Source organism: Bradyrhizobium sp. 1200_D9_N1_1, assembly GCF_052075915.1.
GTDB classification, from domain to species: domain Bacteria; phylum Pseudomonadota; class Alphaproteobacteria; order Rhizobiales; family Xanthobacteraceae; genus Bradyrhizobium; species Bradyrhizobium diazoefficiens.
Genome location: NZ_CP197226.1, coordinates 1473297 through 2377556, shown reverse-complemented (window position 1 = coordinate 2377556; position 904260 = coordinate 1473297). Strand labels below are relative to the sequence as shown.

The following is a 904260-nucleotide window of genomic DNA, read 5'->3' as shown; positions in this document are numbered from 1 at the left end:
CCGAGAAATAGCAGGGCGTTCCCGCCATCGGCTGGAGGCTATCGGTGCAGGATGCCGCCATGCGATCGAAGATCACATTGAGCATCGGCATGCGTTCGATCGATATGCCGGCCGCGTCCAGCAGGTAGTTCGGCAACTGCTTCCGCTGATCGACCTCGACGTCTTCCATCGTCATGCGCGCGCCGCCTTCGGTTCAGCGTCAGCCACGACAGCCTTCGGACCCGCGATCGTCTCGTTCTCGACGACATCGATCGACGGACGCTCGCTGCTCGAGATCATCTTGCGGCCGTGCTCGACCGCGATCTGCGGCATGGCGCCGTTCATGAATGCCAGCAGCGTCTGCTTGACGATGATGTAGGGCCGGCACTTCTTCTCGCGCGTCATCTTGATCTTGATCGCGAAGGGCGAAATGATGCCGTAGGACAGGAAGATGCCGGCGAAGGTGCCGACCAGGGCGGCGCCGATGAAGCCGCCCAGCAGCTTCGGCGACTGGTCGAGCGCGCCCATCGCCTTGATGACGCCGAGCACCGCGGCGACGATGCCGAGCGCCGGCAACGCCTCGGAGACCGTCACCAGCGAATGGTAGGGCGCCAGCTTGCCCTTCACGATTGTGTGGATCTCCTCGTCCATCAGCGCTTCGATCTCGTGCGTGCGCGCATTGCCCATGATGATGAGACGGACATAGTCGCAGATGAACTGGAGCAGCGACGGGTCACCGAGCACGCTCGGGAACGCCTTGAAGATCTCGGAGGACGCGGGATCGTCGATATGCGCCTCGACCTCGTTGCGGCCCTTGCCCCGCAGCTCGCGCATCAGGGCATGCAGCGCCCCGAGCAGGTCGAGATAGTAGCGCTGGCCCGGCACCGCGCCGGTGATGGCCTGCATGCAGGCAACCCCGGTATCCACGACCGTCTTCCAAGGGTTGGCCACGATGAAGGTGCCGACCGCGGTGCCCATGATGATCACGAACTCCCACGGCTGCATCAGCACGGCCAGATGCCCGCCCATGGCGGCAAATCCGCCGAGCAGCGCCGCCACCGTGATGAAAATCCCCACGAAACTGAGCAACGCGCCACTCCATCGCCGATCCCACCGGGAATGTCTAGTCGGCGACGCTTGCGCGAAGCTGGCTTCCCGCTCGCCAGCCCCGCGCAAGCAATTCACGGCAGCTTGGGACGATGTCGCAATGGCGACCAGAGGGGCGCGGGTCATGCTATCCACGATCGCGGACTACACCAGATTGACCAAGGACCTGGGCAAGTCGATGACGCAGGTCGCGACCCAGCCGGATGTCAGCCGCGAGACCGATTACTTCCTCAGCCATATCGGCAACGTGAAGACGATCGACGACTTCCTGAAGGACTACCGCCTCTACACCTATGCCATGAAGGCCTATGGCCTCAGCGACATGACCTACGCCAAGGCGTTCATGCGCAAGGTGCTGACCGAGGGGGTCTCGAACAAGGACGCCTTCGCCAACAAGCTCACCGACGCCCGTTACCGGGAATTCGCCACCGCCTTCAATTTCGCCGCCCTCGGCGACAAGGCGACCCAGACCACCGCAGCCACGACCGGCACGGCCACCCAGTACGTCACGCAGACGATGGAGCAGAAGGCCGGCGACCAGAACGAGGGCCTGCGGCTGGCGCTCTATTTCACCCGCAAGGCGTCCACGATCACGAATGCCTACCAGATCCTCGCCGACAAGGCGCTGACCCAGGTCGTCCAGACCGCCATGGGCTGGTCGTCGACGATCAGCTCGTCCGACATCGATGCCCAGGCCAAGATGATCACGGACAAGATCGACCTCACCGATTTTCAGGACCCGACCAAGGTCACCAAGTTCGTGCAGCGCTTCGCGGCGATGTGGGACGCGACCCAGGCCCAGAGCGACAACTCGACCAACCCCGCGCTGGTCCTGATCGGCGGCGCGGCGACGTCGGCCAGCCTGGATACCGACATGCTCACGAAGCTTCAATCCATCCGGTTCGGGAAGTAAGTCATGCAATCGGCTCTCTATGTGGGATTGTCGGCGCAGGTCGCCCTCGAAAAGCGCCTCCAGACGATCGCCAACAACGTCGCCAACGTCAACACGGCGGCGTTCCGCACCGACGTGGTGAAGTTCGAGACCGTGCTGTCCAAGGCCGGCGCGAACCCGGTCGCGTTCTCCTCGCCCGGCGACAACATCATTTCGCGCGAGACCGGCAACATCACCGAGAGCGGCAATCCGCTCGACGTCGCCGTGGTCGGTCAGGGCTGGCTCGCCTTCGCCGGCCCGAACGGCACGGTCTATACGCGTGACGGCCGGCTCCAGATCGCCGCCAACGGCGACCTTCAGACGGTGGCCGGCTTCCCCGTCATCGATGCCGGCGGCGCGCAGATCACGCTCGACCCGAACGGCGGGCCGGTCTCGATCGCACGCAGCGGCGCGATCACCCAGGACAACAACGAGATCGGCACCATCGGCCTGTTCAACATTCCCACTGATGCCAATCTCGAGCGCTACGGCAATTCGGGCGTGACGCCCGACCGGCCTGCGACCGCCATCGCCGATTTCTCCCGCGACGGCTTCAAGCAAGGCTATGTCGAGGGCTCCGGCGCCAATCCGATGATGGAATTGACGAAGCTGATGGCGGCCTCGCGCGCCTTCGACGGCACCAATTCGATGATCGAGGGCACCGAGAGCTCGCTCCAGAACGCAATCCGGACGCTGGGCGAGCCCGGCAAGTAGAGTGCGCCCCGTGCGCAATGAGGGTGGACGGTTTCTTTGAACGCTCTTCGGCAACTCGAGTGGGCGCTGCTGGAGCTTCAGCAGAGCACTCCCCTGGCAAGCGTCAGCGGCGCGATCTCCGAGATCGCGCCGACGCATTTCCGTGTCTCCGGCCTGTCGCGCTTCGTCAGGCTCGGTGAACTCATCGGCGTCAACTCCGGCGGCAAGCCCCAGATCGGCGAGGTGGTGCGGATCGACAGCGAGGGCATCATCGCCAAGCCGTTCGACCGGCAATTTGCCGGCGGTCTCGGTTCCGTCGCCTACCGCATGCCGCCATTGTCTTTCGCGCCCGATCCGAGCTGGAAGGGCCGGGTCATCAACGCGCTCGGCGCCCCGCTGGACGGACAAGGCCCGCTGACGCCGGGATCGCGCGCCGTCTCGGCGGAGGCCGAGGCGCCCTCGGCCATGAAGCGCGCGCGCGTCCACAAGCCGCTGCGCACCGGCGTGCGCGTCATCGACCTGTTCGCCCCGATCTGCGCCGGCCAGCGCGTCGGCATCTTTGCCGGCTCCGGCGTCGGCAAATCGACGTTGCTCGCGATGCTTGCCCGCAGCCAGGGCTTCGACACCGTCGTGCTGGCGCTCGTCGGCGAGCGCGGCCGCGAAGTGCGCGAATTCATCGAGGACGTGCTGGGCGCCAATCGCAATCGTGCGGTCACCATCGTATCGACGGGCGACGAGAGCCCGATGATGCGGCGGCTGGCGCCGAAGACGGCCATGGCGGTAGCCGAATATTTCCGCGATCGGGGCGAATCGGTTCTGCTTGTGGTCGATTCGATCACCCGTTTCGCCCACGCCGCCCGCGAGGTCGCGCTCGCCGCCGGCGAGCCCGCGGTCGCGCGCGGCTACGCGCCGACGGTCTTCACGGACCTGCCGCGCCTTCTGGAGCGCGCCGGCCCCGGCGAGGAGGGATCCGGAACGATCACCGGGATTTTCTCCGTGCTGGTCGACGGCGACGATCACAACGAGCCGATCGCCGACACCATTCGCAGCACGCTCGACGGGCACATCGTGCTCTCCAGGCACATCGCCGACCAGGCGCGCTATCCGGCCGTGGACGTTCTGGCCTCGGTCTCCCGCCTCGCCCATAACGTCTGGGACCCCGAAGAGCGCGAATTGGTGAGCAAGCTGCGCACCATGATCGCCAAATACGAGGACACGCGCGATCTTCGCCTGATGGGCGGATACCAGTCGGGACGTGATTCGGGCCTCGACCAGGCGATCGACCTGGTTCCGAGAATCTACAGCGCAATGCGGCAAGACGCATCGGCTCAGCCGAGCGCAGATCCGTTCCGCGAGCTGAGGGACATGCTCAAGGGCGAGTAGCAGGTGAGACGGCGCACGACGCGCCCGCGATCTCGCCCTTCTCATTGTTTCTACAGTCGGTCGCGCATCCAGTCACGCGGCCGGCGCATGCCTCCCGTCACCGCCACCGCGACCCGTCGTGAGCGCATCAACCGTTCGGATGACTCATCGGGCGGCCGCGACGGAAGCGGAGACGGCTCCGCGAGTGGAACAACCGCCGCGTGTAATCCCTACAAGTTCTCTCGGCGATTCTCCGGACGCATTGCACAAGTTGTGGATGACTCATCAACGCGCATCAGCTTTTGTCATGCACAAGCTTCCATCAACTTGCATCAACGGCGGACAACGACGTGCCCTGCAATTAAACCGTCGTATACTTGCGGGCATGCTGCCCGTAGGACAACGTATTGCGTTCACTACCATGTGTCCCTAAGAGCGAGATTGTCTTGAACGTTACATTCGCCTGCAACGACATCCAGTCTCCGAGAGCGTCTCTACTTGATTTTGTTGAGAAGCTCATTCATCGTTTCGGTGGAATATCAAGAAACGTCTGCTTGTGACTTGAACTCAGGGGCTTCGGTTGAACAATTCCCGTCCATCGTCCGTTCGTGACGGCAACTTGGGCTCCCGTGCGACGACGACGCGATTGGCATGTCATCGGCGACGCGGCCTCTCGCTCCGGACGACGCGACGCACGCTGGTTCGGCTCGGGCGCGTTGCGGTCCGTGCCTTCGAGCAGGAATCGGGCACGACGTACTCATCGGGCATCTCCGGAGGTCTGACCTCTTTCGAATTAATCGCGAACCAGGGCGCAAGGCGGCTTCGGGACGCCGCAGACGAAGTTCCGGGGACGAGGTAAATCCATGCCATTGGCACGAGAAGCCGTCGAGCTGCTGGTCCAGGCGGCGAGGGCTTGGTATTTCGAAGGCAATCAGCATGGATTGCGCGATCGGGAATGGATGGCGCTGCGCTTTCTCGGCCGCGCCAACAGGTTTTCGCGCACACCGTCCGCGCTCGCCGGCTTCATCGGCTCCACCAGGGCGACTGCATCGCAGATCGTGAAGACGCTCGAGAGCAGGTCCTTCCTGGTGCGAAAGCCCTCGCACGAGGACAAGCGTTCCGTGGTGCTCCACGTCACCGCGCAGGGCGAGAAGTGCCTGAGCCAGCACGACCCGATCAACCACGTGGTGAATGCGGTCACGGCGCTCGGAACCGAGGAGTGCATCAGGCTGCGCGACTCGCTGCGGGAGATCCTCAATCACCTCGACGCAGCTCACCAGCGGCTCGATGCCAGCATCTGCCGGGACTGCATGTTTCTCGCCGAACGCAGCCCTGGCATCGGCCCGGCCGCCGCGAAGGGACGCGCAACCGCCGAATTCATGTGCCGGCTGTATCGCGCCCCCGTCTCGCTCGAGGAAACCGAACTGCTCTGCACCAGCTTCGAGCGCACCCGCGACCGCCCGAAGATCAAGGCGCATCTCGACCGTGCGCGCGTGGCGAGCCAGGGATGAGGCGAAGGCCCGCAGCCTGAGCGCAACTTCCGCACCGATGGCGCGGCCAAAGCTTGTGTAAGATTTCGCGGCGCTCGCAATGACGGCAGTATCAGCTCCGTCATCCCCGCACAACGGCGAGAGATAAGCGCCCGTAGTTTCCACATCGTCATTGCGAGCGCAGCGAAGCAATCCAGAATCCCTCCGCGGAAAGACTCTGGATTGCTTCCGCCTTCGCTAAGGCTTCGGCGGACAAGTCGCTGCGCTCGCAAGGACGGAACAAGACGAATCGTCGTCATCTTCTGGCTCGCTTCTCGACTCGCAGACACGCCTTCACGTCCCCGCGGCGCATTTCGCCCGAGCTTTGCTTCATCGCTCCACCCTCTTTCAGCCAAGAGGGCGCAGGGAAGGCCGGGTGCCGGCTGGCACCCACGGTCCGCTGTGCGCGTGTAGCGCATGAAAAGATGCACAGCGGCATACAGGTGCAGCCAAAACACTCGGCCTTCCCTGCGCAGTGGTCTGACGGCTTATGCCGTGATCTCCCGGGAGCCGAGTTCCTTCTGGCCTCCCTCACCCCGCGAATTGACGATGCCGTCCGCCCGGTCGGGCTCGCGTGCACCTCCGCGAAAGGCTTGACCGTAGCAACGACGGCCAGGACCACACGGTTTTGCCGTACGCGCATTCGCCGACCGCCACAGGGTTCTCCCGCGCTGTCGACGTCGCGGGAAAGATGTTGGCGAGACGAGCTTTCAGCGCCGCTCATCCGCACGCGGTTTCGGGCTCACAGGGACTACCCGCCCTGCCCGCACCATGTCGTGCCGACGCTGCCGCGTCCACCGCAGCCCGGCTCGCGAAACGTGACGACACAAGATCGCCCCTCAAGGTCAAACCGGGATGGGCGACACATACGACAAATCCGAATTTCGGTAAAGTGGAATATTTTTGTCGAGGCGGATTGACAGCTTTGCGGGTGTTTTGCCCGTCGGGCAAACGAGGCTGTCTCCACCTCGTCATTGCGAGCGCAGCGACTTGTCCGCCGAAGCTTTAGCGAAGGCGGAAGCAATCCAGGCGCAAAAAAACACCCGGCGGTTTCCCGCCGGGTGTTCGTTCGCGTGGTTCGATAGATCTTACCAGTTGCGCTGAGCGCGGAGGATCATGGCGATCGAGTCCTGATCCTTCAGCTCGTAGGTCGCGGCCGGCTTGGCGGTCACGACGTTCGGGGTGACGCCAACCGTACCGGAGTACTTCTGGTCGAGATGGGTCCAGGAGAGGTCGGCCGAGAACGTCAGGTTCTTGACCGGGGTCCAGCGGGTGACGAGACCCAGCTGGCCGATCGCGAAGTCCGGGTTACAGCTGGTCACACCCGCCAGGCCACCGAACACGCCGCCAGCACCGCCGGCGCCGCAGAGGGTGGTCTTGGCCAGCGTACCGAACTGGGCCTGAGCGTAGGCACCGTAGATCGCGGTGTTCCAGGCCGCATCCCAGTTGTGGGTGTAAGCGCCACGGAAGCCCCAGGTCTTGACGGTTTCCTGCGAGCTGCCGGTCACGAACACCGTGTCGGGAGCGTTGGCGAAGCCGATGCTGCCGTAGGCGCCAGCAACGCCCGAATTACCGTACAGCGCGTAGGAGCTGCCCGACAGATTCTGGAAGTTGTAGCGGGTCGCACCGTCGGTGTAGACGGCCTGGATGTTGATCGTGTCACCCGCGCCGGTCGGGATGTTCTTGATCGAGAGAGCGAGCTGAACCGCCCAACCCCACTTGTCGTCGGGGTGGCCGGTGGTCTCGTTCGCACCGTAATAGCCAACGTGGTTGTCATGCGCAGCCACCGACGCCTGGAAGAGGCCCCAGGCCTGGTCGACACGCACCTGACCGACGAGGTTCGGCGAACGCGAGCCGCCGATGGCGTTGGTGCCGTACGAACCGCCGATCATGCCAGCCGCGGTCGCGCCGGTCATGTTGAGGTTGCCAGCCTGATAGTACTGGGTCGCATCTTCAGCCGAGAACGACGCAGTGATCCCCTGGCCGAAGTCGGCCGTGTACGTGAACTGGGTGACGCCGGTCACGGTGCCGCTGCCGCCGACGAGGTTGTCGGTGATGTTGCCGGGATAGTTGGTCCAGGGCGCGTCGAACTGCGACACGGCCTTACCCATCGTGAAGCCAGCGAACTGGATGAAGGCGTAGTACACGCCGAGCGCACCGGCCGAGGTGTTGCCGTCGGTGCCGTTCACCGAGCCGGAGCCGTTCGAGCCGACGAGGCCGGTGCCCGCAGCGTTGAGACCGAGCGTACCGCTGTACTGGGTTCCACCCGTTGCCGAACCGGTGGGCGTATAGTTGCCGGTCGTCCAGGTGAACACGCCGTCGAAGAAGGTGCGGACCACGCCGTACTCGGTCGCGGTGCGGGTGTCGATGTTCAGGTCTTCACGAGCGCGGAAGGTGTAGTAGTTCATCAGGCGGTTGCGAGCACCGGCAACGCCGCCCTGGTTCGGATTGAAGTCCGAGTTGGTATTGAGGTTCGCGTCGGCACGCAAATAGCCGCCCAGCTTGATGCAGGTGTCGGTGCCCGGGATGTAGTAGAATCCGGCGCCGTACAGCGAGCAGATCTTCACGTATTCGACCGCTTTGGCCTTTACGGGGAGATCGGCTGCGAACGCCCCGGAGGCGGCCATCAGGCCGGCAGCCGAGCCGAGAAAGAGCGTCTTCGTCAACTTCATTAGTAAACCTCCAGGTCGGTTCGGGGGCTCGGCTCCTCGCTGGAGGCCGCGTTACCCACATCAATTTCCGTTCAATTCAGATCCGCACTGAAGGTCCGGACTGAAACGACAGCGAGGTGCCCCCCCTCCGTCGTGCTTCACGTATAGTTTATAAAAACAATCGTCTCAATTCATTGATTTAGTGAATCGCAAGTTGGAAAGGGGATGTTGCCTGCGAGCAACAGGAGGCGAAAGACGCGGCACAAGTAGCTGAAATAAAAGAAAAAGCCCTCAGGGGGCATCCCGAGGGCTTTCTTGGAGGTCTCACATCGCTGGTCGTTGACAGCGGTCAAGAGCAGCAAATTCTGAGTGAACGTGACATAACTTAATCAATTGTTTTTTGCAAGCATTAAGTGCCGACACGATTTCCCCAATGAAGAGTTCCGCGCACGATATGCGAGACGGTTTCCCAATATCCCGCTAAAAGGCTGATCAAAGACAAAAAGAAAAATGACCAAGGGGGAAGCCATATGATCGAGAAGAAGCTCGACCGGGCGATTACAGACTTCATCTGGAACGTCGTTGAAATCCACTCTCAGCTCGAGGACATCCACAGCAGCTGGGCCGGACTGCTGGGCATCACCGAGCCGCAATGGCTGATCCTGATGGCCATCACCGAGCTGGACGAGGGACGAGGCGTCGCCGGAATCGACGTCGCGAACAAGCTGCGCGTCCACCCCGCCTTCGTGACCAACCAGACCAAGAGCCTCGAGAAGCACGGGTTCCTGTCGCGACGGCCAGCGGCCGACGACGCCCGCTTCGTTCTGATGTCGCTGACGGAAAAGGCGACGACGGAAATTGAAAAACTGTCCAAGCGGAAGCTCGCCCTGAATTCGACCATGTTCAACGAGCTCGACGAGAAGACCCTCGCCGATTTGAATGCCGCGCTCGCGACCATTGCCAAGAATGCCCGGCTCGCTGCACGGCTACTGGCTATCGACGTGTCGTGATACGCGGTTCTTCACGACGCAGCCAAGGCGCGACGGCATGGGAAAGAATCCTCGGCGCGCTTCGGGTCGTTGTCTCCGGATGACTGCGCCGCGTTCGTCGCGAGAAGACCGCGGCTCAGTCATGCGGATCACGGGCTAAAGATAGGTGACGGGATCGAGGCGACGGGCAGCTCCAAGCTTGGCGTCGAGCCATTCAAAAATGAAGTCGTCCACCGTGATGAAATTCTCGACCTCGCCCAGAGGATACGGGATGCGATTCGGCACGACGATCGAGCAGTCGGCTCCGGCCTGGCGATAGCCGGCTTGCAGCTCGAGTGCCTCCTGTTCGCGCACCATCGAGCGGCTCCCGACCACCATGAGAAGCGGACAGGCCATTCGGCGCGGCGACGACAACGGACGCATCGAGGCTCCGCCCTCGACGACCTGCTCGACGCCTGTCATCCAGTGAACCGATGCCCGGTGCGCGACCGACCGCAAAAGACCGCCGTCGCACACGGCGGCGGCTACCCTGCGATCCGAGAGGACAAGGCGGGAGGCATGACTGGCGCCCGTTCCTTCGCCGTAGATCGCTATCCGCTGCGCGTCGACATCCGGGCGGGCCTCCAGATAGTCCAGCCAGCATTGGAGGATATGCTCCTGTTTGAGCGGACGACGAACAGGCGAACTGCCGGGATCGATGAGCAGAAGTGACATGTTCCGGCGAAGCGAGGCGGGCAAGAGCCTGCTCATCATCGAGGCCAGGGTGACGTCCTCGTCGGCGATGCAGATGACCGCAGGCGCGGAAGGCCCGTGACAGAGCGCCGGCAGGAAGAAGCCGGTCAACGCTCCCTGCTCGAAGTCGTCGATCTCGACGTGCTCGATCGCGTGAGCCGCATCGTCCGCGAAGCTTCTCAGGCTGAGACCGACCCTATCGGCGAAGTCGGTACTCGCGAGATCGTCCGGAGAAGACAGGCTTCGCGCGACCTCGAACGCCATCAGCGCGCATATCCACGCTTCGCACGCGACGATCCGGCCGGCACCGTCCGCGCGCGCGGATTCGGCGGAGCTCCGGTAGTCTTCCGCAACCCTCAACCAGTCTGAAAACCAAAGATGCCTGTGCGCCTCGCGCGCAAGCTCCGCGACAGACAGACTTTCGAAAAATTCGGACGCGCGCTTTCGCAAGCGTACGAGGCTTCCACCGGCGCCGTCACAGCGGCCGTGAGGCCAATGATCACCTTCCATTTTTTTCTCCGAACGGCGCCGTCAGCGATTGGCCGGGCTTGCCGGCTGCGCATTCAGCGCAGAGCCGTGCACGCCTGCTCGATGCGATCCCAGGCGTACCTGGTCGCGTCCATCGCGCTTGCGTCTGCTGATGCCGTCCGCCTCGCCGATCTGTCTCGCTGCCGTCTCGACTCCACGCAGGGACAGCACATCGTGCCCCGCGCAGGATCGGAGCGTTGTTGCAGCGAGACCCCATCCGATGTTCGTTTCGTCTTCGCTTCGCGCGGGCGAGGGCACTTGGCCAAACCGTGTGTAGCCCCCATCAGCCGGTCTCAACACAAGTTGCACGCCGGCTCCAACTCAATCGTCACGTCTCAGCTCCGTTGCTGATGTACAGTCATGGCCCCGCGCCACTTTGCCATTTTTGCGGTCCTAGGTTTGTAGTTTTTTGTTGCGATCGACGACTAAATATTGGCTGCCATTTGATGACAGAGGAGGCAGGGCCTGTGTCGGCTTTCATCGTGAACCTGTTATGACCCGAACCGGCGCGCCGCCAATCAAGATAGCGAAGAAAGATGCGGCGGATTGCCGCTTTCATCGATGGCGGCCGTCTTCGCCGCGGTTTTTTTGACTGTCGATGTCGCAGGAAAACTCGCGAGACGAACCATCAACGCCGCTCATCCGCACACGGTGCGCGAAACGTGACGATATACGATCGCCTTCTAGGTGAGCCGGATGATCGAGATATCCGACATTCCGAAATTCGGATAAGCAGCTTGCTGTGAGCAGTGCGAGGATCTGCAGACCCATAGCCGGCCAGGAATCGTCACACTCCTGGCGTCAGCAACACGGCTGCGCCGCCTGCCGGCCCCCTTGTATGCATTATCCCAGTTGCCATTATCGGGCACTTCGCTTTACATGCCGGCAACCTGCCCTCGGATTGCAGCCGGGGCACAAAAATCACATGACATTTCCAAGGGACGAAACATGGCGCGCAACATATTGATTCTCGGGGCTTCCTACGGCTCCCTGCTGGGCACGAAGCTGCTGATGGCGGGACACAACGTCACCCTCGTCTGCCGCGCCAAGACCGCGGAGCTGATCAACCGTGACGGTACCGAGGTCCGCATCAAGTTGCGCGACGAGGCGGTGCACCGGGCGATCTTCTCGCGCGACCTGCCCGGCAAGCTCGATGCGGTGACGCCGGCCGATGTCGACGTCTCCCGTTACGACATGGTCGGCCTTGCGATGCAGGAGCCGCAATACACCAACCACACGGTGCGCGTGCTCATGGTTAAGATCGCCGCGGCGAAGCTGCCGTGCCTGTCGATCATGAACATGCCGCCGCTGCCCTATCTGAAGCGGATTCCGGCGCTCGCAGGCATGGATCTCGAGGAGGCCTATACCAACGCGCAGGTGTGGGAGCGGTTCGAGCCGGGCCTGGTGACGCTGTGCTCGCCCGACCCGCAGGCCTTCCGTCCGCCGGAGGAAGCCGCGAACGTGCTTCACGTCGGCCTGCCCACCAACTTCAAGGCATCGGTCTTCGCCGACGAGAAGCACAACAAGGTGCTGCGCGAGCTCGAAGCCGACATCGACGCGGTGACGCTCGACGGCCACGACGTGCCGGTGAAGCTGAAAGTGTTCGATTCCCTGTTCGTGCCGCTTGCGAAGTGGTCGATGCTGCTGACCGGCAACTACCGCTGCATCACGCCGCACGAGCCGCAGTCGATCCGCGACGCCGTGCACGGCGATCTCAAGCGCTCGCAGACGATCTACGATCATGTCGACGCGATCGCCCGCCGCCTCGGCGCCGATCCGCAAGACCAGGTGCCGTTCGCGAAATACGCCAAGGCGGCCGAAAGCCTGCTCAAGCCGTCGTCGGCCGCGCGCGCGGTGGCCAGCGGCGCGCCCTTCATCGAGCGCGTCGACCTGCTGGTGAAGCTGATCTCGCATCAGCTCGGCGTGCCCAACCCCGAGATCGACCGCACGGTCGAGACCGTGGACCAGAAGCTGAACGAGAAGATCGTGCAGGGCGGATCGGGCGCGCAGTAGCCGCGCGCCACGTCTGTCGCTATCGCGCTACGCAGGCGCTCACGCGCTCAGGAATGATTGAAGCCAGATCAGGCCGGTCACGGCGACGAGCGTGACCGCGCCGGTGCGCGTGATGATCTCAGGGTAGCCGAGACGACGGGCGCCGCCGCCAAGCGTTGCGCCCAACGCAATCCACGCGGCGCCCGCGGTGACGATCTGAAGCGCGATCATTCCGAGCCACGGCAGGAGCTCGAACAGTCCGGCCTGGAGCGGCAGGAGCAGGAAGGCGAACACCATCGCCTTCGGATTCAGCAGCGTGGTGATCAGCACCTGACGGAACGTCACCACAGCGCCGCCGCGCAGCTCGCGCGCGTTGACGCGCCAGAGCATGACGGCAAGGCCCAGGATGTAGACACTGACCGCCACGCGAAGCACGACGGCCGCGAGCGGAATGCCGCTCACGACGGGACCGAGCGCCAGCCGCAGCAGCGCAATCGCCGCGAGATAGCCGAACAGCTCCGCCACGAGCAGACGGAGCGACCGCGATATCCCGATCCCTGCCCCCGATGTCGCGAGCAAGGTGTTGGTCGGTCCCGGCAGGGCGAGGAGAAAACAGGTCGCCGTGAAGAAGGTCAGGAAGTTCATAGCCCAGGCTAACAGCATCGCGCCGGCAAATCTTGATCTGCGTCATGCGGCGGCACCGCCATGCTCGACTTTGGCCGCGTTCGCACGGAACGGTTCCCGGTGTTGCCCGAACTCGATGAGAGCGATCGCGCCGTCCTGATCACGCGATCGTGTCGCTGCCCACGTCTCGTCGTCTTGCCTCGCGCTTAGGCGTGAGCAAGATAGCTTTGTAAGTCATCTTGCCCGGCATTGATTTGCGATGCCTGCGTTTGGGATCCAGACAAGAACACGAGAAGAAGCAATGGATCAGGCGATGCTGAGCGTCGTCCGTGCGGTCGAGGCAGGCGCGACGACCATGAAGGGCGTCATCGACGCGACCGGACTATCCCGTCTCAAGATCGAACGTGCGTTGGCTGCGCTGGAGAAACAAAAGCTCCTGGTACGCGACGGCCAAGGCTTCAGGGCAACGGGTCTGCCGAGAACAGCGCCCAACCCGCGTCAATGCGGATCGTGCAACGCCTGCTGCGATATCCTCGAAGTCGCTGCGGTCGACAAGCCGGTGAACCAGCTCTGCAGGCATTGGCAGGCGGGCACCGGATGCACCATCTACGCGAGCCGCCCGCAGATGTGCCGGTCGTTCGCCTGCGCCTGGCTGCAAGGCCATCTCGACGATGCATGGTTTCCAGCGAAATCGGGCATCGTGGTGCATTTCAGCCAGGACGCCGTCAACGTCACGGTCGACGACGACTGCCCCGATCGCTGGCGCGAGGAGCCGTATTTCAGCAAGCTCGCCGAATGGTCGATGAACGGCATCAGGCGAATCGGAAACCGCGGCTACGCGACCCTCGTGGTCTCCAGCGAGAACCGATTCCTGCTGCTCGGACGCACCGTCGTTCCCGATCCGACGCCATCAGGCACCGCGTTCCTGCCGCTCACCCCCGACACGTTCCGGTTCTGGCGGGCAACATCACCGGAACATCTGCAGCGGCTGCACGAGCGCATCGCCGAGATCGAGCGGATCAGGCAGGAATTCGGCTCCTGCGCGATTCCCCCGAACGAGGACGACGATCCCGTCCCGCCCTATCGCCCCGCGCTTCTACGGTTGTCGAATCACGCCTGAACGCCGTCGTGGGCAACAGAGCATGATTCGCGCTGTGGTGCTCGACGCGCCCCGGCCGGGTTGATAAGCCCCTGTCCGCGAATGATGGGGACTTGAGTCGGGACATGACGGTTGCGATCGAGATGGGGCAGACCACGGCGGGCGCCGCGGCGGCCATGGACCTCGAGGAACTGCTGGCGACCCGCCTCCTGGTGCAGGGCAATTCGGGCTCCGGCAAGTCGCATCTGTTGCGGCGGCTGCTGGAGCAGAGCGCACCCTGGGTGCAGCAGGCCATCATCGACCCCGAGGGCGATTTCGTCACGCTGGCCGAGCGCTTCGGCCATCTCGTGATCGAGGCCGAGGATCACACCGAGCGCGGCCTTCAGGTCGCGGGCGAGCGCGCGCGGCTGCATCGCGTCTCAACCGTGCTCAATCTCGAGGGCCTCGATGCCGAGAACCAGATGCGCCGTGCCGCCGCGTTTCTCGGCGGCCTGTTCGACGTCGATCGCGACCATTGGTACCCGATGCTGGTGGTGGTGGACGAGGCGCAGCTGTTCGCGCCGGCAGTCGCCGGCGAGGTGTCGGACGAGGCGCGAAAACTGTCGCTCGGTGCCATGACCAATCTGATGTGCCGCGGCCGCAAGCGCGGGCTCGCCGGCATCATCGCGACGCAACGTTTGGCAAAGCTCGCCAAGAACGTCGCGGCGGAAGCCTCCAACTTCCTGATGGGCCGGACCTTCCTCGACATCGACATGGCGCGCGCCGCCGACCTGCTCGGCATGGAGCGGCGCCAGGCGGAAGCCTTTCGCGATCTCGAGCGCGGCCAGTTCATGGCCCTGGGACCTGCGCTGTCGCGGCGTCCGCTGCGCCTGAACATCGGCCCGACCGATACCCACGCGCGCAACTCCACGCCGCGGCTGATGCCGATGCCGGACTCCGCACGCGAGGATATGCGCGACGTGATCCTGGCCGCACCGCCGCCCGATGCCAGCCGGCCGCAGCGCCGGCCCGCGCCGGATCTGCTCGAACAGCTGCGCGCCGCGAAAGCGGCCGCCACGCCGGAGATCCGGCCTGAGGTGGTCGAGGTTCAGGTCAGCGCGGAGGAGCTCGCGGAGCGGCGCGAACGCGTCGACCGGACCCTGCGTGCCGTGCTCGCCGAGCCCGATGCCGGCTTCCGCGCCGTCGGCGTGCTCTATCAGGAGTTCGTGGTCCGCTGCCGCATCGAGGGCCTCGGCGCGGCCGTGCCTGACCTCAACGAATTCCGCCGCATGCTGACGCGCGCGCGCGCCGGGCTTGGCGCCGAGCATGCCGAGGACGACGACTGGCAGGACGTGTCGCTGCGCGCCTCGATCCTGCCCGACGACATGCAGGGCGTCTTCATGATGATCGCGCGCGCGGCGAAGGAAGGCTGGCCCTGCCCGGGCGATGCCGCGATCGCCCGCGCCTATGGCTCGCATTCGCTGCGCCGCGCGCAGCGCCTGCTCAGCTACATGGAGGAGCAGGGTCTCATCGTCTGCCAGCTCGACGGCGGCGGACGCAGGATCGTGACGCTGGTGGAGCTGGCCTGGGCGACCGCGCCCGGTGATCCCAATGGCGACGATCTGCCGGCGGAGCCGGCACAGAGCGCAGCTTCGGCCTGATCGTTACGCGGCCTCGGCCCCGCCGAGATAGGCGTCGCGGACGCGAGGATCGTCCTTCAGCGCCCGCGCGGGGCCGGAGAGCACGATCTTGCCGGTCTGGAGCACATAGGCCTCGTGCGCGATCTCGAGCGCGAGGCTGGCGTTCTGCTCGACCATGAACACGGACACGCCCTCCTGGTTGATGGTGCGGATCAGCTCCAGCACGCGGTCGACATAGAGCGGCGACAGGCCCATGGTCGGCTCGTCCATCACGATCATCCTGGGACGGCTCATCAGCGCGCGCGCCATCGCCACCATCTGCTGCTCGCCGCCGGACAGGGAGCCTGCGCGCTGCGACAGCCGCTGGCCGAGCTTCGGAAACAGCGTCAGCATCTTGTCGAGATCCTGCGCCACCGCATCGCGGTCGTTGCGCACGAAGGCGCCCATCAGGATGTTCTCGCGGACGGTCATGTCCGCGAACAACCGCCGCGCCTCCGGCACCGAGGCGATGCCGCGGCGGACGATCTGCGGCGTGGAGAGGCCAATCAGCGAGGCGCCGTCGAACGTCACGTCGCCGGACCGCGGCTTGACGAGGCCGAGGATGATCTTCATCGTCGTAGACTTGCCGCTGGCATTGCCGCCGAGCAGGCAGACGATGTGGCCGCGCGCGACCGTGATCGACAGGTCGAAATGCACCTGGGCCTGGCCGTAGAAGGTGTTGACATCAGACAGCGCGAGCAGCGGCCCGGAAGAGGAATTCGTCATGCCGCGCTCTCCTGCTCCGCCGCCCCCGACAGGCCGTGACCGAGATAGGCCTCGATCACCTTGGGATCGCCACGCACCTGTTCGCCCGGTCCCTCCGCGATCTTCTTGCCCTCGTCCATGACGATGACGCGGTCGGAGAGGCGCATCACCATCTCGAGCTTGTGCTCGATCAACAGGATGGTCAGCCCCTCCGCCTTCAACTCGGCGACGAGGCCCTGCATTTCGGCAGTCTCGGTCGGGTTCATGCCGGCGGTCGGCTCGTCGAGCAGCAGCAGGCGCGGCTTAAGAGCGAGCGCACGAGCGATCTCGACGCGGCGGCGGTTGGCGTAGGAGAGGCTGTAGGCCGGCTGGTCGATCCGCGGCAGCAGCCGCTCGCCAAAGCGGGCGAGGATGGCTTTCACCTCCTCGCGCAGCCGCTCTTCCTCGGCCTTGACACTGGCGGGACGCAGCAGCGCCAGCCCCAATTCCAGCAGCGGGCCGATCACCGGCACCGCCGGCTTGACCGCGCGCAGCCGCGTATGCGCGCCGATCAGGACGTTGTCCATGACGCTGAGATTGCCGAAGACGCGGCCGAGCTGGAAGGTGCGGGCAATGCCCTCGGCCGCGAGGCGTTCCGGCGAAAGGCCGGTGATGTCCTGGCCTTCGAAGCGGACTTGACCTGCGTCGGGCCGGTCGAGCCCGGTCACGAGATTGAACAGCGTCGTCTTGCCGGCGCCGTTCGGGCCGATGATGCTGACGAGCCCGCCCCTGGCAAGGTCGAGATCGATGGCGTCGACCGCGGTGAGGCCGCCGAAGCGCCGCGTCAGCCCGCGCAGCGACAGCATGGAAATGTGCTGCTCTGCCATCACATCGTCCCCAACAGGCCCTGCGGCCTGAACCGCACCAGCAGCAGCAGCACGATGCCGTAGATCAGGATGCGGTACTCCGCCGCGATCCGGAACAATTCGGGCAGGCCGACCAGCGCCACCGATCCGACGATGGCGCCGACGACATTGCCGAGTCCGCCGAGGATCACGACCGTCAGCGCCAGGATGGACTGCTGCGTGTTGAAGGTCTCGTGGTTGATGTAGGAATAGAGATGCGCGGCGATGCCGCCGCTGACACCCGCCGCAAACCCGCCGAAGATGAAGGCCAGCGATTTGTAGCGGTTCAGGCTGAGGCCGTAGGCGCGCGCGGCGATGTCGTCGTCGCGGATGGCGCGAAAGCTGCGGCCGAGATGCGAGCCGAGCAGGCGCGCCTGGAGCAGCGCCAGAACGACCATGACCGCAAGGCTGAACCAGTAGACCGACGACGGGCTGACGAGGTCGTAGCCGAACAGCGACAGCGGCGGAATGCCGGAGATGCCGATCGGCCCGCGCGTGACGCTCTCCCAGTTCAAGATCACCAGCGACACGATCTCGCCGATGGCGAGCGTCGCGATCGAGACGTAGTGCCCGCGCAGGCGGAACGACGGCGAGATCAGAGCGGTGCCGAGCGCAGCGCTCATCAGGCCGCCGCCGATGATGGCGAGGCCGACGGGAACGGCGAAGCTCAGCGACAGCAGCGCGGACGTGTAGGCGCCGATCGCGAGCAGCGCCGCATGTCCAAGCGAGACCTGCCCGATCGTGCCTGCAACGAGCGTGAGGCTGAGCGCGAGCATGCCGAGCAGCCAGGCGTTGATCAGGGTCTGGAGCACGTAGAAGGACACCGGGAACAGCGGCAGGATCGCAAAGGCAGCGGCCGCCACCAGCAGCGCCCAGCGCGGAATGCGCACCGGCCGGCTCGGCGCGATGAAAGTCCCGGTGAGCGGCTCGGGCGGCGCCTGCCGCGCGCTGGCGAACAGGCCGTTCGGCCGCAACACCAGCACGACGACCAGCAGCAGGAACGCGAACAGATTGCGGTAGCTGGTGCCGAACACGGCTACGCCGTAGCTTTCGACCAGTCCCAGCAACAGGCTCCCGATCACCGCGCCCGGCACGTTGCCGGCGCCGCCGACGACTTCGGCGACGACGCCCTTGAGTGTCGCCTGAAGGCTCATCGCGGTGTCGATCTGGTTGTAGTACATGCCGACCAGCATGCCGGAGACGCCGCCGAGCGCCGCGGCGATGCCGAACACCGCCTGATTGACGCGGTTGACATCGACGCCCATCTGCATCGCGGCATCGCGGTCCTGCGCCGTGGCGCGCACCGCCCAGCCGAGCTTGCTGTAGCGCAGGAACACGAACAGCAGCAGCGCGCTGGTGATGCCGACGCCGGCGATGAGCAGATCGAGCGGCCCGATCGTGCCGCCGCCGATCTGGAAGCGGACGTCCGGCAACTGGCTCGGCAGCGCACGCGGGTTCGGCGAGAACGTCAGCATCACCAGCTGGTCGAGCACGAAGCTGATGCCGATGGTCGCGAGCAGCGGCGCGATGCGCACCGAGTTCTGGAGCGGCCGCAGGCCGAACCGCTCGATGATCAGCCCGACCAGCGCTGCGGCCACCGCGACCACGATGATGGTGAGCGGCAGCGGCGTATGCAGCTGCACCACCGCGACCCAGCCGATATAGGCACCGACCAGATAGATCGAGCCTTGCGCAAAGTTGATCAGCCGGCTGACGCCGAAGATCAGCGCGAGCCCGACTGCAACAAGGGCGTAGACATTGCCGACGATCAGCCCGTTGATCGTGTAGTCGAGCCAGGAAGACAAACGTTGGTCCCCGCGTAGGAAGGAAGGCAGCCGGAGCGAATGCTCCAGCCAATAGGTCAGGTTGGCTTGCCGTCCCAGAGCGCGAACTGGCCCTTGCGCACGACCAGTTCTGCGTTCATGGCGCCCTTGACCCGGCGGCTCTCGACGTCGAACGTCGCGGAGCCGAAAATGACGCTCGACACATCCTTCACCTTGGCGAAGGCGTCGCGGATGGCGCGGCGATCGGTGCCGCCGATCCTCACGACCGCGGCCGCCATGTTCATCGCGTCGTAGGCATAGGCGTTGAAGGCGTCGGGCTCCTGCCCGTTGTACCTGGCCTTGAAGCCCGTGATGAATTTCTTCACCTCGGGCCTGGGATCCTCGGGGAAATAACGCGTGCCGAGATGGACGTCCTCGACCGCCTCGCCGCCGAGCTCCAGAAATTTCGGCGAGTATACCGAGCTTGCCGCGCAGATGGTCTGCTTCAGCCCGACCTGGCGGGCCTGGCGCGCGATCAGCGCACCGTCGGAATAGTAGGAGATCAGGATCAGCCCGTCCGGACTGGCGTCGCGCACGCGCACCAGGGTGGAGCGGAAGTCGCGCTCCTCCGCGATGTAGCCCTCGGTCACCGCGATCTCGGCGCCGTATTCCTTCGCCGCCTTGACGAAATAGTCGCGGCTGGTGCGGCCCCAATCGGTGTTGAGGTGGAGTATCGCGAGCTTCTTGAGACCGAGGCGCTTGACGGCATAGGCCGCCAGCAGCGGCTGCTCGTCGGCCTGGCTCACCGACGTGCTCCACATGAAGTCGCCACCCTTGGTGAAATCGGGGTGCGAATTGGTGAAACCGAACTGCACGAGGCCGCCGCGCTGATAGATCGGGGATGCCGCCATCGAGGCCGGGCTGGAGAAATCGCCGAGCTCCATGACGATCCGGGGATCGGACACGAACTTCTGGGCGATCGCCACCGACTGGCGCGGGTCGCTCTGGCTGTCCTCGAAGCTGTAGGCGAGCTTGTGGCCGTTGATGCCGCCGGCGGCCTGGATCTCGTCGAGTGCGAGATCGAAGCCCTGCTTCCACTGCGTGCCATATTGCGCGTTCGGCCCGGTCAGGGGGCCGCTGACGCCGAGCAGGATCGGCTCGGACGACTGCGCAAACGCGCTGCGCGAGAAGGCCGCTCCCGCCATCATGGCGGCGAGCGAGCCCTTGACCAGGGTACGGCGATCGATGTTGCTCATCTACGGCTCCATCCACTCAATGTTGAAACAAGCAGCAATTTCCATGCCGGTGAGATTGCCTATTTCGAGGGCTCACCGAGCGACAGCATCAGCCGGTTCGCCCAGTTGAAGAACGAGGCGCCGTTGATGACGTCGACGATCTCGGCATCGTCGAGACCGGCGCGGCGCAGCTCCTCGACATTGTCGGGCCCGAACGCGATCGGCGTCGCGGCCAGCGCCACCGAGGCCTTGACCACGGCATTCCAGCGCTCGCCGAGATCGGCCTCGACGCCTTCGTCGAGCAGCCGCTGCACGTCGTCGCGGCGCTTGGAATAGGTGCTGGCAAATCGCGCATGCACGGAGGCGCAATAGATGCAGCCGTTGTAGCGCGAGGTCGCGGCGGCTGCGAGCTCGCGCTCGGCGCGCGGCAGGCCATCGGCGACGTTGTAGAAGATGTCCTTGTCGGTCTTGGTGCGGGCTTCCAGCACCTCGGGATCGCGCACCAAGAGGCGGAAATATTCCGACTTGGCGCGGGCGCGATCGACCAGGCCGGCGAAGTGCCGCTCGGTCAGCTCGGCCTCGGGCAGCGGGTCGATCCACGACACCCAGCCGAGCTCGTCCTGGGTGAAGACGACGGGCGGATTGACTGTGTTTGCAGCGCTCATGATGCAGCCTCCTTACGCGCCAGCCGCGGCGTTTGCAGTGCGCCCAAGCGAGGCGCCGAGCACGCGCAGGCCCGTGACGACGCGCACCTGGAACGACAGGAACGCAACGAGCTGGGAGAAGGTGACGATGCCGGTATTCGACCAGCCGGCGGCCAGCAGCGCCTTCATGTCGGCGGACGCGGCATCGCGCGGCCGGAACACCAGCAGATGCGCATGCTCAAGCGCCGCAACGAGCCGAGGACCGAGGTCGGGTTTGCGCTCTGCGCTGACGCGATAGATCAAACCGGCCGTGTTCTCGACCGACAGCGGTCCAGCCGGGAAAGCGCCGTACGGGCCCGAGGTCGCGCCGCGCGCGATTTCGACCTCGATCGCTTCGACCAGGCGCGCTCCTTCGGCGGTCGCCGCGAGCTTTGCCCGGTAGAACGCGGCGACAACGGGCTCGCGGTGAAGACCGATCACGAAGAACGCGACCGCGGCGCGCTCGGAAAGCGAAAAATCGCCGGCGTCGATCGGCTCGAACAGCGACAGATAGCTCTTCTGCGCGTTCTCGCGCGCCTGCACGCGCTTCGCGCGGATGCCGTCCAGGGCGGACCCCGGTTCGATCCCGGCGAGCGTGTCGATGATATCCTTCGTCGCCATCATTCAGCCTCGTGCAACGCGATCATGTTCATTCCGACTATTGTTTGAGCGTGATTTTTCGGAAGACCGCTGCGGACTTTGCACTAACGCGGCCCTTCGGCTCCGGATCATGCTTTAGCCCGCCAGCGCCACGTCTTGCGCCGCCGTCCGGGTCCAGCCCAGCGCCGGCGCCACCTTGTCCGCGACCAGCTCGATCGAGCGCAGGATATAGGGGTGCGGTGCATCGACCGAATGCGCCTGGAAGACCAGGTCGGTCACCCGCTCCAGCGTCGCGTCGCCACGCAGCGAGGCGATGACCTCGTCGGCGGCGCCGACATGCGTGTCGAACGCGGTGATCATCTCCGCCAGCGTCTCGCCCGGCGGAAGGTGACCGCCCTTCATGAATTGCGGCAGCGCGCGCCGCAATCCAATGTCGGCAAGGCGCATCGCCTCACGATGGTCGTCGGCGACGAAGACGCTGCGCGAGGCCATGATGCGCGGCTCGCGTCCCGGCGGCAGCGCTTCGAGATAGGCGTCGATGATCGGGTTCTGGATCTCGGCCAGCGTTGCGCGCGGCGCATCCTTGGCCCGCGGCTGCGTGCGCGAGAGCAGGAGGCCATCGCCCGCCTTGCCGGCGCGGGCGCCGCCGGCGACCGAGAATGTCGCCTGCCAGATCCGGCCGTCCAGTTGCGGCCGCTGCGGATAGAGCGTGTCGCCGCCGGTGAGCGGCTTGCCGGCGAGCGCAGTGCGGACGACCTCGAGATTGCGCGCAAAGATCTCGTTGCGCTGGGCACCATCGAGACCGAAGGCGGCAAAAGCCGACGGATTGCCGCCGGTGCCGACGCCGAGTTCGAACCGGCCGTCGCAGAGAAGGTCGAGCACCGCGGCGTCCTCCGCCACCCTCACCGCATTCTCCAGCGGCAGCGTGACGATGCCGGTGCCGAGGCGGATGCGCGAGGTCTGCGCGGCGACATAACCCAGGAAGGTGAAGGGCGACGGCAGGCCGCCCTCACGCTCGTGAAAATGGTGCTGCGCGATCCACGCGGAATCGAGGCCGGCCTTCTCGGCGCGCACGATCTGCTCGGCCGCGAAGCGATAGCGGTCCGCCGGCGGCGCCTCGTCGAGAAGCCGCGTGAAGAAGCCCAGTCTTTTCAGATTTGCGAACCGTTTCATGCCAACCGCGCCCAACGTTGCAACAGCCCGCATGATGTCCGCTGCCGCAGCGCGAGGCAAGCAGCCGCCGCGCAGGGCTGCCACCCCGGAGCCGTCCATTCCTGCCGAAGATACGACGCCGGCTGCCTACCAGCTGGGCAGCACCGCCCCCTTGAACTTGGTCAGGACGAACTCCTTCACCTCAGGCGTATGGTAGCTGTCCACGAGCACCTTGACCCAGGGCTTGTCCTTGTCGGCGGTGCGAACCGCGATCAGGTTGACATAGGGTCCCTTCGGGTCCTCGCGCAGGATCGGATCCTTGACCGGATCGAGGCCCGCCTGGGTTGCATAGTTGGTGTTGATCGCGGCTGCGTCGACGTCGTCGAGCGCGCGCGGCGCCTGCGCGGCGTCGACCTCGATGAACTTCAGCTTCTTGGGATTCTCGGTGATGTCGAGCACCGTGGGCTTGAACCCCGTGCCATCCTTCAGCTTGATCACGCCCTTGTCGCGCAGCAGCAGCAGCACGCGGCCGCCATTGGTCGGATCGTTCGGGATCGAGACCTTGCCGCCCTCCGGGATGTCGGCGAAGGCCTTGTGCTTCTTCGAATAGACGCCGATCGGGAAGTTCACGGTCAGGCCGACGGCCTCGATCTTGTAGCCGCGATCGGCTTTCTGGTTGTCCAGATACGGCTGGTTCTGGAACGAATTGGCCTGGATCTCGCCGGCGTCGAGCGCGGCGTTCGGCACCACATAATCGGAGAACTCGAGCAACTGGATATCGAGCCCCTGCCTGGCGGCGATCGGCTTCACCGCCTCGAGGATCTGCGCATGCGGCCCCGGCGTCACGCCGATCTTGATGGTCTCGGCTGTTGCTGTGGCCAACCAGGCGGCGAGCACGGTCGAGAGGATCAGAGGGAGGCGAAACGACATCTTGGTCTCCGTAGGTCTGCGACAATGATTGGAACCGTATTCGCTTCTCCGCAGGATGAAATCAATAAAATGGAAATCCATATTGGCGGCCTGGGCGGGCCACACCTTCTCCATTCGACGCCAAACAGAAAACGAATTCACGGCGCCCGACGGCGCTACAGTTGCTGACCAACGCGCTACTGCTGCCGGTGCCGGCCGTTGGCGTTGCCAGCATCAGGTGAGCCGCGCCTATTCGGACCGCCAGGTCGACGGCGACAGCATGACCAGGGCGCAGATCGCGGCATAGGCTACGAGCGCCACCGCGACCATGGTGGCGAGCCCCGCCATGCCCGCGCCAAAGCTTGCCACCGCGATCCAGCCGCCGCCGGCGGCGATCAGGATCCGCGCGATCGAGGAGGCGAGCGGCCCCATGGCGCGCCCGGTGCCTTGGGCGGCGAAGGACGTGACGAAGCCGAAGCCGAGCGCGGCATAGGCCGGCGCCACGATGCGCAAATAGGTCATGCCTTCGCTCACCACTTCGGCATCGCGGCTGAAGAGATTGAGCCAGGCGGTCGGGAAGATCGCGACCAGTAGGCCAATCGTCCCGGTCATGACCATGCCGACGATGCCGCTGATCCAGCCGATCCGGCGCGCCCGCGCGGTCTGGCCCGCGCCCATGTTGACGCCGACCATGGTCAGGGTCGCCGTGCTAATGCCGAACAGCAGCGGGATCATGATGTAGTCGAGCCGCGAGGCGATGCCGTAGCCGGCGAGCGCGGAGGTGCCGAACAGGCCGACCGCGCCGGTGACGAGGATGACGGTGAGGTTGGTCAACACCGCGTTGAAGGCGGTTGGGATGCCGACCGTCAGCATGTCGCCGAAGATTTTTGGGCGCAGCGGCACGATGTGCAGCTTCAGGCCTGTCGCACCCGATGCCATGTAGCGCAGCAGGAACAGCATGGCCGCGCCATAATAGAGGCCGAAGGCGACGCCGGCGCCGCCGATGCCGAGCCGCGGGATCGGCCCGAGGCCGAAGATCAGCGCCGGCGAGACCGGGATGGTCACGATTGCGCCGACCAGCGTCACCAGCGCGGGCACCTTGACGTTGCCCGAGCCACGCAGCGCCGCCGCCTGGAGGTTGACGATCCACACCGGAATGGCGCCGGCGAACAGATAGTTGGAATAGGTGGTGGCCGCAGCGAGCGCATCGCCCTGGCCGCCGAGGGTCCGGTAGAGCCACGGGCCGCCGAGAGTCACGCCGAGCGTGAACACACCGCCGGCGAGGATGGCGAGCACGACGGCATGAAACAGCGCCGCCTCGGCGTCATCACGGCGCCCCGCCCCGACCGCGCGCGCGACCGAGGACGCAACGCCAGAGCCGAACCCGCCGTTCGACATCATGGTCATCAGCATGAAGATGGGGAACACCAGCGCGGCGCCCGCCAGCGCGTCGGTACCGAGGAACCCGACATAATAGGCCTCGGCAATATTCACCGCGGTCTGAGCCACCAGCACGGTCACGGTCGGCGCGGCCAGCTTGAGCAGCGTGGGCAGGATCGGCGCGGTCAGCAGTGCCGCTCGCCGCTGCTCCGCCGCGCTTAGGGTGCCGGCGGCGCCTGGGGTGACGGCGGCGCCTGGCGAAGCCGCCTGGCGAAGCGGAGCCGCGGCATGGGCCGCGACTTGTGCGGCGGGCAAGGCCGGGGCGGCGGCATCCTCGACTGACATGGCCACGGTCCTTGCGTGCCTGCCGGACCGCCGCCGATCGGCCGCCCATTGCATTATGCTCATAATGTAATATTATGATCGTAATGCAATAGCCCCCTCCTCACGATTTCGTTGGCCGGGGTGGGCATCCCAAGGAGGCGCGATTGGCGCGGTACGACAAGGGACACCGGGACGCGACGCGGCCGCACATCATCGACGTCGCCTCGGCGCAGTTCCGCGAGAGCGGCATCGCCGCCGTGGGTCTCGCCGGCATCATGTCCGCGGCCGGCCTGACCAACGGCGCCTTCTACACACATTTCGAATCCAAGGAGGATCTGGTGCGCGCGGTGCTGCTGGATGCGCTTGAGCGGCGCGAGCAGCGGCACAAGGACAATCTCGAAAACGGCATCGCCCTGGAGACTACGATCCGCGACTACCTCTCGCCGCGCCATCGCGACCACGCCGGGACCGGCTGCCCGACCGCGGCGCTGGCGTCCGAGATCGCGCGGCATCCGAAGACGACGCGCGATGCCTTCACCGCAAAGATGTCCGACATCATTGCGCTGATGGCGGCGCAGATGCCGGATGGCACGGCTGCGGAGCGCCGGCGGCGCGCGATGTCGGTCTATGCGACCATGGTCGGCGCGCTGCAATTGTCGCGGGCCGTGAGCGACAAGCAGTTGTCGGAGGAAATTCTGGAGAACGCGGTGAAGGCCGCGTTGGCGCTTGCGAATGGGCGGTGACGCGTTCGAAATCTTCGGCGACCCAACTGCGGCCGCTCTCCGACCCAGCTAGACGATGCCGCTTTGCCGGAGCGCGGCGATCGCGGCCGCGTCATAGCCGAGCTCCGCGAGGACACGATCGGTATGCTCGCCGAGCGTCGGCGGGCGGCTCGCGATGTCACCCGGCGTTTCCGACAGCCGCACGGCGGCCCGCGCCACCGGCGCGGGCTTCGGCAAGCCCGGATAATCGACGTCCTGCATGAAGCCGGCGGCACGAATGTGCGGATGATCCAGCGCCTGTTGCGGGCTGAGCACCGGCCCTGTCGGAATCATGGCCTTGCCCAGCGTGTCGACGGCCTCCTGCGTGGTGCGCTCGGCGCACCAGCGCGCCATCCGCTCGCTGATGACGGGGCCGTTGTTGCCGCGGCTGATGTCGTCGGCAAAGCGCGGATCGTTCAGCCACTGGTCCTCCTCGCCCATCAGCTTGGCCCAGCGCTTGAACAGCGGATGACCGGTGACCTGGCACAGCACCCAGCCGTCCCTGGTGCGGTAGATGTCGGCGGGCGCTGCGGTCTGGCCGAGATTGCCTGTCGGGACGCGGTTGACGTTGATGACGGCCTGCTCGATCAGCGTGGCATTGGTGAAGGACAACGCGGTGGCCAGCAGCGCGCCCTCGACGATCTGCCCACGGCCGGACTTGCCGCGCTCGATCAGCGCCGCGAGCGTGCCGAACGCGCAGTGCAGCGCGGTTCCGAAATCGACCCAATTGACCGCGGCGCGGTAGGGCGGATCGCCGGCGCCGGTCATGTACACCGAGCCTGACATGACCTGGCCGACACCGTCGAAGCCGACGCGGTCGGACCAGGGCCCCGGCCCGCCGAATGCGGTTGCCGTCGTCAGGATGATGTCGGGCTTGATCGCGCGAAGCGAGTCGTAATCGAGCTTCATCGCGCGCAGGGTCTGCGGCGGCAGGTTGGCGACGACCACGTCCGCGGTCGCAACCAGGCGGCGCATCACCTCCTGCCCCTCCGGCTTCATCGGATCGAGCGTGATGCACTTCTTGTTGCGGTTGACCTGGAGGAACAGCGCGCCCTCGCCGCCCGCGCCGACCGGCGCCACGAAGCGATCCTCGCTGCCGTCGCGCTTTTCAACGCGAATGACCTCGGCGCCGAATTCGGCCAGCAAGGTCGCGCAATAGGGACCCGCGATATAGCGCCCGAAATCGAGGACGCGCACGCCTTCCAGAACTCCCCCCATTGACCCTTTCCTTGATGTCTTCCGCCCAGATTACAGGGAATGGTTGCCGCGGCAAGGTGGCCGACGGCATGCCCCGATCAGCAGATGTGATCGGCCGACGGTTCGACTGGCCGACGTTCTGCTCTAATATGACCCGTCCGTCCCACACCCAGAGCCACAGCCATGCCGCAACAGTTCGATCGATCCGCTGAAGACCTCGGCAACGCGATCCATTTCGAGCACGTCAACATCCAGGTCCCGGATCAGCGCCTGGCGACGTTATTCTACGTCACGGGACTTGGGCTCACCCGCGATCCCTATCTGATGGTGTCGGACACCAACATGTGGATCAACGCCGGGCGGAGCCAGTTTCACCTGCCGAGCGGCAGGCCGCAGGTGCTGCGCGGCCATACCGGCCTCGTCATCGAGGGCCGCGAGGCGTTGCTGGCGCGATTGGCATCGGTCGCGAAGAAGCTCGAGGGGACGGCATTCACGTTCGCCGAGCACAATGACCATGTCGAGGCCGTCTGCCCATGGGGCAACCGGATGCGTGTCTATGAACCTGACGCGGCGCGGTTCGGCCGCATCTCGCTCGGCATTCCCTATGTCGAGTTCGACGTGCCGATCGGAACGGCATCGGCGATTTGCGCCTTCTATCCTGACATCATGGGCATGCCCTCAGGCATGCGGAATGGCGACGGCACGGTTGCGGCGGTGAAGACGGGCCGCGACCAGCACCTGCTGTTCCGCGAGAGCGATCGGCCGCAGGGCGAGTATGACGGGCACCATGTGCAGATGTACATCACCGACTTCTCCGGCCCCTATCGCAAGCTGCTGGCGCGCAACCTGATCTCGCGCGAGGACAATCAATATCAGTACCGGTTCTGCGACATCGTCGATCTCGACAGCGGCAAGAAGCTGTTCACGGTCGAGCACGAGGTGCGCAGCGCGACCCACCCGATGTTCATGCGGCCGATGGTCAATCGCAATCCTGTCGTCACCAACCGGAACTACGCGTTCGGCCATGATCAGACGTCATGGGCGATGGGCCCGGATCAGTACGACGGATAGCGCGTTCAGGCTTCGCGGTAATCCAGCAGGATCAGCCCGACCAGGATGAAGGCGACCGGCCAGATCCAGGCCGCCGCCCGCCTGACCCGGCCGTCGAGACGCAGTTCGAGCCAGCGGGCCCAGCCGGCGGCGACGCCGCAGAGCGCAAGCGGGGTGTGGCTCATCTCGATGAGCAGCTGGTCCTTGATGTTGGCGATCGCATGAGAATGCGTGAGCAGCAGGGCGCCGCCGAGCGCCGTGGTCAGGGGAAACACCAAGGCCGACGGACCGGCCTTGGTGCCGCGCAGCCGCACACGCCATTCGAACAGGCCGAACACGGCGATGAGCAACACGAAGATGCGATGCTGCGCCACCTCCGGATCACGCAGCGACTCGAAGAAGCCCGCCGGGCCGAGCGGCCAGGCCTGCTCGTCGGCGCGGAAGAACAGGAAGGCCGCCATCGCGAGGAAGAGCAGCGGCCAGTGCCGCGCCCAGCGCCCCCAGCGGAAATGCTCGACCAGCGCCAGGAGCCCGATCAGCACCACGAAGACGCCGGCCCAGTGATGGTTGTACTCCGACCAGGCGATATCTTCCGCATTTCGCGGCAGGATCGTGCCCTCACCGGGAACGTAGGCCGATTGCGCGCTCGCGCGCCCGGCGTCCGCCAGCGTGATCTTCGCCTGGAGCTGCGCGACGGTCAGTCTGTCGTAATCCGGGCTGGTCAGGCGCGGCGGCCATTGCAGCGCAGCGCGCTCGACGATCTCATGCCAGTCCAGGCGATCATGAGGGAGATCCGCGCCCGGCGGCAATGACGTCAGGGACGCCGCAGCAAGCAGCACGGTGATGCCGATGCCGATCTCGACCTCGGCGAAACGCTTCAGGCGAAAGATCGGCGTCGTGGGGTCGCGGCGCAGACGTTCGACGAGGAAGTAATTGCCCGCGCCAAGCATCAGCAGCATCAAGAGCAGCCCGACCTTCGCCAGGGTCATGACGCCATAGGCGGTGCCGTAGATCGCCGCGACGGAGCCGATATAGTTCGCCGCCATGACCAGACCACCGCAGACGATCGCCGCGACCGCCGCCATCGACATCAACGAATAGCGGCGCGCAATGAGGCGCCAGTCGCCGGCGTCCTTGCAGCCGTTCAGCGCGATCAGGAAATAGGGCAGACCGCCGATCCAGACGGCCGCCCCCGCCATGTGACCCGCATCGGACAGCAGCAGCGGCCAGCGCACATCCGGCCGGCTGGCCGCATGCGTGAGCCGGGTCTGCATCGCGAGCGCCAGCACCGACAGGGCGAGAAGCGCGGCCGACCGCACCCGGTGCGCGGGGCCTTTCGTCAGGACGGCGATGCCGACTGCGCAAGCCGCGATCACGAGGTCAGCACGGCCAAAATCAGCAGTGACCGCTTCGCTCCAGGGCACCTGGAGCGTCCCGACCAGCGCGGCCGCGTTGAGCGCCAGCGAGGCGACGGTGAGGAGCGCCCATGCGACGGCGCTGAACTGCAGGAACGTGCGGCATCGCTCCTCGATCGAGAGGCCAAAGACGGAGAGCTGCGGCTGCAGCGGCCCCCACAGCAACAGCTGAAACGCGAGACCGCCGAGGGTGAACGACTGGGCGATCAGGATCAGGCCCCGCAGGACCACCGACAGATAGCCGAAGATGTCGAGGAGCAGGTACACGGCCGTGGTTTCAGCGGACGGTGAACGGAATGTCGCCGCGGGTGATGTGCCCGTCGACGCTCAAAACCTGCCAGCGCAGGTGCCATGTCCCCGCCGGTAGTAGCGTCGCATCGGCATTGAGCTCGTCGGCGGGCGCATCGGAAGCCGGCCTCAGCGCGCGCGACGCACCATCCGGTGCCAGCAGCGTCAATTTCGAGCGCGCGTGATCGATCCGGCTGTTGAAGTGCAGGCGGATCGCGACGTTGTCGCCGGATATTGTCGCGCCGGTCGCCGGCGAGGACGAGACGATGATGGCGTGGGCCTGGGACGCGTTCGGATGAGCAGGAAACCACAGGGCGGATAGAACGAACGCGATTCGGAACAACGCGCGCATGATGCTCACTCGCTGTCGACAGCCGTCTCTTTCACCCGCCCACTGGCGTGTGAACTTTACCGGACGCTATGTTGGAGCGAGTTGGTCGTTCGCAAGAGCGCGAGGAATTTGGATCTGATCGCGGATCGCGGAAAATCGCCGATTGTTGCCGTTGCGACACACTCAGGTGCGATCACCCCGGCGCGGCGCCCCTGCTCAGCTCGTCAGGATCGACCATGCGCCGCCGGGCGCTCGGAGCCATACGGCGATAGAGCACGACCGAGACGAGCCAGGCGAGCGCGAACAGCGCGATCACGGCGAAGCCGAAATTGGCGAGCGAGTCGTTGACGGCCTCGACCAGCGACCACAGCCCGCCGGACAGGCCGAGCCGGTCGCCGATGAGCCCCAGCGCCTCGATGCCGCCGATGAACAGCGCGACCGCGACCGAGGCGCCGGTGATCGTGAGGTTGTACCAGAGCTTGCGATAGGGATCGACGAAGGCCCAGCGATAGGCGCTCACCATCAGCGCGGAATCGGCGGTGTCGACCAGCGCCATGCCGGCGGCGAACAGGGCGGGGAACACCAGCACATGCGCGAGCGAGGCGCCGCGCGCGGCTTCGGTGGCGGAGATGCCGAGCAGGCCGATTTCGGTCGCGGTGTCGAAGCCGAGCCCGAACAGCAGGCCGAGCGGATACATGTGCCAGGGTTTGGTAACGAGGCGGAACATCGGGCCGAGCAAGCGCGCCAGGAATCCGCGGGTCGCGAGCAGCGCCTCGAGCTGCGCGGCGTCATGAATGCCTTGCTCGCGCACCTCGCGCAGGATCCGCCACAGGCCGACGAAGATGGCGAGATTGATCGCCGCGATCACCAGCAGGAACAGCGCCGACACCGAGGTGCCGATCAGGGCGCCGATCTCCTTCAGCAGGCTGTCGCCGCCGAGACTCACGACGCCGAGCGCGAGCAGCGTGGTCGCGGCCAGGACGACCGTGGAATGGCCGAGCGCGAAATACAGGCCGACGCTTCGCGGCGTGTCGCCCGCCTGCATCAGCTTGCGCACGACATTGTCGATCGCGGCGATGTGGTCGGCATCGACGGCGTGACGCAGGCCGAACACCCAGGCGAGCAGCGCGGTCGCCATCACCGCGGGCCGGTCGCCGAACATCGCGAAGGCGAAGACCCATGCGGCGATGTTGGCGGCGATCAGCCCGCCGAACAGCACGCCGGGCTCGAACGCCTGCCTCGCGACACCACCTGACTGAATCACGTCACCCCTCCGAGTATGATGTTTATACCAATCCATCATACTCGCCGGCAAGAGCGGGGCCATGTTCGGGGGACACAGCCGGTCACCCGGGAACGCGCGTCTCCACGATCGGCGATCGCGACATAGCGACGGCAGTTCGCGTCGAGCGCCTGGGCGGCGTGCAGGCGACCATCGGACCATCCCCGACTCAATGCGCCGCCAAGATCTCTCCCAGAAACTTCCTGGTGCGATCGTGCTGCGGATTCCTGAAGAAGCTTTCGGGCTCGGCCTCCTCCACGATCCTGCCATCGGCCATGAAGATCACGCGATCGGCGACCTGCCGCGCAAACCCCATTTCATGGGTGACGCAGATCATGGTCATACCATCCGTCGCGAGCCCGATCATGGTGTCGAGGACCTCCTTGACCATTTCGGGGTCGAGCGCGGAGGTCGGCTCGTCGAACAGCATCACCTTCGGCTCCATGCAGAGCGCGCGCGCAATCGCAACGCGCTGTTGCTGGCCGCCCGACAACTGGGCCGGATATTTCTCGGCCTGGTTCCCTATTCTGACCCGATCGAGCAGACGGCGCGCGGTCTCTTCGGCTTTCACCCGCGGCACACCCCGGGAGCGCATTGGCGCCAGCATGCAGTTCTCCAGCACGGTCATGTGCGGAAACAGGTTGAATTGCTGGAACACCATCCCGACCTCACGACGCACGGCATCGACCGAGCCGGCAGCGTCGTTCAGCCGCGTGCCGGCGACGACGACTTCGCCGCGCTGGTACGCTTCCAGCGCATTGATGCAGCGGATGAGGGTGGACTTGCCCGAACCGGACGGCCCGCACAGAACGATTTTCTCGCCCGGGCGGACCGTCAGGCTGATCTCGGTCAGGACCTGGTAGGTGCCGTACCATTTGCAGACGTCGCGCATGGCGATCATCGGTTCTGGGGCAGTTTCGATCGCGGCTACACCCGGCATGGCGCTCTCTCCGTGCCTAGCTGACGTTGAAGGGAATACCGGGAATGGTGTCGGGGAAAGCCGGCAGCGGATTATTCATCCACTTCTGATAGATCTTCGCCAGCTCGCCATTGGCCCTGATCTTCTCAATGAAGTCGTTGGCGAAGGCGTTGATCTCCTTCTCTCCGAGCCGGGTGCAGGCGCCGTTGTAGAGTTTCGTGAATTCGAGCTTGTTCTCGTAATAGCCGGGCTTCGATTCATCGAGGCGCGGAACGTAGAAGATGTTGCCACCGACCGCCTGGACCTGACCGGACAGCAGGGCCTGCATGGTCGGCGCGTCGCCGTCGAAGCGGCGAATGGTGGTGCCCGACGGCGCGGCCTTGGTTACGTCGCTGTCCTGCACGCTGCCGCGCGCGACGCCGATGACGTATTTGCCCATGTCGGCCGGAGATTTGATCTCGAACTCCTTCGGCGCGATGAAGGTGATGATGTTCGCGCCGTAGGGTTTTGAGAACTGCACGGCCTTGGCCCGCTCCGGCAGCATGGCCATGGTCGCGAACAGGATATCGACACGACCGGAGGTCAGGGCCGGGATACGATTGGCGACCGCCAGTTGCGTGAACTCGGCGGGCACACCGAGCTCCCTGGCGAACAGCGCCGAAATCTCCGCATCGTACCCATCCTGCTTTCCCGTCGCATCGACAAATCCCCAGGGCGGATTATCGCCCTGGATGCCGATCAGAACCTTGCCCCTCGCCTTGATCTCCGACGGCGTCACCGCATAAGCGGCGCGCGTCAGCACGAATGGCGCGGCGATCGTCGCGGCTCCGAGCGCCAGCAGACGACGCCGATTGAGTCCTGTGGTCCTTGCGTTGGTCATCATTCCCTCCTCTGTCCTCGTCCTGTTGTCTGTCGTTGCCCTCGTCATCGCGCGGCGACGGCCATCCGGCGTTCGAGCTGCGCGCCAACGAGCGACAGCGGCCAGCAGATGGCGAAATAGAGGACGCACACCAAGCCGAGGACGAGCAGCGGCTTGAAGTTCTGGTTGGACACGATGGTCCCTGCCCGCATCAATTCGGTGAAGCCGATGATCGCTGCGAGCGACGTTCCCTTGATCAGCTGGACCAGAAATCCGATCGTCGCCGGCAGCGAAATGCGGATCGCCTGCGGCAGGACGACATCCTGCATCTGCGAGCCGTAGTTGAGGCTCAGCGCCTTGGCGGCCTCGACCTGGCCTTTCGGCACCGCCTCGATCGCGCCGCGCCAGATCTCGCCGAGGAACGCGCCGGAATGCAGTGTGAAGCCGATGGAGACCGAAACCCAGGCATCGAGCTTGAGGCCCGCCAGCGCCAGCCCGTAATAGACCACGAACAATTGCATCAGAAGCGGCGTGCCCTGGAACAAGGCGATGTAGCCGGCCGCGACGCGCTCCAGCGCGCGGTGGCCCGACGTGCGCGCGAGCGCCACGCCGAGGCCGGCGATCGAGCCGACCACGAAGCCGATCGCGGACAGCGCAAGTGTCCATTTGAGGCCACCGAGCAGAAACAGGAACTGATTCCGGTCCATCGCCCCTCACTTCACGGGATAGCTGAAGTAACGCGCGTTGATCAGCGCGAACATCTGCATCAGCATCCACGACATGGCGAAATAGAGCAGCGTGACGACGCCATAGACCTCGAAACTGCGGAAGGTATTGGTCTCGATCGTCTGCCCGACCGAGGTCAGTTCATAGGCCGAGATCGCAGACGCGATGCTGGTCGTCAGCGTCAGCATGATGAACTGGCTGGTCAGCGACGGATAGATCGCGCGCAGCGCCGGCTTCAGCACGATCAGGCGGAACACCTGCGCCCGGCTCAGGCTGAGCGCGAGACCGGCTTCCACCTGCCCCTTGTTGATCGACTGCACGCCACCGCGGATGATTTCGATCGCATAGGCCCCGCCGTTGACACCGAGCGCGATGATCGCGGTCAGAGTCGGATCGAGGCGAACGCCGACCAGCGGCAGCGCGAAGAAGATGAAATAGATCTGCCCGAGGAACGGCGTGTTGCGGATCGCCTCGACAAAGGCGATGACGAGCCAGCGCAGCGCCAAGACGCGGGATTCGCGCAGCACGACGCCGCCAATCCCGATCGCAAGCGCCAGCACCATGCCGGACAACGCGAGCTCCAGCGTTCCCGCACAGCCCCACAGCAGGTCCGGAAGTCCGTCCAGCACGGGGCTAAAGTCGAACGTGTAGTTCACCTCGTTCCCTCCCTCCGGGCCGGCCCTTTTGCCGGCGTCGTTGAGATCGCGCCGCGGCTCTGCCCATCCTGGTCCGCCGAGCGGCGGTGAATGTGTTTGCGCTCAGGAAGCCCTTTGCTGGTCTGACGTTGCCGGCACGACCGGACTTGCGAGCGTTTCGTAGCGATGGCGCAGGTCGACGCGTCGTCCACCGGCGGCGGCCTCGGCGACCGCCAGGGTCGCGATCAGGCTGCGCGCGCCGTCCTCGACCGGCTGCAATGACCGCGCGTTGCCGCGAATGATGTCGCGGAAATGGTCGAGCTGGGCGACGTAGGGGTCAACCGAGGAGGCATGGATGCGCTGGGCCTGGATCGGCTTGTTCCAGTCCTGCGCGCCGCCGGCCTGCGACCATTGCACGAGCGCCGGAAATTCGATCGACCCGGTTCGGCCGAGGAAGCGATAGCTGCTCTCGCCGCTGAACGGGAATTCGGGGGCCTCGCCGAGCCCCTGCTCGGAGGTCCAGGGCGAGACGGCGCTGTCGCTGATGAAAAACGTGCCGAGCGCGCCGCTGTCGAATTCGATCAGCGCCGCGGCGGTATCCTCGACCGCAAAGCTGCGCTGGCGGTTCGACGCAATCGCTTCCACGGCGACGATCTCGCCCACGGTGAAGCGCAGGAAGTCGATTTCGTGGATGAGGTTGATCAGGATTGGTCCGCCGCCAGCCTGCGAGCGCCATGGCGCGATCTCGAAATAGGCCGCCGGCTTGTGGGTGGCCCAGATCGCCGACACCCCGACGACATCGCCGATGCGCTTGTCTCCCAAAGTCGCCTTCAGCGTCCTGACCTGCTGATGGTGGCGGCGGTGATGCCCGACCAGCGACTGGATGCCGGCCTTGCGCACCTCGGCAATCAGGCTTGCCGCGGTCTCCACCGTGTCCGTGACCGGCTTCTCGATCAGGATGTGAATCCCGCGCCTGGCGCATGCGATGCCCTGCTCGGCATGAAGCTGGTTGGGTGAGGCGATGATCACGGCCTCCGGCCGCGCCTCGTCGAGCAGTTTCCGGTAGTCGGCGAAGACAGGGGTCCCGGGATAATCGGCTGCGATCCGATCGGAGTTCACGTCCGCGATGCCGACGAGGTCATAGTCCCCACGTCCGGCCAGCTTGGCGAGGTGCTTCCGCCCGATCAGCCCCGCGCCGATGACGCCTATGGTGATGTTCTTCATCTCACGTCGTCCGTATCTGGATTGGGCCGCCGGCTTCGCGGCGATGGTCTGGCCGCCACGCTCCCCGTGGCCGATGCTCGAGCAGGCGCCTCGTGGCGTCGAACGCGGTGGCGAGCCGGGGCCGCACCGCCAAGGCCGGCAACGGCATCTCGACGCTGAGGCTCGCGTCCACCGGAAGCGCTTCGAGGAGCTCGCCGAGCGGCAAGGCGCCTTCGCCCGGCGGCAACCGGCCTTCGCGCGCTTCAGCGATGATGGCGGCATCGCTCGCAGGCATATCCGCGACGACGTCGCAGATCTGCGCGGCGCGCAAATAGTGCGCGGGAATCGAGATCAAGTCGCCCGGCTTGCCGCCGCAACGATGGAGATGCAGCGCATCGACGAGAATGGTGCCGTTGGCCTTGCCCGCGCCACGCACGATCGCCGCGGCCTGCGGCAGCGAGCCAATCGCGCGCCAGCGCATGAACTCCAGGTCGACACGCAGGCCGAATTGCTGCGCGAGGTCGCAGAGATCAGCGAAATGCGCGGTGAGGCGGACCGGATCGTCGTCATCCCCCGATGCCGTGACCGCCACCGCGCCGAGATCGGCTGCGGCTTCGAACAGGCCCGCGAGCGCCGGAATGTCGATGCGAGGCGTGAGCTGAACGAACTCGATCTCGTTCAGTCGCACTCCCTCGCCGGCGAGAGACCGTTTGAGCTCGCGGTGCGCGTCCGTTCCCATCCGCGTCGGATAGGCAGGTCCGCCGGCAGTCGCAGGGATCGCGCGCAGGCCGATGAAGCTGAAGCCGGCACGCGCGGCCTCGGCCACAAGCGCGACAGGCGCAAGGTCCAGGGCCGTCAGATGAGCAAGGCCGAGATCCGTCATAGATAATTAATCCATAGGTTAATTAGAATTAACCTATGGGATAATTGATGTCAAGGACCGCCGATTGCGCTATGGAGGGTGGGGCAAGCAGGCCTGGCCGGATGCAAAGGACCGAACCGCCGGATGAGACCCAAGGAAAAGCCCGTCGCGGAGGACGCGAAGCAGCCGCCGGTGCGGCGGCGCGACCGGGAGCGCACCAAGCGCGAGATCCTGGAGATCGCGTTCGCGGAATTCGCCGAGAACGGCCTCGCCGGCGGCAATACCGATGCCATCGCCGCACGCGCCAACATCACCAAGCGGCTGATTTTCTACTACTTCAAATCCAAGGAAGAGCTGTTCACGGCCGTGCTCGAGATGGCCTACGCCAAGATGCGCGTCGCCGAGCAGGATCTTCACCTCGAAGCGCTCGCGCCGGAGGCCGCGATTCGCAGGCTGGCCGAGTTCACCTTCGATTTCGACCAGGCCAACCCGGAATATGTCCGGCTGGTCACGATCGAGAACATCCATCGCGGACGGCACATCCGGGGCAGCAAGAAGCTCAAGGAGATGACGCGGCCGATTGTCAGCCAGATCGCCGCGGTGCTGGACCGGGGCGTTCGCGCCGGCGCGATCAGACCCGGCATCGATCCGATCGAACTGCACATGTCGCTGAACGCGCTCTGCTTCTTCTCGGTCGCGAACCGGCATACGTTCGAGGCGCAATTCGCAACCGACATGTCCTCGCAGAAGGCCAAGGCACAGCGGCGGCTCGAAATCGCCGACCTGCTCTGGCGCTATGTGCGGAGCGACTAGCGAAGGCGAATTGACGATGCCCCGCCCGGCTGGGCGCGATGCATCGTCGCGACGGCACGACCGCGCCATACACACCTTCGCCATTTCGCCGCAGGGGTTCCCCGCCTTGTCGGCATTGCCGCCTTGCCCGCGATGCAACATGATGGGCCGCCGGTGACGACTTTTCTGCGCGAAGGTGGAGCTCATCCGATGAACGAGAACGAAATCCGCGAGGCCATCGCGGAGGTGAAGGACGGCACGCTGTCGCGGCGCTCATTCATCCGGACAATGGCCGCGGTCGGGATCGCGGCGCCCGTTGCAAGCCAGATTCTGCTCTGGAACGACGTGGCGATGGCGGATGCCACCTTGCCATACAAGCCGACCAAGGCCGGCGGCGGCGGCCCGCTGAAGATCCTGATCTGGCAGGCCCCCACCCTGCTCAATCCGCATTTCGCGCTCGGCACCAAGGACCAGGTCGCCTCGCGCATCTTCTTCGAGCCGCTCGCCGGCTGGGACAGGGAGGGCAACCTCATCCCCTGCCTCGCTGCGGAGGTTCCGACCAAGGCGAACGGCGGCCTCTCGCCGGATGGCACCAGCGTGACCTGGAAGCTGAAGCAGGGCGTCAGGTGGCATGACGGCAAGCCCTTCACCGCCGACGACGTCGTCTTCACCTGGCAATATGCCGCAGATCTGGCGACGGCGGCGTACACCACGGGCTCCTACCAGAACATCAAGGTCGAGAAGATCGACGACCACACCGTCAAGGTCATCTTCAAGGCCCCGACCCCGTTCTGGGCCGACCCCTTCGTCGGCGCGGTCGGCCAGATCCTGCCGAAACATCATTTCGGCGACTATGCCGGCGCGAAGTCGCGCGACGCACCGGGCAATCTGAAGCCGGTCGGCACCGGCCCGTACAAATTCGTCGAGTTCAAGCCGGGCGATTTGATCCTGGCCGAGCGCAACCCCGACTATCACGTCAAGAACCAGCCATACTTCGACACGCTCGAGGTCAAGGGCGGCGGCGATGCGGTCTCCGCCGCGCGCGCCGTGCTGCAGACCGGCGAATACGACTATGCCTGGAACCTGCTGGTGGAGGACGAAGTCCTCAAGCGCATGGAGGCCAGCGGCAAAGGCAAGGTGGAGTTCACGCTCTCCGGCGGCGTCGAGTTCATCGTCCTCAACACGACGGACCCGTGGACCGAGGTCGACGGCGAGCGTTCGAACGCCAAGACCAGGCACCCAACGCTGTCCGATCCGGCCGTTCGCCGGGCGTTCAACCTGCTGGTCGATCGCGAGGCAATCCAGAAATTCATCTACGGCCGCGCCGCCGTCGCGACGGCGAGCTTCGTCAACCAGCCCAGCCAGTTCAAGTCGAGCAGACTGAAATACGAGTTCAACGTCGACAAGGCGAACAAGATCCTCGACGAGGCCGGCTGGAAGATGGACGCTGACGGCATTCGCGAGAAGGACGGCAAGAAGCTCAAATACGTCTTCCAGACCTCGATCAACGCCCCGCGGCAGAAGACGCAGGCCATCATCAAGCAGGCCTGCCAGAAGGCCGGGATCGACATCGAGATCAAGTCGGTCACGGCATCGGTGTTCTTCTCGTCCGATGTCGGCAACCCCGACACCTATTCGAAGCTCTATTGCGACATGGAGATGTACAACACGACGCAGCCGCAGCCCGATCCCGAGCGCTTCCTGAACCAGTGCGTCTCCTGGGAGATTTCGTCCAAGGAGAACAAATGGCTCGGCCGCAACGTCTCGCGCTGGTCCGATCCCGAGGCCGACAAGGCCTACAAGGCCGCGCAAAGCGAGCTCGATCCGGTCAAGCGCGCCGCGCTGCTGATCAAGGTCAACGAGATCTTCTGCGAAGCCAACGTGCTCGTGCCGCTGCTGTCGCGCAACATCGTCGGCGGCGCCGTCAACAGCCTCATGACCGACATCTCGGGCTGGGACGTCACGACGTGGAATCTGGGGAGTTGGTATCGGAGTTGAGGGGGACATAGGAGCGCGACGAGCGCTGTCTCAACCGCATCATTGCCCTCCGGACGAGGGTGAATGCGACTTTCTTTCCGTTCAAGTACGGCGAAGGGGCGCTGCGTTCGCTCATACGCTCACCCTCTATCCACCACGCACTCGGCGGCATCGATAACGTACGCCGCGTGGCGAAAATCCCTGATGATGGCGAGCTTGTCGGCGGACCAGTTCAGCAGCATGAAATATTTCGGCCGCCCGTTCGGCTCATTGGGATCGAACACCAGGATCGCGGGACGTCCGTCGACCTGCCCCGTCACCAGGTGCCAGTCGCTGACCTTCGAATAATTGCCGAAATAGCGCGACACCTCGGCCTTGCCTTTCAACCTGGTGCGGTTCACGAGCTCGAGCCTGACGTCATCGGCGATCATTTCGCGGATGGCGTCGAAGTCGCGGGCATTGAAATGGCCGACATAGGCGTTGAGCCGCGTGCGGTCGGCTTCCGACAGCTCCGCTCGTGGCGCATCGTCGGGCTGCTCGGCGAACTCATGCAGCTGCGTGCGCCCGCGATGCAACGCGGCCTTCACCGCCGGCAGGCTGAAATCCATGATGTCGCAGACCTCGGCAAGCGAGCAGCCGAGCACGTCCATCAGGATCACGCTGGAGCGCTGCGCCACCGGCAGCCGCATGAAGGTGCGCCGGCTGGTCGCAGCGATCTGGCGGCTTTCCAAATCATCGAGCTGGTCGGCAATCATCTCCACCTCCTCAGCCGAATGCAGCGCCTCCTGCCGGTTGCGGCGGCGCAGGAAATCCAGCGCGGTGTTGTGCGCGATGCGAAACAGCCAGCCCTCCGGATTGACGGCGGGCGTGACCGTTTGCAGCGCCTCCATCGCCTTGATCAGCGCATCCTGCAGCACGTCCTCACCGTCGATGACCGAGCCGACCATGCGTGCGCAGTAGCGATGCAGCTTCGGCCGCATCCCCGCCAGCAGGGACTCGATATCGATGGTGGCCAGGGGGTCTGGCGCCATTGTTCCTCCGCCTCGCCTGCTCAGGACTCGTCCAGCATACGATAGTTGCCGACGATCCTCACGTCACGAACCAGCGGCGGCTCCGCGCAGCGGTCGCGGATGCCGTCCTGGAACGCCTGAAACGCCCTGAGCTTCGGGATCGGGCTCGAGCCGTCCTCGGCCGCGGCTTCGACAAAATGGATGAAGGTGTCGTCCTCCAGCCGCAGCGTCAGATAGCGCACGCCGTCTGGGCTCTCCGCCTTCAATTCCGCAAACACCGCCGCAACCAGCTCGGCGTTCCGGTCGGCCAGTTCCGGCTTGGTCTTGTACCTGATCAACGTCCTTCTCATCGCGCGCTCCTTTTTTCATGTCGCGACCTGGCTCGCGGCCGCCTCACCCCTAGGACGTTTGCCGGCAGCCGAAGGATGCGGCCCGGGAAAGATTATTTTTGGGCGCATCCTTTGCCCCTCCGGCCTCGTCTAGCCCGCAGAACGCGCCGCGACAGGGTGGCGCGAGACACGGAGAGAGGGCGATGCAGACCCCGACCAATCGCGCCGAGCAGAACTGGGTGCTTGGCGTCACCGCGCTGGCATCCTTCATGATGGCGCTGGACGCCATGATCATCACGACGGCATTCGCGGCCATCCGCGCCGAATTCGGCAGCCGGGTCGAGACGCTGCAATGGACCGTCAACGCCTTCAACCTGACCTTCGCCGTGCTGCTCCTGACGGGCGCCGCACTCGGCGACCGCTTCGGGCGCCGCCGCATGTTCGCGGCCGGGATCGCCCTGTTCGTCGTTGCATCGGCGGCCTGCGCGCTCGCCGGCAACGCCACTGCGCTGATCGCCGCCCGCGCGCTGCAAGGCGCCGGCGCCGCGCTGGTGATGCCGCTCGCAATGGCGATCCTGAGCGGCACGTTCGGCCGCGAGGAGCGCGCCCGCGCACTCGGCATTTTCAGCAGCATCACCGGCTGCGCGCTGATCATAGGCCCCGCCATCGGCGGCTTCATCACCGAACATCTCGGCTGGCGCTGGGTGTTCTGGATCAACCTGCCGATCGGCCTGATCGCGATCGCCCTGGTGCTGGCGCGGTTGCGCGAAAGCTTCGGACCGGCCGCCGCATTGGACATCCCCGGACTGTCGCTCGTGGCGCTTGCGGCGCTCGCACTGGTCTGGAGCCTGTTGCGCGGCAACGCCGTGGGGTGGGCGAGCGCCGAGGTCATGGGCACGCTGATGTCGGGCCTGGTGCTCGCGGCCGGCTTCGTGTTCTGGGAATTGCGCGCGGCCGCGCCTATGGTGCCGATGCGGCTGTTTGCATCGCGTGCCCTCGCCTCCGGCATGTCGGCAAGCGTCCTGTTCTACGCCGCGATGTATGGCGTGGTGTTCCTGCTGCCGCAGTTCCTGCAGACCACGCTGGGCTTCGATGCCTTCGGCGCCGGACTTCGCCTGCTGCCCTGGACAGCGACGCTGTTCGTCACCGCCCCTGTGGCCGGCGCGGTCGTCAACAGGTTCGGCGAGCGGCCGCTGGTGGTGACGGGATTGCTGATGCAGGCGATCGGCCTTGGCTGGATCGCCGAGATCGTGAATCCCGCGGTTCCCTACTCCGCCCTGGTCGCGCCGCTGGTGCTGGCCGGCGTTGGCGTCTCGATGGCGATGCCGGCGGCGCAGAACGCCATCCTGAGCTCGGTCACGGTGGCCGAAATGGGCAAGGCGTCCGGCGTCTTCAACATGGGGCGCTTCCTCGGCGGCATGTTCGGCATCGCCGCGCTGGTGGCGACCTTCTCGGCCAACGGCGGGGCCTACTCGGCCGCGCATTTCGAGAGCGGATTTGCCGCGGCGATGAGCCTCGCCGCAACGCTGTCGTTGGCCGGCGCGATCGCGGGGTTGTTCCTGCCGGCACGGCGACGCATCGCCGGCGCAGCCGCGCCGCAAGATGCGTGACCTGTCAAACAGCGGACACGCCTTCCCGTCCTCGCGGCGCATGTCGCCCGAGCTTTGCTTCGTCGCTCGACCCTCGTTAGCCAAGAGGGCGCAGGGAAGGCCGGGTGCCAGCCGGCACCCGCGGTCCGCTGCGCGAAGATGTAGCGCAAAAGAACCGCACAGCAGCATACAGGTGTAGCCAATCACTCGGCCTTCCCTGCGCAGTGGTTGGACGGCTTATGCCGTGCTCTCCCGGGAGCCGAACTTTCCCTCTGGCCTCCCTCACTTCGCGAATTGACGATGCTGTCCGCCCGGTTGGGCTCGCACACACCTCCGCGAAAGCTTGACCGTAGCAACGACGGCCAGGACCACACGGTTTTGCCGTACGCCCGGCCCGCCATTTCGCCGCAGTTTTCCCGACCCTGTCGACGGAGCCGGAAACTTACAGCCGAGACGAAGCCTAGCAGCGCCGTTCGTCCGCACGCGGTTTCGAGCTCACAGGGACTACCCGCCCTGCCCGCACCGTCTCGTGCCGACGCTGCCGCGTCCACCGCAAGCCCGGCTCGCGAAACGTGACGACACAAGATCGCCCCTCAAGGATGAGCCGGGATGGGCGAGACATACGCCGTTTCCGAATTTCGGTAAAGTGGAATATTTTTGTGGGGAGGGGTTGACGGGGTGGCGACACAGGGCGGATTTTGACCGACGCGTCCTGAAGCGGGCAATCCTTTATGCTTTTCCCGTCGAAGGCGCTCGCGCCAACGGACGCCACAAAGCAGGGCCGGCTCAGACCATTTGTCTATTTCCCTTCTCCGCGTCATCTCGATAAACGTGTCGCCTGGGTATGAGGGGCGTTCGTATGCCGCATGGCTTCGTCTATATTCTCGTTTCGCCGAACAGTGATCACATAAAAATCGGCCGTACTGAGCGGCCCATCAGCGAACGCTTGCGCGGAATAAATGGGGGTGAAGCGTACGCAGCTCACGGACCGTGGGAGCTATCAGACTTCGTTCATGTCACGGACAGCACGGTCGTCGAGAGCGCAACGCACCGCCATTTTATTGACCGAAAGGTCAATGTAGAGGGTACGAATGAGTTGTTCAGCGTCGCTCCTCACGAGGCGAGGAAGGAATTGCGCCGGATAAGCGCACCTCTCCGGGTTGATAGTGAAAGGACGGATCAACTCTTCCATAACCCCGATGTGATCTTGTTTCTTTTCAATTTATTTCAGCTCTCGGGGTTGTACGGAAACCTCGACATGCAGGGCTCCTGGACTTTGAGCGTGCTCCCACAGACGAATGGAGGCCGCTGGTTCACATTGAATATTGGATCGCATGAAGTTGCATTTAGCACCCGCACGTCAACCGACGGCAAGTTTTCGCATCACCTCGTGCTGGACCGCCTGATTTTGGAGTACCCAAACACGATCATGTGGCTCGGCCAACACGGCGGGGACGTTCGACGGGCCGAATACAAGGCGGCCGAAAGAGCGGTAAGCGTGAGCTTTGATGAAGATTTTGCAAGGGCCGAACGCTTCTTTGCGCGCGAAGGAGTTCGCCGCGCAATGGTTGCTTACTGGGCTGACGCTCTAGCCGATCTTCGCGAGCGGCATGCGAAGAGTGTCTACGCCAGATATCATTCCTACGACGCCGTTTCCCCGTTACTGGAATACAAAAGGGCGCGAGATAAAGTGATCCTAAGCCCTTAGCTCGTAGGATGGGTAGAGCGAAGCGAAACCCATCAAGCTCTGGCAACGAAGAAGCATGATGGGTTTCGCAAGTGCTCTACCCATCCTACGTACGGTCAGCGCAATTCTTGATTTCGACTCCGCCTATGCTTCCGAGCCATAGAGATCACAAGCGAACTCGCCTACATCCACGGTTGCGGCATCTCCTAAGCTTTTCAGGTAATCCAAAAACTCTTGCGGATCGCTCATCGAGAAGATGCGAGCTTTGTAACTGAGTTCGGAGCGGAGACGCCCTTGCTTCAATAAGGATGCGCACTGCCTATCCACGAACATCGCGTCGACGTATGGGGCATATGTCGATATCGCGGAGAAGTCGTTCAGGATGCTTGCGTTCATTACCGGGCGCTGGCCCGACGAGATTCTCCAACCCAGCGCAGCGAACAGATAAGCAAAAATCTTGTGTGCCGGCTGCTGCTGATTTCCCGGCCATTCCAGAAAATTCAGCACCTCCTTAAACGCGTCTTTCGCAGGCACACCATTACGCTCAAACAGTGCGGATAATCGTGCATAGCGGCCGATCAATCCGAAACGGATATCCAAAACACTGGTGGGGTCGTCGGACACAATCGCCGCCTGCGTTCTACTTATTTGCACGCTCAGAGCTTCCCGCATCGCTGAGCCGTAGCTCGATAACTCGTTTTGCAAAATGTCATTGAAAGTCGGCCTCTTCTTGACCCAAACATCAGCCAACTGCTTGTGGCTCGCTTCGGCAACCGCCTTGTCCTGTCGCAATCCAGGCGCGAAGACTGAATAATCTGAGTTCACACTGATATGGTAGATGGGCAGCCAAACATTGCGAGTTCCAAAAATGATCTCGTCAACACTTGTGCCGAGGGACGGCGGCGGCTCGCCCTTTAAATAGGCTTTCGCAAATTCCCATTCTTGCTGTGTGGCGATTGCATCCGTCCTCTCGAACGAGGTTTCCCCACTGAACATTTCATGTGCAAGGCGCAACTCGGCCGGAGAATGCCAAACAATCGTCTCATCCGAATGGAGATTCGAGGCCGGAAATATTACCTGCTGTCTCAGGTAGGCACGATTGGCGAGCGCGTAGCAATCCTGCCAAAATTGTTCGCGAGGCGCACCCGGTTTCCGCGTCTTCGTTTTGGTCTTGTAGAGTTCGCTTACCGCAAATTGATCAAGATAAACGACGCGCTTATCGACGTCAGGAAGTACCTCGTCATGTGAGTACGCGCATGCTTTACAGCGTTTGACAACGCGGGTGCCCCCGACAGACAGAGTGCCGAACGATTCGCCTTCGCAGCGGGGGCATATCCGAAAGGGAGCAACTTCGAACATTCTGCCATCTAAGAGCAATCCAGTCTCTAGACAACCTAAGGCCGATGGCACCGGCAGCCACAAGCGTTCTCGCCACGCAGCTTCGCATGTTGAAGAATGAGCGGATCGCAACGCTCGAGTGATTTGTACGGAACAATTGGTAGCGGGAGAGGGGCACGCTACCACATCCCCTGCGACAGTAATTCTATCGAAAAAACAATGCTTTGCCTGAGATTTTGAGTTCGAGCCAGGGGCGATTCATCTCGCCGGGATGCATCGTCCCTGGAAAGGCAATGACATGGCCCGCCCGGCCTATCTCCACCGCCGTCCGGACGGCCGGTACTGCATTCAGATTAGACTGGGGAAACGCGCCCAGGAAATCCATGGCCGCCCCTTGCTCCGTGTCAGCCTCAGGACAGCGAATTTCCAGGAGGCGCGGAGAAGGCTGGTGGTTAGCCTCGGATGGGCGGTGGACATCGTCAAGCTCCCGGCCTTGAATCGCCAGGGGCAATTGAGCCGCCGGCGGTCAAGCAGTGAGCCGCCGGTGGTCAAGCAGATGAGAGAAGTCTTGCTTGCTGCAAGGCGCCGCGCCGACACAGGCGAACTCACGTCCTGAGGACGTATCGATAGCCTTCGTCAAAGAGCTGCGCGCCAGTGTTTACGCAGCCGGCAAAGCAAAAGAGAACGTCGCGCCGCCGTCCGGCTCGTTCGCAGCCAGAAGCTCGCCGCCGTGCTCGCGCACAATGCCGTAACTGATCCAGAGGCCGAGTCCCGTGCCCTCGCCGACCCGCTTGGTCGTGAAGAACGGCTCGAAGATGTGGCTGATGTGATCCTTGTCGATTCCCGGACCGTTGTCCGAAATCCGGAACAGGATCTCGTTGCCCTTGCGCGCCGCCGAGACGACCAGCCGCGGCAATTCGGTGTCGCGCATTGCGTCGATCGCGTTCTCGACAAGATTGACGATGACCTGGTGCAACTGTCCCTCGTTGCCGGAGATCCAGAGTTCCGGCTCGAGCTCCATCTGCAGGTCGATGCGCACCTGCTTGGTGCGGACGGCCCACAGCACAGCGGTGTTGATCAAACGCTCGATATTGACGCGCTCGACCTCGCCGAGCTTGCTGAAGGAGAGCCGGCGCAGATTCTTCACGATCTCGCTGATCCGGACCGCCCCCTCCATGGTGCCCTCGATCAGCGGGCCGAAATCCTCCATGACCTCGTCGATGCGCAGGCTCTTCTTCAGTGCGGCGAGGTCGCTCGCCCGGCCCTTGCCGTGGATCGCGTCGAGATAGGCGACGATGGCCGCGCGGTAGCGGATCAAGGTGTGAATGTTGCCGTAAACGAAGCTGATCGGATTGTTCAATTCGTGCGCGACGCCAGCGACGAGACGGCCGAGGCTCGCCATCTTCTCCTGCTCGACCAGCTGCCGCTGGGCGCGCTGCAATTCCTGATGGGCCTTGTGCAGCGCCTCATAGGCGCGGCGCAGCTCGCCGATCGGCCGCCCTGTCAGCACCACGCCGATAAAGCGGCCGCGATGGTCATGCCGCGGCGAACTGTTGATCGCGAACAGATCGGTGCTGCCGCCGTCCGTCGCGAACCTCAATTCACCGTCGACGACGTCGGGCGTGCCGCGCGGCTTCAATAGCGGCACCAGCTTGGCGCCGTCGGCGGCATCGATGACGTCGGCGATGTTCCTGCCGACCACGTCCCCGACGCTGCGGCCGAGCGCATGCTGGAACGCGGAATTGACCTGCTGCACCATCCCCCTGGCGTCGCAGACGATCAGGATGTCCGAGACGGATTCGATGACGTTGGTGACGAAGGCCTGCGCCTCCTCGAGCTCCGCGTTCTTGTGCTCGAGGTCGACCTCGTAGCGCAACAGGTCCGAATAGACCTCGTCCATCTTGCGGATGACTTCGATCCAGGCGCCTTCGCGCTCGCGGTCGAACTCGATCGCGCCGCCGCTGGTGACCAGCTTGAGCAGCGAATCCGCCTCGCTCGCTTCAGGAGAATGCGTCGCCTTTGGCATTTTTTCTCAGATCATACCTGGACAGCTTGTTCCTGAGCCCTACCCGTGAGAGACCCAGCTCGCTGGCGACACGACTGATGTTTCCGTCGTTCCTCTCCAGGCAGTTCATGATAACCGACTTCTCGAGATCCTCCACCTTGTCTTTCAGCGAGGCCGATCCGTTCAGCCTGCCGTGGGCCGGCAGCGGCGCGGATCGCTTCCCGTTGCGGCGGCCGAGCAGCGGTGGCGCGGCCAGCTCGTCCCGGTCGGCGAGCACGGCCATGCGCTGGATCTCGTTCTGGAGCTCGCGTACGTTGCCCGGCCAGTGATATTTGCCGAATTCCTCCAGCGCCGAACGCGCGAAGCGCAGATTCGGCCGGTTGAAGGAACTCTTGACCGCCGACAGCACGCCCTCCGCAATCAGCGGGATGTCCATCGGGCGCTCGCGCAGCGCCGGCATGTGCACCGGGAATGCGGCGAGGCGGTAGTACAGGTCGCGCCGGAAGCGGCCGGCCTCGACCTCCGCCTCCAGGTCGCGATTGGTCGCCGCCACCACGCGAACGTCGACCTTGCGCACGCGCTGCGCGCCGAGCGGCCGGATCTCGCTCTCCTGCAGCACACGCAGCAGCTTGACCTGGAACGCCGGCGAGGTCTCGCCGATCTCGTCGAGGAAGATCGTGCCGCCATCGGCGACCTCGAACAGGCCGATGCGATCCTGGTAGGCGCCGGTGAAGGCGCCCTTCTTGCAACCGAACAGCTCGCTTTCCAGGAGCTCGTCCGGCAGCGCGCCGCAGTTCTCGACCACGAACGCCCTGTTGGCCCGCGCCGAGCCGTAATGGATCGCGCGAGCCAGAAGCTCCTTGCCGGTGCCGGATTCTCCGGTGATCAGAACCGAGATATCGTAGTCGGCTGCGCGCCTGCCGAGCTCGATCACGGCGTGCATCGGGCTTTCCGTCGAATGCACGATGCGGTCGAAATCGTAGAGCTGCTTGGCCACCCCGCGCTTGACCGAGACGACCTTCTTGATGTGCCCGGAGGTCGCCTTGACGTCGACGCCGGCGGTCTCGGTCTCCTTCTGCAGCCGATAGAGCTGAACCGCCTCCTTGACGGTTTCGACCAGCTGGTCCGGCTGCCAGGGTTTGGTGATGTATTGATAGATGCCGGCCTCGTTCAGTCCCGCGATGATGTCCTCGGACTCCGAATAGCCGGAAATGATCATCCGCACCGGGTCCGGCCAGAGCTCGCGGACGCGCTTCAGGAAGCTCACGCCGGATTCGTGCGGCATCCGCTGGTCGCAGAGGATCGCGTGGACGATCTCGCCCTCCAGCAGCTTCTCCGCATCGGTCGCGTTGCCGACGCAGAGCACCTCGAAATCCTCCCTGAGCACGCGCCGCAACGCTTCCTGCGAGCGGACCTCGTCGTCGACGACGAGAATGGTTCCCTGAATGCTCACGATGACACCGCCATGCCGACAGGCCGACCTGGCGCACGCCTGATACGGTGACCTGCGATGGTCAGCGGCGTGCGCGACTTCGGTACCTTATGGATGAAATTGTAGCGCGCGACATGATAGCTCGGATCGAAGCCGTAGAAATTCAGCTTCATCCGCCGCAGCTCCTCGTCGCGGTAGGATTGCAGGGGCTTTTCGGCCTCATCGGCGGCCCGCCGCTGCTGCTTGGCGGCAAGGCGCGCGGCAAAGCCGGCATCCGACGCCATGGCTGCGCCGCTCTGCACGAGGCTTGCGTCGGCGAGCGCCTCGCCCGACAGCACGCGGTCGACGATGGCGAGGCGCCGGGCTTCCGCCACGCCCATCGGGAGCCGGCATTGCGTGATCCGGGTTGCGTTCGCGGCCCCCGCACGGCGCGGCAGCAGATAGGTCCAGTATTCCGAGCCGTAGAGATTGCCCATGTCCTTGTAATGCGGATTGAGGATGATCTGGTCGCTCGCCCAAACCTCGTCGGCGGCAAGACTCAGGAACACGCCGCCGGCACCCGCATTGCCGCGAATGACCGAGACGACCAGGCGATCGGTGGTCTCGATGATCGCGCGGGCGAGATCGTCGATCGCATTGATGTTGCGCCAGGACTCGTCCGCGGCGCTTTCGGCTGCCTCGATCTCGGCAAGATGGATGCCGTTCGACCAATAGTCGGGGCCGCCGGTCAGCAGCAACACCCTGGTCGGGCGTTCCAGCGCAGCGCGATAGGCGCCGAGCAAGGCTTCGCAGTCACCGGTCGCCATGGCGCCGTTGTAGAAGGAGAACGCGAGCTCGCCGACCTCGCCATGCTCGCGATATCGGATCGGGGCGTAGCCGCAGCCAGGCCGGTGCGGCAAATACGCCGCCTCCGCGGCGAAGACTTTCGCCGCGGGCAGCTTCAGGCTCTTCGGCGCGAGTCGCTTGACATGGCCGATCCAGACCGCGCCATCGACCGTGGCACGCGCCAGCGCGCCTTCGCATTGCGCGATGACTGTGCCGGGCACGCCGGAGATATCGTGCGCTTCGTGCGCATCGAACAGCCTGACCTCCTGGAAGAACAGGCTATCGACGAGGCCCGGCATGCCATCGGCGCTGTTGATCTTGCGCAGCACGGTCATGGTGCTGTCGTGCTGCCAGTCGATCGTCCGGTCCGCCTGACGGCAAGGTCCGCGCACGCGAATGCGCGGGTCACCCGCCTGCATCGGCTGCGGGGCAGCCTGTCCGGCTTCGATCGCAGCGACCGCTTCGAGCACGGCTGCGACCGCGCAGGAGGTTAGCTCGTTGCGGTAGATGCTGGACTTGGCCGCGCACCGCATCGGGAAGCTGCGGAACGACCAGATTGGACCGGCATCGAACTCGCCATCCGCCTGTAGCACCGTGACGCCCCACTCGGCGACGCCTTCCAGAACCGCCCAGTCGAGCGCGGCCGGACCGCGGTCGCCGGGCGGCCCGGGATGGACGACCAGGCAGCGCACGCTCCGCCAGACGTCGTCGGGGATCGCGCGCTTCAGGAACGGCGCGATCACCAGGTCCGGCCGATGCAGCGCCACGCTCTCGCGCGTGACGTCGGCGTGGATGTCCAGCTCGACCGAAACCTCGTGGCCGCGCTCGCGCAACTCGACATGGAGCCGCTGCGTCAGGCTGTTGAAGGAGTGCGATAGCAGCAGGATGCGCATCTCGAAGCCTCAACAGATTCTCGGCAGTTGCTCGCCCGACAGCCAATCGACGATTCGACCGCCGCCGAAGCTCGTCGCCATCTGCACGAAATGATGATCGTCGGCAACGGCCTCGCCAATGTCGGCGGCGTCGCGGCCGAGCGGATGCGCCCGCATCGCGGCCAGCACCGCTCCGGCGGCCTCCGGCGCGACGATCGCGACCAGCTTGCCCTCATTGGCGACGTGAAGCGGATCAAGTCCAAGCAGCTCGCAAGCCGCCGCCACGCCCGGCTTCACCGGGATCGCCTCCTCGAGGAGATGGAAGCCGAGGTTGGACTGCTGGGCGATCTCGTTCAGCGTCGCGGCAAGCCCGCCGCGCGTGGGATCGCGCATCAGGCGGATGCCACGACCGCCGGCCTGCACCATCCTGGCAACGAGATCGTGCAGCGACGCCGAGTCCGAGACGATCTCGGTCTCAAAAGCGAGATTCTGCCGCTTGGACATGATGGCGACGCCGTGGTCGCCGAGCGTGCCGGAGATCAGGACGCGATCGCCGACGCGGGCCTTCTCGGCCGACAGATCGAGCCCGTCAGGCACGACGCCGACGCCCGCGGTCGAAATGAACAGGCCGTCGGCCTTGCCGCGCTCGACCACCTTGGTGTCACCGGTGATGATGTGGACGTCGGCCTCGCGCGCCGCCGCCCCCATGGACTCCGCGATCAGCTTGAGGTCGGCGAAGCGAAAGCCCTCCTCGATGATGAAGCTCGCCGAGAGATAGAGCGGCTTCGCGCCGGCCATGGCGATGTCGTTGACGGTGCCGTGCACCGCGAGCGAGCCGATATTGCCGCCAGGAAAGAACAGCGGCGAGACCACATAGCCGTCGGTCGTCATCACCATGCGCCCGGCGCGGACGTCGAACGCCGACTGGTCGTTGCCGCGCGCCAGCCATTCATTGCCGAAGGCTTCGTGGAACAGGCCGGAGATCAACTGCGCCATGGCGCGGCCGCCCGAGCCGTGGGACAGGTCGACGCAGCCGTTCCTGATGTCGAGCTTGCGCTGATAGGCCTTCATGACGCCCGCCTCTGCTGATGATCGCGGAAGCGGCCATAGGTCCAGTGCGCGGCGCAGGCGCCTTCGGAGGAGACCATGCAGGATCCCATCGGCGTCTCCGGCGTGCAGACGGTGCCGAACAGCTTGCAATCCACCGGCTTCTTCACACCGCGCAGGATCGCGCCGCATTCGCAGGCCGGATTGTCGTCGACGCGCAGCTCGTTCATGTCGAAGCGGACCTCCGCGTCGTATTTCGCGTAAGCGCGCTTCAGCTTCAACCCGCTATAAGGCACCTGCCCGAGCCCGCGCCACTCGAACTGATCGCGCAGCTCGAAGATGTCGGACACTTCTTCCTTGGCGCGCAGATTGCCGTCGCGGCTCACGGCGCGGCTGTACTGGTTCTCGACCTCATGCCTGTGCTCGTTGACCTGCCGCACCAGCATCAGGATCGCCTGCATCATGTCGAGCGGCTCGAAGCCCGCGATCACCACCGGCTTGCCGAACTCCTCGGCGAAGAACTCGTAAGGCGCAGTACCGATGATGGTCGAGACGTGGGCGGGTCCGACAAAACCGTCGATCTCGACGCGGCCGATGTTGCGGATGTCCGGGCTCTCCAGGATGTTCTGCATCGCCGGCGGCGTCAGCACGTGGTTGCAGAACACGCTGAAGTTTTCGAGTTGCTTCTTCCCGGCCAATCGGATCATGACCGCGGTCGGCGGCGTCGTGGTCTCGAAGCCGATGGCGAAGAACACCACCTCGCGCCCGGGATTGTCCTCGGCGATCCGGATCGCGTCGATCGTGGAATAGACCATGCGGATGTCGGCACCACGGGCCTTCGCCTTCAGGAGCGATGCGCCCTGCGAGCCCGGGACGCGCATCAGGTCGCCATAGACGCACAGGATGATGTCTGGCCGCTCGGCGAGCCGGATCGCCATGTCGATGCGCCCGGCCGGCAGCACACAGACCGGACAGCCGGGCCCGTGGATCATCCGCACGTTCTTCGGCAGCATGTCCTCGAGGCCGTAACGCGAGATCGCGTGGGTATGGCCGCCGCAGAATTCCATGAAGCGATAGGGCTTTCGCGGATCGGCTTCCGCGCGGATCGCTTTCGCGAGCCCGAGCGCGATCTCCTTGTCGCGAAACTCATCGGCATATTTCATGACGCGGCTCCCTGTCCCTCGGTGCTGAGCTCGCGCAACAATTCGAGCGTCCGCCTCGCCTCCTCCGGATCGATCTTGGTCAGGGCGTAACCGACATGGATGATCACGTAGTCGCCGACGGCGAGGTCCTCGATCAGGGCGACCGAAATTTCCTTGCTGACGCCGTCGATGGAGACGATCGCCATCTCGTCGGGCAGGAGTTTTGTGACCTCAGCGGGTATCGCGAGACACATCAGGCGGTTCCTTCCTGGCCTTGCGGTTCGAGGAGTTTGAGTGCGGCGATCCAGGCCTGCCCGAGGCTGAGACCGCCGTCATTGGGCGGCATTTGCCGCGGCAACAGCGGCGAGAGGCCGGCAGCGATACAGCCGCGCTCGATCTCGGAACTGAGGATCGCGTTGAGAAAGCAGCCGCCGCTCAAGGCGACGGTCGTGATGCCGGTCTCGCGCGCCGCGCGGCCGATCCAGTCGACGCAGGCGGCCGCAAGCGTGCCATGGAACAGCCCGGCCCCGTCGACCGGATCGATGCCCTCGGCCGCAAGCCGCGCAAGCAATGGAAACAGGGACAGCACGCCATCCTCGATCGTCCAGCCGCTCTTCGCGATGCGTGGCGTGCGAACATGCGCCTCCAGCTTCATCGCGGCTTCGCCCTCATAGCTCTGCACCGGGCAGAGACCGAGCAATCCCGCCGCTGCGTCGAACAGCCGGCCGGCGCTGGTCGTCACCGGCACGCCGGGCTGTTCGAGCATGGCGCAGAGACGTGCGGCCTGCGGCTGCGCCGCGAAACGGGTTGCGATCGCATCGCTGCGGCGAAGGCCATGCAGCACGCTTGCGGCCATGCGCCACGGCTCGCGCGCGGCACGATCGCCACCCGGCAACATCATCGGCGCCAGATGTCCGAGCCGCCGGAACTGCGCGCTCTGGCACAGCAGGAGCTCGCCGCCCCAATTGCCGCCGTCGCTACCCTGGCCGAAGCCGTCGAGCACCAGCGCCAACGCAGGTCCCGTGAGGCCATGCTCCGCCATGACGGAAGCGGCATGGGCATGATGGTGCTGGACCGCGATCAGCCGCTTTCCGCTCGCTTCGGCGAAGCGGGTCGAAGCCATGTTCGGGTGCAAATCATGGGCGATAACTACCGGCTCGACGTCCAGCGTCGACAGCAGATGGCCGACGGTTTCCTCGAAGAAGCGGACGCCTTCCGCGGTGTCGAGATCGCCGATATGCTGGGAGACGAAGGCCTCGTTGCCGCGCGTGACCGTCACGGTCGACTTCAGCGCGCCGCCGACGGCCAGGATCGGCGGCACGGTCTGCGCGAGACGAACCGGCTCGGGCACGTAACCACGGGCGCGGCGGATGAACCGCGTCCGCCCGGCGACGACCGCCGCCACGGAATCGTCGGCGCGCGTGACGATGTCGCGGTCATGGGTGACGATGAGATCGGCGATGCCGGCAAGGCGCAGCTCCGCCTCGCGATTGTCGAGCAGAAGCGGCTCGCCGCCGGGGTTGGCGCTGGTGGCGACGGTCGCCCAACTTTCGCCGGCCCGCTTATGCACCGAATTCAGCGCCTCGAAGATCAGGTGATGAAGCGGGGTGACCGGCAGCATGATGCCGATCCGCGACAGCCCCGGCGCAATCGCAGGCGCGAGCCTATGGCGGGACGTCATCAGCACGATCGGCCGCGGCGCCATTTCGAGCAACGCAAGCTCGGCAGCGTCGGCATCGGCGATGCCGGCGACCGCGTCCACCGAGCCGACCATCACGGCAAACGGCTTTTGATCGCGCTCCTTGCGCTGCCGCAGCCGCTGCACGGCCGCTTCGTCACGGGCATCGCAGATGAGCTGATAGCCGCCGAGCCCCTTGATCGCGACGATTTTGCCTGCGGCAATCGCGGCGGCGATGTCTTGGATCTCGTGGCTGAGCCTTGGGCCGCATTGCGGGCAGGCGATCGCCTCGGCGTGGAAGCGGCGGCTCCTGGCGTCGGCATAGTCGTCCGCACAGACCTTGCACATCGCGAAGCGCTTCATCGCGGTGGTGGGGCGATCGTAGGGCAGCCGCTCGGCGATGGTGTAGCGCGGACCGCAATGGGTGCAGTTGACGAAGGGGTAGCGATGAAACCGGCTGGCGGGATCGAACAGCTCGCTCAGGCATTCCGGACAGGTCGCGGCATCGGCGACGATGCGCGTCGATACCCTGCCCTGCTTGCTGGCGCGGATGCAAAACTCCTCGCTCGCCATGGCGCCGACCGGGTGCACCGAGATCTCGTCGATGCGGGCGAGCGGCGGCTTTTCGAGCGGCAGCGCCGCGACGAAGTCCGACGCGCGCTCTCCTTCCACCTCGATGATGACGCCGTGGGGATCGTTGGCGACGAAACCGCCGAGGCGATAGCGCGTGGCGAGGCCGTAGACATAGGGACGAAAGCCGACACCCTGCACCGCGCCGCGCACATGCAGGCGCAGCCGCCGTCCGTCCAGTGCTGTAGCCTCGCCGCCCATTGTCATTCCGCCGCCGTCATCGCGGCCGGCGTCGTCGCCGCCATCCGCTTGCGGATCCAGGCATAGAACGCCGCAAAGCCTTCGCCGGTGCGCGCCGACAGCGTCAGCACCTCGATCTTCGGGTTGACCCGCCGCGCATATTCGATGGTCCTGGCGAGATCGAAATCGAGCACCGAGGCGAGATCGATCTTGTTGATCAGCATCAGGGACGAGGCGGCGAACATGTCAGGATATTTCAACGGCTTGTCCTCGCCCTCGGTGGTCGAGAACACCACGATCTTGCAGGCTTCGCCAAGATCGAACGCTGCCGGGCAAACGAGGTTGCCGACATTCTCGATGAAAAGCAGCCCGCCGTTCAGCCAAGGCAGCCGGTCATAGGCCTCGCCGACCATGGCGGCATCGAGATGGCAGCCCTTGCCGGTGTTGACCTGGATCGCCGGCACGCCGGTCGCGCGAATGCGCTCGGCATCGTTGGAGGTCTGCTGGTCGCCTTCGATCACGCCGATCGCAAAACTGTCCTTCAGCTCGGAGACGGCACGGACCAAGAGCGAGGTCTTGCCGGCGCCGGGGCTCGAGACAAGGTTGAAGGCAAGCACCTCGTCGGCGCGGAAGCGGGCGCGATTGTCGGCGGCGAGCCTATCGTTCTTGCCGAGGATGTCGCGCTCGACCTGGATGATGCGGTCGCTGCTCATGCCGGCGATCTTCTGGCCGGCCGGATTAGCGCCGCAGTCGAGCAGCCCGGCATCGCCGTGGGCGTGATCGTGGTGATGATGGTGATCTTGGTCATGACCGTGGTGGTGGTGATGGTGCCCGTCGTGACCATGATCGTGGTCATGCCCGTGATCATGATGATGATCATGGGCATGTTCGATGGACGCCTTGCCGTCGCTGCAGCCGCAGACCGTACACATCAGTCGACCTCCAATTCCCTCACGCGCATCTCTTCGCCGCCCGTCACCTGCAATTGATAGCCGCCGCAGGACGGACACGGTTCGTATCGCTGCTTGATCTCGACGCTTTTGGAACAGGCCATGCACCACGCCGTGCCCGGCGTCTCGACGATCTCGAGTTTGGCGCCTTGCGCGATGGTCCGCGCGGCGACGGCCTCGAAGCAGAATTGCAGGGCCTCCGGCGCGACATGGCTGAGCGCACCGATCTCGAGGCAGACGACGTTCACCTTGGCGAAAGCGCGCTTGCGCGCTTCCTCCTCGACGATGCCAATGATGCCTTCGCACAGCGCCATCTCATGCATGGCCGGCCTCGCGAAAATCCAGGCTGAAGCCGACGCAGGGATCGAAGGAACCGACCAGCGCGCGAACCGCATCCTGGCCCGGTCGGCCGGCGGCGAGCGTCGCGCCCTTGAGGCTTTGGACCAGTGGACCGCGGGCGTGAAAGTTCCACTCGGTCGGCGCCAGGAATTCGAAGTTGACGATGCGATCCTCGTCGTCGAGTACGACGGCGTGATAGAGCCGGCCGCGCGCGCATTCGACCGCGGCCGCGCCCTTGCCGGCGCCGAGCCGATAGCTCGCCACGATACCGCGTTCGAGATCCGCGTCGCCGTGATCGAGCCAGGTGCAGAGCTGCGCGACCTCGGCAATGCGCGCCCTCAGGCGCGCGGCGGGGCCCGCCGCCGTCGATGAAATCTCTTCGCGGTGCGCCCTGCGTGCCCAGACGCCGGTTTCCGGAATCTGGCCGCAGAGGTCCGGCGCATCGGAATAGGCCGCCCCGTCCGCCAGCAGACGCGCGACGATATCGAGATCGTTAGCCGCGGTCAGGAACGACGGCTCGGCCAGCGGCCGCGACACCAGCCTGCCATCGCATCCCTCGACGGAAGCTGCGAGCGCGCTGCCCGACGCAAGCGCATGGTCTTCGGAGATCCCCAGCGTGCCGACCGCGGTCCTGATCTGCGCGACCGCATCGCGACGCAGGGCCTGCGGCACGGCCTCGCTCGGACCGCCGAGGAGCGCACTCGCCTGCATCACGGCGCGCATCGCCGCAGCGCTTGTGCCGTCGAGCGCGCGCCGTCCGACGAAGAGGCCGCGCAGCAATTCGGTCAGCCGTTCGGCGACGACCACGGTGAGGCGATGCCGCACCGTCGCGGGCGCCGCCTCCTGCCCTTGCGCAGCTTCCACTGCCGACAGGAATGCGACCTGATGGGCAACCGAGCAGAGCGAGAACAGCCGCGGCAGCACCGGGAGCAGCGAGGCCGCCGGCTTTCCCGCAAACAGGCGCGTCAGCGGCGGCCGGCTGCGCGGCTGGATCGCGACGTCGGCGATCGTGGCGCCGGAGAGCCACACCGTAATGTCGATCTCGTTGCGGAACGAGAGGCTCATCCCCGCCGCTCCGTCAGAGTACCCCGCAGGAAGTTACGCCGATCGATCGGGGTTGTCGCGGGCTCGCGGCGGCGAACCGCCTCCTCGCTGTCGGCCGGCAGCATCAGCTCGGCAAGCGCGGCTTCAGCCGTCGCCCGCGCGGCGTCCATGTCGGCGAACTGGAACATCGGCGAGAACAGCGAGCAGCTCGCGATCCGGCCGATTTGCCCGACCTCGCTGATGGTGAACTCGATATCGCCCGCGGGAAAACGAATACGCGCGGTCGCGCCCGAGGTGGCCTGTGCCACCGCGCTCGCCGGCAGCACCACGTTCATGAACCAGGGCGTGACCATGATGCCGACGATCGTGCCGTTGAAGGCGCGGAAGCCGACCGCTTCGACGCCGAGCGCATCGTTGTAGATCGGCAGATCGCGCATGGCGCGCTCGCCGATCTCCCGATAGCTTCCGGCCAGGAGATCGCCCCATGCCACGGCGTCGGCGTCCGGATTTGGCGCGCTCCCGGTCATGATTCGATCGCCATGAACTTGGACTTCGGGGCGTCGCAATTCGGGCAGTGCCACTCCTCCGGCAACGCCGCGAACGGCGTGCCGGGCGCGATCTGCGCCACATCGTCACCGTCAGCCGGATCATAGACGGTCCAGCAGATGCCGCATTCCAGCCGCGTGACGTCGGTGACGTCCTGGCGCACGCCAAAATTCTCGAAGGCGCTCATTTGAAATAGGCCTCGATGATTTCCTTGAGCCGCTCGGCGGAATCCTCGAAATCCTCGTCCGCGGCCAGCGCAACAGTCGGCACGCCGCCGACTTCGAGCGTATCGAGAATGATGGTGTCCATGGCGTTGAAGAACTGCACGGACCAGACATTGCGGATGCCGGTGGACAGCACGCGGCAGGTGCCGTAGCCGCGCGACACCAGTTGAATCGGTCCGTTCCGGATCGTGTCCTGCAAAAAGCTCATGTCGACCGGGCTCATCGGCAACAGCGTGAAATTGATGATCTGCGAGCGGATGCCGGGCCGCCACGCGAGCGCGCGCTCGCGGATCTCGGCGAGCACCGGCAGCACGTTCATGGCACCCTCAGGCACCTGTCCGATCTCGAAATCGGCGGATGTCAGGTCGGCGGCCGCGCGCTTGACGATCTCCGGTACGGCGCCGATCTCGAGGTATTCGTGGTTGGCGTCGGTCTCGAGCCGCACGCGCCAGATCCCTGCCAGTACCGATTCCTGGATCTGCGCCAGCGATCCATCCGGCAGCGCGACGACGCCGGCGACCTCGCCTTCGCCGAGCACATCGGCAATGAGCTTGCTCTCGAGATCGTTGAGATTGGCGAGCCGGAACAATTGCGACGGCGCGTCGGCTTTCTGGCCCGCGATCGCATCTGCGATCCGCGAGAGCAGCGCGACCGCGTTTGGGCAGCTCCTGGCAAGCTCCGCGCTGTCGAGCGTTGCAAGCTTGGCGAGCGCACCGGCCGCCGTGAGGCTTCCTTTCGATGCATTGAGACTCTCTTCGCCGATCGGAAACACGCTGACCGGTTGCTCGGCGCCTTCGGGCGCATCCCAGAATCCGACTTTCATAACTCGACACCTTGTGTGCGGTGCTGGGGCACGATGGTGACGGCCACCGCGGCGCTTTGCCCGCGCGGCCGGTCGATCAGCTTGGTGATGCGGTCGACATAGACTGACCAGTCCTGGATCTTGGCGATCAGCCCCAGTGTCTCGCCCTTGGCGACGAAGATCAGCGTCGGCTGCACGCGGACGCCAAAACGCTGGCCGAGCGCGCTCTCGTCGCCGCGCGCGATGACCGCACCGCGCAGCCGGCCGCCGAATGCGGCGATCAGCTCTGGCAGCACCACGGCGACGTCGGTCGCCTCCGGAAAGCGGTTGGGATCGCCCGCCGACAGCAGCACGGCGATCGCACCAGCCTCGTCTGCTGCGCCAAGAAAATGATCAACCGTCGCGGCATCGACCTCATTCAGGCCGTGCCGCGTCAGATCATGCTTCCCCACCTGGAATTCCATTGGACCTCCCCTGACAAGCTTATGAATTGCTCGGGATAGGGGTTAGCAAGGCATGTGCCACGATATGTTAGCGACTTTCCGGGTTTATCTCATTGACCTACATCAGATATTTTATTGCGCGCCGATGACGCAGCCCCCCGATGATAAGATACTTTCCATATTCAGTGAAAGCCATCTTTGCAGATAGAAAGACGCATTCCAGGTAGCTTGTGGCGCCCGCACGCCGATCCGGCCGCGGAGGCGGTGATCCCACTTGATTCCTGGACGTTGGCTTATTCGGACCGCAGGTGCGCTGGCAGTTGCGGCTCGCGGTCGATCAGGTCGGCGAAGAAGCGGTCGCAATCCTCACCGTCGAGCGCAGCACCAAGACCGTCGATCGCGGCGCCAATCAGGCGCGCCTCTTCCTCATCGAGAAGCCGGATCGCGGTGTCGATATAGACCAGCACGTGGGTGCCGACCGGCGGGTTGGAGAGCAGCAGCATGGAGACGCGGCGCTGTTCGCCGCGAAATGCGCACAGCGCCGAGACGCCATCCGTCTCGACAATCGTCATCGGCAAGCCGAGGCACATCGTGCTTTCTCCGGAGATCGCGCCTCTCAGGCCGGCCGCATCTCGTAATTGGCGTGATCGATGTCATTGGCGAGCAGCCGCTCGGACTCCGCCAATGGCGCGCTGCGGCGGCTGACCGTGACGCCCCACTCGGCCAAGACCTGGCAGGCGAGATCGATCGAGGGCGCGATCTGGTCGCGCACCGGCGGCGTCAGCGGCCCGCCCCAGTCTTCGAGATCGAGCGGCTGGCAGCCGATCAGCACGAGATGCTTCGGGCACCGGCCGAGCAGGTCGGCGGCGCTGATGACCTCCTGGAAGCCGGTCTGGTGCAGGCTCATCTTCTTGGCGCCGGTGAAGCGAGGCACCTCGTCGTCGCGCACGAGCTTCAACCGGCCGGGCTCGAGCCCATAGTCGATGGCGTCGAACACGATAAGGCGGTCGGCCTCCTCCAGATAGTTCACGAGGTACAGCCCCTGCGTGCCGCCGTCGAGGATGGTGACGTTGTCAGGCACGGCGTAGCGGCGGTGGAACTCCTCCACCGCGCGCACGCCAAAGCCTTCGTCGGCCCACAGGATGTTGCCGATGCCGAGCACCAGGATGCGATTGTCTTGCGAGGATGTCGGCATCGTCAGTCTTCCCGTTTCAGTCGCGGAATTGCCGCTCGCCCGAGATCATCGAGGAGATGATGCTCTGGCGCGACATGATGTCTTCACGGACCGCGGCGTAGATGTGCACCATCACGAACACGACCAGCGCCCACATGCCGAGATGGTGCCAGGTGTGGACGTCCTGGCTGTTCGGCCAGATCGCAAACACCCAGCCGAACAGCTTGTGCTGCCAGCTGTCGATGCCCTGACCTTCCGAATAGAGCGCAAAGCCGGTGACGATCATGAAGGCCACGAACAGGGTGAAGCCCGTGAACATCGCGGTTTGCGCCAGCGGGTTGTGCCCGACATACATCTTCGGCTCGCGTTCCAGGAACGCGTACCAGCGGATCTCGTGCAGCACTTCCTTCCAGAACTGCTTGCGGTGAACCGGGATGTAGAAGATCTGCCGGGAGTGATGGTTGCCGACGAAGGCCCACAGGATACGCGTGAGGAAGAACACCGCGAGCACCTGTCCCGCTGCGAAATGGGCGAAGCGAATGTAGCCCATCACGAAGTTGTCGGACGCCTCGCCCGCGACCGTCGGCAGCGGCGTTCCGATCAGATAGCCGGTCACCATCAGCACAATGATCGAGAACGCGTTCACCCAGTGGCAGATCCGCACCGGCGCTTCGTAGACATAGACGGTGGGACGCCCCACCGCACGTTCTCCGGAAGCGTCGGCGGCGATCGCCGCGAGGTCGGGCCCGGCGTCGGAGGCGGGAGCAACTGCATCCATCATGGCGACCTCCTACCTGACCTTGACCTTGGCGAGCTCCTGGCCATCCGGGCTCATGACGTGCGTCGAACAGGCCAGGCACGGATCGAAGGAATGGATCGTGCGCAGAATCTCGAGCGGCTGCTCGGGATTGACCATCGGCGTGTTCATCAGCGACGCCTCGAAGGCGCCGATGTTGCCCTTGGGATCGCGCGGCGAGCCGTTCCAGGTGGTCGGCACGACGCACTGGTAGTTGTCGATCTTGGTGTCCTTGATCTTGATCCAGTGCGCGAGCGCGCCGCGCGGCGCCTCGGTGAAGCCGACGCCCTTGGCCTCCTTCGGCCAGCTCTCCGGCTTCCACTTGTCGACATTGGCGGTCGAGCTGTCGCCGGCCTTGATGTTGGCGACGAGCTTGTCCTGGAAGTAGCGCATCTGCCGTCCGGCCCAGACGGATTCGAGCGCGCGCGCGGCGGTGCGACCGAGCGTCGAGAACAGCGCCGACGTCGGCAGGTTCAAATCCCTCAGGAACTTGTCGACGGGATCCTTGAACTCGGATTTGTTCTGCGCGTAGCCGACCACCCAGCGCGCCAGCGGGCCAACCTCCATGGCGTGGCCCTTCCAGCGAGGTGCCTTGATCCACGAATACTTGCCGCCCTCGTCGAGCTGCTCGATCGCGGTCTTGGTGCCCTTCGCATTGGGCCCCAGCACGTAGTTCGGCTCGGTGACGCCGTCCCAGGGATGCAGACCCTTGGTCTCGTCGGGGTATTTGTACCAGGAGTGGACCACGAACTCCTGGATCTCGTCGGGGTTGGCGTGATCGACCGGAAACACCTCGGACAGATTGCCGTTGATGATGGCGCCGCGCGGCAGCTTCAGGCTCTTGGCGGAATAGTCGTTGGCATGTTCGGGCACGTCGCCATAGGCGAGCACGCTCTGGCCCGAGAGGCCGCCGCCATAGAGCCAGTCCTTGTAGAACGACCCGATCGCCGCCACGTCGGGCAGATAGACCATTTCGTTGAACTCGATCAGCCGGTCGATGATCGAGGAGATCAGGTTCAACCGCTCCATGTTGATGGCGCCGACGGCACCCGTGCCGTCGACGTTGATCGGACAGGGCACGCCGCCGACCAGCCAGTTCGGATGCGGGTTCTTTCCGCCGAAGATGGTGTGGATCTTGACGATCTCCTTCTGGAAGTCGAGCGCCTCCAGATAATGCGCCACGGCCATCAGATTGGCCTCGGGCGGCAGCTTGTAGGCCTTGCTGCCCCAATAACCGTTCTTGAACGGACCGAGCTGCCCGGACTCGACGAACTTCTTCAGCCTTGTCTGCAGATCCTTGAAATAGCCGGGCGACGACAGCGGCCAGTTCGAGATCGACTGCGCCAACGTCGAGGTCGCCCGCGGATCGGCCGAGAGCGCGGAGACGACGTCGACCCAGTCCAGCGCGTGAAGGTGATAGAAATGCACGACGTGGTCGTGCACCTGCAATGCAAGCTGCATCAGGTTGCGGATCGAATTGGCGTTCTCCGGAATGGTGATCCCGAGCGCGTTCTCGACCGCGCGCACCGACGTCAGTGCGTGGGTGCCGGTGCAGACGCCGCAGATCCGCTCGGTGAACGCCCAGGCATCGCGGGGATCGCGGTTCTTCAGGATCACTTCGATCCCGCGCCACATCGTGCCGGTCGAGACCGCATTGCGGATGACATTGTCGGCGTCGACATTGACCTCGACCCGCATGTGACCTTCGATACGGGTCACCGGATCGACGACGATGCGCTTGCCGGAATTGTCGAGATTGAAGCCGTTGGGAGTCTGGATACCCATGGTGTTCCTACCCTAGTGTTTCTCTTCGCTCAGCTGTTGTGGTCGGCGTCTTCGCGCTTGGTCGCGAGCCGCTTCACTGCGGTCACGGCCGCATGCGCGGCCACCGCGGCGCCGACGGCGCCCGCCGCCACCATGCCGATCTGATCGGCGTTCTTCTCGATGCCGAACTGCTTGATGTTGGTGAGACGGTCGTAGAACGAGCCCTTGTCCCAGAAGCCGTCCTCGGAGCAGCCGATGCAGCCGTGGCCCGACTGGATTGGGAAGGACACGCCGCCGTTCCAGCGCACGGTCGAACAGGCGTTGTAAGTGGTCGGGCCCTTGCAGCCCATCTTGTAGAGGCAGTAGCCCTTGCGGGCGGCCTCGTCGTCCCACTCCTCGACGAACTGGCCGGCGTCGAAATGCGGACGGCGGTAGCATTTGTCGTGAATGCGCTGCGAGTAGAACATCTTCGGCCGGCCCTGGCGGTCGAGCTCGGGCAATTTGCCGAAGGTGGTGATGAAGGTGACGACGCCGGTCATCACTTCGGCGATCGGGGGGCATCCCGGCACCTTGATGATGGGCTTGTTGGTGATGACCTTGTCGATCGGCGTCGCCTGTGTCGGATTGGGCTTTGCCGCCTGCACGCAGCCCCAGGACGCGCAGGCGCCCCAGGCGATGATCGCCATCGCGTCCTCGGCCATCATCTTGAGCTTCTCGACGAACGGCTTGCCGCCGTCGATGCAGAACATGCCGCCTTCGTTCAGCGGCGGATTGCCTTCCACCGCGAGGATGTACTGGCCTTTGTGCTTGGCGCGGGTCTCCTCGAGGATGGCCTCCGCCTGGTGACCCGCGGCCGCCATGATGGTGTCGTCGTAGTCGAGCGAGATCATCGACAGCACGGCATCCTTGACCAGCGGGTGCGCGGACCGGATGAAGCTCTCGGAGCAGCAGGTGCATTCGAGGCCGTGCATCCAGATCACGGGCACGCGCGGCTTGGTCTCGAGCGCGTTCGCGATGCGGCTCGCCGCCAGCGGCCCGAGCCCGAGGCTCGTCGCCGTCAGGCTGCAAAATTTGTGAAAGCTCCGACGCGTGATGCCTTGCCGCCTGATCACGCTGTAAAACGTTTCCGTCGCCGCGCCCATGTATCCTCCCGCCTTCGCTTTGACTTTTCGATGACGCCAAGGACAGCAAGAAGCAGGCCAACAGCCTGGAGCGATTCAAAAGTGGAGAGATTCCAGAACGTTGGGTGTTTGAATTGCTCGCAGGAGCGGTACACGAGGACGCTGGAGATACGAGAAGCGGAAACAATTCGATTTGCAGCCGGCAACGAAGTTTCCGGTCAGTGCGCGGTGCACACCATGCAGGGATCGAACGAGCGCACGATGTGCTGGATCGCGACCGCACGTGGGCCGGCATCGCCGACATCGGTGCCGACCAGCGCCTGCTCCAGCGGGCCGCCGACGTCGAAGGAATCGCGCGGCGAGAAATTCCAGGTGGTCGGCGCGATGATCTGGTAGCGCTCGATCCTACCCTGGCTTACCGCCATCCAGTGCCCGAGACTGCCGCGGGCGGCTTCGACGAGCCCGACATAGCTTCCGTCGGGGATCTCGCGCGCATTGTTGCAGAATGGCTCCGACAATCGCAGCGCGCGCGTCCACTGCTCCATGGCCAGCGCGATGCGCGCGGTCTCGATCAGCCGGGCGATCACGCGGCTGCGCACGTTGGTGCCGTCGCGCGCGACCAGATCAGTGATCAGCGCCTGACCGGCCACCGTCTGGCGCGCGATCGCGCCGACTTCGATCGGCTGGCCCGACAGCCGCGGCGCCTTGCACCAGCTATAGGCCGCCGGCTTGTCGGGATCCGGAACCGTGCTGCTATGGGCGGGATCCGCGGAGGAATCCCGCATCCAGGCGTGCGAGACGTCCTCGGTGATCTGCGTCAGCGGCAGCGGTTCGATCGTGGCGCACGGACCGAACAGGCCGCGTGGAAACAACTCGCCGTCGACGCCATGATAGGCGCCGTAGCTCATCATCAAGCCAGTGCCCCTGCCGAGCCCGGTCAACGCAAGACTGTCCGCAAGCCGCAGGAAATGGGCGAAATCGCCGCCGCGGCCGTCGCGCCAGCTATCCAGCTCGTCCGCGGAGGCAATCGCCAGCACATTCTCGAGCGAGTCCGCGAAGACGACACGCTCGAGAAAGCTTCGAAAGGCCGTCGTGATCGACAGCAGCCGGACGCGCTCGCCAAGGTCGATGGCGCGCGTCGAGCCGCCTGGCTGGAACGCGAGGCTATGCGGCCATTTCCCGGCGATGATGCCCATGGTCTCGAGCAGCCGCGCCCGCGCCGGCAGGGCATCGCGCGCTGCGCTGCCGCGGGTTGCTGCAAAGCGCTCGCGCGTCTCCGAGTGCCAGCTGTGCGCCGCATAGGCCTCGCGGGCAAAGTCGGGCATGAAAAAGATATAGAAGTGGGTCAGATGGTCGGCCGCATTCTCCGCCGCATGGGCGATGTTGGTGGCGAGCAGCCCGTTGGGCGCAGCCTCGATCGACATGGCGTCGCGCAGGGCGGCAGCCGCCGCGACCGATTGCGAGACCGAGCAGATGCCGCAGATCCGCGGCGCCAGCGCCAGCGCATCGAGCGGTGGCCGTCCCTCCAGGATCTGCTCAAAACCACGGTAGAGCGGCGCCGTCACCTCGGCGCGCATGACGCGGCCGCTCTCGACGTCGAGGCGGACTTCGAGATCGCCCTCAACACGGTTGAACGGGCCGATCGTGATCCGCGTCATGGCTTGCCCTTGGCCGTCGAACGGCCCGGCGGCACGACGACGTGGTCGGCGGTCGCATTCAGCCGCACGCGCCGCGGCGTCGCCGACTTCGACAATGCCGCGAGCGCGACGAACCAGGCCTTTGGCATGTCAGTCGGCAAACCAACCGGAATGCCGGCGAGCTTGGCGGTCTCCAGGAAGTTCTGCGCCCCTTCGAATCCCGGCGAGGTGCAGGCGATACAGGCATAGCCGCCCTTGGTGCAGGAGCCGCCGCCGTTCCAGGAGCGCTGGTTGCAGTCGCCGACCGCCTGCGTCGCCTTGCAGCCGAGATGCTCCATCAGGCAGCCGCGCTCCGACATCGTCTCGGCGCTCGCCTTGAACTCGTAGAACTCGTTGCGCGAACAGCCGTGATGGGCAAGATGATTGGCGATGAATTTCGGCCGTCCGTAACCGTCGAGATCGGTCGCGGCAAGATCCTTGCTGGTCAGTGCTAGGATGGTTTCCATCATCCAGCCAGGATGCGGCGCGCAACCCGCGACATTGATGACGGGCAGACCGAGTCGCGAACGGAAGCCCGCGCCCAGCGCGCCGCCGCTGTCGGAACCTTCGAACTGCAACCCCACGGCATCGGTCGGGTTCGATCCCGCGGCCGGCACGCCGCCATAGGCAGCGCAGCTTCCGACCGCGATCACGTAGTCGGCGAGCGGCGCGAGATCGAGCATCCAGCGATAGACCGAGCGGTTGGTGCCCGCGAGCATGTTGAAGCGGCCGCTGTCGTTCGGGCCGCGGGCGACGGAGCCTTCCAGCAAGAGCAGATCCAGCTGCACCTTGCCGTCCAGAACGGACTGGAGCACCTCGACCGCTTCCTCGCCCGTCTCTTCGCTCACTGACGGATGCCACAGCAGGTTGATGCCGAACTGCCTCAATTCGTCGAACCAGCCGGAGGCGCCGCTTTCGAGGATCGACATGGTGCAGCCGCCGCAACTGGCTCCCTGCAGCCAAAGCACGTTGGTCGTCCCATCCGATCGGCTCATGGCTCCTCCTTAGCCCGCAAGCATCCGTCGCTCGTAGCACAAGAGCAAGGCTCTGGCTTGAGGGAACTCAATCATGCCCACCCGACGTCGCGCCGTCATGCTTCAAGTGCCGCTGGCGAATCCGGTGCGTGACAATCCAGGTGACGCCGATAGCGACCGGCACGAACAGCGCGGTCGCCAGCGACGGCTCGACATGTACGCCGCCGTCATGCGCGCCCTTGGCAAGATACCCGAACAGGCTGACGACGTAATAGCCGATCGCTGCCACCGACAGGCCCTCGACCGTACTTTGCAGGCGCAATTGCAGCTTGGTGCGCTCGTTCATCGAACGCAAGAGGTCACGATTTTGCTCCTCCAATTCGACGTCGACGCGGGTGCGCAGGAGGTCGGCGGCGCGCGCAAGCTTGATCGACAAATTGGCCTGACGCTCCTCCAGGGCGGCGCAGGTCCGCATCGCCGGCGCCATCCGGCGGGCGAGAAACGACGACCAGGTCGGATAGCCTGCGATCTCGCCGCCTTCGATCACCCCAAGTCGAGCCTGCACGATGTCGTAATAGGCCCGGCTGGCCCCGAACCTGAACAGGCTGCCGGCGGCGCCGCGCTCGAGCGAGGCGGCGAGCGCAGTCAGCTCGGTCAGAAGGTGATTGTTGAGCTTGAGGCCCTCCGCACCCTGCATCTCCTCGAGCACCTCGACCAGTCGGCGCCCGATGTGATCGACCGATGGTGCGAGTTCGAGCGCAGCCGGCAAGCCGAGCAGCGCCAGCGTGCGATAGGTCTCGATCTCCAGCACGCGCTGCACCAGAGCGCCCAAGCGGCCCGGCGACAGGCCGTCGTTGCAGATGAGGATGCGAACAAAACCATGGTCGTCCGCGCGAAAGTCGGAGGCGACCACGGCAGATCCGCTGCGGACCGCCGCCATCGCGAGGCTGCCTCGTTCGAAAACCTCCTGGGCACGCTCCAGCGCCGCCGAGGTTTGCTCGACCCCGAGCTTGACCGCGACCAGCAATTGGCCGGACTGCGACAGGGAGCGTATCAATGCGGCGGGCCCATCGCCGATCTCGCCGAAACTCCGAGCGGACGTATCCGCGTTGCCGAGGATCCAGGTAAAGGTGGTGAACTCCGAGTGCTGCTCCCAGCGCAGCTGGATCGCGCCGATAGCGACCTGATGATGTTTCGTTCCTTCATCCGGCGGCTCCTGCCCGTGCGACGTGCAGAACGCGACAAACTTCTGCCGATTGGCGGCGGCAACCTCGCCCTGGCTGAGAAAGGCAAAGCGCAGCACGGTGAGCGGCGCCGTCAGCCGGGTGAACGGGCGGGCATGCACCTCGCCCAGCACCGCACCACGCTGCGGGTGCAGCTCAAAACCGGCGAGATCGAGGTCACGGTTCATCGGTGGTCCCTTGGGTAGGCGCTCTCAGGCCGCGGTGTACCGCGAACCTCGCCATTCACTACCACAACACACCCATGCTCTTGCAATCACCTGTTGGCAGGATAGGCCGACCTCAGGCTGCGGCAACATTGGCCATGAAACCGTCGAGCTCGACGCGCAGGCGCTGGCTGGCCTCGGTCAGGCCGCGGGCCGATTGCAGCACGGCGGAGGCGGCCGCGCCGGTCTCGGTTGCCTCGCGATTGACCTGTTCGAGATTGGTCGAGACCTGACCGGTACCGGAGGCCGCATGCTGGGCGCTGCGCGCGATCTCCTGCGTCGTCGTCGTCTGCTGATCGACGGCGGTCGCGATCGAGCCTGATATCGACGAGATCTCCCCGATCGTGCCGGCGATCGTCTTGATCGCCGCGATCGATTCACCCGTCGCCTGCTGCATGCCCTGGATGTGCGCGCCGATCTCCTCCGTGGCGCGCGCCGTCTGACTGGCGAGCGATTTCACCTCAGAGGCCACCACCGCAAAACCGCGGCCGGCATCGCCTGCACGCGCCGCTTCGATCGTGGCGTTGAGCGCCAGCAGATTGGTCTGCTCCGCGACCGCCGTGATCAGTTTTACGACGTCGCCGATCCGGTGCGAGGCCTCGGACAATGCGGCAATGCGCACGTCCGTGTCCCGCGCCTGTTGCACCGCACTTTCCGAGATGTCGTTGGAGTTGCGCACCTGTGAGCGAATCTCGTTGATCGAAAGCGACAGTTCCTCGGCGGCGGCGGCGACCGAACGGATGCTGCCGACCGCTTCCCGGGAAGCGCCAGCCACCGCTGTCGTCAAGTCGCCGGTCGCTTCCGCATTGCGCGACAGCGTCGAGGCGGCGGCTTCCAGTTGCCGGGCCGAGCTCGATATGTCGTTGACGATGTCGCCGACCGCGGTCTCGAACGTGCCGGCAAATCGCGTCAGCTCCGAACGGCGAAGCTCCGCTGCCGACCTGTTGCGCTCCTCGATCTCGGCCGCCTCCCGCTCGGTGCGCTCGATCGCCTGGCGCTTGAACATCTCGACGGCGCCGGCCATTTTGCCCACCTCGTCGCGGCGGCCGAGGCCCGGCAGCACGATCTCGTGCCTGCCGCGGGCGAGTTCCGTCATGGCAGCGCACATGGCGATCACGGGACGCGCAATGCCGCGTCCGACAGCGAAGGACAGCACGAGGCCGATGGCGATCGATGCCAGCGCCAGCGCCACTACGACCGACTGGCCGCTGGCGATCTGCTCCGACGTCTTCTTTTCAGCCTCGGCCTGCTCGGCCAGTGCCACGCGCTTGAGCGAGCTCGCCGCCCCCGACAGGCTATGGCGCAGCTTCCACATGCTTTCCACGAGGCGGTCGATTTCCTGCGCGGACGCCACGACGCGTGCGACGCTTTCGCCATAGAAGGCGAGACGATCGGCAAGCGCCTTCTCGCCGATGGCGTCCATCGAGCGCAACGCGCCGCGATCGACCAGGCGCTTGATCGTCTCGAGGCGTTGCGCGGCGGCCTGCGCCAGCGCGTCATCATGGCGCTTCAGCTCGGCGGTTGCGAGCAGATCAACGACCTCAAAGCGGTTGAGCGCGCCTCCGATTTCATCAGCATCGCCGGGCGATACCTTCGCATCCGCAAGGATGGATTTGATCGCACGCGACTGATCTTCCATCACGGTACCCGACCGGCTGATCTCCGACTGCAAGGCCAGCACCTTGTTGAAGGCGTCGGTATAGGCGCGATAGGCCTCGAACAGCTCCTTGATGGACTGCTGCCAGCTCAAGGTGGAGGTCTCGGTCTTGGCCGCGGTAATGGCTCCTTCCAGCCTTCGCCTCGCCTCCTCGGCCGCAGATTCCGCCTCCTTGGTGCCAGCCATGGCGAAATAACGCGCGTTGCTCTGATAGGCGGACAGGGAACTGTCGATCTCGCGCGCGTAGTCGGACTCTGACATGCTAACCCGGTAGACACCGAAGCCGTCGAGGATCTTCTCATAGCCGAACCAGGCGCCGGCCATGGTGACGGCCGACAGCAGCAGCACGACCGCAAAGCCGATCATGATCTTTGCCCGGATCGACACGTTGGCGAAGACCGGCTCGCTCTTGGGAAGACTCATGGCGGCGGCGTTCATCCGCCCATGGCCGTGAAATAGGCCTGACATCGACTGCCCATCCCGGGCAAAAACGCGTGCAACGAAGCTCAGATTCATTTCGCAATACCCGTTCTCGGAAAGCTCGCAATGATGCGACGATGCGGCCACTCCCCTAATCATCGGTAAATCGAAAACTGCTGCTCCGCAGCGAACGAAGCCTCCAACGCGGCGACGCTCAGCGTTGCGCCGCGTGCAAATTGAACGACTGCGCCGCTTGCGATGAAGAAACCGCAAGCAGTTTCAAGCAAGGCCTGAAAGGCGAATTTCCAGCATGAGATAAAACATGTTTCCATTTCGACGCATCATGCGGCGCATAAGCGCTGTACGAATTTTTTTCGCGGCGGGGATTTTGCAAGAGAGCGCGCGCGATATTGTCGGAAAGAGTGAGCTGATTCGTTTGTTCCTGCGTCGGATCGCTTTTGGGCAGGAGCAATCGATGACTGAGATTTCCGAGATTCCCGGCACGCTCGATGCGATCGGCGCCGCGGGGACGAGCCGCCAATCGATCTATGTGTACGAAGCGCCGGTGCGGATCTGGCATTGGCTTAATGCCGCGCTCATCACCATGCTCGTGATCACCGGCTATCTGATCGCCTCGCCGCTGCCGTCGATGCCGGGAGAGGCTTCCAACTGGTACACAATGGGCTATATCCGCTTCATCCATTTCGCGTCGGGACAGGCGCTTGCCGTTGCCTTCCTCTATCGCATCTACTGGGCGATCGTCGGCAACGCTTATGCACGGCAACTCTTCGCGCTGCCGTTCTACAACCGGATCTGGCGCTGGGGTTTTCTATACGAGCTGCGCTGGTATCTCTTCCTGGTGCGCTACCCGAAGAAATATGTCGGCCATAACCCACTCGCCAATACCGCGATGTTCCTGTTCATCCTCGCGATGGTCGGGATGATCATGACCGGATTTGCCCTTTATGCCGAGGGCGCTGGCATCGACAGCCTGTGGTATCGTTTCTTCGGCTGGGTGTTCAAGATCTTTCCGAACAGCCAGGACGTCCACACCATCCATCATCTCGGCATGTGGTTCATCGTGGTGTTCGTCATCCTGCACATCTACGCCGCGCTGCGCGAAGAAATCATGTCGCGCCAGAGCATGCTGTCCGCCATCATCACCGGCGAGCGCACCTTTCGCGACTCCCGACCTGACTAGCTAGAACGTCCCCGCGACCGTCAAGCGGAACGACAGCGGCTCGACCGGATGCAGCACGTAATCCATCACTCCGTTCCGGCAGACCGCGGCGGGCGCAACGCCGCCGGTGCAGAGATTGTACAGCGCGTCGGTCTTGAGCAACGAACCGTAGGCATAGGTAATCTGGTTCGCTCTTGCGTCGAACAGATTGAGCACGTCGAGCTGGATGCGCCAGCCATTGTCAGCGCGGTAGCCGAGGCGGCCATTGAAGATGCCGGTCGCTGACGAGCGGAACGCATTGTCTTCCGTCAGCGGGCTCGCCGCCAGATAGCGCCAGCGCAATGATCCGAACCAGCCGGTCTTTTCGCCGAGCGTGATGCCGGCGGACGCCACCATCGGCGGCGCGTTCGGAATGTAATTGCCGGGCGCGTTGCCGATCTGCGCCTCCGGATAGCCGGCGAGCGCGGCGTAGACCTCCGCCTGGTCGCTGTCATAGCCGCGGAAGCGCGCACGGGTCATCGCCAGATCGGCGTCGATATCGATCCAGGATCGCGGCCGGCAATGGTTGGTCCACTCGAAGCCATAGCGGCGGCTGGCGCGGGTCGCCTCGGTGTTACCGGCATCGCCGGAGAACAGGATCTCGGAATCCTGGTCGAGGATGAAGACGCTGAACGAGGTGTCGAGGCCGGGAATGATCCTGCTGCGAACGCCGACCTCAGCGCCCCTGGTGCGCACCAGTAGCGGCGACGGCGAGAGCTTTGTGGCGGGATCGCTGGGGTCTTCCGTCGTGGTGGCGCCGCGGGCGTCGTTCGAGTGCATGCCGTAGCCTGCGCCGAGGAAGAATTCGGTCTGGTTGAAGGGACCGAGCACCATCCGGAATTTCGGGCTGCCGAGCGAGGCATCAGCGTGGCCGGAGTTGTTGGAATTGAACAGCGAGATGACGTTGGCGGCATAATAGTCACCGCGCCAGCCGACGGTGGTCCGAAGCCAATCGGTCCAGCGCAGGGTATTTTCGGCGTAGACGCCGACGCTGCCTTCGCCGACCTTGTCGCTGCGGACGCTGGAGAGGTAGCTGCGGTGGACCGTGTTGGTCAGCGCCAGATCAATCGCGTCATAGCGCGATTGCAGGCCGACCGTGGTCTGCATCGGCAGGCCCGCAAACGAGCCGTTCAGTGTACGGGAGATATTGGCGCCGGCCATCAGGCGGTCGTCGTGCTGGTGAAACTGGTCGCCGAGCACGGGATCGCTGAGGTAATAGGTGAAGTTGTTGAAAAGATCGAGCTGGCTCTTCACGACATAGGCATTGGCCTTCCATGAGCCGAGCTCGTCGCTCTGCGCGACGCGGCCCGAGAGCGCGAAGCGGTTGGTGTTTCCGCCGTCGGTCGAGTCTTCCGAGCCGAACCGGTCGAGAAAGCTGCTCGTTATCGCGCGCTGCGGCACCTGGTCGGTGGAATTCCATTTGTTAGCATAGGCCATGCCGGTGACGGTCAGGCCATCCGTCGCGGTGCCCTGGCTAAAACGCACGAGACCGTTGAGCTTGCGCGCATTGTCCGGATTGTCCCAGGGGCCGTTGTAGGTGCCGATCTCGCCGGCGACGAGCACCGCGCCCTCACCGAGCTTCGCGGAGTCCATGCCGAGCAGACGCCGATAGCCAAAGCTGCCGGCAGTCACCTGTGCGAGGCCCTTCTCGGTGCGGTCGATCAGGCCGATGCGCACGCTGCCGACGGAGGCGAAATCGCTCTCGTCGGCGAAGTACGGGCCCTTGCGCACGTCCATCGCGCTGATGGTCTCCGGGATCAGCCAGTTGAGATCGGCATAGCCCTGGCCGTGCGCGTGGGTGCGCATGTTGACGGGGACGTCGTCGACATAGATTGCGAGATCGGTGCCGTGGTCGAGATTATAGCCGCGCACAAAATACTGGTTGGCTTTGCCCTCGCCGGAATGCTGGGTCACGATCAGCCCCGGCACGGCTTCGAGCACCTCGCCCGGCCGCGTGAAGGGGCGCGCATTGAGCTCTTCGCCGGAGACGGTGAGCGCGCTGGCCATGCCCGGCGGCCCCTCTGGGCCGGAGGCGACACTGCGGGTGCCCGACGCTGGCGCTGCTGCCGGATACACAAAGATCCGATGACCGGCCCGTGTCGATGTGCCGGCGTGCCGCGACGCGGGCGGCCTCTTGTGACGCGGTGTCTGGCCGGCAAAAATCTGGACCGGCGGCAGTTCGCGCAGGCCGCCATCGCTCTGTGCGAAGGCGTTGCCGTCAACCACGAGGAGCCAGAGGGCTGAGAGTACCGTCGGCGGACCGCAGCGTCGGCAAGACTCAGACCGCCTCGGTCGCATCAGCGCATTCCAGGACTTCCGTGTCGGCAAGGCCCGAGCTGCCCGCAATTAGGCGGCGGTAGAGCACGATCGAGAGCAGCCAGGCGATCGCGAACAACGCGATCACGGCGAGGCCGACATTGGCGAGCGACTCGTTGAGGGCGTCGATCAGCGTCCACACACCGCCGGAGAGATCGAGCCGGTTGCCGATCAAGCCCAGTGCCTCAATGCCGCCGATGAACAGCGCGACCGCGACGGAAGCGCCCGTAATGGTGAGGTTGTACCAGAGCTTTCGCATGGGATCGACGAAGGCCCAGCGATAAGCGCTGACCATCAGCGTCGAGTCCGCGGTGTCGACCAGTGCCATGCCGGCGGCGAACAGCGCGGGAAAGACCATGACGTCGGCGAGCGAAGCGCCGCGCGCGGCCTCAGAGGCGGAGATGCTGAGCAGGCCGATCTCAGTTGCAGTGTCGAAACCGAGCCCGAACAGGAAGCCGAGCGGATACATGTGCCAGGGTTTTGTCACCAGGCGGAACATGGGGCCGAGCAAGCGCACCAGGATACCGCGATGAGCCAGCAATGCATCGAGCCCGGCGGCGTCACGAATGCCCTGCTCGCGCGCCTTGCGAAAGGTCCGCCACAGGCTGGCGAAGATGGCGAGGTTGATGGCCGCAATCACCAGCAGGAACAGCGCCGACACCGATGCGCCGATGAAGCTGCCGATCTCCTTGAGCAGGCCATCACCGCCAAGGCTCACCACGCCGAGCGCGAGGAGCATGGTCGCGACCACGACCACGCTGGAATGGCCGAGCGCGAAATAGAGGCCGGCCGATCGCGGCGTACCGCCCGTCTGCATCAGGCTGCGCACGACGTTGTCGATGGCCGCGATGTGATCGGCATCCACAGCGTGGCGCAGGCCGAACACCCAGGCGAGCAGCGCGGTCGCCATCACCACAGGCCGGTCGGCGAACAGCGCGAAAGCCCAGGCCCATGCGACGATGTTGGCGGTGATAAGCCCACCGAAGAGAACAGCGGGACCGGCACAGGAAGCAGTCCGAGACCGTTCGCTCCGTCGATGCGCATTGGCCAAGATCAGCACTCCCCTCGTATGATCTTTTTCTAAACCCGTCATACTGAAGGGCAACATTCGGGCCAGACAGCGGTCCTCCGCGGACGCGCTTCGCAATTGGACGCAAGCTAATGTCTTCAAAGAAGAAACGGTCTCAGCCGTATTCTTGAGGTTTTAAGACTGCAATGCGCGATCCGGAAACCAAGTAGCCAATAGCGCAAACATAGTTTGACACTCATAGCGAACGATTGGCAGCACCCGCCAAGGCGGTCCTTGCCCATGCAGCATCGCGCAACGAGAGTGCGTCAGAGGAAGGAGATCGAGGCCTTCCAGCCTGAAGAACCATTGAACGAGGAGAGTATGCTCACGCTCGCAGGCGGTTTGTGTCACCAGGCGTTGAATTTACCTGACAGTGCGCATGAAGAGAGGACACCTTGTCATCGGTAGTCGCGATCCGCACCAGCACATCCTTCGGTTTCGCAAGATAGGGCGATGAAGTCACCAGGATATCGGCCCCAGCCTCTGCGTAGGCCGCGGCATTAGCCGCATTGACTCCGCCGGCGGCGGCGATGATGGGACGTTCGCGCGTATACGCCATCACGGCTACGCGCTTGACTAACGCAGCGACCTCGGCCGGCGAAAACTTCTCGGCCTGGATCACGTCGAAGCCGGCGACCGCTGCGGCAAGTGCGGCATCAGCGGTATTCACCTCGATCACGAGCTTCTTCTCTGGCGCCGCCCGGCGCAACCGCTCAACCGTCTGAAACAGCGGCTGTTGGCCAAGAAAGGCCCGGTGCTCGGGAAAGACCAGCACCGTCTCCGAGAGGCCGAGCCGGTGCATCACGGCCCCGCCGGCCTTCACGGCCGCCACAGCAAAGCGCTTGGTACCCGGCACGTTCTTGCGCGTGCAGGCAACCGGAATATTTGGTGCGACCGCCCTTGCCGCGTCGACGATGGCGCGGGTCTCGCTGGCCACGCCTGACCAGATCTCGATCAAGGTCTGCGCCACCTTCCAGCTCTTGAGCAGCGCCGCGGCCGGACCGCACGCTTCAAGGATCGGCGCGCCCTGCTGCAGCGCCGAGCCGGATGCGGCACAAAGGTCGACGCTGCAGCCAGACAGCTCGATGATTTTGGCGGCATCCTCGGCGAGCGCGAGCACCATCGGCGCGCGCGCGGAAAGACGCATGACGCCGTCAACTGCGCCGATCCCCAGTGCCTCGGTGGTAAGATCACCGTATGGAACGTCGTCTTCCAGTAAACGTTCGAGCTCGGCGCGCGATGCAACGGTAGCCATATTGTGCTTCCCTTCGATCGTGTCAGCTTGCCGACCACATTGTCGGAAATCCGACACAGATAGTCAGTCCCGCCGCGGCACTGGGCGGAAACCCCGCTCTTTCAACGCCCGTTCCTGCAAGGCGCACACCAAGCTTCGTCCGCGCATCCGGCACGCCGATTGCTGAGCCTGCAATGGCCGGCGCCTCGCAGCAATCGGGCTTTGCGGAAGCGGTTGCCGTCCGTTGGAGTTCATCATGAGACTGTTTCGCTCGATCGCCTTCTTTGCGGGCCTGCTGCTCGCATCCGCGCCGGCGCAAGCCGCGCAGACTAACGTCGCCGTGGCTGCCAACTTCACCGAAGCCGCGAAGGAGATCGCAGCCGTCTTCAAGCAAAAGACGGGACACGAGGCGGTGCTGAGCTTCGGTGCGAGCGGACAGTTCTACACGCAGATCACACAGGGCGCGCCATTCCAGGTATTCCTGTCCGCCGACGATTCGCGCCCGAAGAAGCTTGTCGAGGACGGCCTTGCGGTCCCGGACAGTCGCTTCACCTACGCGATTGGCAAGCTCGTGCTGTGGAGCAAGTCACCCGGCATCGTGACGGGCGAAGAGACGTTGAAGGCTGCGGCCTTCGCAAAACTCTCGATCTGCAATCCGGCCGCGGCGCCCTACGGGCTCGCCGCCGTGGAAACCATGAAGTCGCTCAACCTGTACGAAAGCCTCAAGCCGAAGCTGGTGGAGGGCGCGACCATCACCCAGGCCTATCAGTTCGTCGAGACCGGCAACGCCGAGGTCGGCTTCGTCGCGCTGTCGCAATTGACCGGCCGCGATGCCGGGTCGCGCTGGGTGGTGCCGGAGGCGCTCTATGATCCGATCCGCCAGGACGCGGTACTGCTGAAGAGCGGCGCCGGGAACGAAGCCGCCAGCGCGTTCATCGCCTTCCTCAGGAGCCCCGAGGCACGCTCCATCATCGAGAGATACGGCTACGTGCTGGACGGGCAGAGCTGAAGCGCATGGAGATATGGTCGACCGAGATCCGCCAGTCGGTTTTGCTGACGGTCGAGCTCGCCGCGATCTCGACCGCGATCCTGCTGGTGCTGGCCACGCCACTGGCCTGGTGGCTGGCGCGCGCCAAGGGCTGGTGGACCGAGATCATCGCGAGCATCGTCGCACTGCCGCTGGTGCTGCCGCCGACCGTGCTCGGCTTCTATCTGCTGGTCCTGCTTGGCCCGGAAGGGCCAGGCGGATGGATCGCGCAATTGTGGGGCGGACGCACGCTCGCCTTCACCTTCGAGGGCCTCATCATCGGTTCGGTGGTCTATTCCATGCCGTTCGTGGTGCAGCCGATCCGCAACGCCTTCACCGCAATGGGCGAGCGGCCGCTGGAGGTCGCGGCGACCTTGCGTGCCTCGCCCTGGCACGCGTTCTGGACGATCGCGGTGCCGCTGGCGCGGCCGGGTTTTCTCACCGGCGCCGTGCTCGGCTTCGCGCATACCGTCGGCGAATTCGGTCTGGTGCTGATGATCGGCGGCAACATTCCCGGCCGCACCAAGGTGCTGTCGGTCGCGATCTTCGACTATGTCGAGGCCTCGCGCTGGCGGGAAGCGAGCCTGCTCGCCGGCGGCATGGTGATCTTTGCCTTTGCGGTGATCCTGACGATGACGCTGATCGACAGGCACAGCGCCAGGACCGCCTCGTGACGGCCGACGGGCGCGGTCGTATCGACGCCGCCTTTCGCGGTCGGCTGGGACGCTTCGTGCTCGATGCCAGCCTGAGCGTGCCCGCCACCGGCGTCACCGCGATCTTCGGCCCGTCCGGCTGCGGCAAGACCACGATCGCGCGCTGCATTGCCGGGCTGCAGCGCCTGTCCGACGGCTTTTGCGCGATCGACGGCGAGATCTGGCAGGACGGCATGGCGTTCCGGCCGGCACATCGGCGGCCGGTCGGCTACGTGTTTCAGGAGCCGAGCCTGTTTCCGCATCTCTCGGTGCGAGGCAACCTGCTCTACGGCGCGCCGAAGGCTGCCGCTACGTCGATCGGCTTCGACGAGGTGGTGGAGTTGCTCGGCCTCACCGCGCTGCTCGGCCGCTCGCCGCACCGCCTTTCCGGTGGCGAGCGTCAGCGGGTCGCGATCGGCCGCGCCCTGCTGTCGCAGCCGCGGCTGCTGCTGATGGACGAGCCGTTGGCCGCGCTCGACCGTACCACCAAGAACGAGATCCTGCCGTTTCTCGAGCGCCTGCATGAACGGCTTTCGCTGCCCGTTCTCTACATCAGTCACGACATGGCTGAAATCGAGCGGTTTGCCGACTACCTGGTTCTGATGGAGCGCGGGCGCGTCGTTGGCGCAGGGCCGCTCCATATCCTGCAAAGCGACCCTGCACTGCCACTGGCGTACAGCCGCGACGCGGCGGTCAGCATCGATGGCCTGGTGGAGGCTTATGACGAGCGTTACGGTCTGCTCACGCTCGCCGTCAACGGCGGCCTGCTGCATGTGCCGTCACATCGCATCGCCGTCGGCGCACGGCAACGGCTCCGCATCGCGGCAAGCGACGTCAGCATCGTCAGGGCGCGGCCCTCGGAGAGCTCGATCCTCAACATTCTGCCCGCGCGCATTGTCACACAATCGCCGCCTGGCGCAGGCGAGGTCACGATCGTGCTCGGGCTCGACTCTGATGGATCGGGCGCCCCGATCCTTTCGCGCATCAGCAGCCGGTCGCGGGATTTGCTTGGACTATCGGACGGCATGGCCGTCTTCGCCCAGGTCAAGGGCGTTTCACTGGTCCGGGCATCCGGTTGCGCGATCGGTAATATGGGGCCGACGGCGCCAGGGCAGCTCGACCATTGCTCAACTCAGGATACCGGCGTACGAAGCGAAGCAGGGACCACAGCCATGCCTATTGATTTCGCCGAGATAGACCCGAACCGCGTTGCCGCCATTCTCTACCGGCCGCAAGACGACCTCGACACGTTGCTCGCCGATTTCGCGCAAGACCTGGTGCGGGCGGGTGAACGCATTGGCGGTATCGTCCAACGCAACATCAAGGACGGAAGCGGCTGCCAGGTCGGCATGCAGGCTATCGACCTCATGACCGGCCGCGAGATCTCGATCTGCCAGCCGCTCGGCAGCGGCGCCATGGCGTGCAAACTGGATGCCGCCGGTCTTGCCGACGCATCCGTCGCGGTCGCAAGCGCGATCGCGCAGGATGTCGACCTCATCGTGATCAACAAATTCTCCAAGCAGGAAGCCGCCGGACGGGGCCTGCGCGATGAGCTAGCCGGCGCCATCGCCGCCGGTATTCCTGTGCCGACCGCCGTACCCGAAAAATGCTTCGAGGCCTGGATCAGCTTCACCGGCGGGATCGGCACGACGCTGCTCTGCGAACGTCAGGTCATCGAAGCATGGTGGCGCGACACCTCTTCGCGCATGAAACGCATGCGCGAAGATCATGACGCGGTCGTCGCCCAATGCATCGAGATATCTGGCGCTCTTCCGCTCGTACAGCGAGTAGTAGCCCGACAGCTCGTTGTCACCCATGACCTTCCGCTCGACCCGGAGCGTGCTGAAGCGGAAGTTGTCGTTCGAGGTGTCGTCGAAAGGACGAACGTCGAAGTATTGGACGGGGCGGCTGACGAAGCCGATGAAGCGCCAGACGCCGGTTTCCCAGTCGGCCCAGAGCGCATCGAACGACTGCCGGACATTGGGCCCGTCCCGCGACGACACGAAGCGCTGCAGGTCGAACGCGAAGTCCTGTCGCCCGACGCGTGCCTTCAGCGTTCCGCCGGAGAACGTGTTGACGTATTCAAGGAAGGCAAGACGAAGGTCGGCACGGTCCTGGTCGACAGGGGAGATGCTGAGCTTGTCGAAGGCCCGATCGTCCTCGAGCTGCACGAAGGCGCGCCAGTTCTCGTTGAAATGAATGTCGGCGTGGACCTGCAAACGCTGTATGAGATAGCTGTCCGAGGACGTGTTGCCGGTGCCGAACGCCGCTGCGCTATTGGTCTCGAAGCGTTCGCGCAGCGTCGCCCCCAGCGAGACGTAGCTTTTCGGATCGGTGGCCCAAAGCGGGATGTATTTGAGCCCGTCAAACGGTTCGGTACGCAACCTGGGATCGGCAAGGACCGACCAGTCCTCTGCCCAGCGGTTCGCCTGGATCGCCGGCCGCTTGGAGACCGCAGCGTCCTCGGCCCGCGCGAACCCGACGCCGGCGCCAAGGGTCGCAAGCGTCAGAACGATCCAGAAGTTGCGCATATCGCCCCGTGCCAGCATCGGCGGACGTCACCTCATTTGGCGTCCGCCCGCGATGCACTCTTCGGGCCAAGGGAGTGGATCTCGGCGACGTACCCGCCGGGGAACATGACGAACGCAGCAGACCGGCTGCTCGACGTGTAGGATTCGACCAGCACCGTGGCGCCGGCGTCCTTCGCCTTGCCGAGGGTGGCTGCGAGGTCAGCGACTTCATAACCCGTCGTCTCCCGACCGTAGGGATAGGGCAGATGACCGTCGGTGACCAACACGACCATCTTCCCGAATGGGGACTCGATCCGGATGCGCCGGTAGGTCAAATCGGGTCTTCCGATCTCGACGCCGGGCGCCTTCGCGTCGTCCGAGACGACCTTGCCGCGGGAGAAGGCAAGAAAACTCCGGGTGAAGGCGGCGGCCCTGTCGGGCGAGACGTATACGCGATTCTCCGGAATCCGCTCGAAGGGAGCGTAGTCGGGTTTCGTCGTATGCCAGTAGAGCTGGAGGTTGACGCCGCCGGGCCACTGGACCACGGCATCGCGCCCGATGGGATCCGGGAAGGTGGAGACGATCACGTCAGCCCCCGCAGCGCGGGCCGCCTTGATCGCCTCGTCCATGTCGCCGACGAGGTAGCCGTTACGTTCGGCCCCGAAAGGATAAGGGATGGGCGTCTTGAAGCCGAACAGCGAGACGGTGCCGACAGGCGTCTGCAACAGTTGCGACGTGGTGCTGCTCGGCGTGGGCGTTACGGTTGCCACCACCTGCTTGGTGCTCTTGCCGCCAAACGTGGCCAGAAAACTGGATACGAACTTGTCCACGTCCTCAGGCGCGACGTAGACGTGCGTTGTGTCGTATTGCGGGGCAACGGCAACAGCCTGCTCCTTCGACTTCGTTGCTTCCCTGGCGACGACCGGCGAGCTCACCGCGACAGCCGCCGCCAACGCCACGACAGCGAACATCCGTGTTGATTTCATCAGGAAACTCCTTGGACGGATTGAGATCGCGGCGCCCGGTCCGGGTGATGCGAAGTCTCATTGGACAGAATCGATACGATGACAAGGCCCGCAATCAAGCCGAGATGCTCGAAGAAGGCATTCGTGGCCATGAATCTCTCATGGCCGCCCATGGTCCAGAACGCGTTTGCGGTGAGCATCGCGACGAACGTCAGGATGCCGAGCCCGCCGGCCCCCAGCCACACGAAACGATTCACGACGACAAGCAGAGACCCGCCGAGTTCGACCACGATAGCGGCGGTCGCCCACAGCCAGCCCGGATACAGGCCGAAATGTTCCTGCTCGGCCACCGCGCCCGCGAAATCGAGCAGTTTGATGAAGCCGCCGAGCAGATAGGCCGATACCAGGGCCAGCCTGGCCGCATGCCACAGAAGCGGCCAGCGCAGGATCACGGAGATCCGGTTCGGTGTGGCTGCGGCAGGCATGTCAGACCGCCCAGCAGGCGCACCCCAGCGCGCCCCAGAAGCTTCGGAGGTCGGAGACCGGCAACCGGCTCGACCAGGCCGCCGCATGGTCGTGTCCGTGGACGCCGCAGGAATTGGCGCAGCCGCACATCTGCATGGCCTTCATCGCGAGGCTGGTATCCTTCGTCTTTGCCGTGTCGTCGGCCCAGGCCGCGTACCCGCCAAAGCGGCGGACCGGCGACCAGTCCGGCATGGCGGGCGGCGGTGTGACGCTCTCCAGCTTGGAGAAGTCTCCCGCGCCATAGACGATCCTGCCTCCGACCATGGTCAGCAGCGAAGTCGTATCGGCGATCTCGGCCTCGCTGCACGAGAAGTAGTCGCGGTCCGGGACGACGAGGTCGGCGAGCTGGCCGACCTGGATCCGACCCTTGTTACCCTCTTCGTTCGAGAACCACGTCACGTTTTCGGTCCACATCCGCAGCGCCGTCTCGCGATCCAGACAATTGCGCTGGGGCGTGATGCGCAACCCGCCGACGGTCCGGCCGGTGACGAGCCAGGACAGAGAGACCCACGGGTTGTAGGACGCAACGCGGGTCGCGTCCGTACCGGCCGACACCTTGACGCCCTTGTCGATGATCTTCTTGACCGGCGGCGTCGCCTCGGCGGCTCCCGCCCCGTAGCGTTCGACAAAGTATTCGCCCTGATAGGCCATCCGGTGCTGCACGGCGATGCCGCCGCCGAGCGCCGCGATGCGATCGATCGACTGGTCCGAGATCGTCTCGGCGTGATCGAAGAACCAGTGCAGCCCTTCCAGGGGAATGTCCTGATTGACCCGCTCGAAAACGTCCAGCGCCCGTGAGATCGTCTCGTCGTAGGTGGCATGGAGACGCCACGGCCATTTGTTCTGAACGAGGACCCGAACGACCTCCTCGAGCTCGCCTTCCATCTCCGCAGGCATGTCCGGACGCGCGACCCGAAAATCCTCGAAGTCGGCCGCCGAGAACACCAGCATCTCGCCGGCACCGTTGTGCCGGAAATAGTCGTCACCCTGCTTGTACTTCGAGGTTTTCGTCCAGTTCAGGAAGTCTGCCTTCTCGCCCTTGGGCTTCTGGGTGAAAAGGTTGTAGGCGAGTCGTATCGTCAGGAGGCCTTCGTCGCTCAGCTTCTGGATGACGGCGTAGTCGTCGGGATAGTTCTGGAATCCTCCGCCGGCGTCGATCGCACCGGTGACGCCAAGCCGGTTCAATTCGCGCATGAAATGACGCGTCGAATTGACCTGATAATCGAACGGAAGTTTCGGGCCCTTGGCAAGGGTCGCGTAGAGGATGTTGGCGTTGGGCTTGGCCAGCAGCAAACCCGTCGGATTGCCCTTGGTATCGCGCATGATCTCGCCGCCCGGCGGTTCGGGCGTGTCCTTCGCATAACCGACGGCCCGCAGCGCCGCGCCGTTCAGGATGGCCCGATCGTAGAGATGCAGCAGGAAGACCGGCGTGTCGGGCGCGACGGCGTTGAGCTCGTCGATCGTCGGAAGCCGCTTCTCCGCGAATTGGTGTTCGGTGAATCCGCCGACCACTCTGACCCACTGCGGCGGTGGCGTGACGGCGACCTGCCGCTTCAGCATATCCATCGCAGTGGCGAGCGAGCGTACCCCGTCCCAGCGCAGCTCCATGTTGAAGTTCAGACCGCCGCGGATGATGTGAAGGTGGTTGTCGATCAGGCCCGGCAACACGCGCCGTCCCCTGAGATCGACGATCTTCGTGGACGGCCCCGCCAGCTTCATCACGTCATGATCGTGCCCGACCGCGACGAAGCGGCCATCGGCGATCGCGACCGCCGAAGCCGCCGGGTTCGAGCGATCGAGCGTCGTGAACAGACCACGATGCAGGATGATATCGGGTGCGGAGCTCATGAATGTTTCTCCTGGCCGTCCACCGAGGCGGCATTTTTCGATTGGTCGTTTTGACGACCGGGCAGCATGCCGAACATGTGTGGGGCGCACTTGGCTTGCTGCCACGCCGACGCCAGCCCGTGCCCGGACAACAGCTGCCGGGCCACGGGAACGATCTGCTCACCGGCGAGGATGCCAAGAAGCCCGACCAGCGCGACCAGCGGCGGCGCGGGCGAGCGCACGTTGAGAAGGCTGTAGATGACGCCGACCAACAGGCCGGCGCCAAGGGACAACAGATAGATCTTCATCACGGCGATCCGCAATTGGAGGAGGTTCAGCCGGCTTTCGCGCCCCCTTCGGAGGCATGTTCGCCGAGTGCCCATTTCGAGAAGCGGATCTGGATTCCGTAGGGCGAATGCGCGCGCTGGATGTCCATCATTCCTTCGTAGGTCTCGCTGCGCGCCCAGTCCTGCTGAAGCTCGTAGGCGTATTGCGACGAGGTGATGGGAACCGCTCCTGCCTGGATGGCGCGCTCCATGGCGCGGTTGTGGGCTTCGAGCGAGAGATCGCCGCAAGCGTCGGCGGCAATGTAGATCTCGTAACCTTCCTTGAGCATGTCCAGGGTCGGAAAGATCACGCAGGCCTCGGTCCAGAGACCGGCCAGCACGAATTTCTTGCGACCGGTGGCAGCCACCGCCTTGCGGAAGTTCGCGTCGAGCCAGGAATTCATCGACGTGCGGTCGATGATGTCGTGCTCCGGAAACAGCGAGGCGACTTCCGGCATGAAGGGGCCGGAGAAGGAATCCCGCGCCACCGTGGTCAGCACGGTCGGAATTTTGAAGAGCTTCGCGGCCTTTGCCAGGATCTGGACGTTGTTAACCGTGACGAGGCGGTCATGCGATTGAACGCCCTGGAACATGGCCGGCTGGTAGTCGATCAGAGCGATCGCGCTGTTGTCGGGGGTGAGCATATCGAGTTTCGACATCGAGAAGTTCTCCTTGCGATCGGCATGAGCGATCGAGCGAAAGGGGATGGATGGGCGGCTGTATCGTGAACCCTGAACGCCGGCCAACGCTTGGACGATTTCGTCGCGGCTTGGATTTCGGCGCGATGATCATTCACGTGCGGCGAATTGCCGGGCGCATGTCCGCAGCGCCGGTCGGAGATCGCCAGCATGTCCAAACGACGCGCAGATCGTGCAAGCCAATCCGCGCCCTATCCGCAAACTTGCGGGCAGGAGGACCGAACCGCCTTGCAGAATGCCGTTCGGTTTTCATCAATTCGTCACAGGAGCGAACGATGGCCTTGCTTGAATTGCGGGACGGCACCGAGCTTTATTACAAGGACTGGGGAAGCGGAAAGCCGATCCTGTTCAGCCATGGCTGGCCGCTCAGCGCGGACATGTGGGACGCGCAGATGCTTTTCTTCGCCGAGCGCGGTTATCGAACGGTGGCGTTCGACCGCAGGGGCTTCGGCCGGTCGAGCCAGCCCTGGACGGGCTACGACTACGACACCTTCGCCGACGACATCGCTGACATCGTTAATCATCTCAACCTGAAGGATGTGACGCTGGTCGGATTCTCCATGGGCGGCGGAGACATCGCGCGCTACGTGGCGCGGCACGGCACGTCGCGGGTCGCCAAATTCGTCCTGCTCAGCGCCGTGACGCCCCTCTTCGTCAAGACCGCGGACCATGACGGTGTCGACAAGTCGGTGTTCGACGGCATCAAGGCCGGCCTGGTGAAGGACCGTGCGCAATTCCTCGACGACTTCAGCCCCCTCTTCTACGGCACCAACCACGGCACGAAGGTGTCGCAAGGCGTCTTCAAGCAGACCCTTCAGATCGCGCTTCAGGCGTCGGTCAAGGCGACCATCGATTGCGTGACCGCGTTCTCGGAAACCGACTTCCGGCCAGACATGGCCAAAATCGACGTGCCCACCCTGGTGATTCACGGCGAGGACGATCAGGTCGTGCCGTTCCCCTACACGGGCAAGCTGGCCGCCGAGATGATCAAGGGCGCCAAGCTGAAGATTTATCCGGGCGCTCCGCACGCAACGGCGACGACGCATGCCGACCAGGTCAACGCAGACCTCCTCGCGTTCCTGAAGGCCTAACCGGAGAAAGTCGATGGCCCCGAATCCGCTTCATCTGCTCGAGCCCAGGGACTGCGCCCTGCTCTTGATCGACCAACAGGCCGGCCTGGCTTTCGGAGTGGGGTCGATCGACCGGCAGGTTCTCATGAACAGCGTGGTCGCGCTCGCGAAGACCGCGACCGTGTTCGGCCTGCCGGTCGTCGCCTCCACCTCGGCGACGAAAGTGTACAGCGGGCCGCTGATGCCGGCGGTCAAGGCGGCGCTTCCAGGCGTCGAGCCGATCGACCGGCGCAGCATGAGCATGTGGGAAGACGACAAGGCGCGCGCGGCCGTTCTGGCCACCGGTCGAAGCCGCCTGATCGTTTCGGGTCTGCTGACCGAGGCATGCGTGACGTTCGCGGTGCTTTCTGCACTGTCAGCCGGCTTGGAAGTCTACGTCGTCGGCGACGCCTGCGGAGGATTGACGACTGCGAGTCACGAACTGGCTCTCGGCCGGATGCAGGCCGCAGGCGCCCGCCTCACATCCTGGATCCAGGTTCTGCTCGAGATGCAGCGCGATTGGACGAGGCACGAAACCTACGATGGCGCACGCGCCATCGTCGAATCTCATGCCGGAGGATACGGGATCGGCCTGGCCTACGCCCGCGACATGATCCGACCCGCTTGAGACAGGATCCTGCTTGCGTCAGCCCTCGGAGCGGGCCCTTCGCCATGCTCCGGGGCTGGCCCCCACGTTGCGGGAAAACACCCGGGTGAAGTAGCTCTGGTCGCCAAAGCCGCAGATCAGTGCAATGTCGGCGAGCGGAAGCTTGGTGCTCAGCATGAGGCGCTTCGCCTCGTCGATGCGAAGCTGGGACAGGAATTCGTGCGGGGCAACGCCCGTGCTGCGCCGGAACGATCTGGCGAAGTGGCTTGGCGTCAACTTGCATTCGGCGGCGACGTCGGCAATCGTCAGATTGCTGGCGAGACGCGCTCGCATGATTTCCTTGGCGCGACGCTCCTGCCAGGGGGCAAGGCCTCCACCCGCAGCTTTTCCTTGTGGGCGCATTCCGCCATAGGTTTGGGCGAAATGGGCCAGAACACTCAACCCGATCTGATCGACGAAGAGCTGATTGCTCGTCGGATCCTGCTCCACCGCACTGAGCAGAACGCTGGACAGGGTCGACAGGAAGGGGTCACGCTGATCCCTGCTCCATTTGAGCGTCGAGATCGGTTTGGCCCCGTGCTCACGGGCAAACTCGTCGAGGGCCGTCTGGGGCACGTAGTATTGAACGGCATCGAACGGGCCTTTGAACTCACATTGAGGGTTGTCCATCAGATTGATGACGCTCACGGTCCCCGCACCGAAAGCTCCCGAATATCTCGGTCGTCCAGCGAGCCAACAGGAATGCCGATCGAGGTCACCGAGCTGTTGCAGGATGCTGAAGGCCGGTTCGGAAGGAATGACCGCGGTCCGCTCCCGAACGAATTGAGAGCAGGTCAGCCGGGTCATCGCCAGTGCCAACTGCCCTTCGCGCTTGATGCGCAGCAGGCAGTCACCCTCCATTCCCAGGTGCTGGCTGAGGCGACGACCGTAGAAGCCGCCGGTCGTACTATCAGACTCTTCCATCATCGGGGTATTCAAAGCTATCCATCATTGGATATGCCGCCATCATGAGTCCGAAGGACCACCTGCAGATCACGTCAGCCGCACCGATTTTCCTCTTAGAGCGATAGTCGTCCTCGTTCAAGTCACCGATCCGACAGTGGCGTGTCAGCAGGAAAATCGATCGCAAAACGAAACGATGACCCAGCATAGGTGACATTTGGCGGACTTGATAATCCGCTCCAATTCCACTTTATCTGTGAAACGGTTTCATAGATGGATACACGATGGATAATCGCATCGGGGAAATGCAGGTCTTCCTCCGTGTGGTGGAAGCCCAGAGCTATTCCGAGGCAGCCCGTCGACTGTTGATGACACCGTCAACCGTCAGCAAGCTCATCGGAAGGATCGAGGCGCGGCTCGGCGTCAGACTGTTCGAGCGTTCGACGCGGCGGCTGTCGCTGACGTCAGAGGGTCGGATGTACCACGACAAGAGTGTTGCACTGCTGGCCGAACTCGATGGCATCGAACGCGGCATTTCTCGGGGTGCAGCGGCGGCCGGCGGGACGATCCGGGTCAACACCACGGTGTCCTTCGGCATTTTCGGCCTCGAGCCTCTGCTCCCCGCCTTTTGGCAAGCACACCCTGAGATCGTGGTCGACATCTCGCTCTCCGACGAAATCGTCGACATGTACCTCGACCGGACCGATGTCGCCTTCCGGGTCGGGCCGTTGCAAGCCTCCGCGATGGTTGCCCGACGCATCGGGGTCGTCAAAAGAAGGATCGTCGCATCTCCAGACTACATAAATCGGCTAGGTGAGCCAAAAAGGGTTCAGGACCTTTCACGTCACAACTGCCTGGGATTCAATTTCCGGCGCTCTGCCCCGGTCTGGCCTCTGAAGGAGAGCGGGCGAATTGCCGACCGGGCAATCAGCGGCTCGCTGCTCGCAAACAACGCTCAAAGCCTGCGGCGAATGGCAATCGCGGGCATCGGCCTTGCAAGGCTCGCCGACTATCACGTCCGCGACGACATATCGGCTGGCCGCCTGGTCGAGGTTCTCAAGGGCACGGCAGGTGACGAGGAACAAATTCATGCGCTTTATCACGGTGGACCGCGGCTGCCCTTTCGCGTGAGAGCATTCCTTGACTTCATGTGCCCGCGACTGACCGATTTCATGGAAGGTCGGGCTCGCGATGGTCGACAGGCAGTTCAAGCGAGCGGAGGCAGGATCGCCGCCAGTTCGGCGCGACGCTCTTCGAGAAAGGCGGGAAGCTGAAGTTGCTGGCCGAGCTGCTCCGGCGCCTCGTCGACCGCAAAACCCGGGCCGTCGGTCGCGATCTCGAAAAGCACGCCGCAGGGTGCGCGGAAGCCGACCGCGTTCAGGTAGGTCCGCTCGATGGGATCGCTCACCACGATGCCGTACACCGACTGGAGTTTCTCGACCATCTCCGATCGATCGTCGAGATTGCTCGCGCGGAAGGCGACGTGCCGGATGGTGCCGCCGCCGAGGCGCCCCCGCGATGACTTTCCGATCATGCGCAAGGTGATCGTCCCGCCCGGACCGTCATGAGCCACGAAGCGCATGGCGCCGTTTCTCTGAGAGACCAGCTGGAAATCGAAAACCTTCTGGAGGATGTCGATGGTCTCATCCTCCTCGCGGACATTCAGCGTGACGCCATGAAGGCCGCGCAGCGCGAGATCGGCCTTGGAGTTTGGGTCCGCCTGCCCCGATCGTCCCTCCCATGTCTCGATCAGCGAGAGGGCCGTACCATCGGGATCCGAGAAACAGAGCGTACGCTCGCCGAAGGGCGACACCTCCGATCGATAGGGCACACCCGCAGAAGCGAGCCGATCGGCCCACCCGTCGAGTGAATCCCCTGCGACGCGGAAGGCGGTCTGCACCACCTCGCCGGCGCCGGTCAGCCCCGGCGTCACGCAATTCCAGGCCAGCGTGCTCATTACGGTGCCCGGATTTCCGACGTCGTCGCCGTAGTAGACGTGGTAACTGCCGGGGTCGTCATAGCAGACGGTCTTCTTGACCCGATTGAGCGACAGCACACCCGCGTAGAAGCCGCCGGCGCGCCGCACGTCGCCGATGATTGCTGTGACGTGATGAAGTCCCCGTGCGTTCACGCAGTTGCTGCCTGATCCTCGATCCCGAAGCCGTCCGTTCGGGGTACCATGTCCACCTCGCGGATCCTCGTTCTCCCTTGCGTTGCTGGTCGTTACGAACATGCAATCCCGAACATCGCCGCGCGTCTTGGACTTTTTCCCGATCTTGGAACCGCCGCCAGGGTAAAATTCGGTGCCCCAACCGACCGTTTCCGCAACTACAGCGACGCAATCGTGCAAAACGCCGTGACAACCTGCAATCAGTCCCCTCCGACTTGACCAAGGATCGTGCCCGGAAACCTCTTACTCCGGGCATGACATCCGTGACCACCATTCGTCGCGCAACCTGCCGAGCAAACGGCATCCGCCAGTTCTATCTGGAGGCTGGGGCCGGTCCTCCGATCGTGCTGTTGCACGGCTTCCCGGAGACCAGCTTCGCCTGGCGTTTCCAGATACCGGCGCTTGCCCCCCACTACCGGGTAATCGCGCCGGACCTGCGCGGATACGGCGAGACCGACAAACCGCCGAACGGCTACGACAAGAGGACGATGGCCAACGACATCGTCGAGCTCTTGAAGACACTCGGCGTGGGGCGCGTGGCACTGATCGGACACGATCGCGGCGCGCGGGTCGCGACCCGCCTGGTCAAGGACCACCCGGATCTGGTCGATCGCCTCGTCGTCATGGATAACGTTCCAACCCGCATCGTCGCGCGCGAGATGACTGCGAAAGTCGCCCGCGAATACTGGTTCTTCATGTTCCACCAGATCCCCGACCTGCCGGAGGCACTGATCGCGGGACGCGAGGACATCTGGCTTCGTCACTTCTTTTCCGACTGGTGCCACGACCCGATGACGATCTCCGGCGAGGCGTTCGAGACCTACGTGAAGTCCTACAGCGCGCCTGGCGCCGTACGGGGCGCGATGTCCGACTATCGCGCCAGCGCAGAAGACATCGCGCAGGATCTCGAGGACGCGGAGCAGAAGATCCGGTGTCCCGTGCTGTCCCTTTGGGGTGAAGACTTCGGCGCCGTCGGCCGTCTCTTCGACATGAAGGCGGTCTGGAGCGAGATGGCGGAAACCCTCTCGGTCGCCCCGATCGAACGTTGCGGCCATCTTCCGCAGGAAGAACAACCGGAAGCGGTCAACAAGCTTCTTCTCGATTTTCTGAAGGGCTGGAACGGATGAAATCCTCAACCGCACCATGTCATGCCGTCGACTGAACCGGGACACCTGGCGATGAGGAGACAAGGATGAAGCCGATCCGCACCGTCGCGATGTTGACATTCGTATCCCTGCTGTCTCACGGCCAGGTGCATGCCGGCGCTCCCCAGGTACGCACCCAGGCGCCGGGCTTCTATCGCATCATGCTCGGGCGCATGGAGATAACGGCCTTGCTCGACGGGACCCATCCGTTTCCAGTCCACGACGTGATGACCAGGAACGAGACGATGCCGGGCGGAGACCGGAAAGCCGTGAAGCTCGCGGAAAGCCATCCCGGTAGAGGGGATGCCGTGCTCGCCGCCTCCGATCTCGCAGCTCCCGTGGAAGGTTCGATCAATGCCTTCTTGGTCAACACGGGAGACAGGCTCATTCTGATCGACAGCGGCGCCGGCAGCCTCTATGGCGCATGTTGCGGGCACCTTCTCGAAAATCTGCGCGCGTCCGGATACAGACCGGAGCAGATCGACGAGATCTATCTCACGCACTTGCATGCCGATCACGTCGGCGGCATCGCTCCAGAAGGAAAGCCTGCGTTTGCCAATGCAACCATAAGGGTCAACCAGAAGGACCTCGACTACTGGCTCGACGCCAAGAACGAGAGTGAAGCTCCCAAATTCCTCAAGCCGATGTTCGAAGGCGATCGCGCCTCGTTGAAGCCCTACAGGGAATCCGGCCGGCTGAAGCCCTTCTCGGAAGGTCAGGAGCTTTCGCCGGGGATTCGTGCAATTCCTACTCCCGGGCACACCCCAGGACACACCTCGTACGAGGTCTCGAGCGGAGGGCAAACATTGCTTGTCTGGGGCGATCTCGTCCATGTTGCGCCGATCCAGTTTCCCGATCCCGCCGTGACCGTGACTTACGACAGCAATCCGCTGTCGGCGGAACTGGAACGCACGGCAGCCTTCGCTCGGCCCGCGCGGACGTCGACGTGGATCGCGGCGGCTCACATCGCCTTTCCTGGAATCGGACATATCCGCTCGGTCGATGGCCGGTTCGAGTGGCTACCGGCGAACTACACCACCGTGTTGAAACCGACGAACGACTGACGCGACGCTCGGATTCTCGAGCATTTTGATCCGACACCGCCAGCCTTGCGCGGGTTCGATGGTTTGAGTGAATCAATGCCCCTATCCAACGAAAAGCCGGATCCATCGTCGACGGTGCCCGACACTTCCCCGTGGATCGCGTTTCGGCACACCACGTTCACGGTTGTCTGGATCGCAACCGTCGTCGCCAACGTCGGCACCTGGATGTACAACGCTGCGTCCGGATGGCTGATGACCAGCCTCGATGCCAATCCCCTCACCGTCTCCCTGGTTCAGGTCGCGAGCAGCCTTCCGATGTTCCTGTTCGCGCTGCCGGCTGGCGCGCTGGCGGATACTGTCGACAAACGCCGTTTTCTGATTGGTTGTGAAATCGTCCTTACAATCATCGCGGCAGCAAGTGCGGTGCTCGTCGGGCTTAACCTCGTCACTCCGCCCATCCTTCTGCTGTTCACGTTTCTGCTCGGCGCCGGCGCTGCGTTCACCGCGCCCGCATGGCAGTCGGTTGTCCCTCAGCTTGTCCCGAGGCAAGACCTGGCCGCGGCCGTGGCCGGCAACGGCGTAGGCGTCAACATCAGCAGAGCCATCGGGCCGGCGCTGGGTGGCGCCGTCATCGGCGGGTTCGGCATCGCGGCCCCCTTCTGGATCAATGCTCTGAGCAATTTCGCCGTGATCGGAGCGCTCCTGTGGTGGCGCCCGGCGTCTTCGCAAGGCAGCGCGCTTCCACCGGAACGTCTCGCTGGCGCCATGGTGATCGGCTTCCGCCATGCGCGATTCAATCCGAAGCTTCGTGCGACACTCGTCAGGGCGGCGGCGTTCTTCTTCTTCGCGAGCGCCTATTGGGCACTGCTCCCCCTCGTGGCGCGCAATCAGATCGCGGGCGGTCCAGCACTCTACGGCATCTTGCTCGGAGCGATCGGCGTGGGTGCCGTCATCGGTGCGTTCATACTGCCCTGGATGAGGACAACCTTCGGGCCCAACGGGCTCGTTGCGGCCGGCACCGCCGGCACGGCGCTTAGTCTGATCCTCCTGGGCATCGCGCGTCACGCGGAGATCGGACTTGCGGCGTGCCTGATCGCCGGTATCTCATGGATCGGCGTCCTTGCGACGGTCAATGTCTCAGTTCAGGTCTCACTGCCGGACTGGGTGCGCGGCCGGGGGTTGGCGATCTTCGTCACCGTGTTCTTCGGCGCGATGACCGCTGGCAGCGCGCTCTGGGGTCAAATTGCCTCTGGACTCGGCTTGCCTACGGCGCACTTCCTAGCCGCTGCGGGCGCAGTCGCAGGAATCGCGTTGACCTGGCGCTGGAAGCTTCAAACCGGTGCAGGCATCGATCTTGCGCCCTCGATGCACTGGCCCTCACCTATCTTGGCAATCGAGGCAGACGCGGACCGCGGGCCAGTCCTGATTACGGTCGAGTACCGCATCTCCGCGGAGCGCCGCGAAGCCTTCCTCGTCTCCATCAGAGACTTGGAGCAACAACGAAGGCGTGATGGCGCATATTCCTGGGACGTCTTCGAAGACGCCGCCGAGAGCGGACGCTTTCTGGAGACGTTTATGGTCGCGTCTTGGCTTGAGCACTTGCGGCAACACCAGCGCGTGACCAATACCGACAGGGCCGTTCAGGACGCCATCCGCAAATTCGGCGCCGCGGCCGAGCCCAAGGTCGCCCATCTCATCGCCGCCAATTTTCGGCAAACCGGCTTAGGCACGCCCAGCAAACAGTCGTTGCCGTAGATGCTGATCTGCCGACGTTGGGGCGCTACCACCTAGCGTTAGAAATCGTACAAAATCGTAGTTTGGAGCGCAAAATCTGAGCCTTGGTAGCGGGTGACCGCTATCGTCCGCCTATCCTTGCGTCCCAAGCTCGGGCAAGTCGCCAACTTGAAGAGCACGCCGTAACGGCCGAGCGCGACCATCCCAAAACTGACTCTGCGTTGATTTGTCTTGATCTCCCAGTGCACACGTCGTGCACACGACACCGACTACCCCCGACAGTTAGGACTTTTCCTAAGGTTAGATCGGTCCGCTCGTCTCAATTTGCCGCCCCACCTCGTGCATAGCTTGGTCGAGTACCCGGAACCCCGGTAGATTTCCTCGCGCGCATTCTTCTGCGCGTCATAGATCCTGATCTGGAGCATGGGAGAACACTTCTTTAGTTTTTCTCCACCTCCCTGGCGCAGTTACGAATTCCGCGCCAGCAAAGGCTGTAACCGCACCCGAACGGATGTAGCCGATGTTACGGGTGCCAGACGAAGCGCCATATCCGAACTGACGACTGGGCATTCGACCTTCCCAGGATGACATTCTGTCCGGAGTGCAGAACCCGTCTGATCGCGCGGAGCGATTGCGATGAGGGAGGCTACGATGGATTTTTCGCGGATGTCGGATGGAATCCGGCTGCATCACGCCTCTCTTCACCACGATGGGTACGATGGCGAGGACGAACAGAGCCCTGCGCCGAGTGCCCCGTTCGTGGCAGACGCGGTCGGCGGTGGCGCCCTAGTCCATCGTCCCGGCCCGTTTGCAGGTCCTGGAGCGCACCCCGCGAGCGCGAATACCCAGCATAATGACTCCGACCCGGTTCAATCCAAACATCCCACATCGGGGGTCGACACGGGCGGCCACGCCGGCGACCACGCTGCGGCGGGTCTGGATGCTCCGTCCACGAAGCCTGCTGCCGGCGCATCCTATCCCGGGATGAGCATTGCTTCGGTCGAGAGTGGGGCGAACACGGCCGGGAACGGCGGGGATGGCCACTTTTACGGAGGGATCATTCACGCGTCCCTGTTGGTCTACGAACCGATCAACATCTCCGTGAGCCTGGGATACGGCTCGGTCGCTCTAGCCAACCAATCCAACAATTTGAATGTCGATCAATCCGCTTTTCAGATGGCCGGCGTCGGCGGCCATGGCGGCAACGACAACATTGCAGCGGGTGGGAGCGTCAGTACGTCGTTGGGCGCCGGCGTGATCGCGAGCGGCGACAACGGCGCCGGAAATGGGGGCAGCGGTTATTTTTCGGGTGCGATAGTGGACGCTCCCGTGGTGATCTATCATCCGATCAATATTGCGATGGCGGGTTCGGGCGGCACTGCGCATGCAAGTCAATCGAACACGGTCGACATCGATCAATCGGCCACTCAGATCGCGGGCGTCGGCGGAAGTGGCGGAAATGCCAATGTGGCCGCCGGCGGCAGCGTTATCACGCTAGACCCCAGTTGGGGATCAAGCAACGGAGGGAGCATCTGGGACGTTCAAACGGGCGGAAGCCAGGCCGGCAATGGCGGCGACGGCGCGTTCTACGGCGGGCTCGTCCATACTTCCTTCGTACTGTACGACCCGATCAACATCGCAGTCGCGGGCTATGGCTCCAACGTTCATTCGGTCCAGACAAATGACGCCTACGTGGATCAATCCATAGTTCAGATCGCCGGCATTGGCGGACACGGCGGCAACGGCAACGCCGCGGCGGGCGGCCATGCAAGCCTTCTTTCCCATGGCTTGTGGGGCGGCTCCGACACGATCGCGACCGGTTCGAACGGCGCAGGCAATGGCGGCAACGGCTATTTTGTCGGCAGCCTGATCGATGTCAGCGTCGCGATCTATGCACCCATCAATATCGCAATCGCGGGTCCCCATTCGACAGCCCTAGCCGATCAGGTCAACAACGTGCACATCGACCAGAGTGCGGTCCAGATCGCCGGGCTTGGCGGGGACGGCGGCAACGGCAATCTCGCGCTGGGTGGCGATCTTTCCGCCCATCTTCTGTCGGATCTTCACCTGATGGGATAGCGAAACATCGCGCCGCTCGCACAAGCCCGATCGCGAGTTGCGTCGATACTCTGCGCATGCAAGCTCGCCCTGCGGACCCTCCCGGATGTTTCGAGCTCCGATGTTGTGCGACGAATGTCATACTTTCGTACGTAGGTCGACCAGACCGGATGGTGTCCGATTTGACATCTATCGCCATCGCGCTTGGGCGGATCAGACTTGCCGCGCGCGTCCGCCTGATCGGGATGGATGATGCACGAAAGCCAACAGAAAGCAGGAGGCTCAAATGTTGCCCAAAGCGATCAACATCTCGGACTCGATCGGATTCAAATCGATCAGCACCGGTGGTCAGAACGTCGGAAATGGCGGCGACGGCACCTTCAAGGGAGCCATCATCAGCAAGCCGACGCTCAACTTCGATCCAACCAACAAGGCGGAAGGTGCCGACGTGCACGTGAGCACCGGCGATCACGTCAATCAGACGGCAGACTGGGATGCCGGCGGCGCCAACGCGCAGGCCTCGTTGTTTTCGAAGGCCCATGGCGGAGACGCCCAGTCGAACGGAAGCCAGAAATCCTACAGCGGTTACGATACCTCCAAGGTATACGCCAATACGGATGCGACCCAGATCAACAAGCTCGCGGTGGACCAGCACCAAGAGGTCGTGGCCGGCATCGGCGGCAATGGCGGAGACGGTAACGCCGCGCTGGGCGGAGAAGTGAGCTTCCATCTCGATACTTCTTTCTGACCACCGGCTCGTCCGACTGGCAGGGACCGGTGGCCGCCGCCACCGGTCTGAAGTTCGAGCCAATACCCCGCCGATACGATACCGTTGGCAGACGACGTTGGCCATCGGTCAAGTGCACCGGACCTCGATTTCAGGCGGTGACGATCATGCTGATGCCGCCCATTCGGTTGCCCATCCTGCCGCAGGTCCGGACGCCACTGCACGCAGCCCTCCGGTCCTGTGTGGGACCACTGGGTCTCGTATTCGCATATAGTTGCAGCTACAACCTGCTTCTGTTTGCGCCCTCCATCTATCTTCTTCAGATCTACGACCGGGTGTTGTCGAGCCGGAGCGGCGAGACGTTGCTCCTGCTCACGCTCATTGTCGCGATCACGGTGGTCGTCGGCGGCGTCTTTGATGCATTGCGGCGCGCCGTCCTGGGACGCCTCGGCGCCTGGCTCGACGATCGCCTTCGTCCCTGCGTGATTTCGGCCGGCCTCGAATCGGCGCTTCGCAGCGATTGGACGCAAGCATCGGGCGCATATCGGGATCTCACCGTGCTGCGCCAGTTCGTCGAATCCGGCGCATCTCCGATGCTGTTCGACGCGCTCTGGGCGCCCTTGTTCCTCCTTGTCCTCGTTCTGATCCATCCCCTGCTCGGCGTGGTGGGCGCCTGCTGCGTCGCCTTCCTGTTCGCGCTCACGGTTGCCGGAGAGCTGGTCACGGAAGACGTTCTGCTCAGATCCGGCGCCGCGCTATCCAGAAGCTGCGGCCGCCTCCAGACTGCAGCGAGCAACATCCACATGATCCGCGCCATGGGAATGCTCGATAGCGCTGCGCGCATGATCCACCGTGACGCGCAGCACGCCCGCAGAGAGCACGATGTGGCACTCCGGCGAGGCGAGATCGTCTCACTGGCCGCCAAGCCGGTTCGCGCGCTGTCGCAGGTCCTGATCATGGGGGCTGCCGCATGGCTCGTCCTCGATCACGGGAAGAGTCCGGCAATCATCTTTGCTTCCACGCTGATGTTCAGCCGGGCGCTCGCGCCGGTCGAAAGTGCGGTCGCAGGCTGGAAATCGCTCGTGACGGCCGTGAGCGCTTGTCAGCGGCTCGGCGCACTTCTCGCCGCATTCCCCGTCGCCCGGCAGCAGAGCCCAGAGGTTTCTCCGCTGCAGGCGCGAAGCGGCCTCGTCGTCGACAATGTTGACGTGAGGCTTGCGGGGACCAACCATCTGCTCCTGAACGGCGTCTCGTTCAGCCTCATGCCCGGAGAATGCCTTGGCATCATCGGTCCGTCCGGGTCAGGCAAGTCCTTGCTCGGCCAGGTGATCGCCGGGCTGTCGATGCCAACGCATGGCCGTGTCGTCCTCGACAATACCGACGTCTCGCTGTTTCGCGAGGGCCTAAAAGGCGACCGCCTCGGATATCTCCCCCAGGACATCAACCTCCTCGGCGACACGATCAACGACATCATCGCACGCCTTGACGATGCCGATCGGCGGAAGGTCATCGAAGCGGCCAAGCTCGTCGGTATCCATGGGGCGATCATGCGCTTGCCGCTGGGTTACGACACGGTGGTTCAGAGTGAAGCAACCTTCTCGCGCGGGTATCGGCAGCGCCTCGGTCTTGCCCGCGCCTTTTTCGGCAGTCCACGCCTCATCGTTCTCGACGAACCCAACGCCAGCCTCGACTACGGGGGCGAGCGAATGCTCCTGGATGCCATCGAGCGCATGAAGCTCGCAGGCGTCATCCTTGTCGTCATCACTCACCGGATGGGTCTTCTCGCCGCCACGGACAAGATTGCCATCATGGAGGACGGTGCGGTCGCCGCGTTCGGCGACAGCGAGGACATCTTTGAACGGCACCTGAGCCGACCCCAGGTTACTTCACAGATAGCGCCATGATTTGGAACTCTCTCACCATCTGGAAACTTCCCGCCGTCTCGAGACTTCCCATGATCTGGGACCAGCTCGTGCGAGCGCCGGCGCCCCACCCACCCGCTCGGCGATTTGGCGTCGTGGTGACCGCAATCGACGATTTCGAGCCTCTGGAATTTCCATGGTGCTCGACGCCCACGCCGACCTCTCCGCGCGGAAGGCTCCGCGGCATCACCGTCGCGGGCAATCTGCTGGTGCTCTGCTTCATGCTGGGGCTTGGTACATGGGCGAGCCTCGCGCCTCTCGAAAGCGCCGCGATCGCGTCTGGCGTCCTGGAATCGGAATCGAGCCGCAAGACGATCCAGCATCTGGAAGGCGGTATCATCAGGAAGATCCTGGTTTCGGATGGCGATATCGTGCGCAGCGGCCAAACGCTGATCGCGCTGGACGACACCCGGGCCGGCTCGGAGATGCAAAGCCTCCAAGGTCAATTTTGGGATGCAGCTGCTCGTGCCGCACGGCTTCAAGCCGAGCAGCAGAGATTCGAGAGGATCGCAATCCCGGACGCGCTGGAACAGGACAGCAGGCAGAACGGAGTGGCCGCCGCTGCGGTGTCGGCGCAGCAGTTCATTTTTCAGGCACGCATGCAAGTTCACGAGTCGCAGCTTGCGGTCATTCGCGAACGAAGGCATCAAGTCGAGAAGGAGATCGAAGGTCTCAAGGCTCAGGAAACCGCCACCGGGCAGCGGGTCGACATCGTTCGGGAGGAACTGGATATGGTCGCGACCCTCGTCAACAAGGGGCTCGAACGGCGGCCGCGGCTTCTGAACCTGCAGCGGGAGCTGGCCGACGTCGAGGGCCGCCGCGGCGAGATCGCCGCGCAGATTGCCCGCGCCGGGCAGGTCATCAGCGAACAGCAGGCCACATTGTTCAAGCTCGAGAGCGAGAGGCAGAACGAGATCGCACAGTCGCTTCGTGAAGCACAGAACCAGATATTCCAGCTCCGCGAGCGGTTGCTTGCGGCCAGGGATCAGCTATCGCGAACGGAGGTCAAGGCGCCCGAGGACGGCGTGATAACCGATCTGCGGGTTCATACAGCCGGCGGTGTCATCGGAGCAGGTGCTCCGCTCATGGACCTAGTGCCCCGGCAAGACCGTCTCATCGTAACCGCGCGCCTGAGGCCCGAGGACATCGATGTGGTTCATCCCGGCCTCAGTGCCGAGGTTCACCTCGTACCGTACAATCAGCGTCGCGTGCCTCGCCTGAAGGGAACCGTCGTGCACATATCCGCAGACCGGCTCCTCGACAAGCGTACCGACCAGCCATACTACGCGACAAAGATCCGGATCGACGATGGGCAGATCGCGGCAAACGACATCCAGATCGTCCCCGGCATGCCGGTTCAAGTGTTCATCACGACCGGGCGAGGCACCGTGGCTCTCTACGCGCTCAGGCCCCTGCTCGACAGCTTCCGTGGTGCATTCAGAGAGGACTAAAGCGCGATGAGATTGGGATGAATCGTCATCGCGCTTTAGGTTGTTGTTGGAGCATGATCTCCACGCAAACGCGTTCCGCGTTTGTCGCGAGGGAGAACCGCTGCGCACCTTGCGTTAACGCGGCCCTCCGGGTCCGGATCATGCTTTAGGTCTCCGGCATTAGAGCCGCACCGGGGTCGTGATCGCGACTCTGCGCGGGCAACCGGCCGCGCCAGCGGAGGACGGCTTCCGTGCGATTGTGCGCAGCACATTTCCTCATGATATGCTGAATGTGCATTTTGACTGTGCTTTCCGAGAGGCCCAATTTGGCGGCGATCAGCTTGTTGGGCAGGCCGAGCTCCAGTTCCGCCAGAACCTGTTGCTCACGAGGCGTGAGATCGGTCACGCTCCTCCTGTCGATAGCCACTCTGGCTCCCTCGTTAATCAGATATGCGGGCACAAGCCCGCGCGCATCCGGTGGCTCGAAATCCGTTATCCTGTTCATCCTGGCCACGGGCAACGGCCTGTAGGCGCCGCCGACAAGAACAAGGCGCAGGCCTGCTATGGCGATCTCGATCGGTAGCGAGGTGGAAAGAAAGCCGCGCACGCCCCGCTGCATCGCGGCCTGCACGGTCGGTTCGTCGTCATGGTTTGAGAGGACAACAGTGGCGGCGTTGGGACAACACTCCGCAACGAAGGCGAGATCGTCCTCAACCGAGGGATCGCCGATGGGCTTGTCCGCGATACTCAGCATCACCAGACGAACATCGCGGGCTGACGTGCAGTCCAGGCCTTGGACCGTTGCCATGTCAAGGATCTCAAGTTCGTCCAACTCCCTCCTGAGGACGTGCAGAATGCATGTACGAGGCAACACGAGCGGCTCGATGATCACCAGAACCGGCAAGTGAAGCGATTCATTGAGCCGCTTTGACGTGTTGATTATGTCGTGCATGATGCCCTCGAGATGAAACGAATTTCCGCTATATTCCCATTCCGTATTGCGTCTCCCGTGCTGCTGCGTTCATCCTGAATGCATCATCACGAGAGCGGCGCAGTGCCGCCGTTAGTGCCGCATCCACTGCGGGATCACTTGACACCTGGGTGGAAATTCTTTCCGCTCAAATCATTTTGGCGTGTACCGCGCGGTGGCGCAGTCGACGCATCCCTAATTGCAGATATTTCGATACGCCGTTGAGGCCGCCGACCCTGACCTACCGTCGACGACGTATGCTTCATCCTCCTTCACGAGATACAGAAACGGCCGCTCTCCAGTCTCGCCGCCTGACGCGCTTCTTCCTTTCACGCGCCCGCAAATCGTATCCACGCGGCGTCCAAGCATGTTCTTTCGCATTGCGCGCTTCACGTCGCTGAGTTCGACCGTCTCCGGATCCCCCATCTGCGTCGCGATCGCAACCTTCGCCTTGTCCAGAGCACGATCCGACATTTCCGCGGTCCGTTCGGGTGCCGGGACGCTGATCCTCGTCCGCGGGGACGCCGCTTTGGCAAGATCGGTCGATCCGCGTTTCTTCGGAGTTGATGTCTTGCCGGGCCTTGCCTGCGTTGCGGAATTCGATCTGACAACCGCAGGCTCTGGCGCCAACGCAGTCGGCATTGGCTGCGCGGGTTGGGCGACAGCGCCCCTGTCGAAACAGGGTCGTGACGCGCACCCGAGGAAATACCCCCGGGACGGCGCGAACCAGCCAAAGCCGATCAGGACTCCTGCCAGCACTCCGACAAATAGCAGTCCCATCCGATTCCCCTCCTCGGGAGCTCGGCTCGCACTCGTAACTAGGACTAATTCCGCGCTGGTGATCTATCTGTTGCGCAAAAGCATTAAGCGCCCATTAAGCGCGCGCCGTTGTCCGGCCCATGCCTGGATGGACGGATTAGATCGGACTCCAGACCCGTGCCGCGATGATCGCAAAAGGCCAATCGTGAAAGCAATCATGGCCGATTTGGTCCGCTCTCGGACCATTCTGCAACTTGCGAGTTCGTCCGAAGGTTTGCACCACCAAACGCTGCCAATCGCCGACTTAGGGCCTTCAGGCAAGTTTCGGAGCACGCACCAGCTTCGTACCAGAACCGGCGTCAACGAAACGCAACGAAAGCACTTGGACCCGAACAAAACCGCAGGAGATCAACGGATCTGACCAATCTTCAGCCGCTCATAACGATCTGGTTGCAGGTTCGAGTCCTGCCGGGCCCACCACCGTGATCAATAGCTTACCTCGTTCTCGGTGCCTGCAGTGACACCGCCGTACCAGAAACCGCACCAGATACATCCACTTTTCGTTCGCGCGCAGCTCGTGAGCATGTCAGGCAAGCTCGATTGCTGATGAGTGATGCGACATGCATTCACGAACCCTGCCTTTACGGCCGACGGAAGCGGTCTCTACATTTGGTGATCGAAGCTCATCGGCGCAGGGCGCGGAGATAGACCCCTGCGCAGTCATCGAAATGAGGCACGAACCTCATCGACGGTTTGCTTCGGATCCTGGAGGTGAGGAAAGTGCCCAATACCGGGAAGAATCGCGAGTTCGGCGTGGACTCTTTCGGCGAATTCTGCGCCCATCTCCTTCTTGATGTAGAGGTCTTTCTCGCCCCAAACTACCTTCACCGGCGTTTTAAGCCGGGCGAGTTGCGATTCGAAACGGTCCTGGTCCCGCGTAAAGTACGAGTAATAGTGGGAGAAAGCGTCTACCGTCGTCATGGCGCCCTGGCTCCATCCGCGGGACATGTCGTCCCTGAATTCCTCCGTAACTTCGAATTGCGCTTCCTTGGGCAAGCCTCTTGTGAAGGTGTTTGCGAGGATCTCGTCGCGATTCCTGTTCATGTTGGCGCGGATCTGATCCATTGCAGGCCCCGCCTTCAGGCCTTGCAGGCTCTCATACATGAACTGGGGCCTGTCAAACGGGGCGAAGTCGCCAACGATAATTGTCCTTGCGATATCAGGTTTTTCCACCGCCAGCAGGAGTGCCGGTAGCGCTCCGATGTCGGTCGCGTAGATCGTGAGCCTCGAGGTGTCGATGCCTGTTTTCACGATGTACTGATCCAGAATATGCGCGTAGTCCTTCGGCGAATAGGAGAACCTGTCGACCGCTGGCCTCGATGAAAGACCGTAGCCCGGCCAGTCGAAAGCGTGGACGTCGTAGTCATCGGCGAGAGCCGCGGCAATATCCTTCCAGGCGTACAGGGTCTCCGGAAACCCGTGCAGGAAGAGAACAGTCCCCTTCCGCCCCGGGTTACGCAAAACCATCCTTCTGAGCGCGATATCTTCGTTGATCTGGAAAAAGTCGATCGCGCTGTCGTTGATCCGGTGTGACATGATGTGTGTCCTTTCGTCCTGTTACCTGATCAGCGTGCAGGCAGAAGTGATCTGGAGGCTGAACGAAGCTCGGCGGAGAAGAGTTCCGGCACCTCCAAGGCTTACTGTCCGAGTACGGCCTGCGGCGTGTTCCGAAAGCTGATTGCAATACGATTGTAGGCGTTCATCAAGCCAACTGCGATCGTCAGATCCACAAGTTCTCGCTCGCCGAACACAGCGCGGGCAGCCTGATAGGCTTCATCCGGTACATTGGTCTCTGCGACACGCGTCACCGTTTCGGCCCACGCAAGGGCGGCGCGCTCGCGCTCGTCGAAGAGGTTACCGGCTTCCCTCCACGCCTGTACCAGCGCCAGCTTTTCGATCTTCACTCCCTTCTTGAGCAGGTCGCGCGTGTGCGAGTCGAGACAATACGCGCAGTTGTTGATCTGTGAAATTCGCAGGTAGACCAGGTCGACCAGCGCGGGTGGAAGGTTGCTCTGCATTATGTAACCGTAGACGCCGCCGAGCGCTTTCACGCCTGTCGGTGCAATCTGATTGTAGTCGAGACGCTTGCTCATTTTTTGCTCCTTGATGACAAGTGTTATTTGATCGGTGTAGTCAGTTCCTTGTCGTCGGTATCAACGACGAACACGGCGAGCAGCCTTGCTGGCCTGGTCTTGCTGGCATTGCGGCTGATGGAATGGCGCGAGCCTGGCGTCTCGTAAAAACTTTCGCCGGCGCGGTAGACCCGCCTGGGTCCGTCATTCACCTGGGACTCGATTTCTCCCGACAGAACGTAGCCGAAGATGAAAGCCGACTTGGCGTGGATGTGCGGAGCTGACGCCCCGCCCGGCGTATAGTCGACGATCAGGGCCTTCAGTGACTTGCCGGGAATGTTGGGGATCATCTGTTGAAAGCGCGGCGTGACCGTTTCGCCGCCGCCATGGGCGACGGCAGGCGTTGCAGTGGTGATGGCAACGGCAGCGAAAGCCGCGCCAAAGATGAATCGTATTTTCATGGTGGCGTTCTCCTTTGTCCCGCATAGGTGCGGCTGCTCTGGTCCGGAAAAAAGCACCAAGAACGCACAAAAATCGTGTACCAAGGGGGCATGACCAAGCCGCTGCGGTTGGAGCTTGATCGATCTGCGAAGGCGCCCCTGGCCGAGCAGATCCGCAAAGGCATCAGGGCCGCCATCGAGAACGGCGTGCTCGCTCCGGGAGCGCGTCTGCCCTCCTGGCAGGACCTGGCAGCCCAACTCGGTGTCGCTCGAGGCACGGTGCGATCGGCGTACGAAAAGCTGTCCGCTGCTCAACTCATCGTCGCTTCCCGCGCGGCCGGAACGCATGTCGCGGATCGTCCTTCCATTGCTGCTCGACAGGAAGAAACAGCCGATCCCGGCTCGTTCATGGAGATGTATCGGGAGCTCACTGCGGGGCCGGCGATTTTCCAGATGGGCGTGCCCGCGCATGAAACTTTCCCCGCCAAGCTCGTCGCCCGGATTCGTTCGTCCGCTATTCGCGTGGAAATGAGTGGGCCGGCGATATATCCGGACGCTCGTGGTGAGCTGGAACTACGGCGGGAGATCGCGGCGTATCTTGCTATCGCGCGTGGTATCGAGTGTACAGCTTCCCAGATCATCATCACCGGCGGCTACTGCAGCGGCTTGGGACTGGCGCTCCGTGTGCTCGGCCTCGAACGGAGAAGAGTCTGGATGGAGGATCCAGGCTTCCCAATCACCCGGCATGGCCTGGAGCTCGCAGGATTGTCGCTCGCCCCAATCCCGGTTGATGCGGACGGCATTGATGTCAGTTATGGCCTGAACCATGAGCCCGATGCGGCGCTGGTTGTTGTAACCCCAGGGCAGCAGGCGCCGCTCGGGTGCACGTTGTCGCTGGAGAGGCGCTTGCGCCTTCTCGACTGGGCCGCTCAGAAAGGGGCGTGGGTGATCGAGGATGACTATCTGAGCGAGCTTCAACTGAAGGGTCGGGCCACACCGGCACTTGCCTCGCTCGATCGCGCCGGGCGCGTCATTCACATCGGATCTTTCAGCAAGACTCTGACCCCCACCCTGCGGCTGGGCTTTCTGGTCGCTCCTCCGTCGCTGACGTCTCAGTTCGCCGAGGTCGCGGCGTGTCTCGCGCCGGCGCCTGGGCCGTCTGTGCAACTCGCGACTGCGAAATTCATGCGTGACGGCCACTATATGCGGCATCTTCGACGTACGAAGCGTGTCTATGCAGCGCGAGGCGACGCGTTGCTAAAGACCCTTCGCCCACGCGCCAAGGACATAACGATCGCTGGATTGGCGGTGCTAATGCAATTGCCGGACGGGACACCAGACCTCTCCATCGCCAGGGAAATGCTGTCGTTCGGATTGGCGCCTGCTCCACTATCGCCCTGGTATGCAGAGGCAGCTTCCGCACGATCCGGTTTGCTGCTAGGCATCGCGACAGCTCCTAACAAGCGTCTCGCGGCGTCTTGCGACCGCCTCCTTGGGATCATCGATCGTCTTATGTGACGAACGCAGAGGCAGGGCGCTCGCGAGGACAACGCTCATAAGGTACGTCGTGGCCTTGCTGGAAGAGTCAAGCAGGGTTTGGCAGCAGGACTGGCGAAGGGAGAGAATCTAGAAAGAAAGTTCCTCTTCCGCTGCATCCCAGGTGCTCTGGGTAGGCGAGAGGGACAAGATTTGCCGGCCTCTCCGCGTACCGCCGCGGGTCTAGACTGCCGTTGGACGCGGCATCATTGTACCCGAACAGGCTAATCCAGACGCGCGCAACCCTGCCCGGCTAGCCATTTGGATGGCAAAGCCAAACAACAACCTGGGCAGACGGTACAAGCCCGCCTAAAGTTTCCTCAGCGGCTTCCTCCGACCAGCCCAGACTTGATTCCAGGGGCTCCTTTAGGTGGCTCTGAATGGGCCCTCCGCGGACCGGTGAGGACGACGGATTTTCGAAATCCTTCGCGGCTTTGTCTTGTTTGCCGACCAAGCCGGCTTATTTTCGGAGCGGTCAGCACTCGCTAGCTTCGACTGCTATTTCAAAAAGCGACTAGAAGATAGGAGGAGAGCATGAAATTCCGTCCGCTTCACGACCGGGTCGTGGTCAAGCGCATCGACGCGGAAGAGAAGACCGCTGGCGGCATCATCATTCCCGACACGGTCAAGGAGAAACCCTCCCAAGGTGAAGTCATCGCCGTTGGCCCCGGCGGTCGTGACGAAAGCGGCAAGCTGATCCCGATCGACGTCCGGGTCGGTGACCGCGTATTGTTCGGCAAGTGGTCCGGCACCGAAGTCAAGATCGACACCCAGGAGCTGTTGATCATGAAGGAGAGCGACATCATGGGCGTTCTCGCCGACGTGTCTTCCAAGAAGAAGGCCGCCTAGTCCACCGCTCAAGCGCCTGTCGAGCGCCTCATCAAGGGTGAAACCAAGTCAAAAACTCAGGGAAACCCACTATGTCAGCAAAAGAAGTCAAATTCGGAGTCGATGCCCGCGACCGCATGCTGCGCGGTGTCGACATCCTCCACAATGCGGTAAAAGTGACGCTCGGACCGAAGGGCCGCAACGTCGTCCTCGACAAGTCGTTCGGCGCTCCCCGTATTACCAAGGATGGCGTCACCGTCGCCAAGGAGATCGAGCTCGAGGACAAGTTCGAGAACATGGGCGCCCAGATGGTGCGCGAAGTCGCCTCCAAGTCCGCAGACGCGGCTGGCGACGGCACCACCACCGCGACCGTGCTCGCCGCTGCGATCGTCCGTGAAGGCGCCAAGTCGGTTGCCGCCGGCATGAACCCGATGGATCTGAAGCGCGGCATCGACATGGCTGTGGAAGCCGTGGTCGCCGACCTCGTCAAAAACTCCAAGAAGGTCACCTCGAACGAGGAAATCGCCCAGGTCGGCACGATTTCAGCCAATGGCGATGCGGAGATCGGCAAGTTCATCTCCGACGCCATGAAGAAGGTCGGCAACGAGGGTGTCATCACCGTTGAGGAAGCCAAGTCGCTCGAGACCGAACTCGAAGTTGTCGAGGGCATGCAGTTCGACCGCGGCTATATCTCGCCCTACTTCGTCACCAACGCCGATAAGATGCGCGTTGAAATGGATGATGCCTACGTCCTGATTAATGAGAAAAAGCTATCTCAGTTGAATGAACTACTTCCCTTGTTGGAAGCCGTGGTGCAGAGCGGCAAGCCGCTTGTGATTATCGCCGAAGACGTCGAAGGCGAAGCGCTCGCCACCCTCGTCGTCAACCGTCTCCGCGGCGGCCTGAAGGTCGCGGCCGTCAAGGCTCCGGGCTTCGGCGATCGCCGCAAGGCCATGCTCCAGGACATCGCGATCCTAACCGGCGGCCAGGCGATCTCGGAAGACCTCGGCATCAAGCTCGAGAACGTCACGCTCAATATGCTCGGTCGCGCCAAGAAGGTGATGATCGACAAGGAGAACACCACGATCGTCAGCGGCGCCGGCAAGAAGGCCGACATCGAAGCGCGCGTGGCGCAAATCAAGGCGCAGATCGAGGAGACCACCTCGGACTACGACCGTGAGAAGCTGCAGGAGCGTCTTGCCAAGCTCGCGGGCGGCGTCGCGGTGATCCGCGTCGGCGGCGCGACTGAGGTCGAGGTGAAGGAGCGCAAGGATCGCGTGGACGATGCGATGCATGCGACCCGCGCGGCGGTTGAAGAAGGCATCCTGCCAGGCGGCGGCGTTGCGCTACTGCGTGCCTCCGAGCACCTCAAGGGCATTCGCACCAAAAATGACGACCAGAAGACCGGGGTCGAGATCGTGCGCAAGGCGTTGTCCTACCCGGCCCGCCAGATCGCAATCAACGCGGGCGAGGACGGCTCGGTCATCGTCGGCAAGATCCTCGAAAAGGATCAGTACTCGTACGGCTACGACTCGCAGACCGGCGAATACGGCAACCTGGTCTCCAAGGGTATCATCGATCCGACTAAGGTGGTTCGAGTGGCGATCCAGAACGCGGCGTCCGTCGCAGCGCTCCTGATCACCACCGAAGCTATGGTGGCGGAAGTGCCGAAGAAGAACACCGGTGCGGGCGGCATGCCTCCGGGCGGCGGCGGCATGGGTGGCATGGGGGGTATGGACTTCTAAATCCGACATTCAGAGCTCAACAATAAGGCTCGGCAGCGACGCCGAGCCTTTGCTGATTTCCTAGCGGTCAGCCGCGGTCCAACACTTGCGCACCGTATTGCGCGAGCGCGTCGAAGCCTGCGCCGCCGACGAGTTCGAGGGGGAAACCGCCCGGAATCATCCTGAGGAGCCTCCATTCCCGAAAACAGCGACCGACGCTCGCCGCCCAAAATAAAGAGATTGCCAATCATACCAGGACGATGCGCCTCGCGAAGAGTCCAATCGCGGCGATCGTGCACGGGCAGCTTCTCAGCTCTGTGAACCGGTGCGACCGGCCCCGATCCGCCATCTTTTCCCAACCACGTCGCCGTAAGTTCGCTCTTGGACAGACTGCCTCAACGGGTCCGTCTCAAACTAACGATGTTTCATATCTGGCGATTGCCAAGCGGCGCGCCCCGGCAGCCCTTTAGGGTTGAAGGCCACGGGGTATTTTCGCATTTAGGTTACGATATTTTCCCGGTCCGATGCGACAGGATTCCTTGCGTTGTTGGGACACACAAAGCCAGCTAGTATTCTTCAATTGATTTGCTGAATGCCGTTTCCAGTCGGAGTATTTCCATGGCTAGGCGAGCAGTATCCCGTGATGATTTTAAAGGCTTGTTCGCGCTCTTTGCATTCGCGGCGCAACACAACGAAAACCACCACGGTGCGTCTCGGCTGCTCCACCTGTTCATGTCCAGCCGATATATTCCTGATGACCTTCTCGATCTATGGTCAGAGTGCGCCGAGGCAACTGGTCCTGAAACTATAGGCGAACAACTCTGCCTGCGCGCTCACGCGGTGGCTGACGGCAGTTCGAGCTACGACCATGCCAGCGCATTTCTGCACGCGTTGCTCAAAGCGCTCGATCAAACACAGCACTGAGCCTTCGTCGACCACTTGCTGACCCTGCGCCTTATCGCTCCGAACGACTACACCGTTCACGACGACGGCAGCCGCGTTCGGCCGCATCCGAGATGATCAGTCTGCTTAGCCCCTAGAAGCAGACCAGGTACAGACGGCCCAGTACGGACGCGAAGAGCCACTCCAGACGTCATTGGCATGGCGCAGACCTGATCATCGCCATGTATTGTGCGCGAGCCGAGAGTGGTGCGCCACGGACGTTTAGCTGCGTCGAGCGTTACCGCTTACACGGACCTTAGTAGCGCCGCCGGATCCAAACGCGCCGCCCGCTGAGCGGGTAGCAGACCGAAGATAATGCCGATGAGACTGGAGCAGGCGATCGCGATCAGCGCCATCCGTTCGTTGAATTCAGTTGGCCAACCTAGCGCGGCGGGAACAACGCGCGCGCATGCGTAGCCAACGGCCAGTCCCAACAGGCCGCCGATCGTGCATAGGAGCACCGCTTCGAACAGAAACTGTCGACGGATGTCCTGCGGTCGGGCGCCGAATGCCAGTCGAATGCCTATTTCATTAATCCGTTCGGTCACCGACACGAGCATGATGTTCATCACCCCAATGCCGCCGACTAGCAATGAGATTCCTGCAAGCGTGGACACCAGCAACGTGAACTGGCGATAGGCTCGGTCACGCATCTGGGCGACCTGAATGAGGTTCTGAATTCGAAAATCGTCGGCCTTGCGCCCGACGATCTTGTGACGTTGCCGCAGGACGCGCGCAATCGCGATTTCTGCCGCGGGCATTGACTGAGCGGATTCGGTTTTCACCAAAATCGAATGCACGGCATCGGGATTGGCCTGACTGCGTCCAATGGCGAAGATTCTCGCCGACGACAGCGGAATGAACATGACGTCATCCTGATCTCGCCCCGTGAAATCCTGCCCCTTCTCAGCAAGCGTTCCGATCACGAGATAGGACGAGCGTTCAATACGGACAAAACGGCCAAGTGGATCACTGTCCCGGAACAGCTCACGCGCCACGGTACGACCAATGACGGCTATTTTTGCGGCCGATGCGACTTGGTCATCGTTGAAAAGCTGACCTTCCGCAAGCCTCCACCCGCGCGCTTCAAAAAAAACGGGCGTCACACCGGCAACAAGTGTCGACCAGTTCAGGTCTCCTGATATCGTCGTCTTCTGCTCGCCGACGAACGGTGCCGCGATAACAACATCGGGCACTTCGCGGGCGACAGCGATTGCATCGCCCGTCGTGAGCGAAAGGATGGTGCCCGCCTGCTGTCGTACGCCCTGCGCGACTTGCGCGCCAGGTTGCACGAGCAGCAGATTCGATCCAAGCGAGGTGATCTGTCTCGAAACCTCGGCACGGGCTCCCTCCGCCACCGCGACCACGATCAGGACGGCCGCAATGCCGATGACAATGCCGGTCACTGCGAGAATGGAGCGCAGTATGTGCACACGCACAGACCGAAACGCGAGATAGATATAACTGAATGATCGCATTGAACTCTCACGCCGGTCAAACGCTCATGAGGTAGCATCACATCCCTGGTCGCCGACAATTGCGCCGTCCCGTAGCTTGATCCTTCGCCACGCATACGCCGCGACCTCAGGATCATGGGTTACAAGCACGACCGTGAGGCCGGCGCGCTGCAATTCGCCAAGAAGCGCTAGAATGGACGAGCGCGTGCTGGTGTCCAGTGCGCCAGTCGGTTCGTCGGCCAGGAGAAGGTCGGGACCGTTGACGATCGCCCGCGCGACGGCAACACGTTGCTGCTCACCTCCAGAAAGCTGGGCAGGCACATGGTGCATTCGCCCGCCCAGCCCCACCTGCTCGAGCGCAGCGCGTGCCCTCGCGATCGGATTCCGCAGCGGCTCGCGCCGATAGAATAGCGGCAAGCCGACATTCTCGAGCGCGGTCAGCCGGGGTAGCAAGTTGAAGTTTTGAAAGATGAACCCGATGCGCCGGTTTCGCAGTTCGCTCAAGCGTCCCTTCGACTGCACGAATATATCTTCGCCATCGAAAAAATAGCGGCCGCGTGAGGGATGATCAAGGCAGCCGAGGATCGAAAGCAACGTCGATTTTCCAGATCCCGATGGGCCCATGACCGCAACGAACTCTCCGCGATCAATTTTCAGGCTTACGTCGGACAATGCGCGAACCTTTTGGTCACCGAACCGGTGTTGCTTGTGGATATGGTCGAGGGTGACGAGCGATCGCATGCGCTAACCGGCCAAGCGGCTCCAATCTAACGTTTGCTCCGATAACCGACGGCAACCTGTTCGCCCATTTTGAGATCTGGCGACCGGATCTCAGTGAGCGAATCTCCGGTAGCGCCCAGTGACACGGTGGCGGCAGCCAAATGACCCGATTTCGTGCGGACCCAGATCACGCCCTGACCGGGTGCAGGGTTGTTTCCGCCGTCTCGGGTCGGACGAAAGCTCAGCGCGGCGTTGGGAACCACCATCGCGTCTTGATGCTCCTGAACCAGGATGCGGACGTCGGCCGTCATTCCCGGAAGCAGAAAGGCGTCTGGATTGGGCGCCGAAATCATCACGGTGTAGGTCACGACGTTTTGCACCATCCGCGCAGCCTTCCGAATCTCGCGCACGCGCCCCTCGAATACGCGGCCCGGATACGAATCCACGCCGAAGAAAACGCGCTGCCCGGTTCGCACCGCGCCGATATCAGCCTCGCTGACGAATGCATTTACGCGCATGTCCGAAAGATCACGCGCGATGGTGAAGATCGTCGGCGCCTGCAGGCTCGCAGCCAGCGTCTGGCCAAGCTCGACGCTGCGCCGAATCACGACCCCGTCGATCGGTGACTTGATGGTGCTTCTTTCGAGGTCAAGTCGAGCCCGTTCCAGAGAAGCGCGCGCAGCCATTACCCCGGCCGCGCGTATCTGCTCGCGCGCCTTGGCCGCGGACAATTCCGCGGCGAACGCCCGAGCCGTCATCTGTGCTCGCTCGGCGTCGCGCTGGGAAACACTGCCGTTCTTGCTGAGCGCAGCCTTGATCTGAAGCTCCCGCAAAGCGTCATCGTGGCGTGCCTGTGCGCCCTCGATGGCTGCCTTGGCCTCTTCCTGTTGTGCCAACGCGACCGCGAGCGCAGCCTCCGTTTCCTTGAGCAAGACTTCAAAGGTCGCGCTGTCAAGCGCCGCAAGCGGCTCGCCGGCGCGTACGCGGGAATTGTGGTCAGCCATGAGTTTGGCGACCTGACCCGACAGCTGTGAGCTGACCTCGACGGTGTCGACGGCTTCGAGCGTTCCGGCAGCAGTGACGTTCTGAACAACGTTATCGCGCGTGATGCTGACGTAGCGCAGATTGTCATGATTATCCCCAATTGCGGTGACCGGGCTATCCGGTGCCCACAACGGATACGCAACAGCAATCGCAACGCCTCCCAGTGTTGCGCGCATCAGAAGTTTTCGATGTAAACTCAGTTGATTATCCGTGCGAATGATAGCCTCGCCGCATTAGCTCTTGCGGTGCTCCATGCTGAACGTGGCCCCCCTTCTTGGCAACGCCGCAGGCGCGGCGCGTTCAGACCAGAAGACCTGATGGTGAACGCGCCGCTTTTGGCGCGATCCGAAACGATCGCAGTCGGCTGGATTAGGGCACCGAAGGGCTGCCGGTGGGCACAGTCTTCGTCCCGGTCAGTGCGGGCGGAGGTGTCTTAAGAATCTTCACCCCGGTCGTCGTATCCGTTGCCGGGACGGTATGGTCCTCGCCCTGAAATACGCTGCCTTGACCTGGGACTTCGTCACCCGGCCGACCTGGATTGTTGATTCCGTTCAGGAATGGTTGGCTCGTCGTAGTCGACAGTCCGCCCGCAGCCACGGCGGTGAACAGGTGGTCTGCTGCATAGCTTGGGCAGGCGCCTGCAAGCAGGGATACGCCTGCTGCTAGGATCGTGAGTTTCCTCATCATCAACTCCTCTTCTGAGGTGAGCTGCGCCAACGCGCGGCGAGCTCGTCACCTGCGCTGTTAGCCAAGTTTGAATGCAGTGGATCTCCTGCGGTTCCTATATCTCGCGGAATAGCGCTCAGTGTCCGATGACGAATGAGTTAGTTTCTGACAAGGACGTCAGAATCGTCGAGATGAGTGGACGATCCTTCGAAATTGCGGTGACAGTGCCGGACTGCACCCCCTTAAGTAAGACACGGCAATTGCAGTGACAGTGCGGTTGCTCGCCATGCCGGTCTTTGCAGTCTTGCCTTCAAGTCGCCTACCATAGAGCGCGGCATACCGTTCTCACCTGACGTTGAATCAGCGAGGCTCAGCCGGCACCGCACCAACGCGACTGATCCTTTTGAGAGTTGTCTGAGATGGGTCAGAATGCGAAGAACTCAACCTAAGAAAATCTAGTCCGCCGTGCCTCACTGAGCGGACCTTAACGAGGTGCGCCGCTACTTCGCTGATGGGCCACGAGCGTAACGTCGCCGCGCAGCTCGATTAAAATCTCATGTTGGCCTGATGTGCCGGGATGAAAGTGTCAAGAGTCAGCATCGTTGACATGCTCGGTAAAAAAGGTCTGCGCTTTCTATGCCAAACGGAAATGCGTAGCCGCGTGCAAGAATTCGCTCTAATCTTGCCAACGCTCGGTCGAAATCCCTGACCTCGAGCCAGATCATGACCGACACGCTCATCACTATTGCTGCTACGGCTACGGCGCGACTTTGGTCCGCGCAGGCGGTGTTGGGGCAATCAGACTGGAGCGCGACTTCCACACGTACAACAGTCGAGATTGTCCGCTGGGACCACCCGCAGCCTGTCGAGGAGAAACAGGATCAATTTGGCAAACTTCAACGGAGGAGCCGCGATGGGTAGCAACTTGAAAAGCGCATGTGACGGAGTTTTGCAAAGCGTCGTCACGGGCAAAGACCGTGTTCCCGGCGTGGTCGCGATGATCACTGATCGGTCGGCCAACATCTACGAGGGCGTCGCCGGCGAGCGTATGCTTGGCAGCGGTCAGCCAATGACGGCCGATACCGTCTTTGCCATCTTCTCGACCACGAAAGCCATCACAGGCACAGCCATCTTGCAATGCGTCGAGGAAGGCAAGCTCGACCTGGATGCCCCGGCGAAGAGCTATGTTCCCGAGATCGGTAAGCTCGAAGTGCTCGAAGGATTCGATGCCGGCGGAAAGCCGAAGCTGCGGACGCCGAAACGCGACATCACCACCCGAATGCTGATGCTGCATACGGCTGGCCTCGGCTACGACTTCTTTAACGCCAGCTATTTCCGCCTGGCCCAGGAGCAGGGCCAGCCGAGCGTCGTCACCTGCTCGAAGGCGTCGCTGATGACACCACTGCTGTTCGATCCCGGTGACAAATGGGAATACGGCAGCAACCTTGACTGGTGTGGCCAGATCGTCGAGAGCATCCGCGGCAAGCGCCTCGGCGAAGTCATGAAGGAGCGGATTTTTGCGCCGCTTGGGATGGAGGACATCGTCTTCTCGCTGACCCCTTCGATGCGGTCGCGCCTTGCCGTCATCCACCAGCGCGGAGCCGACGGGTCGCTGACCCCGCTTCCCGATATGCAGCTGCCGCCTGACCCGGAAGTCCACATGGGTGGCCACGGGCTCTACGCCTCGATCGGCGAGTACATGAAGTTCATCCGCATGTGGCTGAACGATGGGGCGGGGCCAAATGGCCGCGTGCTCAAGCAGGAGACGGTCGCCGCCGCCGTCCGCAACGGCCTCAGGGAGGGCCAGACCGTGGTCATGCTGCCTGGCGTGATTGCGACACTGTCGAACAATGCCGAGTTCTTCCCGGGTCTGAAGAAGTCCTGGTGCTACACCTTCATGCTCAACGACGAGGACGCGCCGACTGGAAGGCCGGCCGGGTCGCTCGGTTGGGCCGGCCTCGCTAACACCTTCTACTGGATCGACCGCAAGAACGGGTTCGGTGGCTATTGGGCGACGCAGATCCTTCCCTTCGGAGATCCGACTTCGTTTGTCGGCTACATGAACTTCGAGACGGCGGCCTATCAGAGCGGCGAGGTGCGCGTGGCCGCGTAAGGGCGGCCGACCTAGCCTTCGATCACGGACGATGCCAGTCTGACCTTTTGCCGGACCGGCGTCGCAACGACCCAACCGAAACGACGGCGCACAGAGAGGCTGCTCTGTGCCGACAACGAGCGCTCACAACGGGAGGAACATCATGACTGCGCAAGGTAGTTCGCCAGGAGCAAGCGCGAAGACCCACTTCGATGCCGTCATCATTGGTGCAGGCTTCTCCGGCATGTACATGCTGCATTCGCTGCGCGACAAGCTCGACCTCAACGTCACCGTGTTTGAGGCCGGCGACGGGGTTGGCGGCACCTGGTACTGGAATCGCTATCCCGGCGCGCGCTGCGATTCCGACAGCTACATCTATTGCTACACGTTCGACAAGAACCTGCTGCAGGAGTGGAACTGGTCCGAGCGCTATCCGGAGCAGGATGAGATTCTGCGCTATCTCGAGCATTGCGCCGAGCGCTTTGACTTGAAGCCTGACATCCAATTCGGCAAACGCGTTGTCGAGGTCATCTTTGACGACAACAGCGAGCTTTGGACAGTGCGCACCGACAAGGGCGACTCAGTCACAACCCGCTTTGTCATCACCGCAGTCGGCGCTTTGTCGACCGCCAATATGCCGCCGTTCAAAGGTTTGGGGTCGTTCAAGGGCAAATGCTACCACACCAGCCAATGGCCGCATGACGGCGTCGACTTCACCGCCAAGCGGGTCGGAGTCATTGGCACCGGCGCGACCGCGGTGCAGGCAATCCCGGAGATTGCGCAGCAGGCCAAGCACCTCACGGTGTTCCAACGTACGCCCGCCTTCTGCGTGCCAGCGCGCAACGGCCGCGTCGACCCCGAGGTCACCAGGGCGCGCAAGGCCGATTACGATGGGATCCGCCAGCGCATCAAAGGTTCGTTCTTTGGGTTCGAACTCAACTTCCTGCCAAAGGGGGTCCTCGATACCACTCCCGAGGAGCGTGAGCAGGAGTTCGACAGGATGTGGGACGCCGGCGGCTTCGCATTCTGGCTGGCCAACTACCAGGATATGTTCTTCTCCAAGGAAGCGAACGATATCATCGCCGACTACCTCAAGCGCAAGATCCGCTCGATCGTCAATGATCCGGTGGCTGCTGAAAAGCTGACGCCCAAGACCTATCCCTACGGCACCAAACGGCAGCCCCTGGACACCAATTACTTCGAAACCTTTAACAAGAAGAACGTGCTGCTGGTGGATGCGGCCACCGATGGCTCGATCGAGGAAATCACGCCGAATGGCGTTCGCGCGGGCGGCAAGGAGTATCCGCTCGATATCATCGTCATCGCCACCGGCTTCGACGCGTTGACCGGCCCGCTGAAGGCACTTGGCATCAAGGGCCGCGGCGGCAGGATGCTGGCGCAGGAATGGGAGGCTGGCCCGCAGACTTATCTTGGCGTGGCCATAGCGGGCTATCCGAACCTGTTCACGATCACCGGCCCGCAAAGCCCCTCGGTGCTGTCGAATATGCCGGTGTCAATTGAGCAGCACGTCGAGTGGATTACGGAATGCATCGCCCACATGCGTAGGAACAAGCTTACGACGATCGAAGCGACGCCGGAGGCGCAGGACGCGTGGGGTGCTCACGTCGCAGAGGTCGTGAACGCAACTCTGATGACTAGCGCCAATTCCTGGTACATGGGGGCCAACATTGACGGCAAGGCGCACCGCTTCTTGCCGTATCTCGGCCCGGAAGGCGTCGGCGGCTATCGCAGGAAGTGCGCCGAGGTCGCCGAAAAGGACTACGAGGGCTTCGCGTTCTCGAGCCACGGTCAGGGTTGGACCGCGCACCCGATCGCGGCCGAATAAGCCTGACAGCTCTTGATCGGGAGTGGCGTCCAGTGTCGTCACTCCCGGCATTGCGATCGTTGAAGCGCCCGATTTCTGGGACGCATCTCAGGTACCGTGCGAAGAAGCTTACGGCTTCGCGCGCCGTTACCGTCGACTATGCCGTTCGATCACTTCATCGGCGGCCGCAAAGGTATGGCACCGTAAGACCAAGCACCCTTGCTGTGTTCAGGTTGAATACGAGTTCGAACGCCGTATGTCGCAGCACCGGTATATCCGCCGGCCTCGCGCCATTCGGAGCGGCCAACATAGACTCCCGACTTTCGATATATGTCCGCGAGGTTGGAGCCGCAGCTCGCTAAGCCGCCTGAGGCAGGAAACTCGCGCGACTGATAGATCGGCGGGCAGGAAAATTTCGGCCATCCTGGTGACGTTCCGACGTTCCTGTCGAGACAGGAATTACGGATTATTGCCGATCAAATGCCTTTGAAGCCCGGAATGTCGCGTTTGGGTCATGAGCGCCGTTCGAAGGGGCGGCCGGTTGTTTCCGGTCTACCTCCATGAGCCGACCACCCGGGACGCTGCCTAAACTTCGCATTCGGGCCAGAAGCGGTCATCATCGCACATCAATCAAAGTGAGGGCTCGCAGTGTCAGGCAGCCAAAGATGAATGTGCTTTCTTCCCGAATTGGATAGCCTGAGCTATGCCTGGGAAATTGGCCAATTGCCATCTCTCGGGAGACCACGAATGAAGTGGATAGTCACTGCCACCATTGCGCTTACTGCTTCGGTAGTGTTCGCAGCCGCGCAGCCAGCAAAAGAGCCCTACCAACCGGGCCTTGGCGAATTCATGACAGCTACGCAGCTTCGCCACGCCAAGCTATGGTTTGCTGGCGAACAAAATAACTGGGACCTCGCTGCTTATGAGATCGACGAGATCAAGGAAGGCTTAGAGGACGCCGCAAGGCTTTTTCCAACATATGAAGGCATCCCTGTCGCTGAGATGATCAAGACCATCATCGATCCACGGATAGAGAAGCTTGAAAAGGCCGTTAGAGCAAAGAGCAGCACCAAATTTACGGCCGCCTTCGACGAGCTTACCAGCGGCTGCAATAGCTGCCACGCGGGAGCCAGCAAGCCGTTTATACGCATTCAGCGTCCAATCGCGTCTCCACTGACCAACCAGAATTTTGCGCCAGAAAAATAATGGGAGTTGCGCGCATCGACCACATTACTTCCGAAAAGGGTCACGAGCATCGTTTGGCAATTGGGCCGGCCGTTTCATGTTTGCCCCCTTAAGCAGACAACGTGGGGGATGCTAGGACAGCTAGCCGTAGAAGCTTCGCTCTTCGGTCACGGAGAACACGATGCGCATTAGCAACTGACCGGCGAAAATGATGATCGCGCTCACGATAATGAGCTGCGAAATATACGTGGAAGAGCCAATTGGAGCCACGGCAGGAACCAGTTAGGGAGCCAAGTACAGAGCAGCGAGGCTTGCACCGCGAAGGAAGAAATAGACCGGCTTCCTAAGCCTCTCTCGCGAACTCATCCAATCACAAAGGAAAAACAGACAGCCGTAGATAAAAATCGATGACAGGTATGCCGCCGAAGCTCAGTTCAGGCCCCACGACAATAGCGGGAACAACGACTGCCTGTTCACGAAAAAAAAGATCCCAGCACCCGCGAAGAAAAGAACGACGCGATGGACTTTATCAACGGCGGCCACACTCGGTCTCCTTGGGAGAACAAGCCACGACAGATAAGCTGGTAGCAGCAAGTAGAGCTAAGAAGGCTTTGCAGCGAGGGATCATGCTAAACTCGGTTTCTGACCGGCGACGTCAACATCACACGTTTTGGTAGTACCGCATTACTGCGTCAACCCATGCCGCAGCAAATACTCAATTTTCCATGAACAGAGGAAGTCCAATTCAGGTCAACAGGCGCCGTCCTGACCGCCACCGGTCACGTCCGGTCTGCCGCGACAACCGGACGATTTCAAAGCCAGCCCGGGCTTCGCGTTCGGGCCATTCGACGACATAGCGTCGCGTCTTCGAGAATGTTCGGATAAGCCGGAGCGGACATCGGTCAACGCGGCTGACGTGTCGACTAGATGGCGATGACCGATATCCACTTCTAGGTAGGCATCCCGCGTTTGGCACAGCCGTGTGATCCGTCGTACAAATGTGCCGGGTTGGATTGCGGGCCATGGTGCAAGAGCGACCAGTCCGGGTCGAGCGCAGGTTATCGGCGATTTTGGCCGCCGACGTGGCTGGCTATTCGCGGCTCATGCACAATGACGAAGAGGCTACCCACGCCAAGCTAAGCGCGCTGCTAACGGAAGCTGTCCAGCCGGCAATCGCTGAACACGGTGGCCACATCGTGAAGAACACCGGGGACGGGTTCTTGGCCGAGTTTCCGAGCGCGGTCGAGGCGGTTCGAGCCGCGATGCAGTTCCAGACCAGCATTCATGAACTTACAATCGGTGATGTGGAAGACAGGCGCATTGCTTTCCGTGTGGGCATCAATATCGGCGACGTAATTGTTGAACCTCATGACATTTTTGGGGACGGCGTCAATATTGCGGCGCGGCTTGAGGGCGTCGCAGAGCCCGGCGGCATCTGCATCTCGTCTTCTGCCTACGATCAAGTCCAAGGCAAGGTCGGGGTTGAGTTCGGCGATCTGGGCGAGCAGAACCTCAAAAACATTGCCCGTCCGGTCCGGGTCTATCGAATGCGGCCATGCAATGCAGCAACACGCCCACAGGCCTCGTTGCTGCACCGTGACACGCCGCAGATTGGTTGGTTTCCAAACATGTTTGGTGGCTTTCCGATCCGCCTGTGGCCGGCGCTTCGTGCGCGGCGCGCTCGGATGGCTCTAGTGATTGCCTTGCTGTTTGTTCTGAGCGGCGGCGTAGCTTATTGGTATATGCATCAAGGCGAGCCGCAGCCGTTGAACCATCGCCTGTCGATTGTCGTGCTGCCATTCACGAATCTAAGCAATGCATCCGAGCAGGAATACTTTGCTGAAGGTATTACTGACGACCTGAGTGCCGATCTTTCACGGATCGAGGATAGCTTTGTGATCGCGCCCAGCACAGCCCGCGCCTACAAGAATGTTGACCCGAAGCGCGTTGGCCGCGAACTCGGCGTACGCTACATCCTTGACGGCAGCCTGCGCAGAACGGACTCACTGGTCCGGATCAATGCCAGGCTGATTGATGCCCGGACTGGCGCCGAGATCTGGTCGGAGCGCGTCGACGGTGACTGGTCCAAATCGATGCAGCTTCAGGATATCATCACCGGTCGACTGGCGCGGCGGCTTGATCTTGAACTGACAAACCAGGAAAGCCGCGACGCGGAGGTTATGCGGCCAAACAACCCTGACGCGGTCGATCTCACGATGCGGGGGTGGGCTGTGCTCAACCAACCCTATTCGCGCGAGCAGTTGTCGCAGTCGCGAGCCCTTTTCGAACGTGCGCTCCAAATCGATCCAGGCTTCCCGAAGGCGTTGGTGGGCCTGGCTGAGACTCTGGCAATGGAGGTCAACTATCGTTGGACAGATGCGCCGGCAGATCAGCTACGGCGTGCTGAGAGCGCCGTAGGCCAGGTCTTGTCAAAGTTTCCCAGTGATGCGATGGCACATTTTGTGAGGGGAGAGATCCAGCGGGCCAGCGGTAGGAATGTTGAGGCCGCGGTCGGCGAGTACGAAGCGGCAATCGCGATCAACCCCAGCCTGGCCCCGGCCCATGGCGCGCTCGGCGCCGCCAAGATCCGCGTCGGCCGTTCCGCGGAGGCATTTGCGCCGCTCCAAATGGCCATCCAGCTCAGCCCCCGTGATCCGCTGCTAAGCACGTGGTACTTCTACATCGGCCATGCACACTCCCATCTCGGGCAGTATGAGGGGGCGATTGATTGGTGCGGCCGCTCCATCGCGGTGCAGCCTCTTTGGATTGCCTACGCAGATCTCGCCGCCGCCCACGCACTAACGGGACATGAGCGTGAAGCTTACGCTGCAGTTGCCGAGCTTCGTCGGCTCAGGCCGAGCTACACCGTCACCGAGTGGTTGCAGGATGGCAAGGGATGGTCCGACAACGCCGTCTTCCTTGCCGAGTTTCAGCGCATTGCCGATGGTTTGCGCAAAGCGGGTCTGCCGGAGTGAGAGGTTGGAGAGAGCCTAGCAAAGAGCCGCGTTGATTCTCGCGCTCGCCGTGTGTCGGATATCAGCTCCGTCCGCTCTCGTCACAGCACGAGTCCGAGATGGGTCAAAATGCGAAGAACTCAGAGTGAGCAAAGTCAGTCCGCTCTACCCCACCAAGCGGACCTCAATGAAACGTGTCGCCACTTCGCTCATGGGCCAGCAACGGCCTCGTGCGCGGCACCAACTCGTAGCGATCACCTCGTCGGGCTATAACAAGTCGTCCGTTAAGAAGCCGGATTGATCGAGGCTGGCCGGGCGAGCGTGCGCCATAGCTGGGCCAGGAACAGGCACAAGAGATATCTCAGCCAGGCGAGGATGCGGCGGAAGTTGTGTCCGACGGCTGAGAGGACGACGTTGGCGGCATCGCCGGCGCGGCCTTTGAGGTAGCAGCGCCCGAGGTGGCCTTCCGCCTTCAGGTGTCCGATGATGGGCTCGATGGCGGAGCGGCGGCGCAGCTCGCGCTTGATGACACCGAAAACGCCGCGCTTCTGGCCGGAGATGAAGACGCGACGGGGATTTTGTGCGTCGTGGCCGCGGTATCCCTTGTCGACATAGGCCCGCTCGATCGGACAGCCGGTGAGTGTCTCGGTGCGGTCAATGACGTCCCGCAAGGTGTGACCGTCGTAGGGGTTGTCGGGCAGTGCGCTGGCGTGCAGCACGAACAGGCCACCGGGAGCCCGGCGGTTGTTGGTGACGATGGAGGCCTTCACGCCGAACTCGTAAGGCGCGCTGGCCTTGCCCTTGCCGATGCACTCCACTTCCGGGGCATGGAAGGAATAGAGCTTCCAGCCGCGCTGGCGCTGCTGCTGCGAGCGGATCTGCGTGGCCCGGCCGAGCGGGAGGGCGAACGCCTGCTCCAGTGCTGGCTGGCCTTCGATCTTGCGGCGGATGTCGCGGATGATCCGGCCCAGCCGGCTACGCAGGATACGCAACTGCCGCTGATGCCGCCTGAACTGTTTGGCATGGGCGTAGCGGCCGGCCATCATCGCGGCGGCCTTGGCGATGCGAGCATAGGATTGCCGCAGCCTGACGCCGTGCCTGATCGCCAGGCGGTTGAGCCCCTTGATGGCCGCATGCAGCAGCTTGGCATCGGTCGGAAAGGTGATGGCCTTCGGCTGCACCGTGGTGTCGACCGTAACCCGCTTGAGGTCCTGGCTGCGTAATGCACCGGCCTCGTGCGCTACCCGCAAGCTCTCGGCCAGCAGCAACTCCAGCTTGTCGCCAAGCCGCTTGCGCCAATGGCTCAGGTCCGAGCGCTCGTGCGGGAACGTGTGCTGAAAGAACTCTTCCCCGGTGAAGAACTGGAAGTATGGGTCATGGACCCAGCGCTCGCACACCTCCTCATCGGACAGCCCGTAAATGTGCTTGAGCAACAGCAGACCGATCATGAAGCGCGTCTCGATCCCGGGCCTGCCGTTCTCGCTGTAGAGCGGCGCGATCTCGCCGTCGATCCAGTCCCAATCGACCTTGCCGGCGAGCAGAACCAGCTCGTGCTTCATATTGATGATCTGGTCGAGCCGAGCCCGGAACAGATCGTTCGATCCCGTCGTCTTGTGCTTCTTCGGCCGCATCGTTCCCTCCGATGCAGACAAGGAATCATGCTTCCCGCTTCGAGGGAATCCACGAAAACCAAATCGCAAGGTTCTGACGCCCAAAGCATCAAAACCTTGCAATCTGGAAATGCCCCTTAGCCCAAATCGAGATTCCCGATCAGTGGCTTAGTCCTTCTTCACGGACGACTAACAAATCTGCCAGCTTTAGGCTGGGCGCCGACAGCTATTTCTTGCGCGGATCGTCAGCCGGGTTGACGTAGTCAATACCTCCCGGGCCGGTGAACTGAACTTGGAGAACCGCCTCTTCGTTGCCGGTCCATGCGTAATGCGCGTGTTTTGCCGGATACACCCACAATGCGCCCGGTTTCAACAGTTCGCCTTTCTTCTCGAACTTTTCACCTTGGCTCGTTCCGATAGTACCACTGATTATCGTTACGACCTCGGAATAAGGATGAGTGTGCGGGGGCATTTGGAAGTTGGCGGGAAACTTGATGCGTAAGACGACGGTGTCTCCGGCCTTTGTCTGGTCGCCTACCAGAGCGGCGAGTTGAACGCCCTTCGGAAATGCTGGGTTATCCTTCCAGATCAGTGCGTCAGGCGTAACCTGGATGTGCTTGTCTTGCGCTATCCCAGAGCTTGCAAACGCGATCAAAGCGGCGGCGGCAAAGAGCTGCTTTTTCATGCTGCTACTCCCTGCAAATGGACAATGGGGGAATGAGAGCATATCAAATCAGGCTACTCTGCAGGAACAGATTTTCTGACCTGTTGTTGCGGACGGCCGGCCACTATCATCGGATGTCGCCTTCGGGTCATAAGCGCCCTTCGGAGGGGCGGCCTGTTGCTTCCGGTTTACCCCCATGAGCCGACGGCCGGGGACGCTGCTTAGACTTCGCATTCGGGCCAACAGGAGACTCACGCACGGCAGCAATGACTGGCGTTATTCGATCACCTCGTCGGCACGAGCGAGCAAGGTCGGCGGAATCGTTATGGCCCCCTTCAGATCACCTTCTTACGAAGAATAGGTAAGTTTACCAAAAACCGCGCTCCTTTCGTCGCGCCAGTAACAACGGCTATATGTCCCTGAAGCTGGCCAACCAGGCCTTTGACGACCTTAAACCCCAAACTGGTGCGCGGTTGATCGATGTCAAAGCCATCCGGCAGGCCGATGCCTTGGTCGGAAACTTCGAGGCGAAGTTGTCCCTCTATCTCGCGGGCAGAGATTTCGATCGCGCCTTTGCCTTCCGGGTAAGCATACTTCACCGCGTTGGTAACGAGCTCGTTGACCAACAATCCTAGCGGAATTGCGTGATCCGCAGAAAGCAACATTGAATCTGCATGGCAGTGCAAGGAAAGCCCCTCGGTTGCCCCCTTCAATTTTTTGCAAAGCTCGGTCATAAAATCTTCCAGGTCGACAAAGCCGATTTGCGAACCACGCCATAGGTGATCATGCACTTGGGCGATGGTTTCCACGCGCGCACTCGCATCGTCTAACGCATTCCTGACTTCTTCGGATTGTGCACTCCGTGCTTGCACGCGAAGGAGGCCGACAACCGAAGTCAGGCTGTTCTTGACACGATGGCTCATTTCCCGTGTCAGCAATTCCTGATGCTCGAGGGCCTTCTGAAGCTTGGCGTCGGCCTGCTGGCGTTCGATGGCGATGCCAAGCAGGCTGGCGAAGCCCGCAAGGAAGTGTGCGTCCGCCTCGTCGAACTCGCCAGGGTCGGTACTATCGACTTCCAGCACGCCGAAGGACTGATTGCCCTCTGCCCCCCGTTCTATCAGCACGTTGATTGCCCGCCTGATACCATGATCCGCTAGGAGCTGAGGCGTACGGAAACGCGTCTCCGCTTCTAGATGGTTTGATATGACGCTCTTTCCAGTCTGGTATGCATACCCTGCTGGCGACCCGGTATCCGTGCTAAGCGAAACGATATTGATGGTCCCGGGCGCCCAACCGACGCCGGCGCGAACCATAAGGCGTTTTTCATCTGGAAGAAATTCTAAGACCTTAGCGAAGCGAACTCTCAGACCCTGTGCGCATAATTCCGTTGCGCGTTGCAGTATTAGCGTGAAGTCGCGGGTCAGCATCGCTATGCGGCCGAAATCCCCAAGTAAGGATTGTTGCTCCAATCGATATGAAAGTTCGTCTCGACTTGGCGGTGTTGCGGAAAGCAATTGTTCCCGCCCGACGTCGGAAGTCATCGAAATCTACCCTTCGAGCCCGTTAACCCCGCCATGGGAAGGCTAGCACGTTACGGGCGTTTGAATGCGACCAATGTCCGCAGTGGGTCAAGAATGCGAAATACTCTACGCGAGCAGATGTTTTCCGCTTCGCCTCTAAACTCAGACGTTGCTCGATGCGCTCGGCACTTCGCATTCGGTGCCACTTTCGGACCAAACGACCGCCTCGTCGGCATGCGCGGGGGAATGCCGCGCATCGTCTGTCTCGGCGGGGCGTGCTGGCGGAATTCCAAGACGCCAGCTTCCAGTAGCTTGTGCGCATCATCGTGCAGAACGCGACGATCGCGGTCCGGGGCATAGTTCGCGCACACTCTTCCGACATCGCCGCGGCGTTTGCCGCGCCCCGGAAATTGGAACTCCCTATGATGTTACCCATACGCATTTTGCAATTGTGCCGCGTAGCGCTGGAATCTAAGTCCTCAATGATCCGGCGAGACAAAAATTCGCCTCGCGATCGCGTGTGTTTGGAGTTCAATTTTTGACATTGAGAGCTTCCGCAGCTGAATTGGATTTCGGGGGGCGAAGCGTAGGCGGATTCAAACAAAGTTCGAGGTTGCCGCCCTATGCCGCTCGAAATGCGATGCGGCGGATGGTTCGCGGCGGGCTACAGTGACGCTTTCCAGCGGGATCGGTAACCGACTTTTGGCAGGACTACCGGCGGCGGATCTCGATCTGCTGGCACCCGACCTAGAGATGGTCGCGCTCGATCGGGACTCGGTCGTCTCGCGGGCGGGTGACCAGACCGAGCACGTCCTCTTCCCCCATAGTGGCGCCATTTCTGTGATGATCGACATGGCGAACGGGCAGACGGTCGCCAGCGCCGCAATAGGGCGCGAGGGAGCAGTAGGCACTCTTTCCGTGCTCGGGCCGTCTCCTGCGGCCGTTACCGCCATCGTTCGTGCCGCGGGCACCGCCTCGCGGATCCCCGCATCGCGATTCCACGCCGCTTTCAGCCGGAGCCCCGCGATCCGTCACGCAGTCCAGATTCACTTCAAGGCGATGCTGATACAGCTACAAATCGGCGGGGCCTGCAATGCGCTGCATTCGGTCCAAGCCCGCATGGCGCGCTGGCTGCTCCATCTTCGCGACCGCGTCGACCACGACGTCCTCCCGCTCACCCAGGAGGCGCTTTCGCAAATACTAGGTGTGCGACGAACGACGGTGACGCTCCTGATGCGGAATCTGCGCGCTTCCGGAGCGATCATATCTGAACGGCGAGGCGAAATCGAGATCGACCCTTCGCGGCTCGCAGCGGTGGCGTGCGAATGCCGCGACACCATGCGTCTCGAAATCGAGGGGATCTTCTCTATGAATGCAACCCAATCTCGCGTTTTGGTTCTGCCGACGCAGTAATTGAAACGGGCGATGTAGCCGCTTCGGCGCGGCCGGTGAAGTCGGCGAAGACGGGGCTGGATAGCGGATTCTTCGGGCCCATCAGGCCGCCGCCCCATGCCTTGACCGGGACCTCCCACCTAATGTCCGTTGCGGGTCACGAGCCGTGCGGTGAGCAAATCAAGTCGGCTCTGCCTTCGATAGGGGACCTCAGCAAGACCTCCTACATTTGTCGAGACGGGCCAACAGGGGAAACAGCGCGGCTTGACCGTTCACTGAACAAGCACGTCCTCATGGCGTCCGGCGGCGGCCAAGCCTGGAATGCCTCAGCGACAAGACTAGCGGAAAAGCCGCCGCCGGGTTGAGAGCGGCGACGGCTTCTTCTTTACGCGCTCAGACGGCCGCGACTACCCGCCGCGTCGCATGAAGGAAACGGTTAGCGGGCGCTGCGACGCCATCAATTGGATGACGCTCCTGTTTGCGCAATTCATCGACTAGACGTTCAAGGTAGGGCGGCAGAGGCGAGGCTTCGCGAGATAAGTTCTGTTGCAATCTGTCACCCACCTCGTCACAGATCGAGCGGGCAGTCTTATGATCGATGTGGTCCGATATTCGATTGGTCGGTTCCATATCGCGACCTTTCGATTAGGCCCCACGATTAACTTAAGTTTCAGGGATGCGAAAATGTTTCGCGCACCTTCGAAGAATGCCGATGGTTCCATTTAATGGAACGAAGACACTGTGACCGATCGCCATCGTCAGCGCTGATGCCTGCAACCCGCCGAGTTAGTGAAACTCTTGGGGCGAACGCTTGGAGGAAGTCCGATGACGTTGAGAGGAGTGCCGGCCGTCACGATAATCGTGCTGCTCGGGCTTGGAGTTCAGGCCAAAGCGCAGGGGCCGTGCGCCGAAGTGTTGCGATTGCGTAACGCTGCTAGTGAGGCTTGGAAGCATGCGATGAGTGCACCGGCATCGCAGCGCTGCGGAGCCTTGGCCCAAGTTTCTGTGGCCACGGAGGCGACGCTCAACTACGCGGACAATAACCGCCAGTCATGCAACACCTCTGATCGATTGCTGAACGAGGTGGATGGGTATCATCGGCAAGCGGTGCAGGCTCGCGCCCGTCCCATCGATCGAAACGGCGCTAAGTTCGCCTCCAATTGTCCGGAAGCCGACGTGTAGGTTTAGGAGGTTTCCCGCCTGAGAATGACCATCCTCATCAACTGAGGAGGTCATCATGACCGATGTCCGTCCGCACGTATGATGATCGGGCTCGCTCCGGTGGCTCATTGATGGGACGCAACGGCCTGCTGCAGCTGTTGGACGATGCCAGGGAGAAATCCTTTGATATTGTCATCGTTGAAGCCCTTGATCGTCTCTCCCGCGACATGGAAGACCTTGCGGGCATCCATAAGCGGCTATCCTTTCTCGGGATCGAGATCCGGGCAGTCCATGAAGGCGTCGTCAACACTGTGCTGGTCGGCCTTCGCGGCTTGGTCGGACAACTCTATCGCGAAGATAACGCACATAAGGTGCGTCGCGGTCTGGCCGGGCGGATCAAACAAGGCTTGGCTGGAGGCGGCCTGACATACGGATATGCCGCGATCGCCGGAAGAACGGGTGAGCGCGTTATCGTCGAGGCCGAGGCACAAATTATTCAGCGCATCTTCCAGGAATACATCGAGGGTCGAACCCCTCGCGAAATCGCGCACGATCTCAACAAGGACGGAGTATCACCTCCGCGAGGTCGAGCATGGAATGCCTCAACGATCAACGGCAACCTTGAGAGGGGAGCCGGCATCCTGCAGAACGAGCTTTATGTAGGACGTCTCGTTTGGAACAAGGTCAGGATGGTGAAAGATCCTGACACGGGAAAACGACTGTCACGCCCCAACCCGCGGAGTGAGCGGCAGGTTGCTGACGTTCCGCATCTTGCAATTATCAAACCCGAATTGTTCGCGGCGGCTCAAAAGCGCAAAGAAGAGCGCGGTCATACCCACCCTAGCCATCAACGCCGGCCGCGACGGATGCTGTCTGGTCTGCTCCGTTGCGGTTGGTGCGGTGCGGGCATGTCAACCAATGGGCGAGACAAATCGGGGCGTGTTCGCATTCGCTGCTCAGCAGCGACGGAGAACGGCACGTGCCCGGACGCAAAGACCTTCTATCTTGACACGGTTGAGAGCGCTGTTCTCACAGGGCTGCAGGCCGAGTTGCGTGCGCCGAAAGTCATTGCGGAGTACGTGCGTACTTACCTCGAAGAGCGAAAACGCCTCGCGATCACATCGAATGCAAAGAGGCAGCGTCTCGAACAGCAGCTCGCGCAGCTGAATCGAGAAATCGAACGACTGGTGGATGCGATCGCAAAAGGGCACGGCGATCCATCCATTCTCGGTCCGCGATCGACCGCCCTCGGTGCCGAACGCGAGCGAATATCTGAAGAGTTGCGGAGTGAACCGCCGGCCGCAAAAGAGGTCGCCCTGCATCCAGCTATTCTCAAGCGATATGAAGAACAGCTAGGTCGGCTCGAGGAGGCGCTAACGAAGGGTATCCGTTCGGGCGACGGAGAGGCGGCCGAAGCCATCAGAGACCTGATCGAGAGGGTCACTGTCTTCCGAGATCCATCACGCCTCGGTGGCGTAACGGTGGAGATATCAGGCCGGTTAAACGCCCTGTTGGGGGAAAAAGCTTTCCCAAACCAAGTCAAAGGGGTTTGGGAAACATGGTAGCGGGAGAGGGACTCGAACCCCCGACCCCAGGATTATGATTCCCGTGCTCTAACCAGCTGAGCTACCCCGCCACAGGGTCGCGAGGGCCGAAACGGCCGATCTCGCGAACGCGCGGCATATAAGGAAGGGGGCGGCGGGCTGTCAATCCGGGTTTGCGAAAGCTTTGACGGATATGGCGCTTGAGAGGGGAAAACCGACCCCTTTTAGCGCTGGAGTCGCGATTTCGGGCACCAGACTCGCGGAGAGTCCCCTCACCCGGATCGCATCTTCGATGCGCTCCGGCCTCTCCCCGCAGGCGGGGAAAGGCGAAGGAAGAGCGAGCCTATTTCGGCCGGACCGTCGGGTCGCCGCCGGGGCTGCCGGGGGGCGGGATGACGGGGGTGTTGCCGCCGCTTTCGGGGGCCGGGGCATGCATGTCGGGGTCTACGCCCGAGGGCGGGCAGAGCACGCCGTCGGATTTGGCCAGCCTGTCGCCGAGCGGTTCCCGGGACTGGCCGGTGGTGGTGCCGTCGGGCGCGGTAGCGCGGTTCGGGCGGTCCTGGGGCAGGCAATTGGCGGCGTGCTGCGCCGATGGCGGCGCGGTCGCTTGCGGCGGCGTCGCAGGTAGCGGCGGGGCCTGCGCCATCGCGGCGCCTGAGGCGGCGATGACGAGGCCCGCAAAGATGAGTTTTGATGTCGTGCGCATGGGAGGGAAACGCCGGGGTAAGGCCCGGTGTTCCCCCAACGCGATCACGATTTGCGGTAGCGGATCAGCGAAAAGTGGCCCATCGGCGGCATCGGGCGGCGCTCGGCCAGCGTGATGCCGCCGTGCTTTGCGGCCCAGTCGACCAGGCGCTGCCACGGGAATTCCGGGCGCCAGCCGAGGCGGCGGGCGACGGGCGCGAAGGCGAGCTCGAACAGCTTGCGCGGACCGCTCTCGGCACCGATGTGGTTGACGAGGATCAGCTCGCCGCCGGGCTTCAGCACGCGCACGAACTCGTCGAGCGTGCCTTCGGGATCGGGCACGGCGGTGATGACATATTGCGCGACCACCGCGTCGAAGAAGTTTTCGGGGAAGGCGAGGTTTTTCGCGTCCATCACCGAGAGCACCTCGACATTGCTGAGCCGCAGCGCGCGCACGCGCGCCTGCGCCTTGCGCAGCATCGGCTCGGAGATGTCCACGCCGCAGATCTTTGTGGTGCGCGAATAGTCGGACAGCGAAAGCCCGGTGCCGACGCCGACGTCGAGGATGCGGCCGCCGATGCGGTCGGCCTCCGCGATGGTCGACTGCCGCCCGGCGTCGAACACCTTGCCGAACACGAGATCGTAGACCGGCGCCCAGCGGCCATAGGCCTTCTCGACCCCGGCCCGCGAGATGTCTGCTGCCATGCCCCCTGCCCCGGAAATTTTCTAGCCGCGCACCGCTTCCACCAGCGGCCTCGCAGGGTTGCTCGCAACCTTCGCCGCGGCGCTCTGGATGAAGCCGCCGCCGAGCACGCGCGCCTGCCCCGAGGGCGCATCGTAGAACACGCAGGCCTGGCCCGGCGAGACGCCCTCCTCGCCGGCGACGAGCTCGATCTCGTAATGGCCGCCAGCGCCGCGCAGCCACGCCGGCTGGGGGCTGCGCGTCGAGCGCACGCGCACGAACATCTCGAGGCCATTGCCGATGGCGCTATCGATATCACCGCCGCCGAGCCAGTTGACGTCGCGCAAGCTGATGCGGTGCATCTTCAGCGCCTCGCGCGGGCCGACGACGACGCGGCGATTGGCGGCCTCGAGCCGCACCACGAACAGCGGCGCGTGAGCGGCGATGCCGAGACCGCGGCGCTGGCCGACGGTGAAATTGGCGATGCCGTTGTGCCGGCCGAGCACGCGGCCGTCGAGATCGACGATGTCGCCGGGGTCCATCGCGTTCGGCCGCAGGCGGGTGATGATGTCGGTGTAGCGCCCCGTGGGCACGAAGCAGATGTCCTGGCTGTCGTGCTTGTCAGCGACCGCAAGACCGAAGCGGCGCGCGAGCTCGCGCGTCTCCGGCTTGGTCATGTCGCCGAGCGGAAAGCGCAGATAGTCGAGCTGTTCCTGCGTGGTCGCGAACAGGAAGTAGCTCTGGTCGCGATCGGCATCGGCGGCGCAGACCAGCACGCGCGAGCCGTCGTCGAGACGGCGCGAGGCGACGTAATGGCCGGTGGCGAGCGCCTGGGCCCCTAACTCGCGCGCGGTCTTGAGTAGGTCGCGAAACTTGATCGAGCGGTTGCACTCGATGCACGGCACCGGCGTTTCACCAAGAGCATAAGAGTCGGCGAAATTGTCGATGACGGACTCGCGAAAACGGTCCTCGTAGTCGAGCACGTAATGGGGAATGCCGAGCTTGGCGGCAACGTCGCGGGCGTCGTGGATGTCCTGGCCGGCGCAGCAGGCGCCCTTGCGATGGGTCGCCGCGCCATGGTCGTAGAGCTGGAGCGTGATGCCGACGACGTCGTAGCCCTCAGCCTTGAGCAGCGCAGCCGTCGTCGAGGAATCGACGCCGCCCGACATGGCGACGACGACCCTGGTGTCCTGCGGACGGCCTTCGAGATCCAGACTGTTGAGCATGGGTTCTTAAGGTGTGACGGCGGCGTTCGGCGATCCGCGATGTGCCTTTGGCCGGGACATCGGTGGTCCCGGGGAACTTCGGTTCCCGCAGGGCGCGACTGGCCCGGTCGAAAGCGGCTGAGAGCGATCTCTTTAATATAGGGGGCATTCCGGTGAAGCAATCACAGGGGAGGCCGGCTTAGGGCAATTCTTGCCGGGGCGGCAGAAATGGCGGGGTCGCGGAGGGCCCTGCGGCGGCAAGCTCGACGCATCAAGATATTGATTTTACTTCTAAATTTTCCACGCTCGGCGCTGGCCCGCTCCTTGCTACCCCTGTACCGAAGATGTTTTCAAGAGGTCGCCTGTGGTCGGTCGGACGTCAGATGTAGCTGCCAGCGTGCCGGTTCCTAGCGCGCAGCAAAAGACTGCACGCTCGCAAGGGCCGAAGGACACGTCGACGAACGACGCCTTCGGCTCGCTGGTCGACAGTAATACCCAGGCGATCAGCAACAACGCGGCCTCGCAGGCGCAGGACAGCGCGCCGCGGCGGACCGATTCGGCGTCGTCCGCCGCAGACAAGAGCCCGCGCGACACCTCCTCGACCGACCAGTCCTCGCAGAGCAAGGCGAGCGACGACACTGACAATTCCGCGCCCGCCGGGAGCGAGACGACGGACGATCCGGCCAAAGCCACGGACACGGCGTCGGCCAAGAGCAAGGACAAGACCAAGGACAAGCCGGAGGCGTCCGACGCCAAATCGGCGGACAAGTCCGACGAGACCAAGGGCGACAAGGCCGACGGCACCGACGGGCTCGCCGCCGCCGTCGCAACCGATGCCGCCGCAGCCGCGCAAGTGGACGCGACCCAGGCCGCCGTGCCCGATCCGAACGCGATCGTGGTGGCCGCGCCGGTCGTGCCTCTCGATCCGAACGCTGCGGCGAACCAGGCCGGCGATGCCGTCGCCTCGCCGCTGACGATCGCCGCCGCCGGCCTCGCCGCCAGCGCCTCCACCGCGGCGCAGATCGCCGGCGCCAAGACCGATACCGCGACGGCGGGCGACAAGAGCGCCAAGGCCGCGGGCGCCAAGGTCGATGCCGAGACCTCGGCGACGCTCGCGGACGCCGCGACCGGCACCACCGACGGCACCGCGACCGACGCCAAGACCAATGGCGGACTGATCGCCGCCGCCGTTGACCAGGGCACGCCGAAGACCTCGTTCAAGGCCGCCGCCACCGCGCCAGGCGCGAGCGACGTCTCCAATATCGGCCAGGACGCGGGCAAGGCGAATGCCGCGACCGCGCAAACGCCGGCGACCGCGACGGGCGCCGCCGCGCATCCGCAAGCGGCCAAGCCGCAAGACGATGCCGGCGCGACCGACGCGAAGGCTGCTCCCGCCGACCGAGCCGCCGATGCAGCGCCTGGCGCACCGGCCACGCACGCCCATGCGAATGCGCAAAGCCCCGTCGCCGCGACCGACACCAGCGCGCAGGCGGCCTCCGCCGTGCAGGCGCCCCTGACTACGACGACGTCGGCCGCGACGGCATCGACCGCAACGCTCACCGCGACCGCGGCAACTTCGACTGCCGTGCCGATCAACGCCGTGCCGATCGAGATCGCGGCCGCCGCGCGCGCCGGCAAGACGCGCTTCGACATCAGCCTCGATCCGATCGATCTCGGCCGCATCGACGTCCGCATCAATGTCGACCGCAACGGCCAGGTCACCTCGCATCTCACCGTCGAGAAGCCGGAGACGCTGCAGATGCTGCGGCAGGACGCGCCGCAATTGCAGCGCGCGCTCGACGATGCCGGCTTCAAGACCGGCAGCAACGGACTCTCCTTCAGCCTGCGCGACCAGAATTCGTCGGGCCAGAACTCCGGCCGGAACAACGACAATGGCGGCAATGCCCGCCGCCTGATCATCAGCGAGGACGACACCGTTCCCGCAGCGCCCGTGGGACGCGGCTACGGCCGCATGCTCGGATCGAGCAGCGGCGTCGACATCAGAGTGTGAGGAGTATTCGCAAATGACCACCACGAATGCCGCCACCGCCCCTTCCGTTGTCTCCGGCACGACCGACGTCCCGAAATCGTCCTCGTCGAACTCGCTGAGCTCGAGCACGGGATCGACGCTCGCCGGCAACTTCCAGACCTTCCTGACGCTGCTGACGACGCAGCTGCAGAACCAGAACCCGCTCGATCCGCTCGACACCAACCAGTTCACCCAGCAGCTGGTGCAGTTCGCCGGCGTCGAGCAGCAGCTCAAGACCAACGATGCGCTGTCCCAGCTCGTCACGCTGCAACAGACCACGCAGGCGACCCAGGCGCTGGGCTTCGTCGGCAAGACCGCGCTGGTCGACGGCTCGACCGCGACCATGAAGAACTCGTCGGCGACCTGGCATCTCAACGTGCCCAGCGACTCGACCGTGGATATCACCGTCGCCAATTCCAGCGGCCAGACCGTGTTCACTGGCAAATACACCGCCGCCGCCGGCACCGACATTCCCTTCACCTGGAACGGCCAGGGCAATGACGGCACGCAATGGCCCGACGGCAAGTACACGATCTCGGCCACGGGCAAGGATGTCGCGAACAACAATGTCGGCATCGCCGCGCAGGTGCAGGGCGTGGTGTCGTCGGTCGACCTGACCCAGTCGCCGCCGCTGCTCACCATCGACGGCGCCAGCTACACCCTGAGCCAGGTGAAGAGCATCATCGCGACCAGCAGCAATTAAAGGCCTGCGCGGCCGCCACACACGAGATGTCATCCCCGCGAAGGCGGGGATCCATAACCACAGAACGTCGTTTTCGCGTGAGACCGTAACCCCGAGTCGTCGTCAAACTGCTCCCTGGGGTTATGGGTCCCGGCCTCGCGCTCCGCGCGCCCCGGGACGACGGTTGAGAGCTTTGCAGCGTCGCGCTCGGCCCCGGTTTGTTAGTAAAGTATTTACTTTCTGCCCCGCCCGGCCGGCTGAAACGCGCTTTCAGCCCTCCGGGCCGGCCGTGTTCCCGCAAGTTTCAACGAGAATTGTATTGAAGCCTTAGGCTTAGCGGATTTTTAAGCCGCCGCGCGTAGGGTTACGGCGTGAGTTCAGTGGTTGAGAGTTTGTGAGTACGCCATGACAGAACCCCATCGCCCGAGGGTAAAATACGTCATCGGGCCGGACGGCAGTCCGCTGACGATCGCAGATCTGCCAGCACCCGGCACCAAACGCTGGGTCATCCGCCGCAAGGCTGAAGTCGTCGCCGCCGTCCGTGGCGGACTTCTCTCCCTTGAGGAGGCCTGCAGCCGTTATACGCTGACGGTCGACGAATTCCTCTCTTGGCAGTTTTCCATCGACCAGCACGGTCTGGCGGGTCTTCGCACCACCCGCATCCAGCAATATCGCCAGTAAGCGATCCGGAAATCTGCGGCTTTTGACGAAAATCGGCCTCGCCCTGCGAGGCCGATTTTTTTCATGACGCGACTTTTGTCCCAGCTCTTAATCTTCGTTAACCATATCGAAACCATCACCTAGGCAATAATTGCCCAGTCGACCGCTCTGGAATGCGGATCGAAGCTTCGGGGCGGTTGCTTGCAAGGTCTTGCGGACTTCTTAAAAGGTATCGGCGCCGCCCGCTTCGGGGCGATGATCGCGGTCACCGCCGCGCTCGTCGGCTTCTTCGCGTTCGTCATCATGCGGGTCACCACGCCGCAGATGACGACGCTGTTCACCGACCTCTCGGTGGAAGATTCTTCCAGCATTATCAAGGACCTGGAACGCCAGGCCATCCAGTTCGAGCTGCGCAATGAGGGCACCATCATCATGGTGCCCAAGGACAAGGTGACGCGGCTGCGGATGAAGCTCGCCGAGGGCGGCCTGCCCAAGGGCGGCGGCGTCGGCTACGAGGTGTTCGACAAGTCGGACGCGCTCGGCACCACCTCTTTCGTCCAGAACATCAATCATCTGCGCGCGCTGGAAGGCGAGCTCGCCCGCACCATCCGTGCCATCGACCGCATCCAGGCCGCCCGCGTCCATCTGGTGCTGCCCGAGCGCCCGCTGTTCTCGCGCGAGGCGCCGGAGCCGTCCGCCTCGATCGTGGTGCGGGTCCGCGGCGCGCTGGAGGCGCAGCAGATCAGGGCCATCCGCCATCTCGTCGCCTCCGCCGTCAACGGACTGAAGCCGCAGCGGGTCTCGATCGTCGACGAGGCCGGCCAGCTGCTCGCCGACGGCGCCGCGACCGATCCGGAGCAGGCGCTCGGCGACGAGCGCCGCACCACCTTCGAGAAGCGGATGCGCAAGCAGGTCGAGGACATCGTCTCCTCGGTGGTCGGGTCGGGCCGCGCCCGCGTCCAGCTCTCCGCCGATTTCGACTTCAACAAGATCACCCAGACCTCGGACAAGTTCGACCCCGAGGGCCGCGTGCTGCGCTCTACCCAGACCCGCGAAGAAAGCAGCATGACCGCCGACAACAACGGCCAGGTCACCGTCAACAACGAGCTGCCGGGCAACCAGCAGAACAACGGCGTCGCGGCCAAGGACCAGAGCAAGAAGACCGAGGAGACCAACAATTACGAGATCTCCCGCACCACCAAGACCGAGGTGACCGAAGCCGGCCGGGTCAACCGCATCTCCGTCGCGGTGCTGGTCGACGGCATCTACAGCAAGAACGACAAGGGCGAGCTGGCCTATCAGGACCGCACCAAGGAGCAGCTCGACCGCATCGCGACCCTGGTGCGCTCGGCCATCGGCTTCGACCAGAAGCGCGGCGACCAGGTCGAGGTCGTCAATCTGCGCTTTGCCGATGCCCCCTCCACCGCCCCGATCGCCGAGCCGTCGGGCTTCCTCGGCATGCTCCAGTTCACCAAGGACGACGTCATGTACTTCGTCGAGCTCGGCGTGATGATGCTGCTCGGCCTGGTCGTGCTGTTCATGGTGATCCGCCCGCTGGTCAAGCGCATCCTGGCTTCCGACGAGGTCGCCGCCGCCATCAGTGGCGTGCTCTCCGGCCCGGCCGCCTCGGACGAGGCCGCGCCGGCCGCCGGCCAGGCGCTGCTGCCCGGCGGCGCCGCCAGCGCGATCGACGTCGCAACCATCCAGGGCCAGGTCCATGCCCAGTCAGTTCATCGTGTCGGCGAGCTCGCCGAACGCAACCCCAACGAAACCGTCGCCATCATTCGCCAATGGCTGACCGAACCCGCGAAATGATCGAGAAGTGAACTGACATGGCCGCCAACCTGCAAAACGCCAACTCCAACGACATCACCAGCGTGATCTCGACGCTCGGCGCCCGCCAGGGCAGCCGTGCGGGCGCCAAGACCGAGGCGGTGGCGGGACCCAAGCGCGCCGCGATCCTGATGCTGGCGCTGGGCGAGCAATACGGCGGCAAGATCTGGTCGATGCTCGACGACGACGAGGTGCGCCAGCTTTCGCTGGAAATGTCGACGCTCGGCACCGTCGAGGTCGACACGGTCGAGGACATGCTGCTCGAGTTCGTCTCGCGCATGTCGGCCTCGGGCGCGCTGATGGGCAATTTCGACGCCACCGAACGGCTGCTCCAGCAATACCTGCCGCCGGAGCGCGTCAACGGCATCATGGACGAGATCCGCGGCCCCGCCGGGCGCAACATGTGGGAGAAGCTTTCCAACGTGCAGGAAGAGGTTCTCGCCAACTATCTCAAGAACGAATATCCGCAGACCATCGCGGTGGTGCTGTCGAAGCTGAAGCCGGAGCACGCCGCGCGCGTGCTCGGCATCTTCCCCGAGGACCTCGCGCTCGACGTCGTCAACCGCATGCTGAAGATGGAAGCGGTGCAGAAGGAGGTGATCGAGAGCGTGGAGAAGACGCTGCGCACCGAATTCATGTCCAACCTGTCGCAGACCCGCCGCCGCGACGCCCACGAGGTGATGGCCGAAATCTTCAACAATTTCGACCGCCAGACCGAAACCCGCTTCATCACCTCGCTGGAAGAGGACAACCGGGAATCGGCCGAGCGCATCAAGGCTCTGATGTTCACCTTCGACGACCTCGTGAAGCTGGATTCCGGCTCGGCCCAGACCCTGATGCGCAACGTCGACAAGGACAAGCTCGGCGTCGCGCTCAAGAGCGCCAACGAGGACGTCCGCAACTTCTTCTTCGGCAACATGTCCTCGCGCGCGGCCAAGATGCTCCAGGACGACATGGCGGCGATGGGCCCGGTCCGTCTGCGCGACGTCGACGAGGCGCAGGCGCTGCTGGTCAACCTCGCCAAGGATCTCGCCGCCAAGGGCGAGATCATGCTGACCAAGAACCGCGCCGACGACGAACTGGTGTATTGATGGCCGCTCCGGCAAAATTCCTGTTCGACACCGACTTCGCCGCGCCGGACCGGACGCGCGAGAAGGCCGCGACCGCGGCCGAGATCGCCCAGAAGGTCGCGGAAGCGGAGGCGCGCGCCTATCAGGACGGCTTTGCCGCCGGCCAGCGCGAGGCCAAGGCCGAGAGCGACCGCCGCGTCGCGCTCGCCATGGAAGAGATCAACATCGCAATCCGGGGCGTCGCCTCGGGCATGGGCAACATCGAGATCAAGATGGAGACCGAGGCGGTCGAGGTCGCGGTCGCGGTGGCGCGCAAGCTGTGCGCCGACCTGGTCGCCGCCGAGCCGCTCGGCGAGATCGTGGCGCTGGTCAAGGACTGCTTCTCGCATCTGGTCGCGACGCCGCATCTCGTCGTCCGCATCAACGACGCGCTCTACGACAGCGCCCGCGAGAAGATCGAGCGGCTCGCCAAGCAGAGCGGCTTCGAGGGCCGGCTGGTGATCCTGGCCGAGCCGGAGATTGCGACCGGCGACTGCCGGATCGAATGGGCCGATGGCGGCGTCGTGCTGGAGCGCGGCGCCATCGCGGCCAAGATCGACGAAATGGTCGGACGCTATATCGCGTCCCGCAGGGGGAGCTAAGCCATGAGCGACACCGACGGACAGGTCCCGCTGCCCGATCTCAACGGCCCGATGCCGCCAACCGGCACCGATGTCGGCTACAACGAGGACGAATATGCGGCGCGCGCCGCCGCCGACCTCGAGGCCGTGTTCGACGTGCCGGTGCAGGTCTCGGCCGTGCTCGGCCGCTCCAAGATGGACGTCGGCGAGCTCCTGAAGCTCGGGCCCGGCACCGTGCTCGAGCTCGACCGGCGCGTCGGCGAGGCCATCGACATCTACGTCAACAACAAGCTGGTCGCCCGCGGCGAGGTCGTCCTGGTCGAGGACAAGCTCGGCGTGACCATGACCGAAATCATCAAGACCGAACGCACGTAATTATTGCGCGAACGCAGGGAATGACGCGCGGCAGCGCGACCAGACGGACAGGAGACTGACATGCGGCTTCTCATCGTTGGCACATTGAAGGGCCAGCTCACCACCGCCACCAAGATCGCGATGGAGAACGGCGCCACCGTGACCCACGCCGAGGATCACGAGCAGGCGATGCGCGTGCTGCGCGGCGGCAAGGGCGCCGACCTCCTGCTGGTCGACGTCGCCCTCGACATCCGCGACCTCGTGATGCGGCTGGAGGCCGAGCACATCCACGCCCCGATCGTCGCCTGCGGCATCACCAACGACGCCCGCGCCGCGGTCGCCGCGATCCGCGCCGGCGCCAAGGAATACATTCCGCTGCCGCCGGATCCGGAGCTGATCGCGGCGGTGCTGGCCGCCGTCGCCAACGATTCCCGCGAGCTGGTCTATCGCGACGAGGCGATGGCCAAGGTGATCAAGCTCGCGCAGCAGATCGCAGGCTCGGATGCCTCGGTGATGATCACCGGCGAATCCGGCACCGGCAAGGAAGTGCTGGCCCGCTACGTCCACACCCGCTCGGCCCGCGCCAAGCGCCCGTTCATCTCGATCAACTGCGCCGCGATCCCCGAGCATCTCTTGGAGTCCGAGCTGTTCGGCCACGAGAAGGGCGCCTTCACCGGCGCGATCGCCCGCCGCATCGGCAAGTTCGAGGAAGCGACCGGCGGCACGCTGCTGCTCGACGAAATCTCGGAGATGGACGTCCGCCTGCAATCGAAGCTGCTGCGCGCCATCCAGGAGCGCGTGATCGACCGCGTCGGCGGCACCAAGCCGGTGCCGGTGGACATCCGCATCATCGCGACCTCGAACCGCAATTTGGCCGAGGCCGTGCGCGAAGGCACGTTCCGCGAGGACCTGCTGTTCCGCCTCAATGTGGTCAACCTGAAGATCCCACCGCTGCGCGAGCGTCCCCTCGACATCCTCGAGCTCGCCCAGCACTTCGTGAAGAAGTACGCCGAAGCCAACGGCGTGCCGATGCGCCCGATCTCGGCGGAAGCGCGCCGCGTGCTCTCGACCAACCGCTGGCAGGGCAACGTCCGCGAGCTCGAAAACACCATGCACCGCTCCGTGCTGATGGCGCAGGGCGACGAGATCGGACCCGACGCGATCCTCACCCCGGACGGCGACCGCCTCGACCTCGCCAAGACGGTACCGGCCGTGGCGCATGCCACGATGGCCGCCGAGCAGGTGACGCGCGCGCTCGTCGGCCGTACCGTGGCCGATGTTGAACGCGACCTGATCCTGGAGACGCTGAAGCACTGCCTCGGCAACCGCACCCACGCCGCCAACATCCTGGGGATTTCGATCCGGACGCTGCGCAACAAGCTCAACGAATACGCCGACGGCGGCATCCCGATTACGCCAGCCGGGACGCCGGGTGAGTACCCGCGGATGCCGATGGTGGGGGCGTAAGGCTTCTGCGAATATCGAGAGGATGCGAATGCCCGGGCTAGGCCCGGGCATTTTCTTTTTGAGGAGAACGCAACCAGTCGCCACACAATAAGTGTCGTCCCGGCCTAGTGCGAATTGCGCACTAGGCTGGGACGACGTTGGGAGATATAGCGCGCCCGCGCGAGTCTACTTGCCCGGCGGAACGTAGGTGCTCACGAGTTTGGAAGCCTTCTCCGCGATGCTCTTGAACTCGCTCATCTTCCAAGCGCGTACGGTTTCGATCTTGGAGACGGCGCCAGCCGCAGCGGCCACCATTCCAATCGCAATGGCATCGGAGCCGTCAGGAAACTCCGTGACGAGCACTGCATCGTGTTGACCAGTGGTCATGAAAGCTCCCTGAAGCTTCCCACCGGCCTTCTCGACCAGCGCGCCGATGGCCGACGTGCGATCGGCCGGCTTGTCGACCATTCCCTTGATACCGGCATTTGAGTATGAGACGTACGAGATGAACAACGGCATGTTTCTCTCCGTTGAGGTTACACCGTGACAATGTCGTCCTAGAAAAGACGCTCTGAAACGAGAGCAAGGCACGGCCTGCCGACGGCATGCGAGCTGCCTTAAAAATTGAGCTACGGACTTCGGCACGTCCAACTGGCAGCTTGCGCCGACTATAGCCGACTGCACAATGCGGCGCGAACGGTAAGCCAAGCCTACCCATTCGGGACGCAACTGTTCTGCCCGCCGAGAAAAATCTGCTCTCGGTTGAACCGCATGCGGCGCGTGAAGCAGTTCACAATCAAACCACATCAAGATCGCTAGAGTCCTCGGGCAGCGCGACGCGACGTCGGCCAGAGCCGCATCGGCCGCGCGATACGTCCTTCAAATCGAAAGGGCACGCCATGAAATGCTCCTCGTGGACCATCTCCCGCCTTTCGCTGATTGTAACGCTGATCGCGGCCTCGGCGTCGCTGGCACGCGCCGACGTGATCATGGACTGGAATGCAAAGGCCGACGCGATCGCTGCCGAGAAGCAAATTCTTCCAGCGCCCCACAGCCGCGTCTTGTCCATGATGCACGTCGCGATGTTCGAGGCGGTCAACGCGATCGACCGCCGGTACGCGCCCTACAAGCTCTCCTTGCCCGCGGATCGTTCGACGTCGCGGGAAGCTGCGGCGGCAGCTGCCGCTCACGAGGTGCTGCTTTCGGTCTATCCGGACCTCAAGCCGGACCTGGATGCGACGCTGTCGAATTCTCTGGCGCCGATTGCCGACGGCGAGTCCAAGATCGCCGGCATCAGCCTCGGGAAAGAGGCCGCGATGCAGATCATCGAGCTTCGTGCGAACGATGGCAGCGCCGCTCCGGAAACTTACCGCCCCCTGACGACACCGGGCGCGTACGTTCCGACCACCGTTCCGCTGTTCTCAACCACGGGCGCGACGACGCCCTGGGTCATGGTTTCCGGATCGCAGTTTCGCCCCGGCCCGCCGCCGGCGCTTGGTTCAGAGGTGTGGACCCGGGATGTCAACGAAATCCGCGAGGTCGGCAGCCGAAGCAGTACAACCCGGACGCCGGAGCAAACGACGATCGGCCGATTCTGGTTCTTTGTCGGTGCCCGCACCTACAATCCGATCGTGAGGCAAGCTGCAATGGCCAAGGGCATGGATCTCGTCGACTGCGCCCGGCTGTTCGCGCTGACGTCAATTGCCGGCAACGACGCCCTCGTTGCGGTGTTCGATGCAAAATACCATTACAATCTCTGGCGACCGATCACCGCCATACGCAACGCCGACCTGACGTCGAATCCGGCGACGCCACGCGACCCGTCCTGGCTGCCACTCGGCGAAACGCCGATGCATCCAGAATATCCCTGTGCTCACTGCATCACGTCGGCGGCGATTTCGACCGTGCTCCAGAGCGTCGTTGGAGATTTCGGCGAGTTTTCGCTGACCAGCTCCACGGCACCAGGTGTCACGCGCAAATGGTCGCGGCTCCAGGACTACAGCGACGAAGTCTCCAACGCCCGCATCTGGGCCGGCTTTCACTACCGGTTCTCGACCGAGGTCGGCAAGGACATGGGTCGGAAGATCGGCGCACTGACCGTCGCGACCCAGCTTCGCGGTGTGGAAGCGATGGCGGAGCCGAAGCGTTAAGGCTGGTGCCCACATCCGCAGTGTCGTCCTGGCGAAGGCCAGGACCCATTACCCCAGAGAGGAGTTTGACGAAGATTCGTCGTCCGGTACTCCTACCGCCCTCCATCGGTAGATTCCGCGGTATGGGTCCTGGCTTTCGCCAGGACGACGATGAGGAGACAGTGTGCGTCCAAACCCGCAGACGGCGGCATGGCCGCACCGCGTTCTCCGACTAGGTCGCGCCTGCGCAAGGCCGTATAACCCCGCGTGAGAACCACACGAGGGTAAACATGTCTGAAGCTCAAATCACGGACTGGCTGGCGTCGCAGCGGCAGGCGATGATCGATCTGTTGCGCGACGTCGTGAACATCGATTCCGGGTCCTATGACAAGGAGGGCGTCGATGCGGTCGGGGCGCGGTTCGAGCGGCACTTCGCCGAGCACGGCATCCCGTTCCGGCGCGAGAGCAACTCCACCTTCGGCGATGCGATTCATGCCGAGGTGACAAAGCCCGGCAGCAACGAGAAGCCGGTGCTGCTGATGGGCCATCGCGACACCGTGTTCGGCAAGGGCGAGGCCGGACGGCGTCCCTTCACGATCCGCGACAACCGCGCCTATGGCCCCGGCGTCGCCGACATGAAATCCGGCGTCGTGATGAACATCTTCGTGGCGACCGCCTTCCACAAGTTCGGCGGCAGCCCGCACCCGATCAAGGTGCTGATCACCTCCGACGAGGAGATCGGATCGCCCTCGTCGCGACCCGTGATCGAGCGCGAAGGTCGTGCCGCGCGTGCGGTGTTCAACTCCGAGCCGGGCCGCCCCACAGGCAACGTCGTCACCGGCCGCAAGGGTGGCATCTTCATGCATCTGGCCATCACCGGCAAAGCTGCGCATTCCGGCGCCAATTTCGCCGCCGGCGTCAGCGCGATCGGCGAGCTCGCGCACAAGATCGTCCAGGTCCACGCGTTGACCAATCTCGACAAGGGCATCACGCTCAATGTCGGCCTCGTCTCCGGCGGCCAGTCCGTCAATACGACGGCGCCCTATGCCGAGGGCCAGATCGATCTGCGCTATGTCGATCCCGCAGACCGCGCCACGGTGATGGCCGCGATCGAGACAATCGTCGCGACCTCCTATGTGCCGGGCACGAGCGCAACGCTGACGATCAAGGGCGAGTTCGTGCCGGTGGTGCAGAGCGAGGCCTCGAAGACGCTGTTCGAAGGTTATCAAGCTGCGGCAAGGCAGGTCGGCCTCACCACGCTCCAGGGCGAGTTCTCCGGCGGCTGCGCCGATTCCGGTTTCACCGCCGCGGTCGGCACGCCGACCATCTGCGGCCTCGGCCCGGTCGGCGGGCTCGCGCACACGCCGGAGGAATATCTCGAGATCGACAGCATCGTGCCGCGCGCGCAGGCGCTGGCGCTGGCGATTCTGAGAGGGTGAATTCGTAACTTCCGTAGGGTGGGCAAAACGAAGCGTGCCCACCATTTCGTTCGCAGCGAAGATGGTGGGCACGGCGCAAGTGCGCCTTTGCCCACCCTACGAGATCTCGGGCGTCACGAATAACTCGGCGCGTCGGGCTTGCGGAAGATGTGGATGGGGTCGCCGGGAATGATCGGCTGGCCGCTGAACATGGCATAGGCGTAGAGCGCGAGATAAGCGATCGCCAGCGCGCCGATGGCGTAGAAGGCCCAGGTCGCGACGCGTTTCATCGTTCCGCTCCGTTGCCGTCCCGGACGGGAGGCTCAGGGCGCTTCTAGAGCGATGACAGGGAAAAGGCCAGCCTGCGTGCTGCCTCTTTGCGGCGATCAAACGCCGCGCCGGGTGCGCGCGGGAAGGCTGACCTCGGCGAGCCTTGCCGCGTCTTCATCCTGGTCGACCGCGACGTACTGGCCGTGCCAATAGGCAAGCGCCGCGGTCCGCGTCGAACTCCTGACGTCCCTGACACGGCCGATGACGATGCCGTGCGAGTGCCGCTCGACGATCTCCTCGACCTCGCAATCGAAGGCCGACAATGCGCCGACCAGCAGCGGGACTCCCGAAACCGCCGTCACCCACCGGGCGCCGGCGAAGCGGTCTGCGCCCTTGAGCCCGCCCTTGCCGGCGAAGCGTTCGGCGACGTCGAGCTGGTCGGCGTTGAGGATGTTCACGCCGAAGGCGCCGTGACGCCGGATCAGCGGGAAGGACGAGGCATCGCGATTGATGCTGACCAGCAGCGTCGGCGGTTCGACCGACAGCGAGGTGACCGAGGTCACCGTCATGCCGCTGATGTCCTTGCCCCGCCCGGCGGTGATGACGCTGACGCCGCCGGTGAGGTGGCGCATGGCGCCGCGGAAATCGGCGGGCGAGACGGGGATTTCAGTCATGAGATCGCGAGGCACTACATTCATGGCGTGGTCCCCGAAGCGGGGTTCCCTCTATTTAGGTACGATCGTCCGCCGACAAAAGGTGGCTCAGGATCGAGCCTTCGAGGCCCGCAAGCTCGACCGAGCCGCGCTCCCGGGGCCGGGCTGCGTTAACCACGACGTCATGGGCGATCCGGCCCTCCTCGATCACCAGCACCCGGTCCGCCAGCGCGACCGCCTCGGACACGTCGTGGGTCACCAGGATCGCGGTAAAGCCCTGGTCGCGCCAGACCCGCTCCAGAAGCCGCTGCATCGAGATGCGGGTCAGCGCATCCAGCGCACCGAGCGGCTCGTCGAAGGCCAGCACGCGCGGACGGGAGACCAGCGCGCGGCCGAGCGCGACGCGCTGCTTCTGGCCGCCCGACAACACCGAGGGCCACTGGTCGCGCTTGTCGGCGAGGCCGACCTCGGTCAGCGCCTTCTCGGCGCGAGCATGCGCATCCTTCGATGCGCGATCGCGGCCGAGACCGACCTCGACATTGGCGAGCACGCGCGCCCAGGGTAATAGCCGCGGCTCCTGGAACATCACGCGGATATCCTCGGGCTGGACGTCACTGCCAAGGCTGATGGTGCCGGCATCGATCTTGTCCAGGCCGGCGATCAGGCGCAGCAGCGTGCTCTTGCCGCAGCCGCTCTTTCCGACGATGGCGACGAACTGGCCGGCCGGGATGTGCAGGTCGATGCCGCGCAGCACCTCATTGTCGCCGAAGGACTTTCGCAGCCCCCGGATGCTGAGCGGCAGGCCGCTGGCCTGCACCACCCGCTCCTCGCGCACCACGCGGGCGTGAGGCGCGAAACTGGCGCGGCTGGCGAGCTCGGTTTCGGGAAGCGAGGTCCGAAGGGCTGTCTGCATGTGATTCCCAGTATTTCTGCTCAACGTTTCTGGAAGGCGGGGTGCCAGGAGAGCGTCGCCCGCTCCAGCACGCGGGAGGCGCTGTCGGCGAGCTTGCCGAGCAGGGCGTAGATCAGGATCGAGAGCACGACGACGTCGATCAGCATGAACTCGCGCGCCTGCATCGCCATGTAGCCGAGGCCCGAGGATGCCGCGATGGTCTCGGCCACGATCAGGGTCAGCCACATGATGCCGAGCGCAAAGCGGATGCCGACGAAGATCGAGGGCAGCGCGCCCGGAAAGATCACGCGGCGGAACAATTCGCCGTCGCTCATGCCGTAGATACGGCCCATCTCGATCAGCTGGGGATCGACGGTGCGGATGCCGTGCAGCGTGTTGAGGTAGATCGGAAAGAACACCCCGAGCGCCACCAGGAACAGCTTTGCGCTCTCGTCGATGCCGAACCACAGGATGACCAGCGGGATCAGCGCCAGGTGCGGCACGTTGCGGACCATCTGGAGCGTGGTGTCGGTGAGCTTTGCCGAGAGCTGCGACAGGCCGTTGGCAAGCCCGAAGGCGAAGCCGATGCTGCCGCCGATCAGGAAGCCGATCGAGGCGCGCCAGAACGAGACCCAGATGTTGCGCGCGAGCTCGCCGGAGAGCAGCAGCTTCCAGCCGGCGAACGCGACGTCGCTCGGCGCCGGCAGCACGCGCGTCGGCACGAAGCCGGTGACGCAGGCGAGCTGCCAGATCGCGACGATGGCGAGCGGCACGATCCACCGCACCAGGCCGCCCGCGCGCGGCAGGCGGACCCGGCGCGGAAGAGAAATACTGTCGATGAGGCTCATGATTGCGATGCCAGCCTGGAGGGACGGTAGTCGTTGCCGACGGTCTCGCCGAACGGACCGCTGTTGTGGTGCAGCCGCGTCACGTTGCTGCCGTGATCGAGCGAGAGCAGCGGGAACACCAGCTCGGCAAAGCGATAGGCTTCCTCCAGATGCGGATAGCCCGACATGATGAACGTATCGATGCCGATATCCTGATACTCCTTGATGCGCGCCGCGACGGTCTGGGCGTCGCCGACCAGCGCCGTGCCGGCGCCGCCGCGCACCAGGCCGACGCCGGCCCACAGGTTCGGGCTAATCTCGAGCTTGTCGCGCTTGCCGCCATGGAGCTGCGCCATGCGCTGCTGGCCGACGGAGTCCATCCGGGCAAAGTTCCTCTGCGCCCGCGCGATGGTGTCGTCGCTGACATGCTTGATCAGCTCGTTGGCCGCACTCCAGGCCTCTTCATTGGTCTCACGAACGATCACGTGCAGGCGAATGCCGAAGGACAGCTTTCGGCCCCGCGCGTTCGCGACCTCCCTCACCCTCGCGATCTTCTCGGCAACCTGGGCCGGCGGCTCACCCCAGGTGAGGTATTTGTCGACGGTATCGACCGCGACATCGATGCCGGCGTCCGACGAACCGCCAAAATAGAGCGGCGGCCGCGGCGACTGCACCGGGGGGAACAGCAGCTTGCCGTCCTCGATGCGGATGTGCTTGCCCTCGACATTGACGGCCTTGCCGCCCAGCAGGTCGCTATAGACGTTGAGGAACTCGCGCGTGACCTCGTAGCGCTCGTCATGGCCAAGGAAGATGCCGTCGCCCTTGTTCTCGACGGGATCGCCGCCGGTGACGACGTTGATCAGGAGCCTGCCGTTGGTGATGCGATCGAGCGTCGCGGTCATGCGCGCGGCCACGCTCGGCGATTGCAGGCCGGGCCGGACAGCCACGAGATAGCGCAGCCGCTCGGTGAACGGCGCGACCGAGGAGGCGACGATCCAGGAATCCTCGCAAGACCGCCCGGTCGGCAGCAGCACGCCGAAATAGCCGAGCTGGTCGGCCGCCTGCGCGATCTGGCGCAGATAGTTGAAGTTGACCTCGCGGCCGCCGGTCGCGGTGCCCAAATAGCGGCCGTCACCATGGGTCGGCAGGAACCAGAGGATGTTGCTTTTGGATTGGCTCATGGATGGGCTCCGATGACTAGCCGTAGGTCGTGCCGACGGCGGCCGCGACGATGCCGACCGACATGACGATGGCTGCGATCACGCGTTGAACGATGCGCCTCATGTCTAGACCTTTTGAAACGGGGAGATTGGTCGGCACGATCAGGCTGCCGGGTTGCGCCAGACGATGTCGCGGATCACGATCGGCTTGGGGATCAGGCCGAGCTTATGGAAGCGGTCGGCGACGCCCTGCTGGGTCGCGACGATGTCGTCGGTGACGGGACCGACCACGAAGGCCGAGCGGTTCGCCGCGATGGTCTGGATCTCCAGGGGAATGCCTGTCACCGCCGCCAGCGATTTGGCGACCTCGTCGCGGTGCTGCTCGGCCCATTTGGCCGTCGCGGTCGTCACGTCGACGATCTGTTGCAGGATGGCGCCGTGGTTCTTCGCGAAGTCGCGGTTGGCGATGTAGAAGGAATTGGTCTTGGTGACCTCGCGCGCGTTGATCAGGATGCGGCCGTTCTGCCTCGTCTCGCCGATCGCAAAGTACGGATCCCAGATCGCCCAGGCCTCGATGCTGCCGTTGGCGAAGGCAGGGCCGGCGTCAGGCGGCGTCAGATAGACCGGGGTGATGTCGGCATAGGTGAGGCCCGCCTTCTCCAGCGTCTGCACCACGATGTTGTGGGCGCTGGAGCCCTTGGTGAAACCGACGCGCTTGCCCTTCAGCTCGGCGATGGAGCGGATCGGCGAATCCTTCGGCACCAGAATGCCCTGGCCGTTGGTGATGGGCTGGCCGGCGGCATAGACGATCGCGGCGCCCGCGGCCTGCGCGAACACCGGCGGGGAATCGCCGACCGCGCCGTAATCGACGCTGCCGACATTCATGGCCTCCATCATTGGCGGGCCGGAGGAGAACTCAACCCATTTCACCTCGATGCCTTGCGGCGTGAAATGTTTTTCCAGGGCGGCCTGCTGGCGCGTGATGACCAGCACACCGTTCTTCTGATAGCCGATACGAATTTCCTTCACCGCGCCTTGCGCGCGGACGCGCGAGGCGACCGCAGCCGCGGCTGCCGTTCCAACGGAAAGTCTCAGAAAGTCCCGACGCTGCATTCAACACTCCCGGCCGCATGCGGCCGTCATTCATTCACGTTGGGAATGATGGTGCGGCTTGCCGGAGGTGTCGAGACACGCGGAAAAATAGCGATGCGAGCACTGCGCGCGTGGCAGGGCGCATGATTAATCTTTCAAGCGGCCGCGATGATGCAGGGAGAATTTTTCCGCACGCGAATGTGAGAGCCGCGGGGATTTGGTGCGACGATGCAGGGCCGGAACATAAAACGTCGAAAACAACCCCATGCACAGTAGCCGACCATAGTCGGATCAATAGCTTACGCGGCAGGCCGAGTCGTTTGACCCGTCGGGCAAGACAGGAGCATGATGGCATGATCGGCGAATGGGAGCTGTTGTGGCGCGAAGCTCCCTTCCAGCCGGCCTAGTGTAGCCATCTCGCCGGCAAATTCTGCAAGCCGCGGAACGCCCAGCCGCCGATCCGCACCGGCTCGTCATCGGCAATCTCGATCCGGCCGGCACGCGCGAACAATGTCGGCAGCGCGACGTCGGCGATCATGGCGCGCGAGGCCCAGGCACCGGCGCAGAAGTGCGGGCCGGCGCCGAACGCCACGCTCTTGCTGGTGTCGCGCCGCACGTCGAACTGGTCGGCGCGCTCGAAATGCTTCTCGTCGCGGTTGGCGGAACCGAACATCAGGAACACGCGCTCATCGAGCTCGAACGCGACGTCGCGGATCGACCATGGCTTTGCGATGCGCCGCGGCGACATGCCGATCGGCGAGATCCAGCGGGCATATTCCTCGAAGGCCTGGAGCCAGGTGACTTCACCACGCCGGACGAGGTCGAGCTGCTCGGGATGGGTCATCAGCGCCCACACCGTGCCGGCGATCGCCTTGCGCGGCTCGTTCTGGCCGCCCGATATCGCGAGCTTTACATTTGCGCGCACGCTTTCCATCGGCATGCCCGACGCGAGGAGCACACCGAGGATGCTTTGATCGGGATTTTTGCGCATGACCGGCAGCATGTCGTCGATCGCCGCATCGATGCCCGACGTCGCGGCATGGCAGCGCGCCTCAACGGCGGGATCGCCGACATAGTTGGCGATGCCCTCGATCATGCCTTGCGACCAGGCGTCCATCTCGGCAAAGCCGATATTGGTGAGGCCGGTGATCGACTTCAGGCATTCGCCGGAGAACGGCAGCGCGAAATCGCGCATGAAGTCGATCCGCCCCGGCTCGATCGCATCAATGATGCGGTCGGCATGGGCCTGGAACAGCGCGGTCCAGTAGCCTTTCACCGTCTTCGGCGACACCGTCGGAAACATCGCCCGGCGTTCGACCTGGTGCGCCTCGCCGTCCTTGCGCATCATGTTGTGGCCCATCAGCCGGTTCATCAGGCCGGCGGGCTGGTGCGAGGAGAACACGTCGATCTGCTTCTCGGAGATCGAGATGTCGTCGCGGCTCGTCAGCAGCGTCGAGCCGAGCTGCGGCACGAAGGCGATCGGCGCCTCCTTGCGCATGTTCGCGAGCATCGGATAGGGGTCGGCCCAGAACGCGGCCGGGTCGATGTCGATGCGCGGCGCGGTGCTCAAGGCGGTCTCCCTGCTGTGTCCCGCCAGACTAGCGCGTTCAGGAGCTGCCGTCTGTCCCCAGCGATTGGGACAGGGGGTGCGCGCACGGTAGCGGGTCCGCATGACCCACAACAGCGGACATCGACAAACGCACAAACAACGTTCGTCAAGGGCCATGAAGCGACAGAGGCGACATTCCAACCGAGCGCCAGACAGCGTGCCTGCTCGCGGCGCCGGTGAAGCGTCCGAGACCGGTCGCGAGCAGCGGCTCGCACAACCGCGGGCCACCGATCATTTCAACCGCCATGGGGTCATCCGCGGTATCCAGCGCGGGACGGCGGCGCGGAACGCCTCGTACTCACTCCCAAACGTCCGCTCGAGCGTGGGTTCTTCGTACGCCACGACGAAGACGTGGAAGAAGAGCCAGAGCAGCGCGCCGTAGACGATGAGGCGCCAATCGCCCATCAGCACCGCTTGACCCAGGATGATGGCAACGACCGCGACGTATATTGGATTACGTACATAACGGTAGAGACCGGTCACCACGAGATTCCGGGTCGGCGCGATGGGCGCGGGGGTGCCGAGACCCTGCAGCGCGAAACGCGCAAATGCGTCAACGAGCCCAGGCACGCCTGCGAGAATCATTATCGCGCCGATGCCGCGCGTCAGCTCCAGACCAAGGAACGGCGGCCGGAATTGCCAACCCGTGATCGACCATGGAACGAGCCCCGCCAGCGTACATGGGGCGACCACGAAGAAAACCGCCGAGCCCAGGACGGCAATGGTTCGTTGCACGGCGGTTCCCGACACTCGCTGCGAGCTCATTCCAAGCTCCCCGTCATGGTTTCCCATCGTCATCCGGGTGCCGACACGCTCGCCATGTTATCCCAAAAGCGGAAACCGCGCACGACTAAAGCCAGAATGCCACGGCGGCAACGAGGCACAGGGCTGAGAAGTAGTTCCGAGCGAGTTTGTCGTAGCGCGTTGCGATGCGCCTGAAGTCCTTGAGCCTGCAGTAGCAGCGCTCGATGACGTTGCGATCCTTATAGGCTTGCTTGTCGTGACGTATGCGTTTCTTCCGATTTGACCGGCCTGGGATTACCGGTTTGATGCCGTCCTTGCGCAGAGACTCGCGGAACGAGTTGCTGTCATAAGCCTTGTCACCGAGCAACTCGGCGATGCCGTCGAGCAGACTGACACATGCCGCCCCGACTGTGCAGTCGGCGGTATTGCCAGGCGTGAGGATCAAGACCCACGGGCGGCACAGCTTATCGACAAGGCCGTGAATCTTGCTGTTGCGCCCGCCCCTGGTGATGCCAATCGCCTGTTCCGACGCCCCCCTTTTCCGCCGCCAGCGCAGCGATGCGCTTTGACATGCGTGCCGTCGAGAGCCATTCGTTCCGGCGGTTCAGCAGGTTCGGCCCGCCGCCTCGAAGATACTCTGCCAAATTCCCCGCGTACTGCCCGTCGCTAAACCAAACCAAGTTCGCCCGCATCTGTTGGCCCCCGATTCGGTTGACCAACCCGTTGAATCTCAACATGGATAATTGGGTCTTAACCCTAGGTCAGCCTGCGCATGCCAGTGGAAAGGGTCTCGTGTGAACCCACCGGGGTGCAGGTCGTAAATACGAGGGCAAACCGGCTGCACTGCCAGTCCGCGCCGAGCGCGGCGCTGGTGGGTGATGTCAGGTTGACCGACAGAAATGCCGCTACGCAGGCCAACGTCACGTACGCCGCGATCAACATCGCTCTCTTGTGGGTCCTTGGTTGAGAAATCATGGCCTTGGCTCCTGTACGATGGCCGGACGATCAAGGGGCAGGCTCCACAGTCCCTTGTCGGTCCTTGTGATCTAATCCACATCCTGACCCGCACTTTTCGCTGGTGGCCCGAAGGCGTGCGCGATTGCTGGCACTGGATCCGCGCCGCAGCCGGACTCGCGCACCGGAGCAAACAGCATCTTTAGTCGATCAACCTTGTCGGCACAGGCGAGTACCGCGGGCGGAATGTCAACGCCGAGTGCCCTGGCTGTCATGGGATTGATGACCAGCTCAGACCTGGTTGGCTGCTCGACGGCCTTCGCATGCAGCTGCTGCCTGGGTTTGATCATGACCAAATGCAGCAGCGCCGCCACCACGATCATCACCAGGACGCCGCCAACACTGAGCGCGATCTGCATCGTCAGCCCCTCCGAAATGTCGAGCAGCGCCATGTGGCTGGCCAGCGTCAGCAGAACGCCAAGGCAGTAGATTGGCAGCGAATTCCGGCCACAGAGAATGGCGCCACGCATCACCGGCGTCGTCAGCCCTCGCCAATCGCGAGGCATGAGCCATACGGTCAAAACTGCAAGGGCCAGAAAATGCAGCAGTCGCAATGGAGCGAGATTCGATTTGTCCATCGGGTAAAACAGCGTCAGGAGTGCCCGAGGGACCAACGCTTCCAACGGTTTGACGCTCCAGCTCAATGCGATGATGAGGCTGATCAGCAGATAAAGAACCGCAGGAACAAGCACGGTGCGTGAGGTCACCCACGGTCGAACTCTCTTGCCCTCGATGATCCACCACGCGCCAAGCACAAGCGGCAGCTGCCAGGCCAGCGGATTAAAGAACCAGTGGCCGTTCGGCCATGCCGGGATGGTCCAGCCGAAGACGTGCACCAGTGCGTAAAGCAGCAGCGACGCGCCCAGCGTTGCGTTCGGAGCTCGCAGCAGCAGCCACAGCAGCGGCGCAAACAAAAGGTGATAAAGCACAAAGAGCGGCAAGATGTCGGTATTCACCGGGCGGTATTGCAGGATCGCCGCGTGCGCGAGCGTCACGCCCGGCTGATCCAACAGAATGCGCGTATTGCTCTTATCGGCAAGAGGGCCGCCGCCTGCGAGGTGAACCACGATGGCGCAGGCGAGGGTAAGCAGTAGAAATGCGACATAAATATCCCAGCTTCGCCACAGCGTCCGGCCGATCACGCCGGTCCAGCCCCCGCTCTGCCGTGCCTTGCCGTAGGACAGCGCGCAGGTCAAACCCGAAAGAAACATGAATACTTCCGCCGCATCGCTGAAGCCGTAGTTGCGCAGCGTCAGCCAACTCCCGATGTTGTTCGGGACATGGTCAAGAAAGATCCACCAGAGCGCGATGCCGCGGCAGGCATCAATGCGCAGATCGCGGCCGTAGCCGTTCAGCTCCGGCACCGCGCCTGCGAATGGCTTCAGGGTGGCAGTTCGATCAAGCATCTGGTTCCCCGTCCGGCGTCCGAACACGTTTCAAGAGGGACCGAAACTGACGAAAAGCATCAGCCGCGCCGAACCCGGCCGCGAATTACGGCGACGCCTGGTAGAACCTCCTGGCGCGGGAGCTGTCGGGTGACGATTATCGTTCAACGGCACCGCGCGTAAATCAGCCGGAGGTCCTCACGGAGGGGTTCCTAGGTCCTATGATCAAGGTACTTACAGATATCCGCAGTCTGAATCCGCGACTCTGGTGATCCGCACTCGCTTTTTTGGGCGTCCCGTGAGCTGATTACAATTACAGCATACAACGGCATTAAACTTCTATCTTGAGTGTCTAACCGTGAGCCGCTGGCTGGACCAGCGATGAAGAGTGGACGGTCTCGAGGCCGGTCTCCCCGCCAGCCTCTTCCTCGCCAAAGACCCAAGGGCGGGTGTATGATTTCTCAAATTGGATCTCCGTGCCATGGGATGACGGAGAGCTTTTCATGAAAGTCCTTATTGTTGACGATCATGCATTGATACGCGAGGCGTTGTGCGCGGTCCTGAGACAGCTGAAGCGAGAAGCCGTCATATTTGAAGCTTCGAGCAGCCGTCAGGCAGTGGACATAGTCGAGGAACATCCCGACATCAGCCTCATCCTGCTTGATATCAATTTGCCTGACAGAGATGGATTCTCTGTCCTCCGCGAACTGCGAGACAGCTATCCGACCATTGCTATCATCATTCTTTCGTCCTCGAATGATCAAGACACAGTCAAGCGCGCTTTCAAACTTGGCGCGCTGGGTTTCATCCCTAAAACAACCGAACGAGAGGTCATGCTCAACGCAATTGAGTTGGTGTTCTCTGGCGGCATTTACATTCCCTCTGAAATTCTGGAGGACGCACCGTCTCGGCGGCTTGCAAATAAATCGACGACGCCCGACTTTCTCAGGGGTCTCGGATTGACCGATCGGCAGATCGAAGTGCTTGCGCTTCTGATGAAGGGAAAAAGCAACAAGATCATTGCCAAGACGCTCAACATGGCAGTGCCGACAGTGAAAAATCACATCACGGTCGTTCTCAAGGCGCTCAGCGTAACGAGCCGCACCGAGGCAGTCATCAAAGTGGGGAAAATGGGCTGGGAATCGCCGCCGAAATCCGAGTCATGAAGCCGCCCGGGTATCCCTCCCATCGCCGTGATCCATCAAGAGCTCGTGCATGACAGCGCGGAGCCGCATCGGGTCGACAGGCTTGTGCAGCAAAATGTATCCCCTATCCTTGACCTCACGTGCTGGTTCAGGTGCCGTATCGCCGCTGATGAGAATAGCTGGAATGGATGAACCGAACGCCGCATTGATTTTTTCAATGGCTCGGATCCCGGTCTTACCATTAGCAAGATGATAATCCGAGATGATGAGATCGGGGCGTTGCTGGCGCTCCGCAAGTCGGATAAGTGCCGCTTCGTCGGATCCGGTGGTAAGGACGGTGTATCCCCATCTGCCAAGCAATCCGCCCGTTCCCTGCTGGACAATTGGAGCATCGGCAATAACAAGAACGAGCTTGCCTTCGACTGCAAAGGCCGCGGGGTGGGGAGAGTCGACGGGCTCGGCGGATGTATCGCATTCATCGGCCATCGGAACCAGGATCGCGAATCGCGAACCTCGGCCCACGGTCGAAGCTAAGTCGATTGGATGGTTGAGAAGCAGGCGAAGCCTGTCGACAATAGCCAAGCCGAGCCCCATGCTGCCGTACCGGTTCCGGTCTCGGGCGGCCAGTTGAAAGAACTCGCCAAAGATATTCTGCTTCTGATCCTCGGGAATGCCGGGACCACTATCCCATACTTCGATGCGCAACATTTGACCGCGCCGGCGACAGCCGACAATGATCCCACCCCGCAACGTATAGCGCACAGCGTTGGATACCAAATTGAGCAGTATGCGTTCGAGGAGCATGGCGTCGCTCCGCACCCAGGCGTCACTTCGCCTGACGCGTAGACGCAAGCCTGTTTCTCGCGTTGCCTGATCAAACGTCGTCTCAATTTTTTGCAACAGGCGCGCGATCGGGAATTCAGTAATTGTGGGTATAAGGATTCCGGCATCCAGCTTGGACATATCCAGCAGCGAATTGAGCATTTCATCCATTTCCTTGCGCGTTGCATCGATCAGCTCGATCGTCCTTGTCCGTTCCCCCGATCTGAGCGGCATGCGCAGCTGGGCAATGAACAAGCCCAGTGCATGCAATGGCTGCCGCAAATCGTGGCTTGCCATGGCAAGGAAGCGCGATTTTGCTGCATTGGCGAGCTCAAGCTCCTGCGTACGCTCTGCGACCTTCCGTTCGAGTTCGACCTGCGCGCGGCGCAGACGTTTCTCCCCCCTCTTGCGGACCTCGACGTCGGCGCTCAGTAACAAGCTCGGAACCGTAATGCTGATCAGGAACATCAACACCAGCAGGAATGAAACGTTGAGGTCCGTGGTCGTGAAGGGGCCGCCGCCCGTGAGCGTCCCCCAAACCGTGATGCCGGCAAGCACCAGCGCAACCGTTGCGGTGTCACGTGGACCGCGGCGCAGTGCCGCCCACAACATTGGCAGAATCGCAAGAAAGCCCAGTGGATCTCTGCTCGGCGTTTGCTCGATCAGGGGACTGAAAGCAATAAGTCCAACAGCCGCCGCTGTTGCGAGGACGCCGACCGTCTCCAAACAATCATTGCGGTTGAAAGCATGGTCGTAGCTTGATGCCCAAAGCACGACAACGGGGGCAATGACCAGCGCGCCGGTCACATCTCCCAGCCACCATGTGACCCAGGCGTTCGCGAAATTGGTCCGATCGATGTACCCGGCGGTCGCCAGGCTGGTCAGTCCAATGCTGGCGCTGATCGGCGTCGCGATCACGATGCAGATCAGAGCAAACTTCGCGACGGAGTTTGGTCTCGAGAACGTATGACGTCCGCGCGACCATCGATTGACCAGATAAGCGCCAACGACGGCCTCAAGAGTGTTGCCGGAAGCAATCGCAATTGCGGTGGCAACAGAGCCGGCGGTGGTCGCATTGGCGATCACCGCTGCGATGAAAATTGCGGGCCAGGTCCGATATCCCCACAATAGCACCGCCGCCAGCGCGAGACCCGTCGGCGGCCAAATTGGCGTTGCACTGGGATGAACAGAGGCGAGAGCGAGGCCGCCCTTTGCCAGGACGAAATAGATCACTCCAATCGCGACCAGGACGCCGGCATATCTGGTGCCTTGGCGGAAATTCATCTCCGGCGTTAGCGATCGTGGATCGGACATCGTCGACGCCTGGACCAGGCAGTTGGATTGTCCATCATGGCTGACCTTTTGATCTCCCTGATAAAGATCGAAGATCGCTACTTTCCCGTTCACCAAGCGGTTGATCGACACCCCTACGTCCGATCGGTGCGACAATGCAGATGCGCTCAGATCGGATTGATCACTGCAGTGCCGACGGACGAAGAGATGGCGCGCGTTTGGTTCACGAGGGCAAACTCTCTGCCGATGCCGATCGGCATCGGCCTGGGGGCTGGAATGGGCGTGGCGGTGAATATAACGAAGACGGAGCCTTCCGGAGGAATGCTTTGGGCCTGGACATTGCCAGCCATGAGAACGGTAGCAACTAAGGACATTGACAGAACTGAATAGACATTTGCCATTGCGGCCTCCTAGAACTGCGAATTGGAGCTACAGCTCGAGGATCTAAAGTCGCACAAACCTATCGGAGCTAAGCGGCCCGTCGCTGACTCTGATAGAAACCAAGGCCGCCCCCCTACAACCGCGGCGGCCACCGCAATTGCCCTGCATCATCGCAAATCGGGTTCATTGAGGAAACTACCCATTTCGAGTTAGCGGACCTGAGAGTACCCCTTAGTTCAGGCCGCTCGGCCCCGCGAGCAGGCGCAGCACGATCGAAAACAATTCATTCTGCGAGGAGATACCCAGCCGCCCATAGGCGCGCTTGCGGTAGGTCAGCGTCGAATGCAGGCTGATGCCGAGCGCCTGCGAGATCGCCTCGGAGCTGAAGCCTTCGAGGATGCGCCGGCAAACCTCCCGCTCGCGCGGCGTGAGATCGGCGAGCGGCGCGTGCGTGGCGAACAGCGCGGCGAGAGACTGATCGGGCGTTGCGCTCCGCTGAAAATGGCGCGCGACGCTCGCCCCGATCGCAGGTGCGATCGCCTGGAGGCGTTCGCGCTGGGCGTCGCTGAAGCGGCCCTGCGCGGCGATGCGATAGAAATTGACGTAGAAGCAGGTGTCCTCGACCCAGATCGCGGTCGCGCATTTGTCGACGATGCCGGAATCGTTGAAGAAGATTTTCCGGTAGCGCGCGCCGTACATGCGCGGGGCGAAAGTCGGAAGCACGATCGACGCGCCGCCCTCGCCTTCGAACAGCGCATCGCGATTGGGATCGGACTCGTGGAACTGCCCGGCATAGGCCGCGCCGAGATCGCCGCCGATCGGGATGTTGCCGGCATCGAGCAAGCAGTGCGTCGCGCCGGCCCGGCTCAGCGCAAACACCATGCAATGGCCGACATCGGCCTGCCGGCGCAGCGTATCGATCAGCACGCTCGGAAAATCCGGCCGTCCGATGGCGAGCACCGCGGGCGTGACATCGCCAGCCGCTATATTCGAGGCCATCCCGTGGGGCCGCATCGTTATCCTCCGCCAAACGTCTTTTGGCGGAGAATATCAGCAAGGGCGGCATGCCGGAAGCTGGCCGTTACCATGCCGCCTCCGGGTCCCGGCCCGGCGCCGTAGCGCTACGCCCCGTCGGCGGAGCGCTGCTGCGTCACTCTTCGGGAAGTCCCGACGCACATCCCGATCCAGCTGCTTGTACGTGACCGCACCGCTCGACCAGGTCCATCAGCGAAAGGCATCTTGAAGCCTGATCACCGATCATTGTTGGGGACCCATTCCTCCGCGGCTGTGTCCCAATGATGGGTATCGTCGAAGTGTTTCCAGGGCGGCCGCCTCGGCTTGCTTTCGCCCTTCCGTCGATTTGCATTCAGTGCACGGAGTTGGACGGCAAGCGCCCCAACCATCATCCCCCATTCGCGCGCGTTGTATCGGGAGTTCCATTTGATTGCTGCGAGCATTGGATGCCTCCTTCAAAGCAAGAAGCTTCCGCCACGTTAGCCCGGGCCAAGAACACGGGATGTAAGCTACTTCACAGTCGGCCAACATCTTCGACATAGCCGCGGGCGATCTCTGTGTACGGCGACCGGAACCTACGTTCGCTCGATATTCGGGCGCCGGGCATAGGTCATGTTGCCGCGCGATCAAAGCGCGCGCGGCGAAACGTAGCATTGTCCCTGTGCGCGAAGGCACGTCCTCTCGACAGAGCGCATTTTATCGCTGGTGGACGCCCGCTCAGATAGAGGCCAGCGCATGCTTGAGCTTTGGAACAGCTGGTACGACACCCTAGCCTCGGTGGAGGCGCTTGCCACGGTCATCGTCATTGTCCTGGTGGCTAGCGGCGCCATTACGCTGGCGGAAACTCGGCGGCAAAAAACGCGTGCAACAAGGGATTGATCTAGGGGAGTACACGCCCTACCCCGCCGCCGCCTTCGCCGGGGCGGCGTTGATGGCGAGCTCGCCGTAGCGGTCGGTGTGCGGTCTATTCGCACACCATCACGCGCCGGTAACGTCTGTAAACGTAGTAGCAGTCACTGTCAGAGGAATAGCGCGAGCCGCCATAGGCGTAGCCGGCAGCGGCTCCGGCGTAAGCGCCGGCCGCATACGCGGCGCGATAGCCGTACCGGGCTCCACCGTAGCGACCGTAGCCTCCGAAGCGGTTGTAGGTGACGGATGTGGCGCGAGCGGCGTTCGCCACCGCCGGGCTGCCGCGCCCGCTTCCAGCGAGAGCCCCGCGCGGTGCAGCTCCAGCACCGAGGCGGGGCGCCGGGCCGCCGAGGCCGGCATGCGGCACACCGCCAGGTCCGATCGGCGGACGAGCCGCGAAGGCCGGAGGACCTCCGGCTGCTATCGGCGGAGGCCCCGCCATGGGCGGCGGCGGCGGGAATTGCGCGGACGCCGGATTTGACGTCAACGTCACCGTTACAAGTGCCGCACCGATGGACAGCATCAGACCTGTGTTACGAAGCATTGTACTTTCCCTTGTTAAATCTGTGGTTCGAGAACCGGCACCGGCGTGGCCGCGGAGACCGGCTCCGGCGAAATGTCGTGCGCAGGCGCTGCGGGCTCGTGCATGGATGAGTTATCGTTGTGATCGGGGTGAATGCGGAACCAGGCCACATACAGCGCCGGCAGGAACAGCAGCGTCAGCAGCGTGCCGACGATGATGCCGCCCATCATCGCGTAGGCCATCGGCCCCCAGAAAATCTCGCGCGCGATCGGAATCAGCGCGAGGCTTGCCGCGGCCGCCGTCAGCAGAATTGGCCGCATACGATGCTCGGTCGCTTCCACCACCGCGTCCCAGGCCGGCCGCCCCTCCTTCCTGAGATCCTCGATCTGCACGATCAGGATCACCGAATTTCGGACGAGGATGCCGATCAGGGCGAGCACGCCGAGGATGGCGACGAAGCCGAGCGGAGCACCGCTCGGCAGCAGCGCCATGACGACACCGATGACGGCCAGCGGCGCGACCGCGAACACCAGAAACAGGCGATGGAAGCTCTGCAGCTGGATCATCAGCACCGTGGCCATGACGAACAGCATGAGCGGAACGACGGCGACGATCGGCGCCTGGCTCTTGGCGCTCTCCTCGACGGACCCGCCGATGTGCACCGAATAGCCCGCCGGCAGCGTCTTGGTGAACTCCGCGACTTTCGGCGCGAGCTGATCCACGACGGTCTTTGGCTGCGCGTTGCCGACGATGCCGGCCTTCAACGTGATGGTCGGGATCCGCGCGCGCCGCCAGATCGTCGGCTGCTCGAGCTCGTAACGCAAATTGGCCACCGCACCGAGCGGCACGGCCTGGCCGCCGAGCGCGGTCAATTGCAGGTCGCGCAGGGTGTCGATGGAGGCACGTTCAGCCGCCGTCGCACGTCCCGTGACACTGACGAGATAGATGCTGTCGCGCACCTGGGTAATCGGCGTGCCCTCGAGCACGGAGTTCAAGGTGGAGGCAATGTCCTCCGAGGTGACGCCGAGCTGCCGCGCCTTGTCCTGGAGAACGTCCACCTTGACGACGCGGGCCGGCTCCATCCAGTCGAACACGACATTGCCGAGATCGGGGCTGCTCCGCACGATACCGGCGAGCTTCTGCGCGAGGTCTCGCACCTTCGCGATGTCGGGCCCGCTCAAGCGAAACTGCACGGGACGCCCCACCGGGGGGCCGACCTCGAGCAGCTTGACGTAGGTATCGGTGCCGGGGAACGTCTTCCTCAGGTAGTCCTCGAACTGCGCCTTGACCTGGTCGCGCGCCTTGATGCCGCCCCTGGTCACGACCACCATCTGGCCGAACCAGGTGTTGGCGGTCTGCACGTCGAAGGACAGGACGAAGCGCGGCGAGCCGGTGCCGACATAGGACGACCAGTGGTCGACCGAATTGCTGCCCTGGAGCTGTTCGCGCTCGAAGCGCGCCATCTGCGAGTTGGTATCGGCAATGGATGCGTTCTGCGGCAGATTCCAGTCGATCACGAGCTCGGCGCGATCCGAAGACGGGAAGAACTGCTGCTGCACGAAATTCATGCCGAACAGCGCCAGCAGAAAGGCGGCGACAGTAACGGCAATCGTCGTCCAGCGGCGATGCATGCAGACGAGCAGGAGACGCGTGAACAACTGCGCTACGCGCCCCTTCTGCTCGTGATGGCCCTTCATCCTGGCGGGCAGGATGGTGACGCCGAGCAACGGCGTGAACAGCACCGCCACGATCCACGAGACGATCAGGGAGACGGCGATGACCACGAACAGCGTGAAGGTGAACTCGCCCGCATTGCTGCTATTGAGCCCGATCGGAATGAAGCCGGCCACGGTCACCAGCGTTCCGGTCAGCATGGGAAAGGCGGTCGAGGTGTAGACGTGCGTCGCCGCCTTTTCCAAGGGATCGCCGACCTCGAGCCGCGCGACCATCATCTCGACGGCAATCATGGCGTCATCGACCAGCAGGCCGAGCGCGATGATCAGGGCGCCAAGCGAAATTCGCTGCAACGAGATGCCGGCATAGGCCATCACGACGAAGGTGATGGCGAGAACCAGCGGAATCGCGATCGCGACGACAAGGCCGGCGCGCATGCCCAGGCTGAGAAAGCTGATGCCGAGAACGATGATCACGGCCTCGAACAGCGCCTCGGTAAAGCCGGACACGGCATGCTCGACAACGACGGGCTGATCGGCGACGAGGTGAACGCCGACGCCGACCGGCAAGTCGGCGGTAATTCTCGACATCTCCTCCTTCAGCGCCTCGCCGAAATGCAGCAGATTCGCGCCGGACTTCATGCCGATGGCAAGCGCGATCGCCGACTCGCCGTTGTACCGGAACAAGGTCCTGGCCGGATCGGCATAACCGCGCGTGATGGTTGCGACGTCGGTCAGGGGAAAGAAGCGATCGTTGATGCGCAGATTGACTGCCTTCAGACTTGCCTCCGACGTGAACTGGCCGTTCACGCGTACGCTGATCCGCTCGGGCCCCTCCTGGAATACGCCGGATGGGGCAACCGCATTCTGCCCCTGCAAGGAGCTCATGATCGCGTGAACGTCGAGGCCAAGGGCCGCGATCTTGCGGGTGGAGAATTCGAGATAGATCACCTCGTCCTGTGCGCCCAGGATGTCCACCTTGCCGACGTCGGGCACGGTCAGGACCTTGGCACGGATGTCCTCCACATGATCGCGCAGCTGACGTTGGCTCAGGCCGTCGCTGGTGAAGGCATAGATGTTGCCGAACACGTCGCCGAAGCGATCGTTGAAGCCGGGCCCGATCACCCCTTGCGGGAAGTCGCCCTTGATATCCGCGATCATGTTGCGAACACGAATCCAGGTCGGCTTCACGTCGGCAGCCTTGGTGCTGTCGCGCAGATAGACGAAGACGGTGGTCTGACCCGCAACCGTCACACTCTTGGTGTAATCGAGCGATTCCAGCTCCTCGAGCTTCTTCTCGATCCGGTCGGTGATCTGGCGCGTCATCTCCTCGGGTGACGCACCCGGCCACTGCGCCTGGACGACCATGGTCTTGATGGTGAAGTCGGGGTCTTCCTGCCGTCCCAGCTGGAGATAGGCAAAAAATCCCGCCGCCATGAAGGCGATCATGAAATACCAGACGAGCGAGCGATGACCGAGCGCCCAGTCGGAGAGGTTGAACGACTTCATGGCTGCTGATCCTGTTCGATACGGACGCGCTGTCCTTGCTTGAGACTGTGGACCCCGGCGGTGACGACGCGTGCGCCAGGAGCAAGTCCACCGGTGACGCGCGCCCCGGTTTGGCCAGCCGCCACATCGATCTTTTGCAGCGATACTGTGCTGGCGGGCTGATTGACGATCCAGACGAAATTGGCGCCATCCTTGACGAGCAGCGCCGACGCAGGCAGCCGGAGAACCGGGCCTTGCTGCCTGCCGAGCTTTGCCGTGACGGTCGCGCCGAGCCGGAAGCTGTCAGGCGGATTGCTGAGTGCGATGCGGACCCGCCGCAGGCGCGTTGCCGGATCGGCCTGCGGCGCAATCTCGCGAACGGTGCCTTCCACTTGAACCGCCGGCAAGAGCTGCAGGCTGACCGTGAACGGCAGACCGACCTCCAGCGGCAGCGGATAGTCCGGTCCGATATCGACGACCGCTTCGCGAATATCGGGCCTTGCGATCGTCACCACGCTTTGGCCGGGGGACACCACCTGGCCGACGTCCGCACCGACTGCGGTGACCACACCGGCGAAGTCGGCCTTGATCTGCGAATAGCCGAGCTGCTCGACCGCCTTGGTCAGATTGGCCTGTTCGCGCGCAACCGTCGCTTCGGCGCCGGCACGCGCCTGCTCGGCGTTATCGAGCATCTGCTTCGTGGTTGCATCGGTGGTGATGAGCGTTCGCTGCCGTTCCTCCGTCGCGCGAGCGGTCGCGAACTGCGCCTCGGCCTTGGCAAGCTGGCCTTTGGCCGCGCGAACGGCGAGCTCAAGGGCGGTCGAGTCAATCGTGCCGACCGTCTGTCCTTCAGTCACGAGGTCACCGACGTAGACGGGACGCGTGATCAGACGTCCCAGCACACGGAAGCCGAGATTGGTCTTGTAGCGCGGCTCTATAACGCCCACCGCAACGGCATCGTCCGCGAGGTCCGCTGCGAGAAGCAGCGACTGGACGGGCCGCACGGCCTCGGGTGCCTTCGTCTCCTGCTGGCATCCGGCAAGCGCGAGCGCGCATGCAAGCGGGCCCGCCACGATCGTTGCGCGGCCCGTCATGAGCGGTCTCCTTCATAGGTCACGGGCTGGCCCACGCTCAAAAGCTTGCCGCCATCGACGACGACGCGCTCGCCCGGATCCAGACCTGCCTTGATCAACACTTCTCCGGCCTCGTAGCCACCGACCGTCACCGGCTTCAGCGAGGCGGTCCGTGTTGCCGGATCGACGGTCCAGACCGCAGGGCTGGTGCCCGCCGCCATCAATGCGCGCCAGGGCAATGCGATCTGCGGCTCGGTCTTCACTCTCACAGTTCCCGCGACGGCGCTTCCAAGCGTCATTGCGGCAGGCGGGTCCTTGATCGCCACCTTGACCCGAATGGTCGCGCTCCTCGCGTCGACCGCCGGCGAGACCTCCCGAACCTGACCGCCTGCGGTCACGGTCGCATCGGAGATCAGCACCAACGAAACGCTGCTTCGGTCGGCAGCACCGAGGAAAATGGACTCATAGACGTCAAAGACGACGTCCCGGTCCCCGTCCTGCGCCAGTGAAAATACCGGTTGGGCAGCCTGTACGACCTGACCGGTCTCCACACTGCGTGCGGTGACGACGCCGTCGGCTTCGGCTCGCAGCGCGGTATAGCCGAGCACGTCCTTCGCGGTTCCGAGCTGCGCTCTTGCCGCTTCAAGCGCACCTTCCGTGGTTCGCAACCCTTCCTGCGCCTGGTCGTAGGCCGTGCGCGTGGTGAAGCCGCTCGCGATCAGCGCCGTCTGCCGATCGAAAGTCGCCTTTGCCACACGCAGCTGGGATTCTGCGGCGAGAACGGCGGCGGTGGCGGCATCGACATCGGCCTCCTGCTCGGCCGGGTCGAGAATGGCCAGCACTTCGCCGGCCTTCACGTGGGTCCCGACATCGACATAGCGCGCGAGGACGCGCCCGCTGACGCGGAACGACAGATCCGCCCGAAAGCGGGCCTGCACCTCACCGGTCAGGGTAAGCGAGGATTGCCGATCTCTCGGCTGCACGATTTCCGTACGCACGACAGCGGCGCGCGCGGAAGGACTGGCAGCGCGATCGTCGCAGCCGCCGAGCGCGGCAGCAACAAGTGCGAGGGCCAGGCCGCCGAGAGGCCGCAGCAAGCGCTCAGTTCGACCGATTTTGGAGAGGTTCGAATAACGCGGGTTCATAGCGCGTCCGTACGGTGAGAGGGTGACAGGAGATTGCCCAGGACATCCGGGCCCGTGCTCAGCGTGGCCCGTTCGTTCGGGCGCGCTCGCAGTGAATCTGGATCCGCGCGCATCGCGGCCGGACGCTCGATCTGATCCGGGAGGCCGGCGCCCGAGCCGGGCGTCACGGGCGCGTTGGTCTTCAGCCGGCGCGGCCGCCTCATGCGGCGCGCCGCCATCGACCAGCTTGCCTGCCGCTCCCGCTCGCTCAGGTGAAACGAGACCACGACGGATGTGAACTCGGCAGCGAAGCCGTGCTCGATCCGTCCGCCGAGCCCTTTCGCAAGGTCATTGCTGATCTCGAACTCCCGGCCCAAGGCCCGCGCCGGCCGCGAGCCGTTGTCCAGCACCACGCAGTTCGCGACCGAGCCGATGCGCGACAGCTTGACCTTGATCTCGCCGGAGCGCGCGTCGAAATACGCATGCTTCGCTGCGTTGACGATGAGATCGTGGACGATCAGGCCAAGCCGTCCGCACCGCTCGGGCTGAAGCGGGAGAGACTCGGTGGTGAGCGTCAGCCGGATCCCCATTCGATCCAGAAAGGATTGGCGCATGGCGCAGCCCAGTCGGCGAATGTAAGTCGCGGCATCGTTGAGGACATCGCCCTCCGGCATGGCCAGCGCCCGATGCAGCTCCGCATGTCCGTGCAGCAGCTCCACGACGTCGCTCAGGGCGGCCTTTGCTTCCGCTCCGTCGGCGCGGATGACCGCCGCCGAGACCAGATCGATCGCCGAGGCGATCCCCTTATCGACCCTGTGATGTAACTCGCGCAGCAGGATGCCGTGTTGTGGGCGGTCCGGGTCGGGGCACGACATATTCGCTCTCTCCTGAGGTCGACCGGACGATCGCAAGGCCAATGCACACAGGTTTGCGGCCTCGACTGTCCGGGAGGTGCCGCCGCTGGTCCTGATGGACGTCGCGGCGATTAAATAAACTATACCGTATATTTTCTTTTTGTTGCCTTTTCCGGCCCGCCATGTCAAGTGCGATCTGCGCGCGCACAGACTCGTGACTGGAGGATCGACGGATGACCAAGAAGAGCACCCCGAAACGGGGCAGACCGACCAAAGACCTTGCCGGCGACGTCCAGGTCCGGATCCTTGACGCAGCCCAGCAGCTTTTTCTCGAGAAGGGCTATCGTAGCGCCAGCATCGACGACATCTCCGAGCTGGCGCCGGCGAGCAAGCCGACCATCTACGCGCACTTCCCCGGCAAGGAGGCACTATTCGCGGCGGTGGTGGCCCGCACCATCAGCAGGCTGACGGATTTCGAAGGCGTCGAGCCCGAGGGCCGCACCCTTCATGACAAGCTCTCGAACCTCGGCACCACCATCGTGGAAAAGCTCATCGAGGAATCGTTGGGCATGGTTCGCGCCACGATTGCTGAAGCGCAGCGTTTTCCCGAGTTGAGCCGCAACGTCCACGACGCCGCGCGCGATCGCTCCGTCAACGCCGTTTCCCAACTCTTGAATGAAGCGACGCAGAAGCTGGCGCGCGCTCCAAAGGGGCCCTTCAGCGGCAAGCGAAGCCTTGCCACCGCTCAGATCTTCCTGGATTTGATCCTGTTGCCGATGCTGTTTCGGTCGCTGGTCGGGGAAACACCGAAGGAGCTGAGACGGGAGCTGCCGTCCTTCATGCGCGAACGTGTCGGCTTCTTCCTCGCGGCCTGTGAGGCAGACTGGACGCCGTGAGCCAATCGAGCGTCGGGTTTAGCAGGCGGATCTGTAGCGCATACTGGCCTGAACGTTGATGAGTTGATGGGGCGCCGGGCCAGCGAACGCTGCGTTGCAAAGCGCCCCCGCGCAAAAGCGCATCATCTCGTCGAACGTTGGCCGAAGGGCGGTCGCCTTGACACGGGAGGGGCTGAGGTAAGCATCCATTGCGTCCAGCAGGCAGCAGGCGAGCGCCATCGGGCTCCCGCCGCGGAACTCCCCGCTCACCTGCCCCGCCGCGATGATCGACCGCACCACACCACGAAGCCGATCCGCATGAGACAGGCTGGCCAGCCAGTTCGCCTGTCCTGCGGCCACCACCAGTTCGTGCAAGCGGACATCGCTTGCCAGCCGGTCTTCATGCAGCCGGGAGATCGCGCCAAACGTTGCATTCAGGCGCTCCAGGCCCGAGCGGCCGCTTCGCGCTGCACTTGCGGCCGCCGCCAACACCTCGTCGAGCAGCTCCGTCACGACGGCCTCCTCGAGCGCCCGGCGGGAGGGATAGAACCGGTAGAGATTTGCGGGGGACATTGAAGCGTCGCGAGCGACGTCGGCAACCGTGGTTTTCCGGTACCCGATCTCCCGGTACAAGCGGATTGCAGCCTGCACGATTCGTTCACGCGTGCAGGACAATCCAGCCTGGCGGGTCGTCTGCGCCTTCAGCATGCTCGGCCTCAACGCAACGGAATCGCGTGCATCTCACGCCGGCAGGCTTCGCCGAATTCACGCAACGGATCCATCTCCTCCAGGAAGCCCGGCAGGTCGACGAACGGGGTGTTCGGTGCAAGGTAGGTCTCGATGATCAGCCGGCCAGCCCGCTCTGCGGCATGGACCACCTCATCCTCGGACAGAATCCGCATGCGCCCGATAAGCGCATACAAGTTCACCAATGCCGGGATCTCGGATTTGTCGCTGGTGAGCGCGTCCGCGTAAAGTCGGGACGCCTCCTCAATGAAGCTGCGATAGAGCTTCTCGCGCTTCGACACCGCGTGCGCCTGATGGCGCTCGCGGAGTCTGCGGCGCCGGGACATCCATCCCGTCACGATCGTGGAAATCGCTCCGAAGGCCGAGCCTCCGAACGCGGCGAAAGCAGGCGCATATATCGTATTCATACGATCGTTCCTCATTCCTTGCGCCGCGCTATCGGTGCGACCCGACGGTCCTGACCGAAGCCGCAGCGGCTGCATGGCCGAACACGGCTCTGCAGGCTTCGCTCAGGTCCGACTTTCTTTGCCTGAGACAGGCTTCCACATTGGTGGGATCGGGGATGTAGCCGGCGCACAGGCGAAACGCGTCAGACGTGCACGCCGCTCTCTGCTCAGCCGTGCCGCGGTCCTCCTGCGCGAACGCAGCGGCGCCCGACGCAACGAGCACCAGGAGTGCGAGCACCAACCGGTTCTTGAACATATCGAATCCTTTCTCAAGTTGAGGCATCCGCTTTCAAAGGGAACCTTGGCCTCACTCCGAAGTCCCCTCGCCCGACCAGGACGAACACGGGCTTGTGAGTCTCGGCTCTTGACACATCCCGCGATCCGCGCTGTATATGAAATATACGGTGTAGTTTATTTAGGAGACCGAAGATGTCAAGCCTGTTCCTGGCGCTCGTGCGGGAAAATCCCTGGCCCGGGATTGCCGTCGCCTCGCTCAATCTGATGGTGGCCGTGTCGCTCGTGGGCGTGAGCCTGCTGCTGGGTCTCACCATTTCGGTGCTCGCCTGGGTGCACGCGCTCGCCGTCGGCGAACCCGCGCCGGTGCGGCATGCGGCCCGCCGGAGGGGCCGCGCATGACGTCAGGGCTGTTGCTTGCTCGCGATTGCATCATCTGCTGGGTCACGGTGTGGCTCGCGCCGGTCGAGTCCATCTTCGACGCGATCGAATCCGAACTCGTCCGCAGAGGCGTCGCGCTTGAAGGCGTCGAGCCCCCTTCCCCGCCCGCCGCGTGAGCATCCTGGACGTTCGACATGCTCAACTTCATCGAAGTGTTCGACGTCATGGACGTGGAGCCGGCCACCGGCTCTTCGGTCTGGAGCGGACGCACCGGCACGCGAGCGGCCCTCAAGCGCGACGGGCACATGATCGACCCGAAGGCGATGGCCTATTGCCCGATCGAATGGCTCGACGAGCGCGGCTATCTCGACGCCGAACGCGCGTGCCGGCACCCGCGGCCCACGAGCTTCTGAAAACGAGACGGAATCATTTCATGTCTGGGAACAGGCCGTGAGCAGGAAGTCTGTCCTGTCGCGACGTGCGAGCGCCGCCGTCGAGCCCGAGATGCCCCTGCGGGCGTATTTTCTCTCCGCTGGAGGGGCGCTGCTCCTGCTGCTTCTGGCGGCCGACTGGGTGTTGCCCGCACCTTCGCCGAGCCGGCTCACGGAGCAGCATTCTGCGTTGCCGCCGATCCGGATCCACTCGGAGCGGAGGGGCCCCGAAGCGGCCGTCATCGACACCAGCGGGTTCGGACTGCGTCCCGCGCCCGCCGAGCACGATATCGCCCAGGCTCCACCGCAGTTGCCCGAAACTGAAGTCGGCGGCGCCGTTGTGCGCGACGATGACGGCAACCCGGCGGCGGCCGATCTACGCGTTCGCGAGAGCCTGGCCCAGCTACAGCCCGCCGTTCATGACCAAGCAGGGCGGGGGAGCCCGCATCGGATCGCGGCGCGACGGCACAAGCTCGCTCCGGCGCGGCCTCGAAAGTTGTGGCGATCTGCTCGGCATCCGGGCTTCCAGATCAGCCGGTACGCCTTCGTGCCGAACTAGACCACCGATCATGAAGAACACCACAGGATTATGCGCGATGCCAAAGAAGCAGCTGTTTGCCCTCATCGTTTGTTCCGCGGCCCTCGCCGGCACCGGTGCTCTGGCCGGCGTCACGCAGGTCCCTACCGACGCCGAACAGCAAAGCGCGACCGCGCAGGGCAACGTCGAGGAGGCGGCCATTCGCCGCGTGTTGGAGCAGTTCCACACCACGAAGGTCCCGATCGGACAGGCCATGGCGATTGCGGAGGGTCTGCACGATGGGTCGAGGACCGCAGACATCAGCTTCGAGATATCCGGTCCGCCGGTCTACCGCGTGCGCACGATCAAGAACGAGCGGGTCTTTGAGAATGTCATAGATGCGAACACCGGAAGGGTATCGCAAAGGGAGATCGCGTCATCGCTCAAGGAGCTCGATCGCGCGGATCTCGCCAACATCATAGCCCTGAAGTGGATCAAGCAGGAGTTGTCGGACGCGGTGCGGGTCGCGGAAAGCGCGGCGGACGGACAGGCGCTCGCTGGCGGGTTGATGAAACAGGATGGCAAGCTCAACTTCGTGGTCGTCATCGCGACCAGCGATCACCTGAAGGAAGTGATGCTCGAGCCGCCCAAGGTCGGACAGCGGTCAACTCAGCGCTAGCCACGAACGTGACAGCGCGCCACTGAAGCACGATCTCGTGAGTTGCGCAGCAATATATACACTATACCGTATAGTTTGTTTTAGCGAACGGTCATCGCGGCTTCCGCAACGCCGGCTCGATCATCCCACACCCGAGAGCAAGACCAGTCATGAATTTCCAGCCCCGATCACACCTGCCGGCCACCCAACGGCGGCTGCCATTCGATTGCATAGCCCTGCTGTTGCAAGGCGGCGGCGCTCTCGGCGCCTACCAGGCGGGGGTGTACGAGGCGCTGGCGGAAGCTGGCATCCACCCCGATTGGGTTGCCGGCATTTCCATCGGCGCGATCAATGCCGCGATCATCGCGGGCAACCCGGCCGAGTCACGTGTTGATCGGCTGCGCGATTTCTGGACGCGGGTAACTTCGACTGCACCTTGGGACTGGGCCGGAAACCCATTTCTCGATGCGCGCAGCGAGAATGCGCGCAATATCCTCAACCAGATGAGCGCGGGCCTTGCCGCGGCATGCGGCGCAAACGGGTTCTTCTCCGCGCGCCCCCTCCTGCCATGGCTCCACGCCGGCGGCACGACCGAAGCAACCAGCTTCTACGACACCGTCGCGTTGAAGAGCACGCTGGAGCGCCTGATTGACTTCGATCGCATCAACGCGGGGATGACGCGGTTCAGTGCAGGAGCAGTCAACGTGAGAACGGGCAATTTCGTCTATTTCGACAACAGCACCCACACGATTCGCCCAGAGCACATCATGGCAAGCGGCGCGCTGCCACCGGGCTTTCCCGCCGTGGAGATCGAGGGCGAGCATTACTGGGACGGCGGCCTTGTCTCCAATACGCCGCTGCAATGGGTGATCGATGGGGGTGTGCCGCAGGACATGTTGGCGTTTCAGGTCGATCTCTGGAGCGCGAAGGGGCAGCTTCCGGGCAATCTGCCCGAGGTCGTCACGCGTCAGAAGGAAATTCAATATTCCAGTCGCACGCGCGCGAGCACCGACCAGTTCAAGCACGTGCAGCGCCTGCGACGTGCGCTCACGACGCTCCTGGACCGGATTCCCGAAGAACTCAGGGAGCACGAGGATGTGAAGCTCCTGAACACCGCGGTGTCTCCCAACGTCTACAACATCGTTCACCTGATCTATCGGGCGCGCAACCACGAAGGCCACTCCAAGGACTACGAGTTCTCCCGCCTTTCGATGCAAGACCATTGGCGCGCCGGCTACCACGATGCGCTTCGCACCTTGCGTCATCCCGAGGTGCTCGCACGCCCGGTCACCCCGGACGGCGTTTTCACATTCGATCTAGAGCACGATGGCCGTGAATAGAGCGCTGATTTGATGCACGGAGAACCCCATGCGTGAGAACGATGTGCGCAAGCGCGCCTTTGCGATGCCGCTCACCAGCCCGGCCTATCCGCCGGGCCCTTACCGGTTTGTGGATCGCGAGTACCTGATCATCACCTATCGCACCGACCCGGCAAGGTTGCGCGCTGTGGTGCCCGAACCGCTGGAACTCGATGACCGCAACCCGCTCGTCAAGTATGAATTCATCCGCATGCCAGATTCGAATGGCTTCGGCGACTACACGGAAAGCGGCCAGGTCATTCCGGTCTCGTTCCGTGGCCACACGGGCGGCTACAACCACTGCATGTTCCTCAACGACGAAGGACCGATTGCCGGGGGACGCGAGCTCTGGGGCTTTCCGAAAAAGCTCGGCCAGCCGACATTGCGGACCGAGATCGACACGCTGATCGGTACGCTCGACTACGGGCCCTTGCGGGTGGCGACGGGCACGATGGGCTACAAGCACCGCGAAGCCGATCTTGGCCAGGTCAAGGCCGCGCTCGAGGAGCCGAATTTTCTGCTCAAGATCATCCCGCATGTCGATGGCAGCCCGCGCATCTGCGAGCTCGTTGAATATCGCCTCGAGCAGATCGCGTTGAAGGGCGCCTGGACCGGACCCGCGGCTCTCTCCCTGACACCGCACGCCTTGGCGCCGGTCGCTGATCTGCCCGTTCTGGAGATCGTCTCGGCGCTTCACATCCGTGCAGACCTCACGCTGGGACTGGGCAGAGTGGCCCATGACTATCTGCAAGAGCCAGCGCGGCGTCCGTTCCGGGCTTCAGAACGAAGTCTGGTCACCTGATCGGAAATCCACAAAACCAACTCGCGCCTGAACCGCGAGGCTTCGCCAGCTGGCGCAACACACGGAGCAAAGTGACTGAGATGGTTATTAAGGGCAAAACTGCGATCGTGACCGGCTCGACGAGCGGCATCGGCCTCGCATGTGCGCGTGCCTTCGCAGGTGCCGGCGCAAACATCGTGCTAAACGAAATGGGCGAGGCGGCCGATGTCGAGAAGGAGCGCTTGGCAATCGAAAGCGAGTTCGCCGTCAAGGCGATCTATTCGCCCGCGGACATGGCGAAGCCAAGCGAAATCGCCGGGCTGATCGCGCTGGGTGAAGCGACGTTCGGGGCCGTGGATATCCTCGTCAACAATGCCGGCGTCCAGCACGTCTCTCCAATCGAAGAGTTTCCGCTCGAGAAATGGGATGCGGTCATCGCCATCAATCTATCCGCCGCATTCCATGCAATCCGTGCGGCTGTGCCGGGCATGAAGAAGCGTGGCTGGGGCCGGATCATCACGACGGCTTCGGCGCATTCGCGTGTAGCTTCGCCGTTCAAGTCAGCCTACGTCGCAGCCAAGCACGGGATCGCCGGCCTGACCAAGACCGTCGCGCTGGAGCTTGCGCGTTCGAAGATCACCTGCAACTGCATCAGCCCCGGGTATGTTTGGACCCCGCTGGTGGAAAAGCAGATCCCGAACACGATGAATGCACGCAAGATGAGAAGAGATGAGGTCATCAGCGACGTGCTGCTCGCGGCCCAACCCACCAAGGAATTTGTCACTGTCGAACAGGTGGCTTCGCTCGCACTTTTTCTGTGCAGTAACGAGGCCGCGCAGATCACCGGCGCCAATCTCGCGATCGATGGCGGCTGGACGGCGGCGTAGGCCTGCGGCGGTCGACTCATGGCTGTCCGCGCAGTGAGGCGATCCGCGCGCGCAACACGGAAAGTGCACGACATGGCATCAGACGCAATCGACGATGACATCGACGAATCCAGCGGCCTGGCCGTCCAGCATATCGGCGTGCGCGGACGCACTCTGCAGCATGGTATGAGAAATGGCAGGCCGCTTGATCTTGGCGGAGACCGGAAAATGTCAGTCGCTCTGCGCAAGTGCGAGCACGCGTTCAGCGAGGACGTATTGCCGCCTCATACCAAGGTGGCAGAGCCACTCGAGTTCTATGCTGCGTCCAAGTTGGATAACCCGTCCCGTAGTCTCAGGGACGCGATAGGCAAGAAATCAGCTTCATCTGGAACGTCAATGCTCCTTCCTCATGTCGCTATGTCGCTGCTTGAGATGACGTCGCTTCGGACGCAGACGCAACGAGTCGCTTGACGCAGGTTCAAAGTCGAGAACGATGAAGCCATGTGATGATCGTCAGCGCATCGGCTAATGAATGGAGATAGGTCATGTCAGAGCACAGCAGCATGCATTTTTACCTCAATCGGCCAAGGAGCGAATCGACGAGATGGATGCCGCATTGGCTTCGTTTGAGGTGAAGGCGACGGAGGCCAAGGCGGAGTCCAAGGTGAAGGCAGAGCAGCTCATCGCCGATCTTAAAAAGAGGCGGGATGAATTTCAGGCGCACCTCAAGACGCAAGCGGAAGCCGGCGAAGCAGCCTGGGCGCGCACCAAACCCGATCTCGAAAAGCACTGGATCGGCTTCGAAGCGCAGATGAAGACCTATTTTGAGAGCGCCGGCAAGCAGATCGAGCAGCAGCAGGCCACGTTCAAAGACATCGCAGCGGCGCAGGGCAAGGCGTGGCACGAGGCCGCGAATCGATTCCGTGAGGCGGCCGGCAAAGTGGCCGGAGCGCGGATCACCGATCTCGATGCCGCGCTCAAGCAGCTGAAGTCTGACGCGTCCCAAGCGGAAGCACGTCTCCAGAAGCTGAAGCAGGCGGGCAGCGAGTCCTGGTCCGTGCTAAGCGCGGCGTTGGCAGAGTCCCGCAAGTCGTTCGATCAAGCAAGTCGGGCCGCGTGGGACGCCCTGAGGGGCTCTGGCGCGAAGGGCTGATTCCATCCGGTCACAAGGAACCGCAGAAAGGCGTAGATTGCGTGTAAATCGGCACGGGGTCTGGCCCAGTTGCAGCCCGCCGTTCATGATCGAGCAGGGCGGGGAGCCCGCAGGAGATCGCGGCGCGACGGCGCAAGCTCGCTCCGGCGCGGTAGACGCCGAACCATCCAGAGCGTGTCCTCATTGACGGGGCGCAGCGGACCTCATATGCGCCTTGACTGCCGCGGTTGTTTCCGGGAATGGCGCAAGGGCAGGCTGCGGCGCCGCCAATTCCTGGCAATACATCCGATCGATCTTGTCCTGCATCAGCGCATAACAATCGCATGCAACGCGCTCGAGCCGCGCCCGGTCGATCTCTACAAACCCGCGCCGGTCGGACGGGACGGCGCCGGCCGCGCGCAGCTTGCTCATCGTCAGCGTCGCCGTCGTCCGCCGCACCCCGAGCAACTGCGCGAGCGCCTCCTGCGTCACCGGGAGGAGGTCACTGGGAACGCGATCGTGGAGCTGCAGGAGCCACCGCGCCATGCGGCCATCCACCAGGTGCAGCGCATTGCAGGCCGCGACGTGCTGGAGCTGCAACAGCAACGCGCGGACGTGGACCTGCACGACATTCCTGATGGCCTCGCTTCGCGCATAGGCAGCCCGAAACCTGGCGGCGGAGATCTGCGATGCCGTGCCGGCCACACGAGCAACCGCGGTCACCGATGACAGCGACGGGCCGAGCGCAGAGAACGAGGCCAAGGCGCCTTCCCGTCCGATCAACGTGGTTGCAACCGTTTGCCCGTCCGGCATGTCGAGCATGAAGGCGATTGCACCGCTATGGGGAAAGAAAACCGGGTCGAGCTCATCGCCCGACCGCACCAGGACGGTATCGGGTTCGAACGAGACCTTCTGGAAGTGAGGCGTGAGCAAGCCGAGATCCGCCGGCGGCAACGCCGCCAGCAACCGATTGCCGACGCCAGCGCGGTGGACGGTCGCGATGCTTTCCGGTGAACGAGCCGTCATGAGCAACGGTATCCATTTCTCAGCTTCACTACGATGACCCGAAATTCGAATTGGCCAACGAAAATATCCAAACAGAGCCCTTGAGGGAGATCAAGCACGGACTATTGCGGTCCCAACCGGCAGATCCTCCCGCGCAAACAGGATCTTGAACCCATCATACGGTTAACGATCGTCTGCATCCTAAGGGTTTCGATGAGATGATCGACCAGCAAAGGTTGCGACAGCGCAGGAGTGGGCGATTGGCCCCATGCGGAGGCCCCGCCCCGCCAATAAGGGCATGGCCGACGTCAAACGTGCCCCCCTATCCGGCGGCCGCCGCTCTCGCCGGGGCGACGTTCACGGCGAGCTTGCCGTAACGGTCGGTGAAGGCCTGGGTGTCGATCTCTTCCAGCTTGATTTCGCCGCTCATGACGCTCCTCTTCCAGGCGGCCTGGGCGGGATCGTTCTGGAACTCCGGCATCACCTCCCGGCCGAACAATTCGAGCGATTCGCAGATGTGCTCGTGGCTGTTCTTGCCGGCCTGGTTGAGCAGGATGACCTGGTCGATATGCGAGCTCTGGAAGCGCCTGAGCTTCTTGCGGATCGTCTCCGGCGAGCCGATCAGGCCGCCGCGCAGCGCCGCCTCCTGGGCCTCTGGATTGTCGCGCTTCCACTTGTTGTACTCGTCCCACATATTGACGGTGTAGGGCGCGGGCCGCTGGCGGTTCTGCGCGGCGCCATAGAAGCGCAGCGCGAACTGGAAGAAGGTGGCGCCGTCGGCGCGGGCGCGCGCCTCCTCGTCGGTCTTCGCGCACATGAAGAACGACACCAGCGCCATGTTCGGGTTGATCTCGTAGTCCGCAAGCTTGTGCAGCCGCTTGGTCATGGCGTTGTAATAGGCGTGCACCCAGGCATGGGCGGCGTCGGCGCTGACGAACTGGAAGCCGAGCGCGCCAAAACCATGACGGCCGGCGCGCTCGATGGTCGGAAGCTGCGAGCAGGCCATCCACAGCGGCGGATGCGGCTTCTGCACCGGCTTCGGCACCACGTTGCGCAAGGGGATGTCGAAATACTTGCCGTGATGCTCGCTGCCCGCGTCCCTGAACATCGGGAAGATCGCGGCTACGGCCTCCTCGAACACCTCCTTCTTGGTCTCCATGTCGCGGCCGAATGGCTCCAGCTCGGTGATCGAGGCGCTCTCGCCCATGCCGAATTCGCAGCGGCCGTTGGAGAGCAGGTCGAGCACCGCGACACGCTCGGCGACGCGCGCCGGGTGATTGGTGGTGAGCTGGAGGATGCCGTGGCCGAGCCGGATCTTTTGCGTGCGCTGGCTCGCCGCCGCCAGGAACGATTCCGGTGACGGCGAGTGCGAATATTCCTCGAGGAAGTGATGCTCGACGACCCAGGCATGGTCGTAGCCGAGCTTGTCGGCGAGTTCCATCTGCGAGAGCGCGTTCTGGTAGAGCTTGAGCTCGTCCCCGGCGACCCATGGCCGCGGCAGTTGCAGCTCGTAGAAGATGCCGAACTTCATGGCGCCCCTCTCCCGCATTATTCTTTGTTGCGCTCATCTTAGTGAGCGGGGCGGCGCTGTCTACGGAGCAGCAATTCCGCCGTGCGGGAGAACGGTCCCCTCAACGCATCCGGCGTTATTGCGCGGCGGAGCCTTCCACCGCAACGACATGCGCCGCTTCGCGTGGTGCGCGGCGGCCGTTCAGGACCACACCGATGAAGGTGAAGCGCACCAGCAGATGATAGCTCGCCAGCATCGGAGGAAGCGCGACGGCGAGAATGATGGCGAACTTGATCGGCGCGGACCAGTCGAGCTGCGACACCGCAACTTGTAGCGCCATCACGATCGGCATGTGGATCAGATAGAGCCAGTAGGACGCATCGGCGAGGTAACGCCAGGTCGGGCTGAAGCCGGACATGAAGCGGAGCGCGAGACCGAGGACCGCGAAGGTCGAGATCCATATCGCCGGGGCATACAGGGTGGCGGAGACAAGCCTGAGCGTGGCGAAGCTGACCGGCAGTTTCGGCGCACCCGGCGCGGACAGCATCACACCTGAGAGCACGAAGCTGATCAGGATCAGGCCGACCGCGAGCAGGAGTTGCGGGAGCCAGCGCCGCTCGAGAAGCCGCAGCAGATCGACCTGCCGATGCAGCAGCCAGCCGACGCCGAATGCGGTGCCGAAGCCGATCCAGGCCTGCGCGTTGGTGATGAGTGATTGATCCGGCGTCCTCACCCCCATCACATTGATCCATCGTTGGTCGAGGCAGAACGCGATGCCGATCGGGATCGCCAGAACCAGCGGAGCCAGTGGATTTCGCATGATCCCTGTGAAGAGGCGGCCGATGACCCTTCGCAGCGTGCCGGAGGCATCAAGCCGGACAATTGCGCCACGCAGCAGCAGCATGGCGACATACAGCTCCAGCAGCACGTAGAGAAACCAGAGATGGGCCAGGGGGAAATTCGGCAGCACCGGCGGCCAGCCACGCGCGCCGGGAGTCGGACCGCCATTGGGAAAGCCGGAGGCCCAGATGACCACCAGAGCCATCGGCGTAAACACGATCGGCCAGCCGATCACGAGCGGCAGCCCGATCCGCTGCAACCTGTCCCTGACAAAGCCCCAACTCCCCCGGCGATGGAAACTCATGCGGGCAAAGAAACCGGCCATCGGGAAGAAGGCCGTCATCCGGAAGACGTGGATGGTGAAGGTCAGCAGGCCCAGGAGGAGGCTTGGATGGGTGTCCTGGATGAACCAGAACCGGGGTGTGGCGGGCACGAATGACATTGCCGCGTGCAGGACGATGCCGAGCAGCAAGGCGCCGCCCCTGAGCGCATCGAGAGCGTGGAGCCGTTCCGATGTGGGGGTGGCGGCGGTCGAAGGAGACATGGGTGGGCTCATTCCGGCTGGCGAGAAGCTTCTGCCGGACAGTCTGCCCAATCGGGGCGCGGCCCTCTTGCCCAATCCAAAAATCGGCTAGCCGATTTCTCGACGCAGTTCGCTGATGTCGGCCCTACCCGGCCGGCTCAGCGCCTCGCGCCGGAATTCGGTCGGGGTCACGCCGGTTTCGGCCTTGAAAGCGCGATTGAAAGGTCCGATCGACTGGAAGCCCGCGTCCATGGCGATGGTCAGCACCGGGACTTCCCGCTGCGTCACGTCGGACAGCGCCAGCTTGGCATCCTCGATCCGATAGCGATTCAGGAATGCATTGAAGTTGCGATAGCCCAGCCCTTCGTTGATCGCCTGGCGCAGCCGATGCTCGGGAACGTCGAGCCGCGCCGCGAGCGTCCCGATCGCAAGACCTTCCTGCCGGTAGGTTCGTTCCACGGTCATCAGATGGTCGAGGCGCCGGAGCAGGATGGGATCGACGGCGACCCGGGGGTCGACGATGACCCGCCCCGCGGCGGCGCGATCGGCGACCCGGGCCTGTCTCCCCGCCTCGCCGGATGCGATCGCAGCCGTGGCGTCGTCGACGGCCACCGCCGCCGGTGCGCTGAACAGGCCCAGGCCGGCAAGCATGGCCACCACGAACAGGCTGAGCGCGGTCGGAAGACTGCCGGACGCGCCGGGCGCGGCAACCGGAATATCGGCGAAGCCCGCGACGGCGACGAGCCCGATCATCGCGACATTGATGGCGAGCATCGCCAGCCGCAGCCGGCGCCGCCGCATCACCAGATCCACGCGCCAGGTCTTGACCGTCTGGACCGCGGCCGCGAGCGCCAGCACCAGGGCCACGATCGCAAGGACCTTGCCGCCGCCCTTGGCCAGAGTCGGCCATCGCGGCCAACCGAGCGACAGCGCAAATCCAAAGGCGACGATGGCCAGCCACAAGGCGCCATGCCACCGCCTGAGCACGAAATCGTCGTCAAACGCCGCGCGGGCCCACAACCAGAACACGGCAGGCATCGCGGACAGGATCGGCAACGTCCACCACCATGACGCCTTGGGAAAGAACGGCGCGGTGACGATCGCATAGAACACGCCCCCGGCGGACATGGCCATGCCCAGCAAAGCGTTCTGATTTGGAATGCGGCGCTGGAGCGCCACGAGGACGATCAACAGGAACACGCCGCTCGCCGCGCCGCGAAACCCGAGATCGATGGCCGTGAGCCCCATCTGGTTCACAATTCGCATTGCCCCGTTCGAGAGCTAAGTTTCGCATCGCGCCGGCCCGGGCACAACCCAAACTTGCGGTTGTGGTCACGGCCCAACCATCCTCGCAAATCGACGGATTGATCCAGATCAACGCGTTGACGCCGCGGTTGCAGCACAAGCAAGGCAAGGTAACGGCCCGGATGCCGTCCCAATTCCCAAAATTTCAGAGAGACCGAATATGTCGGCCCCTGACGACACGACCTCGCGCGTGCGCCGTAGGCGCATGGAGATTTTCGCCTTCCTGTTCCTGACCGCGGTCGTGATGCCCGTCCTCGCCGTCGGAACGGTCGGCTCCTACGGGCTTGGCGTCTGGATCTACCAGATGTTTGCCGGTCCTCCCGGCCCACCAGCCTCCCCGCATTGATCCCCAAGGATCCCCAAGAGCGAAAGACAGGCATCATGGCCCAACCCTCACTCAATCATAAAGTCACGCTCAACCGCCGCGCCTTGATCACCGGCCGGGTGCTCAGCGCCGACCGTATCGTGCCGCCGCCGGGCTACGAAATCGCCAGCATCATCGTGCAGGCGCGCCCCGAGCGCCTCGCCGAGGTCGAAGCCGAGATCATTGCGCTTGCCGGCTGCGAGATCCACGGCCGCGACCCGCGCGGCAAGCTCGTCGTCGTGACCGAAGCGCCGGATGCCGGCAGCCTCGGCACCATGCTCAACACCATCCAGTCGCTGCAACACGTCTATTCCGCGGCGCTGGTCTTCCACGCCATCGAAACCGCCTGAGTCAGGAAGAGCCATCATGACATCGCCGAAGCTCGACCGCCGCCAGATGCTGAAGCTCGAGGCCGCCGCGATCGCGGCCGCTGCCGCTGGCCTCCCGGTGCCGGCGCTCGCCGCCAACCTCGCCACCGAGCGCGAGGTGAGCGAACTGAAATGGGACAAGGCCGCCTGCCGCTTCTGCGGCACCGGCTGCTCCGTGATGGTCGCGACCAAGGAGAACCGCGTCGTCGCGACGCACGGCGACATCAAGGCCGAGGTCAATCGCGGCCTCAACTGCGTCAAGGGCTACTTCCTCTCCAAGATCATGTACGGCCACGACCGCCTGACGCAGCCGATGTTGCGCAAGGCGAACGGCAAATACGACAAGAACGGCGACTTCACGCCCGTGTCCTGGACCGAAGCCTTCGACATCATGGAGGTGAAGTGGAAGGAGGCGATGAAGAAGCGCGGCCCCAACGGCGTCGCCATGTTCGGCTCCGGCCAGTGGACGATCTGGGAAGGCTATGCCGCCTCGAAGTTGTTCAAGGCCGGCTTCCGCACCAACAACATCGACCCCAACGCGCGGCACTGCATGGCCTCGGCCGTCGCCGGCATGATGCGCACCTTCGGCATCGACGAGCCGCCCGGCTGCTATGACGACATCGAGGCCACCGACGCCTTCGTGCTGTGGGGCTCCAACATGGCGGAGATGCACCCCATCCTGTGGACGCGCCTGACCGACCGCCGGCTGTCCGCGCCGCATGTCCGCGTCGCCGTGCTCTCGACCTTCGAGCACCGCTCGTTCGACCTCGCCGACATCGGCATGGTGTTCAAGCCGCAGACCGATCTCTATTTGCTGAACGCCATCGCCAACCACATCATCAAGACCGGCCGCGTCAACAAGGACTTCGTCGCGGCCCACACCGTGTTCAGGCGCGGCCAGACCGATATCGGCTACGGCCTACGGCCCGAGCATCCGCTGCAGAAGAAGGCGACGGGCGCGGCGAAGGCCAACGACTCCACGGACATGAGCTATGACGAGTACGTCAAGTTCGTCTCGGAGTACACGCTGGAGAAGGCGGCCGAGATGTCCGGCGTGCCGCTCAACCGCCTGGAGGCGCTCGCCGAGCTCTACGCCGATCCCAAGACCAAGGTGGTCTCGTTCTGGACCATGGGCTTCAACCAGCACACCCGCGGCGTCTGGTGCAACAACCTCGTCTACAACATCCATCTTCTGACCGGAAAGATCTCCTCGCCCGGCAACAGCCCGTTCTCGCTGACCGGCCAGCCCTCGGCCTGCGGCACCGCGCGCGAGGTCGGCACCTTCTCGCACCGCCTGCCCGCGGACATGGTCGTCACCAACAAGGAACACCGCACCAAGGCCGAACACATCTGGCAGCTGCCCGAAGGCACCATTCCCGACAAGCCCGGCGCGCATGCCGTGCTGCAAAGCCGGATGCTGAAGGACGGCCTGATCAACGCCTACTGGGTGCAGGTCAACAACAACCTCCAGGCCGGCCCCAACGCCAACGAGGAGACCTATCCGGGCTTCCGCAATCCCGACAATTTCATCGTGGTCTCGGATGCCTATCCGTCGGTCACCGCACTCGCGGCCGACTTGATCCTGCCCACCGCGATGTGGGTCGAGAAGGAAGGCGCCTATGGCAATGCCGAGCGGCGGACGCAGTTCTGGCATCAGCTCGTCCCTGCCCCGGGCGAGTCGAAGTCCGATCTCTGGCAGCTCATGGAATTCTCCAAGCGCTTCAAGATCGAGGAGGTCTGGCCCGAGGAGTTGATCGCCAAGAAGCCGGAGGTGCGCGGCAAGACGCTGTTCGACGTGCTCTACAAGAACGGCCAGGTCGACAAGTTCCCGGTCTCCGACATCGAGCAGGGCTATCTCAACGACGAGTCCAAGGCGTTCGGCTTCTACGTGCACAAGGGCCTGTTCGAGGAATATGCCTCGTTCGGCCGCGGCCACGGCCATGACCTCGCGCCGTTCGACGCCTATCACAAAGAGCGCGGCCTACGCTGGCCTGTCGTCAACGGCCAGGAAACGAGATGGCGTTTCCGCGAGGGCAGCGATCCCTACGTCAAGCAGGGCACCGACGTGCAGTTCTACGGCTATCCGGACGGCAAGGCGCGCATCTTCGCGCTGCCTTACGAGCCGGCGGCGGAATCGCCCGACGGCGAATATCCGTTCTGGCTCTCGACCGGCCGCGTGCTGGAGCACTGGCATTCCGGCACCATGACGCGCCGCGTGCCCGAGCTCTACAAGGCCTTCCCCGAGGCCGTGTGCTTCATGCATCCGGACGATGCGCAAGAGGCGAAGATCCGGCGCGGCGACGAGGTGAAGGTGGTGTCCCGCCGCGGCTTCATCCGCGTCCGCGTCGAGACGCGCGGCCGCGACCGGCCGCCGCGTGGCCTCGTCTTCGTGCCGTGGTTCGACGAATCCAAGCTGATCAACAAGGTGACGCTTGACGCCACCGATCCGATCTCGCTGCAAACCGACTTCAAGAAATGCGCCGTGCGCATCGAGCGGGTGAACGTGTCATGATGAAACGATTTGGAATCGCATTGCTTGCGGTCGCGATCGCCGCGGGCGCGAGTTCGCTGACCGCGCAGACGGTGACGTCGGGCCTGCGCGGCCCGGCCCCGCTCAATGACGAGGGGCCGGCGCCGCCGATGCTGCCGAACCGCAACACCTCCGAGCGGGAGGTGCGCAATTATCCGGAGCAGCCGCCGGTGATCCCGCACACGATCGACGGCTACCAGGTCGACCTCAACGGCAACAAATGCCTGTCGTGCCACGCGCGGGCGCGCACCGCGGAATCGCAGGCGCCGATGGTCTCGATCACGCATTTCATGGACCGCGACGGCCAGTTCCTGGCCTCGATCTCGCCGCGACGCTTCTTCTGCACGGAATGCCACGTGCCGCAGAACACCGCGACCCCGCCCGTCAGCAACGACTTCACCGACATCGACACGCTGCTGTCGCGCGCAAGCCCCGGTGGCCGCCGATGACGACGACCGCTGACGAGGCAAAAGCCAAGCGCGGCTTCGTCGCGCGAAGCTGGGATTTCGCGCGCGAGCTCTGGCAGGTGCTGATCCGGCCGAGCTCGGTGTTCGGACTCGGCGTGCTGGTGCTGGCGGGCTTTGCGGCCGGCGTGATCTTCTGGGGCGGCTTCAACACCGCGCTGGAATTGACCAACACCGAGAAGTTCTGCACCGGCTGCCACGAGATGAAGGACAACGTCTTCGCCGAGCTGAAGTCGACCATCCACTTCAGCAACCGCTCCGGCGTGCGCGCGACCTGTCCGGACTGCCACGTGCCGCACAACTGGACCGACAAGATCGCGCGCAAGATGCAGGCCTCCAAGGAGGTCTGGGGCAAGCTCTTCGGCACGATCGACACCCGCGAGAAATTCCTGGATCACCGGCTCGAGCTGGCGGCGCATGAATGGGCGCGCTTCAAGGCCAACGATTCGCTCGAGTGCCGCAACTGCCACAGCGCCGATTCCATGGATATCACCAAGCAGTCGCCGCGGGCCTCGGTGGCGCACCAGCGCTTCCTGTTCACGGGGGAAAAGACCTGCATCGACTGCCACAAGGGCATCGCCCACCATCTGCCCGACATGCGCGGCGTTCCCGGCTGGCAATAGGGCGATCTGCGCCGCTTGAACCGGCGGGCCGAATGGTTAGTTTTGGGGGATGGCGAATCGCTTCGGCTCGCCCCTCCTCAAGACAGACATGGCCACTTTCACCCCGCATCAGGATGCCGCTCTCAAGGCCGTCGGCGACTGGCTCAAGGCCAAGCCCGGCCGGGGCGGCACGCCGCCGGTGTTCCGCCTGTTCGGCTTTGCCGGCACCGGCAAGACCACGCTGGCGCGGCACATCGCCGAGGGCGTCGACGGCGAGGTGAAGTTCGCCGCCTTCACCGGCAAGGCCGCGCTGGTGATGCGCAACAAGGGCTGCGACGAGGCCTCCACCATCCACTCGCTGATCTACCGCGCCCGCGAATCCGGCGAGGAGCAGCCGAGCTTCGAATTGTGGGACGACGCGCCCGCGTCCAAGGCCAAGCTGATCGTGATCGACGAATGCTCGATGGTCGATGCCGAACTGGGGCGCGACCTGATGTCGTTCGACTGTCCGCTGCTGGTGCTAGGGGATCCCGCGCAGCTGCCGCCGATCCAGGGCGGCGGCTTCTTCACCAACACCGAGCCCGACGCGATGCTGACCGAGGTGCACCGCCAGGCCCAGGACGATCCGATCGTGCGGATGTCGATGGACGTCCGCGAGGGCCGCGAGCTCGACATCGGCCGCTACGGCGAGAGCGAGGTGGTGTCGCGCAAGGAGCTCGATCCCGACCGCGTCATGGGCGCCGACCAGGTCCTGGTCGGCCGCAACAACACCCGCCGCGCCTACAACATGCGGGTGCGGCAGCGCCAGAACATCGAGGACGCCTTTCCGGTCGCCGGCGACAAGCTGGTGTGCCTGCGCAACAACCGCAAGAAGGGCCTGTTCAACGGCGGCCTGTGGCGCGTGAAGTCGCGCAACACCTCGCGCTCCAAATCGCGCATCCTGTCCATGCGGCTGTCGCCGGACGAGGATCTTGGCCACAAGGTGACGAAGGTCTCGGTGCGCGCCGACTGCTTCGAGGGCGGCGTCGAGCAGATCGCCTGGGAACAGCGCAAGCCCTATGACGAGTTCGACTACGGCTACGTGCTGACCGTGCACAAGTCGCAGGGCTCGCAATGGGACGACGTCGTGCTGTTCGACGAGAGTTTTGCGTTTCAGGACTCGAGGGCCAGGTGGCTGTACACGGGGATCACGCGCGCGGCGAAAAGGTTGAGCATCGTTGTTTAAAACTCCGATGCCGTAGGGTGGGCAAAGGCGCAAAGCGCCATGCCCACCGTCTCTCCACACACGAAATAAAAATGGTGGGCACGCTTCGCTTTGCCCACCCTACGACACCTGCCTACCCCGTCATTCCGGGGCGGCTCGAAGAGCCGAACCCGGAATCTCGAGATTCTCAGGTGCGCAATTGCGCACCATAGTTCGATGCTTCGCGTCGCTCCGGAATGACGAATTGAGTTGCTCTGCAACTCAATTCGTCACTTCCCCGCGGCGAAATAGAAATCCTCGCGCCCCGGGGGCGAGCCGTAGGTGAACGGCTGCTGCTCGTGCCTGGTGGCGGACCAGACGTCGTCGCGGACGATGTCGAACAGCTTTCTGATCTCGACGCGCGGCTCCTTGATCTCGCGGGCGAGCGCGGTGGCGAACGGGCTGTCGGTGCCGCCATCGCCGTCCATCGCGGTCTCACCGTGCTTGGCGGCGTAGACCACCATGAAGCCCGCGCCGGGCTCGATGTTGGAAAAGCCCTTGTCGACCAGCTTGAGCGACAGCGTCCGCTGCATGGTCGGCGCGAACGGATTGTCGCGGCACGCATCCAGCATCACCAGACGCACTTTTCGCGCGGCGCCGACGGCGGCGATCACCTGCTCGAGGGCGACGGCCTGGGCCTCGGCATCCCTGTCGGCGGCAAGCTTGGCGTCGACGGGAACGAGGTAGTTCACCCCGCCGATCTCGAATCCGTGGCCGGCGTAGTAGACCACCGCCCAATCGGCCTTCTCCGCTTCGGCGGCGAACGTCTGCAGCGCTTCGAAGAACTTGTCGCGGGTCAGGTCGCTGACCGATATCACGGTCTGGAAGCCGACGTCGCGCAGCGCGTTTGCGATCAACTTCGAGTCGCGCGGCGGGTTGGGCAGGGCGTGCACGTTCTTGTAGGCGCCGTTGCCGATCACCAGCGCGACGCGGCGCCCGGTCGCCCCGGCCGGCGCCTGCGGCGTCAGCGCGGCGAGCCGCTCCTGCGCGACGGCGCGGGCGCGCGCGACGTCGAGTTCGTCGAATTTCGTCAGCGAATAGGCGGCCGCGCGGTAGTCGGCGCGGGCCTGGGCGAGATCTTTCCTGCGCTCGTAGATCTGGCCGCGGCCTGAATGTGCCCGGACATTGTTCGGGTTGATCTGGATGGCCGAGTTGTAGTCCTTCAGCGCGGCGTCGAGGTCGCCCTTCATCATGCTGACATCGGCGCGGTTGTTGATTGCGTAGACGTTCTTCGGCTGCTTCTCGATCAGGCCGTTGCAATCGGCAAAGGCCTGGTCGTACTTGCCCATCATGCCCCAGGTGATGCAGCGGTTGCCTGCGATCTGCGGCGCGGCCGGATCGATCTTCTCGGCCTCCGCGAAATCGGCGATCGCGCCGTCGAAATCCTTCATCAACGTGCGCACGCGGGCGCGATTGGTCCAGCCGAGCAGGAATTTTGGCGTGTACTTGATCGACAGGTTGAAGTCGTCGAGCGCGCTTTGCAGCGCGCCCCTGCGCAGATGGATGACGCCGCGGTTGTTGTAGGGGACGCCGTAGGTCGGGCGCTTCTGGAGCGCGAGGTTGTAGTCCGCCATCGCGAGGTCGTCCTTGCCCGAGCGTTCATAGGCAAGGCCGCGCAGGTTGAGAACGATGACGTTGTCCGGATCGAGATCGACGGCCATGGACAGGGTCTCGATCGCGCGGGCGTAGTCGCGCTTGTTGATCAGGGTGTTGCCGCGCACGGACAGCGCGATCGCCTTGTCCTTGCCGGCGAGGCGGTCAGCGTTGAGCAGATTGTCGCAGGCCTGCGCCCTCGCCTGGAGCTCCGCCTGGCGGTCACGGCAGATGGCGAGATCGTCGCCGGCCTGCGGCTCGGCCGCGGCGGCGGCGACGGCGGAGATCAGGGTGACGAGGGTCAGGGAAACGACGCGCAGCATGTTGTCAGGCCAGCTCCAGCCACCACTTTTTTAAGTCGATCGTCGATCGCGCGGGTTCATCTAGCGCGGAGTTCCTCACCTCGCCAAGCCGGGCTGCCTCGGGCCGCGTTTTCTCACAGAGTCGTGTCCGCCGCGGCGTAACAATCGGCACCTGTCCCCGTATCTCAAGTGACTGAAATGCCGCCGGGCAGGCTGTTCGCCCGGCGCCAACCGACCTAGAATATCCACCTTCCGGAAAGAGGATCCGCCATGCGCCGTCCCGCCCTCCTGTCCCTGCTGGCTGCTACGACCGCCCTGACGCTGGCCTTTGCCGTGCCGTCCCGGGCCGCCGAGGATGCGGTCGTGATCCCCGCCCCGACCATGGACGCGGCGCCGGCGAGCGGCATCCAGACCGCCGTGATCGCCGGCGGCTGCTTCTGGGGCGTGCAGGGCGTGTTCCAGCACACTGCGGGCGTCGTCAACGCGGTCTCCGGCTATGCCGGCGGCACCAAGGCGACCGCCGACTACCAGACTGTCTCGAGCGGCCGGACCGGCCACGCGGAATCGGTCGAGATCAAGTACGACCCGAAGAAGATCAGTTACGGAAAGATCCTCCAGATCTACTTCTCGGTGGCGCACGACCCAACCCAGCTCAACCGCCAGGGGCCAGACACCGGCACGCAATATCGCTCGGCGATCTTCACCACCTCCGAGGAGCAGAAGAAGGTGGCCGAGGCCTATATCGCCCAGCTCAACGGCGCCAAGGTGTTCAGCAAGCCGATCGTGACCAAGGTCGGCGCGCTGGAGGCGTTCTATCCGGCGGAAGCCTATCATCAGGACTATCTGACGCTGCATCCGAACCAGCCCTACATCGCCTATAACGACCTGCCCAAGGTCGAGAACCTGAAAAAGCTGTTCGCGGATAACTACATTGAGAAGCCGACGCTGGTGAATGCCAGCAAGGCCACCAACTGATCGCGAGATCACCAAGAAACGGGAGACCCATGCCCGACGCCAAGACGAAGACCACGGACGACAAAGTCATCAAGAGCGAAGAGCAGTGGCGGCGCGAACTGTCGCCGATCCAGTACGCGGTGCTGCGCGAGAAGGCGACCGAGCGTCCCTTCTCCGGCGAATATGAGCACGACCACCGTGCCGGCACCTATGTCTGCGCCGGCTGCGGCAACGTGCTGTTCGAGTCCGACGCCAAGTTCGATTCCGGCTGCGGCTGGCCGAGCTTCACCCAGCCCGCCGTCGAGAGCCATGTCGACGAGGAAAGGGACGTGAGCCACGGCATGATCCGCACCGAAGTGCTCTGCGCCAAGTGCAGCGGCCATCTCGGCCATGTCTTCCCCGACGGCCCCGGGCCGACGGGCCTGCGCTACTGCATCAACTCGGCGGCGCTGAAGCTCGAGCCGAAATAAACGTTGCGCGCCGTTGGGTTCCGTCATGGAACCCGGCGGCGCGATGTGCTTTTCTTCTCTGGCGGTGCGGCCGATCATCGCGATTTGGCGGCCGCCAGGGAGGATGCCATGTCGCTCGGGACCATCCTGATCATCCTGGTGATCATCTACCTGCTCGGCGGCCTGTCCGGCCGCGTCGGCGGTTACGGCTACGGCATGGGCCATTCCGGCATGGGGATCGGTGGCGTCGTGCTCGTGGTGCTGGTCGTGCTGTTGCTTCTTGGCAAACTATAAACCATCCAACTAATTGAAATTACTTGATTTATAGCCCTTGCGGGGCTGCCATGCGCGGATTCATCATCTCCCATCGCAGGGGTCGCAATTTTGTCAAAACGGCCTATATTAGAGGGCGAAAATGACATGTGCGGCGGGCCCACGCGATTGGCCTCCGCCCTCCCAAACCCCACGCGCTTAAAGCCCCAGAGAAGATCACGAGGTCTTTGACCATGCGTCCACTGCGTCCGTTCAACTTCAACACTTCCGCCGAGCTCTTCCCCGCCGCGATCCGCAAGAAGAAGCGTGCCGGCTTCACCTATCGCCGGTTCGGCACCGCGGCCGAAGCCGTGCAGTTCGCGATGGAGCAGTTGCCGACGGATTCGCTGAACGGCGCCTATCTCCAGGTCGAGGAAGCGCGCTTCGACCAGAATGGCATCCGCTCGCTCTATGAGAGCGAAGCTTTCCCGCTGCCCCGTCGCCGCAAGCCCGAACCGGCTGCCGAGGCCGACGCCGACGCGGCGTAAGTTTTTTCGCCAAGCCCGATCTGCGCAGAAGGCGCGATGGCCGAAAGGCTATCGCGCTTTTGCGTTTTGGAAGCGCAGAGCGTGGATTCAGATCCGCGGCTGCTTGTCGAGCCAGCGGCGGAGCAGGCGCATATTGCGCATGTTGGCGCGGAACATGACGTCGAAGGCGTCGCCCGCAAGCGGCACCATGCCGACCACGCCGTCGACCGCGACATTGCCGAGCATGCGCGCCGTGAGGTACCAGGGCGCGCCCAGCGCGCGCGCCTCGCGCACCAGCCACAGCGAGATCGCGGTGGTGATGATGTCGCCGACGACGGGGATCAGTCCGATCAGGCCGTCGATGCCGTAGCGGATGTTGGTGCCGGGCAGGATGAAGGCGACGTCGAGCAGCTTGGCGATCGCCTCGAGCCGCGCGATGCGCTGCTCGCGCGTCAGGTTGCCGAACGGATTGCCTCCCAGCGGTTGGCCCTGACCGAACTCAAAACGAAACTCGCGAAATCCCCGCTCCAGCGTCTCGGGCCGGATCTCGCGGCCGTCCTGGTCGATGATCGGCCCGCGTGGTTCCGTGCCTGAGAAGGTGGCGCGCGAACGGCTCCCGGAACGGGATTTGCGCGGAGCAAGAATATCGTCGTCGGACATGGTCATAGCCCAGGGGAAACTCGCGAGCGCGGCGGAGGTTGCTGCACCGCGCGCGAACGTCGCGCGGGTCAGGTCGGCGCCGCCGCCGCTTGCGGCTCCTCGACATATCTATGCACGAGCCAGGAGGAAAGCACCGACGGCACGAAGCCGACCAAGCCGTACAGGATGAACTGAACCGCACCCGAATCCGGCCCGCGCGAGCTGTAGGTCAGCGAGGCCAGGACGAAAGCGAACAGGCCGACCAGCAGCATCCGCAGCACCGGGCCGACCCGGCGGATGTGGAGCAGGATGTCATCGACCGCGCCGATCATCAGCGACGGCAGGAAGCCGAACAGATAGCTGTATTGCAGGGTCTTGAAGAACACTGCGAACAGCTTGCCGACCTCGCCAAGATTGGTCTGGGTCCAGTAACCGGACTGGTAGGTCGTCGTCAGCAGCAGCAGGAACCCGCCGACAAACGGCCCGACCAGCGCAAACACCAGATAGCGTTTCATCAAAGACCCTCACACTTTGGCCCTGTTATAGCAGCGCCTCGGGAACCTTGAATAGCGGGCGCCGACTCCTCCCCCGGGGGAACAAGTGGCAAGGCGACGAGTTCAGACAGGACCTGAATGACCCCTCTCGGACCGGAGCCGCCGATGTCCCGCAAATTTCTTCTGGCGACGATCACGCTTGCAACCCTCGGTGGCCTGTCGAGCGCGCCGGCTCTCGCGCAAGGCCACATGGGCACACCGCAGGAGCAGAACGCCTGCTCGCGCGATGCCTCGCGGCTGTGCCGCAAGGACCTCGGCAATGACGGCGCGGTGCAGAGCTGCCTGCAGGCCAACCGGGCCAAGCTGTCGAAGTCGTGCAGCAAGGTGTTCGCCAGTCACGGCATGTGAAGATCGGAAACAGTCCCTGCGAACGGAGAGGTGAAGCCATGCTGCGCGACGAACAGCTCTCGATCCTCAGGGACATCAGTCAATCCATTGCCTTTGCCGACGACCGGCAAGGCAAGATGGGACAGTTGATCGCCGACGGCTACGTGATGAAGGACGGCGATCTGTTCGAGCTCACGGCGAAGGGCGTCACCGCCGTCGAGGAACACGCCGCCGCACTCGGCGAGAGCGACGCCACAAGCACGCCATCCTATCGCCTCATCTGACGCAACGCGTCGCTTTCTGCGTGACGTGCGCGCAACAATTGCGAATTCGTTCGCGCGGACCATTGCAGCCATACGACAATGGCGCATACTTGGCTCGGGCGGCGCAGCACTTTTCGATTCGAACATCACGAGAGATCGAGCAACCACATGCGGGATGAGGTTCCCGGCGTGATGGCTGAGACATGCGGCAGGTCAAGCCGCGTGAGGCGCCCCAAAACCAAGCGGCTCAAGCCCACGGAACTCGGGGACACATTCAGCATGACACGCAACCGGACCATCGCAACTCTCTTCGCCCTCGCCACCACCGCTGTCGCATTCCAGACATCGCCCGGCTTCGCCTTCTCGTCCGAAGCGCAGCAGATGTGCTCGGGCGATGCGATGCGGCTGTGCTCCAGTGAAATTCCCGACATCCCGCGGATCACCGCGTGCATGGTGCGGAACAAGGCGCAGGTCAGTCCCGGCTGCCGCGCCGTGATGGACCGCGAGCACGCCGCCGCCGCGGCATCGCGCAAGCGGGAAGCGGCCGCGCAGTAGTCATCCATCCAGGATGTCATTCCGGGGCGGTGCGCAGCACCGAACTATGATGCGCAATTGCGCATCTGAGAATCCATTTCTCTACGTCACGTGCTGTGCAATGGATTCCGGGTTCGCGCTTCGCGCGCCCCGGAATGACGGAGGTCGTCCAGGCTTCGCTTAGTCGCCCCACTGCGCGAACGCGTCGTTGAAGGCGCGCTCGCCGGGGGCGCCCTTCTCGATCGCGATGATGGCGCGGCGCTGGTTGGCGTAGACCAGGGGCACGTCGAACCAGGAACGCTCCTTCAGGAGCTGGACGTTGCGGGCGCGGTCGGCGTCGACGTTGGACAGGCCGACCAGGAAGAAGCCGTCGGTGACCTTGACCGCGAGCCCTGCGAGCGGCGTGCCGCGCGCCTGCTCGTTCGACTTCATCAGGATGCCCGGCACGTTGGAGACGCTGCCGCCCGGGAAATCCTGCGGCAGGATGAAGGTCAATTCCGCGGTGTGGCTCGCCGGCAGCGAGGAGTCGGTGTTGCGGCGGAACGACATCGTCATCTTGAACTTGCGGTCGGGAATCTCGATGTCGGCGCGCACGGCGACGTCGGCCTTCTGGTTGCCCGACGCCTTGATCGGCTCGAGCCGCCACACCACCGAGCCGACATATTGCTTGCCCTTCGGATCGGACGGATCCTCGTCATAGAGCACGACCTTCTGCGCCACCGGCGCGACCGGCTGGTCGCTGGCCGAGGGCTGGCCGACGCGATCGGGGATCTTCGGCTTGCTCTGCGGCTGGGACGCATCCTTCGGCGCCTCCACCACCTGGGTCGGCGAGGACTTGAACAGGCCGCTCACGGTCTGGAGCAGCGGCTTGCCCCAGAGAATGCCGGCGCCGACCAGGATCAACACGATGCCGACGGCGATCGCACTCTTGAACGGGAAGACGGAGCGCGCGCGCTTGGGCTTTTTGGCGTCGCGGTCGAGGACGGGGATGTGCGGGCGCCCCGACGGCTGCCGCGGCGCATAGCGCTCGGCCTCCTCGACCGACTCGTCATAGGAATAGGGCGCATCGCCCTCGCCGGCGCGGTTCTCCAGGCTCGGCTCCAGCCGGTCGAATTCCGGCGAGGGCGAGGGCACGTTGGCGTAGGTGCGGCGCGCGGCGCGATTGGCCTGCGCGGCGGCGCCGCCGAGATCGTTGACGTCGGCGGTGATGTCGCGGAAGCCGCGCACGCCAGGTGCGGGCGGCAGCGGCGGCGGAGGTCCGATGTCCGGCGGACGGCGCCCACCCGCGCGCTCGCGTCCGGCAGGCGGCGGGACCGGCGGCTCGGGCGGCGGCGGCGCCGGCGGACCGGGCTGGCGCGGCGCATCGAAACGGGGCGCGCGCGGCGGACGCTGGGCCTCGCCCTGGTCATCGACGTTGAAGGACGGGCGGTCGGCGCGCGGCGGCGGTGGTGCCGGACGGGCGCGCGGCGGAGCAGCCGGTGGGGCTGCGGCCGGGTTGCCTTCGGTGGCACGGGTGCTGGCGCGGCGGAAGGCATCGCCGCTGCCGCTGCTGCGGGTGCCGCCACCACCGGGGCGCGAGGCCTCGCGGGCACGCTGGGCGGCCTCCGATTCGACCTTGCGGACAGCCTCTTCCAGCGACAGCCGTTCGCGGGTGATCTCGGATTCGGAGAGCGGCGGCTGCACGCTGCGCAGCTGTGCGATCAGCGCCGTGCGCGCCCGCTCATAGAGCGCGCGACGGCTTTCGCCGGGAGCGTTGGGATCCAAGGCGGCAATAGCGCGGGCGATCAGCGGATAGTAATCAGCCATTTCTACTCAACTATACGCGCGTCCCGGTAAGAGATCGTTAAGCCTCAAACGGATTTTGCACCAGGATAGTATCTTCGCGTTCGGGGCTGGTGGAAAGCAGCGCGACCGGGCACCCCACCAATTCCTCGATCCGGCGGACATATTTGATGGCCTGGGCCGGCAGATCGGCCCAGGACCGTGCACTGGCGGTCGGCTCCTTCCAGCCCTCGATGGTCTCGTAGATCGGCTCGACCCGGGCCTGGGCGCCCTCGCCGGCCGGGAAGTGGTCGATCTCCTTGCCGTCAAGCTTGTAGCCGGTGCAGACCTCGATCGAGTCGAAGCCGTCGAGGATGTCGAGCTTGGTCAGCGCGAGGCCATTGATGCCGCAGGTGCGGACCGCCTGGCGGACCAGCACGGCGTCGAACCAGCCGCAGCGGCGGGGCCGCCCGGTATTGGTTCCGAACTCACGGCCGCGCTCGCCGATCTTGCGGCCGATCTCGTTGTCCTGCTCGGTCGGGAACGGGCCCTGGCCGACGCGGGTCGTATAGGCCTTGCACAGGCCGAGCACGTAGCCGACCGCGCCGGGGCCGAGGCCCGAGCCGGTCGCAGCCTGCGCCGCCACCGTGTTGGACGAGGTGACGTAGGGGTAGGTGCCGTGGTCGACGTCGAGCAGCGCGCCTTGCGCACCCTCGAACAGCATGCGCTTGCCTTCGCGGCGCTTGATGTCGAGCAGCCGCCACACCGTCTCGGCATATGGCAGCAGCTGCGGCGCCAGCGCGGTCAATTCCTTCAGGATATCCTTGCCGTCGAACTCCGGCAGATTGAGGCCGCGGCGCAAGGCGTTGTGGTGAGCCAGCAGCCGGTCGATCTTGTGCGGCAGCGTGTCGAGGTCGGCGAGGTCCATCAGGCGGATGGCGCGGCGGCCGACCTTGTCTTCATAGGCCGGTCCAATGCCGCGGCGCGTGGTGCCGATCGCGGTCGCCGCATTGGCGGATTCGCGGTGCGCGTCGAGCTCGCGGTGCAGCGGCAGGATCAGGGTGACGTTCTCGGCCACGCGCAGATTTTCCGGGGAGACAGCGACGCCCTGCGCGCGCAGCTTGGTGACCTCGTCGAGGAAGGCCGCGGGATCGAACACCACGCCGTTGCCGATCACCGACAGCTTGTGTTCGCGCAGCACGCCCGAGGGCAGCAGCGCGAGCTTGTAGGTCTTGCCGTTGATCACCAGCGTGTGGCCGGCGTTATGGCCGCCCTGGAAACGGACGACGATGTCCGCCTGCTCCGACAACCAGTCGACGATCTTGCCCTTCCCTTCGTCGCCCCACTGGGCGCCGACGACGACAACATTGGCCATTCGCGGGTAATCCCTATTCAATCTGTCTCTAGGAGGCATGATCCTCGCGGAAAACCGGTGCCCACTTTTCCGGGATCATGCCTGCGCCAAGCCCTCTCCGCGGCCCAAGGCCGCTCGCACGCAAGGCAGCCAACCGGATAAAGGAAGCGGCCTCTCTAGGCAAGCAAGAACGGGGCTTTTTCGAGGTCGGAAAGGCACTCCAAGCCTTTGATATAACCTTAAAATCCTGAAAGATTCGCGGCCCCGCGACAGCGGAATTGACACGCATCAACCGTTCCGGCCCGCGAATGCGCCAAGGGATGGCTGTCACCTCCGCCGCTTACCCTTCCCGGGCCCCCGAGACCGCCATGCCGGATATGCCGTGACCAAGCCACCGAACAACCAGGCGAGCCAATTCTGGCGCCTGCCGACGGATGCGCTCTGCACCCGGCTCGGCTGCTCCTTGCAGGGCCTGACTGCGACCGAGGCCGCCGAACGCCTCGGCCGTTTCGGGCCGAACAGCGACGCGCCGCCGCGCATCGAGGGGGCGGCGCGTGCAGTCCTGCGCCGGCTGCTGGAGCCGCTGTCGCTGATCCTGCTGGTCGCCGGCATCGTCTCGATGCTGACCGGCGACGACGTCGGCGGGCTCATCATCGTGCTGATTCTCGCGGGCTCGATCGGGCTCGACACCATCCAGGAGGGCCACGCGGTCCGCGCCGCCGAGATCCTCCGCCGTTCGGTGGCGCTCAAGGCCGAGGTCAGGCGCGACGGCGCCTTCTGCGAGATCGACGTCGACCACGTCGTTCCGGGCGACCTCCTGCGTGTCCGCGCCGGCGACATCATCCCGGCGGATGGGTTGATCCTGGAGAGTACCGCCTTCACGGCCGGGGAAGCCGCGCTCACCGGCGAGCCCTATCCGGTGCAGAAGCGCGCCGGCGCCGCCACCGACCCCGACGACACCTCGAACGCACTGTTCCGCGGCGCCGTGGCGCAGACGGGCGAGGCGATCGCGCTCGTCGTCAGGACCGGCCGCGACACCGTGTTCGGCGCGGCCGCCTCCGCGCTCGCCGAGACGCAGGCCCCCTCCCCGTTCGAGCGCGATTTGCGCGAGTTCGGCCTCGTGATCGCGCGGGCCACGCTCGCGCTGGTGCTGGTCGTGCTCACCGTCCGCGTCGTGTTCGGCCGGCCAGTGCTCGATTCGCTGCTGTTCGCGGTCGCGCTCGCGGTCGGGCTGACGCCGGAGCTGCTGCCGATGATCACTACGGTGACGCTGTCGCGCGGCGCACTTCGGATGGCCGGCCGCAAGGTGATCGTGAAGCGGCTGGCCGCGATCCACGACCTCGGGGCCATGACGGTCCTGTGCACCGACAAGACCGGCACGCTGACATCGGCCGAGATCACGCTCGCCCGGAGCCTCGACGCCGAGGGCAAGGACAACGCCCGCGCCGCGCAGCTCGGCGCCATCGCGGCATCGCTCGGCGGCGATCGCGGCTCGCTCGATGCCGCGCTCGTCGCCGGCCGGCCGGACGCCGCACAGGGCTGGACCTTGGCCGGACGGCAGGCCTTCGACTTCTCGCGCCGGCTGGGATCGGTGCTCGCGACCGGCCCCGAAGGCACGCTGCTCATCGTCAAGGGCGCGCCGGAAGCCGTGCTCGCATTGTGCACGATGGACGAGCGCGCGCGCACGGCTGCGCTGGCGCGCGTGCGTGAGCTCGCGAGCGAGGGCCTGCGCACCGTGGCGATCGCCTCGCGGGCGTGGAGCGGCGTGCTGCGCGAGGTCGAGACGGAGGACGAGACCGATCTCGCCTTCGAGGGCTTTTGCGCCTTCGCCGATCCGCCGAAGCCGACGGCCGCGGCCGCAATCGCGCAGCTCGCGGCGCGCGGCGTGGGCCTGAAGATCCTCTCGGGCGACGACCCCGTGGTGGTGAAGCGGCTCGCGAGCCTGGTCGGACTGAACCCCGAGCGCGTACTGTCGGGGACCGACGTTGCGGCGCTCAGCGACGCGGCGCTCGCCGTGCAGGTGCGCTCCACGGACGCGTTCGGCCGCCTCGCGCCGGACCAGAAGTCGCGCATCGTGAGGGCGCTTCAGGCGGGCGGCGAAGTGGTCGGCTTCCTCGGCGACGGCATCAACGACGCACCGGCCCTGAAGGTCGCCGACGTCGGATTGTCGGTCGACGGCGCGACCGGTGTGGCGCAGGCCGCCGCCGACATGATCCTGCTGGCTTCGGATCTCGAGGTCGTCGCCGACGGCGTCGCGGAAGGACGGCGCACCTTCGCCAACATCCTCAAATATGTCCGCATGGGCGCAAGCTCGAATTTCGGCAACATGCTGTCGATGGCGATCGCCTCGATGGTGCTGCCGTTCCTGCCGATGCTGCCGACGCAGATCCTGCTCAACAACCTGCTGTACGATCTCTCGGAGCTCGGCATTCCCTTCGACCGGGTCTCGGCGCAGGCAACGGCGCAGCCGCAGGTGTGGAGCATGTCGAACCTGGCGCGCTTCGCCGCGATCATGGGACCGCTGTCGTCGGTGTTCGACTTCCTGACCTTCGGCGCCCTCATCATGCTGTTTCACGCATCGCCCGGCGAGTTCCGCACCGCCTGGTTCATCGAATCTATGGCGACGCAGATCCTGGTGATCTTCGTCATCCGCACCAACGGCCGACCGTGGCGCAATTGGCCCGATCCAGTGCTGTCGGCCTCGTCGCTGATCGCCTTGCTGGTCGCGATGGTCGTGCCGTTCACCCCGGTCGGCACCTGGTTCGGCTTTGTCGCGCCGCCGCCGTTGATGATGGCCGGCATCGCGCTGCTCGTCGTCGTCTATCTCGCCTGCGCCGAGCTGCTGAAGCCCTTCGCGATCCGCAGCAAACGCAAGCGATAGAGATTTGTGACCGCGATATTTCAGATCATTTCGGACCCGCACAAATTTCCACCGACAGCGATTGACGCAGGTCAATCGCGCCCCCTGCTGCGCGCTCCTAGTATGGAACCGTGAGCCATGGAGGCGGACCAGGCGTCTGCCTCAATGTTGCAGCGAGGTCACCCGAGATGTCACGCAGCTTTGACGCCATCACCATCGGATCGGGGCTCGGCGGCCTGACCGCGGCGGCCCTGCTCGCCCGCGCAGGCCACGAGGTTCTGGTACTCGAGCGCAACCAGAATTTCGGGGGAGCGGCCACGGTCTATCGTCACGGCCAGCTCGCGATCGAGGCCTCGCTGCACGAGATCGACGGCCTGGACGCCTCCGATCCCAAGCTTCCGATCCTGCGCGCGCTCGGCATCGATCGCGATCTGCCCTTCGTGGATGTCGGCGCGCTGCACGAGGTGCGGAGCCCTCTGTTCGAGCGCCCCTTCGTGATGCCGCACGGCCTCGAAGCCGCCTCGGCCGCGGCGAAGGCGCAGTTTCCGGCGCACGCCAAGGGCATCGCCCAATATTTCGAGCGCATCGACGCCGTCCGGCAGGCGGTGGCGCTGATGAGCGAGCATCAGGACGACCGCGACTGGTGGCTCTGGAACGCGCCGACATTGCCGTGGTGCCTGTGGCCGCTGATCCGCGACCGGCACGCGACCTTGAGCGAAGTGCTCACCCGCCTGTTCGGTGACAGCGAGGCGATCAAGCTCGCGCTTGCCTCCAACCTCAGCTACTACACCGACGATCCCGACACGATGCCTTTCATCCAGTTTGCGATTCCGCAGGCCTCCTATCTCGTCGGCGGCGGACACTATGTCCGCGGCGGGTCGCAGGCGCTCAGCGATCGCCTGATCGCGATCATTCGCGACGCGGGCGGTGCGGTAGAGGCGGGACGCGAGGTCGAGACCATTCTGGTCGACGGCGCCCGCGCCCGCGGCGTGCGTCATCGCGCGACGAGGGCCGATGATGTGCGCGAGGAGCTGGCGCCGATTCTGCTCGGCAACGCGGCGCCCTCCGTGCTGGCCTCGATGCTGCCGCAGGACAAGCGCGCCGCGTTCCTGTCGCGCTACGAAGACCGGCAACCATCGATCTCACTTTGGAGCATAGCGATCGGTCTCAGCCGGCCGTCCGACGATTTCGGCGTCAGGCACTATTCGACCAGCGTGCTGCCGGGGTGGTTGACTAAACTCTCCGGTTTCCGCGAGGCCGGCGCACTGCTGGGCGAGGATCCACCGGCACGTCTCCCCCCCTACGGCTTCGTCGCCTACGATCAGATCGATACGGGCCTGAACGAGAGACCGCCTTATCTCGGCGCGCTCGTCGGCGTCGACCGGCTCGCGAACTGGACCGGTCTGTCCGCCGAAGCAAAGCGCTCCCGCAAGGAGCGTTGGATGGATCTCGTCATTGCCGATCTCGACCGGAATTATCCCGGAATCGCCGGCGCGATCACGCAGCGCGAGATGTCGACGTCCGAAACCTTCGCGCATTACCTCAACACGCCCGGCGGCGCGATCTACGGCTTCGCACCGCAAACGCGCGGATTCAAGCCAATGCCGGCGACCGCCATCAACGGCCTTTATCTCGCCTCGGCGTTCACGGGCGGCGGCGGCTTTACCGGCGCGATTCTCGGCGGAGGTTGGGCCGCACGGGCAGCGATGCACCCGAATGCGGGGCCAAGCGGCGCACAGGCGGCTTCCTGAAGTTTCGCCGTTCCGCGCGGCGCATGATGGCGATGCATCTGCGCCATTGATATCAGGCATATTTCCGTGTCTTTGGACGGTGCCGGGCCATGAGCCGGCCCGGACATCGCCGGGCCGGGGGCTTCGGCGCATGACGCGGGGCCATAACAATCACGATGTCCGCCACCGGCCAGACCACGAGCACCGAAACATCCGGTCACAACTGGGTCGCGAACCAGCCTTACCTGCTGCTCAGCATCACCGCGTTGTGCTGGGCCGGCAACGCCATCGTCGGGCGGCTTGCCGCCGGCCACATCCCGCCGGTGACGCTGTCGTTCCTGCGCTGGTCCTTCGCGTTCCTCCTGGTGCTGCCGTTCGCCTGGAAACATCTCGCACAGGACTGGCCGGCGATCCGCGGCAAGCTCGGCCTGATGGTGACGCTCTCGATCACCGGCATCGGCGCCTTCAACACCCTGCAATACTGGGCGCTGGAGCACACCCAGGCGCTCAACACGCTGCTGCTCCAGTCGGCCGCGCCGCTGCTCGTGGCGCTGTGGTCGCTGGCGATCCTCGGCATCAGGCTCACCGCGGCGCAGGCCTTCGGCGTACTGCTGTCGATGTGCGGCGTGCTGACCATCCTGCTGCATGGCGATTTCACCACGCTGTCGAACATCGAGTTCAACAAGGGCGACCTCATCTTCCTCCTCGCGCTGCTGATCTTCGCGCTCTATTCGGTGCTGAGCCTGAAGCGGCCGGCGATGCACGGCCTGTCGTTCCTCGCCTTCACCTTCGGCGCCGGCGCCGCCTGCCTCATTCCGCTGGAGATCTGGGAATTGTCCGCGCGGCCCGTGATGAAGTTCGACGCGCCGAACCTGCTGACCCTGTTCTATGTCGCGGTCTTCCCCTCCACCCTCGCCTATCTCTGCTTCAATCGCGGGGTGCGCCTGATCGGCGCCAACCGCGCCGCGCCGTTCTTCCACGTCGTGCCGGTGTTCGGTTCGATCATGGCGATGGTTTTCCTGGGCGAACGCCCGCAGGCGTTCCACTTCATCGGTTTCGCGCTGGTGCTGTCGGGCGTGTTCGCGGCGTCAAGGAAGCAGGCGAGCTAGCCCGCCTTGTCAGCTCGCCGCGCAGCGTTCTGCGGTCAGGTGCTCGCTGATGGGTTCATCCATACGATTTCCCAAACATAGCCGTCCGGATCTTCGATGTGGCGGTTATACATGAAGCCGAGATCCTGTGCCGGGTTGGGATCGGCGCGACCACCCGCCGCCACCGCGCGAGTCAGCGTTGCATCGACGGCGTCGCGGTCATCGACCGTGAGGGCGATCAAGACCTGACTGTCGCGGCGCGGGTCACCAATCGGGCGTTTGGTGAATTGGCGATAGTGGTCGTGGGTCAGCAGCATCACGCCAATCGCGTCCGTGACCATGAGCGAGGTCGAACTCTCGCCCGAGAACTGAGGGTTCACCGTACCGCCGAGCGCCACATAGAACGCCGTCGATGCGGCGAGATCGCGCACGGGCAGGTTCAGCAGAATCATCCTGGACATTGCTTTTCCTTCTTCAGCGGCGGGATGCCGCGCTATTGCAAAGTTCTGCTTGCGAGAGTGCCTGCCGGCCTCGGGGCCGTTGTGGCGCCTCGCCGTCGGCTGTTACCGTGGATGAACGAGCCCCTAGATGTAGCGCGCCGCGCCCATGCAGAGGGCGGTGATGGCGAGCAGAGCGGCGGCCACGCGCTGGGCGGTCGCGATGCGCGAACGCACATTGGTCGCCTCGCTCGTGCCACGACGCAAGCTCAGCAGCGCACGAGGACCGGTTGCGGCCTGAACGCCGGCTGCGATCAGCGCGCAAACCGCACCAAGCGCGAGCACTTGCTCGGCCGCGCCAAAACTGCCGGAATGAACGAGATGCCCGAGATAGCCGCCGGTGAGAATCGCAATCATCGCCGCGCCGAGTTGCGGACCGACGAGCTGCTCGCCCCCGGCTGCTCCGGTTCGCGCCAGCGCAAAGCTTGATCCGGCCCAGAACACGGACGACAACACATGAAGCGACAGTGCGATTACGAGGGCAGTCTGCATGGCAAGCTCCAAACCGGCTTCTAAATTGGATATACATTATGTATAATCAATACGTCAAGACAATGGCAGGGCGATGCCGAAGCGCAGCTATGTGAGCTCGGTCCGCGCCTCCGCGGCCGCGGAGACGCGCGAACGCATCATCGCGGCCGGCGCGCGCCTGCTGCGCAAGGATGCGAGCATCGCGAACTTCTCGCTCGACGTGGTGGCGAAGGCGGCCGGCGTCACGCGGCTGACCGTCTACAACCAGTTCGGATCCCGGCGCGGACTGCTGGAGGCCGTGTTCGACGACATCGCACGGCAGGGCGGGCTGTTCGAACTGGCCGACGTGATGGCGCTGCCGGATCCACGCGCCGCGCTCGATCGCGTCGTCGCGATCTTCTGCACCTTCTGGGCGCACGACCCCGCGATCGGCGGCCTCAACCAGGCGATCGCAACCGATCCCGAATTCGGCAATGCGCTGGTCGCGCGCAACGAACGGCGGCGTGAGCTTGTGACGGGACTGGTGACACGCATCACCGAGAGCCGTGCCGCAAAGCGGGCCATGCAGGATGCCGTCGACCTGATCTTCGTACTGACGAGCTATCCGACCTTCGCGGCGCTGAGCCCGCAACGGTCGACGGAGGAGGTCTGCCGCCTGTTGCAGACGGCGTGCCACGCCGCTGTGGATGCGTCGATGGCGGATGCGCGCGCGGAGCGGAAGAAATAGGCCGGCGGCTCTGCCTTCGCGAAAGGCTAACACGCAAGAGCGCGCGCTACTTCATCTTGAACTTGCTGTACGCCTCGCTCGTCGCGATGATGACGTGCTCGGCGCAGCCGTTGACGCGGTGGGGGTCGGCTTCACGCTCGTAGGCCTCCGACGTCATCATGTCGAGAAAGGCTGCGACGGTGGGGTAGTGGACCAGCGCGACGAAATCCCAGTCATTGCCCGGTTGCGGGCCGAGCGCGACCGCCTTGGCCTCGCCGGTCCAGAGCAGTGTGCCGCCGCGTGCTTTGATCATGGGAACGGTGATCGCGCTGTAGCGCAAATAGGCGTCCCAGCCCGAACCGTCACCGTCGCGCGAGCGCGCGTGGAAGCGCATCAGGTTCAGCATCACCACCGGCGCATGCCGGTCGAGCCCTTCCAGGCCCTTGATGTTCAACATATTGACCGCCAACGGCACCTCCTCAGGTCATGCGTGCATTGTAGCATTGCGGCGGCGTGACTTGTGTCGCGACGGCAATCCGGCGCAAGGTTGTATCTGACCCCAATGACGACCGCTTCGCCCGCGCCACCAGCCTCGAATCCGGCCAGTTGGCTCAACAACCAGCCCTATCTGCTGCTCAGCCTGAGCTCGTTGTTCTGGGCCGGCAACATCGTGCTCGCGCGCCATGTCGGCGCGCATGTGCCGCCGCTGACGGTGACCACGATCCGCTGGTTCGGCGTGTTCCTCATCCTGCTGCCGTTCGCCTGGCCGCATCTGAAGCGCGACTGGCCGGCTCTGCGCAAGAGCCTGCCCCTGATGCTGTTCCTGTCGCTGGTGGGTTTTGCCTTCAACAACGCGATCTCGTACTGGGCGCTGCAATACACGGAAGCGCTGAACGCGCTGCTGATCCAGTCGGCCGGACCGCTGTTCGTCGCGCTGTGGTCGCTGGCGCTGTTCGGCGTGCGGCTGACGGCTGCGCAGCTCGCCGGCATCGCGATCTCGCTTCTCGGCGTGCTGACCATCATCCTGCGCGGCGATCTCTCCGCCCTTGCCAGCATCAGCTTCAACAGGGGCGACATCATGTTCGCGTCCTCGCTGGTGGCATTCGGACTCTACTCCGCCTTCATCCCGCGCCGGCCGAAGGTCCATCAGCTCTCCTTCCTGTCCTTCACGACCTGCTGTGGCGCGATCATGCTGCTGCCCACCGCCGTCTGGGAGGCCTGGAGCGGCAACGTCATGCAATTCGATGGGGTGACGCTGGCAACGTTCGGCTACATCCTGATCTTCCCCTCGACGCTCGCCTATCTCTTCTTCAACCGCGGCGTGGCGCTGATCGGACCGAACCGGGCCGCGCCGTTCTTCCATCTGGTGCCGGTGTTCGGCTCGGCGATGGCGATCCTGCTGCTCGGCGAAAAGCTCCAGCCGTTTCACCTGATCGGCTACGCGCTGGTGCTCGCCGGCGTCGTCATCGCCTCGCGCCAGGGCGCGGCGGTGAAATAATTCCGCAACGCGGAGGCAAGGCAACAAACTCGAGCCTTCCGATTCCAACAAAGAGAAGCTAGGTTCCCCGCCAACGAAAAAGAGGGAACGACCAGACATGCTTTCAGCGTTGATTCGAAACCTGCGCACCATCGGCACGGCCGCGCTCTGCCTCGCCGCCTCGACCGCCGCAGAGGCCGACAATTACCCCAGCCGCAACATCACGCTGGTGCTGCCGTTCGCCGCCGGCAGCGGCACCGACACCACGACCCGGCTGATCTCGCAGCATCTGTCGCAGGCGCTGGGCGTCGGCATCGTGATCGAGAACAAGGCGGGCGCCAACGGCATGATCGCGGCAACTTTTGTCGCGCGCGCCGCCCCCGACGGCTACACGCTGCTGGTGACGACCAACACGACGCATTCGGCCAATCCCTACCTGCTCAAGAGCCTCACTTACGATCCGGTCAAGGATTTCACCCCGATCGCGCGCACCGGCGATTTGCCCTTCATGCTGGTCATTCACCCCGAGGTGCCGGCCAAGACCGTCGGCGAGCTGGTCGCCTACGGCAAGGCCAATCCGGGCAAGCTGAGCTACGCTTCGGGCTCGTCGTCGGCGATCGTGTCGGGGGCGACGTTCGCGCACAATGCCGGGCTCGACCTGCTGCACGTGCCCTACAAGAGCTCGCCGCCGGCGCTCAACGACGTCATGGGCGGCCGCGTCTCGATGATGTTCGTGGACATCCTGACCGGCCTGCCGCACGTCAACGGCAACGCGCTGCGCGCGCTCGCCGTCACCACCAAGGACCGCTCTCCGCTGGTGCCGAACCTGCCCTCGATGCAGGAGGCCGGCGTGCCGGACTTCGACATCTCCTCGTGGCAGGGCTATTTCGGTCCGGCCGGCATGCCGAAGGAGATCGTGACGCGGCTCAACGCCGAGATCAGGAAGATCGTCGAGAAGCCGGAGATCAAGGCGCAACTCGCCACCCTCGGCATGGATGCCTTCTCGGGCACGCCGGAACAGCTCGGCACCTTCGTGAACGAGCAGCTGGTGCTGTGGGAAAAGCTGATCCGGGAAGCGGGGATCGAGAAGCAGTAGGCGCTGTCATTCCGGGGCGCGCGAAGCGCGAACCCGGAATCTCGAGATTCTCGGGTGCGCAATTGCGCACCAGAGTTCGATGCTTCGCATCGCCCCGGAATGACTGTCCCAAGAACGTGGATGCCCGGGACAAGCCCGGGCATGACGTCGGAGTTGATGGTAGCGCTGGTGCGTTGAGCTTACGCCGCGCGCACCTTGGCGAGGAAGCCGTCCACCGCGCTGCGTAGCGCGCCGGACTGGCTGTCCAGCTCGCGGGCGTTGGTGAGCACGTCGGTGGCGGCGGTGCCGGTCGCTTCCGCGGCCGAGGTGACGCTGCCGATATTCGCGTTGATCTCGCTCGAGCCGGCGGCGACCGACTGGATGTTGCGGGCGATCTCGCGGGTCGCCTCGCCCTGCTGCTCGATCGAGGCGGAAATGCCCGCCGTGATCTCGCTCATCTCGGCAATCGTCTGGGTGATGCCGCCGATCGCCGCGACCGCATCGCTGGTCGAGGTCTGCATCGCCGCGACCTGGGCGGAGATTTCCTCGGTGGCCTTCGCGGTCTGGTTGGCGAGCGCCTTGACCTCGGAGGCGACGACGGCGAAGCCGCGGCCGGACTCGCCGGCGCGGGCCGCCTCGATGGTGGCGTTGAGCGCGAGCAGGTTGGTCTGCGCCGCGATCGAATGAATGAGCTTGACCACCTCGCCGATCTTCTCCGCGCCGGTGGAGAGCTCCTGCACCGTGGCGTTGGTGCGCTCGGCGTCGTTGACCGCCCGGCTCGCCACTTCGGTCGAACGCGTCACCTGGCGGGAGATTTCCGCAACCGAGCTCGACAGCTCTTCTGCGGCGGCGGCAACCGTGCCGACATTGCCCGAGGCCTTCTGCGAGGCCGCGCCGACGGTCGCCGCGCGCGACGAGGCATTGCTCGCGGTCGCCGTCATCGACTGCGCCGTGCTCTGCATGCCGGCCGCGGCCGAGGAGACCGAGCGGACGATACCGTTGACGCTGCGTTCGAAGTCGTTGGCGATCTCTTCCATCGCGCTGCGACGATCCGCCGCGGCGCGTTCCTTGGCGTCCGCCTCGGTCTTCTCGAGATCACGAATACGGACCGCATTGTCCTTGAAGATCTGAACGGTCGAGGCCATTGCGCCGACCTCGTCGCCGCGGCCGACGCCGGGAATGTCACCCTCGAGCTTGCCGTCGGCGAGATCCTCCATGCGCATGCCGAGCAGCGCCAGCGGACGGCTGATGCTGCGGCCGATCATCCAGGCGACGCTGCCGGCGACGATGACGATGCCAAGCATGGCGAGGCCGAGCACCCAATAGACCGGGCCCATCTTGGCGTCGATATCGTCGAGATAGGCCCCGGTGCCGAGATACATGTCGAAGCCGGGCACCGCGACGGCGTAGCCGAGCTTGCGGATGGGCTTCTCCTGGCCGGGCTTCACATATTCATAATACAGCAGGATCGAACCATTGGCCTTGACGCCATCCATCAGCTCGACGGACAGCCTGCGGCCGTTGGTCACCACATCCATGCGGTTGGCGCCGATCTGCTTCGGATCGGGGGCAAGCTGCGTGATGCCGTCATAGGACGTGCCGAACAGGTAGCCCGCACCGTTGTCGTAGGTCATCGCATTGCCGTAGCGGCGAAGCTCGGCCATGGCCGCGTCCTTCGTCATCTCGCCGGCATCGACGCGCTTCTTCAGCGCAGCGGCGTAGTTGCGCCCCAACTCGACGATCGCCTTGGCCTGGTCGATGCGCGCATTCACCATCTCCTGCTTCATCAGGTAGCCGGCGAGAACTCCGGAAATGCACAGGCCGAACAGGGTAACACCGACAAGGATGCCAAGCTTGGGGGCGATCTTCAGATTGCTCAACTTCACGATGGGCTCCTCGGGTGACGCGGGCTCGCGCAGACCTTTTTATTTGAATCAACTTTTAGTGTGTGACCCCTTAGCAAGTTACTTACGTGCCTCCGTAGAAGCCCTGACGATGCCGCGAAAACCGGCAAATAATGGTCAAGCCGGCAACCGGCGATTGTACGCACGCACCCCGATTTCGCGTAAAAGACGCAAAGGCCCGCCGAGAAGGCCGGGCCGCAACAAGAACCGACAAACCAAATCGGGAGCAGGAAATGCCGAAATACAGGGTGGTGACGCCGAAGGGCGCGAGCTTCACGGTCGCGGGCAGCGATTATTCCTACGAGCGCGAGGCGCTCGATCCGATCGACGCCGAGATCATCGAAGCCCCGGCCAACGAGGCCGAGTTCATTGCCGCCGCGAAAAACGCCGACGCCATCTATGCCAAGGGCATCCCGATCACCAAGTCGATCATCGACGCACTGGAGAGCTGCAAGGTCATCACGCTCGGCTCGGTCGGCGTGGACAGCGTCGACGTGAAGGCCGCCACCGCGCGCGGCATTCCCGTCACCAACATCCCCGACACCTTCATCGAGGAGGTCGCCGACCACGCCATGATGCTGCTGCTCGCCGGCTTCCGCCGCCTGGTCGAGCAGGACAGGATGGTGCGCAGCGGCCGCTGGGCCGAGGGCCGGCCGGCGTTGCTGAAGATCCCGCGGCTGATGGGCCAGACGCTCGGCTTCATCTCGTTCGGACGCGTCGCGCGAGCGGTTGCCAAGCGCGCCGCGCCTTTCGGCCTGCGCATGATGGCCTACGACCCCTTCATCCAGGAAACGCTGATGTACGACCACGGCGTCATCCCCGCGACGCTGAACGAGGTGCTGTCGCAATCCGACTTCGTATCGATGCACGCGCCCGCGCGGCCCGAAGTGCACCACATGCTGACCGAGAAGCACTTCCGGCAGATGAAGAAGGGCTCGATCTTCATCAACACCGGTCGCGGCGCCACGGTGGACGAGGAGAGCCTGATCAAGGCGCTGCAGGAGGGCTGGATCGCGCACGCCGCCCTCGACGTGCTGGAGAAGGAGCCGCCCTCGCACAACAATCCCATCCTCAGCATGGAGAACGTGACCCTGACCGCCCATGTCGCCTCGGCCTCGGCACGGTTCGACGAGGCACGCAAGCGCCGCGTGGGCTACGAATTGTCACTGGTGCTTCAGGGCATGTGGCCGGTAAGCTGCGTCAATCCGTCGGTACTGCAAAGCACCGCGCTCCGCCGCTGGCAGCCCGTCAGCATGGATCGCGGACCGAACAGCTAGGCGGCCGGCCGCACGACGCGCCGGAAACCGGAAGACCCTTCACCGGCGATCAACGCCGGGAAGGGAGACAACAGGGAGGAACTGATGAGGAACGACCTTACACGTCGTGACGCCTTGGCGCTGGGCCTGTCCGCTGCGACGTTCGCGGCAACCGGTGCTGCGGCGCAAACACCGCCATCACAGATCAAGGCCGCCGATGTGCCGGCCCCCAAGCTCGCGATCGAGAAGGGCGCGAGCCTGCGCATGCTGCGGCCGGTGCGGTTCGTCCAGGCCGACGAGGACGTGTTTCGCGCCAATGCGGCCAAGTTCACCAAGGAGACCGGGGTCGAGGTCAAGGTCGACTTCGTCGGCTGGGAGGACATCAACCAGCAGACCGCGGTGACGGCCAATTCCGGTGCCGGCCCCGACATCATCATCGGCTTCTCCGATGCTCCGCACATCTACATCGACAAGCTGATCGAGCTGACCGACGTCGCCGACTATGTCGGCAAGCGTTACGGCGGCTGGCTGCCGCTGGCGCAGCGCTACGGCAAGAGGAACAAGAGCGACGCCTGGATCGGACTGCCGTTCGGCGCCACCGCGGGTCCGCTGATCTACCGCAAGTCGATCCTGCAATCGGTCGGCTTCGACAAGGTGCCGGAGGACCACGCCGGCATCGTCGACCTCTGCCAGAAGCTGCAGAAGGCCGGCAAGCCGGCCGGCTTCGCGCTCGGCAACGCCAAGGGCGACGGCAACGGTTTTGCGAACTGGGCACTGTGGTCACACAACGCCGCCCTGCTCGACGAAGAGGGTAACGTCACCATCAACAGCAAGGAGACGATTGCCGCGCTGAACTGGGTCAAGCAGCTCTACCCGACCTTCATCGCCGGCACGACCTCGTGGAACGACGTCAGCAACAACCGCGCCTACTCCTCGCAGGAGATCGCGCTGACCGCCAACGGCGTCTCGCTGTACTTCTCGCTGAAGAACGATCCGGCGACCAAGGCGATCGCCGACGACAGCGAGCATCAGTTGCTGCCGAAGGGCGTCGCCAAGATCTCGCCGATGGCGGGCCTGACGTTGAACGCCATGGTGTTCAAGCACAGCCAGTATCCCAACGCCGCAAAGGCCTTCCTGCAATACATGCTGGAAAAGGACCAGTACGAGCCGTGGCTCAATGCCAACTCCGGCTACTGGGCCCAGCCGCTGGCCGCCTATGCCGATGCCGCCGTGTGGTCGCAGGACCCCAAGGTGAAGCTGTTCAAGGACACCATGAACAGCACCTATTATGACGGCTACAGGGGCCCGATCTCGACGGCGACCGGCGCCGTCAGCGCCGACTACGTGCTGATTCAGATGTGCGCGTCGGTCGCGACCGGCGCTGCCACGCCGGAAGCCGCAGCCGCGGAAGCCGAACAGCGCTGCAAGCGGTACTTCCGGCGGCAGAAGTAACGGCCGGCGGCGCGGCCGTCATTGCGAGCGAAGCGAAGCAATCCGGAGCGTGTCCGCGGAGGCAGTCTGGATTGCTTCGTCGCTACAGCGCAAAATTGCTACGCAATTTTGTCGCGAGCTCCTCGCAATGACGGCGGGGTGACCTTCAACGACAGGACAACGACACGATGTCCGTGACCACACTTCCCCCTCTCGCCCTGGCCCAGCGGCAGCCGTCCTGGCTGGTGCGCCTGTTCGACTACAAGCCGTTCCTGATCGTGATGTGCCTTGCGCCCGCGATCGGGCTGCTGGCGGTCTTCCTGACCTATCCGCTCGGCCTCGGCATCTGGCTCGCCTTCACCGACACCACGATCGGCCGCAAGGGCGACTATGTCGGCCTGGAAAACTTCCAGTATCTGCTCACCGACCCCCTGTGGTGGAACGCGGTATTCTACAGCGTGGTCTACACGGGCATAGCGACGTTCGGGAAGTTCGCGCTCGGCTTCTGGCTGGCGCTCCTGCTCAACAACCATTTTCCGTTCAAGAGCCTGCTGCGGGCGATCATTCTCCTGCCCTGGATCGTGCCGACGGTGCTCTCGGCGCTGGCGTTCTGGTGGATCTACGATCCGCAATTCTCGATCATCTCCTATCTCCTGGTCGACGTGCTGCACTGGCGGTCGAGCAACATCGACTTCCTCGGCTCGCCCTGGCCGGCGCGCTTCTCGCTGATCGTCGCCAATATCTGGCGCGGCATTCCCTTCGTCGCGATCTCGCTGCTGGCGGGCCTCCAGACCATCTCGCCCTCGCTCTACGAGGCTGCGATGCTCGACGGCGCCAGCGCCTGGCAGCGCTTCCGCTACATCACCTTCCCGATGATGATGCCGATCCTCGCCATCGTGATGACGTTCTCGATCATCTTCACCTTCACCGACTTCCAGCTCGTCTACGCCATCACCCGCGGCGGCCCCGGCAACTCCACCCATTTGCTGGCAACGCTGGCCTTCCAGCGCGGCATTGCCGGTGGCGAGCTCGGCGAAGGCGCCGCCATCGCGGTGTCGATGATCCCGTTCCTGGTGTTCGCGACGCTGTTCTCCTATTTCGGCCTGGCGCGCCGCAAATGGCAGCAGGGAGAGAGCAATGACTGATACGGTCGCGCAAGCCACACCCGACACCAAGGCGGCGCCCGACACCATGGCCTGGGATTCCGGGCTGCGGCGGCTGATGATGATCTACCTGCCGCTCGGCTGCTTCGTGCTGATCCTGCTGTTTCCGTTCTACTGGATGGCGATCACCTCGTTCAAGCCGAACGCCGAGCTGATGAACTACAAGGCGCACAATCCGTTCTGGATCTCCTCGCCGACGCTGGCGCACATCAAGCACCTGCTGTTCGACACCGCCTATCCGCGCTGGCTGTGGACGACGATGCTGGTTGCGATCGGCTCGACCACGCTGTCGCTGATCGCGAGCACGCTTGCCGCCTATGCGATCGAACGCCTGCGCTTCCGCGGCAGCCCCTATGTCGGCCTCGGCATCTATCTCGCCTACCTCGTGCCGCCGTCGATCCTGTTCATTCCGCTCGCCACCGTCGTGGTGCAGTTCGGCCTGTTCGACTCACCGATGGCGCTGATCCTGGTCTACCCGACCTTCCTGGTGCCGTTCTGCACTTGGCTCCTGATCGGTTATTTCAAGTCGATCCCCTACGAGCTCGAGGAATGCGCGCTGGTCGACGGCGCGACGCGGCTCCAGATCCTGCGCCGGATCACGCTGCCGCTCGCCGTGCCCGGCCTGATCTCGGCCGGCATCTTCTCCTTCACGCTGTCCTGGAACGAGTTCATCTATGCGCTCGCCTTCATCCAGAGCGGCGCCAACAAGACCGTGCCGGTCGCGATCCTGACCGAGCTCGTCACCGGCGACGTCTACCAATGGGGCGCGCTGATGGCGGGCTCGCTGCTCGGCTCGCTGCCGGTTGCGATCTTCTACTCGCTGTTCGTGGATTACTACGTGTCCTCGCTGACCGGCGCGGTAAAGGAGTAATCGGCGGTTGCACGCGACGATCGTGCAATCGCGATAGACTGCTCACTTCTTCCGTCCCATCATGTCACGGTGATGGCGGGTCGATCGCTGGCGCCGTCAATTTATCGCTCGAGAAAGCGAGAATTGCATGGGATCGCCAAATTCGTTATCGCGGCGCGGCTTTTGCCTGTGTTGCGTCGGCGGCGCCACGTTCGCCGCCTCCGCCGGATGGCTCACACCGCGCGAGGCCTACGCCGAGGCGCGCGGCCTCGTCAGCCTGATCAAGGACAGTGCGGCAATTTCTCCGATCACGGCCTCCAGGCTTCGCAACAATATCAGCGTGCTCGAAGGCTCCGGCGGCAACATCGCCGTCCTGACCGGGTCCGACGGCAAGCTCCTGGTCGATGCCGGCATCCGCGTGTCGCGCGCCCAGCTCACCAATGCGCTGGCCGGTCTCGGCACCGATCCCGTCACCCATCTCGTCAACACCCACTGGCATTTCGACCATGCCGACGGCAATGAGTGGCTGCATTCGGCCGGCGCGAAGATCATCGCACACGAGAACACCCGGAAGCACCTCCTCGGCGTTCAGCGCGTCGAAGACTGGGACTACAATTTCCTTCCGCTCGGACCCGGCGGGATTCCGAGCGAAGTGTTTGCCGGCAGCCACAAGCTCGGTCTCAACGGCGCCTCGATCAGCCTGAAATATTTCGGGCCCGCACACACCGACAGCGACGTCTCCGTCACCTTCGTGGAAGCCAACATCGTCCACGTCGGCGACACATTCTGGAACGGCATCTATCCGTTCATCGACTATTCGACCGGCGGCAGCATCGACGGGATGATCGCGGCATGCGACGCCAATCTCGCGGCGACCGACAAGGATACGATCATCATTCCCGGTCATGGCAAGCCGGTCAGCAACAAGGCCGAGCTTCAGGCGTTCCGCGACATGCTGGTCGCGATCCGCGACAACGTCGCCCGGCTGAAGGCGCAGGGACGCACCTGGGACGAAACCGTCGCGGCGAAGCCAACCGCGGCCTTCGACGCGCAATGGGGGCAGTTCGTGATCGACCCCGGCTTCTTCACCAGGCTGGTCTACCAAGGCGTTTGAGGAGCGGACGACTGACGTCCGACCACCGAGTTTAACGGGGAGACCGACATGAGCATCGCAGAATTCACACCGGCGCCAGCCCGGCTCGATCGGCGGCGCCTGATTCTCGGATTGTCCGGGATGGCTGTTGCCGCGGCTCCGCAGGCTGCATCGGCCAAGTCGCAAGCCGGCGCGCAAGGCGGCGGCTATCCGGTCGTCCATCATCGAACCACGACCGTCGACGGCATCAGGATCTTCTATCGCGAAGCGGGGCCCAAGGACGCACCTGCGGTGCTGTTGCTGCACGGCTTCCCGACCTCGTCGCACATGTTTCGCAACCTGATCCCGGCACTGGCCGACCGCTACCACGTGATCGCTCCCGACTACCCCGGCTACGGCCAGAGCGACATGCCGCCGCGCGCGTCGTTCAAGTACACGTTCGACCGTTTCGGTGAGCTCGTCGACGGCCTGCTCGATCAGCTCGGCGTCACCCGCTATGCGATGTATGTCATGGATTACGGCGCTCCCGTGGGCTGGCGGCTGGCGCTCAAGCATCCCGAGCGCGTCAGCGGCCTGATCGTGCAGAACGGCAACGCCTATGACGAAGGGCTGAAGAAGTTCTGGGATCCGATCAAGCAATACTGGGCCGACGGATCCGATGCGAGCCGGCAGGCGTTGATGAAGCTCGTCACGCTGGAGACCACGAAATTCCAGTACACCGACGGCATGTCCGACGTCAGCCGGATTTCACCGGACAACTGGGTGCACGATCAGGCGTTGCTCGACCGTCCCGGCAACAGCGAAATCCAGATGGACCTGTTCTACGACTACCGGACCAATCTGCCGCTGTATCCCGCGGTGCAGGCCTACTTCCGCAAGCACAAGCCGCCGACACTGATCGTCTGGGGCAAGAACGATTTCATCTTTCCCGCCGACGGCGCCCATCCCTACAAACGCGACCTGCCCCAGGTGGAATTTCACCTCATCAACACCGGCCATTTCGCGCTCGAGGACAAGTTCGACGAAATGGTCCCGCTGATCCGCGACTTCCTCGCCCGCAAGATCGCCTGATCCTTTCGGAAGGAACGGCCATGTACGCCCCCCTCGACTGCATGGCCGTTCTGGCGGCCTCCACATTGTTTGCAGCGACCGCCGTCGCCCAGACCGCCAGAGACGTGCGTGGCCCCTCCCCGCTGGTTGCGATCGAAAACGAGGCGCCCGCCCGGCTGATCGTCGATTCGCCGCTCGCCGAGCAGTTGGCGCGAGGCCTCGTCTTCATCCAGTATGCGACGGAAAACCTGCGCGTGGTGCCGGTGTTCGGTAAGGGCGCGCTCGACGTATCGCCACGCATCGGCCACGTCCACGTTACGGTCGACGACGCGCCGTGGCATTTTGTCGATGCCAGTGGCGAGACCGTGATCGTGGTCGGACTGAAGCCGGGCCCGCACAAGGTGCTGTTCGAGCTGGCCGATCCCACACACCGCGTGATCGACAGCAAGACGGTCAGCTTCGAGATTCCGCCACAGCCAAAGCCAGTGCCCTCGCCGGCGCGGTAAAGGAGTAGGACGAATTCAAGCCTGTGAGGCGCACGAAACGCGCCCGGATCGCGTTCTCGGGCGCCTTTACAGACGACGATCTGCTGCATAGGCTCCAGAACATTATTTTTTGATTTTTTGGAGCATTTGACATGAAGACGTTGGTGTTGACCGTCATCGCTGTTCTGTTTCTCGTCCCCGTTGCGTCGAGCGCGCAGGCCCAAACCGGAACGTCGACTGCAACCAAGAAGAGCAGCAAGCAACCACAGACCAAAAATCTGCCGCGGTGCAGCCGCGCAAATCAGATGGCCGGCAAACCGTGTTACGGTGGGTAGCGCCGAGCAAGGAGTGACAAAACCCCGGCAACGCGCCGGGGCTTTGGCTGCGGCCTTTGGCCCGCTTTCACAAAACTGAAACAAGGGATCCGCATAAGGCATGCGTCCGCCAACAGGAGACGCACATGCGCGCGACTTTTCTTGCCACCGTCGCAACGATCATTCTCACCGCGAGCACGGCGCTCGCGCAGAGCGAAGGTGAATTCCCGGCCAGGCTCGCCGGCCACGTGGTGATGCCGGCCGAATCGTTCATCGACGCGCCGGCGGATGCGCCCGCCGATCTCAAGACCTCCGGAAAGTACACCACCGGCAAGCGCGTCGACGCGCTCGGCACCGTGATGGGCAAGTCCTATGAGCGGGCGACCGGCGTGTCGCTGCCGTTCAAGGGCCAGCCGCTCCAGGGCCATTCCGGCATCAAGACCATGCCCGACGGCAGCTTCTGGGTCATCACCGACAACGGCATGGGCGCCCGCGCCAACTCGCCGGATTCGATGCTGTATCTCAACCGCTACAAGATGGATTGGGCGAGCGGCAAGATCGAGCGGCAGGAGACGATCTTCCTGCACGATCCCGACAGACGCGTGCCGTTCCGCATCGTCCATGAGGACACGCAGAAGCGCTACCTCACCGGCTCCGACTTCGACACCGAAGGTTTCCAGATCATCGGCGATACTTTCTGGATCGGCGACGAGTTCGGCCCCTACATCCTCAAGGCCGACAAGACCGGCAAGATCCTCGGTGTGTTCGAGACGGTTGCCGACGGCAAGCCGGTGCGCTCGCCCGATCACTGGGCGGTGACGACGCCGGGCGCGCCGGGCGCGACCTACACCAACGTCAACCTGCGCCGCTCCAAGGGGTTTGAGGGCTTTGCCTCGTCCAAGGACGGCAAATTCCTCTACGGCCTGCTCGAGGGCCCGCTGTGGGACGCCGACAAGAAAGACTGGGAGAAGGTCGACGGCAAGGAAGCCTCCCGCATCCTCGAATTCGACGTCGCCGCGGAAAAATTCACCGGCCGCTACTGGCAATATGTGTTCGAGCAGAACGGCAACGCCATCGGCGATTTCAACATGATCGATCCGATCAACGGCCTCATCATCGAGCGCGACAATGGCGAAGGCACGGCCGACAAGGCCTGCCCGCAGGGCACTCGCGGCGACAACTGCTTTCCTGATCTCGCCAAATTCAAGCGCGTCTACAAGATCGAGCTCACCGAGGCCAACGTCGGCAAGCCCGTGCGCAAGATCGGCTATATCGACCTGTTGAAGATCAAGGATCCCGACAAGAAGGCGAGAAAGCCGCTCAACGACGGCGTCTACACGTTCCCGTTCTTCACCATCGAGAACGTCGATCGCGTCGACGACGCCCACATCATCGTCGGCAACGACAACAACCTGCCGTTCTCGTCCAGCCGCGATCCCAACAAGGCCGACGACGACGAGTTCATGCTGCTCGAGGTCGCGGACTTTCTGAAGGCGAAGTAAGGCCCTTCTCTCTCAACACGGTCATCGCCCGGCTTGACCGGGCGATCCAGTACTCCGTGACAGGAGTACTTGAATCGAGAGGCCGCGGAGTACTGGATGCCCCCGCCTTCGCGGGGCATGACAACGGAGCTACCTCACCGTAAACTCCACCGGGATCGAAAAGCTCATCGCGCCGTTCTTGATCTCGTCGGGAAACGGCGGAAACGGCGAGGCCTGACGGATCATCGACATGGCCTGGGCGTCGAAGGCGGCAACGCCGGAGGAGCCGCCGAGACGGCTCGACGTGACCTGCCCGCTGCGGCTGAGGGTGAAGCTCAGCCTGGCCACGCCGCGCTGACCGCCGCCACCGGACGGATATTGGTGGAAACGCATCAGATGCGCGCGGACGCGTTGATTGTAGGACGCGATCGCCGAGGCCACCGCGCCCGCGCTCATCGCGGACGCCATGGGCGCCTCGCGCTCGGCGCGCGGCGGCGCGCTGGTGCGCGGCACGGGCATCGCCTCCGAGGGCTTTTTTGCCTCGCGGCGAACGATCTTCGGCTTCTCCGGCACAGGCTTTTCAACCGGCACGATCTTCGCGGGTTCGGGCCTGGCTGGTGTCGGCTCCAGCTTCCGCTCAGGCGGTGCCGCCACGTCCGGCTTGTCCTGCGGCGGTGTCGGCGCGACGGTCTCCTCGACCGCCTGTCGCTGCGCGGGCTCCGGCGGCGAAGCGTCGGCCTCCTGCATCACCGGCCCGGGCGCGACGTCGTCCGGCATTGACTGCGGCGCCGAGGTCACCGGCGCCATGTCGACCATGATCGCCGGGAGGCTGACGCCATGCTCCGGTTGCGACTTCAGCCAGCTCATCGCAAGCAGCGCGGCAGCGACATGAAACGCCACGATCACCGCGGCGGAGACGCCCCAGCGGGCGCCCTCGCACTCGCCGAGCGGCTCGTGCAGGGCAAAGGCGCTCGCGGCCATCAGCCGCGTCCGTCGAGGCCGACCAGGGCGACCTTCAAGTAGCCGGCATTGCGCAAGCTGTTCATCACCTCCATCAGATCGCCATAAGAGACGGCCTTGTCGGCGCGGAGATAAATGCGCTCGTCCTTGCGGCCCCTGGTGGCGGCGTCGAGCGAGGAACTGAGCGCCTCGCGGGCCACGACGTCTTCGCCGACGGCAATCGAGAGGTCCGGCTTCACGGTGACGAAGACCGGCTTGTCCGGCCGCGGCGCCGGCTCGGCGGCGGTTGCCGGCAACTCGACGCCGATGTCGACGGTGGCGAGCGGTGCGGCCACCATGAAGATGATCAGCAGCACCAGCATCACGTCGATGAACGGCGTGACGTTGATCTCATGGGTGACGTCGAGATCACCGGGGTCGCCGCGCTTGAGCGGCGATCCCGGACCTGCGCCGAGCTTTGCCGCCATGGCCTACTCCGCCGCCCGCGCCAGGCGGAAATCACTGATATCGCGCTGGCGGCTCACCAGCAGCATCAGCTGCGCCGAGGCATCGCCAAGCAGCGCGCGGTAATTGGCGATGCCGCGGACGAGATGATTGTAGATCACGACTGCCGGGATCGCGGCTACGAGGCCGAGCGCGGTGGCAAGCAGCGCCTCCGCGATGCCGGGCGCGACCACCGCAAGGCTCGTGGTGTGGCTCTCGGAGATGCCGATGAAGGCGTTCATGATGCCCCACACCGTGCCGAACAGGCCGACAAACGGCGCGGTGGCGCCGATGGTCGCGAGCACGCCGGTGCCGCGCGCGATCTGCCTGGACATCGCCGCCTCGACCCGCTCCAGCCGCAGCGCCACGCGCTCCTGAAGACCGTCGTCGACAATGCCGCCGGAGAGCTCCGCCTCCTTCGCGCAGGACTGGATGAGCTGGGCGACCGCATCATGGGCGTCCCCGGTCCGCTCCGCCGCCTCCGCCAGCTTCATCCGGCCCTCGAGCGCGCGCGTCCGCTGCACGGCGAGCGCACTCTTGCGGCGCAGCTCGACGGTCTTGGCGAGCCACACCGTCCACGTCACCACCGAGGCGACGGCCAGCCCGATCATCACCGTCTTCACGATGATGTCGGCGCCGAGGAACATGCCCCACGGCGACAGATTGCGCGGCAACAGCGCTTCGTCGATCGCGAAGGCCGGCGCCGGCGCGAGCGCCAGCGCGATGGTTAGGATCACGTGCCGAAGCCTGGACTTGCCTTGCATCCTGATCACCCGACAGACAGAAGGAAGCTATGCCGCGATCCGATCCGCGAGCTGGCGGAACCGCGCGAGCTGGTCCGCACGCAGCGCCCGGGTCTCGTCGCGGCCGACGAAGACCTTGAACATGATGCCACCGTCGGCATTGACGAAGGCGACGAAGGCCGAATTCTTGCCCATGAAGGGGCGCTCGACGAAGGCGATGCCTGCGCAACGCTCATGGCGCAGATGGCCATGCAATCCCTTCGGCTGCATCAGGTTGAAATAGCCGCGGCCGATCTCGCCCGCGGGAATTGATCCGGTGAACTCGAAGATCGCATCATCCGTGTGCACGATCAGCGTGACCTCGCCCCATTGTGCGACGTCCTGCATCGCGGCGGCAAAATGCTCGCCGCCTCCCATGCGCACCATCGACGAGGGCAGTGCCTCGATCACGGCACGTGGCGTGACATTGCGCCCCCGCGCGACGTCCTCGATCACCGCGCCGGGATTGTCGGCCATGTACGCCTTGAGATCGGCGAGATCGGTGCTCAACATGTCCAACTCCTCTCCTGCGTCGCGGCCTCAGGCGGCCGCGGCCTTGCGTTCACTCTGGATCACCTCGAAGCCCTCGAACTTGGGATGGCCCAGATAGAGGCTCTCGCCGGTCCGATTGTCGGCGCGGGCATGGGCGCGGCGGAATTCCTCGGAGCGCGTCCAGGCCTCGAACGCCGCCTTGTCGACCCAGGTGGTGTGCGACGAGTAGAGCGTGTGGTCCTCGGCCTCGGGGCCCTTCAGGAGATGAAACTCGACGAAGCCCGACATGCTGCCGAGATAGGATTCGCGCGTGGCCCAGACCGTTTCGAACGCGGTCTCCGCGCCCTTCTTCACCTGGAAACGATTCATGGCGATGAACATAAAAGTCTCTCCTTCTGATCAAGATGACAACGCGCCGAAACCGCGCTGGAACATCAGCGCGGCCCGGCGGAGATGGCTGGCGTTGCGACGCCTGTCGGCTCACGCACCTCCAAAGTGGATCTTCATGCCGGCCTTGTAGACCCGGCCCGGTCCCGGGCTCGACCACAGCACGTCGTTCTGCGTGGTGCCGTCGGTCGAGCTGCCGGGAATGGCGTAAGGCCGGTAGTACTGGTTCAAGAGGTTGTCGATCGAGGCCGACAACACGATGTCCCTGGTCGCGTTGTAAGTCAGGTACAGGTTGACCAGCTCGTAGCCGGTCGCGGGCAGATAGCCGGCGGGCACGTCGTTGTTGGGACCGTACGAGGCCCACTGCGCCGTCAGGATCAGCGTACGATCGAGCAGGCGGACGCCGCCGGTCGTGACGACCTTGCGCGGGGTGATGGTCGCAAGCCCGATATTGGTCGCGACGTTCTTGCCCTGGATGTAGTGACCGGCAACACCGATGAACCAGTCGCCGGCATCGTACATCGTCTCCGCCTCGAAGCCCCGGATGCGAGCATTGGCGATGTTCTGGTACTGATAGAACTGGCTGAACGAGCCGAATGGCGGCACCGCGACCGGCGCCGAAGCAACGAGGTCGATGTAATCGCTGACATCGTTGCGGAACAGATTGATCTTGCCGCGGAACGAATCGTTGGCGCTGAAGATGTTGTCGTATTTCAGGTTGATGCCGACTTCCTTGTTCTTGCCGACCTCGGGGCGAAGGTTCGGGTTTGGCAGGAAGCAGAACAGGCCGGCCGTGCCGTCCGGACAGACGAAGAAGGCCGGTCCGCCACCGGTCGCATGCGCGCCCGAGATCACGGTCTCGGTGATCGATGGGGCGCGATAGCCTTCGGCATAGCTGACATAAGGCTGGAAGCCCGGAACCGGCGTCACACCCAAGGTGATCTTCGGCGAGAAGCGATCACCGCCGGTGCTGGTCTTGCCGGAATCCAGGTCATAGCGGTCGTAGCGAATCGCGCTCACCGCCTCGAGCCAGGTGCTGTAATTCTGCTTCAACTGGAGGAAGCCACCCGACACGGTGCGGATGCCGCTTGGCGTGGTGATGTTGGAATTGCCGCGGCTATCGGTCGTGATCACGTCATCCTGGAACGCGTCGACGCCCCAGGTGAGCGCATTGCGCCAGTCGCCGACGTTGAAGCGCGTGGTGTTGTTGGCGTCGACGCCATACGTATTGAGGACGTAGCCGCGCTTGTCGCCGACGCAGCCCGAGACGTTGTTGCCGAAGCCGCCGTTGCAATAGGCCGATGGTGTCGTGCCGTAGTGATAAGTCTTGGTCTGGTCGTTGTCGGTGCGATTGCCGTAGACCGACATGTGCCAGTCGAACAGATTGTCGCTCGGAAGCGAGTAGTTCCAGGTGACGGTTCCGGAGTAGTTCTTGGCATCGGACGCGTAGACCGACGACCCGCGATTCAACGCAATCAGCGCCTGGGTGGTCGTCGGACCGCGATTGAACTGCCCGATATCGTATTGATAGTCCTGGAACACGGCGCCAAACTTGACCTCGTGACCGAGGGCCGGCCGCACGGTGAGCTTCATCAGGCCGGCCTCGACCTGGTTGCCGGTGTTGCCGATCTCGGTGCCGTTGCCGTCCTTGTAATTGCCCTGCGTGCGGTAGACCGCGCCGCCGAAGATATCGACATCGGGCGTGGCGCGCACGCCGCCGAATACCGAGCCGAGGCCGCGATTGTTGTTGGAGCCGTAGGATCCCGAGAGATCGACACCCCAGCGCTCGCCGGGACGCAGCACGTCGTTGATGTCCTTGGTGCGGAACGAGACCAGGCCGCCGATCGCGCCGGAGCCGTAGATGTTGGCGGTCGGTCCCCGCACGACGTCGACGCCGCCGATCAATTCAGGATCGAGGAAGAAGGAGCCGTTGGCATTGTGGCCGGTGCGTTGATAGTTCTGCCGCGCGCCGTCGACCACGACCGCGACGCGGCCGAAATCCTGCAAGCCGCGAATGTTGATAACGGTCGCGGGATCGTCGCCGCGCTCCTGGAACGAAACACCGGGAACCGAATGGAAGACGTCCGACAGCCGGTTCGGCTGAAGACCCTGGATCTGGTCGAGCGAGATCGAGCTGACGGGCGCGAGCGCGTCGATCGCTCGCTCCCTGGTCTTGGTTGCGGCGACCGTGATGGTGTCGAGCGTCTGCACCGGCGCGGCGCTGCCCGCCTGCGCACGGGCGTTCAAGGCGTCAGGCGTTGCCTGCTGTGCAGCCAGCGGCTTGGCCGGCTTGCGCTTGGCCTGCTTCGGCCGTTCCGGCGACCCATGTTCGGCCTGCGGCGATGCGGTCTGCGCGAGACCGCTCTCCGTCGCCAATGCCGCGATTGAAACCACCGACGCACCCAAAATCAAGGCGCGCGAATACTTAGCCCCGTCAGCCATATCAGCCCCAGCCTGCACTTCACTTCAGTTTTTGGAGTCGTTTGGCTGGCGTGCGTTCGCAAGGCGAACGACTGGCTGGCTGATCTTCTTAAGACGCGGGCATGTTGCCCGCTGTCATGATTGGTAACGTGGCAACACTCTGACGGTCAATGACGTCTGGTTGCAGTTTATATCGATTGTAAATTTCCGCCGTTGGAATGCGCCAGATGCCGCCTATACAAACAGGCGGCATCTGAAATTTCGAAGGCGCATCACACGGGCAATGTCAGCAACATCAGGAGACAGCGGCAGCGGGGCGGCAGAAAGTCCTTCCGCGACAACGAGAACCCTCACCATGCGCGGGAGCCGGATCGACAGCCGCGAGCTCTTTGCGCACGAGCGCGAGATCATTATCGCGCATGGCGAGGACGCCTATCGCCTGCGTTTGACCTCGCAGAACAAGCTGATCCTGACGAAGTAACCTGCAATGACATTTTGCCGCACCCTCACACAGATCCTGCTGACTGGTACGATCGCAGTCGCTTCCGCCGCGCACGCCGCTGGCATCACGGTGCATGACGCCCGCAATCGCGACGTCGCTGTTGCCGACGTCGCACGCACGGTCTCGATCGGCGGCGCCATCACCGAGATCCTCTATGCGCTCGGGCTCGAGAGCCGGCTGGTCGGCGTGGACACCACAAGCCTTTATCCGGCGGCGGCGCTGCACGACAAGCCCAATGTCGGCTACATGCGCCAGATCTCGGCCGAGGGCGTGCTCGGCCTCAATCCCACGCTGATCCTGGCGATCCAGGGATCGGGCCCGCGCGAGACCATGGACATCCTGGAGACGGCGAAGGTGCCGCTGGTGCTGGTGCCCGAAACCTTTTCCGAGGACGGCCTGATCGAGAAGATCAGGCTGGTCGGCCACGCCATGGGCGTGGATGCACGCGCCGAATGCCTCAGCGCCGCAGTCGGCGCCGATCTCGCCCAGCTCCGCGCGCTGCGCGCCAAGGTGAAAAAGCCGGTGCGCGTGATGTTCGTGATGTCGCTGCAGAACGGGCGTGCCATGGTCGCCGGCCACAAGACCGCAGCCGACGAGATCATCCAGCTCGCCGGCGCGGCGAACGCGGTCGACGATTACGACGGCTACAAGATCATCGGCGACGAGGCGATCGTGGCGGCCAGGCCCGAATTCGTGCTGTCGATCGAGCGCGGCAAGGAGTCGCTCCAGGCCGACGCGGTCTATGCCCATCCCGGCTTCGCGCTGACGCCGGTCGCGGCCAACAGGAGCTTCATCACCATGGACGGGCTTTATCTGCTCGGCTTCGGGCCGCGCACGGCGGCGGCCGCGCGCGATCTCTCCGTCAAGCTCTATCCGGCATTGGCCGACCCGGGCGGCGCGTTCACGTCGGCTCTGTCAGCGGCGAATTGCCGGCAATGAGCGTCGCGATCGGAACCGAGGCACGGAGCCTGCGACGAAGCGCGGGACGGCGGTCAGCATCGTTCGCGATTCCGCTTCTGCTCGCGGTGCTCACAGCCACCGCCATCGTCGCCCTGACGGTCGGCGCAGCCGGCATTCCCCTTTCCCGGCTGCCTGCTGCGCTCGGCGTCATGAGCAGCACGACCGCCGATGCCATGACGGCACGCGACCAGCTCGTGCTGTGGTCGATCCGCATCCCCCGGATTGTGGCGACCGCGATGGTCGGCGGACTTCTCGCCGCGGCCGGTGCGATCATGCAGGGCCTCTTCCGCAATCCTCTCGCCGATCCGGCCCTGGTCGGCGTCTCCAGCGGCGGCGCGCTGGCCGCTGCAAGCGCGATCGTCTTCACGGACTCGCGTTTCGGCGAGACGTTGCGCGTCCTCCAGACGGAGCTATTGCCGCTCGCCGCCTTCGCAGGCTCGCTGGCTACGACCGCGATCCTCTACGGGATCAGCAGCCGCGCGGGGCGGACCTCGATCGCGATCTTCCTGCTCGCCGGCGTCGCCATCACCGCCATCACCAATGCCGGCATTGGCTTGCTGGTGTTCATCGCCGACGACCGCCAGCTTCGCGACATCACGTTCTGGCTGCTGGGCTCGATGAGCGGCGCGACCTGGACCAAGGCCGCCGTGCTGGCGCCTATCCTCGTCATCGGGCTTGCCGCCTGCGCCTTCATCGGACGCGGCCTCGATCTGCTGGTGCTTGGCGAAGCCGACGCCTTTCACGGCGGCGTCGACGTCGAGCGCCTCAAGCGGATCTCGATCGTCATGGTTTCCGCCATGACCGGGGTTGCGGTGTCGATCAGCGGCGTCATCGGCTTCGTCGGCATCGTCGTGCCGCATCTCCTTCGCCTCGTCATTGGACCGGCGCATCGCCTGCTGCTGCCGGCTTCGGTGCTGCTCGGCGCCATCCTGATGGTCGGCGCCGACACGCTGGCGCGCACCATCGTGGCGCCGGCGGAGATGCCGATCGGCATTCTGACCGCGGCGGTCGGCGCCCCGGTCTTCTTGGGGATCCTGCTGCGGCAACGCGGGCTCGCCTCGCTATGAGCGCGGTGATCGAGGCGCGACACTTAAGCAAGCGCGCCGGCCGCGCGAAGCTGCTGGATGGCGTCGGCCTCACGGTTGCGGCCGGCGAGATGGTCGCCATCATCGGCCCGAACGGCGCCGGCAAGTCGACCCTGCTGCGGCTGCTCTCCGGCGACCTCCGTCCGAGCCAGGGCGAGGTATGGCTGAAGCAGCGCGACATCGGCAGCTACACGCCGCGCGAGCTTGCCGCGCGACGCGCGATGCTGTCCCAGCACATCAACGTCACCTTCCCCTTCACCGTCGAGGAGATCGTGCTGATGGGCGCAGGCGACCGCAGCGCGCGCGAGGCAGGCCGGCTCGTCGATGCCGCGCTGGACGAGGTGGGGCTGGCGCATTTCCGCGAACGGCAATTGCCGACGCTGTCGGGCGGCGAGCAGCAGCGCGCCCATTTCGCCCGCGTGCTGGTGCAGCTCGCCTGCGGCGAGGCCGAGCATGGACCGGGGCTTCTGCTGCTGGACGAGCCAACCTCGAGCCTTGATCTGCGCCACCAGATCGACCTCGTCGAGGCCGCGCGCCGCCGCGCTGGCACCGGCACCGCCGTGATCGCGATCCTGCACGATCTCAACCTGGCGATCCGCTTCGCCGACCGGCTGGTCGTGCTGAGCGGCGGCAAGCTCGCCGCCGACGGCCCGCGCACCGAGGTCGTCACGCGCGAGACCATCCGCGACATCTTCGAGATCGACGCCGTCGTCCACCAGGCCGACGGCGTTCCTTACGTGCTGCCGCAATCGATGCGGGCGGCTGCGTCTGCGGCGAGGATTTAACCCGCCGGCACGATCACCATGCCCTTGTCCTTCGGCCAGCGGATGCGCCAGGCGAAGTTGACGTCCCTGACCTCGCCGGGCTTGGCGTCGAACGACCATTCCAGCACGCCGCGCTTGTCGCGAATGTTGCTCGCGGTCGGCGGCGTGGTCGAGGGCAGCATCTCGACGACGATGTCCTCGTTCTCGCTGACCGGCAGCTGATCCTCGATCGCGACACGAATCGGGAAGTCGTGACCGTTGCGAACGGTGGTCTTGAACGAACGCTCGTCGGTCTTCGACGTCGTGACGAGCAAGCCGGCCGAGCCTTCGTTGCGCTTCAGCACAGCGCGCTCGATCTTGACCTTGTCGTCGGCGCCGAAGCCGAGCCGCACGATGTCGTCCTTGGCCGAGGCCGAGATCTTGCCGCGGCCGACGAAGACGCCGTCGCGGTAGATTGCGACCTTGCCCGGCAGCAATGTCGCCTCATCGGTCTGCTTGAAGCTGGCTTCGAGGAAGGCAGTCGAGTCCATTACGGGCGCTGCGCGCACCGCGAGGTCGGCGGGCACGCTCATCGAAGCGATGCGCAAGGCCTTGGCGCCTTCGGCAGCGCCGAGGCTGACGCGGCCGGGAATCTTGAAGGTGGCCTGGAAGTCACCGATCTCGGCAACCGCCTGCTGCTCGTCGGCACGCTCGCGCGGTTCAGGCGCTTCGGCGAGCTTGGACATGGGCTCGAACTGCGCCGAGCGCTGGCGGACAGTTGGCGCGGGCCGCGCCAGATCGGAGGCCGCACCGAGCGCCATTGGTTTCGGCGGTTGCGGATATTGCGCGACCAGCGAGCCCAGCTCCGGCGCACTGCCGCCGCGGCTGACGCGGACCGTGGAGACGCCAAGCGTGATGTTCGACCAGTCCTCGCCGGTCGACTGCGTGATTTCGGCACGGCGGACCAGCTCCAGCTGCGGCTTGCGGTCCTTGGCGCCGGTGTCGAGCCGGGCGTCATAGAGCGGCAGCCAGCGCGCGTTACGCACATTGTAAGTGACCCGCAACGTCGCCTTGGCCGCGGCCGGCGCGGCGATGTCCATACGGACTTCGAGCTTGCTCGGCGGTTTGGCCTTGCGCTCGACTTCGAGCTGGGCGATCTGCCGATCAATCTCGCGCATCTTGCGCGTGGCGTCGCGAACGGCGGTATCGGCGCTCGCAATTTCCTCGCCGACCGCGGCGAAGGCCGTGCGCCATTCGGCGATCGGCCGCGCCTCGCCCTTGTCGCCGATGCCCGCGGGGGACGCTTCCGCAAAGTGCTCCGCAAATTTGCGCCGGGCATTGGCTGAGTCGATCGCGCCTTGCAGGTCGGCGCGCTGGTCGTTCAGGGCCTCGATGCGCTTGTCCAGCTCGGGCAGGTTGACCGGCGCCGCACGCGGCGTTCGCGCATCGATCGTGCCGATGGTGAGCTTTGCACCACCCTCACCCTCCACCCGGATGGAGGAAGTATCGAGACCAAGCGGGAAGTCCTTGGCAACGAGCGTCGAGTCACCGGACGGCAGGTCGACCGTGATGATGCGAGTGACGGTGGCACCATCCGGGTAAACCGTGACGGTATCGATGGCCGATGTGGCGTCCACATCGGCGGCCCACGACGGCAACGCGAATGCCGTGGTCACCAGAACCAGGCTCGTCGTTGCCAGACATTTTGCGGTGATGCGCATGTAGTCCCTCCTGCCAGTATCGCTGCGCCGCCAGCCGGACGCGCGATCAAATGCCTCGCCATCGTGGTGAGACGCGGCAGGGAAGGAACTGGTTCGATTGGGGTTTCCGTGGGGCGCCGCTGCGGCGGCACCATGGCCGCGGAACGCGTCGCGCGCCGAGCTTCACATTTGGGTCGGCGAACCCTGGCCGAAGATGCGGCGGAGCAGATCGGTCACGTTGCGGGCGCCGGCCTTCTTCAGAATGCTGGCACGGTAGCCTTCCACCGTCCGAGCGCTCAGATGCATGCGCCGGGCGATCTCCTTGTTGGTGAGGCCGACCGCAAGGTGCTCGAGCACGTCGCCTTCGCGCGCCGTCAGGGGCTCGCAGCCGGGCAACCAACGCTGGCGGTTTGAGTTGGGCTGCCCGAACTCGTCGATGGCGGCATCGATCCGGTTGACGACGTCGCGGGTGCGGAACGGCTTTTCGATGAAGTCGGCCGCGCCGCTCTTGATCGCGTCGACTGCCATGGCGATGCTGCCGTTCGCCGAAGTCACCAGAACCGGCGCCATGCAATTCTCCTCGCGCAGCCGCCTGAGCACGTCGAGGGCGGAGCGATCCGGCGGCATCTCGAGCAGCACGCAGGCCGGCATCCGCGCCCTCGCTTCCGAGAGCAGGGACGCGCCGTCGGCGAAGCAGATCACGTCATAGGCGCTCTGTTGGAGCGCGGCGGAAAGTTGTTCGCGGGAGGCGGCGTCGGTGTCGATGACGAATACCTCGCCCTTGGAAAGCATGTTCCCCGGCATAATCCCGATCCAGCAATGTCTTGGTCAAATGATCCGAGACGGCCGGGGCCTCATCGCGCCCGGCGTCATGAGCACGGCATTCACGCCCGTGCTTCGGTTTCCCTTATGTATGTTCCGTCATGTTCCCGGATTTGACGGAACGGGACAGAAACTTTACATTTCGGGACATCTGCGGGAATGGCTGGCAGGAACGGTTTGCATGACCGACCTCATTCGCAGCGCAGGCTTGAGCTATTACCCGGAGGTCGCCCGGTCGGTCGGGCTCGACCCCAAACAGATGATGCGCAAGGTCAGGCTGCCGCTGACCTGCCTCGACAAGCCGGATACCCCCATTGCCGTGACCGGCCTGCGCCGCCTGCTCGAACTATCGGCACAGATGTCCGGCGCCGAAGACTTCGGCTTGCGCCTCGCCGAACGCGGCGGCCTGACCAACTTCGGCGCGGTCGGCCTGATCGTGCGCGAACAGGCGACCGTCGGCGAAGCGATCGAGGCGTTTTCGCGCTTCATCCATATCCATCATGACGGCATGCGGCTTGACGTTGCACGCAACAAGAAGACCGTGACCGTCGCACTGCATCTGCGCGGACGGCAGCCGAGCGCGCCGCGCCAGTCGATCGACATGGCGCTCGGCAGCGTCCACCGCATCATCCAGTCGCTGTTCGGTCATGACTGGCGGCCGCAGGAGGTGCATCTGCATTATCCGCCGCCGCACGACCGCAAGCGCTACCGCGACTTCTTCGGCTGCCGCGTGACGTTCAACGCCGAGGACGACGCGATCCTGCTGTCGGTGCACGACATGGAGCGCCGGATCCCGAGCGCGCATCCGCTGATCGCGAGCTATCTGCGCAAGCGGATCGAGGCGATCGAGACGCGTCCGGCAAGCTGGGAGGAGAAGGTCGACGAGGTCGTGCGCCTGCTGCTCGCCGGCGGCGACTGCACGGTCGAGCGCGTGGCCGAGCATCTCGCCTGCACCCGCCGCACTATCCACCGCCACCTCGCCGCGTCAGGCACCAGCTTCTCGGCCATCCTCGACGCGCAGCGCGCCGATCTCGTCGTCAAATTGATCGACGACCCCGGCCGGCCGCTGGCCGATATCGCCGCGCAGCTCGGCTTCTCCGCGCAAAGCGCGATGGCCCGCTGGTTCCGCGGCCGCTTCGGCTGCACCATCACCGCATGGCGCAAGGGCGTGCGCCCGTTGGCCAAGCCGGCCGACGTGCCTTCGGCATCCGCGGCTTAGCTCTATCGTGCCGGAGCGGGCAGGCCCATGATGGCCAGTGCGCGCCGGCTGCTGCCGGCGAGCAGCGGGCCGAACGCAATCGCAAAGCCGAGGAAGGCGACGACCCAGCCGCAGGCGGCAATGTGCAGCAGTGCATCGGCATGCGCAGGCCACACCACGGCAGCAACCCGCGCCAGCGCCGCGGCGATGATCGCGACGTAGATACCTTGTGTCGCCGGCGAGGCCGTCAGGGTCTGTCCGGTGTGGCCGAGGCTCGCACGCGTCATCACCGCGAGCGTCATCGTTCCGGCGGCGCCCGCCATCCAGGCGTGAATCCCCGCGCTCGGCGGCAACGCACCGAACACGGCCAACGCATGCAGGAGGAAACCGAGCGGCACGAAGACATAGCCGACATGCAGGATCAGGAGCAGCCGCTCGCGCGAGGTGCGGTCGCCAGCCCAGCGCGCAAGCCGCACCAGATGCAGCACGCCGACGAGCGCCATCGCGGCGCCGGTCACCACATTCAACGGCGCCACGATCCACGAGATCAGCGCCAACGCGCTCAATGCGATCACCGCGCCATCGAAGCGGCCGAACGGGACCGGCAGGCGGCCGGGATTGAACTTGACCAGCCAGTTGCGGGTGAAGCTCGGAATGATGCGGCCTCCGATCAGCGCGATCAGCAGCACGACCACGCCGATGCCGACGCGGATGCTGACATCGGCCGCGCCCGCGTAGTGCGCTTCGAGATGAAAGCCGACATTGCCGGTGAGCAGCACGAGCACCAGGATCACCACGGGAAGGTTGCGCCAATTGCCGCCCGCGATGATCTCGCGCGTCGCGGCGGCGACGACCAGCGCCAGGAACGCGGCATCGACGACAAGCGCGAACGCCCAGCCGACCTCGGCGGACAGCGTCACCGCGAGGCGGCCGGCCAGCCACACCGCCAGCAACGCGCCCAGCGACGTGCCCTGGATCGGCAGCCGCCCGGTCCAGTTCGGGATCGCCGTAAACAGGAACCCGGTGATGACCGCCGGCAGGAAGCCATAGAGCATCTCGTGGACGTGCCAGTCGCGCGGCGCGAAGGCTGACGTCACCGACAATTCGCCGTAGAACATCGGCAGCCAGGCCAGGATCGAGAGCCCTGCCTGGATGGCGGCGAGCAGGAAAAAGGGCCGAAAGCTGTTCGCGAACAGCGGCCAGCCCGCAAAGTTGCGGGATCGGGCGCCAGCCATGGGGCAACTCCTGTAAATTCAGACCGTTGCCTGGAAAAATACTGCCGCCCCGGCCGGCGGGTTTTGCGCTATCGCAAACTACCAGACGATTGCAGGTGCCATCACACTCCAGAGCGCCAAGGAGGCAGAATGGCCAAGGTCGACACATCGCTGGTTGCGCATTTGCCGCTGTTTGCCGGGGTCACGCCGGAAGCCCTGGACGAGATCCTGCGCGAGGCCCGCTCGGCGCGCTATCCCAAGAACAGCGCCATCTTCGAGCAGGGCGCAGACGCGCAGTCCTTCTTCCTGCTGCTGCACGGCCACGTCCGCGCGGCCAAGACCACGCCGACCGGCGAGCAGATCGTGGTGCGCTACGTCGCGCCCGGTGAGACGTTCGGGCTCGCGATGGCGATCGGAGCCGGGCGCTACCCCGCTACTGCGATGGCTGTCGACGACAGCGTGGTGCTGATCTGGCCGACCTCGGCCTGGCCGCGGCTGGTCGAGCGGTTTCCGGCGCTCGCCGCCAACACGCTCCAGACCGTCGGCACGCGGCTCCAGGAGAGCCACACCCGCATACTGGAAATGTCGACCCAGCAAGTCGAACAACGCATCGCGCATGCGCTGCTGCGCCTCGCCAAGCAATCCGGCAAGAAGCTCGACCACGGCATCGAGATCGACTTCCCGATCAGCCGCCAGGACATCGCGCAGATGACCGGCACCACGCTGCACACCGTGAGCCGCATCCTGAGCGGCTGGGAACAGCAGGGCCTCGTCGAGAGCGGCCGCCAGCGCATCATCCTGCGCGAACCGCACAGGATCGTCGTGCTGGCGGAGCGGAGCCCCGACAGCGGCGCGCCATGATGGCTGCGCCGGCAGGTTCACCCTGCTCCCGAAGATTGGGGTGAGAGCCGCTTTCGCTTACGGCGAAAGCGCTCCCTCACCCGGGAATCCGCACGCGGCCCGCGCGAATTCCAGACCGTCTCACGCCGGCACGCAGTCGCAGAGCGCGGCGAGGAATTTGTCGCGGTCGATGCCGTGCTCGCGGCAGGCGTCTTCCACCGTGTGGAAGGTTGCGATCGGGCAGCCGACGCAGGCCAGCCTGAAAGCAAGAAACACGCGGATCGTGTGCGGCGCCGTGCGCATGATGTCATCGACCAGATCGTCGGATCCAAAAGGCATGGACAACTCCGTTCCGAAACGACGATAGCGGAGCGAGCTGTGGTTTCTTTGTTGGAGCGCAAGCTGTTGCCAGTTCCTCGGCTCGTCATTCCGGGGCGCGCCACCGAACCCGGGTTTACCCGAGTTCGGAAGACTCTAAGATCCAAGTCGGCAACAGCCGACTTGGATGGCGCGAACCCGGAATCCATCGGGCAGCAAGCTGTGCGGTGAAATGGATTCCGGGGTCGCGCCAAGCGGCGCGCCCCGGAATGACGCAGCTACACCGCCCGGCTATGCAGCTGCTTGCCCGGATCCAGATGCGCGTCGAACGCGGCGGCGACGCTGCGGACCAGGAAGCGCGAGTCGTTCGCGACCGCGAGCCGGTCGCCGTCCAGCCTCACGACGCCGTCAGAAATCAGCGGTTTCAGACGCGACGCCGATTTGAGCATCGCCTCGGGCTCTGCGCCGTGGCGCGCGCAGATATCACCGAGATCGGCGCTGAACTCGCACATGATGCGCTCGATGATGTCGGCGCGCAGCCGGTCGTCGTCGGTGAGCCCATAGCCCTTCGCGGTGGCGAGGCGGCTGGCGCCGATGCTCTGCGCATAGGCGCCGATCTGCACCTCGTTCTGGACGTAACCCTGCGGCAGATGTCCGATGGCGCTCGCGCCGAAGCCGAGCAGGACCTCGCCTTGGTCGGTGGTATAGCCCTGGAAATTGCGCCGCAGCGTCCGCTCCTCGAAGGCCACGGCCATGGAATCGTCGGGTCGCGCGAAATGATCGAGCCCGATCTGCACGTAACCGGCCTCCTTCAGCGCATTCGCGATCGCACAGGCCTGGTCGTGACGCGCCGGGCCGTCGGGCAGCGCGCCCTGGTTGATCATGCGCTGGTGCTTCTTGAAATCAGGCACGTGAGCGTAGCCGAACACCGAGAAGCGATCGGGCGCGAGCAAGAGGCTGCGCCGCACCGTGTCCAGGCACGAGGCGACGGTCTGATGCGGCAGCCCGTAGATCAGGTCGAAATTGATTCCCGCGATGCCGGCATGCCGGAGCATGTCGACGACGGCAGCCGTCTGCTCGAAGCTCTGGATGCGGTTGATCGCACGCTGCACGATGGGGTCGAAACTCTGCACCCCCAGGCTGGCGCGATTGACGCCGGACAGCCGCATGGCCTCGACCATGTCGGCGGTCAGCGTGCGGGGATCGATCTCGACGGCAATCTCGGCCGATGGCAGTACGAAGAACGCCTGGCGCATCGCCGCCATCAACTCGGCAAAAGCCTCGGGCGCCATGATCGTCGGCGTGCCGCCGCCGAAATGGATATGCTCGACCTTGATGCGGCGGCCGATGGTCTCGGCGACCAGCGCGATCTCACTGCGCAGCGTCCGCTGGTAGGCCGCAATCAGATCGTCGCGCCGGACGATCTGGGTATGGCAGCCGCAATACCAGCACATCTCGCGGCAGAACGGCACGTGCAGATAGAGTGACGCGCTGGCACCGGCCGGGAGCTCGGACAGCCAGCGGGCGTAGGTACCGGCGTCGATGACCGGCGAGAAGTGCGGCGCGGTCGGATAGCTCGTGTAGCGAGGCAGTCTTTCTTCGCCGTAGCTCACTGCGAGATCAGCTCTCATATCTTACCCATTCGTAAATTTCGGCCGCTTGCGGAGCCGCGGCAAATCACGGAATGCATTCAGCTAACCCGGATTTGCGGAAGCGACCTTGCGCTCGCGCAAAGTCGGACCGGGGCACCGCAAACATTGCGCTCGCGCAAAGCGCAGCGGACGGTTCCGCGCAATGATCACGGGCAATTCGCACGGCATCCGGAGCGTTTGCCATGAGGCTTCTCGCACTCGAACTGATTTTCTCCCTGCTCGACGTCCGCGGCCATATCCCGCGTTTCGACGACTTCCGGCCGGTCCCGGCCTCGCCGGCCCCGGCCGGTATCGTGCACACTCTGGCCGCCGTAATCGTCGTCCTCGCCGTCCTGTCGCTGGCGATCTGGGCCGCGGTCTGGGTTGCCATTCATTTGCTATAGCCGCGTCTTCGCGAAGGCCTCGATCATGATCTCATCCAAACGCGCATTTGCCGGCGCGGTCGCCCTGACATGCCTTGTCTGGCCGCCCGCCTTCGCCGCCGACACGACCAGCGGCGATCTCGTCATCACCAAGGCCTGGAGCCGGGCGACGCCCGGGGGAGCCAAGGTCGCCGGCGGCTATCTGACGATCGAGAACAGGGGCCACGCGCCGGAGCGGTTGCAGACCGCATCGGCCGCCCATGCGCTTCGAACCGAAATCCACGAAATGGCCGTCAACAACGGCGTCATGACCATGCGCCCGCTCATCGACGGGCTCGTCATCGCCCCCGGACAAATCGTTAAACTTGCCCCCGGCGGCGGACACCTGATGTTCATCGGCCTCGATGCTCCACTTCGTGTCGGCGACCAGGTACCGGTGACGCTGTCGTTCGAGCATGCCGGCGAAGTGAAAGTGACGCTCGACGTACAGGCTATCGGCGCGCAGGCGCCGGAGAAAACAGAGCGCACGGAGATCGCGCAGCCCGCGCACCACCCCGAGCCGGCGGCGGCCGCTCCGCCCGCGATGGTTTCCGAAGCCGACGAAAGTTTCTTCACCCATCTTCATGCCGAGAAGGCCATGGCGAACGTCACGGTCTTGCCCGGTCGTGCCGGTCCGGTCGAGATCGCAATCCAGCTCGAAGATGCGAACGAGTTGCCGCTGAGCGCCGACGCCGTTGCAGTCACGCTCGGCAACCCCGAGCACGGCGTGGCGCCGATGACCGCAAACGCCGAACGCGTCGGCAACGATCAGTGGAGAGTCAGGATGTCGGCGCCGCTGTCTGGCCGATGGTCGCTGGGCCTCGACATCCGCATCACGCCGTCGGACGCGGTCAACGTGGTGTCGCCGATCCTGCTCCGTTGAAGGATCTAAGTACTGTTGCGGAGGCGAATCCGGCGAAAGCTTGTTGCAGCGCAAACACTCTTGCCGTAACAGGCGCACACTGCATCCCGTCATCAAAACCATTTCAGATGAAGGATGCTTCCGATGTTCACCCGCAGAGCCGCATTGATCAGCGCCGCCGCGACCGCCCTGATGCTGGCGACACCCGCCCTGGCCGCCGACGATCTCAAACTGCCGCGCCAGAAAGTGGAGCTGGTGGCCCCGCCGTTCGTGCATGCGCACGAGCAGGCGACCAAGCAGGGCCCCAAGATCGTGGAGTTCAAGCTCACGATCGAGGAGAAGAAGGTCGTCATCGACGAGAAGGGTACCACCTTCCAGGCGATGACCTTCAACGGCTCGATGCCGGGCCCGCTGATGGTGGTGCATGAAGGCGACTACGTCGAAACGACGCTGGTCAATCCCGCGACCAACACCATGCCGCACAACATCGACTTTCACTCCGCGACCGGCGCGCTCGGCGGCGGCGCGCTCACCCTGATCAATCCCGGCGAGCAGGTCGTGCTGCGCTGGAAGGCGACCAAGACCGGCGTGTTCGTCTATCACTGCGCGCCGGGCGGCCCGATGATCCCCTGGCACGTCGTCTCCGGCATGAACGGTGCCGTGATGGTGCTGCCGCGCGACGGACTGAACGACGGCAAGGGCCACGCGCTGAAATACGACAAGGTCTACTATGTCGGCGAGCAGGACATGTACGTGCCGCGCGACGAGAAGGGCAATTTCAAGTCCTATGACTCGCCGGGCGAAGCCTTCACCGACACCGAAGAGATGATGAAGAAGCTGATCCCATCCCATGTCGTGTTCAACGGCAAGGTCGGCGCGCTTACCGGCAAGAATGCGCTCACCGCCAATGTCGGCGAGAACGTGCTGATCGTGCACTCGCAGGCCAATCGCGACAGCCGCCCGCATCTGATCGGCGGCCATGGCGACTATGTCTGGGAGACCGGCAAATTCGGCAATGCACCCGAGGTCGGGCTGGAGACCTGGTTCATCCGCGGCGGCTCGGCAGGGGCTGCGATGTACAAGTTCATGCAGCCCGGCATCTACGCCTATGTCACGCATAACCTGATCGAGGCCGCCGACCTCGGCGCCACCGCGCACTTCAAGGTCGAAGGCAAGTGGAACGACGATCTGATGACCCAGGTGAAGGCGCCTGCGGAAATCCCGGCCAACACCAACTAGACGCGACAAGGGGCCGGTGGATCACCGGCCCCTTCTTCCTTTCGGGGGACGACATGCTGATCGCATTCAAGCTGAAACTGGTCCTGGCTTGCGCGGCCGGACTCGCAGGACCGATCGCGGTGGCGCCGCTGGTCTCGGACATGGCGGTCCGCGGCACGGCGACGGAGCCCGCGATCGTCGAGATCGCGCCGGGCAATCTGTCCTATCGCGAGGCGGGCGATTTCACGCGGGGCGGGCAGCAGGCGGAAGCGCCGCTGCGCGCGATGCGGTTCACGAGGCCGCTGCACGTCATGCGGCATCAGGTTTCGTCATCCGACTACCAGCTTTGCGTGCAGGACGGCGCTTGCCGCGCTCTCGATCGTGACGTGGCGATCGCCACAGATCGCCCCGCGGTGCAGGTGAGCTGGCACGACGCACAGGCCTATGCGGGCTGGCTCTCGCACCGGACCGGCAAGACGTGGCGCCTGCCGAGCGATGCGGAATGGGCGTTTGCGGCGGGCTCGCGCTTCAAGGACGATGGCGCGCCGGTGGACGCGGACAATCCTTCGAAGCGCTGGATCAGCCGCTATGAGCGGGAATCCGAACGGGACCTTTCCGACACGACGGCCTATGCGTTCGGCAAATTTGGCGCGAACGAGCACGGCATCGAAGATCTCGCCGGCAACGTCTGGGAGTGGACCTCGACCTGCTTCGTGCGCTCGCGGACCGACGCGGCCGGCAATGCCGGCCGGGCGACCGTGAATTGCGGCGTGCGCATCGCGGAAGGCGCCCACCGCGCCTATGTCACCGATTTCATCCGCGACGCCCGCGCTGGCGGCTGCGCGCAGGGCGTGCCGCCCGCCAATCTCGGCTTCCGCCTGGTGCGCGAGGAGCCGTCGTGGGTCGCGAGCGTGTCGGCGCGGTGGAGCAAGACGTGGGCGGCGAGGTCGTAGCCGCCCTCCTGGCGTCATTGCCCGCGAAGGCGGGCAATCCGGTATTCCAGGCCTACGCGGAGCATGACAGTGTCGAATGCGGAGACCAAGCGCGCTTAAATCGCGCGCGTAAACATGCGAAATCCCGGTGCACCGATGATCGCCTCGAAAGCGGGATCACGCTTCTCCTCCGCAAAGACAAAACCGGCCTTGGCGTAGGCGCGTTCAGCGGGCACGTTGCCGATCAGGAACGAGATCGTCGCCCGTCGAAACCCAGCCGCCCCCCCCTGATCCAGCGCATGCGCGATCAGTGCCTGCACGAGGCCGCGGCCGCCATATGCAGGATCGATTGCGACATGCTCGATCATCCAATCGCCCTCGCCGCCTTGAACCCAGCAGCCGCGCGCATAGCCACCGCGCTGGCGGATCGCTTCCAGCTCCGACGCGGCGAGCCCGATCGCGGCTGCGACTTCCTCGATCGCGCGCCAGGCCGCAGGACCGGTGCCGGCCGCTGGCACGGCGCATAGCGCCGCGCCCGGCGCACCATCAATCTCGGCAATCCAATACTGCGAGACATGCCACATCGACACCGCGCGCGTGGCCGCGACGCGCGCGATGAAATCGAGGCATTCCGCTTCCGGCCAGCCGAGCGCGACGTCGAACCAGCCGCGCGGCCGGTAGCCACGCATCGATCGCAGGATGGTTTGAGCGATGAAACCGGCGTCTTCGGGACGCGCAGACCGTATCGTCATGCGCGCCCCCTCTGCGACGACCTTACGTGTTCTTCAGCGCGACGCGGAATTCGGCCTCGGTCTTGGCCTTGACCTCGTCGAGCGAGACGCCGTCGGCGAGCTCGATCAGCGCCATGCCGCCGTCGCCGTGCTTGTCGATGGTGAAGACGGCGAGATCAGTGACGACCATGTCGACCACGCGCTCGCCGGTCAGCGGCAAATTGCACTTCTTCAGGAGCTTCGAGCCGTCCTTGGCGGAATGCTCCATCACCACGACGACGCGCTTGACGCCGGCGACGAGATCCATCGCGCCGCCCATGCCCTTGACCATCTTGCCGGGGATCATCCAGTTGGCAAGATCGCCGTTCTGGGCCACCTGCATGGCGCCGAGGATCGACAGATCCATGTGGCCGCCGCGGATCATGCCGAAGGAATCCGCGCTCGAGAAATACGAGGTCGAGGGCAGCTCGCTCACGGTCTGCTTGCCGGCATTGATGAGGTCGGCATCCACCTCGTCCTCATAGGGGAACGGGCCCATGCCGAGCATGCCGTTCTCGCTCTGGAGGCTGACGTCGACACCATCGGGGATGAAGTTCGAGACCAGCGTCGGGATGCCGATGCCGAGATTGACGTAGTAGCCGTCACGCAGTTCCTTGGCGGCGCGCGCAGCCATCTGTTCACGGGTCCAGGCCATGTGAGTCTCCTGACGCTTAAGCGGCGGTGCGCGGGCGGGTGTTGCGGAATTCGATGCGCTTCTTGGCCGTGCCGACCTCGACGATGCGCTTCACGAAAATGCCGGGCGTGTGGATGTGGTCGGGATTGAGTTCACCGGCCGGAACCAGATGCTCGACCTCGGCCACGGTGATCTTGGCGGCGGTCGCCATCATCGGGTTAAAGTTGCGCGCGGTCTTGCGGTAAATGAGGTTGCCGGCGGTATCGCCCTTCCAGGCGTGCACGATGGCGAGGTCGGCGAACAGGCCGCGCTCCATCAGGTACTTCTCGCCGTCGAACTCCTTCACTTCCTTGCCTTCGGCGATCAGCGTGCCGACGCCGGTCTTGGTGTAGAAGGCCGGGATTCCGGCGCCGCCGGCGCGGATGCGTTCGGCCAGCGTGCCCTGCGGGTTGAATTCGAGTTCCAGCTCACCGGCGAGGAACTGCTGGGCGAACAGCTTGTTCTCGCCGACATAGGACGAGATCATCTTCTTGATCTGCCGGGTTTCCAGCAGGCGGCTGAGCCCGATGCCGTCGACGCCGGCATTGTTGGAGACGACCGTCAGCCCCTTGACGCCGGACTCGCGGATCGCGTCCGACAGCTCCTCGGCGATGCCGCAGAGGCCGAAGCCGCCCGACATGATCATCATGTTGTCTTTCAAAATGCCGTCGAGAGCCGACTTGGCGTCGGGATAGACCTTGTTCATGCAAAAACCTCGACTGAACCTTCGGCTTGCGGGCGTCGCGCCTTATTGGCGGCGATTATTAGGCGAAATCGTCCGAAGCCGTCAATGATACGGGGTTCTCCGCTCCGCGGGGCGGTGGTAGAAGCTGCCCACGCCGTGGGCAGGATCGTCCCCGGCCTTGAAAGCGACAAGAAAACCCATCAAGTTGCGGCACTTAACATAACAGGACTTGTGACGTAACAAGGCTTGGGCGTGGGGCGCGCGGGTTTCCCGGCCCGCCCCTTTGGCTCCAACGACCAACCCGATCAGGACACGCCATTGACCATGGCCCAAGGAATGAAGCGCCTCGGGACGCCGATCGCGGCGCTGCTCGGCGTCGCGCTGATCGCCCTGATCGCGACCTCCTGGCTCATCAACCGCGACGCGCTGCGCAAGGCCGTGGAAGCGCAGATCCGCGACGTCACCGGGCTCGAGCTCAGTGTCGCAGGCCCCATCGACATCTCGGTGCTGCCGGCGAGCTACATCTCCTTCCATGACGTCGGCCTGAAGGGCGGCGGCACCAGCGACCCCGCGCTCCGTGTCGACGTACTCACCGCCAATCTGCGGCTACTGCCGCTGCTGCTGCAACGGTTCGAGATCGCCGACCTGACGCTGCTGCGGCCGCGCATCCATGTCAGCCTGAAGCCGGACGGCGAGAGCAACTGGACGCCCTTCATCCAGACCATTGCGCGCACCATGAAGCCCGGCGCCGAAAATCAGGTCTCGTTCTCCGAGATCCGGATCCAGGACGGCGTGCTCAATTACGAGGACGCCGCCACGCACGCCACCGAGCAGTTCGACGACATCGACCTGTCGCTGGCCTGGCCCTCGATCTCGCGCTCCTTCGCCGCGACCGGCCAGTTCGACTGGCGCGGCGAACGCGTCGACGGCTCGATCAGCTTCGCCGACTTCGTCGCCGCCCTCTCCGGCGACCGTTCCGGCCTGAAGGCGCGGATCGCCAGCGCCCCGCTCAAGCTCGCCTTCGACGGCAGCGTCGCCAACCGCACCAGCCCGATGATGGAAGGCACGCTCACGATCGACAGCCCGTCCTTGCGCAACGCGCTGCGCTGGACCGGCCAGCCGCAGCCCGGCAGCGGCGGCTTCGGCCGTTTCGCGCTGAAGGCGCGCGCCAATGTCGTCGGCGCCTCGATCGCGCTTACCAACGTCAATGTCGAGCTCGACGGCAACGCCGCCGAGGGCGTCATGACCTACGCCAACAACGGCCGGCAGACGCTCCAGGCGACGCTCGCCGCCGACGCGCTCGACTTCACGCCTTATATCTCGACCTTCCGCCTGCTCGCGAGTGGCGCGCGCGACTGGAACAGGCAGCTGTTCGATCTCAACGGGCTCTCGACCACCGACCTCGACATGCGCCTGTCGGCGGCGCGGCTGACGGTCGGGCCGTCGAAGCTCGGCCGCACCGCGATCGGCGCCAATTTGCGCAACGGCACGCTGGCGCTCTCGGTGGGCGAGGCCCAGGTCTATGGCGGTATCGCCAAGGGCTCGTTCGGCATCGCGCGCGCCGACACCGTCGCCGATATCAAGGCGCAATTCCAGTTCACCGACGTCGACCTCCAGGCCTGCGCCTCCGAACTGTTCGGCCTCAACAAGCTGTCCGGCCGCGGCAACATCAACGTCTCCCTCGTTGCCTCCGGCTCGAGCCCGTTCGGCCTCGTGCAGTCGCTCGATGGCAGCGCCACCGTCACCGGGCATGACGGCGCGATCTCGGGCTTCAATGCCGAACAGCTCCTGAAGCGGCTGGAGCGCCGGCCGCTGTCCGGTGGCGGCAATTTCCGCAACGGCTCGACGCCTTACGACAATCTCACCATCGCGGTGAAATTCTCCGACGGGGTCGCCACCGCCGAGGACATCCGCGTCGAAGGACCGGCGGCGAAGATCACGATGACCGGCACCGCCTCGGTGCCGACGCGCGAATACGACATGAAGGGCGTGGCGAGCCTCAACAGCGCCTCGGGCTTCGAATTGCCCTTCGTGGTGCAGGGCCCCTGGGATGATCCCCTGATCTTTCCCGATCCGGAAAGCCTGATCCGCCGCTCGCCCGCGTCCGCGCCCCTGCTCGACATGCTCAAGGACCGCAAGGCGGGCGACGCCGTGCGCTCCGCGATCGAGCGCATCACCGGCACCGCCAAGCGTCCCGCCCCGGCAGACTCGCCGACGGCGGAGAACGCCAAGGAAAACGCCAAGTCCAACTAGAGTGATCGGCGTCGCTCTCTTCGGGTTCAAGCGGCCGATTGCGTCGTCGAAATCCAGCTCTCGTTCTCCTGCACCACGGTTGCTCCGCCGATCGCCGTCCCCGCCCCGACCTCGCGCGTGACGCTCTGCCCCAGTTCACGGGCCAATACTTCGCGATCACAGGCATCCTCCCACAGCGAAATAGTGATGGCCGCGACACAGTTGCTGATCATGCTGGTCAGCGCCCGCGCTTCCGACATGAAGCGGTCGATGCCGACGAGCAGCGCCACGCCGGTCACGGGCAGATCCGGCATGACGGAGAGGGTCGCGACAAGCGCAACGAAGCCGCTGCCGGTGACACCTGCCGCCCCTTTGGACGTCAGCAGCATCAGGCCGAGCATCGCCGCGATCTGCCCCCACGACAGATGAATGTCGCAGGCTTGCGCGATGAAGATGGACGCCAGGGTGAGGTAAATGGCGCTGCCGTCCAGATTGAAGGAATAGCCCAACGGCAACACGAGCCCTGACACGCCTTTCCGGCATCCGAGCTGCTCCAGCTTGCGCAGCGCGCCCGGCAGCGCCGGCTCCGACGACGACGTGCCGAGCACGATCAGCAGCTCTTCTTTGAAGTAGCGGATCGTCTTCCACAGGCTGAAGCCGTTCAGCCGCGCCAGCGTCCCAAGCACGACGACCACGAAGACAGAGCAGGCGATATAGAAGGTCAGAATCAGCAGTCCGAGCGAGCCGATCGATCGGATGCCGTAGCGCCCCACGGTGAACGCCATGGCCCCAAAGGCACCGAGCGGAGCGAGCTTCATGATGAAGCCGAAGGACACAAACAGCACTTGTGAGAACGACTCGACCGCTTTCGTCACCACAACGCCGCCATCGCCGGCACGGCTCAGGCCAAAGGCGATCAGGATGGAGACGAGCAACACCGGCAGCACTTCGCCATCGGCGAACGCTCCAAAGAAGGAGTGCGGGATGATGTGCAGCATGAAGTCCGCAAATCCGGTCGCACCTGCCTGCTTGGTAAATTTCGCGGCCACCGACGGATCCAGCGTATTGACGGACACATGCATGCCAACGCCCGGCTGGATCTGTGACACGGCGATCAGCCCGGCCAGCAACGCGAGCACGGTCAGCAGGTAGAACAGCGCCATGGATTTCACCAGCGCGCGGCCGACCTCGCGGGAATCGCTGATGCTGTTGATGCCGCTCACGATGGTGCAGAATACGATCGGCGCGATCATCATCTTGACCAGCTTGACGAAGCCGTCGCCAAAGGGCTTCAGCGCGGCGCCGAATTCGGGCCAGAAATGGCCCGTGAAGACACCCAGCATGAGACCGATCAGCACCTGGACGTAGAGAATCCGGTAGAACGGCTTTCGCGGCTCGCTGCTCGCGGACCCAGCCGTCGCTCGCATCTGCATTCTCGTTTCTCCCTTGTGTTATTCTTGAGGTTTAAAAGCAGCCCGGCTTCAGGCCGCCAGCACCAAATGAGGCACGTGCGATCGACGGGCGAAGACGTGGCCCTCGAAGATTCGCCGGGCCGTCCGCAGCACCCGGGCAACCGGGCCGGGCTCCAGCCGAACCACGAGCTGGCCGGAGGGATGGGCGAGGGTGATCGGCACCGGCGGCGCCAATGGTCCGACCATCTCTGCCGCGATCGTCCCGGGCGTGACGCATGCCGTCGCGATCGCGACAGCGCCGGTCACCGCCAGCGCGTTATGGCAGTCATGCGGCATGAAATACCTGGTGCTCAACGTCGCCTCGCCTCCGCGCGCAATCAGAACCGGCTTCGGAATCACCATTGTCGCGGAATTTGGAAAGCCCATCCGGCATCCGGCCTCGATGCGCAAAGTTTCGAGGCGCGCGCGAAAGCCTCCGTCGGCGAAGTCCGAGGGAGCCTCACGGCCGGTCCACCCCAGATCCGCCGCGCGGACCAGCATAACGGGCATCGCCGCGTCGATGCAGGTCACATCGATCCCTTCGATGCGATCGACCGGTCGTCCGGTGGGCAGGAGACGACCAGTGCTTGCGCCGGCCGCGTCGGGGAACGACAGCTCGATCGGCGCGGCCGTTCCCGGTACGCCGTCGATCCGCGCCTCGCCGTCGTAAGTCACGCGCCCTGCGGGGGTCGGAACGGTCGCGTCAATCAGCTTGCCGGTGTTAACATTGTGGATCCGCACATGGGTGCGATCCGCGGCGGCGGCGACCAGGCCGGCTTCGATTGCGAATGGCCCCACCCCCGCGAGCATGTTTCCGCAGTTCGGGGAGGTATCGACGATGCCTTCACGAACACGCACCTGGGCGAACAGGTAGTCGACATCGGCGCCTGGCACCGATGCCGGTCCAACGATCGCGACCTTGTTGATAACGGCATTGCCGCCGCCGATCCCGTCGATTCCAAGATCGTGCCCCCCTCCCATCACAGATAGCAGGATCGCGTCGCGCAGTTTGGGGTCGGCCGGAAGATCGCGGGCCAGGAAGAACGGCCCGCGCGAGGTGCCCCCACGCATGACCACACAGGGAATGGCAATCTGATCGTTCATGGAGCTGTTCCGTTCGCGACAACTTCGCTCGATCCGGAGCATCCCTCGACAGAACTCTTTTGTGAAATGCAAATATCCGATGTATTATTCCGATTATCGATACAATGGAGCTTGCCATGAACGCAGAACTTCTCGACCTCAAGGCGTTCATCACCGTGGCGGAGACGGGAAGCTTCGTGCGCACCGCCAGGGCGCTGAACCTGTCGCAGCCGGCGCTGAGCCGACGCATTCAGAAGCTGGAAGAAAGCCTCGGTGCGCCGCTGCTCGAACGCTCGACGCGTCACGTCAATCTCACCATGACCGGCCGTGATTTCCTGCCGAAGGTGCGCCGCCTCATCGACGAGTTCGAGACCTCGGTGCTCGCCATCCACGATATCGGCGCGCGAAGTTCGGGCCTGGTCTCGGTGGCTGCGGTGCCGACAGCGGTGTTCTACTTCCTGCCGCGTGCGATCGGCCGGTTTGCCGAAACGTATCCACGCATTCGCATCCGGATTCTGGACATCGGTGCCAATGAAGGATTGGAAGCGGTCGCGCGCGGAGAAGCCGACTTCGGCATCAATTTCATCGGTGCTTCGCATGCCGAGATCGAATTCGAGAAACTGGTTGAGGACCCCTTCGTCCTGGCCTGCCGTCATGACCATCCGTTGGCATCGCGCAAACGGGTCAGCTGGTCAGAGATTGTGTCACACCGGGTCATCACCGTCGGTCGCAACAGCGGCAATCGCGCGCTGATCGACAATGCGCTCGCGCGACACGGCCTGCAGCTGAACTGGTCCTATGAGGTCGCTCACCTCTCCGGTTCGCTTGGCCTCGTCGAAGCGGGACTCGGCATCGCGGTGCTGCCGAAGCTTGCGACGCCCGCCGCCGGTCACCCCATCATTCACACCGTTCGGTTGATCGAGCCGGAGGTGTCGCGGACGATCGGAATCGTGCGCAGGCGCGGGACCACACTATCTCCTCACGCGAGCCAGTTTCTCAAGATGCTTCTCGAGGCGTGGCACACGCCTTCCGGGACGCGCGGGCAAGACAAGCCGAAGCCCCGATCCGCTCAGGCAAACTCGATTCGGCGGGCCTGAAGAGGAAACGCTAATAGGTCGGCAGCGCAGCGCTGCAAGACCGTTCCCCTGTCGAACCGGAAGTTCCTCGGATCAGCCCCGCCGTGTTTTCAGAGGCATTTTGCGTCCTCCGGCCGCAGCACCATAGTGTGGCCAGCCGACTGCGTTGCGTTCAGTCCTCATACCGCTTACAAGGCCGGGCTTCGCCAGTCGCGAGCAGGTACGGATGCACATGGTCAGGCGATCAGAACGCAGAACCCGAATTGATTGCCGCTAATTGATGCGGCGATTGGATCGATGCGCACGTTAATCATCTCCACAGGCGCCGTTCCCACGACCTAGGTCTGACAACATGCCGCTAGATCGGCTGACGGCCATGCGCTAGTGTTTTATACGACCGGTTAAAAACACCGGCCGTTTGAGGGAGAAAAACGTGAGATCCAAGGTTATTGGCGCAGTCACACTGGCGGTCGCTGCGGCCGGGCTGTTCGCAGCCGCTGCACCCGCATTTGCGCAGCAGAAGACGATTACGGTCTGGTGGGGCAAGGGCTTCTACCGCTCCGAAGACGACGCGCTGATCGAGACGATCAAGAAGTTCGAAGCCAAGACCGGCATCAAGGTCGAATTGTCGCAGTACGCGATTCAGGACATGATTCCGAAGACGGTCGCCGCGCTCGATGCCGGCACCGTGCCCGATGTTGCCTATTCCGACTCTTATGACGTGCAGGCGCAGGGCAAGTGGGCCTATGAGGGCAAGCTCGAGGACCTCACCGATGTCATGGAGCCGATCAAGGATCGGTTCGTGCAGAACACGCTGGATGCGTCGATCCTCTATAACGACGTTACCAAGAAGAAGGCCTATTACGGCTTCCCGCTGAAGCAGCAGAGCATGCACGTCCAGATCTGGAACGACATGCTGGAGAAGGCCGGCTTCAAGCTCGCCGACATCCCGACCGACTGGGAAGGCTACTGGTCGTTCTGGTGCGACAAGGTGCAGCCGGGGATCCGCAAGGCCACCGGCCAGCGCATCTACGCCGTCGGCCAGCCGATGGGCGTGGAATCCACCGACGCCTTCCAGTCGTTCTACACCTTCATGGACGCCTACCACGTCAAGCTGGTCGACGACGACGGCAAGCTGCTGGTCGACGATCCCAAGGTTCGCGAGAACCTGATCAAGGCGATGAAGGACTACACCGACACCTACATCAAGGGCTGCACCCCGCCCTCGTCCACGACCTGGAAGGACCCGGACAACAACGTCGCCTTCCACAACAAGACCATCGTGATGACCCACAACTTCACGATCTCGATCGCGGCGAAGTGGTACGAGGACTCCCAGAACCAGGCGCTTACGCCCGAGCAGCGCGAGGCCGGCAAGAAGGCCTATGAGCAGGACATCGTCACGGCGTCCTTCCCGAAGGCGCCTGACGGGTCGACCATCCGCTACCGCTCCGACGTCAAGACCGGGCTGGTCTTCACCGCGGCCAAGAACAAGGCCGAGGCCAAGCAGTTCATCAGCTTCCTGCTCCAGGAAGACAACGTCCGTCCCTATATCGAGGGCGCGCTCGGCCGCTGGTTCCCGGTGACCAAGGAAAGCCAGGCCAGCCCGTTCTGGCAGGCCGACAAGCACCGCAAGGCGGTCTACGCCCAGTTCACCGGCGGCACCGCCGCGTTCGACTTCACCAAGAACTGGAAGTTCACGATCCTCAACAACGAGAACGTGTGGGCCAAGGCGATGAACCGGGTCGTCAGCGAGAAGGTCCCGGTCGACAAGGCCGTCGACGAACTGATCGCCCGCATCAAGCAGGTCGCGGGTTAATTCATCCTTTCCCTCTCCCCGCTTTGCGGGGAGAGGTATAAGAACAACACCGGCCGCGTTTCGCGGCCGGCATCTCTTTGAAGAGTCCGAAAAGAATGGCGATCACGCTCTCTGGCGATCAGGCAATCCCCGCGCCGCCCTTGTCGTCGCGGCTGACCCCGGCGCAGGCCTGGGGCATCGCGCTGCTCGCGCCCTATCTGCTGGTTTTCCTCGCCTTCGTCGTCTATCCCGTCTGCTACGGGCTGTGGCTGGCGCGGGCGCCGGCGAACTATGTCGCGCTCTACAACGACCCGATCTTCGCGCGCGCCGCGGTCAACACGCTGATCTTCCTGGTCATCGGCATCAACATCAAGATGCTGATCGCGCTGTTCCTGTCCGGCTTCTTCGCCCAGCAGCGCACCTGGATCAAATGGCTCTCGGTGATCTTCATCCTGCCCTGGGCGGTGCCGTCGATCCCGACCATCCTGTCCGTGCGCTTCATGCTCAATCCCGAATGGGGCGTGATCAACCACCTCATCTTCTCGTTCACCGGTGACGACGGCCCGAACTGGCTGAACGACCCGACGGTGGCGCTGACCATGGCGATCGGCGTCCACATCTGGAAGTCGCTGCCGTTCTGGACGCTGATCCTGATCACCGGACGCCTTGCGATACCGCACGATCTGTTCGAGGCCGCCGAGGTGGACGGCGCGAGCTGGTGGCAGAAGTTCCGCTTCATCACCTGGCCGTCGATGCAGACGCTCTACATCACCTGCACGCTGCTTTCGATGATCTGGACGCTCGGCGATTTCAACAGCGTCTACCTCCTCACCGGCGGTGGCCCGGCCGACCTCACGCATGTGCTGGCGACGCTCGGCATCCGCTATCTCCGGCTCGACCAGCTCTCGCTGGCAATGGCATCGATCGTCTGTGCGATGCCGTTCGTCCTGCCGCTCGTGTACTTCATGATGAAACGGTTGTCGCGATGAAGCTTCCCTCCTTACGCGAAGTCGCGACCGAAGCGCGGTTGCTGCTGATCGGCATTCCCGTCTTCATCTGGACGATGGTGCCGATCTATCACATGTTCCTGTTCGCGATCTCCCCGAAGGAGGACGCGTTCTCGGGCAAGCTCTGGCCCGACCATCCGACGCTGCACAACTTCGAGATCGTGTTCAAGCAGCAGCACTACTTCCTGCGCGACTTCTATGTGCAGTTCTGGAACTCGCTGGTGATCGCGGCGTCGGTCGGCGTGCTGACGCTGTTCATCGCCACCGCCGCCGCGTTCTCGATCTCGCGGCTGCGGGTGCCCGGTGGGCGCATCGTGATGAACCTGGCGCTCTTCACCTATTTCATCCCCGCGGCGTTCCTCGCCGTTCCGATGTACCGCACCATGGGTAATTACGGCCTCCTGAACAATCACTGGTCGCTGATCCTGGCCATGGTGACGATCGCCAGCCCTTACGCGATCTGGGTGCTGAAGCAGGCCTCCGACAAGCTGCCGGTCGAGCTGGATGAAGCCGCCGTGATGGACGGCGCGACGACGCTCCAGATCTTCCGGCTGGTCTATCTGCCGCTGATGATGCCCTCACTGGTCGCGATCGGCACCTATGCGGTGCTGCTGGCCTGGAACGAATATCTCTACGCGTTCCTGCTGCTCTCCAACGACCGCGAGATCACGCTGCCCGTCGCGCTCGGCAACTTCCTCGCCGCCGACGATTCGCCGTGGGAGCTGTTGATGACCACCGGCTTCATCTACGCGCTGCCACCGGCCGCGATCTACTACGCCTTCCGCCGCTACATGGTCGGCGGGCTCACCGCGGGTGCAGTGAAGTCCTGACGCGACAGGACGCATCCGGTCGCCGCAAGCAGTACGTTCGAGCGACAACGTGGACAATTGAAGATTGTCCACGCCTGCTCTAACCTCGAAGCCCTGTCACGGGCTCGTCATCATGCGCGGCAACGACGCGATCCATCTCGGCCTGATGCTGCTCGCGCTCGCGGCAGCCTATCTGGTGCCGTTCGAGCTGTTGCTGCTGGCCTATGTCGTGCTCGGCCCGGCGCATTATTTCACCGAGATATCCTGGCTGCATGACCGCAGCTACTATCTGCCTCACCGCGGGATTGCCGTAGCCCTGGCAATCGTCGCCGTGGTCGCGGCGCTGATCGACAACGCCTCGTGGTTCGGCTTCGCGATGTGGGGCGCGCTGATCGTCTGCGCCATGCTGGCGGCGACCACATCCGCGGTCGAGAGCATGCTGCTGTTCATGGCGGCGATCGCCCTGTCCGCGATCATGTATTCGAGCGGATCGTCGCTCGCCGTGATCGGCATCCTGATCCCGACGCTCGTTCACGTCTCGCTGTTCACGCTGATCTTCATGGTGCTCGGCGCCTATCGGTCCGGCAGCCGCGTGCAGGCCACGCTGGTGGTCGTCTACCTCGCCGCAATTGCCACGATCCTGCTGCTGCCGCAGACCGCCGAAATCCGGATCGCGAGCTTTGCCCGGGTCGGCCAGGATTATTTCGGCAATGTCGGCCCGGCTCTCGGCCGGCTGTTCGGTGTGCCCGGCCTCGTCCTCGACACCAGGCTGACCAGCCTGCTCGCCTTCGTCTACACCTATCACTACCTCAACTGGTTCATCAAAGCCGACGTGATCCGCTGGACCGAGGTGCCGAAGGCCCGGCTGGCGGCGATGGCCGCCGCCAGCGCTGCATCCACCGCGCTTTATTTCTACGACTATGCGTTCGGCTTCACCTTCCTGCTGGCGCTGAGCCTGATCCACATCCTGCTCGAGTTTCCGCTCGACAGCCTCGCGCTGCGCCAGCTCGGCGCCGCAATACAAGGCTCGGCGCGTGGATGGCACGCTGCACGAACGGCTACAGCGGCGCCGCGCTCTCGCCCTGCGAGCTCGACAGCTTCGAAGCGAGCGAAGCAATCACGATGACCACCGCGATCAGGCCGATCACCAGCGTGCAGATCGCGTTGATCTCGGGCTTCACGCCAAGGCGCACCTCGGAATAGATCCGGATCGGCAAGGTTGCCGAGCCCGGACCGGTGGTGAAGCTCGCGATCACGAGATCATCGAGCGACAGCGTGAAGGCCAGCATCCAGCCGGCGACGATCGCGGGCGCGATCAACGGCAGCGTGACGGCCGCGAACGCGCACACCGGATTGCAGCCGAGGTCCATCGCCGCCTCTTCCAGCGAGCGGTCCAGCGAGCCGAGGCGGGACTGCACGACCACGGCGACGAAGCACATCGTCAGCGTGGTATGGGCGATCGTCACCGTCCAGAAGCCGCGCTCGGCGTTCAGCGCGACGAACAAGAGCAGCAGCGACAATCCGGTGATCACCTCCGGCATCACCAGCGGCGCATAGAGCATGCCGGAGAACAGTGTCCGGCCGCGGAACCTCTCGCCGCGCGACAGCGCCACTGCGGCGAGCGTGCCGAGCAGCGTGGCGATGCTCGCCGAGGAGACCGCGACCCGCAGGCTCATCCAGGCCGCCTCGATCATCGCGCGGTCATTGAAGAACTCGTGATACCAGCGCAGCGACCAGCCGCCCCACACCGTCACCAGCCGCGAGGCGTTGAAGGAATAGATGACGAGAATGAGGATCGGCAGATAGAGGAACGCCAGCCCCAGCGCGAGCGAGGCGATATTGAAGCGGGACAGGCGAGAGACCTTGCGCATCGGCTCACCGCCCCTGTTCCAGTTGTCGCTTCTGCAGCCGTTCGTACAGCAACAGCGGCACCAGCAGCACCACCAGCAGCACGATGGCCGCTGCGGAAGCGACCGGCCAGTCCTTGTTGGTGAAGAATTCGAGCCACAGGGTCTGGCCGATCATCAGCGAATTGGAGCCGGCCAGGAGGTCCGGAATCACGAACTCGCCGACGATGGGGATGAAGCACAAGAGCACGCCGGCGCCGACGCCGGGCAGCGACAGCGGGAAGGTGACGAGCCAGAACACCTGCCAGGGCGGCGCGCCGAGATCGGAGGCCGCCTCCTCCAGCGCCGGCTCCATCTTGGCGAGCGTGGCATAGAGCGGCAGGATCATGAATGGAAGATAAGAGTAGACGATGCCGATATACATCGCGGTATCGGTGGAGAGCCACACCACCGGCTGGCTGACCAGATGCAGCGCGAGCAGGATCTGGTTGAGCAGGCCGTCGTGCTGGAGGATGTTGATCCAGGCATAGATGCGGATCAGGAACGAGGTCCAGAACGGCACGATCACCAGCACCATCGCCACCGCCTGCCAGCGCTTCGGCAACCGCGCCATGCCATAGGCGATGGGATAGCCGATCAGGAGCAGCAGCGCCGTCGCCGTGACCGCGACGGTCAGGCTGCGCACATAGGCGTACACATAGATGTCGTCGGAACCGAGCAGCCTGAAATTGTCGAGCGACAGCGCGGCAAAGGCCGCCTTTAGCGATTCCCATCCCGCCGCCAGGTCGAACACCGGCTCGTAGGGCGGCTGCGCGATCGCGGTCTGCGACAGGCTGATCTTCAGCACGAAGGCGAACGGCACCAGGAAGAGCAGCACCATCCAGACATAGGGGGCGATCGCGGCGAAGCGCGCCGGTCGCGCGAAGATCCGGCGTCCGCTCATGACGGCAGCACCACGCAGTCGTCGGGCGTGAACCAGGCGACCACGTGCTGGTTCAGGCTGTAGGCGTCGACGTCGAGGCGCGCGCTGTTGGCGACGGACGCCTGCACCATCCCGCCGGTGTCGAGCTTCACCTTGTAGGTGGTGGTGCCGCCGAGATAGCAGATGTCGGCGATCACGCCGTCCAGCCGGTTGATCGCCGTTTCATAACCTGCCTCGCTCACCGGGCCGCGGCGCGACAGCTTGACCTTCTCGGGACGGATCGCGACCGACAATTTTCCCGCGCCGACCGGCTCGCGCGGCTCGGCCACCACCAGCGTCCCCGCATCACGCGTGCCGATGACCAGACGATGGCCGTCGCGCAATCTGGACTCGGCGTCGAACAGATTGATGTCGCCGACGAACTCCGCGATCCAGCGCGAACGCGGCGCCTCGTAGAGCTCGCGGGGGCTCGCGACCTGGGCGAGCTTGCCGGCCTTCATCACCCCGATCTGGCTCGCCATCGTCATCGCCTCTTCCTGATCGTGGGTGACGATGATGAAGGTCATGCCGAGCCGGCGCTGGAGCTCCATCAACTCGCCTTGCGTGCTCTCGCGCAGCTTCTTGTCCAGCGCGGCGAGCGGCTCGTCGAGCAGCAACAATTGCGGCCGGCGTGCCAAAGCGCGGGCCAGCGCCACGCGCTGGCGCTGGCCGCCGGAGAGCTGGTCGGGCTTGCGCTTCTCGAGGCCCTCGAGCTTCACCAATGCGAGCATCTCCGCAACGCGCGTGGCGATGTCGGCGCGCGCCAAGCCGGCGCGCTTCAGGCCGAAGGCGATGTTGTCGCGCACCGAGAGGTGCGGAAACAACGCGTAGTTCTGGAACATCATGTTGATCGGACGCTCATGCGGCAGCGCCTGCGCGATGTCCTTGCCGCCAAGCAGGATACGCCCCTCATCCGGCGCCTCGAAGCCGGCGAGCATGCGCAACAGCGTGGTCTTGCCGCAGCCGCTAGGCCCGAGCAGCGCGAAAAACTCGCCGGCCTTGATGTCGAGCGAGACACCGTCCACGGCCCGGAACGTCCCGAAAGTCTTGGTGACGCCCTCGATGCGCAGCAACGGCTGACCCGCTACGGGAAATGCAGCTCCAGCGGCCGTATCCGCCGCGACGTCCGTTCCGGGCAACTCTTCCGCCATGGTCCCTGCCAACCCCGATTCCGCCGCACGCTAGCGGCCGATCGGCCTTTGCTCAACCGGTTCGGGGCGATCGTTCACATCCGCCATGAACGCGGCAAGCCCATCACGATCGGCCTTGGGCATGGTCAGACCGAGCTTGGAGCGACGCCACAAGACGTCCTCTGGAAAACGCGCCCATTCGTGGCTCATCAGATAACGCACCTCGGCGCCGGTCAGCTCAGGGCCAAAGGTTGGGCCAAGCTCATCGCGCGTCCTGGCCTCGCCAAGCACGGCCGGCAGTCGCGAGCCGTAGGCCGCGACCAGGCGTTGGGCCTCCGGCTCCGAGAGAAAGCGCCAGCGATCGCGTGCGAGGTCGACTTCGGTGTCGAAACGGTCCCAGGCGAAATCGCCGCCGGGGAGTACCGCCCCGTCGGTCCAGGGCGGCGACATCGGATAGAACGGCGTCAGCCGCGTCACCGCCCGCTCCGCACGCAGGCGCGAAGTAGTGACATCGCCGCCAAACATCGTGATCAGCGGCGCCTTGCGCCGGCGCGCATGGAACAGCGCCGTGCCGTCGCGTCCTCGCGCGGACGCCAGCGTCAGGTTGACGCCCGAGACCGTCCGGACCACGTCGGTCGGGGCGACGCGCTCGCGGAAATAGCGGCTGGCCGCTTCGCAGAGATAGCTGACGTCGGCGCCCGGCATCGCGACGATCGCAGGATCGCCGGTGAAAGCGTGCGTGACCGTGCCGATCAGCGTGAAATCGCGCTCGAGGGGCCGGGCGAAGATCAGCCGTCCATCATTGTTCTGGAAGACGTAGACGTTCTCGGAATCGAACAGCCGCGGCACGATGATCTGGCTCATCTGCATCGCGGCCATGGCGGGCTGCGGCTCCCGCAGCACGGTATCCGCCACCATCGACGTCCAGCCACCGGTGGCGTTGGCCAGCGCCCGCGCCGTGATCGTGCGGCGGTGGCCGCGATCGACCACCGCGAGGCGCCATGTGTCGGTTCTGTCAGCGCGCACGCAGCGTGCCCCGGTATGGATCGCGGCGCCGCGTTCGGCGGCATCCAGCGCCGTGAGCACCACCAGGCGGGAATCGTCAACGACACAGTCCGAATATTCGAACGCCGTGCCGAACGGACGCTTCAGCGCGTTGCCGACCGGATGATGCGTAATGTCGAGGGTCGCTGATGGCGGCAGGCCACCCCGGTTCGTGAGGCCGTCATAAACATACAGGCCGGCCCGCAGCAGCCATGGCGGACGCTCCTCGGAATGGGCGGGAATCACGAAGCGCATCGGCCGGACCAGATGCGGCGCGATCCGGAGCCAGATCCGGCGCTCGGCGAGCGCCCGGCGCACCCGCCAGAACCCGCGGCGCTCCAGCACCGACAGATCGCCATGAATCAGCCGCGGCGTCGCCGACGAGGCGGCGCCGCCGAGATCGCCCTGTTCGAACAGAATGACCCGCAGGCCGCGGCCGGCCGCATCGCGCGCGAGGCTGACACCGTTCAGGCCGCCGCCGATGATCGCAAGGTCGTAATCCGCCATGAAGCCGTCGAGAGCGAGCGAAACGAAGCGCTCCCATCACTAGCCGGTCTTGAGCGCAAGCTCCATGGCTTCGGCGCGGCCGACGAGGCCGGCATACTTCCCGATCGGCAGTGGCTTGCCGAGCAGGTAGCCCTGCACGCCGTCGCAGCCCTCCTTGGCGAGGAAGGCGAGCTGGTCGAGCGTCTCGACGCCCTCGGCGATGATGGACATTTCGAGGCCGTGGCCGAGATCGATGACGGCGCGCACGATCGCCGCCGATTGCGGGTTGCGGCCGAGATTGATGATGAAGGCGCGGTCGATCTTGATCTTGTCGAACGGAAACGCCTGGAGATAGCTCAGCGAGGAATAGCCGCTGCCGAAATCGTCCATGGAGATGCGCACGCCGAGCGCCTTCAGCCGGCGCAGCAGCGCCAGGCCCCGGTCGAAATCCTCGATCAGCACGCCCTCGGTGATCTCGAGCTCGAGCCGGCCGGGCGCCAGGCCGGTTTCGATCAGGATCGAATGGACCAGCCCGACCACGTCGCCGTGCATGAACTGCGCCGGCGACAGATTGACCGCGACCTGGAGCGGCTTCGGCCAGGACGCCGCCTCGCGGCAGGCCTCGCGCAGGATCCACTCGCCCATCTCGACGATCAGGCCGCTCTCCTCGGCGATCGGGATGAATTCGGCCGGCGAGACCTGGCCACGCACCGGATGCTGCCAGCGCGCCAGCGCCTCGAAGCCGATGATCTCGCTCTCGGCGACGCTATGGCCGGCGGCCCCCTGCGGCTGGAAGGCGAGCGAGAGCTCGCCGTTCTTGATCGCCATCGACAGGTCCTGATGCAGCACGCGGCGATCGCGGATCTGCTGGTCCATCTCCGGCTGGTAGAGGCTGATCGTGCCGCGCGATTTCTGCTTGGCGCGGAACAGCGCCGCACCGGCATTGGCGAGCAACGAGGCGCCGTCGGCGCCATTGTGCGGGAAAATCGACATGCCGGTGGTGGCGCCGGCACGGACTGGCCGGCCGTCGATCTGGAATTCCCGCGCGACGGCTTCGCCGAGCTGCTGCGCCAGCGCAAGACCCGCCTCCGGCTGCTTGCCGTCGATGATCAGGCCGAACTCGTCGCCGGACAGGCGCGCCACCACGCCGCCGCGCGCGGAATCCTGGAGCCGCTGGGCCACCTCGATCAGGAGCTTGTCGCCGAGCGCATGGCCGAAGACGTCGTTGACCTCCTTGAGGCCGTCGAGATCAACGCAGAGGACGGCGAACTCCTCGCCGGTGCCTTCGCAGGCCTCGATCATCTGAGTCAGCGCCTGCAGGAAGGCGGCACGGTTCGGCAGATCGGTGAGGCCGTCGTGATAGGCCATGTGCGCCATGCGCGACTCGGTCTGCCGGCGGTCGGTGACGTCTTCGTGGGTCTTGATCAGGTATTGCGGCTCGCCGGCATCGCTGAGCACGGTGGCGCGCCGGGTCAGGAACAGCCGCAGGCCGTCCTTGGTGGAGATCGGGTGCTCCTCGGTGATCATCCCGCGCTTCTTGATCGCAGCCTCGTCGCGCGCGATGATCAGCTTGGCTTCCTTGGGATTGAAGATGTCGGACGCGGTCAGGCCCGTGGCTTCCTCGCGCCTGCGGTTGAGGATCGTCTCGGCGCTGCGGTTGGCGAGCAGGTAGCGGCCGTCCTTGACCTGCTCGACGATCAGCGCCACCGGGATGTTGTCGACGACGAGCTCGAGGAATTTCTTGGTGCTCTCCAGCTCCTGCGACAGTGAGCGGCGGTCGGTGATGTCCTCGAACACGAGCATCAGGAATTCGGGCTTGTTGTTCTCGTTGCGGACCACGATCCGGATCGAGGCAACCATGCGCCGTTCACCGCCGCGGTCGACCTCGAACTCATTACGGAACTGGCCGTCCGGCGAATTGAGCGCCGCCCGGTCGGTCGCCTCGATGCTGGCCGCTGAGACGGGGGCAAACAGCTCGCGCGCGTTCTTGCCGACGACCTGGTCCCGCGTAAACCCCCAGAACCGCTCATAGGCGGTGTTGGCGAAGATGTAGCAGCCGTCCTCGATGTTCTTCGCGGCAACGCAGGCCGGCACGTTGTCGAGCACCGTTTCCAGGAACTGCTTGGTCGAGGCGAGCTGCCGCGACAGCCTGCGCTCCTCGCTGACGTCGAGATGCGTCGCCACCGAGCCGCCGTTCGGCAGCACGAAGTATTTTACCAGGATGGCCCGGCCGTCAGGCAGTTCGGTGATCAGACCGTTGCCGCTTGCCGCCTTCTCGTAGAATTCCTTATCGGAGACGCCACCAAGGACCCCGCGCTTGCGCCGCAGCTCGAGGATGTCGTGGCCGTTCATGTCGGCCCACAGATCCGACCGTGACAGGCCATAGATCTCGAGATAGCGGTCATTGCAGAAGATGACGCGCCGCTGCGCATCGGTCATCACCACGCCCTGGTTGAGATTGTTCATGGCGGAGGAGACGAAGGCGTTGCGCCGCAGCTGCAACCGCCTGGTCCGGCGCAGCGCGGAGTGGATCCACAACGCGATTGCCACCAGGAACGCACAGACGACGATGCCCCCGATCAGGGCTTCCCAGATCAGGTTGGGATCGAGGTTGTCGAGCGAGCTCGGCGGGGCGAAGCTGTCCGACAGCGCAAAGGCACGCGCAGGCGCGACCGTGCCGGCCAGGCACACGACGGCCTGCACAGCAATCAGAATCGTGCTGTCCGCGTGCCAGTTCTTCTCAGCCATCAGCCACCCGCGATTTCAACGTCGGATTGTCTGGCCTCACGGGTTTGGATCGGGTAAACGCCTGTACGCGCAACAGAAAAATGTCACGTTAAATACGGCAATTGCCCTGACATGATAAATGCTTCCTTAACGGAAAATGACCCCGCGCCCTCGTTCCCGGGCTTGATGCCTCCGGCGCTTCCAGCGGACCTCCTGCACAACCATGGATAGGGTCGACTGCATCGTCATCGGAGCCGGCGTGGTCGGGCTCGCGGTGGCTCGAAAGCTGGCCCAGGCCGGGCGCGAGGTCATCGTGCTCGAGGAAGCCGAGGCCATCGGCACCATCACCTCCTCGCGCAACAGCGAGGTGATCCATGCCGGCATCTACTACCGCGCCGGAAGCTGGATGGCGCGCATGTGCGTCAACGGCAAGCACGCGCTCTACCGCTACTGCGGCGAGCGCGGCATCCCGCACAAGAATTGCGGCAAGCTGATCGTCGCGACCAATGCGAAGGAAACCGAGAAGCTGCAATCGATCAAGGCGCACGCCGAGGCCAATGGCGTGCTCGACATGCAGTTGCTCACGGGCGAGGCCGCACGCGCGCTGGAGCCGGCGCTCGCCTGCGACGCCGCGCTGCTCTCGCCCTCGACCGGCATCATCGACAGCCACGCCTACATGCTCTCGCTGCGCGGCGAGGCCGAGGAAGCCGGCGCGGCCTTCGCGTTTCACACCCCGCTGATCCGTGCCAAGGCGGCCGCCGGCATGATCGAGGTCGAGGCCGGCGGCGAGGCACCGATGGCGCTGCAATGCAGCCTCCTCGTCAACGCTGCGGGCCTCGCGGCGACAACGGTGGCGCGCAATATCGACGGCATGCCGCTGGACCGGATTCCGCCGGCCTATCTGGCCAAGGGAAATTACTTCAGCTGCAACGCCAAGGCGCCGTTCTCGCACTTGATCTATCCGGTGCCCGAGCCCGGCGGCCTCGGCGTGCATCTGACGCTGGACATGGCGGGGCAGGCGCGTTTCGGCCCTGACGTCGAGTGGATCGAGACGATCAACTACGAGGTCGATCCGTCACGCGCCGAGCGCTTCTATCCGGCGATCCGGAGATACTGGCCGACGCTGCCTGACGGCGCGTTGATGCCGAGCTATTCGGGCATCCGCCCGAAGATCGTGCCGCCGGCGGTCGCCACGCAGGATTTCCTGATGCAGGGTCCGCGCGATCACGGCGTGGCAGGCCTGATCAACCTGTTCGGCATCGAATCGCCGGGACTGACGTCCTCGCTCGCGATCGCCGATCACGTCGCCGAGCTCGCAAATATCTGAAGCGTCTTCAAGCGAAGCGGATACCACTTCGCGCAAAGAAGAAAACGCGTCCAAACAAGAAGCCGGAGCTATTTCCGTTCCGATTCCGTCGGAACGGAAATAGCTCTGGACGCCGCGCAAATGTCCTTGCGCGGCTTCGCATCTTCCAACAGGGATGAGCGCAACAGCACTCACCCCTGCCTGAAGGGGTACGATCAAACTCTACGCTGAATACGGGGTTTACTAGTGAAGCGTGTCGCCAGTGTGCTTCAGACGCTCGATCTGGTCCTTGACCATCAACTTCCGGCGCTTCAACTCAACAATTTGCAGGTCGTCTGTTGAAAGGTGCACGAGAGCTTCGTGCAATTCGTTTTCGAGAGTTTTATGCTTCCGTTCCAATTCAACCAGATGTGCCTGAATTGTCATTCGAAACCTCCTCGGTAGGGGTGACCTTGGATTCGATCCGGACGACGAAGTGTACATCACCGATTCGTTCTGTCGATGGATATCCGTCGTCGCCTTGTCATTTTTGAAAATTCATATGTAACGAAGCGTGAGTAAGGAACCGCGCTGGGAAAAATCCATGATATCAATGCGCTTGCGCAGCGCCGCAGCGAACCGTCGAAATATCTTGCGAGAGATGGGTGAGCGACGGCCCGAGATCGCTTGCGGTCACGGCGCGCAAGGACGATAATTTCCACAGGGCATCCACAGCCTTAATCTCACGACTATCGGTTTTTCGGCCACCGCAGACATGACCCATGAAGACGAGAGTGAACTCGAAGCCGAGCTCGCCCGGTTGCAGCAGGAACACCGAGATCTCGACGCGGCGATCGATGCACTGCATCAATCGCCTGCCCCCGACCTATTGCGGTTACAGCGGCTGAAGAAGCGCAAGCTGTTGTTGCGCGACCGCATCGCCTTCATCGAAGACCAGATCACGCCCGACATCATCGCCTGATCCCCAGCGGGCTTTTCGCGGCGGGGCGAGCCGGGTGAATCCTCTTGACTCCAAAAGAACAAAATAGGAACATTCAGGCACCAAACGCCCCCAGGAAACGCCCCAGAGAAACGCCCAAGGAACCTAGCAAGGACAACGCAGATGTCGGCAACCGCCCTTTTGGACAACAGCCATTATGAACAGGCCTGCGATCAGGCGATCGCGATGTGCGACGGCAATCTGCGCAGCACCATCAAGGCGCTGATCATGGCCAACGAATATCTGGAGGCGGAGTTCGAGGAATTGCAGGCGGCGATTTCAGCCGGCTGCATTCCGGAGACCTCTCGCAGCAAGGCGCGGAGCAGCGCCGCCTGATGTTGATGATCGGAGCAACGCCATGTCGGACGTCACCTACTACGTTGCAATGCCCTTCCTGATCGATGACGACGGATCGCCGGTCGCGGGCGCCGCGGAGGAATGTCAGTCCTCGACGGCCGCGCTGCGGCGCGCGGAGATTCTGGCGCGCGGTGCCGGCCACATCGGCGCGGTCGCATTTTGCCGCAGCGGCGATCCCATGACCGGCGAATTCGGCGACGCGACGCTGCTGCGCAAGTTCGGCAACGTGCCGGAAGATCTGGCCACGTTGTAGGGCATTTATTGTTTGAGCATGATCTCCGCGCAAACGCGTTTCGCATTTGTCGCGAGGAAAATCGCTGCACACTTTGCGCTAGCGCGGCCCTTCGGGTCCGGATCATGCTCAGTTGCTGACCAGCCTGATCCGCGGCTCGTGCCGCCGGCGCGCCTTGCGCACATACATTGCGGCATCCGCCTCCTCCAAGGCGCGGCCTGCGTCGGAATGCGCCCCCAGCAACGCGACGCCGGCGGAGGCGCCCGCGGTCACATTCTGGCTGCGGAAGACGAAGGATAATTCGTCGATCGTCTGCTCGAAGGCCGCGGCCTTCGCCTTGGCATCGGTCTCGTTGAGATTCCACAGCAGCAGCGCGAACTCGTCGCCGCCGAGCCGGCCGACCACGTCGGAGGCGCGGACCTGCCGCGTCAGCGCGCCGACGATCGCCTTGAGCACCTCGTCGCCGGCGGCGTGGCCGAAGGAATCGTTGATCGGCTTCAGCCGATCGACATCGAGCACGATCAGCGCGCCGGTGGCGCGATAGCGCTTCATGTAGGCGATGGCGCGTGTGAGCTCGCGCTCGAAGCCGCGCCGGTTCGGAATCTCGAGCAGGAAATCGGTGTCGGCGGCAGCTTCCAGTTCCGCGACCCGCCGCTCCGCCGCCTTGAGCTTGCTCCGCAGCCCGCGGATGATCTTTGCACTATCCTTGGTGCCATCAAGCGACGCTCCGCGCCGCGGCGGCTTGGCCGGACGCTTGGTGGCAGGTTTGGACCGGCTGGCGCTGATTTTCCGGCCCTTTTTGGCCTTCGCAGCACTCGCCCTTTTTGGTTTCTTCATGGGCATCCTGCTCAATGAAGGCTTGCGGGGATTCACCAAGACAGGATAGTGCATTCCCTTCTCCTTGCCACCGCCTTGCGAGCCGCCGGCCGGAACCGTTAATCTGGCCTATGTTTCTGTTTTCCCGAGCACAATTAACGTCATGACCGCGCCGATCGCCATCATCATGGGAAGCCAGTCGGACTGGGACACGATGCGGCATGCCGCCGACACGCTCGAGGCGCTCGGCGTTGCCGCCGAGACCCGCATCGTTTCGGCACACCGCACCCCCGACCGGCTGGTCGCTTTCGCCAAGGGCGCCAAGGCGGCGGGTTACAAGATCATCATCGCCGGCGCGGGCGGCGCTGCACATTTGCCGGGCATGGCGGCGGCACTGACGGAGCTCCCGGTCTTCGGTGTTCCCGTCGAATCGAAGACGCTCAAGGGCGTCGATTCGCTCTATTCGATCGTGCAGATGCCCGCGGGCATCCCGGTCGGCACCCTTGCCATCGGCAAGGCCGGCGCGATCAATGCGGCGCTGCTTGCTGCCGCCGTGCTGGCGCTGTCCGACCCAGCCTTGTCCGACCGCCTCGCCGCCTGGCGCAAGGCACAGACCGAGGCGGTCGCTGAGCGCCCGGAGGACAAGGCGTGACTGACGCAAAGCAGGTGAAGCTGAAGCCCGGCGACACCATCGGAATCCTCGGCGGCGGACAATTGGGGCGGATGCTGGCCATGGCCGCGGCACGGCTCGGACTGCGCTGCCAGGTGTTCTCGCCCGATCCGGACTCGCCGGCCTTCGACGTCGTGCTGAACGCGACCTGCGCCGAATATGCCGACGTCGAGGCGCTCGAGCTGTTCGCCAACGACGTCGACGTCATCACCTACGAATTCGAGAACGTCCCGGCGGCCGCCGCGATGGTGCTGGACGCGCGCCGCCCGGTGTTGCCCAACCGCAAGATCCTGGAGACCACCCAGGACCGGCTCGCCGAGAAGGATTTCGTGACGCGGCTCGGCATCGGCACCGCAGCCTATGCCGACGTCACCTCCGTCCCCTCGTTGCGCGAGGCGATTTTAAGGATCGGTCTTCCGGCCGTGCTGAAGACCCGCCGCTTCGGCTATGACGGCAAGGGCCAGGCCATCATCCGCGCGGGCGACGACATCGCCAAGGTCTGGACCAGCCTCGCCACCAAATCGGCGATCCTGGAGGCCTTCGTGCCGTACGAGCGCGAGATCTCCGTGATCGCCGCGCGCTCGGTCGCGGGCCAGGTGGAATGTTTCGACGTCACCGAGAACGAGCACCGCGACCACATCCTGAAGATATCGCGCGCGCCCGCGCCGATCCCGGACGCGCTCGCCGAAGAGGCGCGCAGCATCGCAAGCAAGATCGCAAGCGCACTCGACTATGTCGGCGTGCTGGCGGTGGAGATGTTCGTGCTCGCCAATGGCACCGGACCAAAGGTGTTGGTCAACGAGATCGCCCCGCGCGTGCACAATTCCGGACACTGGACACTCGACGGCGCCTCCGTCTCGCAATTCGAGCAGCACATCCGCGCCATTGCCGGCTGGCCGCTCGGCAAGCCGGTGCGCCACGGCGAGATCGTCACCATGACCAATCTGATCGGCGACGAGATCAACGATTACGAGAAGTGGCTGAGCGTTCCGGGCGCGACCATCCACATCTATGGCAAGGGCGCACCGCGCCCCGGCCGCAAGATGGGCCATGTCACCGAGGTCCGGCCGCCCCGGGACAAGTGACGGGACCGCGGCAACTGCCGCGATCCCTTGCCGATTGGATTTTGTTTTGACGCGTTGTCTTGACGCGAACCGGTATCCACTTCGCTCGAAAACGCTCTAGGCCGCCTTCGCGCCTGCGACGACGCCGGTGGGCTCCTCGCTGAGCCAGCGATAGATCACCCCGCCAAGCGCGCCGCCGATCAGTGGCGCGACCCAGAACAGCCAGAGCTGCGCCATCGCCCAGCCGCCGACGAACAGCGCGGGGCCCGTGCTGCGCGCCGGGTTCACCGACGTGTTGGTGACGGGAATGCTGACGAGATGGATCATCACCAGCGCAAGCCCGATCGCGAGCGGCGCGAAGCCCGCGGGCGCGCGGCCATGGGTGGCACCCATGATGATGAACAGGAACATCATGGTCATCACCACCTCGGTGAGGAAGCAGGCCATCATGCTGTACTGGCCGGGCGAATGCGCGTCGTACCCGTTCGACGCGAAGCCCTTGGTGACGTCGAAGCCTGGGGCGCCGCTGGCGATGATGTAGAGCAGTTCGGCGGCAACGATCGCACCGCAGACCTGCGCAATCACGTAAGGCAGGATCTGTCCGGCCGGAAAGCGCCCGCCGGCGGCAAGGCCGACCGTGACGGCCGGATTGAGATGACAGCCCGAGATGTGACCGATCGCGTAGGCCATGGTGACGACGCTTAAGCCGAAAGCCAGGGACACGCCGACCAGGCCGATTCCGACCTGCGGGAAACCGGCCGCGATCACCGCGCTGCCACAACCTGCGAATGTGAGCCAAAAGGTGCCGATGGCCTCGGCAGCATATTTCTTCATATCCATGTGTCGTCCCCTCATTTCAAAGTTTCCGGAACAAAGCTCCGGTCGCCGCCCCGCCAAAGGCACCAAATCTCCCAAATCGGGGCCGCACAGAGGTATTTTCGCCCCATTTAATGGCTGAACTTGGCCCGAAAACCCGCTTGGCAGGTGGACATCCAGGGTTTTGTCTGATACATCCGCGCGCTCAAGGCTAAGGGCTTGTGCGTTTTGCCATCCCCTTTGACTTACCAGAATTCAAATCCGATCCACTGAAGAGGATGCCGCGTGCAGGTTCTCGTTCGCGATAACAATGTCGATCAAGCCCTCAAGGCGCTGAAGAAGAAGATGCAGCGCGAGGGTATTTTCCGCGAGATGAAGCTCCGCGGTCACTACGAAAAGCCCTCTGAGAAGAAGGCCCGCGAAAAGGCCGAAGCCGTGCGCCGCGCGCGCAAGCTGGCCCGCAAGAAGCTCCAGCGTGAAGGCCTGCTGCCGATGAAGCCGAAGCCGGTGTTCGGCGCTGGCGCCGGTGGTGAGCGCGGCGGCCGTGGCGGCCCGGGTGCTGGTCCGCGCGGACCGCGCTGATTTGCCGAATTTGTAAGACCTCAGTTTTCGATAACGCGGGCCGCTGGCCCGCGTTATTGTTTGTGAGCGGTGCCTTTCTGGGACGGGGCACTACCGATGCGGCGCTAAAGCGCGACGAGGTTGGTCGTCGCGCTTTAGATTGTTGTTTGAGCATGATCTTTTCGGAAAACCGCGGCACATTTTGCGCTGACGCGGCCCTTCGGGTCCGGATCATGCTCTAGCGCGAGCGAACCGTAGATGGCCTCCCCTTTCCCCGAGCGTGGCTTGGCGCGACTGCGCCAGATCTGGCAGCAACCGTTCGCACTGGCCTTGATGGGGATCGCACTGTGCGGCTGCTCCTTCGATCTGGGATCGCTGATGCCGGAGAAGGAAAAGCCGCAGGAGGCCCCCAAGGCGGCGGCCGCCACCGAGAGCGCGGTCAGCCCCGGCAACGTCACTGAGGCCCAGGCCCACACCGCAAAGGCCCAGGCCCTGGCCAAGTCAGGCGAGACGGCTGCAGCGCTCGACGAATTCAATCGCGCGGTCGGACTCGATCCCTACAACGCGCAGGCGCTCTATGGCCGCGCGCTGATCTACCAGGGCAACAACCAGCACGATTTCGCCGTCGCCGATTTCACCGCCGCGAGCGGGCTCAACCCGCAAAAGGCCGAGCCCCTGCTCGGCCGCGCCATCAGCCATCTCGCCCTCGGCAAGATCAAGGAGGCGACGGCCGATCTCGACGAGGCTTCCGAGGCCGATCCGCACAATGCCCAGGTCTGGACCGCGCGCGGGCAGGCCTATGAGCGGCTGGGTGACAAGGCCAAGGCGGCAGCGTCCTACACCAAGGCGGTCGCACTTCGTCCACGCGACGATGCCGCCCGCAGCGGCCTCGCCCGCGTCGGCGGCTGACAGCGCGGCGCAAGGGCCGTCTTAGTCGGGGGTGGCGCTCTTCGGCAGAACGGCGTGGAACATCGACTTGACGCCGGACAGCATCTCGTCGGCGACATTGGTCTTCTTCGGCCGCGGCACGGACACACCGGCATCGGCACGCAGATCGAGCGGAGGCGCGATCACCGGCACGGGAATGTCAGCCGGCGGCGTGATCCGATTCGGGTCGTCATTGCCGACCGAGGCCGTGTAGGACGGCGACGAACCGCCATTGCCATACGGCTCGGGCGAGGGCGTGGACACCGTGATCGGCGGCGGCAGCGGACGGACCGCGGACGGCTCCGTCGTGACGACACGCGGGGCCTCGGGGACGCGGGTGGCCTCGCGCACCGCGGGCTCGGGGGTCCGCTCGACCGGCTTGGTCTCGGCGGCTTTGGCTTCGGCAGCCTTGCCCTCAGGCGACTTGCGAAGACGCTCGATGGCGGCACGCGCCAGATCGTTGGCGTCGGGGGCCGCAGCCGGGGACGCCGCCGCCGGCGCAGAATTGGCCTCCACCACCGGGGCGGTAGCTGCCGGGATCGACTTCGCGGCCGCTTTCTCGCGCGCCGGGGGGCGGCCATGCGAGGTGGTGTCGGCGGGAGCGACGTCCGCAGCCTTGGTCTCAGGCTTGTCGGCGGGCTTCTCGGCCGCAGCCTTGTCCGTCGCAGTCTTCTCGGAAACGCTCTTTTCGGAGACACCCTTGGCCTTGACGCCGGGCGCCGGCAGGTTGGCGACGTCGGCGGGCTTCCCGTTCTTGCCAGCCTCGGCGGGTGCCACCACGGCCGTAGGGGTATCGGCCGCCGGCTTGGCGTTGATGTAGTGATTAACGATGTACGCCCCGATGATCGTCGCGAGCACCGAGGGGAAAATATCCATCGAGATTTTAGCGAGGTATTTCAGCATTTCTCGGCCACTCCCCGCGCGATCTGATGCGGGAACTTTGGGGCATTGTAAGGGATCAACTGCGACGGATCGATGGCAAACGGTAACGCGGGACTTACAGCTTCAGCTCGATCTCAAGGAACACGATCTCAGTTGAGGTTTCGTTAAGTACGTCGTGCTGGACGCCGGCTTTGCGGAAGTAGGATTTTCCGGCCGCGAGCTGCGCCTTGGAACGCTCGCCGCCGGGGGCCACGATGGTCATTTCGCCGGCGACGACAGGAACAATCACATAGTCCATCCCGTGGGTGTGGTGCCCGGTCGCGCTGCCCGGGGCGAGCCGCCATTCGGTCACCCGGACCTCTTCGTTGTCGATCTGAACCTCGGACTTGGCGGCAAGCATAGGGAACTCCTTCAGGCATGATCCGGAAAAGTGTGGGGCGGCTTTCCGGAAAGACCGTGCTCAAACAATAACCAGAAGCGCGACCGCGCTTCAGGGCACGAAAACCATGAACACGTAGACGGCAAATACCACCATATGGACCAGCCCGAACAGGACATTGGTCCTGCCCGTGCCGAAGGTCAGCATGCTCAAAAAGAAGGTCAGGAGCAAAAGGACGCTGCCCTGGGCGCTGAGGCCGAGCTCGAGCTCCTTGTCGAAGGCATAGGTGGCGATGCCGACGGCCGGGATGGTGAGACCGATGGTCGCCAGCGAGGAGCCGAGGGCGAGGTTGATGCTCTTCTGGAGATCGTTCTTGCGGGCCGCCGCAATGGCCGAGACACCTTCGGGCATCAGGATCAGAAGCGCGACCAGAAGGCCGGCAAAGGCCGGCGGCGCGCCGATCCTTGCGGCCACGGCATCGACCACGAGCGAGAATTTCTTGGCCAGCAGCACGACTGCCAGGAGCGAGACCAGGAGCAGCCCCACGGTGAGCGCAAGCGCCCCGGCCGACGGGTGCGCCTCCCCGCCCTCGCCCTCCGCCCGTTCATGAACGAAGTAGTCCTTGTGCAGGACGGTCTGGGTGTAGAGAAACACCGCGTAGAGCGCGAGCGTCACCACGTCGACGAAGCCGAGCTGAACCGCCGAATAGACCGGGCCCGGCGTGGTGGTCGTGTAATTCGGCATGATCAGCGTGATGGTCGCGAGCGCGAACAGGACGCTGAGATAGACGTTGGCCCCGGAGAGCTGAAAACCCTGCTCGCGATAGCGCAGGCCGCCGATAAAGATGCAGAGCCCGACGAGACCGTTGCAGACGATCATGACCACGGCGAACACGGTGTCGCGCGCCAGTTCCGGCGCCGGCTTGTCGCCCAGCATGATGGTGGTGATCAGGGCCACCTCGATGATGGTCACCGAGAGCGTCAGCACCAGCGTGCCATAGGGCTCGCCGACCCGTTCGGCGATCACTTCGGCATGATGAACGGCGGCGAACACCGTGCCGAACAGGATGACCAGTAGGACGATCGCGAAGACGAGCCCGCCCAGCGAGAGCGTGAAGACGTAGCCCGTCGCACTGACGGCCGCAAACAACAGCACGGCCAGCGCCGGGAAGATCCAGGCCGACCGTGGCATCGGATTATGCGCGCTCATCCACCAGCTCCAGTTGTAGATCCGAGCAGTAGCAAATCGGCCGGCAGATTCAATGCCAGTGCAGGAACGGCGCGACCGGCAGGACGGTCAGCAGCAGGAACAGCGGGATCAGCACGGCGCCGGCGCGCAGGAGATAGCCGAAGAAGCTCGGCATCTCGACGCCGTTCTCGCGGGCGATGCTGGCGACCATGAAGTTCGGCGCATTGCCGATATAGGTGAGCGCCCCCATGTAGACCGCGCCCATGGAGATGGAGGCGAGCGTGCCCGAGAGCGCATGCATCAGCACCTGCGGGTCGCCGCCGGCGAGCTCGAAGAACAGCAGGTAGGTCGGCGCATTGTCGAGGAACGCCGACATCACACCCGTGAACCAGAAATAGGCGACCTCGCGCGGCGTTCCGTCCGGTGCCGTGACGGCGGACAAAAGCCAGGCGAAGGCGCCGTGGTGCCCGGCATCGAGCATGGCAATGACCGGGATGATGGCGACAAAGATGCCCGCGAACAGCTTTGCGACTTCGCGGATCGGCTCCCAGGTGAAGCCGTTGGCCTGCCTGTGCTCGTCCGGCGTCAGCCACACCGACAGCGCCGCAATGGCCAGCAGCGCCACGTTGCGGGCGATGTCTTCCAGCTCCAGCCTGGTTCCGAGAATGTCGAAGGCAATGCCGGGCTTCCACATCGCCGAGGCCAGCAGGCTCGCGACGATGGCTGCAATCAGCACGAGGTTGACGAGGCCGCGGATCCGCACCGGCTTCAAAGGACCCGTGTCGCCGGGCGGCGGCTCGCTCCTGAAACGCCAGACGTCGACGGCGACGAAGATGACGAGCAGCAGTCCGGCAACGATCGTCGTCTGCAGCCAGATGTTCCGCGTGGTCCAGAAGAAGTCGACGCCGTGCAGGAAGCCGACGAACAGCGGGGGATCGCCGAGCGGGCTCAGCGCGCCGCCGACATTGGCGACCAGGATGATGAAGAAGATGACGACATGAGCGTTGCGGCGCCGCGGCCGGTTGGCCCGGATCAGGGGGCGGATCAGGATCATCGCCGCCCCGGTGGTGCCGACGACGCTCGCCATCAGCGTGCCGAGCGCGAGGATGCCGGCATTCGCCGCCGGCGTGCCCCTGATGTCGCCCGTGATGAGAATGCCGCCGGCCACGACATAGAGCGAGAACAGCAGCACGATGAAGCCGAGATATTCGGCGAGCATGGCGTGGACGAGTGCGGCCAGCGTCGCCATGCCTCCTGCGAGCCAGACCAGCGAGCCGAGTGCCAGCAGTGACCAGGCCGCGGCGATCTTGCCGTAATGGTGGTGCCAGAACTTTGCAAACAGCAGCGGCCCGAGCGCGATCGACAGCAGGAGACCGGCAAAGGGCAGTGCATAGGGCCAGCGCATCGCCGCGCCGTCGAGTTCCATCGCGGCCCATGCCTGCTGCGGCAACAGCGCGAGGATCGCAGCGACGGACAGGTCGCCGCGCAGCATCACGAGCCGTCTAGGAAGCAATGAAGCGCTTTGCTGTTTCAATCGCACCGAAAGCATCAAGATTGTCGTGTCCGCCGCCCGCAAAGCGAACGAACTGCTTCGGTTCATGCGCGAGCGCGAACAGACGCTCTCCGAACATGATCGAAATGGCAAGGTCATTGGTGCCATGCATCACCAAGAGCGGCACCGTGACGCGCGCGATCCGCTCGTCGGAGCGAAACTGATCGCGCATCAGGAGGCGGACCGGAGCGAAGCGGAACGCCGCGGCAGCAACATCGACCGTCGAGGTGTACGGCGCCTCCAGGACCAGCTTGCGGACCGGATGTTCGGCGGCGATGGCGACCGCAACGCCCGTTCCGAGCGAGAAGCCCCAGGCGACGATTCGTTCCGCTGCATAGCGCGCCGTCGTGAAGGCGTAGGCGGCCGCGGCATCGCGCAGCAGGCCCTCCTCGCTCGGCGCGCCGGAGGAGCCGGCATAGCCGCGATAGGACAGCGCGACGAGGCCGGTGCCGTCGGCGGTCATCGCCTTGAAGCGGCTGACGCCGCCCGCGAGAAAATCGCCGTTGCCCGGAAAATACAGAATCACGGGGCGGCCGGGCCTGGCCGGCACGTGCCAGACGATGACCTTCTCGGCATCGGACGTGTTCAGGACGTGCTCTTCCGCCTCGGGCAGGCCGGCGGCATCCGGAGCGGTGCGACCGACGGGTGGGATCGGAAACAGCATCTCGCGCTGCCGGACATACAGCACGACGAGACCGGCGCAATAGACGGCCGCGAGCAGGATGGCGATCCACTTGACGATGGTCATGATGATGCGGCCGGTCTCCGGCTCAGGGCTTGCGCCGGCTCCGCAGCAATTTCATGACGTCGAGCCGGATGCTCGCGGGAACGTCGCGGCAGCCGCACGCCGCCGCATGCGCGGCGTGCCATTTGACGCGCTGCTCGCGCGTCGCTTTGGGTGGCATGCGATGGGACCGGTGCCATTCCTTGTTGATGGCCACGATCCGCTTCCCTCGCGGGCTACATCGCCTTGACGATGTTCTCGGTGACCTTCTTGGCGTCGCCGAGCAGCATCATGGTGTTGTCGCGGTAGAACAGCGGATTGTCGATGCCGGCATAGCCCGAGGCGAGCGAGCGCTTGATGAACATCACGGTGCCGGCCTTCCAGACCTGGAGCACGGGCATGCCGTAGATCGGGGAGGTCTTGTCCTCTTCGGCCGCCGGGTTGGTGACGTCGTTGGCGCCGATCACGAAGGCGATATCGGCCTGCGCGAACTCGGAGTTGATGTCCTCGAGCTCGAACACCTCGTCATAGGGCACGTTGGCTTCGGCCAGCAGCACGTTCATGTGGCCGGGCATGCGGCCGGCCACGGGGTGAATGGCGTATTTCACCTCGACGCCTTCCTTCTTCAGCATGTCGGCCATTTCGCGCAGCGCGTGCTGGGCCTGCGCCACCGCCATGCCGTAGCCGGGCACGATGATGACCTTGGAGGCGTTCTTCATGATGAAGGCCGCGTCATCCGCCGAGCCGAGCTTGGCGGGCTTCTGCTCGCCGGTGCCGCCGCCGGCGGCAGCCGTCTCGCCGCCGAAGCCGCCGAGAATGACCGAGATGAAGGACCGGTTCATCGCGTGGCACATGATGTAGGACAGGATCGCGCCCGAGGAGCCGACCAGCGCGCCGGTGATGATCAGCGCGGAGTTGCCGAGGGTGAAGCCGATACCAGCCGCGGCCCAACCGGAGTAGGAGTTCAGCATCGAGATCACGACCGGCATGTCGGCGCCGCCGATCGGGATGATCATGAGCACGCCGAGCGCCAACGCGAGGATAACGATCATCCAGAAGTCGAACGCGCTGCCGGTCAGCACGAGACCGACGATGAAGAACACCAGCGCCACGGCGAGCGCGATGTTGATGATGTGACGGAACGGCAGGATGATCGGCGCACCGCTCATCCGCGCGGACAGCTTCAGGAACGCGATCACCGAACCGGTGAAGGTCAGCGCGCCGATGGCGACGCCGAGCGACATTTCAACGAGGCTCTGGCCATGGATGTTGCCGGGCGTGCCAATGTCGAACGCTTCAGGCGCGTAGAACGCGCCGGCAGCGACCAGCACCGCGGCCATGCCGACCAGCGAGTGGAAGGCAGCGACCAGTTCCGGCATCGAGGTCATCGGCACGCGGCGCGCGATGACCGCGCCGATGGCGCCGCCGATGGCGATGCCGACGATGACCAGCACCCAGGCCAGGCCGTCAGCCGGCGGATGGTTGGCGAGCGTGGTGGCGACCGCGATCGCCATGCCGATCATGCCGAACAAATTGCCCTGGCGGGAAGAAGCCGGGCTCGACAATCCCCGCAGCGACAGGATGAACAGCACCCCCGCCACGAGATACAAGAATGCAGAGAGATTGGCGTTCATCTCAGGTCCCCATTGATCCCTTCAGCCCGAGGTGGCCGCTTACTTCGACTTCTTCTTGTACATCGCCAGCATGCGCTGGGTGACAAGGAAGCCGCCGAAGATGTTCACGCAGGCGAAGATCAGCGCCACGAAGCCGAAGGCGCGTGCCCAGCCCGAGCCGCTCGAGACGTTCGCGACGCCGCCGGCGAGCAGCGCACCGACCACGATCACCGAGGAGATCGCGTTGGTCACGCTCATCAGCGGCGTATGCAATGCCGGCGTCACCGACCACACCACGAAATAGCCGACGAAGACGGCGAGAACGAAGATCGACAGCCGGAAGACGAAGGGGTCGACGACCTGTGCTGCATGCTCCATGGCGGCTCTCCTTAGACCTTCGGCTGGAAGTTCGGGTGGATGACAGCGCCGTCCTTGGTCAGCGCGGTCGCCTTGACGAGTTCGTCGTCCCAATTCACGGCGAGCTTCTTCTCCTTCTTGTCGACCATGGTCTCGATGAAGGAGAACAGATTGCGCGCGTAGAGGCTGGAGGCCGAGGCCGCGACGCGGCCGGCGACGTTGGTGTAGCCGACGATCTTGATGCCATCGAGATCGACGACCTCGCCCGGCTTCGCGCCCTCGACATTGCCGCCGCGCTCGACCGCGAGATCGACCAGCACCGAACCCGGCTTCATCGACTTGACCATCTCGCCCGAGACGAGCTTGGGCGCCGGCCGGCCCGGAATCAGCGCCGTGGTGATCACGATGTCCTGCTTCTTGATGTGCTCGGCGGTGAGCGCGGCCTGCTTGGCCTGATACTCTTTCGACATTTCCTTGGCGTAGCCGCCCGCGGTCTGCGCGTTCTTGAACTCCTCGTCCTCGACGGCGAGGAACTTGGCGCCGAGCGATTCCACCTGCTCTTTCGTCGCGGGCCGTACGTCGGTCGCAGTGACGATGGCGCCGAGGCGGCGCGCGGTCGCGATCGCCTGGAGGCCGGCGACGCCGACGCCCATCACGAACACTTTCGCGGCGGGCACGGTGCCGGCGGCGGTCATCATCATCGGGAAGGCGCGGCCGAAGGCTTCGGCGCCCTCGATCACGGCGCGGTAGCCGGCAAGGTTGGCCTGCGAGGACAGCACGTCCATCACCTGCGCGCGCGTGATGCGCGGCATCAATTCCATCGCGAATGCGGAAACGCCGGCATCGGCCATCGCCTTCAGCGCGGCATCGTTACCGTAAGGGTCCATGATGGCGATGACGAGCGCCCCACGCTTGTATTGCGCAAGCTCCGATGCCTCGGGGCGCTTCACCTTGATGATGATGTCGGCGTCCTTCAGCGCGTCAGTGCTGACGGTGGCACCCACGGCGGTGAATTCGGAGTCCGGCAGCCCCGACTTGAGGCCGGCGCCCGGCTCGACGGCGATCTCGGCGCCGAGCGCTTTGAACTTCTTCACCGTATCAGGCGAAGCGGCAACGCGCGGCTCCGACGGATCGATTTCCTTGGCAACGGCGATCTTCATAGGCCCTCCGGCGGCGCGGGAAAAAGCGCGCACGCAAACTTAGCGTCACTCCCGCAACGTTGGATACCGGTTTTGGCACCGGTTTGAATGCAAATTTTATGGGCACCGACGGCGCTGTCGGTGCGGCAGACGATGGATCAGGTGAGGAAGATCGCCATCAGGATCACGATGAGCGCGACCGAGGCCGTGCCGTATTTCACCAGCTTGATGAAGCCCTCATAGGTCTGCTCGTGGGCAACGTAGTCGTTGCCGTCGGCAGTGGTGTACGCCACTTCGCTATGGTCAGCCATGGATTGTCCCCAGTCGAAAGTCGAATTCTGGGGCTGGGATACCTTAATCTTTCGGGCAGGGCAACGGCAGGCAAGCGCGGTTTTCCCGCAAATCAGGTCATTTGGAATTCCGATTGCCGGGAATTCGGGCTCTCGCGCCGCTCAGCCCTGATCGATCATCGTGGCGGTGACACTCACGGTCGGTCGCCGGGGCTCCGGAAGACCGAGCGCCGCGCGGACCGCGTCGATCGCCTTCTCGCCCGCCTCGGTAAATCGCGCCATGCGCGGATCCGTACCGGGACCGACCGCCACGGAATGGTCGCCGGCCAGGAAGCCATGGGTCATGTGGAACCCCAGCGCGCGATAGACCTCGAACTGCTCCTCCGAGAAGAACTGATCGCCGGTGGTCTCGTGGGGGAAGGTGTCGTTCCGCCGCGCATAGTCGCGGATGTAGTCGTTCTCGTCGCTGGAGAGCGAGGACTTGATATAGACGAGATAGCCCTTGTCATCGCCGCCATAGTCGATGCTGCCGATCGCCACATGAACGTGCGGAGCCTCGTCCGTGGCGCCGGAGGACGCTTGTGCGGACTTCCTGTCGGCGTTCTCCGCCATGATGGCGCGCGTGCGGTCGCGGATCGGCGTCCAGGGCAGATCGATCCGGACCCCGAGGTCGATGCGGGCATAGCGCTGCAGCTTCATCAGCGAGGCGAAATTCATCGGTGCGTCGGCTTCCGCGTCGACCGCGACGATCACCTTGCAGCGCCGGCGCAGCAGCTCGTAGACGCCGAGATTTTCGATGTGGCCGCCGTCGGTGAGATAAACGCCATCGCTGTTCTCGTAGAGACGGCCCGAGATTTCCGACCACAGGAACAGCGGCGTGGAGCGGCGCTGCGGCCGGGCTGTGGCCTCGACATAGCGCGGGTTGTTCAGCCAGTAGCCCAGCCGCACGTTCAACAGCGCGAGCGTCGGCGTCAGCGCCTTGATCGAGTTCGAGCCCATGTTCGACGACGCCGCCGCCCCGGAGATCGCCATAGCGGTGGCAAGGTCGAGGCTTTGCTCCAGACGCTCGACCGCCGGCGTCCTGGCGTACCGCGTCGCCTCGCTGCCGACATAGAGCGGCGAGAAGACGAAGAAGTCCGCATTGCGGCCGCGCCGGTTGGCGAAGTCCGACCCCTGGATGTTGAGCGCCGTGTTGATGAGATGATAGGGCGCCCGCAGCTTCGGCGCGGCCGGCCGATCGGTCGTCGTGGCACCGTCGTCCGCGACCACGAAAAGCTCGCTCAACTTCATGCGATCGAGCGGCTTGAAATCGCGCCCCTGGTCGAGGCTCGCCTCGGCGCGCGCGATATTGCCGTCTGCCGAGCGGCCGGGGTCGAACAGGAAAGCCTTGCTCAGCCGGTCGCGGTAGAGGCGGTGCAGCGAATTCGCATTCGGCGTCAGGGACCAGGAGATCGCAAACAGCAGCATGCCGACGAGCGCGTACAGGATCACCACGGGCAGGCTGTGCGCGTAGCCGGAGCCTCGATCCGTCCAATCGAATTGTCTTGCGACATTGCCCGCGGCAAATGCGAGCCACGCCGGAACGTGGGATACCGGCGTCAACCAGTCCGTCGTCGCCGTCGCTGCGGCAGCTTTTGGCGTGATCTCGGCCGAGAGGGTGCCGGCAGCCGCGTCGAACTCGATCTTGCCCGACAGGTTTGCCGACGCGGGCACAGTCGATTTATTGGCGGCGAGACAGCCCTTCTGCGCAATAACGGTCAGAGGCGCCTGGCATTTTTCGATCGGATCGTTGGCGATGCCCCAATAGGACAGATAGAGATAGGCGACCCAGATGATCAGCGGCAGCGCCAATCCCGCGATCCACAGCGCGACCTTGGCGATGATCGCGAGCACCAGCGAGCCCCATTGCGAGGATACGCTGTTGCCCTTCAGGAGTTCGGCGAACTGCTGCCTGAAGGCCGTGACGAATATGCCGATCGGCGCGGCAATCGCGGCGAGCGATTTGATCCAGGTGACGGCGACGCCGCCGACCGGCCCGCCGATCGTGTTGCTGTCGACGACATCGAACATCTGCAACAGCATGAAGGGCTGGAACTCGAAGAACGCGATCACGGCAAGCAGCACCAGGAAGGTCGCGCCGGCCGTCGGCCAATGCGAGCGAAACTCCTGGCGGTTCTCGGGACTTGCAAATGACTGCTTGAGCGCCCAGCCGAAGAACAGGCCGATGCCGATGATCGCCGTTGCCAGCGTCAGCGCGAAATTCCTGATCTGAAGGACGCGGGCGAAGTCGCACGCGATGCCAAGCAGGAACGCGATGCCCGCGGCATAGGTCAGGAAGACGGTTGGGCCGATGCCCCGTTCCGCGCGTGAGAGCAGATAGGCAATTCCACCGCAGGCAAGCAGCACCAGCGCAACGATCGCGCCGATGGCGGCGAAACCGAAACGGTCCGCGATCCAGCCGAAATGGTGCAGCTCACATTGCGGCGAAGCGCCGTCGGCAAGATCGACACCGAAGAAGTTCGCGACCGTCAGGCAGCTCCGCAGCGGGGTCGACCAGATGGTAACGGCGGCGAGCAGCAGCACCGCCGGCAGCGTCAGCCCGATATTGGCGATCAGGCCGCGCGCCACGATCGCAATCCCGGTCAGGAGATCGCGGAAGCCGGCCGGGACCAGGTAGTTGGAATAATTCCTGATGTGCCCGACCGACGGCGTGTCGCTGATCTCGCTGGCGGTTACGGTTTCCCCCGTCGGCCGCTCGCCGAACACAAAACGCCCTGTCACCGTCATGGTCGTGCTGAGCGAGGTGCCGATGTAGCCGCCACCCGATACGGTGGAGAGATAGTCGATCCGTCCGATCAGATCGTGGTGGTTCAGGGCCTGGAGCACGCCGAGACACATGGCCGAGGAGCGGATGCCGCCGCCCGACAAGGCGAGCCCGACGACGTCGAGCATCTGGCAGGCGACGATACCGTCGGGGTCGATTTGCCGCGCCTCCTCGCGGCGCGTGTTGATGGCCTCGATCTCGTCGCGCACGATCTGCTGATGCTTCTCGCACCAGGGCGTTTCCTCCTCGAAGGCTGCGGCGTTCCGTGCTGCGCCAGGTCGCGGGACCTGTCCCTGGTCGGGCATGCGAGCCTCTCCCGAGCAACAAAAAGCGATCGGCAATCAAGAGTTGAAAAAGTACATCAAGTATCTACAGGATTAGTCTCGCCTCCGGCGCGAACGTTCAACGCCGGCGCGGGAACCCGAGGCGGCCAGGCGCCCGCGCGCCCGACGCCTCAGCCCATCGCCTCCAGCTCGTCGATCATCCCGGCAATGACCGAAAGGCCGCCGTCCCAGAATTTGGGATCCTTGGCATCGAGCCCGAACGGCCGCAGCAGCTCGGAATAGTGCTTGGTGCCGCCGGCGGCGAGCATATCGAGATAGCGCTCGGCAAAGCCCTCGGCCGCGTTCTCGTAGACCGCGTAGAGCGAGTTCACCAGACAATCGCCGAAGGCATAGGCATAGACGTAGAACGGCGAATGGATGAAGTGCGGAATGTACATCCAGTAGTTCTCGTAGCCGGCCTTGATCTCGATCGCCGGCCCCAGGCTCTCGCCCTGCACCGACAGCCAGATCTCGCCGAGCCGCGTCGCGGTGAGCTCGCCGTTCTTGCGCTCGGTGTGGACCGCGCGCTCGAAGGAATAGAAGGCGATCTGCCGGACCACGGTGTTGATCATGTCCTCGACCTTGCCGGCGAGCAGCGCCTGGCGCTGCCTGGCGCTCTTGGTCTGCGCCAGGAGCCGCCTGAAGGTCAGCATCTCGCCGAACACGCTCGCGGTCTCCGCCAGCGTCAGCGGCGTCGGCGCCATCAGCGCGCCGTTCTTGGCCGCCAGCACCTGATGCACGCCATGGCCGAGCTCGTGGGCGAGCGTCATCACGTCGCGCGGCTTGCCCTGGTAGTTCATCAGCACGTAGGGGTGCGCCGACGGCGTGGTCGGATGCGAGAACGCGCCCGGCGCCTTGCCCGGACGCACCGGCGCGTCGATCCAGCGGTCGGTGAAGAAGCGCTCGGCGATGTCGGCCATTTTGGGCGAGAAGCCGCGATAGGCCGTCAGCACCATGTTGCGCGCATCAGGCCAGCCGATGACGTCCGTCGCCGCAAACGGCAGCGGCGCGTTGCGGTCCCAATAGGCCAGCCGCTTCTTGCCGAACCACTTTGCCTTCAGCGCGTAATAGCGATGCGACAGCTTTGGATAGGCCGCGCGCACCGAGGCCACCAGCGCATCCACCACCTCGCGCTCGACGCGGTTGTTCAGGTGGCGGGAATCCGCGACGTCCTTGAAGCCGCGCCAGCGGTCGGAGATGTCCTTGTCCTTGGCCAGCGTGTTGGTGATCAGCGCGAAAGTGCGCTCATTGGCCTTGAAGGTCTTCGCCAGCGCCTCCGCCGCGGTTTTGCGCTTGGCGCCGTCGCGGTCCTGCAACAAATTGAGCGTCGGCTCGATCGCGAGCTCCTTAGGCCCGACCTTGAAGCGCAGGCCGGAGATGGTCTGGTCGAACAGCCGGTTGAAGGCGGAATAGCCGGTCTGCGCCTTCTCCAGGAAAAGCTGCTCGAGCTTGTCGTCGAGCTGATAGGGCTTCTCCTTGCGCAGATCCTCGATCCAGGGACGGTAATGTGCGAGCTCCGGCGCCTGCATCGCACGGGTCAAAATATCGTCATCGACACGATTGAGCTCGAGCGCGAAGAACAGAAGATGGGTGGACGCCGCCGTCAGCCGCTCGGAGACATCGCCGTAAAACTTTGAAATCTTGGGATCAACGCTGTCGCCGGCATGGACGAGACCGGCATAGGAGCCGAGACGGCCGGCGAGATCGTCGATCGCCTCATAGCGTCGCACGGCCTCGGCGAGCCATTTTCCGCCATCTTCATTTGCTGTCCCTGTCGCGAGCTTGCCTTTGTAGTCGGTCTCGAACGCGACGCAATCGGCATCCATCCTTTCGAGATCGCGCGCCACTTCCGGCGCGTCGATCCCGGAATAGAGATCGGCGAGGTTCCATTCCGGAAGCCTGCCGGTCTTGCTCGCAGGCTTGGCTAGTGAAGACTTGGCGAGTGAAGACTTGGCGAGTGACGACTTGGAGGGCTTTGCCTTGACGATGGCTTTCTTGGCGGCGGATGTCCTGGTGTTCGGCTTGCGGAGAGCGGGTTTGCTGGGAGCGGGCTTCTTCAAGGCAGACTTTCCGAGAGCGGACTTGGAGCGCGAATTCATTTTGTGGGAAACCTGTGTTCAACAAGCGCGACGGCGGGCGGGGGCATCAAGGTTTAAGAGTGCGTTAATCGGCTTCGGCCAGAGTGCCCCGATTCGAGACAGATAGTAGTAGCGTGCGGGGAACACCATGGCTGCCAGTATTTTGATCGCCGACGACGACGCTGTAGCCCGCCGGCTGATCGAGAACATGGTGCAGAAATGCGGCTATGAGACGGTCGTCGTGGACTCCGGCGATGCCGCGATCGCCGCCCTCACCGCCCCCGATGCACCCGCTATCGACGGCGTCATCCTCGATCTCGTGATGCCCGGCCTCGACGGCATGGGCGTACTGGCGAAGATCCGCGAAGCCGGCCTCAGCGTGCCCGTCATCGTGCAGACCGCCCATGGCGGCATCGACAACGTGATCTCGGCGATGCGCGCCGGTGCTGCTGATTTCGTGGTCAAGCCGGTCGGCATGGAGCGGCTCCAGGTCTCGCTTCGCAACGCGCTCAACGCCTCCGCGCTGAAGGGCGAACTACAGCGCATCCGTCACAGCCGCGAGGGCCGGCTGACCTTCTCCGACATCATCACCCGCGCCGAGGCGATGGCCGGCGTGATGCGCACCGCGCAGAAGGCGGCGAACTCCTCGATCCCGGTGCTGATCGAGGGCGAGTCCGGCGTCGGCAAGGAGATGTTCGCGCGCGCCATCCATGGCAGCGGCGAGCGCAAGGCCAAGCCGTTCGTCGCGGTCAATTGCGGCGCGATCCCCGACAACCTCGTCGAGTCCATCCTGTTCGGCCACGAGAAGGGCGCCTTCACCGGCGCCACCGAACGCCACACCGGCAAGTTCGTCGAGGCTCATGGCGGCACGCTGTTTCTGGACGAGGTCAGCGAGCTGCCGCTGGCTGCGCAGGTCAAGCTGCTGCGCGCGCTCCAGGAAGGCGCGGTCGAGGCCGTCGGCGGCCGCAAGCCGGTGAAGGTCGATGTCCGCATCATCTCGGCAACCAATCGCAGGCTGCTGGAACGGGTGAAGCAGGGACATTTCCGCGAAGACCTGTTCTATCGCCTGCACGTGCTGCCGCTGACGATCCCCTCGCTGCGGACCCGGCGCGAGGACATCCCGCATCTGCTCCGGCATTTCCTGGCGCGCTTTGCCGCCGAGGAGAACCGCACCATCACCGGCATCAGCGGCGAGGCCGTGGCGCATCTCGCGCAACTCGACTGGCCCGGCAACATCCGCCAGCTCGAAAATGCGGTGTACCGCGCGGTGGTGATGAGCGAGGGCGACCAGCTTGGCCTTGGCGATTTCCCGCTGCTCGCCTCGCAGCCGTATCCCGCAACCGAGATTCCGACCGCGCCGCTGATGCTCGAGCCGATCGCGGCGCCTTCCGTTGTGTCGTCGGGTAGCGAAATACCGATTGCGCCGCTCCCCTCGGTGGGAACTCTTCCCATGCTGACCGCGACCGGCGACGTCCGCCCGCTGGAGGACATGGAGAACGAGATCATCCGCTTCGCGATCTCGCATTACCGCGGGCAGATGTCCGAGGTCGCCCGCCGCCTCAAAATCGGCCGGTCCACGCTCTATCGAAAACTCGACGAGGCCGGGGTTCCCGGACATGGCGGGAAAAGCGGCGAGGAGACGCACTGAGCCTCATGCGAACGGAGGTTCGCGCGACGGCGCGAGGCGACTGTAAGCCGTTCGCATGACGACAGAATTCGACTGCGATTTGAACCGTGACCTGGAAGTGACAGACAGAGGGAAAAGCGCGCGGCAAAGGCGCACAATCCGTTGCCAAGAGGCTCCCTTGAAGTCAGTTTGTCGTGAGTTGTCCCGGGTAGCGCTGGCTGCAAAATCGGGGCCTGTATATCGTCTGCGTATGAATCGTTGCGTGCAGGCGTGCAACTTTCGAGAGGCCGGCGCGGTTTAGCCGAAGCTCAATTAGGCGATAACAAAGCTGTTCCACGAGGGACAGTTCACCCGAGGGGTGCGACACAATGCGTGACTGTTTGAACCACCGTGCAGGCTTTGACCGTGTCTTGATGACGGTCGCAGCAACCTTCCTCACGGTGTCGGCCAGCTCGGCCCTGGCGCAGGATCAGGCGCGCAGCAGCGCCGCCGAGCTCGCGATCGAAGCCGCGATCCCGCGCCCCGAGCCCGCCAACGTCCCGCCCCCGACTGCCTCCGACATCAAGCTCGACGCCACCGCCACGGTCCAGGACTCCGCGAAGGAGCCGGCCAAGGAACCCGTGAAGGCCGAAGCCGCTCCCGCGCCGGACAAGGTTGAGACCAAGCCGTCCGACGTCGCCACCACGCCCGCCACCGAGGCGCCGAAGAGCGAGACGGCTAAAACGGAGCCCGCGACGACCGAGCCCGCCAAATCTGAACCAGCAAAGGCCGACACTGCGACGACCGCGCCGGCTGCGCCTGCGGCTCCCGCCACCGCAGCGGCTCCTGCCGCCGAGCCGGTCAAGGCTGCGAGCAGCGTGCCCGCCGCCGACCAGCCGGTCGCCGACAAGCTGAAGGATATCATCGGCGCCAAGACCTCGCGCCATTTCGACCGCAAGAACGAGCGCGCGGCGATCGAGAAGTTCTACGGCGCCCGCGACTTCGCGCCGGTGTGGACGCAAGCCGGCAGCCTGACCGCCGCGGCCAAGGGCGTGATCGCGCGGCTGAAGGATGCAGCCTCCGACGGCCTCAATCCGACCGATTATCCGGTGCCGGATTTCGCCGCCGCCACGACCCCCGATGCGCTCGCCGACGCCGAGCTCAAGCTCACCGCCAGCATGTTCGACTATGCGCGCCAGGCCCAGAGCGGCCGCATGCACTGGTCGCAGGTCAGCGCCGACATCCTCTATCCCGAGCATCCGGTCGACCCGAGCGAGGTGCTCGCCAAGGTCACGACCGCGGCTGACGCCTCCGCGGCGCTCGACAGCTACAACCCGCCGCAGAAGCTCTACAAGGAGCTGAAGGCGAAGCTCGCGGAGCTCCGCGGCCAGGGCAGCGGCCCGGTGATCGAGATCGCCGACGGCCCGGCGTTGAAATACACCCCCGCCGGCAAGAAGCAGGCTGAAATCGTCGTCGAGGATCCGCGCGTGCCGCAGCTTCGCGCCAAGCTCGGCATCACCGAGAATGCGAGCGACACCCGCTATGACGCCGCGGTCGCGGAAGCCGTGCGCAAATTCCAGAACGGCGCCGAGATCAAGGCGACCGGCATCCTCGACGACAAGACGGTCAAGGCGCTCAACACCCCGAAGCGCGACAAGCAGATCGACACGGTGCTGGTGAACATGGAGCGCTGGCGCTGGCTGCCGCGCGACCTCGGCGTGCCCTCGCTGGGCGATGCCTATGTCATCCTCAACATTCCCGACTACACGCTGAAGGTGATGCAGCGCGGCCAGCCGGTCTGGACCACCCGCGTCGTCACCGGCAAGCCGGGCCAGCACGCGACGCCCCTGCTCACCGAAACGATGAAGTACATCACGGTCAACCCGACCTGGAACGTGCCGCCGTCGATCGTCTACAACGAATACCTGCCGGCGCTTCAGCAGGACCCGACCGTGCTTCAGCGCATGGGACTCAAGCTCGAACAGAACCGCGACGGCTCCGTGCACATCTCGCAGCCGCCGGGTGAAGCCAACGCGCTCGGCCGCATCCGCTTCAACTTCCCGAACAAGTTCCTGGTCTATCAGCACGACACGCCGGACAAGAACCTGTTCGCCAAGGAAGACCGCGCCTTCAGCCACGGCTGCATGCGTGTGCAGAACCCGGATCAGTACGCCTCCGTTCTGCTCAACATCGCCATGCCGAACGAGAAGTACACGCCGGAGCGCGTGCGCAGCATGTACGGCAAGAGCGAGATCGACCTGAAATTCCCGACCCCGATTCCGGTCAACATCACCTATCAGACCGCGTTCGTGGACGATGCCGGCAAGCTGCAATTCCGCAAGGACGTCTACGGCCGCGACTCGACCATGATCAACATCCTGAAGAACAGTCGCGGCAAGGATCTCGAGAATATCGTCGCGCACTCCCAGCCGAGCTATTCGCGCCCGGCAACGACGCTGCCCTCGGGCGTGGCAGTGGCCAACAATGGCGGCGGCTTCGGCTCGTCCGGTCCGAACTTCTTCGAGCGGCTGTTCGGCGCCCCGACCCCGCCGCCGACTCCGGTCGGCCGCAGGCCGCAGCGGGTGTTTACCCGCTGAGCCGGGCCCGGCCGCTCGCTTCCTGAAATTCTGCAATAAAATCAACGCCCCCGTCCCCTGGATGGGGGCGTTTCGCGTTAACCATTCTCGACCCGGACCCCGGGCAGCGGGCGTTTTTTTGCCACACTCAACCGGTTAGGTTTGTATTCTGACTTGGTTTGGGGGCGGGAAGGTCAACCTCGAATTAACCTTCTCGCTTTAATAAAGCGTTCATCCTCTTTCTCGCGCTAACGGGGTTGGCGGGAGAGTCCATTTGAACGCTCGTCGACTGGGTGGGCTCATACGTGCTGACTGGTCTTGCACGCCAATTCGCTGTGCTGTCGTTGTCCCATGCGGGAGTGAAGGCCGGATCCCGGATCGGCCTCGCCTCCGTATTGCTGCTGGCTGCCGCCGGCTCGGTCCATAACGCCGCCGCGCTGAACGAGACCAAGACGCTCTCCTTCCACCACACCCATTCCGGCGAAGACCTCACCGTCACCTTCAAGCGCGACGGCCGCTACGACGACGCGTCGCTGAAGCAGCTCAACCACTTCCTCCGCGACTGGCGCACCCAGGACGAGACGGTCATGGACCGTCACCTGTTCGACATCCTCTGGGAAGTCTATCGCGACGTCGACGGCAAGCAGCCGATCCAGATCATCTCCTCCTACCGCTCCCCCGCCACCAACGCGATGCTCCGCCGCCGTTCCTCCGGTGTGGCGCGCTTCAGCCAGCACATGCTGGGGCATGCGATGGACTTCTACATTCCGGGCGTGCCGCTGGAGCAGATCCGTTTCGCCGGCCTGCGCCTCCAGCGCGGCGGTGTCGGCTTCTACCCGACCTCCGGCTCGCCCTTCGTGCATCTGGACACCGGCAGCATCCGGCACTGGCCGCGCATGACGCATGACCAGCTCGCCCGCGTCTTCCCGGACGGAAAAACGGTGCATCTGCCGACCGACGGCACGCCGCTGAAGGGCTATGAGCTCGCCAAGGCCGAGATCGAGCGCCGCGGCAACGGTGACGACGGTGCCAGCAAGCCGAACTTCTTTGCCGCCCTGTTCAAGAGCAAGTCGGCGCCGGCAGCCAGCAGCAGCGACGAGGATGACGAGGGCGCACCAGCCCCGGCCGCCAAGCCCGTGGCGCCCACCGTGGTCGCCGCTGCGGCCAAGCCGGCCGATCCGGTGCCGACGCCGCGCGCCAAGCCGCAGGTCGCCGCCACGCTGCAGCTCGCCTCGGCCGATGCGCAGATCGTTGCGCCGCCCAAGCCGAAGCCGGCGCCCGTGGCTGACAAGCCGGCGGCCGGCAAGCCTGAAACCCCGGCCGACATCATCAATGCCCGCGGCTTCTGGGACACTCCGGCGACGCCGCAGCAGGCGACACCAGCGCAGATCGCCGCGCTGAAGGCCCGCCAGGCGCTTGCCGCCGCGACCGATCCGCAGCCCACCGCCAGCGTCTCCAACGCAACTCTTCAGGCGCTGGCTTACGCACCGGCCGCCTCCCCGGTCGATCGCGCCAACGTCGTTGCCGCTTCCGCGCCGATCCCGCGCTCGGCCCGTCCCGCCGCCGCGTCCCGCAGCGGCGCCCAGGCAACCGAGATCAACACGGTGGTCGGCAAGAGCGTCGACGGCATGGTCGCAACCGCGACCCGGCTCTCCGCGGCCAAGGGCGAGAGCATCTGGCTCAAGATCGTGATGCTGTCGCCGAGCGCCAGCCGCGCGATGTCGGTGACGCTGATGGGCGAGCTCGATATGACCGCGCTGCGCGGCTATTTCGTCAAGCCGCAGGCCGTGATCGCCATGGGCTTCACCGACGATCCGATGCAGGGCCTGTCCTGCGACAGCTTCTCGGGCAGCGCCACCGCGAAGCTCGATACGACCTCCTTCGTCGTTCGCACCGCCGCGTTGCGCTGAGGCGGTATTTCCACGAACACAATGTCGTGGCCCGGATGGTGCGCGCGCACTGGGTTTACTTGTCCGTGACGACAGATGAACGGATTCTGCCCAAGCCTGGTGCGCATATGCACTAAGGAGGATTCCCCCACTTCCAACGGGTAATCACCCGGTATCGCTGCGCATTCCAAACGCGCATTATGGCAGTGCGCGAAAAACCCGGAAGGGAGCGTGCGATGTCAGTTCCATGCAAGTCTGAGCTCAGCCTTCTGAACCAGGACGAGCGCGAAGTCATATTGAATACGCACCATCCCGTGGTTGGAGAGATGGGGCGCGATGGACTTGAGGGCCTTCGCGACCGGCTACGGGACCTGCGCGACAGGGAGCGTACATTGTCGCGGCATCGACGCCGCGAAACAAAGGGGACGACCGACCCGCGCGGCAAGAGTTTCTCCGGAACGGCAGAGCACGCAAACCGGCTCCAATCGGTCTTCGCTGCCGCCATCAAGCGCGTCAAGAACGAGCTGAGGCGCATCCGAAAGTTTGAGGCACGACGAGAGCTCGGGGAAGCGGCGCGACGGGCGCTGGCACTTCGTCGGACACGTCAGTTTTCCCGACCGCAGACGACCCCAACTTCGCATGACGGCATGCGGCCCATCCCAAGCCGTCGCCGGATCAAGAAACTTCCGCCGGAAAAATCGGAAGGGTCTCGCAGGCCAACAAGCGGGCGCAGGCGGGACGAGACTCCAAACGCGGACGCGGCAATTGAGACGAGACCGACAATCCTGCCGATAGAGGCTGCGCGCCGGACCGGCGCAACGGCGTGCTCGCCATTTCCAAGACTATAGTGTCGAAACCCGCAGCTTCTATCTCGCTTTCCTGACCCGCCGATCCAGATGATACGTCAGCGCCAGCGAGAGACAGACGGTGAGCTGCTGCTTCGGAAGCGCGCCGGATACCGGCAACAGCAACGCCCTCGTCTGCCGATACTCGAACTGATCGGGAAAGCGCTCGCGGAACGTATCGACCAGCGTCGTCCTGCAGTTGACGAGAATGGCGGCGCGATCGGAGTCCTTCACGCGCCCGAGCCGGATCGTAGAGCCGCTGCCGGTCTCATCGGTCAGATAAGCGGGTTCGCCCCATTTCAGCGTTTCGGTGAGCGGGCCGACGTCGTCATGCGCCGCAGCGGTCGCAAAGATCAGCGCACGCACCTGAAGCAGCCGCTTGCCGATCGGCGCCGGAAGAGCGTCGAAGGCACGGCTCACCTCGCGCGGTAGCGGCGGCGCAGTCACGGCGTTTCCCTCGATGGACCCACGACACTGGTGTCGTCCTGGCGAAAGCCAGGACCCATACCGCGGAATCTATCGATGAAGCGCGGTACCAATCCCGCACGACGATAATGCAACTGCCGGCCTTCGCAATAACCACGGCCTGTGGCTATGGGTCCTGGCTCTCGCCAGGACGACAGTACAGACCTCAGATCATTCCCAGCGCCTGCATGTAGGTCTCGAGAATGGTCTCGGCCTCGGCGCGCTCGTTGGGATCCTGCTTGCGCATCCGCACGATGGTGCGCAGCGCCTTGACGTCGTAGCCGTTGCCCTTGCTCTCGGCATAGACGTCACGAATGTCGTCGGAGATCGCCTTCTTCTCTTCCTCCAGCCGCTCGATGCGCTCGATGATGGATTTGAGCTGGTCCTTGGCAAATTTCGTCGCGGGCTCGTCGTCGCGAACGGCGGCGGAGGTGGCCATCTTGGTACTCCCAATGAAACTGGCAAAACGAGGTGACGCCGGCATCCCTCACCGCGCGTGCTGCCTGAACCCTTAGGGTTCGTGCCCCCCGCGTTCAAGCAAGCATCGCGCTCGTCCACAGCGCGCCCACAGGAGATGAGAAGATACTGGAGATTGTCGTCATTCCGGGGCGCCCGAAGGGCGAACCCGGAATCTCAAGATTCCGGGTTCGATGCTGCGCATCGCCCCGGAATGACGGAGAAAGACTAGTGCCCGTGAGGGTGGACCTTCTTCATCGCCTCGATCTGCTCGGGCGTGGCCGTGCCCTGGTGCTTCGCCTTCCAGGTCTCATAGGGCATGCCGTAGACGGCCTCCCGGCTCTCGTCCTTGCTCAAGGCGACGCCCTGGGCGTCGGCTGCGTCCTTGAGCCAGTTGGACAGGCAGTTGCGGCAGAAGCCCGCCAGATTCATCAGGTCGATATTCTGGACGTCCGTCCGTTCCCGCAAATGGTCGACCAGGCGCCGGAAAGCGGCCGCTTCGAGTTCCGTTCTGGTTTTGTCGTCGATTGCCATCACTGAATCCCTTGGCTACCCCTGATGTCGTCACCCTTACGGGATCAGGTGGGGTCCTGTCACAGATTTTGCCATATCGCGGCGCAAACGGGCCCCGGGCCGCCTCTCGCGGCAGTTCCCCGGCCCTACGCCAAATCGTCAATCATCTGGTATACGTTCCGCGACAATGATCGCCGAATCTCCCCGTTCCCCGTTTCGCCTGCTCGCCCGGTTGGTCCCGGTGCTGGCGATTGCCGTGCTGTGCCTCTGGACGAGCCCCGCCTCCGCCGATTTCCGCCTCTGCAACAACACCTCGAGCCGGGTCGGCATTGCGCTCGGCTACAAGGACGCCGAGGGCTGGACCACCGAGGGCTGGTGGAACATCTCCTCCCGCTCCTGCGAGACCCTGCTGCGGGGAACGCTGGTCGCCCGCTACTATTACATCTACGCGATCGACTATGACCGCGGCGGCGAATGGTCGGGCCAGGCCTTCATGTGCTCGCGCGACAAGGAATTCACCATCCGCGGCACCGAGGATTGCCTGGCGCGCGGCTATGACCGCACCGGCTATTTCGAGGTCGATACCGGCGAGCAGCGCGCCTGGACGGTGCAGCTCACCGATGCCAACGAGCAGCCGGCACAGCCGCGCCTGCCTGGCATGCCCGGCCCGGTTGGCCCGGGTGGCGGCGTTCCGGGTTTGCCCAATGGCCCGCCCGGTGCTACGCCCCCGGGCTCGCCCGGCCTGCCACCGGCCGCAGCTCCCCCTCCGCCTGGGAATAAGCCATGAGGCGTCTTCGCCGTATCAAGATTCTCGCGACCCTTGGACCTGCCTCTTCGGACCTCGCGATGATCCGCCGCCTGTTCGAGGCCGGCGCCGACCTGTTCCGCATCAACATGAGCCACACCCCGCATGACAAGATGCGGGAGCTGGTGGCGACGATCCGCAATGTCGAGAGCAGCTACGGCCGGCCGATCGGCATCCTGGTCGACCTTCAGGGACCGAAGCTCAGGCTCGGCGCCTTCGCCGAAGGCTCGGTCCAGCTCCAGAACGGCCAGACCTTCACGCTCGATTCCGACAAGGCGCCGGGCGATGCCACGCGCGTCAATCTCCCGCATCCGGAGATCCTCGCCGCGCTGCGGCCCGGCCATGCGCTGCTGCTGGACGACGGCAAGGTCCGGCTGATCGCGGAGGAGACCTCGAAAGAGCACGCGGTGACGCGCGTCGTGGTCGGCGGACGGATGTCCGACCGCAAGGGCGTCAGCCTGCCCGACACCGACCTGCCGGTCTCGGCGATGACGCCGAAGGACCGCGCCGACCTCGAGGCGGCGCTGGTCACCGGCGTCGACTGGATCGCGCTGTCCTTCGTGCAGCGCGCCGACGACGTGATCGAGGCCAAGAAGATGATCCGCGGCCGCGCCGCTGTCATGGCCAAGATCGAGAAGCCGCAGGCGATCGACCGCCTCGCCGACATCATCGAGGCCTCCGACGCGCTGATGGTGGCGCGCGGCGATCTCGGTGTCGAGCTGCCGCTGGAGCGCGTGCCGAGCCTCCAGAAGCAGATGACGCGCATGGCGCGCCGCGCCGGCAAGCCGGTGGTGATCGCGACCCAGATGCTGGAATCGATGATCCAGTCGCCGGTGCCGACACGCGCCGAGGTCTCGGACGTCGCCACCGCCGTCTATGAAGGCGCCGACGCCATCATGCTGTCGGCGGAATCGGCGGCCGGAAAATTCCCGGTCGAGGCGGTCTCGACCATGAACCGCATCGGCGAAGAGGTCGAGCGCGACCCGATTTATCGGTCCGTGCTGACCGCGCAGCGCCCCGCGCCGGAATCCACCGCAGGCGACGCCATCGCGGACGCCGCCCGCCAGATCGCCGAGACGCTCGACCTGCCGGCCCTGATCTGCTGGACCAGCTCGGGCTCGACCGCGGTGCGCGTCGCGCGCGAGCGGCCGAAGCCGCCGATCGTGGCGATCACGCCGAACATCGCGGCCGGACGCCGGCTGGCGGTGGTCTGGGGCGTGCATTGCGTGGTGGCGGAAGATGCGCGCGACCAGGACGACATGGTGAGCCGCGCCGGCCAGATCGCGTTCCGCGACGGCTTCGTCCGCGCCGGCCAGCGCGTGATCATCGTCGCCGGCGTGCCGCTCGGCATTCCCGGCACCACCAACATGGTGCGCATCGCCTCCGTCGGCCCCGAGGGCGGCGCGGATATCTAGGTCCGCGGGCGCCCGGCAAGCAAAAACGTCGAAAACAACCCCATGCACAGTAGCCGGCCTGTCCGGCGTGCCTGCTCGGCTTTTTCGAAAAGGCGCGCTCTGACAACGGCCTGAGCGCGATCAGGCCCCCGGCCTTGGTCGCGCCCTCGATTCAGGCCCCGACCAGCGCTTTCGTGGTCGGGAGCAGCGTCTGCTGCACCACCAGGCCGCGGGCGCGGGCGTCCATGACGCCGACGGCGCGCAGCGCAAGCAGCGTCACGGTCTGCACCGCATCGCGCATCTTGACGGGATCTTCGAGATTGTCAGGCGCGAGCGGCCCGACCAGGGCCTCATGCAGCGCACCGAGCAGCGCGGTGGCGGCCAGCGCGGTGTCCTGCGCCGGCAGGTGACCGGCGCGCACGGCCGCATCGATCCGGCCTGCGATCTCGCCCGCGATCTCGCGCCGGCTGGCAAGCCGGGAGGCGCTGACATCGACATCGACCGGCTCGGCCAGGATGCCCCAGGCCAGCCTGCGCTGCGACAGGGTATGGACCGCCACCGTGGTGACGGCAGCAGCCAGCGCCGAGGACGGACCCGGCGCGGCATCGGCCGCCCGGCGGATCGCCGCGAGCTCGTCGCGGGAGACCTCGGCGATCAATTCGGAGATCAACTCGGCCTTGGAGGGGAAGTAGCGGTAGACCGTGCCGGCCGCGACATTGGCCCGGACCGCGACCGGCGCGATCTGCACCGCCGCCATCCCGCCTTCCGCCGCAGCCTCCCGCGCCGCCGCCAAGATCGCACTGCGCCGGGCCGCAAGGCGCTTAACCACTTGATGCGTCCGCCGATAAACCATGGCGCGCTTCCTGTCCCACACGCCTGCCGCACGCCCTGCGGCCGAACGCTTCGTCACTCAATCGCTGCAAATCGCCCCGCAAGGACTGAACAACTATTCAGGACGAATGACAAGGAGCAAATGAGGATACGGGCGCCACGCAACTCCGAGGCGCACGCGAGCAGGTAGTAAACGCATCCTTGCACCGCTTGGCGGCGGCGAACCGGCCCGGTTTACCCCAACTTAAAAGCGATCATGCTCAGGTGCGGATCTGCTGTTGTGCGTGGTCGTTCAACCCCGAGAGTCCAATGTCGGTTTCCGTTACAAGCAGCGTTCCCGTCCGCGGCGTTGCGCGCTGGCTCGTGCCGCTCTGCATCGGCGCCGGTGTGTACCTGTTCTTCCTCGGCGTCGGCGACATCATGCTGCGGGATTCCGATACGCTGTGGCAGATCAAGATCGGACAGTGGATTCTCGAACATCGTGCGCTGCCCACCACCGACATCTATTCGTTTACGCGCGCCGGTGAGCCCTGGATCTCCAGCTCCTGGCTGTCGCAAGTCCTGTTCGCGCTGGTTTACGAGCCGTCAAACTGGTCGGGCGTGGTTATCCTGACATCGCTTGCAATCGGAGCGACCGCGGCGATCTTCGTTCACCTGCTTGAGCCTTATCTGGAGCCGGCGCGCGCCTTTCTGCTCGTCACCCCGCTCCTCTTCATGTCGATGGGGCATTTCCTCGCCCGCCCGCACATGCTGGCCCTGCCGGTCATGGTGGCCTTTGTCGGCGGGCTGCTGGCGGCCGCCGACCGGCGCACCGCGCCCTCCTGGCTGTTGCTGCCCTTGATGGCGCTATGGGCCAATCTTCACGGCGGCTTCGTCATGGGGCTGGCGCTGATCGGGGCCATCGGCCTCGATGCGCTCGCATCCGCCGATCGCAAGGATCGATTTGCGCTGGCGGCGCGCTGGGCCGTGTTCGGGCTTGCTGCGCTGGCCGCAGCCTGCTGCACGCCCTATGGCTGGAACACGCTTCTCGCATCGACGAAGATCCTCAGCCTCGGCAAGCTGCTCTCGATGATCTGGGAATGGATGCCCGCCGACTTCAGCTCGCTCGATCTGTTTGGAGCCAGCCTGCTCGGATTGATCGCCATCGGCTACTACAGCGGGCTGGTGCTGTCCTGGACCCGTATTCTTCTGCTGCTCGGCCTGGTCTGGGCGGCCCTCAATCACGTCAGAAACATCGAGGCCTTTGCGCTGTTGACGCCGCTCGTGCTGGCGAAGCCGTTCGCCGAGCAATTGGGCGTGACGAGAGCGGTCGCGCTGAGGGCGGCAGACGCCCGGTCCTCCTTTGCAGTGAGCGCAATCGCTGCGCTCGCGATCGTCGCGGCCGGCTGGAGCATCACGCGGTCCTATGCCACGCCGTACCGGTATGCCTTCATCGGCAATCAGTCCCCCGCGGCCGCGGTCGACGTGCTCGAGCGGCGGCACGCGCAGCGGATCTTCAGCACCGCTCCGATCGGCGGCTATCTGATCACCCGCAACATCAAGACCTTCATCGATGGCCGCGCCGAGCTGTATGGCGAGCAGTTCGTGCTCGACTACTTCGACGCCGTCGAGGGCAAGAACGTCGAGACGCTCCTGCGCCTGCTCGATACCTACCGGATCGACGCGACGCTGCTGAACCCCACGGTGCCCGCCTCGAGGATCATGGACCATCTGCCGGGCTGGAAGCGCCTCTATGCGGATGATGTCGCCGTGGTCCACGTCCGCGACGACACACCGCTCCCCTCCCCGTCACGGTGAGCCACGAACCAAAGCGCGACGAGATTGGAGTGAATCGTCATCGCGTCTTGGCGTGTTGCTAGAGCATGAACTCTCGGGAATACCGCCGCACATTTTAGGCAAACGCGGCCCTGCGGGTCCGGATCACGCTCCAGGCCGCCAGCTCTCGCGGCCTTGCGCGGACGCTTCGCCGCGTTCTTGTGGTGGCTGGCCCCGCACCATGAGGGCCAGACACCCCGCAGCAAGACCAAAACGCGACCACGTCCGTTAACCCTCGGTCCCCGGCTGCAAAGCTCCCCGCACAAAAGAAAAGAGCCTCGTCTCGGACGAGGCTCTTTCAACTCTCAACTTGTCCGGCCTTACTTGAGGCTGGTCGAGATCGAGGTGAACTTGGTGTTCAGCGTGCTGCCGAGGTTGTTGACGACGGTGATGATCGCCAGCGCGATGCCGGCAGCGATCAGGCCGTATTCAATGGCGGTGGCGCCGGATTCATCCTTCACAAAGCGCGCAACGAGGTTCTTCATAGAGTGCTCCCAAAAAGTACACGAGGCTACAACTGGTCTGGTCTCTTCGGCTTCCCAGCGCCGCCCGACCATGGAACCGAACGTAGAGGCAAAGAATTGCGCCGCAGTTAATTCGACTGCGTAAACACTGAGCGGTTTGCGTGTATTCGTCGATGGTAAACCGAAATCTAAAACAACCCGTTAAATCATCCGGACGTGACGCCGACCCGGCCCCGATTTACCCGAAGTTATGACCGCCGTGGTCCACTGCCGCCGAACCGACAAGAACAACAGGACGACGAGGCGGAATGTCCCTTTCCTTTGCCAACAGCATCGCGATGCAGGGCCGCGCGCGAGCCCTGGTGCCGCTGTGCGTCGGTGCAGGCGCCTATCTGTTCTTCCTCTATGTCGGCGACACGCTGCTTCAGGACTCCGACTCGTTCTGGCAGATCAAGGTCGGGCAATGGATCCTCGATCACGGCGCCGTGCCCACCACGGATTTCTATTCCTTCACGCGGGCCGGCGCGCCGTGGATTTCGACGTCGTGGCTGTCGCAAGTGCTGCTCGCCTTCTCCCATGCGCAATGGGACTGGGCGGGTCCCGTCATCCTCACCGCGATGGCGACCGCGCTCACGGCCGCAATCTTCGTCTATCTGCTCGACGCGCAGATCGAGGCACCGCGGGCAGTGCTGTTTGCGATGCTGGCGCTGCTGCTGTCGTTGCACCACGTCCTGGCGCGCCCGCATATTCTGGCGCTGCCGGTCATGGTGGCGTGGGTCGGCCTGCTGATGGCGGCCGCCGACCGCAGGCGTGCGCCGTCCTGGTATTGGCTGCCGCTGATGGCGCTCTGGGCGAACCTGCATGGCGGCTTCGTGCTCGGCCTGGCGCTGATCGGTCCGATCTCGCTCGAGGCCGTCGAGCATGCCGAGAAGGGACAACGGCTCCGACTGTTCATGCGCTGGGTGCTGTTCGGCATCGGCGCAGTGATCGCCAGCTGCTGCACGCCGTACGGCTGGAAGACGCTGCTGGGCGCGACCAACATCCTCAGCCTCGGCGAGCTGCTGTCGCTGATCTTCGAATGGATGCCGGCGAACTTTGCCACGTTCACCTCGTTCGAAGGCGCGCTGCTCGGCCTGATCGCCTTCGGCTATTATCGCGGCCTGGTGCTCTCGGCGCCGAGGATCTTTTTGATCCTGTTCCTGACCTGGAGCGCGCTGACCCATGTCAGGAGCATCGAGGCCTTTGCCTTCCTGGTGCCGCTGGTGCTGGCGAAGCCGCTCGGCGAGTTGGTCCCGCGCCCGCAGCCGGACTCCACCGGCACCGACCGCTGGCCGGCCCACTATGTCACCGCGCTTGGCGCGCTGATGATCGTGGCCGCAGGCTGGACCTCGACCTCGCTCTACATGGGGCACCACCGCTTCACCTTCACGATGACGCAGACGCCGGTTGCCGCCGTCGACCTGCTCGAGCAGCGCAAGGTCCAGCGCATCTTCAATGCCTATCAGTTCGGCGGCTACCTGATCTCGCGCGACATCCCCGTCTACGTCGACGGCCGCGCCGAGCTCTATGGCGAGAAATTCGTGATGGACTTCTTCAAGGCGACCGAGGGCAAGAAGCCCGAGCTGCTTCCGCGCCTGCTGGATGAGTACAAGATCGACGCGACGCTATTGGTTGCCGATGCGCCCGGCCCCCAGATCCTTGATCAGCTCAAGGGCTGGAAGCGAATCTATGCCGACGACATCGCGGTGATCCATGTGCGGGACGACAGCGCGGCCGCGAAATCGTCGAAGTGAGGACGCGACTCCAGCTTCATCCCGGCAGCATCTTGCATGGAGTCCTCCGGCCATGCGGCCGGAGGTCCAATTGATCCGGTGATTTGCCGCTTTGCCTTACCTGCAGGGATGGCGGTTGCCGTCCAGACCGAGATAGGTGCCCGTCGCCGGATCGAAGGACCGGTAACGCCCGGAGCAAGAACGGGAAGCGGCGCCGTCCGCGCGAGCCATGGCGCTGTCGGCGCCTTGCGCGGGAGCCGCGCCGTCCGGCAACTCGAGGCCCAGCCGGCCCGCCGGCGTCAGCGTGCCATTCAGGTTGCGATTGGGGTTCTCCGCTTCGTACGTGTCCGGATGACTGCTCGCAAAACCGGATTGCGCGTAGGCGGTGGTTGCAGTCAGGGCCGACAACACAGCCACGGCAGCGAGGATCTTAAGTCCAGTCATAGTCGATCTCCATCATTGGCCGGTGCATCGTGCGGCCGGTGCGGCAGGAGGTGGGCCGACATGGTGTGCTGGACAAGCTCGCCGTGATGGCGGACTCGCCACTAGGCGCGATCTGGTCGTTCAAATACGGAAAGCGTCGTTTGTTTGTGGAACGCGAGGGAGGGACGAAAGCCCGCGCCCTGGTTTTTGTCTTGGAACGTGACGCCGCCACTTTGTCATGCGCTAATGTCCGGTGGACGAACAGGAAGACGTGTCATGATGTTTCGCAAACTCCTCACCGCCCTTCTCGTCATGGTCTCGATCAATGCTGCGCATGCGGCGCCGCAATGGCTGAGCCTGCCGCCGACGCCGACCTTGCCCAAGGCGGCGCAGAGCGGCTTCGCGCCCGTCAACGGCATCAAGGTCTGGTACGCCGTGTTCGGCCGCGGGGAGCCGGTGCTGTTGCTGCATGGCGGCCTCGCCAACGCCAACTACTGGGGTCACCAGGTCCGTGCGCTGCAACGGCGCAATCAGGTCATCGTCATGGAGAGCCGCGGGCACGGGCGCAGCAGCCGCAACCAGGAGCCCTATGGCTACGATCTGATGGCCTCGGACGTGGTCGGGCTGCTCGACCATCTCAAGATCAGGAAGGCCGCGATCGTCGGCTGGAGCGACGGCGCGATCATCGGCCTCGACATCGCGATGAAGCACCCGGAGCGGGTCACCAAGCTGTTCGCTTTCGCGGCCAACTCGGATCCGTCGGGCGTTGCCGATATTGCGTCAAGCGACGTCTTCAACGCCTACATCGCCAGAGCCGGCGAGGAGTACAAGCGTCTCTCGCCGACCCCGACGGAGTACAAGAGCTTCGTCGCGGAGATTACCAAGATGTGGGAGAGCCAGCCGAAATGGACGGCGTCGGATCTCGCGGCGATCAAGGTCCCGACCTGGATCGTGGATGGCGATCACGACGAGGCGATCAAGCGCGAGAACACCGAGTTCATGGCGGCGAACATCCCGGGCGCCGGCCTGCTGATCCAGCCGGAGGTCAGTCACTTCTCGTTTCTGCAGGATCCGGAGCAGTTCAACGACGATGTGCTGCGCTTTCTCGGGCGGCGCGGCGAGAGGGCGGGAGCCGCGGCGAAGTGAAATATCGTAGGGTGGGCAAAGCGAAGCGTGCCCACGACTTCTGTCTCGCTTGCCGATAGGTGGTGGGCACGGCGCAAAGGCGCCTTTGCCCACCCTACGGGACTTGAACAGCGGCGATCGCCCAGCCTTCACCGCCTCATACTCCGGAATCAGAATGGGCACGGCGCGTGCGCGCCTTTGCCCAGCCTACTTCTTCGCCGGGCGGTCCTTCACGGGGATCACGAGCTTGAGGCCGGACCAGACGTCGTCGACGGCGCAGACCTTGATGTCGACGAGGTCGTTCGCGAGCGCGGTCTCGCGCACCAGCGTTTCCGTCACGTCAGTCGCGACGCCCGAGGCCTTCTTCGGCCATGACGCCCAGATCATCCCATCAGGTGCGATCGCCTTGCGGTAGCTGCGCAGCTTGACCGCAAAGCCTTTGGCTTCGGTCGCGAAGACATGCACCATGTCGAGCGGCGCCTTGGCGGTCTTTGCGATCTTCACATCATCGGGCAATTCACCGACGACATCGCGATAGGCCGACGAAAGGCCGTCCACGAAAATACAAAAGCCCGGCTTGATGCCGAGCTTTTGCACTAACGGTTTGCCGGAATAGCCGGCCACGACGCGAGAGGCGTTACGCCTGCGGCTGCGGCTCCAGGCCCGGATCCGGATCGGGCCGCGGGCGCGACTTGCCGGCCGGGGGCACGGCGGAGGCGCGCGGCGTGGTCGGCTCGAGCACGGACTCGCGGTTCGGCTTCTTGCCCTTGAGCAGATCGACGATCTCGTCGCCGGAGAGCGTCTCGAACTCGAGCAGGCCCTTGGCCAGCGCCTCAAGATCACCGTGCTTCTCGGTGAGGATGCGGGTGGCTTCCTTGTAGCCTTCCTCGACCAGACGCCGGATCTCGGAGTCGATCTTCTGGACGGTCGCTTCGGACGCGTTCTGCGTCCGCGACACCGACATGCCCAGGAACACCTCGTCCTGGTTCTCGCCGTAAGAGACGGTGCCGAGCTCTTCCGACAGGCCCCAGCGCGTCACCATCATGCGGGCAAGGCGCGTGGCCTGCTCGATGTCGGAGGCAGCACCCGAGGTCACCTTCTCGCGGCCGAAGATCAGCTCTTCGGCGACGCGGCCGCCCATCATGATGGCGAGGCGCGAGGTCATCTGCTCCAGCGACATCGACAGCTTGTCGCGCTCGGGCAGCTGCATGACCATACCCAGCGCACGGCCGCGCGGGATGATCGTCGCCTTGTGGATCGGATCGGTCGCGGGCACGTTGAGGCCGACGATGGCGTGGCCGCCCTCGTGATAGGCCGTCAAGAGCTTCTCTTCCTCGGTCATGACGAGCGACTTGCGCTCGGCGCCCATCATCACCTTGTCCTTGGCCTCCTCGAACTCGGCCTGAGTCACCATCCGCTTGTTGCGGCGGGCGGCGGTGAGCGCAGCTTCGTTGACGAGGTTCATCAGGTCGGCGCCGGAGAAGCCCGGGGTGCCGCGCGCGATGGTCTTGAGGTTGATATCCGGCGCCAGCGGCACCTTGCGAACGTGAACCTTGAGGATCTGCTCGCGGCCGACAACGTCCGGATTCGGCACCACGACCTGACGGTCGAAGCGGCCGGGACGCAGCAGCGCGGGATCGAGCACATCAGGACGGTTGGTGGCGGCGATCAGGATCACGCCCTCGTTCGCCTCGAAGCCGTCCATCTCGACCAGCAGCTGGTTCAGCGTCTGCTCGCGCTCGTCATTGCCGCCGCCGAGACCGGCGCCACGATGACGACCGACAGCGTCGATTTCGTCGATGAAGATGATGCAGGGGGCGTTCTTCTTGGCCTGCTCGAACATGTCGCGGACGCGGCTCGCGCCGACGCCGACGAACATCTCGACGAAGTCAGAACCCGAAATGGTGAAGAACGGCACGTTGGCTTCGCCCGCGACCGCACGCGCGATCAGGGTCTTACCGGTGCCGGGAGGGCCAACCAGCAGCACGCCGCGCGGAATGCGGCCGCCGAGGCGCTGGAATTTGCCGGGGTCGCGCAGGAATTCGACGATCTCCTGCAGGTCCTGCTTGGCTTCGTCCACGCCGGCGACGTCCTCGAAGGTGACGCGGCCATGCGCTTCAGTGAGCATCTTCGCACGCGACTTGCCAAAGCCCATCGCCTTGCCGGCGCCGCCCTGCATCTGCCGCGACAGGAAGATCCACACGCCGATCAGCGCGATGAAGGGCAGCCAGGAGACCAGCAGCGAGACGAACCAGGGCACGTTGTCGCCCGGCGGCTTCGCGGTGATCTGGACCTTGCTGTCATAGAGGCGCTTGACCAGCGTCGGGTCGTTCGGCGCATAGGTCTGGAAGCTGGAGCCGTTGGTGAAGGTGCCGTGGATATCAGGCCCCTGGATCACGACGTCGCGCACATTGCCGCGGTCAACCTCGCTCAGGAGCTGGGAGAAGGCGATGTCCTGCGAGGAGGCGCGCTGACCCGGATTTTGGAAGAGCGTGAACAACGCCAACAGCAGCAAGACAATGATGACCCAGAGGGCGAAATTGCGCAGATTGGCGTTCATCGATCTTCCTTCGTGGTCGCGCGGATCGCGGCCTGAATCCTTGGGCAGTACGAGGAAATCCCCAAGGAATCCTCTCGGTTAGACGCATACAATTTAGGTGCCGCCCCGGTCGCTGCCAAGGGAACGAGATGGGACTATTTATCCCATCTTAGGGCGATTCCCGCTGAAATAATGGCGACCTACCCGGGGTTTTTCCTGCCTGGTTAAGGTGACCTGACGGCGCTGCCTCGAAACAGCCGGTGTCATGATCCGCCTCTATCGCCCTTGCGCCGCCGGGCCGGCGCCGGCGCGATCTGGATACGCCCGCCGGCAAGGCTGATCAAGGCTCCCGCAAGGGTCTGCTTCAGGACCGGCCGGCCATTTACGGCTGCGCGGGGAGCTGCGGCCATACCAGCAGCGATGGCCTGATCGAGCGCGGCCAGGAGGGTTTCGACCTTGCCGAGTTCCGCCGGCCCCTCGTGCCCGAGCGCGTTGATGGCCCGCAGCAGCATCCGCAGCCGGACCTCCTCCGGTAGGGTGGCGAACGCGCCGGCCTCAAAGCTTCGCATATCCGGCCCATGCGGCGCATCGTCGCGATCCCTCAAGCGAAGGAAGCGCTCGGCCCCGTCCGTCAGCACCTCCACCGCCGCATTGGCGCGCGCCAGCCTGGCTGCGAGCCGCGCCAGACTGCGGGCGTCGCCGCCCTCGGCCGCGAGCTGCGGCAACAGCGCGCGCAGCCGCGGCCGGGTGAAGGCGGTGTCGCGGTTGGTGGGATCATCGGCAAAGCCGATCTTCGCGCGCTTCAGGGTCGCGATCAGCTGCGCCTTCGGGACGTCGAGCAGCGGACGCGCCAGCACGATGCCGTCGCGCTCCGTGAGGCGCGCCATCGCCGACAGCCCGGCAAGTCCGCTGCCGCGGACGAGGCGCATCAACAGCGTCTCGGCCTGGTCGTCGCGGGTGTGGGCGGTCAGCACATGGCTCGCACCGGCGCTGCGCGCGGCCTGCATGAGCAGGCGGTAGCGGGCTTCGCGCGCGGCCGCGGGCAGTCCCGTCTTCGGCTTGGCGCCGCGCCAGCGCAGGGTCCGGTGTGGCAGGCCGAGCTCGGTAGCGAGCCGCTTCACCTCGCGCGCCTCGCGCGCCGCCTCGGCCCGCAGGCCATGATCGACGGTGACGACGGTGAGACGCGGGCCGCGCGCAAGGCTGCGCTGCCAGCGCGCGGCGAGCCACATCAGCGCGATCGAGTCGGGCCCGCCGGACACCGCGAGCACCAGTGCGGGCGCACTTTTCAACTCGGCGAAGAGCTGCTTCGCCTCGCGCGCGGAGATCGGAGAATTGTCGTCGTCTGACATGACGCTGCCCAGCAATCGCCAGCGGATGGACCGACTGTTTAGCGCAGCACCATCCGCGTTGTCAGCGATCAACGCTGCGCGGTCAGCACTTCACCCGCTTCTGCTCGCGGTCGACGGCGGCTTTGACGCCGGCGGAGGCGCGCGGGTATTTGCGGCCGACCTCGCCGAAGGCGGCGCAGGCGGCCTCCTTCTCCTTCAGCGCGGCCAGCGACTGGCCGAGCCGCAGCAGCGCATCCGGCGCCTTGGCCGACTTCTCGTATTTGGTGGTGACGGCGAGGAAGGCTTCCGCGGAGTCGCGATATTGCTGGCGCTGGAAGTAGCTCTCGCCGAGCCAGTATTGCGCGTCGCCGAGCAGCGGGTCGCTCGGATATTTCTGCGCGAAGTTCTTCATGGTCTGCTCGGCGAGCGCATAGTCCTTGCGCTGCATGTAGCCGATGCCGAGATCGAACTCGTCGCGCGGCGTCGCCGACGGCGGCAGGGTGGTCAGGCCGGTGCCGGCGGCTGGCGCAGGAGAGCCCTGTTGGACCGGCGGATAGCCGGGCTGGGCTGCCGGCGGCACGCCCTGCTGATAGCGCGGGCTGGTGTTGGCGAGATCGAGCGGCTCGCCGGCGTTGCGCCCTCCGGGCGCTCCGCCAGGGACTCCCGCCGACATCGGCTGCTGGCCGCCGCCGAGCGCGCGCGGCGCGCCGGGCGCGCTCGGATTCTGGCTGGGGTCAAAGGCATCGCCACGGCGGCGCGTGCCGGGGGCACCGGGCGCCGGCTGCTCCTGAACGATCGGCGGGGGAGACGCGATCTGCGGCTGCTCGTAATTCGGCTGGGCGGGTTGCGGCTGCTGCTGGCGATAGGCCGGCGCAGCCTGCGCGGGTGGCACGGCGGCGACACTGGGCTGCACCGGCGCCTGTCCGGGCGCAGCTTGCGCACCGCCTTCGAGCGCCCGCAGGCGCTCTTCGAGCTGGCGGTTGCGGTATTGCAATTCTTCGTTCTGGCCGGTGAGCTGGCGCAGCTGGTTCTCCAGCCGCTCGATCCGCATCTCGGGGTCATCGTCCGACTGCGCGAGGACAGGCGAACACAAGGAGAGCAGCGCGGCGGTCGCCACGGTGCCGGTAAAGACCTTAAATCTGGATGACATCTTGCCCTGACGACGAAAGCGAAATGGCCTGCGACGGAACATTCGACGCGCCACACATTGAAGGGGAGTACGCCAAAAATGTGACTGGCACCACGGGGTTTCTGTCACAGATCGCTGAAACGAAACCGGCGCCCGTGAGGGCGCCGGCATAATCGAATTCTGAAGATGAACGGCGCCTGACTTGAAGCGTCAGGAGCTCGCGTTCAGCACGGTGACGGCGCGGCGGTTCTGCGACCAGCAGGAGATGTCGTTACAGACGGCCACCGGCCGCTCCTTGCCGTAGGAGATCGTGCGCATGCGGTTCGCATCGATGCCGCGCGAGGCGAGGAACGAACGCACCGATTGGGCTCTGCGGGCACCGAGCGCGATGTTGTATTCGCGGGTGCCGCGCTCGTCGGCATGACCTTCGATGGTGAAGGAGTAGCGCGGATAGGTCTGCAGCCACTGCGCCTGCTTCTCCAGGGTCACGATCGCCTGCGGGGTCAGATCGGTCTGGTCGCTTTCGAAGAACACGCGGTCGCCCACGTTGACGACGAAGTCCTGCTGGCTGCCCGGCGTCGCCGCGTTGGCCATCGCATCCGCAGCAGAGTTCTTGTTGGCGCAGGCGCCCATCGACAGCGCGACGGCAAGCACCGCGGCCAGCTTCAATCCCTGGAGGATACGCATAGGATGTTTCATTCCGGAGCCTCCACGCTCGCGTTAGTCCACTGCTGTCCGGTCTACAGGGGGTTGGTTAAGCGAACGTTCCGTCAACCTTGATGGGATGTTGCCAGAGCCGGTCAAATGCCCCCCACCGGCGAAAAGCACCCGTCATGGTTAATGGGTTGTAAATGTGGCGCGAGGGTGAAAGCAAGCCGCGTTCACCGGCAAAATCGCTGGCTTTGCTTGAATTTTGGGCCTGAGCCCCGGGAAATCCCGGAGCACCTTCGTCAGGCGGCCCGCCGGGAATCAGGCGTGAGCGGCATCCGGCACCCGCAGCGGCTGCTGCGGCGCCTGGCGCTGCGCGCTGCGCCCGAACAGCATCCGCCGCTCGAAGGCGGTGGACCGCATGATCGGATAGCGTTCGAACACCTTCTTGCGGAAGGTCGGGAAATCCGCCGCCATCAGTCCGAACGGCTTGGTGAGACCGGGAACCAGCCTCGGCTCGGCAATGGTCTCGTGCAGAAACACCCGCCGGTAGAAGGCCTGATGCTCGGGACGCACGATCGCAAGGCCAAGATCGGCATTGAAATGCTCGCAGGCCATGTAGGCGAGCCGGGTCGTCAGGTAGGGCAATTCCGGAACCCGCTTCACCTGGTCGGGATCGGCGACAAACCGCGTGGGGTCGATCATGACCTCGCCGCGATCGAGTCGCGGCAGCAGGATCTCGGGAAAGACATCGGCCGAGGTCGACTGCCGCCACTCCGATGTCAGCACGCTGATGCGCACGGAGCTGCAAAGCTCGCCGTGCAGATAGACGCCGAAGGTCCACGCGTTCGGCAATTCGTCATACTGGTCGGTGACGCGCGCGTCCGCGGATTCCTTGACGGCGCCTTCGCGTAGATAGGCGCGGTAGCGGAGATTGTAGATCTTCTCCTTCTCCGCGACCGTGTCGGCGAGATGATAATCGACGTCAGTCAGGAGCTCGGCGCCCCGTCCTACAGCCGAAATGATCGCTCTGGCTGAGGACTGCATTCCAACTCCTTACCCACCACCGCTCACCGCATGCGCGCGGGAACAACCTCCACGCGCGTGATGATTTATTAACAGCTTCTTAACAACGAAGCAAAGCAATCGAAGTGTTAGGGTTAATCCCCCCGTAGCACTACGGTGCCCGGGCAACAGACTGAAACGACGGGAAATTCTCGGACGCGGACTTAAGCGAAGGAGCGCGAGCCGACGACCTGGAGCAGGGCTTCGTCGCGCCGTCCATGCGAGGCGTTGAGGAGCTGGCGCATCCGCACGGCGGGCACCGGGCGGCTGAACAGATAGCCCTGCGCCTCGGAGACGGTGCCGTCGGCGCTGATCAGCTCGAGCTGCTCGTTGGTCTCGATGCCCTCGACCACGACCGCCATGCCGAGGTCGGCGGACAGCCGCGCCACGCCGCGCAACAGCGTCAGCGGCCGGTCGGTGTCGATGCCTTCGAGGAAGGAGCGGTCGATCTTCACCTTCTGCATCGGGAAATTGTGCAGGTAGCTGAGGCTCGAATAGCCGGTGCCGAAATCGTCGAGCGAGATGCGCACGCCGAGCGCATGCAGCTGCGAGAGGATGTCGTGGGTGAGCTGGGTGTTGCGCAACAGCGAGGACTCGGTGATCTCGATCTCCAGCCGATGCGCCGGCAGGCCCGAGACCTCCAGCGCGTAGCGAATTTCGCTCAGCACGTCGCGCTGGTGGAATTGCTGCGGCGAGAAGTTGACGGCGACGCTGACGCCCTCGGGCCACTTCATGCATTCCATGCAGGCGCGGCGCAGGATCCAGCGGCCGAGATCGACGATCAGGCCCATGTCCTCGGCGACCGGGATGATGTCGACCGGCGAGACCGTGCCGCGCACCGGATGATTCCAGCGCAGCAGCGCCTCGCATGTGGTGATCTTGCCGGACTTGAGATTGACCAGCGGCTGGTAGAACAGCTCGAACTCCTCGTTGGCGAGCGCCTTGCGCAGGTCGAGCTCGAGGATGCGGCGGGCCTCGACGGTCGCCGCCATCTCGTCGCGGAAGAAGCAGAAGGTGCCGCGGCCGTCGGCCTTGGCGCGGTACAGCGCCATGTCGGCGTTCTTGAGCAGCGTATCGGCGCTGATGCCATCCGGCGAGGTCAGCGCGATGCCGACGCTGGCGCCGATCTCGACCAGGTGATTGTCGATGCGATAGCGCTCGCTCAGCCGCTCGACGATGCGGCGGGCGAGGCTTGCGGCATCCTCGGGCGAGCTGATGTCCTGCTGGAACACGACGAACTCGTCGCCGCCGAAGCGGGCGACGAAATCCTCCGGCCGCAGCATCTCGCGCAGGCGGTTGGCGACCGCACACAGCAGCTGGTCGCCGCAGGGATGACCCAGCGTGTCATTGACCTGCTTGAACTGGTCGAGGTCGACGAACAGCAGCGCGGAGAGCCGTTCGGCATGGTGCGAAATCGCCAGCAGCCGCTCGATCTCGTCGCGGAAGGAGACCCGGTTGGGCAGCGCCGTGAGGTCGTCATAGCGGGCGAGATGGCTGATCCGGGCTTCCGCGTTGGTGCGTTCGGTGATGTCTTCCAGCAGCAGCACGGTGCCGCCGCCGGTCATCGGCTGGAACGTCCAGGCGAGCGAGCGGCCCCGCGCGGGATTGGGATCCGCGGTGGCGATCTCGCGGATTCGCGCGTGCTCGATCTCGGCCAGGATCTGGTTGCCGCTCTCCGCCGAGATGGAGCCTGCGGCGACGCAGGCCGACACGATATCGACGGCGGTGGCGCCGCGCTTGACCAGATCCTCGGGCAAGCTCATCAGCTCGCCGAAACGATGGTTCATCACCGCAAGGCGCCCATCGGCGCGAAACATGCACAGCCCGTGCGGCATGTTGTTGAGCGCGGTATCGAACTGGCTCGCCAGCGCGGATTCGCGGAAGCTAGAGGTCAGCGCCTTGACGAAGATCGCGTGCAGGCTGAGGTTGATGTTCTTCAGGCCGATGAAGAAGAACACGAGCAGGATCGCAAGACCGATGTGGTAGAATCCGCCATGCAGCAGCAGGGCGAGCGACATCGGACCGCAGGCGAGCGCGACGTGCCACTGGATCACCCGGGGCTGGCCGTAATTGCGGGCGGCGCCGCCGGCGGTGTAGCCGATGCCGATGGCGACACAGAGCATGTCGGCGACCGGATCCTCGTTGTTGTAGATGACGACGAAGGCCCATATGCCGAGCACCGCCGCATAGCTGAGCGCGCCGATCCAGTAACGCGGCTCCAGATGCTTGGCCTCTTCGAATGACAGTCCCTGCGTCCGGTTTTCGTATCCGCGCATCTGGAATGCGCGCGCGGTGCCGATGGCGATCAGGAGAAACGCGATCGGCCACAGCCAGACGTCGCCGGTCTTCAGCGCAGTCATCACCGCGGCCACGGCCGCGGAGGCCGAGCCCAGGAAAATCGCCCAGAAATTCTGCACCATAGAGTTGATGAGAGCGGCGTAGAGTATCGGCTCCAGCTCGTCTCGATCGCTCTGCTTCTGGTCGGCCAGTTGCATCGGCTTGTTACGCGTCCTGTTTGGAGCGTACTTTTACTCAGCCCAGGTGAAGCTTTCCTGAGGGAACATCGTTAAAGTCGGGTTGTTTTTCGGCAATAGCGAACCGATTTCCGCTGAAATATCAAGCAACTAGGCAAGCGTTGCCGAGCGCAAGGTGAAGGAAAGCTTGCCGCGCGCGCAGAACCCGAAAAAATCGGCGTGATTTTTCGAAAAGATCGCGCGTCCAAACGCGCGATCTATTGACCAGCCGTCGACGACAACAGCGGCGACCATGCCGGGTCGGAGGCGAAGCCCGGCGTCGGCACCTTCAGCTCGTTGCGGCCGGAAATGTCGACGCTGTACAGCGACGGTCCGCCGCTGCCGCCGGGATCGCGGAAGAACATCAGCACGCGGCCGTTCGGCGAGAAGGTCGGGCCCTCGTTGTGGAAGCCGGAGGTGAGCAACCGCTCGCCGCTGCCGTCCGGCTTCATGACGCCGATCGAGAACTGTCCGCCGCCCTGCCTGGTGAAGGCGATGTAGTCGCCGCGCGGCGACCACACCGGCGTCGAATAGGTGGCGTTGGTGTCGTCCTTGGAGAAGGAGATGCGCTGCGCAGCTCCCCCGCCCGCGGCCATGACGTAGATCTGCGACCGGCCACCGCGATCGGACTCGAAGCAGATGCGGGTGCCGTCCGGCGAGTAAGACGGAGACGTGTCGATCGCCGGCGTGTCGGTGAGACGCGTGGTCGAGCGCGAACGCAGATCCATCACGAACAGGTTGGAGTTGCCGCCCTGTTGCAGGCTCATGATGACGCGCTGGCCGTCCGGCGAGAAGCGCGGCGCAAAGGTCATGCCGGGGAAGTTCCCGACGATCTCGCGCTGGCCGGTCTCGATGTTGAAGAGATAGACCTTCGGATCGCCCTGGCCGAACTCCATGTAGGTGATCTCTTGCGAGTTCGGCGAGAAGCGCGGCGTCAGCACGAGGTCGGAGCCGCGGGTCAGATAGCGCACATTGGCGCCGTCCTGGTCCATCATGGCGAGCCGCTTGACGCGGCGCTCCTTCGGCCCGGTCTCGTCCACGAAAACCACGCGGCTGTCGAAATAGCCCTTCTCGCCGGTCATCCGCTCGTAGATCTGGTCGGAGATGATATGGGCGATGCGGCGCCAGTATTCCGGCGAGGTGAAGTATTGCTGGCCGGCAAGCTGCTGGCCGGAGACCACGTCCCAGAGGCGGAATTCGGCCTTCAGCCTGCCGTCCGGCTGCCGCGTCATGCGGCCGGTGACCAGCGCCTGGGCGTTGATGGTCTTCCAGTTCTGGAATTGCGGCGCGACGTCGATGTTGCTGATGCGCTCGATGAACGCGGCCTGGTCGATCGGCGCGAACAGGCCAGAGCGCTTCAGATTGTTGGTGATGACCTGCGTGACACCGTTGCCGACGTCGCCGTCCGACGGTGAGCCCGGCAGGAAGTTGGTGATCGCGATCGGGACCGGCTGGAATTCGGTGGGATCGATGCGGAGCCGCGGCTGGCCCTGAGCGAACGCATGTCCGCCCCCAAGCATCGCAAGTCCCGACCCGGTCAGGGTCATGAAGCGGCGGCGGGTGATCGATCGAGCGTCATTCATTGCAAAATTCTTTTGTTCGGATGTCACAACATGTCTTTCAGGCCGAAAGTCATCGGGATGAGCTTCCAGCTCTCGTACTGCTGCTTCGGCATGAACGAATAGACCTGACATTGCACGATGGCGCGCTTGGCGCTCTCGGCCACCGCCTGGGCAATCGACCGCGACGGTCCTCTCACCGCAACCACGATGGGCTCGGACGCCAGCGATCCGTCGATCTTCATGGGAATGTCGATGTCGGCTTCGTATTGATCGGCGTCCTGTCCGTTATAGGTGGGCGTGAAGCAGCGCTTGACCGCGCCCTGGAACGCACCTCGCCAGGTCGCAACGTTGTTGGCGGCAGTCCCGGTCGTCGATCCCAGCGACGCCGACGCATTCAGCGCCGTTCCAGCGAGTTCATGCCGGGTCGCAGCGCGCTTGTCGAGGTCGCGCTGGATCTGCGCGGGATCGAAGCTGCGCTCCTTGGGCTTCGGCTGCTGCTGCGGCTGCACCGCCGCGACCTTCTGCTCCACGGGCTTGGGCGGCGGCTTCTTCGTTTCCAGCTTCTTCTGCAGCTCGGCGATCGGATCTTCCTTGGCCGGATCAGGCTTCTTTTCCTGCGGCTTCGGTTCTTCCTTCGGCTTCGCCTCGGCGACGGGCTTGGGCGGCTCGGGCTTCTTCTCGACCGGTTTCTCGACGGGCTTCGGCGGCGGCTCGGGCGTCGCGTTGGTCTTGATCAGCTCTTTCTTCTCGGTGACCTTCCCGACGGCGTCCTCTTCGGGCTTGGGCTCGGCGATCTTCTCGACCTTGGGCTTCGGCTTGTCCTTCTCGCCGGTCTTCTGCCCCGACATCATCTTCGCGAGCTGATCGGAGGAGATGATGTCGATCGGGAGCGACTCTTCCGGCGCGACGTAGGCCCTGCTGCTAAAGGTGACCAGCCCCCATCCAAGCACGAGGACATGGAGGGCAATCGACGCAACGAGTGTCTTGTCGACGTTCACCTTCACGGCTTACCCCTGGTCCGCTTCCGTGACGAGCGCCAGCTTCTTGAACCCCGCACCGGACAACAGGCCCATCACCCTGGCCACCGTGCCGTAATCCGCCTTCTTGTCGGCGCGCAGATAGATGCGTTCCTCGAGACCGCCGCGCGCGTCCGTGATCGCCTTCAGCTTCGGCACCAGCTCGTTGATCGCGATCTCGGAGTCGTTGATGAACACCTTGCCCTTGATGTCGACCGACATCTGGATTGGCTTCTGATCGTTCTGCTCGAGGCTCTTGGCCTGGGTCTGCGGCAGGTCGAGCGGCACGCCGACCGTGAGCAGCGGCGCCGACACCATGAAAATGATGAGCAGCACCAGCATCACGTCGACCATCGGCGTGACGTTGATCTCGGCCATGACCGGCTTGCGCCGGCTGCGGCGGCCGCCGCCTCCGGACGAACTCGCGACGTTCATGCCCATGGTCTGGTGCCCAAATTGCCCTTCACACTATACATGCCGTCCGTCAGCCCCGCTCGTCGATCTGACGCGACAGAATGGCTGAAAATTCATCGGCGAAGCCTTCGAGCCGCTGGGCCTGCCGGTTCACCTCGGAGGTGAACTTATTGTAGAAAATAGTGGCAGGAATGGCGGCGATAAGGCCGACGGCGGTCGCAAACAGCGCCTCGGCGATACCGGGGGCGACCACCGCCAGGGAGGTATTTTTCGACGCTGCGATCGACTGGAAGCTCGACATGATGCCCCAGACCGTGCCGAACAGGCCGACGAAGGGGCCGGCGGAGCCGACGGTGGCGAGCACCAGCAGCCGGCGCTCCAGGCGCTCGACCTCACGCGCGATCGAGACGTTCATCACCTTGTCGATGCGCATCTGGAGACCCGCGACCGAGCGGGCGTGGCTCTCGAACGAGCGCTTCCACTCGCGCATCGCCGCCACGAAGCAGGCCGCCATCGAATGCGTCGGCTTGGCCGAGAGGGTGCGATAGAGCTCCTCGATCGACTCGCCGGACCAGAAGACCTGCTCGAAACGGTCCATCGAGCGGCGGGTACGGGCAAACAGGAAGATCTTGTCGATGGCGATCGCCCAGACCCAGACCGAGCAGGACAAAAGTCCCAGCATCACCGCTTTCACGATCCAGTGAGCCTGCCAGAACAGCGCGATCAGCGACACGTCCGCGGAAGCGGCAACCGGAAGGGCTGACTGAGCCACGTCGGCCGGATTCATAAGCTGTATCCTCTCAAGGCGATCGTTACCCGATGTTCCGCGGCAGCAAATGACCGCCGGTTCCCCAACTGCCGCGCTAGAACCGGCGCGGCCGGCAAGCCCGCTCAAAGCCTTGTCTTTCTGGGGTGCAGGGGGCTCGTCCAAAGCCGGCCGCCTGCATTCCCTGCCAAGATGTCAAAACTATGGGCCTCGACGACGGCTTATGGGCGCGATTGTCCACCCTTACCAGAGCCCGGCGATAGTTAATGCGGGGTTACCGGAGCTGAATTTGGCTGCCGGAAAGGCAGGCGGCACAGACGGTTGGCCGTTTTGCTGCGGGACATGGCGGTACATGGCGGCCGACGGACCGGAGCCAGGTGCCACTGGCGAGGCCGGTTCCCTCCCCCCCAAGGCGACCCCAAGGCGGGAGGGAGCGCAATGGGACTCATGGCGCTACGACACTGCACAGCGGACGCCCCTTCTGGAACCTCCTCCCCTGCCCAGCCCGAAATCGCAGAAGGCGTAGCGTGCGCCACAGCTACACCACGTCCACATGCTCCATCTCGCATCTCACGGCGGGCACGAGCTGACAGGCTGAGTTCGCTGACAATAATATGCCGGCATCACCGGCCAGCCCGAGGAGCGTCCCTTGCCAAAACCACAATCCAATGTGCGGTGGATGGCCGCAGCGATCGTATCGGTCAGCCTCGTCACATTCGGCGCCGTGCGTGCGGCGTCGGTCGCGCCGGTCGCCGCGCAAAACGGCATGGTGGTGTCCGCGCAGCATCTGGCGACCCAGGTGGGTGTCGATGTGCTCAGGCGCGGCGGCAATGCCGTCGATGCCGCGGTGGCCGTCGGTTATGCCCTGGCCGTCGTCTATCCGGCCGCCGGCAATCTCGGTGGTGGCGGCTTCATGACGATCCAGCTCGCCGACGGCCGCAAGACCTTCCTCGATTTCCGCGAGACGGCGCCCAAGGGCGCGACTGCGAACATGTATCTCGACAAGGACGGCAACGTCATCAAGGGCCTTTCGACCAAGGGGCATCTGGCTGTCGGCGTGCCAGGATCCGTCTCGGGGATGGAATATGCGCGCGAAAAGTACGGCACCATGAAGCGCGCCGACCTGCTCGCCCCCGCGATCCAGCTCGCCGAGCAGGGCTTTGCGCTGGACCAGGGCGATATCGACCTGTTGCGTACCGCCACCGCGGATTTTCGAGACGATCCCGCAACGGCCGCCATCTTCCTCAACAACAGTCAGCCGTTCCAGGTGGGTGAGAGGCTGATGCAGCCGGAGCTCGCCAAGACATTGCGCGAGATCAGCAGCAAGGGCACCGACGGTTTCTACAAGGGATGGGTCGGCAGCGCCATCGTGGCATCGAGCCAGGCCGGCAAGGGCCTGCTGACGCAGGACGACCTCGACGGCTACAAGACGCGCGAGCTCGCACCTGTCGAATGCGACTATCGCGGCTATCACGTGATTTCCGCGCCGCCATCGAGTTCGGGCGGCGTCATTATCTGCGAGATCCTCAATATCCTGGAGGGCTATCCTCTGAAGGAGCTGGGCTATCATTCCGCGCAGGCCGTGCACGTGCAGATCGAGGCCATGCGGCATGCTTACGTGGACCGCAACAGCTATCTCGGCGATCCGGATTTCGTGAAGAATCCGCTCGACCGCCTCCTCGACAAGAATTACGCAGCCAATATCCGCGCCGTGATCGATCCGAACAAGGCCGGGATATCCAAGGACATCAAGCCGGGCGTCGCGCCGCACGAGGGCAGCAACACCACGCATTATTCAATCGCGGACAAGGACGGCAACGCGGTATCGGTCACGTACACGCTGAACGATTGGTTCGGCGCCAAGGTGACGGCGGCCAAGACCGGCGTGCTCCTGAACGACGAAATGGACGACTTCACCGCCAAGGTCGGGGTGCCGAACCTTTATGGCCTGGTGCAGGGCGAGGCGAATGCCATCGCTCCGGGCAAGCGGCCGCTGTCCTCGATGAGCCCGACCATCGTCACCAAGGACGGCAAGACCGTCATGGTGGTGGGCACGCCCGGCGGCAGCCGCATCATCACGGCCGTGCTGCAGACCATGATCAACGCGATCGATTACGGCATGAACGCACAGGAAGCCGTCGACATGCCGCGCATCCACCAGCAATGGCTGCCGGACCTGACCAATGTCGAGGACTATGCGCTGTCGCCGGACACGCGCAAGATTCTCGAGGTCATGGGCCACAAATTCGGGCCGCCGCAACCGGCGAACCACCTCGCGGTGATCATCGTCGGCGCGCCGTCGCTTAACGGCGAGCAAGTCGGCAACAATCGCTACTACGGGGCGAACGATCCACGCCGCAACAGTGGACTGGCGGACGGGTATTGATCGTCTACGCCGCCCCTACGACGGTCATACCCGGGCACTGACGGGGTAGAAATGGTCGAGGGCCGCCCCCTCACCACTTCTCCTTCGAGGTCCGCACATCGAGTTCGAACGACCAGGCGCGTTCGGGCTGGCGGTAGAGGAACGCGAAGCCATCGACGATGCCTTCAATGTCGATCAGGCTGTCTTCGCGGCTCGCCGCATCGGGAAAGCGCGAAAAGATCTTGTCGCCAGCGATCGCACCGTCGACCACGACATGGCCGACATGGATGCCGTCGCCCGCATATTCCTTCGCCATGGCCTGGGCCAGCGTGCGCAGGCCGGCCTTGGACGCGTTGAAGGCGCCGTAGCCGGCGCGGCCGCGCAGCGAGGCGCTGGCGCCGGTGAAGAGCAGCGTGCCCGCCTTCTTCGGCACCATGCGACGCACCGCCTCGCGGCCGAACAGAAAGCCGCCGAAGCACACGACGCGCCAGGCCTGCTCGAAATAGTCGGCGTCCATCTCGATGATCTTGCCGGGCGTATTGTTGCCGGCGTTGTAGATGGCGAGATCGAGGTCTTCGCCGGCGGCATCAAACAGAGCGACAACGTCGCTCTCGCTGGTCGCGTCCGCGACGATGGGCACGGCCGCTCCGCCCGCCTTGATGATGTCGTCTGCAACCGCCTGCAACGCGGACAACGTGCGGCCCGCGACGATCACCTTGAGCCCATCGGCCGCAAAGCGCTTGCAGAGCCGGGCCCCGAGCCCGCGGTCCGGGCCGACACCGATCACGATTGCGGTCTTCATGGGGTCGCTCCGTACAATGATGGGATCAGGCCGCCGAGGCAGGTTCGGGGCAGTTGGTCAGCCGCGCGGGATTGCCGACGGCCGTGCAGCCAGCAGGAACGTCTGACGTCACGAGCGCGTCGGCGCCGATCTTGGCGAAATCGCCGACCCTGATGTCGCCGAGGATGGTCGCACCGCCGCCGATATAGATGCCGCGGCCGATCCGCGGCGAGCGCGTCGGCAGTTCACTGCCGCGGCCGATGCTGACGTTCTGGAGGATGGTGACCTCGTCGCCGATCACGACGTTGGCGCCGATCACGATGCCGGTGGCGTGGTCGAGATAGACTGACGATCCGATGCTGGCGGCCGGATGAATGCTGACCTGCAGCGCATTCGACGCTTCGTTCTGGAACAGCAGCGCCGCATCGCGATGGTCATGGTGCCAGAGCCAGTTCGAGACGCGCCAGGCTTGCAGCGCGACATAGCCCTTGAAATGCAGCAGCGGCGGCAACAGGTCGGCGATGGCGGGATCGTGGATCGCGATCGCCTGCAAGTCACGGCCGGCCACCTCGATCAGATCTGGCGAGCCGCGAAAGGCATCGAAGGAAAAGGCCGAGAAGCGCGCGCGCTCGGCTGCGCTGCCGCCGAGCCGGCGTCCGATCAGATCGGACAAGGCCGCGGCGAAATCATCATGAGCGAGAATGGTGCCGGCAAGCGCCTTGCCGAAGACGGGATCGGCATCCGCCGCGCGCTGCGCCTCGCCGCGGACCCGTTGCCAGAGGCCGTCGCTCGCCATGATCGCAGCCTCCGCCATCGCCGCCTCCGGTGCGCCCTTCGTTTGTGCAGGCGAATATAGGCGGTCCGGATCAAGGCGCCAGTGATGCCGGGGGGACGTAACGCCGCTCGGGGGCGCGGCCCGACCGCGCCCGCTTGCGCAGGCACAGTGCATACAGCCAGCCGCCGCCTGCGACGAGGGCCGGCAGGACGTAAAGCGCGAAATCGCGGAGCAGGATCATGGGGCAAGGTCCGCTGTCGCAAACTTGACGGCGCGCCGCAGCGCGAACGCGGCAAGCTCGTAGAGGGCGCAGCTGAGAAAGATCTTCCAGGCATCGGTGGTCACGAGGTCCTGATAGGACTTGATCTCCGTCGGCCAGTGGTTGAGGAACGCGATCGCGAGCGGCACTGAGACGCCGAATCGATCGAACAGCGCAGACGCGCGCTCGAGAAGCGCGAGCCGCTGTCTGATCTCCTTACGTTCGGCGTTCATCATGGTCGGCCCTGTTGGCGCGCGGCAAGTGCGCTGTCAGGGCTTGGTCGGGCCGGGCGCGAGTCGGGTTCTACCGGTCCTGCACATGTGCGTGATCAACGCCACATAGCGAATGCCGGCCGGGACACAGGCGGAAATGGCAGTCGGGATCGGCCGCGCAGCCGCCATAGACGACGCCGATGTAACCCAGCACCGCGAAGGCGGTCACGCCGAGGAGCAGGCGGGTCCAGAGGTCCATGATGCTGTCGTCCAACATGAGTAGCGCCGCCCGGTGAGACGGGACGCGCAAGTCTTGGTGTCGGATGAACAGGTCTGGGTTCTGGCGGCTCGTAGCCAAGCAGTGGCTCGGTCTACTCCCTCTCCCCGCAAGCGAGGCGAGGCAAAGCGGCCCCCCAAAAACCAAACCGCCCGCCTGCGGGATGCGCAGGCGGGCGGCTCGGGGCCATCAGGACTTTGGGGGCATGCGCCTGAAGGCTTTGAGAGGTGTCCAGATCAACCCTGCTGCTGGTCGGTCGGCGGCGGGGTCGGACGCGTCTTGTGCTGGGCCATGAACTGGTCGAACTCTTCCTTGTCCTTGGCGTGACGCAGACGGTCGAGGAAGTTCTTGAATTCGACCTGCTCCTCTTCGAGCCGCTGCAGCGTCTCGGTGCGGTATTCGTCGAAGGCGCGGTTGCCGCTCGAGGGCGGGCCGAAGCCAAAGCCGAAGCCGCGGCGCTCCATACGGCCGCGCATGCGGTCCATCTTGTACTGCATCCGCTCCATCTTGTTCTGCCAGCGATCCTGGTGGCTCCAGCAACCCATTTTTCTGCTCCCGAGTGTGAAAAAGAGAAGGGCAAGTCCGATCGGCCACCAGATGATGAAGCCGAGGATGGTCACGGCGATCCAGCCGGGATGCCAAGGCGTGTCGAGCATATGGGGGCGCTCATAGTGTTGGTCCGAGGGGCCGCGCCATCGATTGACATCAGCGGTGTAGGCCATTTCCCATCTCCATGACGGCATCTGCGCCGTTGTGAATGTAAATAACATTTACATAGCTAGACCATCCCGCGATTTTGTCAAGCCGGCCACCCGACAGGCCTGGCGAATTATTTGCGCAATTTTATTTCGGCTTGCCCCAGGGGCCGCCCGGCGGCACGCCAGAACCGGAGGATGCCTCCGGAGGCACCGGCGGCGGCTCGGCGCCTTTGGCGGGCGGACGGCGGTCGGTCGGGAAGCCGAGACCGCGCAGATAGATCAGCACCTCGGCCTCTAACAGCTCGTCCGGCGACATCGGCAGTTTTCGTCGCGCAGCATCGCCGCGCGAGAACAGCGAGGCCACGCCATGCGCCATCGACCAGATGTGCAGCGCCATCATCATCGCCGGCGGCCGCGGCGTGCCGGGCGGTGCAAGTGCCGCAAGGCGCTCCGCGGCGGCGCGAATGATGTTGAAAGCACGCTCGCTCGCGGCCTGGAGCGCCGGGTTGGCATCGACCGGCAGGCCGGACTCGAACATCGCGTTGTAGAACGCCGGCTCCTCGCGGGCGAAGGCAAGATAGGCCCTGCCGACCCGCTCGAACGCCGTGACCGTATCGGGCCGCCCGTCGTCCCAGGCCGCGGTCAAGCGCGCCTCGAACTGCTCGAAGCCGCGCTGGGCGATCGAGGACAACAGTTCGTCACGGTCGCGGAAATGCCGGTAGGGCGCCGCTGCGCTGACGCCGGCCATGCGCGCCGCATCGGCGAAGGTGAAGCCGGCCGCGCCCTTCTCGGCAATCAACCCGAGGGCCGCCTGCAACAGGGCTTCCTTCAGATTGCCGTGGTGATAGCCGCGCTCGGCGCGGCGCGTCTCCTTGCGCCAGCTCATGTGAACGAGCTTTACATGAGCCGGGCGTGAAGGTCACTAGCGCAAGCTGGATTTGGTGAACCCGTATTTCCACCGTCATTCCGGGGCGGCTCGAAAGAGCCGAACCCGGAATCTCGAGATTCCGGGTTCGCGCGCTCGCGCGCGCCCCGGAATGACGGCGGGGCCCTAACCGCCCGGGATCGGCAGCACCGGCATGATCTCGACGCGCTCGCCGGGGAAGATCGCGAAGTGCGGGTGGTTCTCGAACATCTTCGCGGCCGCTTCGTGGGACGCAGCGCGGACCACGGTGAAGGCGCCCATCTCGTTGGCGATGTCGGCGATGCCCTTGTCATCGACCCGCTTGGTCTTGCCGAGCGGACCGCCCATCGCCTGGATCGCGCCTTGATGCTTCTCGGCCCAACCCTTCCAGGCCGCGATGCCCTCCAGTTCCTTCGCCTTGCGCTCGGCGTCTGACATCGCGTTCCATGCAGCCCATTTCGGGCTGGTCTTGCTGCCGAGGAAGACGGCGAGATAGGTGTCGGTGCTCATTGGTTCTCTCCTCTGTTGATGACTTTGTTGATGACGGCCGCGAATTCCAATCGCGCCCGCTCTGGCTAGTTCTTCAGACCGCCGAAGCCGGCGGCCGCGGCCTGCACGTCCGGCGGAAAGTCGGTCATCTCCTGCACCTGCCGGATCTCAATGACTTCATTGACCGCGGCCGGGCACTTCTTCGCCCACCCGATCGCCTCGGCACGCGAGGCGACCTCGATCATCCAGTAGCCGCCCAGCACTTCCTTGGCTTCAGTGAAGGGGCCGTCGGTCACAACAGGCTCGCCAGTCGCAAACGACACGCGCGCGCCCATCGCGGGCGGATGCAGGCCGTCGAGCGTGATCAGGACGCCGGCGTCATTCAGCGCCTCGTTGTAACGCATCATCGCGGCGACGCGCTCGGGATCGAGTTGCACGTCCGGCGGCGCGGTCTCGTAGCCGAGCGGGATCATCAGCATCATGAATCGCATGGGCAGTTCCTTGCTTACCTGGTCCTTCCGGGATGCGCCGCGAGGCGCAGGCCCGGAATCCGGGGGAGATCAGCGGGCCGAACCAGCCCGCGCTGCCCTGTAAGACGAATGCCTTGCTATGGAATCGACACCGTGGCGGAAAATTATTCCGGAGGTCATGCCTCGGAAGTTCCTGCCTCAGCGCGGCTGCGGCAGGAACCGGCCGTCCTGGAAGGCGGCGCCGAAATAGACCTCGACGCGGCGGATCCGGCCGCCGGCGAAGCTGAGGAACTCGGTGTTGCGAAAGCTCCTGCCATCGGTCGCCAGGCAGCGATAGGTGACGAAAGCCTCGTCGCCGACGACGAAGATGCGCTCGATCTCGTGGCGCGCGATCCAGCCGGTGTCCCGCCAGCAGCGTTCGAAATAGGTCGCCTTGTCGAGGTCGTCGTCGAACGGGCTGGTGAAGCGGAAGTCGTCGGCGAGCGCCTCGCTCACCCGTTGCCGGTCATTGGCAAGATAGGCGGCGAAGAGGTCTCGGATCAGGCGGGCGTGGTCGTCAGGCATCGGTCGGTCTCCTCGGCAGACGTCGCTTAGAAGACGATGCAGCGGCGGCCGTGCCGACATCGCGCCAGGCGTTCGGCCGGCAGAACGCAAGAATATGTCGAGTGGTTCTCGTCCAGATCGATGGGCATCGCCAGGGCCTTTCTCGTCGGGACCAAAGCGAAGTAAAAGAGACCGGCCCTCGCGTGGGAACAGCCTTTCGAACACAGGACAGATTAGCAAATGCCGCAGGCCCCGCAAAAAGTCGCCCTCGTCACCGGAGCCGCGCGCGGCATCGGGCTTGCGACCGCGAAGAAGTTCCTTGGCGAGAGCTGGCGCGTGGCGCTGCTCGACATCGAGGGGGAGCTGCTCGGCCGCGCCGTCGCCGAGATCGGCCAAAGCGAGGCGACGCTCGCGCTGACCTGCGATGTCTCCGACGCGGCGGCGGTCGGCGCCGCGATGACGACGATTGAGCGGCGGTTCGGCCGGCTTGACGCGCTCGTCAACAATGCCGGCATCGCCGTGTTCGCGCCGCTGATGGAGACGCCGGATGCCGACTGGCGCCGCGTGCTCGAGGTCAACCTCACCGGCCCGTTCCTCTGCACCAAGGCCGCGGTGCCCTTGATGCGCGACAGCGACGGCGGCGCCATCGTCAACATCACCTCGATCTCGGCGGTGCGCGCCTCGACCTTGCGCTCGGCCTACGGCACCAGCAAGGCGGGGCTCGCGCACCTGACCAAGCAACTCGCGGTCGAGCTCGCCTCGCTCAACATCCGCGTCAACGCGGTCGCGCCGGGGCCGGTCGACACCGCGATGGCCAAGCAGGTGCACACCAAGGAGATCCGCGCCGACTATCACGACGCCATTCCGCTCAACCGCTACGGCCTCGAGGAGGAACTCGCGGAAGCGATCTATTTCCTGTGCTCGGAACGCGCGAGCTACATCACCGGTCAAATTTTGGCCGTTGATGGCGGCTTCGATGCAGCGGGTATCGGCCTGCCCACGTTGCGCGGCCAGCGCCGCAACGGGTAGGCACAGGATTTGTAGGGTGGACAAAGGCGCGACGCGCCGTGCCCATCACCGTCTCCGGATTTGGGTGCCATTGTTGGGCGCGCGACGCTTTGCCCGCCCGACGACGTCGAATGTGCGGAGAGTACGATGCAACGTGCCGTTTTGGTCAAAGCCCTAATGCTCGCGACCGCCCTGCTCGCCTCCGCACCGGTTGCCGCCGAAATCCGCATCATCCAGTCACCGGGCGGACGGGTCGGGCCGTTCCTCGACCTATTCGAGAAGGTGCGCGAGAGCGGCGAGCGCGTGGTGATCGACGGTCCCTGCCTGTCCGCCTGCACGCTGGTGCTGAGCATCGTGCCGGGCGAGCGCATCTGTGTCACCAAACGCGCCGTGCTCGGCTTCCATGCCGCGCGTTCGGTCGACCGGCGCGGGCGCTTCTATGCCGAGCCGGAAGCCTCCGACGCGGTGCTCCAAGCCTATCCGGGGCCGGTGCGCGACTGGATCAGCCACCGCGGCGGCCTCACCTCACGGTTGCTGCTGTTGAAGGGGCGCGACCTCGCCGCGATCTATCCGCGCTGTCGGTGAGGACTTGGCGGTCACCAGCCGCGTGACCAGGTTGCGTCCGCCGCTGTCCGACGATTGAGCAGTTTTGCAGAATTTCGACTTTCCGGACGCCGAATCCGCTCAACCGCTTCGCAATGCCTGCACAATTTACGCGGTTTCCAGCCTTTCCCTGCAGTCTATGATGGTCGCGGCTCAGACTGAGGCCGCGGCGGCGTCACGATCTCAGCAGTGGTCACGGACGAGGATGGTCCCGTTTTTTTCAAGATTGCTCATTTTTAAAAGGGGTCGCACGCTATGCAGCCCATCGATTTTCGCTACCGCCTGTCGGACCGGGGACGGATCGTCCTTGGCCAACTGAGCACCGAGGAAACCGTCGAATTCGAACTGCTGACGCGGCGCGACCGCGAGGGCCTGATGGACCTGCCGTCCGAACTGCGGCTGCTTGAGCTGTATGTGAAGTATGTCGGCTCGGGCGCTGAAGCCGCACTCGCGCCGACGGAACCCGCCCGGCGCGACATCGCGCCGCTACGACCGACGAGACCGCCGCCCTCGCGGACGGCGCGGCCGCGTAACTACGTCGTTTCGATGATTGTGATCGCAAGCGTCAGCTTCACGCTCATCGCATTGCTCGTGAGCTAGCACGCAAGCGCGCCGGCGAAATTACGCCGGTCATGCGGTCGCCGGGTTCTAGAAGAACCTCTGGATCATCTGCGCCAATTCCATGCTCGCGCAGATAAGCATACCCCAAAGTGCAAAATTGATCTGTAGCGCCGCTGCCATCGGTCGCTCCCCTTGTAAGTACGCCCATCCCAGTTTGTAGAATTTATGAAGGAATGATTAGCGATTTTGACAGGCAGTTCACAGCCTATTATTGCGCCAGTTGTTGTGCGATGCGGTCCCGATCATTTCACGAAGCGGCCCCACTGCTCTCGCAAAGTCATGCGAATCGAGACTCCATATTCCTATCCGGCCATGCCGGCCAGTTCGTTTCCCTTAGGTTCCATTTAACCGACGCGATGCAAAATCCCTCACGCGGATTTTGTGTGTCGCGTACCGCACTGAGGGTTCGGCATGATGCGACACGGCTTCGTCTTGCTTACTTTTTGCGCAGCGCTCATGGGCTGCGCGGCGGCGCCGGCGCCGGAGCGTCGTCCGATCGCATGGGACGGCCTCGGACAGAACCCGAACCGGCCACCCGTCACAAAGCGGCGCGCAGCGAACCCCGCACCCACGCAGGAAAATCCCAATCAGGAACGGGAAAGAGTGCTCGGGACCTTGCGCCCCTACTCCGAAGCGTGGTGGGCGGTCCATGACGAAATCGAAGCGGAGAATGACAGGCAGCTCGGCACGAAGCTCGTGATCTGCCCTCGCTGCGTCCAGTCGCCGTCCCCCGGCGAGGACGTGACCGGATCGGTCCGTTGAAACAGCAAACGGCCGATCCGGCTATGACGTGACCGCCTTGGGCGCGCCCCTTACCCGCAACGATCGAGGGAGGGGCGCCGCGTGCCAGGCGGTCGCGCCCGTCACATTCCCTCCGCCGGGCAGTTCACCATCCAGGGGATGCCGAACTTGTCGACGCACATGCCAAACCCCTTGGCCCAGAACGTCTTGCTGAACGGCATGGTGACGGTGCCACCGTCGGCGAGCGCGTTGAACTTGCGCTCGGCGTCCGCGACGTCGGCGATCGTCAGCGAGATCGAGAAGCCCTGCGGCTTCTGGACATGCTCGGGCGGCGCGTCGGAGGCCATCAGCACGCTGCCGCCGGGCAACGACATCCGCGCATGCATGATCGTCTTCTCGCGGCCGGGGGCGGCCGGCATGTCCGGCGGCGCGTCCGAGACGCGCATCATCGCGTCGATCTTGCCGCCGAGAACCTTGGCGTAGAAGTTGAACGCCGCTTCGCAGGTGTCCTGATAGAACAGATATGGATTGAGCATCGCTTCTCTCCTTTTCTTTCCCTGGGCTGTGAGGCTCATTGTTTCTCGGTGAGCTTCTTCAGGCTGACGAGGCCGGCCTCGAAATCCTTGCCGATCATGCTGTCCATGTTGATGAAGACCTGCATCACCTTGGACATGAAGGGCGCCGGACCGTACATCGCCCATGTGACCAGTGTAGCATCGCCTTGCGGCACAAAGGTGAACTCGGCGGTGTTGTGGCCTTCGAAGGGACGCTCGAAATCGAGCTTGATGCGGAGCTTCGACGGCGTGCTCGCCTCGAGGATCTCCATGTGGCCGGCGCCGACGTTGTTGTTCCCGTCCCAGGCATAGGTCGCGCCCTTGCCCCGCGCTGTTCCGCCGAACGTCCGCTTCATGGCGGGATCGCGGTTCTCATAGGGCGACCAGCTGGTCCAGAAGTGGAAGTCGGCGACCACCGGATAGATGGCATCGGCCGGCGCCTTCACGGCGAGCGAACGCTCGACGCGAAAGGTGTCAGGCTTGGTGAGGGCGAAGACGAGGACGCCCGCTAGTCCGACCGCGAGCACGATGGCGATGATGGCAATGGCTTTCAGCATGAATGGCTCCCTGGATACGGGATTAAGACGAAGGGAGGAGGCTGAGGCCGACAATTCGAAATGAGATTTTTTGGATCGTCATTCCGGGGCGGTCCGCAGGACCGAACCCGGAATCTCGAGATTCCGGGTTCGATGCTTCGCATCGCCCCGGAATGACGGCAAGCCGTCATTTCGCCTTCGCACCCTGCCTGGCGCTCCCGTTGCTGCTCTTCGGCTGGCTGTCCCGGATCAGGCGATCGATGTGCATGCGGATATGGGCGGCTTCCGCCGAAGTGTTGGCGAGCGCGATGGCGCGGTCGAAGGCGATGCGGGCTTCGTCATTGCGGCCGAGCTGCATCAGGAAGGCGCCGCGCACGCCGTGGAAATGGAAGTAGTTGCCAAGCTTTGGTGCCAGCGGCTCGATCAGGTCGAGCGCGGCTTGCGGCCCGCGCACCTTGGACACCGCGACCGCGCGATTGAGCGTCACCACCGGCGACGGCTGCGCCAGTTCCAGCGCGCCATAGAGCAGGTCGATCTGGGCCCAGTCGGTCTCCTCCGGCGTCGCCGCACGGGCATGCAACGCGGCGATTGCGGCCTGAATCTGGTAGGGCCCGCTGCGGCGATGGCGCATCGCCTTGTCGATCAGCGCCAGCCCTTCCGCGATCATGGAGCCGTTCCACAGGGAGCGATCCTGGTCCTCCAGCAAGATCAGCGAACCGTCGTCCGCAAACCGCGCGGCGCTGCGCGCATGTTGCAACAGCAGCAATGCCGCCAGCCCCATGATCTCCGGCTCGCTCTGGAACAGCCGCAGGAGCAGCCGCGCCAGCCGGATCGCCTCCTCGCAGAGCGGCTTTCTGATCTCGGCGGTGTCGCCGCTCGCCGAATAACCCTCGTTGAAGATCAGGTAGATCATCGCCGCGACGCCCGCGAGCCGCTCGGAGCGTTCGATCGGGCCGGGCGTTTCGAAAGGCGTCCCGGCCTCCGCGACCTTCGCCTTGGCGCGCGTGATGCGCTGCTCCATCGCCGCCTCCGAGACCAGGAAAGCGCGCGCGATCTGCTTCACCGTGAGACCGGAGACGATGCGCAAGGCGAGCGCGATCTGCTGCGTCGCCGGCAATTGCGGGTGGCAGCAGATGAACATCAGCCGCAAAATGTCGTCGCGATAATGCGAGCCGTCGAGCCGCTCGGCGAGCGCGCCCTCGGCATCGTCGAGATCGGAGATCGCCTGATCGTCCTCGGGCAGCGGCTGCTGCTTGCGGGCGCGCCGCACCTCGTCGATCGCGACATTGCGGCCGACCATGATCAGCCAGGCCGCGGGATCGCGCGGCGGGCCGTTCTGCGGCCAGGTCTTGAGCGCGCGCAGGCAGGCGTTCTGGAAAGCCTCCTCGGCGGTGTCGAGATCGCGGAAATAGCGCAGCAGCGCGCCGACCGCCTGGGGTCGCGCCGAAGTCAGCGCGGTCTCGATCCAGGCGGTATCAGTCTCGCTCACGTCAAATTTCCTCCGGGCCTGAACACGCCGACGGGACGCACCTCATAGGCGCCGCCGGGGTTGGCGGCGCCGAGGTCCCGCGCGACGTCGAGCGCATCGTCGAGGTTCTTGCAGTCGACGATGTAGAAGCCGAGCAACTGCTCCTTGGTCTCGGCATAGGGGCCGTCGAGCACCAGCGGCGGGTCCTCTTTACGCAGCGTCGCCGCCGCGGTGGTCGGCAACAGCCGCGCCACCGGACCGAGCCGGCCTTGGCTCGTGAGCTTCTCCTGCACCACGGCGAGCTTCTTCATCACCGCCTCGTCCTGGTCCTTGCTCCAGGAGCCGACGAAGTCCTCGTCATGATAGCAAAGGATCGCATAAAGCATGGGCAGCACCTTCCCTGACCTCTTGTTGTAAAGACGATCCACTATGCCCCGCCCCGACAGGGCTGCGGAAAAAATTTGCAAGAAAAATCCGGCAGATCGTGCCAAGGAGAGCCCTCAAAATCGGAACACGACGAGGCACTTCGAATGACCAAAGGCACACTGGCCGTCCTGATCAACAGCACGCAGCAGAACTGGCTGCCGGAGCGCTGGAAGGCCCGGTTCGATTCGGTCTGCGGCGGCCGCCGCGTGGTGCTGCTGCCGGATACGGCGCTCGATCCGGCCGAGGTGCATTATGCCGCGGTGTGGAAGCCGGTGCCCGGCGATCTCGGCTCGTTCCCCAATCTGCGCGCGATCTTCAATCTCGGCGCCGGCGTCGATGCCCTGATGGCGGACAAGAGCCTGCCCGACGTGCCGCTGGTTCGCGTCGCCGTGCCCGACCTGACCAATCGCATGACCGAATACGTCGTGCTTCACGTGCTGATGCACCACCGCCAGGAGCTGTACTTGCGGCAGTCGCAGCGCGAGAAGCGCTGGGAGCCGAAATATCAGTGGCCGGCAAGCGCAGTCACGGTCGGCGTCATGGGACTGGGCACGCTGGGTGCGGACGCGGCCGACGTGCTGCGGCGGCTCGGCTTCCGCGTCGCCGGCTGGAGCCGCAGCCCGCGCACCATCGAGGGCGTCGAGTGCTTCCATGGCACCGCCGGAATCGATGCGTTCCTGCGCGCGACCGACATCCTGGTCTCGCTGTTGCCGCTGACACCGGACACGCACGGCATCCTCAACCGCGACGTCTTCACAAAGCTCAACCGCAAGAGCCCGCTCGGCGCCCCCGTGCTGATCAATGCCGGCCGCGGCGGCTTGCAGAACGAAGCCGACATCCTGGCCTGTCTCGACGACGGCACGCTGGGCGCCGCCTCGCTCGACGTCTTCGTGCAGGAGCCGCAGCCGAAAGACAGCCGCTTCTGGACCCATCCCAAGGTGCTGCTGACCCCGCACAACGCCGCGGACACCGACGCAGAAGCGATCTCGGCCTATGTCGCCGAGCAGATCGCACGGTTCGAGGCGGGCGGCGCGCTGGAGAACGTGGTGGACCGGACGCGGGGGTATTAGGGCCGCACGCGGCCGCCCCACCCTCGGCGTCGTCCTGGCGAAAGCCAGGAACCCAATACCCCAGGGAGCAGTCGTGGCGCGAAGTGGCAACCACGAATCTTCGTCAAACTACGTCCGGTGGTTATGGTCCTGGCTTTCGCCAGGACGACATCGGAGTTTTTGGCACGCGCCCACCGTTTCACTCGCCCCCCACAACCACCCCGCTCAGCCGGTATTCCGTTCACCCTCTCTTAGCGAGAAGTTGATAAGCGTTGTTAACCAACGCTCAAAGAACGAGTCGGACATGCGGACGAGCCTCGGCCTCAGGATGCGGATCACGGTTGCGCTGGCGGTGACGGCGGCGGCGACCGCGCTGTTTGCCGTGCTGGGCGCGATGTGGATCATCGCCGGCATCATCGACCGAGCCGACCAGCGCGAACTGCGCAGCCATTACGACGCCCTGCAATCGCGCATCGCCGAGGAATCGCACCGCGCCGCCGCGATGAGCGCCGTGGTGGCCGCGATGCCGGCGACGCAGGAGGCGATGGCGAAGCAGGACCGCGAGGCGCTGGTGCGCCTGTTCGGACCGGTGTTCACTGCGATCAAATCCGACTACGGCGTCGACCAGTTCCAGTTCCACGTGCCGCCGGCGACGTCTTACCTACGCGTGCACCAGCCGGCCAAGTTCGGCGACGACCTCTCCGGCTTCCGCAAGACCGTCGTCGTCGCCAACCAGGACCGCAAGGTCGTGGTCGGGCTCGAAGGCGGCGTGGCCGGGCTCGGCATCCGCGGCGTGGTGCCAATCGCGCAAGGGGCTAAGCATCTCGGCACGGTCGAATTCGGCCTGACCTTCGGCCAGCCTTTCCTCGACGATTTCAAGACCAACCGCCATGTCGACGTCGCCTTCCATCTCGCCGACGGCTCGGGCTTCAAGCTGTTCGGGGGCACGCTGAAGGGCAAGAGCTTCTTCGATACGGCCGATTACGGCCGCGCCGCCGAGGGCGGCTTCACGGTGCGACAAGCCAGGCTCGACACCACGCCGGTCGCCGCGCTGCTCGGACCGATCAGGGACTTTTCCGGCAAGCCGCTCGGCGCGGTCGAGCTTGTGATGGACAATGCCGATTACGAGGCTTCCGCCGATCGCGCCTGGCTGCTGGCGATCGGGATCGCCGCGCTCGGGCTCGTGCTCGCGGCGATCGTCGGCTATCTCATCGCCCGCAGCATCTCGCGCCCGATCCTGTCGATCACGAACGTGATGCGCGAGCTCGCGGACGGACGTCTCGATGTCGCCGTGCCCACCAGCAAGGCGAATGACGAGGTGGGCGCGATGGTGAAGGCGGTCGCGGTGTTCCGCGACAATGCGGTGAATTTTGACAAGCTCCAGGCCGAGCAGCTCGAGGCCAAGGCGCAGTCCGAGGCGGAGAAGCGGCGCGCCTTCGCCGCGCTCGCCGACAATTTCGAGGCCAGCATCCGCGAGGTCGTCACCACGGTGTCCGCGGCCGCGGTCGAGATGGAGCACACCGCGCGCTCGATGTCCGCCATCGTCGAACAGTCGCGCGAGCAGACCCGCACGGTGTCGTCGGCCTCGGCGCTGGCCTCCGAGAACGTGCAGACGGTCGCGGCTGCCGCGGAAGAATTGTCCTCGTCGATGACCGAGATCAGCCGGCGGCTCGCCCACGCGACCGAGGTGGTCGGCAAGGCCGCGAGCGACGGACGGCAATCGAATGCGCGCGTGCAGAGCCTGGCGGATGCCGCGCAGAAAATCGGCGACGTGGTCTCCTTCATCAATGGCATTGCGGGCCAGACCAATCTGCTGGCGCTCAACGCGACGATCGAAGCGGCGCGCGCGGGCGAAGCCGGTCGCGGCTTTGCCGTCGTCGCCTCCGAAGTGAAGGCGCTGGCGACCCAGACCGCGAAAGCAACCGAGGAGATCGGCGCGCAGGTCACCGCGGTACAAGGAGAGACCACCGGCGCGGTCGACGGCATCCAGTCGATCTGTGCGACGATCCAGCAGGTCGACGAAATCTCGGCCGCGATTGCCGCCGCCGTCGGGCAACAGGGCACCGCGACGCAGGAGATCGCACAGAACGTCCAGCAGGCCGCCGCCCGCACCGGCGAAGTCTCGCAGAACATCTCCGGCGTCACCGCCGGCATCGCAGCGACCGGAACGGCGGCCGAGGAAGTGCTGGGCTCCGCGATCGAGCTGTCGAAGCAGTCGCAACGGCTGCGCGACGAGGTCGATCGTTTCCTGGCGCATATCCGGGCGGCGTAGCTCACACTACAGATCAGGTGGTCGTCCTGGCGAAAGCCAGGACCCATTACCGCAGGGGCGAGTTGCCGCGCGAAGTTCTAACCCCGAATCTTCGCCAAACGACATTCGGTGGCTATGGGTCCTGGCTTTCGCCAGGACGACACCGGGGAGATAGCTCGCGCCACATACTCACTGTCGTCCCGGCCTAGCTCTTCGCGCCAGCTCCCGCCATCACGTCGATCGCGCCCTTCACGATTGCTTCCAGATCTTTCCGCGAGACACGCGCGCGCGAGCGGATGGCGATCGAGTGTACCGTCGCTGATGCAAGCTGGGCCAGAACGGCCGGGTCGGCGCTCTCCGGCAGTTCGCCCTTCTCCTTGGCGCGGCGGAAGCAATTCGCAAACGCCTTGTCGAGCTCGGCGAGACCGTCGAGCACCATGGCGCGGATGTCGGGATCACCGACCGCTTCGGACGCCGCCGTCACCACCGTGAAGCAGCCGCGCGGGCCCGTTTCGCCGGACAGATAGATGTTCAGCGCGGAGGCGAAGATGCGCTCCAGCCGCTGGCGCAGCGGCATCTCCTCGCGAAAGATCGCGGCCATGGATGCCCGCGCGTCCTCGCGGTAGCGCTGGTAGCTCTTGATATAGAGCTCGCGCTTGTCGCCGAAGGCCCCGTAGAGACTCGGCCGGTTCATGCCTGTGGCCTCGCTGAGATCGTCGAGCGAAGTCGCGGCAAAGCCCTGCCTGCGGAATAGGTCGAGCGCCTTGCCGAGCGCGACATCGGGCTCATAGGCCCGCGGACGGCCGCGGCGCTTAGGTTCGCCGCGGCGCTCGGGCTCATTGGCAGCAGTTGGCGGCTTCGATTTTTGTACCATTTCGCAAATTAATCCTTGACCGCCGATATATTATGCAACACAGTACAAAAATCAATCTGGCCAGGTTGAGCGATACCCGAAAGAGGAACTGCCCAAGGAGGCTACAGATGGATCTCTATTTCTCGCCGCTCGCCTGCTCGATGGCGACCCGCGTCGCGCTGTACGAAGCCGGCGCCGAGGCGAATTACCTCGAAGTCGATCCGCCGACCAAGAGGGTGCTGAAGGACGGCACCGATTTCCGCACCGTCAACCCGATCGGCCTCGTGCCGACGCTGCGCACCGACGAGGGCGTGGTGCTGACCGAGAACGCGGCGATCCTGCAATATGTCGCGGACCGCTTCCCGCAATCCGGCCTCGGCGCGAGCGCGGGCATCGAGCGCACCCGACTGCACCAGTGGCTCTGCTTCATCGGCACCGAACTGCACAAGGGGCTGTTCATTCCCGTGCTCGACCGCAAGGCGCCGCAGGAGACGAAGGCCTACGCGCTGGAGAAGAACCTGTCGCGGCTCGATTATCTCGACAACTACCTTGAGGGACGCGACTTCCTGCTCGACCATTTCAGCGTGGCCGACGCCTATCTCGTCACGGTCATCAACTGGACTATGGCGACGCCGCCGATCGAGCTCGCCAAATGGCCGAACGTGAAGGCCTATTACGAACGCCTGCGCCAGCGGCCGTCGGTGGCGAAGGCGATCGCGGAGGAGTTCGAGTTGTACAAGGCCGAACAGGCGCGGAAGAAGGCGGCGGCGTAAGCTTCGTGAATCAAGACGCCGTCCCGGCTATGTCGCCGGGGCGGCGCAAATCTATCCGTACAGCACCCGCGGCAGGATCGTGACGATCCCGGGCCACAGCGTCAGCAGCAGCACGAAGCCGACCATGATCATGAGATACGGCATCGTGACGCGCGCGATGTAGCCGAGGCCGTCTTCGGTCAGGCCCTGGATCACGAACAGGTTGAAGCCGACCGGCGGGGTGATCTGCGCCATCTCAACGGCGAGCACCAGGAAGATGCCGAACCAGATCTCGTCGAAACCTGCGCCCTTCACGATCGGCAGCACGATCGGCAGCGTCATCACGATCATCGAGAAGCCATCGAGAAAGCAGCCGAGGATCAGGTAGAAGATGATCAGCACCACGATCAGCATGAAGGGCGACAGGCCGAGGCCCTTGACGAAGGCGGCCACCGCCTGAGGAATGCCGAGGAAGGCCGCGGCATTGCCGAGGATCGAGGCGCCGAGCACGATCAGCGCGATCATCGAGCAGGTCACGACCGAGCCGATCAGCACGTCGCGCATCACCTGCTGCGACATCGAGCCTTGCGCCCAGGCCACCAGCCCCGCCCCGAGCACCCCGACGGCGGCGGCCTCCGAGGGCGTGGCGAGCCCGCCATACATCGAGCCGAGCACGCAGGCGATCAGGAACAGCGCCGGCGCGAGATCCTTGAGCGCCGCAAAACGCTCGCCCCACGGCACCTGCGAGAGTTTTGCTTCCGTCTCCGGCACCATCGAGGGCTTGAGGGTCGTGTGCAGCATCACCCAGCCCATGAAGGTCGCCGCCAGCAGCAGGCCGGGCAGCACGCCGGCCGTAAAGAGCTTGAGAATGGAGACGTCGCCGAGCACGCCGTAGATGATCATGATGTTGGACGGCGGGATCAGGAAGCCGAGCGTGCCGGCGCCTGCGAGCGAGCCGATCGCGATGTCGCGCGAATAGCCGCGGCGCAAGAGCTCGTTGAGCGACATGCGGCCGATCACCTGCGTGGTCGCCGCGGACGAGCCGGAGATCGCCGCGAAGATGGTGCAGCCGATCACGTTCACATGCAGCAGCCGGCCCGGCAGCAGACCGGCCCAGGGCGCAAGTCCCTGGAACAGCGAGCGCGACAGGCGGGTGCGGAACAACAATTCGCCCATCAGGATGAACAGCGGCAGCGCCAGCAGCTCCTGCGTGGTCAGAATGTTCCAGGCGTATTGCGGCAGCAGCTTGTCGAGCGGAATCGAGCGGAACATCGCCAGCAGCAGCGTGGCGGTGAGCGCGAGCGTGAGACCGATCCAGACACCGCCTGCCAGCAGCGCGAACAGGATCCCAAACAGGGCGACGACTTCGATGGTCATGCGATCTTGAATCCGGGTGCGGGCAAAACGATCATTCGACGGGCGAGGCCTTCATGCGGTGATCCTCGAGCGGCAGGCCGAGGGTGGCCTGGATCGCGCGCGCCAGGAACTGGAGCGTAAGCAGCAGCATGCCGAAGGTGACGACGGCTTCCGGAAACCACAGCGGCGTGTCGCTCGAGGTCGAGACCTGGCCGCGCACATAGGCGCCGTAGGCGAACTTCGCCATCGCCGAGGTCAGGAACGCCATGAAGGCGAAGCCGGCGGCGGCCGAGAGGATTTCGATCGCACGTTGGAACGGTGCGGGGACGTTCTTCAGCAGCAGCACCACGCGGATGTGGCCGCCGACGCGCAGGGTCATGGCGGCGCCGAAGGTGAAGGACGCCGCCATCAGGTAGGAGGAATATTCCCACGCGATCGAGATGGTCGGCGGGAAGAACGGCAGGAAGTTCGAGAGGAAGCGGGTTGCGACCTCGCACAGCATCAACAGCGTCAGCGTCAGCAGACAACCGCCGCCGATCCAGCCGTCGAGCCGGCCGAGACGGTCGATGCCGTCGAGCAGGATGCGCAGCGGCGCGGGCGCCGCTGCATTGAGGCTTTGCGGTGCTGCGGGCGAAACGCTGACCATGGCTTGGCTCAGCGCTTCATTTCAGCGAGATAGGCCCGCACCGGCTTGTCGGCCGCCGGCACGCGCTTGAGGAAGGCGTCGAGCTGCGGCGCGGTCTTGGCCCGGATGTCCGTCATCATCGCATCCGAGACCGGGATCACCTCCATGCCGCCTTCCTTGAGGCGGTTGAGACTGTCGACGTCGGCCTTGAGCGAGTTCGCCCAGAAACCCGGCTCCATCTTCGCGGCGGTATCCGCGACGAGCTTCTGCTGATCCGCGCTGAGCGCCTTCCACGAGTCGAGATTGACCGTCAGCATCTGCGACGACCAGACGTGGTTGGTCGGATAGATGTACTTCAGAAATTCCCAGAACTTGCCGTCGACGCCCGACACCGCCGAGGTGGAGACGCCCGAGACAGCCCCGGACGCCAGCGCGGGGATCGTCTCGCCCCAGGGGATCATCACCGGCGCCATGCCGACCACCGCCAGCATGTCGACGGCGTTCTTGTCGGGCACGCGGATCTTGATGTTCTTCAGGCCCTCGAGGTCGGCGACCTTGACCTTGAGATGCAGGTACTGCGTCGGCCACGGCACGATGTAGAGGATCTTCTGGTTATTACGCGCGGCGACCTTCTCGTATTCGGGCCGCACATATTTGTGCAGCACCTTGAGCTCGTCCATCGAGCTGCACAGGAAGGGGATGCTCTCCACGCCCATGAAGGGCTCATCGCCGACCTGCTGGATGTTGAGAACGTCGGCGAGCGGCACGAGGCCATCGCGCACGGCGCGCAAGTGCTCGGGGCCCTTGAAGCCGAGCTGGCCGCCGGCCTTCACGGTAATCGCGACCGAGCCGCCGGTCTGCTTCTTCACCTCCTCGGCGAACGCCATCGCATTCTGGGTGTGGAAATTGCCGTCGGGCCAGACCGTCGACATGTCCCAGCTTGTCGTCGCGGCCCGCGCGCGGGTCGAGATGTGGCCGGCGGCGAGCAGCGTCGCTGCGCCCGCAGTGAAGTTCCGTCGCGTGATCATTGAGCCCCTCCGTTCACGACGCCTGACGCGTCACCGCGTGTACCCATAAACCGCAACCGCGTTGTCCGCAGACACGAGGCCGCTTTCGATGTCGTCATTGACGGCCGCGCGCGCCCGCTCGGCCGGATCGCCGATGCCGGCGCCGCCGGGCGTCAGCACCACCAGCCGGTCGTCCGGCGGCACCTGCTGAAAGCCCTTGCCACGCAGCTTCTTGCCGGATTTCAGGCCGACATAGCCGGCCTCGCCGTTCCGGCCGCCGTCGCGGCCACGCGGCGGATGATCAATACGATCGAACGCTGCCAGAATGTCGAACGGCGCGTCGACGCCGCTGCCGACCTCGATGATCTGGCCGAGGCCGCCGCGGGTGCGCCCTGCCCCGCCGGAATCCGGGCGCAGCTCCTTGCGCCAGAAGATCAGCGGCGTCTGTGTTTCCGCGATCTCGACCGGCGTGCCGCGCACGCCGCTGGGATAGGCGGTGGCCGACAGGCCGTCCTTGCCGAAGCGAGCACCGGTGCCGCCATTGCTGGTGACCGCCATCGAGAACCCGTAATTGCCGCCGACGCCCGAACGGGTCTGTCCGCGCACATTGAGATTCCACAGGCACGAGGTGCCTTCCGCCGGCACGCGCTCGGGAATGATCTGGCGCAGGCAGCCGAACACCACGTCGGGCAGCATCTGGCCGATGATGTGGCGCGAGGCGACCGGCGCAGGCTTCGGCGCATTGAGGATCGCGCCAGGGGGAGCCGACACCGTCAACGGCGAGAGCGAGCCGGCATTGTTCGGGATCTGCGAAGCGACGACGCAGCCGAGGCCGAACACGGTGTAGGCCGTGGTGTAGGACAGAGGCACGTTGATGCCGAACTTCGAGGCGGCCGAGGTGCCGTCGAAATCGACGTGAATGCCCGCGTCCGAGATCGTCAGCGTTGCGGCCAGCGTCACCGGCGCGTCATAGCCGTCAACGACCATGGTGTTGCGCCAGCTTCCCTTCGGCAGCTTGGCGATCTCGGCCAGCACGGCCTCGCGCGAGCGGTCGCAGATGTAGTCGCCGAGCTCGTCCAGCGTGTCGATGCCGAACTCGGTCATCATCTCGACCAGGCGCTCGCAGCCGACGTCGTTGCAGCCCGCGAGCGAATAGGTGTCGCCCTCGGTGTCGATCGGCAGCCGCGTGTTGGTGCGGATCATCGCCATCAGCGTCTCGTTGACGACGCCCTGGTCGATCAGCTTCAGCATGGGGATGTAGAGCCCCTCCATGAACACGTCGGTGGCGTCAGGGCCGAAGCCGATGCCGCCGATGTCCATGAGATGGCTGGTGCAGGAGAACAGCGCGACCGGCTTGCCGTCCTTGAAGCAGGGCGTGGTGACGACGAAGTCGTTGAGGTGGCCGGTGCCCATCCAGGGATCGTTGGTGATGTAGGCGTCCCCCTCCTTCATCGTCTCGATCGGGAAGCGGTCGATGAAGTGCTTGACCGATTCCGCCATCGAGTTGACGTGACCGGGCGTGCCGGTGACCGCCTGCGCCAACATCCGCCCCTTGAGGTCGAACACGCCGGCGGAGAGATCGCCGCATTCGCGCACGATCGGGCTGAACGCGGTGCGGAGCAGCACCTGCGCCTGCTCCTCGACCACGGCGATCAGCCGGTGCCACATGATCTGAAGGTCGATCAGGCTCGCGCCATTTGCCTTGCTCATGATCAAGCTGCCTTCCGTTCCATGACGATGCTGCCGGCACCGTCGATATGGGCGTCAAAACTGTTGGAGACGAAGGTCGAGGTCTCATCCTCCGCGATCACCGCGGGGCCGGCAATCGTCGCCCCCGGCGCCATGTCCTCGCGGCGATAGAGCGGGATCTCGATCACCTCTCCGGCCCGGCCGTCGAAGAATTTCCGGCTGCCGGACGCCTTGCCCGCAGGCATGCGTGCGACGGAAGCGACGACGGACGGATTGCGCGCATCGGTGGTCGCGAGCACCGACCAGCTCAGGACCTCGATCGCAGCGCCCGGAATCGACCGCTCGAACATGGAGGAATAATCCGCCTCGAACTTCTGGCGCAGGCCGGCGAGATCGGCTGAATTCAGCGGCCGGTTCGGCAGCTCGACGCTGATCTCGTGGCCCTGGCCGACATAGCGCATGAAGGCCGCGCGGCGTTCATGCACCGGCGCACCGGCAGCACCAGGCTCGACCAGCGCACGCGCCTCGGTCGCCATCTCCTGCAAGAGGTCGGAGACCGCTTTGGTGTCGAAATCGTCGAGCCGGACGTGACGGCTGCGCACCAGTTCGTAAGCGATGGGCGCCGCCAAAAACCCGACCGCGGAGCCGACGCCAGCATTCGACGGCACGATCACCCGGGAGACACCAATCTTCTCGGCGACACGCGCCGCATGCAGCGGTGCGGCACCGCCGAAGGCGATCAGCGTATGCTGGCCGACCACGGCGCCACGCTCGACCGCGTGCACGCGTGCCGCACTCGCCATGTTCTCGCAGACGACCTCGTGCACGGCATAGGCCGCGGTTTCCGCCGACAGGCCCAGCGGCTCGCCGACGCTGCGGAGCAGCGCTTGCTTCGAGAGCTCCGGGTCGAGCTTGATCGTGCCCCCCGCGAAGGCGTCGGGATCGATCATGCCAAGAGCGACGTCCGCATCGGTTACGGCCGGGCGCTGGCCGCCGCGGCCGTAGCAGGCGGGGCCCGGCTCCGACGACGCGCTCTCGGGGCCAACGGTGACGCGCTTCATCGCGTCGACATGGGCGATCGAGCCGCCGCCGGCGCCGATCTCGACCATCTCGATCACGGGAATGCGCACCGGCAGGCCGGAGCCTTTCAGGAAGCGCGCAGCGCGATCGACCTCAAACACGCGCGAGGTCTCGGGCTGGTATTTCTCGATCAGGCAGATCTTGGCCGTGGTGCCGCCCATGTCGAAGGAGAGCACCTTGCTCTCGCCGAGACGCGCCGCGATCTGCGCCGCGAAGATCGCGCCGCCGGCGGGACCGGATTCGATGAGGCGCACCGGAAAGCGCCGCGCCGTCTCGATCGAGGTGACGCCGCCGCCGGACGTGACGAGATAGATGGCGCCGCGGAACTGCTCGACCTGCAGGGCATCGGCCATGCGGGCGAGATAGCCGTCGATCAGCGGTTGCACATAGGCGTTCGCGACCGCGGTGGACGTGCGCTCATATTCGCGGATCTCCGGACACACGGCCGATGACACCGTCACGGAAACGCCGGGCATCTCCTCGCTGAGGATCGCGGCTGCGCGGCGCTCATGCTCGGGATTGGCGTAGGAGTGCAGGAAGGCGATTGCGACGCTCTCGACCTTCAATTCACGCAATTTTGGCGCGAGTGCGCGCACCGACGCCTCGTCGAGCGGGAGGCGGATGGCGCCGTGCGCGTCGATGCGCTCGGGCACGGTGAAGCGCAGACTGCGCGGCGCCAGCGGCCTCGGCTTGTCGATGGTGAGGTCGTATTGGTCGTAGCGGCTCTCGGTGCCGATATCGAGCACGTCGCGAAAGCCGTCGGTCGCGATCAGCGCCGTCTTGGCGCCGCGGCGCTCGATGATGGCGTTGGTCGCGAGCGTGGTGCCGTGAATGAAGACGTCGATGTCGCTGATATGGGCGCGCGCATCGGCGAGAATGAGACGCATCCCGTCCAGCACCGCCTGTTCGGGCCGCTGCGGCGTCGTCAGCACCTTGCGCGTCTTGCGCACCTCGCCCATGTCCAGAACGATGTCGGTGAACGTGCCACCGATATCGACGGCAAGCCGCACCTCGGCTCCCTCAAGCATTCCAAATTCTCCGGCTGATCGTCAAGACTGGGGACAAAAACGCAGCAATTTCCGTGCCATCAGGCATGCCGGCAACGCCGCGCCCGGCTATTCTGCTTGGCACCCATGCAATAGGCAAGGCGTGTTCGCCCCGCACGCGATCAGAGCAGGAATGCAAGCGCCGCTTCGCAGCGCTCCTCGACCTTGAGCGTCAGGAGATCGTCGGCGCGGGTGCGCCCGAGATTGACCGCGGCGATCGGGATCTGCCGCTGCGCGGCAGCCTGCACGAAGCGGAAACCGGAATAGACCATCAGCGAGGAGCCGACGATCAGCATCGCGTCAGCCTGCGACAGATGGTCCTGCGCGGTGGCGACGACGTCGCGCGGCACGTTCTCGCCGAAGAACACGACGTCGGGCTTGAGGATGCCGCCGCAGGCTTCGCAGGCGGGCACCTTGAACGACGAAAAATCCGCGTGCTCCAGATCGGCATCGCCATCAGGCGCATCCGAGGCATCGAGCGCGAGCCATTCTGCGTTGGCGCGGCCAAGCGTATCCTGGAATTCGCTCCGCGGCGTCTTCGCCCCGCAGCCCATGCAGCGGACCAGATCGAGCCGACCATGCAGGTCGATCACCTGCCTGTGGCCGGCGGATTGATGCAGCCGGTCGACATTCTGGGTCAGCAGCATCCCGCACCGCCCGTTCGCCTCGAGCCGGGCCAGCGCATGGTGCGCATCGTTCGGCCTCGCCTGACCGAACCGCCGCCAGCCGATCAGGCTGCGTGCCCAATAGCGCCGGCGCGTGTGCTCCTCCGACATGAAGGCCTGGAAATTGACCGGCTGGGTCCGCTTCCAGTTGCCATGGCTGTCGCGATAATCGGGAATGCCCGAATTGGTGCTGCAGCCGGCGCCGGTCAGCACGAACAGACGTTGGTGCCGGGCGACGAAATCCTGGAGCGATTGGTTTGCCAGCGGAGCATTTGACATGGCGCAGATGTAGTCCGCGCCGCGACATTTTGCCAGATCACTCCCGGACCGGCGGATCGAAGCCGGCGACGGCTTGATCCGCGCCGGAGAAATGCCGGCGGCGAATGCTCGCGCACCCGTTTGTTCTGCCCCGAACACATCACCCGTCAGATCTTGCTGGGATCGGTGTCATGCCTGTGCTTGTGAAGAAACCGGGCTATCTGCCCACGGAGCGCCGCCGTGTCCAACAATGTTCCGACCGATCCGGCGGTGTCGAAGATCTCCCGCTGAAGCGTCGTCGGCAGGGAATTCCATTGCATGATGACGGCCGCGCCGAGACACCGCAAGACACGCTCTTCCTCCGCCGCCAGGGCTGCGCCGCGCAGTCGCTCCGTCCCCCCGGCGTTCACTGCATCCACGTATTGGTCCGCGAGGACCTGCTCGTTGTCCGCGCGCGATGCAAGGCTGTCCTGCAGTTTCTCGAATTTGCGGGTATCATCCTTGCCGGGCGAACTCCTGGCCAGTTCGCCGTACGCGGCCGCTCTTGCACGATACTGTAGAAATTTGAACATGCCGCCTCCTTTCGTTGAAAGTCTCGGCGTATTTCAGCCTGCCGGCTAGGCCGGCATCGGGACACTCAGAGAAGCCAATGGAGCGTCGAACGTGTACGCGAAGCCCCTCTCCGCGTAGGTCAATTGCACGTCGCCCTGGAGTTCGCGACCCAGCGTCTCGATCAATCGCGTTCCGAAGCTGCGCTTTGCGCGTGACTGGATCACCGGACCATTCTTCTCGATCCAGGTCAGGCGCAAGCGTTGCGTCTGCGGATCGATCGTCCAGTGGAGATCGACGCACCCCTTTGGAGCGGAAAAGGCTCCATACTTCGTGGCGTTCGTGCAAAGCTCATTGAGCGTCATCGCGACCGCGACCACGGCAGCCGAATTGATCCGGAGATCGGGCTCCGAAATCGAGAACTTCGATTCAGCAGGATCGTCGAAAGCTTCGACGGCGCTGCGGACGACCGCCCCGAGGTCGGCGCTCGACCAGCTCGCCCGCACGAGGAGATCGTGCGCCCGGCCAAGCGCGAGCAGCCGCCCCGCGATCGCCTGCTGTGCGTGCGCCAAGCCTTGCTCGCCGCGCAAGCTCTGGGAGACAATGGCGGAGACGGTCGCGAGCGTGTTCTTGATGCGGTGGTGCAGCTCTTCAAGGATCAGCTTTTGCAGCTTCTCGGACGTCTCTCGCTCCCTGGCGTCGATGCCCGCCCTGGCAAGCAGGCCCCTCGTGTTGATCTCGGCCTGGGCAAGGAGAAGCCGCAGGCTGACATTCTCTGCCGCCAGAGCATCCTCATGCGATTCTCCGCCGCCGAGGTGCTGGCCCGTGCGGAGATCGATCTCGAGCATTGGCGACTGTGTCACGAGGGTTGCTGCCGGACCTGGTTTCAGTGGAACGTTCCGTCACGAAGGCGGGATTTCAGCGGCGTCGTGATCTTGCTTGGGCGCCTTCGCTGGCGAGAAATAGGCGTGGATTTCAGCGGCATTTCCAAGAATTGCTGCCCTGCGCATTGCCGCCATGCGCTTGTCTCCCGACGGCATCTCGCGAGCTCGACGGAGGGCGTCGATCGCCCTCGCGTTCAGCTCGCAACCCAACGACGGCTGAATTGAATCCGATGAGGTACTTGCCTGATCCGACGGCGAAGGCGCGCCGAAGCCGACTACCATTGAATCAACATCGAAACGGCGATCACAAGCACGAAGAAGATGGGCAGCAAGACCGGAGGTACGAGCCACTCGCGAAGGATGAATCCGGGGGAAACCGACATATTGACCGCCTCTTGGTCGCGGCGGGAGCGCAATGCTCTCAGTCACCGATAACGGCCGAGGGGCGAGCGGTGATCGACGGGATATAGTCACCTTTCGCCGAATAGCGAGGCTTGCGACGAACTATTTGTCGCGAGCAGCATCGAACCGGGTTGTATCCCTGTCGCCAGATCATCATTTGAAAGAGGCGCAACCGGTTCGCTCTTGTCAGGTCTCGACGAAACGTCCGTGTACCTGACGTACGCAAGCCGAGCGTCGGCCACCCAGCGTGCCCCCGGCTCAAACGGCGTGAAGGCGCACGGCACCTGCAACCTGATCGGCCCGAACCATGATTGATTTCCCAAATCACAGTCGCTCATATGACCAGACACGGCGTGCCGTGCGGTTCTGGGGACACGACAGCGCCATCGAGGCCTCGTTCTTCATCGATGAAGGCGCGTTGATGCGGATTCAACCGGGCGTCCATGCGACCGAATCGGGACTCCTGAACGCGTTCGATTGCAATCGCGACTTGATATGTGCCACCGCGGCCAGGAAGTATGTGCGCGGCAGCAGAGGCTCCTACGACCTGCTCGCAGGAGATTTCTGAAGCGATCGGCACGAGGGTGAAGAGTTCGTGGCTTCGTCCGTGAGCCCACGTTTCTAGCTTGCCCAGTTCTCGCGAAACTCGGGGAACATGGTCAGGCCCCCGCAGGCATAGATCGTCTGCCCGGTGATGTAGCTCGCATCGTCTGAAGCAAGGAAGGCGAACACGGCGGCGATCTCTTCCGGCGTGCCGACGCGGCCGAGCGGAATATGGCTGGTGACGACGCCGCGCTTTTCCGGGTCGCCCGTCCAGGCCGCGTTGATCGGCGTGTCGATCGCGCCCGGACCTACCGCATTGACACGGATGCCGTGCCTCGCGAATTCGAGCGCCAGCGTGCGCGTGAGGTTGGCCAGGCCGCCCTTGCTGATCGAATAAGCGAGATAGCCGGGCTTCGGAATGATCTGGTGGACGCTGGAGCAATTGATGATGCTGCCGCCTCCGCCGCGCGCGACGAAATGCGCCAGCGCCTTCTGCGCGCAGAGCACGGCACCGTTGAGATTGACGTCGATGATGCGGCGATAGGTTTCGACGTCGAGCGCATCGCTCGGCGATTCCCGCTGGAAGCCGGCATTGTTGACGAGACAGTCGAGGCGCTTCCAGCGCGCCAGGATGGTCTCGAACATCGCGGCGATGTCCTGCTCGCTGCCGATGTCAGCCTGGACGATGACATGATCGAGCCTGCCGTGGCCGCGGTCGCCCGATGCCGTCCGCGCGAGCGCGAGCGTCTCTTCGGCCTTCCCAGGGTGATCGAAATAGTTGATGGCGACGGTCGCGCCTTCCTGGGCGAGCCGGACGGCAACGGCACGGCCGATGCCTTGCGAGGCGCCGGTCACCAGCGCGTATTGGCCAACGAGGCGCGTGGGAAAGGGGATCGAGCGGTCGGTCTGTGGCATGAGCTTTCTCCGGAGTGCCTCATCATCGACGGAAACGACGTTTTGTTCCATCACACCAGCGCAGCCCTGGGATTCATTCCGCGTGTTGCGCGAGGGAAGAGGTGAGGATCTGATAGAGGATGATGGCGCCGAAAGTCGCGGTTCCGATCCCGCCGATCGTGAACGCGCCGAATTTGAGCGTGAGGTCGCCCGCGCCCGCGGTCAGCGCCACGGCGACGGTAATCAGGTTCGCGGGATTGGCGAAGTCGACCTTGTTCTCGACCCAGATCCGCCCGGCCATCGCCGCGATCAATCCGAACAGCACGATGGAGAGGCCGCCGATGACGGGACCCGGGATCGACAGGATCAGCGCGCCGAATTTCGGCGAGAAGCCGAGCAGGATCGACACCGTGGCCGCCAAGGCAAACAGCAGCGTCGAATAGACCTTCGTCGCCGCCATGACGCCGATGTTCTCGGCATAGGTGGTGACGCCGGTGCCTCCGCCGCAGGCTGCGACGATCGTGGCCAGGCTGTCGGCGAACAGGGCGCGGCCGAGATAGGCATCGAGGCTGCGGCCTGTCATGGCACCGACGGCCTTGATGTGCCCGAGGTTCTCGGCGACGAGGATGACCGCAACCGGCGCGATCAGGAAGATCGCATCGGCCTGGAAGGTCGGAGTGGTGAATTTCGGCAGGCCGAGCCACGACGCGGCCGAGAGCAGTGCGAAGTCGATCGGCTTGCCGAAGCCGAGGCCGTTCGCGAACAGAAAATACAAGAGATATCCGCCGATCGCCCCGAGGATGATCGGCAGGCGGCGCCACAGGCCTGGAGCTGCAACGGCGACCACGCCGATGATGAGAACGGTCGCAAGCCCGATCCAGGTGTCGAACGCATTGGCGCTCACCGCCTTGACCGCGACCGGCGCGAGGTTGAGACCGATTGCGGCGACCACGGCGCCGGTGACGGCCGGCGGCATCAGGCGCTCGACCCAGCCGACGCCCGACCACATCACGATCAGCGCAATCGCGCCGTAGAGCACCCCGGCTCCGACGATGCCGCCGAGCGCAACGGAGATGTTCGGGTTCGGCCCCTGCCCGGCATAGCCCGTGGCGGCGAGGACAACGGCGATGAAGGCGAAGCTCGATCCGAGATAGCTCGGCACGCGTCCGGCGACGATGACGAAGAAGATCAACGTGCCGACGCCGGAGAACAGGACCGCAACATTGGGATCGAACCCCATCAGCAGCGGCGCGATGATCGTCGAGCCCGACATCGCCACGCAATGCTGCAGACCGGAGACGATGGTCTGGCCCCATGACAGCCGCTCCTCCGGCATGATCACGCCCGAGGTCTTGAGTTTCCAGCGCGGAAAATAGCCCTGCGTCTGCTCGTCCGAGCCTGTCGTGGTTGTCATGCTCCCCCCGTTGCGGTGCAGCGATTGATCTTCGTGCGATCCGACAAAAATGTGATTGTCGCTTCTGCGGCGGCCATCACATGATGCGAGTCATGCAAGATTCAAATCTTGCAAAATCAATGCGTTCCGGGCTCATCATATGACACAGATCGCGATCCAGCCAGCCATCCGTCGCCGGCATCAGCCCTGGTACAAGATCCTCTACGTCCAGGTGCTGATCGCGATCGTGCTCGGAGTGCTCATCGGCTATTTCTATCCCGATTTCGGCAAGGAGCTGAAGCCGCTCGGCGACGGCTTCATCGCGCTGATCAAAATGATGATCGCGCCGGTGATCTTCTGCACCGTGGTGCACGGCATCTCCTCGATGGGCGATCTCAAGCGTGTCGGCCGGGTCGGGCTGAAGTCGCTGATCTATTTCGAATCGGTCTCGACCGTCGCGCTCGCGGTCGGCCTTTTGGTCGGCGAGGTGCTCCAGCCCGGACACGGCTTCAACATCGATCCCGCCACGATCGACCCGAAATCGGTCGCGACCTACGTCACCAAGGCCAAGGAGGAAGGCATCGTCGCCCATCTGATGGCGATCATCCCCGACAGCTATGTGGGCGCAATTGCGCGTGGCGACCTCCTGCAAGTGCTCCTGATCTCGATCCTCTCGGGCTTCGCCATCGCCTTCCTCGGCAAGGCCGGCGAGCCGATCGCGGATGCGATCGACAAGGCCGCAAAGATGTTCTTCGGCATCATCCGCATCATCGTGCGCGTCGCTCCCGTTGGCGCCTTCGGCGCGATGGCGTTCACCGTCGGCGCCTACGGCCTCGGCTCGCTGCTCAACCTCGCCGCGCTGATCGGCACGTTCTACCTCACCAGCATCCTGTTCGTGCTGATCGTGCTGGGCGCAATCGCCCGGCTCGCCGGCTTCTCGATCCTGCGCTTCATCGCCTACATCAAGGACGAGCTGTTGATCGTGCTCGGCACGTCGTCGTCGGAGACTGTGCTGCCGCAGATGATCCAGAAGATGGAGCATCTCGGCGCCTCCCGCTCGGTGGTCGGCCTTGTCATCCCGACCGGCTACAGCTTCAACCTCGACGGCACCAACATCTACATGACGCTGGCAACGCTGTTTCTGGCGCAGGCGACCAACACGCATCTGACGATCTGGCAGGAGCTCGGCATCCTCGGCATCGCCATGATCACCTCGAAGGGCGCCTCGGGCGTGACCGGCGCCGGCTTCATCACGCTCGCCGCGACGCTCTCGATCGTGCCTGACATCCCGATCCAGTCGATCGCGATCCTGGTCGGCATCGACAAGTTCATGAGCGAGTGCCGCGCGCTGACCAATCTGATCGGCAACGGCGTCGCCTGCGTCGTCATCAGCATCTCCGAGGGCGAGCTCGACCGCGACGCGCTGCACGAGACCATGGCCCATCCGCTGGAGATCGGCGAGGCGCTGGAACCGGGCGGCGGCGCGTAAAGCGACACGGATCGACGGCAGGAGCAACCCGGTTCCGACGCGGTAGTTTCCCGGAGTGGAAAAGTGGTGAGATACGCGTCACAACAATGGCGTTGCGATTACCGATTGATAGTCAATCTTTCCGCCCGACGCGCTGGGGGCAGGGCGTCGGGCTTTTGAAAATCTCCGCGATATCCGGACGGCGAGGCGGGATCAGAGGATCCGGCCATCGGCGCCAGGCACCTTGGCGGCCAAATCGAGCCGCCGCGTAATCCTTATCGCCTGCAAGAATGCCTCGTCATGACTGACGACAAGCAACGCGCCATCATAGGCCCGCAAGCCCGCTTCGACGGCTTCGATGGACGCGATATCCAGATGGTTGGTCGGCTCGTCCAGGATCAGCAGTGAGGGCGGCGTCGCCCCGCCGAACACGCAAGCAAGACCGGCACGAAGCAGCTGTCCGCCGCTCAGGCTCCCGGCGATCTGCAAGGCAGCGTCGGCGCGAAACATGAAGCGCGCAAGGGCGGCATGGCACGCATTCATGCCCGCCTCTGGATTGAGGCGCCTGAAATTGTCCAGGATCGAGATCGCGGGATCGAGCAGGCTGACCGTCTGGTCGAACAGCGCGAACTCGGGCTTGACCCTCACCGTGCCCACGAGGGGGCACATCTCGCCGGCAATGAGCTTCAGTAGCGTCGTCTTGCCTGAACCATTTGGCCCGACCACCGCCACACGCTCCGGCCCGACGATCGTGAACGACAGTTCCCGCAGGATCGCGCGCTCCGGACGATAGCCGGCGCTGACCCGATCGAGCCAAACCACCTCCCTCCCCGCCGGCAGGTTTGTCGACGGCAATCTCACGGACAACGGCTGGAGAATCTCGATGCGCCGGCGCGCCGTGTCGACGGCCTCGAGCGCTTCCGCGCGCCGCCGCTCGGCAACTTGCGCCGTCTTTCCGCCGGTGTCCTCGCTGCGATCCTTGCGCGCGCCGGCCAGGATGCGCGGCATGTCGCCCTTGGCACGCTTCTTCCTGCCGCCGCTGTCCTTGCGCGCCTTCCTCTCCACAGCCTCCTGCGCCTTGCCGTCGATCTCGGACAGCCGCTTCTCGGCATAAGCAAGGTCGTGCCTGACGGCAGCGAGCTCGACGGCCTTCTGCTCGCGGTACCTGCTCCAATTGCCGCCGTATCGCGTTGCTCCGAGCGACGTCAACTCGACGATCGCGTCCATGGTTTCGAGCAGGCCCCGATCGTGGCTGACGACGATCGCGCCGCCGCGCCAAGCGGCGAGGAGATCGATCACGGCCTTGCGCCCGTCCCGGTCGAGGTTGTTGGTGGGCTCATCCAGCAGCAGGAAGTCGGGCTCGGCGAACACCAGCGCGGCAAGACGAACCCGCGTCGTCTGGCCGCCGGACAGGCAGGACAGCTCCGTATCGGGGGCAAGATCGAACCCGACGCGCGCCAGCGCGGACGCGAGCCGTGCTTCGAGAGTCCAGTCGATCGCAGCGATGTCGTCGGCGGAGGCATCGCCCCGCGCCGCACAGCGCAGCAGCTTCAGCGCTTCCCGCACGCCGAACAGATCGGCCACGGTCGCGCCCGCGCGCAGTTGAACGTCCTGGCGCAGCAGGCCGACGGTTCCGTTGGTCAGAATGCGCCCCGACGTGGGAACATGTTCCCGGCAAATCGACGCCAGCAGCGTCGATTTGCCGACGCCGTTGCGGCCGACGAGACCGGTTCGCTCGGCCGCGAATGTCAGATCGATATTGGAAAAAAGAGAACGGCCGTCAGGCGTGGACAGCGACAGGTTCGACAGGATGATGGAAGCAGGCATGAAATTCCCCGTGAGCAAGGCGGATCGGCGTTGCGGTCGGGGTGAAATCCATGGCTGCGAAGTTCCTGATCGAGATGCCTCTAACTAGTCCGGAAGGCGAGCAAGATCAAGCCAAGGGGACGACAGCGCGTCGTGCGCTGCCGTCCCCCGTCGGCGGATGCCGTCAACCCTTGAGGGCGGTGACCACGACTTCGATCAACGCGCTGCCGCCGAGATCGGCGACGCCGACGGTGGCGCGGGTCGGCAGATTGTCGCCGAAGAACTCGGTCCAGGCCGCGTCCATCTCCTTCTTCTTGGAAAGATCCGTGACGAAAATCGAGGCGCTGACGACGCGGCTCTTGTCGGTGCCGGCCTCTTTCAGATAGCCGGCGATCTTGCCGAGAATATTGCGGGTCTGATCGCCCATGGAAACCGACGTGTCGTCGGCGATGGTGCCGCCGAAGAAGACGAAGCCGTTGGCCTCGACGGCGCGGTGCATGATGGGCGTGCGGATGCTGCGGGTGATGCTCATGATGTCCTCTTGTTGCTAGAGCGTGGAAGGGTGGAAACGGTCGATGCCGAGATCACCGATGCGTGTCTGGGTGCCACCGTTGACGATCAGCTCCGCCATCACGGCGCCGGCGCCGGGACCGAGCTGGAAGCCGTGCAGCGAGAAGCCGAACTGGTGATAGAGACCCTTGTGCCGCGAACTCGGCCCGAACACGGGGATGTCGTCCTTCATCTTGGCCTCGATGCCGGCCCAGGCACGAACGATCGTCGCGCTGCGCATCACCGGAAACAGCTCGAACACGGTGCGCGCGCTGATCGCGAGGCTCTTCCAGTCCAGCACCGTCTCATTGCGGTCCTGATAGGGCGTCGCGAGATGCCCGCCGCCGATCAGCACGGTGCCGTTCGAGAACTGCTTGAAGGACAGCTTGCGGCCACGCAGGATCACGACGGGATCGATGAAGTGCGGCACGCGCGAGGTGATCATCAGCATCGGGGCCACGGTCTCGACCGGCACCGGCTCGCCGAGCGCGGCGGCGATCTTTCCAGCCCAGGCGCCGGCTGCGTTGACCAGCACCGGCGCGGCATAGGTGTCGGAGCCGACATCGACATACCAGAGGCCGTCGCTGTAGCGGATGTTGCTGGCCGCCACGCCCTCGCGCACGGTCGCGCCGAGCTGTTCGGCCTTGCGGCGGAACGCGGTCGTCGTTTGCGCAGGATTGGCCGCGCCGTCACGGCGCGAGACCACGCCGCCGGGGCAGGTCTCGGCCACCGCAGGCACGAGGCGGCGAAGTTCGGTGGCGTCGATCAGCTCTTCATGGGTGAAGCCGAGCGCGTTCAGCTCGGCGACACGCGCGCGGCAGACCGCGAGCTCGTCCTCGTTCTCGGCGACCAGCACCTGGCCGTGGCTCTCGAAGCTGCAATCGTCGTCGAGGAGGTCGGTGATCCTCTCCCAGATCCCCATCGAGCGGATCGAGAGCGGGATCTCCGGGACGTGCCGCGCAAGCTGGCGCACGCCGCCGGCATTGACGCCGGAAGCATGCCGGCCCGCATAATCCTTCTCGATCAGCACCGGCTTCAGGCCGGCGAGGCACAGATGCAGCGTGGTCGAGCATCCGTGGATGCCGCCGCCAATGACGATCGCATCCACGTTTCCAGTCATCCGCGCACCACGGCCTTGACGTCGTCCTCGGTCTTGGGAACGGCGGCAAGCTCGGCGAGCGTGATCGGCTTCACCGGCGCGCGCAGCCGGTAATAGCCGATCTCCTGCGGGCTTTTACCCCGCGCCTGCGCCATCAGCTCGGTGACGGTGAGGCCGCAGAGCCGGCCCTGGCACGGGCCCATGCCGGTGCGGCGGTAGGCCTTGAGCTGGTTCGGCCCGGTCGCGCCGATCGCGACGGAATCGAGAACGTCCTTTGCAGTGACCTCCTCGCAGCGGCAGACGATGGTATCGCCCGAGGGAATGCGGAACTGCGGCGCCGGGCGGAACAACGTGTCGAGGAAAGCGCGGCCGCGCTCGGCCTTGGCGAGATCGGCGCGGAGCGTCGCCATCGATGCGAGCTTCGCGGCAGCCGCGGGCGCCAACGCTTCCACCGCCGCGCGCGCCGCGATGCGGCCGCGGACCACGGCGGCATTGGCACCGCCGATGCCGGCGCCGTCGCCGGCGATCGCGATGCCGGCGACCGACGATGAGCCGTTCGCGTCGAGCACCGGCGACCAGCACAATTGCAGCTCGTCCCAGCGATGCTCGACACCGGCCGCCATCGCCAGATTGACGTTGGGCACGACGCCCTGATGCAGCAGCAGAAGATCGACGGGAAGCGTCTCGCGCTTGCCGCCGGCGACATAGCTCACATTGGCAAGCTGGCCGTCACCCGACGCGGTGAGCTCCGTGACGCCTGTGACGACCTGCACCTTCGCCTTCACCTCGCGCATCATCGACAGGCCCTTGGCGAAATAGGGCGAGGTCAGGAAGGCGAAGGCGTGCGGCAGCGCCGCGAAATAATTGCCGCGCTCGGTGGTGTCGAGGATGCGGTCGATGCGGCCGCCAAGCCGCAAGATCTGCGCGGCGAGCAGCCAGAGCAGCGGCCCCTGCCCCGCGATCACGGTGCGGCCATCGGGCACCAGCGCCGATGACTTCAGCATGGTCTGCGCGGCACCCGCGGTCATCACGCCCGGCAACGTCCAGCCGGGAATCGGGAACGGACGCTCCAGCGCGCCGGTCGCCAGGATCACGCGCTTTGCCTTGACGAAGGCCGAAGCACCACCGACGGAGACGGCGATGTCGAGATTGCGGTCGAGGCTCCAGACCATCGCACGCTGAATCACTTCCGCATTGCTCGCGCGCAGTGACTGCACGAGATCGGCTCCGACCCAATAATCGGCGCCGAGCTGGTTGCGGTCGGTCACGGGTGTCGAGGAGATCGCACGAAATACCTGACCGCCGGGGCCGATATTCTCGTCGAGCAGCAGCGTCGACAGGCCGGCCTCGGCCGATGTCGCGGCAGCGGCGAGGCCGGCGGGCCCGGCGCCAATCACCACGACGTCGTAATCTTCGCGCTTGGGAGCCACAGTCATCTTCCGATCTCCCGCTTGCCCTTCTGGATCTCGATCTGCATGCCCTCGGCAACGGGCACGATGCAGCCCTGCCGGTTGCCCACGCCGTCGATGGTGACGAGGCAGTCGAAGCACACGCCCATCATGCAGTAAGGCAGACGCGGCGCGCCGCTCACCGCGGTGGAACGCCGTGCATCCTGGCCGGAGGCCAATAGCGCGGCGGAGACGGTGTCGCCCTGGCGCGCCGCGACGGCAACGCCATCGACGAAGATCTGCACTTGCGGGCGTTTGTCCTGTTCGGATCGTCTAAACATGGGATGCCTCTTGGCTCCTTGGTATCTCTAGTAGCCGCTGTTGTTGGCCGCGCCAGCGCCGCCAAAACGGCTCGCGGAGAACGCGCCGACCAGCTCAGGCTCGAGCGCGCCCTGCGCCACCATGCGCGCGATCTCGAAGGCGTGGTTGGAGGCGAGCGTCACGCCGGAATGGCAGCAGGCGACGAAGGCGCCGGGATGCGTTTCCGACTGGTCATAGATCGGAAAGCCGTCCTGCGGCATGACGCGGATGCCGGCCCAGCTTCTGATAACGTTGAGCCGCGACAGGTGCGGGAACATGCGCTGCGCGCGATCGGTCATCACCGCGCTGATCGAATGCTTCAGCGTGCGATCGTCCAGCTCGTCCTCCTTGCTGTCGCCGATCATCACCGTGCCCTCGTCGGTCTGGCGGATCGTGGTCAGCGGATGCGGCAGGAACGGCATGGTGCGTTCGGTCACCACGATCTGGCCGCGGGTCGGGCCCATCGGCGCATGGAGGCCGACCATCGGCGCGAGCGTCTGGTTGGCATTGCCCGCGGCAAGCACGACCTTGGCGGCACGAAGCTCGCCTTTCGGCGTGGTCAGGCGGAATTCGCCGCCGCTCTTGCTGATCGCCGAAACCGGCCGCTCCGGAAGATAATCGATGCCGAACGCCATAAAGCCGGTGTGGAAGGCGCGGAACGTGCGCAGCGAATTGACGTGGCCGTCGAGCGGACAATAGCTGCCACCGGAAACTTCCGGCCCGATCAGCGGCAGCGCCTTCTTCACCTCGGACGCCGGCAGCATCTCCATCTTGTAGTCGGCGGCGCCGACCTGGTTGTGCATGCGCTTGACGAGCTCGGTGCGCTGGCCGAATTCGTCCTCGCCGAGGGTGAGATGGAAGCCGCCATTTTGTTGCAGCGAGACATCGAGGCCGGTCTGCTGCTTCAGCTCGAAGGCAAGCCGGCCCCATGCCTGCGACGCCTGCACTGTCCACACCGTATAGGCCGGCATGCCCAGGCCCTTGCTCTGCACCCAGACCAGCGCAAAATTGGCGCGCGAGGCGCGCTTGGTGATGTCGCCTTCGTCGAGCACGGCGACCTTCTTGCCGAGCCGGCCGAGGCCCCAGGCAATGGCGGAGCCGAGCAACCCGCCGCCGACGACGGCGACGTCGTATTCTCCTGACATGAGTTCTCCTATCGTCCCGTATCGCCCTTGCCGGCGAGCACACGGTCGAGCCCGTAGAAGCGGTCGAGCAGAATGAGGGCGGTCATGGTGATCGCGATCACGCAGGCCGAGACCGACGTCACCAGCGGATCGATGTTGTCCTGGATATAAAGGAACATGCGCACCGGCAACGTCTCGGTTCCGGGCGCCGCGAGGAAGACGGTCATGGTGAGATCGTCAAAGGACTGGATGAAGGCCAGCGCCCAGCCGCTGATGACGCCGGGCAGGATCAGCGGCAAGGTCACGCGGCGGAACAGCGTCCAGCCGCCGGCGCCGAGCGAGACCGCCGCCATCTCGACCGAAAGGTCCATGCCGGTCGCGGCCGCAAGCGTCAGCCGCAGCGCGAACGGAAACACGATGATGACATGCGCGATGATCAGCGCCGCGAAGCTGCCGCCGAGGCCGGCGGAGGTAAAGAAGCGCAGGAAGGCGATGCCGAGCACGACATGCGGGATCATCAGCGGCGACAGGAACAGCGCTGCCAGCGCATCGCGGCCGCGGAAGCGATAGCGCGCGATCGCGAGCGCCGCGGGCACCGCGAACAACAGCGCCACGAGGGACGACAGCGCGCCGAGCCCGAGGCTGACCCAGAAGGCGTGGATGAATTCAGGATAGTTCGCGATGGTCCTGAACCAGCGCAGCGAAAAGCCGTTGGTCGGCAGCGACAGGAAGCCTTCGGGCGTGAAGGCGACGAGGCAGACCACCAGGATCGGCGCCACCATGACGATGACGAACACGGTGTGGAAGATCAGCGCCAGCGGGCCGTTCCGTCTCATCGGAACACCTCCGCGTAGCGTCGCTCGATCAGCGCATTGCTGCCGACGACGATCAAGACCAGCGCAACCAGCAGCAGCGTCGCGACCGCCGCACCGAGCGGCCAGTTCAGCGTGTTCAGGAACTCGTCATAGGCCAGCGTCGCCGCAACCTTGAGCCGACGGCCGCCGATGATCGCGGGCGTCGCAAAGGCGCTGGCCGAGAGCGAGAACACGATGATCGCGCCCGACAGCACGCCCGGCATGATCTGCGGCATGATGATGCGGCGAATAGTGGTGATCGGACCTGCGCCAAGCGACATCGCGGCGTTCTCGATCTGCGGATCGAGCCGCTGAAGCGCGGCCCACACCGACAGCACCATGAACGGCATCATCACATGCGCCAGCGCGATGACCATGCCGGTTTCGGTGAACATGAAGGGAATCGGTGCACGGATCAGCCCGGCCGACATCAGGAGCTTGTTGACGAGCCCGTTGTTCCCGCCGAACAGCAACGCCCAGCCGAGCGTCCGCGCCACCACGGAGATCAGCAGCGGTCCGAGGATGACGAGCAGGAAGAAGCTCTTCCAGCGTCCGCTCATGCGGTTGAGGATGTAGGCTTCGGGCGCACCTAGCAGGGCCGTGAGGAGAGTCGTCAGGATCGCGATGCGAAACGTCCGCCAGAACATTTCGGCGTAGTAGGGATCGGTCGCGATCTCGTGCCAGTTCTTCAGGATGAAGACCGGTTCGATGCCCTTGTACTGGCCCCAATCGTGGAACGACAGCATCACGGTCATCGCGAGCGGAATCAGCAGCACGCCGACGAACAGCATCAAGGCGGGCGCGGAGAGTACCCATGGCGCGCGTGCGATGCGCGCATCGGCGGCCCCCGGCGGAGCCGTGTCTGCGACCGCACTCATGCGGCAGCTCCGCGCACGCTCATGTCCTCAGGCCGCCATGCAAGACGAACGGTCTCGCCTTCGGCCGGCTGTGACTGGCCGTCATTCTGGCGGATCACGATCGCAGGACCACATTCGCTGTCGCACTGGAACAGCCAGTGATTGCCCTGGAAAATGCGCGTGACGATCTTTGCGCTGAGGCCCGTATCGCCAAAACCAATTCTTTCAGGGCGAATGCTGACGGTGACGGGACCGCTGAGGCCAACTGGTGCCGGCGCGCTCCAGGAGCCCGCCACCAGCTTCGCGGGCGCCGTGGCCCGATCGATCGTCGCGGCAAAGTCGTTAGTCTTGCCGAGAAACTGCGAGACGAAGGCCGAGGCGGGCTTCTCATAGGTCTCCTGCGGCGTGCCGATCTGCTCGATCTTGCCCTGGCTCATCACCACGATGCGGTCGGACAGCGACATCGCCTCGTTCTGGTCGTGCGTGACCAGGATCGTGGTGGTGCCGATGGTGCGCTGGATCTGGCGCAGCTCGATCTGCATCTCCTCGCGCAGCTTGGCATCGAGGTTCGACAGCGGCTCGTCGAGCAGCAGCACGCTCGGCTTGATCACCAGCGCACGCGCCAGCGCCACGCGCTGCTGCTGGCCGCCGGACATGCGGCGCGGATGGCGATCCTCGTAGCCGGCGAGGCCGACCATCGCGAGCGCGGCGCGAACGCGCTCGGCCCTTTCGGCGCGCGGCACCTTGCGCATCTCGAGGCCGAAGGCGACGTTCTCCGCCGCGGTCATGTGCGGAAACAGCGCGTAGCTCTGGAACACGATGCCGAGGCCACGCCTGGCCGGATGGATCGCGGTCAGGTCCTTGCCCTCGAGGCGAATCGCGCCGCGCGTGGGATCGAGGAAGCCCGCGATCATCTGCAGGGTCGTGGTCTTGCCGCAGCCGGACGGGCCGAGGAAGGAGATGAACTCCCCCTTCCCCACCGACAGACTGACGTCATCGACCACAGTCTGTGCTCCGAACTGCTTGGCGACCCGATCGAGCTCGAGATAGGCCATGACGCTGTCTCCGCCGCGAACGATTAGCGTTCGACTTCGCGATTCCAGCGCTTGGTCCACTCCTCGCGCTTCTCGTTGATGACCGTCCAGTCCGGATTATAGAGCTTTGCCGCGCGCTCGCCGATCGGCGCCATCTTGCCGAGCTCCGGCGGGATCACCAGCGATTTCAGCACCGGGCCATAGCCGTAGTCCTTGAGCATCACGAGCTGGATTTTTGGATCGAGCAACATCTTGACGAAGCTGGACGCGAGCGGCGAAGCGTTCGGCTTGGTGATCGGACAGGCCGTCGTCAGCAGCGTCGCCGCGCCTTCCTTGGGATAGACGAAGTCGACGGGGAAGCCGGTGTTGGCGAAGCTCTGCACACGGCCGGTGCCCCACACCGCGATCACGGCCTGGCCGGACTGGAACAGCTCGGTCATCTTGCCCGGCGACGGCTCATAGGCGAGCACGTTCGGATTGATCTGCTCCTTGAAGATCTTGAAGCCGGAATCGACGTTGGACTCGCCGCCGCCGTTCATCTTCGACAGCATCACCAGCGCTTCGAGACCGTAGGTGTTGTTGATCGGCGGGATGACGAGCTGCTTGGCGTATTTCGTGTCCTTCAAGTCGTTCCACGAGGTCGGCGGCGCCCAGCCTTTCTCGGCAAACACCTTGGTGTTGTACATCAGCCCGGTCGCGACGATGCCGATCGCTACAGCGCGATCGTCCTTGAAGCGGGCGGTGTCGTAGAGATCGGTGGGCAGGCCCTCGAGCTTGCCGCAGAAGCCGAGCTGGATCGCCTGGTACATCGGGCCGTCATCGACGATGGCGACGTCGATCTGCTGGTTGCCCTTCTGCGCCTGAAGCTTGGCCAGCGTGTCGGTGGAGTTGCCGGCGACGTATTCGACCTTGACGCCGTTCTCCTTCTCGAAGGCCGGGATCACCTCGTCGCGAATGGTCTTCTCGAACGAGCCGCCATAGCCGGCGACATAGAGCGTTCTCTGCTGGGCCGAGGCGGCCGAAGAGGCGGCAACGAGAGCCGCGATGCTGACCGCTGTCAGAAGGCGAAAAGTCTTCATGTGGACCGATCTCCAATACCGGAATGAGGTGACGCGCCGACGTGTCTCGCTGACTGAAGCGCCTTCCGCATCTCTTTCCGCGCAAATTCCTCCCCGATCAGGGCTCCGGCCCCCGTTCGGCGGGTTTTGACGCGATCTGGAGGTCCAAACCCCTCCAATCTGCCGAAAAAGCGGGCTGTCTCCAGTCCTGATGAAAAAGATCGCAAACCTATACTTCCATCGTCCAATGAATAATGGCACCCTCTGCATGCCTAAATGTTATGAATGGAATTTGGTATGGCCCGGATCAATTCGCGGCAGGTGGAGGCCTTCCGCGCGACGATGCTGACCGGCAGCGTGACCGAGGCGGCGGCGCTGATGACCGTGACGCAGCCGGCGGTCAGCCGGTTGCTGCGCGACCTCCAGGCACTGCTGAAAATGGAGCTGTTCGAGCGGCGCGGCACCGGCCTCGTGCCGACAGCCGCGGCGATGGCGCTCTATACCGAAGTGGAGCGCTCCTTCGTCGGACTCGAACGCATCACTGCCGCGGCCGAGGAAATCCGCGGCCGCCGCACCGGGTCGTTGCGGATCGCCGCGCTACCGGCGCTCTCGAACGGCTATCTGCCGCGGCTCGCCGGGCATTTCCTCAAGGAGCGCCCCAACCTCAACCTCGCCTTCTTCGGGGTGATCTCGCCGATCGTGGTCGACTGGGTGCTGAACAATCAATGCGACATCGGCTTTGCCGAGGTGCCGATCGCCCATTCCGGCCTGCCGAGTCTGCGGCTGCCGGCGCTGGCGCGCGTCGCAGTGCTGCCGACCGGTCATCGCCTCGCGGAGAAGGAAGTCTTGGAGCCGCGCGATTTCGAGGGCGAGACGTTCATCTCACTGTCGGCGGGATCGTCGAGCCGGCACCTCGTCGACCAGGTCTTCCATCGCCATGATGTCCGTCGCGTGCTCAGGGTCGAGACCACGCTGTCGGAGATCATGTGCGGCATGGTGTCGTCAGGACTTGGCGTCGCGATCTGCGATCCCTTCACCGCGCAGGAATTCTCCACCCGCGGCGTCGTGGTGCGCCGCTTCCTGCCGCGCATCGACTTCGAATTCTCCGCGGTCTTTCCGGCGCAGCGCAGCCCCTCGCCGGTGGCGCTGGATCTGGTCGAGACCATGCGCAAGTCGCTCGCGGAGTTCGAGGATTAGAATGCCCTTGGATTGAATCGATTTGGCTACAGGCTCGCTGCAACCTCTCCCGCTTGCGGGGGAGGTCGGCGCGAAGCGCCGGGTGGGGGCTCTCTCCGCATCGGGGTGTCCCCGGTTGGAGAGAACCCTCTCCCCTGCCCTCTCCCGCAAGCGGGAGAGGGAGCGCACCGTCTTCGTAGCACCGGCAGCCTCTCAGCCGTTGAACGCCGCCTGCGCCTCCGGCAGGTCCCAGATCTTGCCGATCGCAGCGCTGCCGGCGGCGGTGATCGCCGCTTCGTCGGCGCCGAGATAGCGGCCGCCATCAACCAGCACGCGGCCGTCGACCATGACCTGGTCGATATTGGCGCGGTTGGCGAGCGCGATCAGCGCGCGGCGCGGGTCGAACAGCGGCTGGAGATGCGGATGGGTGAGATCGACCACCGTGAGGTCGGCGGTCGCGCCCGGCTCGATCCGGCCGAGGTCCGGCCGCTTGATGACGTCGGCGGCGACCGCCGTGTTCGCTTCGATCAACTCCGGCGAATTGGCGACATCGGCGCGCTGGGACGTGATCTTGGAGATCAGCGAGGCCGCATTGAGTTCGCCGAGCAGATCCATGTTGTAGCCGTCGGTGCCGACCACGGTGCGCACGCCGTGCTCGGCGAAGCGGCTGAATGCGGCGGTGACGCCGGCGCGCGCGAACACGCGCGGGCAATTCAGCACGGTCATGCCGCGCGCGGCCATCAGCTTGAGATCGTCGTCGGTGCTGAACATGCAATGCGCCGCCATCAGATCGGGCGCGAGCAGGCCGAGCCAATCCAGATATTGCGCCGGCGTGCGGCCGCCATAGCGCTTGCCGATGGTCTCGACCTCGGCGCGGCTCTGCGCCATGTGCGTCGTGATGGGCACGCCGAGTTCGCGCGCCCGCGCCGCGCAGGCCTTGAGCAGATCGGGGCCGCAGGTGTCGGTGGCGTGCGGGCTCATCGCGAGGCTGATTCGGCCGTCGCCGCGATTGTTCCAGCGCTGATAGAGCGCATCCCACGTCGCCATGTCGGCGGTGCCGTCATCACCGGAGTACTGAACCACACCGTCCGGACCGGCCTTGGCGTCGGAGGTGGAGAACAGATAGGGCGCGCCGTAGAAGCGGATGCCCATCTCTTCCGCCGCGTCGAACATCTCGGGGATCGAATTGCGGAACGGCTCCATCACCGTGGTGGCACCGCCTTTCAGGAGCTGTAGGATGCCGAGCCGCGCGACCGCCATGCGCTCTTCCGCCGACAGGATATCCGCACCGCGCTTGGTGAGCGGCAGCAGCACCGTGTAGACGATGCTTTGATTGTTCTTGCGACCGGTGCCGTCCTCGCTGTGGCTGCGCGCCACGGCTTCAGAGAAGCAGTGATTGTGCAGGTTCAACAGGCCCGGCAGCACGAAGCGGCCGGGCCTGTCGTAGACCTCGTCCGCGCGCGGCCTGTCGCGCGTGACCGCGGCGATCTTCTTGCCTTCGACCAGGACCCAATGGTCGCGCAGCACATCCTGCGCGCCGTCTTTCCGTGACAGCACATAGCTGCCGAAGATTGCGATCGTGCTCATGCGGGGCGTACGTTCCAGAACACGGCGGTGCCGTCGAGAATGCCGGTGATGGCCTTGCGATAGGCGGTCGGCTGCTTGTACAGGCCGATCGGAATATAGGGGATTTCCTCGAACGCCACCGCCTGGATCTCGCGGCAGATGCGCTGCTGCTCGGCGAGCTCGGAGGCCGCCAGCCACTGGCTGCGCAAGGCCCCCATCTTCTCGCTCGCGTACCAGCCGGCGACTTTGCCTTCGCCGCGGATGTTGGTGTTGCCGGCCGGATTGAGCCAGTCGATGCCCTGCCAGTTGCCGACCGCCGCGCTCCAGCCACCCTGCGGAAGCGGGTCCTTCTTGAGCTGGCGCTGCAACACGACGGCGAAATCAAGCCCGGCATATTCGACGTTCATGCCGGCCTTGCGCAAGGAGTCCACGGCGATCTCGCCGAGCGGCTTCTGCGCCAGCGAGTTGGTGGGGACGAGCAGCACGATCTTCTCGCCATTGTAGCCAGCGGCCTTCAGATCCGCCTTCACCTTGGCGTAGTCGCGCGGGCCGCGGAAGACGTCGAGACCGACCTCGCTCGCCATCGGCGTGCCCGGAGCGAAATAGCCGATGGGCGACACCTGGAAGGCCGGATCGGTGCCGGCGACCGCCGTCATGAAGGCAGACTGGTCGATCGCGCCCAGCAGCGCGCGGCGGACGGCGGGATTGTCGAACGGCGGCTGGAGATGATTGAGGCGCAGCATGCAGGCATAGCCGCGGGGATCGAGGATGCGCGTGTCGATGTCGCCGGCGGCCTTGATGATAGGCAACAGGTCGTGCGGCGTGGTCTCCTGCCAGTCCTGCTCGCCGGTCTGGAGCGCGGCGACGCCGGTGCCGGCATCGGGCGTCGTGGTCCAGATCACGCGGTCGTAATGCACGATCTTCGGGCCGGCCGTCCAATCCGGCTTGCCGTCGGTGCGCGGCTGGTAGCGTTCGAACTTGGCATACGCATTGCGGGCGCCCTGCACGCGCTCGTCGGCGAGATAGCGGAACGGGCCGCTGCCGATGACCTCGGTCAGCGGCTTGAACGGATCCTGGCTCGCCAGCCGCTCCGGCATCATGAAGCAGGCGTTGATCGCGGCCTTGCCGAGCGCCTGCGGCAGCAGCGGGAACGGACGCTTGAGACGGAAGCGGATGGTGCGGTCATCGGCGGCCGAGAGCTCGGCGGTCGCCTCCATCAACTCGCCGCCAAAGCCGTCGCGCGCCGCCCAGCGGCGGATGCTCGCGACGCAATCGCGGGCGAGCACGCGCTCGCCGTCGTGCCAGAACAGGCCGTCACGCAAGGTGAGATCCCATTGCAGCCCGTCACCGGAGATGACATGGCCCGACAGCATCTGCGGCGAGACCTGGAGCGAGGAGCTCATGCCATAGAGCGTGTCGTAGACCATGAAGCCATGGTTTCGCGACACCTGCGCGGTCGAATAGATGGGATCGACGAAGGCGAGATCGATGACGGGAATGAAGCGCAGCGTGGACTGGGATTCGGCGCGGACGATGCCTGGCAGCGACAGCGCCGGCATAGCTGCGGCGGCCTTGAGGAGCGAACGGCGGGAGATGGGCATTACGAAGGGCTCCTGAAGGACATTACGTGTTCAACAAGACCGCGCCGATCGCAGCGGCCACCGCCTGCTGCGCCGGCTCGACCACGGGCACGCCGATCGCATCCGCGATTGCCGCGCGGTGGGAGGCCATGCCGGCGCAGCCCATCACCACGACATCGGCGCGGCACTGCGTAACCAGCGCGCGCCCGGCCTCGATCAAGCGGCCGCGGATGTCCGCGCCTGCCGTCTCCGCCGCGCTCGCGCCGACCGACCAGCTTCCGGCATAGCGGCTGTCGACGCCCATCACGCGCGCCATGCGCTGCTGGCGGCGGATGCTCGACGGCGACAGCGCGATGATGCCAAAACGTTCGCCCAGCATCAGCGCGCGAAAGATGCCGCATTCGGCGATACCCAGCACCGGGCGGCCACCGGCCGCCTCACGCGCCGCATGCAGGCCGGGATCGCTGAAGCAGGCGAGCACGAAGGCATCCGCATCGTCGCGCGTGACGCGATTGACCAGCGGCATGACCACGCTGTCGGCATCGCGCTGCGAGCTGATGCCGGGCGGGCCCTCGGCAAGGCCGACCACCTCGATGTCAGGCCCGCCAACGATCCGCAGCGGCGCCACCGCGTCGTCGATCGCCGCCGTCACCGATGCCGAGGAGTTGGGGTTGATGACGAGGATACGGCGACGGGTCATGGCGTGGCTCAGCGGCTGCCGGCTTCGTGGCGCAGGAAGTTTTCCGCGATCTTCTCACCGGTGGTGATCCAGACGTCGGGGCAGGACTTTGCGTAGGTCAGGAACTCGCGCAGCAGGCGCAGTCGCATCGGACGGCCGCTGCATTGCGGATGCAGCACCGTCGTCACCATCGCGCCCCAGTCGCGCACCTCGTCCAGCTCGTCCTTCCAGAGCGAGAGCACGTGCTCCTTGGGGAAGATCGGGCGCGGGCTGAAGCGCGCGGACAGGCCGTGCATCCAGTCGTCATAGCTCGCGGTCACCGGCAGCTCGATCGTGCCGGGCTTGCCGTCGGCGAGACGATGGCGATAGGGCCTGACGTCGTCACGGAACGAGGACGTGTAGACGATGCCGTGCCGCACCAGCGCAACGCGCAGCTCCTCGGTGAACTCGCCGTAAGGCGCGCGATAGCCGGTCGGCCTGACGCCAAGCCGGCGCTTCAGCGCCTCGAAGCCACGCTCCAGCTCCTCCTCGATCCAGGGATCGCCGGGATCGGGCAACAGATGATGATAGCCGTGATGGCCGATCTCGTGGCCGGCCTTGAGGATCGATTCGGCCATCGCCGGATGCGCATCGACCGACCATCCCGTGACGAAGAACGTCGCCTTGAGATCGAGCTGGTCGAGCAGCTCCAGAAGTTTCGGCGTGCCGACGCGCGCCTCATAGCCGCCATAGCTCATGGTGATGAGCCGCTGGGCGTGCACGGCGTCCTTGCTGGTCCAGGCGCTCTCCGCGTCCACGTCGAACGACAGGAACATCGCCGACTTGTATGGCTTCGGCCAGGGATAGTCCGGTGCGGGATCCGCGGTGTTGGCCGGAACGAGCGGGATGCTCTTGAGTGCCTTACTGTCCAGCATTGATGGTCGCCTTCTCTATTGCGTTGTCGCTCAATTTCCACTTCGCCAGCAGCGTACGATACGTACCGTCGGCGATCAGCGCATCGACGGCCTCGAGAATGGCCTGCTGAAGTGCCTTTTCCTTGACCGGCAGCGCGATGCCCGTGAACTGCGTCGCGAAGGGATCTCCGACCGGCGCATAGGTGCCGGGCTCGAGGTCCATCAGATAGGGCAGCGTCTCGTTGCCCTGCACGGCGGCGTCGATACGGCCCTGCCTGAGCTGCGTGCGCGCATCGGCCGAGCCGTCGGTACCGACGAACTGGATCGGATTGCTGCCGCAATTCTTCTGGCTCCACTTGTCGATCTCGGCCGGAAACATGGTCCGGCGGCTGGCGCCGACCTTCTTGCCGCAGAGCGCAGCCATGTCCTTGAACTCGGACGCGCGGGACTGCTGCACGAAGAATTTTGGGCCGCTGCGCAAATAATCGACGAAGGACGCGATCTCGTGCCGGCTCGCATAGTCGGTGAAACCGGACAGGATGGCATCCACCCGCCCCGTCGAAATCGACGGCATGAATTCGGCAAAGCTGGTCTCGGTCCATTCGATCTTCACACCGAGCTTGCGCCCGAGCGCCTCGCCGAGATCGATGTCGAAGCCCGTGAGCGCGCTGGTGGCGGGATCGCGGAATTCCATCGGCGGATAGTTCGGCACCAGCGCCACCTTGAGGCTGCCGCGCTTTGCGATGTCAGGCGGCAGCTCGATCGCCAACGCCGAAACAGTCATAGCGCCCAAGAACGCCGCCGTAACCAAAAGCCTCTTCATCACCACACCCCCAATATCAGATCACCGCCGAAAGAAATGCCTTGGTGCGCTCCTCGCGCGGCGTACCCAACACGTCGGAGGCGCGGCCCTGCTCGACGATCGCGCCCTGGTCCATGTAGACGACGCGGTCGGCGACCTCGCGCGCGAAGCCGAGCTCGTGCGTCACCACCATCATGGTCATGCCGCTCTTCGCCAGTTCCTTCATGACCGCGAGCACCTCGCCGACGAGCTCGGGATCGAGCGCGCTGGTCGGCTCGTCGAACAACATCAGCATCGGCTTCATGGCGAGCGCCCGCGCGATCGCCACGCGCTGCTGCTGGCCGCCGGAGAGCTGCGCGGGATAGGAGTCCGCCTTGGCCGCAAGCCCGACACGGCGGAGCAGCTCGAGCGCCTCAGTGCGCACTTCGTCGGCTTTACGCCCCTGCACCTGGGTCGGGCCCTCGGTGATATTCTCCAGCGCGGTCTTGTGCGGAAACAGGTTGAAGCGCTGGAACACCATGCCGGTCTTCAGCCGCTGCCGCCCGATCTCCCGTTCGGTGAGCCGATGGAGCCGCCCGCCCTGCTCGCGCACACCCAAAAGCTCGCCGTCGAGCCAGATGCCGCCGGCATCGATCGCGGCGAGCTGGTTGATGCAACGGAGCAGCGTGGTCTTGCCCGAGCCTGAGGCGCCGATCAAGCACATCACCTCGCCGGGCCAGACGTCGAGCGAGACGTTTCTGAGAGCCTGGAACTCTCCAAAGTTCTTGCTGACGGAGCGGATCGCGACGAGGGGTTTTGTCATCGCGCCAGCCGCAATGTGCCGCGTGCAAAACGGCGTTCGAGCAGCATCTGAAGCGGGGTCAGGATCGAGACCACGAGCAGGTACCAGAGCCCGGCGACGATCAAGAGCTCGATGACGCGGGAATTCGCGTAGTAGATGTTCTCGGCGTTATGCAGCAGCTCCGGATACTGGATGACGCTCGCGAGCGAGGTCGCCTTCACCATGCCGATGAACTCGTTGCCGAGCGGCGGGATCACCACGCGCATCGCCTGCGGCAGGACGATCCGGCGCAGCGCACGCAGCCGCCCCATGCCGATCGCCTGCGCTGCCTCATATTGCCCGATGTCGACCGACAGCATGCCGGCGCGCATCACTTCGGAGGTGTAGGCGCCCTGGTTGATGCCGAGCCCGAGCAGCGCGGCGAGGAACGGTGTCATGACGTCGACGGCGCGCGCGCTCCACAGGCCCGGGATGCCGATGGTCGGAAACACCAGTGCGAGGTTGAACCAGAGCAGCAGTTGCAGGATCAGCGGCGTGCCGCGAAACAGCCAGGTGTAGCCGGCGGCCACCGTCTTCAGAACCGGGTTGGGCGACAGCCGCATGATCGCCACAACGATGCCGAGAAAGATGCCGAGCATCATCGCCAGCACCGCCATCACCATGGTGTTGACGATGCCTTCGAGGATAACCTTCACGGTCAGGAAGCGGCTGACATAGGACCATTCGATCTGACCGTTCGCAAACGCGCGCACGATCGCCGCCAGCACGAGGACGATCAGGGCCGCGCTGAGCCAGCGGAACCAGTGCGGCTCGCGCGCGATCCGCATCCCCGACAAATCAGGGAAACCCTCCGCGAGTGCCGGCGCCGGCTTCATTGCGGCGCCGCGTTCAGCATGGGCTGGGCGACCGCGTTCGCGCCAAGGCCCCATTTGTCGAGAACGGCCTTGTAGGCGCCGTCGGCGATCATCGCCGTGAGCTTCTCGGTCACCACCTCGCGCAGGGCCGCATCGTCCTTGCGGAACATGATGCCTTGATAACCCTTGGCGAAGGCCTCACCGACAATGCGGTATTTGCCGGGCTCTTGCGTCTGCGCATAAGGCAGCGTCTCGCTGCCCTGCACGGCGGCGTCGATGCGGCCCTGCTTGAGCTGGTTGCGGACGTCGATCGAGTTCTCGCCCGGCACGTACTGGATCGCCGGCTTGCCGGCCGCCTCGCAATTCTGCTTGCTCCACTTCTCGATCTCGACCGGGAAGCTGGTGCTGCGGGTGGTGCCGACCTTCTTGCCGCAGAGATCGGTCGCCGCCTTCGCCTCGCTGTCCGCCATCACGAAGAACTGCGGGCCGGTCTGGAGGTAATCGACGAAATCGGCGGTCTCGCGCCGCGAGGCGCGGTCCGAGATGCCGGAGATGATGAAATCGGCGCGCTTGGTCTGGAGCGATGGGATCAACTCGGCGAACGGCGTCTCGCTCCAGACGATCTTGAGGCCGCCGAGCCGCTTGGCGAGCTCGTTCGCAAGATCGATGTCGAGCCCGACCAGCTCGTTGGTCGCAGGGTCGCGATATTCCATCGGCGCGTAGGTGGAGTTGACCGTGAGCTTCAACGCGCCCGCCTGCTTGATCTCCGCCGGAAGCTCGGCCGCCTGCGCCGACGTCACGGCAGCCAAGGCTGCTAGGCTGAGAAAATGCGAGAGGCGTGTCATGTCAGCTCCTTTGCCAACGCCGCGACCGGCCGTTTGAGATCAATCCGCGTCAAGAACAGCCGGCTCGATGACGCCGGCGCGTTCGGTGATCACCCTGTATTGCTCGGGACGCCGGTGGGCGGCGAAATTGAACATCTTGTCCTTGCCCTGGCGGCAGAGGTCGAGATCGATGTCGGCGACGACCACCTCGTCCGCCAGCGTCTGGGCCTGCGCGACGATGCGACCATTGGGATCGACGATGCAGGAGCCGCCGATCAGCCCGGAGCCGTCCTCCTCGCCCGCCTTCGCCACCGAGATCGCCCAGGTCGCGTTCATGTAGGCATTGGCCTGCGTCACCAGCGTCGAATGGAAGGTGCGCAAGGCACCGTCTTCGGTGGCGCCACCATTCGGATCGTAGGCAGCGGAATTGTAGCCGATGCAGACGAGCTCGACGCCCTGCAGGCCGAGCACGCGCCAGGATTCCGGCCAGCGGCGATCGTTGCAGATCATCATGCCCATGATGGCGTGGGCCCAGGCCGAACCGGCCCGGAAGGCGGGAAAACCGAGATCGCCATATTCGAAATAGCGCTTCTCCAGCTGCTGGTAGCGCGCACCCGGCCGCGGCTCGACCGAGCCCGGCAGATGCACCTTGCGATAGCGGCCGAGAATCTCGCCGTCACGATCGACCAGGATGGCGCAATTGTAGCGGCGGCCGTCCGGCGTCAGCTCGGCATAGCCGACATAAAAACCGACACGGAGCGCACGTGCGCGGTCGAACAGCTTGGCCACCGCCGGGTTGGGCATGCCGCGCTCGAAATATTGGTCGAGCGCCTCGCCCTCCAGCAGCCAGCGCGGAAAGAACGTGGTGAAGGCAAGCTCCGGGAACACCACGAGGCTGGCGCCGCGGCCGGCGGCCTCCTCCAGCAGCGCGAGCATGCGCGAGAGCGTATGCTCACGCGAGTCTGCTTTCTGCGTCGGGCCCATCTGGGCGGCGGCGGCGCGAAGGACACGAACCAAGATTGCCTCCAATCTGTGCGCAGTGCCGCCTCAATGGGCGAATGAACCCCTTGATGCGACGTGCAAATCCGCCGCCATTACGCGGAAGCGGGGCTGCAAAATCAATTCGTTCTGCTATGATGTTTTGGCCCTGAGTATAATCGGCAGTGATATGAACCTGCGTCAGCTCGAGATCCTGCGCGCCGTCATCCGCCACCGCACCACCGTGGCGGCGGCGGATGAGCTGGCACTGTCGCAGCCCGCGGTCAGCAATGCGCTGAAGACCATGGAGGCGCAGGCGGGTTTCGCGCTGTTCGAGCGCGTCAACAACCGGCTGTTTCCGACCGCCGAAGCGATGGCGCTCTACAAGGAGAGCGAGGCGATCTTCGCGCTGCACGCAAAACTCGAGAACCGCGTGCGCGATCTGCGCGAGAACCGGTCCGGGCATCTCGCCATCGTGGCGACGCCGCCGCTTGCCTACAGCATCATCCCGTCCGCGCTGTCGGGCTTCCTGCGCCGCCGCCCGGAGACGCGCGTCTTCTTCGACGTGCGGCGCTACGAGGGCATCATCGAGGGCGTGCTCAGCCGTGTCGCCGAGCTCGGCTTCGCGCTCGGGCTGACGCATCATCCCGGCATCGCGCACGAGGTGGTGCACACCGGCGAGATGGTCTGCGTGCTGCCGCCGCAGCATCCGCTCGCCGACCGGCCCGTGATCTCGGCCGCCGATCTGTCCGGCCTGCCCTTCATCGGGCTCGAGCGCGGCACACGCCTCGGCGAGGCCGTGCGCGACAGTTTTGCGCGGGCCGGCGCGCCATTCCGGCCGACCGTCGAGGTGCGCTACTGCAACACCGCCTGCGTGCTCGCTGCCGCCGGCGTCGGTGCCGCGGTGGTCGATCCGTTCTCGCCGCGGCAGAACGGCGGCAATGGCCTCGTCGTCCGGCCGTTCACGCCGACGACCCATGCGGTCGCCTACATGCTCTGGTCGGAAGCCGAGCCGCTATCACGCCTCGCCAAGGCCTTTCTGAGCGAGGTGCGGAAGCAGAGCGCGCTGCTGGAGGGCCCAGCGCCACACCAGCAACATGGGGCAGAAAGCGACTGAGCATCGCAACCTTTGACCTTGTCCTTTTGACCTTGGGGGCACATGGCACGCATCACCATCATCGAGACCGGGCAGGTCCCGCAAGAATATCGCGAGCAGCACGGCTCGTTTCCCGACATGTTCGAGCGCATGGTCCGCGCCGAGGATCCGACGGCCACGGTCGACGTGATCAGCATCCCGAATGGCGATGCACTTCCCGATCCAGGCAAGCTCGAAGCCGTGCTGATCACCGGCGCGGCCGCCGGCGTCTATGACGGGCTCGACTGGATCGCGTCGCTGGAAGATTTCGTGCGTACGGCTTACGCCAACAAGACGCCGATGGTCGGCGTGTGCTTCGGCCATCAATTGATCGCGCAGGCCCTGGGCGGCACCGTGCGCAAGTCGGAGAAAGGCTGGGGCATCGGCCGGCACGTCTATCAGGTGCTGCCCGAGAACGGCGTCGTCGAAGGCGAAGCGGTCGCGATCGCCGCCTCACATCAGGACCAGGTGGTCGAGCCGCCGACCGACGCGCTGACGATCCTCTCGTCCGAGTTCACCCCGCATGCCGGCCTGCTCTACGCCAACGGCGCGACGCTGACCGTGCAGCCGCATCCGGAGTTCGACGTGGAGTTCGCGCAAGTGTGCTGCGAGCTGCGCGACGGCAAGGCGCCGGATGACGTCGTCGCCACGGCGCGCGCGTCGCTGGCGCAGCCGCTGGACAACGCGAAGCTCGGTGGGGCGATTACGCGGTTTCTGGCGCGCAAATCTCTCCCCACATCCTGAGGAGCGCGCTCGCGCGCGCGTCTCGAAGGATGAAGGCCCGGATGCAGCAGCAGGGCCTGCCTGGTTCGAGACGCCGCTTCGCGGCTCCTCACCATGAGGATTGAGAGTTGCTTGCGCGGCTCAGAACGGATCCGTCCCCAACCCCGCCACATCCGCCGGCCGCGGCCCCGGCGCGGGCCAATGAAACCGGCGGTCCTTCTCTGCAATCATGATGTCGTTGATCGACGCCTCGCGCCGCTTCATCAGGCCGTGCTCGTCGAACTCCCATTGCTCGTTGCCGTAGGAGCGATACCACTGGCCGCTCGCGTCGTGCCATTCGTACTGGAAGCGCACCGCGATGCGGTTGCCGTCGAAGGCCCAGAGGTCCTTGATCAGGCGGTAGTCGTGCTCCTTCTCCCATTTGCGGGTGAGGAAGGCGACGATGGCCTCGCGGCCCTGGAACACCTCGGAGCGGTTACGCCAGCGGCTGTCCTCGGTATAGGCGAGCGAGACACGTACCGGATCGCGCGAATTCCAGGCGTCCTCGGCCATGCGGGCCTTTTGCGCAGCGGTCTCGCGGGTAAAGGGGGGAAGCGGCGGACGCGACATGGTGGCCTCATCGGTTGGTCGGGGCCGCAAATCTATCGCCGCAGCCGGCGGAGTCGAGTGGCCATCACCAATCGGGCGATCACGAAATCAGATCAGCCTTCATCAGCGTGCGGATCGACTTCGGGATCGGCTGGGCACGGCCGCCGCTGATGAAGGCGACGCGCACTTCGGCCTTGACCAGCACGTCCTCGCCGCGCCGGACCTCCTGTGCGAGCATGATGGAGGCGCCTTTCACCGCGATTGGCCAGGTCACGACGTCGAGCACGTCGTCCATCCGCGCGGGCTTGAGGAAATCCAGGTGCATCGAGCGCACCACGAAGGCGAAGCCGGAGTCCTCCGTCGCGGGCTGCTCGAACAGCGCCTGCTGCTCGGCGCCCATCAGCCGCAGATGATTGGTCCGCCCCCGTTCCATGAAGCGCAGATAATTGGCGTGATAGACGATGCCGGAGAACTCTGACTTGACGATATCGCAACAAAAGGCCAACGCATTGATTTCATTGGGTCGCTGGAGCGTTAAAGCGTGAACGAAAGGCAGATTTATCTGTGCTCTTCCATAGCAAGCCTCAGAGCCTTTGGGATGCGCTGCGCTTTTCCGCCTGAGATAAACGCGACCCGTACACGCGCCGAGACCAAGAGATCACCCCCGCGCCTGCACTCCTGCAGCAAGGCAATCGACGCGCCTCTCACCTCTTGCGGGACCGTGACAATGTCAAGCAGGTCGTCCAAGACTGCCGGTTTTAGAAAATCGATTGTCATCGAACGGACAACGAAGGCGAAGCCCGGCGCATCGTTCCGCGTTTCCTCGAGCAGCGCTTGCTGATTGGTGCCGAGCAGGCGCAAGTAATTCGTTCTGCCACGTTCCATGAAACGCAAAAAATTCGCGTGATAAACAATCTGGCCGGAATCGGTATCTTCGAAATAGACGCGGACCTGCATGTAATGCCGTCCGTCTCGAATTTCGCCGTCAAGAGAGAGTGTCACAGCGCGGTTTCCTCTTATTGCGCGTACAGGGACCCATGGTCTTGCACAGAGGCGGTTTTCTGAGCAATCGTCTTGAGCTTGGCTCCTGCTGCCGGAAGCTGAGGCAACCGCCTGAATGCGGCAGGCGTCGCGCTGCTGCCATCGACTTCGGATGAATATGTCGGAGATCTATCGTCAACGCGTACCCGGCTTGAGGACGACGTTCATGAATGCGCCTCCGGCTCATGAACCTAGGCGAGCCAGTCCTTCGCCGCAATCGCTGAACGAAAAATCGCCGAGGCCGGCGAGGCCGTAAATGGCCTTGCCCTTGGCGATGGCCTCGTGCTCGCTGCTGGCGAGCACGAGGGTTTCGTATGTCATCCAGCTTTTGAAGCCGACGTCGTAGCCCCGCGTGGCGGCTGGGCTCATTGCCCCGCCTCCGCGTCGGCCTTGGGTTCGCGAACCACGAGGCGGCCGTTCAATGGCAGGCAGCTCAACTGGATGTTGAAGCCCTTGCCGTCCTGTTGCCAGGCCGCGCGCCGATCTTGGTCCAGAAGGGTCTACAAGGCGACAAAAGCAGAAGAGCGCCTCAACTCGTCTCAAGTTCATTTCGAGCTCTGGACCAGCGGCGGCTTCACAGATGCCGCAATCGCTGTTCTTGAAGCTGCTCGATCCACGACCAAGCGTTACAACATAGGCTGGAAATCCGGCAAGGAGGTCCGCGCCGAGCTCGCTCGCACAAGCTCAAGAGTACTTTGCCGCTACGGCGATCAAGGAGGCCGATCTCACGTTGAGCGAAGTAAAGCTCGGGCCGGCCAGCTACGGGATGGGAGACCTTATCCTGAGCGGGACTGTAGCGAACGACCAACGACGCCTTGGCCACCATCTTTTTCCAAGTAATCCTCACGGACTGTCGGGAAGCCACTTGTCGCGTTGTCGGTCAGAAGGACGCCTCGGCATCAGTTTCAGTCCCGCCCAAGCAGTTACGTTCCTTCAGCTCGTATGCGATACGCTTTGAAAATCTCCCCCCTGTCTCCGCGGCGAAGCGCTCCTGGACGTATCGGATCACTGGCCTGCGGGCCGGGTAACTCCGACTCTATGTCAGGCTATCGATCGTTGCTTCAAGGAGCTCACCCAAGTCGCTGATGACGCCGAGACTCCAGCACGGGCCTCGATCCACGGCTCTTCTCGGTGTGTCATTTCCTCGAGTTGGTCGCCGGAAAGCGGGGCGTAGACCTCGAGCACGGAGTTGATAAAGGCGCGGTCAGCCTCAGTCAGGCCCATCGGATCAAAACCTTGCCGGACATCAGGAAGCCCGACCGACGAATACATCGCCTTCGTCTGAACGAACCGGTCATAGACGGCGCGGCTTAGGGGCCCATGAACCCAGGCCTGAAAACTGTTTTGAGGAAACAGCGGACCACGACCAAAGGCCAGGCTCCAAGCCTGGCAGTAGTAAAGCAATTTGTGCAACTTCAGGACGTTCAGAAATCCGCCGTCCTCCGTAAGCCTCACAATGATGTAGTCGCAAGCATCCTGAATGTTCATCTTGGCCTCTATGACGAAGACCATATCATATCGCGACTCGGCGGTCACGGAATCTAAAGTCGTGCTTTGTCAAGACGTTCAATTGGAGCTGCGGCACGGCAACGCAAAGACTGATTCGCGGCCGCCTCAAGTCGGGGGGCCGGCGCCGGGGCGCGTTAACCTTTTGGTAGATGTTTCATTTTCTGGCCTATTTGAGCGAAACTAGCTCTGACGCCAATTCCGCGCGTAGGCTTCTCAGGCATTGCCGGGGAGAGGGCATCGCTAGAAATCCGACTGACCTCGCCGGCTGCTCACGATCCGCAGGAGGTGGCTGGCGATTATCAACATCTCGGCCGCCCTTTCGGATTCGACAAGTCAACGTTCCTATGGCTTCTTGGGTTCTTAAAGACGCTGACTGCGACCCCGCTGGCCGGATTAGTCGCCCGTGAAGAATTCGGAAGCGATTGATCTGTCGCAGTGATTTGACGCGAGCAAGTATTCGATTTTGCAAGAAAGCCGTGGGTAGGTCCTGGTTTTCTTGCGTTTTTGGATTCCGGATTGGGCGGCTTCGTGATTCCTTTGACGGCGAGATTCGCTGTTGGGGAGAACCCATGAGCCATCCGCGCGACGATCGTCAGGACGATCTGTTTCGTCCATCTCTGGAGAAGATCATCAACCTTCGCCATCCGTTGGTGCGTCTGGCGGCGGAGATCGATTGGGACTTCCTGGCGGGACGCTTCAGTTCGGTCTGTCGCCTCGGTCCGGGGCAGCCACCGTTGCCGACACGATTGGTAGCCGGACTATTCATCCTCAAGCACATGCACAATCTCTCTGACGAGGCGCTGTGCGGGGGTCGAGAACCCGTATTTTCAGTATTTCTGCGGCGAGGTGGTGTTCCGGCACGACTTGCCATTCGATCGCTCGTCGCTGACCCGCTGGCGCCAGCGGCTGGGTGAGGAGCAGATCGCCGCGCTGTTGCAAGAAAGCCTCTCGGTGGCGCATCGAACTGGGGCAATCGAGACCAAAGATCTCGAGCGGCTCGTTGTGGATACCACCGTACAGGAGAAGTCGATCGCGCATCCGAGCGATGCGCGGCTCATGCACCGGGCGATCGAGAAGCTGGTCGGTTTGGCCAAACGCGAGAGCGTCGAACTGCGCCAAAGCTATCTGCGCGTGGCCAGGCGCGCCGCCATCATGGTGGGACGCTACACGCATGCCCACCAGTTCAAGCGTGCCCGGCGAGAGCTCAAATTCCTGCGCACCCGGCTTGGCCGCATCATCCGTGACATCAGACGCAAGATCGAGGGCGACCCTGCGCTTGAGGATCGCTTTGGTCCGCTGCTCGATCTCGCCCACCGGGTTCGCCATCAAGAGCAGCGTCAGCGCGGTCCCAAGGTCTACTCGTTGCACGCCCCCGAGGTGGAGTGCATCGGCAAAGGCAAGGCCCGGGCACCTTACGAATTTGGCTGCAAAGTCTCGATTGCCACGCCTGCCACCGCGCCCAAAGGCGGGCAGTTCGTACTGCATGCCAAGGCCCTGCACGGCAATCCCTATGACGGCCACACGCTCGGTCCCGTCATCGCCGACCTCGAAAAGCTCACTGGTGTTGCAGCGCGCCGCATCCACGGCGACAAGGGCTACCGCGGCCACAACTATCCTGACCGATTCAAGGTCTGGATCAGCGGCCAGGTTCGCCGTGTCACCAAAGCCATCCGCCGCGAGATGCGGCGTCGCGCCGCCGTCGAGCCTGTGATCGGCCATCTCAAGGACGACCACCGAATGCGCCGTAACCATCTCAAGGGTCGCGACGGCGACCGCACCAACGCCGTGCTCGCCGCCGCCGGCTACAACTTCAGCCTGCTCCGCCGCTGGCTCACCGAACTTTTATGCGGCCTGTTATGGATACTCTGTCGCCACCTATCGCAACCACACCTTGCGTAAAACGGTGCTCAGGGACGTTCTTCACGAACGACGGATTAGCTGTCAAAGTCACCGACGGCTTTTTCCTCGTCGGACTGTCAAACGTCGATGCCGACCGCTCCCGGAACTACAGCTGCTGAACGACCGCTCTTGGTTCGACATGCCGCTCCAATACAAGACGCAGCGCCGTGCCATTTTAGCGATCGAGAAGGGACCGTCAGGCGCGGACGTCTTTGCATCCGCCTTTTCGGCATGGGGTCAACCGGTAACCCCTGTCGAGAGCAAGCCGCCGGCCGCACCCCCGGTCAGCCCACAAACGTTCCGCTCACCGGTCGTCTTCCCAAAGGACGTTTCGCCCAGCTACTCGTCGGAGGAACCCGGACAAGCTCGAATGCTGACTTGTCGCGATCAGTATGTGGCCAACAAGGCTACCGGTTCGAATGGAGGCATGCTGTGGATCCAAGACAACGGTGGCTACTACGCGGAATGCAATAAACGCTAGAAGGGTTGCCCCCTCAGTAGCGTGGCGTGCGTGTGCCGAAGGTGCCATTGGCCATACAACCATGAGGTCAGGCCGATGTCGAATCCAAGAGTGAGTTAAAACATTGAACCTTGGTCAATATCGTCTTGGCGCACCACTCCGTTGATGAGCCATGTGTCTTGATGGAGTGAGTGGGTACCCATCGCCAAGAGCATTCCTTTCTCCGGATACTCTTTCCCGAACACTCGCTCCATGTCGGAAAGCGCTCGCTGATCACCATAGTCGCGCGACCAATTATGATACGTGGCCTCGATTTCCCAATCCTGACACGTACCTTCGCGAATACCGTCGTCAGTTCGGTAGCGATATTTGAAATTATACGGACAGGGATTGTAGTTGTTGGTCACTTGCTTCGCGAAAAGGTCATCTTGCGCGCGGATTGAATCGAATAGCTCTTTTTCCACTTTGACTTCTGCTGCATCCTTTTTTTCGATCTTGAATGCAATGATCTCGGGCCTGAGAAGCGCAAAGCTTCTGCCGGCCTCGCGTTCCCGCGCCAAGCTTGTCACGACGGCCTTTGCAAGAAACGCCGCTCGCTCCGATTTCTTCAGCTTGCCGACAATCTCGATTGACTGCTGATCCACTCGGCGGCTCTCGACCCGCCTATCATCGTTAGGCAGTCGCCAGTTGAACCTTATTCGATCCCAGCGGCCAAATTTTTTCGACTGCTCGAGCGTTCGAAAGGACACCGGATACAATCTGAGCCAATTGCCGTATAGATCGATCCCAGCACAGCAGACCGTTTCACCATGACGTCGGCCGACCTGCGGCGCCGCCTTCACCATCACTATTGCCTCGGTGCTACCCCATGTGGGCGGGTGTCCTGTCATCGGAGGAAATTCGGCCCCTCGGCACTTTGTGACCGGCTAACGGTGCTGCGCTCAAATGAACAAGCTTAAACTTACCGCGCCTCACCATCGAATCAGCGACGATGCAGCGGTGGCAATTGGTGTGATCCTGTTCAAAGCAAAGCAAACATGCAACGGATTTCGAGGCGGCCGAGAGAGCATCAGTTAAAGCTTGCTGCGCCGCAGTAGTCATCATGTGTGCCGCGAATATTCGGCGGAAATCAGAAAACCGGCCCTCCCGGGCGGCCGTCCGCCCGGGCTTCGGATCGCCAAGCCCCTTAAGGTGCAGATATTGGATACCGGCTTTATCCAATCCCTGCGCAAGGGCAGTTTTCGAGAAGCCCGGTTTGCGCGAAATCGGCACGTCTCGGACGTCGATCAGCAGCTTGACGCCATTTTTCTGAAGGCTCGCGAACAGGTCGGATGGCTTGCAACCTTCGTATCCAACGGTGAAAAGTGTCGTCATGTGCGTGCTCTCCTACAGTGCTTCCACCATGTTCGCCAAAGGTTGACAACCCGTGAGGATGATTGCCGCATGCCCATAGATGCCATGCTGGTCGACATCAATGCAGGGACGGCCCTTCGGCGGCTCGGCAGTGCTGCTCCTGCCATTCTTCGACAGTGAGAGGGTGGCGCCTCCCGCCATCGTAGAGCACCGCGTGCCCTCTAAATGCGACATGCGCGAGGCCGTCCCTCAACCAACCCTGGACGGTTTCCGCGGTCGGTGGCTGTTCGCTCCCTGGTATGGGGCAGGTGGCTACAATGACGTGGGGAGTACCGGGGCGGACGTGCTCACCCTCGAGCTGCTGGAGAGGAGCAACAGTATAGCGGCGCCGAAGGCGGGATGCGGGGCCGAGTGCCGTCCGCAAGGAACATCTCGCAATCGCAGAAAACGCTTGGGAGAGATATAGCCAGGAAAAAGATTGTTTATAGAGAGATATACAACCGGTCTCCCATAGAGCAAAATTGGCCTCACTCGCATTGATCGTCCGGGAATTCCGGGTCTCTCAAAAATCGCTTCGAGGCCATCATGATCAAGTGCCGTATTCCGGTTTTAGCCGTATTGAGTTTTTTTTACCTCGTGTGTTCACCGGCATGGCCGCAGGCGCCCGCGCCTCTGGCCCTTGCGACCCAAGGAAGTCAAAGTCCCGACTTGGGTGCAGCAGATCCTGTGCAGGTTGCAACGGATATCTTCTTGGCCTTTGGATCCAATGACTTAACTGCTTTCAGGCCGGTTCTTGAGTCAAAGATATTCGAGCATCTGTCGGTGAATGGCGACAAGCTTTCCGAACAAGTCCAAGACTTGTCCTTGCCCCGAAAAGCCTCAGTCATTGCCAGCGGGTACGTGAAACCAAGGTACTTTTTTGAAGTAGAGCTGACTCATGACCTGCTGCGCGGTGATCCGGGCGCAGTTGTCGCCGCTGGAGGCCAACGGAGCTATTATCTCATCGGCTACAATACGGAGGTCGGCCTGATAGACGCCTTCGCTTTCCGAATCGACTTTCGAATCTTCGAAAGTAACCGACCAAATCTCGCATTTGGGAGTAATCTGCGGGAAGAGCCAATGGTTAGTGCAGGTGCCGCGTTAGCGACAGGCCCAGATCCTGATCCGCGCACGATCGACTTTTTGTTTGCGACGACGAGAGCACGTGAGCAGAAGTCGTTTAGCGAAAAGCGAGGCACAACCATCACATTCGGCGGTCTTCGTGTTAGGATTCCGGACGACCACAAGATGGGGAACGTACGGGTCCCGAAAATCCGCGAGGCACTCATCGGAACTTATGAAGAGAAACTCGATCCTGGAAAGCACTTTGTAATTTCTAGGCAAGGCGTTATCGGAAAGCCTACGTGGTCTGATACGGCTAAGGCGGCGCGCACTACCGAAGCGCTCGTGTTTGTACACGGCTTCAACAACACTTTTGACGATGCCGTATATAGAGCCGCTCAGGTCTTCTGGGATCTCCAGTACAAGGGCTTGCCTGTTTTGTACTCGTGGCCTTCTTGGGGTAACGCGAGAAACCCGCTCGATTTGGCGCGGTCTTATCTCTACGATCGAGATAGCGCCCTGACTGACAGCGATAGCTTTCTAGAGCTTCTCCGATTGCTTCGTGATGAGCTTGGGATAAGGCGGGTAAATATTGTGGCCCACAGTATGGGCAACTATCTTGTGCTGAATGCGCTTCGAGGCCAAGCGTCCTCTCAGGACAGTAAGAAGTTCGGTGAATGGATTCTGGCCGCGCCGGACGTCGATAAGGACCAGTTTATGCGGTTCGTTCCAGGCGTTCAGGGGCTGCTCACTGGTGTGACGTTGTATGCATCGGCTTCAGACAAGACACTTCTGGCATCTATGAAGGCGGCAAGAAACGTGCCGCGAGCGGGATATGTGTATGGTAAGCCGCTAACGTTGCCGGGAATTGATTCAATCGACGTCACCAGAATGGGCGACGAGTTGTTTGGACTGAACCATGACACGTTCGCCACCAACAGGTCATTGATCGATGACATGGGATTGCTGCTCGATGGTGTACGGCCACCAAACAAGCGGCTTCGGCAGATCATACCGGTACCGGCCAACCCGCCGCCGCCCAAATACTGGGAGTTCGCTCCGTAGTGGGAAAGCGGCCATGCGCATATTCTCGTGGAATCTGCTTCGTGGCTTCGTTGTTGGTAGTCTGCTGATCACGTCCGCGGTGGTCAGAGCCGCGACAATAGACGTCACATTTCCGGATCGAGCGCCCGACGCAGTGGGCGCGATCACCATCTCTTTGACCGGCTTTATCGAGACGGAAGATGGAGACATCTTCCTGAAAAAACTGGCAGCGGCAAAAAAAGCCCTGTTCGAGAAAGACAATCCGGATCTTATTTACGAGATATCAGGTCCCAGCTATTTGCAGATTCGGCTCGAATTGGACAGCAAGAACGGAGGCGAACTCTCTGCGGCCTTAAAGATCGCCGCGGCTGTTAGAGAGGATGGGATAGCGACGGTGGTCAAGAAGGGAAGCTCCTGTGTGTCCGCATGCGCGTTTATCTTCCTGGCAGGCGAGAGCCGCGTTCCATATTCGGACGTGACCAACCACCGAATTCTGCAGCCTGGAGGATTTGTCTTTTTTCATTCTCCGCATCCCCAACGGCGGCGACCGGGAACGTTTGCCGAAGGCAGAAAAGCAGTTCGAGAAATGCTGCGTGTTCTTGGTCCTCGGCTTCCGCCTCACCTTGCCGTTGAGATCCTCCTGAAAGAGCCCCATGAGTTCCTATCAATCGATACCGTTGCGGACGCAATCAAATGGAACGTCGATCTCGAAAAGATTCGCGTTCCCTGGCCGCGGCGATCCGGCTTTCTTCAAGCCTGCAGAAATTATCTTGTGTTCAAGAAAGGCAGACCGATCGACGATCTGACTGTCGGGGTCAAGGAGCCAGAGAAGCCGTCAACACCAGACTTCGGCCTTCAAGATGACAGGCCGCTTCGCGCTGATGACAGAGATCCCCTGACGAAGCTGGAAGCCTCCTTGTTACCAGAGGAGAGTCCTGAGCTTCAGCAGGCCAGGATTGAATTCCGGGCTCCAATGTTGATGCGCATGGTTTATATCGGAGAAGGAGAAATGGCTTCGCAGTTTGTCTTCGACGCGGGAGATATAAGGGGCGCCATTCCATGCACCATATGGAGCGGAAACTATGATCTCCATGTGAGTGAAAGACTTGTTCCGCTAACTAAAGAAAGTCTTGAACAAGAGATGGGGGATGGTCGATCAGCTCCCATACCCTACTGGTACCAATATCCACCGGACACGGAGCTTAGCTCTATAGCGGGAGATTACTAGAACTCGGCCATCTTGAACAAGCGCCCATCGGCCCCATCGTCGTGTAAGCGGAGCACGACCTCGTCCTCTGCGAACGTCGGTGGGGATTTCTCATCAATACGCGGGAGGTCCGAAGCGATCAGCGTCATTATATACTGGATCTTCATCGTACTAGTTTGCTCGCGTACGACCTCCAACAGTGCGAGTTTTTTTCGATCATCAAGAGCTTCAAAGATACCGTCATGGTACACGAAGTGGAAGAAACCAACGTCCTCATAAACCTTTAGCAGCGCCAAGTCGAAAAGTGCGCAAACCAGCTTTTTGTAGCTGGTCCCCTCTCCCTGGCTGGACGTCTTCCCGGTTTGCCCTGGGGTCCCGAGACCGATGGTGTAATCGAAATTACCGTTTGAGTTTACATGGAAGTAGAAAATGCCCTCGTGACTAAGCACTCGCTGACAGTAAGCGTTGAAGACGCGGCTGAAGTTTTCATAGATCGGCGTCGGCCTAGCAACCATCGCCTTGATTTCATCGACTACTCTGCCCCGCTCCCGCTCGCTCTCACGCACCTGCAGCGCGGTGGCCGCCACCACTTCAAGCTTCTTGCGTTGCTCATCGAGATAGACAAGTTGCGCTTTCTGCTCGGAGAGTTCGCGCTGCAAGGTTTTGAACTTATCAAACGTGTCTGTGCTGCGCAGAACTCGAAGTTGCTGCTCGCGCCGTTGATCCAAGCTGGTCTTGCGAGACTCTAGCTCCACCCGCTCCTTGTCGAGCGTTGTCCTGCGGGTTCTCAAGGCGGCGTTTCGTTCGCGAGTGACCTTCTTATTGAAGTCCACCAGGTCTTCGTATTGCTTCTTCACCTGACCGGCGAACAAAATATTGGATTCGGAGAATATGGTTGCGACCTCGTCCAGATCGAACCGGTCCTTATGCTCCATCGCCACATCAATCTGCCTAACATCGTAGTTGATGTTGTAGAGGCGCTCGTTGATATCTGAGATTTCACCCTCAACCTCATCGACGAGGTTTTTCATGATACGGCGCTCTTCAGCGTCGAACTCAAAGGCGTCAAGCTGAGCCTCAAGTTCTTCCACCTGCTGCCGCAAGACAGAGATTTGCGCCTGGAGCTTTGGAAGGTCCTCTTCCCGGTACTGGACTTCTGCCGCCTGTTCAGCCTGGCGCTGCTTCAGCGCGCCGATGGAGTCGTCAAGCTCGTACTTGCGCTGCACCGGCGATTCACTAAAGCCGAAGAGGTGAGCAACGAACGGCTTCCAGTGTGCGTCCTTACCCATTTGGAACTTCTGTAACTGAAGCTCATCGCTGAAATCACCTTGGGCCCTCAAGAAATACGTGATGGCCATTCGGTAGTCGTATGGCTTTAGGACCTTCAAGTCGAGCCAGCCGTCCAGCAGCTTGACGGCCTCCTCGCGACTCAGCTCGGCGTGATCCCATTGGTCGTCAGGCAGGTCAACCAACCGCCTGCCGCTCTCGGCGTGCTTTGTCAGAGCAACTTTGTTGGGGTTGTCCGCACCCCGTCGAATGGTAGCAAACTCACCTGAGTTTAGGGCTACCTCGATAAAAAACTGATAGCCAGCAAAGCGGTCTTGATGCTTGACCAGAAACTGCTCCGGAGCGGTGCCCTTGAGCATTAGAAATTCGATAAGATGAAGAAGGGTGGTCTTGCCGAGGTTGTGGGAGTCGCGCTTCTTGTCCTTAGGCTTCTTAACATCGCCAAAAATGACATTGAGACGATCAGCATGCTTGCCGAAATTGAAATCTATCGGATGAAAGAGGTCATCCTTATTGGAGTAAATGCGACTGATCTGCATGTCAGTTCGCCCTGTACTCTATGACGTCGTTTTCTGCGTGATATTCAATCTTGCCCATCAGGTATAGGAAGCTTAGTGCAGGCAAAAATGTGATTTCTCCATCCCCGCCGACGCGCCTGATGACAATGCCCCGCAGACGCTCGAACTCCATCACGCCGCGCTTCTTAAGCTCACGGAGCATGATGGCCGCGATTCGCAGCACGGAGACATCCAAGTTGAGGTGTTTTCTAGGCGTGAGCATTGTCGGTCATCGGTGTTGTTGGAAGTTTTTTCGATCCGATGTCGCAGTTGGCATACATGTAGTGAAGCATCACGCTGATCATACGCCGCTTGCCCTTCAAAGCGACACGTTTCTTTTGAATCTCCTCAATTAGAAAAGCAAAGACGCTATCAAAGGTTTCAAACTGCGGGCGCGCGGCCAAAATCTTTTGCTTCAGCTCGTCAGCGCTATCGTGATAGAGAGCGGCAATCTCCGTATTCCGTGGATTGCTCAAGAAATGGTCTATCCGCGAAAAGTGCGGGAATGAGTTATTCACGATGACCTGGTTATAGTAGTCATCTGAAAGTCCGTTGATCTTGTTTTTCTCTTCTCGCAGCTTGAGCTTCTCAAAGTCGCGCGCGCTGTTGAAGGCGCTCATCACCGAGCCATCAGCATAGTCGTGAACGGCACCGATAACCTCAATGAGGTCGTCAGGCTCAAACCGGAATGGGATTGTGTCCTTCCTGTTCGGCAGCCACTCTCGGAGTTGCTGCATATCATCCAGCGCAGTATTCAAGCGTTCGATCCCGATGATATGAGCACTCTTCACGCCAAGCGCCATAAGACCAGCTATCAGCTTCTCGTCGGCGCCGCCGGTATAGCGGCGGTTGGTGAAGACCATGTAGTGGTCACACAATCCTTTCTTCCCCAGCCGTTTGATTTTGGCATGCTCCTTTTTCAGGAGCCGCTCAAAGTCCTTATCCGAGCACGACTTGTCGAATACGGCGACGTGCTTCGCCTGGAGTACGACATCCCCCTCCAAAGGCTGCGTGGTACTGGGAAAGCACTCAGCCTTGCCATTGAATTTTCCGTCACGACCTCCGTCGCGGCCTGGCGCGAACGGTGTGACGCCTTCCCCGAGCCACTTCACGCAGATCTTGACGACAAGCTCTTCAAATTCGCTCTCGCTAAGTTCGTAAAGGCGGTAATCGCGGCGCATATATAACCTTGTTCCAAATAGAATTGAGTGACCAGCAACGTGACGCGAATTTGGGCTCCAGTGCTGCCCACGCGTACCAGTAGGGAATCAATGTGGATAACGCAGTGGTTGCAATACTGACGTAATATCGCCTTCAAGATCAAGGGGAGAGCGCCTGCGCGCCAAAGGCGAACCGCTAAACGGGTTCGTAAGAAAGATCGGGCCCTTCGGCCCAGTAAGAATTTAGAGCCTCCACCAGCGGTTTCGGCGCTTCTTTATGTTGATTTAGGTTCAGACAAAATCCTGCGCCTCAGGATCAACCGGCGCTTGGTAGACCTCACTCAACTGCCTGCGAGGAGCGGGCTTGGCCTGACGCACATTGATGGCGGAAGCATCGAGCCTGTTCTTGATGTGCGCCGCATAGAACTTCTCGATCATCTCCACTGAGGTTCGGCAGTTCTTCGCTATCTAGTAGCTGTCCGCCCCTTCCATCAGGCGCATGCAGATGTAGGTATGCCGCAGGCTGTATGCGGTCCGCCGATTGCCATCCCGATCCAGCTTCAACTCGCTCCTATCAAGCAGGGCATTGAACATCTTGATGTGATTGCCCGGAAACACGTGGTCGGTCGGCTTGGGCAACTGCGGCGGCTCGTTAGAGGGCGGCAGCTTCGCCCGCACCCGCGCTCTGCCCTGCTTCACGTATTTCGCGCGGCCTAGCAGCCGCTCATAGGGTCGCACCGCGCTCGGCATGCTCTTGCAGTAGCCGACGCCCCGCTTGCCGCGCACCTCGATTTCCAGGATGCGCTCGCCGCTACGTTCGTCCTCAACAATGGTCACGTCGCGATGCTGGAGGTTCTTGGCCTCATCCGGCCGCAAGCCGGTGTTGGCCAAGAACAGGACGTAATCATGCAATTGCTCGGCACTCCAACGGTGGTGGATCTGGCTGGCCTTCGCGTGCGCCCGCGTGGTTTCGTAGAGCTGCTTGTATTCCTCGGGGCTGAACCACGGCCGATGCACCACCTTCCCCGAAGTCTTATAAGGAGGAGAGAAGTCCGGCAGGTGCGCGAGCCATTCATGGCGAATGGCAGTCTTCAACACCTGCCGCAACGTCACGACCTCGTCGTGGATAGTGCTGCGCGCGGGCGCCTTGCCGGTCTTAGACGTTGCGATCCGGTGCAGGCGATATTCCTGCACCTTGCCTGAAGAACGGCAACAGGTGCAGGCGAAGCCTGATCTCGTAACCCTGGACCCAGCGCTCGCTGCGCTGGCCCTCGGTGATCACCTCATACTCTTTCAGGAATTGGTCAGCGGCTTGGCGAAAGGTCTTCTCATTCACCAACAGCCCCGCCCGCGCCTTCCCACGAAGACCGATAAACGAGTCCTCCGCAAACTGCTTGGCGAGGGAGAGATCTTCCTCTCCGGTCGTGCTGCGGTGTTGGCGGCCGTCGATGGAGGCCGAACAGTGCCAATACCGGCCGTTTCGCCGGTATACCTGAATCAGACCACCTAGAAGCTCGTGCCTGGCCATCATGCACCTCCACGTGCATTTTAGCGCAGGCAACCAAAAAGTCGAATTTTGTGCTAGGCGCGTGCTAGGCCATTTACGAAAAATTAAAGGGTTAGGCTTTCGCCAACCCGTTGTATTACATCAGAAATTTGGTTGCGGGGATAGATTTGAACCTATGACCTTCAGGTTATGAGGCCGAAGGTCTGCCGGGCTGGAACCGGTTCGTCCTATTTGTACGCCACAGCTACCCAGCAACCATACCTGCGCACTTGGTTTCTTTCTTGCCGGAGCAGCCTACGATCTTATTGCCCAGACCGATCATGGTTCGGGGCGGAGGCATGCGCGGCAAAGACGAAAAGATTGGGATCGAGGCATTTGGGTCGGCAGGTTCCAGCAAAATACCGCGGGCGAATCGCCGTCGCAAGAACCGTGGCATGCCGCCGCCCGCGACGTTCGATATCGATACGCTGCCGGGCAGCTCTAATTTGACGGCATTTGAGGCGGCCGCGGTCATCCGGCGTACGCCCGGCGCGTTGGAGCAGTGGCGGCGCAATCCGAGCCACCCGCTGAAATGGCGCTACGTCGATGGCCGCCCCCTCTATCGTGTCGATGCGGTACGCGACTATCTGGCCAAGTGCGATAAGACCACTAAGATGCCTCAGCCGCATAATGCTCACGGAGACGGCCGAGGAGCTCGGCCTTGATCGGGTCAAGCGGATTCGTCCGCTGCAGGCGCACGATTTTGCCGACCCGTTTCGCGCCGACCAACTCCGCAATGTAGTCGTGAGCCGCTTCGAACGCCATTTTGCGGATGATCCACTGTTCGTCGTGATTGTAGACCTGATCGATTCCGCTTGGCCTTTGCCCGACACACAGCCGCTGGATTTCGTTGTCGTAGCCGCAGCGAGACATGACGGTTCGTAAGCTGCGCCTTAGGTCATGCATGGTAAACTTGGCAACACCCGCTTCCTTGACCAGGCGGTTGACCATCTTGGTGAACCCGGACATCTGGCCGCCGGTCTTTGGTGACGGGAAGACATAGTCGGACGTTGCGCGCTGGAAGTGTTTGGCGGCCGCGAGCACCTCGTTTGCGAGGTGGGTGCGCGGCACGTCGTGGTGCAGGCCCATCTTGGTCCACGCCGCATCGAAGGTGATACGGTCATCCATGATGTGCTTTCGCCACTCGATCATGGTAGGCTCGCTGCGGCGCGGGCCACCGAGCAGGCACATGCGAGCCAGGAGACCAAAAGCCCCGAGCTTGCCGGATGCATCCCAGACTTTGATGATTTCCTCATCGGTCAGCGCGCGGCCCTTCGTTCGGCGTCCGACCCTTTGCGCGCGGGTTTCCTTGGGCGCGCGATAGCCGGCGAGCACGTTGTGCTCGACATAGCCCTCACCGACGCACCATTCGAGCAAAGTATGCACGTGCTTGCGCAAGTCCTTGGCTGCACCACGCTTGCCGGTCTTGGCAATCTTATCGACCGCAGCCATGATCTGCCGTCGCGTCAGGTCCCCCACGCCGCTCTCGGCGTGATCCTTGAGCCCGCGCCGCAGCGCCGACATTGCTGGCTTCCAGTTGACGACTTGACGTTCGGTCATAGACGTCTGGTAAGGACCATCTTCAACAATGAGGGTCGCGAGCGTGGTGCGCTGCTTCTCGGCTGCCTGTTGCCGCCTCGCCTCGCGCTTCGCGTCGTTCGGGTCCAAGCCCTTGACGACTTCGCCTGCGGCGATGGTGGCGGCCTTGCGGGCGGCCTTCTCATTATATTTGGGCCACGCGCCGAGGGTCTTGCGCTGGGTCCCCCTCACCCCCGGCTTGGTGAAGAGGTAGACCCAGGTCCGGCCGCCGGTGGCGCGCATGCGCAAGGCGAGGCCGGGCAGCTTGTCGTCGTGGAGATAATGCTGCGCCTTACCCGGCGGCAGCGTTGCGTTGCGGATCACCGCATCGGTGAGTGTCAGCTGGTTGGCCGGCTCCGTCATGATTCCTTCCCTCTCTCTGTGCCCCAGTGTGCCCCGCAAGAAGGGCGGTGAGCCTCGAACAGAACCGGGTCTCAGACCTCCCCCGTTTGTGTGCCCCAAGGGAATATCCGCGGCGGGCACAACGGGGGCATACAAAATGTAGTAAGGTCAGGTATGGGCTCTTATAGCCGCAGTAGGCCATAACTCTCATTAATTTAAGGAGTTTTTACACCTCAACTATGGCCGGATTTGGTTAGCTCGGGTCTACGGATTGTGGTTCACACGGGAGAGGTCCAAGGTTCGATCCCTTGTGCGCCCACCATCCATCCTCATCCTCCTGGACCCTGCCGGTTGCCGACGATCCCCAATGCCTGGCGGCCGTCACCCGCCCAAATCAAAAATGTCGAAAACAACCCCATGCACAGTAGCCGACATCAGTCGGATCAATGGGTTACGCATTTTCCGAATCGACTTGCTCCGTCGGGCAAGACAGGGGCATGATGGCAGCATTAGGGAGAGGCCATCGGGACGCCGCGCACGAGGTCTGCGCCACGCCATCGGCTGCGAGCGCTCAGCGGGAGAGCGTTCGCTTCACACGCGAGAGGTCCATGACTAGATCCCAAGTGCACCCACCATTCCGACAGACAAGCGAAATGGCACGACAGCCTGAGATCCACCTGCGGGGTGCGAGTGAAACCTTGAGTGAAAGTCCTAGAATCTGAGGGAGATCAGGCCTTATTCTTCCGGAGGATTCGCTTCTTCTTCGGCGGCCCTCTGCGCTCGTCGCCGGCGCGCACCGCCCCCGCGATGTCGGCGCGCAGTTTCACGATGCCGTCGGAGTGTTCGTCGAGGTCGCCCTCATACTCGAACATGCGCTGCTGCTTCATGCTTCCGCGCGCGATGTGAATGGCGCGGTCGCCGCCGAACGTCGAGCTCCACCGGCCGTGGACAACCGCGATCCGCACCGCGTTCACGTCGTGACACTTGCCCATGAGCTTCTTGAACACAGGGTCGGCGTCGCCATCCTCCTCGATCGCGGATACAGCTACCAGGGCCGCACATAGCTTCGCGAAGTCAAACCCGGCGGTCATGATGTCGTCGTGCTCGAAGTCGATACCGACCTTCTTCCGGAAGATATTCCGCAGGTCGAACTCGAGTTGCGAGTATTCGTAGACGAACCGCCCGATCTCGCGGAACAGGTCGCTCTTGTCGCCGGGCCAGGCGATAATATCGGCCAGCGAATTCGCCGACATCCGCGCGCGGCGCTTTTTCACTGAGTCAGCCATAGGTCTTCACCGTCCGGGACAGGGCCACGCCTTCTTGAGGGCATCGGGGAACATGATCGCCGGCAGGCCGTCGCGCTTAGACGGGTTGTCCTTGAGGTAGGTGCAGAACACGTCCGTCACCTGCTCGAGCGTGGCGCGGTCGGGCTTGCAGTAGCCGACCACCCGGTTGAGCGCGAAGTCGATCTCGACGTCGTTGTTCGTCGAGTCCTTGCCGAAGTGCCGTCCAGAATCGATCACCGCCGCGGCGTGGGCAGCGGAGTCGTACAGGCCGGCCACGTAGCTGAAGGCTGCGCGCCGGTCGTAGCGGCACCAATCGTAGATGTCGTTGCCGGAATAGAATGCCGTCGGAGGCACCTCGGCCGCGCCCGCCGCGGTCCCGGCCAGGCCGAGTGCCATCGCAACCAAACTCGCTCGGATCCCGCCCATCACTCTCCCCAAAGTTGCGGCTATAATGGTCGGAACCGGGGTCGGAATCGAGAGGGCCGAGTGACGAAAATCGTGTTTTTGGCGACTGCCGCCCTCGCTTGGGCGGGCCCTGCGCTGGCCAACGCTTTTGACGATTGCGTGCTCAACAAGATGGCTGGCGTCACCTCCGATGCAGCCGCGAAGGCGATCAAGGAAGCCTGCCTCCGCAAGAACTCGGTGGTAATCGACGAGGGCGACCTCCGTGGTCTCCGCATCGTCGGCGGCGGCTACGGACGGTACGGAATCAGCAACACGGCGGGCTTCACCGCCGAGGTGAAGAACGACACCGGCTACATCGTTACGGAGATCACGTTCGGCATCGTCATCGCCGACGGGCAGCCGGAATACTTCCGGGTCGACAACTTCCTCTACCAAGAGCCCGGCGTGATCTACACCGGCCTGCCGCCGGACCCGACGGTGTCCATGCGTATCGATCCGGGCCGCAGCCACAAATTCCAGTTCAGCGCCGACCGACCCGAGATCGACAAGAAGAAGAAATGGAATTGGTTCATCGCCGGCGCCAAGGGAATCGTCACCAGGTAGCGCTCGCCGTTCACAACCAAATGATGGCAAGACGACGGGTTTTAGGCTACTTCTGCGGGCGACCGGAGTGACGACCCGGAGTGCCGCGACCAGGACAAAAGTCGCTCGATCTCGTTGGCCGGACAACGCATCGTCCCGGACGACTTGTGACCGGAAGCCACAAAGAATGACAGGCATCGCGCGGTGCCGAAAAACCCGAAACCGCTTGGTCCAAGCCTCCAACTAGAAAGGAGAAAAGCTTGAGAATAAGCCTTTCAATAGATCCACGTGTGGCCATGGCCATCGTGTATCTTCTCGCAACGACCCTTTGACAGGGGAGCCCGCACACCGGCCAGTGTGCGGGCTCAGTCGTTTCCGGTCACTGGATAATGCGTAGGTGCGAGCCGCGCGCCTTGCCGTCGCCGGGCAGATCGATGTCGTAAGTCTTGGCTACCTCGACCTCGTTCATCTTCAGCATCTTCGACAAGTCGGCCAGCGTGTAGCCCATGTCGTTGATGTGCAGCGCGACGAGGTCGCTTACCGTGTGTGGCTGTTCGGCCGGGAAGTCGAGTTCGGGCGGCTCGCGGAGCCTGATCTTGTGGATGTTGAACTGCTTCCAGATGTACTGCGACTGGGTCTTGTTCAGGGCGCCGGCGCGCTCGGCGGCGAACACCAGCGAGCCCATCGAGACCTTCCACTCCGGCTTCAGGGCGGCCAGCGTACGCAAATCCACGCGGCGGCCTGCGACGGACTGCTTGAAGTCCTCGGTGGGCACCAGGAAGCACGACGCGAACCTGTCGGCCTCGTCCTCCATCTCGGGCGTCGGGAAGGAGTGCATGATCACGTGGCCGAGTTCGTGGCACAGCGTGAAGCGCATGCGGTCGGCCGGATGCGAACGATTGAGAACGATGATGTGCGGCATACCGGGCACGGAGAAGCGAACGCCGGAGACTGACGAACCGCCAAGGTCGGAGTGCGCGACCAAGATACCAGCGTCCTCGACGAGCGCGGTCATGTCCTGGATCGGTCCCTCCGGCACCTGCCAGAACCGACGGACGAGACCCGCGATCTTTTCGGCGTCGTTGTCGTACTCGTCGGCGTCGAGGCGCGGCAGCTTGTTCACCGGCTCCAAGTCGGTCGCCTCCAGCAGCCTGCGAAGGTGCATGACGCGCACGTTGAGTTCAGCGACGATGCGATGGAGCTCTGTCGCAGACACGTTCGACTTCTTGCGCCACATCGGCGCGTGCACGCTGACGGGCGCGCCGTAGACGGCGTCGGTCTGCGCGAAGAACTCCTGCGGCACCGAAAAGATCTCGGCTGCGGCCGCCAGCAGCTTCTCGCTCGGCTCCTTCAGTCCGTTCTCGATGCGCGACAGTTCGGCGTTGGGCACGCGCAGACATTCCGCCGCTTCGTTCTGCGGGAATCCGCGCAACTGCCGCGCCAAGCGCAGCATGGTCCCAGTCTTTGGCATTTAGCAGTCCTTCACCCAGGAGTCGGCGACGATTCTCGTTTACGCCCAGTTAACCGCCTGAGGGCGGTTAGGACGCCTCGCCGCCCTTCTTCTTGTTCTTGGCCGTGTCCTTGAGCTTGGCGACGCTGCGGCGGCGCGGCTGCTGCGGGACGGCAGTCTTCTGCGGAAACTCGATGATGCCCTGGTTGCCGCCGGGCAGTTCATAGCTCCAGAGTTGGCCATCGCCGTTGCGCGCCGTCACGTGGACAGAGTCATAGCCCGTGCCGAGCTCGTTCACCTTCCAGCAGATCTCGACCTTCATCGCCGACGGCGCGTCCGCGAACGGGATCGCTGGATCCAGGAAGTTGTCGTTGGCGCCGGTGCGGATGTTGCCGCCCCTGCCGCGGCGGACCGCCTTCTTGAACCGGACGAGCACCTTGCCCTCGAACAAGAAGCGCGCCGTCGAGCCGCCGTCGAACACCACCGTGCCCGGCTTGTTGTTGAACTCGGCGATCGCCGCCCGGATGACGCTGTCGAACACGTCGGCGGAGTCGGTGCGCTTGTAGATGTTGCCGGCGCCGCGCCTGGCAAGGAAGTCTTTGAAGGCCTTGTCGAGGACCTTGCGGACCCGCTTGTTATAGGGCTTGAGGACCTCGCGGACTTCCTTCTCGATCGGCAGCGACATGTGGGCACGGGGCTCCAAGGTGAATCGGCTTGGGAACCTTACCAGAAAATGCCAAATTCGAGGAATTATTTTCACATTTGTTGCATGATACAATCAAGCAATTGATTTATTTATATTTTATAGCCTAGAGTCCGTCGATGTTATGCACTTAGAGGGTGGTGCCTCGCGGCGCCGGCGCACAAAAACAACCTCATGCACAGGAGCCGACATGAGTCGGATACGCGTTACGCCTTTTCCGAAGATCGATTGACTTGTCGGGCAAAACACCAGCTGGATGGCATCATCTGCGACGATCGGAGTCCGCTCCGCCCTTGGCCGACGAATGAGCCCGGCATATCTTACTTACGTCTTACCGGGGATGTCCCGATGGCTGCCGACAAGCTGACAACGACCGTCTCGTCCAAGGGCCAGGTCGTCCTGCCGAAGGCGATCCGCGAGGAGCACCGCTGGAGGGCGGGTACGCGGCTGACGATCGAGAGCACACCGGACGGAGTGCTTCTGAAGCCATCCTCGCCGTTCCCCGCGGCCAAGCCGGCGGACGTCTTCGCGTCGCTACCCTATCGAGGCAAGCCCAAGAGCGTGGAAGAGATGGAGGCGGGCATCGCCGCAGAGGCGCGACGACGTCATGCTCGCGATTGATACCAATCTGGTCGTTCGCTATTTGACGAGCGATCATCCCCAGCAAGGCGTGAGACCGCACCGATTGAAGCGCACGCCCCCTCCACGAGGGCTGCACGCGTAGCCACGACGTCGAGGGCACGCGAGGCGAATGAGCTGGGCTCCTTGGTCGGAAAACCGCTTCGCACTCTTCCGGATCAAGCTTCAGGCGGCCCGAGCCGGCCGCAAGGCCGCGTAGAGGCCGACGAGGGTCCCGATGGCGACCAGCGCTGCCGCCAGCAGCAGCTGCAATTCGCCATCATCGGTGGCGCCTACCGACGATACAAGTCTGGTCACGACGACGAACAGAACGCCCACGGAGGCCGCTGCCCCCACGCAAAGATGGACGATCTCTCGCGTCAGGTTACGGCCGAGCAGTCCGAGTGCCGTGAAATACATCGCGCACGCGTTGGGGTGAACGAACAAGGCAACGCGCGCGTAGGGACCGTAGGCGTCGAGCAGGGACTCACACCGGCGCAGTGCCGCTTTTGAGGCAACCCGCTGCAACAGCGGTCTGAAAAAACGAGCCTGTCCGTAACTCAGGACGGCACCCACGATGATGGCCAGCCACGCCACGATAAAGACGGAGACATCCGCAGGCTTCGGATTGAGCGCCACGGACATCAGGATGAGGGCGGTCCCGGGAAAATAGCCAAAATACGGGAAGACCGACTCCAGCAGCACGCAGACGAACATGAAGACCGGAAACCACGGTGACCCGGTCGCCCCCTCGACGATGGCGTTCAAGTCGAAGAGATCGGTCTTGTACAGGACGAGGTACATGCACATGGCTAGTCCAGCCAGCGCGTAGAACGGCAACGCTCCCGACAGAAACCGTCTCATCCAACCATCGGGCTTTGTTGCGCGGGCACAGCACAGACCATCGATATCAGCACGATCCGATCGACAGAATCTCGATCTCCTGCGTGCCCGCTCCCACGACGTCTCCCACCGCCTTCCCGATCAGCGACCTCGCGACCGGCGAGACGAACGAGATCGAGCCGGCCTTCGGATCGGCTTCGTCCTCGCCGACGATGCGATAGGTCTGTACGCGGCCATCAGGGCGGCTGAAGGTGACCGTGCTGCCGAAGGCGACGGTGTCGGTCGAGGCCGGGGTGGGAATGACCTGCGCGGTGCGCAGCCGTTCCGTCAGATAGCGCGCGTCGCGCAGGGGGACCGCGGACTGCCGGCGCTTCTCGTTGACGTCGTCGATGGCTTGCGCGGCCTCATAGGCCTCGCGCGCCTCTTGAAGCTGCGTCTGCAAGGCCTGCAAGCCCGCTTCGGTCACGAGGTTCGGATGAGGCGAGATCGGCCGATCCGGCAACAGCGTCTCGGACGCGGTTTCGGCGCTTTCTTCCTTGGTAAAGGCGACGCTCAATTCGTAAATCCTGTCGTACTGCTTTGGCTAACGGCGGTGCGTTCGCGCCGCAATCCCCGGGGATCGCGCGTCCGCACCTCACGGGCGATTGCCCGGACTATATCTCAAGCTGGACGAAACGGCGCAGCTTGAAGACGAGGTCCGGCATGGCCTGGCGGAACCGCGTCGCGTTCTGGAACGTGGTCGAGAATGGCGCGAAGGTGATCATCGCGTTCCAATGCCGGTAGCCGTAGACCGTGACCGAGACGCCGGACGCGGGAAAGTCGTCCAGCTTGCGCAGCTCGCCGAGCACGAGATCGGCAATCGCTTCCGCGGGCAGCAATCGCTTGCCATCCGGTGTCGTGGCGATTTTTGCGGGCGGTTCGGCCGGCTTGGCGCCCGCAGGCTCGGCATTGGACGCATTGTCGGGCTTGGCCGGTGCCGCTTCGGGGATAGACGCCTCGACCGGCTCAAATCCATTCGTCGGCGCTGTCGGTGGACCCTCGGTGAGCGGCGGCGGTGCGACGACGTCTGCGCGCTTGTTGCCTCCCAGGATGCTGCTGATCATGGCCACAAGGCCAGCATCCTTCACGTCGTCACTCATTACGTCCCCCGGCTTTGGCCTACTCTAGCACTGCTCCGGCAGATCGCCACAACGTATGTGTAGTCCGCCTCCCGCTCGCCAGGGCCGCCTCCGTGTTGCCCCGGCGGCGCGCGCGTCCAATTACGCCGCGCCGCCGTGCGATCCATCACTGCTTCTCGAACGGAATATATTGCTGGTACTGCCTGGGCACCGAGCTGCGATAGCGCGCGGGCACCGTGCCGGTGTCGATCGAATGATTGATCTCCTGCTGCCGCGTCATCTTCTTCTTCGCCGGCTTCTTCGATGCGCTCTTCTTGGAGTCGGACGGCTGGCCTGGCGTGTCGGTGGTCGCGCTCGGCGTTGTCGTCGACGCGGCCGGGGCGGCGGTCGTCGCCGCAGGCGCCGGGGTCCCGCCGGCGGCTGGAGCGCTCTGCGCCAGCGCGAGCGGCGTTTGCATGAGAAGCGCCAGCGCTGCTGTCGCAGCCAGCAAATATGACCTTTGCATCAGAACCTCCAAAATAACTGACCCGAATGAGGCAAAGCGTAGGCCTTCGGGAGCAACGTGGGCACATTCGCCGAGGGTAGGCCGGAACCCGGCCGCGAACTGTGGCCGAGATCACATTACTCGCCGCGGCTTGCCTCATCATAGACGCACGTCGAACGCAGCGCCCACTGCGGACACCAAGACAAGCACGACAAAGTGTCGGGCAAGTCCCGGAACACGCGGTTCGAGCTGGTGTTCCACATCCAACCGTTCCCAAAGGGAGACTGAAATGCGTCGCACCATCCTCACTCTCGCATCGTTCGTGGCCTTGATTGCCGCGACATTCCCGGCGGCCCAGGCCCACGCCACCAACGACAGATATTGCCTGCAAGGCCGCATCTGGGGCTATCCCGGCAACTGCCAGTTCGCGACCTATCAGCAGTGCCAGGCCACCGCCTCCGGCACGTCGGCCTATTGCGGCGTCAACCCGCGCTACGCGTTCTCGCAGCAGCGCTATTACTGACGAATTTGCGGCGTGCGCGCATGACGCGCGCGCGCCGCCACAGTTTTACGAAAAGACGGTCCGCTGCGCGCCGCCGGCGAACCGACGCTGCGCCAAGCCGCTTGCACCCGTCGATGACGAGAATGTTATCCGTCATCGCTTTGGGAAAAATTTGCAAAGCCCTGCCGCAGCTTGTCCGCAACGCTCCCTCCCCCCAAAAATCGTCGATGCCTGACAATTGTGATCTATCTCGCTTTCGGCGGGCGTGGTCTAGCCTAGCCTGCATATTCCAGCGCGAACAACTTCAGCTCGATTTGTTTCCATCGTGATTTTCCAGGGAGGTCATTCATGAGCAGCCGCCACAGCATTACTCCGCGCGGCCTGAACGCAACGCGTTCGTCGCTTTCGCAAGGCCGCTTCGGCCGCATGTTCCGCAAGCTCGCCCCGGCGAAATTCGGTCCCAACGACGCCGACAATGTCGCGAACCTTTCCGCGCTGGCCGACAAGATGGTCGCCGATTTCGATGGGCCGAAGGACGGACCGGACGCGGAGGAGAGCGGCATTCCCGCGCTCTACACCTATTTCGGCCAGTTCATCGACCACGACATCACGTTCGATCCCGTCAGTTCGCTGACCAAGCAGCAGGATCCCGACGGGCTCGTCGACTTCCGCACGCCGGCGCTCGATCTGGACAATCTCTACGGCCGCGGTCCGAACGACCAGCCCTACATGTACGACGGCATCAAGTTCCGCCTCGGCGAGAAGCTGACCGGCGCGGGCGTGCCCGATGCCAGCGACCTGCCGCGCTTCAAGGGCCGCGCCCTGATCGGCGATCCCCGCAACGACGAGAACAGCATCGTCTCGCAGTTCCAGGCCCTGATGCTGCGCTTTCACAACCGCATGGTCGACGACAATGACAGCCTGTCGTTCGAAGAGGTGCAGCAGCGCGTCCGCTTCCACTATCAGTACGTCGTGCTGAACGACTTCCTGCCGCGCATCGTCAAGGCCGACGTGCTGGATGAACTGAAGACCGCGGGCCAATACGACCGCAGCAAGCTCGCCCACTATCACTGGAAGACCTATCCGTTCATGCCGGTCGAGTTCTCGGTTGCGGCCTACCGTCTCGGCCATTCCATGATCCGCCCCGGCTATCGCCTGAACGATGCGGGCAACATGCTGCTGCAGATCTTCCCCGACCCCCACAATCCCGACACGAACGCGCTGACCGGTTTCCGCGCCATGGGCCCGGGACGCGCCATGGACTGGGGCCGCTTCATCGATCTCGACACGCGCCCTTACGGCGTCGAGGACGACGACACCAACCCCGACAACAAGCGGCGGCTCCAGTTCGCCTATCGCATCGATGCCTCGCTGGTGGATCCGCTGCGCAAATTGCCGCCGGAAGTCGCGTCGAATCCGTCGTCGCTGGCGCTGCGCAATCTCGAGCGCGGCTGGCGGCTCGGCCTGCCCTCGGGCCAGGCGGTCGCCAGGGCGATGAACCTGACGCCGCTGACGGACGATCAGATCATCATCGGCAAGGCCGTGGACGAGCCTGGCGCAGGCGATCCACAAACCGGGATCGCAACCATCGCGAACGGCGTGTTCGCCGGCAATTGCCCGCTCTGGACCTACATCCTGGCCGAGGCGCGGCAGTCCCCAGCCGACGTCCCGATCCCCGTCACGGGCGGCCCCGGCACCGTCAAGACGCCGCAGCTCGGCCCCGTCGGCGGTCGCATCGTCGCCGAGGTGTTCCTCGGCATGATGTTCGGCGACAATTCCTCCGTGCTGTCGCAGGATCCGCAATGGACGCCGGTGACCGGCGCCAGTTTCGCGCTGAAGGACATCGTTGCCTACGCACTCGGCCAGGGCGATCCGCTGCACTGAGCCTACGCGGACGATGACGCGAGGGCCGCCCGCATCACGCGAGCGGCCTTTTGTCATCGCACGCGACGGGGAGAAGTGACCGGGTTCCTAACGCGCATCGAGAGCTGAAGATCAGTCAGCTCTCGGGCTCGCCCTCATGAACTCGTCGCGTCCGGTTTGCGCTCAGAAGGCGACATTGAGCCCGCCAGGCCATCGGTTCGGCCTTGGGCCAGGAGCGGACATCGGCACGCTCGACGGGACGGAGATACCAGGCGCGTTGGCCGGCTTCTGATTGATGACCAACTCGTATCCGCGCACTTGATCTTAGACAATGGTGCGAGCGGCGCCAGGCGTTACAGTTTTTAGGATGGCTATGGCAACCGTTCTCGTCGCGGCGATTCTCACCGCGCTCGCCACTGGGCTTGGCGCACTGCCATTCCTGTTCGTGCGGCGCTTAAGCCCCTATTGGGTGTCGATCGCGAATGCGACCGCTGGCGGCCTGATGTTCGCAGCTACCCACAGCTTGGTCGCAGAGGGCGTCTTGCTCAGCCCAGCGCGGCTGGTGGCTGGCATGCTGCTCGGGCTCGGCGGCATCCTGGCGGGAAGGACGTTAGTCGGCAAACGGCAGCATGCCGCTATCGCCGACCTCTCGGAGCTCGACGCACGCAAAGCGCTGCTGTTCATCGGTGTCATGACGGCGCATTCCTTTGCTGAGGGCGTCGGCGTCGGCGTCTCATTCGGCGGCTCGGACGAGCTTGCGATCTTCATCACCGCCGCCATCGCCGTGCACAACATCCCGGAGGGACTCGCAATCAGTCTCATGCTCGTGCCCCGCGGCATGCCGGTTTGGCAGGCTGCGCTGTGGAGCATCTTCACCAGCCTGCCGCAGCCGTTGATGGCGGTGCCGTCCTATTTGGCCGTAACCGCCTTCGCGCCGTTCCTGCCGATAGGCTTAGGCATCGCAGCAGGCGCGATGGTCTGGATGGTGTTCGCCGAACTGATTCCCGACGCCAACAAGGATGCGCCGGCAAGCGTGGTTGGCGTGACCGTGACATTGGCCTTTGCCGGGATGGTAGCCTTCCAGTATTTGCTGCTGAAGTAGGTGCTGTCTGGCGAGCGAGGGGCGCAGTCGCCGCGACGTCCAGAACCTAGCACTTTGTGGCTGCGCGGCGAAGGAGAACGGGCAAACAATTGGCAGCCGACGCTGCGGCCCAATGACCGCTTGGGGCCAGAAGCTGTCTTAAAAGCGACGACTTGAATTGCCTCATTGTCTTCAGTTGCAGACCGAAGATGGAGAACTAGGTTACTGGGCCTCGGCGATCTTCGGTCCGGATGACAGCATCTGCGCGTTGGCTGCCGAAGGCCGGTTTGACGGCGATGCCGGGTCCGGCGATCGGGAAGCGGCGTCAGGCGGCGCTCCCTGGGATGGCCGACGGGCAGCGGTTGCCGGAAGCACGATCACTTTCGCTCCGACTTTCACCCGCTCGTAAAGGTCCACGACGTCCTCGTTGGTCAGCCGGATACAGCCGGACGAAACCCGCTTCCCGATCGTATCGGGCTTGTTGGTGCCGTGAATTCGATACTCCGTCTCGCCCAGATACATCGCCCGGGCGCCGAGCGGGTTGCCGGGACCGCCGGCCATGAACCGCGGCAGATAAGGCTGACGCGAGACCATCTCCGCAGGCGGGTGCCAATCCGGCCATTCTGCTTTGCGAGCCACCGTCTGCTCACCGGACCATGCGAAACCTTCGCGGCCAACACCGATGCCGTAGCGCATCGCCTGCCTGTCGTTCAGAACGAAATAGAGGAATGTGTTTTGGGTATCGATGATCACAGTGCCCGGTGTCTGGTGGCTGGCGTAGTCAACCACCTGCCGGACAAGTGCGCCGGGACCGTCAGCGGCTTTTGGCGGTTCGACCAGCGGCGCCGGGGCCGGAATCGGAGCCGGAGCTGGCGCCGATGCATGAACCGGAGTTGCCACGTAAACCGGGGATGACGATGCCATGGCTTGGGGTGCGGACGGCTTCCCTATCGGTTGCACGCTCGCCGGGCGAGACAGCAAACCGTACCCCAACGCGGCGACGGCCACGACGCCAACTGCAACTCTCGCGGCCATCGGTAGTGCGAACGTCTTCGCCTTTCCACGTTTGGCCCGCTTGCTCATGTCTTTCCCCAGGTCATCATGCCCAAGAGAGGTACCCGGCAACATTTAAGAAACTTCGAAGCGATCCCGCTCAGACTGGAACCCGTTGACGGTGGTTAACGCCGGACTCTTGTGACGCGAAGCGGACACGCTCCGCTGTTTCGTTAACGACGGCTTCGGGTCACAAGCCGTCGCTGCTGGCCAAGCGGACCCTAGCGCGAAGCCCCGAGGCCGAGCTCCGCGAGGCGCGTCGCGAACCAGCGCGACAGCGGCTCATCGACGAGGCCGCCGACATAGACCTCCGACATCGTCACATGGTGCTTGTCCAGCACCAGCAGCACGCCGATCCAGCAGGCGAACCAGACATGCGGATCGGTCAGCGCCCGCAGCTTGTGCTGGTCGTGCGTCACCGACGTGTGATTACTCGCCTTGCGGATCTCGACGCTAAGCAAATTGTTCGGGATCTCGCGCTGATGCACGACGACATCGGGATAGATCGACTTGTCCAGATGGTCGTCGGTCGAGACGATGGTGCCGTGCGGCAGATGCAGCGTGCGTTCGCCGAGCCGGTCGTAGTTGCAATCGACTGACCAGCCGGCGAACTGCTTCTCCAGATGCACGGCGAAGCGATGCGTGATCGCGCGCTCGCCGATGTCCTTTTCGAACAGGAATCCTTCGTGGGCGTAGAAGTCCCGGAGCGCCGCGATCACCTTGTTCAGCTCGGTCTGCATCGTGCCCCCCGGCCCTCGGCGCTCCGTATGATACGCCCTACATCTGGACTTCGATCAGCCGCGGCCCGGGCTCGGCGACGGCTTCGGCCAGTGCCTTGTTGAACTCGTCCGCGTTGGTGACGGCGCGGCCGGGCACGCCCATGCCCTTGGCCAGCGCCACGAAATCCAGCGTCGGACGGTCGAGCCGCAGCATGTCGTTGGCACGCTGGCCGGGCTCGCCGGCGCCGACATTGTCGAACTCGCCGCGCAGGATCTGGTAGATGCGGTTGGCGAACACGATGGTGACGATGTTGAGGTTCTCGCGCGCCTGGGTCCACAGCGACTGGATCGTATACATCGCGCTGCCGTCGCCGACCATGGTGATCACCTTGCGGTCCGGGCAGGCGATCGCGGCGCCGATCGAGAGCGGTGTGGAGAAGCCGATCGAGCCGCCCATGTTCTGCAGCCAGTCGTGCGGCGCGGCGGCGGCTGTCGGCGGGAAGAAGGCGCGGCCGGTGGTCAGCGACTCATCGACCAGGATCGCGTTCTCGGGGATCGCATAGGCGATCGATTGCGCGATCGACGCGTGGGTCAGCGCGCCGGTCGGCTTGACCAGCTCCTGCACTGCCTGCGGCTTGACGTCCTTGGCACTGGCCTTCACCGCGCCGGCGAGCGCTTCCAGCGCCGCGACCGAATTCTCGCCCCAGGAGGTCATGCGATGGACGTCGCAGCCTTCGGGCCTCAGCACGCTCGGCTTGTTCGGATAGGCGAAGAACGCCACGGGATCGTCGGACTCGACCAGCACGATATGGCGGAACTTCGCCAGCATCGGCAGCGCGTTCTCGATCACGTAGTGGATGCGATCAATCGAGAAGCGGCCGCGGCCGCGCGCCATCTTGGGACGGAAGGTCGGGCCCATCACGGTGCAGCCGGTCTTGGCCGCGATGCGCTCGGCCAGCGCGAGGCCCTGCTCGCTCAGCGCGCTGCCGGTCATCAGCAGCAGCGTGCCCTCGCCGTCGCCGTGCAGGATTTTTGCGGCCTGCTCGACCGCCTGCGGCGAATAGCTCGCGCGCTGCTGCTCGGCCGGGACCTCGGCGATGCCGTCGGCCTCGTTCCAGGCGGTGTCGGCGGGCAGGATCAGGGTCGCGATCTGCGGCGGCGCGCTTTTGGCGGCGGCAATCGCCGCGGCGCCGTCAGCGGCAACCGATTTGGAATCCGGCGAGGTGCGGACCCAGGACGACATCGGCCGGGCGAGGCCCTCGATGTCGGAGGTCAGCGGCGCGTTGTAGCCGATATGGTAGACCGCGTGCTGGCCGACGATGTTGACGATGCCGGAATTCGCCTTCTTGGCGTTGTGCAGATTGGCAAGGCCGTTGGCAAGGCCCGGGCCGAGATGCAGCAGGGTCGAGGCCGGCGTGCCCTTCATGCGGAAATAGCCGTCGGCAGCGCCCGTCACCACGCCTTCGAACAGGCCGAGCACGCAGCGCATGCCCGGCACGCGATCCAGCGCTGCGACAAAATGCATCTCGGAGGTGCCCGGGTTGGTGAAGCAGACGTCGACCCCACCCTTGACCATCGTCCGCACCAGGCTTTCCGCACCGTTCATTCTTTTTGCTCCCACAACCGGCGATTTCGAGTGATCCATCTGACCAATCATTGTTCGCGGCATCCGTCAAAGCAATAGGGGGCATCGCGGCCCTGCCCCGCGCCGCGACGCGCTGGTTTGGCTAACGCTTTTTGGCAAACTGGCCCGGTTGCCGATTTGGTAACGCCATTCGTTAATGGTTGGCTTGTTCGGAAAGGACTTGCCTCACGGGGCCGTGGCTTGCGAAATGCCGGCAAATATGGCCTGTGGCCTTCGTTGAATCGATTTTTTTGCTGGGGGAAACAATGATCCGGTTTTTTGCCGCGCCGATTGCCGCCATTGCACTGCTGACGGCCACCGCCGGCGGCGCCTTTGCCGAAGAGTTCGACTCGCGCGACATCATGGGCGGCGGCCCGAACTTCTTCCGCGGCGGCTCGAGCCCGATCCCCCGCACCACCGTCAACTACTCCGGCAACTATGCCCCCGGCACGATCGTGGTGAACACCTCCGAACGGCGGCTCTATCTGGTGCTCCAGAACGGCCAGGCGCTGCGCTACGGCATCGGCGTCGGCCGCGACGGCTTCCGCTGGGGCGGGGTGCACAGGATCACCGCCAAGAAGGAGTGGCCGGACTGGACGCCGCCGTCGCAGATGCTGGCCCGCCGGCCCGACCTGCCGCGCCACATGAAGGGCGGCATCGAAAACCCGCTCGGCGCGCGCGCGATGTATCTCGGCTCGACGCTGTACCGCATCCACGGCTCCAACGAGCCGGAGACGATCGGCCAGGCCGTCTCCTCGGGCTGCTTCCGCATGACCAACGACGACGTCAGCGACCTCTATAGCCGCGTCTCGGTCGGCACCACCGTGGTCGTGCTGAACAACTGAAGCGCAATTGGCCTCCACGCACGTGGTGTGCTCCCTCTCCCGCTTGCGGGAGAGGGTTGGGGAGAGGGTCTCACCGCAACGGGACAATCCCCCAGAGGAGAGAGCCCTCACCCGCCGCTACGCGGCGACCTCTCCCGCAAGCGGGAGAGGTTGAGGGAGCCGCAGCTTCGGCTGGATCACACGAAGTCTGTCACGCTTTTGCTACAGATGATTGGCGGGAACCCGCAGGGCGCGTGAATTTGCGGTCTTGTGCGCGCGACGCGAATACGGCAGCGTCGGGTGACGATGAGCGCATTGAATCCGCCCTCGCTTTCCCTCCGCATCGCCCTCCTGGCGCTCGCAGCGCTCACCGGTGTGCCTGACACCGCTACCATGGCCGCCGCAGGCGAATTGCCCGCGATCGCCTCGCGCCAGCGCGCCGAGAAGAAGAGCTTTACCGACAGCGAGATCGTCGAGGGTTTTCTCAAGACCGCTTTCGGCGCCGAATACCACCTCGCCGGCCGCGTCGACCGCATCCGCAAATTCGACGGTCCGGTGCGCGTGTTCGCCGAGAGCGACCGCGCCGACCGCAAGACACAGCTCGCCAAGGTCGTCGCCGACATCGGCACGCGCGTGCAGCATCTCGACATCGCCATGGCCGGCAGCAGCGAGGCGGCGAACGTGCGGGTGAAGCTCGTGCGCGACCGCGATCTGTTCCGCACCATCTCGAGCTTCTACGGCGCGGAGAAGGCGCGCGAGATCCGCACCTCGCTCGATCCGCAATGCCTGTCCGGCTTCCGCAAGAACGACAATTTCGAGATCGAGCATTCCGACGTCATCCTCACCGTCGACAACGGCGACTTCACCTTCCTCGACTGCGCCTATGAGGAGCTGCTGCAGTCGCTCGGTCCGATCAACGACACCACGAGCGTGCCCTGGACCATGTTCAACGACAACGTCTCGATGGGCTATTTCGACGTCTACGACCAATACATCCTCAACCTGCTCTACGACCCCCGCATCAAGCCCGGCATGACCGTGCTGGAGGTCAAGGCGGTGCTGCCCGCCGTGCTCACCGACGTGCGCGCCTGGGTGAGGCGGGTGAACGATCTGAAGGAGTGAGGGATTCTTACCTCTCGCCGCCTCACACCTTCCTTGCCTTCGTCATCAGGAACTGCTGGCGCATCACGTTGTGGCCGGCGTCGAAATACTCCGAGATCAGCGCCTCGAACTCGGCACGGAAGCTCTTGAGCTTGTCCGGCTCGTCCTTGTACTGGGCGACGAGCTTGATCAAGGGCCCGATCGTCGATTCCATGGTGCGGCGGAAATGCTGCGGGCTGAGTGCCGACGGCGTCATCATGTCCATCTCGAAAGAGAGATCCTTCGCTTTCCCTGCGAGACGCTCGGCGACGATCTTCGGATCGCCCCACAACACCGGTGATGCCACGCCCTCGGGCGGCGGCAGATGGCGGCCGATCATCGCGAACATCCGTCCGACATACAGATGCGGCGGCCAGGTGGAGAACGCGATGGTGCCGCCAGGCTTCAGCACGCGCAGCATCTCGCCGATGGCAACGTCCGGGCGCGGCGCGAACATGTGGCCGAACTGGCTGAGCACCACGTCGAACTCGTTGTCGCCATAGGGCAGGCTTTCCGCGTCGCCGTCGACGAAGTCGACATCGAGGTTCACCAGTTGCGCATGCTCGCGGGCGCGCTCGATCAGAACCGGCGACAGGTCGAGACCCCTCACCTTTGCCCCGCGACGCGCCGCCGTGATCGCGACAACGCCGGTGCCGCATCCGACGTCGAGCAGCCTTTGACCGGCGGCAACGCCGGCAAAACCGACGAGCTTGGCGGCGGTCGGTGTCGTGAAAACCTCCATCGGCGTGAACAGCGACCAGGCTTCCTTCTGGACAGCCTTGAAACTTGCAAACGGATCCTGCGCGGTCATGGAACTCTCCCATCGCTCGAGGTCGATCTCCATGAGGCGGGCGACGGACGCGGAAGGTTCAACGCGGGCTGATGGTCGCAACGGCACTGCGTTCCGGCTGGCGGACCGCCTCACCTCGCATCGGCATACACCGTGGCGCGCGACACGCCGAGATGGGCGGCGATGATGTCGGAGGCGCGGCGCACCTGCATGCTGCCGGCATCGCGCAATTCGCGCAGCAGGGTGCGGCGGTCTTCCGTGGAAAGCGCGCGGGGCGTGGTGGCGCGGCGCGCGGCGAACCGGTCGATATGGGCGCGGATGGCGTCGGCGCCGACGGGGTTGAGGGATTCGCGCGGATTGTTTTGCGCATCGACGCTGACGAACTGGCCGATCGCGCTCTGCAAACCCTGGAACAGCGTCAGATCGACGTTGAGGCAGAGGGCGGCGACGTATGAACCGTCCGCGCCCTTGATGCCGATCGAGGTGCTCTTGGCCTGCCGTCCGTCGGCGAAGCTGTTGGCGTAGTTCGAGATCACCTGCGCGTAGTTGGGATCGGCGATGCGGGCGAGGCCAAGCTCGGTCGCGCCCTGGCCGACCTTGCGGCCCGACAGGTTGTTGTGAATGGCGACGATCGCGTTCGTGGGATCGGTGAGATCGTGCAGCACGACCTCGCAGAACGGCGCAAAGGTCTCCCCCAGCCCCTGCGCGATCTGCTGCAACTGGTCGAACAGCAGCTTTCGTTCGGCCGTGGCCCTGCCCGATGCGGCGGACGCGGATTTGCTGCGGCTCATCGCCCGGCCCTACTGCACGAGATCGGCGACGATTGTGGCGGCCTTCAGCCCCGTGCCGGTGAGCACCGCGACCGTGGTCTCGTTCGCCTTGATGGCGCCAGCGGCGGAGAGCTTGTCCAGCGCGGCGGCTGCGCTGGCGCTGGTCGGCTCGGCAAACAGGCCTTGCCGTGCAAGTCGTCGCAGGGCGGCGACGATCTCGTCCTCGGCGAGCGCCACGGTGCCGCCGCCGCTCTCGCGCAAGGCGGCGATGATCTCGCGCAGACGCAGGGGATTCTTGATCGCGGTGCCCTCGGCGATGGTCTTGCTCACCTCGCGCGCGACCGGCGTATCGACGCCGGCCTTGAAGCTCGCATCGATCGGCGAGCAGTTCTGCGGCTGTGCCGCGAACAGGCGCGGCAGCTTCGCGATCTGGCCGGCCTTCAGCAGCTCGCGGAAGCCGAAGGCGCAACCGAGCAGGCTGCTGCCGGCGCCGACGGGGACGATGACGTTGTCGGGGGCGCGGAAGCCGAGGTCTTCCCAGATTTCATAGGCGAGCGATTTGGTGCCTTCGAGAAAGAACGGCTGCCAGTTGTGGCTGGCGTAAAAAGTCTGGCTCGACTGGCGGATCGCGTCGGCCTCCGACTCCTCGCGTGGCCCTTCGACGAGTTGCACCGCCGCGCCGTAAGCGCGCACCTGCGCGATCTTGGCCGGCGACGTCGAGGCCGGCGCCAGGATCTTCACGCGCATGCCGCCGGCGGCACCTAACCCCGCCATCGACGAGCCTCCATTGCCGGAAGAGTCCTCCAGAATGGCGTCGACGCCGATCTGCCGCAGGAAGGACAGCATCACCGCCGAGCCGCGGTCCTTGAAGCTGCCGGTCGGGTTGAACCATTCGAGCTTGAACAGCGGGCGCAGGTCGCCCCACTGCTGCTGCACCAGTGGCGTGCAGCCCTCGCCGAGCGTGATCGGATTCTTGATCTCGACCGGCAGCGCCGCCCGGTAGCGCCACAGCGACCGTGTGCGCGGCTCAACCTCCTCGCGGGAGATCCCGGCCCCCGGTGTCACCAGCAGCGGCGTGCGCTGGTCCGAGCACCAGCGCGGCTGGTCGAGCGGATAGAGCTTTCCGGTGCGGGGGTCGATGTAGCTGGCGGCGGGCATGGCAGACTCCATGGCAGAGATGATCTACACGATTTGTCTGATTATATACGTTCTGTCCAGTCGCAGCGCAATCGCCACAACACCTCTTGAAAACAGGAAAACCAAAACTATTTCAAATCCTTAGTCCTATCGCACGGATCGAACGGCAAGGTTCGGCCGGAGCGAGGGCGCGGGATTCACGCGGACCGGACTGGGTTCGCCGACGATGGAATTTGGCGATGAGCGCCTGCCGGGCGCACCAGCATTAACTTGTCTGTCGCGCTCGGCCGCTACAATATGTTGGATTGTGCTTGCGCCGCCGGTGCTCCGCATTGGCAACGCAAAGTGAGCCAGGCCCGTCCGAGCGGCGGGCCGTTGGCTTTTTGGGAGCCTGGACATGAGCCGCGCGAACCGTACCGATCACATCCGCCTGACCTCCCATCCGGAGCCGGGCAGGAAGGCCGCTTTTCCGATCCATTGGGGCGCAGCCGATGCGCGCACCCGCGGGCCGATCATCGGGACGGTGTCGCGCGCTGGGGATCGCAACGTGATCGGCAGCCATGGCGGCTCCTACGCGATGTACCGCGCGCTCGCCGTCTCCGCCGGGGCGCTCGATCCCATCAGGCGTCCCGACCTCACCAACACGTTTCCGGCAGCCACCATCGGGCCGTTTCCGCAATGGAACGATCCGGCCAAGATCGTCGCGCTCGACCCCTGGGGGCATCTCGTCGCCGAGAATTTTGGCAAGGAGATCGCCGAGGGCTCCGACATCCGGCCGAGCATCGCGGTGACGCGCGCCCGGCTCGACCTGCCCGAGATCCGCGAGGCGCTGGCCGCAAAACGGCTGCGCGCCGACGGCGAGGTCGTGCATGCCAATGGCAGCGTGTCGGTGGTGAAGATCGCGATCGATCCGGTCTGGTATCTGCCGGGCCTCGCCACGCGCTTCGGCACCGGCGAGACCGAGCTGCGCCGCACGCTGTTCGAGCAGACCGCCGGCATGTTCCCGGAGCTGGTGACGCGGCCGGACATGAAGGTGTTCCTGCCGCCGATCGGCGGCACCACAGTCTACATGTTCGGCGACGTCAGCAAGCTGCCCGACCATCGCACCAAGATCACCTGCCGCGTCCATGACGAGTGCAACGGCTCCGACGTGTTCGGCTCCGACATCTGCACCTGCCGGCCCTATCTCATCCACGGCATCGAGGAATCCGCGCGCGGCGCGCAGGAGGGCGGGCTCGGGCTCGTCGTCTACAACCGCAAGGAAGGCCGCGCGCTTGGCGAGGTCACGAAATTCCTGGTCTACAACGCCCGCAAGCGCCAGGAGGACGGCGATGCCGCCGCCGCCTATTTCGAGCGGACCGAATGCGTCGCCGGCGTGCAGGACGCGCGCTTCCAGCAATTGATGCCGGATACCATCCACTGGCTGGGGCTGAAGCGCATCGACCGCTTCCTGTCGATGAGCGACATGAAGCACGACGCGCTGACCTCGCAGGGCATCGACATCGTCGAGCGCGTGCCGATCCCGCCGGAGCTGATTCCAGCCGACGCCTATGTCGAGATCGCGGCCAAGAAGGCTGCCGGCTACTACTCGACCGACATCGCGCCGGAGAAGGACGTCAACGGCGTGGTCGGGCGTTCGCTGGAAAAATACTGATCGATTGATGGCGGACACCGGAGAACAACAGGCCCGCTCGCTGCTCACCGCAACAGCGGTTCGCGCGCGCGCCGGGCAGATGCTCGAGCTTGGCCTCAAGGGCGAGCTCAGCCACTTCACGATCGATCTCGACCGCATGGACGGCGTTGCGGACGCGGTGCTCGCGGTCACGCGAAAAGCCTATCCGACGCTGGACGTTCCCTTCCACGCCCGCTGGCGGCATTTTGTGCTCGGCGGCGCCGATCGCTGGGCGCGCCTTGCCGACGCCTCGTCGTGGCCGGATCGCGCGGCGCGGGCGCGCGCGGAGTTCGACCTTGCCATCGTCAGCGTGCTGCTCGATGCCGGCGCCGGCGCTGCCTGGCGCTATCGTGACGCGGTGACGGGCGAAAGCATCGGCCGGTCCGAGGGGCTTGCGATCGCGAGCCTCGACATGTTCGCAAGCGGGCTCTTCTCCAGCGATGCCCGCGCGCCGTTCAGGGCCGACGCCGACGTGCTCGCAAAACTGCCGCTTGCCGCCCTCACCTCTGCGTTTCAGGTCAGCGACGCCAATCCGCTGCTCGGCCTCGACGGACGCACGGATCTGCTGCGGCGTCTGGGCAAGCAAGTGGCGGACCGCGCCGAGGTTTTCGGCCTGCACGATACGCCGCGGCCCGGCGGCCTGTTCGACCACATCGCGGCGCAGGCTGTGGGCGGCGCCATCGCCGCGCCGGCGATCCTGTCCGCGGTGCTGAACCAGCTCGGGCCGATCTGGCCATCGCGGCTGGAGCTTGCAGGGATTCCGCTCGGCGATTGCTGGCGCCATCCGGCGATCAAGGCGGATGATGCGACCGCCGGCCTCGTGCCTCTGCACAAGCTGTCGCAGTGGCTGAGCTATTCGCTGATCGAGCCGCTCCAGCGTGCCGGCTTCGCGGTCACCGACATCGACGGCCTGACCGGACTTGCCGAATACCGCAATGGCGGCCTGTTCGTCGATCACGACGTGCTGCGCCTGCGCGATGCCGCTGATGCCGACCGCGCACATGCGGTGGATTCCCTGCTCGTCGTCGAATGGCGCGCGCTGACCGTCGCGTTGCTGGATCGTCTTGCCGAGCCGGTTCGCACCAAGCTCTGCCGCACGCCTGAGACCTTGCCGCTCGCCAGCATCCTGGAAGGCGGCACCTGGGCCGCGGGCCGCGCCATCGCCTTCGCACGCCGTCCCGACGGTTCGCCGCCGCTCAAGGTGATCAGCGACGGCACGGTTTTCTGACCCTCCCCCCCTGTGGGAGAGGGTGGCTTCGCGAGAGCGAAGCCGGGTGAGGGGTATGTCTCTGCGGGCACATCTCTCACCGGAGTTTGCTGAAACAGACCCCTCATCCGGCGCTTCGCGCCACCTTCTCCCACAAGGGGAGAAGGAAGAAGCGCCGGCTCGTTGCATTTCAATCAACGCGCATTTCGTTAGGAGCGTTACATGGAAGGCGTCACGATCGTCGATCATCCGCTGGTGCAGCACAAGCTGACGCTGGTGCGGGACAAATCCATCTCGACCAAGTCGTTTCGCGAGCTGATCAAGGAGATCGGCATGCTCCTGTGCTACGAGGTGACGCGCGACCTGCCGCTCGCCGACACCGTCATCGAGACGCCGCTGGCGACGATGCACTCGGCCAAGATCGCCGGCAAGAAGCTGGTGTTCGTGCCGATGCTGCGCGCCGGCACCACCTTCGTCGACGGCATGATGGACCTGGTGCCGACCGCCCGCGTCGCGCATATCGGGCTCTACCGCGAGCCGCACAGCTTTGCCGCGGTCGAATATTTCTTCAAATCGCCGTCCGATCTCGGCGAGCGGCTTGCGATCGTGGTGACACCGGTGGTCGCCACCGCCAACACGGCCGTGGCCGCCATCGACCGGCTCAAGGAGCGCGGCGCCAAGGACATTCGCCTCGCCTGCCTGATCGCCGCGCCGGAAGGGTTGGAGCGGCTGCGCGGATTGCATCCGGACGTGCCGATCTGGACGGCCGCGGTGGACGAAGGTCTCGACGAGAACGGCTTTATTTTGCCGGGCCTCGGAGACGCCGGCGACCGCGCCTACGGGACGAGATAAGAGCGAAGCCTAAAGCACGATGAGATTAGGTTTGATGCAGCAACGAAGGGGCTGCGCTCCCTCTCCCGCTTGCGGGGGAGGGCTGGGGTGGGGGTGTCTCCGCAAGCGAGAACCCCTGTGTGGAGAGAACCCTCACCCGGCGCTTCGCGCCGACCTCTCCCGCAAGCGGGAGAGGTTGGAACGAGCCCGCGGCCAATCGATTCAACTCAAAGCCATCCGCTCTAGATCTTCCCGCTGCCGCAAATGCCCTTCAGCGCCCGCCACTCCGCATCTGTCAGCAGCGGCGGGCCGCTGACGGGACGATCTTCCTTGGTCATGCGGGCGAGACGGTCCTCGGTCAGCGGGTGGCTCGACAGGATCGTGAAACCGCTGCCGCCTTCCTTGCCGGTGATGCGGAACATCAGCTCGGCCGAGGGCCTCGGCGAGCGGCCGAGCGCGTGCATGATGTCGATGGCGAAGGTGTCGGCGCCGGTCTCGGCCTCGCGCGAATAGGAGGCCTCGACCACGCTGCGCGAGGCGAAGATCACGGCGGATGAGCCGGTGACGTCGCCGAACAGCAGGCCGATCAGGAACGAGGTGCCCCCGTTGTAGATCAGGCCGCGCATGTTGTCGTGATGCTTGAGATGGCCGAGCTCGTGGGCGAGGATGCCGGCAAGCTCGTCGGGGCTTTCGGCCCTGTCGAGCAGGCCCTGCAGCAAGAACACCTTGCCGCCGGGCAGCGCGAACGCGTTCGGCACCGAGGTCGGCAGCACGCCCGCGGTCATGGAATCGTCGTCGAGGCCGGCGGCATCGCGCAAGCGGTTGACCAGTTTTGTGAACGCGGCCTTGCCCGCGGGGTCTTCGCACGTGCGGCCGCCGAAGATGGTCTTCACCTGGACCTCGGACGCATCGCCAATGCGGCGCTCGATCGGCTTCGGCACCAGCGGCGCGAGGCGATCGGCAGCGAGCGGCACGCCGAACAGCACGACACAGACGATCGAGACGGCGGCGGCCACCGACCAGCCGACGATTTTCGCGATACCGCGGCGCGTAGTCTGGTGCTCGTCGAGACGCATGCAGCGGACGCTCACGTCTGCCGCGAGTGCAGTATCGCGAATCTCCAGCCGTGCCAGCGGCGGCGCGAACGTCGAGGCCAGACGCAGGATACCGGCCGGACTGTCGGCACGCCGAATGTCGGCATAGGCCCAGCGAACGGGCGTCGCGCCCTCTTCAACGATCTCAAGCGCATCACCGAGCGTCAGCGTCACCTGCCGCCTGCGGCTCGACACGCCGTCGAAGTAGATCGTCGGCTTTGCGGACTGCGCCGGAGCCTCGGTGGACAACTCACTCACAGATCAGAATCCCGCGACATCGAGCCCATCGGCAAAGCCTTCGCCGAGCGCGCTGGCGAGCTCGCCGCTGCCGCGCACGTCCGCCGCGGCTCCGATGTTATGCACCTCGACGGTCTCCAGCACCTTGGCCCAGAGATCGCGCTGAAGATAGACCCGCATGATGATGTTGATCGCAAGCGCCAGGGCGAAATAGCCGATGACCATCATCGCCAGCATCGGAATGCTCTTGGCGGTATTGTCGGGGCCGAACACCTGCTCGACCGGAAGGCCGCTCAGCTTGACGACGAGCATGGTGGCACCGCCGAGATAGGCGGCGAAGATGATCGAGAGCAGCATCCACCAGCCGATCACCTTCCAGTACAGGCCGTAGAATGCGTTATGCGGCAGCTCCGAGGACAGGCTGACGCCGCCGATGCGGATGCCGTCCAACCACCAGCGCCATTCGCGCGCCTTGAACTCGGCATAGAAGAACGGGGCGAGCGGGAAGATGACCAGCGCGATCGGGCTGAGCAGCCAGAGCCACCAGCCGCGCTTGAAGAACGTCCAGCCATCGCCTTCGAAATCGCCGGAGAGATCACCGTAATGGGTGTGCTGCATCTTGTAGCGTTCGAGCGAAGCCTCGCGCCAGGGCAGCGCCAGGCCGAGCGTCAGGAACACCAGCAGGCCCCACAGCATGGCCCGGAACGAATAGGCCCAGCCCGAGCCGTCCATCCAGAACCGTACGCCGCGCCAGACCGTGCGGGTCAGGCGATAGCGCCGCGCGCGAAAAATCGCGAACTGGCCGAAGGCATAAAAGCTGATGAAGAGCGGCGTCGAGGCAAAGCCCTGCCAGCGCTCGAACTCGATACCGATGAGGAAATAGGCGAGATAGATCGGCACGAGGATCGCCAGCGCGAACAGAAAGCCGATCAACAGCTCCTTGCCCCGGCCGGTATATTCGGCGGCGTCGCCGTCGATCGACGTGTTCGACCACAAGTGACGGCGGATGTCGGTGACGAGCCAGAACCGGTAGAAGCCGAAAGTGACCAGCTCCAGCATGGCACCCTTGGTGACCATTTTGCGGAACACGGAGCGGTCTCCGGCGAAGTCGACGCGCGTGGGCGGCAGTGGCGGCGGGACGGGCTCGGAGCCGATAGGGGCCCATTGCATGTCGTTCACGGCGGCAACCTCGGGATGTTGGCCTGTTGCGGTCAAACTATAGATCAGAGATTGGTCGATCCCCAAGACGGGCGGGTTCGATTTACCCCGATTCAAGTCGGTTTCTGGCACGTTTCCCGGTCTGCCGGCGTGCGGGGGATCACGTTGACACATCTACGTGACAGGCCCCGGATGCTCACGCAAAGGTTGGATGTGGCAAAACTCGCCCTTGCCCCGACGCAGACAACCGGCTGTAATTGCAAATCAAATACCGCAGCGCAGAATTCAACGAGAACGCGCGGTTCACGTCAGGGAGAGCAGTCATGCACGGGACCATCGAAAGCACGGCAAAGCTCGATGCATTGCGCGAGCGCGCCACGTCACTGCCGCTGGAGCAATTCGATCCCGGCGATCCTGAATTGTTCAGGACCGATACGTTCTGGCCCTATTTCGATCGCCTGCGCCGTGAAGACCCCGTGCACTACTGCAAGGACTCGATGTTCGGGCCGTACTGGTCGGTGACGCGCTACAACGACATCATGGAGATCGAGACCAACCATTCGGTATTCTCCTCGGCCTCCGCGCTCGGCGGCATCACCATCCGCGACATCGATCCCGACCTGCGCCGCGAAAGCTTCATCTCGATGGACCCGCCACGCCATGCGGCACAGCGCAAGACCGTCGCGCCGATGTTCACGCCGACGCATCTGGACAATCTCGCGCTCAACATCCGCGCCCGCTCGGCCGAGTGCCTCGACAATCTGCCGCGCGGCGAGGTGTTCGACTGGGTCGACCGCGTCTCGATCGAGCTCACCACGCAGATGCTGGCGGTGCTGTTCGACTTCCCCTGGGAGGACCGCCGCAAGCTGACGCGCTGGTCGGATATCGCCACCACCATTCCCGGCCCCGACGGCCTCGTCGCCACCGAAGACGAGCGGCAGGCCGAGTTGACCGAATGCGCCGGCTATTTCGCGCGCCTGTGGAAGGAGCGCATCGAACAGCCTCCTAAGAGCGACCTGCTTTCCATGATGGCGCATGGCGCGGCGACGCGCGACATGGACGCGAAGAACTTCCTCGGCAATCTCGTCCTTTTGATCGTCGGCGGCAACGACACCACCCGCAACACCATGTCGGGCTCGATCTACGCGCTGAGCCAGCATCCGGAGCAATATCGCAAGCTGCGCGAGAATCCGGCGCTGCTCGACAGCTTCGTGCCGGAAGTGATCCGCTGGCAGACGCCGCTGGCGCATATGCGCCGCACCGCACTCTCCGACTTCGAGTTCCGCGGCAAGCAGATCAAGAAAGGTGATAAGGTCGTGATGTGGTACGTCTCGGGCAACCGCGACGAGGAGGCGATCGAGAAGCCCTACGATTTCATCATCGACCGCGCCCGCCCGCGCACGCATCTGTCCTTCGGCTTCGGCATCCACCGCTGCGTCGGCTTGCGGCTTGCCGAACTCCAGCTCAAGATTATCTGGGAAGAGATCCTCAAGCGCTTCGATCATATCGACGTGGTCGGCGAACCCAAGCGGGTCTATTCGAGTTTCGTAAAGGGACTTGAAACCTTGCCGGTGAAGATTGCGGCGTAGATTCGCAGTAAGATGAGCGTGAACGACATCCACAAGGAAGCTGCGCCCCCTCTCCCGCTTGCGGGGGAGGGCTGGGGTGGGGGTGTTTCCGCGGGCGAGAACCCCCAAGAGGAAAGAGCCCTCACCCGGCGCTACGCCATAGCCGAGGCTGCGCCTCGGCGTTCTAAGTGGACGGCCGCCGAAGGCGGCCTATGCCTCTCCCGCAAGCGGGAGAGGTCAGAAAAACAACTGGAGCCACGACCATGAACATCCAGACGCCGGTTAAAGTGGACAAGGCCGAACGCATGCGCAGGGCGCGCGGGGAAGCCTACGCGACCCCGCTCGCGCAGTTCCACCCCGGTGCCCCCAGGCTGTTCCAGGACGACACGCTGTGGCCGTGGTTCGAGCGGCTGCGCAAGGAAGAGCCGGTGCATTACTGCACCAACGCGCCGATCGAGCCGTACTGGTCGGTGGTGAAGTACAACGACATCATGCATGTCGACACCAACCACGGCATCTTCTCCTCCGACTCGACGCTCGGCGGCATCTCGATCCGCGACGTGCCGGAAGGCTACGACTATCCGAGCTTCATCGCGATGGACCAGCCCCGGCATTCGGCGCAGCGCAAGACGGTGTCGCCGATGTTCACGCCGACGCATCTGGACGAGCTGGCAAAGTTGATCCGCCAGCGCTCGCAGACCGTGCTCGACAACCTGCCGCGCAACGAGACCTTCAACTTCGTCGAGCGCGTCTCGATCGAATTGACGACGCAGATGCTGGCGACGCTGTTCGACTTCCCCTGGGAGGAACGGCGCAAGCTGACCCGCTGGTCCGACGTCTCGACCGCGCTGCCCAAGAGCGGCATCGTCGCCTCGGCCGAAGAGCGCCGCCGCGAGATGGACGAATGCTACGCCTACATGTCCAAGCTGTGGAACGAGCGCGTCAACTCCGCCCCGCGCAACGATCTGTTGTCCCTGATGGCCCATAACGACGCGACGCGCTTCATGGACCCCGACAACCTCATGGGCAACATCATCCTGCTCATCGTCGGCGGCAACGACACCACGCGCAACACCATGACCGGCTCGGTGCTGGCTCTGAACGAGAACCCCGAGCAATACGACAAGCTGCGCGCCAACCCTGCGCTGATCGACTCCATGGTGCCGGAGGTGATCCGCTGGCAGACCCCGCTCGCCCATATGCGGCGCACCGCTCTGCAGGATACCGAGATTGGCGGCAAGCAGATCAAGAAAGGCGACCGCGTCGTGATGTGGTACGTCTCCGGCAACCGCGACGAGGAGGCGATCGACCGCCCGAACGAGTTCATCATCGACCGCCCGCGGCCGCGCACGCACCTCTCCTTCGGCTTCGGCATCCACCGCTGCGTCGGCATGCGCCTCGCCGAACTCCAGCTCAAGATCGTCTGGGAGGAGATGCTGAAGCGCTTCGACCGCATCGAGGTGGTTGGCGAGCCCAAGCGGATCTATTCGAGCTTCATCAAGGGGTATGAGTCGCTGCCGGTGCGGATACCGGGGTAGCGATTACGCCGTCCTTGCGGCGCATTCGACTTTATCCCCTCACCCTGAGGAGCGCGCTCTTTCGCGCGCGTCTCGAAGGGCGAGGCCGAGAGCCGGGCCTGCATCCTTCGAGACGCGCGAAGACGCGCTCCTCAGGATGAGGATCGGGCCCCTGGCCCAGCTATAAAATTCCGGCATGACAGGTCGCGCCAGATACGAAGGCAAGATGGCGCGCGGCTGTTCTACGACACGGCATCTAACTCAACTTGATGTCCCACACCCCTTCCTTGCGGCAGGCGGCGACCTCCTCGCGCAGGAGCGCGGTGATGGCCAGCGAGGCCGTCGAGGCCGGGCGGTCGATCGGAGAAGCGAAAATGAGCTCGCGCGTCATCGGCCTGGACACGACAGCGGTTTCCAGCCGCCCGTCCGCGACCTCGCCGTGGACCGACGAGGGCGGCAGCAGCGCGAAACCGAGCCCCTCCTCCACGAGGCTCGTCAGCACGCGAAACGAATCCGCCTCGAGCTGGACGTTGAGCTTGATCTTGCGCTGGGCGGCGGCGTGCTCGATCAACGCACGGAGGCCGTGGGAATGACTGGGCAGCACCAGCCGCTGCCGGAGCAGCCAGCCGATCTCGACGCTCTTCTTGCGCGCGAGGCCGCAGCCGCGCGGGCCGACCGCGACGATGTTGTCGCGGCCGAGGCTCTGCACGTTGAGATGCAGATCGGCCGAGCGGCCATAGAGGATGGCGAGATCCATCTCGCCGCGGTGCAGCCATTCGACCAGGTGGCCGCTGTAGCTCTCGACAATGCGCAGCGAAATGCCGGGAAATTTCTCGACGCAGCGCCGCGCGAAGCGCGCCGACAGCACGCAGCTCACGGTCGGAACCAGGCCAAGCACGACCTGGCCGGACGGCGGCCCCTTGGCCGACTGGATGTCGTCGCGGATCTGGTCGATCTGCCGCACGATGCCGGAGGTGCGTGCGAGCAGAAGCCGCCCGGCCTCGGTCAGCACCATGCCGCGACCGTTGCGCGTGAACAGTTCGATGCGCAGCTCGTGTTCCAGAAGCTTGATCTGGCGGCTGAGCGCCGGCTGCGCCACGCGCAGCGTGTCGGACGCCTTGGAGAGGCTGCCGAGCTCCGCCACGCAACTGAAGGTCCTGAGCTGCCGGAAATCCATGCTTGCCAATCCTCGAAGGCTACTCCATACGCTATAGCAAATGAGCATAGGGGGCGGGCGTTGTTTTCACAACGCCAGAGGATCGGCCGGCGTTATCTTAACTGCCGCTACAATTGGGAAACGCCATGAGTGAAGAACACCACAGCGAAGATCACGCCGACATCCGCGAAGCCGTCGCAAAGCTCTGCGCGCAGTTTCCCGGCGAATACTGGCGCAAGCTCGATCGCGAGATGGCCTATCCGAAGGCCTTCGTCGACGCGCTGACCGAGGCCGGGTATCTCTCGGTGCTGATCCCCGAGGAATATGGCGGCGCGGGCCTGAAGCTTTCCGCGGCGGCCGCAATCCTCGAAGAGATCCAGCGCGCAGGCTGCAATGGCGGCGGCTGCCATGCCCAGATGTACACGATGGGCACGGTGCTGCGGCACGGCAATGCCGAGCAGAAGGCAAAATATCTGCCGAAGATCGCGAGCGGCGAATTGCGCCTGCAGGCCTTCGGCGTCACCGAGCCGACCAGCGGCACCGACACCTCCTCGCTGAAGACCTTTGCGCGCAAGGAAGGCAACGACAGCTACATCGTCAACGGCCAGAAGATCTGGACCAGCCGCGCCGAGCATTCCGACCTGATGGTGCTGCTGGCGCGCACCACGCCGAAGGAGCAGGTCAAGAAGCGCACCGACGGCCTTTCCGTGTTCATCGTCGACATGCGCGAGGCCAAGAACAATGGCCTCGAGATCCGCCCGATCCGCACCATGATGAACCACGCCACCACCGAAGTGTTCTTTACCGACATGAAGGTGCCGGCGGAGAATCTGATCGGCGAGGAAGGCAAGGGCTTTCGCTACATCCTCTCCGGCATGAATGCCGAGCGCATCCTGATCGCGGCCGAATGCGTCGGCGACGCCAAATGGTTCATCGCCAAGGCCACGAACTATGCCAAGGAGCGCAGCGTTTTCGGCCGGCCGATCGGCCAGAACCAGGGCATCCAGTTTCCGATCGCGAAAGCCTACGCCTCGATGCGCGCGGCCGAGCTGATGGTGAAGGAAGCCACCCGCAAATACGAGGCCGGGCTCGACTGCGGCGCGGAAGCCAACATGGCGAAGATGCTGGCGGCGGATGCCTCTTGGGAAGCGGCCAATGCCTGCATCCAGACCCATGGCGGCTTCGGCTTTGCCGAGGAATACGACGTCGAGCGCAAATTCCGCGAGACGCGGCTCTACCAGGTGGCGCCGATCTCGACCAATCTGGTGCTGTCCTACGTCGCCGAGCATGTGCTCGGCATGCCCCGCTCGTACTGAGGCAGCAATCATGGGAGCACTTGACGGGATCAGGGTGATTGCGGTCGAGCAGGCGGTGGCGGCGCCGTTCTGCTCCTCGCGCCTGGCGGATGCCGGCGCGGAGGTGATCAAGATCGAGCGGCCGGAAGGCGATTTCGCCCGCGGCTATGACGCGGCGGCCAAGGGCCAGAGCAGCTATTTCGTCTGGCTCAACCGCGGCAAGCAGTCGGCGGTGGTCGATCTCGCCACCAAGGAAGGCTGCGCCGAACTGGAGAAGCTGATCGCGAGCGCCGACGTGCTGATCCAGAACCTCAAGCCGGGCTCGATGGACAAGCTCGGCTTCTCGCGCGAGCGGCTCTTGAAGGACTATCCGACGCTGATCTCGTGCACGATCACCGGCTATGGCGACGAGGGTCCCTACGCGCACCGCAAGGCCTATGACCTCTTGATCCAGGCCGAGAGCGGGCTTGCCTCCATCACCGGCAACCCTGATGGCGCCTCGCGCGTCGGCATGTCCATTGTCGACGTCGCGACCGGCGCCACCGCGCATGCGGCGATCCTGGAGGCGCTGATCGCGCGCGGGCGCACCGGCAAGGGCGCAGACATTCGCATCTCCATGTTCGACGTCATGGCGGACTGGTGCACCGTGCCGCTGCTCAACTCGGAGGCCGGCAATCCGCCGAAGCGCATGGGGCTGCGCCATCCCTCGATCGCACCCTATGGCGTGTTCACCTCGAAGGACGGCAAGGACATCCTGATCTCGATCCAGAGCGAGCGCGAGTGGAAGACGCTCTGCGTGAAGGTGCTTGACCAGCCCGACCTGCCGGCCGATCCGCGCGTCGCCAACATGGTGGAGCGCGTGCGCAACCGCGATTTCACCGACAAGACGGTGGCCGATGCCTTCGGCAAGATGACGCGCGACGAACTGCTGAAGCGGCTGTCCGATGCCGACATCGCCTTTGCCGAGGTCAACACCATGGCCGACCTCACCAACCACCCGCATCTGCGCCGCATCGAGGTGGACACGCCGAACGGCCGCGTCAGCTATCCCGCACCGGCCCCGATCATCGTCGGCGAAACGCGCAGCTATGGTGCCGTGCCGGCCATCGGCGAACGGCCATCCAAGAAATAACAAGAGCGAGGCATCATGACCGGGAAGCTCGACATCGATCACTTGCGGCAATGGATCGGCCGCAGCGCGGAGGCCACCGACATCGTCACCGCGCAGCTCGTCATGGGCCTGCGCGCGACGCTGTTCCAGGAGGTCGGCGAGCCCAAAAAGGGCGATGCCGCACCGTTCACGGTGCACTGGTGCCTGGCGCAGCCGGTGTTTCCGATGTCGATGCTCGGCCCTGACGGCCACCCGACCCGCGGCGGCTTCCTGCCGCCGGTGCCGCTGCCGCGCCGGATGTGGGCCGGCGGCGAGATCGAGTTCCTGCAGCCGCTGTGCGTCGGCGATGAATCGACGCGGACCTCGCGCATTGCCGACGTCACGGTGAAGACGGGATCGACGGGTACGCTGTGCTTCGTCGCGGTCGAGCACACCGTGACCTCGCCGCGCGGCGTCGCCATCCGCGAGCGGCAGGACATCGTCTATCGCGAGATGACGAGCGGCGCGCCCGCCGGCGCCAAGGCCCCGCCTCCGCCGCCGAAGGCGCAGCATCGCGAGACCCACGTCTCCGATCCCGTGCTGCTGTTCCGCTATTCCGCGCTGACCTTCAACGGCCACCGCATCCATTACGACCGCGACTACGTCACCAAGGTCGAAGGCTATCCGGGCCTGATCTTCCACGGCCCGCTGCAGGCGGCGCTCATCATCGAGATGGCGGCGAAATTGCGGGGCGGCAAGGCGCCGAAGAAGTTTACCTATCGCGGGCTTCAGCCGCTGTTCGAGGGCACCGAATTCTCCATCAACGCCAACGACGGCGGCGAGAGCATGGAGCTGTGGACCGCGAACGCCGAGGGGCAGCCGACGATGAAGGGCACGGCGGTGTGGTGATAGATACACCGTCATTCCGGGGCGGTCCGCAGGACCGAACTATGGTGCGCAATTGCGCACCTGAGAATCTCGAGATTCCGGGTTCGCTTCGCGCCCCGGAATGACGAGCCAAACAATAGGCACGCGGGAACGGAAACCATGTCCAAGAACGGCAAGACCGGCAGCAAGTCCGTCACCGTCAAGCAGGCCACGATCGACCTGCTGCGCGCCTTCGGCATCGACAGGGTGTTCGGCAATCCCGGCTCGACCGAACTGCCGTTCCTCAGCGACTGGCCCGACGACATCGACTACGTGCTGGCGCTCCAGGAAGCCTCCGCGGTCGGCATGGCCGATGGCTACGCGCAGGCGACGCGCAATGCCGGCTTCGTCAATCTGCATTCGGCGGCTGGCGTCGGCAACGCGCTCGGCAACATCTACACAGCACACCGCAACCAGACGCCGCTCGTGATCACCGCGGGCCAGCAGGCGCGCTCGATCCTGCCGCTCCAGGCGTTCCTCTATGCCGAGCGCGCGTCGGAGTTTCCGCGGCCCTACGTCAAATACAGCGTCGAGCCGGCGCGGCCCGAGGACGTGCCGGCCGCAATCGCGCGCGCCTATTACACCGCGATGCAGCCGCCCTGCGGGCCGACCTTCGTCTCGATCCCGATCGACGACTGGACGCATGCCACGGCGCCGGTCGAGGCGCGCAAGGTCAGCCGCGAGATCGGGCCCGAGCGGGAGGCGATGAAGGCGCTGGTCGCGGCGTTCGGTTCAGCCAAGCACCCTGCCCTCGTCGTCGGCCCCGGCGTCGACCGCGCCGGCGCGGTCGATCTGATGGTGCGCGTCGCCGAGAAGGCCAAGGCTTCCGTCTGGGTCAGCCCGTTCTCGGCGCGCTGCTCGTTCCCCGAGCGTCATCCGCAGTTCGCCGGCTTCCTGCACGCTTCACCCGCGCAGCTCTCCGACGCGCTGCGCGAGCACGATCTCGTCGTCGTGGTCGGCGCCCCCGTGTTCACCTTCCATGTCGAAGGGCATGCCGCGATCTTCGACGGCGGCGCGACGATCTTCCAGATCACGGATGATCCGGATGCCGCAGCCGTGACGCCGGTCGGCACCAGCATCGTCGCCACGATGAAGCCGGCGCTGAGCCTGCTGCTCGACCTGCTGCCGGAGAGCAAACGGGCGACGCCCAAAGGCCGCACGCTGCCGCCGGCGCCGCAGGCCGCCGATCCGCTGCCGGTCGAATTCCTGCTGCATTCGCTGGCGCAGGCGATGCCGGACGGCACATCGCTGGTCGAGGAGGTGCCCTCGCACCGGCCCGCGATGCAGAAGTTCATGCCGATGCTCGGCCAGGACAGTTTTTACACCATGTCGAGCGGCGGCCTCGGCTACTCGCTGCCGGCCGCGGTCGGCATGGCGCTCGGCAAGCCGAAGAGCCGCACCGTGTGCCTGATCGGCGACGGCTCGGCGATGTATTCGATCCAGGCGCTGTGGACCGCCGCGCAACGCAAGCTGCCGCTGACCGTCGTCGTCATCAACAATTCCGGCTACGGCGCGATGCGCTCGTTCAGCCAGGTGATGCAGGTGCGGAACGTGCCCGGGCTGGAGCTGCCGGGCATCGATTTCGTACGGCTTGCGGAGGGCATGGGCTGCCACGCGGTGCGGGTGAGCAGGGCGGCAGAGCTCGGCGAGACGCTGAAGCGCGGGATGGCGTTTGAGGGCACGAGCCTCGTCGAGGTCATCGTGGATTCGGCGGTGCCGGTGCTGTACGGGCAGAAGCATTAGGGACGCGCGCGATATCCACATCGTCGTCCCGGCGAAGGCCGGGGCCCATACCCACAAGCAGGAGTTTGGCGAGGACTCGTAGTGGAGTGTCGCACCATAACTCCTTCCTGGGGTTATGGGTCCCGGCCCCCGTGCGCAATTGCGCACTAGGCCGGGACGACACCAAATTTGTCGCGTCACCACCGCAAGGCTACGACGCCAAGAATCCTCCGTCCGCGGCCAGCACGTGCCCGACCACGTAGGACGCGGCGTCGGACGATAGCCACACCACCGCTTCCGCCACCTCCTCCGGGCTCCCCATCCGCCGCAACGGCAGGCCTGCGGCTACCGTCGCGACGTCGCCGACGCCGGCACGCAGCATCATGTCGGTGACGACGCGGCCGGGGGCGATGGCGTTGATGCGGATGCCGCGCGGGGCGTTCTCCATGGCGGCTGAGCGCGTCAGCGAGATCGCCGCGGCTTTCGAGGCCGAATAGAGCGAGAAGCCGGGATTGGGATTGCGCACGCCGCTGACGGAGGCATTGACGACGATGCTGCCGCGGCCTTGCGCCAGCATCGCCGGCAATTGATGGCGCAGGCACAGGAACAGCGCGCGGACATTGGTGTCGAACACGCTGTCGTAGATCTCCGTGCCCTGCTCTTCCAGCGGCGCGCGGCGCTCCTGGAAGCCGGCATTGTTGAAGGCAACATCGAGCCGGCCGCAACGCTCGACGGCGATTCCGACGAGGCGCGCGACGTCGTCCTCGCGCGTGATGTCGGTCTTGAGCGCGATCGCGGCCGCGCCGATCTCGCGGCACGCCGCGGCGGTCGCCTCGATCTCGGCTTCGCGCCGGCCCGCAATGATGAGCGCTTCCGCGCCTTCGGACGCCATCCGTAGCGCGGTGGCGCGGCCGATGCCGCTGCCGCCGCCCGTCACCAGGCAGACCCTGCCCCTCATCCGCTGACCAGCCGGCAAAGTTCCGCTCATGGGCAACTCCAAAACGCTTGCGCGCGCCGCTGCACGCATATAGTTGTATGATACAACTATATGCTGGGAGTCAAGATGGCCGGGCTTTCGCTGATCGACGACATCCGCGCCGCCTCGCGCCTGATGGTGCGCGAGCTCGGCTTCATGGATGCGACGGTGGCGGCGTCGGACTATCCGCCCTCAGCCGTGCATACCATTCTGGAGATCGGCATCCGCGGGCTGATGACCTCGGGCGAGCTCGGCGATTTCCTGCGGCTGGAAAAATCCAGCGTCAGCCGCCTGGTGCGCAAGCTGATCGATTGCGGGGAACTGAAGGAGACGCCTGACGAGCTAGACGCACGCAGCAAGCTGCTGTCGCTGACGGCCAAGGGCCGGCGCACGCTGGAGGCGCTGCATGAATTCGGACGGCAGCAGGTGCGCGGCGCACTGGCGGCATTGACGGAGGCCGAGCAGCGCACGGTGCGCGAGGGCATGATGCTCTATGCCCGGGCGTTGCGGCAGAGCCGGGTGGAGGGTGAGGCGGAGACGGCAGCGTGAGGTCCGTAGCCCGGATGAAGCGGAGCGCAATCCGGGGCTTCTCACAACGCGGAAAGACTGTCCCGGATTACGCTTCGCTCCATCCGGGCTACGACACTGTCATTCCGGGGCGGTGCGAAGCATCGAACCCGGAATCTCGAGATCCCGGGTTCGGTCCTACGGACCGCCCCGGGATGACCTAACGGGTCACTTCCCGAACTCTTCCCGCATCTTCGCCTGGATCTTCGCCATGCCGCCGATCCAGCGGTCGTAGTTCTCGGTCTTCTTGCGCATGTAGCCGAGCACCTGGGGGTGCGGCAGGATCAGGAATGTTTCCTGCGCCAGGCCCGCGAGCACGTCACTTGCGACCTGCTCGGGCGTGAGATCGCCGTCGCCGGATTGCGGGCCCTTCGGGATCGAGCGCAGCATGTTGGTGTCGACGCCCTGCGGGCAGAGGATCGAGACCTTGATGTTGTCGGCCTTGTGCGAGATCGCGAGGTTCTCGGCAAAGCCGACCGCGGCGTGCTTGGTGGTGGAATAGGCGGGGCTGCCGACCTGCGACAGCAGGCCCGCGGCCGAGATGGTGTTGAGGAAATAGCCGCCGCCCCGCGCCTTCATCCGCGGGACCAGATGCCGGGCCGCGTAGACATGCGCCATGACGTGGATCGCCCAGCTCCGCTGCCACGGCTCGTCGGAGGCGCCGCCGGCATTGACCGACATGGGATCGAAACCGCCGCCGATACCGGCATTGGAGCAGAACAATTCGATCGGGCCGAACTGCCGCTCGGTCTCCTCGATGACGTGGGCGATCTCTTTTTCCTGCGCGACGTCGCATCTGAAGGCTGCGCCATCGACCATGGCAGCGACTGCCCTGGCGTTGGCGGCGTCCATGTCCGCGACGACGACCTTGGCGGCGCCCGCCTTGTGAAACGCCTCGCACAGCGCCTTGCCGATGCCGTTTGCGCCGCCCGTGACGACCACGACCTTGCCGGTCACCTGCATGCGACGTCTCCTCTTGTCTTGTACCGCTCTTATACCGCTTCGCTTATTCCGCGTCGCGGATCCTGCTCAGCTCAACACGAGGTCGAGCACCGCGGTATAATGGCACGCCGCACCGGCCAAGACAAAGCCGTGCCAGATCGCATTCTGGAAGCGCAGCCGCCGCCAGGCATGGAAGATCACGCCGAAGCTGTAGAGCAGCCCGCCCGCAAGTATGAAGCCTAGCACCAGCGCGGGCAGCGCCTTGACCACGGCGTCGTAGAGCATCACGCCGCTCCAGCCCATCGCGAGGTAGATGCCGACCGCGACGCGGTCGAACCGGCCGGGATAGCGCAGCTTCAGCACGATACCGACGATCGCCACGCACCAGACGCAGACGAGCAGCGCCAGCGCGAAGACGCTGGCTTTCAGCTCCAGGATGAACGGCGTGTAGGTCGCGGCGATCAGGAGATAGATCGCCGAATGGTCGAAGCGCCGCAGCAGCCATTTGACCGGCGAGACCGGCCAGAGATTATAGGTCGCCGACAGCACCAGCATCGAGAGCAGGCCGGCGACATAGATCGAGACCCCGACGATGTCGGTGGCGTCGGCATAAAGCACCGCAAGCACCACCAGAACGGTCGCGGCGACGGTACCGGAGAACACACCAACCGCATGGATGATCCCGTCGGCGATCAGCTCGGCCCGGTCGTAGTTCCAGCCGATCGCGTCGGCTGCAGCATGGACGGAGGTGGATGCAAACTGTTTCAATTGGAAGACGGTCATGGCAATCCGCAAGGCAAGACAATGCCCTTGTTGTATGGGTCTTTCGGGATCGGCGCGTCGTTCAAACGGCTGATTTACCGACAAAGGCGGTGGAAGTATGAAGCTTGATTTTCCTCATGCAATTGCCACCTTTGTGAACAGCTTCACTTTTCCGCCCGCCGAGATCCCCTAACGTTCACATGGCATTCAGTTTCCAGGATATGGTCGAAGAGGCGCGCCTGTCGGCCCGGGCGCTGATCGACTATGGCGAGCACTTCTTCAATCCGACGGTGCGGCTCGGGGTCACCGGCCTGTCGCGGGCCGGCAAGACGGTGTTCATCACCGCGCTGATCCATGGGCTGACGCGCGGCGGCCGGTTTCCGGTATTCGAAGCCTATGCCTCGGGCCGGATCGCGCGGGCGCACCTCGCGCCGCAGCCGGACGATGCCGTGCCGCGCTTTGCCTATGAGACCCATCTGCGCGCGCTGGTCGAGGAACGGCACTGGCCGAATTCGACCGTCGACATCAGCGAGCTTCGCCTCGTCGTCGACTACCAGCGCCACAACGGCGCCGATCGCACCCTGACGCTCGATATCGTCGACTATCCCGGCGAGTGGCTGCTCGACCTGCCGCTGCTGCAAAAGAGCTACGAGCAATGGTCGGCGGAGAGTCTTGCGCTCTCGCGCGAGGCGCCACGCGCGCATCTTGCCGCCGGCTGGCACGCGCATCTTGCCACGCTCAAGCCTGACGCGCGCGAGGACGAGCAGGCGACACTGACAGCCGCAAAGCTCTTCACCGATTATTTGCGCGCGTGCCGCGAAGAACGCTTTGCCATGAGCCTGCTGCCGCCCGGCCGCTTCCTGATGCCCGGCAATCTCGCAGGCTCCCCGGCGCTGACCTTCGCGCCGCTCGACGTGCCCGTCGGCGGCCAGGCGCCGGACGGCTCGCTGTGGGCGATGATGGTGCGCCGCTTCGAAGCCTACAAAGACGTCGTGGTGCGTCCTTTCTTCCGCGATCACTTTGCGCGCCTCGATCGCCAGATCGTGCTGGCCGATGCGCTCTCCGCGTTCAACTCCGGACCCGAGGCGCTGCACGATCTCGAAGCCGCGCTCGCCGGCATTCTCGACTGCTTCAACATCGGCCGCAGCACCTTCCTCACCAGCCTGTTTCGGCCGCGCATCGACCGCATCCTGTTCGCGGCGACCAAGGCGGACCACCTGCATCATTCCAGCCACGACCGTCTCGAGGCCGCGCTCCGCCGCGCCGTGACGCAGGCGGTGGCGCGCGCGGAAAATACCGGCGCGCAGATCGACGTGGTGGCGCTCGCCGCGGTGCGCGCCACGCGCGAGGCGCAGGTCGCCCACGGCCGCGACAAATTGCCGTCGATCCTGGGAACACCGGCGGCGGGCGAAAGCGCCGGCGGCGAGTTCTTCGACGGCAACACGGAGGTTGCGACCTTTCCCGGCGACCTGCCCCTGGATCCCGAGCCGCTGTTCAACGGCACGGATGCCTTCCGCGGCCTCTCGACCGAGGCCGCCGAGAAGAGCGACTTCCGCTTCCTGCGCTTCCGCCCGCCAAAGCTCGCGCGCGAGGGTGACGACGAGCCGGCGCTGCCACACATCCGCCTCGACCGTGCCTTGCAGTTCCTGATCGGAGACAAGCTCTCATGAACGAGCGATCCCCGCCGCGGCGGCCGGCGACGTTCCGGCTCGACGATCCCGGCGTCGTCGTCACCGAAGCCGACGAGACGGCGCGGCTCGGCCGCGGCACCATCCAGATCACGCCGGAGCACGATCCAGCGACATTGCCGGTGCCGATTGAAGCCGTGCTGCCCGCACGACGCGGCCTCCCCTGGGGCGCGCTGTTCTGGTCCGGCCTTGCCGGGCTGACGCTGCTCGGCGTCGGGCTCGGCGTGGTTCATCTGATCGAGGATTTGTTTGCGCGCAGCGAAAGCCTCGGCTTCGTCGGGCTCGCCTTCGCATTCGTCACCGCGCTTGCGCTCGCGGTGGTGATCGGGCGCGAGGCGTATGGACTGGCGCGCCTCGCGACGATCGAGAAACTGCATCAGCGCGCAGCCGCAGTCCTTGCCAGCGACGACCGCAAGGAGAGCCGCGTCATCGTGCAGGACCTCCTGAAGATCGCGCACCAGAATCCGCAGCTCGCACGCGCCCGCGCCACGCTGGAGAGCCACACCGGCGAGATCATCGACGGCGCCGACATGATCCGCCTCGCCGAGCGTGAATTGATGTCGCCGCTGGATGCGGAGGCGCGACGGCTGGTGTCGTCAGCCGCGCAAAAGGTCTCGATCGTCACGGCCGTTTCGCCCCGCGCGGCGATCGACGTGATGTTCGTGTTCGTCGCCGCGCTGCGTCTGATCCGCCAGCTTGCGTACCTCTATGGCGGACGGCCCGGCGCGCTCGGCATGATCCGCCTGCTCCGCCACGTCATCGCCCATCTCGCCATCACCGGCGGCATGGCCGCGAGCGACAGCCTGGTGCAGCAGATGCTGGGCCACGGGATTGCAGCGAAGCTGTCGCAACGGCTGGGCGAAGGCGTACTCAACGGATTGCTGACGGCGCGGCTCGGATTGGCCGCGATCGAGGTGACACGCCCGCTGCCCTTCGCGGCGCTGCCGCCGCCGAAGCTGTCGGATCTCGCGACGGATCTGCTGCGGAAGAAAGAGGACGAGGAGGAGTAGCTTCTTCGCCTCTCCCCGCTTGCGGGGAGAGGCCGGAGCGCATCGCCAGATGCGATCCGGGTGAGGGGGACTCTCCGCGAGTCCAACTGTCACCTCCCCCGCGGAGACTCCCCCTCACCCCAACCCTCTCAGCGCGAGCGAAGCTCGTCGCGCATCGGCCTTCGCCAAGGCTTCGGCGGACAAGAGCGGGGAGAGGGAGAGGAAAGCCAGCACCCGCCACTGGAACAGCGGCGAATCCTTCGGCGGGGACAGCTCCGGGGTCCAGCCGGTGAGCTTTTCAAGCACGTAGGTATCAGTCAGAACACCGCGCCAGCGGCGTTCGACCCGACCGAGCTGCTCGCGCTTCGCGGGAATGTTCTCCCACAGCGATAAACGATTGTCGGGCTCGCGCCCGACATAGATGCCGGAATGTCCCTTGATCCGATCGATGCCGGGATCGCGGAAATCCTGGAAGCGGCCGCGCTCGTTGATCTCGATGACAGGCACGCGGCCCCTGAACAGCCAGCGCATCATAGCATAGGTGCGGTAGTCCGTGGTCGCGATCCAGGTCGCGCCGGTCTCGTCCAGCGCAGCCTGCGCGCGCGCTGCAACCTGCTCGTAGCCGGCTTCAGCGCCGATCGGATCGATCTTGCCGAGGAAATTCCAGGGCGCGGCGACGTAGTAGAGGAACAAGATGACGACGAAGGCGATGCCCGAGACGATCGCCGTATTTGCCCAGAACAGGCTCGACCGGATCATCCGCGCCGACCATTTTTCACGCGGCAGCATGACGAGGTTCACCGCGGCCGCGGCGAAGCCGACCGGCCACATGAACATCGGCCAGGTGTCGCCGACCCGGAGCGTCAGCGATTTCGCGAGGAAATAGAGGAACGGCACCAGCACCGCGGTGGACAGCAGGATCGCGACCGGCTCGCGCGTGCGATAGGCGCGCCATGCCGTGATCACGAGGCCCGACAGTACCACCGGGAACATGACGAAGCCGACGAGACCGAATTGCAGGCCGATGTAGTCACCGACGGTGCGGAGCGAGATGCCGTAATTGGCGGTGGCGCGCACGCCCTGGAACCGGAACGAGGCCCAGTCGTGCTGCGCATTCCAGATCAGCACCGGCGAGAACACGGCGATCGCAACCAGCGCGGCCAGATAAGGGTAAGGACTGCGCAGCCAGCGCCAGCGCCAATCCGGCACGAGAAGAAAAGCGGCCACCGCCGGCGCGAACATGATCACGGTGAATTTCGACAGCATCGCCAGCCCGGCGAACAGGCCGGCCGCCAGCCACCAGCGTCCATCATCGCTCTGCGCCAGCCGCACCAGCGACCAGATCATCGCGACCGCGAACGGGATCATCGCGACGTCGGGGGCGATCTTGGCCATCAAGAGGCCGTAGTAGAGCGCAGCCTCCGGCATCAGCACCGCCAACACGACCGCACGCGCATCATGGGTGAGGCGGCGGACGATGTCGGCGAGCAGGAGTTGCGTCACCAACATCGCGACGATGCCGCCGAAGCGGACGCCGCGCGCGGTGTCACCGAAGATCGCGGTGCCGAAACGGATGAGCCAGGCGATGCCCGGGGGATGATCGAGGAAGCTGAGCGCCGCCTCCTTCGACCAGGTCCAGTAATAGGCCTCGTCGGTGCGCAGCTCGATCGCGGAGGCGTAGACGATGCGCAGCAGCGTCATCGCGGCGATGACGAGCACGGCAGCAAGGATGAGACGGCGTTCGGCGCCGTCTGGCTTCGCGGAGATGTCGGGAGCGATCGTCACGGCCGCGCTTTTCCCCGACTTGGGAGGGGGAGTCAATGTGGGGGGATATTGCCGCCATCTGCCGTCGTCCCGGACCAACGAGCGAAGCGAGTGCAGATCCGGGACCCATACCCACAGGGAGGGGTTTGGCGAAGACCCGGAGTTACCAGCCTGCCCGCAACTACTCCCTGTGGTATCGCGACGAGCGCAAGCGCTCGCGCGGGGGTCCCGGATCGGCGCGCGCCTGTGGGCGCGCTTGTCCGGGACGACAGCGGAGGCTGACCGCGGCAGCGCGCCTTTGCCCACCCTACGGTTTCGTAACCTTGCCGCGCATGTGATCCCGAAAACTGTCCACCGCTGGAATTAAACGCTAGGCTGGCTGTTCTCCTTCATGAACTGATACAACCGAATCATGGCCACCGCTCCTGTCCACATGCCCGAACTCGTCCGCGCGACCAGCGTGCGGCAGGTGCGGCTTGTCTGCGGCGTCATCCTGTTCTCCTATGTGATCAGCCATTTCCTCAACCATGCGCTCGGCAACGTCTCGGTCGATGCCATGGAGGTCGGGGTCTACTACCACACCGCATTCTGGCAGTTCCTGCCGGTCGCGATCGTGTTCTACGCCGCCGCGCTCACCCATATGGGGCTCGGCATCTATGCGCTGTATCAGCGGCGGCAGTTCCGCTGGCGAACGATCGAGCCGCTCCAGCTCGTGCTGGGCTTAAGCATCCCCGCCCTGGTCATGGCGCACGTGATCGGTGTGCGGCTCGGCCAGACGCTGTACGGACACCAAAAACTCTATCCGCAGGAACTCTACCTGTTCTTCGTCGCGTCGAACCGCATCTGGACCATGACGATCCTGCTGATCATCGCCTGGATCCACGGCTGTATCGGCATTTTTTTCTGGCTCCGCCTCAAGCCTTTCTTCACGCGCGCCGCGCCCTATCTGCTCGCGGCCGCAGTGCTGATCCCGACGCTGGCGCTGCTCGGCGTCTATCAGGGCGGCCGCAGCGTCGCGATCGAAGCCGACGACGGGGAATGGCGCACGCACAATCTCACCCGCCGCCAGGTCGGCACCGTCGCGGAAGCCGACACGCTCGACCGCATCACCGGCGGCCTCACCATCGGCTATGTTGGCCTGCTCGGACTGGCGCTGGCCGCACGCGGCGTGCGCGCCTTGCGCGAGCGGCGCGGCGGCATGATCGCGCTGTCCTACGGCAACGGCAAGACCGTGCGGGTCCCCAAGGGCCTCTCCGTGCTGGAAGCGAGCCTGCGCCACAATGTGCCGCATGCCAGCGTCTGCGGCGGCCGCGCCCGCTGCTCGACCTGCCGCATCCGCATCATCGGCGATCATGGCGCCCTGCCCGAGCCGTCACAGCGCGAGGCCTTCGTGCTCACCCGTGTCGGTGCCACCGACCCTTCGATCCGCCTCGCCTGCCAGCTGCGGCCGACGTCGGATCTCTCCTTCTTCCAGCTCTTCACGGCGCATACGCTCTCAGCGAGCGGGCAGGCCTCGACGCCCGCCAGGATCGGCCAGGAGCGCTATCTCGTCAGCCTGTTCGTGGACATGCGCGGCTCGACGCAGCTCGCCGAAAAGCGGCTGCCGTTCGACACCGTCTTCATCGTCAACCGCTTCCTCGGCGCGGTCTCGCAGGCCGTGGTCGAGAACGGCGGCCAGCCGAACCAGTTCGTCGGCGACGGCATGCTGGCGCTGTTCGGGCTGTCAGCCGATCCGCAAGAGGCCTGCCGGCAGGCGCTGAAAGCCGCCGCAGGCATCGCCACGCATATCGACGAGCTCAACGAGCTCCTGAGCCACGATCTGCGCCAGCCGATCCGCTTCGGCATCGGCATTCACGGCGGCGAGGTCATCATCGGCGACATCGGCTATCGCGATCACATCGTGTTCACGGCGCTGGGCGACGCCGTCAACGTCGCCGCCCGCCTCCAGGATATGACCAAGACGCTGGCCTGCGAGGCCATCGTCTCGGAGGAGGTCCGCCGCACCGCGGGCCTCGCCGACGACGCGCTGCCGCAGCAGGAGGTCGCGATCCGCGGCCGCGACGAGCCAATGGCCGTGCGCGTGGTTGCGGACGCCAGGGAGCTGGCGATGCTGGTCGATCGCGGCGCGCGGGTGGCGGCGTAAGACAACAACGAGCGCGGTGCGCTCCCTCTCCCGCTTGCGGGAGAGGGTTGGGGAGAGGGTGTCTCCGCAACGGGACAGTCCCCTAGAGGAAAGAGCCCTCACCCGCGCCTTCGGCGCGACCTCTCCCGCAAGCGGGAGAGGTGGAGCGCACCACCGTCGCGGCGACAGCTCGACTCTCATTACGAACGCAACACCGGCTTGCTGCAACGCAGCGGCATGGGCCTGCTGCGAAAGCACGAATTGACTTCATCGGCATCGTTGCGACAGATGAATGCAGGATCGCGGTGATGACCGCGAGCCAACGAAAAGCTCCGGGAGGGGACCAGATGTTCGATCGACGCGACCTGCTCAAGGGAGCGGGGCTTGCCGCCATGGCGGCCACACTGAATTCAACCAAAGCGCTGGCGCTGGACACCGTCACCCTGCCCTTCGCCAACGGCGAACGGCCGCTGGTGAAATATCCGCAGAAGCGGCCGATGATCGGCCTGACCAGCCGGCCGCCGCAACTCGAGACCCCGTTCGCGGTGTTCAACGACGGCCCGATCACGCCGAACAACGCATTCTTCGTGCGCTATCATCTCTCGGACCTGCCCTACAATCTCGACCCCGACAAGTTCACGCTCGAGATCAAGGGCAAGGTCGACAAGCTGCTCAAGCTGTCGCTCAAGGACATCCGCAAAATGAAGGCGACCGAGATCGTCGCCGTCAACCAGTGCTCCGGCAACAGCCGCGGCTTCTTCGAGCCGCGTGTCGCCGGCGGCCAGCTCGCCAACGGCGCGATGGGGAATGCACGCTGGCGCGGCGTGCCGCTGAAGACCGTGCTCGAGATGGCGGGCGTGCAGGCCGGTGCCAAGCAGGTCACGTTCAACGGCATGGACGGCCCGGCCAGCGACAAGACGCCTGACTTCGTCAAGGCGCTCGACATCGATCACGCCAGCGACGTCGAGGTGATGCTGGCCTACGGCATGAACGGCGAGGATCTGCCGTTCCTCAACGGCTTCCCGCTGCGCCTGATCGTGCCCGGCTATTACGGCACCTACTGGGTCAAGCACCTCAACGAGATCACCGTCATCGACAATGTCTATGACGGCTTCTGGATGAAGTCGGCCTATCGCATTCCTGATACCCCGAACAATGCAATCGAGCCGGGCACCACGCCGAAGGCGACGATCCCGATCAACCGTTTCACCATCCGCTCCTTCATCACCAGCGTGCCTGACGGCGCCAAGCTGAAGGCGGGAGCTACGACGCTGCGCGGCATCGCCTTCGACGGCGGCAAGGGCATCAAGGACGTCGCGGTCTCCACCGACGGCGGCAAGACCTGGACGAGCGCGAAGCTCGGCAAGGATCTCGGCAAATACTCCTTCCGCGAATGGAAGCTGCCGGTGAAGCTCGCGGCCGGCACCGTTGAGCTCAAGGTCCGCGCCACCGGCAACGGCGGCGAGACCCAACCGGATCAGCCGCGCTGGAACCCGGCGGGTTATTTGCGCAACGTCGTCGAAACCGTCCGCGTCAGCGTGGCCTGAGGGAGCATGATCATGCAGCGCACCGTTCTCCTCGCCATCTCGCTCGCTCTCGCCGCCGGCATCACTGCCGCGACTGCGGCGCCCGTCAATTACCAGCTGCCGGACGAGGTCGCCGCCTTCAAGCCCGGCCCCAATCTCGAGGTCGTGCAAGGCAATTGCAGCGCCTGCCACTCGGCCGACTACATCAACACGCAGCCGCCGATGAAGGACAAGAAGGGCTTCTGGCAGGCCGAGGTGACCAAGATGATCAAGGTCTATGGCGCACCGATCGACGATGCCGATGTCGGCAAGATCGTCGATTACCTGGCCGCGACGTATTGACGGAGCGCGGGCCAATTGACCGCGAAACGGGCAAAACCGGCAAAAACGCCGCGAAGTTGAGCGGAATTCGGCAAAAGGCTGATGTGGTTTGAGCTACCAAGCCTGCCACAATCCGCGTATCCTGTTAGGACCGAACCGGCCGGTTGGCGGGGACTGGCGGTTCGAGATCTTGGAGGAAGACCCGCGGAGAAGTCGTGATGGCTAAAGGTACGGTCAAGTGGTTCAACCCGACGAAGGGTTATGGATTTATCCAGCCTGCGTCGGGTGGCAAGGATGTGTTCGTGCATATCTCGGCAGTGCAGAAAGCCGGTCTGTCGACCCTCAACGAGGGACAGACGGTTGAATACGAAGAGATCGCAAACCGGGGCAAGACCTCCGCAGAAAACCTCAAAGTATAAGCCCGCCAGCGTTTCGCTGCCTCCCGGATCAAATCCGGGAGCGAGGCCAAGAAAATTTCAGAAGACGGCCAGTGCATTCGACGACGGGCGTTGCGACTGCACACGGATAGCTATTTTTCCCGCGAAGACCGCTCATTCAACGCCACGGCAATGACAATCGCGACGGCACTTCCCTAGCCCACCGGCAACGGTGCGTCGCGCTTGATCTCCTCCATCACCGCATAGGTCCGCGTCTCGCGCACGCCCGGCATCGACAGCAGGGTCTCGCCGAGGAAACGCCGATACGCTGTCATGTCCGCAAGCCGCGCCTTCACAAGATAGTCGAAGCCGCCGGCAACCATGTGACACTCCAGGACTTCCGGCGCGAGTTTCACCGCGCGCGCAAAGCGCTCGAAATTGTCGGGCGTCGTCTTGTCGAGCAGCACCTCGACGAACACCAGTAGCCCGAGGCCGAGCCGGTGCGGATTGAGTCGCGCGCCGTAGCCTTCGACAAAACCCTCGCGCTGCAAGCGCTTCAGCCGCTCGCCGATCGATGTCGGCGACAAGCCGATGCGTTCGGCGAGCTCGACATTGGCGATTCGCCCATCCTCCTGCAAAATCGAGAGGATTCTCCGGTCTAACCGATCAAGTTCCATATTTTATCTGGCTATAGTGGCACCTATCTTCATTTTCTAAGGCAAATCGGCTAACTTGTCTATCGAACTCTGGTAACGCGGGCCTTATCCTGGATTTGAGCCACAGGACACGCCATGCCGAACATCCCGCCTCCCTTCACCGCCCCCTACGCGCCCGATGATGCCGAGATCGCCGCGCGCCTGTTGCCGGCGTCACATCTCAGCCCGCCGCAGGAGGCGCGGATCCACCGCACCGCGACACGGCTGATCGAGGCGATCCGCAAGCGCGACGACCGGCTTGGCGGGGTCGAGGACATGCTGCGGGAGTTCGCGCTCTCGACCAAGGAAGGCCTCGCACTGATGGTGCTGGCGGAGGCGCTGCTGCGCGTGCCGGACGCGCGCACCGCCGACCAGTTCATCGAGGACAAGCTCGGCGAGGGCGACTTCATCCATCACGAGACCAAGTCCACCGCCTTCCTGGTCAACGCCTCGGCCTGGGCGCTCGGCCTGTCGGCGCGGGTGATCCAGCCCGGCGAGACGCCCGACGGCACCATCGGCCGGCTGGTGAAGCGGCTCGGCGCGCCGGCGGTGCGCACCGCCACGCGCCAGGCGATGCGGCTGATGGGCAATCATTTCGTGCTGGGTGAGACCATCGAGCAGGCGCTGGAGCGGGGTAAGCCGCGCTCTGGCCAGAAGACGCGCTACTCCTTCGACATGCTCGGCGAAGGCGCGCGCACCGCGGCGGACGCCAGGCGCTATTTCGACGCCTATGCCAGCGCGATCGAGACGATCGGCAAGGCGGCCGGCAACCATGCCCTGCCCGACCGGCCCGGCATCTCCGTCAAGCTCTCGGCGCTGCATCCGCGCTTCGAGGCGATCAGCCGCGCGCGCGTGATGGTCGAGCTGGTGCCGCAGCTGCTCGATCTGGCGCAGCGCGCCAAGGCCCATGATCTCAACTTCACCGTCGACGCCGAAGAGGCGGACCGGCTGGAGCTGTCGCTCGACGTGATCGCGGCAACGCTGGCCGATCCCTCGCTCAAGGGCTGGGACGGTTTTGGGCTCGCGATCCAGGCCTATCAGAAGCGCGCCAGCGCAGTGATCGACTATGTCGACGCGCTCGCCCGCGCCCATGACCGCAAGCTGATGGTGCGGCTGGTCAAGGGCGCCTATTGGGACACCGAGATCAAGCGCGCGCAGGAGCGCGGGCTCGACGGCTATCCCGTGTTCACGCGCAAGGCGATGACGGATCTGAACTACGTCGCCTGCGCCTCGAAGCTGCTGGCCCTGCGGCCACGCATCTTCCCGCAATTCGCCACCCACAACGCGCTGACGGTCGCGACCGTGCTGGAGATGGCCGAGGGCAGCAGCGGCTTCGAATTCCAGCGCCTGCACGGCATGGGCGAGGCGCTCTACGAGCAGCTCGCCAAGGATCACGCAGACATCGCCTACCGCACCTACGCCCCGGTCGGCAGCCATCGCGACCTGCTCGCCTATCTGGTGCGGCGACTGCTGGAGAACGGTGCCAACTCCTCCTTCGTGGCGCAGGCGGCCGATTACCGCGTCCCGGTCCCGGCGCTGTTGCAGCGTCCGGCGGATGCGATCGTCCGGCCGCAGGCGGCGGCCCATCCCAGGATTCCGCTCCCCTGCGATCTGTTCGCGCCGGAGCGGCGCAATTCGCGCGGCGTCGAATTCGGCGCGCGCACCGCGCTCGACCAACTGCTGACCGACGTCAAGGCCGAGACAGGCGACCTCAAGCCGATCGCCGATGCAACGCCGGACCAGGCCCACGCAGCGGTGGCCGCAGCGCGCGCGGGTTTCGCCGGCTGGAGCCGGACGCCCGCGGGCATACGCGCGGCGGCGCTGGAGCAGGCCGCGCACCTGTTGGAGAGCCGTAGCGCCCATTTCATCGCGCTATTGCAGCGCGAGGGCGGCAAGACGCTCGACGATGCGCTCTCGGAGCTGCGCGAGGCCGCCGACTTCTGCCGCTACTATGCCGCGCAGGGCCGCAAGCTGTTCGGCAGCGAGACGGCGATGCCAGGCCCGACCGGCGAGAGCAACGCGCTCACCATGCGCGGCCGCGGCGTCTTCGTGGCGATCTCGCCGTGGAATTTCCCGCTGGCGATCTTCCTCGGCCAGGTCACGGCGGCGCTGATGGCCGGCAACAGCGTTGTTGCAAAACCCGCCGAGCAGACGCCGCGCATCGCGCGCGAGGCCGTAGCCCTGCTGCACGAGGCCGGCATCCCCAAGAGCGCGCTGTATCTCGTCACCGGCGACGGCCGCATCGGCGCGGCGCTGACCGCGCATCCCGACATCGCCGGCGTCGTCTTCACCGGCTCGACCGAGGTCGCCCGCAGCATCAACCGGGCGCTCGCGGCCAAGGATGGGCCGATCGTGCCCCTGATCGCGGAGACCGGCGGCATCAACGCCATGATCGCCGATGCCACCGCGCTGCCGGAGCAGGTCGCCGACGACGTTGTCACCTCCGCGTTCCGTTCCGCCGGCCAGCGCTGCTCGGCACTGCGGCTGCTGTTCGTGCAGGAGGACGTCGCCGACCGCATGATCGAGATGGTCGCGGGTGCCGCGCGGGAACTGAAGATCGGCGACCCCAGCGATGTCGCAACCCATGTCGGGCCGGTGATCGACGTTGAGGCCAAGCAGCGCCTCGATGCGCATATCGCGCGGATGAAGACGGAGGCGCGGCTGCACTTTGCCGGTCCCGCGCCGGAGGGCTGCTTCGTCGCGCCGCACATCTTCGAGCTCACGGAGGCCGGCCAGCTCACCGAGGAAGTGTTCGGCCCAATCCTGCATGTCGTGCGCTATCGGCCCGAGAACCTCGAACGCGTGTTGCGGGCGATCGAGCGCACCGGCTACGGGCTCACGCTCGGCGTCCACTCCCGCATCGACGACAGCATCGAGGCGATCATCGACCGCGTCCAGGTCGGCAACATCTACGTCAACCGCAACATGATCGGCGCCGTGGTCGGCGTGCAGCCGTTCGGCGGCAACGGCCTGTCCGGAACCGGCCCGAAGGCCGGCGGCCCGCACTACCTCGCGCGCTTTGCCACCGAGCAGACCGTAACCATCAACACGGCTGCGGCCGGCGGCAATGCTGCGTTGCTGGCTGGGGAGGAGTGAGTCCCGGAAGGAGCGTTGCATCCCGCCGGAACATCGGTCTAATGCTGCCATGATCTGGCCCGCGCCAATTCCAGCGCGCGGGAAACAACAAGAGCGAGGGAGCAACGCCGCGATGGACAAGGGCATTTTTGCGGGGCTGAAGGTTCTGGACTGCGCGAGCTTCATCGCAGCGCCCGCGGCCGCGACCGTGCTGTCGGATTTCGGTGCCGACGTCATCAAGATCGAGCCGCCCGGCGCCGGCGACCCCTACCGCAATCTGCCCAACCTGCCGGGCTACCCGACCGGCGAGCACAATTTCGCCTGGCTGCTGGAGGCCCGCAACAAGAAGAGCCTCGCGCTCGATCTCTCCAAGCCGGAGGCGCAGGCGGTGCTCTACAAGCTGGTCGAAGAGACCGACGTCTTCATCACCAACATGCCGCCGCCGGTGCGCACCAAGCTCGGCATCACCTATGACCACCTCGCCCATCTCAACGATCGGCTGATCTACGCCTCCTTCACCGGCTATGGCGAGAAGGGCGAGGAAGCCAACAAGCCCGGCTTCGACAGCAACGCCTATTGGGCGCGTTCCGGCCTGATGGACCTCGTCCGCGCCGATACCGATACGACGCCGGCCCGCTCCGTCGCCGGCATGGGCGACCACCCCTGCGCCATGGCGTTGTACGGCGCGATCGTCACCGCGCTCTATCAGCGCGAGAAGACCGGCAAGGGCTCGCATGTCGCTTCCAACCTGATGGCGAACGGGGTGTGGGCGGCGAGCGTGCTGGCGCAGGCAAAACTCTGCGGCGCCAAGTTCGGTGAACGGCGCCCGCGCGAGCGCGCGCTGAATGCGGTCGCCAACCACTATCAATGCAAGGACGGCCGCTGGCTGATCCTGTCGCTGCTGAGCGAGGAGAAGCAGTTTCCGACGCTGGCCAAGTGCCTTGGCCGCGAAGACCTGATCACCGATCCACGTTTTGCCACCAAGCCCGACCGCCACGCCCGCTCGGTCGAGCTGATCAAGATTTTCGACGAGACTTTCGCCACCAAGGACCTTGCCGAATGGCGCAAGATCCTCGACGGCAACGGCCTCGTGTTCGGCATCGTCGGCATTCTGGACGACATCCCGAACGACAAGCAGATGCTCGACAACGAGGTGCTGGTGCCGTTCGAGAACGACACCATGCTCACCATCTCCAGCCCGATCTGGGTCGACGGCACCAAGAAGGTGCAGCCGCGCAAGCCGCCCGGCGTCGGCGAGCACAGTGACGAGATTTTGCGCGGAGCGGGATACGACGAGGCAGCGATCAAGCAGCTGCGGTCAAACGGGGCGGTGGGCTAGGACGCGCTAATGTGTCTTGATGAAGCACATGCCGATGCGGCGCGAGGCCGCGGCAGCCTGACAGGTCAAACCTTTGGCACAGCTCCATGACGTAAAACTCTTGTCCGGCGTTCCCGATCCCGCATCTTGCAAGGAACAATGCGCTCCCCAGCCGTCCTGATATTCGGTGCCGGCCAATTCCTGGCTGCCGCGGGTCTGCGGCCGGCTGGCGAATCCGCGTGAGAAATCAGGCCGCTGTCCGGCCGCGAACGCGGTCAGGATGTCGCGGCGGCGAAGCTGGTCGCCAAGGAAATGCGGCGAGGCCGGCACGATGGTGGCATTGGACGGCTTGTCCGCCAGCCAATCCACGCCCGGAAAATGGAAGCCGCCGATGCCGCGGGTCTGGTGACAGCCGGCGCAAGTGACGTCGTTGAGACGGCGCTGGAAGCCCGCGACCGAGCGGATGTTCTGCACGTCAGCGCGCGCGGTCGCCTGCTTCAACGCGCTAACCACATCACTGTCCGTGAAGACGGGATTGTCCTTGCCTTCGCCTTGCATCATGCCGAACTCCGGCTGCAACGCGGAGGCATCGAGGCCGGCCGGTGTCGGCACCACCGCGGCCTTGGCCAAAAATTTCTCGGGGATCAGCACCGTGCCGCGATCGAACTCGCGCAGATGGTCGGGCGCGAGCAGCCACTCTTTGAAGTCGCGTCGGAGATCATTGTCCGCAAAAATCCGGTCGCGATCGATCTGGTTCTCCAGCGTCGATTCCTCGAACGTCTTCGTCGCGGCGTCGTACTTGAACACCTTGAGCAAATAGTCCGAGCGGAAGTCGTGCAGCGCCGATTTCGGCGCGATCGAGACCTGGATGTTGGTCTCGATGCGATCGAGCATGGCATCGTAAGGATAGAAGCCGCCGCCGATCAGCCCCTGCCAGTCGCCATTGTCGAGCCAGCGCCGCGCGACCTCGGCGCAGGTGACCGGCTTGCCGTTCGAGGCGATCTGGCGGGCCTCACGCGCCTTCAGCACCAGGTTGAACGTCATCGGCAGGCGCGTCGCCGTCTTGCTCCCGTCCGGTCCGGCGTCGAAACGGGTGAGCCGATAGATCAGGCGGATCTCGCCGCAGGAATCCTCCGCGACATAGGCGCGGTCCATGCGGTTGACGATGCCGGCCAGCACGAAACGCGTGTTGGGGGATTTCAGCGCGGCCCGATCGAACAGCTGCACGTCAAAGCCTTCGCCGACGCCGATGGTCTCGCTCGGCCATGCCGCCTTGTGTCCCGCGATGTAGCGATCGAACTCCGCGTCGATTGTCGGCGGAATTGGCGCAAGCTGCGGCATCGAGGAGAACAGCAGATCGTTCGTGAGCGGAAAGTTCGCGTTGCGCTCCGGCCATAACAGGCGCGAGATCGTGAGCGCATCGTTCTGGTCGAGCCTGCGCAGGACATCGGGATCGGTGATCGCCGTGCCGCGCGTGAGCTGTGCATTCTCCGCTGCCGATAGCGACATGGCGCCACCAAGAAGCACGACGACAGCAAGGAGAATTCGCAACACGCGGCTCATGCCTTCAGTAACACCGCGCAAGGACCCCTATTCAAGAAAAAAGGCGCTTCACATGGTGGTGAAGCGCCTCTTCGAAAGTCGAATTCCGACAGCTTAGCGCGCGACGATCAGGCCCTTGCTGGTAACAACCACCCAGCGGCCGTCCTGGCGGCGGATCGCATCGACGCGGCCAACGCCGGGAATGGGATCGCCGGCATAAACCTCGTAAAGGCCGCCCCGGCCCTCGATCAGCGCGCCGCCATTGGCGACGTCGCGCAGGACCCAGCCCTCGATCGTCGGGAGCCGGCCGACCTCGGTCTTGGGCGCGGCGGGCACCGGAGCCGGTGCGGCGGCAGCGGTCGCAACCTGGGTCGGCGCGATCGAGCCGGTGGTCTCCCTGGCGGGTGTGGCGGCAGCCTGCGCGGGGGCTGCGGGCGGCGTGGCACGGAGCTTGTCCACGGTCTCGGACAGTTTTGCGATCCTGGCCATCGGCTCGGCCTGCGCCTTCTCGAGCTTGTCGAGACGGTCGTTGGCCCGGTTGAACTGGTTGAGACCGGTCTTGGAGGTGTGCTCGACATTCGCCTTGAGCGCGACGAGGTCGGCATCGATCCGCGCGACGGAGGCATCGAACGCGCTGGTGTCGGCGACCTGCGCTGGCGCCGGAACCGGAGCTGCAAAGTGCATCATGCCGGCGGTCGCGAGCACGCCGCTGATCGCGCCGACGCTGGCGGCAATCGCCACCACCGCGGCCATCGCCGACAGGCGACGCTTGCCGCCGGCCTCGCGCGGCTCGTCCGCCTTCACGTGGGGGGCGAAATCCTCGCGGTCCCAGGCGCGATCCGAGGGGGGCATGACGATGAGCTTGCCGGGCTTCGGCTCGGGCTTGGATTCAGCCTGCGGCGTGGCGCTGAACTTCGGCACCTCGATCCTCGAGGCTTCGATCCTGGGCGGCTCGACCTTGACTGGATCGGCTTTGGGCGGCGTCTCATGGTCGGGGGCAATCGAAGGGGCCTCGATCCCGGCAGCCTCGACGGCCTGCGGCGCGGTCGCGGCGGCTTCGACGCTCGTCTGTTCGCCGGTCTCTTGGGCAGCCTGCTCAGCCATTGGTTCGCTCACGGCTCAAATACTCCACTCTGGATTGACCTTTTGGTAACTTTCATTGCTTGCGAAATCCTTACCTTCGGACCCGCTTACCGAAATTTTAGGAAGTCATCAGGGGCCGAATTTGGCCGGGAAAGTGGATCCGGTGTGGCGGGCGTGAAACAATTTGTAACCGGGGGAAGATGAACGGCAGGGCAACGGTCGGGCCGCCGCCCTTCGAGGACAGCTGAAGAGGCGGCCGCCTCCAGCGGCAACCGCTTCGCGGTTGCGCGGGGGTGACGGTGAGAGAGTTGGGCGCGCAATCTCGACCTCGTCATTGCGAGCGTAGCGAAGCAATCCAGACTGCCACCGCGGAAAGACTCTGGATTGCTTCGCTACGCTCGCAATGACGGAGTGCGGATTACTGGCCGGCGCTCACATCGTCACAGGTGCATCCGGCAGCTCGTTGCGATGCGAGCCTTGCGGAGGAAAATGCTTTGCCAGCTCGCGCGACACGGCTGCGATGCCTTCGATCACGCCGCGCTCGAACTGGCCGGACCTGAACTCCGCCTCCATGGCGCGGCAGATGGTCTCCCAGCCCGCCGCGCCAACTTTCGCGTCGATGCCGCGGTCGGCGATGATCTCGACGTCGCGATCGGCGAGCAGGAGATAGATGAGGACGCCGTTGTTGTGCGCGGTGTCCCAGATGCGCAAATGCGAGAACACGTCGAGCGCGCGCTCGCGCGCCGGCTGGTTGCGGAACAGGGGGCCGCCGTCGAGCGCGCCTTCGACGACGAAGCGGACCTGGCCGGAATGGGTGGTCTCACCCTGCTTGATCGCCTGCTCGATGCGGGTGAGCACCTTTGGCGGAAAAATCCGCTTTGCCCGCCAATGATGCTGCACCAGATGTCTGGCAATGCGCTTGATGCTCATGACCGCTACCAGCTCCCCGAGGCGCCGCCGCCGCCAAAACTGCCACCACCGCCGCTGAAGCTGCCGCTGTCGCTGCTGCCCGACGATCCGCTGCTCCAGCCGCCTCCCGACGATCCGCTCGACCACGAGCCCCGACGCGACGACCCCGTGCTCGGTCCCATCGCGGAAACCACATCGGCGATGAATCCGATGATGAAGCCGGCGACGCCGAGCACCATGGCAAGTGCGAAGGAACCGAGAATGAGCCAGGTCAATGCTGCGATGATGCCGCCGGTCACCAATGATCCGAGCAGCCGCCCCAGCATGGCCCGGAAGAACCCGCCGACCCCGATCGAGGCGAACACCGTCACGAAGAAGAGCGGCCCGATGTCGTCCAGATTGCCGAAATTCACGCTGGGCGAGGGAACCGGCAGCGGCTCGCCGTCGATGACGCGGATCATGCGATCGACGCCATCCGAGATGCCGCCGCTGAAATCGCCCGTTCTGAATTTCGGTGTGATGATCTCGTCGATGATCCGCCGCGAGGTGACGTCGGTGAGCGCGCCTTCGAGGCCGTAACCGACCTCGATGCGCAAATGCCGGTCGTTCTTAGCAACGACGAGGATCGCGCCATCGTCGACCTTCTTGCGGCCGATCTTCCAGGCCTCCGCAACCCGGATCGAGAACTGCTCGATCGTTTCCGGCTGCGTGGACGGCACGATCAGGACGGCGACCTGGCTGCCTTTGCGCGTCTCGAAGTTGCGCAGTTTTTGCGTGAGCGCAGCAATGTCGCCGCTGGAGAGCGTGCCGGTCTGGTCGACCACGCGGCCGGTCAGCTGCGGCACCGCGACGTCGGCGAAGGCGGGAAACGCGAAGGTGAGGAGGAGTGCGAATACGAACCACACACTCAGTGTCATCGCCCGGCTTGACCGAGCGATCCAGTATTCCAGAGACGGCAGCGAGATACGGAAAGGCCGCGGCGTACTGGATTCCCCGCTTCCGCGGGGAATGACAGTGGTGGGCGTGGCGCGCATGAGAGGCGAACGCACTTACTTCGATGGCGCGGGCGCAGGATTGAAATCGACCTTCGGCGCGGTCGAGATCTCCTTCTCGTTCTCGACCGAGAAGTTCGGCTTCTCCTTGTAGCCGAACGTCATCGCGGTGAGGTTGGTCGGGAACGAGCGGATGGTGACGTTGTACTCCTGCACCGCCTTGATGTAGCGGTTGCGCGCCACCGTGATGCGGTTCTCGGTGCCCTCGAGCTGGGACATCAGGTCCTTGAACAGCGCGTCCGACTTGAGCTGCGGGTAGTTCTCGGTGACGACCAGGAGGCGCGACAGCGCGCTGGAGAGTTCGCCCTGGGCGGCCTGGAACTTCTGGAAGGCCGCGGGGTCGTTCAGCACCTCCGGCGTTGCCTGGATGCTGCCGACCTTGGCGCGGGCATTGGTGACGCCGAGCAGCACGTCCTTCTCCTGCTGGGCAAAGCCCTTCACCGAGTTGACGAGGTTGGGCACGAGATCGGCGCGGCGCTGATACTGGTTCACGACCTCGGACCAGTTGGCCTTGATCTGCTCGTCCTCGCTCTGGATCGCGTTGTAGCCACAATTGGTGAGGCTGAGCGAGGCCAGCGCCGCCAGCACGGTCAGGATCTTGCGCATCAAAATTTCTCCCGGTGGAATCCGGCGCAAACTATCAGAAGGGCCCTGGCGAGTGTCGAGATTTCTTCTCGTCATTCCCGGGCGATGCGACGGGACCGCGCAAGCGCGGCCCGGAGCATCGAAGAATCTCGAGATTCCGGGTTCGCTTCGCGCCCCGGAATGACTGCAACAAGCATATGCGCGCCCCATCGCCAGCCGATTGACGCAAGCCCCTTGCCTATCACCGGCCAACATAGTCAACTCAACGAAACAATAAGACCAAACGGAAACGCCAGGGGGAACGCGATGTCCTCGTTCGAGACCATCCTCGTGGAGCGGCCGGAGCCGGCGATTGCCCGGGTCGTCATGAACCGGCCCGATGCGCGCAACGCGCAGAACCTGCAAATGACCTACGACCTCAACGCTGCCTTCGATGCCGCGGTGCAGGACGACACGGTCAAGGTGATCATCCTTGCCGGCAACGGGCCGCATTTCTCCTCGGGCCACGATTTGCGCCCGGGCGGCAAGAATGAAGCGGGCGTCGATTTTCCGCCGATCGGAAATTGGGGCGGCTTCGCCGAAGCCAACGCGCACGGCCGCTTCGCGCGCGAGCAGGAAATATATCTCCAGATCACGCGCCGTTGGCGCAATCTGGCAAAGCCTGTTATCGCCGAGGTGCACGGCAAGTGCATCGCCGGCGGCTTGATGCTGGCCTGGGCCTGCGACCTCATCGTCGCCAGCGACGATGCGCAGTTCTGCGATCCCGTGGTCGCCATGGGCGTCTGCGGCGTCGAATGGTTCGTGCATCCTTGGGAGCTCGGGCCGCGCAAGGCCAAGGAATTCCTGTTCACGGCCGACAGCTGGAGCGCGCAGGAGGCGCATCAGCTCGGCATGGTCAATCAGGTCGTGCCACGCGCGGAGTTGTCATCGCGCGTGCTGGAGCTGGCGCGCCGGATCGCATCAAAGCCGTCCTTCGCGCTGAAGCTGACCAAGGAGGCGGTCAATCGTTCGGTCGATGTGATGGGCCAGCCGGCTGCAATTGACCAGGCCTTTGCCCTGCATCAGCTCTGTCACGCCCATAACCTTCAGGAGTTCGGCATGATCGTCGATCCATCGGGCCTGCATCCCTCCGTGCGCAAACCGCCGGCGGCCGCGGAGTAGACGCGATGGACCTCAATCTGAGCGACGAGCAACGGCTGCTGCGCGAAAGCGCGGAACGCTTCGTGGCCGAGAGCTACGATGCCGATCATCGCCGCAAGATGGCGAACGATCCGCTCGGCTTCAGCCCGGCGGTATGGACGCAGTTTGCCGAGCTCGGCTGGTTGGCGTTGCCGATCCCGGAGCAGTTTGATGGGCTCGGCGGTGGTGCGGTCGAGATCGGCATCTTGATGGAAGCCTTCGGCCGCGGGCTGGTGTCGGAGCCTTATGTCGCAACCGTCGTGCTCGGAGCCGCGCTGATCGACAGATGCGGCAGCACGGCGCAGAAGCAGGCGAGCCTGCCGAAGATCGCGGACGGGTCGTTGAAGCTGGCGCTTGCGCATTCCGAACGCGCAGCGCGGTTCGATCTCGCCAAAGTTGCGACCGCAGCCAACAAGACCGCGCAGGGCTGGCGTCTTGCCGGCAGCAAGATCGCCGTGCTCGACGGCCATGCCGCCGACGAGATCATCGTCTCCGCGCATATTCACGATCATCGGGGGCCATCGGGGCGGATCGGCCTGTTCCTGGTGCCGGCAACGGCGCCGGGCCTCTCAATCTCCGACTATCCGCGGCTTGGCGGCGGGCGCGCCTGCAATATCGAGCTGCCCGACGTGCATCTTCCTGAGGACGCCCTGCTCGGCGACGGCAAGGATGCGCTGCCCGCAATCGAATGGGCCGTCGATCGCGCCATGGCCGCGCTCGGCGCGGAGGCCGTCGGCATCATGCAGATGCTGCTGGAGACGACGCTGGAATACACCAAGATCCGGAAGCAGTTCGGCCGGCCGCTGTCCGCCAACCAGGTGATCCGCCACCGCCTTGCCGACATGGCGATGCAGGTGGACGAGGCGCGCTCGATGGCGCTGCGCGCCGCGCTGAAGGCAGACAGCACGCCGATCGAGCGCGCGCGGGCCGCGTCGGGCGCGAAGGCGAAGATCGGCAAATGCGCGCGCTTCGTCGGCGAGCAGTCGATCCAGCTTCACGGCGGCATGGGCGTCACCGAGGAGCTCGAGGTCGGCGCCTATTTCAAGCGGCTCGTCGCCTTCGACACGCTGTTCGGCGGCAGCGCGCACCACTATGCCCGCCACGCCCGGCTTGGCCGCACCGGCGTATCGGCCTGAACCGAAAGGAGCGCATCATGGACCTGTCGTTCAATGCCGAGGAGCGCGCCTTCCAGGACGAGGTGCGCGGCTTCATCGCCAAAAATCTCACCGAGGAGATGAAGCGCGCGACCGCGCTGACGCCCTCGGTATTCTCCGATCCTGATATCGGCATGGCCTGGCAGCGCGCGCTGCACAGGCAGGGCTGGGGCGCGCCGGGCTGGCCGGTCGAATATGGCGGTCCGGACTGGACGCCGGCACAGCGCTGGATTTTCGAGACCGAATCCGCGCGCGCCGGCGTGCCCAATGTGAATGTCATGGGCGTAAAGATGGTCGGGCCCGTCATCATCGGCTTCGGCAGCCCTGAGCAGAAGAACTTCTATTTGCCGCGGATTCTCTCCGGCGAGGATTATTGGTGCCAGGGCTACTCCGAGCCGGGCTCCGGCTCCGACCTGTCTTCGCTGAAGACGCGCGCGGTGCGCGACGGCGACCACTACATCATCAACGGCACCAAGATCTGGACCACGCATGCCCACCACGCCAACCGCATGTTCGCGCTGGTGCGCACCAGCGACGGGCCGCGGCAGCAGGACGGCATCAGCTTCATCCTGATCGACATGAAGACGCCGGGCATCACGACGCGCCCGATCCTCACCATCGGCGGCGACCACGAGGTCAACCAGGTGTTCTTTGACGACGTGCGTGTGCCCATGGCCAATCGGGTCGGCGAGGAAGGCAAGGGCTGGACCTACGGCAAGTACCTGCTCGAATTCGAGCGCGGCTCGGGCATCGCCTCCGCCAAGCTGCGCGAAGGGCTGAAGGCGATCGCGGACCTTGCCGAGTCGGACCTGACCGGCCGCGCGATCGACAGTCCTGACATCGCGACGCGCATTTCGGAGGTCGAGGTCGACATCGACGCGCTGGAGATGACCGAGCTGCGCGTGCTCTCGGCGCTCCAGACCGGACAGAATCCCGGCGCGGTGTCGTCGATCCTGAAGCTGCGCAACAGCGAGATCCGCCAGGCCGTGACACGGCTGGGCGCCGACGTGATTGGCCATGACGCCCTCGCCGTCGAGCCGATGCGCCCGCTCTACAAGCTCAACCACGAACCGGCGATACCCGAGGACATGCTGACGGTGGTGCCGGAATATCTCAACGGCCGGGCTTACACGATCTTCGGCGGCACGTCCGAGATCCAGCGCGACATCATCGCGAAGATGATGCTGGGGATTTGAGGCAAAGCTCGCGCAACGCATTCGGTGTCGTCCCGGCGAAGGCCGGGACCCATACGCCGTGACGAAGTTGGCGTGCGAAGCCGGTAACCACCGATCTTCGCCAAACCAGGCTCGGTGGTTATGGGTCCCGGCCTTCGCCGGGACGACAGCTAAGATTGCCGCAACAGCGCGGGCTATGCCCCCGCCTTCGCGTCCCTGATCGCCTGCCAGATCTTCTGCGGCGTCAGGGGCGTGTTGAGCTGGGTGATACCGAGCTCGGCGAGCGCATCCATCACGCCGTTGGTGACGCAGGGCGGGCCGCCGATGGCGCCGGATTCGCCGCAGCCCTTGGCGCCGAGCGGGTTGGTGCGGCAGGGCGCGGAATCATCCAGTGTCACCTCGATCGGCGGCACGTCGCCGGCGCGCGGGATGCAGTAGTCCTGATAGCTCGCGGTCAGGAGCTGGCCGTCGGCATCGTAGGAGACGCCCTCATAGAGCGCCTGGCCGATGCCTTGCGCGACGCCGCCATGGATCTGGCCCGTCACCAGCATCGGGTTCACGGCGACACCGACGTCGTCGACGGTGGTGTAGCGCACGACGCGGGAGACGCCGGTTTCGGGGTCGATCTCGACCTCGCAGATATGCGTGCCGTTCGGCCAGCTCGGACCATCGACCTCGCCTTCCGAATCGACGCTGAGTTTTGCGCCGCTCTCCTTCTCGGCAAGGTCGAACAGGCTGATGCGGCGGTCGGTGCCGACCACGGTGAGCATGCCGCCCTGATATTCGATGTCCTCGACCGAGGTCTCCAGCACGTTCGCCGCCTTCTCGCGCGCCTTCTGGATCAGGTCATTCGACGAGACGGCCACGGCCGTTCCGCCGACGAACAGCGAGCGCGAGCCGACGCTGCCAAAGCCCATCGCCAGATCGGTGTCGCCCTGGACGACATCGATCTTGTCCATGGCAATGCCGAGCGTGTCGGCGATCATCTGGGTGTAGGTGGTCTGAAGCCCCTGCCCCATCGCCATGGTGCCGGAATGCAGGACGACGCGGCCCTGCGAGGTCGCGTGCAGGCTGACCTTCTCGGTATGGGCGCGGCCGCCGGTCCATTCGATGTACGACGTGAGCCCGCGGCCGTAGAGCAGGCCCTTCTTCTTCGCCGCCTTCTTGCGCGCGGCAAAGCCGTCCCAGTCGGCGAGCTTCACGGCACGGTCGAGCATGTGGGCGAAGGCACCGGAATCGTAAACCTGGCCCGCAGCATTGGTGTAGGGCAGCTGCGCCGGCTTGATGTAGTTGGCCTTGCGGATCGCGCGCGGATCCATGCCGATTTTTCGCGCGGCGGCGTCGAACAGGCGCTCGACGATGAAGACGGCCTCGGGCCGGCCCGCACCGCGATAGGCACCGACCGGCGCGGTGTGGGTCATCACCGACTTCACCTCGAAATGCACCAGCGGAAGATCGTAGACGCCGGTCTGCACGAACGGCCCGAGCACCAGGGGAATGATGTTGGCGGCCCCCGAAGAATAGGCGCCGGTGCAGCCGATCGACTTGACCCGATAGGCCAACACCTTGCCCTTCTCGTCCAGCGCGAAGGACGCGGTCGAGGTGAGGTCGCGGCCGTGGGTGCCGCCGACGAACTCGTCGGTGCGGTCGCCGCGCCAGCGGATCTTCTTGCTCAGCTTGGTCGCGGCGTAGGCGACGATGCCGTCCTCGGGATAGAGGTTGGTCTTCTGGCCAAAGCCGCCGCCGATGTCGCCGACCAGCACGCGGACGCTGTCCTTGGGGCGCTTGAGCACGGCTCCCGCCAGCACGTCGCGGGTCGAGGCCGGCGTCTGCGACTGCACGTGCAGGAGGAGACGTCCGGTCTTCTTGTCGATCTCGGCGATGGTCGAGCGCGGCTCCATCGCGGAGGGCACGAGGCGCTGGCTGATGATGTCGAGCTCGACCGTGTGCGCGGCCTTGGCAAAGGCCTCGTCCACCTTGGCGGCATCGCCGTAAGCCATCGCGCCGACGATGTTGTCGGGCGCCTCCGGCCACACCACAGGCGCGCCGGGCTTCACCGCCTCGACCGGGTCGACCACCGCGGGCTGCACGTCGTATTCGACCACGATCGCTTCGGCCGCGCTCTGCGCCTCCGCGCGGGAGGCGGCGACCACCGCCGCCACCGCCTCGCCGGTGTAACGCACGACCTCATGGGCGAGCAGCCGGCGCGGCGGCACCGTCATCGGCTTGCCGTCGGGGCGCTTGAAGATGCTCAGCGTCGGGATGCTGCCGATATCGTCCCTGACGAGATCCGCACCGGTGTAGACCGCGGTGACGCCGGGCATTCCGGCCGCGGCGCTGGTGTCGATCGAGACGATCTTCGCGTGCGCATGCGGCGAGCGCAGCACGTGCAACCACAGCGCGCCGTCCTGCGGCTTGTCGTCGATGAATTGCCCCTTCCCGGTCAGCAGCCGCTGGTCTTCCAAACGCTTGACGGGCTGGCCCGCTCCGAAACGCAAATTGCCGGGAAGAATGTTCATTCCGTGGGGTCCTCGAGGTCTTTTCGAAACTGCGGGCAGCCTTTTAGCGGATCGACCGGGGGCATACCAGCCGCGGTTTTGGGCGGGATATCCACGATTTCGGCATGCGGTCCCGCAAATCTGCGATTCCGTAGGGTGGGCAAAGGCGCACTTGCGCCGTGCCCACGGTCGCTCAACCAACGCGATCAAGATGGTGGGCACGCTTCGCTTTGCCCACCCTACGCACTGCGCATCGCCCCGGAATGACGGCTACGCCAGCTCCCGGAGCGCTGTCTCCACCACCTTGCGCGCATCGGCCGTCAGCGCGGCCTGCGGCGGGATGGGATCGCCGACGTCGTAGCCCTGGATCGAAAGGCCGGCCTTGATGCAGGCGGCGAGGTTGAAGCGGGCGAAGGCTTCGTTGATCCGCCACAGCCTGCGCTGGAGCGCCATGGCCTCGTCCCAGCGGCCCGCCCGGCAGAGGTCGTAGAGCGCGACGCTCTGGCGCGGGATGATGCAGGCAGGTCCCGCCATCCAGCCGAGCCCGCCGATCAGCATCACCGCGGCCGGAATGTGGGCGGAGGCCGAGAACACGCGCAGGCGATCGCCGCAGCGGTTCATGATCGAGAGCAGCCGGCCGGTGTTGGTCGAGGCGTCCTTGATGTAGCCAATGCGCGGATGCTCGGCGAGGCGCGCGATGATTTCGAGGGTGAGGTCGGAGCGCTGGAATTGCGGATTGGTGTAGATGACGACGGGAATGTCCACGGCGTCCGCGATGGCGCGGAAATAGGATTCGACCTGGGTATCGGCGAGCGGGAAATACGCCTCCAGGATCGCCAAAATGCCGTCGGCGCCGAGCTTCTGATACGTCCGTGCCTGCGTCACCGCATCCGCGGTCGAGGTGGAGGCGACGCCGGCCACCACGGGCACGCGGCCCTTCGCGGCTTCGATCGTGGTCTGCACGACCGCCGTGCGCTGGGCGGCATTGAGATAGGCGAACTCGCCGGTCGAGCCGAGCGGCGTCAGACCATGCACGCCGGCACCGATCAGGTCGTCGCAGAGCTTTGCGAGCACGCTCGTCCGCACCGTGCCGTCGGCATCGACGGGGGAGACGAGGTAGGGGAAGACGCCGTGGAATTCGGACATGTCGGGGGCTCCGGAAGCTGGCACCCGACGGGTATTACCAATGCCCGCCCCGGCGATCAAACCTTGAGCAAGCGCACCCGCGTGCCCCAGGGATCGACCGCCTCCAAACCGTCGGCAAGCGCCGTGACCTTCACACCGCTCTTGCGCAGGCGCTCTTCCTGAGCGGCGAGCAGCTCCTGCTTCGCCATCACCAGCGAAAACCAGGCGAGACCGGTTGTGGAATCGTCGCGCAGGCCCGCGCCCTGGCTCTGCCAGACGTTCATGCCGAGGTGATGGTGATAGCGGCCCGACGACAGGAACGCCGCGCCGTTGCGCTTGCGGGTCGGGTCGAGGCCGACGGTGCCGTGGTAGAAGTTCTCGGCCTGCGCGAGATCGCCGACGCGCAGATGCATGTGGCCGACGCGCATTCCGTCCGGCGCCTTGGCATAGTCGGGAACGCGCGTATTGGTCAGCGACAGCAGGTCGGGGATGTTGAGCTCGTCGGTCGCCATCTTCACGCTGCCCTCGCTCCACTGCCATTGCGAGGGCTCGCGGTCGGCATAGACCTCGATGCCGTTACCTTCGGGGTCGTCGAGATAGACGGATTCGCTGACGAGATGGTCGGCAAAGCCCGACAGCGGCACGCGATGCGAGGCGGCGTGCACCAGCCAGCGCGCGAGATCCTTGCGGGTCGGCATCAGGAAGGCGGTGTGGTAGAGGCCTGCGGCATTGCGCGGCTCGATCGCCGCATCCGGACGCGCCTCGAGCACGAGCAGCGTGATGCCGGCCGTACCGAGCTTCGCAGCGCTGGCGGAGCGCTCCATGACGGTCAGCCCGATCACGTCGCGGTAGTAGTCGGCAACCGTGTCGAGATTCTTGACCCGGAGCGTCACCATGCCGACCCGCATCGGCGTGCGGCTGGCATAGGTCGGCCCGCCGCCTTGCGCAGTCCCCTCGGCGCGTGCGGCAGCCGCGGCCGCCATCGCGAGCGAGGTGGCTCCGGCAAGTTGGAGCAGGGTGCGGCGGGTGAGATCGATGGTCATCGGTCGGGGCTCGCTGGAAACGTCTAAGGCCGTACGGCGCAATGTCGACCGATTGCTACACGTTCCCGTGAACGGCTCCCAATCACATGTTCGTCGGCCGGCGCCGGCTCCGTCCTGGCCACCCGACCAGTTTCGCTACCGCCCGCGACATCCCAGATTGGGGACAACTTACAGGAGACCGCCATGACCGCCCCAACTCCACTGTCCTCACTGTCGTCCGCGCTCGCGGATGTCGTGGCGCGCACCGCGCCCTCCGTCGTCTCCGTGCACTCGCATCGCTCCCGCGCAACCGGCTTCGTCTGGAAGCCCGGCCTGATCGTCACCGCCGACGAGGCGTTGGCCGACGAGGGCGAGGTCGAGATCGGCCTCCCCGACGGCAGCCGGGTGGTCGCCACGATCGCCGGCCGCGACCACACCACCGACATCGCGCTGCTGCGCACCGAGGCCGGCGTCGCGCCGGTCAAGCTCGCCGCGACGGTCCCGCCCCTCGGCGCGTTGTCGGTTGTCGTGGCCACCAACCGTGATACGCCGAGCGCCGCGCTCGGGATGGTATCGGCGTCCGGCAAGAGCTGGCGCTCCCTACGCGGCGGCGACATCGATGCCCGGATCGAGCTCGACGTTCGCCTGCGTCCGGGCCAGGAAGGCGGCCTTGCGCTCGATGCGACCGGTGAAGCCTTCGGCATGGCCGTGCTCGGACCAAGGCGCGTGCTGGTGATCCCGACGGCGACGATCGAGCGCATCGCGCCGCAACTCGAAGCCCGCGGCCGCATCGCGCGCGGATATCTCGGGCTCGGGCTCCAGCCGGTGCGGCTCGAGGACGGCATCGGCGCCATGGTGATGAATGTCGACAAGGCCGGACCTTCTGCGGCGGCCGGCATCCGCCAGGGCGATGTGATCGTGGCGGTCAACGACCAGAAACTGTCCGGCGTGCGCGCGCTGTCGAGAACACTGGGACCTGCGAGCGTCGGCGCTGTGGTCGATGTCGCGGTGCGCCGCGGCGGCGAGCCGATCAGCTTCAAGGTCACGGTCGGCGAGAGGCCGGAGGCGTGAGCGAGGACAAGCTACCGGAGATCGTGCTGTCCCTGGAGATCGACGATCCCGCCCTCGCCGATCGCCTGGCGGCGCTGCTCGGCAATGTCGCCGGGCTGCGCCTTGCCGCGCCCGGCGAGCAGGCCGCCGCGACGATCGTCGCCCGCGATCCGCGCAGCATGCCCGAGGACATCGCACTGACGCAGCGCGAGCTCGACGTGCTGGCGCTGATGGCCGAGGGCGCCTCCAACAAGATGATCGCGCGTCAGCTCGGCATCTCCGTGCACACCGTGAAATTCCATGTCGGCTCGCTGCTCGACAAGCTGGATGCCACCGGCCGCACCGATGCGGTGGCGCATGCCGCGCGCCGCGGCGTGATCGAGCTCTGAGCGGCGCGGTTCAATCGCCGATCGCGGTCTGCGCCAGCTCGCGCATGCGGTCGGTATCGACGACGCGGCCATGGCTGATCACGATGCTGGGCGGGCTGTGGAAGCGCAGCGCCTCGGTGACGTCGGCCTGTTCGAGCACGACCAGGTTGGCTGCGCAGCCGAGCCCGAGGCCATAGCGCTCGAGGTTGATCGCCGTCGCGGCGCGCGTGGTGATCATGTCGTAGAGCGTCTCGAACTCGCTCTTCTTCGTCATCCACAACAGATGCGAGGCGAGGAACGCCACCTCCAGCATGTTGTTGCGGCCGAACGGATAATAGGCGTCGGAAATGTCGTCCTGGCCGAGGCAGACATTGATGCCGGCACCGAGCAATTCCTTCACCCGCGCGTGCAGCGGGCCGTTGTGCGGATTGCTGACGACGCTGACACGGGCCTTTCCGAGCAGCACCTTCAGCTCGCGGAGATAGTTCTCGGGATAGAGCGCCATCGCCCGGCAATGATGGGCGAGCGCCCGGCCCTCGACGCCGCGCGCGATCACCGCGCGCGCCATCATGTCGAGCGTGCGCATGTTGGCGTCGCCGACGTCGTCCAGCAGCATCGAGGTTTCGGCGCCGTGCTCGGCCGCGAGGTCGAAGCAGAACGCGACATGGCGGCGCATGTCCTCTTCGTCGGCTTCGATCCAGGGAATCCCGCCGACGACGTCGGCCCCGAGCGCCATCGCCTTGCGCATCAGGCCCTCTGCGCCGGGCTCGCGAAACAGGCCGTCCTGCGGGAATGCCACGACCTGAATGTCGACGATGCCGCGAAACTCCTCGCGGATCGCGAGCAGCGCCTTGACGCCCTCCAGCCGGGCCTTGGTGTCGACGTCGGCGAAGGCGCGGATGTGGAGGTTGCCGTGGAGCGCGGCGAGCGCCACCGCGCGCCGTGCGTTCGGGACGATCCAGGACGCGTCGTAGTTGCTCTTCACCGCTGCGGCGAGATCGACCGCCTTCGCCGCCTCGCTCATGCCGCCGCCCTGATAGGCCTCTAGCGCCGCCTCCGACATCATCGGCAGGGTCCAGACCTTGCAGAGGTGCAGGTGCGGATTGACAAAGGCCGGCGTCACCAGGCCGCCCTTGGCATCGACGAAGGCCTGTGCGCCGGGATCGAGCCGGTTGCCGATCGCGGTGATCACGCCATCGGTGATTGCAATGTCGACGATCTCGCGGCTGCGCGTGCGGGCATTGGTGATGACGAGGTCTGGCAGGCGGGGCATTGCAGGACTTCCACTCGGTACGCGTGCAATCATGCAAGTTGGGTGCCGGGCTGCGCGGGCGGCGGAAACCGGAGCTGGACCGTCAGGCCCGGCGCATTGTCATGCAGCGCAATCTCGGCGCCATGAAGGCGCGCCACTGCCGCAACGAGGCTGAGGCCGAGGCCGTTGCCCGGCGTGTAGCGGCTTTGTTCGAGACGGTAGAACCGCTTGAAGACGTGATCGCGCGCCTCAGCGGGAATGCCCGGACCGTCGTCGGCGATCGTAATCATGGCGCCGCCATCGGCGCTGCGGCATGTCACCGTCACCTGCCCGCCTTTGCGGCCGTGCTTGATCGCGTTGTCGACGAGATTGGCGACGGCGTCGAACAAGAGGTCGCGGTCGCCCGTGATCGCGACCTCGCGGTCGCCGCCGAGGCTGAGACGCGTCGCAACCTGCTCGGCGGCGGCGTCGTAGAGCTCGACGACCTCGCCGGCGATCTCGGCGAGATCAAGCGCGCGAAAGGCGCTCCTGCGGGCGCGGGTCTCGATCTCCGAGATCCGGGTGATGGAGGCGAACATGCCGAGCACGGCATCGAGATCGGCGATGGTGTCGCCGATCAGCGTGGCATCCGCCTCGCTGTTGCGCGGGGTGTGATAGGCCTTCTCCAGCCGGCCGCGCATGCGCGTCAGCGGCGTGCGCAGATCGTGGGCGACGTTGTCGCTGACCTGCTTGACCTCGCCCATCAGCGTCTCGATGCGGTCGAGCATCTGGTTGAGGTTTTCGGCGACGCGGTCCCACTCGTCGTGGCTGCCGCGCAGGGGAATGCGGCGGTCGAGACCGGACAGCATGATGGCACGGCTGGTGGCGTTGATCTCCTCGATCCGCCCCACCGTGCGCCGGGTCACCAGCACGGCTGCGAGCCCGGCGAGCACCAGGAGCAGCACCGCGACCGCGACCATGGCGAGTTCGATCGTGCCGGTGAAGCCGTCGCGATCGCCGGCGGAGCCGAGCCGGCTCTCCACATAGGCGAGCGTACCGAAATAGACGTAGGCCATGATCGCCGCGACGATCAGCCCGAATGCCGCGATCGCGATCAGCGCCAGACGGAAGGTCGAGGAGCGGAGCGTCTTAGCCAGGAGCACGGAGACAATATCCGATGCCGCGGATGGTGTGGATCAGCGGATAGGCCTGGGCGTCGTCGACCTTGCGGCGGACGCGCCCGACATAGACGTCGATGATGTTGGTCGAGGGATCGAAATGCAGGTCCCAGACGTGCTGGAGCAGCATCGCACGCGAGACGACGCGGCCCTCGTTGCGGACGAGATATTCGAGCAGCTGAAACTCGCGCGGCAGCAGCGGAATCTTGCGGCCGCGGCGGCTGGCGTTGCGCGCGATCAGGTCGATGGCGAGGTCGCCGACGCGCAACAGCGTCTCCTTGGCGATGGTCTCGCTGCGGCGGCCGAGGGCCTCGAGCCGCGCAAGCAGCTCGACGAAGGAGAACGGCTTGACGAGATAGTCGTCCCCGCCGGCGCGCAGGCCGCGCACGCGGTCGTCGACCTCGCCGAGCGCGGAGATGATCAGGAAGGGCGCCGCGATGCCGTCGTCGCGCAATTGGCGCATCACGGTGATGCCGTCGATGTCGGGCAGCATGCGGTCGATGGTGATCACGGCATAGTCGCGGGCGGCGCCGTGGCTCAGGGCTTCGCGCCCCGTGGCGGCGAGATCGACCTCATAGCCAGAGGTCGTCAACTCTTCGACGAGCTGGCCTGCGGTTTCCGGATCGTCCTCGACGACCAGGATGCGGCGGTGACCTCCGGTCATGCAAAACTCCGCGCGACGATCGCCACCAGACTATCCCGTTCCGGGGCTGAGCGGAACCGCCCGATGGCGATCGCGACAATGGTGCGGTACGGCGATGCGACTACCAATAGTCTCCGCACACATTGACCCATTGCCACCCATAGGGCGTCCAGCTCCTGCGCCAGCAACCGTCGTCGTAGTAATTGGCGTAGTAGAAGGGCGCGCCAACGAAGGCGAACCGGTGGAAGCGATGATGGCGGAAGAAGAATGCATGGCGGCCGATGAAGGGCCTGCCGTGCCAGCCCGTGCCGGCGAAACGCGGCCCGAAGGCGGCGCGGGTCGCGAGCGGCGCACCGGCAAAGCGCGGCCCGATCGCAGCGTGGGCGGTCATCGGCGAGCCGGCGAAGTGGGCGCCACCGAAACGAGCACCGCCCACGCCGCCGACATGCATCCCGCCAAAGCCACCGGCGTGCATGCCGCCGCCGAAATGTCCTCCGCCGCCAAAGCCGCCATGTCCTCCGCCGCCGAAGCCGCCGTGTCCTCCGCCGCCGAAACCACCACCTCGGGCGAGAACGGGCGAAGCGACCCCCAACGTCGCAGCCATGGCCGCCGCGACGATGCCGGTGAGAAGCCTGCTGTGCATCTGAATATCCTCCTTGTCGCGGCGACGGTCGCGCCGCTCCGGGGGATCAGATGAGGAGAATGCGCCCTCACCTTCAACTTACAAATGCGCCAGATTCTGACGCGGGTGTTAGGGAGGCCCAACTCTCTCGTTCCCTCGCCCCGTTCTTACGGGGAGGGTGGGGTGAGGGCTATCTCCAAGAATGCGATGCGGACTGTTGGCCAAGCTTTCGTCGCGCACTCACATCGGAGTCGGATGGGCCGCCATCTTGGCAACATAGTGCGCTGCGCCTCACCCGGAATCCGCGCTGCGCGCGAATTCCGACCTCTCCCCGCAGAAGAGCGGGGAGAGGTTGGAGATCACACGCGCTTGCCGCCGCTCTTCTCGGCGGCGCGGCGCAGGGCTTCGGCGAGGGCGCCGCCGCCGGAGGATTCCTGCTTGCGCGGCGCCGACGAGGTCATGCGGGCTGCATTGCGCGAGCCATTGTCGCGCTGCATGCCGGGGGCGTCCTTCTTGGCGCCGACCTCGTCGTCGAGCCGCAGCGTCAGCGAGATGCGCTTGCGGGCGACCTCGAAGTCCAGCACCTTCACCTTGACGATGTCGCCGGGCTTCACCACCTCGCGCGGGTCCTTGATGAAGGTCTTCGACATCGCCGAGATGTGCACGAGGCCGTCCTGGTGGACGCCGATGTCGACGAAAGCGCCGAACGCGGCGACGTTGGTCACGGTACCCTCGAGGATCATGCCCTTCTGGAGGTGCTTGATCTCCTCGACACCCTCCTTGAACACAGCGGCCTTGAACGCCGGACGGGGGTCGCGGCCGGGCTTTTCGAGCTCGCGCAGGATGTCGGTGACGGTCGGCAGACCGAAGGTCTCGTCGACGAAATCCTTCGGCTTCAGCGTGCGCACGATCTCGCTGCTGCCGATCAGCGCCTTGATGTCGCTCTTGGTGGCCGCGAGAATCCGGCGCACCACCGGATAGGCTTCCGGATGCACGCCGGACGCATCGAGCGGATCCTCACCGCCGAGAATGCGCAAAAAGCCCGCGCACTGCTCGAACGCCTTCGGCCCGAGGCGCGGCACGTCCTTGAGCGACTTGCGCGACTTGAACGGGCCGTTGGCGTCACGATGTGCCACGATGCTCTGCGCAAGGCCCGAGCCCACGCCCGACACGCGGGCGAGCAGCGGCGCCGAGGCGGTGTTGACGTCGACGCCGACGGCGTTCACGCAATCTTCGACCACGGCGTCGAGCGACTTGGCGAGCTTGGCCTGGCCGAGGTCGTGCTGATACTGGCCGACGCCGATCGCCTTCGGCTCGATCTTGACGAGTTCGGCAAGCGGATCCTGGAGGCGCCGCGCGATCGAGACCGCGCCGCGCAGGGTGACGTCGAGACCGGGCAGTTCCTCCGAGGCGAAGGCCGAGGCCGAATAGACCGACGCGCCGGCTTCCGACACCACGATCTTGTTCATCTTCAGCTCGGCCAGGCCCTTGACGAGATCGCCTGCGAGCTTGTCGGTCTCGCGCGAGGCCGTGCCGTTGCCGATCGCGATCAGCTCGACACGGTGCTTCAGGGCAAGCTTGCCGAGGATTGCGAGCGACTCGTTCCATTGCCGCTGCGGCTCGTGCGGATAGATCACGGCGGTATCGACGACCTTGCCGGTCGCGTCGGTGACGGCGACCTTGACGCCGGTCCGGTAGCCGGGATCGAGCCCCATGGTGACGCGGGTGCCGGCGGGCGCGGCTAGCAGCAGGTCGCGCAAATTGGACGCGAACACGCGCACGGCCTCGGTCTCGGCCGCGTTCCACAGCCGCATGCGCAGGTCGATGTTGAGATGCACCTGGATCTTGGTGCGCCAGGCCCAGCGCACCGTGTCGATCAGCCAGCGGTCGCCGGCGCGCTTGAGGTCGGCGATGCCGAACCGCTTCATGATCTTCAATTCGTAGGCGCTGGGCACGCCCGGCGGCGGCGCCTCGGCTTCGGCCTGAATCTGCAGGTCGAGGATTTCTTCCTTCTCGCCGCGGAACATCGCCAGGATGCGGTGCGACGGCAGCCTGGTCAGCGGCTCGGAGAATTCAAAATAGTCGGCGAACTTTTCGCCCTCGGTCTTCTTGCCATCGCGCACCTTGGAGGCCATGCGCGCATTGGTCCACATCTCCTCGCGCAGCGCGCCGATCAGATCGGCGTCTTCGTCAAATCGCTCGACCAGGATGGCGCGGGCGCCGTCGAGTGCGGCGGCGGCGTCAGCCACGCCCTTCTCGGCGTTGATGAAGCTTTCCGCCACGACCTTGGGATCGTTGCCGGGCTCCGCCATCAGCTGATTGGCGAGCGGCTCGAGGCCGGCTTCCTTGGCGATCTCAGCCTTGGTGCGGCGCTTCGGCTTGAACGGCAGATAGATGTCTTCCAGGCGCGCCTTGCTGTCGGCGGCCATGATCGTGGCTTCGAGGGCGGCATCGAGTTTGCCCTGCTCGCGGATCGATTCGAGGATCGCCTTGCGGCGGTCTTCGAGCTCGCGCAGGTAGCCCAGGCGCTCCTCCAGGGTGCGCAATTGCGCGTCGTCGAGCGCACCGGTCGCTTCCTTGCGGTAGCGGGCGATGAAGGGAACCGTGGCGCCGCCGTCGAGCAGCGTCACCGCTGCCTCGACCTGCTCGGCCCGAACTCCAAGCTCCTGCGCAATTTTCTGGTTGATATTTGCCACGCGAGAATCCCTCTCTCCAAGCACGCGACGCAAACCGAAATCCGGTCGCGGGACGCCGCTTATGGACCAACCCAGGTTGATTCATCAAGGTGCCGCGCGCAACCGTCGACAGACGATTTTTTTGTTGAACCGATGCGATCTCGCCACAATCGTGGGGATGCGGCGGGCGCGGTTGGTATGAAGACTCTATCCTCTTGTCGTCCTGGCGAAAGCCAGGACGACGACGGGGATTGACAGGCGCCTCCGTTCCACGGCTGTTTGCACCGCCGGACCACCGAACTCCACACGAGGACTGCAATGCGGACGACATCGGTCGGCGTCTTCAAGATCGTCACCAAGGGCCCCGGCGACGTCTCCGGCCTCATGGCCATGATCGGCTCCGGCGCGATCGATCCCAAATCGATCCTCGCCGTTCTCGGCAAGACCGAGGGCAATGGCGGTGTCAACGACTTTACCCGGGAATATGCCGTTGCCGCGCTGTGCACGGCTCTGGCGCCACAGCTCGGCTTGTCCCCCGAGGAGGTCGAGCAGCGCATTGCCTTCGTGATGTCCGGCGGCACCGAAGGCGTGCTCAGCCCGCATATCACGGTGTTCACGCGCCGCGAGGTCGAGCGGCGGCCGGCGGGCTTGTCGGGCAAGCGCCTGAGCATCGGCATGGCGCACACGCGGGACTTCCTGCCGGAGGAGCTCGGACGCGCCGCGCAGATCGCGGAGACGGCCGCGGCCGTGAAGGCCGCGATGGCGGACGCCGGGATCGCCGACCCCGCCGACGTCCATTTCGTGCAGATCAAGTGCCCGCTGCTCACCAGCGATCGCGTCGAGGCCGCAAGTGCACGCGGCAACAAGACGGCGACGACCAGCGCCTACGGTTCGATGGCCTATTCGCGCGGCGCCTCCGCGCTCGGCGTTGCGGTCGCGCTCGGCGAGACCGGCTCGGACATCAGCGACGGGGACGTGCTGCGCCGCTACGATCTGTTCTCGAAGGTGGCATCCACCTCGGCCGGAATCGAGCTGATGCACAACGTCGTCATCGTGCTCGGAAATTCGGCGGCATCGGCCAGCGAGTTCGAGATCGGCCACGCCGTGATGAACGATGCGATCGACGCCGCCGCCGTGACGTCGGCGCTGAAGTGCGTCGGGCTTGGCGTCGCACCGCAAGCGGAAGCCGGGCGCGAGCTCGTCAACATCTTCGCCAAGGCGGAGGCCTCGCCCGATGGCAGCGTGCGCGGCTTTCGCCACACCATGCTGGAGGACACCGACATCAGCTCGACGCGCCACGCCCGCGCCGCGGTCGGCGGCCTGATCGCGGGCCTTGCCGGCACCGGCGCAGTCTACGTGTCCGGCGGCGCCGAACATCAGGGCCCGGCGGGCGGCGGGCCGGTTGCGGTGATCGCGCGACTATCGGATTGAGACGGCCGGCCTCCTAAGGTCGTGCGACCTCTCCGCCCCATGCAACCCTGCCCTTCGCGCCGGCTCAGTTGATTCACGCAGGGTCCATGCGAAAGGAAGGACCGCCGCATCTAGAGGATTTGAATTTCATGACTTTGCCGATGAGCTGGAACGAGTGGGCGCAGCACGATGGCGTGGGGCTGGCGGCGCGCGTCCGCAAGGGCGAGCTGACGCCGAAGGAATTGGCCCGCCAGGCCGCTGCTGCCGTCGCCAAGGTCAATCCGGCGCTGTCGGGCGTGGTCGAGCTGTTCGAGGACGTGATCGCCGATCCGGCCAAGGACGGCGCCAACCTCGCCGGCCCGTTCGCCGGCCTGCCCTTCCTGATGAAGGATCTCGGGCCGACCATGAAGGGCCGGCTCCAGGAGATGGGTTCGCTGCTGATGCGCGGCAATCGCGCGAGCGCCGACACCTTCCTGACCGGCAAATTCCGCCAGGCCGGACTGAACCTGATCGGGCGCACCACGACACCGGAATTCGGCGTCTGCAGCTCGGCCGACAATCCGGCCGTCTACGTCACGCGCAATCCCTGGAACACCGACTACACCACCTGCGGCTCGTCCGCGGGCAGCGCGGCGATGGTTGCCGCCGGCGTGGTGCCGATCGCGCATGCGACCGACGGCGGCGGCTCGATCCGCATTCCCGCCGGCGTCAACGGTAATATCGGGCTGAAGGTCTCGCGCGGCGTGTTCTCGCTGGCCCCGCACATGTCCGACCTCACCGGGCTCGTCTCGATCCAGGGCTGCCAGTCGCGCTCGGTGCGCGACACCGCCGCCTTCGTCGATCACGCGCGCGGGCCTGCGCCCGGCGAGTTCATGCCGTTCTGGACCACGGCGCAGCCCTATTCCGAGATGATCAAGCGCGATCCGGGCAAGCTCCGCATCGCGCTGTCGCACACGTGGGGCGATTACACCGCGACGCCGGAGATCGCCGCCGAGCTGGAGAAGACCGGCCGCTTCCTCGAAGGCCTCGGGCACCATGTCGACTACGCACTGCCCGAGCTCGACTTCCGTGCGGCGTTCGAGGCGCAGACGATGTGCTACATCTCGAATTTTGCGGTGGTGATCTCGAACATGCTGGCCGCGCGCGGGCTGGACAAGCCGCCGGAAGATCTCATCGAGCCGATGAACATCAGGATCTGGGAAGCCGGCCGGCACACCAGCTTCGCCGAGCGGGCGAAGATGCAAGGCGTGTTCAACACGACGTCACGCGGTTTCGGCGCGTTCTTCGAGCAGTGGGACGTGATCCTGACGCCGATCACGGCGCTGCCGACGCCGAAAGTCGGCACCAGGGAATATCTCACCATCTCCGACAATCCTGACGTGCTCGACTGGTTCGGCAATCTCTGGCGCTTTTTCGCCTTCACCCCGCTCGCCAATCTCTGCGGCATGCCGGCGATCTCGATGCCGATGGCAACCCAGGACCACGACCTGCCGCTCGGCATCCAGGCGATCGCCAAGCAGGCCAATGACGGCCTGCTGCTGCAACTCGCCGCCCAGATCGAGCGCGCGCTCGACGGCAAGTGGAACGGCGGCAGAAAGCCGAAGGTGCATGTGAGCTGAGGAGCTGCGGTCGCAATGACATGCGATCGCGCTGCCGCCTCAATTCTTCATCGCCGGGATCTCCTCCGTCGGCTGCTGCTGCCCCTGCTTGTACATCGCGAGCGCCTTGTCGAGCGCTTCGCGCAAGGCCAGCGCGGCGGCCACGCTGCAACGCAGGTGCGCGGTCTGGACCACTTCGACCCTGACCGCGGCTCCGACCGGCATCAAGAGGTTCGCGGCGAGCTCGACCTGGATCGCGCCGTTGTGATGGCCGAAGCAGGACGCGCCGTCGAAATAGATGATCGGCGCCCGCTCGGAGCTCGAGCTCGAAATGGTGACGGGCCCCTGATTGGTGCCGGGTGTTTCGGGGTCGGCCATAAGCGCTCCTTGCGGCTAGTCGAACGAACGAAGCGCTCACCATCGGCGCTTCGGACCGCCCTGTCGAGGCCCAACCGACCGCAGGCCTACCGTGCGACCCGCATTCGGGGTTTTGCGCGGCGCCCGGCACTGGTCTAGAACATCGCCATGTCCAGCTCATCGACGTCCGGCCTACCTGCCACGCTCCCGTTCGAGGAACTGGCCGAGGCCATCAAGGGCCGCCGCTCCGACTACGGCCATATCAGCGGGCTCCAGCTCGACCGCTTCGCACCCGCCGAGGCCTGGTCCAGCCTGCCCTACCGTCCCGTCTTCGTCGGCGACACCGAGACCGGGGTGCTGCATGGCGGCGTCGTCACCGCGATGCTGGACGAGAGCTGCGGCATGGCCGTGCAGCTCGCGCTCGACGGCACGCGCGCGATCGCAACCCTCGACCTGCGTATCGACTATCAGAAGCCGGCGACGCCGGGCCTCGACATCAAGGCGCATTCGGTCTGCTACCGCACCACGCGCTCGATCGCCTTCGTACGCTCCACCGCGTATCAGGAGTCCGAGGACGATCCGGTCGCAACCGCAACGGCCTGCTTCATGATCGGCGCCAACCGCACCAACATGCTCGCCGACCGCAGGATGGATTCGCGCAGCATCCCGACCCTGGAGGCGCCGGAGGATCCGGATGGCCCGTTCGCCCGCAGCCCGTTCGCGCGCTGCCTCGGCATCCGCGTCAACGACGACGGCACGCTGACCATGCCGTTCTCGCCAAAGATCATCGGCAATCCGATCCTGCCCGCGATCCATGGCGGCATGACCGGCGCCTTCCTCGAGACCACGGCGATCATCGGGGTCGCACGCGAGCTCGGCGCCGCCGCGCCGCCCAAGCCGATCGGGCTGACCATCAACTACTTGCGCTCCGGCCGCGCGCTCGACAGCTTTGCCAATGTCTCGATCGTCAAGCAGGGCCGGCGCATCGTCGCCTTCGAGGCGCGCGCCTGGCAGGACGATGCGGACAAGCCGATCGCCACTGCCTTCGGCCATTTCATGCTGCGGCCGACGCCTGGAAACGACGAGGAATAGGCCTATTTTACTTGACGGCGGGGGCCTGGAACCACAACGATAGCGCGTTCCCCGTGAGAGGTATTGGGTTGCGGCATCCGATCGACATCATCGCCATGTTCGCCGCCATGTGGCTGCTGGCGTCGATGGTGCTCGACGCGGTGACGCCGAAGGAGCTGACCGCGGTGCTGATCGCCATCGCGATCGGGCCTGCCGTGGTCATCACCGCCGTGTTCTACTATCTGCGCTGCCCGCGCACGGATTTCGCGGTGATGTTCGCAGCGCTGTGGCTGATCTCGGACATCGCCATCGCCTTCATCTCGCCGAAGGAGCTGCCGCATTTCCTGATCGTGCTCGGCTTCGTGCCGGCCCTGCTGATCGGCAGCGTACTGCACTGGCAGCGCTTCCAGCGCCGCCACGAGCGGTTGCATGTGCCGTCGGCGAAGCGCAGCTAACGCGGCAGCAGGTTCGTCTTCGCAAGATCGAGCACCTCGTCGCCGCGGCCGTTCATCACCGCACGCAGCACCCAGAGGCTGAAACCCTTGATCTGCTCGGTCGTGATGGTCGGCGGCATCGACAGCTCCTGCTTGGCGGTGACGACGTCGAGCAGCGCGGGCCCGTTGTGGGCCAGCATCTCCTTCACCGCGCCCGGAAGCTCGCCGGGGTCCTCGACGCGCTTCGCGAAGATCCCCATCGCGCGCGCCATCGCCGCGAAATCGGGGTTTTGCAGGTCGACATTGGTGTCGACGAAGCCGGCGGCCTTCATCTCCAGCGCAACGAAGCCGAGCACGCCGTTGTTGAAGACGACGACCTTCACCGGCAGCTTCATCTGCGTCAGCGTGATCAGATCGCCCATCAACATCGTGAAGCCCCCGTCGCCCGACAGCGAGATCACCTGGCGGCCGGGCTGCGAGGCCTGCGCCCCGATCGCCTGCGGCATCGCATTGGCCATCGAGCCGTGCACGAAGGAGCCGATCAGCCGGCGGCGGCCGTTCATCTCGAGATAGCGCGCCGCCCACACCGTGGGTGTGCCGACATCGGCGGTGAACACGGCATCCTCGGACGCATGGTCGCTGACGACCTTGGCGAGATATTGCGGATGGATCGGCTTGCTGCCGGGGGTGCCCCTGGCGAGCGAGTCCAGCCCCTCGCGCGCCTTCTTGTAATGCGCGACGGCATCGTCGAGATGCTTGCGCTGGGTCTTGGTCTTCAGCAGCGGCAGCAGCGCCTCGATGGTCAGCTTGACGTCGCCGATGAGGCCGAGGTCGATCTTGCAGCGTCGGCCGAGATTTTCCGGGCGGATGTCGATCTGCGCGATCTGGCAACCGGTCGGGAAGAACTGCTTGTAGGGGAAATCGGTGCCGAGCATCACCAGCGCGTCGCAGGCGTGCATGGCGGCATAGCCCGAGGAGAAGCCGATGAACCCGGTCATGCCGACATCGTAGGGATTTTCGTATTCGACGTGCTCCTTGCCGCCGAGCGCATGCACGATCGGGCTCTTCAAGGCCTCCGCAAGCTGCATCAACGGCGCATGCGCGCCGGCGCAGCCACGGCCGCAGAACAGGGTGATGCGCTCGGCGCCGTTCAGGAGGTCCGCGAGCGCCTTCAGCTCATTGGCCTCAGGCACGACTTTCGGCGCCGACAGCGCGAGCCCCCGCGCCGTCGACAGCGCGCGCCTCGGCGGATCGCGGAACGCGACGTCGCCGGGCATGGCGATGACGGCGACGCCGCGCAGGCCCACGGCCGCACGAATGGCGTTCTCGATCACGAAAGGCAGCTGGCTCGCATCCGAGACCAGCTCGCAATAATGGCTGCATTCCCGGAACAGGTTTTGGGGATGGGTTTCCTGAAAGTAGCCGCCGCCGATTTCGGCCGACGGAATCTGCGCCGCGATCGCCAGCACGGGGACGCGGCTGCGATGCGCGTCGAACAGGCCGTTGATCAGATGCAGATTGCCCGGGCCGCAGGAACCTGCGCAGACCGCAAGGCTTCCGGTCATCTCGGCTTCGCCGGCGGCTGCGAACGCCGCAACCTCCTCATGCCGGACGTGGATCCATTCGATGGTGCCGCGACGCCGCAGCGCCTCGGTAAAAGCATTCAGGCTGTCGCCGACGATGCCGTAGATCCGCTTGACGCCGGCCTGTTCGAGCGTTGCCACGAACAGATCGGCCACGTTGTTGATCGCCATGTCGGTCTCCTGATCTCGCTGATTCAGCAAGATAGGATAAAGCGCGGCCGTGACGGGATCACGGCTGGTTTATTGCAGCTTCAGTCTTTCACAATCGCCCGATCGTAGGCCGCGATCGTCTGCTTTGCGCGCGCTGCGACATCGGCCGCCGACATGCCGGGCTTGTAGAGGCTGGAGCCAAGCCCGAATGCGGTGACGCCGCCCTTGATATACTCCGCAAAATTCTGGTCGGAGACACCGCCGACGGCAGCGATCATCACGCCGGCCGGCAGCACCGCGCGAATCGCGGCGATACCGGATGCGCCGAGCACGCTCGCCGGAAAGAATTTCAGGCCCGATGCGCCAGAGCGCGCGGCAAGCAGCGCCTCGGTCGGCGAAAACACCCCCGGCAACGTCACCATGGCGTATTGATGCGCACGCGCGAGCACCTGCGTATCCACATTCGGCGAGACCATCAGCTTGCCGCCGACGTCATTGAGACGATCGACATCTGCGGTGGTCAGCACCGTGCCGGCGCCGATCAGCACGGCGGCCGGCGCGAGCTTCGCAGCGGTGGCGATCGAGCGGAACGGATCGGGCGAATTCAGCGGAATTTCGATCGCGGTCATGCCGGCCTCGATCAGCACGCTGACGATGGACTCGGCCTCCTCCGGCTTGACGCCGCGCAGGATCGCGACCAGCGGACGCTTCATCGACGGAAAGGGAACACTCATCTCAGGAAATCCTTCTTAACTCGTCCAGATCGCCGCCGCCGCCATCGACAGGCCGTGGCGAACGGCTTCATCCGCATCAACCAGCCGCGGGGTCACCGACAGCTCATCGAAAGCCAGCTGATACAGCGTCGCCAGCCGCCCCGACGCAACCAACGTGATGCCGGTCTTGGGAACATTGCCAGAGAGACCCGCCGCCAGCTCGGCGCCGATCAAGGTGCCCGACAGCGTCTCGCGCGCGGCGGCCGGCGTGCCGCCGAACAGCAACTGCCGCGACCGCGCACCGAAGAGCAGGTTGGCGGCGAACGCCGGCGCTTCGAACGCGGCTTTCACCGCCGCCTTGAAGCTTGCAACATCCTCGGCGTCATCGGCGCCTGCGACCGCGAGTGACAGAATCGTCTCGCGCGAGATCACACTGAACAGCTCGCCGGTCATGAAGGTGGAGAAATGCTCGACCGTGCCGTCCTTCACCCGCACCCATTTCGAATGCGTGCCGGGCATGCAGACCAGCGCTTCGCCGGCGGCCTTAAGGCCGAGCGCGCCGAGCAACTGCGTCTCCTCGCCGCGCATCACGTCCGGCGCGCCTGCGTCGCGCTGCGCGATGCCGGGCAGGATGCGGATGTCGCGCGCCTCACCCGGCACCCGCACGGCCTGCTTCAGGATGGAGGTGAGCGGTGCCGGCGTGTCGACATAGCCGGCCTCGACCCAGCCGGTTTTGGCGCCGGCCATACCGCAGACGAGAACGGGCAGATGATCCGGTGCTTCGACGGCGGAAAGATGCGATTGCAGCACACCGGCAAATCCGGTCTTGGCCGCGGCCAGCATGCCCTCGCCACTGCGGCGTTCGGCCAGGACCTGGCCGGCCCGATCGACCAGCCACAGGCGGAAGCTGCTGGTGCCCCAGTCCACCGCGACATAGGCGGGTTCGCTCATCTCGGTTCTCGTCCTCGTCTCACCGGCAAGACGCCGTCTCGCGACAATGAGACGACGGCAGGCAAATTCGCCCCGGGATATCGGCTATTGCCGCCGCAAACCAGCGTTTTATCGCAGGTCTGAGACGCTGCCGCGCTGGCACACCGCTTGCTCATGCATCCCCACTCACATCCGTGAACCGCGCACCAAGACGCGTCAATTGTGGAGAGAAAACCCATGGAAATCGGCTATTTCACGATGCCTTCGCACCCGCCGGAGTGCGGCCTGAAGGAAGGAAACGACTGGGACCTGCAAGTCATGCGCTGGCTCGACGAGCTCGGCTATCAAGAGGCCTGGGTCGGCGAGCACCACACCGCGCCCTGGGAACCCAATCCCACGCCGGATCTCCTGATCGCCCAGGCCTTGATGCAGACCAAGCGCTTGCGCATCGGGCCGGGCGGCTTCCTGCTGCCCTATCACCATCCGGCCGAGCTCGCCAACCGCGTCGCGATGCTCGACCACATGTCCGAAGGCCGGCTCAATTTCGGTGTCGCGGCTAGCGGCCTGCCGAGCGACTGGGCGATGTTCAACGTCGACGGCATGAGCGGGCAGAACCGCGACATGACCCGCGAAGCGCTGGAGATCATCCTGAAGATGTGGACCGATCCCGCGCCCTGGACCTACAAGGGCAAATTCTGGACGGTGACCAAGCCGGACACGATGTTCGACTTCCTCAAGCCTCACATCAAGCCGTTGCAGGCGCCGCATCCGCCAATCGGCGTTGCCGGTCTGTCGAAGAACTCGGACACGCTGAAGCTCGCCGGCGAACGCGGCTTCATCCCGATGAGCCTTAACCTCAACCCGGCCTATGTCGGCAGCCATTGGGACTCGGTCGAGATTGGCGCGGCCAAGACCGGGCGCAAGCCGAACCGGCAGGACTGGCGGCTGGTGCGCGAGGTCTTCGTTGCCGACACCGACGAAGAGGCCTGGAAGCTCTCCACCGGCGACATGATGGGCCGGATGATGCACGAGTACTTCCTGCCCCTGCTCGGCCATTTCGGCTTCAAGGACTATTTGAAGCACGCGCCCGACGTGCCCGACAGCGACGTCACCGTCGAATATTGCGCCAAGCGGAACTGGATCGTCGGCTCGCCCGCGACCGTCGCCGAGAAGATCGAGAAGATCTACGACGAGGTCGGCGGCTTCGGCGTGCTGCTGGTGTTCGGCTTCGACTACAAGCACAAGGCAGAGGCCTGGCACCACTCGCTCTCGCTGCTCAGCAGCGAGGTGATGCCGCGCCTGAAGCATCTCGGCTCCGCGAAGAAGGCGGCTTGACCCGACGCGGATGCGGCGCGATCGTGCCGCATCCGCACCCGTTTCGGAGATCTCCGCGTGAGCGTGGACGCAAAGGATTTCAAGCAGGCGATGCGCCAATGCGCCGGTGCCGTCGCGCTGGTCACGGTCGGTGCCGAGCACGGCAAGCGCACCGGGCTCACGGTCACCTCGGCCTGCTCACTGTCGGACAATCCACCGTCGCTGATCGTCTGCGTCAACCGCAACGCCAGCGCACATACGCGGATCCGCGAGGAAGGCGCCTTCGCAATCAACTTCCTGCACGAGGACCACGCGCTGCTGGCACTCACCTTCAGCGGCCAGAAGGGCGTCAACGGTGACGACCGCTTTGCGTTCGGGCAGTGGACACGCGGGGCCACCGGCGCACCCGTGCTGACCGACGCGGTGGCCGCGTTCGATTGCGAGCTGGCGCAGGAATTCGAAACGAAGACGCATTCGATCTTCGTCGGCGAAGTCCGCGGGGTGTCGCATTCCGACGGGGCCGCGCCGCTGGTCTATCTGCGCAGCAGCTTCCACGTACCCCACGAAATCCGCGGCACCGTTTCAGTCGGCGACCTCGATTCAAGGCATCTGAGCTGGACGGATTTTTCGTAAGGGCGGCGGCGGTGCGCTCCCTCGCCCCGCTTGCGGGGAGAGGGGGAGTCTCTCCGAGGATGGTGACAGTTGGACTCGCGGAGAGTCCCCCTCACCCGCCGCGCTTCGCGCGTCGGCCTCTCCCCGCACGCGGGGAGAGGCGAAAGCCCGCGGCTCGCTCCTCGTTCATCTCCAACCGAAAGCGCTACTGCGCGGTCTCGATCTTCAGGTGCTTGATCTTGCGATACAGCGTCGCGCGGCTGAGCTTCAGCGCACGCGCCGCCTCGGTCACACGACCGCCATGCTTGCGCAGCGCCTCGACGATCGTCGCGCGCTCGGCCGCCGCGAGGTCCGGCTCCGCCGCACGGCCGCCGAACAGCGGCAGATCGAGATCGGCATCGGTGACGACACCGTTCTCCGCCGTGCAGCCGGCAAGCCGCAGCACATGGCGGAGCTGGCGCATGTTGCCGGGATACGGATAGGCCGACAGCAGCGCCCAGGCCTCGTCCGAGAGGCGGCAATTCGGCGCTTCCTCGCGCGCGATCTGGCGAATGATGTCGTCGCGGTCGGCGCGCTCGCGCAAGCTCGGCAGCTTCACCTCCATGCCGCGGAGACGAAAATAGAGATCGGCGCGGAAGGCGCCCTCCTCCGCCATGCGGCCGAGATCGCGATGGGTGGCGCTGATCAGGCGGATGTCGACCGGCACCGGCTTGAGCGCGCCGAGCGGCCAGACCTCGCGGTTTTCCAGCACGCGCAAGAGACGCGTCTGCAGCGCGATCGGCATGTCGCCGATCTCGTCGAGGAACAGCGTGCCGCCGTCGGCCTGCACGATCAGGCCCTTTGAGCCCTCGCGCCGCGCGCCGGTGAAGGCGCCGGCTTCATAGCCGAACAGCTCGGCGTCGATCAGGCTCTCCGGCATCGCCGCGCAGTTCAGCGCAACATAATGGTTGCGGGCACGGTTGCTCGCCGCGTGAATGGCGCGGGCGAACACGTCCTTTCCGACGCCGGTCTCGCCATGCAGCAGCACCGGCAGATTGCGATCGCCGATGCTTCGGAGCCGCTTCACGCTTCGCATCAGGCCGGGATCGCGGCCGGCGAGCCGATGCAGGTCATCAAAACGGTCGATCGTCGCATCGCGGCGCGGAGCGTGTGGACCCGTGAAGGATTTGGCGCGCAGCGGCGGGGCGACATGGCCCTCGCCCAACGGACTGCCGTCGGCGCGGCGCAGCTCGACAACATCGTCCGCACTGCGCGCGGCGTGATGATCGAACTTGACGTAACGCGACAGATCGATGCCCGATGCGATCATGCCGTCGGTGAGGCCGAGCAGCGCACGCGCGGAACGGCAGGCGCCGACGATACGGCGGTCGTCGTCATAGGCGAGCAGGCCGCTGCCGCCGTCACCCGGCACCGTCGCGATCCAGGCGTTGCGGAAATGGCCGCGGAAGATCGCACCCTCCATCCGCCGCGTCGCCTCCATCGTCACCGCGAGCGCGAGCTGATGCGCGGCGCGTTCGAGATCCTCGCGGCAGGAGGTGATGTTGATGGCACCGGCGAGCCGGCCGGCCTGGTCGAACAGCGGCGCCACGGCGCAGGAGAACATGTGCCACTGCGCGCGAAAATGCTCGTCGCGATGCACCAGGATCGGCTTCTGCTCGGCCAGCGCGGTGCCGAGCCCGTTGGTGCCCTCAAACGTCTCGGCGAAATTCGAGCCGGTGTAGATCTTCCAGTCCAGAAACATCTTCGCATCTGCTTCGCCCGGCAGCCGGCTGAACAGCATGGTCGCGTTCACATCGGCCAGATTCACACAGTAGCCGGCATCGCGCAGCACGCCGGCGAGATCGTCGAGCTCGGGCGTCGCGAGCCGGATCGTCTCCTCCATCGGCTCGGCGACATGCCGGATCTCGGCCTCGGTGAGTGTTTGCGGCGGGCCCTGACGGGCGGGATCGAGCTTGTGGCTGATCAGGCAGCGCCGCCACGAATTGGCGATCCGCGAAGAGGCATCGACGTCGGCCACATGATTGGCGACGGACAAGACGCGGGCGACATGGTTCGAGGCCGAAAGGCTGGCCATCGCGGACGTCTCCACCCTGTATTATTGTGCAAAGTCTGGCAGCACGGGCGGGGATGTCAATCGGGAACCGGGAACGGGGGAGATGGCACACGGTCTCTAGACGTCATTCCGGGGCGATGCGATGGGACCGCGCAAGCGCGGCCCGGAGCATCGAACCCGGAATCTCGAGATTCTCAGGTGTGCAATTGCACACCATAGTTCGCGCTGCGCGCGCCCCGGAATGACGGCATCATCAAGATTGCTGCACTGCGCTCACCAGGTATCGATGCAGGGCCTCTTCTTCTCCGTCCGCGCGGGCGGCTTCGGCACCGACCTAAGCCCCGCCATGATCCAGCGCCGCGTCTCGGCGGGGTCGATGACGTTGTCGATCTCGAACACGGACGCGATCGAGACCGCCTTGCCGTTGGCATAGAGCTCGGCGACCTTGTTGCGGTAATAGGTCTCGCGCTCTTCGGGGTCGGCGATCGCCTCCATCTCCTTGCGGAAGCCGAGGCGGACATAGCCCTCGAGGCCCATGCCGCCGAACTCGCCGGTGGGCCACGCCGCAGTGAAGAACGAGGCGTGGAAGCCGCCGCCGATCATCGACTGTGCGCCGAGGCCGTAGCCCTTGCGCAGCACGATGCCGAACAGCGGCACGGTGAGGCTCGCGCCGGTCACGAACATGCGCGAGACGTGCCGCACGATCGCGGTCTTCTCGGCTTCCGGGCCGACCATGAAGCCGGGCGTGTCGCAGAGCGAGACGATCGGCAGATCGAACGCGTCGCAGAGCTGGAGAAAGCGCGCGGCCTTGTCGCCGGCATCGGCATCGATCGCGCCGCCGAGATGGCGCGGGTTGTTGGCGATCAGGCCGAACGGCTTGCCCTCGATGCGGATCAGCGCGGTGATCATGCCGACGCCGTAGTCGCGGCGCAGCTCCAGCACGCTGTCCCTGTCCGCGACGAGATCGATCACGCTGCGGATGTCGTAGACGCGCAGGCGGTTCTCCGGAATGGCGCGGCGGAGCAGACGCTGGTCGGCGGCCTGCCAGTCGGTCACCGCGCCCTGGAAATAGGACAGGTATTTTTGCGCGACGCGCGTCGCCTCCTCCTCGTCCTCGACGAGGATGTCGATGACGCCGTTCGGCGACTGGAACGAGACCGGGCCGACCTCGGCCGGATGGTAGACGCCGAGCCCGCCGCCCTCGATCATCGCTGGGCCGCCCATGCCGATCGAGGCATTCTTGGTGGCGATGATGACGTCGCAGCAACCGAGCATCGCGGCATTGCCGGCAAAGCAATAGCCGGAGACGACGCCGATGACGGGCACGAGGCCGGAGAGCCTTGCGAACTGCACGAAGGACGGGCCGTCGAGCCCGGTCATGCCGAGCCGGTCGGTATCGCCGGGCCGGCCGCCGCCGCCCTCGGCGTAGAACACCAGCGGCACGCGCCAGTCTTCCGCCAGCGTCAGCATGCGGTCGATCTTCTTGTGGTTCATGTGGCCCTGCGTGCCCGCGAGCACGGTGTAGTCATAGGCCACGACGATGCAGCGCGCGCCCTCCGGGCCGAACCTCTCGGCGTTAACGGTCGCAACGCCCATGACGAGGCCGTCGGCCGGCGTGTTCTGGATGAGGTCGTCGAGCTTGCGCCGGCGGCGCTGGGCCGCGATCGCGAGGCTGCCGTACTCCATGAACGAGCCGTCGTCGACGAGCTGCGCGACATTCTCGCGGGCGGTGCGCTGGTCGGTGTTGCGACGGCGCTCGACCGAGGCCGGCCGGTTCGCATCGAGCGTGTTGGCCTGGCGCGCGATCAGCTCGGCGAGATCAGGACGGATGTGGTCGAGGTCGACATCGGCTTCCGCCGCCGACGCGTCGGCCGCGACGTCGAGCGGCTCCAGATACAGGATCGGTTCGCCGTGCATCAAAGTGGCGCCGTCTCCGGCGACGAGCTTCGTGACCCGGCCGCCCTGCTCGGCCATGACGAGATGCTCCATCTTCATGGACTCGATCACGGCAAGCTGCTGGCCGGGGCGCACGACCTCGCCTTCCTTCACCTGAATGGTGACGATGGTTCCCTGCAGGGGTGCCGCCACCATCACCGCGCCTTCGGGCACGGCCTGCGTAATGTGCGTCTCCATGCCGTGACCGCCGCCTCGCTCAGTCGGGGCGAAGTAGAGCGGCTTGGCTGCGCCATCGGCCGCCTCGACCAGTTTCGCGATGTTGCGATCGATGAAATCGGTCGCGATGCGGTTGGTCCTGAAATCGGGATGCGCGAGCACCGCCTGGAGAAAGGCGATGTTGGTGACGACGCCATCGATCCGGAATTCGCGCAGGGCGCGCGAAGCCTTGGCGACCACGTCATGCCAGGCCTCGCCCGGCGTATGCACGATGACTTTTGCGAGCAGCGAATCGAAGGCCGCGCTGGTCTTGTAGCCCGCATAGCCAAAACTATCGACACGGACGCCGGGCCCCGACGGCGGCTCGAACAAGGCGAGCACGCCGCCGGTCGGATGCGTCGCGCCAGTCTCGTCCAGCGTCTCCATGTTGACGCGGAGCTGCATGGCGTAGCCGCGCGGCTTCGGGATCGATCCCTGCGCAAGGTCGAGCGAGTCCAGCGTGCTGCCTGCTGCGACCGCGAGCTGGGCGCGGACGAGGTCGAGGCCCAGCACCGCTTCCGTCACGGTGTGCTCGACCTGGAGCCGCGGATTGGCCTCGATGAAGGCAAAGCTATCCTCCGCCGTGCCGTCGACCAGGAACTCGAAGGTACCGAGATTGTCGTAAGCCGCGGCGGTCGCGAGTTGCCTCGCCGCCTCGATGATGCGGCCGCGCAAGGGCCCGCTCAGCGACGGGCTCGGCGCCACCTCGACCAGCTTCTGGTGCCGGCGCTGGATGGTGCATTCGCGCTCCCAGAGATGAGAGACCGCACCATGACGGTCGCCGATGATCTGCACCTCGATATGACGCGCCTGGCGGATCAGCCGCTCGGCATAGACGCCGTCGAAGCCGAATGCCGCCTTGGCCTCGGACTGGCAGCGCGCATAGGCTTCCGCCAGATCGGCCGCATTCTCGACCACGCGCATGCCGCGGCCACCGCCGCCGGCCATCGCCTTGATCACGATCGCCGCGTTGCCGCCAAGCGACGTGAAGAACGCCGTGATCTCCTCGAGCGACGAAGGCCCGCTGGTGCCGGCGATGATCGGCACGCCGCAGCGTTTGGCCAGTTGCCGTGCCGCGACCTTGTCGCCAAACAGTTCGAGCGCTGTCACCTTTGGCCCGACAAAGGTGATCCCCTGCTCGCCACAGGCCTTGGCGAACGCGGCATTCTCGCTCAGAAAACCGTAGCCGGGATGCACGGCATCGCAGCCGGCGCCCTTCGCCGCCGTCACCACGGCCTCGATGTCGAGATAGGCCCGCGCGCCGCGGCCGGGGATCTCGAGCGCCTCGTCGGCGACACGCACATGCAGCGACAGCGCGTCGTCTGCAGGGTGGATCGCTACCGTCGCGATGCCGGCATCGGCCGCCGCGCGCGCGATGCGGATGGCGATCTCGCCGCGATTGGCTATCAGGAGTTTCTTGAACGACATGATGTCTCTCACTCAGACTGCGGCGGGCAGATTTGGATCGAGGTCCTGCTTCTTCACCTTGCCCGTCGCCGTCAGGGGCAGAGCTTCGATGATGCGAATCTCCGGGACCTTGTAGACGGCCATGCGCTCGGCGCACCAGGCACGCAGGCTCTCTGCCGAGATGGTACCGACCGCCTCCGGCTTGAGCTGGATATAGGCCACCGGCACCTGCCCCTTGTCGGGATCGTCGCGTCCGACCACGCCCGAGCCCAGCACCTTCGGATGCTGACCCAGCAGCGCCTCGATCTCCGGCGGGAAGACGCTCATGCCCTTGACCTTCAGCATCTCCTTGCGGCGGCCGAGGAAGTGCAGGAAGCCGTCCTTGTCGATGCTGCCGATGTCGCCGGTGCGCAGCCAGCCATCGACGAGCGACTCCGCGGTCGCCTCCGGCTTGTTCCAGTAGCTCTTGAGCAGCGACGGCGTCCGCACCCGGATCTCGCCTTCCGCACCGAGCGGCAGCAGCGCGCCGGTCTCGAAATCGGTGATCTTGAACTCGGCGCCGGGGACCGGCAGGCCGACGAAGATCGGCTGGTTGTTCAGATCGAAATCGTCGTCCTGGAAGCCTGATGTGAAGGTGTTGGAGGTGTGGGTCTCGGTCATGCCCCAGGCCGCCTCCATCAGGATCGTGCCGGTGAGGTCCTTCCAGCGCCTGCGATAGTCGGCGTTGAGCTTCTTGACGAAGGAGACGACGCGCACCTGCTTCAAGGACGACAGGTCGAACTCGCTCCAGCGCGGATGGTCCATCAGCTCCACCGCTCCGTCGACCGGCATCGCGGTGATCGTAACCTTGTACTTGTCGATCGCGGCCATCGCGCCGACGGCATCCCAGCGCGCCAGCAGAACCAGCGTCGCGCCGGAAAACAGCGGAAAGATCAAGCCAAAGTTCTCACCGGCAATCCAGAACTCCGGAAAGAACGACAGGAACACGCTGCTCTCGTCCGACAGGACCGAGATGCCGTAATTGGCGGCGGCGGTATAGACCATGTCGCGATGGGTGTGAACGCAGCCCTTGGGCATGCCGGTGGTGCCGCCGGTGTAGTTGAGCGCAGCGACCTCATCGAGGCCGGGCGGCGGCAGCGGCGACGGCGCGGGCATCGCGGCAAGCGCCGGCAACAGATCGGTCGCGCCTGCGGCCGCGATGCGCGGCGCGCGGATCGATTCCGGCGTGGGAAACGCAGGCGCCGCCGGCAGGACATCGGCAAAGCTGGTGACGATGATCTCGCGCAGCCGCACCTCGCCCCTCACCTGCTCGACGACGGGGATGAGCTGGTCCAGTGCCACGATTACGTCGGCCTGGGTATCGTTGAGCTCGTAGGACAGCTCGAACGCGCGCGACAGCGGGCTGACGGGGACATGGACCGCGCCGAGCTTCAGGATGCCGAAGAACACGATGTGAAATTGCGGGCAGTTCGGCAGGAAGACGGCGACGCGATCGCCCTTGCGCACGCCCTTGGCCTGCAACAGTGCCGCGAAGCGGTCGCTCTGCCGGTCGAGATCGGCGTAGGTGGTGACGTGCCCGTAGAAGATCACCGCCGGACGCTCCGGGCTCCGCCTCGCCCAGGCGCGCAGATATTCCGTCAAAGGAGCTTCGCCGTGCAGATAGTTCGGCGAACGCGGCAGGCCCTTCGGCCACGCCTTGTCCCACAACCCGCGCAAGGTGGCGAGGTAGTCCTTCTCGTTGAGGGCCGCGCTCATGACGTCTTCCCCGTGTTGCTTTTCTTTTCATAAGGCACGCACGTGCCGTCAATCGACATCGTTACACGTCGAGCACGGCAGACTTCATGTCAAGGAAAACAGTTTTCCGCATCACGGCCGATGCCGCGGCGCGGAAAAAGCGGGCGTTACGCCGCGACGAGGCGAATGATCCGCCTCACGGCCGATGGGATCGGCGCGACGACAGGGACAGTGAACATCGGCTGAAGCTCGCACGCGGCTTCCCCCAGCGGCCCGCCGCCGATGATGACAGCTTCCGCCCCGTCCTTCGCGATGCAGGCCTCGACCGCGCCGGCGAGGGCTGCGCGCAGCTGCGCCGGATCGCGCATCAGCTCTTGCGGATCGCCTTCGGCAAAGCGCGTGCCGGTGTAGCGCGATCGCAGCCCCAGCGCCTCCGGCAACGCGTCGATCTTCGACTTGAGCAGCGGTGTCGTGGTCGCCACACCGAAGCGGCGGCCTCCTGCGGCGGCCTCCAGCATCGACGACTCGCCGATGCCGACCGCAGGCAGCTTCATCGCAGCCCTGATTCCGGCGAGACCGGGATCGCCGAACGCTGCAACGATGATGCCGTCCGGGGAAGCTCGATGCGTCCGCGCGATCTCCTCGACCTCGGCGGCGGCCGCCTCCAGCGCCTCCGCCGACACGATCATCGACGGCGCGCGCGTTGCCGTGGCGCCGACGATGTCGAAACCGGCCACGGCGGCCGACTTCGCGATGGCCACCATCATCGCGGTGGTCGCCTCGAGACTGTTCGGATTGATCAGGAGGATGCGCGCACGCCGATCAGGGTTTTGGTCCATCCCACCGCTATACTAGGCCGCCCGCACGCCGGCAACGAAGGCGCTGACCTCGTTCTCGAGCGATTGCAGTTTCTGCGTCAGCCGGCCGCTGGATTGCAGCACGAGGCCGGCGGCCTGGCCGGTCTCGGCGGTCGCATCGGTCACGCCGGAGATGTTTTGCGAGACCTGATCGGTGCCGGACGCCGCCTCCTGCACGCTGTGCGCGATGGCCTGCGTCGCGGCGCCCTGCTCCTCGACGGCGGCTGCGATCGACGAGGAAATCTCGTTGACCTCCATGATGGTGGCGCGAATGCTCTCGATGTTGCCGACGACCTGATTGGTCTCGGCCTGGATCGCGGTGATCTGCGCGCCGATCTCGTCGGTCGCCTTCGCGGTCTGGCTCGCCAGCGACTTCACCTCACTCGCGACCACCGCAAACCCCCTGCCCGATTCGCCCGCACGCGCCGCCTCGATGGTGGCGTTGAGCGCGAGCAGATTGGTCTGCGAGGCGATCTGGTTGATGAGGTCGATGACCTCGCCGATCTTGTGCGCGGCGGCGGCAAGCCCCTGCACCGTATCGTTGGTGCGCTGGCCGTCGGCGGCCGCCTTGTCGGCCACCGTCGCGGCCTGCGCGACGCGCTGGCTGATCTCGGTGATCGAGGACGACAGCTGGCCGGCGGCGGAGGCCACCGTCTGCACGTTGCTCGACGCCTGCTGGCAGGCCGTTGCCACGAAGCTGGCGCGATCGGTCGCCTTGTTCGCGGTCTCCGACATGCCTTGCGCGGCCTGCTGCATCGCGCGCGCCTCATCGAACACGTCGCGGACCACGGCCTGGACACTCGCCTCGAACTTGCCGGCGAGATCGGCCATCGTCCTGCGCTTCTCGTCGTCGGCTCGCTGCTTCGCCTCCTGCTGCTCGGCATGCATCCGGCCCACGGCCGACGCATTGTCCTTGAACACGGCGAGCGCGTTGGCGAGCCCGCCGACCTCATCGCGCCGATCGGTGTAGGGCACGTCGAACGCACTGTCGCCGGCGGCGAGGCGTTCGGTCAGCGCCGTAATTCCTGCCAACGGCTTCGTGACGCTGCGGCCGATCACGAAGGAGGCACCGAGCACCAGCACGAGCACGACAAGACACACCAGCGCGAACGTCGTCGCGTTCTGGCGGAACACGGCATCGACGTCGTCGAGATAGATGCCGGTGCCGATGATCCAGCCCCAGGGCGCAAAGCCCTTCACATAGGAGACCTTCCCGACCGGCTGGTCGAAGCCGGGCTTCGGCCAGAGATAGCTGTAGAAGCCGGCGCCCTGCTTGCTGACGACGTCAACGAAGCCCATGAACAGCGCGTTGCCGGCGGGGTCCTTCATCCCCGAGAGGTCCTTGCCGTCGAGTTCGGGCTTGATCGGGTGCATGACCATCCTGGGGGTCATGTCGTTGATCCAGAAATACTCGACCTTGTCGTAGCGCAGGCTCTTGATCTCCGCCATGGCGGCAGCCTGCGCCTGCTCGCGCGGGAGTTTTCCGTCGCTCTCGAGCTTCTGATAGTGCGCCAGGATGCCGTAGCCGACGTCCACCATGTGCTGCGTCTTGGCCTGGCGATCGGCGACCATCTGCGTGCGCAGGGTCGAAAGCGCGATCGGCGCCAGCGCGATCATGCCGAGGAGGCTGATGCCGACAATCAGGACCAGCTTGAAACTGATGCGGGAGAAAATCATCGGGGCTCGCAAAATTGGAAGGGCTGATATGCCAGTTTATCCCGCTCCCCTTAGCAAAGCTTTAAGCATTCGGGTTCCCCAAATCCCCGCAAAATCGAGTGGGCGCTCGGCGGCATGCCGTATGCGGCCCGGCAGGTTTGCGGGGCCGGCCGCATTCGAGATCCGAACGCTTCAAATCTAGAAGACCTCGATATCGGCCCTCGACGCGTTGACTTGCGACAGGCTCTGACGGAACGATCAACGCAGATCGTCAGCGCCAGACGCGGCGTGCGCCCAGCCCAAGGCCACAGGCTCAATGCATCAATCGACATACGCCAAGCCCATCGACCTTCCCGCACTGACCGCAGCCGAGCGACTCTTCATCTGGGGATTTCGCGCCAAGGCGCGCAGCGGAAGCGCCGTTCCGACCGCGGCCGACATCCAGCAGGTGTACGACCATTTCCGCGTCGGCGATGCCGTGCCGTCGCTGGAATCGATCATCGAGATCTTTGCCTGCACGGCGCATACGGCGATCGAAGTGCATTGCCCCACCTGTCCGCGCATATCGGAGAGCGAGCACGGAATCCTGCGGGCGATCGCCGCCGCGCAGAAGGAGCGCGACGATGTCGCGCGCGCGCAGTTCGAGTGCTGGCTGCCGCCGGTGGGCGCGGATTGGGCGCTGGCGCCGGTCCGGGGACTTGCGACCATCTTCCGCATGGCCGGCCTCATTCTGCCTGACCGGCATGTCGAGCCTTTTGACCAGGACCGGACAATGGTGATGAAGAGCTGGCTTGTGGGCAGTCCCACGTTGCATTGATGAGATCGTTCATGATGGAGGCTGCGAGCAATTCCGTGCCTGACCCGGAAGCCGGCCAGTCGCGGCTCTGCCCGCTTCAAGCCGCGCTTGCGACCCGTCCCGGCGTCGAAGGCTACGATCAATTCTGCCGCGTCGCGCTTTCGCTGTTCCGCTTCATTGGCGCTGCCTATGCGACCGGCGCGTCCGATTGCTGGGAGGCGGCCTATCGCTTCGCCGACGAGGCGCCCGGCATTGCCGACAGCCCGCTGCTGGTCGCGCGAGCGGCTGCGCTCGTCAGGATCCTGCGCAGCGGCCGGCCATGCGAGCTGTGCTTCATGCCGCCGTCGTGCCGGCGCCTCTCGAAGGACGAGGCGGAGTTGATGCGACTGCTGTCGGCCGCCCGCAGCAAGCAGCCTGGTGAACTCGAGACAATCGTCTGCGGGTTCGTCGGCTCCGGGAAAGAGGATGCGACAACGCGGGCGGTCAACGCGCTTGCCTGCTGCTGACGCCTAACCTCCGGCCTTGCCGAGCACGAGATCGATAGTGTGGGACGCGATCTTGCGCAGCTGCGCGTCGTCGCCGAAGGCCCGTTCGAGCACGGCGAGGCCGCGCGTCACCGTGATGATGTGGAGCGCTGCGACCGCGGGATTGCCGTTGAACTCGCCGCGTTTCGCGCCTGCCGACAATGTGTCCTGAACCAAAGCGGTGATGCGCGAGATGAGGTTCGCAAAGGCCTGGCGCGCGTCCTCGTCGAGCCCCTCGCCTTCGACCGCACCGAGCTCCATCAGGCCGCGCGTGGTCGGACATCCGCGCGGTGGCGAGCCCGAGCGGAAATTCACGATGGTCAGGTCGAAGAACGCGGTGAGGCGTTTGCGCAAACTGCCGGCACCGAGCGCCTTTTGCAGGGCGAGGAGGTAATCGCCCGCGTAGCGCTCATAGGCCTGCAGGAACAGCGCCTCCTTGCTGCCGAAGGCATTGTAGAGGCTGCCGCGCTGGACGCCGGCGTCGCGCGCGATGTCGGACAGCGAGGTGCCGCGCACGCCCTTGCGCCAGAACTGGTCGAACGCAATGCGCAGGACGTCGTCGTGGTCGAACTCGCGCGGTCTCAAATGTCGATCCTCGGCCTGAAAGTATTTGACACGATGTCAAGAACGTGTTTTCTCGACATGGTGTCAAAAACCAATTGGGATTGATAGCCCGTTTCGTCAATGAGCCGGACCGCCGGCGCGCACCGTGCGCCCTGGCCGGTCGGCCCGCATGCAAAGGGACCAGCTCATGCCTCTTCTTCACATCTCGATGCGCGCCGGAAAGCCCGACGCCTACCGGCAGGCGATCCTCGACGGTCTCTACCGCGCCATGCGCGAGGCGCTGAACGTGCCCGAGGGCGACGAGTTCATGACAATCAGCGAGCATGACCCCGCGAACTTCCGCTGCGGCAATGCCTACGGCGTCGAGCGAAGCGAGGACGCTGTGCTGATCCAGATCACCGTGTTCGCCTCGCGCACCCCTGAGCAGAAGAAAGCGCTGTACCGGCGGATCGCGGAGCTGCTCGGCGAGAACCCGGGCATCCGGCCCGAGGACGTGTTCGTGAACGTGCTCGATGCCCCCGGGGAGAACTGGTCGGTCGGCCACGGCCTCGCACAGTTCGCGTGAACTTGCCGGGCGCGGAGTTGCCCGCGCCCCCTTGAGAATTGCCGGCCGGAAGGGTCTGATAGGCGGCGGAGGAAACCTCCGCCGAGCCGAACCCGGGACCTGAGCCGCATGACCATGTCGGTCGAGCAATTGTGGAGCCTGCCTGAAACCGCGCTGGTCGGCGCCTACGCAGAGGCGCGGCGCCGCTACGCGGAGAAGAAGTTCGAGCGCGACACCCAGCGGGCGCGGCTCGAATGGATGCGCGCAAAGCTGTTCGTCAACACGCAGGGCAATGTGACCGAGCGCAAGATGGCGGTGGACGTTTCCGAGGAGCTGGCGCGCAAGGGCCAGGAGGTACGCGAGATGACGCGCGATCTCGACATGCTGAAGATCGACGTGGACGTGATCGACACGATGATCCGGCTGCGCGGCGCGCACGGCGCCCCGCCGGTTCATGCCGAAGAGGCGGCCGAGAAACCGGCCGAGCCGGAGGGGGAGTGAGATGGCTGCGTTCCGCGGAAGCTGCCTGTGCGGCGAGGTCGCGTTCGAGGTCGAGGGTCCGTTCGATCGCTTCCTCAACTGCCACTGCTCGCGCTGCCGCAAAGCGACCGGGACCGCGCATGCCTGCGAGGTGATCGTGAAGGCGGCGGCGCTGCGCTGGCTGCGCGGGGAAACATCCGTCGCGCGCTTCGATCTGCCCAATGCACGAAGCTTTGCGACCGCGTTCTGCAAGAGCTGCGGCAGCCCGATGCCGCATCTCACGCGCAGCGGACGCGAAGCGATCATCCATGCCGGCGCGTTCGACGAGCCGCTGGGCGCGGCACCTGACCGGCACGTGCATTGGACGTCCCGCGCGGATTGGTACGACCACGGAGACGGATTACCGGTGGAGGATTGAGGCTCAGCTTTGTGCATGCCCACCGTGGCGGCGGTGATACGCACTTGGCGACGGCCAGCTCCAGTGCTTCAGTGTCGCTCGATCCGGCTCGAAGATCTCGATCTTGAGCGCTTGGCATGCCGCGGCATCGCTGGAATGGGTTGCGCTACAGTCTCCGCCGGGACAGGCCGACAACGCGCCGAGCAGGTCGATCTCCGCAAGAAACTCGATGAAGTCGCCGGGACGGACCGGACTTGCCTTCATGAAATATTGGTGCGTGTCCTTCGTGAAGCCGGTGCACATGAAGACGTTGAGTACGTCGTGGATATGATGCTCGATCGCGCGTGGCTCCATCTCGAGCTCGGCGGCAAGCGCGCGGGACAGGTTGGAATGGCAGCAGAAATCGTAAGCCGTGCCGTTCAACAGGAGATTTGTATAGGGGTCGCAGCGCGTGCCGATGACATCATGAATGCCGGCGCCGTCCTCGTCGAAGCCGTACCAGCCGAGCGTGTCGTGACTGATGGTCGCCATCGGCCGAAGGTAGGGCATATTGCTCCAGAGCCGGTCCCCGATGCCGACATGTGTACCATGGAGCGCCCGCGTCTTGCCGCTGAAGAAGCGCTCGGAGAGATCCTCCGCATTCCAGAGATTGAGGTCGCCGACCTGAGGACCTTCGATGCTGACGATGCGGAAAAACTGGCCGCGCGCCACGCGAAATGTTCTGGCATCGCGTGGCGGCACGGTGAGCTCGTGCGTCTTGACCATCGTGCGGCGAGCTTGCTCAAGCGCGGCCAGGTCAGGCCCGGGCATCGTGCCGGCCGGATAGACGATCGTCGGCTTGGCGGCGCGGCGCGAAGCGGCGTCTGCGGGTGCGATTTTGGGCGACATGCCAAGCTGATCCCTGTGACTGCAGTCCATCCTACCGCCTCATCTCACCCACTCGCAACGCACTCCGCCAGGATCCCGTCGAGCTCCGCCTTCGAGAGAACGCCGAGCTCGGCGATGAAAACGATGCGTGACCGCGGCACGCCTGGTGTCGGCGCCTCACCCGGCGCCAGTGTTGCGCGGCCGCCGGCGAACTGAAACACCGTCAGACGGCCGGGCTGCTCGACGGTCTCGAACAGGCCCTTGGCGCGGGCGAGTTTCGGCGCCAGCCGGCCGATCGCCTGCTGCAAGCGCGGCAACGAGATTGGGTGGTCCGAGGTCCAGCTCAACGTCTCGAAGCGTTCCTCTGCCGGCCGCCGCGGCCCCGGCTCGCGTGTCGCGGGCGCGCTATCGATGGTTGCGGGAAACAGCAGCGCGGCGGGAATCTCGCCGTGCTGCGCATCGACCACCACGGCGGGGACGCGCAGCACGCGGATGGCTTCGCGCATGCGGGCACCCGCGCCCTCGTCCGCCAGATCCAGCTTGCTGAGCGCCACGATATCGGCGACCCGCAGCTGCGCGCGCACCAGCGCGTCATCCAGGGCTGACGGCGGTGTGCCAGCGTCCATCACGCAGAGCACGGTTTCCAGCGGCGCCTCGCGCAGGATCACCGGATCCATCAGGTTGCGCACGATGTCGGAGGGATCGGCGACGCCGCTGGTCTCGATGACGATATACTCCGGCTTCGGATCACGCCGCAGCAGTGTCGACAGCGTGCGGAGCAGATCGCCTTCGAGCGAGCAGCAGATGCAGCCGTTGGCAAGGCTCACCACGCCGTCGCTCGCGCCCGCGATCAGCTCCGCATCGATGTTGATCGCGCCGAAATCGTTGACCACGGCGGCGATGCGCCGTCCCTCCGCATGCGCCAGCAAATGGTTGACGACCGTGGTCTTGCCCGCCCCCAGAAAGCCCGTCACCAGGAGAATGGGGACCGGCATGGGTCAGCCCTCGACGACCGGGCGGCGCACCGGCCGGCCGGGCCGCGCAGTCACATCCAGAATGCCGTCGCTGATCAGCGGTTGGCCGCTGACGACGAGATGCCGCACGCCCTCGGACGGCCGGTTCATCGCCGTGAACGTCGCGCGGTCGCTCAGCTTCTCGTAATCGAACACGACGATGTCGGCATCGGCGTCCTTTGCGAGCCTGCCCTTGGCGCGCATCGCGGGCGTGCTCTGCGACAGGATCTCCGCAGGGATCAGCGCACATTTGCGCACGCCTTCCAGCAGCGACACCGTCTTGCGCTCGCGCACCCATTCGCGGATGAATTTTGTGAAGCAGCCGGCCGAGCGGGGATGCGAGGTGGCGTCATCCGGCAGCGGCCAGGCATCGCCGGTATAAGTCTTGCCGTCCGACGTCGTCCACGGCATCGCGTCGGACGCGATGGCGCCGCCGGGATACAGCACCGACATGTCGAGCAGGTCGCGGTGATGCGAATTGTTCTCGATGTCGAGGATGTGCCAGAGCACCAGCGAGGACGGCTCTTCGGCCTGCGCCCTGAGCAGCTCCGCGCGATCATGGAAGCGATAGCCGTCGGTCACGCGCTGCACGGAATCGTAACCGGTGCCGTTGCGCTCGACGAATTGGGGATCACTGAAGAAGGCCGCGGCCAGCACGGTCGAACCGGTGCCGTAAGGATAGGCCTCGACCGTAATGGGCAGGCCCTGCGCCTGTGCCTTCTCGACCAGCACGCGGCAGCGCTCGATGTCGGTCTTGCTCGACGAGTTGAAGTGGCAGATGTGCATATGCGCGCCGGTGGCGCCGGCATAGCCGATCAGGCGGATATAGGCCTCCGCCGCGCTCTCGGGGTCGATGCGCGACATGTAGGCGACGTGGGTGAAGGTCGGCACGTCCTGCTTCGCGGCGAGCTGGCAGACCGCGGTCAGCTCCTGCACGCCGGCGCCCGGCGCGTAGGCGTTCAGGATGCCGATGCCGATGCCGCCCTCGTTGAGGCCGCGCGCGAGGCGATCGAGGATGCCGGCGACCTCCGCATCGCTCGCCACATTGTCCATCCAGCGGCGGTCGCGCATGGCGTTGCCGAACGCCTCGAGCGAGCTCTCCGCGTTGGAGCCCGTCATCGCGCCGATGCGCGCAAAAGCCCAGTTGGTGGCGGCGCCGTAGTTCAGCACGCGCCCCTTCCTGGCCTGGCGCTCATACCAGGATGCGACCGGCAGCACGCCGGCCTCGAGATCGAGCGTCGTCGTCACGCCGTCGAACGCCTGCATGCGATCCGCCGGGATCGACTGGCCATGCGCGTGCAGGTCGATGAAGCCCGGCGCCACCACGAGACCGGTGGCGTCGATCACCCGCTCGGCGCCGCCGAGCGAGGAGCCGACGGCGGCGATCTTGCCGTCCACCACCGCCACATCGCCGATGGCATCCATCCCGCTCGCGGGATCCACCACCCTGCCGCCTGAGATCACCAAACCGCTCATATCGTCACTCCGCATGCCATTGCCAAAACCTCCAAAGACCCGGCAGCAGCTTCGGAGGTGCGTCTGGGCCGCATAGAGGCAGATTTTTGTGACAACGACCACCGCCGCGGATGCCGATGCAGCATGCATATTGCCGCGCGGCTGTCGCGGGGACGCGGACGCCAGATGCAGTCTCGGGTTGCATCCCGGCAAATGCCAAGCTATGGGATGCGCGCAATTTCATTTTTGGAGGCGACCATGTCTACGACTGCACGCTTCCCGGGTTCGACGCGCGATATTTGACGCGCTTCCCGGGATCGGTTCCCGGGTGAGACCACCAAGCCCTGCATCAAATCGAATCTGCCGCGACCTATTGGCGCGCGTTTGCGAACCTATTGTCATGACATCCAATCTCAAGCTGGCCCCTGATCGGGGCGACCGGCGTTGCGACCTGCTGGAAAGCCGGCTGCGGCGATATCACCCGCGCTTCCAGGGCGCGGTGCGCGCCTTGGCCGTGCGGCATCCGCGCATTGCGGACCTTGCCGCAAGCTTTCCCGCGCTGCTCTTCGCGCTTGCTGTTCCGCGGCGGGGGCTCGATCCTGCACGCGCGATTGCGTGCGTGATCGACGGCCATGCCCTCGCGGAGGCGGCGCCTGCCGCCGACGCCCCGCTGTGGCTGCGCAAGCTGCCTCCGGAGACGTTTGCGCGTCCGATCCCGCGATTGCCCGACGGCGAACTCTTTCGGCGACAGATCGCGAACCACCTTCCGCGCTCTCCCAAGCTCGCGCCGACATGGCTTCAGCTCGTGGCCGATGCCGCCGAGCTCGCGCACGAACCGATGGCGGCGTGGATCGCGCGTGAATTTGCGCGCGAGCCGCGACGGGTGAAGCCTGCACGGCTGCGGCTGATTTGTCTCTGGGCCTGGTATTCCACTGAGCCCGCGACGTTGGGACATGATCTGATCGAGAGGCCATGGACGCCGGACATGCGCATCGATGCCGCACGTTCGGCCGCAGAGGATTGGCGGACGATCATGGCCCTGCATGCGAGCCTCGGCCGCCAGCCGATCGCCGATATGTGGCTGCGACCAGGCCGGGTGGCGGACTACGAATTTCTGCCGCTGGATTCGATTGCCGCCATCACCGACGAGGCCAAGGCAATGAGGAATTGCCTCAACACCTATGGCCAGAACCTCGCACACAATCGGTCGCGGGTCTTGACCCGAATGCGGATTATTTCGCTGAGCTGGAAGCTTTGACTGCGGAAGGGTGGCTTCGGTCCACGTGATCGTCGTGTCGACGCTTGTGCATCCTGCATGGATCTGCACAGCACCCATTCCACGGCAACGGCGGCGTCTCTCAAGGCACAACCAGTTTCTTGCGAATGGCATAGCGGACCAGTTCGGCCGTCGACGACATTCCGAGCTTGCGCATGGCCGACGCACGATGGGTCTCGACCGTCTTCACGCTCAACTTTAAAATGACGCTCATGGATCTGTTGGTATGCCCTTCCGCAATCAATTGGACCACGCTCTGCTCGCGCGACGTCAGCAGCATGTCCGACCTGCCATGCTTGTTGAGCTGGTAGTCGTGGAGCAGCTTCTCCACCAGGGCGCTGGTGAAGTAGGGCCTGCCGTCGAGCAGCGCCTCGATTGCGGAAATCAGGTGCTTCTTGGCATCCGACTTGAACAAGAAGCCGCGAACTCCCGCCAGAACGGCTTCGGACAGCAGTTCCTCGTCTTCATGCATCGTCAGGATCAGCACCTCCGTGCGCAGATCGAGTGCCTTGAGCCGGCGGCTGACCTCCAACCCGTTCATGAGTGGCATCGAATAGTCGACGATGACGATGTCCGACATCGTCTCCACGGCCAAACCGACGGCTTGCTCGCCATTGGTCGCTTCGCCGGCGACGATCCAGTTGGACTGCGTTTCGACAATCGCGCGAAGCCCTGAACGTACGACTGCATGATCATCCGCAATCAAGATGCGTTTCATGGCGTCGTTCTCGTTTTCCGGCCGCAATCGATGGAGACGGCCGGCAGCAGCAAGGTCGAACGATCATGCCGATCATGGCTCGAAGCGCCATCCTGCAAAACCCTGAACTGCCTCGGCGAATGTACCGACGTGGCCGGCTTCAAGGAGACTCCACGGACCGACGCGCCGTCATGCCTCAACCAGCTGCGCACGAACGGCGTACCGGACCAGACCTGCGGTTGAGTTCACGTCCAGCTTGCGCATCGCAGCCGCTCGATGTGCCTCTGTCGTCTTGACGCTGAGGTTCAGGATCGCGCTGATGCCCTTGTTGCTGTAGCCTTCGGCTACCAGCTTGACGACAAGCTGCTCGCGTGGCGTAAGCCCGCGGCCCCGGTCTGCTTCGCCGCCCGCGCCGTGATCCAGCTCGTTCCGGCAGCTTTCGCTGCAAAATCGCTTATGCACCAAAAGCGCGTCGACGGCCGCCAATAGCGATCTGTTCGCATCCGATTTCGTCAGAAATGCGCGTGCACCGGCCTCGAAGGCCTGCTGAGCGAGCAGACCGGACTTGTGCACCGTGAAGATCAGAACCTCCGTCTGCAGCGGATAGTCCCTGATCCGCCGCGCAACCTCCACACCCGTCATTCGCGGCATGGAGAAGTCGACGATAGCCACGTGCGGCCGGCTTTCGATTGCCGCAGTCAACGCCTTGCTGCCGTCGTTCGCCTCGGCAACCACCTCCCAATCCGCCCGCTGTTCGAGCACCGCTCGCAAGCCCAATCGCACCGCCTCGTGATCATCTGCGATAAGAAAGCGTTTCATGGCAGAGCACTCCAATGTCGCTATACGGCAGCCATGTCCACCCGCCACCGATAACCTTCTTCTTCTTGCCTCAGTGGGTGCCAGCTTGGGCCCTCCCGAAGCCCGTGGCCTTTCGCCGGCCAGGCTTGTTCGTCGTCAGCCCATGCGGAAACACCGCGCGCAGGATGGTGCCGGAGAGCTGTGTTGCCGGATCGGAGTGGATATCCAATGACCCTCCGATCTGTTCGAGCCGTGCCCTCATCGCGGGAATACCGACGCCGACGGATATGGTTTTCGCACCTTGCTTCGCGTAGTCGGCGCGCATCCCTCGCCCATTGTCGGTGACCGTCAATCGAAAATGACGGCCGATCGGGTCGATAACGATGCTCACCTCCGTCGCTTGCGCATGGCGGAATATGTTGGTGAGGGCTTCCTGGACGATCCGCAGCAAGGCGCGTTGCTTCTCGTAAGACAGCCTATCGACGTCGGGCACGATCCTGGTCGTGACCCGCAACGAGGTGCGGGCCGCAAATCCATCGGCGTAGTGCTCGATCGCGGCTTTGAGCCTGTCGACCGTCAGATTCTGGGGGTGTAGCAGATAGGAAAAGGCACGGATTTCCCTGAGTGCCTCATCGATAGACGCGTCGATCTCACCGCAAAGCCGTTCGGCGCCGACCGCGTCGCTCATTTCACGCCGGAGCCGCATGAGACCGAGACTCGCGGCAATCAAATGCTGACATGTCGAATCATGGAGATCGGAAGCAATCCGCTGCTGGATATCCTCCTGGATGGACGCCAGATTGGCAATGACTTGAACATCATCGACACCTTCGGTCGCGGTTTCGAATGCACCATGGCGCACGATACGATGGCTGCCGATCAGCCGGATCGCGCTACCCGCCACGGGATCCACAACCGGAGCGATGGTCGTCTCCATATTTTGCCGCCGGTCGCCAAATGCGAGACGATGGCGAATCCTCACTTCCGTTCCTTCCGCGAGACAGGCGCGAAGGGCTTCATAGATGGATCTGGCGTCATCCCTGCTCATGCAGCTGGAGACGTCCATCTCCCTGATGTCTTCGGACGAGATGCCGAGATGCTGCTCGAATGCCGGATTGATCCCCTCATAGACGAAGCGTCGGCCAGGCGAAGGGCGCACGACGAAGAGAAAGTCAGCCGAGCACATCCAGTACAGCCGGTCGCTGGCCTCTTCGAAATCGAGCCGGAACGACCCTGTGCCGCTGGTTCGAATTGGCTCGGAAGCGGGAAAGCTATGAGGCTTCACGGTACGCGCTCACTCTGCTGCGGCAACGCCCGACATTGAAGCTCGATATCGAGAGTCGCCGTCCTGCCCCGCAGGCGGGGCATCACCCTGGATCAGAGTACGCCCGTGGGGTCCGCAGATTATACACCGTTAGGTTGATAGCGCCATAAGTAGAAGTAGCGCGAGATTAGAATCTCGAATTCGTGAGGGGAGAGCTGAAGGGATCAAATATGCGGTTCGTGCCGGACCATTCGGCACTGGACTCAAAAGAGATGCAACAAATGCTAAAGTGCCGCCAATAGCCTTCACGAACGGCGCGAGAGGATAACAGCTTCCCTGATGCGCAAGCAGCGCCCTCCGAGAATCATGAATATCGTTCTCGGATCAACATCGGACGACACTTTACCAGGCGCTAGCGGGTTCCGGCTCCGCTCGCGCTGGATTTCCTTTTCTTTCCGGCCTTCGCGCTCGGAGAAGGCTGCTGAGGCGGCGCGATCACCAGCGGATGAGACGGCACTTGGAGGCGGTGAGTGGCGGCGTCGTCCCTGAGTGCATCAGTATCCAGGCGCTGGCTTCGGTCGACAGAATCGCGCGGGTCTGCGACGGCGGCAGACGGCGCCGCTAGCCCAACGGCGACTCCCATCAGCACCCACGCGCATTTCATCATCTTGCAGGCCCCTCAAAAAGCGAAGTCAAGTCGAGGACCGATCCTGAGATCCCGGTAGCGCCGCACAGCAACGTTCGATGTACGCGCTTCGTACAACACACTGGTCGTCAACGACACGTTGCTGGTAAAATTGTACTTCACACCCAGGTCCGCCGAGTAGATCTGGTCTTGCCGCCCCCGGTTCAGCCCGTCTGTGAACCAGAAGGCTTCGAACAGCGGCGTGCTCACGATTGACCATTTCGGATCGAGCTTGACTTCGATGCCGAGCAACGCATCGAAGCGCCAGCGGCGAGCTTCCGCAAGGTCGGAAAACCGGTAGGTCACAAGCAACAGCGGCGAGAGTGTCACATTATTCATGCGGAAGTCGCGCGCCACTGAGCCCATCACGTCATGCGAGGTGAAGGCAAGGTCCCGGTAGACTCCATCGAAATCGTATCGGTTCTCGTAGATGGCGGAGAAGCGCCAGCCGTCCCAATTCTCGGTCAGGCGCGCTCCCACGCGTGCGACTGCAGCGTTGCCATCCTTCTCCGTCGCAAACGCCTCGTATTGGGCGCGGGCGTAGAGCCGGTATGAAAGGTCATTGGTCAGATTCCCGTCCAGCCTGACGCTCACGTCGGGCTCATAGTAGAGATCCGATTTGCGGTTGTCCCGGCTGAACAAAGCATTGTCGGTGAAAGTCGGCGCGACGGAACCGACGACGCTCCACGACGGAGCGGAGTAATACGGCACGGGACTGCTCGCCTTCAGCTCGGTGAGATCAACATCCGCGGCCCACGCGGGGCTTGCCCCAAACAATCCAACGACCGGTAACAGAACGATAGATCCGCGCATGGCATGCCCCGATGGCTTCTGCGTACACCAGGAATCGCCCTAGATTGGGCGACGATTGTGGCGTGTTAGTGATAGGACTTTAAATCAGGGATTGAACCGACAGATTGCCATTTCGTAAAATGCCGGAAGCTCCCGACGCTGCGAAAGAGACGCCGGGGAACTCACGCTGCACGTGACCGATCGGTTGCGTTGCCCCCAACAAAAGGCGGAACGGCGCGCGGACGTGGCACGCTGGTATCGCGGCCGACCCCACTCGATCCGCCTAATAGTCCACCGCGTCCCTGGTGATCGGACAGGTCATGCAATGACCGCCTCCCCGGCCCCGCCCCAGCTCTGCACCGACGATGGTGATCACCTCGATCCCTTCCTTGCGCAGCAAGGTGTTGGTGTAGGTATTGCGGTCATAGGCAAACACCACGCCCGGGGACGCGCAAACCAGGTTAGCGCCGCTGTCCCATTGCGTTCGCTCGCGCATATAGGCGTTGCCGCCGGTCTCGACCACGCGCAGCTTCTTCAGGCCGAGCGCTTCGGCCACGACATCCACGAACGGCTTTTCGTCCTTGCGCAGCTCGAGGCCGGCGGAATTGTCGGCCGGCCGGTAGGAAAAGGCCGCGATGTTGTTGACGATGTCGGGATAGAGCAGAACGCAATCCCGGTCCGCGAACGTGAAGACGGTGTCGAGATGCATTGCTGCGCGGAGCTTGGGCATCGCAGCGACGATCACGCGCTCGGCCGCCTTTTTCTTGAACAAGGCCGCGGCGACCTGGCTGATCGCTTGCCGCGAGGTGCGCTCGCTCAACCCGATCAGGACGTTGCCTTTGCCGATCGGCATCACGTCGCCGCCTTCCAGCGTCGCCAGACCGTGATCCCGCGTCGGATCGCCCCACCAGACATTGACCTTGCCGGCGAAATCCGGATGGAACTTGTAGATGGCGGTGGCGAGAATCGGCTCTTCATGCCGCGCCGGCCAATAGAGCGAATTCAGCGTGACCCCGCCGTAGATCCAGCATGTCGTGTCCCGCGTATACAACGTGTTGGGAAGCGGCGGCAGCAGATACTCGGTCATGCCGGCGGCCTCGCGGACGAGCTTGAGCATCTCGCCGCCATGGGCGTCCGGGAAGTCATGGGTCGAAACGCCCCCGATCAGCGTCTCGGCCAGATCGCGCGGCGTGAGGCTCTCCAGATAGCCCCGCAGTTCGTCGACGAGACCGAGACCGACCTGATCGGGAACAACCTGGTTGTCGAGGATCCACTTCCTGCCCTCAGGGATCGCGACCGTCTCGGTCAGCAGGTTGTGCATCTCGACCACGTCGACACCGCGATCACGCATCTTCTGGACGAAATCGAAATGATCGCGCTTGGCGTTTTCGACCCACAGCACATCGTCAAACAGCAGGGTGTCGCAATTGGAGGGCGTGAGGCGCTGATGGGCGCGGCCGGGTGAGCAGACCATGACCTTGCGGAGCTGACCGACCTCCGAATGAACGCCAAAGGCTCTGTTGGATTCCGATGCCTGCTTTGCCATGGGACTGCCCTTAAGGGTTGCCTTGCCTAGATCGTGATGTAGCCGGTGGCCAATCCGTGGATTCCGACAGCCGCGCCGACGGCGGCTGCGATGAAGATGCCCCACTCGACGGCCGTGAAGACCCTCGCCTTCTGTTCCAGGCGCGCCCAGAAATAGAGCGCGGTGCCCGGCGCGTAGAGGATCAAGGACAGCAGCAGGAACTTCATTCCGGCCGAATAGATCAGGAACAGCGTGTAGATGACGGCGATGCCAGCAAAGATCGTGTCGCGCGTTCGCTCGCTGCCGCTCTTCTCATAGGTCTCGCCCCGCCTGACGAGCAGGAGCCCGTAGGCCGCGACGAGGAAGAACGGAATGAGTGACATCACGCTCGTCAGATTGAGCATCAGCGCGAAGGCATCCTGCGACCAATAGGTGCTGATGACGAAGAGCTGGACGATCACGTTGGTGAGCCAGAGCGCCGCGGCCGGCACCTTGTTCGCGTTCTCCGTGCCGAACAATGCCGGCATATCCCTGGTCCGGCCGGCGGCGGAGAGCACCTCGGCACAGATCAGCGACCAGGCGAGATAGGCCCCCAACACCGAAACCAGAAGTCCAATGCTGACGAAGATCGCGCCCCAATGCCCGACCACGGCCTCCAGGACCGTCGCCATGGACGGTTGCCGCATGCCGGCGATCTCGGCGCGGAGAAGCACGGCGTATGGCAGCATGGTGACGAGCACCATCAGGCTCGTGACGATCGCAAACCCCAGCAGGGTCGCAGCACCGACATGCGCGCGCTCCTTGGCGTAGCGTGAATAGACGCTGGCGCCCTCGATGCCGAGAAAGACAAACACCGTGACCAGCATGGTGGCGCGGATCTGCTCGAACAGGCCCTTGTCCGGCATGCCCTCGCCGCCCCAGAAATTGCCGCGGAACATGTCGGCGTTGAACGAGAATATCAGGATAACGATGAAGACCAGGATCGGCACGATCTTGGCGACAGTGACGATGGTGTTGATCGCGGCCGCCTGCTGCACGCCGCGCAGGATCATGAAGTGGAACAGCCAAATTCCGATCGAGGCGACGATGATTGCGGTGACCGTGTTGCCATCCCCAAAGACCGGAAAGAAGGCGCCCAAGGTCGACTTGATGAGGACCCAATAGGATACGTTGCCAATGCAGCTGCCGATCCAGTATCCGAATGCCGACAAGAAGCCGGGATAGTCGCCAAATCCTTCCTTCGCATAGGCATAGACGCCGGCATCGAGCTCGGGCTTTCGCTCGGCCAGCGCCTGGAACACCCGCGCGAGGGTGTACATGCCGCCGCCGGCAATGCACCAGGCGAAGATCGCGCCAAACGGACCGGTGGCGATGCCGAAAGTTCTCGGCAGCGAGAATATCCCCGAGCCGACCATCGAGCCGACCACCATCGCGGTCAATGCGAACAGGGAGAGCTTTTGGATTGACGGCGTCCCAGTCATGAGAAGACCTCGCGACGCGCGGGTGCGCAACATCCTGGCCGAGCGACCTTGCCGGCGGTCGCACGATGCGCCTTGGGCGAAACCTGGAATATCGGGTGATTACCTAGTCGAGCGTCGGGATTTCCCTCGCCGGAAACAGTCGCTCAAGACGACGGTGGAGCGGAGGCCATGGCTGGTCCCTTCTCCCCGAACCAGGTCACGTACAATGTCGGCAGCAAGACAAGCGTCAGCACGGTCGCGACCAGCAGGCCGCCCATGATTGCGACGGCCATCGGGCCCCAGAAGACGGTTGGAGCAATCGGGATCATGCCGAGAACGGTCGACACCGCCGTCAGCATGATGGGACGGAAACGGGAGCTGCTGGCATCCACCGCCGCGTCCCATGGGCTCTTGCCCTGCGCGCGCTCCGCATCGATCTGGCTGATCAGAATCACCGCGTTCTTGCTGATCATGCCGAGCAGGGCGAGAACGCCGAGAATGGTGACAAAGCCCATCGGCCTGCCGGACAGCAACAGCGCGGCCACAACACCGATCATCCCGAGCGGGGCCACGCTAACGACCATGACCAGTCGCGGGAAGCTCTGCAACTGGACCATCAGAACGGTGAACATGACGAACAGCATCATGGGCACCACAGCGAGCACGGAGGCCTGCGATTTCCGGCTCTCTTCCACGGTCCCGCCGACGGCCACGCCGTAGGATGCAGGAAGCGTCTTCCTCAGCTTTTCGATCGCGGGCGATAGGGCATCCACCACCGTATCGGGCAGCGTTCCACCGCCGATTTCGGCACGCACCGTCAGGGTCGGAATACGGTCGCGCCGCCAGATCAGGGGATGCTCCTGATGATATCCGAACGTCGCAAACTGGCTGAGCGACACCGTCTTTCCTCCAGGCAGCGGCACCTGGAGCGTGCGCAGGTTGGACAGCGAAATGCGCTGTTCGTCGATAGCCCGGGCCACCACGTTGACCCGATAGATGTCGTCGCGGACCTGGGTGACGACTGCGCCAGATATCACGGTGTTCAATACGCTCGATATCGCCTGCGAGCTCAGGCCGAGACGGCGCGCTTCATCCTGATCGACGTAAATCCGCAGCTGGCGCTCCGGCTCCATCCAGTCAAAGTTGATGCTCTTTGTCCTGGGATCGGAGGCAACGATCTGCCCGACCTTGAGCGCAATCTCACGTACCTGCTCCACATCGGGTCCGCCAACGCGATATTGCAGCGGCCATCCGACGGGGGGGCCGAGGCCGAGAGGCGAAACCGACGCAACGGCGGCCGGAAACTGCTCCGCGAGAAGACGTTCCAGCCTCGCCTGCAGGCGCTCGCGCGCTGCGACGTCCTTTGCCACCACAACCGCCTGCGTGAAGGAATCGTTCGGAAGCTCCACGCTCAGTGGAAGATAGAAGCGGATCGCGCCGCGCCCCACATTGGTGCTCCAATGACGGACGTCCGGATCGGCGGCCAATGCTGCATCCAGGCGCTTGGCTGCCGTCTCGCTCGCATGGATCGATGCGTTCTGCGGCAGGGTGAGGTCCACGAGCAATTCGGGTCGATCGGACGACGGAAAGAACTGCCGCGGGATCAACGGAAGCGCGAGAACGGACGCGGCAAAGAGCGCCAGCGAGATCGCAATCGTCGGCCACTTGGCGCGCATCGCCAGCGTCAGAAAATTCCGATAGAAACGGAACATCGCGCCAGGCTCGGCAGCCCCCTTCTGCACCGGCGGGACGAGAATGACGACACCCAGCAAGGGCGTGAAGACCACGGCAACGAGCCACGACACCAGGAGCGCGATCGCAACCACCGCAAACAGCGAGAACGTATATTCGCCGGCCGAGCTCGCGGCAAACCCGACCGGGATGAAGCCCGCGATCGTCACCAGCGTTCCGGCGAGCATGGCAAAGGCATGACTGCGGTAGGCAAACGTCGCAGCGTCGACCTTGCTGTCGCCTTGCGCCAGCCGATTGAGCGTTGCGTCGGTGGTCGTCATCGCGTCGTCGACCAGCAGTGCGAGCGCGATGATCAGCGCTCCCAGCGATATTCGCTGCATGTCGACGCGAGCGATCTCCATGATCGGAAACACGATGGCCAGCGTCAACGGAATGGCAAGCGCGATGATGAGGCCGGGACGGATTCCGAGGCTGATGAAGCTCACCACCAGGATGATGGCGATAGCCTGAAGGAGCGAGGTCATGAATTCGCCGATCGCGCCTCCCACCACGACGGCCTGGTCGGCAACGAGGATCGGCTCGATTCCGATCGGGAGATCGGCGGTGATCTCCGCCATCACCTTCTTGACGTTTCGGCCGAGCGCAAGAATGTCGCCGCCGTCGCGCATTGCGATGGCAAGCCCGATTGCGGGCTGGCCGTTGACCCGGAACATCGGTTGCGGCGGATCCACGTAGCCGCGCCGCACCTGCGCGATGTCGCTCAGCCGAATCGTGCGCCCTCCTGCGACGAAATTGACGCTGGCGATGTCCTGCTCCGACTGAAAACCGCCCGACACCCGCACGGAGATGCTTTCCTTGCCGGTCTGGATCACGCCCGCCGGGCGGACGATATTCTGCGATTGCAGCGCGGCGAGCAGAGCCGCCCGATCGACGCCCAAGGTCGCGAGCTCCTGCTTGGAGAATTCGACGAAGATCACTTCGTCCTGCGCACCCAGGAGTTCGATCTTTGACACGTCCGGGACCTGAAGCAATCGAGAACGGATGCGCTCGACGTGATCCCGCAACTCCCGTTGCGTGAAGCCGTCGCTGGTGAAGCCGTAGACGATGCCGAACGTGTCACCGAAGTCGTCATTGAAGCCCGGACCGACAACTCCGGCAGGCAAGGTGTGCCGCATGTCGCCGATGCTCTTTCTCACCTCATACCAGGTGTCGGAAACCTGCCTCGCGTTAGCACTTCCTTCCAGGTTGACGAAAATGGTGACGAGACCCGCCCGGGTGAAGCTGCGCAGGAAGTCCAGATGGGGCGTCTCCTGCAATTGGCGCTCGAGCCGCTCAGTCACCTGCTTCATCGTCTCTTCGGCCGTTGCCCCCGGCCAGGCCGCCTGAACGACCATGGTCTTGATGGTGAAGGAGGGATCCTCGTTTCGACCAAGCCGGAAATACGCCAGGCCCCCGGCGATCACGGCAACGATCATGACATAGACGACAAGCGAGCGATGCCTGAGGGCCCAGTCGGAGAGATTGAGCCCGGTCATGGCTCTGCCCCGAGCACCCGCACCTTCTGGCCCGGATGAAGCGCCTGCACGCCCGCGGTGACGATGATCTCTCCGGCGTCCAACCCCTGCGAGACGATGACCTGTGCCTGGTCGAAACGCAGGATATCGACATTGCGCGCCGAAACGAGGTTCGTCGACGGATCGACAATCCACACCGCCGGCTGTCGATTTATCCGCGTCAACGCGGTTGCCGGTATGTCGATCACCGGACCGGAACTGGTTTCGACGCGGCCATTGACAGTCGCGCCGAGCCGCATCGCCGCCGGTGGATCCGTCAGGCCGACCTTGACCTCGAAGGTGCGGGTGACCGGATCGGCTTGAGCCGCGATCTGACGAATGCGGCCTCGCGCCGTAATCTTCGGATCATCCGTCAGGCTGACGGTCACCTGCACATCGGCCGGGGCCGATCTGACCATCTGAGCGGGAACATCGAAGATCGCGTCGCGGCCGTCCTGCCTCGCGATCCGCACGATCATTTGTCCGGCCTGAACGACCTCGCCGGCCGCCGGCCCCGTCGCGGTGATCTTGCCCGGCGCGTCGGCTCGCAGTTCGGTGAAACTGACGAGATCGTGCGCAGAGCTCAATTGCGCCTCCGCCGCCTCGACCTGCGACTGGGCGGTCTGTCGTGCTTGCGTCGCCGCCTCGAAATTGGCACGCGTGGTCCACCCTTGTGCCAACAGAGTCTCCTGGCGTTCGTAATGGTTGCGTGCCTGCGTCAACTGGCCCTGTGCGGCGGAAAGAGCGGCCTTCGCCTGTCGCAATGTGCTCAGCTCGTTCTGAGGCTCGAGTTGGGCCAGCAACTGCCCGGCCTCGACCCTGTCACCGAGCCTGGTGTCGTTCGCAAGCAGACGTCCGGAGATCCGGAAAGCGACGCTGACTTCGTCCTCCGCCTCGATGCGCCCCGTGAAGGTCAGCGGCACCAGGCTCTCACGCTTCTCGATCGTCGTGGTCCGGACCGGACGCGGAGACGATTCCTTGGTTTCCACTTGACGGTCACACGCAGCCAGGACCGACGCGGATGCAGCCGCCATCAGCGTCAATGCAATGGCTTGCCGAGATGTCGTTCGGCGACCGCGCATAGCCAAGCTCCTGAAACGTTGCCGGGCAGGTCCGCCTTTCCCGAGGTTGCGATTTCGCGATATCGCCCCTCGGTATTCTTGCCCAGGGGATCGGCCGCACACATCGGCAAATCTACTCGGTGCGGCCGGATGCAATCGCGGTTACGGCACAACGCAAACGCAGGCAGAAACCCGACGAGGCGTGACAATCCGTCGGAGAGCGCTCTAGGGAATTCCTGACGCCTGATCAGGCAATCACCCAATATCGCCGGTCTCATCAAGAGCGCACGGTTGCACACCCAGATGAAGCGATCGAGCGCGTCGGCTTGATGAATCAGGAGGGTTCAAGATGCGAAAGTTGATCCTAGTTGCAGCGGCGATCTCGGCAATGCTGACCATCGCGCCACAGACTGCATCGGCACAGACCCAGCAGAACCAATGGTGCTCCAAATTCAAAGGGATGGTGAACTGCAAGTACTCCACCCAGGATCAGTGCCAGGCGTCCCGGAGCGGAAGAGGCGGCACCTGCTTCCCTCGGCAGGCGTCACGCTAGTTGCGTGGCAGGGCAGCGAGAGCCCATCCAGGGCGATGGCGTCGAACGATCCGCTCGTGGACGCCATTCGAACCGGTGTGGATGCTGTTGTATCGCTACGCCAACCCCCGTTTCGACACATCGACGGGTTCTCGGCTGCGGCCGCCGACAGCGCCGCCGCCGGAATCCCGTCCTTCAATGCACAAGGCCTGGTTTTCGAAACATCGCAGAACGGCGCGAACTAACCCGCCGCCAGCCGAGGACTCCGACGTGAGCGGACCCTCAGGAAAACGAGACGCGCGTACGGGCGTCGGGGCGTCCTGGCGAAGCGCGGCGTCCCGAGCGGCATGGTTCCTCTGCCTTTGGCTCGTGCTTGCCGGCACCTCTGTCGATGACATTCCTGCCGCAACAATCGCCGTCGCGACGGCAACCTGGACGAGCTTGCGTTTGCTGGAGCCTGGCACGTCGCGGCGCTCACCTCGCGCCATCCTCCGACTGGCGCTTCTGTTCCTGTACCAGTCCATTGTGGCCGGAGTGGACGTCGCAAGGCGCGCACTCGATCCCGGCCTGCCGCTGCGCCCGGGATTTGTCGCGTATCCAACCCGTCTTCCGCGTGGCCTGCGTCGCAACGTGTTCGCAACGCTCACCAGCCTGTTGCCAGGCACCGTGCCGGCCGGTGAGGAGGAGGCGCAACTCCTCTATCACTGCCTCGACGTCGATCAGCCCGTGATCGCCGAACTTGATCAGGAGGAGGCGGCCTTGGTTCGAGCGCTTTACAATGACTGAGTTCCTGACGGTCGTGGTCGGTTTCATTCTGGCAATGCTGGCGCTTGGACTGTTGTCGATCCTGCGTGGCCCCGGCGACGCTGACCGGGTCATGGCGACGCAACTGATCGGGACCGGAGGCATTGCGACGCTGCTGCTGCTCGGCACCGTAGCGAGCATACCCGCAGCGATCGACGTGGCTTTGACCCTGGCGCTGCTCGCCACCTTCGCCTCCATCGCGTTCGTCAAGAAGGGGCTGTCCCGCTTCGAGGCCGATGGGACCGCATCAACGGAGGACGAATGAGCCTCGCACGCGACATGATGACGATTGCAGCGGTGTCGGCCGGCGCGTTCTTCTTTCTGGCGGGCACGGTCGGCCTGCTTCGCTTTCCCGATACCCTGACGCGTCTGCACGCGCTCACCAAGGCGGACAACCTCGGCCTCGGCCTGGTCGTGCTCGGACTGCTCCCGCAAGCAGCGGGTCTTCGCGACGGGTCGAAGCTGGTTGGTATCTGGCTGCTCGGCCTGCTCGCGGGCGCCACCGTCTCGCAACTGATTGCGCGCGCGGCGCGCCAAGGCCAGTTGAACCGATGAGCATTGCGACGGTCTTTGAAATTGTCCTTGCCGCGGTCGTGCTGACCCTCGGCGTCTGGACGATCGTCGTGCCCGAGACGTTTTCGGCCACGGTCGGGTTCGTTGCCTATGGACTGCTGGTGGCACTGATCTGGGTACGCCTCGACGCTGCCGACGTTGCTCTGACCGAGGCCGCAATCGGCGGCGGCCTCGGTGGCGTCTTGCTGCTGAGCGCGGCGGCGCGATTGCGGGATGCCGACATGATGGCGGACGAAGCGCCAGGCAAACTGCTGCGAGCGGGCGCCGCAGCGCTGTCCGTGCTGACGGCTGCGGCGCTGGCCGGCGCGGTCCTGTGGCTGCCCGATTCCGCTCCGACGCTTGCTCCGGCTGCTGTTGCAAATGCCTGGGCAACGGGTCTGTCCAACCCCGTCACCAACGTGCTCATGGCGTTCCGCGCCATGGATACGATGCTCGAGAAGATCGTGCTGTTGCTGGCCATCGTCGGCGTTTGGTCGCTTGCGCCTGACAGTGCGTGGGGCGGCCGCCCCGGGCCGCGCCACCAAGCCGATCCACGTGGCGTTCTCGCCTTTCTTGCGCGGCTGCTGCCGCCGGTTGGCATCGTCATCGGGATCTATATCCTCTGGACCGGTTCCGACCATCCCGGCGGAGCTTTTCAGGGCGGCGCGATTCTCGCGTCGATGTGGCTGCTGGCCGTCATGGCCGGATTGGCGGACACACCGCTCGTGAGCGATCGATCGGTACGGTTCATCCTCGTTGCCGGGCCCGGCCTGTTCCTGCTCGTCGGCCTTGCCGGCCTTCTGTTTGGCGCCGCGTTCCTGTCCTATCCGCCAGCGCTGGCCAAGCCGCTGATACTTGGCATCGAGGTCGCAATGACCCTGACGATCGCAGCGACGCTCGGACTGCTGCTCGCCGGCGTACCGGAACGGGGCATGGAGCCGTGAGCGGCGTGACGGTGTTCGGATTGTGCGCTGCTGCCACGGTCGGACTTGGGCTCTACGGCCTGATCACGAAGCCCCAGCCCCTCCGCAAGATCATCGCCTTCAATCTGCTCGGCAGCGGCGTATTCCTCCTGTTCGGCGTCGTTGGACGGCGCGGTGCGGCGGCGGGGATCGGCAATGATCCGGTGCCGCAAGCCCTGGTGATCACCGGCATCGTCGTCGCGTTTTCCGCAACGGCTTTGGCGATTGCACTGCTGCTGCGGCTGTTCCAGACGAGTGCCTCCATGGCGCCGCGCAGTCGCGCCTCGCCGCGCGATGACCCAGATCAGGCCGGTGGCTGATGCTGCCCCCTGCCCCAGCGCTGGACGCGACAACAACCCCAAGCGGCTTCCTGCTGGTGCTGTCGATTGCCATACCCATCGCGGGTGTTCTGCTAGCCTTCGTTCTGGGCGAGCGACACATCAGGCTGGTCGCATTCGCGACGATCCCGCTGGGGCTGGTGATCGTCGTAGCGATTCTGGCAGCAGTTGCGCAGCGCATGGGCCCTCTCGTTTACCTGCTCGGCGCCTGGCCGCCGCCGCTGGGGGTGGCGCTGCGCGCGGACGGATTGTCGGCCGTGATGCTTGCGGCGACCGCAGTCGTGATCTCCGCAGTCGCCGTCTATGCCGGTACTGAATTCTCCGTGACAACGACGGAGGCGCGCGCGCCATTCGTGTTCTGGATCCTGCTGCTGGCGGTCTGGGCCGCGCTGAACACAATCTTTGTCGGTGGAGACCTCTTCACGCTTTATGTTGCCCTGGAATTGCTGACATTCGCCGCGGTGCCGCTGGTCTCGCTGGATGGCCGTCCGGAGACCCTGCGCGCGGCGATACGCTATCTGCTCTTCGCATTGCTCGGCTCCGTGCTCTATTTGCTGGGCACGGCGCTCCTCTATGGTCTTCATGCCACCCTGGATATCGTGCTGTTGTCGCACCGGATTGGAGCACAGCCTGCCTCGCTCGTCGCGGCGGCATTGATGACATCAGGTCTTCTGGCCAAGACCGCACTCTTTCCGTTGCATCTCTGGCTGCCGCCTGCCCACGCAGGCGCGCCGGCTGCCGCTAGTGCGATCCTGTCTGGCCTCGTCGTGAAGGGATCTTTCTTCATCATCGTGCGGCTCTGGTTCCAGGTGATGCCCGGGCTGCCTGGTTTCGCCGCCGCACAACTGCTCGCCGCGCTGGGAGCTGCGGCAATCGTGCTCGGAAGCGTCCTCGCCTTGCGCCAGGAGCGACTGAAGCTCCTGATCGCGTATTCGACGCTGGCCCAGATCGGGTATCTCTTCCTGATGTTTCCGCTCGCGTTCAATGCCTCGGGTCATCTGGAGAGTGGCGAGGCCCTGGCGGGCGGCCTGCTGCAGGCTGCCTCTCACGCCACCGCAAAGGCGGCGATGTTCATGGCCGCCGGATCGATCTACGCCGGGCTGGGCCACGATCGCATCGCGGGGCTCGGCGGTATCGCGCGCGTCCTGCCCTTGAGCGTCCTGGCGTTTGCCATCGCCGGCATCGCGCTGATGGGCGTGCAGCCGAGTGGCGCGTCCCTGGCGAAAGACCTGTTGCTTCAGGCCGCGACCGAGAGGGAGCAATGGTGGTGGGCGGTCGTGCTCCAGGCAAGCGGGGCGTTCACTGCCTCCTATGTCGTGCTGGTTCTGGCTCATGCGCTGGCCCCTCCGGACAAGTCTGTTGTATTGACCGACCCGGCACCGCGCCTTCCGGACGTGGCGGTGCTCGTGCTGGCGCTCTGCTCGTTATTGCTTGGCCTCGTGCCCTGGGAACCGTTTCTGCCTGTCCAGCGCATCTCGCCGTCCGGTCTCTTAGATCTCGAAACTCTCTCCAAATTCCTCTTGCCTCTCCTGGGAGGCGTCGTGCTGGCAATCCTGCTCCGCCCCTGGCCGCACCCGCTTGCGTCTTCGGTGCGTTGGAGGCTCGCCATCGGCGTGTTCGATTCATTCCGACGCGGCTGCTGCGCGTTCGGTGGCTATGTTGAAAGGGGCAACGGTGTCCTGTGCGAGTGGCCGGCGGCAAGCATCTGCCTTCTCATGCTGGCCCTGCTGTTCGGCGTGTTGATGCTTGTGGCCGCGTGAGGCGCCGGCTCATGCATCGGCCGGGAACAGGTGAGGCCCAAGAACAGGTCAGGCCCAAGTGTTCCCCATCGCCATGATCAGGAACATTCATCCCGACGCCTCAGGGTTTTCTCCGATCCCGCGCCGGTGAACCGACGGCTAATCTCTGACAACGCATCCCGCCAGCGGCGCTGGCGTACCAGGCTTGGCCGGGAGTTGCGATCCAGCAGGAGGTCTTCATGTCCGATTTAGTGGCGATCGTATATCCATCCGAAGCGAAGGCTGAGGAAGTTCGTCAACGGCTGCTCAACCTGCAGAAGGAATATCTGATCACGATCAGCGATGCCGTGATCGCCGTGAAGACCGATTCCGGGGGCATCAAGCTCAATCAACTCGTCAACACGACGTCGATGGGAGCGGTAACCGGTGGTTTCTGGGGGCTTCTGATTGGCATGATTTTCCTCAATCCGATCCTCGGTGTCGCCGTCGGCGCGGCCTCCGGCGCGCTCGGCGGCGCGTTATCCGATTTCGGCATCGACGACTCCTTCATGAAGGAATTGTCAGCGTCGCTCCACACCGGCAACGCCGCCCTGTTCGTCCTGATCAAGAGTATGACCGCCGACAAGGTACTGAAGGAGATCAAGGACGCCGGAGGGACCGTGCTGAAGACGTCTTTGGATGATACCAGGGAACAGGCCCTGCGCGACGCGCTAGCAAGCGCCGCGGAGCGACCGGCGGCCTGACAGCCCTTTGGCCGCTCAGCGCCGGCTGCCGGCCAGACGCAGCAGCATCATGAACAGGTTGATGAAGTTGAGATAGAGCGACAGCGCTGAAATCACCGACTTGCGGCCAGCCGACGTTTCATCGTCCCCGCTGTCGTACATCGCCTTGATCCGCTGGGTGTCGTAGGCCGTGAGCCCCGCAAAGACGCCGACACCCACGACCGAGATCAACCAGTCGAGCCCGCTTGATTGCAGGAAGAGGTTCACCAGGCTGGCAATGATGACCCCGATCAGGCCCATGAACAGGAAAGTGCCGAGACCGGACAGGTCACGCCTTGTGGTGTAGCCGAATACGCTGAGCGCTCCGAACATCGCGGCCGCGATGAAAAACACGCGCGTGATCGAGGCGCTGGTGTAGATATGCAGCAGTATCGAGAGCGAGACCCCGACCAGCGCGGCATAGATGAAGAACAGAAGCCGCGCCGTCGCCGCCGACAGCGTATTGATGCGCGCGCTGATGAAAAAGACCAGCGCGAGCGGCGCCAGTATGAAGACCCACATCAACGGACTCTGCAGCAATGCGGGACCGGTGAGCTGATAGGTCAGCCAGGCCACAACGGCGGTCAGGCCGACGCCGGCGGCCATGTAGTTGTAGATGCGCAGCATGTAACCGCGCAATCCAGCGTCCACCGCGATTGCGTCAGAGGTCGCCAGGTTCTGATCGTAGTTTGACATCGCTTGCCTCCTCGCGGAGCCGTTGGGAGGCAGCGACCCTATTCCTCTGCCCTCGCACGGGATATCGGACAATCACCTGATATCCCGGGGGCACGATCACCCTACTCGGCCTGCAAATGTGGCACGCCGGCCTTTCAGTTGTGGCGATTTCCGCCTTACGGAATCGTAAGATGGTGCTGCCGCTTGCGTTCGTCCTTCCGAGCACGCCCCTTACGCATTTGTCACTGGAAGCGGCACGCTTTCCGGCCTAATCGGCCGACATGCGGTACTTCTTTCACATCGTCGACAAATACGGCCTCTCGCCGGACGAGAGCGGATGCGAGCACGTTGACCAGCACGCGGCGATGCTGCATGCCCGTCGCATTGCAGAAGAGCTGGCCAAGGCCGGGGAATTCGTCCGGTCGAGCTTCGTGTTTGTGGCCGATACTGCTCCCGGACTTTCGTCCGGTCGCGACTGAGGAAAGACGAGGCTGGCCGGACCAGGTTCGGCCTACTGGTTTCCTGCCACTGCTCTCTACATAGAATCACGGATGTTCGAGCAGAAGGGCTGCTCCTAAGGTCTTCGCCAAGGGGTGGCCGGCGCTCCACCGTCGCAAAGGTTTGTCGCGCCTGCCCGATCTCCGATTGGAAGGCCAGCTTGCACCATGGCGCCTCCATCGAGCCAGGCCGATCAAAGGCTCTCCCGGAATGCGCTCATCGCGCTCGTGATCGGGTCGATGGTCGGTTCCGGTATCTTTGCATTGCCTGCAGCGTTCGGGCGGACCACGGGCGCGCTCGGAGCGATGATCGCCTGGGCCATCGCAGGCACGGGCATGCTGATGCTCGCCTTCGTGTTTCAGACCTTGTCACAGCGCAAGCCGGACCTCGATGCCGGCATCTATGCCTATGCCAGGGCCGGATTTGGCGACTATATCGGCTTTGCTTCGGCCGTCGGATACTGGATCGGTTGCTGCCTTGCCGACGTCGCCTGCCTCGTCCTGATCAAGGCGACGCTCGGACAGTTTTTCCCGGTCTTCGGCGACGGCACGACGCCGGTGGCGATCGCTTCGGCGTCCGTCCTGCTCTGGGGCGTGCACATTCTGCTGCTGCGCGGCATCACGGGGGCGGCCGCGCTCAATACGATCGCGACCTACGCTAAAATCATCCCGATACTATTGTTCATCGTCGTCGCCGTCATCGCCTTCGACGGCTCGCTCTTCTCCATTAATTTCTGGGGCACGGAGCAGCCGGCCGTTTCGAAGGTAGTCGCGCAGGTTCGCGGCACGATGCTGCTGACGGTGTTCGTGTTCGTCGGAATTGAAGGCGCGAGTGTCTACTCCCGTTACGCCCGGAGCCGCGCCGATGTCGGATTCGCAACCCTTGCCGGCTTTCTGACGGTTCTGTGCCTCCTCGTCCTCGTGACGCTCCTGTCGTACGGCGTGCTGCCACGAGCGGAGCTGGCGGATCTCCCGACACCATCCATGGCCGGCGTGATGGAGGCGGTCGTCGGCCGCTGGGGCAGTGTGTTCATCAGCGTGGCACTCCTGATCTCGGTCCTCGGCAACTACCTGTCCTGGTCGCTGTTGGCGGCCGAGATCCTGCATTCCGCCGCGATCCACCGCACCATGCCCTCCTTTCTCGCCACGGTGAACGTGTACAAGGTCCCTGCCGGCGCGCTCTGGCTCACCAACTGCGTCATCCAGATTTTTCTGCTCGTCACCTGGTTTGCGGAATACGCATTCACGCTTGCCTTGAAGATGACGAGCGCGATGACGCTGATCCCATATTTCTTTGTTGCGGCGTACGGCCTGAAGCTCGCCTGGACCAGCGAGGCCTATCACGCCGGCGAGCACGCCCGGATTGTCGACTGGATCCGCTCGGCCATCGCGACAGTTTACGCGGCCGGCATGATCTACGCAGGCGGGCCCAAGTTTCTCCTGCTGTCGTCGATCCTCTATGCGCCCGGCACGTTGCTGTTCCTTCTCGCAAAACGCGAGCGCAAGGAAGCGATCTTCCGGCCGTTCGAAATCATCCTCTTTGCAGCGATCACGATCGCCGCATGCGCCGGCGTCTACGCGCTGGCCACCGGAGCCATCTCGATTTGAGTCCTTGTCCCTGGTTACATGGAGGCGGATATGAGCACCCGGGCCATCTGTAGCGCCTTGATCCTCGGCGGATTGGTGGCGGTCTCCGCATATCCAACCCTGTCGCTGGCCCAGTCGACCGAGACCGGCGTGTCTGCCCAAAAAGATGCCGGCGCGCCGGCACCGAAGAACGCGGCGCCCAACACCAATACGAACCCGACGAAGCACCGTTACTGGCGTCATCGCGGCGGAAAGCATCCGCACTATGGCAGCCGGCGCGTCCGGACCTAGGCGCAAAGACGATAGCCCACTCCAGCGATTGGACCGATCCATGAGCGAGTCCAGGACAGGACCGGAGAAGCTCCACGAGGTCGTTCTGCGCGACACGTCCGCCGATCTGCCGGACGCGCGACGCAGCATTCTCGCGACCGGACTCACCCTGCTCGCCGCATGCGTCTTCCTGTTTCTGGCGTGGCAGACGGTGTCCAGTCTCCTGCTCATCTTCGCAGGCGTGTTGTTCGCCGCATTTCTGGACGCGTGCGCAAGGGCTCTGGCGCCGGTCCTTCCGCTCAATCGCGCCTGGCGCCTGACGCTGGTCCTGTTGCTGTTCTCCGCTCTGTCGGGGTTTGGAATGGTCTGGGGTGCGGGCAAGCTGCCGGAGCAGACGCGCCTCCTGCTGAAGGTCATGGACAGCCAGATCGACGTCCTGCAGGAGCATCTCCTGTCATATGGCGTTGACCTCCTCGGCCCGGAATGGGGCCGCGACTTTGCACAATGGCTGTTCTCGGATCAGGGCCGTTTTCTCAGCCATGCACAATTTCTGCTCGGCGGAGCCTCAACTCTTCTGACCGGCGCGCTGGTGATCCTGTTCCTCGGGATCCTCTTTGCCTTCGATCCGAACAGCCATCGCGAAAGCCTGGTCATGCTGGTGAAGCAGTCCTATCGCGCGCGGACAAGAGCCGTCATGGACGAGATAGGCACCGTCATGCGGCTGTGGCTGGTCGGACAGCTCATCCGCATCATCCTGATGACGCTGTGGGTCTGGATCGCACTCTACCTCATCGGGCTGCCCGGTCCTTTCGTGCTCGGATTGCAGGCGGGCCTGTCGAATTTCATTCCCTATCTAGGACCCATCGTGGCCGCAATTCCGATCGCGCTCGTCGCAATGCCGCTCGGCAGTTCGCTGCTGATCTGGGCCGTCCTGATCTACACGATCATCCAGTCAGTCGAAGGCTATGTGATCGGCCCGCTGATCCAGCGTCAGGCGGTCGAGATCCCGCCTGCCTGGACGCTGGTCGCCATCGTCATTCTGGGCGCGCTGTTCGGCGTCCTGGGCATTGCGCTGGCCATGCCACTGGTCGCGATCGGCCGTGTCGCAATCATCCGATTCTACGTCGAGGACTACCTTGGCGACAACCTCAAGCAGACATTCAACGACGGTAGATCGTGACTGGATAGCCCATGAGCAAGATCGATGTACAACGGAACGTGGGTACGGAGCCTCCCTCGCCTCGTCCCGGAATGGCTCATTTCCTGTGGCAGCAGCTTCCTTATGTCGTGGCGCTGGTGCTCGCTATCGCAGGCGTCGCCTATACCAACGTCTCCCACCAGCCTCTCGTCGGCTACTGGGAATTCCTGGCGCTTGCCATCTGCGTCGTCTGCGTCGTTACCAAATGGCCGGAGACCCAAGGCAAAGAGGCCCAGCTCCGATTGATCTGGACCCAGGCGCTGCATTGGATTGCCGTCCTGATCACTATGAACATCATACTGATCTCGGGCGTCCAGCAGTTGCTTCCGACACCGGCAACCGGCCTCGTCCTGCTGACGTTGCTCGCACTCGGCACGTTCCTTGCCGGCGTCAGCCTGTTGTCGCTGCAAATCTCGTTCCTCGGCCTGGCGATGGGCGTGGCCGTCCCAGCAATCTCCTGGCTGAAGCAGTCCGTCTTCTTCTTCCTGCTGGGCGCGGTGCTGCTGATCGGCCTCGGCATCACGTTCTGGCTCCGCCAGGACAGCCGACCGAGGATTGCGCCCTCCGACACCAACAGCCAAGTGGAGGCTTGAATGCGAATGACACGGCCTGTTGCAGTCTTCGCCACATCCGCGCTGCTATGCATCGCCAACCTGCCCGCGCGCGCCGAAACGTTCAGGGTCGGCCGGCTCCTCTGCTTGAGCAACCCGCGCGTCGGGCTTGTGCTCGGATCGGTGCAGTCACTGCGCTGCACATTCTTTGCGAGAAACCCGCCGAGGCAGTTCATCTATGAGGGACGGATCCGGCGCGTTGGCCTCGATCTCGGCGTGACCAGTGCAGGCAGCCTGTCGTGGGCCGTGCTCGCCAAGAACTCGCGGATCGGCTCCGCCACCCTGCGCGGCAACTATGTCGGCGCGAGCGGCAGCTTGGCATTCGGCCCCGGTCTCGGCGCCAACGTCCTGATCGGCGGCTCGCGCAGGAGCGTGATGTTGCAGCCGCTGTCGATCGAGCGATCGATCGGAATCAATCTCGCAGCTGGTGTCACCAATCTGACGCTGGGTCCGCGCGGCAGCCGCTAGCTCGCAACCGCGATCCCGCGCGCGATCGCCGGATTCCGGTGGGCTCACGAGAACATTCCCACCCCGTCGCTCAGGGTTTCGTCGGATGTCGACGGCGCGGGCTCGAAGCTACCATCCCAAGCGTGCCGATCATCGCGCGGATCAGGAGGATGGCATGACAGTCTATGACAGCCGGTCGGACATCGGGGTTCTGGGCTCGCCTCCGCTGTGGGTCTGCGCTCTCCTCGGCATCGTGATGATCGCCGCCGGCATCGCGGCTCTCAGCGACGTGGTTTTCGCGACGATCATCAGCGTCAAGCTGATCGGGCTGACGGCTATCGCGGCTGGCGCATTCGAGATCATCCATGCCTTCTGGACCAAAGGATGGGGCGGCTTCCTGTGGCAGATTGTTCTCGGCGCGCTCTATCTCGCCTTCGGGCTCGTGCTGCTCACCCAGCCGGCTTCCGGTGCCCTGATCCTCACCTATTTCCTCGGCGCGGTGCTGCTCGCCTCGGGTGTCATTCGGTGCGTGCTGAGCTTCGCCCATTGGCGGCAGAACGGATGGATGATGCTGATCTCCGGCATCTTCGGACTGCTCGCGGGCGTGCTGATCCTGTTCGGCTTTCCGACCATCAGCGTCTGGGCCCTCGGATTCCTGCTTGGCGTCGACCTGATCTCGCACGGCTTGGCGTGGCTGCTTTATGCGCTTCAGTCCGTGCGGCGAGCTGCGTAACGATGGAGAAGATGATGATGGACGCTCCCACCCGTCGAGCTTTCCTTGGCTTTGCTCAGAATGCCGTTGCTGCCGCGGCGATCGGCGCTGTCGGAGTTCGTCTGATTGGGACTGCGGAAGCGATGCCGATTGCCCACGATCTTGGCCAGGCCAGCGAGCCGTCGGACCTCCTGACGCAAGCTCAGTGGTGGGGACCCCCAGCCGGTCCCGGTTGGGGACCTGGTCCGGGCTGGGGCCGCCCACCGCCGCGCCGGCGCCGATGGGTTTGCTGGTGGCATCGCGGCCGTCGTCGTTGTGGATGGCGGTGGCGCTAGGAGCCCCCTCTTAACTTGCGCAATCCGCCGGGAGCAGATTTGCCAGAAAGGCTATGCAAGCCCCGACCCGAGCGATGGAGGCGATCGTGCGCCACGTGAATCAATGGCTCCTGTGGGCCGCTCTGATAGCTCTTCTCGTGGTGGCAGCCGCCTTCTGCGTGTCGGTATGGCAGGCAACTCCATCGATGCCGCTCTACCGCAACATCATCCTCGGAGGGGCCGTCGTCCTGATGCTGGTGTTCGGCTGCGGCCTGATCGCGCTGATGTTCTATAGCCGTCGCAAGGGTTATGACGAGCCCGCGCGCAGCGATCGGATACGGCGGGAGTAACGAGGCGCTGGTGAAGCACCGACCCGGCCCGGCTCTTAGGTCTGGAGCAAGGAGCGGACAATGAACCTTGCTGGCGTCTCGATCAGGCTGCTGGCGGCAACTCTCCTGACGATCATCGCCGGTGGGACCGCCCGGACACAACCCGCCGCGGCCGGAGCCCCTGCGGTCGGCGTCGTGGAAGCGACCAGGCGGCCGATCACCGAGACCAGCGAATTTCTTGGACGGATCGAGGCGATCAATCGGGTCAGCGTCGTCGCGCGCGTGACGGCATTTCTGGACAAGCGCCTGTTCGACGAGGGCGCCGAGATCAAGGAAGGCGATGAGCTCTATCGGCTCGAGCGAGGTCCCTTCGAAGCGGATCTTGCATCGAAACAGGCGCAGGTCGCGCAGCTCCAGGCAACGCTCGAAAATGCCAAATTGACGACCGAACGCGCGCGGACCCTGCTCGGAGGTCCCGCCGGGCAACAGTCCACCTACGATGCAGCGATCGCCAACCAGCTCAGCCTCGAAGCCCAGGTGCAAGCCGCGCAAGCCCAGGTCCAAGCCTCCCAGATCAATCTCGGTTACACGAAGATCAACGCGCCGATTGCCGGCAAGATCGGACGCACGGCGGTGACGGAAGGCAACGTCGTCGGTCCGAGCTCGGGCGTGCTGACCACCATCGTCAGCCAGGACCCGATGTATGTCACCTTCCCGGTGCCACTCCGCCAGGGGCTCGAGTTGCGGGAACGATACGGACCACAAGGCGGCCTGGACGCGGTGGTGATCAAGCTGCGACTGCCCGATGGCCGCATGTACGGCCACTCCGGCAAGCTGAATTTCGTCGACAACACCATCGCCCAGAGCACCGATACCATCATCGTACGCGGGGAGATCGGCAATCCAATCCTGCGGGCTTCTTCGGCGGCTGGCGTCACCGTTCACGAGCTGACTGACGGCGAGTTCGTCACCGTCGTGCTGGAGGGCGTCCAGCCGGTCGAGGTGCTGGCAATCCCGCGCTCCGCCGTGCTCTCCGATCAGCAGGGCGACTATGTGCTGGCTGTCGGCGCCGACAACAAGGCCGAGCAGCGCCGCATCCAGCTCGGACAATCGACTACGACCATCGCCGCCGTGATCGCCGGACTTGCGGCCGGCGACAAGGTCATCGCGGAAGGCTTGCAGCGAGTTCGTCCCGGCCAGATCGTTTCGCCGGGACCGGCAAGTCCGCTGATCCTGTCGAGCATGAAGCCCGCCGCGGACGCCCCGGCTCCTCAAGCGGATCACGGCGCCTCCGGCACGACCCGCCCGCTGGACCGCAAACCATGATATCCGCCGTTTTCATCGATCGCCCGCGGCTTTCGATGGTGATCGCCTTCATCATCACCATCGCCGGCGCGCTGGCGTTGATGCAGATTCCGGTGGCGCAATTTCCGGACATCGTGCCGCCGCAGGTCACGGTCTCCGGCACCTTCCCTGGCGCATCCGCCGAGGTGGTCGAGAGCAGCGTCGCCCAACCCCTGGAGGCGCAAATAATCGGCGTCGACCGCGCGCTCTACATGAAATCGACCAGCGCCAATGACGGCAGCTACACACTGACGGTCTCGTTCGCGCTCGGCACCAACCCCGACATCAATACCGTCAACGTCAACAACCGCGTGCAGAGCGCACTGTCGCAACTACCGACCGAAGTGCAGCAGCAGGGGGTAACGGTGCACAAGCGGTCCTCGTCGATCCTGCAATTCCTCGTGCTCTATAGTGCCAATGGCCAGCAGGATCCGCTGTTCATCACCAACTACGCGATCATCAACGTGCTCGATGCGATCGCCAGCACGCCCGGCGTCGGCCAGGCGAACCTGTTCGCCAAGATGAACTACTCGATGCGGATCTGGTTCGATACGCAGCGACTCACCAGCCTCGACCTCACGCCATCGGATGTCATTGCCGCGATTCGCACGCAAAGCGTCCAGGCGCCTGTGGGGCGCATCGGTGCACGTCCGATCAGCGACGACCAACAGCTCCAGTTCAATGTGCAGACCCTGGGCAGGCTCGCCACCGTCGACCAATTCGCCAATATCGTGCTGCGCGCCAACCCGGACGGCTCGTCGCTGCTCGTGAAGGACGTTGCCCGTGTCGAGATGGGCGCGCAAAATCTCGACAGCGAAGCGCGGATCGACGGCCGCGCGGCCGTGCCGGTCGCGATCTATCTGGCGCCGGGTGCCAATGCGATGAGCACCGCACAGGCCGTGGCGGCGACGATGCAGCGGCTGTCGCTGCGTTTTCCCACCGGCCTGAGCTATCTCGTGCAATACGATTCCACGAGCTTCGTGCGCGACACGATCACGGAGGTCTTGCGGACGCTGGGCGAGGCCTTCGTCCTGGTCGTGATCGTGGTGTACCTCTTCCTCGGCAATCTGCGGGCCACGGTGATCCCGGCCGTTGCCGTTCCAGTGAGCCTGGTGGGCACGTTCGCCGTCCTGCTGGTGCTGGGCTATTCGGCCAACACGGTATCCCTGCTGGCCATGGTGCTCGCCATCGGCATCGTGGTGGACGACGCCATCGTCGTCGTCGAGAACGTCGAGCGAGTGATGGAGGAGGAGCCGGGCCTTTCCCCCGCCGAGGCCAGCAAGAAGGCCATGACCCAGATCACCGCGCCGATCATCGCGATCACCCTGGTGCTGCTCTCGGTCTTCGTCCCGATCGCATTCATTCCCGGCATTTCCGGAACGCTGTTTCGCCAGTTTGCGGTGACGATCAGCGCCGCGATGATGATCTCGGCGTTGAATGCGCTGACGCTGTCGCCCGCCTTGTGCGCGCTGTTCCTGCGCCACACCGGGCCCAGGCGCGGCATCATGGGACGCGTCCTCGGCTTCATCGACTGGCTGCGCGACCGCTACAGCGGCGGCGTCCGCCGCCTGGTCCGCGTGCCGGGTCTCTCACTGCCGTTCGTCGCCGTCGTTGCCGCCGGCATCTTCGGCATGTCGCTGATCACGCCAACAGGTTTCCTCCCCGAGGAAGACCAGGGCGCCTTCTTCACCTCGGTGCAACTGCCAGACGGCGCATCGGTGGCGCGAACCAGCGAAGTCACCCAACAGATCGAGGATCTCCTGAAGCAGATCCCCGCCGTCGATCACGTCCTTGCCATCGTGGGCTTTTCCCTGCTCGACGGCGCGTCCGAACCGAACAGCGCATTGGTGGTCACGCGGCTGAAGCCGTTTTCCGATCGCAAGGCGGCAGCCGATTCCGCGCAGGCGCTGATCCGGCAAACCTTCGCAGCCGGCGCACAGATTCGACAGGCCAACGTGTTGCCGTTCAATCTGCCGCCGATCATTGGGCTCTCCACCGGAGGCGGGTTCGAATACCAGCTTCAGGCGCTGGAAGGACAGAGTCCGGCCGCGATCTCCAGCGTCACCGGGGCGCTGATCGGTGCAGCCAACGCCGATCCACGGCTTGCGCGTGTCTTTTCGACCTTCACTGCGACCAATCCATCCATCCATCTCGACATCGACCGCCGCAAGGCGCAGGCGCTCGGCGTGACGGTCAGCGACATCTTCACGGCCTTGCAGGCGACGCTCGGCGGCATCTATGTCAACAACTTCAACCTGTTCGGCCGCACCTGGCAGGTCAACGTTCAGGGCGAAGCGTTCGATCGCGCCGATATTTCGGACATCTGGCGGATCTATCTGCGCAACGGCGCCGGCCAGATGGTGCCGATCAGGTCGCTCGCCGGGATCAGGATCGTGACCGGGCCTCAGGTCATCACCCGCTACAACAATTATCGCTCGGTGACGGTGAACGGCAGCCCGGCGCCGGGCGTCTCCTCAGGAACCGCGATGGTCGCAATGGCAGAAATCTCCAACACCGTGCTGCCTGCGGGCTACAGTTTCGCGTGGACCGGCACCGCCTATCAGGAGCAGCAGGCCGCTGGCCAGACCGGCATCGTGCTCATGCTTGCGGTGCTGTTCGCCTACCTGTTCCTGGTGGCGCTCTATGAGAGCACGGTGATCCCGATCCCGGTGCTGCTGTCGGTCGTCGTCGGCGTGCTCGGGTCCTATGTCGGCATCAAGCTCGCCGGCCTCAATCTCGACCTCTACGGCCAGATCGGGCTCGTGGTCCTGATCGCGCTCGCCGCCAAGAACGGCATTCTGATCGTCGAATTTGCCAAGGAGCAACGCGAAGCGGGCGTGGCGCTCAACGACGCCGCGATCCAGGGCGCACATATGCGCTTTCGCGCGGTCATGATGACGTCGGTCGCCTTCATCCTTGGCCTCCTGCCGCTCGTGATTGCAACCGGCGCTGCGGAGCTCAGCCGCAGGGCGGTCGGGACAGCCGTATTTGCGGGCATGCTTGCGGCAAGCTCAATCGGCATCTTCCTCGTCCCGACGCTCTACGTGACGTTCCAGCGTCTGCGGGAGCGGATGAAGGCCGCGCCAAAGTCCGGCAACTGAGTTGACTGGCGCAAGGTGCGCAAACTCGGCCGATGCCTGCGCGATCAATCAGTTGTCGAGCGAACAAACCCGCGAACTCTCATATAATTGAAATTGCTATGTAATTTATACGGTCTTGCCTCATGTGATCCCGAGCCCGTTCGGGAAAACAAGCGCAACGCGCGCGCTTCCGACTGCCGACCGTGCGTCAGATTGGTCAACGACAACGAATTGCAGCTTGCGGATTGAAGGCCTATGTTGAGTCTCCAACCAAGCAGCCGCCCATCGTACGGCGAGAGTCTGCAGGGGAGAGACCTCACGGTGGATGGCGTGCATTTTGCGCCGGAGGTCACATCATGGCCATTGCTCCCACACTCCAGAAGTACCTCGCCGCTGAGAACATCCAATACGAAGTGGTCCCGCACGAACTCAGCATGACGTCCACTCGCACGGCCGAGGCATGCCATATCCCGGGCGATCGCCTCGCCAAAGGCGTCGTGCTGCGGCGCGACGGCGAATATATGCTGGCCATCTTGCCCGCATCGCATCACCTCCGCCCGTCGGAACTGAAGACGATACTCGGCGGAAATGTCCACATGGCACAAGAAACCGAGATCGGTGAGCTGTTCCGCGATTGTGCGCACGGTGCAGTTCCCGCCGTCGGCAAGTGCTACGGGCTGGATACTATCGTCGACGACAGCATCGAGGCGCAGCCCGACATCTATATGGAAGCCGGCGACCACGAGACGCTGCTTCATATGGGTCACGCGCAGTTTGCACGCCTGACGGCCAACGCACTGCACGGGCGCTTCAGCGCGCACGACTGAGGATTTGCGCACTGCCCAATCTTGGGCGGGAACCTCGGCCGCGACGTCGCCGTCAAACTGTTCAGGAAAGCGACGGCGACAGCGTCGGCGCTTGTCTGGTCAGATCGCGAAGTAATGATGCTTTCTCCTGTGACCTCGCACCCGATCGGTTGTACAGTTCAAACGAATGGGGGCGCTGCTGCAACAACGGAGGCTCGCCATGAAAGTCAAAGACGTGATGCACAAGGGTGTCGACTGGGTCAGCCCCGACACCCCCATCGCCGAGATCGCCAAATTGATGCGGGCGCATGACATCGGCTGCATTCCGATTGGCGAGGACGACAAGCTGGTCGGGATGGTGACCGACCGCGATATCGTCTGCAAAGGGCTCGCGAGCCACACCTTTGATGCTCGCCGCGCAACGGCCCGCGATGTAATGACTGAGGGTATTCATTGCTGCCGGGAGGACGACGACCTCGCAAAGGCGATGCATCATATGGAGAAACTGCAGGTCCGCAGGCTGCCCGTGATCAACAAGAGCAAGCGGATGGTCGGCATCATCAGCCTGGGCGACCTCAGCCGCTCCGCCTCAAATGATCTGCTGACCGAGACCGTCAGGAGTGTTTCGGCGCATCATTGAATTGAGGCCCGAGTTGCTCTCGCGATCGCCAGACGTCGAGCTGGGCCGGAGCCAGGCGTTTGTCATGCAACCATCGCGCAACGCGAGAGCAGCGGCCCGAAGCGCCTGACTTGGCGTCGGCGTGAGCGGGCTAAACTGAAAAGTCGAGGCCCTAGCGGTCGGCGGAGTGTCGGTTCATGTCCTCCAGGAGCTCGCGCATGGCGTCGAACTGCGTGCCAAAGCCTTTCCAGTCGCCGGACCTCAATCGTTCAACGGCCTGATTGTAGCGGTCGAGCGCCTCCCGTGCCTGACTTGCCGATGGGCGTGTGACGGGCATTTCCTCCATCGTGCTCGAGACCGGCCGCACCGCGCCAGGCTCGGTGAACAGAGCCGACAAAGCCTCATCGAGCGTCTCCTTCATCACCACATGCTCGCCATAGGCTGCGATCACGCGTTTCAGCTCCGGCAGGTGCCCGTGCTCCGCTCGCAAATAGAGCGGCGTGACATAGAGGATCGAGTTCTCGATCGGGATCACAAGCAGGTTCGCGCCGCGTATCACCCGCGAGCCCATCTGATTCCACAGCGTGATCTGTTGCGATATCTCGGTACTCTGGTTGATCCGCGCTTCGATCTGGAACGGCCCGTAGACGAGCTTCTCCTTGGGAAATTCGTAGACAATCAGCTTGCCGTAGTCGGGCGCATCGCAGCGTGCGGCGAGCCAGGCGATCATGTTGTCGCGGCGGCTCGGCACCATGGGAAGCATGAGGAAGAACTCAGCCTGCGACTCACCGGGCAGCCGCATGATGATGTAATATGGGGCCATCGTTGCAACGCCGCCGCCGCCCGGCTGGCGCGGGAACTGCCAGAGATCCTCGCGGTTGTAGAAAACGTCGGCGGCCTCCATGTGATAGCTCTGATAGAGCTGCGCCTGAATCAGGAATAGATCCTCCGGATAGCGGATGTGCCTCTGCAGATCCGCCGGCATGACCGAAAATGGCTTGAACAGGTTCGGAAAGATGCGCCGCCAGGTTGCGGCAACCGGATCGCCGGTGTCCATCAGATAAAAGTCGACGGTGCCGTTATAGGCATCGACGATGACCTTCACTGAATTGCGAATGTAGTTGAGATCCTGGTCTTGCGCCGGCTGCGCGGAAGGGAAGTAGGAACTCACCGTGTAGGCGTCCTGCATCCAGAACATCCGCCCATTGCTGATGACCAGATAAGGATCGTGATCGAGCCTGAGGAACGGAGCGATCGTTCGCACCCTTTCCCCGATGTTGCGGCGGATCATGATCCGGCTGTCCGCCGTGATGTAGCTTGAGAGCAGCAGGTTCGGGTCGTTGAAGTAGTAAGCGAACAGGCCTCTCCATACCGCCGCTCCTATCGGAACGCCGCCCGTCCCGTCATAGGCTGCGTAGACATTGTCTTTGCCCTTCGGGTAGTCGAACTCAGGCGTGCTCCCTTTGACGATGACGTAGCTGTCGTGCTCTTCGCCGTAGTAGATGCGCGGTTCGCGGATCTGCGGGCCTCCGTCCGCGACAGGAGGTATGTCGCGCAAATAGAGGAATGGCAGCCCTTCGCTGCTCTTGCGAGTGACCGGGCTCATCACTGCGCCGGTGCCGTGAGTAAACAGCACGTGGTGGTTGACCCATGTCTGGGCATTCGGCGGCAGCAAGGAAGGTCGCAGTTCGCGGGCCGAGATCATGACGCTTTGGTAGGAGCCATTGAGCCAGTAGCGATCGACGTCAAGGTGATGGAATTTGTAGTAGGTGCGGATCTCCTGCAGCTGCGCGTAGGTGTCCGCCAGGGGCTGCCAATCCCACAGCCTGATATTGTCGATGGTCGCCTTGTTGGCATCGAGCGTCTTGAAGCTGAGCTTCTGTTCGGCGGCGAACGGCTTGGCCGCGATCTGATCGAGATTGTAGGCCTGCCGGGTGAGCGCGATGTTGCGTTCGATATAGGGCCTTTCCAGCTCCAGTTCGCTTGGCCTGACGAAGAACTGCCGGAACAGCACGGGAACCAGGCCGGACAGCACGAAAGACCCGATCGCGACAAGCAGGAACGCGGCGGCAGGAAGCCGGTAGGTGCGCACGCGCACGTTTGCCCACGCGGCGAGCGCCGCGATGCCCGAAAGTCCGATCATCAGCCACAAGGCCGGCAGCCCCACATGGACATCGGTGTAACTTGCACCGACAACCACGCCGTTATCGCCATAGAGCAGCAGGTAGCGATCGAGACCAAAGGACCAGGCCTTCACCGCAAACAGAAGACCGAGCAGCGCCGAGCCGTGGGCAATCACCGTCGACGACATTGATCGGCGATGAATGTCGTATTCGATCTCGCCGTGCACCAAGTAGATCGCCGCGGCGAACAGCGCGCTCAGCGCGAGCGCGAGCATCATCCAATTCTTGATGAGGATATAGGCGGGCAGCGAGAAGAGATAGAAGCCGATGTCGTTGTTGTAGAGCGGATCGTCTGCCCCATACGGCGCCTGATAGACAAACTGCAGGAAGACGCCCCAGTTGCCGGCTTCGGCCGCCGCGACAAGCAGAGCGAGCGAAGCCGCACCAGCTGCGATCAACCGCGGCCACCGCAGTCGGTCGCGCACAAGCGCAAGCAGATCTGGCGGCGCGTTGCCCGCGGCGCTCCACACGGAAGCGGCGGCAAGCTGTGTCGACCGCCGTCGGGCGAAGTGCAGTGCGAGCCATCCGTTCAACAACAGGATGACGGCAGTTGCCGTCCAGACCGCAAGAAAGACGACGGCCTTGGCGCCGATTGTTGTCCAGAAAACCTCGCGATAACCGATCACGGAAAACCAAAGCCAGTCGACCAGGAAGTCGCTGGCGAGCGCGAGCAGGGTCAGGACAATCGCAATGACGAGGGCCGCAATAATCAGCCCGACCACGGCACTTTGCCTTGGTGCCTTCCGCTCGGGTCCTGTAATCCCGATCGTCATCGCCTGATCATAGTCGAAATCAGGGACGCCCGCCGCTTGATTCGTGGTCGGGATGACGCCTCGAGGCGGGCGACGCAAGTGCTCGAAGCTGCGTCGCTAGGACCGCGGCGCAATATGGCATTTCGAAACGGCGCAAGGCGCCAAGCACGGCTGATGCAGCCGGCGCGATCAATCAGCTATCGCGCAACATGGCGCTCCCGAACCGGAGTGCCATCGTACAATGTCGGGAAATATCGTGGATTTGGCGCTCCCTAGGGGAATCGAACCCCTGTTTCAGCCTTGAGAGGGCCGCGTCCTAACCGCTAGACGAAGGGAGCGTGAGGGACAGGACATAGCCGCGAATTTTGCCGGCGGCAAGCCTCGATCGGGGGCGAAATCGGCGGATATGCACGGCGAATGCGGCTCAGGCTTAACGGCGCGAAGGACCGCCCGGCCGCACGCGCTCCCGTCACATGGCCGGGAACACTCAGGGCTTCTTCAATTTCTCGATCGCGGCGGCGCCGGCGGCCGGCTCCAGGCGGAACAGGCCAGAGCCCGAAAATGCGGATTTGGACGGCGACGTCGAGCGGATCTGCTCGCCGCTGTTGCCGGCTATGGCCTGGTTGAGCAGGTCCCGAACCGGGGCGGCGCTACGGCTCGTTGGCAAATTTGAGCTTTCCCGCCGGCTTCAGGGTGTGGGCGTCGAAGGTGCGGATCTCGGTGACCCCGCCGACATCCAGCGTGATCACGAGGCGATCGCCGGCGACCCCGGTCGAGACGATCCTGGCGCCCTTCGGCAGGGTGGCGGTGACGTCGCCCGCGATCTCGGGCGCCCTTCCCTCCGACTTGAAAAGGCGGTAGCCCACCGCGATCAGAACGGCGCAGATCGCCAGCGCCGTGGTCAGCCCCGCGATCAGCATCATCCGCCGCACCCGCGCGAACAGCGCGGCCTGCTCGGGGGTCGGTTCGGGAACAGCGGTATCAGACGTCGTCATGGAAAACTCAGGCTCTGCGCAAAGGTTGGAGGTTGTCGTCGCCGGCGACGAGGGCTCGGCCCGGCTCGACCGCGTGCTGGCGGCGCGCCTGCCGGACCTGTCGCGATCGAGGCTGAAAGCCCTGATCCTGGCGGGGGCGGTGAGCCTGAAGGCCTCCGCCGTCCGCGACCCCGCTTATCACGTCAGTCACGGCGATACGATCATAATCGACGTGCCGGAGGCCGCGCCCGCCGAGCCGAAGGGCGAAGAGATCGCCCTCGATATCGTGTTCGAGGACGACGACATCATCGTCATCAACAAGCCCAGGGGCCTGGTCGTGCACCCCGCGGCCGGCCACGAGACCGGCACGCTGGTGAACGCGCTGATCGCCCATTGCGGCTCGACGCTGTCGGGGATCGGCGGGGTACGCCGGCCCGGCATCGTGCACCGGCTGGACAAGGACACGACGGGACTGATGGTGGTCGCCAAGAACGACCTCGCCCACGCCTCGCTGTCGGCACAGTTCGCCGACCACGGCCGCACCGGGGCGATGCGGCGCGGCTATATGGCCTTCGCCTGGGGGGTGCCGGGCCGGCATCGCGGCACCGTCGATGCGCCGATCGACCGCCATCCGTATGCGCGGGAGAAGATGGCGGTGCGCCAGGGCGGCCGCGAGGCAGTGACGCATTGGGAAATCCTGGAGAGTTTTCCGGGGCGCGACGGCAAGCCGATCGCGGCGCTGCTCGCCTGCGAGCTCGAGACCGGGCGCACGCACCAGATCCGGGTCCACCTCGCCCATATCGGCCATCCGCTGATGGGCGATGCGGTCTATGGCCCACACTTCAAGACCAAGGCGAACCAGCTGGCGCCAGAGTCGCAGGCCGCTTTGGCGACGCTCGGGCGGCAGGCCCTGCATGCCTATCTGCTGGTATTGGAGCACCCGAGGACGGGAGAATTACTCCACTGGGAGGCGCCGCTGCCGGAGGATTTGCTTCTCCTCAGGAGCGCCCTGAAAGCGGCGCTATGACGCAGGCTCGTTAGGAAAAGCGTTACATTACAAAAAGTTATAGCTGCCACACGGGGACGTGACGTCAGCAATCCTTCCCTTTTTGCCCCCCCATGGGGTATATTGCGCCTGCGTTGGAAATGACCAACGCGGAACATCGCAGCTACGGCCGGCTTTAACACAGCGGTCGTCTGCCTGGCCCGCCGCTATCGGGGGCCTGAACCTTTGGAGGGCTCAACTATGGCCCGTACCGCTGCTCTGCCGGTCCTCAATGGAGAATCCGGCCTTTCTCGCTACCTCGCCGAGATCCGCAAGTTCCCGATGCTGGAACCCCAGCAGGAATACATGCTCGCCAAGCGCTGGCGGGAGCATGACGATCGCGACGCGGCGCACCAACTCGTCACCAGCCATCTCCGCCTCGTGGCCAAGATCGCCATGGGCTATCGCGGCTACGGCCTGCCGATCTCCGAGGTCGTCTCGGAAGGCAATGTCGGCCTGATGCAGGCGGTGAAGCGTTTCGAACCCGAGAAGGGGTTCCGTCTCGCCACCTACGCGATGTGGTGGATCAAGGCGTCAATTCAAGAGTACATCCTGCGTTCCTGGTCGCTCGTGAAGATGGGCACCACCGCGAACCAGAAGAAGCTATTCTTCAACCTGCGCAAGGCGAAGAGCAAGATCAACGCGCTGGACGAGGGCGATCTCCGCCCCGACCAGGTTGCGACCATTGCCAAGCGGCTGGGCGTGACGGACCAGGACGTGATCGACATGAACCGCCGCCTCGGTGGCGACGCGTCGCTCAACGCGCCGATCCGCGACGACGGCGAAGCCGGCGAATGGCAGGACTGGCTGGTCGACAATACGCCCAACCAGGAAGCCATGATGGCGGAGCACGAGGAGTATGATCACCGCCGTGACGCGCTGAACGGCGCCATGGGCGTGCTCAACCCGCGCGAACGCCGCATCTTCGAGGCCCGCCGCCTCGCCGATGAGCCGATGACGCTGGAAGACCTTGCCGCCGAGTTCGGCGTGTCGCGCGAGCGCGTCCGCCAGATCGAGGTCCGCGCCTTCGAGAAGGTGCAGTCCGCGGTCAAGGGCACGATCGCAAGGGCAGAACAGGCCGCGCTGGAAGCCGCGCACTAAGCAAGGCTTCGCTGGCGCCAGAGATTGGCGGATCGAAAGAGACGGAAAAGTCGGCGGCAACGCCGGCTTTTTTGTTGGGTGGCATGCTTTGATTTGAGTGCGGCGAAGCGCGGCCCCACCCTCGCGGTCATGCTCCGCGAAGGCGGGGCATCCAGTACGCCGCAGCGCTCATCGCGAAAGCGAGATTCCCAACGCACGCCTCTGGAATACTGGATCGCCCGGTCAAGGCCGGGCGATGACAGCTATGAGTGTCGCTATCATTGTGCCTCATTAGGTCGATGCGCGGCACGATTGCGCCACCCTGCGAAGACCGACGTTCGCCGTACTGCCGAATGAGACGGCCATCACGGTCCCCTCCCCCGGACTTGAGGTCGACCCGCGCTGGCTTGAACCCGCGCGTCCGGTGAACCGACCCAAGAAGACCGGGCCGACAAGATCAAGCGAATGGATGCGCCGTGTCGATCATTTTGCAATCCACCGTCGGCGGCTTCTCCGCCCAGTTCATGCGCAAGCTGCCGCTGGTCGAGCAGGCGATGCGGGACCACGGGCTCGATCCCGCGGAGTTCGTGATCTCCAAGGACTACGCCTCGACCGCGACGATCCCGATCATGGGTCCGTTCTTCTTTAACTACAGCGTGTACTTCGGCGACGAGACATTCACCGTCACCGAGCCGAACGACATGGTGTTCCTGGACTACTTCTTCAAACGCGTGCTCGCAGCGGACGAGCCGCCGGAATTGCCGCAGCGGCCGGGTTTGATCCGGCGGCTGTTCGGCTGGATGGCGCAGCCGGTATAGCCCCTCCCGTCATTCCGGGGCGCGCCCCGGAATGACACGCGAGCTACTCCCCCCATGTCCTCGCCAGCGTCGCGAGCCAGCAGCCTTCGCAATAGCGCGCGTCCTTGTAGTCGATCCAATTGTGCGCATAGACGCGGTCGAGCGGGATGTCGTAGCGCGCACGCAGCACCTTTACGAGGATCTTCCACGCCGCGACCTGGGCCTCGGTCGGACCGGCCGCAACATCGGGATAGTTGCCGGCGAACTCGACGCCGATCGAATTGTCGCGCACCACCTGGCGATAGGTCGGTCTGTTGTCGATGTACTTGTTGTCGTTGCGGTTGGCGCCGTCGCCATGGGTCGGCACCAGGTTTTCCGCGACCGCCCAATAGACCGTGCCGTCGGTCTCGACCCAGACCGTAACGCCGCGCCGCGTCGGGTTCTTCGACTGCTCGGCCGCGCCGCCGCGGGCCGAGCCCGCCGGTCCCTCGGTCTGGTGCACGATGATGTTGCGCCAGGAATGGGCGCTGCGGACGTCGCCCCACGGCGCCAGCCAGACGATCTTCAGGCCGGGAATGTCGGGCGTGCCGGAGGCGCGTGCGAGCTTTGCGAGTTCGGCGTCGGTTGCGGCGGCGGGTGCGATCAGGAGGGCGGCGAGAATGGCCGCGAGCAGGCGAGACATCATCATTAAAGGTCCAATGCGGACCCGAGCCTAGCACGCTATCAGGCGAAATGGTGCGCGGCCTCGCCCGTCCCGTTCAGCTCGGGCGAGAGCGGCGGTGCCGGATCGTAGACAGCAAAATCGTTCTTGCCGTTCTTCTTGGCGGCATAGAGCGCGTGATCGGCATGCGCGATCAGGCGGTCCGGGAATTGGCCGATGCCGGGATCCCATTGCGCCGCGCCGATCGAGATCGCGATCGGGATGTCGTTGCCGTTGCAGGCCGCAGCGTCCCGACGGCAGACCTCGAGCACACGGCGGGCGATTGCGGCCGCCTCGCGCAAGGAAGAGGACGGCAGCACGACGCAGAACTCGTCACCGCCGGTGCGGGCGAGCATGTCGCCGGGCCGCAGCCGCGTCTGCGCCATCAGGGTGAAGTGCTGGAGGCAGGCATCGCCCGCGGCATGGCCATGGGTGTCGTTGATGGTCTTGAAGCCGTCGAGATCGATCACCAGCAGCGAGAACGGCTCGCCGCTGCGCTCCGAACGGGCGCATTCCTCGGACAGGCGCTGCAACAGATGGCGCCGGTTGGCGACGCCGGTGAGGTCGTCGAGCAGCGCGAGGTCGGCGACCTCGCCACGCAGCCGGTCCATCGCCATCAGGAGGAAGCCGAAATTGAGCGTCATCGACAGGAACAGAAGCCCCAGCACCATGACGGCATGGGTCTGACCGCCGGCGACCGCCGAGAAATCGTGGCCGAGCAGATTGCCCACCGCACGGGCAAGGAAGATCGCAATGATGGTGATGATGACGATGCCGGCCAGACGGGCGCCAGGATTGACGTGCCCTTCAGGCGGCAACAGCAACAGACGCAGCGACAGCACCAGCGGCAGGGCCTGGCCGATCGTGTAGCTGAGCATGCGCAGCTGCATGTGCTCGAAGCCGACCATGAAGAAGACGACACTGCCGATGCTGATGATCCCCGTCGCAGCCATAACGCGCCAGGAGACCGGCCGGTCGAAGAAGCGCTGAATGCCCATGGCGGCAAAGCAGCTCGCCGCAATGATACCGGTGGCCCCGATGAGAAGCGGCACGGGAGAGGCGACGAACAGACGGATCAGCGCCGCCATCGCGCCGGCCGCGCCGACGAAGGCCGATGCCATCCAGAACCGTGCGGCCGCGAATTTCGGATAGGAACGCGTCACGTAGGCCCAGATCAGGCCGAGCGCCAGGAAGTTGACGACGAAGACCGTCCAGAGTGTCGGTACGTTCAGCATGGCGCGTGCGGCAAGCGCAGCGCCCCGCCCCCCATTACTGGTAGCCGTCCGTCCATAACCCATCCCCGTTTTCTTGCGGGGAACAATGCGCGGGTTGCACTTAACGGAGTCTCACTGCGATCCTTCAAAGCGCGCCTTTGGTTTTGGATTCGTGAACGGCGGGCGGATTGTCGGATCGTTAGGCATGTCGCCATCGGCCTCGTGCGGTCGTATCGCGATCCGCCGCGGAGCGGATTCGCGGGCAAAAATCACCCGAAAACGCATCTGAGCTGTGGATAACGTGATGACACAGATATGACGGCGCGGGGCAGAGACCTGCGAATCTGCTGAGTTTGTCGTCGAGGATGTTGCGAGGCTGGCCCTCCGCCGAGCATCCCTCGTGTCGCGTTCCACCATTAACCCTTGAGAGGATACTATGGCTAAGAAAGCGAAGAAGGCGAAGAAGGCGACAAAGAAGAAGGCCAAGAAGGCCGCGAAGAAGAAGTAGCCAGCATGTTCTTTGCCCGGGTGGAGCTCGCTCCGCCCGGGCGTCGGGTAAGGCTAAGAGAGTTTGAAGATGGCGGGCGCGAGGCCCGCTTTTTTATTGGCTGGAGAAGCTACCGCTCGGCAAACGCGAGCTTGGCGCCGAGTGCGGCAAATCCCGCCGCAAAGCTGCGGCGCAGCCAGGTCATCACCGCTGGGCGGGAGATGACGCGCTCGCGCACGGATGCGGCGCAGAGGCCGTAGACGACGAACACCGCAAACGTCATCGCCATGAAGGCGCCGCTCAATTCCAGCATTCGCGCCAGCACATGGGCCTCGTCCGCCGCGATGAACTGCGGCAGGAAGGCGAGGAAGAAGATCGACAGTTTTGGATTGAGGATGTTGATCAGGAAGCCGGTGACGATGACCCGGCCGCTCGACCGCTCCTTGATCTCGCCCTCCACCGCCAGCGCACCCCGCTCACGCAGCGCCTGCCAGGACATGTAAAGCAGATAGAGAACGCCGCACCATTTCAGCGCGGCGAAGGCGAGCGCGCTGGTGTGGAGCACGGCGGCAAGTCCCAGCATGGCGGCAACCATGTGCGGCACGATCCCGAGCGTGCAGCCGAAGGCGGCAGCCAGGCTGGCGCGGGAGCCGCGCGTCAATGCCGCGGCCAGCGTGTAAAGCACGCCGGTGCCGGGCGAGGCGACGACGATCAGCGAGGTGAGCAGGAAGGACCAGGTCATGAGCAGACCCTACCACCCCGCCTCACGGCAAGAAAGCGGCGCCCCCGGGATCAGCCGTCAGGATGACGGGGTGCGAACAGGCCAGCCCTACAGACAAGGCAATTCCAACACCGTCACCCTGAAGTGCTCGCCTCTTCGGCGAGCCTCGAAGGGTGATGGCCCGGCTGCATCTCGGCCGTTCATCCGAGGCTCGCCACACGACGCTTTGCGCCGCGCGGCTTGCACCTCAGGATGACGAGGTGAGAACTGGCCAGCCCTACAAACAAAGCGGTTCTGCCCCGGTCAGACCACCTGCGCGATCTCGGCCTCGCGCAGCACGTCGAGCGGCGCCCAGGGCTTGGCCCAGAATTTGGCGCCGTCGGGCAAGGGTTGGTTCAAGGGGCGGCCGGAGGTGACGACGACGTCGAGCTTGGGATTGCGTCCCTTGGCGACATGGGCGAGCTCGACGCCGTTCATGCGGCCGGCAAGCTGCACGTCGGTCACCATCAGGCAGAGCGCGCCTGCGCTCTTCTCGAGCACGCGCTCGGCCGCTTCGGCGCTCTCGCACTGGATGACCTGATAGCCGCTCTCTTCCAGCAGGAGACTGAGCATTTCCCTCTGCATGGGGTCGTCTTCAACGACGAGTGCCGTTGCAGGAAATGGTCTCGATTGTCCCATCGGCGACTCCCAATGCTGCCTGTCTTCGTCCAAGTAACTTACGTTAAGGAGCCAACTCGAATACGGTTCGGTTCCATTCTGAAAAAATGTAAATCATAGTTCCAAAATCGGAGCTTGAGGGGGGGATCCATGACTGCGATTCGCGGCGCCGCCGCCATCACGGGAGCTGCAAGCGGCATTGGCCGCGCACTCGCCATCGAACTCGCCCAGCGCGGCTGCGACCTTGCGCTCGCCGATCGCGACGAGGCCGGGCTGAAGGCGCTCGCCGCCGAGATCGGCGAAGGAAGCGAGAAGGCACGTAAGGTCACCGTGCATCGCGTCGACGTCAGCGAGCCCGGCGACATCGCGCAGTTCGCAAGCGAAGCAACAGCGGCGCATCCGTCGCTCGGCATCCTCGTCAACAATGCCGGCGTGGCGCTGCTGGGCACCTTCGAGGAGATCAACCAGGCGCAGATGGAGTGGCTGTTCGACATCAATTTCTGGGGCGTGGTGCACGGCACACGCGCCTTTCTGCCGCACCTGAAGACGATGGAAGCGGCGCATATCGTCAACGTCTCGTCGGTTTTCGGCATCATCGCCCCGCCGGGACAATCGGCCTATGCCGCGGCCAAATTCGCCGTGCGCGGTTTTTCCGAGAGCGTGCGGCACGAGCTCGCGGTCGCCGGAAGCCCGGTGAAGCTGTCGGTCGTGCATCCCGGCGGCGTCGCCACCGCGATCGCGCGGAGCTCGCGCACCGGGGTCGGCGTCACCGACAATGCCCGCCGCTCGCAAATGATCGAGCGGTTCGAGAACGCGGCAAAGACCACACCAAAGGACGCCGCTCTGCGCATCATCAAGGGCATCGAGAGGAACGAGCCCCGCATCCTGATCGGCAACGACGCCCGCTTCATGGACCTGCTGCAGCGCTTCCGCCCGGGGACGTACTGGGCGCCGTTGCAGCGGAGGCTGGAGAAGATGGCGAAGGGGAAGAAGTGAGTGTGATGCGACGCCGCCCTCCGCACCCACCGTTGTCGTCCTGGCGAAAGCCAGGACCCATAGCCACCGAACTCAGTTTGGCGAAGGCGGGCAGTTACTCAGCCAATGCAAGTGACTGAGAGCCGTCGTAACAATTACTCCCTGAGGTAATGGGTCCTGGCTTTCGCCAGGACGACGATGGGGAGTGCCCTCGCAGCCGTCTCCCACCCTCATTGCCCCGCCAGCCGATCGGCAAAATAGCCGATCGTCTTGCGATAGATCACCGCCCTGTTCCACTCCCGCATCGCCTCGAAATTGGCGGTGCCTTCGCCGTAGGGCTGGCCCATCTTGAAGCCGCTGGTGTGGAGCAGGTTCGCGGTCGAGGCGAGCACGTCGGGCACGCTGTGGCGCAGGTCGACGTGACCGTCGCCGTCGAAATCGACGCCGTACTTGATGTAGGACGACGGCAGGAACTGGGTTTGGCCGATCTCGCCGGCATAGGCGCCGATCAGGTCGCGCAGCGGCAGGTCGCCGCGCTGCACGATCTTGAGGGCGGCGAGCAGCTCGCCCTGGAACAGATCGGTGCGGCGGCAGTCATGCGCGAGCGTCGCCAGCGTGCGGATCACCGGCAGCTTGCCGATGTCGCCCTTGCCAAAATCGCTCTCCAGCCCCCAGATCGCAACCAGGATATAGCGGGGTACGCCGAACTGCTGCTCGATGCGCGAGAGCAGCGCGGCGTGACGCTGCAACAGCGCCTTGCCGCCATTGATGCGGCCCGGCCCGACGCGGGTCGAAACATACTGCTCAAAGCTCTTGTTGAAGGTGTAGCGCTGGCGCCGGTCGAAGGCGAGCACGGCGCCGTCCTGGGTGATGCCGCTGAACGCCGCACTGGTCACGCTCGCCGAGACGCCGGCTCCTTGCGCTTCCGAGGCCATGCCGGCGACGAAGCCGTTGAAGTCGCCGCCGCAGCGCGCGGCCTGGGCCGGGCCGCCGGCCAGACCAACGAAGCAAGCGGCGGCCAGAGCGTATCTCAGCATGTCGAGCGATCCCCCAAAATCCCAGTGCGAAGCAGCGCGCGATCATGCCCGGGAAAGCGGCAACCGTCAAAGCGGCGCGCTTGATCCGCATCAACGTGTCTCACGCCCCGCTTTCTAGATTGAGCGAAACACGAGAGCCTCCCAGGAGACTAGCCTATGACCGGAATTACCTTGACCGCCGAGCAGATCCGCAATGCGCCCGCCTTGGTGCGGCAATGGATCGAGCAGGAGGTGATCACCTCGCTCGGCCTTGCACCGCGGACGCCTGCGGCCGCGCCGCCGCAGGCCGCCCATCTCGTCGCCTGCAGCGTGGAGGACATGGCCGGCGTGCTTGAGCATGTCCGCGGCGTGTTTCCCGCCGTGAACGTGCTGTTCGAGCTCGGCCGTCCCGGCATAAGCATCGGCCAGCCCGCAGTGATGACGTTCCGCCTGATGGACATCCTGCATCACACCCGCCTGCAGGACGTCGGCCAGGTCATGACCTGCCTGGAGATGCTGAACCAGGCACTGACCGAGGTGAGGAAAGACCCATCGGTGCGGTTCTGCGGCTTCGACAATGAGGGCCATTGCCTGATCGCGCCGCAGACCCAGACCAGCATCGCAACGCTGTGGCAGACCATGATGGAACGCCAGCAGGCGGCGCAGGCGCCCGAGGCCGGCAGCCGGATTGCACCGGCGGCTTGAAACGGGCGGCGGCTTTCCGGACAATCGGCAAGGGAATGGGCCGCCGGTGAGAACCGGCGGTATGGTGCAGGCGACTAACGTCTGCGCCCCCTCCTCAACCGATAGAGAGTGCCGATGCCCGCGCCGCGAAACATCCCCGGATCGCTCGTCCTTGCCGCCCTGCTCTGCCTTCTCGCCGTCACCACCGCGACCGCGCAGACGCGCGATGTCGCCGGCAGCCGCGACTATCCCGGCATCGGCCGGTTCGCCGGCAGCGTCATCACCGGCTATGTGGTGAAGGATTTTGACGCCGCGCGGATGCAGGCGGCCGCCTTCAAGGACGGCCAGCCGACCGATGCGCGGCGGCTCGAGGGCCGCGTTGTCCGCATCGCCTATCGCACCAATCCTGGTCCCTCGATCCTGGAAGTGTCGCGCAATTTCGAGACGCAGCTCGCGAAAGCCGGCTTCGAGACCCTGCTCGCCTGCGACACCGACGCCTGCGGCGCCATTCCCTTCACGGAAAACATCGACACGCTGCCGATCCCGCAGATGTGGGTCGACGGCTTCAACTACCGCTACTTTGCCGGCCGCAAGAGCGAAGGCGGGCGCGAGACCTATGCCAGCGTCATCGTCAGTCAGAACAACCAGGATATCTATGCGCAGGTCACCGTCGCCGAGCTCGGCGCCATCGCGAACAAGATGGTCGATGCCGCCGCGATGGCGAAGGGCCTGGGCGAGACCGGCCACATCGCGCTCTACGGCATCTATTTCGACACCGACAAGGCCGTGCTGAAGCCGGAGAGCCGCCCGACGCTGGAGCAGATCGCAAAGCTCCTGACCAGCCAGCCGCAGCTCAACGTCTTCATCGTCGGCCACACCGACAGCCAGGGCGCCTACGAGTACAATCTCGACCTGTCGAAACGCCGCGCCGAAGCGGTCGCCGCCGAACTCGCGAAGAGCTTCCGCATCGCGCAGGCGAGACTGCGCACCGCCGGCGTCGGCCTGCTCGCGCCAGTCGGCTCGAACGCGACGGACGCCGGCCGCGCGCTGAACCGGCGGGTGGAGCTGGTGGCGCCGTAACGCCCAACGCTCGTCATTCCGGGGCGCCCGAAGGGCGAATCCGGAATCCATCACGCAGCAGAGTTGGCGGGTAAATAGATTCCGGGCTCGCGCTAACGCGCGCCCCGGAATGACGGATGAGAGAGTTACCGCTATAGTATCGATGCTCGCGCGGCGCCGTCAGTGGTGCGTTGAGCCAGCATGAGGCGAACCGCCATGCCCAACAATCAGCAACCTAAACCAACCCGCCCCGCCCTGCTGCGCATCCCGCTCTTCCGCCTGCTCGCCATCAACCTCGCGATCGGCGCCTGCGCCGCGGCGCTTCTCGTCGGCGGCCTGCTCTGGCTCAACCCCGGGCATCTGCGCGAGCTGATCCTCGCCGACCGCGCAGGCGGCGTTGCGCTTGTTCTGCTGCTCGCTTCGTTCCTCATCACCTTCGGTTCCGCCGCGATGGGCAGCGCGATCATGGCGCAGGGACGTAAGGAGGATGATAGCGGGCGCGGCGGCGGACACCAATCGCCGCTCGCCGTCCAGGAACTGGCGCAGCGCAGGCGCACGCATTGAGATGTGCACCGCGAAGATGGAACTCGTCCGCACCGGATCACATTGTCGGCACGCAGACGGGAACACGTGCAGCCCGACGCGCCTCGCTACAAGCGCGTAATTCTCGCTGCATCGCGAGAGCGGACAAGATGAACAAAGTGATTTTATAGTCCAAGCAATTGTTTCGGCGCGCATCGAAACCAGAGATCGCGATCGACGCATATCTGATGCGCTCACTGCGACACCAACGCTGCGGCGATTTATCTTGCCACGGCATGGCGCGAGTTATATTATTCTATCCTAGGTTGTCGCCCCGCCAGCCCCGGGCGACACTGAAGACCCAAAATAAACGGCGGGCTTTTCGGCCCGCCGTTTATTGAGGAAGGGCCGCAACGGACCTTACGAAGCGCCGGGCGCATCCATTTCTTGAAATCAGATTTCGCCGATCGATGGCACGGAGACCTCCGCAGGCCGCGGCTCCATGCTGACAACCCCCAAAGCCATTTGACTATGACGCCCTTATCGACGACAAGCCGCCATGGCCAAGAAACCCGGAACCAATCCCAAAGGCGAGTTTGCCTTCTTCAACGTCGTCTATGAGGACGGCTCCCAACGCTCCAACCGCCGCGTCCCCGCGGAATTGCTCGGGGGCCTCGAGGGCGACGAGCCCGCCCGCGGCTTCATCATGGAGCAGGACCGCGAGATCGCCGAAAAATCCGGCCGCCCGCCGCTGGCGATCAAGGAGATCGAGCGGGTGGGGGTGAAGAAGAAGTAGGACTTCGAGCGCGACACGCGACGCGTCAGCACAAACGAAAAACGGCGGGCTTTCGGCCCGCCGTTTTCGTCTGGATGCCCGGGTCAGGCCCGGGCATGAGAATCCGAATTAGTTATCCAGGAAGCTCCGCAGCTTCCGGCTCCTCGACGGATGCTTCAGCTTGCGCAGCGCCTTGGCCTCGATCTGGCGAATACGCTCGCGGGTCACCGAGAACTGCTGGCCGACTTCTTCCAGCGTGTGGTCGGTGTTCATGCCGATGCCGAAGCGCATGCGCAGCACGCGCTCTTCGCGCGGAGTGAGCGAGGCGAGCACGCGCGTGGTGGTCTCGCGCAGGTTCGACTGGATCGCGGCGTCGATCGGCAAGATCGCGTTCTTGTCCTCGATGAAATCGCCGAGATGCGAATCCTCCTCGTCACCGACGGGGGTTTCGAGCGACAACGGCTCCTTGGCGATCTTGAGGACCTTGCGGACCTTCTCCAAGGGCATGCCGAGCTTCTCGGCGAGCTCTTCAGGGGTCGGCTCGCGGCCGATCTCGTTGAGCATCTGGCGGCTCGTGCGCACGATCTTGTTGATCGTCTCGATCATGTGCACGGGGATGCGGATGGTGCGCGCCTGGTCGGCGATCGAGCGGGTGATCGCCTGCCGGATCCACCACGTGGCGTAGGTCGAGAACTTGTAGCCGCGGCGATACTCGAACTTGTCGACGGCCTTCATCAGGCCGATGTTGCCTTCCTGGATCAGGTCGAGGAACTGCAGGCCGCGGTTGGTGTACTTCTTCGCGATCGAGATCACGAGACGGAGGTTGGCTTCCACCATCTCCTTCTTGGCCTGGCGGGCTTCGCGCTCGCCCTTCTGCACGGAGTGCACGATCTTGCGGAACTCGACGATCTCCAGGCCGGTGAGCGCAGCGAGCTGATGCACCTCGTGGCGGAGGTCCTTGATGCGGTCCTTCTCGTGGTGGACGAAGTTCTTCCAGCCCTTGGCCGACAGCTTCGAGACGCGGTTGAGCCAGCGCGGATCGAGCTCCGAGCCGGTGTAGTTGCGCAGGAAATCCTCGCGCGCGACGCCGTGGCTGTCGGCGAGACGCATCAGGCGGCCCTCATGCGAGACGAGGCGCTTGTTGATGTCGTAGAGCTGCTCGACGAGACTGTCGATACGCGCCTGGTTGAGGCGCAGCGACTTCACCTCGACGATGATCTCGTCCTTGAGCTTGCGGTACTTGCGCTCCTGGTGCGGCGAGAGCGAGGGCCCATGCGAGGTGCTCTCGAGCTGGTTCTGGATGTCCTGCTCCTGAAGCTTGCGCAGCTTCTTGTAGCTCTCGGCGATCTTGTCGAAGATCTCGACGACCTTGGGCTTGAGCTCGGCCTCGATCGCGGCAAGCGACATCTGGTTCTCGAACTCGTCGTCCTCGTCCATGTCGGCTTCGGCGGCGGCCTCGCCTGGATCCTTCTCGGCCTCGGCGCCGTTGCCGGCGGCAGGCGCGGCGCGGAACGGGGTCGGCGCCGGCGGCGCGGCGGGCGGGGCGACATGCGCGGGCGCAGCCCCGGTCACTGCAACCGCTTCGCCGCCCTCGGCCGTGGCTTCGCCGTTCTCACCGGTGGGGCCGCCGATCATTGCGGTGTTCATGCCGCCCTTGGCTTCGGGGCCGGCATAGGTCGCTTCGAGATCGATGATGTCGCGGAGGAAGATCTTGCCTTCGTTGAGCTCGTCGCGCCAGATGATGATGGCCTGGAAGCTCAGCGGGCTTTCGCACAGCCCTGCGATCATCGCCTCGCGGCCGGCCTCGATGCGCTTGGCGATCGCGATTTCGCCTTCGCGGGAGAGCAGCTCGACGGTGCCCATCTCGCGCAGATACATGCGCACGGGATCGTCGGTGCGCTCGCCCGGCTCGCTCTTCTTGACCTCGGTGACGGCCTTCTGGGTGACCTCGACGAGCTCGTTGTCGGTCTCGTCCTCGCCGCCCTCGTCCTTGTCTTCCTCGCCTTCGCTATCGTCGGCTTCGGTGACGTTGATGCCCATGTCCGAGAGCATGGACATGATGTCCTCGATCTGCTCGGGCGAGGTCTGGTCGGACGGCAACACTTCATTGAGCTGATCGAAGGTCACGAAGCCGCGCTTCTTGGCCTGCTTGATCATCTTCTTCACGGCCGCGTCGGACAGATCGAGCAACGGCGAGGGCGCGTCCTGGGAATCCTTCTCGGGAGCATCCGCTGCCTTGTCGTCTTTTTCCTTGTCCTTCGCCTGCAGCGTCTTTGCCTTGGTGGCCATCCATTGCTCCTAAACGCGTTTCACACAGACGTTCGCCGCGCCTGCCTGAAATCACTTGAACCTGTTGCTCGACGCTCTCGCTTCGTCAGCTCTCGACACGGAAAGGGCGGCGCGCACATCTCTCGCCACCCCCAACTTTCTCTCGCCGGATTTGCCTAACGCTTCGTGAGCCTCTTTGTCGCAGCGGATGCAGGTGTAGTGCCAACAGTTCTCGCGCGGATTCATTCCTGACGCGTCTGTTCTGCCTGCGGCCGCCTCTGGGCCAAAGTGCTACAAGACCGTTAAGCCTCGATTAACCCTGTTTTTGCCGCCAAACCATGGATTTGGCGAGTCTTTTAGCGGTTCCGGCCCCGGCCGTCCGCATGATTCTTTCATCACACGCTCTTCTGGAACCGGCCCGACAGCTCGCCAAAACCCTCGATCAGGGCCTCGGTGCCGTCGACTTCGCCTATCCGAGCCTTGACGTCACGCAGCCACGCCAAATTGGCCTCGCTGGGGTCCTCCCCCAAGGCCAGCTCGGCGTCCTTCAGCTCTCTAAGTAGTGAATGCCATTGCCGATGCAAGGCAACCAGCTGATGCCAAGTGGAGAGAACGTCGTCCCGTGCCGCGCCTTCCCGCGCGCCCCACACCGCCGCGGTCGTGATGCCATTCTCAACCCTTTGAAGAAGCTGAGAAAATCCTCCCTTTTCGATGTCGGCCCGCATCTTCTCGGCCAGCTCGCCAGGGTCCGGCGAGTGGTGATGGTCGTTGGCGAAAGCGGCGATAATGCCGGCGCGGAGCTTGTGGGCCTCCGGATGGGCGAATTCCAGGGCGGCCACCTCCTCGAGGTGCTCATGCAGCAGCCAGGGGTGGTTGATCAGGCATTGCAGGATCAGGGCCTCCCTGCGGGAGATGACGCTGCGCTGGCCCTTCATGATCGGGCTCGTCGCGAGCTGGGGGCTCGCCGCCTGGTAAGGGCCGGAGGGTAGCGGGGTGGGGCCGGGCGCGCCGCGGAACCCCTGGCCGCCGAATCGATTCGCCTGCCCGCCGCTCCGCGGCTGGAACGGGCGGCCGCCCTGACCGGGGCGGAAATTGCCACGGCCGGCAAAGCCGCCGCGGCCGCTCTCGGGCGCAAACGTACGCTGAAGCCGCTCGGCAAGGTCCTGGCGATAATAGCGCCGCACCACCTCGTCGCGAATGCCGCCCGCGAGCTCCTTGATGCGCGCCTCCAGTGCAGCGCGCCGCTCGGGCGTTGCAAAATTGCCGCCTTCGAGCTCGCGCGACCAGAGCATGTCGGCGAGCGGACGCGCCGCCGCGATCACCTCTTCCATCGCGCCACGCCCACCGGAGCGGACGAGATCGTCGGGGTCCTGCCCTTCCGGCAGCAGCGCAAAGCGCAGGCTCTTTCCGGGACTGAGGAATGGCAACGCGAGGTCCGCAGCACGATAGGCCGCCTTCTGCCCGGCCCTGTCGCCGTCGAAGCAGAGGATCGGCTCGTCCGCCATCTTCCAGAGCAGCGCGAGCTGGTTTTCGGTGAGCGCGGTGCCGAGCGGCGCCACGCTGCCTGCAAAGCCCGCGGTGACCATCGCGATGACGTCGACATAGCCTTCGACCACGATCAGCGTGCTGCCGTCATGCGTGGCTTTGCGCGCGGTCTGGTGGTTGTAGAGATTGTCGCCCTTGTGGAAGAGCGGCGTCTCCGGCGAGTTCAGATATTTGGCCGGAACGTCCTTCTCCAGCGCGCGTCCGCCGAAGGCGATGACGCGGCCGCGCAGATCGGTGATCGGAAACATCACGCGATCGCGGAAACGGTCATAGGGCACGGGAATATCGTCGCCGCCGATCAGCAGGCCGGTCTCGACCATGTCGTCGACGGAGACGCCGAGCTTGCCGAGATGCTCCTTCAGCGCGAAGCGATCGGGCGAGGCATAGCCGAGGCGGAACTGCAATTGCGTCGCCGGCGAGATGGCGCGATCGGCGAGATAGCCGCGCGCCTTGGCGCCGACGCGCGAAGCCAGCGTTTCGGCGAAATACTTTGCCGCGAGATCCATGACGTCATGCAGCGAGCGGCGCCGCTGCTCCTGGCGCGCCGCATCGGGCGTCACCGCCGGCAGCGGCAGGCCCGCCATGCTCGCAAGCCGCTCGACCGCCTCTGCGAACGGCAGGCCGTCGGTCTCCATCACGAAGGTGATGATGTCGCCGTGCTTGCCGGAGGAGAAGTCGTGGTAAAAACCCTTCTGGTCGTTGACGTAGAAGGACGGCGTCTTCTCCTGCTGGAACGGCGACAGCCCCTTCCACTCCCGTCCGGCCTTCTTCAGCTTGACGCGCTTGCCTACGACTTCGGAAACCGAAAGTCGGGCACGCAGCTCGTCGAGGAATTGGGGCGTGAAGCGCATGGGGGTGTGTCTAGCGCGAAACCGTGTGAGTCGGGCGAAGGATCAGGGATATAGGTGCGGCCCGCCCAAAAGTCAGGTTTGTCAGGCTTATCCGGGTTATTCGACCTATGCACAGGCGCCGTCATCCCGAGGCGCCCATCCCGTCCCCCCCCCCGCGCAATGGCGAAGCCATTGTCGCTGGAGGCGCTCGCCTCTTCGGCGAGCCTCGAAGGGCGACGGAACAGGTGGCCGGGAATGACGCGAAAAGCTTGAACCTAACCCGGTTCCACGCTTCCATATCCCTATGTTCAGGACCTTTCGAGGCGGCCACAGCGGGGGCTGGCGCATTACCTCGATTTCGCCGGTGACGGGCGAGCCCCTGCCCTTCATGCCGGCGCTGTCGGTCACCGACAGCGAGGCGGTCTCGTTGCCGCTGGTGCCCTCGCGCAATGCTTGGCGGCTTGCCGGCGTGCCCAGCAGCTTGCGCTACACCGAGCGCGCCGAGAAGCAGCAGCTCGTGGCCGTGCAGGCCGGGCTCGGCCGGCTCGAGGCAACCAGCGCGGCGCTGATCCCGATCCGCAAGTCGCAGGCCTGGTGGGAGCTGACGCAGGAAGAGCGCCGCAGGATTTTCGAGGACAGATCGCACCACATCGCCAGCAGCCTGCGCTTCCTGCCCGCCATCGCGCGGCAGCTCTATCACTGCCGCGACCTCGGCGGCCCCTTCGACTTCCTGACTTGGTTCGAGTTCGCCCCCGCGCACGCCTCGCTGTTCGAGGAGCTGGTGGCGATGCTCAGGCGCACCGAGGAATGGACTTACGTCGAACGCGAAGTGGACGTGCGCGTGGTCAAGGAAGTGCTGTCGGCCTAAAGCGCGAAGAGATCGCGCTTTAGGTTATTTTTTTTGAGCATGATCTTGTCGGAAAACCGCTACGCACTTTTCCGGATCATGCTCTAGTGCTCCAGGAAGCGCCCCGACTCGATGCGGGGCAGATCGGCGACGGGCCAGTTGTAGACATAGGTCCAGGCCTTGCCGGCGGTGCCGTCCGGCAGCGTCACGTCGATCAGCTTGCGCAGATATTCGGTCGGCTCCGGAAACCCCTCGCCGCAGGCCTCGTACATGTCGAGCTCGCGCAGCAGCTCGTCGGGCACGCGCATGTGGAACAGCTCGCCATGGACAAGGTCGGACGGCGCATCCGACAGCAGCAAGCCCGGATAATGCTTGATGAGAAAGAGCCGGCCGCGGCAGGTCGCTTTACCCAGAAATTCCGCGTGGCCGGCAAGCAGCCGCGCCATCGGATGGTCGAAGCCACGCGTCAGGGTGCCATAGACGAAGAGACGATCGGAGGTCATGGGGTGTCTATAACTGTGAATTTTGCGGAACGACAGCGTTGCACATTCGATGTCGTCCTGGCGAAAGCCAGGACCCATTACCCCAGGGAGCCGTTTGGCGAAGACTCGTCGTTCGGTACGACTACCGTTCGCAATCGATAGATTCCGCGGTATGGGTCCTGGCTTTCGCCAGGACGACGTTGGAGAGGCGTTGTGCCCGCCTTGCCGCGTAGGCGATCTCGAAGCCGACTCCGATGTCCATCTACAAGACCTCTGCCTCCATCTCCTGGTCGTCCGAAACCACCTTGATGTTCACGTCCATGGCTTCGAAGGCATCCCCGGAGCCGATATAGACGCCGTGCAGCGGGATCGCCTGGCGCGGATCGCGGGCGACCGCGACCCGGATCAGGTCGCGGGTGCCGACGATGCCGTTGGTCGGATCGAACTCGATCCAGCCCGCGCTCGGCAAATAGACCTGCACCCAGGCGTGCGTCGAACCGCCGCCGACGTGCCGCTGCTCGATATCCTCCGGCACGAAGATGTAGCCGGAGACGAATCGCGCGGCGATGCCGAGCTGGCGCAGCGCCTCAATCATGAACAGCGCATAGTCCCGACAAGTTCCTGTGCCCGACTGCAAAGTGTCGAGCGGATGCTGCGTGCCCAACTCGTGGCGCTTGCGGTATTTGAACTGCTTGCGGATGCCGTGCGTCATGCCGCTCAAGATCTTGAAGGTCGGCGTCGGCGCGTCCTCGTCGAGGAAGCCGCGCGCCCACTCCGCGATCTCGCCGTCGGGATCGGTGTATTGCGGCGTGATGTACTGGACGAGATCGGGGAATTCCTCGTCGTCGTAGACGAAGGGATAGAAATAGGCCGGATCGTCCGGCGTCAGCGCGAACTCCTCCACCGGATTGTGCTCGACGGTGACATGCCAGTCGAAGATCAGCGCGTCCGCGCGCTCGTCGAAATTGGCGATCGCGACCGAATTGCCGAACACGTCGTGGATCCAGTGCAGCGACATCGGCTCGGGCGAGATTTCGAGCCTGGAGTCGAGCACGCGCAGATCGTGCCCGTCGCGCGGACGGAGCATGATCCGGTGTTCGCCGAACGCCACGGGGCGGTTATAGCGATATTCGGTCTTGTGATGAATCGTGAGCAGCGGCATCGTGAGGCGATCATGGTGACTTTGGGCGGATCAATCTATAGCGATTCTGCCCGATTCTTGGGGTGACTGCATTTTCCATAGGCAATCAGGATGGCTTTAGACACAGCCGACGCGACCGATCAACTGCTCGGCGAGGGTGACATTCCGCCAGTGCATGAGGTGAATGCGGCGGGGGCATCGCCCTTTCTGCTCACCGCGGATCACTACGGGCGGGTGCTGCCGCGCGCGCTCGGCGATCTCGGCGTCGCCGAGAACGAGCTGACGCGGCACATCGCCTGGGACATCGGCATTGCCGGCGTCGCCGAGCGGCTGGCAGAAATGCTGGATGCGCACCTGATTGCGCAGCGCTATTCGCGGCTCGTGATCGACTGCAACCGCCCGCCGGGCGCCGTGAGCTCGATTCCCGTGCTGTCCGAGGCAACGGCAATCCCGCGCAATGAGGGCATCTCCGCGGGCGAGCGCGCGGCAAGGCGGCGCGAGATTTTCGAGCCCTATCATCATCGCATCGATGCCACGATCGGCCGCCGCCTGCACGACAAGCGGCCGACGGTGCTGGTGTCGCTGCACAGCTTCACGTCGGTCTATGCCGGTGATGAGCGGCCCTGGCATATCGGCGCGCTCTACAACCGCGACACGGTGCTGCCGCAGCTCCTGATCAAACATCTACGCGCCGAGAGCGATCTCGTCGTCGGCGACAACGAGCCCTATGCGGTCAACGACCTCACCGACTACACCATCCCCGTGCATGGCGAAGCCCGCGGCCTCGTCAACACCGGCATCGAGATCCGCCAGGATCTGATCGCGGACCAGTCCGGCCAGCAGCAATGGGCCGAGCGGCTGGCAAGGATCTTTGCGGAGATCGAGCTGGAGTTGCGCGCGGAGAGGGTGGCATAGCCAGCCAGGCCGGCGCTGCGGTCAGCCGCCACGCGTTGCCACGAACACCGCGAGCGCGGCAAAGATCGCGGCGATGCCCCACAGCACGTAGGCGATGCGGCCGTCGCCGCGGGCGTCGAGCGTGGCCTCGGCCGGGTTGTCGGGGTTGACGCGGACCTCGACGGTCGCGCCGTCCTGATAGCGTGACATCAGCTTTCGCAGCATCTCGTCAGACGCCGACGGCGTTCCTGCCGCGACGCGCGCGCATTCATTGGTGTAGCTGACGTTCTGATAGAGGTAGGTGTAGGTCACGCGCTTGCCGAACATCTCGGTGCCGCGGCGCTCGCCCGGCTCGCTCGCCTGGTGATATTCCTCGATTCCCGACAGCTTGATCGTGCCCGGCACGGTCGGCCACCGCGTCGCCATCGAGGCCTGCCGCTGCACGGCCCACGCCATCAGCGCGATGACGAGGCCGAACGCACCGAAGGCGACGACCAGGCCCGCGAGATCGGGCCGTGCGACGTGATGGGCGAGATATTGGTAACTCTGGTTGAGACCGAAGGCCGAGCCGAACACGATGGCGAGCACGATCACCGTGCCGATGCCGAGACAGCCCCACAGGCCTTTGGGCAGATCGCGCTCCAGCACGGCCTGATCGGGATGGCGCGAATTGTAGTAGACGGTGACGATGCTGCCGGCGGGATATTTCGCGAGCTTCTCGGCGACCTGGAAATTGCCGAGGTCTTCGCCGATCGAAATGCGGTTGCAGCGCAGCTTGCGGCCGCCGACCGAATATTCGTAGGTCACGTTGGCGAAGTTGCGGTTCTCCATCCGATAGCCGTCTTCGCGCTCGTCGTCTGACACCCTGACCTCGCGCACCTCGGCAACTGATGTAACCACCTTGCCGGGTGCCTGCGGCCAGCTCCGCGCCTCGCGCGCCTGCCAGGTCTTCACGACGGCGGCAATCAGGATCAGCGCGAGCGGCGCAAGCAGCATCGCGTAAACGAGCGGGGGCAGAGCAGGCACGGCAAAATCCTTCGTCAGCGGCAATGCCCGATTGGACGCATTGCCGCCGCGAAGGGTTCAAACCAAACCGGCCTCTGGAAGGTTATTTCGCCCTGGTCAGCGCCAGCCAGATGCCGCCGCCGATCATGAAGCCGCCGGAGATGCGCGACATCATCCGCGTGCGGCGGGCCGAGAAGAATTTTCGCGCGCGGCCGGCTGCAATCGCGTAGAGTGCGTCCGTCATCGCCGCGGTGACCATGAAAGTTGCGCCGAGCAGTGCGACTTGCGGGAAGTGGTCGCGGTTCATGTCCATGAACTGCGGGATGAAGGCACCGAAGAACACCAGCACCTTCGGGTTCGATAGCAACACCAGGAAACCTTGCAGGAAGAACCCGCCGCGCGGCGGCGGAGGCGGCTGGTCGACATTGACGCCCTCGACCGGCGCCCAGATCAGCTTGATGCCGAGCCAGACCAGGTAGGCGGCGCCGGCAAAGCGCACCCAGTCGAACCAGTAGCCCATGGTCGCCATCAGCGACGTCAGGCCGATCGCAACGATGCCGATGACGATGGCGAGCCCGGCCTGCGCGCCAAGGACATTGGTCAACGCCGCACGCGTGCCGTGACGCAGGCCGTTGGCGATGACGAGGGTGACGATAGGACCCGGCAGCAGCGCCAGCGCAATGCAGGCGGCGACAAAGGCGAGATAGGCTTGCATGGACATCAGGGAGGGACTCGGCTGAAAGCGGTTGAAGGCATTAATGCACGGGAAGAACGGGAACGGAAGACAGATGAGCGCAGTGTGCCCGCCCAACCACCGGTGTCATACCCCGCGGAGGCGGGGTATCCAGTACGCCGCGGCTTCTCGGTATCCCACGAGCGCCTCGGAATACTGGATCACCCGCTTTCGCGGGTGATGACAGCGGAGAACGTGGCGCGGGTCGCGCCCCCTCACCGCCCATCCAATGCAGCAGCCATCCATTGCTTCATCTCCTCCGTTTCCAGAAGCACGAGCGCGGCGCGCTGCGCGGCATTCGCCTCGCCCGCGCCTTGCGCCACCGCGACGAGCAGATCGCAGCGGCGCGACAGCGCGAGGCCGGCGGCGGCATGGCGCGCGCCGTCGGGCATGTCGAGATCGTAGTGCCTGATGCGGCCCTGCATGGCGGCGACGCTCACGGCCTCGCCCGGCGCGACCGGCGTGAAGCGTGGACTGATCAGGTCGATATCGGTGACACGATCGACCTCGTCGTCATCGGCAACGCCGGTGTCGCAATTGCAGAAGCCGCGCTTGGCGCGGACGTAGAGCTCGACGCCATCGCAGCCGCCCGCCGTACAACGGAACGCGCGGCCGGCGGGCCAGCCGTCGCGGGGAAACGGCCAGCTCATCTCCTGCCAATGCCCGGCGCGGTCCGTCGCATGGACACGCAGACCGGGCAGCGCGCCGAGGGCGATCAAGGCCATCAGCATCCTCGCCCCGCGCCGCATCGTCAGCTCTTCGGCGGGCCGGCGACGGCGCGCGCGGGACCGGTCAGTTCGAGGATATGCAGGCCGGTGTTGGCGCGGTCGACGATGTAGATGTAGCCGCGATCATCCGTCTCCACATTGTTGGTCTGGATCGCGACCTTGCAGCGTTCGCCGCCTTCGATCGGGATGCAGCGCTTGTCGGTCGCGCTCGTGATCGACGGAATGAAATAGCCGACCTCCTTGGGGTGATAGGGGTCGCGGATGTCGAGCGCGCGCACGCCGGCATTGAAGAAGGCGATGAAAGCCAGCTTCTTGTAGTAGACCGGCGCCATGCTCTCGTTCGAGGAGTGCGAGCCGAAGCGGCCGCCGCGCTGGCAGAACTGTCCGCTCGCCTCCGGCACGGTATAGCTCGAGATCATCATCGGCCGCGTCTCGGTGGTGACGTCCGCGAACCACACCATCTGCCGCGCCTCGCCGCATTCGTTGAGGATCGCCTCGTCCACGATCATCACGATGTCGCGGGTCCTGCCGTCCTTGTCCTCGGAAAATTCCGCAACGGGCATGTCGAGCATCGGGAACGTCGTGTGCGCGCCGTTGAAGGCGGACATCGGCATCCGCGCAATCTCGGGATAGCGCAGATTGTCCGGCGTCGGCTCCTTCGGCCCGTTCAGGAGCTTGTCACGATCGACGATCTGAAGGATGCCGCCCTTGTTGGTGCCGTACCCGAAAAAGACGCGATTGCCTTGGGGCCCGGTCGAGATCGGCCCGTGCAGTTCGGTCGGTACCGCGCCGGTGGCGCCGGGCTCCTGACCGGGCAGGCCGAAGTCGCGGATCTTCTGCGGATGCGCGGGATCGGAGAGGTCATAGACCTGCGTCATGCGCCGCGTGCGCCAGTCCGGCGCGCCCGAAACGAGAAAGGCGATACCGGTGTCGCATTCCCACCAGCTCTTGTGCGTGTCCTTCAAGCCGCCAATGCGCGCGATCAGCACAGGGCTGGCGGGATCGGCGACGTTCCAGATCTCATGCGCCTCGCTGCCGAAGGTGCGCAGCATGTACACCGCATTCGGATCGCCCTTCGGCAACGACTTGCCGTCGCAGACCCGCACCATCTGCGCGCCGCCGGATTCATATTTGCCTTCCTGCCCCGGCAGGTGACGCAGATATTTGGGATGCGCGGGATCGGTGACGTCGACGATCGAGGTTCCGTTCGGCTCCGCCTGTCCCGTCATCGGATTGACGGGAGCGGGCACGTCGTCGGTGCCGCCGTGATGGCCGATATAGGCGATCCAGCGCTCGCCCTGATGATGGATGGTCGGCTGATAGGCGCTGCGCGCCTGGAGGTCGTTGGTCCCGACCAGCTTCATGTTGGAAGCTTCCGGCGGCGCGCCGATCGTCTGCTTCTGCGCGTAGGCCGGTGTGCCGCAAGCGAAGAAGACGAGGCCCGCGGCAGTTAAGACGCAACGGAACATGAATCCTCCCGGAACCAATCTGCGTTGGCTGAGCTGAAAGGCTAGCACAGCCGACTGCAGGCGCCCAGAACACGATTTCGCGGCCAGTCATTCCGGGGCGCACGAAGTGCGAACCCGGAATCTCGAGATTCCGGGTTCGACGCTGATGCGTCCCCCGGAATGACGTGCCGCTTGACATGCAACCATTTGGTTGCCTATTGTCACCGCCATGGATGAGGTCTTCAAAGCGCTCGCCGACGCGTCACGACGATCGCTGCTCGACAGGCTTCACGCCAGGAACGGCCAGACGCTGAACGAACTCTGCGAAGGCCTCGCGATGACGCGGCAGGCCGTGACCAAGCATCTGGTGATTCTGGAAGAGGCCAACCTGGTCACGGCCATCAGGCATGGCCGCGAGAAGCTGCATTACCTCAATCCGGTGCCGATCCATCAGATCGGCGAACGCTGGATCAGAAAGTTCGAACGCGGCAAGCTCGCCGCGCTCGGCGAGTTGAAACGCCAGTTGGAGAAGCGCGATGAGTAAGCCGCAATTCGTCTATGTGAGCTATATCGAGACCTCGCCGGAAAAGCTGTGGGAGGCGCTGACGTCGAGCGAGTTCACCAGGCAATACTGGTTCGGCGCCGAGATCCGTTCCGACTGGAAGGTCGGCTCGCCCTTCGCGCTTCTGCTGGACGGCGAAATCACCGATTCCGGCGAGATCCTCGAGGCCGATCCGCCGCGGCGCCTGTCCTACAGCTTCAAGCACCAGAAATACGAAGAGCTCCGCGGCGAGCCGATCTCGCGCGTCGTCTTCACCATCGAACCGTTCGGCTCGCTCGTGCGTTTGACCGTGCTGCATGACGGCTTCGTCGAGGGCGGCAAATATCTCGGCGCCGTCTCCAATGGCTGGCCGGCGATCCTGTCAGGCCTCAAGAGCCTGTTGGAGCGAGGCAAGGTGCTCGCCATTCCCCGCGCAGCCCTCAACAAGGGATTCGACGCAAAATGAACCTCGATCAATTCAAGCCGCTCACCGTCTATACCATCTACATCGCCTCCACACCGGAGAAGGTGTGGGAGGCGCTGACCTCGGCCGAGTTCAGCCGGCAGTATTTCTTCGGCAACGCCGTGGAGGTCGAGCCGCGGCTCGGCGGCGCGTTCGTCGTGCGCACGCCCGACGGCGCCCTGCACATCAGCGGCGAGGTCCTCGCTTACGATCCGCCGCGAAAGCTCTCGGTCACCTTCAACGTCAACTGGCCGGATCTGATCGAGAAGCTCGGCCCGACCCTCGTCACCTACGAGATCGAAGAGGTCGGCGACGCGGTCCGTCTCACCATGAGCGAAGGCCATGACCGGCCGCTCAGCGACGACATCCTCTCCGGCGGACGGCAGGGCTGGCCCGCCATCCTCTCCAGCCTCAAGAGCATGCTCGAGACCGGCAAGCCGCTGGTGGTGAAGATGGGCCCGCCGCAGCGGATGCTGGATGCCCTGAAGGCGATGGGGATCAAGACGCCGTAGCGGCCGGAATCTGCGCCCTCATCGCTTCTTCTTCGCCGGCGGCGGTTGAATCTCGTCGATCTTGCGACGGCAATCCCCTTCCGAATCGTGCGGGCCCGAGACAAAGGTCCCACTGACCTTGATCGCGTACCAGCCCGACTCCACGCCGAGCCGGAGTGCTTCGTCTGTCTTGACGTGTCGTGGGGAGAGAGTTTGCATCAGGTGCTTTCGGTTGGCGTTCGATCTCGTATCGAACCGCGGTGGAATCTTTCAGGCATATCCGGCACGCGCCCGCCGCGTCCGACTCACCCGCGGGAACGGGCAATATGCGCAACCATCGCCGTTACGATGGCGTGATGAGCCAGCTCCGCCGGTGCGAGGAATGAGCCGTTTCACGTCGCGCGCGCATGGTCACGGCGCCGCGTGTGCGAAAGGACGACCGGACTTTCCGACATTGGCGCACCGTGCGCGCAATCACTGCAATTAGCTATCGTTTTCTCGCCCGCGCCGCGCTTTTGACGCGCCAAATGCCGTTCTCGATCGAATAAGGCCGCCGAAGCCTCGTTTTCGACTGCTTGGTCGTGCGTCGGGCTTGCCTCTCACGGCACCGGCGCCACCAGACGCCGATAGAGATGCCACGTCGCATGGCCGAGCACCGGCAGCGTCACGATCAGCCCGAGGAAGTAAGGCAGCGCGGAGACGATCAGCAGCATCACGATCACGGCCGCCCAACCGATCATCGGCAGCGGGCTGGTCACGACCGCGCGCACGCTCGTCACCATGGCCGTGACGAAATCGACCTCGCGGTCGAGCAGCAACGGAAACGACACCACGGTGAGCGAGAACAGGATCAGCGACAACACGGCGCCGACCGCGTTGCCGATGGCGAGGAACAGCAGACCCTCATTGGTCGTCAGCACCACCGTCATGAACTCCTGAAGGCTCGAGAACGAGGCGTGCAGGCCGAGCAGCAGCGCGATCAGGAGCCTCACCTGGTACATCCAGATCACGAACATGAACAGCGTGACGAACGCCATCCAGCCGATCTCGCTGCGCGAGCGTATCGCCGACCAGATCGCGCCGAAGGAGACGGGCTCGCCGCGCTCGCGGCGGCGGCTGACCTCGTAGAGACCGATCGCGACGAACGGGCCGATCAGCGCGAAACCGGCGGCCAGGGGATAGACCAGGTAGACCATGCCGAAAGCGGTGAGGCAGAGCATGATGGCGATGCCGCCGGCGGCATAGAGTGCGCCGAAGCAAAGCCCGTAGAGCGGCAGCGCCTGGAAATCGCGGAGACCCTCGACCAGCGCCTCGGCAATGTCGGTCGCCATAACGGGACGCACCACCGGATCGACCTTGCCCGAGATGGACATCAGCTTCCTCCTCATTTGCCGGTGCGATCTTCGTCGCACGCGGATCGTCCGTGATATTAGCGCCGTCGGGCGCCGCGCGCACGCGCAGTTTGGTTCCGGATGACGGTATCCTGGGAGCCCGGCGGCGCTGCGTCGACGCCCCCTGTCGGGGGCTCACCCGTGCTGCGCGCAACCTCAGAATCTTTCCCCCCTCGAGGGCTTTTGGGCACGATGCCTATGGACGGAACGGACGGTGGTGCCGCAAATTGCACCTTCGAACCAGCACACGCGATGACCAGAGCGGACCACCCGACCGATGAGCTTGCGTACCCGGCTACTGATACTCGTCATCGCGGCCATGCTGGTGCCGGCGAGCCTCGTCGGGCTGCGTTTCATGCAGAATCGAAGCAGCGACATCAACGCCGCCCTGACCAATCTGGCGGCGGCGGCCGACGAGATTGCAAGCGATCTGGACGAGAAGATCCAGGGCACCGCGCAGCTTCACTATGGTCTCGCCCGTGCCCGCGACCTCGACACGCGCGACAAGGCGGCGTGCTCGGCGTTCCTGTCGGAAGTGCGCGAGGAATACCCGCAGTTCACCGGGATATTGACCATCGATCCCGACGGCAGCCTGTTCTGCGACTCGCTGCGGACCAACCGCACGCTCGACCTGAGGGATCGCGCCTATTTCAAGCAGGCCCTAGTCTCGCGCGGTGTCGTGCTCGAGCCGGTCTTCGGCCGGCTGACCGGACTGTCAGTGCTCCAGATCGCATATCCTGTGCGATCGGAAGCCGGCGCGCTGAAGCTGATCCTGCTGGCTTCGTTCAACCTGCGCAAATTCGCGGAGTTTCACCACAAGCGGCTGCTCGCCGAGAAGGATATCCTGCTCGTCGATGCCAAGGGCACGGTTCTGGTCGCTCCCTCCGGCGGAGGCTGGACCGAGCCTGTCGGCGGGTCGATCGCGGGATCCGAACTGTTCCGCTTCGCGGCAACGCCCGACCGGAAGGCGTTTCAGGAAGTGACCGATCGCGAGGGCCGCACCCATGTCTGGAGTGTCGCCGCCCGCTCGCCGTCGACCCTGGATGCCGGTCTCTACATCCTGGTCGGACGGTCCAAGGACGGGCTGGTCGCGGCAGCGAACCGACGACTCTACGAGGACATGGCGATCCTGGCGGTGGCCTCGCTGCTGCTGCTGGCGGCGGTCTGGATCCTCGCGACGGTGAGCGTCGGCCGCCAGGTCGGGCGGCTCGCCGCGATGGCCAAGAGGCTCGGGCGCGGTGACCTCGGCGCGCGAATTCTGCCGCCCCATCCGCGCGGCGAACTCGGCGGACTGATGAGCCTGCTCAACGACACCGCCGAGTCGCTCCAGCAGCAACGCGCCGCCATCGCGGAGCTCAACCAGAAACTCAGCCAGTCCCAGAAGATGGAGGCCATGGGCCAGCTCACCGGCGGCGTGGCGCACGATTTCAACAATCTGCTGACCGTCATTCTCGGCAATGCGGAGCATCTTGCCGACAGCCTGGCGGGAAACAAGGAATTGCACCGGATCGCCGGCGATATCGCGACCGCCGCGGAGCGCGGCTCAGACCTGACGCGGAGCCTGCTCGCCTTCGCACGCAAGCAGCCCTTGAGGCCGAGGGAGATCGACATCGCCGGCAGGATTCGCGACATGGAGCCGTTGCTGCGTCGGACCCTGGGCGGGCACATCGAGTGCGCTTTCGCGCTCGAGGCGAATGTGTGGTTGACCAGCGTCGATCCCGGCCAGCTGACAACTGCGCTGCTCAACCTCGTGCTCAACGCGCGCGACGCCTTGCCTGACGGCGGCAAGCTGACGGTCGAGGTGCGCAACGTTTCGCTCGAAGAAACTGACGTCGACGTCAACGGCGAGCCGCGGCCCGGCGACTACGTCATGGTCGCGGTGACGGACACGGGCAGCGGCATGACCGCCGAGGTGGCGAGCCGCGCGTTCGAGCCGTTCTTCACCACCAAGGAGGTCGGCAAGGGGACCGGGCTTGGCCTCAGCATGGTCTACGGGTTCGTGCGACAATCCGGCGGCCTGGTGCAGATGCAGTCCGAACCGGGACACGGCAGCGTCGTCAGGCTGTTCTTTCCCCGCCTCGCAATGCCGCCGACCGAGGACCCATCCCCCCAGGATCGGACCGTCGCACCCGACGGAAGCGAGACCATTCTCGTGGTCGAGGACGACGACATGGTTCGGGCCTATGTCGTGAACGAGCTGAAGACGCTCGGCTACCGCGTCATCGCGGCGCCGAACGGCCCCGCGGCGCTCGACCTGTTGCGCCGGCCGGGGGACATCCACCTGCTGTTCACCGACGTCGTGATGCCCGGCGGCATGTTCGGGCCGGAGCTTGCCAGGCAGGCCACCGGCTTGCGGCCCGAGCTCAAGGTGCTCTTCACCTCCGGCTACACCCAAAATCCCGTCAAGACGCCCGACGGGCTCGGCGACGCCCGTATTCTGACAAAACCGTTCCGGCGGCACGACCTCGCCACGATGCTGCGGTCCGCCCTGTCGGCGCCGCCGCGATGACGTCAGGACGACCACGTGAGCAGAAGCGCCACGCCAAGATTGGCCGCGAACAGGGCCGCGTCGATCACGAAGATCCTGAGCATCGGCCCCTTCAACACGGGCCAGTAGGCAACCCCGACGCGTCCGCCGCGCATCAGGACCGGCAGGTTATAGGCGAACTGGCTGAAGTGGCAGGCGGCGAAGAACAGGAACAGCACAAGCTGCGCCTCGACGGGCTGGAAGAACGGCGGGCGCGCGACCAGAAGAAAGAACGACAAAAGCCCGATCGGCAAATTCATCCCGCCCAGGAACGCCACGCTGGCCGCGAGGGTCGGCGCGATTGGATTGCTCCGCTCTTCCCGCGGCAGCAAGATCTTCAACGTGTTGCGCTGTGCAATGCTGAACTGGATGAATGCGCCGCCGAACCAGAGCGCGTTGAGAAGCAGAACGAAATCCGAAAGGCGCATGTCTATTTTCCGTAAAAGGCTTCGCTGCGCACCACGCGGCCGGCAGCGTCGAAATCCATGAACTCGCTGGCGCGCGTGTCGCCGAGCTGCCACCACACCGTCAGCCGCGAGATCGTGTCATCCCAGCTCCAGGTCAGGATCTTCAGGTCGGTGCTTTCGATGTGGCCATCGGCCTTCCGCCAGTAGGCGCGGATATTTTCGGCGCCAGCGACGACAGGAGAGCCGGTCAGTGTCAGCGCCAGCGGGCTGCGCATCTGCGCATTGTCGGCAAAGTGCGCGACGACCGCGTCGATATCGACCTTGCACCAGTTCGCGCACCATGCCGCGACGAAGCGTTCGGCGGCTGCGCGATTCATTATCTGTGCACTCGTGTCTTGAGCGCTCATCTCTTGAGCGCTCCCGGCTTCCGTCCGCTCATGACGCGGCCCTCCCCTGGCTCGTTGCCGGGAAAGTGGCAAAGTCCACGCCTCATGTCAACTATGTTGACTTGAGAATTCGTCAGTGGTTGTCGGCGATCGCCCCCATGACGGCCATCCATGACGCCGCGCCGGACGCCCCGACGCGATCGAACGCCGCGCGCAGGGCCTTGCGCTCGTGGTCCGATGCCCTTTGCTCGATACGTTTCCCGGCGTCCGTCAGGCGCAGCAGCTTGGAGCGATGCTGCTCGGGCGAGCGCTTCGACGTCAGGAGCTTGCGCTCCAGCAGCAGGTTGAGCGGCCGGTTCAACGCCTGCTTGGAAATGCCGAGGATCTCGATCAGCGCGCCGATCGCGATGTCGGGCCGGCGGGCCACCACGTAGAGGATACGATGGTGCGGGCGCGACAGGCCCTGCTTTGCAAGATACTCGTCGGCCTCCAGCGTCATCCCGCGCCAGCCGTAATACATGAGCTCCAGCGCAGCATCGAGATCGTGCAGCTTCGCAAGTGAGGCGCGGTGAAGCCCCGCGGCTTGAGACGTCTTTGGCATTGTAAGAAGCTAACCCTTCGCCCGCAGTTCGCGCCGCAGCACCTTGCCGGTCGCCGTCATCGGCAGCGTCTCGGCGAACTCCACGAAGCGCGGATATTCGTGCGCGGCGAGCTGCACCTTCACGAACTCCTGGATCTCGCGCGCGAGCGCGTCGCTGCCGGTAAAGCCCGGACGCAGCACGATCCAGGCCTTGATCGACTCCGTGCGGATCGGATCGGGAATACCGACCACCGCGGCCATCGCCACCGACGGATGCTTCATCAGCGTGTGCTCGATCTCGGATGGGCCGACGCGATAGCCGGCGGTGGTGATGACGTCGTCCTCGCGGCTGACATACCAGAAATAGCCGTCCTCGTCCTGCACGCCGAGATCGCCGGTGAGCAGGAAGTCGCCGGCATATTTCTTACGCGTCGCCTCCGGATTGCGCCAGTATTCGAGCATGGTGACGGGGCACGGCTGGCGCACGCCGATGATGCCGCGCTGCCCGCGCGGCTGCTCCTCGCCCTTGTCGTTGACGATGCGGACGTCGAAGCCCGGCGTCGCCTTGCCCATCGCGCCGGGCCGGATCGGAAACAGGTTGGAGTTGCTGCCGATCACGAGATTGCACTCGGTCTGGCCGAATACTTCGTGCGCGTCGATGCCGAAGGTCTCGCGCACCCAGCCCAAGAGTTCGCCGCCGAGCGATTCGCCGCCGGTGAAAATGCTGCGCAGCTTGACGCCGGGATGCTTCACGCCGGCCTGCCGCATCAGCTTCAGCGCCGTCGGCGGCAGGAAGACGTTGCGGACGGAAAGATCGGCCATCATCTGCATCGCCGCCTGCGGCTCGAATTTTCGGGCGCGGTGACCGACCAGGGGAATGCCGTGATACCAGAACGCGAGCAGGCCGTTGACGAGGCCGCCGATCCAGGCCCAGTCCGCCGGCGTCCACATCAGATCGCCGGGGCGCGGCAGGAAGTTGTGGCACATCTCGACGTTCGGCAGATGGCCGAGCACGACGCGATGCGCATGCAGCGCTCCCTTCGGATTGCCCGTTGTGCCCGAGGTGTAGATGATCAGCGCAGGATCGTCGGCCGAGGTGTCGACGGTCGCAAAATCCTCGGACGCGGTTTCGATCGCCGGCCAGAACGGTTTTGCGCCGGCGTGGACGGCGCCGCTCGTGACATAGATGTCCTGCAAATAGGGCAGCCGATCGCGGACCCTCGTGAGCTTCTCCCAGCCCGCCTCATCAGTGATGATGGCTCTTGCTTGCGAATTCGACAGGCGAAATTCCAGCGCGTCCTCGCCGAACAGCGCGAACAGAGGGATCGAGATCAGCCCGGAGCGGAACGCCGCCATATGCGCGATAGGCAGCTCCAGCGACTGCGACAGGAACACCGCGACGCGGTCGCCGCGCGCAAGGCCATCCGCCTTCAGCACGTTGGCGAAGCGGCGCGACATCTCCGCGACCTCGTCGAAGGAGGTGCGCGTGGTGGCGCCGTTCTCGTCGACATAGATCAGCGCGAGACGGCCGGTACCGTCGGCATGGCGGTCGCAGCACGCCTCCGCCATGTTGAAGCGCGCCGGGATATCCCAGCGGAAGTTGCGATAGAGCTCGTCGTAGGTCTTGGCTTCGGTGAGCATGGCTCGCGTTTCCACGGTCTTGGCGTCATGGCCGGGCGAAAGCGCGAAGCGCGTCTTCGCGATCAAAGTCCCGGCCATCCACGCCCTTGCTTCTTGAGCCTAGTCTAAGCTCGTGGATGCCCGGGACAAGCCCGGGCATGATCTGCATTCGACGTCGTTCCGGGGCGGTCCGCAGGACCGACCCCGGAATCTCGAGATTCTCAGGCGTGCAATTGCGCACCATAGTTCGCGCTTTGCGCGCGCCGGAATGACCGCGAGAGAATTATCGCACTGTCGCGAAGAACTTCCTGACATCGCGCACGAACAGCTCCGGCTGCTCGAAGGCGGCGAAATGGCCACCCTTCTCCATCTCGCTCCAATGCGTGATGTTGGAAAAGTTGGGCTCCATCCAGCGCCGTATCGGCGTGATGATCTCCTTCGGGAAGACGGCGACACCGGTCGGCACGCCGACCCTGGGCGTTGTGCGGCGCTTGCCAAAGCTTTCCCAATAGAGCCGTGCGGACGAGGTCGCCGTCTCCGTCGCCCAATAGAGCATGACGTTGTCGAGCAGTTCGTCCCTGGAGAAGATGTTCTCGGGATGACCGCCGCAATCGGTCCAGGCCCAGAACTTTTCCAGAATCCAGGCCGCCTGCCCGCTCGGCGAATCCGTCAAGCCGTAGCCGAGCGTCTGCGGCCGCGTCGACTGCTGCTTGGAATAACCGGAGTCGAGATCGACATAATGCTTGAGGCCGGCGAGCGCGCGCTTCTCCTCCGCCGTCGGCTCGCCCTCGACCTTCGGCGCCGCGTTGAAGGCGAGCGTGATGTGGATACCGGCGCAATGCTCGGCGTCCTGCGCGCCGAGCGAGGTCGTCACCGCCGAGCCCCAGTCGCCGCCTTGCGCGCCATAGCGTGCGTAACCAAGCCGTTCCATCAGCTTCGCCCATGTCGCGGCGATGCGGTCGACGCCCCAGCCGGTGGTCTTCGGCTTGGCGGAGAAGCCGAATCCCGGCAGCGAGGGACAGACGACGTGGAACGCATCCGCAGGATTGCCGCCATGCGCGGCGGGATCGACCAGCGGCGCGATCACCTTCTGGAATTCCACGATCGAGCCGGGCCAGCCATGGGTGATGATCAGCGGCAGCGCGGAGGGCTCCCTCGAACGCGCATGCAGGAAGTGGATATCGAGCCCGTCGATCTCGGTCGTGTATTGATCGATGCGGTTGAGCCTGGCTTCGCGGGCGCGCCAGTCGTAGCCATCAGCCCAATAGGTGCAGATCTCCCGGATCCATTTCAGCGGCGCGCCCTGGCTCCAGTCGTCGACGAGTTCAGCCTCCGGCCAGCGCGTGCGGGCGAGGCGCGATTTGAGATCGGCGAGGATGTCGTCGCTGATGGCGATGCGGAACGGCTTGATGGCGCCGGTCATCGGTTGCCTCCCCTTGTTCTTTTGTCATTCCGGGGCGCGCCCCTTGGCGCGAGCCCGGAATCCATTGCGCAACAGAACTGGCGGCCCGATGGATTCTCTGATGCGCAATTGCGCATCATAGCTCGACGCTGACGCGTCGCCCCGGAATGACAACTCAGCCCGACAGCGCCGCCTTCACCAAACCACTCGCCTTGCCGAAATCCATCTGGCCGGCGTACTTCGCCCGCAACACCGCGATCACCTTGCCCATGTCCTTCATGCCGGCTGCACCGGTTTCAGCGATCGCGTCCGAGATCGCCTTCTTGACCTCGTCATCGGACATCTGCTTCGGCAGGTAGGCCGAGATCACCGCGATCTCCTCGCGCTCCTGCTGGGCAAGCTCGGCGCGGCCGCCCTTGTCGTAGAGCTCGACCGATTCCTGGCGCTGCTTGATCATCTTCTGCAGCACGGCGAGCAGGTCGGCGTCCGACAGCGGCGGCTTGCCGCTGCCGCGGGCCTCGATGTCGGCGTTCTTGAAGGTCGAATTGACCATGCGCAGCGTGGACAGCTTGCGCTCGTCCTTGGCCTTCATGGCCTCCTTGACCGCATTGTTGATGTCGTCGCGCAGCATGGTCGTGATCCCTTTGAATATCCGACGCCTGATCTAGGCCGTTCGCGCTCCCGAGACAACCTGGCTTTGCAGCCATTCGGTCAGCGCCTGCACCGTCGCCGCGGGCTGTTCCGGCTGCGGCAGATGCCCGCAATTCGCCAGAACGACGAGCTTCGCGCCGGCAATGCCGTCCGCCATCTCCTTCGAGAACGCATTGGGAATCGTGTTGTCCTGATCGCCGGTCAGCACCAGCGTTGGGCATTTGATCGTGGCCAGCGTCGGCCGCGAGTCGACCCGCGCAATGATCGCGGTCTGCTGCCGCAGATAGCCGTCGACGCCGACGTCGTCGCCCTGCTCATGCACGAGCCGGCGAAGGTCGGCATCGTCGCGGCGCGAGGGATGCACCAGTTCCGGAAACATCTCCTCGCGCGCGGCACGCAACTCCCCGCGCTTCGCGCGCTCCATCAGGCCGCGGCGGCGCTGGGTCGCCTCCGCCGTATCGGGCCGGGCCTGGGTGTTGATCAGCGCGAGCCTCAAAACCCGCTCGGGCGCCTGGCGCATGATCTCCAGCGCGATGTAGCCACCCATGGAATGGCCGGCGAGCGCAAAGCGCGGCGGGGCCTCGCCCAGCACGCGGCGGGCGATCGCCGCCATGCTGTCATCGCGGATATGGTTGGCGACCATCACCGGGCCGAACCGCCACAGCGCCGGGATCACCGGGGCATAGATCCGGGCCGAGGAGGCCAGCCCCGGAACCAGCAGAAGCGGGGTGGTCTGGTCCATTATTGCCTCGAAAGCCCCTGGATTTGCCGGAAATTGTGCGGTCAAGCTTAAGTACCCGGGACGGGCTGTCAAATATGCAAAAACGCATGTGAATCGGGCCTCTCCCGCTTTGACGGAGGCGCGCGGGCAGACTATGAAACGCGCTCATGACACAACATGACAACGATCCCGCCTGGCCGGACCATAAACCGACCGCGCTCCTCGTGCTCGCCGATGGCACGGTGCTCGAAGGCTTCGGTCTCGGCGCCGAAGGCCACGCCGTCGGTGAAGTCTGCTTCAACACCGCGATGACCGGTTATGAGGAGATCCTCACCGATCCCTCCTATGCCGGCCAGCTCATCACCTTCACCTTCCCGCATATCGGCAATGTCGGTACCAACGAGGAAGACATCGAGACGGTGAACATGGCCGCGACGCCGGGCGCGCGCGGCGTGATCCTGCGCACCGCCATCACCGATCCCTCGAACTACCGCGCCACCAAGCATCTCGACGCCTGGCTGAAGGCGCGCGGCATCATCGGCCTCTCCGGCATCGACACCCGCGCGCTGACCGCGCTGATCCGCAGCAAGGGCATGCCCAATGCCGTGATCGCGCATGCCAGGAACGGCGAGTTCGACCTGCATGGTCTGAAGGAAGAAGCCCGCGAATGGCCGGGACTCGAGGGCATGGACCTCGTGCCGATGGTCACCTCCGGCCAGCGCTTCACCTGGGACGAGACGCCGTGGCTCTGGGACAAGGGCTTTGGCCAGCAGGACAAGACCGAGTTCAACGTCGTCGCCATCGACTACGGCATCAAGCGCAACATTTTGCGCCTGCTCGCCGGCGTCGGCTGCAAGGTGACGGTGGTGCCGGCAACGACGTCAGCCGAAGATATCCTGGCGATGAAGCCGGACGGCGTGTTCCTGTCGAACGGCCCGGGCGATCCGGCCGCGACCGGCAAATATGCCGTGCCTGTCATCCGGGACGTCATCAAGTCGGGCACGCCGACCTTCGGGATTTGTCTTGGCCACCAGATGCTCGGCCTCGCCGTCGGCGCCAAGACCAAGAAGATGCATCAGGGCCACCACGGCGCCAATCATCCCGTGAAGGACGAGACCACCGGCAAGGTCGAGATCACCTCGATGAACCACGGCTTCGCGGTGGACGAGAAGACGCTGCCGAAGGGTGCGACGCAGACCCACATCTCGCTGTTCGACGGCTCCAATTGCGGCATCCAGCTCGACGGCAAGCCGGTGTTCTCGGTGCAGTACCACCCCGAGGCTTCGCCGGGCCCGCGCGACTCGCACTACCTGTTCCAGCGCTTCGCCGAGCTGATGCGGCAGAAGAAGAGCGCGTAAGCGGCAAGATCACCCGGCGGATGAATCCGCCGGGGCCCGCCGTCAGGGGCGCATGAACATGAAGTCCGTGTCGGGATCGCAGTTCTCGGCGATGAAGCGCAGCTCCGCCTGAATGTCGGCGACGGACCTCGTCTCGAGATATTTTGAGATCACCAGGCTGAGCAAGGCGCGGCAGACGGCTTCGTGCCCGAGACCGGCCGTCTCCGCCTCGTCGACGGCCGCCGAAAAATGGCGCTGCGCAACGTCGGATGCGTACATGGCGTCCCCCTCCTTCGCGTTGATTTGCGTGCCCCTGAATGGCCGCCCGCGCCTTGATCTCCGTCAAGCCGGCATGTGGACTTGTGTCAGGAACAAGGACGCCTGCGCCGTCTTGATTCCTGGTCTGTTGCCACTGGAGCCTCCCATGTCCGTCGTCCGCGACAATGCCGAGCCGCTCGCCATCGTGTTTGAGGATGACGGGCTCGTGCCGAACAACATCCTCCCCTTCCTGGTCTACCAGGGGGCGGTGAAGCTCGACCCGGAGCAGACGATCGAAAACCTGTTTGAGGAGAACGGCTGGGGCGGCACGTGGCGCAACGGCGTCTACGACTATCTGCACTACCACGCGACGGTGCATGAGGTGCTCGGCGTTGCGCGTGGGAGCGCACGCGTTCGCTTCGGCGGCGACCATGGCCAGGAGCTTCAGATCAAGGCCGGCGATGTCGCGATCCTGCCAGCCGGCACCGGACATCAGTGCATCAAGGCAAGCGGTGATTTCTGCGTGATCGGCGCCTATCCGCCGGGCAGCAAGATGGAGATCACGCGCGCGACGCCGGAGAACCATGCCAAGGCGCTGAAGACGATTCCAAAGGTCGCGTTGCCGCCGGCCGATCCGGTGACAGGCAAGGATGGGGCGCTGACGCGGTTGTGGCGATAGCTACAAGCGCGGTGCCGTAGGGTGGGCAATGCGAAGCGTGCCCACCAATCCATTTGAACTGTGCGGACAGATGATGGGCACGGCGCGCGCCTTTGCCCACCCTACGGCACCATGACTAAGCCTCGTTCGCGCCTTCCTGGCGGGTGGCTTCGAACAGGAACCAGGTGCGCCGCTCGGTCTCGTCGATGAAGACCTCGAGGATGCTGGCGCTGGCGACATCGCCGGCGTCATCGCAGACTTCGTGGGCCTTCCGCATCGCGCCCGCGACATGCTTGTTGTCCTGCATCAGCTCGCGCAGCATCTCGCGCGGCGGGACGTAATCCTCGTTGTTGTCCTTGATGGTCTGGAGCTTTGCGACCTGGCCGATCGACTTCAGCGTCGCACCGCCGATCTTGCGGACGCGCTCGGCGAGCTGGTCGGTGGTGGCGAAGATCTGGTCCGAGTGCTCGTCGAGCAGCAGATGGTAGTCGCGGAAATGCCGGCCGCTGATGTGCCAGTGGAAATTCTTGGTCTTGAGATACAGTGCGAACGCGTCGGCCAGAAGCACGTTGAGCGCCTCCGAAACCTTGTTGACCGCCTGGGGCGACAGATCGGTGGGGGTGTCGAGGTCGGGCGAGACCTTGTTGGGGGCTTTGCTCACGGGAAACCTTCCTGTTAGGACGCGGACATTGACGGCGCGCCGTCGCCCCCCTAACGCAAGGTGGGCAGCGCCGGTTCCTGTGCAGGAGCTGTTTGGCCGGGACGTTCGGACACCATGGACGATTGGATCGATTATTACGACTCCACGCATACGATCTATGTCAGCAAGCTGCATCGCGATTTGCACTTCCAGATCATCGCGCGGGACATCATCGGCTACATCTCCTCGCCCGAGGCGACGGTGCTGGACTACGCCTGCGGCGAGGCGCTGTCGGCGAGCCAGGTCGCAGCCGCCTGCGGCAAGCTGATCCTTGCCGAGCCGGCGCCGGGCGTGCGCGGGCGGCTGATCGCGCGGTTTGCCCCGAACACCAAGATCCGCGTCCGCTCGCTCGACGACGCCCGCAAGATGCAGGACCAGTCCATCGACCTCGTGGTGATGAACTCGGTCACGCAGTACATGACGCCGGAGGAGCTCGATGCCGCGCTGCTCAACATCCGGCGATTGTTGACCCCGTCCGGCAAGCTGGTGCTCGGCGACATCCTCCAGCCCAATGTCGGCATGTTCAGGGACGTGATGGCGCTGCTCGGCTTCGGCTTGCGTCACGGCTTCCTGAAGGACGCGCTGATCGGGCTGATCAGCACCGCGCTGTCCGATTACCGTCAGCTGCGCTCGCGCATCGGGCTGCAGCGCTACAGCGAGGACGAGATCACGGCCAGGTTGAAGGCGGCCGGGTTCGCGGTCCAGCGCGCCCACACCAATATCGGCCACAATCGCTGGCGCATGACCTTCATCGCGCGGCCGCCAATGGTTCGTTAAGCATAACAATTGGCTGAGGTGGCTTGTCGCACCTCGCTCGGACATGATCCATCCGGCCCGGTGGCGGAAGTGTCTACGCGAGAGCGGTGCATCGCTCTTTATCCTGGTTCAAATCCAGGCCGGGTCTCCACGCTTCGCCCTGACGGGCTACGCGTGGCGCAGCCATGCTAGACCGGCAGCGGAAGCGTGTCCGGCGCAACTTGAGCGAAGCGAAAGCGTAGACGGACTGTATCCGCGGCTCAATCTGCCTTGGCGACTTCACACTCCGACAGAAGCTGAAGCCGGTCCGCATCCTTGGCTGCGGAGCTGAGCACGGCATCGAGCAGGCCGGGGAAGCGCACCTCCAGATCCTCACGGCGCAGCCGCATGAAGCGGTTGGTGCCCGCCACGCGCGTCTGCATCAGGCCGCATTCGCGCAACTTGGCGAAGTGATAGGCGAGGTTGGATTTGCCGGCGAGACCATTGAAGTCGCCGCAGCAGAGCTCACTGCTGACACGTTCCTGCTGGGCGAGCTGGTAGACGATCGCCAACCGGATCGGATCGCTCAGGCAATCCAGGACCATCGGCAGCTCGATCTGCTCGCGGGTGGGATGGAGGGGCGTGCGGCTCATGGTCCGAATCATAGCGATGCGGCCGTAATGTTCAATAGTTCTTGAACCAATTGACACTGAAACCGTCGCGTTCGATAGTTCAATAAACATTGAACATAGGGATCTCTCCAATGAGCGTATTCTGGCTGGCCCTGGGCGCCTTCGCGATCGGCACCGAAGGCTTTGTTATCGCAGGGCTTTTGCCGGCGATCGCCACCGACCTGTCGATTTCGGTCTCGGCCGCCGGCCAATTGGTCACCGCCTATGCCCTCACCTATGCCGTAGGCTCGCCGATCCTGGCGGTGGCGCTGAACAATATCGACCGCCGCACTGTGCTGGCTCTGGCGCTGACGACCTTCATTGCCGGAAATCTCGCCGCGATGGTGGCTTCCAGCTACCCCCTGCTTCTGGCTTCCCGGATGCTGATGGCCCTGGGCTCCGGGCTGTGCATGCCGACGGCGCTCGCGGTGTCCGTGGCGGTCGCCTCGCCTGAAAGGCGCGGCCGCGCGGTGGCGCTGGTCACCTCGGGACTGACGGTTGCGACCGTGATCGGCGTCCCGCTCGGCAATCTCGTCGGGAGCCTGCTCGGATGGCGCGCGACCTTTGCCATGGTCGCCCTGATCGGTGCCGTCGCGCTCGCCGGCCTCCTGCTGGGCCTGCCCCGCGGCCTGCCGCGCAACACCGCCTCGCTCGGCGAGCGGCTGGCGGTGGCGCGTCACGGCAATGTCCTGGTCGCGCTTCTGATCACGATTCTATGGGGGCTCGGCGGCTTCACCGTGTTCACCTATTTCGCGGTGCCGCTGCGCGGCCTCGGCTTCGATGCCTCGCAGATCAGCCTTGCGCTGCTGGTGTTCGGCGGCGCCGCCGCGATCGGGAACATGCTCGGCGGCGTCCTGGCCGACCGGCTCGGCACGCTCGCCACCGCAGCGCTCGGGCTCGCCGGCATGGCGACCGCGCTGATCCTGCATTCGCTGGTCCTCAAATTGATGCCCGGACAGGCGCATTATGCCGTGCTGGGCACGATCTTCCTCTGGGGCATCTCGGGCTGGGCGTTCTATCCGGCGCAGATCGCCAGTATCATCCGGATCGAGCCGCAGGCCTCGATGATCGCGCTCTCGCTCAACGCCTCGTCGATGTATCTGGGCTTCGCCATCGGCGGCGCCTTGGGAGGCGCGGTGCTGGCCACGCTGTCGCCAAATGACCTCGGCTGGATCGGCGGAACGAGCGTTGCGGCCTCGCTTCTGGTGCACCTCGCCCGTGGCTGGCAGGCACGGCCAAAACCGGTCAAAATTGCCGGTTGATGGGTGTTTTTCGGGGTTTCGCCGCCCCGAAAACTGGTCTAAGACCCACCCGCGCGCGAGGGAGACCACCGCGCTCTCGGCCAAAGGGACGCGCAGCCGCGCGCCCTTTTTTTGTGCCCAAATCCGACTTCGGCGAGAGTTGATGCCCAAACGTACAGACATCACCACCATTCTGATCATCGGCGCCGGTCCCATCGTGATCGGACAGGCCTGCGAGTTCGACTATTCGGGCACGCAGGCGGTGAAGACGCTGAAGGAAGAGGGCTATCGCATCGTCCTCGTCAATTCCAACCCGGCCACGATCATGACCGACCCGGAATTGGCGGATGCGACCTATATCGAGCCAATCACGCCCGAGATCGTCGCCAAGATCATCGAGAAGGAACGTCACGTCATTCCCGGCGGCTTCGCGCTCTTGCCGACCATGGGCGGCCAGACCGCGCTGAACTGCGCGCTGTCGCTGCGCCGGCAGGGCACGCTGGAAAAGTTCCACGTCGAGATGATCGGCGCCACCGCCGACGCGATCGACAAGGCGGAGGATCGCCAGCTCTTCCGCGAGGCCATGACCAAGATCGGGCTCGAGACGCCGAAGTCCCGGCTTGCCAATGCGTCGGCATTGAAGAAGTCGTTCCGCGACAAATATCTCGCCGAACGCGAAAAGCTCTCGGGCGCCGCGCTCGAAGAGCTCGAGCGGCAATGGACGCTGGGCGAAAGCGACCGCCGCAAGCGCTACCAGGAATACGCATTCGGCCAGGCCATGATGGCGCTGTCCGAGATCGGCCTGCCCGCGATCATCCGCCCCTCCTTCACCATGGGCGGCACCGGCGGCGGCATTGCCTACAACAAGGAAGAGTTCCTCGACATCATCGAGCGCGGCCTCGACGCGTCTCCCACCAACGAAGTGCTGATCGAAGAATCCGTGCTCGGCTGGAAGGAGTACGAGATGGAGGTGGTGCGCGACAAGAAGGACAATTGCATCATCGTCTGCTCGATCGAGAACCTCGATCCGATGGGCGTGCACACCGGCGACTCCATCACGGTGGCGCCGGCACTGACGCTGACCGACAAGGAATACCAGATCATGCGCGACGCCTCGCTGGCGGTGCTGCGCGAGATCGGGGTGGAGACCGGCGGCTCCAATGTGCAGTTCGGCGTCAATCCCGACGACGGCCGCATGGTCGTCATCGAGATGAATCCGCGCGTGTCGCGTTCCTCCGCGCTGGCTTCGAAGGCCACCGGCTTTCCGATCGCAAAGGTCGCCGCCAAGCTCGCGGTCGGCTACACCCTGGACGAGATCGCCAACGACATCACCGGCGGCGCCACGCCGGCCTCGTTCGAGCCGACCATCGACTACGTGGTCACGAAAGTGCCGCGCTTCGCCTTCGAGAAATTCCCCGGCGCCTCCACGACGCTCACGACGTCGATGAAGTCGGTCGGCGAAGTCATGGCGATCGGCCGCACCTTCCAGGAAAGTCTTCAGAAGGCATTGCGCGGGCTCGAGACCGGATTGACCGGCCTCGACGAGATCGAGATCGAGGGGCTGGGCCAGCACGACGACAAGAATGCGATCCGTGCCGCGCTCGGCACGCCGACACCCAACCGCCTGCTCCAGGTCGCCCAGGCGATGCGGCTCGGCTGGTCGAACGAGGACATCTTCAACTCCTGCAAGATCGATCCGTGGTTCCTCGGCGAGATGCGCGGCATCGTCGACATGGAGGAGAAGGTCAGGAAGAACGGCCTGCCGGGCAATGCCTTCGGCATGCGCACGCTCAAGGCCATGGGCTTCTCCGACGCGCGGCTCGCGGTGCTCGCCGACACGACGGAAGCCGAGGTGACGGCGAAGCGCCACGCGCTCGACGTTCGCCCGGTCTACAAGCGCATCGACACCTGCGCGGCCGAATTCGCCTCCCCAACCGCCTACATGTACTCGACCTATGAGGCGCCGTTTGCGGGCGCTCCGGCGGACGAGAGCACGCCGTCGGACAAGAAGAAGGTCATCATTCTCGGCGGCGGGCCCAACCGCATCGGCCAGGGCATCGAGTTCGACTATTGCTGCTGTCACGCCTGCTTCGCGCTGCACGACGCCGGCTACGAATCCATCATGGTCAACTGCAACCCGGAGACGGTGTCGACCGACTACGACACCGCGGACCGGCTCTATTTCGAGCCGCTCACCGCCGAGGACGTGCTGGAGATCATCGCGAAGGAGCGCACCAACGGCACGCTGCATGGCGTGATCGTGCAGTTCGGCGGCCAGACGCCGCTCAAGCTGGCGCGCGCGCTCGAGGCCGCCGAAGTGCCGATCCTTGGCACCTCGCCGGACGCCATCGACCTCGCCGAGGACCGCGACCGCTTCAAGCGCGTGCTCGACAAGCTGCGGCTGAAGCAGCCGAAGAATGGTATCGCCTATTCGGTCGAGCAGGCGAGGCTCGTCTCCGCCGATCTCGGCCTGCCCCTGGTAGTGCGTCCGTCCTACGTGCTCGGCGGCCGCGCCATGCAGATCATCCGCGAGGAGAACCAGCTCAACGACTATCTGCTCGGCACGCTGCCGGAGCTGGTGCCGGCCGACGTCAAGGCGCGCTATCCGAACGACAAGACCGGGCAGATCAACACCGTGCTCGGCAAGAACCCGCTGCTGTTCGACCGCTACCTGTCGGATGCGACCGAAATCGACGTCGACTGCCTCAGCGACGGCAAGGACACCTTCATCGTCGGCATCATGGAGCACATCGAGGAAGCCGGCATCCATTCCGGCGACAGCGCCTGCTCGCTGCCGCCGCACTCGCTCGATGCGAAGATGATCGAGGAGCTGGAGCGGCAGACGCGCGAGCTCGCGCTCGGCCTCGACGTCGTCGGCCTGATGAACGTGCAATACGCCATCAAGGACGGCGAGATCTACGTGCTCGAAGTCAATCCGCGCGCCTCGCGCACGGTGCCCTTCGTCGCCAAGGTGGTCGGCACGCCGGTCGCCAAGATTGCCGCGCGCATCATGGCCGGCGAGAAGCTCGCCGATTTCGGGCTGAAGAAGGCGCAGCTCAAGCATGTCGGCGTCAAGGAATCGGTATTCCCGTTCGCGCGCTTCCCCGGCGTCGACACGGTGCTCGGCCCCGAGATGCGCTCGACCGGAGAGGTGATGGGCATCGACCGCTCGTTTGCGGTGGCCTTCGCCAAGAGCCAGCTCGGCGGCGGCACGCGGGTGCCGCGCAAGGGCACGGTGTTCGTCTCGGTGCGCGAAAGCGACAAGACGCGCATCGCCGAGGCCGTTCGCGAATTGCATTCGCTCGGCTTCAAGGTGCTGGCGACGTCGGGCACGCAGCGCTTCCTGACCGACCAGGGCATCCCGACCGAGAAGGTGAACAAGGTGCTGGAAGGGCGGCCGCATATCGTCGACGCCATCACCAATGGCGACGTCCAGCTCGTCTTCAACACCACCGAAGGCCCGCAGGCGCTCGCCGACAGCCGTTCACTGCGGCGCGCGGCCCTCTTGCATAAAGTGCCGTATTACACCACTCTTTCCGGGGCCGTGGCGGCCGCGCAGGGCATCCGCGCCTATCTTGGCGGGGACCTTGAGGTTCGTACCCTGCAGAGCTACTTTTCGGAAACCTGATCGCGAACGGAAGGCTTGGCCTTGAGAGGTTAGCCTTCCGCTAAGTGATTGGCAGTCAAGCCACAATGGCCGCAGGAACTGTCCGGCCATATGGTTGTTCTGTTCCGGCGCCAAGCCCATATCTGTCGACGTCCGGCGGCTCACGTACCGAGCCCCGGAAATACCGACGAATCAAGGTTGGGCGCCCATTCGCGTTCTGGGGCGCACGATCGAAGGACGAGAGAGAAGATGGAAAAGGTTCCGATGACTTCGGCCGGGTTTGCCGCGCTCGGGGAAGAATTGAAGAAGCGCCAGTCCGAGGACCGTCCGCGCATCATCGAGCATATTGCGGAGGCGCGCTCGCACGGAGACCTGTCGGAAAACGCGGAATATCACGCCGCGAAGGAAGAGCAGTCCCACAATGAAGGCCGCATCGCCGAGCTCGAGGACAAGCTCGCGCGCGCCGACATCATTGACATCTCGAAACTGTCCGGCGACACCATCAAATTCGGCGCCACCGTGACGCTGGTCGACGAGGACACCGAGAAGAAGGCGGTGTGGCAGATCGTCGGCGAGGTCGAGGCCGACGCCAAGAAGGGCCGCATCTCCATCACTTCGCCGCTCGCCCGCGCGCTGATCGGCAAGAAGAAGGGTTCGACCGTCGAGGTCAACGCACCCGGCGGCGCCAAGGCGTATGAGATCACCAAGGTGGAGTGGCGGTAAGGATTTGCCGCTGCGCGTGATGATGTTTTGAAAAGGCCGCGCAAACCGCGCGGCCTTTTTGTTTAGGCGTGTTGCTCGGAATGACGGTGTGGAGACCGCGAAGCGCAACTCTATCACCGTCACCCTGAGGTGGCCGCTTCTTCAGCTGCCCTCGAAGGCGACGGCCCCATTGTTGCCTCGCGCGGCGACACGCGGGCCGCCCATCCTTCGAGGCTCCCGATGGGGCGCTCCGCGCCCCATCACTCGCACCTCCAGCGACGAGCGCTACGCGCTCGCGCGGGGGTGACGGGACTAACAGGCTTGGCGAACCTACCGCCGCCCCTTCACATCCAGCGGCACGGCCGCCTCATATTTCGAATTGTGCAGCACCAGCGAGGTCCGCACGTTGCGGACATGGGGCGCGGCGGTCAGGTGGGTGACGAAATCCTGGAAGGTCGCCATGTCGGGCGCGACGCATTTCAGGATGAAATCGACCTCGCCCGACAGCATCCAGCATTCCCGCACCAGGGGCTCGGCGCGGACGAACTCCTCGAAGGCGCGCAAATCCGCCTCGGCCTGGCTGGACAGGTGCACGGCCGCGAACACCGTGACGTCGAAACCGAGCTTTCGCGCGTCCAGCAGCCCGCGATAGCCGTGAATGTAGCCCTCCTCCTCCAGCGCCCGGACCCGGCGCAGGCAGGGCGGCGGCGAAATGCCAACCCGCTTGGCCAGCTCAACATTCGTGATTCGACCGTCGGCCTGAATCTCGGTGAGAATTTTCAGGTCGATCTCGTCTAGGTTCCGCGACACGTGATTGGAACTCCTGGCCTTTGCGGCGGTATCGGGTGGGTTTGTCGCAATCCTCATAGCCCAGTCCGCACCCATTGCGCAATTTTATTGCGCGTGCAGCGCAATCGACTTTTGTTCCCTGTTGGAAAAATCCGCCGACAGGGAATGCAATTCTTGCATAGCTCACCAGAACGCTTAGATTAGCTCTGATATTTCAGCGCCTCCGCGAGGCCTCCTGGCTCCTTCCGCGCCCGCGCTGCAAATCCCCCGTGAAAGGCGTCCATCGAAATGTCCGCTCCTGTTCATGCAAAGGTCGTGATTATTGGCTCTGGCCCCGCGGGCTACACGGCGGCGATCTACGCCGCGCGTGCGATGCTCGAGCCGATCCTGATCCAGGGCATCCAGCCGGGCGGCCAGCTCACCATCACCACCGACGTCGAAAACTATCCGGGCTTCGCCGACGTGATCCAGGGCCCCTGGCTGATGGAGCAGATGGAGAAGCAGGCGGTCCATGTCGGCACCAAGATCGTCACCGACCTGGTGACCAAGCTGGAGACCGGGCGACGGCCGTTCCGCCTCACCTGCGACAGCGGCGACGTCTATCTCGCCGAAACCGTGATTCTCGCCACGGGCGCGCAAGCGCGCTGGCTCGGGCTGCCGTCCGAAGGGAAATTCCAGGGCGGTGGCGTCTCGGCCTGCGCCACCTGCGACGGCTTCTTCTACCGCGGCAAGGAAGTGATCGTGGTCGGCGGCGGCAATACCGCGGTCGAGGAAGCGCTGTTCCTCACCAACCATGCCTCGCAGGTCACCATCGTGCATCGTCGCGACCACTTCCGCGCCGAACGCATCCTGCAGGAGCGTCTGTTCAAGCACCCGAAGATCAAGGTGGTCTGGGACTCAGCCGTCGACGAGATCTGCGGCACCGAGAACCCGAACAAGGTCACCCATGTCCGCCTCAAGAACGTCAAGACCGGCAAGCTCACCGAGCTGAAGGCCGACGGCATCTTCATTGCCATCGGCCACGCCCCGGCGACCGAGCTGGTGAAGGACCAGGTCAAGCTCAAGCCGTCGGGCTATGTCGAGGTCGCCCCGAACTCGACCGCCACCTCGGTGCCCGGCCTGTTCGCCGCCGGCGACGTCGCCGACGAGACTTATCGCCAGGCCGTGACGGCCGCAGGCCTCGGCTGCATGGCAGCACTCGAAGCCGAACGTTTCTTGGCCTTGCGCGCCAGCGAGCGTGCAGCAGCGGAATAAAGATCATGCCTCGAACACGCGACGGATTTACGGATATGGACTGGGACAAGCTGAAGGTGTTTCACGCGGCGGCTGAAGCGGGCAGCTTCACGCATGCGGGCGAACAGCTCGGCCTGTCGCAATCGGCGGTCTCGCGCCAGGTCTCGGCGCTCGAGCAGGAGCTCTCGGTCTCGCTGTTCCACCGCCACGCCCGCGGCCTGATCCTCACCGAGCAGGGCGACCTCCTGTTCCGCACCGCGCATGACGTGTTCATGCAGCTCCAGGCGGCGCGCGCCAAGCTGACCGACAGCCGCGAGCGGCCGAGCGGCGATCTCAAGATCACCACCACGCCCGGCGTCGGCATCAACTGGCTGATCCCGCGGCTCGGCGAATTCACCGCGCTCTATCCGGAGATCCGGATCTCGCTGATCGTCACCGACGAGGAGCTGGACCTGTCGATGCGCGAGGCTGACGTTGCGATCCGCACCCGCAAGCCGACGCAGCCGGACCTCATCCAGCGCAAGCTGTTCGCGATGGGCTTCCACGCCTATTGCTCGCCGGATTACATCAAGCGCTTCGGCACGCCGCGCACGCTGGAGGAGCTCGACTCCCACCGCATCATCACGCTCTCGGACGGCACCTTCGCGCCGCATCTTCAGAACCGCAACTGGCTGGTCGAAGCCGGCCGCAACGGCTCGGGTCCGCGCGAGGCCTATTTCAGGGTGAACAACATCCTCGGCCTGGTGCGCGCCTGTCAGCAGGGGCTCGGCATCGCCGCGCTGCCGGATTATCTGATCGAAGAGCAGAGCCGCCTCGTGCAGCTGTTCGGCGAATCGGATTCGATCCAGCTCGATACATATTTCGTGTATCCCGAGGAGTTGAAGACGGTCGCGCGCGTGCAGGTGTTCCGCGACTTCGTGGTGAGCAAGGCGCAGCGCTGGCCTTCCTGATTTCCGCATGTCTGACATGCGGCCTCGGCTGTTGCTGCATGGCGTTAGGCAAGCTCATAATGTTTGCACGCTGAGCCTTCGCGTTGCGCATTTGTCCCCCTCCTCCAGTGGCGCGGGAGTTCAGTAATCCCTCTTGGAAGGTGATTGTGTCGGCCTCACGTGGCCAATACCTTAAGCCGGGCTCGTTCGAGCCCGGCTTTTTTTCTGCCCAATTCGGCATTCGCCTTCCGCGTGTATTGACAGTTCCACGTATCGCCCGCATCATTTGCGAATGATCACGAAGTCGTGCGCAATCGTTTCGAAAAAGGGCCCCCACCCGGGGACCTCGGATTTTTGCGCGCGCTAACTACGCTTCGTCATCGCAGCAAATCCCGAAAACCCCGCCACCTGGACGGGGTTTTTTCATGTGCCCTCCGTCTCAGGTTTTTTCCCGAGAAGGAGACTGGACATGACCGACCTGCGAACGCATCTGCACGGACTCTGGCTGCCGCTGGTGACGCCGTTTCGAGACGGCAAGCTCGACGAGACGTCGCTGCGGCGGCTGACGCGACATTACTGCGGACAGGCCGTCGACGGCTTCATCCTGGGGGCGACCTCGGGTGAAGGCATGACGCTGCGGGACGCCGAGCTCGAACGCCTCGTCGCCATCGTCCGCGACGAGATGGCGGCCGGCCGCCGAACGTTGCCTATCTGCCTCGGAATGTCGGGCGCGGACACCTCGCGGCTGAAGGAGCGCCTTGATGAAACCGCGGACTGGCCGATCGACGGCTATTTGATCGCGAGCCCCTATTACGTGCGGCCGTCGCAGCGCGGGCTCCTGGCGCATTTCGAAGCACTTGCCGACCACGCCGCCTGGCCGCTCGCGCTCTACAACATTCCCTATCGCTGCGCGGTCAACATCACCAACCAGACCATGCTGCGGCTCGCCGAGCACCCCAACATCGTCGGCCTGAAGGATTGCGGCGCCAGCCGCGAGCAGTCGATCGCGCTGCTGCGCGACCGGCCGGACGGTTTTCGCGTGCTCACCGGCGAGGACGCGAACTACCTCGAGGCGCTCACCGACGGCGCCGATGGCGGCATCGTGCTGTCAGCCCATGTCGAGACCGCGACGTTCGCGGCCGTGTATGCCGAGCTGAAGCGCGGCAACCGCGACGCGGCGCAGGCGCGCTGGCAGGAGGTCGCCGAGCTGACGCGCCTGTTGTTCACCGAGCCCAGCCCCGCGCCGGCCAAGCACTGGCTGTGGCGCAGCGGCCTGATCGACAGCCCCGAAGTGCGCCTGCCGATGGTGGAAGTCAGCAGCGAGCTCGCCGCCACGATCGACCGCGAGATCGAGCGGCGGATGAAAGTCGCGGCGTAGCACCACCCTCCTCACCTCACCCGCATGTGGCCTTTCGAACGAACCGGTTGGCTCCGGTTCGAACGGCTGCGTGCTGCCCGATGCAATCTCAGTGGATATCAACCCATGCGACCTCACCGGTGGCTGTGCGCCCTCAAGGCCCTCTGGCAATTCCTGTCATGCGCGGACGGCTTCACATGGACCGACAAATATCCGGCGACGGCCTGGCTGCGCCGCGACATCGGCCTGAGCGAGGAGGTCGTGACGCGGGAGTGGAATCGGGTCGACGAGATCAGGCGCGAATACAGCGGGTGGGTTTAGCGCGACGCAATCTCACCTCGTGCACGCTGCCTTCCCTTCTCCCCTTGTGGGAGAAGGTGGCGCGAAGCACCGGACGAGGGGTTTCTCTCCGCGCGCAAACTGTCCGTGGGGAGGGAAACCCCTCACCCGTCTCGCCGCTTACGCGGCGAGCCACCCTCCCCCACAAGGGGGGAGGGTAAGAGACCTCGTGGTTAACCGCGCCCCAATCGGCTTCGCATCCGCCGCATGGCGCATCCACGTCTCGTTTACGCTCTGGCGCCTATCGTTTTTCTCCAAAGCCTTCCAAAGGGGGAATGACCATGGGACGTCGCGCCCGGCCTACGGCCGCACAGCAATTCGCGCCCGCCGATCTTTTGCGGGGAATCCTGGTGGTTTCGTCGTTCGGGTTCTGGGCGGTGATGCTCGGCCTGATGCCGGTGCTGCTGTTTCGGGTCTGGCTCGTCGGCTGACGAGAACGCGCGCGGATGGTTAAACCCGCGTCACAAATGCGTTCAAAATGCGAGCGGCGCAGCAACCCGGAATTTTAAAACATCTCGCGTAGCGTGATGCCCATAAGCGAAGAAATCGCGGGGGCGTTTGTGAATAGTCAGAATGAAATGGCGTCGCATTACGACGCACGACAGAGCTTTACCACCGAGGAGAGCTTCACCACCGAGGACATTCTCTGGGCCGCCGGCATCTGGTCGGTGATCCTGACGCTGTCGCCGGTCATCGTGTTCTACATGCTGATGGTGGCGTAACGTTGATCTCGATATTCCGGGTCTGGCGCTTGCGCGCCATCCCGGAATGACAGAGTGAGGCCCAGAAACGCAAAACGCGCAGACATCCGCGCGTTTTTCGTCCGGGGAATGATTTGTGAAAATTATGCCGCCTGCTTGTGCATTGCGCCGGATGCCGACGCCGTGCCGCGAATGGCCTTGACCGAACGCTCGATCGCCGCCCACAGCCTTGCAATCTCCTGAGCCGCACGGCTCTCGGCCTGATACTCACGCGCGCCTTCGCCGTGGCTGAGCGCCATCAACAAATCCGAACGATTGGTGATCTGACCGCCCCACACCGGAGCACGGAATTTCGCCAGCGCTTCGCGGGCGATGGTGACGATCGGGCTTTCGGCTTCGTCGCGCTTGGCCGGAGCACCGTTGAGCACGACCGCGTAGGGCTTGCGCGCCGCGCGGCACATCTGAATGGTTTCCTGCACCGCGTTGACGTCGAACACGCCAGGCCGCGCCGGAATGACCACCATGGTTGCGTTCTTGATCGCGTCGTCGACGACGGCCGAGAGGTTCGGCGGCGTGTCGATCAACACCCATTCATAACCGTCGCGCTTGGCAGCGGAGACGATGCCGCTGACGGAGTTCACGGCCGATTTGATCGGCGGTTCGTTGGTGCCCCGCAGCTTGTGCCACAGCGTGAGCGACCCCTGCGGATCCGCGTCCACGAGCATGACCTGTTTGCTCGCCTTGATCTGCGCGGCGAGATGTGCGGCCAGGGTACTCTTGCCCGAGCCGCCTTTACGCGATGCAAAAACAATAACGTTCATACCTTCGGCCTCCAGATTGACCCCAGGCTCCGAAAATGAATCACCGCGCTGATTCGGGAAAGAAAAATTTACCGGGAGTTGCTCTGCAGCCACGAAATAACAAGACGTGTTGGCTTTTGAGTCACACTGCTGCGCGCGACAAGACACGAACAGCAATCAAGAGCCTGCGATGCGCGCAATCGTTGTTTTTTTTGAGCAGCGAGAAGGGGAAAGCCGGAATGCAACCTTGCCGCGCAAACCGTCTGGCGACTCTTTTCGATCACGTGTGGCGGTAATTTCCGCAAGCAGGCGCGCAAGGCGCGCGAACAAAACGAGTCCGGTAGCTGTCGCGGACCCTATGTCGTCAAGCGCGGAGCCGCGCTTCGCACGCTTGCCCGGGCCTGAGTTTCAGGGAAGGAACGCAGCGGCCGCGCTCAGCCTTCTTCGGATTTCTTCTTCCTGGCCACCTTCGGCGCCGGCTTGGTGCTCTTCTTCGCACTATTCGACGCGCTCTTGGGCGCGATGTTGGTTGGCCTGCCGGCGCGGGCCTCGCCCGGCTCGGGCCCCTGGCGGAAGAACACCTTGCATTGCGGCGAGAGCTGCGCCTTCTTCTGGATCATGCAGGCGGTGATGGCATCGACGTTCGGCACGAACTCGCCGCACAGCCGCATCGCATCCGGCGTGCAGGCCTGCTGCTCCTCCTGGGTGTAGGCGAAGCCGGCGCCGGGGTGGACCAGGACGGCCAGGGCAAGCCCCGACGCGGCGGCAAGAGCGGACTTCCTGAAGTGAAAAGCGGGCATCGATCCCCCCCAAATGTCTGGTCGGGGCGGAGTGTGGGTGAACCGCCGTTCGTTGGCAACGAGGCCGGAGGCGAAACCCGGGACGTGTGCGCTCTCGGCAACAGGGCGGGCCTTCTCCTCCGCTGTCGTCACCCGGCTTGACCGGGCGACCCAGTATTCCAGAGACGCCTGACATTCCCCGAGGAGCCGCGGCGTACTGGATCCCCCGCCTGCGCGGGGGATGACTGCGGTGGGTGGGAAGGATTCCGGCCAACCCTTTGGCAAATCTGGCGAGATCAGGTTTCCGCCGCTGGCCCCGGGACCCTCAAAACAAAAACCGCGAAAACAACCCCATGCACAGTAGCCGGGGCCTTGATATGCCCAGTGAAATCGCCTCTTGCGGATTTTACGAAGCGGTTTTGACTCGTCGGGCAAAACAGGGGCATGATGGCATCATCGAGAGTGCGTGGGGTGGTCGGCTGATATCCCCGTGAAGAGAGGGGGCGCATGGCCACCGTGTTGATCGTCGCGCCGGTGTTTGCCCTGATCGCATCAGGCTATGCCGCGGTGCTGTTTCGCTTCGTCACCGAGACCGCGCACAAGGGCATCTCCGAATTCGCCTTCAGCATCGCGATCCCTGCCCTCCTGTTCCGCACCATCGTCGTGTCGGAATTCCCCGACGTCAGCCCCTACCGGATGTGGGGCGCCTATTACGGCGCCCTCGCCGTCACCTGGATCGCGGCGCTGGCGCTCTCGGCGCTGCTGCGCGCGGGGCGCGAGGACCGCGAGGACGGCGTCGTGTTCGCGATCGGCTCGGTCTACGGCAACATCGTGATGCTCGGCATTCCCCTGACGCTCTCGGCGCTCGGCAACGAGGCGGCGGGGCCGATGGCGCTGATCCTGTCGGTGAACACGCCGCTGCTCTGGCTCTGCGGCATCCTGCAGATGGAGCTTGTCAGCCGCAAGCGGACCGGCTCGGCGCTTTCGGTGATCCAGCCCGTGCTCGCGGACCTCGCCCGCAACCCGCTGATGCTGGCGATCGGTTTTGGCGTGGTCTGGCGCTTCACCGGCCTCGGCCTCAATCCCGTCGTGGACAGGACCATCGAGCTGCTCGCGCAGGCGGGATCCCCGGCGGCGCTGATCGCGCTCGGCATCAACCTGTTCCGCTTCGAGGTGAAGGGCGAGATGTCGAGCGTCGTCGTGATGAGCGCGCTCAAGCTACTGGCGATGCCGGCCGCGGCGTTCGTGCTGGCAAAACTGCTCGGCCTGCCGCCGACCGCGGCCGGCGTCGTCGTGCTGTTCGCGGCGATGCCGACCGGCGCCAACGCGTACATCTTCGCGGTTCAGTATCAGCGGCTGGTGAACCCGGTGTCAGGCGCGGTGGCGCTGGGGACGCTGCTGGCGGCGGTGACGTTGCCGGTGGTGGTGATGGTGGTGGCTGGGGTGAGGTAGGTCGCGCCGACAGACGTGGTTTCCGTTAGGCTTTCAGGAATCGTGACGGAAGCTCGACCCGACAGATCGAGGAGCATCGTCATCGTAATTGTATAACCTTCAGGTTATGAGCCTCACTGCCGAAAGGGCTATTGAACAAGCTGGCCCGCGCGCCAGGCCATCTCCCAGAAGTCTGCCTCGAGTCGGGTGGCTTCCTTGAAGATCGCAATCAGCTCTGCCTCGCGGGCCGGCGTGGCGTAGAGATCGGCGAGATGCTCCATGTGCGCCCGCGCCTTGGCAGCGACCTCCTGGTACGGCGCGCCGGCGTACTCGGCGATCCAGACGCGATAGGCGTTCGTCGCGGCGTCCGCATCGGGTCGTGCGGCGAGCCGTGTGGCGATCTCCGCGTACCCGATCACGCAGGGGGCAAGCGCCACCTTGAGTGCCAGCAGATCGCCGCGCATTCCCGCGTCGAGCACGTAGCGTGTATAGGCCAGCATCTCGGCCGCCGGAGGGGTCTGTTCAAGGTCTGTCGGGGACAGACCCCAATCGGCGCAGAGCTTCACATGCAGGTTCATCTCGACATCAAGGATGGCCGAAAGGCCGGCCGCTGCTTCACGCATGTCGGCAAGTCTGGGCGACTTGTAGACCGCGAGCGCGTAGGCGCGAGCAAACTCAATGAGGAACAGGTAGTCTTGAACGAGGTAGTGACGAAACGCCGCTTCGGGGAGCGAGCCGTCTGCCAATCCGTTCGTGAAGGGATGCTCGGTGTAGGCCCGCCACTCAACGGATGCTTCTGTCTTGAGACGCTCGAAGAAACTCACGATCTTTTTCGCCCGGCTTGCTTGTCCATGAACGTCCTTGGCTCGCTACCGATAGCGCATTGCGAACCGAGGAGCTACGGTGACCGCGGACAAAACTGGCTTTGAGCAGCGTTGCGGATGGGGCACTCCCCGCGTCGAGAGTTTTGTGCACTGTCACCGTAATGCGATCCGGCCGAGATTTCGCCGCTGCCGGAGAACATTTCGGACCGCCAGTTCTTCCAGCAACTCGCGCTATCGAACATCATCACGACGGCCGAGGCGTTGGCAGCGGTCAAGACGGGCGACATCCCGGCGCCGCTAATGGCCATCGTGAGCGCGATGCCGGCCGATCAGCAATTCAACGCCGAGATGCTGCTCTCAGGCGCCACGGTGTTTCAGCGCAGCCATCCAATGACGGCGGCGATCGGCGCGGCCTATGGCTCGAGCGATGACCTGATCGACGCATTCTTTCGGGCCGCCGCGACGCTGTGACCGGAGAAGATTGACGGGGAGGAGGCTCCTAGGGGGCGCTCGGCGGCGTGCAGCATCCCGGCGCGCAATAGTTTTCGGGGCGGCCTTCGGCGCGGCCCTTCCAATATATCGCGCTGCACTCGGCAATTCTGAGATTGGCGTTCGACGAGTAGAGCTTTTCGCCGAGTTTGAGGCAGACGGCGAAGGCGAGCAGGCAGATCACGAAGAGTGTGACAATGCGCCAGTCGTTATCGCTGTCGCCGGAATGATGCTGCTGTTTCTGGTCAATGCAATTTGACATCGGCAATGTTCTTCCAAAATCGTCAATGTTTTTCCAAATGCGAGAGAAAATTCTGGCACCTAACCAGTGATTGTGTCAACCGGAGGCTGTGCGCGGTTTTGCAGTGCGTTAACAACTCCTGATCGGGCCTTATGCCCGGAGTCCAATGAAAGGCCGCCCCTATCGGGCGGCCTTTCGCATTCGAGAGGGGGAAATCCATGTTTTCGAGGGATGTGCTCGACGCGCTGGTCGCGGCCGCAAATGCCAACGCCACGGTGTTTCAGCGCAGCCATCCAATGACGGCGGCAATCGGCGCCGCTTACGGCTGGAGCGATGCCCAGATCGACGCCTTCTTCCGGACCGCGGCGCGAATTACGGTGACAGTGCACTAAACTGAAGTCGCCTGATGTCGTGCAGTTTCGTGCACTGTCACCGTAATGGCATGAAAGGCGCGGCCGATCTCCATACCCAGGTGCAAGAACCTCGGCTGGCCGACCTTCCCCAAGGGGCCGTTTTTCTTTGCGCATATCTGGCCACACGCAAAAAACCGCCAAGGTCTCCCTCGACGGCTCGTGCCGTTGCATTTGAGTAGAGGTACTGCGTCGAGCGGTGCTCGAACGCAGCCCGTGCTTGCTCTTATTTGGACGCACACGACCTTCAATGAGGCCGGTGGGTGCGTTGCCACTGTGTCGGGCCAACGATCCCCGATCCTTATCACATGTGACTGGCGGCGACGCTCTTCAAGCCAGCACTGCTGTCCCGTTCGATGAAATGGCAAAAGCAGATTTTCCAATTAAGTCGCTGCGCTCCAGCCCGCTGCACGGGAGCCAGAGGCGAGAGGTCGGTAGCCAGTTGAGAGGATATTGGTAGCAGTGGAGAGCCCCGTCCCTGAGAATCGAGGCGTAGTCAACCTCACTCAGGAAGGAGCTCGGCGCCAAGCTCACTGACCGGTGGCCGCCGGCAGCACTAAACCGAAGTCGCCTGATCTCGTGGAGTTTCGTGCACTGTCACCGTAATTCAAGCGCCACCTTGAGTGCCAGCAGATCGCCGCGCATTCCCGCGTCGAGCACGTAGCGTGTATAGGCCAGCATCTCGGCCGCCGGAGGGGTCTGTTCAAGGTCTGTCGGGGACAGACCCCAATCGACGCAGAGCTTCACATGCAGGTTCATCTCGACATCAAGGATGGCCGAAAGGCCGGCCGCTGCTTCACGCATGTCGGAATACGGTGACAGTGCACTTAATCGATAACGACAATTCTTTTCCGACTGTGTCGCGGCTCGACCAATGCTTACTCAGCTGCATGAGCAGTACTTTTGCGGCCGCAAGCACTTCACGTTCGGGGATTCGCCCATGATATCCGCCAAGGGGCCGCCACCGAGATACCGGCGCAATGATTAGGTGTCTGGTGCGACACGCGCGCGCGAGAACCACGCGCGGGCGTCGCTACGAAAGAGCAGCACCACGGCGACCACCAACAATAGATATCCGGTGTGAAAGAGGATTGCCGCGACAGCGTTGAACCGGAAACGTTCGTCGAAATCGATGATGACGCTCGGAATTCCGATAATGACCATGACGAGACTGATCCAGCGAGCCCAATTCTGTCGCTTTCGCGCAATCAGCCAAATCCACAACGACTGCCCCGCGATGGAGCAGACGAACATGATCGGATAGCCGATCGGATACAGATTGTAGTACTTGGCAAGGCTGACGGGATTCGCAGCAGCCGACCCCAAGCCCGTGACGAGCGCCGCACCAGCCAGACGCTCGTACCAAATGACACTATCCGGACGGCTTGCGGCCCCCACTTTCTCCGAAGCTCCACCAGCCATTCACCACCCCGACGCGACCGACGAGCCTCGGCCTAATCGGAAGACGATAGCGCACCCAACCGCAACCGGAGAAGCCGGTTGAGACACATGGTATATTCAATCTCTGATCAAGGTGGCTTGGCTGCAACAGCTTGAGTACGGATCTATTCAACAAGCTGCTGGCTGATCCGGGAGGACTGGTACAGTTGGGTGGGCTCGAACCACCGACCTCCTGTTCCACAGACAGGCGCTCTAACCAACTGAGCTACAACTGCATCCTTGCGAGCCGCCCCTGGGGCTACCTGAAAAGGCCGGTCACCGAGGGGGGCTGGACGGGGCGGAAACTAGGTGCAACGGCCGTTTTTGGCAAGGCCGCAAACGGGCGGAATCCACCCTCAAACGACGTTATTTCCAAAGGAAAACCCGGGCCTGGGCCCGGGTTTCTTGTTATTTGGGCATGATCCCATCGGAAAACCGCTGTGCACTTCGCGCGCGGCCCTTCGGGTCCGGATCAGGCCCTGATCAAACCGGCCCCGTCGCTCAGGCGGCGGGCGGGTAGAGCTTCGAGGCGCTGGCCTTGATCGGCTCGGCGGCGGCGGTGGCGGCGCGCTGGGCGATCTCGGCGAGCTCCTTGGCCTGGGCCTGGAAGGTCTCGAGCTGCTTTTTGCCATGGCTGCTCCACAGCGCGAACGCATCCGACGGCGACTTCACGCCGAGCAGCTCCTGGGTGAAGTCCAGATGGGCGGTCGTATTGGCCTTCATGAACTCCATCAGCTTGGCGGTGTACTCGTTCGCGCCCTTGCTGGCGGACGAGAACACGGCCTCAATGGTGCCGTTATGGCTTTCGGCCGCGTCCTTGAACTTGGCGTAGCTCTCGCGCGCCTGCGAAACGCCCTTTTCGGCGAACGCACGCACCTGCTCCGGCACCTCGAACGGGATGATGGAGGCGGAGAATGGATCAGTCGCACCTGTCATTGTTGTCCCTCACGATCATGGAAAATGGAGTGAGCCTTCTGGCGCGCCCGCCGGCCAACCGGGGCCATCTGTTGGCGGGTACGAAGACTGGATACGCGTAACGAAAAAGATGGCTCGTCCAACGCCCAGCAGTATCCCTGCGTAACATGTCAACATTGTGCAGCGCAACGCGATCCGGGGTGCGCGGGGAAAATTTAATCCCGGAGAGGATGAGGTTCCGGGGTACGGGAACCCGTGGTTGAGGTGTACTTCGTCATTCCGGGGCCCGACCGAAGCGAGGGAGCCATGATGCGCAATTGCGCATCTGAGAATCCATCGGGCTACCGGAGATCGCAGGGAATTGGATTCCGGGCTCGCGCCAAGTGGCGCGCCCCGGAATGACATCCCCCGGAGGGGCTCGCGTGCTTCGGCCGGGCCACACCCATGCAGCGCGCGAATCCTGCGGATGCAGCGTCTGCGCGGCTTGCGGGGGCGGCCGGATTAAGGTTATCGCGGCTTTAGGGCTTCCCCCGTAGGCTGGGGCCGTGGACCTGCCCGCGCCCGCGCGCGATACTAACCCTTTCTTAAGGCTGTCATTCCCGGCAGCCCTAAGGCCAGAGGCGTGACAGCGAGACCAAAAGCCGGTTGGATGAGTCATTCGGATTTCCAGTTGCGAGGCGTGGGCGATCCCCGGCTGGCCGTGCATGCGACCTCCCCGCTGCCCGCGTGGCTCTGGTCGGTCGACGGCGCGCGCGTGCTGTGGGCCAATCCGGTCGGCGCAAAATTCTTCGGCGCGGCGCATGCCGCAGTGCTGGCGGAAAAGACGTTCGGCCCGGCCGACAGCCATCGCCGCCAGGTCGCCCGGCTCGCCCGGCAGCTGCCGGCGAGCGGCACGGTGCGGCTCGAACGTCTGCGCGGCTTCGGCGCCCGGCTCGGAACGCTGATGACCTGCGCCTGCACGCGGCTGACCTTCGCCGATGGCGGCCAGGCCGTGCTCGTCACCGCGATGGAGCCATCGGTGCGCACCATGCCGCTGATCGAGCGCCTGCATCGCCTCGTCGCGGGCGCCAAAATGCCGATGGCGGCGTTCGCGCCCGACGGAATGTTCGTCGGCGCCAGCGAAGCCGCCCGCGCCCTGCTCGGCTTCCGCGATCTCGGCGAAGCCGGGCTCGAACGGGCCCGCGGCGATGCGCTTCGCAACGGCCGCGCCGAGACGCCGATCGGCATCGGCCAGATGGTGCTGCAACGGGTCGGCCTCGGTGGCGATGTCGGCCTGGTCGCGCTGATCGAGCCGGCCGCCGCGCAGACGGCAGCGGCGAGCGATGCCGCCCCGGCCGCATCCGCGCCGGAGAGCACGCCTGACGTCACGCCCGCGGCGCCGGCTCAATCCACGCCGCAAGCCGCCGAGGCGCCGAACGAGGCGCCGCCGTCGAACGAGGCGCCGGCCGCTATCGCGCTGTTCGACGCCTTCGCCGAGCCGGCCGAAACGCCCGCGCCTACCGGGACGATCGCGTCCGAGCCGCCGGTGAGCGAGGCGGCGCCGGAGATCGCAACGGTCCAGGAGACTGTCGAAGAAGCCGTCGACGACACGGCCGAAGAGACGGCCCAGGAATCGGCTGAAGAGCCGGCTGACGCGCCGAAAACTCCGGTTGAAAACCATTCCTCAGCCATTGTGTCGCCGCAGGCCGCCCCGATCACTACCGGCATGGTCGAGCCGCCGTCGGGTCCCACGGAGATGCCCGCGCCGCATCAGCATCCGCTGCGCTTCCTCTGGCAGATGGATACAGAGGGCCGCTTTGTGCTGGCGTCCTGCGAGTTCATCCGCCTGATGGGCGCGCACACGGCCGCCGGCTTCGGCCGTCCCTGGCGCGAGATCGCCGCGGAATTCTCGCTCGACCCGGAGGGGCGCGTGGCGCAGGCGCTGGCCAGCCACGACACCTGGGCCGGGATCACCGTGAACTGGCCGGCCGATGGCGGCGAGCATCTGCCGGTCGAGCTCGCGGGCCTGCCGGTCTACGACCACGCGCGCAATTTCGCCGGCTTCAAGGGCTTTGGCGTCTGCCGCGATCTCGACGGCCTCAACCGGCTCGATGCGCTCCGGCGCTTCGAGCTGCTCGCCGAACCGCCGGCGCAGCACGGCCTGTCCGCCGACATCGTCGAGCCCGATCCGGAGCCCGTGGCAGAGGCGCCGCCTCCGCCGGCCGAGCCGCCCGCACCTGAGCCCGAGCCTACACCCGAACCTGAACTGCCCGACCCCGCCCTCGACGCGAATTCACATCCAACCGATCCGGAAACGCCAGTGGAAACGCCTCCCAACGTCGTGCCGTTCCGCCCGCCCAGCGATACCAGATCACCTGGTGATCAGAGATCGCCGACGCTGACGCCGATCGAGAACAGCGCGTTCAACGAGCTCGCCCGGCAATTGTCCGAGCGCCTCGAACGCGAGCGTGAGACGATCGCCACCGCGACGACCGAACCGCCGGCGGAGAGCACGCCCGAACCGCTGATCGAGGCGCCGCACGCGCCGGCCGAATGGCTGACCGAGCCGGCGCCGCCGGCGCGCGGCCACAGCATGCGCGACCGCGCGCTGCTCGACCTCTTGCCGACCGGCATCCTGATCTATCGGCTCGACCGCCTGCTCTACGCCAACCCGGCGTTCCTCGCGCGCATGGGCCATGCCAGCGTGAGCGCGCTGGAGAATGCCGGCGGCCTCGATGCTCTCTATGTCGAGCCGGGCGTATCGCCCGCCAGCAGCACCTCGCAAGGCGGCACGCCGGTCACGATCAGCGCGACGCTTCCCAACGGCGAAGAGCCGCTTCCGACCACCGAGGCGCATCTGCACACGATCGACTGGGACGGCGAGAGCGCGCATGCGCTGGTCTGCGCGCTGCCGGCTGCTGCGCCTGTCGTTACTGCGCCCGCCGTTGCCGAGCCTGTCGCCGCGCTGTCCGTTGCCGCCGAGCCAGTCGTCACCGAGCCACTTGTCGCGGAGTCTTTCCCCTACGCGTCCGAGCTCGAGTCCCAGGCCGGCGATGCCGACGCCGAGGATCTCGCCGCGATCCTCGACACCACGGCCGAGGGCATCGTGATGTTCGATGCGGAAGGCAACATCCTCGTCTGCAACCGCAGCGCCGAAGCGCTGTTCGGCTACGACGGCGAAGCGCTGCTCGAGCAGAACCTGGTGTCGCTGTTCGCGCCGGAGAGCCAGCAGATCGTCGCCGACTATCTCGAAAGCCTGAAGAGCCAGGACATTTCCAGCCTGCTCGATCACGGCCGCGAGGTGCTGGGGCGCGAGAAGAAGGGCGGCGTCATCCCGCTCGCCATGATCATGGGCCGCACAAGGCCCGACGGCCCGAACTTCTTCGCCGTGTTCCGCGACCTCTCCCAGAGCAAGAAGGGCGAGAGCGAGCTGACGCAGGCCCGCCGTCTCGTCGACGGCGCGGCGAATGCCAAGGCCGACATGCTGGCGCGGATCAGCCACGAGATCCGCACGCCGCTCAACGCCATCATCGGCTTTGCCGAGGTGATGATCTCCGAACGCTTCGGCACGCTCGGCAACGAGCGCTACGGCGAATACATGAAGGACATCCGCGCCTCCGGCGAGCGCGTCATCGCGATCATCGACGATTTGCTGGAGCTGTCGCGGATCGAGACCGGCAAGCTCGACCTCAACTTCGCCAACCTCAACCTCAACGACCTGGTCGAGGCCTGCGTCGTGGTGATGCAGCCGCAGGCCAACCGCGAGCGCATCATCATCCGCACCTCGCTCGGCCATGCGCTGCCGCAGGTGAGCGTGGACGCGCGCGCGATGCGGCAGATCACCATGAACCTGATCTCGAACTCGATCCGGCTCGCCAGCGCCGGCGGCCAGGTGATCGTCTCGACCGCGCTCAACGATCGCGGCGAGGTCGCGCTTCGCATCCGCGACACCGGCCACGGCCTTAGCGAGCGCGAGGTCGCGGCCGCGATGGAGCCGTTCCGCACCCCGCCGCCGGGCGATGCCGAGGACAATTCGGCGCTGAGCCTGTCGCTGACCAAAGCGCTGGTCGAAGCCAACCGCGCCCGGTTCAACATCAAGAGCGCAGGCCACGGCACGCTGATCGAAGTGGTGTTCGCGCCCGCGCTGGCGCGGGCTTGAGGCTCGGCGAAATCAAACCTGGTCGACTGGGCGAGGACCACCTCTCCCCAGCGGGGAGGTGGCGCGAGCCCGCGGTTCGACCGATCGAACCAAGCGCGAAGGCTCACGCCGCGCGCACGGTGGCGCTGCGAGGCGCTCAGGGAAATGCTTGCGCCTCCATGGATTGGCCAAACCATCGCGACGCGGCCTGAGCAACCTCCTCATCGTCGGGCGTACCGTCGCAGGCCCACGCGACGAAGCCGTCGGGGCGCACCAACGCTGCACTCAGGCCCAGCCGGTCCTTCGCGTCATCGGCGACATATGTGATCCGGTCGCCCCAGCGGCTTGCAAGCATCCGCAGCGACGCACGGGAGCCGAAGTCCAGCAATAACCCTTTCGCCGTCCTGAGACGTTCTCCGACCGTCGTCCCGTCAGCGAATTCGAAATCGGGAGCACTCCGGCCGACAAGCGGATGGCTGCCCCGAGATCGTAGCGGAGCGAAACGCCGCGCACGCGCTCGGCGAAATAGGTCGCACCGTCCCGCGTCTCGATGAGATCGCGAATGATGGCTTGGAGCGCGCGGGTGCTCGGTGTCGGCCGCATGATCGCGACCTGCGCGCGCGACCAGTCGAGGATTTGCGCGCCCACAGGATGCCGCTCGCGCGAATAGCTGTCGAGGAGATCGGCCGGTGCGCCGCCGCAGATCGTCGCCGCCAGCTTCCAGCCCAGGTTCATCGCATCGCCAAGACCAAGATTGAGGCCCTGGCCGCCCAGCGGCGAATGGATGTGGGCAGCGTCGCCCGCCAGGAGCACACGCCCTCTGCGATACGTGGTTGCCTGATGGGCCCGATCCGTCCAGGTGGCGGCGAGCCGAAGCGCCGTGACGGTGACGTCGGTGCAGGAGACGCGACGCAGGACGCTCTGCACATGCTCGCGTGTGATCGGCTCGGTGCGGTGGAAAGCTCCGCCGTCGAAATCGACCATCGCGATCGTCCCGGGCTGCGCATAGGTATACATGCCGGCGGGCGTGTAGTTGCGGCCCTGGCGAAGCCTGTCCGGATCGGCCAGCTCGACGTCGATGGAATAGCCCGTGAACTCGGGGTCGGTGCCGACGAAGTCAAAGCCACCGATCTTGCGCACCGTGCTGCGGCCACCGTCGCATCCGACAAGTCATCTTGCCCGGAAGGTCTCGCCGGCCGCCTGCACTGTCACGTCTTCGCTCGAGGCGACAACGGCATTCACGGCAAAACCGCGCCGGATCTCGACGCCCATGCTGCGTGCCCGCGCAGCCAGAACGGATTCGAGCGTTGCCATATCGACGGCGAGGTTGGCATCGGCCGACGTCGGCAGACGCCAGGACCACTTCGCCACATCGATGTTGTCCTGATAGAACTGGAGGCCGGCGAAATGACCCGCGGGCCGTCGCGTCTGCTGCATCCAGTGGGCTGCACGCTTGATCGCGTCTGAGGTAAGCTGCTGCGCGGCCACGATCTCTTCCAGCAGGCCACGCCGGTGAAAGGCCTCGAGTGTGGAGATCGAAAGACCGCGCAGGCCAAACGGGAGTTGCTTCAGGGCCGAATGCGAATCTTGCGATTGCTCCAGCACCAGCACCTGGAGACCGGCGAGCTGCAACTCGCACGCGAGAAACAGGCCGACGGGACCGGCACCGGCAATGACGACATCGTATGGAATCGAGGATTGATCGTGCATGAGACGCTCCTGTGGTCGATGTTCGACCGGAGCGTTCCCTGGGCTTGAGAATCACACGGACGAACGATTGGGCGCCTTGGTGGCGTCCGATGTTCGTCGCGGGGATCCCTTGCACAAGGCCAAAGACCAGAGCTTTCGTTACCGAAAGGACTTGGGCTTACCAGACCAAGTCTGCCTTTTCCGACAGGAGACGTATAGTTTCGTGGCGATCGATCTGCAACGAAAAAGGCACGGCGCTTGCGGCGCCGTGCCTTTCACATTCATGTGGCCCGGATCAGCTGTAGATCTCGAACAGGCCGGCGCCGCCCTGGCCGCCGCCGATGCACATCGTCACCACGCCCCACTTCGCCTTGCGGCGCGCGCCTTCCTGGAGCAGATGGCCGGTGAGACGTGCGCCGGTCATGCCGAAGGGATGGCCGATCGCGATCGAGCCGCCATTGACGTTGTACTTGGCGGGATCGATGCCGAGCTGGTCGCGGCAATACAGGCACTGGCTGGCGAAGGCCTCGTTGAGCTCCCACAGATCGATGTCGTCGATCTTGAGGCCGGTGCGCTTGAGCAGCTTCGGGATCGCGAACACCGGACCGATGCCCATCTCGTCGGGCTCGCAGCCGGCGGTCGCCCAGGCGACGAAGCGGCCGAGCGGCTTGAGGCCGCGCTTCTCGGCGTCCTTGGCTTCCATCAGCACGACGGCGGCGGCGCCGTCCGAGAGCTGGCTGGCATTGCCGGCGGTGACGAACTTGCCGGGGCCCTTCACCGGCTCGAGCTTGGCAAGGCCCTCCAACGTGGTCTCGGGCCGGTTGCACTCGTCACGGTCGACGACGTAGTCGACGATGCTCTCCGCCTTGGTCTGCTTGTCGACGACCTTCATCTTGGTCTTCATCGGGACGATCTCGTCCTTGAACTTGTTCGCCTGCTGGGCCGCGGCCATGCGGCGCTGCGATTCCAGCGAGAACTCGTCCTGGTATTCGCGGCTGAGCTTGTAACGCTCGGCGACGATGTCGGCGGTGTCGATCATCGCCATGAAGATGTCGGGCGCGACCTTGAGCAGTTCCGGATCGATCGATTCCTTCGGCGTGCCACCGCCGGGCACCGAGATGCTCTCGACGCCGCCGGCGACGATGCAGTCGGCGCCGTCGGAGCGGATCGAGTTGGCGGCCATCGCGATGGTCTGGAGCCCTGAGGAGCAGAAGCGGTTCACCGAGACGCCGGCGGTGGTCTTCGGCAGGCCGGCGAGCAGAGCGGCCTGGCGGCCGATGTTCGGCGCGCCGTGGGCGCAATTGCCGAGGTAGCAGTCCTCGACATAGTCCTTGTCGACGCCGGCGCGATCGACCGCGTGGCGGATGGCGTGGGCCGCGAGCGACATCGGCGGCGTGATGTTGAACCCGCCGCGGCCGGATTTCGCAAGACCCGTGCGCGCATAGGAAACGATGACGGCTTCACGCATTGTTTTCTCCCTTGTCGAACGATTTTGAACGGAGCGTCCTGGTCGCCATTGGTACACAAAGTTGGAAGGCTGCGGGAGAAATAAAAACGCCGCCCCCGGTGAGGGAGGCGGCGTTGTTCCGCGGGTCGGAATATATGATACGCGTCATTCCGGGGCGGCTCGAAGAGCCGAACCCGGAATCTCGAGATTCTCAGGTGCGCAATTGCGCACAGGAGTTTACTCTTCGCGTGCCCCGGAATGACGGAGTGTCAGAACGTCAGCGCCTTGGCCTGCTTGACCTGCGGCAGCGCCTGCACCTTGGCGAGCACGTCGGCCGGCACCGCGCCGTCGACCTCGACCAGCGCGATGGCGTCGCCGCCCAGCTTGACGCGGCCGAGATGGAAGGTCGCGATGTTGAGCTTGGCGGCGCCAAGCAGGCTCGCGAACGCGCCGATGAAGCCGGGCTTGTCCTCGTTGGTCACGTAGATCATCGACTTGCCGAACTCGGCGTCGACGCGGATGCCCTTGACGTCGACGAGGCGCGGCTTGCCGTCATGATACACGGTGCCGGAGACCGAGCGCTCCTGGCGCTCCGTCGCCACCGTGACGGTGATCAGGCTCTCATAGTCGCTCTGGGCGGCGCGCACGATCTCGTCCACCACCATGCCACGCTCCTTGGCGACCACGGGCGCGGACACCACGTTGACCTCGCCCAGCATCGGCCGCAGCAGGCCCGACAGCACGGCGGAGGTGATCGCCTTGATCTTCATCTCGGCGACATGGCCCTCATAGGTGATCTCGACCTTGAGGATGCCGCTCTCGGTGAGCTGGCCGGCGAACGAGCCGAGCTTCTCGGCGAGCGCGATGAACGGCTTCAGCTTCGGCGCTTCTTCCGCCGTGATCGAGGGGAAGTTGACCGCGTTCGAGATGGCGCCGGTCAGCAGATAGTCCGACATCTGCTCGGCGACCTGGAGCGCGACGTTCTCCTGCGCTTCGGTGGTGGAGGCGCCGAGATGCGGCGTGCAGATCACGTTGGGATGGCCGAACAGCACGTTGGTATTCGCGGGCTCCTCGACGAAGACGTCGAAGGCGGCGCCCGCGATGTGCTTGGAATTCAGCGCATCGACCACCGCCTGCTCGTCGACGAGACCGCCGCGGGCGCAGTTGATCAGGCGCACGCCCTTCTTCATCTTGGCGATCGCGGCAGCATCGATGATGTTCTTGGTCTTCTCGGTCAGCGGGGTGTGCAGCGTGATGAAGTCGGCGCGCTTGAGGAGGTCGTCGAGATCGACCTTCTCGACGCCGATGTCCTTGGCGCGCTCCGGCGACAGGAACGGATCGAACGCGACCACCTTCATGCGCAGGCCGAGCGCGCGGTCCGCGACGATCGAGCCGATATTACCGCAGCCGACCACCCCTAACACCTTGCCGGTGATCTCGACGCCCATGAAGCGGTTCTTCTCCCACTTGCCGGCCTGGGTCGAGGCGTCGGCCTGCGGGATCTCGCGGGCGAGCGCGAGCATCAGGGTGATGGCGTGCTCGGCGGTCGTGATCGAATTGCCGAACGGCGTGTTCATCACGATGATGCCCTTGGCCGTGGCGGCGGGGATCTCGACGTTGTCGACGCCGATGCCGGCGCGGCCGATCACCTTGAGGTTGGTTGCCTTCTCGAGGATCTTGGCGGTCGCCTTGGTCGCGGAGCGGATCGCGAGGCCGTCGTAATTGCCGATGATCTCGGCGAGCTTGTCCTTGTCCTTGCCGAGATTGGGCTGGAAGTCGACCTCGATGCCGCGATCCTTGAAGATCTGCACGGCGGCGGGCGAGAGCGCGTCGGAAATGAGAACTTTGGGTTTGGTCATGGGAATGATCCTCTACCTTCCTCGCAAAGAGGGGCGGCCTTCGGGAGCAGGGTGATGCTGTTTCTTCTCCCTCTCCTCGTTCTTACGGGGAGAGGGTTGGGGTGAGGGGCAGCCACAGGCGAAGGTACTCGCGGAGAGAGCCCCTCACCCGGATTGCTGCGCAATCCGGCCTCTCCCCGTAAGAACGGAGAGAGGCTAAGAAAGCTCACGCCGCCTTGGCGAGCTGCGCCTTGGTCTCGGCGAAGGCCCAGTCGATCCACTGGGTCAGGAGCTCGACGTCCCTGGCCTCGACAGTGGCGCCGCACCAGATGCGCAGGCCGGCCGGTGCATCGCGATAGTAGGCGAAGTCGTAGCCGGCGCCTTCCTTCTCGACCAGCGCGACCAGCTTCTTGGAGAACTCGGCCTGCGCGTCGTCCGAGAGCGCGGTGAGCGCGGGATCGATGAACTTCAGGCACACCGAGGTGTTGGAGCGGATCGAAGCGTCCTTGGCCAGGAAGTCGATCCAGGGCGTCTTCGCCTTCCAGTCGGCCAGCACCTTGGTGTTGGCGTCGGCGCGCGCGATCAGCGCCTTGAGGCCGCCGATCGACTTGGCCCAGTTCAGCGCATCGAGATAGTCCTCGACGCAGAGCATCGACGGCGTGTTGATGGTCTCGCCGACGAAGATGCCTTCGTTGATCTTGCCGCCCTTGGTCATGCGGAAGATCTTCGGCAGCGGCCAGGCCGGCTTGTAGGTCTCGAGCCGCTCCACCGCGCGGGGCGACAGGATCAGCATGCCGTGCGCGGCCTCGCCGCCGAGCGCCTTCTGCCAGGAGAAGGTGACGACGTCGAGCTTGGCCCAGTCGAGGGCCTGCGCGAACGCCGCCGAGGTGGCGTCGCAAATGGTCAGGCCTTCGCGGGTCGCGCTGATCCAGTCGGCGTTCGGGACGCGCACGCCTGACGTGGTGCCGTTCCAGGTGAAGACGACGTCCGACTTCGGATCGACCTTGGAGAGATCGGGGATTTCACCATAAGCCGCATTGAGCTTGGTGACGTCCTTGAGCTTCAATTCCTTGACGATGTCGCTGACCCAGCCTTCGCCGAAGGATTCCCAGGCGAGCGTGGTGACGGGCCGCGCACCAAGCAGCGACCACAGCGCCATCTCGACCGCGCCGGTATCGGAGGCCGGCACGATGCCGATGCGATAATCGGCCGGCACTTCAAGCACTTCGCGCGTCAGATCGATCGCGAGCTTGAGCTTGGTCTTGCCGACCTTCGCGCGATGCGAACGGCCGAGCGCTGCGTCCTTGAGATTTTGGGCATTCCAGCCGGGGCGCTTGGCGCAGGGGCCGGAGGAGAAATGCGGCACGTTGGGCCGCGAAGCGGGCTTCGCTACAGTCATATTCTACCCTTCCAGATAGTAAGCCTCCCGTTGGGGGGAGGTGTCCCGCCGCGGCTGATACGGGAAACGGGAAGAGTCGTCAAGGAAGTTCCGGCACCTCACGCGCGAGTGATGGCGCTTCCGGCGCGATATCGGGGGATTCAACCCTGGCGAGCGCGTTCAGCAAGTCCGTGGCCTCGCTGATCAATTGCGCGGCTTTGCGTCGGCTGCCGACCTTCAAAATGCATTTGTCATTGGCCTGCACAACGTAGTCGTTGCCGACCTTGATCATCGAATAGCTTGTCATCGAAATCCCCGAACCGACCGAGCTCGGTGTCTGACGCTGCCGTAGCACCGTTCGTTCCCGGCTCAACGTGAACGACGGCTGGGTAGTTTACCGGCTCTTAACATGAACGAATGCGCGATCCGAATTCGCTGATTACGCAAGGCGCGCGACCGGAGCCCCATTCCGATACAATCGGAATGGGGCTCTTGATTTTTGTGTTGACGCGTTTTCTTTACGCGAACCGATATCCACTTCGCTCGAAAACGCTCTTACTGCCTCAAAAGCGGACAGTCATGCCGACATGACTCGCTGTGAATCCGAGCCGCTTGTAGAAGCGCTGCGCGTCTACTCGCGTCTGATGCGTCAACAGCTCGACCAGGTTACAGCCACGCGCTTTCGCTTCCGCGATGGCCCATTGCACCAATTGCTCGCCGATGCCGCGGCTGCGACAATCGGCGGCAACGCGCACGTCTTCGAGCAGACCGCGGATGCCGCCTTGCGAGCTGATGCCCGCCAGCACAGCAAGTTGCAGGCAGCCGACCACCCTGCCCTCGCTCTCGGCAACCACCAGCGCGAGATTTGGATCACGCTCGACCCGCGCGAACGCCTCGTAATAGGCGGCAGGCAGCGGCTCCTCCACGCGCTCGCGGCCGCGCCCGAGATGATCGTCGGCGAGCATCGCCACGATCGCAGCGACGTCCTCGCGGCGCGCGCGACGAATGGAGACGGATTTGGCGTTCATACGGAAACTCCAGGACTCAGCGCGCCGGCGGCAGGCCGAGAAAGGTCTCGACTTCGCCGATCCAGCGGCGGACCGCCGCGTAACGACCAAGATCGAAGCCGCCCTCATGCGCGACGCGCGTATAGGCGAGCAGCGAGACGTCGGCGAGCGAAACCGCTTCGCCGGCGAAGAAGCGGCTGCCGGAGAGATGCTGCTCCATGCGGTCGAGCGCCGCATAGCCGCGCTTGACCTTTTCGGGATCGAGCTCGGAGGCGTCCTTGCCGAGATAGACGAGCTGAAAGCGGCACACCGCGATATAGGGCTCGTGGCTGTACTGCTCCCAGAACAGCCATTCGTCCATCTTGGCAGCAGTAAAGGCGTCGCGCGGGATCAGCGCGCTGTCGCGGGCGAGGTAGCGGATGATGGCATTGGACTGCGCCAGCGTGCGGCCGTCGTCGAACGCAACGGTCGGCACCTGGCCGGCGCCGTTCATCGCCAGAAATTGCGGCGTGCGCGTCTCGCCCTTGCGGGTGTCGATGTCGATCCAGTCGTAGGGCAATGCGAGCTTGTCGCAGACCCACTTCACCTTGAGACAATTGCCGGAGTTGGTATCGCCGTAGATCTTCATCGCTGCCGCCCCGCTTCGGAGCGACAGAGCATCAGGACGGAGGGAATCTGTCAACCGCGCTGCGGCGATGCAGCGTCAGAACTTGTAGCCGAGTCCGACGCGCGCATTGTTCAGCGTCACCGAGGTGTTCATGACCGGCGAGAATTTCACGTATTCGTATTCCACGCGCGCGAACAGACCGTCCCAGATGCAGTATTCGACGCCGAGGCCGGCGGTCCAGCCCACCGCGAATGCGTTGGTTCGACGCTGAGTCTGCGACTGAGACTGAGCCGGAACGGCCTGCGGCGCTCCGAAGGTGGTCGTCGTCAACGTGGCGCCGCCGACGACAATCGTATTCGTCACATCCTGACGCAAATCCACGATGCTCGTCACCGAGCGGGACACGTCCATTCGGCCGACCGCAGCGCCCATGAAGGCATACGGCATGAAATCGCCGCCGTCCCAACCCACCCGGCCCCGGAGCGTGATCATGTCCTTGACTTTCGCCGCGGCAGTGCCGGTCAGCGTCACGTCATAATTGTCGGTGACGTTCGCAGCGTGCGCGTCGCCGGGCGGGTTGACGATCGTGAGCGAGTTGGTGCCCGACGTGAGCGTCGAGAGGTTGTTGAAGTAGCTGTAGGTGCCCTCAAGACCGAGAATGGCATCGTACCATTGCCAGTTGCGGCCGACGAAGGCGCCGAAATTTGTGCTCTGCGTGTTGGTCTTGTTCATCAGCGACCAGTTCGCGGTCGGCTGCTGCAGCACGCTGTCGCGGAAAATGAAATTGGTCAGGCCGACGACGCTCTGGCTGAAGTCGGTCGCGTCGGCCGTGTAGCCGCCATTGACGCCGACATAGGCGCCATCCCAACGATGGGACGTCTTGGACAGACCGTCGGTGAAGCCGCCGCGCAGGACGGGCAGATCCGGCATGTCGGCCGCGTGTGCGGCGGATACAGATCCGAACACCGCCGCCACCAACCAAAGCCTACGCATTGCAACGCTCCAAATCGAACTCGAACTTTCGCCATGATCATGGCTCGTTAACCTTAACCAATGGTTGCGCCGGAGCCCTTCGTCGCCGCGAGCAATGAAAAATACGCAAAGCAAAACGGCGCGGGATGATCCCGCGCCGTTAAGAAGTCCTAACCGATGAGGCTGACGATCAGCCCTTGGTGACGAGCGGCGGCGGCACGTAGGCCGGCGGGCTGTTGAGATCCCAGCGCACGCCGAGCTTGAGGTCGTGCGAGGTGAGCTCCTTGAGCTTGATCGAGGTCGGGCCCGAAGCGCTGTTGTCGAACAAGCGGAAGTTGCCGGGCGCCGCGTCGCCGAGGTTCATGTAGCTGTAGGCAAGTTCGACGGTGAACCCGGGATTGACCTTGTAGGCGAGACCGGCGTGAGCGGCCCAGGCGAAGTTCCACTTTCCGCTGTCGGCGAAGTAGGCAACGCTGGCGCTCGGGGTCGGGGTCAGTGCGGCGAGATAGGCAATGCCGTCGTCGCGGAAGCCGCTGATCTTGTTGTAGGAGCCGCCGACACCGGCGCCGATGAACGGGGTGATGCACCACCAGGTGCCGAGATCGACATAGGCGTTGGCCATGACGACCCACTCGGACTTGCTGCCGCTGTAGTTGTCGGAACCGACGAAGCCGGGCCCAATGACGTTGTCCGCACCATGCAGGTTGGCCTTGCCCCGGTACTGGCCGATCACGTCCGCGCGAAACCAGTTGTTGAAGCGATAGCCGACGCCGAGGTCGAACAGCGGGGACGAGTCGAAGCCGAGTCCCTCCGTCGTCTTCGTAAACCCGGGCGCTACGGTGGCCTCGATGCTCTTGGCGCGCTGGTTGGTCATGCCGATGTCACCGCGCAGATACCAGCCGCCGAAGTCGGCGGGCGGAGCCGGCGGCGCGTACATGGGAGGGGGCGCCGCGATCGGCATATCGGCGGCGAACGCCATCGACGAGATCAGGGATGCCGCACCCGCGGCAAGGAGAGACTTAACGCTACGCATTGGCTTCGTCCTTATGGCCGGTGAGGCAAAATGCAGACGCCTCACGTTCTGGAAACTCACGGCCCGGACGATGGCAGCAAATGTTTAAGCGCCACTTAACCCTAATTTTTAAGGTTGATTTTTTCTGACTGTACACGCGGATGCGGCGGAAGCGTTGCAAAAATGCAGCGCCCTTTGTCCTCATTTGCTAACGATGTATGAAGCCGTGTTGCGGCAAAAAAGGATCTGTTAACGCGCGTGCCGCGGCAGTTTCGGCAGGAACACGGCGAGCAGCCCGATCGCCGGGAGGTAAGCGCAGACCTGATAGACGAACTCGATCGAGGTGTGGTCGGCGAGCTTGCCGAGCACGGCCGCGCCGAGGCCTCCGATGCCGAAGGCGACGCCGAAGAACACGCCGGAGATCATGCCGAAGCGGTGCGGCACCAGTTCCTGCGCGAACACGATGATCGACGACGTCGTCGACGAGATGATCAGGCCGATGATGACGCTGAGCACCGCGCTGGCGTGGAGCCCGGCATAAGGCAGCGCCAGCGTGAACGGCAGCGCGCCCAGAATCGAGATCCAGATCACGATCTTGCGCCCGAAGCGATCCCCGAGCGGACCACCGAGAAACGCGCCGACCGCGTTCGCGGCAAGGAAGACGAAGAGATAGATCTGGGCGGCCTGCGTCGACACGCCGAAGCGGTCGATCAGATAGAAGATGTAATAGCTCGACAGGCTCGAGACGTAGAGCTGCTTCGAGAACAGCAGGGCCACGAGCACGAGCAGCGCGACCGCGACGCGGCGCGAGCTCGGCGCGTCAGGATGGGCTTGAACCGCCGCCGTCTTCTTCGCCTTGATCTGCGGCGCGTACCAGCGGCCGATGCGCCAGAGAACGACGATGGCAAGGAACGCGATCGAGGAGAACCAGGCGATGCTGCCCTGCCCGAACGGCACCACGATCAGCGCCGCCAGCACCGGGCCCATCGACGTGCCGAAGCTGCCGCCGAGCTGGAACACCGATTGCGCGAAGCCGTAGCGGCCGCCGGAGGCGAGCCGCGCGATGCGCGCGGATTCCGGATGAAACACCGCCGAGCCGAGACCGACCAGCGCAGCGGCGACGAGGATGACGAGATATTGGTGCGCGGCGCTGAGCAGCAAGAGACCGAAGAAGGTCGAAGCCATGCCGATCGCCAGCGAATAAGGCTGCGCCTTCTTGTCGGTGTAGTGCCCGACCACCGGCTGAAGCAGCGAGGCCGTGAACTGGAAGGCCAGCGTGATCATGCCGATCTGCGCGAAGTCGAGCGCGTAGGTGTCCTTCAGGATCGGGTACACCGAGGCGATCAGCGACTGCATGGTGTCGTTGAGGAAGTGCGAGAAGCTGATGCCGGCGAGCACGACATAGGCCGGCCCCGCAGCCCTGGCGGCAGCGGGCGCCACGTCGCTGACGACGACGGGCTCGGTCAGCGTTTCCGCAGGTACGACGACAGGCTTGTTCAACGGATCAATCCCGGCAGGCGCGGCGAACCGCCGCATCCGCTAGTTACGATGCAAGCGGCGATGGAACCACCGCCAAACGTCGATGGCTGGGATGCGCTTCGCGGCCGGTTTCACCGCGATGCAGCGCGGCCTGCATGGTTCGAGACGCCCGCTTTGGGCGGGCTCCTCACCATGAGGGTTTCAGATTTCGCCGAGAAACAAGACCTCATCCTGAGGGCCCGCCAAAGGCGGGCGTCTCGAAGGATGGCTGCGAGCTCAGGCCGCCGCCTGTCCGAGCGCCGAGACGATGGTGTCGACGACGTCCTCGACCAGGATGCGGTCCTCGCCTTCGCCCATGACGCGGATCACGGGTTCGGTGCCGGAGGAGCGGATCAGCAGGCGGCCATGGCCGTTGAGGCGCTTCTCGCCGTCGGAGATCGCCGATTTGACGTCGGAATCGTCGAGCGGCTTGCCGCCTTTGTGCCGGACGTTCTTGAGGATCTGCGGCAGCGGATCGAAGCGGTGGCAGACTTCCGACACCGGCCGGCGCGACTTCTGCACCACGGCCAGCACCTGCAAGGCGGCAACGAAGCCGTCGCCGGTGGTGGCGTAGTCGGACAGGATGATATGGCCGGACTGCTCGCCACCGAGATTGTAGCCGCCGCTCAGCATCTGCTCGAGCACGTAGCGGTCGCCGACCGGCGTGCGCACGAGATCGAGCCCCTGCCCTTTCAGGAAGCGCTCGAGCCCGAGATTGGACATCACGGTGGCGACGATGCCCGGCCGCGACAGCCGGCCGTCTTCCTTCCAGCTCTGCGCGATCACCGCGAGCAGCTGGTCGCCGTCGACGACATGGCCGCGCTCGTCGACCAGGATGACGCGATCGGCGTCACCGTCCAGCGCAATGCCGATGTCGGCGCGCATCTCGCGCACCTTCTTCGACAGCGCTTCCGGCGAAGTCGAGCCGCAATCCTTGTTGATGTTGAAGCCATCGGGCTCGACGCCGATCGGCACCACGTCGGCGCCCAGCTCCCACAGCGCTTCCGGCACCACCTTGTAGGCGGCGCCGTTGGCGCAATCGACGACGACGCGCAGCCCGTCGAGTGACAGATCGCGCGGCAGCGTGCGCTTGGCGAATTCGATGTAGCGGTCATGCACGCCGTCGATACGGCGGGCGCGGCCGAGGCTCGCGCTCTGCGCCAGCCGCTTGTCGATGGGCTCGTCGAGCAGCTGCTCGATCTGCTTCTCGACGTCGTCGGAGAGCTTGAAGCCCTGCGGACCGAACAGCTTGATGCCGTTGTCCTCGAACAAATTGTGCGAGGCCGAGATCATCACGCCGAGATCGGCGCGCATCGACTTGGTCAGCATCGCAACCGCCGGCGTCGGCATCGGGCCGACCAGCAGCACGTCCATGCCGACCGAGGTGAAGCCGGCGACCATCGCATATTCGATCATGTAGCCGGACAGGCGGGTGTCCTTGCCGATCACGACCCGATGGCGGTGGTCACCGCGCTGAAACGCAAGGCCCGCGGCCTGGCCGACCTTGAGCGCGAGCTCCGGCGTGATCAGTCCGTTGGCGCGGCCCCTAATCCCGTCCGTCCCGAAATATTTGCGGCTCATATCGTCCCCCACGCAACAACCAGGGAATCCCCTCTACAACCACGGAGTGCCCGAACGGGCCCCGCATCCCTGATTTGCTCAGGTCTTATAAGGCCATCACGGCTAACTTGGCTTCAAAAAATGTGATTAATCATTACGGAATAGGGGCCGCCTTCGCCCCGCTAACTAATTGTTAACACTATATTTCCCGTTAGGGAACCGAAATGGGGCGGAACCCGCCCCTATTTGGAGCGCTTCACATGGCCGTCGCCGCGGCTCGGCGCCGGCTGGGTGACGTTGACGGGATCCGAGCCCGGGAAGGTCTCTTCGAGGCCCTCTTCCAGGGCGTCCTCGAGATCCTTTTTCTCCTTGATCTCTTCCGGTGTCGGTGCGGCGTGCGGTCTCGTCATGGCACCCTCCTCTCAAACGATTTGGCTGTGCATCCAACCATGCTAGATGACCCCTCGATCTTCCGATGCAAGACTTTCGGATACGAGACGGGCCCGGGGACACGTTCATGAAGCACATCACCTGTATCGACGATCTTCGCGCGCTGCATAAGCGCCGCGTGCCGAAGGCGTTCTTCGATTATTGCGACCGCGGCTCCTATGCCGAGGAAACGCTGCGCGCCAACCGCGAGGACATGCAGGCGATCAAGTTCCGCCAGCGCATCCTGGTCGACGTCTCCAAGCGCGACACCTCGACCACGATCCTCGGCGAGACCTCGACCATGCCGCTGGTGCTCGCGCCCGTGGGCCTGCTGGGCATGCAGCATGGCGACGGCGAGATCCACGCCTGCCGCGCCGCACAGGCCGCCGGCATCCCGTTCACGCAGTCGACGATGTCGATCTGCTCGATCGAGGACATCGCCGCCAGTGTCGAGAAGCCGTTCTGGTTCCAGCTCTACGTGATGAAGGACCGCGGCTTCATCAAGGCGCTGATCGAACGCGCGATCGCGGCGAAATGCTCGGCGCTGGTGCTGACCGTCGATCTCCAGGTGATCGGCCAGCGCCACCAGGACATCAAGAACGGCATGACCGTGCCGCCGGAATGGTCGCTCTCGAAGCTGATCGATTTCGCCACCAAGCCGGCCTGGGTGTCGGGTGTGTTGCAGGGCAAGCGCCGCACCTTCGGCAATCTCGCCGGCCACCTGAAGGTCAGCGACGACATCACGTCGCTGTCGACCTGGATCAACTCGCAGTTCGACACCTCGCTGAACTGGAACGACATCGATTGGATCCGCAGCATCTGGCCGGGCAAGCTGGTCCTGAAGGGCATTCTCGACGTCGAGGACGCCGAGCTCGCCGCGAAGACCGGCGCGCAGGCGATCGTGGTCTCCAACCATGGCGGCCGGCAGCTCGACGGCGCACCGTCCTCGATCGAGGTGCTGCCCGAGATCGTCGATGCCGTCGGTGACAGGATGGAGATCATGTTCGACGGCGGCATCCGCTCCGGCCAGGACGTGATGCGCGCGCTCGCGCTCGGCGCAAAGTCCTGCATGATCGGCCGCGCCTATGCCTATGGCTTAGGGGCCGGCGGCCAGGCCGGCGTCGCCAAGGCGATCGACATCATCCAGAAGGAACTGCTGACGACCATGGGCCTGTGCGGCGTCAACAGGATCGAGGAGATCGACGATCACATCATCGCGGTGTGACCGCAGCGTCGGTGCCGTAGGGTGGGCAAAGCGAAAGCGTGCCCACCATCCTGCAGGTCTGCGGATCGATGGTGGGCACGGCGCAGGCACACCTTTGCCCACCCTACGATTCCGAGGCGCTCGAAAGCCTCCACAATCTCGGCTGTCGTCCCGGCGCAGGCCGGGATCCATAACCACAGGCAGGCGCGGTTACGGGGACTCGGAGTGACCTGCTTCGCGCAACAACTTCATCTTGTGGTTATGGATCCCGGATCTGCGCGCGCCTAAGGGCGTGCTTGTCCGGGACGACGGAATTTGTGGCAGTAGTCGCGCCTCATATCTTGCACCCTCACATCGGCGGCGTGATCCCGTCCCTGCCGACGTTGACGCGGTTGGCTTCCAGCGAGCCGTCCTCCTTCTTCGCCGCGCCGAAGATGATCAGCTTGGCGCCCGGCTTGATCTCGGACCTGTCGCTGGCGACGAAGCTGACGATCGGGGTATCCGGCGACACCACGACTTTCTTCTCGCCGTCCTTGTATTTCACCGTGATGTTCTGACCGTCGGTGCCCTTCACGGTCTGCGTCACGGTGGCGTTGGTCATGGTCGAGTTGGCGCGCGCGTCCCAGGGCCGAAAACCTTCGGCCGCGCCGCGCTGGTTCTCCGGGAAGATATGCACCGCGATCGCCCTCTGGGTGCCGTCGGGCTCGGGCATAGCGGTGACGCCGATATAGGAGCCTTCCTTGATCTCCGACAGCTCCGTCTTCACCACGGCGAAGACCGCGACGTTGTCGGTCATGCGCACATTCACGTCGCTGCCTTCGCGCGTCTTGATGTCGAGCATGTTGCCGTCGACGTTCGCGATGGTGCCGCGGATACGCACCGTCGGCGCCTGCTGCGCCGAGACAGAGGAAACAGCGATAAAGGTCGCGAAGGCTGCCGCGACGGCGCGCGGCATCCAGGTGTTCGGCTTCGGCATGATTATCCCCTCCAGGGAGTTGCGACGGTCAAACACGGCAACCCCGTGTGACCGCCGCTATTCCCGGCCGTGACGATCACATCGGCGGCGTGAGGCCGTCGCGCCCGACGTTGACGCGGTTGGTCTCGAACGAGCCGTCCGGCAACTGCTTCATGAAGGCGATCACCTTGGCGCCGGCCTTCAGGTCGGTCTTGTCGCCGGGCACGAAGGTCACCACCGGCGTGTTGTCGGGGACGAACACCTTCTTCTCGCCGTCCTTGTACTTGACCAGCAGCGTATGGCCGTCACTGCCGACCACGCTCTCCGACACCGTGGCGTTGGTCATGCTCGAGTTGGGCTTGAGGTCATAGGGGCGCGAGCCTTCGCCGGTGCCGCGCATGCTCTCCGGAAACACATGCACCTCGACGGCGTTGTCGCCGCCGTCAGGCCCCGGCACCGTGGTGGCGCCGACGAAGGAGCCGGGCTTGATGTCGGCGAGTGAAATTTTGGTAATGCCGGACACGCGCACATCGGATGCGATGTGGAGCTTGACGTCCTCGCCGCTGCGCGACTTGACCTGCAGGATGTCGCCGTTGACGCTCTCGATCGTGCCGCGCACGCGCGTCGGCACCGGCGCCCTCTGCGCGAAGGCATAGAGGGTGGAAGCGGCCACCATCGCGACGGCGATGAGCGGACGTGTGAAAGTTGCACGTTGAACAGGCATGATTGTCTCCGATTGTCCCACTGGGATAGAACTCCGGAGGTGGTGCGCTATTCGCCGTTACCCTCTCAAGACTTTGTGAGATCGGCCTCGACCAATGCGCGCAGCTCGTCCGTGACCCGCGGCCGCCGGCCGAACCACAGCTCGAAGCCGCGCACGGCCTGGTGCAGCAGCATGCCGAGACCGTCGGCGGTCCTGAGGCCGCGTGCCTTTGCTGCGGCGAGCAGCGGCGTCACCAGGGGGACATAGACGAGATCGGCGACGACGGCCGCCTGCGGCAGGCGTGCAACATCAACATCGAGTGAAGGCTGACCGCGCATGCCGAGCGAGGTCGTGTTCACGAGAAGTTTTGCACGCGGCAGCACGTCGTCGATCCCGTCCCACGTAACGGGCTGCACGTTCGGCCCGAACTGCTTCGCCAGCGTCTCGGCCCGCGCGATGGTGCGATTGGCGAGATGGATGCGTTTGATGCCGCGCTCGCGCAGGCCGAACACGACCGCGCGCGCGGAGCCGCCGGCCCCGAGCACCAGCGCCTCCTCGGCCGTGTCCCAGCCGGGCGCGCTGGCATCGAGATTGTTGATGAAGCCCTCGACGTCGGTGTTGGTCGAGCGCAGCTCGCCGTCCTCGAACCACAGCGTGTTGGCGGCGCCGACGGCCTTGGCGCGCGCATCTGGCGTCGACAGCGCCAGCACGCCCTCCTTGTGCGGGATGGTGACGTTGGCGCCGACGAAGCCGCGCAGCGACAGCCGCAGCACGAAATCGCGGAGATCCTCGGGCGGGACGGCCTCGATGACATAGCCGCCGGCGATACCGAGCGTGCGCAGCCAATAATGATGGATCAGCGGCGAGCGCGAATGCGCGGCGGGCCATCCGATCAAACAGGCTGCGGGAGCCTTGGTCACGGTCATCTTCTCCCCGGATCGTATCGGAGGCGATCCATTTCGCGTCCCGCGGGCTCTGTCAAGCGCGCGGGCACGATTCCCGCACAGCGCTTCCGCAAGGCCGTGATGCGGCGCCGGCTTGAGAAGGTGCGCGCCGTCAGGTCGCGGCCATATCATCGGCCGCGGACAGAGCCGCGCCGCCCTTGATGTCGGCGACCGCGCGCGCGATGGTCACGCGATAGCGCGCACGGGGCGGGACGCCATATGGGTGAGCAGCGCGCGGCGGACGGCGGGCGAGGCGCCGGTGATGAACAGCCGGATGCCCCGGCGGTGGGCCTTGGCGGCGACGCGGCCGAGCACGTTGGCCGCCGTCGAATCCAGGAACGGCACCGCGGCGAAATCGACCACCATGCCCTTGCGCTTGTCGGCGATGCCGTCGAGCACGCTTCCGATCGCGGAGGCGGCGCCGAAGAAAAACGCGCCGGTGATGCGATAGACCAGCACGTCGCGATCGACCAGACAGTCTGGATTGCTTCGCTGCGCTCGCAATGACGGAGAGGAGGAGGCTGCGTGAGTCCAACTTTCGCCGCACGCGTGGATACAGCCCCTCACACCCTCTCCCCGTAAGAACGGGGAGAGGGTGTGAGAGAGCGTGCTTCCCTCACTGCGCGAGAGACAGACTCACGCCGCGTGCTGATGCGCGGCGATGATCTGGTCGGCGGCGCGGCCCGTGACTTCGGCCATGTGGTCGAACGTACGGGTGAAGCTGCCGGCGCCGGCCGTGGCCGAGCGCAGCTCGACGATCAGCTCGCCGATCTCGGCTTCCGGCATCATGGCGCGGACGCAGTCCCAGCCGCTCCAGCCGTCGCGGGTGTCGAAGCCGAGGATCTGGCCGCGCCGCGCCGACAGGATCGCGTTGATCTTGGCGGTGGCATCCGTCGGGCAGACGATCTCGACCACGTGGATCGGCTCCAGCAATACCGGCTGGCATTGCGGCAGGCCTTCATTAAGTCCGACCCGCGCGGCGGTGCGGAAGGCGAGATCGGAGGAATCGACGCTGTGATAGGAGCCATCGGTCAGCGTCACCTGCACGTCGGTGACGGGGAAACCGAGCGGACCGCGCGTGAGCCCGTCGACGACACCTTCTTCCACCGCCGGGATGTAGTTGCGCGGCACCGCGCCGCCCACCACCTTCTCGGCGAATTTGAAGCCGTCGCCGCGCGGCAGCGGCTTGATGTCGAGCACGACATCGCCGAACTGGCCGTGGCCGCCGGACTGCTTCTTGTGACGGCCGCGCTGGGTGATCGGCTTGCGGATGGTTTCCTGATAGCCGATCGCGGGCGGTTGCGAGGTGACCTTGACGCCGAAGCGATCGCGCAGGCGTTCGCTGGCGACGCGCAGATGCATCTCGCCCTGGCCCCACAGCACGGTGTCGTGGGTCTTTGCGTTCTGCACGACCATGAGCGAGGGATCCTCCTCATGCAGCCGCGTCAGCGCCTGGCCGAGCTTGACGTCGTCCTTGCGGTCGGTGGCCGCAACCGAGATCGCAAGCACTGCCGATGTCGGTTCTGCCGTGACCAGCGCCGCCGGCTGGGTCTTGCCGCTCGAGACCATGTCGCCGGTCTTGACCGGATCGAGCTTGGCGAGCGCGACCGTGTCGCCGGCTTCCGCCGCGGCACGCTTGGTGTCGTAGGCACCGTTGACGGCGAGGATGCCGGAGATGCGCCCCGCGCCGCCGGAGGAGGATTGCAGCGTGGCACCGTCGTCGAGATGGCCGGCGAGCAGCCGCGTCAGCGACAGCTTTCCGCCATGCTGCGAATGCAGCGTCTTGAAGACGTAGCCAAGCGCGTCCTTGCTCTCCGGTGCGCCGAGACGCTTTGCAGTCTCCGCAACACCCGGCGCCTCGTGGCGCAGCGCCTTCATCAGGCGCAGCACGCCGTTTTCGCGCGCCGCGGCGCCGAGCAGCACCGGGCAGATCAGCCCTTCGCGCAATTCGCGGGCGAGATCGTCGAACACGGCATCGCGCGGCGGCTGGATGTCTTCGAGCAGTTGTTCCATCAGCGCATCGTCGTGGTCGGCGAGCTTCTCCAGCATCGAGAAGCGGGCCTCCTTCTCGCGGTCGCGATCGCCGCCTGCGAGCGCGATGACCTCGGAGGCCTTGTGCTCGCGATAGATGAAAGCGCGCTCCAGCGCGAGATCGACGAAGCCCTCGATCAACTCGTCCTTCCAGATCGGGATCTGGCGCAGCACCAGCGGCACGCGCGAGGCGGGTTGGAGCGTTGCGAGCGTCTCGCGGATGCGCTTGTTGGCGCGGTCGATCTTGTTGAGGAACAGGAAACGCGGAATCTTCAGCTCCTCCAGCTCGCGCAGGATGATCTGAAGCTGGGGCAGCTTCTTCTCGTCGGCTTCGCAGACTACGACCGCGGCATCGACCGCGGGCAACGCGGCGCGCATGTCGTGGGCGAATTCGACGGAACCGGGACAGTCGAGGAAGGTGTAGCTGTCGCCCATGAAACTCGTGGTGGCGGCAGTGAGGCCGACGGTCATCTTGTGATGACGGGCCTCGGGCGTGGCGTCGCCGACGGAAGTTCCGGCATCTACGCTGCCGGCACGCGGGATTGCGCCCGTTCGTGCCAATATCGCTTCAAGAAGTGTGGTTTTACCGCTTTGGAATGGGCCCACCAGCGCAATGCACCGTGGACCTCGGGGACTTCTGACGTCTTGTCCCATTCGCCGCCTCCTTGGTGTGGAGCTCGGCCCATGATTGGGTCGGCAAACGCGGATGCTCTGCCCGTCCCCGAGATTTGGCAAGCGTCAAACGTCGCTGCGGTGCGTCCTTGTGATCGCGCCGGTGGAACGGCGCGATCACACGCATAATTGTTAACGGCCGGGCCGGAGTTCCAGGCTTTCGAGGCCGGCGGCGACGTTGAGTCCGACCTGGCCCTGCACGCTGAGCGGCTGGAGCGCGATCGAATTGTTGGAGCCGCCGACCAGCGCATTGCCACCGATACCGACGCCGACCGAAGCGCTACCCTGCGCGCCGGCATAATTGCCCGAGAGATCGCCGGGGCCGAGCCGGTCGACCGGCGCGAACACGCCCCAGGCCAGCGTCGTCTCCTGGGTGATGCCGATGTCGAGACCGACTTTGCGGATGGTCGCGACATAGCGATCCTCCGGCAAACCGTCGGCACGCAGGACGCAGCCGAGATTGGTCAGCGATCCCACGATGAAGCCAACGCTGGCACCGCCGCGGCATTCGAGCACGCCAACCCGGACCATCCGCTGCTGCTGAGCGTCGCTGTTTGCGACGGAGGCAACGAGGCTGGCGGCAGTGAGCCCGGCGAAGATGAACGTACGGCGCATGAATGTCTCCGGCGATGAATGTGATGCGAGCAGAGAGTCGCGCCTGCAAGCGAGGCGCGACGTTCTATGCCACAAGAGTCGTAGTGGTGCCAGATCACGCGTGACGATAAGCGTGCAAACAATAAAAAGGCCCGCCAGAGGCGGGCCTTTTCGATAGGTATTTGCGACAGGCTCAGCGGAGATTGCCGCAGAAGCGCTGGATGCGCTTGCAGGCGTCTTCGAGGTCCGAGGTCTTGGTCGCGTAGGAGATGCGGAACGCCGGGCCGAGGCCGAAGGCCGAACCCTGCACTACGGCGACGCCTTCGGTCTCCAGCAGCTCGGTGACGAACTGCTCGTCGTTGGAGATCACGTTGCCCGACGGCGCTTTCTTGCCGATCGTGCCGGCGCAGGACGGATAGACGTAGAACGCACCCTGGGGGCGCGGGCACTCGATCCCGTTCGCTTGGTTGAGCATGGAGACGACGAGGTCGCGGCGCTCCTTGAACACCTTGTTGTTGGCGGGGATGAAGTCCTGCGGACCGTTCAGCGCCTCCACCGAGGCCCACTGCGCGATCGAGCACGGGTTCGAGGTCGACTGCGACTGGATGGTCGCCATCGCCTTGATGAGCTGGGCAGGGCCGCCGGCATAGCCGATGCGCCAGCCGGTCATGCAATAGGCCTTCGACACGCCGTTCACGGTGAGCGTGCGGTCGTAGAGGCTGGGCTCGACCTGCGCGACCGTGGTGAACTGGAAGTCGTCATAGACGAGGTGCTCGTACATGTCGTCGGTCATCACCCACACATGCGGATGCTTGACCAGCACGTCGGTGAGCGCCTTCAGCTCGGCCCTGGTGTAGGCAGCGCCGGTCGGGTTCGACGGCGAGCACAGGATCACCCATTTGGTCTTCGGCGTGATCGCGCGCTCGAGCGCTTCGGCCCCGAGCTTGAAGCCGGTCGCCGCGGTGCAGACCACCGGCACCGGCTCGCCGCCGGCGAGCGCCACCATCTCGGGATAGCTGACCCAGTACGGCGCCGGGATGATCACCTCGTCGCCAGGATTGATGGTCGCCATCAGCGCGTTGTAGAGCACCTGCTTGCCGCCGGTGCCGACGATGACCTGGTTCGGCTTGTAGACGACGCCGTTCTCGCGCTGAAACTTCGCGATGATGGCTTCCTTCAGCTCGGGGATGCCGTCGACCGCGGTGTACTTGGTCTTGCCGGCTTCGATGGCGTGGATCGCCGCCAGCTTGATGTTGGCGGGCGTGTCGAAGTCGGGCTCGCCGGCACCTAAGCCGATGACGTTGCGGCCCGCCGCTTTCAGCGCGCGTGCTTTATCCGTGACCGCGATGGTCGCGGACGGCTTCACACGGTCGAGCGCAGCGGCAAGGAAGGACATCGTCATCTCCTGACAAGCGTCGTGACCCATGGGTCGTCACGACTCTGATTGTGGGAATGAAGCCACCCTAAAACGTGTGCCGCTGCGCCGCAAGAAACTTCGGCCCGATCTCGAAAAAGTTTACGGATTCCGGCGTTTCGAGGCGGGATTTCCCGCAATATTCCGTAACTTTGCCGTCCGAATCCCTCATATCCGGCAAGGCCTGTCCTCGGAGCAATTTTGCGTGTTTGCCGTCGCCAAACCAGACCGTCGTCATGCCCAGGCTTAGCCGTCCGAAGGACGGCGTCGCTTTCGCTCGCCTATGTCCCGGGCATCCACGTTCTTTCTGCCGTGCGGCGAGGCGTGGATGGCCGGGACAAGCCCGGCCATCACGATGTGGAAGCATGGTGCCCTGAACCGATCGCCCCTCTCGCGGAGCAACGCATCCGCACGTTGACGCAAGCGTGATCTGATTTGCATCGTCGCGTGGAAATGATCTTCCGTGGCGTTGCAGTGCGGTAGGGTTTTCGAGTTTTTCTATTGGCTGGCTCTTGCGGCGGATTCGCATCGGCATCATTGTTTAGCCGCGTTGCGGGGCAACAAGCGCCGCGCCTTCCCGTCCTCGGTTTAGAACTCCCAGAATGTACAAGCTCTATTCGATGCAACGCTCCGGCAACAGCTACAAGGTCCGCCTTGCGCTGGCGCTGTTGAACTTGCCTTACGAAGCGGTCGAGGTGGACATTCTGCGCGGCGAGAGCCGGACGCCGGACTTTCTGTCCAAGAACCCGTCAGGCCAGGTGCCGCTTCTCGAGGTCGACGGCAACCGTTATCTCGCCGAGTCCAACGCCATCCTCTGGTACGTCGCCGTCGGCACGCCGCTCGCGCCGGAGAACCGCATCGATCGCGCCGAGGCGCTGCAATGGATGTTCTTCGAGCAGCACGCGCTCGAGCCGAACATCGGCGCCGCCTATTTCTGGCTGTCGCTGGTCAAGGGCGGCCGCGACCTCCAGACCCATTCGCTGGAGGACTGGATGGAACGCGGCTATGGCGCGCTCCAGGTGATGGAGAACCATCTCAAGACCAACGCCTATTTTGCCGCGCGCCAGCTCACGGTCGCCGACATCGCGCTGTACGGCTACACCCATCTCGCCGACCGCTGCGATTTCGACCTTTCGACCTTCCCGGCGATCCGGGACTGGCTGAAGCGCGTCGAGGCCGCGCCCGGCTTCGTCGCGATGGACTGGCGGCCGGCCGACATCGACGACCCCGCCAGCATCGCCGCCAGCGCCTGATGGCGCGGGCCTGGGCGAATAGCGGGCATAAGCGTCGTCTTTGCCGCAATCCCGCCATTTTCGTTGCGGCAGCCGCCGCAATATTGCCGGTTGAAACTGGGAAATTCTGGAAAGTCGCGGGTGATTCGCTCGCACGTTGAAGGATTTAGACCTATGATTCGGGCGTCCGGCACGGCAGGCTTTCAGGGCCAACCCGCTACCGTTTCGTCTTCCCGGCTGACCAACGCGGTCGCGGCCTCGCTCGCCGTCGCCGCGCTCTCGCTGTGCCTGATCGTCACCCTGACGGTGCTGTCGACCAAGGCGACCATGGCGATGGGCCTGCCGGTCTGATTCCCGTTTCATCCTGACCAGCCTTCAGGGCGCCGCGTGACCCGCGCCGACCGGCATCGCGACAGGACGTCGATGAAGTCACCTGTGGTAGTCGTTGCAATCACCCTGACTGCGGCCATCCTGGTCGCGGCCTCGCTGTTGATTTTCACCGGCATGCGCAAGAGCTCGGGCACCTCGACGCTGAATGCGCCCGCGTCGCTGCAACGCGTCAGGCACGCGCACTTGGTCTAAAATCATCCGAAAGCTTTGCGCGCCGCCGCAAGCCGCCCTTAAGCACTTCGCACGAATTCGCACCGCACCGGTGCAACCATCAGTCACTGTTGCCGCCTTACCTCGTTCAGGGAGGAACGAGACAGGCCCATGCGATACGGATGGCGTGCGATCTGTGGACCGGTGCTGACAGCGGCGACCCTGCTGCTGGCGATCCTTTTCGATCGCGCCATCCCCTCGCCCGCACCGCTGCTCGTCTGCATCGTGGCGCTTGCGGGCGCGCTGTCGGGTTTCGCCTCCGCCATCACCAGCGCAGCCTTCGCCGTGACCGGCACGGTGCTGCTCCTGTTCTTCCACCGAGCAATGCCCTTGGCGACCGCGGATCTGGTGCAGCTCGGCCTCCTCGCGGTGACGACCGCCGGCACTGCCGCGATCAGCGGCCTGATGCGCGAGCGGCTGCTCGGCACCTTTGCCGCCGAGCGCCAGAGCCACGCCACCGCCGCGCGGCTGTCGGCCGCGCTCGACCAGGTCGATATCGGCATCGTGCTGCTGGATGCCGAGACGCGCGCCGAATTCATCAACCGCGCGTTCCGCGATTATTTTGCGGTGCCGGACGACATCGCCGACGGCAAACCGCCCTTCGTCGCGCTGATGTATCACGGCCGCGACACCGGCGCGTTCGAGCTGCCGGAGGACGAGCTCGCCACCTTCATCGCGCAGCGCATGGAGATGGTGCGCATCGGCGATGCCACGCCGATCAACATCGCCTTGCGCAGTGGCGAGGTGCTGCGCTTCGTCTGCGCCGCGCTGCCCGACGGCGGGCGCATGCTGAGCTACACCCCGGTAACCGACCTCGTGCGCCACACCGATGCGCCCTCGCGCGCCGACTATTACCGTTCGCTGCGTGACCCCACCGGCCGCAGGCTGATCCGGCACCTGCGCGCCGCGGAATAGCGTCACAGCACGATTGATCGACGCGCCCTTCATCACGTATGAAGGTTGCTTCATCGATCGCGGAATTTCCAGATGTCGCTCACCGTTCGCTCCGTCACCAAGCAGGACTACGATCAATGGCTGCCGCTGTGGGACGGCTACAACGCCTTCTACGGCCGCTCGGGCCCGACCGCGCTCGCGCCCGAGATCACGCGGATGACGTGGCAGCGCTTCTTCGACGCCTATGAACCCTTGCATGCGCTGGTCGCCGAAAGCGACGGCCGGCTGCTCGGGCTGACGCACTACCTGTTCCATCGCAGCACCACCGCGATCGAGCCGTCCTGCTATTTGCAGGATCTGTTCACGCTGGAGGCCGCGCGCGGCAAGGGCGTCGCCTCGGCGCTGATCCATGGCGTGTACGAGCGGGCGAAACTGGCGGGATCGCCGCGGGTCTACTGGCAGACGCACGAGACCAACGTCACGGCGCAGCGCCTGTACGACAAGGTCGCGGAGCGGTCCGGCTTCATCGTCTATCGCAAGCTGTTCTAATCCCGCGCGCAGCCTGTGGATAACTACCGCTGTCACCTACGCGTTACATAGCGGGACTAGGCTCCACCTGCGTCTGATCAGGCCCCCCGTCACCGATCAAGCGCCCCAAAGCGGTCCCCGTCAGTCGCCGCGTCTGACAGGGGCCGCATTTTTTTGTCCGCTCTGCCGGCATGGCAGCAGCGCGGCGAGCAGCTTGCTGGCGCGGCGCACCGCGGTCACAATGTGCTGCTGCTCGTCTCACAGGATCTCCCATGGAAATTCGCAATCTCGGCGCCTCCGGCCTTCGCGTGTCTGCGGTCGGGCTCGGCTGCAACAATTTCGGCCAGCGCACCGACCTCGAGACCTCGCGCAAGGTGATCCATCGCGCGCTCGACCTCGGCATCACGCTGTTCGACACCGCCGACATCTATTCGAACATGGGCGGCTCGGAAAACGTGCTCGGCACTGTCCTGGGCGATCGCCGCAAGGACATCGTGCTGGCGACGAAATATTCCAAGCCGATGGCGGAGGACGGAACCAAGCAGGGCGCCTCGCGCCGCTACATCATGGCCGCCGTGGAAGCGAGCCTGAAGCGGCTGAAGACCGACTACATCGATCTCTACCAGCAGCACGACTATGACCCGCTGACGCCGATCGAGGAGAGCCTGCGCGCGCTCGACGATCTCGTCCGGCAGGGCAAGGTCCGCTACATCGGCAATTCGAACTTTCCGGCCTGGCGGATCGCCGAGGCCGAGTACGTCGCACGCGCGATGAATGTCAGCCGCTTCGTCTCCTGCCAGGACGAATATTCCCTGGTGGTGCGCGACATCGAGAAGGACTTGCTACCGGCAGCAACGGAATACAAGCTCGGCCTGTTGCCGTTCTTCCCGCTCGCCAGCGGACTTCTGACCGGAAAGTACCGGAAGGGCGAGAGCGCGCCTGACGACACCCGCTTCGGCAAGGTGCCGCGGCTGCGCGACCGCTACGTCACGCCGCGCAACGAGGACATCGTCGAGAAGCTCCAGGCCTTCGCCAAGGCGCGCGGCCACAGCATGCTCGAGCTTGCCTTCTCCTGGCTCGCCTCGCGCCCGCAGGTGTCGAGCGTGATCGCCGGCGCCACCCGCGTCGAGCAGATCGAGGAAAACGTCAAGGCGATCGCGTGGAAGCTCAGCACTGATGATCTTGCCGAGATCGACACGATCACCCTGGGCTGACGTTTGAAGCGCGGCGCTATTTCGCGCCGCGCCCCACCGTCTGCATCACTTCGAAGCCTTCGAATTGCGGATGGCCGAGATAAAGCGGCTTGTTGTCGCCGGCCTTGTGATGCGCGGCCCGAAAAGCCTCCGACTTGGTCCACGCCTCGAACGCCGCGTGGTTCGCCCACACGGTGTGCGAGGCATACAGCGTGTGGTCCTCGAGCTCGGGGCCGCGCAGCAGATGGAATTCGACGAAGCCCGGCACCTTGTCCAGATGCGTGTCGCGCGAGAGCCAGACCTGCTCGAAGGCGGCCTCGGAGCCCTTGGCGACGCGGAAGCGGTTCATGGCGATGTACATGGGTGGTCTCTCCTGATGCTCAGGCGATTATCTCGTCATTCCGGGATGCGCCGCAAGGCGCAGGCCCGGAATCCATAACCCCGATCGGGAGTATGGATTCCGGGCTCGCGCCAAGAGGCGTGCCCCGGAATGACGGCGTTTGTGGATTAGGCCACCAAGCCCTTCATCGGCCTTGCGCTTGCGCTGTCCGGGAACACCGTCTCGGCCAGCACGCGATCGGACAGGCCAAACTGGCCTTGCAGCACGCCCTTGATCACGGAGCGCAAGTCCGTGGTGGGCTTGAGGTCGCGGGCCTCATAGAGGTTGGCGGGCTTGAGGCCCGGCCAGTCGGAGATGACGCGGCCGCCCTTCACCGCGCCGCCGGCGAGCAGCGCGACGGTGGCGGTGCCGTGATCGGTGCCGTCGGTGCCGTTGATGCGCGCGGTGCGGCCGAATTCGGTGGCGACGACGACGACGGTATCGCGCCAGCGCTCGCCGAGGCCGTTCTCGAATTCGACGAGCGCGCCGTCGAGCCCGCCGAGCAGGAAGGCGAGACGCCCGACCGGGCCGCCTTCATTGGCGGGCGTATCCCAGCCGTCGAAGGCGAGCGCGGCGATGCGCGGGCCGTCGTCGGCCGCCATCAGCTTGGCGGCGCCGCGCGCGACCTGGCGCATCTGCGCGACCTGATTGCCGCCCTTCGGCTTCATGTCGTCGCCGCTTGCGGCCTTCTCCAACTGGAGGCCCTGCGAGAGGGCCATCGCCAACGCGGGATCGCGGTGACGGTAGAGATCGACGAGCCGCATCGCGGTGTCGTCGTCGGCCTGCGGCAGCGCCACCGGCGCCCAGCCGACGGTCGGCGCATTGCCGCGCAGCACCAGCGGCGTGGTCGGCCCGACCGCAAGGCCGCTCGACACGCGCTCGCCGCGCGGCAGCGCTTCCAGCGCGCGGTTGAGCCAGCCGGACTGCACCCGGCCGGGGCCGGCATAACCGCTTTCGAGCACGTCCTGGCCGTCGAAATGCGAACGGTCGCGATAGGGTGTCGCCACCGCGTGGATCACTGCGGCATGCATGTCGCGATACATGCGCGCGAACTCCGGCATAGCCGGATGCAGCGCGAAGAAGGAATCGAGCATGATCGCGGGATGCGCGCCGTCCGCCGCGAGCGCGATCGATCCGTGCAGGCCGGCATAATCGGGGTCACCGACCGGCGCGACGGTCGAGAGCCCGTCGAGCGCACCGCGCAGGATCACCACGATCAGCCTGGGATCGCGACCGTCGGCCGCGCGGGCGAATTTCGGCAAATAGGCCCAGGCCGCGAAGGAGGCACCGCCGAGCAGAAGACCGCGGCGCGAGGTGAGGAGCCGGTTCTCGACGCAGTCGATCATCATCATCTCCTCTGCATTTCCGGCGACATCAGCAGCAGCGCCAGCGCCTGCTGGCGCGATTCCGCGCGCTCGATGGTCCGCCGCGTTTCGATCGACGCCGCGTCTGCCGCTGCGAATTCCAGCAGGTCGAGCGGGTCGATGTTGTTGCCGAGCCGCGCGCCCATCTGCGCGGCGATGTCGAGCCGCAGCTTCATGCCTTCGGGCGCGGCCCAGGCCGCAACGGTGTCCGGGAAACCGTTGGGACCGGACGGCGACCACAGCGGCTGGCCGAGCAGATTGAGACCGTTCAGATAGGCGCCGGGATCCTCCGGCACGCGCGCGAGCAGCCGGCCGCTCGCGACCAGGAAATCGTAAGGGCTGCGCATCTTGGTCAGCGGCGCCTTCCAGGCCTCGTCAGAATCGACCAACGCGGTCGCCATGGCCTTGAGATCACCATCGGTCTTGACGAAGACGTCGCGCAGGCGCGCGACCAATGCCTGGGGCGGATCGTCGGCGACGAAATGACGAACGAGCTTGGTCGCGATGAAATTCGCGGTCGACGGATGCCGGGCGATGTCGGCGAGCGCCGCCTCGCCCTGCGCCAGCCCCGTCGGCTCGTAGGTCTTGCCGAGCAGCACTTGCGGCCCCGGCTGGTGCGCGTTGACGTTGAAGGCGAAGGAGCCGGGTGTGCCGAGCCCGCCTTGCCGTCCGGCAAAGGTCCAGCCCGTGATGATGCGCGCGAGCGAGGTGACGTCCTCCTGCGTGTAGCCGCCGCCGACGCCGAGCGTGTGCAGCTCCATGATCTCGCGCGCGAGATTTTCGTTGAGCCCGCGCTTGCGGTTTTGCCCCGCGCGCGAGTCCGGCCCAAGCGATTGCTGGTTGTCGAGGAAGAACAGCATGGCCGGATGCTGCTCGACCGCCTTGAGCATGTCGGCGAAGCGCCCGAGCACGTGCGGCCGGATCGCCTCGCGCTCGAACGCGCCGGCCCAGATCCGCGCCAGCTCGCCCTTGCTCGCGGAGATGCAGAAATGGTTGGACCAGAACACGACCAGCCGCTCGGTGAAGCCGCACTCGACCAGCGTGGCACGCTGCAAGCGCGCCAGCGCCTCGGCACGAAAGGTTTTCTGGATCACGTTGAGCGGCTGCGGTGCAGGTTTTGCGGCGGGCGGCGCGGCCATGTTCGGCTGCATGGTCTCGGGCTTCGCCGCAGCGTCCGCCGGCTTGGCTTCGGCCATCTGGCCGGCGATCTCGGTCGCAGCCGTGTTCAGCGAGAGATTGCGGCGCGGCCCGGGCTTCTGATCAGCCGGCGCCTGCAGTGGCGGCGCTTCGGGCGGCGTGCCGGCCTTGGCGGCGGCCTCACGTGCCTGCTTGACCTCGTCCTGATAGGCGAACACGGCCTGACCGAGTTGCGGCGTCGATTGCAGGCCGGGCGCCTCCAGCAGCACGCCGTTGGGACGCGCCAGTTCCGCCTTCACGAAACCGCGCGGATCGGACGCCGCGTTGATCAGATCGCCGGATGCCCCGCCGCGGGCGCCGAGGCCGAAGCGGTTGAGCGCGACGAGGGCGGCTTGCGAATCGCGGGCCATCGATTTGTCCTTCGCGGATTGCCAACCGCTTTCCTGGTCTGTGCGCGGCGGATAATATACTGCAGCCGGAGATGAACCCGACATGAAAATGACGGCACAGCTTTTGCGCAAATCATGACAATTCCGAAAGAATCCTCAATGCAGGGCCCGCGCCGTCTCACCTGCTCCCGCTGCGGCACCGAGTTCGGCTGCGACCTCTCGGGCACCTGCTGGTGCGCGGAGGAAACCGCGCGACTGCCGATGCCGGTCAAGGGCGAGGATTGTTTGTGCCGGGACTGTCTGCGCAAGGCGGCGGCGCGTAGCCCGGATGGAGCGCAAGCGTAATCCGGGCTACGGCAGTATCGTAGGGTGGGCAAAGCGAAGCGTGCCCACCATTTTCATTGCGCGTGTGGGGAGATGGTGGGCACGGCGCTTTGCGCCTTTGCCCACCCTACGAAGCGACAAAACTTACACCGCATGCCCCGGTGAGGTCCGCGCCATGCCGTCGAACGCGTCGAGCAGCTTCTCGCGCCAGGCGTAGACCGGATCATCCGCCTCCAGCAGCTTGAACGGGCTCGTCACGCGCGCCCACTGAAAACCGCCGAACACGATGTAGTCGGCATAGTTCGGCGCGCCGCCGCCGATGAAGGGCTGCTTCTTCAACGTTTGCCGCATCATCTCCAACGATTTGCGGAAGGCGACCACGCCGGCATCGCGGCTGGCCATGATCTCTTCCAGCGTCTTGCCGCCAAAGCGCGCCTCGCGCGATTGGCGGAAATAGGCGGCATCGACGTCGGCGAGATTCTTCGGGATGTCGGCGATGATCAGCGGAAAGATGCCGCCGACGATGGCGATGTCGCCGAAGGCGTTGATCATGCGCGCCATGGCGCGGCCGCCCTCGCCGCCGAACAGCGACGGGCGATCCGGAAACCTGTCTTCGAGATAGTTCGCGATCGTCCAGGAATCGACGACGGGCTTGTCATCGTGCAGGAGCACCGGGACCTTCTCCGAGCCGTGCGGCGCGATCGCGCTCTTCTCGGTGAAGCGCCAGGGCAGCGATTCCGCCGCCAGCCCCTTGTGCGCCAGCGCCATCCGCGTGCGCCAGCAATACGGGCTGAAGGGACGCGAGGCGTCGGTGCCGACGAGTTCGAACAGTTTGAGCGACATGGCCGGTGCTCCGTGATCGCGAACGCAGCGAAGCAATCCAGACTGCCGCCGCGGAGACATTCTGGATTGCTTCGCTGGCGCTCGCAATGATGATGTGGAGACCTCACCGCCCGTGCGTGCGCAAGAACCTCTCGCCGTCCTCCGTCACCGCGATCACCAGCCCGAGGCCTGCAACCGTCTCGCGCGCGACGTAGCCGCGGTCGGCGGCGTCTTCCCAGATGGTGAGGCGCGGGCACGAGGTCTTCCAGGTCGAAATCACCTCGGCATAGGCGCGCGGCTCGCGCGCGACCCATTCGACGAAGTCCAGCACCAGCGGATCGGCAGTCTCGCTCATTGCAAACCTCCCTTGTCGAAGGCCGCCAGCACCGGGGTGCGAACCAGCAGCCAGCCGCCATAGGCGACGTAGTAGCAGGCGATGGTGGTGATCAGCTTGTTCGACCAGGCGATGAATTGCTGGTCGGTCATGGCTTCGAGAATGCGGCGCGCGAGCGTGGTGCCGAGCATGGATGCTACGATCGCGACGCCGGCGAGCACGGGATCGAGGCTCGCGGCCTGGTCGATGATGCCGCCGAAATAGATCAGCTTGGTGAAGTGGCTGACGAGCTGGCACATCGCCTTCGTCGCCACCTTCTCGCGCCGGCCGAAATCGCCGCCGAGGAAGAAGGTGTCGAGCAGCGGCCCCGACACGCCGGTCATCAGCATCAAGCCCATGCAGATCGTGCCATAGACGGTGCCCTGCCAGAGCCTATCAGGGTCCGGCTTGATGTTCGTCGGCAGCAGCCGCGCCATGAACGGGGTGATGCCGAGCAGCAGCAGCGCCATCGGCTTGTCAGGCACGTAGCGGGTGAGCGACCAGGCCGCGAGCGCGATGGTCGCGCCGACCATATAGTTCGCGACGGGCCGCCAGCGGATATGCGCCCGCCACAGGAACGCACGCCAGCCGTTCGAGGCCATCTGCGTGATCGCATGCAGCACCATCGCGGTCGGCAGCGGCATCAGGGCCAGCAGCACGCCGATCAGGATCAGCCCGCCCGCCATGCCGAACAGCCCCGACAGGAACGCGGTGGCGACCATCAGCAATCCAAGGGCAGCGATCATCATGGGTGTCACGCGGGGTCTCCGTGGCAAGTGAGGGACGCAGACTGTGCGCTCTCCCTCGCCCCGCTTGCGGGGAGAGGGTGGGATGAGGGGGAGCCTCCACAAGGGAGGTGGCAGTTGGACTCGCGGAGACTCCCCCTCACCCGGAATTTGCTGTCGCAAATTCCGGCCTCTCCCCGCAGGCGGGGAGAGGCGAAGAAGCAGCCTCCCGCTCAACAAAATCAGCATGGATTACGCTGATATTTCTGCCTCGCTTGCTCCCCTCGCGCAAACTGAGTTATCTTGCCCTGGCATCAGCTTTCCTGAGGGTCGGTCATTTGCGGCGGCTGCTCTTTCTCAACGGCATCAAGGCATTCGAGGCGGCGGCGCGGACCGGCAGCTTTGCTGCGGCGGGCGTCGAGCTCAACGTGTCGGCGGCCGCGGTCAGCCGCATGGTGCATCTGCTGGAGGAGCGGCTCGGCGTCGCGCTGTTCGAGCGCAAGGCCAACAGGCTGGTACTGACGCAGGCGGGACGCGCCTATCAGAGCGGGCTGACGCCGATCTTCGATGCGCTCGCCAGCCTGACCGCGCAGGTGACGGCGCCGTCCAGCGTCCGCGTGCTCACCATCGGCGTCGGCCACACCTTTGCGATGCGCTGGCTGATCCCGCGCCTGTCGGAGTTTCGCAACGAGGAGCCCGACATCGAGGTGCGCTTCACCACCGGCGGCGCGTCGGTGCCGTTCGGCGAGGACTGGAGCTGCGGCATCAAGCTCGGCACCGGCGACTGGCCCGGTCTCGTCGCCGAGCCGCTGTTCGCCGGCGACCTCACGCCGGTCTGCGTGCCCCGTCTCGCCGCGAGCCTGAAGCGCCCGGCCGATCTCAGGGGACCCAGCCTGATCCGCGTCGCACATTCAGCCGAGGACTGGCCGATCTGGCTGAAGGCCGCCAACCTCGCGCGCATCAATGCGCGCGGGCCGGAATTCCAGTTCTACGGCCAGGCGCTCCAGGCCGCCGCCGACGGGCTCGGCATCGCCATGGGCATCCGGCCCTACATCGACGACGATCTCGCCGCCGGGCGCCTGGTAGCGCCGTTCGACCTCTCGGTGCCCAAAGGCATGCGCTGGTATCTGGTCTATCGCAGCTTCCAGACCGAGCAGCGCGACTTTGCCGCGTTCCGCCGCTGGATCATGCGGGCGGCGTCGGAACCCGCCGCCCGTCCGGCGAGGCGCACCGGCCGCACCACCGCGCGGAACTGAAATTCAGCGGTTCCGCGGGCAAAAAACCCCGTCGCATGTGAACCGCTTCACATCCTGAAATCCGCAAACGTGGTCCCCTGACCCTCCAACAAGGCGCTCGAGCAACAGACTCGACCAAGACACTCCGGGGACTACCAATGACGACCATCTATGACGGCTTTGACATCGAATCCTTCGAAGCTGGCAAGGGGCTGTGGCACGCCCGCATCCGGCGCGCCGATTTCAGCCTGGTTGCCATCGACGGCGTGCTGTTTCCGGCCATGGAGGTCGGCTTCGCCTGGCCCGATCGCGACGCCGCGATTGCCGATGCCAAGCACCACATCGATCGCTTCCGCCGGCGGGCCGACAGCGACGACGAATAATCGGTCAGGGACGGCGAAGGGGAACCGGTCATGTCAATCACCGAATTCGACGACGGAGCGCGGCCTCGGATCTACAACCGCGCCGTCCTGTCGAATTGTCCCGAATGCGACGGCGATCTCACGGTGCTCCGCGTGATCGGCGGCCGCGCCGGGTGCGAGTACTGGACCATGCGCTGCACCGATTGCGGCGGGATCCACCTCGACATCCTCAAGGCGCATGGGACGGCCGAGGACAACGAGGGCCCGCTGCCGGCGGCGTGACGTTTCGGCCTGCTGCCAACCTGCTGTCAGCAGCCTGCGCACGGACGGGCATTCGCCCTTTCCTGAGGGGCGGACTCGTCCCATATTCGCCTCATGGCGAAGAAACCTGCATCCTCCGAAAAATCCGGCAAATCCCCCAAGTCCAAGGCCCCGTCCAAGGCCCCGAACTCGAAGGCGCACCGCCCTGACGTGCAGCCGATCGGGCCGGCGCTGGCCGAGCTGCTCAATCCCGCCATCAACCGCGGCGATGCCGGGCTTGGATCGGGCACCGGCCTCCAGCCGCCGCCGGACAATTCGCGCGACCGCCGCGCCGGGGGCGAGGCCGCCGCGCATCGCGCGCGCGCCTCGACGCCGAAGGACTTTCCCAGTGACCGCCCGGCGGGACTCGACGAGGCGCCGCAGGCCAATTACGGCACCGCGGCCACGATCCCGACGCTCGATCCGGAACTGGCGCGGCAGCTCGGCCTGCCCACCGAGGAGGACGATGCCGAGGCGCTGGCGCGTCCGCCGCGCAGCAAAATGGAGGCGCTCGGCGTCAAGGCGACCGCGGATGCGCTGGAGTCGCTGATCCGCGAGGGCCGGCCGGAGTTCCGCAAGGACGACGGCTCCACGAAGGTATGGACCCCGCATCGGCCGCCGCGCCCGGAAAAGTCCGAAGGTGGCGTGCGCTTCGAGATCAAGTCGCACTACGAGCCGCGCGGCGACCAGCCGACCGCGATCGCCGAGCTCGTCGAGGGCATCGAGCGCAACGACCGCAGCCAAGTGCTGCTCGGCGTCACCGGAAGCGGCAAGACCTACACCATGGCCAAGGTAATCGAGGCGACGCAGCGCCCCGCCATCATCCTGGCGCCGAACAAGACGCTGGCCGCCCAGCTCTATGGCGAGTTCAAGAACTTCTTCCCCGACAACGCGGTCGAATATTTCGTCTCGTATTACGACTACTACCAGCCGGAAGCGTACGTCCCGCGCACCGACACCTATATCGAGAAGGACTCCTCGATCAACGAGCAGATCGACCGCATGCGCCACTCGGCGACGCGCGCGCTGCTCGAACGCGACGACGTCATCATCGTCGCCTCGGTGTCCTGCATCTACGGTATCGGCTCGGTCGAGACCTACACCGCGATGACCTTCGCGCTGAAGAAGGGCGAGCGCATCGACCAGCGCCAGCTGATCGCCGACCTCGTCGCGCTCCAGTACAAGCGCACCCAGGCCGATTTCACCCGCGGCACCTTCCGGGTCAGAGGCGACGTCATCGACATCTTCCCGGCGCACTATGAGGACCGCGCCTGGCGCGTGAACCTGTTCGGCGACACCATCGAGACCATCGAGGAGTTCGATCCGCTCACCGGCCACAAGCAGGACGAGCTCGAATTCATCAAGATGTACGCCAACTCGCACTATGTGACGCCGCGCCCGACGCTGGTGCAGGCGATCAAGTCGATCAAATCGGAATTGAAGCAGCGGCTCGATCAGCTGCACGACCAGGGCCGCCTTTTGGAAGCGCAGCGGCTGGAGCAGCGCACCACCTTCGACCTCGAGATGATGGAGGCGACCGGAAGCTGCGCCGGCATCGAGAACTATTCGCGCTATCTCACCGGACGCCTGCCCGGCGAGCCGCCGCCGACGCTGTTCGAATACGTGCCTGACAACGCGCTGGTGTTCGCCGACGAAAGCCACGTCACCGTCCCCCAGATCGGCGCCATGTTCAAAGGCGACTTCCGCCGCAAGGCGACGCTCGCCGAATACGGTTTCCGCCTGCCCTCCTGCATGGACAACCGCCCGCTCCGCTTCGAGGAATGGGACATGATGCGGCCGCAGACCATCGCGGTGTCGGCGACGCCGAGCGGCTGGGAGCTGAACGAGAGCGGCGGCGTGTTCGTCGAGCAGGTCATTCGCCCGACCGGGCTTATTGATCCTCCGGTCAACATTCGCCCCGCCCGCACCCAGGTCGACGATCTGGTCGGCGAAGTCCGCGCCACCGCGCAGGCCGGCTATCGCTCGCTGATCACGGTGCTGACCAAGCGCATGGCGGAGGATCTCACCGAATATCTGCACGAGCAGGGTATTCGCGTCCGCTACATGCACTCGGATATCGACACCATCGAGCGCATCGAGATCATCCGGGATCTCCGGCTCGGCGCGTTCGACGCGCTGGTCGGCATCAACCTCCTGCGCGAGGGCCTCGACATTCCCGAATGCGCGCTGGTCGCGATTCTCGACGCCGACAAGGAAGGCTTTTTGCGCAGCGAAACGTCCTTGATCCAGACCATCGGCCGCGCCGCGCGCAACGTCGACGGCAAGGTGATCCTCTATGCCGACCAGATGACCGGCTCGATGGAGCGCGCCATCGCCGAGACCAATCGGCGCCGCGAAAAACAGGTCGAGTACAACACCGCCAACGGCATCACGCCGGAGAGCGTGAAGAAGCAGATCGGCGACATCCTCAATTCCGTCTACGAGCGCGACCACGTGCTGGTCGAGGTCGGCGGCCAGGACATGACCGACGACGTCATCTCGATCGGACACAATTTCGAAGCCGTGCTCGCCGATCTCGAAACCCGCATGCGCGAGGCCGCCGCCGATTTGAACTTCGAGGAAGCCGCGCGCCTGCGCGACGAAGTCAAGCGCCTGCGCGCCACCGAGCTCGCGGTGGTCGACGACCCCACCGCCAAGCAGCGCACCGTCCAGGGCAAGGCCGGCGCCTATGCCGGCACCAAGAAGTACGGCGACGCGGCGAACCTGCCCGTCAGCGCGATGAAGAGGAAAACCGTGAGCTCCGCGCTGAAGGCCAGCGGCGGCGGCAGCGGCTCGAAGGTGCACAAGCCGCATCTCGACGAGATGCACGGCCCGGAATCGCTGCCCTACCGCGAGAAGCCGAGCCTGCCGGCAAAGCCGTTCGGCAGCACGAGCCGGATCATCCAGCCGACGGACTCGCGACAGTCAGGACCGGAGTTCGGCCCCACCCCGCGCTCCAGCGGCGGCGCGCCGGGGCATCGCGGCGGGTGGAAGAAGAGGTAGGGGGCGCGGGGTCATCCGCGTTGTTCGTGGTTATGGATTCCGGGCTCGCGACTTCGTCGCGCCCCGGAATGACGAGGGAGAGATATGCTCCCTCACCCCACGCTCGCCGTCACCACGGCCATCACCGACAGCAGCAGCACGATGGTCACGAGCTGGAGCGAGGCGACCGGCTGGGTGCGCCAGGCGGTGATCTTGTCGCCGAGCGACAAATGGGCTTCGAAGAATTTCGGTTCGTAGACGGTCTTGAAGACGGCGGGGAAGCTCGGGCCCAGGGCCACCGCGAGCAGCGCGTGGGCGAGCTAGGCGATTGCGACGAAGATGGCGACGCTGGGGTCGCCGACGCGGTCGTGGTTACCGAGCAGCTTGAGCAGCATCGCGGCCGTGGCGAAGGTCGGGAAGCTCTGGAGGGTCGCGGTCAGCGCAAGGCCTTCGACCGCGTTGTGCAGGCGGGACTTTGGGGATGACGTTAGTCGCGATGCCGCACGGGTGATGTGAGTTGGGTCACGCGCCTTTTTGGCGCCGGAACAAGAGGCGAGATGGATTCCGGGTTCGTGCCAAGTGGCGCGCCCCGGAATGACAGGGAGCTACAGCTTCCCCTGCCCGTTCACCTGGCCCTGCTGTTGCCGCTGCCTTTCCTGTTCCTTGGCGTGGTGCCGGCCGTAGAGGCAGCCGGCGGCGGCGCCGAGGACGCCGTGATGGCCGGCATAGTGGCCGGCGACGCCGCCGACGACGGCGCCCTTGATGCAGCCCTTGGGGTTGGCGGTGGAGGTCGCACCGCAGATGAGAAGCGCGGCGGTGACGGCGAGAAGCTGGGATTTCATGGATCGATGTCTCCGGATGCGGTGTCGGCGTCCCAACGGGCGCGGGCGTATCGCGGTTCCCGCGCCTGCGCGGCCCCGGCATTGCGCAAGGCGATTTCGTGCAGGCGCACGGGCGCTCAACCCATAATTGCAGCCATGAACCTGGCATTGCGCTTGCGCGTCATATCGACTGCAACACTCCTGTGGTTTCGCGGATTGCCGGTGCGCGAAACCGCGCGTTAGCGTTGCGCAACGCCATGCGGCCAATGAGGACGGGCGGAATGACAGTCGAGAAGCTCAATCGCCAGCGCGTCGTGCATCTGCTCGACGCCTTCGCGCGCGGCGACATCGAGGCCGCGCTGTCGTGCTGCACCGACGACGTCGACTTCCTCACCCACGCGCCGATCGACATCCTGCCGCACATGGTGCCGCGCCACGGCAAGGCCGAATTGCGCGCGCTCTGGCAGACGGTCTGGTCGCGCTATTCGGAGATCCGCTACAAGGCGCCGCACATCGTCGCCGAGGGCGACGAGGTCGCCACCTACATGCAGACCTATTTCAGGAAGCGCAGCAACGACCGCGTCGTGCAGTTCGACATGGCGGTGTTCTACACCTTCCGCAACGGACAGGTGGCGCAGATCCGCGAGATCATCGATTCCTACGATCTGGTGCAGCAGGTGCTGGAGCGCGAGATCGGACCGCTGATCGTGGGGGCGCGGGTGGACGGGAGTTAATCCCGACCGCGCTCTTCGCGACGTCGTCCTGGCGAAAGCCAGGACCCATTACCCCGACTGCCGATATGGTGGCACCTTGCTAACCGCTAGCGTGCCCATTGCAGGATTCGGTGGCTATGGGTCCTGGCATTCGCCAGGACGACACCGAGAATGCGGGAACCAGCGCTCGTACGCTTGAGCCCCCCGGAAGATTACGGGGTTCTGTTGTAAATCTCACAAAACGCGATCAATTGTGCATTGCGAAAACGTGAATTGCGTTTTGGCCGAAATTCCGTATTTTATTCGCATACAAACGAGTTGAGCCGCCCCGAGGCACGTTTCCTGTGCATCGGGCTGCTTTCCGTTTTTTTGCAAGCCAGCTTCAGGACTGCCCAAAATGACAGAGCACAGCCTCTGGCGTTTCTCGCGCGCATTGCACCGCGCGATCAACGACCGGCATTTCGAGGATATCGAGGCCCTGATCGACGAGGACGTCGAGTGGGCGCTCTATGGCCCGATCGACATGTTTCCGTTCCTCGGCGCACGCCAGGGCAAGGACGCCGTGCTCGACGTCATCCGCCAGCTCGCCGACAATTTCCAGGTCCGCCGCTTCGATCGCGAGAGCATCATGCTCGGCGTCGATTCCGCCGCCTCGATGCTGCGCTATTCGCTGACGGCGCTGGATTCCAACAAGCCGATTTCCTTGCGGGTCGCGCAGTTCGCCCAGTTCAGGGCGGGCAAGCTCGTCAGCTTGCGCGTGCTGATCGACACCTTCGACCTGGTCGAGCAGGCACTCGGCCGTGCCATTCATCTGCCGAAGATGAGCAGCGTCGGCTGAGGGGGGACGCCAACGGGCCCCGCTCTTCGGGACCGATGACGATGCGTGGCGCGACGTCCTGGCCTCCAGCCCCGCCGGATGCCGTCGTGCCGGAAGCCCGTCGTCGGGCGCGCGCCTTTCGCGCGGCCCGTTGGTTCGCGTCCCCAGGCAAGCGTCCAAAGGCGAGCCGCCACAATTTCGCAACGATAGGTCAGCATCCTCGCTGCGGAATGGCGCATGGTCATTGCGGAAGTCCGCTATATATTATCGGACAGCATGCGCCGGGGTTCGCGGGCAGGACGATGGAATTCTCGACAGGTTTTGGCTGGACCAGGCTGCCGGCGCTGGCGGCCGCGTTCATTCTGGGCTCGGTGCTGACGGTCTCGGCGCAGATCATCCCGCCCTTCTCCCCACCCGCGGCCGCGCCCGACGAGGACGCCGAGGCGGCCGAAGCCCCCGACGCCAACGACCCCGACGTGCTCAAAGGCATCGACGTCGACAAGCTCGACTGGGGCCAGCTCGCGATCGACGCCGGCACGCTCAACGACCTCATCGCCGCCAAGAAGCGCGCGCAGGCCGCCGCCAATGACGGGATGAACTGGTCGTCGAACACCAATGCCAACGGCTCCTCGGCGGTGACGGTGAAGCAGTCGGTATCCTCGTTCTGGGACGCCCGCATCGGCGCCGACATGACGGTGACGAGCGAGCCGCGGACGATGTCCGAGCTCTTGGCGCAGAAGGCCGCCAATGGCGGCAGCCTGCCGCAATCCTCCGGCAGCGCCTGGGCGGCGGCGACCGCGCCGGGCGCGGGCCCGATCTGGGACAAGACCGCGGTGGAAGCCCGCGTCGATCCCGGCGCCGAGCAGAGCAAGCTCGGCGCGTCGCTGACCAAATCGTTGCCGCTGTCGGGCGACACGTCGCTGACGCTCCAGAACGGCTACAGCGTCAACCAGCAGGGCACGACCGCGGTCCCCGGCATCGGCGGGCACATCACCCGCAATTACGAGACCGACCAGTCCGCCAAGGTCACCCTCACCGACACCGGCACCAGCATCACCGCCGGCCAGACGCTCTCGACCACCGACGACAAATGGCTGCGCAAGTTCGGCGCCGAGCAAAAGCTGTTCGACAACGTCACCGTCTCCGGCTCGGTCGGCGAGACCTCGCAGGGCGCGATCAACAAGAGCCTGACGGCGGGGTTCAAGAAGAGCTGGTGAGTGTGTTTTCGCCTCTCCCCGCTTGCGGGGAGAGGCCGGAATTTGCGACAGCAAACTCCGGGTGAGGGGGAGTCTCCGCGGGTCCAACTCTCACCATCCTCGCGGAGAGTCCCCCTCACCTCCCTCTCCCCGCTTGCGGGGAGAGGGAGTCAGACACCGGCCGTGCCGCGAAGGCGCTCCGCCGCAGCCGCCGTTTAGACATTCCTAACCATACGCCACGGCAAAACCCCCGAATGGTCCGCCCTTGCCGCATCTCGGCCCAGTTACGGTCAAAATCCGGCGCCCTGATGCGGATCGCCTTACAGACGTCGTCGTGCGGGGGACACTCGCGCTGCGCTCAACGCGAACAGGGGAACAACGATGAACGCCATGCGTCCGGAAAAGACCGAGACCACCGAGACCGAGACGGTCGACAGCAATCTCGCCGCGGTGACGGAAGTCGAAGCCGGCATCCGTGACTTCGTCCGCAACGACATCGCCTATCTGCGCCGGCCGGCAGCGACGACCACCGACGCGCCGCCGCTCGATCCGAGCGCGGAGGCCACCGTCACCAACGTCAACTCGCTGATCCAGCGCGTCGCCGGCACCTCGCTCGCCGAGATCGAGAATCTGATCTCCGAGCTCGAGAGCCTGCGCGACCTGCTCCATGCCGAAGGCCAGCGCGTCCAGCGGGAGATCTCCGGCTACGCCCAGCTCAGCCAGGCCGCGATGAAGTCGACCCGCATGATCGCCGACAACGTCGCGCAGTGGAAGCGCGCCGCCGACGGCCTGCGCAACAGCTGATCGGTCAGCACCCGGCATCACCGGCCGCCGCGTTCCGAAAGGGGCGCGGCGGTTTTGATTCTTGGGGAGTCGCGCGCTCCTCAACGACGGTGTCATCACCCGCCTTGTGCGCACTTGCGCACTGGAGCGGGCGATCCAGTATTCCAGAGACGGCGGTGATTGAGCGGAGACGCCGCGGCGTACTGGATGCCCCGGACAAGCCGGGGCATGACAGCGGAGGGCTTGGCAGGCGGCCACGCAAGTACGTCGGCCAGAGCCCCCCTTTTGAACCCTCCACCCCTCCCCGACGACCAATGCCAGGCGCCCGTCGGTTTTACGCGGGCTCAGGGGGACATTTCATGGAAAGCATTCGGCCCGACACCACGGAGCCCATACCGCTGCGACCCGCGCCGAACCAGTTCGGCACGATCATGCTGCGCTTCGTTGGATTATTGGCGGTTGCGATCGCAGTGCTGGCGTTCGTCTATAGCCGCTGAGCGGAAGCCGGACACCGGCCCCGAAACGTTAACGAGCTCCTTACCGGGCGGCTTCCACGGTCGAGGCTTCCAGGGTGTAGGCGCCATCGGCATAGCCCTTCACCACCATGCCGGCGACCAGCATCACGGCCAACGTCGCGGTCGCAAAGATAAATCCAACAAACTTGAGTGCGCCGCGGTCAGCCATGGTCCTCGTCCCCTGTCCTCTGCCTATTCGTTCAAATAGACAGCGACAGGTTCATAATTGGTTAGCAACTCGATGGTTCCCCCAACTGCTTCGCGGGCAACCATGTTGCGCAGGCTTATGGCAGCCGCCCGGAATCGCGTCCATAGCGCGCGGGCAACACTCGCGCTCTTTTCAGCCGTTCATCTTGGAACTGATCTAACCGCCCTTCCGCATCGGCACGAAGGCTGAGGCGGTGATGGCGTAGACCTCTTCGCCGCGCTGGTTGGTGCCGGTGGTGCGGGCCGTCAAAATGCCCCAGCCGGGGCGCGAGGCGGAGGTGCGCTTGTCGATGACGACATTGGCGTAAGAAACGGTATCGCCGGCGAGCACCGGCCGGATCCAGCGCAGGTCGCGAAAGCCCGGTGACGGGCCCCACACCGCGACCTCCTCGCCGCGCGCTGCGGCCACTCGCGCCAGACGTTGGCCGTCCGCGACAAGCAGGCTCATGCAGGCCGAGCCGACATGCCAGCCCGAGGCCGCGAGCCCGCCGAACAGCGAGTTCTTGCCTTCCTCCTCGTCGAGGTGAAAGCGCTGCGGATCGAATTTTTGGGCGAATGTCTTGATCGACTCCGCGGTGAACGTATAGGCGCCGATCTCACGGCGATGGCCGATCTCGATCTCCTCGAAAAACGGCATCAGACCGCCCCCTCGCGTCGCTCGATCAGGATCGGCGAGGTCATCTCGCACAGCACCTGCCCCGCCGCGTTGCGCACGGTGCATTTGAACTTGACGATGCCGAGCCCGGGGCGGCTCTTCGAGGCGCGCGCCTCCATGACATCGACGTCCAGCATGAGGTCGTCGCCGGGCCTGAGCGGCGACAGCCAGCGCACCTCGTCGACGCCGGGGGAGCCGAGCGAGGCGGCGCGGGTGATGAAGCCGTCGGCCATCATCCGCATCATCAGCGAGCACAGGTGCCAGCCCGAGCCGGACAGGCCGCGCAGCATGCTCTTGCTGGCGGCGTCCTCGTCCAGGTGCATCGGTTGCGGATCGAACTCGGCGGCGAAGGCCAAGATCTCGTCGCGGGTGACATGGCGCGGGCCGAACGTTCCGAACCGGCCGGGCGGGAAGTCTTCAAAGGTCAGGGTCATCTTGGGATTGCTGGCGGAAATGACAGATTGTGGCCGCACTTTGCGGCAATCTCAACCCGCCGGCCCGCATGGCTCGTGCTACATTCGACGCGGCGATTCTGGCCTTGAGTCGGGTCAACCGAGGGCCGAAGCCCGATTTGACAAGGCCCGATTTGTCCGGGGGAGAGCGATGTTTTCATTCAGCGACCTGTTTCAGTGGGACCGCTTTATCACGCCGACGATCATCAAGACCTTCTACTGGCTGGTGATCGCGCTGATCTGCCTGTTCGGCCTCTCCGGCATCTTCTCCGGCCTAGCTGCGATGGCGATCAGCCCGTTCGGCGGCTTCCTGGTGCTGCTGTCGTCGATCGCGAGCGTCGTCGTCGGCATCGTGTTCTCGCGCATCGTCGCGGAACTGATCCTGATCGTCTTCCGCATCAACGAGCATCTCGGCGCGATCCGGGATCAGGGCGGCGGGATGCGGTAGCCCGTCATTCCGGGGCGCGCGCAGCGCGAACCCGGAATCCATCGGGCCTCAGAACAAGTGGATGAATGGATTCCGGGCTCGCGCCAAGAGGCGCGCCCCGGAATGACAACTCCGGCTTACGTATTGAACCGGAAATGCATCACGTCGCCGTCGGCGACGACGTATTCCTTGCCTTCGAGGCGGAGCTTGCCGGCATCGCGGGCGCCGGCTTCGCCGCCGAGCGCGACGTAGTCGTCAAACGCGATCGTCTCGGCGCGGATGAAGCCTTTCTCGAAATCGGTGTGGATCACGCCGGCCGCTCCCGGCGCCTTGGTGCCGCGATGGATGGTCCAGGCACGCGCTTCCTTCGGGCCCACCGTGAAATAGGTGATGAGGTCGAGCAGCGTGTAGCCGGCGCGGATCAGGCGGTCGAGGCCGGCCTCTTCGAGACCCAGCGTCTCCAGGAAGTCGGCGCGTTCTTCGCGCGAAATGGTGGCGATCTCGGATTCGATCTTGGCCGAGATGACGACGGCGACGGCGCCTTCCTTGGCGGCCTGCTCCTGCACCGCCTTGGAGAACGAATTGCCGGTCGCGGCCGAACCTTCCTCGACGTTGCAGACATAGAGCACGGGCTTGGACGAGAGCAGGCCGAGCATCCCGAAGGCGCGCTCCTCCTCCGCCTTGCGCTCGACGAGGCGCGCGGGCTTGCCCTCGCGCAGCAGCACCAGGGTGCGGTTGACGAGGTCGAGCTGCTCCTTGGCGTCCTTGTCGTTGCCCTTGGCCTTCTTGGTGAGGTTGTCGACGCGCTTCTCGAGGCTGTCGAGGTCGGCGAGCATCAGCTCGGTCTCGATGGTCTCGATGTCGGCGAGCGGGGCGATCTTGCCCTCGACATGGGTGATGTCGGAGTCTTCAAAGCAGCGCACGACATGCGCGATGGCGTCGACCTCGCGGATGTTGGCGAGGAACTGGTTGCCGAGGCCTTCGCCCTTGGAGGCGCCGCGCACGAGGCCCGCGATGTCGACGAAGGTCAGCCGGGTCGGAATGATCTGGCCGGACTTGGCGATCGCCGCAAGCTTGTCGAGCCGCGGATCGGGCACGGCCACCTCGCCGACATTCGGCTCGATGGTGCAGAACGGATAGTTCGCAGCCTGCGCCGCGGCCGTCTCGGTCAGCGCATTGAACAAGGTCGACTTGCCGACATTGGGCAATCCGACGATCCCGCATTTGAATCCCACGAGCGTTATTCCTTGCCGTTGTCGTCCTTGGTCAAAAACCCCTTCGCCTGCATGGCAAGATGCACCCTGTTGGCGAAGGTCGCGTCCGTGCCCTTGGCGATCAGCGCGGCGTGCTCGGCGACCGCGTCGCAGAGTGTCGCCACCCAGTCGTTGTCGGCCTTGGCGAAGTCCGACAGCACGTGGCCGTGCACCAGTTCCTTGACGCCGGGATGACCGATGCCGAGCCTGACACGACGGTAGTCGTTGCCGATATGCGCCGAGATCGAGCGCAGACCGTTGTGGCCGGCGATGCCGCCGCCGACCTTCACCCGCACCTTGCCCGGCGGCAGCTCGAGCTCGTCATGGAACACGGTGACGTCGCCAGGGGCGATCTTGAAGAAGCCTGCCGCCTCCTGAACGCTCCGGCCGGAATCGTTCATGTAGGTCGTCGGCTTGAGCAGGATCACGCGCTCGGTGCCGAGCGCGCCTTCCGAGGTCTCGCCCTGAAACCTGCGGCGCCATGGCGAGAAACCATGACGCCGCGCGATCTCGTCGACGGCCATGAAGCCGATATTGTGCCGGTTACGTGCGTATTTCGCGCCGGGATTGCCGAGCCCAACAAAGAGTCGCATGACGCGGCGCGCCCCTCGCTCGGCGCGCGGTCACAGGACCGCGCGCCAGCTCTTTGAGAGAATTACTTCTTCTTGTCGCCGCCGGCGGGAGCCTTGGCAGCCGCTGCCGGAGCAGCAGCAGCCGGAGCAGCCGCACCAGCCGCAGGAGCTGCTGCAGCCGGAGCCGCGCCACCAGCAGCTGCCGCAGCAGCAGCCTTCTGCTCTTCGGCGTAGCCGGACGGCGGCACGATGGTGACGAGGGTCGCGTCCTCGCGGGTCAGCGCCTTCACGCCGGCCGGCAGCTTGACGTCCGACAGATGCAGCGAGTGACCGATTTCGAGCGAGCCGACGTCGGCCTCGATGTACTGCGGGATGCTCTCGACGCCGCATTCGAGCTCGATCGCGTGGGCAACGATGTTGACGGTGCCGCCGCGCTTCACGCCCGGGGAGGCTTCCGACTTCACCACGTGCAAGGGAACGCTGATGCGGATGGTGGCGCCTTCGCCGAGCCGCATGAAGTCGACATGGATCGGGAAGTCCTTGACCGGATCGAGGTGATAGTCGCGCGGAATCACGCGGTGCTTCTTGCCCTCGAGGTCGATGTCGACCAGCGTGGTCAGGAACCGGCCGGCCAGGATGCGCTGGCGCAGTTCGCGATCTTCAATCGAGATCGTGACGGGGGGCTGGTTGTTGCCATAGATCACTCCGGGCACTCTGCCGGCGCGACGCTCAGCCCGGGCGGCCCCCTTGCCGCTCTTCGGACGTGCGGTCGCCTTCAATTCCTTGACGGTCGTCGCCATGTCGTTAAGTCCTTGTTTTTGCAAAAGTTAATGGGCCGCAGCGCGGCCCATGGCATCGTCCACAGCAAGCCTCCAGGGGTGCGGGGGCCGCGAACGTGGCGGGCTTTTACCCGGAAGATGCGGAAATGACAAGAAGAATGGGCTGGCGGGCCGCGCCGGACTAGCCGTCATTCCGGGGCGGTCGCGACAGCGACCGAACCCGGAATCTCGAGGTTCCGGGTTCGATGCTGCGCATCGCCCCGGAACGACAAATACCTATCCCCCCAGCTTCGCCTCCAGCGCCGTGATGCGCGCCTTCAGGGCTTCGTTCTCCTCGCGCGCCAGGCGGGCCATGTCCTTGACCGCCTCGAACTCCTCGCGCTTGACGAGGTCCATGTCGCGCAGGAATTTCTCGGCCTGGGTCCGCATCACCGTGTCGAACTCGCGCTTGACGCCCTGAGCCGCACCGGCGGCGTCGTTCATCAGGCGGCCGATCTCGTCGAAAAACCGGTTGTTGGTCTGGGTCATGTCGGTCTCCTGGCGGCTCCGATAAACTTTGCGCGAACTCTCGGAAAGACAATGGCAATCCGATCGGGCCGGATCAAGGGCCGATCGGCCGTATCCTTGTCATGCCCCGGTTTCCTTGCAATCGTATTCAACGTCCCGGCATAAGAAGAATCACAAGGCGCACGAGATGATCGACCAGCAGATCGCGATTCCCACCAAGGACGGCCACACCGCAACCTTCATCAGCCATCCCGAGCGTGGCGGGCCGTTTCCGGTCATCCTGTTCTACATGGATGCGCCGGCGATCCGCGAAGAGCTGCGCGACATGGCGCGCCGGCTCGCGACATCAGGCTATTACGTGATGCTGCCGAACCTCTATTACCGCTCCGGCGTGATGGAGCTGGGCGCGCTGCCGGCCGACCCGAACGCACCGGAGCGCAAGCGCATGTTCGCGCTGATGAGCTCGCTCACCATTCCCATGATCATGGACGACACACGCGCGCTGCTCACTTACGCCGAGGGCCAGGCCGCCGCGAACACGAAGATTGTCGGCACCGTCGGCTACTGCATGAGCGGCCGCTACGCGGTCAACGCCGCCACGCATTTCCCCGATCGCGTCAAGGCCGCCGCCTCGATCTACGGGGTGCAGCTCGCAACCGACCAGGACGACAGTCCGCATCTGGCCCCAGCCAAGACCAGGGCCGAGCTCTACTTCGCCTGCGCCGAGACCGATGTCTACGCGCCGCCGGAGATTATCGAAAAGGTCAAAGAGGGCATGAAAGGTGCCAAGGCCGAGGTCGAGATCTATCCCGGCACGCATCACGGCTTCGCCTTCCCCAAGCGCCCGGTCTATGACCGCGACGCCGCCGAGCGGCACTGGGAGCGTCTGCTGGCGCTCTATCGCCGCAATCTCGTGTGAGCAGCAGTATGATCGGCCTGTCCGCGAACTCGGTGCACCTCTCCCGCTTGCGGGGGAGGTCGGCGCGAAGCGCCGGGTGGGGGTTCTCTCCACACGGAGATTATCTTGATTGCGGAGACACCCCCTCCCCAACCCTCCCCCGCAAGCGGGAGAGGGGGCGCAGCTCCGTCGGGGCCGCAGCTTGCCCATCAAACTCTAGAAACAAGGCGTGATGCCCTTTCTTCTCATCGACTTTCCCGCCTTCAAGCCGATCGCGATCGAGATCGGTCCGTTTGCGATCCGCTGGTACGCGCTGGCCTATATCTGCGGCATCGTGTTCGGCTGGCTCTATGCGCGCTCGCTCCTGAAGAACGAGCGCTTGTGGGGCGGGCCGGCGCCGATCTCGCTGGTGCAGGTCGACGACTTCATCCTGTGGGTCACGCTCGGCATCATCCTCGGCGGCCGCACCGGCTATGTGCTGTTCTACAATCTGCCCTTCTTCATCGAGCACCCCGCCGCGATCTTCCGACTGTGGGAGGGCGGCATGTCGTTCCATGGCGGGTTCCTCGGCTGCGTCGTCGCGGTGATGTGGTTCGCCTACCGCAACGGGATCCCGATCCTGTCGCTCGGCGACATCACCACCGCGGTCGCGCCGGTCGGGCTGCTGCTCGGGCGCATCGCCAATTTCATCAACGGCGAATTGTGGGGCCGTGCCACCGATGCGAGCCTGCCCTGGGCGATGGTCTTCCCCAACGATCCCACCCAGCTGCCGCGGCATCCGAGCCAGCTCTATGAGGCCGGCATGGAGGGCATCCTGCTGTTCACGGTGCTTGCGATCATGATCCGCCTCGGCGCCCTGAAGCGGCCCGGAATGATCCTCGGCGCCTTCATCCTGATCTATGGTCTGACCCGGATCGCCGGCGAGCATTTCCGCGAGCCGGACGTCCAGCTCGGCTTCCTCTGGGGCGGATTAACCATGGGCATGCTGTTGTCGATCCCGATGCTTATTGTAGGTCTCATACTTATTGTATTGGCTATCAGGCGCGGTGCGCCGAGGCCGATCGAGGCCATTCGTTAATTCCTTTCGAGAAGAAGGCCGTGACCGAACAGCCGCTACTCAACGAGATCAAGGCGCTGATCAAATCCTCAGGCCCCATGCCGGTCTGGCGGTACATGGAACTGTGCCTGATGCATCCGCGCTATGGCTATTACGTCTCGCGCGATCCGCTCGGGCGTGAGGGCGACTTCACCACCGCGCCCGAGGTCAGCCAGATGTTCGGCGAGCTGCTGGGCCTGTGGACCGCCTCGGTGTGGAAGCAGATGGGCTCGCCGCAATCTTTGCGGCTGATCGAGCTCGGCCCCGGCCGCGGCACCATGATGGCGGATGCGCTGCGTGCGCTCCGCGTGCTGCCGCCGCTCTACCAGGCGCTTCAGATCCACCTGGTCGAGGTCAATCCCGTCCTGCGCGAACGGCAGAGTGCGACGCTGTCGGGCGCGCGCAACGTCGCCTGGCACGACAGCATCGACGACGTGCCCGAAGGCCCGAGCATCATCCTCGCCAACGAATATTTCGACGTGCTGCCGATCCACCAGATGGTGAAGCGCGAGAACGGCTGGCACGAGCGCGTGATCGAGATCGATCCCAACGGCAAGCTTCAGTTCGGCGCGGCCTCCGAGCCGACGCCGCGCTTCGACGTGCTGCTGCCGCCCCTGGTGCGCGCCGCGCCGGTCGGCGCCGTGTTCGAATGGCGTCCCGACGGCGAGGTCATGAAGCTCGCCACGCGCGTGCGCGATCAGGACGGCGCGGCGCTGATCATCGATTACGGCCATTTGCGCAGCGATGCCGGCGACACCTTCCAGGCGATCGCGCGCCACACCTTTACCGATCCCTTGAAGGCGCCGGGTCAGGCCGACGTCACCGCCCATGTCGATTTCCAGGCGCTGGCGCGTGCGGCCGAGGATGTCGGCGCCCGCGTGCACGGGCCGGTGACGCAGGGCGATTTCCTCAAGCGCGTCGGCATCGACACCCGCGCGGCCGCCTTGATGCAGAAGGCAACGCCCGAGGTCGCCACCGACATTTCGGTGGCGCTGAAGCGCCTGACCGACACCGGGCGCAGCGGCATGGGCTCGATGTTCAAGGTGCTCGGCATCTCCGAGCCGCGGCTAACTGGCCTCGCCGGCCTCAGCGATCTCGAACACGCCGGAGGGAACTGATGACCCTCGCTTCGTCACTGCTGTCGGCGGTGCCAGGGCTGCGCCATTCCTTCTTCACCCGTGAAGGCGGCGTCTCCGGCGGCATCTACTCGGCGCTGAACGGCGGCCTCGGCTCCAACGATGATCAGGCCCTCGTCGCCGAGAACCGCCGCCGCATGGCCGAGCATGTCGGCGTGGCGCCGGAACGTTTCCTCAGCCTGCACCAGATCCATTCGCCCGACGTGCTCATTGCCGAGACGCCGTGGCCGAGCGGGCCGCGGCCGAAGGGCGACGCGCTGGTCACCAGGACGCCCGGCATCGCGCTCGGCGTCTCCACCGCCGATTGCGGGCCGGTGCTGTTCGTCGATCCCAATGCGCGCGTGATCGGCGGTGCCCATGCCGGCTGGAAGGGCGCGCTGACCGGCGTGCTGGAGTCCACGATTCTAGCGATGGAAAAGCTCGGCGCCACGCGCGGCGGCATCATCGCCGCGATCGGCCCGCTGATCCGGCAGGAGAGCTACGAGGTCGGCAACGAGTTCGTGGCGCGCTTCATCGAGGCGGACGCGGACAACGCGATGTTCTTCATCCCGTCGGTGCGCGAGGGCCACGCGATGTTCGACCTCGCCGGCTTCATCCGGACGCGGCTGGAGGCCGCCGGCATCCTGATGATCGACGACCTCGGCCTCGACACCTATGCCGACGAGCGCTTCTTCAGCTATCGCCGCTCGGTGCATCGCAAGGAGCCGGATTACGGCCGCCACGTCCACGCGATCGCGCTCGAGGGGTGAACACACAGGCAACACGCCGTCATTCCGGGGCTCGCGAAGCGAGAACCCGGAATCATCGTGCAGCAATTTATGCGGAGAAATGGATTCCGGGTTCGCGCCAAGTGGGCGCGCCCCGGAATGACAGTGGGATGTGTCGCCCCTGCCCTAGACGTTAATGCGTTTTAACGATATCGCTGCCCTCCATAATGAGGGACGCGTCATTCATCCTGGGCCGCGCGGGTTCGCGCGTGCTGGCGGTCATGCTGCTGGCAGCGGCGACCGCGCTTGGCGGTTGCGCCGGCGGCGGCGGTGCCGCCAACTCCTATGCGATGGCGCCGAGCGCCGGCAGTGGAGCGACGGTGGCGTTCGAATCCATCGACGGGCCGCCGCCACAGGTGTTCGACCGCATGGTCGGCGTGCTCGACAGCGAATCCAAGCTGCGCAGCCTGTCCGTGGTCTCCCGCGAGGGGACGGCTGCCTATCGCGTGCGCAGCTACCTCTCCGCCCAGATCGTGCGCGGCAGGACCGTGATCGCCTGGGTCTGGGACGTCTACGACGCCAACCAGCAGCGGGCGCTGCGCCTCTCCGGCGAGGAACCCACCTCGGCCAAGGGTGGCCGCGATGCGACGCGCGATCCGTGGAGCGCCGCCGACGACCTGGTGCTGCGGAAGATCGCCCAGGCCGGATTCAGCGGACTTTCCAACATGATCAACGGCACGCCGGAGGCGCCGAGCGCTGCTCCGGGCCTGCGGGGACCTGCGGTGGCAAGCGTCACCCCGGAGGCTCCGGCACCGGAGATGCCGGCCTCGGCGCTCGGCTACGCCGAGCGATAACCCCCGCTAAACCACGGCCTCAAGTTGCGGCCAAACCGTTGGCCCGACTCAGGATTTTCAAAGGGAAAACGTAGCATCCCGGGTTGCCATTGCAGCCCCCGGCCTGATATTTCCTCGCCCGTCGTAACCGTGCTTCGAGTGGGTATTCCCAGATGTTGAACGTCCTATCCAGCAAAGCGCGGGAGGAAGCGTCCATGTCGGCCAAGAACGGCTCCATCAAGCTTGTCGCCGGCAACTCCAATCCGGCTCTCGCCCAGGCCATCGCGCAAGGCCTCCACCTGCCGCTGACCAAGGCGGTGGTCCGGCGCTTCGCCGACATGGAGATCTTCGTCGAGATCCAGGAGAACGTCCGCGGCTCGGATGCCTTCATCATCCAGTCGACCTCGTTCCCGGCGAACGACCACCTGATGGAGCTCCTGATCATCACCGACGCGCTGCGCCGCTCCTCGGCGCGCCGCATCACCGCGGTGCTGCCCTATTTCGGCTACGCCCGGCAGGACCGCAAATCGGGCTCGCGCACGCCGATCTCGGCCAAGCTCGTCGCCAACCTGATCACGCAGGCCGGCGTCGACCGCGTCATGACGCTCGACCTGCATGCCGGCCAGATCCAGGGCTTCTTCGACATCCCGACCGACAATCTCTACGCGGCACCGCTGATGGTGCGCGACATCAAGGACAAGTTCGACCTGTCCAAGACGATGGTGATCTCGCCCGACGTCGGCGGCGTGGCCCGCGCGCGCGGCCTCGCCAAGCGCATCAACACCCCGCTCGCCATCGTCGACAAGCGCCGCGAGCGGCCGGGTGAATCCGAGGTCATGAACGTAATCGGCGACGTCGCCGGCTACACCTGTATCCTGGTCGACGACATCGTGGACTCCGGCGGCACGCTGGTGAACGCGGCCGACGCGCTGATCGCCAAGGGCGCCAAGGACGTCTACGCCTACATCACGCACGGCGTGCTCTCCGGCGGCGCGGCCGCCCGTATCACGAACTCCAAGCTGAAGGAGCTCGTGATCACCGACTCGATCCTGCCGACGGACGCGGTGAGCAAGGCGCCGAACATCCGCACGCTCCCGATCGCCAGCCTGATCTCGGACGCGATCGCGCGCACCGCCGCGGAAGAGTCGGTGTCGAGCCTATTCGATTAATTCATCTACGCCGTCACGATCGCAAGGTGGGCAAAGGCGCGGCGCGCCGTGCCCACCTTTTTTGTTGCCATGCCTTTTATTGCCATGACGGTCATGGGCACGCTTCGCCCCACCCTGCCAGCTCGTGCTCCGACTGCACCGCAGCACAAGCCCCACGGGTTGTTGCCAATCGCGGCCCATGACATCATCCGGACGCCGAGTCATCTCTGCCCTCTGGATGCCTGATGCCACGCCGGAAATTTGCCTGGGAGAAGCTGTCGGACGACGAATTGCTCGCGCAACGTCTCTCTAGCCTGAGGGTTACGGTCGAAGGCACCTGGCTCGAGGATTGCGTCGCCACCCTCCACGAGGAGCTCGAAGAGCGGGGCATCCGGCTGCGACCGCATACATGGATCTCGAGCGAATGGTTCAGTCCGGGCGATGTACCCGGCATCGCCATCCCATTCTATCTCGCCCATCCCCGCCTGATGAAGCTCGAGAAGAAGATGATGTTCGACGTCGAGGGCGGAACCTGGCGCGAGTGTATGGCCATACTCCGTCACGAGGCGGGCCATGCCATCCAGCACGGCTATCAGCTGCAGCGCCGCCGGCGCTGGCAGCAGCTGTTCGGTCCGTCGTCGAAGCACTATCCGCGCTACTACCGGCCCAATCCGGCGAGCCGGCGCTATGTCCAGCATCTCCGGCTCTGGTACGCGCAGAGCCATCCTGACGAGGATTTCGCCGAAACTTTTGCGGTGTGGCTGCGGCCGCGTTCGAACTGGCGAACACGATATGCCGGCTGGCCCGCACTGAAGAAGCTCGAATATGTCGACGAGCTGATGGGCGAGATTGCGGGAAAGCGGCCGCTGATCACGACACGAGAGCGTGTCGACCCGTTGAGCAAGCTCGGCCAGACGCTCGAAGACCACTACAAGAAGAAGCAGGCGTTCTACGCCTTCACGCCGCCGAAGACCTACGACCGCGACCTCTCGAGGCTATTTTCCGCCGATCCACGGCATCACCGCTCAAAACCGGCTTCGAGCCTGATCAGACGGCACCGCGCCCAGATCAGGCAATTGGTCGCGCGATGGACGGGCGAGAACCAGCTCACGCTCGATGCCGTGCTTGACGACATGATCTCCCGCTGCCGCGAGCTCGATCTGCGCGCGGTCGGCCCCGAACAGAAGCTCGTTCTCGATTTCACCGTCCTCGTGACCGCCAAGACGATGCACGCGCTGTTTGGCCCGTCTCGGCGCAAATGGATCGCGCTATGAGACGCTTGCGTATTCTGGTCCTGATGCATCCGGATTTCATGCCTCCGGATTCAAGCGACGGATACACCGCGCAGGAAATCAACGCGTGGAAAACGGAATACGACGTGGTGAGCACCTTGCGCGCGGCCGGCCACGAGGTTCGCGCCCTCGGCGCGCAGGACGAAATCAAGCCGGTGCGCGAGGCGATCGAGGAGTTCAAGCCGCACGTGGTTTTCACGTTGCTGGAGGAATTCCACAACAACGTCGCCTACGACCAGCACATCGCCAGCTATCTCGAGCTGATGAAAGTCCCTTATACCGGGTGCAATCCGCGCGGCCTGATCCTGGCGCGCGGCAAGGATTTGTCCAAGACGCTGGTGCATCACCGCCGGATCGCGGCGCCGGCCTTCGCCGTCTTCCCGATGCGCCGCAAGGTGAAACGCCCGACGCGCCTTGCGCTGCCGCTGATCGTCAAGAGCCTGAACATGGACGGGTCCTTCGGCATCTCGCAGGCATCGATCGTCGATACCGACGAGAAGCTCGCGGAACGGGTCGCCTTCATCCACGAGCGGGTCGAATCCGCCGCGATCGCCGAGCAGTTCATCGAGGGGCGCGAGCTTTACGTCGGCGTGCTCGGCAACAACCGGCTGCGCGTCCTGCCGATCTGGGAACTGAAATTCGGCAGCATGGGCGGGCGCAGGTCACGGCACATCGCCACGGAGAAAGCCAAGCACGACACCGACTATCAGGAGAAGGTCGGCATCGTCGACGGGCCGGCGAAGGACCTCGCGCCCGAAGTCACCGCGCGCATCCAGCGCGCCGCGAAACGCATCTACCGAGCGCTTGGCCTCGACGGCTACGCGCGTATCGATTTTCGTCTCGCCGCCGACGGCACGCCGTATTTCATCGAGGCCAATCCCAACCCCGAGATCGCCAAGAGCCAGGAGTTCGCCACGGCGGCTCAACATGCCGGGCTCAAATATCCGGATCTCCTGCAGCGCATCCTGGCTCTCGGAATAAGCCGGGCCAAGGCGGGGGTGTCGCTGGGGTGATGCAAGATGGCAGCGATCATAGAGTAACCCCTCATCCTTCGAGACGCGCTACGCGCTCCCAGGGATGAGGGGTGATGGTTGTTGCGTTGGGTTAGGCAATTCCCGCCGCGACCTGGCCGCGCAAACGCTCCAGGCCTAGCAGCGTGTTGGCGCAGGCTTCCGCGACCTCGACGCCCTTGATCGCAAAATGCCTGCGGAAGAAATCGTAGTGCACTTCGGTCTCGTGGAATTGCTGCGGCGTCAGCACCGCCGAGAACACCGGCACCTCGGTGCGCAGCTGCACGTCCATCAGCGCCTTGATCACGGTGTCGGCGACGAACTCGTGGCGATAGATGCCACCGTCGACGACGAGGCCGGCCGCGACGATCGCGGTGTAGCGCCGCGTCTTGGCGAGGATCTGCGCGTGCAGCGGGATCTCGAACGAGCCCGGCACCTCGAATACGTCGACATGGGTGAGGTGGCGCGCCTCGGCCTCCTTCATGAAGGCGATGCGGGCCTCCTCGACCACGTCGCGGTGCCAGCAGGCCTGCACGAAGGCCACCCGCTGCGGCTTTGCAAAACGCGGATGCTCGATTGCCGGCGGGTCCACGGGAACCGGCGGCTGGGTCGTCTCGGCAGTTTCGGCTTTGGAAGTTTGGACTTGGGAAGTTTGGACTTGGGGATCTTGCAACATCTGATTCATGGCTTTCCTCAGTTAAGGACCAGAATCAGGGCACACGGAACGACAAACAGCCGCACCTTGCGATGCGTCTGCCACCGACCGTTCTCTTTCATCCGGACTTTAACCGTCGGCTTCGGAGTTGCACCGAATCTGCTGACCCTTCCCTCCGAGGGGTCCCCGAGGGAATCCCTATCAAGGAGAAGGCGCTCGCGGGCTTAGGCCTTTCGGCCCTTACCGCCGGTGGGGACTTTCACCCCGCCCTGAGAACTTATCCACCCGATATGGGTGGACTATTCCGAATTATGACGAACAGGGAGGCGGCCAGCAAGAACCTTCCTTATGGGTACTACGCATGTGCCTATGACGTCAGGGCGAAACTCTGCGAAAATCCTGCGGGGCAGAAGGTCGAACAGGGCGGGACCGATCCGGACCCGCAAGGAGGGCACCGGCACATGGAACGCAGCAGGCGCCGGCCGATCCGATTCCGGTTTGTTCTCCTCCGTTAAGAATTGTGGCGGAGATGAGCTGTGGACGAACGAGTCCTGACTTGTGGACGGACTCGGCAGCCAGTTGCGCAGATTCCGCAAATCACATCAGTTGATCCGCGACAAGCCCGCGCTGATCCCGGGATCGCGAGAGCGACGCCAAGGGGATCGCCTTAGCAATATTAAGGGAGCGCGCGCCGGACCAACCGCGTGCGTATCAAAGACAACAAGAAGGCAAGAGGTCGAGACGGCATGTCCCTGCTCGAAGGCGCTATCGATTCCAGAAATCACCCGCTCGCGGTGGTCGAGGATATCGCTGCCAGCAACAACTGGCCGTTCGAACGCTCCGGCGAAGACGAACTCACGATTGTCTCGAAGGGACAATGGACCGACTACCAGCTCTCCTTCACCTGGATGGGCGGGATCGAGGCGCTGCATCTGGCCTGCGCGTTCGACATGAAGATTCCGGTCGCACGGCGGAGCGAAGTGCAGCGGCTCGTCGCCGCCGTCAACGAGCAGTTGTGGGTCGGCCATTTCGACCTGTGGACCAACACCGGCATGGTCATGCACCGCCAGGCCCTGGTGCTGCCGGGCGGACTCACCGCCTCGACCGCGCAATGCGAAGCCATGCTCGCCGGCGCCATCCACGCCTGCGAGCGCTACTTCCCGGCGTTCCAGTTCGTGGTGTGGGCGGGCAAGACCACGACGGAAGCGATGGACGCGGCGATGTTCGACACGGTGGGAGAGGCGTAGGGCCTCTCGTGACGTAACGCCGCTCCCTCCCCACGTCATCCCGGACAAGCGCGCCCAAAGCGCGCGCAGATCCGGGATCCATACCGCGTGATTTCGTTTGTGGCACGCGGCTTGTTGCCAACAGCTGCATCCACTAGAAACATTCGTGGTTATGGGTCCCGGCCTTCGCCGGGACGACACCGAATTTGTGGTGACCACAGTGGCGAACAGCACTCTTCAAAACATCACCGGCACCATCCTTCTCGCCGGCGCCGGCAAGATGGGCGGCGCGATGCTGACCGGATGGCTGGCGGGCGGACTCGATCCGCGCCGTGTCGCGGTGGTCGACCCGCACATCGCGCCTGAGATCAGCGCGCTTGCCGCCAAGGGCGTGGCGCTCAATCCCGATGCGAAGGCGGCAGGTCAGGTCGAGACGATGGTCGTCGCGGTGAAGCCGCAGATGTTCCGCGAGGCCGGCGCGAAGCTGAAGCCCTTCGTCTCGGAGAAGACCTCCGTGGTCTCGATCATGGCGGGAACCGCGATCGCCTCGCTTCAGGAGGTCTGCGGCGGCGCTGTCGTGCGCGCGATGCCGAACACGCCGGCCGCGATCGGCCGCGGCATCACGGTGGCGGTTGCGGCGAAGAACGTCAGCACCGCGCAACGCGCGGTGGCCGACGCGCTGCTGCGCGCCACCGGCTCGGTCGAATGGGTCGAGGATGAGAGCCTGATGGATGCGGTGACCGCGGTGTCCGGCTCGGGACCGGCCTATGTGTTCCTGCTCGCCGAGGAACTTGCGCGCGCCGGTGTCGAAGCGGGATTGCCCGAGGCGCTGGCGACGAAGCTCGCGCGCGAAACGGTGGCAGGCTCGGGCGAGCTGCTGCATCAATCCGAGCTGCCCTCCGGCACGCTGCGCCAGAACGTCACCTCGCCCGGCGGCACCACGGCCGCAGCGCTCGGCGTGCTGATGGGCGAGCCCGGCCTGCGCGACCTGATGATCCGTGCAATCGCAGCGGCGACGCAGCGGTCGAAGGAATTGGCGAAGTAGCAAGATGCCGTAGGGTGGGCAAAGCGAAGCGTGCCCACCACATCTGTCTTGCACGCTGAGCAATGGTGGGCACGGCGCTTCGCGCCTTTGCCCACCCTACGATTTCGAGCCTGCCCCGAGCCGCTTGTTGAACATCTCGACATTGACGAGCCCGCGCGCGTGGCGGCCCTCGCCGAGCTTGCGCGTGCCCTCGAACGCCTCGACTTCGAAACGGATGACGCGGCGCTCGACCGCGACCACCTTCGCGGTGGTCCGCACCGTCGCGCCGACCAGGGCGGCTGCGAGATGGCGGATGTCGACCTCGGTGCCGACGGTGACCCAGCCCGGCTGAAGCGCAGGGCGGATCGCATCGCCCGACGTCATCTCCATCTCGAGGATCATCATCGGCGTCGCATAGACAAAAGGCATGCCCGGCACGAAGTGCCCGACCGTGCGCTCCACTGGGACCACCAGCGTGCGCTCCGCGCTCATGCCTGTCGTGATGAAGTCGCGTGCGTCCATGGTGCTTGCTCGTCATTCCGGGGCGCGCGAAGCGCGAACCCGGAATCCAGAAGTTTACAGCTCGAGATTCCGGGTTCAGCCCTGACGGGCTGCCCCGGAATGACGCTAACGCGTCACTTCTTCGCAGCCGCCGCGCGCTCCACGAACGTCTTGCCGCCCTTCATCTTGTGGCGGAGCGGGGCTTCGTTGATCTGGATGACGACGGCATCGGCGTCGACGCCGAGATTCTTCACCAGTGCCTGCGTGATGTCGCGCATCATGCCGGCCTTCTGTTCATCGGTGCGGCCTTCGGCCATGCTGACGGTGATCTCAGGCATCGTTTTCTCCCTGCTGCTGTCGTCATGATCGGGCTTGTCCCGATCATTCAAAGTCGTGTGCATCAAACAGGACGTGGATGCCCGGGACAAGCCCGGGCATCAGGCGATGCGCGAATAGCTAGCCCCAGCTCACGTCATGGCGCGCCAGCACCTCGCGCACCTTTGCGACGAGATCGGCTTCGGCGCACGAGAACTGCGCCGGGCGGCTCTCGCGCCATTCCTGGTTGGAAGCAATCGCAGCGGCCGCTTTCGCGCCTTCGATCAGGTCCTTGATCTGCAGCTCGCCGCGCGCCTTTTCGTCCGAGCCCTGGATGATGACGCAAGGGCTGTTGCGGCGGTCGGCATATTTGAGCTGGTTGCCCATATTCTTGGGATTGCCGAGATAGAGCTCGGCGCGGATGCCGGCGGTGCGCAGGCTTGCCACCATCTTCTGGTAGTCGGCGACGCGGTCGCGGTCGAACACGGTGACGACGACGGGACCGAACTCGGGCCGCGTGTCGAGCTTGCCGAGCAGCGTCAGCGCAGCCTGGAGCCGCGAGACGCCGATCGAGAATCCGGTCGCCGGCACCGGCTCGCCGCGGAAGCGCGAGACGAGGCCGTCGTAGCGGCCACCGCCACCGACGGAGCCGAAGCGTACCGGGCGGCCCTTCTCGTCCTTGGTGTCGAGCAGGAGTTCGACCTCGTAGACGGGGCCGGTGTAGTATTCGAGGCCGCGCACAACGGAGGGGTCGATCTTGATGCGGTCCGCACCGTACCCCGACGCCATGACCAGCTTGGCGATCTCTTCCAGCTCGCTCACGCCGGCCTGACCAACTTCGCTCTTGGCGAGGTAAGCTTCCGCCGCGGCAATGGCTTCTTTCCAATCGTCGCGCGGTTTGGTGATGGCCAGAACAACGTCGGCCTCCGCCGCGCTCAAATTGGCGCCTTTCGTGAAGTCGCCCTTGCCCTCTTCGCCACCGTCCCACCTGCCGGGACCGAGCAATTTACGCACCTCATCGGCGGGAAACTTGTCGAGCTTGTCGATTGCGCGCAGCACAGTCAGCCGGCGTGCGGCATTCTCGTCGCCGGCAAGTCCAATTGCTTCCAGAACACCGTCGAGCACTTTTCGGTTGTTCACCTTCACCACGTACTGGCCGCGCTGAACGCCAAGCGCCTCCATCGTGTCCGCAGCCATCATGCAGATCTCGGCATCCGCCGCCGGCGTTGCCGAGCCGACCGTGTCGGCATCGAACTGCATGAACTGGCGGAAGCGGCCGGGGCCGGGCTTCTCGTTGCGGAAGACGTAGCCGACGCGGTAGCTGCGGTAGGGCAAGACCAGACCGTCCGTCCCGTAGCGCTCGCCGACATAGCGGGCGAGCGGCGCGGTCAGATCGTAACGCAAGCTAATCCACTGCTCGTCGTCGTCCTGGAACGAGAACACGCCCTCGTTCGGGCGGTCCTGGTCGGGCAGGAACTTGCCGAGCGCGTCGGTGTATTCCATCGCCGGCGTCTCCACCGGCTCGAAGCCGTAGAGCTCGTAGACGGCGCGGATCTTCTCGACCATCTCGCGCGTCGCCCGGATCGCGGCGGGATCGCGATCCTCGAGCCCGCGCGGCAGGCGCGCCTTCAGTTTCTGGGGTTTTTTGGGTTTTTCGGCCATGCGCGGCGTTTACCAGCCGACGCGCGAGGCGGCAACCGGGGCGGCAAGCCGGGGGGCCCCAAGTCCGCGCGCCTCGGCGTCATTCCGGGGCGATGCGCAGCATCGAGCCCGGAATCTCGAGATTCCCCGGTGCGCAACTGCGCACCTCAGGTCTGGTCCTTCGGACCATCCCGGAATGACGACTGCTTCCCTATGGCTGCTCCATGCGCGCCCGGAGGGCGTCCGCATCCGCCTTCGGCAGCGACTTCAGCGTCGGCTTGATGGTTTCGCCGCCGACGATCTTGCCGTTGCGCATGAACATCCAGTCCGAGATGTCGGCTTCGCTGAATGTGACCTTGTCGCCTGCCCGCTTGCCGGGCAGATCACGCGGTTCGTTGGCGAACACGCCCGAATAGGCCCCGTTCGGCAGTTTCTTCACCTCGGCGATCCAGATGTGCTCGCCGCCTTTGCGGGTGAAAAAGCGCACTTTCAGGGCGTGCCCGGTTTCCGACGGCTTGGGCGCCTCGTAGGACGCCCAGAAGGTCGGCAGCGTGCCGCGGGCGCGTGCGATCGCGGTGTTCATCTCGGGGTCGGTGGTGCGCACATCGACAACGGGCGAGCGGTCTTCGGCTGCGACCTCCGGCTTGGGGCCGATGGTCAGGATGCCGAAGACGGTGATGCCGGTGATTGCGGCGAGGACGACCCATTTCAGGGGCTGGGAAAGCGTGGATGCCATGATCGCGATGTCCGGATGCGTCAATATCTCCGGGCTTTGTCGCGGGATCGTGGCGGCGCGTTCATGATGTCCGCTCTTCGCCTCTCCCCGCTTGCGGGGAGAGGCCGGAATGCGCGCAGAACGCGCGGATTCCGGGTGAGGGGGACTCTCCGCGAGTCCAACTGCCAGCGTCCCCGTGGAGACTCCCCCTCACCCCGACCCTCTCCCCGCAAGCGGGGAGAGGGAGAAAAATCAAAACACCTTGCGGATCCAGTTGTGGGGATCGTTGGTGCGGCCGTACTGGATGTCGACGAGCTGCTTGCGCAGGCCCATGGCGACCGGGCCGGCGACGCCGCCGCTGATCTCGAAATCGCCGCTCACCGAGCGCACCTTGCCGATCGGCGAGATCACCGCCGCGGTGCCGCAGGCGAACGCTTCCTTCAGCTTGCCGCTGGCCGCATCCTTGCGCCACTGGTCGAGCGAGTACGGCTCCTCGCGCACCGTCTTGCCGGCATCCTTCGCCAGCGCGATGATGGAGTCGCGGGTGATGCCGGGCAGGATCGTGCCGAGCGGCGGCGTCGACAACGAGCCGTCCTCGAACACGAAGAAGATGTTCATGCCGCCGAGCTCCTCGACGTAGCGGCGCTCGATCGCATCGAGGAAGACCACCTGATCGCAGCCGTGCTGAATGGCTTCCGCCTGCGCACGCAGACTCGCGGCGTAATTGCCACCGCACTTGACGGCGCCGGTGCCGCCGACCGCGGCGCGCGTGTAGTTCTCCGAGACCCAGATCGACACCGGCGCAGGTCCGCCCTTGAAATAGGAGCCGACCGGTGAGGCGATCACCGCGAAGATGTATTCGGACGACGGCTTGACGCCGAGGAAGGTCTCGCTCGCGATCATGAAGGGGCGCAGGTAAAGGCTGCCCTCGCCGCCCGGCATCCAGGCGCGATCGATGCGCACGACCTGCTCGACCGCCTCGATGAAGACGTCTTCGGGCAGCTGCGCCATCGCCATGCGATCGGCCGAGTCCCTGAAGCGCCGCGCATTGGCGTCGGGGCGGAACAGGTTCACGCCGCCGTCGTCGCGCTTGTAGGCCTTGAGGCCCTCGAAAATTTCCTGGGCGTAGTGCAGGACGGCGCCGGCCGGATCGAGCTGGAAGTTGGCGCGCGCCTCGATGCGCGCCTCGTACCAGCCGCCCTTGGCCTGGTTGTAACGGACGATCGCCATGTGGTCGGTGAAGACCCGCCCGAAGCCGGGGTCCACCAGCTTGGCGACGCGGTCCTTTTCTGGAGTAGGATTGGATGCGGGCTGGATGTCGAATTTCATGCTCATGTCCTTGGCTCCCGCTGCCGGTAGCGGCGCTGTTCTGGCGCCCGCCTGCCCTGTTTCGGGTCCGGCTGGCTTGATTAGAGTTGTGGCCGGGCCACCGCCAGCCTTGTTACGGCCGGTTTCCGTGGCCAGCATGTCGCCGAGGACATGCTTTTGCGGAAGGCGGAAGTCCAGTATGTTTTGTCGAAATGCCGCTCGACAATCGCACGGTAGATCTGATCCGGCCGTCGCTGCCTGTCCGACTCTCTCCGGCCGCCTCAGCTTCGATGCCACCCGACGCGAAACGATCTAAAATTTCGTGCGGGCTGATCGTTTTGTAACATTGAACCCAAGATACGTCAATATGCCTGACATAAATTTCGCGACTCCCCCTCAAGACGCTGCCGAGCCCCGGCCGGCGGCAGGCGATGGAGGCAATTTGCGCTGGGATATCATCGAGCTGCTGTTCTTCGCCTATCGCGACTTCGTCGGCGATCCCGACCAGGAGCTGGAGGCGTTCGGCTTCGGCCGGGCCCATCACCGCGTCATGCACTTCGTCTACCGCTATCCCGGGCTCAAGGTCGCCGACCTCCTCGACGTCCTGCGCATCACAAAACAGTCGCTCGGCCGGGTGCTCAAGCAGCTCCTGGACGAGGGCTATATCGTGCAGAAGACCGGCGACAATGACCGCCGCCAGCGCCTGCTCTACGCAACGCCGAAGGGCGAGGCGCTGGTGCAGAAGCTCGCCGGGCTCCAGACCACGCGGATCACCAAGGCGCTCGCCGAGATGGCGCCGCAGGATGCGGAGACCGTCAAGCGCTTCCTGCGCGCGATGATCGACCGCGACGATCCGGACAAGGTGCTGGAGACGATCTTCGCCTCCGTCAATCAAGACGCAAAGGAGTGACCGTGCCACTCGCTGCCACGCTCGCCCGTCCGCCGGTGCAACCGGCCGACGACGCCCCGCATCTCCTGCTGGTCGACGACGACCGCCGCATCCGCGATCTGCTGTCGCGCTTCCTCGCCGGCGAAGGCTATCGCGTCTCGACCGCGGCGAGCGCCAGCGATGCGCGTTCGAAGCTCATGGGCCTGCATTTCGACCTCCTGATCCTCGACGTCATGATGCCTGGCGAGACCGGCTTCGACCTCGCCCGCTTCATCCGGACGTCCTCCTCGGTGCCGATCGTGATGCTGACGGCGCGCCACGAAGCGGAAGCCCGCATCGAAGGCCTTCAGATCGGCGCCGACGACTACGTGGCAAAGCCGTTCGAGCCACGCGAGCTCGCGCTGCGCATCAACAACATCCTCAAGCGCGCCGCCCCGCCGCCGCAGGCAGCGATGGTGGAGAAGATCGCGTTCGGCCCCTACGTCTACCATCTCGATCGCGGCGAATTGCGCCAGGGCGAAGAGGTCATTCACCTCACCGATCGCGAGCGCGAGATGCTGCGGATTCTCTCGGAGACGCCGGGCGAGACCGTGCCGCGCAGCGCACTGACCGGCAATGGCAGCGTCAACGAGCGCGCCGTCGACGTGCAGATCAACCGCCTCAGGCGCAAGATCGAGACCGATCCCGCCAATCCGCTGTTCCTCCAGGCGGTGCGCGGCATCGGCTATCGCCTGGTGGCCTCGCCTTAAACCGCAGTGAAACGCGACCGATGAGCACGATCGATACCGGCCTGACGCTGCTGAAGAGCGCCGCCGGCCGCGTCTCCGCCGCCAATGGCTGGATGGGCAACGCGTTCAAGGGCTGGATGCCGACCGGCCTCTATGCCCGCGCGCTCCTCATCATGATCGTGCCGATGGTGATCCTGCAATCGGTCGTCGCCTTCGTGTTCATGGAGCGGCACTGGAACACGGTGACGCGCCGCCTGTCGGCCGCAGTGGTGCAGGACATCGCCGCGCTGATCGACATCTACAAGGGCTATCCGCAGGACAAGGACCGCGACCAGATCCGCCGCATCGCGCAGCAACGCCTCGGACTCGTGGTCGACTTCCTGCCCGCCGGCGACATGCCGCCGCCAGGACCAAAGCCGTTCTTCTCGCTGCTCGACCAGACGCTGTCGGTGCAGCTCGGCCGCCAGATCGGGCGCTCGTTCTGGATCGACACGGTCGGCCGCTCCAACCTCGTCGAGATCCGCATCCAGCTCGACGACGCCGTGATGCGCGTGTTCGCGCAGCGCAGCGCCGCTTACGCTTCGAACTCGGAGATCTTCCTGTTCTGGATGGTCGGCACGTCCTCGATCCTCTTGATCGTCGCAGTGCTGTTCCTGCGCAACCAGATCAAGCCGATCCTGCGCCTTGCCGATGCCGCCGAAAGCTTCGGCAAGGGCCGCGAGGCGCCGAACTTCAGGCCGCGCGGCGCGCGCGAAGTGCGACGCGCGGCGGTCGCCTTCCTCGAGATGAAATCGCGCATCGAGCGCACGATGGAGCAGCGCACCGCGATGCTGGCCGGCGTCAGCCACGACCTGCGCACCATCCTGACCCGCTTCAAGCTCGAGCTGGCGCTGATCGGCGACAGCCCGGAGCTCGAAGGCATGCGCAAGGACGTCGACGAGATGTCGATGATGCTGGAGGACTACCTTGCGTTTGCCCGCGGCGATTCCGGCGAGCAGTCGCAGCCGACCGACATGGCGCAGGCGCTCGAGGAGCTGCGCAGCGATGCCGAACGCCACGGCCACGCTGCAACCGTCGCATTCAACGGACTGCCGGTGGTGACGGTGAAGCCGGCCTCGTTCAAGCGCTGCCTCGCCAACCTCGTCACCAATGCGGCGCGCTACGGCAAGAGCATCGCCATCACCGGCCAGCGCGATCACCGTTATCTGACCGTCACGGTCGACGACGACGGCCCGGGCATCCCCGCGCATCTGCGCGAAGAGGTGTTCAAGCCGTTCCTGCGGCTGGACAACGCCCGCAACCAGGACGAAGGCGGCACGGGCCTTGGCCTCGCCATCGCCCGCGACATCGCCCGCTCGCATGGCGGCGACATCACGCTGGGCGACAGCCCGATGGGCGGATTAAGGGCGAGCGTGCGGATACCGGTGTAACTGCCGTAGCCCGGATTTCGCTACGCTCCATCCGGGCTACAATCTCGCCTACTTCGGCAGCAGGGCCTTCAGCTTGTCGACGTCGCGCACGTTCATCTTGAAGCCGCCGGGCATCACGATGTCGCCGGGCTTCTGGTCCGGCTTGCAGGCGCCCAGCCATTTCGCTTCGAGCGTCATGGTGGTGTCGCGCCCCGCCGCGCCGGCGGCGCCGCCTTGCGCGTGCGAGGTGGTCTTCACCGTATAGGCCGAGTTGAAATCGCCCGTGATCTCGGCGTGCGAGGTGGTGCTGATGCCGGCGACGCTGCACTCGGAATCGCTGACATAACCGGTCGCGGTCTTCTTGATGTCCTGCTTGGCGCAGATCTGCTTGGCCATCGGGGAGACGTTGTTGTTCATCTCCTTGTCGACGGTCTCGTCGGTGCAGTGCTGCATGGTCATTTCCGGCATCTGCGAGCCGGTCCTGACCATTTTCAATTCCCACAGGCCGGCCTTGCGCACCGGCAGATCGTCGGCACTGGCGCCGCCTGCCGACACCACAAGGCAAAGGGCCGAGCCGAGCAAAGCAAGTTTGCGCGTCATGTGGGAAGCTCCCGGCTGAGAGATCGCTGCGTTACGAAAACGCCTCAGTACAGCGTGCGGATCGGCTGGTTGGCGGCGCCATAGGGCACCCAGCGGCAGGAGAACGAGATGTAGCCGCCCTCATAGGCCTGCACGCCGAGGAATTTGACGACCTTGCCGTACCGCGCGCAATGATCGACCGCGACCTGCCGCGCATCGACCTGATTGGCCATCGAATAGGCGATGATGCCGCCGGTGTCGTTGCCCTTGAACGGGGGCACAGGAAGGATATCGGCGCGCGCCGACTGGCCCGCCATCATACCCAGGGCAAGAAGGCCCGCGGCCGCAATGATTCGCATTCCCGTTACTCCAATTGGTTGGCGCCAGTTTACGGTGCCGGGACGGAAGTGAAAAGAACTGAAGCCCTGTCGGATGCGACGTTCTGGTCAACTCCTGGCCAAGTGTTGCCGCGCTGCACTTGACCTCACCCGCCCTTCGCGGCACCGTCCGACCTCCGCAGATCATCTGTCTGGATTGCCCATGCGCGCCTCGACCTCCCTGAAATCGCTCCGCTTTGCCGCCGTGCTCGGCCTCATGTTCGGGGCGCTGTCGCTCGGTGAGGCCAGGGCCGCCAATCCGCTGGAGCTGAATTTCTGGCTGAGCGGACCGCGCTATGACGGCAATGTGGCAGATTGCGACAAGGCGCTGCCGACGATCGCCACCCAGTTCTGGGAGAAGGAAAGCGCCTTCTGGAATTCCTCGTTGAAGATCACCGGCTTCTCCGCCGTGCACGAGACCGCGTTCCGACCCTGGCAGTCCGACAATATTCCGCGCCGCTATTGCACCGGCGAGGCCATGCTGAACGACGGCAAGGTGCGCAAGGTGCATTTCTCGATCATCGAGGATGGCGGCTTCGCTGGTTACGGCAATGGTGTCGAATGGTGCGTGGTCGGACTCGACCGCAACTGGGCCTACAATCCGGCCTGTCGCGCCGCCAAGCAGTAATTCGACAGCCCTGATTCGGACCGGGCCAGCGGCCTGACGAGGGCCGCCCGAATTTTGTTCTTGAAATGTTCTCATCGCCTGCTAGGCTCGATTGCACAGTCTAGTTGAGGGGCGTCGCCATGTTTCATTCCAGATTGCATTCGTTCTCCCGCCTGATGATCTCGCTGACCTTGACCTTTGCCCTGCCCCTTGCCGCCGGGCTGGTCTTGCCGGCGGGCGTCGCGAAAGCTCAGGACAGGCGGCAGAACGCGCCCGGCGAATTCGATTTCTATGTGCTGTCGCTCTCGTGGTCGCCCTCCTTCTGCGAGGAGGCGGCGGAGCGCGGCGGCCGCTCCCAGATCCAGTGCAGCGGCCGGCCCTATTCCTTCGTGGTGCACGGGCTGTGGCCGCAATATGAGAACGGCTTCCCGGAATATTGCCAGCGGCCGGCGCCGCGGCTGAACCGCAGCATCGTCTCCTCGATGCTCGACCTGATGCCGGCGCCGGGCCTGATCTTCAACGAGTGGGACAAGCACGGCACCTGCTCGGGGCTCGCCGACCGCAGCTATTTCGAGACGATCAGGAAAGCGCGCGCCGCCATCAAGATTCCGGCCGAATATCTCGAATTGTCGCAGGCCAAGACCGTGGCGCCTGCCGACGTCGAGGAGGCCTTCATCAAGGCCAATCCGGGCCTCGGCAGCGCCGCCGTCTCGGTCACCTGCAACCGGACGCGGCTGTCCGAGGTCCGCATCTGCCTCAGCAAGGACCTGCAATTCCGCGCCTGCGAGGAGATGGACCGCCGCGCCTGCCGCCGCGACCAGGTGACGATGCCGCCGATCAGGGGTGGGTAGCTGCTAAATCAGCTCCGTCATTCCGGGGCACGCGAAGCGTGAACTATGGTGCGCAGTTCGGTGCTACGTACCGCCCCGGAATGACGGGAGTTACTTTCATCGCGCGATGTCGTAACTCTCCGCCATGAACTACCGTCACGCCTTTCATGCCGGCAACTTTGCCGATGTCATCAAGCACATCGTGCTGGCGCGCATCCTCACTTATTTGCAGGACAAGCCGGGGGCGTTCCGCGTCATCGACACCCATGCCGGCGCCGGCCTCTACGATCTCGAAAGCGACGAGGCGCGGCGCGGTGGCGAATGGCTGACCGGCATCGCGCGACTGATGCAGGCGCGCCTGTCGAACGAGACCGCGGCGCTGACAAAGCCCTATCTCGACATCGTCCGCGCCTTCAATCCGAAGGGCGAGCTCAAGGCCTATCCGGGTTCGCCGCTGATCGCGCGCGGCCTGCTCAGGCCGCAGGACCGCCTCGTCGCCTGCGAACTCGAGCCGAAGGCACGCAAGGCGCTGATCGACGTGCTGCGCCGCGACGAGCAGGCACGCGTGGTCGATCTCGACGGCTGGGTGGCACTGCCGGCCTTCGTGCCGCCGAAGGAGCGGCGCGGGCTCGTGCTGATCGACCCGCCGTTCGAGGCAAAGAACGAGTTCGAACGGCTGGGCGAAGCCTTCTCGGAGGCTTTCGCAAAATGGCCGACCGGTATCTATGTAATCTGGTATCCGGCCAAGAGCCGGCGCGCCACCGATGCGCTGGCACAGCTCGTGGCGCGGCTCGCAGCCGCAGCAAAGCCACCGGGCAAATGCCTGCGCCTCGAGTTCAGTGCCGCGCCGCAGCTTGACGGCGCAGCCCTCACCTCCACCGGACTGCTGATCGTCAATCCCCCTTACACGCTGCATGGCGAGCTCAAGACGATCCTGCCCGAGCTCGAAATGCCGCTCGGCCAGGGCGGCGCTGCCAGATTCCGATTAGAGGTGCCGAGGCCGTAACACTCCGGCATTCTTGGGAAAAATATGCAGGAGCCGTAGTCAATCTGCAAAGAACCGTATTATGCTATTTCCGTGACTGGCTTTACGTTCCGCTTCCGCGAATGGTTGCGGCGGAGTGAAGGCCTAAGAAAGATCCGGCCGGACCGAAAGGTCCGCCCAAGGATGGCCAGCTCCCGGGCTCCGTACGGCCCGGTCATGTCGTGACGTGAGTCTGCGTCACGACGGAGGAGCAATGAGGGGGAGTTTCCCGATGGCCATGACGGGAACGGTCAAGTTCTTCAACGGCGAGCGCGGCTACGGCTTCATCAAGCCGGATGACGGCGGTCGCGATGTCTTCGTTCACATCACTGCTGTGGAGCGAGCGGGACTGAAGGACCTTGCCGAAGGACAGCGTATTACTTTCGAAGTCGAACCGGACAAGAAGGGGAAGGGACCGAAGGCGGTCAATTTGGTCATCCTCTCCTAGCGGGCCTGACGCAAAAAAACCTGGCGCAAAAAAAGTCCCGGCCGCGAGCGGCCGGGAGGTTATTGTCCGGTATTTTCTTATTTGGCTATCAGAAGTGATAGTTGACGCCTGCGCGCACAACGCTGGCGGTATAGCCGTTTGACACGCCTGTAATTGCGAACTGACTCGTCGACAGATCGATGTAGAGATATTCGAGCTTGGCGCTCCAGTTCGGCGCGAGGCCGACTTCCGCACCGGCACCGATGGTCCAGCCGGCGCTGGTGTGCGACTCCGTCCAGCCGAAGGTCTGCGCGCGCAGTTCGCCGAAGGCGAGGCCGGCGGTGCCGTAGAACAGCACGTTGCTGAAGGCATAGCCGACGCGGCCGCGCAGGGTGCCGAACCACGGATTGGAGAACTTCCAGGGCGCGAAGGTGTCGTCGGCGCCAGCGGCCTGGATGTCGCCCTCGACGCCGAACACCCACGGGCCGTTCTGGAAATTGTAGCCGGCCTGAATGCCGCCGACGAAGCCGGACGGCTTTGAGGGATTGTTGTCGACCGAGCCCCACTCATAGCCGATGTTGCCGCCGAGATACGGACCGGCCCAGCTATAGGCGTTCAGCGGCTGGTTGACGGTATAGGGGGCACGCTGCCCGTAACTGAGATCGGCGGCCTCTGCCGAAGCTGTCCAGCCGGCGGCAACCAACGCGGCTGCGCCCACAACGAGCCTCTTCATCACACACTCCAACGCAACTGCCGCAACCGGTGCGATGCCGGCGCCGCCGCGCCATGTCGCATGGTTACGGAACCAAGACCTTTTCGCGTAAGATTTATCGAGAGTTTTAAGTTAAAGGGCTGTTAAGACCCGTTACCGCGCGCTTAACAGACTTAAGGAAGCGTTACCGGGAACTGCGCCGCCATCCTGTGCGTGCAGCATGGCCGGAACTTCAAATCGGTCCCCCCAGCGCCTAAATTCGTCCCATGGTTCACGATTCCACCGACGATCCGGACGACACCCGCGTTCGCAAATCAAGGCGCGGCACAGCACTGGATGCCCCGCCCCAGGAGACGGCACCGCCGGACCTCGATCCCGCCACCACGGGCGGCGACGACGAGGACGACGCGCTTCTGCCTGACATCCTGGAAGAGAGCGGCGCAGTCGGCGAAGAACCGCTGGCGAGCGGCCACGAGGCCGGCGCAGTCGGCGAAGAACCGCTGGCGAGCGGCCACGAGGCGATCGAGCGCGCGGTCCGGCTCGCGCCGACCTCGCCCGGCGTCTATCGCATGCTCAACGCGAATGCCGACGTGCTCTATGTCGGCAAGGCCAAGAACGTCAAAAAGCGCCTGTCCAACTACGCGCGCCAGAGTGCGCCGCAGCCGGCGCGCATCCTGCGCATGATCGCCGCCACGGTGACCGTGGAGATCGTCTCGACCAACACCGAGACCGAAGCGCTGCTGCTGGAAGCCAACCTCATCAAGCAGCTCCGGCCGCGCTTCAACGTGCAGCTGCGCGACGACAAGTCGTTTCCCTATATCCTGATCACCGGCGACCACTGGGCGCCGCAGATCCTGAAGCACCGCGGAGCGCAGACCCGGCCCGGACGCTATTTCGGCCCGTTCGCCTCCGCAGGTGCCGTCAACCGCACCATCACGGCGTTGCAGCGCGCGTTCCTGATCCGCTCCTGCACCGATTCCTTCTTCGAGAGCCGCAGCAGGCCCTGCCTGCTCTACCAGATCCGCCGCTGCGCCGGTCCCTGCACCCGCGAGATCGATTTCCCCGGCTATACGACCCTGGTGCGCGAGGCGACCGACTTCCTCTCCGGCAAGAGCCATGCGGTGAAGCAGGAGCTCGCCGGCGAGATGGAGAAGGCGGCCAACGAGCTCGAATTCGAGACCGCCGCGCTCTACCGCGACCGCCTTGCCGCGCTGTCGGCGATCCAGTCGCAGCAGGGCATCAATCCGCGCACGGTAGAGGAGGCCGACGTGTTCGCCATCCACCAGGAGGGCGGCTTCTCCTGCGTCGAGGTGTTCTTCTTCCGCACCGGCCAGAACTGGGGCAACCGCGCCTATTTCCCGCGCGCGGAGAAGACCTTTACGCCCGAAGAAGTGCTCAGCTCCTTCCTCGCCCAGTTCTACGACGACAAGCCGCCGCCGAAGAACATCCTGCTTTCGCATGAGATCGAGGAGAGCGAGCTGCTTGCCAACGCGCTGTCGATCAAGGCCGGCCACAAGATCGAGGTCACCGCGCCGAAGCGCGGCGAGAAAAAGGAGCTCGTCGCCCATGCGCTGACCAATGCGCGCGAGGCGCTGGGCCGAAAGCTCGCGGACACCGCGACGCAGGGCCGCCTGCTCGACGCCATGGCGACGACGTTGAGCCTGCCGCATGCTCCCAAGCGCATCGAAGTCTACGACAACAGCCACATCCAGGGCACCAATGCGGTCGGCGCCATGATCGTCGCGGGCCCGGACGGCTTCGTGAAGAACCAGTACCGCAAGTTCAACATCAAGTCGGAAGGGCTCACGCCCGGCGACGACTACGGCATGATGCGCGAGGTGCTGGAGCGCCGCTTCAAGCGCCTCATCAATCCGCCCGAGGAGGGCGCCAAGGTCAAGGACGACGATTTTCCGCAATGGCCCGACCTCGTGATCATCGACGGCGGCCGCGGCCAGCTCAACGCCGTCCGGGAGATCTTTGCAAATCTCGGCCTGACCCAGGTGTCGCTGATGTCGGTCGCCAAGGGGCCGGACCGGGATGCCGGCCGCGAGACCCTGTTCATGCCGGAGCGCGAGGCGATCAAGCTCGAGCCGCGCGACCCCGTGCTCTATTTCATTCAGCGTCTGCGCGACGAGGCCCACCGCTTCGTCATCGGCTCGCACCGCAAGCTGCGCAAGAAGGACATCCGCGAGGCCGGTTTGCAGGAGATTCCGGGCATCGGCCCGTCACGCAAACGTGCCTTGCTGCATCATTTCGGAACCCTGAAGGAGATCGAACGGGCCTCGATCGCCGATCTCGGCAAGGTTCCGGGGGTGAGCGCCGAAAGCGCCCGCAGGATTTTCGAGTATTTCCATCCCCAGCCGGGGTGAACTAAGGGGTCCGCAGTCATATGGTCGTCGCATCCTGCACCCCATTTGGGAGCGGGACGGTTGACCTTCAGGCTTGAGCGGTATTGGTAGGACGGATGAACATCGCCACGACACGAGGGACGACCAGCCGCGCGATGTCCCTCCCGAACATCCTGACCTATGGCCGGATCGCCGCGATCCCGGTCGTGGTCGGGTGCATCTACGCGCAGTCGATTCTGGATCAGCCGTTGTGGCTGCGCTGGGTCGCGGTCGCCATTTTCATCGCGGCGGCAGTCACCGATTACCTCGACGGCTATTACGCGCGGATCTGGAATCAACAATCGGCGTTCGGCCGGATGCTCGATCCGATCGCCGACAAGCTGCTGGTCGCCTCCTGCCTACTGATGCTGGCCGCCGACGGTATCATCCATGGCTGGTCGCTGTGGGCCGCCATCGTGATCCTGTGCCGCGAGATCCTGGTCTCGGGCCTGCGCGAATATCTCGCCGCGCTGCGCGTCAGCGTGCCCGTCACCAAGCTTGCCAAGTGGAAGACCACGGTCCAGCTCGTCGCCATCGGCTTCCTGCTCGCGGGCGAGGCCGGCGACCAGGTCGTGCCCGTCGTAACCCAGATCGGCCTCTTGCTGCTGTGGGCCTCGGCGATCCTCACCATGTACACCGGCTACGATTATTTCCGCTCCGGCATCCATCACCTCATCAAGGAGGATGAGGTATGAAGGTGAAATATTTTGCCTGGGTGCGCGAACGCGTCGGCAAGGCCGAGGAAACCATCGAGCCGCCCGCGACCGTGCGCACCGTCGAGGAGCTGATCGCCTGGCTGTCCGGCCGGAGCGAGGCCTATGCCTATGCGTTCGAGAAGCCGAAGGTCATCCGCGCCGCGATCGACCATGCCCATGTCAAGTCGGACGCCGCAATCGCGGGCGCCCGCGAGATCGCGTTCTTCCCGCCGATGACCGGCGGCTAGGCCCATGACTTCCCCTGCGACCACCGGCCCCGTCACCATCCGTATTCAAGAGGACGATTTCGACATTGCGCGCGAGATCGCGCTCCTGACCAGGAGCCGGACCGACATCGGCGCGGTCGTGAGCTTCTCCGGCATCTGCCGCGGCGACGAGGATAGCGCGAAGATCGCCGCGCTGACGCTCGAACATTATCCCGGCATGGCCGAGGAAGAGATCAAGCGTCATGTCGACGAGGCAACCACGCGCTGGCCGCTCAACGGCGTCACGGTCATCCATCGCGTCGGGCGGTTCATGCCCGGCCAGAACATCGTGCTGGTGCTGACCGCCTCGCAGCATCGTCAGGCCGCATTCCAGGCGGCCGAGTTCCTGATGGACTATCTCAAGACCAGCGCGCCGTTCTGGAAGAAGGAAGAGAGCGCCACCGGCACCGGCTGGGTCGAGGCCCACGCCCGTGATGACGAGGCCGCCGCACGCTGGACGAAATCCTGATGGCAAGAGCTTCGAAAAAGACCGCGCGCGGCCGCGCCGCGCCAAAACTTGCGAAGGTCGGCCGCGGCGAGCTTGTCACGCTCATCGACTACGTCCGCTATTCCGTGAGCCGCTTCAATGAAGCCAAGCTCGCCTTCGCGCACGGCACCACCGATCCGGTGGCGGAAGCGGCCTTCCTGGTCTGCGAGGCCCTGCATCTGCATCCCGACCAGTTCGAGGCCTTTGCCCACGCCCGCGTCACCGCCGCGGAAGGCAAGACCCTCCTCGACCTGATTCATCAGCGCGTGACCACGCGCAAACCGGCCGCCTATCTCGTCAACAAGATCTACATGCGCGGCCTGCCCTTCTATGTCGACGAGCGCGTCATCGTCCCGCGCTCCTACATCGGCGAACTGCTGGATTCGCATTTCGGCGGCGACGGCGAGGCCGGCTCGCTGATCGACCACCCCACGGCCGTCGAGCGCGTGCTCGACCTCTGCACGGGTTCGGGATGCCTTGCCATCCTCGCCGCGTATCACTTCCCGAATGCAACGGTCGATGCCGTCGACATCTCCAAGGGCGCGCTCGAAGTCGCCGCGCGCAATGTCGGGGAGCACGGGCTCGATGAGCGGGTCACGCTCCATCGCGGCGACCTGTTCGCCCCGCTCGGCGATAACAGATACGACCTTATCATCACCAACCCGCCTTACGTCGATGCGGAAGGCATGGCGGCCTTGCCGCCGGAATGCCGAGCCGAGCCGAAGCTTGCCTTCGACGGCGGCGTCGACGGTCTCGACGTGGTGCGCCGGATCCTGCGCGACGCCCCTGAGCACCTGACGCCGGACGGCGGGTTGATCTGCGAGATTGGCCGCGGCCGCGAATTGGTCGACGAGGCCTTCCCGGAACTGCCGCTGCTCTGGCTGGACACCGAAGACTCCGAAGGCGAGGTATTCTGGATCGCGGCCGCCGATCTCGACTGATCGGCCGCCGCGGCGGCACTCCGCGCGGAACAAGTCAAATCCCGTCACGTTCATCCCCGACGAATGTCTCGCTCTCGGAGGATGTCCGCATGCTCGCGCCATCGGGCGAATTGCTGCGCGTCGGCGTGGCGCTGAAACTCAACCATCTCAAGCGTGCCGCCCGGTCCTACTTGCGTGACCGCACCAGCCAGGCCACGGGACGGGCGACGTCCTATGCGGTCGCGGCCGGCCTGTTCGCAGTGGCCGGGCTGTTCCTGATCGCGGCCTTCTTTGTCGGCCTGGTCGCCCTGTACCGCTGGATCGCGATCACCTACGGACAGTTCTGGGGCTTCGGTGCCGTCGGCGCCGTGCTGTTGGTCCTGGCTGCATGCTGCGGCGGCGCGGCTCTGGCCCAGATGAACCGTCGGGACAAGCCGATCGTGCCGCTGGCCAGCCGCCTGCGCGTTGCGATCGCCACCCCGCGGATTCCGCGCGGAACGGTCAAGCAGGCGGTGAAAGAGGTCGCGACGACGATTCCCCTGGCGCCGCTCGCACCCGGCGAACGCAGCCATGGCGGCAACACCCGGCCCGTGCGCGCCAACCGTCCCGTGCAGCTGGGTCTGATGCTCGCAGCCGTCGGGCTGCTGGGCTTCACGGCCGCGCGTCGGAGACGGCACGGGCACGGATTGGACGCTTGAGATGCCCGCGCGGCGCTCAGGGCAGCTCGACTCCTGGCTGCTGATCGCCACCACGGCCGTCTTCGTGCTGACCGCCGAGCGCTACTTCCAGGACCCCGGCGTGGTCCGGCCGGGGCCTCCGCAAGACCACCACAATGGCGAGGCGAATGCACCGGAAACGAGCCCGGCGCGTGCGGCCGTCCAGCCCGGCCATGGCCGCGGTGCGAAGAGTCCCCTCGCTATCCCCTGGGCCGGCTGGAAGGATATCTTCTGGCGTACCTATCAGCGCATCGACGACGATCGCCTGCTCGCCACGGCGGGCGGTGTCGTGTTCTTCGGGCTGCTCGCGATCTTCCCCGCAGTCACCGCGCTGGTCTCATCGTACGGCCTGTTCGCCGATCCCTCGACGATCAGCGCCAATCTGCAAACGCTTGCGACGATGCTGCCCGAGGGCTCGTTCCAGATCGTCGAGGACCAGGTCGCGCGTGTGGTGTCGAAGGGCAATACGACGCTTGGTGTCACCTTCCTGCTCGGCCTCCTGCTTGCGATCTGGAGCGCCAATGCCGGCGTCAAATCGATCTTCGATGCCCTCAATGTCGCCTATGAGGAACGCGAGAAGCGCAGCTTCATCCGGCTGAACTCGGTGTCGCTGGCCTTCACGGCCGGCGGCATCGTGGCGCTGCTGCTGATGGTGGGCGCCGTCGTCGCCTTCCCACTCGCGCTCGATCATCTCGGCCTGGCGCCCGAAAGCAAGTTGATCGTGGCGCTGGCACGATGGCCGCTCCTGTTCCTCATCCTGCTCGTGGCGCTTGCCATCCTCTACCGCTTCGCACCCAGCCGCGATGCGCCGCGCTGGCAATGGCTGAGCCTCGGCGCGGTGGCGGCCGCCCTGCTCTGGATTGCCGGCTCTGCCTTGCTGTCCTGGTATCTGTCCGAGTTCGCCAATTACAACGCCACCTACGGCTCGCTCGGCGCGGCGATCGGCCTGATGATGTGGATGTGGATGTCCGCGATCGTCATCATGTTCGGCGCCGAGCTGAACTCGGAGATCGAACGGCAGACCCTGCGCGACACGACCACCGGGCAACCGAGGCCGCTCGGAAGCCGCGAGGCGGTCTCTGCGGATACGGTCGGCGCCGCCGCTCCGGCCTGACCTCGCCGCGAACGGACCGCTATCCCCTCGAATCAACAATGATGTTAGGGTCACGCGGCTTGGGGGAGCATGAGGCGTGACGGGTTCGCACAGTAACCCGTGTTTTCCCGGGTGAGGCAGTCAGCTCTTGAGGCGTAACGCGCGGCATGATTCGCATTTCGACGATCTTCATCGCCATCTGCATGGTTCTGGTCGCGGCCTCACTCGGGCTGGCGCTCGACGCGGTCGCCGGCATCAGCGGAACCGAATCCGCGATCGTGGCGCTGACCGCGCTGACCTTCCTGATCCTCTACAACGCGGTATCGATGCGGCTGCGCGACCGCAGCGACGTCGGCGGCCAGATCGCCGACCTCTCGCGCGGCACCGCCGACCTCGCCCGCCAGGTGGCCGAATTCGGCCGCCGGTTGGCTGCGATCGAAGGGCGCATCGCCTCGTCCAATTCGACCAATTCCGACCGTATCCAGTCGGTGGTCGGCGAGATCAACGAGCTCGGCGGGCTGGTCAGGCAGCTCGCGTCCACCGTGTCGACCCATGAGGACCTGCTGGCCGGCGCGACGCCGCCCTCTCCCGCTCCGGTCGCAAGGGCGGAACCGGAAGCACCGATCGACCTGATCGCGCCGCTCGGGGAGCGGCCGGTGGCGCCACCACCGCTTCTCGCGGCTCCCCCGCCTCCCGCAGCGCAGCCGCGGCCGGCACCGGCAGCTCAGGCCCAAGCCGCCCATCCGGTTCAGACTGCCAACGGACGCAACCAGACCCAATTGCTGGCGACGCTGCGCAGCGCGATCGACGAGAACCGCGTCGACATCTTCCTCCAGCCGATGGTGACGCTGCCGCAGCGCAAAGTGCGGTTCTACGAGGCGGTGACACGGGTCCGCGACGAGCGCGACCAGTTGATCGCCGCCGAGGAGTTCATCAGCATCGCGGAGGCCTCGGGCCTGATCGGGCGTGTCGACAACATGGTGATGCTGCGCTGTGTGCAGGTGCTGCGCCGCCTGATGGTCCGCAACAAGGACGTCGGCGTGTTCTGCAACGTCGCGGCCTCCACGCTCGGCAATTCCACCACCTTCGCGCAATGCCTCGACTTCCTCGAAGCCAACCGGGCGCTGGCGCCGTCGCTGGTGCTGGAGTTCAAGCAGTCGACCTTCCGCAATCTCGGCCCGGCCGAGTCCGAGAACCTCGCCGCGCTCGCCCAGCGCGGCTTCCGCTTCTCGATCGACCATGTCACGGATCTGCGCATCGAGCCGCGCGAGCTCGCCGACCGCGGCGTGCGCTTCATCAAGGTGCCGGCCACGCTGTTGCTCGACCCGAGGCAGGCCTCGACCTCGGACATCCACCCGTCCGACCTCTCCGACCTGCTCGGCCGCTTCGGTATCGACCTGATCGCCGAGCGGATCGAGGGCGAGCGCGCCGTGGTCGATCTGCTCGACTATGACGTGCGGTTCGGCCAGGGGTTCCTGTTCGCGCCGCCCCGGCCATTGCGGCCGGAGGGGGCATCTGCTACCGGCGGGGCCTCGCCGAACCAGGCGCAGGACATTCAGGGATCCAATGTCTCCGGCACACCCAGCCCAGGCGCGACGTCAGCCGCTCCTCCAGCACAACGCATCACCGGCAACGCGGCGCTCGCGCGCCGCATCTGATCGGCCGTGCGCATCATGACCACGCTGCATTTTGCCGAAAGCCTGCGCGAGCTCGTGGGCGATGTGGACGTCGTGCTCAGCGACATCTGGGGCGTGGTTCACAACGGCCTGGAATCTTTCCCCGAAGCCTGCGAAGCGCTGCACACCTATCGCAGCCGCGGCGGTACGGTGATCCTGATCACCAATGCACCGCGCCCCGCCGACTCCGTGCAGCGGCAATTGCGCAAGCTCGGCGTCGCCGACGAGACCTATGACGCGATCGTCTCGTCGGGCGATCTGACCCGGCTCTATGTCGCCGAGCATCCCGGCCGCAAGATGTTCTGGCTGGGCCCCGAGCGCGACAACTCGATCTATCGCGGCCTCGATGCGGTGACCGCACCGCTGGAAGAGGCCGACTACATCGTCTGCACCGGCCTCTATGACGACGAGACCGAGACGGCGGAAGACTATCGCGGCATGATGCTAAAGGCGCGCGAGCGCAAGCTGACTCTGGTGTGCGCCAACCCGGACATCGTGGTGGAACGCGGCGACCGGCTGATCTATTGCGCCGGCGCGATCGCCGAGCTCTATCGCGAGCTCGGCGGCGAGGTGATCTTCTACGGCAAGCCGCACCGGCCGATCTACGAGCGCGCGATGGCGCTGGCCGGCGAACGCCAGGGCCACCAGATCGACCGCAGACGCGTGCTGGCGATCGGCGATTCCGTCCGTACCGACCTCACCGGCGCGCGCGAATTCGGCATCGACTGCCTGTTCGTCACCCGCGGCATCCATGCCGAGGAGTTCGAAGGTCTCGACCAGCTCGACCCGGCATCCGTGATGGAATTGTTCGGCCACCCGCCGAAGGCGCTGATGCGCGAATTGAAGTGGTGACGGCATAGCCGTCATCCCGGGATGGTCCGAAGGACCAGACCTCAGATGCGCAATTGCGCATCGGGGGATCTCGAGATTCTCAGGTGCGCAATCGCGCACCATAGTTCGGTGCTGCGCACCGCCCCGGAATGACACTCGCAACGCAGAAGGCCCGGGACGAGCCCGGGCCTTGCGAATTCAACCGATAGCCCAGGCGCGCTTACGCGCTCGCCATGTCCGGGAAGACCGCCTCGATCTTGGTCTTCAGCGTCGCCGCGTTGAACGGCTTGACGATGTAGTTGTTCACGCCGGCCTTCTTGGCCGCGATCACGTTCTCGGTCTTCGATTCCGCCGTGATCATGATGAAAGGCGTGGTGGCGAGGTTCGGATCCGCGCGCACTTCGCGCAGCAGGTCGTAACCCGTCATCGGCTCCATGTTCCAGTCGGAGATCACGAGGCCGTACTTCTTGCCGCGCATCTTGTTCAGCGCCGCCGAACCATCGCTGGCATCGTCGATGTTCTCGAAGCCAAGCTGCTTCAGCAGATTCCTGATGATACGGATCATGGTGCTGTAGTCATCCACCACCAGAACCGGCATCGACAAATCAACCGCCATCTCGACTCCCCCAACGCAAACCCAGGAATATTACGATTGGAGCCGCCAGGCCGGAGGCCCGTGCAGTTCCACGTTTCAAGGACTAGCACCAAGGCGTTAAACAGCGCGTTAACTGCCGCCGCCCCCGAAGAATTGAAATGGCGTTCAATGCCCCCGCCTCCCCCGCTTGACTTCGCCGGGCGGGTCACGCCACGGTCCCGGCCGGTCCCGCCGGCTCGAGAATTTCCCCTGATGGCCCCGCATTTTACCGTTATCCGCGACACCACGCCGGATTCCGCGATCCCCCGGGGCGCCGTGGTCGCCATGGGCAATTTCGACGGGGTACATCTCGGTCATCGCGCCGTGATCGCAGCGGCCCTGGAGATGGGCCGGGCGCATGGCCGCCCTGCGCTGGCGTTGACCTTCGAGCCGCATCCACGGCGGTTTTTCAGCCCCAACACCCCGCAATTCCGCCTGACGGACGAGCGGGCCAAGCTGCGGCTTCTGGCCGGGACCGGGCTCTCCGGTGCCGTGGTCATGACCTTCGACAAGGCGAGAGCCGGCACCAGCGCGCAAGATTTCATTCACCATGACCTGATCGGGCGCCTCGGCGTCAGCGCAATCGCGGTCGGCTACGACTTCCATTTCGGCAAGGGACGGGTCGGCTCGCCGAGCCTGCTGGTCAACGAGGCGCCCCGGCTCGGCATCGAGGTCGACGTGCAGCCGCATGTCGATTTCGACGAACGGCCGGTTTCCTCCAGCGCCATCCGGATTGCGCTCGCCGAGGGCCAGCTTGACGAAGCCACCACCATGCTCGGCGCCCCCTGGTTCATCACCGGCGAGGTGATCCATGGCGAAAAGCGCGGCCGCGACCTCGGCTACCCCACCGCCAATATCCGCCTCGACGCCAATTGCGGCCTCAAGCACGGCATCTATGCGGTGCGGGTCGGCCGCGGCGCCGAGCGCCTGGACGGCGTGGCGAGCTTCGGCCGCCGCCCGACCTTTGATAATGGCGCCCCGCTGCTGGAAATCTTCCTGTTCGACTTCAAGGGCGACCTCTATGGGCAGGCGCTCGACTGCGCCTTCGTCGGCTTCATACGCGAGGAGCTGAAATTCGACAGCCTAGAGGCCCTGATCCGCCAGATGGACGACGATTCCGCCCGCGCCCGCGCCATGCTGGCCGCCGCGCCGGACGCATTTCCGCGGCTGGGCGTCATCGATTGAGGCCGAAAACCGGCCTGCCGGACCTTTGCGCTTCCTCCGCCCGGCTGCTATGGAGTGCCCATGTTTGCGCGGCGCATCATAGGAATTAGCGGCCCGGCTTCCGCCTGAGCCTGAAGGCTCGGCGCAAGACCGGGATTTCGTCGTTTCACCCTGCGATTCCGCATCGCCATCCGTTCCCGCGCCCTTCCGAGCCAGTCAGCCTCATGTCCGAAAAGCCGCAAAAGTCCCAAAAGTCCGAAGTCAAAGACTATTCGAAAACCCTGTTCCTGCCGCAGACCGAATTCCCGATGCGCGCCGGCCTGCCGCAGCGCGAGCCGGAGATCCTGAAATACTGGAACGACATCGGCCTCTACGACAGGCTGCGTCAGGAAGCCGAGGGCCGCACCAAATTCGTGTTGCATGACGGCCCGCCCTACGCCAACGGCAACATCCATATCGGCCACGCGCTGAACAAGATTCTCAAGGACGTCGTGACCAAGAGCCAGCAGATGCTCGGCTTCGACTCCAACTACGTGCCCGGCTGGGACTGCCACGGCCTGCCGATCGAATGGAAGATCGAGGAGGAGAACTACCGCAAGAAGGGCAAGCAGAAGCCCGACTTCCGCGACTCCGCCGCGATGGTCGCGTTCCGAAAAGAGTGCCGCGCCTACGCGACGCACTGGATCAACGTGCAGCGCGAGGAATTCAAGCGCCTCGGCATCATCGGCGACTGGGATCATCCCTATCAGACGATGAGCTATCCGGCCGAAGCGCAGATCGCGCGCGAGCTGATGAAGTTCGCCGCCAACGGCACGCTGTATCGCGGCTCCAAGCCGGTGATGTGGAGCGTGGTCGAGAAGACCGCGCTTGCGGAAGCCGAGGTCGAGTACGAGGACTACACCTCCGACATGGTCTGGGTGAAATTCCCGGTCACCTCGCCAGCGCACGGCGCGCTCGCCTCCGCCAGCGTGGTGATCTGGACCACCACGCCGTGGACGCTGCCCGGCAACCGCGCCATCTCGTTCTCACCGAAGATCGCTTACGGCCTCTACAAGGTGACGGATGCGCCTGCGGACAATTGGGCGAAGACCGGTGATCTCCTGATCCTGGCCGATGCGCTGGCCGCAGAAGTGTTCAAGCAGGCCCGTGTCACGACCTATGAGAAGGTGCGCGAGTTGCCGGCGGACACGCTCGACGCGGTGGAATGCGCACATCCGCTGAAGGGCTTTAGCGGCGGCTACGAATTCACGGTGCCGCTGCTGCCGGGCGATCACGTCACCGACGATACCGGCACCGGCTTCGTGCACACCGCGCCCGGCCACGGCCGCGAGGACTTTGACGTCTGGATGGCGAATGCGCGCGAACTGGAAGCGCGCGGCATCAACACAACGATCCCCTACACCGTCGATGAGAACGGCGCTTTCACCGACCACGCGCCGGGTTTTGTCGGCAAACGCGTCATCAACGACAAGGGCGAGAAGGGCGATGCCAACGAGGCCGTGATCAAGGCGCTGATCGACGCCGGCAAGCTGCTGGCCCGCGGCCGCCTCAAGCACCAATATCCGCATTCCTGGCGCTCGAAGAAGCCGGTGATCTTCCGCAACACGCCGCAATGGTTCATCGCGATGGACAAGGACATCAGCGCGAACGGCCATGCGAAGAAGGGCGACACGCTGCGCGCCCGCGCGCTGCACGCGATCTCGGTCACACAATGGGTGCCGCCGTCGGGCGAGAACCGCATCAACGGCATGATCGCCAACCGTCCGGACTGGGTGATCTCGCGCCAGCGCGCCTGGGGCGTGCCGATCGCCGTGTTCGTGCGCGAGAAGAGCGACGGCTCGGCCGAGATCCTGCAGGACGAGATCGTCAACCAGCGCATCGCCGAGGCCTTCATGGAGGAAGGCGCCGACGCCTGGTACATGGACGGCGCCCGCGAGCGCTTCCTCGGCTCCCGCGCGAGCGAAGACTGGAAGAAGGTCGACGACATCTGCGACGTCTGGTTCGATTCCGGCTCCACGCATGCCTTCGTGCTCGAGGATCGCCAAAACTTCCCGCAGCTCGGCAACATCGTCCGCAAGGTGGACGGCGGCAGCGACACCGTGATGTATCTCGAAGGCAGCGACCAGCATCGCGGCTGGTTTCATTCCTCGCTGCTGGAAAGCGCGGGCACGCGCGGCCGCGCGCCCTACGACATCGTGCTGACCCACGGCTTCACGCTCGACGAGAACGGCCGCAAGATGTCGAAGTCGCTCGGCAACACGGTCGAGCCGCAGAAGGTGATCAAGGATTCGGGCGCGGACATTCTGCGCCTGTGGGTCTGCGCCACCGACATTGCCGACGACCAGCGCATCGGCCCCGAGATCCTGAAGAACACCATCGAGACCTATCGCAAGCTGCGCAACTCGATCCGCTGGATGCTTGGAACGCTGCATCACTTCAAGCCGAGCGAGAAGGTCGCCTATGCCGAGATGCCCGAGCTCGAGCGGCTGATGCTGCACGAATTGGCCGGCCATGCCGAGACCGTTCGCAACGCCTATGCCGCCTTCGACTACAAGACCGTGGTCGCAAGCCTCGCGGCCTTCATGAACTCGGAGCTGTCGGCGTTCTATTTCGATATCCGCAAGGACACGCTCTATTGCGATCCGCCGTCCTCGCCGGCGCGCAAGGCCGCGCTCACCACGATCGACCTGTTGTGCGACGCCATCCTGAAATGGCTCGCGCCCATCCTGAGCTTCACGACCGACGAAGCCTGGCGGATGTTCCGCCCCAACGCGGAGCCGTCGGTCCATTTGACCCTGTTCCCGGCGGACATCGAAAAGCTCCGCGACGACAAGCTCGCCGCGAAGTGGGAGACGATCCGCAACGTCCGCCGCGCCGTCACCGGCGCGCTCGAGCTCGAACGCGCCGCCAAGAACATCGGCTCGTCGCTGGAGGCATCGCCCGTGATCTATGTCGCCGACCGCGACATGCTGGCGACGCTGTTCGACACCGATCTCGCCGAGGTCTGCATCACCTCGAACTACGAGGTGCGCGAGAGCGAGGCGCCGGCTTCGGCGTTCCGTCTCGATGCGGTGCCAGGCGTTGCCGTCGTGGTCGAGAAGGCGGTCGGCACCAAATGCGCCCGCTCCTGGAAGATCTCGCAGACGGTCGGCGAAGACCCTGAGTATCCCGACGTCACCCCGCGCGACGCCCAGGCGCTGCGCGAATGGAAGGCGCTGGGGGTGGGGGTCTGATAGTCGTCCCGGCGAAAGCCAGGGCCCATCACCACCGCCGTCAAAGGTGAACAGAGATCGATGACCCCGAGTCTTTCAAACGATTACCGCCTGGGGTTATGGGTCCTGGCATTCGCCAGGACGACGGCGGAGTATGCCGCGGCGGCGTTGGGTCACGCACGATGACCCCCCTCCGCGCCGGCATCCTCTCCGCCATCGCCACGGTCATCCTCGACCAGGCCTCGAAGCTCTGGCTGCTGCACGGGTTCGACCTCGCCCATCGCGGCGCGGTGCGGGTGACGCCGTTCTTCGACCTGGTGCTGGCCTGGAACATCGGCATCAGCTTCGGCTGGCTCCAGAACGACAGCCAGGCGGCGCAGCTCGCGCTGATGGCGGTCAAGGCCATCGCGGTGGTCGCGCTGGCGATCTGGATGGCCCGCTCCCACACCCTGCTTGCGACCGTCGCGCTCGGGCTGATCATCGGGGGCGCCATCGGCAACGGCATCGACCGACTGGCCTATGGCGCGGTGGTCGATTTTGCCCTGTTTCATCTCGATATCGGCGGAAATACCTATAATTGGTACGTGTTTAACCTCGCGGACGTAGCCATCGTTGCTGGGGTGGCGGGGCTATTGTATGATTCCTTCCTGGGGGTACCCGCCGCAAAAGCGCCCTGATCCCGGCCGATACGGACCGGCAGGTGGAACCCGGCCTTTTGCGAGGGTTGGCCGCGCGCGAGCGGCAATCTGCCACAATATGGAACAGGTACAGTGATGCGCAGCTCGAAGACCAGCGGTTCGATGGTTCGAGACCCCAAATGGGGGTTCATGCGGGCATTGAAATTGTCCGCTGTCGCGCTCGGCATCGGTCTCGTCATGTCGGCAGGCCCGGTCCGCGCCGGTGACGACGGCGACGATGATGACGACATGACCTTCGAAGAGAAGCTCATCGACAATCTGATGTCCGGTATCGGCGCCAAGAGCATGGAGAAGAAAGGTATCGAGTACCGCGAGCGGTCGCCGCTGGTGGTGCCGCCCAAGCTCGACCTGCCGCCGCCCGCCGGCACCGAAGCCAAGAACGCGCCGAACTGGCCGAAGGACCCCGACGAGAAGCGCCGCAAGGAGGCCATCGCTCAGAGGAAAAAGGCCGTCAAGGCGACGGAGAACTGGCAGGCGGCCCAGCCGCTGACGCCCGCCGAGATGAGAGCCGGCACGGCAGCTGCCCCGGAGCGCACCAGCAACGATCCGATTCAGCCGGGCACCAACGGCAACCCGTCGCTCAGCCCCGCCCAGCTCGGTTTCTCCGGTGGCCTGTGGAACATGATGAAGAGCGGCAACAGCTCCGAGGAAAAGCAATTCACGAGCGAACCCCCGCGCCAGTCGCTGGTCGAGCCCCCGCCGGGCTATCAGACGCCGTCGCCGAACTACGCCTATGGCGCCGGTCCGGACAAGTCGCGGCGGACCTATTTCGACATCATGTCGGGCAAGGACAAGGAGCAATAGCCCCCCTCGCCCGCCGCGACGTCCTGACATTAGCGAACCTGGCGCCGGCGGCTCATGCGCGCCGGACGCGGCCCTTGAATTGCTTATCAGTAACTTGCCTACGCGTTGAGTTCTCTGCTTCGTGACGCGAAGCCTCAGCCGCACGGTGTAGCATGCCGTGCCTCCGAGCCGGACATCCGGGCTCGGCCTTTCACCAGGGATCATGATGTCCGCAAACCGATCGGTTGCCTGCCTTTTTACCGCGCTGCTTTCGACGAGTGTCCTGACAGCCAACGCCGCCCTCGCCCAGACCACGGTGACATCGGCCCCGCCCGCCAGCTTCACGCTCAGCAACGGCCTCCAGGTCGTGGTGATCCCGGACCACCGCACGCCCGTGGTCACGGAGATGATCTGGTACAAGGTCGGCTCGGCCGACGAGACGCCGGGCAAGTCCGGGCTCGCGCACTTCCTCGAGCACCTGATGTTCAAGGGCACCGAGAAGCATCCGGTCGGCGAATTCTCGCAGACCGTGCTCCGTGTCGGCGGCAACGAGAACGCCTCGACCTCAGTCGACTACACCAACTACTACCAGCGCGTGCCGAAAGAGCAGCTGCCGACCATGATGGAGTTCGAGGCCGATCGCATGACCGGCCTGATCCTCAAGGACGAGAACGTGCTGCCCGAACGCGACGTCGTGCTCGAAGAGTACAACATGCGCATCGCCAACAATCCGGACGCGCGGCTCAACGAGCAGATCATGGCCGCGCTCTATCTCAACCATCCCTACGGCCGGCCGGTGATCGGCTGGCATCAGGAGATCGAGAAGCTCGATCGCGAGGATGCGCTGGCCTTCTACCGCCGCTTCTACGCGCCGAACAACGCGATCCTGGTGATCGCCGGCGACGTCGAGGCCGCCGACATCCGCCCGCTGGTCGAGCGCAATTTCGCCTCCATCCCGGCCCAGCCCGCGATCCCGGCACGCCGCGTCCGTCCGCAGGAGCCGGACCCGGCGGCGCCGCGCACCGTCACGCTGTCCGACCCGCGCGTCGAGCAACCGAGCCTGCGTCGCTATTATCTCGTGCCCTCCGCCACGACGGCCGCGGCCGGCGAGAGTGCGGCCCTCGACGTGATGGCCCAGCTGATGGGCAGCGGCAGCAATTCCTATCTCTACCGCGCGCTCGTCGTCGACAAGCCGCTCGCGGTCTCCGCCAGCGCCAGCTATTCGAGCGTCTCGCTCGACCCGACCCAATTCGCGATCTCGGCCGCGCCGAAACCGGGCGTCGGCTTCGCCGAGGTCGAGCAGGTGATCGACGGCGTCATCGCCGACATCGCGCAGAACCCGATCCGCGCCGAGGATCTCGAGCGGGTCAAGACGCAGCTCATCGCGGAAGCGATCTACGCCCAGGACAACCAGGCGGTGCTGGCGCGCTGGTATGGCGGCGCGCTAACCACGGGCCTGTCGATCGAGGACATCAGGAGCTGGCCCGACCGCATTCGCGCGGTCACCGCCGACCAGGTTCGCGCTGTTGCGCAGAAATGGCTGGAGAAGAAGCGTTCGGTGACGGGCTATCTGATCAAGGACACCACCGCCACCAAGCGCGAGGAGAAGCGTTCGTGACCTATCCCTTCCTTCGCACGCGTCGTTTCGCGTTGGCCTTCGTCACCGGCGCTGCGCTCGCGCTCGCCGCGGTCCAGCCGTCGCAGGCCGCCGCAAAGATCCAGCGCCTGGTTTCGCCCGGCGGCATCGAGGCCTGGTTCGTGCAGGACGCGACCGTGCCGCTGATCGCCATGGAATATTCCTTTGCCGGCGGCTCGGCCCAGGATCCCAAGGACAAGGCGGGCGTCGCCAATCTCGTCGGCGATCTCCTCGACGAAGGCTCCGGCGATCTCGACTCCAAGACCTTCCACGAGCGGCTCGACCGCCGCGCCATCGAGCTTTCCTTCAGCGCCACCCGCGACACCTTCCGCGGCAGCCTGCGCATGCTGCGCGACAACAAGGACGAAGCCTTCGACCTGCTCAGGATGGCATTGACCTCGCCGCATTTCGACACCGCCGACGTCGAGCGCATCCGCTCGCAGGTGATCTCGGGCCTGCGCCGCGAGACCACCAACCCGACGTCGCTCGCGAGCCGCAAATTCCTGGAGGTCGCCTTCGGCGATCATCCCTACGGCCGGCAGACCAACGGCACGCTGGACAGCGTGCCGACCGTCACGGTTGCCGACATGAAGGACTATGTCGGCCGCGTGCTCGCCAAGGACGGGCTGAAAGTCGCAGTGGTCGGCGACGTCGATCCGGCGACCCTCGGCAAGCTGCTCGACCACACCTTCGGCAGCCTGCCCGCCAAGGCCAATCTCGTGCCGGTGCCCGACGTCGAGGCAGCCAAGCCGCCGCAGCGCGCCTTCGTGCCGCTCGACGTGCCGCAGACTGTCATCACCTTCGGCGGCCCCGGCGTGAAGCGCAGCGACCCGAACTTCATGGCGGCCTATGTCGTCAACCACATCCTCGGCGGCGGCGGATTGTCTTCCCGGCTCTATCGCGAGGTCCGCGAGAAGCGTGGCCTCGCCTATTCGGTGTTTGAATCGCTGCTCTGGATGGAGCATTCGGCGGTCTTCATCGGCAATACCGGCACCCGGGCCGACCGTGCCGGCGACACCATCGACGCCATCGAGAAGGAGGTGCGCCGCATCGCCGAGGAGGGCCCGACGCAGAAGGAGCTCGACGAGGCCAAGTCCTACCTCAAGGGCTCGCAGATGCTGGCGCTGGATACGTCCTCGAAGCTCGCGCAGGCGCTGCTGCAATACCAGCAGGACAAGCTGCCGATCGACTATATCGAGAAGCGCAACGCCATCGTCGACGCGGTGACGCTGGATGACGCCAAGGCGGCCGCCAAGCGCCTCTGGGGCCAGGGCCTCCTGACCGTCGTCGTCGGCCGCGCCCCGCAGGCCGCCGCCCAGCCGGCGGCAGCACCGGCGACGAAGTCGAACTGAGGTCTTCCATCCGCTGTGTTGAATGGCCGGGCTCGCCCGGCCATTTGCGTTTCGTATGAGCGCCATTGCCGAACGTGAACGTCCGGGATATGTCCGGACATCACGAATGGTGCCTTCATGCTGCGGATATCCCGCGATCTCGTCATCGACGAGGACGACATCGAGATCGGCTTCGTCCGCGCCTCCGGCCCCGGCGGGCAGAATGTCAACAAGGTCGCGACCTCGGCCCAGCTGCGCTTCGACACGCGCAAGCTGACCCTGCCGGAGGATGCGACGATCCGACTCGCCCGCATCGCGGGCCAGCGCATGACCAAGGACGGCGTGATCGTGATCCACGCCCAGCGCTTCCGCACCCAGGAACGCAACCGCCAGGACGCCATCGACCGGCTCGTCGAGATCCTGAGCGAGGCGATGATACGGCCGAAGCCACGGCGCGCGACACGGCCGACCTTTGGCTCCAAGCAGCGCCGGCTTGAGGGCAAGAAGCGTCGCAGCGACGTCAAGGCCGGACGCGGCCGGAGTTTCGACGATTGAATGGGCAAAGACCTCCGGCCGCCGAGCGGCCGGAGGTTTGCAGGTTCACGTTCCGGCGTCAGTAACGCTTGCCGGTGGCGGGGCTGCCCGAAGCGGAATCGTCGACCGTCCCCTTGTGCGCTGCGCTTCCCGTTGTGCCGACCGTGCCCTTCGTCCCCTTGGTCGACTTCATGCCCGTCTTCTCACCCGCAGCTCCCGGCTGCGTAGCGAGATCCTCATCTTCGCCGACTGACGCGCCCCCCTGCATGGGTTTGCTTTGCACGGTGCCGCCAGGCTTGATGCCAGATGACGTGCCTTGCGCGAAAACGGGCGTCGCAATGAGGGCCGCAAGAGCGCATGCGATTGCAGAAGTCTTCACCAACTTCATCCATTTCTCCTGGATTTTTCGCGATGAACGGGTCGGCTGCGTCCTGCGCCGCCCGCCTGCACCGGACCGGTTCATCGCATAGAGAGTTCGAGCGGCGCGATCGCGATGCAATCCGCCTCGTGTGGTCATCGTTTAGGGATTTCGAGGCGGTTTCGCGGAATTGTGCTCCGCATATGCGGCAGCGCGGAACACGCTCCCCGCGAGCATCTCCGCTTGCAGCGAAACAGCCCGCTACTACCACCGCATGTTTGGCGGCGCCTAGAGTTTGCGCACGCTGAATTTGACGTGGATGGGCGAGCTCTTGGCAATGCGCGCAGTCGTGCTGGGATTGTGCACCGCAGTGGTGCTGGTGGTGCGGGTTGCCGACGCGCAGATGCCCTTGCCGGCCGCAAAGCCGCCGGACGGCGCGACACTGTTCAAGCAGCAATGCGCGGTGTGTCACACTTTGAGCCTGTCGGAACCGTTGCGGCAAGGTCCGCCGCTGGTCAAGATCGTGGGCCGGACCGCCGGCAAGGTCGACGGCTTCCGCTATTCGGACGGCCTCGCCAAAGCCGACTTCGCCTGGGACGAGACCCGGCTCGATGCGTGGCTGACCAATCCGCAAGCCGTCATTCCCGGCGTGGTCATGGCCTACCGGCAGGGTAAGCCGGAGACGCGCGCCGCCATCATCACCTACCTCAAGGAGCTGAACTGAATGGCCAAGCCCGTCCATTCCATGATCCGCGTGCTGAATGAGGCGCGCTCGCTCGATTTCTACCAGCGCGCCTTCGGCCTCGAAGTCACCGACCACCTGAAGTTCTCTGACTTCGCCCTGATCTATCTGCGTCACCCCTCCTCACCTTTCGAGGTGGAGCTGACGGTGAATTTCGATCGCAAGGAGCCGTACGCGCTCGGCGACGGCTACGGCCATCTCGCCGTGGTCGTCGACGATCTCGATGCCGAGCATGCCCGCTTCGAGCGCGAGAAGCTCGCACCGGGCCCCTTGCGCGACTTCAAGCACGACGGCAGGACGCTGGCGCGCTTCTTCTTCGTCAGTGATCCCGATGGCTACAAGATCGAGGTGATCCAGCGGGGCGGACGTTTCAACTGATCAACTCACAAAGATCCAAATCACAAAAATACGGAGGAATGCCATGAGAGAAGTCGATCGTCGAAGCAAGCACAACCGCCGCGTCTTTCTCAAGGGCGCGGCGACCGCCGTGCCGGTCGTCGCTGTCGCGACCAGCGTCGCCGTCAGCATCGAGGACGCATGGGCCGATGATTCCAGCACGTTGTCCCCGGCGACGATGAAGACGCTGCTGAAGGTCGCGCGCGACATCTATCCGCACGATATTCTCGGCGACAGCTACTACATCACCGCGATCAAGCCATGGGACGGCAAGGCGGCCAAGGACCCTGCCATCAAGTCGCTGATCAGCGACGGCATCGCGCGGCTCGATCAGAACGCGCGGGATCGCCACAAGGTGGCTTACGCCGAAGTCCCCTGGGAAGCCGACCGCGTGGTGCTGCTGAAGGAGATCGAGCAGAGCGACTTCTTCCAGAAGGTGCGCGGCGACCTGATCGTCTCGCTCTACAACCAGAAAGAGGTCTGGCCGCGGTTCGGCTACGAGGGCTCCTCCGCCGAGCACGGCGGCTACATCAACCGCGGCTTCGCCGACATCGACTGGCTGCCGAAGGCTTAAATCGCCACCCAACGGTTCAGGAGAACGCATATGACAAAATTCGATCTGAACGACTCCAGCGTTGTGGTGATCGTCGGCTCCGGTGCCGGCGGCGGCACGCTGGGCAACGAGCTCGCGCAGAAGGGCGTCAAGGTGGTCATTCTCGAAGCAGGGCCCCGCATCGAGAACCAGGACTTCATCAACGACGAGTGGGAGAGCTTTTCCCAGCTCGCCTGGACCGATGCCCGCACCACGTCGGGGACGTGGCGCGTCGCCAAGGACTTCTCGGGTCTTCCCGCCTGGATCGTCAAGGCGGTCGGCGGCTCGACCGTGCATTGGGCCGGCGCCTCGCTGCGCTTCGACGAGCACGAGTTCAGGGTGAAGAGCGCCTACGGCAATATTCCCGGCGCCAATTTGCTCGACTGGCCGGTGACGCTGGCGGAGATGGAGCCGTGGTACGCCAAGGCCGAGAACAAGATGGGCGTAACCCGCACCAACGGCATTCCCGGACTTCCCGGCAACAATAACTTCAAGGTGCTGGAGGCCGGCGCGAAGAAGCTCGGCTACAAGACCGTGCACACCGGCAACATGGCGATCAACAGCCAGCCGCGCGATGGCCGCGGCTCCTGCCAGCAGATCGGCTTCTGCTTCCAGGGCTGCAAGTCCGGCGCGAAATGGTCGACGCTCTACACCGAGATCCCCAAGGGCGAGGCGACCGGCAATCTCGAGGTGCGGCCGAGCAGCATGGCGGTCAAGATCGAGCATGACGCCGGCGGCAAGGTCACCGGTGTCGTCTACGCCGACGAGGCAGGCGCAATGCAACGCCAGAAGGCGCGCATCGTCGCGGTCGCCGGCAATTCGATCGAGAGCCCGCGGCTGCTGCTCAACAGCGCCTCGACCATGTTCCCGGATGGCCTCGCCAATTCGTCGGGACAGGTCGGCCGCAACTACATGCGGCACATGACCGGCAGCGTCTACGCCGTGTTCGAGAAGTCGGTGCACATGTATCGCGGCACCACCATGGCCGGCATCATTCGCGACGAGGCCGCCAACAATCCGAAACGCGGCTTCGTCGGCGGCTATGAGATGGAGACGCTGTCGATCGGCCTGCCGTTCATGGCGGCCTTCCTCAATCCCGGCGCCTGGGGCCGTCCGTTCACGTCAGCGCTCGACGGTTATCCCAGGATGGCCGGCATGTGGCTGGTCGGCGAGGACATGCCGCAGGAGACCAACCGCATCACGCTCGACCCGGTCGTGAAGGACAAGTTCGGCCAGCCGGTCGCGAGCGTGCATTTCGACGACCATCCCAACGACATCGCGATGCGCGCACACGCCTACAAGCAGGGCGCCGCGGTCTACGACGCCGTCGGCGCCACCGTGACCTATCCCACGCCGCCCTATCCGAGCACGCACAATCTCGGGACCAACCGGATGAGCGAGAAGCCGCGCGACGGCGTGGTCAACAAGTTCGGGCAGAGCCACGACGTCAAGAACCTGTTCGTCTCCGACGGCAGCCAGTTCACCAGCGGCGCGGCCTGCAACCCGACCCTGACAATCGTCGCGCTCGCGATCCGGCAGGCGGATTACATCGCCGGCGCGATGCAGAAGAAGGAGATCTGAGGTCAGATAGGCAACCGCTCTCTCCCCCGTCATTGCGAGCGGAGCGAATCAGTCCAGACTGCCGACGCCGAAAGATTCTGGATTGCTTCGTCGCAAGCGCTCCTCGCAATGATGATGTGGAGGCAGTTGCGAAGCCCGGATGGAATCTCGTAGCCCGGATGGAGCGAAGCGTAATCCGGGGCGCGGACGGATGACCAGAACCCGGATTGCGCTACGCTCCATCCGGGCTACGCACTTTTGTTGGGACAGCTATTCGGCCGCATCGAGGATCGGCGCCACCGTGGCCTTGAACTCCTGCACCGTCGCCATGTTCCTCGACCGGTAGATCAAACATGAGCAGCGCAGCAGCGAGGCGAAATTGTTGACCTCGCCGTGATGGTCGAGCACCTCGTTGTAGAGCGTGGTCAGGAACTTCCCGAGGCTCATGTTCTCCCTGGCCGCGATCTCCTCCAACGTGTCCCAGAACGCCATTTCCAGCCGGATCGAGGTGCAGTGGCCATCGATCCGCAAGGAGCGGGTCTGGGATTCGTAGTCGCGTTGGGGCTGGTGCGCGAAGAGATGGCACATGGCGTCCTCCCGTCCTGTTGCCGTTTTTTCACGATGCTACACCGCGGCCCGGCACCCCACAATCAGGACTGCAGCCGGAGATCGGTCCGTCCCGCCTGCGCGATTTTCTCGAACGTCCAATGTCTTCAATGTGATAGATATCCCTCTTCCCCAGCCCGCCACGTTCCTGTTGCTCAACACATGCTTTTGACGCAACACGGCTTAAGATAACGCCGTTCGCGAACCCAAGACCCGAGCCCATGCCCGTCCGCCAACTGCCAGAGCAAGTCGTCAACCGCATCGCCGCCGGCGAGGTGGTCGAACGACCCGCGAGCGTGGTCAAGGAGCTGGTCGAGAACGCGATCGATGCCGGCGCGAGCCGGATCGACGTCTTCACCGACGGCGGCGGCCGGCGGCGGATCGGCATCACCGACGACGGCAGCGGGATGACGGCGAAGGACCTCGCGCTCGCGGTGGAGCGCCACGCCACCTCCAAGCTCGACGACGAGGACCTGCTCCAGATCCGCACGCTCGGGTTCCGCGGCGAGGCCCTGCCCTCGATTGGCTCGGTGGCGCGTCTGTCGATCACCACGCGCCATGCCGGCGAGCCGCACGCCTGGGCACTCACCGTCGAGGGCGGCGAGAAATCGGAAATCATGCCGGCGGCGCTGGCCCACGGCACGCGCGTCGAGGTCAACGACCTCTTCTACGCGACGCCGGCGCGGCTGAAGTTCTTGAAGACCGACCGCACCGAGGCCGAGGCGATCCGCGAGGTGGTGCGGCGGCTCGCAATGGCGCGACCGGACGTCGCCTTCACGCTTGCGGGCGAAGAGCGCGCGCCCGTGACCTGGGCCGCGGCGCTACCCGGCGCCGCCGGACGGCTGACGCGGCTCGGCGACATCCTCGGCGCGGAGTTTCGCAGCCACGCCATCGAGGTCCATGCCGAACGCGAGGGCATCGTCGTTTCCGGCTATGCCGCAGCCCCCGCGCTGACCAAAGCCAACGCGCTCGGACAATATCTCTTCGTCAACGGCCGCCCGGTGCGCGACAAGCTGATCCTAGGGGCCGTGCGCGCGGCCTATTCCGACTATCTGCCGCGTGACCGCCACCCCGTGCTGGCGCTGTTCGTCACGCTCGATCCGCGCGAGGTCGACGCCAACGTGCATCCGGCCAAGACCGAGGTCCGCTTCCGCAACGCGGGCCTCGTGCGCGCGCTGATCGTCCATGGATTGAAGGAGGCGCTCGCGCGCGAGGGCCGCCGCACCGCCGCCAACAGCGGCGAGAGTGCATTGTCCTCGTTCCGGCCCGCCTTCACGCCGCGCCCGGCGAGCTGGGACTGGCGGGCCTCGCCGTCCGCGCCGGTCGCACCGATGCCGTCATTCGATGGCGCGGCGGCGCCCGCCTTCACGGAGCGCGCCCAGGCGGCGTTCGATGTCGGCGCGCCCAGTGCAGACGTGCGGTTCGAGACGCAGCCCGTCAGCGACCTCGTCGACCGCCCGCTCGGCGCGGCGCGCACGCAGATCCACGAGACCTACATCGTCTCGCAGACCCGCGACGGCCTGATCATCGTCGATCAGCATGCCGCGCATGAGCGCATCGTCTATGAGGGGCTGAAGGCCTCGCTCGCCGCCAACGGCGTGCAGCGGCAGATCCTCTTGATCCCCGAGATCGTCGAGATGGACGAGGCCACGGTGGAGCGCCTGCTCGAGCGCAGCGACGAGCTGGCCTCGTTCGGGCTTGCGATCGAATCCTTTGGCCCGGGCGCGGTCGCCGTGCGCGAGACGCCGTCGCTCCTCGGCAAGACCAATGCGGGCGGGCTCTTGCGCGACCTCTCCGAGCATATGGCCGAATGGGACGAAGCGCTGCCGCTCGAGCGCCGCCTGATGCACGTCGCCGCCACCATGGCCTGCCACGGCTCGGTGCGCGCCGGCCGCAGGCTGCGGCCCGAGGAGATGAACGCCCTGCTCCGCGAGATGGAGGAGACGCCGAACTCCGGCCAGTGCAATCACGGCCGGCCGACCTATGTCGAGCTGAAGCTCTCGGATGTGGAGAAGCTGTTCGGGCGGCGGTAATTTAAGCGTTGCGCTTCAAAAACACGAACTCCGTGTCGTCATAGGCGCGCCGCTCCAGCTCCTCGAAACCTTCAGGCGCCGTAAACTGCGCGGCCTTGGCCTCTTCCACCACCAGCAGCGCGCCCGGTGTCAGCCAGCCGCCGTCGCGCAAGCTCACAAGCGCCTTCTCCGCAAGTCCCCTGCCATAGGGCGGATCGAGGAACACCAGCGAGAACGGCTCGACGGGATGCGCCGGGCCGAGATCGGTCGCATCGCGGCGATAGACTTTTGTCACCCCGCCGAGGCCGAGCGATTCTACATTGTTGCGCAACAACGCCCGCGCCTCCGCACCGTTGTCGACGAACAGCACGAACTTCGCGCCGCGCGAAGACGCCTCGATGCCGAGCGCGCCGGTGCCCGCGAAGAGATCGAGCACGCGCGCGTCCTCGATCGGATCGTCATAGGCGTGCACGAGGATGTTGAACACGGACTCGCGCAGGCGGTCCGCCGTGGGGCGGATGTCGCGCGAGGACGGTGAGGCGAGATTACGCCCCTTCAAGCGACCGCCGACGACGCGCAATTAGTCCTCCCGCGGCGTCAAATCGCGCTTACCGTGATAGCCGCGCTTGGGACGGCGCGGGGGGCCATAGCCGCTCGCCTCCGCCTCGTTGCGCTCGCGCGCCTCCTCGCTGCCGGTGCGCTGCACCAGCACGCGGCGGCCCTTGCGGTCGTTGATCACGGCGCGCTTGCTGGCGGGCTTCTTCTCGTGCGGCGCGCCGTCATCGGTCGCAGCGGCCTTCTGCGGCACGTCGAACTGCGCACCCGACTTCTCGATCACCTTGTCGCCGAGCTGCTCGCGCAGCACGCGCGACTTGATCTCCTCGACCTGGCCTTCGGGGACCTCGCCGAGCTGGAACGGGCCGTAGGACACGCGGATCAGCCGGTTCACCTCGAGCCCGAGATGGGCGCAGACGTTGCGCACCTCGCGGTTCTTGCCTTCACGGATCGCGAACACCAGCCAGACATTGGCGCCCTGGTCGCGCTCGAGTGTCGCATCGATCGGGCCGTATTTGACGCCCTCGACCTCGATGCCAGCCTTGAGCTCGTCGAGCTGGGCCTGGGTGACGTCGCCATGGGCGCGGACGCGGTAGCGGCGCAGCCAGCCGGTGTCCGGCAGCTCGAGCGTGCGCGCGAGGCCGCCGTCATTGGTGAGCAACAACAGGCCTTCGGTGTTGAAGTCGAGCCGGCCGACGCTGATCAGGCGCGGCAGACCTTCGGGCAGATTGTCGAACACGGTCGGACGACCCTCGGGATCGTCATGCGTGGTCATGAGGCCGCGCGGCTTGTGATAGAGGAACAGCCGCGTGCGCTCGCGCGGCGGCAACGGCTTGCCGTCGACAGTGACGACGTCGTTCGGTGTGATGTCGAGCGCCGGCGAATTGATGACGCGGCCGTTGACGGCGACGCGGCCCTGCGTGACCATCTCCTCGGCGTCGCGGCGCGAGGCAAGCCCCGCGCGCGCCAGCGCCTTGGCGATGCGCTCGCCGGCCTTCTTCGGCTTCGGCGCGTCTTCGCGGCGCGGCCGCCCCTCGAAATCCCGATCGCGCTCGCGATAGGCGCCGCGGCCGCCGAAGGCCGGGCGCTTCTCGAAGATCCGGCTCTCGTCCTCGTTTTCGCGGCGCGGACGATCACCGAACCGGCCTTCGCTGCGCGGATGCTCGTGCCAGTCGGAGCGGCCTTCCGAGCGCTCGCGCGGGCGATTGAATTTCGGCCGGTCGCCGCCGCGCTCGCCATCGCCGTCACGACGGGGGCGATCGAATTTTGGACGATCATCGCGCGGGCGATCGAACTTGGGACGATCAAACTTGGGACGATCGAATTTGGGCCGCTCGCGGAACGGACGATCGCCCGACGGCCGATCGTCGCGCGAACGCGAGAACCGCGGACGGTCGTCGCCGCCTTCGCGCTTCTGCCAGGGCTTGTCTTCGCTGCGATCGCGGCCGCCAAAATCCTTGCGCGGACCCTTGCTGAAATCCTTGCGCGGCGGCCGGTCGCCGCGCGGACCCGCATCGCGCTTCTGCCACGGCTTCGAATCGCTGCGCTCGCCACGATCGCGCGGGCGGTCGCTGCGGTCCGGTGCGCCGCGCGAGAACTTCCGTTCGCCGTCGAACTTACGCTCCGGGCGGTCGCCACGCGGTGCGGAGGGCCGCTTGTCGCCGAACTTCCTGTCACCGGTCCGGCCGGCGGCGCGGGAATCGTCGCGATCCCGGCTGCGCGGCGGACGGTCGTCACGGCCATAGGACGGGCGATCGCCGCGCGGCTTGAACGGCCGCTTCTCGCCGTCGCGCGCGCCGCGATCCGAAAACGGACGGTCGCCACGCGGCTTGAAGCTGCGCTCACCGCGCTCCTCACCACCGCGGTCGTCGCGCTTGAAGCGCGGGCGGTCGCTGAAATCGCGGCGCGGGGCATCGCCCTCTTCGCGGCGGCGGAACGGACGGCCCTCGCGGTCACCGCGGGGTGGGCGGCTGTCGCCCTTGCCCTCAAAGCCGCGCTTGGCGAACTTCTTCTCGGGGCCGCGCGCCTTGCCGGAACGGCCCTTGGCCGGGCCTCGATCACGCCGGCCGCGGGAATCGTTGTCTTTGTCGCTGTCGCGAGGCATGAATAATCTCACTCAGGGGGTGGCCAGAGGGCAGTGTGCGCGCTCGTTCCGAGCCGCATGCTCAGGCAAAACCGGTATTCACTCTTGCTGAAGGCGGAGCTACTAGCAGGTTTCTGGCGATGATACGAGGCTTGAAAGCCCCCTCTTTCATGGATTTGGCGCTCAAAACGGCCGAAAATGCCGGAAAGGCGGGCGAAGTTCCGATCGGGTGCGTCGTGGTCCGCAATTACGAGGTCATCGCCACGGCCGCCAACCGGACGCTGACCGATTACGACCCCACGGCCCATGCCGAGATCGTCGCGCTGCGCGAGGCCGCGAAAAAGATCGGCAGCGAGCGCCTGGTCGACTGCGACCTCTACGTGACACTGGAGCCCTGCACCATGTGTGCGGGCGCGATCTCTTTTGCAAGGGTCAGGCGACTCTATTACGGCGCCGCCGACCCCAAGGGCGGCGCGGTAGAATCAGGCGTGCGCTTCTTTGCCTCGCCGACCTGCCATCACGCGCCGGACGTCTATTCCGGGGTCGGCGAGAGCGAAGCGGCGCGGCTGCTCAAGGAGTTCTTTCGGGAGCGGCGCTAGCTGCCTGCGAAGAACTCGCGCAGCGCCTTTGCGGTGACGTCGGGGTTCTCCTCGGTGAGGAAGTGCCCCGAGTCCACCGGCATTCCGTCGACGTTCGTGGCCCATTGCTTCCACGTATCCAGCGGTGTCGCTGCGGCCTGCGCGACGCCGGCGTTGCCCCACAGCGCCAGCATGGGAATGGTGATCTTCTTGCCAGCCTCGAAATCGGCCTTGTCGAGGTCGTAGTCGAAATAGGCGCCGGCGCGGTAGTCCTCGCACATCGCGTGCACGCGGGCGGGATCGCGGAACGGGGCGATGTAGTGTTCGAGCGCGCGCTCGTCGATGGCCTCTAACGTCTTCGACTTGGTCTGGCTCGCCATCTTGAAGCGCAGGAAGAACTCGCCATTGCCCGAGATCAGCGTCTCCGGCAGCGGGGCGGGCTGCGCCAGGAAGGTCCAGTGATAGATCTTCAGCGCGTAGGCGCGGTTCATCCGCTCCCAGTAATTATAGGTCGGCAGGATATCGAGCACGGCAAGCTTCGACAGCCGACCGGGATGGTCGAGCGCGAGGCGGTAGGAGACGCGGCCGCCGCGGTCGTGGCCGGCGAGCGCGAAGTGCACGTGGCCGAGGCGCTCCATCGCCTCCACCATGGCCTTGGCCATCGCGCGCTTGCTGTAGGGCATGTGCAGCGCGTCGCTCTCGGGCATGTCGGACCAGCCATAGCCCGGCAGGTCGGCGATGATCAGCGTGAACTTGTCGGCAAGCTGCGGCGCCACGCGGTGCCACATCACATGCGTCTCGGAGAAGCCGTGCAGGAGCAGCAGCGGCGGCCCCTTGCCGCCGACGCGGGCAAAGATGCGGCCGAGGGAGGTGTTGATCCACTCGGAGGCGAAGCCGGGATAGAGGTCGGCGAGATCGGACATCTTTCTGCATCCTTGTCTGGTCAGTCCCGGAACCGCTTCCAACAAAAATGTCGAAAACAACCCCATGCACAGTAGCACGCGTCCTCGGCGAAGGGCGCTAAGCCCAACAGCCGACTACGCATTTTTGAAATGTCGATATGGCGGCGCGATGGCGCAAGGTTTTTTGCGCGCGCAGCGGAAAAACCGCTGTCAGCCCCTGGCCTTCTCCGCTTCCACCGCCTGCCAGCCGATGTCGCGGCGGCAGAAGCCTTCCGGCCAGTTGATGCGGTCGACGGCCTGATAGGCGCGGCCTTGCGCCTCCGTCACGGTCGCACCGAGCGCGCAGACGTTGAGCACACGGCCGCCATTGGCGAGGATCGCGCCGTCCTTTGCGACGGTGCCGGCGTGGAAGATCTCGACGGTGTCGACCTTGGCGGCCTCCTCCAGCCCCTGGATGCGCGTGCCCTTCTGGTAGTCGCCGGGATAGCCCTTCGCCGCCATCACCACGGTGAGTGCGGATTCCGGATACCAGCGCAGATCGAAATGCTTCAACTCCCCGTCGCAGGCGGCAATGAACGCCGGCACGATGTCCGACATCATGCGCAGCATCAGGACCTGGCACTCGGGATCGCCGAAGCGGACGTTGAACTCGAACAGCTTCGGACCCTGCGTGGTCAGCATGATCCCGGCATAGAGGATGCCGCGGAACGGCGTGCCGCGCTGCTTCATGCCGGCGACCGTCGGCAGGATGATCCTGGCCATGATCGCGTCATGGATCGCCGGCGTCACCAGCGGCGTCGGCGAATAGGCGCCCATGCCGCCGGTGTTCGGGCCGACGTCGTGGTCGAACACGCGCTTGTGGTCCTGCGCGGAGGCCAGCGGAATGGCGGTCTCGCCGTCGCACAGCGCGAAGAAGCTGATCTCGCGGCCCGGCAGGAATTCCTCGATCACGACTTCGGCGCCGGCTTCGCCAAAGGCGCCCTCGAACATCATGGCGATGGCGTCCTCGGCCTCGCGCACGGTCTTGGCGACGACGACGCCCTTGCCGGCGGCAAGACCGTCGGCTTTCACCACGATCGGCGCGCCCTGGCTGATGACATAGTCGCGCGCGTCCTTGGCATTGGTGAAGCGCTTGTAGGCGCCGGTCGGAATGCCGAATTCGGTGCACAGCGCCTTGGTGAAGCCCTTGGAGCTTTCAAGCTGGGCGGCCGCCCCGCTCGGCCCGAACGCCTTGATGCCGGCGGCGGTGAGGTCATCGACGATGCCGGCCGCCAGCGGCGTCTCCGGGCCGACCACCACAAGCTCGACCGCGTTCCTCTTGCAGAAGGCGATCACGGCAGCATGGTCGGCGACATCGAGCGCCACGCATTCCGCCTCCCGCGCGATGCCGGCATTGCCGGGCGCGCACCAGAATTTGGTCACCAGGGGAGAGGCTGCGATTTTCCATGCGAGAGCATGTTCGCGGCCGCCGGAACCGAGCAGGAGGATGTGCATCGAAGGCTCGAAAAGAGGGGTTTGCTGGGGCGGAGGTCGCACGAATCGGGGCGGGTCTCAAGGGGGTGATGCCCCACGCTCCCCGTCATTCCGGGGCGCGGCGAAGCCGCCCCTTCTCCGCTTGCGGTCACCTTTCGTTACTGCATCTGGGCGGGCTTGGCGAGGCTGCTGATGCGTCGGCGCAGCAGCCGGTTTTTGGTGCTGCGACCGGCGGTCGAGCGCGCGCCAAAAGCAGGGCTCGCGCTGCACGGCGGCGCGACGGAGCTACCGTAGAACCCCGGCGTTCGAGCGGCTGCGACTCAGATAAACTTGAGGTTGCCTACGGAGATTCCAGCATGGCAACTGATCCAAGCAAGTCCCGCTACCCTCACGTCCCGGAGCGCAACAAGCGCATCTGCGCCCGCTACGACGAAGGCCGCGCCTCTGGTCTGTCGTTGACGGCCCTCGGAAAGGAGTTCGGCCTCAATCGCGAGACCATTCGCGGCATCATCCGTCGCCGCGACAATGCGCGCCGACGAGCAGAGGCACTTGCGCCGCTCAGAGAGGCGTTTGCGAAGGGCGTAGGTCGGCAAGTCAGCGACCGTCGATAGGTCCACGGCGGAGCTAGACGAGATCAGGTGGAGCTAGACGAGATCAATTACGGTGACAGTGCACTAAACTTCAAGCCAAAGCATCGGACGACATAGTTTAGTGCACTGTCACCGTAATCCACCGTAATCCGAAGGCGCAAACAAAATCGGCGGATGAGTGAAGATCAACTCGTCAGCTAAGCACTCAAGATGTAGTTGGGAGCAGACCGTCGCCTGCGCTCTCCTCAGACCGGGTATCACAATGCCTAGAGACAGAATTGCTGAACTTATGACGATGAGGCAGCGCGCCGGAGGCAAGTACAAGCGCTGCCCTTCCTACACCGATTTAGCATCCCTGAAAGTCTCATGGCAGGCCAATAGAAAGCAAATCCCTGAGCTTTCCGATTTGCTTCCTGCTCGGGCGGTGACTCTTCTTGAGGTGTTTCTTCGTCGTTGGTTGGAGCGCTTGATTGATTTTGGATCGCCTTATGTCGAACGCGCATCCAAATTGAACCTTAGTCTCAAATTCGATTTCCCGATAGCCAAGGGCTTGCAGGGGGGCGCCGTAACATTTGGCGAACTCTTCGCGCACAGCGTATCTCTGAGTGAGATGAGTTCTATCTGCTCCACTTTCGAGAGGATACTGGAGGGCGATCTTTTTGAGGCGATTAAAAACACGCGCGACCGTTGGGAAGAAAAGCAGACTGGTCAACAAGGGAAGCCAATTATCTCTGATGTAGGTGCGGTGCGTGCATCGATGGCTCGTCTGCTAGAGGTCCGCCACATCCTAGTCCACGAATTTCCGTTGGAGGCGCCCTGCACTGATGCCGAATTGTTGGCCCTCGTTGACCACACAATATCGTTCTTGCACGCCGCTGACGAGCATTTCGCGAATCTGATTTTCCCTGACTATCCGATGACGCAATCGGAAATGAACGATCGAGCTGCACAGAGCTACGCGGCTCTTAACGAAGAGCTAGACAAGATATGCGCTCAAGTTAGAGCATACACAGGCCGCGACGAAGTTGACGCGGTGCAGAAACTCTGGGGCGAATTTAGAAACGCGGAAGCCGAACGACAAGCACAGCGCCACCTTGGCGGGACCATACGTAGGATGCTCTACATTCTGGCAGCTACCCGCATCACCGAAGCTCGCATTAAGGAACTGAGGGACTGGATTGAGGACCCCGGTGATTGATCGTGGATTTGAACGCGTTGGTCTGCAATAGCATGCATTAAAGAATTACGGTGACAGTGCTGGACTGCACCGTCACCGTAATTCCCCTGCCCGTAGCGGGCACCCGCTGCCAAAAATATTGCGGATGTATCATTACCATCGTACTATCTGTGAGTGTTTATTGGATAATGTAGGATCATTGCCATGCCATTCGAAGCGCCGCAGCTAGCGGCCACGCCCCCATCTCAATACGATGAACTGCCTCCGACCCTAGAGCGAGCGCTGTTTAGAAGGTTCTGGACTTCGCTTGTCATTGTAAGCTCAGTCATATTTGCCGTCGGGTCCGGCCTTTCGGCATTCGCGTCCCAGCTAATTGCATCAGTAATCGATGAAAGAGTTCGTGTGGCGAATGGAAGGATCGACAACCTAGTTCGGCCATATCAGATTAGGTACTCCGAAAATGAGTCCTGAAACGCTCAAATTCATCACCGATATCTCTCCATTCGGCACGGCACTTGCGACAGTGATTGGCGCGGTTTGGGTAGCCCTAACCTATTTCCGTAGTGAGAAGGACGCGGCAGTCACAAGAAAGTTTGAGAGCAGAAAGCCGTTCCTGGAGCTTCAACTGAAGCTCTACACCGAGACGGCACAAATTGCCGGCAAGCTTGCTGTCGCCGACATAAACAAGGCCGACTACAGTGATGCAGTCTATCGCTTCTGGGAACTGTATTGGAGCGAGCTTGCGGTGGTCGAGGACAGGCAAGTTGAGCGAGCCATGGAGCAAGTGGGCGACGCGTTAGCGAAGTTTCAGAATGGCGAACCACGCAAAGTCGTCGAAGATGCCGTTCTTGACCTAGCCCATGCACTTCGGGACGAGATAGTCAGCGAATGGGGTGCTCATATCGGCACAAGAATCAAAAAAATTGCCACGAGTGCCTGAATTACGGTGACGGCGCTGCACTAAATTCCAAGAATTACGGTGACAGTGCACTAAATTCCAACGCCAAATCATCAGTTGACTTGGTTTAGTGCACTGTCACCGTAATCTCCGATGATGTCCGGCTCTCCGACATCGGGCCGCGCTTCGTGTGCGAGCGCTGCGGCCAGCGCAGCGCGGAGGTGCGGCCGAATTTCGAACCGGCGAAGATGGGGGACAATCCCGGATGACGAATCCCATCTCCAGTGGTGAATGGGCTTTCTCGACGATTGCGCAGCACGATGCGACTCGCGCTCAACGACTTGAGCAAGCCATCGAATACGACCAGATCATCGAGAACCTTTCGTCGACTCTAAAAAAGGCGATAACAGCAGGCGACTACTGGTTGGGAGTTGATCGCTATCGCGGTTGCATGCGCGGAATCGTCCAGTTTCGCACCCAACCAGAGCTTTACGATTTGTTCTTCAACGCGAGAACCGGGTATCGCGCACAATTCTGGACATCGCCGCGTCGCGGGCTGGAGGCGAATGCTGATTGCGTTGCCAAGCTGACTGCGGCGCTCAAAGATCATCTACCAAACCAGTTCAGGGCAAGGGAGATCGTTTGCCGAACTGATGGCTTTACGCGCGAAGATGAGGACGCAGGCAGTTGCGCGATGGCGAGCGAGTCCTTCTTTGAATCACTCGACTCCAAATTCTCAAAAATATGGGTTTGCGAGCGACTGATTCAAGGCAAGCCGGGATCGCTCGTATCGCTCGGCGAGGTTCACTCAGGTATTCGGCTCGATGTTCGTCGTTGGCAAACTGCAAGGGCACCGTACCCATCATCCGAATTTGCGTGGCTGGACCTGAAGGGTGGTTTTGTCGGAGGCGATCAGCCAAAATCTCCAGAGACGCGGGCTCACGACATCCACTATCGCGGGTGGTCTTAAAATCGCAAGGCATCAGTCCGGATGGTTGCGGCCGCTCGGCGAAGATCGAGATCATGGCAGCACGCGAGACGCTGCAGTGGACCGAACCTGTGAATAGCCGGGACAAACAACCCGAGCCTCGCGGCTCTACCCTGCATTGTGCCATCGTGACGGCTCCCGATTCGCAAGAAGGGGTTGCACCGCCATGGCATTGAACGCTTCGCGTTGGCCGCGATACTCTCATGAGGTCTCTAGTGCAAGATGATCAACACGCACCCGCGAAACCGCAGCTAGAATTTAAGGAAGTAGCCGTTCTTATTCCGCTAATCGGTACTGCAATCGCGATCAGCTACGACGTTGGATACTTCTACGGACTCGATATTAAGCTATTCACGCTCTTCTCGATCACCGAGCACGTCGTTTTCGCATTGGAAGCTACGCCAGTTGCGTTTGTATTGGCTATTTTTTTGATTGCCTATTTGGGCCCGGGCCTTGATGTGTTGCTTGGAGTAAAAGTCCACACTGCCGGGAAAAATATGCATAAGACTAAGAGACGATACGTCGATGCAGCAATACCCGCGGGTCTTGTTTTGCTCGTTGGAGTAGCCCTTTACTTCAGCTTCTTTGGATTGATCGCAGGACTAATCGCTGGCGCAGCCGTGACTTTTGTTCCGCTTGTTTCCCATTCCCAGAAGGTTAGTCTACTTGATCTCTGGTATTTTGATCATCGTTACCGCATTTGCAACCGGCCACGACTTTGCTCATTCTTATGTGTCACGCGGAGCCAGCGACCACTCGATTCAACTGGAAAATGAAAAGCTCGCGGTCAAACTTATTCGCGCTGGAGATCGAGGAGTTCTGTACTTCGAGCCGAATACCAAGCAGCTAGATTTCGTGAGATGGGACGCTGTAAGGAAATTGAGTAGCGCTTGGTGACAGCCAATTTGTCCCACGGCACCGCGTGGCAGGCTGTCACTTCGCGGCTTCCGCAATCGCGACCAACGGATCGGGCTCGTGCTTCGACAGACCGGCGGATGAGGGGTTGTATCCGCAAACACAAACAGGAGTAAGACTCGCAGAGAGAACCCCTCACCCGAGTGAGTCTGTGTCACCAGCGAAGATTCCCTCTCCCGCAAGGGGAGAGGCACCGCAATCAGCATTGCAGAAAGCTACACCTGCTTCCCCGCAATGATCTCCTGCAACGTCGCCACATGCCGCGCGAAGGCGCCGCGCCCCGCCGCGGTGGCGGTCACCGTCGTCTGCGGCTTCTTGCCGACGAAGGCCTTCTCCACGGACACATAGCCGGCCTTGGCCAGCGTCTCGATATGCGCGCCGAGATTGCCGTCGGTGGCGCCCGTCAGCTTTTTCAGCCGCGAGAACTCCAGGCCCGCCGTCGCAGGCAGCGCGTTCAGCGCCGCCATGATCTTGAGCCGCAACGGCTGGTGGATGATGTCGTCGAGCTCCGCCATTGGCTAGATCCGCCGCATCCAGAGGCCGCCGAGGATCAGCCCGCCGCCGTTGACGAAGGCCATCCAGAGCGGGAACGCCTCGCCGATGAAGACGAAGCCGATCAGCGTCAGCGCGGAGATGCCGAGACCGATCGCCACGAAGGCATAGCCGAACCAGAGGCCTGCCAGGGTGTAGAACAGCATGAAGTAGAGCGGCCAGAACGCCCCCAGCTGACGCGGGCCGAAATGGCCGATCACGTTGGTGCAGAGATAGCCGAAGGCGAAGAACAACACGAACACCAGGAGCAGCCTGATGTCGAAGGCTGCTCCCCGGGGATGATGCGGCGGATTGAGCAGGCGGAGCGCAACCAGGCCGCCGACACCGAGAACATCGACCGCAACCCAGGCGTAGACCGCATAGACCGGCCAGAGCCAGGTCACGAGATTGCCTGCGAGCACCAGCACGCCCCACCAGACGGCCGCATAGCTCGCCAGTTCGTAGAGCTGCGATTGCTTCACGCGCTGGACGATGTCGTCGATGTCGGCCAGCGCTGCGGACGCCTCCTTGCTGTCGATCATGTCGTCCCTTTCAGTCCCAGCGCTATCTCGTATGACGCTCGGTGACACCTGAGCGCACGCCTCGTCCTTCGAGACGACCGCTTCGCGGTCTCCTCAGGATGAGGCTCAGCTGCACCAGTCCCCTTTGAAGCGACCGCCGCAAACTCCGCCCTCATCCTGAGGGTCCGCCGCAGGCGGGCGTCTCGAAGGATGGCCGCGGGGAAGCCGCTCCCATATGCGCTTGCCTTGCCATCAGCGGATCGCATCATGACTGCCCGCTCCCGCGCGTTGCCACGTCCTCGGCGATCGCCGAGATCGCCTTCGGGCTGGTGACGATGCCCATGTGGTTGATGCCGTCGATGATCTTGACGTCGACCGACGGTTTGATCGCCTGCACCGCCTCCGCATATTTATCCGAGATCATCATCTCGTCCTCGGCACCGCCGAAGATCGTGATGGGGCGTGTCGTCGCCGCGAGATCGAGACGATAGCCGCGCGTCGCGAAATTGCGCATCAGGCGGTCGGAATAGGTGGGGACGAGATACTTCGCCGAATTCGCAGGCACGGCCAGAGCAAGCACCGGAAGCTGCGAGCAGCAGTCGATGCCGAGCTTGCGCAGGGCGGTGAGGCCGAGGAGGCGGGGAACGTCGGCATTGGCCCAGCCGCCGGAATGCGGCTTGTTGGTCGGCGCGTCATAGCCGAGATAGGGCGCGAGCAGCACGGTGCGCACGAACATGTCCTGCATGATCGGCGTCGCGGCAACGCGCAGCGAGAAGCCGGCGCCGGCTGAATGGCCGATCAGGGTCAGCGGCAGATCGGGCGCGGCCTTGCGGACATGAGCGACGAAATCGACGAGGTCGTCCTCGAGCTGGCCGACATAGCCGATGTCGCCACGGGTGCCAGAGCCGCCATGGCCGCGCATGTCGAGCGCCCAGGTCTCGACGCCGCGCAAGGCGATCGCATGGGTCAGCGCGTGGTTGACGGTGCCGCTGGAGCCGGAGGAGCCGTGGATGAAGATCGCGCCAAGGCCGCTCGCCGGCCCGTTCGGGACGTAGTGGCGAAAGCCGATCCAGGTGCCGTCGCGGGCCTGAAAACGCTCGAGCGGCGGCATGGTCGAGAAGTCGACAAGCTTCACCGACTCCGAGACCGACCGCATCTCCGGCGGCCGCTCCGGTGGCGTTGCGATCATCGCGACCAGGATCAGCGCCACGGCGCCGACTGCGCACAGGGCCCATTTCAGTCCGTTCAACACGCCGCGCAGCAGCTGCTTCGCCATGGGCTCAACTCCATTCAACTCACCATCGATAGAGAACTCTATATTACAGAGTACTCTCCAAATCAATCCCCGGATTGGCGCCGCGCGGCGAAAATCCTTAACGTCGGGTCTGACCCCAAAATGCCGAATCGTTTGCCGATGCCGCCCGCGGAACCCCTGCTCAACGCCCCCGAATTCACCGTCTCCGAGCTTTCACAGTCCCTGAAGCGGACGGTGGAGGATGCCTTTGGCCATGTCCGGGTCCGCGGCGAGATCTCGGGCTTTCGCGGCGCCCACTCCTCCGGCCACTGCTATTTCGCGCTCAAGGACGAGAGCGCCAAGATCGAGGCGGTGATCTGGAAGGGCGTGCACGGTCGGATGCGCTTCAAGCCGCAGGAGGGGCTCGAGGTCATCGCCACCGGCAAGCTCACGACCTATCCGGGCTCCTCGAAATACCAGATCGTCATCGAGGCGCTGGAGCCGGCCGGCATCGGCGCGCTGATGGCGCTGATGGAGGAACGCAAGAAGAAGCTTGCCGCCGAGGGCCTGTTCGACGAGGCGCGCAAGCAGCTGCTGCCCTGGCTGCCAGAGGTGATCGGCGTCGTGACCTCGCCGACCGGCGCCGTCATCCGCGACATCCTGCACCGGCTGGAGGACCGCTTCCCCCGCCATGTGCTGGTGTGGCCGGTCAAGGTGCAGGGCGAAGGCTCGGCCGAGCAAGTCGCGGCCGCGATCCGCGGCTTCAACGCGCTGCCGGAGGGCGGCAAGATTCCGCGGCCCGACGTGCTGATCGTCGCGCGCGGCGGCGGCTCGCTGGAGGATCTCTGGTCGTTCAACGAGGAGATCGTGGTGCGGGCAGCAGCCGAGAGCATGATCCCGCTGATCTCCGCCGTGGGCCACGAGACCGACATCACGCTGATCGATTTCGTCGCCGACAAGCGCGCGCCGACGCCGACAGCGGCGGCCGAGATGGCTGTGCCGGTGCGCAGCGATCTGTTCGTCGAGGTCGCCGATCTCGCACGGCGCACCCGCGCCTATTGGCAGCGCGCCCACGAAAGCCGCCGCAGCGAATTGCGTGCGGCCGCGCGTGCGCTGCCGGCGGCCGGAGATCTGCTGGCGATCCCGCGGCAGCGGCTGGATTCGGCGGGCGCCGCCCTGCCCCGCGGCTTGAAAGCCAACACGCATGCGCATTTCCGCAGGTTTACTGCGGCGGGCGCAAAGCTGACGCTGCGGGTGCTGCACGGGCAGATCGCGCAGGCCGATCATCGGCTCACCGTGTGCGGCGAGCGGCTTGGTCTCTCCGCGCGGTCGCTGCTGCGGCAGCGGCGCGACCGCTTTGCCGGTCTCGAGGTGCGGCTGCGTGCCTCAAAACTCTCCAACGCACAGGCGCAGCGCAACGCGATTGCCCGCCAGCGCGAACGCACGCATCGCCTGGCCGAGCGTGCCAACCGTGCGCTGGTGACGCTGCTGCAACGGCTCGACGCCCGCGTCGAGGCCAGCGGCAAGCTGCTCTCGGCGCTGTCCTACCGCGGCGTGCTAGCGCGCGGCTTTGCGCTGGTGCGGGACGAGGCCGGCCATCCCCTGCATTCGGCCGACAGCGTCGGTCCCGGCGCACGCGTCGAGATCGAGTTCGCGGACGGACGTGTCGGCGCGACAACGGATGCGGATCGTCCGGCGCCTCCTGCCAAGCGCGCACAGCAACCGAAGCCGGCCGCGCAGGAGACCAAACCCGCGCCGAAGCGCGTCGGCAAGCCGGTGGATCAGGGCAGTTTGTTCTGAGTTGGCGGCTCACTCTCCGTGTCGTCCCGGCGAAAGCCAGGACCCATTACCCCAGGAAGTAGTTTGGCGAAGACTGATCGTTCGGGACTAATGCCGCGTACAATCGATAGATTCCGCGGTATGGGTCCTGGCTTTCGCCAGGACGACGTCGGGGAGAGTTGGTCGCCCTCTCAATACACATCAGCGTGGAAGGGTGGGAGACGCAACAGCCCGCCTAGCGGCAGGACAATCCCGCGTCGATCGTGGTCCAGAAGCCGCAATGTTCCGGCGCGAGCATTGGCGCGCCGGCGTGGGCTTCGAACAGGAAGATCGCGACGGTGAAGACGATCAGTGCGGAGGAAAAAAGGACGATGCGGTTGCGCATGTGGGATGCGTTTAACCGACATCGTGGTCGAATGATGGCACCGTCCCGTGCTGAAACCGCAGCCATGCGCGATCCGTAGATTCACTGTCGGCCACTCTCCGTGCAGGGCGGTGGTCGATGCGGGGCTGTCCGCCTCAAGTTGTTCCTCGGGCGGCCCCGCTTGGGAATCCGTAGCCCCCTAGCCCGCATGAGCGCAGCGATATCCGGGCTTCTGGATCTTCATCACCGCGCCAGCCACTCCGCGACGTCCTTCTGCGACTCCGCGCGCGCGACCGCATCGGTGCCGAGATGGCCGTGCTCGGGCGCGGCGGCGTCGCTGCTGCCGCTAGCTGCGTGCAGCGGCGTGTTGGCGCGGTCGAAGTCGTGATAGGCGCCGGGATAGACCACGATGCGCGCGAGCGCGCTGCGGCCATGCGCACCCTCGACCATCTGGCGGCAGGCCGGCGGCGACGACACGTCGTCATTGGCGCCGATCAAAACCAGGGTCGGCACCCGCGTGCTCCAGCCGAGACCGGCGGAGATGCGGCAATCCGGATAGAACGCGATCGCCGCGCGGAAATCCGGACCTGCGTCGCGCGCCGCGTTCTGCGGGCGCACCGCCCACAGCAGCGTGCTCGCGCCGTTGGCCCAGCCGATCAGGCTGACGCGGTCGCGCGCGACCCAGACCTGCTTCATCAGCCAGGCGCGCGCGGCCGCGACGTCGGCGACACGCTCGCGCCGCGCCTTGACGTGCGTCTCCTTGACGCGGCATTGCGGCCCGAGCTCGCGCGAGCCGTAGCTGTCGGGCAGCAGCACCGCGTTACCGGCCTTGAGCAGCCGCTCCGCCCAGTCGCGATAGCGCGGCAATACGGGATCGGCATGGCCGCCGAGGCCGCCGCAGCCATGCAGCGCGATCACGGTCGGAAACGGCCCGGCGCCCTCGGGCTTGTAGAGCTGGGCATGCAGGATTCCGGAGCCGAGCGGAATCTCGACCTGCTGCGGCGCAGGCGCAGCGCGCGCGGCCGACATCAGCAGCATCAGGAACAGGGCGGTCAATCGAAGGCGCATCGGGCTCTGCCGTATCAGGTGCCGGCCGCTTGCGCCGGGACGATCCTTCGCCCGAAGCACTATCATGCGAAAACGGCGGCAAAACATCACAAACCGGTGGGTTTACCGGGCGGACAGGCCGCCCTATCTATGCTACATCCCGTCCAACACATCGTGCCCTCCAGGGTTTTTTACGGAGAGGCCTTCCACGGAGACTTTCGACCGTGCTGAACAAGTTCGGCTCTTCCGGCAATGGCGAAGCGCAGGTGCAATATCTCGACGGCGATTTCCGCGTGATCTCGCCGGGGACCTATGTGCGCTGCGCGATCACCGACACGCGGATCCCGCTCGACGAATTGAAGTACTGGAGCGTGGACCTTCAAGAAGCCTACGCCACGCCGGCCGCGGTGCTGCAGCGGCATTTCCCCGGCGCGCCAAAGCCGCAGCCGTGAGGCCGCGCCTGCGCTGCTAGTGCTGCTCAGTGGCATCCCCGCCCACGCAGGTCTTGATGAAGGTCTTCCTGGGCTCGCCGACGACCTTCTGATTGATCGCCTGCTTGAGGCAATCGACCCGCGCCTGCGCCATGCAGAGCTGCATCTGGTCGCGCTTGTCCTGTCCCTTCAGGTCTTGCGTCGTGCCGAGACACGTCACGCGCCTGGTCGCGGGAACCGGCACCGTGCCGGTCGAAGCGGCGGGCGGCGTCGTTTGTGCAAACACGGGCGCAATGATCAGACACACAAGGCTGGCGGCGACAGTCGCGGACGGCAATTTCATCGAATTCTCCCGATCGGTCCCGGACCGATAGGCGTTTTGCGATGAATGTCGCGTGAATGGCGGGCTGCCGCAGGGTGCGGCAAAGCGAAAGCGTGCCCACCATCACTTCGTCGCGGGCGTGTGCTCAGGCTTGGTGAGATTGTGTTACGTTGGGGGCAGGACAGTTTGGGAGCTCGAATGGGACGCCCGAATGCATTCGACGGGATGATGCACGAATTCTGTGCGAACCTAGGTTGGTGTGGCGGCGTCGAGGATCGCACGCCGCTGCACGTGCTTCCGAGCGCAGCCAACTGAAGACTGTCTCCGTGAAGCACATCGGAACGGACGTCGTCGATGCGAGCAAGCTTCGCTCCGGGCATCACGGCGTGTAAATTGCGCCGCGCTATTCCAGCCACCGCGGCAGGGGCAGCGCACCTCAACTGCGGGTCTCACAGCCAAAATGATCTCCGTCGTGCCGATCTGCGTTGCATCGAACAGTGCTTGCACTCCTTGGTGAGTCATTTCGCGCTGTGGTTGGATTCTTTGGTGCGACTTGGCGCCCTTAAGTTGTTTGACGAAGTCTTGGTGAAACAGAGGGCTGCTATAGTGCGTGTTAGGTAACTGGCCCTGCTCTTTTTATCGCGCAGACAATCAAGTCAACCAAACGGCCATCGAGCTTTGGAATTGGCGCAGTCTGTGAACGGGCTCATATCGAAGAGCCATCTGGCGGGTTACGATCACCTCGAAAATTTGCGGTGAAATATTTGTAAATCGAAAGTCAAACGATGGGGGGGGATCATGCCCACCATACTGGACCTGCTCTATCGTGAATATTGCCGCGCCCGCCTCGCTGAAATGCGGAAACAGCTGCTGATCGCAGCTGAACGCTCTGAAGCTCTCGAAGCGCATTATCATCCTGCGGACCAGGGTGACGATGAGAGGACGGACGTACAACGCAAGACCGGTCGCGGCGTGCCGACTTGAAGCGGCACCAAGACCGGCGATCTCTCCCGCGTAGCAGTGACCAAGCAATTGGCAGCAGTTTGGGAGCAAGCAATGAATACACCCGAATGCTATACTGTCATGGTGGCCTGCGCCTCGTGCCTGACCATCATCGGAATGATAGCCGTTGGAGCCTGGTGAGGGGGCCTGACCGCTGAGCCGGGATTGCACTCCGTTAGCGGGCCCGCTGCCAAGCACGTTCAGTCGGACCTAGGACGCCGGACGCAGCACGCGCCGTCCCGCATCGTCCGTCAATGGACGCCGCAAGGCCTTCGCCGCGCCTCAGCGTGCAGACCTGCTTCTTGCTGTGAGGAAAGCGTTGCCGCCGCTTGATGCGATTGCGGCGGCATCGCTCGAGATCCGGATATCAGCCTCCGGGCGGAGTATACGAAGAACGCAGCTTCGCCGCGTTCTGGCGGACCTGCTTGATCTCGTCCTGCGTGAACAGCCGGGTCAGCTTCACGTTCTGCAGGGTGCCCGCCGTGACGGTCAGGCCGGAAATCGCCGGAGCCGCACTCGGATCAGGCACATCGAAAATCACCAGAACGCCTGGACCGTCGGCCGCAACGCTGTACATCGAAATCAGCTTGCCGCCGGCCGCTTCGATAAGTTTCCTCGCCGCCTCCTGGCGATTGGTCGTGGGGTTTTCCAAAATGGCGTTGAGAGCGCGTGGTGTGTATTGTCCAGTGAGGCAAAAATGCATGGCATGTTCTCCTCTGAGCTTTTGGCAATGACTCTCCCAGCCGTTCCGAACTTATCGGTACGGTCTCGCATCTGAAATGATGAAGGTACGTTGCCCGCCGTGGGCATAAACGCCGCCGATGATTGCCGGGAGTTCGGCACGTCCCGGTGACGGCTCTCATCGAAGGCTACATCAACTCCCGAACCTGCGGAAGAGAATTCATCCGCCGCGACATGTCGCCCCGGTGTCGCACGCGATCAACGCCTGCCGAACCGCCGCTCGCGCGCCTTGTAGAGATGATCGCTGATCAATTGCCGCAACTTTGCCGGGTCATCGAATTCGAGCTGCACCGCGAACGGCACGATGCCGTTGGGCACGCCCTCGCTGCCGCGCAGGCGCGCGAGATCCTTTTCCGTAGTCACAAGCGTCAGCTGCTCGCGCTGTGCTTCCGCCGCGAGCGCGGCGATCTCCTCGGGCGAGAACATGTGGTGATCGTCGAAGCGACGCGTGCGCGCGACATCGATGCCGCTGGCGCGCAGGGTGCGGAAGAAGCGTTCGGGATCGCCAATGCCGGCGAACGCGAAAACCCGTTTGCCGAACAGCTGCGCGACCGAGGCTGCATCCGGCTTCAGGCGCGCGCGCAGCTCCGGCTTGTTGCGCTTGGCAAGCTCGGCGGCGACGTCGTTGGCGGCGCGGCCGTCGCCGATCAGCACCAGCGCGTCGGTACGCGCGAGCTGGGCCTTCAGCGGCGCGCGCAGGGGACCGGCCGGAAACACCTTGCCGTTGCCGATGCCGCGCTCGCTGTCGATCACGATCAGCGAGGCATCCTTGAGCAGACGCGGGTTCTGGAAGCCGTCGTCCATCAGGATCACGGTCGCGCCTTGTGATTTGGCGAGCGCGACGCCGTCGAGGCGGTCACGCGCGACGACGACCGGGACGTCGCGCGCCATCATCAGCGGCTCGTCGCCGACATCGGCTGCGATGTGACGCGCGCCGTCGACCATCACCGGGCCCTGCAGGCGCCCGCCATAGCCGCGGCTGAGCACGACAGGCGTCTCGCCGAGCTCACGCAGGAGCTTCGTCAGCGCCAGCACGGTCGGCGTCTTGCCGGCGCCGCCGACATGGTAGTTGCCGACGCAGATCACGGGGATGCCGGCGTCGAATCCCTGGAGCGCCATGCGACGCGCCGTGATCGCGCCGTAGAGCGCGCCCAGGGGACGGAGGATTTGGGACTCTGGGGAACGCGGCCGGTACCAGAAGGCCGGCTCACGCATTGGCGGCCCCCATCTCGATCCGCAATTGCAGCAGATACGGCTCGAGCGCGGTCATGGTGCGCTCCAGCGCGCCGCCGAGCTGCTCGACCACGCTGCTGCCTGCCTGCTGTATCTTGTCGCGCACGGCGGGATCGGCCAGGAGCTGGCCGAGCTGCTTGACCAGGATCTCCTGCGTGTCGGCCTGGCGCGCGCCGCCGCTCGCATCGAGCGCTTCGTAGACGTCGGCGAAATTGAAGACGTGCGGACCATGGACGATCGCCGCACCGAGCTTGATCGCCTCGATCGGATTCTGGCCGCCATGGCGGATCAGCGACCCGCCCATGAACACGATCGGCGAGAGCCGGTAGAACAGGCCGAGCTCGCCCATGGTGTCGGCGACATAGACATCGGTCGCGGCCGTCGGCAGCTCCTCGCGCGAGCGCAGCGCCGGCTTCAGGCCCGACGCGGTGATCAGGCCAGCGATCGAGGAGCCGCGATCCGGATGGCGCGGCACGATCACGGTCAGAAGCTGCGGGAAGAAACCGACGAGGCTGCGATGCGCCGCCACCAGCATCTCGTCCTCGCCCGGATGGGTCGAGGCCGCGACGATGATCGGACGCCCGCGCGTCATCGCCATCAGCCGTTCGAGCTTGGCGGGATCGGCCGGCGGCGCCGGCACGTCGAGCTTGAGATTGCCGGTGGTGAGGACGTCGCGGCCGCCGAGCGCGGAGAAGCGTTCGGCGTCAAGCTTGGACTGCGCCAAGCAGATGTCGAACCGCGACAGCAGCGCCGAGATGGTACCGTACATGCGCCGCCAGCGCGGGAAGGAGCGCGGCGACATCCGACCGTTGATCAGCACCATCGGCACCCGCCGCGTTGCGCCCGCCAGGATCAGGTTCGGCCACAGATCGGATTCGATGAACAGCGCCAGCGACGGCTTCCAGTGGTCGAGGAAGCGCGCGACATAGCGCGGGGAATCATACGGCACGTATTGATGGATGACGTCGGGTGGAAAGCGTTTTGCGACGACGGCGGCCGAGGTGACGGTGCCGGATGTGAGCAGGATGCGCAAATTGAGATCGCGCAGCCGCCCGATCAGCGCCGCCGCGGCCAGAACCTCGCCGACGCTGGCGCCGTGGATCCAGACCAGCGGACCATGCGGCCGCACATCCCGGGACAGGCCGCGCCGCTCGCCGACACGCGCGGGGTCTTCCTTGCCCTGCTTCAGCCGCCGCTTGATCAGCGCAGGCGCGAGCGGCACCAGGCCGGAAGCCAGGCGCTGGTACATCCGCAGCGTCATCGGCAGCGCTCTGGGCAGCGAATTAGGCATCTTGCGGCCCCGGGCGGCCGAGCTGCGCATAGGCGCGCCGGGTCGCTTCGTTCAACGTCTCCTCCAGCTCCAGCCGCAACGCTTCCATCATGGCGGCGTCGGCGTCCGGCGGAACGTGGATTTCCTTGATGCCGACCAATGCGCCCCGCCCGAACGGCAGGTTGATGGTGGTGCGGTCCCAGTTCTTGAGCCGGATGAAACGGCTGGTCGCCATCGCGAAAGGCATGATCGGCCGCCCCGATTCCCGTGCCAGCATGATGATGCCGAGCCCGGCCACGCGCGCGCGCTTGGGGACATCGGCGGTCAGCGCGACATTACAACCGTCCTGCAACGTCCGCACCATCTCCTTGAAGGCGCCGACGCCACCTTTACGGTGGAAGGCACTGCCATGATCCCCGGAACCGCGGATGAGGCCGATGCCGAGCCGCTCCACCGCGATGGCGTTGAACTCGCCGTCGCGGTGCCGGGAGATCAGGACCTTGGCCCGGTAGGAGTCCTTGTTCTTGATGAACGGGGTGAGGAAATGCTGGCCGTGCCAGAAGGCGAAGATCGCCGGGATCTGCGGCTCGACGATGTCATAGACGTCGGGCGGATCGAACGTGAATTTGTTGGTCCGCCAGACCAGACGCAGATATTCGGCCGCCAGGACCCCGACGGCACGCTGAAACCAGCTGCTTCGCAGCGTATTGCGAAGCAGCTTTTTCAACGCGCCTTCGTTTCTTGATTCGGGTCGAGCAGCCGGTGGAGATGGACGATGAAGTAGCGCATCTGCGCATTGTCGACCGTGCTCTGCGCCTTGGCGCGCCAGGCGACGTGGGCGGACGCATAGTTCGGGTAGAGGCCGACGATCTCGACGTCGTCGAGGTTCTTGAAGGTGTTGTGCTCGAGATCGAGCAGTTCGCCTCCGATGACGAGATGAAGCAGTTGTTGCGGGGCACTATCTGGCATGGGTTCTCTTCCTAACGGGCTGCCCGGCAAAGCAGTGTTCGACAAGCACAGCGAAAGCGCTCAGGGCAAGGGACGATTTCGAAAATGCGCGACAATGCTCGCATGACGATCGCGACCCGCTGCCACCAGCACCCCGTGCGCCACTTCCCGGCGGTTATAGAGGATGGGATCTCCGGAGAGGTCGCTCATCCTACCATCCGCTTCCTGCACGATCAAATCGGCCGCCGCAAGATCCCAATCATGGCTGTTGCCGCCCGCAAAAGCCGCATCCAGCGCGCCGTGGGCGACCCGGCAGAGCCGGAGCGCGAGCGAGCCGATTCGCGGGTGCAGCTTGATGTCGCCGCCGGCGGTATTGAGACGCTCGACCATCGGCTTGGGGCCGGCCATGCGGGAGAAATCGAACGTGGACCCGGGCGTCGCCCGCACCGGCTTGTCGTTGAGCAGCGTACCCTGGCCGCGGGCCGCGAAGAAGAACTCGCCGCTGGCCGGCGCGAACACCGCGGCCAGCAGCGGCGCGGCGTCCTCGACCAACGCCACGCTGACGCACCATTCGTCGTGGCCGCCCAGATAATTGCGCGTGCCGTCGATCGGATCGACCACCCAGACCAGCCGCCGCGACAGCCGCGTGGAATCGTCGGCGCTCTCCTCCGACAGCCAGCCATAGTCGGGCGTGGCACTGCGCAGGCGCGCTTCGAGCAGGTCGTTGACGGCGATGTCGGCTTCCGACACCGGCGAGGACGCGCCCTTGGTCCATGTCTTCAGCTCGGTGCGGAACATCGACTGCGCGAGCGCGCCCGCTTCCCGTACCGTGTCTTTCAGCAGCGCCGCGTCGCGCGTCAGGATCGTCGCGTCGAGCGAGTTCGCGTCAGCGTCCGCCAAGCGTCAAACCCTCGATACGCACCGTCGGCGCATTGATGCCGTAGCGGAATTCGAGATTGTTGGCGGGCTGCATCGACTTGAAGATCTCGAACAGGTGGCCTGCGATCGTCACCTCGCTGACGGGATAGGTGATCTCGCCGTTCTCGATCCAGAAGCCGGAGGCGCCGCGGCTGTAATCGCCGGTGACGCCGTTGACGCCGGAGCCGATCAGGTCGGTGACGTAGAAACCCTGCTTGATGTCGGCGATCAGCTCGGCCGGTGTCGGTGTGCCGGCTTCGAGATGCAGATTGTACGGCCCGGGCGAGGGCGAGGACGAGACGCCGCGATGGGCGTGGCCGGTGGTGGCAAGGCCCAGCTCCCGCGCGGTGGCGCAGTCGAGCAGCCAGGTCGTCAGCACGCCCTCGTCGATCAGCGCGATCTTCTTCACCGCGACGCCCTCGGCATCGAAGGTCTGCGAGCGCAGGCCGCGCTTGCGCAGGGGATCGTCGATGATGCGGATGTTCTTGGCGAACAGCTGCTGGCCGAGCTTGTCCTTCAGGAAGCTGGTCTTGCGCGCGATCGAGGCTCCGTTGATGGCGCCGACGACATGGCCGACCAGCGAGCCCGCAACGCGCGGATCGAACACGACCGGCACCTTGCAGGTCTCGACCTTGCGCGGATTGTAGCGCGCCACGGTGCGCTCGCCGGCGGAGCGGCCGACGATCTCCGGCGACAGCAGGTCGGCGCCATGCGGCGCCGAGGTGAAGTCGTAGTCGCGCTCCATGCCGGTGCCTTCGCCGGCGATTGCGGTGGCCGAGATGCCCTGGCTCGAGCGCAGGTAAGAACCGTGGAAGCCGGTCGAGGTGACGAGCACCATGCCGCCCATGCCGGCGGAGGCCGAGGCGCCGCCGGACTTGGTCACGCCCTTCACCGCGAGCGCAGCAGCCTCGGCTTCGAGCGCGCGGCGCTCGAGCTCCGAGGTTGCCGGAATATTCGGATCGAGCAGATCGAGATCGGGGAAATCGCGCGCGAGCAGCGCGGGATCGGCGAGGCCGACATATTTGTCGTCGGGTGCGACCTTCGCCATCGCGACAGCGCGTTCGGCGAGCTTGGTCACGGCATCGCCGCTGACGTCGTTGGTCGAGACCACCGCCTGGCGCTGGCCGACCAGCACGCGCAGGCCGACATCGTCGCCCTCGGACCGCTCGGATTCCTCGACACGGCCGTCGCGCACCTCGACGCCTTGCGAGACGCCGCGCACTGCGACCGCATCGGCCGCATCCGCGCCGGCGCGCCTGGCCGCCTCGACCAGCCGCTGCGCGAGATCGGACAGCGCGGACTGATCGAACAGGTCGCGATTGGCTTTGGGCGAAAGCGTCGAGCTTGGTGAAGGGTTCACAAACGAAATCCTGTTGGGGCGGGGTTCGGGACCGGAACCCACAGATGTGCCCTGATAGCGCGGACTTCAAGCATTTTCAGTCCGCTAAAAGCTCAGATTCGCGACTTCGGCGCAACGTCTCGTCAATCATGCGCGCCAAGGTCTTGTCAATCATGAGCCGAGGTGACGCTGGGTTAACCAGCCTTTTTAAGCGGTTTCGGAAGCCGCCGCGCTAAGGTCCTCGCATCGACCGGGAACATAATCCTGGCGGGGAGAACTAAAGCCGTGAGGCGTCAAACAGCAACAAGCGGGATCGCTCCCGCCGGGTCGAGCCGCTCTCTGCGGCTCGACCCTCTTTCCCTTCCGGTCCGCTTCGATGCGCATGATCCGCGCGCCGACGGATACACAAGGCAGATCGAGCTTCATCGCGAACGTGTCGTGCTGCGCCGTGCCGTCCGCGGCATGCGGATGGCGATCAACGTGCGCGTCAGCGACTTCTCCGGCGTCGCGCTGCGCGGCAACGACGCGGCGCAGGCCCTCGTCCTCGTCCATCGCGATCCCTCGCTCTCCGTTCCGCTGCTGGTCGGCGCCGACGGCGACGAGCTCACCGAGGCCTGGGCGGTCTGGAGCGAGATCTTCGCGCTTCCGCAGCTCGACGAAGGCGCGCGCAAGCCCGCACCGCGCCGCCGCCGCGCCAACGCGATCCGCGCCCGCCGTCCGAAATTCCTGATGCGCCGGCGCACCGCCATGGCGCGCGAGCTGTCGGTTCATCACGGCGAGCGCGAGATCATCGCGAGGAACTAAAGGTGCCGTAGGGTGGGCAAAGCGAAAGCGTGCCCGCCTATTTCCATCTCAATCTCGGCAAGATGGCGGGCGCGGCGCAAGAGCGCCTTTGCCCACCCCACGCATTTGCGTCACGCCGCGCGCATCACCGCGTCCGCGAGCAATCCCGCAAACAACAGCAGGCCCGCATCCCGGTTCGACTTGAACAGGCGCAGGCAAAGCGCGGGATCGTCGATCCTCAAGCGCACGATCTGCGAGGCCAGATGCGCGGCGAAAGCGGCAAGCCCGAGCCAGGCGGGCCAGCGCACATCGCCTGACGCCAGCGCGACGCCGATCAGCACCACCGCGAGCCCATAGAACAGGACCAGCGCCTGGTGCGTGTGCGCGCCGAACAGGCGCGCGGTGGACTTGATGCCGATCAGCGCGTCGTCCTCGGCATCCTGATGCGCGTAGATCGTGTCATAGCCGATCACCCAGGCGATCGATCCGCCATACAGCACGAGCGCGGTGACGTCGATGCGGCCGAAGGTGACGGCAAAGCCCATCAAGGCGCCCCAGGAGAACGCGAGGCCGAGCACGATCTGCGGCCACCAGGTGATGCGCTTCATGAAGGGGTAGATCGCGACAATCAGAAGCGAGGCGATGCCGGTCAGGACCGCGAAGCGATTGAATTGCAGGAGCACCACGAGACCGATCAGGGCCTGCGCGACCATGAAGGCCAGCGCCTGCTTCGTGGTCACCTGCCCCGACGGCAGCGGCCGCGAGCGGGTGCGCTCGACCTTGTCGTCGAGATCGCGGTCGGTGATGTCGTTCCAGGTGCAGCCTGCCCCGCGCATGACGAAGGCGCCGATGAAGAACAGGACGATGGTGAGCGGCAGGCGGCCGGAATCGTGCGCGATGCCGGCGGCGAGCGCCGCCGACCACCAGCATGGCATCAGGAGAAGCCAGGAGCCGATCGGACGATCGAAGCGGGACAATCGCAAATAGGGCCGCGCCCATGGCGGCGCGAGCGTATCGACCCAGTTGCCGGTGGAGTCGGCAACGCGGGCGGATGCGTCGCTCATCGCGTGAGGACGTTGCCGTTGAGCGTGTCGAAGGTGCTGCCGCCCTTCTTGCCGGCATTGGCTTCAGGTGCCGAGCCCGAACCCAGCACCTCGCTCAGCGACGGGCCGGCCGGACCGCGCGGCTGGTTCTGCATCTGCTGCGCGACGTTGCAGACCTTCGTGGTCATGGCCTCGGTGTTCTTGTGGCCGTCCTTCATCTGCGCGCCGACCTGCGGCGGGATTCCGCATTTTGCAGCGTTGGTCTCGACGTACTTGATCATCTTCATTTCAGCCTGGCCGAAATTGCGGATCAGCTTGCACGCCTCGTCCGGCGGCGCGTGGCGGTCGCTCGCGGCCTTAATCGCCTTGCCGCGCTTCTCGGCCTCCTCGCGCAGGGGAATGAAGGCCTTCATGCAGTCCTCACCCGGGGCTTGCGTCGGCGGGGCCGCGCTGAAAGCGCCGGCGCCGCCGACCGGCGCGGCGCCGTTCACCGGAAACGAGGATTGCGGCGCCGTGCCGACGGAGGCTGTCGGCGCCGAGCCGTTCACGGGCGGAAACGCCGAGCTGCTCGCGGCCTGGTTTGGCAGCGGCGCCGGGAAGGCGCTTTGCGCATAGGCGCCCACGGCCCCCATGGTGATCATGGCGGCGGTGATCGGAACCATCAAATGACGGATCATCAAGGCAGTCTCTCCGGCAGGAGCTTACGGGGTTCGGCGTCTTCCCAATTGAAGCGCAACCAGCGTGTTCGCGTTTTTACGATTCCCGCCGGCCCTTAACAACCCGTCGAATAGGGCAAGAGCGCGGCGCGCCGACGCACCGGTTCGGCAATATTTACCCCCGAAATGGCGGCTTTCGGTTAATAACGGCGGCAAATCGGACCTGAATGATGCCTTCCCACGATTTCCGCGCCCCCCGCCTGTTCGTCGATGCCCCCCTGGCCCAGGACGCCAGGGTCCCGCTCGACCGCGACCAGAGCAATTATCTCGGCAATGTGCTGCGGCTTGCCGCGGGGGCCGAGGTCCTGGCCTTCAACGGCCGCGACGGCGAATGGCAGGCCGCCATCGAAGGCCGCAAACGGCCGGACGGCCTCGTCATCCTCCAGCAGACCCGGCCGCAGGACCGGCTGGCCGACCTCACTTACGTCTTCGCCCCGCTCAAGCACGCCCGGCTCGATTACATGGTCCAGAAGGCCATTGAGATGGGCGCCGCCGGCCTGCAACCGGTCCTGACCCGGTTCACCCAGGCCTCCCGGGTCAACACCGAGCGGATGCGTGCCAACGTGGTCGAGGCCTCCGAGCAATGCGGCATCCTGAGCATCGCGACCGTGGCCGAGCCGGTGCCGCTGGAGCGCTTCCTCAGCCAGCGCGCCGCGGGTCGCCTGCTCATCTTCTGCGATGAGGCGGCGGAGGTCGAAAACCCCGTTCAGAGCCTGCAAGGCGCGCGCGAGGCGGGACAAGGTATCGACGTGCTGATCGGCCCCGAAGGCGGCTTTGCCGAGGAAGAGCGGGCGCTGCTGCTGCGACAGCCGAAGATCCTGCGGCTCGCCCTGGGTCCCCGGATCATGCGGGCCGACACCGCCGCGGTGGCTGCGCTGGCGCTGGTGCAGACGGTGCTGGGCGATTGGGGCGGCAAGACGCCCTGATGCTGCGCATTGGCCGGCCGTTAAGCGATTGATCCTTTGGAGGTCGAAACCGCTTTCCGGCCATGCTAAGGGCTGCGCCAACTGGCTTGCCTCCACTTGCCTCCCCTTGCCCTGCCCGGTTCCACCGGGACGATGGACCCCTGAGATGACCGCGACTGCCACCTCAAATGCTGCCGGCTCCGCCGCCTGGGCGGATACGCTGCTCTTGTCGTTCGCGCAGGCCGGCTATGTCAGGGCCGAGCCGGCGATCCTGCAACCGGCCGAGCCGTTCCTGGACCTTTCCGGCGAGGACATCCGCAAAAGTCTGTATCTGACCACGGACCTCACCGGCGAGGAGCTCTGCCTGCGCCCGGACCTGACCATACCGGTGGCGCGCGATTACCTCGCCTCCAGCCGCGCCGGCCAGCCGGCCGGGTTCAGCTATCTCGGTCCGGTGTTCCGCTACCGCAGCGGCCAGGCCAGCGAGTTTCTTCAGGCCGGCATCGAATCGTTCGGCCGCCAGGACCGCGCCGCGGCCGATGCCGAGATGCTGGCGCTGGCGCTGGAGGCGACGGGCGCCTTCGGCGTCCGCGACGTCGAGATCCGCACCGGCGACGTGGCGCTGTTCAACGCGCTGCTCGACGCGCTCAACCTCTATCCGGTCTGGCGGCGCCGCCTGGTCAAGGACTTCAACCGCAAGATCAGCCTGGAGCAGGATCTGGAACGGCTGGCGGCCGCGACGACCGCCACCCGCAGCGAATATGAGGGCGTGCTGGCGGCGCTGGCCGGCTCCGACCGCAAGGCGGCGCTCGCCTTCGTCACCGATTTGATGTCGATCGCCGGGACCACCAATGTCGGCGGCCGCACCACCGCCGAGATCGCCGACCGCTTCCTCGAGCAATCGACGCTGAAGGGCGGCGCGCTGCCCCGCGAGGCGATCACCGTGCTCAAGCGCTTCCTGTCGATCGCAGGCAATCCCGACGACGCCGTCGCCGAGCTGCGCGCGCTCACCACCGACGCCAGGCTCGACCTCACGGCTGCGATCGATCAGTTCGAGAGCCGGGTCGGCTTCATGGCTGCGCGCGGCATCGACGTGAAGCAGACGCGCTTCTCGACCGCGTTCGGACGCGGGCTCGACTATTACACCGGCTTCGAATTCGAGCTGCATCACCGGGGCAATGGCGCCGAACCGCTGGTCGCCGGCGGACGCTATGACGGGCTGATGACCCAGCTCGGTTCAGCCGAGCCGATCGCCGCTGTCGGTTTCTCGGTCTGGGTGGACGCGCTGACCCGGATCGGCCGCAAGGTGGGAGCCTAAGTCATGAGCGCGCCATTCGTTCTGGCCGTTCCCTCCAAGGGCCGCCTCCAGGAAAACACCGAAGCCTTTTTCGCCCGCGCGGGCCTCAAGCTGTCGAAGGCCGGCGGCGCACGCGACTATCGCGGCACCATCGCGGGCCTCGACAATGTCGAGGTCGCCTATCTGTCGGCGAGCGAGATCGCCGCGCAGCTGTCGCGCGGCCTCGCCCATCTCGGCGTCACCGGCGAGGACCTGGTGCGCGAGAACATCGCGGACGCCGACAAGCGCGTGTCCCTGATCGAAGGCCTCGGCTTCGGCTATGCCGACGTCGTCGTCGCGGTGCCGCAGGCCTGGATCGACGTCCGCACCATGGCCGACCTCGACGACGTCACCACCGGCTTCCGCGAGCAGCATCACATGCGGATGCGGGTCGCGACCAAGTTCGTCAATCTCACCCGCGCGTTCTTCCAGAACCACGGCATCACCGATTACCGCATCGTCGAAAGCGCAGGCGCGACCGAAGGCGCGCCGGCAGCCGGCAGCGCCGAGCTGATCGTCGACATCACGACGACCGGCGCGACCCTCGCCGCCAACGGCTTGCGGGTGCTCGACGACGGCATGATCCTGCGCAGCCAGGCCAATCTGGTCGCCTCCAGGGATGCCGACTGGTCGCCGCAGGCGCGGGAGACCGCGCGCGTCATCCTCGACCACATCGCGGCGCGGGCGCGGGCCAACAAATACCGCGAGGTCCGGACCCGATTCCGGCAGTGCGACGCCGCCCTGCTCGGCGAGGCCCACAGCCGTTTCGGCGTCGAGGCCCCGTTCGGCGGGCCGACCTCGTCGGGCATGCTGACGCTGCACTGCCCGCCGGGGCAGCTCTATGCGCTCGCGAGCTTCCTGCGCGAGCATGGCGCCGAGACCGTCTCGGTGGTTTCGCTCGACTACGTGTTCGACCGGGAGAACCCGCTGTTCGCCAAGCTCGAGGCGTTCCTGCGGCGGTGAGCCTCAGGTCCGTTCAGCGTAGCGACAGCAAACGGCAGCTACCATATGCTGTTGAGATGACCTTGAACGCCTCTGGAACCTTGATCGATGACGCTGGGCTCTGATGTTTCCGGCCTGACGACCACCGCGGCCAACGCCGCCGCGAAGGGACTGTCGATTGTCGTCCCCGTCTACAACGAGGCGGCGGGGCTTGCCGCCCTGCACCAGCGCATCTGCGATCTCGCAAAGACCCTGCGGCAGCGCCATCGCCTCGCTTGCGAGGTGGTCTATGTCGACGACGGCAGCGCGGACGCGACGCTGTCGATCGCGCGCAGCCTGCCGGCCGACGCGATCGACGTCCAGGTGGTCTCGCTGTCGCGCAATTTCGGCAAGGAGGCGGCGCTGATGGCCGGCCTCGACCATGCCCGCCTCGGCGCCGTGATGTTCATGGACGGCGACGGCCAGCATCCGCCGGCTCTCGTCGAGCAGCTTGTGGGACACTGGATCGATGACGGCTACGACGTCGTCTATACCGCCAAGGCGCATCGCGACAACGAAACCTTCCTGCGGCGGCTCGCCGTGCATGGCTTCTACGCCCTGATCAACTGGGGTGCCCGCCAGAAGATTCCGGAAGACGCCGGCGATTTCCGCCTGCTTTCGCCGCGCGCGGTCACGGCGCTTCGGCAACTGCCGGAGCGCAACCGCTTCTTCAAGGGCCTGGCAAGCTGGATCGGCTTCCGCCAGATCCGCGTCGACTACGAGCCGTCGCCGCGCGCCCATGGCGTTACCACCTTCAACGCCGCGCGCCTGCTCGGCCTGTCGATCGAAGGCCTGACCTCGTTCTCGGTGGCACCACTGCGTTTCGCCAGCCTGCTCGGCGTCGTGCTCGCCGGCATCGCCTTCCTGTTCGGCCTCTCCATTCTCTGGGAGGTCTTCACCACCGGCAAGCAGGTCCCCGGCTATCCCTCGCTCGTGGTCGGCCTGATGACCATCGGCGGCGTGCAGCTCATCATGATCGGCATCGTCGGCGAATATATCGGCAAGATCCTCTCCGAGCTGAAGGCGCGCCCGATCTACTTCGTCGCCGAGCACAGCGAGAAGCATTTCGAGGCCGACAAGGCCGACGACGCCGCGAAGAGGACGGCGGCCGAATGAGCGCGGCGGCGGCGCCGCGGCGGATCTGGCTCTGCGCCGACGATTACGGCATCAGCCCGGGCGTCAATCGCGCCATCCGAGACCTGATCGAGCGCGGCCGCCTCAACGCCACCTCCGTGATGATGGTCGGCCCCGCGATCGCTCGCGGCGAGATCGAGGCGCTTGAGGCCGCGGCGAAGACGAGCCCGCGCTGCGCGATCGGATTGCATGTGACGCTGTCCGCGCCGTTCCGGCCGCTCACCATGCATTTCCGCCCGCTCGACGGCGACATGTTCATGCCGTTTCCGAAGCTCTTGCGCGCGGGTGTCTTGCGGCGGCTCGACCGCGAATTCTTTCGCAATGAGGTGAAGGCGCAGCTCGTGGCCTTCACGGAGGCTTTCGGCCGCGCGCCAGACTTCGTCGACGGCCATCAGCATGTGCAGCTCTATCCGCAGGTGCGCGACGGCTTTATCGACGCGGTCAGCGAAACCGCGCCGAACGCCTGGGTGCGCCAGGGCGGCCGCGACCTGCCGCTGGCGCAGCGGCTGGCCTCGCCGAAGGCCATGGTGCTCGACATCCTCAGCGCGCAATTCCGCCGCCGCGCCGCCGGCGCCGGCCTCGGTTTCAATCCCGGCTTCGCCGGCGCCTATGACTTCACCCGCGCGGCCGATTTCGGCGCGCTGATGCGGCAGTTCCTGGAAGGCCTCCCCGATGGCGGCCTCGTGATGTGCCATCCCGGCTTCGTGGACGACGTCCTTGCCGCGCTTGATCCGATGACCGACGTGCGCGAACGCGAGCATGCCTATCTTGGGGGCGATGAATTCGTGCGGTTGCTGGCGCAGACCAACGCGACACTGGGGTGAATGGCGGCTAAAGCCGGCCGCGAGGCAGCTTGTCGCATACCGAAATTTAATCCAGCCGGCACTGTTGGGGCCACAATGGAACCCTACATCTCCTGCGCGCTTGGTTTGCGCGAGGGAGATTGATCATGACGCCGCAGGAACGCCAGCTCGTCGACGAGCTTTTTGACCGGCTTTCGAAACTGGAAAATGCACCGCGCGATCCCGACGCGATCGCCGCGATCTCCGACGGCCTGCGCAAGGCGCCCGGCGCCGTCTACGCGCTGGTGCAGACCACCCTGTTGCAGGACGAAGCGCTCAAGCGCGCCCATAACCGCATCCAGGAACTGGAAGCGGCGCAGGCGCCCGAGCCGGCCCAGTCCGGCGGCTTCCTGGATACCATGCGCGACACGCTGTTCGGTGGCGGCCCCTCGCGCGGCTCGGTTCCGAACGTGCCGCCGCGTGACGCACGGCCGGTGTGGAACAGCGGCCAGGCGATGCAACAGGCGCAACCGGGTTACGGCCAGCAGGCTTACGGCCAAGGCCCAGGTCAAGGCCCCGGTCAGGGCTATGGCGCCCCGCCGGTCGGCGGTGGCGGCGGCTCGTTCCTCGGTACGGCCGCGGCGGCCGCGGCCGGCGTCGTCGGCGGCTCACTGCTGCTCTCCAGCATCCGCGGCATGATGGGCGGATCGCACCAGCAGGCCTTCGGCGACACCAACGCCCTGGGCGACCGCAGCGCTGGCGGAAGTCCCTGGGGCGGCAGCGACCAGTCCGGCGGCTCGCTCGCGCGCGATGCCGGCCTCGACGACATCGGATCGAACCGCGACCGTGGCGGCGATTCCCGCCAAGGCTTTGTCGACCAGGCTTCGAACGACGACCAGAATTACAACGATCAGAACGACAATGACGACAACGTAGACCTGGCCGACGACAGCGATTTCGGCGGCGACGATGGCGGCAGCGATTATGCGTAAGGCCGCTCGATAGCGCGCAAACAAAAACGGCCGCCGATGGGGCGGCCGTTTTCATTTCGGGGCTCGGACCTCACATCACCACGACCCTGGTGCCGACATTGACGCGGCCGTAGAGGTCGATGACGTCCTCGTTGCGCATGCGGATGCAGCCGGAGGAGACGTTGGTGCCGATGGTCCAGGGCTCGTTGGAGCCGTGGATGCGGTAGAGCGTGGAGCCGAGATACATCGCGCGCGCGCCGAGCGGGTTTTCCGGACCGCCTTCCATGTGCCTGGGCAAGTCGGGGCGGCGCGCGATCATTTCCGCCGGCGGCGTCCAGTCCGGCCATTCGCGCTTGGCCGTGATCGCCTTGACGCCGGACCAGGTGAAGCCGGGACGGCCGACGCCGATGCCGTAGCGCATCGCCCGGCCGTTGCCCTCGACGAGATAGAGGAACTTGTTCGGCGTATCGACCACGATCGTGCCGGCACTTTCCTTGCCGCTATAGTCAACGAGTTGTTTCTCGAACTTCGGATCGAATTGACGCTGGCGCGGATCGACCGCCTCCTGCTGGAGACCTGCGCCTTGCTGATATCCACCCTGCATCTGCGGTTCGCCCATCGGCGGCAGGCGGCGCGGATCGTTGTAGCCCGGCTGCTGCTGGTACACCGGCGGCGCGTAGGCCGGACCGCGGCCGGGCCCATCGCCGAACAGGAACTCGATGAAGCCGCCGCCCATGTTCGCGTTGGAGGCGACGCGCACCGGCGCCGGCGGCACTTGCGGCTGATAAAGCACCGCGGGCGGATCGTTCGGCACGGTATTGTCGAAGGCGCTGGCGCTGGTTGCGCCGGCAACGAGGGTGCAAGCGCTGCCGAGCAGCGCGACAGACATTTTCTTGAACATCGACGTACTCTGTACTGTTTCGTCTAGATCACATGCGTCGTGCAGAGCTGATGGCTGATCGGCGCCCGCGACGTGGTCAATAAAGAGCAAAAGGCGTTTCGTTTGGTAAACGGAAACGCCGTTTTGATTCACCACGTCGCGAGCGAGAGCCCAATTTGGCGATCAGCGTTTATTTTCGATGAACGCCTCATGCTCATGGTTAATCGCTTCTTCTCGCGTCGTCGCGCGCGGCCGCGCAACAGTTCCGGTCGTGAACCTCGTGTTAAATTGCTTCTGCCTACAAAGACGCGTGAGTGAGGTGGGGGGAGTTTCTGATGGCTATTCACCGCAAACGTTTTCGTGTCGAAGAGGCTATTGTCGGCGAGATGCCCAGCCCCGAAATGATTGAGGAGGCTGCGCCGATGCATAGCGAGATCATGGCGGAGCTGCGCGCGATCCGCGCACAGATGGCGAAGGGCACCGCTGCCCCGCTGTCCGCCAGCGCGGCGATGGCGGCGATCGACGCTTCCACGGCCCATGAGCTTGCCGAGACGCGCACCATGCTCGACACCTACCGGGCGCAGATCGAGCAGTGCGAGAAGCTGAAGGTCGAGCTCGACCTCATCCACGACGCCATCGACCGCACCAAGCGCGAAATCGCGACGCTGCACGGCAAGAGCTTCGACGGCGGCGAGATGGCCAAGGTCAATGGCGAACTCGGCGCGGTCGTCGGCGGCACCGAACAGGCGACCCAGCAGATCCTGGAAGCCGCCGAGTCGATCGACCAGGCGGCCAGCGCGATGTCCAAGGTGCAATCGGCCGACCAGCAGAAGCGGCTCGCCGACGACATCCAGGAACGCGTCATCTCGATCTTCGAGGCCTGCAACTTCCAGGACCTGACCGGCCAGCGCATCAGCAAGGTCATGACCACGATGAAGTTCATCGAGCAGCACATCAACGCGATGATGGAGATCTGGGGCGGCGTCGACGCGATCAAGGCCCATGTGCCGGCGCCGGCCGACACCCGCAGCGAGGACGAAAAACTCCTCAACGGTCCGAAGCTCGCCGGCGACGTCGGCCACGCCTCGCAGGACGACATCGATGCGCTGTTCGACTGAACGGACGCGAGATTACGGAAAAGCAAAACGCCGGCGCGAGCCGGCGTTTTTTGTTTTTTGGCGATTTATCTCACGCTGTCATTCCGGGGCGGTCCGCAGGACCGAACCCGGAATCTCGAGATTCTCAGGTGCGCAATTGCACACCATAGTTCGATGCTTTCGCATCGCCCCGGAATGACGGGAAGAACATCACGCCCTCGGGGCGCAGCGGACGTAGACCATGTTGCCGTAGCGGGTGGCGGCGTCCTTGTCGATGAAGCGGGTGATCAGGACGCGCCCGTCGAAGGACACGATCTCGCGGTCCTGCTCGCCGGGGGTCGGACCGGCCGGCCCGATATAGTTCTTGCCGCTGGGCGAGCCCTTCAGCCGCAATTCCTGCGGTGTCGCCTGGTCGGCCAGATGCATGACCACGCCGCCGGAGGTGCCGGCGCCGATCACGTAAGGATTCTTGCACTGGGACCGCGCGGCGGCCTCGGTGCGGGCGCGGTCGGCCGGGTTCTGGAACGAGGCGAGACCCCAGCGGCCGACGATCTCGTCGGCGCGGATGCTCGCCGGCATTTCCGGACCGGTACCGGGCTCTGCCTCGGGCGGCGGCGAGGACGACGAGAAGGACGGCAGGCTCATGCCGCCGCCGCAGGCGCCAAGCAGCAACGCCAGGCCAGATGCGGCCGCCAGATTGGCAACCCTGCGCGCGTGAGCTGAAGTGATCATGGCATTCCCCCGAACAAGACCATGGCCGCACCCCTTCTGCAGCCAAGCGCAAAACCGCCACCGGAGCAATGACGTTTGATACGCCGGCGCCCCGAACACGTTTCCAATGCCACCATCCTATATCCGCCTCACCAATCGCTTAACCACCTTTGCTTGACAGGATCGCGGCCAAGCCATATTTCCGGGCGCACTATTAGCACTCGGAAAGCCCGATTGCTAAGCGCGCCGTTCGATCCTCGGGACGAGGGTGGACGGAAGCGCCGCCCCACCCACTTCCACTACTTCCGAAGCGAGCCTCCAAAGGGAAACGTCATGGCTAAATCCAAATTTCGTCCGCTGCATGACCGTGTCGTGGTCAAACGTATCGACGCCGAGGAAAAGACCAAGGGCGGCATCATCATTCCGGACACCGCCAAGGAAAAGCCCTCCCAGGGCGAGGTCGTCGCCGTCGGCCCCGGCGGCCGTGACGAGACCGGCAAGCTGATCCCGATCGACCTCAAGGTCGGCGACCGCGTGCTGTTCGGCAAGTGGTCGGGCACCGAGGTCAAGATCGACAACGAAGAGCTCCTGATCATGAAGGAGTCGGACATCATGGGCGTGATGGCCTAAGGCCATCAGCCTGAACGGCCGCTGAATGTCGTGCCCGGATCGCGTGATCCGGGCATCCATCCTTCCGCCGGGTTCGACCTGCGGATCCCGGAATCGATGCGGCCGGCAAAGCGGCAAGACGCAGCACGAAACAAGACACAGCACGAAACACGAGGGATTGCAGAAATGGCTGCCAAAGACGTCAAGTTTTCCGGAGACGCGCGCGAACGCATGCTGCGCGGCGTCGACATTCTCGCCAACGCCGTCAAGGTGACGCTCGGCCCGAAGGGCCGCAACGTCGTCATCGAGAAGAGCTTCGGCGCGCCCCGCATCACCAAGGACGGCGTCACCGTCGCCAAGGAGATCGAGCTCGAGGACAAGTTCGAGAACATGGGCGCCCAGATGGTGCGTGAGGTCGCTTCCAAGACCAACGACCTCGCCGGCGACGGCACCACCACCGCGACCGTGCTGGCCCAGGCCATCGTGCGCGAAGGCGCCAAGGCGGTTGCCGCCGGCATGAACCCGATGGACCTCAAGCGCGGCATCGACATCGCGGTTGCGGCCGTCATCAAGGACATCGAGAAGCGCGCCAAGCCGGTCGCTTCCTCCTCCGAGGTCGCCCAGGTCGGCACTATCTCGGCCAACGGCGATGCCGCCATCGGCAAGATGATCGCGCAGGCGATGCAGAAGGTCGGCAACGAGGGCGTCATCACCGTCGAGGAGAACAAGTCGCTCGACACCGAGGTCGACATCGTCGAGGGCATGAAGTTCGACCGCGGCTATCTCAGCCCCTACTTCGTCACCAACGCCGAGAAGATGACCGCCGAGCTCGAGGACGCCTACATCCTCCTGCACGAGAAGAAGCTCTCGGGCCTCCAGGCCATGCTGCCGGTGCTCGAAGCCGTGGTGCAGTCGGGCAAGCCGCTCGTGATCATCGCCGAGGACGTCGAGGGCGAGGCGCTGGCCACCCTGGTCGTCAACCGCCTGCGCGGCGGCCTCAAGGTCGCCGCCGTCAAGGCGCCGGGCTTCGGTGACCGCCGCAAGGCCATGCTCGAGGATCTCGCGATCCTCACCGGCGGCCAGCTCATCTCCGAAGAGCTCGGCATCAAGCTCGAGAACGTCACGGTGAAGATGCTCGGCCGCGCCAAGAAGGTGGTGATCGACAAGGAGAACACCACGATCGTCAACGGTGCCGGCAAGAAGCCCGACATCGAGGCCCGCGTCGGCCAGATCAAGGCGCAGATCGAGGAGACCACCTCGGACTACGACCGCGAGAAGCTCCAGGAGCGCCTCGCCAAGCTCGCCGGCGGCGTCGCGGTGATCCGCGTCGGCGGCGCGACCGAGATCGAGGTCAAGGAGAAGAAGGACCGCGTCGAGGACGCCCTCAACGCCACCCGTGCCGCGGTGCAGGAAGGCATCGTCCCCGGCGGCGGCGTCGCGCTGCTCCGCGCCAAGAAGGCGGTGGGCCGTCTCACCAACGCCAATGACGACGTCCAGGCCGGCATCAACATCGTGCTGAAGGCGCTGGAAGCCCCGATCCGCCAGATCTCCGAGAACGCGGGCGTGGAAGGCTCGATCGTCGTCGGCAAGATCCTGGAGAACAAGTCCGAGACCTTCGGCTTCGACGCCCAGAACGAGGACTATGTCGACATGGTCGAGAAGGGCATCATCGACCCCGCCAAGGTGGTGCGCACCGCGCTCCAGGACGCCTCCTCCGTGGCCGGCCTGCTGGTGACCACCGAAGCCATGGTCGCCGAGGCGCCGAAGAAGGACGCTCCGCCCGCGATGCCAGCCGGCGGCGGCATGGGCGGCTTCTGAGCCCACCGTTCCCCGACAATGTTGCGAAGGCCGCCTCCGGGCGGCCTTCTTTTTTGCCGACCATGGCTCACGCTTTCCGATTCAACCGACGGCCAAAACCCATTACGGTGGCGCCGATTCTAAAGCGCGATGAGGTCGGAACGAGTCGTCATCACGCTTTAGGTTGTTGTTTGAGCATGATCTTTTCGGTCACACTTTTCCGGATCATGCTCCCTTGCTCGAGGATTTTATCGATGCGCGCGCTTCTGGTTTGCTCCACGGCCCTTGTGGCGGCTCTGCTTGCTGTTTCGCCGGAGGTCGCATCCGCCCAGATGAAGCTGTCGCCAAAGGCGACGGTGCCGGGCGGCCCCGAGACGCGCTATTTCACCTCGATCGACGGGCTGATGGACGGCAATGCCGACGTGATCCTGAAGGAGACGCGCCAGGGCAAGACGGTCACGGCCGCCGTGCTCGACGTCTGTTATCCGGTCGCGAAAAATTCCGACCGCAAGGATCGCTTCGTCGTCAATCTCCAGGTCGCCGGCCAGACGCTGACCGGCACGACGCAGAGCCTCGGCGCGAAGGCGCCCGTCACCGTCAAGCTGCTGCGCAAGCCGACCGGAGACACTTTCGAATTCCGCGGCCAGATTGGAATCGGCCAGGCCGTGACTGAGGTCACCTCGCCCGACAATTCCGATCTCAGCGAGAAGGAGTTTCTGGACAACCAGACCTCCGACGACGGCATCACGCCGCAGCCGAAGGACTTCACCGACGTCTCGCCGGAGGCGATCGCGGTCAAGGTCAAGCTGGATGCGGCGACCGAGTTCCTGAAGAGCCTGAAGGGCCAGGAGGTCGAGGTGACGCTGGCGAGCCTCACCGTCGGCTGCGACGCGTTGCGCGCCGGCGAGCAGACCATCAACATGTCGGTCGACCCGGAGCGCGCCGGCGCGCTGCTGGCAAAATTCAAGGCGATGCCCGGCGTCACCGCCGCGGGCTGGACCGCGGGCATGACCGAGATGGACCGCACCATCCGCTTCGCCGCGGCCGACTGGCGCGACGGCGACAAGATCAACCGCGACAAGCTCGCAGCCGCCGTGGCGGGCGTGCTGGGCCGGACGCTCGCGGCAAAGCCGGTCTCGCAAAACTTCAACCCGGCCACCGGCAAGCTCAAGCTGGTCTTCAAGCGGCCGAACCAGGATTTCCCGACGCTCGATCTGACCGACACGATCGAGGTCGCAGGGCTCATCTCGCCGGACAAGCCCGGCACGACCGACAAGCTCATGCTCTGGATCGGCAGCCCCGCCACCACGACCGCCGACGAGAGCAGCGGCGCCAAGCTCAATCTCTCGGACGAAGCTTCGGCCGACGAGGAGGGCGACCAGCCCGACGACAACGGCTCGGTCGAGGCCCTCGCAAAGGAATTGAAGGGCCAGCGCTGGGACGCCGACAAGTCGGTGTGGAAGTAGACGGAGACACCACCTCAACCCCGGCGAAGCCTTGGCGTAGCCGGGTCGCGGGGTATGACAGCGAGGCTAATTGCCGTTCGCGCGGAAGCGCAGCGGCTTGGGGCCGAGAAGCGTCAGCACGTCGCCCTGGCGCTTCCAGGTCTCGACGCTGCCGAGCGCTGCGACGAGATCGTCGTCGGCCTGGGCCTTTGCCGGCGGGCAGGACCGGTCCTGGATCTGGCCGGGGACGAAGATCACGGTGTTGCCGGCGACCGAGAACTGGCCCTTGCCGCCCTTGCACCAGAGCTCCAGCACGACCTCGCCATTGTCTCCAATCTCGATGTTCGGAATCCGCTTCGAGCCCGGCTGCGGCGACGCCTCCAGCGTCAGTTCGGTGCCGAAGGGAAAACCATCCTCCGCACGCGCGACAGTGGACATCGCAAGCACTGCAACCATCGCACACACCATATGCCTGAGCGAAACCATGAAACCTCTCGAGCGACCTGATTTGCCGCACCTTCTATAAGACGGCGGCGCCATTGAGAAGGTTCGCCCATGACGGACGCAAAAATCCCCGCGGGGGTGAACCCCGCGGGGATTTGCGTCGAAGTGGAGCCTGTTACTTCAACACCATCGCCGTGAACGGCCAGACATAGGCCTGCAACGTCACGAGCACGCCGACGAGGCAGGCCAGCACGATCGAGTGCCAGAACACGAAGCGCAGGATCGTGCCTTCATGGCCGTACCAGTTGGTGGCGGTGGAGGCGACGACGATCGATTGCGCGTCGATCATCTTGCCCATCACGCCGCCGGAGGAGTTCGCCGCGCCCATCAGGATCGGCGACAGGCCGAGCTGCTCGGATGTGATCTTCTGCAAGTTCCCGAACAGCACGTTGGAGGCGGTGTCCGATCCCGTCAGCGCCACGCCGAGCCAGCCGAGCAGCGTGCCGAAGAAGGGATAGAGCACGCCGGTTGCGGCGAAGGCGAGACCGAGCGTCGCATCGACGCCGGACAGGCGCGTCAGCGTGCCGATCGCGAGCATCGCCGAGATCGTGATCAGCGAGATCGCGCACAGCCGGATGGTGCGGGCGTACTCGGTCACGAGCTTGCCGGGACCGACGCCCATCAGGAAGCCGGAGATGATCGCCGCGATCAGCATGCCCGTACCGGTGAAGGACAGGTAGGTGAAGCCGAACACCGCGCTCTCCTTGGTCGGCCCTGGCGCGACCGGCGGCATCTTGTTGATCATCTGGTGCAACTCGGGAACGGGATAGTTCCAGGTGAAGATCGAGTTCGCCCAGGTCTTGAAGCCACCATTGCCCCAGACCAGCATCACGATGCAGACCATGATCCATGGCAGCAGCGCGCTGAAGAGCTCGCTTTGCGTCAGCGGTGTCTTGTCCAGCGGCTTTGCGGCGGCCATGGTGGAGGCCGATTCGTCGCGGCCGCGCAGCGCCGGCGACAGCCAGAGCTGCCTGGGCTGCCACACCTTCAGGAACAGGATCAGCGCGCCCATCGAGATCAGCGAGGCGCCGATGTCGACGATCCACGGATTGATGAAGTTCGAGATCACGAATTGCGGGACCGCGAACGACACGCCGGTGACGAGGATCGCCGGCCAAACGTCCTTCATGCCCTTCCAGCCTGCGAACGCCCACACCACCCAGAACGGCACGATCAGCGAGAAGAACGGCAACTGCCGTCCGACCATCGCGCCGAGGATGTAGGGATCGAGCCCGGTGACCGAGGCAAGGCCCTGGATCGGCGTGCCCAGCGCGCCATAGGCGACCGGCGCGGTGTTGGCGATCAGCGACAGGCCGGAAGCGGCGAGCGGCGAGAAGCCGAGGCCGATCAGCACCGCGCCGGTGATCGCAACCGGCGTGCCGAAGCCGGAGGCGCCCTCGAAGAAGGCGCCGAACGAGAACGCGATCAGCAGCAATTGCAGCCGCCGGTCCTCGGTGACGCCGCCGACCGCGCGCTTGAGCAATTCGAAGCGTCCGGTGGTCACCGTCACCTGGTAGAGGAAGATGACGTTGAGAACGATCCAGCCGATCGGGAAGAAGCCGGTCACGACGCCGAGGATCGAGGCGCGGATCGACATGTTCACCGGCATGGTGAAGACGAATATCGTGATCAGGTTGGCTACGATCACGGCGATGATGGCCGCGATATGCGCCTGGACGCGGCCGCTCGCGATCAGGACCAGCAGCGTGACGACGGGTACCGCCGCGGCGATCGTCGACAGCACAGGGTTGTGCAGCGGATCATAGATTTGATTCCACATGGTCTTCCTCCCCCACGCATGTGTGCCGCAGGCGGCCCGCGTGGACAGCCGAACCTGCTTGACGCTGGAAGCGATAACCCCCGAGCTGGACGCGAATTCCTCGCGAATGCGGCGGTTCCCGTCCGCTCACAAGCTCGCGAAGTCCCGAAGGCCCCCACCCCGCGCCGTTAAACCCCATGCTAGGGTTGCAAGCGCCGACAAGCCAACGCAAATTGCAGAACTTGCGACTTTAGTCTAAGCGCGCCCATTTCGGCCGTTGCCTCAGCCATTTGGCTCCAGGCATTTGTGCACATCCCCTCAGGAGACAGAGCTCTGTGAAGAACATCAGCGCCACGCTCGCGATCGTCTGGCGAATCGCCGTCCCCTATTTCCGATCCGAGGACAAATGGGTCGGCCGCGGCCTGCTCGCCGCCGTGATCGCGATGGAGCTGGCGCTGGTCGCGATCGACGTGCTCGTGAACCAGTGGCAGAACCGGTTCTACAGCGCACTGCAGGCGAGCGACTGGGACGCGTTCGTCACGCAGATCTGGATTTTCGTCGCCCTCGCCTCGATGTTTATCGCGCTGGCGGTCTACAAGCTGTACTTGAACCAATGGCTCCAGATCCGCTGGCGGCAATGGCTGACCCGGCACTATCTGGGCGAATGGCTGCAAGGCGCCACGCATTACCGCATGCAGCTCAAGGGCGATGCGGCTGACAACCCGGACCAGCGCATCACCGAGGACGTCAAGAACTTCGTCGAGCAGACCCTGACGATCGGGCTCGGCCTGCTCTCGTCGATCGTGACGCTGTTCTCCTTCGTGATCATCCTCTGGGGTCTCTCCAACGCCGCGCCGCTGCACCTGTTCGGCACCGACCTCATGATCCCGGGCTATCTTTGCTGGGGCGCGCTCGTCTACGCGATCTTCGGCACCGCGCTGACGCACTGGATCGGTGCTCCGCTGGTCAACCTCAATTTCGAGCAGCAGCGCTATGAGGCCGACTTCCGCTTCCACCTCGTCCGCGTCCGCGAGAATTCCGAGCAGATCGCGCTGCTCAAGGGTGAAGGGGCCGAACGCGGCCGGCTCCTGGGTCGCTTCGGCCTTGTGATCGGCAACTGGTACGCCATCATGAGCCGGACCAAGCGCCTCACCGCGTTCACCGCGAGCTATCAGCAGGCCGCCGTGATCTTTCCCTATGTGCTGGTGGCGCCGGCCTTCTTCGCCAAGAAGATCCAGCTCGGCGACATGATGCAGACCGCATCGGCCTTTTCCAGCGTACAAGGCGCGTTGTCGTTCTTCGTCACGGCTTACCGATCGCTCGCGGAATGGCGCTCGATCGTCGCGCGTCTCGATGGCTTCGAGATGTCGGTCGATTCAGCCGCGAACCTGCCGGCACATGAGCCGGCGATCGCCCTCGAGGCCGCCGGCGGCGACCGCAATATCGGCCTCGAGCAGCTCTGCGTGAACCTGCCCAACGGCACGCCGCTGGTCGCCGCCGGCGCCTTCGCCATCCAGGTGCCGGAGCGCGTGCTGGTGACGGGGCCGTCCGGCTCCGGCAAGTCGACCCTGTTCCGGGCCATCGCCGGCATCTGGCCGTTCGGCACCGGCACCATCGTCGTCCCCGAAAGGGCGAAGCTGATGATGCTGCCGCAGCGCCCCTATTTCCCCGTCGGGGTTCTGCGCGATGCCGTGGTCTATCCCGCAGCGCCTGATACATTCGACGCCGCGCGCGTCCGGGACGCGCTGATCGCGGTCGGATTGCCCGACCTCGCCGAGCGGCTCGACGAGGACGGGCACTGGAACCGGATGCTGTCGCTCGGCGAGCAGCAGCGTCTGGGTCTCGCCCGCGCGCTGCTGCATGCGCCGGACTATCTGTTCCTGGACGAGGCCACCGCCTCGCTGGACGAGCCGTCCGAGGCCCGGCTGTACCGGCTGCTGACGGAGAGGCTGCCGCAAGCCGCCATCGTCTCGATCGGCCATCGCTCGACCCTCGATGCTTTCCATACCCGCAAGGTGACGATGGTGAAGGACGGCCAGATCCACGTCCTCGGCAAGAGCGGCGAGCCGGTCCAGGCGGAATCGACCGTGGCGCGCTGAGGCGCAAGACGATCGCTATCGTAGTCGAAGGACCCCGATAAGGGCCTTTCCTTGCGGCCCATCCTTCGAGACGCCCGCCTTTGGCGGGCCCTCAGGATGAGGTCGGACTTCGCCGCAAAGTCCCAGATCCTCATGGTGAGGAGCGCCGCCCTGCGGCGCGCCTCCCGGACGATGCTTCGCATCGCCTAGAAAACCATGAAGGCCCGGCACGATCGCAGCGCTCCAGGCCGCAAAAGCAAAAGGGCGGCAGATTGCTCTGCCGCCCTCAGCAAGTCGTTTCGGGAAGAAACTTACTTCAGGTTGGTCATCGCCGTCAGGTCGAACGACAGCTTGGCGATGCCGGCCGCGCCGCACCAGTTGGAGCCAGCGCCGCTCGGGTTGATCGGGGTGACGTTGGTGGTGCCGGTGGCATTGAAGGCGCTGGTGAAGGCGTTGCAATCACCCTTGTTCAGGTCGGTGTCGGAGTAACGCAGATCCAGCGTGAACACCTTGTAGGTGAAGCCGATGCCGACGTTCCAGGTGTTGTAGTCCTTGTAGGGAATACCGTTGGCGAAAACGGTGCCGGCGCCGGTGCCGTAGAAGGCGTCCGAGGTGCCGAACCACTGGCGGCCGAACTCACCCGACACATACATGCCGACGCCCGAGGGACCGAAGACGGTGCTGGGCGCGGTGTACTTGGCAGTCACCGACGCGTAGTTGCCCCAGGCACCCGAGTTCAGGAAGTTCGGCGAGTAGTACTCGTTCACGCCGACGGCCCAGTTGTCGTTGATGGTGTAGTTCAGCTTGGCATAGCCTTCGAAGAAGCTGACGTTCTTCTTCATGACGTTGCCGTCGGCGAGGAAGATCGTGGTGGTGCTGACGGCGCAGACGTTGCCGCCGGGAACGCCGCCGGTGAGCACGTTGTCGGCGCAGCTTCCGCCCGGATACAGGTAGCCCCAGATACCGAAGTCGAAGGCGAAGGCGCCGAAGGTCGGGCGGATACCGCCGTAGACGTCGACTTCAGCCGCAGCGCGGTTGGCGAAGGAGATGCTCTCCGCGGACACACCGGCGTAAAGCTGGAGGTCCTTGGTGACGTTGTAGCGCGGCTCGAAATAAGCGGCGACCGACGGCTGGTGGTTCGACTGGGTCACGCCGCGGAAGATGTAATCGCTGACGAGCGCACCGCCGAAGGCGATGTCCCAGGGGTCGAAGGCAGCGACCGGCGGGGCCTTCTTGGCCTTCACCGCCATATCCGCCGCGAAAGCCGAACCCGTCGTCACCATTGCCAGCGCCGTTGCCAACAAAGCCACTTTTTTCATTTCGATCCCCATCACCAGTTCTCACCCAGTCGGTTTCCCGGAAGCCCCCCGGGGCGTACGACCCAACATCAAAAATTCATGACTGCGGCAATCTGGATCGGGGGATGTGAACCGTGAAGCAAAAAACGCGGGCATCTGCTGACTTTTTAGGCGTTCTGACGATTTCACGAAAGGTTGTCTGCCTGTGTGGCTTCTCGATCACATTATTTGCCCTCCAAAGGGCACTGAAGGACGGGGTTAGTACGGAGACCTGCAGTACCGTGCTCCGCGCGCTACGAATCGGGCTGGCGCCGGGGAATGGCGGCCTCCGGCAGCCACAGCCGCGATGCAGAAAGGCCGCAGCGTCGCCGCCGCGGCCCTCCTGCTGTCGATCGTGGTCGTTGGGTGAAGCCAGCCCTGGCCCAGCCCCTGGCCTGACCGCGGGCCTGACCTTAGGCCTAACCCTGCCCCTCGGCCGGCGTCGGTTCCGCAGAAGACGAAGGCATCGCCCAGCTTGTCTCGGCGACAGGCTCGGGAGCCGGAGCTGCCACCGGCGCTGACGGCTTCGGCGCGGGAGCTGCCTTCGCCTTCTTCGGTGCCGCCTTCTTCGCAACCACCTTCTTGGCGGCCTTCTTCGGTGCAGCCTTCTTTGCAGCTTTCTTGGCCGACTTCTTCGGTGCGGCCTTCTTGGCAGATTTCTTCGCTGACTTCTTGGCTGCCTTCTTCGTCGCCTTCTTCGCGGTCTTCTTCGCCGCTACAGCCTTCTTGGCCTTTTTTGCCTTCTTGCTTTTTTTCTTTTTCGCTTTCGCCATCGTGGTCCTCCTGTTGCCGCCGAACAATGGTCGATCGGACGTCTTTCCGCCGTCACCTCCGGACGAAAGCTCAGCTCGACGCGTTCAATGCCGGCCGCGCCCCGCCCGTAGCCCAATCGAGAAGCTCAATCGTGTGTACGACCGGAACTGACGTGCCACTGGCAATCTGCACCATGCAGCCGATATTGCCCGCGGCAATCATGTCCGGCTTGACGCTCGCGATGTTGGCGACCTTGCGATCGCGCAACCGGCCCGCAAGCTCGGGCTGGAGAATGTTGTAGGTCCCCGCCGAACCGCAACACAAATGGCTCTCGGGCACATCTTTCACCACGAATCCATTCTTGGAAAGCAATTCTTTCGGAAGGCCCGTGATTTTCTGCCCGTGCTGCAACGAACACGCGGAGTGATAGGCGACGACGATGTTGTCGCCTATCGCAGTGGTCGCGAGATCGAGGCCGGCAACATATTCGGTGATGTCCTTGGCAAGCGCGGACACCTTCGCCGCATCGGCCGCGAACGCAGCGTCCTCGCGCAGCAGATAGCCGTAGTCCTTGATCACGGTGCCGCAGCCGGACGCCGTCACCAGGATGGCGTCGAGCCCCTCGCCGGCCGCTTCCGCCCGCCATGCCGCGATATTGGCGCGAGCCCGCGCCAGCGCATCGTGGTCGTTGCCAAGGTGATGGGTCAGCGCGCCGCAGCATTGCTCGTCCCTGACCAGGACGACCTCGATGCCGTGGCGGGTGAGAAGACTGATGGCAGACTGGTTGATGCGCGGCGCCAGCACCTGCTGCGCGCAGCCCTGGAGCAGCGCGACCCGGCCGCGCTTCTTGCCGAGCGCCGCAAACACGCTGCCCGGGAGGGGGCCGGGCGACGGCAGCCGGTTCGGGGCCAGCGCCAGCATCGCCTTGAGGCGCTGGACCAGGCCCGGTGTCGCCGAGGGCCGCGGCGTCGGCAGGAATACGGCGAGCGGACGGGCCAGCCGCGCCAGCCACATGCTGGCGCGGAAGCGCTGCGGATCCGGCAGGACGAAGGCCAGCACCTGGCGCAGCAGCCGCTCGGTGAGTGGCCGCTGATAGCGTTGCTCGATCCTGACCCGGGCCTGGTCGACGAGGTGCATGTAGTTCACCCCGGAGGGGCAGGTCGTCATGCAGGCCAGGCACGACAGGCAGCGGTCGACATGCTTAACCACCTCGGCCGTCGGCGTCTGGTCCTTCTCCAGCATCTCCTTGATCAGATAGATGCGGCCGCGCGGGCTATCGAGCTCGTCGCCGAGCAGCACATAGGTCGGACAGGTTGCAGTGCAGAAGCCGCAATGGACGCAGGCGCGCAGGATCTTGTCGGCCTCCGCGATATCGGGATCGGCAAGCTGCGCGAGTGAGAATTCGGTCTTCATGCCGCAGCGCCCCGCGTCAGCCGTCCCCGGTTGAGAATGGACTTCGGATCGAAACCGGCCCGTACCCGCTCGCTCAGGGCGGCGATGCCTGGCGCTTGCGGATGGAACACATCGACATCGCGCCTGACATCCTCTGCCGCCCGGATCAGCATGGCATGCCCGCCGACCGCATTCGCACGCGCGCGCACGGCCGGTTCATGCGCATCGCCCTTCGGCGGCAGTGCGGCCCAGATCAATCCGCCGCCCCAATCGTAGATCACGTCGCCGCCGGTCTCGCGCGCCAGCTGGGTCCCGAGCGCCGCACCTGACGCCGGCGGACAGACGATCCGCCACACCGGCCGGGCGCCCAGCGCGCCGCCGGCCGCGAACGGCAGGACGTCGCGGATGGTCGCCCACAGTGCCGCCGACGATGCGTCCTCGACCAGGGCCGCGGTTCCGAACGGCGCCAGCAATTCGCGCAGCGAACCGGCGCGGTGGGCGGCTGAAGCGGTAATGCCTTCGAGCCGCAGCACGGTCAGCGCTTCGCCCTGGCCCGCGATGTCGCCGAGCCCGTCGATCTTCGCCCGGAACGCGGATTTCGGCAGGTGGGCGGCGCCGGACACGTCGAAGGGCGAGCCGAGCGCCGCGGTCATCGCCTTGTTGGCGGCGGCATCGTCGAGCCCGCGCAGCAGCAGCGTCCGCTCGGCCTCCGGCTTCGGCATCACCTTCAGCGTGACCTCGGTCATCACCGACAGCGTGCCCCAGGAACCGGCCAGAAGCTTGCAGAGGTCGTAGCCGGTGACGTTCTTCACCACCTTGCCGCCGGTCTTGAAGCTGTCGCCGAAACCGGAGACGGCGTGCGCCCCGAGCAGGTGGTCGCGCGCCCCGCCCGCCCGGATGCGCCGCGGGCCGGCGAGGCCCGCCGCGATCATACCGCCGATGGTGCCTGATACGGGCGTGCCGAGCAGCGGCGCGGTGTTCATCGGCTCAAAGGCGAATTGCTGGTTCTTGGCATCGATCAGCGACAGCACGTCGGCCAGCGGCGCACCGGCCTCAAGCGTCACGATCAGCTCGTTGGGCTCGTAGGAGGTGACGGCATTGAGCGCGGAGACGTCGAGCACGGCGTTGGTCGCCATCGCGTGGCCAATGCTGCGCTTGCTGCCATGACCGATGATCTCGAGCGGCTGCTCGTTGGCAATCGCCGCGCGCACCACCTCTTCGACGTCTTTGGCGTCTCTGACCTTGAGCGTATCCACGGGAAAAGGCGGTAGCGAAATTCGCCGCCAAAATCAAATGCAGCGTGACGCGGCGACCATCCACCGGCGCGATGCCAGTGCGGCGTGCGACGAAACTCCATCAGGCCGGCTCCGCGACATCCGACAACAACGGTTCGATAAAGATCGAAGCGTTCACGACATCGACACTTCGATCACCGGCGAACCAAAGCCGACAGGCCATCGCTACAAGCTTGCGCCGATCGCGATCGAGCCCAACCGACGGAGACACACATGGAGCGATCGACATATGCGCGGTCGGCGCCGCGCGTCCACGAAACATTCAGCCGCAGGTCGGTGATCACCGCCTTCGGTGCCGTCCTGGCGATTTATCTCTCGCCGTGGACGTCGTCATCTCAAGCCCAGCAGCAAGGAGGAAAGACCATGAACCACTATGCCACGCAGAAATCCCTCAGCGACGCCGTCGACGGCGGCGGCCTGCTCGTCGTCGCGCAATGGGAGGCCAAGCCCGGCGAGGCCGACAAGGTCGCCGCGATCCTCGAACGCTTCCTGCCCGAGGCGCAGCGCGAGGACGGCGTCAACCTGTTCCTGATCTCACGCGCCAGGGAGAATCCGGCCCAGTTCCTGTTCTACGAGCTGTTCCGCGACGAGGCCGCTTTCAAGGCGCACCAGGAGAGCGGGCACTTCAAGACGTACATCGCCGGCGAAGCCCTGCCGCTACTGGCGAAGCGCGAGCGGGCGCAATACGGGCTGCTGTAAGCGTTTCGGAGGGAAGAGGTTTGCATCGCAAGCCCCTTCCCTCCGCGCGAGCGCCTAGAACCGCGGAATGTCCGGAAACGCCAGCTTGCCCGCGTGCACGTGCATGCGGCCGAGCTCGGCGCAGCGGTGCAGGGTCGGAAACACTTTTCCGGGGTTGAGCAGGCCCTGCGCGTCGAAGGCGCATTTCAGCCGCTGCTGCTGGTTGAGGTCGATCTCGCTGAACATCTCCGGCATCAGATCGCGCTTCTCGATGCCGACGCCGTGCTCGCCGGTGAGCACCCCGCCGAACTCGACACAGGCGCGCAGAATGTCAGCGCCGAATGCCTCGGCCCGCTCGATCTCGCCGGGCTTGTTGGCATCGTAGAGGATCAGCGGGTGCAAATTGCCGTCGCCGGCGTGGAACACATTGGCGCAGCCGAGCTGGTATTTTTCCGAGAGCTCGCGGATGCGCGCCAGCGCCTTCGGCAGCGCACCGCGGGGAATGGTGCCGTCCATGCAGAGATAGTCGGGCGAGATGCGGCCGACGGCCGGAAATGCGGCTTTCCGGCCCGCCCAGAACAGGTTGCGCTCGGCCTCCGAGGTCGAGATCTGGCAGGTGGTCGAGCCGCAGGCATTGGCGATGGTCTCGACGCGCGTGATCAGCTCGTCGACCTCGATCTTGGGACCGTCGAGCTCGATGATGAGCAGCGCCTCGACGTCGAGCGGATAGCCGGCATGGACGAAGGCTTCCGCGGCGTGGATCGCGGGCTTGTCCATCATCTCCATGCCGCCGGGAATGATGCCGGCGCCGATGATGCGTGCCACGCATTCGCCGGCCGCTTCGACCTCCGCGAAGCCGACCATCAGCGCGCGCGCCGTCTCCGGCTTTTGCAGGATGCGCACCGTGATCTCGGTGATGACGCCGAGCAGACCTTCGGAGCCGGTGATGACGCCCATCAGGTCGTAGCCGGCGTTCTCGCACCCCTTGCCGCCGATCCGCAGGATCTCGCCGCTCATCAGCACGATCTCGCAGCCCAGCACGTTGTTGGTGGTCATGCCGTATTTGAGGCAGTGCACGCCGCCGGAATTCTCCGCGACATTGCCGCCGATCGAGCAGGCGATCTGCGAGGACGGATCGGGCGCGTAATAGAAGCCGGCATGCGCAACCGCCTGGCTGATGGCGAGATTGGTGACACCGGGCTCGGTGACGACGACGCGGTTGTCGAAATCGATCTCGCGGATGCGCTTGAACTTGCCGAGCCCGAGCAGCACGCCGTCTTCGAGCGGCAGCGCGCCGCCGGACAGCGAGGTGCCGGAGCCGCGCGGCACCACCTTGATGCCCTGCCCGGCACAATATTTCAGGATGAGCGAGACCTGCTCGGTCGTATCGGGCAGCACCACGACCATCGGCGGCTGGCGATAGGCGGTCAGCCCGTCGGATTCATAGGCCCGCATCTCGGCGGCGCTGTCGATCACGCCTTCGCCTGATACGATTGCGCGCAAGGCGGCGACGATCTCGCTGCGACGCGCCAGCACTGCCTGGTCGCTTGCGGGCATCATGATGGCCATATTACGAAGCCTTCGTCCGACGGAGGGAATTGTCCCGGCAAATCAATCATGTCTTGCCGTCTTTGGGTAGGTCCTCCGAAGGTCGCATTGCATTGTTGCAGCGCAAGTTCTCTCTGGGGCAAGTCTGCTATCAGGAAACCTGTCAAGGATTCGCGGCTTGTCCACTTGCCCTGGACCTGCCAAAACCACGACCCTCCATCTGACCCGGGAAGAGACGAAGAGCACCCTTATGACAAAACTGACTTTCGGCGCGCTAGTTGCCCTCGCCATGACTGCCGCAGCGTCCACCGCCATGTCTTCCAAAGCGATGGCGCAGGACGCCGCCGCGGGCAAGACGTCGTTCAACAAGTGCCTGGCCTGCCACGCGATCGGCGAAGGCGCCAAGAACAAGGTCGGCCCCGAGCTCAACGGCCTCAACGGCCGCAAGTCGGGAACTGCGCCGGACTACAGCTATTCGGATGCGAACAAGAATTCCGGCATCACCTGGGACGAAGCCACGTTCAAGGAGTACATCAAGGACCCCAAGGCCAAGATCCCCGGCACCAAGATGGCGTTCGCCGGCATCAAGAACGAGACCGAGATCAACAATCTCTGGACCTTTGTCTCGCAGTTCGACAAGGACGGGAAGATCAAGCAGTAAGCGCGCGAGAGGCGGCCGCCAGAGCTTCGGTTCTGATTGAAGCAGAGCCGAAGCTCCGGCTTCTTGTTTGGACGCGTTTTCTTCACGCGAACCGGTATCCGCTTCGCTCGAAAACGCTTCAGTCAGCGGCCGCCTGCGCGGGCACGATTTTCCCGATCATCGTCTCGATCTCCGTCTTCACCAGATCCGGCACGGCGTTCTGCACCATGTGGCCGAGATCGGGCAGCACGATCAGCTTTGCATTCGGCACCATCGCCGCGAACGGGCGCGCGTGGATGTTGGTCTTCACCGTCTTGTCGGGTTCGCCGGCGATGATCGTGACCGGGGCCGATATTTCGCCATAGCGCGTGGCTTGCCCGGCCACCGACGCCTTCAACGTCACCAGATCATAGGCATTGGCGATGAACTCGCGCGGCCGCAGCAGCAGCGGCGTCGCGGAGTGCTGCACGAAACCATCGGGCATGGTCTGCGGCAGGAACACATTGCGCGCGCCGGACTCGGCGACGAAATACCCGAGCGGCAGCGTGATGGTGTAGGCGAGCAGCGGGCCGATCACGGGCGTTGCGATGAGCTCGTTGTAGCGGCCGACGCCGCCGCGCCAGGGATGGGTGACGGGCGCCAGCATCACGAGGCCGGCGACGCGGCCCCGATGATCGAGCGCGAGGCGCGCGCCGAGCGCCCCACTCCAGGAATGCACGACGAACACCGCACGATCGATTCCGAGCTTACGAAGCGCCTCGTCGATCATCCGCGCCTGGATCTGCGGCGTCGAATCCTGCCGCCGCGCGCGCGTGCTCCAGCCATGGCCGGGACGGTCGATCAGGATGACGCGATGGTCTTTTGCCAGGAGATCGCCGAGCGGGCGTCGCATCGCTTCGAGATTGGAGCTCGCGCCGTGCAGCATCACGACCGGCAGGCCTGAATCGCGCGGGCCGATGTCGACGACGTGAAGCGTCGCGCCATCGACCTCGATCATCCGGCCCTGTGGCGGAAAGGCGCGTTGCACGGCGACGATTCCGGCCTGCGTGACCAGCGCCAGCAGAACCAGCGCCGTCACGACTGTCATCACGATCATTGAGAGAATCCGGACGTAATAGGGCACCTGGCAATTACGGGGCGTGGCACGCGGCAGTTTCGCCCCAGGGGCTTCAGCACTTCCACCGGAAATGAGGGGCTGTGGATATGTGCATAATCGAGGGCCAGAAAAACTCAATAGAATCAATCTAATTCCTGATTGCGCGCGAGCTTCGGACCAGCTTCATGCGGTCGTCATAGCGGTTTCCATATAATCGCCATGGTCGGTTCCGCCATTTAGGCGCGGGTGGGCGCCGATCCTCCTCGCGACCTCAGGGGATGCGGGACAGGCCGGCAGGATTTGTCCTGATTTGAACCGGAGAATTTCGATGAGCTTCAGATCGAACGACACTGCAATCGACGAGATTGTCGCAAGCTGCAACGGTGACCTGCGCGGTGCCGTGCGGGCGCTGCTCCTGATCAACGAGCATCTCGAGGCGGAGCTCGCTAGGGCTTACGCCGCAGCGGCCGATCGCGGCCTCGCCGAGCGCGGCGGCAGCGCCCTGCATTAGGTTGCGGGCCGGACCTAGTCCGTCTTGTCCGCGTCCTTTTCGTCGTCGGGACTGACCGCGGGACAGGCGCGGATGGTCGAGCGGGCGAGCTTGGCGTCGGACCTGGACTTGTAGGGACCATCGCCGAACCAGATGTCGCCGATGATGACCGGATTGCTGGTCACGATGTTGCATTTGCCGGTGGCGCGGTTGCCGACCACCCAGAACAGTCCGTCGGCGAGACTCACCGTTCCCGACGCGAGCAACAAGCTACCCGCAAAAATCAAACGCTTCATGGCTTTGCTCCTGCCATGCAGGTAGGCCTGCGGCCGCATTGGCGATACCCCAGCTCATGCGACGCGTGTGATCGTGGTTAATCCGCGTGCGCCGCAATCGCTCGGGATATGATCAAACTATCCCTTTGCGCTGGCGCGGCCCTTCGGGTCCGGATCGTGCTCTAGATGTCGCGGCCTTCGACCTTTTCGGTCAGCGCCTTGACCTGATCGGGTATCTTCTCGAGGTGCGGATTGACGGCGAGCGCCTTGCGGTAGGCCTCGAGCGCGCGCTTCTCGTCGCCGACCTCCTGCATGATCATGCCGAGCCCCGCGAGCGCGCCGAAATGGCGGGGTTCGCGGATCAGCACTTGCTGGATGTCGGCGAGCGAGCGGCCGTAGTCGTTCTGCATGTAGTAGAGCGTGGCGCGCCGGTTCCAGGCCTCGATGTAGTCGGGCCTGAGCTTGATGACCGAATCCAGCAACTTGATCGCGACGTCGATCTTCTGCGCGTCGACCGCGGTCTTGGCGCGCGCCATCAGCAGCGAGGCGGTATCGCTCGGGGTCTGGAGCCAGATCGCCCAGATCCGCGCCTCGACATGCTTGGCGCTGACATCGTCGGGCGCCGCCTTCAGCGCGCCGAACAGGAAATCGAGATTTTTGGTGCGATCGACCTTGGGCAGCTTGGCCGGCGCTTCGGGAAGCTTCTTCTGCTTGCCGGGCGGGGTCGGCGGCTCAACCTGCTGCGCCGCGGCCGGAGCGAGGCCGGCGGTTCCCAGGGCAAGGGCCAAACACAGGGTGCGTGCGAAAGGGAATCTCACTGCCAGGACTCTCACTGCCATGACCGAAGTCTAGACGCGCAAAGCCGCCCTTGCAAAGCAAAGGCGGCGTCAAACTCGTGTGAGACCGTGGTCTTGCGGGCGCGCGGGGCGTCCGGCAGGGCGTGATCAGCCGCCCAGATCAGCCTTGGCGAGCCTTGAAGCGGCGCTGCACCTTGTTGATCACATAGACCCGGCCCTTGCGGCGGACCAGGCGGTTGGCGCGATGGCGACCGCGCAGCGATTTCAGCGAGTTACGGACCTTCATGGCAGAATCCTGAACGTTCGAAAGGCCGTGTTCGGCACTACCGTTTCGGCACGCGCGAATGTGGCAAAATGAGATTTTTCCCGCTGGCGGACGACCGCCCGGGACGGGGCGGTTCTTAAGGCATGGCGGGAGGTCATGTCAATGTTAACTGCCCGGTTCCGAACCGGCAATTTCGCGAAAACAACCCCATGCACAGTAGAAACGACCGGATCGGCCCGATCCGCCTCGTCAGAGGCCAAGCATAGCAAAGACTTTTGCGGGCTGCGGTTTTGCTTCCAGCGACGCCTTGCCAAATTCGTTATATCATATAATCAATTTGGCAACCCGTCGGGAGGAAACCAATGCCGAAGCTGAAGCTGCCCAACATCGACGATGTCGTCGCCATCGACATCCACACCCACGCCGAAGAGCCCTGCGGCTGCCACGCCGACGACGGCTATGACGACTTCCAGGCGCAGATGGCGGAGTACTTCAAGTCGCCGAACAAGCATCCGCCGACCGTGCCGGAGACCGCGGCCTACTATCGCTCCAAGAACATCGCCGCGGTGATCTTCCCGGTCGACGCCGAGCGCGAGACCGGTTTCCGCCGCTACAACAATTACGAGATGCTGGAGGTCGCCTCCGATCATCTCGACGTCCTCATCCCGTTCGTCTCGATCGACCCGCACAAGGGCAAGCTCGGGGCGCGCGAGGCGCGCAAGCTGATCGAGGAATACGGCGTGCGCGGCTTCAAATTCCATCCGACCATGCAGGGCTTCTACGCCAACGACCGCATGGCCTATCCGCTCTACGAAGAGATCAACAATGGCGGCGCGATCGCGCTGTTCCACACCGGCCAGACCGGCGTCGGCTCGGGCATGCCCGGCGGCATGGGGATGCGGCTGAAATATTCCAACCCGATGTACATGGACGACGTCGCGGCCGATTTTCCCGACCTCAAGATCATCCTCGCCCACCCCTCCTTCCCCTGGCAGGAAGAGGCGCTGTCGGTCGCGACCCACAAGCCGAACGTCTACATCGACCTGTCGGGCTGGTCGCCGAAATACTTCCCGCCGATCCTGGTGCGCTACATCAACTCGATCCTCCAGGACAAGATGCTGTTCGGCTCGGACTGGCCGGTGATCACGCCGGACCGCTGGCTGTCGGACTTCGCCAAGATCGACATCCGCGACGAGATCCGGCCGAAGGTGCTGAAGGCGAACGCGCGCAAGCTGCTGGGCATCTAGCGCGGACGCTGAGAAGGCCGCTGGCGTGGCAGGGCAACGCTCGAGTTGCCGACGGCAAGGAGACCGCCTGACGGCGGTCTCCGGAAGTTCACCGCGTCTGATCAGGCGGCTCGCTTGAAAGCCTCCCGCGCCGCCTCGTTGGCACGATCAAAGGCAAGGCGGGTCTCCGCCAGGGCCGCCATGAGTGCGGACCATGAGTGGGTCCCCGCCTCTCTGAGCTTCTCCAGTTTTTTCTCCGCCTCGATTGCATCGGCATTCATGCGCTTCAGGGCTGCGTCGATGTCGCCGCGGCGCTCGGACGCAAAGTTCTTGGCATCGCTGCCGAGCTTGTCGGCGGCTTCGCGCCACGCCTTGAGCTGCGCTTCGGCCTGAAGCTTGAACGTCGCCTGTTGCTGCTCGATCTGCTTGCCGAAGCTTTCGACGTATTTTCCGGCCTCGGTCTCGAACACGCGCCAATCGGCTTCCATCCTTGATTTTGCCTGGGTCCAGGCGGCCTCGCCGACCTCCGACTGCTTCTTCACGGTGTCGCGGAATTCGTCGCGCTGCTTGCAGAGATCCGCCAGAACCTTCGTGGCCTTCTCACGCGCTTCCGACTGCACCTCGGAAGCCCTGGCTTCGAGCGAGGTCACCGTTGCTTCCATTTCGTCAAGACGCTCCTTGGCCCAGTTGGTGAAGAAATTGATGTTGTTTTGCGTGACCATTGCTTCGTGTCCATGGTTCGAATGGTACCGCCCCAGTTTCCCGACTAACACGCTGCGCCACACGCGTTCTTGACGTGAGTCAAGCAACGTCGCCGAGCTGATGAGGGCCTCGATGCCGAGGACAGAAACCCTCACTTGCCAGATCAAGCGCCAGCCCGGGACTCAAGGATTTGTAGGTCGCGAGCGGCGCCTGCGCCATTGCCGGGTGCGCGAGCATCAACAGGCGGTGGCCGCAAGCAGGGTGCGAGCGAGCATGGTTTCTCCGACGTGAGCTGGTCGACGTCGACTTTAATCTAGGGCGTGTACTCTTAACGCGCAGAAGTCCGATCTTGAAGGCTTAGCGGAAATGTTCCGCTCGGTCAGCGCATTGCCGCTGATGACCCGATTGAGACATCCTCTTGACAGTCGGGCGATGAAGAACGCGGTCTGTCGGCTGAGCCATCAAAGGCCCATGTACGCCCAAGAGGGAGTACCACCATTTTTCTATCGCGATTGGCGGCCATGAGGTTGTTATCGTCTTGTCGGAAATGGCAAAAACCCTCACCCTTGGTTCGGCCAGTTCATTCCGACATTGCTTTGATGAAAAGCTAGGAGGGAACATGCGCAAATATGTCCGTGGTACCTTCGTCGCCGCGCTAGGTCTTGCTTTTATCGGTGCGGCCCTCAGACCAATTGCAGCAGAAGAGCCTTACAAGGCTCAGCTCGACGCGTTGCGCAAATCGCTGGAGAAATATCAGGACTACAAGGTAGCCGTGCGCGACCTCTACCTGTCGACGGTGGGCTGCGTGCACTATTCTGGCGAGAAAGTTCCGCACCACATGGAGTATGCCAAAGGCGCTATGGGAGTGCACTTTGCCAATGTCACAGTGCAGGGCGCTCCCGATCCGATGAAGCCCAACGTATTGATCTACGAACCTGTGGGCAAGGAATTGAAGCTCGTGGCTGTTGAGTGGTTGGTGCCTCTAACGGCAGATACCAAGCAGCGCCCCTCTCTCTTCGACCAACCCTTCATGGGCCCGATGGAAGGACACTGGCCGCTCATTCCAAAGGAGTTTGTGCATTATGATCTGCATGCCTGGTTGTTCAAGGACAACCCGCTCGGCATGTTTGCGCCCACCAACCCGAATGTTAGCTGCGAGGGCTACGACTTTTCCCTGCTGGAAGAGCCGACCATGATGGTGCCGGGCCCATAAGCCAATCGCGAGGTCGGCTTCTGGCCCATCAGCGAAGTGGTAGCACGCCTCATTGAGGTCCGTTCAATGGGGCATAGCGGACTGAGCTTGCTCACGTTGAGTTTTTCGCGTTTTGACCCCAAAGAAGGCACGGCATCGGGCCGGGCAGATGTCGGCCTCGACCCGCTTCGGACATCGCGGTTTGGCAAACAGGGCAGTAAGACTCCCGGGCGCATCACGAGGCAATATGAGGCGGCGGGAGTTCATCGGGCTGGTTGGTGGTGCAGCTGCTTCGTCGGTTGTGGCGCAAGCAAACTTTTTCCGCTTTAGCGGGCGCTAAGCGGGATGGGCAAGTAATCTTATGCTCGTCGGTTGCTACTTTTGCTGAACGCGGCTGAGATAATCGACAACAGCGAGGATGCGTTTTCGCACGACGACTTCGGGGCTTTGCTCCGGCCCGGCCATCTTCCAATAAGACGGATCAACATAGTGAGGCAAGTTGACAATGGGGTTGAATCGTTCCCCCCAAATTGGCATCTCACGAGTGCCGTGAGCAGGAATTGTTTTCGATCCATCTATGGTTTCATAGACAGCGTTCGTGGGAAAGACCCCGTTGTTGTTCTTGGCCAACACCGTCAAATCGGGAGGCGGGATCTTGAGCTGGTCGCTGACCGGTCCTTTGCCCTTTGCATCCGCGCCATGACAACTCGCGCACGAAGACTGAAATTCTGACTTGCCGATGTCGAGGTCTTCAGCCTGAGCCGCGGCAGCGAAAGCAGCGGTAAGGCCGGCAATTATCAACCAACCACACTTTACCATGTCGCGCTCCAACGCTGGCTAGAAAGGCTTTACTACTAGCCGCTTTGCGCTCCGACAGATTGACGCATATCAAGACTGGCTTCCGGCTTAGGCTTGTGAAGGCTCTGGGAGTGGCATGCTTTCGCCGGCTGATCGGACTTAAGAGCCCGCGCCCTAGAGTGATGCCGTGCTCGCCGATCTCGCGCTGCTCTGCTACCACCCGCATGGTCTGGGCGCGTCCGCCGTTCGGTCGCTATCGGGGATAGATCGGACATGGAGCGGATAACCCATGTCGGTCGCAAATGACCCGAATGTATGGTCCGGCCGTGCGTAGCAAGAGGTTCGTCGATCAGGTGGTGTGGTCTTGCATCAATGTATCCGGCCTTTGATTGGAGCATTTTCTCCGGGCCATCATGGATATCAGCGCGCGTGCGTTCTCATTAGCGGACAGGCCTCGATTGGGCCATTTGGGTCACCAGTGTTCGCATGCGCCGGGAAGACCGAACCTCCATCTCGTCTCATCCTCTCGCAGACCTCGGCTGGAACCTGTTGATGGGGTTACGTCATCGCTTGCTCCTCCTACCTCGCAGTTCCTGTGTTCGAGCCAGGGGCCGTTCCTTCGTCCCGGCCCGCAGGACGTGCGTCGCGTCGCGCGCACGGGCGGTCAAGGCCGGCCGTTGCGCTTGGCTTGCGGCTGGCTCCGGCGTTGCCAGGCCGCGCCTTGACCGCGCCGAGCACGGCGCGACGATCAAGCGGGTCGGACGCCTGCATCGTTGGTCCTTGTCAGCTCGAAGGCGCGTCCTTTAGCCAGCACCGCCCAGGCGATGCGGGCAAGCTTGTTGGCGAGTGCGATCGCCAGCACGTTGTGGTGCAATCGCTTCTTGGCGGCTTCGATCCAGGATCTGAGTCCGTAACGTTCCCAGTTCTTGATCCTGACCAGCACCACCCATGCCGCCTGGACGAACAGAACGCGGAGGTAGCGATTGCCGCGCCGTGAGATTTTGCCGAGGATCGTGCGGTCTCCCGTCGAGATCTGCTTGGGCACCAGCCCGAGCCAGGCGCCGAAGTCACGGCCTTTGGAGAAGACGTCTCCAGTGCCGATCGCGGCCACCATGGCGCTCGAAATGATCGGCCCGATGCCAGGCACCGTCATCAGGCGCGAACATGCCTGATCTTGACGGGCCAGTGCTTCGATCTCGCCGGAGAGCCTATCGATGCGCTGATCCAGCCGACGCCAGTCGCCTGCCAACTCCTCGATGACACACAACATGCGTGGCGACAGGGCATCGGTGCGCGTCGCAAGGATGGTGGGCAGTTCTGTGCGCAGGAAGCCGATACCCTGGCGCACCGCGATCCCGCGTTCCAGCATGAAGGCGCGAATCTGGTTGATGATGCCGGTGCGTTGCGACACCAGCCGCTCGCGCACCCGATGCAGCGCCTGCAGATCCAGTTGCTCCGCGGTCTTGGTCGCCACGAACTTCATCGTCGGGCGCTGCACGGCTTCGGCAATCGCTTCGGCGTCATTGAAGTCGTTCTTCGGTCCTTTGCTATAAGGGCGGACATATTTGGCCGGCATCAACCTGGCATCGTGACCTAACGATGCGAGTTTGCGGCTCAAATGATGTGCGCCGACGCAGGCTTCCATGCCGATCAGGCAAGGCGGCATATTGGCGAGCCGCGCCTCGACCTGGCCACGCGACCACTTTTGCCGCAGCACGACGGTGCCGCGCGTATCGTGGCCCACGACGTGGAACGAGTTTTTGCCGATATCGATGCCGATCACGGCGATCGCGGTACTGGGTGTCTGGGACATGGCGTGCTCCTTGTCTTGGCGCCCCTGGCCAGCTTATCGCTGGCGGGGCAGGAGCACGGCCGGACCATCCCATTAGCGGACTCTCGCATCGGCTACTAGTCAGCTTCAACGTAGCGAATGATGCTCTGATTTTGAACGTTTGCAACCAATTCATCCGCGCGGGACAAAAGACGGCGGAGCAGGGGCGACGGATTAGTCCGATTGTATCCCAGCGCCAGATCGACCGTCGGCGTGCCGCCCTCGAGCGCTCTGGCGACGACGTTCGGTGCAAGCATGTTCTGCGCATAGAGCGGGACGAGGCTAATTCCGCCTGTGGAAGCCACGAGCGACATGGCCGATGATATGTTTTCGCCTTCATACTTCGCCTTGAGGGTAATGCCGACCCGAGATGCGTAATTATGTATGACCTCTTGCAAGACCGGCGATGTTCTTGCCGAGCTGACATAGATCTCGCGGGCGAGATCCTGCGGACGAATCTTCTTCCGTGATGCCAAGCGGTGTTCGGCCGGCAGCACGGCAATCAAGGGCTCCTTCGCCAATATCTTGAAGACGACGCCCTCGTTGTCTTTCTCCGGACGAAGGAAAGCGATGTCCAGCTTTCCCCGCATCAATGCCAGTGCGAGTTCTGGCGAAGATTGCGTGCTGAGCGTCACGTCGACATCGGGGGCTTCCTCGCGGAGGATGCGCAGCAACTGGGGGAGCCACATCACCTCCAGCCCGACGAGAAAGCCCATCGAGAGGACGGGCCTTTGCGGTTGCGCCGTCTGCCGGGCCCCTTCCGTTGCGGCCTCGACCTGCAGCAGCGCCAGCCGCGCATGATCGAGAAACACGCGTCCGGCAGCGGTCAGCGTCACGCCGCGCGCCTGGCGCTCCAATAACTGGACGCCGACTTCGGCTTCCAGATCGCGAATTTGCCGGCTCAAGGACGGCTGGGAGGTGTTCAGTCGCCGTTCGGCGGCGTTCAGCAGGCTGCCTTCTTCAGCGACGGCAACGAAATAGCGCAGGTGCCGGAGCTCCATGATCCCTCGTATATCTTCCAGGCATAGCTCGAAGCCTACAAGGTCTTGGTCAGGAGCCAAAGGGGGATTTACCGTTTCGCAGTCTTCAACCAAAAAAAGGACAACGAACAATGTCTTCGCCGAAGCATAGTATCGTCTTCAGCAAAGTGATCCCAGCACTCCAGGCCGATAGGAACGGCGTGATCGCAATTCAGTACGGCCTCGACAATTCTGCAGCGCGATCGAGAGTGGCGTCCCTCATTTAGCGGGAAACGCGCGCGAATGCGCAGGAGCGACGAATAGCGCCGCGCCGGATCCGGCGATAACGCGTCGGCGATCGGGTGTTGGCACGACAAGGGCTTGCCGGCGAGGCCGCTGAACATCGTGTCTTTTGGAAAGCCAGGGGGCGCGATCTGTGGCCTGATCAGCTTGCGCCTGCCTGCTTTTTTAGACCCCCGTCCGCAAACTTTTCAACAAAGATCTAACAGCGCAGATGGAGCGACTCGATGTCGACGATCACGACTACAGACGGCGTAAGCATCTTCTACAAGGATTGGGGATCAGGTCAGCCGATCGTGTTCAGCCACGGCTGGCCGCTGACAGCGGACGACTGGGATGCCCAGATGATGTTCTTCCTTCATCACGGGTATCGTGTGATCGCCCACGACCGGCGCGGCCACGGCCGGTCCGACCAGCCCGGCACCGGCAACGACATGGACCACTGGGTTGCCGACCTCGCGGCCCTGACTGAACACCTCAACCTGCGCGACGCGATACATATCGGGCATTCGACAGGTTGCGGTGAGGTCGCTCGCTATGTTGCTCGCCACCCGGCGCGCGTCGCGAAGGCCGTACTGGTCGCTTCACTGACGCCGAACATGTACCGGAGCGAGGACAATCCGTCCGGTCAACCGCCGGAGTGGTTCGAAGCGATCCGGGCAGGTATGTTGGGTAACCGGTCGGAGTTCTACCGTTTCGTCCCTGAGAATCCGTTCTACGGCTACAATCTCGACGGAGCCAAGCCTTCGGAGGCCATCATCGCCAACTGGTGGCGCCAAGGCATGGCCGGTGGTGCCCTCGCTCACTATACGACTGTCGACTCTTGGCTCGAAGACTATACCGAGGATCTCAAGAAGATCACCGTGCCGGTGCTGGTGATGCATGGCGAGGCGGATCAAGTCGTCCCATTCGCAAGTACCGTGCCGCGTGCGGTCAACCTGCTTAAGAACGGGTCGCTGAAAACTTATCCAGGCTACCCCCATGGCATGCTCACCACACATGCGGATGTCCTCAACCCCGACCTGCTCTCGTTCATCAGGACTTGACGACATCGCTCATCCATCATCGCCTCCCGCGCGAAGGAGATGCCGTTTGCAAGGCGGCCTCTCCTTCCAGTTCAAGAGATGGTGTGCAACGGCCGCCTTTGGCCCAACGCGGAAGTCCCGCGACGTCCGCTTTCGCGCCGCTATCGGGGGCATAGCGGACGTCTAACGGCGTCCCGATTAATGAGTACGCGCGCTAGTCATCTGGAACGCAAGTTCGTGACATTAGTTGATCGCTCGAATCTCTAGGGAGGAGAGCGCTCGTGGCGAATGCAGGTGTGAAAGGCCGGCCGATCGCGCCGTTGGTGCTGAGTCCGCAGGAGCGGGCGTACTTGGAGAGGCAAGTTCGTCGTCATCGTGTGGCCTGATCGCTATCTGAGCGGTGCCGCACGATCCTGCGGTGTGCAGATGGTCTGCCAAGCAAGTCTGTGGCTGCCGAACTTGGCATCCATGAACACACCGTTGGCAAGTGGCGCCGCCGATTCTTGAAGGATCGCTGTGATGGCCTGCTTGACGAAGCCCGCCCTGGCCGCCCTCGAACCATCGACGACGATCAGGTTGCTGAGGTAATCGAGCGGACATTGCGTACGACACCGCCCGACGCGACGCACTGGTCGATCCGCTCGATGGCTGCGGAAACTGGCTTTTCTCACACCACGATCCGCCGAATGTGGACGGCGTTCGGCTTGCAGCCGCACCGCAGCCAGACATTTAAACTGTCGAGCGATCCGCTATTCGTCGACAAGGTGCGCGATATTGTCGGGCTTTACCTGTCCCCACCGAACCGAGCCATTGTCCTCAGTGTCGATGAGAAAAGCCAGATCCAGGCACTCGATCGCGAGCAGCCGGTCTTGCCGATGATGCCTGGGGTGCCGGAACGTCGCACGCACAGCTATGTGCGGCATGGTACGACCACGCTGTTTGCAGCACTCGATGTCGCTTCCGGCTTTGTCATTGGCAAATGCTACAAGCGCCATCGGGCGGTCGAGTTCTTGAAGTTCCTCAAAGAGATCGACGCTCAAATCCCTGAGGGGCTCGCTGTCCATATCGTCATGGACAACTACGCCACCCACAAGACACCCAAGATCAAAGCGTGGCTCGCTCGCCGGCCGCACTATCATGTCCACTTTACGCCGACTTCAGCGTCATGGATCAATCAGGTCGAGCGTTGGTTCGCCGAGCTCACCAGAAAGCAGATCCAGCGAGGTGTCCACACCTCCGTCAAGCAGCTCGAGGTCGACATCCGCAGCTTCATCGACGTGCACAACAATAACCCGAAGCCCTTCAAATGGACCAAGTCCGCAGACCAGATCTTGGCTTCCGTCAAACGCTTCTGCCACAAAGCCCAGCAGACTTTATGTGGCGAACTTTAGATTCACGTGACTAGTTCAGCGCACCGTATGTCAGGTCGTCGAATACGGTGACACTGTCGGCCTTGGTCCACAAGCCGATCATGCCGGCGTCCCTGATCGATTCGTCCTCGACCTCGAACATCGGCTTGCCGTCATACATTACCCTGAACAGCTTTCCCGCGAATTCGCAGCGTAGGGAATGCCATTGACCTGATGGCACCGATACCTTGACGCCATAGCCACCTTTCCGGCCGACGATATCGAGCGCGCTGCGAACACCTTTGATCGTCTTGTAGAGCACGACATTGTCTTCAAGCGCGTTGGCCCGCACGACATAGTAATTGTCGGCATCCTTTGCGCGCCAGACAATACCGGCCGCACGATCCTCGGAGCCTGCGATCGCCTTGAACTTGACCTCGACGAACCCGTTCAGGATGCTGGTGCCGTTCCTGAGCGCCACTGGAAACGTCGCCTGACCGGATTGTTTCAGGACGTTCGGCTTGCTTGGCGCCGTCGACTCCGCCTCGACCGTCCATTTTGGCTGGCCGCGACCCGTCTTCGTCAGAGTCCAACCTTCGGGCGCTGCGCCGGTTGCTGCGTTGTCAAAATTTACCGTTTCTGCCATCGCGTTTCCTTCCACCGACAATAGGAACAACGCCGCCCCCAAGAGCGCTACGCTCATTCTTCGCACGACGTCTAAGCTTCCCGCCTGTATTGATCGTAGAGTGTCGCAGCGTTGTCCCATTTGATCGCTTCCATGTAGATGTCGACATACTTCGCGGCCGCGGCGCCGTAATCCATGTGATAGGCGTGCTCATACATGTCGAGCACCAGCACGGGGCGTCCGCCGGCCAGCGTCGTCGTGTGGTCGGCGGCCCACTGATTGACCAGCCGCTTGTCGCGCGGTGAGTAGGAAAGAATCACCCAGCCGGAGCCGCCGCCTTCGGCCTTGCCCATGGCGGAGAACTCCGCGCGCCACCGCTCCATGCTGCCGAAATCGCGCGCGATCGCCTCGGCAAGTGCTGTGCTCGGCTTGCCGGCACCGCCGAGCCCGTCGAAATAGATTTCATGGAGGATCATCGAGTTTGACGCGACGAGCTCCTCGCGCTTCAGGCCGTTGATGACGAAGTTCGGAGCTTTCGCGAAGTCGAGCTCGGCGAGTTGCGTTCCGATCGCGTTCAGTCGCTTTACGGCGCCGACATAGTTGTTCTCGTAGTGACTGACGAGCACCTTCTCCGAGATGCCGGCAATGGATTTCGGATCGAACGGCATCGGCTTGGACTGGTATGTCATTGGCTTGGCTCCTGTTGGCTGATTGGCTTGCGCAAGGGCTTGCGTCCCCGCGAGTAGTGCGGTCGACGCCGCGGCGGCCCCCACGCCCCTGATGAAGTCTCGGCGGTCGGTATTCGTGGTCATGAAGTCCTCCACTTGATCGTCGTCCCCAACGTCCCCCGCGTACTCGCTAGCTCTTGGTGCTCGCCGTCTTGTCGCGTGCGCAAATAGACCGCGCGGTCCTCGTCGATACGGACATCGACGAGGCCGGCGCGCTGGCGGCACCAATTGACGGGACAATTTCTGTGATGAGATCGAGATGAAAGCAGACATGCAGCGTCCTTGGTGACCAGGACGCGATACTTGGGCATGTCGCCTCGCGGGGAGATCGCAGATCCCCGTGCCTCGAATTAAGCGCCTGCCGGCGGCAGTGTCAATCTGCTGCGCGACGCCGCCGGGGTGACGATTTCTTGAAGAAGGTTCCGACCTTGTCGCGCACCGGGCCGTTTCGGTATTGTCCGTGCGCCTCCCGCAAAGATCCCAAAGGAGCGAGCCAATGAGCCTCAAAGCCGTCGTCTTCGACGCCTACGGAACGCTCTACGACATCCAGTCGGTCGCTGACATCACCGAGGATGCGTTTCCGGGCTACGGCGAGATCATCACGCAGGTCTGGCGCATCAAGCAGCTCGAATACACCTGGTTGCGCTCTCTGATGCAGCGCTACCAGGACTTTGACGCGGTCACGCGCGACTCACTCGCCTATACGCTGCGCATCCTTGGGCTCGCTTATGAGCGCGAGGAATTCGAGCGCGTGATCGAAAAGTATCTGCATCTCGATCTCTATCCGGATGCAACAAGCGCGCTTGCGGCCTTGAAGCCCCGACAACTCGCCATCCTCTCCAACGGCAGTCCGGACATGCTGAACGGGCTCGTGCGCAACACCAAGCTTGACCGCCTGCTCGATGCCACCATCAGTGTCGATGCCAAGAAGGTCTTCAAGCCGAGCCCGGCGGCCTATGAGCTGATCGGCGAGGTGCTCGGCACCGCGCCGGACGAGGTTCTGTTCGTCTCCTCCAATCCCTGGGACGTGGCGGGCGCGAAGTCGTATGGCTTGAACGTCGCATGGATCGAGCGGGTGACGCCCGAGGCGATGGCGCTGGCTTGCGTCGAGAACGAACTCGTGGCACCGCTGACGATGTTCAAGGCGATCCGCACCCAGATGGACGAGCTTGGCTTTGCGCCGGACCACCGCGTCCGCGCACTCTCCGAGCTGCCAAGTATCATCTGAGGTAGGTACGCCGCCCGCCCGTGAGACTGGAATGAGCCTGGAATCCGTTCGCGCCTTCTTCGCCGAGAAAGCCCCCGACATCTCCGTCATTGAATCCCCGATCAGCTCCGCGACCGTGGCGCTGGCGGCCGAGGCCTATGGTGTCGAGCCGGGGCGAATCGCCAAGACGCTGTCGTTGCGGATCGGCGAGCGCGTCATCCTGATCGTCGCCGCCGGCACCTCGCGCATGGACAACAAGAAGGTGAAGACGCAGTTCGGCGGCAAGCCGAAGATGCTGGGGCTGGAAGAGGTCGCCGAGATCACCGGCCACGAGGTCGGCGGCGTCTGTCCGTTCGGACTGAAGGCGCCGCTGCCGGTCTATTGCGACGTATCGCTGAAGGCGTTCGACGTGGTGGTGCCGGCCGCAGGCTCGACTCACAGCGCGGTGCGCATCACGCCCGAGCGGATGGCCGAGCTGACCGCGGCCGAATGGATCGATGTCTGCGAAATCAGGCCTTAAGAGACGTTAATCGTCCTCATCGTAAGGCCGCGGCTGCGGGGGCGGCGGCGCAGCATTGTAGCGCGGTGGCGGCACCGCCCGCCCTCGCGGGACCGGCTGCTGCGGCTGCATCTGGTTGTTGGATTGGAACACCGCACGGCAGGCGCTGGAGAGCTGGGGCGTGTTCTGCTGCAAGCAAGCCGTGATGCGGCTCACGTCCGGAATCTGGTCGCTGCACAGGCGCCACACATCCGGTGTGCAGGCCATCTGCTGTTCCATGGTTCCGCGATATTCTTCGGCGAATGCTGCGCCTTGCGCGACGATGCCGCCAATCGCGAGCGCCACACCCAGCGCAATCCGCTCTGTTCGCATGTCTCGATTCCTTCCAGAGTTTCTCGAATTCTCATCAATCAATGAGACACGGGCAGGTTCTGGACGAACAAAAAAATGTGAAGGTCCGGCCGGAACCTACTCCACCCGGCCGATCTTCTTCACCGCCGTGATCAGGCGCGCACTGTCGTCGGCGACGAAACGCGAGAACTCCGGCGCGTCCTGATAGGCGACGAGACTGCCGGAGGCCTCGAAGGACTTGAGGACCTCCGGACTCGCCATCACCTGCGCCATGGCCTCGCGCAGCCGGGTCGCGATCGGCGCGGGAAGAGAGCTCTGTGCAAAGAGCCCGGCCCATATGTACATCTCGACATCCTTGTAGCCGAGCTCCTGGAAGGTCGGCACGTCGGGGAAGCTCGCGATGCGTCGCGCACCGCAATTGCCGAGCACGCGCAGCTTGCCGTCGTCGACCTGCGGCTTCAGCGTGCCGGGCGCGGCCGCGATTGCCTGCACGGTGCCGCTGAGCAACGCGGTGAGCGCGGGACCGGCGCCGCGGAACGGCACGTGCAGCAGCTTGATGCCGGCGCTGTTCGCAAACATCTCCATCGCCACATGTAGCGTGCCGTACGGCCCGGACGAGCCATAAGTGATCTGGCCCGGCCGCTTCTTCGCGTCCTCGATGAAATCCTGCGCGGTCTTCCATGGCGCCGAGACCGGCACCGCGAGCAGCGTGGGATCGGCGAGCACGCGCGCGATCGGCATGAACTGCGAGACTTCGTAGGCGACGGGACGGTCGAACAGCCGGTCGGCCTCCGGCAGCACCGCGAGCGACGAAAGGGTCATCAGCAGCGTGTAACCATCCGGCTCGGCGCGCGCCGCCGCGGCATTGCCGACCGATCCGCCGCCGCCGCCGGCCCGGTTGTCGACGATCACGGGCTTGCCGAGGATCCGCTCCAGCGCCATGGCCACGGGGCGCGCGGCGAGATCGGCCTGGCCGCCGGCCGGAAACGGCACGATCATGGTGATGTTGCGGGCCGGATAGCCCTGCGCGAGCGCCTGGTCCGGTAACGCAGCCCGCAACAACGGCAATGCCGCAACCGCGCGCAAGAGATCGCGTCGATCCATGGTGGTCCCTCCCCCTGATTTTCTTTGTTTCGGCGGCCAGCCTAGCGCGGCGATCGGCAAGAACAAGACGTTTACGAAGTGTTAACCATGTTCGGTCCGGCCCGGAACGCATCCCCGGACCGGCTGTTGCCCTTCCAGGGAGTGAGTGATGCGCAATCTTCAAACCATTGACGTCGCGTTGGACGAGATGCTGGTCAATCTCGCGGCGATCGTGCTGCGGCTGTCAAAGCCCGAGGTGACGCGAACCCCGGAAGCGCGGCGCGCATTGGCGCAATCGGTCCACCAATACGCGGTCTGCGCGGCACGCTCGACGGACCCGCGCGTCCACGAATTGAAATCCGAACTGGAGGGGACGCTGAAGCCGAGCCTGCGCATCGTCGCGATCAACGGCGTGAAGGTGTCGTAGTCAGACCGTCTTCGCCTTCGCGCGCGTCCGCCGCCTGCACGTGCCCGGCAGCTTTGCCGCGAGAAAATCGGCGAGCGCTTCGACGCGTGCGGGGCGCGGGCCGCCGGGCGGCGTCACCAGGTGCACGGCGCCTTCGGCCTGCTTCCAGTCCTTCAGGATCACCTCGACCTCGCCGGAGGAGATGGCCTCGCCGACGATGAATTCGGGAAGCTCGGCGATGCCGAGGCCGGCGATCAGCGCCGGCATCACCGCTTCACCGTTGTTGACGCGAAGCTGCCCGCCCGGACGCACGCTTGCCTGCTCGCCGGCGGAATTGGTGTAGTGCCAGACATTGGGCGTGGAGAGATAGGCGTAGCTGAAGCATTTGTGCTCGGCCAGATGCATCGGATGCGTCGGGCGGCCGTGACGCTTGAGGTAGGACGGCGCCGCCACCGTGAAGCGCGGCATGGTGAACAGCCGCCGCGCGATCAGCGAGGAATCCGGCAGCCGCGCGATCCGCACCGCCATGTCAAAACCCTCGCCGATCAGGTCGATGGTCGCATCGCTCAGATGCAGATCGACCGAGACTTCCGGATAGGTCTCGAAGAACTCCGGCAGCAGCGGCGCCACCGCCTTGATCCCGAACGTCATGGGCACGGCGAGCCGCACGAGGCCGCGCGGCGCCACCGATTGCGCCAGCGCCTCGTTCTCCGCCGCCTCGCCATCGACGAGCAGGCGCGTCGCGCGCTCGGCGAGCTTGTGCCCGGCATCGGTCAGCGCGAGCCGGCGCGAGGTGCGGTTGAACAGCCGGGCGCCGAGCCGCTCCTCCAGCCGGGTGACGGCCTTCGACACCGTCGCCTTGGACATCGCGAGCTCGCTCGCGGCCCCCGCAAACGACCGTAATTCCACGACTTTTGCGAAAATCGCGAGCGCCTCGAAATCGGGGAGTTTTGCCATGGGAGCGGGTCCGTCAGGAGTAATTCAGGAAACAATGCGTTTCAACAGTTTCTATTTCTATACCACAGGCGGAGGCTTATCCAAGCGTCATCAGAAATTCAGGAATGGAGAAATCCAATGACCAAGAAGCTCTCAGGCAAGGTTGCCCTCGTCACCGGCGGTTCGCGCGGCATCGGCGCAGCCTCAGCCCGCGCGCTCGCCGATGAAGGCGCGGATGTCGCCATCAGCTACGTCGCCTCGCCCGACAAGGCCGAAGCGGTCGTCACGGAGTTGAAGGCCAGGGGCGTCAAGGCTCGCGCTTTCAAAGCCGACCAGGCCTCGGCCAAGGACGTCACCAAGCTCGTCAACGACGTCGCCAAGGAATTCGGCCATCTCGATATCCTCGTCAACAATGCCGGCGTCGCCGCGGGCGGCGCGACCGACGATGCCAAGGCCGACACCGACGCGCTGGAACGCCAGGACCAGGTCAACGTGCATGGCGTGATCGCGGCGATCCGCGCCGCCTCGCAGCTGATGGGCGAAGGCGGCCGCATCGTCACGGTCGGCTCGATGCTGGCCGACCGCGCCTCGTTCCCCGGCCTTGCCGACTACGTCGCCACCAAGGCGGCCGTGGTCGGGTACACCAAGGGCGCGGCGCGCGACCTCGGCCCGCGCGGCATCACCGTCAACGTCGTGCAGCCCGGCTCGATCAACACCGACATGAACCCGGACGACGACCGCGACTTCGCGGAAGCCCAGCGCAAGCAGCACGCGCTCCAACGCTTCGGCCGCCCCGAGGAAGTCGCCGCCGGCGTTGTCTTCCTCGCAAGCCCGGAGGCCTCTTTCGTCACCGGCACCGTGCTCAATGTCGACGGCGGGTTTGGCGCGTAACGCCAAACCCCTCCCCTCCAGTCAGGACCCACTTCCATGATCGAACTCAGACCTTTCGCAAAGCTCGGCGGCGCCGACCACGGCTGGCTCAAGGCCAAGCATCACTTCTCCTTCGCTAGCCACTACGACCCGAACAACATGGGTCACGGCTCCTTAAGGGTGTGGAACGACGACGAGATCGCGCCGAACACGGGCTTTCCCGCCCATCCCCATGCCAACATGGAAATCATCACCTATGTGCGCGAGGGCGCGATCACCCACCAGGACAACCTCGGCAACGAGGGACGCACCGAGGCGGGCGACGTGCAGGTGATGAGCGCCGGCAGCGGCATCCGTCACTCCGAGTACAATCTCGAGCCGAGCAAGACCCGGATCTTCCAGATCTGGATCGAGCCTGTGGCGCGCGGCGGCCAGCCGACCTGGGGCTCGAAGCCGTTCCCGAAAGGGGATCGCTCCGGCAAGCTCGTCACCATCGCGAGCGGCTTCAAGGACGACACGGAAGCACTGCCGATCCGCGCCGATGCGCGGGTGCTCGCCACCACGTTGAAGGCCGGCGAAAGCGCGGAGTACGAGCCGCAGAAGTTGCGGCATCTCTACCTCGTGCCCGCGGCAGGCTCGGTCGAGATCAACGGCGTGCGCGTCAACGCCCGCGACGGCGCCGCGATCCGCGACGAGAGCAGGTTGAAGATCACGGCGCTCGAAGATTCCGAGCTCGTGCTCGTCGACGCGGCCTAGCGGCGGCGAGCTGCATCATCTTCCGTCATTCCGGGATGGCGCGAAGCGCCAGACCCTGAATCTCGAGGTTCCGGGTTCGATGCTTTGCATCGCCCCGGAACGACGGAGCAATCACGAACACTCACTGATCACCCAACGGAGACCACCATGACCAAAGTTCTCGTCCTCTATTATTCCGCCTATGGCCACATCGAAGCGATGGCCAACGCCGTTGCCGAAGGCGCGCGCGAGGCCGGCGTCACCGTCGACATCAAGCGCGTGCCCGAGCTGGTTCCGGCCGAGGTCGCCAAGGCCTCGTACTACAAGGTCGACCAAGCCGCTCCGATCGCCAAGATCGAGGACCTCACCAATTACGACGCGATCATCGTCGGTACCGGCACGCGCTTCGGCCGGATGGGCTCGCAGATGGCGAACTTCCTCGACCAGGCCGGCGGGCTCTGGGCCAAGGGCGCGCTGCATGGCAAGGTCGGCGGCGCCTTCACGTCCAGCGCGACCCAGCATGGCGGCCAGGAGACGACGCTGTTCTCGATCATCACCAACCTCCTGCATTTCGGCATGGTCGTGGTCGGCATGAACTACGGCTTTGCCGGCCAGATGAAGCTCGACGAGGTCACCGGCGGCGCGCCCTACGGCGCCACCACGATCACCGGCGGTGACGGCAGCCGCCAGCCCAGCGCCAACGAGCTCGCCGGCGCGCGCTATCAGGGCCGCCAGATCGCGGAGACCGCCAGGAAACTCCATGGCTGAGCGGCACGGCTGAGCTCCACGGTTAAGCTGCGCGGTCAAGCTTGACGATCGACCGCATGGCTGATGCGACACGGGCGGCATTCTCTTTCGGGAATGCCGCCCCATCTACGTATTCAGGGATATTTGACCAGAAGCGATACGAATGGCTTTCGAACTGTTGTTGATTGCGCAGATGATCCGCAGGCCCGCCCAGGCGCTTGCGCGGCGCTGGTATTGCCGCAGCCTGTTCCGCGCCTCGCGCGGCCGGCTTCACTGTGCAGGTTGCACGGGATCGTGAGACGGCAATCCCCCTAGGCCTGCGTGATGTCGGCGCGAGGCTGAACTGACGCCGTCGGCGTGGGCGCCGGCGCCGTCGACAGCCACCAACCCTCACCGGCGAACCAGCACGTCTCGTCGGGAGCGCCTTTCCTCCGCAACGACTGCACGCTCTCCCATCCTCTCGCGAACGCCTCAGCCAATCGCCGACCGGCCTCCGCATCCTGCAATCCTGCGCAGCCGATGAACTGGGCCCGGCTGAGAAATTTCGCCGGCCAGATCGCGTCGTCGTCAGGACGCGTGATCATCAACATACCGCCGTGCATGCCTTCCGGCGCCAACGGAAACACCAGCCGCCCGCCGGGCCGTAGCGCCTCGAGCCACTCCGTGGCCGGCTGCGCCGCGCCGGCGCAGACATAGATCACATCCGCAGCCGGCAGATCGGACGCGATGCCCGAACGGTCGTGCACATCCGCATGGGCGATATCCCTGAGATTTTCGCGCGCCAGTCCTGCCAGACGCTGGTCGATCTCGTAGGCATGGACGCGGCCGCCGGGTCCGACGAGATGCGCGAGGATCGCGGTGTAGTAGCCGCTACCCGCACCGATCTGGATCACAGTCTCGCCTTCCTTCACGGCGCAGCCGCTGAGCCAATGGGCGTGCGCACCGGGCATTCCGATATTGAGGCCACGCGCGCTGTCGAGCGCCAGCAGCGTGTTCTGATAGATGAACGCGGGATCATCATCGGGCGTCACGACATAGGGATGACCGCCGAGACAGATCGACCACGGCCCGGGCCCGACGAAAGGCTCGCGCCTGACGGTCCGAAAGGCCTCCTCGATACGGGGATCCGCGGCTCTCGCCGCGGCGCAGATCAACTGCGCATAGAATGCGCGATATTTTGCCGAACGATCTTCCATGTCGCCTCCGTGAAACGGAGACGACGATAACACAACGATTGCGATATTCGAGCGACATCTGCAATCGGGGGGCGCGTGCTCTAGCGCGTTCCCTTGCCCATCGCCCGCGACGCGACAGCGGCCAGCCTGGGATGGCGGCGCAGGCCCTGCGCGGCATGGTCGCGCCATGCGTAAGGAGCGCCGCGCCAGGACAGCGCGACGCTGGCGTCGGTCAGCGCGACCTTCTCGGCGCCGAAGCGGCGCTTGTAGTCCTGGTTGCCGATGCTGAGATCGAAACGGCGCACGCCCTCCGCATGCAGCGCCGCCATGGTGCGCTCGGTGACGAGCAGCCCCGGCGAGCAGCTCGACCATGAACCGCCGGCGTGGCTGATCCGCAGCAGGAAATAGGTCGCGCCATGCCTGACGCCGAACGTGGTGGCAACGACGCCCTCGTCGCACACCAGCGCCGAGATGACGACATAACCATCCGCAACACCCTGGCGCGCGACGTCGCGATAGAATCGGGCATGCGTGTCGTCGTTGAGCACGAACCGCGAGCCGAGCTTGCGCATGCGCGCTTGCTGCTGCGCGTCCATCACGTCCAGCAGCTCAAGCGCGCGCGCGACATCCGTGGCGATCTCGAACCGCGCGCCGGCATGACGGCTGAACACGCGCCAGCAGCGCGGCATCTGCATGCGCGCCGAGCCAGTATCCATGCTGGAACGCGGTGCGATGCCCGCCATTCAGGCGCAATGCGGCCTGCCGCCAGTCACGCACGAAATCGACCGCGATTCCCGACGTGCTGGACACCCGATCATCTGGTTGCTCGACGCTGAGAAACGCCATCCGCGGGTCATACAGTGACTGAATGTTTCCAGATAGATTATGTTTTGCCGCAGTCCACAAGTGACGTCGCCGCATATCGTTAAGCGGATGCCACTTACGGCCGTTCCGGCTGCGACAAGCTGTCAGCGCGCGGCTCCGTTTGCTCGACGCACTGGAACCTGGCCAGGAAATGCAGACCGGCCGCGGCAAGCGCGAACATGAACCAGATCGGATTCTGCCGTTCGAGCAGGAAGGTCTCGGTGGTCCCGTAGTACAGGCCGAACAGCCACACGGTCAGGAACAGTTTGACCAGCGCAGCGCTGCGGTTGTGCGCCTGGGCCGACTGGAAATTACGGAGCGGCGCGAGCACGAAGACGAGGACGACGAGCAGCAAGCCCGGCAGGCCGATGGTGACCGCGAGGTCGAGATAGCTGTTGTGGCTGTGCGCGGCGGACGTCGCCCATTCGGCGCCCTGAGCGGTCTGCCGCGCCGTCACGTCGTCCCAGAAGGCCGCATAGCCGTGGCCGATGATCGGCTTTTCGGCGACGGCCGCGAGCGCGAACTCCCAGATGTCGGAACGGCCGGTGAAGGTGGGATCGAGAGGAAGCAGCCGCGTCATGGCGCCGAGCGACGGGCTCACGACGCTGCCGACCGTCAGCAGGTTCATCACGATCAGCGGGACGAAACACATGAGCCGCTTCAGCCACGGGCTTGGCGTGGCACAGACCAGCGACGCGAGGGCGTAGATCGCAAGGCACAGCACCGACGACGTCTTGCCGCCGGTGAAGATCAGGAAGATGCCCGCCAGCGCGGCGATCGCCGGTCCCATCACGAACGACCCGACGCTGCAGAGGTAAATGCCGACATAGACCAGGATGGTCATCACGGGAGATGCGACGTTCTTGTGGCCGAAACTGCCGCGCCAATCGCCGGCAAGCTGCGGCTCGGTGACGTCGAGCGCGGTGTGGATGGAATATTGCGGCGCGAGGAAGACGCCGAGATAGCACAGCACCAGCAGCACGAGCGCGGCAGCGCCGAGGCACAGGTTGAAGCTGCGCTGCGTCGGCGGCAGCAATGGCAACAGAACGGCGAGCGACGTCACGCTGGCCGCGAGCACGAAGCGCTGCATCGAAACGCCGCGGCTCTCTGAGAAGACGATGTTGATCAGCAGCCAGCCGACGAGGCAGAGATGCAGCGGGGTCACCAGGCTCTTCAGCGCGGGCGCATCCGTGGCGGCGACGAGCAACACGGCGATTGCAGCCAGGAGGCCGAAGGAGATGTAGGTGAGCGCCATTCGCCCGCCGACGACGGTGGTGACGTCGGGATTGCGCAAATCGGGAAACGGATCGAGCGTCACCAGCACGAGGAGCAGGGCCGCAACCGCGACGAGGCAGCGCGCCGCCAGCGCGGCATTCAGACCGGCAAGCCCATCGCACAGGACGTGGCCGAACGATCGGGCCTCGACGTCGGTCATGTCAGCGGCACTGCGATCCATGGCTCAAGGCCGGCCTGGTGAACCCGGGGAAGCAAGCGACAAGTCTTAGCTCGTCCTCGTTAACCATCCGTCAACCAGCAGGCCGGACGCGTCGGACGCCTTCTGCCGCCGCGCCACGCTTCGCGCGATCTCGTAATATTGCAGCGCTCGCTGTTCCAGCGTGAGATTGTCGAGCACGAAGCCGCGCGGATCGAACGCATCAGCGGCGCAGCCGGCCCAGAAATCGTCCCAGCCTGCCTCGAACCCGGCGGAGTCGACGAACCTCGTGCCGCAACGGTGATCCCAGTACGGCACCGACGACACCGGTTCGAACTTCACGCGATGCGGATAATAGTCGGGGTCCCGCCACGGGCCGCCAGGGTCCCAGGCGAACACCGGCACGCCGCAGGCCAGCGCCTGCTGATAGGCGATGCCCTGGCTTTCGTTCTGGCACAGGAAGATCATCGCGCGCGAGCGCGCAAGCGCGGCCTGATAGTCCTCCTCCTTGTAGCTGCCATAGCGCAGCTCGGTGAACGAGCGCCCCTCCTTGAGCAGCCGGGCGCGGACAGGCTCGATCAACTCCGGCGCATAGCGCTCGCGGTCCCAGTGGACCTTGTCGTAGATCAGCACGTCGACGGTCTTCTGCGAGGCGCGCGACGGCGCCCAGAGATCCGTGTCGATGCCGACGGGCCAGGCCTCCGTGTCGGGCCAGTACGGCCGGTACATGTCGGCGTACCACTGGCCGGGCACCACGACCTTCTTCACCGGCAGGCGCTTGAACAGGTCGGGATCGTCGAGCGGATGATTGTGGGCGGCGACGCCGAGCAGGATCGGATTCTTCCACGCGAACTTGTCGAGCAGGAAGGTGCGACCGATGATGCAGGCGACTTCCTCGGGATGCTGCGCGACGTAGCCGTAGTCGTTGACGCGGTAGCGGATGCCGAGCCGATCGAGCCCCGCGCAGAGATTTAGGAACACGCGAAGCTGCCCGCTCATGCGCGGCTCGCCGAGCAGCATGCGGCGCGCCATGCGCCGCAGATGCCGGTCGCCGGGAAACCAGCGGTCGTCCTTGTCCTCGTAGAAAAGGTTGAGGACCATGTCGTCGGGATCGTAGTCGAATGTCTTTGCGGGCACTGGAATCCATCCGCGGCAGCCGAGTGCGCATTCTCGCATGGGACCGGCTGTCGCACTCTTCCAAGTTTGCGACAGGCTTAATGCCAACGGCTTAACGTTATTCTGCGAATCCGGCGTCGCGCAGGCCTTCCGAGAAACGATTTGGCCGTAATGCGGGTATCATCCGCAGCGGCCAAGGTTGCCATCGATCGCATCTGCAGATGCGCCCTGGTTAACGAATCCTTAAAGCGAGCCGCAGCTTGATCACCGCCGAAGACGTTCTCGATTTACCGGTCAGCGCACGCGTGGCGACGCAAGCGCGCCTCCCGCTGCCGGTGGGCTCGACCACGTCGGTGTCCGTCGTCATTCCCGCCAAGAACGTTGCGGCCTATGTCGGCGAAACCCTCGCCAGCGCGCTGGCGCAAGGCGAGGTGACCGAGGTGATTGTCGTGGACGACGGTTCGACCGACAACACCATCGCGATCGTCCGCGCCATTCGCGACCCGCGGCTGCGCCTGATGACCAACGATTCCGCCGGCGTATCGGCCGCGCGCAATCTCGGCGCGCGACATGCCAGCGGCGAGTGGCTCCTCTTCCTCGATGCCGACGACCGCCTGCGCCCCGGCGCGGTCGCGGCACTGCTGGCCGCAGCGCGCGGCGCTCCGCGCGCCGTCCTCGTCTACGGCGACTACAACACGATCGACAGCGAGGGACGGCAGGTCGGCCGGCGCGACCTCTTGAAAGGACGCCGCAAGCCCTCCGGCGACGTGCTGACGCGGCTCGCGGCCAGCAATTTCATCGTCAATGGCGGCATCGCGCTCGCGCGTGCGGAGGCCTTCCGCGCCATAGGCGGCTTCGACACCTCCCTCAGATATTGCGAGGACTGGCACTGCTGGTGCCGCCTTGCTGCGATCGGCGAGTTCGAGTTCGCACCAAAGCTTCTGCTCGACTATCGCCTGCACACGGCCAACACCATGAACGCGGCTGTGCGGACACCGCAGGATTTCTTCCCGGCGATCGCGCGGGTCTTCGACGACGGACTGATCCTGGCGAGATTGCCCGAGGGCACGGCAGCCCGGCTGCGGCAGGCGGCCGAGATTCATCTCGTCACCTATTCGGCGATGCAGGCGGTCCGCTTCGGCAGATATCGCCAGGCCTTCACCTATCTCGGGATGGTCGGCCGCCGCTCGCTCAAATCGCTGCCGCGCTCCGCGCTCAGGGTCGCCCTCGCCTGCTTTGGCATTTAGTCCGCCGCCACGGCGTCAGGACACGATCTTCGAGGCCTCATAGGGCTTCGGCTCGATGCCGAGCGCTGCCAGCAAGGAGCCGAGCGCGACCATCACGGGATGCATCGCGACGACGGCTTTCGACGTCGCCAGCAGGCGGGCCGCGCGTAGTAAAGACAGCGGCAGCCGGCCGAGCATCTGCGCAAACACCCGCACCCGCGCCGCTGCGCCCTGCGCAGCCTTGTGCTGCACACGGTAGTTGATCGCGCCGATACGCAGACCGCGCTTTGCGATCCAGCCGAGGCTGGTGCGGCTTTGTGGCACGGTCTCGGTGATGACCGCCTCTGTCGTCCAGTGGAACGTCATGCCGGCATCGCGGCAACGCACGAAGAAGTCGCAGTCGCCGCCGCCGAGGAAGTTGAAGCGCAGATCGAAAGCCGGACTGCCGAGCCGGTCGAACGCCGCACGCGTGATCAGACAATTGCCGCAGCCATAGATCAGCGGCACCGCGCCGCTGTAGTCGTAGGCTGGGCGGAAGGCGGGATGACGCGAAAGCCAGGGCTGGCTGTCGTCGTCGAAGTCAGGCAGCACCGGCCCGCCGACCACGTCGGCGCCGGTCGCCTCTGCGGTGCGAACCATCAGCTCGAGCCAGTCGGGCGAGGCGATCTCGTCGTCGTCGATCATCAGGAAGCGGGTCGCTGCGGGAAACAGCGCCTGTGCCGTCTCGAACGCAGCGTTGATCGCCTGACAGTTACCCTGCCGCTGCTCGACAAGGCAGATGCCCTGGAGCCGGCCGTCGGCGAGATACTCCGCGGCAACCGGCGCGCTCTCGCGCCGCGCGGCATCGTTCTCCACCATGACGACGGCGAAGGAACGCGGGGTTCGCTGGCTCGCGAGCGATTCCAGCGTCAGCCGCAGATGCTGCGGGCGGCGGAAGCAGGGAATGCAGACGACAATGCCGACCGACAGGTCGATGACGCGAGAGCTCGCCGCGATCTCCCGGTTGGGATCGCGCACGGCATCCGAGAGCCGGCTGGCGGACAGGTCTGTCGGGATCAGCGTCATGGCGTTCTAGATGCCCGAGATATGTTGAAAAAGCCCTGCGTCAATCGCATGAGCCGGTGACGTCCCGCGAGGACACAGTGCCATGGGACAGATGCGTACCAAAGTGAACGGCCGGACCGAGGCGCGAAACGGCACCATTCCGCGGATCTCTCGACAATGCAGACCTGCCGCCATGCGCTTAACCGCTTTCGCGTGTTTTCCCTGCCAATCCATGCGCGCGTGGTACTGCAAGTCGCAGTCCATCGGCCGCGGACGGCGCGACAGGGACAATGCTGTAGTTAACGGCCATGCGCATTAACCCGACCGTAAGCACCGCGACCGGTGAAGCATCGCGGCACCAGATTTGCTCTTCGGGCATGCGAGACTTTTCCTGTAAATTTGAGTCGAACAAGCGCGGTCAGAAAATATGAACAAGCCAGCCACGATCGATTTCGCGACAGCTACGGCGATCCAGATCCCCGCGGCCACCGCGCAAGCCGAGGCGCTGCACGATCTGGTCCCCGGCGAAGCCCGCGACAGCCTGCTCGCCGTCCACGACGTACTGCGCCGCGAACTGCCGCAGGGCCGGCTCGCCATCTATGAAGCCGGCGGCGGCTCGTGCAGCGTTCTGCCGCCGGAATTGCTGAGCCGCAGCCAGGTCACCGTCGTCGACATCGACGAGGACCAGGTCCGCAACAACACCTATGCGGACGAAGCCATCCGCGGCGACGTGCAGACCTACCGCTTCGGCGGCGAGACCTTCGATCTCGTGATCTGCTACAACGTGATCGAGCATCTGCCCAACGTCGACGCTGCGCTCCTGAATTTTCGCGACGCACTCAAGCGCGGCGGGATGATCCTGATCGGCGCGCCCAATCCGCGCTCGCTGTCCGGCGTCGTCACCAAGTACTCGCCGCACTGGTTCCACGTCTGGTTCTACCGACACATCCGCGGCATTAGGGATGCCGGCCTGCCCGGCGAACCACCGTTCCCGACCTTCTTTCATCCGCTGGTGACGTTGCCGCGGCTCGAAGCGTTTGCGGCCGCCAATGGCCTCGATATGACCTATCGCCGTGAGGTCGAGAGTCCGCGCTATCCCGAGATGCGCCGGCGCAAGCCGCTGTTCGCAGCTCTGGTCGATGCCGGCGCCGCAATGCTGAACGCCGTGCTCCCGCGCGGCACCGACGTTCGCCGCGGCGATTATCACGTCATCCTGCGGAAGAGCTGACAATCATGGCACGCGCGCGGTCCATCGCAGGACGAGCGAAGCCTGGCGGCCTTGCTGCGCGCGGTAACGAACCGTTAATCCCTTGGGGACCCCGGCATCGCGAGTGTCACAGTGACGCGCCGAGGCGCGGCGTGCGCTTAAACGCTTTGTTTGCCATTTCGGTGAATAGTCCCTCAATGAGTATGGTTAATTTTCCCTGTTGCGTTGATTGGGCACCTATATCCCGGGTGCGTGGCGTAAAGCGAAGAGTAACCCCTCAGCCCGCGGTCGTTGGAATGAAAGCTGGGGACTATGCTTGACTACAACCAGCCGATAGATCGGGCCGGACCGGAGGCCCCGCGACAACGGCCTCAAACCGGCTTCAACGTGCTGGAGCTCGTCAATCTGCTCTGGCGGCGGAAGATCGCGATTGCCGCTGCCGCACTCCTCGGTGCGACGCTTGCCGTCACCGTGGGCAAGAGCGTGACGCCCCGCTACACCGCCACCGCCCAGCTCTATGTCGACCCGCGCGAGCTTCAGCTGGTCGATCGCGAGCTCACGCCGCGTGCCCAGGACGTCTCCGGCATGACCATGGTGGTGGAGAGCCAGGCCCGCCTGATCACCTCGAACAGCGTGCTGCTCCAGGTGATCCAGCAGGCCGGCCTCGACAAGGACCCCGAATTCGGCGGCGGTGATGCCAGGAGCCTGATGTCGTCGCTGCTCGGCCTGATCGGCCTTCAGCCCCGCGCGCCGTCCGCCGCGGAAACCAAGGAAGTGCAGCTCGCGGCGCTCGACGCGCTGAACCGGCACATCACGGTCCGCAAGACCGAGAAGAGCTTCATCGTCGACATCGAGGTCTGGTCGACCGATCCGGCGAAAGCGGCGATGCTCGCCAACACGCTGACCAGCGCCTACCTCGCCGAATCCCGCAACTCGCAGGCTTCGGCCGCGCGACGCGCCACCAACGATCTCTCCGGCCGCCTCAAGGAGCTTCGCGAGCGGTTGCGCAGTGCCGAGACCGCGCTCGCCACCTACAAGGCCCAGAACAATTTCGTCGGCACCCAGGACGCGCTGATCAGCGACCAGCAGCTCTCCGCCAGCAACCAGCGGCTTTCCGCGGCCCGCGCGGCGACAATGGACGCACAGGCGCGGCTCGACCAGATCGAGGCGAGCCGGCGCACCGCTGCCGATGCCGGCGCGAATTCGGAGGCGCTGCAATCGCCAACCATCGCGAACCTGCGCGCGCAATATGCCGACGCCCGCAAGAAGTACGCGGAGCAGGCCGGCGAGCTTGGCCCGCGCCATCCGGCGCTGCGCCAGACCGAGAAACAGGTCGAGGATCTCAAGCGCACCATCAACGAGGAGATCGATCGCTTCGCGCAGTCCGCCAAGAACGATCTGACGCGCGCCCGCGACTACGAAGCTTCTCTGAACCGGGCGCTGGAGGCGCAGAAGCGGCAGAGCGTGCAGCTCAGCCAGGCCGCCGTGCGCCTGCGCGAGCTCGAGCGCGAGGCCGATGCCAGCCGCGACGTCTATCAGTCCTTCCTCAAGCGCTCGCGCGAGACCGAGGAGCAGGAGACCCTGAACACCTCGGCGGCCCGCGTCATCGGCGAAGCCACCGTGCCGCAGCGGCGCTCGTTCCCGCCGGCGATGAGCCTGTTCGCCATGATCGGCTTCATCTTCGGCGCGCTCGCGGCTTCGAGCTGGTTCGTCGCGGCCGAGCTCCTGTTCGCCGGCGCCCCCACGCCGGCCCGCCGTGAACGCACACCGGCGCCGCAAGCTCCCCGAGCGCCAGAGACGACGCGGACTTCGGAGATTGCCCGGCCTCAGCAGGCATCGCGCACTCCGGAAGTCGCGCAGGCTCTGCCGGAAGTTGCCGCGCCATCGCTGCAGCCCTCGATGGTCGAAAGGCCCCTGATCGAAAAGCCGCTGATCGCGCGCCTGCAGGAGGCCGATGTCATCCACACGCTGGGTGCCATTCTCGCCACCGGCGGCGGCGTCGACCTGACACGGCTGGGCTGGCCGACGCTGCGCCCCGGCTTCCCCCTGACGAGCCTGCTCAATGCCTGGCGCGACATGCGCGCCGCGGTCACCCGGCGTGCCGGCGGCAAGGCGATGCCGGTGATCGCGCTCGTTGGTGCGAGCGAGACCACCGGGCGCAGCGTGACCGCGCTGAATTTCGCGCTCGCGGCCGCGCGTGACGGTGCCCGCGTCCTGATGATCGATGCCGACCATCAGGCACGCTCGCTCTCGAACAAGGTCACCCGTCCCGGCAAGAGCGAGCCGAGCGCGCTCGGCTGGCTCTCGATCGGCAGCAAGGCCGCGCGCGAGATCAAGACGGTGAACGGCATTTCGGTGCTGCCGGCCGCCGAAGGCGACGCGGGCAAAGCGGCCGAGGCCATCCGCAAGGCGATTTCGCAGGCGCGCGCCGCCGGCGGCTATGACCTCGTGGTCCTCGACGGCCCCGCGATGCCGCTCCCGGCCGGCGGCCGCAAGCTGCTCGACGATGCCGACGCACTGGTTGCGGTACTGCCGACCAGCCTCGACATCAACGACAGCCTGGAAGAGATCCTGAGCACGCTCGGCCGCGCCGAGCGCAAGCTCGTCGGCGTCGTGCTCGACGAACTCGCGCCCGCAACCCAGGCGCGCCAGCGAGGCAGACAATATGCTTGAGCGCCGCGTCAATCTGGACGGCCGGGCCGCAACCGCCGACGTGCCGCGGATCACCGTCGGCGGCCTTCGCATGGCCGCGCTCGACCTGGAAGCGACCGCCGACTTCATGATCGAGGCGACCGATCCGCGTCATCGCATCGGCCGTCCGTTGCACCTGACCTCGGCCAATGGCGAGGTGCTGGCACGCTGCTCGACCGAGCCGGAGACCGAACGCCTGTTCCGCGGCGCCGACCTGATCAACGCCGACGGCCAGCCGCTGGTGGCGGCCTCGAAGCTGCAATCCTGGTTCCCGCTGCCCGAGCGCGTCGCGACCACGGACCTGTTCCACGTCGTCGCGCGCAAAGCCGAAGCGGTCGGCCGCACCTTCTACATGTTCGGCGCCAGCGAGGCCGAGAACGCCGCGGCGGTCGAGAACGTCCGGACGATGTATCCGAACCTCAAGATCGTCGGGCACAGCCACGGCTATCTGCGCGGCGAGGCCCTGCGCGCGAAGGTCGAGGAGATCAACGCGCTCGCGCCGGACTATCTCTGGGTCGCGCTCGGCGTGCCCAACGAGCAGGCATTCGTGGAGCAATACACGCCGTTGCTGACCAATGTTGGCGTTATCAAGACATCGGGCGGCCTTTTCAACTTTTTGTCGGGCAGCCGGTCCCGCGCGCCGCAATGGATGCAGAAATTCGGACTCGAATGGGCCTGGCGCACCTGGCTCGAGCCACGCCGCCTGTTCTGGCGCTATTTGACCACCAACCCCCGCGCACTCTATCTTCTCTTCAGCCGCAAACGGCCTTCCAATCGCTGAGAGAAGAGTAGAAGACGATATGACCGACCGACCGACCGTCCTCGTCACAGGGGGCGCGGGCTATATTGGCTCGCATGCCTGCCGCGCACTGTCTGCCGCCGGCTATCAGCCCGTCGTTTATGACAATCTCTCGACAGGTCATCGCAGCTTCGTCGCCGGCCCCCTGGTGATCGGCGACCTTCTCGACGATGCAGCGTTGGCGCGCGCCTTTGCCGACCACAAGGTCACGGCGGTGATGCATTTCGCGGCGGCGAGCCTCGTCGGCGAATCCATGACCGATCCGCAGAAGTACTACATCAACAATGTGCAGGGCACGCTGTCGCTGCTCCAGGCGATGCGCAACGCCGGCTGCCATCGCATCGTGTTCTCCTCGACCGGCGCCGTCTACGGCAACGCCGATTCCAAGGAGCTGCCGGAAGACTTTCCCTGCGCGCCGATCAATCCCTATGGCGCCTCGAAATGGATGATCGAGCGCATGCTCGCCGACTATCGCGCGGCCTATGGCTTCGGCGCGTTCTGCCTGCGCTATTTCAACGCCAGCGGCGCCGATCCGGCCGGCGGCATCGGCGAACTGCGCGACAACGAGACCCATCTCATTCCGCGGGCCATGATGGCCCTGCAGGGTCATGTCGACTTCGCTGTGTTCGGCGACGACTACGACACGCCCGACGGCACCGCGATCCGCGACTACATCCATGTCACCGACCTCGCCGCCGCGCATGTCGCGGCGCTGAAGCTGCTGGAACAGGGACATGCCGGCGGCAGCTTCAATCTCGGCACCGGCTCCGGCTTTTCGGTGCGCGAGATCCTCAACGCCATCAGGCAGGAGACCGGGCGCGAGGTGCCGCACACCGTCAAGCCGCGCCGCGCCGGCGATCCCACCTATCTGGTCGCCGACCCGTCCGCCGCGCGAAAAGTTCTGAACTTCGTGCCGCGTCACTCTGACCTGCCTACGGTCATCCGCACCGCCTGGGCCTGGCACCAGAAGGCACATCCGTTCAGGTCGCGTTAGGCAACCGTAACACCCGCACCTTGCCTGCCGTCCCTCCAAACGGCTAGAATGGACGTTCGCTGCCGCCGTCGGCGCATCGCTGACGGCCGCATTTCAGGCATTGCCGACGATGATGTCGGCATGCATGGCTCGGCCAATTTGCGCGAGCCAGCTTTTTCCGAGCGTCAAGGCCACGATCAAATCCGCGCGTCGGCCTGTCATCGGGCGCGGATTCCGGGAGTATCGACCGCATGCATCAGGCTGCACGCCTGGAGTTCGAGCGCGTGATGGATGAGTTCGTTCGCTGGCATGTCGTGCCCGGGGACGAGCGCTCGCCTGCGCCTGCCTGGTGGTGGGGGCCTGCCATGGCGGTGGTCGACGATCACGAGCCGATGAGCGGCGCATGGTGCTCCGAGCTCGGCTTGAACGAAGGCGCGAGCTTCGCCGACGGTGCGCGCACGATACTCGCGCTGTTCGTCGAGCAGACCTCGCTGACGGGGCCGCAGGATTTTCCGCGCAAGGCCGAGGCCACGGATCACGAGGTCCGCGAATTGCACCCGCAACCGTCAGACGACAGCGCGTTTCAGCCGTAACGCGGCGGCTTCGCGGGCGACGGGATCCGGCTCCGGCTGGAGCGGCGGCGCGATCGGCAGAACCATCGGCCGCAGCAGTTCGGCCATCTGCCGGGCCGGCAGCGGCTTCGAGATCAGGAAGCCCTGCATCTCGTCGCAGCCATGGGTGCGCAGGAACGCCTCCTGCTCGACGTTCTCGACGCCTTCGGCGACGACGGTCATGCCGAGCGCCTTGCCCATGCTGATGATCGCCTGCGCGATCGCCTGGTCCTCCGAATCCTGCGGCAGGTCACGCACGAAGGAACGGTCGATCTTGATGGTGTCGATCGGAAAGTGCTTCATCAGCGACATCGACGAATAGCCGGTGCCGAAATCGTCGATGGCGAGGCGGATGCCGCGGCTCTGGATGGCGTCGAGCACCTTGAGCGCGCGCCCGACATTGCGCATCATCATGCTCTCGGTGACCTCCAACTGGAGCAGCACCGGCGACATGCCGGAGGCCGCCAGCGCCTCGTCGACATCCTGCAACAGATGTTCGTCGACGAACTGCCGCGGCGACAGGTTCACCGCCATCGACAGCGGCAACAGGCCGCGGCGCTGCCACGCCATCGCCTGCGCGCAGGCCTCGTTCAGCACCCAGCGGCCGATCGGCACGATCAGCCCGGTTTCTTCCGCAAGCGGAATGAACTGTGCCGGCGAGACGTTGCCGAGATCGGGATGTGCCCAGCGCAGCAGCGCTTCCACGCCGGTGATCTGGCCGGTCTCCATGTCGACCTTGGGCTGGTAGTTCAGCGAAAACTGCTCGCGCTCCAGCGCCCGGCGCAGCGCGCTCTCGAGCGACAGCCGCTCGATCGACTGCGTCTTCACTTCCTTTGAGAAGAAGCGGTAGCCGTTCTTGCCGTCCTCCTTGGCGAGATACATCGCCATGTCGGCGTTCTTGGTCAGCGTCTGCGCGTCGGAGCCGTTGGCCGGATACATCGCGATGCCGATCGAGGCCGTGGTGTGGCACTCGTGGCCGGCCAGCTCCATGGGCTCGGCGAGCGCCGCGAGCAACCCGGTCGCAATCCGCTGCACGTCGTCGATCTCGCCGCACTGGTCGAGGATCACCACGAACTCGTCGCCGCCGAGGCGCGCCACCACGTCGCTTGTCCGCAGCGCACCGCGCAGCCGGTTCGCCACTTCGAGCAGGAGCAGATCGCCGGCCTCGTGGCCCAGCGAATCGTTGATGACCTTGAAGCGGTCGAGATCGATGAACAGAACCGCAAAACGGTGATCGTGGCGCTGCGCGGCGTCGATCGCCTCGCGCAGCAGCCCGTTGAAGGTCTCGCGGTTCGGCAGGTCGGTCAGGCTGTCATGCGAGGCGAGGTATTCGATTCGCTCGTCCGCCTGGTTCTTCTCGTCGGTGCGATCGAAATTCTCCATCGCAAAGGAGACGTTGTCGGCGAGGCGCTGCAGCAGCTCGACGAACTCGGACGTGAAGGTGCCCGGTTCGGTCGACATGTAGATCATGACGCCGACGGCCTGGTCGTGCGCGATGAGCGGAAACGCCGCGCCCGACCGTGCGCCGTCGCCGCGGACGACGGCATGGAAGACACGGACGCGATCGTCGTTGAGATAGTCGTTGCTGATGCAGGGCTGGCGTGTGCGGAATGCCGTGCCGCTCATTCCGCGCCCCTCGGGACGCTCGGGGTCGATGGAGAGGCGGATGTTGCGCGTGGTTTCGGCGGACGGCCCGGCCGCGGCCACGATCTCGAGCTGGTCGCTGTCGGCCCTGGCCAGCGCGATCGTCGTCGAGGTGAACTTGGCGCCGTTCGATGCCGCGAGGCAGACGAGGTCGAACAGCTCGGCGCGCGACTTCGCCCGCATGATCGCCTCGTTGGTGGCGCTCAGCGCCGCGAACATGCGCGTCAGGCGCTCCTTCTGCGCCTCGGTGCGGGCCTTTTCCTCGGCCCGATCGAAATTGTCGAGCGCGAACGAGACGTTCTCGGCAAGCCGCCCCAAGAGCTGGATCAGGTCCGGCGTGAACGCGCTTTCGTCGACTGAAAGGAACAGCAGCACGCCGACCGCCTTGCTGCCGTTGCTGAGCAGCGGGAAGCAGGCCCCCGATCTCGTGCCCTGAATGCGCGCGATCTGGTGCCAATGCGCCGTGCGGATGTCGGTGAGAAGCTCGTTGGCGACGCAAGGGATGCGCGTGCGGAAGGCGGTGCCGGTCAACCCCCGGCCTTCCGGATCTTCCGCCGACGTCGAGAACCGCCACGACTTGACCTGGTAGCAGCTCTCACCCTTGGTCATGGCGATGTCGAGGTAATGTCCGGTTTCGTCCACCAGCGCGATGGTCGCGGAGGAGAAGGTGCCGCCGAGCACCGCGGCTTCGCAGACCACCTCGAACAATTCGGCGCGGGTCTTCACCCGCATGATGGCTTCGTTGGTCGCGCTCAGCGCCTCGAGCATGCCCCGCAGACGATTGCGCTGGATTTCGGCCTTGGCCTTTTCATCTGCGCGATCGAAATTCTCCAGCGCGAAGGCGACGTTGGCCTGAAGCTTGCGCAACAGCTCGACGAACTCGGGCGTGAAGGTACCGCGCTCCGGAGAATTGAACAGGAACACGCCCTCGACCCGGTCGCCATTCAGGAGCGGCAGCGCCGCGGACGACGCGATGCCGGTGCGGCGGGCGCTGGCCTGCCACGGCGCAATGCGGTCGTCGGCGAACACGTCGTTGCTGACCGAGGGCTGGCGCGTGCGGAACGCAGTGCCGGTCAGCCCGCGTCCCTCCGGCACCTGGTCGGAGGTGGAGAACTTGAAGGTGCGGACCTGTTCGGCGTTCGGCCCATAGCTGGCGACCACGCGCAGCAGCTCGGCACGATGGTCGGCGAGCGCAATGGTGACCGAGGTGAACTTGGCGCCCTTCGCCGTCGCCTCGCAGACGAGGTCGAACAGCTCGGCCCGCGTCCGCGCGCGCAGGATCGCCTCGTTGGTGGCGCTCAGCGCCGCATACATGCGGGCGAGACGCTCTTCTTCCCCGGCGATCCTGGCCTTCTCCGACTCACGGTCAAAATTCTCAATCGCGAACGAGACGTTCTCCGCCATGCGCAGGAGCAGCGCGACGACTTCCTCGTCCTTGGCCCACGACCTGCTGACGAAGGACAACAGCACGCCGACGCTTTCGCCGTGCTTGATCAGCGGCGCGACCACGCAGGCGGCGACACCGGTGTTGACGTTGGCCTGCTCCCACGGGGTTCCCCGGGTGCGGCTGGCGAGATCTTCCTCGATGACGGCCTTCTGCGTCCGGAACACCTCGCCGGAGATGCCCTTGCCATAGGGATTCTCCGGATCGATCGAATAGCGCGCCTGGGTGACCAGCTCCAGATTCTGTCCCGTAGATGCGACCGGCTTCATCCAGTGCGAACCCGGTTCGCGGAGCAGGACGATGGTCGCAAGCGACTTGCCGCCATGCACGGAGGCGTCGCACACGAGCTGGTAGAGCTCCTGCTCGGTCTTGGCGCGGAGAATGGCCTCGTTGGTGGCGCTGATGGCGCCGAACATGCGGTTGAGCCGCCGCGTCGCCCGCTCGCTGGTCTGCCGCGCCGTCTCACGCGCGAAATTGTCGAGGGCATAGGAGATGTTGGCCGACATGCGCTCGAACAGCGACACCATCTGCTCGTTCAGCGAGCCGGCTTCGCTGCGGGTCACGTACAGCACGCCGACGCTCTTGCCGTTGCAGAGTAGCGGCAGCGCCGCGGCAGCGCCAATGTGGGCCTTGGCGGCGCCCTCGCGCCACGCCAGCGAGCGCGGATCGTTCAGATAATCGTTGCTGACGCACAGCCTCTGATCGCGAAACGCCTCGCCGCCGACGCCCAATCCTTCCGGCGTGCCGGCGTCCGTGGTGATCTCGATCGAGCGCAGCCGCTGGATATCGTCGCCGCAGCCGGCCGCAAAGCAAAGCCGCCGGCCGTCCGGTCCCACCAGGAACACGGCCACGGCCAAAAAGTCCCCGCTCGAAAACCCGGCGTCGCAGACCTTCTGGTACAGCTCGTCCGGCGATTTCGCGTAGAGGATCGCTTCGTTTATGGCGCTCAACGCCGCAAAGGTGCGCGCGAGTGTCGTCGGCACGATCTCAGCTCCCGGGCATTTCTGCCTAATTTTCCCGGGTACTTTATGAACGGCCATCGCCTAAGTGGTCGTTATTGCGTGTCGCAAACCGTCGATCAGAGTGAACGAGCTGCGAACGACCCCCGCCAAACTGTCGAGAATACCGCCGGCCGGAACGAATCTTCGACCAAAGGCGCGCTCTCTTTACGAATTTGCAGCCCTGTATTGGTTTACGGGAGATTGATATCGGTCCTGCGCTTTGAGACGATGGTCCCCAACAAGCGCCCGCCAGCTATCATGATAAGGGCGATGACCGGGGAAACGCCATGCCGATCGTCAGGGCCGACCGCCTCACGCGCATCAGCGCCGCCCTGCTCCAGGCGGCGGGAGCTTCCCAGGAAGAGGCCGATGCGGTCGCGACCGGCTGCGTCAACGCCAATCTCGCCGGCCACGACTCCCACGGTGTGATCGCGGTTCCCACCTATATCGACCGCATCAAGGCCGGGCACATCGTTCCCGGCGCGACATGGACCATCATCCAGGAATCGCCGACCACGACCGTAATCGACGGCCATTGGGGATTTGGTTTCCACGTCAACGCCAAGGCAATGGCGCTGACGATCGAGAAGGCGAAGACGGCGAACGTCGCCGCCTGCACCGTGTTCCGGCAGAGCCATGTCGGCCGCCTCGCCGCTTATCCGCTGATGGCGATGCGCGAAGGCATGATCGGGATTGCAACCGCGGACTCCGGCCGCTCGCCGAAGCACGTGGCGCCGTTCGGCGGCAAGGAGGCGCGGCTCGGCACCAACCCGATCTCGATCGCGGTGCCGTCCGATCTCGATGCGCCGTTCTACCTGGACATGGCGACCTCGGCGGTCGCCGCCGGCAAGATCCAGCTCGCTGTGGCCCGCGGCGATAAGATCCCGACGGGATGGATCATCGATGCCGAGGGACGGCACACCAACGACCCGACCCAGTATCGCAAGGGCGGCGCGCTGCTGCCGCTCGGCGGCACCGAGGGCTACAAGGGCAGCGGGCTTGCCGCCATGGTCGAGGTGCTGTGCGGCCTGCTCACCGGTCTCGGCTTCGGCGTCGAGCCGACGGGGCGGCACAATGACGGCTGCTTCATGGCGGTGTTCAACGTCGCCGCGTTCCGCCCGCTGAAGGAGTTCAAGCGCGAGGTCGCCGAATTCGCGCGCTATCTGAAATCGACCCCGCCCTCCGAGGGCAGCACGGGCGTCTACTATCCCGGCGAGATCGAGGGCGTGCGCGAGCAACAGCGGCTGCGTGACGGCATCGAGGTCGAGGATGCCACCTGGGACAAGCTGCGCGCGCTGGCGCGGGAATACCGGCTCGACACGGTGCTCGATCTGGCCTGACGCAATTCGGAGAACAGCAGCATGACGCGGCAGATGGTACTGGTCGGCTTCCTCCAGGCGCAAAACTGCACCAATTTGCCGAGCTCCTGGCGGCATCCGGACTCGCGCGACGATTCGATGTCGGCGGATTACTATCAGGAGATCGCCAGGATCCTCGAAGCCGGCAAGTTTCACATGGCCTTCTTCGACGATCGCCTGGCGATGCCGGACCGCTACGGCAACGACCACGCCCATACCGTCGAATACGGCATCCGCTGCGTGAAGATGGACCCGCTGATCGTGCTGACCACGATGGGCATGGTCACCGACAAGCTCGGCCTTGGCGCGACCTGCTCGACCACCTATTACGAGCCGTTCGACGTCGCGCGCCGCTTCGCGACGCTCGACTTGATGTCCGGCGGGCGCGCGGGCTGGAACGTCGTCACCTCGCTCAATGACGGCGAGGCGCTCAACATGGGCCGGGACTCCCATCCCGAACACGATTCCCGCTACGACCGCGCCGACGAGTTCATGGAGGTCGTCCTCGGCCACTGGGACACGTGGGAGGACGGCGCGCTCATCATGGACAAGAGGAGCGGCCGCTTTGCCGATCCGGCCAAGGTGAAGCGGCTCGATCACAAGGGAGCAGCCTTCAAGTCGCGCGGGCCGTTCACCGTGCCGCGTTCGCAACAGGGCCATCCTGTCATCATCCAGGCCGGCGCATCCGGCCGCGGCCAGCGCTTTGCCGGCCGCTGGGGCGAGGTGATCTTCACCGCCGCGCGCAACCTCGCCGCGGCCAAGGAGGGTTATGCGGCCGTGCGCAACGAGGCGGCCAAAGCCGGCCGCGATCCCGAGCAGATGTTCCTCTGCAACCTGACGACGCCGGTCTGCGGCGCGACCAAGGCCGAAGCCGAAGACAAGATGGCGCTGATCAACAAGCTGCCGCTCCAGATCGACGCGCTGTCGCTGCTCGCCGAAGCGCTCAATTACGATTTCGCCTCCAAGGACCTCGACGCGCCGCTGACCACGGAAGAGCTGAAGAGCATGCAGGGCATTCTGGGCATCCGCGACGGCGTGCTGAAGAATTCAGGCAAGAGCAATCCGAGCGCGCGCGATTTCGTCACCTTCTCCAGCCGCGGCCAGGTGCAGGACGCGATGGTCGGCGGCCCCAAGGAGATCGCGGACAAGCTCGAAGAGATGTTCGTCGAGCGCGGCTGCGACGGCTTCGTCATCGCGGCCACCTACGTGCCCGGCTCCTACGCCGATTTCGTTCGCCATATCGTGCCGGAATTGCAGCGGCGCGGCTTGTTCCAGAAGGACTATCGCGGCAAGACGCTGCGGGAAAATCTCGGCTTGAGGCGGCCTGCCGCCGGCGCCTGGAAGGTGCAGCCGCGCGATGCTGCGGAATAACTGGAGGATCCGACATGCGCTGGCTGAAATTCTCCGCCTCGGACAAGACCTCCTGGGGGATCGTTGAAGGCGACCGGGTCATCGCAATCGACGGCGATCCCTTCCGCGAATGGCAGCGCACCTCGCGCACGCTTCCGCTTGGCGAGGTGAAGATCGAGCTGCCGCTGATCCCGCGCACCTTCTATTGCGTCGGCCTGAACTATTTGAAGCACCTGAAGGAGGCCGCCGACAAGCGCGGCGAGGTGCCGGCCGTGCCTGACAGGCCCGAGATCGGCTATCGCGCGCAGAACGCGCTGATCGCACACGACGAGGAGGTCGTGATCCCCTCTTTCGCGACGGACAAGATCCACTACGAGGGCGAGCTCGTCGTCGTCATCGGCAAGAAGGTCAAACACCTCACCAAGCAGAACGCGATGGATTGCGTGTTCGGCTACACCATCGGCAACGACGTCAGCGAGCGCAGCTGGCAGAAGGCGGATCGCAGCCTGTGGCGCTCGAAGAACGCCGACACGTTCAAGCCGATGGGCCCGTGGATCGAGACCGAGGCGAATCTCGCCAGGATGGAGACCGTCGTCCGCGTCAACGGCAAGGAGACCAACCGCTTCTACACCAACGACATGATCTTCGGCGTGGTGCCGTTCCTGGTCGAGCTGACCAAGTACTTTACGCTATGGCCGGGCGATGTGATCTGGATGGGCACCGACGGCGCCTCGCCGGACATCAAGCACGGCGATGTCGTGGAGATCGATATCACCGGCATCGGCACGCTGCGCAATCGGTTCGTGCGGGAGCAACGGTAGATCAGCTCGCGCCGCCTGAGCGGCCCTTCACATGATCGATAAAGGCCCGCAACTTCGGCATGATTTGTCGGTGACCGGGATAGTACAGGAACACGCCCGGTGTCATCGGCGCGAATTGCTCCAGGACGGGAACGAGCTTGCCCGCCGCCATGGCACCGGTGGCCAGCGGTGCGGGCACTTGCGCAAGACCCACACCTTCGACGGCGGCTCCGAGCATCGTCGGAAAGTCGTTCGCGATGAAAGGTCCCGCAACCACAATCTCGATCGAACGACCGTTGTCGTCGAGCGACCATGACGCAAGCGCACCGTTCGATCGTCGCAATCTCAAGCACGCGTGCTCGCGCAGATCGTCCGGCCGCTCGGGCCGACCGCGGCGGGCAAGGTAAGCCGGGCTGCCGAGGATAATGAGCGGTAGCGGGTTCGTCAGGCGCACCGCGACCATGTCGGGGGCGATGAACTGGCCCAACCTGATGCCGGCGTCAAAACCTTCGGCTGCGAGGTCGACCAGCTCTTCGCTTGCGGCAAGCTCCACCTCGATCTCGGGAAATGCCCGACAGAACGACGCGATCAGCGGCTCCAGCAGGATCGGCACGACGGAGCGCGGCACGGTGAGACGCAGGAGGCCGGCCGGTCGCTGTCCGAGCTCGCGCGCCGCCCCGCTTGCCGCGACGAGCTCCTCGAAGGCGGGTCTGGCGCGCGCAAGGAATCTTTCGCCGGCTTCGGTCAAACCGACGCTGCGGGTCGTGCGGATGAAGAGCGCGGCGCCGACGCGCGCCTCGAGCGCGCGTATCGCCTGACTGATGGCCGATGGCGTGACCCCGAGCTCAGCTGCCGCTCGGCGGAAACTGCGATGCTGGGCGACACTCAGGAACGCCTCCACGCCGTCCAGTGCACCGTGCCTGACTGTGAAGTTCTGCTTCATAGCCCGTCAACATTATCGCGAATAGTAACTCGCGGGAAGCGGCCTTACATCCGAATTGCAAATGAGCCGTGCCGTCGCCGCAGCCGCCGCGATCGGAGACATGAAATCGATGAAGACAATCCGCGACGTCGTCCTGAACGTCGTCTTGGCAGTCACCCTCATACTCACAGGCGCAACCTCCATGGCCGATCCTTCACTTGCCCAATCACAGACCGCGGCGCCGACAACGGGGGTCATGGTCATCCTGACCGTCAAGGCGGGCGTCACCCGAGATCAGATCATGGCCGTCATGCCCGATGAAATCAGGCAGACCGTGCAGCTCTATCTCAACGGAACGGTTCGCGAATGGTATTCGCGATCCGACGGGCGCGGCGCCGTATTCCTGTTGAATGTCAGGGATGTCGCCGAGGGACACGCGATCATGGATGGCCTGCCGCTCGCGCGGCGGGAGCTCATGGACCACGACTACATCGCAGTCGGTCCGCTGATGCCGCTCGGTCTGCTGATGGCCAAACCCTGAGCGTCCGCCAACGCCGAACCGACCAGCTTCGACTGCACCCGGCCGGAGAGGCCACCACAAGGACATCCGAACGTGCCGCAAAGCTTCAACCTTCCCTTCGTGCTCAGCGTCGCCGGTGCTTTCCTGACAAGCGCGGTGGTGGCTTCGATCTACGTCTGGCCGGCACTCCGCGTCATGCCGCGCTACGAGGCCCTGAGACTGCTCGCGGCCTTCAACGCGTTCAGGTTCTTCGGCATGAATTTCATGGTGGCGGGATTCGTATCCGCGGAGTTGAGCCCGAATTTCGCCGCCGAGGTCGGATGGGGGGACCTTATTGCCGCCACTCTCGCGCTCGCGTCAATCGCAGCACTCTCCTGGCGATGGTCGATCGCAATTCCGGTGGTCTGGGCGTTCAACGTCTGGGGCACGCTGGATCTCCTGAATGCCTACTACATGGGCGTGACGAAAATCCAGGATCCCGGCCTCTTCGGCGCCGGCATTTATATTCCAGCCCTCTACGTGCCGCTGCTGCTCGTCAGCCATGTTCTCGTCTTCATGATTCTGGTGAGGTCCGGATCGGAAGAAGAAACGGCCTGACATGGCCGCTGGCCGCGATCTCGTGCGTCCACCGCAGTCGACCTCTCTCTAGGGAACGCCGATGAACAGCGATGCTGCTTCCGTTGCCGCCCCGGCCCAGCCTGCCATCCGGCTCGGCTTGATGTGGACCGTTCTATTCACGATCCTGTGGACCTGGCTGATCTACTCGCTCCCCGCACTTCCGCAGAGCGGTTTTCCGGCCCTCGGCGTTCGGCTGCTGGCCCATGGGCTCATTGCGCTCGGCCTGTGGCTCGGGCTCGAAAACACCGCGTTGACGCCAGAGCAACGCCGGGCGACCTGGCTGGTCGTCATGGTCTCCTTCACGCTTTGGGCTGCCCTCGCCTGGACGGCATCCATCAATGGTTCATTCCGCACGGGCGCCTCCTCCTTGCCGCTGCTTCCCGCGGCGATCCTGCTGCCAGTGATCGTCGGCACTCCGGTGCTGATGCTATCGAAGCGGGTCGGACAATTGCTCGATGCAATGCCGGCGACGTGGCTCATCGCCCCTCAGGTTTATCGCATCTTTGGCAGTCAATGGCTCGCTTACTGGCTGCGCGGGGTGCTGCCGGGCGTCTGGGCATTGCCGGCAGGAGCCGGCGACGTGCTGACCGGACTGTTCGCGGTGCCGGTGGCGATCGCCTTGGCGGCCGGGACGGCCGAGGGGCGGACAGGTGCGATCTTCTGGAATATCTTCGGCCTCGCAGACTTCGCCGTTGCGATCGCCCTGGGAATGGCGATGTCGCCTGGCCCGTTCCAGCTCATCGTTCCGGATGGCCCGAGCATGGCCATTGATACCTTTCCGAACGTGCTGACCCCGGCTTTCGTCGTGCCAAGCTCGATCCTGCTGCATGCACTGTCGCTGCGCCAACTGCGCCGGCGCAGCCGGACTGAGGCAGTGTGAGTCCCGTCGTTGTCTCAGAACGGCAGCGCCACGCCGGTCTTGATCTCCTTCAGCACCACATTGCTGCGGACATAGCGGATGCCGGGGATGCGGAACATGAACTCGTCGAGGAATCTGTTATAGGCCGCCATGTCCTGCACGACGACGCGCAAATGATAATCGGCGTCGCCCGTGGTCGCGAAACATTCCAGCACCTCGCGGCGCGTCGTGACCCTGGCCACGAATTCGTCGACGAACTTCGCATCGTGCCGCTCCAGCGAGACGTGGAGGATGGCCGACATCGTAAATCCCGCCTGCTCGCGCGCGACCAGCGCCGCATAGCCTTGGATGACGCCGCTCTCCTCCAGCGCGCGCACCCTGCGCCAGCAGGCGGAAGTGGACATGCCGATCTCGTCGGCGAGCTGCTGATTGGTGGCGCGACCATCCTTCTGAAGGTGGGCGAGTATTCGCGTGTCCTGTTCTTCGATCATGGAGGCCTCCCCGGGCCGAGAACATCTACCAAATTTGATTGCCTTGCGCAAAATTCTACCGAAATTTTGATATATGCGGGACAAATAGGTAAGACCTACCAGCCTCCCAGGCATAATCTTCCAGCTTCAGGCAGGATGCCGCGCGAGGTCCACCATGGACGCCATTCCGTCACTCGACGCTTACGAGCTCTCCGACCGCTACGACCGCGAGGACGGCCGCGTCTTCCTCACGGGTACGCAGGCCATCGTCCGCATCGCACTCGACCAGGCGAAGCGCGACCGTATGCGCGGTCTCAACACCGCCGGCTTCATCTCCGGCTATCGCGGCTCGCCGCTCGGCGGCATCGATCTCGAGCTGTGGCGCATCCAGGAGCGCCTCAAGCGGGACCGCATCGAATTCCTTCCGGCCGTGAACGAGGACCTCGCGGCAACCGCCGTGCTCGGCTCGCAACAAGTCGAGACGCAAGCGGAGCGCGAGGTCGATGGCGTGTTCGGGCTCTGGTACGGCAAGGGTCCCGGCGTCGACCGCTCCGGCGATGCGCTCAAGCACGGCAATGCCTATGGCTCCTCGCCTCATGGCGGCGTGCTGGTGGTCGCCGGCGACGACCATGGCTGCGTCTCCTCCTCGATGCCGCACCAGTCCGACGTCGCCTTCATGAGCTGGTTCATGCCGACGTTGCATCCAGCCGATGTCGGCGAATATCTGGCGTTCGGCGAATATGGCTACGCGCTGAGCCGCTTCTCCGGCATGTGGGTCGGCTTCAAGGCGATCTCGGAGATCGTGGAGTCAGGCGCATCCGTCGCGCTGCGCCCGCCGCGCGCCTTCCGCACGCCCGACTTCACGCCGCCGCCGGGCGGCCTGCATTATCGCTGGCCGGACCTGCCGGGACCGCAGATCGAGGAGCGGCTGGAGGCGAAGAAGCACGCGGTCTATGCCTTCGCAAAGGCCAATCCGATCGACCGCCACATCTACGACATTCCGAACGCCACCTACGGCATCGTCACCACAGGCAAGGCGCATCTCGACCTGATGGAAGCGCTGCGGCTGATGGGCCTCGATGAGGCGGCCTGCCGCAGCATCGGCATCGACGTCTACAAGGTCGGCATGGTCTGGCCGCTGGCGCTACATGACGCGATGGACTTCGTGAAGGGCAAGCGCGAGATCCTCGTTGTCGAGGAAAAGCGCGGCATCATCGAGAGCCAGTTCAAGGAGTATTTCTACGACTATCCCGGCACCAAGCCCGAGCGCATGGTCGGCAAGCATGACGAGCGAGGGGCGCGGCTGATCTCCTGGATCGGCGAATTGTCGCCGCGTGCGCTGGCTGGCGTGCTCGCCCGCCGGCTCGATCCGATGTTTCCGGGCCTCAATCTCGCCGCACGCGCGGCCGCCTTGATGCCTGAAGCCGCCCGCACGATCAACGTCAGCGGTGCGACACGTACGCCTTATTTCTGCTCGGGCTGCCCACACAACACGTCGACAAAGGTGCCTGAGGGCTCGAAGGCGCTGGCCGGCATCGGTTGCCACTTCATGGCGAGCTGGATGGACCGCGAGACGTCGTCGCTGATCCAGATGGGCGGCGAGGGCGTGAACTGGGCAGCGTCATCGAGATTCACCGGCAACAGGCACATCTTCCAGAATCTCGGCGAAGGCACCTACTATCACTCCGGCTCGATGGCGATCCGGCAGGCGATCGCCGCCAAGGCCAACATCACCTACAAGATCCTGTTCAACGACGCCGTCGCCATGACCGGCGGCCAGCCGGTCGACGGCCCCATCAGTGTCCATGCCATCGCGCATAGCGTCCGTGCTGAAGGCGTGGCGCGCATCGCGCTGGTGTCGGACGATCCCGCGCAATTTTCGCCGGCGGACCTGCCCATCGGCGTCACCATCCATCCGCGCGAGGAAATGGACCCCGTGCAGCGCGAGCTGCGCGAGGTCTCCGGCGTCTCCGTCCTGATCTACCAGCAGACCTGCGCCACCGAGAAACGGCGCCGCCGCAAGCGCGGGCAGATGGCCGACCCCAAGCGTTTTGCCTACATCAACGACCTCGTCTGCGAGGGCTGCGGCGACTGCTCGGTCGAATCCAACTGCCTCAGCGTCGAGCCGAAGGAGACGCCGTTCGGCCGCAAGCGGCAAATCAACCTGTCGACCTGCAACAAGGATTTTTCCTGCCTCAACGGCTTCTGTCCCAGTTTCGTGACTGTCGAAGGCGCGACGCGCCGGAAGAAGAGCGCGAGCCAGATCGACGCGGTCGGCCGCGCGGCGACGCTTCCCCTGCCCGCTCCCGTCGCGCTCGACCGTCCCTACGACCTGCTGGTAACAGGCGTCGGCGGCACCGGCGTGATCACCGTCGGCGCGCTGATCGGCATGGCCGCGCATCTCGAACGGAGCGGCGTCTCGGTCCTCGACTTCACCGGCTTTGCGCAGAAGTTTGGCCCGGTGCTGAGCTACATCCGCCTCGCCGCCTCGCCCGAAGCGTTGCACCAGGTCCGCATCGACCAGGGCGCGGCCGATGCGTTGATCGGCTGCGACCTCGTCGTCAGCTCCGCGCCGAAGGCGTCCGGCACCTATCGCCGCGGTACGCGCGCCGCTGTCAACACGGCGGAGATGCCGACCGGCGACGTCGTCCGCTTCCGCGACGCCGATCTCGCTTCGCCCGCCCGCCTGCGCGCGATCCGGCAGGTCGTCGGCAACGACAATCTCGACACCATCAACGCCAACGCGCTGGCCGAACGGCTGCTGGGCGATGCCGTCTATGCCAACATCATCATGCTGGGCTTTGCCTGGCAGCGCGGACTGATCCCCGTCTCGCTGCAAGCGCTGTTGCGCGCGATCGAGCTCAACGGCATCGCGGTCGAGCGCAACAAGCAGGCCTTTGCCTGGGGCCGGATCGCCGCCGCCGATCCGGACTCTCTGCCGAGGGCGGACGATACGCCCAAAACCGAGACGCTCGACCAGCTCATCGCCCGCCGCGCCGATTTCCTCACCGCTTATCAGAACGCGGCCTATGCGGCACGCTACCGGACGATCGTCAATAAGGTTCGCAACGCCGAAGCTGCGCTGAGCAGCGAGGCGATGACCGAGGCCGTCGCACGCGTGCTGTTCAAGCTGATGGCCTACAAGGACGAGTACGAGGTGGCGCGCCTGCACATGCAGACCGGCTTCCTCGACGAACTGAAGCGCGAGTTCGAGGACGGTTTTAGCGTCCAGTATCACCTTGCGCCGCCGTTCCTGCCGTCCGAACGCGACGCCCGTGGCCGTCCGCGCAAGCGCGCCTTCGGCCAGTGGATCCAGACGCCGCTTGCCCTGCTCGCGCGGTTGAAGGGGTTGCGCGGGACGCCGCTCGATCCGTTCGGTTACACCGCCGAGCGGCGCACCGAGCGGGAGCTGATCTCCTGGTATGAGGGCGTGATCGAACGAATGCTCCACGAACTCGACGCGGCGCGCCTGCCCGATTTCATTGCGATCGCCAAGGCTCCGATGGAGATCCGTGGCTACGGCCCAGTCAAGGACATCGCGGTCGCGAAGGTGAAGCCGGAGGTCGAACGGCGTCTCGCCGATGTGATCACGGCATCGCCGGCAGAAATGCGCGCCCACGGTTGACGTGAAACACCGATCCCGGCAGCAATGCCGGCATTCCCGTGTCCAGATTCCGATCGCGCTCGGCGCGACGAGCAAATTGCCGATTGGCCTTGAGCTCGACGGCCCGGCAGGCAGCGATCGTCGCTTGCTCGCGATCGGCATCGCGCTTGACGGCGTGTTCGGGCGGCTGCCGCCGCCGCACCGGTCATGAATAAGGATTGATCAGCTTCTGCTGCTCGGCGCTGTGCGCCACCAGCATGTCGATGAAGGTTCTCACCTTCGCCGACAGATGATGTTTGTGCGGATAGACAGCGTTCATGGACAGCTCGACCGTCCGATATTCCGGCAACAGGCGCACGAGGCGGCCGGCCTCGAGGTCGTCCTGAATGAGAAACCCCGCCATCAGGCAGACGGCAGCGCCCCCCAGCGCGACCTTCCGCAGCGCTTCTCCGCTGTTGGTGACGAAGCTGCCGGATATCCGTACCGATGCCGGCGTGCCCTTGCGATCGAGGAAGCGCCATTCATCGCCAAACGGATAGTTCAGGTGACGGCCGCAATTATGCGCAGCGAGCTCGTCGAGCTTCTGCACCCGGCCGTGCTTCTCGATATATTCGTGGGAACAGCACAGCACGTGACGCCAGGTGGCGAGGCTCCGCACGATCAGGCTCGAATCCGGCGGCGGCGTCATGCGCAGGGCAACGTCGTAGCCTTCCTCGATGAGATCGACATCGGCCTCGCCCATGCGCAAATCGATCTTGAGCTCCGGATAGGCCGACAGGAGTTTCGCCACAACCGGCGCGACGAACGGGACCATGTGCGTGGCGACGTGGACGCGCAACGTGCCGCGGGGCACCGACTGCAATTCGCTCGCGATATCGTCGGCCTGTTCGATATCGGCGAGGATCTGGACGCAGCGGTCGTAATAGGCCTTGCCGATCTCGGTGAGGTTGACCCTGCGCGTGGTGCGCTGAAGCAGCCTCACGCCGAGCCGGTCTTCCAGCGCCTGGACGTGATTGCTCACCATGGTGGTCGACATGTTGAGCTTGCGGGCTGCTGCGGAGAAGCCGCCGGTCTCGACCACCCGGCTGAAGACTTCGAGGCTGGTCAATCGGTCCATGCCGCCTGATTATCCGCTCTTGATCGATAATCTCAAGGTTTTCGCCCCGATTATCTACCAGATCATCCCGCGTGTGACATGGCGCATGGGTTAGCAGCAATCGCTCGACAGGTGCGGCAATCGCTCTGGGGCAGTCGCACGTCTGGTCCGGTAGACCACACAGTAGGGCGAGCCCCCGGACTATCCACCCCTAATGGATAATCCTTCCGGCATTTCGCCGATTATCGCTCGAACTGGAAAGACCGATAGTCCCTGCCAGCCGATAGGAGACCGTCATGTCCGAGATGCCCCGCACCGAGAACTTTCAGCAAGCAACTGAAATCACTCAAGATTATTCCAAGTCGCCGCAGCTTGTGCCGATCCGTAACAAGCTCCGGCGCGCGACCCTGATACTCGCACTCCTCGCGGGCACGACAGCGGTTGTCTATTACGGACACGACTACTGGATCAACGGCCGCTATCTCGAGACGACCGACGACGCCTATGTCAAGGCGGACTCCACGATCGTCGCGCCGAAGGTTTCCGGCTACATCGCGAAGGTCCTGGTCGGCGACAACGAAAAGGTCAAGGCCGGCCAGGTGCTGGCCAGGATCGACGATCGCGACTTCAAGGCGGCGCTCGATCAGGCCCGCGCCGATGTCGCCGCCGCGGAGGCTTCCGTGCGCAACCTCGATGCCCAGCTCGAACTGCAACAGCCGATCATCGAGCAGAGCACGGCCGATGTCACGGCTGCGGACGCCAATCTGAAATTCGCCCAGGAGGAACGCGCCCGCTACGACGACCTGATGAAGTCGGGCTCCGGCACGATCCAGCGCGCGCAGCAGACCGATGCGGCGCTGCGCGCCAGCAACGCGCAATTGCAGCACGCCAAATCGGGCCTTCTGGCCGCACAGCGCAAGGTCGACGTGCTCACCACCCAGCGCGCCCAGGCCACGGCCCAGCTCGAACGCGCCCGCGCGGTCGCGCAGCAGGCGGCGTTGAACCTGTCCTATACCGAGATCACCGCACCGGTAGACGGCACGGTCGGCGCCCGTAGCTTGCGCGTCGGCCAGTACGTGCAGTCCGGCACGCAGTTGATGGCGGTGGTGCCGCTCGATGCGGTCTATGTGGTCGCGAACTTCAAGGAGACGCAACTCACCCATGTCCGCGCCGGCCAGCCGGTCGAGCTGCGCGTCGACAGCTTCCGCAGCCAGACCCTGCGCGGTCATGTCGACAGCCTGTCGCCGGCCAGCGGGCTCGAATTCGCGCTGCTGCCGCCCGATAACGCCACCGGCAATTTCACCAAGATCGTGCAGCGCGTCCCGGTGAAGATCGTGCTCGACGATCACAGCCTCACCGGCCTGCTGCGGCCCGGCATGTCGGCGGTGCCGACCGTCGACACCAAGGCCGCTGTGCTGGCTGAGCGCGAGACGGCAAAGCGCCTCGCTGACAACACCTCGCGCCCGAACGGCGGCTGACGTCGAGGGGCATGCGGCAGGATTATCAAGCCCTGCCGCATGATCCTTCCAGGACTTCCTCGATTATCGAAACCATCCACCCAGCGCATCCTGTCTCCGTAACCGAGACGAGGCTTCCATGAGCACGCTCCAACCGACCGTCAACGCCGCCTCCGCCGCCAACTTCCCCGCGCCGGCCGCGGCTCCCACGATTCCGGCCGTGTCGGCCAAGACCTGGATCGCGGTGATCGGCGCGACGCTCGGCGCCTTCATGGCGGTGCTGAACATCCAGATCGTCAACGCCTCGCTCGCCGACATCCAGGGCGCGATCGGCGCCGGCATCGACGACGGCGGCTGGATCTCGACCTCCTATCTGATCGCGGAGATCGTGGTGATCCCGCTGTCGGGCTGGCTCGCCCAGGTGTTCTCGATCCGCATCTACCTCCTCACCAACGCGATCTTATTTCTGGTGTTCTCGGCGGCCTGCGCGCTGGCGCAGGACCTGCCGCAAATGATCGTCCTTCGCGCCGTGCAGGGCTTTAGCGGCGGCGTGCTGATCCCGATGGCGTTCACACTGATCATCACGCTCTTGCCGAAGGCGAAACAGCCGATCGGACTTGCGCTGTTTGCGATCTCTGCGACATTCGCACCCGCCATCGGCCCGACCATCGGCGGCTATCTCACCGAGAATTGGGGCTGGGAGTACATCTTCTACGTCAACCTGGTTCCCGGCACGCTGATGATCGCGATGCTGTGGTTCTCGCTGGAAGCGAAGCCGATGAAGCTGTCGCTGCTGCGCGAGGGCGACTGGCCGGGTATCGTCACCATGGCGATCGGCCTCTCCGCGCTGCAGACCGTGCTGGAAGAAGGCAACAAGGACGACTGGTTCGGCTCGCCCTTCATCGTCAAACTGTCCATTATCGCCGTCATTGCGTTGACCGCTTTCCTCGTGATCGAGCTGACTGCGAAGAAGCCGCTGTTGAACCTGCGTCTGCTGGTTCGCCGCAATTTCGGCTTCGGCATCCTCGCCAACTTCCTGCTCGGTATCGCGCTGTACGGTTCGGTGTTCATCATGCCGGTCTATCTGTCGCGCATCCAGGGCTACAATGCCGAACAGATCGGCATGGTTCTGGCTTGGACCGGCTTGCCGCAGCTGTTGCTGATCCCTCTGGTGCCGCGGCTGATGCAACGCTTCGACGCCCGGATCATCATCGGCGTCGGCTTTGCGCTGTTCGCGGCTTCCAATTTCATGAACATCTATATGACGAATGACTACGCCACCGATCAGCTGTTCTGGCCCAACGTCGTTCGTGCTGTCGGACAGGCGTTTGTATTCGCGCCGCTCTCGGCCGTCGCCACGGCCGGAATCGAGCCGGAGAATGCCGGCTCCGCATCGGGCCTATTCAACATGATGCGCAACCTCGGCGGCGCCATCGGCATTGCGCTGCTCCAGACCGTGCTGACCAAGCGCGAGCAGTATCACTCCAACGTTCTGATGCAGTCGGTCTCGATGTTCGAGCAGGCCACCCGCACGCGGCTGGAACAGCTCACTCAATATTTCGTCAATCACGGCATCCTCGATCGTGCGGATGCGTCGCATCGTGCCTATGTCGCAATCGGCCATATCGTGCAGAAGCAGGCCTATATCCTGGCCTTCAGCGACACCTTCTACCTGCTCGGCATGGCGCTGATCGTGGCCCTGATCGCCGTCCTCTTCCTGAAGAAGCCCGGCCAGACCTCGGCCGGTGGAGCCCACTGACGTCACCCCAGCAAAAGGAGAACGACCATGAAGCCCCGCATGAACTACTATCAGGCCGCGCCCGACACGCTCAAAGCCCTGATCGCGGTGGACGATCAGATCAAGGCCAGCGGCCTGGAGCAATCCCTGATCGAACTGGTCAAGACACGGGCGTCGCAGATCAACGGTTGCGCCTTCTGCATCAACATGCACACCGAGGACGCCCGCAAGCGCGGCGAGACCGAACAGCGGCTCTATCTTCTCAATGCCTGGCGCGAATCTCCGCTCTACACCGATCGCGAGCGCGCCGCCTTGGCCTGGACCGAAGCGGTGACGCTGATCTCCGAGACGCACGCCCCCGACGACATCTACGAGCAGGTCCGCGCGCAGTTCTCGGAGCAGGAGACGGTCAACCTCACCACGCTGATCGGCACCATCAACGCGTGGAACAGGATCGCGATCTCGTTCCGCGCGGTCCATCCGGTGAAGGTGAAGGCGTCGGTGGCGTGAGGGGTGGTGTCAGTGGCGGCGTGCTGGACGCAACGCCGCTACCACACGCTCAACTGTCATGCCCCGCGAAGGCGGGGCATCCAGTACGCCGCAGCCTCTCGATTCATTCACGGGCGTCACGGAGTACTGGATCGCCCGCCTTCGCGGGCGATGACACCTGAGGTGCGTCCTAAACCGCCGTCGCCTTGGCGAATTCCACGTAGATCTCGCGCAGACGCGTCGCCATCGGGCCGGGCTTGCCGTCGCCGATTGTCTTGCCATCAATCGCGACCACCGGCTGCACGAACGACGAGGCCGAGGTGATGAAGGCTTCCTTGGCGGCCAGCGCCTCGGCGACCGTGAAGGACCGCTCCTCGACGCGGAGCTGACGTTCTTCCGCGAGCGCGATCACGGCCTTGCGCGTACAGCCCGGCAGAATCGCGTTGGAGTTCTTGCGCGTGACGATGACATCGTCCTTCGTCAGGATGAACGCCGACGATGAACCGCCCTCGGTGACGTATCCATCCTGCAGCATCCAGGCTTCGCCTGCACCGGCCTCCGCCGCGGCCTGCTTCGCCAGCACCTGCGCCAGCAGCGCCACGCTCTTGATGTCACGCCGCTCCCAGCGGATGTCGGGCACGGTGATCACGTTGATGCCGGTCTTGGCCGAGGCGGCATTGATGATGTCCTTTTCCGAGGTGAACATCACCAGGCTCGACCTGACATCAGCCTTGGGGAACGGGAAGTCGCGGCCCTTGTCGGCGCCGCGCGTAACCTGGAGATAGACGAGGCCGCTCCCGAGCTTGTTGCGCGCGATCAGTTCCTTCTGCAGCTCGGTGATGCGGTCGACCGTCTCCGGCAGCCTCAAGCTGATCTCGCCGACGGAACGCTCCAGCCGCGCCAGATGCGAGGCGTTGTCGACCAGCTTGCCGTCCAGCACGGCCGAGACCTCGTAGATGCCGTCGGCGAACAGGAAGCCGCGGTCGAGAACCGAGATTTTGGCGTCCGAGAGCGGGACGAATGAGCCGTTGACGTAGGCGATCGAGTCCAAGGCAGGTCTCCTGGCGGGAAAAGGGGATTTGGCCACGGGTATAGGAGATTTAGCGAGCCCGATAAACCCTCGATCCGTCATTCCGGGGCATTCGCAAAGCGAATGAGCCCGGAATCTCGAGATTCCGGGTTCGATGCTTCGCATCGCCCCGGAATGACGGCGCCGGTTAATGCGACAGAATCTTCGACAAGAACTTCTGCGCGCGGTCGCTGCGCGGCTTGCCGAAGAAATCCTCCTTCGCCGCGTCCTCGACGATCTCGCCGCGATCCATGAAGATCACGCGGTTGGCGACCTTGCGGGCAAAGCCCATCTCGTGCGTGACGACCATCATGGTCATGCCCTCGCGGGCGAGATCGACCATGACGTCGAGCACCTCGCTGACCATTTCAGGATCGAGCGCCGAGGTCGGCTCGTCGAACAGCATGACGATCGGATCCATCGCGAGCGCGCGCGCGATCGCAACGCGCTGCTGCTGGCCGCCGGAGAGCTGCGCCGGGAATTTCTGCGCCTGCTCCTTCAGGCCGACGCGCTCCAGGAGCTGCATGCCTTTCGCCACCGCCTTGTCGTACGGCCGTCCCAGCACCTTCTGCTGGGCAAGGCAGAGGTTCTCGATGATCTTGAGATGCGGGAACAGCTCGAAGTGCTGGAACACCATGCCGACGCGCGAGCGAAGCTTCGGCAGGTCGGTCCTGGGATCGTTGACCTTGGTGCCGTCGACGCTGATGTCGCCCTCCTGGAACGGCTCGAGCGCGTTGACGCATTTGATCAGCGTCGACTTGCCCGAACCCGAGGGACCGCAGACCACGACGACCTCGCCCTTGGTGACGCTGGTGGTGCAGTCGGTCAGCACCTGGAAGGTCGGGGTGTACCATTTGTTGACGTGGCTGATTTCGATCATGACCGACACGCTCTATCGAATGATGGCGATGCGCGCCTGGAGGCGACGCACGCCGAAGGACGCGACACAGGAAATGGTGAAGTAGACGACGGCGGCGAACAGGTACATCTCGACCAGGCGGCCGTCGCGCTGCGCGACCTTGCTCGCCGCGCCCAGAAAGTCCGGGATCGAGAGCACGTAGACCAGCGAGGTGTCCTGGAACAGCACGATGGTCTGCGTCAGCAGCACCGGCAGCATGTTGCGGAACGCCTGCGGCAGCACGACGTAGCGCATGGTCTGGGCGTAGGTCAGGCCGAGCGCGTTGGCGGCGGCGGGCTGGCCGCGCGAGATCGACTGGATGCCGGCGCGCATGATCTCGGAGAAGTACGCCGCCTCGAACATGATGAAGGTGATGAGCGAGGAGGCGAACGCGCCGACGCTGATCGGCCGCGACGCGCCGGTCACCCACTGCCCGATATAGGGCACCAGGAAGTAGAACCAGAAGATGACCAGCACCAACGGCAGCGAGCGCATGAAGTCGACATAGACGCCGGCGATGCGGCCGAGCACCTTGAAGCCCGACAGTCGCATCAACGCGATCGCGGTGCCGAAGATCAGGCCGCCGAGGCCCGCCAGCGCCGTCAGGGTCACCGTGAACGTCATGCCCTCGTAGAACAGGTAGGGCAGCGCGCGGCGGATGACGTCGAAATCGAGATTACCGAACATTGCGCTATTTCCCCGTGATGTAGCCGGGGATCGCGACATAGCGCTCGAGGAAGCGCATCGCGGTCACGACGACGGCGTTGACGAGGAGATAAAGGATGGTCGCGGCGGTGAAGGCCTCGAACACCTGGAACGAGAATTCCTGCATCGAGCGCGCCTGTCCGGTCAGCTCGATCAGGCCGATGGTGATGGCCACCGCCGTGTTCTTGATGGTGTTGAGGAACTCGGAAGTCAGCGGCGGCAGGATGATGCGGAACGCCATCGGCAGCAGCACGTAGCGATAGCCCTGCACGGTGGTGAGCCCGAGCGCGGTCGCCGCCATCTTCTGCCCGCGCGGCAACGAACCGATGCCCGCCTGCAATTGCACCGCGACGCGCGCCGACATGAAGAAGCCGATGCCGATCGCGGCCGTCCAGAACGGCGCATTCGGCAGTTGCTTCAGCCACAGGCCGGCGGATTTCGGCAGCAGTTCCGGCAGCACGAAGAACCACAGGAAGAGCTGCACCAGCAGCGGCATGTTGCGGAAGAACTCGACCCAGCAGAAGCCGAACCGGTAGGCCGCCTTGGACGGCAGCGTGCGCATGACGCCGACGAGCGAGCCGAACACCAGCGCGATGATCCAGGCGAGCACCGCCGTCTTCAGGGTCAGCACCAGGCCCGACAACAGCATGTCGAGATAGGTGCCGGTCCCCATCGGGTTCGGCTCGAAGAAAATTCCCCAGTTCCAGTGGTAGTTCACGTGTCCCTCGCGCGAACGCGCCAATCACAGATGTCGTAAACGTCTATGCAAATGTCCGGCCACTCCCTCCAGAATGGCCGGAATTTGCTTCCTCTCCCCGCAAGCGGGGAGAGGCGAACAACTCAGCTTACTTGTAGTCGTCCGGGTTCGGCGAGTCCGTCGGCTTGGCGAACTCGTTCTTCAGCTCGGCCGAGATCGGAGTGTTGAGGTTGAGCCCCTTCGGCGGGATCTTGGCCGTGAACCACTTCTCGTAGATCTTCTGGCCTTCGCCCGAGGTGTAGAGCGCAGCGGTCGCCGCATCGACCACCTTCTTGAACGGCGCGTCGTCCTTGCGCAGCATAATGCCGTAGGGCTCGGGCTTGGAGAAGGCGTCCTTGGAGATGACGTAGTCGTCGGGCGACTTCGAGCCGGCAACGAGGCTCGCGAGCAGGATATCGTCCATCACGAAGGCGACCGCGCGATCGGTCTCGACCATCAGGAAGGATTCGGCGTGATCCTTGGCCGGGATGATGTTGGCGCCGAGGCCTTTCGCAACATTGGCCTCGGTGAGCTGCTTGATGTTGGTGGTGCCGGCAGTCGAGACCACGGTCTTGCCCTTGAGATCATCGATCGACTTCAGGCCGCTCGACTTCTTGAACACGTAGCGGCTGGCGGTCAGGAAGTGGGTGTTGGTGAAGGCGACCTGCTTCTGGCGGTCGGCATTGTTGGTGGTCGAGCCGCATTCGAGGTCGATGGTGCCGTTGGCCATCAGCGGGATGCGGGTCGCCGAGGTCACCGGATTGAGCTTGACCTCGAGCTTGTCGAGCTTGAGTTCCTTCTTCACGGCGTCGACGATCTTGTAGCAGATGTCCATCGCGAACCCGATCGGCTTCTGGTTGTCGTCCAGATAGGAGAACGGGATGGAGGAGTCGCGGAAGCCCAGCGTGATGGCACCGGTGTCCTTGATGTTCTTCAGCGTGCCGGTCAGCTCCTGGGCCCCGGCCTGGCTGACGACGAAGGTCGCGGCGAGCGCGAGCCCGATGTGACGGAAATGCTTCACTTTTTTGGTCCCCTTTCAGGATGATGCGGCCGGATGCAAGCACAAATCAGGCCGGATTAGAATGTGACTTTCGACTGGATCGCCGCTCAGGTTAACGGCTCAGGTAAGTGGTTTGGGCAATTCGCCGAGATCCCAGAACAGGCCGGCCATCACCGTCAAGGCCTCTTCGGTCAACGGCAGCAGGATGTGCTCATTGGGCGCATGCTGGGAGCAGCCGGGATAGGAGTGCGGGACCCAGATCGTCGGCAGGCCCAGGATCTCGGAAAACACGTCGTTCGGCAGCGAGCCGCCGAAGTTCGGCAGCACCGCCGGCGCCTTGCCGGTAGTTTCCCGCACCGAATCCGCCGCCCATTTGATCCAGGGGCTGTCGAAATCGGTACGCGAGGCGGCAAAGCTCTGTGCGGCCCGCACCTCGACCATCGGGAAACCCTTTTGCACCAGATGCGCGCGGACGGCCTCGATCAGGCCGTCGACCTTGGTGCCGACGACAAAACGCAGTTGCAGCACGGCATTGGCATGGCCGGGAATGGCGTTGGCCGGCTTCTCGATATTGCCGGACGACATCGCCAGCACTTCCAACGTGTTCCAGGCATAGAGGCGTTCGGCCGCCGACAGGCCTTCCTCGCCCCAGTTCTCCGCCAGCGCCGGCTCGTCCGCGGTCGGCACCACGTCCACGTCCGCAAGATAGCTGCGGATCTGGTTGGTGAGCCGCGGCGGCTTCAGGGCATCGAGCTGGAGACGGCCATGGCCGTCGACCAGCGTCGAGATCGCGTTGACCAGAATGGTCGCGGGGTTGGCGAGCACGCCGCCCCAATTGCCGGAATGATGGCCGCCATCGCGCAAATTGACGTCGAGATGGATGCGGATGCCGCCACGGCAGCCGAGGAAGAGTGTCGGGCGATCTGCCGACAGCCGCGGTCCGTCGGAGGCCATGAACAGATCGGCCTTGAGCGCATCGCGATTGAGGTCGCAGACCTTGCCGAGATCGGGCGAGCCGATCTCCTCGCCCATCTCGACGATGAATTTGGCGTTGAAGCCGAGCTTGCCGCCGCGGGCCTCGCGCACCGCGCGGAGCGCCGCCATGTTGATGCTGTGCTGGCCCTTGTTGTCGGCGGTGCCGCGGCCGTAGAGGCGCGTGCCCGCAACCGTCGTGCGCCAGGGATCGCGGCCATCGCGCCACTCGCCTTCCATGCCGTCGACGACGTCGCCATGGCCGTAAATCAGCACGGTCGGGGCGGATGCGCTCTCGTGATGCTCGGCGAACAGGAACGGCGCCTTGCCGCTGGGAGATTCGACCATGCGGCTTTGAAAATCGAGCTCCGCGAACGCCGGCTGCATCTCCTGTTCCAGATAGGCGCGCAGCTCGGGGCCGCGCGACGGATTCTGGCTCTCGGTCTTGAAGGCGACGCGGCGGTCGAGTTCGGCGAGGAACGCGCCCGAATTGAAATCCTCACGGGCACGGGCGATGGCGGCGGCTCTGGTCATGATTTGCTTTTCGGACTTCGAGGAAGGACCCTACCCGAGACAGGACGGCCTTCGATAGTGGCGGGGACTTGGATTGTTCTTGTAGTTCTCTTGTAGTTCTCTTGTTCTCTTGGGATTTCGTTCTTGCTCGCTTGAGATTGGCTTGCCAAGGGCAGCAGTGCTGCTGATTTTGGCCTTGCCAAGTGCAAGTTATATGCAAGAACTTCGCCAAGTTGGGGCGCACGTCTATCATTCGAAGAGCGCTCGGTACAGAGCGCCGGGGGACCAATATGGCCAAGCAGATCAGGCTCAACGCCTTTGCGATGAATTGCGTCGCCCACCAGTCGCCGGGCCTGTGGACCCATCCGCGCGACCGCACCGCCGAATATAATCGCCTGCCTTACTGGCTCGATCTCGCCAGGACGCTGGAGCGCGGCCGTTTCGACGGATTGTTCCTGGCCGACGTGCTTGGCGTCTACGACGTCTATGGCAACAGCCCTGACGCAGCCTTGCGCAATGCAGCACAGACGCCGTCGAACGAGCCGCTGCTCCTGCTCTCGGCGATGGCGGCGGTGACGCAAAATCTCGGTTTCGGCGTCACCAGCAATTTGTCCTTCGAACCGCCCTACCCGTTCGCGCGGCGGATGTCGACACTCGACCATCTCACCGAGGGCCGGATCGGCTGGAACGTCGTCACCGGCTATCTCGACAGCGCCGCCCGCGGCGCCGGCAAGGACAAGCAGACCGGACATGACGACCGCTACGACATCGCCGACGAATATATGGAGGTCGTCTACAAGCTCTGGGAAGGAAGCTGGGAGGACGATGCCGTGCTGCGCGACCGGGCGCGCGGCATCTTCACCGATCCCGCAAAGGTTCATCGCGTCAATCACGAGGGCGCGAACTACCGCATCAACAACACCATCCATCTCAGCGAGCCGTCGCCGCAGCGCACGCCCGTGCTGTACCAGGCCGGCACCTCGCCGCGCGGCCGCCAGTTCGCGGCGCGTCACGCCGAATGTGTGTTCATGTCGGGACCGTCGGCCAAGATCATCGCGCCGCGCGTCTCCGCGATCCGCCAGGAGGCTGCCGCACTCGGCCGCAATCCGGCGGAGATCCTCATGTTCAACATGATGACGATCATCCTCGGCAACACGGAGGCTGAAGCTGCGGCGAAATATGCCGACTACCGCTCGCATATCAGCCCGGAAGGCGCCCTGGCCCTGATGTCGGGATGGACCGGCATCGACTTCTCCGGCTACGAGCCCGACCAGCAGGTCCGGCACGTCCAGAACGATGCCGGCCGCAGCGCGCTCGACAACGTCACCCGCGGTGATCCCGACCGCGTCTGGACCGTGCGCGACGTCATCGAGCATGTCGGCATCGGCGGTGCCGGTCCGGTCGTGGTGGGCACGCCGGAGAGCGTCGCAGACAAGATCGAGGATTGGTTCGAGAAGACGGACGTCGACGGCCTCAACGTGGCGTTCGCGATCTCGCCCGGTGATTTCGAGGACATCGCCGACATGCTGGTGCCGGAGCTGACGCGGCGCGGACGGTACAAGCCGGAATATGCGAAAGGCACGTTGCGGGAGAAGCTGTTCGGTGCGGGGCGCGCAAGGCTCGACACGCCGCATCCGGCGGCGGGGTATCGGGTGGGGAAGACGGTGTAGGCACCACCCCCAATGTCGTCCTGGCGAAAGCCAGGACCCATTACCCCAACAGGGAGTTTGGCGAAGACTGGTCGTTCGGGATTAGTACCACCCGCACACGATAGATCACGCGGTATGGGTCCTGGCTTTCGCCAGGACGACGATGTGGAGGCATTGTGCACGCTGCCTCCACACCGTTACTGCCCTACACCTTCCCGTCCACCATTACCTCGATCAGCTTCGTCCCCGGCCGGCCAAACGCCGACGACAGCGTCGCCTTCAGCTCGCTTGGGTCGCTGATCTTGATCGCCTCGCACCCCAATGCCTTCGCGATCCCGGCGAAATCGACCGGCGGATCGACAAAATCCATGCCGACATAATTGTCGTCGCCATGGAAGGCGAGCAGGCGCTGCTTGATGATGCGATAGCCGCCATTGTTGGCGATGACGACGTTGAGCGGCAGCTTGTGATGTGCCGCCGTCCACAGCGACTGGATCGAATACATCGCGCTGCCGTCGCCGGAGAAGCACACCACGGGACGATCCGGATTGGCGATGCTGACGCCGACCGAGGCCGGCAGGCCCCAGCCGATGCCGCCGGATGCGAGCCCATGATAGCCGAAGCGATCGCGGTGCGGATGCAGGTTCGTGATCTGGCGGCTGGAGGTGAGGCCTTCGTCGACGAGGATGGCGTTGCCGGGCATGGCCTCTGTCATTTGCAGCACCAGATAGTCCGGATCGATGGGGTTGCGGCCCGCACTCTTGCCGATCTGCTCCACCAGCGCGGCGCGGCGCGCGCTCCAGTTCTTCGGCGCAAGCTCGGCGAGACGCTGCCTGGCGCGTTGCGCCAGTGCCGCGCCGCCCATCTCCTTCAGCACCGGGATCAGCGCGCGCAGCGTTTCCTTGACGTCCGCCTTCAGCGCAATCTCCGCGCCAAAATTCTTGGCGATCTCCCAGTCGACGAGGCCGACCTGGAGAATTGGCAATCCATCCGGCAGCGGATCGACCTCGCTATAGACCGACATCCGCAGCGGATCGCCGCCGAGCGCGATCAGGAGGTCGTAGGGCGCGAGCGTGTCGCGCGCGACCTTCTGCACCCGCGCCAACGTGCCGACGAAGCTCGGGCTCTCCGAGAGGAAGTGCGAGCCATAGGGCGTCGAGGACTGATAGGCGGCAGCGCCGAGCAGCTCGGCGAGCTCGGCCGCCTCCTTCAGCGCGTCGCTCTTGACCACCTCGTCCATGGTGACGATGACAGGACGTTCGGCCTTGAGCAGCCGCGCGGCAAAGGCCTTCAGCGCCTCGTCCGACGGTTTGGTGCGCGCGTCGATGCGGGTGGAGCGGCCAAGATCGATGCCGGCTTCGCTGTTGAGGATGTCACCGGGCAGCGAGATGAACACCGGCCCGGTCGGCGGCGTCATCGCGACCTTGGCAGCGCGGCGCACGATGCGCGGCAGATCCTCCAGCCGCGTCACCTCGACCGCCCATTTCACCAGCGGTTCGGCCATGCGCACCAGCGGGCCGTACAGCACCGGCTCCATCAGGCCGTGGCCCTGCTCCTGCTGGCCCGCGGTCAAAATCATCGGCGTGCCCGTGAACTGGGCGTTGTAGAGCGAGCCCATGGCGTTGCCGAGGCCGGGCGCGACATGGACGTTGCAGGCGACGAGCTTTCCGGAGGCGCGGCTGTAGCCGTCGGCGATCGCGACCACCAGGCTCTCCTGCATTGCCATCACATAGGTGAGATCAGGGTGGTCCTTCAGCGCATGCATGATCGGCAGCTCGGTGGTGCCGGGGTTGCCGAACAGATGGGTGATGCCCTCGTCCTTGAGCAGCGCGAGAAAAGCGGAACGGCCGGTGATCTTGTTCTTCATGTTTCCTCCAGAAGCGGGCGTTGCCGCAAGGACGGAGGCATGATGGCCGAACTTGGCCGAGGCACGCAAGGAAGCGCCGTCATGGCAGACTTGCGCCGACGCGCGCAAGCTGGAAACATGCTCGGGCGTAAACCTGCACGGGGAGACGCGATGGCCTATGACGAGAACACCGCGGCGCGGGTGCGCAAATTACTGGCGGGTCAGCGATATGTCGCGGAAAAGAAGATGATGGGCGGCCTCTGCTTCATGGTGAACAACACCATGTGCTGCACCGTAAGCGGGCGCGGCGGCATGCTGATCCGCGTCGGCCCGGAAGCGCATGCACGCATGCTGCAGGAGCCGCATACGAGCCCGATGGAAATGCGCGGGCGCATCATGACCGGCTTTGTCCGCGTCGCGCCGGACGGCTATCAGGGCGATGCCGAGCTGAAAAAATGGGTCAAGCGCGGGCTCGACTTCGTGGCGGCGAATAACGCGGGACGCAAAGCGGCGCCGCGGAAGGCTGTTTCGGCGAAGACTGAGGTCGCCGCCAAGGCTAAAGCACCTCCTCGCGGCCGAGCTCGAAAGGGTCTTCGCCGCTAGCGCGCTTCTTCTTTTTCGAGCGCTGCCAGACCACACCGGGAAAGCCCTTCAACGGCACCAGCGGCTCGCCGGTATAGGCCCATTCCTGGAGCTCTTCGATCGCGATGTGATAGAGCGGCTGGCGGCCGGTGCGCTCCCTAAACAGCGCGCGGGGGATGTTGACCATGTGGGGCCCGCGCGGCCGCTCGTAGGCGATCGGCGTGCCGCAATGCGAGCAGAAGCTGCGCGCGGTCCTGGTGGCCTTGTCCTCGTAGCGCGTGAGGGCAGTCTTGCCGGAGGTGATGCGAAAGCGCTTCTTCCAGCTCCCGACATAGGTCGCGTAAGCCGCGCCATGGGCGCGGCGACTACTGGCGGAATGATCGTGCCAGGCCCAGCGCGCGGGAACGTCGATCTCGAAGGTGACCTTGCCGCAGAGGCATTGACCGGTGGCGGTTCCTGCGGCGGCTGCGGCTTTGGCCATCGTCTCTCTCCGTCGTCGTTGCAGAGGCGACAATACACGATCGTCATTCCGGGGCGCGACGAAGTCGCGAGCCCGGAATCCATCGGGCTGCGTACTCAGAGGCGGCATGGATTCCGGGCTCGACGCTCCCGGGCCGCGCTTCGCGCGGTCCCGAGCGTTGCCCCGGAATGACTGAGGGAGACTACGCCGGTGTCAGCTCGTCATACGCCGGATAATCCGTATACCCCTTCTCCTCGCCGCCGTAGAACGTGGCCCGATTGTAAGGCGTGATCGGATAATCGTGCCGAAGGCGCCGCGGCAAATCGGGGTTGGAGATGAAGATACGGCCGAAGGCGATGATGTCGGCATGGCCGTCGGCGATCGCCGCATTCGCGGTCTCGCCGGTAAACCCGCCGGCCGTCATCAGCACGCCGCTGTAGAGTGGGCGGAACAGCACCATCGCCGACGGTACATTCTCCCAGTGGACGTCGGCGCGCCCGGCGCCGCTGGAGCGCGGCTCGATGAAGTGAAGATAGGCAAGACCGAGCTTGTCGAGCGCCTTCACGACATGGGTGTAGAGCGGCATCGGATCGGGCTCGCCGGAATCGTTGGCGATACCGTGCGGCGACAGCCGCACGGCGACGCGGTTGGCACCCCAGACGTCGATCGCGGCCTGCGTGACATCGAGCAGAAGCCGCGCGCGATTCTCTATTCCGCCGCCATATTGATCGGTGCGCTGGTTGCTGCGCGATTGCAGGAACTGCTCGAGCAGATAGCCGTTGGCGCCGTGGATCTCGACGCCGTCAAAGCCGGCAGCGAGCGCATTCTTCGCGCCCTGCCGGAACGCCTCGACGATGCCCTTGACCTCGTCCGTCTCCAGCGCGCGCGGCGTCTCGTAGTCGGCGATCTTGCCTTCGGCCGTCATCGCCTTCATGCCTTCGGCCTTGATCGCAATCGCCGAGGCCGAGACCGGCAGCTCACCGCCATGGAAGGACGAATGCGAGACGCGGCCGACATGCCAGAGCTGGAGGAAGATGATGCCGCCCTTGGCATGCACGGCATCCGTCACCTTGCGCCAGCCGGCGATCTGCGCCTCCGAATAGATGCCGGGCGTCGCCGGATTGCCGCGGCCGTGCGAGAGCACCGGCGAGGCTTCGGCGATGAGCAAGCCGCCCGGCGTCGCGCGCTGGCCGTAATATTCGGCATTGAGCGGCCGGGGCGAAAAGCTGTCGCGCTCGGCGCGCATGCGCGTCAGCGGCGCCATCGCGACGCGATGCGCCAGCTCGTACGGACCGACCTGCAACGGTTTGAACAACGCCGGAAATTTCATGCTGGCCCCAAAGTGGCTATGGAAGGATGCGGAACATATAAGAGGAAGAGACGGCCTGAAAAGACGGTGCCCGGTCTCCCTCTCCCCGTTCTTACGGGGAGAGGGTTGGGGTGAGGGGCCGCCTCCACGAAAATGGTGAGAGCTGGACTCGCGGAAACGCCCCCTCACCCGGAATCCGCGCTACCCGCGCATTCCGGCCTCTCCCCGCAAGCGGGGAGAGGCAAAGTGGCGCCGCGAACGCGGGAACCACGCTACGCCGTCTTGATCCAGACGGCCTTCACGTTGAGATACTCCTCGACGTGCTGCTTGCCGGACTCGCGGCCGTAACCGCTCATCTTGTAGCCGCCGAAGGGCACGGCCGGATCCATCGCCTGGTAGCAGTTCACCCACACCGAGCCGGCACGCAGGCTCTTCGCGACCGCATGCGCCTTGCTGACGTCGCGCGTCCACAGGCCCGAGCCGAGGCCGAACGTGGTGTTGTTGGCGCGCTTGACCAGTTCGTCCATGTCCTTGAACGCGATGGCGGAGATGACGGGGCCAAAAATCTCCTCCTGCGCGATGCGCATATTGTCCTGGACGCCCGCGAACACGGTCGGCGAGACGAAGAAACCCTTCGACAGCGCGCCTTCGGTGACGCGGCCGCCGCCGGCGAGCGCCCGCGCGCCTTCCTTCTGGCCGATATCGAGATAGCCGGTGACGCGCTCGAGCTGCTGCTCGGAGACCAGCGGGCCGATCTGCACGTTGGGATCGAGACCATTGCCGACTTGCAGCTTCTTGCCGAACTCGGCGACGCGGCCGACGAACTCCTCGTAGATCGACTGCTCGACGAACAGGCGCGTACCGGCGCTACAGATCTGGCCAGAGTTGGCAAACACCGCCATCGCGGCGCCGGGCACGGCGGCATCGAGATCGGCGTCCGCGAACACGATGTCCGGCGACTTGCCGCCAAGCTCGAGCGAGACGCGCTTGAGGTTGCCGGCCGAGGCGCGGATGATCGACTGTCCCGTGACGTGCGAGCCGGTGAAGGCGACCTTGTCGACGTCAGGGTGCGCGGCGAGCGCAGCGCCCGCGGTCTCGCCATAGCCGGGCACGACGTTGACGACGCCGGGCGGAATGCCTGCCTCCATCGCCAGCTCGGCGATGCGCAACGAGGTCAGCGGCGCCTCTTCGGCGGGCTTGAGCACCACGGTGCAGCCGGTGGCGATCGCCGGGCCGATCTTCCAGATCGTCGCGGTGAGCGGGCCGTTCCAGGGGATGATGGCGCCGACGACGCCGATCGGCTCCTTCAGCGTGTAGGAGAAGATTTCGCCCGGCAGCGAGTTCTCGATGGTCTCGCCATGGATCGCGGTGGTCTGACCGGCGTAATAGCGCAGCATGCCGACGGCGCGGAGGCGATAGGCACGGGTGCGGCTGAGCGGCGCGCCCATGTCGAGCGTGTCGAGCTGCGACAATTCGTCGAAATTCTTCTCGACGAGATCGGCAAGCCTCAGCAGCAGGTTCTGCCGCTCGAACGGCTTGACCTTGCTCCAGGGTCCTTCGAAGGCGCGGCGGGCGGCGGCAACGGCGCGGTCGATGTCTTCCTTGTCACCCTCGGCAACGGTTGCGAGCAGTTCGCCGGTCGCGGGATTGTGGGTCTCGAAGCGCTTGCCGGAGGCGGCATCGACCCATTTCCCGTCGATCAGCATCTGCTTGTAGGACCCATTGGCGAACGGGTGGCGCGTGATCGGAATAGCCTGCGACACAGCCATGGCTGCACTCCCTGTCAGGTGATTGATTGGGTTCGATCTCGGCGGGATCGTTGGGCGAGAAAGGATACAGCGGTGCCGGAAAGGCGTAAAGGCGGCGAGGAACGAAGACCTCCCATGCCGACTTGTGCAGGGTCGCGCGAACGCCATGTTATAGCTCGACCGAACTTGACGCCGCTCCCCGGAGAATGAGCCATGTCGCATCCTGTCATCGCCAAGGGCAATGTCGCCGTGATCACCGGGGGCGCATCCGGCATCGGCCTCGCCGCCGCCATCGCCTTCGCGCGCGCGGGAATGAAGGTGTGCATCGCCGACGTCGACCAGGCGCGACTGCAGGAGGCCGCAACAAGACTGTCATCCGTCACCGCCGCCACACATGTGATGACATTCGTCGTCGATGTCAGCCGCGCCGAGAGCGTGAAGGAACTGGAACACGCCGTCGGCGCGCATTTCGGCGGTACCGATATCCTCATGAACAATGCGGGCATCCAGCCCGGCAGCACGCTGCTCGGCGAGCCCGATAACTGGCAGCGCATCATCGCCGTCAACATGTGGGGCATCATCAACGGCTCGCGCATCTTCGCGCCCAACATGATCGCGCGCGGCAAGGCCGGCCTGATCATCAACACCGGCTCGAAGCAGGGCATCACCACGCCGCCCGGAGATCCCGCCTACAATGTCTCGAAGGCCGGCGTGAAGGCTTTTACGGAAGCGCTCCAGCATGAGCTGCGCAACACGGAAGGCTGCCACATCACGGCGCATCTGCTCGTTCCCGGCTTCGTCTTCACGGGGCTGACCGCGAAGGGCCGCACCGAGAAGCCGGCGGGAGCCTGGACGCCCGAGCAGACCGTCGAATTCATGATCACCCGGCTCGAGGCCGGCGATTTCTACATCCTGTGCCCGGACAACGACGTGCCCCGCGCCCTCGACGAAAAGCGCATGCTCTGGGCCGCCGGCGATATCGTCGAGAACCGGCCCCCGCTGTCGCGCTGGCACCCGGACTATGCGGACGCGTTCGCGAAGTTCGTGAAGGGGGGCTAGGCGCGCTCTCTCGCTCCCTCTCCTCGTTCCTACGGGGAGAGGGTGGGGTGAGGGGCTGCTTACGCACACTGCGGTCTGAACTATTGAAGGGATTTCGCAAGGGGGGGCCGTGGAGTCGGAGAGACTTTTGTCGCTGCGACTCAGTGCCATGCCCCTCACCCGGATCGCGTCGGGCGATGCTTCGCATCGCCGAGGGCGATCCGACCTCTCCCCGCAGAAGGAAAGGGAGAGGTTAAGAAGCCTACAGCGTCTCTTGCTGATGCCCGCAATTCTTGCAGGCGAACTTGACGCGGCTCTGGCCCTTTGGCGCCTGCACCCGGTTCGGGGCGCCGCACTTGCCGCAGACCGCCTCGATCCGGGTATCGCCCTGCTTGATGACGATGGTCTTCTTTTCCATCGATTCGCGGATCAGGCGCTCGGCCTCCTCTCGCAGGGATTGTTTGGACAAAGCTCATCTCCGCCATGAATGCGGGCGAGGCTTATCGCACCTGCGTCGGAATCACAATCCGTGATGGTGATCGCGGCGTTATCAACATGTCATTCCGGGATGGTCCGCAGGACCAGACCTCAGGTGCGCACTTGCGCACCGGGGAATCTCGAGATTCCGGGTTCATTCGCTGTGCAAATGCCCCGGAATGACGGTGTATGACTTCAGACCTCGACAATCACATAGCTGTCCTCGACATGCACCGGAAACGTTTCGGCAACATACGGGCCCTTCTGCAATTCGTCGCCCCGCTCCACCGCGACCGGATATGACCTGATCCTGACGCGTTTCGGATCGAACCAGGACTGGCCGCTGCGCATGTCGAACTCCCAGCCGTGCCAGGGACAGCGCAGCATCTCGCCGACGCGAGAGCGCTGATAGATGCCCGGCTCGGGCGAGGTCAGCCGCGCCACGCAGGCGGCCTTGTCGAGCGGCGCGCCCTCATGCGGGCAGCGGTTCAGAAGCGCAAAGAACTCGCCGTTGACGTGGAACACGACGATGTCGCGGCCCGCGACGTCGACGACCTTGTTGCCGCCAGGCGGGATCTCGGAGGTGCGGGCGACAATGTGACGGGCCATGCTGGTTTCAGAACTTGTAGACCGCGCGGGCATTGGTGCTGAAGATCTTCTTCCGCTCAGCCTCGGTCAGCGGCGTCTTGAAGGCGAAGCGCGGATCGTCGAAGTCCCAATGCGGATAGTCCGACGAGAACAGCAGACGGTCGATGCCGACCCATTCGATCAGCGCGCGCAGGTGCCGGGCCTCGTCCGGCTCGTCGATCGGCTGGGTCGTGAACCAGAAGTGCTCGCGGACGTATTCCGAGGGCCTGCGCTTGAGGTGTGGCACCTCGCTGCGGAACCGCTCGAAATGCTGGTCCATGCGCCACACCGCTGACGGAATCCAGCCAAAGCCGCCCTCGATGAAGACGATCTTCAGCTTTGGAAAGCGCTCCGGCACGCCCTCGATGACGAGGCTCGCAAGCTGCGCGGCAATGGTGTGCGCGTTCGACTGATGCTCCTCGACATAATAGGACGGCCAGCCGCCGCCGGTCGGCGCGTGGCCGCCATAGCCGCCGACATGGATGCCGAGCGGCAAGTCCAGTGCCTGCGCGCGCTCGTAGATCGGCCAGTAGCGGCGGCGGCCGAGCGGCTCGTTGGCGCGCGGCGAGACGTTGATCTGGATGTATTCCCCGACCTTGGCGCAGCGCTCGATCTCGGCAATGGCTAGCTCGTTGCCGTCCTGCCCGACCAGGATCGACGCCTTCAGGCGCGGATCCCGATGCGACCAGAACGCCAGCTGCCAGTCGTTGATGGCGCGCTGGATCGCGGCGCCGAACTCCAGGTTCTGCTGCGAGAAGATGAAGAGATCGAGCACCTGGAGAATGCCGAATTCGACGTCGAGCGGATCGAGATGCTGCTTGCGCATGAAATCAAGATCGGAACCGGGCGGCCCCCCGGTCGGCGGCCAGGCATCGCGCCGCGCGATCAGCGGCGAGGACCGCGGATAGGGCGTGGTGAACAGATACGGCGTGCGCAGATGGCTGCCGTATTCCTTCAAGTGCTGCTGCCAGCGCTTCGGCAGGAATTCGTTCAGATCGTCGGTCGAGCGAAGACTCGGATGGACGTCGCAATCGACGATGCGCAGCCGCGATGCGGCGGGCTTCTCGTCGTCGCGCAACGGACGGTCGATGACCTCACTCATGCGAACCTCCAAAATCAGTTGGCGAGCGACAATCGCGGAAACGTCTCCAGCGGGTTGTCGACGCACATCTTCGCGATGATGCTCTTCGGTAGATTCGGCGGGATTGGATCGTCGCCGTCGAACTGCCAATGCGGGTAGTCGGACGCGAACAGGAACATTTTTTCGGAACCGATCTGGTCGATGATCTCCTCGACGCTTTTCGCGTCGCTAGGTGCATCGAACGGCTGCATGGTGACGCGAAAATTGTCGCGGATGATCGATGCCGGCTCGCGCTCGACCCAGGGAACCTCGACGCGCACGCCGCGCCAGGTCTTGTTGGCCCGCCACATGAAGGCCGGCAGCCAGCTTACGCCCGACTCCATCAGCACGACCTTCAAGTTTGGGTATTTGCCGAACACCCCCTCATAGATCAGGCTGAGGATCTGCGCCTGAAACGCCTGGGCCTCGACGAAGTAATATTCATAACGATGCGACGGCCAGCCGGCCGAGCTCGGCGCCTGGCGATATTGCGTGCCGGCGTGGATCGCGAGCGGCAGCTTGTACTTTTCTGCGAGCTGATAGACGGGCCAGAAATGTCGCCGTCCCAGTAGCGTCTCGCCCTGCGCCAGCACCAGGATGGAGACGAAGCGATTGTCGCCGGCGCGGCGCTCGATCTCCTCGATCGCGAGATCCGGCGCCTGCATCGGCACCACGATGGAGGCGCGCAGGCGGGAATCGCGCGCAAGCCATTCGGCGGCGATCCAGTCGTTGATGGCCTTGCAGAAGTCGGCCGCCATGTAGGCGTCGAAGACGGCCTGCGCGCCGTAGAGCACGTTGAGGATGGCGTGGCTCGCACCCAATTGGTCGAACGCGCCCTTCTGCACCATGGCGAGATCGGAGCCGGGCTTGGCGCCGTTGGCCGGCCGCCAGTCGGCGCGGCCCGAAAGGGGCATGCTCGGTGGATAGGAGGTGAGATCGAGCCCATCGATGGCGCGGCTCACCACCTGCTCTTTCCAGTGATCGCTGAGATAGGGAAGCAGCGTCGTGCGCGTGCCACCAACGGCCGGGTGGATGTCGCAGTCGATCCGCGTCGCCGCCATTGGGGGTTCCTCGGAGTTTCCTCGCGCAGTCTTTATTGGCGGCGTTCTTCGCGCCGCCCGGGCAGAGTGCGCCGGCCGGCGCCGCCACGCAAGGGCGCGCGCCCGCGCGATCCGTCATGGCTCGGTTGCATTTCGCGGGCGCGATATGTGGATCAGCCGCGCGGTGGATGCTCTGGCACCCACCGCGTCAGATTGCAAACCTTTGCGCACTTCTCTCCTCAAGCGGCCTTGGAAACCTCCATCAAGAGGCGCTCGGCCTTGGCATCCTCGATGCGGTTCATCAGCCGGCTGCTCTCGTGATTGTCGCGCACGGTCTTGGTCAGCGTGACGCAGGTCTGGAGCAGCATCGCGACGCCCATGGTGAGATAGCCCTTCATCCAGAGGTCGATCGGCAGGAAGAAGATGCCGATTGCGACGAGGAAGGCGGAAGCCGCGAAGGACACGTAAGTGAAGGTCACCCAGGCGCTGCTGTGGGGCTGGCCGTTCTGGTTCATGGTCGTCTCCTGTTGGTTCGAATGATGATGGGATCTGAGTTCAGGCAGTCGGCTGGTGCTTGGACTTCAACCGCGCCAGCACGTCGTCCGCGGTCGTCTTCAGCCGGGGGCCGAAGCCCTGCTCGGCGAGTCGTTCGGCGGTCGTTAGCGGACCGGTGGCCGCATCGAGCTCAAACAGCGCGTCATCGGCGGCCTGGGCTTCCATCTGGCGCTCGCGCAGGCGCCTCAAGGTGCTCTCCGCTTCCGGCAGTGTGGATTCGTAAGGACGTGCGGCCTCGATGCCGCTGCGGCGAAGCGAGCGCACCGCTTCCGAGGCACGGGCGAGGCGACGGCCGCGATCGAGCTCGGTGATGCGGGCCTGGGCGCTTGCAACGTGCCGCTTCAGCCTGATGATCTCGGTCGCGAACAGCGCGCGGGCCGTCATCGCCGCATCGCGGTCGGCTTCGAGGCCCGCGATGGCTTCGGCGGCCTCCTTGGCGAGATCCTCGCGGCCGCCATCGAGCGCCGCCACCGCGCGGGTCTCGAGATCGGCGATGCGGGCGAGGGTCGCCTCGAGCTTGCGGCCTTCCTGCTGGTCCTGCGCGATCGCCAGCGCCAGCGTCCGCTTGCTGCGCTCCACCGCGGCAGCGGCATCGCGCATCTGCTGATCGAGGATCAGCAGGGCTGTACGGTCCTCCAGCTCCTCGCCTGCGGCGGCCACGCTGCCGCGGAAAAGTGTCACGACGGTCTTGAACATCTGCAGCTCCCTGTTTATGAGCGTTGCTCACAAATGCTTTGTAGCAGGAATATTGAACATCGTTCAATAAATATTTGAGCGACGCTCAAGAATTTGACTCCAGATGACTAAGGCCTTGGAACGTCGAGCGAAACTTCGGACCGACCTGATCCAGGCGGCCGAGCGGATGATCGCTGAGCGGGGGTTGGCGGGTCTGAAAACCCGCGATTTGGCCCGCGAGATCGGCTGCGCCAATGGCGCGGTCTACAATCTCGTCGCCGACGTGGACGAACTCGTCCTGCGGGTCGGCTCGCGCACGCTGCATCGCCTCGATGAGGCGCTCAGCGCGGCGGAACGCGCCGGGGAGCCCTCGCCCCAGGAAACGCTGGTCCGCATCGCCATTGCCTATTGCGACTTCGCCGCCGAAAACCTCGAACTCTGGCGCGCGCTGTTCGAGCACCGCATGGCCGCCGACAAGATCCTCCCCGACTGGTCCGTCGACGATCAGCTGCAGCTGTTCCGCCACATCTACCACCCGCTGGCGCTGCTGCTTCCCAAGCGCAGTCAGGAAGAGCTCGGCATCACCGCGCGCAGCCTGTTCTCGGCCGTGCATGGCATGGTGGCGCTGGGACTGGAGCAGAAACTGGTCGCCGTTCCCCTGCCGGCGCTGCGCAAGGAGATCGCAAACCTCGTGCGCGCGATGATCGACGGGCTGATCGCGCGGGCGGAGTAAAAAGATCGGCGGCGGCTGACTAAAATTTCGCCTGTCGCATCGCGAGTGGTGCGCTTAGCCTTCGGGCCGTCCCCTCACCTCTATCCGGAGTCTCTCATGCCCCTCCTCATCCGCGGCGGCACCGTCGTCAATCACGATCATTCGCGCCGTGCGGACGTGCTCATCGACGGCGAGACCATCGTGGCGGTGGGCCCGTCGCTCGAGGCGCCCACAGGCACCGAGGTCATCGATGCCGGCGGCGCCTACGTCATTCCGGGCGGGATCGATCCGCATACCCATCTCGAAATGCCGTTCATGGGCACCGTCACCGCCGACGATTTCGAATCGGGAACCAAGGCGGCACTGAGCGGCGGCACCACCATGGTGGTGGATTTCTGCCTGCCCGATCCCGGCCAGTCGATGCTCGCGGCCTATCAGGAGTGGCGGCACAAATCCGAGAAGGCCGCCAGCGACTACGGCTTCCACATGGCGGTGACGTCGTGGTCGAAGCAGATTTTTGACGAGATGGAGACCGTGGTCAAAACCTACGGCATCAACACCTTCAAGCATTTCATGGCCTACAAGGGCGCGCTGATGGTGAATGATGACGAGCTCTACAACTCGTTCGCGCGCTGCGCCCATCTCGGCGCGATGCCTGTTGTCCATGCGGAGAACGGCGACGTCGTCGCCCTGATGCAGGAGGCGCTGATCGCGCGCGGCGTCACCGGCCCCGAGGGCCACGCTTATTCGCGGCCGCCGGAGGTCGAGGGCGAAGCCACCAACCGCGCCATCATGATCGCGGACATGACGGGCACGCCGGTCTACATCGTGCACACCAGCTGCCGCGAGGCGCATGAGGCGATCGCGCGGGCGCGCGCAGCGGGAAAGCGCGTCTATGGCGAGCCGCTGATCCAGCATCTGCTGCTCGATGCCCGTGAGTACCAGCACAAGGACTGGGATCATTCCGCCCAGCGCGTGATGTCGCCACCGTTCCGCGACAAACAGCATCAGGACAGCCTATGGGCCGGCCTGCAATCCGGCTCGCTCCAGGTGGTCGCGACCGACCATTGCGCCTTCACCACGGAGCAGAAGCGGTTCGGGCTCGGCGATTTCAGGAAGATCCCGAACGGCACCGGCGGCCTCGAAGACCGCCTCGCGTTGTTGTGGACCGCGGGCGTCGCCACGGGGCGGCTGACAAAGGAGGAGTTCGTCGCGGTGACCTCGGCAAACATCGCCCGCATCCTCAACATCTACCCGCGCAAGGGTGCGGTCGCGGTCGGCTCGGATGCCGATATCGTGGTGTGGGACCCCAAGGCGACAAAGAGCATCAGCGCGAAGCGGCAGATGAGCCGGATCGACTACAATGTGTTCGAAGGCTTTGCCTGCACCGGCGGACCGGCGGCGACGCTCTCGCGCGGCCGCGTCGTCTGGACGGATGGCGATCTGCGCGCCGAGGCAGGCGATGGCCGCTACATCGAACGCCCCGCCTTCTCGCCCGTGCATGTGGCGAATTCGACCTGGAAAGAGCTGACCGCCCCGCGCGCAGTCGCACGCGGAGCGGTGACGCCTTGAGAACGCGATCCACGCGGGATGCGACGCCATGAAGCGCGGTTGATGGCACGCGCTTTGCCTCTTTATGTCGCAACTTTCTCTCAAGGAGGCCGCGATGAGCGCATCATCTTCCGACATGAACCGTCGCAGCGTCGTGCTCGGTGGCCTCGGTATCGCCGGAATGACGGCCGTCGCGCCTCCCTTCGCCCGGGCGCAGGGACGCAGCGAGACGCTGCTGGTGGTGCAGGAGCTGGGGCCGAACTCGCTGGACATGCAGGGCGTCGGCTCCAACCAGACCGTGAACGGCCTGTCCTGGAATTGCTACGATCGCCTGCTGACCTACGCCTCCAAGACGCTGCCCGATGGGACCGTGTCCTATGATCGCGAGAAGCTCGCGCCTGAACTCGCCGAGAGCTGGGAGGTCGCGGCCGACGGCATGTCCTGCACCTTTCGCTTGCGGAAGGATGCGAAATTCCACGACGGCGCGCCGGTCACGGCCAGGGACGTCAAATGGTCGTTCGACCGCGCCGTGAAGGTCGGCGGCTTTCCGACCTTCCAGATGTCGGCGGGATCGCTGGAAAAGCCCGAGCAGTTCGTCGTGGTCGACGACCACACCTTCCGCATCGATTATGTGCGCAAGGACAAGATGCTGCTGTTCAACGTCGCGGTGGTCGTGCCCTTCATCATCAATTCCGAGCTCGCCAAGAAGAACGCAACGCCCGAGGATCCGTGGGCGCTGGCCTGGCTGAAGACCAACGAGGCCGGCGGCGGCGCCTACAGGATCGAGAGCTGGAAGCCCGGCAGCGAGACCGTGCTGGCGCGCTTTGACGACTGGAAGAGCGGACCGCTGCCGAAGGTCAAGCGCGTGATCGCGCGCGACGTCCCCTCCGCAGGCACGCGGCGCGCGATGCTGGAGCGGGGCGATGCGGATATCTCCAGCGGCTTTGCGCCGCGCGATTTCGAGCAGATCATCAAGGAGGGCAAGGTCAAGGTCTCGGGCGTGCCGATCCCGAACGCGCTCTGGTACGTCGCGCTGAACACGGCAAAGCCGCCGTTCGACAATGCCAAGCTGCGCCAGGCCGTCGCCTGGGCGATGCCTTACGAGCAGATCCAGAGCAGCGCCTTCTTCGGACGCGCCGTTCCGATGTATGGCGGCGCGGCCGACGTCTCAAAGCCGGTCTGGCCGCAGCCGTTTCCCTATGTCACCGATCTCGACAAGGCCAAGGCCCTGATGAAAGAGGCAGGGTTCGAGTCCGGACTGGAAACGACGCTGTCGCTCGACACCGGTACGGCGACCGTCGGCGAGCCGACCGCGATCCTGATCCAGGAGAGCCTCGCCAAGATCGGCATCAAGGCAGGAATCGAGAAAATCCCCGGCGCGAACTGGCGCACGACGCTGAACAAGAAGGAGCTGCCGCTCGCGCTCAACCGCTTCAGCGGCTGGCTGGATTATCCCGAATATTACTTCTACTGGAATTTTCACGGCAACAATTCGATCTTCAACATCTCCTCCTACCAGAACAAGGAGATGGACGCGCTGATCGACAAGGCACGCTTCACCGCGGATGCGGCAGAATACGACAGGTGCGTAAAGGATTTCATCGCGCTCTGCATGCGCGACGTTCCCGTCATCCCGCTCAACCAGCCGATCCACGACGTCGCCATGCAGAAGGCCGTCACCGGCTACGAGTTCTGGTTTCACCGCGAGCCGGACTACCGTCAGTTCGCGAAGGGCTAGTGCCGATCGACGACGCGGACGAGGCCTGAGGCGTCTCGCGCCTGCCCGGTCGGAAAGCTTCGCGCGAGTCGCGTCTCGCTCGCGTGGAGCATCACCGCGTCGAGCTTGCCCTGCCGCGATCCGTTCAGCGCGCAGGCGAAGACACGATAGAACTGCGCGCCGTCATAGGCGACCAGCAGCATATCGACGCCGGCATTGATCGCCTCGACCACTGCTTTGCAGACGTCGTTCTGGTAGATCGCGCCCATCACGAGGTCGTCGGTCATCACCATGCCCTGGTAATTCCATTTGTCGCGGATGATGCCCTGGACGACCCGCTTCGAGTGCGACGCGGCGCGATCTGGATCGACCGCGGTGAGCGTGACGTGGCCGACCATAAGCGCGCTATGCGAATGCGAAAGCACCTCGCGGAACGGCAGCCAGTCGGTTGCCTCCAGCTCCCTCACCGGCGTGTTGAGACTGGCACTGAAATGATGCGTGTCGGTGCGCACGCGCCCGATGCCGGGGAAATGCTTCAGCGTTGCGCCCACGCCGGATTCTTCCAGCCCGCGGACATAGGCGTTTGCGATCGTGCTGACCACGACGGGATCGGTCGCAATCGCGCGCTGGCCGATCAGCGTATGGAAATCGAGGCGGTTGCGCCTCTGCGGCGGCTTGAGGTCGAGCACCGGCGCAAGATTGAGATTGACGCCGACGCCCGCGAGCTCGCGGCCGTGGATGCGGCCGAACTCCTCGGCTTTGGTCTGCTGCTCGTCGGGGGCAAGCGAGGAGAGGGTCGCGAGCGCCGGCACCTTTGTCAACGGCGGCGCGAGATGCCCGACGATCCCGCCTTCCTGGTCCGCGGCGACGACCAGCGGCGGCAGCCCCACAGCGCGCCGCTTGTCCTGGAGCGTAGCGATCTCGGCACGTAGCGCCTCGATGGTCCGCCCCCGGATGTTGTGCCGGGTGACGTAGACGCCGCCGATCAAGCCTTGCTCGGCAAGGCGCGCGACCTCGGGAAAGGAGGAATAGCCGACCATGAAGTGAGGCCCGAGCTGACGCGCCTCATTGGCGCTGGCGGCAAGAACGTCGTGCTTGCGCAGCTCGAACTTCAGATGCGCCACCGACATCAGCAGCGGCGGCAGGCACCAGAGCATGACGAGAAGCTTGCCGGCCATGGTGCGCCACCGCCCTCTGCGAAGCAGAAGCATGACGATCGCGATGCTTGCAACGACAAGCACGATGTTTCCGGCGCCGCGCAGCGGGACCAGATAGGGATCGTTCTTGTTCGCGGCCGCGAACGCGACGATAGGCGCGGCCAGCCAGAGCAGGATGAGACCGATACGGCGGAGGAATTGCATGATGCGTCACACGCTAGAAGTGGCGAATGCTTCGCACCTAACAAAGCGATTTGCGCTGCGCGAGAGGCAAAAGCGCACCTGCACGAAAACTGCAAAAGACTCCTGAAACCGTGCAGACGATGATCCCGCCTTCTGCACAGACGCTGTTCAGACTTCGTGACGTTACCCATCACGAGAGGTCTTTTGGACATGACGAGCCTGGCTTCGACGATCGCAGCGGACATCCAACCGATCAGGCATTCCTCGATTCCAGCCAAGCTTGGCTGCGCGCTGGCGCTGGCTGCGCTCGCCGACCGGCTGTTCTATGGCGAGCGCATCGGACTGTCGCTCACGCTGTTTGCGACCGCGATGGCTTGCGTGTCGGCGCTGTTCAATCATGCGGCCCTGGATCTGCGGCGCGCCATGATCGCTGCGACCATTCTCGTCGCCGGCCTCGTGCCGGCCGTCGAGGAGCTCAACACGCTGTCCTTCCCGATCCTCATCACGGCGCTGGCCATTGCGCTCATGGTCGCGACCAATCCGGAAACGACCGAGTTCACCGAGCGTGCCCGTGCGCTACGCAATTTCTTCCTGCTCGGTCCCTTCAGGTTCTTCCTCGACGCGCTTCAGGTGTTCAACATGTCGGCGTTCACCCGCGGCATCGCGCTCTGGCTGCTGCCGGTGGCGCTCGGCACCGTCTTCGTCGCGCTGTTCGCGGCGGCCAATCCGGTGATCGAGCAGTGGGTGTCTCTGCTCAATCCAAAAATCCTCCTCGAATATGTCAGCGTACCGCGTGTGCTGTTCTGGACGACGATGCTGGCGCTGGTCTGGCCGTTCATCCATGTGCGCTGGCGGCGGAGGAAGGTTGTTACCACGACGGATGCCGATGGCCCGGTGCCGCCGCTGCCGCCCATGGTCTCAGCGGAGTTTCTCGGCCCCTCGACGATCCTGCGCTCGCTGATCCTGTTCAATCTGCTGTTCGCGGCACAGTCCATTCTCGACGGCATCTATCTCTGGGGTCACGTCGCGCTGCCCGCGAACATGACTTATGCGGCCTACGCCCATCGCGGCGCCTACCCGCTGATCGCGACCGCCCTGCTCGCTGCTGCCTTCGTACTGGTGGCGATGCGCCCGGGTGAACCGGCTGACAAATCAAAGGTGATCCGGCCGCTGGTCTATCTCTGGGTCGGGCAGAACGTCCTTTTGGTCGCCTCCTCCATCCTCCGCCTCGACCTCTACGTGGGCATCTACATGCTGACCTATTGGCGCATCGCGGCCTTCATCTGGATGGGTCTGGTGGCACTCGGGCTGATCCTGATCGTGGCCCGCATCGCGCTCGACCAATCCAACCGGTGGCTTGTCCGCGCCAATCTGATCGCGTTAACGATCGTGCTCTATACTGCCTCGCTGGTGAACTTCGATGCGTTCATTGCCGACTATAATGTTGCCCACAGTCGGGAAGCATCGGGCAACGGCGTGCAGATCGACATCAACTATCTCCTGACGCTTGGGCCACAGGCGCTGCCCGCCATAGACAAGGCGATCTTGCTGCGGCCCGGCAGCCCCGAGAGCTGCCTTGTGTCGCGCCGCGACCGCCTTGTAGAACAGCAACGTCAGGATCTGGCCTGGCGGAGCTGGGGCTTTCGAAACTGGCGGCTCCAGCGCAGGCTGGAGGCGCAGGTGAAGAACCAGCCGGCAGGGTGAGCGGAGAGTTTACTTGGCGCATCGCATTCTCATCGTCGACGACGAGGGCCACATCCGCGAGGTCATCCGGGTCGCCCTGAAGAAGGCCGGCATGGACGTGATCGAGGCCCGCGACGGCAAGGAGGCACTCGCCCGCTTTGCCGCCGACAGGCCCGATTTGATCGTGCTCGACGTCGGCATGCCCGAGTTCGACGGCCTCGACGTCTGCCGCGAGATACGCAAAGGCTCCGACGTGCCGATCCTGTTCCTGTCGGCGCGCGACGAGGAGATCGACCGCGTGCTCGGCCTTGAGATCGGCGGCGACGACTACGTGACAAAGCCGTTCAGCCCGCGCGAGCTGGTGGCGCGGGTCAACGTCATCCTGCGCCGGCTCAGCCCGCGCAATGGCGAGGCCAAGGCCGGGCCGAGCGCGCTGGCGCAAGGTGGCCTGCTGATCGATCCGGAGCAGCATGTGGCGTCGTTCGCCGGCACGCCGCTGAAGCTGACCGCGATCGAGTTCGGCATTCTGCGCGCGTTCCTGACCCGGCCGACCTCGGTGTTCAACCGCGAGCAGCTGATGCGCGCGGCCTACCAACTCAACATCCAGGTCTCCGACCGCACCATCGATAGCCACATCCGCAACATCCGCGCCAAGCTCGCGGCGCTTTCCTGCGACAACGTGATCGAGACCATCCACGGCGTCGGCTTCAAGCTCGGCCGCTGCGAGAAAGAGGCATGAGCGGGGCCCCCGACAAATGGCGGCCGTCGCTCGGGCTTGTCATCTTCGCGGTGCTGGCGACGGTCGCGGTGCTGCCGCTGGTCGGCCTGTTCTTCTTCCGCCTCTACGACAACCAGCTGATCCGCCAGACCCAGGCCGAGCTGATCGCGCAAAGCCGCGTGCTGGCGACGATCTATGCGCAGGAGGTCACGGCAAGGCTCGACAGCGGCCTGACGCTCGGCGCCGAGGTGCCGCCGAACGTGCTGCCTGATCCGGGCGACCAGGTCACGCCGATCCGCCCCGCGCTTGACCTCACCGCCAACGATCTGCTCCGCCGGCGGCCCGATGCGCAACCCGCGCCCAAGCCGGCACAGCCGGCCTATGTCGAGATCGGCGCAAGGCTGACGCCGATCATCCGCGAGACCCAGAAGGTGACGCTGGCAGGTTTCAGGATCCTCGATCCGCAGGGCGTCGTGATCGCCGGGCGCCAGGAGGTCGGGCAGTCGCTTGCCCATATCGAGGAGGTCGCGGACGCGCTGCACGGGCAGTATCGCGCCACCCTGCGCAACCGCGTGCCGGACAAGCCGCCGCCGCCGATCTACTCCTTCAGCCGCGGCCTCGGCGTGCACGTGTTCTCGGCGATGCCCGTCATCGTCAACAACCGCGTCGCGGGGGTGATCTACACCACGCGGACGCCGAGCAACATCTTCGACCATCTCTACCAGGAGCGGGCTAAGTTCGTGCTGGCCGGGCTCGCCGTGATCCTCGGCACGATCGCGATCGGCCTCGTGTTCTCCCGCACCATCACGCTGCCGATGCGCGAGCTGATCGACCGCGCCGCCAGAATTGGCCGCGGCGACCGCGAGGCGTTCAGGCCGCTGCGGCACTACGGCACGCGCGAGTTCGCCCAGCTCTCGCACAGCTTCCTCGGCATGGCCGAGCAGCTGGCGCGGCGCTCCGACTACATCGCGACCTTCTCGGCGCACCTCACCCACGAGCTGAAATCGCCGCTGACCTCGATCAAGGGCGCAGCCGAGCTGTTGCAGGATTCGGTTCAAGGCAAATCCGAGGACCTGACGCCGGCCGAGCAGAAAACGTTCATCGCCAACATCCTGTCCGACACCCAGCGGCTGGAGGCGATGGCGCAGCGGCTGCGCGAGCTCGCCCGCGCCGAGAGCCTGCCGCAGAACGAGCGCACCGAGCTTGCGCCCGTCATCGCCGACCTCAGGAGCAGGTTTCCGGAAAGCTCCATCGAGGCCAGCGGCAGCCTCGACCGGGCGATCGGCATGTCCGGCGAGAAGGCATTGATCGTGCTGTCGCATCTCGCCGACAACGCGGTGCGGCACAAGGCTGGGACAATCAGGCTGGAGGCGGTGGACGCGCGGACGACCCTGCTTCTTACCGTGAGCAATGACGGCGAGCCGATCTCGGCGCCGAACCGCGACAGGATCTTTGACGCGTTCTTCACCACCCGCCGCGACCAGGGCGGCACAGGGATGGGGCTGGCAATCGCGCGCGCGGTGATGGCGAGCCATGGCGGCTCGATCAGGCTGAAGCCGACCGACGACGGTGCGGCCTTCGAGCTGCAGTTTCCAGTCGCCTAGATCGCGAACACCCAGGCGGCGACGATGGTGCCGATGGTGACGAGACCGGCGATGGTCCAGCCAGCGGCATATTCCAGCTCAGGGTGACCGGTCGCCCGCATGATCTCTGCCGGATCGGCGGTATGCTTCTCTGCCATGACAGCCTCGCACGTTTCTTCCCGTGTCTAAGGATAAGTCGCGCCAGCCGCCAGAAGGTTCCATCACGGACGTGCGAGGGACACAAAGACGCGAAAACAACCCCATGCACAGTAGAAAGCCCGCTCCGGCGCGCGGCCCGGTCGCGCCGCACAACCTTCTGACACATCGGTGCAAAACGTCCCCGCCGCGCAATTCCCGCGTGCCCCGCGCCTTGCCTTCCAAATCCGGTTGCATGCTAGACTGGACGCTGTCCACGGCAGGAGGGAAGCATGGCCGACAACAAGGCAAAGCGGGGCGGAGCCGATCGCGCCCTGATTGCGCTCACCGAGAAATACGAAGTCGCCTATTGGTCGAAGAAGTTCAAAGTGACGCCGGCCAAGCTGAAATACGCCGTCAAGAAGGTCGGCCACTCCGCCAAGAAGGTCGAGGCCTACATCAAGCTCCAGAAGCACCGCGCCTCCGACAAGAGCCGGATCGCGCTGAGTGAGGCCTATGAGGTCCGCTACTGGTCGAAGAAATTCAAGATCACCCCGGCCAAGCTGAAGGCCGCCGTGGCCGCAGCCGGCCATTCCGCCAAGAAGGTGGAAGCGTATCTCGCGGCCCAGAAGGCGGCAAAAAAGGCCAGGAAGGCAAAGAAAACGGTCAAACGGAAGAAGGCCGCCTGAGATTTCGGGCCCATGGAGGCAGGGATGAAATCCGGCCGATCGATCCTATCCTGCGCCCTCGTTCTTGCCGCCACGTCCCACGTCGCAGGCGCCTCCGCAGCCACGCCCGCAAAGGTCTCGGGCTCGGCGGCGCTGGCGCTCGCGGGCGTGATCGCGCCGCTGTCCCCGAACCTCACCGGCGCCGAGAAGAAGGCGGTGGCGATGCTGTTCTCCGCCAATGCCGACATTCCCTACAAGAAGGCCATTGTGGTGACCGCCGACCGGATCGTCTGCCGCACCGGCAATGTCGACATCACCGTTCGCAATTGCGAGGTGACCTTCGGCAAGAAGGTGAAAACCGTGAACGGCTCCACTGCCAACGAGATATTCGCGACCGAAGCGCTGGCCGGCGTTCCGCCCGACGGCGCGGCGGGATCGAATTTCGAGAGCCTCGCCAAGCTGAGCTGCACGATCGACCCCAACGCGATCAGGCGGAAGGACGGCAGCGGCGCGGATTGCACATTCGAGCCGGGGAATTGAGCGCCGAGGGCGCCGTCAAATCGCCTCAAGACCAGCCAACTAATAAGGCGAATTGAAAAGACAGGCCCCAAGAGCGAGCCAATATGAGCGCGCAAGGCCCGGCACCATCATGAAGAATTATCTCGCATTTTTGCTTGTTCTGACCGTCTCGACAGCTTCCGCGCATGGTCCGGTTCCGACGCGGCTGGCTGCGCCATCCGATCTCGTCCGCGTCGGGCTGACCGACAACGACACCACCGCCGGCGGCACCGCGCGGCTCTGCGAGCAGGTCACCTTCGCGCGCGGCCTGCGCTACGGCGAGAGCGAAGCCAATGTGCTCGATGTCGCCACCAGCGCGACCAAGGCGGATACGCCGCGGCCGGTGCTGCTGTTCGTGGCGGGCGACACTTTCACCGGCGACCATGCGGCGCCGGAGCTGTCGCGCCAGATCCAGGACCAGATCATGTGCTTTGCCGCGCGCAACGACATGATCGGGGTGCGCGTCAACTATCGCCTCGCGCCGTCGGCGAGCTGGCCCGCCGGGGCGACCGACGTGGCGGCGGCACTGTCCTGGGTCCACGGCAATATCGACCTGTTCAATGGCGATGCCCGCGAGATCGTCGCGGTCGGCTATGGCGCCGGCGCCTTTCACGTCGCCACCCTGCTGGCGCATCCCGAGCTCCAGACCGACCGCGCCGACGTCGCTGGCGTCGTGCTGGTGTCCGGGATCTATCGCGTGGGCAAGGACGCGAGCGACAACGAGAAGGCCTATCTCGGCAGCGACGCGACCCAGTACGACAAGCGCTCGGTCTTCCCCGGCATCCTCAATGTCGACGTGCCGATCGTGCTGGCCTGGGCCGCGGACGATTCCACCAGGCTGGTGGCACAGGGCGAGACCCTGAAGAAGACGCTCTGCGGCGCCGGCCATTGTCCGCGCGGCACCATCCTGCGCAGCCGCGACGGCATCGCCGCCGCCTTCGGCCTCGACGGCTCCGGCGACAGCCTCGCCGAACCGACGCTGCTGCTGGTGCATCAGCTCGAGGCGCGGGGGCTGCCGTAGCGGGGTGTTGCGGGCGGAGCGCGTTATTTACTCCGACCTTTTGCTGGGCCACCACTCTCCCCCGCCCTCCCCCGCAAGGGGGGAGGGAGCGCAGCGGAGTGCGCCGCTACGCTGTGCCGCACCGCACCGTCGCAATTGATAAGAACGAACGCGTGCCACAACGAAGGTGCGTTCCCTCCCCCCTTGCGGGGGAGGGTTAGGGAGGGGGGTGCCACACGGCACACTCCCTCGTTTGTCAGCGCGTCAGCACGCCTGCCGCTTTCGTTCGCGCTAACAGCTGCGCTGCTTTGAAGTGCGCCACCAAGCCACAGCTTTGACAAACGCTTGACGTAGATCAACTCGCCTTGGTGCGGACTGAGCCGACCTCGTTGGGGGCCAACGACAAGGTGTCGAGCATGCGCGTCACCGGCAGGCTGCTATTCATTGTGATCATCGCCTTCGCTTCGCTCGGGGCGATGTCCCAGCAACGGTCCGAACAACCGGCAAGCGACAACGAGATCCGCATCGGCAATGTGATGCCGTATTCGGGGCCGCTCTCGGAGTTCGGCGCGATCGGCACCGCGGAGGCCGCCTATTTCGATATGATCAACGCGCGCGGCGGCATCAACGGCCGCAAGATCCGCTTCATCACCCGCGACGACAATTCCGATCCGGCGGCCGCGCTGGAGCTGACCCGCAATCTGGTCGAGAAGGACGACGTCCATCTGATGTTCGGCTCGTTCGGCACGCCCGGGAATCTCGCCACGCGCTGGTATCTGAACGAGAAGAAGATCCCGCAGCTTTTCCTCGCCACCGGCGACGAGGAGCTGAGCCAGGCCAAGGCGTTTCCCTGGACCATGGGCTGGCAGCCGTCGTTCCGGTCGGAGGGACGCATCTACGCCAACTACATCCAGGCCTACTATCCGCGGAAGAAGATCGTGGTGCTCTGGCAGAACGACCAGTTCGGGCGCATGCTCTACAAGGGTATCCAAGAAGGCCTCGGCGATCTGAACCGTCACGTCCTCGTCGACATCGCCTTCGATATCAACGACGAGCATCTCGAAGGGCACGTCTCGATCCTCAAGCGCGCCGGCGCCGACATCTTCGTCTTTCTCGGCGTGCCGTCGACGGCGTCCAAGGTGATCAAGCTGGCGGCGTCGCTCAAATGGCGTCCGGTCTTCATCGTGAACGACGCCTCCGCCTCGATCGCCAATGCGATGGCGCCCGCGGGCCTGGAGAATTCGGCCGGCGTAGTCTCGGCCGCCTTCCTGAAGGATCCGAGCGATCCCGCATGGAAGAACGATCCCGCCATGAAGGACTGGTTCGCCTTCATGGATAAATACCACCAGGTCGAAAGCACCAACAACAGCGCGGCAGTCTATGGCTACGCCGCGGCCGAGGCGCTGACCAAGGTGCTGAAGCAATGCGGCGACGATTTTTCGCGCGAGAACATCATGCGTCAGGCGGCTTCGCTGAAGAGCTATCAGCCTTCCCTCGCGCTCCCCAACATCAGGATGAACACCTCGCCGGACAGCTATCTGCCGATCAGGCAGATGCGGCTGGTGCAGTTCGACGGCCGTTCCTGGCAGCCCTTCGGCGACGTGATCGAAACCGCATTCACGGAAGGCGCGGCGCGGTAGCCTGCTCACGCGCACCTTTTGCCGGGCTACCCCTCTCCCCCGCCCTCCCCCGCAAGGGGGGAGGGAGCGCGGTGTGCCGTGCGGTGAGAGCTGGGCTCACAAGCTCGACGAGTTCACTGACCCAATGCCGATTGTCATCACCTTGACGCAGCCACACGCACAACTGTGTTCCCTCCCCCCTTGCGGGGGAGGGTTAGGGAGGGGGGTGCCGCACGGGGACTCTCTCGACCGGTAAAGCGGCTGCGCACCCTCACGCCGGCTTCAGCGAGGCCAGCGCATTCTCCAGCAGCGAGCGCACACGCGCGGCATCGCCTGACTTCACCACCGCGGGGTCGAGATAGAGCTCGAGGCCGGGCGCGCGTTCGGTGATGATGCCGCTGTTCTCCGCCGCGGCATCGTTCAGCGCGTCGACCGAATAGGGAATCACCTCGCGGCTGATGCCCTTCATCGTGATCGCCGGCAGCGCGTGGGCGCGGACGATGTCGCTGACCAGAGCGAAGGTCTCGTAGCTCAGCACGATGCCGCCGGGCTCGGCGATCGATTGCAGGCGCGCGGCGAGGTTCGCCTCGGCACCGATGATGGTGTAGTCCATGCGGTCGCTGCTGCCGAAATTTCCGACATTGCAATAGCCGGAATTGATGCCCATGCGCGAGCGGAACGGTTGCTCGATGCCGGAGGCGCGCCACTTCGCATTGAGCTCGGCAAGCCGCTGCTGCATGCGCCAGGCCATCTGGAGGCAGGCCTGCGCATCGGCGCGGTCGCCCCTGGTCTCGGGGTCGCCGAAGAAGATCAGCATGGCATCGCCGATGAACTTGTCGATCGTGCCGCCATGTTCGTGGGCGATCGCCGACATCTCGGTGAAATATTCATTGAGGAGTTGCGTCAGTTGCTCGGGCTGGAGCCGCTCCGCGGTCGCCGTAAAATTCTGGATGTCGGAGAAGAAGATGGTGAGCTTCTTGCGCTCGGTGTGGATGATGACGTCCTTCTGGCCGGAGAAGATGCTCTTGTAGACCTGCGGCGGGATGTAGCGCGAGATCTTCATCGAGAGCGAGGCGAGGAAGTCGTTGGCGGATTCGAGCTCCTTGTTCATGCCCTTGATGCGGCTCGCCTGGCGGCGCTGGAGCGAGAGGAAGGACAGGCCGCTGCCAGCGGCGATCAGGAAATAGGCCAGCAGGAACTTGAACGAGAAGATGTTGGCGGCGATCGGCTGGGCGATGATCACCTCCTGGATGCCCCTGATATCGCCGACCTTCCAGTCCTTCTTCGGGCTTTCGGGGTGGCTGTTGTGACAGCTCACGCAGGCCGGGCCCATCGTGACGGGGGCGACGAGGCGGACCTTGTCGTTGAACAGCGAGGTCTCGGTCTCCAAGATCTTCTGTTCGGGATCCCTGCGCAGCGCGTCGAGCGCGTCCTTCTCGAACTTGTCGAGCTGGTGCGGCGCACGGTTCTGGAACGGGAAGTCCGAGACGAAGCGGTAGGTGATGTTCTCCTGCTGCGCGCCGATCACCCGTCCGAGCTCCAGCGACAGCGTCGCCGGGATCGGGATCGCACCAGGAACGGATTCGTAATTGTGAACCACCCTGGTCGTACCATCAGGATTGGCGATGATGCGCCCGACCACGTTGGTCGCGTAGTAGCTGCGCACACTCGTGATTACCGAATTGAGATCGGCGGCCTGCCGGCGCAGCGCCGTCTTGGAGAGCTCGGTCAGGTCCAGCCACACCGCGAGCGGCAGAGCGAGCAGCAGGAACGCGATCGCGGCACCGGTCAGGACGCCGCTCTTGCGCTGTTCTTCGGCGATCTCTTGTTTCACACTGTGGCTCCGTTGTGTGCGCTTTTGTCGCAAACCTCCCGGGATTTGCGGCAAAGCCTGCGGCGGCACAGAGCCAACAAAAGCGGGCGCGCGCAACCCCATTTTATGGTGGTCGCACCAAGCGTCTTTCCGTTTCATCACGAAGGTTTAAGATCGGGATCAACCTGCATTGATCATCCGGAGCCAGCACCCATGACCGAGACCGTCCGCATCAAGCGCTTCAATGCGCGGCCCGTGATCGTGCCGATGAACCTGCCGCTCCAGACCTCGACCGGGGCGGTTGCCAGGGCGCCGCTGGTGCTGATCGACTGCGAGACCGACCAGGGCGCCCGCGGGCACGCCTATCTGTTCTCGATCACGCCGTCGGCCCTGAAGCCGCTGACGGCGATGGTCACGGAAATGTCGGAGCTGCTTGCCGGCGACGAGCTGCTGCCGTTCGAGATCGAGCGCAAGCTGACCCAGCGCTTCACGCTGCTGGGCCTCGCCGGCCTGCAGCGGCTGGCGCAATCCGGCATCGACATGGCGGCCTGGGACGCGCTGGCCCGCAGCAAAGGCCTGCCGCTGGCAAGGCTCCTCGGCGGCGCGCCGAAGCCGGTCAAGGCTTACAATTCGAAGGGGCTCGGCATCATGCCGGCAGGCGCCGCGGTGGAGGAGGCGCACAGGTTGCTGGCGGAGGGTTTTCACGCCGCCAAGATCCGCGTCGGCCGGCCCGATGCGCGGGAGGATCTCGCGGTGGTGCGCGCGGTGAGAAAAGCCGTCGGCGATCAGGTCACGCTGATGTGCGACTACAACCAGGCCCTGACGGTCACCGAAGCCATCCGCCGCGGCGAGATGCTCGACGAGGAGGGCTTGAGCTGGATCGAGGAGCCGATCCGCCACGACGACTACGAGGGTTGCGCCCGCATCGCGGACGCGCTGCGCACGCCGGTCCAGATCGGCGAGAATTTTGACAGCGCCTTCTCGATGCAAGCGGCGCTGTCGGCGGAAGCCTGCGACTACGTGATGCCTGATGTGCAGCGCATCGGCGGCGTCACCGGCTGGCTCCGCGCCGCCGCGCTCGCGCATGCCGCCGGCATCGAGATGTCCACCCATCTGTTCTCGGAAGTCAGCGCGCATCTCTTGTGCGTGACGCCGACCGCGCACTGGCTGGAATATGTCGACTGGGCCGACGCGGTGCTTTCGACGCGATTGAAGATCAAGGACGGCTTTGCTCTGCCGAACGAGGAGCCGGGCAACGGCATCGCGTGGGACGAGGCGGCGGTGAAGAAATATCTGGTCAGCTGATCCGGCTACGTTCGCGCGAAGGAAAAGCCGGACTGGCCGCGAAGGAACCCGTTGGCAAAGGCGACGCCCGGGTAAAGCTCGGACAGGCGGCCATTTGCCTCTTCGGCTGACCTGCGCCCGTCGAGCACGTCGCGAAAGGTCTTTGCGACTTCGACCATGTCGCAATCCTGCGGCGACAGGCGCAGCGAGCCGATCCCGGCCTCGCGCAGCGCACCGATGTCACTGACGAGATTGGTGCAGGCATGCGACAGGGTCTGCACGCCGTTGATGGTCAGGAAATCCTGCTGGTCCAGCGTCTTCAGCGCGAGCCCGTCGGGGTCCTTCTCGCAGACGAAGCGGCAATTGTCCTTGGAGAGCTTGTGAAGCCGCGCATGGTAGCAGCGGGCCGCGATCGCCAGCGGCACCCTGCCGAAAGCGAATATCTCGATCACGGCCTCCGGCAGCGCCGCGGCGATCGCCGCCGCTGATGCGACCGGCAGTTCGGGCGGCAAGCAGATGCGCGCGGCGCCTTGCCGGACGTGAAAGGCCGCGCTGGTCTCGTTGTAGATGTTGACGAAGGGCCCGATGGCGTGCGGCCGGCCCTTGATCGACCTGAGGCAGGTGAGGTCGTTGACTTCGACCAGCGCGTCCCCGGCGGCGCAGAGCTCTTCGGTCTGACGCCGTTCGCGCCGCAGCGACACCAGGATCAGCGAGCCCAGCAGGACCTGCTTGCCGGCCTGCTGGAGGCGTTCGATCACCTCAGGCAGATGCCCGGCGAAGAACGGAGACCGTTTCGAGCACACGATCTCGCCGACGGAGACGACGTCGACCGGCGCCTCGTCGGCGATCCGGAAGTAGAAATCGCGCCAGCGCTCCGGCGCCCAATTGTACAGGACCGGGCCGAGACTAAGCTGCATCGGGGCATCTCTCATTCATGGCTGGACCGCCAGCCCTCGCTTCACCAGTCATCGCCTAACGATCATCGCCATGTCTTGCGATAGGCGCCGAGCGTGGAGGCCTGGCCTTCGGTGAACGGCTTCAGGCTCACGATATCGGCTTCGCTTCCATCCTCCAGCGTATCGAGCGCGCGGCGGAAGTGACGGACCACGCTCTCGATATAGGCGCGTCCGCGCTGGCGTCCCTCGATCTTCAGCGCGGCCACGCCGGCGCTCCGCAATCCGCCGAGCAGCGTCGTGGCGTCGAGGCTGACCGGATCCTCGAAAATGTAGCCGTCACCAAGCGCCGTCGAGAAGCGCCCCTTGCAAAGGGTCGGATAGCCCGCGGCTTCCTGGGGAGCGAAGCGGTTGATGGTGAAGCCGCCGAGCCGGGATGTCGTTCCTTTCGCGGTCTCCTCATAGGCCACGTGACTTGCCGGCGAGCAGACGCCCTGCATGTTCGGCGATTTTCCGGTGGCATAGGACGACAGGGAGCAGCGCCCTTCGGCCATCACGCAAAGGCCGCCGAACACGAACACCTCGGTCTCGCATGTCGTCTCGCGGGCGATCTCGGCGATCTCCGAAACGCTGAGCACGCGCGGCAGCACGACGCGGCGCGCTCCGAACGTCTCGACATAGAAGGCGATGGCGTCGGGGTTCGCGGCCGCCGCCTGCACCGAGACATGCAGGCGCTGGTTCGGATGGCGCCTTGCGACATAATCCATCAAGCCGATGTCGGCGACGATCAGCGCGTCCGCACCGGCATCGACGGCATCGTCCACCGCCCGTTGCCAGAGTGCCACGGACGACGCCCGCGGAAAGGTGTTGATAGCGACGAGGATGCGCGCGCCGCGTCCGTGGGCAAAGGCGATCCCCTTGCGCAGCTCGTCGCGGCTGAAGTTCAGCCCGGGAAAATTGCGCGCATTGGTCTCGTCGTTGAAGCCGCAATAGACGGCGTCCGCGCCCGCATCGATGGCGCTCCGCAGCGCGGCCGGCGTGCCGGCGGGACAGATCAGCTCCATCACGTCCGCTCCCGGGACGCGCCGGTCAACCTGTCCCGCGCGTGCTCGAACGAACGCCTGGCCGGCTCGCCCAGCGGACCGAACAGGGACGCCAGCTCTGCGGCCAGATCGAGCCGCGCATCGTCGATCGCGTTACGCAAGGCCAGCACCGCCTCCATGTCGCCCTCGATTCCGAGCTGGCGCGAGAACATCAGCGCATCGCCGTCGACCCTGCCCTCGACCAGGGCCAGCAGGTTCGCGAGCGAGGCGGAGACGCAGGCGTCCAAGCCGGATGGCAATTCGCGCACCACCGACAATCGCGCTGGCGCGGCCTCGACGATGAACGCGAACGGCAAGTCGGTCGGCTTGATTCCGAACCGTGCACGGCGATGTTCGCCGAGCCTGTCGAGCAGGCCGGGATTGCGCCTCAGGATCCGCTCCAGGAACCCACCGAGAACGAGTTGCAGCGGCAGCAGGGGCAAGGGACGCAGCGCGAGCGCGAGAAGCGGCGGGATTGTCGGCAACGGGCCGGACGCGAGGGACGAATGACTCATGGGACATATCTGAGCCGATTGCGCGCGAATGTATTTGAGCGGGAACAATGAGGAGCGAAATCGCTCCGGCTAGCTTCTGCTCCTTTCAGGAGATTGTCCGCTTGCAACGCGACGTTCCGCGCTTCCGCGAATTATCCGACTTCCTGCGCTTCATCGAAGGCAAGGGACAATTGCGACGCATTCGCGAACCGGTCTCCGTGGTCCATGAGATCACGGAGATTCACCGGCGCGTCATCGGCGAGCACGGACCGGCACTATTGTTCGAACGGCCGATCAGGGCCGACGGCCTACCATCCGGCATGCCGCTCCTGACCAATCTGTTCGGCACGGTGGAGCGGACCGCGTGGGGCATGGGCATCACGCCTGACCGGCTCGAAGAGCTCGGCGCGATGATGGCCGAGTTGCGCGCACCGCGCCCCCCGCACGGCGTTCGGGACGCCTGGCGCAAGCTGCCGCTGGCCCGCGCCGCGCTTGCGACCCGGCCGCGCTCGCGCGCAGCCGCGCCGGTGCAGGATCGCGCCGCCATGGGCGAGGACATCGATCTGACGAAACTGCCGGCGCAGATCTGCTGGCCGGGCGAGCCTGCCCCATTGATCACCTGGCCACTGGTCATCACCGCGCCGCCGGCATCGCCGGCCGCCGACCAGGAGGAGAATGTCGGCGTCTATCGCATGCAGATCCTCGGCCGCGACCGCGCCATCGTCCGCTGGCTCGCCCATCGCGGCGGCGCCCGGCATCATCAGCAATGGAAGGCCGTAGGGCGCGACATGCCGGTCGCAATCGTCATCGGCGCCGACCCCGCGACCATCCTTGCCGCGGTAATGCCACTGCCCGAGACGATCTCCGAGCTGCGCTTCGCGGGCATCCTGCGCGGTGAGCGGCCCGAGCTGACGCCCTGCCTCACCGTACCGCTCGAGGTCCCTGCCACGGCCGAGATCGTCATCGAGGGCTTTGTCTCGGCGACCGAGACGGCGGCCGAAGGTCCCTATGGCGATCACACCGGTTACTACAATTCGGTCGAGCAGTTTCCGGTGCTGCGCGTCACCGCCATCACGTCGCGGCAACAGCCGATCTATCTGTCGACCTTCACGGGCCGCGCGCCGGACGAGCCGTCCCGGATCGGCGAGGCCCTGAACCGGCTGTTCGTGCCGCTGATCCGGCAGCAATTCCCCGAGGTGACCGACTGCTGGCTGCCGCCCGAGACCTGCTCCTACCGGGTCGCGATCGCATCGATCAAAAAGCGCTATCCCGGCCAGGCACGGCGGCTGATGCTGGGCCTGTGGTCGATGCTGCCGCAGTTCAGCTACACCAAACTATTGATCGTGGTCGACGACGACATCGACATTCGCGACTGGCGCGAGGTGATGTGGGCGGTGGCGACGCGGAGCGACAGCTCGCGTGATCTCGTGGCGCTGTCCGACACGCCGATCGACTATCTCGACTTCGCCTCGCCGAAATCCGGCCTCGGCGGCAAGCTCGGGATCGACGCCACTACGAAGATGCCGCCGGAGACGGAGCGGGAATGGGGCGAGCCGCTGGCGATGGATTCCGCCGTGATCGCCAAAGTCGATGCGATGTGGCCGGCGCTCGGCCTCGGCGGGATCGGCGGGCTGCAGCTACGCGAGCCCGCATGAGCGAGCGGCATGGCGTGATCGTCGGCATCAGCGGTGCCTCGGGCGCGGCCATCGGCGTGCGCATCGTCGAGCGGCTGGCGGAGAATCCACACTGCGCGGTGCATCTGGTGATCTCACCGGCAGCGGAGCGTACGCTCGCCGAGGAGGTCGGCCCCGAGGCGCTGCCGCGCCTGCGCGCCCTCGCCTTCCGCGACCATGCGGTTTCGGACATCGGCGCCAGCATCGCCAGCGGCTCGTTTCCGGTCGGCGGCATGATCGTGGCGCCGTGCTCGATCCGGACGCTGTCGGCGGTTGCCTTCGGACAGCTCGACAATCTTCTCGTGCGCGCCGCTGACGTGCAGCTCAAGGAGCGACGGCGCCTGGTGCTGCTGGTGCGCGAGAGCCCGCTGCATCTCGGCCATCTCCGCGCGATGGTCCAGGCCACCGAGATCGGCGCGATCATCGCGCCGCCGCTGCCGGCCTTCTATCTGAAGCCGCAGTCGCTGGCCGAGATCGTCGATCAGATCGCCTGCCGCGCGATCAATCTGCTGAACCTGCCGGACATTGCGGCGCCGGCGCTGAAATGGCACGGCGATAGATAAGCGCCAGCGCGCGGCGGCGTTCAGGTCCGTCGTCTCGGGCAGGCCGTTCTGGCGCCGATCGATGAGGGCGTTCATCGTTGCACGCAAGTGCGACAGGGATTATCGATGCTGCATGACCAAATGGCGTCCTCACCCCCATATCCGAGTCGTCGCGACCGGCCTGCACTGGCGGGACGGGCGGTTGCTGGCGGCCGAGGTTCGCGACGATGCGGGCCGGATCAAGGGCGTGCGCCCGCTTGGCGGCGAGATCGAGTTCGGCGAGAGCTGGCGGGCGGCGCTCGTGCGGGAATTTTGCGAAGAGCTCGGCATCGACATTGCCATCACGGGCGAACCACTGGTGATGGAGAACATTTTTGCGCATGAGGGAGAGACCGGGCACGAGGTGATGTTCATCGCCGAGGTCGCGTTTCCCGACGGCGCGTTCAGCGGACAGGACCGCATCGATTTCCGCGAGGATAACGGCGAGCAGATCGTCGCGCGCTGGTTCGACCTCGCCGATCTCGACGTGGAGGGCGGACCCAGCCTCTATCCGACCGGATTGAAGGATCTGCTGCTGGAGGCAAGAGACGGAACTGCGTGAGAGGCGTCGCTCTCATCACGTTCCGCCCGTATCGCGCCGATAGCGGAAGTCGCAATGCGGCGCGCCTTGCATGATCGTCTGCGTGCGCGTGAGCCTGACGTCGGGGCCGAACCCTTCCGCGGTCGCGAAGTCGGCGGTGCAGACCAGGAGAAAGCCGAGCTCCGGCTCGCCCAGCGCCTTGTAGAACTCGGCATAGGCGCATCGCTTGACGTCGAACGCGAAGGCGTCGTGGCTCTGCTCGATCACGTCATAGGCGAGCGCATCGTCGCGGGCATAGGTCCCGAACGCCGACGATACGGCCTTGCCGAGATCGCTCTCGTTCTTGGCTTTCCAGAACTCCTCGCCGAAGCCGCGATAGAGATCGCCGAGCGCCTTGCGCACCAGCGCGTTGGCGCGCGCCTCGCCGAGCTCGGCCTGGAGCGCCTTGACCAAGGGCACCAGCACCTGGGCCTGGATCTTTGCCTGTTCGATGACGGACACGCTCATGGGCAACCTTCATCCGGGTTACTTCACGCCACAGCACGATAACTCAACTTGCTGTTGGCGGCGAGAGCTTGCCTGTTTCGTCCTATGACGTCCCAAAGCCTACGTTTCCGTGATGTCAGGGTTATCGCCGATCGTGCAATTCTGAAAACGTCGACGCAGCCATCAATGGTATGATGAGTACCATTCAAATGCCGCCGGCAGATGACCAGAGGTGAACATGATCCGACCCGAGATGTCTCCAAGCAACGTCAGGCCACGACGTTCTTCACGACGCCGTCATGTTGCGGCGGTGGCCGCGGCACTGTTTCTCGCCACCACGTACTGGTCAGTCGGAGGCGCGCAGGCTGCCGCGAATGACGCCGAGGCACGAGCCATCTTCGAGAAATTCATCGCGGCACAGAATGCGCATGATGCCGATGCGGTGAAGGCGATGCTCTTGAATTCGCCCGGCACGCTGCTGTTTGCCAGCGGCGAGGAGCCGCCGCAGGCATACTAAGTAGTTCACGCGCTCTTGGAGCCTACGCGCTGACGGGGGCACGGGTCGCTTCCAGCGTCTTGCGCAGCTCGCAGGTGCTGGCAAGCTTGCGCCGGATCCGCTCGATGGCGGCCGGCAGCACCCAGTCTTTGAAGGGAGCACCGTTGCGCAAGGCGCCGGGTTTGCGGGCGAGCACCGGCACATATGCCAGGGGCCGTAGACGGTATCGCCGCGGCCAAAGGATCCCGGGTGCTCGGCAACGATGCTGCGACCGAGTACTTGTTGTTGTCGAAGCGCACCAGGTCTTCGAGACCGACGCCGTCACCGCATGGAAGCCGTCGAAGCGGCCGGCATAGGCAACGAGTTTGGGGCGTTCGCCTTCGAACACTTCCCAGATCGTCCGATCGACCAGTTCCGGATGGCGATGAGCCTTGGCGTAAGCGATGCATTTGTCGAGCAGCCAGGCGTTTAACTCGTCGAGGTTTTTGAACCGCAGCCGCGGCGTGAAGAAGCGTTCCCTGACCAGCCCGACCTGGTTCTCGACCTGCCCCTTCTCCCAGCCCGACGCTGGCGTGCATCGGTGCGCGTCGCAAGGATGGTGGGCAGTTCAGGTCAATCGCGTCGGTTTGACAGGCCACCGAGGACTTCCGGTCAAGCCTGGTGAATGGACTTCCAGAACCGCTTTCATGGAGGGAGCGGCGGTCGCCAGATCGAAGAAGCCCAGGGAGGTCTGATAGGTTTACTGGATACGACAGAACGCAGTTGCTTGGGACGTCCCATGGTCGGACGACAAGATCGCTGCGGCGCGCACCCGGGAGCGCGAGACCAAAAATCAATTCTTCGCAGGAGAGACACCAGCAAACTTCTGGCAACGCTTCTGGCGCTGGCTATTCGGATAAGGGCTTCGGTCGGACCAAGAACAAGAGAGCATTGACTTCGCACAAGATGGGATGCCACTTACGCTTCGCCCACACCGGTTGGACGACAGCAAGCGCTGGGAGGAAGGCGATCAACATCGACGCAAAGATCTTCAGCAATTTTTTGCAAAACTCCCCCATCGAACGGACCCGGGTCAAGTATCGCAAATGCGATCGTTCGGCCCGGCAATAAATTACCGTCTGATGCCTTGCACTCCGACTTCAACATGTTTCTTGAGCTTGCCCTCGTATTCTATGAAGCGACCTGCCGTGATCTGATCGTAAGGGCGCAGGCGCGGATTCGAGCACGGCAACGCCATCACGAGGTCAGCATTGCCTTCGCGATTCTTCAGCCGAACCATTCGCGTATCGGCGAAGTCGGTGGTCGCGCCGATGAAGACGATCGCGCATGCCAGAGCTGAGATCTGAGAATAGCCCCAGCTCCGGACCTTCGAAGCTGGGGCTGAGCCTCTCGATTGGGACCGGCAAGGGGATAGCCGGCAACACAATCTTAGCTCCTCCACCGAAGTCGAGGGATCACAATCCGGTGTCGAAATCGTCAAGGTGTACGTGGCAAAACAGAGCTGCGCGTCAGAAGTCGCTGACGCTTAAGGAAGGCGATGCTCGTCTGTATGCTCCGCATCGGATCAGCCGAAACGTCCTGTTCGACGAAAACATGTTGCACACCGCTCTCCGCGGCGGCTTCGAGTATCTCGGCGAAGTTAATCGTACCGTGACCAAGTTCGATGGTCGATCCGTTCTTTGCCATGTCCTTCAGGTGCAGGAGGCGAAATCGCGATGGATGCCCTCTCAAGAAGCGCGCTGAATCGAGATGTCCCTTGGTTGCCCAGTAAACATCGAGCTCGAACATGACAAAGCGCTCATCGGTGCGGCTGAGCAGAACGTCGTATGGCTGGATGCCACCTGCCAAGTTCCCGAATTCAAAATCATGATTGTGATAGGCAAGCGTTAGCCCGGAACGCTGCGCCAGTTCACCGATCGTGTTCAGAGTGTCACAAATCCGCTGCCAATCATCGAGTGTTTGCCTTTCCGATACGTCCAGCCAGGGACAAACGACGAACCGGCTGTCGAGCAAATGGGCGATGTCGAATGCTGAGTTGGCGTTGTTCCGCAGGCTGGCGTAGTCGAGATGCAGCGATGGTGCGGTGAGATCCAGGCTGCGCAGGAGCTTGCGGGTGAGCCTCAGGTCGTTCCCGAGAATGCCGGCAAACTCCAGCTCGCGATACCCGAAATTCGCGACTTTCCTCAGCGTTCCTTCGAAGTCGGCCTTCAGCGGGTCGCGGACGGTGTAGAGTTGGAGACCGATATTCCACAGTTCCCGACCGGAAACCGGCTCGATTCCCATCGTGGCACCGGCCGCGATCCCTCCCAAAACAGTGCGTCTGCTGAGTGGCGCCAGCACGCTCGGCTACCTTGGTGCCTGCAGTACGACGCCATAGCTCTTGTATATCCGATCGACGGTGCCATCGGTTCGTAACCGATCGAGAGCTCCATCCATGGCTTCGCGTAAGGCATCATCAGGGCGAACCATGCCGACGGCGACATTCCAGTTGAGATCCACCGTGCTCTCGTCGCGATCAAGGATGCGGAGCGCCTTGTCGGGATGCGTCAGATTGAAATAGCTCGCCACGGTGGGCGTCACCGCAGCGGCGTCGATCTCGTTATTCGAAAGGGCCTCGAGACTGTCGCTCTCGAAACCAAAGGTCGATGTAGGTACGTGCCGCTGACTAATTATCATGGCTGCGACGGACCCGACCTGCACCCCGACCTTGGTATGCTCGTTGAGGCTCTTGAACGACGTAAGCGTGCTGGCGGATGGCACGGCCAACGCGACGCCCGTGCGATAGTACGGTTTCGAGATCCTCAAGTGAGTTTCGCCTTGCGCCTCGCGGTCGGCGATCACATCGAGAAGAATGTCACAGCCAGCGCTACGCATTTGGTACTGGGTAATGATCCAATCAAGCCTCAGGGAGACGCCGAGCTCCCGCGCCAGTGCTTGTCCCAATTCAACCTGAAATCCGGGAGGATCCCCGGCTTTGCTCGCGAATGGAAGCGAGTTCGGGTGAGCACATAACCCAAGTACGCCGGCCGAGCGGATTGTCTCGAGGGATCGAGCCCGTGCCGGCCCCAGCAAACCTGCCACCGTCACGATGATGAGCGGGAGGATCAGTTCTGTTCCGCGTACCTTGCGCATGGAGTTTGACTCGCCGGCTCATCCCTCTCGCGGCTTTAATTCCCGGATGTACTTGATGATTTGGTCGATCTGAGCATCGCTGAAGGTAGAATCGAATGCAGGCATCGCGCCTTGTTTGCCGTTCTTGATACGGTCGCGAATAAAATCGTCATCGCGCGTCGTGTTCATGAGCTGCGGTCCCTTACCCGCCGCGCGGCCGCCATCGGAATGACACCAGCCGCAGGTCGTTGCGAACAGCTGCTTAACATCGAAGTTCCCGTTGTCCGGCGCAGCGGAATCCGTCTGCGCGGAGACAGGCGTGGCACATGCGAACCAAGTGGCCAGCGCCATCAAGCTCAACTTCATGACGCAGAACTCCACTTTCCGTTAGCCCTGACCGTTCCAAGGCACGGGGAGCGAGCTTCTGTCGCTCCCCGCCAGATTGTCCGAAAACCCCTATTTCAAGCTGTACACGATGAGCGCGCCATCATCGCGCGGCATGCTCTTGTAAACGCCGCCGAAGGTCGGCGCGTAGTCGTCCGACGCCATGCCGCCGAAGCCCGCGGTCACGGCGACATATTGCTTGCCGTTAACGGCGTAGCTGACGATGCCGCCCTGGTGGCCAGTGCCGTCGGAATGGCTCCACAGCTCGGCACCCGACTCGGCGTCGTAAGCATGAAGGGTGCCGCGCGAGTCAGGCACGAAGACGAGATTGCCACCGGTCGATAGCACGCTTCCAAGCGGCGGCTCGGGGTAGCGAACCTCCCACTTCTTGACTCCGGTCACCGGGTCGCGCGCGTCGAGATGACCGTAGATCTCGCCGCCCGGAGGAGGCGCGATCTTAAAGTCGGCGCCGATGTTGAGCTGGGCTTGGGGCGCGGTCACCGGTGTGGTCTTCATGACCTCGAGCGTCATGCACCATTCTTGGCCGAGCTTGTAGTATAGACCCGTCTTCGGATTGTATGAACCCGAGTTGAAGCTGACACCGCCGGAAATATGCGGGCAGAGGGGTTCATTGACCTTGCCTGCGGAGAAGTCGCGACGGCCGATCAACTCACCTGTCTTGGGATCGATATCCTTGACGAAGTTGCTGTTCTGAGTGATCCGCCAGACATTCTTGATACCCAAATTACGGTCATAGACGAAGATGTAGCCGCTCTTATTGGGGTGCACCACGAGCTTCTGCCCGTCGCGATCGAGCATTACAAACTCACCGACCGCGCTGTCGAAGTCCCAGGCGTCGTGCGGCAGCTCCTGATGATAGAACTTTAGTTTGCCGCTATCGAGATCGAGACCGATCACTGAGGTCGTATAGAGATTGTCACCTGGGCGGGCGCCTTGCGTCTTGTAATCGGAGCCCGACCAATCGTAGAGCGGCGCCGGGTTCGCGGTGCCCCACAAGATGGTGTTAGTCTCGGAATCGTAGGTGCCTGGCATCCAGCCGCCGCCGCCGCCGGTGCGCCAGGAGTCACTGCCCCAAGTCTTCATGGCTTCGTCGGTGCCCGCAACCGTCAGGAACTCCCATTTCTTCTTTCCTGTGGCGGCATCGACAGCAAAGATCGGGCCGCGGCCCGGCCATTCGCCGCCCTGCGCGCCAATGATCACCGTGCCCTTCGCATAGAGGGGCGCGCCGGTGAAACCGACCGTCAGCTTTTGGGAATCGATAAGCTTGGTGTCCCAGGCGACCTTTCCAGTCTTCATATCAAGCGCGATGAGCCGGCCATCCATCGTGCCGACGTAGACCTTGCCTTCTCCGAGCGCAGCGCCGCGATTATAGGGAGAGTGCGTCTGCCGCGCGATCAGGGCTTCGTCAAGTTCGGGGAAATAGGACCAGATCACCTCCCCTGTCGCGCCGTTCAGCGCAAACACTCGACTGTAAGAGCCCGTGTAGTAGAGCACGCCGTCGGCCGCAAGCGGCATTGACTGCAAGCCACGGGTGGACCGTCCCGGAATATGGATCCAGGCAACGCTTAAGTTACCGACATTGCTCGTATTGATCTGCGAAAGGGGACTGTAGTGATAAGACTTATAGGAACCGTGATAAGTCAGCCAGTCGTTCTGGCCGCCGGTCTCGATGCGCGCGGTATCCACAGTTTGGGCAACGGTTGACGACGCGGCAAACGTCGCACCAATCGCAACAACCACAGGCAAAGACAAATAACCCCACCGTTTCTTCATATGCTCGTCCTCCATTTCATTTTTATGGCACTTGGTCATTGCCTTGCTGGGCGCGCTGCGCCCTGTTCATTTGTCGACCCGAATAGATACGGCGTGCCAACAATCTCACCTCGTATCATAGGAACCCCGGCATCGAGGCTTTCGTCGAGTTCCACTGAAGGGGCTGCTTTCCGCACGGAGATGCACCCGCATCTCGTCAGTCATTTCGTCCAAAAGTTGTTTGCTGGGCACACGATATCGCCTGCAGGCAATGCCCGCGCTTATCGCGGCATTGCGGACGACTCGATTGACGCATCGCACAATCGGCGGCCGGCTTCCACTTTGCACATGCAGAGCGTTTGCAGCCATCGCGTCTAACTGCCTCTCAGCCTCGAATGGCCCATGCAGCGAGTTTCGGCTTGCTTGACGGCATCGTTGCCGCGGAATGTGGCGACACGGCGCCGAGTTGTATCATCCAAGGCGATTTTGTGAAGACGGCAAGCAGGTCGCGCACTAAACCGGGATTTCGTCACCTGAGCTGACCTAAAGACTTCACGGGCATCCCACACCGAAACGGCCGGCGCGTCGCATGGAAGTCCGTTCTTCCTTGGGGTAAGGCAGACTTCGCCTATCGACCAATCACGAGCGAGGAGAAGGCAAGCCCCCACGGCCTTACAGAACTACAGCCTATCAAGATTGTTCGCTTAACTCGCAGTGCATTCGACAGGACCAGGGCGCATTCCGCGATGGAGCATGAGACTCTGCTTGAAGCTGCGAAGCAGCGCCTGGATGCAAGCACACGAGCCAAGCGCCAGCGTTGAAAGACAGTCGAGCATCCGTTGGCACGATTAAGGCGCGCAGGAGAGCGACACAGTTCCTTACCAAAGCGCTCCCCAAATTAGCCGGCGAAGTGGCTCTATCGGTCTGGCTTATGGCCGCCATCCCGCGCCTGATCAGACCTTCTCAAACATCCATAGTGCCAGCACGCGCGTGCCGTATGTAAGCGCGACGCCTGTCAGAATCATTGCGATTGTTGTCCAGTCGCTGTTGAAGAGCGAGGCCATCGTCGCGAATGTGCAGGCCGTCGAGCACTCCGAACAGCTCGCTGAGCGCCCGGGCCGAGGAGCTTGGTCACGATGATATCGTGTGCTTCCTCACCAAATCTGAACGAAGAGAAGGCGGCCGGCACCATGCTCAACACAGTGGCGCCGCGCAAGGGCGTCAACGCCAAGGCTTCGAGCGCGGCCTGATCGAGTTTCAAGGCGGTTTCAGCGGCACCGCGACAACGCGGTGCCGCTGTCTCGTTGTGCCAATCGGGCAAGGCGGACCTGCCGGCGCACGAACCAGGCGGCGACGGCCACGGTCAGCCAAGCCAGCGAAGCGCCGATGAATGCGCCTGCGACGCTCCGCTCGACGAGGAACCAGAACACTGCGGCGAAGGCGAGCATACCGAGAGCGCCCAGTGCGGCACCGGCGGCATCTAGCGCGGCGGCCTCCCGCCCTCGCCGCCTCCCTTCGAGACCAGCCTCCCGTTTGCGACGGAGTTCGTGCTTCTCTATTAAGGTCGCGCTGGCGCAGAAGATCGCCGGGAGCGCGAGAAAGAGACCTCCGATCGACGCTCCGTAACGACTGCTGATCAATCCCGTGAACGCGGTGGCGGCGCCGCCTAGGCCGAAACGCACCAAGTATTCGTACCACCACCCTTCCCGCAGCGACGAGGGCGAGACCTTCATCGGAAGCCTCGCGCGTACCCCCCGCGAGCGCCCATAGACCGAAGGCTGCGCCTAACCAGACGACGATAGAGACGATCGTCGCCGGCAACGCCCGCATCCGGGCGCGCATGAGGAGCTGGCAGACCAGGATGCTGTAGACCACCAGCGCGACCGCGCCGGCCATCATGGAAAGGCTTTGGGCCCCGGCGTAGACGGCGCCATGTTCATAAATCGCGATGCCCAGTGTCGCGAGCGCAACCGAAGGTGCCGCCCCGAAGAGGCCGGCGAAGCTCTTCGGCTTCAGCACGTCGCCCAACATCGAGAACGCCGAAACGACTGCGCCTCCGATCAGGAAACGGATGAGGTACTCGGTCATTTCGGCCTCTTCCAAAGCTTCTTGAGCGGCCCCGCGCCGCCATAGGCCGGGTCCTTGCGCGGCACCGGTACCTTCGGAATGGTCTTCAGCGCGCGCGGACGGTCCTCGACAGTCGTGCACTCGTCGTAGGTGCCTGCCGACGGATAGGCGCCGACGACGAGAGAGTCCTTGTCCGCCGCCAGGCATTGATGGCCGGTCCCAGCGGGCAGGACTACGACGTCGCCGGCCTTCAGCGTGAAGGTCCGCCCCTTGTTGCCGCCGAAGCGGACGCGCCCCTTGCCGCGCGCTATCCCGAGGACCTCGTGGATTCTCGAATGGTAGTGAACATAGTCGTAGATGCCGTCGCGCCAGCTATCCCCCCATCCGTTGCCTTCGAACAGGTCTTCGAGCACCGCCGCAGGATCGTGCTGCTCGTCGAGTCTGACGGCGCTTCGGTACAGCATCAGGGGCCAGCGCGGGTGATTGGGCACAAGGCCGTCATCCCTAAAGCGGACCACGTGTGGCTTCCGCGGACGAGGCAGTTCGGAAGCCCGACGCTTGCCCGGGCGACGAAGACCGGTGGCGCGTTCGGCGTATTCCTTAAGGTCCTCAAGTAGCGGCATTATCTGTCTCCTTGACGGGATAGCCCGTCCATAGGCGAAGCATTCGTTCGAGCGCCGCACCAAGGGCGAAGCCGGCGACGACGTCGCTCGCCCAGTGCGCCAGCACGACGATGCGCGTCAGACAGAGGCCCACCGCCAGCGCGAGGATCGCCCGGCGGGGTCACACCCCGGCCCCCGAGCTGGGGCTTTCGGTTGTCGGGTGTCGAGAGGAGGCTAGTGTTGAGGTAGCGTGTAACGGCCCGGTCCTTAGCTATCGGTCGGCTCTGCTCCGAGAGTCCTTGGACCCGAGAAGCTTCAGCGCCGTATCGATCTTGGCGAGGAGCGCCTGGATTTCGGCGCGCTCGTTCGCGCCGGGTCCGGCTTCAAGCCGCGCCAGCAATTGCTCTTTCTGTCCCAGCAGCTTCGCAAGAGCGGACATCCGATCACCGCAATGTCGACCGTATCGAAAGGGCCGCTCGGAGAGCGGCCCTTTCTTGGTAACCGGCTACGGGTTGCCGAAGCTGAAGCCGCTGAGCGGGGCGGCGCTCGCAGCCGATCCCAAAAGGGAGGCGGCGAGCATTCCCAGTGCAATGATCTTCATGAATGTTCTCCTTCCTTGGCGAAATCAGTCGATCTCTTCGATGATGCGACGTTCCTGCGGTTCGACGATGTAGGTTCGGCTATCCCGGTGAATGTATCGGTACTCCCGCAGGCTCGGCGCCTCGCGATAGACCTCGTCGGGGAAGGCATCGATTTCCACGCCGTCCGGTAGGCGCTCGCCCCGGCGGATCTCAGTTCGCACTGTGCTGCCGGTCGTTTGCCGCTCGCGCTCGACGGGACGCGCCTTGACGTGCTTGCGGATCACCTCGCGATCACGATCGCTGAACGTGGTCTTCCGCTGCTCGGTGCGCGCCGGAGCGGCCGCCGTGGACCGGCCCGAGTACGGCAGGACCGCGACGATCTTGTAGCTGGAGGGCTCCACGATCACGACTTCGTCCTTCACCAGGACGAAGTTGTAGCCCCGGTACTGGGGCACGATCTCGACGACCTCCGCCGGCAGCGGCTGCAGACGGACATCCCGCGGCACGGCAGTGCCCACGGACAACGAGAAATTCACGTTGTTGAGGGGCTGCACGTTGAGGTGCGAAATCGACGTGCTGATCCGTGTCCGCTGCTGATCATTGATGTTCACCGAGGCATTCACGTTCGTGTTCGACGAACGATCGGCCGTATTCTGCTGGGTGCTCGGCTGCTGGGCCGTGTTCGTCGAGTTACTACCCGTCGGAGACTGCGCCTGACTGGCGCCCGAAGCTGGCGGGTTCGCGCTCTGCGCCCGGTTGTCCGTAGGCGGGTTGGTCTGCGTCTGGTCCGAAGGCGCATTGGTCTGGTTGGAGGGCTGGCTGGTCTGCGCCTGATTGGTCGAGTTGTTCGAGGTGGGCGCCTGCGTGGTGTTGGTGCCCGTACCGGAATTGGTCGTTTGGCCTGCAGCGCTCTGGCCGGTCGATGACGGAGACTGCGTCTGGGCCGAATTGGTCGAAGGATTGGTCTGCGCGGATCCCGAAGGTGTTGAAGAGGACGGCGTCGTCGAGGTGGAATCCGGCTGACGCTGCGTAGTTGACGGATTGGAGTTCGACGTGCTCGGAGAAGATTGCGCAAGAGCCGAAGTCGCGATCGCGACAGCAGCCGTCGTAGCCAAGAATAAACGCTTGTCCATCTGAACCTCCTAAATGCGGATGTCGATCAACCTCCGATGCGGCACGCGGTTCCTTTTCGGGAAAACCCGGCAGCTCTCGTGGCGGCGGGAGGTGAATTTCTTCCGGTAGACCCAAGATCGCGGTTGTGCCGAAATGGCGCTGGGGCGCTGCAGCCGCGAACAAACGGAACTTCAGTCAAACCACGCCGTTGGCAGTGACTACTTACGAATCATTTGAGGAGGACACACCATGAAGAAGCTGATTGTGTGCGGCGCGCTTGCCGCTTTCGCCCTCGGCACGCAGGCCGCCAGCGCCGCCGAGTTCTACATCGTGCGCGACGCGACCACAAAGAAGTGCACTGTCGTCGACACCAAGCCGACCACTACGACCACGACGGTGGTGGGCAACGGCGTCTACAAGACCAAGGTCGAGGCCGAATCCGCGGTGAAGACCACCAAGGTGTGCACCGAACAGTAAATATCGCGGGCTTCAGGCGGCCACTCGGAAGCGTTCGGACAGCAATTGGAGGAAATGCCCGTACTCATTTTGTGGGCCGTTCCTGCCGTCCTCGTTATTGGCGGCCTCGGCTATTTCTTAATTCACATGCACTGAACGACGACCCGCCCGATGATCCGGGCGGGTCTTTTTTCCCGACAACCGTCGGTGGCTCACGGCGGACAAAAAAGGGCCCCGTGATGGGGCCCTCATCTCCGAACTCTCGTCCCATTTAGTTGTAATCTGAGTATTTGAACTGCGGGAGCGCCTTCAATTGCTCCTTGTTGCCACTCATGACGGCGTGGTCAGGGACCCAATCGTTCGTGCTGCGGTTCGTGGTGGTTGTCGCTGCGGCGCCGGTGGTGGTGTCGCGCGACGTGGTCGAGGTGCTGCTCGAACTGGTCCGGACCGGCTCTTCGACGAACTTCAGCTTGTCCATCGAGACGGCGATGTCGTGCTCACCCATCCCCAAAAAACCGCCGATGCCGATCACCACCGCGTTGATCTTACCGCTCTTGTCGACGAGCAGCTCGTTGATGTCGCCGAGCTTCTCGTTGGCCTCGTTGTAGACGTTCAGGCCCATGAGCTTCGAGGCGCGCCAATTTCCCTTGAGCGCGATCTTCGCATCGGCCGAGTGGGTGGCCGCCGGCGCGGCGCGATCGGCCGGCTGAGTGGTTTGCGCGTACGCAGCGCCGCCGATCACAGCAGTGCCAAGCAGAGCGACGGCAAGAAAGCTTTTCATCGATTATCTCCTCCAACGTGAGCCAACATCCGTACAGATGCCGGCGCCAACGCCCGGGGCTGCCACTTGTTCCTGAATTGACTCTTGTTCAGAACGGTGCTCTCGCGAAGGATTCGATCCGCGCTGCGGACGCCGGTGCGCTACCGACGTTCGGTGGTAACAAGCCGGACGGGAATGCGCTTACCGTCGGAGCGGAGGCAGGCTTCCGAGAAATGCGGCCAAACCTGCTTCGAACAGACTTCCGCTTCCTTCGTGGAATCGCTTGCCGGCTGGACCTGCGGCTGCGGAGGAGGCGCCTCATCCGCAAGAGCCGCCGTCGTTGCGAGCAGAACGAAAGCTGCCGTTGCGTAAATAATGGTTTTCATGTGTCCTCGATCGCCAACTCAACGACCAGAGTCCGAAGCCGTTCCGACAGGTCGGGAAGACTGTGCTGCCCCTTTCGCGAATCCTTCGTCTCCTCCAGGTATCTGAACACTCTCGGCTGCGCGGACTCCGCGATCGACCAACTCGCGATATCGGATCTCGTACTCCCTCGCCATCCGGCTCGCGGCGAAGCGCTCCTCGAACCGGGCCCGGACTGCTCTTCTGTCCAGCCGGCCCAGTTCGTTCACCGCCGCGATCGCCTGCTCCTCGTTGTCGACGATAAAGCCGGTCACGCCGTCTTCCACCACTTCGGGCACCGAGCCCCACCGGTAAGCGATCACAGGCGTCCCACACGCCATCGCTTCGATCATGACGAGCCCGAAGGGCTCCGGCCAATTGATCGGAAACAGCAACGCGGCGGCCCCGGCGAGGAAGGGCTGCTTCCTGATTTCGTCCACCTCGCCGACGAGCCGGATCTCTTCACCATCGATGTTCGGTTCGAGCTTCTTCTTGAAGTAGGCCGTCTCCGCGCGAGGAATCTTGGCGGCGACCCGCAGCGGCATCCGCGCGGCCCGCGCGATACGTATGGCGGCTTCCGGTCCCTTGTCTGCCGTCAGCCGCCCGAGAAAAGCCAGGTACGAACCATGGTCGTAAGAGGGCCGAAACAGGTCCTTGGGCATGCCGTGCTGGATCGTTGCGATCCAGTTCGCATCCGGAAGCGGCCGACGCTGGTTGTCGGAAATCGAGACGAAGCCCGCGTTCGGAAAGGCCCCGATCACCTTCGATAGACCGGGAAGGTCGAGGCGGCCGTGCATCGTCGTGAGGAAAGGCACCCCGGTCCGGCTGAGCACAGGAAGTGGCAACCAGTCGACGTGGGAGTGGATCACGTCGAAGTCGCTCGCGCGCTCGGCAATGGCTTCTATCAGCAACGCGCAGGCGGCGCTCGGGTCCGCGCCCCTCCGGCCCAGGCGCAGTGCGCGCGGCCACACCGGGTGGAGCTTTCCCTTCGTCTTCGAATCTCCGCTCGCGAACAGGGTGACGTCGTGTCCGAGCTCGACCAGTTCGTCCATCAGCCAGGCGATCACCCGCTCCGTGCCACCATACAGCTTTGGAGGAACGCTCTCGGCCAACGGAGCAAGCTGGGCAATCCGCATCGGCTAGGCCCCGAGCACGAACCGCAGGACCGTCACGATAGTCGCGGAAATGAGGGATGAAATCGCGAGCATTGTCCAACTCGGCCTTGTGCTTCCGCGAGCCACGCGTGCGGCGAGCATTTTCATCCCCGTCAACATTCGTCTTCGGGAAGCCGGTGCAGGTAGGCTATCCCGAAGCTGGCGAGTTCTTCGGCATCGCTCTCTCGCTCATCCCCTCTCCTTTGCAGGTGGCGCTCGAGCAGGCAGCGACGGCTGTCCTGTGCATCGACGTCGGGGTGCCTCGCCCGGTACACCGTCCAGGCGGTCTCCGCGGCCCTCATCAAGGCGACTTCGTCGACCATCTTCACCTCCGGCGACCGCACCAATCGCAGGCAACTCAAGAGGGTTCGGAAAGTTTCTAGTTTTTCCCGAAGCCTCGAAATACCGGCGGAGATCCGCGAGGAGGAGTCAGGAGGCCCTCCCTCGCGCCCGCTCGCGGGCGGCTCGGCGGCGTTGCAGTCGGTTGCTTCGGCCGGACGTTGTGGAGGCGTGAGGTCGGGGCGCGGGGGCTAGAGATGAAGGTTCGGCTCCGAGGCCTTCGCTTGTGGGCTCCAGTTCGCGAGGCCGCGCTTCCATGAATTCCAGCACTACCCGGCCCTTCTCGGTTATGCGCCAGCCACCGTTCAGTCGCTCGACCAGTCCTTGCGAGAAGATATCCAGATCCGGCACGCGCGCGGCCAGGCGCTTGGTGCGCTCTACCCAGTCACGTCCGCTCGTCGCAAGGATCGCCATGTCGCGCTTGAGGTCCGCCATGACTGCGAATCCATCGGGATAGCTCACGAGGATCTTGAGCACGGTGACCTGGAAGTTCACGCCCCGGCTCCCTTCCGCTACCGCCACATCGTCGGTGCGTCGTGGAGAGCCTCGCAGCCGACCTGCTTTAGTCTCTCGCGCGAAGTGTCGCCGTTCGTGGCGGCTTCCAGAATCCTGGATGCCACGAAGCTGCGTGCGCCGGTCTCATAGCGCGAGACGTCTGCGCAGACTTCGTCGAGAACGGCGCGCAGAAGCGCGGTCGTTGCCGGATAGAACATGGGAGGCCCCAAAAGGAGAAATAATCGTAGCGCAATCGCGGGGGCGCCGAAATCAACAGTGTTAAGCGCCCCAATATCTGGCCAAGTCTACACTCGAAGTCCAGCTCGGCAAGCTCCGAAAAGTCGCCGCACCGCACGCGGATTGAACCGGTCTTCGGTCGAAATGTTTGTGTTCCAAGCTCGAAACTCTCAAGTGACGACGTCCCGGCGCCGAGCACCATTGCCCCTCGGCACCGGGGCAACCAGCAACCATTGCCTATTTTTCCCGTTGTCTGGCCGGGCCAGAAACGTGGAGAGGAGGAATCCGATGAAGAAGATTGCAATGGTGGCGGCGACGGTCGGCGCTCTCGGTCTCGGCTCGATCGCGGCGACGTCGCCCGCCGAGGCTCATTGGCGAGGTGGCTGGGGACCGGGTATAGCCGGCGGCCTGATCGCCGGCGCGGTGATCGGCGGGCTTGCCTCCTCGGCGTATGCCTGGGGGCCGGGCTACTACGACTACGGTCCGGGCTACTACGGCGCCGGATACTATGGCGGACCCTACGCCTATGACTATGGGTACGATGCGCCCTACCGCTGGGGCGGCGGCTACGCCACGACCTACTACACCGCGCCGGTGTCCTATGGCTACCGGTACCGCCGCGTCGTCCGGCCCGCCTACGCCTATTACCGCGGCGCCTATCCGGTCGTGCGGCACCACTGGCATCATCACCACTGGTGATACGGCGCCGTCCCTTGAGGCCCCCGTCAGGCCGCGCTCCGAACGGGCGCGGCCTTCGTGGAGCAGGATATTGCAGGTCACCACCATCCGCCGGTGAAGAAGTCGTGCCGGCCGAACGCCAGCCGTGGTTCGGCTGGCCTCCTCACGGATTTTCGTCCACCGCTTCGCCTGCGGGCGGACTTCTGCGCGTTTGCGCGCCGGCGGCTCTTTCTTGGCGTCGGACGGCGGTGCTGCAGGCATCGAGGCCATCGCCTCTCCCACTGATTGCTCCGGTTCTTCCGGCATGGGATCAGCCTCCGCGCGATCTTCGGAACATCGGTGCGCAGGCGCGTGTCGAAGCTTTGCCTCCAACTCCAGACAAACCGCTGCATCGGACTAACCGACGCGATGGGCCAACATGATGTTCGACGCACTTTTCGCGCGCACCGAAACAATATCCATCGTTATCGTCGGCTAACGGTGCAACTCACGAGCAACATGCGCTCTCCCTCGCAGAAGCTTGGGGACATTCTGCCATTAGGTCAACGCTTCTGTATTTTCCGAATCGACAGTTCATGGTGGCTCAGCCACGCGCCACGTTCCGGGGTGTAGGAGTGAGCCAGTTTCTGTCGACGCTTCTGCTAGTTACCGCGGTAATTTTGACCGTCTGCTTTGGAGTGGCGGCCTGGCGCCTCTCTGACGAGAAGGACATCGACGTCACTGGCCAAATTCCGCGCCAGTCCTATGGCTGGAAACCGACATCGAGGAATTGAGCGGGCCGCACCGCGATCTGCTCTGGAGCAAGCCACTTTCAGAGTACGCCCTCCATCAGATGTGCAAGCGTCTCTTGATCCCGCTGCCGATCCGCGGGCATTTCAAGAAGCGGCCGCCAAGGCCGCCATTGGACGGAGACCCGATAAGGGACCGACTCGACGAGTACGACGTGATAGGCCCGTCGGCGTGGTTCGCCCCACGCAGATGCAAAATCCCCAGCGCGCGAACGCTGGGGTGGCCGCATCCATTAATGATCGAGATGCGGCCGCGAAGATCGAGGCGCTGGCTGAGGAATATAAGAGGCGCGCTGGGGCGCTCAGCGCTTCCAAAGAGGCGGGAAGCACACAAAGGATTCGGACGAGCCCTGACTGCAGCCAGTATCAGACTGCGTTCAGCAAGCCTACGCCTCTAGCGGGCCAGACGCCGGATTGCTTTAGCCGCCCGGCGTGGACCATGCCATCCGAGAAATTCCAGCTCCTTGTTCTCAAGCGCATTCGTCGCCCGAAAGAATTGTTCAAGGTCGTCGCGCGCGCGGGAAGGCAGTTTGCGGACGTCCTTGATATCCGTTTCGAGCGGTGATCGGTCAGGCACCGCAAACACGCGGTCGTTTCGTTCCTTCTTGCCCTTGCTTTTCTGTTCGACCTCAAGAATGCCAACTGGACGACAGCGCAGCACGACACCGGGGTATGTCTGCGCGTCATGCAGGATCAGCACATCCAGCGGATCGCCGTCCTCGGCTTTCGTCGAGGGAATGAAGCCCCAGTCGTAGGGATAGGTCAGACCTGCCATCAGCGGCTTCGCCAGGGCAAAAACGCCAAGCTTGGGATCGAAATCAAGTTTGCACGAGCTGCCCCGCGGCGTCTCGACCACGGCGAAGATATTATCGTCGTCGGCCCAACTCGGCAATTTCGTCAGATCGGTCATCGCAACAGTCGATCACGCATTTCGCACCGACAACGGGGACCGGCCCGACGAAATCGCGTGTCGGTCAGGCCCCCTGCTGACATCACGCGGCGGTGGACGCTTTCTTGTTGACGCCCTTGCGCAGTGCGACGGTATTGAGCTTGGTGTTCGCCGCCTTCTCTTCGTTCAGATTTGTGGTCAAAAATCGCACGATATCGTCGTGGCCAAGTTCTTCCGCCCAGGCAATCAGCGTACCGTAACGGCATATCTCGTAATGCTCGACGGCCTGCGCGTTCGCGACAATCGCCGCGTCAAGCACCGTCTTATCTTCGATCTCGCCAGCCGTCTCGTTCGCTTCTTTGATCAGACCGTCGATAGCGGGACATTGCGTGCCGCTCGGCCCCTTGCCCAGCTTCTCAAAAGCCTTTTCGAGACGCTCGATCTGCTTGTTAGTTTCTTCCAAATGGTTCTTGAGGCCCGCCACCAGATCGCGGTTGGTCGCCTTCTCGATCATTTTCGGGAGCGCCTTTATGATCTGCTGCTCGGAGTAATAAATGTCCTGCAAGCCGTGTAGGAGCAAGTCATCCATTGTTTTGAGGTCTTTTGTGAAGAATCCCATAGCTTCCCTCCTCGTTCTTAAGGCATGGGAACGCGCGCTTGCGAACCTTGTTCCTCCGCGGCTCCGTCCAGCGGCCGCCCAAGGACCCCCTCGCGTCTTCGGGATTGACGATTCGCGCTGCGGGGGAACGGAGTTGCGGCGGCCGGCCGCGTGGCAAGAAGGAACTCTAGCATCAAGCCGGTGTTTTGCTTTTTTGCGGAGTTTTGCATGGTCAGCACCTCGCTATGGATGGATACCGAGATATTGCCGGAGGCGAGTGCGCTCAAAGGTGATGTGCATTGCGATGTAGCCGTTGTCGGCTCGGGGATTGCCGGTCTGTCGACCGCCTACGAGCTCTCCAAGCGTGATCAGTCGGTGATTGTCATCGACCGTAAGGGCATCGCGAGCGGTATGACGGCGCGCACCTCGGCGCATCTTGCGCCGCTTTGCGATGATCTGATGAGTGAATTCAGGAAGCTGCGTGGCCCGGAAATCGCAAAGCTGTTCTACGAAAGTCAGGCGGCGGCCGTCGATCGTATCGAGGAAATCCAGGCGAGCGAAACCATCGCCTGTGACTTTCGGCGTCTCGATGGGTATCTCTTCCAGGGCCACGGCATGCCGGCCGATGTGCTCGATGAGGAACTGGAAGCGGTGCGCGAAGTCGGTGCCCCCGTCCATCGGCTGGTCGGCGTTCCTCTCAAGGGATGTGAGAACCGTCATGTGCTTCGCTATCCGCGCCAGGCGACCTTCCACCCCCTCAAATATCTTGCCGGCGTGGCCGCAGTTTGCCAGACCCACGGCGTCCGCTTCTTCGCTAACAGTCCGGTCGAAGAGGTTGCGCAAGGAGATGGCGACGTTACGCTCCGAACCGCACAAGGGCAGATTACGGCCGGTAACGCCGTGATCGCGACCAACGCCTCAATTACTGACCGCTATCAACTGCATTCCAAAGTCGCTCCCTACCGCACCTACGTGCTCGCTTTCGCGATTGCACGGGGCGAACTCCCCGACGCGCTCTATTGGGATACCGAGGATCCCTATCACTATGTGCGGCTGCAACTAGGTTCCGACGATCATGACGTCGTCCTTATCGGCGGCGAAGACCACAAGAGCGGTGAAGCAAATGACGCCGAGAAGCGCTTTGCCAAATTGGAGAGCTGGGCGCGCGAATTGATCCCGGGCCTTGGCAGGGTCACACACCGCTGGTCCGGCCAGGTTCTCGATACCATTGACTATGCCGGCTTCATCGGCCGCGAGCCTGGCAGCGAACGCATCTACCTCGCGATGGGGGATTCCGGCCAAGGGCTGACCCATGGCGTGATGGGCGCGATGCTGAACACGTCCCTTATTCTCGGCGAGCACAACCCCTGGAGTGCTGTATATGCGCCTGGCCGCACACCACTTGCGGCCGCCAGGAATTTCTTGCGCGAGAACCTGACCATCCTACAAAACCTTGCCGAGTATGTGGCACCGGGTGAAATTGCCTCCCTTGAGAAGATTGAGCCGGGTGAGGGCGCCATCCTACGGCGGGGCTTCGAAAAGATTGCCGCCTACAGGGACAAGGCCGGCGAACTGCACCTTCATTCGGCAAGCTGCACGCATATCGGTTGTCATCTGCACTGGAACAGCTTCGAGACCTGCTGGGACTGTCCATGCCACGGCTCGATCTTTGCGCCAAACGGACAACCGATCAATGCACCAGCCGTGTCCGCCTTGCGACCCGTAAAGGTCTAACGAAACTGCTTCTATGCTCTCGGGAGAGTTCCATCTTTAAGGACGAAGACATCGAGCAAGATGATCTGCGCAGCTCCCGCACCCCTTGGGCGGCCCTGCCTCCCCCACCGATAAAGCCTATCGCCGACAGCTTTCGTTGCGATGCTCTGGTAATCGGCGCCGGCATAACGGGTGCTCTGGTGGCCGAACGCCTGACACGGCAAGGTCGTCAGGTGGTCATCATCGATCGCGAGCTTCCCAGCCTCGGCAGCACAGTTGCGAGCACCGCGATGCTGCTCTGGGAGACCGACCGTCCTCTCTTTGAACTCGCGCAGCTCTATAACTTCGAGAAAGCGGTCCGCTGCTATCGGGCTAGCCACCATGCCGCGCGGGGCTTACTTGCCCTGGTCACCGATCACGGAATTGCCTGCCAGATGCGGCCACGTCTTTCGCTTTATTTGGCCGTCGATGACAGTCCGAAGCTTGTTCGGAATGAATATGCCCTGAGGAGCCGCGCTGATCTGCCGACACTGTTTCTCGATCGTGTCGAGCTGCTCAACCGCTTCGGCATCGCGCGGGCAGGCGCCCTTTTGTCAAGGGACGCAGCCGACGCCGATCCGGTGCGACTCACACGTGGCCTACTTGATGTCTCTCTCCAACGCGGCGCCCGCCTCCTGAAGGCCAACGCGGTTGCCTACGACAGCGCGGCGTCAACTGTGACCGTCGGCCTTGAAAACGGGCTTTCGATCGAAGCGCGCCATGTCGTGCTCGCGACCGGCTATGTGATGCCGAATATTGTGGGCTCCACATCGAACCAGCCAGCCTCCAGCTGGGCAATCGCGACCCGACGTCGGCCGAACGCTCTGTGGCCCGAGCAAGCGCTGATCTGGGAAGCGACCCGCAACTATCACTATGCGCGCACTACGCCGGATGGCCGCGTCATCTTTGGTGGCGAAGATGATGATGCCATCATCGATCCCGAAGCTCGCGCTGCCGCGACGCCGGCAAAGGTAAGAGCGCTCAAGGAGCGCCTGAAGGCGCTTTGGCCCCGCGCATCCACCGAGGTGGCCTTCACCTGGTCCGGCGCGTTCGATACCACCCGTGACGGGTTGCCGCTGATTGGCGCTGTGCCCGGCTACAGGAATATCCTTGCCGCCTTCGGCTATGGCGGCAACGGGATTACCTTTAGCTTCCTCGCGGCGGAACTGCTGGGCACGCTGCTTTCAGGAGGCTCTTCGCCCCTGCTCGACGTTCTTGCGCTCGACCGCGATCTCCCAGCTAACGACGCGCCATCAGATAGCCAAGCATGAAGGCGACGAGCAGCGACGGCAGTGGGGCCTCCCGACCACATCACGCAGAAAGGCGCGCGCCCGGCCGGGCGGTTGCCCCTCTTCCAAACTCTGCCGCACACGAGACCGAATTGGACCCTGGAAGCCATTTCGTGCCTCCTCGCGGGGGCGTGCGTCGTTGTGCTGCAATTTCTGCTGGGACCGTAGGATTGACGACTTACGGCGCGCCGGAGAGGACCGCGCGCAGGGACGCGATGGTTTCAGCTTCGAATATCGTGAATTCCGGCGCGCCAGCGCGGTGCTCCCGCCGGTGCGGCGAACAGGTCGGCGGCCACACGCGCTGAGAAATCGCAGGAACGAGCACCTGCCGATCTCACTTGTCTTGCATCAATCTTTTCAGGAGGAGGACGACGATGGAAACGGAAAGACGTGAAACGGGAACGCTGATCGGCAGCGACAAGGTCGAAGGCACGGCGGTATACGGCGCGGGTGACCAGAAGATTGGGTCGATCGAGCGCGTGATGATCGACAAGGTGAGCGGGCAGGTGTCGTATGCGGTTCTCGGCTTCGGCGGGTTCTTAGGCATCGGCGACGACCACTACCCGCTGCCATGGCAGTCACTGAAGTACGACACGAACCTTGGCGGGTATCGGACCAATCTCAGCGCCGACAGGCTGCAAGGAGCGCCGCACTACGGCAACGATAACGACTGGAATTGGGACGACCCAACGCGAGCGAGAGCGGTGAACGACTACTATTCCGGCTTCTAGCCTTGCCGGCGGTCGAGGCCCTTTGTCGCGAGCGCGCTTCCGGCTGGTGCCGCACGCGAAGTTGAAATGGGTCAAGGCGAAGCAAGGCCAGACTTGGAGTTGTACCGAGTGGCGTTAGCACTCACGTGCTCTTACGGTTGTGGGGCCCGGCGCCTAAGCCCTCCGGGTCCCGCTTCTAGAGTGCTCGAGCCATCGGACGGCCTCAGCGAGCTTTCTGTCCATCTGCGCGCGGGATCCTGGAGCGGATTGATTCCATCGCGGTATGCGCAGGCATGCCGGTCGCGCCCGGCCTTGCCGGGTTCGCTGTTCATTGGGTCGGCGAAAGCTGCGATGCTTCGCGAGCGCGGCGAAACGCAACGAAATTGGCAAAATCCGCGAAATCTGTGCGGCTAATACGCATGCCCCCGTATACCATAGCGACTCAATCATGTTGACAGCCATTCCGCATTATCGCGGCCAGCACCCCGATGGCGGCCGTTGTATCCGCACCCCGATGGAACCTACAGGCTTTTCCGATCTTGAACCGAATATTTCCAAACGACGGGAGGAGCGTCATGCCTCGTGGCGACAAGTCAAGTTACACCGACAAGCAGAAGCGACAGGCCGAGCATATCGAGGAAGGCTATGAACACCGTGGCGTCCCGGAGAAGGAAGCCGAGCGGCGCGCCTGGGCGACCGTAAACAAGGAGACCCACGGCGGGAAGAAGAGCGGCTCGGGTCGAGGCACTGAGGAAGACCATTCGCCGTCCCGCAAAGGTGGCAGATTGGGCGGCGCGGCGTCGGCCAAGCGGCCGGCATCGGAGCGTTCGAGGTCCGCCAAAAAGGCGGCCAAGACCAGAAAACGACGTGCTGCGTAAAGTCATCGAAAGGGAAGACGGGTCTCGAAGCCGTCTTTTCCTTGGAGCGTTTGTACTCCTCACGGCGCTGATCTATGGCGTCCTCAGCTATCACTATCCAAACCGCGCGTTGGATCGCGTGGCCGAAAAAGTTACGCGCGAGAGGTACCGAAGGAACGAAACCTGGCGCGACGCGATCGGGACTTCGATATTGGCTAGGACGCGCTCCAAATCCGCGGCGCTCTACCGAATAGTCGTCGAAGCTTATCGCCTGTTCTCAAAAATCTCCGGCAGGGCGATAGGCCAGCCAGCGACCTCACGCTGGACGGCTCAACCCAAGTTCCATGTTCAAGGTGACCTCATCGTCAAACACCCATCCTCATCATCGAACAACCATGGAGTCCCTTATGTCGCTGTCACCTTCCCGAGCCCCGCAACGACACTGCGCGAGATGCGCGGGTCCATCATCAAGGACGCGGACAAGACGGAGGTGCGAACCGCGATCACGAGCATGGTGAAGGCGGCACGCTGGATCTTCCGACCTCTCCGAGAGACATTGACCACGACGACTAACCGTTTCGCGGGCGACGTCAGAGCCCATCCTGGAATGGCCTAATCTGACGCCGACAAACTCGTCACGTCTTTCATGTCCCGATATCGATCAGCGCTATGCCTATATCTGGCTTCTTCCTCCGCCTGAGATGAGCTGGCGTGTCCGCGACGACCAACTCGAGCGTCGGTCGAACCTTTCCTTCGAGAAGATGCCCGCGACGACCTTCTTGGCATCGAAGATATCCTTGATGAAAAGCGCCTTGGGCTCGACTCGCAGAAGATCCGGATTGATCTGCCCGCCGGGCAACACAATCGCGTCGTAGTCGGGGGCCGATGCCTCCTCGAGCGCCTTGTCGACCTTCACCGGCCGCCCCCAATCCTTCTTGTCCCAGCCTTTGATCTCGCCGGCGGCGAGCGAGACGACATCGACCGTTGCGCCAGCCTTCTTCAAGCGATCCTGCGATACTTCCAACTCGGCCCGCTCGAAGCCGTTCGTGGCGAGAATGGCGATCCTTTTGCCGGTCAGATCCATGGGTCCAATCCTTCGTTTCGGGGTTTTGTCCAACAATCGATCGTCTCGAACATCGTTCCTGAAGAGATAGCTCGGTCGAGAGTTAGGATTCGACCGCCGAGACGACGGTTATCAGGGGTTAGAAGCAGCAGGAGCGCCTCGCATCGCTGGCAGGTTCAATGGCAAAGTCGTCATCGTCACAGGAGCAGCTTCCGGCATCGGAGAAGCGACAGCTCGCCGCTTCGTTACAGAGGCCACGAAGGCAGCCCTCGTCGACCGCAATAGAGCCTTACTGGAAGAAGTCGCCAAGAGTCTGCCCGCCGACCAGGTGATGGTCCAAGCCACCGACGTGTCGGACTCGAGCGCCATCGACGAAATGGTCGCGGCGGTTGTCGACCGCTTCGGACGGCTGGACGTTGTCGTAAACAACGCGGGCGTCCATGAAGGGGGCGCCCCCGCTTCCATCACCGACAAGAAATGGCGGACGGTAATGTCGACTGACGTCGACGGCGTGTTCTATGGCTGCCGCGCGGCACTGCCCACCTTGAAAAGACCAGGGGCTCGATCGTGAACAGGGTGTCAGTCTCCGGGACCGATGGCGATTGGGGCATGAGCCCCTACAACGCGGCGAAGGGCGCCGTCGTCAATCTGACGCGCGCCCTTGCCCTGGACCTCGGCAAGAAGGGCATCCGCGTGAACGCGGTCTGTCCTAGCCTGACGCGTACGGGCATTACGGAAGACATGATGGACGACAAGGAACTGCTCGCGAAGTTCGCCGAGCGGATTCCGTTGGGCCGCGTCTGCGAACCAGAGGAAGTTGCCGCCGTGATTGCGTTCCTGGCAAGCGAAGACGCGAGCTTCATGACCGGCGCCAACGTAGCGGTGGACGGGGGCGTATCCGCCTCCAATGGGCAACCGCCGCAGGAATAGCCGTAGAGCGCCGGTCGCGGTCCTATTTTGTGAGCGCTGTATCGCCGAACCGAGCGTAAAGGGTGCCTGGACCGGGGTACACTTCGACGCACCCAGCTTCCCGCAGCGAGTTTTCGGTGAATCCGCCGCAGAGGACGCCGATGGCCGAGACGCCCGCCTTGCGGGCCGCGATAGCATCGTAGGGCGTGTCGCCGATCGCGACCGCTTCAGACCCCTTGATGCCAAGCTTCTTCAGCACGACTTCGAAGATGTCCGGGGCCGGTTTGGATTCATCGACGTCTTCGGAGGACGTAGCGACGTCTACCAGATCGGAGATGGCAGCGATGTCGAGGTACTTCTTGAGTTCGTCCTCCTTCGCCGAGGATGCTACAGCGATGCGGAGACCGGCCTCGCGGACGCGCTGCAGGAGTTGTGAGACCGCCGAGAAGGGACGGATGAGCGGTAGATAAGTCGACTTGAAGCGGTTGCCGCGCCACTCCTCCAAATGCTTGCCGTGTTCTCGCTGCTGTTCATCGGACAGAAAAACCGGGATGAGCTTATCCCCGCCCTTCCCGATCTGGCTGCGCACCTGCTCGAAGGTGACGTCGTGACCAAATTCCACCATCGCTTCCTGCCAGGCGAGCGCGTGGAGATCTACCGAGTCCAGAAGCGTGCCGTCGAGATCGAAAATGGCTGCTTTAGGCAATTCGCTGTCCTCCATGTCCATCACGACCAAGCGATGCGCACCAATCCGCTAGAGCGTGTTCTTCGCTATGCGCCGGTTGAGCATGCACGGCCAAGGCATCGCCACTACGCGGATCCGCCGGCGACCATTGCGGGCTTGATCGAAGGATCGGAGTTTCACAACGATCCCGGTTCGACCCGGCTAGGCCCGGGTATCCAGTAGCTGCGAGACGGCGGCAGCCAATTGCGCCGGCGCAAAGGGCTTCTCAATCAGGAGGCTGCCATCGACGCCCTGCGATTTCCAGTCTGGCGCGCTGGCGCTCGTCATGTAGACCACAGGAAACCCAGGCGTGATTTCCCTGATTTGCCGCGCCAGCTCCCATCCGCTGATGCCGTCACCCAGGTTGACGTCCGTCAGCAGCGCCCGACACTGCTCCCGGCCGTCCCGAAAGGTGGACATCGCCGCCTCTCCCGAATGGACCGAGCAGGCCTCGAAGCCGCCGTCCGACAAGGCGTCCTCGATGAAGCTGCAGATCAGAGCTTCATCCTCGACCACGAGAACACGAAGGGCATTGCTCACTTTTCAAGTCTCCTTTGCGACCGGGGCCGATCCTGTCCCGCCACGGCGGGTGCGTTCGGCCGCGAGTGGCCCGCCGCTCAAGCCACCGGAACACCGTAGTAGGCATTCACGGAGCGCGCGGCGCGGGATCGCTCCAATTCCAACTGCTCTCGTCGGCGTATTTGGGGGCGCTGCGGAGATGGTCCTGGGTAATGCCGGTGACGTAGCCGCAGAGATTGGTGTCGTACTTCAGCGCCTGCCAAGGCAGCGGATAGTGAACGTCGCCGATGCGGAGCAGGCCGTCGAAGCTCAGCACCGCGTGCGATACCTTGCCGCTGACCTTGTCGATCATGACGCGCTCGATGTAGCCGACCTTTTCGCCGTCGGCCCCGTAGACATTCGTACCCTCGACGTTGTCGCTTCCGATCAGGCTGAAGGTCTCACGATCTTCCATGGCCATATTGACCTCCCGAATGTTGTCTTCTGGAGTCAACGGGAGGACGATGGCGCCGTTCCTGGCTGAAAGCCTCGGTGGCCCTAGTTTTGGATGAGCGGAGTTCGAGCATGGAACTGACCGAGCTGGAGCGCGAATTTCTGAGGAAGCTGCTCGGCGAATCCTGGGTCAGCCCGCCGATGTTCGACCATGAGATCGTGGCCCGGCTGGTGGAGCTCGGTCTCGTGGAAACCGAACCGCTTCCATCCGGCGATATCGAATACCGGATCACTGACGCGGGGCGAGCGGCGGCCGCGTAAACGCGATTCGGGAATCCCAGGTTCCGTTCCCGGCTGAACGATCGATCGGATGACCTCGGCCGCAACGCTTTGCCTGCAAGCGCGGCCCAGGTCCAAGGTTCCTGCGAGGCAGCGGAATGCCGCGGCGGCACCCTGGAGCCTCAAGTTCGGAGGAACGATAATCGTCGTATCCAGGATCCTGCAGAACTTAGCCATCGGCCGAGGCCGCCTCACAGGTTAGAGAAACGCCCCCGAATCGTCGAAGTTGGCATCGCGTCCGGCATGTAACGAGAAGCTCCGACAACTGCCGCCGCGGCCTCGCCAGGTCCCTCCGGAGCGGCGTTGTGCCAGTCTTACTCGACGACGAAAAACGTGCGTGGATGGAGCTTACGTCAGCGTCCAAACTCGTCCGTAGTGCGAGGGAATGTCCAGCCAGACCTGCTGCAGCGCAGGAACATTCTTCAGATCTAGAGCGACCCCATGCAGCTCTTCGACGTAGTTGCCGGCCTTAGGAAACCAGAACGGAACGGTCCGGTCGGTGTCGCCGAAATTAGTGGCGATCAAGGTGTACTGGGCGCCGTCGTGACGCGCGAACAGCAGGATGCCGAACTGCTGATACCGATCCCAATCATTGAAGAAGAAGTATGTGCCTTGACGAATGTGGTCTCTCTGCCGCCGAATGCGCAGCAACCTGCGCACCAGGCTCACGATCGGCCGGCCTGACTCATCGTAGAAAAAGTCCCAACGCATGGGCCGCAGCAGCGATACCCGGCCCATTCCGAAATCGAGCAAAAAATAGTTCTCCGCAAACTCCTCGCCTTGCCAGAGCATCGGAATGCCTTTGGAAGCTCGGAGCAGCGGTATCAGCGCGAAGCTGGGATCAAGGTGGCATCTCGGACGTTACTACGGCGGCGGCAGGATATCCGTGCATGGCAAGGAGGCGGTGCACGTCAAGGCCAACGGTGGCAGCCATGGCAGATACCCCTTCGACCGCGCCCGTGGGCCATCCGCCAAATTTAGATCATCCGGATCATCGCCGGGCGATCTGCAACGAGATTGGTGAGCGACTTCGCGGCACCCTCACGGACGATCTCACCCCGCTACCATTGCGACTGCAAGGCATGGTGGAGCGGCTGACCGACTTGGATGGCGACGCCCCATCGGCCGCGCCGGATCGCCGGAGCGGTGCGCCATCCCGGCTACTCTCGAAATTTGTGTCAGCGCTTTCGCGGGCTCTCCGAAAGGGCCCTTGAAGTGCGGGGACGTGAGACCGCACCTTTTCGGCGCATTTCACCCGGACGATTTTCGAATTTAGTTTGCTAGAGTGCGCCACTCGCGCGTTTCCAAGTGAGGGCTGTGTGGGACGCGACCGCGTGCGTAAATCGCGGTAAACGGCCCGCTGGCATTTACCGGACCCACGTCCCACGCGGCGGCGCATCCCGCAATCCTAGAGCATGCACTCATTATGAGCGGCTGGCCGACTGATGTCCGGTCAACCCCCAACAGTGGCTGAAGAGCGAACATTCCCCGAGGTCGCAGATGGGCCCAATAGGCGACATGCAGTGGGATATTACTCTATCAACAGCAGCCCCCGCTTCTTATCGCCGTCGAGCGTATTTACAGCGTCGAACAGCCGCTTCCGCTCGACCAGCCATGGCTGGAAGTTGAAATTGACATCGAGCACGAAAACGAGGTCCTCGGCTTCGAAATAGCCCCCAATTGGGGAGTGATGTCCGCTACCAGCACCAAAAATTCGAGCGCGATCGAAATTCACGATGTAGCGTCGGCCCGGATCGTTGGCGCGACGGAGATGCTCCAGAAACTGGTTCTCGCTGAGATCGCGTAAGACCGTGACTTTCCGGCTCGTGTTGGTCTGGGCGACTTTGGCCAGCTCGTCGAGCGTGAGACCCATGATGCACACGCCTGTCCAGCAGCTCCATGTACCGGCCAACACCTTGCCCTCCGTCCGTGCCGCCTCGCCAAGCGACCGGTAGGCATTCGCAACAGCTGCAGGTCCGCAGCGAGAGCCATTTGACTGCCAGTCAACGTGTCTTTGGAATGTGGCTGCCACGGGCAGGTGCCACGCACGCTCCATAAGCTCCGGAGCACGTGTTACCGATGACGCTATGGCGTCTGATGGCACGTGCGATTGACCGACCACCAGGGCACCGGCACAAACCAGACCCACGGCGATAACCGTGCTGCTGATACTGGCGTAGCGCCATCGCTTCATGGATCAGAACCTTAGCGGCAATGACGATATTGGCCGGCAAGATTATGTTTTCAAGCTAACTGGCGAGAGATATCGAGAGATATTGTGTGAGCGTCCCATGGGGGCAACAGCTGCTCTCGATGGCGGCAGTCAGCCAGTCCCGGATCCCCGCAACGCCCGAGCTGAAGGCGCACCTCGACAAGCTAAAGAAACGAAGGCCGGCGCGCTGGTGATGCTGACGCCGACAGGAAGGGCTTACACCAAGCGCTATTTCAACGAGCACTGGCGTGAGGACTGCGACAAGGTCGACGCGATCAATGCTGAAACCGCGGCCAACGGCAAAAACGCCGAATACGTCAAAACGGCGGACCTTAATTTCCACGAGAACCGCGGCACGGCCGCGACGCTGCTCGCCGAAGCCGGCGCCGGAGATCGCCGAGGCGCTATGCTGGAGCGTCGATAAGGCGCAGAAGGTGATTGATCTGTACCTCGCGCGTGGCGGCGTGCTGGCCGCGAATGCGATCAGGAAACTCGAAGACTACCGGGACAGAACGACGCCCTCGTGAAACTTGGGTGCGATCGATCTTCAAAGAATTACAGGAACTTAGGAAACAGCGGGTCCTTCTCACGTTGTTGAGCAAACAACCTGAGGAGGAAAGCATGCGTCGAATCGCACTTGCAGCAATCGTTCTTGCCGCTGGCTTGACGCCAATGGTGGCTCAACAGACCTCGCCAAACATGCAAAACGAAGCCGATAAAGGCATCAAGACTCAAAACTCCGGTGGGTCGGGTTACGTCGGTGAACAGGACAGACCAGGTTCCGCAGCGCAAATGCCGGGCAGTAGCTCAGGTCGCGCCGATTCCACGACAACAGCACCTAGCGCTCAAAATTCCGGAGCAGCAATTGCCGGAGCACCGGGTGGCAAAAGCGGCCCCTCTCCAAAAGGTACTGTCGGTCAGAACACGTCGACCCAGCAACAGGACTCATCGAATATCAAAGGTCTGCCGGGAAACAAGAGCGGCCCGCCCGCTAAACGTTGACGGCTCGTTGCTCGAAGGCGCGTGGCGTAATCGCCACGCGTCTTGATCGCTCTAGACCGGCAAATTGTCGGTCATGCCGGGCGGCAGCTCATCTGGCTGCGACCGTCCCGTCAGAAGCTGCTTCTCGGCTTCATACCAGAAGGCATCCACGTCCTCGCTTGGCTCGCCCGGAGCACGCCAAAGCTCGTAGGCGCGAATACGAATGTCTTCCTGACTTAAGTTGGGCGTCGGTTGCTTCTATCTACTGGTGCAAACCTTGGCTCCAGACGTTCTCGCGGTTGTTCAGTGTCGCTGGAGAGCGTATCGACGTTTTAATCTTTCGGTTGTCGTCCGGGCAGCATAATCGATGCGGTCAATGTCGGCGCCGTCGGCCGCAGTAACGTTCAAACGCCAATTCATAGTGCTCGGGTTATCTTCATCGCATTCAACTTCGACCGCAATAACCAGTTCGCCGCCCGAAAAGCTCCGGATCTCCTGCAGCGCTATCAACTCCAGGTTTTTCCTTGACACACTGATCATTGCGAGGCTCGCGCGCCCATTTCTCAACCAACACGCAGCGTTCTTGCCTCGTTCCTAAAATGCGAAAAAGTCAGCCATGCCGTCTTGTCGCAGACCGAGACAAAGAAAGCGGGTCTAGCCTAGCCCGGCATTGTGTCCTTGCGGTTGAGACAGCCAGGGGTCGGCTGTTCACTTTCTGACTTGAGCCCATTGGGGGGACGGTACTTCTGCCAAGGAACGATGGCCGTCGGTTCGTAGCTGCGGCGCACAGTCCACTAAGACCGGCCCCTGGGCTCCAAAGGAGTGCCCCTTTTGGGCAGTCATCTTTTCCACTTCACCGGCGTAAATTGGAACTCGCCCATCGGGCTGGCTCGCCCCTTCCAGCCCCAATCCGTGAGGCAGGCGGCCCTACCGCGCGATCAGCGAGGCGGGGTTGCTGCGCGTCATACACTCGCGGATGAGGAATGAGGACACCGCCTTTCGCAGGGCGCTGGCCTGCTTCAACCCATAGCGTCAAGGACTTGGATCCAGCGAACGGATTGCGAACGCAAGTGTATTCATCAGCGGAACGCGGTTCCGGGCTAAGGCGAGCTAATTTATTGACATTACCAAGCTGGTTGGTCGGCGCTTGGTGATGAAAGCCGGTTGGATTCCGCCTGCCCAGCAAGCGAGGGTGTCGTGATCGAACAACCTCACTTCGACCCTTACTCGATCTTAGCACGCATCTGTTTTGCCGCCGCCGTCGTCGGTGGCGTAGCGCTCATTGCGAAGGCGATCATGAGTATCTGTTTCATGTAGGCATAGTCGCCTTTGGGTCAAACTCGGAAGTCGGCGGGTCTATGGATGGTCTGTTTTGCCACTGTGAGCGGACATCACCGGCTCCGCTGTTCAGGTCCGCGAAGGGCCAATTGCTGACTCATGCACCGCAGCAACAGGGGGTTCTATTGATCACCTCGTCGTCGCGCGCGAGCACAGTTCATTCGGGTAACCCCGCTTTGCGGAGACCCTCAATAAACATCTTTGCGCTTTTGGGGACCCGGGCGATATGCCCCGATATTGTAAAGGTTGGATCGATCTCAAGCACACGCGCCGCTGCGGCGTGCGCCTCAGCGTCGCGTCCGAGATGGGCGAAGGCAGACGCCAGTCCGCGGCAAGCTGGCATAAAGGAAGGATTCTGACGAAGGGCTTTCTTCAATACAATGATCGCCTCGTCAAACCGGCGAAGGCCCACAAGAGCATGCCCAATGCCCAGAAACGTCATATGCAGCAGCGGGTCTAATGGGCTCATGCGAATGGCACGTTCAAAGCTTCGAATAGCCTCTTCGGGCAGCCCCGCCATTGTATAGACCCAGCCTCTATTGTTCCAAGTGCGCCATGAATTCGGGTTGAGCGCGACCGCCCGGTCAGCCATTTCGATTTCGGCTTCACTATCGCCGACCACACACGCCGAGACTACGGCAACCCTTGACAACGTGTCCGGATCACCATCATCGAGGCTCAATGCCAAACGAGCAAGCCGAATTGCTTCCTTGGCGTCGAACTCGGGATTGTTGGCATAGCCTAAAGCGACGTTGCTCGCGTGACAGTCACCTGCCAGAGCCGCTGCAGAGCTGAACCTCGGGTCTAGCTCCAAAGCGCGATGAGCAAGCTTAATCGCCTCGGCCAAACTTTCGCGGGTCGTCAGGTAATACTGTTGCATGGATCGGAGAAAAAAATCATAGGCAGTGAGGTTCTCTGGTCGCCGCCGCGCAGCCGTTGCAATCTCTGTTTGAAGCATCTTTGGCTGAACGGCCGAGACAACGGCGAGCGCAACGTCGTCTTGGAGAGCGAAAATGTCCGTCAGATCACGCTCGAATCTGTCCGCCCAGATGTGCGTCCCTGTAATCGCGTCGATCAACTGTCCGGCGATGCGAACTTTCCCGGCAGCCTTGCGCACAGACCCCTCAAGGATATAGCGCACGCCCAGCTCGTGCCCGACCTGCTTCACGTTCACCGCCTTGCCCTTGTAGGTAAAGCTGGAATTGCGGGCGATCACGAACAACCATTTGAACCGCGAAAGCGCGGTGGTGATCTCCTCAACCATTCCGTCCGCGAAGTATTCCTGTTCGGGATCGCCGCTCATGTTCTCGAACGGCAGCACGGCGATGGATGGCTTGGCTGGAAGTGGCGGGGCCGCGCTTAGTCTCTCGGTCAGCGCGCTAGACGCTCCAGCACGGACAGCGTAAGCGCGGACCGGCTTGGCGATGTTCTTGAGCTGCTGCTCGCCGCGATCCTCGAAGCCAACGTCCAGCTTGCCTTCGACTTCGCTATAGACCTTTTCGGACATCAGGATGCCGCCCGGATCGGCGATCCCCTCCAGCCGGACAGCGATGTTGATCCCGTCGCCATAGAGGTCGCCGTCCTGCCCAACGATCACGTCACCAAGGTTGAGCCCGATGCGTAGCTTGAATGGACCGCTCCCCTCGGCGAGATGATCCTGCATCTCAGTCGCGCATCTCACGGCGGCTAAGGGACTCGCGAATTCGGCGAGCGCGCCATCACCCGTTGTCTTGATCAGTCGCCCGTCGTGGCGGGAGAGGCTAGGCTCGATCAATTCTCGCTTGAGCCGCTCGAACTCGGCGTAGGTGGCCTCCTCAGCGCGTTGCATCAACGCAGAGTAACCAACCACGTCGGCGGCCAAGATCGCCGCTAGTCGCCTCTGAACCCGCTGCTCGGTCACAGCCCCTCCGAACGACCAGACTAACCCCGCCGCTGGGACAAGGCGGAGCGTAGCACTTTGTTGCGGACATGTGAGCGGTAATCGCCGGAGAGACCCCATCTTGCCCAAAATTCGGGGCCGCCGTGGCACGGGCTGCACTCGCTTTTCCATTGCCGGGTGCAAGGCAAAGCGCCCCGGCCAATTCAATGCACTATGTCTCTTACGGGTCAAAAGCGCCGTTTTGGCTACGGCCCGCGCACTTCCGGTCTGCACCGCTAATCGGACGGACCCGGCGTCGGCGGCCACTTCGCAAAAGGGCCATAAGAGAGACTTGTTCAACGGACATCCGCCGAGCACAGTAACTAGCGTCTTAGCTTCCTCTCCTACGGAGGTTCTTCCGTGACATCCAACCCTTGGCTCACTCTCCTCGGACTGATCAACGGCTTCCAGGTCACACAGGCAATTCATGTCGCGTCAACTCTTCGTATCGCAGACCATCTGAAAGGCGACTCTCGTTCGGCAGAGGAGTTGGCGCCCTTAACGCAAAGCCATCCAGGCGCTCTCTACCGACTGCTGCGGGCGCTCGCCGCAGTGGGCGTTTTTGAGGAAGATGAAGACCGAAGGTTTGCGCTGACACCAATGGGAGATTGTTTGCGCACTGACTCCGCGACACCGATCGGCGCGTGGGCGGAGTGCGTCGGAAGTCCCTACGTTTGGAGCACATGGGGCCATCTGCTGCACAGCATTCGAACCGGCGAGAATGCCTTTCAAAGTCTCAACGGTAAGGACATTTGGAATTATCGCGCCGAACGTCCGGAGGAGAGCGCGGTCTTCGATCGCGCTATGACGGAGTTTTCGCGCGGCGGCGCTGAAGCCGTTATCGGCGCGTATGATTTCTCCGCTTTCCATCATGTTGTGGATGTGGGTGGCGGACGCGGTTTAATGCTGGCAGCCATTCTGACCGCTCATCCCAGGATGCAGGGCACGTTGTTTGATCAGCCAGGGGTCATTGCCGGAGCCGAGGCGGTTCTGGAAGCGCACGGCGTCGTCGACCGTTGCCGAATGGTGAGCGGAAGTTTCTTCGAATCGGTACCTGAAGGCGGAGATGCCTACGTCATGCGGGTAGTAATCCACGATTGGGACGACGACGAAGCGATCGCCATTTTGAAGGCGTGCCGGCGTGCGATGCGGGAGACGGCGAAGTTGGTTCTCATCGAGCGAATTATCGCGCCTGCGAACGAAGTACCGGCGACAAAATTCATGGACCTCCACATGTTGGCTTTGCCCGGTGGGCGGGAGCGGACCCGCGACGAGTTCTCTGACCTGCTTGCCAAATCTGGCTTCGAGCTGACGCGCGTTGTGCCAGCGGGTAGAATCAACGTCATCGAGGCCCGGCCATATTGAGCACAAGGCGGCCCGCCCGGCCTCCGGTGCGTTCCGGGTCACAACGCGAAGAATTCACCTGAGCAAGTCTAGTCCCCATGCCTCAGTAAGCGGACATCCGCGAGGCCAGACGCTACTTCGGAAAAGGGCCAATTACAGATCTTGGCCGCGAACGGACGCGCGGATAGCCGTTGCGATCTTCGCCTTCGGGCCACAGGCGGAAACGAGACTATCAGCTTGCAGAGGAGTCACCCCTGTTTTGAGTCAATTGCAACCCGTCGCATGCGCGGCAGTCAGGACAAGAGTCCTGCACCCTCTTGATCGCGACCCGACGGAGATCGATCGGGTTCTTTTGACCGTCAGCAGCCAGGATCAAAATCTTCTCGGCGAGGCATGCCATCAATGAAGGGGTTCGCCTTGCTTCGGGCAGCGTCTCTGCAGCATTCGCCAGAATACCTCGCAATACGGCACGAGGATAAGTGTGCGACCACTCGCTCTTCGTCGGCGCCATCAGCTACTCCACAGAGAGACTACCTACAAACAAGAATTGCTGCTGAACTTCGCTCGCCCGCCTCGCTCTTTAAAAAAGAGGCCGTCGAACCCAACATTCGACGGCCCAATTCGTTCGGTGTGACGTGGTGAGCGTTTGGGGGGCTGCCACACCGACGAACCAATATAGTTAGGTCATTGAAAGCCGGATATCTTAGTCATCTCGACGCGCTTCGCAGAGGGGGGTAGTTTCCCAATTTCGTTCTCGAGCAACCAGAGCAATATGCTGCGCTTGTTCGGGTGCGTCTCCTCTCGCAGGAGCTTCTTGTAATGAACTAGGTTCTGGCTGACGATGAAGCTTTCCAAGTCAGTCATTCGAGCCTCGCCTTCTCACGCACTCATTCATACGGTACGCGGTGCGCGAGCAGAACGATTTTCAAGGGCCGAATCCTGCAGACATTGCTCAATCTGGGTCATCACAAATTGAGTGTTCCTTGCAGATTTTGAGCCAGACTGGGTATTGATCTGGATCAGTTTCAGCATCCATCTCCCGATGTAGCGATTTCCTACTCGGCACAATGATGTGACGAGGTCCCGGTCGATTTGGATCATGGATCTTCTTGAATACCCGCTCAGTCGATCTCCGGTCGTTCGCACCCGCGATCCGGAGACGATGAGGAATGCGCTGTTTACGGTGTATGGGGCAACTGGATTTGCGGTCGCTAAACCAGCCGACTTCGAAGGAGTGGCAAATTACCTACTATTGTCCAAGATCGGGCTTGGCTTTTGTGGATATGGTGCGAAGACAGTCGTCGAGTTTCCTGAAGGCGATTTCGCAAGATTACAAATCGGCCTCAAGGGGAAAGCAGGGGTCATTTTAGGCAGCACCGCGACGATCCCCGTGAATGAGCAGCAGCCCGGCATTACGCCGCCGGGACAGCCAACAACCATTGTGTTTGAACCTGGGTTCGAGCAGCTGATCCTTCGCATAAAAACCGGGGCGCTGGAGAACGCTTTAACAACACTGCTCGGCGCAAAACCTCGGGGATCGCTGGTGTTCGACCCGACGGCGCCTCCGAAGCCGCCGACTGCTCAGCTGTTGCGTGAGCTGATCATGTTCCTAGCCAATCAGCTAAATTCAATGGCAGCGCAGTTGCCCAAGTCGATGCTCCAAGAGCTTGAGCAAGCGCTAATCGTCTCGTTTCTCTCGGCTCACCGGCACAACTTCACCGAACTGTTGGAGAGTTCCGCCACGGAACCGGCGCCGCTCGTAGTCCGCTTGGCTGAAGAATACGTCGAAGCAAATTGGGCTCGCGCTATTACCATTGAGGAGCTGGCATCACAGACGAACACCAGCATCCGTAGCCTCTACGCGGCTTTCAAGAAATACCGCGGGTACTCGCCGATGAGATTTGCAAAAACCGTGCGCTTGCGACGTGCAAGGCAGATGCTCCTGGAAGGGAATCCGAAAACTTCCGTTTCCCAAATCGCTTTCAAATGCGGTTTCGGCAATCTGGGCCATTTCGCCGGTGATTTCCGGCAAATGTTCGGAGAGCTTCCCTCCGAAGTTTTCGCGCGAGCACAGCGAGCGAGGTAGAGTGCGAACGCATGTAATCAAGATGGGGCGGCGTTTCGCGCCGCCGCTCAGCATCTCTGCCGAGCCGAAATTCGAGTTGTAACTGCGCGCCGGGGCCGTCCCCGACAGCACGGCTGGCTCAATCTCGGTATTCCGCATGGGGTCAAAAGCGTCGGTGTACGTCTCGGCCGACGTAAGCAACCTCTCAGAAGCAAACTCCGCCCGGAGGGGCCGCGCGGCGAGGTTCTGTGCGGAGAGGGAAAGGTGACTCCCATCTAGCCGCGAAGGCTATTGTTGCTTTTGGATTGTCGTGAGTGTCCCACGCGGAGTTGCGGGCACGTCTCTGGCTTCTTCTTCGGCTAGGAGCGTTCGGATGAGGGCCCGCTTGTCCTCATTCTTCTCCTCCTCAAGAAGTCGCCGGTATAGGCGGTTATGCGGCTGCCTCGTTGCGGTGGTACGAAGCGCAAGCCGTCGTCGGACATCTTCGATGTAGCGCGCCACTTCGCAGAAATGCCATCATCTATCGTCGCTCTGGCTCAGCGATGGGCTTTGCTGAGCAACACTATTCCGAGCAGGATGATCAATATCGGTGCCAACGGCAGGGAAACTGCAGAAGCATCCACACGCCTCCTGCGAGAAAAGCTACGCCGCAGGCAATCCAGAACAGGTCAACCTTATTGTCCATGCTCCAGTGGAAAAACTGCGCCGCTAAGAGTGAGGACGCCGACGCCCACAAGAAACCAGTCCCACGGCACCCCCATTAGCATGGCGATCCCTACCCAAATGAAGAACGCGGCCCACGCGACAGAGTCGATTCTCCGCGCAGTTTCGCTCGCAGAGCCTTCGCTGAAGGCTGGTTGGATGCTGTTCATCACACGTGCACCGGATAGAGGTTGGAGAGACCAGCGTAAGCACCAGTGATCAAAATGAACGGCGCAAAAACAAAGGGCCACTCGGCCAATTCGGTACTGCAAAATCGGATTAGGCCATCAACGATAGACGACCTCTTAGAACTATCGGCGGCGCAGACCAATGAGCCTCAATGGTCGCAGGCCGGTTGTAAGTTAAGTCTTCGCATCAGAGAGCCGATGCCATCGACAGTCTTGTGACGCAGCTACCTTGGCGGAGGAGTCGCTTCGGGAGGTGCTTCGCGATGGCTCAGGCTTCAACTTCTTCGCACTGGCTCGGGTGTCATTTGGATCGTGCCAGTGGCGAGCAATGAATTCTGGAGCCTTCGTCTTGGCCACTTCCCTTGGCTTAGGTTGAGGTGGTACCGGCGGCTCGGAAGGTGTTGTGTAAGCAAGGGCAACCTGCTCCACCCTCGGCTGGATGTCCTGCATGCTGACCAGCGAAAGCCGATCAGCCTTATTGCCGGCTACAGCAGGATAGGTGATTGATGTCATCGGCACCGGAGGAGACTTGGAGGTGGCGGCAGCAATAGCTCCGACGCCCCCAACACAAATCAATCCAAGTACGACGACCTTGATCACAGCGATGCCCACACCGAGGGATCGAGCCTAGACGACATTTTGCCCAGATTAAGGCTACCTGTTTGTTTGGTTAACGCAATAGCTGATCCGCGCCAAGCTCACGACCCCAGAGCAAGGCTATAATTCGGACCTGAGTAGCAGATCGTCTCGATATTCTCTTTCGACCTGTATCGAGCAATGAGTTCAGCGGTAGACTTTGAGGGCTTAACGGCGTTAGGCCAAATTACTATCCCTCTGCTCTCGCTGTCGGTCTTCCAGGTTCGATTGGCGCCTTCCAGCACAACGTCAACGAATTCCCGCCAGAGAATCACTTGGCTTGGCCCCATGAATTGCCAGAAACCCCGAGTTTGACGGTGGGTCTCGGTGGTTCGCTGAGACTTCAGCTCAACGTTAACAAGTTCGCATGCTCCGTTCTCGTCGGTGCGGATCATAAGCAAATCGGCGACCACTTTCGTTGGTTTCGAGTCTCCCCTGTCGTCGGAGGCCGCCAGTGCGATCTCATCTGAAACAAATCACCCTCTCCGCGCCCTATAGCGGGAGCGGGCCAGTTCCGGCAACCGATCAGACCTTAAAAGGCCCGTGGAGTCAGGCCCCCCGAGCACAGGCGCAGCGCTAGAGCATGAGCTCCAGGTCTTTCCTGAGCACGACCTGGCCATCGCGCTCGACAACATAAGTGGCCTTGTAGGACCCGCGTTCCCACCCCCCAGGAGGTCGCTTCTTCCCCGCAAAGAGCATGAATTGCGCCTTGTTGGCCTGAAGTGGCGCAGACCGAGTTTCCGCAATGACGTTCTCGAGAGGATCCTTGATGACCAGCCATTGCGCATCGCCTGCCTTGAGCCCGATAGCCCGCACGAATGCGACGATCGCCATCGAACTGGCAGACGGCATTTGCCTCTCGGCACTGCCGTCCTCGATGAGCTCCATCGTGACCGGACCCGTCGTAAAGCCCGCATTGAGGATGGCTCGTTCCTGATACTCGAGTTTCGAGCGCAAGGCAGTAAGCCAGAGGGATTGACCGCCTTGGCAAGACTCGGGACGAACGCCATACGCAAAGGGATCGACGACCACGCCATTGTGCCTCACGGTGAAATGCAGGTGAGGATACTCCGTGAGGCCGGAGAGACCTACACGGCCGATCGGCTGTCCAAGTTCGACCTTGTCTCCAAGTTTGACCAACACACTTCCGGCGGCCAGGTGGCAGTACTGGGTTTCCCACTGCTCCGGGTGTTCGATGACGACGCCATTGCCGCATTCGGCCTCGCGCACCGCTTCGCGCCCCAATTTTGTAAAAGTCCCGTCTGGAGCGTCATTGCGGATACGAAGAATGCTGCCGCCTGCCGCTGCGCGCACTTCCACGCCGGCCTTTTGCACTGCCAGTGAGGGCAAGCGAAAGTCGGTGCCGTTGTGTTCGTCATAAGTCAGCGTGCCGCACTTGTAATCTCGCGCCGACCGAGACGGATCGAGATCCGTGTAATTCTGGATGTAGCAGGTACGGCCAGGCTCGCAGGCAATAGGAAGCGCCAATTGAATGCTCTGGGCATCGGCATGGAAGCCGGCCCCAACCAATACGAGGGCGGCAAACGCCCGGTGGAGCAAACCTGCGCAGCTCATGCGACTCGACATCGCGGAGACCCCCGTACTCAGTCAGGCGAACGCTTGCCAGCCCTCCGCAATCTCATCGGACCCTCTTCGTCCAATTGACAGTCGAAGGCCGGCCGGCTCACCGAGTTCTCCCGCCTGCCAGCGCCAAAAGGCGACTGGGTGAGATGATACAGAAGAAAGAATTCCGACTGTCGATTGATCCCTAATTTGAGCATGATCCTCTTGGTGTAGGTTCGCACCGTTGCCTCGGTCAGCCGAAGCTCGGCTCCAATATCGCGAGGGCAATGGAATTGAAGAATCCGGGTGACGATTCTTTCCTCGGCCCAGTTCAATCCGAAGGCAGATGCAATGCAGTGCGCGCCCTGCACGTCGTCGAATTGCGGCACGACAATGAGGGCCTGTCCCAGCTTGTCATGCGTTGGAACAGCGCCGATCTTGGCGAAGGCGAACTGCTGACGATCCATCGAGAGCGGTACCGTGGTATTGAACCATCCATGAGTCCCGCTCTCGATCAGCACCTTCCCGACTGCCTCCCGCAAGCTCTCGGTCACGGAACCGCATGAGCCCGCGAGCCTGCCTCCGTCCATCCTTAGCAGCTGGCGCTTGGCAAGCAGTACTCGTCCACCACGATTGACTGCGTAAATGTGCAGACTCTGGTCCGCGACGATGGCGGGAAAGGTCAGCTCTTCGAGCCAGAGTTGCGCATCGACATGCTCCGGCGTTTGCCGGGCAAGTGAATGAGCGGCCTTCCATAACGGGCGCACGGTATGCGCCAAACCGGGAATCTCGGCTGCCGCAAGCGCGGCCGGTCGCCATCCGGCCACGAATACGACCGTGGCTCGCTCATCGGAAGCAAACCTGCCAATGACTGAATGACTCTTTACCGGGGGTTCCGCACCGATCAACTTGCGGACGAACGAGGTCCGGGAATTGATCGGCTCGAGCGAGGCGACGTCCTCAGGGGTGCCCGTGCGCGCAATTCGCTCAACCACCGTCGTGCATGACGGGTCGGTTGGGGCGTCTCCGATTCTGACTTCTTCAAGCCCGGAGGAGGATATCATGGCTACGTAGCAGCTCCGGCAACCGAGCAATTCCGCCATGGCCTTCGCGAAATATTCCATTGCGATCTGTGGCGGGCGCGGCTCCGGACACGGCCCTGATAGACCACATCCGTCATTGCCTTGCTTCGAGGCGCGCTCGACGCAACCGGAACGAAAATCATCCTGTGCGGACGGTAGTGCCTTACTGCATTCATGCACGGTCGCCTCCCTCGCAGGCCGGCCCACCCCTCACCAGCGCCTAATTCTCCCTGAACGCACGGTTGATCCGTAGCGTCATCGGCTGCAAAAGATATTCCGCAAAGGTTCGTTCCCCCGTCTCGACAAATATCTCGACAGGCATTCCAGGCATCAATGTGGAGATGTAGGAGGCTGTCGGCGCGTTGGGGTCCAGCTCAACCTCGGCCAAATAGGAGCTCTCGCCGGAACGGGTGTCGGTCAGCGCGTCTGCCGCAACGCCGACGACCCTTCCCTCGAGCATCGGCCGGCGACGAACGTTCAGCGCGTGAACCCGCACACGCGTCATCTGTCCGACATAGACCTCTTCCCGATCGGCAGGCTTCAATGTCGCCTCGATGACAAGCCGATCTTGCGTCGGAACGATTTCCAAAAGGGTTTCCCGAGGTCCAAGCACGGCATTGAGGTCCCTGCTGTTGAGGCCGACGATCCTTCCACTTTCCGGGGCACGCAATTCGGACCGGACAAGCTGGGCACGCAACGCGGCAATTCGATGTCTGAGGTCACCGATTTCCTCGCTCGTCGCATGCCGCTGCTTGGCGATATCCTGATTTTGGTTGAACCCTAGTTGCCGGCGTCTGTCCTGCAACTCCGAGATCTTGCCCTGCATCTCCGAAATTGATGCGGCATTGCGATCGACCTGTCCGGCAGCCTCGGCTTCCGCGCGTTGCAACGCCAACACACGTGGTTTCCGGGCGAGGCCCTTTGCGAGGAGATAGCTCGTGTCGGCTATCTCTTCTCGCAAAAGTTTGAGTTGCTGTTCAAGTCCTTGAGTGTTGCTCTCCAGGCCGCGGATGGCGTCCGCGTTTTGGAGCATCTGCTGATCGATCACCTTGCGCTCGTTTTCAATCGCGGCCAGTCGCGCGGCAAATTCAGCCTCCTGGGTTTGAATGGCGATACGTGCGGAGAGACGGGTCGCACTTTCCCGCAATTCGTCCGGAAACCGGATTGACTTGGCGGCGTCTTGCTCCGCCGCCAGCCGGGCCTCCATCGCCAGGTCGGCAAAGAACTTCGTTTCGAGGGAACCAAGGGTCGCTTCGATCTGCGCGGTGTCGAGCCGTGCAATGAGTTGACCGGCTTCGACGTGATCGTTCTCCCGGACATAGATCGATTTGATGATTCCGCCTTCCAGATGTTGCACCGCCTTGCGCTTTGAATGGACCTTGATGAATCCCGGTGCCACGACGGCGCCGCGGAGCGGAACCGTGGTTGCCCACAATCCGAAGCCGCAAAATTGCAGGACGAGCAATACACAACCCCAGGCGATGATCCGTCGCATGTCGGATCGCGGTTGCTCCGTCGGCCACGTCTTCGACCGGCCGGCAACAGGCGCGGACATCGCGGAGGCATGACCGGTCTGCGTCATGGAATGACCCTCCTGCCTGGCAGCCTCTGAGGTTCGACATTGCGAGGGGGCCCTGGCGAACCCGGTACCGGTGCCGGCCGCTGGGTACGAAGAACCTCATATGGCGGTCCGAAGGCGATCTGGTTGCCGTCCCGCAACAGCAGCACGGCATCGGCGATGGTCAACAGCCGCGGCCGGTGGGTGACGATCACCGACGCTGCGCCGCGCGCTTTGGCCGATTGAATGGCGGAGCACAACGCTTCTTCGCCGTCCGGGTCGAGATTAGCATTGGGCTCATCCAGCAGGATCAATTTGCGATCGCCGAAGAAAGCGCGTGCAAGACCAAGGCGCTGACGCTGGCCCCCGGATAGCCTGCAGCCGTCGCGGCCGATCTCGGTCTGGTAGCCGGCCGGAAGAGACAGGATCATCTCATGCGCCTGCGCGAGCATGGCCGCCGCGACGATGGCCTCGTCCCGTGCGCATTCATCAAACCCGGCAATGGCTTCGGCCACCGTTCCATCCAGGAGCTGCACGTCCTGGGGGAGATAGCCGACGAATTGCCCAAGCTGGTCGGGATCCCAGGTATGGAGTGCTGCGTGGTCCAACCGGATCGTACCGCTGGTCGGCCGCTCGAGGCCTGCCATCAAGCGCAGCAATGTGGATTTTCCAGCACCGGTCGGTCCGATCACGACGATAAGTTCGGACGGACGGCATTGAAAGGATATGCCCGCGAGAATGGGACGCTGCGTCCCGCCAATCCGGAATGTCACCCGTTCGACCTGGAGGATGCCGGATGGCGGCGGAAGCAACGTCTTCCGCGGACGCGCAAGCACCGGCATCGCGGCGTTGCAGACTTGCGTCCAGGCGTCCTGCGCAGATGCCAGCGCGCGCCAGGCCGAGACTAACCCTTCCATGGGCTGCAATGTGCGCGCTATCAGGATCGAGCTCGCGATCAGACTGCCGGACAGCACCTCGTTCTGGAGCACGAGCCAGGCACCACAGCCGATCGCGGCAATCTGCAGGATGGTCCTGACCGTTCGCGCGGCGGCGCTAATCGTGTAGATGCGTTCGCTGGCCCGCACCACCGGAGACAGGGCTTCGTCATTGAGGCTCATGAACGCGCGGATGGCGCCCCGGGTCCAGCCCATCGCCCGCACCACGCTGGAGTGCCGGACGATTCCATCGAGCAACGCCTGCGTCTTCAACGCGGCCTGCGAAGCCTGCGCAATTTCCCCGCGCGCGATCCAGTGGCTTGCAACACCCATCGCCAGCAGGACCCCAACCCCGATCAGGGCTATGACGCCATACCAGGGGTGCAGGAAGAACAGGATGAGAATAAACACCGGGAGGAATGGAGCATCTATCAGCGATGTGACCGTTCCGCTCGACAGGAAACTTCTCAACTCGCGAAGCTTGACGAGATCGTGCTGCCGGCAGTCGCCCGGCGCCGCGCCGGTGATGCTACCTTCAAGGATGATCGGAGCGAGGCAGTGCTCGAACCCGACCGCGAACCGGCTCAACAGACGGTTACGAAACGTGTCGAAGGCGGCGCTGAAGGCGAGAGCGCCGACGGCGATGACGGTCAGGCCGACAAGCGTCTCGACGCTTCCGCTGCTGAGCACGCGGTCGAACACTTCGATGGAATAGAAAGGTACGACCAGCAGCAGCAGGTTTACGGACACACTGAAACACACGATCCACACCAATGCGAATCGTCCCGGAATTAAGGCCACCAGCAATCTCTGACCAGATGCTGGGATCGCACCACGGTTACGCGAATACATAACTTGCCAGCACTATCACTGACTGAGATGAGGGCGGGGCGGCCTAACAGCCGCCACGCTACTAGTCGGCGCTAGACAACTTCGATCGCCGTATAACCGGCGGCATTGTTGATATCATCGATCGACTCGAACGGTGTCGCGCCGCCCGAGACGCCGTCGAGCTGGATTGTGCCGAAGCCGAAATCCAGCACCGTGTTGGTGCCGTCGTCGTCCACGACGACCGTGGCCGGGTCAAAGCCTGCCGGAGCATCGACATGAACGACATCGCCATCAGCGGCACTGAGGTCGGTGACCTCATCATTGCCGAAATTGGTCGCCGTACCGTCACCGAAATTGTGCGTATCGGTACCTCCGCCGCCCGTCAGCACATCGTCGCCGAGCCCGCCGCTGAGGACATCGGCGCCGTTGCCGCCGCTCAACTCGTCATCGCCGGCATCGCCATTCAGGGTGTCGTTGCCGGCCCCTCCCGATAGGGAGTCGGCCCCGTCTCCACCGTTCAGGACATCGGCGCCGTCGCCGCCGGCCAGCGTGTCGTCTCCGGCGTCGCCGTTCAGCGTGTCGTTGCCGGCTCCGCCGCTGAGTTCGTCATCGCCGTTACCGCCGCTCATGGTGTCGTTGCCCGCACCGCCGGCCATGAGGTCGTCTCCGGCATCGCCGAACATCACATCGTTGCCGCCGCCGCCATCCATGAGATCATCGCCGGCATCGCCATGCATGGTGTCGATACCGTCGCCACCGTTCAGCGTATCGGCGCCGGCACCACCGTTCAGGATGTCGTCGCCCATACCGCCATTCAGCAGATCATTGCCAAGTCCGCCGTTCAGCGTGTCGTTACCGGCGTCGCCATTCAGAGTGTCATCCCCGAGGCCGCCGTTAAGTACGTCGTTACCGTCGCCGCCGTTCAATACGTCATTGCCGGCGTCGCCGCTCAACGTATCGTCGCCGGCGTCGCCCCACAGGGTGTCCGCGCCTGCGCCGCCATGGACGTCATCGTTGCCGTCCCCGCCATGGATGCTGTCGTCGCCGGCGTCACCAAAGAGGTGATCGTCGCCGGTTCCACCATCGATTGTATCGATGCCCGCGTTTCCATGGATGGTGTCCACGCCGGCATTTCCGTTCAGCGTATCGTCGCCCGCGCCGCCATTGATCGTGTCATCGCCATCGCCACCGGCGATCGTATCGATACCGGCATTTCCATCCAGGGTATCGTTGCCGGCACCCCCATCGATGTTATCGTTGCCCGGACCGCCGCTTACGGTATCGTTGCCGTCGAGACCCGTGATGGTGTCGTTACCTTGCAGGCCATTGATCTGATCGTCCGCAGCCGTGCCGGGCAATACATCGTCGCCTGCTGTTCCGTTGATGAGTGCCATGGTCTCCGCTCCCTTTGCATGGAAATGCGCGACGCGGGTCGGATTGCGGCCCGTCATGGACGTCGCAGATTTTGGGTTTGGCTTGATGCCCATCACCGATCGATGTGGGCTCCGATCAAGCAACCTTGGATGAAAGAAGAGCGATCCAGCAATCCCCATTTGGGGACAAAAGAATACGGCAAGCTGGTGGACCCAATGACGGCCACAGTCTTCGTCTCAGGCGCGAACGACCCTCACTCGTTCAACCGATGAGTCCGTCAAGGTGATGTCGGCGTGCGAGCGGAGATGACGGTGGTGCTGTTACGAGAGGTGCTGCTCGATGGCTCTGGCTTCAACTTCTTCGCACTTGCTCGGGAATCATTCGGATCGTGCCAGTGGCGAGGAATGAACGCTGGAGCCTTACGCACGTACATTCAAACTAATGAATTCTGGCGTCGAGCCACCTCCAATCAGCTCAGCTACAGTGGTGCAAACCCCGGGTCTGCGATCCTGTTAAATCAGCCCGGAGACCGGTTGCAGCGCTTTCCAAACCCTGCACGACCTATTTGCCCAGAAAGTCGACCTCGAGCTGCCGCGCCAAATGGGCTGGTCGGCATCTAGGCTGCCCGGAATCTCGCTTGCCTCGCTGCAGACGGTCGCCGACGCAGAGTCGCAGCACGACTTGCCGATCTGACCACATGCCAGCGTGGGAGCGTGCCCACGACTCTCGCTTCGGCCTGATCCCTATGTCGACGCGGCCAGAGATTGCTCACAACGGAAGTTGCAGCAGATCTCCGCGGCACAGAAAGTCTGACATGGCCTTGAGATCCTGACCTTCTAAAGGTTGGGTTCTGCAAGTCGCTTTGTCAGGGCCCTCGATAGCACCCGATAAGAGCGCCCGTTCGCGCCGATCTTGTCAGGAAACGACGTGCGGCTGTCCTGATCCGTAGGATCGGGTTTGTTGTTCAAAGCAGCGCCCCGTGGCCACATGCGGACAAGCCAGCTAAGCACCAGGAGTTTCAGATGATTCCGAGCAGCATGATTCGTGACGCTACTGAAGAGCGAACTCTTTCAACAATGATGGCCTGGCGCGTTCGCGAGTTCGGGCCACCAGAGATCATGAAGTTCGAGCGCGTTCCACGGCCCGAGCCAGGCGCTGGCGAGGTCCTGGTCAAAGTCAAAGCCGCTGGAGTCGGACCATGGGATGGCTGGATCAGGGCTGGCAAGAGCGCTTTGCCGCAACCGCTTCCTCTCACTTTGGGTTCAGATCTTTCTGGTGAAATCGTCGCCATGGGCCATGACGTTGCCGAGTTAGCTGTGGGAGATCAGGTGTACGGTGTTACGAACCCGCAGTTTGTCGGGGCCTACGCCGAATACGCTGTCGCTTCCGCAGGGATGGTTTCGACTAAGCCAACCTCGCTAACCCACGTCGAAGCCGCCTCCGTTCCTGTCGTTGCCGTCACCGCATGGCAGGCATTGTTTGATCACGCCCAACTCAAAGCAGGTCAAACGGTGGTCATTCAGGGAGCGGCCGGTAACGTAGGATCCTATGCGGTTCAACTGGCTCGTCAGGCAGGTGTGCAAACCATCGCATCCGTATCGACGGAGGATATTTCCGCCGTGCGCGACCTCGGCGCAAACACCGTGATTGATTGCCGGACCCAGCGCTTTGAGAAAGAAGTACAGGACGCGGACGCTGTTATTGATCTGGTCGGCGGCGAAACTCAAGAACGCTCATTCCAGGTCCTTCGTCGCGGCGGCAAGCTGATTTCGGCAGTGTCTCGCCCGGGTCAGGACCTTGCAAAGCGCTACGGTGTTGAAGCCGCCTTCTTTCTGGTCAACGTCAGGAGCGAATTTCTGACCAAGGTCGCTCGCTTCATCGATGGTGGAAAACTACGAACAAACGTGGGGACAGTCTTACCGCTCGCGGATGCGCGCGAGGCTCATTTGATGCTGGAACGCGTGCGGCCTCAGCCGAAAGGAAAGATCGTGCTCGACGTCGGAGCGAGTTGATCAGGATAACGTCGCAGTTGCGCTCCCGCGCAATGCGCAGCCAAGCCCCACAGTAATCCTAGAAAGGACGCAACAATGACAGCCCGAAATCTCGCCCAGGCTCTCGTCATTCCCGATTCCTTGCTCGCGAAAGAGGCGACAGACATCCTGCGCGAACATTCCACCGATCTGCTGTTCAATCACTCGATCCGCGTCTACCTGTTCGCGACTGAGCAGGGTCGTCAGAGGAATCTGCGCTTCGACCGTGAGCTTCTGTACGTCGCCGCCGCATTTCACGATCTCGGCCTGATCAAGAAGTTCTCGAGCCCAGACGAGCGCTTCGAGGTCGATGGCGCAAATGCCGCACGGCAGTTTCTTAGCACCCATAACATCGCTGAAGATCAGATGCAGACCGTCTGGGAAGCAATCGCGCTGCACACCACTCCCGGCATCCCGAAGTATATGGGTCCTGAAGTAGCGCTCCTCAATTCCGGTGTTCTTCTCGATGTCATTGGAGTGGGGTTCGAGCAATTTCCTGCGGAGCTGCGCGAGGAAATCGTCGCCAAGTACCCGCGCACGAATTTCAGAGAAGGCTTCATTCAGGAGTATTTCGCCGGTTTTGCGCACAAGCCAGCGACCACGTACGGCACCGTCAACGCCGCCGTTTGCGAGCGTTTCATCCCGGGGTTCAAGAGTCCCAACGCCTGCGACCTGATCACTGCTTCTCCCTTCCCGGATTCCCAGCACAAGACTCACAATCATGACTAGGACCTATCCGGTGCTCCAGGAGCTCAAGCCCGATCGCGCGCAAGTTACCAGCGCCGACTCGCTGGCCTCCCCAATCTGGTTAACCCTTGGCGAAGGGGTTCATGATCGCCGGGCTCTCTGTTGTCGGTGCTGCTCAGCGGCAGCAGCACATCAGGCCGAAGGTGATGGCGGAGGCAATGGCTTCTCATCGGAAGCTTCACCATGACCATCGGTTCGGCTCTGAGTCCTGGTTTCAAGCAGTTGCGTGAACTCGTTAGAAGAGGATGTGCGATGATGTCGATCAGTGGATTTGCCTATCGGATTGGTGCTGTATCAGACCCTCGAGGTATGTCGGCAAAAGCAGCGAGAAGAGCACTGCGAACGGCCGCCGTCCCGCTGATAGCAGCAGCGATCGCCCTGGGAGCCTCCCCGGCGATCGCGCAGGACCGGGAGCAGGTGAAAGTCGCCTTCGCGCACACACTGCCGAATGTCGAAGGAAAGAGGCTGGTTGCTGTGACGGTGACTTATCCTCCCGGAGCCAAATCGCTCGCTCATCACCACGCAGCGTCAGCTTTTATCTACGCCTACGTGCTGTCGGGGGCCATCCGTAGTCAAGTCGGCGACGAACCCGCGAAGATCTATCACGCAGGCGAAAGCTTTTACGAAATGCCCGGTTCGCATCACAGGGTCAGTGAGAACGCGAGTGACAAGGAGTCCGCCAGCTTACTGGCGGTCTTCGTTGTGGATTCCAAGGACGAGCCATTGACGACGCCGGACAAGGCGCCGGGATCACAATAATGGCGCGACAAATTCGCCTGTTGCCGTGACGATCTTTTTGGACCTCCATGGGCCTCTTGATTGGCCGGTGGGAGAGCAAAATCGACCAATAGAGGTCCATAGCCCCTGGTTTATCCCGGATGCACGGATGTTCGTTCTGTTGCCTCTCGGATCGCCCCAGGCCTTTTGCGGGGGCCGGACTACCTGCATAATAAGGCTCCGAGTGGAGAGGCTGTAACAGGTGCCGGTACAGGCTGTCGCGATCGTCGTCTGTGAGGGGGTCCAGGCCCTGGACGTGGCGGGGCCGATGGATGTGTTCAGCGAGGCGAACACGTTTCTCGGCAGCGCGTATCGCTACGAAACGGTATTGGTTGCTGCTCACCGCAATCCGCTGCGCGCGTCGAACGGCATACGCATGGTCGCCGACCTGACTTTCGATGAGGCGGCGGGCGGCTTCGACATCGTTCTGGTGGCCGGCACTCCGACGCCACCGGAAGCGGAGCCCGAACCGTGCCTGCTTCAGTGGGTCAAGGAGCTACCGTGGCGCTCCAGCGTCTATGGATCGATCTGCACTGGGGCTTTTGTGCTCGGTTATGCCGGCCTCCTCGACGATCGGCGTGTCACCACCCATTGGCAGGATGCACAGGCGCTGGCGGCCAGGTTTCCGAAGGCCAAAGTCGAACCGGATCTGATCTATGTCCGCGATGGACGGTTGATCACCGCGGCTGGTGTGACTGCGGGGATAGATTTGGGCTTGGCGCTCGTCGGGCAGCGGCACGGCGCGGAAACGGCGCTCAAGGTCGCCAAGCGGCTGGTTGTAGTTGCCCAGCGCCAGGGCGGACAATCGCAGTTCAGTCCCTACCTCACGGCACCTGCGGATCCGGAATCGCCAATCGCACGCATCCAGGACCATGTCATGGCCAATATTGGGGATCGCCACACGTTGGAGTCGCTTGCCGCTGTGGTCGGCATGAGCCCCCGGAATCTGGCCCGGCATTTCGGGCAGGTGACCGGGACCACACCGCACGAGTTCATCGAGCGCGCCCGTATTGATGCCGCGCGCATGATGCTGGAAGCAAGCGACCGACCGCTGAAGGCCATTGCCTTCGATTGCGGCTTCGGATCTGCGGATCGGATGAGGATTGTCTTCAGCACCCGTCTCGGCGTGACCCCTGTCCAATATCGCGCCAGCTTCCGACGAGCAGAACCGCAATAGTTCGCGAGCTATCCGAGGACGAAACTGCGGGCTCCTACTGCCCTGAAGCTCCGAGCGGCCCTTTGTCAGGAAACGACGTACGGCTGTCCTGATCCGTAGCATCCCGCTTGTTGTCCGGAGCAGAGCTCTGTTGCCTAATCCCGACAAGCAACCAGCCCGTTATCCAACCGAGGAGATTACTCCATGTCCGAAATCATCGCCGGCATTCGCGTGCCTGACAGCGCCATCGCGCGCGCAGCCACGCAGCTCGTGCGCGATACCGAAGACGACCTGCTCTACAACCATAGTCGGCGTGTCTTCCTGTGGGGCGCGCTCACCGGCGAGCGCCGCGGGCTGAAATACGACCCGGAGCTGCTTTACCTCGGCGCCATGTTCCACGACCTGGGCCTCACCGAGAAATATTCGAGCCCCGATCTGCGCTTCGAGGTCGACGGCGCCAATGCCGCCCGCAAATTCATGAAAAGCTACGGCGTGCCCGAGCGTGACATCGAGGACGTCTGGACTGCCATCGCGCTCCACACCACGCCCGGAATCCCCGAGCACATGCGCCCGACCATCGCGCTGGTGACCGCCGGTGTGGAGATGGACGTGCTCGGCATCGCCTATCACGACTTCACGCATGAACAGCGCGACCATGTCTGCGTCCATCATCCGCGTGAGGCAAATTTCAAGGAGAACATCATCGATCACTTCGCCAATGGAATTATCAAGAAGCCGCTGACGACGTTCGGAAACGTGAAGGCCGACGTCCTCGCGCTGAAGGACATGAACTACGTCCGTCAGAACTTCTGCTCGATCATCCTTGGCTCAGCGTGGCCGCACTGAGCCCTCGTTGCTCCCAGCCGATACCAGCCCATACGAGCATGTCTGGTCCTGAAGGTACCGAAATCGGCACGGTGAGATGTCGTTGCGCAGGGGGATCGAGGTTCCGCTCTTTCTAAAGGGATGAAGACACCAGTTGGTTCCCTCTGAGGTCGGCGGACGCGATGTGGGGGGCAGCGCAGAATCGGACCTCAAATGGGAGCCGGCCGGTTCCTTCCGAAAGGCCATTGCATACAGAAGAGACAGGACAGCTATTTCAGACAATCGCCACAAAGTTCACTGACACGACCCCGACAGTCAGTCTCCACGAAGGCCGCGATGTCCCAGTATTCACTCGATGTGTTGCGTCAGCGCTATGTCGTGGAGAAAAGACCGCTTGAAGCCAAGTGTCGAGCAGATCTTGCGGGCAGACACCCGCGCGGGAGCGCGGGCGATCTTGGCTTCAATCGATAAACGCCGCTTCGAGAATAGGTCCGAAGGGCAGCGGCTCCGCAAGATGCTCCGCTTCGAGACCTCCCTCTGGGAAAGTGGCCATGCTGCCGTGGCAGGTGTGGACGAGGCCGGAATGAGCCCTCTCGCCGGGCCGGTCTCCGCTGGCGCCGTGATCCTGAAACCTGGCACGCGGATAGTCGGGATCGACGACTCGAAAAAGCTCGATGCCGCGGCACGCGAAGAACTCGCGAAGGAGATCAAGGAAAAGGCGGAGAGTTGGTGTGTGGCGTTCGTCGAGGTCGAGGAGATCGACGCGATCAATATCTATTGGGCCGGCATCCAGGCTATGCAGCGTGCGGTCCGGGGGCTACGGTTGCCACCCCGCATTGTGCCAGCGTGACCACTCTGATTCGCACAAATGGAAAACGAGCCCCCAATGGCGGAAATTCGAATTGACGCTGACAAGGCTGAACGAATGATCTCTCAGATACTGCGCGACGAAGGCGGCATGCTTCCAGCCAAAGCAAACCAACTCGCGGCAAACATAAGCAGGCGGCTCGGGTTGGCCATGGCAGCTCCGACGTCAGAGTCCCTGACGGGTTATAGAGCTATTCGTCGAGAGCCCCCCCTACGGCAGCGATTTTGCTTTCGCCGTGGCTAAGATACTTGCCGACGCAAAGGGCGATTCCGCGCTGCATCCCGAGCCGCTTTGGAAAGCGGTTTATGATCGCGGTCGCGATCTTCCTGCGTCGGGCCTCGATCCATGATCGGGATAGACTACTGGAGAACGGAGTGGTCCACCTTTCACTATAACCTTGGGTGGTCTCGTTGGGTTCGGTTCTTGGATGGGTGGATCGCGAAATGCGCGATGGCCGTACCCGTCGTTGGCTATCTAGTTTTATTCAACGACGGTGTTTCCCAGCACATATCGTTCAATGATCTTGCAAGCGAACATCAACTGTCGGTGCTTAGCCTCACGGCGTCCGGGCGACTGAAGCTGATATACTTTGGCCTAATTATTTTGGGTTCAGCAAACATCCTTTACCGATTGCGGCGACCTTATATTTTCCGGGTCGGCACCGATCAGTTTGATTACGTGGAGCGAGCGCTGGTTCATTTCACCGTGGACAATTACATCGATCTAAACGGGGTTATCAGACACGAAGGTCACCGCACGTTGCATGGGAAATATGATGACGCGGAATTTGACAGCTTCGTCGATGCTGCGACAGGACGGAACAATCCCGATGTCGGGAACTGGAATCTAGCAAAGAGTAAGTTTGAAGGCCTGCTCCGGTCGATCCTCATAGAGACTTTTTTCCGGAATGACGTCAAGCATCGGTTGGCACTTACGTGCTTCTTGCTTTTAGCATTCTGCGGATACGGCCTGCTTCTTATTCCGAGCTTCGATCTGTTCGTTAAGGTCATTCGCGTCACGATAAGGGGTGTGACGTAAGAGCCCTCACTTCACTTCGCGGCCTGCCTCGGTGGCTTCGCAGGCGGCAACGGGATCGGGATGCCACCGCGAAACACCGCAACGCTGCATGCGCAGCGCCAATTCGGCACCTTCGCGCTTCGCACCGGGATCGCCATAGGGCTGATCCAGCGCGCTCAAGGTGGGATAGCACCGTAGACTTTGCCACTTCATCAGGCCCAGCGCTTCGATCCGGCAATGATTCGCGGCTAACAGTTGCACATTTACAACCCGCACAGTCATTTGAGATACTAAGCTCGTCGATTGAGACGACCAAAACATATTTCATTCAATAAGATTAGCGGGGGACAAAAGGTGTTTGATGTCTATCGCAATGACAAGCGCGACTTGCTCGTTCTAAGTACAGGCTCTGCCGTACCCGTGCTTTACTCTGCACATAAGTGGCGCAAGAGCAGAAAAAGAGTTTTCAAAGTCAGCGCCGAGATCAGGCTGGCCGTTCAGAGCCAAGGCTATTACGTCCGCCGCTTGCGCGTTACCGATAAGGGATTGATGTAGGTCGAGTGCGTCAGCATCACCCCCGACCAAGCGCCATCCTCGCGCCCTACCGCGTGGTCAACTGCTATGCCCCGCGCCTGCGTAGTGCCGGATGATCCGGTAAATCGATGCTTGCCGAAATTCGATCACTTATTTTCTGCAACTTGGATACTTCAATACCGACCGCGCGCAACCTGATAAACTTTCGTTAACCACTTAGGCGTGAAACTAAAACACGGATTTCTACTGCGTATCGGGCAGCCGTGATTATCACGGCAACTCTAGTCGGAGTTGGTCTGTTCGACCGTTGTCTCGCGTGAAGCTATATTTTTTTCATCGTTTTTTTGATCGCTTTCGACAAAGCAACGTCATTGCGGCAGTAATTGCCGACCGCAAAAGAGATTTACGACAATGTCTTCGGTCCTTAGATTTCAGCGGCCTCGCAAATTGAAATCTGGGACAAGTCCCTCAGACCAGAGACTGCCCGACGTTTTAGCGAACGTCGCCGCTCTGTTGTCGCAGGTTGAAGCTCTAAAAATTAAGACAGCAGATGACGCCCGCCAGGCCATTTTTCTTCTTGAACTCGCGAATACTTGCATCCGGCTGATCGTCGGGCAGACCAATTTGGATGAAGAGGTCAGAAAGGCGCTACTTGCTCATTCTGCGATGATCGATATGCGCCTTGGAGCCGCGCGCAGGGACGCATCTATTCTGAAAAGTTGATTGAAGCATTGGAATTTCAGATGATTGGAAATAATCGAAAGACAAATCGCGTTCGGTTTGACCACAAACATATCGTTAGGATCATGGGAGCCGATGGGACATGGCAGCGAAGGTGTCATCTTCTCGACGCGTCTGAAAGCGGTGCCAAACTTGAGGTTGAAGGCTCAACCGATCCTCTAAAGGCACAAGAATTTTTCCTCGTTCTATCCACCACAGGTCTGGCATTTCGGCGATGCGAACTGATTTGGGTCGATGGATCTCAGGTCGGAATTCATTTCGTCACCGCGCGGACAAAGGGCAAAGCGAACGCAGAGAAACAACGTGTTTGTTCACAATAGGAAGATCTTTAAGTGCAGCTTATTTCCTCTCGAATTATTCCGTTCATCGATACTCAATCCCTCTCAGAGAGCCACGCCAGAGAAGCGTTACTGCATGACAATCGCAGAGGCTTCGTCCTCTATCTTTCTAGCGGTGATTTAGCATCGGCCAGGGAAGAACGCGTCTTGTTTCTAGAGCCGCGACAAGCTCTGTTATGGCTAAATGAGTCCTCAGAGGAGCCGGGATCATTTTGGGTATGAGGCATTACGTCCCGACTTAGACACGCAGCCAATCCCCGGACCACACCTTGTCTATGGTTCCTGTCGACCAGGCCGAATGTTTTCGTGATTGGAGCCGGTCTCATTCAAAGACAATGCCGTGATCCTGACGGCGCAGACGAGCAGCGTGATGTCTGGATGCGCGCGCCGTGGGATGAGCGAAGGCGTTACAGCGGCCGTTGCCGGATGGCGCGCTCAAGATTGTGATGCGTGGAGCGGAGAAGGAAGTTAAGGCGGCGGGCTGAACGGGAACAACTGGTTGGCGATCTCGTCGCTGCGCCATCCAACCGCGCCAGCCCAGCCTCAATCACGACAATGTCTTCCTCGATCTGTCGAATAGTGCTCGTGCAGTCGATCCCGGTACATGAATTGAAATCTGCGATAAGTTTGCGGCGCTGTGTCCGAAGCTCATCAAGAGCGGCTTGGTCTCTGAGGGAAACGTAACCCTCCACGATCAGCTCAATAGCACCTGACACTTCATACCCCCCGAGCCTCATGCACACCCTCAAGCACTCCCCAAGCTAGGTTCGGGAGCGCGCCAATAAGGCTACGCGTCTCAATCCCGCGCCTTGAGTTCGTATAGAACAACGTGCCTCCGCAACTCGTGCGCAGTGGCCAAAACAGACATAGCAGTGAGCCAACTGGAGCGGCGAGAAGGCTTCGCGCGCCCGCCCGGTTACGATAAGTGTAATTGTTTTAGCAGCGTAGACAGCTGGATTATTTGGATCGATTTCGAGCGCTGCATCGTATTCAGCCATTGCCTCCTCAGGGTGTCCAAATAGAAGAATGGCTCCCTTGGTCCTATGGGCACTCGCGCTTGCCGGGTTTTTGGACAGAACTCTGTCGACGAGGTCGAGCGCTTGTTTCTTGTCTTCCACAACGGAAGACCAAGCGCCCAAGCCGCTTGGTATCTCGACCCGACGCAGCACATCGGCGCGACCACTCCAATGTCCATCCTGTAATGCCGCTTGGACGATCACTGCGTCGCCGCGGACCATCGCCTAGCGACGGAGCCGCCCTGCTCGGCAAGATGGTCGACGAAGCCCCGCTCGTGGATCTTGCCGCGCTCTGTCAGCGCATCGAGAGTTGGGTCATCGCGGACCCTTGGCCTCGCCAGCTCGCCTTGCGCGACCTTGAGATCGAGGTACGTGAGGTAACGACAATTCAGGTGCCCGACCAAGTCGCCTGCGCTGAAGACGATCGCCGCGCCGTTCTTTTGCATCTATTCCCCCGCGACTGCTGCCGGGACCTAAGGGACACGGCTTTCGCAGCAACGATACCGGCCTTCAGACGGGCGCAAAAGGCCTTCGGAAGTAGAACACGCAAAGCGAAAGAAGCCGGCTGCGAGCCGAGTATCGACAGAAACAGCCGCGCCTTCACCCATCCGATCTTTATGTGACAATTGGGTTTTCGGACCACCGGAGCCCGCAAAGCAAACAAGGCGAGATAAGCCACAATGCGCACATCAGTTGTTATGGAAGAAGTCGGCCATAGACCGACCTCAAACTAGACACCGGGCCGAAATCTATCTTGATCTCCGCCTTGCATTGCCGGCTCAACCGGTCGACGCGACACAGGCGCTAAAGCTGGCGCAGCGGACCAGTGGGTCTTCGATGCGGGGTCCGCACGAGCTTGTCAGGCCCATGCGGCAATGGGCCACGCCAAACCGCGAACCCAACCATGTGCTACGAAGCTTTATGCCTTGTGATGAACGGGCTGCAGGCCATAGACCGGGGTCGGAACGCCCTCATAGCGAGCTTTCAACTGTAGGGACAGGAATTGCGAGTAGTGACGCGACTGGTGCAGGTTACCGCCGTGGAACCATAACCCTTCCTGCTGCGTCGGCTTCCACATGTTGCGCTGTTCGCCTTCCCATGGGCCGGGATCCTTGGTGGTATTCGAGCCTAGTCCCCAGACCTTGCCGACCTTGTCGGCCATGTCCCGGCTGATCAGGTCGGCGACAAAGCCGTTCATCGAACTGTAGCCGGTGGCGTAGACGATCACATCGGCGGGCAGCTCCTTCCCGTCGTAGAGTCTGACACCATTGGGCGTGATTTCCTCGACCTGGCCTGCGACCAACTTGACCTTTCCGTCGATGATGAGCTGCGAGGCGCCAACGTCGATGTAGTAGCCCGAGCCGCGACGCAAGTACTTCATGAACAGACCGGAATCGTCGTCGCCGAAGTCGAGCCGAAAACCGGCTCTCGTCAACCCTGCATAGAAATCGGCGTCATCCTGGCGGATCTTGTCATAAACCGGCTTCTGCAACTGATGCAGGATCTTGTAGGGCAGCGAAGCGAAGATCAGATCGGCCTTGGCTGTCGTCATTCCACCGCGGACCGCGCGCTCTGAATAGAGGTCCGCGATGGATGCCATCAGCGAATCCGAGCGCACGATATGGGTGGTCGAGCGCTGCACCATGGTCACGTCGACGCCGGCCTCGTACAGCGCGGCGCAGATGTCATGTGCCGAATTGTTCGAGCCGATCACGACGACCTTCTTGCCCTTGTAGCGATCGGGACCTGGGTGGCGCGAGGAATGGTGCTGTTCACCCTTGAAGGTGTCCATACCCTTGAATTGCGGCATGTTCGGCTTGGCGGACATGCCGGTCGCGAAAACCAGCTGCTTCGGCTTGAGCGTAATCTCCTTGCCATCGCGCTCGACGACAACCGTCCATTCCTTTTTGGCGTCGTCCCAGTCAGCGTGTTTGGCCGTGGTGCCGGTCCAGTAGTTCAGCTCCATGACCTTGGTGTACATCTCCAGCCAGTCGCCGATCTTGTCCTTGGGCGAAAACACCGGCCAGTTCTTCGGAAAGTCGATGTACGGCAAATGATCGTACCAGACCGGATCATGCAGGCAGAGCGACTTGTAGCGGTTGCGCCAGGAGTCGCCGGGACGGGCGTTCTTCTCGACGATGATGGTGGGCACGCCGAGCTGGCGCAACCGCGCGCCGAGTGCGATGCCACCCTGACCGCCGCCGATGATGAGCACGTACGGCTGCGTCTTAAGGCCGAGCTGCTCGGTTTCCTCGTCCCGCAATTCCTTCCATGTTTTGGCGCCGGGATTGACGCCATGGCGGGCACCAAGCGGCCGGGTGAAGCCCGCCTTTTCCTCGTGACCTTTCAGTTCGACCATCGTCGTCAAAAGCGTCCAGATCTGGCCGTTCTGGAGACGGACTAGACCGTAGCCGCGCGCGACCTCGGTCTCGAACGTGATCCAGCATTCGATTACGCCGTCGGCTTCAGTAGCGCTTTCCGCGTCGGCTATTTTCCAATTGCGTGGCTTTGCTTGTGCCAAGCAGGAGTTGAGCATCTCGCGGATCTGATCGCGACCTTCCATGGTCTTGATGTTCCAGGTGAAGGCAACGAGGTCGCGCCAGTAGCACTCGGGTGCGAACATCGCTACGGCGGCGTCCAGGTCGCCCGCCACAAGCGCCGCTTCGAATTTGTCGAGAAAGGCCTGGATGCGCGCGTTAAGCGTGGTGTCGAGCATCATTTCCTCCCAAGAAGCTTTTTGATCTTTCCGCAATTGTTGCAAGCTTATCCGAACGATCGGCCGAAACCAGACTCGCGCGGATCAACTTTTTCGCAGCGCTTCTGATCGGATAGCGGCACCTTGCCGCGGTGCGTCAGTCCGCAAATTGCTCATGTTTCGTGGTCGCTTTGCCGAAAATTTGTCAGCAAGCGGATGATAGGACCCACTCTTTTGCGAACTGCCGGTTCGACCGAATGTCCGCTTTGCGCGAGGACCCGCCATCCGGCCAAGTCGCTTGTTGACCCGAAGCAGGTGCTTTCCGCAACCGACAAGGCCTAACGTGCACATTCTTGAACTGCGAAAAGCCGCCAGCGGCCGGGGACGCCCTTGAGAGTATGAGAACCCCGGTCCGAGCATTCCACTCTTGAGCCAGCGATCAGGTCCTTCACGGTGCTGGAAAGAAGTATCTCGCCAGGATCAGCGCGGGCTGCCACGCGCGCACCGATGTGCACAGCGATGCCAGCCACGTCGTCGCCTTCAATTACGCACTCGCCAGTATGAATACCGCAGCGGATCGCCAACCCCAAACTGCCAACCACGTCCCTGACCGCGCGCGCGCATTTGATCGCGCGCGCCGGGCCGTCGAAGGTTGCGAACACACCATCGCCGGCAGTGTTCACGACGCGACCGCCGAGACGCGCGACTTCCTTGCTAACGAGCTGATGATAGTTGTCGACCAGGTCGCGCCAACGTGAGTCTCCGATCTCCGTGGCGCGCTGGGTCGACTGGACAACATCAATGAAGAGGACCGTTGCGAGAACGCGGTCCGCCTCCAACATCGGAGTTTCGCCCGTCAGAAATTCTTGGATCTCTGCAAGCAGCGAATCGGCATCGCCGATCCAGAGCATGTGATCGTCGCCGGGCAGCTCGACGAACTTTGCACCCGGGATCTGCCCGGCCATGTAGCGAGCGCCCTCGCAAGGCTGCAATCGATCGCCTCTCCTGTGGAGGATCAAGGTAGGCACCCTGATCGTCGGAAGGATCGCGCGAATGTCGACCTCGACATTCATCCGATAGAGCGTGATGCCGGCGCCTGGGCTGGCGGCTATGCGCATGAACTGGGCCCACCATTGACGCACCCGTTCGTCATTGGCAGCACTGGGGGCCAGCGTCTTGAGGCCGATCGGTGTTCCCCAATGCTTTTCGTAAGCATTGAAGGCGGCTTCGTGCTGCTCACGTGTGGGGCCCCACGGATAGTCGTCGGTGCGAATCCACTTGGCGTAAGCGCCATACATGATCAGTGCGGCGGTGCGCCCGGGATAGGTCGCGGCAAACAGCGTCGAAAGCGGCCCCCCCTCAGAGATGCCGAAGATGACGGCGCGATTTGAACCTGCTGCGTCCATGACCGCGCGGATATCATCCATCCGCATTTCGAGGGTGGGCAGCGCGCTCTCCGCGACGCGGTCCGACAGGCCCGTGCCGCGCTTGTCAAAGACGATGAGGCGACTGAAAGAGGCCAAACGGTTGAGGAACCTGGCTAATGCGGGATCTTCCCATTGGTACTCAAGATGAGAAATCCAGCCATGAACCAGCACCAAGTCGATGGGCCCATCACCAACGACTTGGTAGGCGATGTGAACGTCGCCGCTCTTGGCGTAGTGGGTTGCAGGGACCATAGCCTGGTACCCGTCGGATTACGTCATTGTCGCCCACGACAACTACACTGCGCAAGTCCACGGCGGAGGATCAATGCGTCAATACGGCTTCCCTGATGCGCCTGCCCAAGATCAATCAGGCTTCGCCTTCTGGTCCTTAGCCGTTGTCGACTATCTCGCCAGATGTCCGCTTCGCGTCCACGAGCGGATTCGCAAGTGAGATGTTATGAAAGAAGTCGGTCGATGGCCGACGTCCCTTTTGATGCGTTTAGCGGATCTGAAAACATTTGGGTCGCACGTCAGCGATGGGCCAGAAGGGAGGGCCGCTCTTGGGCGCAAAGCGGACACAAGGCGAGATCTGCTTGTCGCCGAAGGGCCGATAGTGTTGCAAAAGTCGAAAGCTGAACGACGCCGAAAATCTCGCAAAAGCTGATTTTAGCCAGCTCCACCACTGCAATGCTCCGTAGCGCCCATACGAAGCTCCGTGGTCGTTTTTGTGGGAAACGATGTGGTCCCTCATATCGCCGCGTGCGAAGCGCAAGCAGACATCGGCACCTGATCGATCACCTCGCTAGCGCGCAGCAGGAACGACCCGAGCGCGTCGTTGACGACGTAAAGTGCATCCGCGCGACCAGCGGCGGTGAGGCCCCGCTCGGCCCGCGGGTGCGGCAACTCCTGCCAAACACTCAACGGAAATTTACTGGTGCGCCCGCTCGGCATCGGCGGTGGCGGTGGTCATGTATTTCGAATAGAAATGAGCAACCCGCTCGCGCCACATTCCGACGAACGCCTCCGACGTTAGCTTCTCCACCGATTTCCACGCCTCTTTGACGGCCGGAAGCGTATTGCGCCAGATCGCGCGCCTGCACCATTTTTCGCCCTTCTCCCTGCCTTCGCTGGTGGCGCACATCGATTTCCAGGCTATGCGATTGGGTTGGCTGAGGTGCTCCGCGGCGCCCTCCCAGCCCTGCTGATGGATCAGGTAGAGATCGTTCAAGTCCGGCTCCCTGTGCGTCACCCACTGAAACAGAATGCCTTCGATGATGACCTTGTAGGCTGCCGCAACGGCATTATCGCGGGGATTGAGAATGTCTCCGGAGCCGAATTTGCCGAACTCGTATTTGCTCAGCTGGAACAGTCCGATATACGACCCGGTGCGTTGCTTGGGGTCGAAACCGGACTCGACCTTAGCCACCGCCTTCATGAAAGTGAAATCCAGACCGAAAGCGTCGGACGCGCGTTTGATCTCTTCCACCGGCGTTCCGACCGGGATGTCCTTGAACGAACGCAAGACGATCGCAGCCGGCTTCTCGGCAGGCGGCAGTTCGGACCAGACATAACAAATGAGATACCGAAAATCCTGCGGCCCCGAGTTGGAGGAACCGCCGGATGCACCACACCTTGTCGGCGCCGGTTGGGCGACATCACGGTGGCCCAAGCCCACCGATTCCTGCACAGGCGGTAAATCGGCCGACAGCATCTGCGACGGATCGGGCAACGCGACGATCGATTCCGGCTTATCCGATACCGCCGTCGTGTCGGTGGTCGTCCCTGCCGCGGGTTCGGCGGCCGTCGCCACTTCGGCGCTAGCGACAGTGGCGTTCGCGACAACGGCGTTGGCCATTGCGATTGCCTGCGGTTCATCCGCGAGCCGAGCGGTGGCGGCGAGAGATGCTGCGCGGTCCTCGATTGGCACTGCGCGGGCGTTCTCGGTGCCGGCCGAACCGAAGCCAGCCAGCCAGCCAACGATCCCCCCCGCGAGAACGACCGTCCCGCAAAACGTTGGCGCCACTATCGCAAATCGCCGCGGGTTCATGATGCCGTCGCCTCCATAGGCTCCGCCGGAGCCGTGTAGAAAAGCCAAGCATGCGAAGAGGCTCATTCTTGGGATCAATGTGGGTCGCGCAATGGCGCAAACGGCCGCTCGTCAATTTCTCCAAAACATGTTGCCCGATTGCAACGCGCCGATCACAAGCAATTGCGCCCGTCTCAACGGCAACTCCCACCGTAATTGTGAGTACGGTCCTATTTTCGACCCACTGCGACCAGATTTGAAGGAGAGGCTTGGCGCGCTGGTCGGGATGACGCATCAGGCGTCGGCTTCGCGCATCGTTTCGAAACGATGGAATCGTGCCTATTGGACCGGGCGATGTTCGCTCAGGGATTACGAGCAATGCAGCGCGCGATAACAACGGCTGTATTCGCCATCTTCATGCTCCCTGCGGGGATCGTACACGCTCAATTTCTGTTTGAACCCCAACACACGTTCTGGCCGGGCCAATACGCTCACAAGCACCACCACCGGCAGACAAACTCTGAAACCGCGCCCGAGCCCCTTCCGAAGGGCCCGCTCCAGATCATCATCTCAATAGCAGACCAACGAGTCTCGCTTTTTGACAACGGCGCCCTGATTGCACGCTCTTCGGTGTCCACGGGAATGGAGGGGCATCCTACGCCCCTCGGCGTGTTCAGCGTTATCAGCAAACAACGATGGCACCGTTCAAATATTTATAGCGCCGCACCCATGCCCTACATGCAACGCATCACCTGGTCAGGGATAGCGTTGCACGCCGGTGTCGTGCCTGGGCATCCGGCGTCACACGGCTGCATCCGTTTGAAGAGTGATTTTGCCGTTCGACTCTGGCATCTCACGAAGCGCGGCACGCGCGTGATCATTGCGCACGGTGATGTCCAGCCGGTCGAGATAACCAATCCGCATCTTTTTCAAGCGAAAGCCTCGTCCGCTTCGTCGGAATTCCAGACTGCCACCGTCGCAACCAAGAGCATCGGTACAGCCGCAGCAACGCAGGGATCACTGGTGTCAAACGCGGAGACTCCGGAAGCCGCCAGTCTCCAGGTGCCGGGCTCGGTTCCCGCTGCAAGCGCGCCAAAAAAAATCGTCCCAATCTCCATCTTCGTCAGTCGTAAGTTGAGCAAGCTGTTCGTGCGTCAGGGATTCACGCCGTTGTTTGATGTCCCGGTCAAGATCGAAAATTCGGAGGAGCCGCTGGGAACACACGTGTTTACCGCAATGGAATTCCAGAACGAGGGAACGGCTATTCGCTGGACCGTCGTGTCGATTCCGGACGAATTTCCTCGCATCGAGGGTGCCACGAAAGGGCGCGAGGCGCCCGTGAAGCAAACCGCCCTATCGGTACCGTCGCCCGATCAGGCCAACGCTGTCCTCAACCGCATCGAAATACCTCAGGATACGGTTGAGAGGATCTCTAAACTTCTGACGCCGGCCTCTTCATTGATTATTTCCGACAACGGATTTAGCCATGAGACCGGAAAAGACACGGATTTCATCGTGGTAACGCATTGATGCGGCGACGCAACCCACCAACAAACGACGCCGCTGCGCAACCCGTTGGAATTGTTCGACCGCAATTCTGGTGCAAAATTCTTGATGTCCGCACCTAAGCCAAAACGGCGCGAGGTCCGTTCTGGGTCACGAGCGACAAACCTCACGTTGAGCACAACGAGTCCGCTCTTGCCTCGGTCGCCGACATGCGAGCGGACATGAACTTCTGTCGCTAAGGGCCATAAGCCGACCTGCCAGGGGCAGGGAATGCTCCGATGAGCGGCAGTGGTGGCATGGCAGACACGATCGAACCGGCTGGGCGTTACCAGCGGCACTTGGTCACCTAGCAGGCTCACCGTCGATCAGGCGAAGGGGGCGGCCCCGGTTGGCTTCGCTGGCAGCGGATGCCAAAAACTCATTTAGCAGGTGTCGTTTGATCCTGATCGGTTCACGCTCGCCTTGGGAAGCGAGTAAGAGAACGCGCTCGGCAACTTCCACCGCAGATCGCTGCTGCTGACGAGTGAATGACGGACTGGAAAGAACGTCGTCTAGAACGTCGCGGAGCATATGTACTGTTACCGTGTCGTAAGTCATGCGCCGAATACCCCGCTCGTCGAAACAAGATGCGTCGTAGTGATGGCGCAAGCGAAAGGAAGTGAAGCGTCGCCGGGCTCGAAATAAGCGTCCCGGCAGCGCTTATTCTCTAACTGAGCGCTGAAATCCCAGTCGTCCTGCATTGCGCAATGGTCATGCCACAGGCTTGTGACACCGGTTCGCGCCGGGGTTCCATGCAACAGTCGAACGGCGACCGGAAGCCCCGATCGCGATCTACAGTCCCGTAATATGCACGTTGACGTGCATTTGGTTCCCAGCAAGTTCTTAATATATATAAAGAATTTCCGCTAGATATCTGCGCCGAGTGTTGCAGCTTAGCTACATCAACCTTCAGGCGAACGGGATAGCGTTGATTCCTCAGGTGGGCGTCGTGCCTTTTTTGAACTTCTTTCTGGGGAGATTTCTCGTAATGAAAAAGCTTCTGATTGCCGCGGCCGGGATGATGGCCGTGGGTCTATCCGCCCCTGCGTCGGCGGCTGATCTGGCGGCCCGTCCCTACACCAAGGCGCCGCCCCCGGTGGTCGCGCCGATCTATGACTGGACGGGATTCTACATCGGTGCCAACGGCGGTTGGGGCCAAAGCCACAGTTGCGTGGATTTCGTAACTGCCCTTGGAACGGTCGCGAGCGGGTGCGGTGATCGGTCGGGAGGCGTCGTCGGCGGGCAAATTGGATATCGCTGGCAAACCAGTCAGTTTGTGTTCGGATTGGAAGCCCAAGGCGATTGGGCCGACCTCAAGAACACGCGGGTGAGCCTGTTCAATCCGACGCTCTCAACCACGGCAAAGACTGACGCCATCGGTCTGTTCACCGGGCAACTCGGTTGGGCTTGGAATTCGGCGCTGCTCTATGTGAAGGGCGGTGCGGCTGTGACCAGCAATCGCTTGACTATATTCGACAACACCACCGGGATCGGTCTGGTCTCGGCAGATAATACGCGCTGGGGCGGTACCTTGGGTGTCGGCTTTGAGTATGGCTTCACGCCCAACTGGTCGGTCGGTGTTGAGTACGACCACCTGTGGATGGGGCACGCAAATAACTCCTTCTCCGTGGTCGATCCGCGCCTTGCGGCGGTACTCAACGACCGGATCAGCCAGGACGTGGACATGGTCACCGTTCGGTTCAACTATCGCTTTGGTGGTTACGGGGCTCCGATCGCGGCGAGATACTGATCGCTCCAGTCTGTGCAAACCAAAGCCCCGGCTCGCCGGGGCTTTTTTGCGGGCTATGAATTGCTAGCGTCTGAGGTGGGTCAAAATGCGAAGGACTCAACGTAAGCTCGGGTCTGCTATGCCCCGTTGAATGGACCTCAATGAGGCGTGTCGCCGCTTCGCTACCGGAAGTCAGGCGTCGAACTCCGCGAGAGCATGACGATCTAGCAATTCGATCCGCCGCTGAATGTTTCCGTCAAAGCGCAGCAGCGCTTCGTCTCGAAGTATGGAAAACGCGCGGGAGACGGTTTCCAAGGTGATGCCGAGATAGTCGGCGATGTCGCGGCGGTTCATTGGCAGCAACATCATCGCGGGATGTGCTAGCCGTTCATCCATTTCAAGAAGGAAGGCGGCAACTCTCTCCAGGGAAGTCTTCCGCCCCAGGAGAAGCATGTGATCTTCCGCGTGCTGCAGGTTTTGCGTAACAAAGCAAATGAGGTTTTTTGTGCTGACTACTCGATTTTGCATGGCATCGAGGATGCTGCCTCGCTTTATGATGCGAACGTGGGTTTCGACGAGAGCGTCAGCGCTAAACCGGTGCGCGACGCCATTCTCAAATCCGAACATGTCACCCTGGAGGTGGAACGCATTGATCTGGTGGCGACCATCTGGGAGCATCTTATACGTCCGCACCGCTCCGGAAGTAATCTGGTAGACGTATTCGTCGGCGTGCCCCCCTTCGCCAAAAATCTCGATGCCCTTGCGATACTTGAACTCGCTGCAGAAGACGCGCTCGCCAGCGAGATCGGCGAGGGGCGGACCTACGTAGTCAACCGGAGGCGGGTGCTTCTCTTGGCTGGCCGGAAAAATGCGTACAAAAGGAAGCCGCCAGCCCTTGGGGAAGCCAGCGGCTTTGGGTGGGGTCGCGTAGTGGGGGCTACGCAACGTCTCCATTAGCTCTAGCGAAAGGATCGCATGTTGATCAGGATCAAGCTGGATATCGGGTGGAGTCGATGGACGCCCGCTATGGGTCAAAAGCGACCGTCTGGCGCTCGGCTACAAACTTCCGGTCTGCCCCTATGAACTGACATCCCGCTACACCGCGCCTACGGACGCGATGGGCCATATGCGGAAGTCACTGCTCCGGTAGCCCCGCTTTGCGCAACGCTCCTTCCACGTAAGCGCGCTGCTCCACGTAGGCAGGATCGTCCGACAGATCGGTGGCCCGGAATTTCGCAAGACTGGTGTAGTTCGGATTCAGGCGACCCGCCGCCGCGAGTGCCGCGCGGGCAGCCGCTATGTCGTCTTTGATAGCCATGATCGCGGCGTAGTAAAGTTGGCCATATGCCAGTCTCGGATTCGTCGCCACCGACCTGCTGAGCCAGGTTAGCGCCTCATCATCGCGCCTGAGCAGGATCATCGCGCGCCCCATTTCAAACTGCCACGTTCCAAGACCCGGGTCGCGTGGACTGAGTTCAATGGCCCGATCGAACAGCGGGATTGCGTCAAGAGATTTCCCGGTGAAGACAAACGTCTCGCCAAGAAAAAGCGTCGTTGTCGCTATATTGCCGTTGATTTGCAGGGAGATCCTGTACTGCTCGGCGGCCTCTTTCTGCCGCCTCTGTGCCTGCAGGGCCCGGGCGCGCAACGCATGAGCGGCCGCATTATTCGGATCGAGCCCGACTGCTTGCTGCGAGAGCTCGTCGGCGCGACTTAAATCTCCTGCCGGGTCGGGGGATTGTCCATTGATCACCAGATTGGCTAGTGTCAGGGAAAGTCCTGTCATCGCCCTTAATGTATGCGGATCAATCTCAAGCGCATGCTCAAACAGGCGCCGAGCTTCCTCACGCGTCTCGGGCGTGGTCGGCTTGTACACGGCAGCCCATCCCTGCAAAGCAAGGTCCGACGCGGTAGGATTGGTCTGGTGCTCCAGTTCGATGCTGCGGGCCGCTAGAACAACCAGTTCCAATCCCAGAGTGCGGGCGATCCGGCCGGTTATGTCATCTTGCAATTCCAGATAGTTGCTCCGCAGACGATCGAAGCGGTCCGACCAGACATGGCCGCCAGTTTCAGTATCGATCAGCTGCGCATTGACTCGAACCTGATCGCCGACGCGCTGCACGCTACCTTCGAGCGCGAAGCGGACACCGAGTTCACGCCCGATCTGGCGGGCATCTATCGACTTGCCCTTGTAGGTGAACGCCGTGTTGCGCGCGATACGAAGCTGCCCTGAATTCGCGAGAGATCTGTTGTCAGGCCGTCCGTGTGCGAAATAATCCTGTCCCGGATCGCCACTGAGGTTGGTGAAGGGAAGCACGACAATGGATAAGCGCGGTGCTGTCCTGGATACTCGGGACGCCGCTTACGCGCCCTCTCGCGAGGGCCAAATCCGCCGTGCCGCTGTGCCTCGTGGTGGGGCGCTACCCGTAAATTTCCCAAGTGTTGGCGACTAGGCGCGCTGGTTAAGTGGTCGGCAGGTTCTGAGCGCCGTACCATGAAAGCACCGAAGCCAAAGCAATGGGCCGAGCAGGAAATCCGACGCTTGGTCAGGCTCGCCCGGCAGGGCGTTGGCGTATCGAAGATAGCCACCGAACTGGGCCGCCATGCGGGGTCGGTGAGGCGAATGGCGCGAACGATGGGAATACTATTGAAGAAGTAGCCGTCGTTCGACGCCTGATCCGTTGAATGCAGGGCGGCGGCCCTACAGCCCAAAACCGCGGCCAATCTCCCGCACAAGCCTGAACGCAGCGTCAGTATTTCAGCCGTAAAAGAGCGCCTGATCGAGCTGCGAAAGAATGCTCAGCCCAAATAGCGCGATAGCTATGCCTCTAAACATGGTTGTGGACCGGGTTGAACCATACAGCGAAAGTTCAAATCGGCCCCAGCCGCAGGTTGGGAGAAACAGCCGGGGCCGACATTCCCATTCCGTGTGCCGTAATCAGCGGTAATCGGCACGGCTCCCAGCAAGCCACAAGAAAGCTAATGAACTGTTTCGCTCGCCTCTGTTCGGGCGGACCAGCGCCGCTGCGTGCTCCCGTGTGTAGCGCAGCGGTGACACTCCGGGCCCGAGCCCCCATAACCTCAGCAGCCTGAACGGCAGGTTGTTCGGCTACGGGGCGAGGCTAATAACCTGGCGAAGCAAGCCGCGTCGATCTTGCGCAGGCGCGCATCGCTGCACCACCTAGCTGAAGGAGGTGCGTTGCCGCTGCGCGGCGCGTCGCGAGCTGGCCAAGCAGAACTCACATCGTTTGCAACAATATCATTCCGACGACGGTCACAAAGAAACCGATTGCCGTCACTGCGGCGAAGCACCGCTCTACGCTATCCATGAACGCAACCCCTGCCGAAAAAATTCAGTTCAGCGTTTTCCGTGATCTACTGCGATTCCAACCGCTGACTCGCTCGTACCCCGCGAGGAAATTTGAGATCTCCTTCCCTAGAACAGAACGCTCTGCAAAGAGTGAGAGCTAGCTGTGACCGTCAAGGGGACTTGGTACCGAAAGCGCTCATGCCGCCCTACTGTGGGCCGATTGCGTGGTGTTCGCATCATCTCCAATTGCTGGGAGCGGGAAGGCAGATGTGCATGACTGATCGCGCAGCGCATCATCGGCCAAATGCTCCCAAAACTCAGCTTCGGCGAGCAGTTTCCAACTTCGATCAGGGTGATGCGCAGCAGTCTGACGGCACAGCGATGCCATCGCGCGCAGGCGACTTAGAGTATCCACCTACTCCTCCCAATATCTTTGTTTTTTCCACCCTATTTTCTATTTTTGCGTCGGAGTCATTATGATTATGACGCAGAACCAATTTTTAGGTTTGCAAGCGCGATTCGGCTTTCGTTACGCCTCAAATCGCGTCCCGAAAACAACGGACGTCGAACTGCTGATAGAGCGGCTTCGAGAGCTGGAGCTTAGCCTGGCGGCGCGAGAACTGACGGACAAGCACGAGCCGCAGTAGCGTAATGAACAACCAAGGCTGGCAGGGGACTTTCGACGATCCGATCCTACTGCCAGATGGCCGCAAGCTGATCACGCTGCACGACGCCGCCACCGTCATCACGAAGCTGCCGAGGCCCGAGCATGATGCTCCGGAATGGCAGGCCGCCATCGAGGCGCTGATGCTGGTGGTCGATCTCGGAGGCCCGACGATCTTCGCTCGCGTCGGCGTTGTGCGTGCGCTTAGCCGACATCAGAAGCCGTTCGTCAAGCCGCGCAAGAAGCGCGTGAGAGCGTACACGAATCGTCAGATGATGAAGCGGCCCTGGATTGTAAAACATCAACCGCGCCCTATTCGCAGCGCAAGCACTTGTGCTGCGTGGGGCGCGGAGGTTGACGCTCGCTTTCTCTGACCGCCAGGACGCTGGCACTGTCGGCGCTGACCCCGTCGGGCGCTGGCACTACCTGTTTGCCAGGCTAGCCGAACACCTGTCTGTGCTCGCATCGGAGGTGGAGCGGGCGATTGGCAAGCCTGCCGCCCAAGGCCGTAAAAGCCACACGGGCGACGATCTGCGGAGGCTGCCGCTGCATCTTCGCAAGTCCAATCTAGAACGCCTACTTGCGCGGCGCCCACGATCTGCGCCACGGGCAACTCGACAAGAACGCGCCTCTGCTTGAGTTACCTCCTAATGGTAGACGCCCGATCTACCGTTTGTTCGCAACGATTGGCATGATGCACGGACTGTACGCCGTGAGGTGAAGACAATGATCAATGACCGCCTCCTGCGGCCACCGCCGATGGCTCGCATCCGCAAGATCGGCATCATCGGAACCGCACTCCTCCTGCTTGGGCCGATGGCCGCTTCCACCGTTCTTGGAGCAGGAACGCGCATCTCTGAAGGCTTCGAGCCGTTCGAGAAATCAGCGAATGAGCGCATCGCCCAAGCCTTCGAGGACATTAGGGACCTCGCGCCCATCTCTGATGAGCTGAACACCGCGCTGGCGTCGCTGAGCCAGAGTGTGCAGGGCGCGCAGAAGCCGCCGGTTCAGGCTGAAGGCAATGAATGACCTGATCTGACTTCCTTCTGTGATGAGAGGCAATGCAGCTCGTAGTAACGCCGTGCCGTTTGAGGTGCCATTTCCGGGCATGGGACAGCAGGCACGTTTTCACCACGAGGTTGTCAAAATAATCCCTCTGCTTCCACGGAATGGGATACCTACGACGTCCAGTACCTCAACGCCGATCCCAAGTAATTGCGACCACGTCCGTCGGAGAGATCGACGATGACCGAAGAACGAATTGCTCGTTTACGTACCCATAGGAACAATATTGATCGATATCGGCGCCTGCTCGAAACTGAGTTAAGTGAGGCCGAACGGCACTACCTCGAAAGGCGGCTGTCCGAGGAACAATCCGCAATGGAAATGGACCTGAGCACGGTCGAGCCGCCGCCGATTATGGTCGGACCGAAATGACCACCTCAGATCGAGCACGACCTTTGGCGGGCGACGGCCCGACCACTGCGGAAACTGCTCGGCGTCTGGGGATAAGATACCAACATGCCTACAACATCCTGCACAATTCTGGCGCTGACAAATCCAATCGGCGGATCGGGGCGAGGCAAGTGGGTCTCCTCGCCATATACGCGCAGCGGCGACATTAAGGGAACGAGGGAAAGACGGCTACGTTCGACCACAACAAATGGCCCCGACGCTTTGCACGTCGGGGCCCTTCAAGATTATCAGGCCGGTTACATCCGCCGTGCCCTCTGATCCAGATGTCGCCGATTACTGCACCCGATTTTGTGCAGATGATGGCAGCCGCACGGCATTGAGGTAATCACATGCGGCGCGAAAGCGCTCGGCCGCCAGCTCGCCCTTGCGCCACTCGGCGCGCAGTCGGCGCTCGGCCGCCAATTGTAGACCCGCGACCGTCGTTGCGATAACGTCGTCGATCTCCGCGCCCGTTAAGGTCCGGCGAATTTTCAGCACGATGCTCAGGGCCATGATGATTGGGCCGTGTGGGCGCAGCAGATCGTGCGCCTGCTGCTCGCAGAACGACAGGAACCGCTCGACAGCCTGTGCCGACTTGCAGACCAATGTCGCGAGCGCAACTGCTTGCTCAACGTCACTAACGGAGGGCACGGGCTCCCTGGCAGAAGCATACGTTCCGCGACAGATGCCGCGCCCAGCTCAATGCAACGGTCGAGCACGTGCAAGTACGTATCTGCGGCATCGCCGCGAACCTCGCCATCCTGGGGCATGAGGTCCCGCAATTGGCCGCACAGCTCCGGCACATCAGCAGCGTCGTCATCGCTGCCGAAGGCAACGCTGTGGCGCGGCCCCCACACGAGACCGCCGTACTTCCCGTTCTGATCGGGATTGATTGTCGCTCCGCCGAGCGGCTTGCCGAGCAAGCGCGCTGCCACGGCGTGACCGGCCGAGCAGATCGTCGTATTCGTCGTGCTCGTCGCCAAAGCTCATGTAGTCATCATTCATGCCGGAACTCCTGCGGCCAGCTCATCGCGTCCGATGAGCTGGCCGCCTTCCACCGACTCCGCGAAAGCTTATTCACGAACGCGGAACGTCAATCAGGATCGTGCGCGGTTCCGCGGTGGGGAGCGGAGTGAAGTTCGCTGAGCGCGGCACAGGATCGAAGTGCGGCAGGTTCTTGGGCTCCTCGACGACATCGAGATCGATGACATCGGGCGCGCGCGGATTGAAGTCGCCGCCGCGCGTACCACGGAGCCGAGCGCGCTTCGGATCCGTCACCAAGACCGCCACACCCATGCGCAGAGCACGCTGCGCAGTCGTCACCGGCATGGTTGCATCTTCAAATTGCTTGGCGAAACGGATGCGGCCGTCGTGATCGCCGAAATTTGCAGACTTCATCATGAAGATCATTTGCGTCGGCGGCGACGGCTCAGCAATCGGGACCGAAGTGGTGACCGGCTGGGCTGCCGGGATAGGCGCAACGCCCTCGCGGACCGCGACCACCATGCCGCGCAGCTCCACGAGCGCAAAACCGGCAGCGACTTCGACCTGCGTCGCGGTGTTGCAGATAAAGCGGACCATTGCGCCGCTCTCATGGTGGAAGTGAAGTTTCTCCAGGGCGTCGGCAAAGCGCTTGCCAGCCGCCAGATAATCCGGCAGCGCCCGCTCGACGGCATCGAGATCACTAGCCAGCTTTTCGCTTGCGGCCTTGCGTTCGACAGTAGCGCGTTCTGCTGCGAGCTTCTGCTCGGCATCGGTAATCTTCGCCTGCACCTCCACGAGCGCATTCGCGTAACCGTCGCGGGTCACGGCGCAGGCGGCGACCGCCGTCTCCAACTTCGCGCGGGCCTTGTCATCGGCATCAAGATCGGCATCGAGGTGGTGACGCTGGAGTTTCGCTTTGGCGTCATCGTGGGCCGCTTCCGCAGCGGAATGGCGGCTATCCAAGGCTGCGGCGCGCGTGCGCAGCGAGGCCAGTTCGGCTTCAAGCTTTTCCATGGGTGATTTTCGTCGGAAGAATGGTGTCATGCCTCCTAGCCTACGGAGAGCAAACCGATTTGCGAATGATGGACCTGTGGCCTGCGTCACATGGCTGGGCATTCAAGGGCAATTGTTGTGGTGATGCCCAATGATTGCCGGATCGTTGGGCGGGCGCACTTGCAAATGGCCTCAGATCAGATGTCCGCTTGCCCCTGATAAGCGGCGGAATAGCGGACGTTCTCCAGTGGCTGCTTGGGGCCAGGAGCGGACAGCGCGTTCTAAAGCCCCGTCAGTGCACGGTTTACTGATATCTCTTGCAGCCTCTTCTCACTGCATCCGGACGCAATATTATCTTCCATTCCATTGTGACCAGCGGCACTCCAGCCCATCGTTCGTAATCACATTCGTAGTACACGCCGCGCCGCCCGACTCCCCTCGCGCATCTCGCGCCAGCGGAAACCAGCTCTTTCTGCAAAACTTGAAGATCTGAACCCGCAGGAAAGCGACTGTTCAGATACGTTTGCGCGGCGCTACAATCTCTTTTCGCGGCAAGGACTCGAAATAGTTGAAATCGAAAGTCGTCGGATCTCCTCCCATCGCTTCTTCACAACATATGGATGGAAGTACCACGACCAATAGTGATACCCAACCCGCCGAGCCCGAGCGCATCTCCCATGTCCTTCAACCAGTTGTTAGGCTAAACCGCGTGGAGAATACAAGTTACTCTGCTAGTGGCTCTACAATGTATTCAATTGGTTTGAACATGCACAGCTAAAGATTGCAATTGGCAGGTCGTTACGCCGGCCGAAGTGTTGTCTTGATGTCTGCAACGGGTCATTCGCGTTCATTTGGCCGCATCCCCACCACGTCTGCTCTGGCGTCGGCTGCTGACGAGCCGGGCGCGGTTGCAAGTTCGCCCTCGGGGGCGTTCTCCGTGGTCAGTTTCGTTCTGGCCGGCCACTGCCGCTGTCTCGGATCGCCCTGGGCAATATCACTTGGCCTTTGGTCGAGACGGTGGTGGTCAGTTTCTGTTTGGATCAGCAGGCACGGCGGACGTAACCGGCCTGATGATCGTGAAGGGCGACGACGTGCGACATCGTCGGGGCCTTTCTGCTTTGTGTCAGGGGAAACGGATCGGCCTCGCCACGGCCGCCTATCTATCGACGTTATCTCCGCGGGTTGCAAACCGCTCGTCCACGGGCGTTGGCTGCCGCCTGGGTTCGTAGCGCTCCACTAAATTCAAAAGGCGCTTTTTGATGAATGGGTCGGCTTGCTCTGCGAGTTCACGTAATATTTTCGCACGTTGCCTATTAAATTCGTCGTCCAACATAGTCGGCCCCATTATAAAATATGAGATCGCAATAGTATGAATGTAGCGGCTTAGGCTTCGCGAGAAAGCCCAAAATATTTTCCTGCGTGACTAATACGAACGGCCGCGCGTTACAGAAAGACCATCTACAGACGGTCTTTCTGTAGGCGCCGGATGCGCGTGGCTTCTTCCCCGCCGATCATAATATTACCAGCCAATTTTTAGCGCAGATTATCTACGCAGGTCAGGCTTATCGTGTGAAGCCGAAACCACGGTGCAAATCATGGAACAAGAGAAGAGTTGCTTGCGTGCAACATGCTAGTGCCTGCCAACTTGTTTGTTCGCGACCTCACAGCTCCCGCTCCATCGCGGGGTGACTGCGGTTTTTTACCTTTACCCAATGCTTGCTCCGGCCCGCCTGATCAGGCTGGTCGCGACGCTTCGATACCAATCCTTCAAGACCCATGTTGCACGCGGCGCGGAATAGGTCAGGTCCAAGCTGGCCACGCTCAAAGGGATTAACGAAAACGCCTTCAGGACGCCGCGCCAGCAGGCGCTCCAAGTTCGTCTTCCGCATCGACAACGAGAGCCTGCGGTGATCGTCGCCGCCTTCGGCGAGAATATCGAAGGCGCAGAACTGCACTTCGTGGTCGCGCTTGCGCGAGTGAAGTGCGTTGAAATCGGAGATGCCATCGACGCCGAGCACGACTGCTTCGCCATCGAGGACGAAATGCTTCTGGCGGACCTTGCGCGCGGCCTCGACGATCCAAGGATAGCGACTGGCCCAGTTGTACCCGCCGCGCGTGATCAGGCGTACCCGGTGGCCCTCGCGCTCAAGGCGAAGACGGTAGCCGTCATACTTTACTTCATGAAGCCAATCCGGCCCGCTAGAGACGGCCACACCTCTGCTGGGAAGGCAAAACTCAAATGAACGCATTCAGGAAAAATAGGCATTCGATGCCTGATTACGAGATGGAGCTTAGGGCAACTCGGTCAAGCTGGCGTCCACATTTTTACGGCTTGGGCGGCAGATCAGGAGCGATGTCGCTGCCGTGCTCTCACCGATAGCCTGCTCTACTGCGGATGCGAGCACCGCAAGGTGTTCAGCCAGTTTGGCAAACAGTTCGCGCTTTTTGGGGTCCGTCGCCAAGTCGCGAATAAGGGCGCACTCAGCGGCGTCTCGCTGTAGCTTCTCCAGTTGGGCCTGCATGTCTTTCATCTGCGGCCTCGATGTTCCAGTGCGGGAACATTACAAATACCTGTTCCGGGTCACAAGTGAACAGAGCGATATCGCCGACTGGGACTAGCCTCCAATTGCGTGGCGCCTCCTCACGGCGCCAGCCCGTCGGACCGCTCGGCCCCGCAACTGTCCCCTCCGTACCGCCGCAAGTGGGCCGGGCTGGTCCGAGGGGCTTTGCGCAGCGTCAAAGCGATATCCTGCCATGTCGGACAGACTGGACGCGTAGCCGAACAACCTATTGTCAGGCTTCTGAGGTTATGAGGCCCTGGGCTCCTAGGCACACCGGGCCTCGCCTTAACTGCCTATCCGCCCCTGACTGTGTGTTGATCTCGCAGGCGATGTGCGACAGGAGGCTAACGTGTCCGCCGAAAATTACGCCGATGATCTCCGCGCGACCGTGCGCTTTGCTCTAGAGACGACCCGTGCAATCGCGGTCTGCCCCTTCCATTCTCAAGTGACCATCCGCATAGGGGATGATGCGGCCGAGAGCCATGCTTTCGAGCGCGCGAAGAGAGTCGTCAAGAGTGACGGCACGAACTGGGACCCGCGGGCTCTTATGGGCGAGATTGGTCGGCAGCTAGGTGAAGCCGCTGACGGTGAATGTCCGCTTTGCGCGTCGTAGAGAGCCATCCGTCTGGCGCTCACCCGCGCATATTGTGCGAGCGCGGTTGCTGGCCGCTCGCAGGTGCTCGGCTGATGTTTGCGATCACCTGTTTCGCCGTTTTCGTATCCGCACAGTCAGCCAAGCCGCGGCCTGAAGACTGCGCACTTCCGCTGCAGGCCGATACCGACCTGCATTCGTCGAATTCGCAATCTTCTTCGCTGCATCTTCGCCACATCGCCTGCCGTTGAGATCGCCGGCGTCGCCAGTCCGTGTAACTACAGCTCCGGATGAATACTGTGAGAAAAGCTGACTTATCGAGCGATCTTTGTGTGGGTGCGCCCCAGCGGCAAAGAACGTGGCCGCGATATCGAGCGTACGAAAAGCCGTCCTCAGCGACATTCGCGTTTCGACAAGTCTTGAGGGAGCTGACCGCACGAGCGGCCTTCAAGCGCCCGAGGAACATCTCCGCGCGCGGTCGGTTGGCCGAGTGATTGCCGATGAAAGGACGGGGCGGCGGGAGGAGGCTGCGGTGGCAAGAACATCAATCTCGAAGACCGACTTGGAGCTTATGGCGCTTCAGCAGATTCGGAGCTTCCCGGGCGGCGAGCATGCGGTTTCTGTCGAGGTCGAATGCGTCGCTGGCGAGGCCCGAGACGTGACCTGGAGGCTTCATGTCACCGCAAAGGACGAAGCCGACTTCGGGCGTATCCATTATGCCGCAGAGACCACGACCGAAAGATTGAAGCGACGGTATTGCCTCAAACGGTGACCAGATGATCCATCACGTCTCGCTCGGCAGTAACGATGTCAACAGCGCAAGAGCTTTCTACGATCCGCTGATGTCCCTTCTCGGACTGCGGCTCCTCAAACACTCGGACCGTTCGCTCCACTACGGCGCCTCGGATATCATTTTCAGTATCGAAACCCCGATAGACGGGCTTCGGGCAACGGCAGGAAATGGCACTCACGTAGCTTTTCAAGCACCGGATCGCGAGACAGTGAGAGCTTCCGCGCGACCGCACTTGCGCTTGGAGGCGTTGACGAAGGGACTCCCGGCATCCGAGACAATTACAACGCGAATTATTTTGGTGCCTTCGTACGCGACCTCGATGGAAACAAGATTGAGGCGGTGACGTACACCGCAAGAGAAAGCTTTTAAGAAGGCCCTTGAAATTCGCCCCGGCTAGGAGGCTGTCGAGGCCGGTGTCCCGAGAAGCGCGTCCTGCAAAGCGAGAGGATTTGAACCTCCGACCCTAGTCTCCCAGGCGCGGGCAACCTTTTGATCTTTCGATGTTATTTTCGAACTACCCTATTCAGCCCCCGCTGAATGAGCACGCTTTTCGGCCCGATTGGAACGTGAGCCTGACGTACCGCATTACCGCGCATGCCGAGATATTTCTTTCACATTACGCACGAGCGCACCGAGATCGACCGCGTGGGCGAGGACCTCCCGGACAAGCATGCCGCGTGGAAGGAGGCCACTGTCACCGCCGGGCAGATACTACAGGGCATTGACGGGAACCTAGTACCGGGCCGAGACTGGCGGATGGAAGTGGCCGACGAGTTTCAGAACACGCTCTACGTTCTGCATATTCGGGCTGAAAAACCAGCGTAAGGCCGCCTCAGTTGGCGGTTTAGTGTTCGATTTTCATTGCGAACTGAGTGTTCGCGAGCCACATACGATAGCCCACCACCGTTGTTCCTCCAGATGGAACCAACTTGTCGGGATCCGCATCTTAGGAATCGGAAAACTCAAACCCTGCGGTTAGGACCCGTAAGACGAGGTGTTGTCATGCAGCGCCGCCGCCGTTTCAAACAAATACAGTCCCTTGAAGAACGTTTAGCCGAAATAGCAAAACGCCTCCGTGAAGAGGCCAAATCCCTCCCCCAGGAATGGAGCGCCAAGAAAAGCTCCGCAAAGCCTGGCAAGCCGAAACCGGCTCGCACGTGAGCGAGTGGCTGAGATCGCCCGGATTGCCACTGCCTGAGTAATCCGCTCAGCGGTTTCAGGAACATTTGCCGGCATAGGCCGGTTGATCGCCATCACCGTTACAACATTTGGCCTTTGCCGGTGACTGCGAGTCCTTGTTCACGCCTCCCACCGTGGATGGCAAGCATGTGCGAACATTGCGTGGAGCTAGATAGACGGATCAACCACCTGAAAGGCTTGCTTGCGAAGGTAACTGATGCACAGACAGTCGCCGCAATCGGCGCGATGGTCGAGAAAATCGAAGCCGAGAAGATCGCCCTCCATCTCACCAAATAAAGGCCGCCTCAGTTGGCGGCTTCTCCTGTTCGAGGATCGAGCGGCTCAACGCGCGAAGGTTTATCGGGTGCTGTCCTAGGCCGTGTACCTATAAACCCGGCGGCGTCATGTGACTGGTGGCTCCTATAGCGACCAAGTTCTTGGGGCAGCGCAATATGTCGTGAGAGCAGCGAAGCCAAGCTCGATTGGGTTTTACGTCGGAACGGCGATTTCGCAAACTAGCCCTTCCGCGCGCCAGTCAAAATGCACCTTGCCGCCAAGTGGGGTGATCGTTCCTTCGATGAGGCGGCTACCAAAGCCCTTGCGTTCGGGCGCATTTACCCTCGGACCGCCCAATTCGGTCCAGCGGAGCATTAGCTGTCCATCCTCGGCTCGCGACCAATCCAATCCAATCCAGCCTTTCGCGTTAGACAGCGCTCCATACTTGGCAGCGTTGGTCGCTAATTCATGCAAAACCACAGCAATCGCCTGTGCAGCGGTGGGTTCTAGGGTCTGTACCTAAATAGCGCCACGTGATTCTCTTGCCTACGTGTTGATTCGGGGGCGAGAGAATGCGCGCTGGTTTGTTTTGGCTGAACGACAGGCAATGGGCGCGTATCGAACCGCATCTGCCGAGGGGACTGACGGGGCCGGATCGGGACGACGACCGACGCATCGTCAGCGGCATCATTCACATGCTGCAATCGGGTGCACGATGGCGTGATTGTCCACGTGAATACGGCCCTTACACGACGATCTACAATCGCTTCAATCGCTGGGCCAAGCGAGGACGATGGTGCGCAATCTTCGAAGCGCTGGCCAAGCCTGGCGAAGACGGCGTCGTACTGTCGCTCGACTCGACCTCGATTAAAGCTCACCGGTGTGCCTCCGGCGGAAAAGGGGGGAGCACAATCAAGCAATCGGCCGCTCGCGCGGAGGCCGCACGACAAAAATCCATGCGCTGAGCGATCCGCTCTGCCGGCCGGTCGTCCTGCATCTGACTCCAGGCCAGGATGCCGATATCGCTGCGGCTCCCGATGTCCTGGCGCTCGCGCCACCCATGAGCGTGCTCCTCGCCGACAAAGGGTATGATGGCGACAAGCTTCGCGGCGCAATCATTCGTCGCGGCGCCAAGCCCGTAATCCCCAATAAATCTAACCGTGTCGTCATCCATCGCTTCAACAAACGCGCCTACAAAGGACGAAATGTCATCGAACGCTGCTTTTGCAGGCTCAAGGACTTCCGGCGCATCGCCACGCGATATGACAAGCTCGCCCGTAATTTTTTGGCCGCTGTTCATCTCGCCGCTCTCGTCGCATATTGGCTCAATTGAGTCTGGACCCTAATACAATTTGCAGACCCTCCATCACAATCCGCTTGTCTTGGCCTTCTTGGAGATAAGGGGCGAGCTCTTGCTTGGCGATCGCCGAGACCTCGGCTCCTATCCACCGCGTTTCAACAAACAGCGAGTGAACATTTGCCATCGCTTGGATGCGCCCGCTGATCACTTCCTTGAGGCGCTCGGAGGTGTCGGACTGAGAAAGATTGATGATTGCCTGTACGTTCGCGAGGATGTTCTTGCTTCGGTGCTCCGCCTCGCGAGCCAGAATGCGAATCTGCTCCTGAGCTCGCTTGTGCTCGGTAATATCTCTAGCAATCTTAGATGCGCCAATGATGTTGCCGTGGGCATCTTTGACAGGAGAAACGGTCAGCGAAACGACGATTGAGCTACCATCCCTACGTCGGCGAACAGTCTCAAAATGGTCGAGGCGCTCACCTCGTCGGATGCGGGTTAAAATCTCGCGTTCTTCGCTTTGTCGGTCCTCCGGGATCACAAGTGTAATAGGCTGGCCGATCGCCTCGGCGGCCGAATAGCCGAAGATGCGCTCAGCCCCCTTATTCCAACTTGTAATAATGCCGTCCAGATTCTTGCTAACGATCACGTCGTCGCTAGATTCAACTATGGAGGCCAGCAGATTGGCCAACCGCTCGGCACGGTCCAGGGCCGGCTCGTTGACGAGAGCTTCGCGTTGAAGTCCCGGCTCTCCTTTAATCGCCAATAGGACCCCCAAACCCAGATGTTGCACTGCCGTTGGTGCCCAATCATAGCACCGAAAGCAAAGGCAAGAAGGTGTCCATTGGGACGGTTTCAGCGGAAATTGTCGGTCCCCTTCTACTCGGTAAGTGTCCAACCGGGGCCTGCCCGGAAGCGTTGCGTCTGGACAGGGCTGGCTGCGCGTTATGAGTCCGCGCCCTAGTTAAGACACTCGCAGGGGCAGACAGGAGACACCCGCCTAATCTGCTGCGTCTGTGGCAGCGAAAAAATCAATTAGACGATTCACAAATGTGCTTGCGAGAATCTTGAGGATCGGGAAAAATCGGCAATCCGGGGCTGGCTAGACCATTTGATCTCGGAATTATTGAAACCCGGACGGGGCCGCTGATGGCGAGTCGGCGGCCCTTGTCTATGTGGCAGGGCGGCTGCCAAGTTTTCCTGGTGCCCCGCGACCCCGTTGGCGACGTGCTCTATGGTACCGAACTCCTAGACCTATGCTATTGGCGGTCCACCGCAAAGATTGATACGTGACAGCGCCCGTGCCGAGCTCCTATTAAAGCCCCCATGACCACGCCGATCACGATCAAGAAGCACGAACGCGTCCCCGACACCGGCAGCTATAAGGTCCGCTTCGCGGACGGCCGTCCGAGCGTCTATTTCTACTGGGGCGACCTGCCCGGCCGGCGGCTTCGACCGGATCTGCTGACGCGCAACGAGGCCGAGGCCAAGGCCAAGGAACTGGCTCGCATCGAGCGCGACAAGCTCGCCGGCGCCAGCGCATGAAGCACGTCGAGACCCGCCACTTCGCAGATCCGCAAGTTGCCGCACGCAAGCTCCTCGAGCTCGCCGCCGGCGTCGAGCCCGTCAATGGGCGCATTCACATCGAGAAGATCAACGCGCCGTTCCTCTCCAGGAACGGCTGCAAGGCGACGGGCCCGGAGTTCGGCACCGGCATCCAGCATGCGGTCGAGAGAGGCTGGCTCGAGCTGCACGAGAGCGGAACCTTCGTGCGGCTTAATCAAGGCTGAGGTCCAATAAAAACGGCCCCAGCATACCCCTATGCTGGGACCGTTGGAGGTGCTTGGCGGTAGTGGGTCGCTAAGCATCCCTAGCTTAGGAAAAACTGGCAATCAGGTCTGTGCGCTTTCGTACACAAGCGGTATGGTTCCGCTCGGGAACGGAACTGATCGCAATGAAAGGCATGCAGGCTCAATTGGAAAAGCTCCGCACGGATGCTGCCGAGTGCGCCCTCATCCGTGACCTGGCGACCGCCCCGAAGAAACGAGAGCTTTTTACGAGGTTGGCTGATCACCTGACGACGCTCCAGCGCGCAAGGATGCTGGCAACCGGCGCCACCTCGATCTGCAAGCTGAACCTCTTGGTGTAGAGATTGATGAGCGCATCGTGACTTTCATCAGACGAGCTGCAGAGCGCGTCCTCAGCGAGGATAACACGGTAGCCGATATCGACCGCAGCCAGCACCGTTGCGAGCACACAGACATCGGTCTCACCGCCAGACACGATCAGCGTGTCCACCTGATGCTCATCCAGAAAGGCTTGCAGGCGCCTATTGGTGAATGCGCAGTAAGTCTGGCGGTCGATGACTGTGGCAGGCGGCACAAAGCGTGTCAGGGCCGGCATCAGCTCAAGCAACCCCGGATCGGCCTTGTCGCGTGTCACGCATTCCCATTTCTCATAATAGGCTTTCCAGACGTCGCGCGCCTCGGCCTTGTTACGGACCGGAATGAAGCGCGTGAAGACGGTACGTGGCGGCGCGTGCGCAATCAGCCTGACCGCCTCGGGTAGCGCACGCTCCAACCAGGGCGTTGCCCACGGGGCATACGGTGCGAACAACCTTTGCATGTCGATGCAGAGATGGACGGCGTGAGGACCGGGGGGTGCGAGCAGTTGCCCCATGACTAGCCCGATCTTCCCTGACGACCAAATCCCGTCAGCCGCCTTATGACGCGCTCCAGCGCGACTCCGATCGCCAGACCCGCAAGTACATCACTTGCCCAGTGAGCCAGCAGGAACACGCGCGTCGACACCAGAACGGCGCCGAGGCCCCACGCGAGATTGCGCTTGGCGGGCGACAGGACCGCGGCGGCGGATGCGAGGGCACCGACATGCACGGCATGCCCCGAGGGGAACGCATCCAGCGCGCGGCCGGAGAGTGGGATGCCATGCAGATGGCCGCGCACGGTGCGCCGGTCCGGCCGCACCTGGTCAAAATGCGTTTTTAGAAGGTGTGGCAACAGGACAGAGGCGAGCGTCGTCAGCAGCACATGATCGCTTGCGTGCCGCTGCGGCAGTGGTTTGGCGCGACACCAGAGCCACCATCCGACGGCAACCGCGGTCAGAATATGCTCATCCGCTCCCCAGGTCAGCGCGCCCGAAATCCGCTCCGGCAGCGGACGGGTGTGTCGCGCAATCGCACGCGCAAGTTCGATATCGGCGGACAAAGGATGTACTCGTATCGTCATCGACTGCCTTCTCTCGCAGATGTCCTTATGCCCTGCAGCAATCTCCGTAAAAGAGTGATTGGAAAGCAGAGCAAGTCGACCTGGTCTTTCAATCAACCGCCTCGAAAACCGTTCCCGGCGAGGAACTGTGCGCCGGACGGACGCGTTGGATGCGAGGGACAGATCAATGGAGGAGAGAGCCATGGGCTTTGGACGAGGCGCATTGTTGTGGTTGCTGGGCATACCGTTGCCGATCATTCTGCTGCTCGCGATCTTCTGGCACCATTAAACCAGCGGCACAGGTCAGGCGAGCCTGTCGGCCAAAGGACTGTCAAAGTGCCCTGAGCAGCCCTGATGTAATATTCATGCGATGCTGGCCGGCTCGACAGCCTATGCCATTGGCGAAGGCCGCAGATGCCCCGTTGGCCTCGCCCGCAAACCGCGGCAGGCCATGGCGTTTTATTCGGTGCTTGCCCTCTCGGTCGGCCTCGGTGTGGCGCTCAATTTCACGCCAATTGATCCGATCAAGACGCTTTACTGGAGTGCGGTCATTAACGGGGTGCTAGCAGCACCGGTAATGACCGTTTTAATGCTGCTTGTCAGACGGCGTGACGTGATGGGCAAGCTCGTGGTCGAAGGCTGGCTGTATTGGCTCGGCTGGGCGTCGACGGCGGCGATGGCTCTTTGCATCGTCGGCATGGCGGTCAGCATGCTGGTACCAAGATCGTCCTAGAAACGGCGATCAAGGAGGAAATGGTGGACTACGCGCTGCGCTTTCTGATTGGCGGCTTGGTCGTTTCCCTGTTTGCGGTCATAGGCGACGTGCTGCGGCCCAAGAGCTTCGCGGGATTGTTTGGCGCCGCGCCCTCCGTAGCTCTAGCAACGCTCGGCCTCGCCTTCTCAAAACATGGCGGCGACTATGTTGCGATCGAAGGCCGCTCGATGATGCTCGGTTCGATCGCGCTCGCGGCTTACAGCGTTGCTGTTTGTCAGTTGCTGATACGGGCCGAATGGTCGGCGCTCAAGGCCACCCTCGCCGCTTTCGCGATCTGGCTTGTGGCCGCGATAGGCCTCAAGCAATTTTTGATAGGCTGACCACTATGGTTGTCCACTTCAAGTTCTCCGCACTCAAGCAGGGACGACTTTACGAATATGTCGTGCGTTTTGCATTGGGCGGGTTGGCAACCGTGGTGGCTGGCCTTGTCGCGGACGGGGCAGGGCCGGAGGCCGGCGGGCTGATGCTGGCCTTTCCAGCGATCTTCTGTGCCAGTGCGACCTTGATCGAGAAGCATGAGCGTGAGCGCAAGGAGAAAAACGGCCTGCGCGGGCAGCGACGCGGAAAGGCTGCCGCCGCACTTGATGCCGCCGGGGCCGGATGGGGAAGTCTGGGCCTTGCCTGCTTCGCGCTCTTCATCTGGCACGGACGCGCTTTACAGCCCGCGCTCTGCCTCGCAGCGGGTTCGCTCGTCTGGTTCGCGGTCGCCGTCCTCATGTGGCGCCTACGGCGCGAACTACGTTTCGGAAGTCCCTCCTAAAATTTAAGAGTCGTCCGCAAGCCGAACACGGAAGCATTCTCGAGTGGCGTTCCGGCTAGAGGTCCTGAAGGGTTCGTTGCTCCTCCACCGGGGTGAATAATGTACTGAAAATTGGGCTGCAGCGTCCAGCCATCCCTGATCTGGTACTGATAGACGGCGGTTAGAAGGCCTTCGCTCACAGGTTATTCGGCGGCCCAACTGCTGGGCCTAACAATTTTCGAGGAGACGCATCCGGAAGATGTGTCGGAGGATCGCCGTCAATTCCAGCGCCAGCTCGCGGGCGAGTTCGAGCGCTGCAGCATCGAAAAGCGCATTGCCCGCAAGGATGGCGGCCATATCTGGGCCCAGGTGACGTCGTCGAGCGTCCGCGATGCTGACGGGCGCTTTCTTTATGCGGTTCGCGTTCAGCACGACATCACCAATCGCAAGCGAGCTGAGAGGCACTATCCCGTCGCATGGAAGAACACGCAGCGCTGTTTGCCTTTTCGGAACGATTGCAGCATTGCACCTCGTCCACCGATTGTTACGAGGCCGCCCTTAATGCAGTTCCGGGTCAAAGGTCAGGCCCTTGCGCTTTCCTGCCAAGGCGGCCCAATAATAAACGCGCATAGAGTGTTGAAACAGCCGGACTGATAGATCTCGCCGATCGTCATCTTCTCGAACTCGCAGGCGGTGAGGAGGTACATGGAACATAATCCTTCGCGCCTGGAAGTTTTATCGGCTGGTTCCAAAGAAAGCCTTGCCGAGCAGATCGAAGTTTATCAATTGCGATATTGGCTCCGTAGACGCGATGCGCACGAAGTCCGCTAATGGGATGGTCCGGCCGTGCTCCTGCCCCGCCAGCGATAAGCTGGCCAGGGGCGCCAAGACAAGGAGCACGCCATGTCCCAGACACCCAGTACCGCGATCGCCGTGATCGGCATCGATATCGGCAAAAACTCGTTCCACGTCGTGGGCCACGATACGCGCGGCACCGTCGTGCTGCGGCAAAAGTGGTCGCGTGGCCAGGTCGAGGCGCGGCTCGCCAATATGCCGCCTTGCCTGATCGGCATGGAAGCCTGCGTCGGCGCACATCATTTGAGCCGCAAACTCGCATCGTTAGGTCACGATGCCAGGTTGATGCCGGCCAAATATGTCCGCCCTTATAGCAAAGGACCGAAGAACGACTTCAATGACGCCGAAGCGATTGCCGAAGCCGTGCAGCGCCCGACGATGAAGTTCGTGGCGACCAAGACCGCGGAGCAACTGGATCTGCAGGCGCTGCATCGGGTGCGCGAGCGGCTGGTGTCGCAACGCACCGGCATCATCAACCAGATTCGCGCCTTCATGCTGGAACGCGGGATCGCGGTGCGCCAGGGTATCGGCTTCCTGCGCACAGAACTGCCCACCATCCTTGCGACGCGCACCGATGCCCTGTCGCCACGCATGTTGTGTGTCATCGAGGAGTTGGCAGGCGACTGGCGTCGGCTGGATCAGCGCATCGATAGGCTCTCCGGCGAGATCGAAGCACTGGCCCGTCAAGATCAGGCATGTTCGCGCCTGATGACGGTGCCTGGCATCGGGCCGATCATTTCGAGCGCCATGGTGGCCGCGATCGGCACTGGAGACGTCTTCTCCAAAGGCCGTGACTTCGGCGCCTGGCTCGGGCTGGTGCCCAAGCAGATCTCGACGGGAGACCGCACGATCCTCGGCAAAATCTCAAGGCGCGGCAATCGCTACCTCCGCGTTCTGTTCGTCCAGGCGGCATGGGTGGTGCTGGTCAGGATCAAGAACTGGGAACGTTACGGACTCAGATCCTGGATCGAAGCCGCCAAGAAGCGATTGCACCACAACGTGCTGGCGATCGCACTCGCCAACAAGCTTGCCCGCATCGCCTGGGCGGTGCTGGCTAAAGGACGCGCCTTCGAGCTGACAAGGACCAACGATGCAGGCGTCCGACCCGCTTGATCGTCGCGCCGTGCTCGGCGCGGTCAAGGCGCGGCCTGGCAACGCCGGAGCCAGCCGCAAGCAAAGCGCAACGGCCGGCCTTGACCGCCCGTGCGCGCGACGCGACGCACGTCCTGCGGGCCGGGACGAAGGAACGGCCCCTGGCTCGAACACAGGAACTGCGAGGTAGGAGGAGCAAGCGATGACGTAACCCCATCAACAGGTTCCAGCCGAGGTCTGCGAGAGGATGAGACGAGATGGAGGTTCGGTCTTCCCGGCGCATGCGAACACTGGTGACCCAAATGGCCCAATCGAGGCCTGTCCGCTAATGAGAACGCACGCGCGCTGATATCCATGATGGCCCGGAGAAAATGCTCCAATCAAAGGCCGGATACATTGATGCAAGACCACACCACCTGATCGACGAACCTCTTGCTACGCACGGCCGGACCGTACATCGGGGTCAAAAGCAGCGGTGCACGTCTCGGCCGACGACTTCCGGTCTACCTCAATTTCGGACGTATTGTTGTGCCGCGCCCAGGGTCGCATCTGGGCCAATAAGCGACATGAGCAGCGTGGCCTGGTCATTCGATCCGTCGTACAATATCTCCTCGGTTGGGTTGCGAGCCATGGTGCAAAAGCGGCCAGTCCGGGTCGAGCGTAGGTTGTCGGCGATATTGGCCGCCGACATCGCTGGCTATTCGCGGCTGATGCACAATGACGAAGAGGCAACGCACGCCAAACTGGCAGCGCTCCTAGCAGACGCCGTCGAGCCCGCGATTGCCGAACGCGGGGGCCGCATTGTGAAGAACACCGGCGACGGCTTCTTGGCAGAGTTTCCAAGCGCGGTCGAAGCGGTTCGAGCTGCCATTCAATTTCAGACCCGCGTCCGCGAACTTACCGTCGGTTATGCTGAAGACAGGCGCATCCTGTTCCGTGTGGGCATCAATATCGGCGACGTAATTGTTGAACCGCATGACATCTTTGGAGACGGCGTTAACATCGCGGCGCGGCTTGAGGGCATCGCCGAACCCGGCGGCATCTGCCTATCCTCCTCCGCCTACGATCAGGTTCGCGGCAAGGTCGCGGTCGAGTTCGCCGATCTAGCGAGCAGAGCCTCAAGAATATTGCCCGCCCAGTCCGAGCCTATGCTGTGGTCTGGGATGGATTTATTCGGGGCACAACGACTGAGGGTGCGATGCCGAGCACACCTCCCCCGACACATCTGTCCATCGTGGTGCTGCCGTTCGCGAACATCGGCGGCGATCCCGAGCAAGACTATTTCGCCGATGGCGTGACCGAGAGCCTGACTACGGACCTGTCGCGCATTAGGGACTCATTCGTGATTGCCAGCACCACTGCGTTGACGTTTAAGGGCATGGCCGTCGACGTGAAGAAGGTCGGGCGCGAGTTGAACGTCCGCTACGTGCTCGAAGGCTCGGTGCAGCGGGGCAGCAACCGACTTCGGGTGAATGTGCAGCTGATCGACGCGAAAACCGGCAATCATCTTTGGGCCGAACGCTTCGACAAGCCTGTCGCCGACCTTTTCGATATGCAGGACGAAATCGTTTCGCGGCTCGCTAACACTCTCGATGCCCAGCTCATCGCGGCCGAGGCACGGCTAGCGCAACGTTCGCCGCATCCTGATGCGATGGACTTGTATTTTCAGGGCATCGCTTGCTTACACGAAGGACTAACCAACGAACACTTGGCGCAAGCGCGCGGCTTTTTCGAACGTGCCTTGGCGCTCGATCCCGACTGTGTCGAAGCACTGGTTGGCAGCGCAATAGTTGACTTTAATAGGGGCGCTAACTTTTCTATTGACGACCGCGCTGCGCTGCTCGCGGCGGCCGAGGGGGCCTTAATCAAGGCTTTGTCCCTGGCTCCGCAATACGCCCCGGCCCACATGTATCTCGGCGCCGTGCATATTTTTACGGCCCGCGCGGCCCAAGGTATCGCCGAATGTGAGCACGCGTTGTCGCTGGATCGAAATCTAGCTAACGCCCATGGCTGGATTGGTCTTGCCAAGTATTTTCTTGCTCGCGCCGAGGAGACCGAGGCCCATGTCCATGAGGCGCTGCGCCTCTCTCCCCGGGATATCTGGGTCTACCGGTGGATGCTGTTTGTCGGCTGCGCCAACGTGCAGCTCAATGCCGACGCCGAGGCGGTCGCCTGGCTGCGCCGAAGCATCGAGGCCAACCGCAATTTCCCCCTCGCGCATTTCCATCTCGCCGCCGCGCTGGCGCTGCTTGGGTGGCTGGACGAGGCACGGGCCGCCGCGCAGGTAGGGCTTGCACTCGATCCAGGGTTCACCATCCGCCGCTTCCAACGCCATGCTCCGAGTAACAATCCGACTTACCTAGTCAGACGCGAACGCTTCTATGAGGGCATGCGCTTGGCCGGGCTGCCAGAGGGCTAAAGGTCGGTTTTGGGAAATGAGCGCCGGTCGAAGACCGGGTCGCCCATGTCCACTCTACCCAACACACCGGACTTCTGCGACTACCCGAGCCTTTTCGCCTCTGGGCCAACAACGGCCCTCGTTACGGCTGTTGCCCAGAGAAAGAGAATAGTCGGCTACCACCGCCGGTGATAGACTTCGGTGCCAGCTAACGTGTTTCGAGCATAGTCCCATGATTAGCAAGGCCGATACTATTGTCATTGGCTCCGGCGGCCTCGGCGCTGCCACAGCATATTACTTGAGCAAACGCGGTCTCAACGTCGTTCTGATCGACAAGCACGATATCGGATCGCAAACCTCGCCCCGCGCTGCGGGCATGGTGAGCTGCGTCCGCAAGAGCGACTTGATGATTGGCCTCATCAAGGACGCTTGCCGTAAGATTGAAGCGTTCACCGAAGAAACGGGGCAGCCTCTCGATTGGGTGCACTCTGGCAGCCTGAAGATCGCGCGTCGGCCGCAGGACGCGGAGGTGATCAGGGCTGACCTTGAGCGCGGGCGCCGCATGGGCCTTGATGTCGAGCCGATTTCTTCGGAGCAGGCAAGTCGCCTCAATCCGTTTTTAAAGCCGACCGGCGTCGTCGCGGCGATGAGGATCGGTGACGACAGGTATTTCGACCCCGCGCAGGTCGCCACCGGCTTCGCCATAGCAGCGGCAGCTCGAGGCGCAACCGTACTGCCAAAGACGGACGTGCTCACCGTAAACATCACTGCCCGCAAGGTGACCGGCGTAACCACCTCGAAAGGCATCATTGAAGGCCCGATCGTGGTTGATGCGGCTGGTGCATGGACGCGATAGGTCGCGGAGGCATGTGGGATTTCCGTGCCTCTGGTCCCGACCCGGCAGCAACTCATCGTCACCGAGCCTTTGGATGGCGCGCGTGCTGACCAACCAATGATTCGGATCATGGATGCCGCCGTATACACGCGTCCCTGCCAGGGCGGCTTGCTTTGGGGTGTCTACGAAGAAACCCCACGACTTTTCGACATGGAGTCGCTCGGAGCCAGTTTCGACATCAAGGACATGCCACTCGACATCGACGTGCTGCGTTCAGCGGCTCTTGAAGTCAAAGATCAACTTCCAATCCTGCAAACGGCAAAAGTGCGAGAATTTCGTGGTGGCATTCCGACAATGACCGCCGACGGCCACCACATCCTTGGCCCGGCCTCCGGAGCTGCAGGCTTCTATTTTGCAAGCGGGTGCAACGTCGCTGGCCTCTCAATCTCGCCGACCATCGGAGAGGCGCTTGCAACCTGGATCATCGATGGCAAGCCGGCTGTCGATCTCTCGCCTATGTCTGTCATGCGCTTCAAAGACCAGCCGTGGTCTGAACCTCAACTACAGAGGGAAGCCGCTTGGCAGTATCGGCACTTCTATGGCGCCGTCTAAGCTACCGCGGGTGATTTAGGAAAGTCGACGCGCTTCGAGTCACGAAGGAATGACGGCTATGGGTCACAAGTCGCCGATCACGCTCAAGATGGCAGACTTCCGCTTGACATTGGTAAGCCGACGTTTGTGAGTACACGCCCTAGTGCAGGAACCACGCGAGCGCGGCGCATTTGAATCGTCGCCGGCTCGCCCCCGAGCCGGCGGAGCGGCCCCGGCCCTCCCCGCCGGAAGCCCCTGAAGCCGGGGTCGTCTCTCCGATACCGTCTGTGTTGGAGTTTGCGTATGCGTGTCTCGCCCTCGATCTTGCCCGCGGACCGGCTCGACCGCGACATCTATCTGGTTCTCGCCGACGCTAACCATAACTGCGACCAGGTCTTGTTTTGGCAAATCCTAAAACTTATGGTTGTGACTTTCAGTATGGAATTTTTTGATGATGGTCCGATTACCTATGGTCGCGGTCATCGCGCCCGACGGGGAAAGATCATACTGGGTCGCAGCGGTCGAACCTGAGAGGGCGACCGAAGCGGTCGCGCAGGTCGTTGGTGACGGGCAAATCGTTAGGCTCTTGCAGCACCGCCTGCGCGTGAAATCAGATGCGCTCCGCCCAGGCGAAGTCCGCCGACTTGGGATCTGACCAGACACCTACCCCCGAAGAGGCACTCCATCTCCCCAAAAGAGCGTCCTCTCCGCCTTAGCACCCCCGGTATATATTAGCGTTACGCACATTGGCGGGCAGAGAGCGCGCGCTTTCGCTGCCGTCTCTTGGGGGAGTCGTGCGGATGACCCGTTTCTTCTTCCATGTCCACGACGGCATTACCATCTTCGATGATGTCGGACTGGAACTTCCGGATATCGCCGCCGCGCAAGCAGCGGCGATCGAATTGAGCAGTAAAATCCTCAACGATGGAGCAGAGGGACCCTTGTGGCAGGACCTTACCGGGCGCGTCGAGGTGACCGACAGCCCCGGAATCGGCGGGCAGATCTTCCTTGTCGTCAACTTTTCGGTCACAACGTAATGCACTAAACTAACCTACGCTCCGTGATGGTGCCCGACGGCGGCAATTGCGATGCGCGCTTCCCGGAGGGCGGCCGTCCAAATTCTTCTACTGGGACAACCTAGCCCGCAGCCGGATGCGTCCGGAGGTATTTGATAACGCCACCGCTGAGGCACAGACAAAGGCGCTCGCGCGGGCTGAGCAGGACAGACCGAGATGTTCCTCGCCGCTCAACTTTAGGCTAGCAGGCTTAAACAGTCCAGCGCGGGAACTAGCTAGTAACCCACCTCATCAAAAACGTTCCGATATAGCTACGAAAGCGCGTGCGCTTACAATGAGCACTCGACTTCACATTACGCAACGGGTGGCGTTACGAAACGGGTCGGATTTTTAGGTCCCAGCTCGCTTTTGATCGACAGCATTGCCATCTCACCCGTAGGGCTATCGCCTCTTCAGCGTCGCCTCAATGCCAAATGCCGATCGTCCGAAGCAGAAAAATAAGGGACGAATAACCTCGACAAAGATATTTCGATCCAATTCCGATCAGACCGAGATCAGCAGAGAGGACTTAGATTTTCACACTTCTCATTTCCCTAATCTTTTTCAAAACGAAATGATATCGAGCCTTCGTTCAATATGTTGGCGGCTCTCAGGCCTGCGTCGTCTTGCGGATTGTCTACCGTGTGACGTGCGACGACTGGGTCATCATGTTGGCCAACGCCGATGGTGCACGCTGCCCGAGCGGTTCGTGCCGCAGCGATCGAGATCGGTGCCGGCCAGACCGGAGCTCGGCAAGATTGGGTAGCATTGATGGCGTCGAGCCCCAGCCAGCACGGCGGTCTTGATCCTCGAACTCAGCCCCAGCGCGCGCTCGCTGGGGAATGGAGGTGCCAATTCCTCCGGTGATTCTTCCGTAATCGCGAAACAGGCGCGGTTACGATCGCTCAAGGATCCAATCTCGTTCTATGGATAGTAATCGCAGTGCTCCTTCTGCTCTGGATCTAGCCGTCCCCAGGTAAAGCGAGCGTCGCCCTAAGGGCGGTCGCCAAAGGTGGCCGCCTTCTCTGGGCCATCGACGAGATCGCTCCCGGCGTGACTCCTTCGGCGCTTCCTCGGGACGGCCGTCACGGTCTATGAGCTAACGACCCTCCTGCACCAGTCGCGAAAATGACCGCAAAGCCAATATCTGAGTCAGAGTG

General features: G+C 64.1%; 872 protein-coding genes, 3 tRNA genes, 22 pseudogenes and 1 riboswitch (1 of these 898 cut by a window edge). Of the genes and pseudogenes, 406 read left to right on the top strand and 491 right to left on the bottom strand.

Features of this window, described 5'->3' with window-relative positions; genetic code table 11:
* Together AB5K84_RS11505 and motA are read right to left on the bottom strand one after the other, a co-directional pair.
* On the bottom strand, positions 1-175 hold the 5' end (the start) of the coding sequence (locus AB5K84_RS11505) for a flagellar motor switch protein FliM (RefSeq protein ID WP_011089619.1). Its footprint begins 767 nt before the window's first position; only the first 175 of its 942 coding nucleotides appear in the window; its start codon is at positions 173-175; its stop codon lies off the left edge, out of view.
* Complete coding sequence (motA, locus tag AB5K84_RS11500; protein WP_028175216.1) at positions 172-1068, bottom strand: flagellar motor stator protein MotA; 897 nt, start codon at positions 1066-1068, stop codon at positions 172-174. Before motA ends, AB5K84_RS11505 begins: the two co-directional genes overlap by 4 nt.
* A gap of 142 nt (positions 1069-1210) precedes the next feature.
* Here motA and AB5K84_RS11495 point away from each other — a divergent pair, with 142 nt between their 5' ends.
* The 4 genes from AB5K84_RS11495 (at position 1211) to AB5K84_RS11480 (ending at position 5583) form a co-directional block, all read left to right on the top strand.
* The gene (locus tag AB5K84_RS11495) at positions 1211-1999 is read left to right on the top strand and encodes a DUF1217 domain-containing protein (RefSeq protein ID WP_028175215.1); all 789 of its coding nucleotides are present in this window, start codon (positions 1211-1213) and stop codon (positions 1997-1999) included.
* Positions 2000-2002: 3 nt separating this feature from the next.
* On the top strand, positions 2003-2731 hold the full coding sequence (gene flgF / locus AB5K84_RS11490) for a flagellar basal-body rod protein FlgF (protein WP_011089622.1): 729 nt from the start codon (positions 2003-2005) through the stop codon (positions 2729-2731).
* A gap of 36 nt (positions 2732-2767) precedes the next feature.
* A complete protein-coding gene (fliI, locus tag AB5K84_RS11485) occupies positions 2768-4093 on the top strand; it encodes a flagellar protein export ATPase FliI (RefSeq protein WP_011089623.1) in 1326 nt (441 codons plus the stop codon).
* Positions 4094-4935: 842 nt separating this feature from the next.
* A complete protein-coding gene (locus tag AB5K84_RS11480) occupies positions 4936-5583 on the top strand; it encodes a MarR family winged helix-turn-helix transcriptional regulator (protein WP_011089624.1) in 648 nt (215 codons plus the stop codon).
* A gap of 1106 nt (positions 5584-6689) precedes the next feature.
* Here the strand turns inward: AB5K84_RS11480 and AB5K84_RS11475 are convergent.
* The gene (locus AB5K84_RS11475; protein ID WP_011089626.1) at positions 6690-8273 is read right to left on the bottom strand and encodes a porin; all 1584 of its coding nucleotides are present in this window, start codon (positions 8271-8273) and stop codon (positions 6690-6692) included.
* 509 nt (positions 8274-8782) lie between these two features.
* Between AB5K84_RS11475 and AB5K84_RS11470 the strand changes: the two genes are divergently transcribed.
* The gene (locus AB5K84_RS11470) at positions 8783-9262 is read left to right on the top strand and encodes a MarR family winged helix-turn-helix transcriptional regulator (protein ID WP_011089627.1); all 480 of its coding nucleotides are present in this window, start codon (positions 8783-8785) and stop codon (positions 9260-9262) included.
* A gap of 135 nt (positions 9263-9397) precedes the next feature.
* Here the strand turns inward: AB5K84_RS11470 and AB5K84_RS11465 are convergent, their stop codons facing one another.
* Positions 9398-10237, bottom strand: a complete 840-nt coding sequence (locus AB5K84_RS11465) for an alpha/beta hydrolase family protein (RefSeq protein ID WP_244441947.1) — start codon at positions 10235-10237, stop codon at positions 9398-9400.
* 1212 nt (positions 10238-11449) lie between these two features.
* Here AB5K84_RS11465 and AB5K84_RS11460 point away from each other — a divergent pair.
* Positions 11450-12514 carry a ketopantoate reductase family protein gene (locus tag AB5K84_RS11460; protein WP_038965654.1) on the top strand — a complete coding sequence of 355 codons (1065 nt, stop codon included), beginning with the start codon at positions 11450-11452 and terminating at the stop codon, positions 12512-12514.
* A 39-nt stretch (positions 12515-12553) separates the two neighbouring features.
* On the opposite strand, the gene AB5K84_RS11455 is transcribed toward AB5K84_RS11460, so the two are convergent.
* Complete coding sequence (locus AB5K84_RS11455) at positions 12554-13156, bottom strand: LysE family translocator (RefSeq protein WP_011089631.1); 603 nt, start codon at positions 13154-13156, stop codon at positions 12554-12556.
* Positions 13157-13418: 262 nt separating this feature from the next.
* On the opposite strand from AB5K84_RS11455, the gene AB5K84_RS11450 reads away from it, so the two are divergent.
* Both AB5K84_RS11450 and AB5K84_RS11445 read left to right on the top strand, forming a co-directional pair.
* The gene (locus tag AB5K84_RS11450; protein ID WP_038965652.1) at positions 13419-14237 is read left to right on the top strand and encodes a YkgJ family cysteine cluster protein; all 819 of its coding nucleotides are present in this window, start codon (positions 13419-13421) and stop codon (positions 14235-14237) included.
* A 104-nt stretch (positions 14238-14341) separates the two neighbouring features.
* Complete coding sequence (locus AB5K84_RS11445) at positions 14342-15856, top strand: ATP-binding protein (protein WP_011089633.1); 1515 nt, start codon at positions 14342-14344, stop codon at positions 15854-15856.
* 3 nt (positions 15857-15859) lie between these two features.
* Here AB5K84_RS11445 and AB5K84_RS11440 read toward each other — a convergent pair whose 3' ends face one another.
* The 9 genes from AB5K84_RS11440 to AB5K84_RS11400 all read right to left on the bottom strand — a co-directional run bounded on the left by AB5K84_RS11440 (position 15860) and on the right by AB5K84_RS11400 (position 25530).
* Entirely contained in the window at positions 15860-16600 is a 741-nt protein-coding gene (locus tag AB5K84_RS11440; protein ID WP_011089634.1) for an ABC transporter ATP-binding protein, read from the bottom strand.
* A complete protein-coding gene (locus AB5K84_RS11435; RefSeq protein ID WP_038965651.1) occupies positions 16597-17445 on the bottom strand; it encodes an ABC transporter ATP-binding protein in 849 nt (282 codons plus the stop codon). The genes AB5K84_RS11440 and AB5K84_RS11435 overlap by 4 nt, the downstream gene beginning before the upstream one ends.
* Positions 17445-19268 (bottom strand): ABC transporter permease, encoded by a 1824-nt coding sequence (locus tag AB5K84_RS11430; protein WP_038965650.1) that lies wholly within the window; start codon positions 19266-19268, stop codon positions 17445-17447. The genes AB5K84_RS11435 and AB5K84_RS11430 overlap by 1 nt, the downstream gene beginning before the upstream one ends.
* 56 nt (positions 19269-19324) lie before the next feature.
* On the bottom strand, positions 19325-20482 hold the full coding sequence (locus AB5K84_RS11425) for an ABC transporter substrate-binding protein (protein ID WP_441232397.1): 1158 nt from the start codon (positions 20480-20482) through the stop codon (positions 19325-19327).
* A gap of 59 nt (positions 20483-20541) precedes the next feature.
* The gene (locus AB5K84_RS11420) at positions 20542-21126 is read right to left on the bottom strand and encodes an alkylhydroperoxidase domain protein (RefSeq protein ID WP_011089638.1); all 585 of its coding nucleotides are present in this window, start codon (positions 21124-21126) and stop codon (positions 20542-20544) included.
* Positions 21127-21138: 12 nt separating this feature from the next.
* Entirely contained in the window at positions 21139-21765 is a 627-nt protein-coding gene (locus AB5K84_RS11415; protein WP_038965667.1) for a CMD domain protein, read from the bottom strand.
* A gap of 114 nt (positions 21766-21879) precedes the next feature.
* Positions 21880-22917, bottom strand: coding sequence for a putative FMN-dependent luciferase-like monooxygenase (locus AB5K84_RS11410; RefSeq protein WP_038965649.1), 1038 nt, complete (start codon positions 22915-22917; stop codon positions 21880-21882).
* A 126-nt stretch (positions 22918-23043) separates the two neighbouring features.
* Entirely contained in the window at positions 23044-23826 is a 783-nt protein-coding gene (locus AB5K84_RS11405) for a MetQ/NlpA family ABC transporter substrate-binding protein (RefSeq protein ID WP_038965666.1), read from the bottom strand.
* Between the two features lie 228 nt (positions 23827-24054).
* A complete protein-coding gene (locus AB5K84_RS11400) occupies positions 24055-25530 on the bottom strand; it encodes an MATE family efflux transporter (protein ID WP_038965648.1) in 1476 nt (491 codons plus the stop codon).
* A gap of 143 nt (positions 25531-25673) precedes the next feature.
* Here AB5K84_RS11400 and AB5K84_RS11395 point away from each other — a divergent pair, with 143 nt between their 5' ends.
* On the top strand, positions 25674-26252 hold the full coding sequence (locus AB5K84_RS11395; protein ID WP_038965647.1) for a TetR family transcriptional regulator: 579 nt from the start codon (positions 25674-25676) through the stop codon (positions 26250-26252).
* 48 nt (positions 26253-26300) lie between these two features.
* Here AB5K84_RS11395 and AB5K84_RS11390 read toward each other — a convergent pair whose 3' ends face one another.
* Positions 26301-27488, bottom strand: a complete 1188-nt coding sequence (locus AB5K84_RS11390) for a CaiB/BaiF CoA transferase family protein (protein ID WP_038965646.1) — start codon at positions 27486-27488, stop codon at positions 26301-26303.
* A 162-nt stretch (positions 27489-27650) separates the two neighbouring features.
* On the opposite strand from AB5K84_RS11390, the gene AB5K84_RS11385 reads away from it, so the two are divergent.
* Positions 27651-28538 (top strand): VOC family protein, encoded by an 888-nt coding sequence (locus AB5K84_RS11385; RefSeq protein ID WP_038965645.1) that lies wholly within the window; start codon positions 27651-27653, stop codon positions 28536-28538.
* Positions 28539-28543: 5 nt separating this feature from the next.
* Here the strand turns inward: AB5K84_RS11385 and AB5K84_RS11380 are convergent, their stop codons facing one another.
* The 9 genes from AB5K84_RS11380 to AB5K84_RS11340 all read right to left on the bottom strand — a co-directional run bounded on the left by AB5K84_RS11380 (position 28544) and on the right by AB5K84_RS11340 (position 37058).
* Positions 28544-30199 carry a copper resistance D family protein gene (locus AB5K84_RS11380; RefSeq protein WP_011089646.1) on the bottom strand — a complete coding sequence of 552 codons (1656 nt, stop codon included), beginning with the start codon at positions 30197-30199 and terminating at the stop codon, positions 28544-28546.
* Positions 30200-30209: 10 nt separating this feature from the next.
* Entirely contained in the window at positions 30210-30572 is a 363-nt protein-coding gene (locus AB5K84_RS11375; RefSeq protein WP_038965665.1) for a copper resistance CopC family protein, read from the bottom strand.
* Positions 30573-30744: 172 nt separating this feature from the next.
* On the bottom strand, positions 30745-31815 hold the full coding sequence (locus tag AB5K84_RS11370) for a HoxN/HupN/NixA family nickel/cobalt transporter (RefSeq protein WP_038965644.1): 1071 nt from the start codon (positions 31813-31815) through the stop codon (positions 30745-30747).
* Between the two features lie 187 nt (positions 31816-32002).
* Positions 32003-32773 carry an amino acid ABC transporter ATP-binding protein gene (locus AB5K84_RS11365; protein ID WP_011089649.1) on the bottom strand — a complete coding sequence of 257 codons (771 nt, stop codon included), beginning with the start codon at positions 32771-32773 and terminating at the stop codon, positions 32003-32005.
* Positions 32774-32789: 16 nt separating this feature from the next.
* Complete coding sequence (locus AB5K84_RS11360; RefSeq protein WP_038965663.1) at positions 32790-33632, bottom strand: transporter substrate-binding domain-containing protein; 843 nt, start codon at positions 33630-33632, stop codon at positions 32790-32792.
* Between the two features lie 44 nt (positions 33633-33676).
* Complete coding sequence (locus tag AB5K84_RS11355; RefSeq protein WP_011089651.1) at positions 33677-34318, bottom strand: amino acid ABC transporter permease; 642 nt, start codon at positions 34316-34318, stop codon at positions 33677-33679.
* A gap of 6 nt (positions 34319-34324) precedes the next feature.
* Positions 34325-34993, bottom strand: a complete 669-nt coding sequence (locus AB5K84_RS11350) for an amino acid ABC transporter permease (protein ID WP_038965643.1) — start codon at positions 34991-34993, stop codon at positions 34325-34327.
* 102 nt (positions 34994-35095) lie between these two features.
* Positions 35096-36196: a Gfo/Idh/MocA family protein gene (locus AB5K84_RS11345; RefSeq protein WP_011089653.1), complete on the bottom strand. Its 1101-nt coding sequence runs from the start codon at positions 36194-36196 to the stop codon at positions 35096-35098.
* Between the two features lies 1 nt (position 36197).
* Positions 36198-37058, bottom strand: a complete 861-nt coding sequence (locus AB5K84_RS11340) for a sugar phosphate isomerase/epimerase family protein (RefSeq protein ID WP_011089654.1) — start codon at positions 37056-37058, stop codon at positions 36198-36200.
* 123 nt (positions 37059-37181) lie between these two features.
* On the opposite strand from AB5K84_RS11340, the gene AB5K84_RS11335 reads away from it, so the two are divergent.
* Entirely contained in the window at positions 37182-37850 is a 669-nt protein-coding gene (locus AB5K84_RS11335) for a TetR/AcrR family transcriptional regulator (protein WP_028174210.1), read from the top strand.
* A gap of 189 nt (positions 37851-38039) precedes the next feature.
* Complete coding sequence (locus AB5K84_RS11330) at positions 38040-39827, top strand: peptide ABC transporter substrate-binding protein (RefSeq protein ID WP_038965642.1); 1788 nt, start codon at positions 38040-38042, stop codon at positions 39825-39827.
* A 119-nt stretch (positions 39828-39946) separates the two neighbouring features.
* On the opposite strand, the gene AB5K84_RS11325 is transcribed toward AB5K84_RS11330, so the two are convergent.
* On the bottom strand, positions 39947-40837 hold the full coding sequence (locus AB5K84_RS11325) for a sigma-70 family RNA polymerase sigma factor (protein ID WP_441232396.1): 891 nt from the start codon (positions 40835-40837) through the stop codon (positions 39947-39949).
* Between the two features lie 20 nt (positions 40838-40857).
* On the bottom strand, positions 40858-41166 hold the full coding sequence (locus AB5K84_RS11320; protein ID WP_011089658.1) for a hypothetical protein: 309 nt from the start codon (positions 41164-41166) through the stop codon (positions 40858-40860).
* Between the two features lie 182 nt (positions 41167-41348).
* Between AB5K84_RS11320 and AB5K84_RS11315 the strand changes: the two genes are divergently transcribed.
* Positions 41349-42755: a DHA2 family efflux MFS transporter permease subunit gene (locus AB5K84_RS11315; RefSeq protein ID WP_011089659.1), complete on the top strand. Its 1407-nt coding sequence runs from the start codon at positions 41349-41351 to the stop codon at positions 42753-42755.
* A gap of 838 nt (positions 42756-43593) precedes the next feature.
* On the top strand, positions 43594-44442 hold the full coding sequence (locus AB5K84_RS11310; RefSeq protein WP_441232395.1) for a GIY-YIG nuclease family protein: 849 nt from the start codon (positions 43594-43596) through the stop codon (positions 44440-44442).
* Between the two features lie 123 nt (positions 44443-44565).
* Here AB5K84_RS11310 and AB5K84_RS11305 read toward each other — a convergent pair whose 3' ends face one another.
* Together AB5K84_RS11305 and AB5K84_RS11300 are read right to left on the bottom strand one after the other, a co-directional pair.
* A complete protein-coding gene (locus AB5K84_RS11305) occupies positions 44566-45780 on the bottom strand; it encodes a hypothetical protein (protein ID WP_162494147.1) in 1215 nt (404 codons plus the stop codon).
* 184 nt (positions 45781-45964) lie between these two features.
* Positions 45965-46144: a hypothetical protein gene (locus AB5K84_RS11300; RefSeq protein WP_133415034.1), complete on the bottom strand. Its 180-nt coding sequence runs from the start codon at positions 46142-46144 to the stop codon at positions 45965-45967.
* On the opposite strand from AB5K84_RS11300, the gene AB5K84_RS11295 reads away from it, so the two are divergent.
* Positions 46058-46375: a DUF6538 domain-containing protein gene (locus AB5K84_RS11295; protein ID WP_038965639.1), complete on the top strand. Its 318-nt coding sequence runs from the start codon at positions 46058-46060 to the stop codon at positions 46373-46375. The two genes, AB5K84_RS11300 and AB5K84_RS11295, sit on opposite strands and share 87 nt — an antisense overlap.
* A 42-nt stretch (positions 46376-46417) precedes the next feature.
* Here AB5K84_RS11295 and AB5K84_RS11290 read toward each other — a convergent pair whose 3' ends face one another.
* The 23 genes from AB5K84_RS11290 to AB5K84_RS11180 all read right to left on the bottom strand — a co-directional run bounded on the left by AB5K84_RS11290 (position 46418) and on the right by AB5K84_RS11180 (position 70995).
* Positions 46418-47785, bottom strand: a complete 1368-nt coding sequence (locus AB5K84_RS11290; protein WP_011089662.1) for a sensor histidine kinase — start codon at positions 47783-47785, stop codon at positions 46418-46420.
* On the bottom strand, positions 47760-49217 hold the full coding sequence (locus tag AB5K84_RS11285; RefSeq protein ID WP_011089663.1) for a sigma-54-dependent transcriptional regulator: 1458 nt from the start codon (positions 49215-49217) through the stop codon (positions 47760-47762). The genes AB5K84_RS11290 and AB5K84_RS11285 overlap by 26 nt, the downstream gene beginning before the upstream one ends.
* On the bottom strand, positions 49214-50914 hold the full coding sequence (locus AB5K84_RS11280; protein WP_011089664.1) for a hydrogenase maturation protein: 1701 nt from the start codon (positions 50912-50914) through the stop codon (positions 49214-49216). Before AB5K84_RS11280 ends, AB5K84_RS11285 begins: the two co-directional genes overlap by 4 nt.
* A gap of 9 nt (positions 50915-50923) precedes the next feature.
* Positions 50924-51964 carry a hydrogenase expression/formation protein HypE gene (gene hypE / locus AB5K84_RS11275; RefSeq protein WP_011089665.1) on the bottom strand — a complete coding sequence of 347 codons (1041 nt, stop codon included), beginning with the start codon at positions 51962-51964 and terminating at the stop codon, positions 50924-50926.
* Complete coding sequence (hypD, locus tag AB5K84_RS11270; protein WP_011089666.1) at positions 51961-53103, bottom strand: hydrogenase formation protein HypD; 1143 nt, start codon at positions 53101-53103, stop codon at positions 51961-51963. The genes hypE and hypD overlap by 4 nt, the downstream gene beginning before the upstream one ends.
* On the bottom strand, positions 53100-53336 hold the full coding sequence (locus AB5K84_RS11265) for a HypC/HybG/HupF family hydrogenase formation chaperone (RefSeq protein ID WP_011089667.1): 237 nt from the start codon (positions 53334-53336) through the stop codon (positions 53100-53102). The genes hypD and AB5K84_RS11265 overlap by 4 nt, the downstream gene beginning before the upstream one ends.
* A complete protein-coding gene (gene hypF / locus AB5K84_RS11260) occupies positions 53336-55597 on the bottom strand; it encodes a carbamoyltransferase HypF (RefSeq protein WP_011089668.1) in 2262 nt (753 codons plus the stop codon). The genes AB5K84_RS11265 and hypF overlap by 1 nt, the downstream gene beginning before the upstream one ends.
* Positions 55594-56502, bottom strand: coding sequence for a hydrogenase nickel incorporation protein HypB (gene hypB, locus AB5K84_RS11255; RefSeq protein ID WP_011089669.1), 909 nt, complete (start codon positions 56500-56502; stop codon positions 55594-55596). The genes hypF and hypB overlap by 4 nt, the downstream gene beginning before the upstream one ends.
* Positions 56502-56843, bottom strand: coding sequence for a hydrogenase maturation nickel metallochaperone HypA (hypA, locus tag AB5K84_RS11250; protein ID WP_011089670.1), 342 nt, complete (start codon positions 56841-56843; stop codon positions 56502-56504). The genes hypB and hypA overlap by 1 nt, the downstream gene beginning before the upstream one ends.
* Positions 56836-57924 (bottom strand): nickel-dependent hydrogenase large subunit, encoded by a 1089-nt coding sequence (locus AB5K84_RS11245; protein WP_011089671.1) that lies wholly within the window; start codon positions 57922-57924, stop codon positions 56836-56838. The genes hypA and AB5K84_RS11245 overlap by 8 nt, the downstream gene beginning before the upstream one ends.
* Positions 57921-58430: a [NiFe]-hydrogenase assembly chaperone HybE gene (gene hybE, locus AB5K84_RS11240; RefSeq protein ID WP_011089672.1), complete on the bottom strand. Its 510-nt coding sequence runs from the start codon at positions 58428-58430 to the stop codon at positions 57921-57923. The genes AB5K84_RS11245 and hybE overlap by 4 nt, the downstream gene beginning before the upstream one ends.
* The gene (locus AB5K84_RS11235; protein ID WP_011089673.1) at positions 58427-58636 is read right to left on the bottom strand and encodes a rubredoxin; all 210 of its coding nucleotides are present in this window, start codon (positions 58634-58636) and stop codon (positions 58427-58429) included. The genes hybE and AB5K84_RS11235 overlap by 4 nt, the downstream gene beginning before the upstream one ends.
* Complete coding sequence (locus AB5K84_RS11230; protein WP_011089674.1) at positions 58633-59496, bottom strand: hydrogenase expression/formation protein; 864 nt, start codon at positions 59494-59496, stop codon at positions 58633-58635. The genes AB5K84_RS11235 and AB5K84_RS11230 overlap by 4 nt, the downstream gene beginning before the upstream one ends.
* A complete protein-coding gene (locus AB5K84_RS11225) occupies positions 59493-59939 on the bottom strand; it encodes a hydrogenase expression/formation protein HupG (RefSeq protein WP_011089675.1) in 447 nt (148 codons plus the stop codon). Before AB5K84_RS11225 ends, AB5K84_RS11230 begins: the two co-directional genes overlap by 4 nt.
* 272 nt (positions 59940-60211) lie before the next feature.
* Positions 60212-60508: a HypC/HybG/HupF family hydrogenase formation chaperone gene (locus AB5K84_RS11220; RefSeq protein WP_011089676.1), complete on the bottom strand. Its 297-nt coding sequence runs from the start codon at positions 60506-60508 to the stop codon at positions 60212-60214.
* A 26-nt stretch (positions 60509-60534) separates the two neighbouring features.
* Positions 60535-61113 carry a HyaD/HybD family hydrogenase maturation endopeptidase gene (locus AB5K84_RS11215; protein ID WP_011089677.1) on the bottom strand — a complete coding sequence of 193 codons (579 nt, stop codon included), beginning with the start codon at positions 61111-61113 and terminating at the stop codon, positions 60535-60537.
* A gap of 16 nt (positions 61114-61129) precedes the next feature.
* On the bottom strand, positions 61130-61873 hold the full coding sequence (gene cybH, locus AB5K84_RS11210; RefSeq protein ID WP_011089678.1) for a Ni/Fe-hydrogenase, b-type cytochrome subunit: 744 nt from the start codon (positions 61871-61873) through the stop codon (positions 61130-61132).
* Between the two features lie 9 nt (positions 61874-61882).
* Positions 61883-63673, bottom strand: a complete 1791-nt coding sequence (locus tag AB5K84_RS11205; RefSeq protein WP_011089679.1) for a nickel-dependent hydrogenase large subunit — start codon at positions 63671-63673, stop codon at positions 61883-61885.
* Between the two features lie 29 nt (positions 63674-63702).
* A complete protein-coding gene (locus tag AB5K84_RS11200; protein ID WP_011089680.1) occupies positions 63703-64794 on the bottom strand; it encodes a hydrogenase small subunit in 1092 nt (363 codons plus the stop codon).
* A gap of 197 nt (positions 64795-64991) precedes the next feature.
* Complete coding sequence (locus tag AB5K84_RS11195) at positions 64992-66431, bottom strand: nickel-dependent hydrogenase large subunit (RefSeq protein WP_011089681.1); 1440 nt, start codon at positions 66429-66431, stop codon at positions 64992-64994.
* Positions 66428-67444: a HupU protein gene (locus AB5K84_RS11190; RefSeq protein ID WP_011089682.1), complete on the bottom strand. Its 1017-nt coding sequence runs from the start codon at positions 67442-67444 to the stop codon at positions 66428-66430. The genes AB5K84_RS11195 and AB5K84_RS11190 overlap by 4 nt, the downstream gene beginning before the upstream one ends.
* Before the next feature lie 67 nt (positions 67445-67511).
* A complete protein-coding gene (locus AB5K84_RS11185; RefSeq protein ID WP_011089683.1) occupies positions 67512-68834 on the bottom strand; it encodes a DUF3422 domain-containing protein in 1323 nt (440 codons plus the stop codon).
* Between the two features lie 112 nt (positions 68835-68946).
* On the bottom strand, positions 68947-70995 hold the full coding sequence (locus AB5K84_RS11180) for a methyl-accepting chemotaxis protein (RefSeq protein ID WP_236842126.1): 2049 nt from the start codon (positions 70993-70995) through the stop codon (positions 68947-68949).
* A gap of 427 nt (positions 70996-71422) precedes the next feature.
* On the opposite strand from AB5K84_RS11180, the gene cybH (AB5K84_RS11175) reads away from it, so the two are divergent.
* The gene (cybH, locus tag AB5K84_RS11175) at positions 71423-72148 is read left to right on the top strand and encodes a Ni/Fe-hydrogenase, b-type cytochrome subunit (protein WP_038965636.1); all 726 of its coding nucleotides are present in this window, start codon (positions 71423-71425) and stop codon (positions 72146-72148) included.
* Here cybH (AB5K84_RS11175) and AB5K84_RS11170 read toward each other — a convergent pair whose 3' ends face one another.
* From AB5K84_RS11170 to modD, 3 genes are all read right to left on the bottom strand, one after another.
* Positions 72149-74464: a TonB-dependent receptor gene (locus AB5K84_RS11170; protein WP_011089686.1), complete on the bottom strand. Its 2316-nt coding sequence runs from the start codon at positions 74462-74464 to the stop codon at positions 72149-72151.
* Positions 74445-75590 carry a HoxN/HupN/NixA family nickel/cobalt transporter gene (locus AB5K84_RS11165; protein WP_011089687.1) on the bottom strand — a complete coding sequence of 382 codons (1146 nt, stop codon included), beginning with the start codon at positions 75588-75590 and terminating at the stop codon, positions 74445-74447. Before AB5K84_RS11165 ends, AB5K84_RS11170 begins: the two co-directional genes overlap by 20 nt.
* Before the next feature lie 286 nt (positions 75591-75876).
* Positions 75877-76806 (bottom strand): ModD protein, encoded by a 930-nt coding sequence (gene modD, locus AB5K84_RS11160; protein WP_051000265.1) that lies wholly within the window; start codon positions 76804-76806, stop codon positions 75877-75879.
* 235 nt (positions 76807-77041) lie between these two features.
* Between modD and modA the strand changes: the two genes are divergently transcribed.
* The 4 genes and pseudogenes from modA to AB5K84_RS11140 all read left to right on the top strand — a co-directional run.
* Positions 77042-77794 (top strand): molybdate ABC transporter substrate-binding protein, encoded by a 753-nt coding sequence (modA, locus tag AB5K84_RS11155; RefSeq protein ID WP_011089689.1) that lies wholly within the window; start codon positions 77042-77044, stop codon positions 77792-77794.
* Positions 77795-77799: 5 nt separating this feature from the next.
* Positions 77800-78486: a molybdate ABC transporter permease subunit gene (modB, locus tag AB5K84_RS11150; protein ID WP_011089690.1), complete on the top strand. Its 687-nt coding sequence runs from the start codon at positions 77800-77802 to the stop codon at positions 78484-78486.
* Positions 78483-79571, top strand: a pseudogene (gene modC, locus AB5K84_RS11145) (molybdenum ABC transporter ATP-binding protein); the annotation flags it as partial. The gene modB and the pseudogene modC, both read left to right, overlap by 4 nt.
* A gap of 24 nt (positions 79572-79595) precedes the next feature.
* Positions 79596-80129, top strand: a pseudogene (locus tag AB5K84_RS11140) (DUF2478 domain-containing protein); the annotation flags it as partial.
* A 75-nt stretch (positions 80130-80204) separates the two neighbouring features.
* On the opposite strand, the pseudogene AB5K84_RS11135 reads toward AB5K84_RS11140, so the two are convergent.
* The 6 genes and pseudogenes from AB5K84_RS11135 to AB5K84_RS11110 all read right to left on the bottom strand — a co-directional run.
* Positions 80205-81035, bottom strand: a pseudogene (locus AB5K84_RS11135) (alginate export family protein); the annotation flags it as partial.
* A gap of 32 nt (positions 81036-81067) precedes the next feature.
* Positions 81068-82000, bottom strand: coding sequence for a hypothetical protein (locus AB5K84_RS11130; RefSeq protein WP_028174182.1), 933 nt, complete (start codon positions 81998-82000; stop codon positions 81068-81070).
* On the bottom strand, positions 82000-82464 hold the full coding sequence (locus AB5K84_RS11125; RefSeq protein ID WP_011089694.1) for a DoxX family protein: 465 nt from the start codon (positions 82462-82464) through the stop codon (positions 82000-82002). The genes AB5K84_RS11130 and AB5K84_RS11125 overlap by 1 nt, the downstream gene beginning before the upstream one ends.
* Before the next feature lies 1 nt (position 82465).
* Positions 82466-84352, bottom strand: a complete 1887-nt coding sequence (locus AB5K84_RS11120) for an amidohydrolase (RefSeq protein ID WP_011089695.1) — start codon at positions 84350-84352, stop codon at positions 82466-82468.
* Positions 84349-84639: a XapX domain-containing protein gene (locus tag AB5K84_RS11115; RefSeq protein WP_038965613.1), complete on the bottom strand. Its 291-nt coding sequence runs from the start codon at positions 84637-84639 to the stop codon at positions 84349-84351. The genes AB5K84_RS11120 and AB5K84_RS11115 overlap by 4 nt, the downstream gene beginning before the upstream one ends.
* Before the next feature lie 26 nt (positions 84640-84665).
* Positions 84666-85316, bottom strand: a complete 651-nt coding sequence (locus AB5K84_RS11110) for a hydrolase (RefSeq protein WP_011089697.1) — start codon at positions 85314-85316, stop codon at positions 84666-84668.
* A gap of 314 nt (positions 85317-85630) precedes the next feature.
* On the opposite strand from AB5K84_RS11110, the gene AB5K84_RS11105 reads away from it, so the two are divergent.
* Both AB5K84_RS11105 and AB5K84_RS11100 read left to right on the top strand, forming a co-directional pair.
* On the top strand, positions 85631-86446 hold the full coding sequence (locus tag AB5K84_RS11105) for an alpha/beta fold hydrolase (RefSeq protein WP_038965612.1): 816 nt from the start codon (positions 85631-85633) through the stop codon (positions 86444-86446).
* A gap of 13 nt (positions 86447-86459) precedes the next feature.
* Positions 86460-87092 carry a hydrolase gene (locus tag AB5K84_RS11100; protein ID WP_011089699.1) on the top strand — a complete coding sequence of 211 codons (633 nt, stop codon included), beginning with the start codon at positions 86460-86462 and terminating at the stop codon, positions 87090-87092.
* Positions 87093-87110: 18 nt separating this feature from the next.
* On the opposite strand, the gene AB5K84_RS11095 is transcribed toward AB5K84_RS11100, so the two are convergent.
* Positions 87111-88037: a helix-turn-helix domain-containing protein gene (locus tag AB5K84_RS11095; RefSeq protein ID WP_011089700.1), complete on the bottom strand. Its 927-nt coding sequence runs from the start codon at positions 88035-88037 to the stop codon at positions 87111-87113.
* Between the two features lie 260 nt (positions 88038-88297).
* On the opposite strand from AB5K84_RS11095, the gene AB5K84_RS11090 reads away from it, so the two are divergent.
* On the top strand, positions 88298-89287 hold the full coding sequence (locus AB5K84_RS11090) for a LysR substrate-binding domain-containing protein (protein ID WP_011089701.1): 990 nt from the start codon (positions 88298-88300) through the stop codon (positions 89285-89287).
* Here the strand turns inward: AB5K84_RS11090 and AB5K84_RS11085 are convergent.
* Positions 89221-90144, bottom strand: coding sequence for a ring-cleaving dioxygenase (locus AB5K84_RS11085; RefSeq protein WP_038965611.1), 924 nt, complete (start codon positions 90142-90144; stop codon positions 89221-89223). The genes AB5K84_RS11090 and AB5K84_RS11085 overlap by 67 nt on opposite strands.
* A gap of 293 nt (positions 90145-90437) precedes the next feature.
* Here AB5K84_RS11085 and AB5K84_RS11080 point away from each other — a divergent pair, with 293 nt between their 5' ends.
* From AB5K84_RS11080 to AB5K84_RS11050, 7 genes are all read left to right on the top strand, one after another.
* Positions 90438-91310 carry an alpha/beta fold hydrolase gene (locus AB5K84_RS11080; protein ID WP_011089703.1) on the top strand — a complete coding sequence of 291 codons (873 nt, stop codon included), beginning with the start codon at positions 90438-90440 and terminating at the stop codon, positions 91308-91310.
* 65 nt (positions 91311-91375) lie between these two features.
* Entirely contained in the window at positions 91376-92392 is a 1017-nt protein-coding gene (locus tag AB5K84_RS11075) for an MBL fold metallo-hydrolase (RefSeq protein WP_011089704.1), read from the top strand.
* Between the two features lie 75 nt (positions 92393-92467).
* Complete coding sequence (locus tag AB5K84_RS11070; protein ID WP_441232394.1) at positions 92468-94126, top strand: MFS transporter; 1659 nt, start codon at positions 92468-92470, stop codon at positions 94124-94126.
* A 630-nt stretch (positions 94127-94756) separates the two neighbouring features.
* On the top strand, positions 94757-96184 hold the full coding sequence (locus AB5K84_RS11065) for a hypothetical protein (RefSeq protein WP_028174169.1): 1428 nt from the start codon (positions 94757-94759) through the stop codon (positions 96182-96184).
* A gap of 265 nt (positions 96185-96449) precedes the next feature.
* On the top strand, positions 96450-96911 hold the full coding sequence (locus AB5K84_RS11060) for a hypothetical protein (protein WP_011089707.1): 462 nt from the start codon (positions 96450-96452) through the stop codon (positions 96909-96911).
* Between the two features lie 146 nt (positions 96912-97057).
* Positions 97058-98794 (top strand): type I secretion system permease/ATPase, encoded by a 1737-nt coding sequence (locus AB5K84_RS11055; protein WP_063921648.1) that lies wholly within the window; start codon positions 97058-97060, stop codon positions 98792-98794.
* 50 nt (positions 98795-98844) lie between these two features.
* The gene (locus tag AB5K84_RS11050; protein ID WP_236842127.1) at positions 98845-100263 is read left to right on the top strand and encodes an HlyD family type I secretion periplasmic adaptor subunit; all 1419 of its coding nucleotides are present in this window, start codon (positions 98845-98847) and stop codon (positions 100261-100263) included.
* Between the two features lie 145 nt (positions 100264-100408).
* Here AB5K84_RS11050 and AB5K84_RS11045 read toward each other — a convergent pair whose 3' ends face one another.
* The 5 genes from AB5K84_RS11045 to AB5K84_RS11025 form a co-directional block, all read right to left on the bottom strand.
* Entirely contained in the window at positions 100409-101194 is a 786-nt protein-coding gene (locus AB5K84_RS11045; RefSeq protein ID WP_011089710.1) for a response regulator transcription factor, read from the bottom strand.
* A gap of 213 nt (positions 101195-101407) precedes the next feature.
* Positions 101408-101686: a hypothetical protein gene (locus AB5K84_RS11040; RefSeq protein ID WP_231166644.1), complete on the bottom strand. Its 279-nt coding sequence runs from the start codon at positions 101684-101686 to the stop codon at positions 101408-101410.
* A gap of 1005 nt (positions 101687-102691) precedes the next feature.
* Entirely contained in the window at positions 102692-103567 is an 876-nt protein-coding gene (locus tag AB5K84_RS11035) for an alpha/beta fold hydrolase (RefSeq protein WP_011089712.1), read from the bottom strand.
* A gap of 101 nt (positions 103568-103668) precedes the next feature.
* Complete coding sequence (locus AB5K84_RS11030) at positions 103669-104124, bottom strand: carboxymuconolactone decarboxylase family protein (protein ID WP_011089713.1); 456 nt, start codon at positions 104122-104124, stop codon at positions 103669-103671.
* A 23-nt stretch (positions 104125-104147) separates the two neighbouring features.
* Positions 104148-104564, bottom strand: coding sequence for a cupin domain-containing protein (locus AB5K84_RS11025; RefSeq protein WP_038965610.1), 417 nt, complete (start codon positions 104562-104564; stop codon positions 104148-104150).
* A gap of 90 nt (positions 104565-104654) precedes the next feature.
* Between AB5K84_RS11025 and pdxR the strand changes: the two genes are divergently transcribed.
* The 4 genes from pdxR (at position 104655) to AB5K84_RS11005 (ending at position 109555) form a co-directional block, all read left to right on the top strand.
* Complete coding sequence (pdxR, locus tag AB5K84_RS11020) at positions 104655-106061, top strand: MocR-like pyridoxine biosynthesis transcription factor PdxR (RefSeq protein ID WP_441232393.1); 1407 nt, start codon at positions 104655-104657, stop codon at positions 106059-106061.
* Between the two features lie 552 nt (positions 106062-106613).
* On the top strand, positions 106614-106928 hold the full coding sequence (locus AB5K84_RS11015; protein ID WP_011089716.1) for a co-chaperone GroES: 315 nt from the start codon (positions 106614-106616) through the stop codon (positions 106926-106928).
* A gap of 71 nt (positions 106929-106999) precedes the next feature.
* The gene (groL, locus tag AB5K84_RS11010) at positions 107000-108652 is read left to right on the top strand and encodes a chaperonin GroEL (protein WP_011089717.1); all 1653 of its coding nucleotides are present in this window, start codon (positions 107000-107002) and stop codon (positions 108650-108652) included.
* A 597-nt stretch (positions 108653-109249) separates the two neighbouring features.
* Positions 109250-109555, top strand: coding sequence for a hypothetical protein (locus AB5K84_RS11005; RefSeq protein ID WP_133415035.1), 306 nt, complete (start codon positions 109250-109252; stop codon positions 109553-109555).
* A 263-nt stretch (positions 109556-109818) separates the two neighbouring features.
* Here AB5K84_RS11005 and AB5K84_RS11000 read toward each other — a convergent pair whose 3' ends face one another.
* From AB5K84_RS11000 to AB5K84_RS10985, 4 genes are all read right to left on the bottom strand, one after another.
* Positions 109819-111051, bottom strand: coding sequence for an ABC transporter permease (locus AB5K84_RS11000; RefSeq protein ID WP_011089718.1), 1233 nt, complete (start codon positions 111049-111051; stop codon positions 109819-109821).
* Between the two features lie 24 nt (positions 111052-111075).
* Complete coding sequence (locus tag AB5K84_RS10995) at positions 111076-111771, bottom strand: ABC transporter ATP-binding protein (RefSeq protein ID WP_011089719.1); 696 nt, start codon at positions 111769-111771, stop codon at positions 111076-111078.
* Between the two features lie 26 nt (positions 111772-111797).
* The gene (locus tag AB5K84_RS10990; RefSeq protein WP_011089720.1) at positions 111798-112970 is read right to left on the bottom strand and encodes an efflux RND transporter periplasmic adaptor subunit; all 1173 of its coding nucleotides are present in this window, start codon (positions 112968-112970) and stop codon (positions 111798-111800) included.
* Between the two features lie 193 nt (positions 112971-113163).
* Positions 113164-113478: a hypothetical protein gene (locus tag AB5K84_RS10985; RefSeq protein ID WP_131727849.1), complete on the bottom strand. Its 315-nt coding sequence runs from the start codon at positions 113476-113478 to the stop codon at positions 113164-113166.
* 895 nt (positions 113479-114373) lie between these two features.
* Between AB5K84_RS10985 and AB5K84_RS10980 the strand changes: the two genes are divergently transcribed.
* From AB5K84_RS10980 to AB5K84_RS10965, 4 genes are all read left to right on the top strand, one after another.
* A complete protein-coding gene (locus tag AB5K84_RS10980) occupies positions 114374-115573 on the top strand; it encodes a serine hydrolase domain-containing protein (RefSeq protein ID WP_011089721.1) in 1200 nt (399 codons plus the stop codon).
* 142 nt (positions 115574-115715) lie between these two features.
* Positions 115716-117398, top strand: coding sequence for a flavin-containing monooxygenase (locus AB5K84_RS10975; RefSeq protein ID WP_011089722.1), 1683 nt, complete (start codon positions 115716-115718; stop codon positions 117396-117398).
* 726 nt (positions 117399-118124) lie between these two features.
* Positions 118125-118583 (top strand): hypothetical protein, encoded by a 459-nt coding sequence (locus AB5K84_RS10970; protein ID WP_038965607.1) that lies wholly within the window; start codon positions 118125-118127, stop codon positions 118581-118583.
* A gap of 1001 nt (positions 118584-119584) precedes the next feature.
* Positions 119585-121537: an adenylate/guanylate cyclase domain-containing protein gene (locus tag AB5K84_RS10965; protein ID WP_038965606.1), complete on the top strand. Its 1953-nt coding sequence runs from the start codon at positions 119585-119587 to the stop codon at positions 121535-121537.
* Positions 121538-121800: 263 nt separating this feature from the next.
* Here AB5K84_RS10965 and AB5K84_RS10960 read toward each other — a convergent pair whose 3' ends face one another.
* From AB5K84_RS10960 to AB5K84_RS10950, 3 genes are all read right to left on the bottom strand, one after another.
* The gene (locus AB5K84_RS10960; RefSeq protein WP_011084757.1) at positions 121801-123147 is read right to left on the bottom strand and encodes an IS5-like element ISBj5_B family transposase; all 1347 of its coding nucleotides are present in this window, start codon (positions 123145-123147) and stop codon (positions 121801-121803) included.
* A gap of 205 nt (positions 123148-123352) precedes the next feature.
* Positions 123353-123811, bottom strand: coding sequence for a cupin domain-containing protein (locus tag AB5K84_RS10955; RefSeq protein ID WP_011089725.1), 459 nt, complete (start codon positions 123809-123811; stop codon positions 123353-123355).
* A 314-nt stretch (positions 123812-124125) separates the two neighbouring features.
* Positions 124126-125331 (bottom strand): sensor histidine kinase, encoded by a 1206-nt coding sequence (locus AB5K84_RS10950; protein WP_011089726.1) that lies wholly within the window; start codon positions 125329-125331, stop codon positions 124126-124128.
* A 648-nt stretch (positions 125332-125979) separates the two neighbouring features.
* Here AB5K84_RS10950 and AB5K84_RS10945 point away from each other — a divergent pair.
* The 3 genes from AB5K84_RS10945 to AB5K84_RS10935 all read left to right on the top strand — a co-directional run bounded on the left by AB5K84_RS10945 (position 125980) and on the right by AB5K84_RS10935 (position 129428).
* Positions 125980-126723, top strand: coding sequence for a Crp/Fnr family transcriptional regulator (locus AB5K84_RS10945; protein ID WP_011089728.1), 744 nt, complete (start codon positions 125980-125982; stop codon positions 126721-126723).
* Positions 126724-127527: 804 nt separating this feature from the next.
* Positions 127528-127884: a hypothetical protein gene (locus AB5K84_RS10940; RefSeq protein ID WP_063921539.1), complete on the top strand. Its 357-nt coding sequence runs from the start codon at positions 127528-127530 to the stop codon at positions 127882-127884.
* 62 nt (positions 127885-127946) lie between these two features.
* Positions 127947-129428: a recombinase family protein gene (locus AB5K84_RS10935; RefSeq protein WP_011089730.1), complete on the top strand. Its 1482-nt coding sequence runs from the start codon at positions 127947-127949 to the stop codon at positions 129426-129428.
* Here AB5K84_RS10935 and AB5K84_RS10930 read toward each other — a convergent pair.
* The 4 genes from AB5K84_RS10930 to mnmA all read right to left on the bottom strand — a co-directional run bounded on the left by AB5K84_RS10930 (position 129423) and on the right by mnmA (position 131999).
* A tRNA-Met gene (locus AB5K84_RS10930) sits at positions 129423-129499 on the bottom strand. The two genes, AB5K84_RS10935 and AB5K84_RS10930, sit on opposite strands and share 6 nt — an antisense overlap.
* A gap of 251 nt (positions 129500-129750) precedes the next feature.
* A complete protein-coding gene (locus AB5K84_RS10925; protein WP_038965548.1) occupies positions 129751-130113 on the bottom strand; it encodes a hypothetical protein in 363 nt (120 codons plus the stop codon).
* A 44-nt stretch (positions 130114-130157) separates the two neighbouring features.
* Positions 130158-130796, bottom strand: a complete 639-nt coding sequence (locus tag AB5K84_RS10920) for a class I SAM-dependent methyltransferase (RefSeq protein ID WP_011089732.1) — start codon at positions 130794-130796, stop codon at positions 130158-130160.
* 21 nt (positions 130797-130817) lie between these two features.
* Positions 130818-131999, bottom strand: coding sequence for a tRNA 2-thiouridine(34) synthase MnmA (mnmA, locus tag AB5K84_RS10915; RefSeq protein ID WP_011089733.1), 1182 nt, complete (start codon positions 131997-131999; stop codon positions 130818-130820).
* 343 nt (positions 132000-132342) lie between these two features.
* Here mnmA and AB5K84_RS10910 point away from each other — a divergent pair, with 343 nt between their 5' ends.
* From AB5K84_RS10910 to flbD, 8 genes are all read left to right on the top strand, one after another.
* Positions 132343-133989 carry a flagellar hook-length control protein FliK gene (locus AB5K84_RS10910; RefSeq protein ID WP_011089734.1) on the top strand — a complete coding sequence of 549 codons (1647 nt, stop codon included), beginning with the start codon at positions 132343-132345 and terminating at the stop codon, positions 133987-133989.
* A 13-nt stretch (positions 133990-134002) separates the two neighbouring features.
* A complete protein-coding gene (locus AB5K84_RS10905; RefSeq protein ID WP_011089735.1) occupies positions 134003-134710 on the top strand; it encodes a flagellar hook assembly protein FlgD in 708 nt (235 codons plus the stop codon).
* A 384-nt stretch (positions 134711-135094) separates the two neighbouring features.
* The gene (sciP, locus tag AB5K84_RS10900; protein ID WP_002714638.1) at positions 135095-135370 is read left to right on the top strand and encodes a CtrA inhibitor SciP; all 276 of its coding nucleotides are present in this window, start codon (positions 135095-135097) and stop codon (positions 135368-135370) included.
* 180 nt (positions 135371-135550) lie between these two features.
* Complete coding sequence (gene fliF, locus AB5K84_RS10895; protein ID WP_011089736.1) at positions 135551-137164, top strand: flagellar basal-body MS-ring/collar protein FliF; 1614 nt, start codon at positions 135551-135553, stop codon at positions 137162-137164.
* A gap of 17 nt (positions 137165-137181) precedes the next feature.
* On the top strand, positions 137182-138273 hold the full coding sequence (gene fliG / locus AB5K84_RS10890) for a flagellar motor switch protein FliG (protein WP_011089737.1): 1092 nt from the start codon (positions 137182-137184) through the stop codon (positions 138271-138273).
* On the top strand, positions 138273-138893 hold the full coding sequence (locus AB5K84_RS10885) for a FliH/SctL family protein (RefSeq protein WP_011089738.1): 621 nt from the start codon (positions 138273-138275) through the stop codon (positions 138891-138893). The genes fliG and AB5K84_RS10885 overlap by 1 nt, the downstream gene beginning before the upstream one ends.
* Positions 138894-138896: 3 nt before the next feature.
* Positions 138897-139247, top strand: a complete 351-nt coding sequence (fliN, locus tag AB5K84_RS10880; RefSeq protein ID WP_011089739.1) for a flagellar motor switch protein FliN — start codon at positions 138897-138899, stop codon at positions 139245-139247.
* A gap of 60 nt (positions 139248-139307) precedes the next feature.
* A complete protein-coding gene (gene flbD / locus AB5K84_RS10875) occupies positions 139308-140693 on the top strand; it encodes a sigma-54-dependent transcriptional regulator FlbD (RefSeq protein ID WP_011089740.1) in 1386 nt (461 codons plus the stop codon).
* Between the two features lie 165 nt (positions 140694-140858).
* On the opposite strand, the gene AB5K84_RS10870 is transcribed toward flbD, so the two are convergent.
* Positions 140859-141191, bottom strand: coding sequence for a GYD domain-containing protein (locus tag AB5K84_RS10870; protein WP_028173118.1), 333 nt, complete (start codon positions 141189-141191; stop codon positions 140859-140861).
* Between the two features lie 380 nt (positions 141192-141571).
* Here AB5K84_RS10870 and AB5K84_RS10865 point away from each other — a divergent pair, with 380 nt between their 5' ends.
* The gene (locus AB5K84_RS10865) at positions 141572-142822 is read left to right on the top strand and encodes a vanadium-dependent haloperoxidase (RefSeq protein WP_011089742.1); all 1251 of its coding nucleotides are present in this window, start codon (positions 141572-141574) and stop codon (positions 142820-142822) included.
* A 269-nt stretch (positions 142823-143091) separates the two neighbouring features.
* Positions 143092-144240, top strand: coding sequence for a M20 family metallopeptidase (locus AB5K84_RS10860; RefSeq protein WP_011089743.1), 1149 nt, complete (start codon positions 143092-143094; stop codon positions 144238-144240).
* A gap of 113 nt (positions 144241-144353) precedes the next feature.
* On the opposite strand, the gene AB5K84_RS10855 is transcribed toward AB5K84_RS10860, so the two are convergent.
* The 11 genes from AB5K84_RS10855 to opgC all read right to left on the bottom strand — a co-directional run bounded on the left by AB5K84_RS10855 (position 144354) and on the right by opgC (position 153886).
* Positions 144354-144509 carry a hypothetical protein gene (locus AB5K84_RS10855; RefSeq protein WP_027544964.1) on the bottom strand — a complete coding sequence of 52 codons (156 nt, stop codon included), beginning with the start codon at positions 144507-144509 and terminating at the stop codon, positions 144354-144356.
* A 96-nt stretch (positions 144510-144605) separates the two neighbouring features.
* Positions 144606-145187 carry a flavin reductase family protein gene (locus AB5K84_RS10850; RefSeq protein ID WP_011089744.1) on the bottom strand — a complete coding sequence of 194 codons (582 nt, stop codon included), beginning with the start codon at positions 145185-145187 and terminating at the stop codon, positions 144606-144608.
* Positions 145188-145218: 31 nt separating this feature from the next.
* Complete coding sequence (locus AB5K84_RS10845) at positions 145219-146055, bottom strand: ATP-binding cassette domain-containing protein (RefSeq protein WP_011089745.1); 837 nt, start codon at positions 146053-146055, stop codon at positions 145219-145221.
* Positions 146056-146075: 20 nt separating this feature from the next.
* Positions 146076-146882: an aliphatic sulfonate ABC transporter permease SsuC gene (ssuC, locus tag AB5K84_RS10840; RefSeq protein WP_011089746.1), complete on the bottom strand. Its 807-nt coding sequence runs from the start codon at positions 146880-146882 to the stop codon at positions 146076-146078.
* Entirely contained in the window at positions 146879-148042 is a 1164-nt protein-coding gene (ssuD, locus tag AB5K84_RS10835) for an FMNH2-dependent alkanesulfonate monooxygenase (protein ID WP_011089747.1), read from the bottom strand. The genes ssuC and ssuD overlap by 4 nt, the downstream gene beginning before the upstream one ends.
* Positions 148043-148058: 16 nt before the next feature.
* The gene (locus AB5K84_RS10830; protein ID WP_257784483.1) at positions 148059-148181 is read right to left on the bottom strand and encodes a hypothetical protein; all 123 of its coding nucleotides are present in this window, start codon (positions 148179-148181) and stop codon (positions 148059-148061) included.
* A 2-nt stretch (positions 148182-148183) separates the two neighbouring features.
* The gene (locus AB5K84_RS10825) at positions 148184-149134 is read right to left on the bottom strand and encodes a sulfonate ABC transporter substrate-binding protein (protein ID WP_011089748.1); all 951 of its coding nucleotides are present in this window, start codon (positions 149132-149134) and stop codon (positions 148184-148186) included.
* Positions 149135-149516: 382 nt separating this feature from the next.
* Positions 149517-150683, bottom strand: coding sequence for a cytochrome P450 (locus AB5K84_RS10820; RefSeq protein ID WP_038965540.1), 1167 nt, complete (start codon positions 150681-150683; stop codon positions 149517-149519).
* 270 nt (positions 150684-150953) lie between these two features.
* Positions 150954-151487, bottom strand: coding sequence for a methyltransferase family protein (locus AB5K84_RS10815; RefSeq protein WP_197535734.1), 534 nt, complete (start codon positions 151485-151487; stop codon positions 150954-150956).
* 85 nt (positions 151488-151572) lie between these two features.
* Positions 151573-152022, bottom strand: a complete 450-nt coding sequence (locus AB5K84_RS10810; RefSeq protein ID WP_051000252.1) for an IS5 family transposase — start codon at positions 152020-152022, stop codon at positions 151573-151575.
* A 490-nt stretch (positions 152023-152512) separates the two neighbouring features.
* Entirely contained in the window at positions 152513-153886 is a 1374-nt protein-coding gene (gene opgC, locus AB5K84_RS10805; protein WP_038965539.1) for an OpgC domain-containing protein, read from the bottom strand.
* Positions 153887-154368: 482 nt separating this feature from the next.
* Between opgC and AB5K84_RS10800 the strand changes: the two genes are divergently transcribed.
* Positions 154369-155031: a response regulator transcription factor gene (locus AB5K84_RS10800; RefSeq protein WP_011089752.1), complete on the top strand. Its 663-nt coding sequence runs from the start codon at positions 154369-154371 to the stop codon at positions 155029-155031.
* Here the strand turns inward: AB5K84_RS10800 and AB5K84_RS10795 are convergent.
* From AB5K84_RS10795 to AB5K84_RS10785, 3 genes are all read right to left on the bottom strand, one after another.
* Positions 155026-157257, bottom strand: a complete 2232-nt coding sequence (locus AB5K84_RS10795) for an MASE1 domain-containing protein (RefSeq protein ID WP_011089753.1) — start codon at positions 157255-157257, stop codon at positions 155026-155028. The two genes, AB5K84_RS10800 and AB5K84_RS10795, sit on opposite strands and share 6 nt — an antisense overlap.
* Before the next feature lie 35 nt (positions 157258-157292).
* Positions 157293-157526 carry a hypothetical protein gene (locus AB5K84_RS10790; RefSeq protein ID WP_133415036.1) on the bottom strand — a complete coding sequence of 78 codons (234 nt, stop codon included), beginning with the start codon at positions 157524-157526 and terminating at the stop codon, positions 157293-157295.
* 211 nt (positions 157527-157737) lie between these two features.
* Positions 157738-158520, bottom strand: a complete 783-nt coding sequence (locus tag AB5K84_RS10785; protein WP_011089754.1) for a helix-turn-helix transcriptional regulator — start codon at positions 158518-158520, stop codon at positions 157738-157740.
* 735 nt (positions 158521-159255) lie between these two features.
* Between AB5K84_RS10785 and AB5K84_RS10780 the strand changes: the two genes are divergently transcribed.
* The gene (locus AB5K84_RS10780; RefSeq protein WP_156149870.1) at positions 159256-159399 is read left to right on the top strand and encodes a hypothetical protein; all 144 of its coding nucleotides are present in this window, start codon (positions 159256-159258) and stop codon (positions 159397-159399) included.
* A gap of 85 nt (positions 159400-159484) precedes the next feature.
* Here AB5K84_RS10780 and AB5K84_RS10775 read toward each other — a convergent pair whose 3' ends face one another.
* Genes AB5K84_RS10775 through AB5K84_RS10755 form a run of 5 tightly spaced genes read right to left on the bottom strand, consistent with a single transcriptional unit; the run spans position 159485 to position 166185 of the window.
* Positions 159485-159973: a hypothetical protein gene (locus tag AB5K84_RS10775; protein WP_011089755.1), complete on the bottom strand. Its 489-nt coding sequence runs from the start codon at positions 159971-159973 to the stop codon at positions 159485-159487.
* Between the two features lie 14 nt (positions 159974-159987).
* Positions 159988-163134: an efflux RND transporter permease subunit gene (locus tag AB5K84_RS10770; protein WP_011089756.1), complete on the bottom strand. Its 3147-nt coding sequence runs from the start codon at positions 163132-163134 to the stop codon at positions 159988-159990.
* On the bottom strand, positions 163131-164207 hold the full coding sequence (locus tag AB5K84_RS10765; RefSeq protein WP_011089757.1) for an efflux RND transporter periplasmic adaptor subunit: 1077 nt from the start codon (positions 164205-164207) through the stop codon (positions 163131-163133). The genes AB5K84_RS10770 and AB5K84_RS10765 overlap by 4 nt, the downstream gene beginning before the upstream one ends.
* Entirely contained in the window at positions 164204-165331 is a 1128-nt protein-coding gene (locus AB5K84_RS10760; RefSeq protein ID WP_011089758.1) for an efflux RND transporter periplasmic adaptor subunit, read from the bottom strand. Before AB5K84_RS10760 ends, AB5K84_RS10765 begins: the two co-directional genes overlap by 4 nt.
* Complete coding sequence (locus AB5K84_RS10755) at positions 165328-166185, bottom strand: sensor histidine kinase (protein ID WP_011089759.1); 858 nt, start codon at positions 166183-166185, stop codon at positions 165328-165330. The genes AB5K84_RS10760 and AB5K84_RS10755 overlap by 4 nt, the downstream gene beginning before the upstream one ends.
* A 212-nt stretch (positions 166186-166397) precedes the next feature.
* Here AB5K84_RS10755 and AB5K84_RS10750 point away from each other — a divergent pair, with 212 nt between their 5' ends.
* Entirely contained in the window at positions 166398-167060 is a 663-nt protein-coding gene (locus tag AB5K84_RS10750) for a TetR/AcrR family transcriptional regulator (protein WP_011089760.1), read from the top strand.
* Between the two features lie 18 nt (positions 167061-167078).
* Here the strand turns inward: AB5K84_RS10750 and AB5K84_RS10745 are convergent, their stop codons facing one another.
* The 3 genes from AB5K84_RS10745 to AB5K84_RS10735 are packed head-to-tail and all read right to left on the bottom strand — an operon-like array spanning position 167079 to position 168488.
* Positions 167079-167747: a TetR/AcrR family transcriptional regulator gene (locus AB5K84_RS10745; protein WP_011089761.1), complete on the bottom strand. Its 669-nt coding sequence runs from the start codon at positions 167745-167747 to the stop codon at positions 167079-167081.
* Between the two features lie 8 nt (positions 167748-167755).
* Positions 167756-168193, bottom strand: a complete 438-nt coding sequence (locus AB5K84_RS10740; protein ID WP_049832451.1) for a hypothetical protein — start codon at positions 168191-168193, stop codon at positions 167756-167758.
* Between the two features lie 28 nt (positions 168194-168221).
* Positions 168222-168488 carry a hypothetical protein gene (locus tag AB5K84_RS10735; protein WP_038965538.1) on the bottom strand — a complete coding sequence of 89 codons (267 nt, stop codon included), beginning with the start codon at positions 168486-168488 and terminating at the stop codon, positions 168222-168224.
* A 173-nt stretch (positions 168489-168661) separates the two neighbouring features.
* On the opposite strand from AB5K84_RS10735, the gene AB5K84_RS10730 reads away from it, so the two are divergent.
* The 10 genes from AB5K84_RS10730 to AB5K84_RS10685 all read left to right on the top strand — a co-directional run bounded on the left by AB5K84_RS10730 (position 168662) and on the right by AB5K84_RS10685 (position 174611).
* Complete coding sequence (locus AB5K84_RS10730) at positions 168662-168868, top strand: hypothetical protein (RefSeq protein WP_038965537.1); 207 nt, start codon at positions 168662-168664, stop codon at positions 168866-168868.
* Entirely contained in the window at positions 168865-169023 is a 159-nt protein-coding gene (locus AB5K84_RS10725; protein ID WP_165448173.1) for a hypothetical protein, read from the top strand. The genes AB5K84_RS10730 and AB5K84_RS10725 overlap by 4 nt, the downstream gene beginning before the upstream one ends.
* Before the next feature lie 18 nt (positions 169024-169041).
* Positions 169042-169260, top strand: a complete 219-nt coding sequence (locus tag AB5K84_RS10720) for a hypothetical protein (protein WP_038965536.1) — start codon at positions 169042-169044, stop codon at positions 169258-169260.
* Positions 169261-169297: 37 nt separating this feature from the next.
* A complete protein-coding gene (locus tag AB5K84_RS10715) occupies positions 169298-169837 on the top strand; it encodes a hypothetical protein (RefSeq protein WP_051000251.1) in 540 nt (179 codons plus the stop codon).
* A gap of 10 nt (positions 169838-169847) precedes the next feature.
* Positions 169848-170474: a PepSY domain-containing protein gene (locus AB5K84_RS10710; protein ID WP_236842129.1), complete on the top strand. Its 627-nt coding sequence runs from the start codon at positions 169848-169850 to the stop codon at positions 170472-170474.
* A 149-nt stretch (positions 170475-170623) separates the two neighbouring features.
* Positions 170624-171793 carry a DUF3734 domain-containing protein gene (locus AB5K84_RS10705; protein WP_011089764.1) on the top strand — a complete coding sequence of 390 codons (1170 nt, stop codon included), beginning with the start codon at positions 170624-170626 and terminating at the stop codon, positions 171791-171793.
* A gap of 28 nt (positions 171794-171821) precedes the next feature.
* Entirely contained in the window at positions 171822-172613 is a 792-nt protein-coding gene (locus tag AB5K84_RS10700) for an acetoacetate decarboxylase (RefSeq protein WP_011089765.1), read from the top strand.
* Positions 172614-172693: 80 nt separating this feature from the next.
* On the top strand, positions 172694-173479 hold the full coding sequence (locus AB5K84_RS10695; protein WP_038965533.1) for a 3-hydroxybutyrate dehydrogenase: 786 nt from the start codon (positions 172694-172696) through the stop codon (positions 173477-173479).
* A gap of 72 nt (positions 173480-173551) precedes the next feature.
* The gene (locus AB5K84_RS10690) at positions 173552-173929 is read left to right on the top strand and encodes a hypothetical protein (protein ID WP_162494149.1); all 378 of its coding nucleotides are present in this window, start codon (positions 173552-173554) and stop codon (positions 173927-173929) included.
* A 61-nt stretch (positions 173930-173990) separates the two neighbouring features.
* Positions 173991-174611 carry a hypothetical protein gene (locus AB5K84_RS10685; protein WP_011089768.1) on the top strand — a complete coding sequence of 207 codons (621 nt, stop codon included), beginning with the start codon at positions 173991-173993 and terminating at the stop codon, positions 174609-174611.
* A gap of 180 nt (positions 174612-174791) precedes the next feature.
* Here AB5K84_RS10685 and AB5K84_RS10680 read toward each other — a convergent pair whose 3' ends face one another.
* The 4 genes from AB5K84_RS10680 to AB5K84_RS10665 all read right to left on the bottom strand — a co-directional run bounded on the left by AB5K84_RS10680 (position 174792) and on the right by AB5K84_RS10665 (position 179716).
* Positions 174792-175616, bottom strand: a complete 825-nt coding sequence (locus AB5K84_RS10680) for a Crp/Fnr family transcriptional regulator (protein WP_011089769.1) — start codon at positions 175614-175616, stop codon at positions 174792-174794.
* A 301-nt stretch (positions 175617-175917) separates the two neighbouring features.
* Entirely contained in the window at positions 175918-177126 is a 1209-nt protein-coding gene (locus tag AB5K84_RS10675; protein WP_028173087.1) for an LLM class flavin-dependent oxidoreductase, read from the bottom strand.
* Between the two features lie 115 nt (positions 177127-177241).
* A complete protein-coding gene (locus AB5K84_RS10670; RefSeq protein WP_063921540.1) occupies positions 177242-178489 on the bottom strand; it encodes an acyltransferase family protein in 1248 nt (415 codons plus the stop codon).
* 87 nt (positions 178490-178576) lie between these two features.
* The gene (locus AB5K84_RS10665; RefSeq protein WP_038965528.1) at positions 178577-179716 is read right to left on the bottom strand and encodes an AraC family transcriptional regulator; all 1140 of its coding nucleotides are present in this window, start codon (positions 179714-179716) and stop codon (positions 178577-178579) included.
* A gap of 217 nt (positions 179717-179933) precedes the next feature.
* Here AB5K84_RS10665 and napE point away from each other — a divergent pair, with 217 nt between their 5' ends.
* From napE to AB5K84_RS10635, 6 genes are all read left to right on the top strand, one after another.
* Positions 179934-180119 (top strand): periplasmic nitrate reductase, NapE protein, encoded by a 186-nt coding sequence (napE, locus tag AB5K84_RS10660; protein WP_011089773.1) that lies wholly within the window; start codon positions 179934-179936, stop codon positions 180117-180119.
* Between the two features lie 35 nt (positions 180120-180154).
* Entirely contained in the window at positions 180155-180487 is a 333-nt protein-coding gene (locus AB5K84_RS10655; RefSeq protein ID WP_011089774.1) for a chaperone NapD, read from the top strand.
* A 16-nt stretch (positions 180488-180503) separates the two neighbouring features.
* On the top strand, positions 180504-183017 hold the full coding sequence (gene napA / locus AB5K84_RS10650; RefSeq protein WP_011089775.1) for a nitrate reductase catalytic subunit NapA: 2514 nt from the start codon (positions 180504-180506) through the stop codon (positions 183015-183017).
* Positions 183014-183484, top strand: coding sequence for a nitrate reductase cytochrome c-type subunit (locus AB5K84_RS10645; protein WP_028173083.1), 471 nt, complete (start codon positions 183014-183016; stop codon positions 183482-183484). Before napA ends, AB5K84_RS10645 begins: the two co-directional genes overlap by 4 nt.
* Positions 183481-184122, top strand: coding sequence for a NapC/NirT family cytochrome c (locus tag AB5K84_RS10640; protein ID WP_011089777.1), 642 nt, complete (start codon positions 183481-183483; stop codon positions 184120-184122). The genes AB5K84_RS10645 and AB5K84_RS10640 overlap by 4 nt, the downstream gene beginning before the upstream one ends.
* A gap of 88 nt (positions 184123-184210) precedes the next feature.
* The gene (locus AB5K84_RS10635) at positions 184211-185326 is read left to right on the top strand and encodes an ATP-dependent DNA helicase (protein ID WP_028173081.1); all 1116 of its coding nucleotides are present in this window, start codon (positions 184211-184213) and stop codon (positions 185324-185326) included.
* A gap of 248 nt (positions 185327-185574) precedes the next feature.
* On the opposite strand, the gene AB5K84_RS10630 is transcribed toward AB5K84_RS10635, so the two are convergent.
* Positions 185575-187260, bottom strand: a complete 1686-nt coding sequence (locus AB5K84_RS10630) for a tetratricopeptide repeat protein (RefSeq protein ID WP_011089779.1) — start codon at positions 187258-187260, stop codon at positions 185575-185577.
* A gap of 249 nt (positions 187261-187509) precedes the next feature.
* On the opposite strand from AB5K84_RS10630, the gene msrA reads away from it, so the two are divergent.
* The 4 genes from msrA (at position 187510) to AB5K84_RS10610 (ending at position 189442) form a co-directional block, all read left to right on the top strand.
* A complete protein-coding gene (gene msrA, locus AB5K84_RS10625) occupies positions 187510-188214 on the top strand; it encodes a peptide-methionine (S)-S-oxide reductase MsrA (protein ID WP_011089780.1) in 705 nt (234 codons plus the stop codon).
* Positions 188215-188243: 29 nt separating this feature from the next.
* Positions 188244-188663, top strand: coding sequence for a peptide-methionine (R)-S-oxide reductase MsrB (msrB, locus tag AB5K84_RS10620; protein ID WP_011089781.1), 420 nt, complete (start codon positions 188244-188246; stop codon positions 188661-188663).
* Positions 188664-188771: 108 nt separating this feature from the next.
* Positions 188772-188936, top strand: coding sequence for a DUF3309 family protein (locus AB5K84_RS10615; protein ID WP_053815155.1), 165 nt, complete (start codon positions 188772-188774; stop codon positions 188934-188936).
* Positions 188937-189148: 212 nt separating this feature from the next.
* Positions 189149-189442: a hypothetical protein gene (locus tag AB5K84_RS10610; protein WP_028173077.1), complete on the top strand. Its 294-nt coding sequence runs from the start codon at positions 189149-189151 to the stop codon at positions 189440-189442.
* A gap of 87 nt (positions 189443-189529) precedes the next feature.
* On the opposite strand, the gene AB5K84_RS10605 is transcribed toward AB5K84_RS10610, so the two are convergent.
* Together AB5K84_RS10605 and AB5K84_RS10600 are read right to left on the bottom strand one after the other, a co-directional pair.
* The gene (locus AB5K84_RS10605; RefSeq protein ID WP_011089783.1) at positions 189530-190087 is read right to left on the bottom strand and encodes a DUF4112 domain-containing protein; all 558 of its coding nucleotides are present in this window, start codon (positions 190085-190087) and stop codon (positions 189530-189532) included.
* 62 nt (positions 190088-190149) lie between these two features.
* Positions 190150-190575 carry a DUF5413 family protein gene (locus tag AB5K84_RS10600; protein ID WP_011089784.1) on the bottom strand — a complete coding sequence of 142 codons (426 nt, stop codon included), beginning with the start codon at positions 190573-190575 and terminating at the stop codon, positions 190150-190152.
* Positions 190576-190719: 144 nt separating this feature from the next.
* Here AB5K84_RS10600 and AB5K84_RS10595 point away from each other — a divergent pair, with 144 nt between their 5' ends.
* The 3 genes from AB5K84_RS10595 (at position 190720) to AB5K84_RS10585 (ending at position 191759) form a co-directional block, all read left to right on the top strand.
* Positions 190720-190962 (top strand): hypothetical protein, encoded by a 243-nt coding sequence (locus tag AB5K84_RS10595; protein ID WP_028173075.1) that lies wholly within the window; start codon positions 190720-190722, stop codon positions 190960-190962.
* 38 nt (positions 190963-191000) lie between these two features.
* Positions 191001-191225, top strand: a complete 225-nt coding sequence (locus tag AB5K84_RS10590) for a hypothetical protein (protein ID WP_028173074.1) — start codon at positions 191001-191003, stop codon at positions 191223-191225.
* 258 nt (positions 191226-191483) lie between these two features.
* Positions 191484-191759 (top strand): hypothetical protein, encoded by a 276-nt coding sequence (locus AB5K84_RS10585; protein WP_370139528.1) that lies wholly within the window; start codon positions 191484-191486, stop codon positions 191757-191759.
* 159 nt (positions 191760-191918) lie between these two features.
* On the opposite strand, the gene AB5K84_RS10580 is transcribed toward AB5K84_RS10585, so the two are convergent.
* Positions 191919-193544 (bottom strand): hypothetical protein, encoded by a 1626-nt coding sequence (locus AB5K84_RS10580; RefSeq protein ID WP_011089788.1) that lies wholly within the window; start codon positions 193542-193544, stop codon positions 191919-191921.
* A 37-nt stretch (positions 193545-193581) separates the two neighbouring features.
* On the bottom strand, positions 193582-194874 hold the full coding sequence (locus AB5K84_RS10575; RefSeq protein ID WP_011089789.1) for an adenylosuccinate synthase: 1293 nt from the start codon (positions 194872-194874) through the stop codon (positions 193582-193584).
* A 361-nt stretch (positions 194875-195235) separates the two neighbouring features.
* On the opposite strand from AB5K84_RS10575, the gene mgtA reads away from it, so the two are divergent.
* The 3 genes from mgtA to AB5K84_RS10560 all read left to right on the top strand — a co-directional run bounded on the left by mgtA (position 195236) and on the right by AB5K84_RS10560 (position 200552).
* Entirely contained in the window at positions 195236-197734 is a 2499-nt protein-coding gene (mgtA, locus tag AB5K84_RS10570) for a magnesium-translocating P-type ATPase (protein ID WP_011089790.1), read from the top strand.
* 167 nt (positions 197735-197901) lie between these two features.
* Positions 197902-199464 (top strand): phytoene desaturase family protein, encoded by a 1563-nt coding sequence (locus AB5K84_RS10565; RefSeq protein ID WP_441232392.1) that lies wholly within the window; start codon positions 197902-197904, stop codon positions 199462-199464.
* A 155-nt stretch (positions 199465-199619) separates the two neighbouring features.
* Positions 199620-200552 carry a DMT family transporter gene (locus tag AB5K84_RS10560; RefSeq protein WP_011089792.1) on the top strand — a complete coding sequence of 311 codons (933 nt, stop codon included), beginning with the start codon at positions 199620-199622 and terminating at the stop codon, positions 200550-200552.
* Between the two features lie 35 nt (positions 200553-200587).
* Here AB5K84_RS10560 and AB5K84_RS10555 read toward each other — a convergent pair whose 3' ends face one another.
* Together AB5K84_RS10555 and AB5K84_RS10550 are read right to left on the bottom strand one after the other, a co-directional pair.
* Positions 200588-200992, bottom strand: coding sequence for a VOC family protein (locus tag AB5K84_RS10555; protein WP_011089793.1), 405 nt, complete (start codon positions 200990-200992; stop codon positions 200588-200590).
* A gap of 123 nt (positions 200993-201115) precedes the next feature.
* Positions 201116-201520, bottom strand: coding sequence for a hypothetical protein (locus tag AB5K84_RS10550; protein ID WP_011089794.1), 405 nt, complete (start codon positions 201518-201520; stop codon positions 201116-201118).
* Positions 201521-201593: 73 nt separating this feature from the next.
* Between AB5K84_RS10550 and AB5K84_RS10545 the strand changes: the two genes are divergently transcribed.
* Complete coding sequence (locus AB5K84_RS10545) at positions 201594-202226, top strand: TetR/AcrR family transcriptional regulator (protein ID WP_011089795.1); 633 nt, start codon at positions 201594-201596, stop codon at positions 202224-202226.
* Positions 202227-202272: 46 nt separating this feature from the next.
* On the opposite strand, the gene AB5K84_RS10540 is transcribed toward AB5K84_RS10545, so the two are convergent.
* A complete protein-coding gene (locus AB5K84_RS10540) occupies positions 202273-202662 on the bottom strand; it encodes a DUF1330 domain-containing protein (protein ID WP_171463860.1) in 390 nt (129 codons plus the stop codon).
* A 105-nt stretch (positions 202663-202767) separates the two neighbouring features.
* Here AB5K84_RS10540 and AB5K84_RS10535 point away from each other — a divergent pair, with 105 nt between their 5' ends.
* Both AB5K84_RS10535 and AB5K84_RS10530 read left to right on the top strand, forming a co-directional pair.
* Entirely contained in the window at positions 202768-203703 is a 936-nt protein-coding gene (locus AB5K84_RS10535) for a DMT family transporter (protein ID WP_038965523.1), read from the top strand.
* A gap of 97 nt (positions 203704-203800) precedes the next feature.
* Positions 203801-204778, top strand: a complete 978-nt coding sequence (locus AB5K84_RS10530; RefSeq protein ID WP_011089798.1) for a Bug family tripartite tricarboxylate transporter substrate binding protein — start codon at positions 203801-203803, stop codon at positions 204776-204778.
* A gap of 179 nt (positions 204779-204957) precedes the next feature.
* Here the strand turns inward: AB5K84_RS10530 and AB5K84_RS10525 are convergent, their stop codons facing one another.
* A complete protein-coding gene (locus AB5K84_RS10525) occupies positions 204958-206643 on the bottom strand; it encodes a methyl-accepting chemotaxis protein (RefSeq protein ID WP_011089799.1) in 1686 nt (561 codons plus the stop codon).
* A 251-nt stretch (positions 206644-206894) separates the two neighbouring features.
* Here AB5K84_RS10525 and AB5K84_RS10520 point away from each other — a divergent pair, with 251 nt between their 5' ends.
* The 8 genes from AB5K84_RS10520 (at position 206895) to AB5K84_RS10485 (ending at position 215805) form a co-directional block, all read left to right on the top strand.
* Positions 206895-207938 carry a C-terminal binding protein gene (locus AB5K84_RS10520; RefSeq protein ID WP_038965522.1) on the top strand — a complete coding sequence of 348 codons (1044 nt, stop codon included), beginning with the start codon at positions 206895-206897 and terminating at the stop codon, positions 207936-207938.
* Positions 207939-208022: 84 nt separating this feature from the next.
* Positions 208023-209369, top strand: a complete 1347-nt coding sequence (locus AB5K84_RS10515; RefSeq protein ID WP_011089801.1) for an ABC transporter substrate-binding protein — start codon at positions 208023-208025, stop codon at positions 209367-209369.
* Between the two features lie 167 nt (positions 209370-209536).
* Entirely contained in the window at positions 209537-210493 is a 957-nt protein-coding gene (locus AB5K84_RS10510) for a carbohydrate ABC transporter permease (RefSeq protein ID WP_011089802.1), read from the top strand.
* Positions 210486-211382: a carbohydrate ABC transporter permease gene (locus tag AB5K84_RS10505; RefSeq protein WP_011089803.1), complete on the top strand. Its 897-nt coding sequence runs from the start codon at positions 210486-210488 to the stop codon at positions 211380-211382. The genes AB5K84_RS10510 and AB5K84_RS10505 overlap by 8 nt, the downstream gene beginning before the upstream one ends.
* A 127-nt stretch (positions 211383-211509) precedes the next feature.
* A complete protein-coding gene (locus tag AB5K84_RS10500; protein ID WP_011089804.1) occupies positions 211510-212475 on the top strand; it encodes an MBL fold metallo-hydrolase in 966 nt (321 codons plus the stop codon).
* 48 nt (positions 212476-212523) lie between these two features.
* Positions 212524-213525, top strand: coding sequence for an alpha/beta fold hydrolase (locus tag AB5K84_RS10495; RefSeq protein ID WP_011089805.1), 1002 nt, complete (start codon positions 212524-212526; stop codon positions 213523-213525).
* 20 nt (positions 213526-213545) lie between these two features.
* Positions 213546-214010, top strand: coding sequence for a DUF6130 family protein (locus AB5K84_RS10490; RefSeq protein WP_011089806.1), 465 nt, complete (start codon positions 213546-213548; stop codon positions 214008-214010).
* A gap of 439 nt (positions 214011-214449) precedes the next feature.
* On the top strand, positions 214450-215805 hold the full coding sequence (locus tag AB5K84_RS10485) for an esterase-like activity of phytase family protein (RefSeq protein ID WP_011089807.1): 1356 nt from the start codon (positions 214450-214452) through the stop codon (positions 215803-215805).
* 129 nt (positions 215806-215934) lie between these two features.
* Here the strand turns inward: AB5K84_RS10485 and AB5K84_RS10480 are convergent, their stop codons facing one another.
* The 6 genes from AB5K84_RS10480 to AB5K84_RS10455 all read right to left on the bottom strand — a co-directional run bounded on the left by AB5K84_RS10480 (position 215935) and on the right by AB5K84_RS10455 (position 221330).
* Positions 215935-216765, bottom strand: coding sequence for an energy transducer TonB (locus AB5K84_RS10480; protein WP_011089808.1), 831 nt, complete (start codon positions 216763-216765; stop codon positions 215935-215937).
* The gene (gene exbD / locus AB5K84_RS10475) at positions 216765-217211 is read right to left on the bottom strand and encodes a TonB system transport protein ExbD (protein WP_011089809.1); all 447 of its coding nucleotides are present in this window, start codon (positions 217209-217211) and stop codon (positions 216765-216767) included. Before exbD ends, AB5K84_RS10480 begins: the two co-directional genes overlap by 1 nt.
* 3 nt (positions 217212-217214) lie before the next feature.
* Positions 217215-217991: a tonB-system energizer ExbB gene (gene exbB, locus AB5K84_RS10470; RefSeq protein ID WP_038965517.1), complete on the bottom strand. Its 777-nt coding sequence runs from the start codon at positions 217989-217991 to the stop codon at positions 217215-217217.
* A 27-nt stretch (positions 217992-218018) separates the two neighbouring features.
* Positions 218019-218522 (bottom strand): heme utilization cystosolic carrier protein HutX, encoded by a 504-nt coding sequence (hutX, locus tag AB5K84_RS10465; protein WP_011089811.1) that lies wholly within the window; start codon positions 218520-218522, stop codon positions 218019-218021.
* Positions 218523-218549: 27 nt separating this feature from the next.
* Positions 218550-218882 carry an antibiotic biosynthesis monooxygenase family protein gene (locus tag AB5K84_RS10460; protein ID WP_011089812.1) on the bottom strand — a complete coding sequence of 111 codons (333 nt, stop codon included), beginning with the start codon at positions 218880-218882 and terminating at the stop codon, positions 218550-218552.
* A 99-nt stretch (positions 218883-218981) separates the two neighbouring features.
* A complete protein-coding gene (locus AB5K84_RS10455; protein WP_171463822.1) occupies positions 218982-221330 on the bottom strand; it encodes a TonB-dependent hemoglobin/transferrin/lactoferrin family receptor in 2349 nt (782 codons plus the stop codon).
* A 262-nt stretch (positions 221331-221592) separates the two neighbouring features.
* On the opposite strand from AB5K84_RS10455, the gene AB5K84_RS10450 reads away from it, so the two are divergent.
* The 4 genes from AB5K84_RS10450 to AB5K84_RS10435 are packed head-to-tail and all read left to right on the top strand — an operon-like array spanning position 221593 to position 224641.
* Entirely contained in the window at positions 221593-221790 is a 198-nt protein-coding gene (locus AB5K84_RS10450; protein WP_038965515.1) for a hemin uptake protein HemP, read from the top strand.
* A gap of 6 nt (positions 221791-221796) precedes the next feature.
* Positions 221797-222750 (top strand): heme/hemin ABC transporter substrate-binding protein, encoded by a 954-nt coding sequence (locus tag AB5K84_RS10445; RefSeq protein ID WP_011089814.1) that lies wholly within the window; start codon positions 221797-221799, stop codon positions 222748-222750.
* On the top strand, positions 222747-223838 hold the full coding sequence (locus tag AB5K84_RS10440; RefSeq protein ID WP_011089815.1) for a FecCD family ABC transporter permease: 1092 nt from the start codon (positions 222747-222749) through the stop codon (positions 223836-223838). The genes AB5K84_RS10445 and AB5K84_RS10440 overlap by 4 nt, the downstream gene beginning before the upstream one ends.
* Positions 223835-224641: a heme ABC transporter ATP-binding protein gene (locus AB5K84_RS10435; RefSeq protein WP_011089816.1), complete on the top strand. Its 807-nt coding sequence runs from the start codon at positions 223835-223837 to the stop codon at positions 224639-224641. The genes AB5K84_RS10440 and AB5K84_RS10435 overlap by 4 nt, the downstream gene beginning before the upstream one ends.
* On the opposite strand, the gene AB5K84_RS10430 is transcribed toward AB5K84_RS10435, so the two are convergent.
* A complete protein-coding gene (locus AB5K84_RS10430; RefSeq protein WP_011089817.1) occupies positions 224638-226320 on the bottom strand; it encodes a mucoidy inhibitor MuiA family protein in 1683 nt (560 codons plus the stop codon). The two genes, AB5K84_RS10435 and AB5K84_RS10430, sit on opposite strands and share 4 nt — an antisense overlap.
* A gap of 162 nt (positions 226321-226482) precedes the next feature.
* Positions 226483-227103, bottom strand: coding sequence for a response regulator transcription factor (locus AB5K84_RS10425; protein ID WP_011089818.1), 621 nt, complete (start codon positions 227101-227103; stop codon positions 226483-226485).
* 199 nt (positions 227104-227302) lie between these two features.
* On the opposite strand from AB5K84_RS10425, the gene AB5K84_RS10420 reads away from it, so the two are divergent.
* On the top strand, positions 227303-228340 hold the full coding sequence (locus tag AB5K84_RS10420; protein WP_011089819.1) for an AraC family transcriptional regulator: 1038 nt from the start codon (positions 227303-227305) through the stop codon (positions 228338-228340).
* A 2-nt stretch (positions 228341-228342) separates the two neighbouring features.
* Here AB5K84_RS10420 and AB5K84_RS10415 read toward each other — a convergent pair whose 3' ends face one another.
* Entirely contained in the window at positions 228343-229554 is a 1212-nt protein-coding gene (locus AB5K84_RS10415; protein ID WP_011089820.1) for an NnrS family protein, read from the bottom strand.
* A gap of 129 nt (positions 229555-229683) precedes the next feature.
* On the opposite strand from AB5K84_RS10415, the gene AB5K84_RS10410 reads away from it, so the two are divergent.
* Positions 229684-230394, top strand: coding sequence for a Crp/Fnr family transcriptional regulator (locus tag AB5K84_RS10410; protein WP_011089821.1), 711 nt, complete (start codon positions 229684-229686; stop codon positions 230392-230394).
* A gap of 120 nt (positions 230395-230514) precedes the next feature.
* On the opposite strand, the gene AB5K84_RS10405 is transcribed toward AB5K84_RS10410, so the two are convergent.
* Positions 230515-230712, bottom strand: coding sequence for a DUF1858 domain-containing protein (locus AB5K84_RS10405; RefSeq protein ID WP_011089822.1), 198 nt, complete (start codon positions 230710-230712; stop codon positions 230515-230517).
* A gap of 257 nt (positions 230713-230969) precedes the next feature.
* On the bottom strand, positions 230970-232322 hold the full coding sequence (hemN, locus tag AB5K84_RS10400; RefSeq protein ID WP_011089823.1) for an oxygen-independent coproporphyrinogen III oxidase: 1353 nt from the start codon (positions 232320-232322) through the stop codon (positions 230970-230972).
* 203 nt (positions 232323-232525) lie between these two features.
* Here hemN and AB5K84_RS10395 point away from each other — a divergent pair, with 203 nt between their 5' ends.
* The 4 genes and pseudogenes from AB5K84_RS10395 to AB5K84_RS10380 all read left to right on the top strand — a co-directional run bounded on the left by AB5K84_RS10395 (position 232526) and on the right by AB5K84_RS10380 (position 235777).
* Positions 232526-232726, top strand: a complete 201-nt coding sequence (locus tag AB5K84_RS10395) for a hypothetical protein (RefSeq protein ID WP_011089824.1) — start codon at positions 232526-232528, stop codon at positions 232724-232726.
* Positions 232727-232751: 25 nt separating this feature from the next.
* Positions 232752-233216 (top strand): annotated as a pseudogene (locus AB5K84_RS10390) (copper chaperone PCu(A)C); the annotation flags it as partial.
* Positions 233217-233750: 534 nt separating this feature from the next.
* Positions 233751-234845: a copper-containing nitrite reductase gene (gene nirK, locus AB5K84_RS10385; RefSeq protein ID WP_038965519.1), complete on the top strand. Its 1095-nt coding sequence runs from the start codon at positions 233751-233753 to the stop codon at positions 234843-234845.
* 53 nt (positions 234846-234898) lie between these two features.
* The gene (locus AB5K84_RS10380; RefSeq protein ID WP_011089827.1) at positions 234899-235777 is read left to right on the top strand and encodes an SUMF1/EgtB/PvdO family nonheme iron enzyme; all 879 of its coding nucleotides are present in this window, start codon (positions 234899-234901) and stop codon (positions 235775-235777) included.
* Positions 235778-235872: 95 nt separating this feature from the next.
* Here the strand turns inward: AB5K84_RS10380 and AB5K84_RS10375 are convergent, their stop codons facing one another.
* From AB5K84_RS10375 to AB5K84_RS10365, 3 genes are read right to left on the bottom strand one after another with little or no spacing between them, the layout of a single operon-like run.
* Complete coding sequence (locus AB5K84_RS10375; protein ID WP_011089828.1) at positions 235873-236508, bottom strand: GNAT family N-acetyltransferase; 636 nt, start codon at positions 236506-236508, stop codon at positions 235873-235875.
* Positions 236509-236530: 22 nt separating this feature from the next.
* Positions 236531-237181 carry a 3-oxoacid CoA-transferase subunit B gene (locus AB5K84_RS10370; RefSeq protein WP_011089829.1) on the bottom strand — a complete coding sequence of 217 codons (651 nt, stop codon included), beginning with the start codon at positions 237179-237181 and terminating at the stop codon, positions 236531-236533.
* A gap of 16 nt (positions 237182-237197) precedes the next feature.
* On the bottom strand, positions 237198-237905 hold the full coding sequence (locus tag AB5K84_RS10365; protein ID WP_011089830.1) for a CoA transferase subunit A: 708 nt from the start codon (positions 237903-237905) through the stop codon (positions 237198-237200).
* A gap of 303 nt (positions 237906-238208) precedes the next feature.
* Here AB5K84_RS10365 and AB5K84_RS10360 point away from each other — a divergent pair, with 303 nt between their 5' ends.
* Positions 238209-240137 (top strand): AsmA family protein, encoded by a 1929-nt coding sequence (locus tag AB5K84_RS10360; protein ID WP_063921541.1) that lies wholly within the window; start codon positions 238209-238211, stop codon positions 240135-240137.
* Positions 240138-240163: 26 nt separating this feature from the next.
* On the opposite strand, the gene dctA is transcribed toward AB5K84_RS10360, so the two are convergent.
* Both dctA and AB5K84_RS10350 read right to left on the bottom strand, forming a co-directional pair.
* Positions 240164-241543, bottom strand: coding sequence for a C4-dicarboxylate transporter DctA (dctA, locus tag AB5K84_RS10355; RefSeq protein WP_085966829.1), 1380 nt, complete (start codon positions 241541-241543; stop codon positions 240164-240166).
* 54 nt (positions 241544-241597) lie between these two features.
* A complete protein-coding gene (locus tag AB5K84_RS10350) occupies positions 241598-242671 on the bottom strand; it encodes a 4-oxalomesaconate tautomerase (RefSeq protein WP_028173037.1) in 1074 nt (357 codons plus the stop codon).
* 104 nt (positions 242672-242775) lie between these two features.
* Between AB5K84_RS10350 and AB5K84_RS10345 the strand changes: the two genes are divergently transcribed.
* From AB5K84_RS10345 to AB5K84_RS10325, 5 genes are all read left to right on the top strand, one after another.
* Positions 242776-243747, top strand: a complete 972-nt coding sequence (locus AB5K84_RS10345; protein ID WP_011089835.1) for a LysR family transcriptional regulator — start codon at positions 242776-242778, stop codon at positions 243745-243747.
* A 412-nt stretch (positions 243748-244159) separates the two neighbouring features.
* Positions 244160-245545, top strand: a complete 1386-nt coding sequence (locus AB5K84_RS10340) for an ABC transporter substrate-binding protein (RefSeq protein WP_011089836.1) — start codon at positions 244160-244162, stop codon at positions 245543-245545.
* Positions 245546-245640: 95 nt separating this feature from the next.
* Complete coding sequence (locus AB5K84_RS10335) at positions 245641-246513, top strand: carbohydrate ABC transporter permease (RefSeq protein WP_011089837.1); 873 nt, start codon at positions 245641-245643, stop codon at positions 246511-246513.
* Positions 246510-247361, top strand: coding sequence for a carbohydrate ABC transporter permease (locus AB5K84_RS10330; RefSeq protein WP_011089838.1), 852 nt, complete (start codon positions 246510-246512; stop codon positions 247359-247361). The genes AB5K84_RS10335 and AB5K84_RS10330 overlap by 4 nt, the downstream gene beginning before the upstream one ends.
* A gap of 64 nt (positions 247362-247425) precedes the next feature.
* Complete coding sequence (locus AB5K84_RS10325; RefSeq protein ID WP_236842130.1) at positions 247426-248466, top strand: hypothetical protein; 1041 nt, start codon at positions 247426-247428, stop codon at positions 248464-248466.
* Here the strand turns inward: AB5K84_RS10325 and AB5K84_RS10320 are convergent.
* From AB5K84_RS10320 to AB5K84_RS10300, 5 genes are read right to left on the bottom strand one after another with little or no spacing between them, the layout of a single operon-like run.
* The gene (locus AB5K84_RS10320) at positions 248399-249211 is read right to left on the bottom strand and encodes an ABC transporter permease (protein ID WP_011089840.1); all 813 of its coding nucleotides are present in this window, start codon (positions 249209-249211) and stop codon (positions 248399-248401) included. The genes AB5K84_RS10325 and AB5K84_RS10320 overlap by 68 nt on opposite strands.
* A 4-nt stretch (positions 249212-249215) precedes the next feature.
* The gene (locus AB5K84_RS10315; protein ID WP_011089841.1) at positions 249216-250130 is read right to left on the bottom strand and encodes an ABC transporter permease; all 915 of its coding nucleotides are present in this window, start codon (positions 250128-250130) and stop codon (positions 249216-249218) included.
* Positions 250127-251299 carry an ABC transporter ATP-binding protein gene (locus tag AB5K84_RS10310; RefSeq protein ID WP_011089842.1) on the bottom strand — a complete coding sequence of 391 codons (1173 nt, stop codon included), beginning with the start codon at positions 251297-251299 and terminating at the stop codon, positions 250127-250129. The genes AB5K84_RS10315 and AB5K84_RS10310 overlap by 4 nt, the downstream gene beginning before the upstream one ends.
* Positions 251300-251329: 30 nt before the next feature.
* Positions 251330-252829, bottom strand: a complete 1500-nt coding sequence (locus AB5K84_RS10305) for a glycerol-3-phosphate dehydrogenase (protein ID WP_011089843.1) — start codon at positions 252827-252829, stop codon at positions 251330-251332.
* A gap of 39 nt (positions 252830-252868) precedes the next feature.
* The gene (locus AB5K84_RS10300) at positions 252869-255556 is read right to left on the bottom strand and encodes a sensor domain-containing protein (protein ID WP_011089844.1); all 2688 of its coding nucleotides are present in this window, start codon (positions 255554-255556) and stop codon (positions 252869-252871) included.
* Between the two features lie 202 nt (positions 255557-255758).
* On the opposite strand from AB5K84_RS10300, the gene AB5K84_RS10295 reads away from it, so the two are divergent.
* Positions 255759-256862 (top strand): NAD(P)/FAD-dependent oxidoreductase, encoded by a 1104-nt coding sequence (locus AB5K84_RS10295; RefSeq protein WP_011089845.1) that lies wholly within the window; start codon positions 255759-255761, stop codon positions 256860-256862.
* A gap of 222 nt (positions 256863-257084) precedes the next feature.
* Here the strand turns inward: AB5K84_RS10295 and AB5K84_RS10290 are convergent, their stop codons facing one another.
* Positions 257085-257267: a YdcH family protein gene (locus tag AB5K84_RS10290; protein ID WP_008131172.1), complete on the bottom strand. Its 183-nt coding sequence runs from the start codon at positions 257265-257267 to the stop codon at positions 257085-257087.
* 328 nt (positions 257268-257595) lie between these two features.
* Between AB5K84_RS10290 and AB5K84_RS10285 the strand changes: the two genes are divergently transcribed.
* From AB5K84_RS10285 to AB5K84_RS10275, 3 genes are all read left to right on the top strand, one after another.
* Complete coding sequence (locus tag AB5K84_RS10285; protein WP_011089847.1) at positions 257596-257802, top strand: YdcH family protein; 207 nt, start codon at positions 257596-257598, stop codon at positions 257800-257802.
* A gap of 141 nt (positions 257803-257943) precedes the next feature.
* Positions 257944-258156, top strand: coding sequence for a hypothetical protein (locus AB5K84_RS10280; RefSeq protein WP_011089848.1), 213 nt, complete (start codon positions 257944-257946; stop codon positions 258154-258156).
* Between the two features lie 22 nt (positions 258157-258178).
* Positions 258179-258430, top strand: coding sequence for a hypothetical protein (locus AB5K84_RS10275; RefSeq protein WP_011089849.1), 252 nt, complete (start codon positions 258179-258181; stop codon positions 258428-258430).
* Between the two features lie 108 nt (positions 258431-258538).
* On the opposite strand, the gene AB5K84_RS10270 is transcribed toward AB5K84_RS10275, so the two are convergent.
* Positions 258539-259246, bottom strand: coding sequence for a GGDEF domain-containing protein (locus tag AB5K84_RS10270; protein ID WP_162494150.1), 708 nt, complete (start codon positions 259244-259246; stop codon positions 258539-258541).
* A gap of 142 nt (positions 259247-259388) precedes the next feature.
* Between AB5K84_RS10270 and purE the strand changes: the two genes are divergently transcribed.
* Both purE and AB5K84_RS10260 read left to right on the top strand, forming a co-directional pair.
* Positions 259389-259877: a 5-(carboxyamino)imidazole ribonucleotide mutase gene (purE, locus tag AB5K84_RS10265; protein ID WP_011089851.1), complete on the top strand. Its 489-nt coding sequence runs from the start codon at positions 259389-259391 to the stop codon at positions 259875-259877.
* Entirely contained in the window at positions 259874-260980 is a 1107-nt protein-coding gene (locus AB5K84_RS10260; protein WP_011089852.1) for a 5-(carboxyamino)imidazole ribonucleotide synthase, read from the top strand. Before purE ends, AB5K84_RS10260 begins: the two co-directional genes overlap by 4 nt.
* Positions 260981-261076: 96 nt before the next feature.
* Here the strand turns inward: AB5K84_RS10260 and aqpZ are convergent, their stop codons facing one another.
* The gene (aqpZ, locus tag AB5K84_RS10255) at positions 261077-261799 is read right to left on the bottom strand and encodes an aquaporin Z (protein ID WP_011089853.1); all 723 of its coding nucleotides are present in this window, start codon (positions 261797-261799) and stop codon (positions 261077-261079) included.
* Positions 261800-262060: 261 nt separating this feature from the next.
* Here aqpZ and rpsU point away from each other — a divergent pair, with 261 nt between their 5' ends.
* Together rpsU and AB5K84_RS10245 are read left to right on the top strand one after the other, a co-directional pair.
* Positions 262061-262357, top strand: a complete 297-nt coding sequence (gene rpsU / locus AB5K84_RS10250; RefSeq protein ID WP_011089854.1) for a 30S ribosomal protein S21 — start codon at positions 262061-262063, stop codon at positions 262355-262357.
* A 237-nt stretch (positions 262358-262594) separates the two neighbouring features.
* The gene (locus tag AB5K84_RS10245) at positions 262595-263245 is read left to right on the top strand and encodes a tetratricopeptide repeat protein (RefSeq protein ID WP_011089855.1); all 651 of its coding nucleotides are present in this window, start codon (positions 262595-262597) and stop codon (positions 263243-263245) included.
* 21 nt (positions 263246-263266) lie between these two features.
* Here the strand turns inward: AB5K84_RS10245 and AB5K84_RS10240 are convergent, their stop codons facing one another.
* The 12 genes from AB5K84_RS10240 to AB5K84_RS10185 form a co-directional block, all read right to left on the bottom strand.
* On the bottom strand, positions 263267-264166 hold the full coding sequence (locus AB5K84_RS10240; protein WP_011089856.1) for a hypothetical protein: 900 nt from the start codon (positions 264164-264166) through the stop codon (positions 263267-263269).
* Between the two features lie 94 nt (positions 264167-264260).
* A complete protein-coding gene (locus AB5K84_RS10235) occupies positions 264261-264545 on the bottom strand; it encodes a cupin domain-containing protein (RefSeq protein WP_011089857.1) in 285 nt (94 codons plus the stop codon).
* A gap of 90 nt (positions 264546-264635) precedes the next feature.
* The gene (locus tag AB5K84_RS10230; protein WP_011089858.1) at positions 264636-265733 is read right to left on the bottom strand and encodes a calcium:proton antiporter; all 1098 of its coding nucleotides are present in this window, start codon (positions 265731-265733) and stop codon (positions 264636-264638) included.
* A 49-nt stretch (positions 265734-265782) separates the two neighbouring features.
* The gene (locus tag AB5K84_RS10225; RefSeq protein ID WP_162494151.1) at positions 265783-267204 is read right to left on the bottom strand and encodes a sodium:proton antiporter; all 1422 of its coding nucleotides are present in this window, start codon (positions 267202-267204) and stop codon (positions 265783-265785) included.
* A 10-nt stretch (positions 267205-267214) separates the two neighbouring features.
* Positions 267215-268012, bottom strand: a complete 798-nt coding sequence (locus AB5K84_RS10220; RefSeq protein ID WP_011089860.1) for an alpha/beta hydrolase — start codon at positions 268010-268012, stop codon at positions 267215-267217.
* 22 nt (positions 268013-268034) lie between these two features.
* Complete coding sequence (locus AB5K84_RS10215; RefSeq protein WP_165448174.1) at positions 268035-268205, bottom strand: hypothetical protein; 171 nt, start codon at positions 268203-268205, stop codon at positions 268035-268037.
* Between the two features lie 19 nt (positions 268206-268224).
* A complete protein-coding gene (locus tag AB5K84_RS10210) occupies positions 268225-269622 on the bottom strand; it encodes an NAD(P)(+) transhydrogenase (Re/Si-specific) subunit beta (RefSeq protein WP_011089861.1) in 1398 nt (465 codons plus the stop codon).
* Between the two features lie 39 nt (positions 269623-269661).
* Positions 269662-269979 (bottom strand): proton-translocating transhydrogenase family protein, encoded by a 318-nt coding sequence (locus tag AB5K84_RS10205; RefSeq protein ID WP_011089862.1) that lies wholly within the window; start codon positions 269977-269979, stop codon positions 269662-269664.
* A gap of 11 nt (positions 269980-269990) precedes the next feature.
* The gene (locus tag AB5K84_RS10200; RefSeq protein ID WP_038965507.1) at positions 269991-271118 is read right to left on the bottom strand and encodes a Re/Si-specific NAD(P)(+) transhydrogenase subunit alpha; all 1128 of its coding nucleotides are present in this window, start codon (positions 271116-271118) and stop codon (positions 269991-269993) included.
* A 137-nt stretch (positions 271119-271255) separates the two neighbouring features.
* The gene (locus AB5K84_RS10195; RefSeq protein WP_008136857.1) at positions 271256-271408 is read right to left on the bottom strand and encodes an aa3-type cytochrome c oxidase subunit IV; all 153 of its coding nucleotides are present in this window, start codon (positions 271406-271408) and stop codon (positions 271256-271258) included.
* 141 nt (positions 271409-271549) lie between these two features.
* Positions 271550-274516 (bottom strand): cell division protein, encoded by a 2967-nt coding sequence (locus AB5K84_RS10190; protein WP_011089864.1) that lies wholly within the window; start codon positions 274514-274516, stop codon positions 271550-271552.
* A gap of 149 nt (positions 274517-274665) precedes the next feature.
* A complete protein-coding gene (locus AB5K84_RS10185) occupies positions 274666-276633 on the bottom strand; it encodes a M3 family oligoendopeptidase (protein ID WP_011089865.1) in 1968 nt (655 codons plus the stop codon).
* 127 nt (positions 276634-276760) lie between these two features.
* Here AB5K84_RS10185 and AB5K84_RS10180 point away from each other — a divergent pair, with 127 nt between their 5' ends.
* From AB5K84_RS10180 to AB5K84_RS10170, 3 genes are all read left to right on the top strand, one after another.
* Positions 276761-278260 (top strand): sigma-54-dependent transcriptional regulator, encoded by a 1500-nt coding sequence (locus tag AB5K84_RS10180; RefSeq protein ID WP_011089866.1) that lies wholly within the window; start codon positions 276761-276763, stop codon positions 278258-278260.
* Between the two features lie 347 nt (positions 278261-278607).
* The gene (locus AB5K84_RS10175; RefSeq protein ID WP_011089867.1) at positions 278608-280815 is read left to right on the top strand and encodes a L,D-transpeptidase family protein; all 2208 of its coding nucleotides are present in this window, start codon (positions 278608-278610) and stop codon (positions 280813-280815) included.
* Between the two features lie 284 nt (positions 280816-281099).
* Positions 281100-282704, top strand: coding sequence for a DUF882 domain-containing protein (locus AB5K84_RS10170; RefSeq protein ID WP_244647696.1), 1605 nt, complete (start codon positions 281100-281102; stop codon positions 282702-282704).
* An 845-nt stretch (positions 282705-283549) separates the two neighbouring features.
* Here AB5K84_RS10170 and AB5K84_RS10165 read toward each other — a convergent pair.
* The 3 genes from AB5K84_RS10165 to AB5K84_RS10155 form a co-directional block, all read right to left on the bottom strand.
* Complete coding sequence (locus AB5K84_RS10165; RefSeq protein WP_011089870.1) at positions 283550-283975, bottom strand: hypothetical protein; 426 nt, start codon at positions 283973-283975, stop codon at positions 283550-283552.
* A 184-nt stretch (positions 283976-284159) separates the two neighbouring features.
* Positions 284160-284432: a DUF2312 domain-containing protein gene (locus AB5K84_RS10160; protein WP_008136868.1), complete on the bottom strand. Its 273-nt coding sequence runs from the start codon at positions 284430-284432 to the stop codon at positions 284160-284162.
* Positions 284433-284677: 245 nt separating this feature from the next.
* Positions 284678-284983 (bottom strand): DUF1244 domain-containing protein, encoded by a 306-nt coding sequence (locus AB5K84_RS10155; protein WP_028173016.1) that lies wholly within the window; start codon positions 284981-284983, stop codon positions 284678-284680.
* Positions 284984-285149: 166 nt separating this feature from the next.
* Here AB5K84_RS10155 and AB5K84_RS10150 point away from each other — a divergent pair, with 166 nt between their 5' ends.
* Both AB5K84_RS10150 and pyk read left to right on the top strand, forming a co-directional pair.
* Entirely contained in the window at positions 285150-285749 is a 600-nt protein-coding gene (locus AB5K84_RS10150; RefSeq protein ID WP_011089872.1) for a DUF1036 domain-containing protein, read from the top strand.
* A complete protein-coding gene (gene pyk, locus AB5K84_RS10145) occupies positions 285746-287182 on the top strand; it encodes a pyruvate kinase (protein ID WP_011089873.1) in 1437 nt (478 codons plus the stop codon). Before AB5K84_RS10150 ends, pyk begins: the two co-directional genes overlap by 4 nt.
* A 151-nt stretch (positions 287183-287333) precedes the next feature.
* On the opposite strand, the gene AB5K84_RS10140 is transcribed toward pyk, so the two are convergent.
* Entirely contained in the window at positions 287334-288014 is a 681-nt protein-coding gene (locus tag AB5K84_RS10140; RefSeq protein ID WP_008136878.1) for a TetR/AcrR family transcriptional regulator, read from the bottom strand.
* Positions 288015-288301: 287 nt separating this feature from the next.
* Here AB5K84_RS10140 and AB5K84_RS10135 point away from each other — a divergent pair, with 287 nt between their 5' ends.
* Positions 288302-289789: a hypothetical protein gene (locus tag AB5K84_RS10135; RefSeq protein ID WP_038965503.1), complete on the top strand. Its 1488-nt coding sequence runs from the start codon at positions 288302-288304 to the stop codon at positions 289787-289789.
* Between the two features lie 338 nt (positions 289790-290127).
* On the opposite strand, the gene AB5K84_RS10130 is transcribed toward AB5K84_RS10135, so the two are convergent.
* Positions 290128-290292: a Flp family type IVb pilin gene (locus tag AB5K84_RS10130; RefSeq protein ID WP_028173014.1), complete on the bottom strand. Its 165-nt coding sequence runs from the start codon at positions 290290-290292 to the stop codon at positions 290128-290130.
* 287 nt (positions 290293-290579) lie between these two features.
* Here AB5K84_RS10130 and AB5K84_RS10125 point away from each other — a divergent pair, with 287 nt between their 5' ends.
* Positions 290580-292064, top strand: a complete 1485-nt coding sequence (locus AB5K84_RS10125) for a hypothetical protein (RefSeq protein WP_011089877.1) — start codon at positions 290580-290582, stop codon at positions 292062-292064.
* Positions 292065-292160: 96 nt separating this feature from the next.
* On the opposite strand, the gene AB5K84_RS10120 is transcribed toward AB5K84_RS10125, so the two are convergent.
* Positions 292161-292487: a BA14K family protein gene (locus tag AB5K84_RS10120; RefSeq protein WP_011089878.1), complete on the bottom strand. Its 327-nt coding sequence runs from the start codon at positions 292485-292487 to the stop codon at positions 292161-292163.
* A 255-nt stretch (positions 292488-292742) separates the two neighbouring features.
* On the opposite strand from AB5K84_RS10120, the gene AB5K84_RS10115 reads away from it, so the two are divergent.
* Positions 292743-293612 (top strand): alpha/beta fold hydrolase, encoded by an 870-nt coding sequence (locus AB5K84_RS10115; protein ID WP_197535735.1) that lies wholly within the window; start codon positions 292743-292745, stop codon positions 293610-293612.
* Positions 293613-293798: 186 nt separating this feature from the next.
* Here AB5K84_RS10115 and AB5K84_RS10110 read toward each other — a convergent pair whose 3' ends face one another.
* The 11 genes from AB5K84_RS10110 to tolQ all read right to left on the bottom strand — a co-directional run bounded on the left by AB5K84_RS10110 (position 293799) and on the right by tolQ (position 306592).
* A complete protein-coding gene (locus AB5K84_RS10110; protein ID WP_441232391.1) occupies positions 293799-294188 on the bottom strand; it encodes a DUF3052 domain-containing protein in 390 nt (129 codons plus the stop codon).
* Between the two features lie 40 nt (positions 294189-294228).
* A complete protein-coding gene (gene ftsH / locus AB5K84_RS10105) occupies positions 294229-296151 on the bottom strand; it encodes an ATP-dependent zinc metalloprotease FtsH (protein WP_011089881.1) in 1923 nt (640 codons plus the stop codon).
* A gap of 242 nt (positions 296152-296393) precedes the next feature.
* Complete coding sequence (tilS, locus tag AB5K84_RS10100) at positions 296394-297479, bottom strand: tRNA lysidine(34) synthetase TilS (RefSeq protein WP_011089882.1); 1086 nt, start codon at positions 297477-297479, stop codon at positions 296394-296396.
* A gap of 82 nt (positions 297480-297561) precedes the next feature.
* Positions 297562-298608 (bottom strand): tol-pal system protein YbgF, encoded by a 1047-nt coding sequence (gene ybgF, locus AB5K84_RS10095; RefSeq protein ID WP_028173009.1) that lies wholly within the window; start codon positions 298606-298608, stop codon positions 297562-297564.
* A 189-nt stretch (positions 298609-298797) separates the two neighbouring features.
* Positions 298798-299286 carry a peptidoglycan-associated lipoprotein Pal gene (gene pal, locus AB5K84_RS10090; RefSeq protein ID WP_011089884.1) on the bottom strand — a complete coding sequence of 163 codons (489 nt, stop codon included), beginning with the start codon at positions 299284-299286 and terminating at the stop codon, positions 298798-298800.
* Positions 299287-299556: 270 nt separating this feature from the next.
* Positions 299557-300282, bottom strand: a complete 726-nt coding sequence (locus AB5K84_RS10085; RefSeq protein ID WP_011089885.1) for an N-acyl amino acid synthase FeeM domain-containing protein — start codon at positions 300280-300282, stop codon at positions 299557-299559.
* Between the two features lie 182 nt (positions 300283-300464).
* Positions 300465-302795 (bottom strand): putative bifunctional diguanylate cyclase/phosphodiesterase, encoded by a 2331-nt coding sequence (locus tag AB5K84_RS10080; RefSeq protein ID WP_011089886.1) that lies wholly within the window; start codon positions 302793-302795, stop codon positions 300465-300467.
* Positions 302796-303031: 236 nt separating this feature from the next.
* Positions 303032-304396 carry a Tol-Pal system beta propeller repeat protein TolB gene (gene tolB / locus AB5K84_RS10075; protein WP_028173006.1) on the bottom strand — a complete coding sequence of 455 codons (1365 nt, stop codon included), beginning with the start codon at positions 304394-304396 and terminating at the stop codon, positions 303032-303034.
* Between the two features lie 23 nt (positions 304397-304419).
* On the bottom strand, positions 304420-305379 hold the full coding sequence (locus AB5K84_RS10070) for a cell envelope integrity protein TolA (protein ID WP_011089888.1): 960 nt from the start codon (positions 305377-305379) through the stop codon (positions 304420-304422).
* Positions 305380-305382: 3 nt separating this feature from the next.
* Positions 305383-305832 carry a protein TolR gene (gene tolR, locus AB5K84_RS10065; RefSeq protein ID WP_011089889.1) on the bottom strand — a complete coding sequence of 150 codons (450 nt, stop codon included), beginning with the start codon at positions 305830-305832 and terminating at the stop codon, positions 305383-305385.
* 43 nt (positions 305833-305875) lie between these two features.
* Positions 305876-306592 (bottom strand): protein TolQ, encoded by a 717-nt coding sequence (gene tolQ / locus AB5K84_RS10060; RefSeq protein WP_011089890.1) that lies wholly within the window; start codon positions 306590-306592, stop codon positions 305876-305878.
* A gap of 658 nt (positions 306593-307250) precedes the next feature.
* On the opposite strand from tolQ, the gene ggt reads away from it, so the two are divergent.
* Positions 307251-308957, top strand: coding sequence for a gamma-glutamyltransferase (gene ggt, locus AB5K84_RS10055; RefSeq protein WP_038965496.1), 1707 nt, complete (start codon positions 307251-307253; stop codon positions 308955-308957).
* Between the two features lie 70 nt (positions 308958-309027).
* Here the strand turns inward: ggt and AB5K84_RS10050 are convergent, their stop codons facing one another.
* The 10 genes from AB5K84_RS10050 to AB5K84_RS10005 form a co-directional block, all read right to left on the bottom strand.
* Positions 309028-309738, bottom strand: coding sequence for an SDR family NAD(P)-dependent oxidoreductase (locus AB5K84_RS10050; RefSeq protein WP_011089892.1), 711 nt, complete (start codon positions 309736-309738; stop codon positions 309028-309030).
* Positions 309739-309763: 25 nt separating this feature from the next.
* Positions 309764-310531 carry a serine O-acetyltransferase gene (locus AB5K84_RS10045; RefSeq protein WP_011089893.1) on the bottom strand — a complete coding sequence of 256 codons (768 nt, stop codon included), beginning with the start codon at positions 310529-310531 and terminating at the stop codon, positions 309764-309766.
* A 52-nt stretch (positions 310532-310583) separates the two neighbouring features.
* Positions 310584-310733, bottom strand: a complete 150-nt coding sequence (locus AB5K84_RS10040; protein WP_167771257.1) for a hypothetical protein — start codon at positions 310731-310733, stop codon at positions 310584-310586.
* Positions 310730-310984, bottom strand: a complete 255-nt coding sequence (locus tag AB5K84_RS10035) for a hypothetical protein (protein ID WP_231166635.1) — start codon at positions 310982-310984, stop codon at positions 310730-310732. Before AB5K84_RS10035 ends, AB5K84_RS10040 begins: the two co-directional genes overlap by 4 nt.
* A 70-nt stretch (positions 310985-311054) precedes the next feature.
* Positions 311055-311240, bottom strand: coding sequence for a hypothetical protein (locus tag AB5K84_RS10030; RefSeq protein WP_011089894.1), 186 nt, complete (start codon positions 311238-311240; stop codon positions 311055-311057).
* A gap of 236 nt (positions 311241-311476) precedes the next feature.
* Positions 311477-311962: a DUF2852 domain-containing protein gene (locus AB5K84_RS10025; protein ID WP_028173002.1), complete on the bottom strand. Its 486-nt coding sequence runs from the start codon at positions 311960-311962 to the stop codon at positions 311477-311479.
* A gap of 121 nt (positions 311963-312083) precedes the next feature.
* Complete coding sequence (locus tag AB5K84_RS10020) at positions 312084-312824, bottom strand: TetR/AcrR family transcriptional regulator (RefSeq protein ID WP_011089896.1); 741 nt, start codon at positions 312822-312824, stop codon at positions 312084-312086.
* Positions 312825-312989: 165 nt separating this feature from the next.
* Positions 312990-313352, bottom strand: coding sequence for a hypothetical protein (locus tag AB5K84_RS10015; protein ID WP_011089897.1), 363 nt, complete (start codon positions 313350-313352; stop codon positions 312990-312992).
* Between the two features lie 65 nt (positions 313353-313417).
* Positions 313418-313822 (bottom strand): YciI family protein, encoded by a 405-nt coding sequence (locus AB5K84_RS10010; RefSeq protein ID WP_011089898.1) that lies wholly within the window; start codon positions 313820-313822, stop codon positions 313418-313420.
* 177 nt (positions 313823-313999) lie between these two features.
* Positions 314000-314365: a nuclear transport factor 2 family protein gene (locus AB5K84_RS10005; RefSeq protein WP_028173001.1), complete on the bottom strand. Its 366-nt coding sequence runs from the start codon at positions 314363-314365 to the stop codon at positions 314000-314002.
* Between the two features lie 219 nt (positions 314366-314584).
* Here AB5K84_RS10005 and AB5K84_RS10000 point away from each other — a divergent pair, with 219 nt between their 5' ends.
* The 4 genes from AB5K84_RS10000 to AB5K84_RS09985 all read left to right on the top strand — a co-directional run bounded on the left by AB5K84_RS10000 (position 314585) and on the right by AB5K84_RS09985 (position 317338).
* Positions 314585-315373, top strand: a complete 789-nt coding sequence (locus AB5K84_RS10000; protein ID WP_011089900.1) for an SDR family NAD(P)-dependent oxidoreductase — start codon at positions 314585-314587, stop codon at positions 315371-315373.
* Positions 315374-315499: 126 nt separating this feature from the next.
* Positions 315500-315937, top strand: a complete 438-nt coding sequence (locus AB5K84_RS09995) for a hypothetical protein (protein WP_011089901.1) — start codon at positions 315500-315502, stop codon at positions 315935-315937.
* 273 nt (positions 315938-316210) lie between these two features.
* Positions 316211-316555 (top strand): hypothetical protein, encoded by a 345-nt coding sequence (locus tag AB5K84_RS09990; protein WP_011089902.1) that lies wholly within the window; start codon positions 316211-316213, stop codon positions 316553-316555.
* Between the two features lie 432 nt (positions 316556-316987).
* Positions 316988-317338: a hypothetical protein gene (locus AB5K84_RS09985; RefSeq protein ID WP_038965495.1), complete on the top strand. Its 351-nt coding sequence runs from the start codon at positions 316988-316990 to the stop codon at positions 317336-317338.
* Positions 317339-317439: 101 nt separating this feature from the next.
* Here AB5K84_RS09985 and AB5K84_RS09980 read toward each other — a convergent pair whose 3' ends face one another.
* The 4 genes from AB5K84_RS09980 to AB5K84_RS09965 form a co-directional block, all read right to left on the bottom strand.
* Positions 317440-317853 (bottom strand): VOC family protein, encoded by a 414-nt coding sequence (locus AB5K84_RS09980; protein ID WP_011089903.1) that lies wholly within the window; start codon positions 317851-317853, stop codon positions 317440-317442.
* A gap of 35 nt (positions 317854-317888) precedes the next feature.
* A complete protein-coding gene (kdpF, locus tag AB5K84_RS09975) occupies positions 317889-318428 on the bottom strand; it encodes a K(+)-transporting ATPase subunit F (protein ID WP_011089904.1) in 540 nt (179 codons plus the stop codon).
* Between the two features lie 166 nt (positions 318429-318594).
* Positions 318595-319896, bottom strand: a complete 1302-nt coding sequence (locus AB5K84_RS09970; protein ID WP_011089905.1) for an RNA polymerase sigma factor — start codon at positions 319894-319896, stop codon at positions 318595-318597.
* Positions 319893-320261 (bottom strand): YciI family protein, encoded by a 369-nt coding sequence (locus AB5K84_RS09965; RefSeq protein ID WP_011089906.1) that lies wholly within the window; start codon positions 320259-320261, stop codon positions 319893-319895. The genes AB5K84_RS09970 and AB5K84_RS09965 overlap by 4 nt, the downstream gene beginning before the upstream one ends.
* A gap of 144 nt (positions 320262-320405) precedes the next feature.
* Here AB5K84_RS09965 and AB5K84_RS09960 point away from each other — a divergent pair, with 144 nt between their 5' ends.
* Together AB5K84_RS09960 and AB5K84_RS09955 are read left to right on the top strand one after the other, a co-directional pair.
* Positions 320406-321371, top strand: coding sequence for a 2-hydroxyacid dehydrogenase (locus AB5K84_RS09960; RefSeq protein ID WP_011089907.1), 966 nt, complete (start codon positions 320406-320408; stop codon positions 321369-321371).
* Positions 321372-321654: 283 nt separating this feature from the next.
* Positions 321655-323622, top strand: a complete 1968-nt coding sequence (locus AB5K84_RS09955) for a methyl-accepting chemotaxis protein (RefSeq protein WP_028172994.1) — start codon at positions 321655-321657, stop codon at positions 323620-323622.
* A gap of 184 nt (positions 323623-323806) precedes the next feature.
* On the opposite strand, the gene AB5K84_RS09950 is transcribed toward AB5K84_RS09955, so the two are convergent.
* Complete coding sequence (locus tag AB5K84_RS09950) at positions 323807-324475, bottom strand: TetR/AcrR family transcriptional regulator (RefSeq protein WP_011089909.1); 669 nt, start codon at positions 324473-324475, stop codon at positions 323807-323809.
* Positions 324476-324582: 107 nt separating this feature from the next.
* Here AB5K84_RS09950 and AB5K84_RS09945 point away from each other — a divergent pair, with 107 nt between their 5' ends.
* On the top strand, positions 324583-325227 hold the full coding sequence (locus AB5K84_RS09945; RefSeq protein ID WP_011089910.1) for a glutathione binding-like protein: 645 nt from the start codon (positions 324583-324585) through the stop codon (positions 325225-325227).
* A 51-nt stretch (positions 325228-325278) separates the two neighbouring features.
* Here the strand turns inward: AB5K84_RS09945 and AB5K84_RS09940 are convergent, their stop codons facing one another.
* The 8 genes from AB5K84_RS09940 to AB5K84_RS09905 all read right to left on the bottom strand — a co-directional run bounded on the left by AB5K84_RS09940 (position 325279) and on the right by AB5K84_RS09905 (position 334329).
* Positions 325279-326583, bottom strand: coding sequence for a TRAP transporter large permease (locus AB5K84_RS09940; RefSeq protein ID WP_011089911.1), 1305 nt, complete (start codon positions 326581-326583; stop codon positions 325279-325281).
* A 31-nt stretch (positions 326584-326614) separates the two neighbouring features.
* Positions 326615-327208: a TRAP transporter small permease subunit gene (locus tag AB5K84_RS09935; protein ID WP_011089912.1), complete on the bottom strand. Its 594-nt coding sequence runs from the start codon at positions 327206-327208 to the stop codon at positions 326615-326617.
* 8 nt (positions 327209-327216) lie between these two features.
* Positions 327217-328215: a TRAP transporter substrate-binding protein gene (locus AB5K84_RS09930; protein ID WP_011089913.1), complete on the bottom strand. Its 999-nt coding sequence runs from the start codon at positions 328213-328215 to the stop codon at positions 327217-327219.
* Between the two features lie 30 nt (positions 328216-328245).
* Entirely contained in the window at positions 328246-329904 is a 1659-nt protein-coding gene (locus AB5K84_RS09925) for a hydantoinase B/oxoprolinase family protein (protein ID WP_011089914.1), read from the bottom strand.
* A gap of 2 nt (positions 329905-329906) precedes the next feature.
* Positions 329907-331991 (bottom strand): hydantoinase/oxoprolinase family protein, encoded by a 2085-nt coding sequence (locus AB5K84_RS09920; protein WP_011089915.1) that lies wholly within the window; start codon positions 331989-331991, stop codon positions 329907-329909.
* A 140-nt stretch (positions 331992-332131) separates the two neighbouring features.
* Positions 332132-332953 (bottom strand): NAD-dependent protein deacetylase, encoded by an 822-nt coding sequence (locus AB5K84_RS09915; protein ID WP_011089916.1) that lies wholly within the window; start codon positions 332951-332953, stop codon positions 332132-332134.
* A gap of 146 nt (positions 332954-333099) precedes the next feature.
* Positions 333100-333504, bottom strand: a complete 405-nt coding sequence (locus AB5K84_RS09910; RefSeq protein WP_011089917.1) for a hypothetical protein — start codon at positions 333502-333504, stop codon at positions 333100-333102.
* Positions 333505-333549: 45 nt separating this feature from the next.
* Positions 333550-334329: a sensor histidine kinase gene (locus AB5K84_RS09905; protein ID WP_441232390.1), complete on the bottom strand. Its 780-nt coding sequence runs from the start codon at positions 334327-334329 to the stop codon at positions 333550-333552.
* Between the two features lie 745 nt (positions 334330-335074).
* On the opposite strand from AB5K84_RS09905, the gene AB5K84_RS09900 reads away from it, so the two are divergent.
* Entirely contained in the window at positions 335075-335335 is a 261-nt protein-coding gene (locus AB5K84_RS09900) for a DUF1488 domain-containing protein (RefSeq protein WP_011089919.1), read from the top strand.
* Between the two features lie 53 nt (positions 335336-335388).
* Here the strand turns inward: AB5K84_RS09900 and AB5K84_RS09895 are convergent, their stop codons facing one another.
* Positions 335389-336225 carry an SDR family oxidoreductase gene (locus tag AB5K84_RS09895; protein WP_011089920.1) on the bottom strand — a complete coding sequence of 279 codons (837 nt, stop codon included), beginning with the start codon at positions 336223-336225 and terminating at the stop codon, positions 335389-335391.
* Between the two features lie 73 nt (positions 336226-336298).
* Positions 336299-337618, bottom strand: coding sequence for a solute carrier family 23 protein (locus tag AB5K84_RS09890; protein ID WP_011089921.1), 1320 nt, complete (start codon positions 337616-337618; stop codon positions 336299-336301).
* Positions 337619-337757: 139 nt separating this feature from the next.
* Here AB5K84_RS09890 and AB5K84_RS09885 point away from each other — a divergent pair, with 139 nt between their 5' ends.
* A complete protein-coding gene (locus AB5K84_RS09885) occupies positions 337758-339086 on the top strand; it encodes a dicarboxylate/amino acid:cation symporter (protein WP_011089922.1) in 1329 nt (442 codons plus the stop codon).
* Between the two features lie 192 nt (positions 339087-339278).
* Here AB5K84_RS09885 and AB5K84_RS09880 read toward each other — a convergent pair whose 3' ends face one another.
* The 10 genes from AB5K84_RS09880 to AB5K84_RS09835 form a co-directional block, all read right to left on the bottom strand.
* The gene (locus AB5K84_RS09880) at positions 339279-340892 is read right to left on the bottom strand and encodes an ABC-F family ATP-binding cassette domain-containing protein (RefSeq protein ID WP_011089923.1); all 1614 of its coding nucleotides are present in this window, start codon (positions 340890-340892) and stop codon (positions 339279-339281) included.
* 163 nt (positions 340893-341055) lie between these two features.
* Positions 341056-341403, bottom strand: coding sequence for a RidA family protein (locus tag AB5K84_RS09875; RefSeq protein ID WP_011089924.1), 348 nt, complete (start codon positions 341401-341403; stop codon positions 341056-341058).
* Between the two features lie 15 nt (positions 341404-341418).
* A complete protein-coding gene (locus tag AB5K84_RS09870; protein WP_011089925.1) occupies positions 341419-342540 on the bottom strand; it encodes an NAD(P)/FAD-dependent oxidoreductase in 1122 nt (373 codons plus the stop codon).
* Positions 342537-343955: an FAD/NAD(P)-dependent oxidoreductase gene (locus AB5K84_RS09865; RefSeq protein ID WP_011089926.1), complete on the bottom strand. Its 1419-nt coding sequence runs from the start codon at positions 343953-343955 to the stop codon at positions 342537-342539. The genes AB5K84_RS09870 and AB5K84_RS09865 overlap by 4 nt, the downstream gene beginning before the upstream one ends.
* Positions 343952-344248: a (2Fe-2S)-binding protein gene (locus AB5K84_RS09860; protein WP_011089927.1), complete on the bottom strand. Its 297-nt coding sequence runs from the start codon at positions 344246-344248 to the stop codon at positions 343952-343954. Before AB5K84_RS09860 ends, AB5K84_RS09865 begins: the two co-directional genes overlap by 4 nt.
* Before the next feature lie 27 nt (positions 344249-344275).
* Positions 344276-345412, bottom strand: a complete 1137-nt coding sequence (locus AB5K84_RS09855) for an NAD(P)/FAD-dependent oxidoreductase (RefSeq protein ID WP_011089928.1) — start codon at positions 345410-345412, stop codon at positions 344276-344278.
* Between the two features lie 8 nt (positions 345413-345420).
* Positions 345421-346227 carry an ABC transporter permease gene (locus AB5K84_RS09850; RefSeq protein ID WP_011089929.1) on the bottom strand — a complete coding sequence of 269 codons (807 nt, stop codon included), beginning with the start codon at positions 346225-346227 and terminating at the stop codon, positions 345421-345423.
* Positions 346224-347123, bottom strand: a complete 900-nt coding sequence (locus AB5K84_RS09845; protein WP_011089930.1) for an ABC transporter permease — start codon at positions 347121-347123, stop codon at positions 346224-346226. The genes AB5K84_RS09850 and AB5K84_RS09845 overlap by 4 nt, the downstream gene beginning before the upstream one ends.
* Positions 347120-348157: an ABC transporter ATP-binding protein gene (locus tag AB5K84_RS09840; protein ID WP_038965492.1), complete on the bottom strand. Its 1038-nt coding sequence runs from the start codon at positions 348155-348157 to the stop codon at positions 347120-347122. Before AB5K84_RS09840 ends, AB5K84_RS09845 begins: the two co-directional genes overlap by 4 nt.
* Before the next feature lie 23 nt (positions 348158-348180).
* Positions 348181-349215, bottom strand: coding sequence for an ABC transporter substrate-binding protein (locus AB5K84_RS09835; RefSeq protein ID WP_038965491.1), 1035 nt, complete (start codon positions 349213-349215; stop codon positions 348181-348183).
* 276 nt (positions 349216-349491) lie between these two features.
* Here AB5K84_RS09835 and AB5K84_RS09830 point away from each other — a divergent pair, with 276 nt between their 5' ends.
* A complete protein-coding gene (locus AB5K84_RS09830; protein WP_011089933.1) occupies positions 349492-350391 on the top strand; it encodes a LysR substrate-binding domain-containing protein in 900 nt (299 codons plus the stop codon).
* Between the two features lie 192 nt (positions 350392-350583).
* On the opposite strand, the gene AB5K84_RS09825 is transcribed toward AB5K84_RS09830, so the two are convergent.
* Genes AB5K84_RS09825 through AB5K84_RS09785 form a run of 9 tightly spaced genes read right to left on the bottom strand, consistent with a single transcriptional unit; the run spans position 350584 to position 359366 of the window.
* On the bottom strand, positions 350584-351957 hold the full coding sequence (locus AB5K84_RS09825) for an amidohydrolase family protein (RefSeq protein WP_011089934.1): 1374 nt from the start codon (positions 351955-351957) through the stop codon (positions 350584-350586).
* Complete coding sequence (locus AB5K84_RS09820) at positions 351954-353537, bottom strand: ABC transporter substrate-binding protein (protein ID WP_011089935.1); 1584 nt, start codon at positions 353535-353537, stop codon at positions 351954-351956. The genes AB5K84_RS09825 and AB5K84_RS09820 overlap by 4 nt, the downstream gene beginning before the upstream one ends.
* A 22-nt stretch (positions 353538-353559) precedes the next feature.
* Positions 353560-354216 carry an aspartate/glutamate racemase family protein gene (locus tag AB5K84_RS09815; protein WP_011089936.1) on the bottom strand — a complete coding sequence of 219 codons (657 nt, stop codon included), beginning with the start codon at positions 354214-354216 and terminating at the stop codon, positions 353560-353562.
* 8 nt (positions 354217-354224) lie between these two features.
* Complete coding sequence (locus AB5K84_RS09810; protein ID WP_011089937.1) at positions 354225-355109, bottom strand: polysaccharide deacetylase family protein; 885 nt, start codon at positions 355107-355109, stop codon at positions 354225-354227.
* Positions 355096-355911 (bottom strand): ABC transporter substrate-binding protein, encoded by an 816-nt coding sequence (locus tag AB5K84_RS09805; protein WP_038965486.1) that lies wholly within the window; start codon positions 355909-355911, stop codon positions 355096-355098. The genes AB5K84_RS09810 and AB5K84_RS09805 overlap by 14 nt, the downstream gene beginning before the upstream one ends.
* Positions 355912-355927: 16 nt before the next feature.
* Positions 355928-356692, bottom strand: coding sequence for an amino acid ABC transporter ATP-binding protein (locus AB5K84_RS09800; RefSeq protein WP_011089939.1), 765 nt, complete (start codon positions 356690-356692; stop codon positions 355928-355930).
* Positions 356689-357546: an amino acid ABC transporter permease gene (locus AB5K84_RS09795; protein ID WP_028172971.1), complete on the bottom strand. Its 858-nt coding sequence runs from the start codon at positions 357544-357546 to the stop codon at positions 356689-356691. The genes AB5K84_RS09800 and AB5K84_RS09795 overlap by 4 nt, the downstream gene beginning before the upstream one ends.
* On the bottom strand, positions 357543-358370 hold the full coding sequence (locus AB5K84_RS09790) for an ABC transporter substrate-binding protein (RefSeq protein ID WP_011089941.1): 828 nt from the start codon (positions 358368-358370) through the stop codon (positions 357543-357545). Before AB5K84_RS09790 ends, AB5K84_RS09795 begins: the two co-directional genes overlap by 4 nt.
* A gap of 39 nt (positions 358371-358409) precedes the next feature.
* The gene (locus AB5K84_RS09785) at positions 358410-359366 is read right to left on the bottom strand and encodes an N-carbamoyl-D-amino-acid hydrolase (RefSeq protein WP_074077758.1); all 957 of its coding nucleotides are present in this window, start codon (positions 359364-359366) and stop codon (positions 358410-358412) included.
* A 151-nt stretch (positions 359367-359517) separates the two neighbouring features.
* On the opposite strand from AB5K84_RS09785, the gene AB5K84_RS09780 reads away from it, so the two are divergent.
* The gene (locus AB5K84_RS09780; RefSeq protein WP_011089943.1) at positions 359518-360444 is read left to right on the top strand and encodes a LysR family transcriptional regulator; all 927 of its coding nucleotides are present in this window, start codon (positions 359518-359520) and stop codon (positions 360442-360444) included.
* Between the two features lie 42 nt (positions 360445-360486).
* Positions 360487-361206, top strand: coding sequence for a type 1 glutamine amidotransferase (locus tag AB5K84_RS09775; protein ID WP_011089944.1), 720 nt, complete (start codon positions 360487-360489; stop codon positions 361204-361206).
* 120 nt (positions 361207-361326) lie between these two features.
* Here the strand turns inward: AB5K84_RS09775 and AB5K84_RS09770 are convergent, their stop codons facing one another.
* The 5 genes from AB5K84_RS09770 to AB5K84_RS09750 form a co-directional block, all read right to left on the bottom strand.
* Entirely contained in the window at positions 361327-361794 is a 468-nt protein-coding gene (locus AB5K84_RS09770) for a nuclear transport factor 2 family protein (RefSeq protein ID WP_011089945.1), read from the bottom strand.
* Between the two features lie 79 nt (positions 361795-361873).
* Positions 361874-362278 carry a YbgC/FadM family acyl-CoA thioesterase gene (locus tag AB5K84_RS09765; protein ID WP_082901058.1) on the bottom strand — a complete coding sequence of 135 codons (405 nt, stop codon included), beginning with the start codon at positions 362276-362278 and terminating at the stop codon, positions 361874-361876.
* 53 nt (positions 362279-362331) lie between these two features.
* The gene (ybgC, locus tag AB5K84_RS09760; protein WP_011089947.1) at positions 362332-362775 is read right to left on the bottom strand and encodes a tol-pal system-associated acyl-CoA thioesterase; all 444 of its coding nucleotides are present in this window, start codon (positions 362773-362775) and stop codon (positions 362332-362334) included.
* A 222-nt stretch (positions 362776-362997) separates the two neighbouring features.
* Positions 362998-363183 carry a hypothetical protein gene (locus AB5K84_RS09755; protein ID WP_018641664.1) on the bottom strand — a complete coding sequence of 62 codons (186 nt, stop codon included), beginning with the start codon at positions 363181-363183 and terminating at the stop codon, positions 362998-363000.
* Positions 363184-363855: 672 nt separating this feature from the next.
* Positions 363856-364302 carry a Panacea domain-containing protein gene (locus AB5K84_RS09750; RefSeq protein WP_035665968.1) on the bottom strand — a complete coding sequence of 149 codons (447 nt, stop codon included), beginning with the start codon at positions 364300-364302 and terminating at the stop codon, positions 363856-363858.
* A gap of 590 nt (positions 364303-364892) precedes the next feature.
* Here AB5K84_RS09750 and AB5K84_RS09745 point away from each other — a divergent pair.
* A pseudogene (locus AB5K84_RS09745) lies at positions 364893-366222 on the top strand (IS5 family transposase).
* Between the two features lie 576 nt (positions 366223-366798).
* Here the strand turns inward: AB5K84_RS09745 and AB5K84_RS09740 are convergent.
* Complete coding sequence (locus AB5K84_RS09740; protein WP_131234201.1) at positions 366799-367527, bottom strand: hypothetical protein; 729 nt, start codon at positions 367525-367527, stop codon at positions 366799-366801.
* A 16-nt stretch (positions 367528-367543) separates the two neighbouring features.
* Entirely contained in the window at positions 367544-368056 is a 513-nt protein-coding gene (locus AB5K84_RS09735; RefSeq protein WP_018641667.1) for a DUF488 domain-containing protein, read from the bottom strand.
* Between the two features lie 564 nt (positions 368057-368620).
* Here AB5K84_RS09735 and AB5K84_RS09730 point away from each other — a divergent pair.
* Positions 368621-370201 carry an alpha/beta hydrolase gene (locus AB5K84_RS09730; protein ID WP_049826435.1) on the top strand — a complete coding sequence of 527 codons (1581 nt, stop codon included), beginning with the start codon at positions 368621-368623 and terminating at the stop codon, positions 370199-370201.
* Between the two features lie 13 nt (positions 370202-370214).
* Complete coding sequence (locus AB5K84_RS09725) at positions 370215-371408, top strand: hypothetical protein (protein WP_028159538.1); 1194 nt, start codon at positions 370215-370217, stop codon at positions 371406-371408.
* Here the strand turns inward: AB5K84_RS09725 and AB5K84_RS09720 are convergent.
* The 6 genes from AB5K84_RS09720 to AB5K84_RS09695 all read right to left on the bottom strand — a co-directional run bounded on the left by AB5K84_RS09720 (position 371405) and on the right by AB5K84_RS09695 (position 375919).
* Positions 371405-373213, bottom strand: coding sequence for a DUF2326 domain-containing protein (locus AB5K84_RS09720; RefSeq protein ID WP_018641670.1), 1809 nt, complete (start codon positions 373211-373213; stop codon positions 371405-371407). The two genes, AB5K84_RS09725 and AB5K84_RS09720, sit on opposite strands and share 4 nt — an antisense overlap.
* 1 nt (position 373214) lies before the next feature.
* Entirely contained in the window at positions 373215-373415 is a 201-nt protein-coding gene (locus AB5K84_RS09715; RefSeq protein WP_441232389.1) for an ABC-three component system middle component 8, read from the bottom strand.
* A gap of 25 nt (positions 373416-373440) precedes the next feature.
* Positions 373441-374412 carry an ABC-three component system protein gene (locus AB5K84_RS09710; RefSeq protein ID WP_018641672.1) on the bottom strand — a complete coding sequence of 324 codons (972 nt, stop codon included), beginning with the start codon at positions 374410-374412 and terminating at the stop codon, positions 373441-373443.
* A 270-nt stretch (positions 374413-374682) separates the two neighbouring features.
* Positions 374683-374829: a hypothetical protein gene (locus AB5K84_RS09705; RefSeq protein ID WP_018641673.1), complete on the bottom strand. Its 147-nt coding sequence runs from the start codon at positions 374827-374829 to the stop codon at positions 374683-374685.
* A gap of 30 nt (positions 374830-374859) precedes the next feature.
* Positions 374860-375585, bottom strand: a complete 726-nt coding sequence (locus AB5K84_RS09700; RefSeq protein WP_011089949.1) for an integrase — start codon at positions 375583-375585, stop codon at positions 374860-374862.
* On the bottom strand, positions 375548-375919 hold the full coding sequence (locus AB5K84_RS09695) for a hypothetical protein (protein WP_074077759.1): 372 nt from the start codon (positions 375917-375919) through the stop codon (positions 375548-375550). Before AB5K84_RS09695 ends, AB5K84_RS09700 begins: the two co-directional genes overlap by 38 nt.
* 317 nt (positions 375920-376236) lie before the next feature.
* Between AB5K84_RS09695 and AB5K84_RS09690 the strand changes: the two genes are divergently transcribed.
* On the top strand, positions 376237-376602 hold the full coding sequence (locus AB5K84_RS09690) for a hypothetical protein (protein ID WP_014492324.1): 366 nt from the start codon (positions 376237-376239) through the stop codon (positions 376600-376602).
* Here AB5K84_RS09690 and AB5K84_RS09685 read toward each other — a convergent pair.
* The 3 genes from AB5K84_RS09685 to AB5K84_RS09675 all read right to left on the bottom strand — a co-directional run bounded on the left by AB5K84_RS09685 (position 376547) and on the right by AB5K84_RS09675 (position 379539).
* Positions 376547-377878, bottom strand: coding sequence for a tyrosine-type recombinase/integrase (locus tag AB5K84_RS09685; RefSeq protein WP_014492323.1), 1332 nt, complete (start codon positions 377876-377878; stop codon positions 376547-376549). The two genes, AB5K84_RS09690 and AB5K84_RS09685, sit on opposite strands and share 56 nt — an antisense overlap.
* A gap of 707 nt (positions 377879-378585) precedes the next feature.
* The gene (locus tag AB5K84_RS09680; protein ID WP_011089953.1) at positions 378586-379143 is read right to left on the bottom strand and encodes a hypothetical protein; all 558 of its coding nucleotides are present in this window, start codon (positions 379141-379143) and stop codon (positions 378586-378588) included.
* 6 nt (positions 379144-379149) lie between these two features.
* Positions 379150-379539, bottom strand: coding sequence for a Rap1a/Tai family immunity protein (locus tag AB5K84_RS09675; protein ID WP_038965481.1), 390 nt, complete (start codon positions 379537-379539; stop codon positions 379150-379152).
* A gap of 90 nt (positions 379540-379629) precedes the next feature.
* Here AB5K84_RS09675 and AB5K84_RS09670 point away from each other — a divergent pair, with 90 nt between their 5' ends.
* The gene (locus tag AB5K84_RS09670; protein ID WP_038965480.1) at positions 379630-380151 is read left to right on the top strand and encodes a hypothetical protein; all 522 of its coding nucleotides are present in this window, start codon (positions 379630-379632) and stop codon (positions 380149-380151) included.
* 358 nt (positions 380152-380509) lie between these two features.
* Here AB5K84_RS09670 and AB5K84_RS09665 read toward each other — a convergent pair whose 3' ends face one another.
* Both AB5K84_RS09665 and AB5K84_RS09660 read right to left on the bottom strand, forming a co-directional pair.
* A complete protein-coding gene (locus AB5K84_RS09665) occupies positions 380510-381601 on the bottom strand; it encodes an XRE family transcriptional regulator (RefSeq protein ID WP_011089955.1) in 1092 nt (363 codons plus the stop codon).
* 67 nt (positions 381602-381668) lie between these two features.
* Positions 381669-382265: a hypothetical protein gene (locus tag AB5K84_RS09660; protein ID WP_162494154.1), complete on the bottom strand. Its 597-nt coding sequence runs from the start codon at positions 382263-382265 to the stop codon at positions 381669-381671.
* Positions 382266-382631: 366 nt separating this feature from the next.
* On the opposite strand from AB5K84_RS09660, the gene AB5K84_RS09655 reads away from it, so the two are divergent.
* Positions 382632-382904 (top strand): AbrB/MazE/SpoVT family DNA-binding domain-containing protein, encoded by a 273-nt coding sequence (locus AB5K84_RS09655; protein ID WP_038965479.1) that lies wholly within the window; start codon positions 382632-382634, stop codon positions 382902-382904.
* Between the two features lie 183 nt (positions 382905-383087).
* Here AB5K84_RS09655 and AB5K84_RS09650 read toward each other — a convergent pair whose 3' ends face one another.
* The 4 genes from AB5K84_RS09650 to AB5K84_RS09635 form a co-directional block, all read right to left on the bottom strand.
* The gene (locus tag AB5K84_RS09650; RefSeq protein WP_011089958.1) at positions 383088-383765 is read right to left on the bottom strand and encodes a hypothetical protein; all 678 of its coding nucleotides are present in this window, start codon (positions 383763-383765) and stop codon (positions 383088-383090) included.
* 46 nt (positions 383766-383811) lie between these two features.
* A complete protein-coding gene (greA, locus tag AB5K84_RS09645) occupies positions 383812-384300 on the bottom strand; it encodes a transcription elongation factor GreA (RefSeq protein ID WP_011089959.1) in 489 nt (162 codons plus the stop codon).
* A 97-nt stretch (positions 384301-384397) separates the two neighbouring features.
* Positions 384398-384883 (bottom strand): hypothetical protein, encoded by a 486-nt coding sequence (locus AB5K84_RS09640; RefSeq protein ID WP_011089960.1) that lies wholly within the window; start codon positions 384881-384883, stop codon positions 384398-384400.
* A 145-nt stretch (positions 384884-385028) separates the two neighbouring features.
* Positions 385029-385367, bottom strand: coding sequence for a hypothetical protein (locus tag AB5K84_RS09635; protein ID WP_011089961.1), 339 nt, complete (start codon positions 385365-385367; stop codon positions 385029-385031).
* 268 nt (positions 385368-385635) lie between these two features.
* Between AB5K84_RS09635 and AB5K84_RS09630 the strand changes: the two genes are divergently transcribed.
* The 3 genes from AB5K84_RS09630 (at position 385636) to AB5K84_RS09620 (ending at position 388813) form a co-directional block, all read left to right on the top strand.
* The gene (locus AB5K84_RS09630) at positions 385636-385869 is read left to right on the top strand and encodes a DUF3551 domain-containing protein (RefSeq protein ID WP_038965478.1); all 234 of its coding nucleotides are present in this window, start codon (positions 385636-385638) and stop codon (positions 385867-385869) included.
* A 327-nt stretch (positions 385870-386196) separates the two neighbouring features.
* On the top strand, positions 386197-387732 hold the full coding sequence (locus AB5K84_RS09625) for a peroxidase family protein (protein ID WP_011089962.1): 1536 nt from the start codon (positions 386197-386199) through the stop codon (positions 387730-387732).
* 352 nt (positions 387733-388084) lie between these two features.
* A complete protein-coding gene (locus tag AB5K84_RS09620; RefSeq protein WP_162494155.1) occupies positions 388085-388813 on the top strand; it encodes a ZIP family metal transporter in 729 nt (242 codons plus the stop codon).
* A gap of 201 nt (positions 388814-389014) precedes the next feature.
* Here the strand turns inward: AB5K84_RS09620 and AB5K84_RS09615 are convergent, their stop codons facing one another.
* The 3 genes from AB5K84_RS09615 to AB5K84_RS09605 all read right to left on the bottom strand — a co-directional run bounded on the left by AB5K84_RS09615 (position 389015) and on the right by AB5K84_RS09605 (position 392170).
* Complete coding sequence (locus AB5K84_RS09615; protein WP_038965484.1) at positions 389015-389875, bottom strand: L,D-transpeptidase; 861 nt, start codon at positions 389873-389875, stop codon at positions 389015-389017.
* 191 nt (positions 389876-390066) lie between these two features.
* Positions 390067-390585 carry a hypothetical protein gene (locus AB5K84_RS09610; protein ID WP_011089965.1) on the bottom strand — a complete coding sequence of 173 codons (519 nt, stop codon included), beginning with the start codon at positions 390583-390585 and terminating at the stop codon, positions 390067-390069.
* 37 nt (positions 390586-390622) lie between these two features.
* A complete protein-coding gene (locus tag AB5K84_RS09605; RefSeq protein ID WP_028172956.1) occupies positions 390623-392170 on the bottom strand; it encodes an acetolactate synthase large subunit in 1548 nt (515 codons plus the stop codon).
* Positions 392171-392454: 284 nt separating this feature from the next.
* Between AB5K84_RS09605 and AB5K84_RS09600 the strand changes: the two genes are divergently transcribed.
* Positions 392455-393033, top strand: a complete 579-nt coding sequence (locus tag AB5K84_RS09600) for a L,D-transpeptidase (RefSeq protein WP_028172955.1) — start codon at positions 392455-392457, stop codon at positions 393031-393033.
* Positions 393034-393318: 285 nt separating this feature from the next.
* Positions 393319-394134 (top strand): DUF2927 domain-containing protein, encoded by an 816-nt coding sequence (locus AB5K84_RS09595; protein ID WP_028172954.1) that lies wholly within the window; start codon positions 393319-393321, stop codon positions 394132-394134.
* Positions 394135-394156: 22 nt separating this feature from the next.
* On the opposite strand, the gene AB5K84_RS09590 is transcribed toward AB5K84_RS09595, so the two are convergent.
* The 3 genes from AB5K84_RS09590 to AB5K84_RS09580 form a co-directional block, all read right to left on the bottom strand.
* Complete coding sequence (locus AB5K84_RS09590) at positions 394157-394963, bottom strand: class I SAM-dependent methyltransferase (protein WP_028172953.1); 807 nt, start codon at positions 394961-394963, stop codon at positions 394157-394159.
* Positions 394964-395073: 110 nt separating this feature from the next.
* Positions 395074-395733 carry a helix-turn-helix transcriptional regulator gene (locus tag AB5K84_RS09585; RefSeq protein WP_011089970.1) on the bottom strand — a complete coding sequence of 220 codons (660 nt, stop codon included), beginning with the start codon at positions 395731-395733 and terminating at the stop codon, positions 395074-395076.
* Between the two features lie 9 nt (positions 395734-395742).
* Positions 395743-396870 carry a threonine synthase gene (locus AB5K84_RS09580; protein ID WP_038965483.1) on the bottom strand — a complete coding sequence of 376 codons (1128 nt, stop codon included), beginning with the start codon at positions 396868-396870 and terminating at the stop codon, positions 395743-395745.
* A 376-nt stretch (positions 396871-397246) separates the two neighbouring features.
* Between AB5K84_RS09580 and AB5K84_RS09575 the strand changes: the two genes are divergently transcribed.
* From AB5K84_RS09575 to upp, 3 genes are all read left to right on the top strand, one after another.
* Complete coding sequence (locus AB5K84_RS09575; RefSeq protein ID WP_011089972.1) at positions 397247-398503, top strand: GTP cyclohydrolase II; 1257 nt, start codon at positions 397247-397249, stop codon at positions 398501-398503.
* A gap of 7 nt (positions 398504-398510) precedes the next feature.
* Entirely contained in the window at positions 398511-399749 is a 1239-nt protein-coding gene (locus tag AB5K84_RS09570; RefSeq protein WP_011089973.1) for a URC4/urg3 family protein, read from the top strand.
* 201 nt (positions 399750-399950) lie between these two features.
* The gene (gene upp, locus AB5K84_RS09565) at positions 399951-400580 is read left to right on the top strand and encodes a uracil phosphoribosyltransferase (RefSeq protein WP_011089974.1); all 630 of its coding nucleotides are present in this window, start codon (positions 399951-399953) and stop codon (positions 400578-400580) included.
* A gap of 221 nt (positions 400581-400801) precedes the next feature.
* Here upp and AB5K84_RS09560 read toward each other — a convergent pair whose 3' ends face one another.
* Positions 400802-401911 (bottom strand): M48 family metallopeptidase, encoded by a 1110-nt coding sequence (locus AB5K84_RS09560; RefSeq protein WP_011089975.1) that lies wholly within the window; start codon positions 401909-401911, stop codon positions 400802-400804.
* A 3-nt stretch (positions 401912-401914) separates the two neighbouring features.
* Positions 401915-403069, bottom strand: a complete 1155-nt coding sequence (locus AB5K84_RS09555; protein WP_038965475.1) for a YjgN family protein — start codon at positions 403067-403069, stop codon at positions 401915-401917.
* A gap of 302 nt (positions 403070-403371) precedes the next feature.
* On the opposite strand from AB5K84_RS09555, the gene AB5K84_RS09550 reads away from it, so the two are divergent.
* Both AB5K84_RS09550 and AB5K84_RS09545 read left to right on the top strand, forming a co-directional pair.
* Positions 403372-404637 carry a cytochrome P450 gene (locus tag AB5K84_RS09550; RefSeq protein ID WP_028172947.1) on the top strand — a complete coding sequence of 422 codons (1266 nt, stop codon included), beginning with the start codon at positions 403372-403374 and terminating at the stop codon, positions 404635-404637.
* Positions 404638-404879: 242 nt separating this feature from the next.
* Positions 404880-406154 (top strand): cytochrome P450, encoded by a 1275-nt coding sequence (locus AB5K84_RS09545; protein WP_038965474.1) that lies wholly within the window; start codon positions 404880-404882, stop codon positions 406152-406154.
* Between the two features lie 235 nt (positions 406155-406389).
* Here the strand turns inward: AB5K84_RS09545 and AB5K84_RS09540 are convergent, their stop codons facing one another.
* Entirely contained in the window at positions 406390-407310 is a 921-nt protein-coding gene (locus AB5K84_RS09540; RefSeq protein ID WP_011089979.1) for a LysR substrate-binding domain-containing protein, read from the bottom strand.
* Positions 407311-407435: 125 nt separating this feature from the next.
* Between AB5K84_RS09540 and AB5K84_RS09535 the strand changes: the two genes are divergently transcribed.
* The 4 genes from AB5K84_RS09535 (at position 407436) to mdlC (ending at position 412344) form a co-directional block, all read left to right on the top strand.
* Complete coding sequence (locus tag AB5K84_RS09535; RefSeq protein WP_011089980.1) at positions 407436-408605, top strand: acyl-CoA dehydrogenase family protein; 1170 nt, start codon at positions 407436-407438, stop codon at positions 408603-408605.
* 10 nt (positions 408606-408615) lie between these two features.
* Positions 408616-409716, top strand: coding sequence for a CaiB/BaiF CoA transferase family protein (locus AB5K84_RS09530; protein WP_038965471.1), 1101 nt, complete (start codon positions 408616-408618; stop codon positions 409714-409716).
* 15 nt (positions 409717-409731) lie between these two features.
* A complete protein-coding gene (locus AB5K84_RS09525; protein ID WP_011089982.1) occupies positions 409732-410583 on the top strand; it encodes an FAS1-like dehydratase domain-containing protein in 852 nt (283 codons plus the stop codon).
* 138 nt (positions 410584-410721) lie between these two features.
* The gene (gene mdlC / locus AB5K84_RS09520; protein WP_011089983.1) at positions 410722-412344 is read left to right on the top strand and encodes a benzoylformate decarboxylase; all 1623 of its coding nucleotides are present in this window, start codon (positions 410722-410724) and stop codon (positions 412342-412344) included.
* 190 nt (positions 412345-412534) lie between these two features.
* On the opposite strand, the gene AB5K84_RS09515 is transcribed toward mdlC, so the two are convergent.
* Entirely contained in the window at positions 412535-413311 is a 777-nt protein-coding gene (locus tag AB5K84_RS09515; RefSeq protein ID WP_011089984.1) for an SDR family NAD(P)-dependent oxidoreductase, read from the bottom strand.
* A 75-nt stretch (positions 413312-413386) separates the two neighbouring features.
* Between AB5K84_RS09515 and AB5K84_RS09510 the strand changes: the two genes are divergently transcribed.
* Entirely contained in the window at positions 413387-413848 is a 462-nt protein-coding gene (locus tag AB5K84_RS09510; protein WP_162494156.1) for a MarR family winged helix-turn-helix transcriptional regulator, read from the top strand.
* A gap of 186 nt (positions 413849-414034) precedes the next feature.
* Here AB5K84_RS09510 and AB5K84_RS09505 read toward each other — a convergent pair whose 3' ends face one another.
* Together AB5K84_RS09505 and trhA are read right to left on the bottom strand one after the other, a co-directional pair.
* Positions 414035-414829 (bottom strand): SDR family oxidoreductase, encoded by a 795-nt coding sequence (locus AB5K84_RS09505; RefSeq protein WP_011089986.1) that lies wholly within the window; start codon positions 414827-414829, stop codon positions 414035-414037.
* 66 nt (positions 414830-414895) lie between these two features.
* Positions 414896-415591, bottom strand: a complete 696-nt coding sequence (gene trhA, locus AB5K84_RS09500) for a PAQR family membrane homeostasis protein TrhA (protein WP_011089987.1) — start codon at positions 415589-415591, stop codon at positions 414896-414898.
* Positions 415592-415770: 179 nt separating this feature from the next.
* Between trhA and AB5K84_RS09495 the strand changes: the two genes are divergently transcribed.
* Both AB5K84_RS09495 and AB5K84_RS09490 read left to right on the top strand, forming a co-directional pair.
* Complete coding sequence (locus AB5K84_RS09495; protein ID WP_011089988.1) at positions 415771-417240, top strand: YcjX family protein; 1470 nt, start codon at positions 415771-415773, stop codon at positions 417238-417240.
* The gene (locus AB5K84_RS09490; protein ID WP_011089989.1) at positions 417237-418268 is read left to right on the top strand and encodes a YcjF family protein; all 1032 of its coding nucleotides are present in this window, start codon (positions 417237-417239) and stop codon (positions 418266-418268) included. The genes AB5K84_RS09495 and AB5K84_RS09490 overlap by 4 nt, the downstream gene beginning before the upstream one ends.
* Before the next feature lie 114 nt (positions 418269-418382).
* Here AB5K84_RS09490 and AB5K84_RS09485 read toward each other — a convergent pair whose 3' ends face one another.
* Entirely contained in the window at positions 418383-419948 is a 1566-nt protein-coding gene (locus AB5K84_RS09485; protein WP_441232785.1) for a glycosyltransferase family 39 protein, read from the bottom strand.
* 475 nt (positions 419949-420423) lie between these two features.
* On the opposite strand from AB5K84_RS09485, the gene AB5K84_RS09480 reads away from it, so the two are divergent.
* The 4 genes from AB5K84_RS09480 (at position 420424) to AB5K84_RS09465 (ending at position 424399) form a co-directional block, all read left to right on the top strand.
* Complete coding sequence (locus AB5K84_RS09480) at positions 420424-422154, top strand: adenylate/guanylate cyclase domain-containing protein (RefSeq protein WP_011089991.1); 1731 nt, start codon at positions 420424-420426, stop codon at positions 422152-422154.
* 326 nt (positions 422155-422480) lie between these two features.
* On the top strand, positions 422481-423680 hold the full coding sequence (gene sorA, locus AB5K84_RS09475; protein ID WP_038965461.1) for a SorA family sulfite dehydrogenase catalytic subunit: 1200 nt from the start codon (positions 422481-422483) through the stop codon (positions 423678-423680).
* Between the two features lie 12 nt (positions 423681-423692).
* Entirely contained in the window at positions 423693-424001 is a 309-nt protein-coding gene (sorB, locus tag AB5K84_RS09470; RefSeq protein WP_028172935.1) for a SorB family sulfite dehydrogenase c-type cytochrome subunit, read from the top strand.
* A gap of 197 nt (positions 424002-424198) precedes the next feature.
* Positions 424199-424399: a cold-shock protein gene (locus AB5K84_RS09465; protein ID WP_008563500.1), complete on the top strand. Its 201-nt coding sequence runs from the start codon at positions 424199-424201 to the stop codon at positions 424397-424399.
* 173 nt (positions 424400-424572) lie between these two features.
* On the opposite strand, the gene AB5K84_RS09460 is transcribed toward AB5K84_RS09465, so the two are convergent.
* Positions 424573-425034: an Lrp/AsnC ligand binding domain-containing protein gene (locus AB5K84_RS09460; RefSeq protein WP_011089995.1), complete on the bottom strand. Its 462-nt coding sequence runs from the start codon at positions 425032-425034 to the stop codon at positions 424573-424575.
* Positions 425035-425148: 114 nt separating this feature from the next.
* Here AB5K84_RS09460 and putA point away from each other — a divergent pair, with 114 nt between their 5' ends.
* Both putA and AB5K84_RS09450 read left to right on the top strand, forming a co-directional pair.
* Positions 425149-428148 (top strand): bifunctional proline dehydrogenase/L-glutamate gamma-semialdehyde dehydrogenase PutA, encoded by a 3000-nt coding sequence (gene putA, locus AB5K84_RS09455; RefSeq protein ID WP_011089996.1) that lies wholly within the window; start codon positions 425149-425151, stop codon positions 428146-428148.
* Between the two features lie 112 nt (positions 428149-428260).
* The gene (locus tag AB5K84_RS09450; RefSeq protein ID WP_038965460.1) at positions 428261-429466 is read left to right on the top strand and encodes a CaiB/BaiF CoA transferase family protein; all 1206 of its coding nucleotides are present in this window, start codon (positions 428261-428263) and stop codon (positions 429464-429466) included.
* Between the two features lie 6 nt (positions 429467-429472).
* On the opposite strand, the gene AB5K84_RS09445 is transcribed toward AB5K84_RS09450, so the two are convergent.
* The 5 genes from AB5K84_RS09445 to AB5K84_RS09425 all read right to left on the bottom strand — a co-directional run bounded on the left by AB5K84_RS09445 (position 429473) and on the right by AB5K84_RS09425 (position 434637).
* Positions 429473-431008 (bottom strand): hypothetical protein, encoded by a 1536-nt coding sequence (locus tag AB5K84_RS09445; protein WP_011089998.1) that lies wholly within the window; start codon positions 431006-431008, stop codon positions 429473-429475.
* A 93-nt stretch (positions 431009-431101) separates the two neighbouring features.
* On the bottom strand, positions 431102-432091 hold the full coding sequence (locus AB5K84_RS09440; protein ID WP_038965459.1) for a hypothetical protein: 990 nt from the start codon (positions 432089-432091) through the stop codon (positions 431102-431104).
* Positions 432092-432502: 411 nt separating this feature from the next.
* Complete coding sequence (locus AB5K84_RS09435) at positions 432503-433000, bottom strand: TPM domain-containing protein (RefSeq protein WP_011090000.1); 498 nt, start codon at positions 432998-433000, stop codon at positions 432503-432505.
* Positions 433001-433005: 5 nt separating this feature from the next.
* The gene (locus AB5K84_RS09430; RefSeq protein WP_038965458.1) at positions 433006-433896 is read right to left on the bottom strand and encodes a TPM domain-containing protein; all 891 of its coding nucleotides are present in this window, start codon (positions 433894-433896) and stop codon (positions 433006-433008) included.
* A 132-nt stretch (positions 433897-434028) separates the two neighbouring features.
* The gene (locus AB5K84_RS09425) at positions 434029-434637 is read right to left on the bottom strand and encodes a LemA family protein (RefSeq protein ID WP_011090002.1); all 609 of its coding nucleotides are present in this window, start codon (positions 434635-434637) and stop codon (positions 434029-434031) included.
* 285 nt (positions 434638-434922) lie between these two features.
* On the opposite strand from AB5K84_RS09425, the gene AB5K84_RS09420 reads away from it, so the two are divergent.
* The 3 genes from AB5K84_RS09420 to AB5K84_RS09410 are packed head-to-tail and all read left to right on the top strand — an operon-like array spanning position 434923 to position 438145.
* A complete protein-coding gene (locus AB5K84_RS09420; RefSeq protein ID WP_028172927.1) occupies positions 434923-435777 on the top strand; it encodes an enoyl-CoA hydratase in 855 nt (284 codons plus the stop codon).
* 5 nt (positions 435778-435782) lie between these two features.
* Positions 435783-436931 (top strand): acyl-CoA dehydrogenase family protein, encoded by a 1149-nt coding sequence (locus tag AB5K84_RS09415; protein ID WP_011090004.1) that lies wholly within the window; start codon positions 435783-435785, stop codon positions 436929-436931.
* 17 nt (positions 436932-436948) lie between these two features.
* Positions 436949-438145, top strand: a complete 1197-nt coding sequence (locus AB5K84_RS09410; protein WP_011090005.1) for an acyl-CoA dehydrogenase family protein — start codon at positions 436949-436951, stop codon at positions 438143-438145.
* A 173-nt stretch (positions 438146-438318) separates the two neighbouring features.
* Here AB5K84_RS09410 and AB5K84_RS09405 read toward each other — a convergent pair whose 3' ends face one another.
* The 3 genes from AB5K84_RS09405 to AB5K84_RS09395 form a co-directional block, all read right to left on the bottom strand.
* On the bottom strand, positions 438319-440643 hold the full coding sequence (locus AB5K84_RS09405; protein ID WP_038965457.1) for a xanthine dehydrogenase family protein molybdopterin-binding subunit: 2325 nt from the start codon (positions 440641-440643) through the stop codon (positions 438319-438321).
* Between the two features lie 249 nt (positions 440644-440892).
* On the bottom strand, positions 440893-441768 hold the full coding sequence (locus tag AB5K84_RS09400) for a dihydrodipicolinate synthase family protein (protein WP_011090007.1): 876 nt from the start codon (positions 441766-441768) through the stop codon (positions 440893-440895).
* Positions 441769-441824: 56 nt separating this feature from the next.
* On the bottom strand, positions 441825-442790 hold the full coding sequence (locus AB5K84_RS09395) for a VOC family protein (protein WP_011090008.1): 966 nt from the start codon (positions 442788-442790) through the stop codon (positions 441825-441827).
* A gap of 183 nt (positions 442791-442973) precedes the next feature.
* Here AB5K84_RS09395 and AB5K84_RS09390 point away from each other — a divergent pair, with 183 nt between their 5' ends.
* Positions 442974-443840, top strand: coding sequence for a S1C family serine protease (locus AB5K84_RS09390; protein ID WP_011090009.1), 867 nt, complete (start codon positions 442974-442976; stop codon positions 443838-443840).
* On the top strand, positions 443837-444208 hold the full coding sequence (locus AB5K84_RS09385) for a response regulator transcription factor (RefSeq protein WP_011090010.1): 372 nt from the start codon (positions 443837-443839) through the stop codon (positions 444206-444208). Before AB5K84_RS09390 ends, AB5K84_RS09385 begins: the two co-directional genes overlap by 4 nt.
* Positions 444209-444218: 10 nt before the next feature.
* On the opposite strand, the gene AB5K84_RS09380 is transcribed toward AB5K84_RS09385, so the two are convergent.
* The 5 genes from AB5K84_RS09380 to AB5K84_RS09360 all read right to left on the bottom strand — a co-directional run bounded on the left by AB5K84_RS09380 (position 444219) and on the right by AB5K84_RS09360 (position 450557).
* Positions 444219-445460, bottom strand: a complete 1242-nt coding sequence (locus AB5K84_RS09380; RefSeq protein ID WP_038965456.1) for an amidohydrolase family protein — start codon at positions 445458-445460, stop codon at positions 444219-444221.
* Between the two features lie 29 nt (positions 445461-445489).
* Positions 445490-446581: a sensor histidine kinase gene (locus tag AB5K84_RS09375; RefSeq protein WP_011090012.1), complete on the bottom strand. Its 1092-nt coding sequence runs from the start codon at positions 446579-446581 to the stop codon at positions 445490-445492.
* Complete coding sequence (locus AB5K84_RS09370; RefSeq protein WP_011090013.1) at positions 446568-447260, bottom strand: response regulator transcription factor; 693 nt, start codon at positions 447258-447260, stop codon at positions 446568-446570. The genes AB5K84_RS09375 and AB5K84_RS09370 overlap by 14 nt, the downstream gene beginning before the upstream one ends.
* A gap of 100 nt (positions 447261-447360) precedes the next feature.
* Positions 447361-447882: a hypothetical protein gene (locus AB5K84_RS09365; RefSeq protein ID WP_011090014.1), complete on the bottom strand. Its 522-nt coding sequence runs from the start codon at positions 447880-447882 to the stop codon at positions 447361-447363.
* Between the two features lie 338 nt (positions 447883-448220).
* On the bottom strand, positions 448221-450557 hold the full coding sequence (locus AB5K84_RS09360) for a Tex family protein (protein WP_028172917.1): 2337 nt from the start codon (positions 450555-450557) through the stop codon (positions 448221-448223).
* Between the two features lie 297 nt (positions 450558-450854).
* On the opposite strand from AB5K84_RS09360, the gene AB5K84_RS09355 reads away from it, so the two are divergent.
* The gene (locus AB5K84_RS09355) at positions 450855-451967 is read left to right on the top strand and encodes a ring-opening amidohydrolase (protein ID WP_011090016.1); all 1113 of its coding nucleotides are present in this window, start codon (positions 450855-450857) and stop codon (positions 451965-451967) included.
* A gap of 128 nt (positions 451968-452095) precedes the next feature.
* Positions 452096-453565 (top strand): amidase, encoded by a 1470-nt coding sequence (locus AB5K84_RS09350; protein WP_038965463.1) that lies wholly within the window; start codon positions 452096-452098, stop codon positions 453563-453565.
* Between the two features lie 39 nt (positions 453566-453604).
* On the opposite strand, the gene AB5K84_RS09345 is transcribed toward AB5K84_RS09350, so the two are convergent.
* The gene (locus AB5K84_RS09345) at positions 453605-453922 is read right to left on the bottom strand and encodes a hypothetical protein (RefSeq protein WP_028172914.1); all 318 of its coding nucleotides are present in this window, start codon (positions 453920-453922) and stop codon (positions 453605-453607) included.
* 147 nt (positions 453923-454069) lie between these two features.
* On the opposite strand from AB5K84_RS09345, the gene AB5K84_RS09340 reads away from it, so the two are divergent.
* Complete coding sequence (locus AB5K84_RS09340) at positions 454070-454993, top strand: PaaI family thioesterase (protein WP_011090019.1); 924 nt, start codon at positions 454070-454072, stop codon at positions 454991-454993.
* A 68-nt stretch (positions 454994-455061) separates the two neighbouring features.
* Positions 455062-455427, top strand: coding sequence for a hypothetical protein (locus tag AB5K84_RS09335; protein WP_028172912.1), 366 nt, complete (start codon positions 455062-455064; stop codon positions 455425-455427).
* Here AB5K84_RS09335 and poxB read toward each other — a convergent pair.
* The 3 genes from poxB to AB5K84_RS09320 all read right to left on the bottom strand — a co-directional run bounded on the left by poxB (position 455424) and on the right by AB5K84_RS09320 (position 458803).
* On the bottom strand, positions 455424-457160 hold the full coding sequence (gene poxB, locus AB5K84_RS09330) for a ubiquinone-dependent pyruvate dehydrogenase (protein WP_011090021.1): 1737 nt from the start codon (positions 457158-457160) through the stop codon (positions 455424-455426). The genes AB5K84_RS09335 and poxB overlap by 4 nt on opposite strands.
* 80 nt (positions 457161-457240) lie before the next feature.
* Positions 457241-457873, bottom strand: a complete 633-nt coding sequence (locus tag AB5K84_RS09325; protein WP_011090022.1) for a 2-dehydro-3-deoxy-6-phosphogalactonate aldolase — start codon at positions 457871-457873, stop codon at positions 457241-457243.
* 15 nt (positions 457874-457888) lie between these two features.
* On the bottom strand, positions 457889-458803 hold the full coding sequence (locus AB5K84_RS09320; protein ID WP_011090023.1) for a 2-dehydro-3-deoxygalactonokinase: 915 nt from the start codon (positions 458801-458803) through the stop codon (positions 457889-457891).
* A gap of 216 nt (positions 458804-459019) precedes the next feature.
* Here AB5K84_RS09320 and AB5K84_RS09315 point away from each other — a divergent pair, with 216 nt between their 5' ends.
* Both AB5K84_RS09315 and AB5K84_RS09310 read left to right on the top strand, forming a co-directional pair.
* Positions 459020-460117, top strand: coding sequence for an LLM class flavin-dependent oxidoreductase (locus AB5K84_RS09315; protein WP_038965454.1), 1098 nt, complete (start codon positions 459020-459022; stop codon positions 460115-460117).
* Between the two features lie 57 nt (positions 460118-460174).
* The gene (locus tag AB5K84_RS09310) at positions 460175-460729 is read left to right on the top strand and encodes a flavin reductase family protein (RefSeq protein ID WP_011090025.1); all 555 of its coding nucleotides are present in this window, start codon (positions 460175-460177) and stop codon (positions 460727-460729) included.
* A 184-nt stretch (positions 460730-460913) separates the two neighbouring features.
* On the opposite strand, the gene AB5K84_RS09305 is transcribed toward AB5K84_RS09310, so the two are convergent.
* The 5 genes from AB5K84_RS09305 to AB5K84_RS09285 all read right to left on the bottom strand — a co-directional run bounded on the left by AB5K84_RS09305 (position 460914) and on the right by AB5K84_RS09285 (position 470587).
* On the bottom strand, positions 460914-462782 hold the full coding sequence (locus tag AB5K84_RS09305) for a sigma-54-dependent Fis family transcriptional regulator (protein ID WP_038965450.1): 1869 nt from the start codon (positions 462780-462782) through the stop codon (positions 460914-460916).
* Between the two features lie 252 nt (positions 462783-463034).
* A complete protein-coding gene (locus AB5K84_RS09300) occupies positions 463035-466340 on the bottom strand; it encodes an acetyl-CoA carboxylase family protein (protein ID WP_038965449.1) in 3306 nt (1101 codons plus the stop codon).
* Positions 466341-466352: 12 nt separating this feature from the next.
* Positions 466353-468074, bottom strand: a complete 1722-nt coding sequence (locus AB5K84_RS09295; protein WP_038965448.1) for an AMP-binding protein — start codon at positions 468072-468074, stop codon at positions 466353-466355.
* Between the two features lie 146 nt (positions 468075-468220).
* Positions 468221-468892, bottom strand: coding sequence for an aspartate/glutamate racemase family protein (locus AB5K84_RS09290; protein ID WP_011090029.1), 672 nt, complete (start codon positions 468890-468892; stop codon positions 468221-468223).
* Between the two features lie 12 nt (positions 468893-468904).
* Positions 468905-470587: a methyl-accepting chemotaxis protein gene (locus AB5K84_RS09285; protein WP_011090030.1), complete on the bottom strand. Its 1683-nt coding sequence runs from the start codon at positions 470585-470587 to the stop codon at positions 468905-468907.
* A gap of 295 nt (positions 470588-470882) precedes the next feature.
* Between AB5K84_RS09285 and AB5K84_RS09280 the strand changes: the two genes are divergently transcribed.
* Positions 470883-471383: a hypothetical protein gene (locus AB5K84_RS09280; protein WP_038965447.1), complete on the top strand. Its 501-nt coding sequence runs from the start codon at positions 470883-470885 to the stop codon at positions 471381-471383.
* An 11-nt stretch (positions 471384-471394) separates the two neighbouring features.
* Positions 471395-471868: a hypothetical protein gene (locus tag AB5K84_RS09275; RefSeq protein ID WP_038965446.1), complete on the top strand. Its 474-nt coding sequence runs from the start codon at positions 471395-471397 to the stop codon at positions 471866-471868.
* Between the two features lie 3 nt (positions 471869-471871).
* Here AB5K84_RS09275 and AB5K84_RS09270 read toward each other — a convergent pair whose 3' ends face one another.
* Entirely contained in the window at positions 471872-472471 is a 600-nt protein-coding gene (locus tag AB5K84_RS09270) for a TetR/AcrR family transcriptional regulator (RefSeq protein WP_038965445.1), read from the bottom strand.
* A 166-nt stretch (positions 472472-472637) separates the two neighbouring features.
* Here AB5K84_RS09270 and AB5K84_RS09265 point away from each other — a divergent pair, with 166 nt between their 5' ends.
* From AB5K84_RS09265 to AB5K84_RS09255, 3 genes are all read left to right on the top strand, one after another.
* Entirely contained in the window at positions 472638-473015 is a 378-nt protein-coding gene (locus AB5K84_RS09265) for a tautomerase family protein (RefSeq protein ID WP_011090034.1), read from the top strand.
* A gap of 108 nt (positions 473016-473123) precedes the next feature.
* Positions 473124-473495 carry a hypothetical protein gene (locus tag AB5K84_RS09260; protein ID WP_011090035.1) on the top strand — a complete coding sequence of 124 codons (372 nt, stop codon included), beginning with the start codon at positions 473124-473126 and terminating at the stop codon, positions 473493-473495.
* Position 473496: 1 nt separating this feature from the next.
* Complete coding sequence (locus tag AB5K84_RS09255) at positions 473497-473892, top strand: GFA family protein (RefSeq protein WP_011090036.1); 396 nt, start codon at positions 473497-473499, stop codon at positions 473890-473892.
* A gap of 3 nt (positions 473893-473895) precedes the next feature.
* On the opposite strand, the gene AB5K84_RS09250 is transcribed toward AB5K84_RS09255, so the two are convergent.
* From AB5K84_RS09250 to AB5K84_RS09240, 3 genes are read right to left on the bottom strand one after another with little or no spacing between them, the layout of a single operon-like run.
* Positions 473896-474759 carry an urea carboxylase-associated family protein gene (locus AB5K84_RS09250; protein WP_038965444.1) on the bottom strand — a complete coding sequence of 288 codons (864 nt, stop codon included), beginning with the start codon at positions 474757-474759 and terminating at the stop codon, positions 473896-473898.
* 44 nt (positions 474760-474803) lie between these two features.
* The gene (locus tag AB5K84_RS09245) at positions 474804-475733 is read right to left on the bottom strand and encodes a CobW family GTP-binding protein (protein WP_011090038.1); all 930 of its coding nucleotides are present in this window, start codon (positions 475731-475733) and stop codon (positions 474804-474806) included.
* Positions 475734-475736: 3 nt separating this feature from the next.
* Positions 475737-477242 (bottom strand): amidohydrolase family protein, encoded by a 1506-nt coding sequence (locus tag AB5K84_RS09240; RefSeq protein ID WP_236842132.1) that lies wholly within the window; start codon positions 477240-477242, stop codon positions 475737-475739.
* A gap of 337 nt (positions 477243-477579) precedes the next feature.
* Here AB5K84_RS09240 and AB5K84_RS09235 point away from each other — a divergent pair, with 337 nt between their 5' ends.
* On the top strand, positions 477580-478464 hold the full coding sequence (locus AB5K84_RS09235) for a hypothetical protein (RefSeq protein WP_162494157.1): 885 nt from the start codon (positions 477580-477582) through the stop codon (positions 478462-478464).
* A gap of 100 nt (positions 478465-478564) precedes the next feature.
* Here the strand turns inward: AB5K84_RS09235 and AB5K84_RS09230 are convergent, their stop codons facing one another.
* From AB5K84_RS09230 to AB5K84_RS09195, 8 genes are all read right to left on the bottom strand, one after another.
* Complete coding sequence (locus AB5K84_RS09230) at positions 478565-479200, bottom strand: response regulator (RefSeq protein ID WP_011090041.1); 636 nt, start codon at positions 479198-479200, stop codon at positions 478565-478567.
* A 168-nt stretch (positions 479201-479368) separates the two neighbouring features.
* Positions 479369-479998 (bottom strand): response regulator, encoded by a 630-nt coding sequence (locus AB5K84_RS09225; protein WP_038965441.1) that lies wholly within the window; start codon positions 479996-479998, stop codon positions 479369-479371.
* Positions 479999-480068: 70 nt separating this feature from the next.
* Entirely contained in the window at positions 480069-481262 is a 1194-nt protein-coding gene (locus tag AB5K84_RS09220) for a sensor histidine kinase (protein WP_011090043.1), read from the bottom strand.
* Positions 481263-481920: 658 nt separating this feature from the next.
* Complete coding sequence (locus tag AB5K84_RS09215; RefSeq protein ID WP_011090044.1) at positions 481921-482739, bottom strand: outer membrane beta-barrel protein; 819 nt, start codon at positions 482737-482739, stop codon at positions 481921-481923.
* Positions 482740-483001: 262 nt separating this feature from the next.
* Positions 483002-484264, bottom strand: coding sequence for an arginine deiminase (gene arcA / locus AB5K84_RS09210; RefSeq protein ID WP_011090045.1), 1263 nt, complete (start codon positions 484262-484264; stop codon positions 483002-483004).
* Between the two features lie 26 nt (positions 484265-484290).
* Positions 484291-485724, bottom strand: coding sequence for a basic amino acid/polyamine antiporter (locus AB5K84_RS09205; RefSeq protein WP_011090046.1), 1434 nt, complete (start codon positions 485722-485724; stop codon positions 484291-484293).
* A 143-nt stretch (positions 485725-485867) separates the two neighbouring features.
* Positions 485868-488930 (bottom strand): efflux RND transporter permease subunit, encoded by a 3063-nt coding sequence (locus tag AB5K84_RS09200; protein WP_011090047.1) that lies wholly within the window; start codon positions 488928-488930, stop codon positions 485868-485870.
* Positions 488927-489982, bottom strand: a complete 1056-nt coding sequence (locus tag AB5K84_RS09195) for an efflux RND transporter periplasmic adaptor subunit (RefSeq protein WP_236842280.1) — start codon at positions 489980-489982, stop codon at positions 488927-488929. The genes AB5K84_RS09200 and AB5K84_RS09195 overlap by 4 nt, the downstream gene beginning before the upstream one ends.
* Positions 489983-490358: 376 nt before the next feature.
* Between AB5K84_RS09195 and AB5K84_RS09190 the strand changes: the two genes are divergently transcribed.
* The 9 genes from AB5K84_RS09190 (at position 490359) to AB5K84_RS09150 (ending at position 495679) form a co-directional block, all read left to right on the top strand.
* Positions 490359-490562: a DUF3551 domain-containing protein gene (locus AB5K84_RS09190; RefSeq protein ID WP_028172887.1), complete on the top strand. Its 204-nt coding sequence runs from the start codon at positions 490359-490361 to the stop codon at positions 490560-490562.
* A gap of 35 nt (positions 490563-490597) precedes the next feature.
* Complete coding sequence (locus tag AB5K84_RS09185) at positions 490598-490786, top strand: hypothetical protein (RefSeq protein WP_133415037.1); 189 nt, start codon at positions 490598-490600, stop codon at positions 490784-490786.
* Between the two features lie 25 nt (positions 490787-490811).
* On the top strand, positions 490812-491327 hold the full coding sequence (locus tag AB5K84_RS09180; protein ID WP_011090050.1) for a Na+/H+ antiporter subunit E: 516 nt from the start codon (positions 490812-490814) through the stop codon (positions 491325-491327).
* On the top strand, positions 491320-491610 hold the full coding sequence (locus AB5K84_RS09175; protein ID WP_011090051.1) for a monovalent cation/H+ antiporter complex subunit F: 291 nt from the start codon (positions 491320-491322) through the stop codon (positions 491608-491610). Before AB5K84_RS09180 ends, AB5K84_RS09175 begins: the two co-directional genes overlap by 8 nt.
* Complete coding sequence (locus AB5K84_RS09170; protein WP_011090052.1) at positions 491607-491900, top strand: monovalent cation/H(+) antiporter subunit G; 294 nt, start codon at positions 491607-491609, stop codon at positions 491898-491900. Before AB5K84_RS09175 ends, AB5K84_RS09170 begins: the two co-directional genes overlap by 4 nt.
* On the top strand, positions 491897-492841 hold the full coding sequence (locus AB5K84_RS09165) for an MnhB domain-containing protein (RefSeq protein ID WP_011090053.1): 945 nt from the start codon (positions 491897-491899) through the stop codon (positions 492839-492841). The genes AB5K84_RS09170 and AB5K84_RS09165 overlap by 4 nt, the downstream gene beginning before the upstream one ends.
* Positions 492838-493179, top strand: coding sequence for an NADH-quinone oxidoreductase subunit K (locus tag AB5K84_RS09160; protein WP_011090054.1), 342 nt, complete (start codon positions 492838-492840; stop codon positions 493177-493179). The genes AB5K84_RS09165 and AB5K84_RS09160 overlap by 4 nt, the downstream gene beginning before the upstream one ends.
* Positions 493179-494957 (top strand): complex I subunit 5 family protein, encoded by a 1779-nt coding sequence (locus AB5K84_RS09155; protein WP_011090055.1) that lies wholly within the window; start codon positions 493179-493181, stop codon positions 494955-494957. The genes AB5K84_RS09160 and AB5K84_RS09155 overlap by 1 nt, the downstream gene beginning before the upstream one ends.
* 218 nt (positions 494958-495175) lie before the next feature.
* On the top strand, positions 495176-495679 hold the full coding sequence (locus AB5K84_RS09150; RefSeq protein ID WP_011090056.1) for a DUF1269 domain-containing protein: 504 nt from the start codon (positions 495176-495178) through the stop codon (positions 495677-495679).
* A gap of 15 nt (positions 495680-495694) precedes the next feature.
* Here the strand turns inward: AB5K84_RS09150 and AB5K84_RS09145 are convergent, their stop codons facing one another.
* Positions 495695-496393 carry a Bax inhibitor-1/YccA family protein gene (locus AB5K84_RS09145; protein WP_011090057.1) on the bottom strand — a complete coding sequence of 233 codons (699 nt, stop codon included), beginning with the start codon at positions 496391-496393 and terminating at the stop codon, positions 495695-495697.
* 260 nt (positions 496394-496653) lie between these two features.
* On the opposite strand from AB5K84_RS09145, the gene AB5K84_RS09140 reads away from it, so the two are divergent.
* From AB5K84_RS09140 to AB5K84_RS09085, 12 genes are all read left to right on the top strand, one after another.
* Positions 496654-496851 carry a DUF6894 family protein gene (locus AB5K84_RS09140; RefSeq protein WP_038965439.1) on the top strand — a complete coding sequence of 66 codons (198 nt, stop codon included), beginning with the start codon at positions 496654-496656 and terminating at the stop codon, positions 496849-496851.
* A 186-nt stretch (positions 496852-497037) separates the two neighbouring features.
* Positions 497038-498477: a basic amino acid/polyamine antiporter gene (locus tag AB5K84_RS09135; protein ID WP_011090058.1), complete on the top strand. Its 1440-nt coding sequence runs from the start codon at positions 497038-497040 to the stop codon at positions 498475-498477.
* A 30-nt stretch (positions 498478-498507) separates the two neighbouring features.
* Positions 498508-498747: a hypothetical protein gene (locus AB5K84_RS09130; RefSeq protein WP_038965452.1), complete on the top strand. Its 240-nt coding sequence runs from the start codon at positions 498508-498510 to the stop codon at positions 498745-498747.
* 40 nt (positions 498748-498787) lie between these two features.
* Positions 498788-499906: an AI-2E family transporter gene (locus AB5K84_RS09125; RefSeq protein ID WP_028172881.1), complete on the top strand. Its 1119-nt coding sequence runs from the start codon at positions 498788-498790 to the stop codon at positions 499904-499906.
* Between the two features lie 11 nt (positions 499907-499917).
* The gene (locus AB5K84_RS09120; protein WP_011090060.1) at positions 499918-500517 is read left to right on the top strand and encodes a hypothetical protein; all 600 of its coding nucleotides are present in this window, start codon (positions 499918-499920) and stop codon (positions 500515-500517) included.
* The gene (locus AB5K84_RS09115; RefSeq protein WP_011090061.1) at positions 500518-501003 is read left to right on the top strand and encodes a DUF992 domain-containing protein; all 486 of its coding nucleotides are present in this window, start codon (positions 500518-500520) and stop codon (positions 501001-501003) included.
* Between the two features lie 154 nt (positions 501004-501157).
* Positions 501158-501715 (top strand): HdeD family acid-resistance protein, encoded by a 558-nt coding sequence (locus tag AB5K84_RS09110; protein WP_038965451.1) that lies wholly within the window; start codon positions 501158-501160, stop codon positions 501713-501715.
* Positions 501716-502115: 400 nt separating this feature from the next.
* A complete protein-coding gene (locus AB5K84_RS09105) occupies positions 502116-502358 on the top strand; it encodes a hypothetical protein (RefSeq protein ID WP_231166631.1) in 243 nt (80 codons plus the stop codon).
* Between the two features lie 60 nt (positions 502359-502418).
* A complete protein-coding gene (locus AB5K84_RS09100) occupies positions 502419-503663 on the top strand; it encodes an efflux RND transporter periplasmic adaptor subunit (protein WP_011090064.1) in 1245 nt (414 codons plus the stop codon).
* Complete coding sequence (locus tag AB5K84_RS09095; RefSeq protein ID WP_011090065.1) at positions 503660-506782, top strand: efflux RND transporter permease subunit; 3123 nt, start codon at positions 503660-503662, stop codon at positions 506780-506782. Before AB5K84_RS09100 ends, AB5K84_RS09095 begins: the two co-directional genes overlap by 4 nt.
* A 335-nt stretch (positions 506783-507117) precedes the next feature.
* Positions 507118-507588 (top strand): aminoacyl-tRNA deacylase, encoded by a 471-nt coding sequence (locus tag AB5K84_RS09090; RefSeq protein ID WP_028172875.1) that lies wholly within the window; start codon positions 507118-507120, stop codon positions 507586-507588.
* 199 nt (positions 507589-507787) lie between these two features.
* Positions 507788-508207, top strand: coding sequence for a CBS domain-containing protein (locus AB5K84_RS09085; protein ID WP_028172874.1), 420 nt, complete (start codon positions 507788-507790; stop codon positions 508205-508207).
* 151 nt (positions 508208-508358) lie between these two features.
* Here AB5K84_RS09085 and AB5K84_RS09080 read toward each other — a convergent pair whose 3' ends face one another.
* From AB5K84_RS09080 to AB5K84_RS09065, 4 genes are all read right to left on the bottom strand, one after another.
* Positions 508359-511142 (bottom strand): UPF0182 family membrane protein, encoded by a 2784-nt coding sequence (locus AB5K84_RS09080; protein ID WP_011090068.1) that lies wholly within the window; start codon positions 511140-511142, stop codon positions 508359-508361.
* A gap of 242 nt (positions 511143-511384) precedes the next feature.
* Positions 511385-511459: transfer RNA gene (locus tag AB5K84_RS09075), tRNA-Glu, on the bottom strand.
* 149 nt (positions 511460-511608) lie between these two features.
* Complete coding sequence (locus tag AB5K84_RS09070; protein ID WP_028172872.1) at positions 511609-511788, bottom strand: hypothetical protein; 180 nt, start codon at positions 511786-511788, stop codon at positions 511609-511611.
* Positions 511772-512116 (bottom strand): hypothetical protein, encoded by a 345-nt coding sequence (locus AB5K84_RS09065; protein WP_011090070.1) that lies wholly within the window; start codon positions 512114-512116, stop codon positions 511772-511774. Before AB5K84_RS09065 ends, AB5K84_RS09070 begins: the two co-directional genes overlap by 17 nt.
* Here AB5K84_RS09065 and AB5K84_RS09060 point away from each other — a divergent pair.
* The 3 genes from AB5K84_RS09060 (at position 512115) to AB5K84_RS09050 (ending at position 515038) form a co-directional block, all read left to right on the top strand.
* Positions 512115-513122 (top strand): RluA family pseudouridine synthase, encoded by a 1008-nt coding sequence (locus tag AB5K84_RS09060; RefSeq protein WP_011090071.1) that lies wholly within the window; start codon positions 512115-512117, stop codon positions 513120-513122. The two genes, AB5K84_RS09065 and AB5K84_RS09060, sit on opposite strands and share 2 nt — an antisense overlap.
* A gap of 219 nt (positions 513123-513341) precedes the next feature.
* Entirely contained in the window at positions 513342-514241 is a 900-nt protein-coding gene (rpoH, locus tag AB5K84_RS09055; protein WP_011090072.1) for an RNA polymerase sigma factor RpoH, read from the top strand.
* 455 nt (positions 514242-514696) lie between these two features.
* A complete protein-coding gene (locus tag AB5K84_RS09050; RefSeq protein ID WP_011090073.1) occupies positions 514697-515038 on the top strand; it encodes a hypothetical protein in 342 nt (113 codons plus the stop codon).
* Between the two features lie 43 nt (positions 515039-515081).
* Here the strand turns inward: AB5K84_RS09050 and AB5K84_RS09045 are convergent, their stop codons facing one another.
* The 4 genes from AB5K84_RS09045 to AB5K84_RS09030 form a co-directional block, all read right to left on the bottom strand.
* The gene (locus AB5K84_RS09045; RefSeq protein WP_038965437.1) at positions 515082-515705 is read right to left on the bottom strand and encodes a peptidoglycan recognition protein family protein; all 624 of its coding nucleotides are present in this window, start codon (positions 515703-515705) and stop codon (positions 515082-515084) included.
* A 35-nt stretch (positions 515706-515740) separates the two neighbouring features.
* Positions 515741-516952 (bottom strand): GGDEF domain-containing protein, encoded by a 1212-nt coding sequence (locus tag AB5K84_RS09040; protein ID WP_038965436.1) that lies wholly within the window; start codon positions 516950-516952, stop codon positions 515741-515743.
* Positions 516953-517548: 596 nt separating this feature from the next.
* Positions 517549-518160: a LysE family translocator gene (locus AB5K84_RS09035; protein ID WP_011090076.1), complete on the bottom strand. Its 612-nt coding sequence runs from the start codon at positions 518158-518160 to the stop codon at positions 517549-517551.
* A gap of 282 nt (positions 518161-518442) precedes the next feature.
* Positions 518443-518817 (bottom strand): response regulator, encoded by a 375-nt coding sequence (locus tag AB5K84_RS09030; RefSeq protein ID WP_011090077.1) that lies wholly within the window; start codon positions 518815-518817, stop codon positions 518443-518445.
* A 129-nt stretch (positions 518818-518946) separates the two neighbouring features.
* Here AB5K84_RS09030 and AB5K84_RS09025 point away from each other — a divergent pair, with 129 nt between their 5' ends.
* A complete protein-coding gene (locus tag AB5K84_RS09025) occupies positions 518947-519792 on the top strand; it encodes an SDR family NAD(P)-dependent oxidoreductase (RefSeq protein ID WP_011090078.1) in 846 nt (281 codons plus the stop codon).
* A 209-nt stretch (positions 519793-520001) separates the two neighbouring features.
* Here AB5K84_RS09025 and AB5K84_RS09020 read toward each other — a convergent pair whose 3' ends face one another.
* Positions 520002-520808 carry a lytic murein transglycosylase gene (locus tag AB5K84_RS09020; RefSeq protein WP_011090079.1) on the bottom strand — a complete coding sequence of 269 codons (807 nt, stop codon included), beginning with the start codon at positions 520806-520808 and terminating at the stop codon, positions 520002-520004.
* A gap of 156 nt (positions 520809-520964) precedes the next feature.
* Between AB5K84_RS09020 and AB5K84_RS09015 the strand changes: the two genes are divergently transcribed.
* The 4 genes from AB5K84_RS09015 to AB5K84_RS09000 all read left to right on the top strand — a co-directional run bounded on the left by AB5K84_RS09015 (position 520965) and on the right by AB5K84_RS09000 (position 523848).
* On the top strand, positions 520965-521492 hold the full coding sequence (locus AB5K84_RS09015) for a hypothetical protein (RefSeq protein ID WP_011090080.1): 528 nt from the start codon (positions 520965-520967) through the stop codon (positions 521490-521492).
* Between the two features lie 114 nt (positions 521493-521606).
* Positions 521607-522551, top strand: coding sequence for an OmpA family protein (locus AB5K84_RS09010; RefSeq protein ID WP_038965435.1), 945 nt, complete (start codon positions 521607-521609; stop codon positions 522549-522551).
* A gap of 195 nt (positions 522552-522746) precedes the next feature.
* The gene (locus AB5K84_RS09005) at positions 522747-523094 is read left to right on the top strand and encodes a hypothetical protein (RefSeq protein ID WP_028172863.1); all 348 of its coding nucleotides are present in this window, start codon (positions 522747-522749) and stop codon (positions 523092-523094) included.
* A gap of 517 nt (positions 523095-523611) precedes the next feature.
* Positions 523612-523848, top strand: coding sequence for a hypothetical protein (locus tag AB5K84_RS09000; RefSeq protein WP_011090083.1), 237 nt, complete (start codon positions 523612-523614; stop codon positions 523846-523848).
* Positions 523849-523956: 108 nt separating this feature from the next.
* On the opposite strand, the gene rpoD is transcribed toward AB5K84_RS09000, so the two are convergent.
* Both rpoD and dnaG read right to left on the bottom strand, forming a co-directional pair.
* Positions 523957-526116, bottom strand: a complete 2160-nt coding sequence (rpoD, locus tag AB5K84_RS08995) for an RNA polymerase sigma factor RpoD (protein WP_011090084.1) — start codon at positions 526114-526116, stop codon at positions 523957-523959.
* Between the two features lie 374 nt (positions 526117-526490).
* Complete coding sequence (dnaG, locus tag AB5K84_RS08990) at positions 526491-528491, bottom strand: DNA primase (RefSeq protein WP_011090085.1); 2001 nt, start codon at positions 528489-528491, stop codon at positions 526491-526493.
* Between the two features lie 283 nt (positions 528492-528774).
* On the opposite strand from dnaG, the gene AB5K84_RS08985 reads away from it, so the two are divergent.
* Positions 528775-529338 carry a chlorite dismutase family protein gene (locus AB5K84_RS08985; protein ID WP_011090086.1) on the top strand — a complete coding sequence of 188 codons (564 nt, stop codon included), beginning with the start codon at positions 528775-528777 and terminating at the stop codon, positions 529336-529338.
* Between the two features lie 83 nt (positions 529339-529421).
* Here AB5K84_RS08985 and AB5K84_RS08980 read toward each other — a convergent pair whose 3' ends face one another.
* On the bottom strand, positions 529422-529820 hold the full coding sequence (locus AB5K84_RS08980; protein WP_011090087.1) for a gamma-glutamylcyclotransferase family protein: 399 nt from the start codon (positions 529818-529820) through the stop codon (positions 529422-529424).
* Positions 529821-530061: 241 nt separating this feature from the next.
* The gene (locus AB5K84_RS08975; RefSeq protein WP_038965426.1) at positions 530062-530961 is read right to left on the bottom strand and encodes a transglutaminase family protein; all 900 of its coding nucleotides are present in this window, start codon (positions 530959-530961) and stop codon (positions 530062-530064) included.
* Between the two features lie 90 nt (positions 530962-531051).
* Between AB5K84_RS08975 and AB5K84_RS08970 the strand changes: the two genes are divergently transcribed.
* Complete coding sequence (locus AB5K84_RS08970; protein ID WP_011090089.1) at positions 531052-531855, top strand: N-formylglutamate amidohydrolase; 804 nt, start codon at positions 531052-531054, stop codon at positions 531853-531855.
* 21 nt (positions 531856-531876) lie between these two features.
* Here the strand turns inward: AB5K84_RS08970 and AB5K84_RS08965 are convergent, their stop codons facing one another.
* The 4 genes from AB5K84_RS08965 to AB5K84_RS08950 form a co-directional block, all read right to left on the bottom strand.
* Entirely contained in the window at positions 531877-532860 is a 984-nt protein-coding gene (locus AB5K84_RS08965) for a DUF3592 domain-containing protein (protein ID WP_011090090.1), read from the bottom strand.
* Between the two features lie 82 nt (positions 532861-532942).
* Positions 532943-533560 (bottom strand): LysE family translocator, encoded by a 618-nt coding sequence (locus AB5K84_RS08960; protein WP_011090091.1) that lies wholly within the window; start codon positions 533558-533560, stop codon positions 532943-532945.
* A gap of 227 nt (positions 533561-533787) precedes the next feature.
* On the bottom strand, positions 533788-534297 hold the full coding sequence (locus tag AB5K84_RS08955) for a hypothetical protein (protein ID WP_231166630.1): 510 nt from the start codon (positions 534295-534297) through the stop codon (positions 533788-533790).
* A gap of 26 nt (positions 534298-534323) precedes the next feature.
* Positions 534324-535769: an LVIVD repeat-containing protein gene (locus AB5K84_RS08950; RefSeq protein WP_063921548.1), complete on the bottom strand. Its 1446-nt coding sequence runs from the start codon at positions 535767-535769 to the stop codon at positions 534324-534326.
* Positions 535770-535977: 208 nt separating this feature from the next.
* Between AB5K84_RS08950 and AB5K84_RS08945 the strand changes: the two genes are divergently transcribed.
* The 3 genes from AB5K84_RS08945 to AB5K84_RS08935 are packed head-to-tail and all read left to right on the top strand — an operon-like array spanning position 535978 to position 537264.
* On the top strand, positions 535978-536292 hold the full coding sequence (locus AB5K84_RS08945; protein WP_011090094.1) for an ArsR/SmtB family transcription factor: 315 nt from the start codon (positions 535978-535980) through the stop codon (positions 536290-536292).
* Positions 536285-536755: an SRPBCC family protein gene (locus AB5K84_RS08940; protein WP_011090095.1), complete on the top strand. Its 471-nt coding sequence runs from the start codon at positions 536285-536287 to the stop codon at positions 536753-536755. The genes AB5K84_RS08945 and AB5K84_RS08940 overlap by 8 nt, the downstream gene beginning before the upstream one ends.
* A complete protein-coding gene (locus AB5K84_RS08935; protein ID WP_011090096.1) occupies positions 536752-537264 on the top strand; it encodes an SRPBCC family protein in 513 nt (170 codons plus the stop codon). Before AB5K84_RS08940 ends, AB5K84_RS08935 begins: the two co-directional genes overlap by 4 nt.
* Positions 537265-537282: 18 nt before the next feature.
* Here AB5K84_RS08935 and AB5K84_RS08930 read toward each other — a convergent pair whose 3' ends face one another.
* The gene (locus tag AB5K84_RS08930) at positions 537283-537462 is read right to left on the bottom strand and encodes a hypothetical protein (protein ID WP_028172854.1); all 180 of its coding nucleotides are present in this window, start codon (positions 537460-537462) and stop codon (positions 537283-537285) included.
* A gap of 380 nt (positions 537463-537842) precedes the next feature.
* Complete coding sequence (locus AB5K84_RS08925) at positions 537843-538616, bottom strand: DUF2189 domain-containing protein (RefSeq protein ID WP_028172853.1); 774 nt, start codon at positions 538614-538616, stop codon at positions 537843-537845.
* A gap of 295 nt (positions 538617-538911) precedes the next feature.
* Here AB5K84_RS08925 and AB5K84_RS08920 point away from each other — a divergent pair, with 295 nt between their 5' ends.
* Positions 538912-541143 carry an ATP-binding protein gene (locus AB5K84_RS08920; RefSeq protein ID WP_011090098.1) on the top strand — a complete coding sequence of 744 codons (2232 nt, stop codon included), beginning with the start codon at positions 538912-538914 and terminating at the stop codon, positions 541141-541143.
* A gap of 2 nt (positions 541144-541145) precedes the next feature.
* On the opposite strand, the gene AB5K84_RS08915 is transcribed toward AB5K84_RS08920, so the two are convergent.
* The 7 genes from AB5K84_RS08915 to AB5K84_RS08885 form a co-directional block, all read right to left on the bottom strand.
* Entirely contained in the window at positions 541146-541589 is a 444-nt protein-coding gene (locus tag AB5K84_RS08915) for a hypothetical protein (RefSeq protein WP_011090099.1), read from the bottom strand.
* A 2-nt stretch (positions 541590-541591) separates the two neighbouring features.
* A complete protein-coding gene (locus AB5K84_RS08910; RefSeq protein ID WP_038965424.1) occupies positions 541592-541945 on the bottom strand; it encodes a nuclear transport factor 2 family protein in 354 nt (117 codons plus the stop codon).
* A gap of 142 nt (positions 541946-542087) precedes the next feature.
* The gene (locus AB5K84_RS08905; RefSeq protein ID WP_011090101.1) at positions 542088-542555 is read right to left on the bottom strand and encodes a MarR family transcriptional regulator; all 468 of its coding nucleotides are present in this window, start codon (positions 542553-542555) and stop codon (positions 542088-542090) included.
* A 9-nt stretch (positions 542556-542564) separates the two neighbouring features.
* A complete protein-coding gene (locus AB5K84_RS08900) occupies positions 542565-544175 on the bottom strand; it encodes an acyl-CoA synthetase (RefSeq protein ID WP_038965432.1) in 1611 nt (536 codons plus the stop codon).
* Between the two features lie 262 nt (positions 544176-544437).
* Positions 544438-545577, bottom strand: coding sequence for an epoxide hydrolase family protein (locus tag AB5K84_RS08895; RefSeq protein ID WP_011090103.1), 1140 nt, complete (start codon positions 545575-545577; stop codon positions 544438-544440).
* Between the two features lie 154 nt (positions 545578-545731).
* Complete coding sequence (locus AB5K84_RS08890; RefSeq protein ID WP_011090104.1) at positions 545732-546187, bottom strand: GatB/YqeY domain-containing protein; 456 nt, start codon at positions 546185-546187, stop codon at positions 545732-545734.
* 33 nt (positions 546188-546220) lie between these two features.
* Positions 546221-546949 carry an alpha/beta fold hydrolase gene (locus AB5K84_RS08885; RefSeq protein WP_011090105.1) on the bottom strand — a complete coding sequence of 243 codons (729 nt, stop codon included), beginning with the start codon at positions 546947-546949 and terminating at the stop codon, positions 546221-546223.
* A gap of 146 nt (positions 546950-547095) precedes the next feature.
* Between AB5K84_RS08885 and carA the strand changes: the two genes are divergently transcribed.
* Complete coding sequence (carA, locus tag AB5K84_RS08880) at positions 547096-548286, top strand: glutamine-hydrolyzing carbamoyl-phosphate synthase small subunit (RefSeq protein ID WP_011090106.1); 1191 nt, start codon at positions 547096-547098, stop codon at positions 548284-548286.
* A gap of 42 nt (positions 548287-548328) precedes the next feature.
* Here carA and AB5K84_RS08875 read toward each other — a convergent pair whose 3' ends face one another.
* Positions 548329-548544 (bottom strand): hypothetical protein, encoded by a 216-nt coding sequence (locus AB5K84_RS08875; RefSeq protein ID WP_011090107.1) that lies wholly within the window; start codon positions 548542-548544, stop codon positions 548329-548331.
* Between the two features lie 145 nt (positions 548545-548689).
* Between AB5K84_RS08875 and AB5K84_RS08870 the strand changes: the two genes are divergently transcribed.
* Entirely contained in the window at positions 548690-549202 is a 513-nt protein-coding gene (locus AB5K84_RS08870) for a hypothetical protein (protein ID WP_038965423.1), read from the top strand.
* Between the two features lie 115 nt (positions 549203-549317).
* Here the strand turns inward: AB5K84_RS08870 and AB5K84_RS08865 are convergent, their stop codons facing one another.
* Complete coding sequence (locus AB5K84_RS08865; RefSeq protein ID WP_027547661.1) at positions 549318-549842, bottom strand: Dps family protein; 525 nt, start codon at positions 549840-549842, stop codon at positions 549318-549320.
* A gap of 114 nt (positions 549843-549956) precedes the next feature.
* On the opposite strand from AB5K84_RS08865, the gene AB5K84_RS08860 reads away from it, so the two are divergent.
* Positions 549957-550658 (top strand): class I SAM-dependent methyltransferase, encoded by a 702-nt coding sequence (locus AB5K84_RS08860; RefSeq protein WP_038965422.1) that lies wholly within the window; start codon positions 549957-549959, stop codon positions 550656-550658.
* 239 nt (positions 550659-550897) lie between these two features.
* Here the strand turns inward: AB5K84_RS08860 and AB5K84_RS08855 are convergent, their stop codons facing one another.
* Entirely contained in the window at positions 550898-551269 is a 372-nt protein-coding gene (locus tag AB5K84_RS08855; RefSeq protein WP_038965431.1) for an ArsR/SmtB family transcription factor, read from the bottom strand.
* A gap of 110 nt (positions 551270-551379) precedes the next feature.
* Between AB5K84_RS08855 and AB5K84_RS08850 the strand changes: the two genes are divergently transcribed.
* From AB5K84_RS08850 to greA (AB5K84_RS08840), 3 genes are all read left to right on the top strand, one after another.
* Entirely contained in the window at positions 551380-552549 is a 1170-nt protein-coding gene (locus tag AB5K84_RS08850) for an MFS transporter (protein ID WP_011090111.1), read from the top strand.
* Between the two features lie 142 nt (positions 552550-552691).
* Positions 552692-556156, top strand: a complete 3465-nt coding sequence (gene carB / locus AB5K84_RS08845; protein ID WP_011090112.1) for a carbamoyl-phosphate synthase large subunit — start codon at positions 552692-552694, stop codon at positions 556154-556156.
* Positions 556157-556384: 228 nt separating this feature from the next.
* Complete coding sequence (gene greA, locus AB5K84_RS08840; RefSeq protein WP_011090113.1) at positions 556385-556858, top strand: transcription elongation factor GreA; 474 nt, start codon at positions 556385-556387, stop codon at positions 556856-556858.
* 309 nt (positions 556859-557167) lie between these two features.
* On the opposite strand, the gene AB5K84_RS08835 is transcribed toward greA (AB5K84_RS08840), so the two are convergent.
* Positions 557168-557647 (bottom strand): Lrp/AsnC family transcriptional regulator, encoded by a 480-nt coding sequence (locus AB5K84_RS08835; RefSeq protein WP_027547667.1) that lies wholly within the window; start codon positions 557645-557647, stop codon positions 557168-557170.
* Positions 557648-557914: 267 nt separating this feature from the next.
* Between AB5K84_RS08835 and trxB the strand changes: the two genes are divergently transcribed.
* From trxB to AB5K84_RS08805, 6 genes are all read left to right on the top strand, one after another.
* Positions 557915-558880: a thioredoxin-disulfide reductase gene (gene trxB, locus AB5K84_RS08830; protein ID WP_011090115.1), complete on the top strand. Its 966-nt coding sequence runs from the start codon at positions 557915-557917 to the stop codon at positions 558878-558880.
* Positions 558881-558885: 5 nt separating this feature from the next.
* Positions 558886-559809 carry a LysR family transcriptional regulator gene (locus AB5K84_RS08825; protein ID WP_028172837.1) on the top strand — a complete coding sequence of 308 codons (924 nt, stop codon included), beginning with the start codon at positions 558886-558888 and terminating at the stop codon, positions 559807-559809.
* A gap of 448 nt (positions 559810-560257) precedes the next feature.
* The gene (locus tag AB5K84_RS08820; protein WP_038965421.1) at positions 560258-561166 is read left to right on the top strand and encodes a 4-hydroxy-tetrahydrodipicolinate synthase family protein; all 909 of its coding nucleotides are present in this window, start codon (positions 560258-560260) and stop codon (positions 561164-561166) included.
* A 105-nt stretch (positions 561167-561271) separates the two neighbouring features.
* Entirely contained in the window at positions 561272-561466 is a 195-nt protein-coding gene (locus AB5K84_RS08815) for a hypothetical protein (RefSeq protein ID WP_038965420.1), read from the top strand.
* A gap of 299 nt (positions 561467-561765) precedes the next feature.
* Positions 561766-561915 carry a hypothetical protein gene (locus AB5K84_RS08810; RefSeq protein WP_165448175.1) on the top strand — a complete coding sequence of 50 codons (150 nt, stop codon included), beginning with the start codon at positions 561766-561768 and terminating at the stop codon, positions 561913-561915.
* Between the two features lie 96 nt (positions 561916-562011).
* Positions 562012-562206 (top strand): hypothetical protein, encoded by a 195-nt coding sequence (locus AB5K84_RS08805; RefSeq protein ID WP_028172834.1) that lies wholly within the window; start codon positions 562012-562014, stop codon positions 562204-562206.
* Positions 562207-562328: 122 nt separating this feature from the next.
* Here AB5K84_RS08805 and AB5K84_RS08800 read toward each other — a convergent pair whose 3' ends face one another.
* Together AB5K84_RS08800 and AB5K84_RS08795 are read right to left on the bottom strand one after the other, a co-directional pair.
* Entirely contained in the window at positions 562329-563006 is a 678-nt protein-coding gene (locus tag AB5K84_RS08800) for a ParA family protein (RefSeq protein WP_027547672.1), read from the bottom strand.
* Positions 563007-563419: 413 nt separating this feature from the next.
* Positions 563420-563785 (bottom strand): hypothetical protein, encoded by a 366-nt coding sequence (locus tag AB5K84_RS08795; RefSeq protein WP_038965419.1) that lies wholly within the window; start codon positions 563783-563785, stop codon positions 563420-563422.
* A gap of 486 nt (positions 563786-564271) precedes the next feature.
* Here AB5K84_RS08795 and AB5K84_RS08790 point away from each other — a divergent pair, with 486 nt between their 5' ends.
* Complete coding sequence (locus tag AB5K84_RS08790; protein ID WP_011090122.1) at positions 564272-565216, top strand: AEC family transporter; 945 nt, start codon at positions 564272-564274, stop codon at positions 565214-565216.
* A gap of 128 nt (positions 565217-565344) precedes the next feature.
* On the opposite strand, the gene tenA is transcribed toward AB5K84_RS08790, so the two are convergent.
* A complete protein-coding gene (gene tenA, locus AB5K84_RS08785) occupies positions 565345-566019 on the bottom strand; it encodes a thiaminase II (RefSeq protein ID WP_011090123.1) in 675 nt (224 codons plus the stop codon).
* A 261-nt stretch (positions 566020-566280) separates the two neighbouring features.
* Here tenA and AB5K84_RS08780 point away from each other — a divergent pair, with 261 nt between their 5' ends.
* On the top strand, positions 566281-566490 hold the full coding sequence (locus AB5K84_RS08780) for a hypothetical protein (RefSeq protein WP_038965417.1): 210 nt from the start codon (positions 566281-566283) through the stop codon (positions 566488-566490).
* 28 nt (positions 566491-566518) lie between these two features.
* Here the strand turns inward: AB5K84_RS08780 and AB5K84_RS08775 are convergent, their stop codons facing one another.
* A complete protein-coding gene (locus AB5K84_RS08775; RefSeq protein ID WP_011090126.1) occupies positions 566519-566770 on the bottom strand; it encodes a hypothetical protein in 252 nt (83 codons plus the stop codon).
* Positions 566771-566967: 197 nt separating this feature from the next.
* Here AB5K84_RS08775 and AB5K84_RS08770 point away from each other — a divergent pair, with 197 nt between their 5' ends.
* On the top strand, positions 566968-567141 hold the full coding sequence (locus AB5K84_RS08770; RefSeq protein WP_011090127.1) for a hypothetical protein: 174 nt from the start codon (positions 566968-566970) through the stop codon (positions 567139-567141).
* A 627-nt stretch (positions 567142-567768) separates the two neighbouring features.
* Here AB5K84_RS08770 and AB5K84_RS08765 read toward each other — a convergent pair.
* The 4 genes and pseudogenes from AB5K84_RS08765 to AB5K84_RS08750 form a co-directional block, all read right to left on the bottom strand.
* Positions 567769-567969: pseudogene (locus tag AB5K84_RS08765) on the bottom strand (thiaminase II); the annotation flags it as partial.
* Between the two features lie 174 nt (positions 567970-568143).
* Complete coding sequence (locus AB5K84_RS08760) at positions 568144-568581, bottom strand: hypothetical protein (RefSeq protein ID WP_011090129.1); 438 nt, start codon at positions 568579-568581, stop codon at positions 568144-568146.
* A 177-nt stretch (positions 568582-568758) separates the two neighbouring features.
* A tRNA-His gene (locus tag AB5K84_RS08755) sits at positions 568759-568835 on the bottom strand.
* Positions 568836-569100: 265 nt separating this feature from the next.
* Entirely contained in the window at positions 569101-569535 is a 435-nt protein-coding gene (locus AB5K84_RS08750) for a phasin (RefSeq protein WP_011090130.1), read from the bottom strand.
* Positions 569536-570163: 628 nt separating this feature from the next.
* On the opposite strand from AB5K84_RS08750, the gene AB5K84_RS08745 reads away from it, so the two are divergent.
* A complete protein-coding gene (locus tag AB5K84_RS08745) occupies positions 570164-573652 on the top strand; it encodes a PAS domain-containing sensor histidine kinase (RefSeq protein WP_038965409.1) in 3489 nt (1162 codons plus the stop codon).
* Between the two features lie 136 nt (positions 573653-573788).
* Here the strand turns inward: AB5K84_RS08745 and AB5K84_RS08740 are convergent.
* The 12 genes and pseudogenes from AB5K84_RS08740 to AB5K84_RS08685 form a co-directional block, all read right to left on the bottom strand.
* Positions 573789-575341: pseudogene (locus AB5K84_RS08740) on the bottom strand (FAD-dependent oxidoreductase).
* Positions 575342-575615: 274 nt separating this feature from the next.
* A complete protein-coding gene (locus tag AB5K84_RS08735; protein WP_011090135.1) occupies positions 575616-576788 on the bottom strand; it encodes a thiolase family protein in 1173 nt (390 codons plus the stop codon).
* A 248-nt stretch (positions 576789-577036) separates the two neighbouring features.
* Positions 577037-578626 carry a phosphoglycerate dehydrogenase gene (gene serA, locus AB5K84_RS08730; RefSeq protein ID WP_011090136.1) on the bottom strand — a complete coding sequence of 530 codons (1590 nt, stop codon included), beginning with the start codon at positions 578624-578626 and terminating at the stop codon, positions 577037-577039.
* A 205-nt stretch (positions 578627-578831) separates the two neighbouring features.
* The gene (locus AB5K84_RS08725) at positions 578832-580004 is read right to left on the bottom strand and encodes a phosphoserine transaminase (protein WP_011090137.1); all 1173 of its coding nucleotides are present in this window, start codon (positions 580002-580004) and stop codon (positions 578832-578834) included.
* A 79-nt stretch (positions 580005-580083) separates the two neighbouring features.
* Positions 580084-580275, bottom strand: a complete 192-nt coding sequence (locus AB5K84_RS08720) for a hypothetical protein (protein WP_236842134.1) — start codon at positions 580273-580275, stop codon at positions 580084-580086.
* A 271-nt stretch (positions 580276-580546) separates the two neighbouring features.
* Positions 580547-581011 (bottom strand): GNAT family N-acetyltransferase, encoded by a 465-nt coding sequence (locus AB5K84_RS08715; protein WP_011090138.1) that lies wholly within the window; start codon positions 581009-581011, stop codon positions 580547-580549.
* A gap of 16 nt (positions 581012-581027) precedes the next feature.
* Positions 581028-581618, bottom strand: coding sequence for a glutathione S-transferase family protein (locus tag AB5K84_RS08710; RefSeq protein WP_011090139.1), 591 nt, complete (start codon positions 581616-581618; stop codon positions 581028-581030).
* A 75-nt stretch (positions 581619-581693) separates the two neighbouring features.
* The gene (locus AB5K84_RS08705; protein ID WP_011090140.1) at positions 581694-582590 is read right to left on the bottom strand and encodes an outer membrane protein; all 897 of its coding nucleotides are present in this window, start codon (positions 582588-582590) and stop codon (positions 581694-581696) included.
* A 169-nt stretch (positions 582591-582759) separates the two neighbouring features.
* Positions 582760-583602, bottom strand: a complete 843-nt coding sequence (locus AB5K84_RS08700; RefSeq protein ID WP_028174704.1) for an outer membrane protein — start codon at positions 583600-583602, stop codon at positions 582760-582762.
* A 228-nt stretch (positions 583603-583830) separates the two neighbouring features.
* A complete protein-coding gene (locus AB5K84_RS08695; protein ID WP_038965428.1) occupies positions 583831-585081 on the bottom strand; it encodes an MFS transporter in 1251 nt (416 codons plus the stop codon).
* 255 nt (positions 585082-585336) lie between these two features.
* A complete protein-coding gene (gene glmM, locus AB5K84_RS08690) occupies positions 585337-586680 on the bottom strand; it encodes a phosphoglucosamine mutase (RefSeq protein WP_028174702.1) in 1344 nt (447 codons plus the stop codon).
* A 221-nt stretch (positions 586681-586901) separates the two neighbouring features.
* Positions 586902-587069, bottom strand: a complete 168-nt coding sequence (locus AB5K84_RS08685) for a hypothetical protein (RefSeq protein ID WP_165448176.1) — start codon at positions 587067-587069, stop codon at positions 586902-586904.
* Between the two features lie 107 nt (positions 587070-587176).
* On the opposite strand from AB5K84_RS08685, the gene AB5K84_RS08680 reads away from it, so the two are divergent.
* Positions 587177-588313: an alpha-hydroxy acid oxidase gene (locus AB5K84_RS08680; protein WP_011090144.1), complete on the top strand. Its 1137-nt coding sequence runs from the start codon at positions 587177-587179 to the stop codon at positions 588311-588313.
* A 328-nt stretch (positions 588314-588641) separates the two neighbouring features.
* On the opposite strand, the gene AB5K84_RS08675 is transcribed toward AB5K84_RS08680, so the two are convergent.
* From AB5K84_RS08675 to AB5K84_RS08640, 8 genes and pseudogenes are all read right to left on the bottom strand, one after another.
* Complete coding sequence (locus AB5K84_RS08675; RefSeq protein WP_370163643.1) at positions 588642-589247, bottom strand: hypothetical protein; 606 nt, start codon at positions 589245-589247, stop codon at positions 588642-588644.
* 97 nt (positions 589248-589344) lie between these two features.
* Positions 589345-589971, bottom strand: a complete 627-nt coding sequence (locus AB5K84_RS08670; RefSeq protein ID WP_028174699.1) for a hypothetical protein — start codon at positions 589969-589971, stop codon at positions 589345-589347.
* A gap of 65 nt (positions 589972-590036) precedes the next feature.
* The gene (locus AB5K84_RS08665; RefSeq protein WP_039187079.1) at positions 590037-590876 is read right to left on the bottom strand and encodes a shikimate dehydrogenase; all 840 of its coding nucleotides are present in this window, start codon (positions 590874-590876) and stop codon (positions 590037-590039) included.
* Between the two features lie 130 nt (positions 590877-591006).
* Positions 591007-591380, bottom strand: a pseudogene (locus AB5K84_RS08660) (sodium-independent anion transporter); the annotation flags it as partial.
* 150 nt (positions 591381-591530) lie between these two features.
* A complete protein-coding gene (locus tag AB5K84_RS08655; RefSeq protein ID WP_011090149.1) occupies positions 591531-593579 on the bottom strand; it encodes an elongation factor G in 2049 nt (682 codons plus the stop codon).
* 150 nt (positions 593580-593729) lie between these two features.
* Entirely contained in the window at positions 593730-594212 is a 483-nt protein-coding gene (locus AB5K84_RS08650; protein WP_011090150.1) for a DUF992 domain-containing protein, read from the bottom strand.
* A 172-nt stretch (positions 594213-594384) separates the two neighbouring features.
* Positions 594385-595587 (bottom strand): pyridoxal phosphate-dependent aminotransferase, encoded by a 1203-nt coding sequence (locus AB5K84_RS08645; protein ID WP_441232388.1) that lies wholly within the window; start codon positions 595585-595587, stop codon positions 594385-594387.
* A 67-nt stretch (positions 595588-595654) separates the two neighbouring features.
* Positions 595655-595843, bottom strand: coding sequence for a hypothetical protein (locus AB5K84_RS08640; RefSeq protein ID WP_038965400.1), 189 nt, complete (start codon positions 595841-595843; stop codon positions 595655-595657).
* Positions 595844-596207: 364 nt separating this feature from the next.
* Here AB5K84_RS08640 and AB5K84_RS08635 point away from each other — a divergent pair, with 364 nt between their 5' ends.
* From AB5K84_RS08635 to AB5K84_RS08610, 6 genes are all read left to right on the top strand, one after another.
* Complete coding sequence (locus AB5K84_RS08635) at positions 596208-596858, top strand: glutathione S-transferase family protein (RefSeq protein ID WP_011090153.1); 651 nt, start codon at positions 596208-596210, stop codon at positions 596856-596858.
* 153 nt (positions 596859-597011) lie between these two features.
* Positions 597012-597188: a hypothetical protein gene (locus tag AB5K84_RS08630; RefSeq protein WP_007596747.1), complete on the top strand. Its 177-nt coding sequence runs from the start codon at positions 597012-597014 to the stop codon at positions 597186-597188.
* Positions 597189-597272: 84 nt separating this feature from the next.
* Positions 597273-597419 carry a hypothetical protein gene (locus tag AB5K84_RS08625; protein ID WP_179883772.1) on the top strand — a complete coding sequence of 49 codons (147 nt, stop codon included), beginning with the start codon at positions 597273-597275 and terminating at the stop codon, positions 597417-597419.
* 129 nt (positions 597420-597548) lie between these two features.
* The gene (locus AB5K84_RS08620; RefSeq protein WP_011090155.1) at positions 597549-598352 is read left to right on the top strand and encodes a PAS-domain containing protein; all 804 of its coding nucleotides are present in this window, start codon (positions 597549-597551) and stop codon (positions 598350-598352) included.
* 72 nt (positions 598353-598424) lie between these two features.
* Positions 598425-598880 carry a GNAT family N-acetyltransferase gene (locus AB5K84_RS08615; protein ID WP_011090156.1) on the top strand — a complete coding sequence of 152 codons (456 nt, stop codon included), beginning with the start codon at positions 598425-598427 and terminating at the stop codon, positions 598878-598880.
* A gap of 251 nt (positions 598881-599131) precedes the next feature.
* Positions 599132-600073 (top strand): aldo/keto reductase, encoded by a 942-nt coding sequence (locus AB5K84_RS08610; protein ID WP_011090157.1) that lies wholly within the window; start codon positions 599132-599134, stop codon positions 600071-600073.
* A gap of 16 nt (positions 600074-600089) precedes the next feature.
* On the opposite strand, the gene AB5K84_RS08605 is transcribed toward AB5K84_RS08610, so the two are convergent.
* The 3 genes from AB5K84_RS08605 to AB5K84_RS08595 all read right to left on the bottom strand — a co-directional run bounded on the left by AB5K84_RS08605 (position 600090) and on the right by AB5K84_RS08595 (position 603342).
* Positions 600090-600413, bottom strand: a complete 324-nt coding sequence (locus AB5K84_RS08605) for an antibiotic biosynthesis monooxygenase family protein (protein ID WP_008544592.1) — start codon at positions 600411-600413, stop codon at positions 600090-600092.
* Positions 600414-600559: 146 nt separating this feature from the next.
* Complete coding sequence (locus tag AB5K84_RS08600; protein ID WP_441232387.1) at positions 600560-601777, bottom strand: DUF1501 domain-containing protein; 1218 nt, start codon at positions 601775-601777, stop codon at positions 600560-600562.
* 2 nt (positions 601778-601779) lie between these two features.
* Positions 601780-603342, bottom strand: a complete 1563-nt coding sequence (locus AB5K84_RS08595; RefSeq protein WP_038967275.1) for a DUF1800 domain-containing protein — start codon at positions 603340-603342, stop codon at positions 601780-601782.
* 114 nt (positions 603343-603456) lie between these two features.
* Here AB5K84_RS08595 and AB5K84_RS08590 point away from each other — a divergent pair, with 114 nt between their 5' ends.
* Positions 603457-603666, top strand: a complete 210-nt coding sequence (locus AB5K84_RS08590) for a cysteine-rich CWC family protein (protein ID WP_011090160.1) — start codon at positions 603457-603459, stop codon at positions 603664-603666.
* 123 nt (positions 603667-603789) lie between these two features.
* Here AB5K84_RS08590 and AB5K84_RS08585 read toward each other — a convergent pair whose 3' ends face one another.
* The 3 genes from AB5K84_RS08585 to AB5K84_RS08575 form a co-directional block, all read right to left on the bottom strand.
* Positions 603790-604488: a glutathione S-transferase family protein gene (locus tag AB5K84_RS08585; RefSeq protein WP_038967273.1), complete on the bottom strand. Its 699-nt coding sequence runs from the start codon at positions 604486-604488 to the stop codon at positions 603790-603792.
* A 103-nt stretch (positions 604489-604591) separates the two neighbouring features.
* Entirely contained in the window at positions 604592-604822 is a 231-nt protein-coding gene (locus tag AB5K84_RS08580; RefSeq protein ID WP_011090162.1) for a hypothetical protein, read from the bottom strand.
* Positions 604819-605598 carry a sulfite exporter TauE/SafE family protein gene (locus tag AB5K84_RS08575; protein ID WP_011090163.1) on the bottom strand — a complete coding sequence of 260 codons (780 nt, stop codon included), beginning with the start codon at positions 605596-605598 and terminating at the stop codon, positions 604819-604821. The genes AB5K84_RS08580 and AB5K84_RS08575 overlap by 4 nt, the downstream gene beginning before the upstream one ends.
* Positions 605599-605903: 305 nt before the next feature.
* On the opposite strand from AB5K84_RS08575, the gene AB5K84_RS08570 reads away from it, so the two are divergent.
* The 4 genes from AB5K84_RS08570 to uvrB all read left to right on the top strand — a co-directional run bounded on the left by AB5K84_RS08570 (position 605904) and on the right by uvrB (position 610465).
* On the top strand, positions 605904-606821 hold the full coding sequence (locus AB5K84_RS08570) for a LysR substrate-binding domain-containing protein (RefSeq protein WP_028174686.1): 918 nt from the start codon (positions 605904-605906) through the stop codon (positions 606819-606821).
* 137 nt (positions 606822-606958) lie between these two features.
* Positions 606959-607183 (top strand): hypothetical protein, encoded by a 225-nt coding sequence (locus tag AB5K84_RS08565; RefSeq protein ID WP_028174685.1) that lies wholly within the window; start codon positions 606959-606961, stop codon positions 607181-607183.
* Between the two features lie 30 nt (positions 607184-607213).
* Entirely contained in the window at positions 607214-607444 is a 231-nt protein-coding gene (locus AB5K84_RS08560; RefSeq protein WP_038967277.1) for a hypothetical protein, read from the top strand.
* 93 nt (positions 607445-607537) lie between these two features.
* A complete protein-coding gene (uvrB, locus tag AB5K84_RS08555; protein WP_011090165.1) occupies positions 607538-610465 on the top strand; it encodes an excinuclease ABC subunit UvrB in 2928 nt (975 codons plus the stop codon).
* Positions 610466-610557: 92 nt separating this feature from the next.
* Here the strand turns inward: uvrB and AB5K84_RS08550 are convergent, their stop codons facing one another.
* Together AB5K84_RS08550 and AB5K84_RS08545 are read right to left on the bottom strand one after the other, a co-directional pair.
* A complete protein-coding gene (locus AB5K84_RS08550; RefSeq protein ID WP_236842135.1) occupies positions 610558-610743 on the bottom strand; it encodes a hypothetical protein in 186 nt (61 codons plus the stop codon).
* A 306-nt stretch (positions 610744-611049) separates the two neighbouring features.
* Positions 611050-611286 carry a hypothetical protein gene (locus AB5K84_RS08545; protein WP_011090166.1) on the bottom strand — a complete coding sequence of 79 codons (237 nt, stop codon included), beginning with the start codon at positions 611284-611286 and terminating at the stop codon, positions 611050-611052.
* A gap of 260 nt (positions 611287-611546) precedes the next feature.
* Here AB5K84_RS08545 and AB5K84_RS08540 point away from each other — a divergent pair, with 260 nt between their 5' ends.
* The 5 genes from AB5K84_RS08540 to AB5K84_RS08520 all read left to right on the top strand — a co-directional run bounded on the left by AB5K84_RS08540 (position 611547) and on the right by AB5K84_RS08520 (position 615271).
* Positions 611547-611999, top strand: a complete 453-nt coding sequence (locus AB5K84_RS08540; protein ID WP_038967278.1) for a nuclear transport factor 2 family protein — start codon at positions 611547-611549, stop codon at positions 611997-611999.
* A gap of 376 nt (positions 612000-612375) precedes the next feature.
* Positions 612376-612816: a nuclear transport factor 2 family protein gene (locus AB5K84_RS08535; protein ID WP_011090168.1), complete on the top strand. Its 441-nt coding sequence runs from the start codon at positions 612376-612378 to the stop codon at positions 612814-612816.
* Positions 612817-613097: 281 nt separating this feature from the next.
* Positions 613098-614012 carry a hypothetical protein gene (locus AB5K84_RS08530; protein WP_063921549.1) on the top strand — a complete coding sequence of 305 codons (915 nt, stop codon included), beginning with the start codon at positions 613098-613100 and terminating at the stop codon, positions 614010-614012.
* Between the two features lie 360 nt (positions 614013-614372).
* Complete coding sequence (locus tag AB5K84_RS08525) at positions 614373-614795, top strand: hypothetical protein (RefSeq protein WP_011090170.1); 423 nt, start codon at positions 614373-614375, stop codon at positions 614793-614795.
* A 338-nt stretch (positions 614796-615133) separates the two neighbouring features.
* Positions 615134-615271 carry a hypothetical protein gene (locus AB5K84_RS08520; RefSeq protein ID WP_165448177.1) on the top strand — a complete coding sequence of 46 codons (138 nt, stop codon included), beginning with the start codon at positions 615134-615136 and terminating at the stop codon, positions 615269-615271.
* Positions 615272-615311: 40 nt separating this feature from the next.
* On the opposite strand, the gene AB5K84_RS08515 is transcribed toward AB5K84_RS08520, so the two are convergent.
* The 3 genes from AB5K84_RS08515 to AB5K84_RS08505 form a co-directional block, all read right to left on the bottom strand.
* Complete coding sequence (locus tag AB5K84_RS08515; RefSeq protein ID WP_027545961.1) at positions 615312-615458, bottom strand: hypothetical protein; 147 nt, start codon at positions 615456-615458, stop codon at positions 615312-615314.
* Between the two features lie 195 nt (positions 615459-615653).
* The gene (locus AB5K84_RS08510; protein WP_011090171.1) at positions 615654-616133 is read right to left on the bottom strand and encodes a MaoC family dehydratase; all 480 of its coding nucleotides are present in this window, start codon (positions 616131-616133) and stop codon (positions 615654-615656) included.
* Entirely contained in the window at positions 616133-616585 is a 453-nt protein-coding gene (locus AB5K84_RS08505) for a MaoC family dehydratase (protein ID WP_038967283.1), read from the bottom strand. The genes AB5K84_RS08510 and AB5K84_RS08505 overlap by 1 nt, the downstream gene beginning before the upstream one ends.
* Before the next feature lie 169 nt (positions 616586-616754).
* On the opposite strand from AB5K84_RS08505, the gene AB5K84_RS08500 reads away from it, so the two are divergent.
* Positions 616755-617051 carry a DUF4282 domain-containing protein gene (locus tag AB5K84_RS08500; protein WP_018648333.1) on the top strand — a complete coding sequence of 99 codons (297 nt, stop codon included), beginning with the start codon at positions 616755-616757 and terminating at the stop codon, positions 617049-617051.
* A gap of 116 nt (positions 617052-617167) precedes the next feature.
* On the opposite strand, the gene ychF is transcribed toward AB5K84_RS08500, so the two are convergent.
* The 4 genes from ychF to AB5K84_RS08480 form a co-directional block, all read right to left on the bottom strand.
* Positions 617168-618265, bottom strand: coding sequence for a redox-regulated ATPase YchF (ychF, locus tag AB5K84_RS08495; protein ID WP_011090173.1), 1098 nt, complete (start codon positions 618263-618265; stop codon positions 617168-617170).
* Between the two features lie 5 nt (positions 618266-618270).
* On the bottom strand, positions 618271-618876 hold the full coding sequence (gene pth / locus AB5K84_RS08490) for an aminoacyl-tRNA hydrolase (protein WP_011090174.1): 606 nt from the start codon (positions 618874-618876) through the stop codon (positions 618271-618273).
* 62 nt (positions 618877-618938) lie between these two features.
* Complete coding sequence (locus tag AB5K84_RS08485; protein ID WP_011090175.1) at positions 618939-619655, bottom strand: 50S ribosomal protein L25/general stress protein Ctc; 717 nt, start codon at positions 619653-619655, stop codon at positions 618939-618941.
* 255 nt (positions 619656-619910) lie between these two features.
* A complete protein-coding gene (locus AB5K84_RS08480) occupies positions 619911-620162 on the bottom strand; it encodes an accessory factor UbiK family protein (protein ID WP_011090176.1) in 252 nt (83 codons plus the stop codon).
* 166 nt (positions 620163-620328) lie between these two features.
* On the opposite strand from AB5K84_RS08480, the gene AB5K84_RS08475 reads away from it, so the two are divergent.
* From AB5K84_RS08475 to AB5K84_RS08440, 8 genes are all read left to right on the top strand, one after another.
* Positions 620329-621060, top strand: a complete 732-nt coding sequence (locus tag AB5K84_RS08475) for a dienelactone hydrolase family protein (protein ID WP_011090177.1) — start codon at positions 620329-620331, stop codon at positions 621058-621060.
* 211 nt (positions 621061-621271) lie between these two features.
* Positions 621272-622117, top strand: coding sequence for a prolipoprotein diacylglyceryl transferase (lgt, locus tag AB5K84_RS08470; protein WP_038967285.1), 846 nt, complete (start codon positions 621272-621274; stop codon positions 622115-622117).
* Between the two features lie 20 nt (positions 622118-622137).
* Positions 622138-623253, top strand: coding sequence for a class I SAM-dependent methyltransferase (locus AB5K84_RS08465; protein WP_011090179.1), 1116 nt, complete (start codon positions 622138-622140; stop codon positions 623251-623253).
* Positions 623253-624020, top strand: coding sequence for a peptidoglycan editing factor PgeF (pgeF, locus tag AB5K84_RS08460; protein WP_011090180.1), 768 nt, complete (start codon positions 623253-623255; stop codon positions 624018-624020). Before AB5K84_RS08465 ends, pgeF begins: the two co-directional genes overlap by 1 nt.
* A 185-nt stretch (positions 624021-624205) precedes the next feature.
* Positions 624206-624832 carry a hypothetical protein gene (locus tag AB5K84_RS08455; protein WP_011090181.1) on the top strand — a complete coding sequence of 209 codons (627 nt, stop codon included), beginning with the start codon at positions 624206-624208 and terminating at the stop codon, positions 624830-624832.
* A 194-nt stretch (positions 624833-625026) separates the two neighbouring features.
* Positions 625027-625980, top strand: coding sequence for a ribose-phosphate pyrophosphokinase (locus AB5K84_RS08450; RefSeq protein ID WP_028174674.1), 954 nt, complete (start codon positions 625027-625029; stop codon positions 625978-625980).
* A 224-nt stretch (positions 625981-626204) separates the two neighbouring features.
* On the top strand, positions 626205-627233 hold the full coding sequence (locus tag AB5K84_RS08445) for a putative zinc-binding metallopeptidase (protein WP_011090184.1): 1029 nt from the start codon (positions 626205-626207) through the stop codon (positions 627231-627233).
* The gene (locus tag AB5K84_RS08440; RefSeq protein ID WP_028174672.1) at positions 627230-628264 is read left to right on the top strand and encodes a D-alanine--D-alanine ligase family protein; all 1035 of its coding nucleotides are present in this window, start codon (positions 627230-627232) and stop codon (positions 628262-628264) included. The genes AB5K84_RS08445 and AB5K84_RS08440 overlap by 4 nt, the downstream gene beginning before the upstream one ends.
* Before the next feature lie 91 nt (positions 628265-628355).
* Here the strand turns inward: AB5K84_RS08440 and AB5K84_RS08435 are convergent, their stop codons facing one another.
* Entirely contained in the window at positions 628356-628946 is a 591-nt protein-coding gene (locus tag AB5K84_RS08435; RefSeq protein ID WP_011090186.1) for a 6,7-dimethyl-8-ribityllumazine synthase, read from the bottom strand.
* Between the two features lie 76 nt (positions 628947-629022).
* Positions 629023-629197, bottom strand: a riboswitch (FMN riboswitch).
* A 465-nt stretch (positions 629198-629662) separates the two neighbouring features.
* Between AB5K84_RS08435 and AB5K84_RS08430 the strand changes: the two genes are divergently transcribed.
* Positions 629663-630163, top strand: a complete 501-nt coding sequence (locus AB5K84_RS08430) for a YbjN domain-containing protein (RefSeq protein WP_028174670.1) — start codon at positions 629663-629665, stop codon at positions 630161-630163.
* A 151-nt stretch (positions 630164-630314) separates the two neighbouring features.
* The gene (gene proC / locus AB5K84_RS08425) at positions 630315-631187 is read left to right on the top strand and encodes a pyrroline-5-carboxylate reductase (protein WP_441232784.1); all 873 of its coding nucleotides are present in this window, start codon (positions 630315-630317) and stop codon (positions 631185-631187) included.
* Positions 631188-631283: 96 nt separating this feature from the next.
* On the opposite strand, the gene AB5K84_RS08420 is transcribed toward proC, so the two are convergent.
* The 5 genes from AB5K84_RS08420 to AB5K84_RS08400 all read right to left on the bottom strand — a co-directional run bounded on the left by AB5K84_RS08420 (position 631284) and on the right by AB5K84_RS08400 (position 635673).
* Positions 631284-631688: a thioesterase family protein gene (locus AB5K84_RS08420; RefSeq protein ID WP_011090189.1), complete on the bottom strand. Its 405-nt coding sequence runs from the start codon at positions 631686-631688 to the stop codon at positions 631284-631286.
* A gap of 113 nt (positions 631689-631801) precedes the next feature.
* Complete coding sequence (locus tag AB5K84_RS08415; RefSeq protein ID WP_011090190.1) at positions 631802-632068, bottom strand: tautomerase family protein; 267 nt, start codon at positions 632066-632068, stop codon at positions 631802-631804.
* Positions 632069-632123: 55 nt separating this feature from the next.
* Positions 632124-633644 carry a histidine--tRNA ligase gene (hisS, locus tag AB5K84_RS08410; protein ID WP_011090191.1) on the bottom strand — a complete coding sequence of 507 codons (1521 nt, stop codon included), beginning with the start codon at positions 633642-633644 and terminating at the stop codon, positions 632124-632126.
* A 190-nt stretch (positions 633645-633834) separates the two neighbouring features.
* Positions 633835-634359 (bottom strand): YegJ family protein, encoded by a 525-nt coding sequence (locus AB5K84_RS08405; protein ID WP_011090192.1) that lies wholly within the window; start codon positions 634357-634359, stop codon positions 633835-633837.
* Between the two features lie 231 nt (positions 634360-634590).
* The gene (locus AB5K84_RS08400) at positions 634591-635673 is read right to left on the bottom strand and encodes a branched-chain amino acid aminotransferase (protein WP_011090193.1); all 1083 of its coding nucleotides are present in this window, start codon (positions 635671-635673) and stop codon (positions 634591-634593) included.
* A gap of 340 nt (positions 635674-636013) precedes the next feature.
* Between AB5K84_RS08400 and AB5K84_RS08395 the strand changes: the two genes are divergently transcribed.
* The 3 genes from AB5K84_RS08395 to AB5K84_RS08385 are packed head-to-tail and all read left to right on the top strand — an operon-like array spanning position 636014 to position 638693.
* Positions 636014-636556, top strand: coding sequence for a MarR family winged helix-turn-helix transcriptional regulator (locus AB5K84_RS08395; RefSeq protein ID WP_051000365.1), 543 nt, complete (start codon positions 636014-636016; stop codon positions 636554-636556).
* Complete coding sequence (locus AB5K84_RS08390; RefSeq protein ID WP_011090195.1) at positions 636553-637284, top strand: response regulator; 732 nt, start codon at positions 636553-636555, stop codon at positions 637282-637284. The genes AB5K84_RS08395 and AB5K84_RS08390 overlap by 4 nt, the downstream gene beginning before the upstream one ends.
* A 20-nt stretch (positions 637285-637304) precedes the next feature.
* Positions 637305-638693: an ATP-binding protein gene (locus tag AB5K84_RS08385; protein ID WP_011090196.1), complete on the top strand. Its 1389-nt coding sequence runs from the start codon at positions 637305-637307 to the stop codon at positions 638691-638693.
* Positions 638694-638741: 48 nt separating this feature from the next.
* Here the strand turns inward: AB5K84_RS08385 and AB5K84_RS08380 are convergent, their stop codons facing one another.
* Positions 638742-639272, bottom strand: coding sequence for a DUF3617 domain-containing protein (locus AB5K84_RS08380; protein ID WP_011090197.1), 531 nt, complete (start codon positions 639270-639272; stop codon positions 638742-638744).
* A gap of 44 nt (positions 639273-639316) precedes the next feature.
* On the bottom strand, positions 639317-639610 hold the full coding sequence (locus tag AB5K84_RS08375; RefSeq protein WP_011090198.1) for a hypothetical protein: 294 nt from the start codon (positions 639608-639610) through the stop codon (positions 639317-639319).
* A gap of 181 nt (positions 639611-639791) precedes the next feature.
* On the opposite strand from AB5K84_RS08375, the gene AB5K84_RS08370 reads away from it, so the two are divergent.
* The 4 genes from AB5K84_RS08370 to AB5K84_RS08355 all read left to right on the top strand — a co-directional run bounded on the left by AB5K84_RS08370 (position 639792) and on the right by AB5K84_RS08355 (position 642537).
* Positions 639792-640256, top strand: coding sequence for a hypothetical protein (locus AB5K84_RS08370; protein ID WP_028174664.1), 465 nt, complete (start codon positions 639792-639794; stop codon positions 640254-640256).
* 119 nt (positions 640257-640375) lie between these two features.
* Positions 640376-641086, top strand: coding sequence for a ribonuclease T2 family protein (locus tag AB5K84_RS08365; protein WP_011090200.1), 711 nt, complete (start codon positions 640376-640378; stop codon positions 641084-641086).
* A 124-nt stretch (positions 641087-641210) separates the two neighbouring features.
* Positions 641211-642071 (top strand): 23S rRNA (adenine(2030)-N(6))-methyltransferase RlmJ, encoded by an 861-nt coding sequence (locus AB5K84_RS08360; protein ID WP_011090201.1) that lies wholly within the window; start codon positions 641211-641213, stop codon positions 642069-642071.
* Positions 642072-642321: 250 nt separating this feature from the next.
* Entirely contained in the window at positions 642322-642537 is a 216-nt protein-coding gene (locus tag AB5K84_RS08355) for a cold-shock protein (protein ID WP_008544396.1), read from the top strand.
* Positions 642538-642625: 88 nt separating this feature from the next.
* Here the strand turns inward: AB5K84_RS08355 and AB5K84_RS08350 are convergent, their stop codons facing one another.
* Positions 642626-643249: an outer membrane protein gene (locus AB5K84_RS08350; RefSeq protein ID WP_038967292.1), complete on the bottom strand. Its 624-nt coding sequence runs from the start codon at positions 643247-643249 to the stop codon at positions 642626-642628.
* Between the two features lie 245 nt (positions 643250-643494).
* Between AB5K84_RS08350 and uvrC the strand changes: the two genes are divergently transcribed.
* The 9 genes from uvrC to AB5K84_RS08305 all read left to right on the top strand — a co-directional run bounded on the left by uvrC (position 643495) and on the right by AB5K84_RS08305 (position 652320).
* Entirely contained in the window at positions 643495-645597 is a 2103-nt protein-coding gene (gene uvrC / locus AB5K84_RS08345) for an excinuclease ABC subunit UvrC (RefSeq protein WP_441232386.1), read from the top strand.
* Positions 645598-645692: 95 nt separating this feature from the next.
* A complete protein-coding gene (gene pgsA, locus AB5K84_RS08340) occupies positions 645693-646310 on the top strand; it encodes a CDP-diacylglycerol--glycerol-3-phosphate 3-phosphatidyltransferase (protein ID WP_011090204.1) in 618 nt (205 codons plus the stop codon).
* Positions 646307-646558 carry a molybdopterin converting factor subunit 1 gene (gene moaD, locus AB5K84_RS08335; protein WP_011090205.1) on the top strand — a complete coding sequence of 84 codons (252 nt, stop codon included), beginning with the start codon at positions 646307-646309 and terminating at the stop codon, positions 646556-646558. The genes pgsA and moaD overlap by 4 nt, the downstream gene beginning before the upstream one ends.
* 4 nt (positions 646559-646562) lie before the next feature.
* Positions 646563-647045 (top strand): molybdenum cofactor biosynthesis protein MoaE, encoded by a 483-nt coding sequence (locus AB5K84_RS08330; protein WP_011090206.1) that lies wholly within the window; start codon positions 646563-646565, stop codon positions 647043-647045.
* Positions 647045-648004, top strand: coding sequence for a 50S ribosomal protein L3 N(5)-glutamine methyltransferase (gene prmB, locus AB5K84_RS08325; RefSeq protein ID WP_011090207.1), 960 nt, complete (start codon positions 647045-647047; stop codon positions 648002-648004). The genes AB5K84_RS08330 and prmB overlap by 1 nt, the downstream gene beginning before the upstream one ends.
* 89 nt (positions 648005-648093) lie before the next feature.
* Complete coding sequence (locus AB5K84_RS08320) at positions 648094-648681, top strand: phage holin family protein (RefSeq protein ID WP_011090208.1); 588 nt, start codon at positions 648094-648096, stop codon at positions 648679-648681.
* 1 nt (position 648682) lies between these two features.
* On the top strand, positions 648683-649813 hold the full coding sequence (locus AB5K84_RS08315) for a YihY/virulence factor BrkB family protein (RefSeq protein ID WP_011090209.1): 1131 nt from the start codon (positions 648683-648685) through the stop codon (positions 649811-649813).
* A gap of 146 nt (positions 649814-649959) precedes the next feature.
* Positions 649960-651450, top strand: a complete 1491-nt coding sequence (locus tag AB5K84_RS08310; protein WP_011090210.1) for an EAL domain-containing protein — start codon at positions 649960-649962, stop codon at positions 651448-651450.
* Between the two features lie 15 nt (positions 651451-651465).
* On the top strand, positions 651466-652320 hold the full coding sequence (locus tag AB5K84_RS08305; protein WP_028174657.1) for a TIGR01459 family HAD-type hydrolase: 855 nt from the start codon (positions 651466-651468) through the stop codon (positions 652318-652320).
* 199 nt (positions 652321-652519) lie between these two features.
* Here AB5K84_RS08305 and AB5K84_RS08300 read toward each other — a convergent pair whose 3' ends face one another.
* On the bottom strand, positions 652520-652915 hold the full coding sequence (locus tag AB5K84_RS08300; RefSeq protein ID WP_008567674.1) for a response regulator: 396 nt from the start codon (positions 652913-652915) through the stop codon (positions 652520-652522).
* A gap of 231 nt (positions 652916-653146) precedes the next feature.
* Here AB5K84_RS08300 and AB5K84_RS08295 point away from each other — a divergent pair, with 231 nt between their 5' ends.
* The 7 genes from AB5K84_RS08295 to arfB all read left to right on the top strand — a co-directional run bounded on the left by AB5K84_RS08295 (position 653147) and on the right by arfB (position 662312).
* Positions 653147-654118 carry a bifunctional riboflavin kinase/FAD synthetase gene (locus tag AB5K84_RS08295; protein WP_038967295.1) on the top strand — a complete coding sequence of 324 codons (972 nt, stop codon included), beginning with the start codon at positions 653147-653149 and terminating at the stop codon, positions 654116-654118.
* Between the two features lie 203 nt (positions 654119-654321).
* Positions 654322-657330 carry an isoleucine--tRNA ligase gene (gene ileS, locus AB5K84_RS08290; protein WP_441232385.1) on the top strand — a complete coding sequence of 1003 codons (3009 nt, stop codon included), beginning with the start codon at positions 654322-654324 and terminating at the stop codon, positions 657328-657330.
* 161 nt (positions 657331-657491) lie between these two features.
* Positions 657492-657986, top strand: a complete 495-nt coding sequence (gene lspA / locus AB5K84_RS08285) for a signal peptidase II (RefSeq protein ID WP_028174654.1) — start codon at positions 657492-657494, stop codon at positions 657984-657986.
* A gap of 96 nt (positions 657987-658082) precedes the next feature.
* The gene (locus tag AB5K84_RS08280) at positions 658083-658811 is read left to right on the top strand and encodes a hypothetical protein (RefSeq protein ID WP_063921550.1); all 729 of its coding nucleotides are present in this window, start codon (positions 658083-658085) and stop codon (positions 658809-658811) included.
* Positions 658812-659016: 205 nt separating this feature from the next.
* Positions 659017-660408: a M16 family metallopeptidase gene (locus AB5K84_RS08275; RefSeq protein ID WP_038967307.1), complete on the top strand. Its 1392-nt coding sequence runs from the start codon at positions 659017-659019 to the stop codon at positions 660406-660408.
* Positions 660405-661778 carry a M16 family metallopeptidase gene (locus AB5K84_RS08270; protein WP_038967298.1) on the top strand — a complete coding sequence of 458 codons (1374 nt, stop codon included), beginning with the start codon at positions 660405-660407 and terminating at the stop codon, positions 661776-661778. Before AB5K84_RS08275 ends, AB5K84_RS08270 begins: the two co-directional genes overlap by 4 nt.
* Before the next feature lie 117 nt (positions 661779-661895).
* The gene (gene arfB, locus AB5K84_RS08265; protein ID WP_011090218.1) at positions 661896-662312 is read left to right on the top strand and encodes an alternative ribosome rescue aminoacyl-tRNA hydrolase ArfB; all 417 of its coding nucleotides are present in this window, start codon (positions 661896-661898) and stop codon (positions 662310-662312) included.
* A 58-nt stretch (positions 662313-662370) separates the two neighbouring features.
* Here arfB and AB5K84_RS08260 read toward each other — a convergent pair whose 3' ends face one another.
* On the bottom strand, positions 662371-662679 hold the full coding sequence (locus AB5K84_RS08260; protein WP_028174649.1) for a hypothetical protein: 309 nt from the start codon (positions 662677-662679) through the stop codon (positions 662371-662373).
* Positions 662680-662986: 307 nt separating this feature from the next.
* Here AB5K84_RS08260 and AB5K84_RS08255 point away from each other — a divergent pair, with 307 nt between their 5' ends.
* From AB5K84_RS08255 to AB5K84_RS08240, 4 genes are read left to right on the top strand one after another with little or no spacing between them, the layout of a single operon-like run.
* Positions 662987-663373: a c-type cytochrome gene (locus tag AB5K84_RS08255; protein ID WP_028174648.1), complete on the top strand. Its 387-nt coding sequence runs from the start codon at positions 662987-662989 to the stop codon at positions 663371-663373.
* Complete coding sequence (locus AB5K84_RS08250; RefSeq protein WP_028174647.1) at positions 663374-663769, top strand: VOC family protein; 396 nt, start codon at positions 663374-663376, stop codon at positions 663767-663769. It abuts the gene before it with no gap.
* 43 nt (positions 663770-663812) lie between these two features.
* The gene (locus AB5K84_RS08245) at positions 663813-664361 is read left to right on the top strand and encodes a hypothetical protein (RefSeq protein WP_011090222.1); all 549 of its coding nucleotides are present in this window, start codon (positions 663813-663815) and stop codon (positions 664359-664361) included.
* 30 nt (positions 664362-664391) lie between these two features.
* Positions 664392-665960 carry a GMC family oxidoreductase gene (locus AB5K84_RS08240; RefSeq protein WP_011090223.1) on the top strand — a complete coding sequence of 523 codons (1569 nt, stop codon included), beginning with the start codon at positions 664392-664394 and terminating at the stop codon, positions 665958-665960.
* 249 nt (positions 665961-666209) lie between these two features.
* On the opposite strand, the gene AB5K84_RS08235 is transcribed toward AB5K84_RS08240, so the two are convergent.
* Positions 666210-666527, bottom strand: a complete 318-nt coding sequence (locus AB5K84_RS08235) for a ribbon-helix-helix domain-containing protein (RefSeq protein WP_011090224.1) — start codon at positions 666525-666527, stop codon at positions 666210-666212.
* Positions 666528-666766: 239 nt separating this feature from the next.
* On the opposite strand from AB5K84_RS08235, the gene mutL reads away from it, so the two are divergent.
* Entirely contained in the window at positions 666767-668578 is a 1812-nt protein-coding gene (gene mutL / locus AB5K84_RS08230) for a DNA mismatch repair endonuclease MutL (protein ID WP_011090225.1), read from the top strand.
* A gap of 1 nt (position 668579) precedes the next feature.
* Here mutL and rsmD read toward each other — a convergent pair whose 3' ends face one another.
* Together rsmD and AB5K84_RS08220 are read right to left on the bottom strand one after the other, a co-directional pair.
* Positions 668580-669137, bottom strand: coding sequence for a 16S rRNA (guanine(966)-N(2))-methyltransferase RsmD (rsmD, locus tag AB5K84_RS08225; RefSeq protein WP_011090226.1), 558 nt, complete (start codon positions 669135-669137; stop codon positions 668580-668582).
* Positions 669138-671216 (bottom strand): pseudouridine synthase, encoded by a 2079-nt coding sequence (locus AB5K84_RS08220; protein ID WP_038967299.1) that lies wholly within the window; start codon positions 671214-671216, stop codon positions 669138-669140.
* A 119-nt stretch (positions 671217-671335) separates the two neighbouring features.
* Here AB5K84_RS08220 and AB5K84_RS08215 point away from each other — a divergent pair, with 119 nt between their 5' ends.
* Positions 671336-671794 carry a nucleoside deaminase gene (locus AB5K84_RS08215; RefSeq protein WP_011090228.1) on the top strand — a complete coding sequence of 153 codons (459 nt, stop codon included), beginning with the start codon at positions 671336-671338 and terminating at the stop codon, positions 671792-671794.
* Here AB5K84_RS08215 and AB5K84_RS08210 read toward each other — a convergent pair.
* Entirely contained in the window at positions 671791-672696 is a 906-nt protein-coding gene (locus AB5K84_RS08210; RefSeq protein ID WP_011090229.1) for an alpha/beta fold hydrolase, read from the bottom strand. The genes AB5K84_RS08215 and AB5K84_RS08210 overlap by 4 nt on opposite strands.
* A gap of 189 nt (positions 672697-672885) precedes the next feature.
* Positions 672886-674169, bottom strand: coding sequence for a phosphoribosylamine--glycine ligase (purD, locus tag AB5K84_RS08205; RefSeq protein ID WP_011090230.1), 1284 nt, complete (start codon positions 674167-674169; stop codon positions 672886-672888).
* A gap of 335 nt (positions 674170-674504) precedes the next feature.
* Between purD and AB5K84_RS08200 the strand changes: the two genes are divergently transcribed.
* The 5 genes from AB5K84_RS08200 (at position 674505) to AB5K84_RS08180 (ending at position 678577) form a co-directional block, all read left to right on the top strand.
* Complete coding sequence (locus AB5K84_RS08200) at positions 674505-674759, top strand: hypothetical protein (RefSeq protein WP_110117256.1); 255 nt, start codon at positions 674505-674507, stop codon at positions 674757-674759.
* A 274-nt stretch (positions 674760-675033) separates the two neighbouring features.
* Positions 675034-675936: a lysozyme inhibitor LprI family protein gene (locus AB5K84_RS08195; protein ID WP_162494159.1), complete on the top strand. Its 903-nt coding sequence runs from the start codon at positions 675034-675036 to the stop codon at positions 675934-675936.
* Between the two features lie 439 nt (positions 675937-676375).
* Entirely contained in the window at positions 676376-676855 is a 480-nt protein-coding gene (locus AB5K84_RS08190; protein WP_011090232.1) for a hypothetical protein, read from the top strand.
* A 223-nt stretch (positions 676856-677078) separates the two neighbouring features.
* Positions 677079-677783 (top strand): hypothetical protein, encoded by a 705-nt coding sequence (locus tag AB5K84_RS08185; RefSeq protein ID WP_038967302.1) that lies wholly within the window; start codon positions 677079-677081, stop codon positions 677781-677783.
* 233 nt (positions 677784-678016) lie between these two features.
* A complete protein-coding gene (locus AB5K84_RS08180) occupies positions 678017-678577 on the top strand; it encodes a hypothetical protein (protein WP_162494160.1) in 561 nt (186 codons plus the stop codon).
* A 354-nt stretch (positions 678578-678931) separates the two neighbouring features.
* Here the strand turns inward: AB5K84_RS08180 and AB5K84_RS08175 are convergent, their stop codons facing one another.
* From AB5K84_RS08175 to AB5K84_RS08165, 3 genes are all read right to left on the bottom strand, one after another.
* Positions 678932-679231 carry a winged helix-turn-helix domain-containing protein gene (locus tag AB5K84_RS08175; RefSeq protein ID WP_011090236.1) on the bottom strand — a complete coding sequence of 100 codons (300 nt, stop codon included), beginning with the start codon at positions 679229-679231 and terminating at the stop codon, positions 678932-678934.
* Between the two features lie 3 nt (positions 679232-679234).
* Entirely contained in the window at positions 679235-679789 is a 555-nt protein-coding gene (locus AB5K84_RS08170; RefSeq protein ID WP_038967303.1) for a hypothetical protein, read from the bottom strand.
* Between the two features lie 244 nt (positions 679790-680033).
* Positions 680034-681044 carry an alpha/beta hydrolase gene (locus tag AB5K84_RS08165; protein WP_038967304.1) on the bottom strand — a complete coding sequence of 337 codons (1011 nt, stop codon included), beginning with the start codon at positions 681042-681044 and terminating at the stop codon, positions 680034-680036.
* Between the two features lie 120 nt (positions 681045-681164).
* Here AB5K84_RS08165 and xseA point away from each other — a divergent pair, with 120 nt between their 5' ends.
* On the top strand, positions 681165-682802 hold the full coding sequence (gene xseA / locus AB5K84_RS08160; RefSeq protein ID WP_011090239.1) for an exodeoxyribonuclease VII large subunit: 1638 nt from the start codon (positions 681165-681167) through the stop codon (positions 682800-682802).
* 214 nt (positions 682803-683016) lie between these two features.
* On the opposite strand, the gene AB5K84_RS08155 is transcribed toward xseA, so the two are convergent.
* Together AB5K84_RS08155 and AB5K84_RS08150 are read right to left on the bottom strand one after the other, a co-directional pair.
* Positions 683017-683166: a hypothetical protein gene (locus AB5K84_RS08155; RefSeq protein ID WP_165448178.1), complete on the bottom strand. Its 150-nt coding sequence runs from the start codon at positions 683164-683166 to the stop codon at positions 683017-683019.
* A 222-nt stretch (positions 683167-683388) separates the two neighbouring features.
* Entirely contained in the window at positions 683389-684213 is an 825-nt protein-coding gene (locus AB5K84_RS08150) for a dienelactone hydrolase family protein (RefSeq protein ID WP_038967309.1), read from the bottom strand.
* 203 nt (positions 684214-684416) lie between these two features.
* Between AB5K84_RS08150 and AB5K84_RS08145 the strand changes: the two genes are divergently transcribed.
* Positions 684417-684644, top strand: a complete 228-nt coding sequence (locus tag AB5K84_RS08145) for a DUF2093 domain-containing protein (protein ID WP_011090242.1) — start codon at positions 684417-684419, stop codon at positions 684642-684644.
* 16 nt (positions 684645-684660) lie between these two features.
* On the opposite strand, the gene AB5K84_RS08140 is transcribed toward AB5K84_RS08145, so the two are convergent.
* Positions 684661-684966, bottom strand: a complete 306-nt coding sequence (locus AB5K84_RS08140) for a hypothetical protein (RefSeq protein ID WP_011090243.1) — start codon at positions 684964-684966, stop codon at positions 684661-684663.
* A gap of 777 nt (positions 684967-685743) precedes the next feature.
* Between AB5K84_RS08140 and AB5K84_RS08135 the strand changes: the two genes are divergently transcribed.
* Positions 685744-685929 carry a hypothetical protein gene (locus tag AB5K84_RS08135; RefSeq protein WP_028174626.1) on the top strand — a complete coding sequence of 62 codons (186 nt, stop codon included), beginning with the start codon at positions 685744-685746 and terminating at the stop codon, positions 685927-685929.
* Positions 685930-686314: 385 nt separating this feature from the next.
* On the opposite strand, the gene AB5K84_RS08130 is transcribed toward AB5K84_RS08135, so the two are convergent.
* From AB5K84_RS08130 to AB5K84_RS08100, 7 genes are all read right to left on the bottom strand, one after another.
* Positions 686315-686650, bottom strand: coding sequence for a GYD domain-containing protein (locus AB5K84_RS08130; RefSeq protein WP_011090245.1), 336 nt, complete (start codon positions 686648-686650; stop codon positions 686315-686317).
* Positions 686651-686886: 236 nt separating this feature from the next.
* The gene (gene lpxK, locus AB5K84_RS08125) at positions 686887-687903 is read right to left on the bottom strand and encodes a tetraacyldisaccharide 4'-kinase (protein WP_011090246.1); all 1017 of its coding nucleotides are present in this window, start codon (positions 687901-687903) and stop codon (positions 686887-686889) included.
* Complete coding sequence (locus AB5K84_RS08120) at positions 687896-689242, bottom strand: 3-deoxy-D-manno-octulosonic acid transferase (RefSeq protein WP_011090247.1); 1347 nt, start codon at positions 689240-689242, stop codon at positions 687896-687898. The genes lpxK and AB5K84_RS08120 overlap by 8 nt, the downstream gene beginning before the upstream one ends.
* Positions 689205-689918, bottom strand: coding sequence for a lysophospholipid acyltransferase family protein (locus AB5K84_RS08115; RefSeq protein ID WP_028174623.1), 714 nt, complete (start codon positions 689916-689918; stop codon positions 689205-689207). Before AB5K84_RS08115 ends, AB5K84_RS08120 begins: the two co-directional genes overlap by 38 nt.
* Positions 689915-690160, bottom strand: coding sequence for a DUF4170 domain-containing protein (locus AB5K84_RS08110; protein WP_011090249.1), 246 nt, complete (start codon positions 690158-690160; stop codon positions 689915-689917). The genes AB5K84_RS08115 and AB5K84_RS08110 overlap by 4 nt, the downstream gene beginning before the upstream one ends.
* Before the next feature lie 60 nt (positions 690161-690220).
* Positions 690221-691039, bottom strand: coding sequence for a 3'(2'),5'-bisphosphate nucleotidase CysQ (locus AB5K84_RS08105; protein WP_441232384.1), 819 nt, complete (start codon positions 691037-691039; stop codon positions 690221-690223).
* Positions 691026-692417 carry a TldD/PmbA family protein gene (locus tag AB5K84_RS08100; RefSeq protein WP_028174621.1) on the bottom strand — a complete coding sequence of 464 codons (1392 nt, stop codon included), beginning with the start codon at positions 692415-692417 and terminating at the stop codon, positions 691026-691028. Before AB5K84_RS08100 ends, AB5K84_RS08105 begins: the two co-directional genes overlap by 14 nt.
* A 264-nt stretch (positions 692418-692681) precedes the next feature.
* Between AB5K84_RS08100 and AB5K84_RS08095 the strand changes: the two genes are divergently transcribed.
* A complete protein-coding gene (locus tag AB5K84_RS08095; protein WP_011090252.1) occupies positions 692682-693200 on the top strand; it encodes a DUF6101 family protein in 519 nt (172 codons plus the stop codon).
* A gap of 110 nt (positions 693201-693310) precedes the next feature.
* On the opposite strand, the gene ubiA is transcribed toward AB5K84_RS08095, so the two are convergent.
* Positions 693311-694243, bottom strand: a complete 933-nt coding sequence (gene ubiA / locus AB5K84_RS08090) for a 4-hydroxybenzoate octaprenyltransferase (RefSeq protein ID WP_011090253.1) — start codon at positions 694241-694243, stop codon at positions 693311-693313.
* Positions 694240-694899: a hypothetical protein gene (locus AB5K84_RS08085; protein ID WP_011090254.1), complete on the bottom strand. Its 660-nt coding sequence runs from the start codon at positions 694897-694899 to the stop codon at positions 694240-694242. Before AB5K84_RS08085 ends, ubiA begins: the two co-directional genes overlap by 4 nt.
* A gap of 209 nt (positions 694900-695108) precedes the next feature.
* On the opposite strand from AB5K84_RS08085, the gene AB5K84_RS08080 reads away from it, so the two are divergent.
* The 6 genes from AB5K84_RS08080 to AB5K84_RS08055 all read left to right on the top strand — a co-directional run bounded on the left by AB5K84_RS08080 (position 695109) and on the right by AB5K84_RS08055 (position 701068).
* On the top strand, positions 695109-695864 hold the full coding sequence (locus AB5K84_RS08080; RefSeq protein WP_038967316.1) for a 16S rRNA (uracil(1498)-N(3))-methyltransferase: 756 nt from the start codon (positions 695109-695111) through the stop codon (positions 695862-695864).
* Between the two features lie 145 nt (positions 695865-696009).
* Positions 696010-697161 (top strand): ATP phosphoribosyltransferase regulatory subunit, encoded by a 1152-nt coding sequence (locus tag AB5K84_RS08075; RefSeq protein ID WP_011090256.1) that lies wholly within the window; start codon positions 696010-696012, stop codon positions 697159-697161.
* Positions 697162-697164: 3 nt separating this feature from the next.
* Complete coding sequence (hisG, locus tag AB5K84_RS08070) at positions 697165-698142, top strand: ATP phosphoribosyltransferase (RefSeq protein ID WP_011090257.1); 978 nt, start codon at positions 697165-697167, stop codon at positions 698140-698142.
* 87 nt (positions 698143-698229) lie between these two features.
* Positions 698230-699276, top strand: coding sequence for a glycosyltransferase family 2 protein (locus AB5K84_RS08065; RefSeq protein WP_011090258.1), 1047 nt, complete (start codon positions 698230-698232; stop codon positions 699274-699276).
* Positions 699273-700118: a ChbG/HpnK family deacetylase gene (locus tag AB5K84_RS08060; RefSeq protein WP_011090259.1), complete on the top strand. Its 846-nt coding sequence runs from the start codon at positions 699273-699275 to the stop codon at positions 700116-700118. The genes AB5K84_RS08065 and AB5K84_RS08060 overlap by 4 nt, the downstream gene beginning before the upstream one ends.
* A 125-nt stretch (positions 700119-700243) precedes the next feature.
* Positions 700244-701068: a DUF2076 domain-containing protein gene (locus AB5K84_RS08055; RefSeq protein WP_011090260.1), complete on the top strand. Its 825-nt coding sequence runs from the start codon at positions 700244-700246 to the stop codon at positions 701066-701068.
* A gap of 70 nt (positions 701069-701138) precedes the next feature.
* Here AB5K84_RS08055 and AB5K84_RS08050 read toward each other — a convergent pair whose 3' ends face one another.
* The gene (locus AB5K84_RS08050) at positions 701139-701948 is read right to left on the bottom strand and encodes a L,D-transpeptidase family protein (protein ID WP_038967312.1); all 810 of its coding nucleotides are present in this window, start codon (positions 701946-701948) and stop codon (positions 701139-701141) included.
* A 314-nt stretch (positions 701949-702262) separates the two neighbouring features.
* Here AB5K84_RS08050 and AB5K84_RS08045 point away from each other — a divergent pair, with 314 nt between their 5' ends.
* Positions 702263-703045: a protein phosphatase CheZ gene (locus tag AB5K84_RS08045; RefSeq protein WP_028174613.1), complete on the top strand. Its 783-nt coding sequence runs from the start codon at positions 702263-702265 to the stop codon at positions 703043-703045.
* Positions 703046-703234: 189 nt separating this feature from the next.
* Here AB5K84_RS08045 and AB5K84_RS08040 read toward each other — a convergent pair whose 3' ends face one another.
* Complete coding sequence (locus AB5K84_RS08040) at positions 703235-703756, bottom strand: hypothetical protein (RefSeq protein WP_028174612.1); 522 nt, start codon at positions 703754-703756, stop codon at positions 703235-703237.
* 312 nt (positions 703757-704068) lie between these two features.
* Here AB5K84_RS08040 and AB5K84_RS08035 point away from each other — a divergent pair, with 312 nt between their 5' ends.
* The 3 genes from AB5K84_RS08035 to AB5K84_RS08025 all read left to right on the top strand — a co-directional run bounded on the left by AB5K84_RS08035 (position 704069) and on the right by AB5K84_RS08025 (position 707607).
* Positions 704069-704365, top strand: coding sequence for a co-chaperone GroES (locus AB5K84_RS08035; RefSeq protein ID WP_011090264.1), 297 nt, complete (start codon positions 704069-704071; stop codon positions 704363-704365).
* Between the two features lie 165 nt (positions 704366-704530).
* Complete coding sequence (gene groL / locus AB5K84_RS08030; protein ID WP_011090265.1) at positions 704531-706162, top strand: chaperonin GroEL; 1632 nt, start codon at positions 704531-704533, stop codon at positions 706160-706162.
* A gap of 233 nt (positions 706163-706395) precedes the next feature.
* The gene (locus AB5K84_RS08025; protein WP_028174611.1) at positions 706396-707607 is read left to right on the top strand and encodes a hypothetical protein; all 1212 of its coding nucleotides are present in this window, start codon (positions 706396-706398) and stop codon (positions 707605-707607) included.
* Positions 707608-707673: 66 nt separating this feature from the next.
* Here the strand turns inward: AB5K84_RS08025 and AB5K84_RS08020 are convergent, their stop codons facing one another.
* Together AB5K84_RS08020 and AB5K84_RS08015 are read right to left on the bottom strand one after the other, a co-directional pair.
* The gene (locus AB5K84_RS08020; RefSeq protein WP_038967314.1) at positions 707674-708072 is read right to left on the bottom strand and encodes an META domain-containing protein; all 399 of its coding nucleotides are present in this window, start codon (positions 708070-708072) and stop codon (positions 707674-707676) included.
* Positions 708073-708205: 133 nt separating this feature from the next.
* Positions 708206-709870 (bottom strand): L-lactate permease, encoded by a 1665-nt coding sequence (locus AB5K84_RS08015; RefSeq protein ID WP_011090268.1) that lies wholly within the window; start codon positions 709868-709870, stop codon positions 708206-708208.
* Positions 709871-710184: 314 nt separating this feature from the next.
* Here AB5K84_RS08015 and AB5K84_RS08010 point away from each other — a divergent pair, with 314 nt between their 5' ends.
* A complete protein-coding gene (locus AB5K84_RS08010) occupies positions 710185-711948 on the top strand; it encodes an ABC transporter ATP-binding protein/permease (protein ID WP_011090269.1) in 1764 nt (587 codons plus the stop codon).
* 290 nt (positions 711949-712238) lie between these two features.
* Here the strand turns inward: AB5K84_RS08010 and AB5K84_RS08005 are convergent, their stop codons facing one another.
* The 4 genes from AB5K84_RS08005 to AB5K84_RS07990 all read right to left on the bottom strand — a co-directional run bounded on the left by AB5K84_RS08005 (position 712239) and on the right by AB5K84_RS07990 (position 716665).
* A complete protein-coding gene (locus AB5K84_RS08005) occupies positions 712239-713246 on the bottom strand; it encodes a TorF family putative porin (RefSeq protein WP_028174608.1) in 1008 nt (335 codons plus the stop codon).
* A gap of 437 nt (positions 713247-713683) precedes the next feature.
* Positions 713684-714037 (bottom strand): histone, encoded by a 354-nt coding sequence (locus AB5K84_RS08000; RefSeq protein WP_011090271.1) that lies wholly within the window; start codon positions 714035-714037, stop codon positions 713684-713686.
* A 70-nt stretch (positions 714038-714107) separates the two neighbouring features.
* Positions 714108-715430 carry a glycolate oxidase subunit GlcF gene (glcF, locus tag AB5K84_RS07995; protein WP_011090272.1) on the bottom strand — a complete coding sequence of 441 codons (1323 nt, stop codon included), beginning with the start codon at positions 715428-715430 and terminating at the stop codon, positions 714108-714110.
* On the bottom strand, positions 715427-716665 hold the full coding sequence (locus AB5K84_RS07990; protein ID WP_011090273.1) for an FAD-binding protein: 1239 nt from the start codon (positions 716663-716665) through the stop codon (positions 715427-715429). Before AB5K84_RS07990 ends, glcF begins: the two co-directional genes overlap by 4 nt.
* Positions 716666-716917: 252 nt before the next feature.
* Here AB5K84_RS07990 and AB5K84_RS07985 point away from each other — a divergent pair, with 252 nt between their 5' ends.
* Entirely contained in the window at positions 716918-717403 is a 486-nt protein-coding gene (locus tag AB5K84_RS07985) for a putative quinol monooxygenase (RefSeq protein WP_083860144.1), read from the top strand.
* A 54-nt stretch (positions 717404-717457) separates the two neighbouring features.
* Here AB5K84_RS07985 and AB5K84_RS07980 read toward each other — a convergent pair whose 3' ends face one another.
* A complete protein-coding gene (locus AB5K84_RS07980) occupies positions 717458-718951 on the bottom strand; it encodes an FAD-linked oxidase C-terminal domain-containing protein (RefSeq protein WP_011090275.1) in 1494 nt (497 codons plus the stop codon).
* Positions 718952-719180: 229 nt separating this feature from the next.
* On the opposite strand from AB5K84_RS07980, the gene cycA reads away from it, so the two are divergent.
* Positions 719181-719591 (top strand): cytochrome c-550 CycA, encoded by a 411-nt coding sequence (cycA, locus tag AB5K84_RS07975; protein WP_011090276.1) that lies wholly within the window; start codon positions 719181-719183, stop codon positions 719589-719591.
* 118 nt (positions 719592-719709) lie between these two features.
* Here the strand turns inward: cycA and AB5K84_RS07970 are convergent, their stop codons facing one another.
* Entirely contained in the window at positions 719710-720666 is a 957-nt protein-coding gene (locus AB5K84_RS07970; RefSeq protein WP_038967317.1) for an alpha/beta fold hydrolase, read from the bottom strand.
* 328 nt (positions 720667-720994) lie between these two features.
* On the opposite strand from AB5K84_RS07970, the gene AB5K84_RS07965 reads away from it, so the two are divergent.
* The gene (locus AB5K84_RS07965) at positions 720995-721177 is read left to right on the top strand and encodes a hypothetical protein (RefSeq protein WP_038967318.1); all 183 of its coding nucleotides are present in this window, start codon (positions 720995-720997) and stop codon (positions 721175-721177) included.
* 14 nt (positions 721178-721191) lie between these two features.
* Here the strand turns inward: AB5K84_RS07965 and AB5K84_RS07960 are convergent, their stop codons facing one another.
* From AB5K84_RS07960 to ykgO, 3 genes are all read right to left on the bottom strand, one after another.
* Positions 721192-721452, bottom strand: a complete 261-nt coding sequence (locus AB5K84_RS07960; protein WP_038967321.1) for a hypothetical protein — start codon at positions 721450-721452, stop codon at positions 721192-721194.
* A 161-nt stretch (positions 721453-721613) separates the two neighbouring features.
* Positions 721614-722255 carry a tetratricopeptide repeat protein gene (locus AB5K84_RS07955; protein ID WP_038967322.1) on the bottom strand — a complete coding sequence of 214 codons (642 nt, stop codon included), beginning with the start codon at positions 722253-722255 and terminating at the stop codon, positions 721614-721616.
* Positions 722256-722388: 133 nt separating this feature from the next.
* Entirely contained in the window at positions 722389-722514 is a 126-nt protein-coding gene (gene ykgO, locus AB5K84_RS07950; RefSeq protein WP_006611362.1) for a type B 50S ribosomal protein L36, read from the bottom strand.
* 341 nt (positions 722515-722855) lie between these two features.
* Between ykgO and AB5K84_RS07945 the strand changes: the two genes are divergently transcribed.
* Positions 722856-723740, top strand: a complete 885-nt coding sequence (locus tag AB5K84_RS07945; RefSeq protein WP_011090280.1) for a 4-hydroxyphenyl-beta-ketoacyl-CoA hydrolase — start codon at positions 722856-722858, stop codon at positions 723738-723740.
* Positions 723741-723841: 101 nt separating this feature from the next.
* On the opposite strand, the gene AB5K84_RS07940 is transcribed toward AB5K84_RS07945, so the two are convergent.
* Positions 723842-724588 (bottom strand): hypothetical protein, encoded by a 747-nt coding sequence (locus AB5K84_RS07940; RefSeq protein ID WP_236842136.1) that lies wholly within the window; start codon positions 724586-724588, stop codon positions 723842-723844.
* A 452-nt stretch (positions 724589-725040) separates the two neighbouring features.
* Between AB5K84_RS07940 and AB5K84_RS07935 the strand changes: the two genes are divergently transcribed.
* Positions 725041-725634 carry a hypothetical protein gene (locus tag AB5K84_RS07935; protein WP_028174598.1) on the top strand — a complete coding sequence of 198 codons (594 nt, stop codon included), beginning with the start codon at positions 725041-725043 and terminating at the stop codon, positions 725632-725634.
* A 354-nt stretch (positions 725635-725988) separates the two neighbouring features.
* On the opposite strand, the gene AB5K84_RS07930 is transcribed toward AB5K84_RS07935, so the two are convergent.
* From AB5K84_RS07930 to AB5K84_RS07920, 3 genes are all read right to left on the bottom strand, one after another.
* A complete protein-coding gene (locus AB5K84_RS07930) occupies positions 725989-726432 on the bottom strand; it encodes a c-type cytochrome (protein WP_011090283.1) in 444 nt (147 codons plus the stop codon).
* 727 nt (positions 726433-727159) lie between these two features.
* Entirely contained in the window at positions 727160-728224 is a 1065-nt protein-coding gene (locus tag AB5K84_RS07925; RefSeq protein WP_011087397.1) for an IS110-like element ISBj4 family transposase, read from the bottom strand.
* Between the two features lie 95 nt (positions 728225-728319).
* Positions 728320-729243: a LysR substrate-binding domain-containing protein gene (locus tag AB5K84_RS07920; protein ID WP_011090284.1), complete on the bottom strand. Its 924-nt coding sequence runs from the start codon at positions 729241-729243 to the stop codon at positions 728320-728322.
* A gap of 485 nt (positions 729244-729728) precedes the next feature.
* Between AB5K84_RS07920 and AB5K84_RS07915 the strand changes: the two genes are divergently transcribed.
* Positions 729729-730547 carry an alpha/beta fold hydrolase gene (locus tag AB5K84_RS07915; protein ID WP_011090285.1) on the top strand — a complete coding sequence of 273 codons (819 nt, stop codon included), beginning with the start codon at positions 729729-729731 and terminating at the stop codon, positions 730545-730547.
* A gap of 260 nt (positions 730548-730807) precedes the next feature.
* A pseudogene (locus AB5K84_RS07910) lies at positions 730808-731917 on the top strand (IS630 family transposase).
* A 10-nt stretch (positions 731918-731927) separates the two neighbouring features.
* Here AB5K84_RS07910 and AB5K84_RS07905 read toward each other — a convergent pair.
* A complete protein-coding gene (locus AB5K84_RS07905) occupies positions 731928-732521 on the bottom strand; it encodes a hypothetical protein (protein WP_236842138.1) in 594 nt (197 codons plus the stop codon).
* 71 nt (positions 732522-732592) lie between these two features.
* Positions 732593-733189 carry a superoxide dismutase gene (locus tag AB5K84_RS07900; protein ID WP_011090288.1) on the bottom strand — a complete coding sequence of 199 codons (597 nt, stop codon included), beginning with the start codon at positions 733187-733189 and terminating at the stop codon, positions 732593-732595.
* Between the two features lie 535 nt (positions 733190-733724).
* On the opposite strand from AB5K84_RS07900, the gene AB5K84_RS07895 reads away from it, so the two are divergent.
* Positions 733725-734456: a haloacid dehalogenase type II gene (locus AB5K84_RS07895; protein WP_011090289.1), complete on the top strand. Its 732-nt coding sequence runs from the start codon at positions 733725-733727 to the stop codon at positions 734454-734456.
* Between the two features lie 31 nt (positions 734457-734487).
* A complete protein-coding gene (locus AB5K84_RS07890; RefSeq protein WP_011090290.1) occupies positions 734488-734955 on the top strand; it encodes a YbaK/EbsC family protein in 468 nt (155 codons plus the stop codon).
* 6 nt (positions 734956-734961) lie between these two features.
* On the opposite strand, the gene AB5K84_RS07885 is transcribed toward AB5K84_RS07890, so the two are convergent.
* Positions 734962-735306: a hypothetical protein gene (locus AB5K84_RS07885; protein ID WP_011090291.1), complete on the bottom strand. Its 345-nt coding sequence runs from the start codon at positions 735304-735306 to the stop codon at positions 734962-734964.
* Positions 735307-735402: 96 nt separating this feature from the next.
* The gene (locus tag AB5K84_RS07880; RefSeq protein ID WP_011090292.1) at positions 735403-736389 is read right to left on the bottom strand and encodes a tripartite tricarboxylate transporter substrate binding protein; all 987 of its coding nucleotides are present in this window, start codon (positions 736387-736389) and stop codon (positions 735403-735405) included.
* A gap of 148 nt (positions 736390-736537) precedes the next feature.
* On the opposite strand from AB5K84_RS07880, the gene AB5K84_RS07875 reads away from it, so the two are divergent.
* Entirely contained in the window at positions 736538-736795 is a 258-nt protein-coding gene (locus AB5K84_RS07875) for a hypothetical protein (RefSeq protein ID WP_028173932.1), read from the top strand.
* Here the strand turns inward: AB5K84_RS07875 and AB5K84_RS07870 are convergent, their stop codons facing one another.
* Entirely contained in the window at positions 736796-737731 is a 936-nt protein-coding gene (locus tag AB5K84_RS07870; RefSeq protein ID WP_011090294.1) for a LysR family transcriptional regulator, read from the bottom strand.
* A gap of 117 nt (positions 737732-737848) precedes the next feature.
* On the opposite strand from AB5K84_RS07870, the gene AB5K84_RS07865 reads away from it, so the two are divergent.
* The 4 genes from AB5K84_RS07865 to AB5K84_RS07850 all read left to right on the top strand — a co-directional run bounded on the left by AB5K84_RS07865 (position 737849) and on the right by AB5K84_RS07850 (position 740360).
* Positions 737849-738601, top strand: coding sequence for an SDR family NAD(P)-dependent oxidoreductase (locus tag AB5K84_RS07865; RefSeq protein WP_011090295.1), 753 nt, complete (start codon positions 737849-737851; stop codon positions 738599-738601).
* A 36-nt stretch (positions 738602-738637) separates the two neighbouring features.
* Entirely contained in the window at positions 738638-739336 is a 699-nt protein-coding gene (locus AB5K84_RS07860) for a pirin family protein (RefSeq protein WP_011090296.1), read from the top strand.
* A 147-nt stretch (positions 739337-739483) separates the two neighbouring features.
* Positions 739484-740083 carry an NAD(P)H:quinone oxidoreductase gene (wrbA, locus tag AB5K84_RS07855; RefSeq protein WP_011090297.1) on the top strand — a complete coding sequence of 200 codons (600 nt, stop codon included), beginning with the start codon at positions 739484-739486 and terminating at the stop codon, positions 740081-740083.
* Positions 740084-740225: 142 nt separating this feature from the next.
* Positions 740226-740360, top strand: a complete 135-nt coding sequence (locus AB5K84_RS07850; protein ID WP_257784484.1) for a hypothetical protein — start codon at positions 740226-740228, stop codon at positions 740358-740360.
* 13 nt (positions 740361-740373) lie between these two features.
* Here the strand turns inward: AB5K84_RS07850 and AB5K84_RS07845 are convergent, their stop codons facing one another.
* The 4 genes and pseudogenes from AB5K84_RS07845 to AB5K84_RS07830 all read right to left on the bottom strand — a co-directional run bounded on the left by AB5K84_RS07845 (position 740374) and on the right by AB5K84_RS07830 (position 744670).
* A complete protein-coding gene (locus AB5K84_RS07845) occupies positions 740374-741258 on the bottom strand; it encodes a protein-L-isoaspartate O-methyltransferase family protein (RefSeq protein WP_038967364.1) in 885 nt (294 codons plus the stop codon).
* An 80-nt stretch (positions 741259-741338) separates the two neighbouring features.
* Positions 741339-742083, bottom strand: a pseudogene (locus AB5K84_RS07840) (GNAT family N-acetyltransferase).
* A gap of 94 nt (positions 742084-742177) precedes the next feature.
* Positions 742178-743557: an O-antigen ligase family protein gene (locus tag AB5K84_RS07835; protein ID WP_011090300.1), complete on the bottom strand. Its 1380-nt coding sequence runs from the start codon at positions 743555-743557 to the stop codon at positions 742178-742180.
* 45 nt (positions 743558-743602) lie between these two features.
* Positions 743603-744670, bottom strand: a complete 1068-nt coding sequence (locus AB5K84_RS07830; RefSeq protein WP_038967363.1) for a glycosyltransferase — start codon at positions 744668-744670, stop codon at positions 743603-743605.
* 239 nt (positions 744671-744909) lie between these two features.
* On the opposite strand from AB5K84_RS07830, the gene AB5K84_RS07825 reads away from it, so the two are divergent.
* On the top strand, positions 744910-745896 hold the full coding sequence (locus AB5K84_RS07825; protein ID WP_038967362.1) for a glycosyltransferase: 987 nt from the start codon (positions 744910-744912) through the stop codon (positions 745894-745896).
* 15 nt (positions 745897-745911) lie between these two features.
* On the opposite strand, the gene AB5K84_RS07820 is transcribed toward AB5K84_RS07825, so the two are convergent.
* Positions 745912-746940: a glycosyltransferase family 2 protein gene (locus AB5K84_RS07820; protein ID WP_011090303.1), complete on the bottom strand. Its 1029-nt coding sequence runs from the start codon at positions 746938-746940 to the stop codon at positions 745912-745914.
* A 406-nt stretch (positions 746941-747346) separates the two neighbouring features.
* On the opposite strand from AB5K84_RS07820, the gene AB5K84_RS07815 reads away from it, so the two are divergent.
* From AB5K84_RS07815 to AB5K84_RS07795, 5 genes are all read left to right on the top strand, one after another.
* Positions 747347-748147 carry a class I SAM-dependent methyltransferase gene (locus AB5K84_RS07815; protein WP_011090304.1) on the top strand — a complete coding sequence of 267 codons (801 nt, stop codon included), beginning with the start codon at positions 747347-747349 and terminating at the stop codon, positions 748145-748147.
* Positions 748148-748438: 291 nt separating this feature from the next.
* On the top strand, positions 748439-750799 hold the full coding sequence (locus AB5K84_RS07810; protein ID WP_011090305.1) for an exopolysaccharide transport family protein: 2361 nt from the start codon (positions 748439-748441) through the stop codon (positions 750797-750799).
* Positions 750792-751598: a WecB/TagA/CpsF family glycosyltransferase gene (locus tag AB5K84_RS07805; RefSeq protein WP_011090306.1), complete on the top strand. Its 807-nt coding sequence runs from the start codon at positions 750792-750794 to the stop codon at positions 751596-751598. Before AB5K84_RS07810 ends, AB5K84_RS07805 begins: the two co-directional genes overlap by 8 nt.
* Before the next feature lie 19 nt (positions 751599-751617).
* On the top strand, positions 751618-752610 hold the full coding sequence (gene galE, locus AB5K84_RS07800; protein WP_011090307.1) for a UDP-glucose 4-epimerase GalE: 993 nt from the start codon (positions 751618-751620) through the stop codon (positions 752608-752610).
* Positions 752611-752840: 230 nt separating this feature from the next.
* Positions 752841-753182 carry a hypothetical protein gene (locus AB5K84_RS07795; protein WP_011090308.1) on the top strand — a complete coding sequence of 114 codons (342 nt, stop codon included), beginning with the start codon at positions 752841-752843 and terminating at the stop codon, positions 753180-753182.
* Here the strand turns inward: AB5K84_RS07795 and AB5K84_RS07790 are convergent.
* On the bottom strand, positions 753156-757271 hold the full coding sequence (locus AB5K84_RS07790) for a bifunctional diguanylate cyclase/phosphodiesterase (RefSeq protein WP_038967361.1): 4116 nt from the start codon (positions 757269-757271) through the stop codon (positions 753156-753158). The two genes, AB5K84_RS07795 and AB5K84_RS07790, sit on opposite strands and share 27 nt — an antisense overlap.
* 305 nt (positions 757272-757576) lie before the next feature.
* Between AB5K84_RS07790 and AB5K84_RS07785 the strand changes: the two genes are divergently transcribed.
* Genes AB5K84_RS07785 through AB5K84_RS07775 form a run of 3 tightly spaced genes read left to right on the top strand, consistent with a single transcriptional unit; the run spans position 757577 to position 760818 of the window.
* Positions 757577-758629, top strand: coding sequence for an Ldh family oxidoreductase (locus tag AB5K84_RS07785; protein ID WP_011090310.1), 1053 nt, complete (start codon positions 757577-757579; stop codon positions 758627-758629).
* Positions 758630-758650: 21 nt separating this feature from the next.
* Positions 758651-760018, top strand: a complete 1368-nt coding sequence (locus AB5K84_RS07780; RefSeq protein WP_011090311.1) for an LLM class flavin-dependent oxidoreductase — start codon at positions 758651-758653, stop codon at positions 760016-760018.
* Between the two features lie 14 nt (positions 760019-760032).
* On the top strand, positions 760033-760818 hold the full coding sequence (locus AB5K84_RS07775) for a fumarylacetoacetate hydrolase family protein (protein WP_011090312.1): 786 nt from the start codon (positions 760033-760035) through the stop codon (positions 760816-760818).
* Between the two features lies 1 nt (position 760819).
* Here AB5K84_RS07775 and AB5K84_RS07770 read toward each other — a convergent pair whose 3' ends face one another.
* Positions 760820-761740 carry a LysR family transcriptional regulator gene (locus AB5K84_RS07770; RefSeq protein WP_038967360.1) on the bottom strand — a complete coding sequence of 307 codons (921 nt, stop codon included), beginning with the start codon at positions 761738-761740 and terminating at the stop codon, positions 760820-760822.
* A gap of 61 nt (positions 761741-761801) precedes the next feature.
* On the opposite strand from AB5K84_RS07770, the gene AB5K84_RS07765 reads away from it, so the two are divergent.
* From AB5K84_RS07765 to AB5K84_RS07755, 3 genes are all read left to right on the top strand, one after another.
* Entirely contained in the window at positions 761802-762260 is a 459-nt protein-coding gene (locus tag AB5K84_RS07765; RefSeq protein ID WP_011090314.1) for a hypothetical protein, read from the top strand.
* 72 nt (positions 762261-762332) lie between these two features.
* Positions 762333-762836, top strand: a complete 504-nt coding sequence (locus AB5K84_RS07760) for a hypothetical protein (protein ID WP_011090315.1) — start codon at positions 762333-762335, stop codon at positions 762834-762836.
* A gap of 61 nt (positions 762837-762897) precedes the next feature.
* Positions 762898-763737: a hypothetical protein gene (locus tag AB5K84_RS07755; protein WP_011090316.1), complete on the top strand. Its 840-nt coding sequence runs from the start codon at positions 762898-762900 to the stop codon at positions 763735-763737.
* Positions 763738-763751: 14 nt separating this feature from the next.
* Here the strand turns inward: AB5K84_RS07755 and AB5K84_RS07750 are convergent, their stop codons facing one another.
* On the bottom strand, positions 763752-764207 hold the full coding sequence (locus AB5K84_RS07750; protein WP_011090317.1) for an Lrp/AsnC family transcriptional regulator: 456 nt from the start codon (positions 764205-764207) through the stop codon (positions 763752-763754).
* Between the two features lie 154 nt (positions 764208-764361).
* Between AB5K84_RS07750 and AB5K84_RS07745 the strand changes: the two genes are divergently transcribed.
* Positions 764362-767811, top strand: a complete 3450-nt coding sequence (locus AB5K84_RS07745; RefSeq protein ID WP_097532504.1) for an indolepyruvate ferredoxin oxidoreductase family protein — start codon at positions 764362-764364, stop codon at positions 767809-767811.
* 5 nt (positions 767812-767816) lie between these two features.
* A pseudogene (locus AB5K84_RS07740) lies at positions 767817-768001 on the top strand (indoleacetamide hydrolase); the annotation flags it as partial.
* Here the strand turns inward: AB5K84_RS07740 and AB5K84_RS07735 are convergent.
* Positions 767996-768907, bottom strand: coding sequence for a LysR family transcriptional regulator (locus AB5K84_RS07735; RefSeq protein WP_011090319.1), 912 nt, complete (start codon positions 768905-768907; stop codon positions 767996-767998). The pseudogene AB5K84_RS07740 and the gene AB5K84_RS07735 sit on opposite strands and share 6 nt — an antisense overlap.
* A gap of 275 nt (positions 768908-769182) precedes the next feature.
* On the opposite strand from AB5K84_RS07735, the gene AB5K84_RS07730 reads away from it, so the two are divergent.
* From AB5K84_RS07730 to AB5K84_RS07720, 3 genes are all read left to right on the top strand, one after another.
* Positions 769183-770364 (top strand): HlyD family secretion protein, encoded by a 1182-nt coding sequence (locus AB5K84_RS07730; protein ID WP_011090320.1) that lies wholly within the window; start codon positions 769183-769185, stop codon positions 770362-770364.
* Between the two features lie 118 nt (positions 770365-770482).
* A complete protein-coding gene (locus AB5K84_RS07725) occupies positions 770483-772102 on the top strand; it encodes an MDR family MFS transporter (RefSeq protein WP_011090321.1) in 1620 nt (539 codons plus the stop codon).
* Positions 772103-772129: 27 nt separating this feature from the next.
* Positions 772130-772591, top strand: coding sequence for a carboxymuconolactone decarboxylase family protein (locus AB5K84_RS07720; RefSeq protein ID WP_011090322.1), 462 nt, complete (start codon positions 772130-772132; stop codon positions 772589-772591).
* A 169-nt stretch (positions 772592-772760) separates the two neighbouring features.
* Here AB5K84_RS07720 and AB5K84_RS07715 read toward each other — a convergent pair whose 3' ends face one another.
* The 6 genes from AB5K84_RS07715 to AB5K84_RS07690 all read right to left on the bottom strand — a co-directional run bounded on the left by AB5K84_RS07715 (position 772761) and on the right by AB5K84_RS07690 (position 778484).
* Entirely contained in the window at positions 772761-773621 is an 861-nt protein-coding gene (locus AB5K84_RS07715) for a D-amino-acid transaminase (protein ID WP_038967356.1), read from the bottom strand.
* Positions 773622-773787: 166 nt separating this feature from the next.
* Positions 773788-774519 carry an amino acid ABC transporter ATP-binding protein gene (locus tag AB5K84_RS07710; RefSeq protein WP_011090324.1) on the bottom strand — a complete coding sequence of 244 codons (732 nt, stop codon included), beginning with the start codon at positions 774517-774519 and terminating at the stop codon, positions 773788-773790.
* Positions 774520-774531: 12 nt separating this feature from the next.
* A complete protein-coding gene (locus tag AB5K84_RS07705) occupies positions 774532-775224 on the bottom strand; it encodes an amino acid ABC transporter permease (RefSeq protein WP_011090325.1) in 693 nt (230 codons plus the stop codon).
* Between the two features lie 4 nt (positions 775225-775228).
* Positions 775229-775960, bottom strand: a complete 732-nt coding sequence (locus AB5K84_RS07700; protein ID WP_011090326.1) for an amino acid ABC transporter permease — start codon at positions 775958-775960, stop codon at positions 775229-775231.
* 127 nt (positions 775961-776087) lie between these two features.
* Positions 776088-776999, bottom strand: coding sequence for an amino acid ABC transporter substrate-binding protein (locus tag AB5K84_RS07695; RefSeq protein WP_011090327.1), 912 nt, complete (start codon positions 776997-776999; stop codon positions 776088-776090).
* A gap of 99 nt (positions 777000-777098) precedes the next feature.
* Positions 777099-778484 (bottom strand): M20 family metallopeptidase, encoded by a 1386-nt coding sequence (locus AB5K84_RS07690; protein ID WP_011090328.1) that lies wholly within the window; start codon positions 778482-778484, stop codon positions 777099-777101.
* 269 nt (positions 778485-778753) lie between these two features.
* On the opposite strand from AB5K84_RS07690, the gene AB5K84_RS07685 reads away from it, so the two are divergent.
* Positions 778754-780133, top strand: coding sequence for an LLM class flavin-dependent oxidoreductase (locus tag AB5K84_RS07685; RefSeq protein WP_038967351.1), 1380 nt, complete (start codon positions 778754-778756; stop codon positions 780131-780133).
* Between the two features lie 184 nt (positions 780134-780317).
* On the opposite strand, the gene AB5K84_RS07680 is transcribed toward AB5K84_RS07685, so the two are convergent.
* Positions 780318-781979 (bottom strand): thiamine pyrophosphate-binding protein, encoded by a 1662-nt coding sequence (locus tag AB5K84_RS07680; RefSeq protein WP_011090330.1) that lies wholly within the window; start codon positions 781977-781979, stop codon positions 780318-780320.
* A gap of 39 nt (positions 781980-782018) precedes the next feature.
* Between AB5K84_RS07680 and AB5K84_RS07675 the strand changes: the two genes are divergently transcribed.
* Positions 782019-782561 (top strand): TfoX/Sxy family protein, encoded by a 543-nt coding sequence (locus AB5K84_RS07675; protein WP_162494161.1) that lies wholly within the window; start codon positions 782019-782021, stop codon positions 782559-782561.
* Here the strand turns inward: AB5K84_RS07675 and AB5K84_RS07670 are convergent.
* From AB5K84_RS07670 to AB5K84_RS07660, 3 genes are all read right to left on the bottom strand, one after another.
* Entirely contained in the window at positions 782515-783021 is a 507-nt protein-coding gene (locus AB5K84_RS07670; protein ID WP_011090332.1) for a GFA family protein, read from the bottom strand. The two genes, AB5K84_RS07675 and AB5K84_RS07670, sit on opposite strands and share 47 nt — an antisense overlap.
* Positions 783022-783202: 181 nt before the next feature.
* On the bottom strand, positions 783203-784330 hold the full coding sequence (locus AB5K84_RS07665) for an alkene reductase (RefSeq protein WP_011090333.1): 1128 nt from the start codon (positions 784328-784330) through the stop codon (positions 783203-783205).
* Positions 784331-784581: 251 nt separating this feature from the next.
* Positions 784582-786078, bottom strand: a complete 1497-nt coding sequence (locus AB5K84_RS07660) for an aldehyde dehydrogenase family protein (protein WP_038967349.1) — start codon at positions 786076-786078, stop codon at positions 784582-784584.
* A gap of 192 nt (positions 786079-786270) precedes the next feature.
* Between AB5K84_RS07660 and AB5K84_RS07655 the strand changes: the two genes are divergently transcribed.
* Positions 786271-787116, top strand: coding sequence for an SDR family NAD(P)-dependent oxidoreductase (locus tag AB5K84_RS07655; protein ID WP_011090335.1), 846 nt, complete (start codon positions 786271-786273; stop codon positions 787114-787116).
* 241 nt (positions 787117-787357) lie between these two features.
* Here AB5K84_RS07655 and AB5K84_RS07650 read toward each other — a convergent pair whose 3' ends face one another.
* The 6 genes from AB5K84_RS07650 to AB5K84_RS07625 all read right to left on the bottom strand — a co-directional run bounded on the left by AB5K84_RS07650 (position 787358) and on the right by AB5K84_RS07625 (position 791610).
* The gene (locus tag AB5K84_RS07650) at positions 787358-787564 is read right to left on the bottom strand and encodes a hypothetical protein (RefSeq protein WP_038967348.1); all 207 of its coding nucleotides are present in this window, start codon (positions 787562-787564) and stop codon (positions 787358-787360) included.
* Between the two features lie 203 nt (positions 787565-787767).
* Entirely contained in the window at positions 787768-788181 is a 414-nt protein-coding gene (locus tag AB5K84_RS07645; protein ID WP_038967347.1) for a Rieske (2Fe-2S) protein, read from the bottom strand.
* 7 nt (positions 788182-788188) lie between these two features.
* Entirely contained in the window at positions 788189-789301 is a 1113-nt protein-coding gene (locus AB5K84_RS07640) for an amidohydrolase family protein (RefSeq protein ID WP_038967354.1), read from the bottom strand.
* Positions 789302-789315: 14 nt separating this feature from the next.
* A complete protein-coding gene (locus tag AB5K84_RS07635; RefSeq protein WP_011090338.1) occupies positions 789316-790380 on the bottom strand; it encodes an amidohydrolase family protein in 1065 nt (354 codons plus the stop codon).
* A 218-nt stretch (positions 790381-790598) separates the two neighbouring features.
* Entirely contained in the window at positions 790599-790874 is a 276-nt protein-coding gene (locus AB5K84_RS07630; protein WP_011090339.1) for a YiaA/YiaB family inner membrane protein, read from the bottom strand.
* A gap of 40 nt (positions 790875-790914) precedes the next feature.
* The gene (locus AB5K84_RS07625) at positions 790915-791610 is read right to left on the bottom strand and encodes a PspA/IM30 family protein (RefSeq protein WP_011090340.1); all 696 of its coding nucleotides are present in this window, start codon (positions 791608-791610) and stop codon (positions 790915-790917) included.
* A 103-nt stretch (positions 791611-791713) separates the two neighbouring features.
* Between AB5K84_RS07625 and AB5K84_RS07620 the strand changes: the two genes are divergently transcribed.
* The 3 genes from AB5K84_RS07620 (at position 791714) to AB5K84_RS07610 (ending at position 795590) form a co-directional block, all read left to right on the top strand.
* Positions 791714-792322: a TetR/AcrR family transcriptional regulator gene (locus AB5K84_RS07620; RefSeq protein ID WP_011090341.1), complete on the top strand. Its 609-nt coding sequence runs from the start codon at positions 791714-791716 to the stop codon at positions 792320-792322.
* A gap of 96 nt (positions 792323-792418) precedes the next feature.
* Positions 792419-793873 carry a dihydropyrimidinase gene (gene hydA, locus AB5K84_RS07615; protein WP_011090342.1) on the top strand — a complete coding sequence of 485 codons (1455 nt, stop codon included), beginning with the start codon at positions 792419-792421 and terminating at the stop codon, positions 793871-793873.
* Positions 793874-793967: 94 nt separating this feature from the next.
* Complete coding sequence (locus AB5K84_RS07610) at positions 793968-795590, top strand: ABC transporter substrate-binding protein (protein ID WP_038967343.1); 1623 nt, start codon at positions 793968-793970, stop codon at positions 795588-795590.
* On the opposite strand, the gene AB5K84_RS07605 is transcribed toward AB5K84_RS07610, so the two are convergent.
* Positions 795587-796930: a glycoside hydrolase family 3 N-terminal domain-containing protein gene (locus AB5K84_RS07605; RefSeq protein WP_011090344.1), complete on the bottom strand. Its 1344-nt coding sequence runs from the start codon at positions 796928-796930 to the stop codon at positions 795587-795589. The genes AB5K84_RS07610 and AB5K84_RS07605 overlap by 4 nt on opposite strands.
* A gap of 189 nt (positions 796931-797119) precedes the next feature.
* Between AB5K84_RS07605 and AB5K84_RS07600 the strand changes: the two genes are divergently transcribed.
* The 3 genes from AB5K84_RS07600 to AB5K84_RS07590 are packed head-to-tail and all read left to right on the top strand — an operon-like array spanning position 797120 to position 800914.
* Entirely contained in the window at positions 797120-798613 is a 1494-nt protein-coding gene (locus tag AB5K84_RS07600) for a DUF4153 domain-containing protein (protein ID WP_038967334.1), read from the top strand.
* Positions 798614-798626: 13 nt separating this feature from the next.
* Entirely contained in the window at positions 798627-799331 is a 705-nt protein-coding gene (locus tag AB5K84_RS07595; RefSeq protein WP_011090346.1) for a response regulator transcription factor, read from the top strand.
* Positions 799328-800914, top strand: coding sequence for an ATP-binding protein (locus AB5K84_RS07590; protein WP_011090347.1), 1587 nt, complete (start codon positions 799328-799330; stop codon positions 800912-800914). The genes AB5K84_RS07595 and AB5K84_RS07590 overlap by 4 nt, the downstream gene beginning before the upstream one ends.
* Here the strand turns inward: AB5K84_RS07590 and AB5K84_RS07585 are convergent.
* The gene (locus tag AB5K84_RS07585) at positions 800911-801051 is read right to left on the bottom strand and encodes a hypothetical protein (protein ID WP_007597071.1); all 141 of its coding nucleotides are present in this window, start codon (positions 801049-801051) and stop codon (positions 800911-800913) included. The genes AB5K84_RS07590 and AB5K84_RS07585 overlap by 4 nt on opposite strands.
* Positions 801052-801321: 270 nt before the next feature.
* On the opposite strand from AB5K84_RS07585, the gene AB5K84_RS07580 reads away from it, so the two are divergent.
* The 4 genes from AB5K84_RS07580 to AB5K84_RS07565 all read left to right on the top strand — a co-directional run bounded on the left by AB5K84_RS07580 (position 801322) and on the right by AB5K84_RS07565 (position 804894).
* On the top strand, positions 801322-801717 hold the full coding sequence (locus AB5K84_RS07580) for a DUF3606 domain-containing protein (protein WP_011090348.1): 396 nt from the start codon (positions 801322-801324) through the stop codon (positions 801715-801717).
* 24 nt (positions 801718-801741) lie between these two features.
* Positions 801742-802236, top strand: a complete 495-nt coding sequence (locus AB5K84_RS07575; RefSeq protein WP_038967333.1) for a hypothetical protein — start codon at positions 801742-801744, stop codon at positions 802234-802236.
* A 109-nt stretch (positions 802237-802345) separates the two neighbouring features.
* The gene (locus AB5K84_RS07570; RefSeq protein WP_011090349.1) at positions 802346-803275 is read left to right on the top strand and encodes an alpha/beta hydrolase; all 930 of its coding nucleotides are present in this window, start codon (positions 802346-802348) and stop codon (positions 803273-803275) included.
* Between the two features lie 395 nt (positions 803276-803670).
* Positions 803671-804894, top strand: coding sequence for an ABC transporter substrate-binding protein (locus AB5K84_RS07565; RefSeq protein ID WP_028173882.1), 1224 nt, complete (start codon positions 803671-803673; stop codon positions 804892-804894).
* Between the two features lie 250 nt (positions 804895-805144).
* Here the strand turns inward: AB5K84_RS07565 and AB5K84_RS07560 are convergent, their stop codons facing one another.
* Positions 805145-806707: an adenylate/guanylate cyclase domain-containing protein gene (locus tag AB5K84_RS07560; protein ID WP_038967331.1), complete on the bottom strand. Its 1563-nt coding sequence runs from the start codon at positions 806705-806707 to the stop codon at positions 805145-805147.
* 192 nt (positions 806708-806899) lie between these two features.
* Between AB5K84_RS07560 and AB5K84_RS07555 the strand changes: the two genes are divergently transcribed.
* Positions 806900-807991, top strand: coding sequence for an enolase C-terminal domain-like protein (locus AB5K84_RS07555; RefSeq protein ID WP_441232383.1), 1092 nt, complete (start codon positions 806900-806902; stop codon positions 807989-807991).
* 5 nt (positions 807992-807996) lie between these two features.
* Here AB5K84_RS07555 and ubiV read toward each other — a convergent pair whose 3' ends face one another.
* From ubiV to ubiT, 3 genes are all read right to left on the bottom strand, one after another.
* The gene (gene ubiV / locus AB5K84_RS07550; protein ID WP_038967330.1) at positions 807997-808887 is read right to left on the bottom strand and encodes a ubiquinone anaerobic biosynthesis protein UbiV; all 891 of its coding nucleotides are present in this window, start codon (positions 808885-808887) and stop codon (positions 807997-807999) included.
* A gap of 62 nt (positions 808888-808949) precedes the next feature.
* Positions 808950-809927 (bottom strand): ubiquinone anaerobic biosynthesis protein UbiU, encoded by a 978-nt coding sequence (ubiU, locus tag AB5K84_RS07545; protein ID WP_038967329.1) that lies wholly within the window; start codon positions 809925-809927, stop codon positions 808950-808952.
* Positions 809927-810508, bottom strand: coding sequence for a ubiquinone anaerobic biosynthesis accessory factor UbiT (gene ubiT / locus AB5K84_RS07540; RefSeq protein WP_236842140.1), 582 nt, complete (start codon positions 810506-810508; stop codon positions 809927-809929). Before ubiT ends, ubiU begins: the two co-directional genes overlap by 1 nt.
* Here ubiT and AB5K84_RS07535 point away from each other — a divergent pair.
* The 3 genes from AB5K84_RS07535 (at position 810508) to AB5K84_RS07525 (ending at position 813255) form a co-directional block, all read left to right on the top strand.
* Positions 810508-812094, top strand: coding sequence for a UbiD family decarboxylase (locus tag AB5K84_RS07535; protein ID WP_011090356.1), 1587 nt, complete (start codon positions 810508-810510; stop codon positions 812092-812094). The genes ubiT and AB5K84_RS07535 overlap by 1 nt on opposite strands.
* On the top strand, positions 812091-812675 hold the full coding sequence (locus AB5K84_RS07530; protein ID WP_011090357.1) for a UbiX family flavin prenyltransferase: 585 nt from the start codon (positions 812091-812093) through the stop codon (positions 812673-812675). The genes AB5K84_RS07535 and AB5K84_RS07530 overlap by 4 nt, the downstream gene beginning before the upstream one ends.
* A gap of 112 nt (positions 812676-812787) precedes the next feature.
* Positions 812788-813255 carry an NUDIX hydrolase gene (locus AB5K84_RS07525; RefSeq protein WP_038967328.1) on the top strand — a complete coding sequence of 156 codons (468 nt, stop codon included), beginning with the start codon at positions 812788-812790 and terminating at the stop codon, positions 813253-813255.
* Positions 813256-813270: 15 nt separating this feature from the next.
* On the opposite strand, the gene AB5K84_RS07520 is transcribed toward AB5K84_RS07525, so the two are convergent.
* Positions 813271-813741, bottom strand: coding sequence for an L-2-amino-thiazoline-4-carboxylic acid hydrolase (locus tag AB5K84_RS07520; protein WP_011090359.1), 471 nt, complete (start codon positions 813739-813741; stop codon positions 813271-813273).
* A 217-nt stretch (positions 813742-813958) separates the two neighbouring features.
* Between AB5K84_RS07520 and AB5K84_RS07515 the strand changes: the two genes are divergently transcribed.
* Positions 813959-814237, top strand: coding sequence for a hypothetical protein (locus tag AB5K84_RS07515; RefSeq protein WP_236842141.1), 279 nt, complete (start codon positions 813959-813961; stop codon positions 814235-814237).
* A 67-nt stretch (positions 814238-814304) separates the two neighbouring features.
* On the opposite strand, the pseudogene AB5K84_RS07510 reads toward AB5K84_RS07515, so the two are convergent.
* A pseudogene (locus tag AB5K84_RS07510) lies at positions 814305-814820 on the bottom strand (IS21 family transposase); the annotation flags it as partial.
* A 540-nt stretch (positions 814821-815360) separates the two neighbouring features.
* On the opposite strand from AB5K84_RS07510, the gene AB5K84_RS07505 reads away from it, so the two are divergent.
* On the top strand, positions 815361-815555 hold the full coding sequence (locus tag AB5K84_RS07505) for a hypothetical protein (protein WP_162185849.1): 195 nt from the start codon (positions 815361-815363) through the stop codon (positions 815553-815555).
* Positions 815556-815692: 137 nt separating this feature from the next.
* Here the strand turns inward: AB5K84_RS07505 and AB5K84_RS07500 are convergent, their stop codons facing one another.
* The 4 genes from AB5K84_RS07500 to AB5K84_RS07485 form a co-directional block, all read right to left on the bottom strand.
* Positions 815693-816556 (bottom strand): sugar phosphate isomerase/epimerase family protein, encoded by an 864-nt coding sequence (locus tag AB5K84_RS07500; protein ID WP_011090363.1) that lies wholly within the window; start codon positions 816554-816556, stop codon positions 815693-815695.
* A 6-nt stretch (positions 816557-816562) separates the two neighbouring features.
* A complete protein-coding gene (locus AB5K84_RS07495; protein ID WP_011090364.1) occupies positions 816563-817348 on the bottom strand; it encodes a substrate-binding periplasmic protein in 786 nt (261 codons plus the stop codon).
* A gap of 18 nt (positions 817349-817366) precedes the next feature.
* Positions 817367-817693, bottom strand: a complete 327-nt coding sequence (locus AB5K84_RS07490) for a c-type cytochrome (RefSeq protein WP_162185850.1) — start codon at positions 817691-817693, stop codon at positions 817367-817369.
* A 90-nt stretch (positions 817694-817783) separates the two neighbouring features.
* Complete coding sequence (locus tag AB5K84_RS07485; protein ID WP_038967340.1) at positions 817784-819505, bottom strand: pyrroloquinoline quinone-dependent dehydrogenase; 1722 nt, start codon at positions 819503-819505, stop codon at positions 817784-817786.
* 1038 nt (positions 819506-820543) lie between these two features.
* Here AB5K84_RS07485 and AB5K84_RS07480 point away from each other — a divergent pair.
* A pseudogene (locus AB5K84_RS07480) lies at positions 820544-820734 on the top strand (DUF892 family protein); the annotation flags it as partial.
* Between the two features lie 18 nt (positions 820735-820752).
* Here the strand turns inward: AB5K84_RS07480 and AB5K84_RS07475 are convergent.
* The 6 genes and pseudogenes from AB5K84_RS07475 to AB5K84_RS07450 form a co-directional block, all read right to left on the bottom strand.
* Complete coding sequence (locus AB5K84_RS07475; RefSeq protein ID WP_011090367.1) at positions 820753-821217, bottom strand: DUF3147 family protein; 465 nt, start codon at positions 821215-821217, stop codon at positions 820753-820755.
* 16 nt (positions 821218-821233) lie between these two features.
* A pseudogene (locus AB5K84_RS07470) lies at positions 821234-821572 on the bottom strand (DUF3147 family protein); the annotation flags it as partial.
* A complete protein-coding gene (locus AB5K84_RS07465) occupies positions 821569-822174 on the bottom strand; it encodes a cupin domain-containing protein (protein ID WP_038967327.1) in 606 nt (201 codons plus the stop codon). The gene AB5K84_RS07465 and the pseudogene AB5K84_RS07470, both read right to left, overlap by 4 nt.
* A pseudogene (locus tag AB5K84_RS07460) lies at positions 822161-822313 on the bottom strand (phosphatase PAP2 family protein); the annotation flags it as partial. The gene AB5K84_RS07465 and the pseudogene AB5K84_RS07460, both read right to left, overlap by 14 nt.
* A gap of 111 nt (positions 822314-822424) precedes the next feature.
* Complete coding sequence (locus tag AB5K84_RS07455) at positions 822425-822592, bottom strand: hypothetical protein (protein WP_165448179.1); 168 nt, start codon at positions 822590-822592, stop codon at positions 822425-822427.
* Positions 822593-822778: 186 nt separating this feature from the next.
* Positions 822779-823867 carry a DUF1236 domain-containing protein gene (locus AB5K84_RS07450; protein ID WP_011090369.1) on the bottom strand — a complete coding sequence of 363 codons (1089 nt, stop codon included), beginning with the start codon at positions 823865-823867 and terminating at the stop codon, positions 822779-822781.
* A 229-nt stretch (positions 823868-824096) separates the two neighbouring features.
* Here AB5K84_RS07450 and AB5K84_RS07445 point away from each other — a divergent pair, with 229 nt between their 5' ends.
* The gene (locus AB5K84_RS07445) at positions 824097-824324 is read left to right on the top strand and encodes a hypothetical protein (protein ID WP_011090370.1); all 228 of its coding nucleotides are present in this window, start codon (positions 824097-824099) and stop codon (positions 824322-824324) included.
* Between the two features lie 250 nt (positions 824325-824574).
* Here the strand turns inward: AB5K84_RS07445 and AB5K84_RS07440 are convergent, their stop codons facing one another.
* From AB5K84_RS07440 to AB5K84_RS07420, 5 genes are all read right to left on the bottom strand, one after another.
* A complete protein-coding gene (locus AB5K84_RS07440) occupies positions 824575-825084 on the bottom strand; it encodes a PRC-barrel domain-containing protein (protein WP_011090371.1) in 510 nt (169 codons plus the stop codon).
* A gap of 383 nt (positions 825085-825467) precedes the next feature.
* The gene (locus AB5K84_RS07435; RefSeq protein WP_011090372.1) at positions 825468-826601 is read right to left on the bottom strand and encodes a glycosyltransferase family 4 protein; all 1134 of its coding nucleotides are present in this window, start codon (positions 826599-826601) and stop codon (positions 825468-825470) included.
* 131 nt (positions 826602-826732) lie between these two features.
* Positions 826733-826942 (bottom strand): hypothetical protein, encoded by a 210-nt coding sequence (locus AB5K84_RS07430; RefSeq protein ID WP_028175743.1) that lies wholly within the window; start codon positions 826940-826942, stop codon positions 826733-826735.
* 106 nt (positions 826943-827048) lie between these two features.
* The gene (locus AB5K84_RS07425) at positions 827049-827453 is read right to left on the bottom strand and encodes a hypothetical protein (RefSeq protein WP_038967338.1); all 405 of its coding nucleotides are present in this window, start codon (positions 827451-827453) and stop codon (positions 827049-827051) included.
* 17 nt (positions 827454-827470) lie between these two features.
* Complete coding sequence (locus AB5K84_RS07420) at positions 827471-827671, bottom strand: hypothetical protein (RefSeq protein ID WP_028175742.1); 201 nt, start codon at positions 827669-827671, stop codon at positions 827471-827473.
* Between the two features lie 307 nt (positions 827672-827978).
* Here AB5K84_RS07420 and AB5K84_RS07415 point away from each other — a divergent pair, with 307 nt between their 5' ends.
* Positions 827979-828389, top strand: coding sequence for a hypothetical protein (locus AB5K84_RS07415; RefSeq protein WP_028175741.1), 411 nt, complete (start codon positions 827979-827981; stop codon positions 828387-828389).
* A 1161-nt stretch (positions 828390-829550) separates the two neighbouring features.
* On the opposite strand, the gene AB5K84_RS07410 is transcribed toward AB5K84_RS07415, so the two are convergent.
* Both AB5K84_RS07410 and AB5K84_RS07405 read right to left on the bottom strand, forming a co-directional pair.
* Complete coding sequence (locus tag AB5K84_RS07410) at positions 829551-830066, bottom strand: inorganic diphosphatase (protein ID WP_011090374.1); 516 nt, start codon at positions 830064-830066, stop codon at positions 829551-829553.
* An 82-nt stretch (positions 830067-830148) separates the two neighbouring features.
* Positions 830149-830664, bottom strand: a complete 516-nt coding sequence (locus AB5K84_RS07405; RefSeq protein ID WP_011090375.1) for a YciE/YciF ferroxidase family protein — start codon at positions 830662-830664, stop codon at positions 830149-830151.
* A gap of 207 nt (positions 830665-830871) precedes the next feature.
* Here AB5K84_RS07405 and AB5K84_RS07400 point away from each other — a divergent pair, with 207 nt between their 5' ends.
* The 5 genes from AB5K84_RS07400 (at position 830872) to AB5K84_RS07380 (ending at position 835867) form a co-directional block, all read left to right on the top strand.
* Entirely contained in the window at positions 830872-832377 is a 1506-nt protein-coding gene (locus AB5K84_RS07400; RefSeq protein ID WP_028175740.1) for an FAD-dependent oxidoreductase, read from the top strand.
* Entirely contained in the window at positions 832296-833666 is a 1371-nt protein-coding gene (locus AB5K84_RS07395; RefSeq protein WP_011090377.1) for an NAD(P)/FAD-dependent oxidoreductase, read from the top strand. Before AB5K84_RS07400 ends, AB5K84_RS07395 begins: the two co-directional genes overlap by 82 nt.
* Before the next feature lie 392 nt (positions 833667-834058).
* Positions 834059-834415: a PRC-barrel domain-containing protein gene (locus tag AB5K84_RS07390; protein ID WP_011090378.1), complete on the top strand. Its 357-nt coding sequence runs from the start codon at positions 834059-834061 to the stop codon at positions 834413-834415.
* Between the two features lie 554 nt (positions 834416-834969).
* Positions 834970-835272 carry a hypothetical protein gene (locus tag AB5K84_RS07385; RefSeq protein WP_028154436.1) on the top strand — a complete coding sequence of 101 codons (303 nt, stop codon included), beginning with the start codon at positions 834970-834972 and terminating at the stop codon, positions 835270-835272.
* Complete coding sequence (locus tag AB5K84_RS07380; RefSeq protein WP_011090380.1) at positions 835262-835867, top strand: hypothetical protein; 606 nt, start codon at positions 835262-835264, stop codon at positions 835865-835867. The genes AB5K84_RS07385 and AB5K84_RS07380 overlap by 11 nt, the downstream gene beginning before the upstream one ends.
* A 144-nt stretch (positions 835868-836011) precedes the next feature.
* Here the strand turns inward: AB5K84_RS07380 and AB5K84_RS07375 are convergent.
* A pseudogene (locus tag AB5K84_RS07375) lies at positions 836012-836335 on the bottom strand (DJ-1/PfpI family protein); the annotation flags it as partial.
* 142 nt (positions 836336-836477) lie between these two features.
* Between AB5K84_RS07375 and AB5K84_RS07370 the strand changes: the two are divergent.
* Positions 836478-837244 (top strand): annotated as a pseudogene (locus tag AB5K84_RS07370) (SDR family NAD(P)-dependent oxidoreductase).
* A gap of 22 nt (positions 837245-837266) precedes the next feature.
* Here AB5K84_RS07370 and AB5K84_RS07365 read toward each other — a convergent pair.
* The 3 genes and pseudogenes from AB5K84_RS07365 to AB5K84_RS07355 all read right to left on the bottom strand — a co-directional run bounded on the left by AB5K84_RS07365 (position 837267) and on the right by AB5K84_RS07355 (position 838926).
* Complete coding sequence (locus AB5K84_RS07365; RefSeq protein WP_231166740.1) at positions 837267-837950, bottom strand: HAD family hydrolase; 684 nt, start codon at positions 837948-837950, stop codon at positions 837267-837269.
* A 159-nt stretch (positions 837951-838109) separates the two neighbouring features.
* Complete coding sequence (locus tag AB5K84_RS07360) at positions 838110-838487, bottom strand: response regulator (protein ID WP_011090385.1); 378 nt, start codon at positions 838485-838487, stop codon at positions 838110-838112.
* A gap of 77 nt (positions 838488-838564) precedes the next feature.
* Positions 838565-838926, bottom strand: a pseudogene (locus AB5K84_RS07355) (PRC-barrel domain-containing protein).
* A gap of 104 nt (positions 838927-839030) precedes the next feature.
* Here AB5K84_RS07355 and AB5K84_RS07350 point away from each other — a divergent pair.
* The gene (locus tag AB5K84_RS07350; RefSeq protein ID WP_039184865.1) at positions 839031-839219 is read left to right on the top strand and encodes a hypothetical protein; all 189 of its coding nucleotides are present in this window, start codon (positions 839031-839033) and stop codon (positions 839217-839219) included.
* A 366-nt stretch (positions 839220-839585) separates the two neighbouring features.
* On the opposite strand, the gene AB5K84_RS07345 is transcribed toward AB5K84_RS07350, so the two are convergent.
* Together AB5K84_RS07345 and AB5K84_RS07340 are read right to left on the bottom strand one after the other, a co-directional pair.
* Positions 839586-840029: a hypothetical protein gene (locus AB5K84_RS07345; protein ID WP_011090388.1), complete on the bottom strand. Its 444-nt coding sequence runs from the start codon at positions 840027-840029 to the stop codon at positions 839586-839588.
* A gap of 739 nt (positions 840030-840768) precedes the next feature.
* Positions 840769-841431 (bottom strand): phytochelatin synthase family protein, encoded by a 663-nt coding sequence (locus AB5K84_RS07340; RefSeq protein ID WP_011090390.1) that lies wholly within the window; start codon positions 841429-841431, stop codon positions 840769-840771.
* Here AB5K84_RS07340 and AB5K84_RS07335 point away from each other — a divergent pair.
* Together AB5K84_RS07335 and AB5K84_RS07330 are read left to right on the top strand one after the other, a co-directional pair.
* Positions 841430-841873, top strand: coding sequence for a hypothetical protein (locus AB5K84_RS07335; protein WP_236842143.1), 444 nt, complete (start codon positions 841430-841432; stop codon positions 841871-841873). The two genes, AB5K84_RS07340 and AB5K84_RS07335, sit on opposite strands and share 2 nt — an antisense overlap.
* 368 nt (positions 841874-842241) lie before the next feature.
* Positions 842242-842451, top strand: a complete 210-nt coding sequence (locus AB5K84_RS07330) for a hypothetical protein (protein WP_082757128.1) — start codon at positions 842242-842244, stop codon at positions 842449-842451.
* 51 nt (positions 842452-842502) lie between these two features.
* Here AB5K84_RS07330 and AB5K84_RS07325 read toward each other — a convergent pair whose 3' ends face one another.
* The 3 genes from AB5K84_RS07325 to AB5K84_RS07315 form a co-directional block, all read right to left on the bottom strand.
* A complete protein-coding gene (locus AB5K84_RS07325) occupies positions 842503-842655 on the bottom strand; it encodes a DUF2934 domain-containing protein (protein ID WP_082901064.1) in 153 nt (50 codons plus the stop codon).
* 78 nt (positions 842656-842733) lie between these two features.
* The gene (locus AB5K84_RS07320) at positions 842734-842970 is read right to left on the bottom strand and encodes a hypothetical protein (protein ID WP_049832599.1); all 237 of its coding nucleotides are present in this window, start codon (positions 842968-842970) and stop codon (positions 842734-842736) included.
* A gap of 955 nt (positions 842971-843925) precedes the next feature.
* Positions 843926-845668 (bottom strand): adenylate/guanylate cyclase domain-containing protein, encoded by a 1743-nt coding sequence (locus tag AB5K84_RS07315; RefSeq protein ID WP_011090391.1) that lies wholly within the window; start codon positions 845666-845668, stop codon positions 843926-843928.
* A gap of 378 nt (positions 845669-846046) precedes the next feature.
* Between AB5K84_RS07315 and AB5K84_RS07310 the strand changes: the two genes are divergently transcribed.
* Positions 846047-847051 carry a methyltransferase gene (locus tag AB5K84_RS07310; protein ID WP_011090392.1) on the top strand — a complete coding sequence of 335 codons (1005 nt, stop codon included), beginning with the start codon at positions 846047-846049 and terminating at the stop codon, positions 847049-847051.
* 211 nt (positions 847052-847262) lie between these two features.
* On the opposite strand, the gene AB5K84_RS07305 is transcribed toward AB5K84_RS07310, so the two are convergent.
* Positions 847263-847541, bottom strand: a complete 279-nt coding sequence (locus AB5K84_RS07305; RefSeq protein ID WP_131234240.1) for a hypothetical protein — start codon at positions 847539-847541, stop codon at positions 847263-847265.
* Between the two features lie 380 nt (positions 847542-847921).
* Positions 847922-848062 (bottom strand): hypothetical protein, encoded by a 141-nt coding sequence (locus tag AB5K84_RS07300; protein WP_157839482.1) that lies wholly within the window; start codon positions 848060-848062, stop codon positions 847922-847924.
* Positions 848063-848129: 67 nt separating this feature from the next.
* Between AB5K84_RS07300 and AB5K84_RS07295 the strand changes: the two genes are divergently transcribed.
* Entirely contained in the window at positions 848130-849116 is a 987-nt protein-coding gene (locus AB5K84_RS07295; RefSeq protein WP_038968070.1) for an AraC family transcriptional regulator, read from the top strand.
* A 2081-nt stretch (positions 849117-851197) separates the two neighbouring features.
* On the opposite strand, the gene AB5K84_RS07290 is transcribed toward AB5K84_RS07295, so the two are convergent.
* The 5 genes from AB5K84_RS07290 to AB5K84_RS07270 form a co-directional block, all read right to left on the bottom strand.
* Positions 851198-852208: a M23 family metallopeptidase gene (locus AB5K84_RS07290; RefSeq protein ID WP_231166528.1), complete on the bottom strand. Its 1011-nt coding sequence runs from the start codon at positions 852206-852208 to the stop codon at positions 851198-851200.
* 17 nt (positions 852209-852225) lie between these two features.
* A complete protein-coding gene (locus AB5K84_RS07285) occupies positions 852226-853308 on the bottom strand; it encodes a helix-turn-helix transcriptional regulator (protein ID WP_162185852.1) in 1083 nt (360 codons plus the stop codon).
* A 178-nt stretch (positions 853309-853486) separates the two neighbouring features.
* Positions 853487-854848 (bottom strand): HlyD family type I secretion periplasmic adaptor subunit, encoded by a 1362-nt coding sequence (locus AB5K84_RS07280; protein WP_011090398.1) that lies wholly within the window; start codon positions 854846-854848, stop codon positions 853487-853489.
* Positions 854845-856530 carry a type I secretion system permease/ATPase gene (locus AB5K84_RS07275; protein WP_038967835.1) on the bottom strand — a complete coding sequence of 562 codons (1686 nt, stop codon included), beginning with the start codon at positions 856528-856530 and terminating at the stop codon, positions 854845-854847. The genes AB5K84_RS07280 and AB5K84_RS07275 overlap by 4 nt, the downstream gene beginning before the upstream one ends.
* Before the next feature lie 152 nt (positions 856531-856682).
* Entirely contained in the window at positions 856683-858077 is a 1395-nt protein-coding gene (locus tag AB5K84_RS07270) for a calcium-binding protein (protein ID WP_236842144.1), read from the bottom strand.
* Positions 858078-858986: 909 nt separating this feature from the next.
* Between AB5K84_RS07270 and AB5K84_RS07265 the strand changes: the two genes are divergently transcribed.
* The 7 genes from AB5K84_RS07265 to AB5K84_RS07235 all read left to right on the top strand — a co-directional run bounded on the left by AB5K84_RS07265 (position 858987) and on the right by AB5K84_RS07235 (position 865405).
* On the top strand, positions 858987-859976 hold the full coding sequence (locus tag AB5K84_RS07265; RefSeq protein WP_011090402.1) for an NADP-dependent oxidoreductase: 990 nt from the start codon (positions 858987-858989) through the stop codon (positions 859974-859976).
* 75 nt (positions 859977-860051) lie between these two features.
* On the top strand, positions 860052-860723 hold the full coding sequence (locus tag AB5K84_RS07260; protein WP_011090403.1) for an HD domain-containing protein: 672 nt from the start codon (positions 860052-860054) through the stop codon (positions 860721-860723).
* Between the two features lie 354 nt (positions 860724-861077).
* Positions 861078-861500, top strand: a complete 423-nt coding sequence (locus AB5K84_RS07255; RefSeq protein WP_038967833.1) for a cupin domain-containing protein — start codon at positions 861078-861080, stop codon at positions 861498-861500.
* Between the two features lie 220 nt (positions 861501-861720).
* On the top strand, positions 861721-862695 hold the full coding sequence (locus AB5K84_RS07250; protein ID WP_011090405.1) for a GlxA family transcriptional regulator: 975 nt from the start codon (positions 861721-861723) through the stop codon (positions 862693-862695).
* Between the two features lie 183 nt (positions 862696-862878).
* Positions 862879-863520 (top strand): HD domain-containing protein, encoded by a 642-nt coding sequence (locus AB5K84_RS07245; protein WP_011090406.1) that lies wholly within the window; start codon positions 862879-862881, stop codon positions 863518-863520.
* Between the two features lie 373 nt (positions 863521-863893).
* Complete coding sequence (locus AB5K84_RS07240) at positions 863894-864349, top strand: ribonuclease HII (protein WP_370140771.1); 456 nt, start codon at positions 863894-863896, stop codon at positions 864347-864349.
* A gap of 468 nt (positions 864350-864817) precedes the next feature.
* Positions 864818-865405 carry a hypothetical protein gene (locus tag AB5K84_RS07235; RefSeq protein WP_162494162.1) on the top strand — a complete coding sequence of 196 codons (588 nt, stop codon included), beginning with the start codon at positions 864818-864820 and terminating at the stop codon, positions 865403-865405.
* Positions 865406-865411: 6 nt separating this feature from the next.
* On the opposite strand, the gene AB5K84_RS07230 is transcribed toward AB5K84_RS07235, so the two are convergent.
* Positions 865412-865666 carry a hypothetical protein gene (locus AB5K84_RS07230; protein WP_162603791.1) on the bottom strand — a complete coding sequence of 85 codons (255 nt, stop codon included), beginning with the start codon at positions 865664-865666 and terminating at the stop codon, positions 865412-865414.
* Between the two features lie 72 nt (positions 865667-865738).
* On the opposite strand from AB5K84_RS07230, the gene AB5K84_RS07225 reads away from it, so the two are divergent.
* From AB5K84_RS07225 to AB5K84_RS07215, 3 genes are all read left to right on the top strand, one after another.
* On the top strand, positions 865739-865939 hold the full coding sequence (locus AB5K84_RS07225) for a hypothetical protein (RefSeq protein WP_011090410.1): 201 nt from the start codon (positions 865739-865741) through the stop codon (positions 865937-865939).
* A 492-nt stretch (positions 865940-866431) separates the two neighbouring features.
* Positions 866432-866641, top strand: coding sequence for a hypothetical protein (locus AB5K84_RS07220; RefSeq protein ID WP_162185855.1), 210 nt, complete (start codon positions 866432-866434; stop codon positions 866639-866641).
* Between the two features lie 20 nt (positions 866642-866661).
* Complete coding sequence (locus AB5K84_RS07215) at positions 866662-866979, top strand: PilZ domain-containing protein (protein WP_011090412.1); 318 nt, start codon at positions 866662-866664, stop codon at positions 866977-866979.
* Between the two features lie 1234 nt (positions 866980-868213).
* Here AB5K84_RS07215 and AB5K84_RS07210 read toward each other — a convergent pair.
* From AB5K84_RS07210 to AB5K84_RS07195, 4 genes are all read right to left on the bottom strand, one after another.
* The gene (locus tag AB5K84_RS07210; RefSeq protein WP_039184876.1) at positions 868214-868459 is read right to left on the bottom strand and encodes a hypothetical protein; all 246 of its coding nucleotides are present in this window, start codon (positions 868457-868459) and stop codon (positions 868214-868216) included.
* Positions 868460-868932: 473 nt separating this feature from the next.
* Positions 868933-870729, bottom strand: a complete 1797-nt coding sequence (locus AB5K84_RS07205; protein WP_028176058.1) for an NAD(P)/FAD-dependent oxidoreductase — start codon at positions 870727-870729, stop codon at positions 868933-868935.
* Between the two features lie 317 nt (positions 870730-871046).
* Positions 871047-872387, bottom strand: a complete 1341-nt coding sequence (locus AB5K84_RS07200) for an adenylate/guanylate cyclase domain-containing protein (RefSeq protein ID WP_028176057.1) — start codon at positions 872385-872387, stop codon at positions 871047-871049.
* A 676-nt stretch (positions 872388-873063) separates the two neighbouring features.
* Entirely contained in the window at positions 873064-874248 is a 1185-nt protein-coding gene (locus AB5K84_RS07195; RefSeq protein WP_011090420.1) for a transglycosylase SLT domain-containing protein, read from the bottom strand.
* A 291-nt stretch (positions 874249-874539) separates the two neighbouring features.
* Here AB5K84_RS07195 and AB5K84_RS07190 point away from each other — a divergent pair, with 291 nt between their 5' ends.
* Both AB5K84_RS07190 and AB5K84_RS07185 read left to right on the top strand, forming a co-directional pair.
* Positions 874540-875691: a L,D-transpeptidase gene (locus tag AB5K84_RS07190; RefSeq protein WP_038967830.1), complete on the top strand. Its 1152-nt coding sequence runs from the start codon at positions 874540-874542 to the stop codon at positions 875689-875691.
* Positions 875692-876694: 1003 nt separating this feature from the next.
* On the top strand, positions 876695-877456 hold the full coding sequence (locus tag AB5K84_RS07185) for an outer membrane protein (protein WP_028176054.1): 762 nt from the start codon (positions 876695-876697) through the stop codon (positions 877454-877456).
* A gap of 171 nt (positions 877457-877627) precedes the next feature.
* Here AB5K84_RS07185 and AB5K84_RS07180 read toward each other — a convergent pair whose 3' ends face one another.
* A complete protein-coding gene (locus AB5K84_RS07180) occupies positions 877628-878389 on the bottom strand; it encodes a helix-turn-helix domain-containing protein (RefSeq protein WP_011090423.1) in 762 nt (253 codons plus the stop codon).
* Positions 878390-878570: 181 nt separating this feature from the next.
* The gene (locus AB5K84_RS07175) at positions 878571-879752 is read right to left on the bottom strand and encodes a tetratricopeptide repeat protein (RefSeq protein WP_011090424.1); all 1182 of its coding nucleotides are present in this window, start codon (positions 879750-879752) and stop codon (positions 878571-878573) included.
* 1469 nt (positions 879753-881221) lie between these two features.
* Between AB5K84_RS07175 and AB5K84_RS07170 the strand changes: the two genes are divergently transcribed.
* The 4 genes from AB5K84_RS07170 (at position 881222) to AB5K84_RS07155 (ending at position 882846) form a co-directional block, all read left to right on the top strand.
* A complete protein-coding gene (locus tag AB5K84_RS07170) occupies positions 881222-881392 on the top strand; it encodes a hypothetical protein (RefSeq protein ID WP_157839457.1) in 171 nt (56 codons plus the stop codon).
* A gap of 4 nt (positions 881393-881396) precedes the next feature.
* On the top strand, positions 881397-881783 hold the full coding sequence (locus tag AB5K84_RS07165) for a hypothetical protein (RefSeq protein ID WP_063713279.1): 387 nt from the start codon (positions 881397-881399) through the stop codon (positions 881781-881783).
* A 352-nt stretch (positions 881784-882135) separates the two neighbouring features.
* Positions 882136-882438 carry a hypothetical protein gene (locus AB5K84_RS07160; protein WP_060910340.1) on the top strand — a complete coding sequence of 101 codons (303 nt, stop codon included), beginning with the start codon at positions 882136-882138 and terminating at the stop codon, positions 882436-882438.
* 216 nt (positions 882439-882654) lie between these two features.
* The gene (locus tag AB5K84_RS07155) at positions 882655-882846 is read left to right on the top strand and encodes a hypothetical protein (protein WP_011090426.1); all 192 of its coding nucleotides are present in this window, start codon (positions 882655-882657) and stop codon (positions 882844-882846) included.
* A 312-nt stretch (positions 882847-883158) separates the two neighbouring features.
* On the opposite strand, the gene AB5K84_RS07150 is transcribed toward AB5K84_RS07155, so the two are convergent.
* The 4 genes from AB5K84_RS07150 to AB5K84_RS07135 form a co-directional block, all read right to left on the bottom strand.
* Positions 883159-883515, bottom strand: coding sequence for a hypothetical protein (locus tag AB5K84_RS07150; RefSeq protein WP_011090428.1), 357 nt, complete (start codon positions 883513-883515; stop codon positions 883159-883161).
* Between the two features lie 426 nt (positions 883516-883941).
* Complete coding sequence (locus tag AB5K84_RS07145) at positions 883942-884862, bottom strand: hypothetical protein (RefSeq protein WP_038967819.1); 921 nt, start codon at positions 884860-884862, stop codon at positions 883942-883944.
* Positions 884863-886502: 1640 nt separating this feature from the next.
* Positions 886503-887090 (bottom strand): ATP-dependent DNA ligase, encoded by a 588-nt coding sequence (locus AB5K84_RS07140; protein ID WP_011090431.1) that lies wholly within the window; start codon positions 887088-887090, stop codon positions 886503-886505.
* A 42-nt stretch (positions 887091-887132) separates the two neighbouring features.
* On the bottom strand, positions 887133-887372 hold the full coding sequence (locus AB5K84_RS07135) for a hypothetical protein (protein WP_038967817.1): 240 nt from the start codon (positions 887370-887372) through the stop codon (positions 887133-887135).
* A 379-nt stretch (positions 887373-887751) separates the two neighbouring features.
* On the opposite strand from AB5K84_RS07135, the gene AB5K84_RS07130 reads away from it, so the two are divergent.
* The 4 genes from AB5K84_RS07130 (at position 887752) to AB5K84_RS07115 (ending at position 890263) form a co-directional block, all read left to right on the top strand.
* Entirely contained in the window at positions 887752-888015 is a 264-nt protein-coding gene (locus AB5K84_RS07130; protein WP_028176062.1) for a hypothetical protein, read from the top strand.
* A gap of 74 nt (positions 888016-888089) precedes the next feature.
* A complete protein-coding gene (locus AB5K84_RS07125; protein ID WP_157839456.1) occupies positions 888090-888245 on the top strand; it encodes a hypothetical protein in 156 nt (51 codons plus the stop codon).
* A 1136-nt stretch (positions 888246-889381) separates the two neighbouring features.
* Complete coding sequence (locus AB5K84_RS07120; protein WP_011090434.1) at positions 889382-889612, top strand: DUF6894 family protein; 231 nt, start codon at positions 889382-889384, stop codon at positions 889610-889612.
* Between the two features lie 501 nt (positions 889613-890113).
* Positions 890114-890263: a hypothetical protein gene (locus AB5K84_RS07115; protein ID WP_156149849.1), complete on the top strand. Its 150-nt coding sequence runs from the start codon at positions 890114-890116 to the stop codon at positions 890261-890263.
* A gap of 192 nt (positions 890264-890455) precedes the next feature.
* On the opposite strand, the gene AB5K84_RS07110 is transcribed toward AB5K84_RS07115, so the two are convergent.
* Complete coding sequence (locus AB5K84_RS07110; protein ID WP_370204815.1) at positions 890456-890722, bottom strand: hypothetical protein; 267 nt, start codon at positions 890720-890722, stop codon at positions 890456-890458.
* 92 nt (positions 890723-890814) lie between these two features.
* Here AB5K84_RS07110 and AB5K84_RS07105 point away from each other — a divergent pair.
* Positions 890815-891575, top strand: a protein-coding gene (locus tag AB5K84_RS07105; protein ID WP_110115815.1) for an IS5-like element ISBj2 family transposase whose coding sequence is annotated in 2 segments (ribosomal slippage) — positions 890815-891154 and positions 891154-891575 — 762 coding nt in all. Because the reading frame shifts where the segments join, the coding sequence is not laid out codon by codon here.
* Here the strand turns inward: AB5K84_RS07105 and AB5K84_RS07100 are convergent.
* Positions 891568-892302, bottom strand: coding sequence for a PAS domain S-box protein (locus tag AB5K84_RS07100; RefSeq protein WP_441232382.1), 735 nt, complete (start codon positions 892300-892302; stop codon positions 891568-891570). The two genes, AB5K84_RS07105 and AB5K84_RS07100, sit on opposite strands and share 8 nt — an antisense overlap.
* A gap of 560 nt (positions 892303-892862) precedes the next feature.
* On the opposite strand from AB5K84_RS07100, the gene AB5K84_RS07095 reads away from it, so the two are divergent.
* The 3 genes from AB5K84_RS07095 to AB5K84_RS07085 all read left to right on the top strand — a co-directional run bounded on the left by AB5K84_RS07095 (position 892863) and on the right by AB5K84_RS07085 (position 893685).
* The gene (locus tag AB5K84_RS07095) at positions 892863-893081 is read left to right on the top strand and encodes a hypothetical protein (RefSeq protein WP_038967816.1); all 219 of its coding nucleotides are present in this window, start codon (positions 892863-892865) and stop codon (positions 893079-893081) included.
* Positions 893078-893326: a hypothetical protein gene (locus AB5K84_RS07090; protein ID WP_038967815.1), complete on the top strand. Its 249-nt coding sequence runs from the start codon at positions 893078-893080 to the stop codon at positions 893324-893326. Before AB5K84_RS07095 ends, AB5K84_RS07090 begins: the two co-directional genes overlap by 4 nt.
* Before the next feature lie 164 nt (positions 893327-893490).
* On the top strand, positions 893491-893685 hold the full coding sequence (locus AB5K84_RS07085) for a hypothetical protein (protein WP_074076792.1): 195 nt from the start codon (positions 893491-893493) through the stop codon (positions 893683-893685).
* Here the strand turns inward: AB5K84_RS07085 and AB5K84_RS07080 are convergent.
* Both AB5K84_RS07080 and AB5K84_RS07075 read right to left on the bottom strand, forming a co-directional pair.
* Complete coding sequence (locus AB5K84_RS07080; RefSeq protein ID WP_011090437.1) at positions 893607-894215, bottom strand: cysteine hydrolase; 609 nt, start codon at positions 894213-894215, stop codon at positions 893607-893609. The two genes, AB5K84_RS07085 and AB5K84_RS07080, sit on opposite strands and share 79 nt — an antisense overlap.
* A 2-nt stretch (positions 894216-894217) precedes the next feature.
* Complete coding sequence (locus AB5K84_RS07075; protein WP_211434525.1) at positions 894218-894760, bottom strand: phosphatase PAP2 family protein; 543 nt, start codon at positions 894758-894760, stop codon at positions 894218-894220.
* Positions 894761-895130: 370 nt separating this feature from the next.
* Between AB5K84_RS07075 and AB5K84_RS07070 the strand changes: the two are divergent.
* From AB5K84_RS07070 to AB5K84_RS07060, 3 genes and pseudogenes are all read left to right on the top strand, one after another.
* Positions 895131-895493 (top strand): annotated as a pseudogene (locus tag AB5K84_RS07070) (divalent metal cation transporter); the annotation flags it as partial.
* A 20-nt stretch (positions 895494-895513) separates the two neighbouring features.
* Entirely contained in the window at positions 895514-895855 is a 342-nt protein-coding gene (locus AB5K84_RS07065; protein WP_038967813.1) for a DUF3147 family protein, read from the top strand.
* Positions 895856-895860: 5 nt separating this feature from the next.
* Positions 895861-896295 carry a DUF3147 family protein gene (locus AB5K84_RS07060; protein WP_011090440.1) on the top strand — a complete coding sequence of 145 codons (435 nt, stop codon included), beginning with the start codon at positions 895861-895863 and terminating at the stop codon, positions 896293-896295.
* Here AB5K84_RS07060 and AB5K84_RS07055 read toward each other — a convergent pair.
* Positions 896292-896474: a carbohydrate porin gene (locus tag AB5K84_RS07055; protein WP_082901065.1), complete on the bottom strand. Its 183-nt coding sequence runs from the start codon at positions 896472-896474 to the stop codon at positions 896292-896294. The genes AB5K84_RS07060 and AB5K84_RS07055 overlap by 4 nt on opposite strands.
* Before the next feature lie 19 nt (positions 896475-896493).
* Here AB5K84_RS07055 and AB5K84_RS07050 point away from each other — a divergent pair.
* A pseudogene (locus tag AB5K84_RS07050) lies at positions 896494-896676 on the top strand (PAS domain S-box protein); the annotation flags it as partial.
* A gap of 179 nt (positions 896677-896855) precedes the next feature.
* On the opposite strand, the gene AB5K84_RS07045 reads toward AB5K84_RS07050, so the two are convergent.
* Positions 896856-896981 carry a hypothetical protein gene (locus tag AB5K84_RS07045; RefSeq protein WP_257784485.1) on the bottom strand — a complete coding sequence of 42 codons (126 nt, stop codon included), beginning with the start codon at positions 896979-896981 and terminating at the stop codon, positions 896856-896858.
* 196 nt (positions 896982-897177) lie between these two features.
* On the opposite strand from AB5K84_RS07045, the gene AB5K84_RS07040 reads away from it, so the two are divergent.
* The 4 genes and pseudogenes from AB5K84_RS07040 (at position 897178) to AB5K84_RS07025 (ending at position 903082) form a co-directional block, all read left to right on the top strand.
* Positions 897178-898242: an IS110-like element ISBj4 family transposase gene (locus AB5K84_RS07040; protein ID WP_011087397.1), complete on the top strand. Its 1065-nt coding sequence runs from the start codon at positions 897178-897180 to the stop codon at positions 898240-898242.
* A gap of 608 nt (positions 898243-898850) precedes the next feature.
* A pseudogene (locus AB5K84_RS07035) lies at positions 898851-900640 on the top strand (adenylate/guanylate cyclase domain-containing protein).
* Positions 900641-900851: 211 nt separating this feature from the next.
* A pseudogene (locus AB5K84_RS07030) lies at positions 900852-902066 on the top strand (NAD(P)/FAD-dependent oxidoreductase).
* Positions 902067-902845: 779 nt separating this feature from the next.
* Entirely contained in the window at positions 902846-903082 is a 237-nt protein-coding gene (locus AB5K84_RS07025; protein ID WP_038966177.1) for a DUF6894 family protein, read from the top strand.
* Positions 903083-904260 lie beyond the last annotated feature (1178 nt).

Coding starts and splice junctions, on each gene's coding strand:
- AB5K84_RS11495 (WP_028175215.1), top strand. CDS start 1,211: ATGCTATCCACGATCGCGGACTACACCAGATTGACCAAGGACCTGGGC.
- flgF (WP_011089622.1), top strand. CDS start 2,003: ATGCAATCGGCTCTCTATGTGGGATTGTCGGCGCAGGTCGCCCTCGAA.
- AB5K84_RS11480 (WP_011089624.1), top strand. CDS start 4,936: ATGCCATTGGCACGAGAAGCCGTCGAGCTGCTGGTCCAGGCGGCGAGG.
- AB5K84_RS11475 (WP_011089626.1), bottom strand. CDS start 8,273: ATGAAGTTGACGAAGACGCTCTTTCTCGGCTCGGCTGCCGGCCTGATG.
- AB5K84_RS11470 (WP_011089627.1), top strand. CDS start 8,783: ATGATCGAGAAGAAGCTCGACCGGGCGATTACAGACTTCATCTGGAAC.
- AB5K84_RS11465 (WP_244441947.1), bottom strand. CDS start 10,237: ATGGCGTTCGAGGTCGCGCGAAGCCTGTCTTCTCCGGACGATCTCGCG.
- AB5K84_RS11460 (WP_038965654.1), top strand. CDS start 11,450: ATGGCGCGCAACATATTGATTCTCGGGGCTTCCTACGGCTCCCTGCTG.
- AB5K84_RS11455 (WP_011089631.1), bottom strand. CDS start 13,156: ATGCTGTTAGCCTGGGCTATGAACTTCCTGACCTTCTTCACGGCGACC.
- AB5K84_RS11450 (WP_038965652.1), top strand. CDS start 13,419: ATGGATCAGGCGATGCTGAGCGTCGTCCGTGCGGTCGAGGCAGGCGCG.
- AB5K84_RS11445 (WP_011089633.1), top strand. CDS start 14,342: ATGACGGTTGCGATCGAGATGGGGCAGACCACGGCGGGCGCCGCGGCG.
- AB5K84_RS11440 (WP_011089634.1), bottom strand. CDS start 16,600: ATGACGAATTCCTCTTCCGGGCCGCTGCTCGCGCTGTCTGATGTCAAC.
- AB5K84_RS11435 (WP_038965651.1), bottom strand. CDS start 17,445: ATGGCAGAGCAGCACATTTCCATGCTGTCGCTGCGCGGGCTGACGCGG.
- AB5K84_RS11425 (WP_441232397.1), bottom strand. CDS start 20,482: ATGAGCAACATCGATCGCCGTACCCTGGTCAAGGGCTCGCTCGCCGCC.
- AB5K84_RS11420 (WP_011089638.1), bottom strand. CDS start 21,126: ATGAGCGCTGCAAACACAGTCAATCCGCCCGTCGTCTTCACCCAGGAC.
- AB5K84_RS11415 (WP_038965667.1), bottom strand. CDS start 21,765: ATGGCGACGAAGGATATCATCGACACGCTCGCCGGGATCGAACCGGGG.
- AB5K84_RS11410 (WP_038965649.1), bottom strand. CDS start 22,917: ATGAAACGGTTCGCAAATCTGAAAAGACTGGGCTTCTTCACGCGGCTT.
- AB5K84_RS11405 (WP_038965666.1), bottom strand. CDS start 23,826: ATGTCGTTTCGCCTCCCTCTGATCCTCTCGACCGTGCTCGCCGCCTGG.
- AB5K84_RS11400 (WP_038965648.1), bottom strand. CDS start 25,530: ATGTCAGTCGAGGATGCCGCCGCCCCGGCCTTGCCCGCCGCACAAGTC.
- AB5K84_RS11390 (WP_038965646.1), bottom strand. CDS start 27,488: ATGGGGGGAGTTCTGGAAGGCGTGCGCGTCCTCGATTTCGGGCGCTAT.
- AB5K84_RS11385 (WP_038965645.1), top strand. CDS start 27,651: ATGCCGCAACAGTTCGATCGATCCGCTGAAGACCTCGGCAACGCGATC.
- AB5K84_RS11375 (WP_038965665.1), bottom strand. CDS start 30,572: ATGCGCGCGTTGTTCCGAATCGCGTTCGTTCTATCCGCCCTGTGGTTT.
- AB5K84_RS11365 (WP_011089649.1), bottom strand. CDS start 32,773: ATGCCGGGTGTAGCCGCGATCGAAACTGCCCCAGAACCGATGATCGCC.
- AB5K84_RS11360 (WP_038965663.1), bottom strand. CDS start 33,632: ATGACCAACGCAAGGACCACAGGACTCAATCGGCGTCGTCTGCTGGCG.
- AB5K84_RS11355 (WP_011089651.1), bottom strand. CDS start 34,318: ATGGACCGGAATCAGTTCCTGTTTCTGCTCGGTGGCCTCAAATGGACA.
- AB5K84_RS11345 (WP_011089653.1), bottom strand. CDS start 36,196: ATGAAGAACATCACCATAGGCGTCATCGGCGCGGGGCTGATCGGGCGG.
- AB5K84_RS11340 (WP_011089654.1), bottom strand. CDS start 37,058: ATGACGGATCTCGGCCTTGCTCATCTGACGGCCCTGGACCTTGCGCCT.
- AB5K84_RS11335 (WP_028174210.1), top strand. CDS start 37,182: ATGAGACCCAAGGAAAAGCCCGTCGCGGAGGACGCGAAGCAGCCGCCG.
- AB5K84_RS11330 (WP_038965642.1), top strand. CDS start 38,040: ATGAACGAGAACGAAATCCGCGAGGCCATCGCGGAGGTGAAGGACGGC.
- AB5K84_RS11325 (WP_441232396.1), bottom strand. CDS start 40,837: ATGGCGCCAGACCCCCTGGCCACCATCGATATCGAGTCCCTGCTGGCG.
- AB5K84_RS11320 (WP_011089658.1), bottom strand. CDS start 41,166: ATGAGAAGGACGTTGATCAGGTACAAGACCAAGCCGGAACTGGCCGAC.
- AB5K84_RS11315 (WP_011089659.1), top strand. CDS start 41,349: ATGCAGACCCCGACCAATCGCGCCGAGCAGAACTGGGTGCTTGGCGTC.
- AB5K84_RS11310 (WP_441232395.1), top strand. CDS start 43,594: ATGCCGCATGGCTTCGTCTATATTCTCGTTTCGCCGAACAGTGATCAC.
- AB5K84_RS11305 (WP_162494147.1), bottom strand. CDS start 45,780: ATGTTCGAAGTTGCTCCCTTTCGGATATGCCCCCGCTGCGAAGGCGAA.
- AB5K84_RS11295 (WP_038965639.1), top strand. CDS start 46,058: ATGGCCCGCCCGGCCTATCTCCACCGCCGTCCGGACGGCCGGTACTGC.
- AB5K84_RS11300 (WP_133415034.1), bottom strand. CDS start 46,144: ATGGATTTCCTGGGCGCGTTTCCCCAGTCTAATCTGAATGCAGTACCG.
- AB5K84_RS11290 (WP_011089662.1), bottom strand. CDS start 47,785: ATGCCAAAGGCGACGCATTCTCCTGAAGCGAGCGAGGCGGATTCGCTG.
- AB5K84_RS11280 (WP_011089664.1), bottom strand. CDS start 50,914: ATGCGCATCCTGCTGCTATCGCACTCCTTCAACAGCCTGACGCAGCGG.
- hypE (WP_011089665.1), bottom strand. CDS start 51,964: ATGAAGGCCTATCAGCGCAAGCTCGACATCAGGAACGGCTGCGTCGAC.
- hypD (WP_011089666.1), bottom strand. CDS start 53,103: ATGAAATATGCCGATGAGTTTCGCGACAAGGAGATCGCGCTCGGGCTC.
- AB5K84_RS11265 (WP_011089667.1), bottom strand. CDS start 53,336: ATGTGTCTCGCGATACCCGCTGAGGTCACAAAACTCCTGCCCGACGAG.
- hypF (WP_011089668.1), bottom strand. CDS start 55,597: ATGACAATGGGCGGCGAGGCTACAGCACTGGACGGACGGCGGCTGCGC.
- hypB (WP_011089669.1), bottom strand. CDS start 56,502: ATGTGTACGGTCTGCGGCTGCAGCGACGGCAAGGCGTCCATCGAACAT.
- hypA (WP_011089670.1), bottom strand. CDS start 56,843: ATGCATGAGATGGCGCTGTGCGAAGGCATCATTGGCATCGTCGAGGAG.
- AB5K84_RS11245 (WP_011089671.1), bottom strand. CDS start 57,924: ATGAGCCTCTCGTTCCGCAACGAGATCGACATTACGGTGTGGCTCTCC.
- hybE (WP_011089672.1), bottom strand. CDS start 58,430: ATGACCGGGAGCGCGCCAAATCCGGACGCCGACGCCGTGGCATGGGGC.
- AB5K84_RS11235 (WP_011089673.1), bottom strand. CDS start 58,636: ATGAGCGCCTTCGAGAATTTTGGCGTGCGCCAGGACGTCACCGACGTC.
- AB5K84_RS11230 (WP_011089674.1), bottom strand. CDS start 59,496: ATGAAAGTCGGATTCTGGGATGCGCCCGAAGGCGCCGAGCAACCGGTC.
- AB5K84_RS11225 (WP_011089675.1), bottom strand. CDS start 59,939: ATGGAATTCCAGGTGGGGAAGCATGATCTGACGCGGCACGGCCTGAAT.
- AB5K84_RS11220 (WP_011089676.1), bottom strand. CDS start 60,508: ATGTGCCTCGGCTTGCCGATGACGATTGTCGAGACGGATGGCGTCTCG.
- AB5K84_RS11215 (WP_011089677.1), bottom strand. CDS start 61,113: ATGCCGACATCCTCGCAAGACAATCGCATCCTGGTGCTCGGCATCGGC.
- cybH (WP_011089678.1), bottom strand. CDS start 61,873: ATGATGGATGCAGTTGCTCCCGCCTCCGACGCCGGGCCCGACCTCGCG.
- AB5K84_RS11205 (WP_011089679.1), bottom strand. CDS start 63,673: ATGGGTATCCAGACTCCCAACGGCTTCAATCTCGACAATTCCGGCAAG.
- AB5K84_RS11200 (WP_011089680.1), bottom strand. CDS start 64,794: ATGGGCGCGGCGACGGAAACGTTTTACAGCGTGATCAGGCGGCAAGGC.
- AB5K84_RS11195 (WP_011089681.1), bottom strand. CDS start 66,431: ATGACGCGGATCACGATCGGCCCGTTCAACCGTGTTGAGGGCGATCTC.
- AB5K84_RS11190 (WP_011089682.1), bottom strand. CDS start 67,444: ATGAGCCGATCGGATGGGACGACCAACGTGCTTTGGCTGCAGGGAGCC.
- AB5K84_RS11185 (WP_011089683.1), bottom strand. CDS start 68,834: ATGAACCGTGACCTCGATCTCGCCGGTTTTGAGCTGCACCCGCAGCGT.
- AB5K84_RS11180 (WP_236842126.1), bottom strand. CDS start 70,995: ATGTCAGGCCTATTTCACGGCCATGGGCGGATGAACGCCGCCGCCATG.
- cybH (WP_038965636.1), top strand. CDS start 71,423: ATGACTGAGATTTCCGAGATTCCCGGCACGCTCGATGCGATCGGCGCC.
- AB5K84_RS11170 (WP_011089686.1), bottom strand. CDS start 74,464: ATGCGACCGAGGCGGTCTGAGTCTTGCCGACGCTGCGGTCCGCCGACG.
- AB5K84_RS11165 (WP_011089687.1), bottom strand. CDS start 75,590: ATGTTGCCCTTCAGTATGACGGGTTTAGAAAAAGATCATACGAGGGGA.
- modD (WP_051000265.1), bottom strand. CDS start 76,806: ATGGCTACCGTTGCATCGCGCGCCGAGCTCGAACGTTTACTGGAAGAC.
- modA (WP_011089689.1), top strand. CDS start 77,042: ATGAGACTGTTTCGCTCGATCGCCTTCTTTGCGGGCCTGCTGCTCGCA.
- modB (WP_011089690.1), top strand. CDS start 77,800: ATGGAGATATGGTCGACCGAGATCCGCCAGTCGGTTTTGCTGACGGTC.
- AB5K84_RS11130 (WP_028174182.1), bottom strand. CDS start 82,000: ATGAAATCAACACGGATGTTCGCTGTCGTGGCGTTGGCGGCGGCTGTC.
- AB5K84_RS11125 (WP_011089694.1), bottom strand. CDS start 82,464: ATGCCTGCCGCAGCCACACCGAACCGGATCTCCGTGATCCTGCGCTGG.
- AB5K84_RS11120 (WP_011089695.1), bottom strand. CDS start 84,352: ATGAGCTCCGCACCCGATATCATCCTGCATCGTGGTCTGTTCACGACG.
- AB5K84_RS11115 (WP_038965613.1), bottom strand. CDS start 84,639: ATGAAGATCTATCTGTTGTCCCTTGGCGCCGGCCTGTTGGTCGGCGTC.
- AB5K84_RS11110 (WP_011089697.1), bottom strand. CDS start 85,316: ATGTCGAAACTCGATATGCTCACCCCCGACAACAGCGCGATCGCTCTG.
- AB5K84_RS11105 (WP_038965612.1), top strand. CDS start 85,631: ATGGCCTTGCTTGAATTGCGGGACGGCACCGAGCTTTATTACAAGGAC.
- AB5K84_RS11100 (WP_011089699.1), top strand. CDS start 86,460: ATGGCCCCGAATCCGCTTCATCTGCTCGAGCCCAGGGACTGCGCCCTG.
- AB5K84_RS11095 (WP_011089700.1), bottom strand. CDS start 88,037: ATGATGGAAGAGTCTGATAGTACGACCGGCGGCTTCTACGGTCGTCGC.
- AB5K84_RS11090 (WP_011089701.1), top strand. CDS start 88,298: ATGGATAATCGCATCGGGGAAATGCAGGTCTTCCTCCGTGTGGTGGAA.
- AB5K84_RS11080 (WP_011089703.1), top strand. CDS start 90,438: ATGACATCCGTGACCACCATTCGTCGCGCAACCTGCCGAGCAAACGGC.
- AB5K84_RS11075 (WP_011089704.1), top strand. CDS start 91,376: ATGAAGCCGATCCGCACCGTCGCGATGTTGACATTCGTATCCCTGCTG.
- AB5K84_RS11070 (WP_441232394.1), top strand. CDS start 92,468: ATGCCCCTATCCAACGAAAAGCCGGATCCATCGTCGACGGTGCCCGAC.
- AB5K84_RS11065 (WP_028174169.1), top strand. CDS start 94,757: ATGGATTTTTCGCGGATGTCGGATGGAATCCGGCTGCATCACGCCTCT.
- AB5K84_RS11060 (WP_011089707.1), top strand. CDS start 96,450: ATGTTGCCCAAAGCGATCAACATCTCGGACTCGATCGGATTCAAATCG.
- AB5K84_RS11055 (WP_063921648.1), top strand. CDS start 97,058: ATGCTGATGCCGCCCATTCGGTTGCCCATCCTGCCGCAGGTCCGGACG.
- AB5K84_RS11050 (WP_236842127.1), top strand. CDS start 98,845: ATGATCTGGGACCAGCTCGTGCGAGCGCCGGCGCCCCACCCACCCGCT.
- AB5K84_RS11045 (WP_011089710.1), bottom strand. CDS start 101,194: ATGCACGACATAATCAACACGTCAAAGCGGCTCAATGAATCGCTTCAC.
- AB5K84_RS11040 (WP_231166644.1), bottom strand. CDS start 101,686: ATGTCGGATCGTGCTCTGGACAAGGCGAAGGTTGCGATCGCGACGCAG.
- AB5K84_RS11035 (WP_011089712.1), bottom strand. CDS start 103,567: ATGTCACACCGGATCAACGACAGCGCGATCGACTTTTTCCAGATCAAC.
- AB5K84_RS11030 (WP_011089713.1), bottom strand. CDS start 104,124: ATGAGCAAGCGTCTCGACTACAATCAGATTGCACCGACAGGCGTGAAA.
- AB5K84_RS11025 (WP_038965610.1), bottom strand. CDS start 104,564: ATGAAAATACGATTCATCTTTGGCGCGGCTTTCGCTGCCGTTGCCATC.
- pdxR (WP_441232393.1), top strand. CDS start 104,655: ATGACCAAGCCGCTGCGGTTGGAGCTTGATCGATCTGCGAAGGCGCCC.
- AB5K84_RS11015 (WP_011089716.1), top strand. CDS start 106,614: ATGAAATTCCGTCCGCTTCACGACCGGGTCGTGGTCAAGCGCATCGAC.
- groL (WP_011089717.1), top strand. CDS start 107,000: ATGTCAGCAAAAGAAGTCAAATTCGGAGTCGATGCCCGCGACCGCATG.
- AB5K84_RS11005 (WP_133415035.1), top strand. CDS start 109,250: ATGGCTAGGCGAGCAGTATCCCGTGATGATTTTAAAGGCTTGTTCGCG.
- AB5K84_RS11000 (WP_011089718.1), bottom strand. CDS start 111,051: ATGCGATCATTCAGTTATATCTATCTCGCGTTTCGGTCTGTGCGTGTG.
- AB5K84_RS10995 (WP_011089719.1), bottom strand. CDS start 111,771: ATGCGATCGCTCGTCACCCTCGACCATATCCACAAGCAACACCGGTTC.
- AB5K84_RS10990 (WP_011089720.1), bottom strand. CDS start 112,970: ATGCGCGCAACACTGGGAGGCGTTGCGATTGCTGTTGCGTATCCGTTG.
- AB5K84_RS10985 (WP_131727849.1), bottom strand. CDS start 113,478: ATGAGGAAACTCACGATCCTAGCAGCAGGCGTATCCCTGCTTGCAGGC.
- AB5K84_RS10980 (WP_011089721.1), top strand. CDS start 114,374: ATGGGTAGCAACTTGAAAAGCGCATGTGACGGAGTTTTGCAAAGCGTC.
- AB5K84_RS10975 (WP_011089722.1), top strand. CDS start 115,716: ATGACTGCGCAAGGTAGTTCGCCAGGAGCAAGCGCGAAGACCCACTTC.
- AB5K84_RS10970 (WP_038965607.1), top strand. CDS start 118,125: ATGAAGTGGATAGTCACTGCCACCATTGCGCTTACTGCTTCGGTAGTG.
- AB5K84_RS10965 (WP_038965606.1), top strand. CDS start 119,585: ATGGTGCAAGAGCGACCAGTCCGGGTCGAGCGCAGGTTATCGGCGATT.
- AB5K84_RS10960 (WP_011084757.1), bottom strand. CDS start 123,147: ATGCGGCCGAAGAAGCACAAGACGACGGGATCGAACGATCTGTTCCGG.
- AB5K84_RS10955 (WP_011089725.1), bottom strand. CDS start 123,811: ATGAAAAAGCAGCTCTTTGCCGCCGCCGCTTTGATCGCGTTTGCAAGC.
- AB5K84_RS10950 (WP_011089726.1), bottom strand. CDS start 125,331: ATGACTTCCGACGTCGGGCGGGAACAATTGCTTTCCGCAACACCGCCA.
- AB5K84_RS10940 (WP_063921539.1), top strand. CDS start 127,528: ATGACGTTGAGAGGAGTGCCGGCCGTCACGATAATCGTGCTGCTCGGG.
- AB5K84_RS10935 (WP_011089730.1), top strand. CDS start 127,947: ATGTCCGTCCGCACGTATGATGATCGGGCTCGCTCCGGTGGCTCATTG.
- AB5K84_RS10925 (WP_038965548.1), bottom strand. CDS start 130,113: ATGCGCACGACATCAAAACTCATCTTTGCGGGCCTCGTCATCGCCGCC.
- AB5K84_RS10920 (WP_011089732.1), bottom strand. CDS start 130,796: ATGGCAGCAGACATCTCGCGGGCCGGGGTCGAGAAGGCCTATGGCCGC.
- mnmA (WP_011089733.1), bottom strand. CDS start 131,999: ATGCTCAACAGTCTGGATCTCGAAGGCCGTCCGCAGGACACCAGGGTC.
- AB5K84_RS10905 (WP_011089735.1), top strand. CDS start 134,003: ATGACCACCACGAATGCCGCCACCGCCCCTTCCGTTGTCTCCGGCACG.
- sciP (WP_002714638.1), top strand. CDS start 135,095: ATGACAGAACCCCATCGCCCGAGGGTAAAATACGTCATCGGGCCGGAC.
- fliG (WP_011089737.1), top strand. CDS start 137,182: ATGGCCGCCAACCTGCAAAACGCCAACTCCAACGACATCACCAGCGTG.
- AB5K84_RS10885 (WP_011089738.1), top strand. CDS start 138,273: ATGGCCGCTCCGGCAAAATTCCTGTTCGACACCGACTTCGCCGCGCCG.
- fliN (WP_011089739.1), top strand. CDS start 138,897: ATGAGCGACACCGACGGACAGGTCCCGCTGCCCGATCTCAACGGCCCG.
- flbD (WP_011089740.1), top strand. CDS start 139,308: ATGCGGCTTCTCATCGTTGGCACATTGAAGGGCCAGCTCACCACCGCC.
- AB5K84_RS10870 (WP_028173118.1), bottom strand. CDS start 141,191: ATGCCGTTGTTCATCTCGTACGTCTCATACTCAAATGCCGGTATCAAG.
- AB5K84_RS10865 (WP_011089742.1), top strand. CDS start 141,572: ATGAAATGCTCCTCGTGGACCATCTCCCGCCTTTCGCTGATTGTAACG.
- AB5K84_RS10860 (WP_011089743.1), top strand. CDS start 143,092: ATGTCTGAAGCTCAAATCACGGACTGGCTGGCGTCGCAGCGGCAGGCG.
- AB5K84_RS10855 (WP_027544964.1), bottom strand. CDS start 144,509: ATGAAACGCGTCGCGACCTGGGCCTTCTACGCCATCGGCGCGCTGGCG.
- AB5K84_RS10850 (WP_011089744.1), bottom strand. CDS start 145,187: ATGAATGTAGTGCCTCGCGATCTCATGACTGAAATCCCCGTCTCGCCC.
- AB5K84_RS10845 (WP_011089745.1), bottom strand. CDS start 146,055: ATGCAGACAGCCCTTCGGACCTCGCTTCCCGAAACCGAGCTCGCCAGC.
- ssuC (WP_011089746.1), bottom strand. CDS start 146,882: ATGAGCCTCATCGACAGTATTTCTCTTCCGCGCCGGGTCCGCCTGCCG.
- ssuD (WP_011089747.1), bottom strand. CDS start 148,042: ATGAGCCAATCCAAAAGCAACATCCTCTGGTTCCTGCCGACCCATGGT.
- AB5K84_RS10825 (WP_011089748.1), bottom strand. CDS start 149,134: ATGCAGCGTCGGGACTTTCTGAGACTTTCCGTTGGAACGGCAGCCGCG.
- AB5K84_RS10815 (WP_197535734.1), bottom strand. CDS start 151,487: ATGAGCTCGCAGCGAGTGTCGGGAACCGCCGTGCAACGAACCATTGCC.
- opgC (WP_038965539.1), bottom strand. CDS start 153,886: ATGCTTGATCGAACTGCCACCCTGAAGCCATTCGCAGGCGCGGTGCCG.
- AB5K84_RS10800 (WP_011089752.1), top strand. CDS start 154,369: ATGAAAGTCCTTATTGTTGACGATCATGCATTGATACGCGAGGCGTTG.
- AB5K84_RS10790 (WP_133415036.1), bottom strand. CDS start 157,526: ATGGCAAATGTCTATTCAGTTCTGTCAATGTCCTTAGTTGCTACCGTT.
- AB5K84_RS10785 (WP_011089754.1), bottom strand. CDS start 158,520: ATGCGGCCCCACGGGATGGCCTCGAATATAGCGGCTGGCGATGTCACG.
- AB5K84_RS10780 (WP_156149870.1), top strand. CDS start 159,256: ATGCTTGAGCTTTGGAACAGCTGGTACGACACCCTAGCCTCGGTGGAG.
- AB5K84_RS10775 (WP_011089755.1), bottom strand. CDS start 159,973: ATGCTTCGTAACACAGGTCTGATGCTGTCCATCGGTGCGGCACTTGTA.
- AB5K84_RS10770 (WP_011089756.1), bottom strand. CDS start 163,134: ATGAAGTCGTTCAACCTCTCCGACTGGGCGCTCGGTCATCGCTCGCTC.
- AB5K84_RS10765 (WP_011089757.1), bottom strand. CDS start 164,207: ATGACGGGCCGCGCAACGATCGTGGCGGGCCCGCTTGCATGCGCGCTC.
- AB5K84_RS10760 (WP_011089758.1), bottom strand. CDS start 165,331: ATGAACCCGCGTTATTCGAACCTCTCCAAAATCGGTCGAACTGAGCGC.
- AB5K84_RS10755 (WP_011089759.1), bottom strand. CDS start 166,185: ATGTCGTGCCCCGACCCGGACCGCCCACAACACGGCATCCTGCTGCGC.
- AB5K84_RS10750 (WP_011089760.1), top strand. CDS start 166,398: ATGACCAAGAAGAGCACCCCGAAACGGGGCAGACCGACCAAAGACCTT.
- AB5K84_RS10745 (WP_011089761.1), bottom strand. CDS start 167,747: ATGCTGAAGGCGCAGACGACCCGCCAGGCTGGATTGTCCTGCACGCGT.
- AB5K84_RS10740 (WP_049832451.1), bottom strand. CDS start 168,193: ATGAATACGATATATGCGCCTGCTTTCGCCGCGTTCGGAGGCTCGGCC.
- AB5K84_RS10735 (WP_038965538.1), bottom strand. CDS start 168,488: ATGTTCAAGAACCGGTTGGTGCTCGCACTCCTGGTGCTCGTTGCGTCG.
- AB5K84_RS10730 (WP_038965537.1), top strand. CDS start 168,662: ATGTCAAGCCTGTTCCTGGCGCTCGTGCGGGAAAATCCCTGGCCCGGG.
- AB5K84_RS10725 (WP_165448173.1), top strand. CDS start 168,865: ATGACGTCAGGGCTGTTGCTTGCTCGCGATTGCATCATCTGCTGGGTC.
- AB5K84_RS10720 (WP_038965536.1), top strand. CDS start 169,042: ATGCTCAACTTCATCGAAGTGTTCGACGTCATGGACGTGGAGCCGGCC.
- AB5K84_RS10710 (WP_236842129.1), top strand. CDS start 169,848: ATGAAGAACACCACAGGATTATGCGCGATGCCAAAGAAGCAGCTGTTT.
- AB5K84_RS10705 (WP_011089764.1), top strand. CDS start 170,624: ATGAATTTCCAGCCCCGATCACACCTGCCGGCCACCCAACGGCGGCTG.
- AB5K84_RS10700 (WP_011089765.1), top strand. CDS start 171,822: ATGCGTGAGAACGATGTGCGCAAGCGCGCCTTTGCGATGCCGCTCACC.
- AB5K84_RS10695 (WP_038965533.1), top strand. CDS start 172,694: ATGGTTATTAAGGGCAAAACTGCGATCGTGACCGGCTCGACGAGCGGC.
- AB5K84_RS10690 (WP_162494149.1), top strand. CDS start 173,552: ATGGCATCAGACGCAATCGACGATGACATCGACGAATCCAGCGGCCTG.
- AB5K84_RS10685 (WP_011089768.1), top strand. CDS start 173,991: ATGGAGATAGGTCATGTCAGAGCACAGCAGCATGCATTTTTACCTCAA.
- AB5K84_RS10680 (WP_011089769.1), bottom strand. CDS start 175,616: ATGACGGCTCGTTCACCGGAAAGCATCGCGACCGTCCACCGCGCTGGC.
- AB5K84_RS10675 (WP_028173087.1), bottom strand. CDS start 177,126: ATGAAGTTCGGCATCTTCTACGAGCTGCAACTGCCGCGGCCATGGGTC.
- AB5K84_RS10670 (WP_063921540.1), bottom strand. CDS start 178,489: ATGTCTCCTTCGACCGCCGCCACCCCCACATCGGAACGGCTCCACGCT.
- AB5K84_RS10665 (WP_038965528.1), bottom strand. CDS start 179,716: ATGGGGCTCACGGCCATCGATCTCGGGTTTCGCGGCGCGGCGAGCGGC.
- napE (WP_011089773.1), top strand. CDS start 179,934: ATGTCGGCCCCTGACGACACGACCTCGCGCGTGCGCCGTAGGCGCATG.
- AB5K84_RS10655 (WP_011089774.1), top strand. CDS start 180,155: ATGGCCCAACCCTCACTCAATCATAAAGTCACGCTCAACCGCCGCGCC.
- napA (WP_011089775.1), top strand. CDS start 180,504: ATGACATCGCCGAAGCTCGACCGCCGCCAGATGCTGAAGCTCGAGGCC.
- AB5K84_RS10645 (WP_028173083.1), top strand. CDS start 183,014: ATGATGAAACGATTTGGAATCGCATTGCTTGCGGTCGCGATCGCCGCG.
- AB5K84_RS10640 (WP_011089777.1), top strand. CDS start 183,481: ATGACGACGACCGCTGACGAGGCAAAAGCCAAGCGCGGCTTCGTCGCG.
- AB5K84_RS10635 (WP_028173081.1), top strand. CDS start 184,211: ATGGCCACTTTCACCCCGCATCAGGATGCCGCTCTCAAGGCCGTCGGC.
- AB5K84_RS10630 (WP_011089779.1), bottom strand. CDS start 187,260: ATGCTGCGCGTCGTTTCCCTGACCCTCGTCACCCTGATCTCCGCCGTC.
- msrA (WP_011089780.1), top strand. CDS start 187,510: ATGCGCCGTCCCGCCCTCCTGTCCCTGCTGGCTGCTACGACCGCCCTG.
- msrB (WP_011089781.1), top strand. CDS start 188,244: ATGCCCGACGCCAAGACGAAGACCACGGACGACAAAGTCATCAAGAGC.
- AB5K84_RS10615 (WP_053815155.1), top strand. CDS start 188,772: ATGTCGCTCGGGACCATCCTGATCATCCTGGTGATCATCTACCTGCTC.
- AB5K84_RS10610 (WP_028173077.1), top strand. CDS start 189,149: ATGCGTCCACTGCGTCCGTTCAACTTCAACACTTCCGCCGAGCTCTTC.
- AB5K84_RS10605 (WP_011089783.1), bottom strand. CDS start 190,087: ATGACCATGTCCGACGACGATATTCTTGCTCCGCGCAAATCCCGTTCC.
- AB5K84_RS10600 (WP_011089784.1), bottom strand. CDS start 190,575: ATGAAACGCTATCTGGTGTTTGCGCTGGTCGGGCCGTTTGTCGGCGGG.
- AB5K84_RS10595 (WP_028173075.1), top strand. CDS start 190,720: ATGTCCCGCAAATTTCTTCTGGCGACGATCACGCTTGCAACCCTCGGT.
- AB5K84_RS10590 (WP_028173074.1), top strand. CDS start 191,001: ATGCTGCGCGACGAACAGCTCTCGATCCTCAGGGACATCAGTCAATCC.
- AB5K84_RS10585 (WP_370139528.1), top strand. CDS start 191,484: ATGACACGCAACCGGACCATCGCAACTCTCTTCGCCCTCGCCACCACC.
- AB5K84_RS10580 (WP_011089788.1), bottom strand. CDS start 193,544: ATGGCTGATTACTATCCGCTGATCGCCCGCGCTATTGCCGCCTTGGAT.
- AB5K84_RS10575 (WP_011089789.1), bottom strand. CDS start 194,874: ATGGCCAATGTTGTCGTCGTCGGCGCCCAGTGGGGCGACGAAGGGAAG.
- AB5K84_RS10565 (WP_441232392.1), top strand. CDS start 197,902: ATGTCACGCAGCTTTGACGCCATCACCATCGGATCGGGGCTCGGCGGC.
- AB5K84_RS10560 (WP_011089792.1), top strand. CDS start 199,620: ATGTCCGCCACCGGCCAGACCACGAGCACCGAAACATCCGGTCACAAC.
- AB5K84_RS10555 (WP_011089793.1), bottom strand. CDS start 200,992: ATGTCCAGGATGATTCTGCTGAACCTGCCCGTGCGCGATCTCGCCGCA.
- AB5K84_RS10550 (WP_011089794.1), bottom strand. CDS start 201,520: ATGCAGACTGCCCTCGTAATCGCACTGTCGCTTCATGTGTTGTCGTCC.
- AB5K84_RS10545 (WP_011089795.1), top strand. CDS start 201,594: ATGCCGAAGCGCAGCTATGTGAGCTCGGTCCGCGCCTCCGCGGCCGCG.
- AB5K84_RS10540 (WP_171463860.1), bottom strand. CDS start 202,662: ATGTTGAACATCAAGGGCCTGGAAGGGCTCGACCGGCATGCGCCGGTG.
- AB5K84_RS10535 (WP_038965523.1), top strand. CDS start 202,768: ATGACGACCGCTTCGCCCGCGCCACCAGCCTCGAATCCGGCCAGTTGG.
- AB5K84_RS10530 (WP_011089798.1), top strand. CDS start 203,801: ATGCTTTCAGCGTTGATTCGAAACCTGCGCACCATCGGCACGGCCGCG.
- AB5K84_RS10520 (WP_038965522.1), top strand. CDS start 206,895: ATGCCGAAATACAGGGTGGTGACGCCGAAGGGCGCGAGCTTCACGGTC.
- AB5K84_RS10515 (WP_011089801.1), top strand. CDS start 208,023: ATGAGGAACGACCTTACACGTCGTGACGCCTTGGCGCTGGGCCTGTCC.
- AB5K84_RS10510 (WP_011089802.1), top strand. CDS start 209,537: ATGTCCGTGACCACACTTCCCCCTCTCGCCCTGGCCCAGCGGCAGCCG.
- AB5K84_RS10505 (WP_011089803.1), top strand. CDS start 210,486: ATGACTGATACGGTCGCGCAAGCCACACCCGACACCAAGGCGGCGCCC.
- AB5K84_RS10500 (WP_011089804.1), top strand. CDS start 211,510: ATGGGATCGCCAAATTCGTTATCGCGGCGCGGCTTTTGCCTGTGTTGC.
- AB5K84_RS10495 (WP_011089805.1), top strand. CDS start 212,524: ATGAGCATCGCAGAATTCACACCGGCGCCAGCCCGGCTCGATCGGCGG.
- AB5K84_RS10490 (WP_011089806.1), top strand. CDS start 213,546: ATGTACGCCCCCCTCGACTGCATGGCCGTTCTGGCGGCCTCCACATTG.
- AB5K84_RS10485 (WP_011089807.1), top strand. CDS start 214,450: ATGCGCGCGACTTTTCTTGCCACCGTCGCAACGATCATTCTCACCGCG.
- AB5K84_RS10480 (WP_011089808.1), bottom strand. CDS start 216,765: ATGGCCGCGAGCGCCTTTGCCCTGCACGAGCCGCTCGGCGAGTGCGAG.
- exbD (WP_011089809.1), bottom strand. CDS start 217,211: ATGGCGGCAAAGCTCGGCGCAGGTCCGGGATCGCCGCTCAAGCGCGGC.
- exbB (WP_038965517.1), bottom strand. CDS start 217,991: ATGCAAGGCAAGTCCAGGCTTCGGCACGTGATCCTAACCATCGCGCTG.
- hutX (WP_011089811.1), bottom strand. CDS start 218,522: ATGTTGAGCACCGATCTCGCCGATCTCAAGGCGTACATGGCCGACAAT.
- AB5K84_RS10460 (WP_011089812.1), bottom strand. CDS start 218,882: ATGTTCATCGCCATGAATCGTTTCCAGGTGAAGAAGGGCGCGGAGACC.
- AB5K84_RS10455 (WP_171463822.1), bottom strand. CDS start 221,330: ATGGCTGACGGGGCTAAGTATTCGCGCGCCTTGATTTTGGGTGCGTCG.
- AB5K84_RS10450 (WP_038965515.1), top strand. CDS start 221,593: ATGTCAGCAACATCAGGAGACAGCGGCAGCGGGGCGGCAGAAAGTCCT.
- AB5K84_RS10445 (WP_011089814.1), top strand. CDS start 221,797: ATGACATTTTGCCGCACCCTCACACAGATCCTGCTGACTGGTACGATC.
- AB5K84_RS10440 (WP_011089815.1), top strand. CDS start 222,747: ATGAGCGTCGCGATCGGAACCGAGGCACGGAGCCTGCGACGAAGCGCG.
- AB5K84_RS10435 (WP_011089816.1), top strand. CDS start 223,835: ATGAGCGCGGTGATCGAGGCGCGACACTTAAGCAAGCGCGCCGGCCGC.
- AB5K84_RS10430 (WP_011089817.1), bottom strand. CDS start 226,320: ATGCGCATCACCGCAAAATGTCTGGCAACGACGAGCCTGGTTCTGGTG.
- AB5K84_RS10425 (WP_011089818.1), bottom strand. CDS start 227,103: ATGCCGGGGAACATGCTTTCCAAGGGCGAGGTATTCGTCATCGACACC.
- AB5K84_RS10420 (WP_011089819.1), top strand. CDS start 227,303: ATGACCGACCTCATTCGCAGCGCAGGCTTGAGCTATTACCCGGAGGTC.
- AB5K84_RS10415 (WP_011089820.1), bottom strand. CDS start 229,554: ATGGCTGGCGCCCGATCCCGCAACTTTGCGGGCTGGCCGCTGTTCGCG.
- AB5K84_RS10410 (WP_011089821.1), top strand. CDS start 229,684: ATGGCCAAGGTCGACACATCGCTGGTTGCGCATTTGCCGCTGTTTGCC.
- AB5K84_RS10405 (WP_011089822.1), bottom strand. CDS start 230,712: ATGCCTTTTGGATCCGACGATCTGGTCGATGACATCATGCGCACGGCG.
- hemN (WP_011089823.1), bottom strand. CDS start 232,322: ATGAGAGCTGATCTCGCAGTGAGCTACGGCGAAGAAAGACTGCCTCGC.
- AB5K84_RS10395 (WP_011089824.1), top strand. CDS start 232,526: ATGAGGCTTCTCGCACTCGAACTGATTTTCTCCCTGCTCGACGTCCGC.
- nirK (WP_038965519.1), top strand. CDS start 233,751: ATGTTCACCCGCAGAGCCGCATTGATCAGCGCCGCCGCGACCGCCCTG.
- AB5K84_RS10380 (WP_011089827.1), top strand. CDS start 234,899: ATGCTGATCGCATTCAAGCTGAAACTGGTCCTGGCTTGCGCGGCCGGA.
- AB5K84_RS10375 (WP_011089828.1), bottom strand. CDS start 236,508: ATGACGATACGGTCTGCGCGTCCCGAAGACGCCGGTTTCATCGCTCAA.
- AB5K84_RS10370 (WP_011089829.1), bottom strand. CDS start 237,181: ATGGCCTGGACCCGTGAACAGATGGCTGCGCGCGCCGCCAAGGAACTG.
- AB5K84_RS10365 (WP_011089830.1), bottom strand. CDS start 237,905: ATGAACAAGGTCTATCCCGACGCCAAGTCGGCTCTCGACGGCATTTTG.
- AB5K84_RS10360 (WP_063921541.1), top strand. CDS start 238,209: ATGGCCCAAGGAATGAAGCGCCTCGGGACGCCGATCGCGGCGCTGCTC.
- dctA (WP_085966829.1), bottom strand. CDS start 241,543: ATGCGAGCGACGGCTGGGTCCGCGAGCAGCGAGCCGCGAAAGCCGTTC.
- AB5K84_RS10350 (WP_028173037.1), bottom strand. CDS start 242,671: ATGAACGATCAGATTGCCATTCCCTGTGTGGTCATGCGTGGGGGCACC.
- AB5K84_RS10345 (WP_011089835.1), top strand. CDS start 242,776: ATGGAGCTTGCCATGAACGCAGAACTTCTCGACCTCAAGGCGTTCATC.
- AB5K84_RS10335 (WP_011089837.1), top strand. CDS start 245,641: ATGGCGATCACGCTCTCTGGCGATCAGGCAATCCCCGCGCCGCCCTTG.
- AB5K84_RS10330 (WP_011089838.1), top strand. CDS start 246,510: ATGAAGCTTCCCTCCTTACGCGAAGTCGCGACCGAAGCGCGGTTGCTG.
- AB5K84_RS10320 (WP_011089840.1), bottom strand. CDS start 249,211: ATGCGCAAGGTCTCTCGCCTGTCCCGCTTCAATATCGCCTCGCTCGCG.
- AB5K84_RS10315 (WP_011089841.1), bottom strand. CDS start 250,130: ATGAGCGGACGCCGGATCTTCGCGCGACCGGCGCGCTTCGCCGCGATC.
- AB5K84_RS10310 (WP_011089842.1), bottom strand. CDS start 251,299: ATGGCGGAAGAGTTGCCCGGAACGGACGTCGCGGCGGATACGGCCGCT.
- AB5K84_RS10305 (WP_011089843.1), bottom strand. CDS start 252,829: ATGGCGGATTACGACCTTGCGATCATCGGCGGCGGCCTGAACGGTGTC.
- AB5K84_RS10300 (WP_011089844.1), bottom strand. CDS start 255,556: ATGGCTGAGAAGAACTGGCACGCGGACAGCACGATTCTGATTGCTGTG.
- AB5K84_RS10295 (WP_011089845.1), top strand. CDS start 255,759: ATGGATAGGGTCGACTGCATCGTCATCGGAGCCGGCGTGGTCGGGCTC.
- AB5K84_RS10290 (WP_008131172.1), bottom strand. CDS start 257,267: ATGACAATTCAGGCACATCTGGTTGAATTGGAACGGAAGCATAAAACT.
- AB5K84_RS10285 (WP_011089847.1), top strand. CDS start 257,596: ATGACCCATGAAGACGAGAGTGAACTCGAAGCCGAGCTCGCCCGGTTG.
- AB5K84_RS10280 (WP_011089848.1), top strand. CDS start 257,944: ATGTCGGCAACCGCCCTTTTGGACAACAGCCATTATGAACAGGCCTGC.
- AB5K84_RS10275 (WP_011089849.1), top strand. CDS start 258,179: ATGTCGGACGTCACCTACTACGTTGCAATGCCCTTCCTGATCGATGAC.
- AB5K84_RS10270 (WP_162494150.1), bottom strand. CDS start 259,246: ATGAAGAAACCAAAAAGGGCGAGTGCTGCGAAGGCCAAAAAGGGCCGG.
- purE (WP_011089851.1), top strand. CDS start 259,389: ATGACCGCGCCGATCGCCATCATCATGGGAAGCCAGTCGGACTGGGAC.
- aqpZ (WP_011089853.1), bottom strand. CDS start 261,799: ATGGATATGAAGAAATATGCTGCCGAGGCCATCGGCACCTTTTGGCTC.
- AB5K84_RS10245 (WP_011089855.1), top strand. CDS start 262,595: ATGGCCTCCCCTTTCCCCGAGCGTGGCTTGGCGCGACTGCGCCAGATC.
- AB5K84_RS10240 (WP_011089856.1), bottom strand. CDS start 264,166: ATGCTGAAATACCTCGCTAAAATCTCGATGGATATTTTCCCCTCGGTG.
- AB5K84_RS10235 (WP_011089857.1), bottom strand. CDS start 264,545: ATGCTTGCCGCCAAGTCCGAGGTTCAGATCGACAACGAAGAGGTCCGG.
- AB5K84_RS10230 (WP_011089858.1), bottom strand. CDS start 265,733: ATGAGCGCGCATAATCCGATGCCACGGTCGGCCTGGATCTTCCCGGCG.
- AB5K84_RS10225 (WP_162494151.1), bottom strand. CDS start 267,204: ATGCTGCGCGGCGACCTGTCCGTCGCTGCGATCCTCGCGCTGTTGCCG.
- AB5K84_RS10220 (WP_011089860.1), bottom strand. CDS start 268,012: ATGACCATCGTCAAGTGGATCGCCATCCTGCTCGCGGCCGTCTATTGC.
- AB5K84_RS10210 (WP_011089861.1), bottom strand. CDS start 269,622: ATGAACGCCAATCTCTCTGCATTCTTGTATCTCGTGGCGGGGGTGCTG.
- AB5K84_RS10205 (WP_011089862.1), bottom strand. CDS start 269,979: ATGGAGCATGCAGCACAGGTCGTCGACCCCTTCGTCTTCCGGCTGTCG.
- AB5K84_RS10200 (WP_038965507.1), bottom strand. CDS start 271,118: ATGAAGATCGCCGTTGCCAAGGAAATCGATCCGTCGGAGCCGCGCGTT.
- AB5K84_RS10195 (WP_008136857.1), bottom strand. CDS start 271,408: ATGGCTGACCATAGCGAAGTGGCGTACACCACTGCCGACGGCAACGAC.
- AB5K84_RS10190 (WP_011089864.1), bottom strand. CDS start 274,516: ATGCCCGACCAGGGACAGGTCCCGCGACCTGGCGCAGCACGGAACGCC.
- AB5K84_RS10185 (WP_011089865.1), bottom strand. CDS start 276,633: ATGAATTCGCGCTCCAAGTCCGCTCTCGGAAAGTCTGCCTTGAAGAAG.
- AB5K84_RS10180 (WP_011089866.1), top strand. CDS start 276,761: ATGGCTGCCAGTATTTTGATCGCCGACGACGACGCTGTAGCCCGCCGG.
- AB5K84_RS10175 (WP_011089867.1), top strand. CDS start 278,608: ATGCGTGACTGTTTGAACCACCGTGCAGGCTTTGACCGTGTCTTGATG.
- AB5K84_RS10160 (WP_008136868.1), bottom strand. CDS start 284,432: ATGGCCACCTCCGCCGCCGTTCGCGACGACGAGCCCGCGACGAAATTT.
- AB5K84_RS10155 (WP_028173016.1), bottom strand. CDS start 284,983: ATGGCAATCGACGACAAAACCAGAACGGAACTCGAAGCGGCCGCTTTC.
- AB5K84_RS10150 (WP_011089872.1), top strand. CDS start 285,150: ATGATCGCCGAATCTCCCCGTTCCCCGTTTCGCCTGCTCGCCCGGTTG.
- pyk (WP_011089873.1), top strand. CDS start 285,746: ATGAGGCGTCTTCGCCGTATCAAGATTCTCGCGACCCTTGGACCTGCC.
- AB5K84_RS10140 (WP_008136878.1), bottom strand. CDS start 288,014: ATGGTTTATCGGCGGACGCATCAAGTGGTTAAGCGCCTTGCGGCCCGG.
- AB5K84_RS10135 (WP_038965503.1), top strand. CDS start 288,302: ATGTCGGTTTCCGTTACAAGCAGCGTTCCCGTCCGCGGCGTTGCGCGC.
- AB5K84_RS10130 (WP_028173014.1), bottom strand. CDS start 290,292: ATGAAGAACCTCGTTGCGCGCTTTGTGAAGGATGAATCCGGCGCCACC.
- AB5K84_RS10125 (WP_011089877.1), top strand. CDS start 290,580: ATGTCCCTTTCCTTTGCCAACAGCATCGCGATGCAGGGCCGCGCGCGA.
- AB5K84_RS10120 (WP_011089878.1), bottom strand. CDS start 292,487: ATGACTGGACTTAAGATCCTCGCTGCCGTGGCTGTGTTGTCGGCCCTG.
- AB5K84_RS10115 (WP_197535735.1), top strand. CDS start 292,743: ATGATGTTTCGCAAACTCCTCACCGCCCTTCTCGTCATGGTCTCGATC.
- ftsH (WP_011089881.1), bottom strand. CDS start 296,151: ATGAACGCCAATCTGCGCAATTTCGCCCTCTGGGTCATCATTGTCTTG.
- tilS (WP_011089882.1), bottom strand. CDS start 297,479: ATGTCAGACGACGACAATTCTCCGATCTCCGCGCGCGAGGCGAAGCAG.
- ybgF (WP_028173009.1), bottom strand. CDS start 298,608: ATGTCATCCAGATTTAAGGTCTTTACCGGCACCGTGGCGACCGCCGCG.
- pal (WP_011089884.1), bottom strand. CDS start 299,286: ATGAAACATCCTATGCGTATCCTCCAGGGATTGAAGCTGGCCGCGGTG.
- AB5K84_RS10085 (WP_011089885.1), bottom strand. CDS start 300,282: ATGCAGTCCTCAGCCAGAGCGATCATTTCGGCTGTAGGACGGGGCGCC.
- AB5K84_RS10080 (WP_011089886.1), bottom strand. CDS start 302,795: ATGCAACTGGCCGACCAGAAGCAGAGCGATCGAGACGAGCTGGAGCCG.
- tolB (WP_028173006.1), bottom strand. CDS start 304,396: ATGAATGACGCTCGATCGATCACCCGCCGCCGCTTCATGACCCTGACC.
- tolR (WP_011089889.1), bottom strand. CDS start 305,832: ATGGGCATGAACGTCGCGAGTTCGTCCGGAGGCGGCGGCCGCCGCAGC.
- tolQ (WP_011089890.1), bottom strand. CDS start 306,592: ATGAATCCGGCCGACGTGGCTCAGTCAGCCCTTCCGGTTGCCGCTTCC.
- ggt (WP_038965496.1), top strand. CDS start 307,251: ATGGCCGCAGCGATCGTATCGGTCAGCCTCGTCACATTCGGCGCCGTG.
- AB5K84_RS10050 (WP_011089892.1), bottom strand. CDS start 309,738: ATGAAGACCGCAATCGTGATCGGTGTCGGCCCGGACCGCGGGCTCGGG.
- AB5K84_RS10045 (WP_011089893.1), bottom strand. CDS start 310,531: ATGGCGGAGGCTGCGATCATGGCGAGCGACGGCCTCTGGCAACGGGTC.
- AB5K84_RS10040 (WP_167771257.1), bottom strand. CDS start 310,733: ATGATCCTGCTCCGCGATTTCGCGCTTTACGTCCTGCCGGCCCTCGTC.
- AB5K84_RS10035 (WP_231166635.1), bottom strand. CDS start 310,984: ATGAACGCCGAACGTAAGGAGATCAGACAGCGGCTCGCGCTTCTCGAG.
- AB5K84_RS10030 (WP_011089894.1), bottom strand. CDS start 311,240: ATGTTGGACGACAGCATCATGGACCTCTGGACCCGCCTGCTCCTCGGC.
- AB5K84_RS10025 (WP_028173002.1), bottom strand. CDS start 311,962: ATGGCCTACACCGCTGATGTCAATCGATGGCGCGGCCCCTCGGACCAA.
- AB5K84_RS10020 (WP_011089896.1), bottom strand. CDS start 312,824: ATGAGCTGGCGCAAGGAGACGCGCCGCGCCGAGCGCGGCTATCACCAC.
- AB5K84_RS10015 (WP_011089897.1), bottom strand. CDS start 313,352: ATGAGCACCGACACCTATCTCGCCGTCTTCCTCGGCAGCAAGACCAGC.
- AB5K84_RS10010 (WP_011089898.1), bottom strand. CDS start 313,822: ATGCGATTCATGATGCTGATGATCCCGCTCGGCTACGAGACCGCGCCG.
- AB5K84_RS10005 (WP_028173001.1), bottom strand. CDS start 314,365: ATGCCTGACGACCACGCCCGCCTGATCCGAGACCTCTTCGCCGCCTAT.
- AB5K84_RS10000 (WP_011089900.1), top strand. CDS start 314,585: ATGCCGCAGGCCCCGCAAAAAGTCGCCCTCGTCACCGGAGCCGCGCGC.
- AB5K84_RS09995 (WP_011089901.1), top strand. CDS start 315,500: ATGCAACGTGCCGTTTTGGTCAAAGCCCTAATGCTCGCGACCGCCCTG.
- AB5K84_RS09990 (WP_011089902.1), top strand. CDS start 316,211: ATGCAGCCCATCGATTTTCGCTACCGCCTGTCGGACCGGGGACGGATC.
- AB5K84_RS09985 (WP_038965495.1), top strand. CDS start 316,988: ATGATGCGACACGGCTTCGTCTTGCTTACTTTTTGCGCAGCGCTCATG.
- AB5K84_RS09980 (WP_011089903.1), bottom strand. CDS start 317,853: ATGCTCAATCCATATCTGTTCTATCAGGACACCTGCGAAGCGGCGTTC.
- kdpF (WP_011089904.1), bottom strand. CDS start 318,428: ATGCTGAAAGCCATTGCCATCATCGCCATCGTGCTCGCGGTCGGACTA.
- AB5K84_RS09965 (WP_011089906.1), bottom strand. CDS start 320,261: ATGCTTTATGCGATCCTTTGCTATCATGACGAGGACTTCGTCGGCTCC.
- AB5K84_RS09960 (WP_011089907.1), top strand. CDS start 320,406: ATGACCAAAGGCACACTGGCCGTCCTGATCAACAGCACGCAGCAGAAC.
- AB5K84_RS09955 (WP_028172994.1), top strand. CDS start 321,655: ATGCGGACGAGCCTCGGCCTCAGGATGCGGATCACGGTTGCGCTGGCG.
- AB5K84_RS09950 (WP_011089909.1), bottom strand. CDS start 324,475: ATGGTACAAAAATCGAAGCCGCCAACTGCTGCCAATGAGCCCGAGCGC.
- AB5K84_RS09945 (WP_011089910.1), top strand. CDS start 324,583: ATGGATCTCTATTTCTCGCCGCTCGCCTGCTCGATGGCGACCCGCGTC.
- AB5K84_RS09940 (WP_011089911.1), bottom strand. CDS start 326,583: ATGACCATCGAAGTCGTCGCCCTGTTTGGGATCCTGTTCGCGCTGCTG.
- AB5K84_RS09935 (WP_011089912.1), bottom strand. CDS start 327,208: ATGGTCAGCGTTTCGCCCGCAGCACCGCAAAGCCTCAATGCAGCGGCG.
- AB5K84_RS09930 (WP_011089913.1), bottom strand. CDS start 328,215: ATGATCACGCGACGGAACTTCACTGCGGGCGCAGCGACGCTGCTCGCC.
- AB5K84_RS09925 (WP_011089914.1), bottom strand. CDS start 329,904: ATGAGCAAGGCAAATGGCGCGAGCCTGATCGACCTTCAGATCATGTGG.
- AB5K84_RS09920 (WP_011089915.1), bottom strand. CDS start 331,991: ATGCTTGAGGGAGCCGAGGTGCGGCTTGCCGTCGATATCGGTGGCACG.
- AB5K84_RS09915 (WP_011089916.1), bottom strand. CDS start 332,953: ATGTCAAATGCTCCGCTGGCAAACCAATCGCTCCAGGATTTCGTCGCC.
- AB5K84_RS09910 (WP_011089917.1), bottom strand. CDS start 333,504: ATGTTCAAATTTCTACAGTATCGTGCAAGAGCGGCCGCGTACGGCGAA.
- AB5K84_RS09905 (WP_441232390.1), bottom strand. CDS start 334,329: ATGCTCGAGATCGATCTCCGCACGGGCCAGCACCTCGGCGGCGGAGAA.
- AB5K84_RS09900 (WP_011089919.1), top strand. CDS start 335,075: ATGATTGATTTCCCAAATCACAGTCGCTCATATGACCAGACACGGCGT.
- AB5K84_RS09895 (WP_011089920.1), bottom strand. CDS start 336,225: ATGCCACAGACCGACCGCTCGATCCCCTTTCCCACGCGCCTCGTTGGC.
- AB5K84_RS09890 (WP_011089921.1), bottom strand. CDS start 337,618: ATGACAACCACGACAGGCTCGGACGAGCAGACGCAGGGCTATTTTCCG.
- AB5K84_RS09885 (WP_011089922.1), top strand. CDS start 337,758: ATGACACAGATCGCGATCCAGCCAGCCATCCGTCGCCGGCATCAGCCC.
- AB5K84_RS09880 (WP_011089923.1), bottom strand. CDS start 340,892: ATGCCTGCTTCCATCATCCTGTCGAACCTGTCGCTGTCCACGCCTGAC.
- AB5K84_RS09875 (WP_011089924.1), bottom strand. CDS start 341,403: ATGAGCATCACCCGCAGCATCCGCACGCCCATCATGCACCGCGCCGTC.
- AB5K84_RS09870 (WP_011089925.1), bottom strand. CDS start 342,540: ATGACTGGAAACGTGGATGCGATCGTCATTGGCGGCGGCATCCACGGA.
- AB5K84_RS09865 (WP_011089926.1), bottom strand. CDS start 343,955: ATGACTGTGGCTCCCAAGCGCGAAGATTACGACGTCGTGGTGATTGGC.
- AB5K84_RS09860 (WP_011089927.1), bottom strand. CDS start 344,248: ATGTTTAGACGATCCGAACAGGACAAACGCCCGCAAGTGCAGATCTTC.
- AB5K84_RS09855 (WP_011089928.1), bottom strand. CDS start 345,412: ATGTCAGGAGAATACGACGTCGCCGTCGTCGGCGGCGGGTTGCTCGGC.
- AB5K84_RS09850 (WP_011089929.1), bottom strand. CDS start 346,227: ATGAGACGGAACGGCCCGCTGGCGCTGATCTTCCACACCGTGTTCGTC.
- AB5K84_RS09845 (WP_011089930.1), bottom strand. CDS start 347,123: ATGAGTGCGGTCGCAGACACGGCTCCGCCGGGGGCCGCCGATGCGCGC.
- AB5K84_RS09840 (WP_038965492.1), bottom strand. CDS start 348,157: ATGGCCTATCTCGAGCTCGATCGGGTCGCCAAGCAGTTCGGAGCACAG.
- AB5K84_RS09835 (WP_038965491.1), bottom strand. CDS start 349,215: ATGAAGACTTTTCGCCTTCTGACAGCGGTCAGCATCGCGGCTCTCGTT.
- AB5K84_RS09830 (WP_011089933.1), top strand. CDS start 349,492: ATGGCCCGGATCAATTCGCGGCAGGTGGAGGCCTTCCGCGCGACGATG.
- AB5K84_RS09825 (WP_011089934.1), bottom strand. CDS start 351,957: ATGAGCACGATCGCAATCTTCGGCAGCTATGTGCTGTCACGGAAAGAC.
- AB5K84_RS09820 (WP_011089935.1), bottom strand. CDS start 353,537: ATGCCCATCTCCCGCCGTTCGCTCCTCAAGGCCGCCGCAGCTATGCCG.
- AB5K84_RS09815 (WP_011089936.1), bottom strand. CDS start 354,216: ATGACCCGTCGCCGTATCCTCGTCATCAACCCCAACTCCTCGGCATCG.
- AB5K84_RS09810 (WP_011089937.1), bottom strand. CDS start 355,109: ATGCTGGACAGTAAGGCACTCAAGAGCATCCCGCTCGTTCCGGCCAAC.
- AB5K84_RS09805 (WP_038965486.1), bottom strand. CDS start 355,911: ATGAAGAGGCTTTTGGTTACGGCGGCGTTCTTGGGCGCTATGACTGTT.
- AB5K84_RS09800 (WP_011089939.1), bottom strand. CDS start 356,692: ATGACAAAACCCCTCGTCGCGATCCGCTCCGTCAGCAAGAACTTTGGA.
- AB5K84_RS09795 (WP_028172971.1), bottom strand. CDS start 357,546: ATGAAGCCGGCGCCGGCACTCGCGGAGGGTTTCCCTGATTTGTCGGGG.
- AB5K84_RS09790 (WP_011089941.1), bottom strand. CDS start 358,370: ATGACACGCCTCTCGCATTTTCTCAGCCTAGCAGCCTTGGCTGCCGTG.
- AB5K84_RS09780 (WP_011089943.1), top strand. CDS start 359,518: ATGAACCTGCGTCAGCTCGAGATCCTGCGCGCCGTCATCCGCCACCGC.
- AB5K84_RS09775 (WP_011089944.1), top strand. CDS start 360,487: ATGGCACGCATCACCATCATCGAGACCGGGCAGGTCCCGCAAGAATAT.
- AB5K84_RS09770 (WP_011089945.1), bottom strand. CDS start 361,794: ATGTCGCGTCCGCCGCTTCCCCCCTTTACCCGCGAGACCGCTGCGCAA.
- AB5K84_RS09755 (WP_018641664.1), bottom strand. CDS start 363,183: ATGAGCCCAGCCGCCACGCGGGGCTACGACGTCGGCTTCAAAAGCTGG.
- AB5K84_RS09750 (WP_035665968.1), bottom strand. CDS start 364,302: ATGAACATTCAGGATGCTTGCGACTACATCATTGTGAGGCTTACGGAG.
- AB5K84_RS09740 (WP_131234201.1), bottom strand. CDS start 367,527: ATGGTGAAGGCGGCGCCGCAGGTCGGCCGACGTCATGGTGAAACGGTC.
- AB5K84_RS09735 (WP_018641667.1), bottom strand. CDS start 368,056: ATGACGACACTTTTCACCGTTGGATACGAAGGTTGCAAGCCATCCGAC.
- AB5K84_RS09730 (WP_049826435.1), top strand. CDS start 368,621: ATGATCAAGTGCCGTATTCCGGTTTTAGCCGTATTGAGTTTTTTTTAC.
- AB5K84_RS09725 (WP_028159538.1), top strand. CDS start 370,215: ATGCGCATATTCTCGTGGAATCTGCTTCGTGGCTTCGTTGTTGGTAGT.
- AB5K84_RS09720 (WP_018641670.1), bottom strand. CDS start 373,213: ATGCAGATCAGTCGCATTTACTCCAATAAGGATGACCTCTTTCATCCG.
- AB5K84_RS09710 (WP_018641672.1), bottom strand. CDS start 374,412: ATGCGCCGCGATTACCGCCTTTACGAACTTAGCGAGAGCGAATTTGAA.
- AB5K84_RS09705 (WP_018641673.1), bottom strand. CDS start 374,829: ATGATCGAGAAGTTCTATGCGGCGCACATCAAGAACAGGCTCGATGCT.
- AB5K84_RS09695 (WP_074077759.1), bottom strand. CDS start 375,919: ATGGCCAGGCACGAGCTTCTAGGTGGTCTGATTCAGGTATACCGGCGA.
- AB5K84_RS09690 (WP_014492324.1), top strand. CDS start 376,237: ATGCGCGGCAAAGACGAAAAGATTGGGATCGAGGCATTTGGGTCGGCA.
- AB5K84_RS09685 (WP_014492323.1), bottom strand. CDS start 377,878: ATGACGGAGCCGGCCAACCAGCTGACACTCACCGATGCGGTGATCCGC.
- AB5K84_RS09680 (WP_011089953.1), bottom strand. CDS start 379,143: ATGGCTGACTCAGTGAAAAAGCGCCGCGCGCGGATGTCGGCGAATTCG.
- AB5K84_RS09675 (WP_038965481.1), bottom strand. CDS start 379,539: ATGGCACTCGGCCTGGCCGGGACCGCGGCGGGCGCGGCCGAGGTGCCT.
- AB5K84_RS09665 (WP_011089955.1), bottom strand. CDS start 381,601: ATGCCAAAGACTGGGACCATGCTGCGCTTGGCGCGGCAGTTGCGCGGA.
- AB5K84_RS09660 (WP_162494154.1), bottom strand. CDS start 382,265: ATGTCGCTGCCGATCGAGAAGGAAGTCCGCGAGGTCCTCAAGCCCTAT.
- AB5K84_RS09655 (WP_038965479.1), top strand. CDS start 382,632: ATGGCTGCCGACAAGCTGACAACGACCGTCTCGTCCAAGGGCCAGGTC.
- AB5K84_RS09650 (WP_011089958.1), bottom strand. CDS start 383,765: ATGAGACGGTTTCTGTCGGGAGCGTTGCCGTTCTACGCGCTGGCTGGA.
- AB5K84_RS09640 (WP_011089960.1), bottom strand. CDS start 384,883: ATGAGTGACGACGTGAAGGATGCTGGCCTTGTGGCCATGATCAGCAGC.
- AB5K84_RS09635 (WP_011089961.1), bottom strand. CDS start 385,367: ATGCAAAGGTCATATTTGCTGGCTGCGACAGCAGCGCTGGCGCTTCTC.
- AB5K84_RS09630 (WP_038965478.1), top strand. CDS start 385,636: ATGCGTCGCACCATCCTCACTCTCGCATCGTTCGTGGCCTTGATTGCC.
- AB5K84_RS09625 (WP_011089962.1), top strand. CDS start 386,197: ATGAGCAGCCGCCACAGCATTACTCCGCGCGGCCTGAACGCAACGCGT.
- AB5K84_RS09620 (WP_162494155.1), top strand. CDS start 388,085: ATGGCAACCGTTCTCGTCGCGGCGATTCTCACCGCGCTCGCCACTGGG.
- AB5K84_RS09615 (WP_038965484.1), bottom strand. CDS start 389,875: ATGAGCAAGCGGGCCAAACGTGGAAAGGCGAAGACGTTCGCACTACCG.
- AB5K84_RS09610 (WP_011089965.1), bottom strand. CDS start 390,585: ATGCAGACCGAGCTGAACAAGGTGATCGCGGCGCTCCGGGACTTCTAC.
- AB5K84_RS09605 (WP_028172956.1), bottom strand. CDS start 392,170: ATGAACGGTGCGGAAAGCCTGGTGCGGACGATGGTCAAGGGTGGGGTC.
- AB5K84_RS09600 (WP_028172955.1), top strand. CDS start 392,455: ATGATCCGGTTTTTTGCCGCGCCGATTGCCGCCATTGCACTGCTGACG.
- AB5K84_RS09595 (WP_028172954.1), top strand. CDS start 393,319: ATGAGCGCATTGAATCCGCCCTCGCTTTCCCTCCGCATCGCCCTCCTG.
- AB5K84_RS09590 (WP_028172953.1), bottom strand. CDS start 394,963: ATGACCGCGCAGGATCCGTTTGCAAGTTTCAAGGCTGTCCAGAAGGAA.
- AB5K84_RS09585 (WP_011089970.1), bottom strand. CDS start 395,733: ATGAGCCGCAGCAAATCCGCGTCCGCCGCATCGGGCAGGGCCACGGCC.
- AB5K84_RS09580 (WP_038965483.1), bottom strand. CDS start 396,870: ATGCCCGCCGCCAGCTACATCGACCCCCGCACCGGAAAGCTCTATCCG.
- AB5K84_RS09575 (WP_011089972.1), top strand. CDS start 397,247: ATGAGCCGCGCGAACCGTACCGATCACATCCGCCTGACCTCCCATCCG.
- AB5K84_RS09570 (WP_011089973.1), top strand. CDS start 398,511: ATGGCGGACACCGGAGAACAACAGGCCCGCTCGCTGCTCACCGCAACA.
- upp (WP_011089974.1), top strand. CDS start 399,951: ATGGAAGGCGTCACGATCGTCGATCATCCGCTGGTGCAGCACAAGCTG.
- AB5K84_RS09550 (WP_028172947.1), top strand. CDS start 403,372: ATGCACGGGACCATCGAAAGCACGGCAAAGCTCGATGCATTGCGCGAG.
- AB5K84_RS09545 (WP_038965474.1), top strand. CDS start 404,880: ATGAACATCCAGACGCCGGTTAAAGTGGACAAGGCCGAACGCATGCGC.
- AB5K84_RS09540 (WP_011089979.1), bottom strand. CDS start 407,310: ATGGATTTCCGGCAGCTCAGGACCTTCAGTTGCGTGGCGGAGCTCGGC.
- AB5K84_RS09535 (WP_011089980.1), top strand. CDS start 407,436: ATGAGTGAAGAACACCACAGCGAAGATCACGCCGACATCCGCGAAGCC.
- AB5K84_RS09530 (WP_038965471.1), top strand. CDS start 408,616: ATGGGAGCACTTGACGGGATCAGGGTGATTGCGGTCGAGCAGGCGGTG.
- AB5K84_RS09525 (WP_011089982.1), top strand. CDS start 409,732: ATGACCGGGAAGCTCGACATCGATCACTTGCGGCAATGGATCGGCCGC.
- mdlC (WP_011089983.1), top strand. CDS start 410,722: ATGTCCAAGAACGGCAAGACCGGCAGCAAGTCCGTCACCGTCAAGCAG.
- AB5K84_RS09515 (WP_011089984.1), bottom strand. CDS start 413,311: ATGAGCGGAACTTTGCCGGCTGGTCAGCGGATGAGGGGCAGGGTCTGC.
- AB5K84_RS09510 (WP_162494156.1), top strand. CDS start 413,387: ATGGCCGGGCTTTCGCTGATCGACGACATCCGCGCCGCCTCGCGCCTG.
- AB5K84_RS09505 (WP_011089986.1), bottom strand. CDS start 414,829: ATGCAGGTGACCGGCAAGGTCGTGGTCGTCACGGGCGGCGCAAACGGC.
- trhA (WP_011089987.1), bottom strand. CDS start 415,591: ATGACCGTCTTCCAATTGAAACAGTTTGCATCCACCTCCGTCCATGCT.
- AB5K84_RS09495 (WP_011089988.1), top strand. CDS start 415,771: ATGGCATTCAGTTTCCAGGATATGGTCGAAGAGGCGCGCCTGTCGGCC.
- AB5K84_RS09490 (WP_011089989.1), top strand. CDS start 417,237: ATGAACGAGCGATCCCCGCCGCGGCGGCCGGCGACGTTCCGGCTCGAC.
- AB5K84_RS09485 (WP_441232785.1), bottom strand. CDS start 419,948: ATGACGCTGCTGCGCATCGTCTACGCCTCCGCGATCGAGCTGCGCACC.
- AB5K84_RS09480 (WP_011089991.1), top strand. CDS start 420,424: ATGGCCACCGCTCCTGTCCACATGCCCGAACTCGTCCGCGCGACCAGC.
- sorA (WP_038965461.1), top strand. CDS start 422,481: ATGTTCGATCGACGCGACCTGCTCAAGGGAGCGGGGCTTGCCGCCATG.
- sorB (WP_028172935.1), top strand. CDS start 423,693: ATGCAGCGCACCGTTCTCCTCGCCATCTCGCTCGCTCTCGCCGCCGGC.
- AB5K84_RS09465 (WP_008563500.1), top strand. CDS start 424,199: ATGGCTAAAGGTACGGTCAAGTGGTTCAACCCGACGAAGGGTTATGGA.
- AB5K84_RS09460 (WP_011089995.1), bottom strand. CDS start 425,034: ATGGAACTTGATCGGTTAGACCGGAGAATCCTCTCGATTTTGCAGGAG.
- putA (WP_011089996.1), top strand. CDS start 425,149: ATGCCGAACATCCCGCCTCCCTTCACCGCCCCCTACGCGCCCGATGAT.
- AB5K84_RS09450 (WP_038965460.1), top strand. CDS start 428,261: ATGGACAAGGGCATTTTTGCGGGGCTGAAGGTTCTGGACTGCGCGAGC.
- AB5K84_RS09445 (WP_011089998.1), bottom strand. CDS start 431,008: ATGAGCCGCGTGTTGCGAATTCTCCTTGCTGTCGTCGTGCTTCTTGGT.
- AB5K84_RS09440 (WP_038965459.1), bottom strand. CDS start 432,091: ATGGCTGAGCAGGCTGCCCAAGAGACCGGCGAACAGACGAGCGTCGAA.
- AB5K84_RS09435 (WP_011090000.1), bottom strand. CDS start 433,000: ATGAGCATCAAGCGCATTGCCAGACATCTGGTGCAGCATCATTGGCGG.
- AB5K84_RS09430 (WP_038965458.1), bottom strand. CDS start 433,896: ATGACACTGAGTGTGTGGTTCGTATTCGCACTCCTCCTCACCTTCGCG.
- AB5K84_RS09425 (WP_011090002.1), bottom strand. CDS start 434,637: ATGCGCAAGATCCTGACCGTGCTGGCGGCGCTGGCCTCGCTCAGCCTC.
- AB5K84_RS09420 (WP_028172927.1), top strand. CDS start 434,923: ATGTCCTCGTTCGAGACCATCCTCGTGGAGCGGCCGGAGCCGGCGATT.
- AB5K84_RS09415 (WP_011090004.1), top strand. CDS start 435,783: ATGGACCTCAATCTGAGCGACGAGCAACGGCTGCTGCGCGAAAGCGCG.
- AB5K84_RS09410 (WP_011090005.1), top strand. CDS start 436,949: ATGGACCTGTCGTTCAATGCCGAGGAGCGCGCCTTCCAGGACGAGGTG.
- AB5K84_RS09405 (WP_038965457.1), bottom strand. CDS start 440,643: ATGAACATTCTTCCCGGCAATTTGCGTTTCGGAGCGGGCCAGCCCGTC.
- AB5K84_RS09400 (WP_011090007.1), bottom strand. CDS start 441,768: ATGTCCGAATTCCACGGCGTCTTCCCCTACCTCGTCTCCCCCGTCGAT.
- AB5K84_RS09395 (WP_011090008.1), bottom strand. CDS start 442,790: ATGACCATCGATCTCACCCGCCGCACCCTGCTCCAACTTGCCGGAGCC.
- AB5K84_RS09390 (WP_011090009.1), top strand. CDS start 442,974: ATGACCGCCCCAACTCCACTGTCCTCACTGTCGTCCGCGCTCGCGGAT.
- AB5K84_RS09380 (WP_038965456.1), bottom strand. CDS start 445,460: ATGCCCCGCCTGCCAGACCTCGTCATCACCAATGCCCGCACGCGCAGC.
- AB5K84_RS09370 (WP_011090013.1), bottom strand. CDS start 447,260: ATGACCGGAGGTCACCGCCGCATCCTGGTCGTCGAGGACGATCCGGAA.
- AB5K84_RS09365 (WP_011090014.1), bottom strand. CDS start 447,882: ATGCACAGCAGGCTTCTCACCGGCATCGTCGCGGCGGCCATGGCTGCG.
- AB5K84_RS09355 (WP_011090016.1), top strand. CDS start 450,855: ATGCGGACGACATCGGTCGGCGTCTTCAAGATCGTCACCAAGGGCCCC.
- AB5K84_RS09350 (WP_038965463.1), top strand. CDS start 452,096: ATGACTTTGCCGATGAGCTGGAACGAGTGGGCGCAGCACGATGGCGTG.
- AB5K84_RS09345 (WP_028172914.1), bottom strand. CDS start 453,922: ATGGCCGACCCCGAAACACCCGGCACCAATCAGGGGCCCGTCACCATT.
- AB5K84_RS09340 (WP_011090019.1), top strand. CDS start 454,070: ATGTCCAGCTCATCGACGTCCGGCCTACCTGCCACGCTCCCGTTCGAG.
- poxB (WP_011090021.1), bottom strand. CDS start 457,160: ATGGCGATCAACAACGTGGCCGATCTGTTCGTGGCAACGCTCGAACAG.
- AB5K84_RS09325 (WP_011090022.1), bottom strand. CDS start 457,873: ATGAGTGTTCCCTTTCCGTCGATGAAGCGTCCGCTGGTCGCGATCCTG.
- AB5K84_RS09320 (WP_011090023.1), bottom strand. CDS start 458,803: ATGAGCGAACCCGCCTATGTCGCGGTGGACTGGGGCACCAGCAGCTTC.
- AB5K84_RS09315 (WP_038965454.1), top strand. CDS start 459,020: ATGGAAATCGGCTATTTCACGATGCCTTCGCACCCGCCGGAGTGCGGC.
- AB5K84_RS09305 (WP_038965450.1), bottom strand. CDS start 462,782: ATGGCCAGCCTTTCGGCCTCGAACCATGTCGCCCGCGTCTTGTCCGTC.
- AB5K84_RS09300 (WP_038965449.1), bottom strand. CDS start 466,340: ATGTCGTTCAAGAAACTCCTGATAGCCAATCGCGGCGAGATCGCCATC.
- AB5K84_RS09295 (WP_038965448.1), bottom strand. CDS start 468,074: ATGAGCGCGGCCCTCAACGAGAAGGACTACCTCGCCACCTTGCGCGGG.
- AB5K84_RS09290 (WP_011090029.1), bottom strand. CDS start 468,892: ATGGACCAAAACCCTGATCGGCGTGCGCGCATCCTCCTGATCAATCCG.
- AB5K84_RS09285 (WP_011090030.1), bottom strand. CDS start 470,587: ATGATTTTCTCCCGCATCAGTTTCAAGCTGGTCCTGATTGTCGGCATC.
- AB5K84_RS09280 (WP_038965447.1), top strand. CDS start 470,883: ATGCATCAATCGACATACGCCAAGCCCATCGACCTTCCCGCACTGACC.
- AB5K84_RS09275 (WP_038965446.1), top strand. CDS start 471,395: ATGATGGAGGCTGCGAGCAATTCCGTGCCTGACCCGGAAGCCGGCCAG.
- AB5K84_RS09265 (WP_011090034.1), top strand. CDS start 472,638: ATGCCTCTTCTTCACATCTCGATGCGCGCCGGAAAGCCCGACGCCTAC.
- AB5K84_RS09260 (WP_011090035.1), top strand. CDS start 473,124: ATGACCATGTCGGTCGAGCAATTGTGGAGCCTGCCTGAAACCGCGCTG.
- AB5K84_RS09255 (WP_011090036.1), top strand. CDS start 473,497: ATGGCTGCGTTCCGCGGAAGCTGCCTGTGCGGCGAGGTCGCGTTCGAG.
- AB5K84_RS09250 (WP_038965444.1), bottom strand. CDS start 474,759: ATGTCGCCCAAAATCGCACCCGCAGACGCCGCTTCGCGCCGCGCCGCC.
- AB5K84_RS09245 (WP_011090038.1), bottom strand. CDS start 475,733: ATGCCGGTCCCCATTCTCCTGGTGACGGGCTTTCTGGGGGCGGGCAAG.
- AB5K84_RS09240 (WP_236842132.1), bottom strand. CDS start 477,242: ATGCGGAGTGACGATATGAGCGGTTTGGTGATCTCAGGCGGCAGGGTG.
- AB5K84_RS09230 (WP_011090041.1), bottom strand. CDS start 479,200: ATGAAACGCATCTTGATTGCGGATGATCATGCAGTCGTACGTTCAGGG.
- AB5K84_RS09225 (WP_038965441.1), bottom strand. CDS start 479,998: ATGAAACGCTTTCTTATCGCAGATGATCACGAGGCGGTGCGATTGGGC.
- AB5K84_RS09215 (WP_011090044.1), bottom strand. CDS start 482,739: ATGCGCGGATCTATCGTTCTGTTACCGGTCGTTGGATTGTTTGGGGCA.
- arcA (WP_011090045.1), bottom strand. CDS start 484,264: ATGGCAAAGCAGGCATCGGAATCCAACAGAGCCTTTGGCGTTCATTCG.
- AB5K84_RS09205 (WP_011090046.1), bottom strand. CDS start 485,724: ATGACTGGGACGCCGTCAATCCAAAAGCTCTCCCTGTTCGCATTGACC.
- AB5K84_RS09200 (WP_011090047.1), bottom strand. CDS start 488,930: ATGACCGGGCTCAATCTCTCCGACTGGGCCCTCAGGCATCGCTCGCTT.
- AB5K84_RS09195 (WP_236842280.1), bottom strand. CDS start 489,982: ATGGCGGCTGCATCCGCGTCGGTCCTGGCTGCGTGTGACCGTCAAGTG.
- AB5K84_RS09190 (WP_028172887.1), top strand. CDS start 490,359: ATGCGAAAGTTGATCCTAGTTGCAGCGGCGATCTCGGCAATGCTGACC.
- AB5K84_RS09185 (WP_133415037.1), top strand. CDS start 490,598: ATGGCGTCGAACGATCCGCTCGTGGACGCCATTCGAACCGGTGTGGAT.
- AB5K84_RS09175 (WP_011090051.1), top strand. CDS start 491,320: ATGACTGAGTTCCTGACGGTCGTGGTCGGTTTCATTCTGGCAATGCTG.
- AB5K84_RS09170 (WP_011090052.1), top strand. CDS start 491,607: ATGAGCCTCGCACGCGACATGATGACGATTGCAGCGGTGTCGGCCGGC.
- AB5K84_RS09165 (WP_011090053.1), top strand. CDS start 491,897: ATGAGCATTGCGACGGTCTTTGAAATTGTCCTTGCCGCGGTCGTGCTG.
- AB5K84_RS09155 (WP_011090055.1), top strand. CDS start 493,179: ATGCTGCCCCCTGCCCCAGCGCTGGACGCGACAACAACCCCAAGCGGC.
- AB5K84_RS09150 (WP_011090056.1), top strand. CDS start 495,176: ATGTCCGATTTAGTGGCGATCGTATATCCATCCGAAGCGAAGGCTGAG.
- AB5K84_RS09145 (WP_011090057.1), bottom strand. CDS start 496,393: ATGTCAAACTACGATCAGAACCTGGCGACCTCTGACGCAATCGCGGTG.
- AB5K84_RS09140 (WP_038965439.1), top strand. CDS start 496,654: ATGCGGTACTTCTTTCACATCGTCGACAAATACGGCCTCTCGCCGGAC.
- AB5K84_RS09135 (WP_011090058.1), top strand. CDS start 497,038: ATGGCGCCTCCATCGAGCCAGGCCGATCAAAGGCTCTCCCGGAATGCG.
- AB5K84_RS09130 (WP_038965452.1), top strand. CDS start 498,508: ATGAGCACCCGGGCCATCTGTAGCGCCTTGATCCTCGGCGGATTGGTG.
- AB5K84_RS09125 (WP_028172881.1), top strand. CDS start 498,788: ATGAGCGAGTCCAGGACAGGACCGGAGAAGCTCCACGAGGTCGTTCTG.
- AB5K84_RS09120 (WP_011090060.1), top strand. CDS start 499,918: ATGAGCAAGATCGATGTACAACGGAACGTGGGTACGGAGCCTCCCTCG.
- AB5K84_RS09115 (WP_011090061.1), top strand. CDS start 500,518: ATGCGAATGACACGGCCTGTTGCAGTCTTCGCCACATCCGCGCTGCTA.
- AB5K84_RS09110 (WP_038965451.1), top strand. CDS start 501,158: ATGACAGTCTATGACAGCCGGTCGGACATCGGGGTTCTGGGCTCGCCT.
- AB5K84_RS09100 (WP_011090064.1), top strand. CDS start 502,419: ATGAACCTTGCTGGCGTCTCGATCAGGCTGCTGGCGGCAACTCTCCTG.
- AB5K84_RS09095 (WP_011090065.1), top strand. CDS start 503,660: ATGATATCCGCCGTTTTCATCGATCGCCCGCGGCTTTCGATGGTGATC.
- AB5K84_RS09090 (WP_028172875.1), top strand. CDS start 507,118: ATGGCCATTGCTCCCACACTCCAGAAGTACCTCGCCGCTGAGAACATC.
- AB5K84_RS09085 (WP_028172874.1), top strand. CDS start 507,788: ATGAAAGTCAAAGACGTGATGCACAAGGGTGTCGACTGGGTCAGCCCC.
- AB5K84_RS09080 (WP_011090068.1), bottom strand. CDS start 511,142: ATGACGATCGGGATTACAGGACCCGAGCGGAAGGCACCAAGGCAAAGT.
- AB5K84_RS09060 (WP_011090071.1), top strand. CDS start 512,115: ATGGAAAACTCAGGCTCTGCGCAAAGGTTGGAGGTTGTCGTCGCCGGC.
- AB5K84_RS09065 (WP_011090070.1), bottom strand. CDS start 512,116: ATGACGACGTCTGATACCGCTGTTCCCGAACCGACCCCCGAGCAGGCC.
- rpoH (WP_011090072.1), top strand. CDS start 513,342: ATGGCCCGTACCGCTGCTCTGCCGGTCCTCAATGGAGAATCCGGCCTT.
- AB5K84_RS09045 (WP_038965437.1), bottom strand. CDS start 515,705: ATGATGATGTCTCGCCTGCTCGCGGCCATTCTCGCCGCCCTCCTGATC.
- AB5K84_RS09040 (WP_038965436.1), bottom strand. CDS start 516,952: ATGCTGAACGTACCGACACTCTGGACGGTCTTCGTCGTCAACTTCCTG.
- AB5K84_RS09035 (WP_011090076.1), bottom strand. CDS start 518,160: ATGACCTGGTCCTTCCTGCTCACCTCGCTGATCGTCGTCGCCTCGCCC.
- AB5K84_RS09030 (WP_011090077.1), bottom strand. CDS start 518,817: ATGGGACAATCGAGACCATTTCCTGCAACGGCACTCGTCGTTGAAGAC.
- AB5K84_RS09025 (WP_011090078.1), top strand. CDS start 518,947: ATGACTGCGATTCGCGGCGCCGCCGCCATCACGGGAGCTGCAAGCGGC.
- AB5K84_RS09020 (WP_011090079.1), bottom strand. CDS start 520,808: ATGCTGAGATACGCTCTGGCCGCCGCTTGCTTCGTTGGTCTGGCCGGC.
- AB5K84_RS09015 (WP_011090080.1), top strand. CDS start 520,965: ATGACCGGAATTACCTTGACCGCCGAGCAGATCCGCAATGCGCCCGCC.
- AB5K84_RS09010 (WP_038965435.1), top strand. CDS start 521,607: ATGCCCGCGCCGCGAAACATCCCCGGATCGCTCGTCCTTGCCGCCCTG.
- AB5K84_RS09005 (WP_028172863.1), top strand. CDS start 522,747: ATGCCCAACAATCAGCAACCTAAACCAACCCGCCCCGCCCTGCTGCGC.
- AB5K84_RS09000 (WP_011090083.1), top strand. CDS start 523,612: ATGGCCAAGAAACCCGGAACCAATCCCAAAGGCGAGTTTGCCTTCTTC.
- rpoD (WP_011090084.1), bottom strand. CDS start 526,116: ATGGCCACCAAGGCAAAGACGCTGCAGGCGAAGGACAAGGAAAAAGAC.
- dnaG (WP_011090085.1), bottom strand. CDS start 528,491: ATGCGCTTCACGCCCCAATTCCTCGACGAGCTGCGTGCCCGACTTTCG.
- AB5K84_RS08985 (WP_011090086.1), top strand. CDS start 528,775: ATGTTCAGGACCTTTCGAGGCGGCCACAGCGGGGGCTGGCGCATTACC.
- AB5K84_RS08980 (WP_011090087.1), bottom strand. CDS start 529,820: ATGACCTCCGATCGTCTCTTCGTCTATGGCACCCTGACGCGTGGCTTC.
- AB5K84_RS08975 (WP_038965426.1), bottom strand. CDS start 530,961: ATGCCGCTGCTCACGATTCATCACAAGACCGAATATCGCTATAACCGC.
- AB5K84_RS08970 (WP_011090089.1), top strand. CDS start 531,052: ATGGCTTTAGACACAGCCGACGCGACCGATCAACTGCTCGGCGAGGGT.
- AB5K84_RS08960 (WP_011090091.1), bottom strand. CDS start 533,560: ATGTCCATGCAAGCCTATCTCGCCTTTGTCGCCGCCTGCATTGCGCTG.
- AB5K84_RS08955 (WP_231166630.1), bottom strand. CDS start 534,297: ATGGCCTTGATCGCCCTCGGCGCGCTGCCCGGTCTGCGTGTCCATGCG.
- AB5K84_RS08950 (WP_063921548.1), bottom strand. CDS start 535,769: ATGTTCCGTTGCGTCTTAACTGCCGCGGGCCTCGTCTTCTTCGCTTGC.
- AB5K84_RS08945 (WP_011090094.1), top strand. CDS start 535,978: ATGGATGAGGTCTTCAAAGCGCTCGCCGACGCGTCACGACGATCGCTG.
- AB5K84_RS08940 (WP_011090095.1), top strand. CDS start 536,285: ATGAGTAAGCCGCAATTCGTCTATGTGAGCTATATCGAGACCTCGCCG.
- AB5K84_RS08935 (WP_011090096.1), top strand. CDS start 536,752: ATGAACCTCGATCAATTCAAGCCGCTCACCGTCTATACCATCTACATC.
- AB5K84_RS08930 (WP_028172854.1), bottom strand. CDS start 537,462: ATGCAAACTCTCTCCCCACGACACGTCAAGACAGACGAAGCACTCCGG.
- AB5K84_RS08925 (WP_028172853.1), bottom strand. CDS start 538,616: ATGTCCATCTCGGGCAAGGTCGATCCGGTGGTGCGTCCCGTTATGGCG.
- AB5K84_RS08920 (WP_011090098.1), top strand. CDS start 538,912: ATGAGCTTGCGTACCCGGCTACTGATACTCGTCATCGCGGCCATGCTG.
- AB5K84_RS08915 (WP_011090099.1), bottom strand. CDS start 541,589: ATGCGCCTTTCGGATTTCGTTCTGCTTCTCAACGCGCTCTGGTTCGGC.
- AB5K84_RS08910 (WP_038965424.1), bottom strand. CDS start 541,945: ATGAATCGCGCAGCCGCCGAACGCTTCGTCGCGGCATGGTGCGCGAAC.
- AB5K84_RS08905 (WP_011090101.1), bottom strand. CDS start 542,555: ATGCCAAAGACGTCTCAAGCCGCGGGGCTTCACCGCGCCTCACTTGCG.
- AB5K84_RS08900 (WP_038965432.1), bottom strand. CDS start 544,175: ATGCTCACCGAAGCCAAGACCTACGACGAGCTCTATCGCAACTTCCGC.
- AB5K84_RS08895 (WP_011090103.1), bottom strand. CDS start 545,577: ATGACCGGCGCCATCAAGCCGTTCCGCATCGCCATCAGCGACGACATC.
- AB5K84_RS08890 (WP_011090104.1), bottom strand. CDS start 546,187: ATGCTGCGCGACGACATCAACAATGCGGTCAAGGAGGCCATGAAGGCC.
- AB5K84_RS08885 (WP_011090105.1), bottom strand. CDS start 546,949: ATGGACCAGACCACCCCGCTTCTGCTGGTTCCGGGGCTGGCCTCCTCG.
- carA (WP_011090106.1), top strand. CDS start 547,096: ATGACACAACATGACAACGATCCCGCCTGGCCGGACCATAAACCGACC.
- AB5K84_RS08875 (WP_011090107.1), bottom strand. CDS start 548,544: ATGTACGCATCCGACGTTGCGCAGCGCCATTTTTCGGCGGCCGTCGAC.
- AB5K84_RS08870 (WP_038965423.1), top strand. CDS start 548,690: ATGTCCGTCGTCCGCGACAATGCCGAGCCGCTCGCCATCGTGTTTGAG.
- AB5K84_RS08860 (WP_038965422.1), top strand. CDS start 549,957: ATGGACGATTGGATCGATTATTACGACTCCACGCATACGATCTATGTC.
- AB5K84_RS08855 (WP_038965431.1), bottom strand. CDS start 551,269: ATGAGCCGCACGCCCCTCCATCCCACCCGCGAGCAGATCGAGCTGCCG.
- AB5K84_RS08850 (WP_011090111.1), top strand. CDS start 551,380: ATGAGCGTATTCTGGCTGGCCCTGGGCGCCTTCGCGATCGGCACCGAA.
- carB (WP_011090112.1), top strand. CDS start 552,692: ATGCCCAAACGTACAGACATCACCACCATTCTGATCATCGGCGCCGGT.
- greA (WP_011090113.1), top strand. CDS start 556,385: ATGGAAAAGGTTCCGATGACTTCGGCCGGGTTTGCCGCGCTCGGGGAA.
- trxB (WP_011090115.1), top strand. CDS start 557,915: ATGTCCGCTCCTGTTCATGCAAAGGTCGTGATTATTGGCTCTGGCCCC.
- AB5K84_RS08825 (WP_028172837.1), top strand. CDS start 558,886: ATGCCTCGAACACGCGACGGATTTACGGATATGGACTGGGACAAGCTG.
- AB5K84_RS08820 (WP_038965421.1), top strand. CDS start 560,258: ATGACCGACCTGCGAACGCATCTGCACGGACTCTGGCTGCCGCTGGTG.
- AB5K84_RS08815 (WP_038965420.1), top strand. CDS start 561,272: ATGCGACCTCACCGGTGGCTGTGCGCCCTCAAGGCCCTCTGGCAATTC.
- AB5K84_RS08810 (WP_165448175.1), top strand. CDS start 561,766: ATGGGACGTCGCGCCCGGCCTACGGCCGCACAGCAATTCGCGCCCGCC.
- AB5K84_RS08805 (WP_028172834.1), top strand. CDS start 562,012: ATGCCCATAAGCGAAGAAATCGCGGGGGCGTTTGTGAATAGTCAGAAT.
- AB5K84_RS08800 (WP_027547672.1), bottom strand. CDS start 563,006: ATGAACGTTATTGTTTTTGCATCGCGTAAAGGCGGCTCGGGCAAGAGT.
- AB5K84_RS08795 (WP_038965419.1), bottom strand. CDS start 563,785: ATGCCCGCTTTTCACTTCAGGAAGTCCGCTCTTGCCGCCGCGTCGGGG.
- AB5K84_RS08790 (WP_011090122.1), top strand. CDS start 564,272: ATGGCCACCGTGTTGATCGTCGCGCCGGTGTTTGCCCTGATCGCATCA.
- AB5K84_RS08775 (WP_011090126.1), bottom strand. CDS start 566,770: ATGTCAAATTGCATTGACCAGAAACAGCAGCATCATTCCGGCGACAGC.
- AB5K84_RS08770 (WP_011090127.1), top strand. CDS start 566,968: ATGTTTTCGAGGGATGTGCTCGACGCGCTGGTCGCGGCCGCAAATGCC.
- AB5K84_RS08760 (WP_011090129.1), bottom strand. CDS start 568,581: ATGGCTGGTGGAGCTTCGGAGAAAGTGGGGGCCGCAAGCCGTCCGGAT.
- AB5K84_RS08750 (WP_011090130.1), bottom strand. CDS start 569,535: ATGACAGGTGCGACTGATCCATTCTCCGCCTCCATCATCCCGTTCGAG.
- AB5K84_RS08745 (WP_038965409.1), top strand. CDS start 570,164: ATGAGTCATTCGGATTTCCAGTTGCGAGGCGTGGGCGATCCCCGGCTG.
- AB5K84_RS08735 (WP_011090135.1), bottom strand. CDS start 576,788: ATGCGTGAAGCCGTCATCGTTTCCTATGCGCGCACGGGTCTTGCGAAA.
- serA (WP_011090136.1), bottom strand. CDS start 578,626: ATGACCAAACCCAAAGTTCTCATTTCCGACGCGCTCTCGCCCGCCGCC.
- AB5K84_RS08725 (WP_011090137.1), bottom strand. CDS start 580,004: ATGACTGTAGCGAAGCCCGCTTCGCGGCCCAACGTGCCGCATTTCTCC.
- AB5K84_RS08720 (WP_236842134.1), bottom strand. CDS start 580,275: ATGATCAAGGTCGGCAACGACTACGTTGTGCAGGCCAATGACAAATGC.
- AB5K84_RS08715 (WP_011090138.1), bottom strand. CDS start 581,011: ATGAACGCCAAATCCGTCTCCATTCGTCGCGCGCGCCGCGAGGACGTC.
- AB5K84_RS08710 (WP_011090139.1), bottom strand. CDS start 581,618: ATGAAGATCTACGGCGATACCAACTCCGGCAATTGTCTCAAGGTGAAG.
- AB5K84_RS08705 (WP_011090140.1), bottom strand. CDS start 582,590: ATGCGTAGGCTTTGGTTGGTGGCGGCGGTGTTCGGATCTGTATCCGCC.
- AB5K84_RS08700 (WP_028174704.1), bottom strand. CDS start 583,602: ATGCGTAGCGTTAAGTCTCTCCTTGCCGCGGGTGCGGCATCCCTGATC.
- glmM (WP_028174702.1), bottom strand. CDS start 586,680: ATGAGCCGCAAATATTTCGGGACGGACGGGATTAGGGGCCGCGCCAAC.
- AB5K84_RS08685 (WP_165448176.1), bottom strand. CDS start 587,069: ATGACGAGACCGCACGCCGCACCGACACCGGAAGAGATCAAGGAGAAA.
- AB5K84_RS08680 (WP_011090144.1), top strand. CDS start 587,177: ATGAAGCACATCACCTGTATCGACGATCTTCGCGCGCTGCATAAGCGC.
- AB5K84_RS08675 (WP_370163643.1), bottom strand. CDS start 589,247: ATGCCGCGCGCCGTCGCGGCAGCCTTCGCGACCTTTATCGCTGTTTCC.
- AB5K84_RS08670 (WP_028174699.1), bottom strand. CDS start 589,971: ATGCCTGTTCAACGTGCAACTTTCACACGTCCGCTCATCGCCGTCGCG.
- AB5K84_RS08665 (WP_039187079.1), bottom strand. CDS start 590,876: ATGACCGTGACCAAGGCTCCCGCAGCCTGTTTGATCGGATGGCCCGCC.
- AB5K84_RS08655 (WP_011090149.1), bottom strand. CDS start 593,579: ATGGGACAAGACGTCAGAAGTCCCCGAGGTCCACGGTGCATTGCGCTG.
- AB5K84_RS08650 (WP_011090150.1), bottom strand. CDS start 594,212: ATGCGCCGTACGTTCATCTTCGCCGGGCTCACTGCCGCCAGCCTCGTT.
- AB5K84_RS08645 (WP_441232388.1), bottom strand. CDS start 595,587: ATGTCCTTCCTTGCCGCTGCGCTCGACCGTGTGAAGCCGTCCGCGACC.
- AB5K84_RS08640 (WP_038965400.1), bottom strand. CDS start 595,843: ATGACGACGGTCTGGTTTGGCGACGGCAAACACGCAAAATTGCTCCGA.
- AB5K84_RS08635 (WP_011090153.1), top strand. CDS start 596,208: ATGTACAAGCTCTATTCGATGCAACGCTCCGGCAACAGCTACAAGGTC.
- AB5K84_RS08630 (WP_007596747.1), top strand. CDS start 597,012: ATGATTCGGGCGTCCGGCACGGCAGGCTTTCAGGGCCAACCCGCTACC.
- AB5K84_RS08620 (WP_011090155.1), top strand. CDS start 597,549: ATGCGATACGGATGGCGTGCGATCTGTGGACCGGTGCTGACAGCGGCG.
- AB5K84_RS08615 (WP_011090156.1), top strand. CDS start 598,425: ATGTCGCTCACCGTTCGCTCCGTCACCAAGCAGGACTACGATCAATGG.
- AB5K84_RS08610 (WP_011090157.1), top strand. CDS start 599,132: ATGGAAATTCGCAATCTCGGCGCCTCCGGCCTTCGCGTGTCTGCGGTC.
- AB5K84_RS08605 (WP_008544592.1), bottom strand. CDS start 600,413: ATGTACATCGCCATGAACCGCTTCCGCGTCGCCAAGGGCTCCGAGGCC.
- AB5K84_RS08600 (WP_441232387.1), bottom strand. CDS start 601,777: ATGATCGACTGCGTCGAGAACCGGCTCCTCACCTCGCGCCGCGGTCTT.
- AB5K84_RS08595 (WP_038967275.1), bottom strand. CDS start 603,342: ATGGCCCGCGATTCGCAAGCCGCCCTCGTCGCGCTCAACCGCTTCGGC.
- AB5K84_RS08590 (WP_011090160.1), top strand. CDS start 603,457: ATGACAATTCCGAAAGAATCCTCAATGCAGGGCCCGCGCCGTCTCACC.
- AB5K84_RS08585 (WP_038967273.1), bottom strand. CDS start 604,488: ATGTCGCTCAAACTGTTCGAACTCGTCGGCACCGACGCCTCGCGTCCC.
- AB5K84_RS08580 (WP_011090162.1), bottom strand. CDS start 604,822: ATGAGCGAGACTGCCGATCCGCTGGTGCTGGACTTCGTCGAATGGGTC.
- AB5K84_RS08565 (WP_028174685.1), top strand. CDS start 606,959: ATGACGACCATCTATGACGGCTTTGACATCGAATCCTTCGAAGCTGGC.
- AB5K84_RS08560 (WP_038967277.1), top strand. CDS start 607,214: ATGTCAATCACCGAATTCGACGACGGAGCGCGGCCTCGGATCTACAAC.
- uvrB (WP_011090165.1), top strand. CDS start 607,538: ATGGCGAAGAAACCTGCATCCTCCGAAAAATCCGGCAAATCCCCCAAG.
- AB5K84_RS08545 (WP_011090166.1), bottom strand. CDS start 611,286: ATGAAATCCCAGCTTCTCGCCGTCACCGCCGCGCTTCTCATCTGCGGT.
- AB5K84_RS08540 (WP_038967278.1), top strand. CDS start 611,547: ATGACAGTCGAGAAGCTCAATCGCCAGCGCGTCGTGCATCTGCTCGAC.
- AB5K84_RS08535 (WP_011090168.1), top strand. CDS start 612,376: ATGACAGAGCACAGCCTCTGGCGTTTCTCGCGCGCATTGCACCGCGCG.
- AB5K84_RS08530 (WP_063921549.1), top strand. CDS start 613,098: ATGGAATTCTCGACAGGTTTTGGCTGGACCAGGCTGCCGGCGCTGGCG.
- AB5K84_RS08525 (WP_011090170.1), top strand. CDS start 614,373: ATGAACGCCATGCGTCCGGAAAAGACCGAGACCACCGAGACCGAGACG.
- AB5K84_RS08520 (WP_165448177.1), top strand. CDS start 615,134: ATGGAAAGCATTCGGCCCGACACCACGGAGCCCATACCGCTGCGACCC.
- AB5K84_RS08515 (WP_027545961.1), bottom strand. CDS start 615,458: ATGGCTGACCGCGGCGCACTCAAGTTTGTTGGATTTATCTTTGCGACC.
- AB5K84_RS08510 (WP_011090171.1), bottom strand. CDS start 616,133: ATGCCGTTTTTCGAGGAGATCGAGATCGGCCATCGCCGTGAGATCGGC.
- AB5K84_RS08505 (WP_038967283.1), bottom strand. CDS start 616,585: ATGACCCTGACCTTTGAAGACTTCCCGCCCGGCCGGTTCGGAACGTTC.
- AB5K84_RS08500 (WP_018648333.1), top strand. CDS start 616,755: ATGTTTTCATTCAGCGACCTGTTTCAGTGGGACCGCTTTATCACGCCG.
- pth (WP_011090174.1), bottom strand. CDS start 618,876: ATGCGACTCTTTGTTGGGCTCGGCAATCCCGGCGCGAAATACGCACGT.
- AB5K84_RS08485 (WP_011090175.1), bottom strand. CDS start 619,655: ATGGCGACGACCGTCAAGGAATTGAAGGCGACCGCACGTCCGAAGAGC.
- AB5K84_RS08480 (WP_011090176.1), bottom strand. CDS start 620,162: ATGACCCAGACCAACAACCGGTTTTTCGACGAGATCGGCCGCCTGATG.
- AB5K84_RS08475 (WP_011090177.1), top strand. CDS start 620,329: ATGATCGACCAGCAGATCGCGATTCCCACCAAGGACGGCCACACCGCA.
- lgt (WP_038967285.1), top strand. CDS start 621,272: ATGCCCTTTCTTCTCATCGACTTTCCCGCCTTCAAGCCGATCGCGATC.
- pgeF (WP_011090180.1), top strand. CDS start 623,253: ATGACCCTCGCTTCGTCACTGCTGTCGGCGGTGCCAGGGCTGCGCCAT.
- AB5K84_RS08455 (WP_011090181.1), top strand. CDS start 624,206: ATGAGGGACGCGTCATTCATCCTGGGCCGCGCGGGTTCGCGCGTGCTG.
- AB5K84_RS08450 (WP_028174674.1), top strand. CDS start 625,027: ATGTCGGCCAAGAACGGCTCCATCAAGCTTGTCGCCGGCAACTCCAAT.
- AB5K84_RS08445 (WP_011090184.1), top strand. CDS start 626,205: ATGCCACGCCGGAAATTTGCCTGGGAGAAGCTGTCGGACGACGAATTG.
- AB5K84_RS08440 (WP_028174672.1), top strand. CDS start 627,230: ATGAGACGCTTGCGTATTCTGGTCCTGATGCATCCGGATTTCATGCCT.
- AB5K84_RS08435 (WP_011090186.1), bottom strand. CDS start 628,946: ATGAATCAGATGTTGCAAGATCCCCAAGTCCAAACTTCCCAAGTCCAA.
- AB5K84_RS08430 (WP_028174670.1), top strand. CDS start 629,663: ATGTCCCTGCTCGAAGGCGCTATCGATTCCAGAAATCACCCGCTCGCG.
- proC (WP_441232784.1), top strand. CDS start 630,315: ATGGGTCCCGGCCTTCGCCGGGACGACACCGAATTTGTGGTGACCACA.
- AB5K84_RS08420 (WP_011090189.1), bottom strand. CDS start 631,688: ATGGACGCACGCGACTTCATCACGACAGGCATGAGCGCGGAGCGCACG.
- AB5K84_RS08415 (WP_011090190.1), bottom strand. CDS start 632,068: ATGCACACGACTTTGAATGATCGGGACAAGCCCGATCATGACGACAGC.
- hisS (WP_011090191.1), bottom strand. CDS start 633,644: ATGGCCGAAAAACCCAAAAAACCCCAGAAACTGAAGGCGCGCCTGCCG.
- AB5K84_RS08405 (WP_011090192.1), bottom strand. CDS start 634,359: ATGGCATCCACGCTTTCCCAGCCCCTGAAATGGGTCGTCCTCGCCGCA.
- AB5K84_RS08400 (WP_011090193.1), bottom strand. CDS start 635,673: ATGAGCATGAAATTCGACATCCAGCCCGCATCCAATCCTACTCCAGAA.
- AB5K84_RS08395 (WP_051000365.1), top strand. CDS start 636,014: ATGCCTGACATAAATTTCGCGACTCCCCCTCAAGACGCTGCCGAGCCC.
- AB5K84_RS08385 (WP_011090196.1), top strand. CDS start 637,305: ATGAGCACGATCGATACCGGCCTGACGCTGCTGAAGAGCGCCGCCGGC.
- AB5K84_RS08380 (WP_011090197.1), bottom strand. CDS start 639,272: ATGACGCGCAAACTTGCTTTGCTCGGCTCGGCCCTTTGCCTTGTGGTG.
- AB5K84_RS08375 (WP_011090198.1), bottom strand. CDS start 639,610: ATGCGAATCATTGCGGCCGCGGGCCTTCTTGCCCTGGGTATGATGGCG.
- AB5K84_RS08370 (WP_028174664.1), top strand. CDS start 639,792: ATGCGCGCCTCGACCTCCCTGAAATCGCTCCGCTTTGCCGCCGTGCTC.
- AB5K84_RS08365 (WP_011090200.1), top strand. CDS start 640,376: ATGTTTCATTCCAGATTGCATTCGTTCTCCCGCCTGATGATCTCGCTG.
- AB5K84_RS08360 (WP_011090201.1), top strand. CDS start 641,211: ATGAACTACCGTCACGCCTTTCATGCCGGCAACTTTGCCGATGTCATC.
- AB5K84_RS08355 (WP_008544396.1), top strand. CDS start 642,322: ATGGCCATGACGGGAACGGTCAAGTTCTTCAACGGCGAGCGCGGCTAC.
- AB5K84_RS08350 (WP_038967292.1), bottom strand. CDS start 643,249: ATGAAGAGGCTCGTTGTGGGCGCAGCCGCGTTGGTTGCCGCCGGCTGG.
- uvrC (WP_441232386.1), top strand. CDS start 643,495: ATGGTTCACGATTCCACCGACGATCCGGACGACACCCGCGTTCGCAAA.
- pgsA (WP_011090204.1), top strand. CDS start 645,693: ATGAACATCGCCACGACACGAGGGACGACCAGCCGCGCGATGTCCCTC.
- moaD (WP_011090205.1), top strand. CDS start 646,307: ATGAAGGTGAAATATTTTGCCTGGGTGCGCGAACGCGTCGGCAAGGCC.
- AB5K84_RS08330 (WP_011090206.1), top strand. CDS start 646,563: ATGACTTCCCCTGCGACCACCGGCCCCGTCACCATCCGTATTCAAGAG.
- prmB (WP_011090207.1), top strand. CDS start 647,045: ATGGCAAGAGCTTCGAAAAAGACCGCGCGCGGCCGCGCCGCGCCAAAA.
- AB5K84_RS08320 (WP_011090208.1), top strand. CDS start 648,094: ATGCTCGCGCCATCGGGCGAATTGCTGCGCGTCGGCGTGGCGCTGAAA.
- AB5K84_RS08315 (WP_011090209.1), top strand. CDS start 648,683: ATGCCCGCGCGGCGCTCAGGGCAGCTCGACTCCTGGCTGCTGATCGCC.
- AB5K84_RS08310 (WP_011090210.1), top strand. CDS start 649,960: ATGATTCGCATTTCGACGATCTTCATCGCCATCTGCATGGTTCTGGTC.
- AB5K84_RS08305 (WP_028174657.1), top strand. CDS start 651,466: ATGACCACGCTGCATTTTGCCGAAAGCCTGCGCGAGCTCGTGGGCGAT.
- AB5K84_RS08300 (WP_008567674.1), bottom strand. CDS start 652,915: ATGGCGGTTGATTTGTCGATGCCGGTTCTGGTGGTGGATGACTACAGC.
- AB5K84_RS08295 (WP_038967295.1), top strand. CDS start 653,147: ATGGCCCCGCATTTTACCGTTATCCGCGACACCACGCCGGATTCCGCG.
- ileS (WP_441232385.1), top strand. CDS start 654,322: ATGTCCGAAAAGCCGCAAAAGTCCCAAAAGTCCGAAGTCAAAGACTAT.
- lspA (WP_028174654.1), top strand. CDS start 657,492: ATGACCCCCCTCCGCGCCGGCATCCTCTCCGCCATCGCCACGGTCATC.
- AB5K84_RS08280 (WP_063921550.1), top strand. CDS start 658,083: ATGCGCAGCTCGAAGACCAGCGGTTCGATGGTTCGAGACCCCAAATGG.
- AB5K84_RS08275 (WP_038967307.1), top strand. CDS start 659,017: ATGTCCGCAAACCGATCGGTTGCCTGCCTTTTTACCGCGCTGCTTTCG.
- arfB (WP_011090218.1), top strand. CDS start 661,896: ATGCTGCGGATATCCCGCGATCTCGTCATCGACGAGGACGACATCGAG.
- AB5K84_RS08260 (WP_028174649.1), bottom strand. CDS start 662,679: ATGAAGTTGGTGAAGACTTCTGCAATCGCATGCGCTCTTGCGGCCCTC.
- AB5K84_RS08255 (WP_028174648.1), top strand. CDS start 662,987: ATGCGCGCAGTCGTGCTGGGATTGTGCACCGCAGTGGTGCTGGTGGTG.
- AB5K84_RS08250 (WP_028174647.1), top strand. CDS start 663,374: ATGGCCAAGCCCGTCCATTCCATGATCCGCGTGCTGAATGAGGCGCGC.
- AB5K84_RS08245 (WP_011090222.1), top strand. CDS start 663,813: ATGAGAGAAGTCGATCGTCGAAGCAAGCACAACCGCCGCGTCTTTCTC.
- AB5K84_RS08240 (WP_011090223.1), top strand. CDS start 664,392: ATGACAAAATTCGATCTGAACGACTCCAGCGTTGTGGTGATCGTCGGC.
- AB5K84_RS08235 (WP_011090224.1), bottom strand. CDS start 666,527: ATGTGCCATCTCTTCGCGCACCAGCCCCAACGCGACTACGAATCCCAG.
- mutL (WP_011090225.1), top strand. CDS start 666,767: ATGCCCGTCCGCCAACTGCCAGAGCAAGTCGTCAACCGCATCGCCGCC.
- AB5K84_RS08220 (WP_038967299.1), bottom strand. CDS start 671,216: ATGCCTCGCGACAGCGACAAAGACAACGATTCCCGCGGCCGGCGTGAT.
- AB5K84_RS08215 (WP_011090228.1), top strand. CDS start 671,336: ATGATACGAGGCTTGAAAGCCCCCTCTTTCATGGATTTGGCGCTCAAA.
- AB5K84_RS08210 (WP_011090229.1), bottom strand. CDS start 672,696: ATGTCCGATCTCGCCGACCTCTATCCCGGCTTCGCCTCCGAGTGGATC.
- purD (WP_011090230.1), bottom strand. CDS start 674,169: ATGCACATCCTCCTGCTCGGTTCCGGCGGCCGCGAACATGCTCTCGCA.
- AB5K84_RS08200 (WP_110117256.1), top strand. CDS start 674,505: ATGGCAACTGATCCAAGCAAGTCCCGCTACCCTCACGTCCCGGAGCGC.
- AB5K84_RS08195 (WP_162494159.1), top strand. CDS start 675,034: ATGAGGCAGCGCGCCGGAGGCAAGTACAAGCGCTGCCCTTCCTACACC.
- AB5K84_RS08190 (WP_011090232.1), top strand. CDS start 676,376: ATGAGTCCTGAAACGCTCAAATTCATCACCGATATCTCTCCATTCGGC.
- AB5K84_RS08185 (WP_038967302.1), top strand. CDS start 677,079: ATGACGAATCCCATCTCCAGTGGTGAATGGGCTTTCTCGACGATTGCG.
- AB5K84_RS08175 (WP_011090236.1), bottom strand. CDS start 679,231: ATGGCGGAGCTCGACGACATCATCCACCAGCCGTTGCGGCTCAAGATC.
- AB5K84_RS08170 (WP_038967303.1), bottom strand. CDS start 679,789: ATGATCGACAGCAAGGAGGCGTCCGCAGCGCTGGCCGACATCGACGAC.
- AB5K84_RS08165 (WP_038967304.1), bottom strand. CDS start 681,044: ATGGCGAAGCAGCTGCTGCGCGGCGTGTTGAACGGACTGAAATGGGCC.
- xseA (WP_011090239.1), top strand. CDS start 681,165: ATGCCGAATCGTTTGCCGATGCCGCCCGCGGAACCCCTGCTCAACGCC.
- AB5K84_RS08155 (WP_165448178.1), bottom strand. CDS start 683,166: ATGCGCAACCGCATCGTCCTTTTTTCCTCCGCACTGATCGTCTTCACC.
- AB5K84_RS08150 (WP_038967309.1), bottom strand. CDS start 684,213: ATGCGCCTTCGATTGACCGCCCTGTTCCTGATGCTGCTGATGTCGGCC.
- AB5K84_RS08140 (WP_011090243.1), bottom strand. CDS start 684,966: ATGAAATTGCCGTCCGCGACTGTCGCCGCCAGCCTTGTGTGTCTGATC.
- AB5K84_RS08135 (WP_028174626.1), top strand. CDS start 685,744: ATGCCCACCATACTGGACCTGCTCTATCGTGAATATTGCCGCGCCCGC.
- AB5K84_RS08130 (WP_011090245.1), bottom strand. CDS start 686,650: ATGCATTTTTGCCTCACTGGACAATACACACCACGCGCTCTCAACGCC.
- lpxK (WP_011090246.1), bottom strand. CDS start 687,903: ATGCGTGAGCCGGCCTTCTGGTACCGGCCGCGTTCCCCAGAGTCCCAA.
- AB5K84_RS08120 (WP_011090247.1), bottom strand. CDS start 689,242: ATGCGCAGCTCGGCCGCCCGGGGCCGCAAGATGCCTAATTCGCTGCCC.
- AB5K84_RS08110 (WP_011090249.1), bottom strand. CDS start 690,160: ATGCCAGATAGTGCCCCGCAACAACTGCTTCATCTCGTCATCGGAGGC.
- ubiA (WP_011090253.1), bottom strand. CDS start 694,243: ATGAGCGACGCATCCGCCCGCGTTGCCGACTCCACCGGCAACTGGGTC.
- AB5K84_RS08085 (WP_011090254.1), bottom strand. CDS start 694,899: ATGATCCGTCATTTGATGGTTCCGATCACCGCCGCCATGATCACCATG.
- AB5K84_RS08080 (WP_038967316.1), top strand. CDS start 695,109: ATGCCTTCCCACGATTTCCGCGCCCCCCGCCTGTTCGTCGATGCCCCC.
- AB5K84_RS08075 (WP_011090256.1), top strand. CDS start 696,010: ATGACCGCGACTGCCACCTCAAATGCTGCCGGCTCCGCCGCCTGGGCG.
- hisG (WP_011090257.1), top strand. CDS start 697,165: ATGAGCGCGCCATTCGTTCTGGCCGTTCCCTCCAAGGGCCGCCTCCAG.
- AB5K84_RS08065 (WP_011090258.1), top strand. CDS start 698,230: ATGACGCTGGGCTCTGATGTTTCCGGCCTGACGACCACCGCGGCCAAC.
- AB5K84_RS08060 (WP_011090259.1), top strand. CDS start 699,273: ATGAGCGCGGCGGCGGCGCCGCGGCGGATCTGGCTCTGCGCCGACGAT.
- AB5K84_RS08055 (WP_011090260.1), top strand. CDS start 700,244: ATGACGCCGCAGGAACGCCAGCTCGTCGACGAGCTTTTTGACCGGCTT.
- AB5K84_RS08050 (WP_038967312.1), bottom strand. CDS start 701,948: ATGTTCAAGAAAATGTCTGTCGCGCTGCTCGGCAGCGCTTGCACCCTC.
- AB5K84_RS08045 (WP_028174613.1), top strand. CDS start 702,263: ATGGCTATTCACCGCAAACGTTTTCGTGTCGAAGAGGCTATTGTCGGC.
- AB5K84_RS08040 (WP_028174612.1), bottom strand. CDS start 703,756: ATGATCACTTCAGCTCACGCGCGCAGGGTTGCCAATCTGGCGGCCGCA.
- AB5K84_RS08035 (WP_011090264.1), top strand. CDS start 704,069: ATGGCTAAATCCAAATTTCGTCCGCTGCATGACCGTGTCGTGGTCAAA.
- groL (WP_011090265.1), top strand. CDS start 704,531: ATGGCTGCCAAAGACGTCAAGTTTTCCGGAGACGCGCGCGAACGCATG.
- AB5K84_RS08025 (WP_028174611.1), top strand. CDS start 706,396: ATGCGCGCGCTTCTGGTTTGCTCCACGGCCCTTGTGGCGGCTCTGCTT.
- AB5K84_RS08020 (WP_038967314.1), bottom strand. CDS start 708,072: ATGGTTTCGCTCAGGCATATGGTGTGTGCGATGGTTGCAGTGCTTGCG.
- AB5K84_RS08015 (WP_011090268.1), bottom strand. CDS start 709,870: ATGTGGAATCAAATCTATGATCCGCTGCACAACCCTGTGCTGTCGACG.
- AB5K84_RS08005 (WP_028174608.1), bottom strand. CDS start 713,246: ATGAAAAAAGTGGCTTTGTTGGCAACGGCGCTGGCAATGGTGACGACG.
- AB5K84_RS08000 (WP_011090271.1), bottom strand. CDS start 714,037: ATGGCGAAAGCGAAAAAGAAAAAAAGCAAGAAGGCAAAAAAGGCCAAG.
- glcF (WP_011090272.1), bottom strand. CDS start 715,430: ATGAAGACCGAATTCTCACTCGCGCAGCTTGCCGATCCCGATATCGCG.
- AB5K84_RS07985 (WP_083860144.1), top strand. CDS start 716,918: ATGGAGCGATCGACATATGCGCGGTCGGCGCCGCGCGTCCACGAAACA.
- AB5K84_RS07980 (WP_011090275.1), bottom strand. CDS start 718,951: ATGGCCATCATGATGCCCGCAAGCGACCAGGCAGTGCTGGCGCGTCGC.
- cycA (WP_011090276.1), top strand. CDS start 719,181: ATGACAAAACTGACTTTCGGCGCGCTAGTTGCCCTCGCCATGACTGCC.
- AB5K84_RS07970 (WP_038967317.1), bottom strand. CDS start 720,666: ATGATCGTGATGACAGTCGTGACGGCGCTGGTTCTGCTGGCGCTGGTC.
- AB5K84_RS07965 (WP_038967318.1), top strand. CDS start 720,995: ATGAGCTTCAGATCGAACGACACTGCAATCGACGAGATTGTCGCAAGC.
- AB5K84_RS07960 (WP_038967321.1), bottom strand. CDS start 721,452: ATGAAGCGTTTGATTTTTGCGGGTAGCTTGTTGCTCGCGTCGGGAACG.
- ykgO (WP_006611362.1), bottom strand. CDS start 722,514: ATGAAGGTCCGTAACTCGCTGAAATCGCTGCGCGGTCGCCATCGCGCC.
- AB5K84_RS07945 (WP_011090280.1), top strand. CDS start 722,856: ATGCCGAAGCTGAAGCTGCCCAACATCGACGATGTCGTCGCCATCGAC.
- AB5K84_RS07935 (WP_028174598.1), top strand. CDS start 725,041: ATGCGCAAATATGTCCGTGGTACCTTCGTCGCCGCGCTAGGTCTTGCT.
- AB5K84_RS07930 (WP_011090283.1), bottom strand. CDS start 726,432: ATGGTAAAGTGTGGTTGGTTGATAATTGCCGGCCTTACCGCTGCTTTC.
- AB5K84_RS07925 (WP_011087397.1), bottom strand. CDS start 728,224: ATGTCCCAGACACCCAGTACCGCGATCGCCGTGATCGGCATCGATATC.
- AB5K84_RS07920 (WP_011090284.1), bottom strand. CDS start 729,243: ATGGAGCTCCGGCACCTGCGCTATTTCGTTGCCGTCGCTGAAGAAGGC.
- AB5K84_RS07915 (WP_011090285.1), top strand. CDS start 729,729: ATGTCGACGATCACGACTACAGACGGCGTAAGCATCTTCTACAAGGAT.
- AB5K84_RS07905 (WP_236842138.1), bottom strand. CDS start 732,521: ATGGCAGAAACGGTAAATTTTGACAACGCAGCAACCGGCGCAGCGCCC.
- AB5K84_RS07900 (WP_011090288.1), bottom strand. CDS start 733,189: ATGACATACCAGTCCAAGCCGATGCCGTTCGATCCGAAATCCATTGCC.
- AB5K84_RS07895 (WP_011090289.1), top strand. CDS start 733,725: ATGAGCCTCAAAGCCGTCGTCTTCGACGCCTACGGAACGCTCTACGAC.
- AB5K84_RS07890 (WP_011090290.1), top strand. CDS start 734,488: ATGAGCCTGGAATCCGTTCGCGCCTTCTTCGCCGAGAAAGCCCCCGAC.
- AB5K84_RS07885 (WP_011090291.1), bottom strand. CDS start 735,306: ATGCGAACAGAGCGGATTGCGCTGGGTGTGGCGCTCGCGATTGGCGGC.
- AB5K84_RS07880 (WP_011090292.1), bottom strand. CDS start 736,389: ATGGATCGACGCGATCTCTTGCGCGCGGTTGCGGCATTGCCGTTGTTG.
- AB5K84_RS07875 (WP_028173932.1), top strand. CDS start 736,538: ATGCGCAATCTTCAAACCATTGACGTCGCGTTGGACGAGATGCTGGTC.
- AB5K84_RS07870 (WP_011090294.1), bottom strand. CDS start 737,731: ATGGCAAAACTCCCCGATTTCGAGGCGCTCGCGATTTTCGCAAAAGTC.
- AB5K84_RS07865 (WP_011090295.1), top strand. CDS start 737,849: ATGACCAAGAAGCTCTCAGGCAAGGTTGCCCTCGTCACCGGCGGTTCG.
- AB5K84_RS07860 (WP_011090296.1), top strand. CDS start 738,638: ATGATCGAACTCAGACCTTTCGCAAAGCTCGGCGGCGCCGACCACGGC.
- wrbA (WP_011090297.1), top strand. CDS start 739,484: ATGACCAAAGTTCTCGTCCTCTATTATTCCGCCTATGGCCACATCGAA.
- AB5K84_RS07850 (WP_257784484.1), top strand. CDS start 740,226: ATGGCTTTCGAACTGTTGTTGATTGCGCAGATGATCCGCAGGCCCGCC.
- AB5K84_RS07845 (WP_038967364.1), bottom strand. CDS start 741,258: ATGGAAGATCGTTCGGCAAAATATCGCGCATTCTATGCGCAGTTGATC.
- AB5K84_RS07835 (WP_011090300.1), bottom strand. CDS start 743,557: ATGGATCGCAGTGCCGCTGACATGACCGACGTCGAGGCCCGATCGTTC.
- AB5K84_RS07820 (WP_011090303.1), bottom strand. CDS start 746,940: ATGACGCTGATCCCGACAGACCTGTCCGCCAGCCGGCTCTCGGATGCC.
- AB5K84_RS07815 (WP_011090304.1), top strand. CDS start 747,347: ATGAACAAGCCAGCCACGATCGATTTCGCGACAGCTACGGCGATCCAG.
- AB5K84_RS07810 (WP_011090305.1), top strand. CDS start 748,439: ATGCTTGACTACAACCAGCCGATAGATCGGGCCGGACCGGAGGCCCCG.
- AB5K84_RS07805 (WP_011090306.1), top strand. CDS start 750,792: ATGCTTGAGCGCCGCGTCAATCTGGACGGCCGGGCCGCAACCGCCGAC.
- galE (WP_011090307.1), top strand. CDS start 751,618: ATGACCGACCGACCGACCGTCCTCGTCACAGGGGGCGCGGGCTATATT.
- AB5K84_RS07795 (WP_011090308.1), top strand. CDS start 752,841: ATGCATCAGGCTGCACGCCTGGAGTTCGAGCGCGTGATGGATGAGTTC.
- AB5K84_RS07785 (WP_011090310.1), top strand. CDS start 757,577: ATGCCGATCGTCAGGGCCGACCGCCTCACGCGCATCAGCGCCGCCCTG.
- AB5K84_RS07780 (WP_011090311.1), top strand. CDS start 758,651: ATGACGCGGCAGATGGTACTGGTCGGCTTCCTCCAGGCGCAAAACTGC.
- AB5K84_RS07775 (WP_011090312.1), top strand. CDS start 760,033: ATGCGCTGGCTGAAATTCTCCGCCTCGGACAAGACCTCCTGGGGGATC.
- AB5K84_RS07770 (WP_038967360.1), bottom strand. CDS start 761,740: ATGAAGCAGAACTTCACAGTCAGGCACGGTGCACTGGACGGCGTGGAG.
- AB5K84_RS07765 (WP_011090314.1), top strand. CDS start 761,802: ATGAGCCGTGCCGTCGCCGCAGCCGCCGCGATCGGAGACATGAAATCG.
- AB5K84_RS07755 (WP_011090316.1), top strand. CDS start 762,898: ATGAACAGCGATGCTGCTTCCGTTGCCGCCCCGGCCCAGCCTGCCATC.
- AB5K84_RS07750 (WP_011090317.1), bottom strand. CDS start 764,207: ATGATCGAAGAACAGGACACGCGAATACTCGCCCACCTTCAGAAGGAT.
- AB5K84_RS07745 (WP_097532504.1), top strand. CDS start 764,362: ATGGACGCCATTCCGTCACTCGACGCTTACGAGCTCTCCGACCGCTAC.
- AB5K84_RS07735 (WP_011090319.1), bottom strand. CDS start 768,907: ATGGACCGATTGACCAGCCTCGAAGTCTTCAGCCGGGTGGTCGAGACC.
- AB5K84_RS07730 (WP_011090320.1), top strand. CDS start 769,183: ATGTCCGAGATGCCCCGCACCGAGAACTTTCAGCAAGCAACTGAAATC.
- AB5K84_RS07725 (WP_011090321.1), top strand. CDS start 770,483: ATGAGCACGCTCCAACCGACCGTCAACGCCGCCTCCGCCGCCAACTTC.
- AB5K84_RS07720 (WP_011090322.1), top strand. CDS start 772,130: ATGAAGCCCCGCATGAACTACTATCAGGCCGCGCCCGACACGCTCAAA.
- AB5K84_RS07710 (WP_011090324.1), bottom strand. CDS start 774,519: ATGATCGAAATCAGCCACGTCAACAAATGGTACACCCCGACCTTCCAG.
- AB5K84_RS07705 (WP_011090325.1), bottom strand. CDS start 775,224: ATGTTCGGTAATCTCGATTTCGACGTCATCCGCCGCGCGCTGCCCTAC.
- AB5K84_RS07690 (WP_011090328.1), bottom strand. CDS start 778,484: ATGACCAGAGCCGCCGCCATCGCCCGTGCCCGTGAGGATTTCAATTCG.
- AB5K84_RS07685 (WP_038967351.1), top strand. CDS start 778,754: ATGGCCAAGCAGATCAGGCTCAACGCCTTTGCGATGAATTGCGTCGCC.
- AB5K84_RS07680 (WP_011090330.1), bottom strand. CDS start 781,979: ATGAAGAACAAGATCACCGGCCGTTCCGCTTTTCTCGCGCTGCTCAAG.
- AB5K84_RS07675 (WP_162494161.1), top strand. CDS start 782,019: ATGATGGCCGAACTTGGCCGAGGCACGCAAGGAAGCGCCGTCATGGCA.
- AB5K84_RS07670 (WP_011090332.1), bottom strand. CDS start 783,021: ATGGCCAAAGCCGCAGCCGCCGCAGGAACCGCCACCGGTCAATGCCTC.
- AB5K84_RS07665 (WP_011090333.1), bottom strand. CDS start 784,330: ATGAAATTTCCGGCGTTGTTCAAACCGTTGCAGGTCGGTCCGTACGAG.
- AB5K84_RS07660 (WP_038967349.1), bottom strand. CDS start 786,078: ATGGCTGTGTCGCAGGCTATTCCGATCACGCGCCACCCGTTCGCCAAT.
- AB5K84_RS07655 (WP_011090335.1), top strand. CDS start 786,271: ATGTCGCATCCTGTCATCGCCAAGGGCAATGTCGCCGTGATCACCGGG.
- AB5K84_RS07645 (WP_038967347.1), bottom strand. CDS start 788,181: ATGGCCCGTCACATTGTCGCCCGCACCTCCGAGATCCCGCCTGGCGGC.
- AB5K84_RS07640 (WP_038967354.1), bottom strand. CDS start 789,301: ATGAGTGAGGTCATCGACCGTCCGTTGCGCGACGACGAGAAGCCCGCC.
- AB5K84_RS07635 (WP_011090338.1), bottom strand. CDS start 790,380: ATGGCGGCGACGCGGATCGACTGCGACATCCACCCGGCCGTTGGTGGC.
- AB5K84_RS07630 (WP_011090339.1), bottom strand. CDS start 790,874: ATGAACCAGAACGGCCAGCCCCACAGCAGCGCCTGGGTGACCTTCACT.
- AB5K84_RS07625 (WP_011090340.1), bottom strand. CDS start 791,610: ATGTTCAAGACCGTCGTGACACTTTTCCGCGGCAGCGTGGCCGCCGCA.
- AB5K84_RS07620 (WP_011090341.1), top strand. CDS start 791,714: ATGACTAAGGCCTTGGAACGTCGAGCGAAACTTCGGACCGACCTGATC.
- hydA (WP_011090342.1), top strand. CDS start 792,419: ATGCCCCTCCTCATCCGCGGCGGCACCGTCGTCAATCACGATCATTCG.
- AB5K84_RS07610 (WP_038967343.1), top strand. CDS start 793,968: ATGAGCGCATCATCTTCCGACATGAACCGTCGCAGCGTCGTGCTCGGT.
- AB5K84_RS07605 (WP_011090344.1), bottom strand. CDS start 796,930: ATGCAATTCCTCCGCCGTATCGGTCTCATCCTGCTCTGGCTGGCCGCG.
- AB5K84_RS07600 (WP_038967334.1), top strand. CDS start 797,120: ATGACGAGCCTGGCTTCGACGATCGCAGCGGACATCCAACCGATCAGG.
- AB5K84_RS07590 (WP_011090347.1), top strand. CDS start 799,328: ATGAGCGGGGCCCCCGACAAATGGCGGCCGTCGCTCGGGCTTGTCATC.
- AB5K84_RS07585 (WP_007597071.1), bottom strand. CDS start 801,051: ATGGCAGAGAAGCATACCGCCGATCCGGCAGAGATCATGCGGGCGACC.
- AB5K84_RS07580 (WP_011090348.1), top strand. CDS start 801,322: ATGGCCGACAACAAGGCAAAGCGGGGCGGAGCCGATCGCGCCCTGATT.
- AB5K84_RS07575 (WP_038967333.1), top strand. CDS start 801,742: ATGAAATCCGGCCGATCGATCCTATCCTGCGCCCTCGTTCTTGCCGCC.
- AB5K84_RS07570 (WP_011090349.1), top strand. CDS start 802,346: ATGAAGAATTATCTCGCATTTTTGCTTGTTCTGACCGTCTCGACAGCT.
- AB5K84_RS07565 (WP_028173882.1), top strand. CDS start 803,671: ATGCGCGTCACCGGCAGGCTGCTATTCATTGTGATCATCGCCTTCGCT.
- AB5K84_RS07555 (WP_441232383.1), top strand. CDS start 806,900: ATGACCGAGACCGTCCGCATCAAGCGCTTCAATGCGCGGCCCGTGATC.
- ubiV (WP_038967330.1), bottom strand. CDS start 808,887: ATGCAGCTTAGTCTCGGCCCGGTCCTGTACAATTGGGCGCCGGAGCGC.
- ubiU (WP_038967329.1), bottom strand. CDS start 809,927: ATGGAGCTGATCTGTCCCGCCGGCACGCCGGCCGCGCTGCGGAGCGCC.
- AB5K84_RS07535 (WP_011090356.1), top strand. CDS start 810,508: ATGAGGAGCGAAATCGCTCCGGCTAGCTTCTGCTCCTTTCAGGAGATT.
- AB5K84_RS07530 (WP_011090357.1), top strand. CDS start 812,091: ATGAGCGAGCGGCATGGCGTGATCGTCGGCATCAGCGGTGCCTCGGGC.
- AB5K84_RS07525 (WP_038967328.1), top strand. CDS start 812,788: ATGACCAAATGGCGTCCTCACCCCCATATCCGAGTCGTCGCGACCGGC.
- AB5K84_RS07520 (WP_011090359.1), bottom strand. CDS start 813,741: ATGAGCGTGTCCGTCATCGAACAGGCAAAGATCCAGGCCCAGGTGCTG.
- AB5K84_RS07515 (WP_236842141.1), top strand. CDS start 813,959: ATGATCCGACCCGAGATGTCTCCAAGCAACGTCAGGCCACGACGTTCT.
- AB5K84_RS07505 (WP_162185849.1), top strand. CDS start 815,361: ATGTTTCTTGAGCTTGCCCTCGTATTCTATGAAGCGACCTGCCGTGAT.
- AB5K84_RS07495 (WP_011090364.1), bottom strand. CDS start 817,348: ATGCGCAAGGTACGCGGAACAGAACTGATCCTCCCGCTCATCATCGTG.
- AB5K84_RS07490 (WP_162185850.1), bottom strand. CDS start 817,693: ATGAAGTTGAGCTTGATGGCGCTGGCCACTTGGTTCGCATGTGCCACG.
- AB5K84_RS07485 (WP_038967340.1), bottom strand. CDS start 819,505: ATGAAGAAACGGTGGGGTTATTTGTCTTTGCCTGTGGTTGTTGCGATT.
- AB5K84_RS07475 (WP_011090367.1), bottom strand. CDS start 821,217: ATGAAGGTCTCGCCCTCGTCGCTGCGGGAAGGGTGGTGGTACGAATAC.
- AB5K84_RS07465 (WP_038967327.1), bottom strand. CDS start 822,174: ATGCCGCTACTTGAGGACCTTAAGGAATACGCCGAACGCGCCACCGGT.
- AB5K84_RS07455 (WP_165448179.1), bottom strand. CDS start 822,592: ATGTCCGCTCTTGCGAAGCTGCTGGGACAGAAAGAGCAATTGCTGGCG.
- AB5K84_RS07450 (WP_011090369.1), bottom strand. CDS start 823,867: ATGGACAAGCGTTTATTCTTGGCTACGACGGCTGCTGTCGCGATCGCG.
- AB5K84_RS07445 (WP_011090370.1), top strand. CDS start 824,097: ATGAAGAAGCTGATTGTGTGCGGCGCGCTTGCCGCTTTCGCCCTCGGC.
- AB5K84_RS07440 (WP_011090371.1), bottom strand. CDS start 825,084: ATGAAAAGCTTTCTTGCCGTCGCTCTGCTTGGCACTGCTGTGATCGGC.
- AB5K84_RS07435 (WP_011090372.1), bottom strand. CDS start 826,601: ATGCGGATTGCCCAGCTTGCTCCGTTGGCCGAGAGCGTTCCTCCAAAG.
- AB5K84_RS07430 (WP_028175743.1), bottom strand. CDS start 826,942: ATGGTCGACGAAGTCGCCTTGATGAGGGCCGCGGAGACCGCCTGGACG.
- AB5K84_RS07420 (WP_028175742.1), bottom strand. CDS start 827,671: ATGTTCTATCCGGCAACGACCGCGCTTCTGCGCGCCGTTCTCGACGAA.
- AB5K84_RS07415 (WP_028175741.1), top strand. CDS start 827,979: ATGAAGAAGATTGCAATGGTGGCGGCGACGGTCGGCGCTCTCGGTCTC.
- AB5K84_RS07410 (WP_011090374.1), bottom strand. CDS start 830,066: ATGACCGATCTGACGAAATTGCCGAGTTGGGCCGACGACGATAATATC.
- AB5K84_RS07405 (WP_011090375.1), bottom strand. CDS start 830,664: ATGGGATTCTTCACAAAAGACCTCAAAACAATGGATGACTTGCTCCTA.
- AB5K84_RS07400 (WP_028175740.1), top strand. CDS start 830,872: ATGGTCAGCACCTCGCTATGGATGGATACCGAGATATTGCCGGAGGCG.
- AB5K84_RS07395 (WP_011090377.1), top strand. CDS start 832,296: ATGCCACGGCTCGATCTTTGCGCCAAACGGACAACCGATCAATGCACC.
- AB5K84_RS07390 (WP_011090378.1), top strand. CDS start 834,059: ATGGAAACGGAAAGACGTGAAACGGGAACGCTGATCGGCAGCGACAAG.
- AB5K84_RS07385 (WP_028154436.1), top strand. CDS start 834,970: ATGCCTCGTGGCGACAAGTCAAGTTACACCGACAAGCAGAAGCGACAG.
- AB5K84_RS07365 (WP_231166740.1), bottom strand. CDS start 837,950: ATGGACATGGAGGACAGCGAATTGCCTAAAGCAGCCATTTTCGATCTC.
- AB5K84_RS07350 (WP_039184865.1), top strand. CDS start 839,031: ATGGAACTGACCGAGCTGGAGCGCGAATTTCTGAGGAAGCTGCTCGGC.
- AB5K84_RS07345 (WP_011090388.1), bottom strand. CDS start 840,029: ATGCTCTGGCAAGGCGAGGAGTTTGCGGAGAACTATTTTTTGCTCGAT.
- AB5K84_RS07335 (WP_236842143.1), top strand. CDS start 841,430: ATGGATCAGAACCTTAGCGGCAATGACGATATTGGCCGGCAAGATTAT.
- AB5K84_RS07340 (WP_011090390.1), bottom strand. CDS start 841,431: ATGAAGCGATGGCGCTACGCCAGTATCAGCAGCACGGTTATCGCCGTG.
- AB5K84_RS07330 (WP_082757128.1), top strand. CDS start 842,242: ATGCCGGGCAGTAGCTCAGGTCGCGCCGATTCCACGACAACAGCACCT.
- AB5K84_RS07320 (WP_049832599.1), bottom strand. CDS start 842,970: ATGATCAGTGTGTCAAGGAAAAACCTGGAGTTGATAGCGCTGCAGGAG.
- AB5K84_RS07305 (WP_131234240.1), bottom strand. CDS start 847,541: ATGGCGCCGACGAAGAGCGAGTGGTCGCACACTTATCCTCGTGCCGTA.
- AB5K84_RS07300 (WP_157839482.1), bottom strand. CDS start 848,062: ATGCTGAAACTGATCCAGATCAATACCCAGTCTGGCTCAAAATCTGCA.
- AB5K84_RS07295 (WP_038968070.1), top strand. CDS start 848,130: ATGGATCTTCTTGAATACCCGCTCAGTCGATCTCCGGTCGTTCGCACC.
- AB5K84_RS07290 (WP_231166528.1), bottom strand. CDS start 852,208: ATGTCGAGTCGCATGAGCTGCGCAGGTTTGCTCCACCGGGCGTTTGCC.
- AB5K84_RS07285 (WP_162185852.1), bottom strand. CDS start 853,308: ATGGAATATTTCGCGAAGGCCATGGCGGAATTGCTCGGTTGCCGGAGC.
- AB5K84_RS07280 (WP_011090398.1), bottom strand. CDS start 854,848: ATGACGCAGACCGGTCATGCCTCCGCGATGTCCGCGCCTGTTGCCGGC.
- AB5K84_RS07270 (WP_236842144.1), bottom strand. CDS start 858,077: ATGGGCATCAAGCCAAACCCAAAATCTGCGACGTCCATGACGGGCCGC.
- AB5K84_RS07265 (WP_011090402.1), top strand. CDS start 858,987: ATGATTCCGAGCAGCATGATTCGTGACGCTACTGAAGAGCGAACTCTT.
- AB5K84_RS07260 (WP_011090403.1), top strand. CDS start 860,052: ATGACAGCCCGAAATCTCGCCCAGGCTCTCGTCATTCCCGATTCCTTG.
- AB5K84_RS07245 (WP_011090406.1), top strand. CDS start 862,879: ATGTCCGAAATCATCGCCGGCATTCGCGTGCCTGACAGCGCCATCGCG.
- AB5K84_RS07235 (WP_162494162.1), top strand. CDS start 864,818: ATGGCCGTACCCGTCGTTGGCTATCTAGTTTTATTCAACGACGGTGTT.
- AB5K84_RS07230 (WP_162603791.1), bottom strand. CDS start 865,666: ATGACTGTGCGGGTTGTAAATGTGCAACTGTTAGCCGCGAATCATTGC.
- AB5K84_RS07215 (WP_011090412.1), top strand. CDS start 866,662: ATGATTGGAAATAATCGAAAGACAAATCGCGTTCGGTTTGACCACAAA.
- AB5K84_RS07210 (WP_039184876.1), bottom strand. CDS start 868,459: ATGCAAAAGAACGGCGCGGCGATCGTCTTCAGCGCAGGCGACTTGGTC.
- AB5K84_RS07205 (WP_028176058.1), bottom strand. CDS start 870,729: ATGCTCGACACCACGCTTAACGCGCGCATCCAGGCCTTTCTCGACAAA.
- AB5K84_RS07200 (WP_028176057.1), bottom strand. CDS start 872,387: ATGGTCCCTGCAACCCACTACGCCAAGAGCGGCGACGTTCACATCGCC.
- AB5K84_RS07195 (WP_011090420.1), bottom strand. CDS start 874,248: ATGAGCCTCTTCGCATGCTTGGCTTTTCTACACGGCTCCGGCGGAGCC.
- AB5K84_RS07190 (WP_038967830.1), top strand. CDS start 874,540: ATGCAGCGCGCGATAACAACGGCTGTATTCGCCATCTTCATGCTCCCT.
- AB5K84_RS07185 (WP_028176054.1), top strand. CDS start 876,695: ATGAAAAAGCTTCTGATTGCCGCGGCCGGGATGATGGCCGTGGGTCTA.
- AB5K84_RS07180 (WP_011090423.1), bottom strand. CDS start 878,389: ATGGAGACGTTGCGTAGCCCCCACTACGCGACCCCACCCAAAGCCGCT.
- AB5K84_RS07170 (WP_157839457.1), top strand. CDS start 881,222: ATGATTATGACGCAGAACCAATTTTTAGGTTTGCAAGCGCGATTCGGC.
- AB5K84_RS07165 (WP_063713279.1), top strand. CDS start 881,397: ATGAACAACCAAGGCTGGCAGGGGACTTTCGACGATCCGATCCTACTG.
- AB5K84_RS07160 (WP_060910340.1), top strand. CDS start 882,136: ATGATCAATGACCGCCTCCTGCGGCCACCGCCGATGGCTCGCATCCGC.
- AB5K84_RS07155 (WP_011090426.1), top strand. CDS start 882,655: ATGACCGAAGAACGAATTGCTCGTTTACGTACCCATAGGAACAATATT.
- AB5K84_RS07145 (WP_038967819.1), bottom strand. CDS start 884,862: ATGGAAAAGCTTGAAGCCGAACTGGCCTCGCTGCGCACGCGCGCCGCA.
- AB5K84_RS07140 (WP_011090431.1), bottom strand. CDS start 887,090: ATGCGTTCATTTGAGTTTTGCCTTCCCAGCAGAGGTGTGGCCGTCTCT.
- AB5K84_RS07135 (WP_038967817.1), bottom strand. CDS start 887,372: ATGAAAGACATGCAGGCCCAACTGGAGAAGCTACAGCGAGACGCCGCT.
- AB5K84_RS07125 (WP_157839456.1), top strand. CDS start 888,090: ATGTTTGCGATCACCTGTTTCGCCGTTTTCGTATCCGCACAGTCAGCC.
- AB5K84_RS07120 (WP_011090434.1), top strand. CDS start 889,382: ATGCCGAGATATTTCTTTCACATTACGCACGAGCGCACCGAGATCGAC.
- AB5K84_RS07115 (WP_156149849.1), top strand. CDS start 890,114: ATGTGCGAACATTGCGTGGAGCTAGATAGACGGATCAACCACCTGAAA.
- AB5K84_RS07095 (WP_038967816.1), top strand. CDS start 892,863: ATGACCACGCCGATCACGATCAAGAAGCACGAACGCGTCCCCGACACC.
- AB5K84_RS07090 (WP_038967815.1), top strand. CDS start 893,078: ATGAAGCACGTCGAGACCCGCCACTTCGCAGATCCGCAAGTTGCCGCA.
- AB5K84_RS07085 (WP_074076792.1), top strand. CDS start 893,491: ATGAAAGGCATGCAGGCTCAATTGGAAAAGCTCCGCACGGATGCTGCC.
- AB5K84_RS07080 (WP_011090437.1), bottom strand. CDS start 894,215: ATGGGGCAACTGCTCGCACCCCCCGGTCCTCACGCCGTCCATCTCTGC.
- AB5K84_RS07065 (WP_038967813.1), top strand. CDS start 895,514: ATGGTGGACTACGCGCTGCGCTTTCTGATTGGCGGCTTGGTCGTTTCC.
- AB5K84_RS07060 (WP_011090440.1), top strand. CDS start 895,861: ATGGTTGTCCACTTCAAGTTCTCCGCACTCAAGCAGGGACGACTTTAC.
- AB5K84_RS07045 (WP_257784485.1), bottom strand. CDS start 896,981: ATGTACCTCCTCACCGCCTGCGAGTTCGAGAAGATGACGATCGGCGAG.
- AB5K84_RS07040 (WP_011087397.1), top strand. CDS start 897,178: ATGTCCCAGACACCCAGTACCGCGATCGCCGTGATCGGCATCGATATC.
- AB5K84_RS07025 (WP_038966177.1), top strand. CDS start 902,846: ATGACCCGTTTCTTCTTCCATGTCCACGACGGCATTACCATCTTCGAT.